The organism is Pelagerythrobacter marensis (assembly GCF_001028625.1).
Classification (GTDB): domain Bacteria; phylum Pseudomonadota; class Alphaproteobacteria; order Sphingomonadales; family Sphingomonadaceae; genus Pelagerythrobacter; species Pelagerythrobacter marensis.
Map to the genome: position 1 here is coordinate 445995 of NZ_CP011805.1, position 909017 is coordinate 1355011.

Genomic DNA, 909017 nt, shown 5'->3' on the forward strand with positions numbered 1-909017 from the left:
ATCTGCACCCGCGTATCCTCGAACGGGGTCAGCGTGGTTTCCGCGCCGCTGGCAATGTCGATGCCGTAGAGCAGGAAGTTCTCGTCCCCGCCCTTGTCCTGGATATAGAGCAGGCTGCGGCTGTCGGGCGCCCAGAAGTATGAACGGATCGGGCGCTCGGTCGCGTCCGTCATCGCGCGTGCCGCATCGGGATCGTCGACCGGGGCCATCCAGACGTTCATCACCCCGTCTTTCGGCGCCAGCCAGCTCAACCACTTGCCGTCGGGGCTGAGATTGCCCGAGCTACGGGTCGGGTTGCCGAAAAGATCCTCGCGGGGGATCAGCGGTGCGGCTTCGGCCGGATTGGTCATTCCCGAGGTAGTCTCCGTTTCCTGTGCCGTGACGGTGGCGGGCGAGGTCATGGCCAGCGCCGTGAGCGCGGTGCCTGCAGCGAGCATGTTCGAAAGCGAACGCATTGTCATAGTCTCCCCTGTTCCTGATCCGTCACGCTACTGCAAACGGGGGAGGGATTTCATCCGTAAACCGACGAACGGTTCACAGGGCCGGATTGTTGTAGCAATGCCAGGTCAGGATCGCGACTGCGCCGCGATGGGGGCGCCAGTCTTCGGCAAGCGCGCGCGTTTCTTTCTCCGAAGGGCGTTCCGGCAGATCCAGAATGCGCCCGATGCCTGCCTGAACGGCCAGATCACCCGCCGGCCAGATGTCGGGCCGCCCCTCCGCAAACAGCAGGTAGACTTCCGCCGACCACCGGCCAATTCCCTTGATCTGCGTCAGTTCGGCAATCGCTTCCTCGTCGTCGGCCGGCAGGTTGTCGAGGTCGAGCGCACCGCTGACCACCCTTTCGCAGAGCGAGCGGGCGTATCCCTGCTTCTGGCGCGAAAGGCCGCAGGCGCGCAGAGTATCGAAATCGCGGGCCAGCAAGGCATCGGGGGCAATCTCTTCGCCCAGTTCCGCTGCCAGCTTGTTCCACATCGATGTGGCGGCCGCGACCGAAACCTGTTGCCCCACGATGGTGCGCAGCAATGTGCGGTAACCCCGCTCGCGGATGCGGGTATCGGGATAGCCGACCCGTTCCAGCGCCGCGCCAAGCCGCGCTTCACGAGCCGCAACAAAATCGATCCCTTCCCGCAACTGATCGGCCGTCAGTCCCATCGCCTTGTCTTGCCTTCCCCGGTTCGATTGCCTAGCAGGCCCGCGCATCCGGCCTGCAGTGGCCGCACGCCATAAGGGAAACACGCGCAATGCCCAAGCTGATCGTCGTCAATCGCAGTGGGGAAGAATCGTCGATCGATGTCGAGGATGGCCTGACCGTGATGGAAGCGATCCGCGACAACGGCTTCGACGAATTGCTGGCGCTGTGCGGCGGGTGCTGTTCCTGCGCCACGTGCCACGTCCATGTCGATCCGGCGTTCCGCGACAAGCTGCCGGCGATCAGCGAGGACGAGGACGATCTGCTTGAATCAAGCGATCACCGCGACGAGAATTCTCGCCTTGGCTGCCAGATTCCCTTCACCGGCGACCTGGACGGGCTGAAAGTCTCCATCGCGCAGGAAGACTGACGCTTCCCGTTATTCGGATCGCCCCTGTCCGCGCGGGCATTAGGCGCGGTATCCGCACACAAACCGCAAATGCGTTGCGTGCGGCGCCAAGCGATTCTAGCGCGTTCATCATGACCTTGCCCGCAGCTTTGACCAACACCCTCGATCTCATCGGCAATACGCCGCTCGTTCTCCTGAAAGGGCCGAGCGAAGCGGCCGGCTGCGAGATCTGGGGCAAGTGCGAATTCGCCAACCCCGGCGCCAGCGTGAAGGATCGCGCTGCACTGGGCATCGTTCGCGATGCCGAGGCGCGGGGCGAGCTGAAGCCGGGCGGCTGCGTGGTCGAAGGGACCGCGGGCAATACCGGGATCGGCATCGCGCTGGTCGCCAATGCCCTGGGCTATCGCACGATCATCGTCATGCCCGATAACCAGAGCCGCGAGAAAATGGCGACCCTGCGCGCACTGGGCGCGGAACTGGTGCTGGTGCCGCCGACGAAATATTCGGACTGCAACCATTTCGTCCACACCAGCCGCCGCCTGGCGGAGGAGACGGAAGGCGCGATCTGGGCCAACCAGTTCGACAATACCGCCAACCGCAAGGCGCACCTGGAAACGACCGCGCCCGAGCTGTGGGACCAGATGGGTGGGCGGATCGACGGTTTCACGTGCGCGGCGGGCACGGGCGGCACGATTGCCGGCGTCGGCATGGGCCTGAAGGAGCGGGACGAGAACGTCACCATCGCGCTGACCGATCCGCACGGCGCGGCGCTGTACAATTTCTACGCCAATGGCGAGCTGAAGGCCGAAGGCAGCTCCGTCGCCGAAGGGATCGGGCAGGGGCGGATCACCGCCAATCTGGAAGGCGCGCCGATCGATACCCAGTTCCGCATTTCGGACGAGGAAGGGCTGGAATGGGTTGCCCGCCTCCTGCGTGAAGAGGGGCTGTGCCTGGGCCTGTCGTCGGGCATCAACGTTGCCGGCGCGGTCGCGCTGGGCCGGCATCTGGGCAAGGGATCGCGGGTGGCGACAATCCTGTGCGACACGGGCTTCCGCTATCTTTCCACGCTCTACAACCGCGAATGGCTGGAAGCGAAGGGCCTTCCGGCGTTCGACTGGCTCGAACGCGATTGACTGCCCAGCCACTTGCTCTAGCCTCGTGATCATGCGCGGCATCGGCAGCATTATCGGCGAAAGGCGTTCCAACGCGGCGCGTGAGCGGCTGGACGCCGCGACGCGGGGCCGTTCAGTCTCGCTGCATCGGCTCCAGGTCGGGGGCTCCGGGCTGATCGGCATCGTGCTGATGCTGGCGCTTGCCGATATCATCACCGATCGCGCCAATCGAACCGAAGCAGGCAGCGTGCCCGAAGCGGCAGCCACGGTTTCGCCCGGCCCGACTGCGCATAGCCAGCAGAACGATCCGCTCGCGGAAGCCGGCGTCGTGCCTGGGCCGCGGGCGAGCCCGGTACCCACACCGACCGCGCCGCTGACACTGCCGCCGCTTGCCGAACCGGACGATGCCCCGGAAACGCAGTAGGCTGGCCTGGCTGATCGGGCTCGTGGCGCTCGGTCTGGGCGTTGTGGCGTGGGCGTTTGGCGGTGCAGGGCGGCCACGGGGCGAACTGGGCCTGTTCACCACCCTGCCGATTTATTGGGCCGAAACGGCTGGCATATCCGAAATGCTTGGCAGCGAAACGCAGGCCGGATGGGTGCGAACCGCGGTCGAGCGCCGGTTCGAACTGCTGCCGCTGGATACGCTCGCGGATGAAGAAGCGGCGATTGCGGAAGATCTCGCAGCCCTCGATCACCTCCTGCTGGCCCAACCCAGGCCCCTCTCGCCATACGAGAATGTGGCGCTGGACAAATGGGTCCGCGCCGGGGGCCGGGCGCTCGTTTTCGCCGATCCGATGCTGACGGTGGAATCACGTTTCCCCGTCGGCGATCGTCGTCGGCCGCAGGATGTCGTCCTGCTGTCGCCAATCCTCGCGCGCTGGGGCCTGGAAATGCGTTACGACGCAGCGCAGGATGCCGATGAGCGCATGATCGCGACGGACATGGCGCCACTGCCCGTTCGGATGGCGGGCACCCTGCATCCGATGCGCGAGCATTCCGCGGCCCAGGACAATTGCTGGATCGCTTACGACCGGCTGTTCGCGCGGTGCTCTATCGGCAAGGGGCAGGTGACGGTGATCGCCGATGCCGCCGTGCTGGAGCCGGCAACAGGCGATCGACTGGATGCGCGCAAGGATGCGCTGTCCTGGCTGATCGAAAGCGCGCTCAGCGAAGCACGCTGATCCTATCAGGGGATTTTTGGGGATTGCGGCGGTCGTTCCGTCGCAAATGCGCGATATTGCGCGGTTTTTCCTGATGATCGGGAGAAAGAGGCTGCTATAAAAATAGCGATATAACAAGAATTTACACCTCTATCCCCTGTAATCCCCGAATTTTCCCTTCCTTCCCGCCTTTCTCCGAGGTAGGAATAGCTTCCATCGGACAGGCCATTTCGCATCGCGCCCCGATTCGCGGGGGCGAACCGCACTCGTTTGGGCGATTGCGGCAAGGCGGAAGGCATGTCCGAACGAACAACCCTGGGGTGATTGGGGGCGGGCCTGGTGCCGGAGGCGCAGAACTTTACAGGATTTAGCGGTCAGGCCTTTTCGCTGCTCGGCGAAAAGGGGCGCTATGTCCTGCCGCCTGCCTTCCGCAACCTCGTGAAGGAATCGAGCGACGGCCGCATCCTGTGCATCGACAAGCATCCCAAGCTGGATTGCCTCGTCGGTTTCGGCCTTTCGCGCCACGACGAGCTGGAGGCGCAGCTGGACCGCGAGGAAGATCTCGCGTGGAAGCGCCAGCAGGATTTCGACCGCGATACCCGCGCCGCGCAGTTGTTCGGATACCTGAGGGTGCCGTTCGACGACAGCGGACGCTTTATCATGCCGCCGCACCTCGTCCGCCTGGGGAAAGTGGAAGACCAGCTCTATTTCCACGGCCTGGGCCGCTTCTTCACAATCTGGAACCCGGTCGAGCTTGCGCGGATGAGCGACGACTGGGCCGGCGCGAAGGAGGCTTGCGCCGACTTCGTGGCCGATCATCAGGCGAAGGCGAAACGCAAATGAGCGGATCGCACGAAACCCCGCACATTCCCGTGCTAATGGACGAAGTCCTCGCCGCGCTCGCGCCCTGTCCCGGTGCGGTGATTGTCGATGCCACGTTCGGTGCCGGCGGCTATACCCGTGCGCTTCTCGATGCAGGGGCGACCGTGCACGCGTTCGACCGTGATCCCGATGCGATCGCTGCTGGCCAGGCCTGGCCCGAAACGCGCGAGACCCCGCCCAGGCTCGTCCTGCATCCGCGCCGCTTTTCCGAGATGGTTGCCGCTCTTGCAGAGGTTGGCGTGGCGCAGGTCGACGGGGTGGCGATGGATATCGGCGTGTCGTCGATGCAGCTCGACCAGGCGGAGCGGGGCTTTGCTTTCTCCGTCGACGGCCCGCTCGACATGACAATGGGGCAGAGCCGGCCGAATGCGGCCGATTTCGTCAACGAAGCTGACGAAAGCGTCATTGCCGACGTGCTCTATCAATATGGCGAAGAACGCCAGTCGCGCCGCGTCGCGCGCGCCATCGTCGCCGCCCGCCCGCTGGAAACGACCGGCGATCTGGCGCGTGTCGTGCGCAAGGCGCTCGGCTATCGTCCCGGTGCCCCCAAAGACCCCGCAACCCGCAGTTTTCAGGCGATCCGCATCCACGTGAATGCGGAGCTGGAGGAGCTTGCCGCCGGCCTCTCTGCGGCAGAAACCCTGCTGCGCGAAGGCGGGCGTCTGGCGGTGGTCAGCTTCCACAGTCTGGAAGACCGGATCGTCAAACGCTTCCTGCGCGAGGCATCGGCCAAGACCGGCGGATCGCGCCATCTGCCGCTGACCGAAAGCGCGCCCGCGCTGTTCACCCGGGTTTCCAAGGGCATCCGCCCCTCCGACACCGAAACGGCGCGCAATCCGCGCGCGCGTTCGGCCACCTTGCGCCATGCCGTGCGGACCGCCGCACCGGCGCGGGAGGCGGCATGATGATCGGGGGAAGCCGTCTGCGCCAGATCGGCTGGGCCGTGGTTCTGGGCGTTTGCCTGGCCGCTTTCGTCGTGCTGACGTTCCGCGTGAATGCGGTGAAGAGCGAAGTGCGCCTGGCCGAACGGCAGATCGTCGCGCTCGAGCGTGAAAAGCTGATGCTGGAAACGGAGTTCGAAACACGCGCCAACCAGCGGCAGCTCGCCGACTGGAACCGGGTCGAGTTCGGTTATCAGGCGCCGCGTTCGGACCAGTACCTCGACAGCGAACGCCAGCTTGCCGCTCTTGGCCTGCCACGTGCGGTCGACGCGCCCGATCCGATCCGCGTCGCGCGGGCACGCCAGAGCGAAGAGGTCGAGCTGGCGGCGATGGTGTCGCCGCTTACCGGCAAGCCCGCGCAGTCTGCCGGAAGTGGTGACGGGCGGCAGGAAATGGCGGCGCCCCGTTCGCTGGCGGAGCGTCTTTCGGATGGCACGCGCCTGGGTGCGAGCCTGGCGGAGGTCGCCGAATGAACGCGCTGAGCATCAGCACGGCGATTTCCACCGGTCGGGTCAACCTCATTACAAGCCGTCAGCGTTCGCTTACCGTCGCGCGCTGGCGTGCCCTGTGGCTGGCGCTGGTGTTCGCTGCAGTGGCGGCGGCCGCGCTGGTGCGGATCGGGGTTCTCGGGCTCAGCGACAACGCCACCACCGTCGCATCGCTGGAAGAGGCGTTGCTCCCGCCGCGCGGAGAAATCACCGATCGCAACGGGGTCCCGCTGGCACGCGCGTTCCCCGCCTATGCCCTGTGGTACAATCCCGAAGCGCTGGGCGAAGATGGCGCGCCGCTGGTCAAGAGTGCGGACGAAGTCGCTGCCGAGCTGGTGAAGATCTTCCCCGATCTCGATCAGGCCGAGGTCGCGCAGCAGCTTACGGCCGGCCGGCCCGGCTATATCCGGCGGCGCGTCCTGCCCGAAGACGCCAACCGCGTGCAGGCGATCGGCGAACTGGCGCTGGAAATGCCGCAGGAAACCGATCGCTATTATCCGCAAGGGTCGATGGGCGCGCACGTTCTCGGCTATGTCGATGCGAGCGGCGATGGCCAGGTCGGGATGGAGCGGGTGCTGGATGAACGCCTGACCGACCCGGCGCGCCGCAGCCAGCCCGTTGCGCTGTCGATCGATATGCGGGTGCAGGGCGCGCTGGAAGATGAACTGCGCCGCGGGATGCTGTCGGTCAACGCGCTGGGCGCTGCCGGGATCGTTCTGGACGTCGATACCGGCGAAGTCATGGCCCTGGCCTCGCTGCCCGAATTCAACCCAAACAAGATCGACGTTGAAGGCGAGAAGTTCATGTTCAATCGGGTGACCAACCAGGTCTACGAACTCGGTTCGACGTTCAAGCCGCTAACCGTCGCCGCCGCGATCGACGCAGGGGTGGTGCGTGATTTCGGGCGCCGTTATAACGCACAGCCGATCGCCGTGGGGCGCTTCACCATCAAGGACAGCCATCCGCTTGGCGCCACATTGAACGTGCCTGAAACGCTGATCCATTCCTCCAACACCGTGACGGCACGCATCGCCGACGAACTGGGGCCGGCGAAGATGCGCCAGACGATGATCGATCTCGGCATGAGCGAGCGCCCCTATATCGAACTGCCGGCGCGCGGCCATCCGATCTGGCCCGGCGAAGACTGGCCGCGGCTGCGCAACATGACCGTCAGCTATGGCCACGGTATCGCGGTCACGCCGCTGCACCTCGCCAGCGCCTATGCCGCGATGATCAACGGCGGCGTCTGGCGCCCGGCGACCTTGCGCAAGCTGGAACCGGGCGATGCGCCTCGCGGACGCCGGGTGTTCAAGGCATCGACCAGCGCCCGGATGCGGCAGCTTCTGCGAATGATCGCAGTCTATGGTACGGGCCGAAACGCCAATGCGCCCGGCTATCGGGTGGGGGGCAAGACCGGATCGGCGGAAAAGCCGGGCGCGGGCGGCTATCGCCGTTCCACGCTGGTTTCGACGTTTGCCGCCGCATTTCCGATGGACCGCCCGCGTTATGTCGTGATCGCCATGCTGGATGAACCGAAAGGGACCACCGCCAGCTCGTACCAGCGCACCGCCGCATGGAACGCCGCGCCGATCGTGGGCAACCTGGTCCCGCGGATCGGGCCGCTGCTGGGCGTTCGCCCGGATGACGCGCGCGACGTCGATATCAGCGATCTGCGGCCGCTGATCGGGGGCGGCAAATGAGGCTGGGCAAGCTCGCCGCCGCTGCTGGAATCTTGCTGGACGGCGATCCCGATCTGCAGGTGACGGGCTTTGCGATCGATCATCGCAAGGTCGCGCCCGGCACGGTGTTCGGTGCGTTTCGCGGTACGGCATTCAATGGTGAGGATTTCATCGCCGCGGCCATCGCTGCCGGGGCGGTTGCGGTGGTCGCGCGGCCGGAAATCGCCGTCGCAGGCGCCGTGCATATCGCCGATGCCGAACCGCGCCGCGCCTTCGCCCGGCTGGCGGCGAAATTCTTCACGCCTGTGCCTTCCACTATCGTTGCCGTGACCGGGACCAACGGCAAGACGTCGACCGTCGAAATGGCGCGGCAGCTATGGCGCATGACGGGCGAACGGGCCGCGTCCATCGGCACGCTGGGGGTCACGACCTCGGACGAGAGTATCTCCACCGGCCTGACCACGCCCGACATCGTGACATTCCTTTCGAACATGAGCGGGCTGGCGCGCGAAGGGGTAACCCACGTCGCCTACGAAGCGTCGAGCCATGGCCTTTCGCAATACCGCAACGAAGGGCTGCATGTTTCGGCGGCGGCCTTCACCAACTTCAGCCGCGATCACCTCGACTATCATGGCAGCATGGAAGAATACTTCGCGGCGAAGATGCGGCTGATCGACGAAGTGGTTGCGGATAGCGCGACCGTGGTGGTCTGGGCCGACGCTGGCGAGTGGGCCGGCCTGGCCGCCGAACACGCGCAAAGACGGCATCTGCGCGTGTTCACGGTGGGCGAGCAGGGCGATGGCATTCGCCTGCTCGCCCGTACCCCGACCCAGTTGGGCCAGGAACTGACCGTCGTGCATGACGGGGCGCAACGCACGATCCGCCTGCCGCTGATCGGCGCCTATCAGGCCGCCAACGCGCTGGTCGCCGCAGGCCTGGTCATCGCCACCGGCGGCAGTGCGGGTGCCACGCTGGATAACCTTTCCCGGCTTCAGCCGGTGCGCGGCAGGCTGGAACGGGCCGCGATTGCCCCATCGGGCGCGCCGGTTTACGTCGATTACGCGCACACTGCCGATGCGCTGGAGGCCGCGATTGCAGCCTTGCGTCCGCACTGCACGAAACGGCTGATCGTCGTCTTCGGCGCAGGCGGAGATCGCGACGTCGGCAAACGGGCCGCGATGGGCGAGGTTGCCAGCAAAGGGGCGGACGCGGTCATCGTCACCGACGACAATCCGCGGGGAGAAGACCCTGCGGCCATTCGCCATGCGGTTCTGGCCGGGGCCGAAGGCGCGCAGGAAATCGGCGACCGCCGTGCCGCGATAAGCGCGGCGATCGCAATGGCTGGCGCGGATGACATTGTGCTGGTGGCGGGCAAGGGACACGAACAGGGCCAGATCGTCGGATCGGGAGAAAACATGCGCGTATTGCCGTTCGACGATGTAGCCGTGGCGCGCGAATGCGCAGCCGATTCGCTGGGAGGTGCGGCATGAGCGCCCATAATGCATTGCGCGCCTGGCCAGTTCGCCGGCGCGACGGCCTGGGGCTTGCCCTGTGGGATGCGCCTGCCCTGGCAGAGGCGATGGGCGGAACGCAGAGCGGGCCGTTTCAGGTTTCCGGGGTGGAGATCGATTCGCGCGATGTGCGTTCCGGCGATCTGTTCTTCGCGCTCAAGGGCGAAAGCACCGACGGGCATCGCTTCATCGAAAAAGCCTTCGCCAATGGTGCCGCCGCCGCGGTCGTCGATCGTCCGATCGACTGGCCCCATATCCTCGTGGCCGATACCAATGCCGCACTGGAAGCTCTGGCGAAGGCAGCACGCAACCGCGGGGCAGCGGTGCGTATCGGGGTGACCGGATCGGTCGGCAAGACCGGCGTGAAGGAAGCGATCTTCGCCGCGCTCGATCGTGCCAGCCGCGGGCAGGCGCATCGTTCGGTGCGCAGTTATAACAATCATGTCGGTGTACCGCTCAGCCTCGCCCGGATGCCTGCGCGCAGCCGTTTCGGCGTGTTCGAGATGGGGATGAACCACGCCGGCGAAATCGCCGCGCTGACCGAACAGGTACGACCCAACGTGGCGGTCGTGACCACGATCGCCCCCGCGCACATCGAAAACCTCGGCAGTGAAGAAGCGATTGCGGACGCCAAGGCCGAAATCTTCGCCGGGCTGGAGCCTGGCGGGTTCGCCATCATCCCGGCGGATTCGCCGCATTACGAGCGCCTGCGCGACCGCGCGCTGGATGCAGGCGCAAAAGTGCTTTCTTTCGGACGGGCCGACCATGCCGATGTCCGCCTGCTCGATGCCATTCCCGCTGCCAACGGCGGGGCGCTGGTGACGGCCGACTTTGGCGACACGCGTCTCTGCTATTCGGTGGCGGAGCCGGGCGAGCACTGGATCGCCAATTCGCTCTGCGTCATGGCGGCGGTGCGTGCGGCGGGGGGCGATCTTGCTTCCGCCGGGCTGGCCCTGGCGGAAATGGGCGGGCTGAAGGGGCGCGGTGCGCGGCACCGGATCGCCGCGAGTGGCGGCCATGCCCTGATGATCGATGAAAGCTACAACGCCAACCCCGCATCCATGCGCGCGACTTTGCAGCAACTCGGCCAGACGCCCGCTTCGCGCCGTATTGCAGTGCTCGGCAGCATGAAGGAACTGGGCGATTTCGCCCCGGCATTCCACGCCCAGCTGGCCGAGCCGCTGGCGGAAGGGAAAGTCGATCATGCGGTTCTGGTCGGCGAGGAGATGCGTGCACTGGCACGGGACTTGGGGAAAGGCGCAGGCAATGCGCTTGCGGGCGGGCTGACCTTCGCCCATTGCGATGGACCTGCCGAAGCAATCGCGGCGCTGGAGGAATTCGGCATCGCGGCGGGCGATGCGATCCTGGTCAAAGGTTCCAATTCGATCGGTCTAGGCAGGCTGGTGACACATTTTGCCTCCAGGAATGCTGGGGGCAGGGAAGGCTGAATGCTTTACCTTATCGCCGAGTGGCTGGGTTTCGAAGGCGCTCTCAATCTCGTCCGCTATCAGACGTTCCGTGCCGGGGCGACGCTGATGACGGCGCTGCTGATCGGTCTGTTGATCGGCCCGCGCTTCATCAACATGCTGCGCGTGCGCCAGGGCAAGGGGCAGCCGATCCGCGAAGACGGGCCGCAGACCCACCTGGCCAAGCGCGGGACGCCGACGATGGGCGGGTTGATGATCCTCACGTCGCTGATGATCGCGATGCTGCTGTGGATGGATCTTCGCAATCCCTTCGTCTGGGCGTGCCTGGCGGTGACCGCCGGGTTCGGCGTGATCGGTTTCCTCGACGATTACGACAAGGTTTCCAAGGCCAGCCATCGCGGCGTTTCGGGCAAAGTACGGCTGCTGTTCGAATTCCTGGTCGCGGGCGTGGCATCGTGGATCGTCGTCGGGCAGATCAACACGTTCCTTTATGTCCCCTTCTTCAACAATCTCGGGTTCGAACTCGGCTGGTTCTATTACGTCTTCGCCGCGGTGGTGATCGTCGGCGCGGGCAATGCGGTCAATCTGACCGACGGGCTGGACGGGCTGGCAATCATGCCGGTCATCATCGCGGCGGGCACCTTCGCCCTGATCGCCTATCTCGTCGGCCGGGTCGACTATTCGGAGTATCTGGGGATTCCCCATGTTCCCGGTGCGGGCGAACTGGCGATCTTCTGCGCCGCCATCATGGGGGCGGGGCTGGCATTCCTGTGGTTCAACGCGCCGCCAGCGGCGGTGTTCATGGGTGACACGGGCAGCCTGGCGCTGGGCGGCGCGCTGGGCGCGATCGCGGTTGCCAGCCATCACGAAATCGTCCTCGCCATCGTCGGCGGCCTGTTCGTGGCAGAGGCGCTTTCGGTCATCATTCAGGTTTTCTGGTTCAAGCGGACGGGCAAGCGGATTTTTCGCATGGCCCCGATCCACCACCATTTCGAGCAGCTCGGCTGGAGCGAAAGCAAAGTCGTGATCCGTTTCTGGATCATCTCGATCGTGCTCGCGCTGATGGGTCTGGCGACGCTGAAGCTGCGATGATTGTTTCGCCGGCCTTCTCCGGCAAGCGCTTTGCCGTCCTCGGCCTCGCCCGTTCGGGCCTGGCCGCGGCGGAAACCCTGCTGGCGAGCGGCGCGAAAGTGGTCGCGTGGGACCGGCAGGATGTCGCGCGCGAGAAGGTGGAAGGCCGTGCACGCCTGGCCGATCCGCTGGAGATCGACCTGACCGGGTTCGACGGGATTGTCGCGTCGCCCGGCGTACCGCTGAATACCCACCCGATTGCGGAGCGCGCGCGGCGCTTCGGCGTTCCGGTGATTGGCGATGTCGAACTGTTCGCGCAGGCCCGTTCGGCCCTGCCGCCGCACAAGGTGATCGGGATCACCGGGACGAACGGGAAATCGACCACGACCGCGCTGGTTCACCACATTCTCGAATCTGCGGGGCTTCCCGCGCGTATGGGGGGCAATATCGGCCTGCCGATCCTGGCGCAGGAACCGCTTCCCCAGGGCGGGGCCTATGTGCTCGAACTGTCGAGCTACCAGATCGATCTGACGCGGACGCTGGCCTGCGATGCCGCGGCGCTGATCAACATCACGCCCGACCATCTCGACCGCTATGACGATTTTGCCGCCTATGCCGCGTCGAAGGCGCGTCTGCTTGCGATGCAGACACCCGATCAGTTCGCGGTGTTCGGCTGCGCGGATGCTCCGACCGAAGCGGTCTACGCTACGGAGCAGGCGCGCAGGGCGCCGGATCGGGTGGCCTGTGCGGATCGCGCCGGCATCGCCGCACTCCAGGTCGACTGGCCCGCGCTTCAGGGGCCGCACAACCTCGAAAATGCGGCCATTGCCGCTGCCCTTTGCGCGCAGTTGGGCGTCGGCCAGAGCGAGATCCGCGCAGCGATGGCGAGCTTCCGCGGGTTGCCGCATCGGATGGAAGTGGTGGCGGAGCATCGCGGCGTCCTGTTCGTTAACGACAGCAAGGCGACCAATCAGGCATCCACGGCCCCGGCGCTGGCGGCGTACCCGCCCGATGCCGCGACGGCGGGCAACGCGCGCCCTCGCGTGCACTGGATCGTGGGCGGCTTGCCCAAGGAAGACGGGCTGGGCGAGTGCGAGGCCCATCTGGGCAACGTCGCGGCCGCCTATACCATCGGCGAAGCCGGCCCCCGCTTCGCCGAGCTGCTTGACGGGCGTGTGCGCGTGGAGCGGGCAGAGCTGATGTGCCAGGCCCTGCGCCTCGCCTATGCCGCCGCGCGCTCCGGCGATGTCGTGCTGCTGTCGCCCGCCTGCGCCAGCTTCGACCAGTTTCGCGATTACGAGAAGCGGGGCGAGTACTTCCGCGAGATCGTCGCCATGCTGATCGGTGAACCGGCGCGCCCGCGCGAGCCGTTCTCGGGGAAATCCGCGGCATGAGCGCTTCGCAGCCCTATATCCCGCGCACCGGCGATCGCGGCCCGCGACAGGACCGGTTCCGTACCTCGCGCCGTGCCGAGCTGAAGATCTGGTGGCGCGAGATCGATCGCGTGCTTCTGCTGCTGATTATCGCGCTGATGGCGATTGGCGCTGCCGCAGTGGCCGCGGCCTCGCCCGCCAGCGCGCGTCGCCTGTCGACCGCGACGCAAACGCTACCGGATCTCTATTTCTACTGGGCTCATCTGCGCTGGCAGATACTGGGGCTGGTGACGATGTTCGCGGCGGCAATGCTTTCGCGGGAAAATGCGCGGCGCGTCGGCATCATGCTGTTCGCCGGAATGTTCGCGATGCTGATGCTCGTGCCGCTCGCCGGATACGAAGTGAACGGGGCGAAGCGCTGGATCAACGTGGGCTTTTCCTTCCAGCCGTCGGAGTTTCTGAAGCCCGGTTTCGTGATTACCCTTGCCTGGATCATCGCCTGGCGCGCGCGCGATCCCAATATTCCGGTGCTGACGATCGTGACTGGCATCATGATGGCCGTCGGCGGCCTGCTGATGCTTCAGCCCAACCTCGGCGATACGGTCCTGTTCGCAGGCGTATGGTTCGCGCTGATCGTGCTGTCGGGCGTTTCGGCCAAGCGATTGGGAGCGGTGATCGGTGCGGGGGTCGCCAGTGTCGTGCTGATCTATCTGTTTTACGAAAACGGCCGCAACCGGATCAACGATTTCCTTGGCGGCGGAACCGCCTTCGATCAGGTCGATCTGGCCCAGCGCACGCTCCTGGCCGGTGGGTGGACCGGCAGCGGGCTGTGGCTGGGCATTCGCAAGATGAGCCTGCCCGAAGCGCACACCGATTATATCTTCTCCGTAATCGGGGAGGAATTCGGTCTGCTCGTATGCGGGGTCATCGTCGCGCTCTATCTGGCGATCGTGGTGCGCGTGCTCGTCCGCCTTGCGGATGAGGAGGATCTGTTCACCCTGCTGGCCGGCGCCGGGCTCGCCGTGCTGATCGGCGGGCAGGCGTTCATCAACATCCTCGTCAACCTGCAGCTTGCCCCATCGAAGGGGATGACGCTGCCGCTCGTGTCCTACGGGGGTTCCTCCACCATTGCGATCTGTCTTACGGTGGGTCTTCTGCTGGCGATCACCCGGCGCAACCCCTTCCTCAAGCGCGGGAAGCCCGGTGTGTGGCAGCGACTTTTCGGACGGGAGGCGCAGGTATGACAGGCGGAGCGAACCGGCACTATGTCCTGGCGGCGGGCGGCACGGGCGGGCATCTGATCCCCGCCTTCGCGCTGGCGACCGAGCTGGAGCGGCGCGGCCACCACGTTGCGCTGATCACCGACAGGCGCGGGGCGGAAATCCCCGGAAAGCCATCGTTTCTGCCTGCGCATGTCCTGCCTGCGGGGCGTTTCGGCAAGAACCCGCTGCGCTGGCCCGGCGGCCTGCGCGCGGTTCTGGAAGGGCGCAAGATGGCGCTGCGCCTGTTCGACAGCTTCGAACCCAGCGCCGTGGTCGGATTCGGCGGTTATCCCGCGCTGCCCGCGCTGCTGGCAGCGACCTCCGCAGGAATCCCCAGCATCGTGCATGAACAGAACGCAGTGCTGGGGCGGGTGAACAGGCTGCTCGCCGACCGGGTTCAGGCCATTGCGACCGCTTACCCGGAGATCGCGCGGCTCAAGCCCAAACATGCGGGCAAGGTTCACCTGGTCGGCAACCCCGTGCGGGCCGAAGTGCTGTCGTTACGCGACGAGGAATTTCCGCCGCTGGCGGAAGACGGCCTGCTCAAGGTGCTGGTGACCGGCGGCAGCCAGGGCGCACGGGTGCTGAGCGAGATCGTGCCCGATGGGCTGGCGATGCTGCCCCCGGCGCTGCGGCAGCGGCTGCAGGTTACGCAGCAGTGCCGGCCCGAAGACATCGACGCTGTTCGCGAACGTTATCGCAGCCATGACATTCCAGCCGAACTGGGCACCTATTTCGAAAACATGGCGGCGCGCCTTGGCGATGCGCACCTGTTCATCGGCCGCGCCGGCGCATCGACGATTGCCGAACTGACCGCTGTGGGACGCCCGGCCATTCTGGTCCCGCTGCCGATCGCGACCGACGACCATCAGGCGGCGAACACGCGCGAAGTGGCGAAGGCCGGCGGCGCGCGGATGATCCGGCAGGAGAAATTCGCGCCCAAGGAACTGGCGAAGCAGATCCAGGTCCTGGCACAACATCCGCAGGCGCTCGCCAATGCGGCGCACGCTGCATGGAACTGCGGACGGCCGGATGCGGTGAAGGACCTTGCGGATCTGGTCGAAGGTTTCGGCGGAGCGGAAATGATGGATGTCATCCGTGTTGGCGCCAACACCGCGCGCGGCACCACACAGGGTGCCCCCGCAGCGCAGGGCGCGGCGCGCGACAAGGCGGGGAAACCGGCGGCATGAAGGGCGTCGCAACAGATATCGGGACGATTCATTTCGTCGGGATTGGCGGGATCGGCATGTCCGGCATTGCCGAAGTGATGCACAATCTCGGCTATTCGGTGCAGGGGTCCGACCTGGCCGAAAGCGCGACGGTCGAACGGCTGCGTGCGCGCGGCATCAGCGTCGCGATCGGCCAGGCGGGCGAGAACGTGGAGGGTGTGGCCGTCGTGGTCACCTCTACCGCGGTCAAGCGGACCAATCCCGAAGTTCTCGCCGCGCTTGAAAACCGGATACCCGTTGTGCGCCGGGCGGAAATGCTCGCCGAACTCATGCGGCTGAAAAACACCGTCGCGGTGGCCGGAACGCACGGCAAGACCACGACGACCAGCATGATCGCGGCGCTGCTCGATGCCGGCGGGGTCGATCCGACGGTGATCAACGGCGGGATCATCGAACAGTACGGTTCCAACGCGCGCCTCGGCGACAGCGACTGGATGGTGGTGGAAGCGGACGAAAGCGACGGCAGCTTCCTGCGCCTCGACGGTACGATCGCGGTCGTGACCAATATCGATCCCGAGCATCTGGATCATTACGGCGATTTCGACGGGGTGAAGGACGCCTTCGTCGAATTCATTCACAACGTGCCGTTCTATGGCGCGGCGATCCTGTGCATCGACCACCCGGAAGTGCAGGCAGTGACCGGCAAAGTGCGTGACCGGCGGGTCGTGACCTACGGATTCTCCCTTCAGGCCGATGTCTGCGCGGTCAATGTGCAGCCTGCGGCGGGGGGCAATCGCTTCGACGTCGTGGTTCGCCAGAGAGCCGGCGAAGATCGGCGGATCGAAGGTGTCCACTTGCCGATGCCGGGCCGCCACAATGTCCAGAACGCGCTCGCCGCAATCGCGGTGGCGATCGAGATGGGATGTTCGGACGAAACGATCTGCAACGGGTTTGGCCAGTTCGGCGGCGTTCGGCGGCGCTTCACCCGCGTGGGCGAGGTCGCCGGGGCGACGGTGATCGACGATTATGCCCACCACCCGGTGGAAATTCGCGCCGTCCTGTCGGCTGCGCGCGAAAGCGTGGCCGGCCACCCGTCGGGCCGCGTGATCGCGGTGATGCAGCCGCATCGCTATTCCCGGCTCGGCGATCTGATGGACGACTTCCAGAACTGCTTCAACGATGCCGATCAGGTCTATGTCACCCCGGTCTATGCCGCCGGGGAAGACCCTGTTCCGGGCGTCGATGCGCAGGCGCTCGTCGCCGGGCTGAAGTCGCGCGGCCATCGCGCGGCGGCGACCGTGGCCGATCAAGCCGAACTGGCCCGAGTTCTCGCGGCCGAGATCGGCGAAGGCGATCTGGTTGTCTGCCTGGGTGCCGGCGACATCACGAAATGGGCCGCGGTCCTGCCCGACGCGATATCGCCGGAACGCGGCGGATGAGACACAGCTCCCCCGACTGGCCGGCGCTTGACGATGGCATGGCCCCCGATTGCGCGGTGGAAGGGGCCGTTGCCGCGCCCGTGCCGATGGACAGCGTGCGCGGATCGCTGACGCCCAACGCGCCGCTGGCAAAGCTCGTCTGGTTCAAGGCGGGCGGAGCGGCGGACTGGCTGTTCGAACCGGCGGACCTGGACGACTTGCGCGAATTTCTCGCTCGCCTGCGGGGCGAACTGCCGGTGATGGCGCTGGGCCTCGGTTCCAACCTGATCGTGCGCGACGGGGGCGTTCCCGGGGTGGTCGTTCGCCTTGGGAAAGCCTTCGCCACGGTCGTGGACAAAGGGGAACATGTGCTGCGCTGCGGCGGCGGGGCGAGCGGCATCCTGGTGTCGTCATCCGCGCGTGACGCGGGCATTGCCGGGCTGGAATTCCTGCGCGGCATTCCCGGTACGGTGGGTGGCTTCGTGCGCATGAACGGCGGCGCCTACGGGCGCGAGGTGGCGGACGTGCTGCTCGATTGCGAGGTGATCCTGCCCGGTGGCGAACTGGTGCGCCTGCCTGCGGCGGACCTGCGCTATACCTATCGCCATTCCGTGCTGCCTGAAGGGGCCGTGGTGGTTTCCGCCCGGCTGCAGGGCACGCCCGGCGATCCGGCGGAAATCGGCGCGGAAATGGATCGGATTGCCCAGGCGCGGGAAGAATCGCAGCCTTTGCGGACCAAGACCGGCGGGTCCACCTTCAAGAATCCACCCGACGACAAGGCTTGGCGGCTGGTCGATGCCGCTGGTTGTCGCGGCCTGCGCAAGGGCGGGGCGCAAGTGAGCGAGAAGCACACCAATTTCCTCATCAACACCGGCGATGCCACCAGCGCCGATATCGAAGGGCTGGGCGAGGAAGTGCGCCGCCGCGTCTATGCCGAAACCGGGGTAATGCTCGAATGGGAAATCCAGCGGGTGGGGCGGCCATGACGGGTGCCTCCACGACTTTGCCCAAGCTTCATGTCGCCGTGCTGATGGGCGGCTGGGCCAACGAACGCCCGGTATCGCTGATGTCGGGCGAAGGGGTTGCCGAAGCTCTCGAAGCGCGGGGGCACCGCGTGACCCGGATCGACATGGATCGTCAGGTCGCGGCGCGGATCGCGCAAGCTGATCCCGATGTCGTGTTCAATGCGCTCCACGGCGTGCCGGGGGAGGACGGGACGGTTCAGGGAATGCTCGACCTGATGGGCGTGCCCTATACCCATTCGGGCCTCGCCACCTCGGTCATCGCGATCGACAAGGAACTGACCAAGCAGGCACTGGTGCCCCACGGCGTCCCGATGCCCGGCGGCCGCATCGTGGAAAGCGAAAGCCTGTTCCAGGGCGACCCGCTACCGCGCCCCTATGTGCTCAAGCCGGTGAACGAAGGCAGCTCGGTCGGGGTGGCCATCGTGACGCAGGGCGGCAATTACGGCGATCCGATTGCGCGCGATGCCAAGGGGCCGTGGCAGGAATTCAGCCGCCTTCTGGCCGAACCCTATATCCGCGGGCGCGAGCTGACCGTTGCGGTGATCGACGGGGAGGCGGGGCCGCACGGGCTGACGGTGACCGAGCTGGTCCCGCAATCGGGATTCTACGATTTCGACGCGAAATATACGGAGGGCATGACGGAGCATGTCTGCCCGGCGGACGTGCCTGAAGAAATCGCCCGCCTCTGCATGGACCTCGCGGTTCGTGCCCATCGCCTGCTTGGCTGCAGGGGATGCAGCCGGACCGATTTTCGGTGGGATGACGAGCAGGGGGAAGACGGGCTGTTCGTGCTGGAAACCAATACCCAGCCCGGCATGACCCCGCTCAGCCTGGTGCCTGAACAGGCGCGGCAGTGCGGGATGAGTTACGAAGACCTCGTCGAAGCCCTGGTGGCGGAGGCTCTGACGCGGCAGTCGGAAGGAGAGGGCGGTGGCCACGGTTAATCGCAAGGCGAAAGGCGTGCGGCGATCGACGGCGGCGAAAGGCCGCGCGCAGACCGCCCGGCGCGCGCGCGCCAAGACCGGATCGCTGGTGGATTCCGCGATTGCGGCGCTGCCTTTTACCGACGAGCAACTGCACCGGATATTCCTGGTGGCCATTCTGGGTGGCGCGGCTGCGCTTGCCTGGTTCGTCGCCAGCCTGGCCGGGGTGCCGGCGCTGGCGCAGCAGCAAATGGCATCGTTCGCCGCCGATGCCGGGTTTGAGGTCCGCAAGGTCCGCGTCACCGGGGTCGAGCGGATGAACGAACTCAAGGTTTACGAACGGGCCCTGGCGCGTCGCGACCGGCCGATGCCGCTGGTCGATCTCGAAGCGTTGAGGGCCGAACTGCTCGAGCTGTCGTGGGTGGAAGACGCGCGGGTTTCGCGCCAGCTACCCGACAGTCTGGTGATCGACATCGTGGAACGCACGCCGCACGCTGTCCTGCGCAAGCCGGACAGGCTGGTCCTGATCGACAGCACGGGGGCTGAGCTGGAGCCGATTTCACCTGACAATGCGAAAGGGATGCTGATCGTCGCCGGGCCGGGGGCGAGCAAGCAGGTCGGTCCGCTGTCGGATCTGCTTTCCGCAGCGCCGGCCATTCAGCCGCAGGTGGCCGAGGCCGAATGGGTCGGCAACCGGCGCTGGAACCTCACGTTCGACACCGGCCAGGTGCTCGCCCTGCCGCAGGGAGAGGACAAGTCCGCCGGGGCGCTGGTCGCCTTCGCCCGGCTGGACGGGGTCAACCGCCTTCTAGGCGGCAAGGTCGCGACTTTCGACATGCGCGCGCCCGATCGCATTTACATGCGCGTGCCGGGCCGGGCGGCACAGGCAATGCCGACGCAGGAGGGTCAGTAGATGGGGCTTCCGCGCATCACCAAGGTCTTCGGAGCGGTCAATGTCGGATCGTTCCGCATTTCCGCGATGATCATGGGCCTTTCCGAAACGGGGGAGATGATCGTCCTGGGGTCCGGCCACCGCGCCAGCCAGGGGATCAAGCGCGGTTACGTGACCGACATGGCGGCGGCGACGTATGCCATTCGCGATGCGGTGGAACGGGCAGAGAAGAACGCTGGCACGAGCGTGTCGAGCGTGTGGATCGGCTGTGCCGGTGCCGGCCTGGCGAGCCAGGTGGCGAAAGTGGAGATCGATATCGGCGGCCGCCGGATCGAGGAGGAGGATATCGAACTCCTGCTCGTTACCGCGCGCGATTCGATCCAGCCCGATGGCCGGATGGTGCTTCATGCCCAACCTGCCCATTATACGCTGGACGGGGCGCACGGTGTCGGCAACCCCAAGGGATTACATGCTGAGCAACTGGGCGTGGACGTTCACGTCATGCTGGCCGACGGTGCGCCGGTCCGCAATCTGATTGAGGCGGTCCAGAATGCCCACCTGGATGTCGAAGCGGTCGTCGCCGCGCCGATCGCCGCGGGCTATTCCTGCCTGACGCATGAGGAGCGGGAACTGGGCACTGCGCTGATCGAAATCGGCGGCGAAGTTACCAACGTGTCGCTCTATGCCGGGGGGATGCTGCTGGGATTGCAGGCGATCCCGTTCGGCAGCACCGATATCACCGATGCCATTGCCTCCAGCTTCGGCATTCGGCGGTTTCAGGCAGAACGGCTGAAGTGCGTTGCCGGATCGGCCATCGCCAGCCCGACCGACCATCGCGAGATGATACCCGTCAACGGACCGGACGAAGGGACCACCGGCCCGGCCGCACGCGGGGCCGACGACAAGAACCGCATTCCGCGCGCGGAACTGGTGTCGGTGGTGACCGAACAGCTCGCGAAGCTCACCGGCGAGATCGGGCGATCGCTGAAATCGATGGGCTTTTCCGGCGCCAGTGGCAGCCAGGTCGTGCTGACCGGCGGCGGCGCCGAACTCGCCGGGATTGCAGAATTTGCACAAGGGGCGCTGGGTCGGCCGGTGCGGATTGGCAAGCCGCCGGCGCTGCGCGGCTTGCCTGAAGCACATTCCGCCGCAGGATTCGCGACGCTGGCGGGCCTGTGCCTCTATGCGGCCGACGATCCGATCGACATACGTTCGGTCGGTCCGAGCTACCAGCCCACGATGCGCTATACGGGTCTTGGACTGGTCAATCGCGTAGTCCGCGCCGTGCGCGAATACTTCTGACGCGATGGTCGGACGATTAACCACTGTGGATAAGCGGTTGCTTCCTATGCACCCCGGATTCGCTTTGTGCCAGACTGTGTGGTCAGTAACCGACGCGCATACCACCCCTTGGAGCGACACCCCATGAGCATTAATATCGGCCCCGCAGCATCTGACGATCCGCGCCCCCGCATTGCGGTGATCGGCGTCGGTGGTGCCGGCGGCAATGCCATTGCCAACATGATGGCGGCGAAGATCGAAGGGGTCGAATTCATCGTCGCCAACACCGACGCGCAGGCTCTTTCCAATTCTACCGCGCCGACGCGAATCCAGCTCGGGCCGGATATTACCGGCGGCCTGGGTGCCGGTGCCCGTGCGGAAGTGGGCAAGGCTGCGGCGGAAGAAACCGCCGCGGAGATCGAGGAAGCGCTGGATGGCGCGAACATGTGCTTCATCGCCGCGGGCATGGGCGGGGGCACCGGCACGGGTGCCGCACCGGTCATCGCCGAGGCAGCACGTCGCAAGGGTGTGCTGACCGTAGGCGTGGTGACCAAGCCGTTCCTGTTCGAAGGGACGCGGCGCATGCGCTCCGCCGAATCCGGCATCATCGAGCTGCAAAAGCATGTCGATACGCTGATCGTCATCCCGAATCAGAACCTGTTTCTGATCGCGAAGGCGGAAACGACCTTCAAGGAAGCGTTCCAGCTTGCCGACGAAGTGCTTCAGCAGGGCGTTCGTTCGATCACCGACCTGATGGTGATGCCGGGCCTCATCAACCTGGATTTCGCCGATATCGAATCGGTCATGCAGGAAGCGGGCAAGGCCATGATGGGCACGGGCGAGGGCGAAGGCGAAAATCGCGCGCTGGAAGCGGCCGAACGCGCAATCGCGAACCCGCTGCTCGACGGTGTTTCGATGCAGGGCGCCAAGGGCGTCATCATCTCGATCATTGGCGGCGAAGACATGAAGCTGCTGGAAGTGGACGAGGCCGCCAACCACATCCGCGAACTGGTGGACGAAGACGCGAATATCATCTGGGGCTCGGCCTTTAACGCGGAGCTTGAGGGCAAGATTCGCGTATCGGTCGTTGCGACCGGCATCGATACCAGTGCGGAGGCCGCCGCGCCGGAAAACCGGTCGATGTCGCTTGCCGGTTCGCGCGCGCCCAAGCGCCCCGTGCTCGAACTTCCCAGCGAAGACGAATACGACGATGGCGAGAGCGGATCGGCAACGCCGCCCGCCACCGATTTCAGTCAGCCCGGCGGATCGCGGGACACATCGGTCGAACAGGGTTTCGACGACGAAGGCGAGGCCGACGAGGAGGGGGACGACATCGTCGATCCGCTCGCCGGCTTGCGCAACGAAATTGCCGAGGCGCGGCAAGGCGCCGAATCCGGGGAAGGCGCGACCGATCCTGCGGACGATTCGGATCACGCCGTGGTCGGTGAAGACGGTGGCTTCGGCCGCGATGCCGGATCTGATTCGGGGGGCGAAGCGCGTGGAAACAAGGCGCCGCTCGATCTCGGCTCCGGCCAGTCCGACCGCGAACAGGCGGCGAAGCAGGATGAGCTTCTGCTGGATGCTGACCGCCTCGCCGAAGACGATCGCCCGGTGCAGCCCCGCGTCGGCGCCGCCCGCAGGCGTGGCCTGGTTTCCGGCGAAGAAGGCGCTTCGAGCGGGGGATCGACCCTGTTCGAGCGGATGGCCAACCTCTCGCGCGGTTCGGCCGACAAGAATGGCAAGCCGCAGCCGCGCGACGAAGACGACAGCGATGGCGACGAGGGTGGCTCTCTCAATATCCCGCGCTTCCTGGGGCGGCAGAACAACCAGTAACGCCGCCCGGCGTTGCTGCGCCACGGCTCGACCGTCACCCCGACGCGGGGCCTATCAACCGGCCCCGCCAGGGGCTATGTCGCCGTTTCGGTAATGCGAAACACTTCTGTCCCTGTCCTGATCGGTGCGCTGGCTGCCCTGGGTTGCGGCGGCTCTGCCGTGGCGCAAGAGGGGGAGGCGGTTTCGCGTGCCGTCGTCCAGCCGCTGCCATCGCGCGGGGTCGGCGACCTTACCAGTGCGCTGCAAAGGCTGGCGCGCGATTCGCGCGATGTCGATGCCTTGGTCGATGCGGGGAACGCCTCGCTCGAACTCAACGATATCGATGCTGCGATCGGCTTCTTCGGTCGCGCACAGGAACTTTCGCCCGAAAATCCGCGGATAAAGCTCGGTCTCGCCGGCACTTTCGTGCGGTCGGAGCGCCCGCTGGAGGCGCTTCGCCTGTTCGAAGAGGCGGAACGCGCCGGCGTATCGACCCGCGCCTTCGCGAGCGAGCGCGGCCTGGCCTATGATCTGGTCGGCGATGCCGAGGCTGCGCAGGGCCAGTATCGCCAGGCCCTGGCCAGCGGCGACGATGACGAAACCGTGCGCCGTCTGGCGATCAGCATGGCGATTGCGGGCGATCGCGAGGGGTTCGAACGCACTCTCTATCCCTTGCTGGAGCGTAAGGATTTCGCCGCCTTTCGCGCGCGGGCCTTCGGCCTTGCGATCCTGGGCGAGGAAGACGAAGCGGTCGCCATTGCCGAGGCCGTGATGCCGCGCGATCTCTCGGCGCGAATCGCCCCCTATCTGCAATATATGGGCCGGCTGACGAAGGCGCAGCAGGCCGCGGCGGCCAATCTCGGCATGTTTCCGCGGGCGGCCCAGATCGGGCGGGACGATCCGCGCGTCGCCGCTTATTCGCCGCGGAGCGCGCCCCCGGCTACGCGCGCCGATTCGCGGCTGGAACCGCGCGGGGAGCCGCTGGGCCGGCGCACGGCGGCCGATGAGAGGCGCGGCGCTGCGGAAAATCCGCGCCAGGGCCGTCGCCGGACGCGATCGAGGGACGTGGCCGAAGTGCCCGGGCCCCGTGCGCCGAGGCACAATTCACCGCCGCCGCCGCCCGCCGCGCAGGAGCTGCCGCCCGAACCCCCGGCGCCGGCGGACGAGACACCGCCGCAAGCCGTGGAGGCACAGGCAATGCCGGCGCAAGCAATGGTCTCGCAACCCGTCGTGCAGCAGCTTGCTGCGCCCACCGAAGCCCCGCCGCCATCATCGTCGGCCCTGATCGACCGCACGTCTTCCGTGGCACCGGGTTTCGATCTGGCGGCGGTGTCGGCATCGAGCGTGACGGACAATGCGCCGAGCGTGCCGACACCTGCGACAACTACGCCCGCCGCGCCGCCGACGTCGACGCCGACCGCCCCGGCCAGCGTCGCCGATGCCTTTGCCGGGTTCACGCTGCCGCCGGGGGCATCCACGCCGCGCTCTGCCGATGCGGTCGATATCACCGCTATCGAGCCGCCGCGCGAAGTGCGCGAGGACCCGCCCGCACCACCGGCAGAGCCAGCGCCGCCGGCCCATCCGCAACGCTTCTGGGTGCAGGTGGCGACTGGCCGCGATCTCGCAGCGTTCAAGTTCGACTGGCGTCGGATCGCACGCAAGGCCCCCGAAATTCTGGGCGATTTCAAGCCGATGACCACGCCCTGGGGGGAAGCGAACCGCCTGCTCGCCGGCCCGTTCCCAAGCGCGAAGGCCGCATCGGAAGCCGTGACCCGGCTGCGTGAGGCGGGGCTCGACAGCTTCCCGTTCACGAGCGACGAAGGCCAGGAAGTCTCCGCGCTCTGAGGCCTGCCGGTGGGGCGTTGTTCCCAGCTTTTACACAAGCTTTGAACAGGCTTGTGCGGTTCTCCCCAACAGCCGTCGGTTCCGCGATTGCAACCGCGCCCCGTCTCGCTGCATCCAGCGCATTGTAAATGCTAACCAGGATTTAACGGTAATGGGAACAGTCGCGAAAAGCATGCAGGTGGACGACGATGCCGCGCCAGTGGACATGCTCGCCGCGCTGTTCGAAGCACGGGGGTGGCCGTGCCAGTCGCTGTCCGAGGAAGAGATTCTCGGGGAGATTCAGGGGAGCTGGGGGAATTATCAGCTTCGCGGCGTATGGCGGCGCGAAGACCGCGTGCTGCAATTGATCAGCCTGCCGGATATCCGCCTGCCGCGCGAAAAGCTGCGCGATGCCTACGAGCTGCTGGCGCTGGTCAACGAACAGCTCTGGCTCGGCCATTTCGATATCTGGTCGCAAGGCGACATGCTCGTCTATCGCCACGGCGTGATGCTGGGTGACGATGGCCTGCTCAGCCTCGATCAGGCGCAGGCGCTGGTCGAAACGGCGGTCGACGAATGCGACCGGTTCTATCCCGCATTCCAGTTCGTATTGTGGAGCGACAAGTCGCCCCGCGATGCGCTGGCGGCTGCCCTGATCGACGCGGCGGGCGAAGCCTGAGGGCGCGCCGGTGCGCCGGATGCAGTGATCACTTGAAATAACGGGCTGCGCAGGCGATATTACATCGGTGATCGGCGGCTATTCCGTCGCCGATAATGGAGAGCTGATTACAATGGCTGATTGGAACGAACCCCGCCGGTCTCAGACGGGATTCGGCGCCTCCCCCGCCTACCGCGGCCAGGTCGCCACCGGCGAGACCTTCGACGCGGGTCTGCGGCAGCACATGCTGTCGATCTACAACTACATGACCTCGGGCGTCCTGCTGACCGGGATCGTGGCGCTGCTCACGTTCATGAGCGGGCTGGCTTACGATCTCTTTTCCGGTCCGATGCGCTGGATCGTCGCGCTTTCGCCGCTGGCGATCGTATTCGCGATGAGCTTCGGCGCCAATCGGTTCGGCAAGACCACGCTGCAGGCGCTGTTCTGGGCCTTCGCGTTGCTGATGGGTCTTTCGCTGTCTTCGGTCTTCGTGGTCTATACCGGCCCGTCGATCGCGGTGACGTTCTTCGCCACGGCTGCGGCCTTCGCCGGGCTTAGCCTGTGGGGTTACACCACGAAGAAGGACCTCAGCGGCTGGGGCAGCTTCCTGATCATGGGCGTGGTTGGCCTAATCATCGCCAGCCTGCTCAACTGGTGGCTGCAGTCGCCTGCGCTGCATTACGCAGTCGGCGGGCTGGGCGTGCTGATTTTCGCCGGCCTGACGGCTTACGATACGCAGCGGCTCAAGACCCAGTATTTCCAGGTCCGCGGGACCGAGTGGGCCGGTAAGGCGATCATTCTCGGCGCGCTGAGCCTCTATCTCGATTTCATCAATATGTTCATGTTCCTGCTGCAATTTCTCGGAAATCGCGAATAATCGCACACAGGACTCGTTCTATCGTGCCCGGGGCGCTCCATGCGTCTCGGGCATTTTCTTTGCCTCTTTCAGCGACTAGGGTCGCGCGCTTAATGCTGGCGCAATCTGCGATGGGCGATCGTGGTGCCCGGGCGAAGGAGGAAGAATTACAATGTTCGGACTGACCAGGGGTCGGATTCAACTGATGGCGATAGCTGGCGGCGTGGCAATGCTGGCCGGGTGCGCCACTCCGCCGCCACCCCCGCCGCCCCCACCGCCACCGCCGCCGGTGAAGGTCATCCCGCCCAAGCCGACCCCACCGGGCGGCGCGACGGGCGCCATGTTCGTGCCCCCTGTCGGCCCCGACGGTATTCGGCGGACGGTGAATTACGGCATTTCGAGCGCGCAGATGCTCTGGAATGTCCGTTCGGCGTTGAACGTCGCGGCGCTCAATTGTCTGGAGGCGGAACATGCGGAGATTCTGCCGGCCTACAAGTCTCTCCTCGACCGGGGGGAGAAGACGCTGAAGAAGACCAACCGCAATCTCCTGGCCGAATATCGCGAAAGCTACGGTTCGGAAGGGCAGGCGGCCTACGACCGCTATATGACGCAGGTCTACAACTACTTCGCGCTTCCGCCGGCGCTCGACGAATTTTGCGACGCTTCGCAGCAGATCGCGCGGGAATCGCTGCTGGTAGAGCCGGAAAACTTCGATAGCTTCGCGATGCGCAGCCTGCCGGTGCTGGAGGCTGTGTTCGAGAATTTCTACCGCTCTTACGAAAACTATCGCACCTCGCTCGCGTCGTGGAATGCCGAATATGCTCCGGCGCAGCCGGGGGTGAATTCGTGGGGCGGGGCAAGCGATGGAACCGCATCGCTCGTCGCCACGCACGAGGGGGCGGAAGGCGAGACGGTTCAGGCCATTCCGACTTTCGAACCTTCGCCCAGCCTCGCCGCACAGCCGCCGGCGGAATCTGCGACCGATCAGGTTTCGGGTCAGGTTACAGGCTCGGTCCAGTCGATCGAAAGCACCGCGACGCTGACCGCCGAGCAACCGGTCCAGGCCGTATCGCAGCCGGTCGTTCAGGGCGAAGTCGTTCAGGGCGAAGCGCCTGCCCCGCAACCCGGTTTCGGCACCACGCTCAACACCGGGACCGCTCCGGCAGAGCCCGCCAGTGCGCCTTCCATCGTGCTGACCCCGACGCCCGAGGCCGAGGGGGGCAGCGACGACGACAACGGCGGCCGCTAGCGCACGGCGCAGCGGCCCGGGCCAATTTGCCCTTTGCAGCCCGCCCCGCTTTCGCTAAGGGGCGCGCTCGCCGGGCCGACAAGCGCCCGCAAGCAGACCTGGAACGGGGCCGTAGCTCAGTTGGGAGAGCGCGTCGTTCGCAATGACGAGGTCAGGGGTTCGATTCCCCTCGGCTCCACCAGGCACCCGCCGTGGCGAAAATTCGGTTCAGGATCGCGGCGCTGGCTGCGCGCTTGCTTTTGCGGCCGAACGCGCGAGGATAGCCAAAGGGGGCGCGGCCCCGCCGGCGCTTAAGGCTGAACTGATATGCATTTCCTCGACCAGGCAAAGATATTCCTCAAGTCCGGGGCGGGCGGGCCGGGTGCGGTCAGCTTCCGGCGCGAGAAATACATTGAATATGGCGGCCCCGATGGCGGCAATGGCGGTCGCGGGGGCGATATCGTGTTCGAAGCGGTCGCCGGCCTCAATACCCTGATCGATTTCCGGTATGCCCAGCATTTCAAGGCCCAGCGCGGTGCGCATGGCATGGGGAAAGATCGCACCGGCGCGGGCGCGCCGGATCTGGTGATCCCCGTGCCGGTCGGCACGCAGGTCCTGTCGGAAGACAAGGAAGACGTGCTGGCCGATTTCACCGAAGTCGGGCAGCGCCTCGTGTTCCTGGAAGGGGGCATGGGCGGCCGGGGCAACGCCAGTTACAAGACCAGCACCAACCGCGCGCCGCGCCAGCATCAGCCGGGCGAAGAGGGGCAGGAAATGTGGGTCTGGCTGCGGCTGAAGCTGCTCGCCGATGTCGGCCTGCTGGGCCTGCCCAACGCCGGGAAGAGCACGTTCATCAATCAGGTGACCAATGCCCGGGCCAAAGTGGGCGACTATGCCTTCACCACGCTGGTGCCTAAGCTCGGCGTCGTGCGCCACAAGGGGCGCGAATTCGTGCTGGCGGACATTCCCGGCCTGATCGCGGGCGCGGCAGAAGGGGCGGGGATCGGCGACCGGTTCCTGGGTCATATCGAACGCTGCCGCGTGCTGATCCATCTGATCGACATTTCGGGGCACGACCCGGCCGCCGCGATGCAGACGGTGCGGAGCGAACTCGCCGCTTATGGCGAAGGGCTGGCGGACAAGCCGCAGCTGATCGCGCTCAATAAGGTTGACCTGGCCGACGCCGAACTGGTCGACGGCTTTGCGAAAGAACTGCGCGAAGCGGGGGCAGCCGAAGTGTTCGGCGTGTCGGGCGCGACGGGTGCCGGGGTCGATGCCCTGATGGATGCCGTGCTCGGCTATCTGCCCGACAATACCACGACCGAAACCAAGGGCGCGGAGATCGAGGACATTTCCGAAGGGAACGAGGACTGGTCTCCGCTCGGTTAAGCGTTCGTGCCCACCGTTCCCGCGCTGTGCGATCACGTTGTGGATGACGGGCCGAAACGGCTGAGCTAAGCGCGCGCCATGGTCATCGCTGCCCTCCACGACCTGATCGATCCGGCTGCTGCCCGGCGGATCGTGCTCAAGATCGGCTCCTCTCTGCTGGTCGACGGGGCAGGCTGCCCGCGTGCGGAATGGCTGGAATCCATCGCCGGAGAGATCGCGGACTTTCGCGCCGCCGGGCGCGAGGTCGTTGTGGTCAGTTCGGGCGCCATCGCGCTGGGGGCGGCCCGCCTTGGGCTGGAACGGGGCGGGCGGGGCAGTCTGGCCGACGCGCAAGCCGCTGCGTCCGTTGGCCAGATCGCGCTGGCATCGCTGTGGTCGGAAAAGCTCGCCGCACGCGGGCTGACTGCGGCTCAGCTTCTGCTGACGCTGGACGATCTGGAGGATCGCCGGCGCTATCTCAACGCATCGTCGACCCTGGCGCGCCTGCTGGAAAGCGGTGCAGTGCCGGTCGTGAACGAGAACGACAGCGTCGCGACGCAGGAAATCCGCTTCGGCGACAACGACCGGCTGGCCGCGCGCGTGGCGCAGGCCGTGCGAGCGGATGCGGTCCTGCTGCTTTCCGATGTCGATGGCCTGTTCGATCGCAACCCGCGCGAGGCCGGGGCGCGACTGGTTCCGGTAGTCGACGGGATCGACGATGCGGTTCGCGCAATGGCCGATGGCGGGTCCGCTTCCGGCCTGGGATCGGGCGGAATGACATCGAAGCTGCAGGCCGCCGAAATCGCCGAGCGCGCCGGGATTGCGCTCGCCATCGTCAATGGCACGCATCGCGCGCCTATCGGCCGGGCGCTGGAAGGCGGGGTGGGGACGGTCTTCCTGCCGCGCCGCCGCGACGGCGCGCGCAAGGCGTGGCTGGGCGGGCGGCTGCGCGACCGGGGCGCGCTGGTGGTCGATGTGGGCTGCGCCGCGGCGCTGGCGCAAGGCGGCAGTCTGCTCGCCGCCGGGATCACTGCGGTGGAGGGAGCATTCGAACGCGGCGATCTGGTCGCGATCCGCGACCCTGCCGGTGCGGCAATCGCCCGCGGGCTGGCCGAATACGGCGCGGCCGAATGCCATGCGCTGAAGGGGCTGCGCAGCGCGGACCATGCGCGGGTGCTCGGCTATGCCCCGCGCGCAGCGGTGGTCCACCGCGACCATATGGTGATGCTGTGATGTTGGCGCTGACAGGCGGCACCGGCTTCGTCGGGCAGGCGACGCTGGACGCAGTGGCGCGTACCGGCCTGACGGCACGCGCACTTGCCCGCAAGGTGCCCGATGGCGCGCGGCCGGGGATCGAATGGGTCGGCGGCAGCCTGTCGGACCGCGACGCGCTCGCGCGGCTGGTCGATGGGGCGGAGGCGGTGATCCATATTGCCGGGCTGACCAGCACGCTGGTCCCGACAGAGTTCGAGGCGGCCAATGTCGCCGGAACGCTCGCCCTGATCGAAGCGGCCAAGGCCGCCGGTGTGCGGCGCTTCGTCTTCGTGTCCTCGCTCGCCGCGCGCCGGCCCGATCTGTCGGCTTACGGCGCGTCGAAAGCGCGGGCGGAAAAAGTCGTGGCGGCGAGCGGACTGGACTGGACAACGGTGCGCCCGCCGGCGGTTTACGGCCCGCGCGACCGCGACATGTTCGAACTGTTCCGCGCCGCGCGCCGCGGGGTCCTGCCGATGCCGCCGGCGGGGCGCGCCTCCATGATCCATGTGACCGACCTGGCCGAGCTGCTGCTCGCGCTCGTTTCCGGCGGGGAGAGGGTCAGCGGGGCCGTGTTCGAACCGGACGATGGCCAGCGCAATGGCTGGTCGCACCGCGACTTGGCGCTGGCTATCGGTGCCGCGGTTGGCCGGCGCCCGTGGGTGCCGCACCTGCCGCGCGGGGTGCTCGACTGGGCATCGCGGATCGATTGCGCCATCCGGCGGGGCAATGCGCGCCTGACCCCCGACCGGGTCGGCTACATGTGCCATCCCGACTGGGTTGCCGATCCCGACCGTGCGGTGCCCGCCAGCGTGTGGCAGCCGCGCCTTCCGACGCGAGAGGGGCTGGCAGCGACCGCGCAGTGGTATCGCGACAATGGCTGGCTGTAAGATCGCCTTGCCGCTTCGGTCCAGCTGAAAGATTCAGAACGCGGGATCGAATCCCGGCGGCAGTTCGCCATCGGGGGTCAGCGGCGTGTGAATGCCGCATTCGGTCTTGTCCCAGCCTTTCCACCGGCCCGAACGCGGATCTTCGCCCGGCGCGACCTTGTGCGTGCAGGGGCTGCATCCGATCGAGGGATAGCCTTCGGCCACCAGCGGATGCGGGGGCAGATCGTGCTCGGCGATATAGGCCGAGAGATCATCCGCGCTCCAGTCGATCAGCGGGTTGATCTTGAGCCGGCCCTGCGCGTCGGAGGTGTCGACTTCGAACCGGGGCAGGTTGGCGCGCGTGGCCGACTGGAACGCCTTGCGCCCGGTCAGCGTCGCATCGTAATCGGCCAGCGCGGCGGCCAGCGGCAGAACCTTGCGGATTTCGCAGCAGCCATCGGGATCGTAAGACCAGCGCAGCCCGCTCTCGTCACGCTTGGCGAGCAGCTCCGGATCGGGGCGCAGGTTGACCAGCCCGGTCAGGCCGAACCGCTCCACGATCTGGTCGCGATAGGCCAGCGTTTCGGGAAAGTGCTTGCCCGTTTCGAGGAACAGGACCGGCAGCGACGGATCGATCCGGGCGATAAGGTGAAGCAGGACCGCGCTTTCCGCGCCGAAGCTCGAAACCGTGGCAAGGTTTCCGACCAGCCCGTCACTGATTACCGCGCGCAGCATTTCGGCGGTATCGGCGCCGCGGAACATGCGGTTCAGCCGGATCGCATCGGCATCGCTGAAGCGCGGGCCGGTTTCGATCCGGTCGCGCAGGCGGATCGGATCGGCATCAGCCATTGTCGGCCCCGTGGCGCAGCTTCCAGATCGGCACGCGGGCGTCCGCAGCCGGCTGGTACACCTGCGGCCAGCGTTGAAGCGCGGCCTCGGCATCGGCGGGATCGAAGGGGCGATCGGGTGCGAAGGAATCGAACCCGCACCGGCGCATGGCCGAAAGCTGATCGACCAGCACGTCGCCCACCGCGCGCATTTCGCCGGTATAGCCGGCCTCGCGCAACAGGCGGGCGGCGGAATAGCCGCGCCCGTCGGTGAAGGCGGGGAAGTTCACTTCGACCAGGCGGATCTGATCGATATGCGGGATCAGCGCGCGGGCATCGTCGCCCGGCTCGATCCGCACGGCGGCGGCGTTCGACTGGTCGAGGAAGGCATCGACGGTCACCGCCGGATGATCGACCGTCTCGTCATCGCGAAAACGCAGCAGCTCAGCCATAGAGCGCCTCCTTGAACGGTTCCATGCCGATCCGGCGATAAGTGTCGAGGAAACGTTCCCCGTCCTGACGCTGGGCGAGATAGACGTCGGTGGCCTTTTCCACCGCGTCGACGATTCCCGCCTCGTCGAAACCCGGGCCGGTGATCTTGCCGAGCGAGGTATCGTCCGCCTCGCTGCCGCCCAGCAGCAACTGGTAGTTTTCGACGCCCTTCCGGTCGACGCCCAGAATGCCGATGTGGCCCGCGTGGTGGTGGCCGCAGGCATTGATGCAGCCGGAAATCTTGAGCTTCAGCTCGCCCAGCGTATCGCCCTTGCCGCTGGCGGCGAAGCGTTCGGAAATCTTCTGCGCCACGGGGATCGAACGGGCATTGGCGAGGCTGCAGTAATCGAGCCCGGGGCAGGCGATGATGTCGTCCACCTGATCGAGGTTGGGGGTCGACAGGCTGGCTTCGTCCAGCGCGCTCCACAGGGCGTGCAGGTCGGCCTTGCGCACATGGGGCAGGACGATGTTCTGCGTGTGCATCACGCGCAGTTCGTCGAAACTGTACTGCTCGGCCAGATCGGCGATCAGGCGCATCTGGTCGGCGCTGGCATCACCCGGAATGCCGCCCACCGGCTTCAGGCTGATGACGGCGGACACATAGCCCGGGGCCTTGTGCGCCACGCAGTTGCGATCGACCCAGAGGGCGAAATCGGGGTCCGTGCGGTCGACCGTATCAGGCAGGCCCTGTTCGAACGGCGGATCGGCGAAATAGCCCTTGATCCGTTCCAGCTCCGCCATCGGCGGTTCGATATCCTGGGCCAGAAGGTGAGCGAATTCCTCCTCCACCTGGCGGGTATATTCTTCCGCGCCGAGTTCGTGGACCAGGATCTTGATCCGTGCCTTGAACTTGTTGTCGCGGCGGCCGTAGCGGTTGTAAACCCGCAGGCACGCTTCCGAATATGTCACCAGCTGATCCAGCGGCAGAAATTCGCGGATGCACGGTGCGATCATCGGCGTGCGGCCCATGCCGCCACCGACATAGAACGCAGCGCCCAGCTCGCCCGCGTCGTTCTTCACGATGCGGATGCCGATATCGTGCAGCTTCATCGCTGCGCGGTCCGCCTCGCTCGCGATCACCGCGATCTTGAACTTGCGCGGCAGGGCAAGGAATTCGGGGTGGAAGCTCGACCATTGGCGCAGCAGCTCGGCATAAGGGCGCGGGTCGATCAGCTCGTCCGCCGTGGCGCCGGCGAAATGGTCCGAACTGATATTGCGGATGCAGTTGCCGCTGGTCTGGATGGCGTGCATTTCCACTTTGGCCAGATCGGCCAGAATGTCGCCTGCATCTTCCAGCTTGATCCAGTTGTACTGGATGTTCTGGCGCGTGGTGAAATGGCCATATCCGCGGTCGTACTTGTCCGCGATATCGGCCAGCGCGCGCATCTGTTGCCCGTTGAGCGTGCCGTAGGGCACGGCAACCCGCAGCATATAGGCGTGGAGCTGGAGGTAGAGGCCGTTCATCAGCCGCAGCGGCTTGAACTGGTCTTCGCTCAGCTTGCCTTCGACACGGCGGCGCACCTGGTCGCGGAATTCGGCGACGCGGGCATCGACCATGGCCTGGTCGTATTGATCGTATTTATACATCAGATCACCCAGTTGCCGGCAGTGGGGTCGGCGGGTTTGAGCGTAAGGTCCGGGCGAACGGTGGGGCCGAGCGCGCGGATGCGGTCCTTGATATGGGCGGGCCGGACGCCGTCGGCGGTCTTCTCGCCCACGATCACGTAAGGGGCGTTGACGCGGCGGGCGGCCTCTTCGCGCAGGGCGATGTCTTCCGCCTGCTCGCCCGCGTCGATCGCGTCTTCGACGTGGATCGACCAGTCGACCCCGGTCCACCACACGACGGCGCCGGTCTTCAGGTCGTTTCCGGTTACGATGTTCATCGCGCCGCCTCCGCCGCCAGTGCGGCCACGTGTGCATCGCCGCGCGCGGCGACTTCGCCGATCACGATCAGTGCCGGGCTTTGCACCCGTTCGCGTGCGACCAGATCGGGCAGGGCGGCCAGCGGACCGCGCAGCACGCGCATTTCGGCGCGGCAGGCGTTCTCGATCACGGCCAGCGGCATGTCGGGGGCGAGGCCATCGGCCATCAGCTTTTCCGCAATCTGCGGCGCGGTCTTGACGCCCATGTAGATCACCAGCGTCCGGCCCTTGCCTGCCAGGCCGGCCCAGTCCTGTTCCGAAAGCCCCTTGCACTGGCCTGCGACGAAGCTGACGACGCTGGCGGCGTCGCGGTGGGTCAGGGCGATCTGGCTTGCGGCGGCGGCGCCGTTGGCGGCGCTGATCCCGGGCACGACCTGCACCGGAATGCCGGCGGCGCGGCAGGCTTCCGCTTCTTCCCCACCGCGGCCGAAGATAAACGGATCGCCGCCCTTCAGCCGCACGACGTCGCGCCCCTTGCGCGCCTCGCGCACCAGCAGATCGCAGATCGCGTCTTGCGGCAAAGTGTGGCGGGCGCGGCGCTTTGCGACCGAAACCAGCCGCGCGGACTGGGGGGCGAGGGCGAGTACGGCGGGATCGACCAGCCCATCGTGGACCACGATTTCGGCGCCCTGCAACAGGCGTGCGGCGCGCAGCGTCAACAGGTCCGGGTCGCCCGGGCCCGCGCCGACAAGATATACGGTTCCGACAGTATCCATGCAGCGCAAGATGCGCCGGGCCGGCCGCCTGCGCCAACGAGAATGCATGTCAGTGCAGCTAGGATTGGTTTTGATAGCCGCGATAGCGGCACCGCAAGCCTAGCTTTCGCGCTTTTCGACCCTTTGTGAGACCGCGGCGATAAGCTGTTCCAGCTGTTCGTTTCCACGCAGGTTGAGATCGCGCTGCGGGAAGGGGATTTCCACGTTGTGCTGCTGGAACTTGCGCCAGATATTCTTGAACACGTCGGACCGGACGTTGTTCACCCCTTCTTCCGGGTCGCTGATCCAGAACCGGACCTGGAAGTTGATCGAATTGTCGCCGAATTCCATCAGCCGAACGGCGGGCTCGGGCCATTCGAGCACGCGCGGGGTGCCGATCGTCGCTTCCAGCAGCAGCTTTTCCACCAGATCGATATCGCTGCCATAGGCCACGCCCACCGGCGCCTTCACCCGCACATCGCGTGACGAGTAGGACCAGTTTTCGACCTGGTTCACCATCAGGTTCTCGTTCGGAATGAGGTATTCCTTGCGGTCGCGGGTGATGATCGAAATCGCGCGGATGCCGATCTTGCGGATCTGGCCGAAGCTTTCGTTGCCCGCCATGTCGGCCACGGCGATCACGTCGCCCGGCTTGATCGACCGGTCGGTCAGCAGGATGATCCCGGCAATCAGGTTGCCGAATGTCTTTTGCAGGCCGAACCCGATGGCGAGGCCGAAGGCACCGGAAAACACCGCCAGCGCGGTCAGATCGATGCCCAGAATGTCGATCCCGATCAGGATCGCGACGGCCCAGATGGCGAGGGACACGACCTTTTCGGTCAGCAGCCGCTGCGTCGCATCGAACCGCGATACGCGCTTGATCGCCCCGCGCGCGATCCATACGCCGACCCGTGCGAGCAGATAGACGGCGGCGATCACCATCAGGACGACCAGCCCGCTCCAGACCGAAAAACGCGTATCGCCGATGGTGAAGCCCAGCGCGTCCAGCCGTTCGACGATCTCGCCCACGGTGATGCTGTGTTCGGCCACCGTGTCTTTCAACGATTCGGCGCCGACCACCGGCTCCTCGATCCCCGGCGTCGGCGTGGGCGAGGGGGCGGGCGAAGGCGGGGGCGTGCTGTCGGCTGGCGGGGTTACGGTCGGGGTGGTCATTTCTGCTCCATCTGGGCGAGTCCGCGGGCGAGATCCTCGATCAGGTCGGCGGGATCTTCCAGACCGATCGAAAGGCGCACACCGCAGCGGTGGGCCGGGTCCCAGTGGGCCGGCGGCCAGGATGTGGCGGTGCGGATGGCGGCCGGGTCGATCGGCAGGGCCAGGCTTTCGTACCCGCCCCAGCTGAAGCCGATCCCGAACAGCGAAAGGCCATCGACGAAGCGTTCGGCCATCCGGGCGTCGTCAGCCGCGAAAATCACGCTGAACAGCCCGCAGCCGCCGGAAAAGTCGCGCCGCCACAGATCGTGGCCGGGCGAACCGGGGTGCATGGGGCAGAGCACGTGGGCGACTTCTGGCCGATCCGCCAGCCATTCGGCCAGCGCCAGGGCCGTGGCGCTCGTCCGTTCGAGCCGCAGGCCCATCGTGCGCAACCCACGCAGGGCCAGCGCGGCATCGTCGGGCGAGACGACCTGGCCCAGCGCCTGCGCGGTCTGGCGCAGGCGGCGATACCAGCGATCGCCCCCGCTTGCCGCACCCATCAACAGGTCGGAATGGCCGCCAACATGTTTGGTCAGGCTCATGATCGAAATGTCGCATCCGCGTTCGAGCGCGGGGAAACCGATGGGGGAGGCCCAGGTGTTGTCGATCAGGCTGACCGCGCCCTTCTCGCGGGCCATGGCGGCCAGCGCGGGAACGTCGCAGACTTCCATCGTCAGGCTGCCGGGGTTTTCCAGCAGGACCGCTTTCGTCCGGTCGCAGAAGCGATCCGCAAAACCATCGATGTCGAGCGGATCGAAGAAGCGCGCCTCCACCCCCAGCCGGTGGAGCAGGCCGTTGGCCATGACCCGGCTCGGTTCGTAAGCGTTGTCGGTCACCAGCAGGACATCACCCGGCTTGAGAACGGCCAGCAGCGCGCCGGCAATCGCGGCAACACCGCTGGGATAGAGCACCGTGCCGGCCGCACCGGGCTCGATCGCCGTCAGCGCATCGGCCAGGGCCCATTGGGTCGGCGCGCCGCGGCGGCCGTAGAAGAACCGCCCATCCTCGTTCGCCGCGCCGCCATCCTTCAACGCCGCGGTATCGGGATAGAGATGGGTGCTCGCCCGCCAGACGGGCGGGTTGACCACCGGGCCGGTCCACTCCGCACGCCGTCCGGCGGCGGTCAGTTGTGTATTGGTGCCTTTCGGCCCCCCGTCGGAATTCACTCGGCCGCTCCCGTTTCCTTGGGCGTATCGGGGTCGGCGCCCCATTCGCTCCAGCTGCCATCGTATAGCGCGATGTCGCCCTTGCCCAACAGGGCGAGCGCGAACAGGACAACCGCCGCCGTCACGCCGCTGCCGCAGGTCGTCGCGACCGGCCGGTCCAGATCGACGCCCGCCGCGGCGAAGGCGGCGCGCAGGTCGCTGGGGGATTTGAAAGTGCCGTCGTCGTTCAGCAGCGCGCGGAAATGCAGGTTGCGCGCGCCGGGGATATGCCCGCCGGGCAGGCCGTGGACCGCATCCATCGTTTCGCCCGCGAACCGGGCCGCATCCCGAGCGTCCACCACCTGATCGCGGCGGCTTTGCAGGTTGGCGAGCATATCGGCCCTGGTCCTGAGCATGGCCGGGTCAGGCGCGGTCGCGTCCGGCTGCGGGGCGGAGGGGCAGGGCGGGGCTTCGCCGGTTTCCAGCGGTCGCCCCTCTGCCTTCCACTGGCCCAGTCCGCCATCGAGGATCGCGACATTGCCCCATTCGAACAGGCGAAAAATGAACCAGGCGCGGGCCGCGCTGCGCAAGGCGCTGTCATCGTAAAGCACGACCGGCCTATCCGCGCCGATGCCCAGGGTGGCAAGGCGCTGGGCAAATTGGTCGGCGCGAGGCACCGCCGCGGCTATGGGAGAGGTATCATCCTGAAATGTCGCAAGATCGAGGAAGCGCGCGCCGGGAATGTGGCCTTGCGCAAACTCCGCCCCGGCATCGCGCCCGGCACCGGGCAAATGCTTGCTGGCGTCGAGCACGACCACCGAACCGAGGTTCGCCGCCAGCCAGCCGGTCGAAACGAGAATGTCCATGCGCAAACGGGTAGCGACGGCGACCCGCGCCGTCGAGGGGCAAGGCTGCTCGGTCCTCACGCAGGGGCGCTCGGGCCGCAAGCGGTGGTTGAGGGGCGGGGAAGCTGGCATCGGTGAACCACCGTCACCCTGAACGTGTTTCAGAGCCCATTCCTCCTCCCGCGCTGTGGGTGCTGGGCGGCACAATGGATGCTGAATCAAGTTCAGCATGACGGGTAGAGCATCATGCTGCCCACACTTGCTCCCCCCGCGGAGGCGGGGGCCTCAAGCCGCAGGCGCTGTGCCCGATAGCCCCGAGACCCCCGCCTGCGCGGGGGATCGGAGGGGGCAGGCAGTTTTCGCGGGTAGTGATCCCCTGCGAAAGCAGGGGTCCATGATGGCGGGCGCTGAGGCTGTGTCGGGGTTCCTGCTTTCGCAGGAACTCGCGGCGGGGCGGTCAGGGCCAGCCCACACCCGATCATCCGCTGGCGAGTGCGGACGGTTGCGCCGGGAGGGCAAGCGGACGGAATCGGCCGGTGCCGCCTGGGCATCACAGGATTGCCACCTGGGCGTCACAGGGTTGCCTTGGTAACATCGTCGCGAGTGGCGGAAGGGGTTACGCACAACCTGCCGCACAGCCCTAAGAGGGATGCAAGGCACGGAAGAGGGCCAGGGCTCGCGCTCACCCAATCCGTCTGGAACTCGGGTCCCTGTCGTTCGCGGTGTTGAGGGCCACCGCGACAAACGAACATGCCGTTCCAAAACTCCTCGCATCCCGGCACAGGGTGCTTTCTCTAGAAGGTCACTAGCTCCCCGAGGCACCGGCCGTATGGACGAAGCGGCCAGACGTGACGCGTACACGCTTCGACCCCGTCGCTTGAGCCAGTGTGGACTGGCCTTCACCACATAACCAAAACGGTTATAAATGTCAAGCCAAATGTGCCAATGTCCCCGCGGCACCGATCCCCCGCGCAGGCGGGGGTCTCAGGCTACCTACCGCAGCGCCAGCGGCCTGAGGCCCCCGCCTGCGCGGGGGCGGCGGCTTGCGGGCCTCAGGCGGGGTAATCCTAAACCGTCTCGTCCTGTCTCAACGTCAGGACTTCGACCCCGTTGGATGTCACGGCGACGGTATGTTCGAACTGGGCGGAGAGTTTTCCGTCCCGGGTAACGACCGTCCAGCCGTCTTCTCGCGTGACGGTGCTGCGCGAGCCGAGGTTGACCATCGGTTCGATGGTGAAGGTCATCCCCTCGCGCAGTCGCAGCCCCCGGCCGGGGCGCCCGAAATTGAGGACTTGCGGCTCCTCGTGCATTTCGCGCCCGATGCCGTGGCCGCAGTATTCCTTGACCACCGAGCAGCCGTGTTTTTTGGCATGTTTCTCGATCGCGAAACCGACATCGCCAAGACTCGCCCCCGGCCGGACCTTGCGGATGCCGGCCCACATCGCCCCGCGCGCAACCGCCACCACCTTCCTTGCCTGCGGAGACGCTTCGCCGACGATATAGGTCTTGCTGGAATCGGCGATAAAACCGTTCTTTTCCAGTGTGATATCGAGATTGATGATATCGCCTTCGCCAACGATGTCCGCGGTCGACGGCACGCCGTGACAGACGACTTCGTTGATCGAACTGTTCAGGACATATTCGAAGCCATATTGCCCCTGGCTGGCAGGGCGCGCGGCAAGATCGTCGCGAATGAACCGCTCGACAATGTCGTTGATCTGCATCGTCGACATGCCAGCAAGATCGAGCGTATCGAGCATCTCGAACACCGAGCCGAGCAGGCGGCCCGAAATACGCATCAGGGCGATTTCCTCTGCCGTTTTCACCATGTCAGGCGACCAGGCGGCTGTCGTCGTCGTCGCGGTCGTCGTCGCCATTCTCGCCAGCGGCGGCCAGTTGCTGCCTGACGATATCGTTGAACGAAAGGGTCGGGTTCGCCTCTGCAAGCCGGCCGATCTTCATCCAGAATTCGGCCTGAGCATTGATGGACCGGCACATTACCGCGCTGGCGGCACGTATCTGCTCGTGCAGCGCTTCATCGATTTTGACGAGTCCCATGAATGTCCTTCTTCCGGCAAATATACGGTTCAGATACGTTTCATATATAGGTCCTGTCAATTCAGACATGGCGAGGCCCGCCAAAACCGCCGCTCCGGTTCAATTACCTGCCCGCCCGGTCTCTTTATTTTGCAACCCAATTGCGCCATCATCGTTACGGACTGGAAGCGAGAGGAGAGTTCCGTGCCCCAGCCCGAAGCCGTCCGCGTTCCGCAAGGGGCGGACCTGGCCGGCGAATTTCGCCGCACACGCCGGCTGACGGCCGCGCTTGCCGATCCGCTGTCCGACGCCGATGCGACGATCCAGTCGATGGAAGACGCCTCGCCCGCCAAGTGGCATCTGGCGCACACGACCTGGTTCTGGGAAACCTTCCTCCTGCGTGACCATTGCGCCGATTATCGCCTCTATCGCGAAGACTGGCCCTTCCTGTTCAATTCCTATTACGAAGCCGAAGGCGCGCGGATCGGGCGGTTCAGCCGGGGAATGCTGTCGCGCCCGACCGTGGCCGAGATCTGCCAGTGGCGCGACCATGTCGATGCGGCGATGGCCCCGCTGCTGGACGATCCGGACTGCGCCGGGATGATCGCGCTGGGGATCGCGCACGAGCAGCAGCATCAGGAACTCCTGCTGACCGATATCAAGCACGCGCTGTTCCAGAACCCGCTCGGCCCCGCGATGTGGGATCGCGCGGCCCGTGCGGGCGAAGGGCAGGGCGAGGCCGCGGACGGCTGGCACAGTCATCCGGGCGGCATCGCGCTGATTGGCCACGACGGCGAAGGGTTCGCTTTCGACAACGAGGGGCCGCGCCACCGCGTCCTGCTCGAACCCTTTGCCCTGGCCCGGCGGCTGGTGACCAATGCCGAGTGGGATGCCTTCATCGCCGATGGCGGCTATCGCGATGCGCGGCTGTGGCTGTCCGACGGCTGGGCCTGGGTGAACGAGCACGGCATTTCCGCGCCGCTCTACTGGCACGAAGGCCGGGCCTTCACCCACTGCGGCTGGCAGGATCGCGACCCCGCCGCGCCCGTCACCCATATTTCCTATTACGAGGCCGATGCTTTCGCGACCTGGGCGGGCGCGCGCCTGCCGACCGAGTTCGAATGGGAAGCGATCGCGCGCGGGCAGCACGTTGAAACCGCACCGGCGCACGATCCGGCAGGCGGCAACCAGCTCGATCATCCCGATGATTGGGGCGGGCCGCCGCTGCCCGGGGGCAGCGATGCCCTGTTCGGCGATTGCTGGCAGTTCACCCGCTCGGCCTATCTCCCCTATCCCCGCTTCGCGCCGTGCGAGGGGGCGGTGGGCGAATACAATGGCAAGTTCATGTCCGGCCAGTTCGTGCTGAAAGGCGCGAGCTGCGCCACGGTGCGTGGCCATTCGCGCGCCAGTTACCGCAATTTCTTCTACCCGCACCAGCGCTGGCAGTTCACCGGCCTGCGGCTTGCAAAGGATATCTGATGGCTGCCGATCCGGGTTTGTCGCTGGTCGATCTCGATAGCGACGGGGTGGACCGCGCCTTTCGCGGCGACGTGCTGGAGGGGTTGCGCCAGCCGCAGAAGGCGATCCCCGCGCGCTGGCTTTACGACGATGCCGGGTCCGAGCTGTTCGAGGATATCACCCGGCTGGAGGAATATTATCCGACCCGCGCGGAGACGGAGATCCTGCGCGGCAGCGGCGCGGAGTTCGCAGCCGAGATCGGGCCGAGCCGCGCGGTGGTGGAATTCGGCAGCGGCAGTTCGGTCAAGACACCGCTGCTGCTGGAAGCGATCGCACCGGCGGCTTACGTCCCGCTCGACATTGCCGGCGATTTCCTGCGCGCGGCGGCGGCCGATCTCGCCGCCAAGTTCCCCGGCCTGCCGGTCTATCCGGTGGAGGCGGATTTCATGCGCAAGGTCGCGCTGCCCGACGCGGTGGAGGGGGACCCCAAGCTGGGGTTCTTCCCCGGATCGACGATCGGCAACATGGTCCCGCGCACAGCGGTCAACCTGCTGCGCACGATGCGCGCGACGCTGGGGCCGGATTCGAAGCTGCTGATCGGGATGGACCTGATCAAGGACCCGGCCGTGCTGAAGGCGGCATACGACGATGCAGCGGGGGTCACCGCACAGTTCAACCTCAACTTAGCTCGAAGAATAAATCGCGAGCTGGACGGGACGATCCCGGTCGACGGCTTGCGCCATGTAGCGCGCTGGAACGACGATTTCGCGCGGGTCGAAATGCACCTAGAGGCGCAGCGCGACCTGGCCTTTACCGTGGCGGGCGAAAGCTTTTCCCTCGCGCAGGGCGAAACGATCCATACCGAAAACAGCCACAAGTTCTCGCGCCGCAGCGCCAATGCCTTGCTGCTGGCGGGCGAATGGACGCCGGTGCGGCGGTGGAAGGATTCGCAGGGGCGCTTCTCGCTGATCCTGGCCGAAGCGACGATCGCACGCAGCGCGCCCTGACGCGGCGCAGCGGCGCATGGAACCGCGCCGCGATAGTCCCTATATCCCGAACGTGGACCTCAATTCGCTCCTCAATTCGGTTGCCGGCGTGATCGCGGACATCCCGCGTTCGGGCCTGCTGATGGCGACGGTCGCCGCGCTGCTGGCCGGCTGGGCTGGCTCGATCATGGCCCGGCGCAACCTTGCGCTGGGCGTGTTCATCCGGCGGCTGAGCACGCTGGCGCTGGTCGGCATCATGGTCATGCTGGTCTTGCAGCTATCGCGCTTCGACCCGCGGATAGAGCTGGCGGTGCCGCAGATGGGCCTGCCCGAACAGGTCGTGGAGGGGGCGGAAACGCGCATCCCCCTGGCGCCGGACGGGCATTTCTGGCTCCGCGCCGACGTGAATGGAGAACCGGTCGCCTTCATGGTCGATACCGGTGCGACGTTGACCGCTGTGTCCTCCACCGTGGCCGAACGGATCGGGCTGGAGCCGCGACCGGGCGGCATTCCGGTGCGGCTGAACACTGCCAACGGCACGATTTCCGCCCGCATCGCAACGATCGAGGAAATGCGCTTCGGCAATGTCGCGGCACGCGGGCTCGACGCCGTGATCGCGCCCAATCTGGGCGACACCAGCGTGGTCGGGATGAACCTGCTCTCGCGCCTGAAATCGTGGCGGGTGGAGGATAACACGTTGATTCTCGTGCCCAACAACCCGCAGCCGACGGTCGAATTCGCGCGCTAGCTGGGGGTTGGGACCGGGCCGCTGCGATCAGGCGTGGCGCGCCATTCGCCAGTTGAGCGCATGACCGATGGCGAGCGCAATAGCGCCGGGGACGGTCAGAACGGTTTCGATCAGCTCGTCCGGTGCGATGAATGCACCCAGCGCCAGCAGCGCCAGGCCAACGAGCGCGATCGCCACCGGGCGCGTGCGGCGATGGCGGCGATAGCCGCCCGCCAGCGCGAAAACGCTCGCCGGAAAGGCGAAAGCCAGCGCCCAGACATGAAAACTTTCGGGAAAGGCGAGCCAGGCGCCCAGCGTCGGCAGCAGAACCAGCAGCGCGGGAAGCAGCAGGCAGTGGACCAGGCACACGGCGGAAGCGCCGATGGCGAGCCCGTCGAGCAGGCGCTGACGTCGGGAAATTGCGGGCATCCTTTTCTCTCATGGCAATGCGTTCGTGCCGGCGGGCGGCTCACGACGCGGGGACGGCAGGCGGGAAGTGATAATGATATAATGTATCATTGTTCAGGTCGCAAGAGGGTTTCGCAAATGCGGTGGGCAAGGCGCGGAAATCCGTCCGCTTCTGGTCGCATATCCCTGCCGGACGGGAGCGAATAGCTTTCGTCTATGGCTCGCGAAAGGGTCACTCATGGGCCTCGCTTCACCCAGTCGCCTAGGGTTCACGGCCCTGAAGCGAGTAGAACCTTGATCCAACGACACAGCCCCTTTCATCGCCCGCACCACCTGTGCAGCGCCGCACTGGCAGCGCTTGCCGCCAGCGTTCTTGCGGCCTGCGCCGGATCGCCGCCGATCGCGCAGGCGCCCGCGTCCTTTGCCGACCCGAAGGCCGAGCGCGAGGCCGTGGTGGTCGCCGCGCACCCCGAGGCGACCCGCGCCGGGATCGCGGTGATCGAGCGCGGGGGCAGCGCGATCGACGCCGCCATCGCGGTCCAGGCGATGCTGGGGCTGGTCGAACCGCAAAGCTCGGGCATCGGCGGGGGCGCTTTCCTGCTCCATTACGATGCGCAGAGCGGCGCGGTCACCGCCTACAACGGGCGCGAGAAGGCCCCTGCCGGCGCGCAGGCCGACATGCTGCTGGGCGAAGACGGCAGCCCCCTGCCGCGCAGTGAGGCCATGCTGGGCGGCCGCGCGAGCGGTGTTCCCGGCGTTCTGGCAATGCTGGAAATGGCCCATGCCGACCACGGCCGCCTGCCCTGGGCCGATGCCTTCCGCGAAACGATCGCTCTTGCACGCGAAGGCTATCCGCTGACCGGACGGACCGAGCGTTATGTCCACGGCGATTACCCGCAGTCCGCCGCGCCCGACGTGCGCGCCACGTTCAGCGATGCGAGCGGGCGGCTGCTGCGCGAAGGCGATCGCTTCGCCAACCCCGCCTATGCCGAAACCCTGGCGCTGATCGCCGGGGGCGGGGCCGGGGCGTTCTATCGCAGCGAACGGACCGCCGGCGCGATTGTCGGGCGCACGGGCGAGGGCCCGCTGGCAGGCACGATGACCCGCGCCGATCTGGAAAGCTACCGCGCGGAGAAGGTCGAACCGGTTTGCCGACCCTATCGCCTCTACCGCGTCTGCGTTCCGCCGCCGCCGTCGAGCGGGGTCGCGGTGCTGCAGATCCTGGGCCTGCTGGAAGGGACGGACATTGCCGCGCGCGGGCCGGGCGATCCGCAGGCCTGGTTCCTCTTCGCCGAGGCCAGCCGCCTCGCCTATGCCGACCGCGATCGCTACGTCGGCGATCCGGCCTTCGTGCGCGTGCCGGTCGATGCCATGCTCGATCGCGAATATCTCGCCGCGCGCCGCGCGCTGATCGGGCAGAGCGCGATGCCCGCACCGGAAGCGGGCGCGCTGACGCAGCAGGCCCGCGGCCGCGATTCCACGCGCGAGCCGACGGGCACTTCCCACTTCGTGATCGCCGACACCGATGGGAACATCGTGTCGATGACGACGACGGTCGAATCCTATTTCGGGTCCGGCCGCGCGGTCGCCGGGTTCTTCCTCAACAATCAGTTGACCGACTTCTCCTTCGCACCGGTCGATGAAGAGGGGCGCCCGGCGGCCAACGCCGTCGCGGGGGGCAAGCGGCCGCGGTCGTCGATGTCGCCGACCATCGTGCTCGATCAGGACGGGCGGGTCGTCGCCGCGCTCGGCTCCCCCGGCGGCAACGCGATCATCGCCTATGTCGCCAAGACGATCGTCGGCATGGTCGACTGGGGCCTGTCCCCGGAAAAGGCGATTGCGCTGCCCAACCTCGTCGCGCGCGGCGATGCCTTCCGGGGGGAGGCGGACAAGTTCTCCCCCGCCGTGCGCGCCGCGCTGGCCGCGCGCGGGGTGACCGTTCGCCCCGGTAGCGGCGAGGAATCGGGGCTTCACGCGATCTTCGCCGATGGCGAAGGCGGCTTTGCCGGCGGGGCCGATCCGCGCCGCGACGGCACGGTCCAGCGGCTGGAAGCGACAACGCCGCGATGACCGTGCCACAATCCGCAATCGTGGTCGGCGCGGGCGTCGTCGGGGTTTCGACCGCCTATGCCCTTGCGCGCCGGGGCGTAGCCGTGACCCTGGTGGAGCGGCACGAGGAGCCGGGGATGGAAACCTCGCACGCCAATGGCGCGCAGCTCAGCTATCTCTACACCGATGCCCTGGCCAGCCCGGCACTGCTGACCCAGATGCCCAAGCTGGCGCTGGGGCTGGTGCCCGCGTTCCGGATGCGCCGCCGGCTCGATCCCGATTACCTGCGCTGGATCGGCGCCTTCCTGCGTAATTGCACGCGCGAACGGTTTCGCGACAATACGCTGGCGACATTGCAGCTCGCGCTCGAATCGCGGGTGGCGATGGAAGAACTGGCGAACGCCCATCCGCTCGATTTCGGATATCGCACGGCGGGCAAGATGCACGTCTACCGCTCGCAGCGCGCGTGGGACGCTGCCCGCACGGTGGCGGAGATGAAGGCCGGGCCGGGCGTCGTCCAGCACGCGCTGGCGCCTTCGGAAGCGTTCCTGATGGAGCCTGCGCTGGAACGCGCGGCGCCCGGGATCAGGGGCGTGCTCCATTCGCCGGAAGAAGCGGTGGGCGATCCCCATCGTTTCGCCTGCGCCATGCGCGATCTGCTGGTCGACCGGTTCGGCGCGGATACGCGCTTCGGGCGCAGCGTCGCACGCCTGCGGCTGGACGACGACCGGGCGCGGGCGATCTGCGAGGATGGGGAGGAACTGGCCGCCGACATGATCGTCGATTGTTCCGGGTCCGAAGGCGGACGGCTGCTGCGGCCTTTCGACATTCGCCTGCCGATCATGCCGATGAAGGGATATTCGTTCACCGCGCCCGCCGCCCCGGCATCGCCCAGCATCAGCATAACCGACGTGGAGGCGAAGATCGTCTTCACCCGCCTGGGCGCGCAAGTGCGGGTGGCCGGGCTGGCCGATCTGGGCAATGTCGATCGCGCGGTCGATCCGCGGCGCATGGCCGCGCTGGTCGACGGCGCGCGCCGTTCGCTGCCGCGCGGTGCCGCTTTCGACCGGGCCAGCGCCTTCTGGACCGGCCTGCGCCCGATGACGCCCGATGCGCAGCCGCGCATCGCCCGGCCGCATCCGCGGCTGGCCTACAACCTCGGCCACGGCGTGCTCGGCTGGACCCTCGCGATGGGTTCGGCCGAACGCCTGGCCCGCCTGGTCCTGCGCTGAGCGACAGGGCGGGTTTCCCCTTCCAGCCACAGGAGATAGCTTCGATGACCATCGACCAGACCGCCCCTGCCGGGCCGCCGCTGAGCAAGACCCGCCGGGCCGGACCCCTGCTGTTTGTTTCCGGCCAGCTGCCGCGCACGCCCGAAGGCGGCATGTGCCAGGGCACGATCGAGGAACAGACCGAACAGGCGATCGCCAACTTGCGCACCGTTCTGCAGGGCGAGGGGCTGGACCTGGCAGACGTGGTCAAGACCACGGTCTGGATCACTCGCGCCGAGCTTTCGGCCGGCATGAACGCGGCCTATGCCCGGCTGTTCCCGACCCCCTATCCGACCCGTTCGACCGTGGTTTCCGGCCTCGTTGCGGCTGCCGATGTCGAGATCGAGGCGGTCGCCTTCGACCCGCGCTGATTTCCCGCCTGCACATCGAAAAGGCGCCGCCCGGCTGGACCGGACGGCGCCTTTTCATGTCGGCTTTCGGCGCGGTCCTGGGCGGCTCAGGGCAGGGCGGCAGCCGTCTCGCGCGCTTCGATCCGCAGGTTACCGACGCCGACCGCACCCGATCCGGGGCGGCGCGGGTCCGCCGCGCCAAGCACTTTGCCGCCATCGAGCATGATGACCTGCGCGCTGCCGATCGTGTCGCGCAGCTCGATCTCGTGCCCCAGCGATTGCAGCACGCCCAGCGAATCGGGGTTGAAGCCGGGCTCCAGCTCCAGCGCCGACGGCTTCCAGTTCTGGTGGAGGCGCGGGGCGAAAGTCGCCTCGGCCACGTTCATGTCGTGATCGGCGACATTGAGGACAATCTGCAGCACGGTGTTGATGATCGAGCTGCCTCCGGGGGAGCCGACCACCAGGAAGGGTTTGCCGTCGCGGAAAACGATGGTCGGCGTCATGCTCGACATCATGCGCTTGCCGGGCGCGATCTTGTTCATCTCGCTGTTGGAGAACGTCGCGCCCGGCACGTTGGTGCGGAGCGAGAAGTTCTTGATCTGATTGTCCAGTAGGAACCCCGCGCCCGCCACCAGCGTGCCCGATCCGAAGGAAGAGCCGAGCGTGTAAGTGTTGGAAACGACGTTGCCCTGCCGGTCGACGATGGAAAAGTGGGTCGTGTCGGGGCTTTCATGAGCGAAAGGATCGAAGGGCGAGATCGCTTCGGGCGGGGAGCTTTGCCCGCGCGAAATCTGCTTTGATCGCTCTTCGGCATAGGCTTTGGAAATCAGCACATCGACCGGGTTGTTCACGAAGTCGGGATCGCCCATCGACATGCGCCGATCGGCATAGGCGAGCTTCATCGCTTCGGACAGGATGTGGACGGTGGAGGCGCTGTTGTGCCCCATCGCCTTCAGGTTGAACCCTTCCAGCATGTTCAGCATCTGGAGCAGCGCGACCCCGCCCGAGCTGGCGGGCGGCATGGTGACGACGTTGAGCCCGCGGTAATCGGTCGCGATCGGTTCGCGCAGCTTCGCCTCGTAGGCGGCAAGGTCGCTCATCGCGATCAGCCCGCCCTGCGCCTCCATGTCGGCGACGATCCGTTGTGCAATCTCGCCGCGATAGAAATCGTCCGCGCCGGCAGTGGCGATCCGTTCCAGCGTCCAGGCGAGTTCGGGCTGCTTCAGCGTCTCGCCGTACATGTAGGGGCTGCCGTCGGGCTTGAAGAATGTCGCGATCGCCGCGTCGGAGCTTTCCAGCCGCTTGCGGCCCCAGCGCAGCGCCTCCGACAGATCGCGGGTGACCACGATCCCGTCGCGCGCCAGCTCGACCGCCGGTTGCACGACCTCTTCCCACGGCAGCGATCCCCAGCGTTCGTGCGCCAGTTTCATGCCCGCCACCGTGCCGGGGACGGCGGCGGCCATGTGGCCATAGTCGGCGTTGTCCTCGCGCCGGCCCTTGCGGTCGAGGAACAGCTTCGCTTCCGCCGCGGCGGGGGCAGCGGTGCGATAGTCGATCGCGACCGTGCGGTCCTCCTCCGCCAGATAGACGAGCATGAAGCCGCCACCGCCCAGGTTGCCCGCGCGCGGCAGGGTCACGGCCAGCGCGAAGGCCGTGGCGACCGCGGCATCGACGGCGTTGCCGCCTTGCGCCATGATCTGCGCGCCGATCCGGCTGGACAGCGCGTTCTGGCTGACCACCATCGCCTCGTCGTCGGTCACCGGGTGGTGGATCGTGTCGTAATCGAGCAGCTGCTGCGGCTGCGCGGCAAGCGGTGCCTGCGCGATCGACAGGCAGCACAGGGCCGTGGCCGCAATCGCGGCGGTAAAGCGCTTCATCGGATATCTCCCCTCAGGTCGCGAAAAGCTGGTTCATGTCGCGAAAGGTCTTGAACTCCAGCGCGGTCCCGGCGGGATCGCGGACGAAGAACGTGCCCTGTTCGCCGGGTTTGCCGGCGAAGCGCACGTAAGGTTCGATCACGAATCGAACGTCGCGCTGGCGCAGCCGTTCGGCCAGCGATTCCCACGCGCTCCATTCCAGCACGACGCCGAAATGGAACGCGGGGACCGCGTGGCCATCCACCGGGTTGGTCGGCGCGGCTTCGCCGTGATCGACCAGATGCGCGGTGACCTGATGCCCGAAGAGGTCGAAATCGACCCATCGCGCTGCCTCGCGCCCCACCTTCGCCCCGATCGCATCGACCAGGAACGCGCGCGTCGCGGCGAGGTCGGTGGTCGGGAAGGCGAGGTGGAACGGTTGCATCGCGCAGGCTCCTACTCGGTGGGCAGTGCGTTGTAGGTGTCGCGGTCGATCTCATCCTCCCACACGGCCACTACGGTCGCCACGGCGAGGTCGCCGGTGACATTGGCCACGGTGCGCATCATGTCGAGAATACGGTCGAACGGCAGGATGAAGCCCACGACGATCGCGGTCTGTGCCGCGCTCATCCCGATCACGTTCAGCACGGCCGCCATCAGAAACAGCGAAGCGGAAGGGACCGAGGCCGTGCCGACCGAAACCAGCGTGGTCGTCAGCCCGATCAGCAGGTAATCGAACAGGTCGAGCGGTACGCCGAAAGCCTGCGCCGCGAAGATGGAGATCAGCGCGACGTAAAGCGCCGTGCCGTCCATGTTGATCGTCGCGCCCAGCGGCAGGACGGAGGACGCGACCGGCGGCTTGATCCCCAGGTTGTGCTCCGCCGCCGAAAGGCTGGCGGGCAGGGTGGCCGAGCTGGACGAGGTTGAATAGGCGACCAGCTGCGGTTCGCGCACCCCGCGGTAGAACGGCAGGACCGGCAGGCGGGCGAAGAACTTCACGATCGCCCCGTGCACGATGAGCATGTGCAGGAAACAGCCCAGATAGACTGCGATGGCCAGCAGGAAGACGTTGAGGAACGTCCCCGGCCCAACCGTGCCCATGACCCAGGCGACCAGCGCGAAGACGCCGAAGGGCGCGAATTCCATGACGATGGCGGTCACTTTCAGCATCGTTTCCGATCCCGATTCGAACACCCGTGCCAGCGGTTGTCCGCGTTCGGCGGCCATGATCAGGCCGGCCCCGACCATGATCGCGAAGAAGATCACGGCCAGCACATTGCCTTCGGCAAAGGCGGCGAAGGGATTTTCGGGCACGATGCCCAGAAGGCGGTCGGCCAGCGATCCGGCCTCTTGCAGCGTCGTCGCCTCCGCCCCCGAAAGGTCGATCCCGACACCGGGGCGGAACAGCAGCGCCAGCCCGATCCCGATCACGATCGCGAAGAACGTGGTCCCCAGATAGAGTGCGATCGCCTTGCTTCCGATGGAGCCGAGCCGCTTGGGGTCCTTCATCGCGATCACGCCCGATACCAGCGTGACGAAGACCAGCGGCACGATCAGCATACGGATCATGCGGATGAACAGGTCGCCGATCCACCGGATCTGCTCAGCCGATTCGCCGAGCGCCAGCCCGGCGAGCGCGCCGAGCACGAGCGCGACGAGAATGCGTTTCCACAGGACGATGGCGAACCATCGGCTAGCGAGCGAACGTATCATTTACAGTTTCCTCCCGGGGCGCTGCGCAACAGAACACGACCGGGCAGCGCGCCGGTCGCGCGTGCGTTATCGATTGCCAGCGTTCCGTTGACAAACAGGAAGTTCACTCCCTGTGAAAGAGCCTCCGGTTCGGTATCGGTTAAGCGCCGTGCCGACACTACGCTCAGAACCGCTTGCGGATAGAGCCGTACCAGTAGCGGCCGCGGCTGGAATGGAGCGAGCCGAGGTAGCCGAAGCTGGCATCCGCCAGCGGCGGCGCTTCGTTGGTCACGTTGCGCACACCCAGCCGCAGGCGGGTGTTGTCCAGCGGCCCTTCGTCGAAGGTGTACTGGACATAGAGGTTGGCATAGGCCCAGTCGTCAACGACGAACTGCGTGCCATCGTCCAGCGTCGCCCCGGTGTCGCGGACCGAGCTGACATAGCGGCCGAACACGCCCGCGCCGAAGTTGCCGAGGCGCCAGGTGAACGAGCTGGACAGGCGCCAGCGCGGATTGCCGTTCTGGCGCAGCAGCCCTTCGGCCCCGAACACGGTGAAGCCCTGCGAAATCTCGCCCGCTTCCTGCGCGTCGAGAATAGCCTTGGCTTCGGGCGAGGGGTCCTGGTCGAAACGCAGCAGGTGCGCGGCGTTCACGTTAAGCGAGAAGTCGCCGATGGCGGTATCGTCCAGCTCGTAATGAACGGTGAAGTCGATCCCTTCGATCCGGCGCGGCAGGAGGTTCATGTAGGTATCGAGAACGTGCGCGATTTCACCCACCGGTTCCAGCCCGGTTCCCGCGAAGTTGTCGATGTCTTCCTGCGTCGGAGCCTCGCGGACCACCGCCGGGTTGAACGAACCCTGGGTGCGCAGCAGGTAATCGTAAGCGATCTGGCTGGAATCACCGAAGATGCCGACCACGTCCTTCTGATTGATGCGCCAGTAGTCGACAGTCGCCGTGATCTGGCCGAAGCGGCCATTGGCGATGTTCGGCTGGAGCACCATGCCGAACGTGTAGGAATCGTTGGTTTCCGGCCCCAGCTTGTCGCTGCCTTCGCGCTGGCTGATGACCGACTGCGAACGGCCGCAATCGTCGAACGAGGCGATCCTTCCGGCGCGCAGGTCCGCTTCGCAGCGAACGTAATCGAGCCGGCCGTTGCTCCGTTCCAGCCCGTTTTCGTTGATCTGGACCAGGTTCGGCGCACGGAACCCTTCGGAATAGGACCCGCGGAATTTCAGCCAGGGGAAGACGGTCCAGGCCGCCGCCACCTTGGGCTTCAGGATTTCGCCAACGTCGGAATAGCTTTCGAACCGGGCCGCGGCCTGGATTTCGAACGCTTCGACCAGCGGGATGTCCATGAACGGGCTGATCACAGGGATCGCGAATTCGAGATAGGCGGATGCGACGTCGCGATCGCCGGAAGAATCGGGCGTCGCGCTCGATCCCAGCAGGTCGTTGATGTGCTCTTCGCCCGAAACCGGGTTGGTGAAAGTGATCGTGCCGTCCAGCCGATCGTCGCGGTCGTCCTTGAACGCTTCGTAACGGAACTCCGCACCGAACGCGACGCCGACATCGCCGGCCGGCAGGGCCAGCAGGTCGGGCCGCGAAACGCGCAGATCCCACAGGCCGAGCTGGCTCGTATTGGTGCGATAGGCATCGACCGTGATCGCGTCGATGATCGCCTGATCGTTGGGGGTGCCGTCGCCGTTGGAGAAATCGGCCAGGTTGCCGCCGTTGAAGACGTTATAGGCCATCGGCGTTTCAAGCGCGAGCGACTGCTGCAGCAGCGTGTTGCTGATGCGGTTCGACTTGTCTTCGGTGGTCGCTTCCGACCACAGGATCGCCGATTCCCAGTTCCACCCTTCGACTTCGCCGCGCAGGCCGGTCAGCAGGCGATAGCTGGTGTTCTTGACCTCGATCACTTCCGGCCCGGCATCGACGAAACGATAATCGTTGAGGATCATCGCCACGCCTTCATCGGGGATGTTCAGCCCCGGCAGGCGGTTGGGGTTCGCGCTCCCGTCCGAAAAGGTGGTCGGGCCGAACGGGTTCCAGTAATTGTTCGCCGGCACGATGATGTCGACCGCGTTCAGCGGCGCATCGGCTTCGCGGTAGGTCGTGTAATCGGACAGGTACAGGCCGGCTTCGGCAAAGACTTCCAGCCCGCTGTCGAATTCGTGATTGGCGAACAGGAAGCCGTTGAACCGCTGCGTGTCGCCGACGATCCAGCGATCGTGCGCAGTGTTGTAGCGGTACATGCGATCTTCGTCGTCGATCGAATTCTGGGTGGAATTGTCAGCGCATAGCCCGTTGCCCAGGTCGGCCACGCATCCGGCAATCGTATCGGGCTGAATATGCCAGTAATCGCCGGACGAGGTGATGGCGTTGCCGTTCTGGCGCACCGTCGCGGTGTAATCGTACAGCTGGAATTCGCCGAAGGGGGAATTGGTCGAACGATTGTCGAAATCGGTATCGCCTTCGAACGGCGTGCCTTCGACCAACGGGCGGGTGTCGTAATCGCGCGCATATTCGCGATCGCTGGCCGGCATCCCTTCGCGGTTGAGGTAATTGACGAAAAGCGAGATGTTGGTGCGGCCCTGGTTGAAGGTACGCCCCATCGCCAGTTCGGCATCGAATTCACGCAGCGACGTGCCTTCCGATCCGCCATATTGCACTTCGGCGGTCACACCGTCGAAATTGTCGCGCAGCACGGTGTTGACCACGCCGCCGACTGCGTCGGTGCCGTAGATAGCGGCCGCGCCGTCGCGCAGAACCTCCAGCCGGCGAATGCCGCTGACCGGAATGGCATTGGCGTTGACCGAAGTGACGGGGACGAGGTTTTCGGTCTGGTAGCCGGGATGGAGGACCATGCGCCGGCCATTGAGCAGAACCAGCGTGTTGCCAGTGCCAAGCGAGCGCAGGTTGATCGACGCGACATCGCCGCGCGCATCGTTGATCCCGCCGGTCGTGCGCTGTTCGTTGAAGCCGACGTCGCCCGACTGCGGAATGGCGCGGAACAGTTCGTCGCCGGACGATGCGCCGATCGCGTCGATGCTGTCGGCATCGAGCACGGTCACCGGGAGGGTGTCGGTGATCTTCGATCCCTTGATCTGCGTTCCGACGACGACAATTTCCGCCGTATCCTCTTCCGCTGTTTCCTGCGGTTCGGCCACGCCAATCGGTGCCGGTTGCGCGAGTGCGGACGATGCGAGCCCTGCGGTGCCGGCCATGAAGAATGCGCGCATGAGAATGCGCCGTGAGCGTGTCATCAACTTCCCTCCCCTTGGAAGATTGAGTGGCTGAGCGGCCAGATGGCCTGTGTCACTTTTGTGGCACCGGCGGCGCTGCAAACACAAGGACCCGCGCGCGACAAACACTTCGCATCGCCATAGCCTGCGGTTATGCGCGTAATTCGGGCTTCGCTGTCAGGATCGCTTCGACGGTGTCGAGAAATGCCGTCAGCAGGCCCGCCTCCGCGTTCTCGCCCAGGTAGTAGGCGGAAACCGGCGCGACGACCGGTTTGCGAAACGGATAGAATCCGATTTCGTCGCCGGGCATGCTGCGCGCCGTGAATTCATCCACCACGGTCAGGCCGACGCCGCGCTGCACCAGCGCGAGCGCGACGTAGTATGTGCGTGCCGTAACGATTTCGCGCGGCGCGATGCCCAGCCGATCGATCTCGTCGACCAGCACCGCGCCCGAAGGGCCGCTGTCGCGCAGGCCGATGAAATCGCGCCCGTCGAGATCCTCGATATCCACCAGCCCGTCGGCGGGGACGAAGTCGGTCTTGCGCGCGGCGACCAGCAGTTCGATCTCCCCCACCTGGCGCACGGCGAGGCGCGACTTGGCCGCGCTGCCATAACCGATGGCGAGGTCGAATTCGCGTTCGTGGAGCGAGGTAGCGATGTCGCGCGAATGCAGCGTGTCGAGTTCGAAGCTGACATCGGAATGCTGGTCGCGCAGTCGGGCGATCGCTTCGGGTATCACCCCGAAGCCGAGCGAAGGCAGCAGCCCCAGCTTGATGTGGCCGCCCCGGCGTGCACCGATGTTCTTCGCCGTCTGGCGCAGAGAGCGGACCTGGCGATAGACTTCGTCGACGTCGCCGAACAGCTCGTGCGCCGCATCGGTCGGCTCCAGCCGCCCCTTGTGCCGGCGGAACAGCGGATAGCCGAGCTGATCCTCCGCATGGCGCAGAACCTTGCTGACCGAAGGCTGGGAAACGTTGAGCTCCTGCGCCGCACCGGTGACCGATCCGGTCCGGTACACGGCATAGAACACTTCGATATGACGCAATCGCATCGCCCCCCTCTATCGGGCAATCCGGTGCGCAGCAATGCGGTCGGGAAGTTAGTGGATAGTGGCAAACTGGCTGGGGTGGCAGGATTCGAACCTGCGCATGCCGGTACCAAAAACCGGTGCCTTACCGCTTGGCTACACCCCAGCAGGCGCGGGCTCCTATAGCGTAGCCCGCGCCGATGTGAAGGGGGCACTGCCGGTCGTCGCGGACCGTCAGATCGCCTTGCCTGCAAAATCATCCGCCGAATGGCGTTCGCGTAGCTGTTCGTCGTCTTCGCCCCATGTTCTGTTGACGATTCGTCCGCGGCGCACCGCCGGGCGCTGGGCGATCTGGTTCACCCAGCGTTCGACATGCTCGTATTCGTGGATCGAAAGGAACTTGCGCGCCTCGCCATAAATGCCGCCCTGCACGAAGGGGGCGAACCAGGGGAAAGTGGCAATGTCGGCCACGGTATAATCTGCGCCGCCCAGGTACTCGCTTTCAGCCAGACGCTGGTTGGCGACGTCGAACAGGCGCTTGGTTTCCATCGCGTAGCGGTTGATCGGGTATTCGTACTTTTCCGGCGCATAGGCGTAGAAATGGCCGAAGCCGCCGCCGACGAAAGGCGCGCTGCCGACTTGCCAGAACAGCCAGCTCAGCACTTCGGCGCGGCCGCTGCCGGCGGGCAGGAAGGCGCCGAACTTTTCCGCCAGGTGCATCAGGATCGCGCCGCTTTCGAACACGCGCACCGGTTCCGGCCCGCTGCGGTCGAGCAGGGCGGGGATCTTGGAATTGGGATTGATGTCGACGAAACCGCTGGCGAACTGGTCACCGTCGGAAATGCCGATGTACCACGCGTCGTACTCGGCCGCGTGGCCCGCCTCCAGCAGTTCCTCGAACATGATCCCGGCCTTCACCCCGTTGGGCGTGGCGGAGGAATAGAGCTGGAAAGGATGCTCGCCGACCGGCAGGTCGCGCTGCTCGCGCGCGCCGGCGGTGGGGCGATTGATGGCGGCGAATTTGCCGCCGCTTTCGGTGTTGGTCCAGATTTCGGGCGGCGTGTAGGTCGGATCGGCCAAAGTGGGTCTCCTGATATCTCACTGCGGCATAAGGTGGTGGTGGTTCTTTTTCGGACAAGCGGAACCGCGCGTGTAATTGCGGAGTTTGGCCTTCGCATGACGAAGCTGATCTATGTCGACGATGACCTTCCGGGCATTTCGCGCAAGCGCGCAGGGCGCGGCTGGGCCTATTACGATCCGAAGGGCAAGCTGATCCGCGACGCGGACGAGCGCGCCCGGCTGAACGCGATCGCCCTGCCGCCGGCCTATCGTGAGGCATGGTTCTGCCCCGCGCCCAATGGCCATATCCTGGCCACCGGGGTCGATGCGCGCGGGTGCAAGCAATACCGTTATCACCCCGAATTTCGCGCCGCGCGCGAAAGCGAGAAGTTCGACGGGTGCCTGCCGTTTGGCGGCCTGCTGCCGCTGGTCCGCAAGCGGGTGGAAAGCGACCTTTCGGCACGCACGCTGACCCGCGAGCGAGCGATCGCCAGCGTGGTGCGCCTGCTGGATCTGGGCGCGGTGCGGATCGGGAACGAAGGATATGCGCGCGACAATCGCAGTTACGGCGCAACCACCCTGCGCCAGCGCCACGCCGAAGTGACCGGCAAGACGCTGCGCCTGCGCTACAAGGCGAAGGGGGGCAAGCTGCGCGAAGTCGCGTTGACCGACGGCAGCCTGGCGCGCGTTGTCCGCCGGATGCAGGACCTGCCGGGGCAGAACGTGTTCAAGTACGTGGACGACGCAGGCGACCTCCACACGGTCGGATCGCACGACGTCAACGAATACTTGTGCGACACGATGGGCGAGCGCTTCACCGCCAAAAATTTCCGCACCTGGCACGCCAGCGTTCTGGCCTTCCAGCTTCTCGCCGAAGCGGAGGAAACGCTGACGATCAAGGCCGTGCTGGATGTCGTCGCGGGGCGGCTGGGCAATACCCCTGCAGTGACCCGCCGGTCCTACGTCCATCCGGCGGTGATCGATCTGGTGGGCCGGCAGGGCGCGTGGCGCGAGACGCTGCGTCTGCCGCGCGGCACCCAGTGGCTGACGCGCGAGGAGCGCGGACTGATCGCCCTGCTGGAAGATGCGCCCTGCGCGCAGGAGCTGCTGGCGGCATGAGCGAGACCGAAACGCTCGACCCGATCCTGCCGCCCGACCTGGCGCGCAATGCGCGCGCCGTGCTCGATCTTGCCTGTGATCGCGAGATGCCGCTGATCACGGCGGAAAGCTGCACCGGCGGGCTGCTGTCCGCATTGCTGACCGATGTGCCGGGGCGCAGCCACATTTTCGAGCGTGGCTTCGTCGTCTATTCGGACGATGCGAAGTGCGATCTGTTGGCGGTCGATCGCGCGCAGATCGAGCGGTGCGGCGCGGTCAGTCGCGAAGTGGCCGTGGCGATGGCGCGCGGGGCGCTGCAACGCTCCGGCCACGGGATAGGCGTCGCGATCACCGGCTTCGCCGGGCCGGGCGGGGAGGGCGACGAGGAAGGGCTGGTCCACTTCGCCTGCGGCCCGTTCAATGGCGAGATTGCCCACCGCGAGGAGCACTTCGGCGCCATCGGGCGCGACGGTGTGCGCATCGCGGCGCTTGCAGTCGCGCTGGACATGATGGACAACGCGCTCCGCGCATGACCGAAAACACCGATCACCCCTTCTTCGACCGACGCACGCATGGCTTCGTGCGCGTCGCCACCGCCACCCCGCGCGTCCGCACGGCCGACGTGTCCGGGAACGTGGAAGGCATCCTTGCCGAATGGCGCAAGGGGCATGGCGCGGGGGCGGACGTTGTCCTCTATCCCGAGCTGTGCCTGTCGTCCTACGCCCTTGACGACCTGCACCTGCAATCGGCGCTGCTTGAGGCAGTGGAACGCGGGATTGCCGACTTGATCGAGGCGAGCCGCGAGCTGTCGCCGGTGGCCGTGATCGGCGCGCCGCTGCGGCGCAACGGGCGGATCTACAATTGCGCGCTCGCCATCGCCGGCGGGCGCCTGCTGGGCGTTGTGCCCAAGAGCTTCCTGCCCAATTACCGCGAGTTTTATGAAAAGCGCTGGTTCGCCCACGGCCGCAATTGCGTGGGCCTGGCGATCGACGTGAACGGCCAAAGCGTACCCTTCGGCACCGATTTGCTGTTCGAAGCGCCCGAGAGGCCGGGCTTCTGTTTCGCGATGGAAATCTGCGAAGATCTTTGGGCGCCCGATCCACCATCGACACGGGCCGCGCTGGCGGGGGCGACGATCGTTCTCAACCTGTCCGCTTCCAACATTACCATCGGCAAGTCCGACGAACGGCACATGTTGTGCCGGATGCAGTCGAGCCGCGCGGTCTGCGCCTACGCCTATTCAGCCGCGGGCCACGGGGAAAGCACGACCGACCTCGCTTGGGACGGGCAGGGCATGGTCTACGAGTTGGGCGATCTTTTGGTCGAAAGCTCCCGCTTCGATCTCGAACCCGAACTGTGTCTGGCCGATGTCGATACGCGCCGCGTGCTGGGCGACCGGATGCGGATGCAGACCTTCGGCGACGCGGCGGAGGCTGCCGGACGGCCGGAGGACATGGTGCGCCGGATCCGCTTCGACGCACCGGCCACACCCGCGCCCGACGATCGCCTGCTGCGCCCGATCCGCCGGTTCCCCTTCGTCCCCAACCGCGCGCACAAGCTGGATGAGGATTGTTTCGAAGCGTTCAACATCCAGGTCGATGCCCTGCTGCGCCGGTTCCGGGCGACCAACGGCAAGCACATGATCCTGGGCGTTTCGGGCGGGCTCGATTCGACCCATGCCCTGCTGGTCGCGGCCAAGGTCTGCGACCGGCTGGGCCTGCCGCGCACCACCATTCGCGGATATACGATGCCCGGTTTCGGCACATCCGACAGCACGAAGTCCAACGCCTGGAAACTGATGAAGGCGACGGGCATCACGGCAGAAGAAATCGACATCAGGCCCGCCGCCACCCGAATGCTGGAGGATATCGGCCACGCGTTCGCCGATGGCGAACCGGTTTACGACACCACGTTCGAGAACGTGCAGGCCGGGCTGCGCACCGATTATCTGTTCCGTCTGGCCGGACAGCATTCGGGCTTCGTGCTGGGAACGGGCGACCTGTCCGAACTGGCGCTGGGCTGGTGCACTTATGGCGTTGGCGACCAGATGAGCCACTATGCGGTCAATTCCGGCGTTCCCAAGACGCTGATCCAGTATCTGATCCGCTGGGCCACCCGGACCGACCAGTTCGACCCGGAAACCGATGCCGTGCTGGAGGCGATCGTCGATACCGAGATCAGCCCCGAACTCGTGCCGGCGGGCGAAGATGGCGAGATCCAGAGCACCGAAAGCACGATCGGTCCTTACGAGCTGAACGATTTCTTCCTCCACCACACGATCCGCTGGGGCCAGTCACCCAGCCACGTCGCCTTCCTGGCCTGGCATGCCTGGCGCGACGCGAAGCTGGGGCTGTGGCCGGCCGAGTTCCCCGAAGCGGCGAAGAACGAATACGATCTGGCGACGATCGCCCACTGGCTGGAACGGTTCCTCCAGCGGTTCTTCGCCTTCAGCCAGTTCAAGCGCAGCGCGCTGCCCAATGGCCCGAAAGTCAGCCCCGGCGGTGCGTTAAGCCCGCGCGGCGACTGGCGCGCACCCAGCGATGCCGTCGCCGGGCCGTGGCTGGAGGAACTGCGGCGTAATCTGCCGCCGGCTCTCTGAGGGATGCCCGTTCGCGCGATTGCCATACTCGTCCTGTGCAATGTGATTTGGGCGTTGAACGTCGTGGTCAGCAAGATCGCGGTCGATCAGCTCGGCGCGCCGCCGCTCGCCTATGCCTTTGCGCGCTCGGCGCTGGTGATGATCGTCCTCCTTCCCCTGCTGCGCCCCCTGCCGACCGGACTGGGGCGGATCATGCTGGTCGGGCTGGCGATCAGCGGCGGATCGTTCGCGCTCCTGTTCATGGGGCTGGAAACCGCCAGCCCTTCTTCCGCCGGTGTGGTCAGCCTGTCGGGCGCGCCGATGACGGTGCTGTTCGCGATCCTGTTTCTGGGGGAACGGGTGCGCTGGCGGCGCGGGCTGGGCATTGCGCTGGCCTTTGGCGGGGTCTTGCTATCGGTCATGTCCGACAGGGCGCTGGAGGCTGGGCCGGGCCTGATGCTGGTCTTCGCCTCCGCAGCCGTCGGCGCATTGGGCTCTGTTTTCGTCAAGCGGATCGATATTTCTTCCATCCGCCTTCAGGCATGGGCGGCGGTCGCTTCCAGCGTCGTCCTGCTGCCGTTGTCACTGACGATCGAGAGCAATCAGGTTGCGGCTTTCGCGCAGGAGCCGCTGCTGCTGGCCGGGTGCGTCGTTTTTGCCGGGCTGGTCGTGTCGGTCGGCGCGCACACGGCCTATTTCCGCATTCTGCAGGCGAACGATGCCAACGCCGTGGTCCCGATGACGCTGCTGACGCCGCTGTTCACAATTGCCCTGGGCGCCTGGCTGACGGGCGATCCGGTCGGTTACCGCCTGCTGCTGGGCGGGGCGATTGCGATTGCCGGGGTGGCGATCATCCTGGTTCGTCCGAGCGCCACCTTCACCAAGCGGTTCCTGGTGCGCAGCCGGCTGTAGCGGCGCGATTGCTCGCTTAGGATAGCTGCGTCATCCAGTCGTACGTATCGGCGACGCGACCGCGCTGAATGCCGACCAGCTTGTCGCGCAGCTTGGTGGTCAGCTGACCCGGCCCGCCGCTGCCGATGGTGAATTCGCCATCGCGCCCGGCGACCGTGCCGACCGGGGTGACGACTGCAGCGGTGCCGCAGGCCATCGTTTCGACCAGCCTGCCGCTGTTCGCATCGTCGCGCCACTGATCGATCGAATAAGGTTCTTCACGCACGGTCAACCCTTCTTCGCGCAGCAGGCGGATCAGGCTGTCGCGGGTGATGCCGGGCAGGATCGTGCCGGTCAGCGGGGGAGTAACGACGGTGCCATCGTCGAACACGAAGAACAGGTTCATCCCGCCCAGTTCCTCGATCCATTTCTTTTCGACTGCATCGAGGAACACGACCTGATCGCAGCCCTTTTCGATCGCTTCGGCCTGGGGCACCAGGCTGGCGGCATAGTTGCCCCCGGTCTTCGCCGCGCCGGTGCCGCCGGGCGCGGCGCGGGCGTAATCGCTGCTGACCCAGATCTTCACCGCAGGCGCGCCCGACTTGAAATAATTGCCCGCCGGGCTGGCGATCACGAGGTATTTGTACTGCCGCGCCGGGCGCACCCCAAGGAACGCCTCGCTCGCGAACATGAAGGGGCGCAGGTACAGCGATCCACCCTCGATCGTGGGGAACCAGTCCTGGTCCACGGCGATCAGGCGACGGATCGATTCGATGAACAATTCTTCCGGCAATTGCGGCATTGCCATGCGTTCGGCGCTGGCGTTGAAGCGGCGCGCGTTCGCCTCGGGCCGGAACAGCGCAATGCCGCCGTCTTCCTGGCGGTAGGCCTTCATACCTTCGAAGATTTCCTGCGCGTAATGCAGCACCGCCGCTGCCGGGTCGAGCGTGATCGGTTCGCGGGGGCACACTCTCGCCGAATGCCAGCCATCCCCTTCGGAACCGATCCGATCAGCATCGTAATCGATCACGATCATGTGGTCGGTGAACAGCGTGCCGAAACCCGGGTTGGCAAGCGCCTCGTCGCGCGTGGCGGACGGGACGGGGGCGGCGTGGGGGATGTGTTCGAAATCCATGCGCGCCGGTTAATGCGCGGCAGCGCGCAGGGCAAGTCCATCCTCTTGGCATGGACGCACGCGGGCGGATGGCCGGGCGAAGTCCTGCCCATAAATGAGAAGGGCAGCTCCGCCCGTCGGGGAACTGCCCTTCGCATGGTCAGCGGCCGATAGCGCCGCTCACTTAGCCTCTATCGCTGTCTGGTCAGCGATAGTGCCTCGTGCGGAAACGTACCGACCTCCCTGCTGAACCATGAGACATCGGATCACCTCCTTTCGCGCTATGAAAGCCAACCCCGCGTCTCACCGCGGAGTGAGTGCCGCGTTCGCCGCCGGCCTCGAGCGTCAATTTGAGTCACTGGACTCGCGAAAACAAGCCTTGAAAAAAACTTATCCCACGTCAGAATTGGTCGCTGTGGCTCGCGAGATTTCGCGAGCCATTTTTGTTGGGTTTCGTGGGCGGGGTTACAGGCAATCTTCGATCACGCGCGTCATTTCCGGCCATGCGGGAATGTAGAGCGTGGGGAGGCTGGGCGTTTCGACCGCGAACCGCCCTTTCGAAAACGCCATCGCCGCCAGCAGCGGATCGTTCGCCGGCAGGGTCGCGGCGATCGTCGGCAACTCGCGGCCCGCGATACTGGCGGAAAGGGTCCGCTGGCGCGTTTCGGTGCGAATGTGCATCGTCGCCTCGCCGCCCGCGGAACCCGCCCGGGTCAGGGTGATTGCACGCTGGGCCGGGTTACAGGTGAGCGCGAAAGCCGCCTCGCTGCTGGCGGGACCAAAGACGGCTTGAGATCTGCCGTCGGTCGTCCGCAGGTGCCAGTCGCCCGGTGTCGCGGGGGCATCCATCCAGTTTTCGTAAACCGGTTGCGCGACCGGGGGCGGCGTAGGGGCGGGCGAAGGTGCGGGTGATGGCGGCACCGGGGTGGGCTCCGGCGCAGGCTGGACGCAGCCCGCCAGCGTGAGGCAGGCGGCGAAGGCGATGGCACGGTTACGGGTCAAGCGAATCTCCAAGGTTTCTCAACCCGACAATGATCGCTAACCGCGTTCGGGTCCATGCCTGCCAAGCAACGCCTCGATCAACTCCTTGTCGCGCGCGGCCTCGCCGAAAGCCGCACGCGTGCGCAAGCGCTGGTGATGGCGGGGCTGGTTTTTTCCGGTGAGACGAAGATGGCCAAGCCGGGCCAGCAACTGCGCGAAGATGCCCCGCTAGACGTGCGCGGGCGCGATCATCCGTGGGTTTCGCGCGGGGGGATCAAGCTGGCGCACGCGATCGACCATTTCGCGCTCGACCCTGCTGGCGCGGTGGCGATGGATGTCGGCAGTTCTACCGGCGGCTTCACCGATGTCCTTTTGTCGAAGGGCGCGGAACATGTCTTCGCGATCGACAGCGGGACGAACCAGCTCGCATGGAAGCTGCGGCAGGACCCGCGCGTTACCGTGCTGGAACAGACGAGCGCGCGCATTCTTACTGCCGCGCAGATCGATCGACCCTGCGGCTGGATCGTTTGCGACGCGTCCTTCATTTCGCTGGCCAAGGTGCTGGAAAGACCGATGGAACTGGCCGCACCGCAATGCCGGCTGGTCGCGCTGATCAAGCCGCAGTTCGAGGTAGGGCGCGAGGAAGTGGGGAAAGGCGGCGTGGTGCGCGATCCGGCGCTGCATGCGCGCGTTTGCGACGAAGTGCGCGAGTGGCTGGCCGATGCGGGCTGGATGGTGGGAGGGATCGTCGAAAGTCCGATCACCGGCCCGGAAGGCAATGTGGAATTCCTCGTTTCGGCCACGCGCGGCTGAATCGCGGCCATCCCGGGGCGGCACAGTTCGTGCGCGCGTGCTTGCGCGGGGCCGGGGCTGCCGTCAGTATCGCCGCCGTTGATTCGACCGGGTCACGGTATTTTCGGGGGAAATAGATGACCGCTCTCGCTTCGCGCGGACAATTGCGCGCCAGCTTCATCCGCTGGGCGCTTTTCGCGGTGCCGGTCTGCCTCCTGCTCGGTGTTTTGCCCGGACGGATATGGACTGCCGACAGCGAATGGTTCCGCGCGCTTGCCAAGCCCGGGATATTCCCCGAACCGATGTGGTTCGGCATCGTCTGGACCCTTCTTTTCGTGCTGATGGGCCTCGCACTGGCTCTGATACTCAGCGCCTGGGGCGCGCGTGGACGTAGCGCGGCGATCGCCGTGTTTGCAGTGCAGTTCGTAGTCAACCTGGCCTGGACGCCGGCTTTCTTCGGTGCCCATCAGATGACTGCCGCGCTCGGCATTCTCTTGGCGCTGGACGTGCTCGTCGTCGTGACGATCGTGCTGTTCTGGCGCGTGCGCCGGCTGGCCGGGGTGCTCCTGCTGCCCTATCTCGCCTGGATTCTGTTCGCGACTGCGCTCAATTACGAATTTCTGCGGATGAACCCTGCGGCTGACGGGGCCAGTGGTGGCAGCGGTGCGGTGGAACGGATCGCCATCTGATCGCCCGCCAGGCGGCCGCTTGGGGCTGGACAATAAAACGCCGCAGGCCCATCTGGAGGCCATGCAGAGCCAGAACCCGATGATCGCCGATTTCGTCAAGCTGCTGAACGGCGCGGCAGGCACTTTCGCCGGCATGACCCGTGAAGCGCGCGAGAGTGCACGCGAACGGGTCAAGGAAGCGATGGGCGGAATGGATTTCGTCAGCCGCGAGGAATTCGATGCGGTGAAGGAAATGGCCGCCCGTGCTCGCGAGGAGAACGAGGCGCTGGCCGACCGCATCGCCGCGCTGGAAGCGCGCATCGGCGGCGGCTGACGGATACTGCGCCAACGCGGGAGTGCGCGTTGCAACTGAATGCCACTGCCATTGTCGTCGCCGCGCGTGCGCACGGGGAAACGGCGGTCATCGTGCGGGCCATGACCGAAGAGCATGGCCTTGTGGCCGGCTACGTAGCGGGCGGACGAGGGCGTACGTTGCGGCCGGTGGTCATCCCCGGCAATGTGGTGGCAATCGACCTGCGCGCGCGGTCTGAAAGCCAGTTGCCGTTTGCCCGCCTCGAACTGGTTGAAAGCCGCGGGCCCTGGTTGGGTGAGCCCTTGCCCGCCGCGGCGATAGGCTGGGTCACCGCGCTGACCGCAACCGCTCTGCCGGAGCGCAACGCCTATCCCAATCTTTACAATGCACTCTCGGCGGTTCTCGATGCGATTTGTCATGCCCCCTCGGCGCGCGGCTGGCTTCAGGGCCTGGTCGCTTACGAAGCGCTGCTGCTGCGCGAGCTGGGATATGGCGGTGCGCCGCCGCGCGCCGAAGCGGGGCTTGAGCCGCTGCTGGAAATCTTTGCCGCGCACGGGCCCCTGCTCGAACGCTACCTGCTTGCCGACCGGCGGGGCGATGTTATGTCCGCGCGGACTATGCTGCGCGAGCGATTGGGGCGAATGAGAACATGAAGATTGCGGTATTTCCCGGCGACGGGATCGGGCCCGAGGTTACGCACGAGGCGGTCCGCGTGCTTCAGGCGCTCGACTTGCCCGGCCTGACCCTGTTCGAAGGCGACGTAGGCGGCATCGCCTATCGCCGCCACGGCCACCCGCTGCCGCCCGAAACGCTGGAAATGGCGCGCGCCGCCGATGCGGTGCTGTTTGGCGCAGTCGGCGATCCGTCGTGCGACGGGCTGGAGCGGCACTTGCGGCCCGAGCAGGCGATCCTGGGCTTGCGGGCCGAACTGGGCCTGTTCGCCAATCTGCGCCCAGCCACGACCTTTCCCGGCCTCGAAGGCATGTCGGCGCTGCGGCCCGAGATCGCGGCCGCGATCGACCTGCTGATCGTGCGCGAGCTGAACGGCGATGTCTATTTCGGCGACAAGGGCACCCGCACGCTCGACGATGGGCAGCGGCAGGGCTGGGACATGATGGCCTATGCCGAAGGCGAAGTGCGCCGGATCGCCCATCTCGCCTTCCGTGCGGCGCAGGGGCGCAAGAGGCGGCTGGTCAGCGTGGACAAGGCCAATGTCCTCGAAACCAGCCAGCTGTGGCGCGACGTGGTGAACGAGCTCGCGCCCGAATATCCCGGCGTGACGCTGGAGCACATGTATGTCGACAACGCGGCGATGCAGCTGGTGCGCGAGCCGGGGCGGTTCGACGTGATCGTTACCGGCAACCTGTTCGGCGATATCCTGTCCGATCAGGCGAGCATGTGCGTGGGTTCGATCGGGCTTCTCGCCAGTGCCTCGCTCGGCGAGCGGGAGACTGCATTCGGCACCTTCGGCCTTTACGAGCCGATCCATGGCAGCGCCCCCGACATTGCCGGGCAGGGGCGGGCGAACCCGATGGCAACGATCCTTTCCGCGGCCATGATGCTGCGCCATTCCTTCGGCCGCGAAGCCGATGCCGCGCGGATCGAGAGCGCGGTGGCGCGCGCGCTGGCCGACGGGGTGCGCGGGGGCGACCTGGGCGGGGAGGCCGGGACCGCCGCAATCGGCGATGCGGTGCTGGAGCGCCTTTGACCCTGCGCCTCGCCATCGTCCTGCCGACGCTCGACGAACGCGAGAACATCGCGCCGCTGCTGGCGCGGATCGAACAGGCGCTGGGGCCGCAGGGCTGGGAAGCGATCGTGGTCGACGATGCGAGCGCTGACGGCACTGCCGACGAGGCGCGCCGCATCGCCCGCGCCGATCCGCGCGTGCGGGTGATCGAACGGATCGGCCGCCGGGGGCTGTCCTCCGCCGCGATCGAGGGAATCTGCGCGACCGCCGCGCCCTTCGTGGCGGTGATGGATGCCGACCATCAGCATGACCCCGCGATTCTGCCGGAAATGCTCGCCGCGCTCGAAACCGGCGAATGCGATGTGGCGGTGGCCAGTCGCTATGTCGCAGGGGCCAGCAACGCGGGGCTCGCCAGCGCGCGGCGTGAACGCGGCTCGCGTCTGGCGGTGCGGCTGGCCCGGCGGCTGGCTGGTGTGGACCTCAGCGATCCCATGAGCGGTTATTTCGCGATTCGCGCGGAAATTGGCCGAACGCTCGCCCCGCGCATGTCGCAGATTGGCTTCAAGGTGCTGCTCGACCTGCTGGCCAGCGCGCCGGAACCGCTGCGCGTGCGCGAATTCCCGCTGCAATTCGCACAGCGACGCAGCGGCGCCAGCAAGCTGGACCGGGCGGTCGTGTTCGACTTCCTCGTCGGTCTTTATGACAAAACCTTCGGCAGAGTGGTTCCGACCCGATTCGCACTGTTCGGCACGGTCGGTGGGCTGGGCGTCGTGGTGCACCTCGCCGTGCTTGCACTGCTGTTTCGTGCCGGGGATGTCGCATTCGTTCCGGCGCAGGCCCTGGCGACATTCGCGGCGATGACGTTCAACTTCTGGCTCAATAACTGGTTGACCTATCGTGACCGCCGGCTGCGCGGGGGGCGGGCGCTGCTGCGGGGCTGGGCAGGGTTCTGCGCCGCCTGTTCGGTGGGGGCGGTCGCCAACGTCGCGGTTGCCGGCTTGCTCAAGGGATACGGCCTGTACTGGCTGCTGGCAGCAGCAGCGGGCATTCTGGTGGGGGCAGTATGGAATTACGCCCTGTCGAGCCGCTTCGTCTGGAAGCGGCGCTGATGCACTAGCGCCAGCCGTAAAGCCAGGTCCACGCAGTGAAACTCTGTTCGCCCGCGAGCGGCGCGGCGCTGAGAATCGGGTAGAACCAGGCGAACAGCGCTCCGCTGGCGATAAGGGCGCCGACGGCCAGCTTCCGCCGCCCGCACTGCCATAGAGCGTCGAGCGCCATCGCCAGCGCAGCGAGCAGGAAACAGCTTGGCAGAAAATAGTGATAATAGAACTGGATCGGCTTGTTCACGACGATCCAGAAACCCAGGCTTACCGCGAAAAGAACGACTATCGCCATTGCCGCGCGGTCGCCGGTGATGGCCCGCCATGCGGCCCAGACCATCGCGGGCAGGCCCAGCAGCATCGTCAGCGGATTACCGATCAGGACGATACCGCGATGCGACCCCTCTATGGGACCGTAAAGGTACCATATTGCACGCAAATTGAAGATCCAGTCGGTCCAGCGGGACTGATAGGGGTGGGGCTCCACCACACTTTCCTGCAGCGCGATGATTTCGCGGTGCAGTGCGATGAACCCGTTTGCGGGCAGCGGGCTCTGGGCGAAGAAATAGGCCGGAAGGAACGTAAGCCAGTACACCGCCAGCGGCACCAGGCCCAGCCAGAGAGCCGCCTCCACCAACGAGACGCCGGGGACCGGGATACCTCTGCGACTGGTGAAAAGGCGCCTCCGCCCTGCGGCAAACCGTGCGACGAGGAAGGCCAGGCCCGGTAACATGGCGATCGGCACGGCGTTCCATTTCGCCGCCATCGACAGGCCCAGCGCCACCCCGGCGAACGCGAGGCGCAAGCGTCCCGTTTCCGGCTCGCGCACCGCGGCGGCGCATTGCCACAGGGCCAGCGCGATAAAGGCGACGAAGAACACGTCGAGCATTGCGATGCGGCTGTGCACGAACAACACGAAACCGCTGGCGAGCAGGACCGCGTAGGAAACCGCGGCGAAACGGGAAAGAGTGCTGAACCAGATCGCCCGCGTGAAAGCGAACAGCGCGAGTGCGCCCGCCAGCGCCGGCATAATCCGCCAGCCCCACGCATTGTCGCCCAGGAGTGCGATGCCGAGGCCGATCAGTTCCTTGCCCAGCAGCGGGTGTTCGCGATTAAGGTACTCGCTGCCTTCGATCAGCGCACGGGCTGCGGGGAGATAGTGGATTTCGTCGAAGTAAGGCTCAGTCGGAACGGCGAGCCGAATCAGGCACATGCCGAAGAATGCGATGGCGATCGCGGCGCTCCATCCGATGGGATCCCGCGGATGGTCGTGCGCCTGGCTCATCGGCACGATCGATAGTGGGTGTCCCACGCTGGGGCAAGTGCGCCGCCATGCGTGTTTACACTTATGCCGACCGCGGAAATAGTGTATGCAAAATTTACAATAAAAAGACATGGGCTCGCGTGATTCGCGAGCGGGCAGGAGGTCGCATTGAGCTGGGCGGGGCGTGAGGGATTCGGAGGATTGGGTAGATGGCTCGTAACTGGGCATGTGCGTTGTTCGGCCACAAAGTCTGGCGGAAGCGTGTTCGGCGCGAAGGCAGGACTTTTGTCGGCCGTTGCCGTCGTTGCGGAATCCTGATGGTGCGCGCCGATGACGGCTGGCGTCCGGGGGCGCCAGCGGACATCGATCCATCCTTCGATGCGAAGCCCGCTCCGGTCCCAATCCGGGAGTCAAGCCATGAGTCGTGCGTTTGACGCGACGAGTGGTGTTACACCTTTTAACACTGGGGTTGGCGTCGGCGGAACTTTCTGCTTAGGCTCTTCGTTGATCTAGGTGACATACACCAAGAAAACGGAAGGGTCTGTATTTATGAAGCTTCGTAATATCTTTTTTGCAACCGCAGCGGCCACGCTCGCAGCGGCTCCTATCGCTGCTCAGGCTGAAACGGCTGCGCGCGTTTCGGAACCCGTTGCCGGTGCTTCCGAACTGGGCGGCGATGGTGAAGGCATTGGTGCCGGCCTGATCGTTGCGGCGATTGCGGCCATCGGCATGATCGTTCTGATCGTCAGCGACGACGACGATGATGAAGATCCGGTCAGCGCCTAAGACCTGACCCGAATACAACGAGAAGGGCGGTGCTGCGGCGCCGCCCTTTTTCGTTGCGTCGTCGGCCCGCGCACTACTAGAGCGGCGCCGATGAAGAAGACCCATGGAATGAACCGCGCGATCACGCGCACCTGGCGCCCTGCGACGCAGGCCGTGCGCGGCGGCACCTGGCGCAGCGAACACGGCGAGACGAGTGAAGCGCTCTTCCTCACGTCAGGCTACAGCTACGACGATGCCGCGACCGTCGCCGCCCGGTTCGCCGGCGAGGCCGAAGGGATGACCTATTCCCGCCTCCAGAACCCGACAGTCGCCATGCTGGAAGAGCGGATTGCCCTGATGGAAGGCGCAGAGGCCTGCCGCGCGCAGGCCAGTGGCATGGCTGCGATGACGGCGGCGCTCTTGTGCCAGCTTTCGGTCGGCGATCACGTGGTCGCTGCGCGGGCAGCATTCGGATCGTGCCGGTGGCTGGTCGATCACCTCTGCCCCCGGTTCGGGATCGAAACGACGGTGATCGACAGCGCAGACAATGCTGCTTGGGAAGCGGCCATCCGGCCGAATACCAAAGTCTTCTTCTTCGAAACGCCGGCCAATCCGACGCTCGACGTGGTCGATCTGGAATATGTCTGCGGCCTGGCGAAAGCCCATGGCATTGCCACCGTCGTCGACAATGCCTTCGCAACGGCAGTGCTGCAGCGGCCGCTGGAGTTCGGTGCCGATATCGTCGCCTACAGCGCGACCAAGCTGATGGATGGCCAGGGCCGGGTTCTGGCCGGTGCGGTTTGCGGGGATCGCACGTTTATCGACGAGGTTCTGCTGCCGTTCCAGCGCAACACCGGGCCAAATCTTTCGCCCTTCAATGCCTGGGTGGTGCACAAGGGGCTGGAAACACTCAACCTGCGGGCACATCGGCAGAGTGAGAGCGCGCTCGAGATCGGACGTTTTGTGGAAAATCGCGGCCCCCGCGTTCTGCATCCGGGGTTGGAGAGCCACCCGGGTCACGCCCTTGCAGCAAAGCAGATGGACGCGTTCGGCCCGATCTTCGCGCTGGACGTTGGCAGTCGAGAGAAAGCCTTTGCCGTGCTCGATGCGCTGGAACTCATCGATATTTCCAACAACATCGGCGATGCGCGCAGCCTTATGTGCCACCCGGCCAGCACGACGCACGCCGGAATGAGCGAGGAAGCGCGTACCGAGATGGGGGTCGGCGAAGGTCTGCTACGGATCAATATCGGGCTGGAGGATGTCGAGGATCTTCGCGAAGACCTGGACCGCGCGCTCGCCGCAGCAGGGTTCTGAAAGCCGCCATTCGGTGCGCCGCGATGTCCTGATGGCATTGCGCTCTTTACCGCGCCTGCCGCTTTCCATTATCGTGTGCAGCGATGAAACAGCTGTTCCAACATGCCGCGATTACCGATGGGATTACCGTTCGCGTGGCGGTGAATTTCCTGCCTGAACAGTCGCAGCCCGACGCGGGGAAGTGGTTCTGGGTCTATCACATCCGGATCGAGAACGAGTCCGACGAACGGGTGCAACTGATCACCCGCCATTGGCGAATCACCGACGCGCGCGGGGCTGTGAATCTGGTCGATGGGGAAGGGGTCGTGGGCGAAATGCCCGTTCTGGCTCCGGGCGACAGCCATGACTATGTATCCGGCTGCCCGCTGGCGACGCCGCATGGATCGATGGAAGGGTTTTACACCTTCCATCGCGCCGATGGCACGCCGCTGGAGGTGCGCATTCCCTTCTTCCCGCTGGCAGCGCCGGCGATCGCGGACTGACGGCGGCCCGGCTTCGGTTCCGCGCAAGGCGGTTCGCGAAAGCCTGTCGTTTCCCAGCTATATCACATTGATAGCCTGGATCTTATCCGCGGTCTCGTGGCCGGCGCTCAGGCGGTGATCTGCAATTCCGGGTCCAGCCCAAGCCACTCGGCCAGACCGGCGAGATCGCGCGTCACGCTTTCCCCCGCCAGCGCCGCGCGGCTTTCATCGAGGCGCAGGACCAGTTTCTTCTTCTTGCGCGCCAGGGCGCTGGTCATCAGCGAAATACGCGACGTTGCGCCCAGTCTGCGCGCCAGGCGCATGGCCAGGCCCCAGCCCATCGCCTCGCGCAAGTCCTGTTCGTCGGTGAGGGCGGCAACGCGCTTGGGCCAGCTCGTTTTGTTGCAACTGCCGAGCAGCATCGCCGCGATCATCGCACGTCCGCGCGCATCGAGCCCGACCCAGCGCTTGTCCAGCGCCCATTCGAGCGCCTGCGCGGTGCGGAAATTCGGCTCCACCCGATGGAGGGCGAGCGAGAGCAGCGCGCCTGCAAGGCGCAAACGCTCGTTCTCCGCCCCGCCGCCTTCGGCGATGTCGACCACCCAGGCGCTCATCAAGGCGGCATCGGTAATTGCGCTTTTCATCGGTGCCGCGAAATCGGCAACGGCGACGATTAGCGGATCTTTCGTCTGCTCAAGCGGTTCGAGCCGCTGGTACAGCAACCCTTCGCGAAGCCCCCAGCTGGAGAAGACGAGCCCGTCCGGTTCCAGCTCAGCCAGCATGATCTGCAACATTGCCGCGGCATCGGGCAGGGCGCCGGCGCGCAGCGAACCGATCCCGTCGATATCGACCAGCTTTTCCGGATTGCTGCGCGCGACCTTGCGCGCAATCCGCATGGCGTCTTCGGCATCCAGCCGGAAACCGTGCGGATCGGTCAGCGGGTAATCGCCGCTGCGCATGGCATAGGCAGCCAGGGCGCGCCACGTGCCGCCGACCATGTAGAGCGGGCCAGTGTGCGCCGCGGCCCATCCGGCCTTCTGGAACGCTTTCTGCACCGCGCGCTTGAACGATGCCGATTTTCTGGCGCGCAGGGCAGGCAGGCGCAAGGTGCCGAGCGGCAGGCTGGCGCCGCTGTGGCAATCGCCGTTATCCACCCCGACAAGCTCCAGACTGCCGCCGCCCAGATCCGCCACGACCCCGTGGGCATCGGGGAAAGCACCGATTACGCCGAAAGCGGAGGCGACCGCTTCCTCTTCTCCGGTCAGCAGTCTGGGGTCGAGGCCCAGGGCGCGCACCCGATCGAGAAACGCTGCACCGTTTTCCGCCTCGCGCGCGGCAGCGGTGGCGACGGTCTGGACATCGTGAACCTTCAGCTCCTGCACCAGCAGGGCGAAGCGCGTCAGCGCTGCGAGCGCCTGTTCGCACGCTTCCTCCGGTATCCGACCGTTCGACGCGAGATCGCGCCCGAGGCGGGCCACGATCTTCTCGTTCCACATCGTCCGCGGGCTGCGCTGCGGGCCATCGTAGACGACCAGCCGGACAGTGTTGGAACCGATATCGATCACCGCGCGGCGATCGTCGTGCTGCGCGCGGAGGCTGCGTTGAGCGAACGGGCGATAGGCTGTCATCCGGGGTCGTCCTCCAGCCTCAGCTTGGGCACGGCACCCGCCTTAAGCGCGGCTCCACGACCCGAAAGCGAGGGATTGCTCATGAAATAATCGTGACAGTTGAAGCCTTCTCCCTCGGCCTCTGCCTCCGGCCCGACGCGCATCCGTTCGTATTGACCGTCGGGCTGCTGCTGCCAGCTTTGCTCCGTATCGAGGATATTCGCCAGCATAACCTGCTCCAGTACCTGATCGTGCACTGTCTTGTTCACGATCGGCACCAGAACTTCCACCCGACGGTCGAGATTGCGGCTCATCGCATCGGCGGAAGTGAGAAAGACGTCGGCGTGCTTGCTCGGCAGGCGATGTCCGTTGCCGAAGGCCCACACGCGGCTGTGTTCGAGGAAGCGGCCGATGATGGATTTGACCTGGATGTTTTCCGACACGCCGGGCACGCCGGCGCGCAGCGAACAGATGCCGCGAACGACAAGCTGGATTTCGACCCCGGCGGCGCTGGCTTCATACAGCTTGTCGATCACCTCGCGGTGGGTGATCGAATTCAGCTTGGCCCAGACCCCGGCAGGTTTGCCCGCATGGGCATTGGCGATTTCCCGATCGATCAGTTCGAACAGCTTGGCCTTCAGGCCGATGGGCGAAATCGCGATCCGTTCCGTCTCGCGCGGCTCGACGTAGCCGGTGACGAAGTTGAACAGCTTGGCCGCATCGCGCCCCAGCGCAGGATCGGCGGTGAAATAGCTGAGATCGGTGTAAATCCGGGCGTTGATGGGGTGATAGTTGCCGGTCCCGAAATGGCAGTAGGTGCGATACCCTTCCTCCTCCCGGCGGACCACGAGGCTGACTTTGGCGTGGGTCTTCCACTCCATGAAGCCATAGATTACCTGCACCCCGGCGCGTTCCAGCTCGGTCGCCCAGCGGATATTGCGTTCTTCATCGAAGCGAGCCTTCAGCTCGACCACCGCGGTCACCGCCTTGCCCGCCTGCGCCGCGTCGATCAGGGCCGCGATCACCGGCGACTGGTCGCCCGCGCGATAGAGCGTTTGCTTGATCGAAACGACCGCCGGATCGGTCGCCGCCTGATGCAGGAAATCGACCACCACCTCGAAACTTTCGTAGGGGTGCTGGATCACGATGTCCTTCTCGCGGATGGCGGAAAAGCAATCGCCGTCGTGTGCCAGAATACGTTCCGGATAGCGGGGGGAGAAGGGCGCGAACTTCAGGTCGGGCCGCGGTTCGCCGCAGATCGCGTCGAGATGGCGCAGGCCCAGCATCCCTTCCGACTTCACGACCATCGCCGAATCGACGTCGAACTGTTCGCGCAGCAATGCCTCCGCCGCAGGGTCGCAGTCGCGATCGAGCTCCAGCAGAACCGCACGCCCGCGCCGCCGCCGCTGGATCGCGGTGCGGAAATAGCGGACCAGATCCTCTGCTTCTTCCTCCACCTCGATATCGCTGTCGCGCAGCACGCGGAACAGGCCGTCGCCCAGGATCTTGAAACCGGGGAAAAGCTGGGCGGCATAGCGCCCGATCAGCTTTTCGATCGCGACATAGACCGCCTGCTTGCCCGGTAGGCGCACGAAGCGCGGCGCGCCGCTGGGGATCAGCACCATTTCCACCAGATCGGGCTGACGCCGCCCGCGCTTGAGGCGGAAAAGCACCCCCATCCCGAGATTGGCGACGAAGGGGAAGGGGTGCGATGGGTCGATTGCCTGCGGGGTGATCAACGGCAGGATATCCGTGGTGAAATACTCTTCCAGCCAGGCCTGCTGCGTATCATCGAGCTGGTCGATTTCCGCGATCAGAATGCCTTCTTCGGCCAGAAGATCGCGCAGGGCGCCCAGTGCGCGCTGCTGCCGCGATTCGACCGCCAGCAGGAGTTCGCGGATCGCGGCGAGTTGCTGGCGCGGATCGAGCCCGTCGATCGCAGTCGTTTCGATCCCGCGGGTCGCCTGGCCTTCGAGGCCGGCAATGCGGATCATCGTGAATTCATCGAGATTGCTGGCGGAGATTGACAGGAAGCGCAGCCGTTCGAGCAGCGGATAGCGCTCGTTTTCCGATTCCGCGAGCACGCGGCGATTGAACGACAGCCACGAAAGTTCGCGATTTACGTAGCGCTCGGCCGCCGCTGCCGCGGCGCTGCCTCCATCAACCGGCTCGGCCGGGCCCTGCGTAAATGCGTTCATCCGTCGTGCCAATCTCCGGCGCCCCCTTGCTGGCCGAGTGTTACACATGTGTTACACCTCGCAAGATTGCGGCGCCAGCGGCTTGCCGCTATCCGCATCGGCACGATGAAGCGTACGCACCTCCCCCTGAACGCCCTGCGCGTCTATGACGCGGCCGCACGGCACCTGAGCTTTACCCGCGCTGCGGATGAGCTGGCGGTGACGCCTGCTGCCGTCGGCCAGCAGATTCGCGCGCTTGAGGATCACCTCGGCACCGTATTGTTCCGGCGCACGTCCAAGGGGCTGGAACTGACCGAAGAGGGGACGGCGGGCCTCGATTCGCTGCGCGAAGGCTTTCTGAGATTCGAGGAATCGGTCCAGTCGATGCAGGCGGGGCAGGCGAGCGACCGCTATACCATTGCCGCCCCGCGCGAATTCTACGCCCAATGGCTTGCCCCGCGTCTTGCGGCGTTTCGCAAGGCCAACCCCGGCATTCGTTTCCGCTTCGTCGCCGACGAGAACGCCGACTTCACCGAAACCAACCTCGATTTCGCCGTTCGCCTGGTCGATGGGCCGGGAGAGTTGGAGGGCGTCGAACTGGCCCCCGCGCGCCGCGTGGTCGTGGCGGCCAAGGATGCGCCTGACGAAGTGCTCGATAGCTGGATCGACTGGCCCGGCGCGCCGCTGCCCGAAGGGGCGGAAGCGACGGTGGAAGTCGGCAATGCCGGACAGGCGCTGTCCAGCGCGATCGCCGGGCTGGGCAAGGCGGTTCTGCCCTTTCTGCTGGTGGAAGACGCGCTGGCCGATGGCCGCCTGATGACGCTGGAGGGCCCGGACGAGGGGCGCCGCGCGTACTGGCTGGTCGCACCGATGCCGCAATGGCGGCAGAAGAAGGTCAAGGCGCTGGTGGCTTTCCTCACCGCCGACTAGCCGCCGCCCCCTCGCAGCCAGGCCAGCGCGCCCGCTTCCATCCCCTTGAACTTGGGCCACCCGTCGCGCGCATCGGCGAGCGGCGCGACGAGAAGCGCCGCACGATCGGGGAGCTGCCACTTGATCCGGTGATACAGCTTCGACCGGGTCAGGTCGGAACGCACCAGCCACAGCCCATCGGCAAGCGGATGGCCATCGCCGTGAAGGTTCAGCGGCTCGCGCACGTCCACTGCCGGGTCGAACCACAGCAGGTAGAGCGTCTCATCGGCATCCTCCGCCACGGCGCTCAGCCCAGCAGCCGCAGCGCGATCGCCAGCGCCACGAAAGCGATCAGCCCGGCGATGAAGATCATCCGATTGCGCCGCTTGCGCAGGACCACTTCGGCACCGCGCGCATCGCGGGCGTCGATATGGATCGGTTCCTGGGGCCGGCGGGGATCGTCTGGACGATGATCGGGCTGGGGCATTCGCAATCTCCTTTCTCGCCTTAACGACCGGGAGAGGGGGCTGGGTTCCCGTATCGATCCCGTCCTCTGTCGCAGTGCGAGCCAGAACGGCCGGGCCGACCCGGTACGCCAGGCTCCTTGACCCACCCCGCGAATCCCCCTAAGGGCGCGCACATCCGAAACGGGGTGCGCTCCGCGTCGGTCAGATAGAGCTGAACATTGCCGGTCATGTCCCGGGGGCCTTGGCGCTATGCGCCGAAGGCTCTTTTCTATTGAAGCGATCCGCCTGGCGGCGCTTCGGGGCAGCCGTCAAAGTAACCCGGTGTCCATGGACCTGGGTGGAGTGAATTTGGCTCGTCCCCGAACCCCTGCGAAGGCGGGGGTCTTGTCCCGCAGGCGCTCCGCTTGTGGTCTGAGGTTCCCGCCTTCGCGGGGACTCGCGACGGACGATCCTCTTTCTCCACCCTGGCCCGCGTGGCACCTTCATACGGTGAAGAGAGAAAGTCTTAATGCCGACGATCAACCAGCTGGTCCGCAAGGGCCGCGTTCCGCAGAAGGCCAAGAGCAAGGTCCCTGCGATGGAGCAGAACCCGCAGAAGCGCGGTGTCTGCACCCGCGTCTATACGACGACCCCGAAGAAGCCGAACTCGGCGCTGCGTAAGGTTGCCAAGGTTCGCCTGACCAACCAGCGCGAGGTCATTTCCTACATCCCGGGCGAAGGCCACAACCTGCAGGAACACAGCGTCGTGCTGATCCGCGGCGGCCGTGTGCGCGACCTTCCCGGCGTTCGTTACCACGTCCTGCGCGGCGTGCTCGATACGCAGGGTGTGAAGGACCGCAAGCAGTCGCGCTCCAAGTATGGTGCCAAGCGGCCGAAGTGACGTTCACGGGGTGAACGTCATCCTCGAAAAATCGCCATATGCGATTTTATCGGGGATCTCGTGCCACCCGGTCGAACGCTGGTGTTATGCCCTGCTGCCTGAGGTCCCTGCCTTCGCAGGGACTCGTGCGGGGCGGTAAAAGAAGGAATTCGTGCAATGTCACGTCGTCGTCGTCCCGAGAAGCGGGAAATCCTGCCCGATCCCAAGTTCGGGGATCAGGTCCTGTCGAAGTTCATGAACAACCTCATGCTCGACGGTAAGAAATCCATTGCGGAGCGGATCGTTTACGGTGCGCTCGATACGGTCGAGGCCAAGGCCAAGGCCGATCCGATCGCGCTGTTCCACGATGCGCTGAACAACATCAAGCCGCAGGTCGAAGTCCGTTCGCGGCGCGTCGGCGGTGCCACCTACCAGGTGCCGGTCGAGGTTCGCCCCGAGCGTGCGCAGGCCCTGGCGATCCGCTGGCTCATCACGGCCGCGCGCGGCCGGGCCGAAACCACGATGTCGGCGCGCCTTTCGGGTGAGTTGATGGATGCGGCCAACAATCGCGGCAACGCGGTCAAGAAGCGTGAAGACACGCATCGCATGGCCGATGCCAACCGCGCTTTCTCGCACTACCGCTGGTAAGGACGCTGTAAGGCGCGGCCGGTCTTCAACCGGTCACAAAAACAACCATATGGGGGCTGGCCCTGAACGGGCGCCCCCACACGATCCGAGGAATTCCACATGGCCCGCGACTATCCGCTGGAGCGTTATCGCAACTTCGGCATCATGGCCCACATCGATGCCGGCAAGACCACCACGTCCGAACGCATCCTCTACTACACCGGCAAGTCCTACAAGATCGGCGAAGTCCACGACGGCGCCGCGACGATGGACTGGATGGAGCAGGAGCAGGAGCGCGGGATCACCATCACCTCCGCCGCGACGACCACGTTCTGGTCGGCGGAAGACGGTGAAGGGCCCAAGCACCGCCTGAACATCATCGACACCCCCGGCCACGTCGACTTCACCATCGAAGTCGAACGTTCGCTGCGCGTGCTCGACGGTGCGGTCGCGGTGTTCGACGGCGTTGCCGGCGTTGAGCCGCAGTCCGAAACCGTGTGGCGCCAGGCGGACAAGTACAAGGTTCCGCGGATGTGCTTCATCAACAAGCTCGACCGCACCGGGGCCGATTTCTATTACTGCGTGCAGTCGATCATCGATCGTCTGGGCGCGACCCCGCTGGTGCTCTATCTCCCGATCGGCGCGGAAAGCGATCTCAAGGGCGTCGTCGACCTGGTGAACAACCGCGGCATCGTCTGGGAAGACGAGAGCCTGGGCGCGAAGTTCAACTACGTCGACATCCCCGAAGATCTGGCCGACAGGGCTGCGGAATACCGCGAAAAGCTGATCGAAACGGCGGTCGAGCAGGACGACGACGTCATGGAATCGTACCTCGAAGGTAACGAGCCGGACGCCGCGACGCTCAAGCGCCTGATCCGCAAGGGCACGCTGAACCAGTCGTTCGTGCCCGTGCTGTGCGGCTCTGCGTTCAAGAACAAGGGCGTGCAGCCGCTGCTCGACGCGGTTGTCGACTACATGCCTTCGCCGCTCGACGTGCCCGCGATCAAGGGTGTGAAGCCCGACAGCGACGAGGAAGATACCCGTCCGTCGAGCGACGAGGCGCCGTTTGCCGCGCTGGCCTTCAAGATCATGAACGACCCGTTCGTCGGGACGCTCACCTTCACCCGCATCTATTCGGGTCGTCTGGCCAAGGGCCAGGTCCTGAACTCGGTGAAGGACAAGAAGGAAAAGATCGGCCGCATGCTGCTGATGCACTCCAACAACCGCGAGGACATCGACGAGGCATTCGCGGGCGACATCGTCGCGATTGCGGGCCTGAAGGAAACCACCACCGGCGACACGCTGTGCGCGCCGAACGCTCCGATCATTCTGGAGCGGATGGAATTCCCCGAGCCGGTTATCGAACTGTCGGTGGAGCCCAAGACCAAGGCCGACCAGGAAAAGATGGGCGTTGCGCTCAATCGCCTGGCTGCCGAGGATCCGAGCTTCCGCGTTTCGACCGACCACGAATCGGGCCAGACGATCATCAAGGGCATGGGCGAGCTTCACCTCGACATTCTCGTCGATCGCATGCGCCGCGAATTCAAGGTGGAAGCGAACGTCGGTGCGCCGCAGGTGGCCTATCGCGAATCGCTGGCTCGCGAAGTCGAGGTGACTTACACCCACAAGAAGCAGTCGGGTGGTTCGGGTCAGTTCGGTGAAGCCAAGGTCCGCGTGATCCCCGGCGAACGCGGGCAGGGCATCGTGTTCGACGACCAGATCAAGGGCGGCAATATTCCTCGCGAATATATCCCCTCGGTCGAGAAGGGCATGCGCGAACAGGCCGAGAGCGGTTATCTGGTCGGCTTCCCGATCATCGACTTCACCATCGAGCTGATCGACGGCAAATACCACGACGTCGACTCGAGCACGGTGGCGTTCGAGATCACCGGCCGCGGCGCAATGCGCGAAGCGGCGAACAAGGCCGGCATCAAGCTCCTCGAGCCGGTGATGAAGGTCGAGGTCGTGACGCCCGAGGATTATCTCGGCGATGTCATCGGCGACCTCAACAGCCGCCGCGGACAGATCCAGGGCACCGACACGCGCGGTAATGCCCAGGCCGTGGAAGCGTTCGTGCCGCTCGCCAACATGTTCGGCTACGTCAACGAACTGCGTTCGTTCACCCAGGGTCGTGCGCAGTACTCGATGCAGTTCTCGCACTACGACGAAGTACCGGCGAACGTCGCTCAGGAGGTCAAGGAGAAGCTTGCCTAAGGCTGGGCAAGCGTCTAGGGGCGGCGCCTGATTCACCTCGGTGCCGTCCGCGACTTGGTGAAATTCAATCTGACAGACAGAGGTTACAAGCAAATGGCCAAGGAAAAATTCGAGCGGAACAAGCCGCACTGCAACATCGGCACCATCGGTCACGTTGACCACGGTAAGACGACGCTGACAGCTGCCATCACCAAAGTGATGGGTTCGGCGGTCGATTTCGCAAACATCGACAAGGCACCGGAAGAGCGCGAGCGCGGCATCACCATTTCGACCGCACACGTCGAATACGAAACCGATGCGCGCCACTATGCGCACGTCGATTGCCCGGGCCACGCCGACTACGTGAAGAACATGATCACCGGTGCCGCCCAGATGGACGGTGCGATCCTGGTCGTGAACGCCGCCGACGGCCCGATGCCGCAGACTCGCGAGCACATCCTGCTCGCCCGTCAGGTCGGCGTGCCGGCGCTGGTCGTGTACATGAACAAGGTCGACCAGGTCGACGACGAGGAAATCCTCGAGCTGGTCGAGCTGGAAGTGCGCGAGCTGCTTTCGAGCTACGATTTCGACGGCGACAACATTCCGATCATCAAGGGTTCGGCTCTGGCCGCTCTCGAAGGTCGCGACGAAGCGATCGGCGAAAACTCCATCAAGGAACTGATGGAAGCCGTCGACCAGCACATCCCGCAGCCGGAGCGTCCGGTTGACCAGGCATTCCTGATGCCGATCGAAGACGTGTTCTCGATCTCGGGTCGTGGTACGGTTGTTACCGGCCGCGTCGAAACCGGCGTTGTGAACGTTGGCGACGAAGTCGAAATCGTCGGCATCAAGGATACCACGAAGACGGTCGTCACCGGCGTCGAAATGTTCCGCAAGCTGCTCGATCGCGGTGAAGCCGGCGACAACATCGGCGCCCTGATCCGCGGCGTTGCGCGTGAAGACGTCGAGCGTGGCCAGGTTCTGGCCAAGCCCGGTTCGGTCAACCCGCACACCGAATTCAGCGCCGAAGTTTACGTGCTGTCGAAGGATGAAGGTGGCCGTCACACGCCGTTCTTCGCCAACTATCGTCCGCAGTTCTACTTCCGCACCACCGACGTGACCGGCGAAGTGATCCTCCCCGAGGGCACCGAGATGGTCATGCCGGGCGACAACGTGACGATCGGCGTCAAGCTGATCGCGCCGATCGCGATGGACGAAGGTCTGCGCTTCGCCATCCGTGAAGGCGGCCGCACCGTCGGTTCGGGGGTTGTCAGCAAGATCACGAAGTAATATAGGCGCGCGACCGGCGGGGGGGATTCGTTCCCCGCCGGTCCGAATTTTCGAAGGGGGCCGCCCCTGACCGGTTATCCGGGAGGCGGGGCAGGCCTTTCTTTTTCTGTTGGGAGTGAGGCCGGGGATACCGGCGCAGCTCCTCGGCTCTTTCGCATCGGTACAGGTAATGGAAGCTCAGAACATCCGCATCCGCCTCAAGGCGTTCGACCACCGCGTTCTCGACCAGGCAACTGGTGAAATCGCAGACACCGCACGTCGGACGGGTGCTCTTATTCGTGGCCCCATTCCCATGCCGACGCGTATCGAGAAGTTCACCGTGAACCGCGGCCCGCACATCGACAAGAAGTCGCGCGAGCAGTTCGAGGTGCGCACCTATAAAAGGCTGCTGGACATTGTGCAGCCGAACGCCCAGACGGTCGATGCGCTGATGAAGCTCGATCTTGCTGCCGGCGTGAACGTCGAAATCAAGCTCGCATAAACCGAAGGTTTCTGCGAGCGCAGCCCTCGCGGAAGCGGGGGTCGCAGTCCTCCTGGTCGGGCTCTAAATGACCGGAACTGATATTGCGGTCGCCCAGGCGGCCTGGGGTCCTCGCCTTCGCGGGGAATCTCGACGACATAGGGATACCTCCGGCAGTTGCCGGGCAAGCGTCCCCCGTCTCGCCTTCACTTCGAAGGCATTTCAGCCCGGACGGGGCGACGCATCACAATCTAGGGCTGTCACGCACCTTCGGATGGGCCGGGGGTGCCTCTGTGTTAGGAGTCTTAACGATGCGCACCGGCGTTATCGCAAAGAAAGTCGGGATGACCCGCCTGTTCCAGGAGGACGGACGTCACGTTCCCGTGACCGTTCTCGCGCTGGAAGACTGCCAGGTTGTTTCGCACCGCACCGCCGATCGCGATGGCTATTTCGCGCTTCAGGTCGGGTCGGGCGAGGCCAAGCAGAAGAACGTGAACAAGCCGCAGCGCGAAGCTTTCGCGAAGGCGGAAGTTCCGTTGAAGATGAAGGTGGCCGAGTTCCGCGTCGAAAACGAAGAAGGCCTGATGCCGGTCGGTTCGACGATCAGTGCCGAGCACTTCGTTGCCGGCCAGAAGGTTGACATCACCGGGCACACGCAGGGCAAGGGCTTTGCCGGCGCCATGAAGCGCTGGGGCTTCGGCGGTCTGCGTGCGACGCACGGCGTTTCGCTCAGCCACCGTTCGCATGGTTCGACCGGTAACCGTCAGGATCCGGGCCGCGTCTTCAAGAACAAGAAGATGGCCGGCCACATGGGCGATCGCCAGCGGACCCAGCAGAATCTCGAGGTCGTGCGTACCGACGCCGATCGCGGTCTGTTGTTCGTCAAGGGATCGGTTCCGGGCTCGAAGAATGGCTGGCTGCTGGTGCGTGACGCCGTGAAGCTGCCGATTCCCGAAGGTGCCCCGTTCCCGGGTGCCGTGCTGGAAAAGAAATCGAGCGCTCCGCAGCATGACGAGGCCGATGCCGGTCTGGTCGAGAGCGCGGCCGAGCACGAAGTGAACCCGCAGGTCGATGCCGAGCAGCAGGAAAAGCTGGCGGCAGAACAGCAGGCGGGCGCCGAGAGCGAGGCAACCGAGAACAGCACCGACGGCCAGGCCGACGGTGAGAGCAAGGAGTCCTGATCGTGAAGGTCAAGGTCCAGAAACTCGACGGTAAGGCAGCCGGCGACGTGGAACTGAACGATGCCGTATTCGGCGTCGAGCCGCGTGCCGACATCCTGCACCGCGTTGTCACCTGGCAGCTCGAGAACCGGCGCGGCACTGCCCGCCCGACTCGCGAGCGCTCGGATGTGGCGCGGACCGGCAAGAAGTTCGGCCGTCAGAAGGGTTCGGGCGGTGCACGTCACGGCGATCGCGGCGCCCCGATCTTCATCGGCGGTGGTAAGGCGCACGGTGCGCGCAAGCGCGACTTCGATCCTTCGCTGAACAAGAAGATCCGCGCGCTCGGCCTGCGCATGGCGCTTTCGAGCAAGGCGAAGGACGGCCTCGTCGTCGTCGACAGCCTCGATCTGAAAGATGCCAAGACGAAAGCCGTTGCGGAAACGTTCGGCAAGAATGGCTGGAGCGGCAAGGTCCTGGTGATCGACGGCGATGCGGTGAACGAAGGTTTCCGCAAGGCTGCCGGCAATCTCAAGGGTGTGAATGTCCTGCCGGCGGTTGGCGCCAACGTCTATGACATCCTGAAGCACGACACGCTGGTCCTGACCAAGGACGCGGTCGAAAAGCTGGAGGCGCGCTTCAATGGCTAAGAAGCAGGAAATCGATGCGCGTCACTACGACGTGATCCTCGCTCCGCACATCACCGAGAAGTCGACCCTGCTTTCGGAGCAGAACGGTGTCGTCTTCAAGGTGGCGAACGATGCGACCAAGCCGCAGATCAAGGAAGCGGTCGAGGCGCTGTTCGATGTGAAGGTGACGGGCGTGAACACATTGGTCGTCAAAGGCAAGTCGAAGCGCTGGCGGGGCAAGCCCTACAAGCGCAATGACATGAAGAAGGCGGTCGTGACGCTTGCGGAAGGTGACTCGATCGACGTCACCGGCGGAATCTGAGGCTAGGGATATGGCACTCAAGAACTACAAACCGACGAGCCCCGCGCGCCGCGGCCTCATTCTTGTCGACAAGTCCGGCCTGTATAAAGGCAAGCCGGTCAAGTCGCTGACCGAAGGCAAGCGCAAGACGGGCGGCCGCAATAACAAGGGCCATGTCACCTCGCGCGGCATTGGCGGCGGCCACAAGCAGAAGTATCGCTACATCGACTTCAAGCGTCGCAAATGGGACGTGGCCGGCACGGTTGAGCGGATCGAGTACGATCCCAACCGCACCGCGTTCATCGCGCTGGTGAAGTACGAAGATGGCGAGATGGCCTATATCCTCGCGCCGCAGCGGCTTGCCGTGGGCGACACGGTGGTGGCCGGCGAGAAGACCGACACCAAGCCGGGCAATGCGATGCTGCTGGGCCAGATGCCGGTCGGCACGATCTGCCACAACGTCGAGATGAAGCCGGGCAAGGGCGGCCAGATCGCCCGTTCGGCCGGCGCTTACGTTCAGCTGGTCGGTCGCGATCGCGGCATGGTCATCGTGCGGCTCAATTCGGGCGAGCAGCGTTACCTGCGGTCCGATTGCATGGGGACGGTTGGCGCGGTTTCGAACCCCGACAACCAGAACCAGAACCTGGGCAAGGCCGGTCGTCGCCGCTGGATGGGCGTCAAGCCGCTTACCCGCGGCGTGGCCAAGAACCCGGTCGATCACCCGCACGGCGGCGGTGAAGGCCGCACCTCGGGCGGCCGTCACCCGGTTACCCCGTGGGGCAAGCCGACCAAGGGCGCCCGCACCCGCAAGAACAAGGCGACGGACAAGATGATTATCCGTTCGCGCCACGCGAAGAAGAAGAGGTAATCGTCACATGGCTCGTTCCGTCTGGAAAGGTCCGTTCGTCGAACTCAGCCTTCTCAAGAAGGCTGAAGACGCACAGGAAGCGGGTGGCCGTGCGCCGATCAAGACCTGGTCGCGTCGCAGCACGATCCTTCCGCAATTCGTCGGCCTGACGTTCAACGTCTACAATGGCCACAAGTTCATCCCGGTCTCGGTTTCCGAAGACATGGTCGGGCACAAGCTCGGTGAATTCGCGCCCACGCGCACGTTCCCGGGCCACGCGGCCGACAAGAAGGGCAAGCGCTAATGGGCAAGCAGAAAGCTCCCCGCCGCGTGGGCGAAAACGAGGCTCTGGCCGTCGGCACCACCATTCGTGGTTCGGCGCAGAAGCTGAACCTCGTTGCCGAACTGATCCGCGGCAAGAAGGCAGAGGATGCGCTGAACATTCTCGCGTTCTCGAAGAAGTCGATGGCGAAGGACGCATCCAAGGTGCTCGCTTCGGCGATCGCCAATGCCGAAAACAACCACGACCTTGATGTCGACGCGCTGGTGGTGGCCGAGGCTTCCGTCGGCAAGTCGATCACCATGAAGCGCTTCCACACGCGCGGACGGGGCAAGAGCACCCGCATCCTGAAGCCGTTCAGCCGGCTGCGCATCGTGGTTCGCGAGCAGGAAGAGGCGTAAGATGGGCCAGAAGAGCAATCCGATCGGTCTGCGCCTGCAGATCAACCGCACCTGGGACAGCCGCTGGTACGCCGAAGGGCGCGACTATGCCAAGCTGCTCAAGGAAGACATCGAGATCCGCAAGCACATCGTCGAGAGCCTGCCGCAGGCGGCAATCTCGAAGGTGGTGATCGAACGTCCGGCCAAGCTGTGCCGTATCTCGATCTACGCGGCCCGCCCCGGTGTGATCATCGGCAAGAAGGGTGCGGACATCGAAAAGCTGCGCACCAAGCTCGCGTCGATGACCGCGAGCGAAGTGAAGCTGAACATCGTTGAAATCCGCAAGCCGGAAGTCGATGCCAAGCTCGTCGCGCAGGGCATTGCCGACCAGCTCGTTCGCCGCGTGGCCTTCCGCCGTGCGATGAAGCGCGCGATGCAGTCGGCCATGCGTCTCGGCGCTGAAGGCATCAAGATCGTCTGCGGTGGCCGTCTCGGCGGGGCGGAAATCGCCCGTGTCGAACAGTACCGCGAAGGCCGCGTGCCGCTGCATACGCTGCGCGCCAACATCGACTATGCCGAAGCCGAGGCGCTGACCGCCTATGGCATCATCGGCATCAAGGTGTGGGTCTTCAAGGGCGAGATCCTCGGCCATGATCCGACGGCGCAGGACCGTCTGATGATGGAATCGCAGACCTCTGGCGTCCGTCCGGCGCGCTGAGCATCGAACTTGAGTAGATAACATGCTGCAACCGAAGAAAACCAAGTTCCGCAAGGCCTTCAAGGGCCGGATCAAGGGCGACGCCAAAGGCGGCACGACGCTGAATTTCGGCTCGTACGGCCTCAAGGCGCTCGAACCGGAACGTATCACGGCCCGCCAGATCGAGGCCGCCCGTCGTGCGATCACGCGCCACATCAAGCGTCAGGGACGCCTGTGGATCCGCATCTTCCCCGATGTGCCGGTGTCGAAAAAGCCTGCCGAAGTCCGTCAGGGTAAGGGCAAGGGTTCGGTCGAATACTGGGCCGCGCGGGTGAAGCCGGGCCGCATTCTGTTCGAACTCGACGGCGTGGCCGGTCCGCTTGCTGCCGAAGCGTTCGAACGCGCGGCGATGAAGCTTCCTGTCAAGACGAAGGTTGTTGCCCGTCTCGGCGACAACTCGCACCTGGAGGGCTGATCATGAGCAAGATTGAAGACCTCCGCTCGAAGACCGACGATCAGCTCGACGCCCAGCTCACCGAGCTGAAGCGCGAGCAGTTCAACCTCCGCTTCCAGGCGGCGACCAACCAGTTGGAAGCCCCGGCGCGGATTCGCCAGGTTCGCCGCCAGATCGCGCAGATCAAGACTCTGCAGACCGAGCGTGCCGCCGCGGCCGAAGCCAAGGCTTGAGGAGCTAGACAATGCCGAAGCGTATCCTGATCGGGACTGTCACCTCCGACAAGACCGACAAGACCGTCACCGTGCTGGTCGAGCGTAAGGTGAAACACCCGCTTTACGGGAAGATCATCCGCCGTTCGAAGAAGTACCACGCGCACGACGAAACGAACGAATACAAGCTGGGCGACACTGTCCGGATCGAGGAGACCAAGCCGATCTCCAAGACCAAGACGTGGCGCGTGATCGACACGGTCAAGGCCGGCGGGGTCCAGGCGGTGGAAGCCGACCTCGACGTCGAAGCTGCCAGCAACTGAGCGATTTGAAGGAACTGCCGGACATGTTCCGGCAAGCCATTGAGAAGGAACCGCATCGATGATTCAGATGCAATCGAACCTAGACGTCGCGGACAACAGCGGCGCGAAGCGCGTCCAGTGCATCAAGGTGCTGGGCGGGTCGAAGCGCCGCACCGCGAGCGTCGGCGACGTGATCGTCGTCTCCGTGAAGGAGGCGCAGCCGCGCGCCCGCGTCAAGAAGGGCGACGTTCACCGCGCGGTGATCGTTCGTACCAAGAAGGACGTGCGTCGTCCCGACGGCAGCGCAATCCGCTTCGATTCGAACGCCGCAGTGCTCGTCAACAAGAACGAGGAGCCGATCGGCACCCGTATCTTCGGCCCTGTGGTTCGCGAACTGCGCGGCCGCGGGTTCATGAAGATCATCTCGCTCGCTCCGGAGGTGTTGTAATGGCCGCCGCGAAGATCAAGAAGGGCGACAACGTCGTCGTGCTCTCGGGCAAGGACAAGGGCCGCACCGGCACCGTCCGCCAGGTCATGCCGAAAGAAGGCAAGATCGTGGTCGAGGGCGTCAACGTCGCCGCCCGTCACCGCAAGCCGAGCCAGGCCAACCCGCAGGGTGGCATCGACCGCTTCGAAGCGCCGATGTCGATCTCCAAGGTTGCCGTGGCCGATCCCAAGGACGGCAAGCCGACCCGCGTCCGCTTCGAAGAGAAGGACGGAAAGAAGGTCCGCGTTGCCGTCAAGTCCGGGGAGACTATCGATGGCTGATACCTACACCCCGCGCATGCGTGCGCGTTATGACGAACAGATCGTCAAGGCGATGACCGAGAAGTTCGGTTACAAGAACCGTCTCGAGGTGCCGCGCCTGGAAAAGATCACGCTCAACATGGGCGTGGGCGAGGCGAGCCAGGACAAGAAGAAAGTCCAGGTCGCCGCCGAGGAAATGGCCCTGATTGCCGGCCAGAAGCCGGTCATCACCAAGGCCAAGAAGTCGATCGCGCAGTTCAAGCTGCGTGAAGGAATGCCGATCGGTTGCAAGGTTACCCTGCGCCGCGAACGCATGTACGAGTTCCTCGACCGCCTGGTGACCATCGCAATGCCCCGCATCCGCGACTTTCGCGGACTGAACCCGAAGAGCTTCGACGGGCGCGGCAATTATGCGATGGGCCTGAAGGAACAGATCATCTTCCCGGAAATCTCGTACGACAGGATCGAGAAAGTCCGGGGTATGGATATCATCGTGACCACGACGGCGAAGACCGACGAGGAAGCCCGCGAACTGCTGCGTCTGTTCGGCTTCCCGTTCCCTGCTGAGCAGGCCGCCGAAGAGAAGGAGGCCGCGTGAGCGGCCCCCTGAACGCAAGGAAAGCAAAGAGAGCTTAAGTCCAATGGCGAAACTGAGTTCCATCAACAAGAACGAGCGTCGCAAGAAGCTCGTGAAGAAGTACGCGGGCAAGTACGCCCGTCTGAAGGCGATTGCCGACGACGATTCGCTCGACGAGAGCGAACGCCTGATCGCGCGCCTGAAGATGGCCGAGATTCCGCGTAACGCAAATCCGACCCGTGTGCGCAACCGTTGCACCACCACCGGCCGCCCGCGCGGCTATTACCGCAAGTTCGGCCTCAATCGCATCGAACTGCGCGACCTCGGCAACAAGGGCCTGATTCCCGGCCTGACCAAGTCGAGCTGGTGAGGACTGACAGATGGCTATGACCGATCCCCTGGGTGACATGCTCACCCGTATCCGCAACGGCCAGCAGGCGAAGAAGGATTCCGTCCTTTCGCCCGCTTCCAAGCTGCGTGCGAACGTGCTCGAAGTTCTTCAGCGTGAAGGCTACATCCGTGGCTACAGCGAAGATTCGACCGGCAAGCACCCCGCGCTGCGGATCGAACTGAAGTATTTCGAAGGCGAACCTGCGATCAAGCATGTCGCCCGCGTGTCCAAGCCTGGCCGCCGGATCTATTCGGGTTCGAAAGAACTTCCGACCGTCCGCAACGGCCTTGGCATCACCATCGTCTCGACGCCGCGTGGCGTGCTCTCCGACAACGAGGCACGGACCCACAACGTCGGCGGCGAAGTGCTGGCGGAGGTGTTCTGATGAGCCGCATCGGAAAACGTCCGGTAGCGATCCCCAGCGGGGTCACTGCCACAATCGACAACGGCACGCTGACCGTGAAGGGCCCGAAGGGCACCTTGTCGATGGGGCTGGTGGACGAAGTCGTCTACAAGCTCGAAGGCGATGAGATTTCGGTCAAACCGGCCAACGACAGCCGCCGTTCGCGCGACTTCTGGGGTATGCAGCGCACGCTCGTTGCCAACCTCGTCGACGGTGTCACCGAAGGCTACACCAAGGTGCTCGAAATTTCGGGTGTCGGTTATCGTGCGCAGGCCCAGGGCAAGAAGCTCAAGCTTCAGCTCGGCTTCAGCCACGACGTCGACCTCGACGTGCCCGAGGGTATCGAGGTGAAGACCCCCGATCAGACCACGGTCGAAATCAGCGGGATCGACAAGCAGTCCGTCGGGCAGTTCGCCGCAGAGATCCGCCGCTGGCGCAAGCCCGAACCTTACAAGGGCAAGGGCATCAAGTATCGCGGCGAGTACATCTTCCGCAAGGAAGGGAAGAAGAAGTAAGATGGCCAAGCTTTCCCTCTTTGAACGCCGTCGCCGCCGTGTTCGCACGACGTTGCGCACCCGCGCCGGCGACCGCCCGCGCCTGTCGGTGCACCGCACCGGCAAGCACATCTATGCCCAGATCATCGACGACGTGCAGGGCAAGACCCTCGCCGCCGCCTCGACCCTGGGTGCGAAGGCTTCGGGCGCCAATGTCGATGCCGCCAAGCAGGTCGGCACGGATATCGCCGCGGCCGCCAAGAAGGCGGGCGTGACCACCGTCGTGTTCGATCGCGGTGGCTTCCTGTTTCACGGCCGCGTCAAGGCGCTGGCCGACGCCGCCCGCGAAGGCGGGCTGGAGTTCTGATGATGGCTGAAGAAAACAAGACCGAAAACACCGAGACGCCGCAGGTCGAGGAAGCGAAGGTCGAAGAGACCAAAGCCGAAGAGACCAAGGCCGAAACGGTCGAGGCCAAGGCCGAAACGGTCGAGGCCAAGGCCGAAACCGAGCACGCGGTGGCCGAAGAACCGAAGATCGACAACGCGGGTTCCACCCCGACATCGACCACTGCACCGACCGAAGCGGCTGAAAACCAGTCGCCCGCCGGTGGCGAACCCTCTCAGCCGCGCGGACGCGGCCGGGGCGGGCGCGATGGCGGTGGCGGCGGTGACCGTGGCGGTCGGGGCCGTGGTCGCGGTCGCGACGATCGCCGTGGCGGTCGCCGCGAGGAAGAAGACGACGGCATCATCGAGAAGCTCGTCCACATCAACCGCGTTTCGAAGACGGTTAAAGGCGGTAAGCGCTTCGGCTTCGCCGCGCTGGTCGTGGTCGGCGACGGTTCGGGCCGGGTCGGCTTCGGCCACGGCAAGGCACGCGAAGTGCCCGAAGCGATCTCCAAGGCGACCGCTGCTGCGCGCAAGAAGATGATCCGCGTTCCGCTGAAGGAAGGCCGCACGCTGCATCACGACGGCAATGGCCGTTTCGGTGCGGGCAAGGTGACTTTGCGCACGGCGCCTCCGGGTACCGGCATCATCGCCGGTGGTCCGATGCGCGCAGTGTTCGAAAGCCTGGGCGTGGCCGACGTGGTGACCAAGTCGGTCGGTACGTCCAACCCCTACAACATGATCCGCGCCACTTTCGATGCGCTGCAGGACCAGACTTCGCCGAAGTCGGTTGCGCAGCGTCGCGGCAAGAAGGTCGCCGACCTGCTCGGCCGCGGTGGCGCCAGCGAGGCGGAGGCTGAAGCCGACGCCGCGGCTATTGCGGAGTAAGATCGATGGCTGACAAGAAGAAGACCATCAGGATCAAGCAGATCGGTTCGCCGATCCGCCGGCCGGAAAGCCAGCGCAAGATCCTCGTCGGGCTCGGCCTCGACAAGATGCACAAGGTCGTCGAGCGTCAGGACACCCCCGAGGTGCGCGGCGCGATTGCCAAGGTCCAGCACCTGGTTGCAATCGTCGACTGATCCCGTGAGCCCCCGCCAGCCGGGGGCTCATAATTTTGAAGCGCGAACAAAAGCGAAAGCGAGTGCACACCATGAAACTTAACGACATCCGCGACAACGAAGGCGCCCGCCACCGGAAGATCCGCGTGGGGCGCGGCATCGGTTCGGGCAAGGGCAAGACCGGCGGCCGCGGTCAGAAGGGCCAGAAGAGCCGTTCGGGCGTTGCCATCAAGGGCTTCGAAGGCGGCCAGATGCCGCTGCACATGCGCCTGCCGAAGCGCGGCTTCAACAATCCGTTCGGCAAGGACTATGCCGAAGTGAACCTGGGCATGGTCCAGAAGTTCATCGACGCGGGCAAGCTCGACGCCAAGAAGGTCGTCGACCACGAAGCGCTCAAGGCCGCTGGCCTGGCGCGTGGCGGCAAGGACGGCGTCCGTCTGCTGGGCAAGGGCGAACTGAAGGCGAAAGTCCAGTTCAAGGTGACCGGCGCCAGCAAGGGCGCGATCCAGGCGGTCGAAAAGGCCGGCGGTTCGGTGGAAGTTGCCGAAGCGAAGCCTTCGGAAGACGAAAAGAAGAATGCCCGGCGCGAGGCCAACAAGGCCGCAAAGGCTGGGTAAGCGATGAAAATGGGGACGGGGGGTTCGACATCGGGCCCCCCGCTCCCTATTTAGCGTTTCCGAGCCGGGAGGGTCCGGCGCCGAGTTAGGGCACAAGCATTTCTCATGGCATCACGCGCGGACAATATCGCGAGCAATCTCAGTCTCGCCAATTTCTCGAAGGCGACCGAGCTCAAGAACCGAATCTGGTTCACCATCGGTGCGCTGATCGTGTTCCGGTTCCTCAGCTTCGTTCCGCTGCCGGGTGTGAACCCGCTGGTGCTGCAGGATCTGTACGACACGGCCCGCGGCGGCATTCTCGATCTCTTTAACACCTTCTCGGGCGGTTCGCTCGAACGCATGAGCCTGATTGCGCTGGGCGTGATGCCGTACATCACCGCCTCGATCGTGGTTCAGCTTGCTGCGGCGCTGCACCCCTCGCTCGCCGCGCTGAAGAAAGAAGGCGCGACCGGGCGGCAGAAACTCAACCAGTACACCCGCTACGGCACGGTTTTCCTGTGCGCGATCCAGGGCTGGTTCCTCGCCTCCGGGCTTGAAGCCTATGCCGCGCAGAGCGGCCTGCAGGCTGTCGTCCAGCCCGGCATCATGTTCCGCGTCGGCGCCGTGGTCAGCCTGGTCGGCGGAACGATGTTCCTGCTGTGGCTGGGCGAACAGATCACCAGCCGCGGGATCGGCAACGGCGTTTCGCTGATCATCATGGCCGGCATCGTCGCGCAGTTCCCGGGCTTCGCCGCGAACATGTTCGAAGGCGGCCGCAGCGGTTCGATCTCGCCGGTCATCATTGTCGGCTTCGTCGCGATGGTCGTGATCCTGATCCTGTTCATCTGTTTCATGGAGCGCGCGCAACGGCGCCTGCTGATCCAGTATCCCAAGCGCGCGACGCAGCGCGGCGGGATGCAGGCCGATCGCAGCCACCTGCCGCTGAAGCTGAACACTGCCGGCGTCATTCCGCCGATTTTCGCCAGTTCGCTGCTTCTGCTGCCGCTGACGATCAGCCAGTTCGCCGGCAACCAGGTCGATACCGAAAGCACGTTTGGCGGCGCGATCGTCTGGCTGAACCAGTATCTGGCGCACGGGCAGCCGATCTACATGGCGCTCTATGCCATCGGGATCATCTTCTTCTGCTTCTTCTACACCGCCGTGGTTTTCAACCCGGAGGAAACGAGCGAGAACCTGAAGAAGAACGGCGGGTTCATTCCGGGTATTCGCCCCGGCAAACGGACCGCCGAATATCTCGACTACGTTCTCACCCGCATCACCGTGATCGGCGCGATTTACCTGACCCTGGTCTGCGTGATCCCCGAATACATGATCGCGCAGACCGGTATCCCGCTGTTCCTTGGCGGCACCAGCCTGCTGATCGTGGTCAATGTTACGGTCGACACGATCAGCCAGATCCAGTCGCACCTGCTGGCCCACCAGTATGGCGATCTGATCAAGAAGGCGAAGCTCAAGGGTCGCATGCGCTGATCGAAACCGCGAAGAAATAGGGGAAGCGGCTTGGATATCATCCTTCTCGGGCCTCCGGGGGCAGGCAAGGGCACGCAGGCGCAGCGACTTGAGCAGCGCCACGGAATGCAGCAACTTTCGACCGGCGACATGCTTCGTGGCGCGGTCAAGGCAGGCACACCGATCGGGCTCAAGGCCAAGGCCGTGATGGATCGCGGCGAGCTGGTTTCGGACGAAATCGTTTCCGAACTGATCGATGCGGAATTGACCGCGATGGGCGCCGATACGGGCGCCATCTTCGACGGCTATCCCCGCACGGCAGCGCAAGCGCGATCGCTTGACGAAATCCTTGCCCGTCATGGTCGTTCGCTCGATCATGTGATCGAACTCGTCGTCGACGAAGATGCCCTGGTCGAACGGATCACGGGGCGGTTCACCTGCGCCAACTGCGGCGCAGGCTATCACGACACGTTCAAGCAACCGGCGCAAAGCGGCGTTTGCGACGAATGCGGCGCGACCGAGTTCAAGCGGCGGCCCGACGACAACGAAGAAACGGTCCGCACTCGGATGGTTGAATACCGGGCCAAGACGGCGCCGATTCTGCCGATCTATGAAGAACGCGGCATCGTGAACCGGGTCGACGGCATGGCAAGCATCGACGAAGTGACCGAGGCGATCGACGCCGTCCTCGGCTGACCGCGCGTTGCTTCGCACGTTGAAGCAGGACGGGGGGACTTTGCCTGGCCCGGCGGCTGTGAGATAGCCTCAGGGTTGAGGGAGGACATGCCGATGCCCAGATTCTCGTTACCCGCCATCCGGTTGCCCCGTTCGACAGGCTGTATCCTTGCGGCCATTGGCGGCATCCTCGCCTGGTCGACACCGGCGGCGGCCGAAGTCGTCGAGCGCGGCGACGATTCCTTCGTGGTTCGGGTCACCCGGACGGTCGAGGCGAGCCCGCGTGAAGCGTGGATGGCCCTGATTTCGCCCGGCAAGTGGTGGAGCGACGACCACACCTGGTCAGGTGACGCCGCCAATATGACCCTGACGCCGCAGGCTGGGGGCTGCTTTTGCGAGCGCATACCCGAAGTCGATACCGACGATGTCGTCGGCCTGGCCGGGAGTGTCGAGCACATGCAGGTGGTCTATGCCGCCCCCGACAGCGCGCTGCGCCTGCGCGGGGCGCTGGGGCCGTTGCAAAGCGAGGCGGCGACCGGCGTTCTCACCATTGCCTTCGATACGGCGGATGCCGGCACGGCGATCACGTTCGAGTACGTTGTCGGCGGCTATATGCGGTACGACACGAAGACGATCGCCGAGGCGGTCGACGGGGTGATGGTCCAGCAGCTCGATGGGCTTGCGGACCTGCTCGGCCCCCAGGCCGATCAGGAAGCGGACGAGGCTGCGCCGGCGAAACGCGGCAGCAAGGGCGAGGGGGCGAGCGCTCCCGATCGCGAAAGCGTGGAAGACGCGTTCGGCGATCTCTCGAACGATTAGAGGTCGGGGCGACTGGTAAATGCGGCGGTAGCCTTTTGACGCGGCCGCAAACCTGATATACGCTGCGCTTGCATTACGGCCCCCACCGCCCATATCGGGCGGCGTGATCGTATGCGCGCGCACAGCGGTTGACGCGCGCGGCGAATCGCCCTAAGCGCGCTCTTCATTCGGCATTTGCGGGGTAGTTCGAGAGGCGGCAGCATTGAAAGCGCGCCATTCGGACTTTTTGCCATTTCCGGCATTCGCATTTTACCGATGAACGATAGCGTTGAGATAGGGAAGGCCGCATGCTCGCTGGGCGAGCCGGCAGGTCGGTTCCTGTGGAGCATGGAGAAGTAAGTGGCTCGTATTGCCGGGGTAAATATCCCCACTAACAAGCGCGTGATCATCGCGCTTACCTACATTCACGGTATCGGCCGCACCACGGCCGTGCAGATTGCCGACAAGCTCGGCATCGATCATTCCCGCCGCGTTCAGGACCTGAGCGATGCGGAGATCCTGCAGATCCGCGAAACGATCGACTCCGACCACCAGGTCGAAGGCGATCTTCGCCGTAACACCGCGATGAACATCAAGCGCCTGATGGACCTGCGTTCGTATCGCGGCCTGCGTCACCGCGCCGGCCTGCCTGTCCGTGGACAGCGTACGCACACCAATGCCCGCACCCGCAAGGGCAAGGCGAAGCCCATCGCGGGCAAGAAGAAGTAAGCGAACGCTTTTTCGCAAAGCTTCGCTTTCAGTCACTTCTTTTAAGAACAGGATACCGAACCAATGGCACGCGAACCCGGCCGGATCAGGCGGCGCGACAAGAAGAACATTTCGAGCGGCGTCGCGCATATCAACGCCAGCTTCAACAACACCATGATCACCATCACCGACGCGCAGGGCAATGCGATCAGCTGGTCCAGCGCCGGCATGATGGGCTTCAAGGGCAGCCGCAAGTCGACGCCCTATGCCGCCCAGGTCGCTGCCGACGATGCCGGCAAGAAGGCGGCTGAACACGGTGTGCGCACGCTGGAAGTCGAAGTGAAGGGCCCCGGATCGGGCCGCGAAAGTGCGCTGCGCGGCCTGGCCGCTGTCGGCTTCACGATCACTTCGATCCGCGACGTTACGCCGATCCCGCATAACGGGGTGAGGCCGTCCAAGCGCCGCCGCGTCTGATCCGTACCTGCCCGGCGGCCTGGCGCAAGACGCGAGGCCGCCGACCCTGACGGACCGGACGCGCCCACCAGCGCAGCCGGTCCCGCCCGTATTCGAACCCTAGGGGAAATCCATGGCCGTCAACACCAAGAACTGGCAGGAACTCAAGAAGCCCAACAGCCTCGAAATCAAGGCCGCCGGCGACAAATCGCGCAAGGTCACTTTCGTCGCGGAACCCCTGGAGCGCGGCTTCGGCCTGACGCTCGGCAACGCGCTGCGTCGCGTGCTTCTTTCCAGTCTTCAGGGCGCGGCGATCACCTCGATCAAGATCGAGAACGTGCTGCACGAGTTCTCCTCGCTCGCCGGTGTGCGCGAGGACGTGACCGACATCGTGCTGAACGTCAAGCAGATCGCGCTCAAGATGGAAGGCGAAGGTCCCAAGCGGCTTCAGCTGAACAAGACCGGCCCGGGTGCAGTTACCGCCGGGGACATTGCCGTTTCGGGCGATATCGAGGTGATGAACAAGGATCTCGTGATCTGTCATCTCGACGAAGGCGCGAACCTGAGCATGGAACTGACCGCCGATACCGGCAAGGGCTATGTCCCCGCGGTGCAGAACCGTCCGGCCGATGCGCCGATCGGCCTGATCCCGGTCGACTCGCTCTATTCGCCGGTGCGCCAGGTCAGCTACAAGGTCGAGGCGGCCCGTGTCGGCCAGGAACTCGACTTCGACAAGCTCAACCTCACGATTGAAACCGACGGCACCGTCACCCCGGAAGATGCCGTGGCCTATGCCGCGCGTATCCTGCAGGACCAGCTGACGCTGTTCGTCCACTTCGAAGAAGGCATTCCGCAGCCCAGCTCGACCATGATCGGGCAGGCGGCGCAGCCGGAAGAAAGCGACGCCAACCAGCTCAACCGTTACCTTCTCAAGAAGGTGGACGAGCTGGAACTGTCGGTGCGTTCGGCCAACTGCCTCAAGAACGACAACATCATCTACATCGGCGACCTGGTCCAGAAGACCGAGGCCGAGATGCTCCGCACGCCGAACTTCGGCCGCAAGTCGCTCAACGAGATCAAGGAAGTGCTTTCGTCGATGGGTCTGCGCCTCGGCATGGACATCCCGGGCTGGCCGCCTGAAAACATTGAAGAAATGGCCAAGAAGCTCGAACAGGAACTGCTTGGTTGATAATCGCGTGAGCCCCAGCGAAGGCTGGGGCCTCGGGCCACTGGCGCTTCGCCTGCTGGCTTGAGGTTCCCGCCTTCGCGGGAACACGCACCGGGGCACACGGCCGGCCCTCAATCCGGCCAGCACTGGGCTACCTCGTACGGGCCCCTTACGAACGAAGGAAGATATTGAAATGCGTCACAAGATTTCCGGCCGCAAGCTGCAGCGCAAGACCGGCCACCGCAAGGCCCTGTTCCGCAACATGGCCACTGCGCTGATCAAGCACGAGCAGATCCTGACCACGGCCCCCAAGGCCAAGGAACTGCGCCCCTACGTCGAAAAGCTGATCACGCTGGCGAAGCGCGGCGGCCTCAGCAATCGCCGTCTGGCGATGAGCCGGCTGGGCGACGAGACGCAGCTGAAGAAGCTGTTCGACATCCTCGCCGAACGCTACGCCGACCGCGAGGGTGGCTATACCCGCGTGATCAAGGCCGGTTATCGCGACAGCGACGCCGCGCAGATGGCAGTGATCGAACTGGTCGACCGCGACATCGAGGCGAAGGGCCAGGATTCGGGCCCGGTCACGAGCGACGAAGAAGATTTTGAAGACGCCTGAGGCAACGGGCGTGAGCCCGCCGCGAAGGCGGGGATCTCGCGCCGCAGGCGCTTGCGCGCTAGCCTGAGGTCCCGCTTTTGCGGGCACTCGCACAAAACAAGGGGCCGCGGGGGAAACTCCGCGGCCCTTTCGTTTGACTGCGCGCCACTGCGTGGCACAACGCGGTGCATGATCCGCCATCTCATCGCCGCCGCCGCGCTTCTCGCGCCCGTTCCCGCCCTTGCGCAGAGCCAGCAGGACGCGCTCGATGCCCGCTACGACCGCGCACTTGCGGCAGGTTACAAGGCGTTGTTCCTGTGCAGCGCGATCGCCAATGCCGAGCGCGCCGGGGCCACGCGCACGCCCGAAAGCGTGATCGAATGGGAACTGGCCGGCATCCAGGCCCCGCTCGATACCATCGTGCCTGATCTGCCGTTCGAAATCGCCCGCGGCGAGCACGGACAGGTCGAGGCCGTCAGGGTTGAATGGACCGATGACATGGCCCCGCGCATAGCCGATCACGATTCGCAGCGCGGCTGCCACTTGCTCCCCATCGATGGGCGCCTGCGACCGACCGGCACTGTGCGGACGGCCGAGCCAGGCCCATCCGCGCCGCTCGTTACCCCGCAGGGCACGGCTCCGGCGGCGGCGATGCGGGCGGGCTTCGCGCCGCGATATGGCGAAGGAACGCGCACTACCGCGGTGCTCGTGCGCCGCGGCGGCGAAACCGTGGGCGAGATCTATGCTGAAGGATTCGGCCCTGACGTGCCCCAGCGCACCTGGTCGGTCGCCAAGAGCATAGCGGCCACGCTGGTCGGGGCCGCCGTCCACCGCGGAGAGGCGGATACGGCGCGCCGGGCGGGGCTGGGGCATTCTCCGTCCGACGGGCGGTTTCGGATCACGATAGATCACCTGCTGCGCATGGCTTCGGGCCGCTACTCCGACACTGCCGGCAATCGCACCGATCCGCTCTATTTCGGCGGAGCGACGGTGGACGAACGCGCCGCAACATGGCCGCTGATCCATCCTCCCGGCACCGTCCATCGCTACGCCAACAACGATACGCTGATGGCGATCGAGGCGATCGAGCCGACGTTCGAACAGCATCCGCCCGAAGCGTTCTTCGCCCGGGTCGGCATGGCGGACACGGTGGCGGAGCTTGACTGGCAGGGGAATTACATTCTTTCCAGCCAGGTCTGGTCGACCGCGCGCGACCTTTCCCTGCTTGGCCAGCTCTACCTCGACGACGGCGTGCTCCCCAGCGGCGAGCGTGTGCTGCCCAAAGGCTGGAGCGATTATGTCGCCCGCCCCAGCGGCCCGCAGCCCGATGGGCCATTCGGCTATGGCGCCGGCTTCTGGCTGTTCAACCAGAGCGACGGGGTGCCAGGCGATGCTTATGCGGCGATGGGCAACCGGGGGCAGTTCGTGGTCATCGTGCCCAGCCGCGATATCGTGATCGTCCGGCGCGGGGAGGACCCGGCGGGATCGCGTTTCGATATTGCCGCGTTCACGCGCGACGTGCTCGCCGCAATGGCGGATTGAGCGTGCCTTTGGATTGCAAAGCGCCACGCGGCGGTTACATCTGCAACCACTGAACAGGCCCTTCGGGAGATGACAATGCGCCTCCGTTCCGCCGCGCTCGCGGCATCCGCTCTCACCCTGGCATTCGCTGTCCCGCTTTCCGCTCAAGAGGTAACTTTGCCCGAATACCCCGAAACCCGCACCGGCGAGGTCGTCGAAACCCTGTTCGGCGAGGAGATCGCCGATCCCTATCGCTGGCTGGAAGCCGATGTCCGCAACGACGAACAGGTCGCCGCCTGGGTCAAGGAGCAGAGCGAGTTCACCGATGCCTATCTGAAGGCCCTGCCGGCCAACGAATGGTTCAAGGAAAGGATCGGCGCGCTGCTCGATTACGAGCGCTTCGGCATCCCGCAGAAGGCGGGCGAATACTATTTCTACACCCGCAACACGGGCCTGCAGAACCAGAGCCCGCTCTACGTCCGCCACGGGCTTGAGGCGGAGCCGCGCCTGCTGATCGATCCCAATGCCTGGGCCGATGACGGCGCGACCGCGCTGGCCGGCTGGGAACCGTCCGAAAACGGCAAGCTGATGGCCTACGCCGTCCAGGATGGCGGGACCGACTGGCGTATTATCCGCGTGCTCGACGTCGAAACGGGCGAGCCGCTGGAGGACGAGATCCGCTGGGCCAAGTTCACCGGCATTTCCTGGCTGGGCAACAAGGGGTTCTTCTATTCGCGCTTCCCCGAGCCGGAGGAAGGGCAGGATTTCCAGGCGCTCAATTACAATCAGGCGGTCTGGTATCACGAGCTGGGCACGCCGCAATCGCAGGACCGGATGGTCTTCGCCACCCCCGACCATCCCGAGCGCGGGCATGGCCTTGGCGTGTCGGACGACGGGCGCTGGGGTTTCGTGATCAGCTCGCTCGGCACCGATGCGAAATATGAAGTCCACGTGATCGACTTCGCCGATGACAGCGGCGAGTGGAAAGCGCGCCCGCTGGTGACCGGGTTTGAGAACGCCTGGAACCCCGTCGACACGATCGGCACGCGCGCCTTCTTCGTCACCAACAGGGATGCGCCGCGCTATCGCATCGTCACGACCGATCTGTCCGCCGACACGCCTGAGTGGACAACGATCGTGCCCGAAAGCGAACAGCCGATCGACGGCGCCTCGATCGTCGGCGACAAGCTGATCGTCACTTACCTGAAGGACGCGACCACGCGCGCCGCGGTCTATGACCTGCAGGGCAATCCGCTGGACGATATCGAGCTGGGCGAACTGGGTACGGCGGGCGGTTTCGGCGGCAAGCCGGGCGATCCTGAAACGTTCTACACCTTCACCAGCTTCAACCGGCCCGGCACGATCTATCGCCTGAACGTCGACACCGGCGAAACCAGCACCTTCGCCGCGCCGGAGCTGACTTTCGATCCCGACCGCTTCGTGACCGAGCAGAAGTTCTACACGTCGAAAGACGGCACGCGGGTGCCGATGTTCATCGTCCGGCGCAAGGACGTGACCGGCCCGGCGCCGACGCTGCTCTATGGTTATGGCGGGTTCGATATCTCGCTCACGCCCGGCTTTTCCGCCTCGCGCATGGCCTGGCTCCAGGCCGGGGGCGCATTCGCGCTGGCGAACATTCGCGGCGGGGGCGAATATGGCAAGGCGTGGCACGATGCCGGCCGCCTCGCCAACAAGCAGAACGTGTTCGACGATTTCATCGCAGCCGGTGAATACCTGAAGGCCAATGGCTATACGAGCGAGGGCGGGCTCGCGATCCAGGGCGGATCGAACGGCGGCCTGCTGGTCGGCGCAGTGGTCAACCAGCGGCCCGACCTGTTCGATGCCGCCAATGCCGCCGTGGGCGTGATGGACATGCTGCGCTTCGACCGCTGGACTGCAGGGCGGTACTGGGTCGACGACTACGGCTATCCTTCCAAGGAAGCCGATTTCCGCGTCCTGCGCACGTATTCGCCCTATCACAACATCCGTTCCGGCGTGGACTACCCTGCCGTTCTGGTGACCACGGCCGATACCGACGATCGCGTCGTGCCGGGCCACAGCTTCAAATATGCTGCCGCGCTTCAGGCCGCCGATCTGGGGGACAAGCCGCAATTGATCCGCATCGAGACGCGGGCAGGCCACGGCAGTGGCAAGCCGACCGACAAGGCGATCGAGGAAGGGGCCGACGTGCTCGGCTTCCTCGCGCACTGGACCGGGCTGAACGTTCCGGTCGAGGAGGCAGAGGCACCGGTGGACGATTGATCCGCTTCGACAGCAGGTGTTCATAAAAATGCGAAGTAATCTGAACGCCTGCTGTCTCGCCAGTTCAGCGCCGTCTCACCGCCGACACTTTACAACAGTCCTCGTAGCCCGGAGCAATCCCGTTCCGGCCAGCGAGGAAAGAGCTATGAAGACCATTACCAAAGCCCTGGTCGGAACCGTCGCGGCAGGCGCGATGGCGATGACTTCCGCCGCCCCCGCTATGGCGCGGGATCATGACGACGGGATCGACGCCGGCGATGTCATCGCCGGGGCCGTGATCATCGGCGGCATTGCCGCCCTGGCCGGTGCATTCGACGGGGACGATCGGCGCGACCGCTATCGTGACCGCCGCGGATATCGCCAGGGCGCTCGTGGAGCGGTTCAGCGGTGTGTGGCTGCGGTCGAACGCGATGCTCGCCGTTCCGGCTATCGCAATGTCAACGTGACCGAAATTCGCGATGTCGATCGCAAGCGCGACCACTTGCGCGTACGCGGGCGTCTGGTGGTCGATGGACGCTACGACCGGCGCGGCTATGGCCGTTATGACCGCAATCGGGGCTACGATCAGGGCAAGTTCACCTGCCGTATCAATCGCGGGCGGGTTTACGACATCGATTACAGCGGCGTCCGCGGCCTTCGCTAGGATGGCGCTGGGCACCAGAGCCACTGGCCGGGCGGTTCAGCATGGGGACATGCCGGATCGCCCAGTCTGTGGTACAACGCCCGCTTGGGCTGATTTCTTGTAACAGGTTCAAACGTATGGTTCGTCACGGAAAATTGTCCACTGCCTTCGCCGGCCTCGCTTCGCTGTCGCTGGCCGCAACGCCTGTCGCAGCGGCGGAATTGCCGGCGCCGACCACGGGTGGACCTGTGCAAGCGGATCCGGCCTGGAGCGATGCGAGCGTGACAGCCGAACGGTCGCGTCGCCATCATTACCGTGATCGCTATCGGCATCGCCACCACCGCAACCGCGGGATTGATGCTGGTGACGTGATCGCCGGCGTTCTGATCCTGGGCGGTATCGCCGCGGTGGCAAGCGCGATCGACAACGACCGGAATGAACCGCGGCGCGGTTATCGCGGGCCGGTTCGCGTGGATCGCAGCAACGGGCTGGACCGGGCGGCTCAGATGTGCGTGGCGGAAATCGAACGCGATGCGCGCGTGGCCTCGGTCGATGGAGTCGACCGCACGCCCCGCGGGTGGCAAGTCAATGGCGCGCTGTACGATGGTGAAGGCTTTACCTGCCACATCGGCAACGATGGCCGGATCGACGATATCGATTATGGCCGGCGCGGGGTGACTTATCGCACGCAGGCCAGTGACGCCCAGTATGGCGACGATGTCTATTCGGCTGCCTGGAACAGCGTGGACAGCGGGCCTGCTTCGTCGGTTCGCCCGGCCTATCCCGGCGGCCCCCTTCCGGGTGAAGCGGGTTACGACGACTACTGATCGCGCAGGGCGGCGCGTGAAAGCCTAGCCTTCGTCGCCGGCCTTGCCGATCTTGCGCCGGCGTTCGCGCTCGCGATAGCCGGGCAGGGCCAGCTGCCACTGGATCGCGGCACCACGCAGGGCGAACCCGGCGATCCAGGCGCCGCCCCAGATCCATGCCAGCGCAAAACCGGCCACGCTGCCGATAACCGTCAGCCCTGCTGAAAGCGCCGCTGCAGTGACGTAGAGTTCGGGCCGCATGATGATCGAGGGCACGCCCGCGATCACGTCGCGCACGACACCGCCTGCGCACCCCGTCACGACGCCCAGCACCGCCGCAGGCACGGGATCGACCCCGAACGCAAGGGCCTTGGCCGCGCCGAGGACGGCAAAGGCGGCAAGCCCGGCCGCGTCGGCCCATTCCAGCAGGCTCCCCTCCCACCACCGGCGCGGGGTGAACCAGGCGACCAGCGCGGTGCCGAACACCACCAGCGACACCCACGGATCGCGCAGCCAGAAGGCAGGCGCGCCGATCAGCATGTCGCGCAGCGAACCACCGCCCACGCCGGTCACCAGCGCGAAAAAGGCCATGGTGACGAACGTCTGCCGCAGGCGCGCGGCGAGCAGAGCGCCGGTCAGCGCAAAGATCGCAGTGCCCGCAAGATCGAGCATCGGAGGCAGGGCCGGGGTGGCGGTGAACATGGCGCCCGTCCTTAGACATCTTTCCGCGCAGAGGAAACGCTTGAGCGGCAAGGCATAAATCTAAACTTACAGCGAAGTTGAAGTTCCAAGGCAAAAAGGCATCGAAACCGTCGGCCGGCGGGACCCGAGGGGCACCGGCGGCCGCCTGTGCCTCAGCCGTGAAGAACCTCGCCGATCGCCTTGGCTGCCGCGATGCAGCCCAGATCGTGCCAGCGCGGCCCGATCACTTGCATCCCGCAGGGCAGCCTGCCGCTTTCGCCGATAGGCAGCACGGTCGATGGCAGATTGGGAAATGTCGCGATGCCGGCCCAGGCCAGCGCTGCGCCTGCGTTTTCCTCGCGCCCGTTGATCGTCAGCGTGCCGTCGAACACGCGCCCCTCGCTATGCGGCAGGGCCAGCACCGGGGCGGGCGGGGCGAGCACGAAATCGTACGTTTCGAACAGCCGGCGCCAGGCGCTTTCGTTGCGCGCCTGATCATCGAGCAGGTCGAACCAGTCGGTCGCGTTCGCGCGCTTGCCATCGGGCCCGGGCATCCCGCGAGCGAGCGCGATGTTCAGCATCTTCATATAGCTGCCCTGCTGCGCGGCCAGATCGGGGAGGACATCGCACGACCGGTCGATACGGACGCCTGCCGCCTCCAGCGACGCGGCTGCCGCCTCGATCGGGCCGCGCACGGCATCGTCCACCGGGCTGCCGGGATAATCGGTCAGCAACAGCATCCGGCACCCGGCCAGCGGCTGGATCTGTTCGGGCAGGGCGACGGTGGCGGTAAGGCGAAGCAGCAGGGCAAGGTCGTCGGCATTGCGGGCGATCGGACCCGCGACGCCGAGCGCAACCTCTGCCCGTTCGTCCTGGCCCAGCATCGGGTGGACCTGCCCCCGCGTGGGCACGACGCCCCAACTCGTCTTGTGGCCCCAGACGCCGCAGAAATGGGCCGGTACGCGGACCGATCCGCCAATGTCTGATCCATAGTCGCACGGCACCATGCCGCTCGCCACGGCAGCCGCCGCCCCGCCCGACGATCCGCCGGGGGTGCGCGTCGTATCGTGCGGATTGCGCGTGCGCCCGTAAACCGGGTTGCGCGACTGCCAATCCGCCAGATCGGGCGGCACGTTGGTCTTGCCAACGAAGATCGCACCTGCGGCCTTGAGCCGTTCGACGACGAACGCATCGCGGCGGGCGATGTTGTCGGCGAACCGTTCGTGGCCCCAGCAGGTGGGCAGGCCGGCGATGTCGAAACTTTCCTTGATCGTCATCGGCACGCCGAACAGCGGTCGATCGTCACCCGGCACCTGCCCGTCGAGCGCTTCGGCAGCGGTGCGCGCACGTTCGAAATCGCACACGACGACCGCGTCGATCTGCATGTCGCGATCCTCGATCCGCGCGATCGCCGCTTCCACCGCCTCGCGCGGTGACAGGTCACCCGCGCGAATCTGCGCCGCCAGCGCGATTGCTCCTGGCTGGTCGGTCAGTGTCGGATATGCCAATTGCCGCTCCTTCTATGCATCGCCTTTGTAAAGGGCCGAGTGGAGCGGTCAACGCGGATCGCCGCTCCGCGAATTGAGGGAAGCGGCGTCGCGATGTGAAGAACAGCTATTGATTGCGATCGATAATTTCCTGGCCGTTCTTTCCAAATTCCTCTTTCAGGATAAGCTCCCACAGGGGCATGGCGTTGTCGGAATTCGACAGGATGACGATGCCCTCGTTCGCGTTGGGCCAGCCCAGCGCAAGCGCGCGTATACCGGGATCCGAACCCGTGTGCTGGATCGCACGGCTTCCGTCCGCCAGATCGAGCAGCACCTGCCAGCCGAGACCGAACGCGCTGGCAGCATCGACGCGGACCTGCGGGGCGAACATTTCCCCCGCCAGCCGAGAGCCCAGGCCGCCGCCGTTCATGACGAAGGCGAGGAAGCGCGCATAATCGCCCGCCGTCGTCATCAGGCTGGCCCCCGCGTTCGCTTCCTGGCTGGGGCGTGTCGCTATCGGCGCGCCGCTGGCATCGTATCGCGTGGCCACTCTCGCCCCGGCGCCGACCGGAGACATGAAGCTGCTGTCCCGCATCCCCGCCGGCTGGAACACGTGCTCTTGCGCGAGGGATTCGAAGGACCGTCCGGTCTTGCGCTCGATCGCCTGTCTCAGCCACTCGAAGCCTTCGCCGGAATAGCGATAGGCGGTGCCCGGTTCCGATACGAAGCGAAGCGTGCTATCGGCATCGGGGTCGAGATAGCGCCAGTTGGGCAATCCGCTGGTATGGCTCAGCACCATCCTGGGGGTAACCCGTGCGGCCCAAGGATGGTCGGCAATGTCGGGGTCGACATGGAATTCGGCCAGAGGTCCGTCGAGGTCCAGCAGATCCAGGCTCGCCAGCCTCAGGGCCAGCATGGCCGAGACCGGCTTCGACAGCGAGGCGACGCCGTAAATCGTGTCGGCGGCTGCCGCCCGTTCGGCCGATGCCTGGCCGAAACTGCGCACCTCGCTAACGACGCCGTCGCGCACGACGGCCACGCTCAGTGCCTGTATCCCGTGTGCCGCAAGAGCATATTCGGCTTCATCGCGCCCGTCGAAGCCGGCGGCAAGCACGTCTGCCTCGAGGCGGCCGTTCTCGCCGGGATTGAGGTGATCCCATGAAAGCGCGGTCTTGAGCTTCCATCCCTCGTCGGTGAGCAGCCAGACATGGGTGAAGCGCGCCCGGTTGGTGAGCCGCAGTGGCTTGTCGTGCTCGCGGATGTAGAACTCGTGCTGCCCGCGCTGGATCGCGCCATAGTGGTGTCCGTCGCGGTAGAGCGGGTATATTTCGATACTCTCGTCGACGCGCTTGCGCAGCGGTTTGGCAGGGCCGTCGTGGCAGATGTTCGCTTTCACGGGCGCGATAAACGCGTCCCTTCCGCGGTTGATGCCCGCCTGGTCGTGATACATCTCCACGTCCGGCAGCAATATGTCGTGCAAGGCGGCCAGATCGCACTCGTTGAACGCTCGTTCGAACAGGATGTCGTCCGCGGCGAAAATCTGGTCGCGCAGTTCTTCGCGGCTCGTGGGCGCGGCAAAGACGGCCCCTTGCGCCAAGACGGGGGAGACAGATCCACTGATCGCGCCGAGGGCCATCGCCGCGGCCACTAAAATTCGCGTCAATCCCGCCTCCCCTGAGTGCTCCACTGTATTGTAACGATGATACAGTGGAGCGGGGGCGGGTCAACCGTGTTAAATGTGGATCGGCTTGCCCTGAACCGCCATCGCCGCTTCCTTGACCGCTTCCGAATGGGTCGGATGCGCGTGGCAGGTGTAGGCGATATCCTCGCTGGTCGCGCCGAATTCCATCGCCTGCGCGGCCTGGGCTATCATCGTGCCGGCAACGCTGGCGATGCACCACACGCCCAGGACCCGGTCGGTTTCCGCATCGGCGATGACTTTGACGAAACCGTCCGGCTCGTGATTGGTCTTGGCGCGGCTGTTGGCCATCATCGGGAACTTGCCGACCTTGACCTCGCCGCGTTCCTTCGCCTGTTCCTCGGTCAGGCCGACGCCGGCGATTTCCGGCCACGTGTAGACGACGCTGGGGATCACGTCGTGGTTCACGATCCCCGTCTGCCCGGCGATGTTTTCCGCCACGGCGATGCCTTCATCTTCGGCCTTGTGCGCCAGCATCGGGCCGGGGATCACGTCGCCAATGGCCCAGACGCCATCGACCGCGGTGCGGAATTCGTGATCGGTTTCGATCTGGCCGCGCTCGTTCGTCTTCAGCCCGATGGCATCGAGGCCCAGACCATCGGTGTTGGGCCTGCGCCCGATCGACACCAGCACGCAATCCGCCTCGATCGTTTCGGCATCGCCGCCCTGCGCGGGTTCGACCGTCAGCGTCGCTTTCTTGCCCTTGACCGAACAGCCGGTGACCTTGTGCGAGAGCTTCAGCTCCATGCCCTGCTTCTTGAAGATCTTGCCCGCTTCCTTGCGCACGTCGCCGTCCATTCCGGGCAGCAGCTGGTCGAGGAACTCGACCACGGTGACTTCCGCGCCGAGCCTGCGCCAGACGGAGCCAAGCTCCAGCCCGATCACGCCGCCGCCGATGACGACCATCTTCTGCGGCACTTTGGGCAGTTCCAGCGCGCCGGTGCTGTCGACCACGACGCCCTTGGCATTGTCCACTTCGACATTGGGCAGGGGCGTGACGGACGATCCGGTGGCGATAACGACGTTCTTCGCCGTCACCGTCTCCTCGCCGATTTTCACGGTATGCGCATCCTGGAAGGTGGCATGGCCGTTCTTCCAGTCGATCTTGTTCTTCTTGAACAGGAAGGCGACGCCCTTGGTCAGCCCTTCCACCGCATCGCGGCGCTGGCCGTGCATGGTATCGAGGTTGAGCTTGGGCGACACCTCGATACCCATGTCGGCCATCGAACCGTTGCTGGCGGCGTCGAAATATTCGGAAGCGTGGAGCATCGCCTTGGACGGGATGCAGCCGACGTTGAGGCAGGTGCCGCCCAGCGTGTCGCGGCTTTCGGCGCAGGCGGTCTTGAGCCCCAGCTGCGCGGCGCGGATCGCCGCGACATAACCGCCGGGCCCGGCACCGATGACGAGGACGTCGTAGTCGTATTCAGCCATATGAGGTCTCGTTCTTCCTGAAGCTGTCTATCGCGGCGACGTTCTTCGCGCTCGCGGAGGTGAAGGTAATGACATGGGCGAAGCGCCTGCCATCTGCGCTGCCGCTGGCCGCGCCGCTCTTGCCGTGCGTGGCGACGCGATCAATGCGAATTGCTTGCGACCTGTCGGCAATGGCCGCTTCGATCGCCCGCGCACCGGTTACCCGATCGCCCGCAGGCGGGTCCCAGACTGTATTCTCGTCCAGCAGATCGCCGCACCAGGGGCCACCCTCCAGCGCAATCGCAAGGTCCTCGACGGCCTTGTTCTTGGGAGAGTTGCCACAATCGGCGGAGCGGGTCAGCTGGGTCATGACAGTTTTACAAATCGATCAGCATCCGCGTCGGATCTTCGATCGCTTCCTTCATGATCTTGAGCGCGGTGACGGCCTCGCGCCCGTCGATCAGGCGGTGATCGTAACTGAGCGCGATGTACATCATCGGGCGGATTTCGACTTTGCCGTCGATCGCGACCGGGCGATCCTCGATCCGGTGCAGGCCCAGCACCGCGCTTTGCGGCGGGTTGATGATCGGGGTCGACATCAGCGATCCGAACACGCCGCCGTTGGAAATCGTGAAAGTTCCGCCCTTCATGTCCTCCATCGTCAGCGTGCCGTCGCGCGCACGCTTGCCGAAGTCGGCGATGTCTTTTTCGATCTGCGCGAAGCCCTTGGCCTGGGCATCGCGGATCACCGGGACGACCAGCCCGTTGGGCGCGCTGACGGCGACCGAGATATCGACATAGTCGTGATAGACGATTTCCTCGCCTTCGATGTAGGCGTTGACCGAAGGCACATCCTTCAGCGCGAGGCAGGCGGCCTTGGCGAAGAAGCCCATGAAGCCGAGCTTGATGTCGTGCTTCTTGGCGAACAGTTCCTTGTACTTCTCGCGCGCTTCGATCACCGCGCTCATGTCGACATCGTTGAACGTCGTCAGCAGCGCGGCGTTTTCCTGCGCGCCCTTCAACCGCTTGGCGATCGTCTGGCGCATCCGCGTCATCTTCACGCGTTCTTCGCGCCGTTCGCCGGTCGGGGCAGGCGCGGCGGCCGCTTTGGCCTGATCCGGCGCGGTATCTTCGATCGTGCCGGTGCCCGACTTCTTCGCCTGGGCTGCGGCCAGCACGTCTTCCTTGGTCAGGCGGCCATCCTTGCCGGTGCCCTTGATCGTGCTGGGGTCGACCCCGTGTTCCAGCACAGCACGGCGCACCGCGGGCGACAGGGTCTGGGCATCGCCGGTCGGCGCATCTTTCGCCGCCGCCGGTGCCTTGTCCTGTTCCCGCGGGGCGACCTTGGTGCTTTCGCCCGCGGCCACGTCGTCTTCGACCGTCGCGATAACCGCGCCGACTTCGACCGTATCGCCGACTTCCGCCTTCAGCTCGCCGATCACGCCAGCGACCGGGGAGGGGACCTCGACTGCGACCTTGTCGGTTTCAAGGCTGGCAATCGGTTCGTCGACTTTCACCGGGTCGCCGGGCTTCTTCAGCCATTCGCCGATGGTGCCTTCGGTGACCGATTCACCCAGGGTGGGGACTTTGATTTCGCTGGCCATATTTCGCGTTCCTCAAGCCTTCTTCTTGCCGGCAGTCTTGCCGCCTCGCGCGGCCTCGCCGCCATCGTTGAGACCCAACGCCATCGAAACGAGGCAACGCTGCTGCTCCTCGTGCCGTTTGGCAAGGCCGGTTGCGGGAGAGGCGGCAACTTCGCGGCCCGCATAGCGGGGGCGCATGCCGTCATGTCCGGCGGCGGAAAGCGCTTCCTCGATCTGGCATTCGACGAAGAACCAGGCACCGTTGTTCTTGGGTTCTTCCTGGCACCAGATCACTTCTTCCAGGTTGGTCATCCGCCCCAGACGCACCGCCAGCGGCTCGCCCGGGAAGGGGTAGAGCTGTTCGATCCGCACGATCGAAACATCGTCCAGCCCGGCCTCGTCGCGCGCTTCGATCAGATCGTAAGCAACCTTGCCGCTGCACAGCACGAGGCGCCGGATCTTCTTGTCTTCGATATCCGTCGTATCGCTGACGATGCGGCGGAAATGGCTTTCGCCGCGGAATTCTTCCGCCGCGCTCTTGGCCATCGGATGGCGCAACAGCGACTTGGGGGTCATGATGACCAGCGGCTTGCGGAACGAACGCTTCATCTGCCGGCGCAGGACGTGGAAATAGTTGGCCGGCACGGTGATGTTGCACACGCAGATATTGTCGTTCGCGCACAGTTGCAGGAACCGTTCGAGCCGGGCGGAGGAGTGTTCGGGCCCCTGGCCTTCGTATCCGTGCGGCAGCAGCAGAACCAGGCCATTGGCGCGCAGCCACTTGACCTCGCCGCTGGCGATATACTGATCGATCATGATCTGCGCGCCATTGGCGAAATCGCCAAATTGCGCTTCCCACAGGACCAGTGTTTTCGGATCGGCCATCGCGAACCCGTATTCGAAGCCGAGAACGCCATATTCGCTCAGCGGGCTGTCGTAGACTTCGAACTTGCCATGCGGCAGCTGGGTCAGCGGGATGTACTTGTGCTCGTCCGTCTGGTCGATCCACACCGCGTGCCGCTGGCTGAACGTGCCGCGGCCCGAATCCTGGCCCGACAGACGCACGCCATAACCTTCGGTCACGAGACTGCCGAATGCGAGCGCTTCCGCCGTCGCCCAGTCGAACCCTTCGCCGGTGTCGAACATCTTGCGCTTGGCATCCAGCACGCGGCCCAGCGTGCGGTGGATCGTCAGATCTTCGGGCACATCGGTCAGCGTGCGACCGAGGCTGTCGAACAGCTTGTCCGAAACCGCGGTTTCGATATTGCGCCGTGCGGTTTCCGGGTCGGCCGGCTTGTTCAGCCCGGCCCAGCGCCCGCCGAACCAGTCGGCTTCGTTCGGCTTGTAGCTCTTGGCCGCTTCGAACTCGTCTTCCAGCTCGGTGACGAAATCGGCGGCGAGGCGGTCGCGCTCGTTACCGTCGATCACGCCTTCTTCCACCAGCCGGGCGGCATAGATTTCGCTGACCTTGGGATGCCCCTTGATCGCATCGTACATCAGCGGCTGGGTGAACTTGGGCTCATCACCCTCGTTATGGCCGAACCGGCGATAGCACCACATGTCGATCACGATATCGCGGCCGAAGCGCTGGCGATATTCGACTGCCAGCTTGCAGGCGAACGTCACCGCTTCGGGATCGTCGCCGTTGACATGCAGGATCGGCGCCTGAACACCCTTCGCCACATCGGACGGGTAGGGGGAAGAGCGCGCGAACTGCGGGCTGGTGGTGAAGCCGATCTGGTTGTTGATGACGAAGTGGATGCAGCCGCCGGTATTGTATCCGCGGACCCCGGAAAAGCCGAGGCATTCCCACACGATGCCCTGGCCGGCAAAGGCCGCATCGCCGTGGATCAGCACGGGCAGGACCTGCTCGTGCTTCTTCAGGTCGTCGCGGATCGCCTGCTGTGCGCGGGTCTTGCCCAGGACCACCGGGTCCACCGCTTCCAGGTGGCTGGGGTTGGGAACCAGCGACATGTGCACGTCGATCCCGTCGAATTCGCGATCGGTGCTGGTGCCGAGGTGATACTTGACGTCGCCCGATCCGCCCACATCCTCCGGATTGGCGCTGCCGCCGGAAAATTCGTGGAAGATCACCTTGTAGGGCTTGCCCATGACGTTCGCGAGCACGTTCAGCCGGCCGCGGTGGGCCATGCCGTAGATGATCTCGCGCACGCCGGACTGGCCGCCGTACTTGATCACCGCTTCCAGCGCGGGGATCATCGATTCCCCGCCGTCGAGGCCGAAACGCTTGGTGCCGACGTATTTCTTGGCGAGGAACGCCTCGTACTGTTCGCCGCGAACGACGGCGGCCAGGATCGCGCGCTTGCCTTCCGGCGTGAACTGGATGACGTCTTCGGGCCCCTCGAACTTTTCCTGCAGGAAACGCCGTTCCTCGACATCGGCGATGTGCATGTATTCGAGGCCGACCTTGCCGCAGTAATTCGCGCGCAGCAGCTCGGCCAGTTCGCCGACCTTGACCCATTCGCGGCCCAGCAGGCCGCCAACGAAGACTTCCTTGTCTTCCTGCCCGTCGAAACCGTGCCATTCGAGACGCAGATCCTCGGGCAGCTCGCGGTTGCCCAGGCCCAGCGGGTCGAGGTCGGCCGCCATGTGGCCGCGCACGCGATAGAGCCGGATCAGCAGCATGGCGCGGATCGAATCCGACGCCGCTTCCTCGATCGCCTTGGGATCGGTCGCCTTGCCCGCTTTCTCCGCCGCGGCCTTGACCGCGATCTTCATCGCGGTGGGGTCCAGCGCCTGGGTCAGGTCGCCTTCGGCATCGATCCCGGTCAACGGCCAGCGCGGGTTGCCCCAGCTCGGCCCCGGCTGCGGCCCGTCCTGGCCGGCCAGTTCGGGGAGGAAATCGTGGTTTTCGTTACCCATTTCTATCTCCGTGAGCCCCCGCGAAGGCGGGGGTCTCAGGCTGCCGGCGCATGGCTACAATTCGGCTGCAAGGTCGCGCCACTCCGGGTTCATTTCGGCGATCCGAGCCACTTTCCACGCGCGATTCCATTTCTTCATCTGCCGTTCGAACGAGCGGGCATCGTGAATGTTCTCGAATTCCGCAAACCAGACCAGCCGGTGGCAGTTATACCGTTTCGAAAAACTCGATACTGCGCCTGATCGGTGCTGTTCGACACGTCTCGGCAGATCGTCGGTGACTCCGATATACAGGACGCCCATCGGCTTGTTGGTGAGGATATAGACACAGCCTGGCTTCAAGCCTCCCGGCTTCCCACGAAGACGGAAGTCTCAGGCAGAGGGCCGCGCGCCAGCGGCACGAGGTCCCCGCCTTCGCGGGGACTCACGATGCGCATCGCGATCACGCGAGTTCCTTCAGCATCGCGTCGAGCGTGGTGCCGAGTTCGCTGGGCGAGGGGGAAACGCGGATGCCCGCCTTCTCCATCGCGGCGATCTTGTCGTCTGCGCCGCCCTGGCCGCCGGAGACGATCGCGCCGGCGTGGCCCATGCGGCGGCCCGGAGGGGCCGTGCGGCCGGCGATGAAGCCGACCATCGGTTTCTTGCGGCCCTTCTTCGCCTGGTCGGCGATGAATTCGGCCGCTTCTTCTTCGGCCGAGCCGCCGATTTCGCCGATCATGATGATCGACTTGGTTTCATCGTCGGACAGGAACAGGTCGAGCACGTCGATGAAGTTGGTGCCGTTGACCGGGTCGCCGCCGATGCCGACCGCGGTGGTCTGGCCCAGGCCGACCTGCGTGGTCTGGTGCACGGCCTCGTAAGTCAGCGTGCCGGAGCGCGACACGACGCCGACCGAACCCTTCTTGAAGATCGAACCGGGCATGATGCCGATCTTGCATTCGCCGGGGGTCAGCACGCCGGGGCAGTTGGGGCCGATCAGGCGGCTCTTGCTGCCTTCCAGCGCGCGCTTGACGCGAACCATGTCGAGCACCGGGATGCCTTCGGTGATGGCGACGATCAGTTCCATCTCCGCGTCGATCGATTCCAGGATCGAGTCCGCGGCGAACGGCGGCGGCACGTAGATGCAGCTCGCGGTCGCGCCGGTCGCGGCACGGGCCTCGGCCACGGTGTTGTAGACCGGCAGACCGATATGTTCGGTGCCGCCTTTGCCCGGCGTCACGCCCGCAACCATCTGCGTCCCGTAATCGAGGGCCTGCTGCGTGTGGAACGTGCCGGTGTCACCCGTCATGCCCTGGGTGATGACCTTGGTGTTCTTGTCGACGAGGATGCTCATATCTCTGTCCCTATTTGTGAGTCCCCGCGACGGCGGGGACCTCGTTCAGCCAAGTCGGACGCTGCCGACTGAGGTCCCCGCCTTCGCGGGGACTCACGAATTACTTCAGGCTCTCGTCGATGCCCTTGCACGCTTCGAGCAGTTCCTTGACCGCGTCCACGCTGACCTGGAAGCCCTTCTTCGCTTCGTCGTCCAGTTCGATCTCCACGATCCGTTCCACGCCGTTGGCGCCGATCACGATCGGGACGCCGACATAGAGGCCGTCGACGCCGTACTGCCCGGTCAGGTGCGCGGCGCAGGGCAGGACGCGCTTCTTGTCCTTGAGGTAGCTTTCCGCCATCTGGATCGCGCTGGTGGCGGGCGCGTAGTAGGCGCTGCCGTTGCCGAGGAGCTGGACGATCTCGCCGCCGCCGCTGCGGGTGCGCTGAACGATCGCGTCCATCTTTTCCTGGGTGGACCAGCCCATCTTGATCAGATCAGGCACGGGAATGCCGGCGACGGTCGAATATTCGAGGATCGGAACCATCGTATCGCCGTGCCCACCGAGCACGAAGGCGGTGACGTCTTCCATCGAAACGTCGAATTCCTCGGCGAGGAAGTGGCGGAAGCGCGCGCTGTCGAGCACGCCGGCCATGCCGACCACCTTGTTATGCGGCAGGCCGCTGAATTCGCGCAGGGCCCAGACCATCGCGTCCAGTGGGTTGGTGATGCAGATCACGAAAGCGTCGGGGCAGTTGTTCTTGATGCCTTCGCCGACCGCCTTCATCACCTTGAGGTTGATGCCGAGCAGGTCGTCGCGGCTCATCCCCGGCTTGCGCGGCACGCCGGCGGTCACGATCACTACGTCGGATCCGGCGATATCCTTGTAATCGCTCGTGCCCTTGAGGTTCGCGTCGAACCCTTCGACCGGGCCGGCCTGGCTGAGGTCCAGCGCCTTGCCCGCGGGCATCCCTTCGGCAATGTCGAACAGGACGACGTCGCCCATTTCCTTCATCGCTGCGAGGTGGGCGAGAGTGCCGCCGATCATGCCGGCGCCGACGAGGGCGATCTTTTTGCGGGCCATGGTTGTGCTGTGTGTCCTTCACGATGCGCGGGACAGCCGATGCCTGGCCGTTGAGCGCGCAGCCCCCTGTCCCGCGGGAAGGCCGCGCCTGGCCAACGGCAAGCGACCTAGGCCGCTGAAAAAACGATTGCAACCCGTGAAGATGCCGGAGGGACAACTATCTTTGCAACTGGTTTTCAATTGCAATAGCAGCCGGGATTCGTGGCCGTCAGCCTGGCGCAGCCGCGGCGGAAGTTTACAACCCGATTTGCCTGACAACACGGGCGAGGTGCCGATCGGTTCCCCGTGGCTCGTGAGAGAGCGCACCCCCGATCAGATCGCGATCCGTTGCGCCGGTTCCTCGTCGCGTTCCTGCGCCAGCAGCATTGCGGCGAGATAATCGGGCACGGCGCGGCTGAAGTAATAGCCCTGGCCCAGCGTACACCCTGCATCGCGCACGGCGGTCACCTGCTCGATCGTTTCCAGCCCTTCGGCGACGATTTCCATGTCGAGCTGGGCACCCATTTCCGCGACCGCGCGAATGATCGCTTCCGTCCGGTTCGAAACCTCGGGACCGGAAACGAAGCTGCGATCGACCTTGATCTTGCTGAACGGGTACTTGTTGACATAGGCGAGCGAGGAATAGCCGGTTCCGAAATCGTCGAGCGCGAAGCGCACGCCGCGCGACGACAGCTCGCTGATAAAGGCATCGGTCGCTTCGCTGTCGTCGAGGAACAGGCTTTCGGTCACTTCCAGTTCCAGGCGGGTCGGGTCGAGCCGGGCCTCGCGCAGGGCGTTCACGATCCCCAGCGCGGCGCCCGGCGCCTTGATCTGCAAGGATGACAGATTGACCGCAATGGTCACATCGTCGGGCCACTGCGCCGCCGCTTTGGCCGCCTGCGCCGTGATCCAGTTGCCCAGCGTCACGATAACCCCGGTTTCCTCCGCCACGGGAATGAATTCGTCGGGGCGCATTTCGCCCTTCTGCGGGTGGAACCAGCGGACCAGCGCCTCGAACGTGCGGATGCGGCCCGTGGCAAGATCCACGATCGGCTGGAAGAAGATCGACAGTTCGTTCTTCTGGATCGCACTGCGCAGTTCCGCCTCGATCTCGCGCCGCCGCGCCAGGTCGCGGCTCATCGAACTGTCGAAGAAGCAGGTCTGACGCCGGCCGTTGACCTTGGCGTGGTAGAGCGCAAGATCGGCCGCCTGCATCACGCTGTCGGCGTCGGGCCCGTCTTCGGGCAGCACCGCCACGCCCAGCGAGGCGCCGATTTCCAGCCGCTCGCCGTCGATCCGCACCGGACGCATGATCTCGGCATGGACCTCGCTCGCCAGCCGCATGCAGTCGGCCCGGCTCTCGATCTCGCAGAACACGATGAATTCATCGCCGCCGAAGCGGGCAACGGTCGCGCCCGCCGGGGTGATTTCCTGGAGCCGCCGGGCCACGGTCTGCAACACACGGTCGCCGACCGGGTGGCCCAGCAGATCGTTCACTTCCTTGAACCGGTCGAGGTCGATCCAGATCATGCCCATCATTTGATCGGGATCGATCTCCATCAGCTTTTCGACGATTTCGTGATTCAGGCCGGCGCGGTTGGCCAGCCCGGTCACGGTATCGGTGCGGGCGAGTTGCTGCATCTTGGTCGCCAGCCGGGCGCTGGTTTCGGCGGCGGCGATGTTGTCGCGCAGCAGATGAAACACGCTCATCGTGATCGACGCCATCGCCGGCACCATCAGCAGGATGGTGATTGCGAACACCACGAAAGGCAGCGACCCGAGATAGAGGCAGGCGAGGCTGATCGGCACGCACACCAGCACGAGCTGGCCGATGGCGATAACCGGGCGTCCGGCATTGCGGGCGCAGATTGCGATGCCGTATCCAATCGCATTGGCGGCCATCATCACTTCGGCGGCTGGATCGACTTCCATCACCAGCGTGGCGGCAGTGGCAGTGCCCAGCAGCAGCGCATAAGTGAAGGCGCCGATTTCGTAGATCTTTTCCAGCGTGCTGGTGCTCGCGTCGCTGTCCGGGGATATCAGGAATGCCAGCGTGACGCGGATGGCGGCCACGATGCAGAGCGCGGCGCCCAGCCCGAGCATGACCATCGAACTGCTCATATACGCGACGACCAGCGCGCAGACGATGCCGCTGGCCGCCCCGGCTGCCAGGCTGCTGGGCTGTGTATAAAGGGTGCGAACGAGTGTCCGGCGAACGCGTTCGGATAACGCATCGCCTTTCTGGAAATAGGACAAGGTCCTGGTGACCTTCCCCCTGGGTTCGCGGCTCGCCATGACATGGGCGATAGCCGAAAGTGGTCACTGCATAGTTAAGAAAATGGGTGCAACCCGATTTCCGGTATGGTCGGACTGGCGCAATCTATCCGTTATGACCGCGCGATCAGGGCGCCGGTATGGCCGACGGTTTCTCGCTGGCATCGGGCCGCCGAATCCCGGCGCGCGTCGTTCGATCCAGCCCGCGCGCGAGCCGGGCATCGAGCGTGCGGCAGATTTCGTGCCACCAGTCGTACATCTCGCGGTCCCCGGCAAAGAAGGCATGTTCCGCCTGCCGCCGCGCTTCCCTTGCCGCGCCCAGGCCGTGCCGCGCGAAATGACGCAGGGCCGCGTGCAGCATTCGGTCGTCCGACCGCGCCAGACAGTTGTCGTTCGCCGGCTTCATGAGGGCGGGGCGGCGAAGAATGCGCGCGAGCGGAGAATGCTCGGCGGATCGCGAAGCGGCAAAATGGACCGTCATGACTGGTTGGTGCCTTCCGGTATGGCTCTTTGTGGCTGGTGACAAAGGCTAATTGCGACTTGTGCGCAGGCCCTAGCGCCACACCCCTAAGGCGGAGTTCGCTGCTAGGGTTTCCGGCATTTTAACCAATTCCTTGGGGTGATCGCGCCTATTGCGGGTCGGCGATCCAGCGGCCGCTGTTGGCATATTCGGGCCGTACCCGGCCCGATGACGGCATGATGCCGCCTGCGGGTGCGGCATCGCCGGGCTGTTCCCCGCCTGCCGCGGAAAGTCCTGGGGCTGCTGCTGCGCGCGCCGAGGGACGGGCAGTGCCGCGCTCGACGGGATCGCTACCACCGGGGGCAAGCGCTGCCGGCTCTGCGGAGAGGGCGGGGGTTTCGGCAATCGCGCGCCGGGCGGGGGCTGCGACCGGCTCGCTGCCGCGATAGGATGCCGTGAAGGCGGCGGGGCGTCCGGCCTTGCCGCGCCAGCGATAGAACCGGTGCGCGCCGATCGTGCCCACGGTGTCGAGGCTGGGCGCCCAGTAGGGATTGATCCAGATCGTGTGGTAATGGGTGGCAAGGCCGACCGGGGCATAGACTTCGCCCGCCAGTGCCTCGCTCGCAACGCCAAGGGCGCGGTCCCATGCCGCCTTCATCGGCTTGCGCGCCAGCGATCCATCACAGGTGAAGGTGAACTGGCATCCGGTCTTGCGCTCCGAACCCTGGAAAACCACGCCGCAAACGCTGTTGGGATAAGTCGGATGCGCCACACGGTTGAGCACGACCTGGGCCACGGCCTTCTGGCCGCCGCGCGTCTCGCTCGCCGCTTCGTAATAGACCGCGCTGGCGAGGCAGTGCAGCGCGCGGGAGCGGTCGATCCCCGTGCCGCCGCCGGTGAAGCTGCGGGCGGCGGGGCCGGCGGTGCGCGCAGCAGCCAGTTCCGCCGCCGTGCCGTCGCCGGTTCCGGTGGGGTCGAACACTGCCGCCAGATCCTCTCGCGCGGTGGGTACCACGCGGGGGCTGTCTTCGAGGAAGTAGAAGGCGGAGCCGGGGAAACTGTGGCCTGCGCGCTCGAAAGGCATCGGCTTCACTTCGTTCGCCGGGGCGGCTTCGGGCACGGGTTGGCCGAAGGCGTGCCAGTCGCCCGGTGCGGCCATCGCCGGTACGCCCAGCGCGGCAGCAAGCGCGAGAATGCGCCGCCCGCGATGCCGGCCAGGCCCGCCCGTGCCGATCAGGCGCGACCACAGGCTCGCCGTCTTGCGGCGTGCACGGGTCGTTCCGGCGGGGCCGTGGATCAAGCTGTATCCCTTTCGGTTGCTGCCTGGCGATTGCTGCCTGACGGTTCGCGACCCGGCGCGTAGCAGCGCGAAAGCTGAAGCGGGAGCGTATCGTTGCCCCCGTCCCTTGGCGGCACAGGTCGCAAGCGGCGGTTAAGGGACATGCTTGTCACGAGGTTAACGGCAGGCCGCTTGCCGCGTCGGGGACGTGCGGCTAAGGGCCGCCGCACGTCATGGGTTGTCCGCCCGTTCCCACAGGAACGACGGACCGAAGAGGGAAGGGGGTAGAAGCCCCCGCTGCCCCCGCAACTGTGACCGGGGAGCGCACGTTCGACACGTCACTGGGGAACCGGGCTACCGGGGAACTGGGAAGACGAACGCGGCGCGACGATCCGGGAGCCAGGAGACCTGCCCGATGACGGTCGTTCGTGCTGCCGGGCGGGGTGCACCGGGAGCAAGCGGAAAAGGCGTGTGCCTTGTTCCGTCATGAGCGGCATTTCGTTCATGACAGGAGTATTCCATGCGTAACTATCTGATTTTCGGCACCAGTATCCTCGCGCTTTCCGCGCCGCTCGCGGCGCAGGATGGCGCCGGCGACCCCTATGGCCAGTTCCGGCCGGAAGAGACCGAGATCACCGTCACCGCCACCGGCACCCGGATCGAGGTGGAAGACACCGGCCAGCCGGTCACCGTGATCGGGCAGGATGAGATCGAGAGCATTCAGGGCGCCGACCTGACCCGCGTGCTGGAGCGGGTGCCCGGCCTTGCCTTCAGCCGCAACGGCGGCCCGGGCGCGGTGACCAACGTGCGCGTGCGCGGGGCGGAAGGGGAGCAGCTTCTCGTCATCCTCGACGGGGTGCGCGTGTCCGACACGGCCGCGCCCGGCGGCGGGTTCGATTTCGGCAATCTGACCGCCAGCAACCTCGGCAAGATCGAGGTGCTGCGCGGATCGAACAGCACGATCTGGGGTTCGGACGCGATCGGCGGCGTACTGGTCGCCAGCACGCGCAGCGAAACCGGGCTGGAAGCGAGCGCCGAATACGGATCGCGCGATACGCTGACCGGCGCGGTTTCGGGCGGCGTCGGCGGCACGGCCGGGTTCCTGGGCGGATCGGCCAGCTATTACCGCACCGACGGCTTTTCCCAGGCCGCCAGCGGAACCGAAGCCGACGGGTTCGAACAGTGGGCGGTCAACGGCCACGGGCGGCTCTACCTCACCCCCGGTTTCGAGCTGTTCGCGCGCGGCCGTTGGGCGGAAGGCGACCTTGATCTCGACGGGTTCCCGCCGCCGACATATGCGCTGGCCGACACCGCCGATACGCAGCACACGCGCCAGTATTCGGCATCGGCGGGGGCGGTCTATGACGCGGGACCGCTGTTCGTCAGCGCCGCCTATTCCTTCGCCGATACCGAGCGTGCGAACCGCAGCGAGGGTCTGGACGATCCGACTTTCGCCAGCGACGGCCATTCGGACCGCGTCGAGCTGCGCGGCGAATGGCGCCCGATCGGGCCGCTGCTGGTCAACTTCGGGGCGGAGAACGAGTGGAGCGATTATCGCACCCTGTCCGACGATGTGCGGCACAGCACGCGGATCTTCGGCGCCTATGCTCAGCTCGGGATCGAGATGGGGCCGCTTTCGGCCCATGCCGGTGCCCGGCTGGACGATCACGCCCGCTTCGGCAGTGAGACGAGCTTCGGCGGCGACATCAGCTATGCCCTGACCGATGACCTGCGCCTGCGCGCAAGCGTGGGCGAAGGGTTCAAGGCGCCGACGCTCTACCAGCTCTATTCCGATTACGGGAACCCGGAGCTTCAGCCCGAACGCAGCACCAGCTACGACATCGGCCTGGTCCACGGCGACCGTTCGCTGTCGGGCACGCGGTTCTACGGCGCGGTCACCGCGTTCCGCCGCGATGCGCGCAACCAGATCGAATTCGCGAGCTGCTGGCAGAACCCGGCCCCGATCTGCGCCGACCGCCCGTTCGGCTATTACGAGAACATCGGTCGCGTCCGGGCGGAAGGGATCGAGGTCGAGCTGGGCGCGCGCCCGTCCGATCGCTGGGTGACCCGCGCGGTCTATGCCTGGGTCGATACCGAAAACCGCACCACCGGTTCGGCGAACGAGGGCAATGTCCTCGCCCGCCGTCCGCGCCACACGCTGACGCTGTCCGCCGACTGGGAAAGTCCGTTGGCCGGGCTCACGCTGGGCGGCGACCTGCGGCTAGTGGACGATTCGTTCGACAATGCCAGCAATCTGACCCCGCTCGACGGTTATGCCCTGGCGGGCCTGCGGGCGGCGCTGCCGTTTGGCGAGCGGTTCGAACTGTTCGGCCGGGTCGAAAACCTGTTCGACACCGAATACCAGACCGCCGCCGGTTACGCGACGGCGGGCCGCAGCGCCTTTGTCGGTGCCCGCGCGCGGTTCTGATCGGCCACGAAGTCCGAAGCACAAAAAAGCGCCCGGCCTCGTACTGAGGTCGGGCGCTTTTCAATTCTGCGCTCTTTGCCGTCATGCCGAACGTGTTGCGGCATCCATCGCGCCTTCATGGGCCGAGTCCCGAGGGACGGAATGGACCCTGAAACGAGTTCAGGGTGACGGGGTGGGGGCGCTTTTCCGCCCCACCCCTAAAGGCTCTCAGTCCCTGGCTGCCTCCGCCTCGTCGCCCAGCAGGCCGCGTGCGTCGAGCATCGGGGTCACATCCGGCTGGCGGCCGGCGAAATTTTCGAACATATCGAAATAGTCCATCGTCCCGCCGCGGCTGAGCACGGTCTTGCGATAGTGTTCGCCGTTCGCGCGCGTCAGCCCGCCGTTGTCGAGGAACCACTTGCGGCTGTCGCGATCGAGCATCTCGGTCCACAGATACGAATAGTATCCCGCGCTGTAGCCGGCCGGGCTGGAGAAGATGTGGTTGAAATAGGTGGAGCGGTAACGCGGCGGCACCAGGTCCACTTCCAGCCCCAGTTCCTCCAGCGCGTTGCGTTCGAAGGCGTCGACTTCTTCCGGCGTGTCGATCGCGGCCGCTTCCGCCGGGCTCAGCGCGTGCCACTTCATGTCGAGCAGCGCGGCTTCCACCACTTCGCCGAAATCGTATCCCTGGTTGAACTTGGCCGCGGCCTCGATCTTTTCGACCAGTTCGGTCGGGATCGTCTCACCCGTCTTGTAATGCTTCGCATAGTTGCGCAGCACCTCGGGATAGGTCGCCCACAGCTCGTTCACCTGGCTCGGGTATTCGACGAAGTCGCGCGCGGTCGCCGTACCCGAAAGGCTGGCGTATTTCTGATCGGCGAAGAACCCGTGCAGCGCGTGGCCGAATTCGTGAAACAGCGTGTTGACGTTGTCGAAGCTGACCAGCTGCGGTTCGCCTTCGGCGGCCTTGGGGATGTTGAGCACGTTGTAGATTACCGGCTTGGTGCCGTAGAGGTGGCTCTGATCCACGAAGTTGCCCATCCACGCACCGCCGCGCTTGCTCGGCCGCTGGTAGGGGTCGAAATAGAAGATCCCCAGCTCGCTGCCGTCGGCATCGAACACGGTATAGGTCGTCACGTCGGGGTGATAGACCGGCAGGTCGGTGCGCTGTTCGAACGACAGGCCGTAAAGCTTGTTGGCGGCGTAGAACACGCCGTTTTCCAGCACGCTGGTGATTTCGAAATAGGGCTTAACCGCATTCTCGTCGATGTCGTACTTCGCCTTGCGGACTTTCTCGGCATAGCGATACCAGTCCCACGGGCGCACTTCGAAATCGCCGCCTTCCGCCTTGATCTGCTCGTTCAGCATCGCCGCTTCGCGCCGCTGCGTCGCGGCAAGAGCGGGGACCATCTGTTCCATGAAATCGAGCGCGGTCTTCGGCTTCTTGGCCATGCGGTCGTACATGACGTAGCTGGCCCAGTCGGGTTCACCGAACAGGGTCGCCTTCTGCGCGCGCAGGGTGGCGATTTGGGCCAGCAGGGTGCGCGTGTCGTTCTCGCCCGCGCGGTCTGACCGGTGATAGCTGTTCTTGAACAGGCGCTCGCGCGTGGCGCGGTCTTCCAGTTCGGGCAGCAGCGGTTGCTGCGTCGTGTTCTGCAGCGCGATCACGAACTTGCCGTCCAGCCCCTTTTCGGTCGCGAGCTTGGCCGCGGCGTCGATATCGGCATCCGACAATCCGGCCAGTTGCGCCCTGCTGTCCACGACCAGCGCGCCGTCAACGGTCGCCTCGCGAACTTTCTGCGAAAATTCGGTGGTCAGTTCGGACAGGCGCGAATTGATCGCCTTCACCTGATCCTTCTGCGCCGGGTCGAGCAGCGCGCCGGCATGGACCATCTGGCTGTAGGTTTCTTCCAGCAGCTTGGCATCTTCCGGCGTCATCGTCATCGCTGCGCGGTTGTCGTAAACCGCCTTCACCCGCTGAAACAGCACGGGATCGAGCGTGATCGCATCCGAATGCTGCGACAGCCTGGGGCCGATTTCGGCCTGGGTCGCGTCGAGCGTGTCGTTGGTGTTGGCGCCGGTCAGCGCGAAGAACACGGTCGCCACACGGCTGAGCATCTTGCCCGAAGTTTCCAGCGCGACGATCGTGTTGTCGAACGTCGGCGGTTCGGGATTGGTCTTGATCGCCTCGATTTCGGCGCTGTGGATCGCCATCGCCTGTTCGAAGGCGGGCTGGTAGTCGCTGTCGTCGATCTGGGTAAAATCGGGGGCGTGGAACGGCAGGCTGCTCGCTTTCGCGAAATAGCCGGTGCCTTCGGGAATGTCGGCAGCGGCGACGTTGTCGGCGGCGGATTGCACGGCACCCTCCTCGATAGTGGAACATCCGGCTAGCGCGAATGCAATGGCAGTGGTGGCCAGGATATGGGCCTTCATGGTCTCTCCAATCGTATTTCAGGCGGCGCGGTGCGCGCGCGGAAGTTCGGCGGAACAAGTCTGCTGGTGCCGCTTGAACCGGAGATCGGGGCCGAATGCAAGGACTTGCCGACGAACGTACAGGGCCGTGTCAGCCGAGGGGAAAATCCTCCAGCCGCTCGTAGTCGGAGCCATAGGGCGTCAGCCGGCTTTCATAGAGTGCGAAGCTGTCGACCGGCCACGGTCCCGCGGCCAGCAGGGCGTTATCGGCCAGCCAGCCGCCGATCGTCCCACTCGATGCATTGAGCCGGGCAAGCGTGACATGGGGCACGAACGTGCGCGTTTCGGGCGGCAGGCTGGCGGCGCGACAGGCACGTTCGACCCGCCGTTGCAGGATCGCGAGCGGTTCGGCCGGCGGCACCGCGGCCCACAGCGTATGGGGCCGGCGCTTGCGCGCGAAATGCCCCACGCCGCGGATCTCCAGCGCGAACGGCTCGGCCCGAACCAGCGCCAGCGCCGCAACCAGATCCTCCGCCGCGCGCGGATCGAGCTCGCCGGCAAAGCGCAGGGTCAGATGCAACTGCTCCTCCGACTGCCACCGCGCCGCCTCGATCCCGTCCATCGTATCGAGCAGAATATCGCGGATCGGCGCAAGCAGGGGCAGGGCAACGAACAGGCGGTGCATGGGGCGTCCCTAACAGCCCGCCCGGCCCAATGCCCACCCCCGACCCCTCCCGCAAGCGGGAGGGGGGAAATCCGCCACAATGACGCGACCCTCCATCTTCCCTCCCGCAAGCAGGAGGGGCAGGCGATATAAACAAGGGTTATGTTCTGGCAAGGAACGCGATCTTGCCTTGGCAGGCCGGGGCTGGCACCACGCGCAGCCGCCGCGATGCCAGCCCGAGAGACCGCGAATTGACTGCTTGCATCTTCACCTCTCCTACCCGATTCCGCTGTCTTGCGAAGGCCCTGGCGCTGACCTTGCCGCTCGCTGGGGCAGGGTCGAGTGTGCAGGCGAACGAGGCGGCGATGCACCGGGCTATCGCCGACCCCCGGCATTCGGCGGCCCCCGGCTGCGTTGCCGTCGGCTTCGAGAAGGGGCGTCTCGCGCAGTTCGCCGCTGCGGGGCTCGCCGACATCGACGAGGGCCGGCCGCTCGACCGGAACACGCTGTTCTACGGCGCCTCGCTGTCCAAGCAGTTCACGGCGCTGGCCGCGGCCACACTGATCGCGGACGGCAAGCTCGGCCTCGATGACGATGTGCGTCGCTACCTGCCCGAACTGCCACGCTATCGCGCGCCGGTGACGGTGGCCATGCTCATGCATCACACTTCGGGCATTCGGGATTCGCTGGGCCTCCTGCGCATGGCGGGGATGACCGACGTCGGCCGGGCTTCGAAGCAGGAGGCGCTCCGGCTGCTGTTCCGGCAAGCCGACACTGCTTTCGTGCCCGGCACGCGCTATGCCTATTCGAACGGCGGTTACCTCCTGCTTGCCGAGATCGTCGAGCGCGTCGCTGGCATGCCCTTTGCCCAATACGCGCACCAGGCGATTTTCGCGCCGCTCGGCATGCCCAACGCCTATTTCCTCGACGACGCCAGCCCCCGTCCGGGCACTTTCGCGCATGGCTATGTGCCGGCGGGCACCGATGGCGGGGCCGAGGGTAGCGGCTTTATCCAGCGCGACACTTTCCCGCGCTTCAGCGGGTCCGGCGGCTTGATGCTCTCGATGGCGGACCTTGCGCAATACGAAGCCGACATCGAGCACGGTCGCCGCGTGTTCACACCCGAAGTCACCCGAATCCTGCTGACGCCGGGGCGCTACAGCGACGGCACGCCGATCGATGACGGCAAAGGGCTGAGCTATGGCGGTGGGCTGCACATAGGGCGGAAGGGTGGCCAGCGCGTGATCAGGCATGGCGGTTCGGCGGAGGCCTTCAAGCATGCCTACCTCCGCCTGCCCGAGACGCACCGGGCTTTCGCAGTGCTGTGCAACCGGGGCGACTGGAAGGCTGGCGACAGGTTGGACCGGATCATGGCCGCCAACGGGGTCCCGGCACCGGGCCTGCCCGACGTGCAGCCGATGGGACTGTTCCATTCCCCGGAGCTGAACACCGACTATCGCATTGTGGCCGAGGGCACTGGACTGTCCGTACAGGTGACTTCGCCACTGGTGGACGAGACGCGGATTCTCCATTTCATTCCCGAGGACGACGGGGCCTATCACGCGGGAGCGACGACGATCACGCCGACCGGCGATCCCGCGCGCATAGTCGTCAGCCGCGGCAGCTCGGGCCCGATCATCTTTAGAGCGGTTTCCACCCCTTCCGGATCGCGGTGATTGCACCGGGCAAGGGCGGAAAGCGCTCTGCCCAAGTGCTGGCAGTGGCCGAAGCAGGGCGGTGATATTTCGTGCAGGCCGGTCGATCCGGCGGTCCGTGCCGCGGCCCGATGATAGCTTGAGCGGAGTGCGAAACCGTTGTCGGCACATTGCAATCCCGCTTCTCGCCCCCACATGGCGCGAGAGCTGTGGGGCCGCATTGGCGTGCCCCTTGACTGGCGCGAACATTTGCGGAACATCGCCATCCTATGTCTCTAACTCATATTTCTGTCCGCGGCGCGCGTGAGCATAACCTCAAGGGCGTCGATATCGACCTGCCGCGCGACAGCCTGATCGTGATCACCGGCCTCAGCGGCTCGGGCAAGTCGAGCCTCGCCTTCGATACGATCTATGCCGAGGGGCAGCGGCGTTATGTCGAGAGCCTTTCCGCCTATGCGCGCCAGTTCCTCGAGATGATGCAGAAGCCCGATGTCGAGCATATCGACGGGCTTTCTCCCGCGATCTCGATCGAGCAGAAGACCACCAGCCGCAACCCGCGCTCGACCGTGGCGACCGTTACCGAGATCTACGATTATATGCGCCTGCTGTGGGCGCGCGTGGGCGTGCCCTATTCGCCGGCCACCGGCCTGCCGATCGAAGCGCAGACGGTGTCGAACATGGTCGACCGCGTGATGGAACTGCCCGAAGGGACGCGGCTCTATCTGCTTGCCCCGGTGGTGCGCGGGCGCAAGGGGGAGTATCGCAAGGAACTGGCAGAATGGCAGAAGGCCGGCTTCACCCGCGTGCGGATCGACGGCGAGATGTTCGAGATCCAGGACGCGCCCGCGCTCGACAAGAAGTACAAGCACGATATCGAGGTCGTGGTGGATCGCCTCGCGGTGCGGGACGGGATCGAGACGCGGCTGGCCGATAGCTTCGAAACCGCGCTCAAGCTGGCCGAGGGGCTGGCGTACGTCGACCTGGCCGATGGCGTGGTGCCGGGGCGCGAGGATGAAGGGGGGAGCGGCGGCAACCTCAAGGGCGCGGGCCTGCCGTCCAACCGCATCGTCTTTTCCGAGAAGTTCGCCTGTCCCGTTTCCGGCTTCACGATCGAGGAAGTGGAGCCGCGGCTGTTCAGCTTCAACGCGCCGCAGGGGGCCTGCGCCACGTGCGACGGGCTGGGGGAGAAGCAGCTGTTCGACCCGCAGCTCGTCGTCCCGAACGAGGGGCTGACGCTGAAGCAGGGCGCGGTCGTGCCCTGGGCCAAGTCCAACCCGCCCAGCCCCTATTACATGCAGGTGCTGGCCAGCCTGGCGAAGGAATACGGCTTCGACCTCACCACCGCGTGGAACGATCTGTCGGAGGAGCATCGCGACGTCATCCTCCACGGGACGAAGGGGCGCGCGGTGCCGCTGACGTTCAAGGACGGGCGCAAGCAGTACACGGTGAACAAGCCGTTCGAGGGGGTGATCGGCAACCTCAACCGCCGCCTGCTGCAGACCGAAAGCGCGTGGATGCGGGAGGAGCTGTCGAAGTTCCAGACCGCGCAGCCGTGCGAGGTGTGCGGCGGCAAGCGGCTGAATGCCAAGGCGCTGGCGGTCAGGGTGCCGAGCGGGGAAGGGCCGACCGACATCGCCACCCCCACGAAGATGAGCGTCGCCGATGCGCGCACCTGGTTCCTCGCCCTCGAAGATCATCTGAGCGAGACGCAGGCGCAGATTGCCCGCGCGATCCTGAAGGAAATCAACGAACGGCTGGGCTTCCTGAACAACGTCGGGCTGGATTACCTCAACCTCGATCGAACTTCTGGCACCCTCTCGGGTGGGGAGAGCCAGCGCATCCGCCTTGCCAGCCAGATCGGCAGCGGGCTGAGCGGCGTGCTCTACGTGCTGGACGAGCCGAGCATCGGCCTGCACCAGCGCGATAACGACCGGCTGCTGGAAACGCTCAAGCGCCTGCGCGACCTGGGCAATACGGTGATCGTGGTCGAGCATGACGAGGATGCGATCCGCAGCGCCGACCATGTGGTCGATCTGGGCCCCGGCGCCGGCGTGCACGGGGGCGAGGTGGTTGCGCAGGGCACGCTGAAACAGGTGCTGAAGGCGAAGGGCTCGCTCACCGCGGATTATCTCACCGGCCGGCGCGCGATCGCGGTGCCCGCCACCCGGCGCAAGGGCAACGGCCACACGCTCACCGTCCACGGCGCGCGGGCGAACAACCTGCGCGACGTGACCGCCGCCATCCCGCTGGGCACCTTCACCTGCGTGACCGGCGTATCGGGATCGGGCAAGTCGAGCTTCACGATCGACACCCTCTATGCCGCCGCCGCCCGCTCGCTGAACGGCGCGCGCGTGATCGCCGGGCCGCACGACCGGATCACCGGCCTCGAATATTGCGACAAGGTGATAGAGATCGACCAGTCGCCGATCGGCCGCACCCCGCGATCGAACCCGGCAACCTACACCGGCGCCTTCACCAATATCCGCGACTGGTTCGCCGGCCTGCCGGAGGCGCAGGCGCGCGGGTACAAGCCGGGCCGCTTCAGCTTCAACGTCAAGGGCGGCCGGTGCGAGGCGTGCCAGGGCGACGGCCTGATCAAGATCGAAATGCACTTCCTGCCCGATGTCTATGTGACGTGCGAAGAATGCGGCGGCAAACGCTACAACCGCGAAACGCTGGAGGTGAAGTTCAAGGGGATGAGCATCGCCGACGTGCTCGACATGACGATCGAGGATGCGGAGGAATTCTTCAAGGCCGTGCCCCCCATTCGGGACAAGATGCACATGCTGAACGAAGTGGGCCTCAGCTACGTCAAGGTCGGCCAGCAGGCGACCACCCTGTCGGGGGGGGAGGCGCAGCGGGTGAAACTGGCCAAGGAACTCAGCCGCCGCAGCACCGGGCAGACGCTCTATATCCTCGACGAGCCGACCACCGGCCTGCATTTCGAAGACGTCCGCAAACTGCTCGAAGTGCTCCACCGCCTGGTGGACCAGGGCAACAGCGTGGTGGTGATCGAACACAACCTGGACGTGATCAAGACGGCAGACCACATCCTCGACCTCGGGCCGGGTGGCGGCGTGCGCGGGGGCGAGGTTGTGGCGCAGGGCGTTCCGGAACACGTCGCAGGCGTGGAGGGCAGCTACACGGGCCAGTACCTTAAGCCGCTTCTGGACCGCGCAACCCGGAACGAGCCGGCCCAGGCGTAGGCCGGGGCCGGAGGAAGTGGCGAAGGCGCCGGAACGCTATACCGGGCGCCATCTCAACCCGTTGCTGGACCGGTGAAAGCCCCCGCGCGGGTGCGATTTCGCAAAAGAAAGGCCCGCCCTCGCGCAGCGGCGGGGGCGGGCCTGTCGCATTGTGCGATACCGTGCCGCGTCAGCGCGGCGGGTCGATCTTGAGCGAGAGCATGCCCTGCTGCATCTTGTTGCCCGCGGCGGAGATGGCGACGCCGCTGTTGGTCGTCATCACCGGTTCCCATCCGGGGGTGAAGGCATTGGGCGTGGCATAGATCCAGCGCTTGATCTCGCCGCGAAGCTGCTCCTGCTCCGGCCCGGGTTCGACCGCCGCCAGCTCGAAGATCACATCGTAGAGCGGGGCGAAGGCACCGGGCGCGGAGTTGGCACCCATGGTCAGGAACAGTGTGCCGGCCGGATGCTCCCGCCCATCTTCGTTCATCATCGCGAAGCCGAAGTTCTCGGTCTGCGAGAAGCGGCCGGAACACAGCGTCAGCGTCGATCCGGCGAACTCGCCGTCGTCGGTCGATCCGCCCGCTTCCTTGTAGAACGGGCAATGCGATTCCGCGGCGTCGCGGAACCGGGCGATGATCGCCGCACGTTCTTCCACACCCGGCGCGGCGGGCGCTTCCGCCTCCGCCATTGCCGCGGCATCGGCCCCGCCATCGGCGCCCGCGTCGCCTTCCGCCGCGCTGCACGCAGCCAGTGCCGTGGCCAGTCCTGCGACCACGAACTTACGAACCGTAAATGTCACGCCATTCCCCCAAATTGAACATGCGACCCCGTGTAAAGTGGTAGGGGATAGGAGGGGGGAGTCAACCGGCCTCGCGCCCGCCCTCGCGAATGTGGGGGGGCAGGCCGGTGTCGTGTTCGGTGATGAACTGGTCAACCTTACCCCACTCCATGGCTTCGGGCAGCGTAATCATGCCGCGCGCCTTGTCACATTGTTTAGTTGGACCTCAATTGGATTAAGCTTGTCGCCAACGCGCTCGTATTTAATCGTAACGTCACCCTGAACACGGTCCTTGTTCCACAGGTCCGATGGATCGACATCCTCCATGAGTTTGAGCCTGATGCGCCTCTCTGTGACCCCACGAACGATTGCTGCCCAACCGCGACCTGCGTGATCCTTGTCCTGTGCGTGCAGTTCCAGTTCTACGTCAAAGAAATTGCGTGTAGGTTTGAAATCCTGCTCATGCTCGATGAGGTAGGGGGCTGGGATGTCTTGAACCGTTTCATGATCGATCTCCCGATCATTCACTTCAACCGGCGCGCTGTCCAACCTCTTGCTAGGCGTAAAAAAGCGAGATGCCGCGTTTGCGACCCGCTTCATCATTGTTGGTTCTCCATAGCGCTCATCGAGAACCTTTTTGATTTGCTCGGGAGTCTTTCCTGTCTCATCGGATAGCTCTTGGATAAGCCCCTTGAGCCTCGTTCGTGCTGGACCGTCGACAACCGGTCCCATCACTAGGTCGCGGATGGTTCCGACACCGTAGAACACCACAATGAGCGCGACGACAGTAACGAGTGCTTCGAGGTTAGCGGGAACTGCATAACCCGTCGTGGCTTCGATTACTTCGGTCACGCCATCCTCCAAGTCTTTTTGGAAGGCGACGACAAGAGTGAACAGAAAAAGCTCACGCAGAGGGCTTTCCTGCGCGATCTCTCGTACTTTGATCTCGATTCCATCGACTATCAGGCCATCAACGAACTTCGGAAGCAATCGCCCCGTTTCAGCGAGCACTGTTTCGATGCCCCGAAGGCTTTCGATAATATCGCGAACCGGTACGGGATCCTCGGTAAGATACCGAACCCGGAAATCTGCATCTTGCCGCAATCTTGCCCCCACAATTACTTTGGCGTGGGGCTAATCCGAATGCGATGGGTGAGTCAAAGGCAAGTCACGAGAATACATCCCGCGCCAGGACATATGGGGAACTAGGTCGATAGCCGCGCGCTAGTCCGTTCCGCGTTTGAGTCGGGGCACTACCTATGCGAATGGGTACACCGACAAATTTGGTGCCTGCCCCCAAATTGCTCAGACGTGTTCGACTCACATGTGGTGCGTCGCGTGTTTCTGAGAAGACTGGCTAATCCACCCCCCAACAAACCATTTTCCTACAGCCCCCCGCATCGCATAAGTGGTTCGGTTCGTTCATCCATGCGGAGTCCGAACCATGATTCTCTCCCTCCTTGTTCTCTCCCGAATTCTCCCCCAAACGCCGGGCGGGGCGCCTCTGCGCTGCCTGGCCCGGCTGTCGGGAGGTGTCGCATGAACGCGCCTGCGACATTTCCCACGCCCAATCTCCCCGCGCTGATCGACGCGCTGCCCTCCGATTCCACCCGTCCGGCGCAGACCGAGTTCACGCGTGCGCGGCAGGTGGAGTTTCTCTCGGCGCTGGCCACGGCCGGCTCCGCGCGGCGGGCGGCGAAGGCGGCGGGGGTCAGCCATCAGACGGTCTATCGGATGCGCCGCGCCAGCCCGGCGTTCCGGCGCGCGTGGGATGCGGCGCTGCTCGCCGCGCGCGCCTCGGCAGAAGACGTGCTGGCCTGCCGCGCGCTCGACGGGGTGGAGGAACAGGTGTTCTACCACGGCGAAGTCGTCGCCACCCGCCGGCGCTACGATTCGCGGCTCCTGCTCGCGCATCTCGCGCGGCTCGACAAGCTGACCGAGGATGCGGCCACCCGCGCCTTTGCCGAAGATTTCGAAACCGCGCTCGACCGCTTCGCCCGCGGGGAGCCTCAGCCGGAGCCGGAGCCGGAGCCGGAGATGGACATGGCAGGTGTCCCCGCGCAGGCGGGGACCTCGGGCGGTAGCGCTCCAACGTCTGAGGCCCCCGCCTCCGCGGGGGCGCGGGAGGGCGACTTTTTCGCTTCAGGACAGTGTAACATGCGGTCCATGTCTCCGGCCCAAACGGGGGCGGAGCGGGCGGCGGACGGGCGGGAAAGCGGCGATCCGCCGCCGGGCCGCTCGCTGCCGCCCGGCTACGACGCATGGGATGCGGACATGGACGATCCCGATCACTGGCAGGGGGGCACTTACCTCCCGCCCTATGACCGCCGGCTCCGCGCGATGGAGGCGGCGCGCCCGCACGATGCCCTGCTGCCGCATCAGTTCACCGGATACGGGTTCGATGCCGATGCGGTAGAGGCGGAGCAGCTCTCCGCATTCGAGGCGGGGGTGGAGCGCTGGTGGCTGGCGATCCCGCCCGGCCAGGGGGAGGACCCGGAAATCTGGCACTTCGCGGAGGACTAGCGGACGAAGGGCTGGGGGACGGCGGACTAGCGGACGGAGGACTGGGGGGCGGTGCGCGCGCGGGCCTGCCTGCTGCCATCGCACCGCAGGCACGGCCCGCCGATTGGGCCGGACCTTGCGCGGCGCGGCATCATTGGGGCGGAAGAGGCGGCGCGCGGCCTCCCGTCTTCCCCTCTCCCCTCTCCCCTCCCAGAGGTTTCGCGCGTCGTCTCCCGTCCTCTCCGGACCGGAGCGCGCCCGCCGAAACCACCGGGCGGGCGTGCGGCAGGGGCCTCGCACCACGCGGGGCCTCTGCCATCCCTGCGCGCTCGGGCTCGGGCTCGGGCGGGGGTGAAGGTGTGGGTGCGGGCGGCGGGGGAAGGCTGTGCGGCGCGGCGTTGACGCTCAGTCGAGCAGGACCAGCTCGACCGAACCGTGGCCGCGGCGGATCAGGCCAAGCTCGTCCGCCGCAGCGCGCGACAGGTCGATCGTGCGGCCCCGGTGGAACGGCCCGCGGTCGTTGATCCGCACGACGACCGACTTGCCGTTGCGCGGGTTGGTCACCTGTACCCGGCTGCCGAAGGGCAGCGTGCGGTGCGCGGCGGTCATCCGGCCGGGATCGAAGGTCTCGCCGTTCGCGGTCCGGCGCCCGGCGAAGCGGCGGCCGTAATAGGATGCGACCCCGCTGCCGAGCGGCTTGCCGGCCGGCTCGACCTCCACCGGCGGCTCGATCGCGGCGATGTCCACCGCGCCGGGGCGCGGGGCGGCGAGGGCACGCGGGGCGGGCAAGTGGGCGAAGCTGGCGTCGAACCCGTCCGCGGGGGCGCGGGCAGGGGCCAGCGTGGCGGGCGCCACCGCAGTCGCGGCGGCAGCGGCGCGGGTGGCGGCAGGGCCGGTGTCGGCCAGCGCGGGGCCGCCCGCGGGTGCGGTCAGCAGCATCGCGGTGGCGAGCCCGGCAAGCTTGCGCAGCGGCGTGCGGCGGTATGGTCTGATCCCGTCCATAGCGGGTCCCTCTATACCCGCTGCGCCCCGCCGCCGGGACCACCTGAGGGTCCGCTTACCCCGAAAGCGGTTCGACTCGTCGTGCCGGGGGGAACGAATCGGCGCGATTCGCGCGCTGCGAATCGGTTGGGGGCCGGTTCGGGGCTGCGGTCGCGGGCCGGGTTGGGGCCGGGTCGGGAAGGGGGGAGCGGCATGTGAAAATGGGGCCGGCATCGCTGCCGACCCCACTCTCACCGATGCGTGGTCATCCTTCCTGGCGGACCAGTCGGGAAGCGCTTGGCGCCCGGTGTTTTCGCATGCTGTCCGGCGAACCGGACGGCCGCGTCTGTCACCGGCGCTCGCACCGGCATCCGGTTCCGCCGGGGGCGGCTGGGGCCCAAGGGCCTTCGCCATGCCTTCCAGCGGTTCCGAGACCGGTCGATCGCTGATGGCCGGCGGTCTCGAACGGTCCCGCTCCGGCTTGCGCCCTTGCGAGTCCTCGACCTCCAGCCGGATCGTCCGGCCCGTGGCGGCGTTGCTTTCGCGTCCTTCTCGAACGGTGCCCTTGCATCCGGCCGAAACCTTCAGCAGGTGTCCCTCGAAGACCGCGCGGACAGATGCCGCCACGCCGAAATGGTGTAAGAAGTTATCGTGTTTTCAGGTCGTTGAACCGTCAAACGCGAAGCTTTCTACGCCCTTCCGATGTCTTGAGACTGCGCCCCGAAACCGAGTCGCGCAAGCTGGCAAGCCCCGGGTTATCCACTGTGCCCCGATTTCTCTGTGGACAGGGGTGGATAACTCCACCGCCCGTCGCAACCGCTCAGAGCCCGCGCTTCGCCAGCAGCTTCAGCCGCAGCGCGTTGAGCTTGATGAAGCCCTGCGCATCGGCCTGGTCGTAGGCGCCGGCATCGTCCTCGAACGTGACGTGCGCTTCGGAATAGAGCGAGTTGGGCGATTTGCGCCCGACCACGGCGGCCTGGCCCTTGTAGAGCTTCAGCCGCACAGTGCCGCTCACCTTATCCTGGCTCAGATCGATCGCGGCCTGCAGCATCTCGCGCTCCGGGCTGAACCAGAAGCCGTTGTAGATCAGCTCCGCATACTTGGGCATCAGCTCGTCCTTGAGGTGCGCCGCACCGCCGTCGAGCGTGATCTGTTCGATCCCGCGATGCGCGCGGGCATAGATTTCGCCGCCGGGGGTCTCGTACATGCCGCGGCTCTTCATGCCGACGAAGCGGTTCTCGACCAGGTCGAGGCGCCCGATGCCGTGCCGGCGGCCCAGATCGTTGAGCGCGGCCAGCAGCGTGGCCGGGCTCATCGCCTCGCCGTTGAGGGCGATGCCATCGCCCTTCTCGAAATCGATCGTGATGTACTCGGGCGTATCGGGCGCGCTTTCGGGATGATCGGTGCGCGAATAGACGTAGTCGGGCGTCTCTTCCCACGGGTCTTCCAGCACTTTGCCTTCCGAAGAGGTGTGCAGGAGGTTGGCGTCGGTGGAGAACGGGCTTTCGCCACGCTTGTCGGTCGGCACCTTGATCTGGTGCTTCTCCGCCCAGGCGATCAGGGCGGTGCGGCTGTTGAGGTCCCACTCGCGCCAGGGCGCGATTACCTTGATGTCAGGGTCGAGGGCATAGGCGGACAGTTCGAAGCGCACCTGATCGTTGCCCTTGCCGGTCGCCCCGTGGGCGATCGCATCGGCACCGGTTTCGCGGGCGATTTCCACCAGACGCTTGGAAATCAGCGGGCGAGCGATGCTGGTGCCGAGCAGGTAATCGCCTTCGTAGCGGGCATTGGCGCGCATCATCGGGAAGACGAAGTCGCGCACGAATTCCTCGCGCAGATCCTCGATGAAGATGTGCCTGTCGGGAATGCCCATCGCCTTCGCCTTCTCGCGCGCGGGCTCGATCTCCTCGCCCTGGCCGAGGTCGGCGGTGAAGGTCACGACCTCGAGGCCGCGTTCCACTTCCAGCCACTTGGCGATCACGCTGGTATCGAGACCACCCGAATAGGCGAGGACGACACGTTTCACATCGGACATTTCGCTAGCACTCCGTCAATCGGCGGGGCCGGTATCAGGGGCCGGGCGCGGGGGCAACGGGGAAGCTGTTGTCCGCCCCCAACCGCGCCTTGGCAGGGCGTGCGTCAGGAGCCGGAGCCGAGCAGCCCGACTTCGGCCTCTCCAATGTAATCGCGCGCGAGGGGAAGCGCATGACGGTCGCGGATGAACTGGATCTGGTAATTGCACATCCCGCCGCTCTCAAAAGCGGCGGTCGCCCCGGCGAGATAGAACATCCACATGCGGTAGAACCGCGCATCGAACAGTTGCTCGATCTCCGCCTGCCGGGCTTCGCAATTGGCGTACCAGGCGCGCAGCGTATGGGCGTAGTGCAAACGCAGCGTCTCGACATCGGAGGCGATCAGGCGGACTTTCTCGCTCGCCGCGACCGTTTCGCTCAACGCGGGAATATAGCCGCCCGGGAAGATGTACTTGCGCGTGAATGCGTCGGTGCTGCCGGGGCCGCCCATTCGCCCGATCGTGTGGAGCAGCATGACACCGTCGTTCGCCAGCATGGTGGCGCAGGCACGGAAGAACGTTTCGAACTGCGGCCGGCCGACATGTTCGAACATTCCGACCGAAACGATCCGGTCGTAGCGTTCGCCGCGTTCGGCAAGTTCGCGATAATCGATCAGTGCGAAATCGACGCGATCGGCCACGCCCGCCGCATCCGCGCGCTTGCGGGCGAGGGCGAGCTGTTCTTCGCTGAGTGTGATGCCGGTGATCCGCACGCCGAAGTGGCGCGCGAGATAGATCGCCATTCCGCCCCAGCCGCATCCGATATCGAGCACGGCCTGGCCATCTTCAATCGCCAGCTTCGCAGCGATATGCGCCAGCTTGGCTTCTTGCGCTTGGGCCAGGGTCATGCCCTCGCGCGGCCAATAGCCGCAGCTGTACTGCATATGCTCGGCATCGAGCATCATTTCGTAAAGCGCGTTGCCGATATCGTAGTGGTGGGCGACGTTGCGGCGGGACGATCGCGACTGGTTGAACGATTCGACCGCGAAGCCGATCGAATTGCGCAGGCGGTGCAGCGGGCTGGCACCGCGCAGGTCTGCATTCGCTTCCCAGGGGGCGTTCATCCGGATGAGCTGGACAAGCTGCATCACGTCGCCCTGTTCGATCACAAGGCGGCCATCCATGAACGTTTCGCCTGCGCCCAGACGCGGATCGAGCAGGATATCGCGCACCGCCCGCGCATCCGTGAAGCGGACCGCGACATCCGGGAAGCCGGGTGCGGGTTCGCCAAACTGCGCCCGGCGGCCATCTGCGTGAACCACAGTCAGTTGGCCGGACTTTATTGCCCGGCCGATGACTTTGTCGAAGAGCGATGCGGCATTCATCGCCTGATACGAATAATGCCCTTTGCCGCGCTCGAAAAGAGGCCTTTATTCTGCCGCCTCGCGCAGGGCAGGATCGTAACGCCAGGTGGGCACCTCCCCGCGATCGCGCAGCCGGGCGCTTTCTTCGTACATATAATCGCGGGTCATCGGGATCGCCCCGCGATCCTTCACATACTGAACCTGCCAGTTGACCATATTGCCGTGCCGGAAACTCTGCTCGGCCCCAGCGAGATAGAACAGCCACATGCGATAGAACGTCTCGTCGTACATCTCGACGATCTCTTCCTTGTGCATGACCGTGCGGGCGTACCATTCTTCCAGTGTGTGCGAATAGTGGAAGCGCATCGCCTCGACATCGGCGACTTCCCAGCCTGCCTTCTCGCTTTCGGTCACCAGTTCGCTCAACGCCGGGATATATCCGCCGGGGAAAATGTATTTGCGCGTCCAGGCGTCGGTGAACCCCGGAGGCCCCGCACGGCCGCAACAATGGCTAAACATGACGCCATCAGGCTTGAGCAGCTTGTGCGTGTGCTGGAAGAATTGCGGATAGTGGATCGTGCCGACGTGTTCGAGCAGGCCGACGCTGGTGATCCGGTCGAACTGCCCTTCGACATCGCGATAGTCCGTCAGGGCGAACTTGACCTTGTCGTCCACCCCTTCGGCCTTCGCGCGTTCCTGACAGAAGGCGATCTGGTCGGGCGCGAGGGCGATGCCGAGCACTTCCACGCCGTACATCTTGTGCAGATAGAGCGCGAGACCGCCCCATCCGCAGCCGATATCGAGCACGCGCATCCCTTCGCACTTGCCCTGTTCCAGATGGAGCTTGGCGGCGATGTGCGCCTTCTTGTCCATCTGCGCCTGTTCCAGGGTGTTCGACGGATCGCGGTAATAGGCCATGGTGTACTGACGATCTTCGTCAAGGAAGCGTTCGTACAGTTGCCGCGTCAGGTTGTAGGTGTGTTCGGCATTGGCGCGCGCTTTCCCGCGAAGATTGATCCCGTCCAGCTTAGCAATCGCCTTCTGCGCGGCCTTGCGCAGGACACCCTGCGACTGGATCGCCCGGTCGCCGATGGATTTGGAGTTTTCCGTAACGAACAGCACCAGGTCGCGGATGTCGTGCGGCGGCTCCACCACCAGCCAGCCCCACATATAGGCCTCACCCGCACCGAGCTGCGGATAGCGGGCGATATGGCCGGCGGCGCGCTTGTCCGTCAGGGTGATGTGGATCGGGCCGCGGGCGTCCGCGCTTTCAGCGGGCGATCCGTAGCTGTACTGTTTGCCGTCGTGGTCGGTCACGACCAGTTGGCCGCATTTGATTACCTTGGTCAGGAATTTGTCGAGCAACCACATTGCGGCCGTATCTCCCCTAGTTTCCGTTCTGGCTTCGCCCGCGGGACGGGGCCCTGTCAACGATGGAGGGAGATTTGCCGATCTGCGCCGGTGATAACGCGCCGGTTGGCAGGGCCGGGCTTTTGCGCCACGTCCTCAGACCCCGGCGTACCATTGATAGCCGCGATCTTCCCAATATCCGCCTTCGCCCCGGCCGATGTCCTCCAGACTGGCGACGGCTTCGATCGTGGTAAGATACTTGGCGTGCTTGTATCCCAGTTGCCGTTCTATCCGCACGCGCAGCGGCGCGCCGTTGCGTTCCGGCAGGGGTTCGCCATTCAGACGATGGGCGATGATCGTCTGCGGGTGATAGGCATCGATCAGATCGACGCTTTCGTAATAAGGCGCGCCGCGCAACCGGTCGGCACAGCGAAAGACGATGTATTTCGCCTCCGGCAAAAGCTCCGCACCTTCCAGAATGGTGCCGAGCTGCGGCCCGGTCCATTCGCCGATTGCGCTCCATCCTTCGACGCAATCGTGCCGGGTGACCTGGGTCCGCTGCGGCAGGCGGCGGATGTTGTCCATGCTCAGCGACAGCGGATGGCGGACGAGCCCGCGCACTTCGAGCCGCCAGTCGGCAAATCCTTGCGCCAGGGCCATGCGATAGGCGTCGCTGTCCACCGTAAGCGAGCCGTTCCCCCGGAAGCTCGGAGAAATCGCGGAGCGATCGTATTCGGGGGCCAGCGCGGTGCGGGCGGCGAACAGCCGTTGGGCCTTGCGATGCCAGTCCTCGGCCGCGGCAAGGGCCTTCGCGCCAGGTGTGCTATCGGCAATCCTGGAGCAGCCGGCGGTGATGGCGGCGCCCATTCCGATCAGAACGTTCCGCCGCCTCACTCCCGGCCCCCGGTGATCATGTTGCGGATCTGCCGGAAGGGGCCGGACAGAAGGACGAGGGCGACGTGGATCGCGAAGAAGGCAAACAGCGCCCAGGCGGCGAGGAAATGGATCGAGCGTACCGACTGCCTGCCGCCCATGCCTTCGATCAGCCACGACAAATGGGGTTCCCAGCCAGGGCTGATCCCCATGCCGGTCGCGATCATCAACGGCAGCAGAACGCCGAGTACGAGACCGTAGGCGAGTTTCTGCAGGAAATTGTACTTACCCCGGCCGTGATGAAAATCGAGGCGCAGATGGGCGGCGACTTCGGCCCGGATCGAGCGCCAGCGCCATTCGCTGCGAGAGGTGGCGATATCGCGCCGGAAATGCCGGTTGGCGAGCATTGCGATCCACATGAACAGCAGGCCCAGTGCGAACGGCCAGGCCATCAGGATGTGCCAGTCGCGCGCGGCCCCGAGGCTATAGTGTCCCGGTATCGTCATCCATCCGGGGAAGCGCGGCACGCTGAGCCAGGCGTCACGCGGATCGAAGCCCCAGTCGCCCCAGTAAAGGTGCGGGTGGGCATTGGAGATATTGAGGCCGGACATGAACAGCACGACCACGCAGACGAGGTTGAGCCAGTGCCATAGCCGGGTCGAGAAGGCGTGCCGTTTCACCCGGCCGTGCCTTCGCGGGCGAGGTAGATCACGTCGCGCGGTTGCGAGAGCAGATGCTGGCCGCTGTCGACGTAGAGTGTCTCACCGTTCGCCAGCCAGCCCCGCGCCAGCCACAGACAGGCCTGGGCAATCTCGTCCGCCCCTGTCTTGCGCCGCAAGAGGTTGAGGCGGTGCGACAGGTCGGTTTCGGCCTCGCTCTGGTCGTGGCTGGGCAGGATGGCGCCCGGTGCCAGGGCATAGACCCGGTCTTCCGCCCGGGCTGCCCCCATCGCCAGCATCGGCACGGTGGCCGCGGCGGCGTGTTTGCTCATGGTATAGCTGAAGAAATCGGGGTTGGGGTTGGCCAGCTTCTGGTCGGTGATCTGGATCACCCGCCGCCCCTCTGCCGCCTGTGCCTGAGAGAGAAATGCCTGGGCCATGCGCGCGGGGGCGAGGGCGTTGATCGCCATTGCGTCCGACCAGGTGGACGGATCGAGCGCACGCACGTCGTCCGGCCGAAATACCGACGCGGAATTGATCAGGACGCGCCAGTCCGGAAGCCGGCCGGCGAGATCGCCGATCAGCCGGGTTGCCGCCTCGCTGTCGGAAAGATCGCACTGCACCGTCTCGGCCGAGGGGAGGGCGGCGGCCAGCGCATCCGCTGCGGCGGTGGAGCGGTGGAAATGCACCACGACATGCCAGCCTGCCGCACCGAAATGCCGCGCGATCTCGGCCCCGATGCGCCTGGCAGCGCCGGTGATCAGGACAGCAGGCCGGTGATGATGGAGTTCGCTCATCGCCCTCACTCAAGCACAGCGAGGTCGGCGGTCAAAGCAAAAGACGCGCCGTTCGGGTAAACGGCGCGTCTTCGGAAGGTCGTATGGCGGGCCGAAGCCCGTCAACTCAGCGGCATTTGAGCGTTCCGCGGTCGATTTCGCGACCGATGACCGCACCCACGGCACCGCCCAGAATTGCGCCCAGTGTACGGTCCCCGCCGTTCCCGGCGATTTCGTGGCCGGCAAGGGCGCCCACGCCGGCCCCGATGACGAGCCCGGTCGTGCCATTGTCACGCTTGCAATAATAGCGCCCGTCGCGCCCGCGCCACATACGCGAATCGCGCGTGATCCGGCGCGGTTCGTGATAGCGACCGCGATCATCGTAGCGCGAATCCTTGTACCGCTTGCCATGCGCGGGTGCCCACGGCGGCGGATCGGCCATTGCCGGGGTTGCGGTGACCGCCATCGAAGCGGCAGCGATTGCGAACAGTGTCTTCTTCATCTTTCGACTCCCTAACTGGGCTTGCAGAGCCATTACGGCCCAGTTCGTTCATCGATCCCCAACCTCAGATGAACAAATCGGCGGCCGAGGAGGATGCCGGTCAAAACGATGCGAGCGTGCGGTGGGCCGTTACAATGGCGTCAGAGCTGCGCGATCCGCTCCCTGGCATCCGCAATCGCCTGATCGCGCACCTCCGCACCGAAGCCGGTCTTCTCCGCGCGGATGAACGTCACGTCCGGCAGGCCGATGAAGCCGAAGAAATCGCGCAGCAGCGTTTCCTGATGTTCCGCCGGGCCGCCCATCTCGTAGGCCCCGCCGCGCGCCGAAGCCACGATCACCCGCCGACCGCCGGCGAGCCCCTGCGGCGCGCCATCCTTGTACGTGAAAGTGACGCCGGGGACACCAAGCCGGTCGATCCACGCCTTCAACTGGCTGGGGATGGAGAAATTGTACATCGGCGCCCCCACGATCACGATGTCGGAGGCGAGAAATTCCTCCAGCACCGCGCGTTCCTCGGGAAAAACTGCCGCCATTGCGGCATCGTGCGTTTCGGGCGGCTGACGGATTGCGCCGGTGCGCGCCACGTCGATATGCGGCAGCGGGTCGGCGACGAGATCGCGCTCAATCACAGTCGTTTCGGGATGGGCCGCCCTGAAATGATCGACTGTGGCCTGGGTCAGAACGCGGCTGACCGAGTTTTCGCCGGTCGATGCGCTGTCGATACGAAGGATTTGCATAGCTCTTTGATTCCCTGGTTACGAATGATAACTAGGGCGCATATGGATACTATCACTACATCCGCGCAAGAAGGCACATTGCCGTTCGCAGGGCACACCGATGTGACCGTGACCGATCATGTCGCCGGTCGCTGTCAGGCGGTGAACGACATTCTGGCCCGGGTGGGGGACAAGTGGTCGATGCAGGTGGTGATGGTCCTTGCGGATGGCCCGGTGCGGTTCAATCAGTTGCGCCGCGCGATCGACGGTATTTCGCAGCGGATGCTCACCCGCACCCTGCGCGCGCTGGAGCGGGACGGCCTGGTATCGCGCGCGGTCACCCCCAGCGTGCCGCCGCGGGTGGATTATTCGCTGACCGAACTGGGGCGTTCTTTGCGCGAACCGGTTCTGGCGCTCGGCAGTTGGGCGATGGCCAATCGCGAGACGATCGACGCAGCGCGCACGGAATTCGACCGGCGCGCGATCTGATTGCGGATCAGCCCTCGCCGGCAGGCACCCGGCGTACCGTCAGGATCTTGACCGGCGGGCTGAGCATCTGGCCTTTCATCCATCCTTCGCCCTTGTCGGGGTCGGTCGGCGCGGCGTGGATTGCCTCCACCACAGCCATCCCTTCCACCACTTGTCCGAACGCGGCATAGCCGGCGCGCAGTTCGGGATCATCGGACGCCGGGTCCGCATCCATACCCGGCTGTTCCTGCAACATGATCGAGAAATCGCCAGTCGCCGTTCCGGGCGCATTGCGGGCCATCGACAGCGTGCCGCGCATATGGGTCACGCCGGTTTCGCTGGTCGGTTCGTGGGCGATTGGCGGCAGAACGCGGTCGGGATCGTGTTGGGTTCCGGCCTGGACCAACCCATTGGGCTGTTCCCCCCACTCGAGCGACATCGCGCGGTAGAAGGCAATCCCGTCGAAACGCCCTTCATCGACATAGCGGAGGAAGTTCGCAGCGGTCAGTGGTGCGCGCTCTGTTTCGATCTGCGCGGTAATGGCGCCCAATTCGGTTTCGATCACGACCAGCGCGGTCTGGTGGGTTTGGGCCGGCTCCGGCGGTGGAGCGGTCGTCGGATCCGGCTGCGCGCTTGCTGCGGTGACGAGTGCGAACGGCGCTGCGAGAAGGGCGAATCGTTTGAACATCTCGCCATCCTAGCGCCCCCGGGCTTTCCGGCACAGGTCGCGATCCGCAGTCAGCGACGCTGGCGGCTGCGTAGCATCGCCTGGTCGAGCTGATCGACGTGCGTGACACCCATCAGCCTCATCCCACGCTCGATCTCGTCGCGCAGCAGGGTCAGCGCGTGTTCGACCCCCTGCTGCCCGGCGGCGGCGAGCGCATAAAGATAGAGCCGCCCGCCCGACGCGGCGCTGGCGCCGCTGGCCAGCGCCTTGAGGACATGCGTTCCCCGGCGCACGCCCCCATCGCAGATGATTTCGATCTCGCCGCCGACCGCGTCGACGATTTCGGCAAGCTGGTCGAACGGGGCGCGGCTGCCGTCGAGCTGGCGACCGCCGTGGTTGGACACCATTATCGCATCGGCCCCGATCTCGACCGCCCTTCGCGCGTCGGCGGCGCTCATCACGCCTTTCAGGCAAAACGTGCCGCCCCAGTCCTGGCGAATGCGCGCGGCGGTGTCCCAATCCATCGCTGTGTCGAGCATTGTGTTGAAATACTCGGCGATACTTACCGCCCTGCCTGTGCCTTCGCTGACATGGGTGTCGAGGTTGGGCAGGCGGAACTTCTCGCGCAACAGATAATCGAGAGTCCAGCGCGGCCGCGTGGCGTAAGACCAGATGGCTGACGGTGTGAAGCGGGGCGGCGTGGTAAAGCCGCTTCGCTGGCAGCGTTCGCGCTTGCCCGAAACGATCGTATCCACCGTCAGCGTCAGCGCATCGAACCCCGCAGCCTTGCAGCGATCGATCATCGAGGTGTTGAGGCCGGCATCCTTGTGGACGTAGAGCTGGAACATCTTGGGCGTGGAAACGAGCGCTGCAATTTCCTCGATGCTCACAGTCGCGAGGCTCGAAATGCCGAACCACAGGCCGAACCGTTCGGCGGCACGGGCCACTGCGCGTTCCCCTTGCCAATGGAAAACCCGCTGCAGCGCGGTCGGGCTCAGGATCAGGGGCAGGGCGCTATGCCGCCCCATGATGGTGCAGCCGGTGTCGATCTGCGCGACCCCGGCGAGAACGTTCGGCACCAGGTCGACATCGTCGAAGGCGGCGGTGTTGCGCGCCTTGGTCGCCTCGTCGTCGGCAGCGCCGTCGATATAATCGAACACCGGCCAGGGCAGGCGCTGGCGCGCGAGCTGGCGCAGATCCTCGAAATTGTGGCAGCCCGACAGACGCATAATCCGGCTCTACCAGCGACATCGCGCGCCGCCAATCGGTTCATCCACGCTTAATGTTTACAAACGTAATCGTCATGCCTACAGATGTAGGCGAGGGAGGGTTCGATGGCTAAACCCGATGATGACAGGCCCGATCGCATCAGCGAGGCCGAGCATGCGGTGATGGAAGTGTTGTGGGACAAGAGCCCGCTCACTGCAGCGGAAGTCTGCGCCGCCGTTTGCGAACAGCGCGGGTGGAGCCTGCCAACGGTGAAGACGCTGCTGTCGCGGCTCGTGTCGAAGCAGGCGGTCGCCACCCGGCCCGATGGCCGCCGCTTTCTCTATTCCCCCCTGCTCGAACGATCCGATTACCTTGGCGATGAATCGCGGCGACTGGTCGAACGGCTATTTGGCGGCCGCGCAGCCCCGCTCTTTGCCCATCTGGCGCAGGAAGAGGCGCTGACCGATGACGATCTTGCCGAGATCGAAGCCCTGTTGAAGGAGCTGCGGCAATGAGCTGGCTGATCGAAACGCTCGCCTGGACGGCAGGGCTGATCGCGCTGGTCCTGGTGCTGCGGCGACCGGTCTCCCGCTACTTTGGCGCCAAGGCGGCTTATGGCCTGTGGCTGCTGCCCTTCGCGCGGCTCCTGCTGCCGCCAATCGTTCTGCCCGCCTGGCTGGCGCCGTCGCCGGCCGAACTGCCGGGCGATGTCCTGCCGGCCGGCCAGTTGGCTCATCTGGCGTTCGATCCCTCTCTCCTGCCGGACGGGAGCGGCCCGGTGCAGGCGGTATCGCCGAACATCCCCTGGGCGGCGGTCCTGCTTGCACTGTGGCTGGTCGGGGCCGCCGGGTTCCTATGGTTGCGATTTTCCGCCTATCATCGTGCGCGCCGTATCCTGCTGGCAGACGCGGTGCCGGTGGGGGAGGCTGGCCGCGTTCGCCTGATCGAAACCGGCGAGACGGGGGCACCGATCGCGTTCGGCGTGCTGGACAAAGTCGTCGCGCTTCCGCCCGGCTTCATGGCCCGGCGCGACCGCGATGCGCGTGACCTGGCACTGGCGCATGAGCTGGCGCACCATCGCGGGCAGGATCTGCTGGCGAACTTCGCTGCCCAGTTCCTGTTTGCGCTGCACTGGTTCAATCCGCTCGCCTACCTCGGCTGGCAGGCCATGCGCCGCGATCAGGAGGCGGCCTGCGATGCCCGCGTGATCGAAACACGCGACCGGTCGGCGCGGGCGGAATATGGGCGCGTGATTGCCAGCTTCGCCGCCGGGCCGCGCGTGGCACTCGCTGCCCCGATGACCTGCCCGGTACTGGGCGACAAATCCATAATTCACCGGCTGAGGAGCCTGACCATGAACGACATTACTCCGCGCCGCCGCATGGCCGGTCGCGCCATTCTTGCCGCCGGTCTGCTGGCCCTGCCGCTGACCGCGACCATTTCCTATGCCGAGAGCATGGATGTGGAAGTTCCGCTGCCGCCCGCACCGCCAGCGGCGCCCGAACCTCCTGCCCCTCCGGCAGCGCCGCTCGCACCCGACGCTCCCCCCGCGCCGCCAGCACCCGCCGCGCCGCAATCGGGCGAGGCTGAACGCCATGTCACGGTAGAACGGATCATAACGAACGATGGCGATGATCGCCGGATCCATGTGCACAGGGTCGAGCTGGATGCGGCCCGCAAGAAAGCGGACAAAGCACGCCTGAAGGCGGAGAAAGCGCGCCAGAAGGCAGAGATGCGCCGCGACATGTCGAACCTGTCGGCGGCCGATCAGGCGGAGTTTGCGGCCGATATGGCGCGGCTCGAGGCCGAACTTCGCCAGCTCGACGGTCTTGACGAACGCGTCGAGCGGGAAGTCCGTGTGGCGATGGCGAGCGCGCCGAAAGTGATCGAAGGATGTCGCGGCGAAGAGATCGTCCACGAGAGCCGCGAGGGTGGCCGCGAGGTTATCCGTATCTGCACCGCCCGCATCGGTGCGGAGGCGCGCGCCGGACTGCACCAGGCACGGGCTGAGATCGCTAGCGACCGCGCGCTTTCGGCAGAAATCCGTGCGCAGGCCCTGCGGTCGATCGACGAAGCTATTGCACGAGCGCCCTCACACGATTGACCGTGCCGGCGATCGTTGCCTGAGCGGGACACCGGCGGCTGCTAGTCGCCGGTGTCCTGAACCACTGCTTCGGATATGAAGGTAACCTCGCCGGGCGTTCCGCTGGCCACGGGCGGCGATCCCTGCGGCGCGACGAGCGAGGGGGGGCGATCCTCGTCGTCCCATGCGACGCCATCGTCCTTGTCGACGCGGACTTTGGCGAAGGCGGGCCGCGCCGGGTAGGAACAGCCCATCTGCTGACCCAGTCCTTTTAGATAGCCGCGCCGGATCGCGCCGGCCATGATCGCAGCCTGAAATTGCCGCTGATGATCGGCGGCGCCTGTAATTTCGCGCACGATGCTGCGGAACGGGATGAACGAACCGATCGCGCTTTTGGCAATGCGCCCGACCGAAATCGGACCGCCGTCATTATCCGATACGTCGAGATCCGGGCCGAGCACCGCGTCGAGTTCGGCGATGGCGCCGCCGATTTCTCCGCAATTGTCGAGCCCTTCGCTGGCGTAAGGTGCCTCCGCCGCGACGACCAGCTCCGCAGGGATCGGGTCTTTCGCGAGATTGAGGTCGGTCAGCGGTGTCTTCGCGACATCCTCCACATCGGGCTCGGCACTCATCGCCCCTTGCGCCCGTGCCGCCAGGGGAGGGGCCATCAGCGCTGCCGCCAGTGCGAAGGTGGCGCTAACGTGTCTGGAAATAGGCATCGCACACCGCGTCATTGGCGCTTTCCATGCCGCTCCGCAGCGCGTCCATACGCTGCGCGCTCGATCCGTGCGTGAAGCTTTCCGGGTTGGCGCGCTGGCCCGCCCGCTGCTGGAGCGTGTCGTCGCCGATGGCGCTCGCCGCGCGGAGGCCCTCTTCCATGTCGCCGGGCTCGATCAGATTGCGGTTCTTGCCCGCCCAGACGCCGGCATAGCAGTCGGCCTGCAGTTCCATGCGAACCTGCAACTGGTTTGCGCTGCCCGGATTCTGCGACTGGGCGCTGCGCACTTGTCCGGCCAACCCGGTCAGGTTCTGGATATGATGACCATATTCGTGCGCCATGACGTAATAACGCGTGAAATCGCCGCCGGCTCCCAACTGCCGGGCGAGCGTATCGTAGAAGCTGGTGTCGATGTAGATTCCCTGATCCGCCGGGCAATAGAACGGGCCGCTCCCGCTGGAGGCCGCACCGCAGCCCGATCGCGTGCCGCCTTGATAGAATTCCAACAGTGGGTCCTGGAACGCGATGCCGGCGCGCGCAAATTCGGGTTGCCATGTCTGGTTGAGCGAATCGAGCGCATTGCAGGCTTCGAGCGAATAGGCGTTCTGTTCGCAGATCTCTGTCGTAGAAACGCCCGTTTGCTGCTGTTGGCCACTCGGCGCCGACTGCTGCGCATTGTCGAGCGTGCCCAGCATCTGCCCCGGATCGACTCCGAACACCAGCGCGGCGATGACGACGACAACCAGCGATCCGCAACCCACTTTGCCCCCGCCGCCGCCGGGAAACCCTCTGCCCGTGCCGCCTTGCCGGACGCGGATGTTATTCGGGTTGAACCGTTTGAGCCGCATCATTTCCTCCCTGCCGGCGTCTGTGCGACGATATCCTCTGGACAGAGGGCATTGTGGTCGCGAAAGCGGTTATGCAGCGCGACGCAGTTGAAATCCACGGAGTTTTGACATGTTCCTTACCGGCAAGCGGGCCCTGGTCACCGGATCGACATCGGGCATCGGCCTCGCCATCGCGCGTGCTCTGGCGGCAGAGGGCGCGCAGATCGTCCTCAACGGGTTCGGCGATGACGACGCGATCGCCGCGCTGTGCGACGAACTGGGGGCCGAGCATGTCGGCGCGGATCTGACCACCGCCGAAGGGTGCGATGCGCTGATGGACGCGGCCGGCGCGGTCGATATTCTCGTCAACAATGCGGGGATGCAGCACGTCGCGCCTGTCGAGGATTTTCCGGTCGCCCGCTGGGATGCGATCATTGCGCTGAATCTGTCGGCGGTGTTCCACACCGTTCGCCACGCTGTGCCCCACATGAAGGCGCAGGGGTGGGGGCGGATCATAAACACCGCCAGCGCCCATTCGAAATCCGCATCCCCATTCAAGGGAGCCTACAACGCGGCCAAGCACGGGCTGGACGGGTTTACCAAGACCGTTGCCCTCGAACTGGCGCAAAGCGGGGTTACGGCCAATTGCATCAGCCCTGGCTACGTCTGGACGCCGCTGGTCGAAAACCAGATTCCCGATACGATGAAGGCGCGGGGTCTGACGCGCGATCAGGTGATCAACGACGTATTGCTCGCCAAACAGCCGACCAAGCGTTTTGTTCAGCCTGAGGAACTTGGCGCGCTGGCAGTCTTTCTATGTCGCAAGGAAGCGGGCAATGTCACGGGCGCTAACTGGAGCGTCGACGGCGGCTGGACCGCCGAATAGGAGGATCGATGTCGGCGGGGGTACAGGCGGCGCGCCGGACGTTCGCGGTTTTATGCGTGCTCGTGGCCGCAAGCTGCGCCCCCACGCGCATCGCCCCCACGTCTGCCGATGCCCTTAACGCGATAGAGAGCGAGCTGGCCGCCGATATCGCCGTGCTGGCGGGCGACGATTTCGAAGGGCGCAGGCCGGGAACGCCGGGCGAGGCGAAGACGCTGCGCTATCTGGCGCAGGCATGGCAGGCCGCGGGCCTGGAATCGGGCACCAACGATCCGGCCCATCCCTGGTTCGCGCCGGTCGCGCTGCAGCTGAATACGCCTGACCGGTCGGTCGCGCATTTCTATCGCGGGCGGCGCGAAATTGCGGTGCCGGATGGCTCGGTGCTGCTCTATACGTCCGGCCGCCGTTCACTGCTGGAGCGCAGCCCCGTCGTGTTCGTGGGCAGGGCTGGAGAAGACCTCGATCAGTCGGAACTGGTCGGCCGGATTGCAGTGATGCTGTGGGATCATCCGCGCAAGATCGAACAGCACGAGGCGCTGTTGGATAAAGGCGCGGCGGCTGTGCTGGCAGTGGTGTCCGACGAAGCCGAATTGCGCGAGCTGATCGACCGCCGTGGCAAGGGGTCCTACCGCCTGCTTCACGACGAAGGCGGGGCTCGGCTGGACGGGCTGATGTCGCCTGCTGCTGCACAGGCTCTGCTGGGGCCAGACGGTTTTACGTCGCTTTCCGCAGCGGCAGCCACGGCTGGCTTCCGGCCGCAGCCGACCGATCTGGAGGCGCGGCTGGAGGCGACTTCGCTGCAGGCGGAAGTGCGTACCCACAACCTGATCGCCCGCTTTCCGGGCACGCGCCCGGATGCCGGGGCCGTCCTGCTGATGGCCCATTGGGACCATTTCGGCCACTGCGCCGAAGGCGACCGGCCTGCCGCGATCTGCAACGGGGCAGTCGACAACGCCAGCGGCCTTGCTCTTTTGGGTGCCGTCGCGCGGCGCCTGGCGGGGCAGCAGGGGCAGCTCGACAGGGATGTCTATTTCATCGCCACGACTGCCGAGGAATGGGGGCTTCTGGGTGCGCGGGCGTTCGCTCGCGATCCTGCCTTGCCGCTGGACACCATCGTCGCCGCCTTCAACGTCGATACGGTGGCGATCGCCCCGCGCGGCGGCCCGGTCGCGATAGTCGGCCATGCGATGACCGCGCTAGACGACGATGTCGGGCGCATCATTGCTTCCACCGGACGCGAGGAAGGGGACCACGAATACGCCAACCGATACGTTCGGCGGCAGGACGGCTGGACCCTGCTTCAGCACGATGTCCCCACGCTATCCGTTTCGGCCGCTTTTGCCGATCGGCGGGCATTGGAAGCGTTCATGCGCGAACGCTACCACCGCGCGGGCGATGTGGCCGACGATCAGGTCGAGCTGGGCGGCGCGGCAGAGGATGTCCTGCTGCACCTGGCACTGGTGCGCCATTTCGCCAGTATCGAAAGCTATCCCGGCCCGGAGCAGTAAGCGCGCGCGATTAATTGATCCGTACCCCTAGCAGGTTCCCTGTCATGCGGTTACATGGGCCGCCACGATTCTCCCGGCGAAAGATTTTTACGTGGCTTCCATCGATATTCCCCTCGGTCTTACGTTCGACGACGTGCTCTTGCGGCCGGCTGAAAGCGACATCCTGCCTTCGATGGCGGATACGCGCACCCAGTTGACGCGCCAGATCGCGCTGAACATTCCGGTCCTTTCGGCCGCGATGGACACGGTGACGGAAGCCGACATGGCGATCGTCATGGCCCAGCTCGGCGGTATCGGCGTGCTTCACCGAAATCTGACCGTCGAACAGCAATGCACTGCGGTGCGGGCGGTCAAGCGGTTCGAAAGTGGCATGGTGGTCAACCCCATCACCATTTCGCCCGAGGCGACGCTGGGCGATGCACAGGCGCTGATGCAGCAGCACCGGATCAGCGGCATTCCCGTGACCGACCGGGGCGGCAAGCTGGTCGGCATTCTGACCAACCGCGACGTGCGTTTTGCCGAGAATCTGGTTCAGCCGGTGCGCGAACTGATGACCACCGACAATCTCGCCACCGTGCCGCTGGGCACCGGGCAGGAAGAGGCGCGCCGTCTGCTGCACCAGCGGCGGATCGAAAAGCTGCTGGTCGTCGATGACGATTATCGCTGCATCGGGCTGATCACGGTCAAGGATATCGAAAAGGCGGTCAATTATCCGCACGCGACCAAGGATGCCGCCGGCCGGTTGCGGGTCGCAGCCGCTTCGACCGTAGGCGAAAAGGGGCTGGAACGGACGCAGGCGCTGGTCGACGCGGAAGTGGATGTCGTCATCATCGATACCGCTCACGGTCACAACAAGGATGTGGCGCGGGCGGTCGAGAATGCGAAGAAGCTGTCCAATTCGGTTCAGATCGTCGCCGGCAACGTCGCCACTGCGGAAGCGACACGCGCGCTGATCGACGCTGGTGCCGATGCAATCAAGGTCGGGATTGGGCCGGGCTCCATCTGCACAACGCGGATCGTCGCGGGCGTCGGTGTGCCACAGCTCACCGCGATCATGGACTGCGCGGAAGAAGCCGCCAAGTCCGGCGTTCCGGTCATTGCCGATGGCGGCCTGCGGACCAGCGGCGATGCGGCCAAGGCGCTGGCCGCTGGCGCATCGGCGGTCATGGTCGGTTCCATGCTCGCCGGAACGGCGGAAAGCCCGGGCGAAACGTTCCTGTATCAGGGCCGCAGCTACAAGGCCTATCGCGGAATGGGCAGCGTCGGTGCGATGTCGCGCGGCAGTGCCGACCGCTATTTCCAGCAGGACGTTTCGGCCATGAAGCTGGTGCCCGAAGGGATCGAAGGACAGGTTCCGTTCAAGGGCCCGGCAGCCGACGTGGTCCACCAGCTTGTCGGCGGGGTGAAGGCCGCGATGGGTTATACCGGCAGCGCCACGATCGACGATTTGCGCACGCGCGCCCGCTTCGTTCGCATCACCAATGCCGGATTGAGCGAGAGCCACGTTCACGACGTGGCCATTACGCGAGAGGCGCCGAACTATCCGACACGCTGAGGGGACAGAGAATGGATGAAATCATCCCCTACATGCTGATCGTCCTGATGTGGCACCCGGACCATTCTGGAGAATTCGTCATTGATCGGCGACCGGTTCTCTATGAAACCGAAGATGCCTGCGAAGAGGCAGGCAACGACTACGTCGACAGCCGTGCCGAATATGCATTCGAATTTGGCGGTGCGCGTTTCGCTTTCGAATGCCTGCCTGTCCCGGCTCGCAGCGAATATACCGAGCTGTTCAAGGAATGGGATCGACGTCTGGAAGAACGGGCGGAGTCCCGGTGACGCCTGCCGCGCGGGTCCAGACTTCGATCGAATTGCTCGACCGGATTATCGCAGCGGCGCAATCGAACGGCGCGCCCGCCGACCGCATCCTTGCCGAATGGTTCCGCAATAGCCGTTTTGCCGGATCGAAGGACCGGCGTGCGATCCGCGAACTCGTCTATGCTGCGATTCGCGCTTGCGGCCCGATCCCGGTGTCGGGGCGCGCGGCGATGCTGCGGCTGGCGCAAACCGATGGCACGATCGGCCCGTTACTCGATGGTTCCAATTACGGCCCCGCGCCGCTCGCGGAGGATGAGGCCGTGGCGGAAGGCGGCATCGCGCCTGCGTGGCTTGTGGAGCGGCTTGAGGCGTCCGGCATTGCTGCGGAAGAGGGGCAGGCGCTGCTGGCGCGCGCGCCGCTGGATCTGCGGGTCAACACGCTCAAGGCCGAGCGGGCGACGCTGAAGCTGCCCGAACCCGCCGAACCCACACCTGCGCCGCACGCACTGCGGGTGGCAACGGGAACGCTGGTCGAACAATGGCCCGAATTTCGCGACGGCGCGATCGAGGTGCAGGATACCGGTTCGCAGATTGCATGCCTCGCGGTCGATGCAAGACCGGGTGAAACGGTTATCGACCTGTGCGCAGGCGGGGGCGGCAAGACGCTCGCGCTGGCTGCAGCGATGGATAATCAGGGCCGGTTGATCGCTTCGGACACCGACCGCGGCCGATTGTCGCGGCTCGCCCCGCGTGCCGAACGCGCGGGCGCGACACTGATCGAGAGCGTGCTGCTCGATCCCCAGCGGGAGCTGGAGGCACTGGGCGATTTCGTCGGGCAGGCCGATGCGGTGCTGATCGATGCGCCCTGTTCGGGCACTGGCACCTGGCGGCGCAATCCCGAAGCGCGCTGGCGGCTCGATCCGGCACAGCTCGACCGATTTGCGCAGGTTCAGGATCGCCTGCTCGACCTGGCCGCACAGCTCGTGCGACCGGGAGGCCGGTTGATCTACGTCACCTGTTCGCTGCTCGATCTGGAAGGGGCCGATCGCATCGCGCGTTTCCTCGCCAATCATGGCGATTGGCGCGGCGAAAACCTTTCCCTTCCGCTCGGTAAGCAGCGGGGGGGCGGAACGCGTCTGACCCCCGGCCGGGACAATACCGACGGATTTTTCGTCGCCTGCGCCAGATTGGCGTGTTAACCTGAGAGTTATGGCAGACGATCTATCTGCAATTTTCTCGTCCTTTCAGGAGTCGATCATGCGTTTTGCCCCCGCCGCCGCCGCCCTGTCGCTATTTGTCGCGATCACCGCGAGCGTAGGGCAAGGGGCTGAGCGCGAGGCCGATCCGCGTGCGGTCGCACTGATGGCCGAAGGGCGGGCCGCGCTGGAGGCGGAGGAACCGCAGCGCGCGATCGACGCCTTCGAAGCGGCCCTGGCCGTGGACCCGGGCTATACCGCCACATATCTGGAACTGGCCCGCGCGGCTCGGGCCGAAGAATTGCAGGGCAAGGCGATCCATTACTACCGCGAGGCGCTGGTTCGCGATCCGGGCAATCTCGCTGCAATCACCGGCGAGGGGGAAGCGCTGGTGGAAAAGGGCGCAGTCGAGAAAGCGAAAGCCAATCTGGCCAAGCTCAAGAGCATGTGCGGCGAAAGCTGCGCCGAAGCGCAACGGCTCGCGTCCGCGATCGAACGCGGACCGCGTACACCGGTCCTGACGGCGGAAGCGGTCATGCCCGAAGCGCAGGTGACCCAGGCCAACTGACCCCGTCGCTCCCCCTCATCGGGGAGCAAGCGGTTCACACCAGCTCGCGAAACGCCTCCAGAACAGTGCGATAGATGCGCTTCTTGAACGGCACGATCAGTTCGGGGAGCTGATCCGGGTCGACCCATTTCCAGTCGCAGAATTCGGGCGGATCGTGGGCTTCCAGGTCGATATCGGCATCGGTGCCGGAAAAGCGCGCCAGGAACCACACCTGTTCCTGCCCGCGATAACGGCCGCCCCAGAGCTTGCCCATCAGCTCCTCCGGAAGGTCGTAGCGGAGCGGTTCGTCGATCTGCTTCAGCAGCGTCACATGGTCGGGCCGAACGCCGGTCTCCTCCCCCAATTCGCGCAGGGCAGCCTCGCGCAAATCCTCCCCCTCGTCGACGCCGCCCTGGGGCATCTGCCACCAGTCGCCTTCCTTGTTGTCGATTCTCCGGCCCACGAAGGCACGGCCTTCGGCGTTGACCAGCATGACGCCCACGCAGGGGCGATAACCCAGTTCCGTCATGCGCACGCCTTGCCTCAGCTTGTTCGTCGAGTCAGCATCAGTTTGATTGCCGCGACGAAAGATTCCAGATCATCCTGACCGCTCGGGATCGCCTTTCGCAATGTGGTGAAGCCGTGAATGTTCCCGGCGAATTCGAGATAGGTGACATCGATCCCGAGCCCGATCAGGTGCGCGGCATAGTTGCGACCCGAATCGCGGAGCGGGTCCAGCCCGGCAGTGCAGAGCACCGTGGGCGGGGTGCCGGAACAATCGCCGATCATCGGCATGTTGCGCTTGTCTGCAGGGTCGGCGGCATACTGCGCCGTGAACCATGCCATCGCCGCCCCGGTCAGCAGGAAGCCATCGGAAAAGTCGAAGAAGCTGCTGTATTGCGACGGGTCGTCGGCCACCGGATAAATCGGGGCCTGCACGATGACCGGAACGTCGGCCGGATTGGCGCCGAGCTGATTGGTGGTGACGATGGTCAGATTGCCGCCTGCGCTGTCACCCGTGATGACCAGCCCGGTAAACTCGCGCCCCAGCTCCGCCGGGCTGCTCGCAATCCAGCGCGCCGCGGCCTCGCAATCGTCCGGCGCCGCGGGGAAAGGATGTTCGGGCGCCAGGCGATAATCGACCGACACCACCGGCAGATCGAGCAGGTGGCAGATTTCGGTGCAGAGCGCGTGGTACACCCCGAGATCGCCAATCACGAAGCCGCCGCCGTGGATGAACATGACGCAAGGGCCGGGTTCGCGCGATTCGCGCGTATCGTAGAAGCGCAGCGGAATGTCTCCACCCGGGCCGGGACAGGCAAGATCCCGCACGACCGGCAGATCGCGTGGCTCGGCTTCGGCCAGCATGCCCAGGGTGCGCATCCCTTCGCGCCCTTCCTCGACCGGCAATTCCTCGACCCCTGGCCGGCCCAGTTGTTCCAGCATATCCAGAAATGCGCGCACGTCGCCGCGCACGTAGTGATCGGCCCTGGCCATAATCCCCTCCCGTAAATCGGTTGCTTTTCGCAATCCTAGCGCGCGAACTGTGCTTTTCCACTCGACTTTTTGCTCCCCGGGGAGAAAAACTTCATTGCGGGAGAGTGGGTGGGTGCATAGGTGCCGGCCCCGAGATGATTGCATTGCCAGTGTGCGATGCGCGAAAAGGAATTCCGATGGCTAGTCAGGCCGCCGCCACGCCGCATGAAGCGGATTCCCCCGACGCCGTAGTCGTGCGCTTCGCCGGCGATTCCGGTGACGGCATGCAATTGACGGGCGGGCAGTTCACGCTGTCGACCGCGCTTGCGGGCAACGATCTTGCGACATTCCCCGACTTTCCCGCCGAAATCCGCGCGCCGCAGGGCACGTTGTTCGGCGTGTCGGCGTTCCAGATCAATTTCGGCAGCCGCCAGATCAACACTGCGGGCGATGCCCCCGATGTGCTGGTGGCGATGAATCCGGCTGCGCTGAAAGTGAACCTGGCGGCGCTGAAGCCCGGCGGATTGATCATCGCCGACACCGGAGAGTTCACGAAGCGCAATCTCGACAAGGCGAAATACGACACCAACCCGCTGGAAGATGGCAGCCTTGCGAAATTCGACCTTCTGGCGTTCGACATCAGCGAGTTGACGATCGAGGCGGTCAAGCCGTTCGGGTTGGGCAAGAAGGATGCTCTGCGCAGCAAGAACATGTGGACGCTGGGCCTGGCGCTGTGGATGTTCGACCGTCCGCGCGCGCCGCTGCACGACTGGCTGAAACAGAAATTCCGCAGCAAGCCCGATATCGCCAATGCGAACATCGCGGCGCTCGATGCCGGGCACGCCTATGGCGAGACGGCCGAGCTTTCCGGCCCGCTGAAGCAGGTCCATATCGATCCGGTGCCGAGCGAGCCGGGCCTCTATCGCACGATTACCGGGGCCGAGGCGGTTTCGCTGGGCCTCGTCGCGGGCGCGCAGCTGGCCGAATTGCCGATGTTCTTCGGCGGCTATCCGATCACGCCGGCCAGCGCGATCCTGCACCATCTGGCGCGGCTCAAGGAATTCGACGTCACGACTTTCCAGGCGGAAGACGAGATTGCGGCGATCTGCGCGGCGATCGGCGCCAGCTATGCCGGTAGCCTGGGCGTCACCTCGTCCAGCGGCCCGGGCATCGCGCTGAAGGGCGAGGCGATGGGCCTTGCGATCATGACCGAGCTGCCGCTGGTGATCGTCAATTCGCAGCGCGGCGGCCCCTCGACCGGCCTGCCGACCAAGACCGAGCAGAGCGACCTCTACCAGGCCGTCTATGGCCGCAATGGCGATGCACCGATGCCGGTCATCGCCGCGCGCAGCCCGGGCGACGCGTTCGACTGCGCGATCGAGGCCTGCCGCATTGCGGTGGAGCACATGACCCCGGTCATGCTGCTGACCGATGGCTATATCGCGAATGCCGCCGAACCGTGGAAAGTGCCCGACCCGGCGAGTTACGAGAAGTTCCCCGTCAGCTTCCTGACGGAAAAGAACGCGGGGGACGATCTTCTCCCCTACAAACGCGACGGGAAGGGCGCGCGGCCGTGGATCAAGCCGGGAACCCCCGGGCTGATGCACCGCATCGGCGGGATCGAGAAGGCGGTGGATACCGGCCACATCGATTATTCGCCCGACAATCACCAGCAGATGACCGATGCGCGCAAGGACAAGATCCTTGGCGTCTCGGTGCCCGATCAGGATGTCTGCCTCGGCAACGAGAGTGGGCGCCTGGCAGTGGTCGGCTGGGGATCGACTTTCGGCCCGATCCACCAGGCAGTCGGCCGTGCGCGGCGCAAGGGGCAGGACGTCAGCCACATCCATGTCCGCCATATCTGGCCGTTGCCGGCCAATCTGGGCGATCTGCTGCGCGGTTTCGATAAAGTCCTGGTGCCTGAAATGAACACGGGCCAGTTCAAGACCGTGCTGCGCGACCAGTTCCTGATCGACGCGCAGCCGCTGACCAAGACCAGCGGCCAGCCGTTCCAGATCGCCGAGCTGGAAGAGGCGATCGGTAAATACTTCGATGGCATCCCCGGCAACGAGGGCGGCGAAGTGGAACCCAATGACGAGCAGCTTCCCAACCCTGTGGGAGTCGAGAAATGAACGACATGACCCCCGTGCAGACCACGCTCAAGGACTGGGAAACTGACCAGGAGGTCCGCTGGTGCCCGGGCTGCGGCGACTACGCGATCCTCAAGGCGGTGCAGCGCACGCTGCCGCAGATCGGGGCCGATCCGGCGAACACCGTGTTCATCAGCGGCATCGGCTGTTCCAGCCGTTTCCCCTATTACATGGAAAGCTACGGCTTCCACACGATCCACGGCCGCGCGCCGGCCGTGGCGACCGGGGTGAAGCTGGCCAATCCCGATCTCGACATCTGGCTGGTGACCGGCGACGGCGATGGCCTGTCGATCGGCGGCAACCATTTGATGCACGTGCTGCGGCGCAACGTGAACATGCAGATCATGCTGTTCAATAACGAGATCTACGGTCTGACCAAAGGCCAGTACTCGCCGACCAGCCGCGAGGGGACCAAGTCGCCCTCGACCCCGCTCGGCAGCTACGACCACCCGGCGCGCCCGGCGGCCTTTGCGCTCGGTTCGGGCGCGCGCTTCGTCGCGCGCGGGTTCGACGTTTCGAAGAAGCTGCCCGAAGTGCTCAAGGCCGCCCATGCCCACCAGGGCGCGGCCTTCATCGAAATCTTCCAGAACTGCATCGTCTACAACAAGGACGTGTTCGACGATTTCGCCGCGCCCAAGGGGGCGGAGGCGCAGCAGCTCTGGCTCGAACATGGCGAGCCGATGCTGTTCGCCGGTGGCACCAGGGGCATCACGCTCGACCGCGACAGACTGCGCCTCGAAGTGGTCGATGTCGTCGATGGCGATTGGGAAGCGGCCGGGGTGATCGTGCACGATGCGGCCAATCGCTCGATCGCGCACATGCTGGTGGAAATGCCGTTCGGGCCGTTCCCGATGGCGCTGGGCGTGCTCTACGACGATCCGCGGCCGACCTTCGAAACCGCGGTTGTCGAAGAACGCGCCAAGGCCAGCGAGGGCAAGGAACCCGATCTCGCCCGACTGCTGGGCAAGGGGCAGACCTGGACCGTCAGCGGCACCGCGCAGGATCCGGCCTGAATTATCGTTTTCCTACTCGTTCTCGGGGCGATAGACTCGGGCGGATGAGTGTCTTCAGCCGCATCTGTCCCGGAGTTCGTCACACGAGTTGTGGGGCGAATTTTCTATCGCCTGGACAGTGTAACATGTGGTCCATGTCTCGGCACAAGACGGACTGATGGATAACCTCACCCACAGCCTCGTCGGGGCGCTGATCGGGCAGGCGGGGCTCAAGAAAAAGACCGGGCTGGCCATGCCGGCACTGGTGATCGGCGCGAACCTGCCCGATGTCGATGCGGCCTGCTTCTTCTGGCTCGACGGGGCCGAGCATCTCGGTTTCCGGCGCGGGATCACGCATGGGCCGATCGCCTGGGTCCTGTTGCCGCTGATCCTGGGCGGTCTGCTCTACGGCTTTGACCGATGGCAGGAACGGCGCGGCAAGCGGCCCGCGGGTCGGCTGCCGGTCAGTTTCAGGTGGCTCTATCTCCTTGGCCTGCTGGGCTGCCTGACGCACCCGGCGCTCGACTGGCTGAACGTCTATGGCATTCGCCTGCTCGAACCGTTCTCCAGCCGCTGGTTCTATGGCGACACGCTGTTCATCATCGACGTCTGGCTCTGGGCCCTTCTGGGCTTCGCCACGTGGTTTTCGCTCCGGCGCGAGAAGCGAGGCGGGGAATGGAAGCGGCCTGCGCATGTCGCACTGGTGGCGGCGCTGGTGTATGTCGGAATGAACGGGGCGATTTCGTGGCTCGACCGTGAAACGCAAATTCTGCTGGCTGAGCCATACCCGGAAATCGGCATTGCTGCGCCGGTTCCACTGGCGTTCTGGGAGCGGGAGCGGATCATTCGGACATCGGACGGACGCTGGCGATCCTCGGACTGGTCTGCTCCAGCGGACGAATACGGATACAGCACTTCGCAATCGATGCAGTGCGTTCTGCCTGAGGCGGAGCAACTATCGGGGAACCGGGAAGCCGCCGCCTTCCTGTTCTGGTCGCGCGCGCCATTTGCGGAATCCGCGCCCAATGGTTCGGTTATCCTGCGCGACGCGCGTTTCTACGATCCGCGCGCCCGCGACAGGTTCAGCGTCGCACTGCCCGATGTCAGGTGCCGGCCGCTCGGTTAGTGCGCGCTATGGTTCCGCGCTAGCTGCTGCCGCCTTCGCAGGGCGATAGAGCAGGGCCGCCGCAAGGAACGCCCAGCCCGCACCGCCCAGCCAACCGGCGAGCACATCGGTCGGGAAGTGCACGCCCAGCAAAACCCGGCTCCACGCCACCAGCGCGGCGAGGCCCATCGCCCCGGCGATAACCAGGTAGCGCACAGGATGCCGCCGGCCGAGTGCGGCGAAGGCGAGGGCCATCGCGATATAGACGACCGCGGCGTTGAAACTGTGGCCCGAGGGGAAGCTGAGCCCCGTCGTTTCCATCAGGTGCGGCACGATCTGCGGCCGTTCGCGCCCGACAAGCAGTTTCAGGCCGCTGTTGACCAGCCATCCCGCGACCACCGTGAATGCGAACAATACCGCTTCGCGGCGCAGGCGCAGAAACCACAACACGGCAAACGCTCCGGCGGCAAAAAGATTGCGCTGGAACACGCCGCCCAGCGCAGTGATATCGCGCACGATCTCGCTCACGTGGGTCGACCCGGGCAGGCCGAGCTGGTCGCCCGTGCGGGCGAGGAGAAGGCCCGCCCGGTCGAAGCCGCCCGCATGGCCGCTTGCCACAAGCCAGACAACGAGAGCGAAGCCGAGCCAGCACAACAGACCCGCTGCCAGCGCCTTGCGCCGATCAACGGCAAATCCACGCTCGGGCAGACGAACGCTCTTGGCGGGCAGAGGTCGCCGGTCGTGCGTGGAGCCGCTCATGCAGCGGGAACCGGGAGAGGGTGTGTGCCGTTCCCGAAGATATGACCTCGCCGCAGATCGTGTGGCTGCGGCGCGATTTGCGCCTGGCCGATCAGCCCGCCTTCCACGCCGCGGCGCAGGCTGGGCCGGTCATCCCAGTTTTCGTGCTCGACGAGGGAGCGCCGGGCGATCATGCGCCGGGCGGTGCCGCCCGCTGGTGGCTGCACCACTCGCTTGCCGATCTGGGCAGTACGCTCGCCCGGCATCGCTCGCGCCTGATCCTGCGCCGCGGCGATGCAGTGCAGCACCTCGCCACTATTGCCGGGGCGACGGGCGCGCAGACGATCCACGCCGTTCGCCACTACGAACCGTGGTGGCAGGATGCCGAAAGCCGGCTGGGCGCGGAAACCGATCTTGTCCTGCATGATGGCAACTACCTCGCTCCTCCGGGGTTCGTGACTACGGGCGCGGGCGATCCCTACAAGATCTACACCCCGTTCGCGAAGGCCATGCTGGCCGAAATGCCGCCGCGCGCCTGCCTGCCCGAACCGGAGCGGATCGCGCTGCCGGACGAATGGCCCGACAGCGACGATCTGGCAGACTGGAACCTCCTGCCGAATGCGCCCGATTGGGCCGGCGGCCTGCGGTCGTTCTGGCAGGTCGGGGAGCGGGCGGCGCAGGCCCGGCTCGAACGGTGGGGCGACGCCGTTGCCGGCTATCACGACAGGCGCAACCTGCCATCCGAAGACGGGTCTTCGCGATTGTCGCCGCACTTGCACTGGGGCGAGATCTCGCCCGTGCAGGTCTGGCACGCGCTGAAGAGCCGGCGCGGGGAGGGCTGGGCGACGTTCGCGAAGGAACTGCTGTGGCGCGACTATGCGCAGAACGTCATCTGCCAGTTCCCCGGCTATGGGTGCGAAAGCCATCGCGAAGGGCTGGACGAAATCTGGCGCAATCCGAACCGCGGGCATCTGATCGCGGAGGACTTGCGTGCATGGCAGCAGGGGCGGACCGGCTATCCGATCGTCGATGCCGGAATGCGGCAGTTGTGGCAGACCGGATGGATGCACAACCGCGTGCGGATGATCTGCGCCAGCTTCCTGGTGAAGCACCTGCTGATCGACTGGCGCTTCGGGGAGCGGTGGTACTGGGACTGCCTTGTCGATGCCGACTACGCCAACAACGCGGTCAACTGGCAATGGATCGCCGGCACGGGGGTGGACAGCAACATGTTCCCCCGCATCATGGCCCCGTTGAGCCAGAGCGGGAAGTTCGACGCGGCGGGCTATATCCGCGAATATGTGCCCGAACTCGCCGATTTTGACGACGAGCGGATCCACGATCCGCCAGACGAAGTGCGCGGCGCCTATCCGCCGAAGATCATCGGCCACCGCGAGGCGCGCGAGCGGGCGCTGGAGGCCTATCGCGCGGCGAAAGCCTAGGCAGCGACGATCCGGCTCGCCATCAGCCGCTTGGCGACGAGGACGGCCACCAGCGGCAGAACCGCGGCCGATGCCAGCATCCAGTCGGGGTGGGGGAACATCTGCGTCGTCCACAGGCCCGCCAGCGCGATCACGACCCCGACGATCCATGCCATCAGAATCCGTCCGGAAGCAGCAATGGCCGTGCAGGCCCCGGCCAGCGCGCCGAGAAACCAGGCCGCAACCACTGCCGCTTTCGCGCCAGTGGGGACCAGATCCATCAGGCGTTCCCGATCTTCGGCAACGGTCAGGTCCAGCCCCTCGGGCGGGGGGAAGATCGCGTGGCCGATGCCCTCCACCACGAAGACCACGGTAACCGCGACCACGATCCCCGCGATTGTGGCGACGACATTGCGCACTGCCGGACTGGCCATCTGCATTCTCCCAAGGCTGATGCCCCCGCTATAGCACGATGGCGCGAGAATCCCTGACGATAGCACGCTTGAACCTGCGTGATGCTCGGTCCATAGATTAACACATGAAGGCGGAGGGGCTAGGCAGGGGCGAAACCCTTCTGACAGGCGGCGCACGGTTCGAGCGCAGCCCGGGCCTGCTCGCCCGCCTGTTTGCGCCGGGATTTCATAAAATTCTCGATCGCGTCGATGCGGGGCTGGAACGGGGATCGATCACCGGCCACTTGCCCGACGGTTCGACCCGCCTGCTTGGCGGGCGGGCCCCCGGTTTCGAGGCGGAAGTTATCTTGCATGACTGGCGCGCGGTGATGCGGCTGGCCACCAATGGCTCCATCGGATGGTATCAGGCGTGGGAAGCGGGCGAGTGGGACAGCCCCGACCCGGTTCCGCTGTTCGCCCTGTTCATGGACAATGGCGATGCGCTGGGCGACACCGGTCGCGCGCGCGGCCCGTTCCGCTGGGCGGCGCGGGCCGCGCACTGGATGAACCGCAATACGCACGAAGGCGCGGCACGCAACATTCACGCGCATTACGACCTCGGCAACGATTTCTACGCCCCCTGGCTCGACCCCACGATGAGCTATTCCAGCGCGATATGGGCTGAGGGTGACGATCTGGAAGCGGCTCAGCGGCGTAAATGGGCACGGCTGGCCGAACGGGTCGGGACGCCCCGATCGGTGCTGGAAATCGGGTGCGGCTGGGGCAGTCTTTCGCACCATTTGGCGCAGGCGGGCGCCAATGTGGTCGGGATAAGCCTGTCCGACGAGCAACTGGCCTGGGCGCGCGAACGGCACGATCCGGCGATCGATTTTCGCCATCAGGATTACCGCGACGTCGATGAACAGTTCGACGCCATCGTCAGCGTTGAGATGGTGGAGGCTGTCGGCCGCGAGTTCTGGCCCAGCTATTTCGATTGCATTGCCCGCTGCCTGAAACCCGGCGGCCGCGCGGCGATCCAGTTCATTTCGATGAAGGACAGCCTGTTCGAAGCTTATGCCCGGAGCGCTGATTTCATCCAGGCCTATATCTTCCCCGGCGGACTGCTGATCCGCACGAAGGAATTCGAACGTCTGGCGCGCGAACGCGGGTTGCGCTGGGCCGACTGCGAATCTTTCGGACAGGATTATGCTCGCACGCTGAAGGCGTGGCGCAAACGGTTCGACGATGCGGTCGCCGAAGGGAACCTGCCCGCAGCGTTCGACGAGCGATTCCGGCGCTTGTGGCGTTACTATCTGATGTATTGCGAAGGCGGGTTCCGTGGCGGCGGGATCGATGTTCACCAGGTCACACTGGTCAAGGAGGGGTAAGGGAATGGCGATTTGGAAACTGGCGCTGGCGACGGCGTTACTGGCGGGATGCGCAAGCGCGCGGGTCGCGCAGGAGCCGGATGTCTACCAGACCCGGCAGCCGGATTCGGTCACGCTGGAAGATCAGCAGGTCCTGTTCTGGGATGACGAAACCCGTTCCGACCGGTTTCGCCGGATGGAGGATTACTTCGCCGGCACCGAAGTCGCCGCTTCGCCGAATCCGCGCGAATTTGCCGCCGGCGATCCGTTCGACGCCGATACCCTCGCCAGGGTCGATACTTATCTTGCGGAAATGAATGCCGCCGGGATCATGGTGATCCAGGACGGCAAGATCCGGCTGGAGAAATACCGCCTGGGGTTCGGGCCGCAACAGCGCTGGACCAGCTTTTCCGTGGCCAAGAGCTTCACGTCCACCCTGCTCGGCGCGGCGGTGAAGGATGGGCACATTGCCAGCCTGTCCGATCCCGTGACCGATTACCTGCCCGAACTGGCCGGCAGCGCCTATGACGGGGTGACCGTGGAACAGGTCGCGACGATGACGTCCGGCGTGGCATGGGACGAGGATTACGCCGATCCCGACAGCGATGTCGCACGGATGCTGATGATCGCGCCGCAGGAAGGGGAAACCCAGTCGGTTACCTTTGCGAAGACCCTGACGCGTGAGGCGCCGGCGGGCGAGAAGTGGCTCTACAAGACGCTGGAAACGAACCTGCTGGGCGATATCGTCGCCGCGGCAACCGGGCGTTCGCTGGCCGCCTATGCGAAGGAAAAGATCGTCGACCCAGCCGGGTTCGCCGGCAACCTGTTCTGGATGACCGACCTTACCGGCGGCAACGTGGGCGGATGCTGCCTGTCGATCCGGCTTTCGGACTATGCACGCATGGGCCAGTGGGCGATGGAAGGTGCGCAGCCTTCGGTGCCCGATGGGTGGTTCGAGAAAGCCGGCGGCGCGATGGTCGATCTGGGCGAGGGGCGCGGATACGGATATCAGTGGTGGACTTACCCCGGCGACTTCTTCGGCGGGCAGGGCATTTTCGGGCAATACATCACCGTCGTCCCCGAACGGCGCATGGTCGTGGCGATCGTTTCGAACTATCGCGTCGCGACTGGCCCGGATCTGGCCGAAACGCGCATGAAACTGTGGCGAACGCTGATTGCGGCCAGCAACACGGCGGATTGATCCGGCGTCAGCACACGCTGCGGGGCAGGGTACCGCTTTGGTAACGGGCAACGATGTTGTCGTGCACGACCGGGCTGAGCAGTTCGGCGAACGAACAGCCGACCTGGCAATTGTCCCACCAGATCACTTCCGCCTGCAGCGCGCCCAGGCCGGGCAGGGTCAGCCAGCATAGCTGCCCCGGATGCAGGCGGTTGATCGCGGCGGCGGAGAAGCCGGATACCGATAGATCGTGCACCACCGTTTGAAACGCGTGATTGCCCGAAACGCGCAATTGCGCGGGGATGGTCAGCTTCGTCCGCGGCGCGCAGCGATCTTCCTGGGCAGCGATCGAATAGAGGTCGGAAGTATCGGCCGACATGGCTCTGTTTCCCTTTCGCACGTGATCGCGCGACGCGCGCGAGCGGCGGGGGATCCTGTTCCCGGCTGGTTTCGGTCGCGTTTCCGAACGCGGTTAAGCCGGATTTACCACACGCTCGCGGTGGCGGGTGGGGAAATCCTCGCCCACAAGGGCTGCGATTCGCTCACCCACGACAGCCGGCTCCTTGACCGTGGCCGGGTCTTCACCCGGATAGGCCTTGGCCCGCATGGCGGTGCGCGTCGCGCCCGGATCGACGATGGCCACCCGGATATCGCCCAGTTTGCGGACTTCCTCCGCATAACTGTCGAGCAGGGATTCGAATGCTGCCTTGGTCGAGCCGTAACCGGCCCAGAACGCCCGCGGTTCGCTGCCGACGCTGCTGGTCAGGCCGATCACGCGCGCCTGGCCGCTGCGCTTCAACAGCGGATCGAAGGCTGCGATCAGCGCCTGGGTGGCCAGCAGGTTGGTCGTGACCGCCTGAGCGAACTGCTTGGGGTCGATCTGCGTAACCGGCGTTAGCGTGGGCAGATAAGCTGCGGAAATGACCAGGATATCGAGCTTGTCCCACCGGCCTGCAATGGCAGTGGCGAGGCGCGCGATCCCATCCTGTTCCGACAGGTCGAGCGGCGCGATCGTCGCGTTGCCGCCGGCACCGTGGATCGCATCTTCCACACCTTCCAGCGCGCGCACTTCGCGCCCGGTCAGGATCACGTGCGCACCCTGATCGGCCAGCGCGATCGCCGTTGCGGCACCGATCCCGCGGCTCGCACCGGTGACGAGGGCAACGCGCCCTTCGAGAGGCTTGTCGTCGGCCATCAGGCAACCTTGTCGAATGAAAGCTGGGCATCGCGATGCTCGCGATTGACGAGATCGGTCAGCGGCGTGGGATAGTCGCCGGTAAAGCAGGCGTCGCAGAATGAAGGGCAGGCGGGATCGCGCGGTTCATGCCCGACCGCGCGATAGAGGCCGTCGATCGAAACGAAGGCCAGGCTGTCGGCCTTGATGAATTCGCGCATCGGCTCGATCTCCATCCGCGCGGCGAGCAGCTTGGACCGTTCGGGGGTATCGACGCCATAGAAGCACGAATGCGCCGTGGGCGGGCTGGCGACGCGAAAGTGAACCTCGGTCGCGCCGGCTTCGCGCATCATCTCGACGATTTTCATGCTGGTCGTCCCGCGCACGATCGAATCGTCGATCAGCACGATCCGCTTGCCTTCCACCAGCGCGCGATTGGCGTTGTGCTTGCGCTTCACACTGGAATGGCGGGCGCCGTCGCTCGGCTGGATGAACGTGCGGCCGACATAGTGCGAACGGATGATGCCCAGTTCGAACGGCACCCCCGATTGCTGGGCATAGCCGATTGCCGCGGGCACGCCGCTGTCGGGCACTGGCACGACCAGATCAACATCGACCGGGTTTTCAATCGCGAGCTGTTCGCCAATCGCCTTGCGCGCGGCATAGACGCTGCGTCCATCGAAGATCGAATCGGGCCGGCTGAAATAGACGTGTTCGAAAATGCACGGGCGTGGGCTGTGATTGCCGAAGGGATGCAGCGAATCGACGTTGCCGTCGAAATCGACCTTGATCAGTTCGCCCGGTTCGACCTGGCGGACGAACTCAGCGCCGACGACGTCGAACGCCACCGTTTCGCTGGCGAAGACCGTGGCATCGCCCATCTTGCCCATTACCAGCGGGCGAATGCCCAGCGGATCGCGGCAGGCAATCATGCCTTCCGGCGTCATCACGATCAGCGCGTAGGCGCCTTCGATCAACCGCAGGGCATCGATCAGCCGGTCGCTCATCGTCGGATAGCGGCTGGTCGCGACGAGGTGGATGATCACCTCGGTATCGGATGTCGACTGGAAGATCGCTCCCTTGCGGACCAGTTCCTGCCGCAGGGTTCCGGCATTCGAGATATTGCCGTTGTGCGCGACCGAAAAACCGCCGCTGGCCAGATCGGCATAGAGCGGCTGAATATTGCGCAGGCCCGATCCACCGGTGGTGGAATAGCGCACGTGGCCCGCGGCCATGAAGCCGGGCAGTTCCGCGATCGCTTCGCTGGAGGAGAAGTTTTCGGCCACCTGGCCGATTCCCCGGCGCTGATAGAATTCGTTGCCGTCGAAACTGGTTATGCCGGCAGCTTCCTGCCCGCGATGTTGCAGGGCGTGCAGGCCCAGCGCGGTTGCCGCCGTGGCATCGGCTGCATTGATCGCGCCGAAGACGCCGCACTCCTCGCGGAGCTTGTCGCCGTCCTCGTCGCGGAACGGGTGGGTGAGGTTCATTGCGATGCGATCCGGTTGCGCGCGTCTCGCGGCGCTCAATGGCGATGTTACCGCCCGATTACAAGGGCAGCGTGGCGCCGGCCGCGTCCCGCAGGGATTTCATTGCACGGTCAGGAAAGCAACCCTAAAGCCGGGGCGTCCCAACAACGGAAGAACCCTTCGCCCTTGGTACTTTCCCTTTTCGAACGAACGATCGCCAGGCGTTACCTGCTGCCGGGCAAGAGCGAGGCGTTCATCGCGCTGGTCGCCGGCATCAGCGTGGGCGTGGTCATGCTCTCGGTCGCGATGCTGGTGATCGTGATGAGCGTGATGAACGGTTTCCGGGCCGAGCTGCTGGACAAGATCGTGGGGCTGAACGGCCATGCGATCGTGCAGGGTTATGGGGAGCGGATCGATAACTGGGAAAGCGTGCTGCAGGATGTCCGCAAGACGCCGGGCGTGGTCAAGGCCTCGCCGCTGATCGAGAAGGGTTTGGCGGTAAACTACAACGGGCGTTACCTCGGTGTTCTCGTGCGCGGCAACACGCAGGATGCAATCGATTCGCTGGGGCCCAATCTGGTTGCCGGCAACCTTTCCCAATTGAAGGCGGGCGGAAAGAACGTGGCACTGGGCGCGCGGCTGGCGGAAAGCCTTGGCGTGCGAGTCGGTGACACGATCACCCTGATCAACTTCGAAGGCCGCACGACGCCCTTCGGCACGATGCCGCGGCAGGTCGGCTACAAGGTGGCGGCCGTGTTCGAGGTGGGGATTTACGATTACGACCAGAAATTCGTCGTCATGCCGATGCAGGATGCGCAGCAATTGCTGCTGATGGGCGATTCGGTCGGCATGATCGAGATCAAGACGACCGATGCCGACAAGGTGGAGGAAATCCTCGAACCGATCCGCCGCCAGCTGGAAGGGCGGGCGGTGATCAACACCTGGAAGACGATCAATTCGACATTGTTCGAGGCACTGCAGGTCGAACGGGTGGCGATGTTTTTCGCCTTGAGTTTCATGGTTCTGGTCGCGGCCTTCAACATTCTTTCCAGCCTGGTGATGCTGGTCCGCGCGAAAACGCGCGACATCGCGATCATGCGCACGATGGGCGCCACCCGGCGCAGCCTGCTCAAGATCTTCGTCACGACCGGGTTCACGGTCGGCGCGCTGGGCACGGTCGCGGGGCTGGTGCTCGGCTTCCTGGTGCTCGCCTTCCGCCAGCAGATCGTGAAAGTGATCGAAGTCGTCACCGGCCAGAACCTGTGGGACCCGTCGATCCGCTTCCTTTCCACCTTGCCCGCGCGGGTCGATCCGCTGGAGATTGCCGGGATCGTCGCGCTGGCGCTGGTGCTCAGCTTCCTTGCCACGCTCTATCCCGCATTCAAGGCGTCCAGTACCGATCCCGTGCAGGTGTTGCGTTATGAGTGAGCCCGTCGTCCGCCTCGCCGGTCTTTCGCGCAGCTTCCAGCAGGGCGGTGTCAGCATCGACGTGCTCCGCGGAATCGATCTGGAAATCGCCCCCGGCGAAATCGTCGCCCTGCTCGGCCCTTCGGGTTCGGGCAAGTCGACGATGCTGCAGGCGGTCGGCCTGCTCGAAGGGGGCTTCGGCGGAACGATAGAGATCGCGGGGACGAAAGCCAGCGCCCTGCCATCCGATGGGCGCACCCGCGTCAGGCGCGAGCATCTCGGCTTCGTCTATCAGTTCCACCATCTCCTGCCCGATTTCAATGCGGAGGAGAACGTGATCCTGCCGCAGCTCGTCGCCGGCAAGGGGCGTGACGAAGCGGCGGAGCGCGCGCGCGAGCTGCTGACGGCGCTCGGCCTGGCGCAGCGGCTCGACCACCGGCCCAGCCAGCTTTCGGGCGGCGAGCAGCAGCGCGTTGCCGTGGCCCGCGCGCTGGCCAACCGGCCGACGCTGGTGCTTGCCGACGAGCCGACCGGCAATCTGGACGAACACACGGCGGACGGCGTGCTCGAACAATTCCTCGGCCTGGTTCGGGGGGAGGGGAGCGCGGCGCTGGTCGCTACGCACAACGAACGCCTCGCCGCGAAGATGGATCGGGTCCTGCGCCTGCACGAGGGGCTGCTGGAATAGCGGACCCGGGCGGCGTTTCGGGCGTTGGCCATGCGAAGGAGGAATTCGCATGACCGACCATCCCAGCACTTACAAGGCCGCAAAAACGCATAACGAAGGCGTCCAGTGGGACGACCGCGCCGCCATCCACGAGGCTGGCGATGGCCAGGGCGTGCTCGACGGGGCCAAGGGCTTGCGCAGCGGCACGCTGGCCGAAATGATCGCGCAGGTCATGGCCTATCCCCCAGAACGGCGCGGCGATTTCGTGATCCAGAAGGCGGGCGATCACCGCCTTGAACGCGAAGAGATCGAAGCGCTCGCGGCGCGGGGCGACTTTCCCGGCTGAACGCTCTGCCGTGCCTGCCCCAACTATGCTAGACGCCGGCTTTCGCTAGCGGGAGCGCGCCATGACCACGATCGCCGATTTCACCGTCGCTGCCAACAATGGCGCGCCGATCGACCTGAAGGACAAGGTCGGGAAAGTCCTGCTGATCGTGAACACCGCGAGCCAGTGCGGCTTCACCCCGCAGTATGAAGGGCTGGAGGCGCTGTATCGCACCTATGGCGATCGCGGGTTCGAAGTGCTGGGCTTCCCCTGCAACCAGTTCGGCGGGCAGGAGCCGGGCGATGCCGATGAGATCGCGCAATTCTGTCAGGTCAATTTCGGCGTCAGCTTTCCGCTGATGGCAAAGATCGAGGTGAATGGCGAAGGCGCCTCGCCGCTGTTCGACTGGCTGAAACGCGAAGCGCCCGGCCTGATGGGGTCCAAAGCGGTCAAGTGGAACTTCACCAAGTTCCTGATCGACCGCGATGGGCAGGTCGTGCGCCGCTATGGTCCGACCGACAGGCCGGAGAAGTTGGCCGCCGATATCGAGGCGCTGCTCTAGGATCGGGACACGGCAGGGGAAACGCGCGGGCCGCCCCCTTGGCGAATCCTGCCGCGACCCGCATATTCGCCCGATGTCCTTCGCCCCCTTCGTTCCCCTTCGCGTGCTTTCGTCCTATTCGATGCTCGAAGGCGCGATCGATCCGAAGGCGATCGCCAAGCTGGCGAAGGAACGCGGCTTCCCCGCAATCGCAATCTGCGACCGCAATGGCCTCTACGGCGCGGTCATGTTCGCCAAGGCCTGTTTCGACGAGGGTATCCAGCCGATCATCGGCACCCTGCTGGGCGTGGCGCGCGATGCCGAAGGCAAGCGGATCGATTACCTGCCGCTCTATGCCCAGGATGAAACCGGGTGGGACAATCTGTGCCATCTGGTCAGCCGCGCGCACCTCGACCGTTCGCTGGAACTGGAACCCCATGTCGCGATGGGCGACTTCGACGGGAGGACCGATGGCCTGATCGCGCTGACCGGCGCGAGCGAGGGGCCGCTGACGCGCCTTCTGGCGGAAGGGCAGAACGATCATGCCGAGGCGCTGCTGGAACGGCTGGAGGGGCTGTTTCCCGGAAGGCTCTATATCGAACTGGCCCGGCGCGACGATCCGGTGGAGAACGCGGCGGAAGACGCGCTGGTCGACCTCGCCTATCGCCGCGACCTGCCGCTGGTGGCGACCAACCCGGCCAATTTCGCCGAGCCGCACATGTACCATGCGCACGACGCCATGCTGTGCATCGCCGGGTCGACCCATATCGAGGCGGAAGACCGCGCGCGCTCCAACCGTGAGGCATGGGTGAAGCCGGCCGACATGATGGCCGAGATGTTCGACGACTTGCCCGAGGCGACGGCCAATACCCTCGTCGTCGCGCAGCGCTGTGCCTTCGCGCCGCCTAACCGCGCCCCGATCCTGCCCAGCCTGGCCGGCGATCTGGAAGGCGAGGCGCGGATGCTGGCGGATGACGCGCGCAAGGGGCTGGAGGCACGCCTTTCGGCCTACGAGGATCTGAGCGAGGAAGAGCGCAAGGTCTATTTCGAACGGCTCGATTTCGAAGTCGACATCATCGTCGGCATGGGCTTTCCCGGCTACTTCCTGATCGTTGCCGACTTCATCAAGTGGGCCAAGGAACAGGACATTCCCGTCGGGCCGGGGCGTGGTTCGGGCGCGGGCAGCCTGGTCGCCTGGTCGCTGACGATCACCGATCTCGACCCGATCCGGCTGGGGCTGCTGTTCGAACGCTTCCTCAACCCCGAGCGCGTTTCGATGCCGGACTTCGACATCGACTTCTGCGAAACCCGCCGCGGCGAAGTGATCCGTTATGTTCAGCGCAAATATGGCCACGATCACGTCGCGCAGATCATCACCTTCGGCAAGCTGAAGGCGCGCGCCGTGCTGCGCGATTGCGGGCGCATCCTTCAGATGAGCTACGGCCACGTCGACCGGTTGTGCAAGATGGTGCCCAACCACCCGACCGACCCCTGGACCCTGCCGCGCGCGCTGAACGGCGCGGCCGATTTCAAGCGCGAGTACGACAACGACAACGATGTGAAGCGCCTCGTCGATCTGGCGATGCAGCTGGAAGGGTTCCCGCGCAACAGCTCGACCCACGCGGCCGGCGTGGTGATCGGCGACCGGCCGCTGGCCAAACTGGTTCCGCTCTACCGCGATCCGCGCTCGGACATGCCGGTGACGCAGTTCGACATGAAGCACGTGGAAAGCTCGGGCCTGGTCAAGTTCGACTTCCTCGGGCTCAAGACCCTGTCGGTTCTGCAAAAGGCGGTGCAACTGCTCGAAAAGCGGGGGATCACGGTCGATCTGGGCCAGCTCGCGTGGGACGATCCGGCGGTTTACGAACTGCTCAAGCGCGGCGACACGGTCGGTGTGTTCCAGCTCGAATCCGAAGGGATGCGGCGCACGCTGACCGCGGTGAAGCCGACCAAGTTCGAAGACATCATCGCGCTCGTCTCGCTCTACCGTCCCGGCCCGATGGACAACATCCCGCTGTTCGGCAAGCGCAAGGGCGGCGAAGTGCCGATCGAGTATCCGCACCCCAAGCTGGAGCAGATTCTCGCCGAAACCTACGGCATTTTCGTCTACCAGGAACAGGTCATGCAGGCGGCGCAGATCCTTGCCGGCTATTCGCTCGGCGATGCCGACCTGCTGCGCCGCGCCATGGGCAAGAAAGTCCAGGCGGAAATGGACGCCCAGCGCGAACGCTTCGTCGAAGGGTGCAAGGCGGTTTCTGGGATCGAGGCGAAGCAGGCGAACGAGCTGTTCGACTTGATCGACAAGTTCGCCGGCTACGGTTTCAACAAGTCGCACGCCGCCGCCTATGCGCTGCTCGCCTACCAGACCGCATGGCTCAAGGCGCATTACCCTGAGGAGTTCTACGCCGCTTCGATGTGTTTCGACATGCACCAGTCGGAAAAGCTGGCGCTGTTCGTGGACGACGCGCGGCGCGGCGGGGTCGAGGTGCGCACGCCCGATGTCAACCGGTCGGAAGCGGAATTCACCGTCGAGCGGACCGACGAAGGCTATGCCGTGCGCTATGCCCTGGCGGGCATTCGCAACGTCGGCGAAAAGGCGATGGAGGCGCTGGTTGCCGAGCGCGAGGCGAATGGCTGGTTCGAAAGCCTGCAGGACCTGTTCGAGCGGGTGCCCAAGGGGTCGATGAACAGCCGCCAGCTCGAAGGCCTGATCTGCGCCGGCGCGCTCGACAGCCTCGATCCCGACCGGGGCAGACTGTTTGCCAATATCGACATGCTGCTGGCCATTGCCGATGCCGCCAACCGCGAGCGTGAAAGCGGGCAGGCGGGGCTGTTCGGCGGCGAGGAGGCCGCCGGCGACACCTTGCGGCTGAAAGAGGCCGAGCCGTGGAGCCGTTCCGACCGCATGGCGAACGAGCGGGAGAACTTCGGCTTCTATTTCTCTGCCCATCCGGTGGAGCAGTACCGCGCCATTGCCAGCGCCAACGGCGCGCGCAGTTACCAGAGCCTGATGGAAGGCGGCGGCCCGGCGGGCGGGCGTCAGCCGGCGGTGATGGCGGCGATGGTGGAGAAAGTGAACAAGGGCCGCACCCGCCGCGGGGGCGAATTCGTGCGCGCCGATTTCTCCGACAGCACGGGCCAGTTCAGCGCCGCCTGTTTCGAGGAATCGCTGGTCGAAAGCTTTCAGAAATGGGCGACCGAGGGCACCTGCGTCCTGCTCAACGTCGAACTCGACAGCCCCAGCCCGGACGAGCCGCCGCGCGTCACCGTGCGCGGCGCGCGCCCGCTCGATGACGTCAAGAGCGGATCGCGCATGGTCCTCTCGATGGACGTTTCAGCGACCGAAGCCCTGACCGAACTGAAGATGGCACTGGCAATCGGCACGCCGGGCCACGGTGAGGTCTACGTCCGGCTGAAGACCGGAATGGGCGAGGAACCTTTGCTGCGTCTGGGCCGCGATTATCAGATCGACGGCGAACTGGCGGAGCGGCTGGCCGAAGTACCCGGGCTAGACAACGTCTCGCTCACCACCCGTCGCGGCGCAGGAAACTTGCGGCTCGTCGCCTGACGCGGCCTCCTCGCTCGCTTCGGCGGCGGGCGGCGTCTTTTCGAACACGGTCGTATAGCGCGCGGCCAGCATCAGGATCGTGGGCACCAGCATGGTGTTCCACACATCCTTCCAGTGGCCATCGTAATCGGGGTTGCGCCCGATGCTCTTGTTTTCGTACCAGTCCCAATATTCGCCAGCCAGCGCGACTGCCAGCACCAGCAGCCAGGGGCGCCACTGGCGCACTTTCCAGCCGAAGAGTGCGCAGGCGCCCAGCAGGATCGCGAGCGCGACGTAGATGTGCAGCGCATCCTTGGCGAGATGCGTGTATTCGATGATGACCATTTTGACTTGCTGGAGCAGGCTCATCCTCTGGCCTTGGAGCCGATTGCATTGCTGCGCAAGCACCGGCATGAAAGTGGCAAAGCGAAATCGAATGGGAGAGGACGGTTATGCTTGGAGCGATGCAGAGCTGGGAACTGGTGGTAACCCACCTGATCGATCATGCCGCGCGCGAACACGGCGCGCGGGAACATGTCACTTACTGGGCCGACGGCACGGAAACGCGCGCGAACTGGGCCAGCATTCGCCACGACGCGCTGCGCATGACGCAGGCGCTGCGCGCGCTTGGTATTCGGAAGGGCGACCGGGTGGCGACCCTGGCGATGAACCATTCGCGCCACCTCGTCAGCTGGTACGGCGTGGCCGGGGCCGGGGGCGTGCTGCACACGATCAACCCGCGCCTGTTCGAAGACCAGCTGGAATATATCGCCAACCATGCCGAAGACCGGGTGCTGCTCTACGACGCGGCCTTTCAGCCGATCATCGACAAGATGCGCGACAAGTGGCCGACGATCGAACACTATGTCTGCTACGACCCGCCCGAAGAGTTCGGGGGGATGGGCTTCGAGGACTGGATTGGCGCCCATGACGGCGACACCGCCTGGGTGCCGGTCGACGAACGCGATCCGTGCATGCTCTGCTACACCAGCGGCACGACCGGCAATCCCAAGGGCGTGCTCTACGAACACCGCTCCACCATGATCCACGCCATGGCGGGCATCCAGCCCAATGCGTTCGATTTCGATGCGCGCAGCGTGATGCTGCCGGTCGTGCCGATGTTTCATGCGGCGAGTTGGGGCCTGCCCTGGGCCGGGGCGATTACCGGGGTCAAGTTCGTCTATGCGGCGGTCAACGATCCGGCGGTGCTGTGCAACCTGATGGAACGCGAAGGGGTGACCCATTCCGCTGGCGTGCCGACCGTCTGGCTGGCGATGTTCCAGCATTGCGACAGTACCGGAACACCGCTGCCCAAATTGCAGCAGGCGATCATCGGCGGTTCGGCCGCGCCGCGCTTCATGATCGAGCGGCTGATGAAGAACGGCAGCCGCGTCGCCCATGCCTGGGGCATGACCGAAACGTCCCCCATCGGCACCGTCGGCGCGCCGACGCCCGACTGGGACAGCCTCTCGTTCGAGGAGCAGGTGGACATCGTCACCCGTCAGGGCCGCCCGGTCTTCGGGGTGGAACTGCGCACGGTCGACCTCGACGACTGGACGAAGGAACTTCCGCGCGACGGCAAGAGCGCGGGCGCGCTGCAGATCCGGGGGCCGTGGATCATCGAGCGTTACTTCAGGGCGGAAGAGGACGCCGTGACCGAAGATGGCTGGTTCAACACCGGCGATGTCGGCATTCTCCACCCTGACGGGACGCTGCAGCTGACCGACCGGACCAAGGACGTGATCAAGTCCGGCGGCGAATGGATCAGTTCGGTCGAGCTGGAAAACGCCGCCTGCGGCCATCCCAAGGTGGCCGAGGCGGCGGCGATCGGAATGCCCCATCCCAAGTGGGACGAGCGCCCGGTGCTGTTCGTGGTCGCCAAGGAAGGCTGCGAATGCACGGCGGAAGAGGTGATCGGCCATCTCGAACCGCTGGTGGCCAAGTGGTGGCTGCCCGATGCGGTCGAATTCGTCGACGACATCCCACACACCGCGACCGGCAAGATCAGCAAGAAGGACTTGCGCGCCCGCTTCGCCGACTACACGCTGGAGGCCGCCGAATGACCGCCTACATCGACCCGAGCCGCGCGAATTTCGACGCGTTCAAGGCTCTGCCGCGCGACGAGCCGATCCACATGCTCAACCTCCTGCTCTATCGCGACCGGGCCGAGTACCCGGAGGGGCACGAACATGCAGGGAAGGACTGGACGGGCCGCCGCGCTTACGAGGAATACGGCAAGACCAGTGGGCCGATCTTCCGCCGGGTGGGCGGCACGATCGTCTGGCGCGGGGCGTTTCAGACCATGGTGACCGGCCCCGACGATCGCCGCTGGCACGACGGCTTCGTCGCCCAGTATCCGAACAGCGCGGCCTTCTTCGAAATGATCAAGGATGCCGAATACCAGCAGGCCGTGGTCAACCGCACCGCCGCCCTGGCCGACAGCCGCCTCGTCCGCTTCAAGCCGAGCGAGGGCGGGGAGGGGTTCTGACGGAGACATAATGCCCAGTCCTGGACCTGGGGATCTGGAACCGAAGCCCATGCCTTGCTCCCGTCATGCTGAACGCGTTTCAGCATCCAACGTGCCTCCCGACACCTCCGTTGCGAGAGGAGAGATGGGCCGTGAAGCAAAATCAGGGTGACGTGCTTTCGATGATACGACCTTCGTTCTCACCACGTTAGAACAACCGTATCTGTCCGCCCACTTCGGGCCGGCGGAACTGCGAGCAGTCGAGTTCGAAGCGCGTCTTGCCGATTCCGGCGCGCTTGCAGGCGAGGCGGAAGCGGGCGCGGAACAGGTCGGCCCAGACGCCGCGCGGTTTCATGCGGGTGAAGAAATCGGGATCGTTGTCGCGCCCCTCTCCATCTTTGGCGCGGATCGAGCGGACGATGGCCATGACCTTGTCGCCACGCTCGGGAAAATGGACCGAGAGCCATTCGCGGAACAGCGGCGCGACCTCGTGCGGCAGACGCAGCGGAATCCATCCGGCCGATCGCACGCCCAGCGCGGCGGCGCGCTGAACGATTTCCTCCATGAACGCATCGGTGATCGCGGGAATGATCGGGGCAATTGAACAGTGGGCAGGGACCCCGGCATCGACCAGTTTGCCCAGCGCCGCCAATCGCTTGGCTGGTGCGGCTGCGCGCGGTTCGAGCTTGCCCGACAGCCTGGGGTCGAGTGTGGTCACCGAAATCGCCACCGCCACCAGCCGGTGCCGCGCAAGTTGGGCCAGCAGGTCGAGATCGTCGAGCACCCGGTCGGACTTGGTCGTAATGGTCACCGGATGGCGTGCGTCGAGGCACACCTCCAGCACCTGCCGCGTGATCCGGTATTGCCGCTCTATCGGCTGGTAGGGATCGGTATTGGTGCCCATCGCGATCGGGCGCGGGCGATAGGCGGGCTTGGCCAGCGTCGTGCGCAGCAGATCGGCCGCCGCGGGCTTGGCGAACAGCTGCGTTTCGAAATCCAGCCCCGGCGACAGGTCGTGGTAAGCATGGGTCGGCCGCGCGAAGCAATAGACGCAGCCATGCTCGCATCCGCGATAGGCGTTGATCGAGCGGTCGAAGGCAATGTCGGGCGAGCGGTTGAAGCTGAGGATCGTCTTCGGGTTCTCCTCGGTCACGGTGGTCCGCAGCTTGACCGGCGGCCCGTCGAGCGATTCGACATGATCGCGCCAGTCGCCATCGGCCTCGCGCGTGGCAAGGCCGAACCGGGGCGGGGCGGCGCCGGACTGGGCACCGCGGCCGCTCACTTCTGGTTCGAGGCGTTGCTCCATGATTCGCGGAACATATAGCGAACACAGGGATTGCACCAGCCCGTTTGCCCATTAACCATATTCTCGGACATTGGCGGCTATGGGCCGGGGATGGCGAGGATGCGGGCCAGGTCGATCCGGTGGGGGATGTTGTGCGCGACGCCGCTGGCGCTGGCGGGCTGCGGCGCGGATGATCCGCCTGCGCCCGAACCCGAAATCGACCCGGCGGTGCTGGCGGCGATCAACGATCCGATCCTGGTCGATCCCGATCTCTCGCGCCAGAACGAGGGCAATGCCGCGCTCACAGTCAACATCGACAACGCCCTGCCGCTGGAAAACCGCACCCAGCGCGCAATCGAGGCTGCGCGGGAGGAAGCGGTCGAGCTGGTCGGCGGGCGCGATGCGATGAAGGCGCTGCCGCCGGCCGGGAAGAGCGGCGAGGCGGCCCCGCTCGCCGCACGGCTCTCGCTGGCCCAGCGGGCCATTCTGTCGGGCGCCGGAGACGAATGCGCGGCGCGGGCGCAGGGCGGCTTCATCTGGGCCGCGCGAATGCCGCAGGCCTTTCCCCTCTACCCCCGCTCCGCCGCGCAGGATGCGATGGGCAATGCATCGCCGGGCTGCGCGCTGCGGGCCGCGGCGTTCCGCACGCCCGTGCCGCTGGGGGAGGTTCTGGCCTTCTACCACACGCGGGCGCTGGGGGCGGGTTACAGCTCGTCCCGCGCGGCAATGGGCGAGGAACAGGTTCTGCGCGGAACGCGGGGCAGGGCGGCATTTGCCGTCTATGCACGGACAGGCCCGGACGGGGCGAGCGAAGTCGATCTGGTCACCTGGGGCCAGCCGCGCTGACCCCGGCGCGGCTGCTCAAGCGTCCTTGAAACCCACGCCCACGCTGGCGCGCGGCTGGTCCACTTCGGTGCTTGCGACCGGATAGGCGCAGTAGTCGGCAGCGTAGAAGGCCGCCGGGCGATGGTTGCCCGACAGGCCGACCCCGCCGAACGGCGCGGCGGAAGAAGCGCCGTTGGTCGGGCGGTTCCAGTTGACGATCCCGGCGCGGATATTGGCCCAGAACCGGTTGTAATCCTGCGGCGTGCCCCCGATCAGAGAGGCGGAGAGGCCGAAGCGGGTGTTGTTCGCTTCCGCGATCCCTTCGTCGAGGTCGGCCACGCGGATCACCTGCAGCAGGGGGCCGAACAGTTCCACGTCGGGGCGTTCGGCCATTGCGGTCGTGTCGATGATCGCGGGCGACAAGAACGGCAGATCGTCGTCGGGCCGGGTCATGTGGCGAATCGCCTTGCCGCCGTTGGACAGCAGGTAGAGGAAGCTTTCCATCAGCTGGTCGGCCGCCTGGTTGTCGATCACCGGGCCCATGAAGGGCGCGGGATCGGCGAAGGGTTCGCCCACCAGGATGCGCCCGGCCAGCGCCTTCACCTCGGCCACCAGATCGTCGTACATGCTGTCTTTCACGATCAGCCGGCGCGCGGCGGTGCACCGCTGGCCGGCGGATGTGAAGGCGGACTGGATCACCAGCGTCGCCGCGTCGGATATCTTGGGTGTATCCATCGCCACGATCGGATTGTTGCCGCCCATTTCCAGCGCGACGATCTTGCCCGGGTTGGTCGCCAGCTTGCGGTTGATCGCGATGCCGGCCTGGGCCGAACCGGTGAACAGCACCCCGTCCACCCCGCTGTGGGCGACGAGCGCCTTGCCTTCTTCCGGCCCGCCGACCAGCAATTGCACGACCGCCGCGGAAATCCCGGCGCGGTGGAAACATTCGACCAGGAATTCACCCACCGCCGGGGTCTTTTCGCTTGGCTTGAAGACCACGACATTACCCGCGATCAGCGCCGGCACGATGTGGCCATTGGGCAGGTGCGCGGGGAAGTTGTAGGGGCCGAGCACGGCCATGACCCCGTGCGGCTTGTGCCGTACCGCGGCTGTGCCCTGCAGTGCGCTGTCGAGCTTCTTCTGCCCGGTCCGTTCGGCATAGGCGGTGACCGAGATATCGACTTTCTTGATCACCGTTTCGACTTCGGTGTGCGCTTCCCACAGCGGCTTGCCCGTTTCGCGCGCGATCAGTTCGGCGAATTCGTCCGCCTTCTTGCGCACTTCGTTGGCGAAGCGGCGGCACAGCTCGATCCGGGTCGCCAGCGGCTGCGCGGCCCAGGCCGGCCAGGCGCGGCGGGCGCGGTCGACCGTTTCGTCCACGTCGCCTGCCGCGCTGCGCCACAATTCCTTGCCCGTCGCGGGCTCGAACGAAACGATTTCACTGCTCACTGGGGCGTAATTCCCTGAATTCTCAATCAAGAGGCCAATGCCACAAGCGCGATGTAGGAACAAACCGATTGTCTGCCAGTCCGATCCGCCACCACCGGCTTCGTCAGTGCCCGCCCGGTCGCGGGGGCAGGCCGTGGGCCGCGCCCATGCGGCGGATCGCCTCGACCTTGGCGTCGAGCGGTTTCCAGTCGTCCTCGCGGTCGATGGCCGACCAGATCGCTTCCACTTCCTCGATCAGCATGGTTTGCGGTTCGTCTTCGTCCCAATAGGGGTGGGCGCCGGGCACGGGGCGGTATCCGTCCAGCGCGGCGGCCAGATCGCCGGCCGCATCCCGCCCGCCGCGATGGCGATGGAAGAAGCGATCGGGCTGATCCCCGCTTTCGCGCATTGCCTGTTCGCAGGCGGCGACGAGCCTGCCGTCACGCTCCGCCCCCAGCGGCTCGACGCCCAGTCGCCAGCACCAGCGCCGGGCCACCGCTGCCATGTAGAGCGGGCCGAACCGGTCGAGCGCGGCGATCAGCGGCGGGGCATCAACCAGCAGGCGCAGCGCGACCGCGAGCTGGCCCAGGTTCCAGTGAACCGCCTCCGGCTGGCGGCCGAAGGCATAGAGGCCGTTCTGGTCGAAATAGGCGGCGGTAAAGCCCGGGTCCCAGTTCGGCAGCCAGCGCCAGGGGCCGTAATCGAAGCTTTCGCCGGTGATGTTGATATTGTCGGTGTTGAGCACGCCGTGGACGAACCCGGCGACCATCCACGCGGCGGCGAGATCGGCCATCCGCTCCACTGCCTGGTGCATCAGGATCACTGCGGGTTCCCCCCGCCCCGGCGCATCGGCCGGCGGGGGCGGGCCGGGAAACTGCGCCAGGCAGTAATCGACGAGCTGCGCCATATGCTCCGTCTCCTCCAGCGCGAGCAGGCGCTGGAAGGTGCCGATGCGTATATGGCCGTGGCTCAGCCGGACCATCACGGCGGAGCGGGTGGGCGAAGGCTCGTCGTGCCGAACCAGTTCCTCCCCCGTTTCGATGACCGATAGCGTCTTGGAGGTATAGACGCCCAGCGCCTCCAGCATTTCGGTCGCCAGAATCTCGCGCACCGCGCCCTTCAGCGTCAGCCGTCCATCCGCCGTGCGGCTGTGGGGCGTTCGGCCCGAACCCTTGGTGCCCAGATCGAGCAGGCGGCCCGCGCCGTCGCGCAATTGTGCGAACAGGAACCCGCGCCCGTCGCCGATATCGGGGTTGTACACCCGGAACTGGTGCCCGTGGTATCGCAGGGCGAGGGGGCGGGGCAGGTTGCCGGGCAGCGGATCGAACCGCGCGAAGTGCGCGACCCAGCGATCCGCATCGTAATCGTCCAGCCCGATTGCCCCGTCCCAGCGGCGGTTGCGGAAACGGATCTTGGCCTGCGGAAAGCGTGCGGGATCGACCGCATCGGCGATCCAGCCCGCAAGCGGGGCGATGGCAGGATCGGGGCGATAGGGCGACGCTTGCGGTTCCTGGCTCATAAGGCGATAGTGGGGTGCGCGGGCAGGGCTGGCAATGCGGCTGCCCGGCGATGCGAGGATTTGGACACAGGAAATTCCCGAAAACCGATGGGCACTGGATTTACCGACCGATTCTGGGAAAGCCCGGACGGCCTGAAACTGCATTATCGCGATTATGACGGGCGGGCGGATCGCGCGCCGGTGGTGTGCATGCATGGCCTGACCCGCAACGCACGCGATTTTGCCGCGCTGGCGGGCCATCTGGCGGGCGATCGGCGCGTGCTGGTGCCCGAAATGCGCGGGCGGGGCGAAAGCGAATATGCGCGCGATACCGCCAGCTATACCCCCGCGACATATGTCGCCGATGTGGAGGCTCTGCTGGCGCAGGAAGGGATCGAACGCTTCGTCGCGGTCGGCACGTCGCTCGGCGGCCTGATGACGATGCTGTTCGCCGCCGCCGATCCGGCGCGGATCGCGGGCGCGGTGCTGAACGACATCGGGCCGGAAGTGGAAACCGCCGGGCTCGCCCGGATCGGCGAGTATCTGGGGCAGGCGCGCAATTTCCCCACCTGGATGCACGCCGCCCGCGCGCTGGAGGAAGTCCATGCCCCGGCCCATCCCGGCTTCGACACCGAAGACTGGATCGCGATGGCCAAGCGGGGGATGGCGGTTCAGCCGAACGGGCGGATCGCGTTCGATTACGACATGGCCATTGCCGAACCATTCCAGGGCGGGGAAGGCGCTGCGGCGCCCGATCTGTGGCCCGCGTTCGATGCGCTGGCTTCGGCCCCGCTGCTGATCGTGCGCGGCGCGCTGTCGGATCTGCTGTCCGATGCCACCGCGCAGGCAATGGTTGCGCGCCACGGCGATGCGGAACTGGTCACCGTGCCCGATGTCGGCCATGCACCGCTGCTCGACGAGCCGGAGGCGCTGGCCGCAATCGACCGGCTGGTGGCCCGCGCGGCATGAGCGGGCGGAAAGGCGGCGACCGGCCGCGCATCCTGCACCTGCATTCGACCTTTTCCGCCGGGGGCAAGGAACTGCGCACCGTGCGGCTGATCAATGCCTTCGGGGCGAAGGCGGAACATACGATCGTATCGGGCGAGCCGGGGCGGATGGAGGCTGCGCAGCATATCGCGCGCCATGTCCCGGCGCGCTATCCGCGCGAATTCCCCACGCTGCAGGGCAAGCCCACGCCGGGCCGCCTCCAGCGGCTGGCGCGCGCGATGCAGGGATACGATCTGGTTCTGACCTACAACTGGGGCGCGATGAACGCGGTGCTGGCGCATACGGTGTTCAAGGACGTGTTCGGCCTGCCGCCCCTGATCCATCACGAAGATGGCTTCAACGAGGACGAACGCGAACGACTCAAACCCCTGCGAAACTGGTTCCGCAAGATCGCGCTGGGCCGATCGAACGGGCTGGTCGTTCCGTCCGAGACGCTGGAGCGGATCGCGCTGGAGGTGTGGGAACAGCCGATCGGGCGGGTGAAGCACATTTCCAACGGGATCGAGACCGTCGCCTTCGCCAAGCGGCCCAAGCCGGATGCCCTGCGCGGGGTGGTGAAGCGCAAGGGCGAATTCTGGGTCGGCACGCTTGCCGGTTTGCGCCCGGTCAAGAACCTGCCCCGGCTGGTGCGCGCCTTTCGCGGCCTGCCCGACGACTGGCACCTGGTGATTGTGGGCGAGGGGCCGGAACGCGACGCGATCCGGGCCGAGGCGGACGAATACGATATCGGCCACCGGGTCCACCTGCCTGGCTTCGCACCCGACCCGGCGCGTTATGTCGGGCTGTTCGACATCTTCGCCCTGTCTTCCGACAGCGAGCAGTTTCCGATTTCGGTGGTCGAGGCAATGGCCGCCGGCCTGCCCGTCGCCGCCCCGGCGGTGGGCGATATCGCCGATATGGTGGCCGATGCCAATGTCCCGCTGATCGCACCGCGGGGGGACGAGGCTGCGCTGTCGGGGAACCTGGCACAGCTTGCCGGCGATGCCGCGCTGCGATCTGAAGTCGGCGCGGCAAACCGGGCGAAGGCGCGCGAAAGCTTCGACGAAAAGCCGATGATCGCGGCCTATCGCCGGCTCTATTCCTCCGCCATGAACGGCAAGGCGCTGGGATGAACGGCCCTGCAGGCTTCACCTCGGGTTCACTCTGCCGGGGACAGGCAGGTTTCCAAGTTGAATTGATGCGCCCATCCGCTAAACACCCCCGCCGACCACTCACGGAAACTTGAAAGAGCCGGAACTTGGCCCTCAACCTCCCATCCAAGCAGAATCCCGAACGCCGCCGCGCCGCCGAAGAAGACGTGCTGATGCGCGAAGTCGACGATGCCGTGCGGCAGGATCAGTATTCGGATTTCGCCCGTCGTTACGGCAAGATCGTGATCGGCGTGGTCGTGCTCGGTCTCGCCGCATTCGGCGGCTACCTGTACTGGGACAGCCGGCAGGAAGCCGCGATGGAACAGCAGTCCGAAACGCTGGTCGCCGCGCTGGATCAGTTGCAGGCGGGCAATCTCGATGGTGCGACCGAAGGGCTCGCCTCGCTGGATGGCGAAGCGGGCGGAGCGGCGATTCAGGCTGCGCTGATCGAAGCGGGCGCGGCGATGGAACAGGGCCGGGCGGAAGATGCTGCCCGGATCTACGCGCAGGTTGCCGCCAACGAGGATGCGCCGCAACTGCTGCGCGACATGGCGACGGTGCGGCAGGTCGCGGCGACGTTCGACACGATCGAACCGGCAGAGGCGATCGAGCGGCTCGAACCGCTCGCCGTTCCGGGCAAGCCGTTCTTCGCCAGCGCGGGGGAATTGGTGGCGATGGCCTATCTCGAACAGGGCAAGGACCGCGAGGCGGGGACGCTGCTGGCGGCAATCGCCAAGGATGAAGACCTGCCCGAAGGCCTGCGTTCGCGGGCCCGGCAGATGGCGGGCGCGCTGGGCGTGGACGCGATCGAGGATGTCGATGCCGTGCTCGAAGAAATGCGCACGCCCGAAGGCGGCAATCAGCCGGCGCAATAGCAGTTCAGGATCTACCCGATGATGACGAATAGCATTTCCAATCTGGGCCGCGGGATTGCCGTTGCCGCGCTGGCGGCGACGCTCGGCGCCTGCGGCATTTTCGGCGGCGACGGCGATACCAAGACCACGCCGACGCTGGGCGAGCGCAAGCCGGTTCTCTCGCGGATCGAAACCGGCGCCCAGGTCGATCCTTCGCTGGCCGGCATCGAGGTGGTTCTGCCCCCGGCGCAGACCAATGCCGCATGGCCCCAGGCCGGCGGCACGGCGGACAAGTCCTACGGCCACCTTACCCTGTCCAACAGCCCGGCAAGCGCCTGGACGGCCCAGATCGAAGGCGGGAGCGAACGCCGCCGGCTGGCTTCTGCCCCGGTCGTGGGCGGCGGCATGCTCTATGCAGTGGGCACGGACGGGGTGGTCCACGCCTTCGATGCGCAGAGCGGCACGCCGCGCTGGACCTATCGGATGGAACAACCCGGCAATGTCCGCCAGTCCGCCTTCGGCGGCGGCGCGGCATTTCACGAAGGGCGGGTCTATGCCACCAACGGCGTGGGCGAAGTCGCCGCGCTCGATGCGGAAACCGGGGCGGAAATCTGGAAGGTCCAGCCCGCCGGCCCGCTGCGCGGATCGCCGACCATTGCGTTCAATTCGGTTTACGTGATGACGCAGGACAATCAGATCCACGCGCTCGACGCCGCGACCGGCGCAGCGCGGTGGAACGAATCCGGATCTCAGGCGCAGGCGGGCGTCTTCGGGGTGGCCGCCCCTGCAGCGGGGCAGGGCACGGTGATCGCCGGATACAGCTCGGGCGAACTGGTCGCCTACCGCTACGAAAACGGCCTCGTTGTCTGGTCCGACGCGCTGGCGCGGACCTCGATTTCCACCGAAGTCGGCTCGTTGACCGACATCGACGCCGATCCGATCGTCGATTCGGGCAAAGTCTATGCGCTGGGGCAGGGCGGCCGCATGGCGGCTTACGAACTGGTCACAGGCCAGCGGATCTGGGAACTCAACGTCGCAGGCATTTCCACCCCCGCGGTGGCGGGCGAATGGATCTTCGCGCTGACCGACGATGCGCGCCTTCTGGCAATCGCCCGCTCTTCGGGCAAAGTCCGCTGGATGACCCAGCTTCAGCGCTATCGCGACGAGGAAGACCGCGAAGGCGCGATTTTCTGGACCGGGCCGGTGCTGGCAGGCAACAGCCTGTGGGCCGCGAGCAGCCGGGGTCAGGTCTATCGGATCAGCACCGGCGAAGGATCAGCCAGCCTGTTCGTCGATTTGAAAGAGCCGGTTTCGCTGCCGCCCATCGTGGCCAACGGAACGCTCTATCTGCTCGACGATTCGGGCACGATCCACGCTTACCGCTAGGCACCTGCCCACCCCCGACCCCTCCCGCAAGCGGGAGGGGAGCGAGACTTGCTGAGCCGAAGGCGAAGCTAGTCGCAGCGGGCCAGCCTTACCGCGTCCTTAACCCTTTGCGGCTATCGCGCGTGCCGAGATGAGCGCGCACCAGCCCCCGGCAAAAGCCCTTCCGGCGAGCGACGTTTCGGCGGGCGTGGGCCTGGCCGGGCTGCTTGGCCTGTTCGCGTGGATCGCGTTCTGCCGCAACTGGCCGCAATTTGCCGATGCCTTCGCGCTGCCCGGCCCGCGTGCGCCGTTGTCCGGCCCCTATGCCGCGCTGGCCGCCCTGGCATTTTCCGCCGGGCCGATGGCGCTGTGGTCGCTGCTGGTCGACAAGGTTCACCGCAATCCCTCGACCGGGATCGACTGGAACCATCGCCGGCCGCTGGCCGATGTTCTGCCGGTTTCCGTGGTCAAGATCGGGGCGCTCTGGGCGACATGGGCGATCATCGGGTTCCTTTACTGCGTCGCGCGCTGGTATTGGGATGGGCAATACCTGTTCGCGATGGAAGTGATTGCGGCTGCCGCGATTCCGCTGTTCGTGCTCTCCGTCCCCTATGTCCTCTGGCTTGATCGGCGCATGGTCGAACCGCGCGATCATGCCTGGCACTTCGGCGCCATGCTGCTGGGGCGCGAGGCGTTCGACCCGGACGAAGTGAAGAAGCACTGGCGCGCCTGGATCATAAAGGGGTTCTTCGGCGCTTTCATGATCTCCATCCTGCCCGGCGGGTTCGCCGCGGTGGTGGAGGCCGACCTGGCCGGGCTCGCCGCCGACCCGGTGCGGGCGAGTGTGGTGCTGATCGAACTGCTGTTCGTGATCGACGTGCAGATCGGCACGGTCGGCTATCTCGTCACGTTCCGCCCGCTCGATGCCCATATCCGCAGCGGCAATCCGCTGCTGTCGGGCTGGGTTGCGGCGCTGATCTGTTACCCCCCGCTGGTCTATGCCTTCATGGGGGCCGATGGGATGCTGGCTTACGAGGTCAACACGCCGGGCTGGGCGCACTGGCTGGCGGGGCACGGGGCGCTGATGTGGCTCTGGGCCGCCTGGCTGGTGTTCCTCACCGGCGTCTATGCCTGGGCGACGGTGGCGTTCGGGGTGCGCTTTTCCAACCTCACCTATCGCGGCGTGCTGACCCACGGCCCCTATCGCTTCACCCGCCACCCGGCCTATCTGTCGAAGAACCTGTTCTGGTGGAGCGCGACCCTGCCGTTTCTCGTCTCCAGCGGATCGCCGGTCGATGCGATCCGCAACACCTTCTTCCTCGCCTGCGTCAGCGCGATCTACTTCTGGCGCGCGAAGACGGAGGAAGCGCACCTGCTGGGCGAAGATGCGAAATACCGCGAATACCACGCCTGGATGGACCGCCACGGGCTGATCACCCGCCCACTCACCGCCCTCCGCCGCCGCCTGCGCCCCCACGGCCCGATGCTGACGCAGGGGCAGAGGGAAACGCGGACGATCGAAACACCGTCACCCTGAACGTACTTCAGGGGCCATTTCGCTTTCCGCGCCCGCGGTGCCGGGCAGCGGGCCTTAAAAGCTTTGTTCGTAAACCCGCGTTACGTCGCCGGCCCATTCGCCGCGGTAGAGATCGAGCAGGCGTTGTGCGGGGACTTTGCCGCTGGCGACAATCTCGTCCAGCGTTTCGAGGAAGCCGGTTTCGTTGTCGCCACCGGTGTTGAGCCGGGCGCGGGCGGCGAGGCCCGCGCGCGAGATGGCGAGCACTTCGCGGCCCAGTTCGCGCAGGGTCCCGCCACCGGGCACGGGCGCGTCGAGCGCCAGTTTCGGCACCGAGTTTCGCAGGGCCTCGCGCTCTTCCATCGTCCAGTCCTTCACCAGATCCCACGCGGCATCGAGCGCGGTCTGGTCGTAGAGCAGGCCGACCCAGAACGCGGGCAGGGCGCAGATCCGGCTCCACGGTCCGCCGTCGGCGCCGCGCATTTCGAGGAAGCTTTTTAGCCGCACTTCGGGGAAGGCGGTGGAGAGGTGATCCCACCAGTCGCCCTCGCGCGGTTTTTCGCCCGGCAGGGCGGGCAGGTTCCCGTCGAGGAAATCGCGGAAGCTCTGCCCCGCAGCGTCGATATATTTCCCGTCGCGGAAGACGAAATACATCGGCACGTCGAGCATGTAGTCGACCCACCGTTCGTAGCCGAAGCCGTCTTCGAACACGAACGGCAACATCCCGGTGCGGTGCGGATCGGTGTCCGACCAGATGTGGCTGCGATAGGAGAGGAAGCCGTTGGGCTTGCCTTCGGTAAACGGCGAATTGGCGAACAGCGCGGTGGCGAGCGGCTGCAGCGCCAGGCCGACGCGGAATTTCTTCACCATGTCCGCTTCGCTGCCATAGTCGAGATTGACCTGGATCGTGCAGGTGCGCAGCATCATGTCGAGGCCGAGGCTGCCGACGCGCGGCATGTGCCGGACCATGATGTCGTAACGCCCCTTGGGCATGATCGGCAGGTCTTCGCGCGCCTTGTCGGGCCACATGCCAAGGCCGAGGAAGCCGACCCCGCAGCATTCGCCGATCGCCTTGACCTGTTCGAGGTGGCGCCCGGTTTCGTTGCAGGTTTCGTGCAGGTTTTCGAGCGGCGCACCCGACAGTTCGAGCTGGCCGGCCGGTTCCAGGCTGACGGTGCCGTCGGCCCCGCGCATGGCGATAACCTTGCCGCCTTCTTCCACCGGTTCCCAGCCGAACTGCTTCAGGTTGAGCAGCAGGTCGCGAATGCCGCAGCTTTCGTCGTAGCTGGGGGCGTGGAAATCGCTGCGGTTGTAAACGAGCTTCTCATGCTCGGTCCCGATGCGCCAGGCATCCTTGGGCTTCTCTCCACCCTGCATCGGCGCGACCAGTTGATCGCGGCTTTCGATGATCGGGTCTTCGGTGGCGGCAGCCTCGCGTGTGCTCATTCGATCGGCGTTAGGAAACCGTGCCTTTCGTGGAAAGGAAATTATTCTTCTACGATTGCGTTTCGGCTTGCCAGTCGCCGCAGGTCGCCATCCAAACCGCGGTGGCGGCAATCGCGGCGGTTTCCGCGCGCTGGATGCGCGGGCCCAGCGCAATCGGGCGGGCGGCGGGCAGGGCACGGACCGCCTCCCGCTCCGCATCGTCGAAGCCGCCTTCGGGCCCCACCAGCAGCGCGGCCGGGCCCGGATTTTCGGCAAAGGCGCGCGGGGCCGGGGTGCCGCCCAGTTCGTCGGCGAAAAACAGTGTGCGGCCCGCCGGCCAGTCGTGCAGCAGCCGGTCGAGATCGGTCGCGGGGGCCAGTTCGGGCAATGCGGTGCGCCCGCACTGTTCGGCAGCCTCGACCATCCGCTTGTGCAGCCGTTCCTGGTTGACCTTGCGCACGACGGAGCGGCGCATGGCGACCGGCACGAACCGGCGCACGCCCAGTTCGCAGGCTTTTTCCGCAACGAGGGCGAAATTGTCGCGCTGGATCGGGGAGGCGCAGAGCCACAGGTCGGGCACGTCCTCGCGCGGGGCGAGGCGCTGTTCGACGATGGCGGTCCCCTTGCGCGTGTCGGCCCGGTCGATGCGGGCGAGGTATTCGCCCGTGCGGTTGTCGAACAGACGCACCGGATCGCCTTCGCCGCGCCGCATCACGGCGACGAGATAGCGCGCCTGTGCGGGATCGAGCGCCACCGTCGCGCCCGGCGCGATCTCGCCGTCGATATAGAGGCGCGGGGTCGAACGGGGCGGCCAGGCGGGGGTGGCGGGCATGGGCCCGCTCTAGCCGAGCCGGGGCGGCGATCAAGGCGCGATCGCAGCTTTCGCCCGCCTCGCGAGGGGGCTAGAGTCGTTTTCAGCAAGGCTGAAGCGGCACCGGCCCGCACCCCCACCCGGCCACCCAACGGCAGGGTATTCTATGGGTGGCCGGGTGGGGGTGCGGGCCGGTGCCGCCTCAATGAAAACGATTCTAGGGCATCAGGCATGAGCGAGAACATCGTCCCCGACAGCGAACATCGCGGCCTCGTCGCCCGCCTGCCGCAGGTCCCGCGCGACCTGGCGCAGCTGGGCCGGTTCGACCGGCCGATCGGCTGGTGGCTGCTGTTCTGGCCCTGTGCTTACGGCCTGTTGCTGGCGGGCGGGGCCGCGCAATGGGGGCTGCTCGCCTGGTTGCTGCTGGGCAGCGTGGCGATGCGTGCGGCGGGCTGCGTCTATAACGACATCGTCGATGCCGATCTGGACCGCAAGGTCGCGCGTACCGCCGCGCGCCCGGTCGCGAGCGGGCGAATATCGAAGCGGCTCGCCTGGGGCTGGCTGCTGGCGCTGTGCGCGGTGGGCCTGATCGTCCTGCTCCAGTTGCGCTGGCAGGCGCAGATCGTGGCGCTGGCGAGCCTCGCGCTGGTCGCCGCCTATCCGTTCATGAAGCGGATCACCTGGTGGCCGCAGGCCTGGCTGGGGCTGGTGTTCAGTTGGGGCGCACCGGTCGGCTGGATCGCGCTGCGGGGCGACAATCTGGATGCTCTGGCCGCGCTCTATGCCGGGTGCGTGCTGTGGGTCATCGGCTATGACACGATCTACGCCCTGCAGGACCGGGAGGATGACGCGCTGGTCGGCATCCGCTCTTCCGCCCTGCGGCTGGGCGCGCGGGTCAGGCCGGGGGTGGCGCTGTTCTATGCCGGTGCAGTGGCGCTGTGGGCGCTCGCCTTCTGGCTGCTGCGTGCCGACTGGGTCGCCCTGCTGGCGCTGATCCCGGCGGCGGCGCACCTCGCCTGGCAAGTGGTCACGCTCGACCCCGCGCACCCGGCCAACCCGCTCGACCGTTTCCGGGCGAACCGCTGGACCGGGGCGCTGGTGGCTGTCGCCTGTTTCGTGGTCGGCAACGCCTGACGCGGATCAGCCGTAACTGACGACTTCGAATTCGATCCCGTCCCAGTCGAAGAAATAGAACCGGCGGCCCGGTTCGTAATCGGCGTGGGAGAATGGCTTCAGCCCGGCCTCGATCACCACCTTTTCCGCCGCGTCGAGATCGTCGACCAGCAGGCCGACATGGTTGAGCGGCACGCCCTTGGCGTATCCGCCGCTGGCATCGGAATTGGTGTAGAGCGCGAGATAGGTCCTCTCGTCACCGACGTGGATCGTCTCGCCCCCCAGCATGGCCGGGCCGCGCCAGCGCTCGTGCCAGTCGAGCAGTTTCTCGAACAGCGCGGCGCTGCGATCCGGGTCGGTTACGGTGAGGTTGGCGTGTTCGATCTGGCCCTTGGGCATAGTGTGCACTCCTTGCTGTGTCGGCAGCCTATGCCGCCGTGTTGCGAATCGGTGCGTGTGACAATGCAACTTCAACTGAACTTGAGGTCAAGAACGAAATGCGCTAGCGGCGAATTATGCGAGCCAGCGATCTCCTTCCCATCGGCGCCCTTGCGCGGCGCACCGGCCTTTCCCCGTCCGCGATCCGTTTCTACGAGGACAAGGGGCTGGTCACTGCTCACCGCACCGGCGGCAACCAGCGCCGTTTCCTGCGCTCCGACATTCGCCGGCTCAGTTTCATCCTGATCGCGCAGAAACTGGGCCTTTCGCTTGAAGAGATTGCCGAACAGCTTGCCCGTCTGCCCGACGGGCGGACCCCGACCAGTTTCGACTGGTGGAAAATCAGCGAGGCGATCCGCGACCGGCTCGACCGGCGGATTGCGCAGCTCGAGGCGATGCGCGACAATCTGGACGGGTGCATCGGCTGCGGGTGCCTGAGCCTCAAACACTGCAAGCTCTACAATCCCGAAGACCGCGCGGGGGAGGCTGGCCCCGGCCCGCGCGTCCTGCGCCGGCTGGAGCAGGACGGCACCTAGCTAGGTCCGGTCCGGCTTCACCCTGCCGCGGGGGCCCTGGCGGAAGGCCCAGCGTAGCGTCGTGCCCATTCCCCAGGCCGCAGCGCGCGCCGGAAGTACGCCGAGGCGCGGCCGTTCCAGCCCCAGCATCGAACGGGCGAAAGGTGGCAGCAGGCCGACTGCCTCCGCCGCCAGCGTGGCCTGAAGCGCCGCGGGCGCAGCCTCCGGGCGCTGGGTCAGCACGAATTGCGCGACTTCGCGCGCCTGGGCCGATCCGCGCAGGTCGGCGCGCAGATCGCGAAAGATCGCCTCCGCCTCGCGCTCGCTTTCGGGTACCGGATCGGCCCCCAGCGCGCGGGCGATCACCGCGAACTGGCGATAGTATTCGTCGCGCGCGGCGTGCGGCAGGCCGGGGCGGACATAGCGCAAATAGGCGGCGAGGAAGCTGGTTGCCTCCGCCACATGGACCCAGGCCAGCGTGCGCGGATCGCGCGCGGAATAGGGCGTGCCATCGGGCAGGGTTCCGCCCACCTGGCGATGGATGCGGTTGACCCGGTCGATCGCCGCCTGCGCATCGTGGCGATGGCCGAAGGTCGTAACCGCGATGAAGCGCGCGGTGCGCCGCAGCCGCCCATGCATGTCGTGGCGGAAATCCGAATGGTCGAGCACGCCCTGAAGCGCATGGGGGTGGAGCATCTGCAACAGCAGGCCGCGAATCCCGCCGACCATCATTCCCACGATGTCGGCATGGACCAGGCGGATCGGTGTATCGCGCGCGAATAGAGCATCGTCGGACGGGGGCACTGGCTGCTGCCCTTCTTCGTTGAACACCGCGCGGACCCGGCGGACCAGTTCTTCGCGCAGACGCTCGGTCGGGGGGCGGGCGGACATGGGACCGACTATAGGCTTGTGCGGCGACAATGAAATCTCCGCGAAATCTCCGCGCGTGGCGCTTGCAGCGGTGCGGCCGCGCGTATAGTCACCCGCGCGAGATGAACGACATGACCGACAAGAGCTTCGACCACGCGAGCAAGACCGTAATCGCCGCACCCGACACCGAAGTCGACGTGCGCGAGACATTCGGGATCGACATCGACTGGAAAGTGCCCGCGTTCTCGAAGCCCGACGAACGCACGCCCGACCGCGACGATGCCTACGTGTTCGAACCGCAGACCACGATGGCGATCCTGGCGGGGTTCGCCCACAATCGCCGCGTGATGGTTCAGGGCTATCACGGTACGGGCAAGTCGACGCATATCGAACAGGTTGCCGCGCGGCTCAACTGGCCCTGCATTCGCATCAACCTGGATGCGCATATCAGCCGGATCGACCTGGTCGGGCGCGACGCGATCGTTCTGCGCGATGGCCTGCAGGTCACCGAATTTCGCGAAGGGCTGCTGCCCTGGGCGCTGCAGCATCCGGTGGCGCTGGTGTTCGACGAATACGACGCCGGTCGGCCCGACGTGATGTTCGTGATCCAGCGTGTGCTGGAACAGGCGGGCAAGCTGACCCTGCTGGACCAGAACCGCGTGATCCGGCCCGATCCGAATTTCCGCCTGTTCGCCACCGCCAACACGGTCGGGCTCGGCGACACCAGCGGCCTCTACCACGGCACACAGGCGATCAATCAGGGGCAGATGGACCGGTGGAACATCGTCGTCGCGCTCAATTACCTGCCGGCGGATACCGAGCAGGAGATCGTCGCGGCCAAGAACCCGGACAGCGATCCGAAGACGATTGCTGACATGATCAAGGTTGCCGACCTGACCCGGCAGGGCTTCATCAACGGCGACATTTCGACCGTGATGAGCCCGCGCACGGTCATCACGTGGGCGGAAAATGCCGCAATCTTCAAAGATATAGGCTTCGCCTTCCGTCTCAGCTTCCTCAACAAGTGCGACGAGGCGGAACGGATGCTGGTCGCCGAGTATTACCAGCGCGTTTTCGGCGAGGAACTGCCGGAGAGCGTGGTTTCACCGGCGTGACGGGTTGAAGCGGCTCATGGCTGTGTTAAGTAGATAACACAGTGTTTCAATGACCCGCATCTTTTCCTGGCTCTCGCGCGATCGGCGCACCGGCGGCGATGACGAGCCGGACGAGCCGGGATTCTATGCCCTGCAGGATGCGCCCGGCGGCGGCTGGACCGATGCCGATGCCGATGCCGACGCCGAACCGGATCGCGCGCGCCGCGGAACGGAAACGCGCTCGTCCGGTGGCCGAAGCGGGGGCGACCCCTGGGCCGAACGGCTCGAGCAGCTTGACCGCTATATGGAGGACGAGCCGAAGCGCGAACGCAAGCGCCGGCGCTGGCGCTGGGCAGTGCGGATCGTGGCCGGGACGCTGCTTGCCTTCTTCCTGCTGATCGGCTGGCTGGCGGTGACCGCGCCGCTGTCGCGCTCTCTCGAACCGATTGCGCCGCCGCAGCTCACCCTGCTGGCATCGGATGGCACGCCGATCGCGCGCAACGGCGCGGTGGTGGACGAGCCGGTGCGGGTCGCCGACCTGCCGCCGCACGTGATCGAACCGTTCCTGGCGATCGAGGACCGGCGATTCTACAGCCACTGGGGAATCGATCCGCGCGGGATCGCGCGTGCGGCGTGGTCCAATGCGACCGGCGGCCCGACCCAGGGCGGCAGCACGATCACCCAGCAACTGGCCAAGTTCACGTTCCTCACCCCCGAACAAAGCCTGACGCGCAAGGCGCGCGAGGCGTTGATCGCCTTCTGGCTGGAAGCCTGGCTGAGCAAGGACGAGATCCTCGAACGATATCTGTCGAATGCCTATTTCGGCGACAATACTTATGGCCTGCGCGCGGCCTCGCTCCATTATTTCTACCGCCACCCGGAAAACCTGAAACCCGAACAGGCAGCGATGCTGGCCGGCCTGCTCCAGGCCCCGTCGCGGCTCGCGCCCACGCGCAATTTCGACCTTGCCGAACAGCGTATGCGGCTGGTGGTCGCGGCAATGGTCGATGCCGGGTACCTGACGGGGGAGGAGGCCGGACGCCTGCCGACCCCGCGGCTGGACGTGCGCACGCGCAACGAACTGCCGACCGGGACTTATTTCGCCGACTGGGCCCTGCCCGAAGCGCGCAAGCTGACCGGCAGCGGCTATGCCGAACAGACGATTGCGACCACGCTCGATTCGCGCCTGCAGGGCATTGCCCGCGATGTCGTCGCCCGCGCGCCGCTGGGTTCAGCGCAAGTCGCGCTGGTGGCGATGCGGCCGAATGGGGAGGTCGTGGCGATGATCGGGGGGCGCGATTACGCCAAATCGCCGTTCAACCGCGCGACCCAGGCGAAACGCCAGCCGGGGTCGACCTTCAAGCTGTTCGTCTATCTCGCCGCGCTGGAGGCGGGGATGTCGCCCGAGGACGCGATCGACAACAGCATGATCGAAACGGGCAGCTATCGCCCGCGCAACGCCAGTGGTTCCTATTCGCAGAGCCTGACGCTGGAACAGGCTTTCGCCCGGTCCAGCAACGTCGCCGCGGTGCGGGTGTTCGAACAGGTGGGGGACGAGGCGGTGATCGACATGGCTCGCCGGCTGGGTGTGACCTCTCCGCTGGCCGAGGGCGATCCCAGCCTGGCGCTGGGCACCTCGACCATGACCCTGATGGAACTGACCGCCGCCTATGCCGGGATCGCCGCGAACGAATTTCCCGTGCGCCCGCACGCTTTCGTGGAGGAGGAGCCGGGCTGGTTCGACTGGCTGTGGAACGGGAAGGAAAGCCTGTCCGGGCGCAGGCAGGAACAGATCGAGCGCCTGCTGCGCAGCGCGATCAATCGCGGCACCGGGCGCGCGGCAATGCTGCGCGGGCCGAATTTCGGCAAGACCGGGACCACGCAGGACAACCGCGATGCGCTGTTCGTCGGCTATGCCGGCGATCTGGTGGTCGGGGTGTGGGTCGGCAACGACGACAATTCGCCGCTTGCCGGGATCAGTGGCGGCGGGCTGCCGGCACGCATCTGGCGCGACTTCATGGCGCGGGCGCTGGGCGAAACGCGTGCTCCCGCCCGGTCGCGCCCGACGCCGAGCCCCGATCCGAGCGGGCCGGTGCAGCCGCAGGACGTGCCGCAGATCGGCGATATCCCATTGGGCGAGGACGGATCGCGCCTGCGCGTGCGCGAAGACGGGGTGACCCTTTCCACCGACCTCAACGGCATTCCGGTCGATGTCCGGCTGGATCGCGACGGGGTTGCGCTGGAGCCGGGCACCACGCCGCGCGACGCCCCGGCGGAGGACACTGCGCCGCGCTAGTCACCCGCAATCGAGGTGCGACACCCTACTTCCGTCATGCTGAACTCGTTTCAGCATCCATCATGCCTCCGGGCACCGTCGGCACAGGAGGAGGCGCGCGGCGGCCTCAGTCGAAGACGCGCTCGAACACCTGGTCGACCTGGCGGAAGTGGTATTCGAGGTCGAACTTCTCCTCCAGCTCGGCCTCGCTCAGCGCCGCGGTGACTTCGGCGTCCTGCTTCAGCAGGTCGAGCAGCGCCAGCTCGCCATCCGATTCCCACACTTTCATCGCGTTGCGCTGGACGATGGCATAGGCATTCTCGCGGCTGACCCCGGCCTGGGTCAGCGCCAGCAGGACGCGCTGCGAATGGACCAGTCCGCCCATGCGGTCGAGGTTCTTCTGCATCCGTTCGGGATAGACCAGCAGCTTGTCGATCACCCCGGTCAGCCGCGCCAGCGCGAAATCGAGGGTAATCGTCGCGTCGGGGCCGATGAAGCGTTCGACCGAGGAATGGCTGATGTCGCGTTCGTGCCACAGGGCGACGTTTTCGAGCGCAGGCAGGGCATAGGCGCGGATCATGCGCGCCTGGCCGGTCAGGTTCTCGGTCAGGATCGGGTTGCGCTTGTGCGGCATCGCGCTCGAACCCTTCTGGCCGGGGGAGAAGTATTCTTCCGCCTCCAGCACTTCGGTCCGCTGGAGGTGGCGGACCTCGACCGCGACCCGCTCGATCGAACCCGCGATCACCGCCAGGGTGGCGAAGAACATCGCGTGCCGGTCGCGCGGGATGACCTGGGTGGAAATCGGCTCGATCGCCAGGCCAAGCCGCTCGGCCACGTGTTCCTCCACCGCCGGATCGACATTGGCGAACGTTCCCACCGCGCCTGAAATCGCGCACGTCGCGATTTCCTCGCGCGCGGCGACCAGCCGCTTGCGGCAGCGGGCGAATTCGGCATAGGCCTGCGCCAGCTTGAGGCCGAAAGTGACCGGTTCGGCATGGATGCCGTGGCTGCGGCCGATGGTGGGCGTATATTTGTGCTCTTCCGCGCGGCGGCGGATCGCGGCCAGCAGCAGGTCGAGGTCTTCCAGCAGGATATCCGACGCGCGGGCAAGCTGCACGGCCAGGGTCGTGTCGAGCACGTCGGAACTGGTCATGCCCTGGTGCATGAAGCGGGCCTCATCACCCACCTGCTCCGCCACCCAGGTGAGGAAGGCGATCACGTCATGCTTGGTCACCGCCTCGATCGCGTCGATCGCAGGTACGTCGATCTTCGGGTCGGTCGCCCACCAGTCCCACAACGCCTTCGCCGCGCTTTTCGGCACGACGCCCAGCTCGCCCAGCTTCTCGGTCGCGTGGGCCTCGATCTCGAACCAGATGCGATAGCGCGCTTCCGGCTCCCAGATCGCGGACATCGGGGGGCGGGCGTAACGGGGGACCATGGGCAAACTCCGGGCGGGATAACGGGTGTCGCCGCGCGGCTATAGGCGGGGAGGCCGATTGGCAACCCGCCAGAAGGGCGATAGGGTGCAAAGCAGGGGAATTGCATCGCTGGGGGGCATATGCATCGTTTGACTCGTCTGATTACCGGGGGAATATCCGCAGTCGCCATCGCCGCGCCTGCCTGGGCGGGGGAAGAAATCCTCTATCAGCCGGAACCGGAATGGGTCGAAGTGGCTGACCTCCCGCCAGCCGACAGCCATCCGGGCAAGCCGATGCGTCTGGTCGAATCGCAGGTGCTGATGGACGGCGGAACGGTGTGGGAATTCACCGACATCGCATTCGCGTTCGACACGCCAGAAATGTTGAGCGAGCTGGGCACGGTGTCGCCAAGCTGGCTGCCGGACAAGGGTGACCTGATCGTCCATCGGATAGAGCTGGTGCGCGATGGCGAAACGCTGGATGTCCTGGCCGACGGCGCGCGGTTCGAAGTGCTGCGGCGCGAACGATATCTGGAACAGCGTATGCTGGACGGTGGACTTACCGCAACGCTGGCCGTTCCCGGCCTGCGCGTGGGCGACACGATGCGCGTCGCCTATTCCGTCACCCGCCGCGACCAGGCGCTGGATGGCGAGATGGAATGGAGTTCCAACATTCTGGCCGAGCCTTTGCCAGTGGCCAGCGGGCGCATCGTGGTGTCGTGGCCCGAAGGGCAAGCGGTGACGCATGGGGCCATGCGCGCGGGGGACGCGGTAAAGGTGTCGCAAGCCGGGGGGATGAACCGTCTGGCGATCGATCTGCCAATCGCCGAACCGCCCGAGATGCCCGACGATGCGCCGATGAGGTTCCGGCTGTCGCCGCTCGTGCAGGCGGGGACGTTCGATAGCTGGGAAGCCGTTTCCTCGACGATGGCCCCCTATTTCAGCACCGAAGGCACGATCGCCCCGGATGGCGAGATCGCGCAGGAGGTGGAACGGATTCGCGCCGCCACTGCCGATCCGCTCGCTCGCGCGGCGCTGGCGGCGCAGCCCGTGCAGGACGAGATCGGCTATCTCATGAACGGCCTCGACGGGGGCAATTACCTGCCGCAGACGCCGGCCGAAACCTGGCGAAACCGCTACGGCGACTGCAAGGCGAAATCGCTGCTGTTGCTCGCAATGCTGCGCGAACTGGGGATCGATGCGGAAGCGGTCCTGGTCAGCACCACGATTGGCGACGCGGTGCCGGAACTGCTGCCCGTGCCGGGTAACTTCAATCACATGATCGTGCGCGCCGATATCGGTGGGGAATCCTACTGGCTCGACGGGACAAGCACGGGCACCCGCCTGCAGACGATCGCCGCCGTGCCCCGGTTCGGCCATGCCCTGCCGCTGCGCGAGAGCGGGGCGGGGCTGCAGGCCATTCCCGCACGGGCCCTGCCGGTGCCGGGGCGCACCGTGCGCCTGACGGTGGACCAGAGCGCGGGCGTGGCCGTGCCGGCTCTGTTCGATTTCGAACTGACTGTGACCGGGCCCGAAGCCTCGGCGCTTCGGATGCTGTCGCAGATGGACGACAGCGACCAGCGCGACGAGGCCATTCGCGGCGCCGTGACGGCCGCCATCGGCGAACATCGCCAGATCGAAAAGTCGATCACCTTCGATGATGAAACGGGCAGTGCGACCATCACCGTCGACGGCCTGATGACCACGCCCTGGGAGATGCGCGACGGGCGCTATCGCCTGGAACTGCCCTATCTCCCGGCTGCCACTTTCCGTTTCAACAACGATCGCGCCCGTGCGGAGTGGCGCGATCTGCCGGTGATGGTGAACGGCCCGCTGTTCTGGCGCGGCGAAGTCGAATGGCTGCTGCCCGATGGCGGCGAAGGCTTCACTGTCCGCGGAGAGCCCACGTTCGAACGTGAGATCGGCGGAAACCTGCTCGTCTCCTCGGGCGGGATAGAGGGTGAGCGGATCGCGATCACTCAGGATGTGAAGAGCATTGCGTGGGAAATCCCGGCCAGCGAACTCGCCGGGGTCAAGCGCGAGGCGATCCGCATGAAGCGCCGCCTGCCCACATTTGTTGCGCCGGCGGACACCCGGCGGGCGTGGGACTATCGCGGCGCGGACCGGGACATGCTGGCCGAGCTTGAGGAAGCCTATGCCATCCTGATCGAGCGCGAGGATGATGACGATGCGGGCGCCTATAACAACCGCGCATCGTTCCGCGCAGGTATCGGCGACTGGGAAGGCGCGCTGGCCGATCTCGACATTGCGGTAGAGCGGGAACCGGCGGCCTGGACGTACCGCTTCCGCGCCTCGGCCCGCCGCCAGATCGGCGACCTTCACGGTGCGCTGGAGGATCTGCAGACGGCCGAAACGCTCGATCCGGCCAATCCCGACCACTACACCCAGATCGAGATCCTGGGGCAACTGGGCCGGGGGGAAGAGGCGATCGCGCTGGCGGAAGAAAGCGCGCTGGTCGCCAGCAATCCCGATTGGGGCGATATCCAGCTCGCCTATGCCGAAGGCTGGGCGGGGCAGAAGGACGAAGGGCTTTCGCGGCTCGCCGATCTGGTGGAATTTGCCGCCCCTGGTTCGGAGACGTTCAATGCGCTGTGCTGGTACGCCGGCATCTGGAACCTCGCCACGCCCGATACCGTGCCGGTCTGTCTGAAAGCGGTCGAGCAGTCGGCAGGCGGGATTTCCGCGCTGGATAGCCGCGCGATGGTCCTGTTCCGGCTGGGGGAGGCAGAGCAGGCGCTGACCGATCTGGACAAGGTTCTGGCCGCGGAGCCGGGGTCCCACGCCTCCCGCTATCTGCGCGGGATCGTGCGGTTTGCCCTGGGCGACGACACCGCGGGCCGCGACGATATCGCGCTTGCCCTGTCGGCGGAGCCGGCGCTGGATGCGATCTACCGGGTTTACGGGCTGGTGCCCCCGCAGTGATGGCAGCGCAGTGACGGCAGGGCAATTGACTCACTCATAACTGAATGGTTATGGGTGAGTCATGTCGCGCAACGCTTCGGATCCGCTGTTCAGGGCGCTGTCTGACGGCAGCCGGCGTGCGCTGTTCGAACGGCTTTGCCGCGACGGAGAACTCACGGTCGCCAGCCTGACAGCCGGTGCGGGGATCTCTCAGCCCGCGGTTTCCAAACATCTCGCGATCCTGAAGCAGGGCGGGCTGGTCGATGCCCGCCGCGCGGGCCGGGCGACATATTATCGCGCGCGCGCCGATCGCCTCGCGCCGCTCGACAACTGGACTCGCGAAATGCGCGAAATCTGGGACGCGCGCTTCGACGCTCTCGACGATCTTCTGCAAAGGATGGACAATTGACCAGCGAAGACACCGAAACCCGCACGCTGACGATGGAACGCGAGTTCGCCCATCCGCCGGAGCGGGTGTGGCGCGCCCTGACGCAAAGCGAACTGCTGGCCGAATGGATCATGCCCAACGATTTCCGTGCCGAGATCGGCGCGCGTTTTTCGATGGATGCTGACTGGGGCAAAGTGGAAGGCGAAGTGCTGGCGGTGGAGCCGCAGCGCCGCCTGCGCTACACCTGGAATGGACCGGGGCTGCAAAGCCAGGTCGAATGGAGGCTGGAACCGGCAGGGGCCGGCACTCGCCTGATGCTGGAACAGACCGGGTTCCGGCCGCAGGATCAGCAGGCCTATTACGGCGCACGCGCAGGCTGGCCGCGCTTCCTCAAAACACTCGATACGCTGCTGGAAAGGATCGACTGATGCCCGCAACGATCAGACAATGGCACCGCTGGATTTCGATGGCTTTCGTGGCGACGGTCGCCGCGATCTTCATCGTTCAGGCGCTGATGACGCCGCCGGAATGGCTTTACTACACGCCGCTGCCGTTCCTCTTCGCGCTGATCCTGTCCGGCATTTACATGTGGTTCCGCCCTGCGCGACCGGGAGCCGCGAAATGAGCGACGGCAGCGAGCCGAAGCTGCTTTCGGGCGGCAATCCCCAGATTGCCAAGGGGGAGGGGGATGCCCCGGTCCAGGCCTATATCGCGGCAATGCCGGGTTGGAAGAAACCGATCGGCGAGGCGCTGGATGCCATGATCGTGGCCGAGGTGCCCGGCGTGGAGAAAGCGATCAAGTGGAACACGCCGTTCTACGGCGTTGAACAGGGATGCTGGTTCACCTCGTTCCATTGTTTTGACCGCTATGTGAAGGTCACCTTCTTCCGCGGCGGATCGCTCGATCCCAAACCGCCGGAGAAATCGAAATATCCCGAAGTGCGGTATTTTCATCTGCACGAAGGTGAATTGCCGGACGACCGGTTTGCCGACTGGATCAGGCAGGCCGCGGCGCTGCCCGGCGAAAAGCTGTGACGAAAGGCGGGATATGACGACCGCCGATCAGCCGGCCGACTGGCGCCACGAAATCCTGGCCCGGATGCGCGAGATCATCCTCAGCGCCGATCCGGAAGTCGTCGAGGAGGTGAAGTGGCGCAAACCCTCCAACCCCGCCGGCGTGCCGACCTGGACCTGTGAAGGGATCGTCTGCACCGGGGAAACCTACAGGGACAAAGTGAAACTGACGTTTGCCCACGGGGCTGCGCTCGACGATCCGGAGGGACTGTTCAACGCCAGCCTGGAAGGCAAAACGCGCCGCGCAATCGATTTGCGCGAAGGCGACCGGCCCGACCCGCTGGCCCTGACCGCGCTGGTGCGCGCAGCGATTGCCCGCAATCGCGCGAAGGCGGCGGGCTGATCTCAATTCGCGGTTCGTTTCGGCTTCGTTTGACAGCGGCCCCGACGGCGTCCACCTAGGCCGCTCGTCACTACGGATCGAGAACAAGGGTTCATGAAGACTGGCCCGGATCGGTTTGCGATCCCGGGCGTAACGACACGTTATGATCGAGCTTCCGACTTTCGCCGACATGGGCCTGCCAGGCCTTGCCCCGGGCACCGAAGCGGTGATCGGGTTGTGCATCCTGGCGGCAATCGCCTGGCTGGGCAATTTCATTGCCAAGCACGTGATCCTGCGCGCCCTGATCGCGCGCGTCCTGCCGCAGGACGGGCCCAGCCCGCGCAAGGTCGTTGCCTATCTTGCCAATATCGTCCCGACGGTAATCGTCGCATATGGCGTTGGGGCAGTGCCGCATCTGGCACCGCAAATCGCGTCGGTGATCGCCAATGTCGCCAACGGGGTGACGATTTTGGTCATTGCGATGGCGATCAGCGCAGGGCTGAGCTTCATCAACGCGCTTTACGAACGCAAGCCCCAGGCCGCGAGCAGGCCGATCAAGGGCTATATCCAGGTCCTGAAGATTGTCGTCTATTCGGGCGCGGCGATCCTGATCGTCGCGGTTCTGATCGAACAGTCGCCGCTGCTGCTGCTTTCGGGGCTGGGCGCAATGGCGGCGGTCGTCCTGCTGGTGTTCAAGGACACGATCCTTTCGCTTGTCGCATCGGTCCAGCTTACGTCCAACGACCTGTTGCGGGTGGGCGACTGGATCGAAATGCCGCAGGCCGGTGCCGATGGCGACGTCATCGACATCGCGCTGCACACGGTGAAAGTGCAGAATTTCGACAAGACGATCGTTTCGATTCCCACGCACAGGCTGATCAGCGAAAGTTACAAGAACTGGCGCGGAATGTCCGAAGCGGGCGGCCGCCGGATCAAGCGGGCGATCTTCATCGACCAGAATTCGATCGGCTTCCTTGCGGACGAAGACGCCGCCGGTCTGAAGCGGTTCGCCCTGATCGCGGATTACCTTGAGGACAAGCAGCGCGAAATCGGCCAGTGGAACGCCGATCTGGGCGACGCGGGGCGCGAGGCGGTCAATGCCCGGCGGGTGACCAATGTCGGCACGTTCCGCGCCTATGTGATCGCATATCTGCGCGCGCACCCGCGGATTTCGCCGGCGATGACGCTGATGGTGCGCCAGCTGGAGCCGGGGCCGAAAGGGCTGCCGCTGGAAATCTACTGCTTCACCGACACGACCGCCTGGCTCGAATACGAACGGATACAGTCCGACATTTTCGATCACCTGCTGGCGATCCTGCCCGAATTCGGCCTGCGGATCTTCCAGCAACCCAGCGGCCTCGATCTTCGCGAGCTGACGACAGGCTCGTAAGGCGGGCGGCTAGCGGCCCGGCGGCTTGGGCGCGGCGTTCAGATCAGCCCTTTGGCCCGCAGGCTCGCATGTCCTTCGCGCCCGACGATCACGTGGTCGTGGACGACGATCCCCAGCAGTCGCCCCGCTTCCGCAATACGCCGGGTGATCTGGATATCGGCAGTGCTCGGTTCGGGGTTTCCGCTCGGATGGTTATGCACCATGATCAGCGCACTGGCGCCGACATCCAGCGCGCGCCGGACCACCTCTCGCGGGTGAATCGCCGCTTCGTCTATCGATCCGTCGCCGACGTGGTGATCCAGGATCAGCCGATTGCGCGTGTCGAGATAGAGCACGCGGACCCGTTCCACGGTCAGATGCGCCATGTCGATCGTGAGGTAATCGATCAGCGCCTGCCACGATCCCAGCACCGGCTTGCCCTGGACTTCGCCGCGCGCCATGCGCCGGGCGGCGAGCGCAGTGGCCTTGAGCATCGCCGTGCCCGTATCGCCCATGCCCTTCACCTGGGAAAGTGCGGCGGGATCGGCGTTGAGCACTGCGGGAAGCGTGCCGAACCGGTCCAGCAGCGCCTTGGCCAGCGGCTTGGTGTCGCCGCGTGGATTGCCGGCGAACAGGAGATATTCCAGCACCTCGTAATCGGCCAGCGCCTCGGCCCCGCCGGTCAGCAGCCGTTGGCGCAGGCGCGCGCGGTGGCCGGTGCCGGCGTGACGCGGCGCGGGCTTTGCCGGTTTGTCCCCTTCCTGCGGCAATCGCTCCCCCCTTTGGCGCGTTCGACAGCGACGCATTGCCTTTGGCGGGCGATGCGCGCAAGTGGGGGCCGATGGCGCTGGCCGAAGACGAGATGGGCGAAGGGCCGGAAACGGCGCAATCCGACCGGCGCGCGCCGCGCTGGCGGCTGCGCCTGTCGCTGTTCCTGCTCGCCCTGATCGCGGCCGCGCTGGCGGCGCTGTGGTTCTCTCGCGAACAGATTGCCGAAGACGTCATCGCCGGGATGCTGGAGGATTACGACCTCCCCGCGCAGTACGAAATCGAAAGCATCGGGCCAGAGCAGCAGATCCTGCGCAATGTGGTCGTGGGCGACCCGACACGGCCCGATCTGACCATAGAGCGGGTTATCGTGAACCTGCGCTATCGCTTCGGCACACCCGCGATCGGGCGCGTGACGCTGGAACGGCCGCGTCTGTTCGGGACGCTGCGTGAAGACCGGGTAAGTTTCGGCGCGCTCGATCGCGTGCTCTTCGCCGAAAGCGACGCGCCGCCGGGCCTGCCCGACCTCGATCTCGAACTGATCGACGGACGCGCGCTGGTCGAAAGCGATTACGGCCCGATCGGCATCAAGGCCGAAGGGGAAGGCGAACTGGACGGCGGCTTCGACGGGCGGCTCGCGGTCGTGGCACCGGCGCTGGAGGGGGCGGGATGCCGGGCGGACGGTGCATCGCTGTACGGTCGATTGACCACCAGTGCCGGAAAGCCGGCGTTCGAAGGGCCGCTGCGACTGGCAGGTCTGACGTGCGCAGGTGGCAGCGCGGCACTGGCCGATCTGGCGCTGACGCTGGAGGTGACCGGCGATGCCGATCTGGCCGGCTATGAAGGACAGGCGCGATTGGCCAGTGGCCGCGCCACACTGGGCGAAACACGCGCCAAGGGCGTGAACGCGAACGTGCGCGCGAGCTGGCGCGACCGGCGGCTCACCGCACGCTATTCGCTGGTCGGGCGCGGTGTGTCGCATCCGCAGGCGCAATTCGCGGTGCTCACGGCGAAGGGCGGGCTGCGCGCACGCGAAGGGTTCGCGCGGGTCGAGGTGGATGCCGATGTCGAAGGCAATGGCTTGCGAATGGGGCAGACCGTATCGGGGGCGCTGGACAATCTCGCGCGTGGCAATGCCGATACGCTGATTGCGCCGCTGGCCCGCCGCATGGCCGGCGCGCTGCGGCGGGAAGAGCGCGGCAGCCGGGTGGCGGGCAATCTGACCTGGCGGCTGAACGGCGATGCGGTTTCGGCAGTCGTTCCTAACGCGACCCTGCGCGGCGGCAGCGGGGCCACCCTGCTGGCGCTTTCGCGGGTTCATTATCTGGGCGGAGACGGTGGCGCGCCGCGACTGACCGGCAATTTCCGCACTGGCGGCGAAGGGCTGCCGCAGATGGTGGGCCGGATGGAACAGTTGGCGGGCCGCGATCCGGTGCTGCGGCTGCGGATGGCCGATTATGCCGCAGGCGATGCGCGCATCGCGCTGCCCGAATTCGTGGTGGCGCAGGGCACCGGGGGGCAGCTCGGCTTCTCGGGACGCGCAGTGGTTTCGGGCGCACTTCCGGGCGGCGAGGCGCGCGGGCTGATCGTGCCGCTCGATGGCCACTGGTCTCCGGCGCGAGGTCTGGCGCTGTGGCACGAATGCACCGATTTCCGGTTCGACCGGCTGGAAATGGCCAACCTCGTCCTCGAACGGCGCGGCCTGCGGCTCTGTCCGCCGCGCACAGGGCCGATGCTGGCATATGACGCGCGCGGGCTGCGGCTGGCGGCAGGGGCGCCTTCGCTCGACCTTGCGGGCGAGCTTGCCGGCACTGCGATCCGGCTCGAATCGGGGGCGGTGGGCTTCGCCTGGCCCGGCAACCTTTCGGCGCGCGACGTAAACGTGGCGCTCGGGCCGGAAAGCGAAGCCAGCACATTCAGCATCAGCGAAGTTCAGGCCACGCTCGGAAACGCGATCGAAGGGACGTTCGCGGATGCGGATGTCGGGCTGTTCGCCGTACCGCTCGACCTGCGCGGCACATCCGGGCTGTGGCGTTATGCCGATGGCGTGTTCGCGATAGAGCAGGCGGGCTTCGTGCTGGAAGATCGCAGCGAGGACGATCGCTTCCGCCCGCTCATGGCCCGTGACGCCACCCTGCAGCTGGAAAACAACGCGATTCGCGCCGAGGCACTGCTGCGCGAACCGACCAGCGACCGCGAAGTGGCGCGCGTGACGATCGCGCACGATCTCGGGCGCGGGGCAGGTCACGCCGACCTCTCCGTCGCGGGCCTCGTGTTCGACGAAGCGCTCCAGCCTGACATGTTGAGCGAGCTGGCGCTGGGCGTCATCGCGAACGCTCGCGGTACTGTTACCGGCACTGGCCGGATCGACTGGAATGCGGACGAGGTAACCAGTTCCGGGCGGTTTTCGAGCGAAGGGCTGGACTTTGCTGCCGCCTTCGGCCCCGTTCGCGGTGCGGCGGGCACGATCGTTTTTTCCGACCTCATCAACCTGACCACGGTGCCGGGGCAGCGGCTGCAGGTCGCTTCGGTCAATCCTGGGGTCGAGGCGACCGGCGGCGAGGTGGAATTTGCCCTGCGCGACGGGCAATATCTTTCCGTGGCCGGCGGCACCTGGCCGTTCATGGGCGGAACCCTCACCCTGCGCCCGGTGGACCTGAACTTCGGCGCGAGCGAGGAACGTGCCTACGTTTTCGAGATCGAAGGTCTCGACGCGGCGACATTCGTCCAGCAGCTCGACCTGGGCAATATTTCGGCCACCGGCACGTTCGATGGCGAATTGCCGATCGTGTTCGACGCGGCGGGCAATGGCCGAATAGAAAGCGGGCGCCTCATCTCGCGCGAGCCGGGCGGCAGCGTCTCCTACGTCGGGGAGCTGACCTACGAGGATCTCTCGCCGATCGCCAACTTCGCCTTCGATGCCCTGCGCGCGCTCGAGTATCGCCGGATGGCGGTGGAAATGAACGGCAGCCTGTCGGGCGAGATCATCACCGAAGTCCGGTTCGAAGGGGTGAGCCAGGGCGAGGGGACGAGCAAGAACCTGATCACACGCAAGATTGCCAGCCTGCCGCTGGAATTCCGCGTGAACATCCGTGCTGCGTTTACCCAGTTGCTGACCAATCTGCGATCGCTCTACGATCCCGCGTTCGTGCGCGATCCGCGCGAACTGGGCCTGCTGGCGGACGACGGTGAACGGTTGCAGCGCCGCCCGCAACCGAACGGCGACACGGACCAACCCGAAAACAGTACTTCCGACGAACCATCCGTTCAGACACAGGAAAGCGAGACAATGCCATGAAGCCCGCTGAATTGACTGTCCGCCGCGCGGCTGCGACAATCCCGCCAATGGAGGGGGAAGCAAGGCCATCGTCGCGGGCGATCCGTTCGCTGGTGCTGGCGATGGCCGGTTTGATGGCGCTGGGCGGCTGCATTTCGGTGGAAGCACCGGACAAGCCGATCGTGATCGAGCTGAACATCAATATCCGGCAGGAAGTGATCTATCGACTCGCGGAAGACGCGGGCAACACGATCGAAGAAAACGCGGATATCTTCTGATGGGAACCGTCATGAACACGAATATGCTTCACAAGTTTTCGCTCGCCGCCGCGGCTTTCGCGCTCGCTGCGGGCGGTCTCGCCGCACCTGCGCAGGCGCAGCGCGATCCGGCTTACGAAGCGGCCCGTTCCAGCGGCAAGGTGGGCGAGAAGATGGACGGCTATCTCGGCATCGTCGGCGCTTCCACGGCCGATCTGCAGCGGATGGTGAACGACATCAATATCAAGCGCCGCGCTGTCTATGCGGACAAGGCGCGCGCAGCGAACGCCACTGTGGAAGAATATGCGCTGACCGCAGGCTGCATCGCCATCGCGAAGACGTCGCCGGGCGAGAAATACCAGGCGCCGGACGGTTCGTGGCAGACCCGCACGACGGCCCCGCCGCAGCGCGACAGCCGCTGCCCCGCCTGACCTGACGCCGGTTGCGGCCCAGGTGGCGCAAGCCGCCGATTGACTCGCCAAAAGGGGCAGCCTAAGGGGGCGGCGCCCTCGGCGGGCAGGTGTTGCGCATGCTGCGTATTTCCCTAAGGAACACGGCATGAGCGACGAAAAGCCCGCACGAGAACCAATCGCCGAGGATGCGCGGATCGATGCGCTCGAACAGCGGCTCAAGGCCGCACGCGAGCGTGAAGATCAACGCAACCGGCCGCAAGTGCAGGGTGCCGATGCGAATTATCGCAGTGGCAACCGGGTGCTGGCGGATCTCCTTGGCGGTATTCTCGGCGGTCTCGTGCTCGGTTGGTTGGTCGATACCTTCGCCGGCACGTCGCCCTGGGGTCTGTTGGTCGGCCTGTTCCTCGGGATAGTGGTGGCCTTCAGGAACATTTTCCGGATGGCGAACACGCGCTCCGACGACTCCTCTCCCGAGGGGTAGCCGTGAGCGCGAATGTTCATGAGGTAGGGACGTAACAGCCGTGGCAGCCGAACCGGCAAAGGTCGACCCGATGTACCAGTTCACGATCGAACCGTTGTTCGGTTCGCAGAACTGGGAACTGGCGGGCTATAACATCGCCTTCACCAACAGTGCGTTGTGGATGCTGATCACCACCGTGGTCCTGGGCGCCTTCGTCTGGGGCGGGACGAAGCGTCAGCTCGTGCCCGGCCGCTGGCAGATGGCAGTCGAAACCTTCACCGGTTTCATCGATGACATGCTGGAAGCAAACATCGGCAAGGCCGGGCGCAAATACGTGCCTTATGTCTTCTCGCTGTTCATGTTCATTCTCTTCGCCAACCTCCTTGGCCTGCTGCCGCTGGGCCTGATTGGCCTTCACCCGTTCACTTTCACCAGCCATTTCACGATTACCGGCGTCCTCGCCGCGATCAGTTTCTCGATCGTCCTGATCGTCGGCTTCTGGAAGCACGGTTTCCATTTCTTCAGCCTGTTTGTGCCGCACGGCACCCCGCTGCCGATGATCCCGGCGATCTTCCTGATCGAGCTGGTCAGCTTCGCCGTGCGCCCGTTCAGCCTCGCGCTGCGACTGTTCGTGGCGATGATGGCCGGTCACGTCCTGCTGGAAGTGCTGTCCAGCTTCGTGATCGACGGGACCAATGCCGGTGTCGGTTTCGCCGCGCTGGTCGGCCTGCCCAGCTTCCTGCTGATGATCGGCATCTGCGCGCTCGAAATTCTGGTTGCGGGCATTCAGGCCTATGTCTTCGCTCTCCTGACGTCGCTCTACATCAACGACGCCGAGAACCTTCACTGAGTTTTACCAACGCGAATTAACGAATTAAATCCAAAGGAGTTTTTGAAATGGACGTAGAAGCTGCAAAGCTGGTTGGCGCCGGTCTCGCCGCTATCGGTGCGGGCATGGCCGCGATCGGTGTGGGTAACGTGTTCGGCTCGTTCCTCGAAAGCGCGCTGCGCAACCCCGGCGCCGCCGACGGCCAGCAGGGCCGCCTGTTCATCGGCTTCGCCGCTGCCGAGCTTCTCGGCCTGCTGGCGTTCGTCGTGGCGATGATCCTGATCTTCGTCGCCTGATCGACCGATACCCGTCGCCGGCCGGGCATGTCCCGGCCGGCACGCCTCTTTCCGCTGATTTCCGGGACGCGCTTAGATGCCCCAGATAGCCCAGCTCGCAGACACATATTCCAGCCAGATTTTCTGGCTGCTGGTGTTCTTCGGGATCGTCTTCTTCGTTATCGGCCGGGGCATGGTGCCCAAGGTGATGGACACCGTTTCCCAGCGCGATAGCCAGATCGCTGCCGATCTTGCCGCGGCCGAGGCCGCGCGCACGCAGGCGGACGAGGAAGAGGAAGCCTGGCGCAAGCGCGAGAACGAAAATCGTGCCGCCGCCCAGGCACTGATCGCCGAGGCGAAAGCCGATGCGGCCGCTGCCAGCGAGAAGAAGCTCGGCGCCGCGCAGAAGCGGCTCGATACCAAACTTGCCAAGGCCGAAACCGAAATCGCCCAGGCGCGCACTTCGGCGCTGGCCGAAGTGGAAGATGTCGCGGCCGAGGCGGCGCGCGATATCGTTCAGCGTCTCGCTGGCGCCAGCGTCACCGCCGCCAGCGCGAAAAAGGCCGTGAAGGAGGTCATGACCCGTGGCTAACACGCCGGAAGTCTTCGCCACCGAAGCGGCTCAGACCGAAGTGGTCGAGCAGGGATCGGTCCATCACGTAGAGCCCGAGCTGTTCGGCCTGGCCCCGTTCCAGGTCGTCGCTGTGGCGATGACCGTGCTGATCCTGATCGCGGTGTGGAAGAAAGTCCCCGGCATGATCGTCGGCGGGCTGGACAACAAGATCGCCTCGATCCGCCAACAGCTCGACGAAGCCAAAGTGCTCCGCGCGGAGGCCGAGGCGCTGCGCGACGAATATCGCCGCAAGGTGTCGGGTGCCGAGAAGGACGCGGAGGCGATGCTCGACAACGCCCGCCGCGAAGCCGACGCGATTGTCGCCAAGGCGGAAGACGATAGCAAGGCGATGGTCGAGCGCCGCAAGCGGATGGCCGAAGACAAGATCGCCGCCGCCGAACGCGAAGCGGTCGATGATGTGCGCAATCGCGCCGCCACCGCCGCTGCGGAGGCTTCGCGCAAGCTGATCGCGGACAAGCACGATGCCGATGCTGATCGCAAGCTTGCGGACGAGCTGATCGCCGGTCTCTGACCCACTACCGCCGGCAATCTGCCGGAACGATAGAAGGGCCATGTGTTTCTTCCTGTGAAGACAGGAGAATCACATGGCTCTTTCCGCAATTGCTCTTAACTGCACGCTCAAGTCGTCGGGAGACGAAGCGAGCTCGACCGATGCGATGATCGCCGTCCTCGGCAATGCCTTCGCCGATCATGACGTCAAGCTGTCGGAAACCCTGCGCATCGCAGACCACAACGTCCTGCCGGGCGTCACCTCGGACGAGGGGGAGGGGGACGACTGGCCTGCGTTGCGCGAGAAGATCCTTGCGCACGATATCCTGATATTCGGCGGTCCGATCTGGATGGGCCAGATCAGTTCCATCGCCAAGCGGGTGCTCGAACGCATGGATGCCTTCCTCGGCGAAACCGACGACAAGGGGCGGATGCCGAGCTATTCGAAAGTCGCCGTCGCCGCCATCGTCGGCAACGAAGACGGCGCGCACTGGGCTTCTTCCCAGCTGTTCCAGTCGCTGAACGACACCGGCTGGACGATCCCCTCGGTCGCTGCCTGCTATTGGGTGGGCGAGGCAATGGGATCGACCGACTTCAAGGATCTGGACGAAACACCGGACAAGGTTTCGCAAACCGCCGCGATGGTCGCCGGCAATGCGGCGCACCTTGCCGGCCTTCTGAAGGACAATCCCTATCCCGGCCAGGGCGGGGAAGGGTAGCGGGCCCCCGATCGCGCTTCAGAATTCGTCCTTCGCTGCGCGCAGGGCGGCGAAGGTTTCGTGCGGCGCGCTGCCGCCCCAGCGTTCGCGCAAGGCAACGTCGTCTGCGCGGAGGAAGGGGTTGGTTTCCAACTCGCGCGATAGCGGCATCGGCACTGTCGGCTCCCCTTTCGCACGCCGCCGGTCGATCTCTTCGGCGTAGCGGTGCAACGCGGCATTGTCGGGGTCGGCATGAAGCGCGAAGCGCGCATTGGCCTGGGTATATTCGTGCGCGCAATAGAGCGTGGTGTCGGCGGGCAGGGCCTTGATCCGTTCGAGACTTGCCCAGAACTGCTGCGGCGTTCCTTCGAACATCCGGCCGCAGCCGAGCGCGAACACGCTGTCGCCCACGAAGGCCATGCCCGTATCGGCGAGGTGGTAGGCGATATGGCCGTCGGTGTGTCCGCCGACATCGATCACGCGCGCTTCGTACGCACCCAGCGCCACCCGATCCCCATCATCGACGACGCGGTCGATCGCGGCGAGCTTCTCGACTTCCTTCGGCGCGATCACGGTGGCCCCGGTCGCTTCGACGATGGCGCCGTTCCCGCCCGCGTGGTCGGGGTGCCAGTGGGTGTTCCAGATCTGCGTGATGCGCCAGCCCTTCGCATCCGCCTGGCGCAGGTATTCCGCGCCATCGGGGGTGTCGATGCAGGCGGTTTCGCCGCTGTCGGGATCGTGCAGCAGATAACCGTAGTTGTCGCCGAGGCAGGGGAACTGATGAACTTCGAGCATGGCGGCATTCTACGCGCGCGCGCCGCCATAGGAAAGGCCCGCCTGCCGGATGGGCAGACGGGCCTTCCTGTTTGCGATCCCCCCGCGGAGACGGGGATCCCGGTACGACCAGCGCGAGGCTGCCTGAGGTCCCCGCCTTGGCGGGGGCTCATGCCTGCTTAGTCTTCTTTCTTCTTCAGCGCTTCGCCGAGGATGTCGCCGAGCGACGCGCCGCTGTCGGACGAACCGAACTGGGCCACGGCTTCCTTTTCTTCGGCGATCTGGCGGGCCTTGATCGAGAAGTTCGGCTTCTTCGAACGGTCGAAGCCGGCAACCAGGGCATCGATCTTCTGGCCGGTCTGGAAGCGGTCGGGACGCTGTTCGTCGCGATCGCGGCCGAGGTCCGAACGCTTGATGAAGCCGGTTGCGCCGTCTTCGCCGACCTGAACTTCGAGGCCGCCATCGCGGACTTCGAGGACGGTGACGGTAACGGTTTCGCCCTTGCGCAGGCTGCCCGAAGAACCGCCTTCGCTCGGCGCACCCTTTTCGAGCTGCTTCATGCCCAGGCTGATGCGTTCCTTGTCGACATCGACGTCGAGAACGACGGCTTCGACTTCTTCACCCTTGCGGTGCAGCGCCAGCGCGTCTTCGCCCGAGATGCCCCAGGCGATGTCCGACATGTGAACCATGCCGTCCACATCGCCGTCGAGGCCGACGAACAGGCCGAATTCGGTCGCGTTCTTGACTTCGCCGGCAACCTTGGAGCCGATCGGGTGCTTGTCCGCGAATTCTTCCCACGGATTGCGCTGGGCCTGCTTGAGGCCGAGCGAGATGCGGCGCTTCTCGCTGTCGACTTCCAGCACCATGACTTCGACTTCCTGCGAGGTCGAAACGATCTTGCCCGGATGGACGTTCTTCTTGGTCCAACTCATTTCCGAAACGTGGACCAGGCCTTCGATGCCCGGCTCCAGCTCCACGAACGCGCCGTATTCGGTGATGTTGGTGACGGTGCCGGTCAGCTTGGCGCCGATCGGATACTTGGCGCCAACGCCTTCCCACGGATCGCTTTCGAGCTGCTTCATACCCAGGCTGATGCGCTGGGTTTCTTCGTTGATGCGGATGATCTGCACGGTCACGGTCTGGCCGATCTCGATGATCTCGCTCGGGTGGTTGACCCGCTTGTAGCTCATGTCGGTGACGTGGAGCAGGCCGTCGATCCCGCCCAGGTCCACGAAGGCGCCGTAATCGGTGATGTTCTTGACGACACCGTCGATCACCTGGCCTTCGGACAGCTTGTCGATCAGTTCGCTGCGCTGTTCGGCGCGGGTTTCTTCCAGAACGGCGCGGCGCGAAACGACGATGTTGCCGCGGCGGCGATCCATCTTCAGGATCTGGAACGGCTGCGGCATGTCCATCAGCGGGGTGACGTCGCGCACGGGGCGGATGTCGACTTGGCTGCCGGGCAGGAAGGCTACGGCGCCGTCGAGGTCGACGGTGAAGCCGCCCTTGACCCGGCCGAAGATGCGGCCTTCGACGCGCTTGCCTTCGCCAAATTCGCTTTCCAGCTTGTCCCAGGCAGCTTCGCGGCGGGCGCGGTCGCGGCTGAGCATTGCCTCGCCATCGGCGTTCTCGACCCGATCGACGTAGACTTCGACTTCGCTGCCGACTTCGAGCCCGTGCTCGTCATCGACACGCATGAATTCCTTGAGATTGACGCGGCCTTCGCTCTTCAGGCCGACGTCGACAACGGCCATGCCGTTTTCGATCGCGGTGACGGTGCCCTTGACGACGCGGCCTTCGAAGCCTTCATCGCCGGCGCCGCCGAGCTGTTCGTTAAGCAGCGCCTCGAAATCGGCGCGTGTGGGATTGGCGGAAGTTGCCATAGAGTGGTAAATCCTGTTCACGTTTTGCTTCCGGCCACCGGTTTTACCGGGGTCTTTCACCGCTTCCGGCGCACCATTGCGCAGGCTGGCGGGGCAAGAGGGCCGCTACCGCGCGGGCCGAATGCCATCGCGCGGGTCCTTCCAATCGTATGATTGCGAGAACGGTCGCGCGCCTAGGGCAGACAGGCCGGAAAAGCAAGCGAAACCACGTGAAGCGCGTGACACTCGATGGCCCTGTTGAACGCCGTGACTTTTCGCGTTTCCCCCTCGGTGGAAAGCCGCCTCCCCGTATCGCGACTGTGACCTTTCAAACCGTGACCTTCCGCGGGTGCTTCCTCCAGGCCGGACGGAGGTGAAAACGACAAGGAAGGCGCAAGCCGAGTGCATGGCGCTTCGATGGCACAGCATGAGGCCTGTAGGAAAATGGTTTTGTTCGGCGAGGGCGATGTCCACCTGGGCCGTTACTGCGCGCGCGCGACGCTCTCCACCGCCTCTATCGCTGCGGCGATTGCGGCTTCGCGGCCCAGGGCGGACGTGTCGATCACCAGTGCATCGGGCGCGGCGAGGAGGGGGGCGTCCTTGCGCTGCATATCGCGTTCGTCGCGGCGGCGCAGGTTCGCGGCAATCTCTTCCAGCGAAACCGTGATCCCGCGGTCGCGCATTTCCTTCCAGCGACGGTCCGCCCGTGCATCGACGCTTGCAGTGACGAACAGTTTCACTTGCGCATCGGGCGCGATCACCGTGCCGATGTCGCGCCCGTCCAGCACCGCGCCGCCGGGCTGGGTGGCGAACGCGCGCTGGCGTTGAAACAACGCCTCCCGCACGACCGGATGGATCGAGACGCGGCTGGCGAGGCCGCCCGTTTCTTCAGTGCGCAAGTGCGGATCGGCAAGAAGCGCCTCGGGAAAGCCGGTTGCGGCGAGCGCATCTGCCGGATCGTCGGGATCGCCCCCGTCGAGGAACACCTGCCGCCCCGTGGCGCGATAGAGCAGCCCGGTATCGAGATGCGGCAGGCCGAAACGATCGGCCAGCGCGCGCGCTATCGTGCCCTTGCCCGATGCGGTCGGCCCGTCCACCGCGATAATCATTGCGCAGGCCCCTCCTGATCGGCGGGCCGGCGGGCACGAACGGCCCTGACCAGGCCGTAGATCGCGATGGCGGCCCAGAACCCTTCCAGAACGAGGCTGGCGAGGTTGGTGTAGACCAGCAGCGAAACTGTCAGCAGCGCGGCGCCCAGCAGGTTCGTGCCGTGCTGTACGAACGGGTTGGGGGCGTCGCGAGCGGTCTGGTAGGCATAGGCGGCAATGATGCAGGCCATGCCGGCAAAGCCGATGTAATTGGCCAGTTCCGGCCCCGGATGGCGCAGCCCCAGTTCGGCGCCCAGCGACCATGCCGACGTGGCATGGGTGCCATCGGCGATTCCACTGCTGGACAAGACCATCGCTATTGCTCCCTGAACGTCGTTCGCCGGGCTGTCGGCGGGACCGGCCCTAGAGCGCATTGTGGAGCTTGAGAACCGCAAAGGCGCGCCCTATTTCAATTCCTGCGCAGGCCACGTCCTGCGTGCCCGAAGGCGGGTGATCAAGACCGGGACGGCCCGGCAGCGAACCGATTACGGAGGCTGTCTTGGCTTGGTTGTTCCTGATTGTCGCGGGTCTGCTGGAAACGGTGTGGGCCTATTCGATGAAGCTTTCCGACGGGTTCACGCGTCCCGTCGCCTCGATCGTCACTCTCGTCGCAATGATATTCAGCTTCGGCCTGCTCGCGCTGGCGATGAAGGCTCTGCCGCTGGGCACGGCCTATATGATCTGGACCGGGATCGGCGCGGTTGGCGCGTTTGTCGTGGGGATATTCCTGCTGGGGGAGGCGGTGACGCCGCTGCGCGTCGCCGCCGCCATGCTGATCGTTGCCGGTATCGCGCTGATGAAGCTGGCCAGCCCGAACTGAACCGCCGTGCCCCTGTGTCAGCGCGCCTCACCGCGCGTCTGGCGAACCTGTCGCGCCGGCGAGCAGTTCGGCGAAAGTCGGGAAGCTGGTGGCGATCGGGCGCGTGTCGTCGACTGCCACGCCCTCGCGGCTGGCCAGCCCGGCCACGGCCATGCTCATTGCAATCCGGTGGTCGAGATGGGTGACGACCGCCGCATTCTCGCCTGTCCCTGCCAGGGGGGTGCCGCCGGTGCCGTGCACGATCAGGCCGTCTTCGGTTTCCTCCACTTGCGCACCCGTTGCGGCAAGCGCGGCCGCCATCGCAGCGATGCGGTCGCTTTCCTTGACGCGCAATTCCTCCAGCCCGCTGGTGCGGGTGGTGCCGTGGGCCAGCGCGGCGGCAACGAACAGCACGGGAAATTCGTCGATCATGCTCGGTGCGATGGCCGGGTCGGCATCGATGCCGGACAGGCGGGCATGGCGCACGCGCAAGTCGGCGACCGGCTCGCCGCCGACAGTGCGCGGATCGAGTTCCGCGATATCGGCGCCCATCTGGCGCAGCACGTCGACCAGGCCCGCGCGGGTGGGGTTCAGCCCGACGTTTTCGATCGTGAGGTCGCTGCCTTCGACGATGCTGGCGGCCACCAGGAAGAACGCGGCGGAGGACGGGTCACCGGGCACCTCTATCGTTTGCGGGCGAAGATCGGCTTCTCCATGAAGCCGGATAATACGTTCGTCCCCCAGTTGCTCGATATCCAGCTCGGCACCGAAACCGCGCAGCATGCGTTCGGAATGGTCGCGGGTCGGCACCGGCTCGATCACCGTGGTGACGCCCGGCGTGTTGAGCCCGGCGAGCAGCAGCGCGCTTTTCACTTGCGCGCTGGCGACCGGCAGGCGGTATTCGATCGGAACCGCAGGGCACAGGCCCTCCATCGTCAGCGGCAGCTTGCCGCCGGGCGATGGCGTGAAGGTCGCGCCCATTCGCGACAGCGGTTCTATCACCCGGCCCATCGGACGTTTCGACAGGCTTGCGTCCCCCGTCAGAACCGCGGTGATGGCATGGCTGGCGAACAGGCCCATCAGCAGGCGGGTGGAGGTGCCCGAATTGCCCATGTCGAGCGCGCCTTGCGGCTGGAGCAGGCCGCCCACGCCGACGCCGTGGATCGACCAGGTGTCGCCATTCTTCTCGATCGTGGCCCCGCAGGCGCGCAGCGCGGCGGCGGTCGCCAGCACGTCCTCGCCTTCCAGCAGGCCGCTGGCGCGGGTTTCGCCGACCGCCAGCGCGCCGAGCATCAGCGCCCGGTGGCTGATCGATTTATCGCCCGGAACACGGATCTTCCCGCGCAGGGGGGCGGAAGGAAGGAAGCGGCGGGGGCGGGGCTGATCGTGCAAGGGACGTCCTTGATCAGGAGGGGCGAACGGCCGCGGCTTTTGACAGCGGCATTGCCCTATGGCAAGGCGCGCGCCGCATGCGGTGCGCTCTTGATTCCCGGCGCGGCCGCACCCATCACGTTCCACTTTCGGATTTCTGCCCCGTCATGGCGGCGGGCGACGTTAAGGATTGACAATGGCCAAGCCAGAATGGGGCACCAAGCGCATGTGCCCGAAATGCGGTGAACGCTTTTACGACCTGGGCAAGGATGACCCGGTCACGTGCATCGAATGCGGCGAAGAATGGACGCCCGAACCGGTGTTGAAGACGAAGCAGCCGATTCCGTTCGAGGAAGAGGAAAAGAAGGACAAGGAGCCTGACAGCGACCTTGGCGGCGGCGATCTGGAAGATATCGACGTCGATGACGACGACGATTCGCCCGATAACGAAGTCGACCTTGGCGGTGACGACGATCTGGGCGTTGCGAAGGGCAAGGGCGACGACGAGGAAGAAGATACCTGAAATCGGGTCTTGCCAAGCGGGGCCGCCCTCAATAAAGGGCGGCCCTCCCGCACGATAGCGGGTCTGGCGCATCCTGTTACGATGCGCCGCAAATGGATGGCACGGGGCCTTAGCTCAGCTGGGAGAGCGCCTGCATGGCATGCAGGAGGTCAGCGGTTCGATCCCGCTAGGCTCCACCATCCTTCGGATATGCCGGTATCCGGCCATTGACGGGCTGCAGGCCGCAGCCTTCTCTGACCGCATCCCGACATACCCGGATAGGAATTTGGGTTCATAGGGGTTCGCCCCACGCTGGCCGACGAGGTTTCGTCCGCCGGCGTTTTTCGCGTTTGGCCTGTCGGGGCCGGTGAACGAGTTTGGAGTAGGCGATGTTCGACAATCTGTCCGATCGGCTCGGCAACGTGTTCGACCGCCTGCGCGGCCGCGGCGCCCTGTCCGAACAGGACGTGCGCGATGCCATGCGCGAAGTGCGCGTCGCGCTGCTCGAAGCCGACGTTGCGCTGCCCGTCGTGCGCCGCTTCATCGATGCCGTCACCGAAAAGGCGATCGGGGCCGAAGTTCTCAAGTCGGTCACGCCCGGTCAGCAGGTCGTCAAGATCGTCAACGACGAGCTGGTCGAGATGCTCGGCGGGGAAGAGGTCGAAGGTCTGACGCTGGAGGCGAAGCCGCCGGTCGTGATCATGATGGTCGGCCTCCAGGGCTCGGGCAAGACCACCACGACTGCCAAGCTGGCCAAGCTGCTGAAGGAACGCCACGGCAAGAAAGCGCTGATGGCCTCGCTCGACGTCAACCGCCCGGCGGCGCAGGAGCAGCTGGCGGTGCTGGGCGAACAGGTCAGCGTCGCCACCCTGCCGATCGTCGCCGGCCAGCAGCCGGTCGATATCGCCCGGCGTGCGATGGAATCGGCGAAACTGCAATCGGCCGACGTGCTGCTGCTCGACACCGCCGGCCGCTTGCACGTGGACGAAGCGCTGATGGCGGAGATGAAGGCCGTCGCCGGCGTCTCCGCACCGACCGAAGTGCTGCTGGTGGTCGATTCGCTGACCGGGCAGGACGCGGTCAACGTCGCCAGGAGCTTCACCGAGGAAGTGCCGCTGACCGGCGTCGTGCTGACGCGGATGGACGGCGATGCGCGCGGCGGTGCGGCGCTGTCGATGCGCCATGTCACCGGCCAGCCGATCAAGTTTGCGGGCACGGGCGAGAAGCTGGACGCGATCGAAGCGTTCGATCCCAAGCGTGTCGCGGGCCGTATCCTCGGCATGGGCGATGTCGTCAGCCTGGTCGAAAAGGCCGCGGCGACGATCAAGGAAGAAGATGCCGAAGCGCTCGCCAAGCGCATGGCGAAAGGGCAGTTCGACCTCAACGATCTGCGTATGCAGCTGCGCCAGATGCAGAGCATGGGCGGGCTCGGGATGCTCGCCGGAATGCTTCCGGGGATGAAGAAGGCCAAGGCGGCGCTGTCGCAATCGGGCATGGACGACAAGGTGCTGGTCCACATGGACGCGATCATCGGTTCGATGACGGCCAAGGAACGCGCCAATCCCGCGCTGATGAACGCCAAGCGCAAGAAGCGCGTGGCGGCGGGCAGCGGCCTGCAGGTGCAGGACGTGAACAAGCTGCTCAAGATGCATCAGGAAATGGGCCGCGCAATGAAACAGATCAAGAAGATGGGCGGGCTCAAGGGGCTGGGCGCGCTGCTTGGCGGTGGCGGCATGGGGGCCGCCATGCCCGGCCTCGGCGGGCCCGGCGCCGGCGGAATGCCGCCGGGCCTCCCCGGCCTGCCCGGACAGAAGAAATAAGTATTCAAATTCATATGTTTAAGTTGGAAAGGTAACATACAATGGCAATTGCACTTCGTCTCTCGCGCGGTGGCGCGAAGAAGCGCCCCTATTACCGCATCGTCGCGGCCGACAGCCGCAAGCCGCGCGACGGCAAGTATCTGGAGCAGATCGGCATCTACAACCCGCTGCTCGCCAAGGACGACGAAAAGCGCGTCGAACTGAACGAAGATCGTGCGCGCTACTGGCTGGGCGTCGGCGCACAGCCGAGCGACCGTGTTGCCCGCTTCCTCGACGCCGCGGGCATCCGCGAGCGCGCCGCGCGCAACAACCCGAACAAGGCCGAGCCGGGCGAAAAGGCCAAGGAACGCGCTGAAGAGAAAGCCGCGAAGGTCGCTGAAGCCGAAGAAGCCAAGAAGGCTGCCGAGGAAGAGGCCAAGGCCGCTGCCGAAGCTCCCGCCGAAGAAGCACCTGCAGAGGAAGCTCCGGCCGAGGAAGCACCTGCTGCGGACGCCCCGGCCGAAGACGCTCCGGCTGCCGAAGAGTCCACCGAAGAGAAGTCGGAAGGCTAAGCGCTTCCGATGAAAGACAGGCCCGTCACCCTTGCCGCCATTGCCGGCGCGCACGGCGTGACGGGCGAAGTCCGCCTCAAGCTGTTTGGCGAAGGGCTGGAAACGCTGCGCAGGCACAAGACTTTCAACGAAGGCGCCTTGACGCTTTCGAAGGTTCGCAGCGACAACAAGGGCGGCGCGATCGCGCGCTTTGCCGAAGTGGCCGACCGGGGCGCGGCGGAACGCTTGCGCGGCACCGCGCTGACTGTCCCGCGCAGCACGCTCCCCCCTCTCGGCGACGGGGAATATTACCACGCCGACCTCCTGGGCCTTCCGGCGCTGGATGACGCGGGCACTCCCCTGGGGACCATCGTCGCGATCGAGAATTTCGGCGCGACCGACCTGGTCGAAATCGAACGACCGGATGGCAAGCGCTTCATGGTCCCGATGATCGCCGAGGCGGTGCCTTCATGGAACGGCGAACGCCTGATCGTGGCCGCGCCTTTTGCGGAGCAGTGACGATGGGGCACGAGATTTTCCCAGGCGCGATCGAATGACTTTCGCTGCCACCATTCTAACGCTCTATCCCGAGATGTTTCCCGGGCCGCTCGGCGTTTCGCTGGCGGGGCGCGCGCTGGAGCGGGGGGACTGGACCTGCGATGCCGTGCAGATCCGCGATTTCGCGAACGACCGGCACCGCACGGTCGACGACACGCCGGCGGGCGGCGGTGCGGGCATGGTCCTGAAGGCGGACGTGCTGGCGGCCGCGCTGGACAGCGTGCCCGCCGGGCGGCCCGTGCTGGCGATGACGCCGCGTGGCCGGCCGATCACCCAGGCACGGATTCGTGCGCTGTCCGCCGGCCCCGGCGTGACCATCCTGTGCGGCCGGTTCGAAGGCTTCGACGAGCGTCTGTTCGATGCCCGTCCGCAGATCGAACAGATCAGCCTGGGCGACATCGTCTTGTCGGGCGGAGAACCCGCCGCGCTTGCCATTCTGGACGCTTGCATTCGCCTGCTTCCCGGCGTAATGGGCGCGGCTTCGAGCGGGGCCGAGGAATCCTTCGAAGAAGGGCTTCTCGAATATCCGCAATATACCCGACCTGCCGAATGGGAAGGGCGCACGATCCCTGAAGTGCTGCGATCGGGGGATCATGCGAAGATCGCGGCGTGGCGCAAGCAACGCAGCGAAGACGATACACGGTTACGCAGGCCGGACCTTTGGGAGCGTTACAGTGACGCTCGGGCCCGACCTGCCTCTGGCGCGCGGCGAAAAGACTAGAAAGACCAGGCAAATGAACCTGATCCAGCAGCTCGAGGCCGAAGCTATCGAGAACCTCGGGAAAGACATTCCCGATTTCCGCGCCGGGGATACCGTGCGCGTCGGCGTGAAAGTCGTCGAAGGCACGCGTGAGCGTGTGCAGAATTTCGAAGGCGTGGTGATCGCTCGTTCGAACCGCGGCATGGGTTCGAACTTCACCGTGCGCAAGATGTCGTTCGGCGAAGGCGTGGAACGCGTGTTCCCGCTCTACTCGCCGGTCGTCGACAGCATTACCGTCGTTCGCCGCGGTGTGGTGCGCCGGGCGAAGCTTTATTACCTGCGTGGCCGCACCGGTAAATCGGCCCGCATCGCCGAGCGTCGCGACAGTCGCCCGACCGAGAAGGCCTGACAGCCTCCCACCGGGAACGAGACAAGCGAAGGGGCGCTCCGGCACAGGGTCGGGGCGCCCCTTTTGCTTGGCCCGGCACAAATTCAATTGCGGTTGCGCCGGCGCGACGGAGCGCTAGGCACGCGGCCTGAACTAGCTAGGAGTTGCAGATGGGTTATCGGGTGGCAATCGTCGGTGCGACCGGGAACGTCGGGCGCGAGATGATGCAGATCCTCGCAGAGCGCGAGTTTCCCTGCGACGAAGTGGCCGCAGTGGCCAGCTCGCGTTCGGTCGGGACCGAAGTGGAATTCGGCGACACCGGCAAGATGCTCAAGTGCAAGAATATCGAGCATTTCGATTTCACCGGCTGGGACATTGCCCTGTTCGCGGCCGGCAGCGGCCCGGCGAAGGAATATGCGCCCAAGGCGGCCGCCGCCGGCTGCGTGGTGATCGACAATTCCTCGCTCTACCGGATGGAGCCGGACGTGCCGCTGATCGTGCCGGAGGTGAACCCCGACGCGATCGACGGTTACACCGCGCGCAACATCATCGCCAATCCGAACTGTTCGACCGCGCAGCTCGTCGTCGCGCTCAAGCCGCTGCACGATGCGGCGACCATCAAGCGGGTCGTCGTCAGCACCTATCAATCGGTTTCCGGCGCGGGGAAGGCCGGGATGGACGAGCTGTTCGAACAGAGCCGCGCGATCTTCGTCGGCGATCCGGTCGAACCGAAGAAGTTCACCAAGCAGATCGCCTTCAACGTCATCCCCCATATCGACGTATTCCTGGACGACGGTTCGACCAAGGAAGAATGGAAGATGGTGGTCGAAACCAAGAAGATCCTCGACCCCAAGGTCAAGCTGAACGCCACCTGCGTGCGCGTGCCGGTCTTCGTCGGCCATTCCGAGGCGGTGAATATCGAGTTCGAGAACGAGCTTTCCGCCGATGCGGCAATGGATATCCTGCGCGAAGCGCCCGGGATCATGCTGGTCGACAAGCGGGAGGACGGCGGATACGTCACCCCGGTGGAGAGCGCGGGCGACGGCGCGACCTATATCAGCCGCGTGCGTGAAGACCCGACGGTCGAAAACGGCCTGACGCTGTGGTGCGTGAGCGATAACCTGCGCAAGGGCGCGGCGCTCAACGCAGTGCAGATTGCCGAATTGCTCGGCCGCAAGCACCTGAAGAAGGGGTGACGCGCGCGAGGGCTTGCGGCACAAAGCGTCGCATGACCCTTTCCGCCGACCTCTATTTCAGCTTCCGCAGTCCCTACAGCTACCTCGCCATCGGGCGCTATCGCGCGATGGCGAGGCAGTATGCGGTCGATATCGCGCTGCGGCCCGTCTATCCGCTGGCCATCCGGCAGCCCGATTTCTTCGAGCGCAACCACCCGAACTGGCTGCGCTATACCTTCCTCGACATGGCGCGGGTGGCGCAGTTTCACGGCATACCGTTCGGCGCACCGCGGCCCGACCCGATCGTGCAGGACGTGGCGACCCGCCGGATCGCGCCCGATCAGCCCTATATCCGCCGGATCACCCGGCTGGGCCAGGCGGCGGCCCGGCGCGGTGCAGGTCTGGTCTTTGCTCACGAGGCGGGGCAACTGATCTGGGGCGGGGCGGAAAACTGGCACGAGGGCGATCATCTCGCCACCGCTGCGGCGCGCGCCGGCCTCGATCTCGCCGAGCTGGATCGGGAGGTCGCAGACGAACCGGAAACGCTCGATGCCGAGATCGCGGCGAACCTGCAGGCGCTGGAAGACGCCGGCCATTGGGGCGTGCCGACGCTGGTGTTCGATGGGGAGCCGTTCTTTGGGCAGGACCGCATCGAAATGGCCCAATGGCGCATGGAGCAGAAAGGGCTGGCCGAACGATGACGGGAACGCTCGTCGAACATCCACCGCGCCGCCTGGCGGGTCTGGCGTGGGAGGGGACATATGTCGAGGCTGCCGATGGCGCTGTCCGGCGTTTGATGGACGATCTTTTCGCCAGACTGGGCGACCGCCCCGAAACGCTCTGGGGTGTTTCCTGGGAAGATCGACCTGATGGCTTCCGGCACTTCGTCGGGATCGAGAGCGACCGCGACTTGCCCAGCCTCCAGTGGCTGGACCTGCCCGCGCTGGCCAGCCTCACTGCCGATCATTCTGGCGGCGATGCAACCGGTGTTTATGGCGAGCTGCAGGCGCTACGGGACGCACGCGACATGGTGCGGCGACCCGGCGGGCCGGACATGCTGGACGAACATCGCCGCGATGGGGGCCCGGCGATGCGGGCCCACCTCGTGGTTGCCGAAACGACCGATTGAACGAAGGAAGCAGACCGGGATGAGCGAACGGGTTGAACAGACGATATCCTCTTTCGACGGCACCGAGCTCGCCGTGCACCGCATGGGGGCGGGGCGGCCGGTGGTGCTGCTCCACGGCCTGTTTTCCAGCGCAGAGATGAACTGGGTCCGCTTCGGCCATGCGGGCAAACTGGTCGAGGCCGGGTTCGAGGCGATCATGCCCGACCTGCGCGCCCACGGGACGAGCGGGAAACCGCACGCACCGGAAAGCTATCCGCCGGGCGTTCTGGCTCGCGATGCCGCGGCGCTGGTCGCGGCGCTCGACCTCGACGATTACGATCTGGTCGGATTTTCGCTGGGCGCGCGCACGTCCGCACGCGCCGTGATAGAGGGGCTGCAGCCCCGCCGCCTGGTGCTGGCGGGCATGGGGCTGGAGGGGCTGGCCGGGTGGAACCGCCGGGCAGCCTACTTCATCGATGCCATCGACCGCTTCGACGAAGTGAAGCGCGGCGATCCGGCCTTCATGCCGGTCAGTTTCATGAAAACGATGAAGATCGACCGCGTCGCCGCGCGCCTGCTGTTGCAGGCGGTGGACGATACCGCCCCGGCGGAGCTGTCGGCGATCTCCATGCCGACGATGGTGCTGTGCGGCGACAAGGATGACGACAACGGTTCTGCGGAGCGGCTGGCCGAAACGCTGCCCGATGCCCGCCATGTGGAAATTCCCGGCACGCATATGGGATCGGTGACCGAAGGCGCGCTGGGCGATGCTCTGGTGCGGTTCCTGGGCAACAACGATTGATCGGCTGTGGGGCGGCGTTGTTCGGTGGCTTGATTCGCCGCGAACGGCGGTTCACAAACCAGTATCTGCGGAAACCGCCCAGTATTTGCGGAAACCGTATTGTCGACTGAGAGGATCGCCACCGTCATGAAATTTGCATCCGTTGCGCTTGCCGCGCTCGCCGTATCGCTTGCCACGCCTGCCGCCGCGCAGCAGAGCGCCGACGAAGGCACCGCCGCCGCCTCGCAGTATCCGATGACGCCGGAAGGCGCGGCCGAATGGGTCGCGATGGTGGAGAAGGACCTGTTCGACTACTCGGTCGAAGCGAGCCGGGTCTATTGGGTCAACGCCACCTATATTACCGAAGATACCGATGCGCTTGCCGCGCAGGCGGGCGCCGAAGGGACTGAGAAATCGGTCAAGTACGCGCTGGAAGCAGCGAAGTACGCGCAGGTCGAAGGGCTGGACGTGGATGTTGCGCGCAAACTCGACATCCTGCGCAACGGTATCGTTCTGCCCGCGCCCACGACCGAGGGCGCGGCGAACGAACTGAACCAGATCGCCACCAATCTGCAAAGCCAGTACGGCAAGGGGAAGGGGACGCTGAACGGACAGCCGATCTCCGGATCCGACATCGAGGCGGAGATGGGCAATCTCGACCACACGCCAGAAGAATATGCCGAAATGTGGGCGAGCTGGCACGACGATGTCGGCGCGCCGATGAAGGAAGATTACGCCCGCCTGGTCGAAATCGCCAACGAAGGCGCGGCTGAGCTGGGCTTCGACAATGTCGGGGCGATGTGGCGGTCGGGGTACGACATGGACCCGGACGAGTTCACCGCCGTGACCGACCGCCTGTGGGAAGAAACACGCCCGCTTTACGAGGCACTGCACACATATGTCCGCTGGAAGCTGAACGAGAAATACGGCGATGCGGTTCAGGCGAAGACGGGCCCGATCCGGGCTGACCTGCTGGGCAATATGTGGGCCCAGGAATGGGGCAATATCTATCCGCTCGTCGCGCCCGAGGGTGCGGGCGAACTCGGCTTCGATATCGGCGAACTGCTCGAAGCGCAGGGCAAGGACCCGCTCGACATGGTCAAGGCGGGCGAGGGGTTCTTCTCCTCGCTCGGTTTCGAGCCTTTGCCCGAAACGTTCTACCAACGCTCGATGTTCACCAAGCCGGCCGACCGAGAGGTCGTCTGCCACGCCAGCGCGTGGGATATCGACAACAAGGACGATATCCGGATCAAGATGTGCATCAAGGTGAACGCCGACGATTTCGTCACGATCCACCACGAGCTGGGCCATAACTATTACCAGCGCGCCTACAAGGATCAGCCCTACCTCTACCTCAACGGGGCGAACGACGGTTTCCACGAGGCGATCGGCGACATGATCGCGCTGTCGATCACGCCCGAATACCTGGTGCAGATCGGCCTGCTCGACCGTGCCCAAGTGCCGGGGGCGGACAAGGACATCGGCCTGCTGCTGCGCCAGGCGATGGACAAGGTCGCCTTCCTGCCTTTCGGCCTGCTGGTCGACAAGTGGCGCTGGGGCGTGTTCGACGGTTCGATCAGCCCGGCGGAATACAACACCGCCTGGGTCGATCTGAAGCGCGATTACCAGGGGATCGTGCCACCGGTGGAGCGGCCGGCCGATGCCTTCGATCCGGGCGCGAAGTATCACATCCCCGGCAACACACCCTACATGCGCTATTTCCTCGCGCGGATTCTGCAGTTCCAGTTCTATCAGGCCGCGTGCGAGCAGGCCGGGTGGGAAGGGCCGCTGCACCGGTGCAGCTTCTATGGCAACGAGGAAGTCGGGCGCAATCTCAACGCCATGCTCGAAATGGGAGGCAGCAAGCCCTGGCCGGACGCGCTGGAGGCGTTCACAGGCACCCGCGAGATGAGCGCACGCCCGATGCTCGAATACTTCGCCCCGCTGAAGGCGTGGCTGGACGAACAGAACAAGGGCAAGCCAACCGGATGGTAACGACGGCAAATGCCAGTCGCGGCGGTCGGGCGCATATCGCTTGAGCGCCGCGAAATCAGGGATGGCGACGGTGGGCTGGCGCGAGCTGGTCCACCTGCCCGAACTGGGGCTGCACAATGTCCCGGCCAAGATCGACACCGGTGCCCGCACGTCCTCGCTGCACGGGGTGGTGCTGGACAAGTTCGAACGCGACGGCGCGGAATATGTCCGTTTCGCGGTCGATTTCGAGCGTCAGCATGTCCGCCAGGTGTGCGAGGCGGTCCATGTCGACAGACGCGGCATCACCAGCTCCAACGGCGAGACCCAGTTCCGCTATGTCATCAAGACGCCATTGACGATCGGTAAACGGGAATTCCGCGCCGAGATCAGCCTTGCTGATCGTTCGGATATGAAATTCCCGATGCTTATCGGCCGTTCTGCGCTAAGGCGCAGGTTCGTCGTCGACTCGGGACATTCGTGGCTTCAAACCCCCGGGCTCGAGGTGGAAAAAGGCTACAAACCATGATCTTGCAGCCATGAAAATCGCCATGCTCGCGCGCAATGCGGAACTCTATTCGCACCGGCGCCTGGTCGAGGCGGCGGAGGAGCGGGGGCACACGCTCGACATTCTCAACACCCTGCGCTGCACCGTGCATATCGCCAGCCATCGCCCCACCGTCAGCTACAACGGCGAAACGGTGAGCGGTTATGACGCGGTGATCCCGCGCATCGGTGCCTCGATCACCAATTACGGGCTGGCAATCCTGCGCCAGTTCGAAATGGCCGGCGTCTGGCCGCTGAACGAAAGCGTCGCGATCGGGCGCAGCCGCGACAAGCTGCGTTCGATGCAGATCCTCGCCAAGCATGGCCTGGGCTTGCCCCTGACCGCTTTCGCCCACGACCCGAAGCAGACCGAGGAAGTCATCCGCTCGGTGAAGGGGCCGCCGGTTGTGATCAAGCTGCTCGAGGGAACACAGGGTATCGGCGTCGTCCTGGCCGAAACGGAAGCGAGCGCCAAATCGGTGATCGAGGCGTTTCGCGGTGCCAACGTCAACATCCTGGTGCAGGAATTCATCAAGGAAGCCGGCGGTACGGACATTCGCGCGCTGGTGATCGGCGGCAAGGTCGTGGCCGCGATGCAGCGCACCGGGGCCCCCGATGATTTCCGCAGCAATCTGCACCGCGGCGGCAGTGCCAAACTGATCAAGATCACTCCCGAAGAACGCTCCACCGCCGTGCGCGCGGCGCGCAAGATGGGCCTCAACGTCTGCGGCGTGGACATGCTGCGCAGCAACCACGGCCCGGTGATCATGGAAGTCAATTCCTCGCCCGGCCTCGAAGGGATCGAGGCGGCGACCGGCAAGGATATCGCCGGCATGATCATCGATTTCGTCACGGTCAACGCCAAGGCGTGGAAGACGAAGACCAAGGGGAAGGGATGACGGCTCTAGGCTATTTCGGTCAGTTAGTACCTGACGAGTTTATGGGTGTTTCCGGGAGTGTCTACTACTCGGGCGAGATAGCTTTTAGCGAAACCAAGCCAGTCTACCTTCTCGGCCTGAATCCCGGCGGGTCCCCGGTGAAACAGGCTGCAGAAACCGTGGGGCGGCAACTCGAAACCTGTTCCCAACCAGCGCGCAGACTGTGGTCTGCATACGCCGATGAAGAGTGGCTCGGCAAGGCTGCCGGAACCCATGGGATGCAGCCTCGCGTTCTACATTTGTGTGATAAACTGGGGTTGGACCCACGTAGAACCCCTGCCAGCAACCTGATTTTCGTGAGATCGGCGAGAGGAGCTGACCTTGGATCATCCCGACGTGACTTGATCGATAGGTGCTGGCCTTTTCACGACGCTGTCATTCGGACCCTGAATATCAAGATGGTTGTCTGTTTTGGCAGACTCGTAGGTCAGGAGGTTCGAAACCGCCTAGGAGCTCATTGGGAGCTAGCCACGTTTACAGAAGAGAACCGGCGACGCTGGCGCTCGACGATCCACGCCTCAGAGCGTGGCACATACGTGGCCTCCCTGACGCACCCCAGTGTCGCGGCATGGAATGTTCCGGCGACGGATCCTACGCCGATGGTTGCGAGCTATTTGAAGCAATTCACCGAAACGGCGGTTCGTTGAAAGCCCTCAGCTTGCGGGAGTGCAGGCGGCTGCCTTCCTCGCGCAGCAATCGGCAGGTTGTGACGCCGATCTGCATGTGCGCGGCGATTGCTTCTTCGTAGAACTTGTTCGCCTGCCCCGGCAGCTTGATTTCGCCGTGGAGCGGCTTGTCGGACACGCAGAGCAGCGTTCCGTAGGGGACGCGGAAGCGATAGCCCTGCGCGGCGATGGTGGCGCTTTCCATGTCGATCCCGACCGCACGGCTGAGCGAGAGGCGGCGGGCGGACTGGCTGTAGCGCAGTTCCCAGTTGCGATCGTCGGTGGTGACCACGGTGCCGGTGCGCATCCGCCGCTTCAGATTGGCGCCGTGGGTGCCGCTGACATCTTCCGCCGCCTTGGCCAGCGCCTGCTGCACTTCGGCAATCGCCGGCAGGGGAATTTCAGGTGGGAGCACCGGGTCGAGCACGTGGTCGTCGCGCAAGTAGGCATGGGCGAGCACGTAATCGCCGATTTTCTGGCTGGGGCGCAGGCCGCCGCAGTGGCCGATCATCAGCCATGCCTCGGGCCGCAGCACGGCAAGGTGGTCGCAGATCGTCTTCGCGTTGGACGGGCCGACGCCGATGTTGACCAGGGTGATCCCGCCGCGGTTCTTGCCGATCAGGTGGTAGGCCGGCATCTGGTGGCGACGCCAGGCGGTGTCCGACAGTTCGGCGCGGGCGTTCTCGCGCGGGGTGTCGAGATAGAGGCCGCCGGCTCCGGCGAGCGCGGTGCAGTCGTCGCTGCCCAGTTGCGCGCCGGCCCAGTCCACGAATTCATCGACGTAGCGGTGATAGTTGGTGAACAGGATGAAGCGCTGGAAGTGCGCCGGATCGGTGCCGGTATAGTGCGCCAGCCGGGCGAGGCTGAAATCGGTCCGCAGCCCGTCGAACAGCGACAGCGGGAACGGGTCGCCCGGCGCGCCCAGTTCGTACCCGTCGGCAATCTCGTCGCCGATATCGGCCAGCTCGGTCGCGGGGAAATGGCGTGCCAGCTCGTTCGGGCTGATGCCCGCCAGTTCGGCCCCGGCGTCCCCGTCGAGCACGTAGGGGAAGGGGATTTCCTGCCGCGACTGGGCGACTTCGCAATCCACGTCGTATTCGCTCGCGATCAGGCGGAGCTGTTCCGTCAGATAATCGGCGAACAGGCGGGGGCGGGTCACGGTCGTGGCGTAGATGCCGGGCGCGTTGAGCCTGCCGTAGGCGCGGCTGCTGTCGGCGGGGCGGGTGCCGCCCCTGAAGCGCAGCCGAATTTCCGGGTAGGCATAGCTGCCATCGCTGCGCTTTTCCGGCTTGGGCAACGTGCCTTCGCGCGCGAAAGCAACGATGTCGGTGCGCAGGCGTTCGACCGACTCGTCGTAGAGCCGGATCAGGTCTTCGATAATTTTCTCAGGTGATTCCATCGGCGGCAGATAGCGCCGCTCGCGTGACATTTCAAAGTCCCGCTATATTGCGGCCAAAGAAAAAGGGCGCGAACCCCGTGTGAGGCCGCGCCCTTTTTGTGTTTCTTTCGAACGGGATCGCAGCGATCTCGCCCGGCCGTGCAAGCCAATCAGCTTTCGCTGGTGTCTTCTTCGGCTTCGGCAGAATCGTCTTCTGCATCCGACTGATCGAGCATGTCCGCCGGGATTTCACCGGGTTCGAGCGTGGGATCGACGGCATTGGCCTGGGCCATTTCCTCGATTTCCTTCTGCTCGTCTTCGAACATCTGCGCGAGCACGTCGATGCCCTGGCTCTGCAGCTCGGCTTCGTCTTCCGAACGGGCGACGTTGGCCTTCACCGTCACGTGAACTTCGGGATGCAGCGCGATGGTGACATCGTGCATACCGATGGTCTTGATCGGGTGGCCCATGACGACCTGGCGCTTGTCGATCTCGTGACCCTTGTCAGCAAGGCCCATGACGATGTCACGCACATTGACCGAGCCGTAAAGCTGGCCGGCGTTCGACGAAGCGCGGATCAGAACGATCTCGACACCGTCGATCTTTTCGCCCTGCTTTTCGGATTCGCCGCGACGTTCCGCGTTTTCCTTTTCCAGGCGTTCGCGGTTGGCTTCGAAGACCTTGCGGTTCGCTTCGTTCGCGCGCAGCGCCTTCTTCTGCGGGAGCAGGAAGTTGCGGGCGTAGCCGTCCTTGACCGAGACGACATCGCCGATGCTGCCCAGGTTTCCGATGCGTTCGAGGAGGATAATGTCCATGTCTACTCTCCCCTCACTTCACGACGTAGGGCAGCAGGCCGATGTGACGCGCACGCTTGATCGCCTTGGCGAGTTCGCGCTGCTTCTTGGCACTGACTGCGGTGATACGGCTGGGGACGATCTTGCCCCGTTCGGACATGAAACCCTGGAGCAGGCGCACGTCCTTATAATCGATGGTCGGCGCATTCTTGCCCGCGAAGGGGCAGGACTTGCGGCGGCGGAAAAACGGACGGGCCATCAGTCGCGCTCCTCACGGTCGGCGCGACGCTTGCGGTCGCGGTCGCTCTTGCGCATCATCACGCTGGGGCCGCCTTCGTGTTCGTCGACGCGAATGGTCATGTAGCGGATGACGTCTTCGTTGATGCGGGTCTGGCGCTCCAGCTCTTCCACCACGGCACCGGGGCCTTCGATGTTGAGCAGGACGAAATGCGCCTTGCGGTTACGGTCGATCTTGTACGCGAGACTCTTCAGCCCCCAGGTTTCGGTCTTGGTGACCTTGCCTTCGTTCTGTTCGACGATTTCGGTGGCGGTTGCCGCCAGCGCGTCGACCTGGCTCTGGCTCAGGTCCTGCCGCGCGAGAAAGACATGCTCGTAGAGAGCCATGCTTCGCTTCCTTCACTCTGCAATGCCGATCGCTGGCTGATCCGCGGGATTGCGGGGCCCCTCCGGCTTTCTTCGTTTCCCCACCGGCACTACGTCCGGCGCGGGGAAGGCGGGCACATAGCGCCGTGGGCGCGGAATGCAAGGCAAAGGTTGGGCTTGTGCGCCATGCGCGCTCGCGGCAGTGCGACGCAAGCACTTGCGAAACAGGAGGTTCCATGCCCGGCGGTCTTGTTGCCCTGCTTGACGATGTATCAGTGATCGCCCGAACCGCAGCGGCTTCGATCGACGACGTGGGCGTCGCGGCCAGCCGCGCGGGAACCAAGGCAGCAGGCGTGGTGATCGACGATGCGGCGGTCACCCCATCGTATGTCACCGGGCTTTCCCCCGCGCGCGAACTGCCGATTATCTGGAAGATCACCAAGGGCAGCCTGAAGAACAAGCTGCTGATCCTGTTGCCCGGCGCCCTGCTGCTCAGCGAATTCCTGCCGGCGGCGATCATCTTCGTCCTCATGCTCGGCGGGGCTTACCTCAGCTACGAAGGCGCGGAAAAAGTGCTGGAGAAGCTGGGCGGGGCCAAGCACGGCGAAACGCTGGAAGATCCGATTGCGGACCCGGTCGCGTTCGAGAACCGGCGCGTTTCGGGCGCGATCCGAACCGACTTGATCCTCTCGGCCGAGATCATGGCCATCACCCTCAACGAAGTGGCGGTGGAAACCCTCTTCACCCGCGGGGCGGTGCTCGCCCTTGTCGGGGTTGTGATAACCGTCGTCGTCTATGGATCGGTGGCTCTGATCGTTAAAATGGACGATGTCGGCCTGCACATGGCAGGGCGGGACTCGTTGGCTTCGCGCCGTATCGGACGATTCCTGCTGGCCGCGATGCCGAAGCTGCTGACCGCACTGTCGGTGATCGGAACGATCGCCATGCTCTGGGTCGGTGGTGGAATCATTCTGCATGGCCTGGACGAGCTGGGGCTGGGCGCTCCAGCCGACTGGGCGCACGGCGTGCAGCATGCGGTCGAGCGGGCTACCGGCGCCTTGTCGGGCATTCTGGGCTGGGCGACGTATGCCGGCCTATCGGCGCTGTTCGGCCTGGCCCTCGGCGCGCTCCTCGCGACCGTGCTGCACAAGGTGTTCCGGTTCGGCGAAGGCCACTAGAGGCGGGAGAGCACGTCGCGCGCAAACAGGCTCAAGGTGTCGTCGCGCGCGCCCATGATTACCACCCGGTCGCCAGCCCGCGCGATGGAGGCGATGCGGTCGCCGCAGGCCTTGCGCGTGGGAATATATTCGGCCTGGCCGCCGGCATCCTCTATCAGGCGGACAATCCGTTCGCTGCCTTCGCTGCGATCGACCGTGCCGCCGAAATAGACGGGGTCGCACAGGATCGTGCGATCATCCGGCCCAAGTTCGTGGGCAAAGGTTTCCGCCAGTTCGCTCCCCATCTGCCGCAAGGGGCCGTAACCGTGGGGCTGGAAGAAGGCGATCACCCGGCCTTCGTGCGCCTTCAGCGTGCGCAGCGTGGCAGCGCATTTTTCCGGGTTGTGACCGAAATCGTCGATCACGGTAATGCCGCTCGCCGAAATGCCGACCATGTCGAACCGGCGCGCCAGGCCGCGGAAATCCGCGAGGGCGGCAACCGCTGCGCCCACCGGTACGCCCGCTGCAGCCGCCGCGGCGATGGCGGCCAGCGCGTTCGAGAGGTTGTGCCGCCCCGGCATATGCAGCGTCAGCGCATGTTCGGCGCCGTCGTGGCGATCGATCACCAGCGCAGCCTGGCGGATCGGCCCTTCGGCGATGGAGCCGGGCACGATGCCGATTTGCGCCTTGTCCTGCTCGATCCCGAAAGTGATGACCTCGTTCGCGCGCGGCAGCAGCGCCAGCGCCTCGGCATTGTCGGCGTTGATTACCGCGATCCGGCTGCGGGAGAGAAAATCGCCGAACAGCTGGCGCAATTCGTCCATCCCCTTGTGATCGAGGCTGACGTTCAGCAGCACGCCAATCGCCGGGCGGTACAGCGCGATCGATCCGTCGCTTTCGTCCACTTCGCTGACATAGATGCTTCGCCCTCCGACAAGCGCGCTGGCATTGGGCCGTTCGTCGGACACGAAATTCTTCATCACCGCGCCGTTCATGACCGTCGGGTCACGGCCAGCCGCGTGCATGATCCAGCCCAGCATGCCGGTGACAGTGGACTTGCCACTGGTGCCCGCCACGGCCAGCCCCGCGCCGGCGGTGTTGAACAGGATCGAATTGAGCTGCGCACGGCTCATCCGCAGGCATCCCATTTGGTTTGCGCGGACGATTTCGGGCACGGTGTCTTCCACCGCCGCGGATGCCACGAGTATCTGCCGGTCGGACACGATTCCGCTGCCGTCCTGCGGATATAGCGCGAAGCCCTGGCTTTCGAGCGCGGCGAACTTGTCCGGCGTGCGCCCCTGGTCGCGGCTGCGGTCGCTGCCGCCGACATCGGCCCCGCGCCCTTTCACGATCTGGGCAAGGGGCAACATGCCCGACCCGCCGATCCCGCAGAAAAAGAACGGGCGGGCGAAAAGCTCTTCGGTAGTGGGGATTTCATGCATCGGGCGGGTTGGTATTCAGTTGTTCGGGCCGATACAAGCATGCTGGCTTCGCCCGGACAATCGCCACCTTGCCCCGGCGCGCTACAATCCCTAGATGCCGCGCCAGAATGTGCCGCGCGCTGAACGCCGGCAAGCGGATCGAGATTGATAGATGTCCCTGTTCATTTTCCTCTTCGTGCTCCAGGCGATTGTCGCCGCGGCTCTGGTCGGCGTCGTGCTGATGCAGCGTTCCGAAGGCGGCGGCCTCGGTATCGGGGGCAGTCCTACCGGGTTGATGAGCGCGCGCGGAGCGGCCGATTTCCTGTCGCGCGCCACGAAATGGCTCGCGGTCGCGTTCGTCGTGCTGTCGATCGCGCTTGCCGCGATTGCCGCCGAATCGGGCGGGCAGGACAGCATTACGTCGACGCTCGATCGTTCGCTTCCTGCCGATCCGCTCGGTCAGGCGGCCGGTGAACCGGCCCCTGCCGCACCCGCCGCGCAGCCTGCCGAGGCAAGCGACGACCCGCTGGCAGGCGCCACCGAATAACCTTCCGATTGCGGTAAATGTGGATTGCGGGCTCCGGCCTGCCGCATTCCGCTTGCCCCGACTCCATTCGCACGCTTAAGGCCCGACTCCCATGGCGCGGTACATTTTCATCACCGGCGGCGTGGTTTCATCGCTCGGCAAAGGTCTCATGGCGGCGAGCCTTGGCGCGCTGCTGCAGGCGCGTGGCTACAAAGTCCGCATTCGCAAGTTCGATCCCTATCTCAATGTCGATCCGGGAACGATGAGCCCGTATCAGCACGGCGAAGTCTACGTCACCGATGACGGGGCTGAAACCGATCTGGATCTGGGGCACTACGAACGCTTCACCGGCGTTTCCGCGCGGCAGAGCGACAATGTCACGTCCGGGCGGGTCTATCAGCAGATCATCGCGCGCGAACGGCGCGGAGACTATCTGGGCGCGACCGTGCAGGTGATCCCGCATGTGACCGACGCGATCAAGGAATTCGCGCTGGCCGACCAGGGCGATCACGATTTTATCCTGTGCGAAATCGGCGGGACCGTGGGCGACATCGAATCGCTGCCGTTCATGGAGGCGATCCGTCAGCTCAGGAACGAGCTTGAACCGGATCAGACGCTCAGCGTCCACGTCACGCTGGTGCCCTATATCGCGGCAGCGGGCGAGCTGAAGACCAAGCCGACCCAGCATTCGGTGCGCGAACTCGCCAGCCTGGGTATCAAGCCCGACGTTCTGCTGTGCCGCTGCGAACATCCATTGCCCGATAGCGAACGGCGCAAGATCGCGCAGTTCTGCAATGTGCGACAGGAATCGGTCATCCCGGCGCTGGATGCCCCGTCGATCTATTCCGTGCCGCTGCAGTACCATGCCGAAGGGCTCGACAGCGAAGTTCTGCGCGGCTTCGGCATCACGGATGCGCGGGAGCCCGATCTTGCCGCATGGCACGATATTGTCGACCGGTACGAAAACCCGGAAGGCGAAGTTACCATCGGGGTCGTCGGCAAATACGTGGGTCTTCCCGACGCGTACAAGTCACTCAATGAGGCGCTGGTTCATGGCGGCTTGGCCAATCGCGTGAAGGTCAATATCCGCTGGATCGATGCCGAGGTCTTCGAAGGAGACGACGCGGAAATCGCAGCCCGTCTGGAGCCACTGCATGGCATTCTGGTGCCTGGCGGATTTGGGGAGCGCGGATCGGAAGGCAAGATTGCCAGCGTCCGTTTCGCCCGTGAACGAAAGGTGCCGTTTTTTGGTATCTGCCTGGGGATGCAGATGGCCTGTATCGAGGGCGCACGCAGCGCGGGCCATGCTTCCGCCTCGTCGACGGAGTTCGGCGAAACCACCGATCCGGTGGTGGGCATCATCACCGAATGGATGAGCGAGGAAGGGCTGCAGAAACGGGAAGCCGATGGCGATCTGGGCGGTACGATGCGCCTGGGCGCTTATGATGCCAGACTGGCGGGCAACAGCCGCGTCTCGCACATCTATGGCGGCGAAACCCGGATTTCCGAACGCCATCGCCACCGTTACGAGGTCAATTCGGCCTATCGCGAACCTCTGGAGCAGGGGGGGCTGATCTTTTCCGGCATGTCGCCCGACGGGCTGTTGCCTGAAATCGTGGAGCGCCCCGATCACCCGTGGTTCGTTGGTGTCCAGTTCCACCCGGAACTGAAATCGAAACCGTTCGATCCGCATCCGCTTTTCGCGGGGTTCGTCGCGGCAGCTCTGGATCAGTCGCGCCTGGTCTGATCCGACGCTGCCGATCGATCGTTTCGGCAGGACATTTATCCCTTGCGGACAAGGGGCGGCGCCGTGCTGCGCAATTTCGCGTGCCGTTCTGGAACATCGTGCGAAGCATCCTTGCGCCGCGACTTTACATTCGTTGATTTTGGGGCATGATGCCCTGCGGCATCCGCGATTTTCCGCGGTTCGAGTCGTGCACAGGAATTGTCAGACAGAACTCGGCTTGGCCCGGGAGTGATCGTCTTCTGCGACCCGGACGATCACATCTTGGGACAAGGCGGCGTACGCGCCGCGGGGGCGGACTTTCGGGTTCGCCCCCAATCGCAGGGTATTTTCCATCTGCTGCAATTGCGCCCGAAACCTTGTGGAACCCCGCCCACCCGCCTGCCAGAGCAGGCGAGGGGCGGGTGCCGGTTTGGATATGGGTGCGCTTCGCGTCTCTGTCGCGGAGACGAGAGAGTTACGCTGCGTCGGCAGCCTTGCCTGCATCGTCGCTGCTGTCGTCCGCATCGTCGTCGCGCACAACTTCCAGCGTCTTCTGGCCATTAACGGCGATTTTCTTCGGCCGCATGGCTTCGGGCACTTCGCGCACCAGATCAATCGCTAGCAACCCGTCTTCAAGGCGCGCGTTTTCGACCCGGACGAAGTCGGCGAGTTCGAAGCGTCGTTCAAACCCGCGGTTCGCGATGCCGAGGTGCAGCATCTCGCCATCGTCATCGCCATCCTCACGCTTCTTGCCCTGAACCACGAGCAGGTTCTGCTGCGCGGTGATGTCTAGATCGCCAGAACGGAAGCCCGCGACGGCGAGCGTGATGCGATAATTGTCTTCCCCGCGGCGTTCGATGTTGAACGGCGGATAATTGTCGCCCGAATTGCTGCGGGCCTGCCGTTCCAGAAGGTCGAACAGGCGGTCAAACCCGACGGTCGAACGGCGATAGGGGGTAAAATCAAAACGATTCATCGAAACAAATCCTCTTCAGAGCAATTTGACACAATGCAGGGCCCGGAAAGTGGCGCCCTGCGATATTCGGAGAACGCATCCATTGCGGCATGGTCCTCCATTCGTCAGATAGGATCTGCTGCGGGCCGTTCAAGTGGCTCCACGCAGCGGCAGAAATCGAGGTTATTCAATGGCAACGCCCCAGGTCGATATCTATACCAAGTTCGGATGCGGTTACTGTTTCCGCGCCAAGCGCCTGCTCGATGAAAAGGGTGTCGACTACACCGAATACGACATCACGATGGGCGGTCCGAAGCGCGAGGAAATGGTCGCTCGCGCGCCCGGCGCACGCACCGTGCCGCAGATTTTCATCGGCAGCACGCATGTCGGCGGATCGGACGAACTTCACGCGCTCGAACGCGAGGGCAAACTGGACGGCCTGCTCGCCGGATGACCCGGATCGCGGTTCTCCAGATGACTTCGGGCATCGCGCCGGTCGACAATGCCGCCGCGATCGTCGATGCTATCCGTGAGGCGAAGCGTGGGGGAGCGGAAATGCTCTTCACGCCCGAAATGTCGGGCCTACTCGACCGCGATCGCCGCCGGGCGCAGCAGAACATTGCGCCGGAAGGCGACGATTGCGTGCTGGCCGCCGTGCGCGAGGCGGCGGCGGAACAGGGCATCTGGGTGGCGCTGGGATCGCTGGCCATTGCGCTCGACGGGGCCGACGACGGTGCGCGTTGGGCAAACCGGAGCTTTCTGATCGGACCGGACGGGGCCATCGCCGCTCGGTACGACAAGATGCACATGTTCGATGTCGACCTCTCCAGCGGCGAAAGCTGGCGCGAATCGAACGCCTATCGGCCAGGAGATGCCGTCGTGACCGCCGAAAGCCCGGTTGGGCGATTGGGCCTGGCCATCTGCTACGATCTTCGTTTCCCGGCCCTGTTCGAGGCACTGGGGAACGCGGCGTGCGACGTTATCGCGGTTCCGGCAGCCTTCACCGTCCCCACGGGCCGGGCGCACTGGCATGTTCTCCAGCGCGCGCGCGCGATCGAAGCGAGCGCCTTCGTCGTGGCTGCGGCGCAGGTGGGCGAACACGCCGACGGTCGGCGTACATACGGCCACAGCCTGGTCGTGGACCCCTGGGGCGAAGTCCTCCTCGACATGGGCGGAGACGACGCAGGACTGGGATTTGCGCAGATCGACCGCCAGCGGATCACCGACGTGCGGCAGCAAGTGCCGAGCCTTGCCAATCGCCGCAAAATACCTGACTAGCGCCGCCGTCATGATCGTATTCGACCTCTCTTGCGCCGAAGGCCACCGTTTCGAAGGCTGGTTCGGTTCGTCCGGCGATTTTTCCGACCAGCATTCCCGCGGCCTGGTCACCTGCCCGCAATGCGGTTCGTCCGAAGTCGCGAAGGCACCGATGGCACCTGCCGTGCCAGTAAAGGGAAACCGCCGCGCGAACGAGCCGGCACCGACGCGGCAGGTTGCGGGGGGCAAGATACCCGCGGAAGTGCGCAAGGCGATGGAAGCGCTCGCCAATGCGCAGACCAAAGCGCTGGAAAACAGCAAGTGGGTGGGCGATGGCTTCGCCGAAGAATCGCGCGCCATGCACTATGGCGAGAAGGATCTGGAGGCGATCCACGGCAAGGCCACGCTGAAGGAAGCGCAGGAACTGCTGGACGAAGGAATCTCGGTCGCGCCCCTGCCATTCCCGGTGGCGGAGCCGGACGAACTCAACTGATTGCCAGCCCGCGCCACGTCCCCTAAACGGCGTGCCGCGTGCGCCCGTAGCTCAGTAGGATAGAGCATCGGATTCCTAATCCGGGGGCCACAGGTTCGAATCCTGTCGGGCGCACCATTTGCCAGGCCGATCAGCTCTCCGGGCCGAGTGCCGGGTCGAGGTCGCGGGGGCGGGTGAAGTGGACCAGACGCCCGCAATCGGGGCGCAGGTCGGCCCAATCGTCGATATCGAGTTCGAACACTGCAAAGGTGGCGGTCGGGTATTTGGTTGCCGCTTCGTCGAACAGCCGGTCTTCGGCCGATGGCGGGACCAGCGCGAACAGCGTTTCCTGCAGCCCGGGGTTGTGCCCGGCGACGAGCACGCTTTGGGCACTGCCGCCATGTTCGCGCACGACATCGAGAATGGTTTCGCCTTCCGCGAGATAGAGCCGCTTGTCGAACACCGGTTCCGCCTGGGGCAGTGCCGCTTCCAGCGTGCGGCGAACGCGCTCTGCCGGGCTGGCGAGCACCGTTTCCCAATCCGTGCCGTGATCGGCGATATGGCGGCCGATCAGGCGCGCGCCCTTGCGGCCGCGGTGGTTGAGACCGCGATCGAAATCGCGCTTGCCCACATCGTCCCATTCCGACTTGGCGTGGCGCAGCAATCCCAGGATCTTCACGACGGTTGGCAATCCTCTGTCTGACACTCTGCCCCGGTCCCTGAAGCACCGGTGGCCACACGTTGTAAAGCTTCCGCCAGCGTCAGCCTGATGACAGGCGTGCCGGCGGGGAAGGCCGAAAGGAGCCGGCTGGGAAAGGCCGACGATAGCACGACGAAATGCCCGCTGTCGTCTTTCGAACGGATCAACCGGCCGAATGCCTGCGACAGCCGGGCGCGGATAATCCGGTCGTCATAGGCCGAACCGCCATTCGCCGCGCGCCGGGCGCGGTGGAGGATGTCGGGCCGGGGCCAGGGCACCTGTTCCATGACGACGCAGCGCAGCGAACGCCCCGGAACGTCCACCCCGTCACGCAGGGCGTCGGTGCCCAGCAGGCTGGCGACCGGATCGTCACGAAATATGTCGACCAGGGTGCCGGTATCGATCGGATCGACGTGCTGGGCATATAGCGGCAAGCCGGCGCGCGCCAGCCGGTCCGCGATCCGCCCATGAACCGCGCGCAGCCGCCTGACCGCGGTGAACAGGCCCAGCACTCCGCCGCCAGCAGCCTCTATCAGCCGGGCGTAGGCGCCTGCCAGCCCGGGCAGATCGCCGCGTTTGATGTCCGTCACGATCAACACCTCTGCGCGCGAGGCGTAGTCGAACGGACTGTCGGCCTGGGCGCGCAGTGGTTCCACTTCGATATGCCGTGCGCCCGAACGGGCAATCGCGCTGTCCCAATCGTCGCCATCGCGCAGGGTGGCGCTGGTCAGCATGACCCCGTGCGCCGGTTGCAGCACGACTTGTGCGAACGGCTTCATCGGGTCGAGCCAGCGCCTGTGAATGCCGACGTCGAATTCGCGCGCGCCGTGATCGGCAGGGCTGCGATCGACCGCGAGCCAGTCCACGAATTCGGGATCACCGGGGCCGCCCAGCCGATCGAGCAGCGCTTCCCATGCCTGGATCAGATCGACCCGCCAGGCGAGCGAATGGCGGGCGCCTTCGATTCGGGCGCGGCCCTGACCGTCGAGCCAGTCGGGGCCATCCTCTACGATCGATTCCAGCCGCGCGCCGAGTTTCGCCAGAGGCTGACGGATCGCGACAAGTGCGGATCGCGCGGCCTGGGCGGCTTCGATCACGTTGCCGGGCAAGCCGGCAGCTTCGGTTTCGATGCCGTAGCCCGCTTCCTGCCCGCCGCTCTCGTCGCGGGCATAGACGCAGCTTCTCACTGCGGCGAGCAGCGCCTCGAGCGGGCCATAGGGCTCCCCATCGTGCAGCCGTTGCAGCCACCCGTCGGAGGGGAGGGCCTGTGCCGCCTCCAGCGCGGCCTCTACCGCTTCGCCGCCCGTTTCATCGTAACTGGCGACATCGGCCAGGCGCGCGGCAAGCCCCCGGCGGCGCCCGCGGTTCTTGCGTTCCGGCCCGACGATCCAGCGCCGCAGCTCAATCGCTTCCTGCCCGGTCAGTGCGGCTGCAAAAGTGTTGTCGGCAGCGTCGAAGACATGGTGCCCTTCGTCGAAAACGATCCGTGTCGGGCGCTGTGCCTGGTCGCGGCCCGGTCCGAATCCGGCGCGCGCGGCGTTGATCATCACCAGCGCATGATTGGCGATCACCAGATCGGCCTGGGCCGAAGCGCGCGCGGCACGTTCGATAAAGCACTTCCGATAGTGCGGGCACCCGGCGTAAACGCATTCACCGCGCTGATCGGTCAGTGCAGCGATCCCGCGCTTGCGGAACAGAGTGCCGAGCCAGCCGGGCAGATCCCCGCCGATCATGTCGCCATCCCGACTATAGGCGGCCCAGCGAGCCACCAGATGCGCCAGAATCGCCGCCCTTCCGCCGAAGCCGCCCTGCAAAGCATCTTCCAGATTGAGCAGGCAGAGGTAGTTTTCCCGCCCCTTGCGCACCACCACCGGTTGCGTGTCGTCGGCTCGCCGTTCGGGCCATGCGCGGCGGCTTTCGGCGCGCAGCTGGCGCTGCAGATTCTTGGTATAAGTCGAAACCCACACCGTGCCGCGCGCGGCCGCCGCCCATAGCGACGCCGGCGCGAGGTAACCCAAGGTCTTGCCGATCCCCGTTCCCGCCTGCGCCAGCAGCACGTGCGGCGCACCCCGGCCAGCGCGCGGCGCGAAGATCTTGCCTGCTTCGCGTGCATAGAGGTGCTGCCCATCGCGCCGTTCCGCGTCCGCGCCCGTGAGATGGGCGAGTTGCCCTTCGATTTCGGCCTCTTCGATCAGCACCTGGCCAGGGGCGGCGCGTTCGGGCGTTTCCTCCCATTCCGGCAAGCGTGAAAACAGCCATTTCTCCGCGCGCTCCGGGCGGGCGATATGGGCGGAGAGAACCTGTGCCCAGGGCCAGCGCAACCGGACCAGCGATTGCAGGGTCGACCAGGCGCCTTCGCGTTCTGCCCAGGCCGCATCGGAACAGGTTGCAAACAACACGCCGGCCGCCTGCTGGAGGAGCTGCGGAATTGCGTCATCCGCCTCCGGCTCGGCCAGGCCCAGCGCATGGGCCAGCCCCTTCGGCGTGGGGACGCAAAAGCGGGCCGGATGGACGAATGCGAACAGTTCCAGCAGATCCAGACCCGACAGGTCGGGATAGCCCAGCCGGTTCGCGACCAGTGGCGCGTTGAGCAGAAGCACCGGCGTATCGGCTGCAACCGTGATAGCTTCCCCCTTGGAGCAGCCTTGCGTCGGGCCCTCCGCCTGGCGCAGCCAGGTTCCGGCATGGCTCGCGTGAAGCGCGGGAAGGGTCACCGGTGGGGGCATCGGATGACGATGCGGCAGCCGGAACGGAAAGTAAACAAGGGCCTAACCGTCCGATTCCGCTCTTGCCGAACCTTTGCGGAATTGTGTCGCTGCGTATGGTACCGGAGGCACAGGTTCCGATAAATGCGGAAGGTCGAGCGATTGTTTTCACGAAACGGGGAACACGGCAATTTCCTGCTGCGTTATCGTTATGTCATGACCGCGAACGATCGCCATTTCCGCCATGCTGCATTTGCGACGATCGCGATCTTCGCGTTCGGTACAGGCGCGGTCGCCTGGGCGCAGACGGAGCCGGCAGCCGGCGGCGCTGGCGCAGACCCTGCAACGCACGGGATCGTCCTGCGATTGCCGGTCGATGTCCCGCCTTCGCCCGAAGTGCCCGATACGGACATTGTTCCCCTTCCGCTCGACGCTTCCCAGCGGGTACGCAATCCGGTGGTGATCCAGCTTCCGCCACCGGGCGTCAGACCTGAAGATGCACCGTCCCCGGATAACGCGGCGACGACCGGCCCTTCCGATGTTCCGGTCGTTGCCGACAGCCCGCGTGCCCAGCGCGGCGTGCCGGCGAATCGCCCGGCCGTGATCGCCGCCAGCACAGCGATTGCGCAGAGCGAAGGGCCCTCCATGCTTGCCCCGCCGGAACCCGCGGCCCCAACGGCTATGCCCGACACTCCGGCTGGCCCAGCGGCGGATGATGCTGCGGAAATGGGATGGCTGGGCCTGATCGCATTGGCGCTGGCCGGTCTCATACCTATCGCCCTGGCCGTGGCGGCAATGGTATGGGTGCGGCGGCGTACCGAGTCCGTATGAACTAGTTCACAACCCGTCAGGGTCGCAGGGAAGGGGCGTCTCGCGCGAGGCGCCCCTTTTCGCTGTGCCCTTCGCGCTTGCAACATGGGGCGGCTTCGGCAAGAGGCGGCATCATGACCGAGCAGACCCTTATTGAAGCCGCCCGCGTGTCCAAGGCCTGGCCGTTCCAGGAGGCGCAGAAGCTGCTCAAACGCTATCCCGATGGCAAGCCGGGCGGCGCACCGGTGCTGTTCGAAACGGGATACGGCCCGTCCGGCCTGCCGCATATCGGCACGTTTCAGGAAGTTCTCCGCACCACACTGGTGCGCCGCGCATATGAGGCGCTGATCGGCGCGCGACCCGAAGACGGGAAGACGCGGCTGGTCGCATTCAGCGACGACATGGATGGCCTGCGCAAAGTGCCCGACAACGTGCCGAACAAGGATATGCTGACCCGGCATCTCGGTATGCCGCTCAGCCGCATTCCCGATCCTTTCGGATCGAACGACAGTTTTGCGGGGACCAACAATCGCAAATTGCGCGAATTTCTCGACCGTTTCGGCTTCGACTACGAATTCGTTTCCGCGTCGGACCGCTACAATTCCGGCGCTTTCGACGATGCGCTGAAGCAGGTCCTGCGCAAGTATGACGATATTCTGGCGATCATGCTGCCGACCCTGCGCGAGGAACGGCGCAAGACCTATTCGCCCGTCCTCCCGATCAGCCCGGCCACTGGCGCGGTGTTGCAGGTTCCGGTGGAGGTCGTCGATGCCGAAGCGGGTATCGTGCGGTTCGCGGACGAGAATGGCCAGACCGTCGAGCAATCGGCGCTGGGCGGCAAGGCCAAGCTGCAGTGGAAAGTCGACTGGGCGATGCGCTGGTATGCGCTGGGCGTCGATTACGAAATGTGCGGCAAGGATCTGACCGACAGCGTCACCCAATCGGGCAAGATTGTTCAGGTTCTCGGTGGTCGCAAGCCGGAAGGGTTGATCTACGAATTGTTCCTCGATGCCAATGGGGAGAAGATCTCCAAATCGAAGGGCAATGGCCTGACGATCGAGGAATGGCTGACTTACGGCAGCGAAGAGAGCCTCGGTTTCTACATCTTCCCCAATCCGAAGAGCGCCAAGCAGCTCCATGTCGGGGTAATCCCGCGGGCGGTGGACGATTACTGGCAGTTTCGCGAACGCCTGGCGGAACAGCCGCTCGACAAGCAGCTGGGCAACCCCGCTTGGCACCTGCTGCGTGCCAATGGCGGCTTCGACGGTGCCGGCGCGCCGGGGGCGGGGGAGCGGCTGCCGGTAACCTATGGGCTGCTGCTCAATCTCGTCGGTGTGCTTGGCGCCGGGGCGACCCGCGATCAAGTCTGGTCCTACCTCGGCAACTACATCGACGACCCGGACCCCGCAAAGCTGCCTGAACTGGATCAGCTGGTCGACGCGGCGCTCGCATATAGCCGCGACTTCATCGCCCCTACGCTGGTTCGCCGAGCGCCGGCAGCAAACGAAGCGGCGGCGCTCAGAACGCTCGACATGGCGCTGGAAATGGTGACGGCCGATGCCGGGGCGGAAGAATTGCAGACGATCGTTTACGAGATCGGCAAGCAGGAGGAATTCGGCTTCGAAAACCTGCGCGACTGGTTCCGTGCGCTTTACGAAACCCTGCTCGGGTCGAGCCAGGGGCCGCGCATGGGCAGCTTCATCGCGCTTTACGGCATCGACGGCACGCGCAAGCTGATTGCGGAAGCGCTGGGCCGCGTCTGACAGGTATCGTCAGCCGCGCAGCGCAGCCGCCATCAGCCCCACTTGCGGGTGCGATACCATTTGGTGATGACGTACTTCACGCCCTGTTCCACCGGCGTACCTGCATGAATCGTGTCGTCGTTGGGCGAACCATCGGGCAAGGCGTTGTTCCAGGTCAGCAGCACGCCGGGTTTGGGCGGGATCTTGATGCCGACTTCGGTGAAATGCGTCTCTCCGCCGGCTTCCACTGCGTTGAGGAACGCCATTGCCGTCCATGACCGCTGGCCGCCCCGCTTGCGTTCCGATTTCCAGTAATCCTCGGTCGTATAGAACCAGTCGTTGTGCGGCTTGAACTGCTGGCCGGGCATATAGCGCTGGCCCTGAATCGCCTCGCCGGTTTCCGGTTTCAGGCCCAGGGCGTCGTCGATCCGTCGGGAAATGCCGGCGATGAACGGGTCGCGCGGGTCGAGGTTGCCCGAATAGGACGTGCGAAAACCGGTCGAATAATCGGCGTCGAACAGTGTACTGGGCTGGGCCACGGCGTCGATCATCAGGATCAGCCGCTGGCATTCCGCCGTGCTGAGAAACTGGCCGAAGGCGTAGATTTCGGCCTTGTCGGTCGGCACCTTGTACGCTTGCGGATCGGCTTCGAGCCGCTTGCGTACGGATGCGCCTACGCGTTTGAGCGCGTCCTTGTCGGGAATCGTTGCGGTCCTGGTCATTGCACGCTTTCCTATCAGCGCCAGATTGTGCTTCAAGAGGGGGAACGGGCTCGCCCGTTCGAAACGAGATTTTGGGAGGAGAGACGCGATGAACGATGTTCCCGCACGCCGATATCCGATTGTGGCGATGGCCCTGCACTGGCTGATCGCGATCGGGGTGATCGCGCAATGGCGCCTGGCGGTGGCGGGGGAGAACGCCGCGTCCGAGACTGCGGGGCGGGAAATCATGGGCAACCATTTCTCCCTCGGCGTAATCGTGCTGCTGCTGGTCCTGGCGCGTCTGGCCTGGCGCCTGGTGCAGCCGAACCCACCCCTTGCGAGCGATCTGGCGGCGTGGGAACGCTGGCTGGCGAAGGCGACGCATACGCTGTTCTACATCCTGCTGATCGTGATGCCGCTGGCAGGCTGGTACGCCATGTCGAAGTACGGCAACGGGGTGGACGTGTTCGGCATCTTCGCACTGCCCGCGCTGCCCGTTGCAGCAGACCCGGAAGGGGCGAGCGCGATCTTCGGCCTCCATGCCGCGGCGGGTATCGCCCTGCTGCTGCTGGCGGGGCTGCACATACTCGGCGCGCTGAAGCACACCCTGGTCGACCGCGACGGGAACCTGTTTCGCATGCTCCCCTTCGGCCGCCCGCGCGCCTGACGATACACGCAAAAAACCCCCGCCAGATTGCTGGCGGGGGTTTGCAAAGGGTCACCGGGCTGAGGAACCCCGGTGACGGGAAACGCATCACCAGAAGAAGTCATAGATCACATCGACGACCTGGCCGTTGTACGTGTTCACCAGCAGGACATCGTCGTAATAGCGGACCCAGCGATAGGGGCCGTAGGCCGGCGGCAGGCGATACTGCCATGGATCGTTGATCCAGTACCGGTTGCTGTAGAACACACTGCCAAGATGAAGGCCGATGCTCAGGCGGCTGTAGCGATAGCCGCGATAGGGCGCGTAATAGCGGCCGGGGCGATAGACGTGCCGGTTGGCCGCGCGATAGCGATGCCAGTTGTACCGGTTGTTCTTGCGCCAGGTGCGGTTCCACGCGCGATGGTTGCGATTGTCGGCCCGGCGTTCCCAGCGATCGCGACGGTTGTCGTTCCGGTCCCTGCGATTGTCGTGGCGATCCTGCCACCGATCACGGCGGTTGTCGTTGCGGTCCCGGCGGTTATCGCGGCGATCTTCCCAGCGATCGCGACGGTTTTCGTTGCGATCCTGGCGATTGTCGCGCCGGTCTTCCCAGCGATCACGCCGATTCTCGTTCCGGTCGCGCCGGTTGTCGCGCCGGTCGCGAGCCTGCTCGCGGCGACGCTCGCTCGCTCGTTCGGTGCGCTGGCGCTCACGCTGTTGCTGGGCTGCGCGTTGCCGTGACACGGTCTGGCGCGCGGCGTTGGCTTCGCGCCGTTCGCGGCTGCGCTGCGTCAGGCTGCGCAAGCCGGCGCGTTCACTGCGACGCTCCGTCCGCTGCGTGCGGGCCTCGCGCCGCTGCGAACTGCGTTCGCTGCGCACCTGGCGGCGTTGCTGCCGGGCCTGCTGGCGTTCGCCGCGGTCACGCTGCGCCCGCTGCTGTTCGGCCGCTTCGGCGGCGAATGTCGGGGCGGGAAGGGCGGTCAGCGCCATCGCGCCGGCCAGGCCGGTCAGTGCGCTCCCCTTCAGGAATTGTCCAAATGTCATATGCGGCTCTCCGTTCGATCGAGAAACGCCGCGCCCACCAACAACGGCCCCTCTGCTATAATGAGGCGTTTGTACGATGAAGCGAATGACCGCGAACTGAACCGCTCGTGCAGGCTTTTGTTCAGGTTCGCGCGCAAGGGCCTGAACGAATGCACTCGCTTCGTCGCTCGCCAGCAACACATGGACCGCATGTTACACTGTCCAGGGGAAGAAAACCGCCGGATGCGAACAATCGGACCCGAATGGCGGCGATGAACGCCGAAAGTGCTGGAAAGAGAAACGCGGCCGGTCATGGCGGGAAGCCTAGATCAGCGCGAGGGGTGTAGGAAAACGGTTTCTGCCGCGCAGCCGACCCCCGCCGCCCGAAAGGCTGCGGCGGGCACCCGGCCCGCCGCAGAACGTCACTGTGTCAGCGCGTCAGCTTCTTGTACGCCAGCCGGGTCGGGCGGTCGGCGGCGTCGCCCAGGCGGCGGCGCTTGTCTTCCTCGTAAGCTTCGAAGTTGCCTTCGAACCATTCGACATGGCTGTTGCCTTCGAACGCGAGGATGTGCGTCGCCAGGCGATCGAGGAAGAAGCGGTCGTGCGAGATAACCACGGCGCAACCGGCGAAGTTTTCGATCGCCTCTTCCAGCGCGCCCAGCGTTTCGACGTCGAGATCGTTGGTTGGTTCGTCCAGCAGCAGGACGTTGCCGCCCTGCTTCAGCATCTTGGCCATGTGCACCCGGTTGCGTTCACCGCCCGAGAGCTTGCCCACGTTCTTCTGCTGGTCCTGCCCCTTGAAGTTGAACGCGCCGACATAGGCGCGGGTGGACACGTCGTGGCCATTGACCTTCATGTAATCGAGCCCGTCGGAAATCTCTTCCCACACGTTGTTCTTGGCGGTCAGATCGTCGCGGCTTTGATCGACATAACCCAGGTGGACGGTGTCGCCGATTTCGATCGTGCCGCTGTCGGGCGTTTCCTGCCCGGTGATCATGCGGAACAGCGTCGATTTACCCGCGCCGTTGGGGCCGATCACGCCGACGATGCCGCCCGGCGGCAGCATGAAGGAAAGATCTTCGAACAGCAGCTTGTCGCCGTAAGCTTTCGAAATGCCTTTCGCCTCGATCACCTTGCCGCCGAGCCGTTCGGGCACCTGGATGACGATCTGCGCCTTGCCGGGTTTGCGCCCGTCCTGCGCATCCTGGAGCTGTTCGAACTTGCGGATACGTGCCTTGGACTTGGTCTGGCGCGCGCTGGGCGTCTGCCTGATCCATTCCAGCTCGCGGCTGAGCGCCTTCTGGCGGCCCGATTCCTCGCGGTTTTCCTGCTCCAGCCGCTTGGCCTTCTTTTCCAGGTACGTCGAATAATTGCCTTCGTAAGGATAGTAGGACCCGCGATCGAGTTCCAGAATCCAGCCGACGACGTGATCGAGGAAGTACCGGTCGTGGGTGATCATCAGCACCGCGCCGGCATATTCCTTCAGATGGTTTTCCAGCCATTCGACCGATTCCGCGTCGAGGTGGTTGGTCGGTTCGTCCAGCAGCAGGATCGAAGGCTTCTGGATCAGCAGACGGGTGAGGGCGACGCGGCGCTTTTCACCGCCCGAAAGATCGGTGACGGGCCAGTCGCGCGGCGGGCAGCGCAGCGCCTCCATCGCGATTTCGAGCTGGTTGTCGAGCGTCCACCCGTCGACCGCGTCGATCTTTTCCTGAAGGGTGCCCATCTCCTCCATCAAGGCGTCGAAATCGGTGTCGTCCTGGGGATCGCCCATTTCCGCGCTGATCGCATTGAACCGTTCGACCATGTCGGCCACTTCGCGCGCGCCGTCGCGCACGTTTTCCAGAACGGTCTTGCTCTCGTCCAGATGCGGTTCCTGCGGCAGGTAACCGACAGTGATGTTCTCGCCCGGCCATGCCTCGCCGGTAAAATCGGTGTCGATCCCGGCCATGATCTTCATCAGGGTGGATTTACCCGCACCGTTGGGGCCGACGATGCCGATCTTCGCGCCCTGATAGAATTGCAGGTTGATGTCGGACAGCACCGGCTTGGGCGCGCCGGGGAAAGTCTTGGTCATGTTCTTCATGACGAATGCGTATTGGGCGGCCATCAGTCGTCCTTCGGAAAATTCGCGGGGTTTCGGAGTTTCGCGCGCAGATAGGGCCTGCCGCGCGCGCGGGCAAGCCGCACTTCCACGCCTTGCCGCGGTCAGCCCCCGGCGGGGAAGCCGCGACGCAGCAGGAACGGCAGCATGGCAGCCTGAAAAGCGGCGCGGGCGACCAGGAACAGGGTGAAGGCGAGCCACAGGCCCCAGTTGCCGTGGGGCCAGGCGAACCACAGCGTCAGGGCATAGACGGCGCTGGCGCCCAGCATGGAAAGGAGCAGGGCCCGCGTCCAGCTCGCACCCACGAACACGCCATCGAAGACAAAGCCTGCAACCCCGGCGAAGGGGATCAGGACCAGCCAGATCGCCTGTTCCTGCGCTGCCCGTGCCACTGCGGGGGTTGCGGCGAAACTGGACAGGATCGGGTCTGCCAGCAGCGCGAAACCCAGCGCGACCAGCGCCGCCGCGCCCATTCCGCGGATCAGGATCGCGCGGATATAGGCGCCAAAGCCTGCGCGGTCGTCGGCGCCGCGCCGCTCCCCATTCAGCACTTGCGCCGCGTTTTCGAACCCGTCGAGCAGCAACGCGGTGAAGACGAACATCTGATAGAGAATGCCATTGGCTGCCAGCACGACCGGCCCGCGCTCCGCGCTCAGGCGGGTGAGCGCGGCGAGCGCGATCATCAGCACCACGGTGCGTAGGAACAGGTCGCGGTTGAGCGTCAGGAACGGGTGCAGGCTGGCCCAGCGCAGCACGGCCTTCTCGCGCGCAGCGGCGAGCAGAGCGGCCCCGTGGCTGCCGCGTGTGACGAAAGCGGCCAGAACCGCGAGCTTCGCATATTCGGCAATGAAGCTCGACCAGCCGACCCCGGCGATCCCCATGTCGAGGCCAAGCACGAACCACAGCCCGAGCGCGACGTTGAGCAGGTTGTAGAAGACCTCGATCGCCAGCACCGCGGCCATTCGCCGTTGTCCGACGAGATAGCCGACGAGCGCGAGGTTTAGCATCACGCCGGGGGCCGACCAGTATCGGATATCGGCATATGTCCGCGCCGCGCCCAGCACTTCGCCGCGCGCGCCGAGCGCGTCGAGCAGGGCCGGCATCAGCAGCGGCTTGGCCAGCAGCAGCGCGGCGGCGATGGCCAGGCCGATGGTTGCCCCGCGCAGCAGGATCGCGGCCTGTTCCGCCGTCCCGCTGCGCGTGCCCGCCTGGGCGACAAGGCCGGTCGTGCCCATCTTGAGGAAGTTCATCACCGTGAACAGCATGGCGAACAGCCGCGCCCCGACATCGACCGCACCCTGCGTCGCGGCATCGTCAAGCCGCCCGACAATCCACATGTCGCCCAGCCCGATCAGCGCGGTTGCCACATTGGTGACCATCGCGGGCAGGGCGATCGCCCAGATCACCCGCGTATCGAGCGCAGGGCGGCCGCGGGCAGCGGGGGCGGGTGGATCAGCGGAAATGGACCTTGCTCCCTTGTTGCCGCGGCCGGCCGCCGTCGTCGCGATCGCACCGGCATCATAGCCAACGGTTATAACCGGGCAGCCTTAAGCGATAAGACCTGTCCGGCGAAGGCTGCCAAGTTGTGTGCCTAGAGCCCCAGCAACGGTAATCAAGATGATACGCGCACCTTATTTTCTCTATCTCGGATCGACCGCGGACCCATTGTCCATCAAGACCTCGCGCGGGGTCGCCATGTTCCGTCCCGAAGACTGCGTCGGCGAATTCTCGCGCCCGCCCGGCAACCTCACCCTCGGCCTGCCGCGAATGGATTTTGCCGAAGCGGTCGCCGCGGGCGCGAAGACTCTGGTGCTCGGCGTGGCGAGCGCGGGCGGCGCGCTCAACGAAGAACTGGTGCGCGATGCCGAGGCAGCGCTGGATGCCGGGCTCGACATCGCTGCCGGCCTGCACGGCCGCCTGCGCGACGTGCCCCGCCTGGTCGAGGCGGCGGAGCGCAACGGGCGCGCGCTGATCGACGTGCGCGATCCGGCCTCCGATCTGAAAGTGGGCAATGGCCGCGCGCGCGCCGGCAAGCGCCTGCTGACGGTCGGCACCGATTGTTCGGTCGGCAAGATGGTCACGACGCTGTGCCTGGAAAAGGCGATGCGCGCGCGCGGCTATCGTGCCGATTTCCGCGCGACCGGGCAGACGGGCATCCTGATCGCCCGTTCGGGTGTGCCGCTCGATGCCGTGATCGCCGATTTCATCTCGGGCGCCATCGAGCAGCTTTCGCCCGAACGGCACGATGGCGGCTGGGACCTGATCGAGGGGCAGGGATCGCTGTTCCACCCCTCGTTCGCGGGGGTTTCCACCGGCCTGCTGCACGGCGCGCAGCCCGATGCGATCGTGATCTGTCACGATCCGGTGCGTGAACACATGCGCGGCCTGCCGCATTTCGCCGTGCCAGCGCTGGAAGACGCGATCGCGGCCAACCTGCAGGTGGCGCGCCTGACCAATCCGGCCGTTGTCCCGGTGGGCGTGGCGCTCAACACTTCCGCTCTTCCGGCGGACGAGGCGCGCGACTTGTGCGCGCGCACGGCGGACGCCACCGGGCTGCCCTGCACCGACCCCTACGCGCACGGCGCGGACCTCATCGTAGACAGGATCGACGAATGCTTCGCCAGCTCTCTGCCCGGCACGTCCCGTTCCGCCTGAACCGGCCGTTTCGTATCTCGCGCGGGGTCAAGACCGCGGCGGATACGGTGCGAGTGGAGATCGCGGGGGGCGGCCACGTCGGCCGCGGCGAAAGCGTGCCTTATGCCCGCTACGGCGAATCGATCGAGAGCGTGCTGCATCAGGTCGAGGCCGTGCGGGAGGAGATCGAGCGCGGGACAGGGCGCGATCGCCTGATCGAGATCATGCCGCCGGGTGCCGCCCGCAACGCGCTGGACTGCGCGCTGTGGGACCTGGAGGCGCGGATCGCCGGGCGGTCGATCACCGACGCGCTGGGCTGGGGGCCGTTGAAGCCGGTGCCGACCGCGATGACGATCAGCCTCGACACGCCCGCCGCGATGGCGCGGGCGGCGGCCGCAATCAGCCAGGTGCCGCTGCTGAAGGTCAAGGTCGATGCCGAAGACCCCGTCGATGCCGTGCGCGCGGTGCGCGAGGTAGCGCCGGGGCCGAGGATGATCGTCGACCCGAACGAAAGCTGGACGATCGCGCAGCTCGCCGGCTGGCAGGACGCCCTGGCCGATTTGCGGGTGGATCTGCTGGAACAGCCGTTGTCCGCCGATTGCGACGAGGCGCTGGAAGGCTTCGCGCGCCGGGTGCCCCTGGCGGCCGACGAATCGGGCCACGTGACCGGCGATCTCGCCCATCTCGCCCGGCGTTACGACGTCGTGAACATCAAGCTCGACAAGACCGGCGGGCTGACGACGGCCCTGGCGATGATGGAGGCGGCGCGGCAGGTCGATATCCGGCTGATGATCGGCTGCATGGTTTCCAGTTCGCTGTCGATCATGCCGGCCATGATCGTGGCGCAGCATTGCGGCTTCGTCGATCTCGACGGACCGACCTGGCTGGCGGAGGATCTGCCGGGCGGGGTGAGCGAAGCTGGCGGTGTGATGACACCGGCCGAACCCGGATTCTGGGGCGAGATATAGCCTGGGGTTATATCCTGCGCTGCGAATACGATTGCCGGGGGTGTTCCCGCGACGGGTCACTTTCGCAATAATGCTGTAACAAACGGAGGGCGGAATGAAAGATACGCAAGCGAACTTTGCAGGCAGAGTCGCCGGGCTGCTTGGCGCCGCACTGGTGCTGGCCGCGCCCGCCGCGGCGCAAGCCAGGCAGGGGCAGGACGATGGCGCGCCCGCCGATCTTCTGATTACCGGCGGCACGATCTATCCCGGCGGGGGCGATCCCTTCACGGGCGATATTGCCATAACGGGCGACCGGATCGTCTATGCCGGCCCGCAATACCCCCATACCGCGCAACGGACCATTCCCGCCGAGGGCATGATCGTCGCCCCCGGCTTTATCGATCCGCATACCCATGCCGACGATGCCCTGATGTCGGACATCCCGGCCGCGCGACTGGTGCTGCCTTTCATCACCCAGGGGGTGACCACGGCCTTCATCGGAGTAGACGGCCGGGGCGATCCGGATGTCGCGGTCACCTTCGGCGAGGATAGCGGGCGCGACTACGGCGTCAATTTCGCCACGTACGTCGGGCTTGGCGCCTTGCGCGGCGAAGTGATCGGCAGCGACGATCGCCCGCCCACGCAGGCCGAGCTGGCCGAAATGGTCGCCTTGACCGACCAGGCGATGTGCCAGGGCGCGCTCGGTCTTTCGACCGGGCTGTTCTACGCCCCGCAAAGCTATGCCGAGGAAGGCGAGGTCGTGGCCCTGGCCAGGGCCGCCGCGCGGCACGGCGGCATCTACGACAGCCATATCCGCGACGAATCGAGCTACACGATCGGGCTGGCCGGCGCGGTGGCCGAGGCGATCGACATCGGCAAGCATGCCGGCATCCCGGTCCATATCGCGCATATCAAGGCGCTGGGCGTGGACGTTCACGGGCAGGCCGGCGCGGTGATCGAGGCGGTCGAGACCGCCCGGGCCAACGGACAGGTAGTCCATGCCGACCAGTATCCCTGGCCTGCATCGGGCACCGGGCTTTCGGCCGCGCTGATGCCGCGCTGGGCACAGGACGGCGGGCGCGAGGCGATGCTGGCCCGTTTCGACGACCCGGACCAGATGGCGCGTATCCGCAGCGAAATGGCCGAGAACATGCGCCGCCGCGGCGGGCCCGCCTCGCTGCTGATCACCCGTGGCCCGGCTGACGTGCTGGGCAAGACGCTGGAAGATCTCGCCCCCGCGGCGGGCGGCGACCCGGTGCAGGCGGCGATCGACGTCCTGCGCCGTGCGGAAGCGGGCGTGGCCTCGTTCAATCAGGACGAAGCGGATATCGCCGCCTTCATGGTGCAGCCCTGGGTCATGACCAGTTCGGACGCGTCGGCGGGACACCCGCGCTATTACGCCAGCTACGCGCGCAAGTACGACACTTACGTGCGCGAACGGCAGGTCATCGACCTGAGGCAATTCATTGATCAAAGCACGGTCGTTCCGGCCAGGGCCTTTTCGATCGAAGACCGCGGCACCTTGAGCAAAGGCGCCTTCGCCGATGTCGTGGTGTTCGATCCCGAAGCCTATGCGCCGCGTGCCACCTTCCTCGAACCGACGCTGTTTTCCACCGGGGTCCGGACCGTGGTGATCAACGGCGTTCTTGCGCTCGACGAAGGCGCGCCGACCGGCAAGGCGGCAGGGCGCCCACTGCCGCGACAATCGAAGAGCACGAACTGCCCGGCACCATAGGGCAGCGGCGAAAGACGTCGCCACCAAAGGCGGCGGTCCATCAGAGGATGCTCGGAACCCGCCCGGAGAGAGGCGGACCGGAAAAGGTCGAAAAGCCTGGCGCCCGAGGCTGTGCGCGAGGCCCATATTGAAGGGAAAAAACATGACGGGAAAACTGATCACTTCGCATATCGCACTGGCGGGCAGCCTCCTGTGCGCATCGATGGCCCAGGCACAGGACACCGCCCCGACAGTGGAGGCGGCACCCGACCAGGCCGCGCAGGCCGCAAACACGGGCGAGGGACTGATCGTCGTCACCGGCTCGCGCATTCAGCGCGACGGCTATAACGCGCCGACCCCGCTGACGGTGCTCCAGGCCGAGGATATCGAGGCCACCGCGCCTGCCAATATCGCCGATTTCGTGAACCAGATTCCGTCGGTCATCGGCAGCTCCACCCCAGCCAGTTCGAACCTGTCGATGAGCGCGGGCACTTCGGGCCTCAACACGATCAACTTGCGCGGCCTCGGCACCAATCGCACGCTGGTGCTGCTCAACGGGCAGCGGTCGGTCGGATCGGCGCTGGGCGGCCAGGTCGATGTAAACACATTCCCCCAGGGCCTGATTTCCGGGGTCGAGGTGGTTACCGGCGGCGCATCGGCCGCTTACGGGTCCGACGCCGTTACCGGCGTCGTGAACTTCATCCTCGACGAGGATTACACCGGCATAAAGGCCGGGGCCGAAGCGGGCATCACCACTTATGGCGACGCGCCCAATTACCGGTTTGACCTGACCTTCGGCACCCCCTTTGCCGACGGGCGCGGGCATATCCTGCTGAACGGCGAGCTGGCGGTGAAGGATGGCCTGCACGGCGTGCCGCGCGACTGGAACGACAAGGGCTGGTACCAGATCAACAACCCCGCATACGCCCCGGGCAACGGCGAGCCGGAGCGGCTGATCACCGACCAGGCCGGGCTCAGCCTCGCGACTCCGGGCGGGCTGATCACCGATGGTCCGCTGCGCGGCCTCTACTTCGGGCAGGGCGGCGCGATCGGCCAGTTCGATTTCGGGACGGTCGTCAACCCGTGGATCATCGGCGGGGACTGGGCCATGACCCAGGTGAACGACACCCAGTCGCTGGACCCGGAAGAAAACCGCAAGAGCATCTTCGGCCGGATCAGTTATGAAGTCGCGCCCTGGCTCAGCGTCTTTGCCCAGGGCAGCTATGCCCGCTCGGTCAACCAGGGCCAACTGGGTATTCACCGCAACCAGGGCAATGTCACCATTCAGGCCGACAATGCCTTCCTGCCCGATGAAGTGCGCAGCGCCTTGCTGGCCGCCAACGAAACCTCGTTCCGCTTCGGCACGACCAACGCCGACCTCGGCGTGCGCACCAATCGCACAACGCGCGGAGTGCAGCGTTACGTCGTCGGCGCGAACGGCGAGTTCCCGCTGTTCGCCGATGTCGCCCGCTGGGACGTCTATTACCAGAAGGGCATTGCCAATACGCGGGAAGAGGCGCTGGGTATCGCCAACAACACGCGCTTCGCCCTGGCCACCGACGCGGTTTTCGCACCGGCAGGCAACGCGCTGGGCGTGGCGGAAGGCACGATCGTGTGCCGTTCCAGCCTGACCGACACGGACAATGGCTGCGTTCCGCTCAACCGGTTCGGTATCGGCGTGGCCGATCCCGCGGCGCTCGACTGGGTCCTGGGCGATCTCTACCGCGAGCAGCGGTTCGAACAGAACGTCTTTGCTGCCAATCTCTCGTTCACCGCCTTCGATCTGCCGGCCGGGCCGCTGTCTGTCGCGATTGGCGGCGAACACCGGACCGAGGAGGTTTCGGGCTATGTCGAGGACCGGTACCAATCGGGCTGGTTCACCGGCAATTACCTGCCCAGTTTCGGCGACTATTCGGTGACGGAGGGGTACCTGGAAGTCCTGGCCCCGATCTTCGACGGTTTCGATGTGAACGGCGCGATCCGCGCGACCGACTATTCCACCAGCGGTTATGTCACGACCTGGAAGCTGGGGGCGACCTTCGAACCAATGGACGGGCTGCGGTTCCGCGCCACCCGTTCGCGCGACATCCGGGCGCCCAATCTGGCGGAGCTGTTCACTGCTGGCTCGACGCGCACGAACACCGTGCTCGATCCGTTCAACAACAACCAGTCCACCCCCTTCGCCGGCACGAGCACGGGCAACCCGCGGCTCGAACCGGAAAAGGCCGACCAGTGGGGTGTGGGGGTCGTCGTCCAGCCGCGCTTCTTCCCCGGCTTTTCCGCCTCGGTCGATTACTACGACATCAAGATCAAGGATGCGATCGACTCGCTCGATGCCCAGACGATCATCGATCGCTGTCACGAGGGAGTTAGCGAGTATTGCGCGGCGATTGTGCGCGGGGCGAACGACTTCGGGACCAACCTGCAAATCTTCGAAAGCCCGTTCAACTTCGCATCGCAGCGAGCCCGCGGCCTCGATTTCGAGACGTCGTATCGCACCGATCTGGGGGCGGGCGCGCTTACCCTGCGTGGCATTGCCACGCTCTATCTTGAGAACACGGTGGACAACGGAATCGACCCGGCGGTCGATATCGTCGGGGAGAACAGCGCCTACGGCAATCCGGAGTTCGTCTATCGCATGATCGCGAGCTATGCCGACGGGCCGCTGCGCCTGAACCTGATCGGGCGGGGTATCAGTTCGGGCACTTACGACAACAGCTTCGTCGAATGCACGTCGGGCTGTCCGGAATCGTCGGCCACGGCGCGCACCATCAACACCAACCACATCGATGGCGCGTTCTATCTCGATGCTTCAGTCTATCACGACTTCAGCCTCGGCATGTCCGAACTCAGCCTGTTTTTCGCGGTGAGCAACCTGCTGGACAAGGACCCGCCGGTTGTCGGCTCCGGCCCGGCAGGCAGCGCCTATGCCACGCCGGCGACCAACCAGTCGCTGTTCGACCTTCTGGGGCGCACGTTCCGCATCGGTGCGTCGATCGAATTCTAGCCTGTCGGGAAAGTTCTACCCTGCCTGGGGGGCGGCATTGTCCGCCCCCTTTTTTTTTTTGCGCATGGTGGGTGAGAAGGCCCCTTTAGAGTCTGGTTGCGGACGGCATCCTGATTTATCCTTCTCAGACAGCAGCTTGCTGACTACCATGTCGCCGTCCATGGCTCTTGAGGAACCATTATGGCGCGCTACGATCGGTATTATTTAGAATCAACACGGTGGGAGAAATTTCGATTTTTCCTATATGACTACCGATACGCCGTCCCGAGCATGGCGCTATTTATAGTCTGCCTCCCCTTGGAAGCACTTTCTGGCGACGAGCAAGACACCGCGTGGAACCCATCATTCATGTATCTCGCTCTGGGATGGATCGTTGTTCCGTTCGATAAATACAGCATACCATGGCTTGCCAATCCACTATTGTTCTATTCGTGGAGATGCATTGGGAGAAATAGGCTCGGTACAGCGTTCATGTTGAGCATAGCCTGCTCTCTACTAGCATTTGTCTATTTTTCGGTCGGAAAAATAAGAAACCCCTTCGCTGGTGGTATAGATTCGATTCCTGGTTTCGGGATTGGCTTCTGGCTCTGGTTCGCCAGTATGATCGCTGCGGCTGGTGCTTGCGCCATCTTGCTATGGCGCAAGCCCGTTGCCGAGGAGCTCTAGCCCTCCACGCAAGAGCTTGTCTGCGGAAGGATTGCCTGCCGCCTGCGTCAAACATCAACTTCGGAATTTGGATCAACCGAAGGGTCAATTGGTCGGGGAGACAGGATTCGAACCTGCGACATCTTGCTCCCAAAGCAAGCGCGCTACCGGACTGCGCCACTCCCCGACCGATGATCGCCGCGATACCTGGTGGGCCCGGCAGGACTCGAACCCGCGACCTAGCCGTTATGAGCGGCCAGCTCTAACCAACTGAGCTACAGGCCCCCGGGTATCGTTCGGCGCCGGGCGGATAGCCCGCCCAGCCATTGCGCGCAAGCGTCAGACAGCGACCGACTGCATGATCTCCGCCACGGTGGTCGGGCGGATGCCGTGCTGGCCCAGATAGGCGAAGACCGCGCGGAACCAGTCGTACAGCGCATCGAGATCGTCGTCGGTCTCCACATAAGGCGTGTGGCCCAGCGCGAGCGAGGGGCTGTGGAACGACAGCACGATCAGCGGCAGGCCATCGTCGATCGCCATATCGAGCCCGCGAATCGCATCGTCCACCGTTGTGCCTTCCGGCGTCAGCGGGATTCGTTCGAGCATTCCCAGCCGCGCTGCGATCCCGCGCATTCTGGGCATCCGCGAGAGCGCGGGATAGAGCAGGCGCCCCTGCCGCCGCAGCATTCCCCAGTAAACCGTGGTCAGCGGCAGTTCGAGCACCGACATCTCGCCATCGAGCCAGAACGGTTCGAGCGGGTAATCGGCAAAGTCCGGCCCGTGCCCCTTGCGGTAATCGAACAGCGGGCGGAACGATGTGTCCACGCCGACCCCGGCTTCGCGCAGAAGCTGCGTGGTCGACGAGCCGAAGCCATATCGCCCGGCGCGATAAAGCTGCGGGTTGGCGCCGAAATTCTTCGCGATTGCGTCGCGCAGCTGGAGGAACTTGGCCCGTTCCAGATCGGGCGGCAGGTTCCCGGCGTAGGAATTGCGCTCGTCCACTTCCTCGTCGAACGGCGGATTGACCCAGGGATGGAGCTGGATGCCGACTTCGGCCGTGCCGCGGGCGACCGCATCGCCCAGGATATCCTTCGCGACGGCCGAATTGGCGATCGGCCAGTCGATCAGATAGCTGGGAACGATCTCCTGCGCCTCGCAGAACTCCTGAAAATTGCGAAGGCGGGGCACGTGCCGCAGACCGTGGCGATCGCGGGTGAACGGCCCCTCCCAATCGAATTCCTCCTCGGTATCGACGGTCAGCAGGACGCGGCGTCCGAAATCGGGTGAGAAACGGGCCGGGGGGCCGGGGGGAGGCAGATTGTAGACAGGCTTGGTCAAGCGCCGATACTCCAGCGGAACGCCGCTGCGTTTCAGCGCGCTTCGGGGTGTCGCTCTGGCTCGCGACTTTCTGCCGGGCTAGAATCGCGCCCCGGTGCGGTCAAGAGCGGCAGTGCGAGCTGCACGGTGTCGTCCACACGTTCGAACGCGCCGCCGACAAGGCCCGCTTCCGCCCGGACCAGCCGCAGCGCGAACCCGGCCCCGAACATGCCCGCGCTCAACCCGCCCTGGGGTGCGCGCGGATGGGTTGCGAAAACATCCTCCTCCGCCCCGAGGGTTGCGGGCAGTGTCGCGCTGAGCAGAACGACGCCGCGTTCCACGCGCATCGTCAGTTCCACCGTTTCGCCGGTGCCGAGAGAGGATGCGAGCGTCGCCAGCAGCCGCCAGGCCAGCGCCTCGCCTTCGCGCAGAGCGAGCGGGACGATCGCCGGGGCAGCCGGGATATCCAGCACGAAACCGGAAAGGCGCGGCGCGAGCACTGCCTCCAGCTGCTTTGCCAGGGCCCTGCACAGAAGCGCGAAATCGCAATCGCCCGCCAGCGGTTCGAGAGCGCCGGTTTCGATCCGCGCCAGCCGGTCCAGTTCGTCGAACCCGGCCAGCATCCGCGCGGCATCGCCGGCGATATTGGCGGCCAGCGCGCGATATTCGTGCGGCACCTCGCCGAAAAGCTGTTGCTGGATGACTTCCGCGAAACCCTGAATCGCGTTCACCGGCGTGCGCAGTTCGTGGAGGAGCTGGCGAATGCGATCCGCTTCCCCACCCGTATCGCCTGCATCCGTCGCGGCGGGGCGGGCTGCAGGGCGGCGGAACTTGCCGGCCAGGCCGTAGAACCTGCCGGTCTGCGCGGTAAATCGCGGCGCGGCATCGACGATCCATTCGCCTGCGATCTGCGGCGCGCCGCGCAAGTGCATTCGCGCATTTTCGAGCCGTTGCCAACGTTGCAGGGCCGTGCGGGCCTGCGGCGAGGAAAGCCGGGTGCCCACCACCATCGATGCAACGGCGGGTTCGGCCCAGTCGATCCGGCCGGTGGCATCGGTGGTAAAGGCGAACCCGCGCAGGGGCGGCATGTCGCCTTCACCCTGCTCCCCCAGCGGAAGGCGCGGCGCGCGATCGGTTGTCTGGCCTTCCGCCCGGGCGCGCTGAAAGGCCTCTATCCGCCGTACGAGAGCGCCGATCGCAGTTTCCTGATCGTCATCCTCGTCCCCGCTATCGTTCGCAGGCACCGTCAATTCCAGCAGCTCGGCCTCTTCCGCCTGCTGTACCGGGCGAGGAGCAGCGTCCGGCTGAACGCCGGCCCCGGGATCGGGCAGGCCGCGATCATGAATACCCAGCGTCTCAAGCAGCTCGATCACGCGCGAGGGCAGATCGCGGCGCAGGCGGAGAAAGCCGCGCGCGCGAACCGGCAGGCGCGGAATCAACGCTTCCCAATCGTCGGTTTCCAGATCGGCACGGGCCAGCGCCGCCGCCGCCACTTCGGGCTCGTCCTCGGCAAGGTGAGCGGCCAGTTCGGGATTGCGGAAGCGCCATCCCCGATCGCGAATCATCGCCGCCCGGTCGGACGCCGGCACGATCTCGCCCAGAGCGCCCAGCCGCAACCACGCGGCCGAGGTGAGCCCCCGGTCGAACCCGTCCCGCCGGGCGCCCAGCAGGTCCAGCAATTGCCGGAACTGCGCACGCGCGGCACGGTCACCACCTGCGCGGTGGCGCAACACTGTGGCGAGGCGGTCGTCGAACTGCATGGATCTCCGATTGGCATAGGCTCTTGGCGAGGCCCCGTGAACGTATCGTTCTAGCAGTATCCACGACCATGGGGCATCTTGCCGCTCGGTGCGTTGCAAAGCGGGACAATTGCTGGCAAGGCTAATAATATTAGGCGGTCGCCATTGGCGACACTGGTTTAGTTGCATTGGGGTCGTGCAGTCGCACGGCGGACGTGGGGGCACCCGCAATGGCGAATCTGGACGAAATCGATCGGCGCCTGCTGGCCGAGTTGCAGAATGAAGGGCGTGTCACGAATGTCGAGCTGGCGCACCGCGTCGGCCTGACGGCGCCGCCGTGCCTGCGCCGCGTGCGCTCGCTGGAAGAAGACGGCGTAATCCGCGGCTATCATGCGGAACTGGACGCATCGAAGCTGGGCTTCGCGATCACCGTGTTCGCGATGGTCAGCCTGAAGAGCCAGGCCGAAGACGCGCTGCGCGAATTCGAAACGCACATGCAGGAACTGGCCGAAGTGCGCGAAGTGCACATGCTCAATGGCGAGATCGACTTCATCCTCAAGATCGTCAGCCGGGACCTGCAGAGCTTTCAGGAGTTCCTGACCAGCAAGCTGACCCCGGCCCCCAACGTGGCCAGCGTGAAGACCAGCCTGACGATCCGGACCAGCAAGCACGAACCGGGCGTGCCGCTGGAGTAGGGCCTACGGGGCGGTGCCGGAAAGCGGATTAACCACTGCCGCCGTTCGGGGCATCGTGCGGTTCCGTTCGGGCTGCTTGCTTCCGTTTCTGTTGATAGCGCTTGGTTTTCTTGGCTGGCTTACCGTGGTCGCGCTGGACGAGCGTTACGAGGTTGCGGCGGGGCATACCCGATATCAGGAATTCCTGGCGGCCCTGGCAGACATGCGATGGGACGGGATAAGCCTTCCCTTGCTAGCGCTTACGGCCTTGCTCGGCTTCGAGATCCTGAAACTGGCACGAAGATGGGTCGACACTGTGGCCCTGACCTACGACCACGAGCGCGTGGTCTTCCATCCCACGCTCTACAAGAAGTCGCTGAAATGGTCGGATGTCGCCCGCTTGCAGCATCGCGCAGGCGGCGTTCGCTCCGATCTCCTGATAGAGCTGAAATCGGGCCGTCGCCTGCGGGTGCGCAATTGCGAAGAGGACGACGTCGCGCGCCTGCTCGACTGGTACGAGGAAGCGCGCCGGGGCCAAGAGGACGCCGAGAAGCCTGCGCCTCGCGCTCCCGCGCTGTGAGCTGATTGGGCAGGCGCCGCTCAACGCGTTGCGCTGCCTGATGGGGTCCGCGTACCGCGACTTCGCGAACGACTGGCGGGGATGCGATCCTCCCCATTTGCGCCTGCGGCGAAAACGGGGAGGATATTTATCGTGTCAGGCCTGGCTGTCGGCGCTGCGTTCCTTCAGCCATTCCTCCAGCCACTTGATCGAATAGTCGCCGTTCAGCACGTCGGGCTGCTTGATCAGTTCCTGATGCAGCGGGATCGAGGTCTTCACACCCTCGACCACCATTTCCTCCAGCGCGCGGCGCAGGCGCATGATGCAGCGTTCGCGGTTGCGGCCGTAGACGATCAGCTTTGCGATCATCGAATCGTAATAGGGCGGAATGCGGTAACCGGCGTAGAGCCCGCTATCGACGCGCACGTGCATACCGCCGGCCGCGTGGTAGTAATTCACCGTTCCGGGGGAGGGGGCGAAAGTCCACGGATCTTCGGCATTGAGGCGGCATTCGATCGCATGGCCGGTGAAGGTGATCTCGTCCTGGCTGCACGACAGATCCTTGCCATCGGCAATGCGGATCTGTTCGCGCACCAGGTCGATCCCGGTGATCATCTCGGTCACCGGATGTTCGACCTGTAGGCGCGTGTTCATTTCGATGAAGTAGAACTCGCCGTCTTCCCACAGGAATTCGATCGTGCCCGCGCCGCGATAGGCCATGTCGGCCATCGCCTTCGCGCAGATGCTACCCATGCGGTCGCGTTCTTCGGGCGTGATCACGGGGGAGGGCGCTTCTTCGAGAACCTTCTGGTGGCGCCTCTGCAACGAACAGTCGCGTTCGCCTAGATGGATTGCGCCGCCGCGCCCGTCGCCGAACACCTGGAATTCGATATGGCGCGGATTGCCGAGGTACTTTTCGATATAGACGGTGGCGTCGCCGAAAGCGGCCTTGGCCTCGCTGCCGGCCTGTTTCATCAGGGTTTCGAGCTGGTCGGGCCCCTCGCAGACCTTCATCCCGCGTCCGCCGCCGCCGCTGGCAGCCTTGATGATGACGGGATAGCCGATTTCGCCCGCGATCCGCCGCGCTTCGTCGTAATCGGATACGGCGCCATCGCTGCCGGGGACGAGCGGCAGGCCCAGCGCGCCGGCGGTGCGCTTCGCTTCCACCTTGTCGCCCATCGTGCGGATATGTTCGGGCTTGGGCCCGATCCACTTGATGTCGTGCGCCTCGACGATCTCGGCGAACTTGGCGTTTTCGGACAGGAAGCCGTAGCCGGGATGGATCGCGTCGGCCTGCGCGATCTCCGCCGCGGAAATGATGTTGGCGACGTTGAGGTAGCTTTCATTCGCCGGCGGCGGGCCGATGCAGACGGCGTGATCGGCCAGCCGCACGTGCATCGCGTCGGCATCGGCGGTCGAATGCACGGCGACCGTTTCGATGCCCATTTCGTGCGCCGCACGGTGGATTCGCAGCGCGATTTCGCCCCGGTTGGCGATAAGGATGCGTGAAATGCCCACGGTTCGCCTCAGCCGATGACGATCAGCGGCTGGTCGAATTCGACCGGCTGCGCGTTGTCGACCAGGATCGCCTTGATCGTGCCGGCCTTGTCGGCGACGATCGGGTTCATCACTTTCATCGCTTCCACGATCACCAGGGTATCGCCCTGCTGCACACTGTCGCCGACCTTGACGAAAGGATCGGCGCCCGGCTCGGCGGCGAGATAGACGGTTCCGACCATCGGCGATTTCAGTGCGCCGGCATGATCGTCCGCCGGCTGTGCCGGGGGCGTGTCGCCTGCCGGGGCGGCCGGGGCCGGCGCCGCAGGGGCGGGGGCCGGCGCGGCGAAAGCGGCAGGTGCCGCAGCCACGCCGCCGCGCGAAACGCGCACCTTGCGATCGCCATCCTCGACCTCGATTTCGGTAAGCCCTGTGTCCGCAAGCATTTCGGCCAGTTCACGGACCAGCGCGGTATCGACGTTCATGCCGGGCTTGCGCCCGGCGCTGCCTTTGTTTTCGGCCATTAAACAACCCTTGTTCGTTTCGAACGCCCGCCTATGCGCGGCTCTGCCCGGGCTGGCAAGGGGGCGAGGGGGACGAGATTACAATTCCGTAACGCTATCCAGCGCGACCAGATAGGACCTCGCGCCGAGGCCTTTCACCGTGCGCGCCGCCGCTTCACCAACATAGGAATGATGGCGAAACGGCTCGCGCGTTGCGGGATCGGACAGATGCACCTCGATCACCGGGGTGCGGATCGCCTTCACCGCGTCGAGCAGCGCGATCGAGGTATGGGTATAGGCGGCGGGGTTGAGCAGGACCGCCCGCGCCCCTTCCGCCTGCGCCTCGTGCAGCCAGTCGACCAGCATCCCTTCATGATTGGTCTGGCGCATGTCGATCGTCAGCCCCAGCTCGCGGGCGCGATCTTCCAGCATGTCGGCAATATCGTCGAGCGTGTCCGAACCATAAATCTCCGGCTCGCGCAGGCCCAGCAGATTGAGATTGGGTCCGTTGAGGACATAGACGGTGTTGGACATCGGTCAGTAGTGCCCTTTGCATTGAACGATTTCCAGCCTTTGATCGGGATGCTTCCCGGCGATGCGGTAGACGAGACGATCCCGGTGGTTAATCCGCCGGGACCAGAGGCCGGCAAGCTCGCCCCGAAGCGGCTCGGGCTTGCCCAGTCCCTTGAAGGGATTTCTTCGGCATTCCTCGATCAGGCCGTTCAGGCGGAGCAGTGTTTTTCGATCATTCGCGCACCAGTACCGGTAATCTTCCCAGGCGTGGGAGGAGAAGACGATCTTCACGGATGGACCAGATCGTGCTCGCCACCTTCATCCTGATCGAGTTCGGCAATGCTTTCGCGCAGCCGCCGGGCATTCTTCGGACTCGCCATTAGATGCTCGGTCTCGACAATAGAATTCCATTCGGACAGCGAGACCATCACCACAGCCTCTCCATTGCGGCGGGTGACGACCACTTCGGAACGGTGGTCCACCACCTTGTCCATCACGCTCTTCAGGTTTTTGCGCGCATCGCTGTAGGTCATCACATCCACGGCCTGTCTCCTTGCAAGCTATATGTACATTTAATTGTACAAATGCAACGAGAATGGGATCAGTTCTCGACGCCCTTTGCCTTCCCCCACTGCCGGGCGGCGGTATAGCCGAGGTAGCCGGTGCCGAAGAGCATGTAGAGTTCTTCGGGCAGGCCCCGCAGATAGGCGGTGATGCCGGCGCCGATATTGCGTGCGGCTGCGGGGTCGAAGGCGGAAAGCACGCCCATCGGCAGGGCGAACAGCAGCAGGACGTACATGACATAGAGGAAGCTGGGCCGGGCGCGGCTGGTCCAGGGATCGCGCGAGTTTGCCTCTGCCACGATGGCGGAAAGGCGGGTCTCGATCCGTTTCAGTTCCTGCGTTCCTTCGAGCTGGAGCAGTTCGAGCTTGGCCCGGGCGCGGGCTTCCTTGTCCGGGATCACCTTGTCGATGATCGCGGCCATCGGGCCGATAAGCGATTCGATGAGAGGCATGGCGAGCTCCATATTTGCGAGTCGCCGGAGTAGATAACCATATAGGTTCGTGTAGGAAAGTGCTTTGTCGCTTTAGGCGTGCAATCCGGCATCGGCGAGCAGATTGCGTGCCAGGACCAGATGTGGCCGATCGAGCATCGCGCCATCAAGGCCCACCGCGCCCGCGCCCGGGTTGGCATCGAATGCGGCGATGACTTTGCGGGCATGGGCGATTTCTGCCTCCCCCGGGGTGAAGGCCTCGTTGATAACCTCGACTTGCGCCGGATGGATGGCCAGCATGCCGCGGTATCCCTGGCTGCGAACCATCTGCGCCCGGTCGCGCAGGCCTTCCAGGTCGCGGAAGTCGGCCTGAATCGTCTCGATCGCCGCGACCCCGGCTGCCGCCGCGCCCAGCAGGCACAGGCTGCGCGCCAGCTCGAATGTCGGCATGTACTGTCCGTTGGGCCCGAACTGGACGCGCGCGCCGAGGGCGGAGGACAGGTCCTCTGCACCCCAGCTCATCGCGGCGAGCCGCGGCGCGCCCTCGTAATCGCCGGTGCGGAACATAGCCCGCGGGGTTTCGGTCACCAGGGCGGCTACGCGGGTCTGCCCGGCGGCGATTCCGTTTGCGGCCTCCAGCCGGGTAAGATGCGCGTCGAGCGCCTCGACGTCGGCCTTTCCTTCGGCCTTGGGCAGCATGATCCCGCCCGGGGCGGCGGGGATGACAGCTTCCAGATCCGCCAGCGTCTCACCCCCGGACAGTGGATTGACGCGGACCCACAGCCGCGAGCGATCGTCGCGCGCGGTGAGGAAATCGCGCACCAGCGCGCGCGCTGCCGGCTTGTTTTCGGGAGAGACGGAATCTTCGAGATCGAGCAGGACGATATCGGCGGGGCCGTCGGCGGCCTTGGCCATCTTCCGCTCGCTGTCGCCCGGCGCGAACAGCCATGATCGTATCCGCGGCAAGGGGCGGGCACTGCTGGGGCTGGAACCGGGCGTAGTCATCGGCAAATCCTCCATGCCGCGCGCTAGTGGCGAAGCGGGGAGGGCGCAAGACCGGCGAAGGGCGCGGGGTGCCGACGCGCGCAGGGCACGGCATGTCGAACCGCGCTTGCCCCGCCTTTCCGCACGGCTGATCCCCCACGTGGGATCGATCGGGAAGAGAAAGGGCGGGAATGATCCGGACGGGACGGCTGCTGGCAATGCTGGTGGCGTGCCTTGCACTGGCCGCCCCCGCGTGGCCGGACGCGCCGCCATCGGCGACACGCACTGCCATCGTTGGCGCGGCCGTGATCGACGGTACGGGCGCGCCGCCGCGCAGTGACATGGTCGTCGTAATTGAGGGCGAGCGAATTTCCGCCGTTTCGCCGCGCAAGGATTTCGTGCCGTCCGCCGGCATGAAGATCATCGACGGTGCGGGGAAGACAATCGTTCCCGGCTTCGTCGGCATGCACGATCACACCCATGTGCCGGGCAACACCTTCACCGGCAATGTCGCCGCGAGCCTGTGGATTGCAGGCGGCGTGACCACGGTCATGACCGCAGGCAGCGCCGAACCCGAACGCGAGCTGGCGCTGGCCCGCGAAATCGCGCGGGGCGAGCGCATCGGGCCCGAAATCTTCGCCAGCGCGCCCTATATCTCCGGGCCGGGGGGCAGCCCCGCAATGGTCAGCCCGGCGAATGAAGCGGAGGCGCGGGCATTCGTTCGCGGCTGGCGCAAGCGCGGTGTCCGGTGGTTCAAACTCTACCGGCATACCAGGCCCGCGATCGGGGCGGCAGTGATCGATGAAGCGCACAGGCGCGGTGGCCGCGTGACCGGACATCTGTGTTCAATCACTTTCGCAGAGGCGGCGGCAATGGGTATCGACGGGATCGAACACGGTCTGACCTCCGCCAGCGACCTGGTGCCCGACAAGCAGGTGGGAACCTGTCGTTCGGCCGTGCCCCTGCTCGACACTCTCGATCTCGACAGTCCGGACGTCGCGCGCCTGATCGAAACGCTGGTGGCACAGGGCGTGACGCTCACATCGACCCTCCCGATTCTGGAAGGTCGATTCGCCCATCGGCCGCAGGGCGATGCGCGCAGTCTGGCCTTGCTGACGCCCGCCGCGCGCGAGCGGCTGGCGATCCGCAGGCGGCAACTGGAAGCCGATGCGGCAGGCACCGTGTGGACGCCGGCGGTCTGGCAGAAGGTTCTCGCGTTCGAACGGCGCTTCGTGGCCGCGGGCGGCACGCTTCTGATGGGGCCCGATTTCGGGCGGCATGCGGTTCCCGGCTTCGGCAACCAGCGGGGGTTCGAACTGCTCGTGGAAGCGGGGTTTACGGTGCCCGAAGCGGTGCGGATCGCAACGCTGAACGGTGCCAGCGCGCTCGGCATCGGCCACCGCGTCGGCCGGATCGCGCCCGGATTCGAGGCGGACCTGATCCTGATAGCCGGCGATCCGGTGCGGCGCCCGCGCGATATCCGCAAGGTCGAGACCGTCTTCGTCAACGGACATGCAATCGCCCCGGCACCGCTGATCGAAGCGGCGCGCGGACGTTTCGGTCCACAATGATCGCCATGGAACTGGAGATGCGAATGATCAGGTTGTTGCTGTCCGCCGTCCTCGTCCCGCTTCTGGCGGCCTGCGCGCCACACCCGGCGCAGGCCGCGGATGGCCAGGCGTCAGGCGCAGAACGACGGATCGCGATCACGCTCGACGACGCGCCGCTGGGGCCGGGTGCGCGCGGCGACCATGATCGGGCCGATGCGCTGATCGCCGGCTTGCGGGCGAGCGGGGTGCAGGCCGCGTTCTTCGTCACGACCGATGGCTTTGCCGAACTCTCCGACGGCCGCGATCGCGTTGCCCGTTATGGCCAGGCCGGCCATCTGATCGCCAACCACACCCATAGCCATCTCCGCCTGAGCGCTTCCGACGCAGAGGCGTTTCTTGCCGATGTCCGATCGGCGGAATCGCTGCTCGAAGGGCTGCCGAACCGCAGGCCGTGGTTTCGCTACCCCTACCTCGACGAAGGGCGGCAGGATCGCGGCAAGCGGAACGCGGTGCGCGCCGGATTGGCCGAATTCGGGCTCGCCAATGGCTATGTCACCGTCGACACTTATGACTGGCATTTCGACCGTCGCTGGGCGCAGGCAGTGGCCGAGGGAGCGGAGGTCGACGAGACGGCGCTGCAGGCGGTCTATATCGCAATGATCGTCGACGCAGCCGAACATGCCCACGGCCTGGCTGCGGCGTGGTTGCCGCAGCAGCCGGTGCATACGTTGTTGCTGCATGAAAACGATGCGGCCGCCGCGTTCCTGCCCGCTGCGATCGCTGCCCTGCGGGACAAGGGGTGGACGATCGTTTCGCCCGATGCGGCCTACAATGATCCGCTGCCCGATTCCGATAGCGGCTTTACCGGCATGGGCCGCGTCGCAACGCTCGCGCTGGGCGCAGGCGCACGCGGTGCCGAGGCGTTCGATCACTGGTCGGCATCCGAAGAGGCAATCGACCGGCGGCTGACGGAAACGGGGGCGATAAAGCTCGCGAGCGAACCGCCCGACCGATGACGCGCTGCGCAACCGCCCGCGCGCGCCGGGCGCCTGGCGAACGGGCTCGCGGGGGAGGGCGAACGCGATGGGTTTGGTTGAAAGACCAGAGCTGCTCTGACCAGAGCCAACTCCTGAAACCACTGGTCGGGACGACTGGATTCGAACCAGCGACCCCCACACCCCCAGTGTGATGCGCTACCAGGCTGCGCTACGTCCCGTATCCAGTGGAGGGCGGCCCTATAGGGTGCCGGTCCGGCGGTGGCAAGCGCCGATCTTCGCGCTGTGGGAGATGCGCGATTCGTTGCCCTCATCTTGCAATGCTGCTAGGCGCGCCCACTTGATCGGCGGGGAGGCGAAGGGCCGGTAACGCACCGGAACCGCGCGCATCCCCGCACATGTTCTTGGCTCAAGCTCGATAGGCACATTTTCATGCTCGATTTCCTTGCCGCGGCGGCCAGCGCAGATGCGCCGCCCGCGTGGATCCAATGGCTTCCGATCGTCGGCATGATCGCGATCTTCTGGTTCCTGATCATCCGCCCGCAGATGCGCCAGCAGAAGCAGCATCGCGAGAAGATCGCCGGGATCAAGAAGGGCGATCAGGTCGTCACCGCCGGCGGGATCGTAGGCAAAGTCGTCAAGGTGGACGACAACTACGCCGATATCGAAATCGCGCAGGGTGTTCGGGTCAAGACGGTGAAGAGCACCATCGGTGACATCGTGCCGCCCGGCGGCGCGGCGGCGAACGACTGAGCGGGGCCGGCGGATGCTCGATTTCCCGCTTTGGAAGCGCGGCTGGTTCTGGGGGCTGACCCTGGCCCTGACGGCACTGGCGCTCCCATCCATCTTCTCGCTTTCTGGCGCCCGCTGGCCCGCTGCCTTGCCCGACCCGGAGGTTAACCTCGGGCTCGATCTTGCCGGCGGCAGCCATATTCTGCTGGAAGCCGACCCGACCGAAGTCGCCGTGCAGCGTTTGCGCAATATGGAGGAATCGGTCCGCTCGACCCTCCGCCGGGCAGAACCCGCCGTCAGTTTCGGCGATGTATCGACCGCCGAAGGGCGGCTGAGCTTCATGGTGCAGAGCGTCGCGGATGTGGATCGCGCACGCTCCTTGCTCGAACCGCTGTTGAACGGCGAAGGTCTGGTTCGCGAATGGAACCTGACCGTTGTCGACGAAACGCGCATTGTCCTCACCCCGACCGAGGCGGGGCTGGAAGCAGCAGTCAATGCCGCGATGGATTCGTCGCAGGACGTGATCGACCGGCGCATCAATGCGCTGGGTACGCGCGAACCGACGATCATTCGCCAGGGCGAAAACCGCATCGTGGTTCAGGTCCCCGGGCTGGAAGATCCCGATCAGGTCAAGGAACTGGTGGGGCGCACGGCCAAACTGGAATTCAAGCTGGTCAATGAAAACGCCCTGCAGACCGATCTGGCGCAAGGAATCGCCGAACCGGGCCAGCAGATATTTCCCTATGCCCCCGACAGCCCCTTCTTCGGACAGAACGTTGCGGTTTACCGCCTGGGCGGGATCGATGGCGGATCGCTGATCCGCGCGCAGGCGAGCCGCAATCAGGATAACGAAGACGTCGTCGTCATCCAGTTCGACCAGCAGGGCGGCAATCGTTTCGCCAAGCTGACGTCCGAAAATGTCGGCAAGCAGTTTGCGATCGTCCTCGACGGCGAAGTCATCTCCGCGCCGGTGATCAACGACCGGATCCTCAGCGGGGTTTCCGAAATTTCGGGCAGCTTCACGCCCGAAAGCGCGCAGCAGCTTGCGATTTCGCTTCAGTCCGGTGCCCTGCCGGTCGATCTGACCGTGGTCGAGGAACGGACCGTGGGGCCGGACCTTGGCGCTGAGTCGATCCGGCTGGGCCTGCTGGCGATGCTGGTGGGCTCCATCGCAGTCGTCACCCTGATGATCGCGTCCTACGGTCGCTTCGGCGTCTATGCGACGATCGCGTTGATCTTCAACGTGCTGATGATCCTGGGCATCATGGCGTTGATGAACACAACGCTCACGCTGCCGGGCATCGCCGGTTTCGTGCTGACGATCGGCGCGGCGGTGGATGCCAACGTGCTGATCAACGAACGCATACGCGAAGAACGCAAGCGGGGCAGGCGGGTGATCGCCGCGGTCGAAAACGGGTATCGCGAGGCAAGCCGCGCGATCTTCGACGCCAATATCACCAACTTCATTGCCGGCGTCCTGCTGTTCATGTTCGGCACCGGGCCGATTCGCGGGTTCGCGGTCGTGCTGATTATCGGCCTGTTCACCAGTGTCTTCACCGCCGTTTCGCTCACGCGCATGTGGGTGGCCGGCTGGCTGCGCAGAACGCGGCCGCAAGACCTGAACATTTAAGGGAGACGACCGATGAAATTGCTCAAACTCGTCCCCGACGATACCAACATCAAGTTCCTGCGCTGGCGCGTGCCCTTCTACGTGGTCAGCATCCTGCTGATCGCGGCGAGCTGGGGCCTCGTGCTGACGAAGGGGCTGAATTACGGCGTCGACTTTGCCGGCGGCCTGAACATCACCGCGACTTTCACCGAAAGCACGGAAGCGCCGGTCGGCGACCTGCGCGACACGGTTTCCGAACTGGGGTACGGCGAGCCGGTCGTTCAGCGCTTTGGCGATGACAACCAGGTTTCGATCCGCGTTCCCCTGCCCGATAGTGTGGAGGGTAATCCGGAAGCCGCGCAGAATATCGCCAATGCCATCGTCGCCGAGCTGGAGGCGAGCTTCGCCGATTTCCGGCTGGATGGTAACGAGAACGTTTCGGGCAAGGTATCAGACGAATTCCGCAGCGATGCGGCCTTCGCACTGATCGCCGCGATGCTGGCGGTGGCGCTCTATATCTGGATCAGGTTCGAATGGCAGTTCGGGGTCGGCGCGCTGTTTGCGCTGTTCCACGACGTGTCGCTGACGCTGGGCATGTTCTCGCTGTTCCAGCTCGAATTCAGCCTGCAGATCATCGCCGCGATCCTGGCGATCATCGGGTATTCGCTGAACGATACGATCGTGGTTTACGACCGCATCCGCGAAAACCTGAAGAAATATCGCAAGATGCCCACGCCGGAACTGCTCGATCTGTCGGTCAACGAAACGCTGGCGCGCACGGTCATGACCTCACTGACGCTGCTGATCGCGCTGGTGCCGCTGTTGGCATTCGGCCCGGCGAGCCTGTTCGGCATGGTCGCGGCGATCACGCTGGGCATTTTCGTGGGCACATACAGCTCGGTCTATATGGCGGCGCCGATCCTGATCTGGCTGGGTGTCGACTCGCACAGTTTCGTGCCGACCGAGACCGAGGCCGATAAACAGGACAAGATCGCTCGCGGCGAGGCCTGATATCGCCGCGAGCCCGGTGCGCTAGATCAGGCCGTTGTAAATATGGGCGAGCCGCGCCGCATGGGCCGGCCATCCGAACCCGTCCACCGTCGTCGCGACCCGTTCGCGCGGCGGTGGATCGGCGAAGAGCTTGCGCAGCGCAGCGGCAATCGCGTCGATGTCGCGCGCGACGACGTATCCGGCATCGGGGCTGGTCACCAGCTCGCGGGCGCCGCCGGCTTCGGAAATGACGATCGGCGTTCCGCAGGCGAGCGCTTCGACCCAGGCATTGGCCAGCCCCTCCTTCTTGGACGGCAGCACCATCGCGTCGGCAGCGGAAAGGATGACCGGCAGGGTGTCGTGATCGACCGATCCGACGAAGTGCACGCGTTCGTCCACGCCGAGGTCGCGCGCCAGCGCACGCAGGTGCTTCTCGTCCTCCCCCTTGCCAACCAGCAGCAGGCGAGTGCCCGGAATGCCGGCGATCGCGCCGATAACCAGATCCTGTCCCTTGCGGTCGATCAGCGCACCGACAGTCGCCACGATCCTGTCGTTTTCACCAAGGGGGACGTTCAGTTTTTCGCCCAGCTTCGTGCGAAGGCCGGAATGGGCCAGAGGGCGGAACCTGTTCCGGTCCAGGCCGGTGTAATGGATCGCGATCTTGCCCGGCGGCATCCCCAGCGCGACCATATCGTCGGCCAGGGCCTGTGAAACCGACAGCAGGCCGCGCGCACCGGCGGCTGCGTCCAGCATCTGTTCGCGGGCGAACCCCTTGGTGCCCCATAGTGTGATGTCCGAACCGCGTGCCTTGATCGCGTAGGGCAGGCCAAGCTGTTCCGCGATCCATGCGGCGGCCGGTCCGTCGGGATAGAAGAACTGTGCATCGACCAGATCGAACGGGCGGCGTGCGTGCAGTTCGCGCACGAGCGGCAGCACCGCGCGCGCAATCATGCTGGGATTGATGCGCCCGCCCATGCGCGGCACCAGCAGATAGCTGGGGCGGTGCACATCGACGCCGTTTTCCACCCCGTCCACCGCCGCCGCGGCGAGTGCGCGATAGCGGCCCAGCGCGAGTGGGGGGATGCCGATGGGATTGATCAGGGTCACATCCCAGTCCTCGCGCGCCGAAAGCGCTTCGAGCGAGCGGGCGACGAAAGTTCCGAACTGGGGCGTGGAGGCGTTGGGGTAGAGAGTCGAAATCGACAGTAGGCGGCGAGTCACAAGCGGCGCACCAGCATTTCGGCCACTGCCAGCCACTCCGGCGAATCGACGACCTGCTGTTTCTCGCCCGCGCCGGGCGGTAGGATACCCACCAGCGCGCCCTTGCGGTCGATCAGCCGGCCGAATGCGAACCGGCCGCCCTTGCGCGGCACCAGAACGTCGCGGTTGATCGCCTTTGCAGCTTCCGCCGGATCGATCCGGCGCATCCATATCTGGTCACCGGCGAGATAGGGTCCGGTTGCGCCTTCCACGGCCAGCACGACCAGCGGCGCATCGCCGCCGATGTCGGTTGGCGGAATGGCATCGCGCGTCCGCGCCAGGGCTTCCGTGCCGCCCGCTGCGAGCGTGGCGATGACCTGGGCATGGGCGGTTCCTTCGGCCCGGACGAGCGCCTCGGGCGAAACGCCCAGCGCCTTGCCGATCCGATCCATCCATTTGGTGGAAAGGTTGCGCATCCCGGTTTCGAGGCGGCCGATGGTCTGCGCAGTGGTGGGCGGATCGCAGGCTTCGGCAAGGTCTGCCAGCGTCAGACCTTTCTCCTTGCGAATATCGCGGATGCGATTGATCACGGCGCTCTCCCAATAACCAAATTGGTTTTCACTTTCCTACAGGTATCGCCATTTGGCAAGCCTCGATTCGCCAATCGAATTGAGGAGCAGCCAATGCCGCGCAAGCTAGTGGAACGTGAACTGACGGGGGAGGGGCCGCGCCGCACAGGCGATGTCCGGGGCAAACGGCGCACGGTCACGGTCAACCTCGCCGAATCCCCGCTGTCGTGGCTGCATGCGCGGGGGCACATCGACGACCGCCTGTTCGCTGCGGGCGAGTGCCTGCGCGCCGATTACGAGCGCGCGCAGCTGTCGCCGGGGGTGACGATGCGGTGGGACCCGGTGCGGATCAAAGTGCGCGGCGGCAGTCCGGGCCTGTCCCCGACGGAGCGGCAGATCGCGGCGAAGCAGCGGTTCGATGCGGCGCTGGCACTGGCGGGGCGGGGGCTGACGGATATACTCTGGCGCGTGGTCTGCGGATGCGAGAGCCTCGCCGATGCCGAACGCGCCCTGGCCTGGCCCGCGCGCAGCGGCAAGGTGGTGCTCAGGATCGCGCTGGACCGGGTGGCGGATTTCTACCGCATCGGCTGAGGCGTTCAGAAACGAAGCAGCTGGATCGCGGTCAGCAGAACCTTGGCCGATGCGACGAGCAGGATCACCTTCAGCAGGCGCGGGTTCTGGATCGAGGCCCGCTTGCGCAATGTCCGGGCCTTCAGGATCAGGGCGGTCCGCGCCTCCGCCCCGCGCTCGCGGCGCGCGGCGGCCATTGCGCGGTGGGCGTGGAGATGGAGCCACACGACATAGATCGCCGCGAGGCCGAGCAGGATATCCGCACCGAGGGAGAGTTGCTGCACGATGCGAGCGGCCTATTCGATCGTGATGTGCAGATCCTTGCCCAGCGCGACCGCGATCCGGGCAAGCGTGGACACGTTGCAGTCCTTGCCACTGGCAAGGCGCGAGAGGTTGCCGGGATCGAAACCGATCGCGGCGGCAATCTTGCGCAGGCTCCGCCCGTCTTCGTTCAGCGCCCGGCCGATGGCATAGGCAATGGCATCTTCGGCGTCGGCTTTCGCAATCTCCGCCAGTTGTTCGCGCGAAAGGTCGCGCGCGGCGCGGGACGGTGCCTGCTCTTCAGTGGCGAAAGATGCGACCATGATGCCCTCCGGAGGCCAGATAGTTGAGCGTTGTATTTATACACAACATCCATGTTCGTCAAGGTCGCGGGAGCGCCGGGGCTCGGGTGCGTCTAGTCGCGCAGCAGGAGCGAAAAATCGGCGAAACTGCCGGTCTCGTGGTCGATAAACGCAAAGCCGGCACCCAGATCGCTCTCCGCACCGATCCACGCGATGCTGCCGCACCGGTCGCGATGGAGATAGAGCATGATCGCGGCGATATGCCCCATGGAACGTTCCGGCGTCGGGCCGATGCCCATGGGGCAGAGGTAGTTTCCGGGCTGGCCGGGTATGCCGCGCAGCCTGTTCATCCACAGTGACTGGAGCAAGCGGCCTTCGCGGCGCGGCCAGGAATGGTCGCCTTCGCTGCCGAGTGCATGGCCGATCGTGTGCGGAAGCCCGTCGACGATCACGCGCGATCCGGCGGTTTCCTGAAAGCGATTGAAGCGCCGCGCAAACCGGCCCAGCAATGCGCGCGCGGCCAGGATCTCGCCATCGTCGCAGTCGCCCAGATAGTCTTCTTCCAGCGCCTGCGCCTGCAACAGATTGATCAGACCGTCGGAAACGCGGAAGGTCAGCATGGCTAGCCTTCTACCAACTCCGCGAGTTCGAGCCAGCGTTCCTCTGCAGCGTCTTTCTCCGCGCGCGCGTTTTCGAGGCCCTTGCTGATATTGGCGAATTTCTGCGGGTCGCGGGTAAACAGATCGGGGTCGGCCAGGATTTCCTCGCCGCGCGCGATGGCCGTGTCCAGTTCCTCGATCCGGGCCGGAAGCTGTTCGTAATCGCGCTGGTCCTTGTACGACAGTTTGGCCGACCGGGGCGGAGGGGGTGGGGGCGGGGCAGATGGTGAAGATCCCGAACCGCCGCCCGATTCCCTGCCGCCGGCCCCCTTGGCCCGCGCGGGGGCGGAGCGTTGCCTGCGCTTCGCTTCCCAATCCTCGTAACCGCCGGCGACGATGTCGACGAAGCCAGTGCCGTCGAGGCCCAGCGTCAGCGTCACGGTCCGATCCAGGAAGTCGCGATCGTGGCTGACGATCAGCACGGTGCCTTCGTAATCGGCGATCACTTCCTGCAACAGGTCCAGCGTTTCCAGATCGAGATCGTTGGTCGGCTCGTCCAGCACCAGAAGGTTGGATTTGCGGGCGAATTCGCGCGCCAGCAGCAGCCGGCTGCGTTCCCCGCCCGACATGATCCCGACCTTGGTGTCGACCACTTTCGGATCGAACAGAAATTCCTTGAGATAGCCCTGCACATGCTTGCGCACGCCGCGCACGTCGATCCAGTCGCCGCCTTCGGCCAGGACCTGGCGGACCGTCTTGTCGGCTTCCATCAGGCTGCGTTGCTGGTCGATCATCACCCCGGCCAGCTTTTTCGAAATTTCGATCGAGCCGGCGTCAGGCGAAATCTCGCCTGTCAGCAACTTGAGCAAAGTGGTCTTGCCGGCACCGTTCGCGCCCACCACGCCGATCCGGTCGCCGCGCTGGATGCGCAGGGTGAAGTCGCGGATGATCGTGCGTTCGTCATAGGATTTCGAAACCTTCTCGGCCACGATCACCGACTTCGACTTGAAATCCTCTTCGGTCGCGAGGCCCAGTTTCGCAGTGCCTTTCGGCGCGATCATTGCTGCGCGCTGGGCCCGCATCTGCCCCAGCTTTTCCAGCCGCCCCTGGTTGCGTTTGCGCCGCGCTGTAACCCCGCGTTCGAGCCAGTGCGCTTCTATCTTCAGCTTGGCGTCGAGCTTTTCCGCGGCGCGCGCTTCTTCGGCATAGACCTGTTCTTCCCAGGCTTCGTAGCCGCCGAAGCCGACTTCCTTGCGCCGCAATTGCCCGCGGTCGAGCCAGATCGTCGCGCGCGTCAGGCGTTTCAGGAAAGTCCGATCGTGGCTGATGACGACGAATGCGCCCTTGTACCGGTCCAGCCATCCTTCCAGCCAGTCGATCGCCGCGAGATCGAGGTGATTGGTCGGCTCGTCCATCAGCAGCAGGTCCGGCTCCTGTGCCAGCGCCTTGGCAATGGCCGCCCGGCGCCGTTCCCCGCCGCTGGCGCCCTTCGCCGGAGTGGCCATGTCGATGCCAAGCTGGCCGGCGATGGCTTCCACTTCGTGTTCGGCCGGCGCATGGGGGCCGATCAGGGCGAAATCCATCAGGGTTTCGCAGCTGGAGAAATCGGGTTCCTGCTCAAGCAGAACGATGCGCGTGCCGGGCTTGATCTTGCGCTGTCCCCGATCGGCTTCGATCCGGTCGTCGATCAGGCGGAACAGCGTGGTCTTGCCGGCACCGTTGCGGCCGATCAGCGCCAGCCGGTCGCGCGGGCCGATGTGCAGGTCGATGCCGCCCTGATCCGGGCCGCCGAACAGCCAGCGGCCGCCCTGCTGCAAGCCCAGGCCTTCCCAGGAAAGGATCGGTGGTTGTGCCATGAGGCGCGCGGGTTAGGCGAGGGCGGCCCGTGCCGCAAGCGGCGAAAGCCCTACTCGCGGTTCACAGCCTGCTGCGCCTTTTGCGCCGCGACCATTTCGGCCACGCTTTCGAGCAGGGCAGGGGCATCGTAAACGATCCCGTCCTTGATCGTCCAGCGCACGCCGCCCACCGTTTCCAGCCGGTTCGTTTCACGATTGAGCCGCGTGTGCCCGGTGCCGTAAAGAACCTTGAGATTGTCGAGCGGGTTTTCGGGCACGATCACCAGATCGGCCAGCTTGCCCGGCGCGATGCTTCCCATTGGCGGCTCGATCCCTTTCGGCTCGTAGATCTCGCGCGCGCCGTTGATCGTCGCGGCCTGGATCACTTCCAGCGGGTTCAGCCCCGCCTCGCGCAGCATTTCCAGTTCGCCGATATAGGCGAAGCCCCATGTCTGGTAGATATAGCCGGGATCGGACCCGGCCGTGACCCGCCCGCCCTTGTTCTTGAACTCGTTGGTCAGCCGCATCCAGGGCGCATAGAACCGCCGCCAGGCCACTTCGTCCTCGCTCGACCAGTCGTGGTAATAGCTGCCGTGATTGGTCAGGCTGGGTTCGTAGAAGTCCATCAGGGCGGGCAGGGTGTACCTGTCATGCCATTCCGCCGTCCGCATCCGCATGACGTCGCGGCTGGCGGAATAGATGTTGAAGGTGGGGTTCAGGGTAACGTCGCTGTCGACCAGAAAGTCGACGTATTCATCCCATTCCTCGCTGCCCGGTTCGACGATCTGATCGGCCAGGCGCGCGACCCAGGCGAAGCGGTCCTGTTCGTCGGCGTAGTTGTAGCCGGCCGGATACCGGGGCACGACGCCGTCGGCCAGCAGGCTTTCGAAATGACCGTAGAAGTGCGTTACGCTGTCGAGACCGAGTTCGACCGCCTTGCGCGCATTGACCTGCGCCACGCCCATCTGCGCAAGGTGGGCGACGGTGCCGAGCTGCTGCTCGTCCGCCTCATCCAGCGCCGCGGCCAGAACGGCGGGCGTCTGGCCGTTGAAGAACTTGATCCCGTGATAGCCGGCGGCCTTCGCCCAGCGAACCCACTCGCGCGCCTTGGCCGGGGTGTCGGGCGCGCCGCCGCTCCACTTGTCGCCGAACACGGCATAGGGAATCAGCCGCGGGGCGGCGATCGCATTGGCTTCGCTGCGCGCGGTATCGGACAGGTCGGGCTGATCGGGCCCGAAATAGAAGGAGACGCCGCGCACGGTGGTCACCCCATGGGCCAGCCACAGCTTGTAGCCATAGCTGGGCTGCGGCGCCTTGCCCGGATCGCCGTTGTGGCCGTGGGTGTCGATGAACCCGGGCAGGACGTACATGCCCTGCGCATCGATCACGCGTGCGGCGCGGTCCAGTACGTCCTGCGGGGCGCCGCCGGTATGTACGGCGGCAATCCGGTTCCCTTCGATCACGATGTCGGCAGGGCCGACCGGCGGTGCACCGGTGCCGTCGATCATCGTCGCCCCCTGGACGATCAGCATCGGGAACGGGCCGCTGCCTTCGCCGGGCAGACGGTCGGGCACCGGTTCCATCGCCGCCTGGGCGGCAAGCGGCGCGCTGCAGGCCAGCAGCATTGTTGCGATTGCGCGCATGATCGTGGTCAAAGCGTATTCCCTCCCTGTCGCCTGCCTCTATCGCTGCGTTGTAACGCAGGAACAACCCGGTTCATCGACGCGTAATCGGAAGGGACGCATTACGCGCGGCCAGAATGAAGGAGAACCTTTACATGATCCGTCACGCCATCCCCCTGTTCGCCGCGACTGCGCTTGCTTCGATACCGTTCGCCGCGCCCGCGCAGGCCGCCGAAGTGCAAATCCAGGCGCAGGGCCCGGTCGTCGAACTGACGGTGAACGAGATTGTCTATGGCGAACCCGACGTGGCGCAGATTGGTGCCGGGGTATCGACCCGTGCCGATACCGCGCAGGCGGCCGTGCGCCAGAACGCGGCGGCAATGGCGAAAGTCATCGCGAAGCTGCGCGATCTGGGAATCGCGGCGCGCGACATTCAGACGTCCAACTTCAACCTCAACCCGCAGTACGATTACGATCGCGAAGGGGGAGTGCGCACTTTCGTCGGTTACGACGTGAACAATCAGGTGCAGGTCAAGCTGCGCGACCTCGATCGTGCGGGCGAAGTGCTCGATGCCCTGGTTTCTGCCGGTGCGAACAACATTTACGGCCCCAATTTCATGTTGGAAGCGGACGATGCGGCCAAGCGCGAAGCGCGCGGTAAAGCCTATCGCAAGGGGCAGGAAATGGCGCGGGAATATGCCCGCATGGCCGGATATTCCGATGTCCGCCTGCTGGAAGTGTCCGAAACTTTCCAGTCATACGGCGGGCCGCAGCCGGTCGCGCTGCGCCAGAGCGCGGAAAGCGGCGATGCCGGCACGCAGATTGCGCCCGGTGAAGTCGGCACCGGCGCGACGGTGACGGTGAAGTACGAGATGACGCGATAACGGGGGACGTGTTGCTGAACGGGACGGCGCGGCAGTATTCAGAGCTTGTTCAATCGTTTTGGTCTAGGCAGGTTGACGTCATGCGAAAGCTCATCGTCTCCTGCCTTGCCGCCACCTTTGCGATAACCGGTTTCGCCGCGCCCCCCGCCTATGCCCAGTCGCTCGACGATCAGAGCGATGCGCGGCGCGAGATGCGGGCTGGCAACCAGTTGCGCCTGGCCGACATCGAACGGCGCGTGGTCCCGACGATGCGGGATTCGGAATATATCGGGCCGGCCTACGATTCGACTGCCAAGGTCTATCGCCTGAAGTTCATTCGCGATGGCCGGGTCATTTTTGTGGATGTCGATGCGCGGACCGGCCGCGTCGTGCGTCGCAGCCGCTGATGAATGCGCGGCTGTTCGGGCGGAACCTTCGGGTTCGCACCTGTGTTGACGCATTCGGCGCGAAAGCCCACTTAGCAAAGGCCTGATCCAAGGGGCGGAAGCCCGATCCAGGGGGAACGACCGGCAATGCGCATACTGATAGTCGAGGATGAACCGACACTCGGCCAGCAGCTTAAATCGACGCTCGAACAGAACGGCTATGCCGTCGATCTGTCGACCGATGGTGAAGATGGCCATTTCCTCGGTTCGACCGAGGATTACGATGCCGTCATTCTCGATCTCGGCCTGCCCGAGATTGACGGGCTGACCGTGCTCGGCATGTGGCGGCGCGAAGGGCGCACGTTCCCCGTTCTCGTCCTGACCGCGCGCGACAGCTGGTCGGACAAGGTCGCCGGGCTCGATGCCGGGGCGGACGACTATCTCGCCAAACCGTTCCAGACCGAAGAGCTGATCGCTCGCCTGCGCGCGCTGATCCGGCGCGCTTCGGGCAACACCTCGAGCGAGCTGACGGCCGGCGATGTCCGGCTCGACACGCGATCGGGCCGGGTCACGCTGAAGGGCGAACCGGTCAAGCTGACCGCGCAGGAATACAAGCTGCTGAGCTACCTCATGCACCACAAGGGCAAGGTGGTCAGCCGGACCGAGCTGATCGAACATATCTACGATCAGGATTTCGACCGCGATTCGAACACGATCGAGGTCTTCGTTACCCGCATCCGCAAGAAACTGGGTGCGGATGTGATCACCACCATCCGTGGCCTCGGCTATAGCCTCGACGATCCCGCCGACGCCCCCCGCGCCTGACGATCCGGATCGCGCGCCCGCCACTGGCGAGGCCGCGCCGGACGTGGGCGGGGGCGACGGCGTTGGCCCGGACGGGGCCGCGCCGCATACGGGCAGCCTGGCGCGGCGGATGCTGCTCATCGCGGCGGGCTGGATTCTCGTGCTGCTGCTCGGCGGCGGGATTGCGCTGGAACGGACGCTGACCGGCCAGGTCGAACGCAGTTTCGACGAGCGGCTGGGCTATCTGCTCAACACGATGATCGTGATTTCCGAAGTCGCCCCCGATGGGGAAGTCTACTTCATCCGCCCGATCGGCGAACCGCGCTTTCTCGAACCCAACAGCGGCATGTACTGGCAGATTACGGCCGAAGGGCGCGAGGGGTTCGAATCCTACTCGCTGGAACCCTCGCAGTCGCTGTGGGACCGCACGCTGACCCCGCGCGGCGGACATCTCGACAATGCGCCGCACTATTACGACAATCGGGAATTTCCCGAAGAGCCGCTGCGGGTGGTCGAACGCAGCGTGATCCTGCCCGACAGCGATACGACCTGGACGTTCATGGTCGCTGCGGCGCGCGAAGATCTCGATGCCCAGATCGTGCGCATCCGCTCCATCCTGATCTGGAGTTTTGCCGCGCTCGGCCTCGGCCTGTTCGGGATGGCGGTGCTGCAAAGTTATTACGGCCTGCGCCCATTGCGGCGTATCCGGGCCGCGATCCAGCGCATTCGCACGACAGGCAGCAATCGCGTGTCCGATCCCCTGCCGCTGGAGGTGCAGCCGCTGGTGGAAGAGCTGAACATGCTGCTCGCCCATTCGGAACGGCAGGCGGAAGAGGCGCGGACCCATGCGGGCAACCTCGCCCATGCGCTCAAGACCCCGCTGACCGTGGTCAACAATGCCGCGACCGCGCAGGCGCCGGACCTTGCCGATACCGTGATCCGCGAGGCGCGGACAATGCGCCGCCACGTCGACCATCACCTGGCCCGCGCGCGCGCGGTTGGCAGGCGCTCGGTCGGCCACGCGCGCACGCCCGCCTGCGACAGTGCAGAGGCGGTGCGCCGCGCGGTGGAGCGCCTCTATCCCGACGTGCGCTTCGATATCGACGGCAACCGCCAGGCGCGCGTCGCGATCGAGCGGCAGGATCTCGACGAGATCCTCGGCAACCTGATCGAGAACGCGGCGAAATACGGTGGCGGCAGTGTCTTCGTCACGATCGACGCGGAGCCTGATGCGGAACGCTGCGTGATCTGGATCGAGGACGACGGTGCCGGCATCCCCCCGGCGGAGCGCACGCGCATCTTCGATCGCGGCGCGCGGCTGGATACGGACAAGCCGGGCACCGGCCTCGGCCTCGCCATCGTGCGCGATGTCGCGGAGATATATGGCGGCGCGGTCGAACTGGGCGAGAGCGAGGACCTGGGCGGCCTGATGGTCAAACTGATCCTGCCCCGCGCCGGTTGACCGTCCAGTCGATCGGCGCAGGAGATCGCAACCGTCAGCGACCGCGCGCGCGCTCGTGGTGGCGAATGACTTCGTCGATGATGAAGCGCAGGAACTTCTCCGAGAACTCGGGATCGAGCTGCGCGTCTTCCGCCAGGGCGCGGAGGCGAGCGATCTGCTCGGTCTCTCGCGCCGGGTCCGCCGGGGGCAGGGCGTTGATCGCCTTGTATTCTCCAACGGCCTGAGTGATGCGGAAGCGTTCCGCCAGAATGTGGATCAGGGCGGCATCGATATTGTCGATGCTGCGGCGGAAGGCGGCGAGCTGCGCGTTGTCTGCGGCGGTGGCGTCGTTCGCTTCGTGGAGTGCGGAATCGGGCATCGAAAGCGGGCTTATCACGCGCTTGCGAACAATTCCAAGCTTGCCAAGCATGGCCCGGGGAAGCAATGCGGGCGCGACATGACAGCCGACGTCGTTCCCCTTCGCCGCACCCCCGCCGACCCGCGTCCCACGCTGGAGCCGATGCTTGCGCTCACCGCGAACGGGATGAATTCGGTCAACGCCGTGATTCTCGAACGGATGCAGAGCGAAATTCCGCTGATTCCGCGCCTTGCGGGCCATCTGATTTCGGGCGGGGGCAAGCGTCTGCGCCCGATGCTGACGCTCGCCGGGGCGGAACTGGTCGGTTATCAGGGAACGCGCCACTATCGCCTGGCCGCCGCGGTGGAGTTCATTCACACCGCGACCCTGCTGCACGACGACGTGGTCGACGGCAGCGAGCTGCGGCGTGGCAAGGCGGCGGCCAATATCATTTTCGGCAACCCGGCCACCGTGCTGGTCGGCGATTTCCTGTTCAGCCGCGCCTTCGAACTGATGACCGAGGATGGCAGCCTGAAAGTGTTGAAGATCCTTTCGGGCGCCAGCGCCGTGATTGCCGAAGGCGAAGTCTCGCAGCTGACGGCGCAGCGCCAGATCGAAACGAGCGAGGAACGCTATCTCCAGATCATCGGCGCGAAGACCGCCGCGCTGTTCGCCGCCGCCAGCCGCATCAGCGCGGTCGTGGCCGAATGCGGGGAGCGGGAGGAACAGGCGCTGGACGATTACGGCCGCAACCTGGGCGTCGCCTTCCAGCTGGTCGACGACGCGATCGATTACGATTCCGATGCCGCTGAAATGGGCAAGGACCGCGGCGACGATTTCCGGGAAGGCAAAATGACCCTGCCGGTGATCTTCGCCTATGCCCGCGGCACGGCGGAAGAACGCAAGTTCTGGCAGGCAGCGATTGCCGGCCATCGCAGTTCGGATGCCGATCTGGAACAGGCAGTCGATCTGATCGACAAGTACGACGCGGTCGAGGCGACTCGCGAGCGGGCCCGTCACTTTGCCGCGCGTGCGGTCGATGCGATTTCGATCTTCCCCGATGGGAAGGCGCGCGCCGCCATGGCCGAAGCCGCGCATTTTGCGGTCGCGCGCGGGTATTGATCCCTTCTTTCGATCTCGCCCTTGCACGAGCGGGCGAAGGATGAGGGATCGCAGGCCCTGACGCCGCATCGACGGCCTTTGGCAAACCCGGTTCAAGGGGACCATGCAAGACCTTCCCATCCACGCCGTCATGCCCGACCTGCTGGCCGCGCTGCGCGGCCCCGGCGCGGCCGTGCTGGTTGCGCCGCCGGGCGCAGGCAAGACGACTGCAGTCGCTCCGGCCCTGCTGGGCGAGGAATGGTGCACCGGGCAGGTCATTCTGCTCAGCCCCCGCCGGGTCGCCGCGCGGGCGGCGGCGGAGCGAATGGCTGCGCTTCTGGGTGAAAGGGCAGGGGAAACCGTCGGTTACCTGACTCGTCTCGACAGCCGCACGTCCGCGAAAACGCGGGTACTGGTGATGACCGAGGCGATTTTCGTGAACCGGATCGTCGATGACCCGGACCTCGCAGGTGTGTCCGCGATCCTGTTCGATGAAGCGCACGAGCGGCATCTGGACAGTGACCTCGGCCTTGCGCTGGCGCTCGAAAGCAGAGGCGTCTTGCGCGAAGACCTGCGGATCTGCGTGATGTCGGCCACGATCGACGGCGCGCGCTTTGCCGGGCTGCTGGGCAAAGACATACCCGTAGTGGAAAGTGAGGGGCGCGCGTTTCCTCTGGAAATCAGATGGTTGGGGTCGTCTCCTGACATGCGGATAGAAGATGCGACGGCCGCCGCCGTCATGACGGCGTGGCGCGACACCGCAAAGCCGGGCGAGGGCGAGGCAGGCGGCGACCTGCTGGCCTTCCTCCCCGGTGTGGGGGAAATCGCGCGCGTGCAGGAGCGGCTTGCGGCACGCCTGCCCGATGTCCCGATTCTTCCGCTGCATGGCCAGGTCGATCCGGCCGCTCAGCGCACTGCGATCCGCCGCGATCCGCAGGGGCGCCGCCGGATCGTGCTGGCGACAGCGATTGCGGAAACCTCGCTGACGCTCGACGGCGTTTCGGTGGTCGTCGACAGTGGGCTCGCGCGCCATGCGGAATTCGACAAGGCGGCCGGGACGACGCATCTTGTCACGCGCCGCGCCAGCCAGGCGTCCGCCGGCCAGCGCGCCGGGCGCGCGGCGCGGCAGGGGCCGGGCGTCGCTTACCGTTTGTGGGAAGAGGCCGCCCATGCCGGCCGCCCGCAGTTCGACGTGCCCGAGATCGCAAGCGCAGATCTTGCGCCGCTGGTGCTCTCGCTGGCGCGGTGGGGCACTGCCGATCCGGCCTCGCTCGCGTGGATCGACCCACCGCCGGCGGCCGCCATCGCCTCCGCGCGCGAGCGGCTCGTTCGGCTCGATGCACTGGACGGCGAGGGGCGGATTACCGGGCGGGGGCAGGCGCTCGCCGCGCTTTCGCTTGGCCCGGCCCATGCGGCGATGGTCCTCTTCGGTGCGGAGCATGGCGCGGCGGACGAAGCCGCGCGGATCGCCATGCTGCTGCAGGAACGCCGCCTGGGCGGTCGGGGGGAAGATCTGGCGTCACGGCTTCATCGCTGGGCGGGTGACCGCGCGCCGCGTGCGGAGGCGAGCCGCAAGCTGGCATCGCGCTGGGCCGTGCAGGCTGGCAAGCTGGTGAAGGCGCGGGTCTCAGCCGACCGTGTACCACCCGGTATTCTCCTCGCAGCCGGAATGCCGGACAATATTGCCCGAAAGCGCGATCCTTCGGGCGAGCACTGGCTTTCGGCGGGCGGGCGCGGGTTCGTGCTCGATCCTGCCAGTCCGCTGGCGCGCAGCGAATGGATCGCCATCGGCGATGCCCAGGGCCAGGCGAAAGGCGCGCGGATCACTGCCGCCCTGCCGCTGGAGGAAAGCGACATCGAGCGCTGGCTGCCCGAACGGATTGCGCGCCGCCAGGTGCTCCGCTGGAACGAGGGGGAACAGCGGGTCGAGGCGCGGCAGGAGCGGCGGCTTGACGCCATCGTCCTCGCAAGCGGCCCGGACCCTGCGCCCGATGGCGATGCGGCTGTGGATATGCTTGTGGAAAAGGCGGTGGAACGGCTGGGGACATGGCTTCCCGCCGATCTGCTCGCCCGCGCGCGCTTTGCCGGGGTGGCGGCGCTTCTGCCTGAAGCGCTGGCGGCAAACGCCGATCTCTGGCTGCGTCCGCTGCTGGCCGGGAGGCGCGATCTTGCGGTTCCTCGCGGGCAGATGGTGGAGGCGCTGCTGGGCCAGCTCGACTGGGATAGCCGCCAGGCGCTGGACCGCGCGGCACCGCGAGAATTCGTGTCGCCTGCGGGCACCCGCCACGCGGTCGATTACACCGGCGACGATGCCCCCAGCGTGGAAGTGCGGGTCCAGGCCCTGTTCGGGCTGGAACGGCATCCGATGATCGGCGACACGCCCCTGCTGCTCAAGCTGACCAGCCCCGCAGGCCGGCCGATCCAAGCGACCCGCGACCTGCCCGGCTTCTGGCGCGGATCGTGGGCCGACGTGAAGAAGGACATGAAGGGCCGCTACCCCAAGCATCGCTGGCCCGAGGAGCCCTGGGCCGAAAAGCCGAGCCTGAAGACGAGGAACGCCTTTTCACGCGGCGATTCGTGAATTAGAGGACCTTCCCATGGCAGCCCGTATCTATCAGCGACCCAAGAACGCGATGCAGTCCGGCAAGGCACGGACCGATGAATGGGTGCTCGATTTCGAGCAGACCGAAGCGCGCCGTGCGGACCCCCTGATGGGGTGGACCGGCAGCGGCGATACGCAGGCGCAGGTCCAGTTGACGTTCCCCGACAAGGCGGCGGCGCAGGCCTATGCGGCGAAGCATGGCATTCCGGCGCGGGTCCATGCCACCCCGCCGCGCCATCTCAAGCTCCAGGCCTACGCCGACAATTTCCGCTGACGCGGCCGTTACCGCCGGGCGTAATCTCGACGGTTGAAATCCGCGTCGACCACGGCCATATGCCCGCCCGGGAGTCGGGTGGACGTTTGCGTTCGCTCACCGGGTCAGGTCCGGAAGGAAGCAGCCCAGGTGAATTGCGGCGGGTCGCCCGGCTCCTTTTCTCCACACCAGCATGACAACGCCCCGGCAACCGCCTACCTAGGCGGGCATGGGTGATTCACCGACAGACGCGGGAAAAAGCGCGGACGACCTCCCCTGGGATACGGGGGAAGACGGGGCTGCGACGCCGAGTGCGGCAGAGCTTGAGGCCGAAGGTCAGGCGGCGATGTTCGGCGGTGCGCCAGCCGATCCGCCCGCCGATTCTCCCCCTGCACAGCCGCCGGAGCCTGCCGCCGCGAAAGAAACGCCGCCCGCGGCGAATCAGCCCTATCGCGTGCTGGCGCGCAAGTATCGTCCGCAGACCTTTTCCCAACTGATCGGCCAGGAGCCGATGGTGCGCACGCTCGCCAACGCGATCGAGCGCGACCGGCTGGCCCATGCCTTCCTGATGACCGGGGTGCGCGGGGTCGGCAAGACGTCGACTGCGCGGCTGGTGGCCAAGGCGCTCAACTGCATCGGTCCCGACGGGCAGGGCGGGCCGACGATCGACCCGTGCGGCGTGTGCGAGCCGTGCCGCGCGATTGCGGAGGGACGCCATATCGACGTGATCGAGATGGACGCCGCCAGCCACACCGGCGTGGACGACGTGCGCGAGATTATCGAGGCGGTCCGCTATGCCGCGGTCAGCGCGCGTTACAAGATCTATATCATCGACGAAGTTCACATGTTGTCTCGCAATGCTTTCAATGCCTTGCTGAAGACACTTGAGGAACCGCCCGCGCATGTGAAGTTCCTCTTCGCGACGACCGAGGTGGACAAGCTGCCGGTCACCGTCCTCAGCCGCACGCAGCGGTTCGACTTGCGCCGCATCCCCGCCGAACTGTTGCAGACGCATTTCGCATGGGTCTGCGAGCAGGAAGGCGTCGCCGCCGATGCGGAAGCGCTGCACATGATCGCCGCCGCGGCCGAAGGCTCGGTGCGCGACGGGCTCTCGATCCTCGATCAGGCGATCGCCCACGCGGACCTGGGCGAGGACGGCCACGTCACGGCGGAGCGGGTGCGCGACATGCTGGGCCTTGCCGACAAGAGCGCGCAGCGCCGCCTGCTGGGCACGATCCTGGAAGGCGACGCGAAGGCCCTGCTGGCCGGGGTCGCCGACCAGTATGCCCTGGGTGTCGAGCCGCTGGCGCTGATGCGCGGGCTGATGGACCTTGTCCACCGGATCACCGTCGCCCAGATCGGCCAGGCCGAACCCGACGCGCCGAGCGCGGAAGAACGGGCCGCGCTGGCCGATTGGGCAACGCGGCTTTCCGCCGGCCAGCTTCACCGGCTGTGGCAGCTTCTGCTCAAAGGGTACGACGAAGTGCGCCAGGCGCCCGATCCGCTGGTTTCGGCGCAGATGGCGCTCCTGCGCGTGCTCCACGCCGCCGATCTGCCCGACCCGGGCAAGCTGGCGAAGAAACTGGATGATATGGTCGCGAACGGCGTCGCCGCGCCGGCCGCTACGGGCGGGGAGGGGGCAGCAGGAAGCGCCCCCGCCGCGACGGCGGCGATCGAGTGGCCAGCGCTGGTCGAGCGGGTCGATGCCGCCGGCGCGCTGCGTGTGGCGCAGACGATGCGCGACTGGGTCCGTCCGATCGAACTGGTGCAGGGCCGGCTGGTCTATGCCCTCGCGCCCGGCTTCGTCGGCGATCCCGCAGCCGAATTTCGCGACATGCTGTACAAGCTCACTGGCGAGCGGTGGGACGTTGAACAGCGCGAATCCGGCGGCGATCCGAGCTTGCGCGAGCGCGAGGAAGCGGCGAAAGCGGAAGCGCAGGCGAAGATGCGCGCCCACCCGCTGGTGGAAGCCGCATTCGAAGCTTTTCCCGAGGCCGAACTGGTCGAGGATGCCGAAATCCAGCCCGCCGGCCGCCAGGCATGGGGCCGCTGAGGCACGAAGAACAACGAGGACGCAAGCGATGCAATCGATGGAAGAGATGATCCAGGCCGCGCAGAAGGCGGCCGAGCAGATTCAGAACCAGATGGGCGAAATGCAGGCCAAGCTCGACGCGATCGAGGTCGAAGGCGTGGCGGGCGGCGGTCTGGTAAAGGTCCGCGCCAGCGCCAAGGGCCGCATCCTGCGCGTCGAGATCGACGAAAGCCTGATGAAGCCCGAAGAAAAGCAGATGGTCGAAGACCTTGTCACCGCCGCCTTCAACGACGCGCGCGACAAGGCGGACCGGATTTCCGAAGAGGAAATGAAGAAGATGCAGGGCGGTATGGGTCTGCCCCCCGGCTTCAACCTGCCGGGCATGGGGTGAACCCAGCGCGGCTATGGCTCCATAGCCATAGCGCCAGCCCATCAGATCATGCTACCGGTGGCGAAAGACAACCAATCGGAGAGGCAGCATGGCAACGGTGATGAACGACAACGCGGCCGGATCGGACGCAGACGTTCGTGCGCAGGTTTCGGACGAGGAATGGGCAGTGCGGGTCGATCTCGCCGCGGCCTATCGCCTCGTCGCGCTTTATGGCTGGGACGACCTGATCTTCACCCACCTTTCCGCCCGCGTGCCGGGGCCGGAACACCATTTCCTGATCAATCCCTACGACATGATGTTCGAGGAGATCACCGCCTCCAGCCTGGTGAAGATCGATGTCGAGGGGCAGCCGGTCATCCCCACCAGCCATCCGGTCAACCCCGCCGGTTTCACGATCCATTCGGCGCTGCACATGAATTGCGAGGATGCCCATGCGGTGATGCACCTGCATACGCCCGCCGGGCAGGCGGTCAGCGCAATGGCCGATGGGCTGATGGAGCATACCCAGACCGGGATGATCGCGCGCAGCGACATCGCCTATCACGAGTACGAAGGAATCGCGACCGATCTGGAAGAGCGTGAACGCCTGGTCGAGGACATGGGTGACAGGCATGCGATGATCCTGCGCAACCACGGCACCCTGGCGATCGGCAGCACGGTGGGCGAATGCTTCCTGCGCCTCTATTTCCTGGAGCGTGCCTGCGATGCCCAGGTGAAGATGCTTTCCGCCGGGCGCGACGGGTTGCACAACCCGCCCCAGGGCACGCCGGAAAAAGTGCGCGACCAGACCCCGCCCGCCGGCATCGGCATGGTCGCCAACGCACTCGCCTGGCCGGCCCTGCTGCGCAAGCTCGACCGGATCGACCCGGGTTTTCGGGAGTAGGTACCCGCTCGACACCCCGCTTGGGCGCGGTTGGCCCGCGGTGCTGCGCAAACCATTTTCCTACACGCTGCGAATTTGCCATCGTGCGCTTCATGCAGCGTTCGCGAACCCCGGTCTGGCCGTTTCGTGTGTCCTTCCGTGCTCATGATCGGCGGGGGCGAGGATGGCTGGTGCGGAGGGGCGATTTTTCTTCCCCAGGACAGTGTAACATGTGGTCCATGTCTCGCATTTGGGCCGGGCATCCACAGGTTCGCCGGGCGCAGGCGTTGCGGCGGGCGGGGCGGGTTCCCATATCCACCGGTCAAGTGAGGCGCGCGTGTCGCAGCGCCCGACCGACGGATTGACGCAATGAACCAGCAATACCCCCTTCTTCCCCTGCGCGACATTGTCGTGTTCCCCGGCATGGTCGTTCCCCTGTTCGTGGGGCGCGACAAGTCTGTCGCCGCGCTGGAGGCGGCGATGGAAGCGAGTGGCGAAGATGGCAGCAAGGACATCTTCCTGCTCTCGCAGCTCGATCCGGGGTGCGACGATCCGGGCGAAGACGATCTTTACGACATCGGCACGGTCGCGCAGGTCCTGCAACTGCTCAAGCTGCCCGACGGCACCGTTCGCGTGCTGGTCGAAGGCACGTCGCGTGCCCGGCTTGAAGATATGAAGCCCAACGGCGATTTCATCGTTGCCGAGGTTTCGGCGCGCGAACCCGGCACGGCATCGGGCAGCGAAGTCGTCGCCACGATGCGGCAGGTGATCGAGCAGTTCGAAGAATATGCCAAGCTGAACAAGAAGTTGGGCGAGGGCGCAGGCGACGAACTGGGCGAGATCGACGATGCCGGCCAGCTTGCCGATACCGTCGCCGCCGCGATCGGCGCGAAGGTGGCTGACAAGCAGGCGCTGCTGACCGAGCTCGATCCGCTCAAGCGGCTCGAAATGGTCATGTCGTTCATGGAAGGCGAACTGTCGGTTCTGCAGGTGGAGCGCAAGATCCGCGGCCGCGTGAAGCGGCAGATGGAGAAGACCCAGCGCGAATACTACCTCAACGAACAGCTCAAGGCGATCCAGAGCGAGCTGGGCGGCGAGGGCGAGGATGGCGACGAGATCGCGGAACTGCAGGCCAAGATCGAAAGCCTGGAGCTGTCGAAAGAAGCCAAGGCCAAGGCAGAGAGCGAGCTGAAGAAGCTCAAGACCATGCAGCCGATGAGCGCCGAGGCGACCGTCATCCGCAATTACCTCGATGTCCTGCTGGGCCTGCCGTGGGGCCAGCCTTCGGAATTGAAGAAGGATATCGGCGAGGCGCAGGCGATCCTGGACGAGGATCACTATGCGCTGGAAAAGGTGAAGGACCGCATCATCGAATACCTCGCGGTTCAGGCGCGCACCGACAAGCTGAAGGGGCCGATCCTGTGCCTCGTCGGCCCGCCCGGCGTGGGCAAGACCTCGCTCGGCAAGTCGATCGCGCGCGCCACCGGCCGCGAGTTCATTCGGCAGAGCCTGGGCGGCGTGCGCGACGAGGCGGAAATCCGCGGCCACCGGCGGACCTATATCGGCTCGCTACCGGGCAAGATCGTCACCAACCTGAAGAAGGCGGGAGCCAGCAATCCGCTGTTCCTGCTCGACGAAATCGACAAGCTGGGGCAGGATTTCCGCGGCGATCCCGCTTCGGCCCTGCTCGAAGTGCTCGACCCCGAACAGAACAGCAAGTTCCAGGATCACTATCTGGAACTGGATATCGACCTGTCGGACATCATGTTCGTGACCACCGCGAACAGCCTCAACCTGCCGCAGCCGCTGCTGGACCGGATGGAGATCATCCGGCTGGAAGGCTATACCGAAGACGAGAAAGTCGAAATCGCGCAGCGACACCTGATCGCCAAGCAGATCGAGGCGCACGGGCTGAAGGAAGGCGAGTTCGAGCTGACCGAGGATGGCCTGCGCGCGCTGATCCGGCACTATACGCGCGAAGCGGGCGTGCGCACGCTGGAGCGCGAGATCGCACGGCTGGCGCGCAAATCGCTGCGCCAGATCCTTGAGAAGAAGACCGAAAGCGTGCGGATTACGCCCGAGAATCTCGGCGATTTCGCCGGGGTGCGCAAGTTCAAGCACGGCATGTCGGAAGAAGAACCGCAGGTCGGCGCCGTAACCGGCCTGGCCTGGACGGAAGTGGGCGGCGAGCTGCTGACGATCGAAAGCGTCACCACGCCGGCTGTCGGCGGAGGCCGCGGGGAGATCAAGACCACCGGCAAGCTGGGCGAGGTGATGAACGAATCCGTCGCCGCGGCGTTCAGCTTCGTGAAGGCCCGGGCACCCGCCTACGGGATCAAGCCGAGCATCTTCCAGCGCAAGAACATCCACATCCACTTGCCCGAAGGCGCGGTGCCCAAGGATGGGCCGAGCGCGGGCATCGGCATGGTCACGTCCATCGTTTCGACGCTGACGGGCATTACCGTGCGCCCCGATGTGGCAATGACCGGCGAAGTCACGCTGCGCGGCCGTGTGCTGCCGATCGGCGGGTTGAAAGAGAAGCTGCTGGCGGCGCTGCGCGGCGGGATCAAGACCGTGCTGATCCCGGAAGAAAATGTGAAGGACCTCGCTGAAATTCCGGCGAACGTGAAGGATGGGCTGGAGATCGTGCCTGTCAGTCATGTCGATCAGGTGCTTGAAAAGGCGCTGGTTTCAGAGCCGACTCCAATCGAATGGACCGAAGCTGACGATCTTGCCAGCCAGCCGGGCCATCCCGGTCAGACGCTTGGCGATCAGGCGCCTACTGCGCACTGACAAGGCGACACGGTCGGCGCGTCTGCTTCTCCGCAACGCGCCGACCTTACGGCATCGCGCGGTCTTTCCGGGCGCGCGATTCTCGCCGCATGGTTACCGGAGTACGATTTGTTACAGGATTTGCCTTTGACAGTGCGGGCAAAAAAGCGTTCAAATCTCGCCCTTTCGGAGAGGCGATTCACCGAAACCGGTCTCAAACGCGAACTTTAGGGGGTTCCCAGAATGAACAAGAACGATCTGATCAGCGCCGTCGCGGATTCCAGCGGTCTTTCGAAGAGCGATAGTGCCAACGCGGTCGAAGGCGTTTTCGACGCCATCACGAAGTCCCTGTCGAAGGGCGACGAAGTGCGACTGGTCGGGTTCGGGACGTTTTCCGTGGCGCGGCGCAAGGCCTCGACCGGCCGCAACCCCCGCACCGGCGAACCGATGACGATCAAGGCTTCCAACCAGCCGAAGTTCAAGGCGGGCAAGGGCCTGAAAGACAGCGTGAACTGAGCCTGGCTCGTCCGCGCTGCCGCCTGCTGCATTGCCCTGCGGTACTGCATTGCAGGCGGCCCATGTGAAAACGCCGCGTCTGCCCTGGGGCAACGCGGCGTTTCGCTTTTGCAGGGCGGCGCGATCTAGCCGGTCGTCAGCCGCACCAGCGCAGTCGGCGCCGTTTGCGTGCGGGCATTGACCTGCCATTCCAGCACCTTGCCCTCGGATGTTTCGACCGGCCCTTCATCGGTGTTGTTGGCCAGGATCTCGCCATCGGTGACGATGCGGAACGTGCCGTCAAGCTCGGGAACATCGGCGCCCGGTCCCTGCCTGCCATCTTCGCCCCCTGCGAAGCCTTCGGCCATTCCCGCCATCATTCCCTGAAACGGATTGCCGCTGGCGGCCGTCGTGAAGCCGGGCGCGTCGACCCTGACCGTACCATCGTCGCGGTTGGCAGCCAGCACGAAGAAGTTGGACATCGGCATCCGTTCCATCGTCGGGAACATGAAATCATGATCCAGCCGGCCAGAGATGCGGAAGACGACATCGAACAGCCCTTCGCCCTTGTACTCCACACGCTCCCACCCGGTCTGACGCTCGAGCCGTTTGGCGAATTCCTGCGCAGCCTCCGGATCGGACGGATCGATCCCGCCCATCATGGCGCGGGTCATCTCCGCGCCCTTCTGGCGATTGCGCTTTCTTTCCTCCTGGCTCTCTTCCCACTCAGCCAGCTGCGCGGCGCGTTCATCCTCGCTGCACTCGCGGTCCTCGAACGTATCCTCGTCGTAGCAGGCAGGCTCGAACGGTTCGCCGGCGCTTTCCGCCGCTTCGCCCATTTCCGCCAGCTTGCTTAGCGCAAGGATGTAGATCTCGCCTTCGTAGGAGTAGCTGAACGTACCGCCCTTGCGCAGTTCGAGCTGTGACGTGAACGCCCCCGGCGCCAGCAGGCATCCGCCCAGCACGAATGCGAGCGCCGCAGCAAAGCCCATTGCCACCACGCGCCGCGGCTTGCTCAAAACAGTCATCGAATACCCCCTGTGTTCCGCCGGCAAGACCTAGCGCGATGCGAGCGCATAGAGCGCGATCGCGGCTGCGTTCGACACGTTCAGACTTTCCATGTTCCGGCTTATGGGCAGCCGGGCCAGTGCGTCGCAATGCGCAACGATATTCTGCCGCATACCTTCGCCCTCCGCCCCGAGGACGATCGCGACTGGCCCCGCGGGCAATGCCTCCGCCAGCGTAGCTTCCGCCTCGCCGGCCAGCCCGATACGCCAGTACCCGGCCTCGGCCGCGCTTTCGAGGGCGCGGGCGAGGTTCACCACGCGGACCCAGGGGATCGTTTCCAGTGCCCCAGAAGCCGACTTGGCGACAACACCCGATTCGGGCGGAGCATGGCGATCCTGCGTGACAATGGCCCGCGCATCGAACGCAGCGGCTGAACGCAGAATGGCACCCACGTTGTGTGGATCGGTGACCTGATCGAGAAAGACCAGTGGGCCGGTGCCGTTCTGGGCGAAGACATCTTCCAGCAGAAGATCCTCCAGCGGGGCGCATTCGAGAACCAGGCCCTGGTGCGGCGCATCGCGCGCGACCAGACGCGCCAGATCCTGCACGTCCGCATATTCGACCGGGAAGCCAGGCGGCAGCTCGCCATCCAGCGAATCGATCCCTTCTCGCGTGGCCCAGAGCTTGCGATGGCTGCGGTCGGGATTCTTCAGCGCCGCTTCGACCGCGTGGCGGCCCCATAGCCGCACTTGCCCGGTGCTTGCCCGCCCGCTGCCACGTCCGCCCTGCATACGCCCTGCGCGGCCGCGCAGAGCCCGCTTGCGATCACCCTTGGCCAATCCGAAAACCCCTTTGAAATCCTGAGCCCCCGCCATGCCAGCGGCCCCATTGACAGGCAAGCGCGGCTTCGCCAAAGGGGCGCCTCTCGGCAAGGGCGCCCCCGCACGGCGGCGCCATTTACACGCAGGCCAAGGCATGTGGACAGGTGGCCGAGTGGTTAAAGGCAGCAGACTGTAAATCTGCCCGCGCAAGCGTACGCTGGTTCGAATCCAGCCCTGTCCACCACCTGCCTCTAAGGGCCGGAAAAGATTGGAAAACAGGGGTTTCGACCTTCCGACTGCTACACATAATGCTACACGGAAGGTATGGAGCCCATGTTCAAAATTACCCGGCTGCGGCTCCGCCAAATGGCAAGTCCGCAAGCGTTGGCCTGCTGACGTTGCGTCACTCCTCAAAGGCGAGTTCATAAGATCGACGGGTGAGGAGGACCGGAAGGCAGCGCAAACGCAGGATGTCTATCTGGCGATGGAGTATGAGCGGCTGGTACCGGATCTACATCCCGATGCGCCGAGGGTTTCCGAGTTCACTGACGTCTCCTGTCCAATCGGAGCTACTCCACCGTCTCCGCGTAGTCTGCGACGGCGACCTTGTTCCTTGAGTAGATTTCCAGCCAAGTCTCATTTCTCATCCCTCCTGCTGCAAGAATTTCCAAGTCTTACAGTCCCACGTCCCGCCGCGCCCGTGAGGCCCCTTCCAACCTGTCGTGAGGAGCTTTTCCATTCTCCGTCCATAGGCTCGCATTGTCCTCCGGTAGTCCTCCCAGACCCAGAACGACAAAGACGGCAGGTCGATACTTTCCGCTGCGCTGAGGGCGCAAGGGTAGCGCGCCCAACTATCTATTCCGCCGTCGAAAAACTCCAGCACATGCGTAAGGCGATTGCGGTAAGGAATGATGGTAGACTTTGCCCGTAGTTCAAGGAGGCGGTGGGAGGTCAACTGCCTTGAAAGTTTCCCATTTGAGACCCAATGCGGGTGCTCGTAGACTAGAAACGCCTTGATAGCGTTTTCCAAGGCAAAGGTCGCCAGAAGCACGGTCGCTCTCTCGGTGGCGCTCCAAACCCGCCTCGTCCCGCAGGGCCCCTGTAAGATTAATTGGCCGCTACCCCGCCTCTGCCAAAGGTCTAGGGCTTGTTCGTGCAGGCTATCGGCGGTGAGGAGCCAAGAGTGAGGGTTCGCAAGGTCGGCAAACTCTTCGTTAGTCATGTGAGGAACCTGAATGTCCGCAATGTCGGCTTGATGGCCTGAGGAGAATGTAATGCGTTGCTACCCATTGGTTATACTATTTCCAGTTCTAGGGGCTTGCTCGCCCCAACCAGATGCCGCGGCGCCAGCCGTAGCTGTAACCTTAGACGCCCCCGCCTTGGTCGGGAAGGACCGCGCTGAGGTCGACGCTGTGATGGGAGAGCCGGTCTGCAATGAAGAGAACTCGGGACTCTCATGCGAATATGACGAATATACCAGCGTCTATTTTGTGAAAGACAAGGCTGCCAACCTCACTCTGCCGCGGGTGGACGACTTGCGGGTATATGGGCTGGAATTGGGAGAGCCCTCCTTTGAACAAGGCAACACGACACGTTGGGAGACGATGATTGACGGGAAAGAAGCGCAGGTGAGCCGCTTCCCTGACTTTGTTTACGTGATGACGTTTGAGGCGTAAGTCGCGCGGGCGACCCACGGCGGGTTGGGCTCAAGTTCTAAATCCGACAGTCGGAACCGAACCCCGTCGGCTTTCATCCACCCGCAAAACTGCCACACAAATGCCAGCAGAGGATAATTTAAGTCTTTTCGGTTCAATGTTTTATGTGGCGATTCAAGCAATCCAGCCCTGCCACCACCTGCCTCGCTCTCAGCGGCCTTTGGCGGACAAGGCGGAACAGGCCCGGCTGTTCCGCCTCGCCGCTGGGAAATCGGTTCAGAGTGCTTTCTTCACACGCTGGAGGATCAGGATCATGCCGCGCGTGATCAATCCGTCGATGCCCCATCGGGTCGAGAACCTGTCGGAAAACCGCGCGGTTGCGACCATGACAAGCGCCACGCTTGCGAAAGCCAGGCTGAATTCGAGCGGCGTGTAGCCCGCTCCCCCGATCAGGATGCGCGGTGCGGTGGAGAAGAAGACGAAGAACGTCCCCATCGCCGTGCCGAAGGCGGCCGTGTAGAGCCAGAACGATGCGCTTTTGAGTATCGTCCGGGCCGACCGTGCTTTCGCGCGCCGCGCGCTCGGGTGGCCCGGCCTTTCTTTGATTTGCGGAGATGTCGTGTAAACAGGTAACAGGATGTAACATGCTGCCAGTCGGGGGTGCGATGAAGGGGGCAAGTGTGGGGCAAGGGTCTGCCTGGAACATGGCGGACTTCCTGCTGGAACTGTATCATGACGCCGCTGAATATACGCCAAGCGAGCTGAGAATTCGCGTTCTCAGGAGATTGCAGGAAGTCGTGCCGTTCGACTTTGCAGTATGGGGAGGGGGGCAGGCCGAGGGGCGGCTGGTCAACGACCTTTCCGTCCTGGATCAGAGCCATGCCATCCTGGGCGAATGGGAAGCGGTCGCGCATCAGGACGGTTTCTGCGACCTTACGCTCGACAAGCTGGGGACGACGGCGCGCTTCGACGATGTGCTCGATTATCGCGACAGCCTGGCTTACAACGAGCATTGGCGCAGGTTTGATGCTTCGCACATGATGGCCACCATCGTGGCCGAGCGGTCCGATGGCTATGTCAGTTTCGTCGGGCTCTGCGCCGACGATCGACCGCGCGTGTTCTCGGATGCAGAGCGCAGTCTCAAGCAGATGTTGATGCCGCACTTTTCCCAGGCCCTGCGCATCAGCCGCGATCTGGGGCAGGCGCGGGGCGACATGCCGAGCGAGGCCGTCGGCCTTGTCACCCCCGACGGCGCGGTCCTTTCTGTCGAAGGCCCCTTCTTCGAACTGGCGATGCAGGAATGGGGCGCACGGATTGCCCGGCTGCCATCCGACGTCATCCATGCACTGCACCGGGCGGGGCAGTGGAGCGGGGTGACAGCACAGGCGAAGATGGTGCCTTTCGGGCGAAACTATTTCGTTCACCTGATCGCGACGTCCGTGCTGGAGCGTCTTTCCCCGCGAGAGCGGGAGGTCGCCGAACTGTTCGGAGCGGGGCTGACACACAAGGCCGTCGCGCGCCGCCTGGGATCATCGCCCTCCACCGTGCGCAACCAGCTTGCGAGCGTGTACGAGAAGCTTGGCGTTTCGAACAAGGCGGAGCTCGCATCGCTGGTCGGTGGCGGAAATCTCTGATCGACGCTGACCAATATAGGGCATCTGCACTATTTCCGCAGCGGCCTGCCGCGACCTATTCCGACTGCCGATACCTTGCGGTCACCACCGGCCGCGAGGCCTTTGTCTTTTGTCGGAGTCGCAGCGTGTGCGTTGGCGTGCACCCAGGCCGACAATTTTTTACGATGTGAACGGGGGAACGCGATGACGAAAACGAATGCCGGAGACGACGGTGTGATCCCACCGGCAACGGGTGTGGCGGATGGCGGGGCCAGTGGAGCCGAGGCCTGGGCCACCGCCGAAGGCGGCGCGCGTTTGGCGGAGCGGGTCAAGAACATCCTCACCAAACCCGGCGCAGAGTGGGCGCGGATCGACGCCGAACCGGAGGGCGTCGCTGCGGTCTTCGTTCGGTATGTCATGCCGCTTGCGGCCATTCCGGCCGTTGCGGCAATGATTGGCTCCCTCCTGTTCGGCATTTCCGTGCTTGGAATGACCTATCGCCCCGGTTTCGGCGCCGCCATCGGCTCGGCCGTGCTGCAGTATGGCCTGACGCTGGCCGGCGTGTTTATCTTCGCCTGGGTGGTCAATTTTCTGGCGCCGAAGTTTGGCGGCACGGCCAATTGGGGCAAGGCCTTCAAGACCGTTGCCTATTCTGCGACTGCGGCGTGGGTGGTCGGGATCTTCAATCTGATCCCCGCGCTGGCGTTCGTGACCATCCTGGGGCTTTACAGCCTCTACCTGCTGTACAGCGGTCTGCCGGTTCTCATGAAAGTGCCGCGCGAAAAGGCGCTGGCATTCACCGCAGTGCTCGTCGCGGCAATGGTCGCGGTCGGGCTGGTGCTCGGCGCGCTCGGCAGCATCGTGCGACCCGTACATGACACTTCCATCCCCACCGATGCCGGTCTTGGCGGGCTCATCGAAATGCTGGAAGACCAGGAAGGTACGGCGGGTGCCGGCGTCGTCGCGCAAATCGAAGGCGCGGCTAACGAGGATCAGGCCGAGGCCGTCCTGCAGAACCCGGTAGCCTCGACCTCCGGAGCGATGTCCGCCGAAGGGCTGGCCGGGCTCCTGCCGAAAACCCTCGCTGGTCTGCCCCTGGCCGAAATCGAGCATGCCTCGCTGGGCGCAGGCCTCGGATCGTCGGCCGAAGCCAGTTACGGCAGCGGCGACGTCACTGCCCGGCTCGATCTGGTGGATGTGGCGCCGATGGGCGGGATCTCCGCAGTAACGGCCAGCCTCAATGTCCAGCGAAATCGGCAGACCGCCACCGGCTACGAACGCCTGGGCAAAGTCAACGGCCGGATGACCGGCGAGAAGTGGGACAGCGCGACGCAGCGCAGCGAATACAACGTGCTGGTGGCCGACCGGGTCATGGTGTCCGCCGAAGGCCGCGGCGTCCACATCGACGATCTCAAGAACGCGGTCGAAAATCTCGATCTGGACGCGATCGAAGCCGCCATTGAACGGCAATAGCCACCGGCCCTGTCCCGCCCGGGCGTGTGATCGTTCCGGGCCCGTCACAGGGACGCCATGCAGCAACTCCAGGGAGTACCAAGCCATGCGCCTATCCTTGCGTCTCATTGCGCTGATCGCGATCGCGGCAAGCGGCGCGCCCGCGCACGCGCAGTTTTTCGATCGCCTCCTCGACCGTGCTGAGCGCGCAGTCAAAGGAGAGATCGAAGGGAAAGTGGAGCGGGAAGCGCGCAAGGCCACCCGTTGCGCTCTCGGCGATGCAACGTGCATCAGCGCGGCCAGAAGCAGGGGTGAAGAACCAGAGATCGTACGCCGCGACACCGGACCAAGGGATTACCCCGGCGTCGAGGGAGGTGCCGACATCCGGTTCCCGATGGGCGAACTCTCGTTCGCGGATGCAGTGGTCACATATGAGCCGGGCAATCACCGGGAGCTTTCGCGTACATTGCAGGGGCCGGGCAACGTTCTGGGCGAGCCTGACCGCGATACGGGACAATCGTGTGATGAACGCCGCGACTGCCCTGTCGTTGCGCTGGCACCTGGCGGAAAAATCGTCGTGCGCTTTACCGACAATGCCCTGACCGGCAGCGGGGACGAGGCCAGCGATCTTTGGGTCTTCATGGGCGACGCAAGTTCCCGCCTATCGGTCGAAGTCGGCGTCGATGGAAAGGACTGGGAGGCGGTCGGCAGCGTCGATGGATCGCATGGGGGCATCGATATCGACGCCGCAGGCTTCGGCCCCTACGCCGCGTTTTCCTACGTTCGGCTGAAGAACGTTTCGGGCGGCGGCGGTCGCGAGCGTGCCGCTCATGCCACGATCGACGCCATCGGCGCAGTCAGCACGCGGAGCCTCGTGCAATGAGCGGCCGGACCTGGATGGTGCGCCTGGCATTGGCGGGCCTCATATGCGCCTCGTCCACCGCCAGCGCGGAGATCGACGGCCATGGCCCTGATGCCTGGCGCGTCACGAATGTTGCCGCAGACGATGTGCTCAACGCGCGGATGGGTCCGGGAACGCAGTATCCGGTCATCGATGCGTTCGACCACGATGCCCGCGATTTGCAGCAGGTGACCTGCGTGCCGCTGCTGATTGCGGGCGTGCAGGAGAAGCTGACCCGGGAGCAGCGTGAGGGGCTTCCCACCAGCTGGTGCCTGATGCGTTCGGCTGACCTGTCGAGGTCCGGCTGGGTTCGCCAGCATTACCTGATGCCCGATGGCGCAGGCACGGCCACCGTATCGCCTACTGGCGATGCGATGATCGCCGAGGCGGTCAGCCTCGTGCGCAGCCTTTACGCCAACGCCGATCCATACGCGGCGCCGGCGCGGCATCCCCTCGATCCCGCCAATGCGCGAAATTACTTCTCTGCCGATGTCGTGGCAGCGATGCGCTCGCAGCCGCCCCAGGCCGATCCCCTGTTCGGCGCGCAGGATTTCGACGGCAGCTACGGCGAACCGTTTGCGGATCCCGATCAACCCATGTTTCGCGGAATGATCACCGTCAACGTGGAGATCGTGAACTTCGGGCGGCGGCACACCGCGGTTGTCAGACTGCGTGCCGATCCAGCGCAACCGGGCAGCCCCATTCGAGTCGTCCGCATTGAGCATGACGGCTGGTCGTTTCCCTGATTGTCACCTTTTCTTCACCAAGGAATTTGCCATGACATTGACTGCCAAACCCTCTGTCGCCGCCCTGTGCATGATCGCACTGGGGATGATGGCCGCCTGTTCCCCATCCTCCGAACCGGAAGGCGAAGCCGGCAATGAAGCCGAAAACATCACCACTGAAAATTCGAAGATCGGCGAGCTGAACGCCACTATTGGCGGCAAAGCCTATCGTGGAGAGACTGTGGGAGCGGCTGGCGAGAGGGCTGCTTCGGCCGAATTTCGGGATCTTGGCGCGGTCAAGAGCGTGAAGATTCAGGCTCACGATCCCGCCGCGGACGGGTTCATGCAGAATGTGCTCGCGGTCGAGTTCACGCTGGCTGGAAGCGATGCGTCCGCGCCCGTGGCCGGGGCCACGATCTCGTACTGGCCGACAGGGATGGAAGGATCATTCTATCACAGCGAAGGAAACGCGCCGGCACCGCAGGTCACGCTCGACGAAGTGTCGTTCGAGCAAGGCGCTGCCTCGGCAAGCGGCCGGTACACCGCCAATCTTTGCCGGAAGGCCGATTTCTTCTCCGAACCTGACACAAGCGATTGTGTCACCGTGGAAGGAACGTTCGACACGGCGCTGCACGAAAGCGCGTGATCCCGCGTTTTCTGACGGGGCGTGAATTGGAATGACGAGGAACGACTGATGCTGGGGCTAAACAGGAACGGGTTCGCAACCTTCATGCTGGTATGCGGGGTTCTGCTTCACCTGCTCGTGTTTAGCCCAGCAGCGGATGCCCAGGCGCGCGATCCCAATGCACCGTACCGCGACAGCTACGATGTGAGTTACGGTGACCGGCTGGTCGGTTCCTGGTCGGGAACGGTGCAGGGAAGTTCGGTCTCCCAGGCAGATGGCCAGATGGAAGGGCAGGCCATCTTCGTTCGTCGCGGCTATCGCAATCGGGACTACTTCGGGATTGTTCTGCATGATCATCGGCATCGGACCGGCGATACATTTTCCGAAATCCATATCGGGACCATTCCCTGCGGCCCCGGGCGACGCCAGATCGATGCAATCCACGGGCTGGATGCCGCGAACGCCCGCGCGAGCTTCGCCACCGTATCGTTCGAAAACCGACTGGCCGCGACGGGCCGTTCCGATGCTCAGGTGTTTCCCGTATATGGAGCGGAAGCGAAGAACCCGGCTGCGATTGTCACGGAATGGAGTGAGGACAAGTTCACGCTTCGCCTCTCAGGCACGTTCATTTCGGTCGTAGCGCCCGTTGCGGGCCAGACGTTCGATTACGAGCGGCAGCGGGAAGGAAGGCTCGAAGAACTCCGGCTGGACGCGACTTTCACCCTCGAACGGACCCCCGCGACAGAGGACCTTTTCAATCTCACGCTGTGTGAGGAGAAGGAGTTTCTGCAAGTCGTCGAGACAATGCCCGAAGGCGGCCGCGAGAACGTGGTTCTCGAAGGCGCGGACTTCTTCATCGAGTTTGATGCCCCCATTGAAACGGCGACACTGGACGAGACCACCGTGTTCATGACCACTCGCAATCCCGGCGGGGGGCCGATTTTCGTCGCCGCGGACCTGTCCCTTGTCGCATCAAACCGTATCCGCGTCAGGCCCACGGAGCCGCTTCTGGGCGGAACGGTTTACGACATCGAAGTCATGTCAGGGGACGACGGGATTCGCGGCCTGGAAGAGGAGAAGCTTGCTGATGATTTCCGATTCTCGTTCTCCACCTATGTTGAACCGGAGGACCTGCGGCTCGAAATCCATCAGGTTTCCCGTGATGCGCCGCTGGTCAAGGACAAGCCGGCTGCCGGAAGAATTTTTGTAGAGTGGGAGCAACGGGACGATGTCCATTACGCCTGGCAAGTGCTGAACTATCCCGTCCTGGCCGAGATCACCGATTTCGAAGATAATCCCGTCTTTCCAGAGATTACCGAGCGCGTTCGGCGCCCGGACCTGATTTCGGATGAGGAACGCCGTCGGGGGGAGCACAGTCTGGATCTGTTCGACTGGAAGCCGACACTCGGTTCGCTGCCGTCGCGCTTTACCGCCAAGGTCACGCCGGCAAACCCATATCCCGAGACCGCCGAGCTGGAACCTGAGACAGCGGATCTCACCATGCAGTATGCGGCTGAGAGCAGCGACCTGCTGTTGTTCGACTATTACCTCGCCGAGCATGCCGAGTGGGCGCAGGAAGCCGACGATCGCGCGCGGCACTATGCCCTGCTGGCCGCGCAGCAGCAGCAGACCTACCTGAACCAGTTCCTCCCCGTTGCCCGCGTCGTCGGCCGGTACCAGGGCACCTACAACATCGCGCAGGCAGTCTGCGAGCTGCCTGATGCGTTCGACAAGTTCTTCTGCGACCAGGACGCCAAAAGCCTCTCGGCGCTCTTGCGACTGTTTAACGAACATATCGCGGCGCACTCGGTCGCGCACGTGATCGTTTCCTACCATCCGCCCAGCTTGGGCGGATCGGGGCGAACTTCCGCGCAGTTCAAACAGCCGGCCGGGCTGATCGCGTGGCCGGGCGAGAGACTCGACCCAAATCCGTCCGAATCCGACATGGCCCTGACCCTCGATCCGGCGAGTCCGAGCCGCAGCATGATCGTCATGAGCAGCGGCCCCCTGCCTAACGGGGTTATCCCGGGATTCGTCACCGCCCCGCTGATCGAGCACGAATTCGGCCATGTCTTCGCGCTTCCGCACGCGCCCTATGTCGACGGGGGTGGGCACCGGGCGGAAGTGTGCGACACCTACCGGGAGACCAAGGCCTCCGGCATCGACGGTATGCGTATCGCGCTCGACGGTACGACCGGTTGGCAGAAATCTTCCAGATACGGCAACGCACAGTCTCGCGACTCGATGCGCAATTTGATGTTCCCGTGCGCCTACGATCACCGAAACGAATATTGGATCGATGGCGACCAGTACGACTGGCTGGTGAAGCGGATGCCGGCGATCCTGCGCAAGGCAGCCGCACACACCGGCTCGCTCTCGGCGCTCGACGGGGACCTTTTTCTGTACGGCGGTGCCTCCGCCGCCGATATTTCCAACAGCGTGTTGTTCGATGACAGTGCTGATCGCGATCGCCGCTGGATCATGATCTCCGGCCTCAGCGATGGCACGAAGGCGCAGTTCCTGCCCGCCACCGGCGTTCCTGGGCCGCGGGATCCGCTGTCGGGGGCAGGGCCGTATGAACTGCGCGTGGAGGGTGCCGACGGCGCCCTGTTGGCACGGGCCCCGGTCGGCCCCCTGTCGTCTGAAGAAACCGTCTGGCCCTTCGCGGCCACGCTGGCCCTCTCGGGTGAACCGGCGCGGATTGTCCTGCTGAATGGAACGCAAATCCTGGCCGAAATGCGCGCGTCCGGTGAACTGGTCAGCCCGACTGTCACATCCCATGCGCCTGGCTCCACTTACGCAGCAGGCGATATGCTGGAATGGACGGCCGGATCGAGCCCGGCGGACGCGACGACGTATACCGTCCGATATTCTCCCGATGGAAGGGTGTGGTCGACGCTGGCGCATTTTCTTTTCGAAACGCACTACACGCCCGATCCGCGTACGCTGACGCCGGGCCCGCGCTCCGCCTTCGCTATCATTGCCCACGACGGCGTTTCCGAACGCAGGACGATACTGCCCCTGCAGCTCAGCATCCCGCTGGAACCTCTCACCAGCTGGCCGTCACGGCTCGACATGCCCGTTTCCGAAAGCCCCGCCGGCGCTGCCTTCAACGTTCAGATAGACCCCGCGACGCTGAACGCCGTGAGGCTTGAAACCAGCGGTGCGGATGTTGCGGCGAATGTCTCGCTTAGCCCCTCCGGCACGATACTCTCGATAAAGCCTCGCAGCCCCATCGCGGGCCGGACATACACCGCAGTCGTGGGGACGGAGCTGCGCGCGGTCGACGGACGTGACCTGCAGGAAGAGCTGCGACTGGAATTCGTCGTCGATGCCGTGGCCGAACGCGAGGAACCGTCCCCCTGGACGCCCGATCGTCCCGCGCTGGGGGCGGGCGGTGCGGTCACCGGTCGGCCGGACAGGCAACCGGCCCGGCAGCCTGACCCCAGTCGAGAAATCACCGTCACCGCCGAAGGGGAGATCACGCTCGAAGTCGGAGGCAGCCCCACTGTCCCGGCAACGATCACGCGGTGCGATTTCGACGGCGGCGGCGGCCTCACGGGACTGGGCGTGGTGTTCGAAACGAACCCGGGAAGCCGGCTGGAAATACGGATGCAGCGCGCCGGAGGCTCGATCGCAGCCACGCTTTCGCGCAGCGATGGCTACGACGTGAGCAACCAGGGCAGTCCGGCGGAGGGCTGGTCCATGGACCTTGCGGAAGACGGACAACTCGCGGCCCGGGGTAAAGTGGGCGCGGGCGAGGATGCCGCAGGCTTCCGGCTGGCCGGTGAATGCCCGCAGCAGCCCTGACCATCCTTGCCAACACATCAACTGGAGACGCAAATGTTTGCCCTTGCTCTGACTTTCGCGATGACGTCCACCCCCACGGCCGGCACGGCGCATCTGACCCTCGGTGACGAAACGACCGTCCATCAGATTGCGGCCTGCGCATTGACGCCTGAGGGCGCCATGCCGGCCCGACTGCTGATCGAGGATACGGATGTTACCGTGATCGTCTCCCGCGCCGATCACGTTCAGATCATCAGCGTCATTCGCGACGACAAGAACTGGACCACCACCCGGATGAACATGGGCGGTAAATGGGTCGACCGCGGACAGCCCGCCGAACCGATCGTAAAGGAATGGGGCACGCTCATTCGCGCCGAAGCGACGCTGAGCGATACCGGCAACTCCGGGGAACGGCAGGTTTCGGTGGTTGCGCGCTGTTAGGAGGTGAGCCTTTCAGCTGGTTCCGGCGCTTCGCAACGCTATTAATGCCGCTCCATCCCCTTTCCCGCATCCTTGCTCTGGAAGGCGAGCCGCTCTAATCCGTGGCGATGGAAACAGCACAACGCCCCGTCATTTCTGCGACCGGTCTTTTCACGCCGCCAGAGAGCATTTCGAACGAAGAACTGGTCGCGAGCTTCAATCGCTACGTCGAGAGATTCAACGCAGACCATGCGGGCGCGATCGCGGCGGGCGAGGTTGCTGCGCTGGAGCCAAGCTCGGTCGAGTTCATCGAGAAGGCGAGCGGGATAAAATCGCGCCACGTCATGGCAAAGGCGCCCGTCCTGGATCCTGACGTCATGGCCCCGCGCTGGGCCGAGCGCGCAGACGAGGACCTGTCGATCCTGGCGGAGATCGGAGTTGCCGCAGCGCAGGACGCGCTGGCGCGGGCGGGGCGGCAGGCGCGCGATGTCGATGCGGTGCTGTGCGCAGCATCGAACATGGAACGCCCCTATCCCGCGATGGCCATCGAAATTCAGCAGGCGCTGGGGATCGAGGGGTTCGCATTCGACATGAACGTCGCCTGTTCCTCGGCCACGTTCGGAATTCAGACGGCAGCGGATTACATCCGGGCCGGGCACGCGCGATCCGTTCTGGTGGTCAGCCCAGAGATTACCAGCGGGCATCTCAACTGGCGCGACCGCGACAGCCATTTCATTTTTGGCGACGTTGCGACCGCGGTGCTGGTTGAAGACGCCGCGATCGCGCCCGATGCACATTGGGATATTCTCGGCACGCGGCTGAAAACGGTGTTTTCCAACAATATCCGCAACAACTTCGGCTTCCTGAATCGCGCCCATCCCGAAACGGCCGATACGCCCGACAAGCTTTTCGTCCAGGAAGGGCGCAAGGTGTTCAAGGAAGTCGTCCCGATGGTCGCGCAGATGATCGTCGACGAGGCGGAGCGGCTGGGAATCGATTCCCACGGCTTGCGCCGGTTATGGCTGCATCAGGCCAATGCGGGCATGAACCGCCTGATCGCGCAGCGCGTGCTGGGGCACGAGGCGAATGCCGATGAAAGCCCCACCGTGCTCGATACTTACGGCAATACGTCCAGCGCAGGATCGATCATCGCATTTCACCTGCACAGTGAAGACTTGCGCGCAGGCGACACCGGGCTGATCTGCAGTTTCGGCGCGGGCTATTCGGCCGGGACGGTTTTCGTTCGCAAGGCGGGGTAAATCTCGCGCGCATTGTGCGCCAGGCGGTTGTCCCACCAGCCGACGACCACGCCAGACATGCGCCACAACGCCGCCACCAGGATGACCGACACCAGCCCGTCTACCGCGTAGTGATAGGCAAGGTGGACCGAACCGATCCAGGTGAGGACGAAGAAGGCCAGCATCCACCGTCCCACGAGCGGTGAGATGCGCCGTACCGCCAGCCAGAAGAGAAACGCGATGGCGACGTGCATACTGGGCATGGCAGTGATTCCGCTGCCCAGACCGTTTGCATCGGTATGATGCCAGTCGAGCAGCATCTGCTGCACGGTCAGAGGCATCACGGGGATCTGCGCATCGGCAGCATTGAGGTAGGCCATCTGCGCGCTGAAGGTCTGATCGCCGAGAAGCGGGCCAAGAAAGCACGGCCCGACCGATGCCAGCGCGGTCGCGACGCCGCCGCCGATCACCGACCATGACAGCGTATACGACAGGAAGAACTGCCGCCGCAGGCCCGGATCGATGGCGGCAAATGCCATAAAGAGGCAGCCGACATAGAGCAGGAGAAACCAGAGCTGATACAGCAGCCCGAGCAGGGCGGTCACCACCGGGTAGCCGAATACCGGCTGGAGCACCTGCCAGGCATCGTAGCCGAAGAAAATCGCCCGATCCCACGCGATGAAAGTCGCGTCCCAGGTATAATCGTTGAACAGGGGAATCGCCGCCTTCATCTTCGAGAAGAACGGCATCAGCAGGACACACAGCGCCAGCAGAGGCGCGCCGGCGATCCACCGGCGAATCGCTACCGGGCCGGCGTAGCGGCGATGGAGTGCGGCGAAGGGTTCGTTCGGGCGGTTTCGCGCCAGATGATACGCCGCATCAACGGCCATCCAGGCGATGATCGAAAACAGGTAGATACGGGCGTTGGCAAGGACCGGCCCCGTGTCCAGCGCGATCCCGCGGTTCGCGAGCAACGCCGCGCAGAGCGCGAACAGCGCCAGCGTCGCGGCGAACACCGGGATCTCGCCGCTCCAGCGCCGCAGTATTGTGCCTCGCGTATCCATCGCCGCGTGAATAGGGCGATATGGTAAGTATCGGTTTAACGAAGTGCACTTTGCCGCGATCCGCTTGTTTGCATCGCGGCAAGGCCCTAGATGGCACGGATGGCAGGCGAACTGGTCGATAACAAAGGGCGCGGTGATGTGGGGTGGCACTGGCCGCCGATCCATCCCGAAGGGCGCAAATTCGGGCTGATTGCCGTCGGCATCAGCCTGTTCGCGGCATTTATGGCGTGGGAAACGATCGCCTGGCCGATGGCATTCCTGTCGCTGGGTGTATTCGCCTTCTTCCGCGATCCCGAGCGGGTGGTGCCGCAGGACGACCGGTTCATCGTCTCGCCGGCCGACGGGCTCGTCTCGCTGATCGCGCAAGTCGAACCGCCTGCGGAACTGACGATGGACGACGGCAGCGGCACGCCTTCGCTGGCGCGCGAGCCGGTGACCCGCATCTCGATCTTCATGAGCGTGTTCGATGTCCATATAAACCGGGCACCGATCGGCGGCACAGTGCGGCGGCTGGTCTATATCCCCGGCAAGTTCATGAACGCCGATCTCGACAAGGCGAGCGAGGATAACGAGCGTCAGCACATCCTGATCGAACGGCATGACGGCCTGATGCTCGGCTTTACCCAGATTGCGGGACTGGTGGCGCGCCGGATCGTGCCCTTCGTCAAGCCCGGCGACACCCTGGCTGCGGGCGCGCGGGTTGGCCTGATCCGCTTCGGCAGCCGCGTGGACGTCTATCTTCCGGCGGGCACCGATCCGCGCGTGCTCGTGGGGCAGAAAGTCGTTGCCGGTGAAACAGTGCTGGCCGAAATCGGCGAGCGTCGGCTGATCGAAGGCATCGCACAGTGAACGACGATTATCCGCGCCTCGGTCCCAAGGCTGCGGAAGACGAGGTCCCGATGCCCGCGGGGCGGGCTCGCGGGCTCTCGCTCAGGGCAGTGCTGCCCAACGCGATCACTGCCGCCGCGCTGTGCTCCGGGCTGACCGGCATCCGTTTCGCGATTGCCGAAAACTGGAGCCTGGCGATCTTCGCCGTCATTCTCGCCGGCCTTCTCGACGGGATTGATGGCCGGATTGCCCGCCTGCTGAAGGCTCAGTCCCGTTTCGGGGCAGAGCTGGACAGTCTGGCCGATTCGCTTTCATTCGGCATGGCGCCGGCGATCATTTTCTACCTCTGGACCTTGCAGGATCTCCCCCGGCTGGGATGGTTCGCGGCGCTTGCTTTCGCCATCTGCTGTGCGCTTCGCCTGGCGCGGTTCAACGCGCAGATCGATGTCGACCATCAACCCCATAAATCGGCGGGCTTTCTTACCGGCGTACCGGCGCCGGTCGGGGCTGGCCTGGCATTTCTGCCGTTCTACCTGTGGATGGCGACGGGGCGGGAGGAGTTTCGCGAGCCGATCATCTGCGCCGTGTGGATGGTGGGCATGGCGTTCCTGATGATTTCCAACATCGCGACGTTGAGCTGGACTTCGATCCGGCCCCGCAGAAACGTGCGCCTGGAACTGATTGCAGGGGTGGGGATACTGTGCGCCGCGCTCCTGCTCGAACCGTGGTGGGCGCTGGTTGCCATTTGTGCGGTCTATCTTGCCCTCATGCCCTATTCGCTGGTGCGCTATGCGCGGGTCAAGCGGCTACGGGAAGCGGGTGCCGCGCGCGCGCCGACGCCATCGACCGAGGCGAACGGTCTGCCGCCGATCGACTGACCGGGCGAAGGCGCGACTCGCGCCCTCCATCGCTTGCCATGCGACAGGTCGCCGGCGTGGTGACCGTGACCCGGATCGATCCGGTCATCGCATCCTGTCCCAGTTCGTGGCGTAGACGGGCGAAGGCTTCCCGCCCGCGAACGAAGCTGTCGCCCAGCACCGCCAGCGAGATGGCCGCTACGGTCAGGAACAGGGCGAACAGAATGATCTCTAGCATGATCTCGATCCTTCGACTGGGCCGATCCCGGCTGTTGACAGCCTGTGGATGGATTGTGGATAACCGTGCCGCCACCCGGGTTGTTCCGGCTGACACCGCAGATGTTCACTATTTGTTCCGCCATGTCAAGCGCATTTGCGTTCGGCATCCCATTTCCTGCGGCGAATCGAGGCTGGATTTGTCCACCCGATCGGGGTAAGGGCGCGTCCGCGCAGCGAATCCGGGGGGGCGTTCCTCCGTATCGCGACTGCGCAAATCCACATGGAGAGCGCCACATACCGGTGCCAGCCGCGGGATCTCCGCGAACGGTTCCAGCTCTCCAGAGGCATAACCGGAAAGGAATTACCTATGGCGGCTTCCACCGTCACCATGCAGCAATTGATCGAGGCCGGCGCACACTTCGGCCACCAGACCCACCGCTGGAACCCGCGGATGAAGCCGTACATCTTCGGCGCCCGCAACGGTGTTCACATCATCGACCTGTCGCAGACCGTTCCGCTGTTCTCGCGCGCGCTCGATTTCATCGAGCAGACCGTGCGCTCGGGCGGCAAGGTCCTGTTCGTCGGCACCAAGCGTCAGGCGCAGGAACCGATTGCGGAAGCGGCTCGCGCTGCCGGCCAGCACTTCGTCAACCATCGCTGGCTGGGCGGGATGCTCACCAACTGGAAGACGATTTCGGGTTCGATCAAGCGCCTCAAAACCTTGGAAGAACAGCTTTCGGGCGATACGTCGGGCCTGACCAAGAAGGAAGTTCTCCAGCTTACGCGCGAACGTGACAAGCTGGAACTTTCGCTCGGCGGTATTCGCGACATGGGCGGCATTCCCGACGTGATGTTCGTGATCGACGCCAACAAGGAAGATCTCGCGATCAAGGAAGCCAATGTCCTCGGCATTCCGGTGATTGCGGTGCTCGACACCAATGTCGATCCCAGCGGGATTGCCTTCCCTGTGCCCGGCAACGATGACGCCAGCCGTGCGGTCCGCCTCTACTGCGACGCCGTGCGCGATGCGGCGGCGGCAGGGCGTGGCGGCAAAGTTGCCGAAAGCGGCAACGATGTCGGCGCTATGGAAGAGCCCCCGGTCGAAACGGCTGCCTGATTCAGGCGACTGTCACAAACATGACCTAGCGCGCCAGGCCTGACCCTCGGGCCCGGCGCCCAAGATTTACAGAGGAAACGATCATGGCTGCATTCACTGCCGCTGACGTGAAGACCCTGCGCGAGAAGACCGGCGCGGGCATGATGGATGCCAAGAAGGCGCTCGAAGCCGCAAACGGCGATATCGAGGCTGCAGTCGACGCACTGCGGGCCAAGGGCCTCGCCACCGCACAGAAGAAGTCCAGCCGCACTGCGGCGGAAGGCCTTGTCGGCGTTGCCGTTCAGGGAACCCGGGGCGTTGCGGTCGAGGTGAACTCGGAAACCGACTTCGTCGCCAAGAACGACAAGTTCCAGGATTTCGTGCGCAAGACCACCGAAACCGCACTTTCGGTCGACGGCGACGATATCGAGGCGCTCAAGACGGCGGCCTATCCCGATGGCGGCACGGTGGCCGAAAAGCTGACCGACAATGTCGCCACGATCGGCGAGAACCAGCAGGTTCGCCGGATGAAGACGGTGTCGGTCGATAACGGCGTGGTCGTTCCCTACGTCCACAACGCTGCTGCGACCAATCTCGGCAAGATCGGCGTGCTGGTCGCGCTCGAAAGCGAAGCCGATGCTGCCACGCTCGAAACGCTGGGCAAGCAACTGGCGATGCACATTGCCGCTGCTTTCCCGCAGGCGCTCGACGCCGACGGCCTCGACGCCGAAGTGATCGAGCGTGAGCGCAAGGTCGCGGCGGAAAAGGCTGCCGAAAGCGGCAAGCCGGCCGAAGTGCAGGAAAAGATGGTCGAAGGCGCGGTGAAGAAGTTCGCTAAGGAAAACGCGCTGCTGAGCCAGATCTTCGTGATGGACAACAAGACCCCGATCGCAGACGTGGTCGCTAAGGCGGGCAAGGATGCCGGCAAGCCGATCGTGCTGAAGGATTATGTCCGCTTCCAGCTCGGTGAAGGCATCGAGAAGGAAGAAAGCGACTTCGCAGCCGAGGTCGCCGCCGCCGTTGCTGGCTGATTCTCTTCTTACGCGAACAGACGGCCGCCGGACTTCACGTTCGGCGGCCGTTTTCGTTTGCTGCCCAGTGACCGGCTTTCCCTTTGCGCACGCGGGGCGAGGCGGCTAAGGACCCCGGCAACCCTCTCAACTTTTCGGAACCCGTTTCGCCCATGTCTTCCCCGAAATACAAGCGGATACTGCTCAAGCTCTCGGGCGAGGTGCTGATGGGCGATCAGCAGTTCGGGATCGATCCGGCCTTTGTTGCGGAACTCGCGCAGGAAGTGAAGGCGGCGAAGGACAACGGGCTGGAAATCTGCCTGGTGATCGGCGGCGGCAACATCTTCCGCGGGATGGCCGGCGCGGCGCAGGGGATGGATCGTGCCCAGGCCGATTACATGGGCATGCTGGCGACGGTGATGAACGCGCTGGCGATGCAGAACGCCCTCGAACAACTCGGCGTGCAGACGCGGGTTCAATCGGCCGTGCAGATGGATCAGGTGTGCGAACCTGTGATCCGGCGCCGTGCCGAACGTCACCTTGAGAAGGGGCGGGTCGTGATCTTCGCCGCCGGCGTCGGTGCGCCCTATTTCACCACCGACAGCGGCGCCGCCTTGCGCGCTGCGGAGATGCGCTGCGATGCCTTGTTCAAGGGGACGAGCGTCGATGGGGTTTATGACAGCGATCCCAAGCTGAATTCCGCTGCCAAACGTTTCGAAACCGTCAGTTACGACAAAGTGCTGGCGAACAATCTCAGGGTTATGGATGCCTCGGCCGTTGCACTGTGCCGCGACAACGGGATCCCCATCGTGGTCTTTTCGATCCGCGAGAAGGGCAATCTCGCGCGGGTACTCGCCGGCGAAGGCATCCAGACGGTAGTGAAAGAGGAAGCCTGACAATGGCCAAGTACGACAAGAGTGATATCGAACGTCGCATGCAGGGGGCGGTGGACAGCCTCAAGGGCGACCTGTCGGGCCTGCGCACCGGCCGTGCCAACACCAGCCTGCTCGATCCGGTACAGGTCGAAGTGTACGGCGCGATGATGCCGCTCAGCCAGGTGGCCACGGTCAATGCCCCCGAACCGCGGATGCTGGCGGTGCAGGTGTGGGACAAGGCGAACGTGATGGCTGTCGAGAAGGGCATTGCCCACGCCAACCTGGGTCTCAACCCGATGACCGACGGGCAGACGATCCGCCTGCCGATGCCCGATCTGACGGAAGAGCGTCGCCGTGAACTGGCCAAGCTGGCGGGCAAATATGCGGAGAACGCCAAGATCGCGATCCGCAACGTCCGCCGCGACGGGATGGAAGCGCTCAAGGAAGACGAGAAGAAGAAGGAAATCTCCGAGGACGACCGCAAGCGTAGCGAAGAAGAAGTGCAGAAGCTGACCGACAAATATGTCGCGGAAACCGATGCAGCTGCGGCGCAGAAGGAGAAGGAAATCCTGACCCAGTGAACGCGATTGGGTCACGATCCGTCTTCGTGTCCATCGGGGATACGATCGACAGTTGCGCGAAAGCCGAACGATGACGACCGCCAGACACGTCGCCATAATAATGGACGGCAACGGCCGCTGGGCCAAGCGTCGCCATCTGCCGCGCGCGATGGGGCACCGGCGCGGGGTCGAGGCGGTGCGCGAGCTGGTGCGCGGCCTGGAATCGACCGGTATCGAGTGCCTGACGCTCTACGCCTTCAGCTCGGAAAACTGGAAACGGCCGGGCGAAGAAGTCGACGATTTGATGAACCTGATGCGCAAGTTCGTGAAATCGGACCTGCCGGAATTCATTGCCAACGATGTTAAACTGAAAATTATCGGCGACTGGCAAGGGCTTGCCCCCGATATCGTCGAAATGCTGGAAGACGCCCTGGCCCAGACGAGCCAGGGATCGCGCACTCTCGCGGTGGCGTTGAATTACGGGTCGCAGCAGGAAATCGCCCGCGCAGCAGCGAAAGCGGCGGCGCAGGGCGAAATCACATCGGAAACAATCGCGGCGCAGCTCGACACCGCCGATCTGCCGCCGCTCGACCTGCTGATCCGAACGAGCGGCGAAGTGCGCTTGTCGAACTTCCTCCTGTGGCAATGCGCTTATGCGGAGATGATCTTCGTCGACACGCTGTGGCCCGATTTCACCCTGACCCATCTGGTCGAGGCGCTTGAGGAATTCACCCGGCGGGAGAGGCGATATGGCGGGCGCTAACGGCGATCTGCCGACCGAAGGGCGAAAGCCTTCGGATCTGCCCGTCCGCCTGGTGTCGGCAGCGGCAATGCTCGCGGTTGCAGGGGCCGCCCTGTGGCAGGGTGGGCAAGTGCTCGACCTGTTCATCGGTCTGGTTGCCTTCGCCTGTTTTGCCGAGTTCACTGTTCTGGTCGCGCGGGCCACGGACAACGTGCCGTACCGCCTCGCCGCGCTGATCGCAGGCGGGCTCTATATCGGGGCAGCCGCTGCCATCCTGGTCGGGGCTGGCGACTTCCTCCTCGTTCTGATCCTCGGCGTTACAGTCTTCACCGATACGGGGGCCTATTTCGCCGGGCGTGCGATTGGCGGGCCGCGAATCGCGCCACGGATCAGCCCGTCCAAGACCTGGGCGGGGCTGCTTGGCGGGATGATCGGTTCGGCGTTGTGGACGATAGCCTGGGTGTTGGTGATCGATTCAGGGATCGACTGGCTCGGGCCGCGCTTCGCCCTCGGCATCTCGTTGGATGGGGCCAACCTGCTGTCGATCGCGGCGCTTGGTGCAGGGCTGGCAGTCGTGGCGCAGGCCGGAGATTTCTTTGAAAGCTGGCTGAAACGGCGAGCCGGCGTGAAAGACAGTTCGCGGCTTATTCCGGGGCACGGCGGCGTGTTCGACCGTGTCGATGGGCTCTTGCCAGTCGCCATCGTCGTGGGCGGCATCGCTGCATCGGTGGCCAATTGACCCGCCCGATCTCAATTCTCGGTGCCACCGGCTCGGTCGGGGCGTCGACGCTGGACCTGATCCGCCGCAATCGTGATCAGTGGCGGGTCGTCGCGCTCACCGCCAACTGCAATGCCAATGAGCTGGCCGCGCTGGCGCGTGAGTTCGAGGCCGAGATTGCGGTGGTCGGCGACGAATCCTGCCTGGCGGACCTTCGGACGGCCCTGGCCGATACAGCAGTTACGGCGGCCGGCGGGCGGCAGGCGCTATGCGATGCGGCGGCCCTTCCGGCAGACATCACCGTCGCCGCCATCGTCGGCTGTGCTGGCCTGCGCCCGACGATGACGGCGATCCGCCGGGGCGGGGCAGTCGCGCTGGCGAACAAGGAAGCCCTGGTATCGGCGGGAACGGTCATGACCGCCGCAGTGGCGGAGCATGGGACAACCCTGCTGCCGGTCGATTCAGAGCACAATGCGATCTTTCAATGTCTGCAAGGCAGCAGGATCGCAGACGTGCGCTCGATCACGCTCACAGCCAGCGGCGGCCCGTTTCGGGGCTGGAGCGCCGACCAGCTGGCACGGGCAACCCCGGCGCAGGCGGTGGCCCATCCCAATTGGGATATGGGCGCCAAGATCAGCGTCGATTCGGCCACGATGATGAACAAGGGGCTGGAGTTCATCGAGGCGCATCATCTGTTTCCGGTCGGCCTCGATGCGCTGCGCATCGTCGTCCACCCGCAGAGTGTCGTGCATTCGATGGTCGAATATTGCGATGGTTCAACCCTGGCGCAACTGGGGCCTTCCGACATGCGCGTGCCGATCGCGTCGTGCCTCGCCTGGCCCGGCCGGATGGAAACGCCATGCGCGCCGCTGGATCTTGCGGCCATCGGTTCGCTGACGTTTGAAGCGCCGGACGAGCAGCGCTTTCCCGCCACACGGCTGGCGCGAGATGCCGCCCATTCCGGCGGGGGCGCCCCCGCGGTTCTCAATGCCGCGAACGAAGTGGCGGTTGCGTCCTTCCTCGCCGGTCAGATCGCATTCACCCAAATCGCGCTAGTGGTCGAAGAAACCCTTGATCGTTACGCCCCCTTGGCACCTTCGACGCTCGACGACGTTCTTGCCGTCGATACGGAGGCACGCGTCCGAGCCCGTGAAATAATGGAGACCGCCGCAATTGGCTGATACCCCTTCGTTCTGGATGTATGTCGTCGGCTTCCTGCTCGTGCTCGGGCCGCTGATTACGATCCATGAATTCGGTCACTATCTCGTGGGCCGTCTGTTCGGCGTTCATGCCGAGGCATTTTCCATCGGCTTCGGCAAGGAAATCGCCGGCTGGAGCGATAGCCGGGGCACTCGCTGGAAGCTTTCGGCCCTGCCGCTCGGCGGATACGTTCAGTTCCGCGGCGACATGAACCCTGCCAGCGTTCCCGATGAAGATGGCCTGGCCGCCATATCCGACAGCGACAGGGCAGGGGCGTTTCATTTCAAGCCCTTATGGCAGCGCGCGCTGATCGTGTTTGCCGGGCCGGCAACCAATGTGCTGGTGGCGCTGGCGATCTTTGCTGCCTTCTTCATGATCGTCGGCAAGCCGGAGCCTGTGGAGACCGACAGCCAATTGACCGTCGCCGGGTTTGCTGAGGAATCGGCGGCCCGTTCCGCCGGGATCGAGATCGGCGACCGTATCGTGTCGATCGACGACAAGCCGATGCTCGATTTTCGCGACGTTCAGGACGCGGTGATGCTGTACCCGGGGCGGACGTTCGACATTGTCGTCGATCGCGGTGGCCGCGAGCTGGACTTCGACGTGACGGCTCGATCGCACGAGGTGGAAGACAACTTCGGCAATGCGTCGACCATCGGCCTGATCGGTATCGCGCCCGCTGCGGTGGAGTTCGAATTCGCGCGGCAGGGGCCGATCAGCGCCCTGGGCCTGGGGGTCGATCACAGCATCAACATCGCGCGGATGATGGTGACCGGCGTGGGGCAGATTGTGTCCGGCGACCGTTCGGTTCGCGAGCTTGGCGGTCCGATCAAGATCGCGAAGTATTCGGGCGAGCAATTCAGTCTCGGCCCGCTCGCCTTCATCAACTTCATCGCGCTGATCTCGCTTAATTTGGCATTCATCAACCTGTTGCCAATCCCGGCGCTCGACGGCGGGCATCTGGCTTTTTACGCTGTGGAGGCCGTCCGGCGAAAGCCGGTGGGACGGCGGGGGCAGGAACTGGCGTTTCGCACCGGGATGGCCCTGGTGCTGGCATTGATGGTGTTCGTCACGATCAACGATTTGGTTTCGCTGCCAATCTTCGGCAGCTGACCGCCCCGGGGGGACGAGAGAGCGCGGGGGACTCGTTTCTTCCTTCGCTTGATCGGGGGCACGGCATCGGGCAAGGGCGGCATTTGCCGCACTGCCCGATGGATGGGCTGCGGCCCATTGGTGCAATGGATAAGGATTGGACGGGATAACCGTGGCGATGACAGAACGCGAGAAAGCCGCCGGCGCATTCGGCAAGACCGGCGCACGTTTCGCGCTTGCCCTGCTGGGGGGTACGATACTGGCCGGGGTGCCCGTGTCGGTGCTGGCGCAGGATGCAGGGGCTTCGCCTCCGACATCCGCCTCTCAACCCGCTCCGGCGCCGCAGGGCGACACGATCCGTGCGATCACGGTGGTGGGGGCGCAGCGGCTGGAAGCGGGCACGATCCTGTCGTACATTCAGATGCGCGCGGGCGACACTTACTCGCAGGCTCTCGCCGATCAGGTTCTGAAAGATCTGTACGCGACCGAACTCTTTTCAGACGCCAGCGTGCGGAACGATGGCGGCAACGTGGTCATTTCCGTCACGGAAAACCCGGTGATCAACCGGATTATCCTTGAGGGCAACAAGCGGATCAAGAACGACAAGATCCTGCCCGAGATCCGCCTTGCTCCGCGGCAGATCTTCACCCGCTCGAAAGTGCGTGCGGACACGGCGCGCATCATTGAACTCTACAAGCGCCAGGGCCGCTTTGCGGCTTCCGTGGAGCCGAAGACGGTCGAATTGAGCCAGAACCGCGTCGATATCGTTTACGAAATCAGCGAAGGGCCCAAGTCCAAGGTTCGCCAGATCAACATTCTCGGCAACGAGAAATTCGATGATGGCGATCTGAAGAGCGAAATGGTGACGAAGGAAGCGCGATTCTTCCGCTTCTTCAGCTCCAACACGAGTTACGATCCCGACCGTCTGGCGTTCGACCAGCAGAAGTTGCGTCAGTTCTACTTTATCGAAGGTTACACGGATTTCCGGGTGGTTTCCGCCGTCGCGGAGCTGACTCCCGACAAGCGCGACTTCATCATCACCTACGTGGTCGAAGAAGGTGAACGGTACAAATTCGGCGACGTTTCCGTCGATAGCCAGATACGCGATTTCGACAGCGAACGGATGACCGGAAATCTCGCGATCAAGACCGGGGACTGGTACAACGCGAAGCTGGTCGAAGACACGGTCGAGCAGATGAACGAACTGGCCGGAACGTTCGGCTATGCCTTCGCCGATGCCTCGCCGCAGTTCGTGCGCAACCCGGAAGACCTCACGATGGACGTCACGTTCGTCCTTCGCGAGGCGCCGCGCGTCTATGTCGAGCGGGTCGATGTGAACGGTAATACGCTGACGCAGGACAAGGTCGTGCGCCGCGAATTCCGCGTGGCCGAAGGCGATGCGTTCAACTCGCTGCAGGTGAAGCGTTCGACCAACCGGATCAGGTCGCTCGGCTACTTCCAGGAAAACTTCGAAATCCAGCAGAAGGAGGGCAGCGCCCCCGATCGCATCGTGCTGGAAGCGAATGTCGAGGAACAGCCGACCGGCGAATTGCAGCTTTCGGCCGGTTTCTCCTCGATCGAAAACTTCATCCTTGCCGGTTCGATCAAGCAGAACAATTTCCGCGGGCGGGGCCAGACGGTCGGCGCATCGGTGAACTATTCGCGTTATTCGCGTTCTGCCGCGTTGAGCTTCACCGAACCTTACGTGTTCGATCGCAACATTTCGACCGGGATCGACATCTACCGCAAGGATTACAACAGCTTCAATTTCACCAACAACGACCGTAACCGGACGTTCGAACAGTCGACCACTGGCTTTTCGATGAGAGTGGGCGTGCCGCTTACCGAATATATCTCGGCGATCGGCAGCTACACGCTCAATTACGACGACGTCTCGCTGGATGAGTTCACGTATTACAGCGATATCGACGGGGATGGCATCAAGGAATGCGATCCCGTCCTGGCCGGGCGTTACCTGTGCGAAGCGGTGGGCGAGCGGTTGAGCTCGATCCTGGGGCTTACGCTGTCGATGCGGACGATCGACAATCCCTATCGCCCCACGCGTGGCCATACACTGTCGCTCAGCACCGAATTCGCCGGCCTCGGGGGCGATGTGAAGTATCTGCGCCTGCGGGCCAAGGGGGCGAAGTACTGGCCGGTATTCGGCGGCTTCATCTTCTCGATTCAGGGCGAAGGCGGCGTTATCAAGGGGCTGGAGGATCGCGGCCCGGGCGTGGACGACGTGCGCCTGACCGACCGCTTCTTCCTGGGCGAGCCGCAGTTCCGCGGATTCGACATCCGCGGTGTGGGCCCGCGCGTGCTGCGCCAGCCCATTCGCGACACCGATGGCGATGGTGTGGGCGAAGTGATCACTGATCGGGATCAGGTCGGCGACGACGCGCTGGGTGGCAATGCCTACTATCTCGGCCGTGCCGAGCTGGAAATTCCGCTGGGTTCGGGTGCGCGCGAAATGGGGCTGCGCCCGTCGATTTTCGTTGATGTCGGCGCGCTGTTCAACGTGACCAAGCCGGTGTTGCAGAGCGCACCTTTCCCGGACGGCATCCAGCGGCAGTTGTTCGATAACGACGGAAATCCACTCTACGTGGACCCGAGCGACTCGACCAAGTGGACAACCGATCCGACCGATGGTTCCGGCAACGCGAACGATCCCTGGATGTATCAGGTCGCGGCTCCGTTCCAGGAACAGTTCTTGGGGGATTCCGCCAGCCCCCGTGTCGCGGTGGGTATCGGCGTCAACTGGAACTCGCCCTTCGGGCCGTTCCGCATCGACTTCGCCCATGTGCTTCGGAAAGAACCGGGCGATGACACCAAGAAATTCACTTTCAATGTGGGGACACAATTCTGATGAAGAATCTTCTTAAACCGGTCGTAGCCGCCGGTCTCATGCTCACCGCTTCGGCTCTGCCGATGATGGCCGCCCCTGCTGCCGCGCAGGACGCGCGCGGCGTCGGCGTTGTCAGCCTGCCGGCCGTGATTGCCAATTCGAATGCCTATCGCACCGCCGAACAGCAGCGGCAGACCACCTATCAGGCGCAGATCAGCCAGGCCGAAACGCGCCGCCAGCAGATCGAGGCGCAACTGACGCCGCTGATCCAGCAGTTCAACACCGCGCGTCAGGCGGCCAGCCCGGACCAGCAGGCCCTGCAGCAGCAGGCGACCCAGATCCAGCAGATCGAACAGGCCGGCCAGCGCGAACTTCAGGCCATTCTGGCGCCCGTTTCGCTTAGCCGGGCCTATGTCACCGAACAAATCGAAGACCGTCTGGACGAGGCCGTTCAGGCCGCCGCGACCAAGCGTAATGTGACCCTGATTCTCGACGCCACGTCGGGCCAGGTGATCTTCGCCGGCGCGCAGCACAATCTGACGCAGGACGTGCTGACCGAACTCAACACGCTGGTGCCCAGCGTTCAGGTCACGCCGCCTCAGGGCTGGGTTCCGCGGGAAATTCGCGAGCAGCAGGCCGCGGCGCAGGCGCAGCAGACTGCCCAGCAGCAGCAGCCGAGCGGTCGCTGATCGCTCGATAGGCCGCGACGGAAGAAAATGAGGGCAGGGCGATGAGCGACGAGACGGGCACACGGTCCGATTATGATATTCATAAGGTGCTCAGCGCCCTGCCACACCGTTATCCGCTGTTGCTGGTCGACCGCGTTCGGTCTCTGGAACTGGGGGAGCGCATTCACGCGGTGAAAGCCGTGACCTTCAACGAGGATTTCTTCCAGGGCCATTTCCCGGGCGCGCCCATCATGCCCGGTGTGTTGCAGGTGGAGGCAATGGCACAGGCAGCGGCGATCCTCGGGATCGAGACGCTCGAACTGGCCGGAAGCGGAAAGCTCGTCTATTTCATGGGGATAGACAATGCCAAGTTCCGCGCGCCGGTGACGCCGGGTTGTCTGCTCGACCTGGAAGTCGAATTCCTTCAGAAGCGCAGCCGGGTTTACAAGTTCAAGGGGCGCGCCAGTGTGGAAGGGAAAACCACGTCGGAAGCGGAATTCACCGCAATGATCGCCGATCCCCCGTCAACCTGATCCGATCATTTCGCCTTGCAGAGGCGAGCGCGATCGGGGTTGCTTTTCACCGTCAACCGGACTAGGCGCGCGCCTTTCCCGAGATTGCCGACCGGTCGGAACCGGTCAAATGCACAAGGATTTCCTGCCATGAAGGCCGACGCACACCCCGATTATCACACCATCACAGTCAAGATGACCGATGGCACCGAATTCCAGACCCGCTCCACCTGGGGCAGTGAGGGCGATACGCTGACGCTGGATATCGACCCGACCAGCCATCCGGCCTGGACCGGCGGGAAGCAGCAGATTCAGGAAGGTGGCCGCGTTGCCGCGTTCAACAAGCGGTTCGGCGGGCTTTCTCTCAAGAAGGGCTGACCTGCGCAGGTTCGCGGCGCATCCTGGCGCCGCAAGGTATTGGGTTGAGGGCGGTCCGGGTGGCCGCCCTTTTCTTTATGCAGGTGCCGGGCGCGCTGGCCGTATCGTAAGATCGCCTGTCTGAGCTAACTCACCGGATTCGTTGGTATGGCTGCGAAAGCCGGGCAGCGGAGAGGTGAGTAGAAAGCCAGGCGAAATAATCTTGCGCTTGCGGACTCGAAGCGCAGTTTTAGCTTTGCAAACGGCCATCCTTGTGCAACAGGCGCGCGCCTCGGCGGTTCGCGTCTTGACCGCGGAACGCAGGGGCGTATCAGCCCCGCTTTACACGGCAGGCCCAGGTCGGGCCGGGTATGTGGCGATCGTAGCTCAGTTGGTTAGAGCGCCGGTTTGTGGTACCGGAGGTCGCGGGTTCGAACCCCGTCGATCGCCCCATTTTCCCAGTTTTTGTGCCGTCGTTTACAGCGGGGCTTTCTCACGATCATGACGGCTTTCTGGACCGAATCGGACTTCGACGATCACGAGCTGGTACAGCTTGTGCGGGATCGCCAGTCGGGGCTTATCGCGATCATTGCCCTTCATTCGACCCATCTCGGGCCGGCGGCCGGCGGTACGCGATTCTGGCACTACGCCGAACCGGGCGAGGCCATGCGCGATGCACTGCGCCTGAGCCGGGGGATGAGCTACAAGAACGCAATGGCCGGCCTGCCGATGGGCGGGGGCAAGGCGGTGATTCTGGCACCTGCAGACAAATCCAAGACGCCGCAGATGCTCGCGGCCTTCGGCGACGCGGTGGAAGCGCTTGGCGGCCAGTATGTCACCGCGGAAGATGTCGGTATCGGTGAAGGCGACATGGTCGCCGTTTCCAGGCGTACCGAGTATGTTTCCGGCCTGCCCGTCTCGGGAGAGGGTGCGGCGGGCGGCGATCCGGGGCCGTTCACCGCGATGGGCATCTATCACGGCATCAGGGCCGCGGTTCGATACAAGCTGGGCAAGGACAGCGTCGAGGGCGTTCATATCGCGATACAGGGCACAGGCAGCGTCGGCGGCGGGGTCGCCAGGCTTCTCGCCAAGGATGGTGCCCGCCTGACATTGTCCGACATCAACGAAAGCCGCGCCGCCGCGCTGGCGGAAGAGCTTGGCGCGGCCACCGCATCTTCCGATGCGATCATGGGCGTTTCCTGCGATGTGTTCAGCCCGAATGCGCTCGGCGCAATTCTCGACGATCAGGGGATTGCGCGGCTCGACACGCCGATCGTAGCCGGCGGCGCGAACAATCAGCTTGCACGGGCCCATCACGGGAAGGTGCTGGCGGAGCGGGGCATTCTCTATGCACCCGATTACGTGATCAATGCCGGCGGTATCATCAGCGTTGCTCTGGAATATCTCGCACGCCGAAATGGCGAGCCGAGCGATATCAACGAAGTGCGCAAGCGCATCGGCCACATCCCCGAGCGGCTGGAAGAAGTGTGGCGCAAGAGCGATGCGAGCGGCGAATCGCCCGACGTGGTGGCCGACCGCATGGCGCAGGAACTGATCGGGCGCGGATAGCACCCGGCGCCTCGTTCCGCCTGCGACAGCGGCGCGCCTGCCCCGGACACATTTGAGCGCATGAAAGGGGCGCAATCGGGCGTGAATCGCTTGCCCCCCGGTGCGTGTCCTGCCATTGCGCCCGGCGAACGGACCTGATCGATGCATGGCTTTGCCAACCCCAAACGGTTCCTCTCCCTTGCTCGCTGGCTAACTCCGTTATTGCTGGCGAGCGGGCTGATTCTGTCTGCGGCGGCGCTGGCATGGGGCCTGTTCGTCGTGCCGCCGGATCGCCTCATGGGCGATACGGTGCGCATCCTGTTTCTCCATGTTCCGACCGCCTGGCTAGGCATGGGCGGCTGGGCCGCGATCGCGGTCGCGAGCGGCGCGTTCCTGGTGTGGCGTCACCCCCTGGCCGATTTGGCAGCACGTGCGGCGGCAGTGCCGGGCATGGCGTTCACCGCCGTGTGTCTCGCCACCGGTTCGATCTGGGGCCGGCCGACATGGGGCACCTGGTGGGTATGGGATGGCCGGCTGACGTCGATGCTGGTGCTGCTTTTTCTCTATCTGGGCTATATCGCGCTGGCGCAGGCTGTCGCCCGGGAAGGCGGATCGAGCCGGATCCCGGCGATCTTCGGTCTCGTCGGCGCGATCAACATTCCGATCATCAACCGGTCCGTCGTCTGGTGGAACTCGCTGCATCAGCCGCCCAGCATCACGGCCGGCAATAGCGCCATCGATGCAGAGTTCCTGGCCCCCCTTCTGATCGCAGTCGCCGGATTTTCACTGATCTTCGGCGGCGTGGTGCTTGCCAGAATGCGCGCCCTGCTGGGCGATATTCAGGCCGATGCCCGCCTGCGGCGCAGGGCGAGCGAGACGGCCTGATGCGCGAGGGTCTGGACCAATGGGATTTCGTGATCGCGGCCTATGTCGTCGGGATCGGGGTGACGCTCGCGCTGGTGGCCTGGGCCTGGTGGGACATGCGCCGGGCCGAACGGCGACGTGACGAGGCCCGCCGCAAATGACTACTCCCCCTAACCGGATGAAGGCCAAGCATCAGCGGCTCGTGCTTGTGGCGATCGCGCTCGTAGCGCTGGTCTGCGCCGGGCTGCTCGCTGCCTGGGCCCTGCGCAATCAAGCGAGCTATTTCTATGTCCCGGAACAGATCGCGGCCGACCCGCCCGAAGCGGGGCGTGCCGTGCGGCTGGGGGGCATGGTCGAAGAAGGGTCGATCCGAACTCTGCCCGACGGCGTAACCACAGCATTCGTCGTCGGCGATGGAAAGGCGCGGGTCTCCGTCCGGTTTGCGGGGATACTGCCCGATCTGTTTGTCGAAGGGTCAGGCGTTGTCGCGGAAGGGCGGCTGGATGCCGACGGCACGTTCGTTGCCGATAACCTCCTGGCCAAGCATGACGAGAATTACGTGCCGCGCGAACTGCAGGAAATGACCGAGCATCAGAAGCGCGAAGTCGTGGCCGAGACGGAGCAGGGCGCTTGATCGCGGAGCTCGGCCTGGCCGCCCTGTGGCTGGCGGCGGCGCTGGCGGCGCTCCAGCTCTATGCAGGTGCAATGGCGCAGCGTGACGCAGGGGGCGGCCTGGCCGCGCTCGTGCGACCGGCGGCGATCGTCCAGGGGCTGTCATGCGCCTTCGCATTTGCCATGTTGTTATGGCTGTTCGCCATCACCGACCTGTCTGTAAAACTGGTCGCCACGAATTCGCATTCGGCCAAGCCGCTGCTCTACAAGCTGACAGGCGCGTGGGGGAACCACGAAGGCTCCATGCTGCTATGGGTTGCCGTAATGGCGCTCTCCGGCGCTCTCATCGCGCTGGTGGAGCGCCGTTTGTCCGAACGGACGATGCTGGCCACGCTTGCCGCTCAGGCATTTGTCGGGCTGGGCTTCTATGCCTTTCTGATTTTCAGCTCCAATCCGTTTGAGCGACTTGCGCAACCCGCTGCCGAAGGGATGGGGCTCAACCCCCTGCTGCAGGATATCGGCCTCGCGCTTCATCCGCCCACGCTGTATTTCGGCTATGTCGGATTGTCGGTGGCCTTCAGCTTCGCCGTCGGCGCCCTGCTGACGCGTCAGGTGACGCCCGAGTTCGCGCGGGTAATGCGGCCGTGGGTGCTGGGCGCCTGGGTCTTCCTGACGCTGGGAATTACGGCGGGGTCCTATTGGGCGTATTACGAGCTTGGATGGGGTGGCTGGTGGTTCTGGGACCCGGTTGAAAATGCCTCGCTCATGCCTTGGCTGGCGGCGACTGCGCTGCTTCATTCGGCCAGCGTGCTTGCCGCTCGCGACGCCCTGCGCGCATGGACGATCATGCTCGGTGTGGTTGCATTTTCGATGTCGATGCTCGGTACGTTCCTCGTTCGCTCTGGCATCCTGACCAGCGTTCATGCTTTCGCGGTCGATCCTCAGCGCGGGACCTTCATTCTGGTCTTGCTCGCTCTCTATATCGGTGGCGCGCTGGCGCTGTTCGCGCTGCGCGCAGGGGCGATTGCGGAAGGGGAACGCTTTTCCGCGACCAGCCGCGAAGGCGCGCTGGTGTTCAACAACGTCATGCTCAGTGCAATTCTGGGCATCGTCCTGCTGGGTACGCTCTATCCCCTGCTGACCGAGGCGTTCGATGTCCGCGTTTCCGTCGGGCCGCCTTATTTCAACCCAGCCGGCGCCTTCTTCGCGGTTCCGATGCTGCTGGTCATGGCAGTGGGGCCGCTGCTGCGGTGGCGGCGCGACAGTCTGGCGCGCATACAGCGCCCGATCGTGCTGGCCGGCGTGGTGGTGCTGGCTGCCGCTTTGGCAGCGTTGGCGATCGGGGGAATGAGCGTTCTTGCGCTACTGGGCCTCGCGCTTTCCGCCGGACTGGCCGTGGCCAGCCTGCTGCCGCTGCGTGGCAGGAAGCTGCACCGGATTCCGCTGGCGGTGTGGGGTATGGTCGTTGCGCATTTCGGGCTGGCCGTTGCCCTATTCGGCATGGCGAGCGAGACCGCCTTCTCGCAGGAACGGCTTGCGGCGGTAACAGTGGGCGAAACGGTTCAGGTCGGGCCGTGGCAGGTGACGCTGAGCGAAGTTCTGCCGAACGCGGGGCCCAACTGGACGGCGATCGAAGGCCATCTTTCCGCCAGTTATTCCGGCGGGGACCCGGTCGAGCTGGACCCGCAATCGCGCAGTTTCTGGGCACCCGTTCAGCAAACCAACGAAAGCGCACTCGCCACCCGCTGGAATGGCCAGCTCTACGCCGTCGTAGGCAGTGAGGCCCAGGCCGAGGGGCAGGAATCGCGGTGGCAGCTGCGCCTGTGGTGGAAGCCGTTCGTGACTTTCATCTGGTACGGTGGCGCCTTGGTGGCGCTGGGCGGGGCACTCGCACTGGTCGGTCGCGTCCGCGCCGATCTCAAGCGCAGGATCGTGCGCAAGAGGGCGGATGAACGTCGCGCCGAAGGGGCCATGTGATGCGTTGGTGGTGGATACCTTTCCTGCTGTTCGCCCTGTTTCTGGGGGTCGCGGGATACCAGTTGACCCAGCCCAAGGACGAATTCGTGCCCAGCGCGATGATCGGCGAACCTTTGCCGACGTTCGATTTGCGTCCGGCAGTCGACGGTATGCCCGGCGTGGCGAGCAGCGATCTGCGCGATGGAACGCCGCACCTGTTGAATATCTGGGCGAGCTGGTGCGTTCCCTGCATTGCCGAAGCCCCGCAGCTTGAACGACTGCGCGAGGCAGGGGCTGACATCGTCGGCGTTGCGATCCGTGACCGGCCGGAAGATGTTGCCGCGTTTCTTTCGCGTTACGGCAATCCCTACACGCGCATTGGGGCCGACGATCTGTCGGAAGTGCAACTGGCGATCGGATCTTCGGGCGTGCCGGAAACGTTCGTGATCAATGGGAAAGGGCGGATAACCTACCAGCATATCGGCGATATCCGGGCCGAACACGTGCCCAGAATCCTGGCCGAGCTGGAGAAGGCCGGAGGATGAGGTATCCTTTCGCCCTGATTGCCCTGATCGGGATCGGATCGACGGTGTCACCGGCCGCGGCCCAGCAGGATGTGCCCCCGGCGCCCTACGCCTATCGACAGCTCGACGATGCTGCGCAGGAAGCACGTGCGCAGGCCCTGATGGAAACGCTGCGCTGTCTGAAGTGTCAGAGCCAGTCGATCGCCGACAGCGATGCGCCGATGGCAGGCGATATGCGGCATCAGGTGCGCACCCGCATCGCTGCGGGCGAGGAGCCGGAGGCGATCCGTGCCTGGCTGGTCGCGCGATATGGCGATTATGTCAGCTATGCCCCGGTGATCAGCGAGACCACCTGGCCGCTGTTCGCCGTCCCGCTGATTCTGATCCTGGTCGCTGCGGCTATCCTGTGGCGGCGCTTGCGAGGTGCGCGGTGAGCTGGTTGCCCCCCATCGCGCTGGCAGCGGCGCTGTTCCTGATCGCGGCGTTCGCGCTCCGGTTGCCGCGCGGCGCGTGGATGGCTTTTGCCTCGGCTCTCGTATTTGGGCTGGCTGGGTATGCCTCTCAGGGGCGGCCGGATTTGCCTTCGGCCCCCCGACATGCGGCACCGCAGGCGGACGAAACGAACGCCGCCATGATCGAGGCAAGGCGGACCCTGTTCGACCCTTTGCAGCCGCCGAGCAATTTTGTGATCGTCGCCGACGGGTTTGCCCGGCGTGGCCAGTACGCCGATGCGGCGCAGATCCTTCGCGGCGAAGTGCGTGAGAACGGCACGAATGCAGAAGCCTGGGTCGCGCTGGGCAACGCGCTGGTGGAACACGCGGAAGGCAATCTCACACCTGCGGCCACATATGCCTACGACCGTGCAGCAAAGGCAGCTCCGGGCCATCCGGCGGCGCCGTATTTTCACGGCCTGGCGCTGCTGCGGACCGGGCAACCCGGGGAAACGCGCGCGCTTTGGGCCGAAACGATCGCGGATGCCCCGGAAGAGGCAGAATGGGTGCCCGCGATGCAGCAGCGTCTGGATCGCCTCGACGCGCTCATCGCAGCCATGAGTAGGGACTGACCCGCCGCCACCGTCTATGTTGCAGGCGCGAAAGGACGGTGCTAAGCGCCGCCGCCTTTGCAACGGCGCATCGAAGGCAGCTCCGGGTAGATTCGGGAACGCCGATTATATGAGCGAGACTTCCGTTTCACAGAATCCTGTGCCTTCGGGCGGCAGGCAGCCGGGCGCCCACGGCGCCACCTCTTCGAAGGCTGCCCTTGCCGTGGGCGCCATCGGCGTGGTCTTCGGCGATATCGGCACCAGTCCGATCTACGCCTTCCGCGAGACTTTTGCCGGACCGCACCCTCTCGCACTCGACACGCTGCATCTGCTCGGGGTGCTGAGCCTCATTTTCTGGTCGATGACGATTATCGTCTCGCTCCAGTACGTGACGATCATGATGCGGGCCGATAACAAGGGGCAGGGCGGTACGCTTGCCCTGGTGGCCCTGATCTCAGGCCGGGTGGGGCGAACGGGGTATGGCTGGGTTGCGGTCATGCTGGGCGTCTTCGCCACTGCGCTGTTTTACGGCGACAGCATGATTACGCCGGCGATTTCGGTCCTTTCGGCGGTGGAGGGGCTGACGACGGTGGAAGACCGGTTCGAGCCGTTCGTCATCCCGATCGCGCTTGTGCTGTTGATCGCCCTGTTCCTGTTGCAGCGACGGGGAACGGCCAAGGTGGGCCGCCTGTTTGCGCCGGTTATGCTGGTCTATTTCAGCGTTCTTGCCGTGCTGGGCCTGATCCAGATCGTGCAGAACCCTGGCGTTCTGGCGGCGCTCAATCCCTGGTATGCCGTCCAGTTCTTCATGACCGACAAGCTCCTGGCCTTTCTCGCGCTGGGTTCGGTCGTGCTCGCCGTCACCGGGGCGGAAGCGCTGTATGCCGACATGGGGCATTTCGGGCGCGGCGCGTTGCGGATCGGTTGGTTTGGCTTCGTCATGCCCTGCCTGCTGCTCAACTATTTCGGCCAGGCAGCGATGATCATGGGGCTAGAAGCTGCCGCCGCCGCCGATGCGATCCAGAACCCGTTCTTCCTTATGGCGCCCGAGGCCTATCGCCTTCCGCTGGTGCTTCTGGCGACGTGCGCCACGTTCATCGCCAGCCAGGCCGTTATTACGGGCGCGTTCTCGGTCACGCATCAGGCGATCCAGCTCGGTTACGTGCCGCGCCTCTCGATCCTGCATACGAGCGAGACCGAGCATGGTCAGATCTACATCCCGTTCGTCAACTGGGTGCTGATGATCGCGGTTATCCTGCTGGTTCTCACTTTCCGCAACTCGTCCAACCTTGCCAGCGCTTACGGCATCGCGGTGACCGGGGCGATGCTGATCGATACCTGCCTCATGGCAGTGCTGTTCATTGCGGTCTGGCGCTGGAAGATGTGGGTGGTCATTCCGGCTGCCGCGATCTTCTTCGTGGTCGATGGGGCATTCTTCAGCGCCAACCTGACCAAAGTGCCCGATGGCGGCTGGTTCCCCCTTCTGGTCGGCGCGATCGCCTTCACTTTCCTCACCACATGGTCGCGCGGTCGCAAGCTGATGCGCGAGCGGATGAGCGAAGTTGCTCTGCCGATCGAGATATTCGCCAAATCGGCCAAGAACAGCGCCATTCGCGTGCCGGGCACGGCGATCTTCATGGCATCGAGTACGGCGGGTGTTCCTTCGGCCCTGTTGCACAATATCAAGCACAACAAGGTGCTGCACGAACGTGTCGTGATCCTGACCGTTGAGATCGCGGAAGAACCCTACGTCGATCCCGAATGCCGCAGCGAGTTTCACGATCTGGGTGACGGTTTCTACCGCATGGTGCTGCACTATGGCTTCATGGAAGAAACCGACGTACCCGCCGCGCTCAAACAGGTGAACAGTTGTGGCGGGGCGTTCGATATGATGAGCACCAGCTTCTTTCTCAGCCGTCAGACGCTGCTGCCATCGAAGAACCCGAGCATGATGATCTGGCGCGAGAAGATCTTCTCGTGGATGCTGCGCAATGCGGCGACCGCGATGGAATTCTTCCGCCTGCCGACCAATCGGGTGGTCGAACTGGGTAGCCAGGTCGAAATCTGACGCTGCGCCAGCCGTCAGGCGGTTGGCGGCGGGGTCTGTTCTTCCTCCTTCACCCCTTCCGCTGCAAGCCCGTGCCGCAAAAGCATCGGGATCTGGGTGAAGGTGAAGAGGAAACTGAGCGGCAGGAACACCCAGAATTTGGCCCAGAGCCAAGATTCGAACGACAGCGTGGCACGCATCACTTCGTTGAGCGCTGCGAGCGCGAAGAAGAAGAACGCCCAATTGCGCGAGAGCTTGAGCCAGCCTTGCGCATCGAGCCCTTCGAACGCGGCGCCGAGCAGGATTTCCAGCAGCGCCTTGCCGCGCAGCCATCCGACGATCAGTGCGCTGCCGAAGAGGACGTAGACTACCGTCGGCTTGATCTGGATGAAGCTTTCATCGCGCAGCCAGATGGTCAGCGCGCCAAACCCGACGATTAGCGCGGTTGAGAGCCATAACATCGGCGATACGCGGCCGAACTTCCATTTCGAAAACCCCAGCGCGACAACTGCTGCGACCATGAAGGCGATGGTGCCGCGAATGACAGCCGCGATCTCACCCAAGGGGCTCGTTTCGTCAGGCGCGTAGAACTTGTAGGTGCCGAGGAAGACGAGCAAGGGCCCGTAATCCACCAGAATATTGAGCCAGCCTGACTTCTGCTTCGCTTCGGCCATCAAGCCACTCCTGCAATAACGCGCGCTACCAGATCGGGGTCGAACGGTCGCAAATCGGAAATCTTTTCGCCCACGCCAATCGCGTGGATCGGCAAGCCGTACTGTTCCGCTGCGGCGACGAGGACGCCGCCGCGCGCGGTTCCGTCGAGCTTGGTCATGATGAGGCCGGTGACGCCCGCGACTTCCTTGAACACGTCGATCTGGCTCAGTGCGTTCTGTCCGTTCGTGGCGTCGAGCACCAGCACGACGTCATGGGGAGCCTCGAGGTTGAGGCGGCCGAGGACGCGGCGGATCTTGGCCAGTTCATCCATCAGCTCGCGCTTGTTCTGAAGGCGACCGGCAGTGTCGACGATCAGGGCGTCGGTTCCGCGTTCGGTTGCCGCCTTGACCCCGTCAAAGACCACGGAGGCCGGGTCCCCGCCCTCGGGGCCGCGAATGATCGGCACGTCGATTCTTTCGGCCCAGGTGGCGAGCTGACCGATCGCGGCGGCGCGGAACGTGTCGCCCGCCGCCAGCATGACGTCGTAGTCGTCTTCCTGAAACCAGTGCGCCAGTTTGGCGATCGTGGTGGTCTTGCCGCTGCCATTGACCCCGATCACGAGAATGACCTGCGGCCGGGGAAAGGCGACCACTTCGAGAGGCTTGGCAACAGGGCGCAGGATAGCCGCGATTTCTTCGGCCACTGCCTCTTTCAACTCGCGTTCCGAAATTTCCAGACCGAAGCGCTTTTCCGACAAGCGCCCGCGAATCCGCGCCGCCGCGGAGGGGCCGAGGTCCGACAGAATCAGCGCGTCTTCGACATCGTCGAGCGTTGCATCGTCCAGCGTCGCCGTGCCCACCGCGCCGGTGAGGTTGGTGGAAAGGCGGTCCGACGTCTTGCGGAATCCCGCAAGCAGCCGGTCGCTCCAACTCGTCTCGCTCATAGGAGCAGGCCTTTCTCATGTCGTTGGGCGGTGAGGGTCAGGATCTCTCCGCGCCCCACGCCTTCCGGAAGGGCGTAGCGGGCGAAGTTTTCCGCATATCCGGTGCCGTCGTTTTCGGCGAGCACGGTGTGGCTCTGCCCGACCAGTGTGTCCAGCCATGCGTCGCGGACTTGCGCGACTTCCGCCCGCAGCTCTGCCGCGCGCGCCTTCACGGCCGGTCGGTCGACTTGCGGCATACGCGCGGCAGGCGTGCCCGGGCGGGGCGAATAGGGGAAGACATGGCCATGAACTATCTGGAGCTCCCGCACGATCGACAGGTTATCTTCGTGCGCGGCATCGCATTCGGTCGGGAAGCCGGCAATCAGATCCGCCCCGATCGCGATTTCCGGTCTGGCCTGCTTCAACCGCTGCACCAATGCCACCGCATCGCGGCGCAGATGGCGGCGCTTCATGCGTTTGAGGATCAGGTCGTTGCCGTGCTGCAACGACAGGTGCAGGTGGGGCATCAGCCGCGGTTCACCGGCGAATAGATCGAACAGCTGGGGATCGACTTCGACTCCATCGAGCGACGACATGCGCAACCGCGGCAATTCGGGGAAAGTGTCCAGGATCGCGGAAACCAGCCTGCCCAGAGGCGGCTCGCCGGGCAGGTCGTGTCCCCACGAAGTGACATCAACCCCGGTCAGAACCACTTCCGGCGCGCCCTGATCGAGATGGCGCTCCACCTCATGCAGAACTTGCGCGACGGACAGCGACCGGCTCGGCCCTCGTCCCTGAGGGATGATGCAGAACGTGCAGGCATGATCGCAGCCGTTCTGCACGGCGACGAACGCTCGTGTGCGCTGTGGCGGTGCGGGTGCAGCCTGTTCGGGCGCGTTCCAGGCACGCGGATCGAGCTTGCGCTCGTTTGCGACGAATCCGTCGACTTCCGGCATGGCGGAAAGCTGTTCACGCTCAATCTCGGCGGCGCAGCCAGTAACCAGCAATCGGGCGCCTGGCTTGTCGCGCCGGGCACGGCGAATGGCCTGCCGGGTCGTGCGCACCGCTTCGGCCGTTACGGCGCAGCTGTTCACCACGATCACATCGCGTTCGCTCGATAACATCGCGCGGATACGCTCGCTCTCGGCAATGTTGAGCCGGCAGCCGAGCGATATCACCTCCGCCCCGCTCGTCATGCGAAATGGTCCCATTCGAACGTGCCGCGATAGGATTCGGTTGCAGGGCCAGTCATCGCGATGCGTTCGTCCTGCCCCCAGTCGATCTGCAGGACACCGCCGGGCAACTTCACTTCGACCGAGCGGTCAACCAGTCCCCGTCGCATCGCGGCCACTGCCGTAGCGCAAGCGCCAGTGCCGCATGCGCGTGTGAGACCCGCGCCGCGTTCCCACACGCGCAGCCGGATGCGCGTGCGGTTCTCGACCGTGGCGACATTCACGTTGATGCGATTGGGGAAAAGCGGATCGTGTTCGATCGTCGGGCCCAGGCTCTCCAGAGGGACGGCATCGCAATCCGCGACGAAGAAAACCACGTGCGGGTTGCCGACATTGACTGCGGCCGGATTTTCCAGCCCATCCCAGCCGACCGGCATGGCAAGGGTATCCATCGCATAGGCGAGAGGGATATCCTGCCATTCGAAGCGCGGTATGCCCATGTCCACCGTTGCACCGTCGTTGCCAGGCTCCGCCCTCAGCAATCCGGCAGCGGTTTCAATCGTCGCGGAGGCGCCATGAAGCATGGATACCGCCCGCGTCGCATTGCCGCAGGCTTCGACCTCTCCGCCGTCGGCGTTGAGGATGCGCATTCGAAAATCCGCAGCATCGGCAGGTTCCAGGATCACTAGCTGATCGCAACCGATCCCGGTGCGCCGGTCGGCGATGCGCGCGGCGATCATGCTGGTCACAGCGGGGATCGCCTCTCGCCGCGCGTCAAGCACGACGAAGTCGTTTCCCAGACCATGCATCTTGATGAACGGTACCCGCATTGACCGGCGCATTTATGCGTCGCGCGGGGGCGCGTCCAGTGTCATGGGGAAGTCAGGCTTTCTTGCGCACCGGCGTGGTCGGCAGGTTCTCCGGTTCGCTGTCGTCGCCCGGCGCGGCTGGCTGCGCCAGGCGGCCCAGGCCTTTCAGGCGTTCGCGCACTTCCTCGACCGTTTCGGGGCGACCGTAGATATAGCCCTGGCCCTTGATCCTGCCGAGCGCGCGAAGGTTGGAAAGGATCGCATCGTCCTCGATACCTTCCGCGGTGATCGGCATGCCTAGCCCGTGACCCAAGGCGACAATCGCGTTGACGATCTGCGATGCGCTGCCTTCGCGCCCGATCTCGCCCACGAAACTGCGATCGATCTTGATCCGGTCGAACGGGAGCGAGCGCAATTGCGCGAAGCTGGAATAGCCGGTGCCGAAATCGTCGAGATTGACCTTGATGCCCTGATTTCTAAGGCTGACGATCATCGACCGCACGAGCGGGACGTTGTCGTGCAGACAGCTTTCGGTAATTTCGATCTCGAACCGCTGCGGCGGGAAGTTCGCCTTCAGCAGCAGTTTGAGCAATCGCTGCGGAAACCACGGATCGTTGAACTGCAAGGGCGAGATGTTGACCGATAGCGTCAGGCCGGGATCCCAATCCCGCGCATCGTCCAGTGCACGTTCGATCAGCTGCTCGGACAATTCGGCAATCACGCCGATGCTTTCCGCAACCGGTATGAATACCTCTGGCGAGACAACGCCCAGGCGAGGCGAATGCCAGCGTGCCAGCATTTCGAACCCGGTCAGTTCGCCGCTTTCGAGATCGATCTGCTGCTCGTAATACGGCACGAACTCGCCCGCAGCCAAGCCTTCGCGAATACCTGATTCGAGCGAGTTACGAAATTGCAGCTCGTCTTCCATCTGCGTCTCGAACCAGCAGAACCCGTTCTTTCCGCACGACTTGGCATGGTACATCGCGATGTCGGCGCGATGCATCAGTTCCTGCGCATCGGGCGATCTGCGGTTCTCGACATCTGTGGGCAGCGTGGTCGCCATGCCGACCGACACGGTCGTTTCGACCTCGCGATCTGCGACAGAAACTGGCTCCGCGATCGTCTCGATCATTCGTTGAACCAGCCGATCCAGTCGTTCGGGCTGGGCGGCATCGTAAGGCAGAACACAGGCAAATTCATCCCCGCCCAGTCTGGCGACCAGCGTTTCGCGCGGCATCAATGCGACGATGCGTCGTGCCGTCTCGCGCAGAACCTCGTCGCCGGCGACGTGGCCGTTGATGTCATTGATGCGCTTGAAATTGTCGAGATCCACCATCGCGAAAGCGACGCCGTTGCCGGTCACGGACTGAAGCGCAATCAGATCATCCGTGGCCGGCGGCAAGCTTCTGCGATTGAGACAGCCTGTCAGCGGATCGGTTTCTGCCAGCAGGCGCGCCTTTTCCTCCGCAGCCTTGCGATGGCCGATTTCTTCTACCAGTTCGCTGTATCGCCGCCATCCGAAGATGATGAGTGCGATATTGAGCAGTAGCGCGTTGACCAGAACGACGTCGGGTGCCTCGGCCACGCCGGTCCACGAACCGATGATCTTCGGAATGACGGCGCCTCCGGTCCCCACGAACATCAGGATGGCAGCAACGGCAATCCCGATCGCGATCAGATCGCGATCGGCCCTGTGGCTCGCCTGCCGATTTCTGCTTTCCGCTGCCATATCTCCGGCGGCCTGTCGCCGCACAGCCCCTCGCATGTTGTTCGCAGCGCTTATGCTCCAACGGGCTAAAAGATAGGTTAACCACGCTGGGGGCGGGTACTGGCCTGGGGTGGAGAGGTTCGCTATCGCACGACGATTGAACCGAAGAACGCAACTGCAGGAGCGCACGTGTGCCGCGATACTGGCTGATGAAATCCGAACCCGACGTTTATGGCTGGGACGATCTTGTCGCTGAGGAAGAAGGGACCTGGGATGGCGTCCGCAATCATCGCGCCAAGAACAATCTTGCGGCGATGCAGGTTGGCGATCAGGCTTTTTTCTATCACTCCAATATCGGGCTTGAGATCGTCGGTATCGCGGAAATCAGCGAAGCCGGCATTACCGATCCAACCGATCCAGAGGGTAAATGGGCAGCGGTAAAGGTCGTGCCGCGGAAGAAGCTTCCGCGCGCGGTGACGCTGAAGGAAATCAAAGCAGAACCAAGGCTTGGGGAGATGGAACTGGTCCGCCAATCGCGACTGTCCGTGTCGGAAGTGCGCCCGGATGAATGGAAGAAAATTCTTTCTATGGCAGAGGCTTAGGGCTGGAACTGCCATCCATTTCGGCTGTTGATTCGATAACACGGCGCGCAATTCCGCCGCCGGAGAATCAGGAGAGCCGACATGGGTGAACTCAAGGACAAGGCCAAGGGCGCGGGCAACGAGATTGCCGGAAACGCCAAGCAGGCCGCTGCGGAAATCAGCGGCAATCCGCGTCTGGATGCCGAAGGCAAGGCTCAGGAACGCAAGGGCGAGGCGCAGAACCTTTCCGGAAAGGTGAAGGGCGCGCTGGGCGACAAGGTCTGACGTTCCCAGCCCTCGATGTATAGAGAAGGGGTCGCCCGATGGGCGGCCCTTTTTCGTTTGGTAGAGCCTTCGCGATTTCCCCGCTGCCGAAACTGTCTCGCAATGTAACGCCTTGCAAACCGCGGGAGCATAATGGTTAGCAAAGCGTTAACGCTGCCATGATGCGCCGCTATCTTGTTCTTACCGATGAATCCGCTCGACACCCGTTCAGGGCGAGCCTGCCGCCACATGTCTTTCGCCTGGAAGGCCATTCGGAAACGGAGACCGCACGCTGGCGCATGTCGCTGGCGGATGTGCGCGGCTTTGCCTCCGCCTATGTGGCGTGCGTCGTCGCGGCCATAGCCTTCATCGTATGACGACGTATGGCACCGTGATCGGCTACGTCGCGAGAGCAGCCTTTTCCGCGTCGTAAAGCTTCTTTCCCAGCCAGCTGGATATCAGACACATCGCTGCGCTTAGCAGCAATTGATCGACTATGGCGACGTCCACCGCGCTCAGCCCCATGGCCAACAGCGCACCACCAACCATCGCGCCAGAATTGACGATGTTGTTTGCCGCGATTGTGCGGGCTGTCTGGGTCTTCGGCACGAATGTCGTGAGAAAGGCGTAGAGCGGGACGACGAACATGCCGCCGGCGATTGCAATGCCGAGAAGGCATAGCAGCAGGGTGATAGCCAGCGGCTGCCCCATAAACTGCCCGACATCCATCAGCATATCGCCCGGAGCAGGGGTCCAGGCGCGGCAGACGAGGTAAAAGGCCAAAACGAACAGCGCCATCACGATCACCGATGCCGGTGAGTAGCGGGCCGACACCGTGCCCTTGAGCAGTGCGTTGACCGATACCGATCCGATCGCCACGCCGACCGAGAATATGACAAGGAACAGGCTGGCCACTTCCTTGCTGGCGGTGAGTACGTTCTTGGCCAGGGGCGGGAACTGGATGAACAGCACGGCGCCAATGGTCCAGAAGAAGCTGATTGCCATGATCGCCAGAAAGACGCGGCGATCGTCGGCTGTCGACCGGACCAGCTTGAACATCGAGACAAACTGATCGGCGATCAGGACGGGAAGGAAGGCGAGGGCGGTGAAGGCCGGCCCGCGCCCAGAGCGCCTGAGCGGATCAAGCAGCGGGAAATCGAGCTCGTTGACGTCACCCTGCGGCGGTGCCGGTGGGACGAACTGCGAAGTGATGAAACCCAGTATGGCGATGGCGATGACCAAGCCTGCGGCGATCTCAACCGGGATCCAGCCAGCCAGAATGGTGCCGAACAGGATCGCCAGATATGTCCCCGCTTCGACCAGGCCGGTGCCGGCCAGGACCTCATCAGAATGAAGGTGCTGCGGCAGGATCGCGTATTTGATCGGCCCGATGAAGGTGGAGTGCACCCCCATCGCAAAAAGGGCCAGGAGAAGCAGGGGGATCGCCATTTCCGCGATCGATACGGGCGGGCGGAACAGACAGGCCCCTGCCGAACCGGTCGCGCATTGGGCATCCTGCCACGCGATCAGCAGGCCGGCCGCGCCCACGATCATGATACCGATTTCGCAAGCCTTCACGATCCGGATGATCCGGGCCTTGTCGCGCATGTCCGCCAGTTGCCCGGCCAATGCGGAAAGCACGAAGAACGGCAGAATGAACACGCCCGAAGCGATGGCGCTGAACAGCGCCTCCTCCGCTTCGGAATTGTAGACGCTGTAGACCACGAACAGCACCATCGCGGTCTTGTAGAGATTATCGTTGAAAGCGTTGAACAGCTGCGTAACGAACAGCGGAAGGAATCGGCGGCGCCGCAGTATGTGCGTCGATGTTGTCATGCGGTTCCGTACGCCTTTGCCAAGTCCCGGCACGCTGTAGAGCACGCGAGGATGCGGACAAGGGCAAATGCGCGGCTTTTGCCCGGAGCAGGGACGCGCTAGGAAGGAACTGCCGTGCTGAACCTGCCCAATATCCTCACGCTTTCGCGAATTGTGACCATCCCGCTGCTGGTGTTCCTGCTGTGGTGGCCCGGTTGGGCATTCGGTTATCTTATGGCTTTCGCGCTTTACTGCCTGATGGGCATTACCGACTATTTCGATGGCTATCTGGCGCGTGCCAGCGGCACGGTATCGAAGCTGGGCGTGTTTCTCGATCCCATAGCGGACAAGATTATGGTCGCTGCCGTCATTCTGGTGCTGACTGCACAAGGCTGGCTGCGCGGGCCGGTGGCGGGCGATTTTCACGTTATCGCGGGACTGGTCATTCTCATGCGAGAGATCGCCGTGTCCGGGCTGCGCGAATTTCTCGGCCCCTTGCAGGTCTCGGTTCCAGTCAGCAAGCTGGCAAAATGGAAGACGGCGGCCCAGATGGTTTCGCTCGGCGCGCTGATCCTGGCAGGCGCCTTGCCCGGATGGAACATGCAGATGGGGGCAGCGATCTTCAACGTCCCGCACCTGGTCGGAATTGTGACGTTGTGGACGGCGGCGATCCTGACGCTGGTTACCGGATGGGATTACCTGCGGGTCGGGGTCAAATACATGGATTGACCGTGCCGTGCGCAGCCGCCGCCAGCGCCTCGCGATAGGCGCTGCGCGCGCGCCGCGATGCGCGGACGGTCGGTGCCGATGTGGGAGCGGCAGGTGCGCGGGTGGCTGGCGATCCTGCGGGGAAGAGTTCCGCGGTGAGCCTTTCAATCTCCGCCAGGGTGGCTTTGCTCGCCCGGACCATGTCGGGAAGCAGTCGCAGATCGAGGTGGGTCAGCCCGAACTGGAACAATTCGCGGAAGGCGACCCGTTCCGAAAGGCCGTGCCCGATCCGAAAATTCTGCTGTTTCGCCAAACCGGACAGGGCCGCATCGACGCGATCGATCTGTCGCCGCTCCGACATGCGCACCCGGTTCTTGGCGACGAGCCAGTCGATCGGCGCCAGGCCGAGATCTCGCCGCGCGTTGCGCAAGGCCGCAACCGTTCGTCCGAAGCAGGCCGCAGCGCCGGGGCGGCCCGACACCGGATCAGTCCGGCCAAGGACCTGAAGATCGGCGAACGAAGCATTGATTGGGGTCACCAGCGTTTCAGCGGCGGCCACGGCGCGCCGGAATATCGGGCTGTCGGCCCCCGGCGCATCGAGCACGACGAAATCGGGCGTTGCATCAAGGCGATTGATTTCCTGCTGCAACTGGGCGGCGGCGGGGCGGTGCAGAATGGCATGGCGGGGCATCGGCAGGTCGACCCCCAGAACGCGCGCGGTGCCTTCGCGGAAGCACAGACTTTGATCGAGTGTCGCCTGCCTGGCATCGAGATCAATCGCGACGACCCGAAACCCGGAATGCGCCAGGGAAACTGCGCAGTGCAAGGCCAGGGTCGATTTGCCGACTCCGCCCTTTTCGTTCGCGAATGTGATTACTTTGCCGGCGGGAACATGCGCAGCCACATCGGCAACCACGACCTCCGGATGTTCTCCGTCGGTCCAGCGCGTGCCAGATGACTCGTGGCAATCCCTTGGATATTCAATATCTTTCCACACCGCGCAGTTCCCCAGCCAGCGCCTAGCGAATCAGTTATCCACAGGTTCTACCACAATTTTACAAACACCACCCTGCGCCTGTCTTCGGGGCGAGGGTGCAGGTTTGCCAACCGGGTGCCGATCAGCCGGCGCGCAGCTCTTCCGCGAGAAGCTCGAAATCCGCCTTGCGTGGAGAGTTCTTTCGCCAGATCAGCGCGATCTCGCGACTGGCGGCCTGCGATTTCAGCGGCCGTGCGACGATCTGGGTGTCGTGCAGGATGCCCGCCTCAATCGCCATTTCCGGCAACATCGTCAGGCCAAGATCGTTGTTCACCATCTGCACGAGAGTGTGCAGCGAGGTTCCGATCATTGTGGCGGACGCGCGCAGTTCCGGTCGGTTGCAGGCAGCCAGAGCGTGTTCCTTGAGGCAGTGCCCGTCTTCGAGCAGCAACAGCCGTCCTTCGTCGATCATGGACGGAGGAACGACAGCGGGCGGATCGCGCGGGTCGTCCTGCGGGAATGCGACATAGAGGCGATCGTTGGCAATGTGCGCCTGCTCCACCTCCCCAGTGGCGAAGGGCAGCGCCAGGAGAACGCAATCGACCCGGCCGTGGTGCAGGCTTTCCACTGCGTCGTGGCTGGTTTCTTCGCGCAGAAACAGCTTGAGGTCGGGCCGTTCCGCACGCAACCGGGGCAGGATACGGGGCAGCATGAAAGGCGCGATCGTCGGGATCACGCTCATCCGCAATGTACCCGATAGCGGCTTGCCGCTTGCGCGGACGAGATCGGACAACTCCTCCGCCTCGCGCAGCAGGCGATGAGCTTTCTCGACGACCTGTTCGCCCAGTGTCGTGAACCGTACGACCCGCCGGCTGCGCTCTACCAGCGTCACACCCAGCAGCGATTCAAGTTCGCGAATCCCCGCGGACAGCGTCGATTGCGATACGAAGCTCGCCTCCGCCGCGCGTCCGAAATGACCGTGTTCGTGCAGCGCAACCAGGTACTGCAACTGTTTGATCGTAGGCAGGTAAGTGCTCACTCGGCGGCTCGCGCCTCTGCCATGTCGCCTGGCATATCATCGATATGGGTCATATTCAGCTTGCCGCCCTTCACGGCGAAGGCCAGCTTGCCTTCGACCAGTTCCAGAGCATCGCGACCGAACACTTCGAAACGCCATCCTTCGAGGATCGGCAGCTTGCGTACCCCGGCGGCGAGCGCTTCCATCTCGTCCGAACGGGTCAGCAGGCGCGCGGCCACGTCGATTTCGCGCGTGCGGATCTTGAGCAGGAGCTTGAGCAGATCGGCCACCAGTGCGCCCTCCTTGCCCAGGGGCGCGCCCCGCTTCGGCTTGTCCGGCATTTCGTCGGCCGGAAGCGGTTCGGCCTTTTCCAGGACCTTCAGCAGCCGCTTCCCGATGTCATTGTCTTTCCACGCATTCGACAGGCCGCGGACTTTGACCAGATCGCTTTGCTTCTTCGGCGGATGGCTGGCGATATCCGCCAGCGTTTCATCGCGCATGATGCGCCCGCGCGGAATGTTCTTGTGCTGCGCTTCGCCCTCGCGCCACGCGGCGAGAGCCTTGAGACGGCCAAGGACCGCCGGATTACGCCCGGCCTGGCGAATGCGGCGCCATGCATCGCCGGCATCGTTGCGATAGTTCGCCGGGTCGGCCAGCTTCTCCATCTCGGCATCGAGCCATTCGCCGCGACCGGTCTTGATCAGCTTGCGCAGGATCTTGGGGAAGATCTTCGACAAATGCGTCACGTCGCCAATCGCATATTCGATCTGGCGCGCGGTCAGCGGGCGGCGGCTCCAGTCGGTGAAACGGGCACCCTTGTCGACGGTAATGCCCAGCCACGCCTCGACCAGATTGGCATAGCCGATCTGCTCCGACTGACTGATTGCCATCATTGCGATCTGCGTATCGAAGATCGGATGCGGCGTCTTGCCGGTGAGGTTGTAGATGATCTCCACATCCTGCCCGCCGGCGTGGAAAACCTTCAGCACGTCTTCGTTGTCGCACATCAGATCGAGAAGGGGGGCCAGATCGATCCCGTCGGCGAGCGGGTCGACTGCTGCTGCCTCTTCCTCGTTCGCGATCTGCACCAGGCACAATTCCGGCCAGTAGGTATTTTCGCGCATGAACTCGGTATCGACGGAAACGAAGTCGGATTTCGCCAGGCGCTCGCACAGTTCGGCGAGCTCGTCGGTGGTGGTAATCAGGTCATGTATCTTCATAGGTCTTTTCTGTCGTCGGGCGGAGTACCGCCGCTCGGCCTGCCCGGTGCCTTGACAAAGCTCCGTCCTTGCCCTGTTAGCGCGCGCGATATGCGCAGTGCGCCGTTCGCTGGCGCGCCCTTAGCGCCATAGCTCCGAAAATGGAAAGATTTTAGATGCACGCCTATCGAACCCACAACTGCGCACAGCTGACCAAGGCGAACGTTGGCGACACGGTTCGCCTGTCGGGCTGGATCCATCGCAAACGCGATCACGGCGGCGTTCTGTTCGTCGATCTTCGCGATCATTACGGAATGACGCAGATCGTCGCTGATGAAGATAGCGAGGCGCTGCCCGTTCTCGAAGCGCTCAAGCTGGAATCGGTCGTAACGATCGACGGTACCGTGAAGGCGCGGGGCGAAGGCACGGTGAATGCCAACCTGCCGACTGGCGAGATCGAAGTGTTCGCCCGCGGCGTCAGCGTTCAGAGCCGGGCGGAAGAGCTGCCCCTGCCGGTGGCGGGCGAACAGGATTATCCCGAGGACATTCGCCTGAAATACCGCTTCGTCGATCTGCGGCGCGAGACGATGCATCGCAACATCATGCTGCGCAGCCAGGTGATCACCTCGATCAGGCGCCGCATGACCGACCAGGGTTTTACCGAGTTCCAGACGCCGATCCTGGGCGCTTCCAGTCCCGAAGGCGCGCGCGACTACCTCGTACCCAGCCGGCTGCACCCCGGACGCTTCTACGCGCTTCCCCAGGCGCCGCAGATGTTCAAGCAGCTGCTGATGGTTGCCGGCTTCGATCGCTATTTCCAGATCGCGCCCTGTTTCCGCGACGAGGACCTTCGTGCCGATCGCAGCCCGGAGTTCTACCAGCTCGATTTCGAAATGAGCTTCGTTACGCAGGAAGATGTCTTCCAGGCGATCGAGCCGGTGCTCGCCGGGGTGTTCGAAGAGTTCGCGAATGGAAAAACGGTGACGCCGGCGGGCGAGTTCCCCCGCATTCCTTACGCCGAAGCCATCCTGAAGTACGGAACCGACAAGCCGGATCTGCGCAACCCGCTGATCATCAGCGATGTGACCGATCACTTCGCGGCGTCCGGCTTCGGCCTGTTCGAGAAGATCGTCGGCAGCGGCGGGCGCGTGCGCGTGGTCCCCGCGCCGAACACGCATGAAAAGAGCCGGAAGTTCTTCGACGAGATGAACGACTGGGCGCGCCGCGAAGGCTTCGCCGGGCTCGGCTACGTGACCCGCAAGGGCGGCGAGTTCGGCGGTCCGATCGCCAAAAACCACGGGACCGAGGGCATGGAAAAACTCTATGCCGAACTCGGTCTCGGTGAAAACGACGGACTGTTCTTCGCCGCGGGCAAGGAAAAGGACGCGGCCAAGCTGGCCGGTGCCGCCCGCACCCGCGTGGGTGAAGAACTGGGCCTGATCGAACAGGGATGCTTCAAGTTCTGCTGGATCGTCGATTTCCCGATGTTCGAGTACGACGAGGATCAGAAGAAGGTCGATTTCAGCCACAACCCGTTCTCGATGCCGCAAGGCGAGATGGAGGCGCTGGAAACGATGGACCCGCTGGAGATCAAAGCCTGGCAGTACGACATCGTCTGCAACGGATACGAACTGTCGAGCGGCGCGATCCGGAACCATCGTCCCGATATCATGTACAAGGCGTTCGAAATCGCCGGGTACACGCGCGAGGATGTCGACGCGAACTTCTCCGGCATGATCGAGGCGTTCAAGCTCGGTGCACCGCCGCACGGCGGCTCGGCACCGGGGATCGATCGGATCGTGATGCTGCTGGCAGATGAGCCCAATATCCGCGAGGTGATCGCCTTCCCGCTGAACCAGCGTGCGCAGGATCTGATGATGGGCGCCCCATCGCTCGTCAGCCCGCGCCAGCTGCGCGACGTGCATATCCGCACGCTGGAAGCACCCAAGCCCGAAGGGGCGGATACGACGCGCGTGGATCGGGCAGGGGATTCCTGATCGTGATTTCGGGGGGGCGGAACTTTCCAACCTGCCTGATGGGGCGGGCCCTGACGGGCGATCACCGGCGATAGCGTCGGGGCATTCTGCATGAAGGGGGGATTGCTCGCAATTATCATGGGGTCGCAAGCACTCGTCAGGGTGCGGCGGCCTGTCGTTGGCATTGCCCTCGCCATAATCGTCGCCGCGGTGTTTGCAGGCGGCGTGGCGCCCGAAGCGGCCGCCGCACCGCGGACTGAGGTGGGCCTTCCGCTCGCCAACGAAGCGAATCCCTACGAACAGCCGGTGGCAAGAATGGTGACGCTTCTGGCAAGCTTCACCCATTGGCCGGATCGACCCGAAACGCTACGTTTGTGTCTGGTGCAGCCGACCGATCATGCCGGGGGGCTGACCTCCGTGGAGTTTGCGCGCGAAACGGGTATTCTCGCGACATCGGTCACCCCGCGGAACGTCGGTGCGATGAATTGTCAGATCGTCTATGTCGGACGTATGTCGATTGTGGAGCAGCGCGCCGTGACCGACGCCTTTCGCGACCGTCCCGCACTGACTGTGGCAGAGAATGACCCCGCCTGTCGTAGCCACGCGATGATCTGCCTGCTGTTCGAGGCGGATTCGCTGTCCTTCCGGTTGAACATCGATGCCGTCTCGCGATCCCGCGTCAGGATCGATCCGCGGGTTCTGCGCATGGGCATGGGGGCATCGCAATGAGCGCCGCCGATCGCGCCCCGACCGAGGGCCTGCCCTTGCGCAAGATGCTGGCGAGGGGGCATTTCCGCCTGGTCATCCTGGCGGTCTTGCTTGCCGCAGTGACCTTGACCGTCAGCGGCGTCATGCTGATTCGCAGCCACTCCGCTGCCAACGCGGTCCTTACGGCGCGCACCGTCAGCTACGCGGTCGAACCGGCCGTTCTGTTCGACGACGCAGGCGCGATAAGCGATGCGATCGAGACGATCGGTAATATCGGCGGCGCGGACCGCATCGTCGTCACCGACGCGCGCGGCAATCCGCTGGCGGACTGGGAAACCGATCATGACGGTCTCACCGGCTCGGTGGAAGCGCTTGTTTCCGGGGCACTCCGCGGGCCGGCCGTGGTCGTTCCGGTCGCAAGCGGGGGGCGGGAGATCGGATCGGTGACCGTGCACGGCAGCCTCGCCGATATGCTGCATTATGCAACGACCGGTTTCATCATCGCGCTGTGCTGCCTCGGCCTGACGATCATTGCCACACGCGTACTTGCCCGGCGGCTGGAGGAAGCGGTCGTCGCTCCGCTGGAACATGTTGGCGAGATCGCCCATGCCGTTCGCGCCGATCGTACGTTCGGGCGTCGCGTTACTGTGTCGGGAATTGCGGAGATCGACCGTTTCGCCCGAGATTTCAATGCATTGCTGGCTGAACTGCAAAGCTGGCACGAGGCGTTGTTGTCTGAAAATGTCGAACTCGCGCGACGGGCGGAGCACGACGCGCTGACCGGGCTGGCCGGGCGGCGGCGGTTCGAACGCGATAGCCGGCATATTATCGAACGGGCCCGATCGGAGGGGACCTCGTTTGCGGTCCTCTATCTCGATTGCAACGATTTCAAGGCCATCAACGACGATTTCGGCCACGACGTCGGCGACATGGTTCTGTGCGCGATTGCCGATCGTTTGCAGAACAGCGTTGGCGATTGCGGGCACATATATCGGTTCGGCGGCGACGAGTTCGCGGTGGTTCTGCCCCAGACCGGCGAGGAGACTTTCGTCAGCGACATTTGCGACAGCATCCGCGACGCGATGGCCGAACCTTTCACCCTGGCCTTGCGCAAGGAACGGCAGCTCAGCGTGAGCCTGGGGCGTGCGGTCTATCCGCGAGATGGCGACAACTGGCGCGAACTGCTGCGCGTGGCCGACAAACGCATGTATCAGGAGAAGAAGAATGTTCCGAGCGAACCGGTTGATGCGAGCTAGTTTCCTTCGACTGCGCGTCTTGATCGTCGCTGTCGGCCTGGGCCTGGTCGCGGCCTGCCAAACCGTGCCCGCCCAGCCTGATTTCACACCCGAACAGGTGGCCGCGCTGGAAAAGGCCGGGTTCTCTCGCGAAGACGGCAACTATCTGCTGGGTATTCCTGATCGACTGCTGTTCGAATTCGACAGCTCCGAATTGTTGGCGGAACGGCGGGCGGCGTTGAGGGAGATGGCGACGGCGCTGTCGGATGTCGGCATTCTCGGAGCCCGGATCGAAGGACATACCGATTCTGTCGGAGCCGAAGACTACAATCAGGAACTGTCCTATCGACGGGCCGAAACTGTCATGCGGGCGCTCGCATCCGGTGGGATGGATGCTGGCGCCATGCAGGTTCTCGGGATGGGGGAAACCGATCCCATCGATACCAACGAAACGGAAGCGGGCCGCAGCCAGAACCGCAGGGTTGTTATCATAGTCACCCCCACTGCCGTGCTTCCTGTGTGAAAGAATGCAAAAGCGGCCTGCCCACGCGTTTGCATGTCAGGCACTTGCCAGCGGGGCCGGCGTTCATTAGGGCGAAAGCCAATTCCTAACCCCAATCCAAGAGGGCATAACATGAGCGATACCGCCGACCGCGTGCAGAAGATCGTTGTCGAGCATCTGGGCGTCGAAGCCGACAAGGTCACGCAGGATGCGAGCTTCATCGATGACCTGGGCGCTGACAGCCTCGACATCGTCGAGCTGGTAATGGCATTCGAAGAAGAATTCGGGGTCGAGATCCCGGACGATGCGGCCGAAAAGATCACCACTGTCGGCGACGCGACGAAGTACATCGAAGAACACAAAGGCTAAGCCGGCGGAAGGCCGCTTCCGTTCGCCTGATTCCTGCCCCGCAGCCGCGCAGGCAGGGAACGAGCGAAGGGAAGGGGCAGTTTCCGCATAGCCGGGAACGAGCAGGCTCAGCCCGGACGGGTTGGGCCTGTTGTTCTATCTGGCGGATTTATCGGATATTCGGAGATACAGATGCGCCGTGTGGTCGTTACTGGATTGGGTCTTGTCACCCCGCTTGGCGGTGATGTCGAAACCACCTGGGCCAACCTGATCGAGGGCAAGAGCGGGGCGGGAACCATCACCCGTTTCGATGCGAGCAACCAGAAGTGCACCATCGCCTGCGAGGTGAAGCCCAAGGATCACGCATGGGGTTTCGACCCCGACAAGCGTGTCGATCACAAGGTGCAGCGCCAGGTCGATCCCTTCATCGTCTATGGTATCGATGCCGCTGGTCAGGCGCTGGAAGATGCCGGTCTTGTCGAGATGGACGACGATCTGAAGCTGCGCACGGGCGTTTCGATTGGTTCGGGGATCGGCGGATTGCCGGGAATCGAAAGCGAATCGATCGTCCTGCACGAACGCGGACCTGGCCGGGTCTCCCCTCATTTTGTCCACGGTCGGCTGATCAACCTCATCAGTGGCCAGGTGTCGATCAAGTACGGGCTGATGGGCCCCAACCACGCCGTAGTTACTGCCTGCTCCACCGGCGCTCATTCGATCGGCGATGCCGCGCGGATGATCCGCGATGGCGATGCCGACGTGATGTTGGCGGGCGGTGCGGAATCGACCATCAACCCCCTCGGCGTTGCCGGCTTCGCGCAGGCGCGTGCTCTCAATATGAGCATGAACGACAACCCGGAGAAGGCGAGCCGCCCTTACGACCGTGATCGCGATGGTTTCGTTATGGGCGAGGGGGCCGGCGTGGTCGTGCTCGAAGAATACGAACATGCCAAGGCACGCGGCGCGAAAATTTATGCCGAAGTGGTCGGATACGGTCTTTCGGGTGACGCCTACCACGTGACCGCGCCCCATCCCGAAGGGAAGGGCGCCGAACTGGCCATGCGCATGGCGATCAAGAAGGCGGGGCTGGGCGAAGGCGACATCGATTATGTCAATGCCCACGGAACGTCCACGATGGCCGATACGATTGAACTCGGCGCGGTGAAGCGCGTTCTGGGGGATGATCTTGGCGGTGCCTCGATGTCGAGCACGAAATCGGCCATTGGTCACCTTCTGGGCGGCGCCGGTGCGGTGGAGAGCATTTTCTGTATCCTTGCGATCCGCGATCAGATCGTCCCGCCGACGCTCAATCTAGACAACCCGGACGAGGGCACCGAAGGCGTCGACCTGGTCCCCCACAACGCAAAGAAGCGTGAAGTTTCTGCCGTGCTGAACAACAGTTTCGGTTTCGGCGGTACCAACGCCAGCCTGGTGATGAAGAAGGTCGACTGACATGCGGCGCAAGGGCTGCCTGGCCATCGCGGTGCTTGGCGCCCTTGCGCTGTTGGCTGCCGTGTTCGGGGCCAGGTTCGCCTTCGGCAATGCTCAGGTGGAGGAGGAAACGGCGTTTATCGTTCCCTCCGGCTCGACGCTGACCGCTGTCGCGCACAAGCTGGAAAACGAGGGCCTGATCACTTCGGCGGACGGGTTTCTCCTCCGAGCGAAGCTGTTTGGCGGGTCCGATCCAATCCAGGCGGGGGAATTCCTGCTGCCGGCCGGTATCGGAATGGGCGGCATTCTCGATACTTTCCAGCAAGGCGACGTAATCCGGCGCTTCATCACCATTCCCGAGGGCACCCCCTCGATATTGATCCATGAAAGGCTGATAGCGGAACCGCTTCTGACCGGAGAGATCCCGGTACCGGAAGAAGGGTCGGTGCTGCCCGACACCTACGATTTCGAGCGGGGGGAAGCACGCACCGCGGTGCTGGCGCGAATGCAGGCCGCCATGCGTAACTATCTGGCCGAGGCCTGGCCCCGCAGAGGCCCTGATATTGCGGTCGACACCGTGGAAGAGGCGGTGACGCTGGCTTCGATCGTGGAGAAGGAAACCGCGCTCCCCAGCGAACGCAGGATGGTCGCGGGCCTTTATTCGAACCGGTTGAAGCAGGGCATGTACCTTCAGGCGGACCCGACGATCATATATCCGATAACCCGTGGGAGGCCGCTGGGCCGCAGAATCCGCCAGTCGGAGATCGCGGCGGTCAACGACTACAACACCTATGCCATGGCCGGGCTGCCGAAAGGCCCGATCACCAATCCCGGCCGCGAAAGCATTGCAGCCGTACTCGATCCGGCGACGACCGACGCGCTTTATATGGTGGCGGATGGCACCGGCGGGCACGAGTTCAACGCCGACTACGCCGCGCATCAGGATGCGGTGGACAAGTGGTTCGATCTTCGCCGGAAACGCGGGGAAATGTGACCGGGGCGCTGATCGTGACGGCCGAGCTGCCGCCCGATCTTCACCGTTGGGCGACCCGGCTGCGCAGCACACATTATCCGCCGGATCGCAACGTGCTGGAAGCACACGTCACGCTGTTCCATGCGCTGCCCCCGGGCGCCGAAGCCGAGATGAGCGGACGCCTCGCCAGCATGACGGCGGAATACGCACCGGTTCCGGCACTTCTGGACGGTATTATGTCTTTGGGCGGGGGGACAGCGCTACGCCTGGTCAGCCCCGGTATGCTCATGCTGCGCCGCCAGCTTGCGGAGGAACTGCACGGTCTGCTGTCTGCTCAGGATCAGGCGGAGCCGAGGTTGCACATCACGGTCCAGAACAAGGTTTCGAACCGCGTGGCAAAGGAATTGCAGATGGCGCTGATGGCCCAGATCGAACCGCGCGAATTCCGCTTTACCGGCCTTGCCATGCACCGATATCGCGGTGGTCCGTGGGATCTGGTGCGGCGATGGCCGTTCCGGGGAAAAAGCGAGGTTGACCGGGCCTCAAGCCGGCCCTAAATGCGCCGCCTGTCCTTGCTTCGGCAAGGGCACGCCGAGCTCGCTTCGCGATCGGCAATGCCCATGGGGCGGAGTAGCTCAGGTGGTTAGAGCAGCGGAATCATAATCCGCGTGTCGGGGGTTCAAGTCCCTCCTCCGCTACCATAACGCATTGATAGCCACTGCGCACCGCGTTCAGACGAAGGTCCACGGCGTGAAGGCCGTGATGACGACGAAATGGGCCACGATGGCCCCGAGCAGGATGGCGGCCCAGCGGCGCGATTTGACGAAGGGCATGGCCAGCAGGATCAACGTGCCGAATATATCGGTCAGGTCGACAAGCTGGATCATCCACGCGGGCGCGTCGATCTCACGCTCTTGCGAGAAAACCTTGTATCCAATTTCGACCAGGACCCCGATCGCGATTATGCCGACCCAGATGAAGCGGCGATGTGCCATGTAGTACTCGTCAAAATCGGGCCATGTCTCGGGCTCGTCAGGCCAGAGCGCAGCGCTGATCAGGTAATACCAGCCAATAACGGCGAGCACGCAGACGAGGCTCAACAGGTGGAGTGGGACATTGCCCTGCACCTCGTACATGAACAGCCAGAAGGTGGCTTGGTGGAACAGTACGACCGCTGCGGACAGCGGCACCAGCCAGCCGATCCTCACCTGCTGCATTGAGCTGTTCGTATCTGAATAGCTCGAGGTAGATCGACTATGACGGATGCGGCTACGCAGTTTGAAGGCGCGGACGTAGCCCGCCAGAACCTCGGTCATGGTGAGACCCAAGAGTAACGTAAACAGTTCAAATGTAATATCGAATTCGGTCATACACCCCCGTCGAAGCTGGAGGTTAGGCCTTGCGCGGGCCCAAAGTCCAGCTTCTCGGCAGGAGCGGCCGATTACAATTCGCGTGTCAGGGGCGAACCCCTCCCTCCGCTAACACTGCCAGTATGGCTCGCAGGTTACTTGGGCTTGCCTGCAGGGGCGGGCTTGGGGCCCTTGCCCCGCTTACCGCCCTTGTCGGGGTGCGGGCGGTCCTTGCCCTTGTTTCGTTCGAACTTCTTTCCGCCGGGTCGAGCTTTCGCGCGAGGGCCTCCGCCCTTGTCGTGAGAGTGATGGCGCTTGCGGTTACCTTTCGCGGCATCGCGAGGTCCGGATTCGGACAGCTCAATCGTCACCGGTTCATCATCGTCGTCGCTCAACACCGTTCTTGCAGCGGCGTCGGCGAATTTCTCCGCAATATTGCGCGGAATCTGAAAATAGGTTTCGTCCGGCCCGATACGAATGGCGCCGATTTCGTTTCGCGTGATATGGCCGCGGCGGCAAAGCAGGGGCAGAATCCAGCGGGGATCGGCATTCCGACGACGCCCGATGTCCATGCGAAACCACACCACGTCCTCGAAACCGGGACGGTGGCGTTCCTTCTGCGCCTCTCGCCGGGCTTCGGGGGTGTTGGCGATCAGATCTTCCGGCTCAGGCATCTTCGAGCGATGAGAATGGACGAGCATCGCCGCAATTTCTGCCGGAGACCGCTCGGCCAACAGGCGATCGGCTAGCTCGCGATCGCCGTCGTCGATGTCGACCGGTTCCATCAGTTTTTCCAGCAGCCGATCGCGATCCCGCGATCTGATCGCATCCCTGTCAGGCGCATCAATCCATTCCGCGGCGATCCGGGCGTGGCGCAGCATGGTTTCGACGCGTCTGCGCCGGGAAAATGGGACGATGAGGACCGCCGTCCCCTTTCTTCCGGCGCGTCCGGTGCGTCCGGAGCGGTGTTGCAGGGTCTCTGCGTCGCGGGGTATCTCGACATGGACCACCAGGCTTAGCGACGGCAGGTCAATACCGCGCGCCGCCACGTCAGTCGCAACGCAAACTCGCGCCCGGCGATCGCGCAGTGCCTGAAGCGCCTGGTTTCGTTCCGACTGGGAATGCTCACCCGACAGCGCAACCACGGCAAACCCCCGTTCCCGAAGGGTGGCGTGCAGATGCCGGACCTTTTCGCGGGTAGCGCAAAACAGGATCGCGGTGTCGGCTTCGTGATAGCGCAGGAGATTGACGACAGCGTTTTCGATTTCAGGCGGTGAGACGGTAACCGCCTGATAGGAAATGTCGCCGTGCCCCCGGCTGTCCCCCACCGTCGCGATGCGCAGGGCATCGCGCTGGTAGCGGCGGGCGAGAGCTTCGATCGGGCGCGGCATGGTCGCCGAAAACAGCAATGTCCGCCGCGTTTGCGGCGTGGCATCGAGGATTTCTTCCAGTTCCTCGCGAAAGCCCATGTCCAGCATCTCGTCGGCTTCGTCGAGGACCACGGCGGCTAGTTGGGACAGGTCGAGCGCACCGCGTTCCAGATGATCGCGCAGGCGGCCCGGCGTGCCGACCACGATGGTCGCCCCGGCACGCAATGCGCTGCGTTCCTGCGACGGGTTCATCCCGCCCACGCAGGTCGCGATCCGGGCGCCAGTCTTTCCGTACAGCCACGCGAGCTCGCGACTGACCTGCAATGCCAGTTCCCTGGTTGGTGCGATCACCAGAGCAAGCGGGGCGCTGGCGGGAGGGACGAGATCGTTCGTGCCGAGCAGTTCGGCCGCCATCGCGAGTCCGAAAGCGATGGTCTTGCCCGAACCAGTCTGGGCCGAGACGACGAGGTCCCGTCCGTGGGCTTCCGGTTGGAGAACTTCGGCCTGTACCGGAGTGGCGGTTTCATATCCGCGTTCTTGAAGAGCGGATTCGAGGCTTGGGGGGAGATCAGGAAATGTCATGGCACCGGCTTGTATGAAGAGGGGGCACGCAGAAGCGCTGCAATGGCAGGATTGCGCCTGAAATTGGGGAGAAACGCAAATCGCCTGCGTGTTTCACTGCGCCCCATAGGCCCACACACGGCGTTTGGCTTCCCAAAAATGCGATAAGGTCTGCGGACGGTGGGATTCTCCTCCGAGCCGGGGGTGGTTCGGGGGCGAGATCGGGCCAGATTTCAGCCGCATCGACTGCCGGACTTATGGGCACAAGCAATCGTATTCGGGTTTGACGCGCGAGTTCGCTCGATTAAGACCCGAGGCGGATGGACGGTGCACTCGAACTTTCCCCTCCGCCTCCGCTCGCGCGGTTGATGGAAGAGCGCGTTCTTGCGCTGTTTCTCGATTTCGATGGCACTCTGGTCGACATCGCGCCTGCGCCTGATGAAATCGTCGTACCAGCCCGGCTGGCTGAGCGTTTGCGCACGTTGTCGCGCCGACTGGATGGCCGACTGGCCTTGATCACGGGCAGATCGCTTGAAGACCTTGCCGGGCATTGCCCGATCGAGGGCATCGCCTGCGCCGGCTCGCACGGAGCGGCCCGGCGCGACGCGATGGGGCAGGCGCTGGGGGATGCTGCGCGGCCGCTGCCCGATGGCGTGTTCGACACTTTGCACGATGGCGCTCGCGATCTCGGCGTCGCTCTCGAAGCGAAAACCCATGGCGCGGCGCTACATTTCCGGGCCGATCCGGGGAAGGCGGAACAGGCACGAGCCTTTGCCGCTGAGGTCGCCAGCCAACACGCGCTGGCGGTCAAGCGGGGCAAGGGCGTGGTCGAGATTACCCAGGCAGGGGCCGACAAGGGCGGCGCCGTGCGCGAATTCATGCGACATGCGCCCTTTGTCGACACAATCCCCGTCTTTATCGGCGATGACGTTACCGATGAAGACGGGATGGCCGCCTGTAATGATGCCGGTGGTTTCGGCATTCTTGTTGGCGATCGTTCGCCCACCGTCGCGCAGTTCCGACTGTCCGATGTTCCTTCCGTTTATGAATGGTTGAGCCTTTGACACCTCCCGATCAATCCTCGCTCGAACTCTGGCCCGTCGGCAATTGCCAGGTAAGCGGATTGATCGACCGGCGCGGGGCGCTGGTGTGGGGCTGTGTGCCCCGGGTGGACGGCGACCCGATATTCAACTCGCTGATGAACGGTGATCGCCATGATCTGGGCGAGTGGCGTTTCGAGCTGGAGGGGCAGGTCGCTGCAACCCAGCAGTACGAGCGCAACACGCCGATACTGGTCACCCGACTGGAGGCCGAAGACGGCAGCGCGGTTGAAATCCGCGATTTCTGCCCTCGCTTCGAACGATCGGGTCGCATGTATCGCCCGGTGGCCTGGGTGCGGATCGTCCGGCCGGTTGCCGGCGCGCCGCGGATGAAAGTCGTCCTGCGGCCGACGCGCGGCTATGGTCAGCACGTTGCGGAAACGACCAATGGAACCAACCACATCCGCTATCTGGTCGGCGCGCAGGCAATCCGGCTCAGCACCGATGCCCCGATCGGGCACGTGCTGTCCGCCCGGGTATTCCGCGTCGAAAGCGACCAGCATTTCTTTCTCGGCCCCGACGAGCCGTTTTCAGGCAACCTGCGTGCCGAAGTGCGCCAGATGGTCGAACAGACGCGCAAGTACTGGAAGCTGTGGGTGCGCGGCCTGCACATCCCGCTGGAATGGCAGGACGACGTCATCCGCTGCGCCATCGCGCTGAAGCTGTGCCAGCATGAAGAAACAGGGGCTATCGTCGCCGCGCTGACCACGTCGATACCGGAAGCGCCGCATAGCGAGCGGAATTGGGATTACCGATTCTGCTGGATTCGCGATTCGTATTTCACAGTGCAGGCGCTGAACCGGATCGGTGCGCTCGACGTGCTGGAGAAATACCTCGCCTATCTGCGCAACATCATCGATTCCGCGCAGGGCGGGCAGATTCAGCCGCTCTATTCGGTGATGGGCGACAGCGAACTGGATGAAACGACTGCCGCGCACCTCGCCGGGTATCGCGGCATGGGGCCCGTGCGGGTCGGCAACGCCGCATACTATCAGGTTCAGCACGACTGCTACGGCCAGATCGTCATGCCCACCGTGCAGGCGTTTTTCGACAGACGATTGCTGCGGATGGCCGACGATCGGGATTTCGCGAGCCTCGAAAAGGTCGGAGAAATGGCCTGGAAGATGCACGACCAGCCCGATGCGGGATTGTGGGAATTCCGCACGCGGCAAGAAGTGCACACATATTCCGCCGTGATGTGCTGGGCGGCCTGCGATCGCCTGGCGAACGTGGCGGCGCATCTGGGCAAGGAAGATCGCCTCAAACTCTGGCGCGAGCGGGCCGAGGCAATCCGCGAGAAGATCGAGCGGGAAGCCTGGGTGGAAGACGGCGATGCGGGCCATTTCGGTGCCAGCTTCGAGAGCGACTATCTCGACGCCAGCCTGCTGCAGATGGTCGAACTGCGGTTCCTGCAGCCCGACGATCCGCGTTTCCAGAGCACTTTTGCCGCCGTGGAAAAGGCGCTGCGCCGCGGCGAGCATATGCTGCGGTATGACAGCGAAGACGATTTCGGATTGCCCGAAACGGCGTTCAACGTTTGCACGTTCTGGCTGATCGAGGCGCTGCACATGGCCGGTCGGGACGAAGAGGCGCGGGCGCTGTTCGACACGATGCTGGCCCACCGAACGGCATCGGGGATGCTGTCGGAGGATATCGATTTCGATAGCGGCGAATTGTGGGGGAACTTCCCCCAGACCTACTCGCTTGTAGGGATAATCAATTGCGCCGGTCTGTTGTCCAAACCATGGAGCGAAGTCCGATAAGCCGTCTAGTCGTCATCTCGAACCGCGTTGCAGTCCCCAAGGCGCGTGGAGCGGCCGGTGCCCAGGGCGGGCTTGCCGGCGCACTCAACGCCGCGCTGAAGAAGCACGGAGGCATCTGGTTCGGCTGGTCGGGGCAGGAATGCGATGCCTTCACCGGCAACATCAATCTCCAGCGGCATGATGGCGTGACCACTGCCACGATTGACCTCGGCCACCAGGATATCGAGGAATATTACAACGGATATGCCAATTCGACCCTTTGGCCCCTGTTCCACTTCCGGCTCGACCTGACCGAGTACGAGCGGGAGACGGGCAAGGGGTACGAACGGGTCAACGAACGTTTTGCCGACAGCGTTGCCCCGCTGGTCAACGGCGACGACTTGGTCTGGGTTCACGATTACCATCTTCTGCCGCTGGGATCGCGCTTGCGCGAGCGTGGGCTGTCGAACCGGATGGGGTTCTTCCTCCACACACCGTGGCCGCCCACTCGCCTGTTCGTTTCGCTCCCTTATCACGAGCGTCTGGTTCGAACGATGCTGGAATACGATCTGATCGGCTTCCAGACCGACGAATGGCTTGAAAGCTTCTGCCACTATTGCCGGAAAGAACTGGGCGCGGATATCGACGAGGAAAGCGGGCGCATCGCTTATGATGGGCGGGTAACGTATGCGCGCGCCTACCCCATCGGCATAGATTACGAACATCTGATGGATCAGGCCGAAACCGGTGAAGCGCGGCAAGCCGGGCAGCGCCTGCTGTCCAGTACGCGTCGGCGCAAGGCGATGATCGGGGTCGACCGGCTCGATTACTCCAAGGGATTGCCCGAACGTCTCGACGGAATCGCGCGCTATTTCGACAATCACCCTGAACGGGTTCGCGATGTCGTGTTTATTCAGATCGCGCCGCCCAGCCGCGAAGATGTGCAATCCTATCAGCGCATTCGCGCGACGCTGGAACAGAAGGCCGGACAGATAAACGGGGCGCGTTCGGAAGTTGACGTGGTGCCGATCCGTTATGTCAACAAGGGCCATTCCCTGGCCGAACTGTGCGGCTTCTATCGCGCCGCCAAGATCGGGCTGGTCACGCCGTTGCGCGACGGGATGAACCTGGTGGCCAAGGAATACGTTGCCGCGCAGGACCCGGAAGATCCCGGCGTTCTCATCCTCTCCCGCTTTGCAGGTGCTGCGCGCCAGCTTACCGATGCGGTTCTGGTCAATCCGCACAGCCCCGACGATCTGGCACAAGCGATCGACGAGGCGCTGTGTATGCCGCTGGAAGAGCGCAAGCGGCGCTGGGAAGCGATGATCCAGACCGTGCGTGACGACAATGTACAGCGCTGGACGGAGAGCTTCACCAGCGATCTGGCGTCGGTGAAACAGAACGATTGACCGCGTTCCGGGCTGGCGCTTGTGCCCGGCGCAGCCGCATGGCAGGGCGCGGCCATGGATCGAGATCGCGTCATCCCCCTGGAAGGGATTCACAACTTCCGCGACTATGGCGGATACCCGGTCGCCGGCGGCGGGCGGATGAAGCGCAGCCTGGTATTCCGATCCGGCCAACATGCAGAAGCAAGCGATGCCGATCTGGCAGTTATCGACAAGCTCGCCCTGCGCCACGTGATCGATTTTCGCGGGGTCAGCGAGCGGACAAACTACCCATGTCGCCGCGGCGAAGGCTTTTGCGCGCAGGTCGTCGCTTTCGAGGGCGAAACGGCCAATCTCGCCCCGCACATGGAGGCGGCCGACGGTGTTCTGACGTTCGACGGCGCCCATCGCGCGATGGAGCGCATTTATCGCAATCTGCCGACGCGGGAGCCTGTCCTGTGGGTTATGCGGCAGTACTTCGCGACCCTCGCACAAGGGGAGGGGGCAAGTCTCGTTCACTGTCTGGCCGGCAAGGATCGCACCGGGATGGCAGTGGCTCTCCTGCACCATGCGCTGGGGGTTCATCCCGACGATGCGATGGAGGATTTTCTCCTCACCAACACCGCGGGCAATATCGAGGCGCGCGTTGCCGCGGGTGGGAACGCCATTCGCGCCAAGTACGGCGCGGTGGATGACGATACGATCCGCGTTCTGATGGGCGTCGACCCGCGCTATCTTCATGCCATGCGCGAAGCTGTGGAGGAAACGCACGGTTCGCTCGACGTATTCCTTGCCGACGTGCTGGGGGTCGACGACGCGCGGCGCGAGGCGCTGCGCTTGCATTTGACGGAAGCGTGACCCACTTCTCTGTCCGTCTCAACCACACGGAAGGTCCCGATGGCTACCCACCGCACCAAGATGCTTATCATAGGTTCCGGCCCGGCAGGGCTCTCCGCGGCGATATATGGCGCGCGCGCAATGATGGAGCCGATCGTGGTGCAGGGCCTTCAGCCCGGCGGGCAGTTGACCATCACGACCGATGTGGAGAACTATCCGGGGTTCAAGGATGTGGTGCAGGGCCCCTGGCTGATGCAGGAGATGCAGGCTCAGGCCGAACATGTCGGCACCCGGATGATGTGGGATACGATCGTATCGGTCGATGTCGAAAACGGTTCGCCCTTCCGCGCGGTCGGTGACAGCGGCGACGAGTATATCGGTGAGACGCTGGTGATCGCCACCGGCGCCTCGGCGAAGTGGCTTGGGGCGCCTGGAGAGCAGGAGCTTGGCGGCAAGGGCGTGTCCGCCTGCGCCACGTGCGACGGATTCTTCTATCGCGGCAAGAAGGTCGCCGTGATCGGCGGGGGCAATACCGCGGTCGAGGAAGCGCTCTACCTCACCAACCATTCGGACGACGTGACGCTGATCCACCGCCGCGACGAATTGCGTGCCGAGAAGATCCTGCAGGAACGCCTGTTCAAGTCGGACAAGATTTCCACCTTGTGGAACAAGACGGTCGAAAGCTTCGAAGGCGACCCTGCTGCCGGTGGGCTGACGCATCTGGTCCTGCGCGACACGGTAACGGGGGAAACGTCTCGGCTGGACGTCGACGGTGCCTTCGTCGCCATCGGCCATGCGCCGGCGACCGATTTGTTCAAGGGCAAGCTGGAAATGGACGAGAGCGGATATCTGATCGTCGAGCCGGGCTCCCCGAAAACGGCCGTGCCGGGGGTGTTTGCCTGCGGTGACGTGATGGATCACGTCTACCGCCAGGCAGTCACCGCGGCGGGCACCGGGTGTATGGCTGCGCTCGACGCAGAGCGATTCCTGGCAACGCTCGAATTTGCGAAGAGCGAAGCCGAAGCCGAAGCGGCAGAATAAGGGCTAGCCCGGCCGCCGCGCGGCCGGGTCCCTCAGGCCATCTCAAAAACCGCCATGCCCGCGTGGATGATGAGGGCGATCAGCACCAGGCTCGACAGTGCGAACAGCACGAACCGCACCATAACCTTGTTGGCGGTTACCTGAACCAGCGAGTGGATCACGCGCAGTCCGACATAGATCCACGCGATCAGCGCGTTCATCCCGTCGCCTTGCCCGATCAGCGCCAGCACCAGACCGACTGCGTAGAACAGGGTCGGCGCCTCGTGCAGGTGATTGTAGTTGTGGGCTTTCCACTGCACCTTGTCGGGCACGACACCGTCCAGATCCTTGCCCGTTCCGCCAGTCAGGTTCGCGGTGTCGATCTTCGCCCGGCTCATCGCCGGGATTCGCGTGACATACATCCACAGCCACATGACCATGGTCCACGCCATCAGCGCCACCAGGGGCTGGAGTATCGTCATTCCAATCATCAGGTCACTCCGAAATCAATAATTCAATGCCAGCGCCACGGCGCGCACGGTCAGAACCATGAGGCAGACCGTCGACAGAAGAAAGAGCAGGAAGCGCACGGAAACCCGGTTCACCGTCGCCTGCCAGATGGAATGGATCACCCGGATCGCGACGTAGGCCCAGGCGAAGGCGACGTCGTGCGCCTGCGGGCCCAGGATCGCGAGAATCACGACGATGGCATAAAACAGCGTCGGCTGTTCGTGCAGATGGGTGTAATTGTGCGATTTCCAGTTGATCCGGTCTTCGATCACCCCTTCCAGATCCTGTCCGCGGCCGCCGGGTCTGGCGTTTCCCATTCCGCCGAGATTCTTCAGCGCGGGCAGCCGGGTCATGGCCATCCAGACCAGCATGACGAGGGTCCACGCCACCAGCACGGCGGCGGGCGCTAGTATTTGTGCCTGCATTGAAGAACCCCTCCCTGTATTCCCGCGCGGAGATTGCGCTGGCGCCCACTCGTTGTCAAACCTCCCGCGCGCCTAGCGTGAGATGCTGGCAGTAACCGAAACGACCGCGGCGGTGGCGGCATGACAATCCGCGATTTGCCGCGATCCGGCCCCCCATGTCAGCCAGGCGGGTTCTCGGTTCGACATGAAACCGGGCCAGCCAGGCCCGCAGGCCACGCGCAAGCGGCGAGGGCAGACCTTCCAGATCGCCGAAATCGACCACGTGCAGCCGCCCCTCCGGTGCAAGCAGGTCCGCTGCGTGGTCCAGTGCCCCCTCCCAGTCGGGGATCATCGACAGCGAGTACGACAGGAACACGCGATCGAACTGCACTCTCCCCAATGTCTCCTGGGGGTCGAACCCGCAGGCATCGCCGTCTGCGAGAATGGCCTGTTCGCCCAGTGCCGCCTTGGCGGAGCGGAGCATTTCTTGCGAGATGTCGATCCCGTACAGCCGGATGCCGGGCCATCGTCGCTTTGCCTGGGCGAGGTTTCTCCCCGTGCCGCAGGCGATTTCCAGCACGGTGTCGCCAGGCTGGCAATCGAGATCGGCGATGAGCCGGTCGCGCCCCAGCAGATAGTACTTGCGCGTCAGGTCGTAGATGTGCCGCTGCCCACGATAGACCCGGTCCATCAACTCTGCGTGATTGCCCGGCTCTGGCCGGGACAGATGCCGTTCCATCAGGCCAGCTCGTAGAGGTGGACACCGCCGTAGATCGATGACCTGTCGCGCGCGGTGAGATCGGCCGACTGTTCCTCGCGGTAAGTCCAGCGGTCAAGCAGATCGGGCGCGAGGCGGCCGGGCAGCAGGCTCGGTTCGGCGGCTGTGCGGAAGAGGACGCGGGCGCCCGGCCGCGCCGTGCGGGTGATCTGCGCCCAGAGCGTGTTGAGCTGCGCGTCGTCCATCCAGTCCTGCGCGTCGAGCAGAACATAGCGATCGTGGCTGGTGGCGTCGGCATCGCCGAGATAGTGGACCATGTTCGCGTTGCGCACGTCGAGCCGGTCGATGCGTTCGCGCATCCGTTCCCAGTTGGCGCGTTGGAGATAGGGGGGCAGGGCCGCTTCCGGCCGGCGGTCGTAGCGACGACCGAATGCCTGCCAGGCGAAGTAGTTGTCCGCCACCGCGAAGCCGCAGGCCAGCTTTTCCAGCCGCCGCCGCAGGACCACGGCCATTCTTTCATCCCCGGCGAGCGCGGCGTACTGGGCCGGCGGAATGCCCAGTCCGAACAGCGAGGCCGGATGATCGGTGAGCCAGCGGACGAAGCGCCGGTCGAACACCGGGGCCAGTTCGCGCTCGAACACCTCGCGCTGTTCCTCCAGCGTGGTCGCCGCGAGAACGCGTGACAGGTCGATGCGGTAAAGGCGGGCGAACAGGTGGGCCATGCCGATGAAGCCGCCCAGCAACCCCTGGCGATAGATGCCCCGCGTGAAGTGGGTGATCCGCCGTCGACCCGTAACATCCCGGCTTTCCCAGTACTTGCGGCTCTCCGCATCGAGGTGCGGGGCAATGAGGGTATCGTAGATCTCGCGGTTTTCCTTGTGATCCGCCTCCGCGAAGAAGCGGCGGAACCGGTCGTAAGTCGGCAGGTGGCGGATCGCCGCGATCTTGAGCTGGCCCAGCGCCACATGCGCGCGGTTGAGATCCACCGCGACCACTTGCGCGGGGTCGGCGGTGAGATAGGACAGCGCATTGCAACTGCCGCTTGCGATGCACAGCACCCGGCTGTCGCGTTCGATCGCCAGCCCTTCCATGTCGACCAGCGGGTCTTCCCAGATCTGGGCATAGACCAGCCCCTTGAAGGCGAAGGCGAAGGCCCGGTCGAGCAGCTTTTCACCCGGCTTCGCCGTCTTGCGCACCACTGCATCGTCGATGATGCGCTTTGCCTGTACCGTCATGTGTTCGCTTCCCGCTGGTGATATCGGGTCGCGACTACGCCGCTTGCATGTCCGCCGTGTGACTGTTTCCCCGGTCAGCCGCTACCCGGCGGCGAGCGTTTCAGCGAACCGCTGCGGATCGCAATTGCCGCCCGTCAGCACCACCACGGTGCCATCGTCGACCGGCACTTTGCCGGCCAGAACCGCTGCCAGCGCCGCCGCGCCGCCCGGTTCGACCACCAGGCGCAGGCGCGCGAAGGCAAAGCGTTGAGCGGCGCGCACTTCCTCGTCGCTCACTGCCACGCCCGGCTCGCTGCGTCCGTTCAACACCGAAAGGTTGATCGGCGCCGTCGCCGTAGGCTGCAGGGCATCGCAGATCGTTTTCGGGGCATCCTCCCCGGCGCGCACGATCCTACCCGCAACAAGGCTGCGCCCGACCATGTCCCACCCTTCGGGCTCGACCGGGTGAATCCGCGACTGCGGGCAGGCGAGCGCCAGCCCCGCGCTCAGGCCGCCGCCGCCGCAGGGCGCGACAATGCGTGACGGTGCGCGCCCGAGCTGTTCTGCAATCTCGATCCCCGCGCTGCCTTGCCCTTCGATCACCCACGGATCGGCAAAGGCATGGACCAGAACCGCGCCGCGCCGCTCCACCTCGCGCGCGGCAACGGCGTCGCGATCTTCACCCGGCCTTTCGTAGAGTACGATCTCCGCGCCCAGCGCGCGGGTGGCGTCCAGCTTCACCTGCGGCGCGTCGCGCGGCATCACGATCGTTGCGGCGATACCCAGCCGCCGCGCGGCCCAGGCCACGCCCTGGGCGTGGTTGCCGCTCGACACCGCGACGACACCGCGGGCCCGGTCGCTTTCATCCAGCGCGCTGAGGCGATGCCATGCGCCCCGGATCTTGAAGGCGCCGACCGGCTGCAGCATCTCCGCCTTGGCCCAGATGCGCGTGCCCGAAACCTCGACCGGCAGCAGAGGGGTCGGGGGAAGGATCGCGGCAACAGCCTCCGCCGCGCGCAGAACCCCTTCGCGAGTTGGCGCATGATCCGGGCTGCGATTCGGGTCGGAGGCAGGGGGCTGGGCGTTCACTGGACAGGTATCCTCGCACGAGACATGGACCGCATGTTACACAGTCCTGGAGAAGAAAAATCGGCCGCCGTGCAGGCCCGAAAATTCGCACCGAATTGAAGAGGGCTGCGATGGCGGGCATGGCGGCGGGGGCAGGGCATGGCCCCTGCAATGCCGAACGATGCGCGTGTAGGAAACCGTTTTTCGGATCGTATTGCGATGGCGGTGCATTTCCCTATGTGAGCGGGCATTATCCATGAGCCGGCGTGAAGGTTCATCAGAAACAAGGGTTGGAGCAGCTATGTCGAAAGTGCTGGTAATCGGGGCAGGCGGGGTCAGTTCGGTCTGCGTTCACAAGATGGCGATGAATCCCGACATCTTCAGCCAGATCCATCTCGCCAGCCGCACGAAGTCCAAGTGCGATGCGATCGCCGAATCGGTCCGGCAACGCACGGGCCAGGAAGTCGCGACTTACGAAATCGACGCGGAAGAGGTGCCCGCGATGGTCAACCTGATCCGCAAGCTCGGGCCGAGCCTGGTCGTCAATCTTGCCCTGCCGTATCAGGATCTGCCGATCATGGATGCCTGCCTGGAAGCGGGTGTCGATTATCTCGACACCGCGAATTACGAACCGAAGGACGAGGCGAAGTTCGAATACAAGTGGCAGTGGGCCTATCACGACCGGTTCAGGGAAGCCGGCATCCTGGCCCTGCTGGGGAGCGGTTTCGATCCCGGCGTGACCAGCGTGTTCACGATGTGGCTGAAGAAACACAAGCTGAAGACGATCCGCCAGCTCGACATTCTCGACTGCAACGGCGGCGATCACGGCCAGCATTTCGCCACCAACTTCAATCCCGAAATCAACATCCGCGAAGTGACCGCCCCGGCCCGCCACTGGGAAAACGGCAAGTGGGTCGAAAGCCCGGCAATGGGCGAGAAGGTGGAATTCCAGTTCGAGGGCGTCGGCTCCAAGAACATGTACATGATGTATCACGAGGAGCTGGAGAGCCTGGCGAAGTTCAATCCCGAGCTTGAACGCGCGCGGTTCTGGATGACCTTCGGCGACGAATATATCAAACACCTGACCGTGCTGCAGAACGTGGGCATGACGCGGATCGACCCGGTCAAGTATCAGGGGCGCGATATCATCCCGCTGCAGTTTCTCGCCGCCGTGCTGCCCCAGCCCGAAACCCTGGGCGAAACGACCAAGGGCAAGACCAACATCGGCGTGATCGCGACTGGCGAAGCGCTCGATGGTTCGGGCGAAAAGACGTTCTACATCAACAATATCTGCGACCACGAGGACGCTTACGAAGAAACCGGCAACCAGGCCGTCAGCTATACCACCGGCGTCCCCGCAATGGTCGGTTCCGCAATGGTGCTGCAGCGCAAGTGGGCCGGCGACGGCGTGTTCAACATGGAAGAATTCGACCCCGATCCCTTCCTGGAAATGCTGGGCGAACAGGGCCTGCCGTGGAACGTGAAGGAACTCGACGGACCGGTGGACTTCTGAACGCATTCGTTTCGCCTGGAGAGTTGACGGGGCGGCACCTACGCTTGGCAAACGCCACGTCTCAACGGTGGACGAAGCGTCCACTCTACGCACCAGCGCGAACCTGATAAGGCTTGAACATGGAAACCAGAGCCGGCGACCCGGGGGCATTTGCCCATTTTGATCTCAATCGTGTCGACAGCCCGGCGTTCGTGGTCGATACGGCCCGCCTGCGTGCGAACCTGCAGGTTCTGGCCGACATTCGCGACGCTGCGGACATCAAGGTGCTCGCGGCGCTCAAGGCGTTTTCGATGTGGTCGGTTGCCCCCATCGTGGGCGAGTATCTCGACGGGGTCTGTACGTCGGGCCTGTGGGAAGCGCGCCTCGCCAGCGAATTCTATGACGGCGAAATCGCGACCTATTCGGCCGCTTACAAGCCGGACGAACTGGAAGAGATCTGCCGGCTTTCCGATCATGTGATCTTCAACACGCCAGGCCAGATGGAACGGGCGGCATTGATCCTCGACCATGCGAGGGCCGGGGGGCAGGGATTCGATGTCGGTCTGCGCATCAATCCGCAGGTCCCGACCGGGGAAGTGCCGCGTTATGACCCGTCCTCTCCCGGCTCGCGGCTCGGTTTTCCGATCGACCAGTTGACGCCGGAGATCATGGACCGGGTCGATGGCATTCATTTCCACAACTTGTGCGAACAGGATTTCGAGCCCTTGCGCCAGACGTGGGACAAAGTGTTCGATGCCATCGAACCGTGGTTCGGCCAGCTCAAGTGGATCAACATGGGCGGCGGGCACCACATCACCCGCGCCGATTACCAGCGCGACGAACTCATCGAATTCCTGCGCGATGCGCGCGAGGATACGGGGGCGGAAATCTTTCTGGAACCGGGTGAGGCGGTGGCGCTCGACGCCGGCATCCTGGTCGGAACGATCCTCGATTCGCACTGGAACGGAATGCCGCTGGCGACACTCGACGTTTCGGCGACGTGCCACATGCCCGACGTCATCGAGGCCCCCTATCGCCCCGCGCTGATGGGCGAGAATGCGGGGAGTGGAGGGGAGGCCATCCGCCTCGGCGGGCCGTCCTGTCTCGCCGGTGACGTTATCGGCGACTACCATTTGCCCGTACCGTGCGAGCCGGGCCAGCGAATCGCCTTTCTCGACCAGGCGCATTATTCGATGGTGAAGACGAACACTTTCAACGGGGTGCAGTTGCCGTCGATCTGGCTTTGGGACAGCGAGAGCGATGCGCTCGAACAGGTGAAGAGCTTCGGTTACGAGGATTTTCGCGATCGGCTCAGCTAGAGAACGGCGACCTGTCGCGATGGGATGATTGTTTGGGGAAACGGGGGGAATTCAATGCGTAATCTGTTCAAGCTGGCCACTGCCGCCGCGTTCGCCGCTGGCGGCCTGTCCCTTGCAGCGCCGGCATCGGCGCAAACATATTCGGCCGGGCGGGTGATCGAGGCGGTGACCACCAGCGATCTCAAGGCGATCGTCACCTCGCTCGATCATGAGGTGGTGGCAGAAGGTGATTACGGAAACGTCAGCATATCGGCGCGGTCCGACACCGGCACCAACTATCTCGTGATCGGCACGGCCTGCAATGTCGGTGATGTGGCCGGGTGCCAGGGCGTCATGCTGCAGGTCCGCTTCGACGCCGATCCCGATATCACCACGGATGCGCTGATTCAGGCCAATCTGACGCAGGCGGCCGTCAACACCTGGCGCGACCCGAGCGGAACGATCGGCGTCACGCGCTACGTCGTGCTCGACCACGGGGTCACGATGGCGAACTTGCGCGAAAACGTGCTGGTTCTCCTCAGCCTGACGCCCAGCGTCGTGCAAACCCTGCTGGGCGAATAGAGAACGTCGGTCGCGCGGGGCGGGGCGCTCCAACCGTCCCGTCGCGCGCCCGCTTCGTCCGACCGGGACTTGCGCCTGAAAGGGCGAGTTTTCACTTGCGGTTCACGCTGCGAGGCTTATAGGCGCACCCCGCTGCCCCAAGGGGACTTCCTGACCGTAAGGCAGCCTCGTTAGAACTTAACCGTTTGGGGGTCCCTTGAGTTGCACATTCATCCTGACGCCCGGTCTGTAGTTCGCGCAATTGCGCCGGACGAACCGGTTATCCTCAATCGCCCGCACGCAGCGGAGCGCGCCGCGCGTTTCTTCGTCGAGAAGTTTCCGGGCAAATCGCTCTATGCGGTGAAGGCCAATCCGTCGCCCGACCTGCTCCAGGTCCTGTGGGCAGGCGGGGTGACGCATTACGACGTCGCCTCGATCGCCGAGGTGCGTCTGGTGCGTTCGGCGCTGCCGCAGGCGACCTTGTGCTTCATGCACCCGGTCAAGACGCCCCGCGCCATTCGGGAAGCCTATTTCGAACACGGCGTGAAGACGTTCAGCCTCGACACGATGGAGGAGCTGGAGAAGATCGTCGCCGCCTGCACGAACGACGCGGGCGAGCCGGCGAAGGATCTGCGCCTTCTGGTGCGGCTGCGCGTCAGCTCGGATTATTCGGAACTCAGCCTGGCGTCGAAGTTCGGCGTCGATCTGGCCGATGCCGCGCCGCTGCTCCAGGCGACCCGTCAGCATAGCGACTGGCTGGGCCTGTGCTTCCATGTCGGGAGCCAGGCGATGACGCCGTTTGCCTATGTCCAGGCGCTGGAGCGGGTTCGCGTGGCCGTGGCCGAGGCAAGCGTGGTGATCGACGTGGTCGACGTGGGCGGCGGGTTCCCGTCGCTCTATCCCGACATGGAGCCGCCGCCGCTGGAGGACTATTTCGAAGTCATCCACCGTCATTTCGAAAACCTACCGATCGCCTATAACGCCGATCTGTGGTGCGAGCCCGGCCGTGCGCTGTGCGCCGAGTATTCCTCGGTCCTCGTGCGGGTGGAGAAGCGCCGCGGGGATGAGCTTTACATCAACGATGGCGCCTATGGCGCGCTGTTCGATGCGGCGCATGTCGACTGGCGGTTTCCCGTCGCCGCGTTGGCGGAGGATCTGCGCGATCCGGTGCAGGATTTCGCGTTCTACGGGCCGACCTGCGACGATGCCGATTACATGAAGGGGCCGTTCGTGCTTCCCGGCGACATCCAGGCGGGCGACTATATCGAAATCGGCATGATCGGCGCCTATGGCGCGGCGATGAAGACCGGTTTCAACGGCTTCGGCAATGCCGAGCAGATCGTCGTGTCGGACGAGCCGATGGCCAGCCTCTATCGCGGCGACCGGGTTATTCCGACCACGGACAATGTGGTCAGCCTGCGCTGATGCAACCGCGCGGCGGGGGCGTGCGTCGTCCCCGCCTCTCAAGCCCTCTCAGACCGCTTCGAAGGCGTATCCGGCCGAACGGACGGTGCGGATGGGGTCGGGCGCGTTCGGCAGCTCCAGCGCCTTGCGCAGCCGCCTGATGTGCACATCGACCGTGCGTAGCTCGATATCGCTGCCGGTGCCCCACACGCCGTCGAGCAACTGGTTGCGGCTGAAGACCCGCCCCGGGCTTTCCATGAAGAATTTCAGCAGCCGGTACTCGGTCGGGCCCATTTGCAGGTTCTGACCGCGCCGGAGGACCTTGTGTGCCACCGGGTCGAGCTTGATATCGCCGACTTCGATCGTCTCGCCGGCAAGGGCAGGGCGGATACGGCGCAGGACGGCGGCGACGCGGGCCAGCAGTTCGCGCGGCGAAAACGGCTTGGTCACATAGTCGTCCGCCCCGGTTTCCAGCCCGCGGATGCGATCGTCCTCCGCCTCGCGCGCGGTCAGCATGATGATCGGGACGTGGGCAGTGGCCTTGTCGCGGCGCAGGCGGCGACAGACCTCGATCCCGCTGGTGCCTTCGATCATCCAGTCCAGGATGACGAGATCGGGCACTTCCTCCGCGGCGAGCACCAGTGCCTCGTCCCCGTCGGCGGTCGCGCGCACGCGATAGCCTTCGTTGGAGAAGCGATACTCGAGCAGTTCCGAGAGCGCGGGGTCGTCTTCGACGAGGAGCAGGGTTGCGGTGGTCATGACGAATTCAAGACACCGCCATTATTTCACTTTGACGACAAGGATGTCATAAATCGTCGTCCACCGGATAGGTTCCGGTGGCGGCGAAGTGCACCATTTCGGCCACGTTGGTCGCATGGTCGCCGATCCGTTCGATATTGCGGGCCACGAACAGCAGCTGCGCCGCGGTGGAAATGGTCGAGGGGTTTTCGACCATGTGGCTGACAAGATTGCGGAAAATCGAATTGTAGAAGTTATCGACCTTGCGATCCGCCGCGATCACTTCGCGGGCGAGCGCGGCGTCGCGCGCGCCATATGCGGTCAGCACGTCGTGAACCATTTCTGCGGCAAGTTCGCCCATCGCTGGCAAGAGCGTCAGCGGTTCGAACCGCTTGCGGTCGGCAATCTCGCGGCTCGCCTTGGCAATGGCCTTGGAATAGTCACCGATTCGCTCGACCACGCCGGCAATCTTGAGTGCGGCAATCACTTCGCGCAGGTCGTCCGCCATCGGGGCGCGCAGGGCGATCACCCGAACGGCAAGCTTGTCGACTTCCGATTCGAGCGCGTCGATCTTCTTGTCACCTTCGATGATCTTCTTCGCCAGGGCATCGTCACCCTTCACGAGGGCATCCATGGCGTTCTGCACCGCGACTTCGGCCAGCCCGCCCATTTCGGCGATCAGCCCGCGCAGGCGGGTGATGTCCTCGTCGAACGCCTTGACTGTATGCTCGGTCATCAACCGTACCTGCCCGTAATATAGTCTTTCGTCCGCTCTTCGAGCGGATTGGTGAATATGTCAGATGTACGGCCGTATTCCACCATGTTTCCGAGGTGGAAGAAGGCCGTGCGCTGCGACACGCGGGCCGCCTGTTGCATCGAGTGCGTGACGATGACGATGGCGTAGCGGCCATTCAGTTCGTCGATCAGTTCCTCGATCTTGGCGGTCGCGATCGGATCGAGCGCGGAGCAGGGTTCGTCCATCAGGATGACTTCGGGATCGACCGCAATCGCGCGGGCAATGCACAGCCGCTGCTGCTGCCCGCCGGAAAGCGCCGTTCCGCTGTCTTCCAGCCTGTCCTTCACCTCGTTCCACAACCCGGCCCGTTGAAGAGAAGTCTCGACGATGGCATCGAGTTCCTGCTTTCCTTCGGCCAGGCCGTGAATACGCGGGCCATAGGCGATGTTTTCGTAAATCGACTTGGGGAACGGGTTGGGTTTCTGGAACACCATCCCAACCCGCGCGCGCAGTTGCACGACATCCATCTTCGAACGGTAGATGTCATCGCCGTCGAGCAGGATCTCCCCTTCGACCCGGGCCGAGGGGATCGTATCGTTCATGCGGTTAAGCGTGCGCAGGAATGTGGATTTGCCGCAGCCCGATGGGCCGATGAAGGCCGTAACGTACTTGGTCGGAATATCGATCGAGACGTTGTCGATCGCCTGCTTGTCGCCATAGAACACGGAAACGTCCCGCGCGCTCATCTTGGCTTCGGTGTCTTCCAGATTGGGATGGACTACGGTCACCACTTTTTCTCAAATTTGTTGCGCAGGTAAATGGCCAGCCCGTTCATTACGAGCAGGAAGAGCAGGAGTACGATAATCGCCGCAGATGTCCGTTCCACGAAACCCCGGTCGATTTCGTCCGACCATAGGAAAATCTGAACGGGAAGGACAGTCGCAGGCGAAGTAAACCCATCGGGCGCACTGGCGACGAAGGCGCGCATCCCGATCATCAGCAGCGGCGCGGTTTCGCCGAGGGCGCGGGCCATGCCGATAATCGTGCCGGTCAGGATGCCGGGCAGGGCGAGCGGCAGGACATGATGGAACACGACCTGCACCGGGGATGCGCCGATGGCCAGCGCGCCGTCGCGGATCGACGGCGGCACGGCCTTGATCGCATTGCGGCCGGAAATGACGATCACCGGCATCGTCATCAGCGCCAGCGTCATGCCGCCGATCAGCGGGGCCGAACGCATCGAGGGGAATATCCACAGAAACACGGCCAGGCCGAGAAGCCCGAAGATGATTGAGGGGACGGCAGCCAGATTGTTGATCGACACTTCGATCAGGTCGGTCCACCGATTCTTGGGCGCGTATTCTTCGAGGTAGAGCGCCGCGAGAACGCCGATGGGGAAGGCGAGGACGAGGGTGACGATCATGGTCAGGATCGAGCCCTTGAGCGCGCCCCAGATGCCGACCTGCTGCGGATCTGTGGCATCCGCGCGGGTCAGGAAGCCGACATCGAACCCGGTGCCGAGCTGCCCTTCCGCCTGGAGCTGCTGCGCGAGCGTTTCCATCTCCGGCGATCCGTCGCCGTTCAGCGCGGCCGCCAGATTGGCGCTGGCAGGAAGATCGAAGACCACGCTGCGATCCAGCAGGGCAGGATCGGCGACGATCGCTGCCCCCACTTCGCGCCAGGCGCCATTGCCCAGTTCCGCCGCGCCTTCGGTGCCCAGTTCCCGCTCTGCGAAGAACTGCACGACCGATGGCAGGCCTGTTTCGAGATTCTGCAAGCCGCCCGGCTGCGACAGGACGGCGGGGTCCCCGGCAATTCCGGCTTCGGTGAAATCGATGGGTACGGTCAGCTCGGCCCGCTGGAAGCCGCCGATCCCATTGATGGTCATCGTGCCGAGCAGAAACGCGAGCACGATGATGGAAAACGCAATCGCGCCGATACCCGCCAGGCGGAAGCGTCGTTCCGCGGCGTAGCGCTTCTTCAGCCGCGCTTCGAAAGCTTCGGTCCGAGTGGGAAGACGCTCACTCATAAGCTTCACGGAACCTCTTGACCACGCGAAGGGCGATGAAATTCAGGCCGAGGGTGACCAGGAACAGCACGAACCCGAGCGCAAAGGCGCTAAGCGTTGCGGGATGGTCGAAGCTTCCTTCCCCGGTCAGCATGGCGACGATCTGCACGGTAACCGTGGTCATCGCCTCCAGCGGATTGGCGCTGAGGTTGGCGGCGGTGGAAGCGGCCATGACCACGATCATCGTTTCGCCGATGGCCCGGCTGATCGCCAGCATCACCCCGGCAACGATGCCGGGAAGGGCGGCCGGCACCAGAACCCGGCGGATCGTTTCCGAAGTGGTCGCCCCCATCGCGAGGCTGCCGTCGCGCATGGCCTGCGGAACGGCGGCAATCGAATCGTCGGCCATCGAAGAGACGAACGGAATGATCATCACACCCATGACGAGACCCGCGGCGAGCGCGCTTTCGCTGGATGGATTGGACATGCCGGCCGCGACCGCCAGATCGCGGATGAAGGGGGCAACGGTAAGCGCAGCGAAATAGCCGTAAACGACGGTGGGGACACCGGCGAGGATTTCCAGCGCCGGTTTGACCCATGCCCGCATTCGCGGATTGGCGTACTGCGTAAGGTAGATCGCGCTCATCAGACCCAGCGGTATGGCCACGATCATGGCGATAATCGCGCCGATGAAGATCGTGCCCCAGAACAGCGGGATCGCGCCGTACCGGCTCGGGTCGGGATTGTCCGGATTGGCCATCGGGTCCGGGCCCCAGTGCAGGCCGAACAGGAAATCGAGCGGATTGACCATGCCGAAAAAGCGGATGGTTTCGAACACCAGGCTGACGAAAATGCCCAGCGTGGTCAGGATCGCGACCAGCGACGCCAGCAGCAGGATGACCATTACCGTGCGTTCGACCCGGGTGCGGGCGGTGAAATCCGGCTTGATCCGCAGGAAGGACCAGACACCGCCAATGAAGCCGAGCGTCAGGGCAACGACGATGCCGATCGTCTGATATCGGCCAATCGCCTCGCGGTAAGGTTCCACCAGCGCGGCCGCATCGGCGTTGAAGACGGCGCGGGCGGCCCCGGTGGCGACCGCACGTGCTTCGGCCAGCATCGATTCGCGCTTGAACCCGAATTCGGGCAGGCCGGCGGCGGCGGGGGAGGCCAGAACGTGCTGGCTGATCAGCTGGGGTGCGATCACGCTCCACGCAGCGATGAAAACGATCATCGGTACGACGATCCACAGCGCGACGTACCATGCGTGATAGCTGGGCAGGGCGGCCAGGCTGCTGGCGCCCATGCTGCGGCGGAAGCTCCATGCGCGAGCGCGTCCGGCAAGCCAGCCTGCCAGTCCGAGCCCGAGCGCGAGCAGTAAGAGGATTGTGAGAGACACGCGGACCGGGACCTAGATCGCCTGAATTACGACGGCCTGTAGATCGTGCGCCGTCCGAGCCGCGGGCGACATGCCCGCTGAAGACGCCCTGTCGAAGTTTTGTGACAAATTCATGACTGCCCCTCCGATGCCGCCTTTCCGTCGTTTTCAACCGCCGGAATGCGCACTGTAACTGTCGTGCCTTGGCCAAGCTTGCTCGTAATGTCGAGCCGCCCACGGTGACGTTCCACGATATGCTTCACGATCGCCAGCCCCAGCCCGGTGCCGCCGGATGCGCGGCTGCGGCCGGGATCGGTGCGATAGAATCGCCGGGTCAGGTGGGGCAAATGCTCGGGCGCAATGCCTTCGCCGCGATCGGCAATCGTCAGCTCCGCCTCACCTTCGGGAAGACGGCGCAGGTTCACGCGAACCTCTTCCCCGGCAGCGCCATATTTGAGAGCATTGTCCACCAGATTGCGGACAAGCTGTTCGATCTGGCGGGGATCGCCCTGGATCGCAATCCCGGTTTCGCAGTCCAGGACGACGCGATCCTGCCGGTCGGGTCCGGCGGCATCGCGGGCCGCGGTTTCCACCAGCTTTCGCAGCGAAAGCTGCTCGTCAGGCAAATCGTGCTTTTCCGCTTCCACATGCGACAGCGACATCAGGTCGTTGACCAGGTTCTGCAATCGCCTGGCTTCGTTGAGCACGGTATCGAGAAACTTCCGGCGCATTTCGGGCGGGGCCTGCCCGCCTTCTTCGCGCAATGTTTCGACGTAGCCGATGATCGACGACAGCGGCGTTCGCAGCTCGTGACTGGCGTTGGCGACGAAATCGGTATGCGCGCGACTGATGTCGGCTTCGGCTGTCTGGTTGAGCAGTTCGATCACGCCCAGGCCATCGGCAAGGCGCTGGAAATTGAGGATCCAGATATCGCGTCGGCGGATCAGGCCCTGAACAACCGCCTGGCCGCTCGCGCCGCGTTCCAGCAGGGAAACCGCCTCGGGATGGCGAAAGGCGACGCGAATATCCTGGCCCAGCACGTGGGCACCCAGAAGATTGCGCGCGGACTTGTTGGCGATGGAGATTCGGCTGTTCTCTGCCACCAGAAGCGGGGTGCCCGCGTGCTCGATGAACTCACCCATATCGTCGCGATTGAAGGTGCCGTTGGTCGTCGGTTCGATCGCTTTGGGAGGGGCGGCGACGGCAAGCCAGAGCGAACCGGCCCAGACGAGAAACACTGCAAAGCCCAGCCACAGGGGCGCACCGGCAAGCCCCATTGCAGCAGAGGCGACGGCCGCGAGCGTCAGGGAGGCGACGGGGAAGGCGCGATCCTGCTCCATTGCGGCGCGGCTTAGCTTCCGAATGTGACATCGGCCAGACGCTATTGGGGCATCCGCCGGATTTTTTTGAACAATCGCACCGGGATGGTGACCCCTACGGGAATCGAACCCGTGTTTCAGCCGTGAGAGGGCCGCGTCCTGACCGCTAGACGAAGGGGCCAGGGCTGTGAGAAGCCATGGCGCACCACTGCGATCTTTGTCGGTGGTGACCCCTACGGGAATCGAACCCGTGTTTCAGCCGTGAAAGGGCCGCGTCCTAACCGCTAGACGAAGGGGCCAAACCGTCAGGTGCCGGTGGCGTGGCGGCGCACTTAGGGGCGCTGTCACGTCCGGTCAACCCTGTCTTGCGATCTGGCCTGTCTTGCGTTCTGAAATCTTCCCCTGGGCATCAATCGGCCCAGGCGGCGTCCTCCAGATGAAGTTCAGCCGCAGGGCGTGCGCCCCAATCGTCGATCTTCGCGCGCCCTGCCAGCCAGAGCCGCCGGCCCCTTGCACCGTGAAGCAGCGACTGGCCGAGATCGCTTTCCGCCATGCGAAACCCGATCGCCTTGAACGATCGCCCGTCGTCGCCCCCGGCGATCAGGCGGACGTGATTGGTGCCGACCACATCAGCCTTGATCAGTCGAACCGGGCCGACCGCGAGCTTGGGCCCAGGCCAGCCGACCCCGAACGGCCCCGCATGCTCCAGCGTTTCGACCAGTTCCGGTGTCAGCCCCCCAGGCGCCAGCGACAGATCGAGCGAGAGCGTCTGCTGGGCGCTGGCCCGTTCAACCGCCCCGGCGAGCCGCGCGTTCAGCCAGTCGGCAAATGCATCGAACTGGTCCGATTCGATCGTCAGCCCGGCCGCCATTGCATGACCGCCCCCGGCCACCAGCAACCCGGCCTCCCGCGCGGCGATAATGGCCGCACCAAGATCGACGCCAGAGATCGACCGGCCCGATCCCTTGCCCTGGCCCTGCGCTTCATCGAGCGCGATCACGATTGCCGGCTTGCCCGTCTTTTCCTTTATCCGCCCGGCCACGATACCGATGACCCCCGGATGCCATCCGGTCCCCGCCAGTACGCAGACAGCGCGATTGTGCTGGCCGGCAAGCTGCGCCTCGGCTGCTTCCTGGACCGCCGCCTCTATCGCGCGACGTTCTTCGTTGAGCGCCGAAAGCTGGGCGGCGATTGCCTGCGCTTCGTGTACGTCTTCGGTCGTCAGCAGGCGGACGCCCAGCGTCGATTCGCCCACGCGGCCGCCGGCGTTGATGCGTGGTCCCAGTGCGAAACCCAGATCGCTGCAGATCGGCGCGCGGGTCAACCGGCTTGCGTCGATCAACGCGGACATGCCGACGTTTTGCCGCTTCGCCATCACCTTCAGCCCTTGCGCCACGAAAGCGCGGTTCAACCCGTGGAGAGCCGCGACATCGGCGACGGTGCCGAGCGCAACGAGATCGAGCAGACCGCGCAGGTCCGGTTCGGGCCGGGCCTCGAAATAGGCGCGTGCGCGCAAGGTACGCACCACTGCCACTGCGAGCAGGAATGCCACGCCGACGGCGGCAAGATGGCCATGCTGCGCCGCAAGGTCGCATTCGTCGAGGCGATTCGGATTCACCAGCGCCGCGGCCTTGGGCAGTTCGGATGAGCACTTGTGGTGATCGACCACGATCACGTCGACGCCGGCATCGTGTGCCATCGCCAGTGCCTCGTGCGCCATCGCCCCGCAATCCACGGTCACGATCAGGCTCGATCCCTGTTCCGCCAGCCGGACAAGCGCTTCGCCGCTCGGGCCGTAACCTTCCAGCAGGCGATCGGGGATGTAATGCCCGGCGTCGTGACCCAGCATCCGCAGGAGGCGAATCAGCAGCGCCGAACTCGTCGCCCCGTCGACATCGTAGTCGCCGTAGATCGTGATTGTTTCCCCGCCGAGCACCGCCTGCGCGATGCGTTCGGCCGCCACCTCCATGTCGCGAAACACCGAAGGGTCGGGCAGGAACGCGCGCAAGGTCGGCGCGCGATGGCGATCCAGATCTTCGCGAACCACGCCGCGCGACAGCAGCAATTGTGCGACGATATCGTCTTCGAGCGCGGCACCATCGCTGCCGAGCGCCATGTTTCCGCCGCGCCAGCGCCATGCCTTGCCCGAAAGCGACCGTTCGATCCCGAAGACGTTGGAAAGCGAGTGCGACGCCATCGCTGTCGTCTAGCCCACCTGGATGCCCGGCGCAAAGCAGGCTGTTTGACAATCGACAGCCGGGTGCGATGTTCGTTCGCGATGAACGATGAACCGCGCAGATTGCTGATTGCCTGGCACAGCCGCACCGGCGCGAGCGAGGCGATGGCGCAGGCCGCCGCCGAAGGTGCGGGGCAGGTTGCGCGGCTGATTCGGGCCGATGAGGTCGTGCCTGGCGATTTGCTGGCAGCTAGCGCCTATCTGTTCGTGTGCCCCGAAAATCTGGCGACCATGAGCGGCGCGATGAAGGAAATGTTCGATCGCTGTTACTACCCCGTCCTCGGCCAGATCGAGGGCCGGCCTTACGCGACGATTATTGCCGCAGGCTCCGATGGGGAGGGGGCGCAGCGGCAGATCGACCGGATCGCCAGGGGGTGGCGTCTGCGCCGGGTGCTTGACCCGGTGATCGAATGTTTCGACGCGCAGACGCCTGAAGCCATTCTGGCGCCGAAGACGGTTTCCTCGCATCGCCGGAAGCGTTGTTTCGAACTGGGCGCCGCGCTGGCCGAAGGGGTTACGCTCGGGGTATTCTGATCTCTGGCCAATCGCCTCCGAATCGGAGGCAAGACCGTGCGGGAACACTCGACGACGCAAACGATTCCATACAAGAGCCGCGCGACGCAGCCGAAGGGACGCCTCATCAACGACCGCTCCGACATTGCCGGAGATAGAACACGCTCCGGCTTGCTGCTGCTGTTTCGGGCCGGCGAGCGTCCCGGCGTTGCCGCGCTTCGCCGTGCGCTCTCTGCTTCGGGACGGGTTGCGATCAGCCATGAATCGGCTCCGCCGCGACCCGCCGCCGGGGACGGCACCGTCTGGGCGGAGCTGCTCGTCGATGGAATGACGTTCGACCTGGACGGGCTGGCCCCGGGTCCCGGCTTCCCGGCAGGAGAACTGCGTCACACGTTCGAAGTGACGGAGGCGCTGATCGCCAACCCGGGTGAGGCGTTGTCGCTTTCCGCCGGCCCCCACATTGCCGGAGCGCGCGCGACGATGCCGGTCGTGCGTGTGCAGATGGCGCTGGGGGCGGAGCTGGTTCGCGCATTCCCGGGTGTCACGGCGGTGGTCTGGTCGCCGGCGCGCAGCGTGATGGGGCGCGCATTCTTCATGTCGCTGGCGGACAAATGGCTGAAGGGCGGGCCGTTCCCGGCGCTCGGCATCACGGCCTTCCGCCGGGCTCTGGATGGGGCAGTGCAATCCGACGGACTTGCCTTCTTCACCGGGCAGGAACTGCATTTCGACGCGACTGCGTTCCCCGATCCGGTGGAAGCGACCCGCATCGGGCTGCGGTTGATCAATGTGCTGATCGATTCTCATGCGCTGGAGCGGCCGATCGAACTGGCCGCGCCCGACGGGGCGATCCTTACGCTGCGGCCATCGCGCAACGGGCGCTTCGTTCGTGTGGGCCGGGGCTGATCCTCTTGCGCGGGGCTGCCGGGCATCGCCGCGCAATATCCTTCGCATCGGTCAATCGCCCGCAGTCGCCCGGCCATGATCCAGCACTGCAGCGCCACCATCTTCTGCCGTGCCAGTTGCGCAGGCTGGCCTGCTTCGAACGCCTGTTTGGCGAATTGGGCGCACGGCGGATCGGGCTGGAGGATTTCCGCCGCAACGGCATGTTGTTGCCGGCACGTGAGCAGGCTGCCCTGCGCCTCGCCTTGCCGCTCCATCGCGGGCCGCATCGAGCCTACAACGAACTGGTTGCCGAGCGAATTGGACAGATCGAGCGGCACTGGTCCAGCGTTCGTGCAGCCTGCCCGGTGCGGGCAGGGGCCGAGGCGCTGATGCGGCTGGACCTGCTCCAGCGCGCGCTGCGGCGGCGCCTGCTGGAGGGGCGACGCCGTCGCCTCGTGCTCAACCGGTACGACCCGGTCGGTGCCGGCCATGATTTCACCGCGATGGACGCGCTGGCCGAAACGCTCTGGCGCGCGACCGATCCTCAGACCGCTTTGGCGGAGAGCGCTTCCTTCGCTGCGTGATACTCGCGCTCCAGCCGGTCGACCCTGTCGGCTACCGTATCGACCGCATCGACCATGCCCACGCCCTGGCCCGATCCCCAGATGTCCTTCCACGCCTTGACCTTCGTGTTCCCGCCGGAACCGAAGTTCATCTTGCTCGGGTCGCTCGTCGGCAGGTCATCGGGATCGAGCCCCGCCGCCTCGATAGATCCGCGCAGGTAATTGCCGTGAACCCCGGTGAAGAGGTTGGTGTAGACGATATCCGCCGCCCGGCTTTCGACGATGCCCTGCTTGTAGCTTTCGTCCGCATTCGCTTCCTTCGTCGCGATCCAGGGCGATCCGATATAGGCGAAATCCGCCCCCATCGCCTGCGCCGCGAGGACCGAACGGCCGTGCGCGATCGAGCCGGACAGGGCGACGAGCCCGTCGAACCACTGGCGGATTTCCTGCATCAGGGCGAAGGGCGACTGCACGCCGGCATGGCCGCCCGCACCGGCAGCGACGGGGATCAGGCCATCGGCCCCTTTCTCGATCGCCTTGCGCGCGAAGCGGTCGTTGATCACGTCGTGCATCGTGATTCCGCCCCAGCCGCGCACCGCGCTGAAGATCTCCTCCCGCGCGCCGAGCGAGGTGATGACCATCGGCACCTGCCACTTGGCGCAGACCTGCATGTCCTCTTCCAGCCGGTCGTTCGACTTGTGAACGATCTGGTTGACCGCGAAGGGGGCGGCCGGGCGGTCGGGATTGTCCCGGTTGTGCGCGGCCAGTTCTTCGGTGATCCGGTGCAGCCATTCGTCGAGCACCCCGGAAGGTCGCGCGTTGAGTGCCGGGAACGAACCGATAATGCCCGCCTTGCACTGGGCGATCACCAGGTCCGGCCCGGAAACGATGAACAGCGGGGAGCCGATCACCGGCAGGCGCAGGCGGTCGAAGGGGGCGGGCAGGGGCATCCATATCTCCGTTGTCGATTGCAACTTGTCACACGCGCTATCGGGCGCGGGGCCGGTTGTCGAGATTGCCGTTACGTAAACGTCAGGCCAGCAGCGCCTCCAGCCCATAGACGCGGGCCGCGGTCCCGGCGAACAGCGCGCGCTTCTCCCCCTCGCTCGCGCCCGATGCCAGCCGCTTGAAGGCGTTCCACAACACCGGATAGCTCGCGCCCCAGCGATCGACCGGATAGTTGCTTTCGAACATCGCCCGCTCCGCCCCGAAGGCTTCGATGCAGGTTTCGACATAGGGCCGCCAGAGGTCGGCCAGGGTCTGTGAATCGCACCCCGCGGCGGGCCCATCGTCCGGCATTGCGCAGAAGGCCATCGCCAGCCCGCCGAGCTTGACGGTGACATTCTCGCATTCGGCCAGGGCGCGGATGTTCGCGCGCCAGCGGTCGAACCGGTCGGGCAGGGTGCCGCGATAGCTGGCGATGCCGAGCGGCGTGCCGCAATGGTCGAGCACGATCGGCTGGTCGGGGAAGGCGCGGGCGAGCGCGATCACGTCGCCGAGCTGGGGTTCGAGCACCCAGGCATCGAACGTCAGCCCGCGGGGGCCGAGTTCGGCAAAGCCTTCGCGGAAGGCGCTGTCGCCATAGAGCCCCTCGGGCGCATGGAATGGCGGGCCGAGCACTTCGGGATCGGCATCCCAAGCCCCGGCGTGGCGAATCCCGGCGAAGCGGGGGGAGGCGGCCTGCAGCGCGTCGAGCACCTCGCCCGCCGCCGCGCCGCGGGTGAGGTCGGCATGGCCGACGATCGCGGCGCAGGGGCGGTATGCGCCATAGGCCCCGCTGGCCCCTTGCGCGGCGACGCCATTGGCGAACTCGACTTCGCCCACCGGCCTGAACGGCTCGCTCCGCCCTGCATCGTAGAACGCGCCGCATTCCATGAACACGGTGGCGATCACCCTGTGGCCGCTCGCGGCATCGGCGTGGAGCTGGTCGAAGGTGTAATAGGCCGCGCCCGCAATCGCCTCCAGGAACGGATGGCGCGGTTCGGGGAAGGCGGGGAGCAGGGGCCGCAAGTCCCACAGGTGGTGGTGCGGATCGATGATCGGCAGGTCGGGTTCGAGAATCGCTTCGCTCATCGCAGCACTCCGTTCGTCGCAGCCAGGGAAGACATGGACCGCATGTTACACTGTCCTGGAGAGAAAAAGTCCGGCCACCGGGAGCGGCCTGAAAGCGGGGCGGGGAGGGGGTGCGGGCGGTCCATCACCGGGATGCTAGCGTCCCCGGGGGCCTGTAGGAAAGAAGCGATTGGCGCAGGGCGGCACGGCTGCCCTGGCCACACCCGTCATGCTGAATTTGTTTCAGCATCCATTGCGCCGCCTCGTGCGGGCGATAGCGGCGGCGCAATGGACCCTGACGCAGGTTCAGGGTGACGGTGAAGCGGGGAAGGGCACGTCGACGCGCCTTCCCCCCTAGCCCGGCTCAGCTCTCGGCTCGTTCGACCGCGCCGTTCGCCGCGCTCAGCACGGCGCGGACGCTGGCGGTGGCGACGTCTTCGTCAATCCCGCAGCCCCAGACACGCGCGCCCGAGGGGAGCGCGCATTCGAGGTATGCGGCGGCGCGCGCGTGGGAGCCGGTGGAAAGCGCGTGTTCGGTATAGTCGCAAACCTCCAGTTCAAGCCCGAAGCTTTCCTTCAGCGTCGCGACGACGGAGGAGATCAGCCCGTTGCCGCGCCCCGACACGCTCTGCACCCGCCCTTCGACCTCGATTGTCCCGGCAAAGACTCGCGTGCCATCGGCGGCGCGGCTTTCCTCGTAATCGACGAGCTGGAAATGCTTGGGCCGCACCTGGACGTGATAAGTGCGCCTGAACACGTCCCAGATATCCGCCGCGTTCAGTTCGCGGCCCATTTCGTCGGCCATGCGCTGCACCTGGCGGGAGAAATCGGCCTGCATCTTCTTGGGCAGTTTCAGACCCTGATCCTGCTCCAGCACCCAGGCGAAGCCGCCCTTGCCGCTTTGCGAATTGACCCGGATGACCGCTTCGTAATTGCGGCCCAGATCGGCCGGGTCGATCGGCAGGTAGGGGACGCGCCAGCGTTCGTCGTTCTGGCGTTCGTGCGCCTCGAACCCTTTCTTGATCGCATCCTGGTGGCTGCCGGAAAAGGCGGTGAAGACCAGCTCGCCGCCATAGGGGTGGCGCTGGTGGACCGGGATCTGGTTGCAGTATTCGACCGTCTCGATCACCCGGTCGATGTCGGAGAAATCGAGCCCCGGATCGACCCCCTGGGTATAAAGGTTGAGCGCGACGGTGACGAGGCAGCAGTTGCCCGTCCGCTCGCCATTGCCGAACAGGCAGCCTTCGACCCGGTCGGCCCCGGCCATCAGGCCCAGTTCCGCCGCCGCGACCCCGGTGCCGCGGTCGTTGTGCGTGTGCAGGCTGATCACCGCGCTTTCGCGGTTGGGCAGGTTGCGGCAGAAATATTCGATCTGGTCGGCGTAGATATTGGCGGTCGCCGCCTCCACCGTCGCCGGCAGGTTCAGGATGATCGGCCGTTCGGGCGTGGGGGCGAGCACTTCCATCACCGCCTCGCAAACCTCGATCGAGAAATCGAGTTCGGCGGTGGAGAAGGTTTCGGGCGAATACTGGAAATGCCAGTCGGTCGCGGGCCGGCTGCCGGCCTCGTCACGCATGATTTTCGCACCCGCAACGGCGATGTCGCGCACTTCGTCGCGGCTCATGCGAAACACGATGTCGCGCCAGGCGGGGCTGACCGCGTTATAGAGGTGGACGATCGCCGCCCGCGCACCATCGAGACTGGCGAAGCTGGTGCGGATCAGATCCTCCCGGCTTTGGGTGAGGACCTGCACGGTCACATCGTCTGGAATACGGCCGGAATGTACCAGCGACTGGATGAAATCGAATTCCGTCGCGCCCGCGCTGGGGAAGCCGACCTCGATCTCCTTCACCCCGATTTCGACCAGCAGGTCGAAGAAACGGTTCTTCTTCACTGCATCCATCGGATCGACGATGGCCTGGTTGCCGTCGCGCAAATCGGTCGAAAGCCAGCGCGGCGGCGCGGTGATCGTGCGGCTGGGCCAGCGCCGTTCGGTCAGCGGGACCTGGGGAAAGGCGGTGTATTTGCGCGAAGGTTCGCGGAGCATGGACATGGGGGTAATTCTCGCAACGGATCGGTCTGCTTCGGATGGGCGGTCGGTCCCTTGGGCGCAACGCGCGCCCGGCGGGCACACGTCAGTTCACGCCCAAGGGCGAATAAGTCGAAGCAGGGGTAGTCCGTTGCGCGTCATACCTGCGGCAATGGGCGAAAATTGCCCGGAAGGCAAGGCGCACCCTCGCTTCGCTGCGCGCATCACTGGTCGCCGCGTTTCTCGAACGCGATGCTGAATTCCAGTTCCACATCGTCGCCGACCATAGGAACGCCGAAGCCGAGGCCGAAATCGGATCGGCTGATCGTGGTGCGGCCTTCGAAGCCCACGGTCTCGTATTCGGTGCGCGGGGCCGCGCCGGCACCGGTGAAGCGGGTTTCCAGCGTGACGGGCATCATCACCCCGTTCAGCGTAAGGTCGCCCGTAACCTGCGCCGTCATTCCGCCGGGGCTGACATTTACCCCGGTCGAAACGAAGCGTGCTGGTGCCGGAGCGGGGCCGAAGAAATCGGGTTCGCCGCCGTCCTTGCCCGGCCGCAGCAGATGGTCGCGCAGGCCGGCGCTGGGCACGGTCACGCTGGCGACGGGGATCGTCACATCCACCGATGCCTGTTCCGGATGGGCGGGATCGAGCGTCAGCGTGCCTTCGACATCGCCGAAGATGCCGAAGTAATCGTTGAAGCCCAGATGATCGACGCGCCACTGGACCATGCTGTGCGCGGCATCGGCCTGATAGGTGCCGCCCGTGATGCGCGTGGGATCGACCCGTCCCGGCGCCTCTGCAGGCATACCCTGCGCGATCAGCGTGCCGGTCGCCGCCAGCCCGAGGGTGGCGGCGCCCATGGCGGCAATTACGGATGATCTGCGCATTTTCCGGTCCCCTTGATTTCCGTGGTATCTCTGGCGGGGGATTCTGCCGTCAGTTCTTCGCCTTGTCGACCAGCTTGTTCTTGCCGATCCACGGCATCATCGCGCGCAGTTTCGATCCGGTCTGTTCGATCGGGTGGGCTTCGGCGGCCTTGCGGGCGGCCTTCAGCTCGGGCTGGCCGGCGCGGTTGTCCAGCACGAAATCCTTGACGAAGCGGCCCGACTGGATGTCGGCCAGAACGCGCTTCATTTCCGCCTTCGTCTCGTCAGTGATGATCCGCGGGCCGGTGGTGATGTCGCCGTATTCGGCGGTGTTGCTGATCGAATAGCGCATGTTGGCGATCCCGCCTTCATAGAGCAGGTCGACGATCAGCTTGGTTTCGTGGAGGCACTCGAAATAGGCCATTTCGGGGGCGTAGCCGGCTTCCACCAGCGTTTCGAACCCGGCCTGGATCAGGTGGGTGATGCCGCCGCACAGCACGGCCTGTTCCCCGAACAGGTCGGTTTCGCACTCTTCCTTGAAATTGGTTTCGATAATGCCGCTGCGTCCGCCACCGACGCCGCTGGCATAGGCGAGCGCGACATCGTGGGCATTGCCGGTCGCGTCCTGGTGCACCGCGATCAGGCAGGGCACGCCGCCGCCGCGCTGGTATTCGCTGCGCACGGTATGGCCGGGGCCCTTGGGCGCGATCATGATCACGTCGATATCGGCGGGCGGTTCGATCAGGCCGAAATGGATGTTGAGCCCGTGGGCGAAGGCGAGCGCGCTGCCCGGCTTCATGTTGCCGGCCAGATCGTTTTCCCAGATCGCGGCCTGGTGTTCATCGGGCGCGAGGACCATCAGGATATCGGCCCATTTGGCCGCTTCGCTGTTGGTCATCACGGTAAAGCCGGCGTCCTGCGCCTTCTTCGCGGTGGCGGAGCCTTCGCGCAGGGCGATTGCCACTTCGCCGACCCCGCTGTCGCGCAGGTTCTGGGCGTGGGCATGCCCCTGGCTGCCATAACCGAGCACGGCGACTTTCTTGCCGTTGATCAGGTTCAGGTCGGCATCGGCGTCGTAATAGACTTTCATCTCTCGTCCTTCACTGTGCAATCGTCATGCTGAACCCGTTTCAGCATCCCTTCCGCCACGCAGATTGCGCTAACGGATAGTCGGGCGCCCAAACAAGTTCAGCGCGACGTGGAATTTCTTGTGTCCGGCCTAGGCTCCCTCGGCCCCGCGCATCATCCCCACGATCCCGGTGCGGCCGACTTCGACCAGACCCAGCTCGCGCATCAGGCCCACGAAGCTGTCGACTTTTTCCGGCGGGCCGGTGATTTCGAAGATGAAGCTGCCGGTCGTGGTGTCCACCGGACGGGCGCGGAAGATGTCGGCCAGGCGCAGCGCCTCGACCCGCTTATCGCCCGTGCCGACGACCTTGACCAGGGCCAGTTCGCGTTCGACGTGCGGGCCTTCCTCCGTCAGGTCCACGACCTTGTGAACCGGCACCAGCCGGCCCAGCTGGGCATGGATCTGGTCGATCACCGCGGGCGGGCCGTTGGTGACGATGGTGATCCGGCTGACGGCGTGGTTCTCGGTAATGTCGGCCACGGTCAGGCTGTCGATGTTGTAACCGCGCGCGGTGAACAATCCGGCAATCTTGGCGAGGATTCCCGCTTCGTTGTCGACCATTATCGCGAGCACGTGGCGCTGCGATTCTTCCTGCTTGATATGCATCTTTGCGGCGCCCCTAGACCAGTGCCTTGGCTTCATCGTTCATCGTCCCGCTGACCATGTCGCCATAGAGCAGCATTTCGGTATGCGCTGCGCCGCTGGGGATCATCGGGAAGCAGTTTGCTTCCTTCGACACCAGGCAATCGACCATGACCGGCCCGTCATGCGCGATCATCGCTTCGATCCCGGCATCCAGCCCGGCCTCATCCTCAATCCGAATGCCCTTCCAGCCGTAAGCTTCGGCCAGCTTGACGAAATCGGGCAGGCTGTCGCTGTACGAATTGGAATAGCGGCTTTCGTACGTCAGTTCCTGCCACTGGCGGACCATGCCCATATATTCGTTGTTGAGGATGAACACCTTGACCGGCAGGCGATACTGGCTGGCGGTCGCCAGTTCCTGAATGTTCATCTGGATCGAGGCTTCGCCCGCGATATCGATCACCAGCGCTTCCGGGTTGCCCAGCTGCGCGCCGATCGCGGCGGGCAGGCCGTACCCCATCGTGCCGAGGCCGCCGCTGGTGAGCCAGCGGTTGGGCGCAGAAAAGCCGAAGTACTGTGCCGCCCACATCTGATGCTGGCCGACTTCGGTGGAAACGATCGGGTTGCGTTCGCGGGTCAGGGCAAACAGCCGCTCTACCGCCTTCTGCGGCATGATCGCGGCGCTGCTGGGCGGATAGGCCAGGCATTCGCAGGCGCGCCAGCCGGCGACCCGCGCCTTCCATTCCCCCAGATCCCGCGCAGTGCGATTGCCCCAAGCGGCGATCATCTGATCGAGCACGTTCGCGCAGTCGCCCAGGATCGCGAGATCGACCGGCACCGTCTTGTTGAACGAACTGCGATCGATATCGATGTGGATCTTCTTCGAATCGGGCGAAAAGGCATCGAGGCGGCCGGTCACGCGATCATCGAAGCGCGCGCCGATGCAGATCATCAGATCGCAGCGGTTCATCGCCATGTTCGCTTCGTATGTGCCGTGCATTCCCAGCATGCCCAGCCAGTCCGGGTGGTCGCAGGGAAAGGCGCCCAGACCCATCAGCGTGCTGGTAACCGGCGCGCCGGTCAGATCCTGCAAGGTGCGCAGCAGCTCGCTCGCCCGTGGGCCGGCGTTGATGACGCCGCCGCCGGTGTAGAAGATCGGGCTTTCCGCCTGGGCAAGCATTTCCACCGCCTGCGCGATCGCCGCGTCGTCGCCATCCATCCGGGGGGCGTAGCGGGTGGAGGGGAGGGCGACTTCGTCCTGTCCCGACCAACTGGCCAGCGCGATCTGCACATCCTTGGGAATGTCCACCACGACCGGCCCTGGCCGACCGGTGGTGGCGATGCGAAACGCCTCCTCGATCGTGGCGCGCAACTGGGTCGGGTCCTTCACCAGATAGTTATGCTTGGTGCAGTGGCGCGTGATGCCGACGGTGTCGGCTTCTTGGAAAGCGTCGGTGCCGATCAGCGCAGTCGGCACCTGTCCGGTGATGACGACCATCGGGATCGAATCCATGAAAGCATCCGCAATGCCGGTGATGGCATTGGTCGCGCCCGGGCCCGAGGTGACGAGAACCACGCCCGGCTTGCCTGTCGAGCGGGCATAGCCTTCCGCGGCATGGGCCGCGCCGGCCTCGTGCCGGACCAGCACGTGGCGAATACGCTCCTCAGCGAAAAGCTCGTCATAGATCGGCAGCACCGCGCCGCCGGGATAGCCGAAAACGAATTCGACCCCCTGGCTCGCCAGACATTCGATCAGGATGGATGCGCCGCTGCGCTCCTCCGCCATTGTTCGACCCTTTCGTTCTCACTCATCGACCGCCGGAAAAAGATCGACCCGGCGCGAAGGGGGCGCGCCGGGTCAGACTTCTTCCGATTTCCCATCGCCTATGCGACAGAATATGATATGTCAAGGTCTATTCAGGTAACAATGATGCAAACATTCTGGGTAAATCATCCGAATATGATTCGGTGCGATGCCAATCTTGCGGGGGCTGGCGGCGGAACCAGGTATATTGCCGCTTGGCATATTGCCGCGTTGCCAGCTGGCCGGCGGACATGGCCTCTTCGCGCGTCATCTCGCCCGCAAGCCACGCTGCGATCTCGCGCACCCCGATTGCACGCATGACCGGCAGCTCGGGATTGAGCCTGCGCCCCAGCAGCGCCTCCACTTCCGCCACCGCGCCGCTTCCCAGCATGGCGGCGAAACGCCGGTCGCACCTTTCGTAAAGCCATTGCCGGTCCGGCAGCAGGATCAGGGGATGGAGCGAAACGCGATCGGCGATCCCGCCTTCGCGGTTCGCCTGCCAGTGGGCCAGCGGCTTGCCCGTGGAGAGCGCGACTTCCAGCGCGCGGGCAACGCGTGTCGTGTCGTTCGGGGAAAGCTGCGCCGCGCGTTCGGGGTCGAGGTTCTCCAGCGCCTCGTACGTTTCGCCGACCGCTTTTGCGCGAACTGCCGCGCGAACATCCGGGTCGATCGGCGGCACAGGAGCGATCCCGTCGATCAGGGTGCGCAGATACAGCCCCGTTCCGCCGACCAGCACCGGAACCCCGCCGCGCGCGTGCACCATGGCGATTTCCGCTTTCGCGGCGGCGGCCCAATCGGCGGCGGAGCAGGCCTGCGCCCCGTCCCAGGTGCCGAACAGACGGTGCGGCACGCCCCCGGTTTCTTCTGCGGAAGGGCGGGCGCTGAGCACGTGCAGGTCGCGATAGACTTGCGCGCTATCGGCGTTGATCACGCACGCTTCCTGCCCGCGCGCGATCAGGGATTGCGCCAGCCGCACGGCGAGATCGCTCTTGCCGCTGGCGGTAGGCCCTGCAATGAGCGCGACCGGCGGCGGCCCGTCGCCGTCAAGCGGAGGAATTTGGGTGCTCATTGCCCGGCTGATAGCAGACCCGGCCAAGCTGGAAACACGCCTCGATCGTGCGACTGTCGCGCTGGAAGGGGAGGGGATGCGCGTCGCGCTCGCCCAGATGCTCGATTTTTGCGGCGATGTCCTCCAGATCGGCTTGCCCGAAGGGGACGCCGCCACGCTGCGCGCGGTGCTGGACGAACATTTTTCCCCCGCCGACCTGCTGGTTTCTCAATGCGAAATCGCCGCGCCCGACCTGTTCGTATCCGATATGGATTCGACCATGATCGGGCAGGAATGCATTGACGAACTGGCCGATTTCGCCGGCTTCAAGGATCGAGTCGCACGGATCACCGAACGGGCGATGCAGGGCGAACTCGATTTTGCCGATGCACTGGCCGAACGGGTCGGCCTGCTCGCCGGTTTGAGCGAGGAAGCGATCGAAACCTGCCTTGCCGAACGGATCCGGCCGATGGAGGGCGCCAGGGCACTGGTCGCCACGCTGAAGGCGCGCGGCTGCCGCACCGTCCTGGTTACCGGCGGGTTCCACCATTTCGCCGACCCCGTGGCGGAACAGCTCGGTTTCGATCGCGTCGTGGGCAACCGCCTCGCCGTTGCCGATGGCAAACTGACCGGCGCATTGGCCGGGGCCATCACCGACAGTGGGGTGAAGGAACGGGTCCTGCGGGAGGAGGCGGATCGCCTTGGCCCCGATGCGACCAGCCTGGCCACGGGCGACGGGGCGAACGACATCCCCATGCTGCAGGCGGCGACCTGGGGCCTTGCCTTTCGCGCCAAGCCGAAAGCGCGCGCAGCCGCCGCTGGATGGATCGACCGGGGCGATCTTACCGCCGTGCTCGACCTGTTCGGCATTCCGCGTGACGAATGGGTGAGTGGATAGCCCGCTTGGGCTGGATTTTGCAGGGAATCGCGGTAAGGGCGCAATCTCCCTTTCAATTTGCAACCTACCTGATATATTGACATTCATGTCAGTACAGGATGCGATGCAATGAACCGACCGCAGCCCCATCTCGAACCCGACGCAAGCGGTGCCTGCGCCGCCGACGGAACGCCGTTCCGCAATCCCGCCAGGCCGCGGCCGAAACGCGACGTGCGCAAGGCGCTCCATCACTTCCGCGAGCTGATCAAGGACAAGGAAGACACCGAACAGGTGTTCCACATCTACGATGCGCTTCCGGCAAAGACATTTCTGCCGCGCGCCCGTGCCCTGACCCTGAGTGCGGAAGGCGAGGCGCTGCGCGCCAACGAACCGTTCCTTCCCCCGATCCTCGACGACCACGAGGCTCTGTTGAAGCTTCCGAAGGGTAGCGTTGCCCATGCCTACGTCGATTTCATGCGCAGCGAAGGGCTGAGCGCAGCGGGCCTGGTGGCCGAATCGGAAAAGATGGGGCGGCCAAAGTTTGGCGATCTGATCGAATGGTTCGGCTTTCGTCAGCGCGACACCCACGATCTGATGCATGTTCTGACCGGATACGGGCGCGATGCGCTGGGCGAACAGTGCGTGCTGCTGTTTACCCATGGGCAAAGCCCGAGCCACGGGCACTTGCTGCTCGGCTATGCCGGTGCGCTCAACATCAGGAAGCAGGTGAAGAGCCGGGCCCCGATCTTCCGCGCCGTGCGGGAAGCGCATCGTATCGGCAAGGCATGTCCGCCGATCGTCGCCATGCCGATCCGCGACCTTCTGGCGATGGACCTGGCCGAGGCACGGCGAAAGCTGCGGATTACCGAACCGGCATGGTATCGCCGCTGCCACGCCGTCTGGCGCAGCGAGGGGATTGATCCTTACGACTTGCTCGCCAGCGAACGGACTACCGGGTCGGAGCCTGCCGCCGCCTGACCGGCCTGCTTCAGATCCAGCTGGCGATCGTTTCCAGCGATTTCTTGCGCAGCGCGTGTTCGGGCACGGTCGCATCGGGTGCCGGATGCCCGGCGACCACGATCATCAGCGGCTTTTCATGCGATGGCCTGCCGCATATCTCGCGCAGGAACCCCATTGGCGAAGGGGTGTGCGTCAGCGTGGCCAGACCCGCCTCGTGCAGGGTCGCCAGCAGCATTCCGCAGGCCAGGCCCACGCTTTCGGTGACGTAGTAGTTCGAAGCCTCGCCGTCTTCCTCGATCCCGCCCTTGCGCTGTGCGAAGCAGACGATCAGCCAGGGGGCGATTTCGAGGAACGGCTTGTCGTGGTCGGTCCCCAGCGGGGCGAGGGCGGCGAGCCATTCCTCGCTCGCCCGTTCGGCGTAGAAGGCGCGCTCTTCCTCCTCCGCGGCGAGGCGGATGGCGCGCTTGGCCTCGGGCGAGGAGACAGCGGCGAAATGCCACGGCTGGTGGTTCGCGCCCGATGGTGCGGTGCCGGCGGCGGCGATCGCATGTTCGATCACTTCGCGCGGCACTGGCCTGTCGACGAAGGCGCGGCAGGTGCGGCGGCTGGCAAGCCGTTCGCAGGCCGCGCGGGCCCGGGCGATCCGCTCGTCGTCGCTCATCGCGGGCGGCGCGGGGTAGGGGCGTTCGGTCACCGGTGCGCCCTCGCGGGACGAGCGGCCCACGCGGGGCAGCCGAGTGCCGGGCCGACGATCAGCCTTCCATCCATTCGCGGAAGAAGCTTTCGTGCGCGGCGCGCAGTTCGCTCAGCGGCACCCCGGCAACGCTGTCGCCCCCGACGGTGCCGATCCGGTGCATCGGAATGCCGGCCGCCTGAATGCGGTCGGCCTGGCTGGTCGTGACGAGGTAGCGGCCCTGATCTTCGCCGAAAGCGGTGAAGTGGTCGCCCACCTGTTCCAGCGAGCAGCCGATATTGCCGGCCAGCGCCATTTCGGCCAGCGCGACCAGCAGGCCGCCGTCCGACACGTCGTGAACCGCGCTGACCAGCCCTTCGCCGATCAACCGGCGGACGAATTCGCCGCGCTCGCGTTCCTGCGCCAGGTTCACCGGCGGAGCATCGCCCGCCTCGCGCCCGTGCAGCGTGCGCAGCCAGAGCGACTGGCCGAGGTGGCCGTTATTGTCGCCGATAACGAAGATCGCATCGCCTTCCGCCGCGAAGGCGATCCGCGCCATCCTGGCATAGTCATCCAGCACGCCGACGCCGCCGATCGCCGGGGTCGGCAGGATCGCGCTGCCGCCGCCGGTCGCCTTGCTTTCGTTATAAAGGCTGACGTTGCCGCTCACGATCGGGAAGTCGAGCGCGCGGCAGGCATCGCCCATGCCATCCAGGCAGCCGGTGAACTGGGCCATGATCTCGGGCCGCTGGGGATTGGCGAAGTTGAGGCAATTGGTCACCGCCAGGGGCCGCGCGCCGACTGCGCAGAGATTGCGATAGGCCTCCGCAATCGCCTGCTTCCCGCCTTCGTAGGGATCGGCATAGCAATAGCGCGGCGTGCAGTCGGTCGTCATCGCCAGCGCCTTGCGCATCCCGTGGACCCGGACCACGCCTGCATCGCCGTCGGTCTGGAGCGTGTCGGCGCCGACCTGGCTGTCATACTGCTCCGCAATCCAGCGGCGCGAGGCGAGATCGGGGCTCGCCATCAGCCTGAGCAGGTCCGCGCCCAGATCGGGGCTGTCGGGCACGGTGTCGAGCGGCTCGACTTTGGCCCAGGCCTTGTAATCCTCGCGGCTCATGGCCGGCCGGTCATAGAGCGGCGCATCGGCGGCCAGCGGGCCGAGCGGGATGTCGCACACGACCTTGCCGTCGAATTCCAGCACCATGTGCCGGGTATCGGTAACTTCGCCGATGACCGCGAAATCCAGTTCCCACTTGCGGAAGATTTCCTCCGCCATGGCTTCCTTGCCGGGCTTCAGGACCATGAGCATCCGCTCCTGGCTCTCGCTCAGCATCATTTCGTAGGGGGTCATCCCCTCTTCGCGGCAGGGGACCTTGTTCATGTCCAGCCGGATGCCGGCCTTGCCGTTGGTCGCCATTTCCACGCTGGACGAAGTGAGCCCGGCGGCGCCCATGTCCTGGATCGCGACGATCGCATCGGTCGCCATGAGTTCGAGGCAGGCCTCGATCAGCAGCTTTTCGGTAAAGGGGTCGCCGACCTGGACGGTGGGGCGCTTTTCCTCCGCATCCTCGCCGAAATCGGCGCTCGCCATCGTTGCACCGTGAATGCCGTCGCGCCCGGTCTTGGAACCGACATAGACGATCGGATTGCCCACGCCCGTGGCGGCGGAATAGAAGATCTTGTCGGCATCGGCGACGCCCACGGTCATCGCGTTGACCAGGATATTGCCGTCGTAAGCCGGATGGAAATTGGTTTCCCCGGCCACTGTCGGTACGCCCACGCAGTTACCGTAACCGCCGATTCCCGCGACCACGCCCTGGACGAGGTGCTTCATCTTGGGATGATCGGGCCGGCCGAAACGCAGCGCGTTGAGATTCGCGACCGGGCGCGCACCCATCGTGAACACGTCGCGCAGGATGCCGCCGACGCCGGTGGCCGCGCCCTGGTAAGGCTCGATATAGCTCGGGTGGTTGTGGCTCTCCATCTTGAAGATGGCGGCCTGCCCGTCGCCGATGTCGATAACGCCGGCATTCTCGCCCGGCCCGCAAATGACCCACGGCGCCTCGGTCGGCAGCTTCTTCAGGTGCAGGCGCGAGGATTTGTAGGAGCAATGCTCCGACCACATGACCGAGAATATGCCGAGCTCGACGAGGTTCGGCTCGCGGCCCAGCGCGTGCAGCACGCGCTCGTATTCTTCGGTGTTGAGGCCGTGCTGCTCGACGACTTCGGGGGTGATCGCGGACTCGGGTGTAGCCATGCGCGCGCCCTTACGTTTCAATCCCGGCGAGGGCAACGATCCTTGCGCGATCCGATCATCGGCGCCACGTCGACACGCCCAGCCCGACCTCGCGCAGATGCCACCGCGTTTCGCCCACCCACCACGCGGCCCAGGTCGCCACGGCAAAGGCGGCGAGGGCGAGCAGGTGAAAACCCGCCCCGGCGGATTCGGGCGGGGGACCGAACCAGTTGACGGCCTGCATCGCCAGCAGCAACGCCAGCAATATCATCGGCGGCCCGATCGGCCCGCGGGTCCGGCGCAGATAGAGCGCGAAGGCGCCAACGGTCAGCGCCAGTTCCAGCGGGATGGCGATCTGCGGGTGATCCCACAGGCCCAGCCCCAGTTTCGGTTCCCCTCCCGCAAGCGTCAGATCGGGGCGGTGCACGATCAGGTCGAGCAGCCAGTGCGACAGTACGACGGCGCCCCCGATCAATGCCGTCACTGCATCGCGCCGCCATACCAGCAGGACGAACGCGAACACGACCGCCCACAGCGCAGTGCCCGCCAGGCTGTGAGTATAGGGCATGTAATAGAGATCGAGCGGGTTCATCGCGGTCGCGCCGGGTACGATCCGCAGCTTTTCGATCCCCACGATTGCGAAGACGAAAAATCCCCAGTCGACCAGCTGGGCGGCGACGAACAGGGTCCCCAGCCGCGGGGCCCGCCTGCTGGCGGCACCGGCGATAAAGGCGGCGGCCCAGTGCCCGATGAACATTCAGCAGCGCCCTGCCAGGCGGGCGACGGTGCGCTGTCTCGCACGGGGATACCCCAGGCATGTGACCGCTCTGCCGGTCCGGATCCCCGTCATTCCCGTTCCCCCTTGTCGCTGTCAGCTTGACCAAGCTCCGGGCGGGCGTCAATGCTCTATCGCATGACCAAAGACGCCCCCGATATTGCCAGCATGACCTTCGAAGACGCGCTGAAGGCGCTGGAGGAGATCGTTCGCAAACTGGAAGGTGGCGAGGCGGCACTGGACGAATCGATTGCGCTTTACGAACGCGGCGAACGGCTGCGGCAGCATTGCCAGGCCCGGTTGGATGCGGCGCAGGCCCGGATCGAAAAGATCGTTCAGGGGGCAGATGGTCAGGCCCGCGGCACTGCCCCTTTCGACGCGGCCAGCTGAAATGCAGCTCGTCGACGATCGGACCAATCTTCTGGCCGATGGCCTCGCCCGCATACAGCGCGAAGTCGACGATGCGTTCGACGAGCTGCTGCCGATCCCCGACGATACGCGTGCGCGCCTGGTGGAGGCGATGCGTTATGCCGCGATCGGCGGCGGCAAGCGGGTCCGCCCCCTGCTGCTCGCGGCGACTGCGGGCATGTACGGGGTCGCTCGCGAGACGGCCGTACGGTGCGGCTGTGCGATCGAGGCGATCCATGCCTATTCCCTGATCCACGACGACCTGCCGTGCATGGACGACGACGATCTTCGCCACGGCAAGCCGACGCTGCACCGCCAATTCGATGAAGCGACTGCGGTGCTGGCCGGTGACGCGCTTCATGCCTTTGCCTTCGAAGTGCTTTCGATGCCGGAGACCGTCGGCGAACCCTTCGTGCGTGCCGAGCTGGTCGCAACCCTCGCCACGGCGAGCGGGATGGGCGGCATGGCCGGCGGGCAGATGATGGATATGGCCGCGGCAAGCCAGGATTACGATCTGCACGCCATCACTCGCCTGCAACAGCTCAAGACCGGTGCCCTGCTGTCGGCGGCGGTGGAAATGGGCGCCGTTCTGGGCCGCCTGCCGGGCGATTCGCGCGCGCCCCTGCGCAATTATGCGCGCGACATTGGCCTCGCCTTTCAGATTGCCGACGATCTGCTCGATCACGAAGGGGACGAGCGCAAGGCCGGCAAGGCGCTGCGCAAGGATGTGGAGCAGGGCAAGCAGACTTTCGTGACACTGATGGGCGTGGAAAAGGCACGCCATCAGGCCCATGCGCTGATCGAGCAGGCGATCGGCCACCTCGCCCCCTATGGCACCGAAGCGGACCTGCTGCGCGCGCTGGCGCGATTTATCGTGGAGAGAGACAGGTGAACGCCAAAAGCAACGGTGAGCGCATTGGCGTTTATCCCGGTACGTTCGATCCGATCACGCTGGGCCATGCTGACATTATCCGGCGCGGCAGCAAGCTGGTGGACCGGCTGATTATCGGCGTAACCACCAATCCTTCGAAAAATCCCATGTTCACGCCCGAAGAACGGATGGCGATGGTCCGGCGCGAAGTGGCCGCACTCGGCGTCGAAAACGTGGATGTCGTGGGCTTCAACGCGCTACTGATGAAATTCGCGCGCAAGCAGGGCGCCAATGTTATCGTGCGCGGCCTGCGCGCCGTCGCCGATTTCGAATACGAATACCAGATGGCCGGGATGAACCAGCAGCTCGATGACAGGATCGAAACGGTCTTCCTGATGGCGGACGTGTCGTTGCAGCCGATCGCTTCGAAGCTGGTGAAGGAAATTGCGGTATTCGGCGGCGACATTTCACCTTTCGTCAGCCCCGCTGTGCGCGATGAAGTTGTCGCGCGCGTCGACGAAGTGGGCCGCAGGGGAGACTATTGATCCCGCGCAGCGCCTGTCGCATCATTCATTGAACCGACAGACCCCCGCCGCTAGACGCTGGCGGCTGATTTTCTATTTCGACGTCTTTACCATTTCGACCACGGGAATTTCATGTCCAAACGCCTGATTGCCGCCGCAGCCCTGCTGTCGCTGGTCACTGCCCCAACGTTTGCGTCCGCGCAGGAAAGCCCCGCGACGGATGCCGTCGATGTCGAGGGGGAGGCGACAGCAGCCGCTCAGCCCGCGCAGGTCTATCAGCCGATCAATTACGACATTCAGGAAGACCGCGAGAATATTCTCCTGCTCGACCTTTCGACTGGGGAGCGGGTTGCGATCCGCCTGATGCCGAGCTGGGCACCGAACCATGTCGAACGGATCAAGACGCTTGCCCGCCAGGGTTTCTACGACGGTGTGATTTTCCACCGCGTGATCGACGGGTTCATGGCGCAGACCGGCGACCCGACCGGGACGGGGCAGGGCGGGTCGAACCTTCCCGATCTGGATGAAGAGTTCAATCCCATGCCCCACGTTCGCGGCACGGTCGCGATGGCGCGTGCGCAGGACGAAAACAGCGCGAACAGCCAGTTCTTCATCGTCTTCTATCCGCGTTTCGCGCTGGACAAGCGCTATACCAACTTTGGTCGCGTGATCGGGAACATGGGCGCGGTCGACGCCATCGTGCGCGGTGAGCCGCCTGCAAACCCGACCCGGATCCTGCAGGCTTCTATCGCTGCCGACAACAAGGGCCGGCCCGCCGCGCCCGCGCCCTCGGCTCCGCAGGAAGCGATCACCGCCGATATGCTCAGCGCGCCGGTGGAACAGACCGAAGGGCAGTAACGCCGCCATCGGGCAGGGCGTTCGTAGCGTGGCGGCTGGCCCGGCCATGACTAGCCCGCGACGGGATTGATTGCCCTATGCGCATCGACCTTTTCGATTTCGAGCTGCCGCAAGATCTGATCGCGCTGCGCCCCGTCGCGCCGCGCGACACGGCGCGTATGCTGGTGGTGGATGACGAGAAGGACTTCGCCGATCGTATCGTGCGCGATCTGCCCGATATTCTCGCACCTGGCGACGTACTGGTTTTCAACGACACGCGGGTCATTCCCGCTCAGCTGGAGGGGCAGCGCGGCGATGCACGGATCGGTGCGACGCTGCACAAGCGGATCGACTTGCGCCGCTGGCAGGCCTTCGTGCGCAATGCCAAGCGCTGCCGCCCTGGCGACCGGGTGGAATTCGGGGGCGGCGTCACCGCACTTGTCGAAGGGCGCGGCGAGGATGGCAGCATTACCTTCGCTTTCGAAGGGGAGGAACCGGTCGAGGTCTTGCTGGAGCGTGCAGGGCGGATGCCGCTGCCGCCCTATATTGCAGGCAAGCGGCCGGCGGACGAGCGTGACGAGCGGGATTATCAGACCATGTTTGCCGCGCGGGATGGCGCAGTTGCCGCGCCGACGGCCGCGCTTCACTTTACGCCCGAACTGATCGCGGCGCTGGATGCGCGCGGTGTCGCCCGCGAAACGCTGACGCTGCACGTGGGCGCGGGGACGTTCCTGCCGGTCAAGGTCGACGATACCGACGATCACCGGATGCACAGCGAATGGGGCCGGATCGATGCCGCCACCGCCGATCGGCTGAACGCCGCCCGCCAGCGGGGCGGACGCGTGATCGCAGTGGGCACCACCAGCCTGCGGCTGCTGGAAAGCGCGGCGGGGGCGGATGGGGTGATCCGCCCGTTCGAAGGCGACACCGCGATTTTCATCACGCCCGGATATACCTTCCGCGCGATCGATGGGCTGATGACCAATTTTCACCTTCCGAAATCGACGCTGTTCATGCTGGTCAGCGCGCTGATGGGGCGCGAACGGATGCGGGCCGTCTATACCCAGGCGATAGAGCGGAAATACCGTTTCTACAGCTATGGTGATAGCAGTCTCCTCTTGCCCTGAGGGAGCGGGGCGCGGCAAGCCCGCCAAGGGGGGGAACGATCCATGCAGTCGCTGCGATTATCGGTATTTCTGGCGCTTGGCGCGTCCCTGTGCGCGGGACCTGTGGCCGCTTCGGATACTGCCCCTGCGGTGGAGGCGGAAGCTGTTGTCGCCGCCCACGGTGTGGTCGTTTCGGCTGACGACGGCGCGCCGCTGGCCGGGGTGACGGTAACTGTTGGTGGGCAGAGCGCGCGCACCGACAGCAGGGGCCGATACCGGATCGAAGTGCCTGCAAGCCCTCTCTACACGGTGCGAGTTTCAGGGGCGGGCCATTATCCGGCAGACCATGCCTTCGCGCGCCACGAACTGGCGGTGGAGGCAGGCACGTTGCGCATTCCCCCCGTGCAGCTGGTGGAGCGGCGGGCCGACCGGCAGCTGTTCGTGTTCGGCGGCGATGTCATGGGCGGGCGCCGCTATGAAACGCCGCTGGAGGGGGAGCGCCGGCTGGTTCACGATGCCAATCGGCGAGAGGACATGCGGGCCCTGCTGGATGTCATGGCCCCCACCTTGCGCGCGGCCGATCTGGCCAGCGTCAATCTGGAAATTACGCTTTCCGCACGCGAACTGACGACGGCGGCACCCAAATCCTACGTGTTCTACGCCCATCCCGAGCTGGCCGAGACGCTGGCCTGGGCCGGCGTCGATTATGCTGCGCAAGGCAACAACCACGTTTACGACTATCTCGATCAGGGCTTGGCGGACACGCTGGCGGCTGTGGCGGCGGCGGGTCTAGGGTACTCGGGGGCAGGCTTCGACCGTGCGGCGGCGATTGCCCCCTGGCGCACGCAAGTCGGCGGCACCGACTGGTCGTTCCTGAGCTTCGTCGGCTGGGAAGGGCGCGCCCAGCCGAACCAGGTGGCCGAAGATGCCAAGGGCGGCGCGGCGCTGGGCGACGATGCAACGATCGTCGAAACGGTTCAGGCCGAAAGCTCCGCTAACCGGTCGGTGGTTGTCCAGTATCACGGCAGCCGGGAATATTCGCCCGAACCGACGGAAGAGAGCCGGCGGCGAATGTTCGCGGCAATCGACGCCGGGGCCGATCTGGTCATCGGACACCATCCCCACGTCCTCCAGGGGTTCGAATTTCATCGTGGCCAGCTGATCGCCTATTCGCTCGGCAACTTCCTGTTCGACCAGTACATCCATGAAACGCAGGCGAGCATGTTGCTCAAGGTGTGGATGGATGGCAGCCGCTTCGCGCGGGCGGAGATCGTGCCGATCGACGTGCGCGACTACCGCCCGGTCCCCGCCGTCGCCGGGATGCGCGACGCGGTGCTGCGGCGCCTGCGCGCGCTTTCCGGGCCGCGCGGTGTTCGGATCGAGGATATGGCCGGCCACGGCATCATCGCCGCCGCCGCTGCGCCGAACGCTGCAACGCCGCCGGCCATGACGCTGATGGCTGCGCCCGATGCCGCGAGTGTCGTGGTTCCCGCATCCGCTCTGGCCGCGGGTTTTCCGGCGGAGGCGCGTGACGATGCCGGGCGGCAGCTATCTTTCGGCCGGGACCTGCTGTGGCGCGGAGATTTCGAAAGCCACGAAGGGTTCGCCGCGTATGACCGCAGCTGGACTTTCGATGGCGGTGAGGGCGCTCTGGACCGCGACGCGCACGCCGGCGATCACGCCTTGCGCATCGTCCCGGCAGCCAACAGCGTGACCATGGCGCAGCGGATTGCCCTGCGCGATCTCGACAAGGCGCCTGTAACGGTCGGCGGCATCCTGTCGGGCGAGGGGACGCGGCTGACGCTGCAATACCGCCTGAGGCTCGACGGAGAAAAGGCCTTCTCCGAATGGCAGAATGGCGGCACGATCACCGCCGCGGGGCCAGGCTGGCAACGGTTCGCTTTCGATATTCCGCAGCCATCTGCCGACCCGACGCGGTTCAATATCCGTTTCGTCGCGGACTGGCCCGGCAACGCCCGCCGACCGTTCCTGCTCGACGATCTGAAGGTCATCAGTTGGGAAAATGGCGAAGGCGCGAGCGGTGTGATCCCGGGTTTGCGCAAGTACGTTCGCTTGCCAGCAACCGGACCCGATCCGCAATCGATAACGGTCCACTTTCAGCCCTGGCAGCGGGCAGACAGCGCCGATTAGCGAAGTCACCGATCAGCGCGGATTGGCGCTGGGAAAAAAGGTTTCCGGGGCGATCACGGTGTCGATTAAAGCTTCGTCGGCCGGCAATCGTCCGTCGAGCATCAGCATCGCGAGCCCGTGGACGATTGACCAGGCCTGCAACGCCAGGCGATCGGCCGCTGCGCCTTCACCCCCCGCCAGCGTGATCGTGCTGCGTTTCAGCAAGTCCCACGCAGGATCGGACTTGCCCGCATGTGCTGCGCCGGCCTTGCCGTGCGCGAAGACCAAGCGAAACAGCGCTGGATTGGCAAGCGCGAAGCGGACATAGGCTCTGCCGGTTGCGGCAAACCCGGCCCGGTCGCCGCCCGCCGCAGCATAAGCCTCAGCCTGCGCGGCGCCGAGCCTCGTCAGCCCTGCGTCCCCCAACGCGGCGAGCAGGGCATCCTTGTTCGGAAAATGGCGATAGACCGCGGTTGGAGAGACGCCCACTTCGCGCGCCAGTTCACGCAGCGAGATCGCGCTGCCTTCCGCCGCTTCCAGTGCGCGCAACCCGGCTTCGACCAGCGCCTCGCGCAGGGCGCCGTGGTGGTATGACGATTCCGATGTTGACACTGATTACATAACCGATATGTTGACGCTGCTCACATTTGCTAGCGATCGGAGTATGGCATGACAAGCGTTCTGGAGAAAACCATTCGCGGCGCGGTGACGGCGGGGATTGGAAAGATCGCCGATATCCGCAGGACCGGCCTGGATGCCGAAAATCCGTTCACCACCGGGCTTCATGCACCGATGGATGCCGAGCTGACTCTGGACGATCTGCCCGTTACCGGCTCGATCCCGCCCGAACTGGATGGCCGCTATGTTCGCATCGGCCCGAACCCCAAGTTTGCCGACCCGCGCGGCCACCACTGGTTTGTGGGCGATGGGATGGTGCACGGCGTGCGCCTGTCGGGCGGCAGGGCCGAGTGGTACCGCAATCGCTACGTTCGGTCGCGCGCGCTGGAAGATGCCTCGGGCCTGGCTGCCGCGCCGGGACCGCGCAGGGGCATGGGCGACAACGTCAACACCAACGTAATCGCTTTCGGATCGCGCATTCTGGCGCTGGTGGAAGCGGGGTCTTACCCGGCGGAGCTTTCCGGCGATCTGGAAACGGTGGCCTACAGCGATTTCGGGGGCGGGCTGGCGGGATCGTTCACGGCCCATCCGCACCGCGATCCGGCCACGGGCGAGTATCACGCGATCTGTTACGACGCAGGCAATCCGGGGCAGATAACCCATGTCGTGCTCGACCCCACAGGCAAAGTGGTGCGGGAACTGCCCATCCCTGTCGAGCATGGTCCCTCGATCCACGATTGTGCGCTGACCCCATCGTATGTGGTCATTTTCGATCTGCCCGTAACCTTTTCCATGAAAGCGCTGATCGCCGGCCACCGTTTCCCCTATCGCTGGAATCCGTCGCACCGTGCCCGGGTGGGGCTGTTGCCGCGAAACGGCGAGGCCGATGCAATCACCTGGCACGAAGTGGACCCGGCCTATCTTTTCCATGTTGCGAACAGTTTCGAGGATGAACGCGGCCGCGTCGTGGTCGACTGTTGCGTGTACGAAACGATGTTCGACGGGCCGATGGCGGGGCCTTTCGGGCGAAACCTGGGGCTGGAGCGGTGGACCATCGACCCGGCCGGCGGGCGTGTCGGGCGCCGGGTGCTAAGCGCCGAGCCGCAGGAATTCCCCCGGCCTGACGAACGTTTCTTCACCCGGCCTCATCGCTATGTCTGGACGGTCGGCCTTCCCGACGACGCGAGCGCGGAATTCTTTGCGGCCGCTCCGCTCTATCGCCACGATCTTGCGGATGGGGCCGCGGTATCCCGGTCGTTTGGCGAAAATGCGGTACCCGGCGAATTCGTATTCGTGCCGGGCGGATCGGATGCGGAGGAAGGCGATGGCTGGGTGATGGGCTTCGTCATCGACCGCGACAAGCGCATGACGGACTTGGCCATTCTGGATGCGACCACGCTGCAAGATGTCGCCAGAGTCCACATTCCGCACGTCGTTCCGCCAGGTTTTCACGGGAACTGGATGCCGACCGTTTAGCACTTGGCAATTGGCGGGAAGGCGGCGATTGTCCGCCACCTATGGAAACGATTCACGAACCCATCCTCGACATCAGCGGACTGACCAAGGTCTATTCCGGCGGCCTGAAGGCTCTCGACAATGTCGATCTGACCATTCGGCGGGGGGAGATCTTCGCGCTGCTCGGCCCCAACGGGGCCGGCAAGACCACGCTCATCGGCGCGGTTTGCGGGATGGTGCGGATCAGTTCCGGCACCATCCGCGCTTTCGGAGAGGATCTGGCAGGCAACTGGCGGACTGCACGGCAGAGGATCGGGCTGGTCCCGCAAGAACTCGGCCTGGACATGTTCGATACGGTGGAGCGCCAGATCGGCTATTCGCGCGGGCTGTTCGGCCGAGGACCCGATCCGGCACGGATCGAGGAGGTTCTGCGTTCGCTCAGCCTGTGGGACAAGCGGAACGAGGAAATCCGCAAGCTTTCGGGCGGAATGAAGCGCCGCGTGCTGATTGCCAAGGCGCTGGCCCACGATCCGGAACTGCTGTTCCTGGACGAGCCGACCGCCGGGGTCGATGTGGAACTGCGGCGCGACATGTGGCGACAGATTGACAGCCTGCGCGAACAGGGCGTCACGGTGATCCTGACCACCCATTATATCGAGGAAGCGGAAGAAATGGCCGATCGCGTGGGCGTGATCGACAAGGGTCGCCTGCTGCTGGTCGACGAAAAGGAAGCGATGATGAAAAGGCTCGGCCGGACGGAGGCGCATTTCATTCTCGCCAGCCCGATCGATCGGATACCCGATGCCCTGGGGGCTTTCCCGGTCACCCTGGCCGACGACGGTGCAACGCTGTGTTATCGCGGCGGTGACGGCACCGGGAAAGGCAAGGCCGAAGTGGCGGAGATTGCAACCGCGCTGGTCCACAGCGGGGTGGCGTTCACCGCCCTGGAACAGAAGGAATCGAGCCTGGAAGACATTTTCGTCGATCTGGTCGAACGGCAGGGGCTTGCAGCATGATCAATTGGCGTTCCACGCTCGCGATCTACCGCAACGAGCTTGCCCGTTTCCGGCGCACCATATTCGGTTCGATCGTCTCGCCGGTCCTGACCACCAGCCTCTATTTCATCGTGTTCGGTGCCGCCATCGGCGGGCGCATTTCCGAAGTCGGCGGGGTCGATTACGGGGCCTTCATCGTTCCCGGACTGCTGATGCTGACGCTGCTGTCCGAAAGCACGAGCAATGCGAGCTTCGGCATCTATATGCCCAAGTTCACAGGGGCGATCTATGAACTGCTGTCTGCCCCGGTCGGGGTGGCGGAAACGCTGTTGGGGTTCGTCGGGGCTGCTGCAACCAAGAGCCTGATCCTTGCCGCGATCATCCTGGCGACCGCCACACTGTTCGTCGACTATTCGATTGCCCATCCGGTCTTCGCGCTGTTCTATATCATGCTGGTCGCGGCCAGTTTCTCTCTGCTCGGCTTCATCCTTGGTGTCTGGGCCGAAGGATTCGAGAAACTGCAGATGGTGCCCCTGCTGATCCTGACTCCGCTCACTTTCCTGGGCGGTACGTTCTATTCGATCGATATGCTGCCTTCGCCCTGGGACAAGGTCGCCCTTGCCAATCCGATCGTCTATCTCGTCAACGGGCTGCGCTGGACGTTCTACGGCGATTCCGATGTGTCGATCGGGATCTCTTTCGGCCTCACGCTGGGCTTCCTCGCAATTTGCGTGGCAGTCATCGCAGTAATCTTCCGCACGGGCTGGCGCCTCAGGACATGACGCGCTACCTCGCTGGCGTCATGCCGAAGACACCGTTTCCGCTGATCGCAGCCGGCGCTGCATTCCTGACGCTTGCGATGCCGTCCCCCGCCCAGGCCGAATTGCCGGAAGGGGTGCGCGCGATGATCGAGGCAGCGATGGAAACCGGCGATGCCGGCAAGATCAGGACCGTCCTCGCGCTGGCCCGTCAGACCAACCCTGATGGCGCGGAGGAGATCGACGCGATCGAGAACGGGTGGAAAACCCAGCGGGCCGAAGCTGCCCGGCTCGCGCGCGAGGAAAAGGCGCGAAAGATCAGAGAAGCGGGCCTGTTCGATCTCTGGAGCGGGGAAGGGCAGCTCGGCGGATTTGAATCGAGCGGCAACAGCAACAATATCGGCCTGTCGGCGGGCCTCAAGCTCAAGCGTCAGGGCGAGGACTGGAGCCATTCGCTGCGGGCTACTGCGGACTACCAGCGCTCCAACGGTGTCACCAGCCGCGAACAGTTTCTGCTGGCCTACGAACCTCGTTACGAGATCAACGACGAGTTGTTTTTCTATGGCCTCGCCCAGTACGAGCGTAACGCGCTCCAGGGCTATACCGGTCGTTATGCGGTTTCTGGCGGCGTCGGCTATCAGGTCGCGAACAACGACGATCTAAAATTGTCGGTCAAGGCCGGCCCGGCATTGCGGCTGACCGATTTCGAAGAAGGGGACGACGAAACGCGCCTTGCGGCCCTGTTCGGCTTCGATTTCGATTGGCAGATCGCCGAACGGCTGGCGTTCACGCAGGATGCCAACATGGTCGCCGAAACCGGCGGCGCGGCGACGGTGATCGTCGATTCCACGCGAACCACGTTCAACCTCGTCACCGGACTGGACGCCAAAGTCAGCGACCGGCTTCGTTCGCGCGTAACCTATGCCGTCGATTACGACAGCAAGCCGCCGGCGGGTAAGGTCTCGACCGATACGATCACCCGGCTGACTCTCGTTTACGACTTCTGATGGCTGCGCCCCGATTTGCATTCCGGGTCGACGCCGTCGACGACAAGGCGCGCACGGGTGCGATCGCCATGCGTCGGGGAGAGATCCGCACGCCGGCCTTCATGCCGGTCGGAACGGCGGCCACCGTGAAGGCGATGAAGCCGGAAACGGTACGGACGACCGGGGCGGATATCCTGCTCGGCAATACATACCATCTCATGCTGCGACCTGGGGCGGAGCGCGTGGCGCGCCTTGGCGGCCTGCACGCCTTCATGAACTGGGACCGCCCGATTCTCACCGACAGCGGCGGCTATCAGGTGATGAGCCTGGCCGCTCTGCGCAAGCTGGACGAGGATGGGGTGCAGTTCCGCAGTCATATCGACGGCGCACGCCACATGCTTTCGCCCGAACGGTCGATGGAAATCCAGCGCTTGCTGGGTTCGGATATCGTCATGGCGTTCGACGAATGCCCCCGCGCCGATCGCCCGAGGGACGAGATTGCGGCGTCGATGGAACTTTCTATGCGCTGGGCACGGCGCAGCCGGGATGCGTTCGACAGCGGCGGGGAACACGCCGAAGGGGCCGCGCTGTTCGGCATTCAGCAGGGTGCCCTGGACGAGGACCTGCGCCGAGTTTCGGCCGAAAAGCTGATCGACATCGGCTTCGACGGCTACGCGGTGGGCGGCCTGGCCGTCGGCGAAGGGCAGGAGGCGATGTTCGCAACGCTCGACTTCGCGCCCGACATGCTGCCGCAGGATCGCCCGCGCTATCTGATGGGTGTCGGCAAACCCGATGATCTCGTCGGGGCGGTGGAGCGCGGGATCGACATGTTCGACTGCGTCCTGCCCACACGCTCCGGCCGTAACGGGCAGGCGTTTACGTGGAACGGCCCGCTGAACCTGCGAAACGCGCGCCATGCCGAAGACACCGCACCGCTCGACGAACGATGCAAATGCTCAGTTTGCGCAAGCTATTCGCGGGCCTACCTCCACCACCTGCACAAGGCGGGTGAAATCCTCGGCGCGATGCTGACCACGGAACACAACCTGGCCTTCTATCAACAATTGATGGAAGCCATGCGCCAGGCGATCGCAACGCACAGCTTCACCCAGTTCGCCATCGATTTCCGCCGGGACTATTTGCGCTAACTTGAGATAGTGGCGGCCGAGGCAAGGGGCGGTCTTTCCGACAATCTGCAGACCCGAACGAAAAAGGGCGGCCCCGCTGGACCGCCCTTTTTCTTGTAACGCCGATTTGCGGATCAGCGCGAGTAGAATTCGACCACCAGGTTCGGTTCCATCGTTACCGGGTAAGGCACTTCGTCGAGCGTGGGGACGCGCGTGAAGGTTACCTTGTCGGTGCCGTCGGGGGCCACGTAATCGGGAATGTCACGCTCGGGCAAGCTCTGAGCTTCGATAACCAGCGCCATTTCCTTGGCCTTGTCGCCCAGGCTGATGATGTCGCCGACGTTGATGCGGCGGCTCGCGATGTTGCACTTCACGCCGTTCACGCGAATGTGACCGTGGCTGACGATCTGTCGTGCGGCGAAGATCGTCGGGGCGAACTTGGCGCGATAGACGACCATGTCCAGACGCTGTTCGAGCAGGCCGATCAGGTTCTGGCTGGTGTCGCCCTTCATCCGCGAGGCCTGCTGATAAGTGGCCTTGAACTGCTTTTCCGTCACGTCGCCGTAGTAGCCCTTCAGCTTCTGCTTGGCGCGAAGCTGAAGACCGAAGTCGCTCATCTTGCCCTTGCGGCGCTGACCGTGCTGGCCGGGGCCATAGGAACGCTTGTTGACCGGAGAGTTCGGACGACCCCAGATGTTTTCGCCCATCCGGCGGTCGAGTTTGTACTTGGCGCTTTTGCGCTTCGACATATGTCGTGTCCTTCGATTTGCTGGATCGCCCCCCGCACCGACCATCGGGGCGGGGCCGACCATTGAACCCGGCATCGCACCGCCTGAGCAAATTATCTCAGGCGCGGCCGCCGCTTCACCGGGATGCGGAGCCAATTCGCGAAGGCGCGCCATTAGCAGGATGGGGAGTGCGGTCAAGAGGGAGATCGGGCGTCCACCGCCCATGCGCCTGCCGTTTGCCATAGACGCTCGACAACGGGAAGAGCGCAGGGCAGGGCGCTGCCTATGACTGATACGTTCAAACACCCCGATGCCTGCACCGACATGGGCGAGGTGCGCGAGGGCGTCGATGCCACCGACCGCGAACTGATGATCCTGCTTTCGAGGCGTTTCGGCTATATGCGGGCCGCCGCGCGGATCAAGGAAGCGCGCGACGCCGTTCGTGATGAGGCGCGCAAGCAGGCGGTCGTTTCCGCTGCCGCCGAGGACGCGGCATCGCGCGGGCTCCCGGCTGAAGCGATTGCGGAAATCTGGGACCGGCTCGTCGAAAGTTCGATCGCCTACGAGCTCGACGAATGGGATCGGCTGCGCAGCTAGCTAGTCGCGCGGCGGCCTGGCGAGGCTCGACAGGACACCCCGCATCGTGCGCACTTCCAGGTGGTTCCAGCCGGGTTTGGTCAACATGGAACGCAGGGTCCGCCGCGTGGCCGCGGCCCGGCTTTCGGGAAGAAAATAGCCGCGCGGCGCCAGCATGTTTTCCAGCTGGCCGATCATGCCCTCCAACTCCTCCTGCGGGGCAGGAGGGAGGCTTTCTTCATCCGTAGGCTGCACCAGGGTTCCGCGCTCGCCCTGGGTTTTCGACCATTCGTAGGCGCAGAGAATCACCGCCTGGGCAAGGTTGAGCGAGCCGAATTCAGGATTGATCGGAACGGTCAGAATTGCGCGGGCCAGTGCCACGTCATCGGTTTCGAGGCCGGATCGTTCAGGGCCGAACACGATGGCAGAACGGCCACGGGCCGCAGCGATCTCCCCCGCAGCTTCTGCAGGCGTTACCACGGGTTTGGTCACGCCGCGCTTGCGCACCGTCGTCGCATAAACGTGCGCGCAATCGGCGACGGCGTCGGCCAGAGATTCATGGACGCTTGCTTGTTCCAGCACGATATCGGCGCCGGCTGCTGCCGGTCCGGCCGCCGGATTGGGCCAGCCGTCGCGAGGCGTCACCAGTCGCATTTCGGTCAGGCCGAAATTAAGCATCGCCCGCGCGGCCTTACCGATATTTTCGCCCAGTTGCGGGCGGACCAGCACGATGACGGGGCGCTCGTGCCCCTCGCCGGAATCGTTCGGGTGGGAGGGTGCCACTCAGTCGCCGCCCGCGTCTTGCGCGCCGGCATCGTGGATCGAGCTGGCGAATTCCTCGAAATCGCGTGCTTCGCTGAAATCGCGATAGACGCTGGCAAAGCGTATGTAGGCCACACTGTCTATCTGGCGCAGCCCCTCCATCACCAGTTCGCCGATCCTGGTGGAGGGCACTTCGCTTTCCCCCGCGGTTTCGACCTGGCGCTGAATGCCGGAAACGAGCTGATCGATCCGCTCCTGCTCGATCCCGCGCTTGCGGCAGGCAAGGGCGACCGAGTGTTCGAGCTTCGACCGGTCGAAGGTTTCGCGCCGCTCCCCGCTCTTGACGATCGTAACTTCGCGCAGCTGCACGCGCTCGAACGTGGTGAAACGCGCGCCGCAGCTGGTGCACTGGCGCCGCCGGCGGATGGCCGAGCCGTCCTCTGCCGGGCGGCTGTCCTTTACCTGGCTGTCGTCATGCGCGCAGAAGGGGCATCGCATCGCGCATCACATCCCCGGATAGACGGGGAAGGCTTCGCACAGCTCGTTCACCTTGCCGCGAACGCGCTCCTCGATCTGGGCGTCGCCTTCCGGGCCGTTCTTGGCCAGGCCGTCCACGACTTCGGCAATCAGTTCGCCGACCTTGCGGAATTCCGCCGGGCCGAAGCCCCGCGTCGTGCCAGCGGGCGAGCCGAGGCGCACGCCGCTGGTGACGAAGGGACTGCGGGTATCGAACGGGATGCCGTTCTTGTTACAGGTCAGCCAAGCGCGATCGAGGCCCTTTTCCGCGGCCTTGCCGGTCACGTCCTTGGCCGTGAGATCGACCAGCATCAGGTGATTGTCCGTCCCGCCCGAAACGATCCGCAGGCCGTTTTCCTCCAGGCTGGCGGCAAGCGCGCGGGCGTTTTCGACCACGCTGCTGGCATAGGCCTTGAACTCGGGGCGCAGGGCCTCGCGGAAGGCGACGGCCTTGGCCGCGACGACGTGCATCAGGGGGCCGCCCTGCATGCCCGGAAAGACCGCGCTGTTGACCTTCTTCGCAATGCCTTCGTCGTTGGTTAGCACCACGCCCGAACGCGGGCCGCGCAGGCTCTTGTGCGTGGTCGTGGTCACGACATGGGCGTGGGGGAAGGGGGAAGGGTGCGCGCCGCCGGCGACGAGGCCGGAGAAATGCGACATGTCCACCAGCAGCCAGGCGCCGACCGCATCGGCGATTTCGCGGAACTTCGCGAAGTCCCACTGGCGCGAATAGGCCGTGCCGCCGGCGATGATGAGCTTCGGCTTGTGTTCGTGCGCGAGCCGTTCGACCTGCTCCATGTCGAGCAACTCGTCGTCCTTGCGCACGCCGTAGGGCACGACATTGAACCACTTGCCGCTCATGTTGACCGGCGATCCGTGGGTGAGGTGGCCGCCGGAATTGAGATCCAGCCCCATGAAGGTATCGCCCGGCTCCAGCAGGGCCAGGAACACCGCCTGGTTCATCTGGCTGCCGCTGTTCGGCTGAACATTGGCAAAGTCGCAGCCGAACAGCTCTTTCGCGCGTTCGATCGCCAGGCCTTCGACGACATCGGCATATTCGCAGCCGCCGTAATAGCGCTTGCCCGGATAGCCTTCGGCATACTTGTTGGTGAACACGCTGCCGGTCGCTTCCAGCACGGCGCGGCTGGCGATGTTCTCGCTCGCGATCAGCTCGATCTTGGTGCGCTGACGCCCCAGTTCGTCTTCGATCGCCTGGGCGATCTCGGGATCGGCTTCGGCAAGGCTGTCGTGCCAGAAGTTGCGCATGATATCGGCATCGGAAGCGGTCGCAGTGGTCATCGGCGTTCTCAGCAGCTTGGATTGGAAAGTTTGTCGACGCGGCGCTGGTGGCGCCCGCCGCCGAAATCGGTGCCGATGAAGGCCGCTACGCAGGCCTTTGCCTGCTCGATCCCGATCAGCCGGGCACCCAGCGCGATCACGTTGGCATCGTTGTGCTCGCGGGCAAGCTGGGCGGACAGCGGTTCCGATACCAGAGCGCAGCGGGCGCCCGGATTGCGGTTGGCGGCGATCGAGATGCCTATCCCGGACCCGCACAACGCGATCCCGCGCTCCGCAGTGCCTTCGGCAACGACCGCGGCCAGCTTGTAGCCGAAATCGGGGTAATCGACGCTGTCGTGGCTGTCGGGTCCGAGGTCGGCGACCTCGTGGCCTTCCTCTATCAACCATTCACGCAAGGCGGCCTTCATGTCGATGGCCGCGTGGTCAGAAGCTATCGCGATACGCATGGCCGGCCCCATAAGACTTTCGGCCGCACTGCGCCACCCGCAAAGCGATAGTTGTCCCGAGTTCAGTCGGCCATGCTGGCCGCGATGTCGCTACTGGTCGAGGAACGACCGCATCTTGCGGCTGCGGCTCGGGTGCTTGAGCTTGCGGAGCGCCTTGGCCTCGATCTGGCGGATACGTTCGCGCGTCACGGAGAACTGCTGGCCGACTTCCTCCAGCGTGTGATCGGTGTTCATCCCGATGCCGAAGCGCATGCGCAGCACGCGCTCTTCACGCGGGGTGAGGCTGGCGAGTACGCGGGTGACGGTTTCCTTCAGATTCGCCTGAATCGCGGCATCGACCGGAATAATCGCGTTCTTGTCCTCGATGAAATCGCCCAGGTGCGAATCTTCCTCGTCGCCGATCGGGGTTTCGAGGCTGATCGGCTCCTTGGCGATTTTCATCACCTTGCGGACTTTTTCCAGCGGCATGGAGAGGCGTTCCGCCATCTCTTCCGGGGTCGGCTCGCGGCCCTGTTCATGCAGGAACTGGCGGCTGGTCCGCACCAGTTTGTTGATCGTTTCGATCATGTGGACCGGGATGCGGATGGTACGTGCCTGATCGGCGATCGAGCGGGTAATTGCCTGCCTGATCCACCAGGTGGCGTAAGTGCTGAACTTGTAGCCGCGGCGGTATTCGAACTTGTCGACCGCCTTCATCAGACCGATGTTCCCTTCCTGAATGAGGTCGAGGAACTGCAGCCCGCGGTTGGTGTATTTCTTGGCGATCGAGATCACGAGGCGAAGGTTCGCCTCGACCATTTCCTTCTTGGCGATACGCGCTTCGCGCTCGCCCTTCTGCACCATATTCACGATGCGGCGGAATTCATCCAGGCTCATGCCCGTCTGGCTGGCGATGTCCGAAATCTCTGCCCGAATACGTTCGACGGCTTCGCCTTCGCGTTCGGCGAAAGCGGCCCATTTCTTGTCCTTCTTCGTGCGTTCTTTCAGCCAGGAATCGTCAAGTTCGTTGCCGATATAGGCCTTCAGGAAATCGATACGCTTGATCTTGTGCCGTTCCGCCAGGCGCAGCATCTGGCCGCCCAGCGCGGTCAGCCGGCGGTTGAAGGCATAAAGGTTGTCGACCAGGAACTCGATCTTGGTCGCGTGGAACTGCACGCTTTCAACCTCGGCAGTGAGGTCTTCGCGCAGCTTTTCGTATTTCTTTTCTTTCGAAGCCGGGAAATCCTCGCCCCGGCCGAGTGTATCGACCCGATCCGCCTGGATCCGTTCGAACTTCTTGAACAGATCGGTGATCCGGGCGAACCGTTCGATCGCGTCGGGCTTCAGCGCAGCTTCCATCTGCGCGAGCGACATCGTGTTGTCTTCTTCATCGTCGTCGTCATCGTCGCGCTGACGCGAATTTTCGCCGTCCTCGTCGCTCTCGTCGCCGTCTTCGTCGCTGTCGTCATCGTCGCGGATCGAGGGGCCGGCAGTCTCTTCCGAGATTTCGCCGTCGTCGTCCTCAGCGCCTTCCTCCATCTTGTCGGCGGGCGGTTCCTTGGACAGCATGGCATCGAGATCGAGGATCTCGCGCAATTGCATTTCTTCGCTGTTGAGCGCTTCGGACCACTGAATGATGGCGTGGAAGGTGATCGGGCTTTCGCACAGGCCGATGATCATCGTGTCGCGACCCGCCTCGATCCGCTTGGCAATCGCGATTTCGCCTTCGCGGCTCAGCAGTTCGACCGCGCCCATTTCGCGCAGGTACATCCGCACGGGGTCGTCGGTGCGGTCGGTGGTCGTGGTCTTCTTGGCTGCCGCAGTGGCGGTCTTCTTGGCCGGCTTGGCGCTGTCGGCATCGCCGGCGATTTCCTCGACCTCGCTTTCCGCGTCGGCTTCCGCTTCGGCCTCTTCGTCGTTTTCGACGATATTGACGCCCATTTCGGAGATCGCGGACATCACATCCTCGATCTGGTCGGTCGTCATCTGATCCTGCGGCAGCGCTTCGTTGAGTTCGTCAACGGTTACGTACCCACGCTTCTTCGCGCGGGTAATGAGCTTCTTGATCGACGCTTCGTTGAGGTCGATCAGCGGAGCATCATCGGTTTCGGAATTCTTGGACTTGGTTGCCATGAAGGTGCGTTCAATCCGTGTCTGCGCCATTGGCGGGCCCTGTTTCCCCCCGACGCGTTGAATCAGCTTGGGCCGCCGAAGCAGCCCGTCGGCTCGACATCTGCCCTAGTCGCCGCTCGAATTCCAGCTTTCGTTTGAGCAATCTCTGTTGCTCGACGAAAGCTCCTTCCGGATCGGTTTCGAACCGCGCTGTAGCTGCGGCGAGCGCAGCCTCCAGCGCAGGTCGTTCGACCAGCAGCGCCACGGCTTCGGCCAACTGTTCGCGCGCGACTTGCGGATCGGTGCCTTGTCCGAGAAAGGCGAAACGGGTGTTATCCGGCGGCGCGATGGGGCCATCGAGAGATGATATGGGCAAATTTTCGCCTGGTTCAAGCATTTCGACCGCTTCCAGCACCGCATCGACCGCCGGGCCGGCCTTTGGATCGAGCTGAACGAACCGGCCGAGCTGTTCGGCATGCCGCAGCGCCTCGTCCGGAAAACGCATCAGACCGGCAATGACAGCGGCGACCAGTTGATCGCGAGATCCGGCCTGCGCGCCGCGCAGACGCTGTGCCGCTTCCGGCGAAAGGCGCGGGATCGCCGGCTTGCGCCAGTCGCCGCCCTGGCGCCCCCGTGGCGAGGGCGCAGTGCGTTCGCGGCGCGGGAAGGCGAAGGCGGAAAACCGTTCGAGCAACTCGCGCTTGTACAGCGCGCGGATGTCGGGATGATCGATCCGTTCCACGTGGTCGAGCAGCCGCTGCTTCAGCCCCGCCTTGTCTTCCGGGGTTTCCAGGGGCTGCGCGGCGCGTTCGAAATCCCATAGTGTGTCGAGCAGGGTCGCGGGTGTGTCGAGCAGCTTTTCCATCGCGCGCGGCCCCTGCTGACGCAACAGGTCGTCAGGATCCAGACCCGCAGGCAGGCGCACGATGGCAAGCGAATGGGCCGGGCGGAGCAGGGGGAGGGCACGCACGATCGCGCGCATGGCGGCCCGCTGTCCGGCAGCATCGCCGTCAAAACACAGGACGGGGGTTTCGACCATCCGCCAGAGCAGTTCGATCTGCTGTTCCGTCAGCGCAGTTCCCAGCGGAGCCACGGCATCTTCGAAACCGTGCGCGGCCAGCGCGATCGCGTCCATATATCCTTCGACCACGATCAGCCGCCCCGTCTGGCGCGAAGCGGGGCCGGCGCGGTGGAGGTTGTAGAGCGTGCGCCCCTTGTCGAACAGCGCAGTGTCGGGGGAATTGAGATACTTTGGCGCGTTGGTATCGCTGTCCAGAATGCGCCCGCCAAACGCGATCACTCGCCCCCGGGCATCGTGGATGGGCAGCATCAGTCGAGAGCGGAACCGGTCGTAGGGATCGCGATCGTCGACTTCGATCCGCAGGCCGGCTTCGACCAGCAGGCTTTCATCGAACTGCGAAAGCGCGCCTTTCAATGCCTGGCGTTCGGCTGGTGCATATCCGAAACCGAACCGTTCCACCGTGCGGGCGTTGAAGCCGCGGGATTGCAGATACTCGCGGGCCTTGGTGCCCCCGGCTCCGGCCAGATTGGCGGCGAACCAGTCCTGCGCGGCCTGCATTACGTCGTGCAGTCCGGCCCGTTCCTGCGCCCGCTGGGCGGCGCGGGGATCGGGTGCAGGCACCTCCATCCCCGCTTCGGCGGCGAGTTCCTTCACCGCATCCATGAACGACAGCCCGCGCTGGTCCGTCATCCAGCGAATGGCATCGCCATGCGCGCCGCAGCCGAAGCAGTGATAGAAGCCCTTCTCGTCGCTGACGGTGAAGCTGGGCGACTTCTCGTCATGGAACGGGCAGCAGGCTTTCCATTCGCGCCCCGCGCGCTGGAGCTTGGTCGTGCGCATGATCACGCTCGAAAGCGTTATGCGCGTTCGCAGCTCGTCCAGCCATTGGGGTGATAACACTGCTCTATCCGATATTGTCTCGCGTCGTGATTACACGGAACCTGCGCGGGAAGGGAGTCGGCGCCCGCCGCTCCCCCACAACGGCGAGGTGTGGGTTAGGCCAGGGCCCCTTTCACCCAGCCGCTCGCCTTCGCCATGTCCAGCGTCGCGCCGTGGCGAGATTTGAGTTCCGCCATGACGCGGCCCATATCCTTGATGGACGTGGCCCCGAGGTCGGCCTTGACGGATTCGATCGCGGCCATCGTCTGCGCCTCGTCCATCGTCTGGGGCAGGAATTCCTCGATCACCACCAGTTCGTCACGTTCCTGCTGGGCCAGTTCGTCGCGGCCGCCATCTTCATACATCTGGATCGATTCGCGCCGCTGCTTGGCCATCTTCTGAAGGACTTCGATCACCAGATCGTCGTCACCGACATCCTTGCCGCTGGTGCGCTGTTCGATGTCGCGGTCCTTGATCTTGGCGGCAATCAGGCGGAGCGCGGCGGTGCGCTGCTTCTCGCCGGCCTTCATCGCCTGAACGGTGGCCTGTTTGATGTCATCGCGGATCATGGGGAGCATCTTTCTGTCGTAAAGTTGGATTGATGCGCGCTTTACCCCGATATTTCGTACTTGGACAGGTTGACGGGCACCGCAGCTGAGCCTAGCGGCTGGGACTTAGCGACATTGCCGGAAATCAACCAACTCGGAGCGCCCAATGGCAGACCCCGTTAACACGCCTGCGCAACCTAAAGGAGCGACCGGCGTACTGGTTTTAGCCGACGGGACGATCGTCTGGGGCAGGGGCTTCGGGGCCAGCGGCAGCGCAGTGGGCGAAGTCTGCTTCAACACCGCGATGACCGGTTATCAGGAAGTGATGACCGACCCCTCCTATGCAGGGCAGATCGTCACTTTCACGTTCCCGCATATCGGCAATGTCGGCGCGAACGCGGAAGACATCGAATCGAAGGTTGAAGGGGCCGTGGGCTGCATCGTTCGCGAGGAAGTGACCCCGCATTCGAACTTCCGCGCCCGCGAACAGTTCGGCGAATGGCTGGCGGCGCAGGGCAAGATCGGCCTGTCGGGCGTCGATACCCGCGCGCTCACCCGCCGTATCCGCCTGAACGGTGCGCCCAATGCAGTGATCGCGCACGATCCCGATGGCCGGTTCGACCTGCCTGCCCTGCTGAAGCGCGCGCAGGAATGGCCCGGGCTGAACGGCATGGACCTCGCCCAGCGGGTCAGCCGCGAGAAGCAGGAAAGCTGGGAAGGCGGATACTGGCGGCTCGGCACCGGCTATGGCCGCTCGCCGCGCGACGAGGCACGCCCTCACGTGGTAGCGATCGATTACGGCAGCAAGGACAATATCTTCCGCAACCTGGTGAAGGCCGGCGCGCGGGTGACGGTGGTGCCGGCGAAGACTTCGCTCGACGACGTGCTCGCGCTTTCGCCGCAGGGCGTGTTCCTTTCAAACGGCCCGGGCGACCCGGCGGCGACCGGCGAATACGCGGTGCCGGTAATCAAGGGCCTGCTGGAACGCGACGTGCCGATCTTCGGCATCTGTCTCGGCCATCAGATGCTGGCGCTGGCCGCCGGTGGGAAAACGGCCAAGATGCACCAGGGCCACCGGGGCGCGAACCACCCGGTCAAGCGGCTGGACGATGGCGTGGTCGAGATCACCAGCATGAACCACGGCTTCGCGGTCGACAACACCGCGCTGCCCGAAGGGGTCGAGGAAACCCACGTCAGCCTGTTCGACGGCAGCAACTGCGGCATCGCGATTAAGGGCAAGAAAGCCTTCGGCGTGCAATACCACCCCGAGGCAAGCCCGGGCCCGCAGGACAGCTTCTACCTGTTCGAGAAATTCGTGGGGATGTTGGGGTGATCGATGAGGTGGTCTGGGCCGGGCTAGAGAAGGCCAAAGCACACAAGGACTTTGAATCCGGCAGTTGGCTCACATTTTATCTTGCCGGACAGCCGGAAAACCTGCGTAAATCGTTCCCGGAGTTGAAACTGATGAATGCCGAGAACCTTGATGGCGAGGAGGGCGGTTTTCTTTATCCCAAGATTCCTGTCGAGCTGGAGCGATCTGATATTGAAGAGAAAATCATGAAAGTTTGCTCGATCGCTGATCGACTTGGACTCAATAATTCAATTATCGATCTGGATGCCTGTCCGGAAGTTGAGCAATCAAAATTCTTCACCCTTTGGACGGCAGCCAACTAATGCCCAAACGCACTGACATCTCCTCGATCCTCGTGATCGGCGCCGGGCCGATCATCATCGGTCAGGCCTGCGAGTTCGATTATTCGGGCACGCAGGCGATCAAGGCGTTGAAGGAGGAGGGCTACCGCGTCATCCTCGTCAACTCCAACCCGGCGACGATCATGACCGATCCCGAGTTCGCCGACGCGACGTATGTCGAGCCGATCACGCCCGAGATCGTCGAGAAGATCATCGCGAAGGAAAAGCCCGACGCGCTGCTGCCGACGATGGGCGGGCAGACCGCGCTCAACTGCGCGCTGGCGCTGTTCAATGACGGCACGCTGGAGAAATACGGCGTCCAGATGATCGGTGCCGATGCTGATGCGATCGACAAGGCGGAGAACCGCCAGCGCTTCCGCGAGGCGATGGACAAGATCGGGCTCGAAAGCGCGCGCAGCGGCGTCGCCAATACGCTGGAGGAGGCTTTCGCGGTGCTGGAACGCACCGGCCTGCCTTCTATCATCCGGCCCAGTTTTACGCTGGGCGGAACCGGCGGCGGCATTGCCTACAACAAGGCGGAATTCGAGCGGATCGTGCGCGAAGGGCTCGACGCATCGCCGACCACAGAGGTTCTGATCGAAGAATCGCTGCTGGGGTGGAAGGAATACGAGATGGAAGTCGTGCGCGACCGCGCCGACAATGCCATCATCATCTGTTCGATCGAAAACGTCGATCCGATGGGCGTCCATACCGGGGACAGCATTACCGTCGCCCCCGCGCTGACCCTGACGGACAAGGAATATCAGATCATGCGCAGCGCCAGCATCGCTGTGTTGCGCGAAATCGGCGTAGAAACCGGCGGGTCGAACGTACAGTTCGCGGTCAACCCGGAAGACGGGCGCCTGATCGTGATCGAGATGAACCCGCGCGTCTCCCGCTCCTCCGCACTCGCGTCGAAGGCCACCGGCTTCCCCATCGCGCGCGTCGCGGCGAAGCTGGCGGTCGGGTACACGCTGGACGAGATCACCAACGAGATCACGGGCGCGACGCCGGCCAGCTTCGAGCCGACGATCGACTATGTCGTAACCAAGATCCCCCGCTTCGCATTCGAGAAGTTCAAGGGCGCGAAGACCGAGCTTTCGACCGCAATGAAATCGGTCGGCGAAGTGATGGCGATCGGTCGCAACTTCCAGGAATCGATGCAGAAGGCACTGCGCGGGCTCGAAACCGGGCTGGACGGGTTCGACGGTGTGTCCGAACTGGAAGGCGCCGACCGCGAGGCGATCACGACCGTGCTCAGCCGCCGCACGCATGATCGCCTGCTGAAAGTCGCCCAGGCGATGCGCGAAGGCTTCTCGGTCGAGGATATTCAGGCGATCACCGGATACGATCCGTGGTTCCTGCGCCAGATTGCCGAGATCGTCGCGGCCGAAAAGGACGTGAGCGAAAACGGGCTGCCGCTGGAGGCGGAAGCGCTGCACCGTCTGAAGGCGATGGGCTTTTCCGATCGCCGCCTGGCCACGCTTGCCGTGCGATCGGTCGGTGTTGCCGGCGGGCTGGCGGAGACGCAGGCCACGCGTTCGGGCCTGCTGCACGATACCGTGCGCGCGATGGCCGGCGCCACCAGCGAGGAAGAAGTCCGCAAGCTGCGCCGCAAGCTGGGCGTCCTGCCGGTGTTCAAGCGGATCGATTCCTGCGCAGCCGAGTTCGAGGCGGTGACGCCGTACATGTATTCGACTTACGAAAAGCCGAGCTTTGGCGAGGCTGAGGACGAAGCATGGCCGAGCGACCGGCGCAAGATCGTGATCCTGGGCGGCGGGCCGAACCGGATCGGGCAGGGGATCGAATTCGATTACTGCTGCGTTCACGCCTGTTTCGCGCTGAACGAAGCCGGTTACGAAACGATCATGGTCAACTGCAACCCGGAGACGGTGAGCACGGATTACGACACTTCCGACCGCCTCTATTTCGAACCGCTCACGGCGGAAGACGTGCTGGAAATCCTGCGGGTCGAACAACAGAACGGCGAACTGGTCGGCGTTATCGTCCAGTTCGGCGGTCAGACCCCGCTGAAGCTGGCACAGGCGCTGGAGGATGAAGGCATCCCCATCCTGGGCACCAGCCCCGACGCGATCGATCTGGCCGAAGACCGCGAACGCTTTGCCAAGCTGGTCAACCAGCTGAAGCTGAAGCAGCCGCTTAACGGCATTGCCAAGAGCCGTGACGAGGCCGCTGCGGTGGCCGCCCGCATCGGCTATCCCGTGCTGCTGCGCCCCAGCTACGTCCTCGGTGGCCGCGCGATGGAGATCGTCGACAGCGAGGCGCAGCTGGACGACTATATCGCCACTGCCGTCCATGTGTCGGGCGACAGCCCGGTTCTGGTCGATCAGTATCTGCGCGATGCGATCGAGTGCGATGTCGATGCCCTGTGCGATGGTGAGGAAGTGCGCATCGCCGGGGTCATGCAGCATATCGAGGAGGCAGGCGTCCACTCGGGCGACAGCGCCTGCACGTTGCCCCCTTATTCGCTGCCGCCTGAAATCGTCGAAGAAATGGAGCGTCAGGCCGAAGCGCTTGCCAGGGCGTTGCAGGTCGTGGGCCTGATGAACGTCCAGTTCGCGGTGAAGGATGGCGAGGTCTATCTGATCGAGGTCAATCCGCGGGCCAGCCGGACCGTGCCGTTCGTTGCCAAAGCGATTGGCCAGCCGGTTGCGAAGATCGCATCGCGCGTAATGGCCGGGGAACCGCTGTCGTCGTTCCCGCCCTTCCGCCGCAGCTTCGACTATATGGCGGTGAAGGAGGCGGTGTTCCCCTTCACCCGCTTCCCCGGGTCGGACCCGATTCTGACGCCGGAAATGCGCTCTACCGGCGAAGTCATGGGGATCGATCGCGATTTCCCCGCCGCGTTCTTCAAATCGCAGCTGGGTGCTGGTGCGCGGCTGCCCGAAGGCGGCACGGTGTTCGTTTCGGTCAAGGATAGCGACAAGGCGATCATCCTGCCCGCGGTTCAATCGCTGATCGACCAGGGTTTCAGCGTGATCGCGACGGCCGGCACGCAAGCCTATCTGGCGGAGCAGGGGCTGCCTGTCGAACGGGTCAACAAGGTTGCGCAGGGCCAGCCCCACATCGTGGACCGCATGATCGACGGGAACGTGTCGCTGGTGTTCAATACCACGGAGGGATGGCAGAGCCTGATCGATTCAAAATCGATCCGTGCCACGGCGCTGGAAATGAAGATCCCCTACTACACGACCGCGGCTGCATCGCTGGCAACGGCGAAGGCGATTAGCACCGTGCGGGCGAGCCAGCTTGAAGTACGGCCGTTGCAAGACTATTATAGCTGAAACAACCCGCGTTCTTTCCCGAACATTCCGCCCGCTTAGCCGCCGCCTCCCGACGGAGGGGCAGAGGGCGGAATTGTCGCGGCAAGGGACGCATGGAGGAAAGACGCGATGGCTACCATGGAAAAGGTCCCGATGCTGGCAGAGGGTTACGAGCGGCTGACCGCCGACCTCAAGCAGCTGCGCGCGGAACGCCCGAAGATCGTCGATGCGATCGAGGAAGCGCGCGCGCATGGCGATCTCTCGGAAAATGCCGAGTATCACGCTGCGAAGGAGCGTCAGGGACAGGTCGAGGCACAAATTGCCGAGATCGAGGACCGCGTCAGCCGTGCGCAGATCATCGACCCGACGACGCTGTCGGGCGACAAGATCGTTTTCGGAACGACCGTGACCCTGCTGGACGATGAAGACAAGCCGGTGAAATACCAGATCGTCGGCCAGACCGAGGCTGACGCCAACAAGGGGCGCATCAGCTATAACTCGCCGCTGGGGCGCGCGCTGATCGGCAAGTCGGTTGGCGACGAGATCGAGGTGACCGTGCCTTCGGGCGACAAGTTCTACCTCGTCGACAAGATCGAATTCATCTGAATCCGAAAGGCCCCTGCAGGAAACCGCAGGGGCCTGGACTTTCTGCCGATTACACTTCCGGTGTAAGCAGCCGGTGCAGGTGGACGACGACGTACTTCATTTCCGCATCGTCGACCGTGCGCTGCGCATTGGCGCGCCATGCCTCGACCGCAGTTTCGTAATCGCTGAAAACACCCACGACGTGAACGCTTTCGGGGTCCTGGAATTCCAGGGTTCGCGGATCTTTGACGCGCCCGCCCATTACGAGGTGGAGGCGCTGCTTCGCTTCTGTTTCTTCCATGTCGCTTTTCCCGGGGATGTGAGGAGGGGTGGGGAGAACGGCGGGGCCAATAAAGCAAACGGCGCGACAGGCAACCCTGCCGCGCCGCCGCGAATCCATCTGTTACCCGATCAATGGGAGATGCGTGTTCTCAGATCGCGCATCCGCCGGCCGGTCTTTTCCCCGACATCCCGCGTCAGGCGGCGGGCCGATTCCCGCACGGTTTCGGTTTGCAGGGCCGCTTCGCGGCGCAGATCGCGCGCGCCATCACCGATGGCATCGCCCAGGTCTTCCAGGCGGTCGCCGCCGGCGCGGGCTGCGCTGCCCAGATTGTCGAGCAGCGAAGCGCCGTAGGCTGCGCCAAGTTCCGCCAGCATGACGGCAAGCGCCGATCCGCGCTGGGTCGCTTTCTTGCGCATCCTGCGTCCGGGGCCGGGGACGATGGCGGCAATCAGGACACCGAAGGCCACACCGCCGGCAACCGTTGCAATCGGGTGCTCCTTCACGAACGCCGTGGCGCTGTCGCGCGCTTCGCGTGCGTAGTCGGCCACCGTGCGGTCGGCATGACGCTGCTGACCAGCTTCGATGCGATTCTTCAATTCTTCGCGTTTCTCGGTATCGGCCATAGCCTAATGTCTCCGTTGAATCCTGTGCTTCGAAGAACGAACGGGTTCACTCGCCTTCGGGTTCCGTGTCATCGCTGTCTTGATCGGGCGAGAACAGGGCGATGAGCGGATTGCGCAAGAACCACAGAGCGACGGCGGCCAGCAGAGCCATCAGGACGCCGCGATTGTCCCCCGCCAGGTCGGTTGCATCTTCGAACACGTCGCTAGCGCTTTCGCTGACGCGATCGAGCAGGCGGGCGCCGATCCCCCTGGCGTTCAGATCGGCCTGGAGATGCGCCACATCGGCCTTGACCAGGGTGAGCGCGGCATCGCGCAATGTGCGATCCTCGATCATCTGGCGTTCGACGTTGTTCACTTCTCATCGTCTCCGAAACTTTTGCCCGCGGCACGGAACTGATTGATGGCACTGCGCGCGAGGATGACTCCCCCCAACAGCAGCGCACCGGTAACCACGGCCGTTGCACCCCAGATGGTGAGCAGGGGGCTGAGCGCCATCACGACGCCCACGACCAGTCCGATCAGGGCAAGATGGATCATTCCGAAAGCGGCCAGCCCCCGAATGATCCCATGCTTGCCCTTGTTCGCGACAAATCCCGCGCGACTTTTCTGAAACGCCTTTTCAGCTTCCAGATAAGTCTTGCCGTCTTCGATCAGCGCAAGAATATCCTCGGTGAGGGAGACACCCGCCTGCATTTCAGCATCGGCCGGTGTCTCGTCACCATCCTGCCCATCGGGCAGAGGTTCGTCATGCGGTGTTGTCACGCCCGGGGGTGCGCGCGGGATCAGTCGCGGCTGCCGCGGAACATCCGCGCCAGCATGAAGCCTGCGACGGCGGCCAGACCCACGGCGAGGCCAGGGCTCTTGCGCACGGCTTCGCGTGCGTCCTCGCCCAGTTCGTCCACGCTCTTCGAATCCAGCTTCACCGAAGCATCCTGCAGGCTGCGCGATGCCTTGCGTGCATATTCGCCATACTGCGATCCGAACTTTTCATCGATCGCGTTTGCGTTCTCGGACACCATCCGGCTCAGCGACGACAGCGCTTCGCTGGCCTTGGTTTTCCCTTCGGTGGCGAGTTCCTTGCTCTTGCCCTTGGCCTGTTCGCCATAGGTCTTCGCCTCGGCGACCCAGTCGTCCGAGCGGTCGCGAGCCTGTTCGCGGTAAGCGGATGCGCGATCGGCGGCTTCGGCCTTCAGCGCGGCTGCGCCCGCCTTGGCTTCTTCCAGCGCGGAATTGAAGCGCGATTTGGCTTCCGTGCGGTGATCGCCGGCAGGCGCTTCCGACGCGGTCTTCGCGGCGGAAGCGGAGCGCGCGGCGGGCTTCCTGGTCGTCTTCTTCTTGGGGGTGGTGGGTGTCGCGTCAGCCATGTTCTTGTTCCTTAATCCCTCGATAGTTTTGCAGCGCGCAGCCGTCATCGGCGCAATAGCCGTTCAGATTATCAACGCAACTTGCGCCGCATAGTTCCGGCGCATAGAGGGACGCCAGACATCCGAATATGGGGGTGTCATAGCCTATTACAACACCTGTCAATTTCGGAGCGTCCCATGACCGCAATCATCGATCTTCACGGCCGCGAAATCCTGGATAGCCGCGGCAATCCGACGGTTGAGGTGGACGTTCTTCTGGAAGACGGCAGTTTTGGCCGTGCCGCCGTTCCCTCTGGCGCGTCGACCGGGGCACACGAGGCGGTCGAACTGCGCGACGGCGACAAGTCGCGCTATCTCGGCAAGGGCGTGACGAAGGCTGTGGATGCAGTGAACGGCGAAATTGCCGACGCTCTGCTGGGGCTGGATGCCGAGGATCAGCGCGACATCGACCTGGCCATGATCGCGCTGGACGGCAGCGGGAACAAGGGGCGGCTCGGCGCCAACGCCATTCTCGGGGTCAGCCTGGCTGCGGCCAAGGCGGCCGCGAATGCTCGCGGTCTGCCGCTCTACAGCTATCTTGGCGGTGTTTCGGCGCACGTTCTGCCGGTGCCGATGATGAATATCATCAACGGCGGCGAACATGCCGACAATCCGATCGACATCCAGGAATTCATGATCATGCCGATCGGCGCCGAAACCATGGCGGAAGGTGTGCGGTGGGGTGCGGAAGTGTTCCACACGCTCAAGAAGGGGCTGGCGCAGAAGGGCCTGTCCACCGCAGTCGGCGACGAAGGCGGCTTCGCGCCCGATCTGGCGAGCACGCGGGCGGCGCTCGACTTCATCATGCGCTCGATCGAAGAAGCCGGCTTCCGGCCGGGGGACGACGTTGCGCTGGCCCTGGACTGCGCATCGACCGAGTTTTTCACCGACTGGCGGTACGATCTGGCGGGTGAGGAGATTTCTCTCAACCCGACCGAAATGGCCGAATATCTGGCGAAGCTCTGCGCCGATTACCCGATCCGCTCGATCGAAGACGGCATGAGCGAGGACGATTTCGAAGGATGGAAGGCCCTGACCGATCTGGTGGGCGATAAAGTTCAGCTGGTCGGCGATGATCTCTTCGTCACCAATCCGGAACGGCTGCGGATGGGTATCGACAAGGGGCTGGCAAATTCGCTGCTGGTCAAGGTCAACCAGATCGGCACGCTGACCGAAACGCTGGAAGCGGTCGATATCGCGACCCGCGCTGGATATACCTCGGTCATGAGCCACCGTTCCGGTGAAACGGAAGACGCGACGATCGCGGATCTGGCGGTGGCCACGAACTGCGGCCAGATCAAGACAGGCTCGCTAGCCCGTTCGGACCGGCTGGCGAAATACAACCAGCTGATCCGGATCGAGGAGGAACTGGGCGACAGTGCACGCTATGCCGGCGGCGCCTGTTTCGGTCGTCTGTCGAACTGACGCGGCGCCCATTCGGGCCACTGCAGGTGAACCGGGGTCGCGGGCTGTCAGCCCCCGACCTCGTGTTCGGCCTTCTCCTCAAGCTCTTCCAGCTTTTCAAGTTTGCGCCGGTTGCGCGGGCTCAAGAGATATTGCCACACACCCCATGCATTGATCGCCAGCAGGATGGTGTTCATCGCGGCGATCGGCATCGCATTGCTGGTCACCCCCGATACGATCCAGGTGATCGCCACGGCGCAAAACAGCACGAAGCCCCAGCCTGTCGCCTTGCGTCCCAGATCGGCCGCTATCAGACCGGCAGCGATCATCGTGCCGATTGCAGCGATCCATTCCAGTGGGCCGTTCACGTCCGCGTTTCCGCGCGCTCCCGGCTGAAGTTCACGCGAACCTGTCCTGCAGATCGAGCATCGCAATTGCGGCCCGGGCTGCTTCGCCGCCCTTGTTCTTCTGCGTCTTGTCCGCGCGAACCAGCGCCTGCTGCTCGTCTTCGACGGTCAGGATGCCATTGCCGATCGCAAGCCCGTCCATCGTCAGCGCCATGATGCCGCGCGCGCTTTCGCCAGCGACGATTTCGAAATGATATGTCTCTCCGCGGATGACAACGCCGAGCGCGACAAAGCCATCGTACTGGCCGGTCTCAGCAGCCAGCGCCACGGCTCCGGGTATTTCCAGCGCGCCGGGAACGGTGACCACCTCCACCTCGTGCCCCGCACCCACAAGCGCGCTGCGCGCGCCGTCGAGCAACATGTCGTTGAGATGATCGTAAAACCGGGCCTCAACCACCAGGAAGCGCGCCATGCAAATCTCCGCGTCAGAACTCCCCGCGCGGTAGCACACGCGTGGAACGGTGGAAGGGGTAACCGGTGAAAAATGGTGGACGCACTAGGGCTCGAACCTAGGACCCGCTGATTAAGAGTCAGCTGCTCTACCAACTGAGCTATGCGTCCCCATGCCGTTCAGGCTGGCCGGGCGGGGCAGGGCGCCCCGACTCGGGAGGCGCTGCATATAGCGATCCTCTCGCACATGAAAAGAGGCCAATTTGCAGAGCTAGCCAAAACGCCCGCGCGGGGCCTGGCGATTCCAGCGATTGACCATCATCAGCGAGCCGATGCAGATCATGTTGGTCATCATCGAAGACCCCCCATGGCTCATGAATGGGAGCGGGATGCCCACGACAGGGGCGAGGCCCATGACCATCATCAGATTGATGGCGACATAGAAGAAGATCGTGGCGACCATTCCTGCCGCCAGCAGCTTCGCGAACCGATCGTGCGACTTGCGTGCCACCTGCAGCCCCCAGCGCATGATCAGCCCGAAAATCAGGATCACCGCGATCCCGCCGATCAGACCCCATTCCTCCGCCATCGTGGCGAAGACGAAGTCCGTGTGGGGTTCGGGCAGATAGTTCAGGTGGCTCTGCGATCCTTCGTTGAAACCCTTGCCAGTCAGTCCGCCGGAGCCGATTGCGATCTTCGACTGCGTGATGTGATAGCCGGCCCCCAGCGGATCGCTCTCCGGATCGAGGAAAGTGGTAACCCGGCGTTGCTGGTAATCGTGCAGGGCGAAGAAATAGGCGATCGGTATGGCGACCAGTGCGGCCAGTCCGCCGGCGGCGAACCAGCGCATCGGCAACCCGGCCAGGAACATCAGGACAGCACCGCCGAACGCAATGGCCAGCGCGGTGCCCAGATCGGGCTGCAACAGCACCAGAGCCATCGGCAGGGCGATCAGGGCAGCGGCGGGAACAAGCGCCCGCCACGATGTCGTCATCGCCGGGGGCAGCCCGCTGTAGAACCGGGCGAGAACCAGGACCACGGCGGGCTTCATCAGTTCGGATGGCTGGAGCTGGATAACCCCGAGATCGAGCCAGCGCTGGCTTCCCCCACCGACGAAACCCATCGCCTCGACCGCGACCAGCATCAGCAGCACCGCGGCGTAACCCGGGTAGGCCAGCAGCCGCACGAGATCGCGGCTGAACAGCGTCATCACGCAGGCCATCGCCAGAAAGATGCCGAAGCGCACGAGGTGCGATACCGCGAATGGCTGCCAGTTCCCGCCGGCAGCGGAGAACAGGACAAGCGCGCCAAAGCCAACGAGCGCGAACAGGGGCAGCAACATGCCCCAGGGCTGGCGCGCAACGGGTGCGGGTATGACCGAACTCATTCGTCCACCTGCGAGCGGTTGATCGCGGCATCGGTCGCTTCGTTGACGGGGACCATTGCGGCGGCGCGCGCTTCCGCGTCGACACGGTCGAAAATCTCTTCCTCCCGCCGCGGGACGGGGGTTACGGCTTCGCCAGCCTGGGCTGCGTAGGCAGCGTACTTCGCGCTCAGCCGCTGCTGCGCTGTTCCGCCCCATTGCCGTTCCAGAGCGTGAAGCGCATCCATGCCCTTGGCCGGATCGAACAGGAAAGTCGTCACATCGCGCGCGATCGGATAGGCGGCGCCCGATCCGCCGCCATGTTCGATCACCACTGCCCCGGCGTAACGGGGGTTGTCATAAGGCGCGAAGAAAATGAACAGGCCGTGGTCGCGATACTTCCAGGGGCCGGAGCGACCATCGGACTTGGCGAGCGAGACGACCTGCGCAGTGCCGGTCTTCCCGGCCATGAGCACGTCGGGCAGGGGCAAGCGGGCGCGGCCCGCCGTGCCGGGGCCGTTGACCACATCGCTCATCGCCTGACGCACGAGGGCAACGTGTTCTGGCGAGAAATCGGCCGAGGCGAACGGCGGCTCACTTCCGCCCAGCACGAGCCTGGGCTGCACGTGGTATCCCGTCGCAATGCGCGATGCCATGACCGCCAGCTGGAGCGGATTGGCGAGCATGTAACCCTGGCCAATGGTCGCGTTGACGGTGTCGAAGGCCTGCCATTCGCGCCCGTGCTTGCGCAGTTTCCAGGCGGGGTCGGGAACCGTCCCGTAGAATTGGCTGAGTACCGGAAGGTCGAATTCCTGCCCCATGCCGCAACGCCGCGCCATTGCCGCGATCGGGTCCATGCCGAGCCGCTGGGCGAAGTGATAGTAATAGACGTCGCAGCTCTGGTAGATGCCCTTCGCCATGTTCACATGCCCGTGGCCGCCGCGCTTCCAGCACCGGAACACGCGGTTGCCGACGCGAAGCCCGCCGCCGCAATAGACGCTTTCTTCCGGGTCCAGCCCTTCGCGCAGGAACGCCATCGACACCATTGGCTTGATAGTCGAACCTGGGGGATAGAGCCCTTTCAGCACTTTGTTGCGCAAGGGCACCCGTTCGTCTTCGCGCAGCATGGCATATTCGATGCTGCCGATGCCGTCGGAAAAGCTGTTGGGATCGAAACTGGGCATCGATGCCATGCACAGCAGGTCGCCCGTCCGGCAATCCATGACCACCACCGATCCGGATTCCAGCCCGATCCGGCGCGCGGCATAGTCCTGTAGAGGGCCGTCGATCGTCAGCTTGACCGGCTGACCCTGAACATCCTCACGCGTTTCCAGATCGCGCACGATCCGGCCCGCTGCAGTGACTTCGACCCGGCGAGCACCGGGGACGCCGCGCAGCCGCTGTTCGAACTGCTTTTCCAGCCCATCCTTGCCGATCTTGTAGCCGGGGGTGATGAGCAGCGGGCTGCGGTCGGCTTCGTACTCTTCGGCCGATGCGGGGCCGACATAACCGATCAGGTGCCCGACCGAGGGGCCGGTGGGATAGAAGCGGGAAAAGCCGCGTTGCGGAACGACGCCGGGAAGCTCGGGCAGGCGCACGCTGAGCGCCGCGAACTGTTCGTAGCTGAGCCCGGTTCCGACCTCGACCGGGCGAAATCCCCGTGTCTGCTCGATCCGTTCGCGCAAGTCGCGCAGCTGCGCACGGTCGAGCGCCAGCACGTCACCCAGAACCGCAATCTCGCGGTCGGCTTCGGTCATCCGTTCCGGTATCACGTCGACCCGGAAATCGGCGCGATTGGATGCCAGCGGGGCGCCATTGCGGTCGAGAATCCAGCCGCGGCGCGGTGGAATCAGCGACAGGTTGACGCGATTGCTTTCCGCCTCCGTGCGATATTTCTCGTTCTCGGCAATCGCGATGTAGCCCATGCGGACCGCCAGGAGCGTGCCGATTCCCGCGCCGAATGCCGCGATTGCGAAGCTGCGCCGGTCGTAGACATTTTCCAGCGTCGCTGATGTGATCTGTGACGAGGCCGACTTGCGATAGCGCGACTTTCTGCGGAACATCAGGCGAGTATCCGAATGCGCAGGAGCCTGAACCGATCGAGAGTGGAAACCATGCGGGCGATAATGGGATAGACGAGCAAAGACAGCAAGATCTGCGGCACCAGAGCCCCCAGCAGCGGAATGCCGGGGATCGCGCCAGACAGCAGCGCGGCGGCGAGGATATAGACCGTGGTGATCAAGCCGGCGATCAGCCAGTCCTGAACGAAGCTGCGCCATGGGAACCGGATTTCGACGGCTTCGATCGCGATCATGGCCAGCGACCATAACAGAATGCCGCTGCCAAATGGCTGCCCGCTGAACAGATCGTCAATCGCGCCGAATACGAAGCCGGCCCACACGGGCAGCAGTCCCGGACGAACGAGACGCCACGACACCAGCACCATCAGGCCGATCGGCGGCACCACCGGTGCGGCGGAGGCGATCGGAAGCATGGGTAGCAGGCTGGCGAGGATGATCGTGATCCAGGGCACCGCATAGGCCAGCGCCGGCGAGTGCGCCCGGTTGATCCGTGAGCCATAGGTATCACGTCGCGACCGGGGATCTGCGCGCTCCATCAGTCGGCCACCGATTGTTCAACCGGCGTCGCCGCCGCCTGAATGGCGTCTTCCTGCCAGATTTCCTCTACCGCGACGTAGTCGGTGGCGGCGGGATCGCTGATGATTCGTGCCAGGGCGCCGTCTTCGGTTTTCTCGGCGACGATGGCGACTGCGGTGCCGGGCCGGTAATATCCCCCTGCGCCGCTGGTGACGAACACGTCGCCGGGTTCCAGTGGATTGATGCCGAGGTTTATCAGCCGAATACGTAGCATGCTGTCGCCGCGCCCCTCGGCGAAGGCGACGACGTTTCCGTCGGCCAGACGGACCGGCAGCACGCTCTGGCTATCGGTCAGCAGCAGAACCCGCGAGCTGTTGCGGCCGACCTCGAGCACGCGGCCGACGACCCCGCGCGGGCTGCGCACCGGCATCCCCGAGGTCACGCCATCGGCACTACCCGCACCCAGATAGGCGAAACGCCGCGCGCTGGCCGCGGTCGAACCGATCAGCCGCGCGACTGCGACCGGACGGTTCTCCCCTTCCTGCAGCCCCAGAAGCCCCTTCAGGCGATCGTTTTCCAGCGCAATCGCCTCGGCTTCCGCCAGGCGAATGCGCGCCAGCTCAACTTCCTTCTTGAGCTGGGCGTTCTGGCTTCCCGCGCGCAGATAGCCGCGGATGGATTCGATGAGATTCTGGCTTTCGGCCCGAACTTCGGCGCTGGCCGTAGTCGCCGGTACAACCGCATCCGCCGCAACCGATCGCGGGCCGTTGAAACTGGCTGGACGCCAGAGCGAGAGGGCGAGCAGGACCGCGCCGATAAGCGCACCTATTCCGGCGATAACGTAGCCGGTGAAAACCCCGTATTGCGCCCTGCGCGAATAGCTCGAGCGCCGGGACGAAGTCGGCGCCATACGTTCCCCCTCAAGCGGTCATCAACACGCCGCGATAGATCGGATCTTCCATCGCCCGGCCAGTGCCGATGGCGACGCATGACAGCGGATCTTCGGCAATGCTGACGGGCAAACCGGTTTCCTCGCGCAGATGCTCGTCCAGTTCCTGTATCAGTGCGCCGCCGCCGGTCAGCACGATACCCTGGTCGACGATGTCCGCGGCCAGTTCGGGCGCGGTGTTTTCCAGCGCGATGCGCACACCTTCGACGATCGCGCCGATCGGTTCTGCCAGCGCTTCGGCAACATGTGCCTGATTGATCGTGATTTCCTTGGGCACGCCGTTCACCAGGTCGCGGCCCTTGAGGGTGATCGTTTCGCCCACGCCGTCTTCCGGCGTGATGGCGATGCCGTAATCCTTCTTGATCCGTTCTGCCGTCGATTCGCCGATCAGCAGGTTGTGATGCCGGCGGACGTAGGAAACGATGGCTTCATCCATCTTGTCGCCGCCGGTACGGACCGACGTGGTATAGGCGAGGCCGCGCAGCGAAAGGACCGCCACCTCGGTCGTACCGCCGCCGATATCGACGACCATCGAACCGACCGGTTCGGTCACAGGCATATCGGCGCCGATCGCCGCGGCCATCGGTTCCAGGATCAGATAGACCGCGCTTGCCCCCGCGTTGCTTGCCGCATCGCGGATCGCGCGCCGTTCAACCGACGTCGAGCCGGAAGGAACGCAGATCGTAATCTCGGGGTAACGGAACAGGCTTTTCTTCCCGTGCACCTTGCGGATGAAGTGCTTGATCATTTCCTCCGCAATTTCGATGTCGGCGATCACGCCGTCACGCAGCGGGCGGATCGCTTCGATGCTGTCGGGCGTCTTACCCATCATCATCTTCGCGTCGTCACCGACGGCCTTGACCCGCTTGATGCCGTTGATCGTTTCGATCGCGACCACCGAAGGTTCGTTGAGGATAATGCCCTGGTCCTGCACATAGACCAGAGTGTTCGCGGTACCGAGGTCGATTGCCAGGTTCTGCGAGCCGAATTTGAACATATTGGACAGGAAGCTCATTGCCGTTGCGCGTTTCCGTAAATGTCTCGGGTCCTTGCCGCAGTTGCCTGCGACTGCCGTAACCCGCATCTGACAGGGATGGCGGGTCCTTACCCAAAGCTGGCGGAAAAGGCCAAAAGAATTGTCATGAAAAACTGGGCATAGCCATCCGCCGACCTCGAAATACCCGCAGTTCGCCGCTAGATACCGGGCGATGCCCGAAATTCGCCGCCTGCCCGAAAACCTGGTGAACCGTATCGCCGCGGGCGAAGTGGTGGAACGCCCGGCCTCCGCGCTGAAGGAACTGGTCGAAAATGCCATCGATTCCGGCGCTTCGCGGATTGCCGTCAAAATCGCGGATGGCGGCCTGGCAAGGATCGAGGTGACCGACGACGGTTGCGGGATGTCTCCGCAGGAAATGGCGCTGGCTCTGGAGCGTCATGCGACCTCCAAGCTGCCGGAAAGCCTGATTGGGGAAGAGGGCGCGATCGAGCGGGTCGTCAGCCTCGGATTTCGGGGGGAGGCGCTGCCTTCCATCGCCAGCGTCGCGCGGCTCACACTCGAAAGCCGGCCGCAGGGCGAAGCGGAAGGCTGGAAGTGCGTCGTGGATCACGGCGAAATACGCGAGGAAGGGCCTGCCGCGCTGCCGCCCGGAACGCGGGTGAGGGTGGAAAACCTGTTCGGCAATGTCCCGGCCCGCCGCAAGTTCCTGCGCACCGCACGCAGCGAATATGCCGCCTGCCACGACGTGGTCCGCCGGCTCGCGATGGCGCGCCCCGATATCGCATTCTCCTTTGAACATGGCGAACGCCGCATCCTCGCGCTGCAGAACGGGCAGCCGTTGGCAAGCCGGGTGTCGGAAATCGTCGCCCGGGAACTCGCTGCGAACGGGGTGGAGATCGACCTGGAACGCGGCACCATGCGGCTGACGGGTATCGCGGGGCTGCCGACCTACAACCGCGGGGTTGCCGATCACCAGTATCTGTTCGTCAACGGCAGGCCGGTGAAGGATCGCCTGCTCAGCGGGGCCGTGCGCGGCGCCTACGCAGACATGCTCGCGCGGGATCGCCACGCGGTGCTCGCGCTGTTCATCGAGCTGCCGGCGGAGGAAGTCGACGTCAACGTCCACCCGGCGAAGACCGAGGTGCGCTTTCGCGATGCGGCGGCGGTGCGCGGCTTCATCGTGTCGGGCCTGCGTCAGGCGCTCGCAACTGGCGACAAGCGCAGCGCACAGGCGCCCGATGCTGCGGCGATGGGACGGTGGCAGACCGAGCCTGCCGGCGATCCGAACGCCGGCGCGCAGGCCGCCTCACCCGATGCGCTGCAATCGATCTTCTCCGGGCGGGACTGGTCGCGCGCGCAGGGCGGGGTGCGCGAAGCGTCGCAGGCCTGGCGCGGTTACGAACGCGATGTCATGGCCGCGCCTCAGGGCCGGGCGGAAGAAGCGGCTCCCTTGCCTGAGGATGCGGCGGAGTACCCGCTGGGCATCGCCCGCGGGCAGGTTGCCAATACGTACATCGTTGCCGAAGCGGCAGATGGGCTGGTGCTGGTCGATCAGCATGCGGCGCACGAGCGTCTGGTCCTGGAACGCCTGCGCGCGGCGGGGGCAGGCGATTCGGTCGCGCGTGCGCAGGCCCTGCTGATCCCCGAAGTCGTCGAACTGGAAGAAACGGCCTGTGACCGGCTGGAACAGGCGACGGAGAAACTGGGCGAACTGGGGCTTGCCATCGAACGGTTCGGCCCCGCCGCGATGCTGGTGCGCAGCGTGCCCCATTCGCTGCGCAAATCCGATCCGCGCAAGCTGCTACAGGATATCGCCGACGACTTCGCCCAGCATGGCGAAGCCCTGTTGCTGGGTGAAAAGCTCGACCTGGTACTCGCGACGATGGCCTGCCACGGCTCGGTGCGCGCCGGACGGGTGCTGTCGGTGACCGAAATGAACGCGCTTCTGCGGGAAATGGAGCGCACGCCGCGATCCGGCCAGTGCAACCACGGACGGCCGACCTGGGTAAAGCTGAAGATGGAAGATGTCGAAAAACTGTTCGGGAGGCACTGACGTGAAGTGGCTGGCCATCCTCGTGTCTCTGCCGCTGGCGTTGTCGGCATGCAGCGATCCCGAACCGACGCCGGAACAAACGCGCGCGGCAGAAGACCGTGCGATCGCCGCGGTGGAAGCAGCGCAGGACGTTCCGCCCAATCCCGTGGCGCTGGAACCGATCACGTTCCGCGATATCGACGAACACGGCCTTTCAGGCGCCGGCTGTGCCTTTCGCGCGGAGACACAGGGCAATGGCTGGATCGCACTGGCGCTGGAAAGGGGCGCGCTGGTCAAGATCGAGGGCATCATACATCGCCTTGCCCCCGATGCGGGCAGCAGATCTTTGCCGGTTATGGCCCGGTCGCGGTACGACGGCCGCGAATACGGCCTCACCTTCGACCTTGCGGAGGGGGAAGGCCAGCGAACGGGCACCGAAACGACCGATTATCCCGGCCGGTTGGAACTGCGCAACGGCCGGGACCAGGTCGTGTTCGGCGCAAGTGGCGTGATGCAATGCGGGACCTAGCGCACTGCGACGCCTAGGCAGCGGCTGAATCGTCTTCGATCGGGGCCGATGGATCGCGGACCTCTATCAGCCCGTTCGACACCATTTCCAGCACGACCACATCGTCCTGATTGAAGACCTGAATCCGGGATTTGAACATTCCCATTTCGGGCCGCTTGCGGCTCCGCCGCTTGGCAATGATTTCCGCCTCGCAGCGCAAGGTGTCGCCGGGATAGACGGGGCGCTTCCACCGCAATTCATCGATGCCGGGCGATCCCAGACCGGCCTGCTCAACGTTGAGCATATTGTCGACCAGCATCCGCATTGTCATTGCGCAGGTATGCCATCCGCTGGCGGACAGCCGGCCAAAATGGGTGGCCGCGGCGGCATCTTCATCGAGATGGAACGGCTGCGGGTCGTACTTCTGCGCGAAGTCCATCACCTCTTCCCGCGTGACCGCGTAACCGCCGAAGCTCCTCTTCGAGCCGACTTCGATGTCTTCGAAATAGTTCACATTAGTCCCCCAGGCTGAATCGCGCGAACAGCGTGTAGCCTATCGGACTGTCTCCGTAATAGGGGTTGAGCGCATCGGGCTTGGCGAAGGCGGCCACCGTACCGCCGAGCGCGACGTTCACCGGCCCGATCGGCAGGCGGTAGGCATAGCCGGCCTGAAACTTGGTCACCCGGAACGGCATGTCGTGCAACGGATCGTGATGGTCGGGAAACAGCTCGTCGTTCTTCACGTTCTCGATCCGCCCGAACACCGTATGATGGTCGGTCAGGTCCCAGTTCACTTCGCCCAGCCAGGCCGTCAGCGTGTCGCCGGGCTGGCGGTCTTTGGCCGAGAACGCTGCCATCGCCGAAAGCCCGCGACCGTCGTTGTAGTGAACCGATGCCGTCGTCCGGTGCTCGTCGGCACCCCCGTGCAGTTCTTCCGGTTCGTCGATCTGGCCGTAACTTGCCTGGACCAGCCATGCGGGGGAGGGGGCGAAGCTGGCCCTTACGCTCCACGAATCGAGCTTCGGCGTTTCGATGTTCCAGCGGAATTCGTCGGGCTCGCGGCCACGAAAGGCGCTGGCTTCGAGCTGCCATTGCGTGCCGCCGACACCGGCAGTGATCACGCCATAGGTGATATGGGTCGAATCGAACCAGTGGTGGGTGATGGGCGCTTCGGGATTATAGCGCGCGCTGGCACGATGCATGAACGCGCTGGGCCCCAGGGCGGGTTCCCCCACCGGCCCGCCGTAAAGGAATGCGGACGTATCTTCGGCAAGGTCGATTTCCACCTTCCCGGCCAGTTCCATGAACAGATCGTGGGGATGCTGGCGGTCCACCAGCGGCTCCCCATAGGCGACTTCGCCCGTGGCGAAGAGGTTGGGGTAACCGTCGTGCCGCATTTCCGGCTCCAGGCTCATCATCGTGCGCAGGGTCAGCTTCCCGCCTTCGAAAGGCTTTTCCAGCGTCGCCATGCCCATCGACTGAACGTAGAACTTGTCTCCGCCGCGCGGCCCGCCCTGATCGGTATATACGGGCCAGACGAAGCCATGCAGCATCAACGTCGCATCGCCGCCGAGGTTGATCGCCGCGCCGTGGTTCATCTTCTCGTTCGCGGGGAGGCGGGACGTGCCGGATCCTTCGCCGCCGTGGACCATGCCTGCATGGTCCATCCCGGTGTGATCCATCGCAGTGTGATCCATCTCGGCATGGTCCATCGCTGGATGGTTCATTGCCGTTTGATCCTCCGGCGAGTGATCCATCGTCGCATGATCCTGCGCGAGTGCGGGCATGGGGACGAGCAGGGCCGGTGCGACCGCGGCCGCCAGAAACTGGAAACGCATTGTTCAAAGTCCTTCAGGGTTTGGCGATCATCCAGATCGCCATGCCGATCATGAAAAGGTTTTCGGTGAGCGAAACGAAGCCGAGCGGAACGTTGCTCGACCCGCCGACGCAGGCGCACTTGATCTCGCGCTTCTGGATGTAAACGGCGTAGAACACGCTGACGGCGCCGATGGTCCCGATGACCAGCGCCACCGGGATGGACAGCCAGTTCAGCGCATGTGCCGCCATCAGCACCCCGGCGCCCGCTTCCAGAAAAGGATAGGCATAGGAATAGGGCACCCATCGACGCGCCAGCAGATCGTATCCCACGAACATGCTGGAAAACCGCTCCACATCCTGCAGCTTCAGCATTGCCAGAATTGCCATCGTGAATGCGACGAACCATTCGGCGGCCCGCACGGTGATTGCCGAACCGAAGGCGAAATGGCTGACCGCCATCGCCAGGGTTGCCGCAATGGCAAATACCGCGATCACCGGGCGGTAGCTGGTCGCCCCCTCCTGCGGCAGGGGCTTGCCAAGATAAGCGCGCAACTCGCTGTATCCGCCGATTCTCTCGCCCGCGATGAAGATCTGGGGCGTGGTTTCGACATTGTGCTTCTGCTTGAACGCGTCGGTGTCCTTGCGCGTTGTTAGCCAGTGGTCTTCAACAGCATAGCCATGGCGTTGAAGCAGCCACTTTGCCTTAACGCCGTAAGGGCAAACGTGCTTGTCCATCACCATGCGATGGATGCGGGCGGTCTTGTCGTTGCTCATGAATCACTCCATAGCTTCCGTACCGCGGTACGGAGTCAAGCATGAATGCTATGCGCATTTCCGATCTCGCTCGCGCAGGCGGGGTCGGGGTCGAAACGGTTCGGTTTTACCAACGCAAGGGACTGCTGCCGAAACCGGGCGGATCGGTGCAGGGCGGGCGTCATTACGGCCCGGACGATGCGCGCCGGCTGCGTTTCGTCCGACATGCCCAGGCCGCAGGGTTTTCGCTGGCGGAGATCGGGGAACTGATCGATCTGGACCGGACCGACGACCGCCCACGGGCCCGGGACATGGCGCGTGAACGGATCGCCGAACTGGATGCCCGCATTGCGCAGCTCACCGCTGCCCGCCAATCGCTTGCGAAACTCGCCGCCGACTGCGCGAAAGGCGACGCCGGCCCCTGTCCCATTCTGGCCGCGTTCGACTAGCTCCGGAATGCGGGGCGAAGCCCTTCGGCATCCAGTTCCGGGATGATCCGATAGCGCGCGAGGACGAGGCTGAAGAGGCCGAACATCAGAAGGCCGATCGCGACCAGAGTGAACACGACCCCGTCGTCGGCAAGGCTCGCAACCGCATCGCCCAGGGTCAGGATCTGTTCGGCACCGCTGGACAGAAAGCCGGCCTGGACGAGAGACCAGCCGATCAGCAGGAAAACCACGGCTCGCGCGATATAGCCGATACCGCCCAGCCACCGGGTCTGCGATGGTGCGCCCGGCGCAATGCGATGCATGAACTCGCCCGTCCATCCCTTCTTCGCCTGAAACGCCGCCGCGACAATGAAGGCGATGCCCAGAACCCCCAGGACCGTGCCGCCGAATTGTACCGACAAGATGCCCGAAGCGGCCTGTTGCGCGCCGCCGCCATTGTCTGCCCCGGTAGAGGCGAACTTGAACGCCGAATAGGCCAGGGCCAGATGGCCGATGGCGCTTCCCGCATGGCCGATCCGGCGTGCCCATCCGGTGGTGTCGCTGCCCTGATTTTCGATATCGAACAGCGGCGATGCGAGGCGAAACAGGGCATAGGCCAGCAATCCCACCACCATCAGCCACAGAATCGCAGTGCCGAGCGGGAATTCCCTGATGGCCTCGAAAATGCCGTTGGTACCCTGGCCGATCCGTCCGGCGCTGGTGACCGCTATCAGGCCAAGGACCGAATAGAGGATTGCCCGGCTGAAATACCCGACGCGCACCAGATTGCTGAAACTTTCGGACTTGCTCGCCATTGTCGGGCGCTCCCCTGTTGAATGACAGGGAAACGCCGCAAGCGGGAAATCCGTTCCTCTACAGATCAGCGCGGCTTGCGATCGGCCAGCGCGCCGCGGACCGGGGAGAGCGTCGTGTCGTCCTGCGGCAGGCCCATGAGCTGCCTCAGCAGCGGCGCGATCGCCGTGTTGGTGAACCCCGGAATAGTCGCGCCTTGCCGGAAGGCTGGGCCATTGGCGATGAACAGTGCCGTCATCTCCGGAGCAGCCGGATCGTATCCGTGGTTACCGCCGGTCCATTCGCTCTCGTTCCGGCTCGGCGCAATCGTCCATCCTGTCTGGGGCAGGCAGAAGTACGGCGGAATCCGCACATTGGTGCCATAGGCGAAGCGGGCCGGCATCTCGCCCTTGCGCCAGCATTCCATATGCGGATGCTCTTTCAGCAGAGCGGCCTCGAAAGCATCGACGTTGCCTTCGGTCGGCCGGAACGTCGCATAGGCCCCGCCTTCGACGAGGCGATAGAGCGAGGGATCGAGCACTTCGTCGAGCGCGATCACGCGCGCAGAGCTGGTGGCGGCCATGCCGTGATCGGATACGATCACGAGGTTGGCGGGCTGCTGCAGCCTTTCCAGCCCCGCGACCAGCATTGCGATATCGCCGTCGATTTTGATCAGCGCCTGATTCAGCTCGGCACTGTCCGGCCCGCCACCGTGGCCGGCGGTGTCGATGGTATCGAAATAGAGCGTCACGAAGGCCGGACGAATCTCGGCCGGCCGGCGCAGCCAGTCGAGCACGGAATTTACCCGCTGAACGTTGGTCACCGCCATGCTGAACTGCTGCCAGTCCTGCGGATAGCGACCACCCTCGGGCGCGCCCCATCCGCTTTCTGGCATCGTGCCACCCCAGGCCACGGCCGAGCCGGGCCAGAACATGGATGCCGTGCGGATGCCCGCCTCTTCCGCTTCGACCCAGATCGGTTTGGCCGCTTTCCACCACCATGGATCGACGGTGGCCATCGTGAACACCTCGTCCGGCCGGGCGGGGTCTTCGATCCGGTTGGCGGTGATGCCGTGCACATCGGGCACCTCGCCGGTCACCAGCGTCCAGTGGTTGGGGAAGGTCTTGGACGGGAACGAAGGCCGCATGGGCGCGCGCACGCCGGCTTCGGCGAGCGACGACAACGTCGGGGTCAGCCCGCGATCGAGATAATCCGGGTGAAACCCGTCTATCGACACCAGCACCGTCACCGGCTGGCGCTGTTCGACCCTGACGCCGTCTACCGCGGCAGCGGAGCGTACCGCGGTATTATGCGCCGGTGCACAGGCGGGAAGCAGCGCCGCCGCCGCCAGGGTGAGGGCACTTGCAAACCTGCGCATGGTCGCTCCGATCGATCAGACGTTGAATTTGAACAGCATGACGTCGCCGTCCTGGACGATATATTCCTTGCCTTCCTGCCGCAGCTTTCCGGCCTCGCGCGCGCCGGATTCGCCGCCAAGCGCGACGTAGTCATCGTAGGCAATTGTTTCAGCACGAATAAACCCGCGCTCGAAATCGGTATGAATTTCGCCCGCGGCCTGGGGCGCTCTCGCCCCGTCGGGGAAGGTCCAGGCCCGCGATTCCTTGGGCCCTGCGGTGAAGAAGGTCTTGAGACCAAGCAGCTTGTAGCCTGCGCGGATAACGCGGCTGAGGCCGCTTTCGTCGAGGCCCAGTTCGGTCAGGTATTCGGCGCGCTCCTCGCCATCCATCGCGACAAGCTCGCTCTCGATCGCCGCCGAAACGACAACCGCCTCGGCGCCTTCCGCCGCCGCCTTTTCGAACACCCTGGCGCTGAAGGCATTGCCATCCGCCGCATCTTCTTCCGCGACGTTGCAGACATAGAGCACGGGCTTGGCCGTCAGCAGTTGTGCCTGTGCGAAAACGCGGGCTTCCTCGTCATCCTTCGGCTCGGTCAGCCGCGCCGGCTTGCCATCACGCAGCAGATCGAGCGCCTGGCCGAGAACGCTGGCCATGATCTTCGCTTCCTTATCGCCGCCGGTGGCCTTCTTGGCCGCAGCGGGCACGCGCTTTTCCAGGCTTTCGAGATCGGAAAGCATCAGTTCGGTTTCGACCACCTCGGCATCGGCGATCGGGTCGACCTTGTTGCTGACATGCTGAATGTCGTCATCTTCGAAGCAGCGCAGGACATGGACGACGGCATCGACTTCGCGAATGTTGCCGAGGAACTGGTTGCCCAGACCTTCGCCCTTGCTGGCACCTTTCACCAGGCCGGCGATGTCGACGAAGGCAAGCTGCGTCGGGATCACCTTGGCCGAACCGGCGATCGCCGCGATCTTGTCCAGCCGCTCGTCAGGCACTGCGACCTGGCCGACGTTCGGCTCGATCGTGCAGAACGGATAGTTCGCCGCCTGCGCCGCCTGCGTCTCGGTCAGCGCGTTGAAAAGGGTGGACTTGCCAACATTGGGCAGCCCGACGATTCCGCAGCGGAAACCCATTTTCTTCGATTACCTTCCATCAATTCTCGCCGCGAAGATCACGCGGCCTTACGGAGCGGGCGCTATAAAGAAATGCCGCGCCGCGACAAGCGTGCCGCTATCCCTGCATCCGCAGCGCAATGTCGCTCATGAAACGGGCCGCATCGTTCTTCGCCAGCCACTCGGCCTCGGCCCCGATCGCGGCGAGCATGTCGGTAAGTTCGTCCATTTCCGCCCTGGCATAATTGCCGAGAACATGGCCGGTCACCCGGTCCTTGTGCCCAGGATGGCCGATCCCGATCCGAACCCGGCGGAAATCCGGCCCCAGATGCTGGTTGATCGAGCGCAGTCCGTTGTGCCCGGCCAGCCCGCCGCCGGTGCGAACCTTGATCTTGAACGGAGCAAGATCGAGTTCGTCGTGGAAGACGGTGAGATCTTCGATCCCGAGCTTGTAGAAGCGCAGCGCCTCGCCGACGCTGCGGCCGCTCTGGTTCATGAATGTCGCCGGCTTGAGCAGCAGGACCCTGTCCCCGCCGATCCTGCCTTCCTGTACCCAGCCGGAAAACTTCTTCTGCACCGGGCCGAAGCCGTGCATCTCCGCAATCACGTCGCAGGCCATGAAGCCCACGTTGTGACGGTGGAGCGCGTACTGCGGTCCTGGATTGCCGAGGCCAGCCCAAATCTGCATGGGCGCGCTCTAGTGTGCCGGCGGGTGCGGGGCAATGCCCGCAAACCCACTGCTCCCTTCAGCGATTGAGCCGCCCCTCGATCAGCCCGTCGACCAGCGACGGATCGGCAAGCGTGGAGGTATCGCCAAGCGCGCCATAGTCGTTTTCCGCGATCTTGCGCAGGATGCGGCGCATGATCTTGCCCGAACGCGTCTTGGGCAGGGCAGGGGTGAAATGCAGGTGATCGGGCGTGGCGATCGGCCCGATTTCCTTGCGGACATGCTGGCGCAGCTCCGCCGCCAGATCCTCGCCCGGCTCCTCCCCCGCATTGAGCGTGACGTAACAGTATATGCCCTGGCCCTTGATGTCGTGCGGGAAGCCGACCACTGCCGCTTCCGCGACTTTGGGATGAAGGACCAGAGCGCTTTCCACTTCTGCCGTGCCCATGCGGTGGCCCGACACATTGATCACATCGTCGACGCGCCCGGTGATCCAGTAATAGCCATCGGCATCGCGGCGGCAGCCGTCGCCGGTGAAATATTTGCCGCGATACGTGCTGAAATACGTCTGCACGAACCGGTCGTGATCGCCGTAAACGGTGCGCGCCTGGCCGGGCCAGGATCGCGCAATGCAAAGGTTGCCCGAGTTTTCCCCATCCAGCACTTTGCCGTCGCCGTCGACCAGTTCCGGGCATACGCCGAAGAAGGGGCGACCGGCGCTGCCGGGTTTCATCGGATGGGCGCCGGGCAGGGTGGTGATCATGATCCCGCCGGTTTCGGTCTGCCACCAGGTGTCGACCACCGGGGTTTCGCCGCCGCCCACGTTGTCGTGATACCAGCGCCAGGCTTCGGGATTGATGGGCTCGCCCACTGTTCCCAGCAGTCGCAGGGAAGACAGATCGTGCTTCTGCACGTGGGCCGTCCCCTCGCGCATCAGCGCGCGAATTGCGGTTGGGGCGGTGTAGAAGATGTTGACGTCATGCTTGGCGCAAACCGCCCAGAAGCGATCGTGATCGGGCCAGTTGGGCACCCCTTCGAACATCAGCGCGGTCGCACCGTTCTGCAGCGGGCCATAGACGATGTAGCTGTGCCCGGTGACCCAGCCGATGTCGGCCGTGCACCAGTACACTTCCCCGGGCCGATAATCGAAGACATAGCGGAACGTCGTTTCGGTCCAGACGGCATAGCCGCCGACGGTGTGCAGCACGCCCTTGGGCTTGCCCGTCGATCCCGAGGTATAGAGGATGAACAGCGGATCTTCTGCGTTCATTTCCTCGCACGGGCATTCATCCGGGACGCCTTGCGAAAGCTCGTGATACCAGTGGTCGCGCCCTTCGGTCATCGCGACCTCGCCGCCGGTGTGGCGCACGACCAGAACTGCCTTTGCCGGAACTTTTGCCAGCGCCGCGTCGACATTCGCCTTGAGCGGCACTTTCTTCGATCCGCGAAGCCCCTCGTCGGCAGTGATCACCCACTCGCTTGCGCAATCCTCGATCCGGCCGGCGATGGCGTCGGGGGAAAAGCCGCCGAAAATAACCGAATGAACCGCGCCGATGCGGGCGCAGGCCAGCATTGCGATTGCGCCTTCGGGGATCATCGGCATGTAGATCGTGACCCGGTCGCCCCGCGCCACGCCCATGCCTTTCAGCGTGTTCGCCATGCGGATCGTTTCGCGCTGAAGATCGGCATATGTCAGGCGGCGCACCGCGCCTTCGGGGTCATCGGGTTCGAAGATCAGCGCGATCGTGTCGCCGTTGCCGGCTGCGACATGTCTGTCGACGGCATTGTGGCAGATGTTCAGCGTGCCATCTTCGAACCAGCGAATGTCGGCCGGATCGAAGTCCCAGTTGGCGATCTTGTGCGGAGTGCGAAACCAGTCGAGCCGCTGAGCCTGGTCGGCCCAGAAACCGTCGGGATCGTCGATGCTGCGGCGATACATCGCCTCGTAATCGGCGAGCGAACACACGGCATGTTCGCGCGCGGCGGCGGGAACGGGGACGGTTTCGTGGTCGATTTCGCTCAAGCTGCTCTCTCCCGGCTTACGATTGCGATTCGTATAACCGCTCCCGGTTAGGCAAGCGACTGCCCAAACGCAAAACGCCGGCCCATCGCTGGGCCGGCGTTGCGTTTTGTTCGATTGGGGGAAAGTGGCTGAGGATCAGTCCTCGCCGCCCTCTTCCTTCTCGCCGCGGTCGTCTTCGGCGTTCTGTTCCGTCGCCGGCACATCGTCGGCCGCGGCTTCATCGCCTTCTTCCGCTTCGGCACGCTTGAGCGCCGACGGGGCCACGATGGTTGCAATCGTGAAGTCGCGATCGGTGATCGCGCTTTCCGAACCTTCGGGCAGCTTGACGTGGCTGATGTGGATCGAATCGCCGACTTCGAGGCCGGTGACGTCGATTTCGATCTCGCTCGGGATCTTGTTGGCGTCGCACACGAGTTCGAGTTCGTGACGCACGACGTTGAGCACGCCGCCCTTCTTCAGGCCGGGGCTCGCTTCTTCGTTCACGAACAGGACCGGAACCGACACGTCAACCTTGGCGCCCTTGGCAAGGCGGAGGAAGTCGACATGGTTCGGGCGATCGCTGACGGGATGGAATGCGACATCCTTCGGCAGGGTGCGAACGGTCTTGCCGCCCAGTTCGATCTCGACGATCGAGTTCATGAAGTGTCCGGTGCCGAGCTGCTTGATCAGCAGGCGTTCCTCGACGTGGATCGGGGTGGGGGCTTCCTTGCCGCCGTAGATAACGGCGGGAACACGGCCTTCGCGACGCAGTGCACGGGAGGCTCCCTTGCCAGCCCGATCGCGCGTCTCGGCCGGCAGGGTCAGAGCGTCGCTCATGTCGCTTACCTTTCGAAATGCATTTGAGTACAAGTTTCCGCCACGCCTCCAGGGATGACCATGGTCGGAAGCGCGCGCCTATAACGGGCCCGGGGGGAATTGCAAGCGCGCTACTGAATGCGGCGCACGGTATATCCGCGCTGGGTCAGGAGGGCGGGCAGCCCGTCGTCCCCCGCCAGATGCGCCGCGCCCACGGCGATGAATGGACGGGGCGCATCGGCAAACAGCGCCTCCAGCCGCTGGGCCCAGGCGCGGTTGCGCCCCGTGTACAGCGCCGCGCGCAGCTCGGGATCGGCCAGGATCGCACTGGTGGCCGGGTCGGCAAGATAGGCGATCCTGCCCGCATACCAGTTTGCGGCAAGATCGACCGGCTCGGCCCGCTGGTCCGCCATATCGGCAAGGATTGCACCGAGAAGATCGCGCTGTTCTGCTTCGGGCAGGGTATCGAATATGGCGAGTTGGGCGGCGGCCCCTTCCAGCTCCACCACCGGGGCGGATGCCATTTCGCGCAGGAGCGCGCGATCGACACCATTGGCCGGGTCACCACGCTTGGCATATTGCGCCAGGGTCAGCGCCGCGGCCCAGGTTTCCATGTTCGAAAAGGCGTTGGCGGGCACGGAATGCGCCGCCATCTGATCGCGCAGGGCCCTGCGAATGCCCGCAGGCATACGATCGGCCAGGGGCGGCAGCCCTTCGGTATAGGCGCGAGCATCGAACGCCTCGCGCAGAGCAGCCGCATTCTCCAGATCGCGCACTTCCACGACCAGCAGGTCTGCCTGCTTCACGGCGTTGGTAAACCGATCGGTCTTCCAGTCGACGCCATCGGGCAGCGCGTGGATTGTGCCGAAGAGCCAGCCTTCGACAGTGCCATCGGCCGCCGAAACTTCGAACAGCGCGGGCGAGGGCGGTCCGGCGAATTCCGGCGGCGGATCGGATCGACCGCAAGCCGCGAGCACCAGCGATGCCAGGACTGCGAATGCGCGCCTTGCCGTCACTGGACGCGCGCGGTTTCGATCCCAAGTTCGGCCAGCTTGTCCTGCACGCTCTGGTCACCGGCGAGGTGGCCGGCACCGACCGCGACGAAGACCGTGCCCGGTGCGTCCAGCCGTTCCTCGATCCAGCGGGCCCAGTTGGCGTTGCGGGCGTAGAGCAGCCGTTCGGCCAGCAGGGGATCGGTCATGCTCTCGTTGATCAGCCGCGCCAGTTCATCGGCATCGCCTTCGGCCCATTCGGCCACCATCAGATCGAGCATGGCCTTGATATCGTCGACACCTTCGGCCGTTTCCATCAGGAACCGGATCTGGGTTTCGACGGGGAGACTGTCGAAAATTGCGAGCTGTTCTTCGATCGTCTCCAGCGCGCCGCGCGCGATCGTTTCGCTGCGCGCCTCGTGCAGGACGGTTTCGACGCCCGCATCGGGGCTGTAACCCTGCTGCAGCAGCGGCAGCATCGCCAGCATCATTGCGCCGTACCACGGTTCGAACCGGTCGAAGACGGCAGGCGGCAGGTTAAGCTTGGCCAGCGCCGCTTCGTAGCTGGTTCGCTGATCGTCGTTCAGCAGCCCGCGCAACGACTGGCCTTCAGGAAGCGTCCCGATCGAATTCACGAGCGTCTGCATCGACGCGGCGGTTTCGGGAGTCATTTCGATTTCGGTGACCAGCATCTCCGACCCATCGAAGGCTTCTGCCACCGGGCCATGATACCATTCGATGCCGTCCGGCAGGGCATGAACCGTGCCGAACAGCCAGATGGTCGTATCCTCGTCCGCCACCTTCCACAGCGCCGGCACCGCCTGGGCAGGGGCGGCTGTTTCTGCCGCTTCGACCGCCGGGGCCGCGGCTTGATCCTCGGCATAAGCCGGAGCGGCGAAGGCAAGGGCAATGGCCGAGCCCGCGGCCGAAAGACGGGTAAGAATGCTTGTCATCTGAACGCTCCTGGCATCCGATCCCTTGCCGGACAGTGAACCGATTGGCGCAGCCTGCGGCCCTGTCAAGCGCGCGAGCGGCCGGTCCCTTCTACCCCGCTGCCCCATTGACCGAATTTTCGCCTTCCGCCATGGCGCGGCGCGATGGAACGGAACCCCGAGAATAGCTTCCAGGACATGATCCTCGCCCTCCATGATTTCTGGAGCGCGCAGGGATGTCTGATCCTGCAACCTTACGACATGCGCATGGGTGCGGGCACGTTCCACACCGCCACCACGCTCCGCGCGCTGGGGCCGGAGCCGTGGAATGCCGCCTTCGTCCAGCCCAGCCGCCGCCCGACCGACGGGCGTTACGGCGAAAATCCCAACCGGCTGCAGCATTATTACCAGTATCAGGTGATCCTGAAGCCGAGCCCGCCCGACATCCAGGATCTCTATCTCAAGAGCCTGGAAGTCATCGGCGTTGACCCGCTCAAGCACGATATCCGCTTCGTCGAGGATGATTGGGAAAGCCCCACGCTCGGCGCCTGGGGCCTGGGCTGGGAAGTCTGGTGCGACGGGATGGAGGTGACGCAGTTCACCTATTTCCAGCAGATGGGCGGTTTCGATTGCAAGCCGGTGGCGGGCGAGCTGACTTACGGCCTCGAACGCCTCGCCATGTATATCCAGGGCGTCGACAACGTCTACGATCTCGATTTCAACGGGCAGGGCGTGACTTACGGCCAGGTCTTCCTCGAAAACGAGAGGCAGATGTCGAAGTGGAACTTCGAGGTCGCCGATACCGATGCCCTGTTCGATCTGTTCAACAAGGCAGAGGCGGAATGCCGCAATGCCCTCGCCAACGACGTGCCGATTGCGGCCTACGAACAGGCGGTGGAAGCCAGCCACCTGTTCAACCTGCTGCAGGCGCGCGGCGTGATCAGCGTGCAGGAACGCGCCAGCTACATGGGCCGCGTGCGCGATCTGGCGCGGGGAAGCTGCGAGAAATACGCCGAGCTGATGGCGCCGGAATGGGCGAAGAAGTATCCGGAGTGGTCGCTGTGATGGGTGCGTATCCGCATAGTTCGTGCGCTCCCGCGAAAGCAGGAGCCCAGGGCAATCGAGGGGCCGGCTCGGCTGGGTTCCTGCTTGCGCAGGAACTCGTGAAGAGGGAGGCGGCCCATGGCTGATTTCCTGCTCGAATTGCGCTGCGAGGAAATTCCCGCGCGGATGCAGGCCGGCGCGCGGGCCGAGCTGGAAAAGCTGTTCCGGCGCGAGATGGACGGCGCCGGGGTTGCGGTGGGCGCGGTCACCGTCTGGTCCACGCCGCGCCGCCTGGCCCTGATCGCGCGCAACCTTCCGCAAGCGACCGAAGCGGTCAGCGAAGAGGCGAAGGGCCCGCCCGAGGGCGCACCCGATCAGGCGGTCGAGGGGTTCTGCCGCAAGAACGGCGTCACGCGCGACCAGTTGGAAGTGCGCGAGGTGAAGGGCCGGGCGACCTACTTCGCGGTCAAGAACGTACCCGGGCGCGCGACAGCGGACCTGCTCGCCGAAGCGATCCCCGCGATCGCGCGCGATTTCGCGTGGCCCAAGTCGATGCGCTGGGGTTCAGCCTCGATCAGCACCGAGAGCCTGCGCTGGGTGCGCCCGCTGTCGGGTATCGTCGCCATTCTTGGTGAAGATCTGGTCGATTGCGCGGTCGACGGCATTGCCTCGGGCTACGCGACCAAGGGTCACCGCTTCCATTGCCCGGGCGATATTACCATCGGCAGCGCCGACGACTACGCGGAAAAGCTGCGCGCCTGCCACGTCATCGTGAACCACGAGGAACGGCAGGACATGATCCGTACCGGCGCGGCCAGCGCCGCCGCCGATGCCGGGCTCACGCTGGTCGAGGACGAAGGGCTGGTGATCGAGAACGCGGGCCTGACCGAGTGGCCGGTGCCGCTGCTCGGCCGGTTCGAAGAGGATTTCCTCGCCGTCCCGCCCGAGGTCATCCAGCTCACCGCGCGCGTGAACCAAAAGTATTTCGTGTGCGAGGATGCTGACGGCAGGCTCGCCAACGCCTTCATCTGCACCGCCAATATCGAGGCGCAGGACGGCGGCGCGCGCGTGGTCGATGGCAACCGCAAGGTCCTCGCCGCGCGCCTTGCCGATGCGCGCTTCTTCTGGGATGTGGACCGCAAGAAGACGCTGGCCGAACACGCCAAGGGGCTGGAGCGGATTACCTTCCACGAGAAGCTGGGTACGGTCGCCGACAAGGTCGAGCGTGTGGCCAGGCTCGCCCGCTGGCTGGTCGCGGAAGGGATCGTCCTCCCCGAAACGGGGAGGGGGACCAGCGAAGCTGGTGGAGGGGCACCCGCCTCGGCTCGCGCCGCGACAGGATCGGAGCAGGGGGGTGTGCCCCTCCACCATCCTGCGGATGGTCCCCCTCCCCCGACGGGGGAGGATCTTGCAGCGCTCGCCGAACAGGCCGCGCGGCTTTGCAAGGCCGATCTCGTCACCGAAATGGTTGGGGAATTCCCTGAACTTCAGGGGCTTATGGGTGGATACTACGCCCGCGCCGAAGGGTTGCCGGATGCCGTCGCCGACGCGATCCGCGATCACTACAAGCCGGTCGGCCAGGGCGATGACGTGCCTACCGCGCCGGTGACGGTGGCGGTCTCGTTGGCGGACAAGCTGGATACGCTGCTAGGTTTCTTCGTCATCGACGAGAGACCTACCGGTTCGAAAGACCCCTTTGCGCTTCGACGGGCGGCGCTCGGAGTCTTGGCGCTCCTTCAGGTCAATGGGCTGCGCATTGGTCTTGGAACCCTTTGGACCGCCGGCCTGGCTGAGAACAATCTTGGTCGCTATCGGTACAATAGGACCGAGAATCCAGATGCCGGGCATCGGGTAATCAAATCAGAACTGCTTGATTTCTTCGCCGACCGCCTCAAGGTCCAGCAGCGCGAGGCCGGCGTTCGTCACGACCTGATCGACGCGGTCTTCGCGCTTGGGAACGAAGACGACCTCGTGCGACTTCTTGCCCGTGTGAACGCGCTGCAGACCTTCATCGAAACCGAAGACGGCGCCAACCTGCTCGCCGGTTACAAGCGCGCGGCCAATATCCTCAAGAAGGAAGACTGGCGCGGGATCGAGGGCGAGATCGCCCGCACTGGCGAGGAAGACCCGCTTGCGCTGGTCGACGATCCCGACATGAAGGCGGTGATCGATGCCAAGATGTCCGAGCGCCATGCGAAAGAACTTTCCTACACGCCCGAACCTGCGGAAAAGGCGCTGATGGATGCGCTGGAAAATTCGGAACGCGACGCGGCCCGGGCCATTGAGGCGGAGGACTTCGGTGCCGCCATGGCCGCGCTCGCCAGCCTGCGCGCGCCAATCGACCGGTTCTTCGACGAAGTGACGGTAAACGCGGATGAAGAAAACAAACGGGCCCACCGGCTCGACCTGCTTGCACGGTTCCGTGCTGCAGTGCACAACGTGGCCGATTTCAGCCGTATAGAGGGCTGATCGCGTGCACACCGCTGTCCGTCACCTTGTCAAAGGTGCCGGAAATCAGCGACTTGTAAGACATTTGTTGGGTGACGGGGTGTAAACTTCGTCACCCTGGGAAGGGACACGATGAACGATACGGTCTTCACCTTCGGCGGCGATGCTTCGCATTCGAATGCGCGGCAGAAGGACAAGACCGTTACCGGCGGCAAGGGCGCCAATCTGGCGGAAATGGCCGCCATCGGCTTGCCCGTGCCCCCCGGCTTCACAATCGCGACCGACGAATGCGTCCGCTACCTGAAGGAAGGCGGCGATTTTTCGGATGAGCTGCAAGCAGCAGTCGCCAAGGCCTTGCAACACATAGAGAAAACGGCCGAGAAGCAGTTTGGCGATGCAGCCGATCCGCTGCTGGTATCGGTCCGTTCCGGCGCGCGCGTTTCCATGCCGGGGATGATGGACACCGTCCTCAACCTGGGCCTGAACGACGAAACGGTGGAAGGGCTTGCCGCCACCTCGGGCGATCCGCGGTTCGCCTGGGACAGCTATCGCCGGTTCATCCAGATGTATTCCGACGTGGTCCTCGGCCTCGATCATGGCCTGTTCGAGGAAGCCCTGGAAATCGCCAAGGAAGACAAGGGCTTCTACAACGATACCGAGATGGAATGCGAAGACTGGCAGGCGCTGGTCGCGCAGTACAAGGCCATCGTTCGCGAGGAGCTTGGCGAAAGCTTCCCGCAGGACGTGCATCGGCAGCTTTGGGGTGCGATCCGGGCCGTGTTCGACAGCTGGGATTCGGAACGGGCCAAAGTCTATCGCCGGCTCAACGATATCCCCGGCGACTGGGGCACCGCGGTCAACGTGCAGGCGATGGTTTTCGGGAACATGGGCGAAACATCCGCCACCGGCGTCGCCTTCACCCGCGACCCGGCGACCGGAGAGCGGGCATATTACGGCGAATATCTGATCAATGCGCAGGGCGAAGATGTCGTCGCCGGCATTCGGACCCCGCAGTATCTCACCCGCGCCGCGCGCGAGGCGGCAGGGGCGAAGCCGCTGTCGATGGAAGAGGCCATGCCCGACGCCTACGCCGAACTGGTGCAGGTGTTTGAGCTGCTGGAACGCCATTATCGCGACATGCAGGACATCGAATTCACGGTGGAACGCGGCAAGCTGTGGATGCTTCAGACCCGCAGCGGGAAGCGCACGGCCAAGGCCGCGTTGAAGCTGGCCGTCGATATGGTCGGGGAAGGGCTGATCGACGAGAAGACCGCGATCCTGCGCGTCGATCCGATGGCGCTCGACCAATTGCTGCATCCCACGCTTGACCCCGAGGCACCGCGCGACGTGCTGACGACCGGGCTCCCCGCATCGCCGGGCGCCGCATCGGGCAGGATCGTGCTGGACGCCGACACGGCCGAACAATGGTCGCAGCGAGGGGAAAAGGTGATCCTAGTCCGGGTCGAAACGAGCCCGGAAGACATTCATGGCATGCACGCGGCGCAGGGCATCCTTACCGCGCGCGGCGGCATGACGTCGCATGCCGCGGTCGTGGCACGGGGAATGGGGCGGCCCTGCGTGTCGGGCGCACCGGGTGTTTCGATCGACCTCAAGACCCGGACGCTCCGCATCGGGGAGCGCGACCTTGCGGAAGGCGACACGCTCACGCTCGACGGGGCCAACGGACAGGTCATGGCCGGGCAGGTCGCCACGATTGAGCCGGAACTGGCCGGTGACTTCGGCGTCCTGATGGAATGGGCGGACAGGCACCGCCGGATGAAAGTTCGGACGAATGCGGAGACGCCGGCCGATTGCCGCATGGCGCGCCAGTTCGGCGCGGAGGGCATCGGGCTTTGCCGTACCGAACACATGTTCTTCGATGCCAGCCGCATCAGGGCCGTGCGGGAAATGATCCTGGCGGATGATGAAAGCGGGCGCAGGGCCGCGCTGGACAAGCTGCTGCCCGAACAGCGTGCCGATTTCCGCGAGATCTTCGAGGTCATGGCCGGGCTGCCCTGCACGATCCGTCTGCTCGATCCTCCGTTGCATGAATTTCTCCCGCACGGCGATGCGGAGTTCGAGGAGCTGGCCAATGCGACCGGCCTGGGTGTGGACCACCTCAAGCGCCGCGCCGGCGAGCTGCACGAATTCAACCCGATGCTGGGGCATCGCGGCTGCCGTCTGGGGATCACTTATCCCGAAATCTACGAGATGCAGGCGAGGGCCATATTCGAGGCGGTTTGCGACGTTGCGCAGGATAGCGGCGCTGCGCCACTGCCCGAAGTGATGATCCCGCTCGTCGCCACGAAGCGCGAGCTGGAATTGCTGCGCGGCCTGGTCGATCGGATCGCGGCCGAAGTCTTCGCCGAGAAGGGATGCGAGGTCGACTATCTCGTCGGCACGATGATCGAACTGCCCCGCGCGGCCCTGATGGCCGGAGAGATTGCGGAAGAGGCGCGATTTTTCTCGTTTGGAACCAACGATTTGACGCAGACGACTCTTGGCGTTTCGAGAGACGATTCGGCGCGCTTTCTCGCCCAGTATGTCGACCGCGGGATCTTCGCGCGCGATCCGTTCGTCAGCCTCGACATCGACGGCGTCGGTCAGCTGGTCGAAATCGCGGCGGAGCGGGGGCGTGCCACGCGCGGGGACATCAAGCTCGGCATTTGCGGAGAGCACGGGGGTGACCCGGCGAGCATCGCATTCTGCGAACAGGTGGGGCTCGATTATGTCAGCGCGTCCCCCTACCGCGTGCCAATTGCCAGGCTCGCAGCCGCCCAGGCCGCGCTGCGCTAGTCTCGCCAGCCGGTAAGGACGACGATTTCGAAGGTTTCGGTAACGCGGCCCGAGGCATCGGCGCCCTCGAGAAAGGATTTGCGAGCCTTCCGCAGCGCATCCCGGCCGAGAGGGGGGGGCGTCGTATCGAGCACATTGGTCAGCGCCTGGCTGCGCAGATCGTCGATCAGCCGGTCCATGTCGCGATAGGCAACCTTGAGCGAATAGCCGTCCGCCACCTGCCGCGCGAACCCGGCCCGCTGCATCAGGGCGGCACCGGATTGTATGTCGATCATCGGATGCATCCGCGCCGCCGGCCTATCCGGCTCGGCATCCAGCAACGCCCGGCGCAAGTTGGCGAGGCTGCCGGCGCCGACGAAGGCGATCATCGCTATCCCGCCGGGCGCCAGCGCACTGCGCATATGGATGAGCGCGCCCGGGACATCGTTCACCGTATCGATGTCCGCCAGGCTGACGATGAGGTCAAAGCGCCCACCGATCGCTCCCTCCTCTTCCCGGTCGAGGGGGGTGGCATGGGTCAGCGCGGCACCATGCCGCTCGAACATTGCCTGCGACAGTCCGGTAGGGTCACCGCTGAGCATCACCGAACGTGGGCGAATGTTCATAAACCCCAGTCGATCGTCGACCTCGTCCGCCAGCGAACGGAACAGGAAATCCGCCGCATCGCTCGCGTTCTGCCGCTGGACAGCACGGTTCCAACGGGCCCGTCGGCGCGGATAGGAGAATATTTTCGGAACATGGGGGGGGGGCATGCGAGGCGCTCTGCCGGGCTTGCATTCGCCATGCAAGCGCGACAGCCTCAATCCATGTCGGCTGCGAACATCCTGCGCGATTCCATCGCACCACTGGTCGATCTGATTTACCCGCCACGCTGCCCGGCATGTGGGGAAGGCATTGCCAATCAGGCCGGCCTTTGCCTGACATGCTGGACCGGCCTGGAAATTCCGGGAGAGCCGGCCTGTGCCCTTTGCCAATGCCCGCTGCCGGAAACCTTGGCCCAGGGGCAGGCACTGTGCGTCAGCTGCCTGGTCCAGCCACCTGAGCACGATGGGATCGCTGCGGGGACGGTTTACAATGAAACCTCGCGCAAGCTTGTTCTGGCGTACAAGCATGGGCGACGTATCGGACTGGCACCGATGCTGGCCCGGTTGATCGTGGCACGCCTGCCCGTTCTGGAAGGCGAGTGGCTGATCGTGCCGGTTCCGCTTCATCGTTGGCGTCTTTGGCGCAGGGGGTTCAACCAGGCGGCGCTGCTGGCGGCGGAAATTGCCCGGGCAAGCGATGCGCGGCTGCTGGTCGACGGTTTGCGCAGGGAACGGCGGACACCTGCACTGGGAGGTCTGGGAAGGTCGGCCCGCAAGCGCGCGCTACGCGGCGCCATCGGCATATCGCCGCGCCACCGCCGGCGAATCGATGGCGCACGGATTGTCCTGGTCGATGACGTGCTGACGAGCGGAGCAACAAGCGAAGCCTGTGTTGCGGCTCTGAAGCGAGCCGGTGCCGCGTGTGTCGTCGTGGCCTGTTTCGCCCGCGTGTTCGATACCGGGGGAAGCGGAGCGACGAAGCAAGGTTCTGCCGCATCGCCTATCGCCCATAACGAAACGCCCGAAGCCGAAGCTCCGGGCGCCACGTGACGAAAATCATAGGATCCGCCCGAAGGCCTGGCGACCATACCCCCCAGTAAGCCGCGCGGGATCCGATCCCTCAACGTTTTTCGGGGGCGCCATCGCCAATTGGCGGGCTGCGTCCCCATTCCCCTGAACCCGGCGCTCTTACGGCTCCGAATAGTCGGTGGGCATTCCTTACGGACTGCACATGTCTATTCCCATCTCAGCTTCGTTCATCAAAGCGTCATGTGCATTTCATACCGATTTTGCTTAGCGGTTGTGGTTATCGTGCAACAAACCGGCTAACGGCGTTCCAAACGCTGCTTGTCAGGAGGCACGATGCCCGACGAATTCGAACCGAAATTCGACGCCAATGGGCTGCTCACCGCTGTCGTCGTGGATGCACGCGACAACACGGTTCGGATGGTCGGCCATATGAATCGCGAGGCGCTCGATCGTACGCGCGAGACGGGACTTGCCCATTTCCATTCGCGCTCGCGCAACACCTTGTGGCTGAAAGGCGAGACATCGGGAAACACCTTGGAAGTGTCTGAAATTCTGGTCGATTGCGACCAGGATGCCCTGGTCCTCCGTTGTGTTCCGCAGGGCCCGACGTGCCACACCGGCGCCGATAGCTGTTTCTTCCGCCGGCTTGGGGGGGAAGGGCTGATTGCGTTCGGAGATTGACGTTTACGTAAAGGGTATTATTCTGGCCCTATGTCAGAACCCGCCCGCAATCTCCCCACGCGGCACTCCGGTGCTCACCTCGAACGTCCGGACAAGCATTCGCGAGAGCAATATTCGATCTCCGATCTGACCGCGGAGTTCGACTGCACGGCGCGCGCGCTTCGTTTCTATGAGGACGAAGGCCTCATCGCTCCCAAGCGAATCGGCCTGTCCCGCGTCTATTCCAAACGCGACCGGGCGCGGCTCGCCTGGATCATGCGCGCCAAGAACGTCGGTTTTTCGCTCTCTGAAATCCGCGAGATGATCGATCTCTACGATCTCGGCGACGGCCGGGTCGAGCAGCGCCGCGTAACGATAGAGAAGTGCCGCACCCATGTGGCCAAGCTCAAACGCCAGAAGGCAGACATCGATTCGTCGATCAAGGAGCTTTCCGCCTTCATCAAACTGGTCGAATCAATCGATTCCGACTGACACGAACTTCTGCAGGACAAATTCCCATGCCGATCTATTCCGCCCCCGCCCGCGACACACGCTTCGTGGTCAACGAAGTGCTGGATCTGGCGAGCTACGCCGGCTTGCCAGGCTTCGAAAGCGCGACGCCCGACATGATCGATACGGTCATCAACGAAGCGGGCAAGTTCTGTTCCGAGGTGCTTGCGCCGCTCAACCAGCCTGGGGACGAACATGGTTGCACCCGGCATGAGGATGGTTCCGTCACCACTCCGCCGGGATTCAAGGAAGCATTCGAACAGTTCCGCGAAGCAGGATGGGGCACGATCTCCGCTCCCGAGGAATTCGGCGGGCAGGGGATGCCCCACGTCCTTGGCTTCGTGATCGAGGAGTTCATTTCTTCGGCCAACCAGGCGTTCGGCATGTATCCCGGCCTCACCAACGGGGCGGTTTCGGCTCTGCTGGCGAAGGGATCGCCGGAGCAGCAGGCGAAGTACGTTCCCAAGATGATTGCGAACGAATGGCTCGGCACGATGAACCTGACCGAACCGCAATGCGGCACCGATCTGGGGCTGATCCGCACCAAGGCCGAGCCGCAGGCCGATGGCAGCTATGCCATCACCGGCACCAAGATCTTCATATCTGCCGGCGAGCACGACCTTACCGATCAGATCGTGCATCTGGTTCTCGCGAAGACCCCGGGCGCCCCCGATTCGACCAAGGGCATTTCGTTGTTCGTGGTGCCCAAGCTGCTCGTGAACGATGATGGATCGCTGGGTGATCGGAACGGCGTCAGTTGCGGTTCCATCGAACACAAGATGGGTATTCACGCCAACTCGACCTGTGTGCTGAACTACGACGGGGCCAAGGGGTGGCTCGTTGGTGAAGAAAACAAGGGCCTCGCCGCGATGTTCATCATGATGAACGCCGCGCGGCTCGGTGTTGGCATTCAAGGGTTCAGCCAGGCCGAAGCAGCCTATCAGAACGCAGTCGCCTACGCGCTCGATCGGCGTCAGGGCAGGGCGCTGACCGGGCCGAGCGAGCCGGAGGAAAAGGCCGATCCGATTATCGTTCATCCCGACGTGCGTCGTATGCTGATGGATGGAAAGGCCTTTACCGAAGGCTTCCGCGCTCTGGCACTGTGGGGCGCGCTGCTGGTCGATCTGTCGCACAAGGCCGAGACCGAAGAGGAGCGGGCGGAAGCCGATCTGCTTCTCGGCCTGATGACGCCGGTCATCAAAGGCTACGGGACGGACAAGGGATTCGAAACCGCCGTTAACATGCAGCAGGTTTTCGGCGGCCACGGCTACATCAAGGAATGGGGTATGGAGCAGTTCGTTCGCGACGCTCGCATTACCCAGATCTACGAAGGGACGAACGGGATCCAGGCGATGGACCTCTGCGGCAGGAAGCTCGCCCAGAACGGCGGCGCTGCCGTGCAGGCGTTCTTCAAGCTGGTGGGCGAAGAAGCCTCGGCAGCCAAGGGCGACGAGACGCTCGGCCCTATTGCTGAGCGGCTTGAAAAAGCCCTCAACGAACAGCAGGCCGCCACGATGTGGTTCATGCAGAACGCGATGCAGAACCCGAACAATCTCGGGGCGGGCGCGCACCACTACATGCACATCATGGGCATCGTCACGCTTGGCCTGATGTGGCTCCGCATGGCGCGAGTTGCGCAGGAGAAGCTGGCCGAAGGTGTCGAGGACAAGGCTTTCTACGAAGCCAAGCTGGTCACCGCGCGCTATTATGCAGAACGGTTCATGCCCGATGCCGGTGCGCTGCGCCGCAAGCTGGAAGCCGGCAGCGAAGCCGTGATGGCTCTGGGTGAGGAAGCTTTCTCAACCGCTGCCTGAGCGGGAGTAATTTGCCCGGTATCGGCGGTCGGCCGGTTTGGCCGCCACACGATACCGGGCAATCGGTTCAGCTCTTTTCCGCATCTCCGGCGAGGTCTTCAAGGCCTTCGCCAGGCATCAGGAAGAAGCGCCAGATCAGTGCGCCCAGCGCGGCGCCGACCAGCGGTGCAACCCAGAACAGCCAGAGCTGCCCCATCGCCGCCGTATCGGCGAACAGCGCGACGCCGGTCGAGCGTGCGGGATTGACCGAGGTATTGGTCACCGGGATCGAAATCAGGTGGATCAGCGTCAGCGCCAGGCCGATCGCCAGCGGGGCGAAGCCGGCAGGCGCGACCTTCGATGTCGCACCCAGGATCACGATCAGGAACCCTGCGGTCAGAATGACTTCGATCAGCAGCGCCGCCTGCATCGAATAGCCACCGGGCGAAAGATCGCCGAACCCGTTGCTGGCAAATCCGCCTGCCGCAAAATCGGGCTGACCGGATGCAATTGCAAACAGGGCGCCGCCGGCCACGATGGCCGCGACAACCTGTGCGATCCAGTAGGGAATCATTTCGCCCCAGGACGCCCGGTTCGCCAGAACCAGGCCGAGCGTTACCGCCGGATTGAAATGGCCACCGGAAATGCCGCCGACGGCGTAAGCCATCGTCAGAACAGTAAGCCCGAACGCCAGCGAAACGCCTGCGAAACCGATGCCCAGCTCAGGAAATCCCGCCGCAAGCACGGCCGAGCCGCACCCACCGAAAACCAGCCAGAACGTGCCGAAAAATTCGGCCCCCAACCTACGGAACATATTACGTCCTCCTCGTCTGTGTCTTATTATCCGCAGAAAGCAGTACGATATAAATCGGAGTTGGAAAATAGCCTTCGGCCTGAGGGCAGCTCTTGCGCGGGTTAGGGCCGGGACAAGCGCGCGAATTTGCAGGGATGTTCATGCATTTCGCATGTCGCAGCCCCAGAAAATCCAGGCTATAAAATTTTGTAATACGTCAGGTGGTTAGATCGGTTCGATCATCTGTCTTCCAGGGATTCCTCCAGCAAGCCCAGCATCGCCGCCCAACTTTGCCGATCGGCGCTTCTGTCCCACGCCACGACATCGTTGCCCGGCGGAGGAGAGGGGTTGGTGAAGCCGTGTTTGACACCGCCGTATGCGTGGAAGTGCCAGTCTGCGCCGGCGCGATCCATTTCCTGCCAGAATTCCAGCACATGATCGCGCGGGACAAGTGGATCGGCATCTCCGTGGCAGACCAGAATACGCGCCTTGATCGCATCGCGCTCGGCCGGTGTCTGGGTGTCGAGCAAGCCGTGGAAGCTGGCCACAATCGCAAGATCCGCTCCGTCGCGCGCGAGTTCGAGCACGGCCTGCCCGCCCATGCAAAAACCGATCGCAGCCTTTGGAGAATCCGGAGCCAGGCCGTCCAACGTGTCCAGGGTCGCACGGAGCCGTGCACGCCAGATCCCGACATCGGCCCGCAGCGCGTCAGCCCATTCGAACGCTATGGGGCCTTCGGGGGTGCGGCCATAGAAGTCCGCGATAAAGGCAAGATAGCCTGCTTCGGCCAGGGCCCGGGCCTTGGCCTCGACAGCGGGGGTGACGTTCATGATCGTTGGAAATACCGCGATTGCGCCGCGCGGCTCGCCCGTCGGGCGGATGAGATGACCCGTCAACGCCAGATCGCCATCGCTGTAGGGAACGGTTTCGAATTCGCTCATTGTCTGGCCACGCTCTCGTTCAACCGTTTCGGGAGGATGTTGGCGGTGCATACGCTCTCCGCAGGATTGCGAGAGCTTGCTCCGTTTCGGCGGGCTCGGGGATCTCGCTGGTGTCGCCGTAACCGAAATCTTCGTTCGGACCGTAATACTGTATGACGACCCCGTCCCGGCGCGAGACCGCGTTCACGCCGCCGTGATAGAGCGAATAACGCGCATCCGGTTGAGGCACCAGCCAGCCGATCTGTCCGCGAACCGGGACCATCGTTCCATCGCCCCAGATCGCCTTCGCACCATATCCCATGCAGTTGACGATAACCCGCTCGGGAAGGGCAAGAGCCGCGCTGCGATCGGGAAATGCGCGCCGGATCATACGGCCGCCGCGAAGCATGAACAACCGGGCAAGCCGGTCGGCATAGCTCGCGACGTTGAACACCATGCCCTGGCCTGTCGCGGTAGAGCGCGGTGCGAACGGATTCTCCTGATCGGCGAGCCTGCGCCAGGGTGGATTCAAATCGCGGACCCGGCGATTGATATGGAGAAAGTCGTGGGTCGCAGGTGGGAAAGGCATTTCACCGTCATCATCGCTGGCGACCTCGTATTGCGGCAGGAACTCTACTGGGTCGCCGAGCAGCCCGACCATTCTAAGGTGCGCCGCATGAGATGCCCGCGCCCAGCTTTCCCATCGTTCGGCAAAACCTTGCGGAGCGTTATGCGCGAGGGCGATTCGGCTGCTGGGCGACCATACGCCGGTGGCCCGCGCCGAGCGTGTTTCTGCCGGGAACTCCTCGGCATAGATGGTCACTTTCGCACCGCTTTCGATCAAGCGTAGAGCGCTGGTGAGGCCGATTACCCCGGCACCGATCACGGCAAACTCGTCTGCTTCGCCTGAACGGGCCAATGCGGCTGCTTCTTCGGCGCAGCCCCAACCGAGCGACCATCCGGCCCCACCGTGACCGTAATTGTGGACCACGGTCTTGTCGCCGAAGCGTTCGACCTCCAGCCGCGGCCCGGCGGGGCGGAAGGGGCGCAGGCACACTGTGATCTTCATCAGGTGCGCCATGTCGAGCGCGAGCGGAGGAAGCCTGTGCGCGGGTGGGGCGGCGGTAAGCGGCATGCCCGCACGGGTGCATCCTGCCAGCAAGGCCGCCGATGAGCCGGCGAGAAAAGCTCTGCGCTGAACCGTCTGCGGCACTAACCCTCTCCCTCTGCGCGATGTCCGGCGCCGTCAGCTAGGCGCTTGGCACAGACCGAGGCAAGGCATTCGCCTTCAGCCTGCTCGGCACGCAGCGTAAAGTTGCCACGCTTACTCTTCCGGCAGGAAGTCCGGCACGGAAAGGTAGCGTTCGCCGGTATCGTAATTGAAGCCCAGAACGCGCGAACCCGGATCGAGGTCGTCCAGCTTGTTGGCGATGGCGGCCAGCGTCGCTCCGCTGGAAATTCCGACCAGCAGCCCTTCGGTGCGGGCGCAGCGGCGGGCCATGTCCTTCGCTTCCTCTGCGGTCACCTGGATCGCGCCGTCGATCGCCTGCGTGTGCAGGTTGCCAGGAATGAAACCTGCGCCGATGCCCTGGATCGGATGCGGGCCGGGTTGCCCGCCGGAAATCACCGGCGAAAGATCGGGCTCCACCGCAAACGCCTTCATCCCGGCCCACTCACGCTTCAACTCTTCGGCGCAACCGGTGAGATGGCCGCCGGTCCCGACGCCGGTGATCAGAACGTCGACCGGTGTGTCGCGAAAATCTTCAAGGATTTCTCTGGCGGTGGTTTCGACATGGACTTTCCAGTTCGCTTCGTTGTCGAACTGGCTCGGGACCCAGGCCCCTTCGGTCTTGGCGGCAAGCTCGCTTGCACGCTCTATCGCGCCCTTCATGCCCTTTTCCTTCGGCGTCAGGTCGAAGGTCGCGCCATAGGCCAGCATGAGGCGGCGGCGCTCCACACTCATGCTTTCGGGCATGACGAGCACGAGCTTGTAACCCTTTACCGCGGCAACCATCGCGAGGCCGATGCCGGTGTTGCCGCTGGTCGGTTCGATGATCGTGCCGCCGGGCTTGAGCGCACCGGCCTTCTCCGCATCTTCCACCATTGCCAGGGCGATGCGATCCTTGATCGATCCACCGGGATTGGCGCGCTCGCTCTTCACCCAGACTTCATGATCCGGGAAAAGGCGCGACAACCGGATGTGCGGGGTCTTGCCGATCGTTTCGAGAACATTGGCGGCTTTCATGGCATCTGCTCCTGCAGCTTGTCTTCAGGGGTATGATCGTCCAATTCGCGAGGCGGGTCAAAGGTCCGCGTCGTGCGAAGAACGGGAAACACGCGGGTCCACAGCGCGACGGTAACGATGGCGCCGACCCCGCCGCTGACCACGGCAAGCACCGGGCCGATCAGCCAGGCGAGCGTTCCGGAAAAGAAATCGCCGAATTCGTTGGAAGCGGAAATCGTCAGCAGCGAGACGGACGAAACGCGCCCCCGCTTGTCATCCGGGGTGTGAAGCTGGATCAGCGACTGGCGGATATAGACCGAGAACATGTCGGCCGCGCCGACGATAAACAGCATCGCGAGGCTCAGCGGCATCCAGGTCGACAGCCCGAACACGACGGTTGCCAGCCCGAAAATCGCCACGGCCCACAGCATTTTGGGCCCGACGTTGGTTTTGAGCGGGCGAAAGGAGAACCACAGCGCAGTCAGTGCAGCGCCGGCCGCCGGCGCCATCGCGAGCTGGGCCAGACCCGTCTCGCCGACTTGCAGAATATCGCGGGCATAGACGGGAAACAGCGCGGTGGCGCCGGCCAGGAACACCGCGAAGAGGTCCAGAGTGATGGCCCCCAGAACCATGCGATTGCGCACGACATACTGCAGCCCATCGATCATCTGGCCTATTGGCCGCGCGGCGCCCGGTATCGGTGGCTGCGGGACCTTCCCGACAAATGACAGGGCCGTGATCGAAATTGCGAAGAGCGCGGCTGCTACGGCATAGGGAAGGGCGGGCACGATGGCGTAGAGATATCCGCCAATAGCGGGCCCCACGATCATCCCGGCTTGCCATGCGATCGAACTGAGCGCGATCGCATTGGGCAGAATCGCCTTGGGGACGAGATTGGGGGCCAGCGCCGACAAGGCAGGCCCGTTGAACGCGCGCACCACGCCCAGCACCACCGCAATGGCGTAGAGCCAATGCAATCGCATCGCATCCTGCCAGGTGAGCAGGGCCAGCGCGACGGCGGACGCGAGCTGGAGCAGGATCGTCAGCCGCGCGAGGTTGCGCCGGTCGAACCGGTCGGCTGCCAATCCGGAAAACGGCGTCAGAAGGAACAGCGGAACGAACTGAAGCAATCCGATCAGCGCAAGCTGCCCCGATGCGCCCCCGACGCTCATGCCCCCGTCGCGCGCTATGTTGTAGGTCTGCCACGCGATGATGAGCATCATGGCGTATTGCGCCAGCGTCATCGTCAGGCGCGACAGCCAGTATGCGCGGAAGTTGGCTACGAGGAAGGGGGAGGACGTGGATGCTTCGGTCACGAACCGGCAATGGCACCGGGCACGCCGCAAGCCAAGCAATCAGAACGACCCGGTCGGAAAGCGGCGCTTGGGTCCTGCAGCGATCAGAGCAGCAGCTAGGGGCGGCGCAGGCGAGGGTTCGTGTGCAGATTATCAATCAACTGCGCAAAATCGTCGACGCGGATAATCCGTTCGAACTGAAGGCCGGCGCGTGTGTCGCGGGTCCAGATCACATAGGCTTCGATCAGGCCGATTATCGGCAGTCGAATCATCAATCGATCGCCGCGGGTGAGATCCGGCGCATCGTCGACCATGAAACCGTGAGCGGAAATGTTGCTGATGTGCATAGGCACGTCGCCGCGAACATGGTGTTCGGCGATGACATGGTGGTCGACCGGATGCCGCGCGGCGCGGCGCTGGTCGGTTACGCTCAGGTTGGCTCCGGCTGGCAAGGATGGCTGCCCTTCTTTGTTTGTTTGAAGGCAGCATTTTGCCGGTCAAAGGCTGACAATTGGTAAAACCGGCAATGTGCGAATTTGCGGGAGCGCGCGAACCTCGGTGCCTAGCGGGTGAGGATGCCGTGCTTCTTCTTCCCCAGGCTGAGCCTCAGTTCGTCACCTGCTGCAGGGAGAACCAGGTATCCCGGGTCGCTTACCAGTTGACCGTCGATCTTCACGGCGCCTTCCGCGATCTTGCGCTTCGCCTCGCCATTGGAGGCGGTGAAGCCGATTTCGGTCAGGGCCGCGACGATCCGCAGACCCTCCGCCCCTACGGCCAGCGTGGGCAGATCCTCGCCCGCGCCACCGGCGAAGGTTTCGGCTGCGGTCGCTTCGGCCGCCTGTGCCGCTTCTTCACCGCGGACGAGAGTGGTGACCGCGTTGGCAAGCACCGTTTTTGCGGCGTTGATCTCGCTGCCTTCGAGCGCCTCGAGCCGGGCAATTTCGTCCAGCGGCAGATCGGTGAACAGCCGGAGGAAGCGGCCGACATCGCGGTCGTCGACATTGCGCCAGTACTGCCAGAAATCATACGATGGCAGCTGCGCCTCGTTCAGCCAGACGGCGCCGCTCGCGGTCTTGCCCATCTTCGCGCCATCTGCCGTGGTGAGCAGCGGCGTGGTCAGGCCGAACAACTCGGTCCCATCCATCCGCCGGCCCAGTTCAACCCCGTTGACGATGTTGCCCCACTGGTCGCTGCCGCCCATCTGCAGGCGCGCGCCCATGTCCTGCGCAAGGTGCCGAAAGTCGTAGCCTTGCAGGATCATGTAGTTGAATTCGAGAAACGTCATCGGCTGTTCGCGATCGAGCCGCAACCGGACCGAATCGAACGTTAGCATCCGGTTGACGGTGAAATGCGTGCCGACCTTTTGCAGCATTTCGATATAGCCGATTTCGCCCAGCCAATCCTGGTTGTCGACCATTACCGCGTCGGTTGGACCATCGCCGAATACCAGCAGTCTTTCGAAAACCGTGCGAATGCCGGCAATATTGGCCGCGATCGTTTCGTCGGTCAGCATCCTGCGGCTTTCGTCCCGACCGGTCGGGTCGCCGATGCGCGTGGTCCCGCCGCCCATCAGCACGATTGGCTTGTGGCCGGTCTGCTGAAGCCGGCGCAACATCATGATCTGAACGAGGCTGCCGATATGAAGCGACGGGGCCGTAGCATCGAAGCCGATATAGCCGGGCACGATCTGCCGCGCGGCAAGGGCGTCCAGCCCTGTCGCGTCGGTCGTCTGGTGGACATAGCCGCGTTCGTCGAGCACGCGCAGCAGATCGGATTCGTATTTCGTTGTCATCAAAGCCCTCGGATGCGGGGCGGCGCCTAGCACGAGGATACCTGCTTGCAAACGCATGAACTAACCGCCCATCCCGACCATCCGCCGCTCGAGGTGAGCCGGGTCGAAGCCCGGGTGCTGAATTCCGACAGCGACTGGCTGCGGCTGCGCTGGCGGATCGAAGGCATTGGCAAGCTCGTCGTCCCACCCTTCGCCGGTCGCGGGCGTGCGGACGAGCTGTGGCGGACAACCTGTTTCGAACTGTTTCTGAGGCCGGACGGCGGCCAGGCCTATTGCGAAATCAACCTGTCACCTTCGGAACGGTGGGCAGCGTACGATTTTACTGGTTATCGCGATGGGATGACCGAACGGCCGTTCCCGCGCGAACCCGAATGCACGCTCCGGTTGGGCACGGCCATGGCCATCTTCGATGCCACCGTACCGCGTGGCGGACTGCCGGAAGCGGACTGCGCGGCAGCGCTCTGCGCCGTGATAGAGGAGGCGGGCGGAACGAAGAGTTATTGGGCCATCTCCCATCCGGAGTCCGGCCCGGATTTTCACCACGATGCTTGCTTCGCGGCGCGGCTTGCGGCACCAGCAACCGCATGAAATTCGGGCTAGACCGGCTGCTCGCCGACCGCGAACTGAGGAAACCGCTCGAGGGCAAACGGGTCGCTCTCGTCGCTCATCCGGCATCGGTTGCCGAAGATCTGACGCACAGTCTCGATGCGCTGATCGCTGCGGGGGTCAACCTCACCAGCGCTTTCGGTCCGCAGCACGGGCTGAAGGGCGACAAGCAGGATAACATGGTCGAAACGGCCAACGACGTCGATCCGCGTCTGGGTATTCCGGTCTTCAGCCTCTATGGCGAAGTTCGCCGTCCGACCCCTGAAATGATGGCCAGTGCCGATGTTTTCCTGTTCGACCTGCAGGACCTGGGCTGCCGTATATACACTTTCGTGACGACGCTGCTCTATCTGCTGGAAGAGGCAGCGCGGCATGGCAAGACCGTTTGGGTGCTCGATCGCCCCAATCCGGCGGGTCGGCCTGTCGAAGGGTTGTCCCTGCTGCCGGGGCAGGAAAGCTTCGTTGGCGCCGCCTCCATGCCGATGCGACACGGCATGACAATGGGCGAGATGGGCCACTGGTTCGTCGAGCATTTCGATCTGGATGTCGACTATCGCGTGATTGCCATGGACGGATGGCAGCCGGATGGCGCGGGTCACGGGTGGCCAGTCGACCGGATCTGGATCAATCCCAGCCCCAACGCAGCCAATGTCAATATGGCCCGCGGCTATGCCGGCACTGTCATGCTGGAGGGCACTACACTGAGCGAAGGGCGTGGTACGACCCGACCACTCGAAGTCCTTTTTGGCGCGCCGGATGTCGACGCCGCGGCGGTTCGGACAGAGATGGAACGGCTCGCCCCTGCATGGCTGGCCGGTTGCGCTCTGCGCGAATGCTGGTTCGAGCCGACCTTCCACAAACATGCCGGAAAGCTGTGCAACGCCCTGATGATTCACGCGGAGGGGGCGTTCTACGCTCACGACCGTTTCCGCCCGTGGCGTCTCCAGGCGCTCGCATTCAAGGCGATCCGTCGGCTGTATCCCGATTATCCGTTGTGGCGTGACTTTGCGTACGAGTACGAACTCGACCGTCTCGCGATCGACGTCATCAATGGTGGCCCGACCCTGCGCACCTGGGTCGACGATAGCGAAGCCGCGCCAGGCGACCTCGATCAACTGGCGGGCAACGACGAACGCCAGTGGCGTGAGAAGATCGCACCCTATCTTCTATACTAGCGATCAGCCCTTGACGCGCGCCTGCTAGTAAGGGACCTATGCGTCCGGCGACGGGCATACCCGCGCTTCAGGAGAGGGTCGATTACTATGGCGACGACGGCGGCAGAAGGCACGGCGCAACGATCGGTGCGTGCGACACTTTGGATTCTGCTGATCGTCTATATTTTCAATTTCATCGATCGGCAGATCGTCAACATTCTGGCCGAGCCGATCGCGCTCGACCTTGGGCTCAGCGATACGCAGATCGGATTGATGACGGGGCTGGCCTTTGCCCTGTTCTATACCGCCCTCGGCCTGCCGATCGCGCGTTATGCCGACAGGCCCACCACCAACCGGCCGCGGCTGATCGCTATCGCACTGGCGACGTGGTCGGCGATGACGGCCCTTTGCGGTGTGGCGCAGAACTTTGCGCAGCTTCTGCTTGCCCGAATTGGCGTCGGGGTGGGCGAGGCGGGATGCACGCCGCCGGCGCACTCTTTGATCAGCGATATCGTGCCGCCCGAACGGCGCAGTTCCGCCCTTGCATTCTACGCTCTTGGCATTCCGGTCGGGACGCTTCTTGGCATGATGATCGGCGGGCTGCTGGCGGACTGGGTGGGCTGGAGAACGGCCTTTCTCATCGTCGGGCTCCCGGGAGTTGTCCTGGCGCTTGTCGTCTATTTCGTGCTGCGCGACCCGCGTAAACAGCTTGCCGGTACGGCAGGCGCAAGCAGTTCGCCGCCACCCGACATCTCGTTATGGCAGGCGGTTCGCTCCGTAATGGGATCGCGCGCATTCGTGCTGTTGCTGGCTGCTGGGTCGACCGCTTCGTTCCTGGCCTATGGCAAAGTGACCTGGACGACGATCTTCTTCCAGCGCACGCACGAGCTGACGCCGGGCGAGGTCGGCTTCTGGTTTGGCGTGGTCAACGGAGCGGCAGGAATCTTCGGCACCTGGCTGGGCGGTTGGGTCGCCGATCGCTTCGGCGCGACCCGGCGCAGGCACGTGTTGTCGGCGCCTGCCATCGGCATGGCAATCGCGGCCCCTGTGGCTTTCCTCGCCTATCAGACGGCGAGCTGGCAGATTGCGCTGACGCTTCTGATCATCCCCACGATCTGCAATTCGCTCTATTACGGGCCGACATATTCGGCGGCACAGGGGCTTGTCCCGATCCGGGCTCGCGCGATTGCAGCGGCTCTGGTGCTGTTCTTCCAGAACCTGATTGGTCTTGGGCTGGGCCCGCTGTTCTTCGGGATGCTGTCGGATCTTTTGCAGCCGGCCTATGGCGAAGAAAGCGTGCGCTACGTTCTGTTCGGCGCTGCTTTCCTCGGCCTCGTCCCCGCATTCTTCTTCTGGCGTTGCAGTCTTCGGCTTGACGAAGAGCTGGACCGCAAGGGCTAGCGACTATCCAGCGGACGGATCGGTTGGACCAGCCCGACCAGTATGAAGCTGATCAGCATCAGCAGATACCAGCTCCCCAGTTTGGCGAGCCCGACCATCTCCCACCCCGCTTCCTGGCCGGGATAAGTCCAGGCGCGGGCGAACGTGCCGATGTTTTCCGCAAACCAGATGAACAGCGCGACCAGCCCGAAGCCGAGTAGCAGCGGCATCCAGCGATGCTCGCGCCAATTGCGAAAGTGAACACGCGTGCGCCAGAACAGCGCCGCCGTTGCGGCGAACAGGATCCAGCGAATATCGACCGTCCAATGGTGCGCGAAGAAATTGATGTAGATTGCACCTGCGAGCAGCCAGGTCGCCCAGCGGGGCGGATAGTGGCTGTATCGAAAATCGAATATCCGCCAAACCCGCGCGATATAGCTGCCGACCGCGGCGTACATGAAGCCGGAAAACAGCGGGACATCGCCGATCCTCAGCAGACTGGGTTCGGGATATATCCACGATCCCGCCGCGGTCTTGAACAGTTCCATCACCGTGCCGACGAGATGAAAGATCAGGATCACCTTTGCCTCGCCCCAGGTTTCCAGCCTTAGCGTCAGCATTCCTAGCTGGATCGCGATCGCTGCCAGGGTAAGGAAGTCGTAGCGGGCGAGCGGAGCGCTCTCGGGATAGAGGAAGTGCGTGGCCAGCAACAGCGCCAGCATCAAGGCTCCGAACAGGCAGGCCCATGCCTGCTTGAAGCCGAACAGAACGAACTCGTACAACGCGAGCCGCCAGCCCTCACCTGGATCGAAGGCCTCGAGCCGGCGCCGCACCCTCTCGAAACGGGTATGGGCATTGCGTTCGTTCGTCATGCCGGAATTCACCGGCCCGAATGCCGGCCGCCTGATCGGGCGAGCTTGATCACCCCTGTTTGCGGCTCAATTCCCGCATGGCATCGTCAAGACCATCCAGGGTGAGGGGATACATGCGGTCATTGACCAATTGCCTGATGATCTTCGTGGATTGCGAATAGCCCCACTGCTTTTCCGGCACCGGGTTGAGCCAGACAGTTGCCGGATAGGTGTTGGTCACCCGCTGCATCCATGTGGTGCCGGCTTCTTCGTTCATGTGTTCCACACTGCCGCCGGGATGCGTGACTTCATAGGGGCTCATCGCGGCGTCGCCGACGAAGATCACCTTGTAATCGTGGCCGTATTTATGGAGGACATCCCAGGTCTTCGTACGCTCCTGCCAGCGTCGCCGGTTGTCCTTCCAAACGCCTTCGTACAGGCAGTTATGGAAATAGAAGAATTCCAGATTCTTGAACTCGGTCGTGGCCGCGCTGAACAGTTCCTCGCACAGCTTGATGAACGGGTCCATCGAACCGCCGACGTCGAGAAACAGCAGCAGTTTCACCGCATTGTGCCGTTCGGGGCGCATATGGATGTCGAGCCAGCCCTGTTTCGCCGTCCCCTCGATCGTTGCGTCCAGATCCAGCTCGTCCGCAGCACCATCGCGCGCGAAGCGGCGCAGACGGCGCAGGGCCATCTTGATGTTACGGGTTCCGAGTTCTTTCGTGTTGTCGAGATTGCGGAATTCCCGCTTGTCCCACACCTTGATCGCGCGTTTGTGCCGGCTCTCCCCGCCGATCCGTACGCCTTCGGGGTTGTAACCCGAATTGCCGAAGGGCGAGGTGCCCCCGGTGCCGATCCATTTGTTGCCGCCCTGGTGGCGCTTTTCCTGTTCTTCCAGCCGCTTCTTCAGCGTTTTCATAATCTCGTCCCAGTCGCCGAGGGACTTGATCTTTTCCATCTCTTCCGGGGTCAGGAATTTTTCCGCGACGGCCTTCAGCCAGTCTTCGGGAACGTCGGCAGGATTGGTGCCGTAGTCGGCGAGAATGCCCTTGAAGACTTTCTGAAAGACCTGGTCGAAACGATCCAGCAGGCCTTCGTCTTTTACGAAAGTCGCGCGTGTGAGATAGTAGAAAGCTTCGGGCGTCTGATCGATGACGTCCCGGTCGAGCGCTTCGAGAAGCGTCAGATGCTCTTTGAAACTGGCTGGAATTCCAGCGGTTCGCAGCTCGTCGACAAAATTGAAGAACATGGCGCAAGTCCTAACCGCTCCCGCGCACGACCGCCAGCGTGACGTTACGGCAAGTTTCCAGAAAGGCTTAAGCCTTCGCTAACCACAACCGCCTATCGATCTGCGCCGGGCGATCCACATGGGGGCAGGCGAGTTGATGGAACACGTGAGGTTCGACGCGGACGACAGGGACCCCATCGAACGCATCCCGGAAAGCTGCGGCGAAGTTACCGTAGGCTGCACCGACGTGGCCGGCATTGTCGCGGCCGTGATCAAATCGTCCGAGGCCCTGCGCGCCGAACACACCGCGCTGCGCGGCACGGTTGAGGAGCTGGAAGCCGATCAGCGCAAGGTTTCGCAGGCAAGCGACGAAGCGCGAATGCTGTCCGAACGCGCGATCGACCGGCTGGGGCAGGGCACCGACCTGATCCAGTCGTCGCTTGGCCAGATCACCGACCTTCTGGAACTGGTCGCGACGCTGACCCAGCACGTCACCGGCTTCGCCGCCGCGATGGACCAGGTGCGCCGCTGTTCGCAGGATATCGAACAGATCGCGGAAACAACCAATATTCTGGCGCTCAACGCCACGATCGAGGCCATGCGCGCGGGCGACGCCGGGCGCACGTTCGCGGTCGTTGCCAACGAGGTGAAGAGCCTCGCCGGCGATACTCGGCGCGCGACGGAAGAGATCGTTCGCACTGTCGACACTCTGGGCGAGGAGGCCAGTTCGGTGATCGCGCAGATCGAAAACGGCGCCGAAGCGAGCAAGGAAGCCAAAACCTCCGTCTTTCAGATCGAGCAGACGATCCAGGGCGTTGCCGAGCTGGTGGAAGAAGTGGATCGGCACAACGACGAGATCGCCCGGGCCACCGGCACGATCAGCGGCCATGTCGGGCGGGTCCAGCACGTGCTCGACAACTTCGACGCGGCAGCGATCGAGAACGAGAGCAAGCTGCAACGCGTTCACGGGCAGATGGGCGAGCTGGAAATGACATCGAGCGACATGTTCGATTCCATCGTCAAGGCCGGCCTATCCCCGCAAGATAGCGCCATGGTCGAGCAGGCGAAACTCTGCGCCCGCGAAGTGGAACGCATCGCCGAAGAAGCGATCGAACGCAGCGAGCTGGAGGCCGGGCAGGTGTTCGATCAGAACTACGTCAGGATCGAAGGCAGCAATCCGCCACGCTTTCGCACCGCATTGATGGACTGGGCGAACACGAACTGGCGCCAGCTTCTCGACCGGGTCGAAAGCGAACATCCGGCGGTGATGGGCGTAGCCTGCACCGACGTGAACGGATATCTGCCCACGCACCTGACCAAGCATTCGCAGGAACCCACCGGCGATCTGACGCACGATACCCATTCCTGCCGAAACGGGCGGATCATCCTCCATCCGATCGACCGGAAGGCCAAGCGCAGCAGCGCCCCCTACATGATGGCAGTCTATCGCCAGGAAGGGGACGGCAAGACTTACCGCGTGGTCCGCAACGTCTACGTTCCGGTCTATATCGCCGGGCGGCGCTGGGGCGATTTCGAGCTGGCGTACAGCTTCGACTGAACCAATTGACGCGACTAACTATTAGCCACTGCGTAGCGTCCGCTAACGCCCCATTGCGGACGCTTTGGACGTGTCTCGGTGAGCTGCGAAGCTGTCGTCAAAATGACTACTGCTCACGCCCAGAAGCCAAGCCCAACGCCGCTTCAAGATGTCAGAAGTTCTCATTGTTCTTGTTTCGGGCGCGTCCGGCAGCGATAAGCTCATCATGCCGTCGCCGCCTCTGAAGTCTTCGCCCCCGCTAAATGCGCTGGAGCGCCAAGTGCTCGCGCTGTTGGCGGAGGGCCATACCGCAAAGTCAATTGCAACGGCACTGGATATGTCAGTGCATGCAGTTAATGAACGGCTGCGCGAGGCGCGGCGTAAGACTGGCGCCGCCAGCAGCCGAGAGCTTGCCCGCCGCCTCGCCGCCCAAAAAAATTGGGACAAGCAAGTCGGGGTTCCGGGCGATGACCCTCCTGATGCAGACCTGGTGTCGCCCGGCGCGGCCATGGTGGCCCGCCGGCGATCAAGGAGTCTCGTCATAATGCTCGTCACCGTCGCAGCCTTCGCCCTTGCCGTAGTGGGTGTGCAGAACGCCTCTGCGCCCACGGCCACGCCCACACGGGCAACATCCGCCCCGGCGGTGCCAGGCGACGGCGTTTCGCGCGGCGCGGCCCCGCTCAATCCCTATCTCTCCCGTTTCGCCGCAGAGGCGCGCAATAGCGATTGGGCGGCACCGGCCGAGCTGCGCGCCCTAGCGCTTTTCACTCTGGTTGATGGCGTCCGCTCGGTCGAGGTCAATTGCGCCGCCACGCTGTGCCGCGTCGAAGGCGCAGTGCAGCTTGGTGCAATGAAGCGTGCCATGGCCGGAGTTCAGGGCGATATGTTGCGCAGTCGCCTCGCGGGGGCCGGGCTGGAGGTCGCAGCTGCGGATTTTCGCGTCGTCCCGGATGCGGCGGAGGCGGGCGGGTTCACTGCCTTCCTGCGCCGCACTGACTGAGTCGAGAACGATTCTACCAGGCTGCTTGGCCCTCGCAGACTGTCCAGATGCCGACCAACGGCATCGGGACAGTCTGCCAAAAGCGGCGCAACTTGAAGAAGGCAACGCGCAAAACTGGCGTGCCACCACAAATCCATTGCCGGCGTTTCTGCGCGACACATTGGAACCTCTCCATCTCGATGTTAGCTTTGTCGGAGATGATCGCGCTATACGCCGCGCTCGTTAAGGAGGCGTGCCGTGGTGATAGGGTCCGGTTCCAGCCCGCCTGATCCAGAAGCGATTAGTCCGCTCCCCACCCAATTGCGGACATTTGAACCGAGGGGGCGGCCATTTGGCCTCTCAGATCAGCTCTGCCGCCGCGCCATGAAGGCCAGGCGTTCGAATAGCATCACGTCCTGTTCGTTCTTCAGCAGCGCCCCGTGAAGCGGCGGGATCGCGCTGTTGGGATTGGCGTCCTGCAGAACCTCCAGCGGCATATCTTCGTTCAGCAGCAGCTTGAGCCAGTCGAGCAGCTCGCTGGTGGAAGGTTTCTTCTTCAGGCCCGGAACGTCGCGAATTTCGTAGAAGACTTCCATCGCCTTGGTCACGAGCGTCTTCTGGATATTCGGGAAGTGGACTTCGATGATTTCCCGCATCGTGTCGCGATCGGGAAACTTGATATAGTGGAAGAAACAGCGGCGCAGGAATGCGTCGGGCAGTTCCTTCTCGTTATTCGAGGTGATGACCACGATCGGGCGTTCTTTCGCCGCGATCCGTTCCTGCGTTTCGTAAACGTCGAAGCTCATCCGGTCGAGTTCCTGAAGCAAGTCGTTGGGAAACTCGATATCCGCCTTGTCGATTTCGTCGATCAGCAGAACGGGCAGTTCCGGGCTGGTGAACGCTTCCCACAACTTGCCGCGTTTGATGTAGTTGCGAATGTCGTGAACCCGCTCATCGCCGAGCTGCCCGTCGCGCAGCCGCGCGACCGCATCGTATTCGTAAAGGCCCTGATGCGCCTTGGTCGTGGACTTCACGTTCCATTCGATCAGCGGCGCATTGATCGCCTTGGCAATTTCATGCGCGAGCACGGTCTTGCCCGTACCCGGCTCCCCCTTGACCAGCAATGGCCGGCGCAGGGTGACCGCGGCGTCGACCGCGACCTTGAGATCATCCGTGGCGATATATGAGCTGGTGCCTTCGAAGCGCTGGGTCATTCGGTTTCCTCGTGCAACTTTACGTGCGCGTTAAGGCGTGCGGCGCGCGAGTGCAAGACCAGCATCGTCCAGAGCGAGTATGCGCTGGGCGATCAGTTCCAGCGCGCTGGCGTCAACCGGTGCGTCGGGGTTGTTCCAGCTCAGGGTGAGGATGCGCCAGTGTTCCGCCTTGTCCTGCAACAGCCAGGTCAGGTTGAGCACGCCCGGTTCCGAACCGCCCTTGTACCCGATGTACTGCCAATCCGCCCGCTGCCCTTCCGGCAGGGCGGGATTGATCGCCATTATCCGCCGCGCGGTGGGATCTTCCAGCGCGACGATCCGCTGCATGAGCGAGGCAAGATCGCGCCCGCTGGCAAACCATTCGAGGCTGTCGATTGCGGTCGGCCGGGTGAACGTGGGTTTGATGATTCGATCCGGGTCGCCGGCAATCTCTGTCGAAAATGCGTCGAGCATTCGGGCCTGTTCCTCTTCCCCCGCCGCGGCGTAGGCCAGCCCGTGCTGGAGATCGCCCTTGAGCCCGAACAGTTCGAGCGTGTTGAGCAGGGGGAGGGTGCCGTCGGGCGCCGAATGGCCGCTTGCGCGCAGTTCCTCGGCAATCGCATCGCGGCCCACGATTGCGATAAGCTGGTCTGTCGCGGTGTTGTCGCTGATGGAAATCATCAGTGTGGCAAGCGTGTGCAGCGTCACGGGCGCGCCCTGCGGCCAGTCCTGCGATATTCCGCTGGGAAGCGAACGAATATCGAGCCGGACGACTTCGTCCCATGACCGTTCGCCGGAAGCGACCTGATGTGCCAGGGCTGACAGGACATAGAGCTTGAACGTCGATCCGATGGCGAATTGCCTATCGGCATCGGCGGTCAGGATCGGATCGTCGCCGTCGCCGCCGTCTCCATCCAGAGACGCGTAATAGACGCCGGTTCTGCCCGGAAACGCGGCGAGATCGGCCAGGATCTTGTCCGCCCCGTCGTCGATGGGATCGAACTGGTTGAGCCGCATTCCTGCGACTTGCCCTTCGGCATCGAGCTGCACGGGCCCGCGGGCAATGGCTTTTTCGAAGCGCAGCGCGATCACGCCGCCCCCGTCGCCGGTTCCGGTGGCGGCTTCCAACCCGTGGAGCGCGCCGAACTGGCTGGTGAGCTGCTGCATCATGGCCTGGAGCTGTGCTTCCGGCACCACCGCCAGGAACGATGGAGCAAAAACCTCCTCCGCCGGTCGCTCGCCGCGCAGCACGGCCACGATACCGTTGCCGGCTGCCTCCATAGCGGTGGATATGCTGGTTTCCCCGGCGCTTTCTCCGCCGCTTTCTTCGGGCGGTGGTATCTGCGCGGCAAGCGGAGCGAAAGGAGCGGCAAGGCACAGGGCGAACGAAGCGGCAAGCGGTCGGATCATTGCATATTCCCCTTGTTGCGAGGCGATCGTGGTTGCGTCAGGCGAGCGTGTCGAGAGCTTCTATCTCCCGCTCCAGCATCCGTGCGGTACGGCGGTTCAGCCAGGCGACTGCACCGAACAGGCCCACGACGATGGCGGTCGGGGCGGCGCCGGCGGCCAGCGCGGCCAACCATCCGGCTTCTCGCGCGACCGGCAGGACCGATCCGGCGATTATCAGCACCACGCCGGGGATCAGCGGCGCGAGATACCAGCGCGGAACGCTGGCCAATGCCTGCCGCTGATGTTCGAACTGCGCCCGCAGGTGGCTGCGGCAATCGGCTTCGGGCCGGTGGGGCAGGTTGCCCGCGCGGTGATAGAGATTGGTCATGACCACCGCGATCCCGACAATGCCGCAAAGCCAGCCCAGCGTGATCACGATTTCGCCAGCCTGCGCGGTGAGCCAGGCGGTCCATGCGAACACGGCAATCACCAGGCTGCCCGCGATATATTCGATCACATTGCGGCGGCGAACGCGCCGGTGGAAATCGGTCTGCTTGCCTGCCAGCTCCCGATCCGGGGTAAAGCGGGCTTCGGCACTTTCTGCCGCCCATTGGCGGAGGATATGTTCGGTCATGGTTTGTGTCCTTCGTTCGCCGGCTCTGCGAAAGCGTTTGCGATCAAGGTCTTGATGCGATGGATTCGGACCTGGGCGGCGCTGACGTTCAGGCCGGTGATTTCTGCGATGTCGTTTCCGCTCTGGCCTTCCAGCCACAGCACGATGACTTGCGCATCGAGCGGGGCGAGCCTGCGGATCAGTTCGCGCACCCGGGCGATGGCGAGATTTTCAGCCGCCTGGCGTTCGGTATCGTCGCAGTGCGGCAGCGCATCGATGGTGTCGAGCGACACCTGCTGCGGTCTTCGTGCCGCAGCGGAAACATGGTCGGCCGCGACGTTGTGGGCGACGCGATATGTCCAGGTCTTCAGCGAACAGCGCCCGTCGAAGCGCGTGAAGCTGCGCCACAGTTCGGCATGAATGTCCTGCTCCAGATCGCGCGCTTTTTCGGGATCGCGCTCGAATGCGCGTGCCAGACGCGCTATCGCCGGGGCGAACCGTTCACCCGCCTGGCTGTAAAGGGCTTGCTGATCGCTGGTCATGACCCTTTAGTCCCGTTCGGCCAGATTTTCTTACAGCCGGCGGCCGAAATTTCACAGCTTTGCCTGAGGACCATCGATGCCCACTGAAAATATCAGCATTGCGACCGACGCCGGGCATGAACTGGCCGGCTCTCTCGAACTGCCGACCGGGCTCGTGCGCGGTGCTGCGCTGTTCGCGCACTGTTTTACCTGCACGCGGCAGAGCAAGGCCGCGGTTGCCACCGCTCGCGCGCTGGCGAGCGGCGGGATAGCCTGTTTGCGGTTCGATTTTACCGGTCTTGGCGGCAGCGAGGGGGAGTTCGGGCGCGCGGGCTTCGCAACCGACGTTGCCGATCTGGTGGCGGCGGCCCGTTACCTCACCGATCGCTTCGGCGACAGAATCCTGCTGGTCGGGCACAGCCTCGGCGGTGCGGCCGTGCTTGCCGCGGCGGATGATCTGGGTTTCGACAAGGTTGCGGCGATCGCGACCATCGGCGCGCCTTCGAACGTGCCCCACGTGCTCGAACGCATCGAAGGCGATCTGGCGGCCGTGCGGCAACGCGGTTCCGGCCCGGTGTCCATCGGCGGGCGGCCGTTCGAACTGAGCCGCGAGTTTCTGGAGCGGGTGGAGAACACCGACCTTGTCGCCGAAGTCGCGCGACTGCGCGTCCCGCTGCTGCTGCTCCATTCACCGACGGACGACCTGGTCGGGATCGAGAACGCGACCGTCCTTTTCAAGGCGGCCAAGCATCCCAAGAGCTTCGTCAGCCTCGATGGTGCAGATCACCTGCTGCTCGACGAACGCGACGCCGAATTCGCCGCGACGGTTATCGCCGGGTGGAGCAGCCGCTATCTGCCGCTGCGCGACGACTGGCCGATGCCCGACGATGGCATCGTGGTGAAATCCGGCCATGGGAAGTTCGGCACCGAAGTGCACACGGCCAGCCATCGCTTCGTTGCGGACGAGCCTGTCAGCTACGGCGGCGACGACAGCGGGCCGACGCCTTACGATCTTCTCCTGGCCGCGCTCGGCACCTGCACGGCGATGACCATGCGCATGTATGCCCAGCGGCGCAAATGGCCGCTGGAAGGCACGACGATCTACCTGACGCACGAGCGCAATCACGAGGAAGACTGCGAGCACGCGATCGAGGGGGAGGAGGGCAGTATCCAGGCGCTCCACCGCAGGATCGCACTCGAAGGCGACCTGACGGACGAACAGCGCGACAAGATTATGGAAATCGCCGACAAATGCCCCGTCCACCGCACGCTGGAAGGGCATCTGCACATTCACACCCGGCGCGCCGACTAGGCGGCGGGGGCAGGGGGCAGGGGGCAGGGGCCGCCGGCGTCGATCAGGCGTCGATCATGTCGCGATCGAATTCGCCGGCGCGGTTCTGGATGAAGTTGAACCGGTGTTCCGGGTTGCGGCCCATCAACTGGTCGACCAGTTCCTTCACCGCGTGGCGCTGCTCATGCTCGGCGGGCAGGGTGATGCGAATCAGGCTGCGCGTTTCGGGGTTCATCGTCGTTTCGCGCAGCTGCTGCGGATTCATTTCGCCCAGGCCCTTGAACCGCCCGACTTCCACCTTCTTGCCCTTGAACTGCGTGGCTTCCAGTTCGGCCCGGTGTTCATCGTCGCGGGCGTAGGCGCTCTCTTTCCCGGCGGTCAGGCGATAAAGCGGCGGCTGGGCGAGGAACAGGTGCCCGCGGCGCACGATTTCCGCCATTTCCTGGAAGAAGAACGTCATCAGCAGGGTCGCGATATGCGCGCCGTCGACATCGGCGTCGGTCATGATCACGATCCGGTCGTATCGCAGGTTCTCGGGGTCGCAATCCTTGCGCGTGCCGCAGCCCAGGGCGAGCGTGAGGTCGGCAATCTCGCTGTTCGCGCGGATCTTGTCCGCGCTGGCCGATGCGACGTTCAGGATCTTGCCGCGGATCGGCAGAATCGCCTGGGTCTTGCGGTTGCGCGCCTGTTTGGCGCTGCCGCCGGCGCTGTCGCCTTCCACGATGAAGATTTCGGTTTCCGCGTCGGTTTCCCCGCTGCAGTCGGTCAGCTTGCCGGGCAGGCGCAGTTTCTTGGCGTTGGTCGCGGTCTTGCGTTTGACCTCGCGTTCCTGCTTGCGGCGGAGCCGTTCGTCCATCCGCTCCATCACCGCGCCGAGCAGCGCCTTGCCCCGCTCCATATTGTCAGACAGGAAATGGTCGAAATGGTCGCGCACCGCGTTTTCGACCAGGCGCGCAGCTTCGGGCGAGGTCAGCCGATCCTTGGTCTGGCTCTGAAACTGGGGATCGCGGATGAAGACGCTGAGCATGATTTCCGCGCCGGTCATCACATCGTCGGCGGAGATGTCCTTCGCCTTCTTCTGCCCGACCAGTTCGCCAAATGCGCGCAGGCCCTTGGTCAAGGCAGCGCGCAGACCCTGTTCGTGGGTGCCCCCGTCGGGCGTGGGCACGGTGTTGCAGTACCAGCTGGTCGAACCGTCGGACCACAGGGGCCAGGCGATCGCCCATTCGACGCGCCCCTGATCCTCGGGGAAATCCTGCGTTCCGGCAAAAGGCTGGCTGGTCACGCATTCGCGCTCGCCGACCTGTTCATTCAGGTGATCGGCAAGGCCGCCGGGAAACTTGAAGACCGCCTCTGCCGGCACATCGTCGCTGGTCAGCGACGCCGCGCACTTCCAGCGGATTTCCACCCCGGCGAACAGATAGGCCTTCGACCGCGCCAGTTTGAACAGCCGCTTGGGGCTGAACTGCCGCTCGCCGAAAATCTCGCTGTCGGGCGTGAACGCCACGGTCGTGCCGCGCCGGTTCGGTGTCGGGCCGAGTTCCTGCAAGCCGCCCTGCGTGGCACCACGCGCAAATTCCTGCGCATAGAGCTGCCGATCGCGCGCAACTTCCACCCGCGTATGGCTGGAAAGGGCGTTCACCACCGACACGCCCACGCCGTGAAGGCCGCCGCTGGTGGCATAGGCCTTGCCCGAAAACTTGCCGCCCGAATGGAGCGTGGACAGGATCACTTCGAGAGTGGATTTGCCCGGAAACTTGGGATGTTCGGCGACGGGAATGCCGCGTCCGTTGTCGGCGATCGCCAGGCGATTGCCTTCCTCCAGCGAAACCTCGATCCGCGACGCGTGGCCTGCGACCGCTTCGTCCATCGCGTTGTCGAGAACTTCGGCAGCAAGGTGATGCAGCGCGCGATCGTCGGTTCCGCCGATATACATCCCCGGGCGGCGGCGCACAGGCTCCAGCCCTTCGAGAACTTCGATCGAGGAAGCATCGTAATCGCCGCTGGAAGCAGGCGTGTTGGCAAACAGATCTTCGGACATAGTATGCCTATTGGGGCCAGGCCGGGCTGCGCTCAAGTGGCGACACGCGGTTATCCGACCCTCTCTGGCCGCAGCCCAAACCCGTCAGTAGCGATCCCCGGTTCAGAATCCGCTCGGCGCGGGTGAGACGATCACGACCTGCCCGTCGCGCACTTCGCGCACTTCCATCGCCCGTTCGATCACCCCGTTGCGCTGAAACCGGAAGGGGCCGTCAAGACCCAGGAATCCGCTGCTTTCCCGCAATTGAGAGACCGGGAAGGACCGGCCGACCCGCCAATCCTGCGCCACGCGCAGGGCCAGCAGAACGCTGTCGTATCCGAGGGTGGAGATGCGATAGGGCTGCGACCCAAAACGGTCGCTGTAACTGTCAGAAAACCGCTTGAACCGGGCATCGGACACGGCGGAGAACAATGCGCCGCGCAGGGCCGAAGCACGGGTCACGGCGCTTTCACCGCTCCACAATTCGGTGCCGATGATCTGCGTTGCCCCGGCACCGCGCGGCCGCAGTTCGCCGGCAGCCTGGGTGGCGAGGCGGGCGCCATCGGCGATCAGCACGGTATCGTAACCGCCCGCCTGCTTCAGCCGCTGGGCCGCGCTGACGATTGAGGTGTTGCCGCGCGTATAGCGTTCGGTCGCCACGAGCTGCCCGCCGACACCGCGCACCGCACCGGAAAACGCCAGTTCCGCGCGCCGGCCATATTCACCGTCGGGCACGATCGCCGCAAAGCGCGAGGCACCGCGTTCGCGCGCGAAGCCGACGCTGCGGGTGATCGACTGATCGGGGATATGCCCCATGATGAACACGTCGGCCCCGGCGACCGACGTATCGTTGGAGAAGGAAATCAGCGGCACGTCCGCCGGCCGCGCTTCGGCAACGATCTGCGCGACATTTTCGCCCAGCAGCGGGCCCAGGATCAGCCGGTTCCCATCCGCTATCGCCCGCCGCGCCGCGCCGCGCGCATCCGAAGAGGTATCGTATGTGGTGATCCGCAGATTGTCGGCATTGGTATCGAGCAGGGCCATCGTGGTCGCGTTGGCAATCGATTGCCCGACCCCGCCATTGTCCCCCGACATCGGCACAAGCAGCGCGACGCGGTGGCGCGTATCGTCGCTGGGCAGGCCGGATGGGCCGGGGTCCGGGGTCGGCGCCGGCGCGGGTGGCGGCGGCGCGGTCGGACCCTTGGGAATGATCTGACACCCCGCGAGGACGACGCTCGCCCCCGCGACAATCAGCATCCGCCGATCCAGTTTCCAACGCTTCATGCTTGCGGCTCCCCGTCGTCGTGTTCAATGGTGCGGGAGTGGCCCATGAACCCCTCCGACCCGGTCTCTATATAGTCGCGACCCCGATTGGCAATCTCGGCGACATAACCTTGCGGGCAGCGGAGACGCTGGCGCGTTGCGGTGCGGTTGCGTGCGAGGATACCCGCGTGACGGGCAAGCTGATGAAGCATCTGGGCCTGTCGAAGCCCCTTTGGCGATACGACGATCATGCAAGCGAAGCCGACCGGATGCGGATCGTGGCGGCAATGCACGACAGGGCCGTCGTTCTGGTGAGCGATGCGGGCACGCCGCTGGTGTCCGATCCGGGATATCGCCTGGTGCGCGATGCCCGCGCGGCCGGTGTCTCAATCGCCGCCTTGCCCGGCGCCTGCGCGGCGATTGCCGGGCTGACGGTTTCGGGCCTGCCCAACGACCGGTTCCTGTTCGCCGGTTTCCTGCCGAACAAGGACAAGGCACGGCGCGAAGCGCTGGAGCGTGCAGCGGGCGTGGGGGCAACCGCAATCTTCTACGAAACCGCGCCGCGTCTGGTGAGATCGCTGGAAACCATTGCGCAGACGCTGCCCGACCGGGAGGTTTCCGTCGCCCGCGAACTCACCAAGCTGCACGAGGAATGCCGAACCGGCAGCGCGGCGGACCTTGCGGCGCATTATTCCGCGCATCCGGCGAAGGGCGAGATCGTGCTGCTGATCGGGCCGGGGGGCGACGCCCCGACAGACGACGAAGACATCGACGCCCTTCTGACCGATGCGCTGCAGTCCGCCAAACCGTCGCAGGCCGCCGCGCAAGTGGCGAAGGCGACGGGTCGCGACCGCCGGGCGCTCTACGCCCGCGCGCTGGAATTGCGCGGCGGATGAAGCGCCAGTTCGCCGAACGCCAGGGCCGCGTGGGGGAAGCGCGCGCCGCGCTGTGGCTGCAAATGCAGGGCTGGCGGATTCTCGATCGCAGGCGAAAAACACCGGTGGGGGAGATCGATCTGATCTGCAGGCGGCGAAACGTGGTCGCGTTCGTCGAAGTGAAATGGCGCAAGGCCGCGGCGGAGCTGGACCATGCGATCGACGAATACCGTCTGGGGCGCGTTGCTGCTGCGGTCGAATCGGTTGCGCACGAATATGCGGATGGCGGCGAGGACATCCGCATCGATGTGCTGCTTCTTGCGCCGGGCAGTTTCCCTCGCCACATCGTCAACGCCTGGCAGCCCTGAAGACGCGGAAATCCGTCCTTCGGCATGGCGCGGGCGCACGGAAGGAAAGACATGACTCTACGCATCGCCGTTCAGATGGACCCGATCGAAAGCGTGAGGATCGCAGGCGATTCCTCGTTCGCGCTGATGCTATCGGCACAGGCACGCGGCCATCGGCTGTGGCATTACGACGTGTCGACCCTGGCATGGGAAGACGACCGGGTTACCGCCTGGGCGCGCGAGGTTTCGGTTCAGCGGGTGGAAGGCGATCATTTTCGCTGGGAAGGCGAGCTGCGCAAGATCGACCTTGGCAGCGAGATCGACGTCGTTCTGATGCGGCAGGACCCGCCGTTTCATCTTGGCTATATCAGCGCCGCCCTTCTGCTCGACCGGCTGAAGGGCGAAACGCTGGTCGTCAACGACCCGCGCGAAGTCGTGAACGCACCGGAAAAGATGTTGGTGCTCGACTATGCGCGCTTCATGCCCCCGACGCTGATCGCGCGGAGTCTGGAGGACATTCGCGCTTTCCATCGCAAGCATGGGGCAGTCGTGGTCAAGCCTCTCCACGGCAATGGCGGCAAGGCGATTTTCCGCATCGACGCGGATGGCACCAACCTTTCCGCTCTGGCGGAAGTGTTCAACCAGACCTGGCCCGAACCGCATATGGTTCAGCCGTTTCTGCCCGAAGTGGCCGAGGGCGATAAGCGGATCGTCCTGATCGACGGCGAATTTGCCGGGGCGATCAACCGGTTTCCGGGGGAAGGGGAGTTTCGTTCCAACCTCGCGCAGGGCGGGCGGGCCGAAGCAGCCGACCTGACCGCTCGGGAAGAGGAAATCTGCGCGGCGATGGGGCCGGAACTGAAACGCAGGGGCTTCGTATTCGTCGGCATCGACGTGATCGGCGGCAAGTGGTTGACCGAAATCAACGTGACCAGCCCCACCGGCATCGTCGCAATCGACGCGTTCAACGGCACCGACAGCGGCGCGCGCATCTGGGACGCGATAGAAGCGCGCCACGCGGCGCTGTAAGCCGCCCCGGCCGATAGGCGAATTCGTGCAGGACCTGATCATAGAGGCGATCGCGCGCGGCGGTTATCTGGGCATTGCCGTGCTGATGGCGATTGAAAACATATTCCCGCCGATCCCATCCGAAGTGATCATGGGCATCGGCGGTGTGCTGGTCGCGCGCGGAGACATGGCGTTCTGGCCCCTGATGCTGGCCGGTACGGTCGGCTCCACCGCGGGCAACTATGCCTGGTTCTGGCTCGGCAACCGATGGGGTTATCGCCGTATGCGCCCGTTCATCGATCGCTGGGGGCGCTGGCTGACGCTGGACTGGGACCATGTAGAGGGGGCGTCCCGGTTCTTCCGCCGCCACGGGCAATGGGTGGTTCTGGTTCTGCGCTGCACGCCGGTGTTCCGCACAATGATCTCGCTGCCCGCCGGGCTCGCCCACATGAACGTCTGGCGCTTCCTCGCGTTCACGTTCGTGGGTGCCGGCATCTGGAACGCGCTGCTCGTGCTGGGCGGTGCGGCGCTGGCACGCTATCTGGAGGAATACGAACACGCCTTCGGTTGGGTCGTGGCCGGGTTCGTCGTCCTGACGGTGCTGGGCTATTTATGGCGGGTGTGGCGCTGGACGCCGCGATCGCAGGGGGAGGGCGACTGAACGCCTCCGTTCAATCCGGCGCGGGATCGCCGCGTTCGCGCGGATGGGCCGCGCGATAGGTGTCGAGCAGGGTCACCGCGTCGACCTTGGTGTAGATCTGGGTCGAGCCCAGGCTGACATGGCCGAGCAGTTCCTGCAGCGAACGCAAGTCGGCCCCCGCACCCAGCAGGTGCGTGGCGAACGAATGGCGCAGGGCGTGGGGCGTGGCCGTGGCGGGCAGCCCGAGCTCGCGGCGCGCGCGGGCCACTGCCTTCTGCACCATGCCCTGATTCAGGGGGCCGCCCTTCGCCCCGCGGAAGATCGGGTCCGCCTTGGCCAGGGGCCAGGGGCACTGCCGCGCATAGTCCGCAACCGCCTCGCGAACGACGGGCAGGATCGGCACCACGCGCTGCTTGCCCCCCTTGCCGGTCACCGTGAGCGTTTCGCCCAGGGGCAAGTCCGCGCCGGTCAGCGAGAGCGCTTCGGCAATGCGCAGGCCGGCGCCGTAGAGCAGCAGGAGCACGGCATGGTCACGCGCCCCGATCCACGGTTCTGCGGCGTCGGCCGCGACCAGTTCGGCAAGGTTACCCACCTCGTCAGGCGTGATCGGGCGGGGCAGGCCCTTGCGAAGGCGCGGCCCGCGTACGCGCGGCGGCGCCGTGTCCGCATGACCGGCACGCCCGCGCGCATACGTGACGAAGGCCTTCAGCGCCGACAGCTCGCGGGCGGCGGAAGCGTTCCCGATCCCCTCCGCCCGGCGGTGCGCGAGCTGGGCACGCAGATCCTGCGCCTCGATGGCGGCGACGGATGGCCAGTCGGCGCGATCCGTCGCGGCGATCAGCCGCTGGGCTGCGGCGAGATAGGCGCGCACCGTATGCGGCGATCGGCGGCGGTCGCGGGCGAGGTGATCGCGCCAGTCGGCCAGCAGATCCGCCGCGCTCATGCCGCGACCAGTTCCGGGTGAACCAGCTCGCCCAGTATCGCGTCGAGCACCGGCATCCCGCGCGGGGTGACGGCAAGGCGTTCGCCCTCGTCCCGGATGAAGCCGAGCTGCGCCAGCATCTCCCGCCGCTGCGGATCGATCAGGCGGGCAGGCTCAATCCCGAAGCGCGTGGCGATTTCGGCCAGCGGCACTCCTTCGGCCAGCCTAAGCCCCATCAGCAGCGCTTCCGATGCGGCGGTCGATGGGGAAAGCGACGTTTCCTCGCGCAGCCCGTGGCCGTGTTCGACAACGGCGGATAGCCAGTTTTCCGGCTTCCGGTGCCGCATCGTGGCCGCGCCGCCACGCCTGCCATGCGCGCCCGGCCCGATCCCGCAACAATCCTGATAGCGCCAGTATGCGAGATTGTGCCGGCTCTGCTCGTTCGGGCGGGCGTGATTGCTGATCTCGTAAGCTGGCAGCCCCGCGTTCGCGGTGAGGGCGCGGGTCACCTCGAACAGTTCCGCCGCCGGATCGTCATCGAGCGGGTCGAAACGGCCCTGCCGGACATCGGTGGCGAAGCGCGTATTGGGCTCTATCGTCAGTTGATAGAGCGAAAGATGCCCGGTCCCGAAGCCGAGCGCGCGTTCAAGCTCCCGCTCCCATGCCGCCACGCTCTGGTTGGGACGGGCATAGATGAGGTCGAAGCTGACCCGTGCGAAATGGCGCTGTGCAACGGCCAGGGCATCCAGCCCCTCGGCAACGTCGTGCAGACGGCCGAGGAAGCGCAACGCGGCATCGTCGAGCGCCTGAAGCCCGAGCGAGACGCGGTTGACGCCCGCACGTGCCAGATCGCCGAACGCGGCCGCTTCGACCGACGATGGATTGGCTTCCAGCGTGATTTCCACATCGTCCGCGAAGCCCCACAGCCGCTCAGCCTCGGCCAGCAAACCGTCGACCAGAGCGGGGGGCATGAGAGACGGCGTGCCGCCACCGAAGAAGATCGACGCCAGCGGCTCGCCCCCTGCGAGAGCGGCTTCGTGCCGCATGTCCGCAATCAGCGCGCGCTGCCAGGCCGCATGATCGACTTCGTCGCGCACATGGCTGTTGAAGTCACAATAGGGGCACTTCTTCAGGCAGAAGGGCCAGTGGATGTAGAGTGCGCGTGCCACGTTGAACCTTTAGCATGTCGCAACTCTGCTGCGAAGGCAGGGGGGATTATCCGAACTGATCGGCAACCAGTTTGGCGAAGGCATCGGCGCGGTGGCTGATCCGATGTTTTTCCGCCGGGTCGATTTCCGCGAAAGTCTGCTCGCGCCCCTCGGGGATGAAGACCGGATCGTATCCGAAACCCAGCGTGCCGCGCGGCGGCCAGGTCAGGCGGCCGCCGATGCTGCCTTCGTAGATCGCGTGATCCCCATCGGGCCATGCGATCGCCAGGACGCAGTGGAACGCGGCATCGCGCGGCGCATCCGGCCCTTGCGCGGCCAGCATCCCTTCGACTTTGCCCATCGCCAGATGCCAGTCGCGGCCCGGATCGCCTTCGAACCACTGCCGTTCGGCCCAGTCGGCGGTATAGACCCCCGGCCTGCCGCCAAGCGCCGCGACCGACAGCCCGCTGTCGTCGGCGAGAGCGGCAATGCCCGATGCTTCGGCCGCCGCACGCGCCTTGATCAGCGCATTTTCGGCGAAGGTGTGGCCGGTTTCCGCCGGCTCCGGCAAGCCCAGCGATCCGGCGCTGATGCACTTCAGGCCGTAGGGCACCAGCAGCGCGCCGATTTCTTTCAGCTTGCCCGCATTGTGCGTCGCGATCACGAGCGAACCGGAGCCGAGCCGACGTGTCATGCCTTCGCTGCATCCAGCTGCGCGGCGAAGATCCCATCGCAACCCATCCGGGCGAGACGCAGCAGGCGCAGCAGGCCTTCCTCGTCGTAAGTCGCCGCTTCCGCGGTGGCCTGCACTTCGGCGATCTTTCCGCCGGAAATCAGCACGAAGTTCGCATCGGCATCGGCGTTGCTGTCTTCGTCGTAATCCAGATCGAGCACCGGCGTGCCGCGGTAAATTCCGCAGCTGACGGCCGCAACTTGCGCCACGATCGGATCATCGACCAGTTCGCCGCTTTTGATCAGGCCGTCTATCGCAATCCGCAGGGCCACCCAGGCCCCGGAAATTGCGGCGGTCCGGGTGCCGCCGTCGGCCTGGATCACATCGCAATCGAGAGTGATCTGCCGTTCGCCCAGCTTCTTCAGATCGACGACTGCACGCAGGCTGCGGCCGATCAGACGCTGGATTTCCTGTGTCCTGCCGCTCTGCTTGCCTCGCGCCGCTTCGCGCTGGCCGCGGGTGTGCGTGGCGCGCGGCAGCATCGAGTATTCGCCGGTTACCCAGCCTTCACCCTTGCCGCGCAGCCATGGCGGGATCCGTTCTTCCACGCTGGCGGTGCACAGAACCCGGGTATCGCCGAAGCCGATAAGGCACGAACCTTCCGCATGACGGGTAAAGCCGGTTTCGATGGTGATGGCGCGCATTTCGTCTGGCGCACGGCCGGAAGGTCGCATGAAGTTCTCCAATAAATGGCGGCAGAGCCGATTGGCTTGCGCGCTAGTGCCCCAGCGAAGGTTCGACAAGGCCGACTGCACGTGCAGGCACAATGGATCGAAGGAAAATTGAAACTTTCGCGATTGTGGCTAAGTCGAAACAAATGGCCCCACCTGTTACCGAACTGACCGACCGCGCCCGGGCGATCTTTCGCCTGGTGGTGGAGGGGTATCTCGATAGCGGGCAGCCCGTGGGGTCGAAGACCCTGGCCGGGGAACGGGGGCTGGATCTCTCGCCCGCGTCGATCCGCTCGGTTCTGGCCGATCTCGAATCACTTGGTCTGCTGGCAGCGCCGCACACCAGTGCCGGCCGAATGCCTACCGAAACCGGCCTGCGCCTGTTCGTCGACGGCATGATGCAGATCGCCGAACCGACCCGCGCGGAACGCAAGGAAATCGAACGGCGACTGGCCGAACCCGGCCCGATAGAACACGCGCTGGAGCAGACGAGCGCCATTCTGTCGGACATTTCCGGCGCGGCCGGCATGGTCATGGTCCCGCGTCTGGAACCGCGCCTTGCCCAGTTGAGCCTGGTCAACCTGGGCCAGGGGCGCGTGCTGGCCGTGCTGGTGGGCGAAGATGGCGCGATCGAAAATCGGGTGATCGAACTGGGCGAGGGGGCATCGCCGCAAATGCTGGAGCAGGCGAGCAACTACATCACCGCGCGCCTTGCCGGGCGGACATTGCCCGAAGCCGTCGCCGCGATGCGGGCCGAGATCGCATCCGGCCATTCGCAGCTCGACGAAGCCAGCAGCGGCCTGGTCGAACGCGGTCTGGCGGTATGGAGCGAAGACGCCGCCCAGCGCCCCGTGCTGATCGTGCGGGGGCAGGCGAACCTGCTGGACGATGCCGCGCTGTCCGATCTCGAACGGGTACGCTCGCTGCTGGACGATCTGGAAAACAAGCAGTCGGTCGCCGAACTTCTGGAAAGCGCGCGCGAGGCGGAAGCAACGCGGATCTTCATCGGTAGCGAGAACCGCCTGTTCGCCCTGAGCGGATCGTCGGTCGTCGCATCGCCGTATCGCGACCGCGAAGGGCGGGTGGTCGGCGTGCTGGGGGTGATCGGCCCCACTCGGTTGAATTACGCCCGAGTCGTCCCCATGGTGGATTTCACCGCCCGATCTCTGGGCAAACTCATCGGATAGATACGAGAAATCATGAGCGATAACGATACTCGCAAGGATAGCGAGCAACCCCACGACGAAGCCGTTGAGAAGGAACTGGAAGGCGTTCCCGAGGAATTTCTGGACGACGCCAGCGGCGCAGATGACGATGGCGAAGCCGATGACGCGGGTGATCTGAACGAAGCGCTCGCCGCGCTGCGGGCCGATCTGGATGCGGCGAAGCAGGATGTCCTCTACGCCCGGGCCGATACGCAAAACGTTCGCCGCCGCCTTGAAAAGGACGTGCAGGATGCGCGCAGCTACGCCGCGACCGGGTTCGCGCGCGATATTCTCTCGGTCGCTGACAACCTGACCCGTGCGCTCGACCACGTTCCCGCCGCCCTGCGCGAGGACGAGCAGGCCAAGCGGTTCGTGGAAGGGATCGAGGCGACCATGCGCGAGATCGAGAAGGTTTTCGCCCAGCATGGGATCACCCGCATCGCCGCCAAGGGGATGCCGCTCGATCCCAATGTCCATCAGGCCATGATGGAAGTCCCGGCCGAGGACGGGCAGGAACCGGGCACGATCGTGCAGGAACTGCAATCGGGCTACATGATCAAGGATCGTCTGTTGCGCCCTGCCATGGTCAGCGTCGCGAAATAGGCATCGGTCTTTCGGGGAGGATGGAATGAGAGCGATATTTCAGGCGGCGGCGGTCGTCGCCTGTGTCGTGGCCGCACCTGCGGCGGCGCAGGACAGCGCCGACGATCGCCTCGCCGCCCTGACCGACGCGTATCACGATTATCGACTGGCGGAATATCACCAGATCGAACAGGGCAACGGCAGCACCGCACCGGGCGACCGCCTGTGGTCGGTCACGCCCGAAGCACACCTTGCGCGGGCTGCGCGGGCGCGGGAATTCCTTTCCCGGCTCGACGATCTGAATCGGGACGCGCTCGGGACGCAGGCACAGATCGACGCAGCGGTTTTCCGCACCCTGCTGCAGCACGAGATCGGCGATGCCCGGTTCCGCGAATGGGAAATGCCGTTCGACAGCGACTCCAGTTTCTGGAGCTATCTCGCGCCGCGCAGCGGCTTCACCACCGTTGAGGACTACGAACGCTACATCGCCCGGATGCGCGACATCCCGCGGTATTTCAGCGAACATATCGCCAATGCCCGCGCTGGCCTGGAACGTGGCTTCAGCGTTCCGCGCGTAACGCTGGAAGGGCGCGATGCGTCGATTGCATCGAGCGTGGTCGACGATCCCGAACAAAGCCCGTTCTGGCAGGCATTCGCCGAAATGCCTGCGCGCATTCCCGCCGAGGAAGCCGAACGCCTGAAATCGGCAGGGCGCGCAGCGATCGCCGAAGCCGTCACCCCCGCCTATGCCGGGTTGCTGGCATTCTTCCGTGACGAATACCTGCCGGGCACCCGCACGACACTGGCGGCAGAAGATATGCCGGATGGCGCGGCCTATTATCAGCAACAGATCGCGCAATATACGACGCTGGATCTGACGGCTGAGCAGATTCACGAAATCGGCCTGGCGGAAGTGGCCCGGATCACTGCCGAAATGGAAGGCGTGCGGGAAGATACCGGGTTCGAAGGCTCGCTGGAGGAATTTATCGCCTTCCTGCGGACCGATCCGCAGTTCGTTGCGCGCACGCCTGACGAACTGATGGGCGTGTCGGCCTATGTCGCCAAAAGGGTCGACGGGGTAATCGCCGACTACTTCGGTTTCCTGACGCGCCACCGGTTCACCATCCGTCCGGTGCCCGACGCAATCGCGCCGTTCTACACCGCCGGCCGCGGTGGGTTGGAAGCGTGCATGATGAACACGTACGACCTGGCTTCGCGCCCGCTCTACAACATTCCCGCCCTGACGCTGCACGAGTGCATTCCCGGCCACAGTTTCCAGGCCGGCGTGGCGCTGGAGCAGAAAGATGCGCCGCGCTTCCGGCGGCAGACCTACTTTTCCGGGTTCGGCGAGGGATGGGGCCTCTATGTCGAGTATCTCGGCGAAGAAATGGGCATCTACCGCACGCCATATGAGCGCTTCGGCAAGCTGAGCTACGAAATGTGGCGCGCCGCGAGGCTGGTGATCGACACGGGTATTCACCACTATGGCTGGAGCCGCGAACGGGCGGTCGATTATCTCGCCAGCCATACCGCGCTTTCGCAGCACGAGGTGGAAACGGAAGTCGATCGTTATATCAGCTGGCCGGGCCAGGCGCTGGCCTACAAGCTGGGCGAAATGACCATGCGTCGCGTCCGCGCCAGGGCGGAAAGTGCGCTGGGCGACCGGTTCGATATCCGGAAGTTCCACGATGTCGTGCTCTCGCTCGGTTCGGTCCCGCTGCCAGTGCTCGAAGACCGGATCGATGCGTTCATCGCCGATGGCGGCCAGGGCCTGCCCGGGGTCGACTATAACTGAACGGCTTTTGTGCCGCCCGCTTCGTCGCATCGTTCGCCTGTCGCCGGAACTCTGGCGCCTCGCATCCGTAGCAATCCGATAGAGATGCAACGGAGACACCGATGAACACCAGAATTCTTCTCGCGCCGGCACTGCTCGCTTCGTCGCTTAGCCTTGCCGGCTGTGCCGAGAACTACGCGGTCGAAGGTGCCGGGCTAGGCGCCGCCGCCGGTGCCGCCGCCGCCGCGATCACCGGGGAAGATCTTGAAACCTACGCCATTGCCGGCGCTGCGATCGGCGGCGTGGCAGGCTATTTCAAGGACAAGAACAATCGGTGCGATGGCTGGTACGAACGCAATGGCCGCTATCTGGACGACGATTGCCGCGACAACGACCGGTATCGCGACTATTTCCGCTGATCGCCGGCGGTCCTGCCGAACGGACATCGGCATGAACGAACAAGGGGCCCCCGGTTAGGGCGGCCCCTTGCGTCTGCTCAGGATACGAAATCCGAGCCTAGACCGTCTGGGCCCGGTTCTCGTCCCGGTGCTTCTTCAGATAGCGCATGAACGGGGTCCCCCCGGTTCCGACATCGGGATCGTTGCCCGCAATCGAACCGGCCTGCTTGTTGATGTAGCTGGCGGCATACTCGAGATGCCGCGTGCGGAAGCGCGCCGATTGTTCGAGGCAGGCGTTGAACGCATCTTTCAGCGCCTGATCGTCCGATCCACCCACGAAATCGCGCAGGGTCGATTGCGCCGCCAGGTCTTCGATGAAACGGCGATGCGGGACGGGGCGGTAATGGTGCAGTTCGTCGAGGAAGCTCTTCAGCGGATCGTCGGAGTGCCCGACCTGAAACAGCGCATCCATCGAAGGGACGATGCTGGATTGCGAGCCGGTTTGCCCTCGGAATGCCTGCGGGGTGTCGCCGAACCTGTCGATCCCGCGATAGACCAATCCGCCGTCCAGCGCCGGATTGTTGGCCCATCCGTGGATGTAGGGGCGCACCCGGTGGAAATAGACATAGGGGTCGCAGCGCTCCGGCATGCGCCCGAAATGGCCGTAGATCCGTTCCCACGCCGCATCCATTTCGATCAGCAGCCGGGTCGCTTCCGCTTCGTCGCGCTGCTTCGACACGGTGACGAGCTTCGCCGCGTTGTCGAGCAGCACGCCAGCCTCCGCCTCGATTGCGACATGGACCAGAACGAACCAGTTCTCGTCCGCGCCGCCGTAGAAGTTCTGATACATGGCGATATTGTCGAGATCGACCGGCCCGGCCTTGTCGATCCGGTACCAGTTGTCGAGGACGTAGGAGGAATAGGGCAGCAGCGGCGCCTGGCCCAGGCGGTCGGCGATCGCCACCATCGGCCGCGACAGGTTCGCCGGCAGGAACGCGGGCGGTTCGGGTTCGCCCCAGACATAAGCCTGCACCAGAAACGAATAATGCACCATCGCGGTGCGCACTTCTTCTTCAGGCGCATTCTTCGCCCAATCCTCCAGCCCGGGATCGGGAAGCGCGTCGAGCCAGTGACGAATGCGGCCTGTGGTCAGCAGGCCGGACAATTTGCCGGCGGCATCGACCACGGGATCGAACTGGCTGGGAAGGGCGATCGAATCGATCTCGTAATGCGAAAGAAAGCCGCGCTCGCGCGACATTCCATAGTCCTTTAGCTCCATGATTGAACCTGCATGCCGGGCGCGGGTTGGGCCGCCCGGTCATGGGACAAGTGGTATCGGTTGAAACCGTTTCTCTCAAGAGGCGCCGGGAAAGCGGACCAGCAAGTCATAGGCACCGGCGTCCGCCACCCCGGCAAGGCTGACGCCGTTGCGCAGCCAGAAGGCATGCTTCACGATCTCGGCCTGCTGTTCGATGCCGTATCGTTGGAGCGGCCAACCCGGTTTCAGGGAATAATCGTATCGTGCCCAGGGCATACGGCGGAACACCAACCACCAGCTCCCGTGGGTCTGCGCCTGCCAGACGTGCACCATTTCATGAATGAACAGGCCCTGCCGGATCACGGAGACTTGCGAAAAATCGTCGCAATAGGCGTCGCCCCTCGGGTGGAAGTGCAGGTGCCCGCGCGGGGCCATCGTGATCTTGCGCGGTTGGAAGGGGAAGAACTTGCGGCGGCGGATCGTCACCCTGCCATAATCGATCGCAGTGCCGAATACACTGCGGGCGAGGGCGATCTCGCCCTGCGTCAGGGGCCGTTCGCCGCCTGCCGGACAGGCCGGCGCAGCGGCGGAAACGGCCTTCGCCTCGTTCAGCGCTCTTCCCCGGGGCCGCGGATGTCCGCTTCGAACGTGGTCTTGTCCCCGCCCGATACGATCAGGGTCACCTCGGTCTTGCCGCCGGGCTTGAGATCGGGCGAGACTTCGCTCGCCATGATGTGCTTGCCGCCCGGCTCGAACGCCACTTCCGTCCCTTGCGTCAGGACAAGCGGAAGCATTTCCTGCATCTGAACCTGACGGTTCCATTCGCCGTATTCATGCAGCGAGGCGCTGCCTGCGCCTTCGACGTGGGCGCGGTTGAGCGCCAGGTTGCGTTCCCCATCATAAGCCAGATCGAAATAAACCGCGGCCGGATTGCCTTCCACCGGTGCCAGAACCATGCGTGCATTGGTGATGGTCAGGCCGGGTACGCCCTCGGGCGCTTCGGCAGGCTGTTCCGTCGCGCTGTCGCCGCACGCGCTGAGGCCCAGCGTGGCGGCGGAAAGAAGCGCAACGGCAAGAACGGATGATTTCACGGCAGTTTCTCCCCTCGGAACATATCGGGAAGCTAGCCGGGCCGTTCCCTTGTGCCAACCAAAACCGCACCTATATCGCCCTCGTAATCGAGCCGCCGAGTTGCTTTGCCGGTTTTCGGGAAGCGCATTGCGCGGCGTCCAACGTGTAGAAAGTGGAATAGGGAAACCATGGCGAAAGTAATCGGTATCGACCTCGGCACGACCAACAGCTGCGTTGCCGTGATGGACGGGGACAAGCCCAAGGTCATCGAAAATTCCGAAGGCGCGCGCACGACGCCTTCGATCGTTGCCTTTACCAAGGATAGCGAACGGTTGATCGGCCAGCCCGCCAAGCGGCAGGCCGTAACCAATCCCGACAATACGCTGTTCGCGATCAAGCGTCTGATTGGCCGCCGCTTCGACGATCCGATGACCAAGAAGGACATGGAACTCGTCCCCTACGACATCGTCAAGGGCAAGAACGGCGACGCCTGGGTCGAAGCCGGCGGCGAGGATTATTCCCCCAGCCAGGTTTCCGCCTTCATCCTGCAGAAGATGAAGGAAACCGCCGAGAGCTATCTTGGCGAAACCGTGTCGCAGGCGGTCATCACCGTCCCGGCCTATTTCAACGACGCGCAGCGCCAGGCGACCAAGGACGCCGGCCAGATCGCGGGCCTCGAAGTTCTGCGCATCATCAACGAACCGACCGCGGCCGCGCTCGCCTATGGTCTCGACAAGGATGACGGCAAGACGATCGCCGTTTACGACCTTGGCGGCGGCACGTTCGACGTCTCGATCCTCGAGATCGGCGACGGCGTGTTCGAAGTGAAATCGACCAACGGCGACACGTTCCTGGGCGGTGAAGACTTCGACAGCGCAATCGTCGAATACCTCGCGGACCAGTTCGAGAAGAAAGAGAACATGGACCTGCGCAAGGACAAGCTTGCGCTCCAGCGGCTGAAAGAAGCCGCGGAAAAGGCCAAGATCGAGCTGTCCTCCAGCCAGCAGACCGAAGTGAACCTGCCGTTCATCACCGCCCGCATGGAAGGCGGGTCCAGCACGCCGCTGCACCTCGTCGAAACGATCACCCGCAGCAAGCTGGAACAGCTCGTGGGTGACCTGATCAAGCGGACGCTTGAACCGTGCAAGAAGGCATTGACCGATGCCGGCGTGGAAAAGGGCGGCGTTGACGAAGTGATCCTGGTCGGCGGCATGACGCGGATGCCCAAGGTGCGCGAAGTGGTCGAGGAATTCTTCGGCAAGAAGCCGCACACGGGCGTCAACCCGGACGAAGTCGTCGCCATGGGCGCGGCGATCCAGGCCGGCGTGCTTCAGGGCGACGTCAAGGATGTCCTGCTGCTCGACGTGACCCCGCTTTCGCTCGGTATCGAAACGCTGGGCGGCGTGTTCACCCGCATGATCGACCGCAACACGACGATCCCGACCAAGAAGACGCAGACTTATTCGACCGCGGAAGACAACCAGAACGCGGTGACGATCCGGGTCTTCCAGGGCGAGCGCGAAATGGCCGCCGACAACAAGATGCTGGGCCAGTTCGATCTGGTGGGCATTCCGCCGGCACCGCGCGGCGTCCCGCAGATCGAAGTCACATTCGACATCGACGCCAACGGCATCGTCAACGTTTCTGCCAAGGACAAGGGCACGGGCAAGGAGCAGCAGATCCGCATCCAGGCCTCCGGCGGTCTCAGCGATAGCGACATCGACCAGATGGTGCAGGATGCCGAGAAGTTTGCCGAGGAAGACAAGAAGCGCCGCGAAGGTGCCGAAGCGCGCAACCAGGCCGACAGTCTGGTCCACGCGACGCAGAAGCAGCTCGATGAACATGGCGAGAAGATCAGCGCCGATCTCAAGGGGCAGGTCGAAGCCGCATTAGCGGAAACCAGGACGGCCCTGGAAGGCGACGATACCGACGCGATCAGTTCGAAGGCGCAGGCCCTGACCGATCTGGCGATGAAGATGGGTCAGGAGATCTACAGCCAGCAGCAGGCTGCGGGTGAGACACCGGATGGCGATGCCGGTGCTGACGGCACCGACAGTTCTGATGAAGACGTGGTCGACGCCGAATTCTCCGAAGTCGACGAAGACAACAAGGGCTGAGACGTCCGATGAACAAACAGACCGCCGCCGGAGCGCACCGCCCCGGCGGCGGCTGGTTTTTCACGGGACGGGGATACCATGTCGGCAACTGAAATCGATTTCTATGACCTGCTTGGCGTAAGCCGCGATGCGGATGGCGCCACGATCAAGTCCGCCTATCGCAAGATGGCGATGAAGTATCACCCGGATCGCAATGCCGGGTGCAAGGAGAACGAGGCCAAGTTCAAGGCGATCAGCGCCGCTTACGACTGCCTCAAGGACCCGCAGAAGCGGGCGGCCTACGATCGGTATGGTCATGCCGCTTTCCAGCAGGGCATGAGCGGCGGCGGAGGCGGGCATCCGGGTGCGGATTTCGCCGATCTGGGCGACATTTTCGAAACCATCTTCGGCAGCGCATTCGGCGGTGCCGCCGGGCGCCAGCAGGCGCGCCGCGGTGCCGATCTGCGCTACGATATGGAAATCGGTCTGGAAGATGCCTTTCACGGCAAGACCAGCCAGATAGAAATCGAAGTATCGCAGAATTGCGACACCTGCCACGGCTCCGGTGCCACACCGGGGACCAGCACGCGCGGCTGCAACTTGTGCAACGGTTACGGCAAAGTGCGGGCGAAGCAGGGGTTCTTCGTGGTCGAGCGCCCGTGCCCCAATTGCCACGGTCGGGGCGAAGTCCTCGTCAGCCCCTGTCGCGATTGCGGCGGGGAAGGGCGGATCGACCGTCCGCAGACGATCGATGTGGAAATTCCCCCCGGCGTCGATACCGGCACGCGTATTCGGCTGTCGGGCAAGGGCGAGGCGGGGCCACGCGGCGCACCGCCGGGCGACCTCTATATTTTCGTCCACGTGCGCCCTCACGTCGTCTTCCAGCGCGAAGGCACCACCCTGCTCAGCCGGGTGCCGATCAGCTTCACGACCGCTGCCCTTGGCGGCAAGGTCGAGATTCCCGACCTCGCGGGCGAAACGAATGTCGTCGACATTCCTTCGGGCATTCAGTCCGGACGGCAATTGCGCGTGCGCGGTGCCGGGATGCCCGTGCTGCAGGGCCGGGGGCGCGGTGATCTGGTGGTCGAGATCGCGGTCGAAACGCCGACCAGGCTCAGCAAGGAACAGAAAGCGATCCTGGAACAGTTCCGCGAAACCGAAACCGGCGACGAATGCCCCGAATGCCGGGGTTTCTTCGAGAAGCTGAAAAGCGCGTTCGGGGCCTAACGGCTCAGCACTTCGTTTCGAATCCGTTCCAGCAGGCCAGGATCGGCGCGCAGCCGGGGGCGCTCTTCCTCCAGAATAGCCAGAAACACCTTGCGCTTGAACGCGGCGGGGTCGAGTTTCAGATCGCCTTCCACCGTCGAGCATACGAGGTCGATCATGCGCTCCGCCCCGTGGAGGCGGCCCCAGAGGTAATCGTTTTCGCGGTAGGCGCGGCTGAAGAACGCACCGAAATTGTAGAATTCGATCCCGCGCAAGGTTGCGCGCGTGCCGCCTTCGCGAATGGTGCGGGCATCGTCGGGGCTGATCCGGTCGACCTTGATCGGATCGAATTCGGTCAGCGCATTCTCGCGCACCAGCGGCAGGGTTGCCGTGTCGTAGAAGGGGAACCCCAGATACGTCAGCAGCATCAGTCTGCGGAGGTTCTTTGGCATTCGTTCCAATGCCTCTGCCAGCATCCGTTCTGCCTTCTCGTCCACTTCCGGCAGCAGCCTTCGTTCCGCCAATGCATCGATAACCGCGACCGGGTCCTTCATCACCCCGGCTGAGGTGGTCGCGAAATCGTCCCCCAGATTCCCCACATTCTCCCGGTCGAAATACAGCGCGAGAATGGCGTAGATCGCTTCGCGCGCTTCCTCCACCGCAGCATCGGGAATATCGGGGTCGGCATCCCATTCGCGAGAGAGGCGCCGGGTAAGCAGGCGCAGGCGGCGGACGCGAAAGCCGACATCGTGTGCCCGGAAGAAAGCAATCGCGGCCGGGCTCGCGCCGCCCGACGGTGCGGAAAGGCGATCCAGCCCCTGCCTGGCAAGGGCCGTGCGCAGATGCTGCGCAATCGGCCTCGCGTCGGGAAGGTCGAGATCGCGCGCGGCATCGAAAACGATCTGCGCCAGATCCTCCACGATCGCGGTGAATTTCGCCTGCGCATAGGATTGGAAGGCATATCCGGCGCGTTCGGCCGCGGCCTGTTGCGCCTTGGCCCGCCAGGCATGGAGCCTTTTCGGGGTCGGACGGTCGAGGAAAAGCGTCAGCCCGAACAGCTTTTCCACCGCCGCCTCGACATCGGGGCGCAGGGCGGCGATCATCGCCTGATGCCGCTCCGCCTCGTGCGATTGCCGTTCAAGAACTTCCAGATTGTCGCGGATCGGCTGTTCGCGCGGGATCGTCGATAGTGATCCCAGGATGACGCCGAAAAATCCGACCGGCTCGTCGACGCGTTCGCGCAGGGTCTGCGTTCGGTCAGGGCGCGGGTCGATATAGACGAAGCGGCGGTCCACTTCGCGCTGGGCCGGCCTGCCGCGCAGCGCCTCGATCGCGCCTTCGAATGGCTTGTTGACCAGAACCGATCCGTCGATCAGCGAAATGCCTTCGACCGAACCCTGCCTGGTATTGACCGGCATGACCCGCTCCAGAAAACGTTGCCGCCCCGTCCATTCGACATCGCGTTCGCCGGCCAACCGGTCGATTTCCTGCAACCGCAGCGGCGGGAAGGCGCCGGGGAAACTCGCCGTGGCGCGCGCGGCGAATGTGAGTTCCAGCGGATCGGCAAGATCGTGGCCGCCGCTGCCGGGTGCGCGGGCGGAGAATGCGACCGGCAGGCGGTGTTCGCTTTCTTCCACCACTGGCGGGCTGTTGAGCCGCAGAAGCTCCAGATGGCCGCGAAAATCGGTCGCGGTGACCATCAGATCGATCGGATGATTGGCGGGCAGCAGCGGCTTGCCGCATGGCCCATCGGCCATCGCGGAGAACGCATCGAACAGCAATCGCGAGAATCCGATCCCCGAAAAAGGCGGCTCGAACCACCTGCCGCGGATGAACTGCGACACCTTGCGCCGCACTTCGGCCTGCGTTTCGGGCGCGACGCTTTCCGAAACGGCATTCCCCGGACGTTTAAGCAGCCACCAGGCGATCGGCTGCGCCCAGTACTTCGCGAAACGCCACACCGGCTCCGCATCGGGATCGACCAGCCGCTCGACATCGGCGGTTGAAAGCCACAGGTCGGTCAACGGTTCGAGCGACTGGCCGGAATGGATCGCCTGGGCGAGGAAGACCGCATTTATTCCGCCTGCACTGGCCCCGGCCAGAATATCGGGCAGGACGCGCAGCTTCAGCGCGTGATCCCGGCCGATCGTTTCCAGCAGTTCGCGGTAGACACCCTGAACGCCCTCCGCCGGTTCATCGTTCGAATGAAAGGCGCGGCTGGCGCTGGCGAGCTTCCACAGCTCTTTCGTCACACCGTGCATGTAGACGGCCAGACTCACCCCGCCGTAGCAGACGAGCGCGATCCTCAGTTCCTTCTGCCGCATGGCGGGCCTTGTGCCGAGCATTTGACAGCTTGGCAATTGCGTTCCTTAAATGTTCCGTTTATCGCCTGTGTATGGCAAAGTCCAAGAAGCGTTACGTCTGTCAGGCCTGCGGGTCGGTTTCGCACCGCTGGCAGGGGCAATGCCCCGACTGCGCGGAATGGAACACGCTCGTGGAAGATGCACCGGCGACGGTGTTTTCGCAGAAACACGATTTGTCCCGCGGGGGCCGGGCGGTGGTGTTCGAACCGCTCGACACGCCGGGCGAGGTGTTGTCGAGACGCTCGACCGGTCTGGCGGAATTCGACCGAGCGCTGGGCGGCGGGCTGGTGCCCGGGTCGGCAATCCTGATGGGCGGCGATCCCGGTATCGGGAAGTCGACACTGCTGCTTCAGGCGGCCGCGAAAATCGCCGGCGGGGGCGGGGATACGGTTTACGTAAGCGGGGAGGAGGCGGCTGGCCAGGTGCGTCTGCGCGCCGCACGCCTGGGCCTGGCCGACGCCCCGATCCGCCTTGCTGCGGCGACTTCGGTGCGGGACATTCTGACTACGCTCAACGGCATGGACCCGCCGGCCCTGCTGGTGATCGATTCGATTCAGACGATGTTTTCCGACACGATCGAGGGGGCGCCCGGCACCGTCAGCCAAGTTCGCGGCTGCGCATTCGAACTGATCCGCTATGCCAAGGAGAATGGCGTCGCGCTGGTCCTGGTCGGCCATGTGACCAAAGACGGCAATATCGCCGGACCGCGCGTGCTGGAACACATGGTCGACGTGGTGATGAGCTTCGAAGGCGAACGCAGCCATCAGTACCGCATTCTGCGCAGCCTCAAGAACCGCTTCGGCCCGGTCGACGAGATCGGGGTTTTCGCGATGGCGGGACAGGGCCTGGAAGAAGTCGCCAACCCTTCGATGCTGTTTCTGTCCGGTCGGGACGAGCCGCTGGCAGGTAGCGCGGTGTTTCCCGCGCTGGAAGGCACGCGGCCGGTTCTGATCGAGGTGCAGGCCCTGATCGTGCGATTGCAGAGCGGTGCGACCCCGCGGCGCGCGGTGGTCGGCTGGGACAATGGCCGGCTTGCCATGCTGCTCGCCGTGCTGGAAGCGCGTTGCGGGCTGAATTTCAGTTCGGCGGAAGTCTATCTCAATGTTGCGGGGGGATATCGCCTGACCGATCCCGCAGCCGATCTGGCGGTCGCCGCCGCGCTCGTTTCGGCGCTGGCGGACCGGCCGCTGCCGGGCAAGAGCGTGTGGTTTGGCGAAGTGTCGCTTGCCGGCGAAATCCGCCCGGTGGCGCATTGTTCGCTGCGGCTGCGCGAAGCGGCCAAGCTGGGGTTCGATCGCGGATTCGGGCCCGCCGACGATACGGCAAAGGCTGGCAAGACGGCGGCGCTGGACTATCGCGAGATCGGCCAGCTTGCCAATCTCGTTGACCGGATCGTGGGAAGCACCTAATTTTAGGGGTTCTATGACCGTCTTCGACATCATCGTTCTGATTATCGTCGGCGTTGCCGCGGTGGGCGGGTTCCTGCGCGGGTTCGTGCAGGAGATCCTGTCGCTCGCCGCATGGATCCTAGCGCTGTTCGCGATCCGCGCGCTGCATACGCCGCTCTATCAGGCGATCGAACCTTACGTGGGTAGCGAAACGGGCGCTGCGGTGCTGGCGTTCACGCTGCTGCTGTTGATCCCCTACGCCGCGATGAAGCTGATTGCGGGCCGTGCCGGGCGAATTTCGCGCAATTCCCTGCTCGGCCCGATCGATCGCGTGCTCGGGTTCGGATTCGGCGCGATCAAGGGGGCGATCATCGTGGTTCTGGCGTTTTCGCTTCTAGTGCTGGGTTACGATACGATCTGGGGCATCGGGGGACGGCCCGACTGGATCAGCACCGCCCGGACCTATCCCCTGGTCAATGCCGGCAGCGATGCCCTGGTCGAAATCGTGCACGAGCGGCGAGAGATGCTGCGTGACGACGCCGCTGCCCCGCAATGAACGGGAATGGCGCCGGTCGGCTGTATACGCCCGAACTGCTGTCCCTAGCCGTCAATCTGGCGGATTATCCGCTGGAGGATTCCCTGCCTCATCGCGGGGAGGCGGTGTCCCGCACCTGCGGCAGCAAACTGGCACTGGGGCTGGCGAGTGATGCGGACGGCGTGATCGAAGGCGTCGGAATGCAGGTATCCGCATGCGCCGTGGGGCAGGCAGCCGCTGCGGTCTTCGCTGCCGGCGCGATGGGTATGGATCGCCGGAAGGTCGCAGCAGCAGGGCAAGCCATCGAGGGTTGGCTTGCCGGTGGGCCGGAAGCGGACTGGCCAGGGATCGGCGCGATCGCCGCAGCCCGCGAGCATCCGGGCCGGCATGGCGCGATCCTGCTGCCGTGGAGAGCTGCGCATGCCGCACTTTCCAACGCGGCTGCGGCGGAATAAGGCAGGGAAGCCTTTGGGGGAGAAGGAAATCAGATGAACGAAAGCGCAGCACCGGCGCTGAGAGAGCCGACCGAGAAGGAAATCCGCCTCGTCATTGCCGCATCGTCGGCGGGCACAGTGTTCGAATGGTACGATTTCTTTATCTACGGGACGCTCGCCGGGCTCATCGGTGCGGCGTTTTTCCCCAGCGGAAATGAAACCTTGCAACTGCTGCTGGTTTGGGCCGGTTTTGCGGTCGGCTTCGGTTTCCGACCGCTCGGCGCGATCCTGTTCGGGTTTCTCGGCGATCGCTGGGGGCGCAAGTACACTTTTCTGATAACCGTGACCCTGATGGGCATTGCCACCGCAGGGGTCGGCATGATCCCCAGTGCGGCAAGCATCGGCATCGCCGCGCCGATCATCGTGATCGGCTTCCGCATTCTGCAGGGGCTCGCGCTTGGTGGTGAATACGGCGGTGCGGCAATCTATGTCGCGGAACATGCGCCGCCCGAACGGCGCGGGTTCTATACCAGTTTCATCCAGGCCAGCGTCGTCGGCGGTTTCGTGCTGTCGATCGCGGTGGTCCTGGCCTGCCGCTTCGTCATTCCGGAAGACGATTTCGCCGAATGGGGCTGGCGCGTGCCATTCCTGCTGTCGATCGTGCTGCTCGGCATCTCGCTGTGGATGCGGCTGAAACTGAACGAAAGCCCGGTTTTCCAGTTGATGAAGGCGCAGGGCAAGACCGCGGCGAACCCCTTTACCGAAAGTTTCAGCTATCCCGGCAACAAGAAGCGGATATTCGTCGCCCTGTTCGGGATAACGGGGGTTCTGACCACGATCTGGTACACCGCGTTTTTCTCCGGCCTGTCGTTCCTGCGCGGGCCGATGCGGATGGAAGAACAACTGGTCGAACTGATCCTGTTCGCCGCCGGCCTGATCGCAATGTCGTTCTACATCGTGGTCGGCCGCTGGTCTGATCGGGTGGGCCGCAAGAAGCCGATCGTGGTTGGCGCGCTGCTGACCCTGCTGCTGCTGTTCCCGATCTTCTGGGGCCTGGGGCAGTTTGCGAACCCCGGCCTGGCCGCGGCTGCGCGCGAAAACCCGGTGGTCGTGGCCGGCTCGCAATGTACGACCGACCCCTTCGCCGAATTGTTCGACCGGGAGCAGACTGCGTGCGGCAAAGTGCTGGAGACTTTGACCGCCAGCGGTGTCCGCTACTCGGTCGAACCGGCGAGCGCGCTGTCGGTCACGGTCGCGGGCGACCCGATCGCGATCGCGGACGAATGGCTCGACGACAGCGGGGCGCGGCGCGACGGGATGATCGCTGCGCTGGAACGGCACGGTTTCGCTTTCGCCCGGCAATCGCCGCCGTTGGTGAACATTATCGGCATTCTCGCGTTGCTGCTCGTCCTCGGCGGGCTGTCGGCCTTGACGTACGGCTCCGTCGCCGCGTTGTTGACGGAGATGTTTCCGCCCCAGATCCGCTATTCTTCGATGTCGATCCCCTATCACATCGGTGCCGGCTATCTCGGCGGTTTCCTGCCGCTGATCGCCGGGATCATTGTTGCGCGAACGGGCGATGTCTATGCGGGGCTTTGGTACACCTGGGCTGTGGTCGCCTTCGGTGTCGTTGTTGCCTGGTGGGGTCTCCCCGGCGGCCCACCGAAAGATTTCGAAGACAATGCCTGACCTTCCGCCGCCCAGCCTGCGGCTTGAACTCGATACCCAGGCGCTTGCCGCGAACTGGCGTGCTCTCGACGGGCTGTCGGGCACGGCGAGGGCCGGGGCGGCGGTCAAGGCCGACGGTTACGGCCTGGGCGCCGGAGCCGTCGCGAAGACTTTGAAAGATGCGGGTGCGCACGACTTTTTCGTCGCCCACTGGTCCGAAGTTGCGGATGTGGTGCACCATGTCGATCCGGCGCAGATCGCCGTGCTGCATGGACCGGTTCGGCCCCAGGATGTGCATTATGCAAGGGCGATCGGCGTCAAGCCGGTGATCAACAGCGTCGAACAGGCCCAGCGCTGGCGCGAGGGCGGCGGCGGGCCCTGCGATCTCATGGTGGATACGGGGATCAACCGTCTCGGTGTGTCGCTCCGCGATCTTGGCGACGGCGCAATCGCTGCGCTGGATGTCGACATCCTGATGTCGCACCTCGCTTCGGCAGACGAAAACAGCGCCTTGAACCCGTTGCAGCTCGAACGCTTTCAGGCAGCTTGTGCCGCCCTGCCGGCGCGGCGGAGAAGCCTTGCCAACAGCGCGGGTATCGGACTTGGCCGGGACTATGCGTTCGACCTCACTCGCCCCGGTCTCTCGCTCTACGGCGGGGTGCCCCGCGGGGAACTGGCGGACCACGTGCTGCAGGTGGCTTTCCCGCAGGCCGCGGTAATACAGGTGCGCACGCTCTCACCCGGCGACAGTGTCGGTTACAACGCGACATTCACTGCACGAGCGGAGATGCGGACGGGCATCGTCTCGCTGGGCTACGCCGACGGATTTTTGCGTTGCCGCGGTCCGGCGGGCGCTCTCCGGTTCGAAGGGGCGGAGCTGCCGCTGCTGGGCAAGGTTTCGATGGATATGGTGGTCGTCGATCTCACCGCCGCGCCGCAGGTGAAGGAAGGCGACTGGCTGGACGTACCGTTCGCCTTGCCGGAGACTGCGCGGGCCCGCGGGCTGTCGCAGTACGAACTGCTTACCACCCTGGGGCGCCGTTTCCGCCGCTAGTGGCGCGATCATGTTGCGCTGCACATGCTGCACCTGCTAATGCAACATTAGCGCAGCATTTTCAGGAACTTTTCCATGGCCAGAACCCAGGGTAATCCCGACGATCCGATCACTATCAAGAAGTACGCGAACCGGCGTCTCTACAACACGGGAACGTCCAGCTACATCACGCTGGACGATCTCGCGCGGATGACGCGGGAGGATGTGCAGTTCAAGGTCGTCGATGCGAAGACGGGCGACGATATCACGCACTCGATCCTGACGCAGATCATCATGGAAGAGGAATCGAGCGGCGGGGAACAGATGTTGCCGGTCAGCTTCCTGCGCGATCTGATTTCGATGTACGGCAATTCGATGCAGGCGATGATGCCCGGCTACCTCGAAGCGAGCATGGCGAATTTCCGCAAGAACCAGACCAAGCTGCAGGAGGCGTTTCGCGACGGAATGGGCAGCAGCCCCTTCGCCAAGATCGCGGAAACGAACATGGCCATGATGCGCGCGGCGACCGAAGCCTTCATGCCCGGCGCGGCGGAGGCGGAGGAAACCCCGGCACCGCCCAGGCAGGAATCGGAAATCGCCGCCCTTCGCGAACAGATGGCGGCAATGCAGAAAAAGCTGGACGAGTTGGGCAAGTAGCGCGAACGGGCGCACCGCACCGCCTCCAGGCAAGACAATAACGGGAAACGATGTGTCCAAGATCCGCCATGCGCTGAACACCCGGCGCGCAGACGATTTCGCCCAGTGGTATCAGGAAGTGATCTCCGCCGCCGACATGGCCGAGGAATCGGGCGTGCGTGGGTGCATGGTGATCAAGCCGTGGGGCTACGGCATCTGGGAACGGATTCAGCGGCTGCTGGATGCGAGGATCAAGGCCACCGGCCACGACAATTGCTATTTCCCGATTTTCATCCCGCTTTCGAACTTCGAGCGTGAGGCCGAGCATGTCGAAGGTTTCGCCAAGGAAATGGCGGTGGTCACCCATCACCGCCTGATCGCGGATGGCGAAGGTGGCCTGATCCCCGACCCCGAGGCGAAGCTGGAAGAGCCGCTGGTCGTCCGCCCCACGTCGGAAACGATCATTGGCGACGCGATGGCCCGCTGGGTGCAATCGTGGCGCGATCTCCCGCTCAAGCTGAACCAGTGGGCCAATGTCGTGCGCTGGGAAATGCGGACGCGGATGTTCCTGCGCACCAGCGAATTCCTCTGGCAGGAAGGGCACACGGCGCACGAGAACGCCGATGATGCGAAGGCGCACACGCTGCGGATGCTCGAAGTCTATCGCGCCCATGCCGAAGAAGATCTGGCGATGCCCGTGGTTGCTGGCGAAAAGCCGGAGCACGAGCGTTTCCCCGGGGCGGTGGAGACATGGTCGATCGAGGCGATGATGCAGGATGGCAAGGCGCTGCAGGCCGGCACCAGCCATTACCTCGGCACCAATTTCGCGCAGGCCGCCGGTATCCGCTACCAGAGCCGCGAAGGCGCGCAGGAGCTATGCCACACGACCAGCTGGGGCGTATCGACGCGGCTCGTCGGCGGCATGATCATGACGCATGGCGACGACGATGGGCTGCGGGTTCCCCCCAGGCTGGCGCCTTGGCAGGTCGTGATCCTGCCAATGCTGCGCGAGGATGATGGCGACGCTGCGCTGCTGGAATATTGCGAGCGGCTGCGTTCTTCGCTGGGCGCGCAATGGGCATGCGGCGAGCCGCTGCGCATTCTGCTCGACGACAAGCCGGGCAAAGCCGCCGCCAAGCGGTGGGACTGGGTGCGCAAGGGTGCTCCGGTCATCGTCGAAGTCGGTGGGCGCGATATGGACGGGGGCGTCGTCAGCCTGCTGCGTCGCGACAATCTGTGGGGCGAAAACGGCAAGCCGGCCTTCCAGACCCCGACGATCGAGGACGCAGGCCAGGCGATCCCTGCGATGCTGGAGGAAATTCAGCAGGCGCTGTTTGCCGAAGCGGCCCAGCGGCGTGATGCGAACGTGAAGCGCGGGGTCTCGACGATGGCCGAGATCGAAGATTTCTTCGCGACGAACGATCGCTACCCCGGGTGGGTCGAAGTGCAATGGTCGCGGCCGACGGGCGCTGCGCTGGACAAGGTCGTCGAGGATCTGAAGGCTCTCAAGCTGACGGTTCGCAATGTCCCGATCGGCGCGGAAGAGGTTGACGGCGCTTGCGCGTTCACTGGCGACCCGGCGGTTGAGCGGGTGTTGATCGGCAAAGCTTACTGATCGCCCATTGGGGGAAGGGCGCTTCCCCTTGCAATAGATCGGATTGCCCGCATAACTGCGCGCCATGCGCAAACTCGTCCCGTTCGTCGCCCTCCTGCTCGCCGCCCCGCTGAGCGCGCAGGACCATCCCGCCGACAGCGTTTCGGAAGAGCGCCTGCGCAGCGATGTGGAAAAGCTGGTGAGCTTCGGCACGCGGCATACGATGTCGGCGCAGGACGATCCCGAACGCGGCATCGGTGCTGCGGTCGATTGGGGGCTCGCGGAATTCGAACGGATTTCGGCCCGCTGCGGCGGCTGCCTGACGGTGGTCGCGCCCGAACGCATGGTGGAAGGCAATCGCATCCCGCGCCCGACCCGCCTGCGCAACGCCGTGGCGATACAGCGCGGGACGGAGCGGCCGGACGAGGTGGTAATCGTTCAGGGCCATATCGACAGCCGGGTCAGCGACGTGATGGATTTCACCAGCGACGCCCCCGGTGCGAACGACGATGCTTCGGGCACTGCCCTGGTCATCGAAGCGGCAAGGGTGCTCTCGCAACGCCAGTATCCGACGACCATCGTTTACGCCCTGCTCTCGGGTGAGGAGCAGGGCCTCTACGGCGGCCGCCTGCTTGCAGACTATGCGAAAGAGCAGGGCTGGACGGTCAAGGCCGTGCTCAACAACGACATCGTCGGCGGAACCTGCGGGTCGGACGGCTATTGCGACGATGGCCATGTCCGTGTCTTTTCCGAAGGCCCGCGGGCCGATCTGACCGCTTCGATCCGGGCCGATCAGCGGCGCAATGGCGGGGAAAACGACAGCCCGGCGCGCAACCTTTCACGCTGGCTGGATACATTGGCGGAACAAACGCCCGAAGGGCTCGATGTTCGCCAGATCTGGCGGACCGACCGGATGGGGCGCGGCGGGGATCAGATCCCCTTTCTGGAGCAGGGATATCCCGCCATCCGTTTTTCCGTCGCGGTCGAGGATTACGATCACCAGCACCAGGATCTGCGGACCGAAGACGGCGTTGTTTATGGCGACACCGTGGACGAGATGAATTTCCCCTACCTCGCCAAAGTCACGCGGCTGAACGTTCGCGCGCTCGACAAACTGGCCCATGCGCCGCTGCCGCCGGCACCGAGTGCGGAAGCGGCAGTGCAGACGTTCACCGCGCTATCCTGGGACGAGGTGCCGGGCGCCACCGGCTACACCATCTGGCATCGCCGCACCGATGAACCCTATTGGCGCGACGAGCCCCTGATCGCGAACGTCGTCGCCACCAGTGCCAGGCTGGAGGGTGTGCGGGGCGACGACTGGATATTCGGGGTCAGCGCACGGGCCGCGGACGGTTCGATGAGCCCGGTGGCCAGCGCCGTTCCCGCCGGCGCCTTCGCCCCCATTCCTGCGGCAGAGGATGACAGCGACTGATCGCGCCCCCATATGGCAGACATGCAACGAAACACACATGGTCTGCCCACGCGAGAGCAGATCCTCGAATTCATTCAGACGTCCGACAAAGTTGTCGGCAAGCGCGAAATCGCCAAAGCCTTCGGCCTCAAGGGGCAGGAGAAGATCGCGCTCAAGAAGCGCCTGAAGGACATGGCCGAAGAAGGCCTGATCGACGGCAAGAAGACAGCCTATCACCGCATGGGCGGCGTGCCCAAGGTAACGGTGCTCCGCGTGATGGAGATCGAAGATGGCGAACCGTTCGCCATCCCCGATAGCTGGCAGCCCGACGATGCAACCCCGCCGCCCCGGCTGCGGGTGATCGAAGGCAAGAAGGGCAAGGGCCGCCATCCCGCCCTGAAAGTCGGCGATCGCATTCTTGCCCGCACCGAAGAGGCAGGGCGTGGGTGGAAGGCCCACGTCATGAAGAAGCTGCCCGCCCGCACCGAAGGGTTGATGGGCGTTGTCGAAATCGACCGCAGCGGGAAGGGCTGGCTGGCGCCGGTCGACAAGCGGGTGCGCAATTCCTCCCCCATTTCCGACCTTGGCGGGGCGGAGGAAGGCCAGCTCGTGCTGGCCGAACCGAACGGGCGCAGCCCCCGTGCCGGCGTGAAAGTGGTCGAAGTGCTGGGCGATCCGCTCGCGCCGAAGAGCTTTTCTCTCATCGCCATTGCGAAACACGGCATACCGCACGTTTTCCCGGATTCGGCGATCGAGGAAGCGAAGCGTGCGGCGAAGCTTCCGCTCAGCGAAGACAAGCGCGAGGATCTGCGCCACCTGCCGATCGTCGCGATCGACCCCGCCGACGCTCGCGATCACGATGACGCGATCTGGGCCGAACCCGACGGGGAGGGCGGCTATCGCGCGCTGGTGGCGATTGCCGATGTCAGTTTCTACGTCCGTCCGGGCGGGGAACTGGACCGGGAGGCGCGCAAGCGCGGCAACTCGGTCTATTTCCCCGATCGCGTGGTGCCGATGCTGCCCGAAGTGCTGAGCGCCGACGTATGTTCTTTACGGCAGGACGAAGATCGGGCGGCGATGGCCTGTCACTTGCGCATATCGCCGGAAGGCAAGGTGACGAAGTGGCGCTTTACCCGCGCGACCGTGCGCATCGCCCACAATATCGCTTACGAAGATGCGCAGGCTGCGATTGATGGCGGGGATGCGCCCGAACACCTGCAGCACCTCTGGAACGCCTGGAAGCAGCTGTTCGATGCGCGCAACCAGCGCGATCCGCTGGAACTGGAATTGCCGGAGCGGCAGGTCCGGCTCGACGACGAAGGAAAGATTGCCGAAATCGCGGTCCGCGAACGGCTCGACGCGCATCGCGTGGTCGAAGATTTCATGATCGCCGCCAACGTCGCGGCGGCGAAGGCGCTGGAGAGCAAAACGGCCCCGGTCGTCTATCGCGTCCATGAACCGCCGAGCCGCGAGAAGCTGGTCGCGCTGAAGGAATATCTCGCCACATTCGGTCGTTCGATGGCGTTGGGGCAGGTCATCACGCCGGGGCTGTTCAACCGAATGCTCAAGGACGTGACCGACGAAAGCGAGAAAGCGCAGGTCATGGAAGCTGTGCTGCGCACGCAGACGCAAGCCTATTACGGCCCGCAGAATGCGGGGCATTTCGGGCTGGCGCTCGGTTCTTATGCTCACTTTACTTCGCCGATCCGGCGCTATGCCGACTTGCTGGTGCACCGCGCGCTGGTGGATGCATTCGGGCTCGAACAGCCCCGGCCTGCCGGCGACCTTCCGCCGGGCAGCGGCCTTTCCGACCGCGACCGGGAAGATCTGGCGAAAGTGTCCGATGCCATCAGCCAGGCCGAACGCCGCGCGATGGAAGCGGAGCGGGACACAATCGACCGCTATGTCGCCGCCTGGCTTTCGGGCCGTGTCGGCGAAACGTTCGACACGCGCATCACCGGCGTCCAACCGTTCGGATTCTTCGCCACGATCGAGGGGATGGGCGGTGACGGTCTGGTCCCTGTCTCCACGCTTGGGTCCGAGTATTTCGGGTACGACGAGGCCGCGCAAACGCTGGTCGGATCGGACAGCGGCACGCGCTATGCGCCCGGTGACCGGCTGAAGTTGCGTCTGGGCGAGGCCAATGCGCTGACGGGCGCGCTGAAGTTCGAAATTCCCGATGGGGATAGCCGGATCGAACCTCGCGGCGAACGACAGGCACCGCGCAGTCGGCAAGGCGGCCCAAAAGGGCAGGGCAAGCGCGGCAGGCCCGGCAATATCCGGCACCAGGGACGCGGCAAGAAGAAGCGCTGAGGCTTACTGCGCGCGCATGGCGTTGAGGATGGCGCGCGACTGGCTGTCCGCTGGAAAGAACGCCTCTATCGCCAGTTCCGACAGGGTGAGATCGACCGGGCTGCCAAACACGGTAGTGGTCGATATCAGCGACAGGCGTCCCTGCGGCAGATCCAGCACCAGCGGAACGGCAATCGCCTGCCCGCTGGCCCGTGGCGGCGGGCCGGGCGTGCGCGGATAGGGCAAGGCGCGCAATTCGGCTTCCAGCGCGATCAGAACGGGATCGCCGCTGGCATCGATCTGTGCGCCCAGCCGGGCCAGCAGGTGCGCGCGCCATTCGGGGAAGTTTGTGATCCTGGGGGCGATGCCCCGGGGATCGAGCGCCAGCCGCAGGACATTTACCGGCGGTTCCAGCAAATCCGCCGCCGTGTCCGCCAACAGGGGCGCCATCGCCGCATTGGCGTCGACCAGGTTCCATGCCCGGTCGACGGCGATCGCCGGATAAGGTTCGTGTCCCGCGAGCAGACGCTGCACGATCTCCCGCGCTTCACCCAGTTGCGGATCGTCCAGTGGCCTTTCCTGATGGGCCGGGGCGTAACCGGCGGCGATGCGCATGGCGTTGTGGGCGCGCATGGGCATCGCCAGTTCCTGCGCCAGGCGATCGACCACGGTCGTGCTGGGGGCGCTGCGCCCGGTTTCGATGAAACTGAGGTGGCGCTGCGATATCTCGCTCGCCAGCGCGAGATCGAGCTGGCTGATTTTTCGCCGCGTTCGCCATTCGCGCAGCATTGCGCCGAGGGGGGCCTGTTCCATGTCGCAAGACCTATCCCCACTGCCGTGCGAAAGCCATTACCTGTGGGGTAATCGACTTGCCGCACGCCGACTGCGACGAAGGCGCCGCCAACCAACGGAGTCAGGCTGATGCGAAATATCTCACTTAGAAATGCGCTCGTTCTCGATGCGGCGAGCTGTGCGTTGTTCTTCGCGCTTTGCGCCGGGGCCACTGCGGCCGTCGCCGGGATACTGGGGCTTCCCGCCATGATCGTCGCCGCTGCAGGCTGGATATGCCTTCCCGTCGCGATCTTGCTGGCCTTCCTGGCGATTCGACCGGTCCGGCCGCTGCTGTTGCTGGCCGCGATTGGGAACGCGGGCTGGGTGCTGGCCAGCCTTGCCGTATGGCTGACGCATTTCGGCGATCTGACGGTTGCCGGACACGTCGTGATCCTGGCTCAGGCGATTGCGGTGGAGCTGTTCGTGATACTCGAATGGCGAGGCTGGAAGCAGCTCGGCGGGCAATCCGCGACAGCTAGCTGAGTTCGTCGATCGCTTCGATACTCAGGCCGCCGGGTATCACGAAAAGAGGGCAGGGCAGCGACCCGGAATGCGCAGAGAAATGCGTGACCAGCGGGCCGGGCCCGCCCTCTGGCGCGGAGCCGAGCACCAAGGCGGCCACTTCCTCGTGATCGGCCAGATAGTCCTTGATCACGGCCTGGCCTTCGCCGACCCGGACGGCGATCGTGGGCATTCTGCCGCTTTCGGAATAGAGGTTGCCCGCCGCGCTGCTGGCCATCACCTCCGCCCGGTCGCGCGCTTCCTGTTCGATCGTCGCCTGGACGCCGCCGAATGCGTTGAAGCTCTGCGGCTGAACCAGCGCCAGAATATGCACTGCGCCGCCAGTCGCCTGCGCACGCCGCGCGGCGTACCGCAGCGCTTTGCGTGCTTCTTCGGTCTCGTCCATGATCACGAGATAGACCCGCATGTGCTCTCCTCCGACCCTTGCGGGTATCCGATGAAATCGTATTCCACGCAAGGACCTTGCCCGCGCGCGCCAAATTGGCCAGAGCGGGCGCGTAATCTCGCGAGGACCCGACGTAAACCATGCCCACACCGATCAAGATGCCCGCCCTTTCGCCGACGATGGAAGAAGGCACGCTCGCCAAGTGGCTCGTGAAGGAAGGGGACGAAGTCAGCGCCGGTGACATCATGGCCGAAATCGAAACCGACAAGGCCACGATGGAATTCGAAGCGGTCGACGAAGGAACGATCGTCGCCATCGAAGTTCCCGAAGGAACCGAAGGCGTGAAGGTCGGCACCGTTATCGCGACACTGGCCGGCGAAGACGAGGACCCGGAAGAAGCCAAGGCTGCCGCTGCTTCGGAAACGAGCGCGAAACCGGCCGAAAGCGAAAAGCAGGAACCGGCCCCGGCGAAGACTGCGGATAGCGGCGACAAGGGTCCCGAGAAGCAGACCAGGACCCCCACTGCCCCGAAGCCGGACGGAGACCGGGTGATCGCTTCACCGCTGGCGCGCCGCATTGCCGAACAGAAGGGCGTCGATCTCGCCGCGATAAGCGGCAGCGGCCCGAACGGCCGCATCGTCAAGGCGGATGTCGAACAGGCCGACGCCCCTGCAAAAACCGGAAGCGCAGCGCCTGCCGCCGAGAAGAAGGCCCCTTCCGCCACGCAGCAGAGCGACTCCGGTGCGCCGTTCGAAGAACTCAAGCTCAACAACGTGCGCAAGGTCATCGCTCGCCGCCTGACGGAAGCGAAGCAATCCATCCCGCATATCTACCTGACGGTGGACGTGCGGCTCGATGCGCTGCTGAAACTGCGCGGCGAACTCAACGCCAGCCTCGAAGCCGATGAGATCAAGCTGTCGGTCAACGATCTGCTGATCAAGGCGCTGGCGCGCGCGCTGGCGCGGGTGCCGCAGTGCAATGTCAGCTTCCAGGGCGACACGCTGCATCAGTACCAGCGGCAGGATATCTCCGTCGCGGTCGCTGCGCCGAGCGGGCTTATCACCCCGATCGTCACCGACGCCGGGCGCAAGGGGCTGGCGCAGATTTCCACGGAGATGAAGGAACTGGCCGGCAAGGCGCGCGACGGCAAGTTGCAGCCGCATGAATACCAGGGCGGCACGGCCAGCCTGTCGAACCTCGGCATGTTCGGAACCAAGCAGTTCGATGCCGTGATCAACCCGCCGCAGGCGATGATCCTGGCCGTCGGGGCGGGGGAGAAGCGCCCGCATGTGATCGACGGTGCGCTGGGCGTCGCCACGATGATGACCGCCACCGGCAGCTTCGATCACCGCGCAATCGACGGCGTCGACGGCGCGAAACTGATGGACGCTTTCCGTCAACTGGTGGAAAACCCGATGGGATTGCTGGTCTGACGTGGGCCTGCTGCCTGCCATAGCCCTCGCGCTTCAGACGGTCGGCCCTCCCGCGCCGGACGCCGCCCCGGTCAGTGACGTGCGCGTGCCGATGATCGGGCTGGAAGGTCCCGCGCTCGACGCCTGTGGCGGAATTGCCCGCATCGCCACCTACGATGGCGAGGAACCGGTGCGCGAGAGGCCCGAGGCCGGCGCCCTGGAAAGCGATACCCTGCCGCACCGCGCGCTCGTGTGGCTATGCGATGCGGAAGGGGAGTGGCAGGGGATCGTCTATCCTTCCGGCGAATTTCAGGACCTCGGCGATTGCCGGGTGAGCAGCCCGATTGCGGAAAGCCGCCCCTACGACGGACCCTGCCGCCACGGATGGGTCATGGCGGCGAACCTCCAGCTGGTGGCGGGATAGACGATGGCCAGCGAACGCGAACCGATGATCCGCGTCACGGCCATGCCCGCCGATACCAACCCCTATGGCGGGGTGTTCGGCGGCTGGCTGATGAGCCAGATGGCTCTGGCCGCAGGGTCGCTGGCCAGCCGTGAGGGGCAGGGCAAGGCCGTGGTCGTATCCGCCACCGACTTCGCCTTCCCCGGCGCAATGGCAGTGGGCGACGAACTGTCGGTCTATTGCGAGATTGCAGCGAGGGGCAACACCTCGCTGACCATCATGGCCGAGGCGATTGCGCGCGAACGCAACGGCGAATCGGTCAGGCGAGTAGCGCAGGGCACTTTCAAGTTCGTCCTGCTCGATGAAAACGACCGTCCGCGTGCCGCCGCGCAATCCGAAAAAGTTTCCACCTGAGGTAGTCCTACAGCGCCCGATTTTTCACTTTCCTACACCGCCATGCTTGTGAAAGTGACCGGACGCGCCAAGAAATTCGTGAGGCAATTCGACCAATGGCTGACAAGAATTACGACGTTATCGTGCTCGGTTCCGGCCCCGGCGGCTATGTCGCGGCGATTCGCGCGGCGCAGCTTGGCCTCAAGACCGCGATCGTGGAGCGCGAGCTGCTGGGCGGGATCTGTCTCAACTGGGGCTGCATCCCGACCAAGGCCCTGCTGCGGTCGGCGGAAATCTTCCACTACATGCAGAATGCCGGCGACTACGGGCTGAAGGCGAAGGAGATCGAAGCCGACCTGGAAGCCGTGGTGAAGCGCAGCCGGGGCGTTGCGAAGCAGCTCAATCAGGGCGTCACGCACCTGATGAAGAAGAACAAGATCGCCGTGCACATGGGGGAAGGCACGCTGACCGGTCCCACCAGCCTGACCGTAAAGGGCGAAAAGGGCGAGGAGAAGCTGAGCGCGAAGCACGTCATCGTGGCGACTGGTGCACGGGCGCGCGACCTGCCTTTTGCCGAGGCCGATGGCAAGCGCATCTGGACTTATCGCCACGCGATGACGCCGCCCGAAATGCCGAAGAAGCTGCTGGTTATCGGTAGCGGCGCGATCGGTATCGAGTTCGCAAGCTTTTACAATGATATGGGCGCCGATGTTACGGTCGTCGAAATGCTCGACCGCGTCGTTCCGGTCGAGGACAAGGACGTTTCCGCCTTCCTCGAAAAGTCGCTGACCAAGCAGGGCATGACGATCATGACCGGCGCGGGCGTGGAAGACATCAAGGTGTCCGGCAGCGGCGTGAAGGCCAAGATCAAGGCGAAAGACGGCAAGGTCACCGAAACCGACTTCACCCATTGCATCGTCGCCGTCGGCATCGTGCCCAATACCGAGAATATCGGGGTCGAGAAGCATGCCGAACTGGATCGCGGTTTCATTCAGATCGATCCTTATGGCCGCACGAAGACCAAGGGGCTGTGGGCGATCGGCGATTGCACCCCAGGCCCGTGGCTGGCGCACAAGGCCAGTCACGAAGGCGTCGCCGCCGCCGAAGCGATCGCGCAGGAACTGGGCAACAAGGATATCCATCCGCATCCGCTGGATCGCAACAACATCCCCGGCTGCACGTATTGCCATCCGCAGATTGCCAGCGTCGGCATGACCGAGGCGAAGGCCAAAGAGGCCGGGCACAAGGTCAAGGTCGGCACATTCCCATTCATCGGCAACGGAAAGGCGATTGCGCTGGGCGAGGCCGATGGCTTCATCAAGACCGTGTTCGACGCCGGAACCGGGGAACTGCTGGGCGCACACATGATCGGCGCAGAAGTGACCGAGCTGATCCAGGGCTACACCGTCGGCAAGACGCTGGAGACGACCGAGGCCGAACTGATGCAGACGGTCTTCCCCCATCCGACCCTGTCGGAAATGATGCACGAAAGCGTTCTGGGCGCTTATGGTCGGGCGCTGCATATCTAGGTCTTCACAGGCCCCTATCCCGAGTCCCGGCGATGGCTGAGACTAGGGTGAAGGCGAAAGACCTCGTAAATGCGGTTTGAGATCCCGGCCTCGCTGGGACTCGCGGCGGCGGCAGCAACGGGCGAGAGTGAGACGATATGACCGGTTTTCTGATCCTCGCTTTCGTCATCATGGCCGCAGGCGTTATTGCAGTGCCCCTGGCCACCCGGTTCGGGCTGGGTTCGGTGCTGGGTTATCTCCTTGCCGGCATGGCGCTCGCGCCGGTGCTGTCGACGCTGCGCGTCGATGTCGAAGCCTTGCAGGTCTTCGCCGAATTCGGCGTCGTCATGATGCTGTTCATCGTCGGCCTCGAACTCGAACCCAGGAAGCTGTGGGAAATGCGCCGGCGGCTGCTCGGGCTGGGCGGGGGGCAGGTGATCGTCACCTCGCTGGTGCTGGCGGGCGCCATGTATCTCGTCGGCGAACAATGGCGCACGGCGCTTGCCATCGGCATGATCCTGGCGCTTTCGTCCACCGCGATCATCATTCAGACCCTGACTGAAAAGGGACTGTTGAAGAGCGAAGGGGGCGAAGCGAGCTTTTCCGTCCTGCTGTTCCAGGACGTGGCGGTTATCCCGATTCTTGCGATCCTGCCGTTCCTCGCGCTGCCCGAGCTGGCAACGGCTGCCAGCGCCGCCGTGTCGGAGGCAGGGCACGGGCATGGCGGAATCGATCTGACCGAAGGAATGCCCGTCTGGCTGTCGGGTCTGGTCACGCTGGCGGCGGTCGGCGCGGTCGTGTTTATCGGCACCTATCTGACACGGCCGGTCTTCCGGTTCATCGCCGCAGCGCAATTGCGCGAGTTGTTCACTGCCGCCGCGCTGGTGTTCGTGATCGGGATCGCCCTGCTGATGACCCTGGTGGGGCTGTCGCCGGCGCTGGGCACGTTCCTCGCCGGGGTGGTTCTGGCTAACAGCGAGTACCGGCACGAGCTGGAAAGCGACATCGAACCGTTCAAGGGCCTCTTGCTGGGCCTGTTCTTCATAACGGTCGGGGCCGGAATTGATTTTGCGCTGGCGATTGCGAACTGGGGCACGGTCCTGGTCGGCGCGGCGGTGGTGATCGCGGTCAAGATTGCCGTTCTCGCGATTATTGCGCGCATCGCGGGCATTCGGCGGCAGGCCGCCTGGCTGTTCTCGCTCAGCCTGGCACAGGCGGGCGAGTTCGCGTTCGTCCTGATCGCCTTTGCCGTGGCCAACTTCGTGCTCGACCGCGAAACGGCCGACATGCTGCTGTTGATCGTGGCGCTCACGATGCTGGTGACGCCTTTGCTGTTTATCGCATACGACAAGCTGATCGCGGCGGCCTATTGCCGGGGCGAGGGGCGCGATGCGGATACGATCGACGAGGACAACCAGATCATCATCGCCGGCCGCGGCCGGGTCGGCGGCATCGTCGACCGTATGCTCGATGCCGCCGGCTATCGCGCCACTGTGATCGATTACGATTCCACCCATCTCGAACATCTCAAGAAGTTCGGGGTGAAAAGCTATTTCGGCGATGCCACGCGGCCCGATCTGCTCGCGTCCGCCGGGATAGCGCGGGCGAGCCTGCTGATCGTCGCCCTCGACGAGCGGGAGCAGATCGACAAGCTGGTGCGCTATACCATCAAGAACTTCCCGCATGTCCATGTCGTCGCACGCGCGATCGACCGCGATCACGTCTATCAACTCTGGGCGATCGGATGCCGCGATGTCGTTCGCGAGACATACGACGCTGCCCTGCGCATCGGCCGCTCCGCTTACGAGGCGCTGGGCGCCGACAGGCAGGCAGCCAATGCCATGCGCGACGCGTTCGAGGATATGGATCGCACGTCCATGCGCGAGGTTGCAGAGCTGTACCGCGAAGACGTGCCGGCCTGGGACAACGAACCGTTGCTGGCAAAAGTCAGGGAACTGCGCGCCGAATGGGACCCCAAGCTGCGCGAGATGATGGATGACATTATCGCTATGGGCCATTGATCCCCGCAGACTGGACGCCCGCCCACACCTGCGCCTCACCGGAAATTACGGGCAATCGGGCGCATCGGACAGACCGTTTCAACGCGGCGGACGTTTCTCTCCCGAAAAGGAGAGGCGCGATGGAGTACGAAATCGGCGACGACCCCCAGGGCGAACGCGACCACAGCGACGCCGATCGCACCGGCGGGCTGCGGGAAGACTGTCTGTTGCAGCATCGTAAGGCCACGAGAAGGCGCTATTCAGGAGCCCGGCGCCCGGTGGACAGGCAGGCTTTCTGAGAGTCAGCCGGGCGAGTGCACGAGGTGAAACGGCCGGCCGAACCTTGCCTTGCAATCGCCTTTGCCGTTATCAGCGCCATGCAATTTGTCGATTGCGGTCGGATGTGACGTTCTCAGGCCTTCCGAATTGTCGACATAGGCCACGGGAGTAGGGCCGAAGATGGGGGACTGGCCTTGAATTCCGGATCGGGCGCGAAAGGCGAGCTACCGCAAGACGACGATGAGTTGTTTCGCAGTTATCGCCTTCCCTTGCGCGCCTTCTTCGCGCGCCGACTTCGATCGCTAGAAGAAGTCGATGACCATGTGCAGGAGGTTTTCTGTCGGCTATACGCGCTCGATAATTCGAAGCGACCCGAAAATCCTCAGGCGTATGTTTTTCAGGTCGCCGCCAACCTGTTGCGCGATCGCGCGCGGCGGAGTGCAACGCGCGATGCCTTCACCCGCCAACACGCGTTAGAAAATGCCAATAAGTTTGAGGAACTTTCGCCTGAACGCGTCTTACAGGGGAAGCAGGCGGTCAAAGCATTGCGCGCCGCGCTGGGGGAATTGCCACCGCGCACGCGCGCAATTTTCCTCCTGCATCGATTTGAAGGGTACAAGTATCGCGAGATTGCCAGGCGTCTCGGCATTTCGACCAGTTCGGTGGAAAAGCATATGATGTCTGCAATCAAGCACGTGTTCGCGCGTATGGGAAAGTCCGATGACCAGAACTGACCCAACAGCCGCCGCGGGAACAGCTGCGGCAGAAGATCGCGCAGCCGAGTGGCTGGCGCGGCTGCAGGCGGAAGACTGCTCAAGCGAGGATTGGCGGCGGTTCTGCGACTGGCGCGACGCCGATAGCGGCAATGAAGCCGTCTTCGCGCGCTATGCCCAGGAATGGTCAGCGTTGAGCGAACTCGGCGAGGATTCAGAGATCGTGAAGATGCGTCTCGAAGCCCTGGCGCTGGAGCGTGATACGGCGAGCCGGCCGTGGCTGATGTCGGCAGCCGCCGGCATCGTCCTGTTCCTCGCAGTAGGATTGGCGGCACTGTCATTCTGGCCTGAATGGAATGCTGAGCCCGGCGAACCCCAGATTGCCGTCGCCGACCAGACCGGCGTCGATATCGCTAACGGACAATCGGTTCAGCGCGAGTTGGGGCCCGATAGATTTGTTCAAAGCTATCGCAGCGCAATCGGACAACGTTCGAAAATTGACCTGCCCGATGGTTCTACAATCGAACTGAATACCGATACCGTCGTGGAAGTTGCATATACGCCGCAGCGACGCGAATTTCGGCTGCTTCGCGGCGAGGCGCTGTTCGATGTCGAGCGCGATCCGAGCCGGCCGTTCGTCGTCAACGCCGACGATGATCGCGTGATCGCTTTGGGGACAGTGTTTTCGGTACTCAAACGCTCAGGCGAAGTGGTGGTTTCGCTGATCGAAGGTGAGATCCAGGTCGATCGCATGGCGGATGCAGACAGAAACGCAGGCCGACCCGTCCGTTCCGCGAGGCTCGAAGCCGGCCAGCAACTCGTATCCACCAACGATCGGGAAGGTTTCCAGGTTTCCGCGCTCGACAGGGACAGGGCGCTTGGTTGGCGGACGGGGCGGCTGGTGTTCGATGGTGATCGTCTGGGCGACGTAGTAGAAGATCTCAATCGATACACCGTGCGCAAGCTTTCCATAGGCGACCCGGCGCTGGCGGATATGCGCGTCAGCGGAACCTTTCGCACGGGTTCGGCCGAAGTCTTTGCCAAGGCTTTGGTCGTCGTTCTTCCCGTCACGACCTCGGTCGATCCCGCGAACGGTTCTATTGTTCTGCAGGCTGCACCGGGAAACCCGTGAGGATGATGGGGGCGGGACTACGGATCGCGCAATTTTCTACGTGTAGCATTGCTTTGTGACATTTTTTTGAGGTAAGTTTGGTGCCGCGCGTCTTAACCTTTCGCCGGCTTCAGCGGCCGGCAATCTGGTGAAGATTGCGGGGGTTTGATAGAATAATGCAACAGGGGATCATTCAGGGCATTCTGCTCGGCAGTGCGGCAGGTCTTGCGATAGCGATCGCGTCACCGGCGGCGGCGCAGCAGACATCACAGCCCGCGGAAGCTTCAGCCAGGGCATTGGTAAATGTCGATGTTGAGGCGCAGGAGCTGGATACGGCACTGAAGCTGTTCGCGCGACAGTCCGGTGCAGATATTCTTTATGCCCCAGATCTCGTTCGGGGGCGGAAAACGGATGGGGTCAGCGGCAGCTATCGGGTCGCGCACGCTTTGACGCGACTGCTGCGGGGCACTGGCCTGGTGTATCGCGAAGTTTCGCACAATGTCTTTGCATTGCGCGTACCTGCCGCAGCCAACGCTGAGCAGTCAGTAGATGGTGCAGCGGCGGCTCTCAGCGGCCGTGTCGTCAATGCATCGTCGGGAGCGGGGCTGCCCGGCGCACGGCTGAAAGTGGCGGGAACCCCGCTGGAGACGATAACCGACCAGGACGGGCGATTTCATTTCCCTTCCGTCCCTGCGGGCGAGCCTGAAATCTGGGTAGAATACCTCGGTCAGCCTCCGCAAACGGTGGTTGCACCCAGCGATTCTCAGGAACGCCGGGATTTTGCGATCACGGTGGGGCAGACGGCCGACCAGATCGTGGTGCGCGGTTTTCGGGGTAGTCTGGCGCGGGCACTGAACCAGCAGCTGAATGCCGCCAACAACACCACGGTCGTGTCTTCCGACCTTCTTGGCAGCTTCCCGGCGGAAACCGTATCGGAGGCATTGCGCAGAGTGCCGGGTGTCGCGTTCGGTCGCGGCGACGATACCGGGGAGGGCTCGCGCATCACGGTTCGTGGGTTCAGTTCGGAAGCGATCAATATTCAGCTTAACGGCCTGGAGCTTCAGGGAACCGGATTCGAACGGACAATCGACCTCAGCGGATTCCTCGCCGACAATATTTCGCAGATCACGATTCACAAATCGCTGCTCCCGAGTCACGAGGCCAACGGCTCTGGCGGGCTGGTCGAGATCGAAACCAAGTCGGGTCTCGATTACGGCGATTTCCAGTTCTCGCTTGGCCTGGAGGGTGAACTCGGGTTCGATCGCGATTTTGGCGAAGAATACCAGGTCAATGCCGTGCTCGCCAAAAAGCTGACGCCCAGCTTCGGCGTTGCAGCAACAGTGCAGTATCGCAAGACCGATCGGCTCAACTACGATGCCGGCATAAGCGATTATCTGCCCCCGGTCTTGCCGGACGGTTACAATTACATCTTCTACGTACCTGCGAGTATGCAGTTCCCCTTCGACGATGCGATGTCGGGACGGCTGATCAATGGTGCCAACTATTCCCGGCGGACCCGTGAAGAAGAGAACTTCACCGCGTCTTTCAATGCGGCCTGGGAAATCAGCGACACCACGACGCTGAGGTTCGATGCGCAGCGGATACAGGTTGACCAGCTTACGAACACGGCGCGGACGACGGCGTCGTTCCTGACATCCGCGATCGATATGCCCATTCCCGAACTGGATGGCGAAGTGCGCAGGCGCCAGGTTCTCGCGTCGCTGCGACCCAATCTGGCGCTGAACGTCAAGGATATTCGCACCACGCAGAATACCCTGAGCTTGCGGGGCACGACCCAGCTTGATCGTTGGGATTTCAAGTACAAGGCCGGATACAGCTTCGCACGATCGAAGTCGAACAACGCCAATCTCAGTGCGCTGGGCAACACCCAGACCTCTCTCGGAGCTATAATCGACCCCGATACGGGCGTAGTTCATCCGGATGGGGACGGCGCGTCGCGGTTTGTCGACGGGGCGTTCGTGTTGGCACCGAATGGACTGCCCATTCCGTCGTTGACCGCGTTCGGGTTCGATCTGCTCAACGCGACGAGCGAGTATAATCTGACATCCGCAAACCGGACGATCACCAACAGCCCCACCGAATCTTATATTCTGGAAGGCAGTGCCCGCTACCTGTCGCAGTCGGGCTTGCTCGATTATGTCGAGTTCGGCGCGAAGTACGACAGAAGCTCGCGCAAGAGCGCGGATGATCTGTTTGCAAGTACGTCTGTTGGCAGCCTTGCATCTATCGAGAGCTATTTGCGGGTTTTCGGAAAAGAGACCGGATTGGATTATTTCGGCGAGGGCCTGGCGAGCAGCCTCGCATTGGGTGATATCGGTGCCGGGGGACTGACCCTGCCGTTCCTGCTGGAGAGTTCGGTTGATCGGATATTCGAAATTCTCCCCAGCCTCACTCAAGATGACCCCTCGACCCCGTTCGACGAACAGCGCTTCAACTACACTGATACGCGCGGGCTAGATCCTATCAACGATCCGGGGGCGCTTACTCCCGCCCGGACGAAGGAGGAGCGCCTCGCCGCTTATATAGAAGGGAAAGTTGAGTTCGGACGGTTCGACCTTGTCGGTGGCGTGCGCATGGAACGCACCACACGCTCTGGGACGACGCTGAGTACCCCGTCGGTACGCACGGCTGACAACGTAGTAGAGCCGAGAGAGACGTTCGTAGGCGCTGGGCTGGTGGAATTCAGCGAACTCGCCGGAACGCAGACCACGTGGACGCCGAGCGCGCTGCTTAATTACCGACCGGTTGACAATGTGGTTGCCAGGCTCAGCTACAACAGAACGACCGTGAACCCCAGCCTGCGACTGATAAGGCGGCCACGCGCGATTCATATCGATCTGCGGCCCACGCAGAATCGCGTAATTCTGCGCGAAGCTAATCCGGACCTGAAGCCGACCACTACCGACAATTACGAGTTCGATGTCGCCTATTATTTCCGCGACACGCCGGGCCTCGTCAGAGCCGGGGTTTTCTACAAAACCACATCCAACAACTTCACGAACGTCTTCTTCAACGATGCAGACGATGGCAGCGTGCGGCAGGAAGTGCTGGATTATTTCGGCGATCTGGCCACGGCGCGGCCGGAACTGGTGGCGTTCGACGATGGCACGCAGTTCCTCCGCAACCGGCCGGAGAACGGCGAGGGTGGAAAGATCTACGGGTTTGAACTGGAACTGATAAGGCAGCTCGACTTCCTGCCGGGCTTCCTCGGAGATTTTGGCGTCCTGGGCAATCTGACTTACACCAAAGGCGATTTTCCGACCCTGGTTCTGGGCCGGAATGATGCCGGCGATCCGGAAACATTCTCTATCGACCGCGCGCTCGCCGATCAGGCGGCCTGGGTTTACAACGCCTCGCTCAATTATCAGCGCGGGGGGTTCGAAGGACGCCTGATCTACACGTATCAGGACGCTTCGGTGAAGACGTTTGAAGTGCATGGTCTCGACACGATCGAGCCTGATTATGCGACGCTCGATCTCAGGCTCAGCTACGATCTTCCGATCTCATTCGGTGATCTTACGGTCTATCTGCAAGGCGATGATTTGCTGCGGGATTCCGATGAACCCAGCCTGCGCTCTGCAGTAAGCTCGCAGTTCAATGACGGCCCTGCCGACTTTTTCTATCCCGGAAACTTCCAGTTCACCGGCGGCAGAACCGTCACGGCAGGCATACGGGCGCGCTTCTAAGCGTCTGGCGCGCTGCTCAATCCTGACCGCGGCCTCTGCCCAGGCTCTGCCGCGGTCAGGCAGGCTGCGCGGGTGTGCAACACTATTGAGGAAAACGATCCGTGAATAGCCAGCTCAAGAAGCATGTTTCGACACTCGCGATTGCCGCCGCGGCGTTCGCAACCTTTAGTACCCCGGCGGTCGCTCGGCCGCAGACCTCCGGGGCGGAGGTTTCGGCGACTGCCTTCCCGCAGGATGCAAGCGATCTCGAGGCCGATCCGCGTGTCACGTACGGGGTCCTGGATAATGGGCTGCGTTATGCCATCATGCGCAACCAGACGCCCAAAGGCGTGGCCGCGCTACGGATGCGGATAGACACGGGTTCGTGGAACGAGACCGATGCGCAGCGCGGTATCGCACACTTCCTGGAGCACATGGCTTTCAACGGTTCGATCAACGTACCCGAAGGGGAAATGGTCAAGCGGCTAGAGCGCCACGGGCTGGCATTCGGTGCCGACACGAACGCCAGCACGGGTTTCGATCAAACCGTATACAAGCTTAACCTGCCTACTGTCAGCGAAGAGGTGATCGACGAAGCGTTCTTCCTGATGCGGGAAACTGCCAGCAATCTGCTGCTTGATGCTGAGGCTATAGACCGCGAACGTGGTGTGATCGCATCGGAAAAGAGTGCCCGGGATTCGGTTGCGTTTCGTTCCGCCGTCGACAATTTGGCGTTCTTCACGCAAGGCAGCGGCCGGATCGATCGTCTCCCGATCGGGGTCGATGAGACGATTGCGTCGATGCCGCGAGACGAATTCGTACGCTTCTACCAGGATTATTACCGGCCGGAGAACACGTTCATCGTGTTCGTTGGCGATGTCGATCCCAAGAAAGCTCTGGATAAGATCGAAAGCTATTTTGGAGACTGGCAGCCCGCTTCCCCGGCCGGCATCAAGCGACCGCTGGTTCCTGCTGCAATCGAGCCAGGGACGATCGGGTACTATCAAGATCCGGAAGTGCTGACCTATGTCACGCTCGCTGCTCTCTACCCTTACGAACAAGGCCCCGATACGCTGGCTCGGCGCAAGGCAAAGTTCCTGCGCAATCTTGGGAACAGCATCGTCACGCGCCGGCTCAGCCGCATGGTTGATGAGGGCAGGGCGCCCTTCCTTTCAGGGAGTCTCGCCAACTATTCGCAGCGGGACATCGTGGACGGTGCGGCGGTACGTGTGAGGAGCGAGGAGGGCAAGTGGCAGGAAAGCCTGGCGGCTGCCGATGTCGAAGTGCGTCGCGCGTTGCAGTTCGGCTTCACCCAGGCGGAGCTGGACGAAGAAATCGCCCGCACGCGACGCACTCTGGAAACGGCAGTCGAACGGGCGAATACTCGCAAGACGTATGCGTCGCGCGAATACAATTATGCCAAGGCACTGGTCGATGCATTCGACAGCGAGCGTGTGTTTACGTCGCCCCAGGCGAACCTTGCCGCGTTTGAGCAGCACATTGATGGTCTGACCATCGACGATGTGGAAGCAGCATTCCAGAAGGCATGGCGCGGGTACGAAAAGCCGGCAATCTACCTGTCGACCGCCTTGGAGCTGGAAGATGTGGAAACGCAGGTAGCCGAAGCCTTGGCAGAGGCACGCACGCTTCCGGTCACCGCCCCGATCGAACGCGCTGTTCAGGATTTCGCCTTCACCGATTTCGGGGAGCCGGGCGCGATCGTTCAGGATACCTATGTCGAGGATGCGGACGCACATCTCGTGAAGTTCGCGAACAATGTGCGCCTGAACTTCAAGCAGACCGACTTCGACGCAGGAACGATTTATGTTCAGGCCAAGATCGGGGATGGTTTCTTCTCGATGCCTCCTGGCAACGACGAAGGGCTTCGCAGGCTCGCCGCCAACCTGCTGAGCCGCAGTGGCGTGGGCCCGCATACCAGCGACGATCTGCGTTCCATCTTTGCCGGTCGTCGTGTTGCTGCGCGACCGATGTTGCGAATTGGCGAGGACGCGATCCAGATCCTGGGGGCAACCGATGCCAAGGATCTGGGCGACCAGATGAACCTTATGGCTGCCTATGCCTCCGCGCCGTCTTACCGTGAAACGATCGCGAGCCAATATCGCGATCAGATCAGAGCCTGGTATCCGACGCACGATGCCACGCCGATCTCGGTCGTAAACAAGGAGGTTCCACGACTGATCCGCTCCGGCGACGAACGGTACGGCTTTGGCGACCTAGAATCGTTCATGACGCCAACCCTCGACGAAGTTCGTCAGTGGCTGGATCCGCAGCTCAAGAGCGGCCTCATCGAAATTACTGTTGTGGGAGATGTGGACAAGCAAACAGTGGTCGATCAGGTCGCCCGCACGTTTGGCGCACTTCCTCTGCGGGCCGACCGTCCCGGTTTGTATCCCGGTTCGCGCGATCTCGTTTTTCCACAACGCCCGGCAGAGCCGGTGGTGCTCCACCATGCGGGCGTTGCCGACCAGGCGCTTGCTCGCATCTATTGGCCTGCACCCGATGGCTCAGACCCCGTGACAGTCTATCGCCTTCAGGCCCTGCGTAGCATCCTGCGCAATCGCCTGACCGATGTTCTGCGAGAGGAACTGGGCAGCACATACTCGCCTGGCGTGGGCTTGGAGGCAAGTGACGAGTCCGAAGACTTCGGCTATGTCTTCGCTCACGTTACGACCGCGCCGGACGCAGCGTTTGACGTGGTTGAGGAAACCGAGAAGGTGGGCGCGAAGCTCGCTGCAGAAGGCGTCGAGCAGGACGAGTTTCAGCGCGCTATTCAGCCGTTGATCGAAGACGTCGCCAGTTCTCTGCAAAACAACGGTTACTGGGTAAATGCGCTTGCAGATGCTCAATCGGATCAGATGGGCTTGGCCCGGTTCCGGGCGCGGGGCAAAGCTTACAGAACAATGACACCAGAAGATCTTGGTGCGCTTGCGGCGCGGATCTTTAGAGTCGAAGCGGCCTATCCCATCGTGGTCCTGCCCGAACAATAGCGCGCCGAACGCAATTTCGTCGCGCATCGGCCACCCTTTTTAGCGCTCGCATCTATCCCCGCGGACGTGGAAAGGGGTGGCCGTTGTTCCGATGTATTCAATAGTTTAGGGAATTTTTTCTAACCAACTGATCCTCCACCGCTCATTCGCTCGATTCGATACTTGGGAGATGGCAGCGAGGACATATCTTTAGATTTGATTCTTTCATACGAAATGGATAGTGCTTCCCGAGGGGGCTCTATGCAGCGCTGTGACTTCTCGTCGAGGAACTTTCCGGAAAGAGACGCTGCAGAGGTGGCGCGCGAGTTTTATGCGTCGCTGGGGCACATAGAGATCGATCCGCTGGACGAGCACTATGTCGCCGATGTTTCGGTTCTGCTCCTGCCCGATTTGGCGCTGGCCCAGGTTGCCGCCTCCGCGAATACCGTGCGGCGCACGCCCACGCTTCTCGCCAACAGCAACGACGACCTGCACGTTCAGATGTTGACGGGCGGGTGTGCGACCATCAGCCAGGTGGGCCAGGAGGACCAGCACCTGCGAGCCGGTGACGTCTGGCTATCAAGCAACGACAGCATATTCCAGTGCGCTTTTGAGCGGGGCACCTATGCACGAAGCATCGCCATCCCCCGCGCCGGCTTGACGCCGCATCTGGCGGAAAGCGATTTCGGGCGGACACGGAAGCTGCGATCGACGCCGGAGCTACAATTGCTGATGCACTATGCAGCAGGCGTTATGGGGCCGCCTGGCTCTACCCCCCTTGGTCCTGATCTGGCGCGTCAGGCCGCCATTCACCTGCATGATCTCACCGCGCTGGCGCTGGGGGCCAAGCGCGATGCCGCGCATCGTGCGCAAGGGCGCGGCCTGCGCGCGGCGCGGTACAAGGCGGTGGTCGCCGACCTTCTGACCAATCTGACCAGCCCCGAGTTGTCGCTCGACTGGCTCGCAGCGCGCCATTCGATATCGCCGCGCTATCTGCGGGACTTGTTTTACGGCGAGCAGACCAGCTTTTCCGACTTCGTGCGCAACAAGCGCCTGGACAAGGCACGGGACATGCTCGCTGATTCACGGTTCAGCCACTACAACATCGCAACGATTGCCTACGATGTCGGCTTTGGCGACCTTTCCGGGTTCAACCGAATGTTTCAGCGTCGTTTCCGGCAGACGCCGTCCGATCTGCGCGCCACCGCGCGAGAGGTTGCCGCGCAACGCTGAACACTTTGGCGCCGGGCCACTGTCCCAGAATCCTGTCTCTCTCTCCAAGATATCTGCCGGGCGGACGATAGATTGTCCCTGACGTCGCCGGTTCGTGGCCCTTCTGCGCGCGCGGTGAAAACCATCAGGAGATTGAGTATCGTGACTGCAGAACCCAGGCATTGTGGCAGGTTGTACATCGCGCTTGTCGCGACCACCGCGCTGGCGGGCGTGCTGACATCCAGCCCGGCATCGGCGCAAACTGTGGGGGCGAAAGGCGATGTCGATCCGGCCGGTGCCGCGGACCCCTGGATCGTTGCCGGACCCATTTCCGTTGGCGACACTGGCGAAGGCGAACTGTTGATCGCGAACAGCGGCCTGGTCGATAGCGACGGCGGAAGCATCGGTGTCACTGCCACCGGCTCTGGCGCGGTGACTGTGCGCGGCGAGGGATCGTTCTGGGCAAATAATGCCGGCGATCTCACCATCGGGGATGCCGGAAGCGGAACGCTTCGGATCGAAGATCAGGGCGCAGTAACCAATATCGATGGGTATATCGGGCGTCTCGCCGGTTCTGCCGGCACTGTGACCGTCGACGGCCCGGCGTCGATCTGGGTCAACGAACTCGAACTATTCGTTGGTGCTTTTGGAGATGGCACGCTGCTGATCGAGAATGGTGGCAAGGTCAGCGACCTTTCAGCCTATGTCGGCGTTGTCGCTGGCGCCACTGGTGAAGTAACCGTCCGTGGCGCAGGTTCTGTCTGGACGAATGATGCGGTTCTGGTCGTCGGAGAAGCTGGAAGTGGCGTCGTGCGGATCGAGGATGGCGGCGCGGTCAGCAGTCATGCAGCCTATGTCGGCGTTGTCGCTGGTGCCACCGGTGAAGTAACCGTCCGTGGCGCAGGTTCTGTCTGGACGAATGACGAGGTTCTGGTTGTCGGAGCAACTGGAAGTGGCGCCTTGCGGATCGAGGATGGCGGCACGGTCAGCAACCTGGGCGACGGAGAGGTCGGTGTCCACGCCGGCTCGGCCAGCGTGGTGAACGTGCAAGGCGTGGGGTCAAGCTGGACGAATGGCGGAAATTTGCTCATCGGCGACGCGGGCGAAGCCACAATGACTATCGCGAATGGCGGGGCGGTGAGTAACAACAATGCCGCCATCGGCAGCGATGGAGACTCATCAGGCACGGTGATCGTGACCGGAGCAGGCTCAAACTGGACGAATGATGGCATTCTTACCGTTGGCACCTTCGGCAACGGCGCGCTGAGCATTGCCGAGAAAGGTGTCGTCACCGTGGATTCCGGCTTCGGCGCCGTAATCATTGCCGCGCAAGCCACTTCCACCGGCACCCTCAACATCGGCACTGGCGGGGCAGCGGGCATCCTCAGTGCTGAATCGGTGATCTTCGGCACAGGTGCTGGGACCCTCAATTTCGACCATACCGAGGAAAGTTATGATTTCGACCCGATCATCACCGGCGTGGGCACCATCAACCAGCTCGCCGGTGTCACCAGGCTGACCGCCGATTCCGCTTTCTTTACCGGCACCACCAACATCCTCGGCGGTTCACTCTATGTGAATAACGCACTCGGCGGGACGGTGAATGTGACAGGGGGCGTGCTCGGCGGAACCGGTCAGGTCGGCACGACAACCCTTAACTCCGGCGGCACGATCGCCCCCGGCAATTCCATCGGTACACTGAATGTGGCGGGCGATCTGACGATCGAACCCGGCTCCGTCTATGAGGTCGAGGTCAACGCCCTCGGCGAAAGCGATCTTATCGTCGTTGCCGGAACGGTGACCATCAATGGTGGGGAAGTCCGAATCATTCCCTTCCCGGATTTTGCCGTCGACACACCGTACAGCATCATCACTGCGAATGGAGGATCGGGCGCTTTCGACAGCGTCAGCTTCGGCACGGCTTCCCTGTTCATTACCCCAACTCTTGCCTACGGGCTCAATGCGGTGACGGTGACCCTCGCGCTGACCGATTTTAACAGCGTTGCGCTGACGGCGAACCAGACCGCCGCGGCTGACGGTGCGCAGTCCCTCGGTGCAGGCCCCCTGTTCAACGCCATTGTCCTTCTCGACGATGAAGCTGAGGCTCAAGGCGCATTCGATGCCATTTCCGGTGAGGTCCATGGTTCGGCAAAGACCGCCCTGCTCGAAGACAGCCGCTTTGCCCGCGAAGCTGTACTGGAGCGCCTCCGCGGGGCGACGCGCGGAGGCGCCGACGAAACTGGCCAGACCACTAACCTTTGGGCGCAGGGCTTTGGTTCCTGGAGCCGGTGGAGTGGCGACGGCAATGCCGCGAGGATGGAGCGCGACATTGGCGGGCTGTTTATCGGCGGAGACCATCAGATTGCGGACAATGTCCGCGTCGGTCTGATGGGCGGCTATAACAGCTCGGGTGTTGAACTCGATGACCGCAAATCCACGGCCTCCATCGACAGCTATACGCTCGGCGCCTACGCGGGTGGCGCCTGGGATGCTGTTTCGTTGAGGGGCGGGCTCGCCTATAGCTGGCACAGTATCGATACGTCGAGATCCGTAGGGTTCACCGGATTTTCCGACAGTCTCAACGCGTCCTACGATGCCCACACATTCCAGATTTATACCGAGGCGGCTTATGGCATCGAATACGGGAACGCCCGCTTCGAGCCTTTTGCCAACCTCGCTTACGTGGACCTTGGCACAGACGGATTCACCGAAGACGGCGGGCCGGCATCACTGATCGCGGCCAATCAGTCGTCGGATGCCACCTTCACCACGCTCGGCGTGCGCGGCGAGGCGCAGATCGATCGCGGCGACATGGGTACCACGCTGTCGGGTCTCCTCAGCTGGCGTCACGGCTTCGGTGACGGACCGACGTCAACGCACCGCTTCGATGTCGGCGGCGATGCCTTCACCGTCGCAGGCGTGCCGTTCGCTCGCGATGCTCTGGTGATCGGTGCCGGGGTCGAAATGAACCTGACGAAGAACGCCTCTTTCGGCCTGTCCTACTCCGGCCAACTGGGCTCCGGCCTTTCCGACCATGGGCTAAAGGCCAACGTGGGAGTCCGGTTCTGAACCTGCGCGACGACGCGGCCCGGCACCAATTCCGGTTACGGGAAGGCTGCGGCCGCGTCGTTGCCATGACATACGCCAAAAGGACGTCGTGCCGCCGGCCGAGTTTCCTTTTGGCACATAGCGGCGGCGATCCATCACGCTTCAGTCGTCTCGCGCTTTTTCGAAACACGGTGCGCAAGAGGATCCAAGCCAGCGGCTTGCCGCAGTTCCTGCTCCGCCTTGTGTGCATCTTTCATCATCTGGCGGACCTTGATCACGGCCCGGTCGGTGCGTGCCAAATGGTCCTTGTCCCAGCGAGCGATACGCCCTTGTGACATCTGCATGGGTGCATCTCCGCCGATAAAGCAGGCCATTCCGGGAAGAGCATCGGACTGAAGCGCGCGCTTCAGAGTAGCGGCCATGAACTTGGCTTTTGTCTTGCCCACCTTGTCTTCGTTGATAGAGCCGATCAGCCAGGCGGTGAACGATCCGGCATTGTCGGGCACGAACCAGAAATAGATCCCGTGCACCCCGCCATCCATGAACTCCTCTCCATGGTGGACGAGGTTGGGCATGAACCAGCGAATATCGTCGATCGCCTTGGTGCCGCCGTGGCCGCCGGTTTCCCGCAAGCTGGCGTAGACGCCGTTTCCGGGCAGCAATTCATACTGCACCCCGCCGCCCATCTTCTGATCGCCGAACAGATAACATGTTCTGTGCAGGCAGCCGACGTGGGTCATGTCGACCGTATTGTCGAGCTGATTGAGATAGCTGTAGGGCACCTGCATGCGGCTGCGGATCAGCCGGCCATCGCTCATCACCTCGCGCGCATGCGGCATACTGTCGAGGAATGGTTTGGGTTCCTCGATCCCCATGTAGACGAAAATGATGCCGTTCACTTCTTCTGCCGGATAGGACTTTGCCTTTACCTTCCCGCAGGCCGGGCTGTCCGGCCCATCGGCCAGAAATGCAACGCACTCGCCGTGCTTGTCGAACGTCATCCCGTGATAACGGCAGGTGATCGTCCCGACGTCTACTGCGTTCACCTGACCCAGCGAGAGCAGGGGCCCCCGGTGGGGGCAGCGGTTTTCGAGCGCACATGGGCTGCCGTCTTTATCGCGGAAAAGGACGATATTATCGCCCAGCATCTCCACGGCCTGGTGCTCATTGTGCTTCAGTTCGTGGCTGAAGAGGGCGGGATACCAGTACTCGCGGAGCCCAAAGAACGGAATTTCTTCCTGATATTCCTCGACGTAATCCCACGGGACTTCGGCAAGCGATGCAGGTTTGTCGGCTGAACCATAGTCCCGGAAATAGAATTCCGCCATCTGGGCAGCTTCGGAGGAAAAGAACTGCAGGGCCGGTTCGCCTATCGCTTCCCGATCGGTCAAGCCGGCCCGATCGGCGACTTTCCGGCGCCAGCGCCTGAACGCGACACCCGCGCCCTCGCGAAGTCTGTCCCAGTATGAATTGGTAGGGGCGACCGCGTCGAATACCGAATGCGAGTTGCGTTTGTCGGCTGGGGTGCTTGCCATGTCCAATATCCTTGTTTCAGTTGTGCGGGCGAGTGTGCCCGGAGCGCGGCTTCCTGTCCGGCGCAAGAATCCAAAGTTTGCGAAAATCGTCCGGCCGCGTCGGCGGCTATCCGACGGCTGTTCCCAGAGTGTGGGTTGAATGGGTGCGATCTCGACGCAGCGAGCGCAGCCTGTCCTCGTCGACTTCAACCGCGAGGCCGACGCCGTCTTCCAGCTTCAGTTCGAAATCCTCATATCGGGCCGGCCTGATGGCGATGTCTTCTGCCACCAGGTGCGCACCCGACAGTTCCCCGCCGTAGGGAAGATGGTCGAACGTGGCGCAGAGTTGCATGCTCGCGGCGGTGCCGATCGAGCATTCGAGGAATGTGCCCATGTAGAGCGACATCCCCATTGCGAGTGAGAGATCGGCAATCTGGCGGGCTCTACCCAACCCGCCGTGTTTCATCACTTTGATCGAAACGACGTCTGCCGCGTGGATGCGGCCCAGATCGAGAGCGTCCCTGGGGGTCGAAATGCTTTCGTCGGCCATGATGGGGGCCCTGCATGAGCTGGAAAGGCGGGCCGATCCCTCAAGATTCCATCGCGGCAAGGGTTGCTCAATCAGCTGAATCCCTGCGTCGACCATGCGGGGCAGAGCCCACTTACAGGTTGCCTCGTCCCAGCTCTCGTTGGGGTCTGCACGCACACTGCCGCGCCCCTCCAGGCCACGCGCTACGGCACACGCTCGGGCAACGTCTTCCTCTGGCGAAAGGAACCCCATCTTGAGCTTGAAGATATTAAACGTCCCCGCAGAAATGCAGCGCTCCGCTTCGTCTATTTCGGCTTCTGCCGAACCGGTGGCGAGCGGCCAGGAACACGGCAGCGCGTTTCGTTGGCGTCCGCCCAGAAGGTCGCACACGGCCACACCGGCGATCTTTCCCTGAATATCGAGCAGGGCCATTTCGACCCCGGCCTTGGCAAATGCGTTGCCAAATAGCTTGCGGTCGACAATCCGATAGAAGCCGCGAATGTCGAAGACGTCATGCCCGATCGCATGAGGCGCGATATGATCGTCGATCATCAACTTGATCGATTCGACACTTTCGCCAGCCCACCAGGGGCCTGAGGGTGTGCAGCATTCGCCGATACCCTCGACCCCGTCACTGGTTCTTACGCGGACGAGGACAACCGCGGTCGAGTCGGCCCCGATTGCCGCGAAACGCTGCGTCCGTTTCAGCGGTAGGTCCACGATAATCGCTTCGATAGATTCGATGGTGATCCGGCTCATCCTGTGTCCATTGCTGCTGCGGGAACGGACCGTGGATAAGGGGGCGACCGCATCATGGTAAAATACCGTCGGCTTGGAAATGGCATACGGTTTAGGTATCGCATGCGGAATTGAGGATACGCTACCTATATCGAAGACGGGGAGGTCTCGATGGAACTACGCCAGCTTCGCTATTTCATTGCCGTGGCGGAAGAAAAGAACTTCGGCCTCGCTGCACGGCGGCTCAACGTATCGCAGCCGCCGATCACACGGCAGATCCAGAAGCTGGAGGAAGAACTGGGCGTTCTGCTCCTGCGCCGAACGAGCAAGGGAACCGATCTTACCGAGGCCGGCCATGCCTTTCTGGAGGACGCCAGGGCCGTTCTCGCACATATGGAGCGGGGGGCCGAGCGCAGTCGGGCGGCCCAACGCGGGGAGCTGGGCAAAATTGAAATCGGATACTTCGGTTCCGTTTCCTATCGAGTGGTGCCGCACGTTCTGGAGATCTTCAAGCGCGCCAATCCCGAAGTTGAGTTGTCGTTGCGCCGGCTTAGCAAGACCGATCAGATTTCCGCTCTCAAGCAGGGGCAACTCCACGTGGGGTTCGGACGCTACTATCCGGTCGAGCCTGACCTGGCGGTGGAGGAGGTTATTCGGGAAGGGGTCGCCCTTTGCATGCCGCACCGGCTCGGCACCGACATCGACGAAAGCAACTGGCGCTCGGTTTTCGCCAACTTGCCGCTGATACTCTTTCCTGCAGCCGGCCGGCCCAATTTTGCCGACGAAACGCTCGCGCTGCTCAAGCGCGAGCGAGCCAATACGCCCGAAACGATCGTCGCAGAAGACGGCCGCGCGGCCTTGATGCAAGTGGCAATTGGGGCGGGTGCCTGCGTCGTGCCCAACTCCATGGTCGAACTGAACTGGTACGGCGTGCGATTTTTTCGTCCGCAAGCGCTGGAGGCCGAATGTCCGGTCAGCATCATCTACCGCAAGTCGGACACCAGTCCGCTTCTGCGCCGGTTCGTGCGCGCAATGCGCGAATTCAAACTTCATCCAGACATCGTCGGGCGAGAACCGTAATTCCAATAAGGTATCGATGACGCCGGAATAAAGTATTGGAGGGTATGGCAGCGGCAGCGCTAGCCCCAAGGAAACGCCGAGAAGCGTTCGTTCTTTGGGAGACGACCTATGAAACCGACCCGCTGGCCCCGCCGCCGCTTGCTGCTGACAACTGCCGCTATCTCTTGCCTTTCTTCTGCCGCCTATGGGCAATCGGATCCTGACAAAGATACGTTGCTCTCTGCGGCCCCGGACGAAGAGGCCGGGAATTCGGCTGCTCCTGTGATCGTTGTTCAGGCGCAAAAGCGAGCGCAAGGCTTGGCCGAAGTCCCAATTTCGATCGCGTCTCTTGGGGAGGAAACGCTGGAGGCGGCAGGGGCAAACGACGTCGCGTCGGTTTCCAATCTGGTGCCCAACTTCAATATCTACGAAGGCTTCGACCGGTCCGAAGTCGCCATCAACGTTCGCGGGCTGACGTCGGGCACAAGCAATCCGGGCATCGACCCCAGCGTCGGCTTTTTCATAGACGGCGTATATATTGCGCGGCCGGCGGCACTTACCGGCAAACTGATTGGGGTGGAGCGCTTCGAGGTGCTGCGTGGCCCCCAGGGCACGCTCTACGGCCGCAACACCTCAGCGGGGGCAGTCAACGTCTATACTAAGGATCCGGACGATGAATTCGTCAGCGAGTTTCTCGCAGGATACGGCAGCTACGATCTGGTCGATTTGCGAGGACGGCTCTCGGGTCCATTGGGCGAATTCGGCGGAGTATCGTTTTCCGGCTACTATGGCCGGCAGGATAGCTATCTCGACGATGCTCTGACCGGTCGACCGCTCGGGCAGAACGAAGATTATGGGTTCCGGGGAAAGCTCGTACTGGAGCCTACGCCGGAGTTTTCTATCAGCCTGATCGGAGACTATTCCCAGAGCACTTCTACCGCATCGCGCGTGGTCGGTGCCTTTTACAAGGATCAGCATGACGTCGCTGCCGTCCTCGATGCGGCGCAGAATGTCGATCCGACGGTGGCGAGCCTCTTGCGCTTTGTCGAAAACGTTCCACTGCCTTTCAGCAGGGATACTCTGCGCAGCGTTCCCGAAGCCGACGATCTCGAGCAGTATGGCGTTTCTGCGCAAATCGACTGGGATACCGGCCCGGTCACCATCACATCGATCACCGCCTATCGCGAATCGGAGGATTATGCGGCGGTCGATCCGGACTTCACTCAGCTTGACCTGTTCCTCACTTCCGTCCGCAATGAGGATGAACAGTTTTCGCAAGAGCTGCGCATCGCCAGCAACCCGGTGTTCGGTCGGTTCGATTTCCTGCTCGGCCTGTTCTACTACGATGCCAGCTTCTCGGCCAACACGCAGACCCAGTTCGGGGTCCCGCTCTTCGCGAGATACAACGCGACGATGCCGGCCGATCCGATCACCCGGCCGCAGAGCGCAAATTCGATCGCAACCCAGGATACGGAGGCATTCGCGGTTTTTGGCCAACTGTCGTACGAGATCGTGGACGACCTCACGCTGACCTACGGTTTTCGGTACAATGACGAAAGCAAGGCCGGGGTGACAAACCAGAACCCTGACCGGGGTATCAATTCGTCCAGCGGCATTCCCTTTCCCCTCCAGTTTCCGGTTTTTCTGGATCTTGGCGCGTCGGTAGAAGGGGATGACTGGATCAACATGGCCAGCCTCAACTATGAGATTGACGCCAACAGCAATGTTTATGCGACCTACGCCGAGGGAGTGAAATCCGGCGGTATCAACGCCAGCATTCTTCTGAACACCAACGGGCTGACGTTTGAAAAGGAAAGTTCGACCAGCTACGAGATCGGTTACCGAAACGTTTTCGGAAACGGGCTGCGTTTGAACTTGGCCGCCTTTTATACCACGTTTCGGAATCTGCAGGTCCAGACCTTCGATCCGACGAACCCGGCCAACATCATCGTCGAGAATGCCGGCGAGGCCGAAATCTACGGCGTCGAAGGCGACCTGTTCTGGCCGATTGCTGAAGGCCTCGAGTTCAATCTCGCCGCAGCGTACAATCACTCGGAATATGTCGATACAGTCTTCCCGGGAAGCGCACCGGTTCAGAATCCGGCCGTGCCCGGCGTGGACTTCTATCTACCTGCTCTGCGCGACGCAGATGGCCTGACTTTGAGCCGGGCCCCGGAGTTCACGTTGTCGAGCGGGCTTCAGTATACCTTCGCATTGTCGAGCGCACTCGATGCCACGCTTCGCGCCGATTACAGCTACAGCGGGTCACAGTATCTCGATGCAATCCTAAGTCCCGAAAGTGAGATCGACGGATTTTCGCTGGTGAACCTGCGTGCGTCGATCCGGACTGCCGATGGCCGCTGGCAGCTGTCGGCTTATGCAAAGAACGTTCTGGACCAGAACTACTACACCCAGATTATCGCAAGCCCCGCTGCCGCCGGTCTTGGCGTGGACCCGGCAATTCCGACGTTCTTCGGGGCCCCCGGTGCCCCGCGGGTGATCGGCATAGAAATCCGAAAATCTTATTGATCGTAACCAGGACATCGGGCCGCAGCCGGAGCCGCTGCGGCCCTCCAGAAAGGGTCGACGTGTCGCAATTGATTAAAACGCAGGTTGTCAGCAAGGATGAGGTTGCGGACAACATCTTCGCTTTCGTGCTGCAAGCTCCTTCCGAGGAAGCGGGCTTCGCCAAAATTGCCGGGGCGCATGTCGATGTGCACCTGCCCAGCGGGTTGGTTCGTCAATACTCCCTTACCGGGCTCAAGCGGGATGTTCGCGGACAGATATCGATCGCTGTCCTGCGAGAGCCCAACGGGCGTGGCGGCTCGGCCGAACTTTGTGATTCAGTGGTCGTGGGCGACGATCTCATGATCTCGAAGCCGCGCAATACGTTCGATCTCGACCGAACTCGCGACGCTTACCGGCTCCTTGCCGGCGGTATTGGGCTCACTCCGATTCTTCACATGGCCATTGAACTCGCGGAGGTCGGTCGTGACTTCCAGCTCGATATCTGCGCTCGCAATCGCGACGCGGTGCCGTTTCGCGCGTACCTCGCCGATGCTCCGTTCGCGGACCGGGTGAACTATCACTTCAGTGACGAGGGGCGGCGGCTCGATCTCGCGACTTATATCGAGGATATTCCTGCGCGAACGCAACTTTATGTTTGCGGGCCCGGTCGGATGATCCGGGAAGTGGAGAAACTCACCCAGGGGTGGGGTATGGAGCGTGTTCGTACCGAGCGGTTCGAGAACGCTGTGGAGCAACTTTCAGCCGAGGACAAAGGTGCATTCACGGTCGAGTTGGCCCGTAGCGGAAAGAGTTTCCTCGTTCCCGAGGACAAGACCATCCTGGAACTTCTGAACGAAATGGGCGTCTCCAGGGATTCGTCCTGCCTGGAGGGGGTTTGCGGGACCTGCATCACCGATGTCATTTCCGGTGACCTCATTCACCGTGACGCTTGCCTTTATGATGAGGAAAAGGCTGCCAACAGCATGATGGCAGTATGCGTATCCCGCGCGAAACCCGGCACTGTCGTGGTGTTGGACCTCTAGGGTTGTCACCCGCAAGAATGATGGGGTCTCTCAGCGAATGTCCTGCTCGCGCGGTGTCATCCGGCGATAGGTCGATGGGCTGATGCCAAATCTCTTGCGGAACGCCTTGGCAAACGCGGAATCCGTTTCGTAGCCAACTTCAAATGCCACGCGCGAGACGGTTTCGTCGCTTTCCGACAAAAGGCGAGCGGCCCGATCGAGTCGCTGGTTGCCGACGTAGGCGGCGGGTGTGATGCCGACGGTTTCACGGAAACGTTCTGCAAAGCTCGACCGCGAGAGCCCGGCGATCTGCGCCATTTCGTCGACCGACCATGACTTGCCGGGTTCCGCATGGACTGCGTTGATGACCCTGCGAATGCCTGGATCGCTTGATGCCCTGCCGAGATCGACGCCGCGTGCGTCGATATCCGCCAGGATGGTCTCCAGAAAGATTGCTGCAGCCATTTCGGCAAGGCGGCGCAGCATGAATTGACGCTGTCTTTCGCGGTTGCTGGCGTAGTGCCGAATCAACGCAAAGATGAGGTCGAGACGACCACTACCTTTCTGCCGGTCGGGGCCGAACACCATCAGATCCGGTACGACGTCGGGCAGTGGATTGGCACTCGTCGGCACACGGCAACACAATGTCCGCCCCGCCGCGTCGACCCTGTCGGTGTCGACGTTGAAGGGGGGCTGGAGATCTCCCCGCCTGGAAGGCTGCGCCCCGGCCAGACAGATCGAATGAGCGGTGCCGCGCGGTATGGCGATTATGTCGCCCGGGTTTGCCGTCGCCTGTCGGTTCTGCATGCTGACGATCGTGTCGTGTGTCTCGCAGCAGTAGACCGCCGAATAGGCCTGCGCAGGAACGTCATACCGCGTTCCCGGCTGCAAGTCGGACAGGCCGGCGACGATCTCGGGAATGCGGATCGTAGGTAAAGACGTTCGGGCCGACAGTTCCACTTGATACCCTGCGCGTATCCCTGAGCTGGTCAAAAGGTATTAGACGGTATCACGAGCTCTCCGTAGGCTGTCCAGCGTAAAGTTTCGAAGTGGAATCGGGATAGGGTACTATGGCTCATAATCGCCTCGATCAGATCGTCGGCACGATCGTGGAATCGGTCCGCGACGCAGTAAAGTCTCAGGATATCACGTTCGAGGAATACCGTGCCGCAATTGGGTATATGATGAAGATTTCGGAAAGCGGCGAATTGCCCCTTCTCATCGATGTCTTCCTGAATGCTGCGATCGTGGACGTAATCAACAAGAACGCGCACCCTTCTGCATCACCGTCGGATATGGAAGGGCCCTATTTTCTCGATAATGCGCCGGTCGTTTCCGATGGCCGCATCAAGACGCTCGATCAGTACCAGGGCGATCAGCCGATGATCGTGCGCGGGACTGTACGCGATATAGACGGCGCGCCGCTTGGCGGCGTGCTGGTCGATATGTGGAGTTCCACGCCGGACGGCAAATACGGTGGAATACACGACGGTGTGCCAGTCGACTTCTATCGCGGCAAACTAAAAACCGATGCAGACGGCAGGTTTGAATTTCGCAGCACCGTGCCGGTCGCGTACCGTATCCCCGACAGTGGCCCTACCGGCGCATTGCTGGAGATGATGGGGCGCCATAGCTGGCGGCCGGCCCATGTGCACCTCAAAGTGCGAAGCGAAGGATATCGGGAGCTGACGACCCAGCTATATTTCGAAGAATGTCCTTACGTCCGTTCGGACTGTTGCGAAGGCATCATCCCCAGCGAGTTCGTCTACCCCGAGATTGTCGAGAACGGCGCCCGTATTCTCGAGGCCGACCTTGTGATCGAGCCCGACAGATCGGCGCGAGCTGCCGCCTGATCCGGCGCATCGTCGCTGCCGGATGCGCGGTGGCGACCAGTCCAGAATTCCAGCTGACGGAGAGTATCCATGTGCCATGGCGCCGCCATTGACGCCTTCCCTGCGCCTGCCGGCGGAGAGAGCTTTGCCAGTCAAGTCCAAGGGTTTCGCTTCGCCACCCCCAGAGGGAAGCGGGTCGCCATCCTGCCGGATATCTACGGGTGCAACGATTTCTATCGCGGACTGGCTGTCTTGCTCCAACAGAACGGCGCGGACGTGTGGCTGGTGGACACATTCGCAGGGCTGGGCGAACTGCCCGAAAATACGCGCGAGGCGGCCTTCGCTCGCCGCGACCGAGTGCGCGACAAGACCTTTCTCGATCGTTTCGAGGCCTTCGCAGGCGCGGAGAAGATCGGAGCGGTAATCGGCTTCTGCCTTGGTGGACTATATGTCTTCGAACTCGCCCGTCGGGGCCTGGATGCCGACCTCCTCGGCCTGTACGGGTTTCCCCAGGGGCTGCCCAATGAAGATCCCCTACCGGCCCCGCTCGACTACCTTCCGCAAGTCGAAAAGCCATTCACCATGTTGATGGGGCGCAGCGATGAATCGGTCGGTGCTGACAATATCGCGCGGCTCGAAGCGATTGCGCCGGATGCGCCGGCGATGGATCTGACGATCTACGACGGCGTCGGCCACAATTTCCTCCCGTTCCTCGACAGCGACGACCCGGGCAAGCACGCGGTAGCCGTCGATGCGCGCGATCGGATCCTGCGGGTTGCGGCGTCGTGACTGCACCCTTCACCTATACTGCCAACCCGTCGCGGGTGATCTTCGGTTCGGGCACGCTGGCCCGGGTGGGCGAGGAGATCGAGCGGCTGGGCCTTGACCGCGTGATGATCCTGACGACGCCGTATCAGGCCGAAGAGGGGCAACGCCTCGCGGCGCAGTTGGGAGATCGCGCCGCCGGGGTCTTCGGCGAGGCGGCAATGCATACGCCGGTCGACGTGACAGAGCGGGCGCTCGCCGAATTCGAGCGATCCGGCGCCGCCGGGATCGTTTCCCTGGGAGGGGGATCGACCATCGGGCTGGGGAAGGCGATCGCGCTTCGCAACGATGCGCCGCAGCTGGCAGTGCCGACTACCTATGCTGGCTCGGAAATGACGCCGATCGTCGGCCAGACGGAAAATGAGCGCAAGACCACCCAGAGAACGCCGAAGGTGCTGCCGGAGACGGTCGTCTACGATGTCGACCTCACGCTCCATCTTCCCCGCGAAATGACGGTAACCAGCGGGATAAACGCGATCGCCCACGCAGTGGAGGCGATCTACGCCGAAGGCGCGAACCCGGTTCTCGGCTTGATGGCCGAAGAAGGCATCGGGGCGCTGATGTCTGCCATCGGAAGGCTGGGAGAGGAGGGCATGGGCGCCGACCCCGAGGCGCGCAGCGATGCGCTTTACGGCGCCTGGCTATGCGCCGTGTGTCTCGGGCAGGGCGGTGTGGCCCTGCATCACAAGCTCTGCCACGTGCTGGGGGGCACATTCGATCTTCCGCACGCGCAGACGCACACGGTGATCCTTCCCCACGCTCTTGCCTACAATGCGCCTGCCGTGCCGGACGCGATGGAACAGCTGAAAAGAGCAACCGGTTCCGCTTCGCCCGCTGCAGCGTTCTATGACCTTGCAGCGGATGCGGGTGTGCCGACGTCGCTGCGCGAGCTGGGGATGCCCGAAGACGGCATCGATCAGGCGGTCGAGATCGCTCTCGAAAACCCCTACTACAACCCGCGCCCGCTCGAACCGGAACCGATGCGGGATCTGCTGGCCGCCGCCTGGGCCGGGGAACGGCCCGCATGATGCAGGGTTCGCCGGCATTCCTTTGCGAGAACAGGCGATCGGCCATCGGGCGCTATGGCGGGGTGCTGTCCGGCGTTCGCCCGGACGACCTGGCGGCGCAGGTCATGGCCGCCACGCTTGCCGCGGCGCCGCAAGTCGACCCTGCGGCAATCGACGAGGTTATCCTGGGGTGCGCCAACCAGGCCGGCGAGGACAATCGCAACGTCGCCCGCATGGCGTCCCTCTTGGCCGGCATGCCCGAAAGCGTTCCCGGGATTACCGTAAACCGCCTGTGCGCCTCCGGCCTCAGCGCGGTCGCGCTGGCCGCAAGGGCCATCGCCTGCGGCGAGGCGGACCTGGTGCTGGCGGGCGGCGTCGAATCGATGTCTCGGGCCCCTTACGTCATGGCCAAACCGGCCGCCGCCTGGTCGCGCACGCCGCAAGTCCATGACACGACGATAGGCTGGCGTTTCGTCAATGCGGAGCTGGAGCGGCAGTACGGCGTCGATTCCATGCCGGAGACGGCAGAGAACGTTGCCGCTGCCTACGGGATCTCGCGCGAGGATCAGGATGCTTTCGCGGTCCGATCGCAGGAACGCACTGCGCGCGCGTGCGCTGCCGGCCGTCTCGCCGAAGAGATAGCGCCCGTCCAGCTGCCCGGGCAAAGGGGCGATCCGGCGATCATCGACCGGGACGAGCACCCGCGCCCTGCAACCACGCGGGAGCAGCTGGCGCAGTTGCCCGCACCGTTCCGGCAGGGCGGCACTGTGACCGCAGGCAACGCATCCGGCGTCAACGATGGCGCCGCGGCCATGTTCATCGCCAGCGAACGAGCGGTGGCGCAACATGGATTGACGCCACTGGCCCGGATTACCGCGACAGCGAGCGCCGGCGTTGCGCCCCGTCTCATGGGCATGGGGCCGGTCGAAGCGGTGAACAGACTTTGCACGCGCCTCTCCCTAGCGCCCGGCGATTTTGACGTCGTCGAGCTAAACGAGGCTTTCGCCGCGCAGGCGCTTGCCGTGCTGCGCCAGCTCGGGATCGATGACGATGCGGAACACGTCAATCCCAACGGCGGTGCTATCGCTCTTGGCCACCCGCTGGGAATGAGCGGTGCGCGCCTGGCGATGACGGCCGCACGCGAGCTGCATCGTCGCGGCGGCCGACGCGCGCTCGCGACGCTGTGCGTCGGTGTTGGGCAAGGGGTTGCGGTCTCATTCGAGGCGGCAGCGTGATGTCGCCCCGGAGGATGAGCCTGATCGATGCCCTCCTTTTGCGGGCAACGATCCATCGCGCTGCAAAAGTCGGCGTGATCGTCGGCACTCTTCTCATCCTGCTGAACCATGGGGACGCGATCCTGCAGGGGCAGTTTCCGGCGTGGTGGAAGGTCGTGCTGACCTATCTCGTCCCCTATTCGGTCAGTTCCTATTCCACCGCCGTGCTGATGCACGATCTCTCCGTTGCAGGGCTTCCGCCGGAGCGTGCGATATGAACAAGGTCTACGACACCGCTGCAGCGGCACTGCAGGACGTTGCAACTGACGGCATGTTGGTGGCCTGCGGCGGGTTCGGCCTGTGCGGATTGCCTGAAACCCTGATCGATGCGCTGTTCGATACCGGGGTGAAGGATCTCACGGCCGTTTCCAACAACGCAGGTATCGACGGCGTGGGGCTTGCGCGCCTGATCGAGGAAGGACGGATCGCCAAGATGATCTCGTCATACGTCGGTAACAACAGGACGTTCGAGCGCGCCTATCTGGCGGGCGAGGTAGAGCTGGAATTCAGCCCGCAGGGCACGATGTCCGAACGCCTGCGCGCAGGCGGGGCAGGAATACCTGCATTCTATACCCGCACGGGCGTCGGCACGCAGATCGCCGAGGGCAAGCCGCATGCCGAATTCGATGGCCTGACATACGTTCAGGAGCGCGCCATCCGCGCCGATCTGGCACTCGTGAAGGCTGAAGTCGCCGATACCCGGGGCAATCTGATCTATCGCAAGACTGCGCGAAACTTCAATCCAATTATGGCAGCCGCGGGAAAGATCACCGTCGCGGAAGTGGAGCGCATCGTGCCCGCTGGCGAACTGGACCCGGACTGCATTCATACACCAGGCATCTACGTCGACCGGATCGTTCGCGCGACAAGGCCGAAGCGCATGGAATTCGTGACCAACAGCAAGGTGTCGGCGCAATGAGCTGGACCCGGGACGACATGGCCAGGCGGGCGGCGGCCGAACTGGAGAGCGGTTTCTACGTGAACCTGGGAATCGGCATTCCCACCCTCGTCGCGAACCACATCCCCAGGGGGGTCGACGTGATCCTGCAATCCGAAAACGGAATGCTGGCGATGGGCCCGTATCCGGATGCAGGCGAGGAGGACCCCGATCTCATCAACGCGGGAAAACAGACCGTGACCGAACTGCCGGACACGAGTTACTTTTCGTCCGCGGAAAGTTTCGCAATGATCCGCGGCGGACATATCGACCTGGCCATCCTCGGCACGATGGAGGTGTCCCATAACGGCGACATCGCCAACTGGATGGTTCCGGGCAGCATGGTGAAGGGCATGGGCGGGGCGATGGATCTCGTCGCAGGGGTCAGGCGTGTCCTCGTGATAACCGACCACCTGACGCGAACGGGCAAGCCCAAGCTGCTCCGGCAATGCCACTTGCCCTTGACCGGCACCGCCTGCGTGGACCGGGTGATAACCGACCTCGGCGTGTTCGACGTGACCGGAACCGCCTTCCGCACCGTGGAGCTGGCGCCCGGCGTTACCCTCGACGAGGTGCGCGAGAAGACCGACGGTACGATCGAGGACGCGCGGTAGTGAACGGCCATCGAACTCTGCTGCCCGGCACCAGGGCGCCTCAACTGTCATTCGCGCTTGCCGACGGTGGTCATTGGTCGCTGGAGGACGCCGAGGCGAAGCATTTCGTCCTTATCGATTTCTATCGCGGGCTGCATTGCCCACGGTGCCAGCTCCATCTCGTCGACGTGAAGAATAAACTGGCGCGGTTCACGCAGCGCGGCGTCGCCGTCGTTGCCGTTTCCATGGACGGGCGCGACCGGGCGGAGGCTGCTCGCGACAGGTGGGGGCTGGGCGGCCTGACACTCGGCTATGGTCTTTCGGAAGATCAAGCGAGAGCCTGGGGTCTGTACCTGACGGAGGCGATGAGCGAGGCCGAACCTGCGCGTTTCAGCGAGCCGGCGCTGATCATGGTTCAGGCGGGTTCGGGCCGGGTTTATTCGGCTGTGTACGGCACCAATCCGCTCAACAGGATACACGCCAGCGATATTCTGGAAGGCATCGATGCCGTGCTGGCCCGGGACTATCCGCCACGGGGCACGCTGGCATGATAGCCCCCGATCGACCTGCAGCACACAAGTCGTGGTTCAGGCGCGCCTCGTCCATAGGCCTCGTGCTGATCGCTGCGGCGCTCGCCTTCCTGGCATTTCTGATCTGGAACGGAAGTCGGTTGCTCGACGCCCCGCTTGCGGCCCTTGCGGGAGATCGCATGGTGCCGGCTCACGACGAGCTTTTTGCAGCCGATGCATTGCGGGTATTCGTTTGTGGTTCCTCGTCCCCGCTTGCCACGCCCGATCGGGCCAAGACCTGCATTGGTGTCATCGCCAATGGCCGTATCCTCCTGTTCGACACCGGCGCCGGCTCCATGCGCAATATTGAGAACTGGAGGCTGAAGCCGGAACGGATCAGCCATGTGTTTCTCACGCATTTCCACTCGGATCATTTCGCGGATCTCGATGAAGTAGCGGTCCAGTCGTGGATTATGGGCCGTAGTGAGCCGATCACCGTCTTCGGCGGGGAAGGGGTCGAACGGGTGGTAGAGGGCTACAATCAGGCGCTGGCGCTGGATGCCGGATATCGCAATGCCTACGGCACGGAACGCTTTTTCCCAATTGCTGCGGCGACGCTGCGTCCTCACCCCATCTCGCCGCTCCCCGGTCGGGCGGTTCCCGTCTTTCGCGAAGGCAAACTGGTCGTTTCCGCCTTCGCGGTCGATCACGGCATCGTGAAGCCGGCCCTGGGCTACGAGGTTCGATATGGCGACCGGCGGATCGTGATCTCGGGCGATACGCGACGAAACCCCGGGCTCGAGACTATTGCCGAGCAGACGGACGTCTTGTTCCACGAAGCCTATTCGGGGCGGCTGACCGAGATTATCGGCAAGGGCGCCCGACAGAGCGGAAACGCGCGGATGCAGTACATACTGGGGAAGGCGGGCGATTATCATACCCCGTCGGAAGATTTTTCCGAACTTGCCGGCAGCACCCGTGCCCGGCGGGTGGTGATGTACCACCTTGCCCCCCCACCGGACAATTTCGTCATGAAGCGGATATTCCTTTCCGGCATGCCGGATAACGTCACCCTTGCCGAAGATGGGCAGCTGTTCACCCTCCGCCCCGGCGAAACCGGCATCGACGAAAGCTGGATTGCAGCACCCTGAGCGCGGCCGCAATTTAAGCTGCCACCACTATTGGGGGCTGGCTGGCCCAGAAAAAGGGAGAGCGGGGAGTGGCGGACAGGGTGGGATTCGAACCCACGGTGGGCGTGAACCCACGGCGGTTTTCAAGACCGCTGCCTTAAACCACTCGGCCACCTGTCCGCTTGCTGCGCCAGCTAGCGGTTGCGAGGCGGATTGTCATCACTGCAACGTCGATTCCATCCGTTACTGTATTTAACCTTTGAAAATCATTTGCGGTTCACGCGCGCTCTGCCAGATTGCGCAAATGATCAAACGCTTCCTGTCTCTCGTTCTCGCTGCCGCTGCGGCGGTTGTCGTCCCCGTCTCGCCGCTTGCGGCTCAGGACATGTCGTTCGATGCCTACCTCCAGTTGCTCATTGCACGGGCACGGGCCGAAGGGGTCAGTGAATCGACCATTCTGCGGATGACTCAGGGTCTGGAACCCAGTCAGCGCGTAATCGAACTGGATCGGGCCCAGCCAGGGACCCCGACCCGCAGCGGATACCCTCCGCTCGCCCCTTATATCGCGACCCACGTGGACGCAGCGCGGATCAATGGCGGCAAGGCCGCGCATGCTTCTGCAATCGGTGCGATTCGCGCGATTGAACGCGAATACGGGGTGCCAGGCGAAATTCTGGTCGCGATCTGGGGGCACGAAACGGCCTATGGCCGGGTGACTGGTGGGTTCGATCTTGCACAGGCGCTGGCGACGCTGGCGTGGGAAGGCCGCCGCCGGGATCTTTTCTCGGGCGAATTCGTGGATCTCCTGAAGGTCGCCGACAAGGGCTATTCCCGGTCGCAACTCAAGGGGAGCTGGGCCGGGGCGTTCGGCAATCCCCAGTTCCTGCCCAGTGTCTATCTGCGCCTGGCCACCGATGGCGATGGGGACGGGCGGGCCGATATATTCGGGAACCGGGCCGACACGCTCGCCAGCATTGCGAATTATTTCCGTGATGCAGGCTGGCGACAGGGGCAGCCCTGGGGCGTGCGAGCGTCGGTTCCCGGTGGGTTCGACTGGAGCGCGGTTTCAAGCAAAGTCGTCGCGCCAGTCTGTTCGCGCGTGCACGAGCGGCACAGCCAATGGAAGACCGTTGGCGAATGGCGCGCGATGGGCGTGCAACCGCAACGGCCGTTGGCCGACGATGTGCTTGCATCGCTGTTCCAGCCCGACGGCCCCGGTGCGCCTGCCTGGCTCTTAACCACAAATTATAGGGTGATCCTCGAATACAACTGCTCGAACTACTACGCGATGAGTGTGGGATTGCTTGCAGATGAGATTACCCGATGATCGCCCTGGCGCCTTACTGGCGTTAACCGTTAGCCTCACGCTCGCAGGCTGCGGCCTGGCGGGCGGCGGAGAGCGACCGGCTGCCCAGGGGCAGGGCGCGGCTGCAATCGCGCCGACCGGCCCGGCAGCGGATTACCCCGTCGTTCTGGGCGAACCCTATTCGATCGATGGCGTGGAATACGCGCCGACCGACGCCATGAATCATGACGAGGTCGGCTACGCCACGCTGAACCGCGATGCAGGCGCGGGGGTGACTGTGGCTCACAAGACCCTGCCGCTGCCGAGCTATGTCGAGATCACCGCGCTGGACAGCGGCCGAACGATTCTGGCCAGAGTGGAACGGCGCGGCCCAATGACGAACGCCCGCGTAGTGGCCTTGTCCGCGGATGCTGCCGCCCAACTGGGCGCAGGCGAGGGCGCTCCCGTGCGCGTGAGGCGGGTCAATCCGCCGGAAGTGCAGCGAGCAGACCTGAGGGCAGGGCGGACGGCTCCCCTGCGGATGGAAACGCCGGAAACTCTGCTTCACGTGCTGCGCCGCAAATTGCCGCAAATGGGCTCCGTCAATCTTGCGGGAACGCGTCAGCCCCCCGTCCCCTCGGGCGTGCAGGCTGGGGATCGTGCCAGCGAGCCGGAGGCGAATACTCCGAAGCCGAGCGGAACAGGACCATCGACCTATCCGCTTGCACCCATTGGCGGGCAGGCTGTCACTGGTGAAAATGGAGCGGCGCCTTCGGTTGCCCCCACCCGACCATCGGCGAACGCAGATGGATTCGTGGTTCAGGCCGCCGCCTTTTCCAGCAAGGCGAATGCCGACCGAGCGGCAAGGGCACTGGGCGGCTTCGTTTCACAGGCCGGTCGCTTCTACCGTGTCCGGACTGGTCCGTACGAGAGCCGTGGACAGGCCGAAGCCGCGCTCGCCAAGGTTCGCGCCGCCGGTTATAGCGACGCAAGAGTTTTCACAGCACGTTGAACCGCCGGCTTCCGCCCGGCGGCGGGAGCGCACTTGACCGGTTATCTTCGATATGTGGCAATCTTGCCTGCGCTGGCGTTGGCAACCGCTTCGACTGGGGCAGGGTCTGACCTTCAGCGGGAGGCGGAGCCTTTTGCTGCGGCACCGATAGCGCTGCTCATCGATACCTCCTCGGGCCAGATCCTTTTCGCACGCGATGCGGATCGTCGGTTCATGCCTGCGTCGATCACCAAGGTGATGACGATGTTTCTGGCCTTCGAACTGATCGAAGAAGGGAAGCTGTCGCCGGGGCAATCCTTTGCCATGAGCGAGCAGGCCTATCGCGACTGGTACGGCAAGGGATCGCGCATGTTCCTGGAACTGGGCGAGGTCGTCACCGTCGAAACGCTGTTGCTCGGCATCGCGAATGTTTCCGCCAACGACGGTGCTGCCGTGCTGGCGGAAGGGGTCGCCGGTTCGGTCGATGACTGGGTCGTGCTGATGAACGCCAAGGCGCGTGAAATCGGCATGAACGATAGCCATTTCGGCACGCCGAACGGATGGATGGACGAAGGGCGCACATTCTCCACTGCGCATGATCTGGCCCTGCTCGCACGCGAAATGATCGCGCGGCATCCGCGGCTTTATCGCTTCTATTTCGGTCGTGAGGGTCTCGACTACCGCGGTGTGGCGCAGGCGAACCACGACCCGATCAGAGGGCGCGTGGCCGGCGCGGACGGGATCAAGACCGGCTTTACCAATCAGGCAGGCTACGGCTTTCTCGGCAGTGCGGAGCGGGATGGCCGCAGGCTGGTGATGGTCGCCGCCGCCGCAGCCTCGTCGCGGGAGCGCAGGGATGTTTCGATCGCAATGATGGAGTGGGGCTTCGATGCATTCGATAGCCGCGGCCTGTATCAGCGCGGCGCCTATGTGGGCGAGGCGCAGGTTCAGGAGGGGGCGGAACAGACCGTTCCGCTTGTCGCAGCCGCACCGATCAACGCCACCTTTGCGCGTGGAGCATCTTCGCAGCCAAAGCTGACGATCCGATACGAAGGGCCGCTGCGCGCGCCGCTGGAGGCGGGCGAGCACGTTGCGGAACTGGAGATCGAAATGGAAGGTGCGCCGCCTTCTCGCGTTCCCCTGGTTACCGGGCAGGCCGTGGCGTCGGCTACGGGCTGGCAGCGCCTTAGAAACGGGCTCTGGGGAGTGATCGGGTGAGGCGCGGCCGTTTCATTGCCTTTGAAGGCGGGGAAGGGACAGGCAAATCCACCCAGGCGCATATGCTGGCAGACGCGCTCGGTCGCCGCGGTATCGACGCGGTGTTGACGCGCGAGCCCGGCGGAACGCCCGGCGCCGAGGCTATTCGCTCGCTGTTACTCGAACCGCCGGGGGAAGGGTGGGGCGCCCCGGCCGAGGCATTGCTGTTCGCAGCAGCCCGCGCCGACCATGTCACCCGCATGATCGGGCCCGCGCTGGAGCAGGGCCAGTGGGTCGTCTGCGACCGGTTCGTCGATTCGAGCCGTGCCTATCAAGGCGGGGCGGGCGGCGTCGGGGACGAGGCCGTGCGTACGCTGCACGCAATTGGCAGCGGTGGCCTGCGGCCTGATCTTACTCTGCTGATCGAGGTCCCTCCCGAGGTGGCGGCGGAGCGATTGTCCCGCCGCGATGCCGGCAGGACGGATGCGATCGGCGGCCGTGATGCGGATTATCATGCGAAGGTGGCGCAGTCGTTTCGCACTTTCGCGGACGATGATTCTGCCGCCTTTTGGACTGTCGACGGGAATGCACCGGCAGAGCAGGTTCACGCGCGTGTCCTCGATGCACTGGCGCCGTTCCTGGACGAAGTCTCGCCGTGAGCCTGCTCGGTCACGAAGGGCCATGGCGCGAATGGCGCAAGGCACTCGGCGGAGAGCGCATGCATCACGCCTGGCTGCTGGCAGGCAAGCGCGGGCTCGGGAAAATGCACTTCGCGCAAGCGGCTGCACGCGCGCTCTGCGGGGCGGAGGACGCCGATGGCAGTGCCCAGCACCCGGACATTCACGTTCTTACCCATTTGCCGAAGGACGATAAGGAAGAACGGAAGAGAGGCGATGGCAAACCCTACGAGGTTCGCCGCAACATTACCGTGGGGCAGATACGTGCGTTGCAGCAGCGCCTGACAACACGCCCCACGCTTGGGTCGCGCAGAGCCGTGATCATCGATCCGGCGGACGATCTGGAAAAGAGCGCGTCCAACGCGTTGCTCAAAAGCCTGGAGGAGCCGCCGGCGGGAACATACTTTCTGCTGGTGGCCCATCGCCCGGCCAAATTGTTGCCGACGATCCGTTCGCGCTGCCGTGTTCTGCGCTTCTCAGCGCTCGACGACGACGCGCTCGGCAATTGGCTGACGTCACAGGTTCCCGAATGCGATGCGGACACTCGTGCTGCTGCTGTCCGCGCTTCGGGTGGATCGCCCGGGCTTGCCCTCGATTTCGTAAATCGCGGGCTTGGCCCCCTCGACACGCTGATGTCGCGCATCGTGCGCGATGGGGATCGAAATTTCGAATTGCGGGGCCAACTCGCGGATGTGGTCGGCGCGCGGCCGGATCGCGAGCGGATAGCTGCAATCCTCGACCTGGCCCGCTCGGTTCTCGCCAGCGAAATGAACCGCGCGGACCGCCACGCCTGGAGCCCGCTGGTCGATGCGCACGCCGAACTCGTCCGGCTTGCAGGCCAGGCGCCAACCTATAACTTCGATCCCGGATTGCTCGTGATGGAAATCGGCACCTTGCTCGCCTCGGCGGCGCCCGCTAGCGAGCGCGCCGATGTCTGAACCTTTTTATATCACCACCGCGATCAACTATCCGAACGGTCGCCCCCACATCGGCCATGCCTACGAGGCCGTGGCCGCCGACGTCATCGCGCGCTTTCACCGGGCGATGGGACGCGAGGTGCGTTTCCAGACCGGCACCGACGAGCACGGGCTGAAGATGGCTCGGAAGGCCGCCGAACAGAACCGCAGCGCGAGCGACCTCGCCGAAGAGATGTCCGGTTATTTCAAAGAGATGGCTGGCGCTCTCAACATCTCTTACGATCGCTTCATCCGTACCTCGGAAAGCGATCATCATCGCGCCAGCCAGACGATCTGGCGCGCGATGGAGGCCAGGGGCGATCTCTATCTCGATCGGTACGAGGGTTGGTATTCCGTTCGGGATGAAGCCTATTACGACGAGAAGGAACTGGTCGCCGGCGAGGCAGGCGAAAAGCTCTCGCCCCAGGGAACTCCCGTCGAATGGACTGTGGAAGAAAGCTGGTTCTTCCGCCTTTCCCGATATCAGGACCAGATTCTGGACCTGCTCCGCAGCCCCGGTTTCTGCGAGCCGGAAAGCCGCCGCAACGAAATGATCGCGTTCGTTTCGGGCGGTTTGAAGGATCTGTCGGTCAGCAGGACCAGCTTCGACTGGGGCGTCCCGGTTCCCGGCAGCGACGGCCATGTCATGTACGTCTGGGTCGATGCCCTGACGAACTACATCACCGGCCTCGGCTATCCCGACGACACCGATCTGTGGAGCAAGTTCTGGCCGGCGGACCTTCACCTGATCGGCAAGGACATCGTTCGTTTCCACACGGTCTATTGGCCAGCGTTCTTGATGAGCGCAGACCTGCCGCTCCCGAAAAAGGTGTTCGGTCACGGATTTCTGCTCAACCGGGGGCAGAAGGAGTCCAAGTCTCTCGGTAATGTGACCGATCCGCTTGAACTGGCGAGCCGTTTCGGTGTCGACCCGCTGCGCTATTTCTTCCTGCGGGAAATCGCCTTCGGGCAGGACGGTAGCTATTCTGCCGAAGCGATCGTCACCCGCGCCAATGCCGAACTGGCAAACAGCTTCGGCAATCTGGCGCAGCGAACTTTGTCCATGATTTTCAAAAACATGGAAGGTAAAATTGCAAGTCATGACGTCGCACAGAACGATGCTGACCTGATCGCTGCCGTTCGCAAGGCTTGCGAGGAGGATCTGCCGCGCGAGTTCGAGCGCCTGAATTTCTCCAACGGGCTCGAAGCATGGATGCGCGCAGTTTTCGCGTGCAATCAGTATGTCGACGAGCAGGCCCCTTGGGCCCTGCGCAAGACCGATCCTGAGCGGATGGAAGTCGTCCTCATGACCCTTCTGCGCTGTGTCCATGATCTTGCCATCGCCGTACGGCCGGTCGTGCCCGCCGCAGCGGACGCGCTTCTCGATCAGATGGGGGTTCGCGCCGATGAACGTGATTTTGCGTCGATCGGGAGCGAGGAGTGGTTCGACCGGCTGGTCGAAAGCGGCTTTACGATCGAGCGACCGACCGGCGTTTTCCCGCGCCTGGAATTGCCCGACAACGAGGCGGTCTGATGCTGATCGATAGCCACTGCCATCTCGAATACGAAGGTCTCGCCGAAAATCAGGGCGAGGCGCTGGATCGCGCGCGTGCAGCGGGGGTAGGGGGCTTTCTCAACATCTCGACCCGGCGCAGCGAGTGGGAGAGGGTGGTCGGCACCGCCAACCGCGAGCACGACGTCTGGGCCAGCGTCGGCATTCATCCGCATGAAGCCGATGCGCACGAAGATCTCGGCGTGGCCGAATTGCGGGATGCGACCAGCGATCCGCGCGTGATCGGCATCGGCGAGACCGGTCTCGATTATTTCTATGACAAGTCTGAGCGTGCTGTGCAGCAGGCGCTGTTCCGTATGCACATCGGCGTCGCGCGGGAAACCGGGGTGCCGCTCATTATTCATACTCGCGATGCGGATACCGATACGGCCGCAATCCTTGCCGAAGAAATGGAAAAGGGCGCTTTTCCCGCGCTGATCCACTGCTTCACAGCGTCACGCGCTTTCGCCGCTACCGTGCTCGATCTGGGCCTGTCGATCTCACTTTCGGGCATCGTGACGTTCAAGAATGCCAAAGAACTGCAGGAAATCGCAAAGGATTTGCCTGCGGATCGTTTGCTGGTAGAAACCGACAGCCCGTTCCTCGCGCCGGTTCCGCATCGCGGAAAACCCTGCGAGCCGGCATTCGTCCGCAATACGGCGGAATTTCTGGCCTCTTTGCGCGATGAACCGTTCGAGCAGCTGGCCGAGACCACGACCACCAATTTCTTCCGCCTGTTCTCCAGGGCGGCTGCATGAAGTGCATCGTTCTGGGGTCTGGCACATCGACGGGCGTTCCCAGGATTGGGGGCGACTGGGGCGATTGCGATCCGTCTGAACCCAGGAACCGCCGTACCCGTGTGTCTATCCTGCTGGAAAGTGACGAAGGCCGGCGTTTGCTGATCGATACGTCGACCGACTTGCGTCAGCAGTTTCTGACCAACGACATCGACGCCATCGATGCCGTGTTCTGGACGCACGATCACGCCGATCACTGTCACGGGATCGACGATCTCCGCGTGCTTCGCTACGGTCGGGGCGGCCCGATACCCGGTTATGCCTCGACTTTCACTGTCGAACGGCTGCGGCGCAGGTTCGATTATGTCTTCGCCGGTCAGCACGGCTATCCGACGATCGTTTCGCTCGATACGCTTGATCGGTTGCGTCTTTGCGCAGGATTCTCGGTCGAATGGTGCCAGATGCCGCACGGGCCGGCGCAATCGACCGGATATCGCTTCGAATGTGACGGAAAATCCGTAGCTTACGCCACCGATTTCAGCGAGATTCGGGAGGAAATGGTTGATACATTTGCCGATGTCGACCTGCTTGTCGTCGACTGTCTTCGCCGAGAACCGCATCCCACGCATGCGCATCTGGCGATGGCTCTCGAGCTTGCAGATCGCTGCCGTGCCCGGCAGACGGTGCTGACGCATCTGGACAAGAGCATGGACTATCGAACGCTATCCGGCGAAGTTCCTGCTGGCGTGATGGTCGGCTACGACGGGCTGGAGGTGACGGCATGAGCGAATACGACACGGTACGGCTGGTCGCGCTCGCAGGATGGCTGATCCTGGCGCTCAGCGTGTTCGCGTCGTTCCGGCTGGACTGGAAGAAGAGTGTTCGCATGGCGCTGATCTGGGTACTGCTGTTCGGCGGAGCGGCGATCCTGTTCGGTCTCATCCTCGGATAGCTCATGCACCTGCGATTTGATTTAACATAATATATATTATCGCTTCGATCTATGTCCGGACAGCTCGACCGCCTTCTCCGCATAATGGCCACTCTGCGCGACCCTGTGAACGGTTGCGAGTGGGATCGTGCGCAACGCTTCGAGACGATTGTTCCGCACACGATCGAAGAAGCTTACGAGGTCGCAGATGCGGTGGCCCGCGGCGACCTGGAGGATCTCCGCGACGAACTCGGCGACTTGCTGTTTCAGGTCGTCTTCCAGGGTCGGATTGCCGAAGAAGCCGGCCATTTCGATTTCAACGACATTGCGGCAGCCATTGCCGACAAGCTGGAAGCGCGCCACCCGCACATCTTCGGCGACGCCCAATGGGCGACCGGGATGCGTGAAGAACGCTGGGAGGCAATCAAGGCGCAGGAACGAGCGGCCAAGGGCGCCGAAAGTGCGCTCGATGGTGTGGCGATGGCACTCCCGGCGCTGTCGCGTGCGGAAAAGCTCCAGAAGCGTGCCGCGCGGGTCGGCTTCGACTGGCCCGATACTGCCGGTCCGCGCGCCAAGGTGGTCGAGGAAATGGACGAGTTGGAACAAGCAAAGGACCACGCCGAGCGTCTGGATGAAGCCGGCGACCTTCTCTTCTCTGCCGTCAACCTCGTTCGCGCTCACGGTATCTCGGCCGAAGAGGCATTACGCGCGGCAAACGCCAAGTTCGAGCGCCGCTTCCGCGCGATGGAAGATCACGCAGAGGAACCGCTGGCCAATCTGACGGTGGAAGATCAGGAGGATCTTTGGCGCAGGGTCAAGCGCGACGAACGGGGTTCCTAGTCGACCAGGCTTTCGAACCGCCCCAGTTCCTTCGGCGTCAAACGCACGAGAACGCGACGTCTCGGTTCTTCGCCCCCCTCGTCCACAACATCGTCTTCGATCACTTCGCCGTGAGCATGAAGCCAGGCAATCTTCTGTCCGCTTGCGGCGGGTAGCACAATCTCATGAACTTTCGCCCCTGCCGTCAGCAGCGCGTCGAGCCGCGTGAGTAGCGCCTCAACTCCCTCCCCCGTCACGGCGGAAATCGGCACGGAATTCTCGTCCAGCTGAGCGCTCTCTATGAGCCTGTCGTGTTCCGGCGAAGTCAGCAAATCGGTCTTGTTCCACGCCTCAACGACAGGGATCGCGTCGCCCTGCCCCTCTTCCCCGTTCGCAACGCCGAGATCGCCCAGCACGGCCAGAACTTGTGCCTTCTGGGCCGCAGAGGCGGGATTGGCCATATCGCGCACGTGGACGATGACGTCTGCGCCCGTAACTTCCTCCAAAGTCGCCCGAAATGCCGCGACGAGCTGGGTCGGAAGGTCGGAAATGAAGCCGACGGTATCCGACAGAATGACTTTTTCCACCCCCGGCAGGCGGACAGAGCGCATCGTGGGATCCAGCGTGGCGAACAGAAGATCTTCCGCCATAACAGCTTCACCGGTCAATTTATTGAAAAGTGTTGACTTTCCTGCATTGGTATAGCCGACGAGAGCGATGACAGGCCAAGGCGCCCGGCTCCGTCTTTCGCGGTGGAGAGCGCGGGTTTTGCGTACCTGTTCCAGTTCCTTGCGCAGGCGGCCCATGCGCTGACGGATCATGCGCCGGTCAGCCTCGATCTGGGTTTCGCCCGGTCCACCGAGAAATCCGAAGCCGCCGCGCTGCCGTTCGAGGTGAGTCCACGAGCGGACAAGGCGACTTTGCTGATAATCCAGGTGCGCAAGTTCCACCTGAAGCCGCCCCTCCGCCGTGGCCGCGCGTTCGCCGAAGATCTCGAGGATCAGGCCCGTCCGGTCGATCACCTTACGGCGAAGCGACTCTTCCAGATTGCGCTGCTGGATGGCCGACAAAGCGCCGTCGATCACGACCAGTTCGGCTTCGTGCTGTTCACACGCGGTGGCGATATTCTCGACCTGGCCCGAGCCGAACAAAGTGCCCGGCTTCACCTGCCGTACGGGGATGACGCTCGCGTCGGCAACCACGATACCGATCGCCAGGGCAAGCCCGCAGGCTTCGGCCAGGCGCGAATCGGCGTCCAGATCGTGCTGCTGCCCGCGGATGTCGGGACACACGACGACCGCACGCGCACCGCGCGAAACTTCGCTCAGGAGGTTGTCGTCGAAGCTCAGTCTTCGTCGCCTTCCCACTCGTCCGACAGATCTACCGGAGTCGCAGGCTGGATTGTCGATACGGCATGTTTGTAGGCGAGTTGGACGTAGCCTTCTCGCTCAAGCAGCATGCAAAACAGATCGTACGCTGCGATCGCGCCCTGAAGCATCACGCCATTGACGAGAAACATCGTCACCTGCGCTTCGGCGTCGCGCACGCGCGAAAGGAAGACATCCTGCAGCAGGCGCAGTTTCTTGTTCGAATCCTGGCTGGCGAACTGCTTCGCATCCATCGGCTGCCCGGGCATGATGGTCGATATCGCATGCTTGTAGACAAGTTGCGATTGCCCGTCCCGTCGAAGCAGGATGGAAAAATTGTCGAACCAGGTGACAATGCCCTGGAGCTTGACGCCTTTCACAAGGAACATCGTAACCGGGGTCTTGTTCTTGCGCAGGATGTTGAGAAACGCGTCCTGCAGATTGGGCTGGCGTCCCTGCTTGGGCTCTTCGGCCGGCTTCGCCTTGGGGCGCGCGGAGAGAGTCTGTCCGCTAGGCATCTTTGTGCTTCCTTCTTCTTGGCGGCCGCCCTTGCGGTCCGCATTCTGGCTGGCGGGGATAAATCGCCAGCCGGGTAGTCAACCGATTATGCCTCGCTTGGTGCCCGCGAGCAACGCAATTTCGTCGCTGGAACTCAGTCCTTGCGCTCGGACGGACCGCGTTCGCCCATGCCGAGGAGCTTCAGCTTGCGATGCAGGGCCGAACGTTCCATCCCGATGAAGCTCGCCGTTTTCGAGATATTGCCGGAGAAGCGGCGTATCTGAATGCTCAGATACTCCCGCTCGAAGCTTTCCCGCGCCTCCCGCAGCGGCACGCCCATCAGGGTAGAAAGGCCGTTCGTTGCGCCGAGCTTGCCCCCCATCACCTCGCTGGGCAGCATTTCCGCTTCGACCATCTGCAGATCGTCGCGCGGGGACAGAATAACGGTTCGCTCCACAACATTTCGCAGCTGGCGCACGTTGCCGGGCCAGTCATAGGCCTGAAGCGCAGCCATCGCCTCTTCCGAAATGTCGGGTGCCGGGATGCCCTGCTCCGCAGCGTATCGCGTAAAGAAGTGCTGCGTAAGCGCAGGAATATCATCGCGACGCTCGGACAACGAAGGGATCGCGACCGGCACCACGTTCAGCCGGTAGAACAGGTCTTCCCGAAACCGCTTGTCTTCAATCTCCTGCGCCAGATCGCGCGAGGTGGACGAGACGACCCGTACATCGACACCGATCTGACGGTTACCGCCCACTCGAACGAAGCTTTGCTCTGTCAGAACGCGAAGTATTCGCGCCTGAGTGGAAAGCGGCATGTCGGCCACTTCATCGAGATATAGCGTGCCGCCGTCCGCCATTTCGAGCAGGCCAGGCCTGACCAGCTTGCCATCCGCTTCTTCCCCGAACAGCTCGTGTTCGAAGCGTTCCGGCGTGATGCGGGCGGAATTGACGATCACGAATCCGCCTTCGGACCGGCCGCTCCAAGCATGCAGGAGCCGGGCGGCCACTTCCTTGCCCGCCCCTGCCGGGCCGCTGATAAGCACGCGGCTCCCGGTGCCGGCCACACGCTTCAGCGTGGCGCGCACCTGGTTGATCACCGACGAGTTACCGGTGAATTCCTCGCCAACGCTGAATCCCTGCCGCAGCCTGGTGTTTTCCCGGCGCAACCGCTCGGTTTCGGTCGCGCGTGCGACAAGATGGAGCAGTTTTTCCGCTTCGAACGGCTTCTCGATGAAATCCACCGCCCCCCGGCTGACGGCGGAAACGGCGGTATCGATATTGCCGTGGCCAGAGAATATGATCACCGGCAGTTCGGGTTCGCGCTTCTTGATCTCGTCGAGCACTTCGAGCCCATCCATCGGGCTGCCGTGAAGCCAGACGTCGAGCAACACCAGACTGGGCCGACGCTCGTCGATTGCTGTCAGCGCAGCGGCGCTGTCGCCCGCCGTGCGACATTCGTATCCCTCGTCGCTGAGCACGCCGGACACGAGTTCGCGAATGTCGCGCTCGTCATCCACAACGAGAATTTCGAGGGTCATCGACAGTACTCCTTACAAAGTCTCATTCGGCGCCTTCGCTACCCTGCGGCGCCGGGTTGCGCGCAAAGCGCAGGGTGACCCGTGTCCCCCCACCCGCTGCGGTTGCGAAAGCCATTTCCCCCCCGTGTTCCTCGACAATCTTGTTGACGATGGCGAGGCCGAGCCCCGTCCCCTTCTCGCGCGTCGTCACATAGGGTTCCACGATCCGGTCCCGGTCCTGCGGCAGACCCACCCCGTTATCGTCTACCGCTACGGTGATATCCTCTTCACCCGGAACGATGGTCACGCCGATCCGCCCTCGATAATCAGGTTCCGCAGTGCGTCGGCGGGCTTCGACTGCCTCGACTGCGTTCTTGAGCACATTGGTCATCGCCTGCCCGACCTGATGGCGATCGCAGGCCACCGTCACGGGGCCCGTGCCTTCGAATTCGAAACGGAAATCGATCTCCGGATGGGCCACTTCCTGGAGGAAGAGAGCCTGACGGACGAGGTCGAGGGCGTCTTCCTGCCGGAAAACCGGTTTCGGCAAACGCGCGAACGACGAGAATTCATCGACCATCTTCCGCAGATCCCCGACCTGCCGCACGATCGTGCTGGTCAGTTCGTCGAACAGATCCCCGTCGCTTTCGATCTGCGAGCGGTACCGGCGCTTGAGCCGTTCCGTTGCCAACTGGATCGGCGTCAAAGGGTTCTTGATTTCATGCGCGATACGGCGTGCGACATCCGACCAGGCCGCCTGCCTCTGGTCCAGCAACTGGCGCGTAATGTCTTCGAAGGTGATCACTTTCCCTTCGGAGAAATCGGCAATTTTCACCGCCAGCGTCAGCAATTCGCCGGCGACCGTCTGATTGACGATGCCACGATCGATCCCGCCGTTGAGCAACGCTGCAATCGGGGGTGTTAGCTCATCCAGCGTGAGCCCGACCGGGGGCGGCGAGCCTTCATCGAGAAGAAGAGCCTGCGCCGACCCATTCATCAACAGGACCTGACGATCCTGATCGACCGAGATGACACCCGCTGTGACCGATTCCAGAACCGTCGCCATGAAGGCGCGGCGGTTTTCGAGCTGCCGATTGGCGTTGACCAGCGCGTCAGTCTGCTTTTCGATCTGGGCGGTCATTCGGTTGAACGCACGGTTCAGCAAGCCGATCTCGTCCGGCCCGGTGCGGCCTTCCACACGCAGGGCGAAGTTGCCCGCCCCGACTTGCCGCGCCGCGCCGACTAAATCGGTGAGGGGCTCAACCTGTCGATCTGCAAACCGGAGAGCAAACCACACGGCGAGCGCGAGCAATCCCAGCGATACGAAGAACAGCGCAAGGTTGAACCGCAATTGCAGCGCCCTGCCCCGCTGGGTCAGCGCCTCATAATTTGTGGAGATCGAATTGGCGCGATCCCACAGGTCGAATGCGAAAGCCTTGGAATTCCGGGCGTTGTAGAGAAATATCCCGCTGTCCCGATCGATGGCAGCGATCGCCTCGATCCGTTCGGCTTCGCCCTGGACCACGACGGGTTCGTCGGTTCCGACCCGGTCGAAGACCGAAGGATCGAACCGGGTTGGATCGTTATCCGCCAACAGGCCGAACATTGCAGCGGTTCGCAGGCTGCCATCCGCCACGCGTTGCAGGATGGCGGATTCGTTGATGTTCCGACCTTCGGCCTGATAACGGTAATAGTCTTCGAAACCGCCGTCTGTCAGCGTGCCCCGCTCGAAATAGTAACGCAGGTCGCCGGCCATCGCGATCGTATGGTTGGCCACCTCCAGCTGGTTTTCTTCGTAGTAACCACGTGCAAACTCGTTCGCATTGCGCATCAATCCGCGCGAATCGTCGGAAAACCAGAAATCCACGCCGGACTGAAAAAGCACTGCCGCAAAAGCCGCGACGAGCAGCGTGGGAACGGCGGCAACCAGCGAAAAGAAGAAAACCAGGCGCACATGCAGCCGCGCGGTGCTGCCCGCCGCCCGGCGAAGCGCCAGACGGCGACCGAACAGCACCACCAGCGCCATGGCGGGCAGGAGCGTCCCGATCAGCAGGCTTGCGACCTGTCCCGCCGGCACCAGTTGCCCATCTGCCGGCGCGCTGTCGAACGTGAGCCAGGTCGTCAGGATCATTGTCGCCAGCGCCAGCGCCGAAACGATCTCCAGCAACAGGAAGAAGTTCGCGCGCCGCGATGCAACGACGAAACGACGCCACCAGCGCGGATTGCGCCTTGTCAGAGGGAGTGTCGATTCCGCCACAGTTGCAGGCTTACAACTGCACTGTTGCGGATATGCAAGGCCAAATCCGTTCAAAAGAGGAATTCACCAGACGGACTGCTAATCGCCGCTCGAGAAATTGTCGACGTTGAGCTGCAATTCGCTGAGCTTCTTGCGCAAAGTATTGCGGTTGATGCCAAGGAGCCTGGCAGCCCGCAACTGGTTCCCGCCGGTCTGCCTCAGCGCATGTTCGAACAGGGGACGTTCGAACGCGGCGATGGCGCGATGGTACACTGTGCCTTGAGCCGGCGCGTGCTCGGCCAGCCACGCGGCCAGCGCCGATCGCAAACCATCGCCCTGCCCCACGCCATCGGGATGCGAGGTATCGCCCAATATCGTTTCGACGGCCAGCGCATCGATTACGTCGTCACGCGCCATGAGAGCGAGACGATACACCGCATTCTGCAATTCGCGCACGTTGCCGCGCCATGCCTGCTGTTCCAGGAGCGTCAAAGCCGCTCGATCGATCCGGCGTTCCGGCAGCCCTTCGCGTGCGGCCAGCCCCAGAAAATGCTTGGTCAGCGCCTCGATATCCTCGACCCGGTCACGCAGCGGCGGCAGCAGGATCGGCACGACATTGAGGCGGTAGAACAAGTCTTCCCGAAAGTGGCCCGCCGCAATCATCGGCTTAAGATCGCGATTGGTGGCCGCGATGATCCTTACGTCGACGGCAATTTCCTGTCGGCCGCCAACCCGCCGGATGCGGCCTGACTGCAGGGCCCGCAGAAGCCGGGTTTGGGCTTCGATCGGCATGTCGCCGATTTCATCCAGAAACAAGGTCCCGCCATTCGCCTGCTCGAACTTGCCGATCGCTTGCGCGATTGCGCCGGTAAACGCGCCCTTCTCGTGGCCGAACAGTTCGCTCTCGATCAGGTCCGCTGGAATGGCAGCGGCATTGACTGCGACGAACGGACCCGACTTGCGATGGCCGAGCTGGTGAATTGCCTCTGCCACCAGTTCCTTGCCGGTGCCGGATTCGCCGAGGACGAGTACGGTCAGATCGTTGCGCAGGACGCGGGTGATCATGCGATAGACGGCCTGCATCGCCTGACTGCGACCGACCAGGGGCAAGCCGTCCCCTGCCTGCCCCTCCTCCCCACGCTTGTCGCCCGACCCGACGGCCTGGCTGACGGCGCGCACCAGATCGTCGAGATCGAACGGCTTGGGGAAGTACTCGAACGCACCGGTGTCGCTCGCACGAACAGCCGTGTCGAGGGTGTTTTGCGCCGACAAAACGATCAGCGGCATGTCCGGGCACGCCGTCCGCACGCTGTCGATTGTGGCGATCCCGTCGCCGTCGGTCAGCATGACGTCGGTCAGCATCACATCGTACTTGCCTGCGGCAAGCAGCCTGTCGCGGGCTTCTATGCTGTCGCAACGATCGACGGTGAAGCCGTCATCCTCCAGTGCCGATCGAATAACCGTGGCGATCGACGCGTCGTCTTCAACCAGCAGCACGGTGCCGCTCATGCCTGTTCTCCTTCGTCACGCGCCAGAGGCAGGTGAATGCGAAAGTGGGTCAGCCCCTCTCGTTCGTCGCGCTGATGGCCGATACGTCCGTTCATGTCGCGAATGAGCTTGCGGACGAGCGCCAGGCCGAGGCCCTGCCCGCTTGATTTGGAGGTTACGAAGGGTTCGAACACGTGATCGCGCAGGGACGGTTCGATCCCGGGACCATTGTCGCTGACTGAAACTTCCACCGGCAACCGAATCGCCCGGCCGAGTTTCAGGTTCGAAACGAGCCCGCTAACGAAGCGCGTTCGAATGACGATCTTCGGCGCCTCTCCACTGGCACAGGCATCGCGAGCATTCGAAATCAGATTGATCAGCACCTGCTCCAGCGCATCGCGACTGGCCAGGACGGGGGGGAGCGAGGGGTCGAACTCCTCGACCATTTCGACCTTCTGCGTTCCAGCGGCGCGCACCGTTGCGATGGCACTACGGACCGCCTCGTGCAGGTTGGTCGGCGCGACCGGATCGGCACGTTCGCTGCCGAGGCGCTGCATCCGGTCGACCAGACGAGCGATACGATCGACTTCGACCGATATCATCGTCGCCAGTGGCCGGTCACGTTCATCGAGCTTGCGCGCGACAAGCTGTCCCGCACCCCGGATCGCGGCAAGCGGGTTCTTGATTTCATGGGCAAGGATGGCGGGTGCGCGCAGGGTCGTTTCCGTTCGTCCTTCGTCCCCCATCTCGCCTTGCCCGACTTCCGAAAGTGTCATCACACGCCAGCCAGGATGGGACGCCAGCGGCGACACTGTCATGTTCACCTGGGCAACCCGTTCGCCGCATCGCATCGCCATGCCGCGCACCGTCAGCCGCGCATCGGGATCGGCCAGACGCAGTGCAACCCGTTCATCCTCAAGGGCAATCACGTCGAGAAGCGATTCGCCTACCAGTCGACGAGCGCTGCGATGCAGCAGGTCTTCGGCGGCAGGATTTGCCTCGCGCACGATGAGTTCGGGATCAAGCAGCAGGATCGCGAAGATCAGGCCGGAGATCTGGGCCGCGGCGTCGGGCCGCCCGCTCGTGCCGTTCATGCTGCGCGGCGGTGAAGGAACGGTTCGTAAAACCGCTCAATCTCTCCCAGAACCTGATCGGGATCGTCGATGAAGTTCGCCCGGTTCCTGAACTCGGCCGAACCGTGCATCCCCTTGGTGTACCAGCCCAGGTGCTTGCGCGCGATCTTGGTGCCCACATCCCTGCCATAATGATCCAGCATCGCCCGATAATGCTCGACCAGCACCGCGTACTGTTCGTCGAAGCTCGGGCTCGCCAGCATCTCGCCGGTGCGCCACCAGTGCATGACCTGGCCCAGCAGCCAGGGCTTGCCGTACGCGCCGCGCCCGATCATCACACCGTCAGCGCCGGATTGTTCCAATGCGCAGGCGGCGTCCTCGATCCCGCAGATATCGCCATTGACGATGACCGGGATGGACACGGCTTCCTTCACCTTGCGGATGAAAGACCAGTCGGCCGCGCCCTTGTACATCTGATTGCGGGTGCGACCGTGAACGGTGATCATCTTGACGCCCAGATCCTCAGCGATCCGGGCAAGCTCGGGCGCGTTCAGGCTCGCATGATCCCAGCCCATCCGCATTTTCACCGTAACAGGGACGGACACGGCCTTGACCGTCGATTCCATCAGCCGCGTTGCCAGCGGAACCTCTCGCATAAGGGCAGACCCGGCCATGCCATTGGTCACCTTGCGCACAGGGCAGCCGAAGTTGATATCGATGATTTCGGCACCGCGATCCTGGTTCAGCTTCGCCGCCTCGCCCATCGATTCCGGGTCACAGCCGACCAGTTGCATCGACACCGGTTCTTCCGCCGGGTCCCAGGCGGCTTTCTGAATGGACTGCCGGGTTTCGCGAATAGCGGCCTGGCTGGCGATCATTTCGGTTACGTTGAGACCTGAGCCATAACGCCGCACCAGCGTGCGGAACGGCATATCGGTCACCCCCGTCATCGGCGCGAGAACGACCGGGCAATCGATCGTCACCGAACCGACCTGAATCGGCCGCAGCGCCGGGGGATGGGGAAGTGTAGTCATTGCAGAAGTGCCTAAAATTTGGGCAGCGCATAGTGGATTGCCCGTCGTGGTGCAAGGCGCTAGCGCGCCGGGTTCCATGGCGTTCAATACTCCCCTGCCCCCCTTCGCCGCAATCGTGGTCGCCGCTGGCAAAGGGCAGCGTTCCGGCCAGTCCGTGCCGAAGCAATTCGCAATCTGGCGTGGCAAGCCAGTGATCCGTCACTCGGTCGAAACCCTGATGCAGGCAGGCGCAGCACCTATGGCAGTGGTGATCGCGCGGGATGCGGAGGAGCAGGCTCGCGACGCGCTGACGGGTCTCGCCGGATACGAACTGGTTGTCGGAGGTGAGACACGCCAGCAATCGGTCGCCAACGCACTCGAACATCTCGACGCGGCGGCGCCATCGTCTGTTCTGATCCACGATGCTGCGCGGCCGATGCTTCCTTTGGCGGTGATCGACCGGCTGCTGGCTGCATTGCAGACCCAGCCCGGGGCGATACCCGTGCTACCCGTCATAGACAGCCTTGCCATCGCCAGTGACGGGTTCATGACCGGCACTGCAGATCGCGGGGCCTTGCGCCGCGTCCAGACGCCCCAGGCGTTCCGATTTGGTCCGATACTCGCCGCTCATCGTAACTGGTCGGGTGAGCCCAACGCGGGGGACGACGCCCAGGTCCTGCGGGCCGACGGCGGCGATGTGGCGCTGGTCGACGGCGATGAAGCGCTGAAGAAGCTCACCGTGGCGGAGGATTTCATGAACGAACGGCCCTACATCCGGACAGGCCAGGGCTTCGATGTCCACCGTCTGGTCCAGGATGAAGAGTTGTGGCTGGGCGGACTCCGCATCCCGCACGATCGGGGCCTGTCGGGGCACAGCGATGCCGATGTCGTCCTGCATGCGCTGGTCGATGCACTGCTGGGTGCAATCGGTGCGGGCGATATCGGCACGCACTTCCCGCCTTCCGACAGCAAGTGGAAAGGCGCGCCCTCCTCTCGCTTCGTGGAACATGCCGTGGCGCTGGTTTCGGCGGCCGGCTACACGATTGGCAATGTCGATCTGACTGTAATCTGCGAAGCGCCGAAGATCGGCCCGCATCGTGAAGCCATGCGCGCGCGTATCGCCGGCCTCTTGGCGGTGGAGCCCGACCGGGTTAGCGTGAAGGCAACGACCACCGAAGGCCTTGGCCCGACTGGTCGTGGAGAAGGTATTGCTGCACAGGCAGTTGCGACGTTGATTGGAAAGGATCGGCTGTGAATTTCAGGAAATCCATGATCGCTACTGTCGGACTGCCACTCGCGCTGTACCCCCAGATCATTCACGCCGAAACGTCATCCCCGCCCGCGCCCGCCCAGTATGAAAGCGCTGTTCGTTTTGGACTGCCCGCCCTCTTCACAGGCTATCGGACGACTTGCGCCAGCCAGCTCGATGCAAACGGCTACACGGCCGTGAACGCTGATCGATTGACGGAAAAATTCAGCGACGGGGCCGACGCTCACTGGCCCGCAGCGAAATCGGTTCTGTTCACGCTAGGCGGTGAGCATGGCGTCGAGCACGAAATGCTGAGCGAAATGCCGGACGATGCGCTCAAGCCCTTCGTTTATGCCCTGCTGGAACAGATAGCGGCAACCGAGATCAAACCCGACAATTGCGCGGACGTTGAGCGGGGTCTGGAACTTCTCGATCCCTTGCCCGCAGATAACATCGCCGGTCTGATCGGCTTCATCATGGAACTGACCGGGAAAGACGACGCCGGTGCCGCACAGACGCTGGGCGGTAACTAGCGATGTCGGGCGCTCTGATGAGCGACGATATCGAGGCGCTGGCACGCCGCGTCGTGGAGGCGAACGCGCGCGGCGATCGCCAGGTCGCGCTGGCGGAAAGCTGCACTGGCGGCCTTGTCTCCGCCGCACTGACCGAAATTCCCGGCTCTTCGCGCGTACTCGATCGCGGGTTCGTGACGTATTCGAACGAAGCCAAGATGGAGCTGCTCGGGGTTTCCAGCGAGATCATCGAGACATTCGGCGCCGTTTCCATCGCCTGCGTCTGGGCCATGGCCCAAGGAGCGCTTGAGCGCAGCCAGGCAGACGTCGCCGTGGCGATCAGCGGCGTTGCCGGACCCGATGGAGGCACGGAGCTGAAGCCGGTCGGAACGGTCGTTTTCGCCCGGGTCACTCGCGGGCAAGCCGGTGATCCGGAAGGTGAGCTGCGCAATTTCGGCAGCGTTGGCCGCGCGGAAATCCGCCGTCAGGCGACGCTTTGCGCGCTGGAGCTGCTGCTGCCGTAAAGATCGCGGGCGCGTTCTTCAAAGGCATTCACCATCTTGCGAAACGCCCGGTCGAAGTATTGGCCGGCGAGCGCTTCGAAAACGCGATTTTTGAAGGCGAACTGCACCGAAAAATCAATCCGGCTGCCACCTTCGGGCAGGTCGGTGAAATGCCATTCGTTGTCCAGATCACGTAGCGGCCCGTCGACATAGACCACGTCGATCATGTCGGGGCGCCGCTTGGTTACTCGCGAGGTGAAGCTTTCGCGGAAGCTCTTGAAGCCGACCACCATGTCGGCAACCATCTCTTCTTCATTGTTCGACCGCACGCGGGTCGCGATGACCCACGGCAGAAACTCCTTGTAACGCGCGACGTCGGCCACGAGGTCGAACATCTGTTCCGCGCTATAGGGGACGGTACGGCTTTCGCGAATCCCGGGCATCAGGCCTTCTGCTTGGCCAACCTTGCTTCGCGCGCGGCCTTCATCTGGGCAAAGTCGTCCCCGGCATGATAGCTGGAACGGGTCAGCGGGCTGGCGGCGACCTGAAGGAAGCCCTTGGCACGGGCAATCGAACCGAATGCGGCAAAGGCCTTCGGCGTTACGAAATCTTCAACCTTGGCATGTTTCGGCGTCGGCTGAAGATACTGACCCATCGTGATGAAATCGACATCCGCGCTGCGCATGTCGTCCATCACCTGATGAACTTCCAACCGCTGTTCACCCAGCCCCAGCATGATGCCCGACTTGGTGAAAATCAGCGGGTCGTGCGCCTTCACTTCCTCCAGCAAACGCAACGACGCGTAATAGCGCGCACCGGGGCGAATGGTGGGATAGAGGCGCGGCACGGTTTCGAGGTTGTGATTGAACACGTCCGGGCCCGCTTCGCAGATCGCCTCGATCGCCGGGCGCATCTTGTTGCGGAAATCGGGGGTGAGAATTTCGATCGTGGTATCGGGCGTCTCGCGGCGCAGTGCATTGATAACCTTCACGAACTGCCCTGCCCCGCCATCGGGCAGATCGTCGCGATCGACGCTGGTGATGACGATATGATTCAGCCCCATCTTCCCTGCAGCGATGGCCACGTTCTCGGGTTCCATCGGGTCCACCAGACGGGGCATGCCGGTCTTCACATTGCAGAACGCGCACGCGCGGGTGCACACGTCGCCCAGGATCATCACGGTCGCGTGCTTCTTCGTCCAGCATTCCCCGATATTCGGGCAGGCCGCTTCCTCGCACACCGTGTTGAGATTGAGGTCACGCATCAACTGGCGCGTTTCGTGATAGCCCTTGCTCACCGGGGCCTTGACCCGAATCCAGTCCGGCTTGCGCTGGCGTTCGGGGCGAGGGGATTCTGGCGCGGGGGCAGCGGAAAGGTCGTTCATGCGCCTTCATCTAGTCGTCGATATGCCGTCTTGCCAGCCCTTTCCCTTCGCGGCATTGGGGACGCATGAAGAGCTTTGACGATCTGATCGAAGGGTATCGCGGTTTCCGCAAGGGAGCGTGGCTGACGCAGCGCGAACGTTGGAGCGAACTGGCCACGGGCCAATCGCCGCAGGTCATGATCATTGCCTGTTCGGACAGCCGGGTCGATCCGACCCAGATTTTCGATGCCGATCCGGGCGAGATATTCGTCGTGCGCAATGTTGCCGCGATGGTTCCCCCGTTCGAAACGACGCCGGGCCATCATGGCGTTTCCGCCGCTCTCGAATTTGCGGTGCAGTTTTTGAAAGTGCGGGAAGTGGTCGTCATGGGCCACGGCCTTTGCGGAGGGTGCAAGGCCGCACTGACGCAGGACCTTCATGGCAACGAGCCAGGCCAGGGGGGATTCGTGGCTAACTGGATCTCGATGCTGGACGAAGTGCGAGCGCCGATCGCAGCAAACCTGGGCACGGAAAGCCGCGAAGCCGAACGCGCGATGGAGCAGGCAGCGGTAAAGGTCAGCCTGGACAACCTGCGTACGTTTCCGTGCGTCCAGGAGAAGGAGGCTAGCGGAGAGCTGGCGCTGCACGGCGCGTTCTTCGCGATTTCCGACGGCGTTCTCCATGTGCTCGACCAGAAGGACGGAGAGTTTTGCCCGGTCGCGTAAAGCGCTTGCGCGATGCCACGTCGCCAGCCATCTAGGCGCCCATGTCCGACGAGCTACAGCACCGCAACATCGCCCTTCTGATCGATTCGGATAACGCCAGTCCGGCAGGGATCGATCCTGTACTGACGGTTCTGGCGGAACTGGGCCAGGTCAATATCCGCAGGGCTTACGGCAACTGGCGCAAGCCCGCGCTCAAGAGCTGGGCGGATCTGGTCCACCGGTACGGTATCGAACCCCAGCAGCAGTTCGACCTGACTCGCGGCAAGAACGCCACCGATATGAAGATGACCATCGATGCGATGGACCTGATGTATCGCGGGCGCGTTCACGGCTTCGGGGTGATGTCCAGCGATAGCGATTTCATGCCGCTGGCCATGCGTATTCGGCAGGACGGTTATCCGGTTTACGGTTTCGGAAGCGCCAAAACGCCCGAAGGGTTTCGCCAGGCATGCACGCGCTTCATCGATGTCGAAGCGTTGATCCGGGCGGAGAAGGAAGAACGCGCGAACGGCGCGAAAGGTAGCAAGCTCGACGACGAGATGCTCCATCTCCTGTTCGAAGCTTACAATGCCAGCAAGCGGGATGAAAAAGGCTTCGCAAAACTGTCCGAAGTCGGTCAACGCGCGGGTAACCGGTCGAGTTTCGACACCCGCAATTACGGCTATGCCAGATTGATCGACCTGGTCGAGGCGATCCCGAACTTCTCGATGGAGCGGCGCGAAGGCGACCAGGTCTGGATCAAACGGCTGCGCTAGCGCCGGTCCAGGCGGCAGACAGGACGAACAGAAAAGGCGCGGACCGAAGCCCGCGCCTTCTTGTATCCAGCCCGCTCTAAAGCGTGCTTATTGCGCCGATGCGCTACCGGAAAGCTGCGCTTCCGCATAAAGCGCCCATAAGTCGGCAATCGCCGCGCGGGGCCCTTCAACCCGATCGAAGTTCGCCTTTGCGTCGGCGAACTGGCCCTGATCCACTTGGGCAATGCCGAGGCGGGTCAGAACCCTGCCCCGATCCACGCCGGAGCGCGACAAGGCAAGTTCGTACATTTCGATGGCCTTGGCCGTATCATCGAAATTCAGATACATGTCGCCCGCAGCGGATGCATCGAGAGCGGTCGCGCCGGAACCGCGTGCATCCTTTTCAAGCTGAGCCACGTCTGCCCGCGCCGGCCCAGTCTGAGCCGCTGCAGTCGCCTTCGCTTCCGTCACCAGCACGTCGCCCGGGTTCAGCATGTTGGCGGCCAGGCCGGCAGCGACGATCCGCCCGACTTCGGCCGGCAGGCGCCGTGCATCGGCCGCTGAAATATAATCGACATAGTCCCGTTCGGACCGCAGGCTGTCGGTGCGATCAGCCAAACGCATCAGGTCGAGCAGCGACTGATCGTCATACTCGTAGAAACTGCGTTGCACCGCGATCGCGTCGCCCCATACGTTGGCCGACGGATAGTGCGCGATGTAGAGCTTGCTGAAATCCGTAGCCTGTTCGGCGAGCTGATTGTTATAAGCGATGGCGAAGCCGCGCTTGATCCAGTTTTCCTCGACCGGCTGACCGGCATTCTCGCGCGCTGCAATCGCTTGCTGCAGGCTGGCGAGACCGGCCGCGAAGTTATCTTCCGCGAAATAGGATTCGGCCATCAGTCCTTGCAGGTTTGCGTCATCGTAGCCGGCAGCCGCGGCCTGTTCGAACCGTTCGCGGGCCTGGGCGTAATCCTCGGCCTGGTAGGCAAGTTGCCCCGAAGCGAACAGGCTGAGAGCATAGTTTTCAGGGGCAACCTTGCCGCTTTCCAGCATCATATCCAGGCCGCGGCGTTGCAGGGGGCCATCTTCGGCGCGCACGCCGATCGTATACATCGCCTGCCCGGCCACGAACTTGTCGTCCTCGGATTCGACCGCGGCGGTGAGCGCCGGGATTTCTGCCTTCAGCGTCGCAGGGTCTTCCTGCGCTTCGAGCCGCTTGGCGAGCGGCTGATAGGCCGCGATGAAGCCTTTGGTATAATTCGGCTTCGCCTGCTCGTCCTTCTTCTGGGCGGCCGCCGGGGCTTCCAGCGCGGGAATGCCGAGTACACCGCCCGCGACGAGCGCGAGCGCCAGGGCAAAGTGCGTACCGGTACGCGGACGGCGGGCCTTGGGGTTGAGGACGGAAAACTGCATCTGGGTATCTCCCACTTCGATAATTCTGCCAATCAGGCTAAGGAAACGCGTGACATGCGCGCTAGTGCCGCCTCAAAGCGGCCATTGCAATTCCTTCTAGGGGGAACGTTCTGAACCCGCTTTGAATGGGATACTTCCCGGCGGTTCGGGATGCAGCGCGCAAATGTGGAAAAACACCGCCAAAACACCCATCTGAGCGCTATTCAGGTGGTGCAGCGGGGCCGACTGGCCTAGGCTGCGCAGTCCAAGTTCCCAACCGTAGAACGAAACGAAAAGAAGTCCGTTGAGCGACGATACCGATACCCTTGCACCGCTGGCACCTGCCGGAGACTTCGACCGCGTCGACATCGTCGACGAGATGAAGACGAGCTACCTCGATTACGCGATGAGCGTGATCGTCAGCCGCGCACTCCCCGATGTGCGCGACGGGCTCAAGCCGGTTCACCGGCGCATCCTGTTCGCCAGCCAGGAAGGCGGCTTCGTCGCCGGTCGCGCCTATCGCAAGAGCGCGAAGATTGTCGGTGACGTGATGGGTAACTATCACCCGCACGGCGACAGTGCGATCTACGACGCTCTCGCCCGGATGACGCAGAGCTGGTCGATGCGCGTGCCGCTGATCGATGGCCAGGGCAACTTCGGTTCGATGGACCCCGACCCGCCCGCCTCGATGCGATATACCGAGGCGCGGCTGGCCAAGGTTGCGAACAGCCTGCTCGACGATCTCGACAAGGATACGGTCGATTTTGCCGAAAACTATGATGGGTCACGCAGCGAACCGACCGTCCTGCCGGCGCGTTTCCCCAATCTGCTGGTCAATGGGGCCGGCGGCATCGCGGTCGGGATGGCGACCAATATTCCGCCGCACAATCTCGGCGAAGTTATCGACGGCTGCCTCGCCTATATCGACGATCCCCGTATCACGACCGAAGAGCTGATCGAGATCATTCCGGGCCCCGACTTTCCGACTGCGCCCCTGATCCTAGGGCAGTCGGGCGCGAAGGCAGCCTATACCACGGGGCGTGGGTCGATCCTGATGCGCTGCCGCCACGAGATCGAGACGACACGAGGCGACCGCCAGTCGATCGTGCTCACCTCGATCCCCTATCAGGTTGGCAAGTCGGGCCTGGTCGAAAAGATTGCGGACGCTGCCAAGGAAAAGCGGATCGAAGGCATTGCCGACATCCGCGACGAATCGAGCCGTGAGGGCGTGCGCGTCGTCGTCGACCTTAAACGCGACGCCACTGCCGAAGTCGTGCTGAACCAGATCTGGCGGCACACCCCTGCCCAGGCGAGCTTCCCGGCAAACATGCTCGCGATCCGTGGCGGGCGCCCCGAAGTTCTGAACCTGCGCGACATCATTCAGGCCTTCGTCGTCTTCCGCGAACAGGTCATCACGCGCAGAACCAAGTTCGAGCTGAACAAGGCTCGCGAACGGGCCCACATCCTGCTTGGCTTGGTGGTCGCGGTGTCGAATCTCGACGAAGTCGTGGCGATCATTCGTGGGTCCTCCAATCCCGCTCAGGCGCGCGAGAAGCTGCTCGTTCGCGAGTGGCCCATTGGCGACATTGCCCAGTATATTCGCCTGGTTGAAGCGATCGAACCCGATGCCGAACAACAGGGCGGGACCTATCGCCTCTCGGAGCGGCAGGTGAAGGCCATTCTGGACCTGCGGCTGCATCGCCTGACCGCTCTAGGCCGCGACGAGATCGGCGCCGAGTTGAAGGAACTGTCGATCGCGATCGAGGAGTATCTTTCGATCCTTGCCGACCGGCGGAAGCTCTACGGCGTCATGCGCGACGAACTGCAGGAAATCCGCGACCTCTATGCCACGCCTCGACTATCCGAGATCGCGCCCGCATGGGACGGCATCGAAGACGAAGACCTGATCGAGCGCGACGACATGGTCGTGACGGTTACCCTGGACGGATACATCAAGCGCACCCCGCTATCGACGTTCCGCGCCCAGGCCCGCGGCGGCAAGGGTCGCGCGGGAATGGCCACGAAAGAGCAGGATGCGGTGATGGACATGTTCGTCACCTCTACCCACAATCCGGTGCTCTTCTTCTCGACCGCTGGCAAAGTCTATCGCCTCAAGGTCTGGAAACTGCCGGAAGGCGGACCGGCCACGCGCGGTCGCCCGATCGTCAATCTTCTGCCGTCGCTCGACGATGGCGAAACGATCCAGACCGTGCTGCCTCTGCCCGAAGATGAAGACAGTTGGGGTGCGTTGTCGGTCGTGTTCGCGACCGCGAAGGGCAGCGTCCGCCGCAATTCGATGGACGCCTTCACCAATATCCCCTCGAACGGCAAGTTCGCGATGAAGTTCGAGGAAGGGAGCGACGATCACCTGATTGGCGTGGCACTGCTCGATTCGACCGACGATGTCCTGCTCGCCAGCCGCAACGGCAAGGCAATCCGTTTCGCCGGCGAAGACGTGCGTGAATTCACCAGCCGCACCTCCACCGGCGTTCGCGGTATGAACCTGAAGGGCGATGACGAAGTCGTATCGCTTTCCATCCTGCATCAGGTCGGAACCGATGCCGAAGAACGCGAACGGTACTTGCGCTTTGCCCCTTGGAAGGGCGAACGCGAAGGCGAGTGCGAGCTTCCTGCGGAACGCTTCGACGAACTGAGCGAGAAGGAACAGTTTATCCTGACCGTCTGCGCCAACGGTTATGGCAAGCTTTCGTCCGCCTACGAATATCGCCGGATCGGACGTGGCGGCCAGGGCATCCTCAACATCGACAATGTGGAGCGCAACGGCCCGGTTGTCGCCAGTTTCAATGCGACCCAGCGCGATCAACTCATGCTGGTGACCAATCGGGCCAAGTTGATCCGAATCGGGCTCGACAGCTTGCGCGTGATCGGCCGCGGGTCGGCCGGCGTACGCCTGTTCAAGGTCGCCGAAGGCGAACATATCGTCAGCGCAGTCCGCCTCGACGAAGAAGAAGCGCCTGAGAATGAGGCGGAGGAGATGGTGGTCGAGGAGATGGCGGCACGCGGCAGCGCCGAAACAGCACCGAAAACGACGATCCATTCCGACGACAACCTGGGCGATGACACCGACAGTGCGGAATGACTTGCCCGCTCGTAGCAGTTCTGCGCTGATTTAGCCTTTGGTGCGCAAAGTCTGGATTACCCCAGTCGCGATCAGGATCTGGCCGGCGAAGTAGGTCGGCCAGATCAGGATCTGCGGCAGGTCACTTTCCGCAAGGGGGCCGAAACGGGCGAATATCAACCAGTCTGACACGATGAACAGCACCGCCCCCACTCCCACGCGATAGCGCGGAAATCGGCTCATCCAAGCGCAGGCCGCCATTCCGCCCAGCGTGATGGCGTACAAGGCGATGCTTGAATTGCCCGACACCAGCCAGGAAACGAGCGGGGTGATGAACAGCAGCGCCACGGCCAGGGCTTTCTGGCTGGGTTTCGCTTGCGGGCGAGGGTTCCGTAGATAGAGCGACATGGCGGCGAGGTGCGATGCGAAGAAGGCTGCCCCGCCCCAGGTGAAATCCAGCTCGATCAGCATATCGCCAAGTGCGGCCGTGGCCATGACGAGCGCCAGGAGCCGCGCATCCAGGCCGTCGTGGCGCGCGAGGGCATAACCGGCCAGGAATATGCAGCCGGCGCCTTTGAGCAGGATCAGCCACAACTCGCCGATCTGCCAGTCCCGAACGAAATAGTAGATCGTCGCCGCTGCGATCGCGGCGAACAGCCAGGGCCTGTGCTCGACCAGCGCGCGCCTCGACATCGTTCCCCTCCCCCGAAAAGCGCGTTCTTGGACTTGAACCCGAGGTGGCGCAACCACTAGGTCACTGCCGGTTATGACCCATGACGTACACATCATCGGCGGCGGCCTGGCGGGAAGCGAGGCAGCCTGGCAACTCGCCCGGCGCGGCTATCGCGTGCGCCTGTCCGAAATGCGCGGAACCGGTGCCACGACTCCGGCACACCAGACCGACGGTCTGGCAGAGCTGGTCTGTTCGAACAGCTTCCGTTCCGACGACGACGAACGCAACGCCGTCGGCCTCCTCCATCACGAGATGCGCCGCCTCGATTCCCTTGTCATGCGTGCCGGAGAGAAAGCACGAGTACCCGCGGGTTCGGCGATGGCGGTCGACCGCGACGTATTTTCCGAGGAAGTCGAGCGCGCGCTCCAGGAACATCCTAATGTCACCATCGTGCGCGAACGGGTCGACAGTCTTCCCGCCAGCGGCGCGACGATCGTTGCCACTGGGCCACTGACGGCCGAAGCGCTTGCGGCCAGCATCGTGCAGGCGACGGGGCAGGATCGGCTCGCGTTCTTCGACGCGATTGCACCGATCGTCCATCGCGACAGCATCGATATGGATATCGCCTGGTTTCAGAGCCGCTGGAACAAGGGCGACGGGAAAGATTACATCAATTGCCCGATGGACAAGGATCAGTACCTTGCCTTCCATCAGGGGCTTCTCGACGGCGAAAAGACAACGTTCAAGGAATGGGAGGCCAATACCCCCTATTTCGAAGGCTGCATGCCGATCGAGGTCATGGCCAGCCGGGGTGTCGACACCTTGCGCTTCGGCCCCATGAAGCCCGTGGGGCTGGACGATCCGCGCACCGCCTGTCCCGAATTCCCGCAAGGACGCTGGCCCCATGCCGTCGTTCAATTGCGACAGGATAACAAGCTTGGCACGCTGTGGAACATGGTCGGCTTCCAGACCAAGTTGAAGCATGGTGCGCAGGTTGCCCTGTTTCGAACGATCCCGGGGCTGGAGAACGCGGAATTCGCGCGACTGGGCGGCTTGCACCGCAACACCTTCCTCAATTCGCCGCTCGTTCTGGACCGCCAGTTGCGGTTGAAAGGCGGCGAACATGTTCGCTTTGCGGGCCAGATCACCGGCTGTGAAGGGTATGTAGAAAGCTCGGCCGTGGGTCTGATGGCAGGCATGATGGCCGCCGCCGAACTGGGCGGTGGAAATTGGTCCCCGCCGCCGCGCAGTTCCGCGATGGGCGCCCTCCTCTCGCACATTACCGGGGATGCGGAGGCGGAAACGTTCCAACCGATGAATGTCAATTTCGGCCTCTTCCCGCCTCTGCGCGACGTGAAGAAGAAGTCGCGGAAAGAAGCCTACACCACACGCGCCAAAACCGAATTCGGCGCCTGGATGGCCGAACTGGATGGCATCCCGGCATAATCCGTGGTCGGGGGATACGTCAGCAGCGGCAGGCCGGTTTTCGCCGCCTTTTCGGAGCTGTCGTCGCGAACTCTGCCGGGGTGAGCTCGCCGTCGCCATTGGCATCTGCACCTTCGAAACGGTCCGCCGTCGTCACGGCCCATTCCTCGAACGTCAGCAGGTTGTTGCCATCGACGTCCAGCTTGCGAAAACCGTCTGTGCGAGAGGCGAGCATTTCGGTGCGCGTGATGCGGCGATCGCGGTTGCGGTCGTATCGAAAGAAGCGGCGTTGTTCGCGTGTCAGTTCGGTCGCTTCGGGCGGCTCCGGGCCGACCATCTCACCCGGATCACTTTCGGGCAGGCTATCCTGATCGTCTTCCGGTGCTTCTTCGACCAGTGGAGGCGGTGCCCCCTTCTCCACTTCCGCCCGGCCCTGCCACCAGAACAGCCCCAAGCCGACAAGAGCCAGCGTGGCAATTGCCGAAAGAATGACCCGTTTCATGGCACTCCCCCTCCCCCATAGAATGTTGCCCTAGCGGCCCAGCATACCAAGCCGCACGGCGGCAAGCACGTCCCGCCGACCCGATACGAGTGCGCCATCGCCCCGAAGGATCGCGCGCAGGCCGAGCCCCCGCAACACGGCCACCGCTCGCAATTCACGCGGCAGTTTCGCCCTTGCGCGATCCGTCAGCGGAGCGCTCAGGCGCATGGCAGTCGCGCGTTCTTCCGCATCGGTTGAATGGGCCAGGAAATCTGCAATCGCCCAAATTTTCCCCGCGGTGCGCGCCGTTGGCGCGGCGTGACCCTGCCCCATCAGCCGGGCAAGCGCAGCGAAGGCAGCGGCGCGACTGTCGAAAAACTGCTCCAGCTCATCGCCGGACAGCGGCGGCTCGCCGATCAGCTGTTCCCATCCGTCGACCAGAGCGGTCAGCGCCGCCGCCTCACCCGCCCATGTCTTTCCGATCGCGTCGAGCACCGGATCACCGCGTGCCCGGTCGGCTTCTGGCTTCCCCAACTCGTCGCGCCACCATGCAAGCCGCAATTGTGCGAGAAGTGGCTCGCTCGCCTTCGCCACCAGTTCCGACAGGCGCACGTCGAACGCCAGCAGCGCCAGCGTGGCGCCGCGCGCGGCTCCTCGAGCATAATGCGATGCCAGGCGTTGCGGCAGCGGAAGCAATTCGTCGATCATTACCGGCAAGCCGATAGCAGGGCGGTCAACGCTGCGCCAAGGATGGTAAAGGCGCCATTTGGAGTTTTTTAATGCAGCGCCGGTACTGCGCTGAGTCAGAAGCTGTGGATTCTGGCTAAAGTTATGAGCAATGGTAAATCGCTTACCGCGCTGGGGCGTGATCGGGGGGGGAACACCCTTGCGATATTCGCTGCCTCGCTCATCCCCCTGATCGCCATTGTTGGCGGCGGGGTCGATGCCAGCCGCGGCTATCTGACCAAGACGCAGCTGCAAAACGCCTGCGATGCCGGCGTCCTCGCCGGGCGCCGGGCAATGGCCAAAACCGGCGAGTATGGGGACGGTGAGCGCGCCAAAGCCGCAAGCCTGTTCAACGCAAATTTCGATTCCGAAATCGTCGATGCCGATCAAGTTCTGTTCACTACCGATGATGGCGACGATGGGGATGTCACGGGAACTGCGACTGCGCGCATTCCAACCGTGCTGATGAAGATCTTCGGCAAGACCGAGCTATCTTTTTCAGTTAATTGCATGGCCGAACTGCAGATCACCAATTCGGATATCATGTTCGTGCTCGACACGACCGGGTCGATGAGCGGGTCGAAGATAGAAGGTTTGCGCGACGCGGTGGAGGATTTCCACAAGACCATCGCCTCGTCCGTTACGGACGATGAGGTTCGGGTCCGCTACGGCTTCGTCCCTTACAGCATGACGGTAAACGCCAAGCGGCTGTTGGTTAACGGCGATATGCCGCTGGACTACATTGCCGACAGCGCGCCGTACCAATCGCGTCGCGCCTATTTCGACGACCCGAAGTACATTCCGGATGAAACCAGTACGCATGAGGAGACGGAGACATACGGGAATCTCTCGAACCGAAACTGCCGGGATTATCAGGATAACGATTACCCCTATTCGGGACGAAATCCCGAACAATATGGCGCACCGCCGGGGCGCACGGTTACTGTCACGTATTCCGCCTACGGTAGTGGGCGCAAGCCCTGCAGACGATTGAAGACAACGGTCACGGTGGAATCCTACCGCACAGTTTATGAAAGCGCGAACCTGTGGCGGTATATCCAGACCGATCTCGACGTCTCTGCACTGAAAACATTCGGACCGGTCCAACTCGTCACCCGGGTTTCCTCGGATGCCTACGTCCCAACTCGCGGCTTCCACGACGTGCGTTCTCTCGCCGTCATGGAAGGCACCAGTGGCCTGAGCAAGACATCCTATACCTGGGAAGGGTGTATCGAGGAGCGCGCGACCGTTGTCGATGAAGATATGGACCCTGTCCCGTCCGATGCTTACGACCTGGACATCAATTCGGCGCCCGACAGCGACGACACACGCTGGAAACCCTACTTCGCACCCGCCGTCTTCTACAGAGACAATTATTACGATTGGGTCGACTGGCGCGACACTGAATCGCACCTGTCCAGTCGATGCCCGGCTTCGATGCGCCTGTTTCAGGAAGTCGATCTGACGCCGAACGAGGTGCCTGAATGGCTCGAGGATTACCTCGACAGCCTGAACGCCGACGGGAACACCTATCACGATATCGGGATGATCTGGGGCGGCCGGCTTGCAAGCCCGAACGGCATCTTTGCGACCACGGTTAACGACGAGCCCGATCGTTCCGTAAGCCGCCACATCATCTTCATGACCGACGGGAAGATGGAGCCCAACAGGACCGCCTATTCCGCCTATGGACTGGAGAAATACGACAACCGGGTTGCCCCCCGTTATACCGGCGGTGACGACCTCGCCGACTATCACGATGCGCGCTTTGTCGCCGCGTGCAACGCGATCAAGGATGAAGGCTACACCGTCTGGGTGATCGGCTTCGGATCGTCGCTGACCGACGAGATGAAAGCCTGCGCCACAGGGCACCGCGCCTATTTTTCCGATGACGTTACCGAACTCCGCGCCACGTTCCGCTATATCGCGTCCCAGGTCGCGGATCTGAGGCTGGGCCAGTGACCGCACCCGTCCTGACCCGGCTGAGGGACGCTCGCGAGGGCGTGACCATCATCGAATTCGCCATCGTCGCGCCGGTCCTGCTGATATTCATCTTCGGCATCCTCGACCTGGGACACGGCTTGTACATGCAATCCGTTCTACAGGGCGCGGTGCAGGAAGCAGGGCGAGATTCCGGCCTCGAGACCGGGCGCGTCGGCCAGGACGCGATCGATACCGACGTGCGCGAACGGGTCGAGGCGGTCATGCCGTTTCTCGACGATGACGACCTGGCCATCCGGCGGACCAACTATGAGACATTCAGCGACGTGGGGACGCCTGAAGATTTCGACGATACCAACGGCAGCGGTGCCTATGACGACAACGAATGTTTCTCCGACCGAAACAACAACGGGGTCTGGGATCCCGATGTAGGTGCGGAAGGGCTTGGCGGGGCCGACGACGTCGTGATGTACGAAGTCACCGTGACTTACGATCGGCTGTTGCCGTTCTGGCGGATGGTGGGGCTGCCGCACAGGGGGCAGGCCCAGGCAACCACCGTCATGCGCAACCAGCCCTTCGGCCAGCAGGCAACCCGTCGATCGGTGCGCATATGCCCGTGATCGCCCGCCTGGCTGCGACTTGTCGGCGCCTGCGCACGCTCGCACGTGCGCGTGAGGGTGTCGCGTTGATCGAGTTCGCCTATTCCCTGCCGATCATGATCACTCTCGGCTTTGGCGGGCTGGAGCTGGTCAACTACACCACCACTCATCTGCGCGTGAACCAGATCGCGATATCGCTCGCCGATAATGCCTCGCGCGCCAAGCAGGAGATCGTGGGCGGCAATCCCCGCTTTCGCGAGCTCGATGCCAACGAAGCGATCAGGGCCGCATACCTCCAGGGGGGCAATCTCGACCTGCAGGAAAATGGGCGCGTTGTCCTGTCGAGCTTGGAGGTCAATTCCGATGGCGGGCAGTGGATCCACTGGCAGCGCTGCGGCGGCGACAAGACCTATCCATCGAAATACGGGCCACAGGGGACCGGCGCCACAGGCGACGATTTCGACGGGATGGGCCGCGGAACGCGGCAGGTTCAGGCCGAAGAAAATTTCGCGATCATGTATGCCGAAGTCTACTACGACTATCAGCCGGTGGTCTTCGGCGATCTGATCCCCGATCAGACGGTCTACAAAACCGCTGCGATGTATGTTCGCGACGATCGCGACCTGTCGGGCATCTTCAACCCCTCGCCGACTGCGCCGGTCAGCGGCTGCTGATCGTTACAGAACGTTACCGAATTAACCACGCAAGTTCACGATGCGCTTACGCCAGAAAGGTACGGATGACCGGTGCTAAACCGTTCCATCTCGAGCGCCGGTGAAGGCGCGCACTGGCTAACCCGCCTGGCCCGGGATGCGTCGGGCAATGCGCTGGCGATCATCGCTGCTGCGATTGCGCCGACGCTGGCAATGGTCGGCGGCGGGATCGATATGGGTCGATCCTACCTTGCGCAGAGCCGGTTGCAGCAGGCTTGCGATGCCGGCGTGCTCGCAGCGCGCAAACGGCTGGGGTCGCAAGTCGCCTTCACGGGCGAATTTTCCGATGACGTGGCGGAAATGGGCCAGCGCTTCTTCAACATCAATTTCCGGTCGGGATCCTACGGCACCGAAGACCGAAGTTTCGTGATGACGCTGGAAGAGGATTTCGCGGTATCGGGCGTCGCCACCGTCGATGTGCCGACCACGATCATGCAGGTGTTCGGCTTCACAAAAGTGCCGGTGCACGTTGAGTGCGAAGCGCAGCTGAACTTCTCCAACACCGATGTCATGATGGTACTCGACGTCACCGGGTCGATGGCGCAGATTAATCCGGGGGATTCGCTTTCTCGTATCGATACGATGAAGCAGACGATCTCTGCATTTCATGGACAACTGGAGGCGGCTGCGCAGGCCGGCTCCCGCATCCGATACGGTTTCGTCCCCTACTCCACCAATGTGAACGTCGGCCATCTGCTGCTTGACGACTGGGTGGTTGATACCTGGCCCTACCAATCGCGCGAAGAAGTTGCCGATCTGAGCAGCCCGATCACGCGAACCTATACCACCTCGGTGACGCACAAGTCGGGTTCGATCACCGTCAGGGAAGTGGATTCCTATGCGGCAAGCTTCAGCGAAGGCGACGGCTACCACTGTCCGAGCCAACCGGGCAGCAAGGTCAAAACCGAGCTCGACGAAACCGACTATCAGGAAAAAGTGGTCCTTCTGCCCGTGCCCGGAGTGCGGAAGGAATGGACTTATGTCCGCACCCGCACGGGGACAGGATACTCGACCGCGCTCAACGACACGACCTGCATTGTGCGAGAGCATACCTACAACGACTACGTCGACACCTACAAGAAGATCGAGGAACCTGCCCTTCTGAGCGAGAAGCAGTGGCGGTACGATCAGATCGAATACGATGTTTCCGACTGGCGAAACATCGGCAACGGCTGCATCGAAGAACGCGAAACGTACGAGATTCTCGATTACGATTCTGTCGATCTTTCCAGAGCGCTCGATCTCGATCTCGATCGTGTACCTTCGCCGTCCAATCCGGCCACGCAATGGCGCCCCATGATCCCGCACTATGTCTTCGGCCGGGCGCTGGAATGGAACGGCAAGGGGAAATTCGATACCGATCAGAAAATCACGTCCAAGGAATTCGTGTCACCTGTCGGCCTCGACACCGCTGCCTGCCCTGCCCCGGCACGCAAGCTGTCGGAAATGACGCCGGATAGCCTGGAGACATATCTCGGCTCGCTCCATGCCAATGGCAGCACTTACCACGATATCGGAATGATCTGGGGCGGACGGCTGATTTCGCCGACCGGGTTGTTTGCAGCCGATAACGCCGACACGGCCAATTCGACGGTCAGCCGGCATCTCATCTTCCTGACCGACGGCGAGACCGCGCCGCTCGACCTCAGCTATTCCAGCTATGGTTTCGAGCCGCTCGATCAGCGCCGATGGTCCGAGAAGTCCTCACTTTCCCTTGCCGAAACCGTCGAGAAGCGGTTTGCCTTTGCATGCGATGAAGTGCGCAAGAAGAACGTGAAGGTGTGGATCATCGGGTTCGGCACGACGCTGACCGACGTGATGCGCGAATGTGCGGGAGAAGGGCACTATTTCGAAGCGGCCGACGCTGCCGAACTGAATGCCTCCTTCGCCGCGATCGCGGAAAGCCTCAGCGATCTCCGGGTCAGCCGCTGATGCGCGCGCGATCCATCATTCGCGACAGCAGCGGTGCCGCGCTGGTCGAATTTGCGCTGGTGTCGCCCGTTCTGCTGCTGCTCATCCTCGGCATCTTCGACATGGGATATAACTACTATATCCAATCGCAGCTCCAGGGCGCCGTACAAAAGGCGGCGCGGGATTCTACTATCGAAGGTGCCGCCGGGCGTTCGACGACGATCGATGCGCGAGTGGAGCGGGCCGTTCGTCAGATCGTGCCTTCGGCCGACGTCGATTTCTCCCGCAAGTCCTATTCCAGTTTTACCGATGTGGGGCGTGCAGAGGAGTTCAGCGATATCGACGGCAACGGCACGTGCAACGATGGGGAGCCGTTCGAAGACGCCAATGACAACGGCGTCTGGGACAGGGATCGCGGCGCCGACGGATTCGGTGGAGCGCGCGATGCGGTCCTCTATGTGGTTACGGTCAGCTACCAGCGCGCTTTCGGGGTCACCTCTCTCATCGGAGTGCCTGCCACCTTTACGACGAACGCCACCACGGTGCTTCGCAATCAGCCGTATTCGGAACAGAGCACGGTCGCGACAGTGGGCCAATGCCTGTGATGCGCCCGCGGGCCTTTCTGTCGCGTCTGTCGCGCTCGCGCGTGGGCGCTGCGGTAACCGAATTCGCACTGGCCGCGCCGTTGCTGATGATGGCCGGGCTGTGGGGCGTCGAATCCGCCCACCGGGCGGTCATGCAGATGCGGTTGAGCCAGGTGGCAGTGCTGATCGCCGACAACGCCTCGCGCGTCGGTGAGAACTCGCTGCTGGGCGAATCCAAACTTTACGAACGCGATATCAACGATGTTCTTTATGGCGCTCACGTCCAGGCCGGACGGAACTTCGACCTCTACACTCACGGGCGAGTGATCCTTTCCAGCCTGGAGGTCGTTCCCGACACGGAGGATCAGCAGTATATCCACTGGCAACGCTGCCAGGGCGAACTGGTCCATGCCTCCAGCTACGGCAACGCCGGTGACGGGATGGCCAGCGGAATCGACGGTATGGGGCCGCCCGGGGAAGAAATCCTGGCGTTCAAGGGCGAGGCGGTAATGTTCGTGGAAGTGGTCTACGAATATCAGCCGCTGATATCCACGGCCTTCACCCATGCAGACAAACTGCACGCCACGGCCGCCTTCAACGTGCGCGACAACCGCGACCTGTCGCAGATCTACCAGCGCGATCCCGCCAACCCCGATACGGCTGCAGATTGCAACGTATACAACGGGGTGTGATTGCCGTCTGGACGGGGCAGACGCTGCCCCGTCCGGTCAGACGTAACAGACCTTCCTTGCCGCTTCGACGATCCTTGCAGCGTCGATCAGTGCCATCTTTTCGAGGTTGGCCGCATAAGGCAGCGGAACATCCTCGTTGCAAACGCGAAGCACCGGTGCATCGAGGTGATCGAAACCGTCCTCCATGCAAATTGCAATCACTTCAGACGCGATCGAGCAGGTGGGCCAACCTTCTTCCGCGATGACGAGACGGTTGGTCTTTGCAAGACTTTCGAGAATGGTCTGCCGGTCGAGCGGGCGCAAAGTGCGCAGATCGATGACTTCGGCGTCAATGCCGTCTTCCGCCAGCGTTTCGGCCGCCTCAAGTGCGAAGCCGACGCCGATCGAATAGCTGACGATCGTGACGTCAGAACCTTCGCGCATTATCCGCGCCTTGCCGATCGGCAGGACATGTTCGTCAAGCTCGGGCAGTTCGAAGGTCTTGCCGTAAACCAGCTCGTTTTCGAGGAAGACGACAGGATCTTCACTGCGAATCGCGGCCTTCAACAGGCCCTTCGCGTCGGAACTGTCGTAAGGTGCGATCACGATCAGTCCGGGTACACTGGCGTACCACGGCCCGTAGTTCTGGCTGTGCTGCGCGCCCACCCGGCTCGCCGCGCCGTTGGGCCCGCGAAACACGACCGGGCAACGCATCTGGCCGCCCGACATGTAATTCGTCTTCGCGGCGGAATTCACGATATGATCGATCGCCTGCATCGCGAAGTTGAACGTCATGAATTCGACGATCGGACGCAGGCCGCCCATCGCAGCGCCCGTTCCGATCCCTGCGAAGCCGTATTCGGTAATCGGTGTGTCGATCACGCGCCTGGGCCCGAACTCTTCCAGCAGGCCCTGGGTCACCTTGTAGGCGCCCTGATATTCGGCGACTTCTTCGCCCATGACGAACACCCGTTCGTCACGGCGCATCTCTTCCGCCATCGCGTCGCGCAGCGCCTCGCGCACGGTCACGCTGGCCATGTTGGTGCCATCCGGGATTTCCGGGTCGGCGCGCGGTTCCGTCTTCGGCTTCGCCGGTGCCGGGCTTTCCTCGCCGCTATCGCTCTTCTCTTCTGCCTGCGCCGTTTCGTCCGAAGATTCGGGACTGGATGGAGCTTCGATATCGTCGGCGTCCTCGTCCTCCCCGGCCAGAATGGCGATGACAGTGCCGACCTTCACGTTCTCGGTGCCTTCGGGGACCACGATCTTCCCGACCGTGCCTTCGTCCACGGCCTCGAATTCCATCGTCGCCTTGTCGGTTTCGATCTCGGCGAGAATATCGCCAGAGCTGACCTCGTCACCTTCCTTCACCAGCCATTTGGCCAGCGTGCCTTCTTCCATCGTCGGCGAAAGCGCGGGCATCTTCAGTTCGATTGCCATGGCTCAGTACCCCTCCACCAGAACATCGGTGTAGAGTTCGTTCGCCTCTGGCTCGGGTGAATTTTCCGCAAAGTCTGCCGCTTCGGCCACGATCTTGCGAATGCCCTTGTCGATCGCCTTCAAATCGTCCTCGCTCTTGCCCTGATCCATCAGCACCTTTTTCAGGCCCTCGATCGGGTCCTTGTGTTCGCGAATATCCTGCACTTCCTCGCGCGTGCGGTACTTGGCAGGATCGGACATCGAATGCCCGCGATAGCGGTAGGTGTTGAGTTCCATCAGCACGGGCCCCTTGCCTTCGCGGACATGAGCGAAGGCAACTTCTGCCGCGGCGCGGACTTCCAGAACATCCATGCCGTTCACATCCATTCCCGGAATTCGGAACGCCGTACCCCTGCGGTGAAATTCCGTTTCCGCGCTGGAGCGCGCGGTGCTGGTCCCCATTGCGTACTGGTTGTTTTCGATCACGAAAACGATCGGCAGCTTCCACAGGCTGGCCATGTTGAACGTTTCGTAGACCTGGCCCTGGTTGGCCGCACCGTCGCCGAAATAGGCGAGGCAAAGGCCGCCATCCTTGTTGTACTGATGCGCCAGCGCCAGTCCGCCACCGAGCGCCACCTGCGCACCGACGATGCCGTGCCCGCCGTAGAACTTATGCTCGGTGCTGAACATGTGCATCGAGCCGCCCTTGCCCTTGGATATCCCGGCCTGGCGACCGGTAAGCTCGGCCATGATGATCTTCGGATCGATACCATAGGCAAGCATGTGGCCGTGATCGCGGTATCCGGTGATGACGCTGTCGCGATCGTTGTCGAGCGCGCTCTGCAAGCCGATGGCGACGGCTTCCTGCCCGATATAGAGATGGCAAAAGCCGCCGATCAGGCCGAGACCGTAGAGTTGACCCGCCTTCTCTTCAAAGCGCCGGATCAGCAGCATCTGGCGATAGAATTCCAGCAGTTCCTCTTCGGAAGCGCCATAGCTCTTCGCGCTTTCGAACGATTCCTGAAGGCTGTGCAGCGCAAAATCGGTGTCGTCCGCCGGGCCTTTGCCCTTGTTGGTGGTGGACGTCTTGCGGGTCTTGGCGGTTCTGGCCAAATCTCTCATCCTCGGTTGTCGCGATCACCTGGGGAGGTGCGCCGCGCCACGCGGCATGGCTCGCCTATAGGCGCAAGCCCCTCGACCGCGCAACGGCCCCCGATCGCAGTGAATACGAATTACGGGCTCGCCCACACAAAGGGCTGACCGCCCCGTGCCGTAACGGCGAGACTATTTTTCCTGCTCGTCTAGGATCAGGACGACTTCGTCCGGATGAACGACGTTGAAGTTCTGCCGCAACTGCTCGCCCACCAGATCGGGATCGGCATGGGCAGGGTCGAGCAAGTCCACGCGGTTTCGCAACGCATCACGCTCTTCCATCAATGCCGTGATGCGGGCCTGTCGCTGCTGCAACAGGTGCGCATTTTCGCCCCAGGCCAGCAGCCCGCTCGGCCCTGCGATCGCGAGGGCCATGAGCAGAAGCAGGACAGCCAGGGCCAGGCCCTGCGTCACCTTCTCCTTGGGGAGAGTGATTTTGTGTCCTTCACGCGTCATGCGAGGACAGAATCATAGTTCCCCAGCCGATTCAAGGCGTTTGTCCGCAAACAATTGAAAAATGCGTCTGGCATCGCGCCTCGGTAGCTGGCCGCCCCGCCCCCTCCTGATGCGCTTCGCTTGCATCCTTCGGTTGAACTGGTTACATATGAAACCAATAAGCAAGGAGATTCTAGATGCCAGACCTGTTCGAAAACCCCGCCGGCCTCGACGGCTTCGAGTTCGTGGAATTCTGCGCGCCCGAAAAGGGGCAACTCGAACCGGTATTTCAGGCGATGGGATTCACGCACGTTGCCAGCCATCGCAGCAAGGACGTCCATCTCTGGCGTCAGGGTGGGATCAATCTGGTGACCAACTATGAACCCCGCAGCGCAGCATGGTATTTTGCGCGCGAGCACGGCCCTTCCGCGTGCGGCATGGCCTTTCGCGTCCGCGACGCCGCGAAGGCATGGGATCACCTGATGGACCAGGGTGCAGAACCCGTTCACGTCGAAACCGGCCCGATGGAACTTTGCATCCCCGCAATCCGCGGAATTGGCGGCGCAATTCTCTATCTGGTCGACCGTTACGAGGGCGAGGATGGCGAAGGCCTGTCGATCTACGACATCGATTTCGAATATCTGCCGGGGGTCGAAAAGCACCCTGCAGGCGCAGGCTTCAAGCTGATCGATCACCTGACCCACAACGTTTATGGCGGCCGGATGAAGTACTGGGCGGATTACTACGAATCGCTCTTCAACTTTCAGGAAATCCGCTATTTCGACATCAAGGGCGAATATACCGGCCTGACGTCGAAAGCGCTGACGGCGCCGGACGGCAAGATCCGCATTCCTCTCAACGAAGAGGGTGACAGCGGCAAAGGGCAGATCGAGGAGTATCTGCGCGAATTCAACGGCGAAGGCATTCAGCACATTGCACTGATCTGCGACGATCTGATCGGCTGTTGGGACAATCTCAAAAAGCTGGGCGTGCCGTTCATGACTGCGCCGCCGGCGACATATTACGAGATGCTGGACGAGCGCCTGCCCGGTCACGGCGAAGATGCAGGCGAGCTGCGCGCACGTGGTATCCTTCTCGACGGTACGACCGAAGGCGGTCAGCCGCGCCTGCTGCTGCAGATCTTTGCCGAGGCGCAGGTTGGTCCGGTGTTCTTCGAATTCATCCAGCGCAAGGGTGACGAAGGGTTCGGCGAAGGCAACTTCAAAGCGCTGTTCGAAAGCATGGAACGCGACCAGATCAAGCGCGGCGCCTTGAAGGTCGACGATGCTGCCGCGGAAACGGAGCCGGCGGAATGAGCGAGCACCCCGTCAGGCTGGGCGGCGTTCATCACGCCGCCTATCGCTGCAAAGACGCGAAAGAGACCGTCGAGTGGTACGAACGCGTGCTGGGCATGGAATATGTCAGCGCGTTCTCGGAAGACCACGTGCCCTCCACAGGCGATTACGATCCCTACATGCATATCTTCCTCGATGCAGGAAACGGCAACGTGCTCGCGTTCTTCGAACTGCCGACGCAGAAGGACATGGGGCGGGACGAGAACACCCCGGCCTGGGTTCAGCATCTTGCGTTCAAAGTCGGGAGCGAGGACGAATTGCTCGCCGCCAAGACCCATATCGAGAGCCTGGGTATCGACGTCTTGGGTCCGACCCATCACGGCATTTTCAAATCGATCTATTTCTTCGATCCGAACGGTCACCGCGTCGAACTGGCGGCAGATATCGGGACGGACGATCAATATGCCGAACTGAAGCGCGTGGCCGTGCCGATGCTGGAAGAATGGAGCCGGACGAAGAAAGCGCCGCGTCACGCAGATTGGCTGCATGAAATCGCCCGTCAGGAACACGCTTCGAAGAACTAGGAACATTCCTGCACGCCGTGCCGTTCCCCCTACGTGTAACAGAGGGAACACCATTGGATTACGTACAGGTTCTAGAGCACGAATTGCAGGAATTGGCCGCAGGAGCGGTGGCATTGCTGCCCAATCTGGCAATCGCGGTTATCGTTCTGGCGATAACCGCAATCGTCGCACGCGGAGTGGCAGGAGCCGCCACGCGGATCGCCCGGCGAACGCACGTGCGCAATGATCTGCAGGAACTGTTCCGAACGCTCGCGAAGCTGGGCATCTGGATCATCGGGACGCTACTGACCCTGACAATCCTGATCCCCGGCTTCACGTTCGGCGGCATGGTTGCCGGACTGGGGATCGGCGCTGTCGCGATCGGCTTTGCCTTTCAGGATATCTTCGAGAATTTCCTCGCCGGCGTCCTCATCATGCTTCGCGACAAGATGCATATCGGCGATTCGGTCGAGGCCGAAGGGGTCGATGGTACCGTCGAAAAGATCACGCTGCGCGAAACGCACATCCGTCAGTTCTCGGGCGAGCTGACCATTCTGCCCAATTCCATGATTTTCAAGAATGCGGTCAAAGTCGTCAGCGATCAGCCACATCGACGGTTCGATCTGATGGTGGGCGTATCCTACGACAGCGATCTTGCCACCGCCCGCCGCGCGATCGAACAGGGAGCTTCCTCAGCCCCAGGGATTGTCGCGGACAGGGGCGTGGAGGTTTACGCGCGAGAATTCGGCGCAAGCTCGATAGACTTCCTCGTGCGCTGGTGGGTGGACACCCGAAGCGACAGCCTGTTCCAGGTCCACAACCAGATGGTCTTCGCGATCAAGAAGGCGCTCGACGATGCCGGTGTCGAAATTCCCTATCCCCACGTCACGCACACGTTCGGGGAGCCCGTACCGATCGAGGCCAGGGACCAGGCCGCTTAGCAGCGCCAGCAAGGCGAAAATATTGAAGTAGGGAAATGGCGCGCCCGGAAGGATTCGAACCTCCGGCCCCCAGATTCGTAGTCTGGTGCTCTATCCAGCTGAGCTACGGGCGCGCTTGGAGGGCGCCACATAGGGGGGGCATTCGACCTTTGCAATCCCCTATCGCGGCGGATCTTCAAATCGTTGTGAAAACAGCGATTCGCAGAGCGTAACGTCCAGAGGCGGCTTGTTGAGAGCGCCAATCTCGTCCGGCGTCCACCATCCAACTTCGCCCCCTTCCAATGACTGCGGGGTCCCTTCCCAGCGGCTGGCAGTGTAAAGCAGAATGACAATCCCGGGCCGGCCGTCTGCAGGCGCAGTTTGGGCGAAATGGGACGGATCGAGATGAGCCCGATCAATCGCGATGCCGATCTCCTCCCGAATTTCCCTTTCTAAAGCAAAATCAGGCATTTCCCCTGCTTCCACTTTCCCACCAGGAAACTCCCACAGGTCGCCGTGATGCTTGTTGAGCGGACGCCGGTGCATCAGCCACCGGCCATCGTTACGCCGCAGGGCAAGTGCTGCGACGGCAATCCATGTCGGCAATTTTTTCCATTTCGAACGTTCTTGAAAACCAATTCTTAAGGGGTTGGGCGCAGAAACCGTGCTCAGGGACCGTATCGGGGGCATCCAGTGCAGTCGAAGAAATTTCTGAGGCGCATTGGACGCGACACTCGCGGTGCAACCGCAGTCGAATACGGCCTGATCGTGACGTTAATCGTTATCGCGTGCATCGGCGCGTTTACGGAAGTTGCCGATAAAAGCATTGCCATGTGGAGCGCCGTATCGACGGAGGTCACGAAGGAAAGAGGCTGAGGAAAATCGGGGGCCTCGTGCTCTTTAGTATTTGTCAATTCTCCGCAGCTATTTCCGACAATGCTCGTTCCGGGTTGCTGGAAAGAGTTCGGGTATCGAAGACTGAACCAGGAGACTAAAAATGAAGTTCATCAACAAGCTGCTCCGTGACGAGCAGGGCGCCACTGCCATCGAATACGGCCTCATCGCCGCCCTGATCGCCGTTGCTGCCATCACCGCCATGTCGACCCTGGGCACTGAGCTGTCCGGTACGTTCTCGGACGTAAGCGGTAAGCTCGAAAATCGCGCTGCCGTCGATTAATAGCATCGATGCCGGCTGAAAGAAGCCGGACGCTGAGGGCGGCGGGAGAAATCCCGTCGCCCTTTTCGTTTCCGAAACGCTGTTCAGCCGCCCCGCACCACGAGCTTGACCTTTTGCCCAGCGCGCAATGCGTCGCGGGAACCAAGTCCGTTCAGAACGCGGAACCGCTGTTCCTTCGCGGTATCGTAGGCCATACGGTTTGCCAGCGACGAAACCGTATCGCCGCTGCGTACCGTCACCACATCAATCCGCCGCGGAACAACGCGACTGGCCTCCGCCTGGCTGATTCGCCGCATGGAATTGAACATCGGGGTAAAGGCCCCCGAACGGCCGGCCTGGCTGAGCGTGGCGAAGTGGTACGCCTGCCCATTCGAGAACTCGTAAGCAAACACGACCACGTCGACCTGGCCGCTGCCGCTGTTGACGCGGGCCGTACCGTAGGCGGCCGGAAGTCCGTTGACCGTCGTCTGCTGCAGCGCCGCGGGCGCGAGGGTCTGCTGATTTCCGCCAAGCGAGCGGAAGACATTGCGCACGTAATTGCCGAGATTGCCGTCATAGGGGGCCGTCGTTAGTTGCGCCTGCCCGCTCTGGCCATTGATCGAAACCGCGCGCGTACCGTTGACCATATAAAAGCCCTGCGGCGCGGTGAACGATAGGCGCAACTGCGGATGGATGAACTGACGCCCTTCGATAACGCCCTGCTCCGGATCGTCTCCGTAAACCATTCCGTCGATGCGGGTCAGAAACGTATCGCGATTGGTAACGCCGGTCGTCCCCGCGGCGCGCTGTAGCGCGCCCTGCACCCGGCTTGCGGGGTCGGGGTGGGTAGAAGCCCATTCGGGCACGGTCGCGTTCCCCCGCCCTTGCAGCGAAGCATCCAGTGCGTTCTGCGCAGCGAGGCTTTGCAGCACGGTGGCCATGGCGTGGGGGTCGTAACCGGCGCGGGTGAGATACTGGATGCCCAGTTCATCGGCCTGCAGTTCCTGACTGCGCGAGAATCGCAGTGTCAGCAATTGCGAGCCTTGCAGAAATCCGCGCGAAATCTGCTGCCCGATGCCGCTATCGCCCAGGATGATTCCCGAGATAATGGCACCCGCGGCGCCCAGCAGCGAATTTTGCTGCGCCTTTGCCTGGCGGCGCTGTGAATGGCGCGCTGCGACATGGCCTACCTCGTGCCCCAGCACACCCGCCAGTTCCGCCTCGTTGTTCATCAGCGTGACGAGCTGGCGTGTCGTGTAGACATACCCACCCGGGATGGCGAAGGCATTGTTGACCGAGCTGTTGAGCAAGGTGACCGTAAAGTCCGACTGGGCATTGCCGAGCCCCGATTGCACCGCGATATTCTTGCCGATCTGCTGCACATACTGTGCGTGAGGGCCGCTCATCGCGCCGCCGAATTCGGCAAGGAATTGCGGATGCGCTTCGGCGCCGGTCTGCGCCTCGCTTTGTGTAATGGGTGTCGATGCACTGGGAATGTTGGCCCCGGCGCCCATGCACGATGTGAGTGCCAACGACAGCGCTGCCGTGGAACCAAGAGCGATCCTGTTCATGCGGGGCATGGTGCCAAGTCTCCTCCGAGTGCGCGGCGTTATCCCTGCCGCTACGATTAATCCTTGAAAACCAATCTTTAACCGAGGGCTTTGGTTCCCGAAAGAGTCAGATCGTTCCCAACTGAAGAAACCGTTCTTCCCTGACCCGGCGCAATTCGTCAGGTCCGAGACGGTCGAGTGCCTCCAGTTCATCGTCGATTGCATCCGCGAGTGCCTGCGCGGCGGCCTGCGGATTGCGGTGCGCCCCGCCCACCGGCTCGGGGACGATGCGATCGATTACCCCCAGTCCCTCCAGATGCTGCGCGGTCACTTTCATTGCCTCTGCAGCATCGGGGGCTTTGTCCGCCGTGCGCCACAGGATCGAGGCGCAGCCTTCAGGCGATATCACCGAATAGATGGCGTGTTCCAACATCAGGACCCGCTCGGCGCTCGCCAGCGCGACCGCTCCGCCGGAACCGCCCTCGCCCACAATCGTCGCGACCATCGGCACGGGAAGCGCAAGACAGGCTTCGGTCGAACGGGCAATCGCTTCGGCCTGGCCCCGTTCTTCCGCCTCCACGCCAGGAAACGCGCCGGAGGTGTCAACCAGCGTCACGACCGGCAATCCGAAACGGCCTGCCATCTCCATCAGTCGAATGGCCTTGCGATAGCCTTCTGGCTTACCCATGCCGAAATTGTGTCGCAGCCGGCTTTCCGTGTCGTGCCCCTTCTCGTGGCCGATCAGCATAACCCGGCGCCCCCGCAGCCTCGCAAAGCCGCCAAGGATCGCCTCATCCTCGCCGTAGTAGCGATCACCGCCGAGGGGTATGAATTCGTCGAACGCATGGCGGACCAGATCGCGGAAGTGCGGCCGCGCCGGATGCCTTGCAACCTGCGTCTTCTGCCACGGCGTCAGCGATGCATAAGTGCTTGCCAGAAGGTCCGCGCTCTTGCGTTCGAGCCGCGCGAGCTCCGTCGAAATATCGACATCGTCCCCTTCGGCAGCGCTACGAAGTTCGGCGACGCGCGCGTCGAGCTGCGCCACGGGCTTTTCGAATTCGAGGTAAGAAATCATCGCTCAGCGCCTAGTCCGGGCCGTCGCGAACGGCAAGGGGATGGCGTTCGTTTACCAGAGCCACAAGCCGGGCGCTGTCGACGTGCGTATATATCTGCGTCGTGGCGATATCGGCATGGCCGAGCAACGATTGCAGCACGCGCAGATCGGCACCGCCTTCCAGCAAATGGGTGCCGAAAGCGTGGCGAAGAACGTGCGGGCTGACCTTTGCGGGGTCGAGGCCGGCCCTCGTGGCCAGCGCTTTCAACAGTTGGAACAGCCGGACCCGAGTCAGATGTTTGTCGCCGCGGGACGGGAATATGTATCGCCCCCCGTCCGGCCGCAGCACGAGCCAGCGGGAAAGCGCCGATCGTGCACGGCCGCTGATCGGCACCATGCGCGCCTGCCCGCCTTTCCCCGTTACCGTCAGGAACGGCGCGTCGCGCGGCACTGCGGCAAGCGGCAACGAAACCAGTTCGGTCGCGCGCAGACCCGAACCGTAGAGCAATTCGAGCAGGGCCAGCATACGAACGGCCGCCGGCACGTCGCTGCAGGCATCCTCCTCCGCCCTGGCGAACAGGGCGGCAATCTCGTCGTGCGTCAGGATCCTGGGCAACGGGCGCCGGGTGACCGGTTGCGGCAGGCCCGGCGAAGGATCGTCGTCGCGCAAGCCTTCGTCCACCAGAAAGCCGTAAAACTGCCGCAGGGCCGACGACTTGCGGGCGACGGTCGAGGGTGCAAGCGTGTCCCAAGCCCGCCCCAACCGGGCGAGATCCGTCCGCGCGGCGCGTTCGAGCGGTCCGACGATCTCGTTCGCGCCTTCCAGATCCCTGCGATAGGCCGTCAGCGTGTTCTTTGCCGCCCCGCGTTCGGCAGCGAGCATGGTGAGGAAATCCTCCACCGGATCCGCCATCACGCGCGTGCCACCGCCTCCGCCGCGATCATCCGTGCTTCAGCCGACAGGCCGACGCGATTCAAGGCGGAAACGATGTGATAGAGATGGCGGGCCGTCATCTTGTCCCAGGCGTCGCCCTGCATACCCAGCCCTGCAAGCAGCGAAACCAGAACGGCGTTATCGACGGCAGCCGCGCGTTCGATCGTGCGCGTCCACTTGCTGTCTCGCGACAACTCCATATCGAGCTGCTGGCTATAGGATTGCGCAGTGGAATCGTCGATCCGGCCGAGCCCCGCCAGCGCGGCGACGAGGAACTGCGACTTGCGCTGGCCGTCGCTCTCGTCTCCATCCATGAACGTATCGATCTGTCCGCCTGCGACAGCCTCAGCATCGTCCGGTCGCGCCAGCGAGAGCAAGGCCCAGCCGAGGTCGCCGGGTTCCACGACTTGCGACCATTCCATCGCATCGCGATCGAGTCCCGCCGACAGCATGGAAGCGATCAGGCGCGGCGCATCGTCGCGAAACTGATCGCTCGGCGGCATTCGCGCTGCCGCATAGGCAGTCAGCACGAGCCGGCTGTAATCCATCGCGCCGGCGCCCCAGATGTCCCGCATGGCAGCAAGACGGTCGGCCGGCGTGCTGCCGGTATAGGCAGTACGAAGGCGAGTGGCCGTATCGCTGCCCTCGCCTTCGGCCCCGCTGTTCAGCACTTCGCCGTAAATGCCGACAATGGCGGAGGCGGACAGGATCCCCTCGCCTGCCGCCCGGTGGGCGCCCGGCAACCGGTCGATCGGGGACAACATCGGGGAGATGGCGGCCGCTCGCTGATAATAGGGCGCAGGATCGGCGAGCAATCCTTCAGGTATCTCGGCGCCAACCGCGTTTGCCAGGGCATACCGCCACGGGGTGATCTCGTCGACCTCGTCCCATTCCAGGTTGACGGCATGTCGGCCTGCGCCTGCCGCACCGGCGAAGCGCTGGGCCAGAAGAACGTCGATCGGCGGGGCTACCTCGCGCGAGAGGGCGCGGCGCAATTCGGACGTCGCGCGAACTCCCTGCCCGGCATAGGCGGCGCAGATCGATTGCCAAAGCCGCCACTGCCCATCTTCGCGGTCGCTTCCCTGAAGCTGGACCGCCGGGCAGGCGCCGACGATGTCACCTGTCGCCACAAAGGCTTCCAGCGCGGCATCGGTCAGCGATTTATGCCAGTTGTTGGTATCGACATCCTGCACGATACCGCGCGCCGCGGTGTATTCGCCCATCGCGTTGAGCGATGCGGCGCGCCATGCCGCAAAATCAACCGGGTCCATTTCAACCGGTGCCGTCAGCCTGCTCGCCAGTGTGCGGCGCACCAGGATATGGCCCCAGCGCGAAACCAACGGCCCGCGCATCCCGGCGAGAATCGCCTGAACGAGAGAAGCGGGCTGGCTTTCCAGCGAAGTCGTGGGAAAGCCCCCTTCGCCGGGGCCGATAATTCCCACTTCGGAAAGCGACCGCCTGGCCGCAGGCGGAATGTCGAAACGTGGTTTGAGCCCCAGCAACTGGTCAAGCTCGTCGGTGTTCATTGCCTCCAGCGCTTCGAGCGATGGCAGATCGTCAGGCAGATCGATCGTCGGCTGCGGCTGCGAATTGCTTTCCGGCAAAGGCTGGACGACCGGCCTGCTCGTGCCTTCGGCAGGCGACGTGGAGCCTTCCGCCGGCCGGGCTGGCGTGGTCGCTTGGGGTGTGGGTGTGGGTGTCGGCTGAGCCGGGGGCGGATCGTCGAATCCGGGCGGCAGCAGCGATTCGGGCGCCCCCTGCGCCAGCACGAGGGTGGAAGTGAGCGCCAGCGCGGCAACCCCGGTAACAAGCAGCGTCTTCATCGAACAGTCTCGGGCAGCGGAACCGGCTCGGCAATGGGGCGCAAAGGCTCCTCCCCACCATCGATCCAGGCATAGACCAACAATGCGGCGACCAGCACCACCAACGCCCCCACGGCACGCCTACCCGTCATTGCCAACCCAGAAGACCTTTCTCGCAACATTCTGCACGGTTGCGCGGCATCTAGCCCATCTATAGGCGAAGCGGCAATGACCCACGCGGCCGAAAAACTCAGCGATGCGGAGATCGCCCGGATTGCAAGCCGGATCGATCGCCCGATTGCGCTGGTCGGTCTGATGGGTGTCGGCAAGTCGACCGTCGGACGAAAGCTTGCGGCCTTGCTGGGCAAGGATTTCGTCGATGCCGACACTGCGATCGAGACCGCCGCCCAGATGAGCGTTTCGGACATTTTCGAACAGTTCGGCGAAAGCTATTTCCGCGACGGGGAGCGGCGCGTGATCGCACGGCTGATCGAAGAAAGGCACGGCGTGATCGCAACCGGCGGTGGTGCCTTCATCCAGGACGAGACGCGGACGCTCCTGCTCGATCAGGCCGTTTCCGTCTGGATCGACTGCGATGTCGATACCCTTGTCGAACGGACCGCACGGCGCGATGTGCGCCCTCTGCTGCGCGACGGCGATCCGCACGAAATCCTATCCCGCCTGCGCCGAGAACGCGAACCGTTCTATGCCCAGGCCCCCATCCGCATCACCGGCGAGGACGGCCCTCATATCGACACGGCGATGGCAATTATCGGAGCAATCGACCGATGGCTGTAGTGCCTGTTGAACTGGGTGGACGATCCTATCAGGTTCGCATTTCGGCAAACCTGCTGGCCGAGGCCGCGCAGCATTGCATCCCCCTTTTGCGCAAGAACAGCGTATCCATCGTCACCGACGCGAACGTCGCGGAAAACTGGCGCGAGACGGTGGAGGCGTCTTTCGATCGGGCGGCGATCGCGACGCGCTGGCTGATCCTCGACCCCGGTGAATCGACCAAGGACTGGTCCGGCCTTGAGAAGGTTACCGACTGGCTTCTGGCCGGTCAGGTCGAACGCGGCGATCACGTTATCGCCCTGGGCGGGGGCGTGATCGGCGATCTGGTGGGATTTGCCGCCGCAGTCCTGAAACGCGGCTGCAATTTCATCCAGCTGCCGACATCATTGCTGGCCCAGGTGGACAGCTCGGTCGGCGGCAAGACAGCGATCAATACGCGCACAGGGAAGAACCTGATCGGTGCCTTTCACCAGCCTTCCCTGGTGCTGGCTGACCTTTCGGCGCTAGGCACCCTGCCCGATCGGCAAATGCGCGCCGGTTATGCCGAAATCCTCAAATACGGCGTTCTCGGCGATCGGGCTTTCTTCGACTGGCTTGCGGCCAACGGCACTGCGGTTCTCGCGCGCGAAAGCGATGCTCTCGAACGGGCGGTCGCGACCAGCGTCGAAGCCAAGGCGCGCATCGTTGCGGAGGACGAACGCGAAACGGCGGACCGGCGCGCGCTGCTGAACCTGGGGCACACGTTCGGCCATGCTCTGGAAGCCGAAACCGGCTTCTCCGATCGTCTGCTGCACGGCGAGGCGGTTGCTCTCGGTATGGTTCTCGCCGCGCGCTACTCCGCCCGTATCGGTCTGATGCCCGATGCGGAGGCGGCGCAGGTGGCTCGATCCGTCGAAACAGCCGGACTGCCTGGCGAGATCGCAGCTCTGGCGCTCGATTGCGACGGACAGCGCCTTGCCGATCACATGCTGCACGACAAGAAGATGGACGCGGGCACTTTGCCGTTCATCCTGCTGCGGGGTATCGGGACAGCGTTCGTCGCCCGGGATGTGGACCTGGCCGACGTGGCCGCCTTCCTCGACGAACAGCTACGGGCGCACTAGTTCGGGCTCAAGATCGATCTGTTCGAAATCGTCGAACAGCGCGGTTACCAACAGGTTGCGATGGCATTCCGCCGCTCGCCGCTCGTAACACAGCAGCGCCGCCTTGCTGGTTTCGGCCAGCGCGCGCAACTCGGCCATCTGGGCGAGAGCTTCAGGCAGTTCGAGTTGCCCGGAATAGATCCGTTCCAGCGTAGCGAGATCGCCCCGGCGTGCAGCAGCCCGTCCTTCGCTCGGGGTGCCGAGGTGGCGGAAATGACAGTATCCGATCCCCGCTTCCTCCACCGCTGCGCGCAGGCTGTTCTTCGAGAATCCCGGCCGACGCGAGAGCGGCAGATAGCGGACGTCCGCAAGGATCTCCACCGATGCCTGCCCAAGACATTCGACCAGCGCGGCCTGGGTGACCTGCTCGTAGCCGATCGTCCAGACGCTGCCGGCCATCAGAACAGGCGCGAACCGTTTGGCACCGGCTTGTCCGGCTTGAACAGCACGACCTCGCCGTTCTCGTCGGCAAATCCCAGTGTCAGCACTTCGGACATCATCGGCCCGATCTGCCGGGGCGGGAAGTTGACCACGGCCGCGACCTGGCGGCCCTGCAGATCCTCGGGCGCGTAGTTCGCGACAATCTGGGCGGAGCTTTTCTTCTCTCCAATCGCCGGCCCCAAATCGATCCGCAGCCGGTAACTCGGTTTGCGAGCCTCGGGAAAGGGTTCGACCGATACGATCGTGCCGACGCGAATATCGGCCTTCAGGAAGGTGGCGAAATCGGTCTGCTCCGCTGCCGGAGCATCGGGCGCATGGCTTAGATGCATCGTCCTATTCCAGTTCCAGGATAACCTCGTCCACCGCGAGGCTGTCGCCTTCACCGGCGTTGATCTTGCCGACGGTGGCCTGCTTCTCGGCGCGCAGGATGTTTTCCATCTTCATTGCCTCGACCGTCGCCAGGGGCTGTCCGGGCTGAACCTCGTCGCCCTCGGCCACGTGCAGCTTCACCAGCAGGCCGGGCATCGGGCAGATCAGCATTTTCGAAAGGTCAGGCGGTTCCTTTTCGATCATGTGCGAAGCGAGATCGGCAATGCGGGTCTGCAAGATCCGCAGGTGATGCGTCGCGCCGCGCGTCGTGATGGCATAGCCGGTGCGTGTCGGCCGCAGCTGCAGGGTCAGCGCATCCCCCTCCCCGCCATCGGCGTCGCCATATTCGACGGCGACCATCGTCTCTCCGGGAGTATACTCCATCTCCAGCGCGACGGGATCGCCATCGACGGTGATCGCATCTTCCACCAGACGCACATCGTAGGTTGCCGAATTCTCTTCGCGCTCGCCAATGCGAACAGTCCAGTCGCCCGGTGCGTAGAATTGATTGTCGAGCTGCTGATCGATCCGCCGGGCGCGGTCGGCATCGGCGGTCGCGACAATGCCCCCCACTGCCGCCAGCACGCGATTGAGATCCTCCGAAGCCGGGGCCCCGACGAAACCTTCGGGATATTCCTCGGCGATGAAGCCGGTGGTCAGTTCGCCCGAACGGAAGCGTTCGTGCTGCATGATCGCGCTGAGGAAATCGACATTGTGGCCGAGCCCTTCGATCCGGAACGCATCGAGCGCGGCGATCTGCAGATCGGCCGCTTCGTCGCGCGTTTCGCCCCAGGTGACGAGCTTGGCGATCATCGGGTCGTAGAACATCGAAACTTCGCCGCCTTCGAACACGCCGTCGTCGACGCGAACGCCGTCAACGCCGCGGCGGCCGTTCGCTTCCCCGTCGTCGGCCCAGGGTTCGACCGGCGGCTGATAGCGCACCAGGCGCCCGGTGGAGGGCAGGAAGCCGCGATAGGGATCTTCGGCATAGACGCGGTTCTCGATCGCCCAGCCGTCGATCTTCACATCGTCCTGCGTCATCGCCAGCTTCTCGCCCGCCGCGACGCGGATCATCTGCTCGACCAGGTCGACGCCGGTGATCGCTTCGGTAACCGGGTGCTCCACCTGCAGCCGCGTGTTCATTTCGAGGAAGTAGAAGCTCTCGCCCGTCTTGTCCGCGCCGCTGACGATCAGTTCGACCGTGCCCGCACTGTGATAGCCGACCGCTTTCGACAGCGCGACGCACTGTTCGCCCATCGCCTTGCGCATCTTGGGCGTCACGAAGGGCGACGGCGCTTCCTCGACCACCTTCTGGTGGCGGCGCTGGATCGAGCATTCGCGCTCGTTCAGGTAGATCACGTTGCCATGCGTGTCGCCGAGGATCTGGATCTCGATATGGCGCGGGTCCTCGATGAACTTCTCGATGAAGACGCGGTCATCGCCGAAGGAATTGAGGCCTTCACGCTTCGTCGCCTCGAACCCTTCCTCGACATCCTTGTCGTTCCACGCGAGCCGCATGCCCTTGCCGCCGCCACCCGCGCTGGCTTTCATCATCACCGGATAGCCGATGTCGTTGGAGACCTTCAGCGCTTCTTCCGTGGTGTCGATCGCATCCTCGGAACCGGGGACGGTGTTGACCCCCGCTTCCCTGGCGATCTTCTTGGATTCGATCTTGTCGCCCATCGCCGCGATCGCCTTGGCGGGCGGGCCGATGAAGGCGATGTTTTCCTTGGCCAGCGCCTCGACGAAGCTCGCACGCTCCGACAGGAAGCCATAGCCCGGGTGCACAGCCTCTGCCCCCGTCTGCTTGCAGGCGGCGATGATCTTGTCGGCCACGAGATAGCTCTCTGATGCCTGCGCCGGGCCGATATGCACCGCTTCGTCAGCCATCTTCACGAACGGCGCCCGCGCGTCGGCATCGGAATAGACCGCCACGGTGGCGATACCCATGCGCCGGGCGGTCTTGATGACCCGGCAGGCGATTTCGCCGCGATTGGCAATGAGGATTTTCTTGAACATCTCTCGTCCCGTAATGTGTTCTTTACTGGGTTATCAAGTCGCGCAGGGCACGGGTGCGCTCTTCGGTCAGGTCAGTCTTGCAGGTGGAAACCAGCAGCGGTTCCAGACTGCCCCCGCGGGCATAGTACCCCACGGTGGTGCAATGCGCGTCCCGATAGGCGATCCATGCGCGCTGGGCGGCCAGCAGGGCGTCGAAATAGCCGGGACGGCCGTCGTCGACGGCGTGGGTATCGCGGCGCTTCATTTCGGCGGCGGTGACCTTCCACTGAGCGTTCAGTGCAGTGTCGCTCGCTTCATACTCCAGCGCGGCGCAGCGGTTCATCCCCGTCTGCGTGTACGGGTCTTCGCAATCGGATGCTGCGCCCTGCATCAGCATCAATGCCGCGACGAGCATCATGCGATCCCTGCCAGTGCCTGTTCGAGATCGGCGATGATGTCATCGACATGCTCGATACCGACCGAAAGGCGCACGACATCCGGCCCCGCCCCGGCGGCGGCGAGCTCGTCTTCGCCAAGCTGGCTGTGCGTGGTCGACGCGGGATGGATAATGAGGCTGCGCGTATCGCCAATATTGGCGAGGTGGCTGAACATCTCGACGCCAGAGACGAGCGCCTTGCCCGCTTTGAACCCGCCCTTGAGCCCGAATGTGAAAACTGCGCCGCCGTGCCCCCCCAGATAGCGGTCGGCCAGGGGCTTGTAACGGTCACCCTCAAGCCCGGCGTAGGACACCCAATCGACCTTCGGATGATCCTGCAGCCAGCGCGCGACCGCCAGCGCATTGCTGCAATGCCGTTCCATGCGCAGCGCCAGCGTCTCCATACCTGTCAGCGCGAGGAATGCGTTCATCGGCGCCATGGCGGGGCCGAGATCGCGCAGACCGAGGACACGGCATGCAGTGATGAAAGCGATCGGCCCGATGGGTTCGAGGGCATCGGCGAGCACCACGCCGTGATAGGAGCCATTGGGTTGGGTCAGGCTGGGGAACTTGTCGCTCGCCTTCCAGTCGAACTTGCCCGAATCCACGATCAGCCCGCCGACGGCATTGCCGTGGCCATTCAGGAACTTGGTGCAGGAATGGACGACAATGTCGGCACCGTGATCGAAGGGACGGCACAGCGCCGGCGTCGCCAACGTGTTGTCGACCATCAGCGGGACGCCGGCAGCATGTGCAGCTTCGGCAATCGCTGCAATATCGCTCACCACGCCGCCGGGATTTGCGAGGCTTTCAATGAACACGCAGCGCGTCTTGTCATCGATAGCCGCAGCGACATTGGCGGGATCGTCGGCATCGACGAAACGGGTTTCCCAACCGAACTTGCGGAAACTTTCACCAAGCTGGTTGAGCGAGCCGCCGTACAGCTTGTTCGCAGCCACGATATTGCAGCCCGGCTCCATCAGTGTGTGGAACGCGATCAATTGCGCGGCGTGGCCCGAAGCGACGCCGAGCGCCCCGACCCCGCCTTCGAGCGCTGCGATCTTCTTCTCCAGCGCATCATTGGTCGGGTTCATGATGCGCGAATAGATATTGCCGAATTCCTGCAGGCCGAACAGCCGCGCGGCATGGTCGGGATCGTCGAAGACGTAGCTCGCCGTCTGGTAGATCGGCGTGATCCGCGCCTTGGTGGTCGGATCGGGCTCCTGCCCTGCGTGTATCGTCAGCGTTTCCAGCTTCTGTTCGGTCATCGACGTTCCCCTCGTTCCTATTCGGCCGGTTCGCAGGCGTTCTGGCAGGATGCCGCGCGCATCGGCTCTTCCTGCTGCAGCGCCGTCAGGCCCAGCTTGGCGAACAATGCAGCGTCGGTGTCGTCGCCCGCATTGGGCGCGGTCAGCAGCTTGTCGCCAGTGAAGATCGAATTCGCCCCGGCGAGGAAGCACAGCGCCTGCGTCGCCTCGCTCATGCTCTCGCGTCCGGCGGACAGGCGCACCATGCTCATCGGCATGGTGATGCGCGCGACCGCAACGGTGCGGACGAATTCGATATCGTCGATCTTGGCGAGCGGCGTGTCGGCCAGCATGTCGCCCAGCACCGTGCCCTTGACCGGCACCAGCGCATTGACCGGCACGCTTTCGGGATGGCGTTCGAGCGTTGCGAGCGTGTGGACGAAGCCCACCCGATCGCTGCGCGTTTCGCCCATGCCCACGATCCCGCCGCTGCACACGTTGATGCCCGCGTCGCGCACGTTCTGCAGCGTGTCGAGCCGATCCTCATACTTGCGGCTGGAGATCACCCGCTCGTAGTACTCCGGCCCCGTGTCGACATTGTGATTGTAGTAATCGAGGCCCGCCTCCTTGAGCATGTCCGCCTGTTTCGGCGTCAGCATGCCCAGCGTCATGCAGGTTTCCAGCCCCATGGCGCGCACGCCTTTCACAATCTCGACGATCGCGGGCATGTCGCGGTCCTTGGGATTGCGCCAGGCAGCGCCCATGCAGAACCGCTGGCTGCCCGCATCCTTCGCCTGCGCCGCCGTCTGCAGCACGGCACGCACATCCATCAGCTTGGTCGCTTCGACCCCGCTGTCGGCCTTCACCGACTGCGAACAATAGCCGCAATCTTCCGGGCAGCCGCCGGTCTTGATCGACAGCAGCGTGCAAAGCTGGACCTGCTCCGGCGGATGGTTCTGGCGGTGGACGCTCGCCGCGCGAAAGAGCAGTTCGGTGAACGGAAGGTCGAACAGGTCCGCGATTTCCTCGCGGGTCCAGTCGGTGCGGATTTCAGTCATGCGGGTTTCCTGGCAAGGTAAAGACCGAATGCCATGACCACCAGCCCGAGCGCGCGCTTGGGAGTAATCGCGCTCTGGATGGAGCCAAGCAGGCCGAAATGGTCGATAATCGCCGCAGCGACGATCTGGCCCAGCAGCACGAAGAAGATCGCATTGCCCAGCCCGATACGCGGCGCGGAATAGGCCACCGAAGTGGCGTAGAACAGCATCACCACGGCGCCGATCCACAACCAGGGCCGTTCGAAAGTGAAGGTGCTGGCGGCGGGAAATCCGGTGAAGGCCAACATCGCGCTGGCGATGACAAAGCCGATGGCGAACGTGACGGCGGTCGCTGCAATCGGCCCGCCCAGTTGCTGCCCCAGCGCCGCGTTGAGTGCGGCGAAAACAGGAATGCCCAGCCCGGCGGCGAACATCATCGCCGCAATCGGAATGAACGCGCTCGACGAAGGTGCGCTCACTCCGCCGCCTCGTCCAGATCCTCGCCGGCAGGCGGCATGTTGTGGCCCAGCAGTCGCAGCACGTCCGCCGCGCATTCCACGACGTTGCTGCCCGGGCCGAAAATGCCCTGTACCCCGGCATCGCGCAGGAAGTCGTAGTCCTTGGCGGGAATAACGCCTCCGGCGACGACCTTGATGTCGGCGCGGCCGGCGTCCTTCAGGTGTTCGATGAGTTCGGGGATCAGGGTCTTGTGCCCGGCGGCCAGACTGCTCGCCCCCACGGCATCGACATCGTTTTCCAGCGCCATCCGGGCGGTTTCGCTCGGGGTCTGAAACAGCGGGCCGGAGAGCACTTCGAAACCCATGTCGGCAAAGGCGCTGGCGATCACGTTGGCCCCGCGATCGTGGCCATCCTGCCCCATCTTGGCGACCATGACCTTCGGCTTGCGCCCCAGCCTGCGGGCAACCGCGTCCACCCCGCGCACGACCTGTTCGTAGCGCTCATCACCGGCATAAGCGCGCGAATAGACGCCCTTCACCGGGGTGGGCATGGTGTCGTATCGACCGAAAGCCTGCTCCATCGCCGAGGAGATTTCGCCCAGCGTGGCATCGTGGCGCGCGGCCTCAACCGCCAGCGCGAGCAGGTTCGCGCCGGTCTCGGCGCCCTGGCTCAGCGCTTCCAGCGCGCGATCGCAGGCGTCGCTGTCGCGTTCGGCGCGAACGCGCTCGATCCGCGCAATCTGGCTCTGCCGCACTTTGTGGTTGTCGATATCGAGCGTTTCGATCTCCGCCTCTTCCGCAAGGCGGTATTTGTTAACCCCCACGATCACGGTTTCGCCCCGGTCGACCATCGCCTGCTTGCTCGCAGCGGCTTCCTCAATCTGAGCCTTGGGCTTGCCGCTGGCGACGTAGGCGGTCATCCCGCCTGCCGCATCGATCTCGTCGATCAGCGCGCCGGCCTGCTCGACCAGCGCCGCGGTGAGGCTTTCGATGTAATAGCTGCCGCCCAGCGGATCGGCGACATTCGTAATGCCCGATTCTTCCTGGAGAACGAGCTGCGTGTTGCGCGCAATGCGGGCGGAAAAGTCGGTCGGCAGCGCAATCGCCTCGTCCAGCGCATTGGTGTGCAGCGACTGCGTGCCGCCCAGTACCGCAGCCATCGCTTCCACCGTGGTGCGGATGACGTTGTTGTAAGGGTCCTGCTCCTGCAGAGAGACACCCGACGTCTGGCAATGCGTGCGCAGCATCTTGGACTTCGGGTTCTGTGCCCCCAGCCCTTCCATCACATCATGCCACAGGGCGCGCCCGGCGCGCATCTTGGCGATTTCCATGAAGAAATTCATGCCGATGCCCCAGAAGAAGGACAGGCGCGGCGCGAAGGCGTCGATATCGAGGCCCGCTTCCATTGCGCGCTTGGCGTACTCCTTGCCGTCGGCGATGGTGAAGGCCAGTTCCTGCACCGCGGTCGCCCCGGCTTCGTGCATGTGATAGCCCGAAATCGAAATGCTGTTGAATTTCGGCATGTTGGCCGAAGTATATGCGATGATGTCCGAAACGATCCGCATGCTCGGTTCGGGCGGATAGATATAGGTGTTGCGGACCATGAACTCCTTGAGGATGTCGTTCTGGATGGTCCCCGAAAGCTTGTCCTGGGCAACGCCCTGCCGTTCCGCCGCGACAATGTAGAACGCCAGCACGGGGATCACCGCGCCGTTCATCGTCATGCTGACGCTCATCGTGTCGAGCGGGATCTGGTCGAACAGGATTTCCATGTCGCGCACGGTGTCGATCGCGACACCCGCCTTGCCGACATCGCCGACGACGCGTGGGTGATCGCTGTCATAGCCGCGGTGCGTGGCGAGATCGAAGGCGACGGACAGACCCTTCTGCCCCGCCGCCAGATTGCGGCGATAGAAGGCGTTCGATTCCTCGGCGGTCGAAAAACCGGCATACTGGCGGATGGTCCAGGGGCGCCCGGTGTACATCGAGGCATAGGGCCCGCGCGTGAATGGCGCGATGCCCGGCACACCGGGGTCGAGATCCGCAGTGTCCTCGCGGGTGTAGAGCGGCTTGACGGCAATCCCCTCGGGCGTGTGCCACGTCAGGTCCCGGCCCTTCACTTCCTTGTCGGCGAGGGGTTTCCAGTCGTCATAAGTCGGCTTGTCGGTCATGCGCTCCCCCTAAACACAATCGTATGCACAGGGGAAGGGAGAGCGCGCTTTACTCGCCCTTGAACACCGGCTTGCGCTTCTGGAGGAAGGCCATGCCGCCTTCCATCGCGTCGCTGCTGGCGGCCGCCTGTCGCTGGCCTTCCGCCTCGGCCAGAAGGACCTGATGAATCTCTCCGTCGAGCGCGGTGGCGATGTTGCGCTTCATCGTGGCGTAGGCAACGGTCGGGCCATTCGCGAGCCTTTCTGCCAGTGCCCGCGCCTCGTCCATCAGCGCATCGTCATCGACTGCCTTGAAGATCAGGCCCCAGTCTTCCGCCTGCTGTGCGCCGATTTTCTCGCCCAGCATCATCATGCGTGTGGCGCGGGCACGGCCAATCGCGCGCGACAACATCCAGGTGGAGCCGCCATCGGGCACCAGGCCGATATTGACGAAAGCCTGAAGGAAATAGGCGCCCTTGCCTGCCAGCACGAAATCGCCTGCCAGCGCCAGCGAACAGCCAATGCCCGCCGCCGGGCCGTTGACCGCGCAGACCACGGGCACCGGCGCGCGCAACACCTGGTTGATCGCGGGATTATAGTGGTTCTGCAGCGCGCGATGACTGCCACCCTTGTTCTGCAACGCGCTGCCCTCTCCCCGCGCAGACAGATCTGCGCCCGAACAGAAGCCCTTCCCCGCGCCGGTAATCAGGACCGCACGGGCATCGTCGAGGTCGTAGAAAGCCGAACCGATCTCGTCCGCCATCTGCGGCGGCATCGCGTTCAACCGATCGGGCCGGTTGAGCGTGATCGTAAGCAGCGGCCCTTCTCTCTCGACGATAATGGTTTCGTAGCTCACACGTCTCTCCCAAGCGTTTCGTTTCGCAACCGAGAGTGGCCGCGATAGGGGCCTTGCGCAAGTCCGTTACGGCGCGCGCCGGAAATCAGTGGCCGGGGCCCTTGGGCGTTTCCATGATTTCCGTGAGCTGGCCCATCATGTCCTTGGGATGAAGAAAGAAGATCGGCGTTCCATGCGCGCCGATCCGCGTGGGGCCGAGGATGCGCTTGCCCAGCCCTTCGAACCAGGCGCGGGCCTGTTCGATGTCTTCCACCTCATAGCAGACATGGTGCTGCCCGCCGGCGGGGTTCTTGGCGAGAAAGCCGGTCAGCGTCGATTGCTCGCCCAGCGGCTCGATCAGCTCGATCTGCGTGCCATTGGTGCCGCTTTCGCCCGGCGTATCGACGAAGCAGACCTTCACGCCCTGCTCCTCAAGGTCGAACGGCTCATGGGTGATACTCGCTCCCATGACATCGCGATAATAGCGCAGCGATTCCGCGATCGAAGGCGTCGCGACGCCGATATGGTTGAGACGGCCGAGTTTCATTTTACACTCTCTACTAACGTTTCATTGGAAGGTATTTGGCCGATTTCATAAGCCGCGAACCCAATCCCAACCATAAAAGCCGCAATTGAGAGACCGAGTAAGGCAGCGCCAGTGACGAAAACACCGTTGGGTTCTGGATCGTAAGCCTCATTTTCGACAGTATCCAAACCCTCACCCCTCCAAAGGGTATTGGTTAATTTGCCAGCATAATCAGCTGCACCAATTGAAAGCAAAATGCCGCTTCCCAGCGTAAGTCCGATACCGGCGAAGAAGGCCCACGCTGGACCATCAAACATGATGGGAGCGAATTCCTTGGAATTGAAACCTGCTATCAACGCCGCCGAATGGAAAACAGCACTGCTTGTTAGAACCCATTTCAACAGTGCGATCGAACTGTCGAAAAACCGCGAGATCGCATCGCGAGCGATGCCCTTCCGCTCTTCAAGAACCCAATCTGGAAGGTCCTCGCTCACATAACCTCACAACGGAATATTATCGTGCTTTTTCCACGGGTTCTCAAGCACTTTGCCGCGCAGTTTGCGTAGGCCGAGCGCCACCCGACGGCGGGTCGAGTGCGGGTGGATCACTTCGTCGATATAGCCGCGGCTTGCTGCGACGAAGGGGTTGGCGAAGCGGTCTTCGTATTCCTTGGTCTTCTCGGCAATCTTGTCGGGATCGTCGCGGTCCTGGCGGAAGATGATTTCGACCGCGCCCTTCGCGCCCATCACCGCAATTTCCGCCGTGGGCCAGGCGTAGTTCAAATCGCCGCGCAAGTGCTTTGAAGCCATCACGTCGTAGGCGCCGCCATAGGCCTTGCGGGTGATGACGGTGATCTTCGGCACGGTCGCCTCGGCATAGGCGAACAGCAGTTTCGCGCCGTGTTTGATGATCCCGCCCAGTTCCTGGCTCGTGCCGGGCAGGAAGCCGGGTACGTCGACGAATGTGAGGATCGGAATATCGAAGGCATCGCAGAAGCGGACGAAGCGCGCGGCTTTCTTGCTTGAATTGATGTCCAGCACCCCGGCGAGCACCATCGGCTGGTTGGCAACAACACCCACCGTGCGCCCTTCCACCCGGCCGAAACCGCACAGGATATTGCCGGCATGGGCCGGCTGAATTTCGAAGAAATCGCCTTCGTCCAGAACCTTACGGATGACTTCGTGCATGTCGTAAGGCTGATTGGCATTGTCGGGGATCAGCGTATCGAGCGAAGGCTCCTCCCGGTCCCACGGATCGGCCGTCGGACGTTCGGGCACGTCCTCGCGGTTCGAAAGCGGCAGATAATCGAAGAAATTGCGCGTCTGCAGCAGGGTCTCGATGTCGTTCTCGAACGCGAGATCGGCCACGCTGGTCTTGGTCGTATGCGTTACCGCGCCGCCCAGTTCCTCCTGCGTTACGACCTCGTTGGTCACCGTCTTCACCACGTCCGGCCCGGTGACGAACATGTAGCTGGAATCCTTCACCATGAAGATGAAGTCGGTCATCGCGGGGGAATAGACCGCCCCGCCCGCGCACGGCCCCATGATCAGGCTGATCTGGGGGATGACGCCGCTCGCCAGCACATTGCGCTGGAACACCTCGGCATAGCCGCCCAATGAGGCGACGCCTTCCTGAATACGCGCGCCGCCGCTGTCGTTGAGGCCGATGACCGGCGCGCCAACCTTCATCGCGGTGTCCATCACCTTGCAGATCTTCTCCGCATGGCGTTTCGACAGGCTTCCGCCGAAGACGGTAAAATCCTGGCTGAAGACATAGACCAGGCGGCCGTTGATCGTGCCGCTGCCGGTGACCACACCATCGCCGGGAATGCGCTGGTCCTCCATCCCGAAATCGACGCAGTCATGCTCGACATACGTGTCGAGTTCTTCGAAGCTGCCTTCGTCGAGCAGAATATCGAGCCGTTCGCGAGCGGTGAGTTTCCCCTTGGCGTGTTGCGCATCGATGCGCTTTTGCCCGCCGCCCATGCGGGCGGCTTCGCGGCGGCGTTCCATTTCGGCGATATTGGCTGACATCGGCACCCCTGCTGTTATCTTGAGGCGGGGCCTAGCGGGCGGTGCGCGCGAGCGTCAATCTTTCATGCAATCTTGCGGCTGATCGCCCGTGCGCCCCGCACCCGGCCCGGATCAGCGCAGCAGAACCAGTTCCTCCGCCATCGTCGGATGAATCGCGACCGTTGCGTCAAAATCCGCCTTGGTCAGCCCTGCCTTCACCGCCACCGCTGCCGCCTGCATGATTTCCGCCGCTTCCGGCCCGATCATGTGAATGCCGAGGATGCGGCCCGAATCCTCGTCGCACACCATCTTGTAGAGGCTGCGCTCGTTACGGCCGGCGAGGACGTTCTTCATCGGGCGGAAGTCCGACTGAAACACCCGGACGGAACCGAACTTGTTACGCGCTTCGCCCTCGGTCAAGCCCACTGCCGCCAGCGGAGGATGGCTGAACACGGCGCTGGGTATGCAATCGTGATCGACCGCAACCGGATCGCCGCCCCCGAAAACGGTATCGGCAAAGGCTTGCCCTTCGCGGATTGCAACCGGGGTCAACTGCACGCGATCGGTCACATCGCCGACGGCATAGATGTGTTCGACGCTGGTCTTGCTGAAGCGATCGACCCGGATTTCGCCCTTGTCGCCGGTTTCAACGCCCGCCTTCTCAAGCCCCAGCCCCTCGGTATTGGGGACACGCCCGGTCGCGAACAGCACGCAATCGACCACCATATCGTCGTGATTGGTCATCGATACCGTGAGGGTGCCATCGCCGTTCTTCGCAATGCCGCGAAACTCGGCATGGAAGCGGAAGTCGATGCCCTTCATCATGCTGATTTGCAGCAGGCGGTCGCGCAGCGCCTCGTCATAACCGCGCAGCAACTGGTCGCTGCGGTTAATGATCGTGACCTGGCTGCCGAATTCGTTGAAGATGCCAGCAAATTCATTGGCGATATAGCCGCCCCCGGCGATCAGGATGCGGCGCGGCATTGTTTCGAGGTGAAATGCCTCGTTGCTGGTGATGCCCAGTTCATGTCCCTCGCAATCGGGGACGTGGGGCCGCGCACCGCTGGCGATCAGGATATGCTTTGCCGTCACCGTGCGCCCGCCGGAAAGCGCGATCTCGTGCGGTCCCACCAGTTCGGCGCGCTCGTTGATCACCTCAACCCCGTGGTTATCGAGCGTTTCGGTATAAAGGCCGTTCAGGCGATCGACGTCGCGAAGCACGTTGTCGCGCAATGTCGCCCAGTCGAATTTCGGATTATCGATCGTCCACCCGAAAGCCTTTGCATCTTCCAGATCCTCGGCAAAATGGGCGCCGTAAACGAGCATCTTCTTGGGCACGCAGCCGCGAATGACGCATGTTCCGCCGACACGGTGTTCTTCCGCCACGGCCACCCTTGCGCCGTGCGAGGCCGCAACGCGGCTGGCCCGGACGCCGCCCGATCCGGCACCGATGGTGAATAGGTCGTAGTCGTACTGATCCGCCATGCGCGCGCGCTCCTTGGTTGGATGCGCGATATGGCGGGCATGACGCCGCTTGCCAACCATGCCGCTTGCGAACGGGTCAGTCGCGGCGGCGGTGGGCCGGTGGTTCCTCTTTCGCCAGGCGGCGCGCGGTGGAGGCTGTTTGCGCCGCGAACAGCGCGATCAGCAGCAGCCCGACGCCGCCGACAAACAGGTCAAAGATATTGAGCTGCCAGACGATCGGGCGCTCCGGCCCGGCAATGAACATCGCCAGCGTCAGGGCGATCAGGATCAGGCGCAGCTCCGTCGGCCCTGCATTGAGGTAGGACAGCCTCAGTTCGCCAAGCACGCGCACCGACAGGAACGCATGGATCGACATCAGCAGATATCCGACCAGCGCGATCAGGGCGACTTCCATCTCGACATAAGAACTGAGGCCGATGCCCACGACGACCAGCATAGTCGCGAAACCGTCGCAGCTGTGATCGAGGAAGTAGCCATAGCGCGGCCGTTCGATCTTGCGGAAACGGGCCAGGCTTCCGTCCAGCGAATCGCCGAACCAGTGGACCACGTATCCACCGATCGACAGCCACAGCCAGCCTGCGTCCAGATTGCTCGCCAGATAGCCGGCGAACACCAGCAGGGCACCGAACATGCCCGTGAACGTCAGCATGTCGGGGGTAACCCAGCCGGGCATGGCGGCGCACAAACGGTTGAGCGCCCGCCGCTCGACGCGGGCGATCAGGTTATCCTGAATGCGCTCGATCGGTGCGGCTGTGCCCCGGGGGAACTGTTCCATCGCCAATCTCTCCTTCAGGCTGGAGGGCGCCCGTGGGCGCGAGTTGCCGGCTCGCGCTTGGTCGAGAGCCGGCAGCAGAGGTGCATCGTGTCAGGCCCGACCGCTACGACCGGGACGCCTGCGGCGGCGCTGTTGCTGGGGCCGACCGCCTTCGCCTTCCCCACTGCGCCCTTCGGCAGCGCGGGGCTTGCCCGCGCGACCGGGATGCTTGGAGCTCGACTTGCGCTGCTCTCCCGAACGCCCGTCACCGCGCGGCTTGACCGCGACCCTCTGGCGGGGCTGGCGCGGTTCCGGCTTGGTCGGCCCGACGCCTTCCACCACCGCACGGAAATTGTCCGGCAGTGGCAGGCGTTCGAATTCCGCATCCGTCGTCTTGCGAATATCCTTCAGATAAGCTCGCTCGTCCTCAGCACAGAAAGCGATTGCGATCCCGTCCGCCCCCGCACGCGCGGTGCGGCCAATGCGGTGGACGTACTGTTCGGGCACGTTGGGCAGCTCGTAATTGACCACGTGGCTGACGCCCGGAATGTCGATCCCGCGCGCCGCAACGTCGGTGGCGACGAGAACCGGCGTCTTCGCCGAACGGAACTCGCTCAGCGCACGCTCGCGCTGCGGCTGGCTCTTGTTGCCGTGAATGGCGTTGGCGGGGACGCCGGCCTGGGCCAGTTTCTTCACCACGCGATCCGCGCCGTGCTTGGTACGGGTGAACACCAGAACACGCTCGATCTTGCCCGGCACCGGATGGCGCCCGCGCAGGATCATTTCGAGCAGGGTCTGCTTCTCGTCCTGCTGGACCATGAACAGGTACTGCGCGATCCGCTCTGCAGTCGTGCTTTCGGGCGTGACCGAGACATGGACCGGCTGGCGGCAATATTTGCCGACCAGTTCCTTGATCTGCTTGGGCATCGTGGCACTGAAGAACAGCGTCTGGCGGTCTTCGGGCACGAGCTGGCTGATCTTGCGCAGGGCATGGATGAAGCCGAGGTCGAGCATCTGGTCCGCCTCGTCCAGGACGAGGATCTCGACCGAACCCAGGCCAAAGGCCTTCTGATCGATCAGGTCGAGCAGGCGGCCCGGCGTGGCGACCAGAATGTCGGTGCCGCGGTGCAGCTTGTTGCGATCCTTGTTGACCGAAGTGCCGCCGACGATCGACTGCACTTTAAGGCCGGCGAGCGCGCCGTAATCCTTCGCCGACTGGGCGATCTGCCCGGCCAGTTCGCGCGTGGGGGCGAGCACGAGCATACGGCACGATTTGAACGGCGTCTGCCGCCCCGCCTCGCGCAGCCGGTCGATGCTGGGCAGCATGAAAGCCGCCGTCTTGCCCGTTCCCGTCTGCGCGATACCCAAGAGGTCGCGGCCTTCGAGCACGGGGGGAATGGCCTGCGCCTGGATCGGCGTGGGCGTGTTGTAACCTTTCAGGTCGAGCGCCTGAAGAACGGGCTGCGACAGCCCGAGTTGATCGAATGTCATATGAATAAAACTCGCAATACATGCGACGCGCAGCCGGAAATGGCGCGCGGCGCGGGGGTTGAAACCGCCCGCGTGAAAAGGGAAGTCTTTGAGAAAACCGAAACGCGGCCGGGGTGTCCCATGTCTCGGGATCACCACTTCACGCTGGCACGCGCGTTTCGCTGGGCAGGCAAATGGGCGTAAACTTGCCAAAAGTCAATCGCCCGTTTGCAATGCCTCCTTGCTGGCGGCCGTCGCCAGAACGTCGGCCGGGGCCAGAACGCGCCACACGACGCCATCGGGCGCGTAGTCCAGCGTCACCTGGGCGCGCATCGCCATTGCCGGATTGCGCTTGATAATCGTGGTCCCGAACCCAGAGCGCGTTGGCGAAACGACCGGCGGGCCGTCGCGTTCGCGCCACTCCAGATCGAGCATGGCGGCACCGTCGCGTTCCTCCACGCGCCAGCGCAGCGCGACCCGGCCTTTCGCATTGGACAGCGCGCCGTACTTGGCCGCGTTGGTGGCCAGTTCGTGGATCGCCAGACCCAGTGCCTCGGCCGCAGCCGGCTTCAGCTTCACATCGTCGGGCCCGTCGAACTCCACCCGCCCTTCCGAAATGTCACTGACATGCAGGATCTGCGACTGCGCGATGTCCGCCACCGTGACGCCGATCCAGTTGCCGCTGGTCAGCAGGTCCTGATTGGCGGAGAGGGCGGAGATTCGCCGGGTCAGCGCGTCGACCAGGTCGGGATCGCTGTCGCCCACAGTGCGCTGGATGATCGCCTGGATCGTGGCCATGATATTGCGTGAACGATGATTGACCTCGTTCATCAGCAGTCGGATGCGCTCGTTCGTCTCGCGTTCTTCGGTGATATCGGTGTTGGTCCCGCACCAAAGGATCACTTCGCCATTGTCGTCGCGCAGCGGCTGCGCCTGCGTGAGGAACCAGCGGTAATCGCCATCCTTGCCGCGCAGGGGGAACGTGTCGGTCCACGGTTCACCCGTATCCCACGACCGCTGGACATGCTCCACCACCCGGTCGACATGATCGGGGTGATGCACGGCGCGCCAGCCCCATCCCTGCATTTCGTCCAGAGTGGTCCCGGTGTAATCGTACCACCGCTGATTATACCAGAACAGCCACCCCTCGCGGTCGGCCATCCAGGCGAGCTGCGGGATGTTGTTGGCGAGCGCTTCGAACCGTTGGCGGCTTTGCAGCAGCTCGGCGCGCAGGGTGGCCTGTTCGCGCAAGTCGTTGGCGATCTTCGATGCGCCGATAATCGTCCCTTCCGCATCGCGGATCGGCGACACGGTGATGGCAACGGGGATGAGCGTGCCGTCCGCCCTCAGCCGCATGGTCTCGAACTTGGGCACCAGTTCGCCGCCGCGAACGCGCGCGAGAATGGCGTCTTCTTCCCCCTGTCGGTCGGCCGGGATGATCCGCCGGATCGAATTGCCGATCATGTCCGCCGCGGGTATGTCGAAAAGCCGCTCCGCCGCGGCATTCCAGCTCATCACGATACCGTTCAGATCCTTCGAGACGATCGCGTCCGAAGAATGGTTTACGATCGCGGCCAGATGCGCGTCGCGAAAGGTGTCCGGCTGCCCCTGCACCAGCGACCACTAGCATATAGCCGGTTGGAAACAACGGATTTCGATATGACAAAAAGCAGGTTTCAGACCGCCTTTTGCCGGCGCTGAAACGGCCGGTCAGATCATGCCCAGCTGTTCCGCAGCCAATTGCTGTAGTGCGGCGGCGACCGGGGTCGAGATACCCAGATCGCGCGCCGCGCGCTCGTCCGGCCCCAGCGTGCGCGGATCGATGCCGGTGACGTAACCGAACACGATCAGCGCTTCGAGATAGGAGCCGTGCGCACTCGCGTGATATTGGTCGTGGCTCCACAGATCGATCTTGCCGAATGCGCGCCCGTTATAGGGATTGGAATCGGCGAGACCGCGCGCAAACGCCCGGTTCCAGCCTTCGCCCACCGGGATGACCCCGTCGATATCCTGCGAAGCGGCATGAACCGTGTCCATCGCCGCGCGCAAGTCCAGCGCCATCGCAGCGAGCGGCCTGCCATGCCAGTGCCCTTCTTCGCGATAGACCTGATCCGCACGCGACCAGGTGGCCATGAGATAGACTTTCACCGCGGGATTGGCGCGGGTGAACATCGCAGCGAGCGCCGGCGCGTCCTGTGCCGTTGCCGTTGCATCGCCCGGCCTTTCAGGGTCGAGCACCGAATACTGCTGCATGACCACCACGTCCCAGGCGGCGTCGATCGCCTCGCGCCGTTCGCGCAAATGGAACCCGAGCGTCGAGCCCCCGCGAAGTTCGTGCGAAACGTTCCATTCGGCCCCCGCCTGTTCCGCAAACGTGGCGAACAGCGCGGGCACGCCGCCTACCCCTTCATCATTGAGGTCATCGACCGTGTCGGGGCGATAGCGAAGCACCGGCGATCCGGCACCCTGGGTGAAACTGTTGCCGATGAACAGGATCGTGCGCGGTTCCTCGTGTGCGGCAGCCGGCGAAACGCCGATCAGCAGCGCAACCGCAAACATGATGAAGGATCGCAGCATTTTCCCTTCCTTCCGGCTATCGGCAATGGCGGCTACCGACGGCGGGCTGTAAGGTCTATCCCAGACCCGCGGCATCCAGCAACGCCTGCGTACCGGGATCGAAATCCCCCCCGCCCGCATCGATTTCCTTCGCCATCCGCTTGCCCAGTTCAACACCGAATTGATCGAACGGGTTGATCCCCATCAGCACCGCATTGGCAAACGTGCGGTGTTCGTGAAACGCCACCAGCGCGCCGAAGGTCGCCGGATCGATATCGTCGCACAGGATCGTGGCGCTGGGCCGATCGCCGGGGAAATGGCGCGCCGGGTCCTCGCCCTTGTCGCCCGCCATCAACGCCGCGCCCTGGGCGAAGCAGTTGGTCAGCAGAATTCTGTGATGCGCAGGATCGAGCGCATCGCCCGGCGCGATGCTGGCAATGAAATCGACCGGCACGAGATGGGTGCCCTGATGCAGCAGTTGGAACACAGCGTGCTGCGCGTCGGTCCCCACCCCGCCCCAGGTTATCGGTGCAGTCGGGCCGGAAACGGGTTCCTGCCCGGCGGTCACCCGCTTGCCATTCGATTCCATTTCCAGCTGCTGCAGATAGTCGGGCAGCAGGGTCAGCCGTTCGTCGTAGGCAAAAACCGCGCGTGTCTGGCAATCGCGGATGCGCGCATAATACAGGTCGGAAAATGCGGCACGCAGCGGCAGGTTGTCGCGCCCGTCCGCGGTTTCGAAATGGGCATCCATCGCCCGCGCGCCCGCCAGCAGCTCGCGAAATTCGTCCATCCCGATGGCAAGGGCGACCGGAAAACCGATGCTGGACCACAGCGAATAGCGCCCGCCGACCGTTTCGGGAAAGGGCAGGACGCGCGTTTCGTCGACGCCCCATTCCACCGCCTTTTCGGGGCTGGCGGTCAGCGCCACGACCCGGCCGGACGGGTCGGCAACGCCATTGTCGGCCAGCCAGGCAAGCGCGGTGGCGGCATTGGTCATCGTTTCGATGGTCGTGAAAGTCTTGCTGGCGACCGCTATCAGCGTCTTCGCCGGGTCGCAGGCGGCGAAGGCACGTTCCAGCGCGAGCCCGTCGATATTCGAAACGACGTGAACATCCACCCGCGCCCCGTCGCGTGTCAGCGCGTCGATTGCCAATGCGGGGCCCAGCGCACTGCCGCCGATACCGATGTGGATCAGGTGCCTCACATCTCCCAGCGCGCCGTCGTGGATCGCCTCAACCAGCATATCCATGCGGCGCAGCAGCGCCTCTGCCTCTTCCACCTTGGCCGGATCGCCCGATCCGCGCATTGCCGGGTGCGTGGCCGCGCGTCCTTCGGTCGGATTGACGATTTCGGCATCGAACAGCTTGCGGCGCATCGCCGCGAAGCCGGCAGCGTCCGCCAGCGCTTCGAAACGCGTGCAGAGCGCATCGTCCAGATGCGTCTTGGACCAGTCGAAACGGATGTTCCCACCCTCGTCCCCCGGCAGCGCCAAAGTGCCCGAAAAGCGCGCGGCGCGCCCTTCGTCGGCGTGAAACAGTTCGTCCAGTGTTCGCCGCGGCACCGCCGCGATCGCATCCCATGCCGCCGAAACCGCTTCGCTCATGCGAAATTCCCTTTCCTACATCGCCCCCACCCGACTAGGGCTTGTGGCCATGTTTTCAAGCACGACGATCGCTTCCGATGGCACTCTGCCGAAAAGTCACAGCCATCTGCCCCTGTGCGGCGCGGAGCGCGGGTTTCGCGGTTTTCAAGTCGTGGCACGAGCGTAACAGGCCCGCATGACCCAGACCGCCCCCGCCGCGCCCGAATCCGAAGCCCCTGCCGAAGAGCAGGGCGAAACCCTGGGCAGCTTCACCTGGTTCCTGATCAAGCTCGCGCTGGCGGTGCTGATCTTCCGCAGCTTCATCTTCTCGCCCTTTTCGATACCCAGCGAATCCATGCTCCCCCGGCTGATGAACGGGGACTATCTGATCGCGGCAAAGTGGCCTTACGGTTTCAGCAGCCACTCGCTGCCATTCTCTTTGCCGCTGATCCCGGGCCGGATCTTCGCTGGCGAGCCGGAACCGGGCGATGTCGTGATCTTCAAGCATCCCGTCGACGGGGCGGATTACATCAAGCGCGCCATCGCCCTGCCCGGCGAAACGGTGGAAATGCGCAACGGCCAGCTGTCGATCGACGGGGAGCTGGTGGAAAAGGACCGGATCGAAGATTTCGTGGTTCCCGTCTCGCCCAACACCGGCTGCGCTTGGGGCGGTGTGCACGAACGGACATCCGACGGCGAGCAATGCCGTTATCCGCGGTTCCTCGAAACGCTGCCTTCGGGCCGCAGTTACGAAGTGCTCGATTTCGGGCGCACGCCGCAGGACGATTTCGGCCCTCTGATCGTGCCCGACGGGCAGCTGTTCGTTCTGGGCGACAACCGCGACAATTCGCAGGATAGCCGCTTCCCGCCGACACCCGGCGGCGGCGTTGGCCTGGTGCCGCAGGAAAACCTGGTTGGCCGGGCAAGCATGCTCGTCTGGTCGACCGATGGCAGCGCGGAATGGCTGTTGCCCTGGACCTGGTTCACCGCCGCGCGCTGGGATCGGATCGGAGACGGGCTGTGAGCCGGCTGGACCGCAAAACGCGCGGCTGGCTGGAAGCGACCGGCTTTACCGTCACCGACGAGGGGTTGTGGCAGGAGGCGCTTACGCACGGCAGCACCGGGGAATCGCAGCATTACCAGCGGCTGGAATTCCTCGGCGATCGTGTCCTTGGCCTCGCCATCGCCGGCTGGCTGTATGAGCGGACGGGTGACGACGAAGGGAAGCTGGCGCAGCGGCTGAACGCGCTGGTGAGCAAGCGAGCCTGTGCCGCAGTCGCGCGCGATCTCGACGTTTCGGCACATATCCGGCTGGGCAAGCAGGCCCGCGACGATGGCGCAGCGGACAGCGAAAACGTGCTGGGCGATGTGATGGAGGCCTTGCTCGGCGCCAGCTACCTCGCCGGTGGGTTCGATGCGACGCGCGATATCGTCCGGCGGCTCTGGCGCAATCAGGTGGAAGGGCACGCCGGGCGTTCCAAACATCCGAAGAGCGCGTTGCAGGAATGGGCCGCGGGCAATCAGCGCCGGCCACCGGAATACGAGCTGCTCGATCGTTCGGGGCCGGACCACGCCGCACGCTTCACCGTTCGGGTGGTCGTGCACAATGTCGGCGAAGCGCAGGCGACCGCCGGCAGCAAGCAGGAGGCGGAAACCGCCGCCGCGCAAAAGTTTATGGAGACCTTCGGGTGAATTCAACGGCAACGACACGGTGCGGCCTGGTGGCGGTGATCGGCGCGCCCAACGCGGGCAAGTCGACCCTGGTCAATCAGCTCGTGGGGCAGAAGGTCGCGATCACCAGTGCCAAGGCGCAAACGACGCGCGCACGCATGATGGGCATTGCGCTGGGTGAGAGCGCGGATGGCGCTGCGACGCAGATGATCCTGGTCGATACGCCGGGGATATTCGCGCCCCGTCGCCGGCTGGATCGCGCAATGGTCAGCGCCGCGTGGGAAGGCGCGGAGGCCGCCGATGCAATCCTGCTGCTTGTCGATCCGGTCAAGCAGCGGCGGCACGAGCTGGAGCCGCTGCTGGAGGCCCTGGCCCAGCGGCCCGAACGCAAGATCCTCGTCCTCAACAAAGTCGATGTGGCGAAGAAGGAACCGCTGCTGGCATTGGCGCAGGAATTGACTGGCAAGGGCGATTTTGCCGAGGTCTTCTTCGTTTCCGCACTGACCGGCGACGGCGTGCCGGAACTGAAGGTCGCTCTGGCGGGATCGATGCCCCGCGCCGACTGGATGTATCCCGAAGATCAGGTGAGCGATGCCAGCGAGCGGCTGCTGGCCGCGGAGATCACGCGAGAGCAGCTCTATCGTCAGCTTCACGAAGAACTGCCTTACGACAGCGCGGTGCGCCCGGAACTTTACCGTTCGCGGCCTGACGGCAGCCTGGAAATCCACCAGCAGATCGTGGTGACCCGCGACAACCAGCGCGCAATCGTCCTCGGCAAGGGGGGCAGCCGGATCAAGGCCATCGGGGAGGCAGCGCGCAAGGAACTGTGCGAACTGCTCGGGATCCGCGTCCACCTGTTTCTCCATGTCAAAGTGGAAGAAAACTGGAGCGAAAATCGCGAAGTGTTCGAAGAAATGGGGCTGGATTGGGTTCGGTAGTACCGATAGCCTGTCGATCCAGCAGGTAACGACCGGAGAGACCGATATGCGTATTGCCAGCCTCGCCCTGATTGGTGCCGCTTTGGCGACGGGCTGTGCGCCCGTGGACACGGCGCCGGCCCCGCCCGCATCCGATTGTCCGGTGTCGGACAGTCGCAACTGGCACGCCTGGATCGACAGGATGCCCGGCCCGGGTGCGAAACCCACGCTCAACATCAGCGGCGAAGTCGACCTGCCGACGCCCGGCTACAGCGTATCGCTCAAGGCAGGCCCGGCCGACCGCGCCATGCCGCCGGGGCAGCGCTTCGCACTGGAAGCGACTGCACCGGACGGGATGGTGGCTCAGGTCATCACGCCGACCGAAGTCCGCTATCGCGCACCAGCAGCCTATCCCCGCTATCGCGAAATCATCATCGGCTGCGGCGGTTCGGCGCTCGTCACGATCCCGGATGTCATGATCGCGGAATAGCGGGAGCGCGCTTGCCCGCCGGCAAGGCAGTCGATTGCACCGACGAAGCGGCGCTCTATTTCGCCGGTGTTTTCTTCGCTGCCTTCTTGGCCGGGGCTTTCTTGGCCCCCGCTTTCTTTGCCGGGGCCTTCTTTGCGGGAGCCTTCTTGCGTCCCTTCTTCTTGGCCGGTCCCTTCGCCGCACGTGCGTCGATCAGTTCGATCGCCTGGGCCTCGGTCACGTCTTCCGGTTTCACGTCCTTCGGAATCGTCGCGTTGGTCGTGCCGTCGGTGACGTAGGGCCCGTATCGCCCAGGCATGACCTTGATCTCGCCGCCCGACGTCGGATGGGCGCCGAGCGTCTTGATCGGCTCGGCCTTGGCCCGGCCTCGCCCACCCTTCTGGGCAGCCTCGGCCAGAAGGGTCACCGCTGCGTTCATTCCCGTGTCGAAGACATCGCGGGTCGAAGACAGTTTGGCATATTTGCCATCATGCCGCAGGTAAGGACCGTAACGCCCGATGTTGGCTTCGATCTCATTCCCGGTTTCGGGGTGCTTTCCGACGATGCGCGGAAGGCCGAGCAGCTTGACCGCCCAGTCGAGATCGAAATCGGGCAGGTCCTTGGGGATGCTGGCCCGCTTCGCTTCCTTGCCCTCGCCCATCTGGACGTAAGGCCCGAAACGGCCTGTCTTGCGATGGATATCCTCATCGGTCTCAGGGTGCTTGCCCATCACCCCGTCTTCTGCCGAGACCTCTCCATCCGCCCCAGGTTGGGCGAAACGGCGGGTATATTTGCAATCGGGATAGTTGGCGCAGGCAACGAAGGCACCATAGCGCCCCCCGCGCAGCGCCAGCCGGCCGCCCTCGCGCCCCTCCTGCTCGCACAGCGGGCACGTGCGCGGGTCCTTCCCGTCCTCGCGGGGCGGGAAGAGGAAGTCGGACAGAAATTCATCGAGCGCTTCGGTGACTTCCGACGGCTTGCGCTCCATCACCTCTTCAGTCTTGGGCTGGAAATCTTTCCAGAACTGGCTGAGCAGGACCTTCCATTGCTCCCGGCCACCGGAAACCTCGTCCAGCTCGTCCTCCATCCCGGCGGTGAATTCGTAGGCCACGTACCGTTCGAAAAACCGTTCGAGAAACGCGGTCAGGAGACGGCCCGATTCCTCTGCGAAGAAACGGTTCTTCTCCATCCTGACATAGTCGCGATCGCGCAGGGTCTGAATGGTGGACGCGTAAGTCGACGGGCGCCCGATTCCCAGCTCCTCAAGCCGCTTGACGAGCGAAGCTTCGGAAAAGCGCGGCGGAGGCTGGGTGAAGTGCTGATTGGCATCGACGCCTTTCTTCACCGGGCTGTCGCCCTTGTTCATCACGGGGAGAAGGCCGTCGTCGTCGTCGCTGTCACGATCGTCGAACCCCTCCTGATAAACGGCGAAAAATCCCGGGAATTTCACCACCTGACCGGTCGCACGCAGTTCGTTCCGGCCGGTGCCGTCACGCAGGGTGACTGTGGTCCGTTCAAGTCGCGCAGGTGCCATCTGGCTGGCCATCGCGCGTTTGAAGATCAGCCCATACAGTTTCCCTTCGTCCCCCGACCCCGCCGTGTCGCGGCTGAAATCGGTCGGGCGAATCGCCTCGTGCGCTTCCTGAGCATTCTTCGCTTTGGTGCTGTAATGGCGCGGCTTTTCCGGGAGATAGTGGCCGTCGTAACGGTCGGCGATCGCCTTGCGGCACGCGCTGATCGCGCTGCCATCCATCTGGACGCCGTCGGTCCGCATGTAGGTGATCGCACCAGCTTCGTAGAGCGACTGCGCCAGACGCATCGTATGGCTGGCCGAAAAGCCGAGCTTGCGCGCAGCTTCTTGCTGCAACGTCGAGGTGGTGAACGGCGGCGCCGGATTACGGCTGAGCGGCCGCGTTTCGATCTCCTCGACGGTGAACTGGCCCTGCTCCACGGCTGCCCTGGCCGCCATGGCGCTCTGTTCGTCGCCCAGCGTCAGCTTGTCGAGCTTGGCACCGTCATGCTTGACCAGTCGAGCGTCGAACTCGGTCCCATCCTGCTCCAGCCTGGCGACGACGGACCAATATTCCTGCGCACGGAAAGCCTCGATCTCGCGCTCGCGGTCAACGATCAGGCGCAGTGCGACCGACTGCACGCGGCCGGCACTCTTGGCGCCAGGCAGGCGACGCCAGAGGACCGGCGAAAGCGTGAAACCGTAAAGATAATCAAGCGCGCGCCGGGCCAGATAGGCATCGATCAGATCGTTATCCAGCTCGCGCGGGCGGCCCATCGCCTCGGTCACGGCCGGCTTAGTGATGGCGTTGAACGTCACCCGGTCGACCTTGGCGGGCAAGGCCTTGCGCTTGGCGAGCAGTTCACGGACGTGCCAGGAAATCGCCTCCCCTTCCCGATCAGGGTCGGTCGCGAGCACGAGCCGGTCGGCCTTCTTCGCCGCATCGGCGATTTCCTTGAAGCGGCTCTGCTTGTCGCGATAGAGTTCCCAGTCCATCGCAAAGTCTTCATCCGGGCGGACGCTGCCATCCTTGGGCGGCAGATCGCGGACGTGGCCGTAGGAAGCGAGGACCTTGAAATCCTTGCCGAGATATTTCTCGATGGTTTTCGCCTTTGCGGGCGATTCGACGATGACAAGTTGCATGGAGGTGGCGGCAGTCCCTTACGTGTGTACGTGCGCGAGGGTGGCGAGATGCGGCGGCATTCGTCAATCCATCAAATTGCCAATATTGCGCTGGAGCGCGAAATTCAGGCGAAAACCCCCTCGACCCGCTCCGCACTGTCGTCAACGTGGAGAAACACCGCGACCCCGAACGCAAGGAAGAGAGCCGAGCTGATCGCGTCAATCAGACCAGCCAGACCCGATGAGAGCCAGCGATTGCTGGTCAACAGTTCAACCGTTGTCGTCCCCACCACGGCCAGCACTGCTACCGCACAACCAAGAACCAGTCCTGCGAAAAAGATTGCCCACCCCGCTCCCTGCGTGGAATCCCAGCTCCTTTGCATAGCCTCGACCACACCGGCATCCCGCCCGATCAGATAGCCCGGGGCCGCGCTCCAGCGAACCGCGACGATCAGACCGGGGACGATCAGCAGAAAAAAGCCGATGACCATTCCAAGCATCGTCAAGATCGTGAGGCCGACATAGGCCCATATCCGAAATCCCGTCGCAGAACGGCTGTCCCGGAGTTCCAGCAGCCGTTCGAGTACGAGATAGCCGGCAACATATTGCACCACAGATGCGATGAATCCTATAACGAAGAGGCCAGCGGAAGCACCACTGCCACCACCCATGCCTGCGCCACGGATCCAGTCGAAACCGCTCACGCCGCCAGCCTGGCTGAACGCGGTGGGCACTGCCACGACAGCTACAAAGACCGCCAGGAATATCCCGCCGTCTCTGACTAGCGAAAGTGTTTCCGCGAGCAATGCGCCGATGCTTGTCTTCTCGTTCACGACGTTCCCCTTCGTCCGCTATCCCGCCAGGCTTACACGTCCGGCCGCGTGTCGGTGCAACCGCCCGGCGATCTCCAGTTCCAGCAAGGCCAGATGCACCGCAGCGGGCGGTTCACCAGACTGGCGGATCAGTTCATCGACGGCAACCGGCGCCGTGGATAACAGGCTGCCGACGTCCGCCGGCCGGGCGCTTTCCATTCCCGGAGGGTCGAATGCGAACGCTGGTGCGCCCTCCGCTACCGCTGCGCGCGTGGTTCCGTCGAAGCCCTGAAGCAGCTCGATCACGTCGTCAGGCGACTGGATCAGGACAGCGCCGTCCCGGATCAACTGGTTGCATCCCCGCGACCGGGCATCGATTGGGCTACCGGGCACGGCCATTACCTCCCGCCCAGCCTCCCCCGCCAGACGCGCAGTGATCAGCGAACCCGACTTCGGCGCTGCCTCGACCACCAATGTGCCAAGCGCCAGACCGGCAATGATGCGGTTGCGGCTGGGAAAATGGCTGCCCCTCGGCTCCGTCCCCGGCGGCTGTTCGGCGAGCAGTAGGCCCTGTGTCGCAATCGCCTCCTGCAATTCGGCATGTTGCGATGGGTATGCGATGTCGATGCCGCTGGCGATCACCCCGACCGTGGCGGGAAGCGCGCCCCGATGTGCAGCACCGTCAATTCCGCGCGCAAGCCCCGAAACAACCGTAAAGCCTCCATCGGCAAGCGCTGCGGAGAAGTCGCGCGCCAGCTTGACCGAAGCGGCCGATGCGTTGCGCGCACCGACGATCGCGATACAGGGCCGCTCGGCCATCGCCGGATCGCCGCGGAAGGTCAGGATCGGCGGCGCACCGTCGATACGCGCCAGCAGCGATGGATACCCTGGCTGATCGTGGAAGAGATACCGCGCACCTGCGCTGCGAACCGCCTCGATCTCGCGAGCGATCGCATTCTCGGGTGCAGCGCGATAGGGCCGGCCGCGCTGGCTGCCGATGTCTGGCAGGGCCGCAAGCGCCGTCGCTGCATCGCCGAAGCGCGCCAGCAACTGCGCGTAGGAAACCGGGCCGATGTTGGGCGAGCGGAGCAGTCTTATCCGGGCGAAAGCCTCCGCCTGCGAAATCCCGCTCACTTTCCTGAGCCGACTTTCGGTTCCGACCCGGCCATCAGCCGCCCGATGTTATCGCGATGGAGCCAGAGCACGAGTGCGGCGATCAGCACCAGAGCAGGTACGAAAGCCACGTAGCCGAGCACCGCCGCAACGATGGCCGCCGCACAGACCGCGGACATCCCTGCCAGGGAGCTGAACCGCGTCACGGCCAGGATCGCGAGCCAGACAACCGCATAGGCGAGCCCCAGCGGCCAGGCGAGGCCGAAGCTGACCCCGGCGTTCGTGGCCACCCCTTTCCCGCCGCGAAAGCCGAGCCAGATGGGGAAACAATGCCCGAGGACGGCGAAAATCGCCGCGACGGGGGCCGGCCCCAGCGCAGCCTCGGGCATTTCGGCAGGCGCGACGAAAAAACTGGCTGCGAGCGCGACGGGCACGAAGCCCTTGACGAGATCCAGCACCAACGTCGCCGCAGCCAATCCCTTGTTGCCCGCCCTCAAAACGTTGGTCGCCCCGATATTGCCGCTGCCGATCTTGCGAACATCGCCGAGGCCCGCCATCCGCGTGAGGAGCAGGCCGAAGGGGATCGACCCGCAGGCGTAGCCGAGCAGCGCGGCAAGCACGATATCCAGTGTGGAACCCATATTCACGCCAATCCCCCAATCGCTGCGCCGCGTGCTTGTCGATGCTCCATACTTCCAATAGGCGCTAGGCTAAAGCAATAGCGTCGGAACTATGTCGCCCAAGACATAGCGACGACCCGGGCCGGCTCGGCACGAACGGAGCGATTTTGGACCTTTCTGCACACTCTCCCATCCTGCTGTTCGATTCCGGTGTGGGCGGCCTCAGCGTTCTGCGCGAACTGCGCCGCGTTCTGCCGGGCGCGCCGGTAATCTATGCCGCCGATCTTGCCGGCCTGCCCTATGGCACCAAAAGCGAGGCAGAGGTCGCCGCGCGCGTCTGCGGACTGCTCGGGCGGATGGCGGAACGCTGGCAGCCGCGCCTGATCTGCATCGCGTGCAATACGGCCAGCACTATCGCCCTGGGCATGGTGCGCGAAGTGCTGGAAATACCGGTCGTGGGCACTGTCCCTGCGATCAAGCCGGCGGCCGCGCTGACGCGTACCGGCGTCATCGGGTTGCTCGGCACCGAAGCGACGATCCGTCAGGCTTACGTCGACAATCTGGAACGGGAATTCGCAGGCGGGAAAATCCTGCTGCGCCACGCAGCGCCGGAACTGGTCGATGCGGCGGAAACCAAGCTGCGCGGCGCCCGGATCGATGATGCCGCGATCTCTTCGGCGACTAACGGATTGCGCGAGCAGGCTAGGGGAGCAGAGATCGACACCGTCGTTCTAGCCTGCACCCATTTCCCCCTGCTGCGCGATGAACTGCAGGCTGCGTTTGGGCCGGATACCGTCCTGATCGACGGCGCAGAGGGCATTGCCCGGCGGATCGCCCATCTCGTGGAGGATCAGCCGCTGGTGCGCGAGCAGCCCGATCGTGCCGTAACTACCGGATCGCTCGAATCGCTGAAGCAACTGGCGCCGGCGTTTCGCGATCTCGGCATCGAACGACTGGAGCGTCTCTAGCTGCGAATCACTCGCAAAGATCACGGTGGAAATGCCCGCTATTGCGGCCTAAACGCCCCCGGAACTGGCCGCTGTCGCAGCGATGATGACCGAGCGAACAATGAACTACGACCAGATCTTCGACCAGGCGATCGACCGCCTGCATTCCGAAGGCCGCTACCGCGTCTTCATCGACATTCTGCGCAACAAGGGCGCGTACCCCAACGCGCGCTGTTTCGCCGGGCACAATGGCCCGAAACCGATCACGGTGTGGTGTTCGAACGATTATCTCGCAATGGGACAGCATCCCAAGGTGATCGAAGCGATGGAAACGGCGCTGCACGATGTCGGCGCAGGCAGTGGCGGCACCCGCAACATCGGCGGCAATACGCACTTTCATATCCAGCTGGAACGCGAGCTGGCCGACCTTCATGGCAAGGAAGGCGCGCTGCTGTTCACCAGCGGCTATGTCTCCAACGACGCGACGCTTTCCACGCTTGCGAAGCTGCTGCCGGGCTGCGTGATTTTCTCCGACGAGTTGAACCATGCCAGCATGATTGCCGGGATCCGCAATTCCGGCTGCGAGAAGCGGGTATTTCGCCACAACGATCTCGATCACCTCGAAGAATTGCTGGCGGCAGAAGATTCCGAAACGCCGAAGGTTATCGCGTTCGAAAGCGTCTATTCGATGGACGGCGACGTCGCCCCGATCCATGCGATTTGCGACCTTGCCGAAAAGTACAACGCCCTGACCTACATCGACGAAGTTCACGCTGTCGGCATGTATGGCAAACGCGGCGGCGGTATTTCGGAACGTGACGAAGCCGCGCACCGGATCGACATCATCGAAGGCACGCTGGGCAAGGCATTCGGCGTGATGGGCGGCTATATTGCGGCCGATACCAAAGTCATCGACTGCATCCGGTCTTATGCCCCCGGTTTCATCTTCACGACATCGCTCAGCCCGGTTCTGGTTGCCGGCGTGCTCGCCGCCGTCCGCCACCTGAAGGGATCGAGCGAGGAACGCGCGGCGCAGCAGGCCAATGCCGCCATGCTGAAAGCGAAGTTCTCCGCCGCCGGGCTTCCCGTGATGCCTAGCGAGACGCACATCGTCCCCCTGATGGTGGGTGACCCGGTTCGGGCGAAGAAGATCAGCGATATTCTCCTGGCGGAATACGGCGCCTACGTGCAGCCGATCAATTTCCCGACCGTGCCGCGCGGGACGGAACGTCTGCGCTTCACCCCAGGCCCCGCCCATACCGAAGCGATGATGGACGAACTGACCGGCGCTCTGGTCGAGATTTGGGATCGTCTGGAGCTGGAGCTGGCTCGGGCCGCGTAAGGCCCTGCGTCTCCCGCCAGCGGTGCCTCGCACCACTGCCGGCCGGATACCACTCTACCGACACACTCCGGTGTAGCGGCCGGCCTGATCGAAGTGGAAATGGTCCGCATGGGCGGCGTTGTATTCCGGTGAAAGCACTGTCGCGAACAGAGGGCACGCCCCGTCGCGAACCTCGCGCAAGAAGCTCCGCTCACTCGCGCCTCCCTCCCAGTCTCCCAGCACCGTGATCCGCCGACCGTCGGCCAGAACGAACGCGCCGACATCGATGGCATTGCCGGTCGCATGCTCGCTCCAGCGTCCTTCAGCGCGGCCATAGAGCCTCCGGCAACTGAAGGCCCCAAGATGGTCGACGCGGCGCACGGCTTCGCCGAAATGCCGGCGCGCGGCCGGTTGCACGACATCGCGCAACCAGATCGTCAGCCCCACACCAATCGGGCAAGTGGTGGGCGGAACGCTGGGGCCAAGCGCGAGATTGTCGATCACGGTGCGATCCGGCCGCCGGCAAGCCCCTTCTCCGCGCGCATCCAGGGCGCGAAAACTCACGCCACTCCGCTCCAGGACGGCCCTGCATTCGGCGCGGTCGTCTTTCAGCGACACCAGCTTGGTCTGTGTAGCCCAGCCAGGGGGATCGTCCAGGTCCAGTGGGGCCCAGGGGTTATGCTGGGGGTGGTCGGCCAACCAGCCTCTTGCGGCCAGCAGGGTGCCCACAACCAACATCAGCCCCAGAAGGCGCAAATCGCCTCGGAAATGCACGCCAGCGCGCCGTGTCTTTGCCGAGCGCCGGTCAGCCAAGGCTTCGTCCGTGGCATTCAGCAATCGGCCTGACAATCATTGCAAATCCGCACTTGCCCCGAGGTCCACCCTGGCAACCGAGCAGATCGGCACGGGGTTCCCGCAGACGTGGGAAGCAACCGCCTGACGTCAGCCGAGAAGCTGCGGGAAAAGACCGAACAGCAGGATCAGGGCGACCGCTATGGGGCACAACCACGCGACGAGAAACCGCCACAGGACAAACAGGCCACCGCTAAGCCCGGTTTGCACCTCGACCAGCCGCCGATCCGCCTTCCAGCCGACGAAGATCGACATCAGAAGGCCTGCGAGCGGCAACATCAACTTGCCCGTAAAGCCGTCAATCGTGTCGAGGATGTCAGCATCCGCGAAGATGTCCCAGAAGCCCAACGGCCGCACGTCCGCCCAGACATTGTAGCCAAGCGCGCAGGCAATGCCGATCACAAACGCCCCAAGGCCCAGCATGACGGCAGCGGCAGGCCGGCGCAGCCCGAAGCGATCGATCGCCCACGCCGTCGGCCCTTCCAGGAGCGAAATCGAACTGGTCAAAGCGGCAAAGAAGATCAGGACGAAGAACAGCAGCCCGATCAGCGATCCGCCCGGCATCGTCTGGAAAGCAACCGGCAGCGACTGGAAGATAAGCGCCGGACCGACCGAGGGGTCGAGACCGACCGCGAAAACGATCGGAAAAATCATCAGTCCGGCGATCAATGCCACGGCAGTATCCGCAAGACTGATGGTGGCAGCGGTAGGAGCCAGGTTCACATCGCGCGCGACGTAGGCGCCGTATGTAATGAGAGCGCCCGATGCCAGGCTGAGCGAGAAGAACGCCTGCCCCAGCGCCTCGTTCATCACCGGTGCCGTCAGCTTGGAAAAGTCCGGCGTGAACATGAATGTCACCGCCCGGCCGAAATCCCCGGTGAAGGCGCCGTAAATGGTAATGCCCAGAAGCAGGAAGAAGAACGCCGGCATCAACCAGGTGGCAGCCTTCTCGATCCCGTCGTGCACGCCGCTGGCGACGATCGCGATCGTTGCGGTCATAAACAGTGCGTGGACCAGGATCAGCCGGCCCGGGCTGGCGAACAGATCGCCCATCATACCGCTCACCGCGTCCTGCCCCAGGTCGGAGAAGGCGCCACGCAACGCTTCACCGGCAAACAGATTGCCGAAGAAGTCTCCGCCCGACAGCCAGATGTAATAGAGGACCCAACCGGCAACGACCGAGTAGAACGAGAGAATCAGGAAGCCGGCGAGAATTTCGATACCGCCGAAGATGCTCCATCGACGCGAAACCCGCGACTCGTCAGCCACCCGTTGGACGGAACCGATCGCATCCGACTGCCCCGCACGGCCCACCACAAATTCGGAAAGCATCAGCGGCAAGCCGATCAGCAGAACGCAAACCAGGTAGACCAGCACAAAGGCGCCGCCACCATTTTCGCCCGCAAGTGTCGGAAATCTCCAGATATTGCCGAGCCCGACAGCGGCCCCGACCGCTGCCAGAATGAACGCTGTGCGCGAGGACCAGCCCTGCTCACCTGCTTGCGCACTTGCGGTTGCAACCATCCGAAAATTCCCCTTCCCTTTGGACGACTTAGCCCATGTTGCAAGTTTTGCGGCAAAGGCCAAGGGGATGGTTGGCGCTTGCCCCCGAGATCGCTAGAACCCGCACCATGTCCACCACCTTTCAGCTCGACACCGCTACCAGCCGCGCGACCCCGACACCGCAGCCCATGCGACGGCTCACGGTCCCCAAGATCCGCCAACGCAAGAAGGACGGGGTGACCGAACAGCCGCTGGTCATGCTGACCGCCTATACCGCGCGGCAGGCACAGTTGCTGGACGAGCATTGCGACCTGCTGCTGGTCGGCGACTCGCTCGGGCAGGTGATCTACGGCCTTCCCTCCACCATTCCCGTCACGCTGGATATGATGGCCAATCATGGTGCTGCGGTGGTGCGGGGCAGTTACCATTCGGTCGTGATCGTGGACATGCCGTTCGGCAGCTACGAAAGCTCTCCTCAGCAGGCTTTCGAAAGCGCATCGCAGCTGCTGAAGATCAGTGGGGCCGCCGGCGTGAAGCTGGAAGGCGGCGCGGCCATGGCCGAAACCGTCGCCTTTCTGACCCAGCGCGGGATACCGGTGATGGGCCACGTCGGCCTGACCCCGCAAGCTGTCAACGTCCTCGGCGGCTATGCGGCCCGCGGCCGCAGCGACGCGGAAGCCGACAAGATCGTCAGCGATGCCAGGTCGCTGGACGAGGCCGGCGCCTTCGCCATTGTGGTGGAAGGGGTTGTCGAGCCAATAGCGATCGACGTCACCCAGGCGGTCGGATGTCCGACGATCGGTATCGGCGCCTCCGCCCAGTGCGATGGCCAGGTGCTCGTGTGCGAAGATATGCTCGGCATGTTCGAGCGCGTTCCCCGTTTCGTGAAGCGATACGAGGAAATGGCCGACGTGATCTCGCGCGCCGCGGCGACTTATGCCGCCGAAGTCCGCGAGCGTTCCTTTCCCGGAGAGGCCCAGACTTACCAGCCGAAGTAGCGCTGGCGGGAACTTGCGCGTCGACGCGGGATTTCCTAGCCGGCCCGCTCATCAACCGGGTCGTTCGTTTGGATCGAGCCGTCCAGTTTACGGGATCGCCGCATGGCCACGCTGCTTCGTTTCTACAAGTTCTCGTTCGTTTTCACGCTGATCTGCCTCGGCCTGGGGGTCTGGTATGGCTGGGCCAGCACCGGCGATGTCGGTGCAACGGCCTCGCTGCTGTGGATCATCGTCGTTCTGTCGGTGCTCGAGGTTTCGCTCAGCTTCGATAATGCAGTGGTCAACGCTTCGGTGCTGAAGGAAATGGACGAGGTCTGGCAGCGGCGCTTCCTGACCTGGGGCATCGCATTCGCGGTCTTCGGAATGCGGGTTGTTTTCCCGCTCGCCATCGTGGCGATTGCGGCCGGCCTCGGCCCGATCGAGACGCTCAATCTCTCGCTCAACGATCCTGCCCGGTACGAGGAAATCGTCAGCTCCGCCCATGTCGGCATCGCCGGGTTCGGCGGCGCGTTTCTCGCGATGGTCGGGCTCAAATTCTTCTTCGACCTCGACAAGGATGTGCACTGGATTCGCGTCGTCGAGCTGCAACTTGCACGTTTCGCCGCCCTCCCGGCGGCGGAAATAGCCCTTCTGCTGCTGGTCATGTGGGGCATTTCAACGATGCTGTCCCCAGCCGATGCGCTGACTTTCCTGGTCGCTGGCATATTGGGCCTGGTTACCTTCATCGCTGTCGAAGGGGTCAACACGATCCTTGAGATGCGGGCGGAGGCTGCCCGGCTTCAGGGGGCCGTGGTCCGAAGCGGGCTCGGCGGGTTCCTCTATCTCAACGTGCTCGACGCATCGTTCAGTTTCGACGGGGTGATCGGTGCCTTCGCCCTGTCCAACAACATGATCGTCATTGCCCTGGGGCTTTCCATCGGGGCAATGTTCGTCCGTTCGATGACCATCCACCTGGTGAAACAGGGCACGCTGGCACAGTATCGCTTCCTCGAACACGGTGCCTTCTGGGCCATTATCGTTCTCGGCATGATCATGCTGTTTTCAGCTGTCGTGCATATCCCGGAAACGATTACCGGCCTGATCGGGGCCGTCCTCATTGGGCTTTCGCTGTGGTGGTCGGTTCGCCACAACCGGCACCATGCGGCTAGAGAGACGGATAGCTCGAACGCGCCAGCCGAGTAGCGAGCGGCGCGGAGACGATCAGTTGTAGCAGGTGATAGGCGAGCAGGGGGACGAGGATCAGGCCTGCACGTTCGGCCCCGAAAAGGATCAGCGCTATCGGCGCGCCGCTGACCACGCTTTTGTGAGCGCCCGCGAACATGAATGAAATCCGCATCTGCCGGTTGAGCTGCAGAGCTTTGGCCAAATGCCATGCTCCAGCAAAAGCAAAGATCAGCAGCGCGGCCAGGATCACCGATACGAGCGCCCACTGATCGAACGAGAGCGCTTGCCAGATGCCCTGCTCCACCGCGGCGGAAAACGCCACGTAGACGGCAATGGCGATCGCCAGGCGATCCATCCACGTAACGACCTGCGCATGTTTGACAACGAAGGGCCTGCCAACCCCCTGAAGCGCCTGCCCCAGCACGAAGGGCAGCACCAGCAATGCGAGAATTTTGCCTAGAGCGCCGAGCCCGACGTCGGCCCCCGCGAACCCGCCGAGGAGCGCGAACAAAGGCGCGGTGACAAACACGCCAAGGATGTTCAGCAGTGCCGCGGCGACGACCGACACCGCGACATTGCCCCCTGCCAGCGAAGAATAAGCCGTGGCCGATTGCACGGTCGACGCCAGGGTGCCCAGGAACAGGAAGCCGATCGCAATCTCTTCCGGCAGCCAGCCGTCTGCGAAGTGCGAGGCGACCATCCCCGCCACGGCCATAGCCCCGAAACACCATGCGGCAAGCGGCAAGAGGAAACGACCGTGGCCCAGGCCGCGCAGAACGTCTGCCCGCGAAAGCCGCAATCCGTTGAGGAAGAACAGCAGAAAGATCGCAAGACTGGAAATCGCCTGCGCGATGTCCCTGCCCGCCCCCATTGCGGGCAGCACCGTCGCCAGCGCGATCGTCACCGCCAGAAGCCGTACCATCGGGTCTATGCGCGAAAGGATCGTTCCGGTCATGCGGCGCGCCATGCCGCCTCACCCCTCGCTTGTCGAGCAGGTGGCCAGCGCGCCGGGGTACGAGTGTTTCGTGGCGGTGAGTGACCGCGCGCGGAGTGTCAGGAACCCGCCTGCACTGCGTCTGCCGCTGCGCCATTTCCGGTGGCGCGCAGTGCCTGGGCGAGCGCTCGCCCTGCAGCGGCGTTTCTGCGCTGCAGGCGATACGCCTTCATGGCAAAGCGCATCGCCTCGTCTTGCTCCCCCGAACGCAGGGCGCGGTCGGCTGCGAGCGAGAGAAGAACCGGATCGCGCGATCCCCCTAGCTCGATCGCACGGCGCAACAGTGCCTGGCCCCGCTCGATCCACCCGCTGTCGAACGCCATCCATGCGGCCATGGCAAGAGCTTCCCGATTGGCGGGTTCGCTGGCGAGTTGGCTGTCGACCAACCATGCTGCTTCGGCTCTGCTATCCACAGCATTCAGCGCCGCCACCATGCGCCGCACCAGCGGCCACGGTCGGCGAATCTCTGCAGCGGCGCGATACCGGTCCAGGGCTGCTTTCGGCTGACCGGCTGCCAGATAGGCATCGCCAGCCAGACCTGCTGCGTCGGCCGATCCCGCTACCCGGCTGCGGAAGGCCTCCGCCGCGGCAACTGCTGCCTTGGAACGACCATCGCCGATTAGCGCACGGACCAGGTTTCGCGTTTCGGCACCAGTGCCGCCGCCCCTTGCCGCGGCGACGTCAGGCGGGATCGTTGATCGCAGTACCACCAATCCATTTGCGCTATCCTGCGTCGCCCGTTCCAGAAATGGCGCTGCACTCTTTCGCTCTCCCAGCGCTTCATACGCACGGCCCACCATTTGCACGAGATAGCGATCGGCGCTTTCGGAGCGGGCATCGTCGGCGAACCGATAGACCAGCTCGCGATCGTTCCCAGCCAGATGCAGCGCACGGACCAGCAAGTGGCGGAGACGTCGGTTATCGGGCTGCGCGCGTAGCAGCCTGTCGAATGTTTGAGCTGCGCTTGCAGGATTGCCCGCTTCCAGATCAGCGACTGCTGCCATCAGCGCCCCGGCGGCACTCATGCGCCTTGGATCGGCGCCCCGCCCCAGGATGTCGTGCGCCAGCCCGAATTCTCCCGCACGCGCCGCTAGGACCGCCTGAAACAGCGGCACCCTCGAATCGCCCGGCGTCGCTGCGGCCAGGTCGCGGGTAGTCGACAGCATTTCGCGGGTTCGGCCCAGTTCCCCCAGTGTCGCTGCATACTCGGCCAGCACATCCGCGTCGCTCGGTTCAATTTCCAGCGCAGCTTCGAACCAGGGCAACGCGGCTTCCATGCCATAGGCATCGCGCACCAGTTGCCCCCTGAATGTCAGCGCCACCACATTCTGCGGGCCAAGGTCGACCGCCTTCTTGCTGGCATCGACAGCCTGGGACTGTTCGCCCCCGCGATAACGGAGACGCCCGATATCGACCCACAGTTCAGGATCGTCCGGCATGCTTTGCAAAGCGCGGTCGAATGCCGAACCGGCAGCGGCAAGGTTTCCTTCCGCCATCTCCAGCCGGCCCAGCATGCGGAAACCGTGTCCACGAGTATCGGCCGAGAACGCGCCCTCTTCCAGCCATCTGCGAGCCGCACCGGTATTGCCCTGCAATAACTCGGCTTGCCCCAGATAGGCGGCCAGTTCCTCGTCGGGCGTACCGCCATCCAGCAGACGGCGAAGCGCAATCTCGCCACCCAGCCCATCCCCCCGCTCCAGCAGCGCACGCGCCTCCATCAGCGGAGGTTGCCGCGGTTCAGATTCCTGGCAGCCAGCAACCATCAGCGCGAGCAGCAGGAAGATGCCCTTGCCCCTCATGGCCTCAGCCTTGCAGATCGTACTGCTTCAGAAGGTCGTACAGCGTCGGCCGGCTGATCCCGAGCAGCTTAGCCGCTTGCGAGATATTCCCCTCGCTCCGCGCCAATGCGTGCCGGATGACCCGCCGATCGGACCGCTCCCGTGCGCTCTTGATATTGAGCGGCAGATCGCCTTCATCGAGGGCTTCCTCCAGATCGAGATCGGCCGCGCTGATCAGCTTGCCATCGGCCATGATCACGGCCCGTTTGACCCGGTTTTCAAGCTCGCGGACATTTCCAGGCCAGCCCCAGCTGTCGATCGCAGCTAGTGCGTCGGGGGCGAATCCCCTGATCGCCGGGTTCATTTCCGTCGCGAAACGCTTGACGAAGGCGGTCGCCAGCAAAGTCGCGTCTCCCGCGCGTTCGGCGAGAGCAGGGATCTTCACGACGATTTCGGCCAGGCGATAGAACAGATCTTCCCTAAAGCGCCCCTCGCCTATCATCGCCTCGAGATTCTGGTGTGTGGCACAGACGATCCGGGTATCGACATCAATCGCCTTGCGCCCGCCGATTCTTTCGATCTGGCGCTCCTGCAGAAAGCGCAGCAGCTTGACCTGCAAGGCCAGCGGGATGTCGCCGACTTCATCCAGAAACAGCGTGCCGCCGTGCGCCTGTTCGATCTTCCCTTCAGTGGCCTTGATCGCGCCGGTAAAGGCCCCCTTCTCGTGACCGAACAGCTCGGCTTCCAGCAGGGTTTCCGGGATCGCAGCGCAGTTTATCGCGACAAAGCGGCCTTCGGCCCGATCACTCGCCGCGTGCAGACCGCGCGCCAGCAGCTCCTTGCCGGTTCCGCTCGCCCCCAGCAGCATGACGGAAACCCCGGTGTTCGCCACGCGCTCGATCATTCGGGCGACTTTCAGCATTTCCGGCGCCGCGGTAATCAATCCGCCGAGCACCGTCTTGTCCTCGCCAACACGCAGCGAAAGGCGAGCGTTCTCGCGCTCGATCTGCCACAGCTGGTAGGCACGGCGCACGATCAGGCCGAGGTCGTCGATATCGACCGGCTTGCCGTAAAAGTCATAAGCGCCGTGTGCGATCGCATCGAGTGCGCTCTGCCGGGCGCCGTGACCCGAAGCCACGATCACCTTGGTATCGGGCTTCAGTTCCATGATCGCATCGAGCAGTGCGAACCCTTCGGTCACACCGTCCGGGTCCGGCGGAAGGCCAAGATCGAGTGTCACGACTGCAGGCTCTTCCGATCGAAGCGCGGCAAGTGCCGCTTCGCGGTCGCCGGCGCAGACCACCTCGAAATCGTCGTAAGCCCATTTCAACTGAGCTTGCAGGCCCTGATCGTCCTCCACGACCAGCAGCCGGGGTTTGTCTTTCGCCATCATGTCCCTTTCGCGCCCGCCGCGACGCTGTCGTTTGCCAGGCGAGCGAGTTCGGCAGCGGCGAACACGGGCAGGCTGATCGAAAATCGGGTTCCAACGCCAAACCGGGAATCGACGTCGATCCGGCCGCCCATTGCCCGCACCAGTTCGCGCGCTTCGTAGGCGCCGATGCCGAAGCCAGCCGACTTGGACGAAACGAACGGCTTGAACAGCCGATCGCGTACGAATTGCGACGACATACCTTCGCCCGAATCGACCACGTCGATCCGGGCGCGCACACCATCGGTCGAGAAATCGAGATAGACCGGCGTCCCCGCTTCGCTCGCCTCGATCGCGTTCTGTACGAGGTGCGCGATTGCCTGTTCCAGTGCTTCGGAGTTGCCGAGAACCGCGATCCCCGGCGTACCGAGCGTGGTCACCCGGCCGCCCCGCCCCGTCCCGCCAACGACACGCCGCGCCACTTCATCCAGTTCGACGCGATCCAGCCCAATCCGGTCACCGGTTCGATAGCGCCCGAGCCGCGCGATCAACGCATTGAGCTTGTCCGCACTGTTTCGCAGCGTCACCAGCATATCCGCGCGAAAGGCCGGATTGTCCCCGTGAAGTTCCGCGTTTCGAGCCAGAAGGGACAGCTGACTGGCGAGGTTTTTCACATCGTGCATCACAAAGGCGATGCGGCGGCTGAACTCGTCGAACTGGCGCGCTTCCAGCAACGCTTCGTGCTTGGCGCGTTCGGCCAGATAGCTTGCCAGCTGCCGGCCGATAATCCGCAGCAGATCGAAGTCTTCCCAGTCGAGCCGACGCGGCAATGCTGGGCGCGAAAGCACGATGACGGCCTGGAGCCGTTCAAAGTGCAGCAGCGGTACAACGGCCCAGACATCCGCCCTATCGGCGAGCCAGCAGGGTAGGACAAAGTCGTCCGATTCCTCACGGTTCCGATCAAGATCGACGATCCGGTCGGAGCGAGCGATCGCCTCTGCAAGCTGAGGCGGAATCGGTTGCGGGGGCACTGCGATATCAGGCCAGTTCCAGCGCCCGGCGAGCACGAACGCGCCATCTTCATCCGGCGCGAACAACAGGCCCGAAGGGCTCTCCACGACATTGGCCATTGCGCGAACGGCACGGTGGGAGAGGTCTTCGGCCTCCCCCTCGTTCCCCGGGATCCGGCCGATCGTGCGAGTGAACCGAAGCCATTCTGCACGATAATCATAGCGGTGTTCGAACAGATGCTTGATCACGGTCACCCGCCACCAGCCCCGCAATTTGCGCGACGGCAGCCAGTGAAGAGCCAGCGCCATCGCGGCGAACACCAGGGCAACTTGCGTCAGGCGTTGCAGGCCGTCGCCCAACAGACTCAACGATCCGGCGACGATCGCCATGACAAGCAGATAAGCACCGATTATCACCAGGGAGAGCGTGCGGAACGCAACTGTGCGCGAGGGGCTGAGGCGGCGGCCCTCCACCTGTGCGCTTCCCCCAAAAACCAGGAGCGCCCCGACCAGTCCTGCAATCAGCCCCTCGAACGCGAGCAACCCGTCGACCGCTCCGCCCAGATAGGCGATGGTGAACAGATTGAGCTGGTAAGCCCAGAACCCGGTCAGCGCACCGGCAGGCCAGCGCAGCAAAGGGCGCAGCGCGGGCGATGCCCCGACATAGAGATTGTGGGCAAGAACCAGCGCGCCCACCGCGACCAGAATATGCAGCAGGGCCACGATTCCGAACAAGGGCGAGCTGTGATCGGGCAGTGCGTCCGGTCCAATGAATGCCGCCGCCGCAGCGACCGCCGCTTGCAACAGAATCACCAGCGTCAGCGCGGCGACGACCGGGCGAACCGGTTGCGTCAGCTGGTGCCGTCCGTCGGCGGCGAAGAGACGATAGAGCACGAATACCCAGGCAATATCGCGCGCTGCGGAGGCTGTGACAGCAAGCAGGTGCCCCGCCCCCAGCGCAGCAACGACGAGCGACCAGATCGCCGTGAGCGAAAGCGCGCAGAGCGTCCACCAGCGATGCGGTATCGTGACCTGCGGATGGCGCAGCAACCAGTAGCCGGCGATTGTGCAGGCAAGCGCACATGCCAGATGGAAGAAGAAGCCGACGAACTGCCAGCCGGAGGACCCGAGCGGTATCACCTCGCGCCTTCGTGCCAGAGCACGACCCGCAATGTCTGCAACAGGATCAGGAGGTCGAGAAACGGGGTGTAGTTCTTCGCGTAGTAGAGATCGTATTCCAGCTTGTGCCGCGAATCCTCGATCGAGGCACCATAGGGGTAATTGATCTGTGCCCAGCCGGTGATCCCCGGCTTCACCATATGCCGCTCCGCATAGTAGGGAAGCTGATCTTCCAGATCGGCGACGAACTTCGGCACTTCGGGTCGAGGCCCGACGAAGCTCATCCGCCCGGTCAGGACCGTCCAGACCTGCGGCAGCTCGTCGATCCGGGTCTTGCGGATGAAGCGGCCCACGCGGGTGATCCGGCTGTCGTTACGCTCCGCCCATTTGGCCCCGTCCTTTTCGGCATCGGTGCGCATGGAGCGCAGTTTGACGAGATCGAAATGCTGCCCGTAAAGTCCGACGCGGGTCTGGCGAAAAAATGCCGGCCCCCTGCTATCGATTTTGACCAGCGCCGCGAACAGAAGAATGACCGGGAACGTCAGCAGGAGCAGCAGGCTGCTGGCGGCAATATCGAACACCCGCTTGAACGCGCTCGATATCATTCGACCCGACGAGAATCCGTCGGAAAAAATCAGCCAGCTGGGATTCAGCGTATCGAGATCGACCCGACCGGTCTCCCGCTCCATGAAACTGGAAAAATCATTGACGTACACGCCCATCGTTTTGATCCGCAGAAGATCTTTCAGCGGCAGGGCGTTCCGACGCTCCTCCAGCGCCAGAACCACTTCGCTCGCGCCGAGATTTTCCACGAAGCGGCCCAGATCGTGGATCGCCGTGCGCGAAATCGCCTCTTCGACTTCGCGCTCCCCTTCGGCCATCGCGATATAGGAAACGATCGCGAAGCCGCTTTCGGGCCGCTCCCCCAGTTTACGCAACCGCTGCGCGCGCGCGCCGGCGCCAAGGACCAGAATCCGGCGCCGGAATGCCGAAGCGCCCAGAAACGAGCCCAGCAACAGCCGGTTGAGCATCAGGAACAGCGCAGACAGCACCATCGCGAACAGCAGCGTCGACCGCCAGAACGTCAGCCCGGGAAGGAGGAAATCGAGCAGGGAGAGCCCGATGATCGAAAGACTGATCGCAACCAGCAGGCGCGCACAGGCATAGCGCATGGAACGCAGCGCCTCGTTGCCATAGACGCCGACAGAGATCATCGCGACCCAGACGGTGATGGCAAAGCCGGCCAACGGCACCACCCGTTCACGCACCGGCCCGGTGTCGATCCCCGCCTGCGATGCACGCAGGATCCATCCCAGTTCGCCTGCCGCAACCAGCAGCAACAGATCGACCAGACCCAGCAGCAAGACCGCGTGGGGGATATAATGCTTGAACAGGCGGATCATCTCTATCCGGTCCGAGAGTTGCTTCGACAGCGGCCGGGTTAGGGAACAGATGTGAAATGTCGGTAAACTTGACAGGTGACGGGAAACCGCCGTGCGCGCGCGATCAAAGCGTTAACGCGCCGATAAACCGGCAGTGCTCTCAACTCAGTCCGTGTCGTGGAATCGATAGGCGGTAACGCCGCGCTGGTGGGTGTCGAAGGAAAGCTGCGCGTTCTGCGGTGGCAAGGAGCGCTGGCGGCATTCCGGGACATGACAGATGCGGCAACCTGGCCCGACAACCTGAGCATGGTCGCGCCGCAGCGCATGCCCACGTGCCGCGGCCAGTTCGGCGGCAAAGCGTGCCTCGATGCCGACCACCACCGCGAACTGCGCTTCCCCTTCTGCACCGACGCCATCGGACAGGCGCGAGATCGTCAGCCAGTGATCGTGACCCTCAGCGGCGTGGAGCGCGATATCCTGGACGCACCATTCGCCGGCGCGTTCGAACGCCCGGTGCACGTGCCAGAGGGGGCAGGTCGCCTCGCCTTCAAGAAAGGTCGCTCCGCTGGCCCCTGCGAAACGCTTGGAAAACTGCCCGGCGCGGTCGATCCGCGCCATGAAGAAGGGCAAGCCGCGCTGCCCCACCCGCTGCAGCGTAGTCAGGCGATGGGCGAGCTGTTCGAAACTGACCCCGAAACGGCGCATGAGCACCGGGAAGTCATATCCGGTCGCATCGCAGGCACGCATGAACCGGCCATAAGGCATGATCAGGGCCGCCGCGAAATAGGCGTAGAGGTGGTGTTCGAATAGCTTGCGTGCCTGCTCATTCACCAGATCCGGTCCCGCAGCCAGTGTTCTTACCGCCTCGCGCTGTTCCAGATGCGCAAGCTGTGTCGCAATCTGGAAATTGCGCGAGGCCGGGTCGAGCATCTCCGAAAGCTGCAACTGGCGTGCATGGAGATCGAGCCGGCGGACCAGGTCGGGCATGACGTCGCGCGGAAGGATACGCAGGGCAATCTGGTGCCGTTCTCGCAGCCGCTCCGTCAACGCCGCGCCGATGTCGGCGCGTGAGAGGCGGAGTTCATCCGCCATTTCTTCTGCCGCGACATCGAGATCGGCGAAGTGATTGCGCCAGCGTTCGATCTCCCGACGCGCCACGGCAAGCGGATCGTCAGCCCCATCAGCGCCTCCGCCACGCCCGGCGGCATCATAGATCTGGGCAAACGCGGTGGCGAAATGCGGGGCGACCGCCAGTATCTCCGCCATCTCGTCGCGATCAATCGCCAGAGCGGAAAACCGCTGATCGGCAAGGCGCCGGGCCAGACCGTCCACGCCGCCCACGCTTTCCGCCTCGCGCAGGCTTCGCGGATCGAAATCGAAGCGCTCGACGACCTGGACCATCACGCGCGCCGTCAGCGGTCGCTGATTGCGTTCGATCAGGTTCAGATAGCTGGGTGAAATTCCCAGTTGCGTTGCCATGGCCGCCTGCGTCAGCCCTTCCCGCCTTCGCAAACGGCGCAGCGCCGGCCCGGCAAACACTGCGTCATCGGCCATCTTGTAAATTCCTTTACATCTTTACAGATCAACCGCGCCTGTATGACGCAAAAGGACAACAAAGTCTGTAACTTTCTCTGGAGTAGTCGGCCGCCGGATGCGAGCAGGGGTTCCAAGGCGACATCGCCGCAGAACTCAGGAGACGAACCGTGACGTATCAGGCCAAGATCGAAGAATTTCGCCGGACCATAGACGGCCGGGGCGCACCCTGGAACGCGATCGATCCCGAATCGGCAGCGCGGATGCAGACCCAGAACCGCTTCCCCACCGGCCTCGATATCGCGCGGCACACCGCGAAGATCATGCGCGAGGACATGGCTGCCTACGATGCCGACCCTGCGGCCTACACCCAGTCGCTCGGCTGCTGGCATGGCTTCATCGGGCAGCAGAAGATGATTTCCATCAAGAAGCATTTTGGCACCACCAAGGGCCGTTATCTCTATCTGTCGGGCTGGATGATCGCCGCGCTGCGGAGCGAGTTTGGGCCGCTGCCCGATCAATCGATGCATGAGAAGACCAGCGTCCCCGCGCTGATCGAAGAACTGTACACGTTCCTGCGCCAGGCTGACGCCCGCGAGCTGGGCATGCTGTTCCGCGATCTCGACAAGGCGCGCGAGCGCGGCGACGCAGTCGAAACCAAGCGGCTCGAACATGCCATCGAGAACCACGAAACCCATGTCGTGCCGATCATCGCCGACATCGATGCCGGCTTCGGCAATGCAGAGGCCACATACCTTCTCGCTCGCAAGATGATCGAGGCGGGGGCATGTGCACTGCAGATCGAAAACCAGGTCAGCGACGAAAAGCAGTGCGGGCATCAGGACGGCAAAGTCACCGTTCCGCATGAGGATTTCCTGCAGAAAATCCGCGCGATCCGTTACGCCTTCCTCGAACTGGGGGTGGAAGACGGCATCATCGTCGCCCGCACCGACAGCCTCGGCGCCGGCCTCACCAAGCAGATCGCCTTCAGCGACGAGCCGGGGGATCTGGGCGATCAGTACAACGCCTTCCTCGACTGTGACGAGGTCGATCCCGCACAGATCGGCAACGGCGACGTCCTGATCACCCGCGATGGCAAGCTGATGCGCCCCAAGCGGCTGCCCAGCAACCTCTATCAGTTCCGTCCGGGGACCGGAGAGGACCGCTGCGTTCTCGATTGCGTGACGGCCCTGGAGAACGGCGCCGATCTGCTCTGGATCGAAACGGAGAAGCCGCACATCGGACAGATCGGCGGGATGGTGAGCCGCATTCGCGAAGTCATTCCCGATGCCAAGCTGGTGTATAACAATTCGCCCAGCTTCAACTGGACGCTCAACTTCCGTCAGCAGGTGTACGATGCCTGGGCAGAGGAAGGTCGCGACGTGTCCGCTTACGACCGGAACAAGCTGATGAGCGTGGATTACGACGGCACTGAACTCGCCAGCGAGGCGGACGAGCTTATCCGCACTTTCCAGCGGGACGCCGCCCGCGAGGCGGGGATTTTCCACCACCTCATCACACTGCCGACTTATCATACGGCAGCGCTGAGCACCGACAATCTGGCCAAGCGCTATTTCGGTGAGGAAGGCATGTTGGGTTACGTGAAGCAGGTCCAGCGCGAGGAAATTCGCCAGGGCATCGCCTGCGTCAAGCACCAGAACATGGCCGGCAGCGACATGGGCGACGATCACAAGGAATACTTCGCCGGAGAAGCTGCGTTGAAAGCCGGTGGAGAGCAGAACACGATGAACCAGTTCGCGGCCGCCTGACGCGCGACCGTCGACCCTGTTCGCGGCGGCTTGTCCCCGCCGCCGCGACACCGCCCGAAGGAGAGGCACAATGACCACCGATTCCCTGCCCCGCGAACCCGGCCGCGCCCGCGCGCTGTTTTCCACCGCGGATTTCAAGCTTCTGCGGGCCGCGCTGGCCAGCCACGCGCGCACGGTCGAAGACCGCGACGAACTGGCCCGTATCAACGCCTTGCATCACCGGCTCGGCACTTACAGCTGACCCGGCTTACAGTCTCCTGGGGAGGAGAGCACGGCCGTCGGGGTCCTTCGGGGTCTCGGCGGCCGTCTTACGTCTGCGCTGGACCCAAAGACCGGGTTCGATCGTCATTGCCGCGATCTTAACGATTTGGCGCTAGCCCGCGCTCATGGCACGTCGCGCACGCCAGACCGGATTGAATTCCAAGGTATACAGACACTTCGCGGTCATCACCGTGTGTCTGACGGCGACGCTTGCGATTTTTGCCGATGGCGAGAACCGCAGCGCGATGGCCGAAGAGCTGGACGCACGGGACGAGCATACCGCGCTCAAGCAGGAAGAAGCCGAAAAGTACGGCAAGCCCCGCCTGATCGCCACATCGCATGATCGCCCGCGCAACACAGGCGGCGGGTTCGACGCCGATGGCGGTGGCGAGTTCGGCGCACCGATGGATGATCTGGGCAGCGACCAGGGATCGGGATACGTTCCGCCCTCCCGCGCAACCACCCAAGTCGGACTGGGCATCGACTACGCCGCGCTCGGGCTGACCCAGGCCCAGTTCGAGGCACTGAGCCAGGCCGAACGCGACGCGCTGTTGCAGCAGCTACGCGCGCAGCGCACGCGCCAGGCACGCAGCCTGCTCGAACGCTCCGCAGCGCGCGGCGGCGTCGAGCTGTAGATCAGCCGCCGCTGGCAGCAGGCATCAGGTCCAGCGCCGCCGCGGTCAGCGCCTCGGCCGCGGTGCCGATCACCTTTTCCGCATCGGGCGCCCAGAACGGGCTGTGCAGCGAGGGCAGCGACCCTTCCCCCCTCTGCGCAGCATCGAACTGCTCCTGCGGAACCCCGCCCACCCAGAAGATCAGCGACTTCACGCCGTCGGGATCGGCACGCAGGAACTGCCCGAAGTCTTCACCGCCCATGACGGAGGGAACCTTGACCACGCGATCTTCGCCAAAGCGGGCGCGAAAGCCGGCCATGACTTCTTCCGTAAAGTCGGGCGTGTTGAAGGTGGCGGGGGTATAGGGTTCCTGCACCGTGACGCTCGGCATCTTGTCGTCCGGCATCCCCGCCGCGATCGCTTCACCCCGCGCAATCCGGGCGATCCCGTCGAGCAGCAGCTTGCGCGATTCGTCGGTATAGGAACGCACCGTTAGCTGCAGGCGCGCTTCGTCCGAGATGATGTTGTGCTTCGCCCCCGCATGGAACGAACCGACCGTCACCACTGCCGGATCGAGCGGGCTGCTTTCGCGGCTCACCAGAGTTTGCAGCTTCATCACGATGGCGCTGGCAAGCACCACGGGGTCGCGCGTGGTATGGGGATAGGCCCCGTGCCCGCCGACACCCGGGATGACGACATCGACGCTGTCCACATTGGCCAGCGCAAAGCCGGGTGAATAGCCGATCATGCCGGCCGGGAACTGCGCCGCATCGTGGAACGCCACGACATAGTCGGGCTTGGGAAAGCGCGTGTAGAGCCCATCCTCCAGCATCGCCAGCGCACCTTCGCCGAGCTCTTCCGCGGGCTGGAGGATCATCACCAGCGTGCCCGACCAATCGCCCCGACGTTCGACCAGTTGCTGCGCCGCGCCGATCCAGGCGGTCATATGCGTGTCGTGCCCGCAGGCGTGCATCACGCCGGTTTCCACGCCGGAGGCCGGCACCGCCACCTCTTTCGAGGCGAAGGGAAGCCCGGTCTGCTCCACCACCGGCAGGCCATCCATATCGGCGCGGAGCATGACCGTAGGCCCTTCCCCGTTTTCCAGCACCGCGACCACACCCGTCCGGCCGACCTGCTCGGTCACGGTAAAGCCGAGATCGCGCATCCGTGCCGAGAGCTTGGCCGCCGTTTCCACTTCCTGGAAGCTGAGTTCCGGATGGGCGTGCAGGTCGCGATAGAGCGTCATCAATTCGGGCATGTCGGCCGCGACTGCATCGCGCAGTTCATCCGCCTGCGCCGGAACGGCCAGCAGCATAGTGCCCGCCATGATCGAGAAGCGTGACGCATAGCGCGCCATACGTTTGCGAGAAACCATTGCGACCATTGAAGAATTCCCCCGTTTGCGTGACCTTTGCCCGGACCCGGTCCTGCCTTGTGACTTTCCCGCCAAATGCAGACCCAACCCGGCCCGGACGGACTGGTTACGCCAATCATTGCAGATTGCGCGCGTGTAGGAAAGTCGCGGCCGTTACATCCCGTAGGTCGTCACCAGCAGGATCGACAGCGTGGCCACCATCAGCAGGACGAGCGGCACGCCAGTGCGGATATAATCCTTAAACTCGTAATTGCCTTCGGCCATGATCAGCATGTTCGTCTGGTAAGCGATCGGCGTCGCGTAACACAGGTTGCAGCCGAACAGCACGGCCAGGATCAGCGGTTCTGGCGGCAGGCTCAATTGCTGCGCGATGCTGAACGCGATCGGCGTGCCCACGGTGGCGGCGGTGGCGTTGGAAGCGAAGTTGGTCAGGAACGTCACGAACAGCATGATCGTGGCCAGAACGAGCGCAGGCGGCAGGAACTGCAGGCCGGATGCCAGCGCCTCGCCCAGCCAGCCCGCCGCACCGCTTTCCAGCACGATCCGGCCCACCGCGATACTGGCCGCGACCAGCACGATGACTTTGGCCGAAAGCGCGCGCCCCACCCGGTCGAATTTCACGCAGCCGGTCACGAACATCAGGATCGCGCCGGCAAGGGCCGACACAGCGATAGGCAGCAGCCCGATCGACGCGAGGCCGACCGAACCCAGCATGATCCCGCCCGCCAGCACGGCTTTCGACCGGCGCGGCAGCTCGCGCATCCCTTCCAGCGTCAGCAGACTGTCGGCGCGGGCGAAATCGTTGAGATCCTCGCCAATTCCCATCACCAGCAATACGTCGCCTTCCGCGATGCGCAGATCGCCGCCCTCGCTGTAGCGATCCTTTTCCCCCACGATCCGGTCGGGACGATGGATGCCCAGCACGGCAACCCCGTACAGATCGGCAATTCCCGATGTCGGCAGAGTGCGGTTGAGCAGCCGCGAATCCGCCGTCACCGTCATTTCGACGACCGCAATGTCGGCCCCGCTTTCCGAAGATCGCCTGCGGATGCGGTCGATCACCCATGCCGGGGCGACTTCGCCCTTCAGCGTGCGCATGGCATCTTCCAGCGCCTCGTGCGTGCCGGAAATGGTCAATTGCTGCTGCGACTGGATCGGGCCCTGCGGCGCATCATGGAACGCAATGTCGGCCGGCAGACGCGGCAGAATCGCGGCCAGCACCTGGCCATTGAGCGCGCTGTCGTCCCCCACCCGCAGACGGGTCTGGAAGCGCCGCGGGGCATAGGCCTCGGCAACCGTATTGTCGCGCAGCAACCGCGGCATGACCAGCCAGAGGTATGGCAGCGCAATCAGCGATGCTGTCAGGACAATGGGGGTATAATGGAACACCCCCATCGGCGGCATGCCCAGGTCACGCGCAATCGAAACGACGAGGATATTGGTCGATGTGCCGATGGTGGTCGCCATTCCCCCGATCAGCACGGCGGCATTGAGCGGGATCAACGTCTTCGATGCCGGCATGGCCCCGCGTGCGGCGAGGCTGACGAAAATGGGCAGGAGCAGCACCAGGACCGGGGTATCGTTCACCCCCATCGAAAGCCCGAACGCAAGCAGCAGCGAAACCAGCAGCCCCAGCTGAAGATTGAGCTTGAACACCCGTTCCAGAAACCGGGCCGCCGGTTCCAGCGCGCCGGTGACGACGAGCCCGCGCCCCATGATCATCAGCGCGCAAATCGTGATCAGCGCGTAATGGCCGAAGCCGGAGAAGGCGAGCTGCAGCCCGTCGGTCGGCCCCGTCCCTTCCAGCGGGAAGAAATAGAGGCCGACGGCGATCACCGCGATCGTCAGCAGCGATATGATTTCCACCGACATGCGCCCGCGGGCGAAGGCCACGAACATGACGACCGTAATCGCCATTGCTGCAATGGCATGGAAAGATGGGACCCCCGGAAACATGCCCATCCGAATTCCCAGAGGAGCGCCGCAAGATCAAGCGAATATCGCCGATGCGGTCTGTCGTGGAGTGGGGAGACGCCGGGCAACCGGGCTACGGTGTCCGGTGAAAGAGGTGGCGGGCCGCGCGTTATTCCGATGGTGCTCTTGGTCAGAGTGCGGGAATTCTATGGAATCAGCGCTTTGCTGATGTCCAACCTACCTGGCAGCCCGCGGTAAGCCGCCGCATTCAGCAAGGCGATGTCCAACTGTCTGCGTGTGCGACTTGGCGCCCTCCCAGCCAGAAACTGAAACGTCAGCTTCCCGCAGACAGCGATTCTGGCCTTTGACCGAAATTGGGTGGCTTGCGGACGGGACTAAATTCCGTGGGTGACAATGACGAGGAATAAGGGAGATCCAAGGCCTGTTTGGGCACCAAAGCTAGGGCAGTCCTAACTCGATTGCATCCCTGGCCGAGTGGATGGACCACCTCCCTTCTCCACTTTTCATGATATCTTCTACACAACCGGACTCTATATCGTTCATTTCGTCCCAGAAAACAGCAACAAACGGACTTGAATCAAGGCCTCGAGAAGGGACGAAGTGCAATTCGATTACACCGCAATCTCTCAGTTTTTCGCCTATAGATGCTACACTTAACTCATAAGCGGGAGCTGAATGGTAATATTCTTCCGATTTCTCACCATCGAAAAATAAGACGACTGTCCTTTCTTCATGGCTTTTTTCTTGAGACAGAAATCCTCCGACAATGAAGGAAAGAGTGCTCGCTGCCGCACCCAGTGCAATTCCAACCAGAAGTCGCCTCATTCCAAAGCCCCCACGGAATCTTGGACACGTTGTCTCTGCCCATAGCTTGAAATTAACGCCTTCTGATTTGTCCGCAACGTCGTCGCTAGCGGAAATCAGGCTTTTAGCCCAAGCTGGAGCGATTCTGCCAACACGCGGCCAGATCAAGGTCCGACCTGCCTGCGCCTCAGTTCGATTGCCCAACCTTTAGAAAACGGGCGAAAGATAGGGCAGCTAGGCCAAACTCTGGTGCCCCTGGCCGGACTCGAACCGGCACTTCCGTGGAAATTCGATTTTGAGTCGAACGCGTCTACCAATTCCGCCACAGGGGCACTGTGCGGGAGCGCGGCGGATAGCGGAGCGGGTTCGACCCCGCAAGAATGCTCTTGCGGTCTTTTCAGGCTTTCAGCGCACCCGCCAGCAGCTTGTGCAATTTGGAATGCAGGCTGTCGTTTGCGGCCAGCACCTGCTTGGCATGAATCGGCTGCGAACGGCCGCGATAATCGCTGACGAAGCCGCCGGCTTCGCGCACCAGCAGGCAGCCGGCGGCCGTGTCCCAATCCGAAAGGTCGCTTTCCCAGAACCCGTCGAAGCGCCCTGCGGCGAGCCATGCGAGATCGAGCGATGCCGCGCCGTAGCGGCGGATGCCCGCGACCTGCGGACCGATCGCGGCGAAAATCCGGCCCCATTCGCCGAAGTCGCCGTGCCCGCCATAGGGGATGCCAGTGGCGATCAGCGCCTCGGGCAGGCGCGAGCGCGAGGAAACCCGCAGCCGCCCGTCCTGCAGCCAGGCGCCGCGCGTCTTTTCCGCCCAGAATGTTTCGTCGGTGATCGGCTGATAGACGACCCCCGCCGTCACCTCGCCCCAGCCCGAACCGTCCAGCTTCGGTTCCTGCACTGCGATGGAGATTGCGAAGTGCGGAATGCCGTGGAGAAAGTTGCTCGTCCCATCCAGCGGATCGACGACCCAGCGCGGCTTGGTCGGGTCCCCCTCGATCGTGCCGGCTTCTTCCAGCACGAAGCCCCAATCGGGGCGGGCATGGATAAGCTCGTCATAGATCGTGCGTTCGGCCACCTGGTCGGCCTTCGACACGAAATCCGAAGGCCCCTTGCGGCTGACCTGGAGGTGTTCGATCTCGCCAAAATCGCGGCGCAGGCGGCCGCCTGCCTTGCGAGCGGCGCGTTCCATCACGCGGATCAGTCCGGGAAGGGCCATCGTAGTGTCAATCCTGTCAGTCGAGCGCAATCTGGATCGATTGCGCGGTCAGTTCGATTTCGCCCCATCCGCTCGCGATATTGGCGTAATCGCCGTCAATCGTGGCCGAATAGATGTCGCTATAGTCAAGTTTGCGGCCATCCTCGGGCTTCGCCTTGCGCAGGCGCAGATCGTCGAGGTCGGCGAAGCGGATGAAGCCCTTGCGATAGCAGCCATCCGCCCCCTCGCCCGGCGCTTCGTAGCGGGGGTGAGTTTCGAGAAGGTGGAAATCCATCTCCAGCGTCAGCGACTCGTCGTCGTAGATGACGCCGAGGATATAGCTGGTGACCAGGTCGATCCCGGCCAGTTTCGGATCGCCGCCTTCGCCCATCTCAGCCCGCCTTGCCCACGTAAGTCCGTTCGTAGACGTCGACCACGATCCGCGTGCCGCTTTCGATATGCGGCGGCACCATCACGCGCACGCCGTTGTCGAGCACAGCGGGCTTGTAGCTGGAGGACGCGGTCTGCCCCTTCACCACGGCATCGGCTTCCACGATCGTCGCTTCGACCTGTTCGGGCAGCGCGACGGAGATCGGCTTTTCTTCCCACAGCTCCAGCGTCACCTGCATACCGTCCTGAAGGAAAGCTTTGGCATCGCCGAGAAGATCGGAAGGCAGGTTGATCTGTTCGTACGTTTCCTGATCCATGAAAACGAGCATTTCGCCGTCTTCGTAGAGAAACTGGAATTCCTTGGTGTCGAGCCGCACACGCTCGATCGTGTCGGCGCTGCGGAAGCGGACGTTGGTCTTGCGGCCATCCTGCAGGTTCTTCATCTCGACCTGCATGTAGGCCCCGCCCTTGCCGGGCTGGGTGTGCTGAATCTTGGCGACTTTCCAGATGCCGCCTTCGTATTCGAGGATATTGCCGGGACGGATGTCCACGCCGCTGATTTTCATGGTTCAAGGAGCCTTCGTCTGATGGGCGGACCAACCCGCCTGCAATCGCGCGCCGCGCCTTAGCTTAGCGGCCCAGTTCGGGCAAGGTCGCTGGCATAGGACGCGGGGCGATGCTACAGCCGCCGGGTCATGTCGATCCCCGCCCTTTCACACGCATCGCGCTCGCTCGCGGCCGTCTCGCTGGCTCTGACGGCCACGTCTGCCGTGGCTGCGCCAGGAGGCAAACTGGGCACGCTTCCCCACGGGATCTATCGCTGTGCGACACCCGGCGATGCCGCAGGCGCGCCCTGGACGCCGGTGCAGGGGGACGTTTTCGCCATCAACACCGCCTCCACCTACCGCGTGGAAGGCGATACCGGCACGTATCTGCTGACCGGCGATCACGTCGTTTTCACCCGTGGGCCGCTGAAAGGCCGGCGCTTTGTGCGCACCGGCACAGGAACCTTGCGCGAGCTTGGGGCCGACGGATCGCCGGGTCGCATACGGTGCGTGCGCGGCGGGCCGGCCGCCCCCTAAGCTACACCGCCCCTCAGAAGGGCGACGAATTGTCCTGTCGGGGCGCTAGCGCGGGCCGGCGGTCAGCAGCGGATAGGGGTTGATGGCATTGGCCGGCTCCCACCATTCGGCATCTGCGGTGGTGCGCAGCATGGCGAAATGGAGGTGCGGCGTGTCGCCCGATGCGCTGCCCGTCTTGCCCACCGCCCCGAGACGCTGCCCGCGGCGGATGCGCTGCCCTTCGGTCAGGCCGGGCGCGTATTTCTGCAGATGGGCGTAGTAATAAATCGTCCGGCCATCGGTCGAACGCACGTAGATCGCATTTCCACCGGCGTCGGAGCGATAGAGTTTCTCGATCGTCCCGGGCGCCGCGGCGATGATGCTGGTCCCTTCGGGCGCCATGATGTCGATCGCCTCGTGCATTCCCGCCCCGCCCGCACGCGTATCGGCGAACGTGTCGCTGAGATCGCTGGCGCGGACGTTGAGAACGGGGATAATAAGTTCCCGCGCTGAGGCATCGGTCGTGCCGGTCGGCGACGGAGCCAGAGGCGCCGCGCGAAGAGCGCTTCCGGCCAGCGGCGCGGCGGTTGTCGAATTCGCCGATGGTTCCGCATCCGCGGCTGGCGAAACGGCAGTGGGGCTCGGGCTGGGGGCCGCTTCCGCCGGACGGGTCGTTTCGCGCTGGCCGTCGCTGTCGGCAAATTCGATCAGGCTTCCGCCGGCAACGATCCACACAGCGGAAGTGAGCGTGGCGGTCACAACCACAGTCAGGGTCCGGTCGATGAAATTCATGGCCATAGCCGCTTGGAATAGCACCAATTCACGCAAGCAGCCATACGCGCCGGCTAGCTGCCCACGACGGTCATGGCTGCGGAGCGGAGGCCGCGCCGATTGCCCGATGAAACGCCTCGACCGCCACGCCGGGATCGTCCGCGCCCCACACGGCATGGCTCACTGCAAGAAAGTCGGCCCCGGCAGCAACCAGAGGGGCACAGTTGTCCGGCGTAATCCCGCCAATCGCCACGCACGGGATTTCGAACACCGAGCTCCACCAGGCAAGCAGATCGGTATCCGGCCGATGTTCGCTGGCCTTGGTTTCGCTGGGGAAGAAACTGCCGAATGCGACGTAGTCGGTCCCGGCCTCGCCCGCTTCCATCGCCAGATGCCTCGATGCGTGACAGGTCACGCCGATCTGCGCGTCGCGGCCCAACGCCTCGCGCGCTTCCCCCGGCGATCCATCGGATTGTCCCAGATGGACGCCATCCGCCCCCAAACGCTTTGCCAGCGCGATCGAATCGTTGACGATGAACGCGCAATCATGCGCAGCGCAGATTTCCTGCAAAGGCGCGGCAAGGCGTGCCGCTTCGTGCTGATCGAGCCCCTTCACGCGAAACTGAAACGCGGCGACCGGGCCGACGGCCAGCGCACGTTCCAGTCGCGCCGGAAATTCACCGTCAACCTGGGGCGGAGAGATCAGATAGAGCTGCGTCGGTGGGTTCGGATCGGTCATGCCGCCGCTAGGTAATGCTCCCGAATGGATTCGTCACGCATTCAGGCACCCGAAAGCTCGCATGGGCGTTATGACCTATATGATCAGAGCCAGCTTCTTCACTGCATTTGCGCTTGCCGCCCTCCCCCTTACCGGATGCGCGGTCGTTCCTGACGCGCCCATCGTACAGGGCACGCCAAAGCCGGAAGGGTACGCCGTCCCCATCGACCAGCCCGTGCGCGTCGGCGAACTGGTCCTCACCCCCAAATCCGTGGTGGAAGACAGCCGCTGTCCCGAAAACGCTCGCTGCGTCTGGGCCGGGCGGCTGATCGTCAGGACGCGGATCGACGGCGCCGGGTGGCGCGACACCGCCGATCTGACGCTGGGCGAAAGCTACGGCACGCACGATCGTGTCGTCGCACTGGTTTCCGGCATTCCCGAAAGGCAGACCGACAGCGAGATCGCCCCGCGCGAATATCGCTTCGTTTACGAAACGCGATAGGCCGCGCGGGGGATCGAACCTCAGGCCATGCTGGCGGCGTGAATGCGCTCAATCGCCGCGCCCAGCGTGGCGTCGAATTCCTCGTCCGTCTGGCTCGCCCGCAGATCCTGCAACAGGCCGCGGCTGAAGCTGGCGATCATTCCAGGGTTCGCGGAGAGCTTCTCACACGCTTCGTCTGTCGAATAACCACCCGACAGCGCAACCATGCGCAGCACGCGCGGATGATCGACCAGGCCGGAATAGAGGCCGGCTTCGGCCGGGATCGACAGCTTCAGCATGACCTGCTGTCCTGCGGGGAGCGCGTCCAGACCTTCCTCGATCGCTTCGAGCAGGATCTTTTCCCCTTCGGCCCGGTCGGCCGCAGTGATGTCGTATTCCGGCTCGATAATTGGGACCAGCCCGGCGGTGAGGATACGTGCGCCCTCGGCAAACTGCTGGCGCACGATCGCCTTGATGCCGGCCGGGTCGTTACGCTTGATGACCGAACGCATCTTCGTGCCGAAGACGCCCTTGGCCTTCGCGCGTGCGAGCAGGCTTTCCAGATCGGGCATCGGCTTCATCATCTGGACGCCGTTCGCCTCGTCCTCCAGCCCCTTGTCGACCTTGAGGAAAGGCACGATGCCGCGTTCCTTCAACCGGTCGGGCACCGGCTTGCCGCCGCTGTCGCCATCCATCGTCTTCTCGAACAGGATCGCGCCCAGCACTTTGCCGCAGCCGAAGCACGGGCTTTCGACGATCCGGCTGCGCATGGCATGGATCTGCGCGAACATTTCGTCATCGCCAGACCAGGAATCGTCGGAAACACCATAGCCGCGCAGCGCCTTCGGCGTGGAACCGCCCGATTGGTCCAGCGCGGCGATAAAGCCCTGTCCCCTGGCAATGCGGTCGGTCATTTCCTGTTGGTTCATCGACAGTTCCCTCGTGTCCAGTGCATACGAATGCGTCGGGCAGCCTTTAGCCAGCCCGCCAGCCTGCCGCAACACCATGCCGCGCGCATCGGCCGGCGTTCAGTCGCGGCGTCCCGAAATCTTGCGAATAATCCCGTCGAGCCGCAGAACCGGCTGGCCATCGGCCGTTACCAGGCCCTGCACGAAGACGGTCTTTCCCCCGGCCCTGACGACTTCGCCGCGCGCTTCGATCAGCTGGCCGACGCGCGCGGGATCGAGGAAATCGGCCCCGAGGTGCAGCGTCACGCCGTGGCTGCCCCCCATTGCCTCGCGGGCGATGGTGAAGATCGCCGAATCGGCGAAAGTCATCAGGCAGCCACCGTGCATGAAGCCCGCACCGTTCATGTGCCGCGGCTCGCCGCGGAAGGCGGTGACCATCGTGCCGTCGTCCAGTTCCTTTTCATAGAACGGCCCCGCCCGTTCTTCGAAAGGATCGCCCTGCCAGCGCCACCACCCGGCCCACTCGCCTTCGGTCACCTCGACCAGGCCGTTATCGTCACTGACGACCGGTGCTTCGCTCATGATACGTTTCCTCAGTCCTTCCGGCGCGGCGCAACGAACTGGTCGAGGAAGCGGCGCGCAATCGGGCTTTCCGCTACTTCGGCCTTGACCAGTGAGTTGCCCCACCAAACCGCTTCCGTATTGGCAAGAACGACCAGAGTGAGCCGTTGGCGGGGAACCTTGAGATAGAGCGACGAATAACGCCCTTCGTCCCAGCCCGAATGCCACATCAGCCGTTCGCCGGCCCAATCCTCCAGCCACCAACCGTGCCGGTAATCGCCCAGCGGGCCGATTTCCACGTCGTCGATCAACCGCTTTCGCAGAGCCGGGGGAACCAGCAGGCCCGCGTCGTAGGCGATATCGAACGCGGCGAGCGCACGCGGTGCGGCGATAATGCCGCCAGCGGCGCGAAAATCGTCATCGGAAAGCGCCTGTTTGGCCATGATGTCACCGACCGGATGGAACGGCGGCGCCAGGAAGCGAAGCGCATCGCCTTGTTCGGGATCGTGCCAGCCCAGGGCGACATTGCGCATTCCCGCTGGTTCCATCACCCGGTCACGCACGATTGCCCTCAGCGCGCGCCCTCCGGCCCCCGAAATCGCGCGGTCGATCCGCGCAAAGGCGATCGGGTTGTAGACGAAAGTATCCCCGTTCGCCCGCATATCGAGCATTTCGGCCAAAGTCGTGGGGCGATCGCAATCCATCGGTGCAATCGGGTTGCCGTGACGATCCGCCCCGCCCCCACCGAACGGGATCGCGGAAGTCGACAGCCACTCGCAGGTTCCGTCCCAGTCCGCGTCCGTCGACATCGGCGTGCCAAGCTCCAGATCGCCGGCCAGACTTTCGGCGAGGATGGCGGTCGCCGCGATTGGCTTCGTGACGGACGCGATCGAATATGTCGTATCCGCCGTGGTCGGTATTTCGCCTTCGTCGTCGTAAGTGCCGAAGTACCCCTCCCACACGATCGCACCGTCGCGGACGATCACCGCGCTGAGCGAAGGGGTGGAATGGTCGCGGCGAAATTCTTCGAGAAATGCCTCGAACTCGGCGAACTCATCCTGCGCCGCGGCCGCGGCCGGTGCGGCAAGCAGGATGAACGCGAGCAGCGCTCTCAGCATGATAGAGCGGCGACACCGGGCAGTTCCTTGCCCTCCATCCATTCGAGGAAGGCGCCGCCGGCGGTGGAAACGTAGCTGAAGCCGTCGGCCACGCCCGCATGGTTCAGCGCCGCGACCGTATCGCCGCCGCCGGCGACAGAGATGAGCGACCCGTCCTGCGTCAGGGCCGCAGCGGTCTTCGCCAGGGCGACGGTGGCAGTATCGAACGGCTCGGTCTCGAATGCGCCCAGCGGGCCGTTCCACACCAGTGTGCGGCAGGTCTTGAGCACGTCGGCCAGGGCCTCGGTCGCCTGCGCGCCGATGTCGAGGATCATTTCGTCCGCCTCCACCTCGTGCACGTTGCAGGTGCGCAGCGAGGGCGGGTTGGCGGCGAATTCCTTCGCCACGACCACATCGTACGGCAGGTGGATCGTGCAGCCGGAATGATCGGCCTTGTCCATGATCGCGTTGGCGGTGGCGGTCAGGTCATGCTCGCACAGCGACTTGCCGACATCGACGCCCCGCGCGGCAAGGAAGGTGTTGGCCATCCCCCCGCCGATGATCAGGTGCTGGACCCGGCCGACGAGGTTTTCCAGCACGTCGAGCTTGGTCGAAACTTTCGCCCCGCCGACGACCGCGGCAACCGGGGTTTCCGGGTTGCCCAGCGCCCTGTCGAGCGCGGTGAGTTCCTTTTCCATCGCCCGCCCGGCATAGGCCGGCAGCAGGTGCGCCAGCCCTTCGGTCGAGGCATGGGCCCGATGGGCGGCGGAAAAGGCGTCGTTGACGTAGAAATCGCCGAGCGCGGCGATGGCCTTCGCAAAATCGGGGTCGTTCGCTTCCTCGCCCTTCCAGAAGCGGACATTGTCGAGCAGGCCGATGTCACCGTTGCGCAGGATCGAGAGCGACTGTTCGACCACCGTGCCCGCGACTTCGGAAATGAACATGATCTCGCGGCCCAGCACGCGTTCCACGTCGCCCTGGATGAAACTGTTGCTCAGCATCGAATGGCGTTCGCCCCCCGGGCGGCCGAAGTGGGCCAGCAGCAGGACTTTCGCGCCTGCATCGGCCAGTTCGAGGATGGTCGGCATGCTGGCTTCCACCCGCGTCACGTCGGTCGCGGAGCCATCTTTCATCGGCAGGTTGAGATCGACCCGCACCAGCGCGACCTTGCCGGTCACGTCCCCCAGATCGTCGAGCGTCTTGAACTTGGACATTTCCGAACTCCGATCCTCCCCGACAGGCGGGGAGCCGCACCCGCGGCGCGGGGTGGAGGGGCATTCGCGGATATTCCGAACAGCGGCGGGTGCCCCACGCCCCACCGCCATCCGTCGGTTCAGGTCTGCTTCCGCCGGGGGAAGCGCCGGAGTTACAGCAGGCCGGCCATCACGCCGGCAGTGTCGATCATCCGGTTGGAGAAGCCCCATTCGTTGTCGTACCAGCTGACCACGCGGGCCAGCTTGCCTTCCATGACCGAGGTTTCGAGGCTGTCGACGGTCGAGCTGGCCGGATAGTGATTGAAGTCGCTCGAAACCAGCGGCTGGTCGGTATAGTCGAGCACGCCCTTCATCGCGCCTTCGGACGCGACCTTGAGTGCGGCGTTCAGCTCTTCCACGCTGGTGTCGCGGCCCGGCGTGAACACCAGATCGACGAGGCTGACGTTCGGCGTCGGCACGCGGACGGAAGACCCGTCGAGCTTGCCCTTCAGTTCGGGCAGGACCAGGCCGACCGCGCGCGCGGCGCCGGTCGTGGTCGGGATCATGTTCTGCGCGCCGGCGCGGGCACGGCGCAGATCCTTGTGGATCTGGTCCAGCATCCGCTGATCGTTGGTGTAGCTGTGGATCGTGGTCATGAAACCACGCTCGATCCCCACCGTATCGTTCAGCACCTTGGCCACCGGGGCCAGGCAGTTGGTGGTGCAGCTGGCGTTGGAAACGATCTCGTCGTCGGCGGTCAGCGTGTCCTGGTTGACACCGAACACGATCGTCTTCGACACGCCGCTGGCCGGGGCGGAGATCAGTACGCGCTTGGCACCTGCGGACAGATGCGGGCGGCTGGCTTCGTCCGACTGGAAGAAACCGGTGCATTCGAGGACGATGTCCACCCCGTTCGCGCCGTGCGGGAGCTTGCCGGGATCACGCTCCGCAGTGACATGGATCCGCTTGCCGTTGACGACCAGGTCGTTGCCGTCGGTTTCCACCGTGCCGGGGAAACGGCCATGCGTGCTGTCGAAACCGAACAGCAGCGCGTTCGATGCAGTGTCGGCCAGATCGTTGATCGAAACGAGTTCGAGATCGTGATCGTCACGCTCCAGGATGGCCCGCGCGACGAGCCGCCCGATACGTCCGAATCCGTTGATCGCAACCTTGGTCGCCATATGACAAGCTCCTGCTAGCGGCCCAGACGGGCCTTGATTTGTGGGACAATGGCTTCAGCGGTGAAGCCGAACTTTGCAAACAGATCGCCCGCGGGGGCGGAGGCACCGAACCGGTCGAGCCCGATCTGCAGCCCGTCGGTGCCGGTGTACCGTTCCCAGCCCAGCGTCGATCCGGCCTCTATCGAAACCTTCAGCGCATCGGCGGGCAGCAGATCGTTGCGATAGCTTTCGTCCTGCTCGGCGAACAGCTCCATGCACGGCATCGACACGACATCCGTCCCGATGCCATCCGCTTCCAGCGCCTCCGCCGTAGCGCAGGCCACCTCGACTTCGGAGCCGGTCGCGATCAGCACGACCTTGCGCTCCCCGCTCGCCGCCCGCAGGCGATAGGCGCCCTTTGCGCTCAGCATGTCACCGTCGTGGCGCAGCTGGGGCAGGTTCTGGCGGCTGAGCGCCAGAACCGACGGCGTGCCCTTCTGCGCGAGCGCGAGCTGCCAGCATTCGGCGGTTTCGATCACGTCGGCGGGGCGGAAAACATTGAGGTTGGGGATCAACCGCAGGCTCATCACCTGTTCGACCGGCTGGTGCGTCGGCCCGTCCTCACCCAAACCGATCGAATCGTGGGTGAAGACATAGATCGCGCGCACTTGCTGCAAGGCCGAAAGGCGCACGGCATTGCGGCAATAATCGCTGAAGATCAGGAACGTGCCGCCATAAGGGATCACGCCGCCGTGCAGCGCCATCCCGTTCATCGCCGCCGCCATGCCGAATTCGCGAATCCCGTAGTAGAGGTAGCGCCCGCTGTAATCGTCGGCGGTCAGCGCCTGCATCGCCTTGGTCTTGGTATTGTTCGATCCGGTCAGGTCGGCAGAGCCGCCGACCATTTCGGGAAGCAGCGGCACCAGAACTTCCAGCGCCATTTCCGATGCCTTGCGGGTGGCGACAGTGTGGTCCTGACCCAGCCATTCGGCAAAAGCCTGCTGCGCCTTGTCCCCCGCCGGCAGATCGCCCGCCATCCGGCGAACAAATTCCGCCTTGCGTTCAGACGCTTCGAGCCGGGTTCCCCATTCGGCATGAACCGCTCGCCCGCGTTCACCGGTGGCGCGCCAGTCGGACAGAACATCCTCCGGCACTTCGAACGCAGGCGCGTTCCAGCCCAGTTCCTCACGCGCGGCGGCGACTTCTTCCGGCCCCAGTGGCGCACCGTGCACGGCGCTGCTGCCTTCCTTGTTCGGCGCGCCCTTGCCGATGACCGTGCGACAGGCGACCAGCGAAGGCCGCTCGTCGGCCAGAGCTTCGTCGATCGCGCGCTGAATATCTTCGGGATCGTGCCCGTCGCACGTCACCGTATGCCACCCGGTGGCATCATAACGGGCGCGGATATCTTCGCTGGTGGAAAGATCGGTCGACCCGTCGATCGTGATCGCATTGTCATCCCACAGCACGATCATCCGGCCCAGCTTCAGGTGGCCGGCAATCCCGATCGCCTCGTGGTTGATGCCTTCCATCAGGCAACCGTCGCCGGCGACCACCCAGGTGCGGTGATCGACCAGATCGTCGCCGAATTCAGCATTGAGATGCCGCTCTGCAATCGCCATCCCGACCGCCATCGCCAGCCCCTGACCCAGCGGGCCGGTGGTGGATTCCACGCCATCGAGCAGGAAGTTCTCCGGGTGGCCGGCACACGGGCTGCCCAGCTGGCGGAAATTGGCGATGTCATCCATCGTCGGCCGGTCGTAGCCCGACAGATGCAGCAGTGAATACAGCAGCATGGACCCGTGCCCTGCGCTCAGCACGAAGCGGTCGCGGTCGGCCCAATCCGGCGCGGTGGGGTCGAATTTCAGATATTTCGACCACAGCACTGCCGCCACATCGGCCATGCCCATCGGCATTCCGGGATGCCCCGACTTGGCTGCCTGCACCGCGTCCATGGAGAGCGCGCGTATGGCATTGGCCATCGGCGCCAGTCGGGTCGGGTCGAGGCTCATGCGGGGCGGGCTCCTGCGAGTAAGGGATTTATGCACGTTGCCCGCGACGATTCGGGCGCGGAACCCTTTGCGGACCCGTGGGCGCAGGTCAACAGCGGGGACCGCCCCCTTCCCCGCCATCGCACGCGCCGAGTTATCAACAGGCGGCAACAAGGCTTTGCGCCGTCACGTATTTGCGATATTTTGGTCTTATGGTTGACCAGCGTCTTGAACGCGCCGTCCAGCGCATAGAGTCCGCGCTCACGCGGATTGCCGCTGTGGCCGATGCCGAGCGTACGCCGCCGCCCGCTGCCCTTGCCGATCTGGTGGAAAAGCACGAGCGGCTGAGCGAAGCCGCCGCCGGCGCGCTGAAGGAGATCGACGATCTGATCGAAAGGCTCGACCGATGAGCGAGGTCACCCTCACGGTCGGCGGCCGAGAATACGCCATTGCCTGCGCCGATGGCGAAGAAGCGCACGTAAAGCAGTTGGGCGAGGCAATAGACGCCAAATTTCAGCAGCTTGGCGGCAATGTCTCGAACAAGGAAGCGCAGAACATGCTGTTCGCCGCGCTGTTGCTGGCGGACGAAGCGCACGAACAGCGCGGAACGCGCGACACCCTCAACCGGAAGCTCGCAACGGTGGAGGCGGAACGGGATGCGCTGGCCGACGAAGTGGCCCGGCTTCGTTCCGAGCCACCGCGCTCTTCGACAAGCCTGTTCGACGATCCCGAACTCGCCCCTGCCCTCGAACGTTTTGCCGATCTGCTCGAAACTTGTGCCGATAAGCTTGAGAGCAAGGCGACGAACACCTAAATGAAACGTGGCGGGACTGCCCGGAACGATCCGATCGAACATCCCTGAGGCTATAAGCAATCCAAAGGGAGCTGTCCCTGCTCCGATTCACTGGTTCGTCCGGGGGGTCGGGGCATACGGCGCCCACCTGACGTTGAGGCGTCAGAGGATTTCCCGGAAAACGACCCATGGTGGTTCCGCCGCCCCATTTCCCGGATATATGCGAAGAATGACCAAGGCCGATCTGAGAAAGGCGCTGCGCGCCGCGCGGCGCGAACACGTTGCCGCCCTGCCCGACCAGGTTCGTGCGCTGGTGTTCCACCGCCCCCCGGCACCTTTGCTGGACCGCATAGCCGAAGGGGTGACGATCGGCCTCTATGTTGCGCATGGCGATGAGGCGCCGGCGGCATCCTACACCCGGTTTTTCGCCGAGCGCGGCCATCGCGTTGCGCTTCCCCGATTTGCCACGCGCGAGGCGGAAATGCAGTTCGCGCTCCACAGCGATCCTTTCGGCGAAGGCGATCTGGAAGATGGCCCGTTCGGAATGCACCAGCCCGTAGCCGATGCCGAGACCGTCGAGCCGGACGTCCTGTTCGTTCCCCTGATCGGCTTCACCACGCGCGGCGACCGGCTGGGGCAAGGCGGCGGGCATTACGATCGCTGGCTCGCCGGCCGGCCGGAAACGCTTCGCATCGGGCTGGCCTGGGATGCGCAACTGGTGGAGGATATTCCGGTGGAGCCGCACGATGTCCCGCTCGACGCCGTGGTTACGCCCACGCGCCTCTACGGTCCGTTCTGATGCGCGATCAACCCAGCTGGCGCCTTCCCGTCGGCATTCTCGCGCTGCTCGCCGGGCTGATTGCCTACGGCCTGCTGATTGCACGCTATGTCCCCGAACTGATCGGCGATTGGCCGGCCTGGGGCCAGGCCCCGATCTATCTGGCGCTGGGCATCGTCTGGCTTCTGCCGTTGCGACGCTTCCTGATCTGGATGGAAACCGGTCGCTGGGGCTGAGGCCCAGGCGCACAATCCCGGTTCGATACGGCCTTCGCCGCAGGCAGCCTGCGACGCGCTCTGACGTCGGCCCGGTTCTGCCGCGAATGTCGAAGAAAATCCCAAGTGGCGCGAGTGACGGGACTCGAACCCGCGACCTCCGGCGTGACAGGCCGGCGCTCTAACCAACTGAGCTACACCCGCGCATTCTCGGGCGGTGCGCCGCTTGGGAGCAGCGCCACTAGGGCAGGCTGCGAGGGCTGTCAATGCACTTGCTTGCGCCTTTTTCACAAGCTTTGCAGACACCTCGGCGACAGGCCGCGTTAACCATATTTTCGTTCCCCTCGGACATCGTCATGCGGACGACACGAGGGGCTATTCATGCGTATCGGAATCGCGATCGGGGGCTGCGCCTGCCTGCTTGCCGGCACTCTGGCGGCCCATTCCGCAACGGGCATTTCGCGCGCCGTCTACGTCGAACGCATTGCGGTTGCGCCGGACGGAACACGGGCGCGCACCGTCGAACCTGCCGACGAACTGCGCAGCGGCGACAAAGTCATCCTGCTGGTGGAAACGCGCGATTCGCGCACCGGCCGGCCACTCACTCTGTCGAGTCAGGTTCCGGCGCCGCTCGCGTTCCAGCAGTCGAGTTCGGAGGAGGTCGAGGTGTCGGTCGACGGTGGGCGAAACTGGGGCCGCCTGGAAAGGCTGCGCGTGCCGGACGGGGACAGTATGCGGCGCGCCTCGCCCGAAGACGTGACACACCTTCGCTGGCGCTTCAGAGGCGGGCGCCCGGTTCGCCTGACATATAGCGCGATCGTGCGGTGACCGCGCCGTACCGGTCGAACGCGGGCCCTAGTCGGCCAGCATCAGGGCTGGCGTTTCGATCAACCGCTTGAGCGCCTGAACGAAGCTCGCGGCATCCCAGCCATCGACTACGCGGTGATCGCAGCTGATGGAAATGTTCATCAGCTTGCGCTTCTCGATCCGTTCGCCGCCGATTCCATCGGGGACAAACATCGGACGTTCGACAATGCGATTGGGCCCGATGATCGCCACTTCGGGCCGGTTGATGACCGGCGTGGTCGCAACACCGCCCAGCGGGCCGAGGGAAGTCACGGTCAGGGTGGAGCCCGAAAGTTCGTCCGACTTGGCCGATCCGTCCCGCGCGGCATTCGCCAGACGCACGATCTCGCGCGCCAGTTGCCACAGATTTTTCGTCTGGGCATCGCGAATGACGGGGACCATCAGCCCTTTGTCGGTCTGTGTCGCCATGCCCAGATGAACGGCGCCGTGCCGGGTTACAACGCCTGCTTCATCGTCATAACGCGCGTTGATCATCGGATAATCCGGCAAAATCTTGCAGATCGCCGTGATGATCAGCGGCAGCATGGTCAGTTTCGGCTTATCGCCCCGCCCTGCGTTCAAATCGGCCCGAAGGCGCTCAAGATCGGTGACGTCGCATTCCTCGACGTAGGAGAAGTGCGGAATATTCCGCTTCGCCTCGGCCATGTTCTGGGCAATGCGCTTGCGAAGGCCGATGACCTTTATTTCCTCGTCCGCCCGCGTGCGCGCTGCGGATGCGAAACCGCCCGCGCCGTTGTAGGACAGGAACGCATCCAGATCGGCGTGACGCACCCGCCCATCGGCCGCTGGCTTCACTTCGCCCAGATCGATGCCGAGATCCTTCGCCCGCTTGCGCACCGCCGGGCTGGCGAGAACCTTCGCGTGCTTCGATTTATCGGCACCGGGTTGGGGAGCGGGCGCTTCCGCCTCGGCAGTTGCCGGCTTCGGGGCCGAAGCCGGCGCAGCGGCGGCGGCATCGTCCGCATCGCTTGCGTCGGGGTTTTCGACCTCTATCCGCTGTTCGATCTCGTCTGCCTTGGGAGCGGGCGCTGGCGCGGCCTCGTCGCCCTCCCCCTCTTCGCTCGCGTGGTCTTCGGCATCGTCCGGCACTTCGCCTTCGACTTCGATAACCACGAGCATGGAACCGATCGCGATCGTATCGCCGACTTCGCCCGCGACCTCGATCACTTTGCCCGCGACCGGGCTTTCCATCTCGACCGTCGCCTTGTCGGTCATCATGTCGGCCAGGCGATCGTCTTCATCGACGGTGTCGCCGATCTTGACATGCCAGTCGACGATTTCGGCTTCGGCGATGCCTTCGCCAATGTCGGGCAGGTTGAAGGTGAATTTCGCCATGGGATTACTCGCTCAAGAGCTGGTCGATCGCTTCGCCGATGCGAATGGGGCCTGGGAAATAGGCCCATTCGAGGCTGTGCGGATACGGGGTGTCGAAGCCGGTCACACGCTCAACCGGCGCTTCGAGATGATAGAAACAGCGCTCGGTAACCAGCGCGGACAGTTCAGCACCGAAGCCGGACGTGCGCGTCGCTTCGTGCACGATCAGGCAGCGCCCGGTCTTCTTCACCGATGCTTCGATGGCTTCGATGTCGAGCGGGGCGAGCGTGCGGAGATCCAGGATCTCGGCATCGACACCCTTTTCGCGGCACACCGATTCGGCCACATGAACCATCGTGCCATAGGCAAGAACGGTCAGTGCCTCGCCCTCGGTCACCGTGCGCGCTTTGCCTAGCGGGATTCGGTAATATCCCTCGGGTACCTCGCTCTGCGGATGGCGCTTCCACGGTTCGGCGGGCTTGTCGTAGTATCCGCTGAACGGACCGTTATAGATCCGCTTCGGTTCGAAGAAGATCACCGGATCGTTGTCCTCGATGCACGAAATCAGCAGACCCTTGGCATCGTAAGGTGTCGAGGGGATCACCGTCTTCAGGCCGGAAACGTGGGTGAACAGCGCCTCCGGGCTCTGACTATGCGTCTGCCCGCCGAAAATTCCGCCGCCGAACGGGGTACGCACGGTCATCGGTGCGATATATTCGGTGGCAGAACGATAACGAAGCCGCGCCGCTTCGGACACGAGCTGATCGAGACCGGGGTAAATATAGTCGGCAAACTGGATTTCAGGCACCGGCCGCAAGCCGTAGGCGCCCATGCCCACCGCCACGCCGATAATTCCGCATTCGGAAATCGGCGTATCGAAAACGCGCGTCTTTCCGTGCTTTTCCTGCAGACCGGCGGTGCAGCGGAACACGCCGCCGAAATAGCCGACATCCTCGCCCAGAACGATCACGTCCGGATCGCGCTCCAGCATGATATCGAGCGCGTCGTTGATCGCCTCGATCATATTGAGGCGTCGCACGGTGTCGTTGTTGGCCCCCTTGGGTTCTGTCACCCCGGTGCTCATTTCGGCGGTGCTCATTTCGGGCGGCCTCCGTTGAATTTTATCAACCGTTCGCGCGTTGCCTGCTCGGCCTGCTCCTTCAGGTTCCAGGGCAGTTCCTCGAACACATCTTCGAACATCGTTCGGAACGGCTGATGCATCCCGTGACCGAGAATGCCGTTCTTTTCGGCCTCCTTCGTTGCGGCCTTCACCCGCTCGGCGGCTTCGCGGTCCATTTCGGTCTGGCGGTCCTCATCCCATTCGCCCAGCGCGATGAGGTGGTTCTTCAACCGCATGACGGGGTCGCCCAGCGGCCATTCCTCACGCTCCTGCGCGCTGCGGTAACCGGTCGGATCGTCGGAGGTTGAGTGCCCCTCCGCGCGATAGGTGAAATACTCGATCAGCGTGGGGCCGGCGTTGGCGCGCGCCCGATTGGCGGCCCAGCGCTGCGCGGCATAGACCGCCAGTGCATCGTTCCCATCGACCCGCAGACCGGCGAGACCATAGCCGAGAGCGCGCGCGGCAAAGGTCGTCCGTTCCGAACCGGCGAAGCCCGAGAAACTCGAAATCGCCCACTGGTTGTTGATAACGTTGAGGATAACCGGTGCATTATAGACGGTGGCGAATGTGCAGGCGCTGTGGAAATCGCCTTCTGCCGTGCTGCCTTCGCCGACCCAGGTCGCGGCAATGCGGCTGTCACCCTTGATCGCGCTGGCCATGGCCCAGCCCACGGCCTGCGGCGTCTGCGTCGCCAGATTGCCGCTGATCGAGAAGAAGCTGTGTTCCCGGCTCGAATACATGATCGGGAGCTGACGTCCCTTCAGCTTGTCGCCCTTATTGGAATAGATCTGGTTGATCATCTCGACCAGGTCGTATCCGCGCGCGATCAGCACGCCCTGCTGGCGATAACTGGGGAAGACCATGTCGTCGCTGGCGAGCGCCATGGCGGCCGAGACCGAAGTGGCCTCTTCCCCCGTGCACTTCATGTAGAAACTGGTCTTGCCCTGCCGCTGCCCGCGGAACATCCGTTCGTCGAATGCGCGCACGAGGGCGAAATGGCCCAGCATCGTGCGCAGGGTATCAGGATCAAGCTTCGGATCCCATGGCCCGTGGGCCCGATCGTCATCGCCCAGCACGCGAATCAGGTCGTGACACAGCCCCTCGGTCTCGCGCGCGTCGCACGCCTCGTCCGGTCGCGGCTGCTTGCCCGGCTGGCTGACCGGCACGTGGCTGAAATCGACCGTGTCACCGGGCCGGGACTTGGGTTCGGGAACGTGGAGCCGAAGCGCAGGCTTGTTTGCCCCTGCTTCACGGTCCGCGTCGGGCCTGTCGGCCATAGGGTTCTCTCCCAGAGCGTGAGACGCATTCTTTTACGTGTGCGTTATTTTATTTCACGGCGTCGAAAGGGTCAAGCTCTCCCGGCTCAGACCGCCACGGGTGCCCTGATCGCCGCCAGCGGGGTGTAATCGCGCACTTCGAAATCATCGATCCGGTATTCGAATATGGTCTGCGGGCGCCGCACTATATCAAGCCGGGGAACGCCCTGCGGTTCCCTGGAGAGCTGTTCCGCAATCAGATGCTCGTGATTGAGATAGAGGTGCACGTCGCCCCCCATCCACACGAACTCGCCCGGCTCCAGATCCACTTGCTGCGCCAGCATCCGCTGCAGCAGCGCACCCGACCACAGGTTGAACGGCAGCCCCAATGCGACGTCGCAGCTGCGTTGATAGAGCGCGCAATTCAGCCGGCCGTCCGCGACGTGGAACTGGTAGGTCTTGTGGCAGGGCGGCAGAGCCATGCGATCCAGCTCCGCCACGTTCCAGCCTTCGATAATATGGCGGCGGCTTCCCGGGTTGTGCCGCAGCGATTCAACCACCTGGGCCACCTGGTTGATACCCGGCCCCGGTTCGTAAAGCCCATCCTTGCGATAGCGCCAGGTCGGCCAGTCCACCCATTGCTTGCCATAGACCGGGCCGAGATCGCCCCAACGCGCGGCAAATGCCTCGTCGTCAGCAATTCGCGCGACGAAATCGTCCAGCGCGATCGCATCGCCTGTCTCGCGGACGTAGCGCGCGTGCGGCCACTCGTTCCAGATCTTTACGCCCTGCAGCACCAATGGACGAATGTTGGTCTCGCCGGTCAGGAACCACAGCATCTCGCGCGTCGCGGTCTTCCAGTACACCCGCTTCGTCGTCAGCAGCGGCATGGCCCCGCCCGCCAGGTCGAATCGCAGCGTCGCGCCAAAGATCGAACGGGTGCCGATGCCGGTGCGATCCACACGTTCGCTCCCTTCGTCCCAGATGCGTCGCATCAGGTCGAGGTACTGCCACTCCGGATGATCGCGGGCGGGAGAATCGGTTGGGATCGCGGCACTGGCCATGTCTTTTCCCTAGACCCGCAAATGCCGGCTTGCCACCCCGGGCCACGCTCCCTATAGGGCGCGCCTTGCCTCGACCCGCACGGGGCTTTGCCCGCGCGGGACCGACACGGTCGGGGAGTAGCTCAGCCTGGTAGAGCACTGTCTTCGGGAGGCAGGGGCCGGAGGTTCGAATCCTCTCTCCCCGACCAATTCGGCGCTTGCCGATTAATATCGCGTCCGCCGGGAGGATATGATCGCCGGGCCTTCCGTTCTTTTCGTCTGCCTCGGCAATATCTGCCGTTCCCCACTGGCCGAAGCGGCCTTTCGCGATGCCGCGGCGCGCGCGGGGCTGGATGCGGAAATCGATAGCGCCGGCACCGCCGACTATCATGTCGGCCAGCCGCCCGATCCGCGCAGTATCGCGATTGCAGCCAGGCACGGGATCGGCATCGATCACTATCGCGGACGACAACTGACCGCCGAAGATTTCCACCGCTTCGACTGGATCGTCGGCATGGACCGATCGAACATGCGCAATATCGAACACCTGAGACCGACGGCCGCCAAGGCGAACGTGGCAATGCTGATGGACCTCGTTCCCGGCCGCGAAGGCGCGGAAGTCGCCGATCCCTGGCACGGCGGAGAGGACAACTTCATCGAAACGTGGGACGACGTCCGCCTCGGCGCCGATGCGCTGGTGGAGCGGTTGCGCTAGCCCCCGCGCAGCAATTGCACGCCCCAATCGCGTTCGAACAGATACAGCAACACTCGCGCCGCCGTACCGCGAGCGCCCTCCAGCCCGCCGTCGCGATCCATCAGCAGGCGCGCATCGTCATGCGCCAGGGGCAGGAGGCGCTGGATCTGATCCAGCGTGGCGACGCGGAACGGGGTATCGCCCGACTGGCGCGTCCCCAGCAGTTCCCCCCCGCCGCGCAAGCGCAAATCCTCCTCCGCCAACCGAAATCCGTCCTGGGTTTCGCGCATCAGCGCCAGCCGGGCGCGGCCGGTTTCCGATAGCGTATCGCCGCGCAGCAGCAGACAAGTCGACTTCTCGCTCCCGCGGCCAACGCGCCCCCGCAACTGATGCAACTGCGCGAGGCCGAAACGTTCGGCCTGCTCGATCACCATCAGTGTGGCGGCGGGCACATCCACCCCCACCTCGATCACCGTCGTCGCGACGAGCAACTTCGCCTCGCCCGAGGCGAAAAGCGCCATCGCGGCGTCCTTCTGGTCCGGACCCAACTGCCCATGCACGAGCACGACCGCATCGCCGAAGCGCTCTTTCAAAGCAGCGAAGCGAGCTTCCGCCGCAGCGATATCCTCGCTTTCGTGTTCGCGCACCATGGGGCAGACCCAGTAAGCCTGCTGGCCGCTGGCGACATGCCGCCCAACCGCCTCAACCACATCCGCCAGCCGTTCCTGCGCCACCACACGCGTATCGATCGGTTGGCGCCCCGGCGGCATTTCATCGAGCCGGCTCACGTCCATCTCGCCATACTGGGCCAGGGTCAGGGTGCGCGGAATCGGGGTCGCCGTCATGGCCAGCGTGTGCGGTGTGCGGCGCCCCTTCGCTGCCAGTTGCAGCCGTTGAGCGACGCCGAAGCGATGCTGTTCGTCGATGACCGCCAGGGCCAGATCGCGATAGGCCACGCTGTCCTGGAACAGGGCATGCGTGCCCACGATCACGTCGATCGAACCGTCCATCAGGCCCATCAGGATCGATTCGCGCGCCCTGCCCTTGTCGCGTCCGGTAAGCAGCGCGATTTCGACGCCCGTCGGGCGCAGCATCGTGCGCAGGGTTTCGAAATGCTGACGCGCGAGGATCTCGGTCGGTGCCAGCAATGCGGCCTGCTTGCCCGCTTCCACCGCGACCAGCATGGCGTGAAGGGCCACTACCGTTTTGCCGGCGCCGACATCGCCCTGCAGCAGGCGCAGCATTGGCGCTTCCTGCACAAGGTCGCCCTCAATTTCCGCAATCGAGCGAGTCTGCGCCCCGGTCAGCGGGAACGGCAGTTCAAGCTTTGCCCGCAAACCGCCATCGCCGGCCAGTGGCTGCCCCCTGCGGCGCCGATTGTCCGCGCGCACCAGCATCAGGGCGAGACTGTTGGCAAGAAGTTCGTCGTAAGCCAGCCGGTCGCGCGCCGCTGTATCTTCCCCCCGATGGGCCTGAGGCAGGGCGTCTTTCCACGCCGGCCAACTGCAGGCCGCGAGTTGCCCGGGTTCGATCCATTCCGGCAATTCGGGCAGCCGGGCCATCGCCTGCGCGGCCAATCCCGCGACCTTGGTCTGGGTCAAGCCCTCGGAAAGCGCGTAAACCGGTTCGCACAACTGGCCCAGCGTGTCGTCGTCCGCCTCGCTGACATGGTCGGGATGGACGATCTGCAGCATATCGCCGTACCGATCGAGCCGGCCCGCGACCCACCGCCTTTCGCCGACAGGAAGTTGCTTCCTTGCGGTGTATGATGCGCGGCCAAAATAGGTGAGCGCGCAGATGTTGCCCGCATCGTCCTGCGCAAGGACGCGATAGGGGCCGCGCCCCGAGCGGGCAGCGCGATGCTCGGTCGGCGTCAGGGCGATGACGATCTGTTCGCCCTCCCCCGCATGGTCGAGATTGTCGACCGGGCGCCGGGTCACGAACCGTTCGGGCAAGTGATAGGCGACGTCGCGCACACGGGCGAGCCCGAGCTTGCCCAGCGGCTTCTGCAATTTCGGCCCGACCCCGTCGAGTGTCGCGGTTTCGGCGAACAGCGGGTTGAGAATGTCGGGACGCATGACGTGCCCTTACCCTAGCCCCAGTCGCCGCGAAAGACACGTGCGGGGATGACGCGCGCAGGCAAAGCCGATAGGGCGCGCCCGATGATCGACCCAGTTCGCCTTTCCCGTGCCCGTTTCCGCGCATGGCACCGCGGCACTCGCGAAGCCGATTACATGATCGGCGGGTTCTTCGATCGCTATCACGGCGATTGGGACGAGGCCGATCTGGCCTGGTTCGAAAGCCTGCTGGAAGAGGATGACGTGGACGTGATGGCCTGGGCTCTGCGCACGCAGGCCGTGCCCGATCGCTTCGCTGGCCCGCAGATGGCCGCCATGCAGCAGCTCGATTACGTAGAGATCTAGTTGCCGCGGGGTGGCGCCTGACGGCAGGCCGCGCTAACGCACCAACGGATCGCCGCCCCCCTCCGCCATGGAGAAGGGGGCTATTCGTCTGTGCATGAAACCCCGTGCAACTTGGATTTTTGACCAGTCAATGCCCGACCTCCAACGCATCCTGAAAGCGGAACGGCCGCTCACCCTCACGTCGGTCGCGCGCGGCGCGCAACCGCTGATCATGGCCGATCTGGCCCGCGCATCGGGCGGACGCGCGGTGTTCGTGGCCCCGGACGACGCTGCGATGCGCGCGGTGGCGGAGGCCGCACAATATTTCGCGCCGGAGCTTGAGGTGCTTGAATTCCCGGCCTGGGACTGCCTGCCGTACGATCGGGCCAGCCCGGCGCTGTCGGTCAGCGCGCGGCGGCTGGCGGCGTTGCATCGCCTCCAGGCTGGCAAGGCCGGCGCGCAACTGCTGGTCACCACGGCCAACGCCTTGTTGCAGCGCGTGCTCACGCCGTTCCGCATTCGCGAAGGCGTGCGCGAGTTCCGCCCAGGAACAGAGATCGGGCGCGACAGCCTGGCCGCCCTGCTCCAACGTCAGGGCTACGGGCGCACGGACACGGTCGTCGACAACGGCGAATATGCGGTTCGCGGGTCAATCGTCGACATCTTCCCTTCCGGTATGGAGGAAGGGCTGCGCCTGGACTTCTTCGGCGACGAGCTGGAGAGCCTGCGCAGTTTCGACCCGTCCACGCAGATGAGCACCGGCGTTCTGGAATCGCATCTGCTCCTGCCCGCGAGCGAGGCCCTGCTGGACGAGGATAGCATCAAGCGGTTCCGCACCCGATACCGCGAGCTGTTCGGCGCCAATGCCACACAGGACCCGCTGTACGAGGCCGTCAGCGAAGGACGGCGGCTGGCCGGGATGGAACACTGGCTGCCGCTGTTCGAAGACCGGATGGCAACCCTGTTCGATCATCTCGATGCGCGCGATCTGGTCGTGATCGATTCCGCCGCACTTCAGGCCTCGGAAGAGCGACTGGGCGACATTGGCGACTACCACGATCAGCGCAAGAGCACGGGCGGCCAGACCAAGGGCAGTTATCGCCCGCTGGCACCCGATGCCCTCTATCTTGCGGAAAGCGAATTCGGTGGCGCGCTTGAAAAGCATCCGGTGCATCGCACGACGATCTTTGCCGAACCGGAGAGCGAGACCGTCGTCGATTTCGGCTTTTCATCAGCACGCGATTTTGCGCCTGAGCGTGCGCGCGGCGACAACGTGTATGAAGCTGCCGCCAGCCATCTGGCCGCGACCGGGAAGACCGGGAAGAAAGTTCTGTTTGCCGCTTACTCTACCGGCAGCCGCGCCCGCATCGCCTCTATCCTGACCGAAGCAGGCGCAGCGACGCAGCTGGCCGGGACCTGGCAGGAAGCATTGGGGATGGCGGCAAGGGGGAAACCCGCAGCACTGGTCCTTCCGCTCGAAACCGGCTTCGCCAACGACGAGATGGAGCTGCTGACCGAGCAGGACGTGCTCGGCGACCGGTTGGTCCGGCGGAAGAAGCGGCGCAAGGATTCCGACGCCTTCCTGGCAGAGCTGTCCGCGCTCAATCGCGGCGATCTGGTGGTTCATGTCGAACACGGGATCGGCAAGTATCTCGGCCTCGAACCGATCGCCGTGGGCAAGAGCCAGCACGATTGCGTGATGCTGGAGTACAAGGGCGGCGACAAGCTCTACATCCCGGTCGAGAATATTGACGTGCTCAGCCGCTACGGCAGCAGCGAAGATGCCGTGATGCTCGACCGCCTCGGCGGCGAGGCATGGCAGAAACGCCGCGCGCGGTTGAAGGAACGCATCCGCGAAATCGCCGGCGAGCTGATGCAGGTCGCGGCGCAGCGCGCGTTGAAGAAGGCACCCGCGCTCGAACCCGAAGAAGCGAGCTACAACCAGTTTGTCGACCGGTTCCCCTGGCAGGAAACCGACGATCAGGATCGCGCGATCGAAGATGTTCTGGGCGATCTGGCCCAGGGGCGGCCGATGGACCGTCTCGTCTGCGGCGATGTCGGCTTCGGCAAGACCGAGGTGGCGCTGCGGGCCGCCTTCGTCGCCGCAATGGCAGGCCAGCAGGTGGCGGTCGTCGCCCCCACCACCCTGCTCGCGCGCCAGCACTATACCAATTTCATGGAACGTTTCGCAGGTTTCCCGCTGCGCATCGGGCGCCTTTCGCGCCTCGTGCCCGCGAGGGAAATGGCCGAAACACGCGAAGGGCTTGCCGCCGGGCAAGTCGATATCGTGGTCGGCACGCACGCGATCCTGTCGAAGACCACGAAGTTTCGCGACCTCGGGCTGGTGATCGTGGATGAGGAACAGCGTTTCGGCGTCACCCACAAGGAGAAGCTGAAACAGCTTCGCGCCGACGTCCACGTTCTGACGCTCACCGCCACGCCGATCCCGCGCACGCTGCAAATGGCGATGAGCGGGCTGCGCGAGCTTTCCACCATCCAGACCCCGCCGGTCGACCGCCTGGCGGTGCGCACTTACGTGATGGAATGGGACGACATGGTGATGCGCGAGGCGCTGCTGCGCGAGCATCATCGTGGCGGGCAGAGCTTCATCGTCGTGCCCCGCATTTCGGACATGGAACAGGTTTCGGACTGGCTGCATGAGCATGTGCCCGAAGTGAAGTTCGTCGCCGCGCACGGCCAGATGAGCGCGACCGAGATCGAGGAACGGATGAGCGCGTTCTACGAAGGCAAGTACGACGTTCTGCTATCCACCACGATCGTTGAAAGCGGGCTCGACCTGCCCAGCGCGAACACGATCATCATCCACCGGGCGGACATTTTCGGCCTGGCCCAGCTCTATCAGCTTCGCGGGCGTGTCGGTCGTGCGAAACTGCGCGCTTATGCCTACCTGACATACGAGAAGGACGTTGCGCTTTCCGAAGTCGCGGAAAAGCGGCTGAAGGTTCTGGGCGACCTCGACAGTCTGGGTGCGGGCTTTCAGCTCGCCAGCCACGACCTCGACATTCGCGGGGCCGGCAACCTGCTGGGCGACGAGCAGTCGGGCCATATTCGCGAAGTCGGTTTCGAACTCTACCAGTCGATGCTGGAGGACGCGATCCTCGCCGCCAAGGCTGGCGACGCCGGGCTGGAACGCGGCGACGGACCGCTGAGCCCGCAGATCACCGTCGATGCCCCGATCATGATCCCGGAAGACTATGTCCCCGATCTTGCCGTGCGCATGGCGCTCTACCGCCGCCTGAACGATGCGAAGGACAAGGCGGAGATCGAGGCCATGGCGGCCGAGATGATCGACCGTTTCGGCCCCCTGCCCGATGCCACGGCCAACCTCGTGAAGCTGATCGAAATCAAGCATCAGGCGATCGAGGCCAATATTTCCAAGATCGACGTCGGCGCGCGCGGCACCCTGGTGACATTCCACAACGACGATTTCCCCGATCCGGCCGGACTGCTCGCCTATGTCGAACGGTTGAAGGACACCGCCAAGCTGCGGCCCGACATGAAGCTGGTGATCAACCGCGCATGGGGCGATCCGCGTTCGCGGCTCAACGGGCTATTCCAGCTCACCCGGGGTTTGAGCGGGGTTGCCCGCAAGGCCGCGCGTTAACGGCGTCGAGACCGCAGCGGCCTAACCGATGGCGGCGGTTCCCGTTTCCTGATCGCGCGCGAAGGCGGCGAAAGTCTGTGCATCCATTGGGCGGGCCCGCAAGAACCCCTGGTAGAACGCACATCCCTCGGCGCGCACGGCGGCCAACTGCGCGGTCCGTTCGATCCCCTCGGCAATCACCGCGATGTCGAGCGCACCGGCCATCGCCACGATCGCGCGCAAGATCGCCAGATCGCGCGGGCCGCTGACGATCCCCTCGACCATCGACCGGTCGAGCTTGAGATAATGCAACGGCAGAACCTTGAGATAACCGAAGTTGCAGAACCCCGCGCCGAAATCGTCCAGCGCCAACCGCATCCCTTCGGCAGCGAGGCGGTTCAGCTGGCAGACGCTGCCTTCGATGTCGCGCACCAGCGCGTGCTCGGTCAGTTCCAGCGTCAGCCGGCCGGGTGAAAACGATAGCTTGTCGACAATAGTCGTCAGTGCCTCCGCAAAATCCGGTGCGGCGATATCCGCAGCGGTGACGTTGAGCGAAAGGGTCAGGTGCGGGGCCCAGTCTGCTGCATCGCCCAGCGCGCAGGTGGCCACGTGCCGGGTCAGCCTTTCCGACATTCCCGCCCTTCCGGCGAGGGCAAACATCGCCTCCGCCCCGATTTGTCCGCGCAGGGGATGGTTCCATCGGGCCAGAGCCTCGGCGCCGACAAGCCTGTCGTCGTCGCAGGAAAACTGCGGCTGGTACAGCACCTCGATCTGGCCCCGGGCGAAAGCTGTTGCGAGTTCGGCGGCGACCGTCTCGTCATTCTTGCGGCGGTCTATGGATGTCCGGCGTTCCCGAATCGGCAGCATTGCTTTCATACCTCGCGCGATGACGGAAGCTCGCTTTCCCGTCTGCCCGTCCGCCGCGCGCGTTGCAAATCGAGACGCCCGCACATAGGTTGCACATCGGGCAGGGACGGAGCCTCCTTCAATGAGCGTTTCCAACGGGTTTGAGCGGCTGGCAATGGTCGCGTCCGATAACGAGCGGGCGCAGGCCGCTGCGCATGAATTGCGCCAAACGACAGAATTCTGTCCGATCGACGAGGCGGAAGCCGTGGCCGTGATCGGCGGTGACGGCTTCATGCTGCAGACGCTGCACCAGATGCTGGACCAGGGCGATATCAAGCCGGTCTATGGCATCAACCTGGGCACTGTCGGCTTCCTCATGAACCGGCATCGCAAAACCGGCGCGCTGCTCGACAAGATCAACCGCGCGCGCGCCTTCACCATCGCTCCGCTGAGGATGGAGGCCGTTACGCAGGATGGCGCGACCACCACTGTCTGCGCCATCAACGAAGTCTCCCTGCTGCGTGAAACCCGCCAGACCGCGAAGATCGAGGTTTCGGTCAACGGGCGAGTCCGCATTGCCGAACTGGTGTGCGACGGTGTGCTGGTGGCGACGCCTGCCGGATCGACGGCCTACAACCTTTCCGCGCATGGGCCGATCCTGCCGCTCGATTCGCAGCTGCTGGCGCTGACACCGATCAGTCCGTTTCGTCCGCGCCGCTGGAACGGCGCGCTGCTGCCCGACCGCAGCCGAATCGAACTGCGCGTGCGTGAACCGGGCAAGCGCCCGGTATCCGCGGTCGCCGATCAGAAGGAAGTGCGCGACGTGGCCCAGGTCACACTAGAAATCGCGCGGGAATCGGAATTGACGCTGCTGTTCGATCCCGGCCATGCGCTGGACGAGCGGATCGTGGCCGAACAGTTCATCGCCTGAAATTCGCCCTTCGGGCGCGGTCACACAACGCCCCTTGCCAAAGCCGAAACGCGCCCATATAGGCGCACCCCTGTCCGCACCGAGGCTGTTCCCCGATAGCTCAGCGGTAGAGTAGGTGACTGTTAATCACTTGGTCGTTGGTTCGAATCCAACTCGGGGAGCCACGGTGCGGACGCAAGCTTCCGCATCGTGGCACTGAAGCCTCCCTCCCCCTACCCTTTCATCAGTGTCGAACGTGCTGCGGCGCGCCGAATCGTGATCGGATAATCAGGCGGCTCCCGCCGTTGCGCTTCCGGCGCCGTTTCTGGGCATGAGCCGTGTCGCGGTGATCAGCAGCAGGCCGCCAATCCAGAACGCCACGCACAGGGCCACTACGTTGAACGCGAGCATCCCGGCGCCCAGCGCGTCAAGATCGATGAAGGGATAGGGATAGAAACCCGTCATGGCCCCCCGAACCAGAGCGTAGGCGAGATAGAGTATCGGCCAACCCAGTGCCATCGCCGCATGGCGCCATGACAGGGTCGTCTTGGCAGAGAAAAGCCCCCACCACAGCGCGACCGCAATTGGCGTGGCGCTATGCAGCCCCTGATCGGCCCACCACGCGGCCCCTTCGGGTCGCCAGAGATGGGCAAGCAGCGCGTGGTAGACGATCCCGACGATGAGTATCCACAGCGTCAGCGCGAACATCCAGAATGCGCCTGGCGCTTTGCCTCGAACCGCGATCAGGGCAAACGTGCCCAGCACGAGAATGTTGGTTAGGACGGTGAACATTCCCAGCATGCGCCAGATCGCCGCCCCCGGCGATCCGAGCAGTCCGGTCGAAACGAAAACCTGCAACCCCAGCGCCAGCGCCGCGATCAACGCGATCACGGCCGCGCCGACACGAGCCGAACCCCCAATCGCGCCCGTGCTGAACCCCTCGTCGGACTGTAACAACATGCTCGTCCCCCCGGCATCACCTGCATTGTGCAGCACTGGTTTTGTTCTTTGTGCAGCGCCGGTCAACCGGATATCACCGCGACCGCGAGAGGCACAGGCTGGATCGAACAGTGGCCTGTTTGCCCGGGCATGACTCCCCTCCGCGTAGAACACGGTGAGACTCCCGAACGCGGTCGCTGCTGCTAGCGCCGGCGACTTCCGTTCCGCCGGAATGAAACGCTCATCCCGGCGGAGAAAGGTTTATCCGGCGGCGCCGTGGCAATGCTTGTACTTGCTCCCCGATCCGCAGGGGCAAGGTGCGTTGCGGCTGATCTCCATGTCGGCATAGGGATTTTCACTTACCGAACCGCCCGGTCCCGCCGCCGCGCGCGGGCTGCCTGCCAGTGCCCCGAACAGTGCCTCTCGCGTGGCCGAACCGTCGCCGTCTGCCGAATTGTCCAGCCCGGTCAGGGGGTCGATGTGTCCGGTCAGGAAATCGGGCAGGTCGGGCAACGTCTGCTGCTGTTGCTGCGGGGCGATGCGCAGTTCGCTCTTGAGAAGAATGCCGGTGACATCCTCGCGCAGCTTGTGCAGCATCGATTCAAACAGGCCGAATGCTTCCTGCTTGTATTCGTTGATCGGCTGCTTCTGCGCATAGGCGCGCAGGAATACCACCTGTCGCAGGGCATCCAGCGTCGCAAGATGTTCCTTCCAGTGGAAGTCCAGCCGTTCGAGCAGGATCGATTTTTCCACCTGACGCCAGATAGAAGGATCGTTCTCCGCGATCTTGCGGTCCATGATCGCATCGGCTTCGGTCCGCAGCCGTTCTTCGATCAGCTCGGGTTCCAGCGTGTCTTCCTGCATCCAGGCATCGATGGGTGGTTCGATCCCGAGAACTTCCGCCACCCGTTCCTTCAGGCCTTCGACATTCCACTGTTCGGGATAGGAGCCGGGCGGGCAGGCTTCGCCCACGATCGTGGCGACGGTATCGTGCCGCATGTCGACCACGACATCGTCGACCGTTTCGCTGTCCATGATCTCCGCACGCTGTTCGTAGATCACCTTGCGCTGATCGTTCATCACGTCGTCGTATTCGACGACCTGCTTGCGGATGTCGTAGTTTCGCGCCTCGACCTTTTTCTGGGCGGTTTCGATCGCCTTGGAAAGCCAGCGCGAACCGATTGCTTCGCCATCTTCCAGATTGGAATTCATCATCCGCGCGAACAAAGTGTCTGGTCCGAAAATGCGCAGCAGGTCGTCTTCGAGGCAGAGGTAGAAGCGCGAAAGCCCCGGATCGCCCTGGCGCCCCGAACGGCCGCGTAGCTGGTTGTCGATCCGGCGCGATTCGTGTCGCTCGGTGCCGAGCACGAACAGGCCGCCGGCTTCGAGCACTTTGTCCCGCTCGGCAGCGATTTCCTGCTTGATTGTCTCGATCGCGGCTTCGCGCTCCGGACCTTCGGGCATATCGCCCAGCTCGTCCTCGATCCGGAAATCGACATTGCCGCCAAGCTGAATGTCCGTGCCGCGCCCGGCCATGTTGGTGGCAATGGTCACTGCCCCCAGGCGGCCGGCCTGAGCAACAATCCGCGCCTCCATCTCGTGGAAGCGCGCGTTCAGCACGGCATGTTCGACTTCCTCTTCGTCCAGGAACTTCGAGAGCATCTCGGACTTCTCGATTGAAACCGTACCGACCAGAACCGGCTGGCCGATCTCGCTCTTTTCACGGATGGCCTTCGCGATTGCTTTGAACTTGTCGACCGTGTTCTTGTAGAACTCGTCTTCCTCGTCGATCCGCTGCACCGGCACGTTGGTCGGGATTTCGACCACGTTCATCTTGTAGATGTCCCAGAACTCGCTCGCTTCAGTTGCGGCGGTGCCGGTCATGCCCGACAGCTTGGGATACATGCGGAAATAGTTCTGGAAGGTGATCGAGGCCATCGTCTGGTTCTCGGGCTCGATCTTGACCCCTTCCTTCGCCTCAACCGCCTGGTGCAGGCCATTCGACCAGCGGCGGCCATCCATCATGCGCCCCGTGAACTCGTCGATGATGACGACCTTGTCGTCCTTGACGATGTAATCGGTATCGCGCTTGAACATGATGTTCGCCTTGAGCGCCTGGTCGAGGTGGTGGACGACCTGCGTGTTTTCCACGTCGTAAAGGTTCTCGGTCTCCAGCAGCTCGGCCTCGGCCAGCATCGCCTCGACCTTCTCGATCCCGTCTTCGGTCCAGGTGATGTTCTTGGTCTTTTCGTCCGCGTCGTAGAAGCTGTCGTCGATCTGCTTCACGATGGCGTCGATCGTGGTGTAAAGTTCGCTCTTGTCCTCGGTCGGGCCGGAGATGATCAACGGCGTACGCGCTTCGTCGATCAGGATCGAATCCACCTCGTCGACGATGGCGTAGTTGAAGGGGCGCTGGACCATCTGGCCACGCTCGTGCTTCATATTGTCGCGCAGATAGTCGAAACCGAATTCGTTGTTGGTACCGTAAGTGATGTCGGCACCATAGGCTTCGCGCCGCTGTTGCTCGCCCAGATTGGGCACGATCACCCCGACCGTGAGGCCGAGCCAGCGGTAAAGCTGCCCCATCCAGTCGGCATCGCGCCGGGCGAGGTAGTCGTTCACGGTCACGACGTGAACGCCCTTCCCCTCGATCGCGTTGAGGTAAGTGGCGAGGGTGGCGACCAGCGTCTTGCCCTCACCCGTCCGCATTTCCGCGATTTCGCCGCGATGGAGCACCACGCCGCCGATCATCTGCACGTCGAAATGGCGCATGCCGAGCACGCGGATCGACGCTTCACGCACCGTGGCGAAGGCTTCGGGCATGATATCGTCGAGCGTCTTGCCTTCTTCCAGCTGGGCGCGGAACTTGGCGGTTTGCGCCTGCAGCTCCTCGTCCGAGAAAGCCTGGATCTGTTCTTCAAGCGCGTTGATCTGGTTGACGAGCTTGCCGATCGATTTGACGTAGCGTTCGTTGGAGGAACCGAAAATTGATTTGGCGATGGTCTGGAACATGTAAGGGGCCCTGTCAGGACTGGAAATGAATGGAGACCGCCCGCGCGCTTCACGCGCGAAGGGGCGGCGGATCGTACCGTGGAATTTTTGAAACGGCGCCTATTCGAAGGCGCGATCGGGTCCGAACTGAACGGTCGGGATATAGATCTGGATCGATGGGCAGTCACGACAGCCCGACACCGGATCGGACCGGGACGGCGTGCGATCCTTGCGCACGGACGCCTCGCAACGTGGCGCACGACCGGGATTTGCGGCGACCGTGCCGTGGCTGATTTCAGCGCTCGCCGCCTGTGCGAAGGCTGCGTTCGCCGGGGTGCCGGCGGCGGCAAGGCCGGTAATCAGCGCGAGGCAGGCAAGAAGGCGGGTCAGCATTTGGCCGCAAGATAGGCGCTGTTCACCGGATCGTCCACCGCGAATGCCGGATTTACCGGCGCGCATCCCAAGGGTAGGAGCCGGCAGATGGACCTCGACCGCTCCCCCCTCGCCATGCCCTTCCCCGATCTGCCGGCAATCGCCGGTGTCACCCTGCGCGTCGCCCGTGCGGGTTACAAGGAATGGGGCCGATGCGACCTGACATATGCGGAACTGGCGGAAGGCACATCCGTCGCCGGGGTGTTCACCCGCAACGTCTGCTGTTCGAGCGAGGTGGAACTGGGCCGCGAACAAGCGCGCGCGGGCCGCGCACGGGCGCTTGTGGTGAACGCCGGCAATTCCAACGCCTTTACCGGCTATCGCGGGCGCGAGGCGGTGGAACAGATCATGGCGCAAGTGGCCGAGCGGCTCGCGTGCGATCAGCGCGAAGTGTTCGTCTCCTCTACCGGCGTGATCGGCGTGCCGCTGCCGAAGGACAAGGCGCGCGCCGGGGTTTCCGCCGCTCTCGACGCGGCCGAATGTTCGTGGGAAGATGCCGCCGCAACTATCGGAACAACCGACACTTTCCCCAAAGGCGCTGTTGCGCGGGCGGTGATCGGCGACAGGACGGTTACGCTCGCCGCGATCATTAAGGGAAGCGGCATGATCGCCCCCGACATGGCGACGATGCTGGGCTATATCTTCACCGATGCGGCGGTGGAGCCGGCATTCCTGCAACGGCTGTTGTCGGAAGCGAACGAGCGCACATTCTCTTGCATCACCGTCGATAGCGACACGTCGACCAGCGACACGGTGCTCGCCTTTGCCACTGGCAAGGCGGGCAATGCACCGCTCGCCTCGTTCGACGATCCCGGCGCGGATGCTTTTGCCGCCGCGCTGAACGACATCTGCCGTCAGCTCGCCCAACTCGTCGTTCGCGACGGCGAAGGTGCGCGCAAGTTTATCGAAGTCGCCGTGACCGGGGCCGTTTCGGAAGAAAGCGCGCGCAAGGTCGGACTGGCGATCGCCAACTCTCCCCTGGTGAAAACGGCAATCGCGGGAGAGGACGCGAACTGGGGCCGCGTGGTCATGGCCGTCGGCAAGGCCGGCGAACCGGCGGACCGGGACAAGCTGTCCATCGGATTCGGCGGGCATTGGGCCGCGCGCGACGGATTGCCTCTCGCCGATTACGACGAAACGCCGGTCGCCAGGCACTTGCAGGGGAGCGAGGTGCGGATCGACGTCGATCTGGGCATCGGTGACGGGCAGGCCACGGTTTGGACGTGCGATCTCACCCACAGCTACATCGCCATCAATGCGGACTATCGTTCGTGAGCGTTCTCGACCGCGAGATCATGGCACTGCTGCGGCACGTCAGCGAAGAAGCGATATTGCCGCTCTATCGCGCGCTCGACGATGGCCAGATCGAGGCCAAGGCCCCTGGCGACGTGGTCACGGTGGCGGACCATGCGGCGGAAGCGATGCTGACCGAAGCGCTCGCGGCGTTTGAACCGGCCCTGCCCGTCGTAGGGGAAGAGGCAGCCCATGCAGACGCCGCGGTCATGGACGCGCTCACCGGGGACTGCTGGATCGTCGATCCCCTCGACGGAACGCGCAATTTCGCGCGGGGCGAAGCGCCGTTCGGCATTCTCGTCGCGCGGGCCGAAGGGGGCGTCGCGCAAAGCGGATGGATCTACGACTGCCTCAGCGGCCGGTTCTGCGCCGCACACGCCGGTGCCGGCGCTTTCGTCGATGGCGAACGAATTGCCGCGCGCAGCACCGGGCAAACCCCGCCGCTAGCCGCGATTTCCCTGCTGTTCATGGAGGAGGAGCGGCGCGAGGCGGTCAAACAACAGGTTGCGCCCCATTATCGCCTGACCGACATTCCGTTCTGTGCCGCCGAACAGTACCCCCGGCTTGCGCTGGGGGTGAACGATGTTTCGATATTCGAACGCACGCTGGCCTGGGACCATGCGGCCGGCGCGCTCTGGCTGAACGAGGCGGGCGGCAAGGCGGCCCGCCCCGATGGGTCCGCTTATCGCGTAGACGAATGGGACCGTCCCGGACTGCTGGGCGCGGCCAGCCCGGCCCTGTGGGACGAGCTGGCCGAACACATGGCCGGGCTTTAAGCGGTGGCGAGCGCTTAAAGCTCGCCTTCGAGCCATCCCTTGAGCTGGCTCTTGGGGGCGGCACCCAGCTTTTGCGCCACAGCCTTGCCATCCTTGAACAGGATCATCAGCGGGATCGACTGAACGCCGATCTCGCCCGGGATGCCCGTGTTCTCCATGATGTCCATCTTGGCGATCGTCACTTTGTCGCCCAGCTCCTCGCTGATTTCCTCCAGCGCGGGCGCAATCATCTTGCAGGGGCCGCACCAATCAGCCCAGAAATCGACCAGCACAGGCTTGTCGCTTTCAAGGACGTCGGACTGGAAGCTGGCATCGGTGACATTGACGGTCGCCATGGAAAATCTCCTGTTTATTCGCTCCCCTATTTAGGGGCGGGTTCGATTGGCTCAACGGTGGACGGGTCAAAGCTTTCCTGCGCGACCGACAAGGCCGCTTTCTGCGCAGCCAGCACTGGGCGCGGGATCGCGATCAGTCGCGGCGTCTGGGTATAGAGCACCGCCGCATCGATCGTACGCCCCGGATAAATCCGTTCCAGCGCAGCGGCGTAAGCGCCCATCTGGCGCAGGGTAGAGCGTGGCACCTGCTCCAGCGATTGCGGCGGACGGCGAGCAGTCTTGAAATCGACCACCGTCACCCGCTCCGGTTCGACCAGCAGGCGATCAACCGTACCCGCAACGACTTGCCCGTCGACGATTGCCGCCAGAGGTACTTCGGCCAGCGCGCTCGGCCCGAACACATGCGAAAATGCGGGGTCGGCCATCACCCGGAGCGCCGCCGTCAGTATCTCGCCCCTGCTCTGTTTGGGCAGCCCCTGCCCGTGCCGTTCAAGCCAGTCGCGCCCCAGCGCCTCGCGTTTATCTTCCGCGACATCCGGCAACCGTTCCAGCAACTTGTGCGTCAGTGTCCCGCGCAACGCGGCTTCGCGCAGACGGTCGGGCGGCAATGGCGGTTCGGCACCGCTATCTTCGCCCGCAGCGGACGGTGCGAGAGGGCGCGGCGGGCGCGGTTCGGGTCCCACCGGAAGCGCCGCCCAGTCGGGAATTTCGCGTTTACTGGCAGGCACCTGCCCCGCATTTGCCGGGATCTTCGCGCCGGGTGAGCCGATTTCCCACCGCGCGCCCCACAGATCGTCCGCCAGACCATCGCCTTCGAACAGCGGCGCGAGGCGGGCATACCAACTGTCGGGATGTGGCTCGCCCTTCTCGCGCGGGCCGAGCGAGCCACCGATAAACAATGCCTCTTCCGCTCGTGTCATCGCGACGTAGAGCAGGCGCCAGTGCTCGCGCATTTCCTCGGCCAGAGCGGCTTCGTGCGCGGCCGCGACAGGCCCCAGCCGCTGATCTTTCGACAGCGCCGGCATCGGTACGGTTCGCGAGGCGGCTTCGCCCGGCACGGGTTCGTCCAGCGTCAAGGCGCCGCCGCCGGGCGGGGTGCCAGTGGCATCGGCCAGGATGACGATGGGCGCCTGCAGTCCTTTCGATCCGTGCGCCGTCATAACGCGGACGAGGTCCCCGCCCTCACCCGCTTCACGCTTCAGCTCGCCATCGCCAGCGTCGAACCAGCGAATGAACCCCTGAAGGCTGGCCGGATGCGCTGCAGCGTAGGCATGCGCAGCGTTGAGAAGTTCGTCGATCGGATCGTTCGCCTCCCGCCCCAGCCGCGCGACAAGCTTGCGCCGGCCCTGCCATGGCCCCACAAGTATCCAGCGCAGGAGCGATTGCGGCAATTCGTAGTCCGCACGGGCCAACAGGGCGCCCAGCGCTTCCCGCGTTCGCACGACCAGCGGATCGCCGGAAGATCGCAGATGCGCCCACAACCGCATGCCGCGCGGACGATGGGCGTGGGCCAGAAGATCCTCCTGGCTCCACCCACCGAGCGGCGAAACGAGCAGATTGGCGAGGTTGAGATCGTCGAGCGGCTGGGCGGCGAAGCGCAAGGCCGCCATCAGGTCCTTGACGCCCAGTGGCGCTCCCAGGCGGAGGCGATCCACCCCCGCCACCGGCACGCCGGCCGCATGAAGCCGCGCCACGATCAGCCCCGCCAGCTCCTTCCGCTTGCGGACAAGGACCATGATGTCGCCCGGCCCGGCATTGCGCGGGGGATCGCTTTTGGCGAGGGTGAAGCCATTGTCCAGCCATGCCCTGACCTGACGCGCGATACGGTCCGCCATCTGGCGGTCATGACGCGCAAGCCAGCCTTCCTCGCCCTCTTCGTCCTCACGCTCCATTACGCCCGATACCGGCTGCCAGAGCGTCACCAGCCCGGCGTCGAAGCGGCTCACGTGCGGATCGGCCGGAGTCGTCAGGCCAAGTTCGGGATGGCCGATCGCGTCGATCGCGCGATCGACGAAGTCGAGCACGGGCTTGCCGGTGCGGAACGATTCATCCAGCCCGTATTCCCGCAACTCGCGGATCGGCATATCAGCGCGCGATTCGCTTGCGCCCTGTGCCGCCGCGTCCATCGCCGCCTTCACCCGAGCACGAGCGGCCTCGAAATTCTCGGGGCTGGTGCCCTGAAACCGGAAAATCGCCTGCTTGTAGTCGCCGACCGTGAAGATCGTGCGCAGCTTGTCATCGTGCGCCCCCTCGCCCGCGAAGAAATCGTCGATCAGCGCAAAGACAATCGCCCATTGTGCGGCATTGGTATCCTGCGCCTCGTCGATCAGGACGTGATCGAACCGCCGGTCCAGCTTGTAGCGGATCCAGGCCGCCATGTCGGAACGCCCAAGCAGATTGGCGGCGCGGCGAATCTGATCGTCGAAATCGACCAGCCCCTCGCGCGCCTTCGCCTCTTCCCACAAGAGAGCGAACTTGCGCCCCAGCTCCAGTTGCGGCGCAATCGCTTCGGCCAGATCGACGAGACCGATAAACTCACGAACCCGGGCAATGGATTCGCCCGCCCGCGCGCTTGCCTCGGCGAATGCAGCATCGGTCGATTTCGGCAGGCGCGGATTGCCGTTCTTGAAGAACAGCGCATCTGCCAGCCGATCGATTTCGGCGGCACGATCCGCGGCCGGCGCGGCCAGCCACTCGCCGATCGCCTCGACCGCAGCTGCGCCCTGTTTTCCCTTCCATTCGCGGTAATGCGCCAGGCAATCGCGGAGCGCAGCGACATCGAAAGCGTCGTCGGCGCACAGCACCGTCGCATCGGCTGGCGACGCATCGGCAGCGAGCCCGAGCAAGCGGTTCACCCGCGGCCGCATAGGAGGCTGCCACGCACCGGGGCCGGTCCAAAGATCGTTCGCCCCCGCGCAGCGCATCAACCAGCCGCGCACCCCGTCCACGCCCTTGTCGCAACTGAGCCGGGCGATCGCGTCGAGCGTAGCGGCATCGGCGTCGCGCTCCGCCGCGACCAGCATATCGGCCAGCACCTCGCGCGATAGCAGCTCGCGTTTGCGATCTTCCATCGGGCGTGATCCGGGCGCGATCTCCGCTTCTTCGGGGAAGGTTGCCAGCAACCACTGGGCGAAGGCGTGAATCGTGTCGATCCGCAGTCCGCCGCCGGGCGTGTCGAGCACGCTGGCGAACAGCGTGCGGGCCCGCGCCTGGGTGTCGGGATCGAACGGTGCACCGATGTCCTTAAGTTCACCGGCCAGCGAAGCGGCATCCATCCGTACCCAACGCGCGAGAACATCGTTCACCCGCACCGCCATTTCGGCCGCCCCGGCCTTGGTGAACGTAAGGCACAGGATCTGCGACGGGTCGGTATCGGGTTGCAGCAGCAGACGCAGCACGCGGGCGGACAGCACCTGCGTCTTGCCCGTTCCCGCCGATGCGGAAAGCCAGACACATTCGCGAGGATCGACCGCGTCGCGCTGGCTACCATGGAGGGGGTAGACCTTGCCGCTCATACCCCGTCACCTGCCGGATCGTCGTCGACCCGCGCCTGCCATTCGTCCAGCCGCATCAACTGGTCGTAATCGGCATAGCCGGGATAGTCGGGATTCTTGCGCGCCGTGAATGGGGCGTCGCCGCGGATGTAGTCGCCTATCGCCTCACGCAGTTTCGCTCCTGTCAGGGGCAGGAACCGCTCCGGCTCGATCCCCTTCGTCTTGCGGCCGACCAGCAACGGGGTTTCCACATACCCGAACTCGCCATCGCGATTCTTGGCCAGAGACCAGTATTCGAATGCAGATGGCTCGCCTTCGAGCTCCGCAATACCACCCGCGCGCGCCATCATGCCGATCAGGCCGAGCTGGAGCGCAAAGCCCTGTTCCACCATCTTCCAGCCGGGGGGCTTGCCGGTCTTGTAGTCGACGATCGCCAGCGTCCCATCGGAAAGCCGGTCGATCCGATCGGCGCGGCCGTGAATGCGCACACCGTCAACCGTCATCTCGCCCTTCCGCTCGATGGCGACCACGGTCCGCTCCGTTCCTTCGCCGACTTCGCGCTCGACCCATTCGAGCGCGGCCATCAGGCGCGGTCGCCAGAGCCCCCGCATCAGCGGGTGCATGTTCATCTCTTCCAGCACGTCTTCGGCCACTGGCGCGAGCGGGGCGGCAGGATCGCTTGATCGCGCCTGGTGCCACCGTTCGAGGATCGCGTGCGCGGCGGTGCCCTGCCATGCTGCGGAGGGTTCCGCATCCAGCTGGTCGAGGCTGCGCAGACCGAGAATTTCGCGGGCGTAGAACTGGTAGGGATCACCCAGCAGGCGATCGAGCGCAGTCACCGCAATGTCGACCCCGCGCTGCGCAGCGTCGGGCCGCGGCGCGGGGCGCGGATAAACCGGAGGATCATCCGGCGCATCGTCGAGCGTGCGGGCAAGCTGCACGGCATCCGTTTCCCGGTGACTTTCCAGCAGCCGGTCGCCCAGCAGCGCCTTGACCCGCAAGAGGAAGCGCGAGGGGATTGCAGGCCCGCCTTCGTCGCGAGCGGCCCGGCTAAGCACGACCTCGGGCGCGCCCAGCGCGCCGGCAAGGTCGTGCGCCGAAAGCCCGATGCGAAAATCGGCCCCCGGAACGCCGAGCGCGCGCATCACGGGGGGCGCAAGCAGGGGATCGGGTGCCGAGCGCGGCGGCCAGGCGCCTTCATTGAGACCGCCGCAGATCACCAGATCGGCCCGTGCCATGCGCGATTCGAGCAGCCCGTAGATCGAAACGCGCGGGTGCCCGCCGTAAGGTGGGCGTACCGCGATCAGATCCATCGCCTCGCGCAGTACGGTCGGCAAGTCACCAGCCACGAGGGCCAGGCCGGCATCATCCCCGTGCAGCCGCAGATCATCGACGAACGCGGACAGAGCGCGGCCATCTTCGCGAGCCCATATCTGCTGGCCGCACAGGGCCTCCGCCGCCTGGGCGAGAGCATCGACATGTGCGCCCAGGCTGCATTCCCCCTCCCTGAATTCCAGCAGCGGGCCTAGGATCGCCTCGACCGACTGCCACCATTCGGCGATGCCGCTTGCACGACGAGCGAGGCCGCCGGCACGCTGGCGGATCGGGGCCAGACCAGAGGCCGGCCGCGGCCCGCGCAACTCCAGCTCCAGAATGCGGGCATATTCCAGCCACTCGGCCCGCCCGAACGGTTCGCCCGCCAAAGGATGTTCCAGCAAGGCGAACAGCGCAACGGGCGAAGCATCGTCGGCCAGCGTTTCCGCCAGAAGCAGCAGAAGCCGCCCGGCGGCAGTCTGCGAAAGCGGGCGCCCGGCAGAATCGTCAGCCTCGATATTCCAGCGGCGCAAGTGCGAAGCCACGCGGGCGGCCAGCCCCCTGTCGGGCGTCACCACCGCAACACGCTTTCCGGCTTCCGCCAGCGTCCGGCGCACGAGTAGGGAAATTGCCTGCGCTTCCTCCTCCGGATTGGCGCTTTCCATGATCCGCACCCCGGCAAGACGGCGTTTCTCCGGCGGCAGATCGACCCAGCCCGTGCTGGCCTGTGGCGGCAGGAACAGGCTCGAAATCGCGTGGCTCCGCTCAGGTTCTGCCGCGCCAATGCCGCGCCGATGCCAGGGCCGGACTTCATCGCGGGCCACGCCCATGCGGTTCAGCAACAGCTTGAGATGATACTGCGGATGGGTGACCGCATCGTCGCGGGCAAAGGCGCCGGCTGAAGGATCGGGCGCATTCCCCGCACGGCCCAGTTCATCCCACACGGCGTCGTGCAGCGTCAGGTCCAGATCCGGCAGGATCACTGCGCCGCCCGGCAGCTCCGATATGACCCGCAGCATTCGCGCCAGTTCGGGCGCGGCGCTGGTCACCCCGGCAGCAACGATCGGGGTCGGCGGCGGCGCATGACGCCACTGGCGCGCGGCGCGGGCGAACAGCATGTTTCGCCGCGTTGCAGCGTCGACCATGCCCAGCGCCTTCAGTTCCGCCAGCCACATGGTCTGCACTGTATAGAACAGCTTGGTGTTCTCGCTCCAGTGCGAGGCGACCTCGGCCAGGGCCTGCATCACAGGCTCTGTCCACAAGTCGTCTGGGGCGACACCTTCCACCAGCAGGCGGTCCATCGTCTGGCCGATCTCGCGCGCCAGCCTCAGCCGGCCGTCCGCAGATGGGCGCGGTGCGCGACCGAGCGCCGCCATCGCCCGACCGACCAGTTCTGCGAGGGTCAGCCAGCGCTGCGTCGGCTCCACCGCTGGGGGAATATCGACTGCGCCCAGCGGGTCCAGCAAGGCGCCCAAAGCCTCGTCAAGATCGAGGTCGCCCACCGCGGCCATGCGCGGCATCAGCATGCCGCCCTGCTCCGCCGCGCCGAAATGCCGCACGAACGCCTCCGTTACAGTGCGAACCGCCCGCGCGCTGGGAAGCAACAGGGTCAACCGGGCGAGGCCAAGATCGTCCTGAGCATATCGCGGCACCAGCCCCGCGACCAGCGCGTCGGCAAAACCGCGGTGCGCGGCGATGGAATAGACGTTGGGTCCGTTCCGCTCAGCCACCCTGCAACGCTTCTTCGGTCGGTCCGATCGCCTGCGGGGTGCCCACTTCGTACCAGCAGCCAGTGAAGCTGGCACCGAACAGCCGCCCTTCCGCCATCGCGCGTTCCCACAATTCCATCGTGCCGAACCGCCCTTCCGGCGAATCGCGCAGCAGGCGGTGAGAAACCAGCTGAATGCCAGTGTAGATGAACGGGGCAACGCGCCCCGCAAGCCGCCGCTTCAGCAGCCCATGCGGGCTCATGTGGAAATCGCCCAGTCCGCGAAAGTTGCTCGCCCGCGCATGGGGGACGACCAGCAGGAGCGCGTCCATCTCGTCCGGGTTCCATCGTTCCGACAGATCGGTAAAAGCGTCTCGCGGCCCGTCGAGCCAGATATTGTCCGAATTCAGGCAGAAAAACGGATCGGGCAGATGGGGCAGAGCCTTCTTCATCCCGCCCCCGGTTTCGAGCAGTTCCTGCCGCTCGTCAGAAATCGTCACGGCTGGCCGGGCGCGTTCCTTGAGGTGCGCTTCCAGCGTGTCGGCGTAGTAGTGGACATTGACTACGGCCCGCTCGACCCCGGCATCTGCCAGCCGGTCCAAAGCGTGATCGATCAGCGCCTTGCCGGCCACCCGCACCATCGGCTTGGGCTGACTGGCAGTGAGCGGCCGCATACGCTTGCCCAGCCCGGCCGCCATGACCATCGCGGTATCGGACGCCAGCCGGCTCACATCAGTTCTCCACCGAAAGTATCGCGGATATTGCGGGGCACATTGGTATCGAACCACCGCGCGACAGGGGCCAGTGCCGGATCGGCGAGATCGCGCTCCATCGCTTCCCACACGCGCGGAATCATCGCCAGATACCGGGCCTTGCCGTCGCGCTTCCACAGGCGCGTGAATATCCCCACGATCTTCGCGTTGCGCTGCGCCCCCAACCGGGAATAGTCGGCGGCGAACTCCGCACCGGGTCGGGTTGCATCCACGTACCGTTCCAGCATGATCCGTTCCAGATCGGGCGACACGTCGCGTCGCGCGTCCTGCAGCAGCGAGACCAGATCGTAAGCCGGATGGCCGACCAGTGCGTCCTGAAAATCGATCAGGCCCTGCGCACCACTGCCATCGGGCGCCGGGCCCAGCAGCATGATGTTTTCTGCATGGTAATCGCGCAGCACCGTCACCCCCGGCTGCTGCCTCTCAAGCAACGGAGCGAGCGCCTCTTCCCACGCGGCCAGATAGCCTTTGCTATCGACGGTCAGTCCCATTGCCGGGCAATACCATTCGGTGAACAGTGCGGTTTCCCGCAGATACGTCGCCATGTCGTAAGGCGCGAACGGCCCCGATGGCGCGCGGTGCAATTCCACCAGAGCATCGATCGCGGCGGCATAGGCATTCGTTTCGCCATCCGGATGGGCATCCAGCCAGTCGCGCATCCGGTCCGCCCCGAAATCTTCGAGCAGCACCCAGCCAGTGTCGACATCCTCTGCCAGAATCTCAGGCGCGCGCTGCCCGTGGGCGGCGAGCCACCGGGCCACATCGAGAAATGGGCGCGGGTCCTCGTGCGGCGGCGGGGCGTGCATCAACATGGCCTGCCTTGTTCCATCGGATATGCGAAAATACCGGCGGAACGAGGCATCGCCTTCGAGCGGCTTGATCGCCGCGCCATGCCAACCGGCAGTGTCGAGAAATGGAATCAGGCCATCGGGCAGGTCGTTCATGTCATGCGCCCTAGCCAATCGGCACCCGCCGCGACAATCGCCTTGCGGCCACTATCCGCGATTTCGAGCGTGATCGACAGGCACCCCGGCTCGTGCGCGAAACCGCCGGCGTTTTCCGGCCATTCGGCGATCAGTGCCGCCCCGCTGCGATAGTCGTCCAGCCCGATTTCCTCCGCCTCCCCGGGATGTTCGAGTCGGTAGAAATCGGCATGGACCAGCGGGGGATCGGTGTTGTCGTACGTTTCGACGATAGTGAAAGTCGGCGATGGCACTTCGCCATCGTGGCCCAGCGCCGAAATGATCGCGCGTGCGAGCGTCGTCTTGCCCGCGCCCAGCCCGCCCGAAAGCGCCACGACATCGCCAGGCCGCAAGGCAAGTGCGATCCGGCGACCCAACGCCTCCATCGCCATGAGGTCGGGCAGTTCAAGCGTCTTCATCGAACCGACGGCAGCCTGATCGTCGCGGTCGTGCCCGTCCCCTTGCGCGAAACGATTTCGAGCGTTCCGCCCTGCCCTTCGACAAGTTCGCGCGCCAACGGGATACCCAGGCCCTGCCGCCGTTCCAGACCGTTGCCGTCCTGCGTCTTGCGCAGGCCGTCGAGGGCGTGGACCAACTCGCTGGCGCTCATCCCGCGGCCATTGTCGGAGATGACTACTCTCGCGCCTTCGGGCTCGCGCGTCAGGTTGACGAGGATCCGCCCGCCCTTCCCCGTTGCCGCAATCGCGTTGTCGAGCAGGTGGCCGATCGCCCGGCCCAACTGGCGAGGGTCGGCATCGATCTTGCCGACAGTGCTGCCTTCGAGGTCGAGGCTCAGCCCGGCGGACAATATTGCCTGTTCCCGCTCACGCACGACGGTGGTGACGAGCGGCATCAGCGCAATCCGTTCCTTCGCCACCGGCAACAGGCCCGCCTCGCTCTGCGATAGATCGAGCACGTCCTCAACCTGATCGGTCAGGCGCGCGACGGAATCGAGAATCGCCTGAACGTAGTCCTTCGCCTGTTCCGACAGCTCGCCCGCCGCTCCGCTGTCCAGCAGCTCGGCAAATCCGCCGATGGTCGTCAACGGCGTGCGGAATTCGTAGCTCATGTTGGCTAGGAAGCGCGTCTTGACCTGGTCGGCTTCTTCCAGCGCCATATTCCGTTCGCGCAGAGCCTCCTCCGCCTTCACAGAATCGGTGATATCCAGCACAGTCAAAAGGCCGTTCCCATCGGGCAATGGGACCCCGGCAAATTCCAGCGTCCGCCCATCACCCAGTTGAATGCGGCCCGCCTTCTCCTTCCGGTCCAGGGTCGCGGCGCGGATCACTTCGCCGACCATCTTCGCTTGCGTCGCGTTGGCGAGATTGGGCGCCAGAGCCTCCGTCAGCGTGTCGGCCGCGGGATGCTGATCCATCAGCTCGGGATCGAGGCCCCAGGTCCCCGCGAAGCTGCGGTTCCACAATTGCAAATGCCCGTCCGGCGCGAAGACCGCGAGCGCTTCGAACAGGCTGTCGAACGTTGCGGTACGCGTGCGCAGCAAAGTATCGCGCGTGGCCGACAGCGCGAGTTGTTCGGTCCGGTCTTCCGCGACCATGACCAGCCCGCCATCGGGCATTGGGTTGGCGACCACCCGCAGATGGGTCTTGTCGGCAAGCGGCCAGGCTTCTTCGCGCGCGGTGCTGGCGCTGAACCATTCGGCGTGCTCCAGCCGCCAGGCCGGGAAATCGCGCACGACCGGCGTTTTCCCGGCGTCGCGCGCGTCGCTGAGAAAGCGCTCGAAATCGAGCCCCGCCGCGACCGAGCCCGGGGAAATGCCGAATATCCGGCGGAACGGCTGATTGGCGAAAGTCAGGCGGCGATGATCGTCGAACTGGGCGACGCCCACCGAAAGCTGATCGAGGATCGAACGCTGCGCCTCGCGAAACGCGCGGAATTCGCGGGCGAGCTCCTCCATGTCTTCGATATCGATGGCGTATCCGGCGATCCCTTCGCGCCCAAGCGGCAAGTCGCTGACGCGCAGCGAACGCCGTTCCCCCGCAACGGTCGCGGTTACGATCCGTTCGATCGGCGCATCCTGCTCCGCCGACTGGCGAGCGACCTGCGCGGCAGAAAGCCCGTCGACCGTCTCGATCAGTTCCAGCTGCCGCTCGACCGCATCCGGGGCGCTCGACGCCCCGACCGCTTCGACATAGGCGGCATTGACGAGCCGCAGCCGGGCGTCGGCACCGCGGAACCACATCGGCATCGGCGCCGCATCGATCAGGCCGACCAGTGCGGCGAAATCACCCTGCGCACGCGCCGCTTCCTCACGCAGTCGCGCCAGCTCGCTTTCGCTCTCGCTGAAATCGAAGACCCAGATCAGGGCGGCGCCGCCGGGCGAAACCTGCGGGTCGGCCAATGCCCCCCGCAAGGCGAGGCTGCGCCGCGAACCGGGCGGCGTCAGAGCCATGCGGAACGGGGCCGCGGTCTTCTGCGCACGGCGTACATGTTCGGTAAGTTCGACCAGTTGCGACCGCGATAGCCCGCCGCCATCGCTGCCCGACAGCTCGCTCAGATAGGCCGGGAGGCGGTCAAGGCCGAGCCATCCGGCCAGCCGTTCCGACGCCTCGATACGCATATCGGCACGGACCAGCAGCGGGATTGCCGGTGCCTCGTCGATCATGCGGGCCATGCGCCGCGCAGCCTTGCGACTGGCTTCCGCGCCCCTGGCCTTCCCCGCCGCGGCGATCATCAGCCAGGCGGCACCGGCAGTCCAGGCTGCCAGTAGCAGTCCGATCAGCGCCAGTGCGGTGGGGGGAATCTCCATGCCGGTCAGCTATGCGGCAAGTGCGCGTGATGCAACGGCAATCCTGTCACCCGCGCAGTGAAGCCCCCTGTCGGACAACACCTGACGGGTCGGCGTGGCTCCGGGCCTCGCCCCCGCACATCGGGAGCAAGGCCCGGAAACCGGCGCTTAGTAGCGGTAGTGATCGGGCTTGAACGGGCCCTGCTGCGGCACACCGATATAATCGGCCTGCTTCTGGCTCAGCTGCGTCAAAGTGACGCCGAGCTTTTCGAGATGAAGAGCCGCGACTTTCTCGTCCAGATGCTTGGGCAGGACGTAAACGTCGTTCTTATAATCGTCCGCCTTGGTGAACAGCTCGATCTGAGCCAGCGTCTGGTTGGTGAAGCTGGAACTCATCACGAAGCTGGGGTGGCCCGTGGCGCAGCCCAGGTTGACGAGCCGGCCCTTGGCGAGGACCAGGATCGACTTGTCATCCGGGAAAGTCACCAGGTCGGTGCCCGGCTTGATCTCTTTCCACGTGTAATTGTCGAGCGCGGAAATCTGGATCTCGCTGTCGAAGTGGCCGATGTTGCACACGATCGCCATGTGCTTCATCGCCTTCATGTGTTCGGCCGTGATCACGTCCTCGTTGCCGGTCGCGGTCACGAAGATGTCGCAGCGCTTGACCGCTTCTTCCATCGTTACGACCTCGAAACCGTCCATCGCGGCCTGGAGAGCGCAGATCGGATCGATTTCGGTCACCATCACCCGCGCGCCGCCGTCGCGCAGCGACGCGGCCGAGCCCTTGCCCACGTCACCATAGCCCGCGACGCAGGCGACCTTGCCCGCCAGCATGACATCGGTCGCGCGGCGGATCGCGTCGACCAGCGATTCCTTGCAGCCATAGAGGTTGTCGAACTTGGACTTGGTCACGCTGTCGTTCACGTTGATCGCAGGGAACGGCAGCTTGCCCTGCTTTGCGATCTGGTACAGCCGCATGACGCCGGTGGTCGTTTCTTCCGAAACGCCCTTGATCGCCTTGACCGATTTCGTGAGATAGCCCGGCTTGGCCTTGACGAAGGCCTTGAGCGCGCGCTGCATCTCGATTTCTTCCGCGTTCTGCGGCGCGGGCATTTCCTCGCCCGCTTCGATCCGTGCGCCCCAAAGTGCAAACATCGTCGCGTCGCCGCCATCGTCGAGGATCATGTTTGCGGTGCGATCCGCATCGTCATCGCTCGACCAGTCGAAAATCTTGCCGACATAGTCCCAGTAATCGGCCAGGCTTTCGCCCTTCACCGCAAACACCGGCACGCCGTTGGCCGCCATCGCGGCAGCGGCATGGTCCTGCGTCGAATAGATATTGCAGGTCGCCCAGCGCACGTCAGCGCCCAGGGCGGTGAGGGTTTCGATCAGAACCGCGGTCTGGATCGTCATGTGCAGCGAGCCGGTGATGCGCGCGCCCTTCAGCGGCTGTGCCTCGCCATATTCCTCGCGCAGGGCCATCAGGCCCGGCATTTCGGTTTCGGCGATCGCGATTTCGTCGCGTCCGTACTCGGCGAGGCTGATGTCCTTGACGATGTAATCCTGCTTGGCGTCGGCCACGAAATTCTCCTGAAATCTGCTGACAATCTGCACGCGCTGCGCGCTCGTTTTCCTGGTGGGGGATGTAGCGACGGGTATGCTGCGAAGCAAATATAAAGCGATCTTTATATCCTTTGCCGTTGCCGCGCGCATCGCAAGCTCTATATCGACACGCGAACGGATGGGACTACGAAAGGATATTGCGAGATGACGATTTCGGTAGGCGACACGATTCCCGATGTGAAACTGGTGAAGGCGACCGACAACGGTCCCGAGCAGGTTCAGGCGAGCGAATATTTCAAGGGCAGGAAAGTCGCGCTGTTCTCAGTCCCCGGTGCCTTCACTCCGACGTGTTCGGCGCGCCACCTCCCCGGCTATGTCGAGAAGGCGGCTGACCTGAAGGCCAAGGGCGTGGACGAGATCGCCTGCACGGCGGTCAACGACGCATTCGTGATGGGCGCGTGGAACAAGGACGCGGGCTCGGACGAGATCACCATGCTGGCTGACGGAAACGGCGAATTCGCCCAGGCAACCGGGCTGACGATGGACGGCAGCGGCTTCGGCCTGGGCCAGCGTGGCCAGCGCTATTCGATGATCGTCGAAGATGGCGTGGTGAAGGAACTCAATGTCGAGCAGCCGGGCGATTTCTCGGTCTCCAGCGCGGAGCATATGCTCGGCCAGCTCTAAAGGTCTCTCGGCGGCCCGTGCGTTCGACGCCGGGCCGCCTTGATCGCGCCCCGGCGGCGCAATTTTGATACTGTGTCGAGGTTCTTCGGTGGGCTGTCCTGCCGGAGCTAAGACGGGAAGCCGGTGCGCCCTTGCGGGCAAATCCGGCGCTGCCCCCGCAACTGTGAGCGGAGAGCGGCGGTCCATCGCGATGTGAAGTTCATCGCAGTCACTGGGGTGCCCCGGGAAGACGGACCGATCGCAACGACCCGCGAGCCAGGAGACCTGCCTCCCGACACCATATCGTCCACCGGCGGGGTGCCCGGTCTGGTCGCAAGCAAGGCGCGCAGTCAACACTGCGCCGCCGGTGCGCGAGCCCGATCGATCATCTCGTCCACAGCGGGATAGATGACCATGACGCTTCGCACGCCCAAACCCGGCTCCACGCCGCCGGTATCCGACGATACCGGTCCGACCGGCCACAGGTACCGCCCCGTTCAACTGATCGACATGGTGTTTCCGGGGGATACCAACCATCATGGCACCCTGTTCGGGGGAGTGGCGCTGGCGCATATGGACAAGGTGGCGTTTCTCGCCGCCTCTCGCCACGGCCGTGCGCCGTTCGTAACCGCATCGTCGGAGAAGATCGACTTCGCTGCCCCCGCCCGTGAAGGCGACATGGTCGAAGTGACGGGGCGCATCGTTCGGGTCGGCTCCAGCTCGCTCGATGTCGAGGTCGAGCTGGTCGCCGAAACGCCGGTAACGGGCGAGCGGCGCATGTGTACCCGTGGTCGCTTCGCCATGGTGGCGCGCAAGGGGCCCGACACGCGGCTGCCCCTGCCGCCAATGCCGTCTGGCACCGATGGGCAGGACGATCACTGCGACCGGGCGCTGAGACTGGCCGAAATGGTCTTTCCCGGCCAGACCAACCATTACGGCACGCTCTATGGCGGCGACGCCCTGCGAATGATGGGCAAGGCCGCATTCATCGCTGCGACCCGGCATGTGCGCGAAGTGCTGGTGATGGCGTCTTCCGACCGGATCGATTTCGTCGCCCCGATCGGCGAAGGGGATATGATCGAACTGGTGGCAGAGGTGAAGATGACGGGGCGCAGCTCCGTCCGGGTCGCGGTCGAACTATGGTCGGAAGCCTTGCTGACGGGCGAACGGCGGCACGCAGCGACCGCCCTCTTCACGCTCGTCAGCGTGGGCCCGGATGGTCGGCCCCTGCCTCTCAATACCCCATCAGCTTGAGCACTTCCTCACGGCTCCGCGGATCGTCGAGGAACGTGCCCATCATGCGGCTGGTGGTCATGGTTACGCCGGGGGTGCGAACCCCGCGCGCCGTCATGCAGCTGTGGCTGGCCTCTATCACCACTGCCACGCCCTGCGGCTGGAGGTGTTCCCAGATGCAGTCGGCCACCTCCGCAGTCAGCCGTTCCTGTACCTGCAAACGACGAGCGAAGCCGTGGAGGACGCGAGCCAGCTTGGAGATACCGACAACGCGGTCGGTCGGCAGATAGGCAATCGCTGCCTTGCCGATGATCGGCGCCATGTGATGTTCGCAGTGGCTCTGGAACGGAATATCCTTGAGCAGGACGATTTCGTTGTACCCGCCGACTTCCTCGAACACGCGGCTCAAATGGATCGCCGGATCTTCGCCATAACCGAGGCAGTATTCCTTCCACGCGCGGGCGACACGGCTGGGGGTGTCGAGCAGCCCCTCCCGCGCCGGATCGTCGCCGGCCCAGCGGATCAGAGTGCGGATCGCTTCCTGCACATCGTCGGGTACGGGGAGCTTGCCCCGGGATACGTCTTCGTCGGGCCCGACCAGGCTGCTCATACTCCGATCCTCTTTCGCGTCTTTTTCACACCACGGGCGGCGCTTTCCAGAAGGCTTCCCTTGCGGAAAAGTCCGCCATTGGCAAACGGCTCGAGAATCTCCTCCGGGTTTTCAGGGTCGAGCACACCGGAATCGGCCAGCGCCTCCTCCACCCCGCTCAGGTCGGGGATGTCGTACGGCCTGAGCGAGCGGCCCTCGCCCTGCCCGTGGCGCGCAATCAGCCGATGCATGGAGGCATCGTCTTCCAGCAGCCGGCCCACCTCGTCCTGCGCAAGGCCGCAATGTTCGGCCAGCAGCGAATGGCGGATTGCCGCCATCCCGGCGCTGGCATGGCCGTTGCCCGGTCGGTCGCAATCGAGAAACACGTCGCATTCCGAATCGAGGCCCATCGAACGGTTGTTGAAGTTGGCCGAGCCGATGCGCAGAATGCGGTCGTCTATGATCGTCAGCTTGGCATGAACGTAGATCGGCGTTTCCCCGGTGTGGGGAACGTAGATTCGGAACCGGTCCTTGTGGTCCAGTTCCCCGAGGCACTCGATCAGGCGAACGCGGGCATAATCCATCGCCTGCTGTTCCAGCCAGCCTTCGGCCGTGCACGGCTGAACCATCACGATTTCGGGCGGATCGTCCTCTTTCAGCCGCTCCCCGATCGCCTCTGCAATCCTGCGGGACGTGAAATACTGGTTTTCGCTATAGATAAACCGTTTCGCCTGCGCGATCTGCGCCAGCAGAAGATCCTCGATCTCGCAGATCTTCGGCAAGCCGTCGTAGGGCGCGCGGGTGCGGGCGATACCGATTTCGACGTTCTCGAACTGCACGGCCAGATCGTCCGGCCACAGGCTTTCTTCCGGGATCGGCACCTGGTGCAGATCTTCCCCTCCGGCGCGTTCCCACCGCTCGCGGCTGAGAATGCCCAGAACCCGCGCAGCTTCCCCTTCGAACATCATCGTCGCATCGTGCCAGGGGCCGTATCGCCTGCCATGCGGGCGGCGGCGGCGGCGGTCGTGTTCGTGATGGTCGCGGGTGTCCCAGCGATCCTGTGTCATGTCGATCCCACCGCAAACCGCCAGCTTGTCGTCAAGCACGGCGATCTTCTGGTGATGCGAACATCCGACCGGATGATGGGTATCGAACTTGAAAGTGATCCCCTCGTGCGATGCCATCCGCGCCAGATCGACCAGCATGTATCCGCGCATGATGAACTGAAACAGGCCCAGGCTCCATTTGAGCACGCGTATTTCCAGGCCCTGACGATGGCGCGCCAGCCACATCAGGAAACTGCCCAGACGGCGAGGATACTTCCGTCGCAGGATGCGGTGAAACCATCTGCGTCCCAGCGCCAGATGGATGCGGGTGTCGAAATCCCAACCGACCAGGAATATGCGGTGCCGCGCCTTCAGCATCGCCTGCTGCATCAGCGCGAAATAGTCGGCCGCATCGACGATCACGCTCGCCCGTTCGACACGGGCATAGCGCCAGACGCCCGGTTCCTCGGGCTCGTCGTCGAACTCGGGCTCCGACGCCCCGGCGTCGCCTGCGTTCACGCCGCGTCCGCGCCGCTATTTCTTGGCGTCTTCCATTTTCTCCGGAGTGACTTCGGCATCCGCCTTCTCCTCACGCTTGCGACGTTCGAACACCGATTCCATGTGTTCTTCGTCTTCGCTGGTAAGGTGATCTTCGAAGTCGGGGAAGTGGTCTTCCTCTTCCTCGTCGATATGATGGCGATAGCGGTGATCGAGGGTCTTGAACTTGGTCAGCCAGGCGCCCGATGCCATATCGGTCGCCGCCAGATCGTTCAGCATCTCGTCGATTTCGTGATGTTCGACTACCGAGTGCCGGGTTTCGTCGGTCGTGTCCGGTTTGCGCAGCATGGTCGAATAGAGCGCCTGCTCCTCGGCCGCGGCGTGGCTTTTCAACTCTCGGGTCAATTCGGTAAACAGCCGTTCGCGCTCGTCGCTCTCCCCTTCTGTTTCCAGCAGGCGGTCGAGCAGTTCGCGATGTTTGTCGTGATCCTGCTTGAGTCGCGCGAAAATCGCTTCGGCGGCCATTGGTTGGTTCCCTCGTGCTGTCTCGATGTCCAGGTTGAATGGCCGAGACCACGCATTGTTCCGCGGCAATGCGGGATGACTATCGCCGCAAGGGGCCCCATATTCACCCGATGAACAGCATAGCCCCTCCGCCCGATGCCGCAGAGATGGAACGCATGGCACATGCCGTTGTCGCCGGGCTTCCCGAGGCGTTTCGCGAGCCTTTGCGTGCGGTTGTCGTGCGGGTGGAGGAATTCGCCACGCGCGAGCAGCTCGATTCGGTCGATATTCGCAGCAAATGGGATCTGACCGGCCTTTACGAAGGGCGCCCGCTCGATGAACAGTCGATCTGGGACCCGGGCGATCTGCCACCGGTCATCAGCCTGTTCCGCCAGCCGCTGGTTCGCGAATGGCGGGAAACCGGGGTCGATTTCGGCGATCTGGTGCGCCACGTCGTGATCCACGAAGCGGGCCATCACTTCGGATTTTCCGATGAAGAGATGCATGTGCTGGAAGACAGCGTCGGGGATACGGCGGCCATGGAAGAGAGCGAGGAACGCCCGCTGCTTTAGCTGCCCTGAGCCAGCTGATTGCGTATGTGGTCGAGCACGGGGCCATAGATCGGATTTTCGAATTCCACCCCCACCGTTTGCGCTTCGGACCAGCGGACCGTCGCCAGAATGGGGCCGATGGAGCCGATTCTGATGGTGATCTGCGCCCCTTTCGCCAGTGTTCCGAACTTATCGAAGAACCGGCACCCGTGTTCGGAAATGTCGATCACGCGGACATCCTTGGGCACGCCGGTTCCTGCACGATAGCGCCCCGGAACCGTGACACCGTGGCGTTCTTCGCGCCGAATTTCCCCATCCTTGTCGGACATTCCCGATATTTGCGCCGCGTTCGCGCCGGAAGCAACAGAATTTGCGTGGAAATCTGTCTAATCAAGATATGTAGAACTCTTTATATCATACTTGACAGCGCGCCCGTTCCCAGCTTTGTAGCGCGGGTCGAGGTTCCTCGTGCGCGGCGGTGCGAATTGCTGCGTCACGGGGCTAAGACGGGAAGCCGGTGACATTCCGTGCGAATGAAGTCCGGCGCTGCCCCCGCAACTGTGAGCGGCGAGCGGCATCCCGACAACGCCACTGGCTTGCATCTTGCCAAGCTGGGAAGGCCGGGCTGCCGTCACGACCCGCGAGCCAGGAGACCTGCCTGCGACGCGATAACGTTCCTCGGACGGGGGTTCCTCCGGCGGACGCGCGATACGGGCACGTCCATCGTGGGCGCGCCTTTCCTGTTCGCGCGTACCCGGCCAGCCTCCGCCCAGTTCAAGGGTGCCCGGCCAATGCCTGACGCGATCATCCCAACCATCATGTGCCAACGCGGCCGAATGCGCACGCGCGCCGGGTCTTCCTGACGCGGCGCGCCGCCCCAACCGCAAAATTCGATTCACTCAAAAGCACCAGCAACGGCCGGGCGAAGGCGCGCGGCTGAAGGAGATCACTCATGTCTGTAACCACCGCCAATCTCGGCTTTCCCCGCATCGGCCCACGCCGCGAACTGAAAAAAGCGCTGGAAGCGTTCTGGGCCGGGCAGATCGAAGAAGACGCTCTGCGCGAAACCGCGCGGTCCCTGCGCGCGGCCAATTGGGAACGGCAAAGCGCGGCCGGCATCGCCGTAATCCCGAGCAACGATTTCTCGCTCTACGATCAGGTGCTCGACACCAGCGTGATGCTCGGCGCCATACCGGAAGTTTACCGCGCCCTGGGCGCTCCAAATTCGCTGGACGTCTATTTCGCGATGGCGCGCGGAACGCGTTCGGAAAACGGCAGCGCGGATACCGACGGCTGCTGCCATGCGAACGACGGAGCCGATGCTCCGGCGCAGGAAATGACCAAGTGGTTCGACACCAATTACCATTACATGGTGCCCGAAGTCGGGCCGGGTCAGACATTCTCGCTTTGCGCGGACAAGCCGCTGGGGGAATTCGAAGAAGCGCTTGCCCTGGGCCATCGGACACGACCGGTCGTGCTGGGGCCGATTACCTGGCTTCTGCTGGCAAAATCGCACACACCGGGTTTCGCGCCGCTCTCGCTCCTGCCCGCCATACTGCCGGTCTATCGCGAACTGCTCGGCAAGCTGCGCGCTGCCGGTGCGGGGTGGGTACAGATCGACGAGCCCGCACTGGTGCTGGACCTGGACGATACCACGCGCGAGGCGTTTCGGGTTGTTTACGGCGATCTCGCCGGTGCCGCAGGCCCGCAGATCATGCTCGCCACGTATTTTGGCGGGCTTGAGGACAACTTCGACCTGGCCCTGTCGCTTCCTGTCGCTGGCCTGCACCTCGATCTGGTGCGTGCGCCCGATCAGCTGGAACGCGCCCTTGTTCAGGCGCGGGACGACCTGGTGCTTTCGCTGGGCATCGTTGACGGGCGCAATGTGTGGAAGGCCGATCTTGGCACTTTGCTCGACCGACTGGCTCCAGCGGTGAAGGCGCGGCGCGAAATCCAGATCGCACCATCGTGTTCGCTGCTTCATTCGCCAATCGATCTCGCGCTTGAAACGGACCTCGATCCGCAGCTCGTGGACTGGCTCGCCTTCGGGGTGCAGAAGCTGGAGGAACTGGCGCTGCTTGGCCTGGGGCTGGAACGGGGCCGCTACGTCATTGCGGACGAACTGTCGGCCAATGCCGATGCCATCACATCCCGGCGCGGATCGCCGCTGACTAACGACCGCGCGGTGCGGGCTCGGGCCGCCGGGATCACGGCGGAATCGGCACGCCGCGATGGGCATTTCGCGCAGAGGAGCGAGCGTCAGCGCGAGCGGCTGGGCCTGCCGCCCTTCCCGACGACGACCATCGGGTCGTTTCCGCAGACCGATGCCGTGCGCAAGGCGCGCGCCGATCATCGCAAGGGAACGCTCGATGATGCTGGCTATGACGCCTTTCTGCGCGAAGAAACGGAACGGGCGATCCGCTGGCAGGAGGAAATCGGCCTCGACGTCCTCGTCCATGGGGAGTTCGAGCGGAACGACATGGTCCAGTATTTCGGCGAGCGCCTGTCCGGCTTCGCATTCACCCGCGCGGCCTGGGTGCAAAGCTACGGATCGCGCTGCGTACGTCCGCCGATCCTCTATGGCGACGTTTCGCGCCCTCGCCCGATGACGGTCGACTGGTGGCGCCATGCCCAGGGCCTGACCGAGCGCCCGGTGAAAGGGATGCTGACCGGTCCGGTGACGATCCTGCAGTGGTCGTTCGTCCGCGACGATCAGCCGCGGGCCGACACCTGCCGCCAGATCGCGCTGGCGATCCGCGATGAAGTCAACGACCTCGAAGCCGCCGGCGCGCGGATCATCCAGATTGACGAGGCCGCCTTGCGCGAAGGGTTGCCGCTGCGCCGTGCAGGCTGGGGCGAATATCTGGACTGGGCGGTCGAGAGCTTCCGCCTGACAGCGTCCGGCGTCGCGCCCGAAACGCAGATCCACACGCACATGTGCTATTCGGAATTCAACGACATTATCGCTGCGATCGGGGCGATGGATGCCGATGTCATTTCCATCGAAACCGCACGATCGAAAATGGAACTGCTCGATGCGTTCGCCACGTACCGGTATCCGGCGGAAATCGGGCCGGGCGTCTACGACATCCATTCCCCCCGCATCCCCCCGGAAGAGGAAATGGCCGATCTGCTGCGCAAAGCCTCCGCCGCGATCGATCCGGGGCAGTTGTGGGTCAATCCCGATTGCGGCCTGAAAACCCGTAAGTGGGACGATGTGCGCCCGGCGCTGGTCAACATGGTCGCAGCCGCGCGTGCCATTCGCGCGGAACCGTTCTGATCGGGCAGGAGAACGCGGTCGGGGTGGGTGGCCAGGCGCCCCGCCCCGGCTGCCTTCGCCCCGGTTCGCCCGGCAAGGCAGGCGAGCTATCTGACGCCCGTCACCAGGTGCCGCATCATGCGCCTGGCCGCCAGCCACATGGCGTTGCGCCCCCCTTCCCCGATCATGTCGTGGACGAAGTCGTCGAACTGGGCGCGTTCTCCACGCGCGGCGGCGGTGGCAAGGTCCACCAGAAGCATTTCGTCGTAACTGAAGGCGGGCTGGCACGGCGGGTTCAGGACGATCTTCTCCGGCCATGCCCGTCCCGCTTCGTCCATGAACACATGGAAGCTCTGAACCGCGCACAGCGTGCCGAGATGTCGGGCCAGCCCCCGATGCGAGTAGTCGTTCACTTTGCGCGCGAGATGCGTGTAGCGCATTGCACAGACCAGCCGCGCCTGCACCGGCGGCACAGTGCGCAGATCGGGCGTGCTGGTCAGGCGGGCAAGATCAAACGCCACGAAGCGCCTCCTTCTGCGAGTCACGGCGATCGAACGGGCATCCGGCTGCTGCCTTGGGAAAGCCGTCCGGCAGGGCAGCGCCTTCCTCTATCGCGAAGGCACGGCGCACGACCATCGCAGCCCAGCAAATCGCGCCGGGCAGCCCGTGCGGCACATCGAGGGTGGATGTCGCGGGCTGGAGCGCGGGAGCGATCGAAACCACCCCCAGCAGGGCCCGTTCATCGGCTGAGAGGCGCTGGCTGCAACAGCATTCCGCGTCCAGGGCGCGCTCAAGATGTGCCTCGACCAGTTCGAACAGGCTGGCACAGGCCGGCACTGTTTCGTCCGGTAGTTTCAGCGGCGCCACGATCTCGTGCATCCGGCTGAAGTCGGCCGCACCGGCACTGCGGCAAGCGGACCAGGCGCGGAACAGCCGCACCAGTATCCCTTGCGCGAACATCTCTCTTCCCGTTGCCATGTTTCCTCTCCCGGCAAATGCTAAGATTGCGAACGCGCGGCGCTATCCAACGAAAGCGCGCTCGATAACGAATTGCCCCGGCCGCGAATTGCTTCCTTCGACGAAGCCGCGTGCTTCCAGATCGGCGGCATGATCCCTGATCATCGCCATGCTGCCACACAGCATCACCCGGTCGCCCTCGGGATCGAAACGCCGGGGGCCGCTTACCCGTTCGAACAGGATCCCGCTTTCGACAAGTCGTGCAATCCGGCCCTGCGTTCTGAAGGGCTCCCGCGTGACGGTGGGCAGATAATGGAACTGCAGCAGCGCCTCGTCCTGCACCAGCGGGTCGCCGGCGAGCTGGCCTTCCAATACATCGCGCCAGGCCAGGTCGGCCACTTCGCGCACGGAGTGGACCAGCACGATTTCGGCGAAGTGCGCGTAAACATCGGGGTCCCTGACCAGGCTCATGAACGGCGCAATTCCAGTGCCCGTCGACAGCAGGAACAGGCGGCGCCCGGGCAAGAGGGCATCGGTCACAAGCGTACCGGTAGGTTTGCGGCCCAGATACACCGGATCGCCAGAACGAATGTGCTGCAGGCGCGATGTCAGGGGCCCGTCTTCGAGCTTGATCGAGAGGAACTCCAGTTCATCGGCATAAGCGGGGCTGGCGATCGAATAGGCGCGCAGCAATGGCTTCCCCTCGCCCGGCAGGCCGACCATCACGAACTCACCCGACCGGAAGCGGAAGCTGGGCGGGCGCGAAATGGCGAAGCTGAACAACCGGTCGGTCAGGTGGCGAACACGAGTTACGGTTTGGACCGCCAGCGCGGTGGAAGGATTGAAGGCTTCGCGATCGATGGCCTGATGAGTCAAAACGAAGATCCTGTCGGCGAGTCATTAATTGCGAGTGATTGTCATTAGCGACTCTCGCGATTGGACGTCAACAGGGTAACGGACACGCAGTCCGCAATTCTCCACAGACTGATTTTTGTGCGGGTCAGCCCGCCGCCTCCCCGCGGCTCGATCGAGCGCCGGAGATACGTTGCGAACGGCTCAATACGGTCGGGCTAGGCGAGCTTCGGCGGCAGCGCGAACAGATCGGCATACCGCAGCGCAAGCGCACGATCGCCTTCGATGATAAGGCCCGCGTTGCGTTCCAGCTCCGCCCAGGGGATGCCGGCGTACAGCCCCCCGGCCAGGATCGAGGCATTCGGGGCCCGGAACAGAGTATCGGCACCGCTTGGGTCGGCACGCGCAATCGGCAGAGTGCCATCGGCCGGCTGCGCGACGAAGCCTTCTTCCCCGATGGCGAAGCCAATGGTGCCGCGAACCGTTCCCACCTGCGCCTTGTTCACCATCGTGCGCATCGAAATCATCAGGGAGACGGCCGACAGCGGCAACGAGGGATCGTGCGCGCTCGATTGCGCCGCCCAACGCCCGGCCTCCTGAATCAACGGCTCGGCGGCATAGCCCCATTCCGTCAATTCATAGACCTGCATCTTGCCTGGTGGGGGAAGCTGCCGCTTCTCCAGCACGCGGGCCTCTTCTAGCGATGCCAGCCGTTCGGTCAGCACCTTGGCGCTGATCCCGGGCAGGCTGGCCCGGATATCGGAAAACCTCAGCGCGCCGAGCATAAGCTCGCGGACTATCAGAAGCGACCAGCGCTCACCCACCAGTTCCATTGCAAACGCTGTTCCGCAGGCGTCCTGATACCATTTGCCGTGCGGAGATGCCTCCTTTTTGGTTTCAACTTGTAACTTCATAGTTGCCTTTTGTAACTCAATGCGTCAGGTGTTGCAAGGTCGATTCGCCGCCAACGAAGGAGCGTGCCCCGATGTCACGAATGATCTTTGTGAACCTTCCCGTTGCCGATCTGGACCGGTCGAAGGCATTCTACGAAGCGGTCGGTTTCACCAACAACCCCCAGTTTTCCGACGAGAATGCCGCCTGCATGGTCTGGTCCGATGCGATTTATGCCATGCTGCTGAAACACGATTTCTGGAAAACCTTCACCAGCAAAACGATCCCGGATGCCAAGACGACGGCGCAGGTCCTGCTTGCGCTCACTCAGGACAGCGCCGCCGAAGTCGATGCCATCGTGGAACGCGCCGCGAAAGCGGGGGGATCGACCGATCCGACACCGAAACAGGATTTCGACTTCATGTACGGGCGCAGCTTCGAAGATCCCGACGGACACATCTGGGAGAATACCTTCATGGACATGGCGGCCGTGCCCGGTTGCGAAGCGCCTGCCGATCAACCTGGCCATCTGGCATCCCAGCAGGCCTAGCTTCGGCCCTCGGGCCGACGAAATGGCCGGAACTTAGGTCGGGCGATTGATCTGGTTCGGATGCATCCGTGGCGGACCGTTGATGAGTTCACCGCTACTTCCGGCCGACTTCGGGCCAAGGCTCCCGGCGCTCCGCTCCGTCTGTAACAAACATAGGGAAGGGGATTGATCATGCCTCTCGATAAACAGGCTTCGATCGTCATCACGGCCTACGATTGGGTGCCCGATTTCGCCCGCGGGCTGGTTCGCGACCTTCGGGTGCGCTGGGCGCTGGAAGAGGCGGGGCTCGACTACCGCGTCGATTATCTGCCGCAGGGCACGCAGAAGATGCCGCCGCACCGCCAGCGCCAACCGTTCGGCCAGGTTCCCACATACGAGGAAGGGGATCTGAAGCTGTTCGAATCAGGTGCGATCCTGCTTCACATCGCCGATCACGCGCCTGGCTTGCTACCCCCAGGCTCCAACGGCAGGGCCAAGGCCGCGCAATGGGTGATTGCCGCGCTCAATTCGGTCGAACCGCCGCTTTCAGAATGGGCAATTGCGACAATATTCGAAGCTGACAAGGCCTGGTCGCTTCCGCGAAAACCGTCGATCCGCGAACGGATCGAGGAGCGTCTGGCCGAGCTGTCGGCACGGCTCGGCAGCGACGAGTGGCTGGAAGGCGAATTCTGCGTCGGGGACGTGATGATGATTGCGGTGCTCCAGATGGTGAGCGGCGAACTCACCGACATGTTCGACCGCTATCCCAATCTCGCCGAATATCGCGCGCGTGGCGAAGCGCGGCCTGCGTACCGCCGCGCACTCAAGGATCACATGGAAGGGTTTACGGGCAATCCACCGCCCGGTTGGAACCAGGATCAGGAAAAGGACACGAAATCATGACGTATATCGAAGGATTTGTCGCGGCGGTGCCGACTGCCAACGAAGCCGCTTACACCGACCATGCCCGCGAGGCGTCCGGCCTGTTCAAGGAATTCGGTGCCACCCGGATGACGGAAAACTGGGGCGATGATGTCTCGCCCGGCGAAGTGACCGATTTCTACAAGGCGGTTCAGGCGAAGGATGGCGAGACGGTCGTGTTCTCGTGGTTCGAATATCCCGACAAGCGCACTCGCGATGCGGCGAACGAAAAGATCATGACCGACGACCGGATGAAGGCGTTCGGCGAATCCATGCCTTTCGACGGCAAGCGCATGATCTTCGGCGGGTTCGAAACCATCGTGGACCAGCGCGGCGAAGGCACGCCGGGATATGTCGACGGGGTCATCCTGCCGGTCCATCCCGACAAGAAAGCCCCCTACGTCGAAATGGCGCAGATGATGGCCGGCAAGTTCGTGAGCCTCGGCGCCGTGCGGGTGGTCGAAGGCTGGGGCGACGACGTGCCGGACGGCGAAACGACCGACTTCCGCCGCGCGGTCAAGGTGCAGGATGGGGAGAACGTCGTTTTCTCTTTCATCGAGTGGCCCGACAAGCAGACTCGCGACAAGGCCTGGGAAGCGATAATGTCCGACCCGGAAATGCAGATGGAGGGGAACATGCCTTTCGATGGGCAGCGCATGTTCTGGGGCGGCTTCCGTCCAATCGTCGACCTCTAAAAGGGTCGATTGCTGCCGGCACTGGTTGAGGAGAGAACCATGTACGTGAACGGATTTATTCTGGCTGTACCTGCCGACAAGAAGGATGCTTACAAGGGCGTCGCCGAGAAGTTCTGGGAAATCGTCAAGGATTACGGGGCGAAATCGCAGATCGAATGTTGGGAGGTCGACGTGCCCGACGGCACGACCACCGATTTCCGCCGCGCGGTCAAATGCGAAGACGGCGAGAAGGTCGTCTTCTCCTGGGTCACCTGGGACGACAAGGAAACCGCCGACGCCAGCCATGACAAAATGATGGCTGACGAGCGGATGACCACCTTTTTCGGCGATGGCAAAGACATGCCCTTCGACGGCAAGCGCATGGTTTACGGCGGGTTCGAGCCGCTGGTGTGGAAGGAAGCCTGAAGATGACGAACGATCGTGGAGCCTTCATCTGGTACGAGTTGATGACCACCGACCGTACCGCAGCGGCTGAGTTTTACGGCTCGGTGGTCGGATGGACCTTCGGCGATACCAGCGCCTCGACTCCCGGCGGGCCGGACTATCGCATGATCCAGCGCAGTGATGGCGGCCTTACCGGCGGGGTGCTGACCCTGACCGATGCCATGTGCGAAGGCGGGGCCAGGCCCGGATGGCTCGGTTACATCCACCACCCTCAGGTCGACGATGCCGTCGCCCGGATCGTGGAGGCCGGCGGCACCGCGCACATCGCGCCGCACGACATGGAAGGCGTGGGCCGGATCGCCCTGGTCGCGGACCCGCAGGGCGCGCCGATCTACGTCATGAACCCCGCCCCTCCCCCCGGCGACCCGGACGCGAAGAGCGACGCCTTCGATTACGAAAAGCCGCAGCATGTCCGCTGGAACGAACTTCAGACGACCGACAGCGATGCTGCGGTGGCGCTCTATGGCGAAGTGTTCGGGTGGGATCAGAAGGACAGCATGCCGATGGGCGAGTTGGGCGAATATCGCTTCATCCATCACGGCGAGACGATGATCGGCGCGATCATGCCCAAGATGCCGGCAGTGCCGCAATCCGTCTGGTCCTTTTACGTCGGCGTGGACGACATCGACCGCGCGGCACAGGCTGTGATCGACGGCGGCGGCCAGCATCTTGACGAGATCATGGAAATCCCCGGCGGCGAATTCTCCGTCCAGTGCACAGACCCCCAGGGCGCGACGATCGGCCTGGTCGGGCCACGCAGGAATTGAGGTTTATGACTATGCATAAGAACACAATCTGTCTCTGGTTCGATCGCGATGCGGAAGATGCCGCGCGGTTCTATGCCCAAACATTTCCAGACAGCGAAGTCACCGCCGTTCGCAAGGCGCCCGCCGATTTTCCGAGCGGAAAGAAAGGCGACGCGCTGACGGTGGAATTCACGGTCTGCGGCATCCCCTGCCTGGCGATCAATGGTGGCCCCGCCTTTCCGCAAAGCGAATCCTTCTCGTTCCAGATCGCGACCGAGGATCAGGAGGAAACCGACCGGTACTGGAACGCCATCGTCGGCAACGGCGGCGAGGAATCCGCCTGCGGCTGGTGCCGCGACAAGTGGGGTCTCAACTGGCAGATCACCCCGCGCGCCATGAGCGAGGCGATGGCCGCCGGCGGCGAAGAGGCTGAGCGAGCCTTCGAAGCAATGATGACAATGCGCAAGATCGACGTGGCCGCGATCGAAGCCGCCCGGCGCGGAGACTGAGCGATGGGTCGTAGAATAATCGGCGGTGCCTTCATCTCGCTGGACGGAATCATTCAGGCACCGGGCGGACCGGAAGAAGATACGACCGGCGGCTTCGCCCACGGTGGCTGGCTGGCGAACCTTTTCGAAGAGGCGATCGCCAATCAGATCGACACCCTGTTGTCGATGCCGTTCGATCTGCTGCTGGGCCGGCGTACTTACGACATTTTTGCCGGGCATTGGCCGCACCAGCCGCAGGACGATCCGATCGCGGACATGTTCGCCCGCGCGCACAAGTACGTGCTGACGGGGTCGGACCAGACGCTCGACTGGGAAGGAAGCCATCGTCTGGCCGATCTGGACTCACTCGCTGCGCTGAAGCGGCAGGACGGGCCCGATCTGGTCATCCAAGGCAGTTCCACGCTCTATCCGCAACTGCTCGAACACAATCTGCTGGATCGGCTGGTGCTGATGACCGCCCCGCTTACGCTGGGCACCGGCAAGCGGCTGTTCGGGGATGGCACGCCCGTGCGCAAATTCCGCCTGGTCGAACAGAGGCTCGGCACAAACGGCAGCGTCATGTCGACTTACGAACCGAACGGCGCACTCGAAACCGGCTCGTTCGCCAGTCAGCAGCCGAGCGAGGCCGAAATCGAACGGCGGCGCAAGATGGCGGAAGGGACCTGGTGATGCTTGCCCTCTACGGCCATCCTTTCTCGTCCTACACCTGGAAGGCGCTGATCCCGCTATACGCCAATGAAACGCCGTTCGAATTTCGCGAAGTCGGGTCCGATCATCCGGCACGCGCCCAGTTCGTTCAGGCGGCACATCCTGCCGGGAAATTTCCCGTTCTGGCCGACGGAAACACTGCCGTGATCGAAGCGACTTCGATCGTCGAACATCTGGCGCTGCACCACCCCGGCCGGGCACCGCTGATCCCGGCCGATCCGGCGCAGGCAGCGGTGGCGCGCATGCTAGATAGGGTATTCGACAACTACGTGATGGGTAGCGCGCAACTGGTCGTGAATGCCTATCTGGCCGACCGCGCCAATCCCGATCCGGAAGAGATCCGCCGGGGCAAGGCCGGGCTGCTGCGGGTCTATGCCTGGCTGGACAATTGGCTCGGCGCGAATGATATGCCCCCCCATGTCTCTCTGGTGACCTGTGCGGCAGCTCCGTCGCTGTTCTATGCCGACTGGGTGGAGCCGATTCCGGCAGAGTCCCCGCGTCTGGCAGCCTTGCGAGCGGAACTGCTGGCCCTGCCCCCAGTGGCCAGATGCGTGGACGATGCACGCCCCTATCGTGCATGGTTTCCGCCGGGTGCGCCCGACCGGGATTGAGTTGACCGACCCTTCTTGTTCCCATAATGTTCCACAAAGCAAGCGGGGGTGATTCACGATGGCCGAGTACACATTCTTCTTCAATCCGATGAGCCGTGCCCAGATCGCACGATGGGCACTGCACGAGGCGGCCGTCGATTACGAGCCGGTCTTCGCTTCGTTCGAGGACAGACCGGCCGCTCTGCTGGAGGCCAACCCGCTCGGCAAGCTTCCGACCATTGTTCACCACCGCGATGGGCGCGACCATGTGGTGACCGAGGCGGCGGCGATCTGCCACTATCTGGCCGAGATGTCGGCGCCGGAGCTGTTGCCGCAACCGCATGAGAAGGCCGACTATTTTCGCTGGCTGTTCTACGCCGCCGGGCCGCTGGAACAGGCGGTGACAGCGCGCATGTTCGGCTGGGAATTGCCACCGGAACGGGAAATGAGCGCCGGTTTCGGCAACTACGAACGCGCGCTCGATGCGATCGAAGGATGGCTCGCCAGCCACGACTATGTGTGCGGTGATCGCTTTACGATGGCCGACGTCTATGTCGGCAGTGCGATCGATTGGGGATTGCAGTTCGGCTCAATCCCCCAGCGCGAAGTGTTCGAAGCCTATGCCGCCCGGTGCCGGACACGGCCCGCCTATCAGGAAGGCAAGGCGATCGACGGCCGGCTGATGGCCGAAATGCAGGGAGGAGATGCCTGATGAGTTACCGGAGCACATGCCATTGCGGCACGATCAGTGCGACGGTTTCAGGCGATCTTCCGGCGGAGGCGATGACCTGCAATTGCTCGATCTGCCGACGCAAGGGAACCGTCCTACACTTCGTTTCTTCGGATGAGGCCGCGCTGGATGCACCGACAGACAAGCTGGGCGATTATACGTTCAACAAGGACGCGATCCATCACCATTTCTGCATGGTGTGCGGCTGCACACCGTTCGCCACCGGCACCGATCCGCAAGGAAACGAAATGGTCGCGGTCAATCTCCGCTGCGTGCCGGAATGCGATCTCGACCAGCTGAAGCTGACCACCGTCGATGGAGCGTCGTTCTAGGCCATAAAGCTATGTGAAGACGGCGCTCTTGCGCAGAAGCTGGTAAGCCTCGACCACGCGGCCCAGGCGCCCTTCATGCTGGCGATCACCACCGTTGCGGTCGGGGTGATACCGGCGCACCAGTTCCGAATAGCGACGGCGCAGGCGACGCAGGTCGGTATCGAGGCCGAGCCCCATCGTCTCCAGCGCCCTGGCCTCTTCCGCGCTGAAGCGGCTGTCCATCGCCATGCGCGCCTCGCGTTCGGCGCGGCTCCTGATCCCGCTCGCGCGCGCCGAAATTGCATCGAGCGGATCGTCGAAGTCGGACCAGCGCGGCATCCCGTCCACACCGCCTGGCGGACGAAACCCATGCGTTTCGGTTCGCCAGCCTGCGCCGGGCGCCTGGGCGGCGAGGATTTCTTCCGCGCTCATCCCTTCGAACCAGTCGTATCCCGCGTTGAATTCGCGCACATGATCAAGGCAGAACCAGCGCCATTCGCCCGGCCCATCGAACGAGTTGCCGCGCGTGCCGGGCGCGCGAAATTCGCCCTGCTCGTCGCACCCCGGCCTTTCGCACCTGCGCCTGCTGCCTTCGTATCGTCCATGGAACTTCGTCTGCTTCACCCCATTAGGATGGGCATGGACAAGCGCGTTGGGAACCCCCAAACCGGTCCAATGACGACTCCGTTGCAAACCGAGATCGAAGCCCTTCTGGCAGAGGCGTTTTCGCCCACCAGACTGGAAGTTATCAATGACAGCGCCAGCCACCGCGGCCATGCGGGCGACGATGGTAGCGGCGAATCGCATTTCACCCTGGTGATCGAAAGCGAAGCCTTTACCGGCAAGAGCCGGCTGGAACGTCAGCGCATGATCAACCGGGCACTGGGCGATATTCCGGGCGAGAGAGTCCACGCCCTGGCCATTCGCGCTTTCGCGCCCGGCGACGGGTGATGGCTGACGTCCTCTGGTCCTGGACAGGGCGGAGACGGAGGCGGTCGCCGCGACAGACGGCATCGTCCGCTGTCGAACATGGCACCGCTGCATCCCCCGCAATGACGATGGCATCGGCCGCCGCTATCCGGAGTTAGAGCATCCATGATCGAGCAGACCATCACCCCCGTGACGCACGACCTCGGCCAGTTCGAAGTTCGCCGCGCGATCCCTTCGCGCGAACGGTCGATGGTCGGCCCGTTCATCTTCGTCGACCAGTTCGGCCCGGCGCAGCTCGATATCGGTGCCGGCATGGACGTGCGGCCGCATCCGCATATCAACCTTGCGACCGTGACCTGGCTGTTCGAAGGCGCGATCGACCATCGCGACAGCCTGGGCACATTCGCCACGATCCGCCCGGGTCAGGTCAATCTGATGACGGCAGGCAGCGGCATCGTCCATTCGGAACGCAGCCCGCAGGAAGAGCGGGACAAGGGCGCGCGCCTTTACGGGATGCAGACCTGGCTCGCCCTGCCCGATGGTCAGGAGGAGATTGCCCCTGCATTCGAAGCGCAGTCGGATCTGCCGGTGGTCGAAGACCAGTGCGCGCGTGCGATCGTCGTTATGGGTGAGCTATGGGGCCGGCGTGCGGCCACCACGACCCATGCCGGCACGATCTATGCCGAAATCGCGCTTGCCCCCGGCGGCGCCATTCCGGTGGAGGCTGAGGCGGACGAGCGGGCCGTGATGCTGGTGGAAGGCGCCGCCACAATCGGCGGTCAGGCGCTCAACCTGTTCGAACTGACGGTGCTAGCGCCGGGCAAGGCGATGACGCTGGCGAGCGACAACGGCGGCCGGGTCATGCTGCTGGGCGGCGAAGCCTTCGCCCGCAAGCGCCATGTCTGGTGGAACTTCGTCAGTTCCGACCGCGAACGGATCAACCAGGCGAAACGGGATTGGCAGGAAGGGCGCTTCCCGATCGTTCCCGGCGACGAGAACGAGTTCATCCCCCTTCCCGAAAAGGCAACGACGGTGAGTTATCCATGAGCTTCGACAAACAGGTCGCCTGGATCACGGGCGCATCATCGGGCATCGGCGCCGCCCTGGCGCGCGAGTTCGCGGCACGCGGGGCGCGGATCGTCCTTTCCGGCCGGGATGAGGCGCGCCTGTCGGCAGTCGCGACGGCGCTGGACACCGAAACGCTGTGCCTGCCCTTCGACGTGCGCGACGATGCGGCGATGGCTGCCGCGACTGGCGAGGCGATCGCCTGGCAGGGCGGCGTCGACATCGCGGTCGCCAATGCCGGCGTTTCGCAACGGGGAACGGCACGCAAGACGGACATGCAGGTCTATCGAGAGATCATCGCGATAGACCTGACGCAGCAGATCGCTTTCATCCAGGGGCTCGTGCCGCACATGGCCGACCGGGGCAGCGGGCGGATGGTGTTCATATCGTCGGTCGCGGGCAAAGTCGGCGTTCCTATGCGCACCGCCTATTGCGCGGCCAAGTTCGGCCTGATCGGCTATGCCGATGCCCTGCGTGCGGAACTGTCGCAATCGGGGGTGGAAGTCCATGTGATCGCACCCGGTTCGGTCGCCACCGATGTCAGCCGCAACGCGCTGACCGCCGACGGATCAAAACGCGGCAAGAGCGACCCGGCCATCGACGGCGGCATCCCTGCGGATGAGGCCGCGCGCGAGATGGTGGATGCGATCGCCCTCAACCAGCGCGAGATCATCGTCGCACGCGGGATGGAAGAGGCGCTGGGCAAGCTGCGCCAGACGCCCGATCAGGTGTTCGATCAGGTCGCGGCGATCGTCGCCAACGGATATATCGAGAAGATGGAAGCGGAGGGATAAGGCATGGAATTAACGCGCGTCACACTGGCCAACGGGATCGAACTGGACACGGTCGATATCGGGCCGAAGGATGCCCCCGCGCTGATATTCCTGCACGGCTTTCCCGAAAGCCACCGGACCTGGCGCCATCAGCTCGCCCATCTTTCGGACAGGTTTCGCTGCATCGCACCCGACCAGCGCGGCTATCGCGGATCGTCGAAGCCGCAAGACGTGGATGCCTATACGCCCGACAAGCTGATCGGCGATATCTTCCTGCTGGCCGATGCCCTGGGGGTCGAGACATTCACGATCGTCGGGCACGACTGGGGCGGCGCAATCGCCTGGGGCACCGCGCTGGCGGGCCAGGCGAATGGCCGCGTCACGCGCGCCGTAGTCGCCAACGCGCCCCATCCGGCGATTTTCCAGAAGCTGCTCTACACCAACGAGAACCAGCGCCAGTCCAGCCAGTACATGCGCGGATTCCGCGATCCGGCAAACGACGCGCTGGTCCGCGAGCACGGCCTCGCCGCGATTCTCATGCAGGAAGTCAAATGGGACCGGCCAAGCGAAATGGAGGCTAAGGAGCGCGAGGCGCTGCTGCGCGACTGGCAGGATCGCGACGCGGCCTTCGGAATGCTCAACTGGTATCGTGCAAGTCCCATCGACGTGCCGCCGATGGATGCCCCTTTCGAGCTACCCGAAGGCTGGACGCCACCTCCGCTGCCCAGGCTGACCATCCCGACACTGGTGATCTGGGCAATGGACGACCGCGCCCTGCCGCCCGAAAATCTCGAAGGGATGGACGAGTTGATCGAGAACCTGACCCTGGTCGAAGTGCCCGACTGCGGCCACTTCGTACCCTGGGAAGCGCCGGATCAGGTCAATACCGCGCTGGACGCGTTTCTGACGAAGACGGAATAGGCGCCGGTTTCCAGCCCCCTCTCTCGATCGAGAGAGGGGGCTGCTTCGCACCGGGATCAGAACTTGACCCGAACACCGCCGAAGAACTCGCGTCCTTCAAGGTCGTTCAGAGATGACGTCAGGTTCTGGCTACTGCCATAATTGAGGCCATCCGGCATAAACGGTCCGAGCTTGTCGAACACATTGTTCACGCCGGCATAGATCGAAAGGCGCGGGTTCTCGCGGAAGGAATACCGCATGTAGAAGTTGTGATAGTCCTGCGCATCCGCCCTGAAGAAGGCGTTTTCGTCAGGCAGCACATCGTTGTCGTCAACGCCTCCGCTTCGATAGACCGTGGTCCAGGTCGCGCGGAATCCGTCGAGCGAATAGCCGACTTTGGCCCGGAACTCGTCCTTCGGATATCCGATTTCTCCCAGATTGATACCGGTCTGCGGACCGCCCACCGACAGGAACGTGTACTCATCCTCGAAATAGTGCGCATATCGCACATCGAAATCGATGGAGCCGGGCAGGAAGCCGGGTTCCGCGCGATAGTTCGCAGACACATCTAGCCCGGAAACCTTACGGCTGTTGAGGTTCTCTTCCTGATTGATGACCTGGATGACCCGGCCACTGCTCGCATCGCGCGTGATGACGTTGCAGAAGCGATTGTCCGGGAAATTCACATCGCCATAGCAGAGATCGGCGGTCAACTGGGTCGAGATCGTGCCGATCGCCCCCTTCACCTTGATGTTGTAGTAATCGACGATCAGCGAGAAATTCGGCAGGAATGACGGCGCGATGACCGCCCCGATCGTGAAGGTATCGGCCGTCTCTTCCTTCAGGTTCTGATTGCCTGCATTCGGTCCGCTGACCGAACCATCGAACTCGAACGCTTCGCCCGCGTTTTCCGGATCGTTGAAAAACGCCTGGATACCGGGTTCGGCAAGGCAGTTTGCGGAGATGGTTGCGGCCGATGCCGTACTACCCGGCGCGGGCGTAATCCCGGTGCCATCGGGCATCAGGCCATCGCAGGGATCGCGGAGATCGTCGGCATCGCCACGCGGCGCGGAAAAGAATTCCGTGATCGTCGGCGCACGCTGCGACCGCGAATACTGCCCCCGAATGCGCAGCCCGTCGACCGGCGTGAAGCTGCCGCCCGCATTGTAGCTGAAGATCGTGCCGATCGTCGAATAATTCGCAACGCGGCCGGCAAGTTGCAGCGACAGCATATCCTCGATGATCGGAATATCCGCTTCCGCGAACCCTTCGATCACATCGAATTGCGCCTTGATGTTGGGGATCACGGATGCAGAGGTCAGTTCGAACTCGTTATCGGGATCGCCGATCGTGTTCTGCTTTTCCTTGCGGTATTCGAAACCGGCGGCGAACTTCACGGGGCCTGCCGGAATTTCGAACAGATCGCCATTGATCGAACCGCCCGCAGTATACTGCTGCCGGATCTGCTTCAGGTTAGCGGTGTAGCGAATATAATCGGCCGCTGCGGGCGAGATCGAATTGGTGCCGAACATGTCCAGCGGAACACATCCATCGGCACGCGCAGCGGCATCGACGCATTGGTACCCGCCGGAACCATCCGCCTCGATATCGAGCGCGTTGCGGATGTTGAGATAGTTGACTTCGTTCAGCGTGGTCTGCCGCTGTTCGAAGCGACCATAAGTCCCATAAACCTCCCAGCCAATCGGCCCGAAGAAACCTTCGGCCCCGGTAATCAGGCGGAACGTATCGCGCTTGTTGATCTTCTCGCGCATTCCCAGTTCGTTGAACCTGCGCGACCAGCTGACGGTGCCGGAACGGGTTTCTTCCACTTCGGGCGGAATGAACGGATGGGACGCCGGCATCTGGCCGATATCGCCCAGCTCGTTCAGCACCCCGATATCGGTCGTGCTGGCCGCGGTGCGCGGAGACGTACGCGTCCTGGTATCGACCGCGGAATAGAATGCATTCGCGAACAGCGAAACATCCGGCGTGATTTCAAACGTGCCGCGAAAGGCGCCGTTGATCGATTCGAACAGCGGCGACAACGTGCGTCCGGGCCGGATATTGTAGCCGTCGACCTCGGTCACGAAATCTTCGCCAACCGGTCGCCCATCCTGAGGCTGGAGCGATTTGTCGTTGAACCAGACACCATCGACGTTCCAGGCGTCGCCGGATTCAAATCGGCCACCGGGCAAGCTGGAACTCAGCCCCGGCGCAAAGCAATACCGACCGCTATCATCGCATCCGGGCAGGTCCGTCTCATCCGGCCATCCGCCCACGTTCGGCGCGCGCCATTCCAGACCTCGTAGCGAATCCGGCCGAGTTTCATCCGCGAAGATCGCCGTTTCCCGATCATAGGTAACACCCAGCAGGACATACCCGCGACCATCGGCGAACTTCTTGCCGAGAGTGAGGTCGACCGTTGTTTCCTGCTCACCCGAGCGATCGGCCTTGCCATATCTGACATTGCCCCTGAAGCCGTCCAGACTGTCTTCCAGCAGGATGTTGGCGACCCCGGCGATGGCATCCGAACCATAAATGGCAGATGCGCCGCCGGTCGTGACTTCGATCGATTTCACAAAGCCAGCCGGGATCGTGTTGAGACTGACCCGCTCTCCATTGCCGGAATTGGACACCACACGGCGACCGTCGATCAACACCAGCGTGCGATCACTTCCGAGACGGCGCAGGTTGATCGTGCTCAAACCGGCGTTCTGAGTGCTCAGCGCGGAATTGTCGGGAGTGATGTCCGCGTCCACGCCGGGAAGTTGCAGGATGATTTCGGCCGTATCGACTGTGCCAACTTCGTCCAGATCGGCACGATTCAGCATCTGCACCGGTACCGCAGCCGTTTCATTGGACCTGCGGATGCGTGAGCCTGTGACGACGATAGTATTCTCGGCCGGAGCGGCCGCAGCAGGGACCTGATCCTGCGCCATGGCAGGCGTCGCCGCGACACCCATCGGAAGACCGGTGAGAACCGATGTAACGAGCAATCTCTTACGAAACTTCAGCAATTGTTGTGCCCCCCAGGCAGTTGCAAATGCAGAGCGTGCACTCTGATGCTTCTTGCATTGACCAATTGGCAGCGGACTGGAAGACCTTACAAAACGCTCTCTTTATCTATTGATAATACTGATATTTTTTTGATCCCACTCATAGCCAAAGCGATACACTGTTGCACAATGGAAACAGTGCGCTTCATGCGAGACGCGGCCGATCCGCGCGCTTATCCGGCACCGCCCGGTTCCCATTCGATCCATGCGCCATGTGGGTGCGCGACTGCGAGGCGGGTCCAGGTTTCGCCACCGGGCCAATAGCGCACCGACAATTCGTGGCGATGCGTGTCGCGGTTCGCCTCCAGCGCCACCCAGGCGAGCGGGCTTTCGGCGCTGGCCCGTGCGCCGGCGGCGGCCATGGCTGCTTCTATCCGCTCGCGCTCCTCCTCCGGCAGGTATTGCCAGACGACCGAATGCATTATCACGCGGGTCACGCCCGCTTCCGGCTCAGTTGCCAGCGTCCGTTCCACGAAGTCGGCAGCCGGGCAGCGTTCGATTTCGGGGGGGAAGGTTCTGGCGGCGACAATTGCGGCGTCGAGGCGCGCGAAGCGTTCCGTATATTCGGGCCAGATATAGGCACGAAGCCGCGAGGCCTGGCGCTCGTCGGTCAGATCCACCGGAGCGATATCGCACCCTTGCGCGCCGACGATGTCGAACGCGCCCGACGGTGGCGGATCGCCGCGCCATTCGGGGGCGATCCGCATTCGGGCCCCGGCCGGCCCCACGTGGACACCGCCCAGATCATACCGGTATCGGCGCATCATCAGGTTGATCCCGGCACTCGCCCCGATCTCGTTCAGCGCGAAATTGCCGGGCAGTCCGCGGTCCACGAGCCACAGGAACGCCGCAGCGAATCCCGCGGATCGCCCGGCCTCATTGGTCTGCGGCGGGCCGTCGAGCCAGGGCATCAGGAACGGCTCGTGCCGTTCGATAACATCGGCGAGAAGATCGGCCATCCGGCTGGCTCTCTGCCCGGCATAGACCGGCTCCAGATCCGGTTCGGCCCCATCGAGGTGGAGCGCGTGCAATCCGCCGGCGATCCGCAAGGGCAGCGCATCGGCCAGCGGCGCGCCCTGCCACTTGCGGATTCGCCGCATGGCCGCCCCGCCCCGCCCGCTATCGAGCAGATCGTGCAGCCCTTCGCACACGCTGGCAGTCACCTCTGCACCGTTGGAACGGCAATAGGCGACCTGGTTGGCGAAGGCCCGCCGCACCGCCTCCGGCCCGCGCGCGGCGGGGTCGCCCGGTTCGTATTTCATATCGTCTCTATCGGCCATCTCCATTGCCCTTTCCGCGCCCCTTGCCTAAGTGCCGCCGCGCAATGGCAACACCGCTGACCTTCGCCATCCCCAAGGGGCGTATTCTCGAAGAGGCTTTGCCCGTGATGGAACGTGCCGGCGTCGTGCCGGAAGAGGCGTTCCACGACAAGGGCAACCGCAGCCTCACATTCGCAACTACGCGGGAAGACCTGCGCCTGATCCGGGTGCGGGCGTTCGACGTCGCCACATTCGTCGCCCACGGGGCGGCGCAAGTGGGCATCGTGGGGTCCGACGTGATCGAGGAATTCGATTACTCCGACCTTTACGCGCCGGTCGATCTCGCCATCGGGCATTGCCGCCTGTCGCTGGCAGCCCCGGCCGATGTGCCCGAAGCCGGGGCAGGCGCCAGCCACATGCGCGTCGCCACCAAGTATCCCAATGTGACCCGTCGCTGGTTCGAACGTCAGGGCATTCAGGCCGAGTGCGTGAAGCTCAACGGCGCGATGGAAATTGCGCCGGCGCTCGGCCTTGCCCGCCGGATCGTCGATCTCGTTTCCAGCGGCCGCACGCTGGCCGAAAACGGGCTGGAGGAACGCGACGTGATCATGCAGGTTTCTGCGCGCCTGATCGTCAATCGTGCCGCGCTGAAAACCGATCCGCGCGTCGGCGAACTGGTCGAACGCTTCCGCACCGTTGCCGCTGCGCCGGACGCTTCGTGATGCAACGCCTTTCGATCACCGATCCGGGTTTCGAAACCGCCTTTACGCGGCTGGTCGATGGGCGGCGCGAGAGCGACATTACCGTCTCGCAGGATGTCGCCACGATCGTCGAACGCGTTCGCCGCAGGGGCGATACCGCGCTGGCCGAATATACCCGCCGGTTCGACAAGCACGACCTCGTCGACGACGCAGACTGGTGCATTGCCCCCGAAGCCTGCCGCGCGGCTTACGAAGGGCTGGACGCGCCGCTGCGCGATGCGCTGGATCTCGCGGCGCAGCGGATCGAGGCCTATCACCGCGATCAGTTGCCTGCCGACAGGGACTTTACCGATGGCGCCGGCGTGCGCCTGGGTGCCCGCTGGCAGCCGGTCGATGCCGCTGGGCTGTATGTCCCCGGCGGACGCGCGGCCTATCCTTCATCCCTGCTGATGAACGCGATCCCGGCGCGCGTGGCCGGGGTGGAACGGCTGGTCGTCGTCACGCCGACCCGTGGGGGGGAGAGCAATCCGCTGGTGCTCGCCGCCGCGCACCTCGCCGGGGTGGACGAAATTTGGTGCATTGGCGGGGCGCAGGCGATTGCCGCCCTTGCCTATGGCACCGAGCGGATCGCGCGGGTCGATGTCGTCACCGGCCCCGGCAACGCCTGGGTGGCGGAGGCCAAGCGCCAGCTTTACGGCGTGGTCGGGATCGACATGGTCGCCGGGCCGAGCGAGATCCTGGTCATCGCCGATGGCGACAACGATCCCGACTGGATCGCCGCCGACCTGTTGAGCCAGGCGGAACACGATCCGACCTCGCAATCGATCCTGATCACCGACGATGCCGCCTTCGCCAACCAGGTGGAGGACCGGGTCGATACCCAGTCCGCCCAGCTCGCCACGCGCACGACGGCGCAGGCAAGCTGGCGCGACAATGGGGTGATGATCGTGGTCGAAACGCTCGATCAGGCGATCCCGCTCGCCAATCGGCTGGCGGCGGAGCACGTGGAACTGGCGGTCGCCGATCCTTCCTCGCTCTTCGCCGGCCTGCGCCACGCCGGCAGTGTCTTTCTGGGCCGTCATACGCCCGAAGCGGTCGGCGATTACGTCGCCGGACCCAACCACGTCCTGCCGACCGGGCGCCGCGCGCGCTTCGCCAGCGGCCTTTCGGTGCTCGATTTCATGAAGCGCACCAGCTTCATCGAACTCGATCCCGGCGCGCTGGCCGCAATCGGCCCCGCTGCGGTTGCGCTGGCCGAGGCCGAAGGTCTACCGGCACATGCCAATTCGGTTTCCATGAGGCTCAAATGACATCCGCCCCTTCGTCCAGGCGCTCGCTCGCTCGCTCGGCCGCGCGCCTTGCGGCCGTCCAGGCGCTCTACCAGCGCGAGATGGAGAGCACTGCGCTCGCCCGACTGCTCGATGAATTTCACCAGCACCGCCTCGGCGCGGTGATCGAAGATGAACAGTATGCCGATGCCGAAGTCGCCTTCTTCGACGATATCGTATCGGGCGTCGATGCGCGCTGCGACGAGATCGACCTGCTGCTGAGCGACAGGCTGGCGCAGGGCTGGAACCTGGCCCGGCTGGACAAGACGATGCTACAGATCCTGCGCGCCGGCACATACGAGTTGCTCGCGCGGGCAGACGTGCCCGTTGGTGCAGCGATCAGCGAATATGTCGACGTTGCCAAGGCTTTCTTCGACGACCGCGAGGCGAAATTCGTCAACGGTATCCTCGACGCGGTGGCCAGGCAGGTGCGGTGAGCGGCGAGCTCGACCTGATCGAGCGCCTGCGCGCCCTTCCGCTGCACGAAGGGGCGCGAAACCTGGATGACGATGCCGCCGTGCTCGATATCGGCGGCGAGACACTGGTTCTGACCCACGATATGCTGGTTGAAGGGGTGCACACCGCACCGGGCCAGGATGCGGCCGACGTGGCCTGGAAACTGGTCGCGACCAACCTTTCGGACCTTGCCGCCAAGGGCGCGCGGCCCATCGGTGTCCTCGTCGGCTTCACTCGGGGCGATGACGACGCGCGCTTCGTTGCCGGGCTGGAAGAGGCGCTGACGCATTACAACGTGCCCCTGCTCGGCGGCGATACGGTGTCGTCCGGCAAATCGCCGCGCAGCCACGGCCTGACCGCAATCGGGCGGGCGAGCCATGTCCCCGTCCCGTCCCGCGGCGGTGCGCGGTCGGGCGATGCGATCTGGGTGACCGGAACACTGGGTGCGGCGCTGGCCGGGTTCGAGGCATTCACGGCTGGCGATCGTGCGCAGGCCGGCGCCTATCTGCGCCCGCGAGCGCTGATCGACGACGGCCTGGCCCTCGCCCCGGCGGTGACGGCGATGATGGACGTTTCCGATGGTTTGCTGCTCGATGCCTGGCGCATGGCACAGTCCAGCGAGGTGAGCCTCGTGCTCGAGAGCGCCGCAGCCCCCATCGCCCTGCCCGAGGCGCGGCGCGACGAGGCGCTGCGCTGGGGCGACGACTATCAGTTGCTGTTCACCCTGCCCCCCGGCACCGCCCCACCCGTTCGCGCAACCCGCATCGGCACGGTCGAACCATGCGACGGCGACGGCGCACTGGTGGTCGATGGCGTATCGATCACCTCACCGGACGGGCTCGGCTACAGCCACTAGCCCCATGAGCCCCGGCAGAGCGTTTCGCGGCGCGGCCGCGTTTCGTTCAGATTTCGGGGCAACGGACGCCGCGCTTTTCCAGGATCGGACGCAGCGCGTAATAGGCTTCCTTGGTGCGATGGTTCGGGATCGCGGGGTAGAGGTGGTGGATCAGGTGGGTTTCCATCCCGATCGACCCGATCTGCCCCAGCCGGCTCTTGAACAGGCGCGTACTGGTATAGCGGCCCTGTTCCCCACGGGGATGATGCGGTGCCCATGACAGATAGAAACGGATGTAGCTGAGGCCGATATGGCGCGGCAGCCACCAGAGCAGCGCAGCCTCTATCGCATAGCCGCTCCACGCCATGGCGAACAGCACCGCCATGAAGATGAGCTGCAGCCGGATCGTGTCCTTCAGGGAATCGCTCGCTTCCTTCGTCCCCATCTCGTTCAGGATGCGCTTGTAGATATGGATCGACCCGTCGACACCCGGCTGGCGGTTGAGCCAGGTCTTGTAGATCGCGTGCCACGGGCCGTTCGCCCGGTCGGGATAGTCGGGGTCCTTCTCGGGATGATTGGTGTGATAGTGATGCTCAAGATGCATCAGCCGCGCCATCGAGAAGGGGAAGACGATGATGATTGTCGAAACCTTGCCGGTCCATTCGTTCAGCCAGCGCCGCTTGCTGCCCGGGCGGGCGATATTCGAATGCATCGCTTCGTGACTGGTGACATAGCCGCCCACCGCGAACACGGTCGACAGTACGAAAGCCAGCGGAAGGTTCAGCCAGCCCATGATCGCCAGCGGGAAGAAGCTGAGCCAGATGGCGTAGCAGGTGAAGGCGGCGGCGGGGTAGATCCACATCTTGCCGCCTTCGAACTGCTTCGCAATCGCCCGTTCTTCTTTCAGCAGCGCAACGCGCGTGTGCCGGTCGAGAGACGAATCGCCCGAAAGCGGGATCGCAGGAGCATCCGCCGGATTCCGCCGATCGACTTGGGTATCGCTGCCAGAGCGATCGCGCAGATCGCCACCGTGCGTCGCGCCAATAGCTTCGGTCACAGCCAGCGCCCCTTAATCGTTGCATAGAGGCCCCAGGGCCCACCGATCAGCAGGCCGAAGCCAATCGCCGACAGGCCGAAGGGCGGCGCCCATCCCCAATACGCCATCGTCTGCGCGATCAGCGGCGCGATAAATCCGATGCCGAACAGAAACGGCATGATCTTGAACAGGGACTGCACTGCCTTCTGCATGGCCGTTTACTTAATCTTAAGTATGATCTCCCGCAACCTTGCAGTCGTTTCGGTCGAACGAACGTCGCATTTTGGTGCACCGATGCAGAAAGCGCGCAATGGACAGCAGGCCCTTGCGCGATGCGTGCCACCGCTTATACCTCGCAAATGCAAACGGCCCTGCGAAAGCGGGGCCGTGCGCCAAGAGAACAAGTATTTTGGGAAAATAGAGGGGACACGCGCGTGAATCTAATCACGATCGCAATAGGCTTGGGACTTCTGGCCATACTGTATGGCTTCGTCACCAGTCGCCAGGTGCTCGGCGCAGATGCCGGTAACGCAAAAATGCAGGAAATCGCCGGCGCCATTCAGGAAGGCGCGCGGGCTTACCTAAACCGCCAGTATACGACGATAGGCGTGGTCGGGATCGCCGTGGCGATTATCGTCGGGATCTTCCTCGGCCCGATTTCCGCCATCGGTTTCGTCATCGGCGCGATCCTGTCGGGCGTTGCTGGCTTCATCGGCATGAACATTTCGGTGCGCGCCAATGTCCGCACGGCCGCCGCCGCGCAGACCGGATTGCAGCAGGGTCTCACCCTCGCCTTCCGCGCGGGTGCGATCACCGGAATGCTGGTGGCCGGCCTGGCCCTGCTCGCGATCGCAGTGTTCTTCTACATCCTGATCGGCCCGATGGGGCTGGAACCCAATGGCCGCGAAGTGATCGACGCGCTGGTCGCACTCGCCTTCGGCGCTTCGCTGATTTCGATCTTCGCGCGTCTGGGCGGCGGCATCTTCACCAAGGCTGCTGACGTCGGTGCCGATCTGGTCGGCAAGGTCGAGGCGGGCATCCCCGAAGACGACCCGCGCAACCCTGCGGTGATCGCGGACAATGTCGGCGACAATGTGGGCGACTGTGCCGGCATGGCCGCCGATCTGTTCGAAACTTATGTCGTGACCGTGGGCGCAACGATGGTGCTGACCGCGCTTCTGCTCACCACCGTGGGCGAACTGCTTCTGCCGTTGATGGCCCTGCCCCTGCTGATCGGCGGTGCCTGCATCGTCACTTCAATCATCGGCACCTATTTCGTCCGCCTGGGTGGCGGGACGAATGTGATGGGCGCGATGTACAAGGGCTTCCTCGTCACCGCAGTGCTTTCGATCCCGGCGATCTGGTTCGTCACCAGCTATGCACTGGGCGGCGATATGGCCAGCGTGATCAACCCCGGCACCGACATGGTGCCCTTCAGCGGAACGGACCTGTTCTGGTGCTCGATGGTCGGCCTGGCCATTACCGGGCTGATCATCTGGATCACGGAGTATTACACCGGCACCAACTATCGCCCGGTCCGCTCCATCGCCAAGTCGTCCGAAACCGGGCACGGTACCAACGTGATCCAGGGTCTGGCGATTTCGCTTGAAGCGACCGCCCTGCCCACGCTGGTGATCGTGGCGGGCATTGTCATCGCCTATCAGATCGCCGGGCTCATGGGCATTGCCTATGGCGCCACCGCGATGCTGGCGCTGGCGGGCATGGTCGTGGCGCTCGATGCCTATGGCCCTGTCACCGACAATGCCGGCGGCATTGCCGAAATGGCCGGTCTGGACGACAGCGTTCGGGAAAAGACCGATGCGCTGGACGCCGTGGGCAACACGACCAAGGCGGTGACCAAGGGGTACGCGATCGGATCGGCGGGTCTTGCCGCACTGGTGCTGTTCGCGGCCTACACCACCGACTTGCGGGAGTTCTTCCCCAACGTCACGGTCGATTTCAGCCTTGAAAATCCATACGTGATCGTCGGCCTCCTGCTCGGCGCGCTGCTGCCCTACCTGTTCGGGGCGATGGGCATGACCGCAGTGGGCCGCGCAGCGGGCGACGTGGTGAAGGACGTGCGCGAACAGTTCGCGGCCGATCCGGGCATCATGGCGGGCACGAGCCGTCCCGACTACGCCCGCACAGTCGATCTGGTGACGAAAGCCGCGATCAAGGAAATGATCGTGCCTTCGTTGCTGCCGGTGCTGGCGCCGATCGCCGTCTATTTCGTGATCACGCTGATCGCGGGCCAGGACAACGGCTTTGCCGCGCTGGGCGCACTGCTGCTGGGCGTGATCGTTGGCGGGCTGTTCGTCGCGATTTCCATGACCGCCGGTGGCGGCGCATGGGATAATGCGAAGAAGTACATCGAAGACGGCAATCACGGCGGCAAGGGTTCCGAAGCCCACAAGGCCGCGGTTACCGGCGATACGGTCGGCGATCCTTACAAGGACACCGCCGGTCCGGCGGTCAACCCGATGATCAAGATCACCAACATCGTCGCGCTCCTCCTGCTGGCTGCCCTCGCGGCGGGTTGATCCGCGCCGTCTCGACGGCATCAAACGAAGGGGCACGGAACCGAACGGGTTTCGTGCCCCTTTGCCGTTAAGCCTTCCTAAGCACCCCGATGCTAACCCGCGCGTGCGGCGATCTGCGCCGCGGCTTGTGAAGGTTAACGTGTGGTCAGCGCCTCGCTCGAACGCCAGCATCCCCCGGTCGGGCGCGCAGGTACGCGCGCGCCGGATATGCCCAGCACCGCCTTGTCGGCGATCGACCCTGGCGATCTGAACGCGGCGAGCGCCACCGAATGGGAAGATCTGGCGGGGGACACGGACGAGCCGAACCCGTTCTACGAGCACTGGAGCCTTCTGCCCGCGCTGGAAGCCTTCGGCGGGCATTCGGCCGGGACGATCATGGCCATGCGCTGCGACGGGCGCTTGTGCGGGCTGATTCCGCTTGCGCGGACAGCCGGATATTACGGTTATCCTCTCCCTCATCTGGCCAACTGGAGCCACGACAATCTGTTCGTCGGCAACCCTCTCGTCCGGCGTGGGTACGAGGAGCGCTTCTGGCGCGAGCTGCTCGATCACGCCGATGCCGCGCCGGGTGGCGCGCTGTTTCTGCATCTGGACCGCATGGCGGAAGATGGGCCGCTGTTCGCCGCCCTCGCCCGTGTGGCGGACGATCAGGGCCGCGAATGGGCGGTCGTTCAGCGCGAAGAACGCGCACTGCTGCAATCGGATCTGTCGCCCCAGGCCTATTTCGAAAGCTCGCTCAACGGCAAGAAACGCAAGGAATTGCGGCGGCAGCAAAAGCGCCTGGCCGACGAAGGCGCAATCGGGTTCCAGCGGAGCGACGATGAAACCGGGCTGGACCAATGGATCGAGGAGTTTCTCGCGCTGGAAAAAGCCGGCTGGAAGGGACGCAATGGCTCCGCCCTCGCCGACAATCCGCGCACGCGGGACTGGTTTGCGCAGACCATGCGCGGGGTAGCGGCGCACGGCCGACTGGAGCGGCTGGGTCTGACGCTTGAGGGAAAGCCGATCGCCATGCTGGCCAACTTCATCGCCCCGCCCGGCGCCTTCAGCTTCAAGACCGCTTACGACGAACGCTACGCGCGTTATTCCCCCGGTGTTCTGCTTCAGCGCGAGAATCTCGATCTGCTGACACGCGACGATGTCGCCTGGTGCGACAGCTGCGCCGCGGCGGACCATCCGATGATCGAGCGCATCTGGCGTGAAAAGCGCGCCATGCTGCGGGTGAATGTCGCGATCGGGGGCAAGCTGCGCCGCACGATCTTCCGCCAGGTTCTGCGGGCCGAAGTCGCCCGCCAGTCCAGGAGTATCTAGACGATGGGTATCCAGTCCCCGATCGGCCTTCGCGCCGCCGACGAAAGCCCGCGCCGCGTGTTCGGCGACGCTGCACGCGGCGAATTCGCCGCCTCTTACCCCGAAACGCCGCATGTCCTGCCGCATGGGCTGGAGCAGCACGACCTGCTGACGCTGGATGCCCTGGCGGCTCTTGCCGGGCGGCTTCCGACAAGCTCGATCGAATACAACCGCGGCGATCTTCCGGTCGGGGTCGACGGCAAGCCCGAAGGCACCGGCCTCTCCATAGAGGAGACGATCCACCACATCGCGCGCACCAATAGCTGGGCGGTGCTCAAGAACGTCGAACAAGTGCCGGAATATCAGGCGCTGCTGCTGTCCCTGCTGGACGAGATCCGGCCGCAGATCGAACGCAAGACTGGCGCCATGCTGCGGCCGCAGGGGTTCGTGTTCATCTCCAGCCCCAACGCCGTCACCCCCTATCACTTCGACCCGGAGCACAATATTCTGCTCCAGCTCGTGGGCAGCAAGACGATGACCCAGTTCCCGGCCGGGGATCACCGTTTTGCCCCCGATACGATCCACGAATCCTATCACGCCGGCGGCGCGCGCGAGCTGACCTGGGACGACGCCTTGATCGACGGTGGCCGAGCGTTCGCAATCGGCCCCGGCGAAGCGGTATATGTGCCGGTCATGGCGCCGCACTTCGTCCGCAATGGGCCCGAAAGTTCCATTTCCCTGTCGATCACCTGGCGCAGCGACTGGAGCTTTGCCGAAGCGGACGCCCGGGGGTTCAACCGCATTCTGCGCGGACTGGGCCTGCAGCCCGCTGCGCCGGCACGCTGGCCCGCCACCAACAAGGGCAAGGCCTTCGCCTATCGCGCACTCCGCAAGCTGGGGATGGCCGGTTGACCGCGCCCTGCGCGCATCGCAAAGCGCACGGCATGACCGACCAAACCAGCCCGGAAGCGCTCGTCGCCGATCTTGTCGAACTGCTCACCGTCTCCCCCGCCGGCGCGAACCTGTTCGAAGGCGACGCGCAGAAAGGGGGCGTGGGCCGGGTCTTCGGTGGGCAGATCGTGGCTCAGGCGCTCCAGGCCGCGCAGATCAGCGCGCCCGATGGCATGGTCGCCCACTCGCTCCACGCCTATTTCCTGCGCGGCGGGCGCGAAGGTACGCCAACCGGATACCGGGTAGAGGCCGATTTCGACGGGCGCAGCTTCGCCAATCGCCGCGTGGTGGCGAGCCAGGCCGACCCCGAACGCGGCGACACGCCGATCCTGAACCTCACCGCGAGCTTCCAGCGGCCCGAGGAAGGCCTGTCGCACGACGATTACGCGGTGCCCGAGGTCGCACCGCCCGAAGACCTTCCGACCGACATGGAACAGCGCCGCCGCTTCGTCGAACAGATGGGCGAACTCAGCGAAACGCAGCGCGCCTTCATGCTGCGCCCCCGGGCGATCGAAATGCGCACGGCCGACAGCCTGCACTGGATGAACAGCGACCCGCGGCCGCCGCACGCGCATTCATGGTTCCGCACCGCCGCGCCCCTGCCCGACAGCCCGGAACTGCATCGCGCCGTAATCGCCTATGCCAGCGATTATACCTTGCTGGGCACCAGCGCCCTGCCCCACGGCATAAGCTGGGCGCGGGGCGAGATGGTCGGGGCGAGCCTGGACCATGCCATCTGGTTCCATCGACCGGCCCGCGCCGATGAATGGCTGCTCTACGCCACCGACAGTCCGTGGAGCGGCAATGGCCGCGGCTTCAACCGCGGTCGGATCTTTGACCGTGCGGGGAATCTGGTGGCGAGCGTGGCGCAAGAAGGCATGATCCGGAAGCGCAAGGTCTAAGCCTACCCCCCAGACTCCATAGCAACGTTGTTCTGTGATCCTGCTGAATTCGGTTCGGCATCCGTTGCGCCGTGTCGCGAATACTCGCGCGGGATTGTCGATTGGCCGCAACCCATCCCGGGCGGACGCCAGACAAAGAAAAGGCCCCGCGAAGGGGCCTTTTCAAAAACAGTAACTTAGGATCTCAATTGAAGATCCAGTCCCAGATCGACAGATACATAATTCATCTCCTGCTGCAAGACGCGCAGAAGGAGTACGTTAACCATCTATGTTTGTAAACTGTTAACTATGTTTGATGGCGAAGCATCGGATGATCCCGTTGTAAATCAAGAATTTCCTGTAGTCCGGAAAGGACCATGGGCCTGGCAATGTGATAGCCCTGGCCAATATCGCATCCCAGATTGCGCAGAAGTTCGAAGGTTTCTTTGTCTTCGATTCCCTCCGCCACGGAAACCAGCTTCGCCTCTCTCGCCAGCCGGATGACGTTGCTCACGATCGCGCGAGCGGTCTGGGATCGGTGCATGTTCTGGACGAACATCTGGTCGATCTTCAGCTCGTCGAACGGCAGCTCGTACAGGGCTTCCAGATTGGCGCTGGCGACACCGAAATCGTCGATCGACAGCCTGACCCCCAGCCGGCCAATCTGCTCGAACACGTCGCGCGCCGCCGAAAAATCCTCGATCCTGGCAGTCTCCGTAACTTCGATGGTCAATTGCCGGGCATCCGCCGAATGGGTGGCGAGGCTTTTCTCGATCAGTTCGGCGATACGGCTGTCCACAAACTGGATCGCCGAAACATTGACCGACATTCGCGGGTTCTGGCCCGCGCGAGCCATATCCGCCATCGCGTCCAGGCTTTTGCCAAGAATCCGCTTCGTCAGTTCGTCGAGCCGACCCACGCGTTCGCATTGAAGAATGAAGCGGGACGGGGGAATTTCGCCGCGCTCCACATCGACCCAGCGCGCCAGTGCCTCGACGCCCACGATCGTACCGTCGTTCATCGCGACTTGCGGCTGGAGCTTGATGGAAATGCGATCTTCCGAAAGCGCGCTTTCGAGCCTCGCCTGCAGCGAATAATCCCATTCCTCGCTATCCGCGGCGAAATCCGAAATGATGAACACCGGGCGATAGGCTTCGCGCGCCTGATCCGCTGCGGCAATCGCCGCGCTCAGGCGGCTGGAGATCGATTTTCCGGGGGATTCATCGACGCCGATGGTCATGGAGACATCGAGCACCCGGCCGGAAACCGTGATCGACTGCGACGCCACGGCACGCAGCCCTTCCAGGTGTTCGGCAAGATCCTGATAGTCCGCGCTGCTGACGACGAAGGCGAAGTATTTCCCGCCATCGTAGTAGATCGTCGACCGTGCATCGCCCAAGGCGAGCCGCGATGCCAGCTGGCGCAGGTATTTCCCCTGATCGGCGGGGGACAAGGTCGCAAATACGGCATCGAGACGAGCGATCTTGGCAACAACCACCGAAGATTTTTCCGCAGGTCGGTCTCCGAAGTCGCGTTGCAGAGCCACGAAGTTGGGCAATTTGCTGCGCGGCTCGATGTAAAGGTGGCGGCGTTTGAAGTTAACCGTGGCGCGCTGCGCAGCATATACCGCCGCGAATGCCAGAACACTGGCAAACGCCGTCCTGATTCCCAACTGCGCCGTGGCAAGGAAGAATGCCACCAGCGTTGCGCCCCACAGCAGATAGATCAGTCGCCTGGTTCGCGGACGGGATGAGGCGGCAATACCGACCATCAGAGTCAGACCGAACGCCCCGACCACCCAATACCAGTTCAGGTTTCTGCCAGAGCCGCGAAGGACAGTTTCCGCTGCCATCACATGAATAAGGCTGGAAGGGCCAAACCCTTGCCCCGGAATCTTGACGATCCTCGCCTCGCTACCTGCCGGCCCCAACACCACCGATTTGCCAGATAGATTTGCGCTCGAACCGAGTTCGTCGCCAATCTTGTCCAGATCGTATTGTGGCACCTCCTCCAGATCGATGGTGTAATCGGGGAAAAGAGCATCATCGTGGCGGTGAGCCGCCGACAGCACTCGCCACAGGGCGGGCAATGTCTCGGAACCTTCTGAATACTCGGGTTCTAATCCCCAAACAAAACCTAGGAAGTCCGTTTTGTAGTCGCTGCTGACGACCAGCATTCCGCGTTCGAAGAACGGATCATTGCCACGAACCAATCGTCCCTCGTCAAAATCTCGGCGGACTGATTTGGTCAGAAAGGCATCGTCCCCCATAGCCGTCAGTTCGTTGCGTAGCGACGCATCCAGAGCCTCCACGCTGCTGCGGTAGATCGGCATGTCGATGAAGACTCGTTCGACCCCGGCATCATTCAGAAGACGCAGGGAACGCAGCAACCGTCGATTTTTTGCGGCTTCGCCCGTTGCATCCGGCCCATGCTCCACCTCGACGAACACGATTTCGCCGCTGGGCTGGTGGTCGAACAGCTTCGCCTGGAGCGACCAGACGGTGATATCCAGAGGTCGCAGGATCGTCGTTATGGCGACAAGCACCGCGATCCCTACGGCGATGGCCGCATGGCGCAACCTTTCGGATGCGATCAGGTTTCGTGCCACTGGCAACAATGCAGCATCCCTTGTTCGCAGCTGCCTTAGGGGAACATCGTAAACATCATGTTTCCGGCAATGGCCCGATTGCGGCAAAACGCCGCCAAACGGCTGCCTTCGATTGGTAAATGCCGTGCGGGCCTTACCCGGCAGCGATCACGCCCGCCGGCTGCGATGCAACATGTCGGCCACTATACACGAAAACCGTGCAAGGGCACGAATTGCATTCAAGCCGGCGGATGCGACATGGCGAAGGGCGCTACCGGGGCACGGCGACCCGGGCGCACCGATGGGGTGCTTCGCGCGTTATCCCGCTCCAGGTCGCGGTGTCGCCGGACACCTGCAGACGATAGCCAGCCCGGTTCTCGAAAACGGACGCGCCGACCGACTGCTTCCCGCGGACATAGACCGGGGCGGCGTTCCCCTTGACCACGGTGGCCCCCCCATGCGCGAAGGTTACCTTCAGCATCGAACCGTCCTGGCAACTGAAATAGCTGCTTTTCCCCGGTCCGCCGGTCGCGCATGCCGCAAGTCCCAGACCAAGCGCCGCGATGATGGCAATCCTGTGCATATATCGTCTCCTTGCATCGACGATCCGTGCGGTGCGTCGGCATGCCCCCGGCGCGTATCGACAGACCTCCTGAACGGCCTCCAGCCGCGATCCGAATGTCGGCCGCAATGGTTTAGTGCAGGTTAATGCCGGAGTGTCTTGCGCGATCGGCTTGCGGGGAACGCCCGGTGCGTTTCGCTACCCTGCCGGATGATAGAAATCGTAAATCTTCTGCGCGACTGCCGCGCTGATGCCCGGGGTCCGCTTGAGATCCTCCAGCGCGGCCGCGCGCACTTTGCCTGCAGTGCCGAACCGCAGCAGCAGCGCGCGCTTGCGACTGGGGCCGATCCCCGGAATCTCGTCGAGCGGAGAGGCGCTGATCGCCCGGCTGCGCTTTGCCCGGTGGGCGCCGATGGCGAAGCGGTGCACTTCATCGCGCAGCGTCTGGAGGTGGAACAGCAGGGGGGAATTGGTCGGCAGGGTCTTCTCGCGCCCGTCGGGGAAATGGAACACTTCGCGCCCTTCGCGCCCGTGATGCGGGCCCTTGGCGATCGCGATCAGGGGCACGTCCTCGATCCCCAGTTCCTCCAGCGCGTCGCGCACCGCCGACATCTGGCCCTTGCCCCCGTCGATCAGCACCAGGTCGGGCCAGGTGTCGCCGTCGCGGTCCGGGTCTTCCTCCAGCGCGCGGGCGAAGCGGCGGGTCATGACTTCGCGCATCATCCCGAAATCGTCGTTGCTTTGCGCCGTGCGGATGTTGAACTTGCGGTACTGGTTCTTGATGAACCCTTCCGGCCCGGCGACGATCATCGCACCCACGGCCTTCGCACCCTGGATATGGCTGTTGTCGTAAACCTCGATCCGGCGGGGCGGCTCGGCCAGTTCGAAGAATTCGGCCAGCTCGCGGTTGATCCTGGCCCGGGTCCCGCTTTCCGCCAGGCGCCGCTCCAGCGCCTCGACCGCGTTGCGGCTTGCCTGCTCCATCAGCCGGCGGCGCTCGCCACGCTGGGGAACGCTGATCTCCACCCGATGGCCCGCGCTTTCGCCCAGCGCCTCGGCCAGGAGCGCCTGTTCGGGCAGCGCGCGGTCGACCAGCACCGTGCGCGGGGGCGGCACTTCCTCGTAAAACTGGGCCAGCACGTCGGCGAGGACGTCCGCATCCTCCACGTCCTGCGTGTGGGTGGGGAAGAACGCGCGGTGCCCCCAGTTCTGCCCGCCGCGAACGAAGAACGCCTGGATGCCGACCTGCCCGCCCTTCGAAGCGAGCGCGAAAACATCGGCATCGCCGACGCCGGCGGCATTGACCGCCTGGCTCGCCTGGATCGCGGTCGCGGCGCGCAGCCGGTCGCGCAACATGGCCGCGCGTTCGAAATCGAGGTCTTCGGCGGCCTGGGCCATCTGCGCCTCGATCTTGTTCTGCACCGCGCCCGACCGGCCGGAGAGGAAATCCTTCGCCTCCTGCACCAGTTCGCCATAGGCCTCCGGCTCGATCCGGCCGACGCAGGGGGCGGAGCAACGCTTGATCTGGTAGAGCAGACATGGCCGGTCACGGCGGGAGAAAAAGCTGTCTGTGCAGGATCTTAGCAGGAACAGTTTCTGCAGGGCATTGATTGTGGTGTTGACCGATCCGGCGCTGGCGAAGGGGCCATAATAATTGCCTTTCGCCCGCCGCGCGCCGCGGTGCTTCATGATCCGGGGAAATTCATGATCGGCGCGCAAGAGGATGAAAGGAAACGATTTATCGTCGCGCAGCAGGACATTGTACGGCGGGCGGAAGCGCTTGATCAGCTGCGCTTCGAGCAGAAGGGCCTCGGCCTCGGAATTGGTGGTGACGATTTCCATCCGCCGGGTCTGGCTGACCATGCGCCGCAGCCGGTTCGAAAGGTTCGCGACCTGGGTATAGTTCGCCACCCGGTTGCGCAGCGCCCGCGCCTTGCCGACATAGAGCACGTCGCCGCGGGCATCGAGCATCCGGTAGACGCCCGGCTTCGGGCGCAGGGTCTTCACCGTGTCGCGGATCGCCGCCACCCCAGCCTCGATATCCGGCTGGGTGCTGCCCTTGACGGTATATGTGGCACGGTCTTCGTTGAAGCGCTCGGCGCCTCTGGGGTCGTGCGGGGTTCCGGCGGGGGTTCGCGACATGGGCCTGACATAATCGTTGCGCCGCAAATGGGAACCGGCGACGCACAAGCGCGCGTTAAGGTCCGCATCCCTATCGCGGGTGCGAGCGCCAGCGCCTATGCTGGCCTGCACGAGAATCAGGAGTTCGACAGATGATGAAGAAAATGATCGCCATCGTGGCCTTGGGCGCCTCGGTCGTGACGCTGGCCGCCTGCAATACGGTCAAGGGCCTGGGCCGCGACATCGAGTCGGTCGGCGAAGCGGGCGACCGCGCGATCTGACCGCGCTTGCCATTCCGGCGGGCTTCTCTACCGCGCCCGGGATGCAGGATTACGACATCATCGTGCTGGGTGGCGGGGCCGCCGGGCTGATGTGCGCCGCGGTCGCCGGGCAGCGGGGCCGCCGCGTGCTGGTGCTGGAGCGCGCGGCCGAAGTCGGGCGCAAGATCCTGATTTCCGGCGGCGGGCGGTGCAATTTCACCAATATCCACACGGCCCCCGACCGCTACCTGTCCGCCAACCCGCATTTCGCCAAGTCGGCGCTGAGCCGGTACACCCCGCACGATTTCCTCGCGCTGGTCGAACGCCACGCAATCGCCTGGCACGAGAAGACGCTGGGCCAGTTGTTCTGTGACGGGTCGGCGCGCCAGATCGTCGCCATGCTGCTGGACGAATGCGCAGCGGCGCAGGCCGCCGGCGGCCAGGTGGATGTTCGCTGCGGGGAAGAGATCGGCGATGTCGCGCGCGTCGACGGCCGGTTTGACGTCACGACGCCAGGCGGCACCCAATCCGCCCCCGCGCTCGTGATCGCCACCGGCGGGCCTTCCATTCCCAAGATGGGCGCGAGCGATTTCGCCTACCGCCTCGCGCGGCGTTTCGGCCTGCGGATCGTCGAGCCGCGCCCCGCGCTGGTGCCGCTGACGCTGGGCGGCGAAGATGTCCTGTTCCGCGAGCTTTCGGGCGTTTCCGCGCCGGTCGAGGCGCGCTGCGGCCGCGCCGCCTTTCGCAAGGCGGCGCTGTTCACCCATCGCGGGCTGTCGGGCCCGGCGATCCTGCAAGTCTCTTCCTACTGGCGCCCGGGCGACGAAGTGGCGATCGACTTCCTGCCCGGCACCGCGCCCGAGTGGCTGGTCGAGGCGAAGCGGCAGACCCCCCGCGCGCATCTGCGCACCGTGCTGGGCGAACGCCTGCCCGACCGGCTGGCGACGACGCTGGCCGAGAGGATCGGCCTGTCCGGCGATCTCGGCAACCTGCCCGACAAGCGCCTGCGCGCCGCCGGGCAGGCGCTGTCCGACTGGCGTTTCCACCCGAACGGGAGCGAGGGCTTCGCCAAGGCCGAGGTGACCCTGGGCGGCATCGCCACGAGCGAGCTGTCGTCGCGGACGATGGAAGCCGGGTCCGTCCCCGGCCTCTACACGATTGGCGAGGCGGTGGACGTGACCGGCTGGCTGGGCGGTTACAACTTCCAGTGGGCCTGGGCGAGCGCAGTCGCCGCCGGCAACGCGCTCGCCGAACCGCGGGGCTGACGGCCCGCTTCGGCCCTGCCGAAGACGAGCCTAGAACAGCTTGCGGAATTCGATTTCGAACGTGCGGCCCAGCGGATCGGTCAGCAGTGGCTGATAGCTGAGCGGCACCGCGCCGGTGCTATCGGTCACCCGCTGGCGTGCGTCGAACAGGTTGTCCACCCGCAGCGACAGGCGCGCACCCTTCCAGAAGCCCGGCGTATCGCCCGCCAGCCATTTCTGCTGGTCGAGCGCAACGAAGGCGCGCAGATCGAACTTCGCGATATCGTCGAAGAACAGGTCCTGCGATCCCGGCAGCCCGCTGCCGTCGATGCGGGTGGCCGACTGGTAATTGCCCGAAAGCCGCAGGCCGACGCCCTTGTAGAACACCCCGCCTTCCAGCTCGATCTTGTGGCGCGGGATGCCGCTGCCGATCGCCTCGCCGCTCAATTGGTCGAGCACCGGGCCGCCGGGCGCCACGAGCACTTCGTTCTCGAACTCGATCGAATGGTAGAGGCCCAGGTTCCAGCGGCCCTGCCCGTCGCCGCCACGGCCGAAGCCGCCACGGCCACCACCGCCCCGTCCGCCGCCGCCGGCACGCGGGCGCCCGTCACCGCCCGCGCCTGCTTCACCACCGCCCGGCGGAGGGCCGCCTTCGGCCCCCGGTTCGGGCATGGCGCAGACCCGCTCGCGGAACGCGGCGAGCCGCGCCGGGTCGATCTGGCCGTTTTCACCGGTGATCCGCGCCCGGACCTGTTCGGGCAGGGCATCGACATCGACCGGTGCCGCCGGATCGGCGCAGAGCGTCTGACGCAAGGCGGTGAACCGTTCCGAGTCCATGCGGCGGAACTGTCCACCGGCGGCGGCGCCTTCCTCGCTGCAGAAGCGTTCGCGCAGCATCGCGATCCGTGCGGGATCGATCTGCCCGTCGTCGCCCTTCAACCGCGCAAGCATCCGTTCGGGCAAGCCGGAAAGATCGGGCATTTCGCCTTCGGGCGTGGCGCAGAACCGCTGGCGCATTTCGGCCATGCGCGCCGGATCGAACCGGCCACGCCGTTCGCCGTCGGCCTGCGGGGTAGAGGCAGAAGCACGCGCCGGTGCCGGCGGCCCTTCGCCGCCGTTGGCTGGCGGCTGGGGAGCAGCAGCCGCGGCGGCGGTGCGCATGCCCCGCCCTCCGCGTTCGCCACCGCCGCTTGCGCTGCCCGCACTCTCCACCTCTTCCTTGCCCACCCGGCCGAAGAGGTTGATGCCGTAGCGCAGCCGCGAACTTTTGGTGCCCGCGAAAGTCACCGGGCGACGGTCGATCGAAATCAGGTTGCCGCCCCCGTCGCGCACCACACGGTCGGGGAAAGCGGCCTCTATCGCAGGCGTCAGCAGCGGGAACGACTGCGTGACGTCATCCGATCGGTTGCGGAAGTATTCGACCACGATGTTGGCGCGATCGAACAGGTCCAGCTCGTAATTGGCGGCCAGCTTGATGTCGCGCTGCGTTTCGGCGGCCAGACCGGGATTGCCGCCCGTCACGATAGTGGCCAGCACGCTTTCACCGCGGCTGAAATCGTACACCGGCACGTTGAAATCGGTGATCACCGGATCGCCCAGTTGCGAAAGGCTGGGGGCCGCTTCGCGCCAGATATAACTGGCCTGGAGCGAAAGGCGCTCGGTCGGGCGCCAGGCCAGGCCGGCAGTGGCATTGGCCAGCGTGCCGAAATCGGAGAGGTGATCGACCCCGGCGGCCAGGTTGAGGTTCACTTCGCCCAGCGCGCCCAGGAACCCTTCACGCTCGCTGGCAATCGGCAGGCCGACATTGACCCCGGCGTTCAGGTTGCCGCGCGTCTGCGCCAGTTCGCCCGCGTCCGAACGGGTATCGGTGCTTTCGATCCGGTTCCACGAATAGCCGCTGTCGAAGGTTACCCGCGCCTCGCCCGCCGGCAGCATGAAGGGCGCGCCGCGCAGCGTCGTCTTGAAATCGGCCGAATAGGTCGTGCTGTCGGCGCGGTCCACGCTGCCCGGCGCGATCGCGGGCAGCACACCGTCGATTTCCAGTTCCCCGGCATCGACCAGATCCTGCAGCACGCCGGTATCGCGCCGCGCGTCGATCAGCGATGTGCTGTCGGCCCGGCTGGCATCGAGCGTGGCATCGAGCATCCAGTCGCCGACCGGCTTGTTCAGCGAGCCGCCGAACGAATAGGTGGTCGACCGATTGCGCCGTTCCAGCGGATCGTCGTCGATCGTGCGCACCGCGCTTGCGCCGCCATCGGTCAGCGTCACGACGTCGAGGCCGGAAAGCGAGCGGCTGAAGCTGCGCTCTATCCCCGCGTTAAGCGAATATGTGCCCGAACCGGGGGCCTCGCCCAGACTGTCGTTGATCGTGGCGTCGAGTTCCCAGCTTTCCGCATCGGAGCGCAGGCTGCGGAACGGTGCAGGGTCGGGGTCGCCCGCCACCGTGGGTGTGCTGCCGGGGGTCTGCACGATATCGCGCTCGTCCTCTGTCAGCATCGAATTGGTGTTGAACTCGAAACCGATATTGGTCCGGCGCGATCCATTGATGGTCAGCTGCGACAGTTCGATCTCGCCGTTCGCCGTGCCGCCGCGATCGGGACCGCCATATTCCAGCTCGACTTCGCGAGAGGCAAAGTTGTCCTTCAGGATGAAGTTGATCACCCGCTGGTCCGCCGGATAGCCGAATTGCAGCGCCACCTCTTCGGGCAGGACTTCGACTTTCTCGATCGCCTCGGGCGGATAGCGGCGGAACTCACGGAAACCGCCGACGCGCTGGCCGTTGACGAGGAACACCGGCCGGCCCGATCCGCGCCCGCGGCCCGATCCGGTCTGGGGGGCGAGCAGCTCGATCAGTTCCTCGATCGACCCCGCGCCGTAGGATGCGATTTCCTCGGCATCCAGCTCGAACACCGGGGGTACATCGGTATCCACCTGGCCGCGAATACGCTCCGCCGTGACCACGATTTCGGCGTCGTCTTCGCCGCTGCCCGTATCGCCGCCCTGGGCAATATCGGGCGCGGCAGACGGATCGACCTGGGCGAAAGCCGGGGCGATGGCGAATGCGGCAATGGCGAGGAAAGATGCGGTGCTGGACAGTCTCGGCAAGGTTTCATTCCCTTTTGTCGTTACCCTCACCCCTGGCCCGCAAGTGCCAAGGCGGGGGCTGGCGTGCAATCCCCGGGCGCGTAACGATTTGTCGCACGAACCTTTCCGCAGGATTGACGAGGCAACACCGGATTGACGGACAAGGCTTCCCTTTTGGCTCACGCGCCGCTAAAGGGCGCGCCCGATCAAACACATTCGCATGGAACGATTACTGGATGGCCAAAGAAGAACTCCTCGAAATGCGCGGCAAGGTGGTGGAGCTGCTACCCAACGCGATGTTCCGGGTCGAGCTCGAAAACGGTCACGAGGTTCTCGGTCATACCGCGGGCAAGATGCGCAAGAATCGCATCCGCGTGCTCGTGGGGGACGAGGTGCTGTGCGAGCTGACGCCTTACGACCTGACCAAGGCGCGGATCACTTACCGCTTTATGCCCGGACGCGGCGGCCCGGGGCCGCAATAAGCGGTGCCGCCCCCTGCCCCGGCCCAGCGGACTGCTCCGGCAGTCTCACGGATCGCGGGCCTAGCGTGGTGGGCACGAAGCTCACTCCCCTGCAACGCCGCGATCTCCTCCAGGCTCGGCTGGGATATCGAACTTCGGCTTACGGCGTGAATCCATGACCGACCGCACCACTCCGCCGCCTGCGCGCGCGGATGCAGCCCCTGCCCTGGTTCTCGCATCCGCCAGCCCGCGCCGGCGCGAGCTGCTGGCGCGCCTGGGGGTGGAGCCGGCTGCCATCGCGCCTGCCGACATCGACGAGACACCGCATCCGGCGGAACTGCCGCGGGTCTATGCCGCACGCATGGCGCGGGAGAAGGCCCAGGCCGCGGCCGATCCGGCGCGCTACGTGCTCGCCGGCGATACGGTCGTCGCGGCCGGGCGGCGTATTCTGCCCAAGGCCGAAGACGAGGCGACCGCGCGCACCTGCCTGCAATTGCTGTCGGGCCGGCGGCACCGCGTGTTCTCCTCGGTCGCGCTGCTCTATCCCGACGGGACCCTGCGCGAACGGCTGAGCGAGACGAGCGTGCGCTTCAAGCGTCTCTCCCGCGAAGAGCTCGACGCCTATATCGCCGGCGGCGAATGGCACGGCAAAGCCGGGGGCTACGCGATCCAGGGCGCGGCGGAAGGGCTGGTGGCGTGGATTCAGGGCAGCCATTCGGGCGTGGTCGGCCTGCCGCTGTTCGAAACGCGCGCGCTGCTGCTGGCAGCGGGCTTCCGCCTTGGCTGATTGGCTGATCGAGGAAGGGATTGGCGAACACCGCGCGGTGCGGATCGCCGATGGCCGGATCGTGGAATCGCAAGTGGAATGGCCGGGCCGGGCGGCGCCGGGGCACGTGCTCGACGCGCGGCTGGTGGCGCGCACCGCCGGTTCCGCTCGCGGCACGGTGGCATTGCCCGGCGGGGAGGAGGCGCTCGTCAGCCGCCTCCCGCGCGAGGCCGCCGAAGGGGCCGCACTGCGGGTCGAGATCGTGCGCGCCGCAATCGGGGAACGGGGCCGCAGCAAGCTGGCGCAGGCGCGGCCCAGCGCCGCGCCGCCCGCTACGCCCACGCTGGCCGAACGCCTCTCCGCCGCCGGGCACGCGGCGCGCGTGGTCCACGCCTTCCCGCCCTGCGACTGGGACGATCTGATCGGCGAGGCTTTCGACGCGCGGATCGATTTTGCGGGCGGCGCGCTGCTCTTCGCCCCGACGCCGGGGATGACGGTGATCGACATTGACGGGCCCCGGCCGCCGCGCGAACTGGCGCTTGCCGCCTGCGCGCCCATCGCCGCCGCGCTGCGCCGTTTCGGGCTGGGCGGGACGGTCGCGATCGATTTCCCCACCCTCCCCGCGCGGGAGGACCGCCGCACGGTCGATCGTGCGCTGGGGGCGGCGCTGGAAGGCTGGCCGCACGAACGCACGGCGATGAACGGCTTCGGCCTCGTCCAGCTCGTCGCGCGGCTGGAGCGGCCCTCGCTCCTCCACCTTGCGCATGTCGCCCCCGCTGCGCTCGCCGCGCGGCGTCTGCTTCGCCGGGCGGAGCGGGTGGCGGAGCCGGGGGCGCTGCTGCTTTCCTGCCACCCGGCCGTCGCCGCGCAAGTTGCCCCTCCCTGGCTGGAGGAGCTGACCCGCCGCACCGGCCGGACGGTGCGGGTCGAATCCGACGCCGCCCTTGCCCCGGAGGCCGGTTTCGCGCAGGCGGTGTCGGCATGACCAAGCCCCGCCCCTGCCCGATCTGCAAGAAGCCACGCAGCGAGGAATTCACCCCCTTCTGCTCCGCCCGCTGCCGCGACCGCGACCTCGCGCAGTGGTTCACCGATGGCTATGCCGTGCCCGGCCGCCCCGCCTCCCCCGACGAGATCGCGACGGAGGACTGATTCCCCCCTTGCCAAGCCCGGCAGCCTTCGCCATAGGGCCGCTTCCAACCGCTCGCAGGCCTTTCCAGGGCCGTTCGCAGAGTGCGCCCAGGTAGCTCAGTTGGTAGAGCATGCGACTGAAAATCGCAGTGTCGGCGGTTCGATTCCGTCCCTGGGCACCATAGCCCACCTCCCAGCGCTCTCCCCCCTGCCCCCCGCAGGCGAAATTTTCATTTTCCTACACGGCGATTTTTTGCTCCATCCTGCAAAATGACCCGCCAAACAGACAATCGCGAGACCCGCCAGCCCGTTCAGGAGATCCTCCGCAGCGGGGGCGAGCTGCCCGCCTTCACCCCCGTCCCGCGCAAGTGCCGCCGCCACGACGGCTGGACCGAGACGCGCCAGCGCCGCTTTATCGAGGCCCTGGCCGACACCGGCAGCGTCGATGCCGCCTGCCGCGCGGTGAACATGAGCACGGTCGGCGCATACCACCTGCGCCGCCAGCCCGGCGCCGGCAGCTTCCGAGCGGCGTGGGAAGCCGCACTCGCCCTCGGCGTGCAGAGGATCGAGGATGTCGCGATGGAACGCGCGCTGCACGGGGTGGAGGTGCCGGTCTATTCCTACGGCAAGCTGGTCGGCACCCGGCGCAGTTACAACGACCGGCTGCTGATGTTCATGCTGCGAAACCGCGCCCCCGAACGCTTCGCCGAAGGCAGGGCGAAAGGCATGAACGCGATCGGCAAGATGGAGCTGGAGCGGCTGAAGAAAGAGTGGCGCGCCGAGTGGGAGAAGGAGGAGGACGAGGCGCTCGCCGGCATCGACGACAGGCTGGAAAAGATGCGCGAACGTCACCTCCTCTACATGAGCCCCCGCACCCGCGCCCTCCACGACGCCTACGAAACCGCCCGGCAGGAGGATGAGGCCAACGGCTACGATCCGTTCAAGGACCCGGAACACCCGGTCTACATCGAGCGAAACGCGCAAAGCCCCACCCCGCTCCCCGAACTCCCCGCCCCGGCGGAGGATGGGGGCGACGAGAACACCGAAGCCGAACCCGCCCCCGAAACCGGCCCCCGCATCAGGAGCCTGAAGGATGACGGCTGGTAACCTCCTCCCCTCCCGCTTGCGGGAGGGGCCGGGGGTGGGCATGGGCCGGCGACGGCCCACCCCGCTGCAACTAACCTCACCTACGGTTCGGCAAGTTTCGCTACCCCTCCCGCAAGCGGGAGGGCGCCACCTCAGTAATTAATGACTGAAGGGACTGCCGTTGCACCATTAACTAAATGATTTCCGAATTTAAATTAAACAGCCACACCGCGTCTCCACTCGATTTCCTGACATTTACGGTAAGGAAATAGTTGCGCCGTGGCACTAACTCGGTAATTTGCCGTGTAAAGGTGGCTGGGGGGTAGTATGGAATTGGAAGCGAAGCTCGCTGAGCTGACAAAGGTTGTTCGCGAGCACCGTGAGGTCCTCCTTACCGAGGAGGCGGCAAAGAATGCTCTGGTCATGCCGTTCCTGCAAGCTCTCGGCTATAACGTGTTCAACCCCGCCGAGGTAGTCCCGGAGTTCACCTGTGACGTAGGGACCAAAAAAGGCGAGAAAGTTGATTATGCTATCTGCCACGATGGCAAGATTTCTATTCTCGTTGAATGCAAGCCCGCCAGCTCTGAGCTCAACCTCAACCATGCGTCTCAATTGTTTCGTTATTTTTCGGTTACTGAGGCTCGCGTAGCAATTCTCACCAATGGCGTGATGTTTAAATTCTTTTCGGACATCGACAGCCCTAACAAAATGGATGAAAGGCCGTTCTTCACGTTTCAATTAGATGCCGTGAAGAAAACTGATATTCACACGCTTTCAGGCTTCACGAAAAGTGATTTTAATATTGAAACGATTGTCGCCGAAGCGGGCAATCTTAAGATGCAGAGCTTGGTAGCAAAAGAACTTGAGAAAGAATTTGCCGATCCGTCTGAAGAATTCATTCGCCTTGTGGCAAGCCGTGTTCATGATGGCCGCATAACGGCAGCGATCAAAGAAAATTTCAAAAGTCTAATTACCGCCTCGATTAATTCATTGATACGGGACAAGGTGAATGATCGTCTAACCTCCGCGCTGCAGGCGTCCAATCCATCTGATTCAAAGGAAAGCGAGCAGTCTGCAACGCTGGAAGAAGATGGTGTGGCTACGACCCAAGATGAAATCGACGGCTTTAACATTATCCGTGCGATCGGTTCGCGGGTAGTACCTCCTACTCGCATTATTATGCGTGATGCGAAATCCTACTGTGCAGTATTGCTCGATGACAACAATCGCAAGACGATCGCGCGCTTACATTTCAACAGTTCCACAGCTCGCTATCTTGGAACCTTTATAGGAAAGATGGAGACGCGACATTCCATCTCCGACCCAGTCGACTTATACAAATTCGAAGAACAAGTCGTCGCACGCATTTCCGAACTTGAAGAGTAGTTCTCGTTTTATCCTCGCGGCATCGGCACTCATGGATCTGAACAAGATCGAGTAACCTCTTCGCTCAAGCCCATGTAACCGCTAGCCAGTGCTCCGCCGCCTTGGGCAGCCCGATTTGAGATGTCTTCATGATCTGCTTGAGATCAGCGACATCCACAATGCGCGCCCGACGATCGTCCTTGCCGCCTCCACCCACTGCGCATACAATATGCGCATGAACGCCCCATCCAACGCCGCTCGCAAGGCCACCAACGTCTCGCTCGACGCCAGCTTCGTTGCCGAGGCCAAGGCGCTTGGGATCAATATCTCGCAGGCATGCGAGCGCGGGTTGATCGAGACGGTGAAGGAAGCGCGATCGGCGCTGTGGCAGGAAGAAAACCGCGAGGCGATCGAATCCTCGAACGTGTGGGTCGAAAAAAAACGGGTTGCCGCTCGCCAAACATCGGCTCTTCTAGCGTGGCACAGTTCGATGTGTATGCGAACCGGTCGGGACGCGGCTTCCTGCTCGATTGCCAGGCAGACCTGCTGAGCCATCTGAACGTCCGCTTCGTGGTGCCGCTGCTCTTGCCCGGGGACGGGCCCGTGCCGGCGCGCCATCTCAACCCCGCCTTCGAAATCGACGGCGAGTTGCACCTTATGGTGACTCAATATGCGGGTGCGGTCGAACTGCGCGAACTGGGTCGCCGGGTGACTTCCCTTGCGAAGCACAACCGCGAGATCATGAACGCGCTCGATTTTCTGCTTACCGGGGTGTGATCCCCCACCCCACCTACTTCTTCCGCTTCTTCCTCGCCGCATATTTCGCGTCGCGGGCGGCTTTCAGTTCGGCTTCGGTCTTTTCGGGTTTGGCAGCCTCTTTCGCGGCCGCTTCTGCGGCGGCCTGTTTGTCGGCCTTGGCCTGAGCGATCGCGGCCTTGCGGGCGGCGCTTTTTTCGGCGGCGGCGGCTTCGCGGGCGAGGCGGGCCTGTTTGCGCTGCGCCTCCACCTCCGGGTCCACCGGGGGTCGTTCGGCGTGTTTCTTCAGCGCCTTTTCACGGGCCTTCTGGGCGCGCGCGGTGCGTTCTTCGAAGCTGGGTTCTTTAAATCCGGGCATGATGGGCGGGCTCGTTTCTGGTTGGCCGGCGCGCGCGCCGGCGATTGATTCGGGGTGGAATGGCGCGGTGGAGGGCGCGGGTGCCCCCTACCATAGGGCGGAGGGTCCCCGCCCGGTCAGAAGAGGACTTTACTCCTCCCCCATCCTCAGCGCCGCGATAAACGCTTCCTGCGGAATGGACACGTTACCATATTCGCGCATCCGTGCCTTACCCTTCTTCTGCTTTTCCAGCAGCTTCTTCTTGCGCGTGATGTCGCCGCCATAGCATTTGGCGGTCACGTCCTTGCGCAGGGCGGCAATGGTTTCGCGGGCGATCACCTTGCCGCCAATCGCGGCCTGGATGGGGATTTTGAACAGGTGGCGCGGGATCAGGTCCTTCAGCCGCTCGCACATGCCGCGGCCGCGCTCTTCGGCGACCGAGCGGTGGACGATCAGCGACAGCGCATCGACCGGCTCGTTGTTCACCAGGATGTTCATCTTGACCAGATCGCCTTCGCGCAGGCCGATCTGTTCATAATCGAAACTGGCATAGCCGCGGCTGATCGATTTCAGCCGGTCGTAGAAATCGAACACGACTTCGTTCAGCGGCAGCTCGTACGTCACCTGCGCGCGGCCGCCGACATAAGTCAGATCGGTCTGAATACCGCGCCGGTCCTGGCACAGCTTGAGGATGGAGCCGAGGTATTCATCGGGCGTGTAGATCACCGCCTTGATCCACGGCTCCTCGATCCATTCGATCCGGTTGGGATCGGGATAGTCGGCCGGATTGTGCAGCTCGATCGTCTTGGCCTCCTCGGTCTTCGAGTGGCCGAGGCGGATGCGGTAGACCACGCTGGGCGCGGTGGTGATCAGGTCGAGGTCGTATTCGCGGGTCAGCCGTTCCTGGATGATTTCCAGGTGCAGCAGGCCGAGGAAACCGCAGCGAAAGCCGAAGCCCAGCGCGGCGCTGCTCTCCGTCTCGAAACTGAAGCTGGCATCGTTGAGCCGCAGGCGGCCGATGCTCTCGCGCAGCTTGTCGAAATCCGCCGCATCGACCGGAAACAGGCCGCAGAACACCACCGGCTGCGGCTCGCGGTAGCCGGGCAGCGCCTTGTCCGCCCCGCCCTTCACCGTGGTGATCGTGTCGCCGACGCGGGCCTGTTCGACTTCCTTGATCTGCGCGGTGATGAAGCCGATTTCGCCGGGGCCGATTTCGGGCAGGTCGACGCGCTTGGGGGTGAAGGCGCCGACCCGGTCGACAAGGTGCTGCGTGCCGCCCTGCATGAAGCGGACCTGCAAGCCCTTCTTCAGCACCCCGTCCATCACGCGCACGAGGATGACAACGCCGAGGTAGGGATCGTACCAGCTATCGACCAGCATGGCCTTGAGGGCTGCATCGCGGTCGCCGGTGGGGGGCGGGATGCGGGCGACGATGGCTTCCAGCGTCTCCTCGATCCCGATGCCCGACTTGGCGCTGGTGAGCACCGCGTCGCTGGCGTCGAGGCCGATGATGTCCTCGATCTCGGCCTTGACCTTGTCCGGCTCGGCCGCGGGCAGGTCGATCTTGTTGATGACGGGGACGATCTCGTGATCGTGCTCGATCGACTGGTAGACATTGGCGAGCGTCTGCGCCTCGACCCCCTGCGCGGCATCGACCACCAGCAGCGCGCCCTCGCACGCGGCGAGGCTGCGGCTGACTTCGTAGGCGAAGTCGACGTGGCCGGGGGTGTCCATCAGGTTGAGTTCGTAAGTTTTGCCGTCCTTCGCAGTATAGTCGAGGCGGACGGTCTGGGCCTTGATCGTGATCCCACGCTCACGCTCAATGTCCATATTATCAAGGATTTGCGCGCTCATCTCGCGCTCGGTCAGCCCGCCGCAGTGCTGGATCAGCCGGTCGGCGAGCGTCGACTTGCCATGGTCGATATGCGCGATGATCGAAAAATTGCGGATAAGCCCAAGATCAGTCATCGCGGCCCCTTATAACCCCGGCTCGCAACCTGCAACGACCGTGACGCCGCAGACGCGCAATCCACTCGTGTCGGGGGTCGATTTCAGCCGCGGCCGGCGGCGGCCTGACGGTCGTTCGCGCCGGATGGGCTTTCGATGTCGAGCGAGATAGGCCGATCGAACTGAACGCCCATGCGATTGTCGATGCACCACCGCGTCGTCGCATCGACGGAGATCGTTTCGGACAGCGCGATGCGGAAGCGGGTTCCTTCGGGCACGTTCCACAGCCCTTCCACCATCGCGCCATCGGGCGAGGCGTTGCGGATCGTCCCCGCGTAGTGCTGGCCATCGTGATCGAGCACGACCTTGCGAAGCATCATCTTGCGCGGAGCCCGCGCCGAACGCGGCCCGACAGCGTTCATCGACAGCCCATCGGCCAGGCACTTCTCGGCGGCCTGATCGCTCAGCGCCTTGGAATAGATGTAGCCTTGGACATGGGTGCAGCCATGGAGGCGAACCAGATCCAGCTCGTCGTGGGTCTCCACGCCTTCGGCCGTCACGTCCATGCCCAGCGCCTGAGCCAGGCTGGTGATCGATGCGATGATCGCACCGTTCCGGCTCCCCGGCCGCGTTGCGCCGCTGACGAAGCTCTGATCGATCTTGATCTTGTCGAACGGCGCCTTCTTCAGATAGCCGAGCGACGAGTATCCGGTCCCGAAATCGTCCAGCGCCAGGCGCACCCCGATGCGCTTGAGTGCGGCGAACATCGCGTCCGTCCCCTCGTCGTCGTTGAGGAAGACACTCTCGGTGATTTCCAGCTCCAGCCGCGATGGATCGATCCCTGCCTGCGCAATGGCATTGGTGATGATCACGGGGAGCTGCGGGCTGGCGAACTGCAATGGCGAGACATTCACGGCACAGCGCACCTCCTCCGGCCACTTGGCGAGGGCGTCGCAAGCGGTCCGGATCGCCCATTCGCCGATTGCGGTGATGAGGCCAGTGTCTTCCGCGATGGGGACGAACTTGCCGGGCGACAGCCACCCACGATGCGGGTGGTTCCAGCGCAGCAACGCCTCGAACCCGGCAATCCGCTCGGTGCTGGCGTCGACGACAGGCTGATAGAACAGCTCGAGCCCGCCATGCGCGATGGCATCGCGCAGATCCTGCTCCAGCGCATTGCGTTCCTCCGCCGCGCTGTGGAGATCGTTGGAATAGAAGTGGAAACGCCCCCGCCCGCCATCTTTCGCCGCGTAAAGCGCCAGGTCGGCGTTGCGGATCAGGGATTCGCTCGTCACGCCATTGTCGGGGGAAAGCGCTATCCCGATGGAGGCGCCGATTACCACCCGCTGGCCGTCGATCGAATAGGGTTGCGACAGGGCGTGAATGATCTCCTGCGCCAGATGCCCGAGCTTGTCGCGGTCGCTGCGACCAGGCACGATCACTTCGAATTCATCGCCGCCAAGCCGACCGACGCGGCCGAGTTTGCCCGTTGTCCGCTCCAGCCGCTGCGCCACCTGCTTCAGCAGGGCATCGCCCGCCGGGTGCCCCATGGTATCGTTGACATGCTTGAACCGATCGAGATCGAGCAGCAGGATGGCGCATTCCCGCTCCCGCTCTTGCGGACTGCAAACGATCTTTTCCAGCGTCTGCGACATCTGGAAGCGATTGGCCAGACCGGTCAGGGAATCGTATCTGGCGAGGCGCTTCGCGTTCTCTTCGCTGAGCTTTTTCTCCGTCAGATCGGTACCCGATCCGCGAAAGCCGCAGAAGTTGCGGAAGCCATCGTAAACCGGACGGCCATTGATCGACCACCAGCGTTCTGCGTCCACCGCAGCGGCCTTGACGGCGAGCCCTTCGAAGGAGGAGCGGGACGACAGGTGGAAGGTCAAGGTCCGTTCGCCTTCGCGGTTCTCGTCCCCGAGATCGAAAAGGCGTGAAAAGGATCGCCCGATCAGCTCTTCCTCGGTACGCCCAAGCGAGCGCGCAACCGACGCCGACAGATACGTCAGGCGGCCGCGTCGATCGGTTTCCCAGAACCAGCCCTGCCCCGTTTCTTCGTAGTCGTTGAGGATGCTTTGCGCCCGGTCGCGGACGCGCGTCAGCGCCTCCTCCTCCTCCATCCGGGCACGCTCGAAGCGGGCCTGATAACTGGCGACAAGCGCACTGGCGATCGCCGCCATGATCAGTCCCGAATAAGCATAGAAGGATCCGTCCACCAACGCGACGGGCGCCCAGCACCCTATCTTGCTGACGAAAACCAGGACGATCCTATCGCTCAACAGCGCAGCAAACAGGACGTTCACGGTCACCAGCGCGGCGACGCCGATCCGCCAGTCGAGCGACCCGGCATACATCCAGTCCGCCAGGCCCAGCCCTGCGCCGGCAGACGCAACGGCAACCAGCGCGATCCCCAGCGCCCGCCGGGCGGCAAGCGCGAGCGCGACCCGCTCGCCCCAGGCATTCACGGGACGTCCGAGAGCAGAGAAGGAGACACTGGCGATTGCCGCAGCCACTGAAAGAAGCGGTGGGCCTGAAAGAGCCACAACGCCGGACAGCACAAACGCGATAGCGACGGCTACGCTCATCCAGAAGAACGATGCCGGCAAAATGGGCGGCGGCTTCGTGACAGCGGAAACTTTGGCCCGCTTGATCTCGCGCCGATCGCGGGTGCCCCGGCGTTCCTCCCCATTCGGCAGAACAGGCTTGATCGACGCGGCGCCTGTTTCCGCGCCGTTTCCTGTGTGCGCAGCCGCACTCGCGTCGCCGCCCACGGTCGGCCGGGGCGAAAACGTCGAAACGGGTTCTGTCGTCTCCTCCCGAACTCTGGCTGACGCAACGACCATGATGCGCGAATGCGCCAGCGCCATTGAAAAACGGTTAACGCGCCGCCAAGAATTGGCGCACACTCCGCGGCGTTCGCACCCATCTTGCAATGGCAAAACGGGGGGTGCATGACGGTGACACGGAGACGGCGCTGCGGAGAAGACGATGGCAGAATGGGCAGCTCACACGCCGGAGGCGATTATCCCTGACCGGGAGACAGGCAAGCCCGCGGCCTCCACACCTGGCCAGCCCAAGATCGCCTGATGCGCCACATTGCCATAATCGGATCCGGTCCTGCCGGCTATTACACCGCAGAAGCTGCGCAGAAGCGTTGGGGCGAAGAGATCCGGGTCGACATCTTCGACATGCTTCCCGTGCCATATGGGCTGATCCGCACCGGGGTGGCCCCCGATCATCAGTCCATCAAAGGGGTCAGCCGGCGGTATGAGGCCACGGCCCTGACCGAGAACGTTCGCTTCGTCGGGAACGTGACCGTGGGACAGGACATAACCGTCGCCGAACTGCAATCGCTCTACGATGCTGTGGTCTTCGCCACTGGCGCGCCGAACGATCGCGCGCTGGGTCTGGACGGAGAAAACCTCGACAACGTGTTCGGCAGTGCCGCGTTCGTCGGGTGGTACAACGGCCACCCGCAGTTCGCCGGCCTCGCCCCCGATCTTTCGGGCAAGAACGCAGTGGTGATCGGAATGGGCAATGTCGCACTCGACGTGGCGCGCATTCTGGCCAAGACGGAAGCAGAGTTCGCCGGATCGGACATCGTGGCACATGCTCTCGATGCGCTGATCGCGTCAAACCTGCGCACGATCACGATCATCGGACGGCGCGGCCCGCACCAGATCATGATGACGCCCAAGGAACTGGGCGAACTGATGCATCTCGATCGGGCCAGCCCGCGCGTCGCGCCGGACGATCTGCCGCCGGAAGCGGACGACGCCCTGCTGGAACCGGGATTGCGCAAATCGGTCGCGCATCTGCGCAGCTTCGCCGCGATTCCCGAAAGCGAGCGCGCCGACAAGGCGATCGAGATCGATTTCGACATGTTCGCCAGCCCCACGCGCCTGCTCGGCGATGGAAAGGTCGAGGCAATCGCGCTTGAACGCACTCGGGTGGAGGCTGGCAAGGCAATCGGGACCGGCGAAACCTATACTGTGCCGGCCGACCTGGTGATCAGCTGCATCGGCTATCGCAGCTCGCCCATACCCGGTGTGCCATTCGACGAGCGTGCAGGCCGCTTCGCCAATGACGAGGGGCGCATCCTGCCGGGTCTCTATTGCGTGGGTTGGGCGCGACGCGGCCCCACCGGCACGATCGGCACCAACCGGCCCGACGGTTTCGGAGTGGTCGAAAAGATTGCGGATGACATGGCCGCGGGCCGCCTGGGCCGCAGCGACAGGCTGGGCCGTGCCGGTTTCGACAAGCTCGCCGAACAGCGCGGGCTGGACGTGGTCACGTTTCGCGACTGGAAGAGGATCGAGGAAGCCGAAGCACAGGCCGCGCGCGACGGCGCCCCGCGCGAAAAATTCGTCGATGTCGACGCGATGATCAACGCCCGCAAGTAGCGCTCCGACTGGACAGACCGGTTGCGATATGGAACCTTCCTCTCTGAGAGAGAGGAGACTGCACCATGGCCGCATTCGATCTGGTTATCCGCAACGGAACGATCGTGGATGGAACCGGCGCCGATCGCTTCATCGGGAATGTGGCGATCCTTGACGGAATCATCGCGCAAGTTGGCGAAGTCGCCGGCGATGGGCGCGAGGAGATCGATGCCTCGGGCAAGATCGTCACTCCCGGTTTCGTCGACATTCACACCCATTACGATGGCCAGGCGACCTGGGACCAGGAGATGGCGCCTTCCAGCTGGCACGGGGTCACGACCGTCATCATGGGCAATTGCGGCGTCGGTTTCGCACCCGCTGCGCCCGACCGACACGAATGGCTGATCGGCCTGATGGAAGGGGTGGAGGACATTCCCGGAACCGCGCTGGCTGAAGGCATTACCTGGGAATGGGAGACGTTCCCCGAATATCTCGATGCGCTGGAGAAGCTGCCGAGGACAGTGGATGTTGGCACCCACGTCCCCCACGGCGCGGTGCGCGCCTATGTCCTGGGCGACCGGGAAAAACCCGGCGCGGAACCGACCGAGGCCGATGTGGCCGAAATGGGCCGGATCGTGGAGGAAGGCGTTCGCGCCGGCGCGCTGGGCTTTTCCACCAGTCGCACGGTGATTCACAAATCCGTCGATGGCGAACTGGTCCCCGGCACCACCGCGACGGCGGAGGAACTGATAGAAATCGGCCGGGCCATGGGCCGCGCGGGGCACGGCGTGTTCGAAATGGCCAGCGATCTCAACCGTGATTGGAACGAATTCGACTGGATGGGCCGCCTCAGCCGCGAAACCGGTTTGCCCGTAACCTTCGCCGCGCTGCAATCGATCGCAAAGGAACTGCCGCTGGACGAGCAGATCGCCACGATGCGCGCGGAAAACGACAATGGCGCGAATATCGTCGCCCAGATCGCGCTGCGCGGAAACGGGGTCATCATGGCCTGGCGCGGTACGGTCCACCCGTTTCGCTTCCGGCCCGGCTGGCAGGAGATCGCCGACCTGCCGTGGGAAGCGCAGAAGGAAAAGCTGTTCGATCCGGCGTTCAAGGCCCGGCTGCTCAGCGAAGCGAACGATTTCAGCAGCGCGCCGCCAGACATGCTCGGCCTGCTGATGATCGTCGTTGCCGGCTGGACGATGCAGTTCGAGATGGACGAGGATTTCGATTACGAACCCGGACCGGAAGCAAGCGTGCAGTCACGAGCGGCAGCGGCCGGGATCAGCTGCGAAGAATACGCTTACGACATGCTTTGTCGCAACGACGGCACTGGCTTCATCTACCTGCCGATCCTCAATTACGCCGATGGCAACCTCGATTTCCTCGAAGAACTGCAGCGCGCAGACGACACCGTCAATTCGCTGTCGGACGGCGGCGCGCATTGCGGGACGATCTGCGATGCGGCGAGCCCGACTTTCATGCTCCAGCACTGGGTTCGCGACCGTTCACGCGGTGATCGCATCGGCCTCGAACACGCGATCAAGCGCCAATGCGCCGATACTGCACGTCTCTATGGCCTGGAAGATCGCGGCGTAATCGCACCCGGCTATCTCGCCGATCTCAACATCATCGATATGGAGCGGTTGCGGCTTGGCAGCCCCTGGCTCGCGTTCGATCTGCCTGCCGGTGGCAAGCGGCTGTTGCAGAAGGCGGAAGGCTACGTCGCCACGATCAAGAGCGGCGTGGTGACCTTCCGCGATGGTCGATGGACCGGGGAAACGCCGGGCGGTCTGATCCGCGGCCCGCAACGCACGGAACTGCGCGAAGCAGCTTCCGCTAGCTTGCCTGTCTATACCACGGTCTCCACGGAGCGGAGTGCAAGTTGTTCTTGTGAGGATTACTGGGATGATATACAATGTAGTAACCACAGCACGGGAAAGGTGCATTATGACTAGAGTTTTTGCATTTGTTGCATTTACGGCGCTCGTATTAACACCTTTTTACAGCGCCAAAGCCTATCGCTGCGACTCACCTTCGTCTGCATTCATTTGGTGGGATCAAAATTACGATGGCTCTTTTTCGTTAGAGGAATGGCAATTTGCTGACCTGGGCGATTTTTCTGTCGCTGACGCGAACAATAATGGGTTGGTCTCCGCTCCGGAGTACGCATATTATTACGATGTAACATGCGGATAAAAAAATAGCGGATAGTCTTTATGCTTTCTTATTAAATGAGGAGGGATTTTACGCCTATTTTTACCAGTCTCTAAATACACCAGATTAAGAAAAACTGCGTTTAAATAACTTTTGAAAAACGATCAAGTTTTAGTTTTTTAAATACTGCATCAGACCCGCATCGGCATCAGGACGTAGAGCGCCGGACTGTTCGCATCCTGGCGGATCAGAGTCGGGGCGCCCGCATCGGCCAGGTGCAGTTCGACCGTGTCGCTGTCGATCTGGCTGAGGATATCTTTCAGATAATTGGCGTTGAAGCCGATCTCGAACCCGTCGGCCGAATAATCCGCCGGGACTTCTTCCGCAGCAGTTCCATTGTCCGGGCTGGTGACCGACAGCGTGACCTTGTCCTGATCCAGCCCCATCTTGACTGCGCGCGTCTTTTCCGTGGCGATTGTCGCAACACGGTCGACGCCTTCGTAAAGGCTGCGCGGGTCGAGCTTCAGCAGCTTGTCGTTTCCGGTCGGAATCACGCGGCTGTAGTCGGGAAACGTTCCGTCGATCAGTTTGCTGGTCAGAACGACCCCCCCCTCGCCCCCGAGGGTGAAGCGGATCTTGCTGGCCGAAAGATCGACCTGGACATTCCCGTCCAGCGATTCTTCCAGCAGCTTGCGCAGTTCTGCCACCGCTTTGCGCGGAACGATCACGTCGGGCATCCCCTGCGCGCCGTCGGGCTGGTCGATCGTGAATCGGGCAAGCCGGTGGCCATCGGTCGCCGCTGCCTTCAGCACCGGCTTGTCTTCTTCCGAAACGTGCAGGAATATCCCGTTGAGGTAGTACCGCGTCTCCTCGGTCGAAATCGCAAAACGGGTGCGGTCGACCAGTTCGGCCAACGTCTTCGCAGGAATCTCGAAACTGGTCGGCAGATCGCCTTCGACGATGACCGGAAAGTCGTCACGCGGCAGGGTGGGCAACTGGAACCGGCTGCGCCCGGCCTTGACCGTCATGCGATTTTCGCTCGTCTCCAGGCTGACCTGGCTGCCCTCGGGCAACTTGCGGGCGATATCGAACAGAAGGTGCGCCGAAACCGTGATCGCACCCGGCGCATCGACCGAAGCGGCGGCCATGTTCTCCACCACCTGCAAATCGAGGTCGGTCGCCATGACCTTGAGCGATCCGCCATCGCCCGCTTCGATCAGGACGTTGGACAGAATTGGGATCGTATTGCGCCGCTCGACCACCGATTGCACGTGGCTGAGACACCTGAGGAGCGTTGCGCGTTCGATAGTGGCCTTCATCGCGTATCAATTCCCCCTTTGCGCTCACCGAAGTCGCGCTTGCAGACGGTCTGGCGCCCGAGTGCGGAGTTCCTGTTGAGACAATGCCCCGATGACAGGGCCCAAAAGACAGGTCCGCTGCCGGAATCGCCCGCGAGCGCCGGAATGTTCGTATTATCCTTAGTCCCGGGGCGCATAGGGGCAAGAAAGAATGCCCCGCCGCCCCGATTCCTTGGGGATAAATCGGTCAGGAAAGCATCGCCATGCCGCCATTTACGTGGAGCGTCTGCCCCGTGACGTAAGCGGCTTCGTCGCTTGCGAGATAGGCCACGGCCGCGCCGATATCGCCCCCCTCGCCCATCCGGCCCATCGGAATACGCGCGTTCAATGCGTCTTTCTGGGCATCGGGCAACTGGTCGGTCATCGCCGTGCGAATGAAGCCCGGTGCGACGCAATTGACCGTGATGCCCCGGCTTGCAAGCTCCTGCGCCAGGCTTTTCGACATGCCGACCAGCCCCGCCTTGGCTGCGGAATAGTTCATCTGCCCCGGATTGCCCGTGGTGCCCACGACGCTGGTGATGCTGACGATGCGCCCCTGCCGGGCCTTCATCATCGGCCGGGCCGCAGCCCGCATCAGGCGGAACGCAGCTTCCAGATTGATCCGCATTACCGCGTCCCATTCCTCGTCCTTCATCCGCATGGCGAGGTTGTCGCGCGTCACGCCGGCGTTGTTCACCAGGATATCGATCTGGCCCAGCGTATCGATCGTGGCGGGAACCAGTTCTTCCACCTGTGTCGTGTTCGACAGGTCGCAGGTAATCTCTACATGATCGCCCCCGACTTCATCGTTGATCTGCTCGCGGAAGGCGCGCAGTTTTCCGCTGTTCGAACCGCTGAGCGCAAGGCGCGCGCCCTGCCGAGCCAGGGCATAGGCGATCGCCGATCCAATCCCCCCGCTCGCACCGGTGACAAGGGCCGTCTTTCCTTCGAGCGAAAACATTATCCGATCTCCTTCGCGAGCGCTTCGATATCTGCCATCGCAATCACGCTGACGGCCTGGGCTTCCTTGTCGATACGGCCGATCATTGGGCCGAGAACCTTTCCGCCCAGTTCGATGAAGCTTTCCGCGCCGGCGGCGCGCATGGCCTGAACGCTTTCGCGCCAGCGCACGCGCCCGGTGACCTGTTCGACCAGCAGCCGCCGTTCCTGCGCGGGGTCGCTCACCTCGCTGGCTGTGACATTGGCGTATACCGGCAGGGTGAAAGCACCCGGGGCAGTCCTTTCCAGCGCTTCGGCCATCGCATCGGCTGCCGGACGCATGAGATCGCAATGGAAAGGGGCGGAGACCGGCAGAAGCACGCCCCGCTTGATGCCGTGATCTTTCACCATCGCCACGGCGCGTTCTATCGCGGCCTTGTGCCCCGAAAGCACGACCTGGCCGGGATCGTTATCGTTGGCCACCTGGCACACCTCACCCTCAGCGGCGGCGTCTGCCAGGGCCTGTGCCTTCTCCAGGTCGGCGCCGAGCAGCGCACACATTGCGCCCTCTCCCACCGGAACGGCTGCCTGCATGGCCTGCCCGCGCAGCTTGAGCAGACGCGCGGTGTCGGCAAGCGAGAAGGCGCCGACCGCGCACAATGCGGAATACTCGCCCAGCGAATGCCCCGCTACGCAATCGCCCTTGTCGGCCAGCTTCACGCCGAACTCCCGCTCCAGCACGCGAAGCGTGGCAATCGAATTCGCCATGATCGCCGGTTGCGCGTTTTCAGTCAGGGTAAGCTGATCTTCCGGCCCATCCCGCATGATCTTCGACAAGTTCTGCGACAGCGCTTCGTCGACTTCTTCGAATACCTCACGCGCGGCGGGGCTGGCATCGGCAAGGTCGGCACCCATGCCGACTTTCTGGCTGCCCTGGCCGGGAAAAACGAATGCTCGCATAACGATCTCCTTAGTCGCGGCGGGCAACTATGCGCGGCCGGGCGCGCGGGCAAGCCCGAAGGGCACGATCTTGTTGGCACCGTCGTGCCCGATATCGGCAAAGCCAAGGTAAGGGATACCCGCCCGGTCGCACCAGTATCGTGCAATATCCTCTTCGCTCGTGCCGAAGGGCCGGTCGTTCTCGGGAACATCGGTGATCCTGCCGAGCCTCAGGCCGGCAATGCCCGACAGATGCTGCGTGACATGAAAGAACAGGCGGTCGATCGCATAAAGATGCTCCGACACCTCTTCCACCATGACCACGTGCCCAGCCAGGTCGGGCATAAGGTCGGTGCCGCAGAGCATGGCCAGAGTCATGAGATTGAAGGCCGCTGTCGGGCGTTCGTCCAGCGTCGCTTCGAGGCCGCCTTCCTCGCCGCAGAGCCAGTCGAGGGCACGGCCCACGGCAGCATCGCCGCCGTCGCGGCGGATGTCGGCCACCATCGGTCCATGCACTGGCCGCCCGATACCCGCCCGGTAGAGCGCGGCGAGCAGATAGCCGGTATCGGAATAGCCCAGGAACGCCTTGCCCCGTGCGGACGGCCCCATGCGCGTCACAGCTTCTGCCGCTATGCGATTGGAGCCATATCCACCGTGAGCGAACCATACCGCGTCGATATCGGGATCGTCGGCACATTCCAGCAGGGCCGCAAGCCGCGTTGCATCGTCCCCGGCGAAGTGGCCATGGCGCGCAAAGCATTGCCGGTGAAACACCAGATCGAGACCGGCGCGACCCGCGGCCAGATCGATCACGGCATCGGCGTATTCCCGTTCCAGCCGCTTGCCCGGCGCACAAATCGCAATGCGTGTCATGTTTGCGATCTACGGCGAGCGGCCGGCGGCATCAAGGTTTCACCCGCGAGCCATCCCGGCTCCATCGGGCCGACACACCCTAGCTCTCGTAAACTTCCGCAGCGGCGATCACGATGCCCATGAAGCTTTCCGCCGTCAGGCTGGCCCCGCCGACCAGCGCGCCGCCCACTTCGTCAGCGGCGAGCAGTTCGCGCGCATTTTCCGCCTTCACCGACCCGCCGTAAAGGATACGAACGGCAGCGCCGTCTTCCTCGCCGAGAAGGTTCACCAGAAGGTTGCGGATTTCGCGGTGCATCGTGCCGATATCCTCCACAGTGGGAGTCCGCCCGGTGCCGATCGCCCACACGGGTTCGTACGCGACGGTCAGCATTTCGGCAGGCCGATCGAGCGTTTCGGGCAGCGACGCCTTCAACTGGGCAATGACGTGTTCGACCGCATTTCCGGCGTCGCGCACATCCTCCGTTTCGCCGCAGCACATGATCACTCGCAAGCTCGCGGCGAGCGCGGCCTGCGCCTTCGCCCGAACGAGAGCGTCGGTCTCACCATGATTCTGGCGCCGTTCGCTGTGCCCCAGGATGACGAACTTCGCCCCCGCATCCGCGGCCATCGTGGCGGAAATGTCCCCGGTATGGGCCCCATCGTCCGCCGGATGGCAGTCCTGGGCGCCGACGCCGATCTGCTCCACTTCGCGGTGGGTGGCGTGAATCAGCGTGAAAGGCGGTGCCAGCGCAACTTCGACTTTCATCAGGTTTTGCGCCGCACGGTCGATGGCACGCGCCTGAGCCAGCATGGCCCGCGTGCCGTTCATCTTCCAGTTTCCAACGATGTAGGGCCGTTCGGCCATGGCGAATCCTGCTTCCTTGATCCCGATTTCAACGATTCCGATCGCCATCTAATATGGGGCGACGGGCCCGGCTTGCCAGATGCTTCATCTTGCAACGCCAAAAGCGTTGCCGACCTGTTGCCGGGAGGTCGCAGGGCGGATAAAGCGCTCGCCGCACAGCGCAACCCCTAATCGCATCTGGCCTACGGAACATTCCCTAACATGATTCAGTTCTTTCGCAGATTCTTCCAGTCGAAGCTCGGCATTCCGCTGACGCTGGCTTTCCTTGCGCTGATCGCCTTTGCGTTCGCGAGCAGCGATGTCGCCAATACCGGCACGTTTGGCGGCGTGGCCGGCGGCGACCGGGTCGCGGTCGTCGGCGGGCAGAAGATCGATTCGGCCGACCTCGTGGAAAGCGCCCGCAGCGCGCTTGATCGCGTGCGGGAAGAAAATCCCAATATTTCGATGGAAGCGTTCATCGCGCAGGGCGGGCTCGACGACGTACTGGATCAGATGATCGACCGCGCCGCGATCGCCGAATATGCGCGGCGTCACGGTCTCCGCGCCGGGGATAACCTGGTGAACAGCGAGATTATCTCCATCCCGGCATTCCGCGGCGCCAGCGGCGAATTCGACACGGCCACGTTCCGTCAGGCATTGTCGGCGCGCAGGATCTCGGAATCGGCCTTCCGGTCCGATCTTTCGCAGGGCTTGCTGGCTCAGCAACTGCTGGTCCCGGCGGTTTTCGGCGCAAAGGCGCCCGACAAGCTGGCGACGCGCTACGCCGCGCTGCTGAAGGAGCGTCGTCGCGGCAGCATCGCGATGCTGCCGTCCCAGGCATTTGCCCCGAAGGGCGCGCCCGAGAAGGCCGCTCTGGAAGCATTCTACACCGAAAATCGTGACGATTTCATTCGACCCGAGCGGCGCGTCATTCGCTATGCGGCATTCGGCCCGGAAGATCTCGATACGCGGATCGAGCCGACCGCGGCTGAAATCGCCGCCAGGTATGAAGAAGACAGCGCGACTTACGCCGCCAGCGAAACGCGCCGCCTCAGCCAGTTGATCGTGCCGACGCAGGAAGCGGCGAACACCATTCGCACACGGGTCGGTTCCGGCGGATCGCTGGAAACGGCAGCGCGCGAAGCCGGCTTCGACGTTGCCGAACTCGGGCCGATCTCGCAGGCCGAACTGGCAGCGCAAAGCTCTGCCGACGTTGCGCGCGCTGCTTTCGCGGCTGAACGCGGTGCGATGGCCGCCCCGGCACGTAGCGGGCTTGGCTGGCACGTCGTGCGGGTCGATGCCGTCGAGCGGACTGCCGCGCGCAGCCTTGAACAGGTTCGCGGCGAAATCGCCGACACCATGCGGGCCGAAAAGCGCCAGCGCGCCCTGGCCGACCTTGCCGCCAGCATTGAAGAGCAGCTGACCGACGGCGTGTCGCTGGGCGACATTGCGCAGCAGCTCGACGTCGAGATTCAGACCACGCGGCCATTGCTTGCCACCGGGAGCGTGTACGGCGCCCCGAACGAAACTGCCCCCGAAGTGCTCGGCCCCGCACTCGACACCGCATTTCAGATGATCGAAGGCGAACCGCAACTGGCGGAAGTTGCGCGCGGTGAAACCTATCTGATCTTCGAAGCGAGCCAGATCATCGAATCGGCAGCGGCTCCGCTGGCCGAAATTCGCGACGACGTGATCGCCGCCTGGCGGCAGGATCGCGGGGCCGCCGCGGCCAAGGCTGCAGCGGACCGGGTGCTCGCGCGGGTCAAGGACGGCGCTTCGCTGTCAGCTGCGATTTCGGAAGAGGAAACGTCTCTTCCCTCGCCCGAACCGGTCAACCTGACCCGCCAGCAGCTGGCCGCTTTCCAGGGCCAGTTCCCGGCTCCGCTGGCTCTGCTGTTCAGCATGGCGCAGGGTACGACCAAGAAGCTGGAAGCGCCCGCCGACAATGGCTGGTACGTCGTCGATCTGGACCAGATCGAAACCGGCACAGTCGCCGCCGACGATCCGCTGCTCGCGCAGACCAGGCAGGAGCTGGGCCCCGCCATCGGCAGCGAATACGCAGATCAGCTTCGGGTGGCTTTGCGCAAGGAACTGGGCGTGGAGCGCAATGCAACCGCGATCGAGGCCGTGCGCAAACAACTTCTCGGGCAGAACTGAGCCGGTGGCGCACGTCGCCTCCGGTCTCTGCAACGCCGAATCCGCCGCCGCCGCGCTGGCGGCGGACCGGCCTGCGCTCGTCTGGCGGAAAGTGGTTGCCGATACGCAAACCCCCGTCGGCGCGGCGCTGAAACTGTTCGAACAGGAGCGTGGCGACTTCCTGCTCGAATCGGTCGAAGGGGGCGAAGTCCGCGGGCGCTACAGTCTGCTCGGTCTCGATCCCGATCTCGTCTTCCGCGCACAAGGGAACGTGGCGGCGATCAATTCGGCCTGGCGCCATGACCGCGATGCTTTCACCGATTGCCCCGGGGGGGCGCTGGAAGAACTGCGAGCACTGGTCGAACGCTGCCGGATCGACGTTCCCGCCGAACTGCCGCCGGCGCTTGCCTGTCTGGTCGGGTATTTCGGATACGAAACCATCGGCCTGGTCGAAAAACTGCCACGCGCGCCGGCCAGTCCGCTTGCGCTGCCCGACATGCTGTTCGTCCGCCCGACGGTCCTGCTGGTGTTCGACAATCTGGGCGACGAGCTGTTCTGCATTGCGCCGCTCTGGGCCGGAGATGCCGCCCCCACTGCCGCAATCGCCGATGCGGAAGAACGGATCGACGAAGTCCTGCGCAAGCTCGCCGGCCCCGCTCCCGCAGAACCGCGCGCGAGCGCATTGCCGGATATGGCACTTTCTCCGGTGACTGCGGCAGACGATTATGCCGCCAATGTCGCCAGGGCGAAGGAATACATCGCGGCCGGCGACATATTCCAGGTCGTCCTCGCGCAGCGGTTCACCTGCCCCTTCCCCCTCCCGCCGATATCGCTCTATCGCGCGCTGCGGCGGGTCAATCCCTCGCCCTTCCTCTATTTCCTCGACTTGCCCGGTTTCGCCGTAGTCGGCTCCAGTCCGGAGATTCTTGTCCGCGTCCGCGGCGCCCCGGGTTCGCCCAAGGAAGTGACCATTCGTCCGATAGCAGGCACGCGTCCGCGCGGCGCCACGCCGGAAGCCGATCGCGCTGCCGAAGCCAGCCTGCTTGCCGATCCCAAGGAACGGGCGGAGCACCTGATGCTGCTCGATCTGGGGCGCAACGATGTCGGGCGTGTGGCCAAACAGGCAACGGTGGAAGTAACCGACAGCTTCACGGTCGAACGCTACAGCCATGTGATGCACATCGTCAGCAATGTCGTCGGGCAACTCGATCCGACTCATGATACGCTCGATGCCATGTTCGCCGGCTTTCCCGCCGGAACCGTGAGCGGAGCTCCCAAGATCCGCGCTTGCGAGATCATCGCCGGGCTGGAACCCGAAACGCGCGGGGCCTATGCCGGCGGGGTCGGATACTTCGCCCCCGACGGGTCGGTCGACAGCTGCATCGTCCTGCGCACCGGGGTGCTCAAGGATGGCATGCTGCATGTCCAGGCCGGCGCCGGGATCGTCGCGGATAGCGAGGCCGAATACGAGCAGCGCGAATGCGAAGCGAAGGCCAGCGCGCTTCTCGCCGCCGCGCGTGAGGCTGCGCGGATTGCGCAGGAACCGGGGTTCGGACAGTGAGGCCGAACCGCCTTCTCGTTCTGGCCGCCTGTGTGGCCACTGCCCTGACCGGTTGCGGACAGCAGCCGGAAGGCGAGCCCGTGATCCGAACCGAAATCGGCAGCGGTGTCGCCGAAAACGACAGCGAGCCTGCCCCTGCGGCCGAGCCAAGCCCGACCCCTGCGCCGGCGATTGCCTCCGCTTGCGAAAGCACGACCTTCGAAGGGGCCGCGCTTACCCATTGCGTCGCCGATCCCGCGCGGCACCGGATCGTGACCGCGCTGGGCCCCGCCGACGGCGCGCCCTATCGTGGCTTTGCCGCGTTCGCGGCCAGGCGCGCGGCCGATGCCGCGCCGGTCGCCTTCGCCATGAATGGCGGGATGTACGACGGCGAAGGCAAGCCGATCGGATACTATGTCGAGAACGGCAACCGGCTGAAGGAACTGAACCGGGCCGACGGGCCGGGCAACTTCCACCTTAAGCCCAACGGCGTGTTCTACGGCACCGGCGGCAAGTGGCAGATCCGCACGGCGGACGATTTTTACGCCAATGTCGCCGACCGCCCCCAGTTCGGCACTCAGAGCGGCCCGATGCTGGTGATCGATGGCAAGCTGCACCCGAAGATCGCCGAGGATGGACCGAGCAAGGCCGTGCGCAACGGGGTCGGCATCGACGCGGCCGGGCGCGCGCATTTCGTCATTTCCGAAGAGCCGATCTCGTTCGGGGTGCTCGCGCGCTATTTTCGCGATCAGCTCAAGACGCCCGACGCCCTGTTCCTCGACGGCAACGTCAGCGCCCTGTGGGACCCGGCGCGCAAACGCATGGACAGCGGCAGCCGGTTCGGGCCCATGCTGGTGGTCGAAGAGAAGGACTGAAGGCCGATGGACTACGAACGCACGCTCTATCCAGAGATTGAGCCATACGACAGCGGCATGCTGGACGTCGGCGAAGGCCATACCCTTTACTGGGAGCGGGTCGGCACGCCGGGGGCCAAGCCGGCGGTGTTCCTGCACGGCGGACCGGGCGGCGGGATGAGCGCCAACCATCGCCGCCAGTGGGACCCGGAGCTGTACGACGTCCTCCTGTTCGACCAGCGCGGCTGCGGCAAGTCGCTGCCCTTCGCGGAGATCGAGCACAACGATACCTGGCGCATCGTCGAGGATATCGAGCGGCTGCGCACGATGTGCGGGCACGAGAAATGGCAGGTGTTCGGCGGAAGCTGGGGCGCGACCCTGGCGCTCGCCTATGCCCAGGCCTACCCCGACCGGACCAGCGAACTCGTGCTGCGCGGGGTGTTCCTCGGCCGCCGGAAGGAGAAAGCCTGGCTCTACTCCTACGGCGCGAGCGAGATTATGGCCGAGCAGTGGGACGCCTTCTCCGGCCTGATTCCCGCCGATGAGCGCGACGATCTGGTCGCGGCCTATCACCGGCGGCTGACGAGCGACGACGAACAGATCCGCCTCGCCGCGGCGCGCGAATGGTCGTTATGGGAAGGCAGCGTCGCCACGCTCCTGCCCGACGAGAGCCTGCTCGATACCTTTGCCGACCCGTCCAAGGCCCTGCCCTTCGCGCGCATCTGCGCCCGTTTCTTCCTGCAGGATTTCTTCCTGGAAGAAGGGCAATTGCTGGCCAATGCGGACCGGCTGAAGGGCATTCCGGGCATCATCGTCCAGGGCCGGCACGATATCTGCACCCCGCCCACCTCCGCCTGGGCACTGAAGAAGGCCTGGCCGGAAGCGGACCTGTGGATCGTCCACGACGGCGGCCATTCCGCCAGCGAACCGGGCATCGTCGACGGGCTGGTCCGGGCGACCGACCGGTTCGCCGGCAAGGCGGCCTGAAACCTAAACTTGCTTGATCGGGCCGGGCGATCGGCCGAAGGCGGCGCGCGATGATACTGGTGATCGACAACTACGACAGCTTCACCTTCAACCTGGTCCATTACCTGATGGAACTGGGTGCCGAAGTGCGGGTGGAACGCAACGACGCGCTTTCCGCGGCCGAGGCGATGGCCAGCGGCGCGCAAGGCGTGCTGATCTCCCCCGGCCCCTGCACCCCGAACGAGGCCGGGATCAGCCTCGACCTCGTTGCCGCCTGCGCCGATGCGGCCCGGCCGCTGCTGGGCGTGTGCCTCGGCCATCAGGCGATCGGCCAGCATTTCGGCGGGCGCGTGGTGCGCGGCGGGCTGATGCACGGCAAGACGTCGCCGGTCGAACACGACGGGAGCGGCATCTTTACCGGCCTGCCCAACCCCTTCACCGCGACCCGCTATCACTCGCTGGTGGTGGAGGACGTACCCGCCGCGCTGGCGATCAACGCGCGTAGCGAGACGCCGGGCCTCGACGGCACCTGTGTGATGGGCTTCCGCCACCGCGACCTGCCGATCCACGGGGTCCAGTTCCATCCGGAGAGCATTGCCACCGATCACGGCCATGCCCTGCTCGCCAATTTCCTGCGCCTGTGCGGGATCGAGCCGCGCCTGCCGGCAAGGGCCGCGGCATGAAGGCGCTCCCCCAGGCGGAACCGCACCTGAGCGAGGCCGAGGCGGAGGAAGTCTTCGGCTGGATCCTCGACGGGGAGACGAGCGAGGAAGAGATCGCCCGTTTCCTGATCGCGATCACCGAACGCAGCGAGACGGCGGAAGAGATCGCCGGCGCCGCCCGCGCCCTGCGCGCCCGCCTGATCCCGGTCGCCGCGCCGGATGGTGCGGTCGACTGTTGCGGCACGGGGGGTGACGGGCACCACACCCTGAACGTTTCCACCGCCGTCAGCCTTGTCGTCGCGGCGGCAGGCGTGCCGGTGGCCAAGCACGGCAACCGCGCGGCGAGCAGCAAGTCCGGCGCGGCCGACACGCTGGAGGTTCTGGGCCTCGACATGGAGGCGGCGGGCCGCACGGCGGAGAAGACGCTGGCCGAAATCGGCATCTGTTTCCTCTTCGCCAAGAACCACCATCCCGCGATGGGCCGCATCCAGCCGATCCGCCAGCGGCTGGGCCGGCGCACGATCTTCAACCTGATGGGCCCCCTGTCCAACCCCGCCGGGGTGCGGCGGCAGCTGATCGGGATCGCCCGCCCCGCCTATGTCCCGATCTATGCCGCGGCCAAGGCCCGGCTGGGGACCGATCGCACGTTCATTGCCTCCGGCGACGAGGGGCTCGACGAACTGAGTCTGGCCGGCGGCAACGAGCTGGCCGACGTGGCCGGTAACGACTTCGAGATGCGCCGGGTCGAAGCGGCCGAGGCCGGCCTGCCCAGCGCCCCGGTGGAGGCGATCCGCGGGGGCGACGCGGCGCACAACGCGCGCGCGCTGAAGGCCCTGCTGGACGGCACCGCCGGCCCCTATCGCGACGCCGTGCTGTTCAACGCCGCCGCCACCCTGATCGTCGCCGGCAAGGCAAGCGGCTGGGCAGAGGGCGCGGCCATCGCCGCCGAATCGCTCGACAGCGGCAAGGCCGGCGCGCTGCTCGACCGCTGGATCGCCCTGGCGCAATAGCGGCGCGCTACCCCGCACCTTCCGGCAATTGCGAGAAGTCGGTCAGCGCGGCATCGCGCAGGCCGCGCCAGACGTTGCGCGCCTGAACCGTGGCGGCAACGTCGTGCACGCGCAGCAGCTGCACCCCCGCGTCCATCCCCGCGATCGCCAGCGCCAGGCTGCCGCCGAGCCGCTCGTGCGCGGGGGCCTCGTTGCTGAGCGCGCCGATCATCCGCTTGCGGCTGGCGCCCAGCATCAGCGGCTGGCCCAGCGCGTGGAACAGCGGCAGGGCGTTGATCAGCGCGAGGTTTTCCGCCAGCGACTTGCCGAAGCCGATCCCAGTATCAAGCACGATCCGCTCGCGCGCGACGCCTGCCGCCAGCGCGGCATCGCGGCGTTCGCGCAGCCAGTCGAACACGTCGAACACGACCGCGTCGTAATCGCCGCCGGCATGAAGGTCCTCACCTTCGCCCGGCGCGTGCATCAGGATCACCGGGCAATCGCGCGCGGTCACGAGTTCGAGGCTGCGCGGATCGTGGCGCAGGGCCGACACGTCGTTGATCATGTGCGCGCCTGCATGGAGCGCGGCGTCCATCACTGCCGGCCGCCGGGTATCGACGCTGATCGCCGCGCCCATTGCGGCGCAGTATTCGACCGCGGGGACCACCCGCTCGATCTCTTCCCCTTCCCATACCGCGGCCGCGCCCGGGCGCGTGCTTTCCCCGCCGATGTCGACGATGGCGGCCCCGGCCTCCAGCATGGCGGCAGCATGGTCGCGCCCGTGTTCGGGCCGGTCGAGGAACGCGCCCCCGTCGGAGAAGCTGTCGGGCGTGACGTTGAGTATGCCCGCCACCTGCGGCTGGTCGAGCCGCACGGTCCGCGCGCCCAGTTCGAGCGGCGGATGAGACGTGCGCAAGTTCGCCCATTGCGCCTCCGCCTCCGCGCCCAGCGCTTCGGGCAGGCGGGCCAACGTCTCCGCCGCAGTCTCCGGCGTGAATCGCCAGCGTTCCACCACGGTGCCTTCGCGCCGCACGATCGCGGCGAAGCGATGGGCATAGACCATCCCCCCGCCCAGCCGGATGCAGTCGCCTTCCTCCCCCTGCGGGCTCGCCGCAAGGCCGATGGGCTGGAGATAGACCCGTTCGCTCATTGCCCTGCCGACCCGATGATATGTTGAGACATGGACCACATGTTACACAGTCCTGGACCAAAAAAATCACGCTGCACCAAGCAGGTGGAAAACGGGCGCGATGCAGGGCGAATCACGGTCATGCGTCAGGCCTAGCGAGTGAGAGCCGTGTAGGACAGCCTGCGTTGAAGCGGCCCGCTGAAAGCTATCATCGCCCTGGTCGAGCCGCGGGCGCTCTACCCCTCGTTCGGGCCGGTGTTCGCTGTCGCCACCCGCTCCGCAATGGGCTGCGTTCGCAGGGACGACAATGCGCTCCGCAACATGCCCGTTATGTCACCGATCTCGTTTTCGAGTTGAGCGTAAGCGGCATCGATACGATGTTGCAGTTGTTGCCACACGCGCATCTGATCCTTCCCCGTCTCAGTAAGCCGATAGAGCTTCTGACGGGAATCCGCGGGATCGATTTCCCATTCAAGCAGGCCAAGATCGACCAGTTTGGGCAATTTCTGTGACACGAGCTGGTGAGACCGTTCAAGCGCATCCGCCAGTTTCCGGGCGGATGCCGGTTGATGCGCCTGCACCGCCAGCATCAGCGAGCAGGACTTGACCGGAATGACCAGGCCACCTTCGGCAAAGACCGGCACGCACTGGTCGGTAATCAGATCGCTCAGCTCTTCGCTCAAGCGCGCGAGATACAGTCGCCCCCTTATTGGGTACGGTGCCCGCTCGCTAGGTTCCGATACGTCGGTAGACAACTGCGTCCCCCTTCCTGAATTCCCGCTGCAGCGCTGTAACTGCGCCATTCTCGCGAACCAAACGCAAACGATATTCGTCCGTGCCCTCGACCGCGAACATGTCCCCGCCGAGCGGAACGAGGCCGAGCGAGAACCGCCCGCCCCATGAATACGTCAGCGCTCCATCGACCAGGGCGATCTCACGCCCTTCGTATTTGCCGACCGCGTCGCGCCCATCTTCCGCCGATGTCGCAGGCGTGCCCAGCACTGCCGGAACAAGCGGAACATACCACCCGGCATCGGCCGCGGCGTCGCTCTCTTCAAGCTGTGTCAGCGCCATCGTGTACGCCACTTCCAGCGCCTTGCCGGAGGCAACATCGACATCGGGGCTAACTCCCTCGCCTTCGAAGTCGCCACCGCTCAGCGGCCCGTGGATCTGACCGATAGGGACCTGCATCACGAACCGATCGTTGACCCGGACCATCCCGACAGGGTGCGCCGCCCCCGCCGTCTGCCGGCCCACGATTGTCGCGCGATCGAGTTCGGCGAGCGAATATGCAAACCATTCCGCAGCGGAAAAGGTCGTGGTCGAGGTGAGGATATAGACGGGGACATCGACCATGCGGCGTCCGGGTACGCCGTGGAGCACCCACATGCCGCGTTCGACGTAGCGCCCCTCCTCGGTATAGGAGTAGTCGAACAACTGCTGATCCCTGTCGCCCGGGAAAAGGTGGCTCATGATCAATTGCGCCGTGCCCATATGGCCGCCGCGATTGTACCGCATGTCAATAATTAGCGCATCCGCGCCTTCCAGGTGCTTCATCGCAGCGACCACATGCGCGTGGGCATCGTCAGGGTCGGAAAAATAGTCGAACCGCAGATACCCGACATTGCCGGGAAGCAATTCCAGTGCCTTGAAGTTGAGCATCGTGCTTACGCCAAGTGCGTCCGGATTGACGATTTCCTCGGAATCCGTTTTCGCAGCGGGGTCGTGGCCGACGTAGAAATGGCGATCGCCGGTGGCATCGACGAGATCGCCGGACAAAAGGCCCGCCAGTTCATCCGCGCTGGTGGCTCCGGCGTAGTCGCCGGCGGCAGCCTTCGCCTTCAGTTCGGCGATTACGGCGGAGGTCCTGTCCTTGAACACGTAGTTTTCGCGCAGGGCGGAATCGATGTCTTCGATCAGTTGCGCCGGATCGCCGGCGGCATCCGCAACGTCCTTTGCGGCTGTGGCTTGAGGAACTGCCAGAGCCAGGGCCGCCAGCGCCGCGATGCAAGAAAATCTCATTGGGTCATTCGCCTCCACCGAGTTACACAACATATTGCGCAATATATTGTATAGCTCGGTAGATCAATGGAGATTTGATGGGCGGGGCCGAACCCCTGCTTAATCCTCCGTTGCGAGGAGGTAGAGCTGGCGGGCGGCGTCGATGGGTTTGATCTCGCCTTCGACTTCGTAGTGCCAGAAGGTCCAGCCGTTGCAGCTTGGCGCGCCTTGCAGATCCTTGCCGAGGCCGTGGATGCTGCCGGTCTGCTTCCCGTAAGCGATCGAGCCATCGGCGCGCACGGTGGCGGTCCAGCGGCGTTTCTTGTCGAACACTTGCGTGCCGGGCGCGATCAGGCCGTTTTCGACCAGCGCGCCGAAGGCAACCTTGGGCGCAGTCTTGCGGCTCTGCATCGTGGTCAGCGCGCTTTCGTCCAGCGGCAGTTCTTTCGAAATGCGCTTGAGCGCGGCATCGCGATAGGTGCCCTCGCGCTCGCAGCCGATCCATTCGCGGCCCAGGCGCCGGGCCACCGCGCCGGTCGTGCCGGTGCCGAAGAACGGATCGAGCACGACGTCCCCCCGCTCGGTCGTGGACAGAAGGACGCGGTACAGCAGCGCCTCCGGCTTCTGCGTCGGGTGGATCTTGTGCCCGCCTTCCTTCAGCCGTTCCTGGCCCGCGCAGATCGGCAGGACCCAGTCGCTGCGCATCTGCAGTTCGTCGTTGAGCGTCTTCATCGCGCGGTAGTTGAAGTGATACTTCGCCTTTTCGCCCTGGCTCGCCCAGATCAGCGTTTCGTGCGCGTTGGTGAAGCGGGTGCCGCGAAAATTGGGCATCGGGTTGGCCTTGCGCCAGACCACGTCGTTCAGGATCCAGAACCCCAGATCCTGCAGGATCGCGCCGACGCGGAAGATGTTGTGATAGCTGCCGATCACCCACAGCGCGCCGTCGGGCTTCAGCACCCGCTTCGCCTCGGTCAGCCAGGCACGGGTGAAATCGTCATAAGTCTTGAAACTGTCGAACCGGTCCCATTCGTCGGTCACCGCGTCGACATGGCTACCGTCGGGGCGGTTGAGATCGCCGCCGAGCTGCAGGTTGTAAGGCGGATCGGCGAAGACGAGGTCGATGCTGGCATCGGGCAGGCGACGCATCGCCTCCACACAATCGCCGTCCAGAATCTGCCCCAGCGGCAGCGCGGGCGCGAATTCGCGCGGTGCGGCAACCGGCTTCGCGCGGCGCAGCGCCCGTGTCTTCGTCGTCTCCACGACCCCCATGTCATTCCCCCGTTGGCAGATTTATCCACAGGGTGAGTCCAAGCGGACTCCGCGTCAAGCACCGATTTTTACAAGCCCTTCAGGTCGCGGAGGAGAACGAAAGGAGTCCCCCACAAGATATTGAGTCTGCCCGATTCGCGCGGACTCGATATGCTGCGGGTGTTGCCCGAAGGACTCTATTCCGCCGGAACCCCGGATTTTTTACATTGGGCCGGGTTTGGGCCACGGAACCGGCGTTCCGACAGAAAACGTCACACCGAAATGTCGAACAGTTCCATCTGCGCGACCGGCGCGAAACTGCGGCGGTGCAGCGGGGTCGGGCCGTGGCGGCGCAGCGCCTCGACATGGTCGCGCGTGCCGTAACCCTTGTTCCGGTCCCACCCGTAATGCGGATGTTCGCGCGCGGCGGCGATCATCATCCGGTCGCGCCATTCCTTGGCCACGATGGAGGCGGCGGAGATGGCCGGTTCCTTCGCATCGCCGCCGACGATCGCTCGCGCGGGCCAGCGCCATTCGGCGCGGCGCCCGTGCGGGGTCAGGTTGCCGTCCACCAGCACTTCGTCCGGCTCGCGCGCAAGGGCTTCGGCCAGGCGGGCGACCGCCAGGGTCATCGCCAGCATCGTTGCGCCGAAAATGTTGAGGCGGTCGATGTCCTCGACTTCCACCACGCCCACGCCCCAGGCGCAGCGCCGCCGGATCGCTTCATCGATCCGGGCGCGCGAGGGGGCGCGGAGGCGTTTGGAATCGTCCAGCCCCGCCGGTCGCGGCTTGCACAGCGCGACGGCTGCGGCCACAACCGGGCCCGCCAGCGGGCCACGACCGGCCTCGTCCACGCCGACAACCAGCGGCGCGGAGCCAAATGACCGATGGGGAGTTGCACTGAACATGACCAAGACCGCGATCCTTGCCACCCTCCTAACACCATGCATGCTGCTTTCCGCAAGCTGTAGTGCCGAACCGTCGGGGGAAACCGGATCGACCGCGGCCCCCGCCGGCGACGCGGGCGAGCCGGTGTCAGTGCTGGACAGCGCCGATTTCGCAACGCGATCCTTCGGCACGTTCGACGAGCCCTGGGCCGCCGCTTTCGCCCCGGGCACCGCGATGCTGTTCGTAACCGAGAAGAGCGGGACGATGAAATTCGTCGATACCGCGACCGGGCGGACCGGCACGGTCGCCGGAATGCCCGATGTCGACTATGGCGGCCAGGGCGGCCTGGGCGACGTGGCGTTCCTGCCTTCGGAAAGCGCGGATACGCTGGGCAGCCGCACGATCTATCTGACCTGGGCCGAAGCCGGTGAAGGCGACACGCGCGGCGCGGCGCTGGGCAAAGGGACGCTGGCCTGCGATGGGGCCGATGCCTGCGCTGTCGAAGGGCTGGAGGTGATCTGGCGCCAGCAGCCCAAGGTCACCGGCCGCGGGCATTATTCGCATCGGATCGCGATCGCGCCCGATGGACAGCACCTGTTCCTGTCCTCGGGCGATCGGCAGAAGATGGAGCCGGCGCAGGACCTTTCGAACACGCTTGGTTCTGTCCTGCGGCTGACGCTGGATGGCGCGGCGGCACCGGGCAATCCCTTCGCCGACCGCGGCAGCCCGTCCGACCAGATTTGGTCCTATGGCCATCGCAACGTGCTCGGCCTCAGGTTCGACGCCCAGGGGCGGCTGTGGGATCTGGAGCACGGGCCGGCGGGCGGCGACGAGCTGAATCTAGTGGAGCGCGGGGTCAACTACGGCTGGCCGGTCGTATCCGATGGCGAGCATTATAACGGCGACCCCATCCCCGCCCACGCGACCCGCCCCGAATTCCGCGCCCCGGCAATCGGCTGGACCCCGGTGATCGCACCGGGCGATTTCCTGTTCTATTCGGGCAAGCTGTGGCCCGAATGGGAAGGCCAGGCGATCATCGCGGCGATGAAGCCGGCGGGCATCGTGCGCGTCGCGATTGACGGCGAAAGCGCGCGCGAAGCGGCGCGAGTGGCCTCCGAAAACCGGATTCGCGAGATCGTGGAAGGGCCCGATGGCGCGCTGTGGATCCTCGAAGACGGCAGCGGCCGCCTGATCCGCGTGACGCCGGGCTGATCCGGATTGCTCTGCCCGACAAAGGCGGGCAGCGGCAGGCCCAAGGCGAAATTGGTCGACTCCGCCGCGCGCCGCGCTTAACCGCGCGCGCCAATGGCAACGATAGTACCCCTTGGCTCCATCGACCCCGCACTGGTCGAGGAACTGCTCGACCGGGCTTTCGGCCCGGACCGGCACGCGCGCACGGCCTATCGCATTCGCGAGGGGACGGCTTGGCTGCCCGCGCTCAGCTTCGCCGCGGCGGATGACGAGGGGTATCTGGTCGGCACGATCCAGCTATGGCCGGTCGCGCTGACCGATCCCGAGGGGCGCGCGCACCCGATGATCATGGTCGGCCCGGTCGCGGTCGTGCCCGAACGGCAGCAGGAAGGGTTCGGCAAGGCGCTGATGCTGGCCGCTCTCGGCGCGCTCGATGCTGGCGCCCTGCCGCAGGTGATGATCGGCGATGCGGATTACTATGGCCGCTTCTTCGGCTTCAGCGCCGCGCCGACGGCCGGATGGCATTGCCCGGGCCCCTTCGACCCCGCCCGCCTGCTGGTGCGGTGCGATAACCCCGCGATTCTGCCGGCAGAAGGGATGCTGGGCCCGTGGCGCGAAACGGCAAGCGAACGCGCCGAGGATTGAGTCGTCCCCGGCAATCTGCCAACGCCGGGACACAATGCCTTACGATCCGCCTCCCGAACTCGCGGGCCTGACGCTCGATCAGATTGCCGAACAGGTCGCGCAGCGCAAGCTGCCGCCTGTCGAACAGTGGAACCCCGAAAAGACCGGCGACAGCGCGATGCGCATTGCCGCCGATGGCGGCTGGTTGCACGAAGGCAGCCCGATCGCGCGCCAGGCGATGGTGCGCGCCTTCGCCGGGCTGCTGACGCGCGATGCGGCGGGTCGGCACTGGCTCGTCACCCCGTTCGAGAAGCTGACGATAGAGGTCGAGGACGCGGCCTTCATCGCCACCGATGTCGTGCGCCGCGATGGCGGGCTGGCCTTCCGCCTCAATACCGATGACCTCGTGATCGCCGGCCCCGACCACCGCCTGCGCGCCGCCGGCACGGCGGACAATCCGGCGATCTACCTCGGCGTGCGGCGCGGGTGCGAGGCGCGGCTGAACCGGAGCACCTGGCTCCAACTCGCCGAAATCGCGCTGACCGAAGGCGACGGCACGCAAGTGACGAGCGGCGGCGAGGCGTTCTCGCTGATGCCGGAATGAGCGCGCTGTTCGACCGGCTCCAGACCCTGTTCGAACAGGGGCACCGGGCCGAAATTCCCGATCTCCTGTCGGACGAACGCTTCGCCGATGCGGACCGGACGGCCGATGCTGCGGTGCTGATCGCGGTCACCGATCGCCCGGCCCCCGGCGTGATCCTGACCCAGCGCCCCGCCGGAATGCGCAATCACCCTGGCCAGGTCGCCTTTCCCGGCGGCAAGATCGACCCGGGCGAAAACGCCATCCAGGCCGCCCTGCGCGAGGCGGAGGAGGAGCTGGCGATGCAGCGGGCGCAGGTCCGCATCGTCGGCGCGACCGATCGTTACCAGACCGGCACCGGTTTCGACATCACGCCGGTTCTGGGCGTCGTCCCGCCCGATCTGCCGCTGGTGCCCAATCCGGGCGAGGTCGAGGCGTGGTTCGAGGCGCCGCTCGACATCATGCTCGACCGCGATAACTGGACCGAGCACGAGGTGTTCTGGAACGGGGCGACCCGGCGATATCTGGAATACCATCACGAAGGTTTCCGCATCTGGGGCGTGACGGCGGCGATCATCGCCAACCTGTCGCGCCGGATCGAATACCGGGCCCTGTTCGATGCCTGACGCCCTGCCCCGGACTTTGCCCCAGACGCGCTGGACCCAGCGGGCCGATCTCGCCGCGCTGGTCGAGGCGATCGGGCCAGCGAACCTGCGCTGGGTCGGCGGCGCGGTGCGCGATACCCTGCTGGGCGATGCCGTGAACGATGTCGATGCGGCGACCCCGCTCACGCCCGATGCGGTAATCGACCGGCTGCGCGCGGCGGGCATTCGTGTGGTTCCCACCGGCATAGAGCACGGCACCGTCACCGCGGTTCTGCCCGAAGGGAATGTCGAGGTCACGACCCTGCGGCGCGACGTGTCCACCGACGGGCGCCGCGCCACCGTCGCCTTCGCAAGCGATTGGCGCGATGACGCCGCGCGCCGCGATTTCACGATCAACGCGCTCTACGCCGCGCCCGACACGCGCGAGATCTTCGACTGGTTCGGTGGGCTGGAGGATCTGGCAGCCCGCCGCGTGCGCTTTATCGGCGAGGCGCGGCAGCGCATTCGCGAAGATCACTTGCGCATCCTGCGCTATTTCCGTTTCCAGGCCCGCTTCGGTGCGACGCTCGATCCCGAGGCGGAAGAGGCCTGCGGCGAACTGGCACCGATGCTGAAAGGGCTGTCGCGAGAACGGGTCGCGGCGGAGCTGCTTAACCTCCTCGCGCTGCCCGATCCGGCGGACACCGTGGCGCGGATGTTTGCACTCGGCATTCTGCCCGTGATCCTGCCCGAAGCGGGGCAGCATGGGATCGAGGCGCTGCGACGGCTCATTTCCGCCGAACACTCGGCGGGTGTGCGGCGCGATCCCGTGCGCCGGCTGTCGGCGCTGCTGCCTGCCCTCCCTCCGGTCGCCGAAACGGTCGCCTCGCGCCTGCGGCTGTCGAGAGCACAGCGCGAGCGGATCGCCTGCGCCGCCGCACGAACCGCCGCCGACCACGACGATCCGCGTGGCCTTGCCTATCGCGAAGGGCGCGAATGCGCGGTCGACCGGCTGCTGATCAACGGGGGCGACATTGCGCCGCTGATGGATTGGGAGGTTCCCGCGCTGCCGCTGAAAGGCGGGGAGATCGTCGCCCGCGGAATCGCCGCCGGCCCCGATGTCGCCCGCATCCTGCGCGCAGTGGAACAGAAGTGGATCGCCGAAGGCTTTCCGGCGCGTGATCGGGTGAACCGTATCGTAGAAGAGATACTCCGCACTTTCTGAATCTTGCTTCATCGTGGTTTAATGTCGACCTCTCTATACGGAGACTGTTGCCATCGCTCGCCTCGCTTGCGATGGAGCCGTTCGCCCTTTTCAGGGTGTATCGGGTTCCTGCTGTTCCAGCGGGGCACGGCGCGGAAGGCGTTTCGACACTTCCAGCGCACCCGTATTCCATGACGGTCTATTTCCCGCGGGCCCAGCGCGCGTGAGCGAATATATTGAGTTTTCACTATTACGGAGTTTGAATTTATGAAGTTCTCGAAAATGGCCATCACCGCCATCGCCGCCGCCGGTCTCGCCACCGCCGCCCATGCACAGGGCGTGTCGGTCGGTGCCACGGTTTATGGCCCGGAAGGCAACTCGGTCGGCACGATCGAGAACGTTGCTGAAGGCGTGGTGACCGTGAACACCGGCAAGCACCGCGCGCCGCTGCCCGCCAACGCCTTCGGCGAAGGCGAACAGGGCCCGACGATTACGGTGACCAAGGCTCAGCTCGATCAGATGCTCGACGAACAGCTCGCTGCCGCCAATGCCCAGCGTGATGCCGCACTGGTCGCCACCGCGGCGGTCATCACGGCCGACAATCAGCAGCTCGGCGTGGTCAAGAGCGTCGAAGGCGACAACGTGATCGTGACCGGTGCCGATACCGACCTGAACCTGCTGCGCGAACACTTCGCCGTGAACCAGAGCGGCCAGTTGATCGTTCTGTTCACCCAGGCACAGATCCAGCAGGCTCTCGCCGCGCAGACCGCTGCCGCGCAGGGCGGCCAGGGTGCTGCCGAGGGCAGCCGCTAAGACACAGGCTTCATGCCGAACCGGGGCCGGTCGCGCACAGGCGCGGCCGGCCCTTTTTCTGTTTGGCGATACGCGTAGCGGTCACAAAGTCGAAGAGAGCTGCGCCCCTACCAACCTTTGCCCCCTCGCCGATCCCCAGCGACGGCTGGGGTCTCAGGCCATCGGGCGGAGCGCCTGCGGCCCGAGATCCCTGCCTTCGCAGGGACTCAGGCAAGGTTGGCCGCCTGAGCGACCGCGACAATGGCCGCGCTAGAACCGGTTGTCCTTCGGGAAGCCCTGCGGCGGCAGGCGGCCGGCGGCGCCGCGCGCGACCTTCCATTGCCAGATCTCGTTCTCCGTCCGGGTGCGCCCGGTTTCGCCGCCCATCGTCCAGCTCAGGCCATCGGCCAGGGTGAACGTCGTCGCGTCGCTCAGCCCCCCGTCGCGATAACGTTGCAGCATGACCCCCTGGCCCCGCGCGAGCATCGGCAGTTCTTCGAGATTGAAGACCACCAGCTTGCGATTGTCGCCGACGACCGCGACGTGATCGTGTGCATCGGCAATCTCGCGCACCACGCGCAGCTTGGCCCCGCCCTTGAGGTTGACGACCTGCCGCCCCTTGCGCGTTTCGGCCAGGATCTCCTCGGTCGCGGCGGCAAAGCCCTTGCCCGTCGTCGCGGCGAGCAGGAGCTGCCCCTTGGGCCGATGGACGACGAGGCCCACGATCTGCGCCTCCGGGTCCATGTCGATCATATTGCGGATCGGTTCGCCGAACCCGCGCGCGCCCGGCAGCTTGTCCGCACCGAGGGTGAAGATCCGCCCGTCGTCCGCCGCCACCAGCAGTTTATCGGTCGTCTGCGCATGGAGCGCATAGGCCGGCCCGTCGCCTTCCTTGAACTTCCAGTCGCTGTCGAGATCGGCGTGCCCCCTGGCCCCGCGGATCCAGCCCTTCTGCGACAGGATCACCGTGACCGGTTCCTTCTCTATCATCGCGTCCATGCTGAACTCGACCGCGGGGGCGGCCTCGGCGATCGTCGTGCGACGGCGGCCGAGCGGGGTATCTTCGGCATATTCCTTGCGCAGCGCGGCCAGATCGCGCTTCAGCCGGGTGCGCTGGCGGGCCGGGCTGCCGAGCAGCTTTTCCAGCTCCTCCTGTTCCTTCAGCAGGTCGGCCTTTTCCTGCCGCAGCTGCATTTCCTCCAGCTTGCGCAGGGACCGCAGGCGCATGTTGAGGATCGCTTCGGCCTGCCGCTCGGTCAGCTCGAATTCGGCCATCATCACCGGCTTCGGCTCGTCCTCCCCCCGAATGATCTCGATCACCCGGTCGAGATTGAGGAAGGCGGCGATATAGCCTTCGACCAGTTCCAGCCGGCGGGCGATCTGGTCGAGCCGATGGCGGCTGCGGCGCTGGAGCACGTCGATCTGGCTCTGCACCCAGCGGGTCAGCAGTTCTTTCAGCCCCATGACCATCGGCGTTCGGCCCATGCCGTCCGACACGTCGAGCACGTTGAGATTGAGGCCGAAGCGCGTTTCCAGGTCGCTCAGCTTGTAGAGCGATTCCTTGAGCAGTTCGGGATCGACATTGCGGCTGCGCGGCACGAAGACGAGCCGGATGTTCTCGTCGCTCTCGTCGCGGATGTCCTCCAGGATCGGCAGCTTCTTGTCGGCGATCAGCTGGGCGACCTGTTCGATCAGCTTGCCCTTGGGCACCTGATAGGGGATTTCGCTGACGACGAGCTGCCATTGCCCGCCGCCCAGCCGCTCTATCCCCGCGTCGCGATCTTCGGCCTTCTCCGCCTCCGCCGCGTGAAACCGGGCGCGAATACGGAACGATCCGCGGCCCGTTTCATAAGCGTGGGCAATGGCTTCCGGGCTGTCGACCACCAGCCCGCCGGTGGCGAAATCCGGCCCCTGGAACAGCTCCATCAGCCGGGCATGTTCGACATGCGGATTGTCGATCAGTTCCAGCGTCGCGTCGATCACTTCGGCCACGTTGTGGCTGGGGATGTTGGTCGCCATGCCCACCGCGATCCCGCTGGCCCCATTGGCAAGCAGGTTGGGGAACAGGCCGGGAAAGACCTCCGGCTCGCTTTCCTCGCCATTATAGGTCGGGATGAAATCGACCGTCCCTTCGTCCAGCCCCTCCATCAGGCGCAGGGCGGTCTTCGTCAGGCGCGCTTCGGTATAGCGGTAGGCGGCGGCGTTATCGCCGTCGATATTGCCGAAGTTCCCCTGCCCTTCCACCAGCGGATAGCGCAGGGCGAAATCCTGCGCGAGGCGGACCATCGCATCGTAAACGCTGGCATCGCCGTGCGGGTGATACTTGCCGATCACGTCGCCGACCACCCGGGCGGATTTCTTGAACGCATCGGTCGGGTTCAGCTTGAGCTGACGCATGGCCCACAGCAGCCGGCGATGGACCGGCTTCAGCCCGTCGCGCAGATCGGGCAGCGAACGCGCGGTGATGGTCGACAGGGCATAGACCAGATAGCGTTCTTCCAGCGCGGAATCGAACGGCGCATCGACGATCGCGTCGAAGGGGTCTTTTTCGTCTTCAATGGTGGCCATGCCACTGGTCCTAGCAGCGCCACGGGCTAGCTAGAAGAGCGGAACCGCGCGCTTTCCCCACGCGTTGACGGGGCAAATGGAAACGACAGGAGAATTTCCCATGGCACGCGCACTCATTCTCGCCACCGACGGCTTCGAACAGTCCGAACTTCTCGGCCCCCGCGACAATCTGGAGGAAGCCGGAATCGACACGACCATCGCCAGTCTGGAAGATGGCGAAATTCGCGGCTGGGATCAGAAGGACTGGGGCAAGAGCGTCAAGGTCGATCTTACCGTGGGCGAAGTCGAAGTCGGCGATTACGACGCGCTCGTCCTGCCCGGCGGCCAGATCAACCCGGACGTGCTGCGGATGAACGATGACGCCGTGGCGCTGGTCCGCCGCTTTGCCGACGCGGGCAAGACGGTCGCGGCGATCTGTCACGCCCCCTGGCTGCTGGCCGAAGCCGGTCTGATCGACGGCAAGACGGTGACGAGCTGGCCTTCGATCCGCACCGACCTGAAGAACGCCGGTGCCAATGTGGTCGATCAGGAAGTCGCCGAAGACGGCATTTTCATCACCAGCCGCAAACCGGACGATATTCCCGCCTTTTCGAAAGCGATCATCGCCCGGTTGCGAGACGGGCAGGAACGCCAGGCCGCCTGACCGGGCCGCTCCGCAACTATCTGAACGGGCCCGTCGCAGTGCGCGGCGGGCCCTTTCTCACGCGGCCGGTTTGCCCGCCTCGATCGCGGTCGGGTCGCGTCGGGGAATGGCCAGGGTGAAGCGCGTTTCGTTCTCGTCGGAGACGACGTCCAGCGCGCCGCCATGCAGCCGCGCGATTTCGCTGGCGATGAACAGGCCGAGGCCCAGCCCTTTCTGCCCTTCGCGGAAATCGGCGCGATAGAACGGCTCGAACAGCCGATCGCGCGCATCCGCCGGGATCGGATCGCCGCCGTTGGCGATCGACAGACGAAACTCGTCGTTCGTAGTGTGCGCTTCCAGAACTATCGGCAGGTCCGGGGCACCGTGCGAAATGGCATTGCCGAGCAGGTTGGACGCGAGCTGACCGATCCGCGCCGGGTCGCAGTCGACTGCCCGATCAAGCGCCATCGAAACCTGAAACTCGCGGCGCGGAGCGATGGCGCGGCTTTCGGCCAGGACCTGCTCCAGCGTTTCCTGCAGCGGCGCATCGGCGATCTTCTGCACCGCCAGCCCGCCGCCGAGCCTGCCGCGGGCGAAATCCATCACGTCGTCGATCAGGCGGTTGGCGCGCACGATGCTGCCGTCCATCTCGCGCAGGATCAGATGCTCGCGGTCGCCCAGCCCCTCGCATCGCCGGATCAGGCGCGTGCCGGCCTCCAGCGCGGCCAGCGGATTGCGCAAGTCGTGGCCCAACACGGCGATGAACTGATCGCGCAGTTCGATCGCCTCGTGCTCGCTCTTCGCCTGCGTTTCGGCCTTGATGCGTGCTTCTATCAGGCTGCGTTCGAACGTTCGCCGATCGACCGCCTTGAACACGGTGAGGCGGGTGAACAGGTGCCGATCCCCCTCCCCCCGCCGTTCCGCCGCATTGGCGATCACCGGTATCTTGTTGCCTCCAGCATCGACCAGATCGAGCGCGATTTCGTGCACGAACCCCTGAAGCCGCAGCAGCGGGGCGAGGTGCGTTTCGAAGGCGATCTTCCCGCCGAAGCTCAGGATCTCGTGCACCGTGTGGCCGAGCAGCGCATCATCGTTACGCCCGATCCAGTCGCACAGGGTCCTGTTCATCTTGACGATCCGGCCATCGGGCGAAAGCGACAGGTAACCGCATGGCGCGTTGTCGTAGAGGTCCTTCAGGTCCTCCGCCGGGGGGTCGTCGTGGGCTGCTGCGGGGTCAGACAAAGGCGCGGATCGCTCCAATAACCTGGTCTGGCGCGCTCAGGTTCGGGCAGTGGCCCGTGGCATCGAGCATGACGAAGGTGCTGTTCGGCAGGTTCTGGTGCACATATTCGCCGACGCACTGCGGCGCGATCACATCCTCCCGGCATTGCAGCACCAGGGTGCGCGCGGTGACCCGCGCCAGATCGTCGCGGTTGTCGGAAAAGAACGTGACCCCGGCAAATTCGCGCGCGATATCGGGATCGGTGTTGCAGAAACTGTTGGTCAGCCGCTCGCCCAGTTCGGGCCGGTCGGCATTGCCCATGATCGTCGGCCCCATCGCGGTCGACCAGCCCAGGTGATTCTCTGCCAGAAACTCCAGCAGTTCCTCGATCTGGTCGTGCGAGAAACCGCCGGCGTAATCGCCATCGTCGATATAGCGCGGCGAAGGGCCGACCATCACGAGGTCGGAGAACATCCCGGGCGCTGCGATTCCCGCCAGCGCGCCGATCATTGCGCTGACCGAATGGCCGACGAAAATCGCATCCTCCAGCGCAAGCGCGCGGCCGATTTCCACCACGTCGGCGGCATAGCCGTCGAGCGAGCCGTATCGCGCGGAATCGTACTGGCTCAGATCGGACTGCCCTGCCCCGACATAGTCGAACAGGACAATGCGGAAATCGTCCGCGAACGCGCTCGCTACATCTTTCCACATCGTCTGGTCGCAGCCGAACCCGTGGGCGAAGACCATCGTCCGCGCCCCCGTGCCGGAGATCTGGACATTGTTGCGGCGGAATACTTCGGTTGGGCCCATCGCCCGCTATGTAACGACTTGTTCAGGAAAGCGATAGCCAGTCCCGCTCGCGGGGATAGAGCGGCGTCACAATACGCTCATATCCCGGCTTTCGGACGGGATCTGGACTTCCAGCCCGTCAAGCTCGGCGCTCAGCAGGATCTGGCAGGAAAGCCGGCTGGTCCGCTGGACCCCGGCGGCGAGGTCGAGCATGTCCTCTTCCTCCTCGCTCGCTTCGGGCAGGCGGGCGAACCATTCGGCGGCGACGATCACGTGGCAGGTGGAACAGGCCATCTGCCCTTCGCATGTCCCCTCCAGCGGCATCCCTGCGGCCTGCGCCAGTTCGAGCAGGGGCGTGCCTTCGGCGCCCTCGGCTTCGGTCACCGCGCCGCGCGCCGAAACGAACCGCACCCGCACGCTCACACCCCCTGCGCCTCCGCCGCGGCGATGATCTGCTCCGCCCCGCTTTCAAGCTGTTCGATCGTGGTATAGCGGCCGAAGCCGATACGAATGGCAGTCTTCGCCTCCGCATCCGAGAGGCCGATGGCTTTCAGCACGTGGCTCGTCTTGCCCGAACCGCTGGCGCAGGCCGATCCGGCGGAGAACATGACTTCGCGGCATTCGCTCATCAGCCGGGCGACATCGAGCCCCTCGCGGCGGATGGAAAGGTTGCCGTGCCAGCGGGCATCGGCGCTGCCGTTGAGCGTCCAGCCGGAAAACAGCTCGCGCGCGCGGTTCCACAGCGTTTCGATATGGGCCGCGTCGTCTTCCCGCCGATCCTTCGCCACTTGCGCCGCCGCGCCGAAAGCGGCGCAGAGCGCGGGGCTGAGCGTTCCCGACCGCAGGCCTTCCTGCAATCCGCCGGTGACTTGCGGGTCGAGGTCCAGCCCGTCGCGCACCCATAGCGCGCCGATCCCCTTCGGCCCGTGCATCTTGTGCGCGCTGATCGCGATCATATCGGCGGCGGGCACGTCCATCTTGCCGCAGGCCTGGACCGCATCGCACAGGAACAGCGCGCCCTGTTCGCGGGCCCTTTGCGCCCACCTGGCCGCCGGCTGGATCGTCCCGATCTCGTTATTGACCGCCATGACCGCGATCAGGCCGATATCGGCGGGCAGGTCGGCAGCAGGATCGGTCAGCCCCTCGCCATCAACCGGGATCTCGCTCGCCTGGCCCAAGGCCAGCGCGGTATCGCGAACCGCCGCATGTTCGATGGCGGACAGGGCGATCCCCGCCTTTCGATGCGCCGCCGATCCGCGCATGGCGAGGTTCACCGCCTCGCAGGCATTGCCGGTGAAGATCACCCGCCCGCCCGGCGGCAGAAGCGCAGCGACGCGATCGCGTGCCACCTCCACCGCGGCAGCCGCCTGCCGCCCCATTCGATGCGGGCTGTGGGGATTGGCGAAGGCCGTGCCTTCGGGGCCGTCGAGCCAGCGCAGCATTTCCTCGCGCGCTTCGGGCGCGAGCGGGGTGGTCGCCTGATAATCGAGATAGATCATCGGCCTGCCATAGTCATCGGCAGAGCGATGTCCATGCCGCCGCGAAGCGTTCCAGTTCATCCTGCGTCGTGCTCCAGCCCAGACTGACGCGGATCGTGCGCGCCGCGACATCGTCCGCCACCGCGAAAGCATCGAGAACGCGGCTTTTCTTCAATGTGCCGGAGGAACAGGCGCTGCCCGCCGAAACCGCGAAACCCATCGCGTCAAGCCGGATCAGCAGCGCCTGCGCGCTCATCGACGGATGGGCGAGCGCGAGGATATGGGCCGCCTGCTCCCCGCCCGGCGCAACGCGGACCCCGGCCAGCTCCGCGGCGAAGGCGTCCCGCTCGGCAGCGTCGGTCCGCCAGTCGCCGGCAAAGTCGAGCGCCGCGGCAAAGCCCATGATCGCGGGCAGGTTCTCGGTACCGGGGCGATAGCCGCGCTCGTGCCCGCCGACCGGCTCCAGCAGCGCGAAGTCGCGCACCAGCAGCGCCCCGATGCCCACCGGGCCGCCCAGCTTGTGCGCGGACACGACCGCCATGTCGCAATCGGGCAAGGCGATCTTGCCCGCCGACTGCGCGCAATCGGCAAGCAGCAGCCCGCCCGCGCTGCGCACGCGCTCCCCCGCAGCAGCCTGTTGCAAAACGATCGTCCCCGTTTCGGGATTGAGATGCTGGATGGCGACAAGCGATCTGCCCTCCCCCGCCAGCACCGTATCGAGCGCGGCAGTCTCCACCGCGCCTTCGTGCATTGGCAGCACCGCGGCATCGGGCGCGGCACGAAACACCGCGTCGTGCTCTGCGGCGCTGACCGCGCGCCGCTCGGCCTTGGCCCGACCCAGCGCGATCGCCAGCGCCTCGCTCGCGCCCGAAGTGAAGATCACTTCCCCCTCCCACGCCAGCGCGCGCTTCACCCGTTCGCGCGCATCCTCCAGCGCGGCCTTGGCCTTGCGCCCTTCGGCATGGGGGCTGGATGGGTTGGCCCAAAGCCGCATACCATCCTCCATCGCGGCCCGCGCTTCGGGCCGGAGGGGGCTGGTGGCGGCATGATCGAGATAGATGCGGTCGGAAATCGGATGTCTCTCGCTAGGCGGGAAAGTGCCGCGGTGATTGCGATTTTGCTCGGGCGCACTATATAGCCCGGCACCTCGCGCGCGCCAGCCGTGCGATTATCAGCTCTAGCAGGTGCCACCCGCCCATGCCCTCAGTGATCTTTCCCGGCCCCGAAGGCCGCCTCGAAGGCCGTTTCTCTCCGCCCCCGCGCCCGCGTGCGCCGGTCGCAATGATCCTCCACCCGCACCCCCAGGGGGGCGGCACGATGAACGAACGGATCACGCAGCGGCTCTACAAGACGTTCGTCGATCGCGGCTTCGCAACGCTGCGGTTCAATTTTCGCGGCGTCGGCCGCAGCCAGGGCAGCTTCGACAACGGCGTGGGCGAATTGTCCGATGCCGCCGCCGCGCTCGACTGGGTCCAGTCGATCCATCAGGAAGCGCAGGTCACCTGGGTCGCCGGGGTCAGCTTCGGCGCCCTGATCGGCATGCAGTTGCTGATGCGCCGGCCCGAAATTCGCGGCTTCATCTCGATCGCGCCACCCGCCAATATGTACGATTTCAGCTTCCTGGCCCCCTGCCCGGCGAGCGGCATCTTCGTCCAGGGCGCAGCCGACAGCGTGGTGCAGCCGGCAGCCGTGACCAAGCTGGTGGAAAAACTGCGCACGCAGAAGCACATCACCATCCATCACGAGGAAATCCCGCGCGCCAATCACTTCTTCGAAAACGAGATCGACGAACTGATGGGCTCGGTGGACAACTACCTCGATTTCCGGCTCGACCCGTCCTGCCCGATCAAGTGACCGCACGCCCCCTTTCGGCCGCCTGAGCGCCGAAGGGGGGCTGCGCACCCCTGGGGACTGCCCGGGATTCTCCATCACGTTGCGACCTGCAACTCGAAACGGTTAGGCGCTAACAGCGTAACGTTGTATCATTCCTGTCGCGGGAGGACTTGCCCCGGCTTGCCGAGGGCAAACCGGAGAGAGGAGTGTCCCGATGGCCTACACAGATTCCCGATCGCGGAACGACCGCATCAAATCGGTTGCCGGCGTGGTCGCCGTTCATGGTGCGCTCGGCTATGCCCTGCTGGTCGGCCTTCAGGCGACCGGCGTTATCGAGCAGACGCCGCGCCTGACCGGCGAGACGGTGACCAGTGTCCCGATCCCGCCCGAGCCGGAACCCGTCCCGCCCAGCCCGGAACCGGCGGCGGCCAGCACCCCGACAACGGCCCCGCCCCCGCCAATTGCGCTGTCGGATGCCCGGCCTGATATCGAGGTAGTCGACATCGAACTGCCGCCCATTGCGAGCGACACGCGTCTCGCGCCGCTGCCCGTCCCGTCTCCAGCACCCTCCGCCAGTCTGGGCACTGGGGTGGAGCCGGTCGTGGCCAGCCCGCGCAACGACCCGTCACGCTGGGTGACTCAGGCCGACTATCGTTCGTCATGGATCAATCGCGAGCTGACCGGCGTGGCGCGTTTCCGGCTGGACGTGGGGGCCGACGGACGAGTGCGCAATTGCACGATCACCGGCTCCAGCGGCCATGCGGAATTGGACCGGGCAACCTGCGACCTCGTGACCCGTCGCGCCCGGTTCGACGCGGCGCGCAACGCGCAGGGCACCGCCGCCGCGGGCAGCTATGCCAACGCGGTCGCATGGCAAATCCCGGACTGACGGCGAGGCCGCGTGCCGTTATTCGGCGGCGTCCTGCTCGATCCTGTCGAGCGGGGCGTCTCCGTCCGAAGTCGGCACCGTCCAGATCGCGATATTGGCAAAGCAGACCAGCGCGAGCACGACCATCAGCACGGCCTGTTTAACAGAGCCGCCCTTGCGCCACAGGACGAAGGCGCCGACCAGCAGTGCGAAGCCGGCGAGCATGACGATGGAAAGCACGGCACCCATTGTCTTCAGCCGCGCAGTTTGCCGGCCATGCCGATAATGTCATCCAGCGGATTGCCGTCGCCGTCGAAATCCAGCATCGCGCCGATCCCGCCCAGGCCCCCTGCCGCGGCACCGCCGCCGGCCGATCCGGCGCGATTGCCGCCCAGCATGCCGCCAAGGATATTGCCGAGTATCCCGCCCCCGCCGCTCGCAGCGGGCGAACCTTGCGCATCGCCGCCACCGGCACGCGAGGAAAGGTAACCGCCGACCAGCATCGCCAGAATCGGCAGCATCTTCTTCAACAGTGCCGGGTCCAGCCCGCTTTGCTGCGAAGCATGGCCCGCGACCTGCCGGCTGACATCTTTCGAACCGAAAATCTGGCCGAGCACCTCGTTGCCGCGGGAAACCTCCGTCGGCTGCGGGCCGAGCACGTTTTCCATCAGCGCGCCGCCGCCGAGCGTGCCGAGCATCCCGACGAGATCGCCGATTCCGCCGCCACCCGCGCTGCCGCCCTGACCCCGCTTGCTAAAGCCGCCCAGGATCGCGGGCAACAACGATTCCGCCCCGCTGGCCGCCTGACCTTCGCTGATCCCAAGCTGGCTTGCCATCGCGTCCAGGCCGCCGCTTTGTCTAAGTACATCAAGTATATCCATAAACCGGCTTCCTGTAGTAGCGTGTCATCACGGCGACATGCCGCAGCATGAGACTAGGGCGTTCGGCAAGGCAGCGGAAGTAAAAGAGTCTGTCCTTTCCGGATATCCGGTTTCCCAGCGCAGGCCGAGCGGGCCCGCGCCAAAAAGGAGTAACGAGATGGGTATCTTCAGTTCGATCAAGAATGCGATCTTCGGCAGCGACAAAAAGGACGAAAAGCCCGCCGCAGCGCCGGCCGCCACCCCTGCAGCGGCCCCCGCCGCATCGCAGCCGCGCGCGATCGACGAGGTGGACGTTGCTGCGCGTCTGGATGCGATGCCCGGCGCGGACAAGCTCAACTGGCGCACGTCGATCGTGGACCTGATGAAGCTGATCAATGTCGATTCGAGCTATCAGAATCGCAAGGAGCTGGCGCAGGAACTGGGCAATGCCGATTATTCCGGATCGGCCGAAGACAACATCCTGCTCCATCGCCAGACGATGCGCGAACTGGCGAAGAATGGCGGGAAAGTGCCGGCTGAATTTACCGACTGACCGCCGACCGGGTCATTCCCATCGCGCCGTTTGACACCTGCGGGCGACGGGGCCAGACATCTGGCATGACCCACATCACGACTTCGATCACCCGACGCCAGGCCCTCGCCGGGCTTGGCGCGGGTGCCTCGCTGGTTGCGCTCGGCGGTTGCCAGCGCGCCCTTGCCGAAAACGCCGTCCCCGCCGGAACCGCCGGCCCCGGCGCTACCGGGGGAGCAGGCGCCGCCCTGCTGGAAAACGTCGCTTACAATCTCCTCGCGCATGAGCCGGAACGGGCGACCGGGCTGGGGGTCGACACCGGCGCTCATGCCGTGCTGCGCTCGCGGCTGGAAGACCAGTCGGCAGCCGGACAGCGGGCCTATGCCGAAACCCTGCGCGCCGATCTGGCGCGGGTGCGCGCGTTCGACACCGCGACGCTCGATGCCGATACGCGGACCAGCTTCGAAGTGGTCGAGAGCGCCTATTCCACCGCGCTCGACGGGTTTGCCCTGCCCTATGGCGATGTCGCGGTCGGCAGCTGGCGCAATTCGCCTTACGTCGTGATCCAGAACGTCGGCACCTATATCGACATACCGCGTTTCATGGACACGACCCATCCGGTGCGCGATGCCGCCGATGCGCAGGCCTACCTCGCGCGGCTGGAGGCTTTGCCCGCGGTGCTCGATGGAGAGCTGGCGCGTATCCGGCAGGCGCGGGAAATGGGCGTGGTTCCGCCCGATTTCCTGCTCGACAAGGCCATCGCGCAGATGGAACAGACGATTGCCGAAACCGCCGGCGGCGGCGCGCTGGCCGAATCGCTCGCCACGCGAACGCGCGAGGCGGGGATCGAAGGCGACTGGGGCCGGCAGGCGACCGCACTGGTCGGCGGCCCGATTACCGAAGCCCTGCGCCGCCAGCTCGCCGAATTGCGGGCAGAGCGTGCGGTGGCGAAATCCGACGCGGGCATGTGGGCGCAGCCGCAGGGCGACGAATGGTATGCCTGGGGGCTGCGCGCGGCGACCACGACCACGCTTTCGCCCAACGAGATCCACCAGATCGGTCTCGACGAACTGGCCGCGCTGCACGGGCAGATGGACCCGATCCTGAAGGACATCGGCTATACCACCGGCAGCGTGGGCGAACGGATGCGCGCCCTGGCCGAAGACCCGCGCTATAAATTTGCCGAAGGCGATCCGGGGCGGAAGGAAATCATGGATTTCATCCACGACCGGATTGCGTGGATCAAGTCGCAGATGCCGCGCGCGTTCAACACGCTGGTCGATCCCAATCTGGAAGTGCGCCGCCTGCCGCTCGCCGAAGAACCCGGCGCGCCAGGCGCCTATGGCGGCGCGGGCAGCAAGGACGGTTCGATCCCCGGCCGCATGTGGATCAACCTGCGCACGACCGACCTGCACCGCAAGTACGACTTGGCCGACCTGACGTATCACGAGACGATCCCCGGTCATGTGTGGGAAGGCGAATATTCGAACCGCCTCCCGCTGATCCGCTCGATCCTGTCGTTCAGCGCCTTTTCCGAAGGCTGGGCGCTCTATGCCGAACAGATCGCCGACGAGCTGGGCGCTTACGACGATTTCAAGGTCGGGCGCCTCGGCTATCTGCAAAGCCTGGCCTTCCGCGCCTGCCGCCTGGTGGTCGACACCGGGTTGCACCACAAGCGCTGGACGCGCGAACAGGGGCGGCAATTCTTCGTCGAGCGCAACGGATCGAAGCCTGACGAGGTGGCGAGCGAAGTCGATCGTTACTGCTCGTGGCCGGGCCAGGCCTGCGGTTACAAGATCGGCCACAGCGAAATCGGCCGGCAGCGCGCACGGGCGCAGGCCGCGCTGGGCGATGCCTACAGCTTCAGGGCGTTCAACGATGCCGTGGTGCTGGGCGGCAATGCCCCGCTGGACGTGATGGCGAAGAACGTCGGCCGCTATATCGAGCGTGCAGCGGGCTGAGCGCTATTGGTCGGCGAGGGAGAGGGCGATCTCCTCCCCTTCCCGCAGCACCGTCAGGCGCTCCACCGTTTCCGGGCGGGCTTCGGCGGCCAGCCAGCGCATCGTCTCGCACCGGTTGGCCGGGCCGATTTCGGGCAAGCGCGCGCCGTCTATCGCCACGATCCTGTCCCCGCTGCGCAAGCCCGCTCGCGCGGCGGGCGAGCCTTCGAACACCTGGGTGACCTGAACCAAGCCCCCCGCAATGGCGAGCGAATAGCCCGCCTCGTCACGGGCTGGTGCGGGGTCGGTGCGCGGCTCCAGAACCAGCTTCTGTCCCGGATAGTCGAGCGTGACGATATAGCTGTCCAGCAGGCCCGTGCCGATCAGGCTGGGCGGCACGACGCGGGTCGTGGCGCGAACCGGGCCAATCGCCCGGCCGCCAAGGGCAAAGTCGTCGAGGGTGAACCGCTCCAGCGGCGCGGGCGCGCCCATGCCGCCGGCCGATACGCCGTGCGATCCGTGCCCACGAACGTGGCTGCCCGGCACGATCGCGCCGCGCACGGCCGGGTCCGCGGCCGCTTTGTCGTAAAGCACCACGGCTTCGCCCGATCCCGTATCGAACAGCAGCCGGTCGGAAAACGCGCCGATGCGATAATCGGAAATCGGCGGATGGGGATATCCTGCAGGATGAAGCGGCGCGACCACTGCGGCGCCATCGGCGGGCGGCATGGCGCCGGGCGCGCCGATCGTCATTTCCCCCGCCTGCGCGTCGATCCGCCAGGCGCTGCCGGGCAGGATCTCCGACCCGATCACCCCGCCATCGAAGACGCAGGGGCCCAGTTCGATATCGGCAAAGTCGAAAATCAGCACGGGCACCTGGCGGAACACGACACCGCCGATTTCCAGCCGGTCGAGTAGCGCGAAATCCATCGTGACCTGCGCCCCGTTGGCATCGCGCCCGGTGTTGGAGCCGACCGGGCGCAGGCCCAGCTCGTCCGCCAGTTCGCGCGCGATCATGCTGGGCGATCCGGTGTCGAACACGAATTCGCGCGCGACACCATTGGCCTGCGCCTCGATCACCAGCATGTGACGATGGCGTTCGAACGGGATGACGGTGGTGGGTGCGGGATGCTCCACTGCGACAGGTCGGGCGAGGACGGCCGCCAGTTCGGGGCCTTCCGCCAGCGCCGGGCTTTCCGCCGAGGCGACATCGCTCGCCAACGCCGCGCCCGTCAGCGCCGAGGCACCCAGCGCCGAGCTCAGGGCCGCCAGCCCGATCGTTATTCCGCCAGCACGGATGGCCCGTCTCCCTGCGATGAATCCGCAGCAGGAGAATGCGGAAACACCGCGCGATTGCAAGCAAGACATGCAGGCGCGCGCGAGGCATTTTCAGCACGCAGCGTGCATACGCAAACATCCGGCGGCGAGCCCGGACAGTAACGCCTTGAAAAAGCGCCGGAACCATATCCAGCAAAGGAACCGCGCGGCCGGCGCATCGCCAGGGCGTGCGCACAGATTGGGGCAGGCGGGCGGGGATTTTTCCTGTCTGCGAACGGCCGGTGTACGCTCGTCCCGCGGCGCGTCCGGCTCGGCTCTCTTTCACGGCAATCGGCAGGCGGAGGGCAAGAGCTCGCGCACAGTCCCATCCGGCCTCGCGGCTGATCCGCCGCGCCACCGACGCCCGCTCCGCCTGCGGGGAGAGCCTGCCCGGACAAGGGGGGACAGGGTGCCTGCAAGGCGCGTGGGCGCGCATCCGATTGCGGCTTCCGGCTACGGTTCGGGTCGAGCTCGACGGTCTGACCATGACCGCCCGCCCGCGCGCACCTGCGCCGGCCGCGTCGCTGCCTGGCCCATAGAGGCCGAACGGCGAAGGAGGGAGGCAAGCCGGTCTCGCCCGCTCCCGGTCCTTGAGCCCCTGTGAGGGGCAAGGGCGGCGGAATGAATAACCTAATTGGTTAGATTTGTCAAGTTGAAACACCGGTTGTGCGCTTCCGGCGCGATGACATGCCCGATCCCCCGCGAAGGCGGGGGTCTCAGGAGGCCGTAGCCGTTCCGCCTGACAGCCCGAGCCCCCGCCTTCGCGGGGGATCGGAAGGGGCCAATCTTAAGAGGAGACCAGCCCACGCAAGGCTGCGAAGCGCGGTGGCGTGGTGGCGCGGCGCGCCTTAGCTTGAGATGGCGCTGACGCCGAGGAAGTCGGGCTGCGGCCCGTTCCATTCGCCGGGAGGAACCGGTGCGTCCTGTTCGTCGCGGCGATTGCGGCGGCCACCGGCGGCCCGCTCGCTGCGCGGAGCGGACTTTTCGCGGCGCGGCTTTGCCGGGGCACGATCTTTCCGGCGGCTGGTATCTTCCGTCTCTGCCGGTGCCTGTTCGCGCGATTCCTGCTGTTCCGTTTCCTGCGCATCATCGCGCTGGCGGCGGGTGCGGCGCGGCTTCTTCTCGCCGGCTTCGCCTTTGGCTTCTTCACGCGGAGCGGGGTCGGGCTTCAGTTCGACCCGAACGTCGGCCTTGCCGAAAACCGGGATTTCCGATCCGGTCAGCTTCTCGACATTCTCGATCGCTTCGGCATCTTCTTCCGCGACCAGGGTGAAGGCGCGGCCCTTGGCCCCTGCCCGCCCCGTCCGGCCGATCCGGTGAACGTAATCGTCGGGGTGCCAGGGCGTGTCGAAATTGAACACGTGGCTGACGCCCTTGATGTCCAGCCCGCGCGCGGCGACATCGCTGGCGACGAGGATGTTCACCTCGCCGCCCTTGAACCGGTTGAGTTCGGCAATGCGGCTGGTCTGATCCATGTCGCCGTGGATCTCTCCGCTGGCGAAACCGTGACTTTGCAGGCTCTTGTTCAATTCGCGAACGGTAGTCTTGCGATTGGCGAAGATGATCGCGGTTTCGACCATGTCGTTCGCCAGCAGCCAGCGCAGCGTTTCCCGCTTTTGGCGTGCCTTCACCGGCACCTTGAATGCGGTGATATCCTTGTTCGTGCTGGCCGCGCGGCTGACTTCGATCCGTTTGGGATTGTCGAGGAACTTCTTGGCCAGTTTCTCGATCGGCGGCGGCATCGTCGCCGAAAACAGCATCGTCTGGCGGGTTTCGGGCAGCTTGGAACAGATGAACTCGATATCGGGGATGAAGCCCATGTCGAGCATCCGGTCCGCCTCGTCGATCACCAGCAGATCGCATCCGTTGAGCAGGATCTTGCCCCGTTCGAACAGGTCCATCAGCCGGCCCGGCGTCGCGATCAGGACATCGACCCCGTCGTTCAGCGCCTTGACCTGATCGCCCATCTGCACGCCGCCGATCAGCAGCGCCATCTTGAGATCGTGGTTGGTGCCGTATTTCTCGAAGTTTTCCGCAACCTGGGCGGCCAGTTCGCGGGTCGGCTCCAGGATCAGGCTGCGCGGCATCAGCGCGCGGCGCCGACCGCTGGAAAGAATGTCGATCATCGGCAGCACGAAACTGGCCGTCTTGCCGGTGCCGGTCTGCGCGATACCGATGATGTCCTTCATCATCAGCACGGGCGGAATGGCCTGCGCCTGGATCGGCGTCGGCTCGCTATATCCGGCGGTTTCGACCGCCTTGAGCAGTTCGGGGGATAGGCCGAGATCGGCGAAAGTCATGCGGTAGGTGCTGTCCGGGTCATTGGCGAAAGCCAGGCAGGCGCGCTTCGCACCTGCACAATCGCCGCGCCCTTTGCGCGGCGCGAGGCGAAAAGTCAAGAAAAGCCCGCATCGCGGCGAACCGCGCGATCAGTCGCGTTCGGCCACAAGCCGGCGCAGCGCCTGCACTTCGCATTTGACCCCGTTTCGCGATTGCAGCTTGTCGCGATCGACGCACAGCTTCCCGTCGGAATTCCGCTCCAGATAGAAGCCCGAATAGAAATCGCGCGCAAAGCACGACCTTTCGAGGCGCGCGGCATAGACCCGCCGGTCGCGCGTGAAGAGCATCAGGCGATTATCGCGCGAAGGCTGCACCGCGCGGATCGAGGCGACCGGCAGGCACTTGCCCGCTTTCCGCTCCACCACCCGCGTCGCGCTGGCCTGCGGCGCGACGAATGCCGACATGCCCTGCCGGCCTGCGTCGCTGCTGGGGGCAATGCGGATGATGACCCGCTGTTCTATCCGCACCTGCCGCTGGACCGGGGTTTCGTACACCGCCTCCAGCGCCAGCCAGCCCGGTGCGCGTTCGCCCGGAACCGCGCTTTCCGCAGCGTCCGGCAACAGCCGGCCCTCGGCCACGCCTGCGGGCTGCGGCGGCGCGAACAGCAGCAGCAAGGGGGAAAGGATGGCAGCGGGGCTGGTCATCGGGGCGGGTCGCTGTCTCCGTAAGAGCGGCTGGGGAAGGCGCGCATGACGCCATATCGCCCTTACTGCCTAGCGCAAACGCTTGAATGCAGGCTTAATCCGCTCGCCGGCTGCGGCAAGCGTGTGGCAACGGGGCGAAAGACTGTGCCATAGGGGCCCGATGCGCGACCCCGATTCCTTCCTCGCCGCAGCGGCGGACCTGCTCGGCCAGCGCGGTTTCACCCGCGATCCGGAGCTGATGGATGCCTGGCTGACCGACTGGCGCGGGCGCTATACCGGCCGGGCGCTGGCCCTGGCCTCCCCCGCATCGACCGCCGAAGTTTCCGCCCTGATGCGTCTGTGCGCCCGGCACCGGGTGCCGATCGTGCCCCAGGGCGGCAACAGCGGCATGTCGGGCGGCGCCACCCCCGACGATAGCGGGCAGGCGCTGGTTCTCTCACTGCGCCGGATGGACGCGATCCGCACGATCGACCGCGATGCGCGGCAGGCGGTGTGCGAGGCGGGGGTCGTGCTCCAGACACTGCACGAAGCGGCTGCGGCCGAGCGGCTGCGGTTCCCGCTGACGCTGGGGGGCAAGGGGTCCGCGACTGTCGGCGGGCTGATCGCGACCAATGCCGGGGGCACCCAGGTCCTGCGCCACGGCACGATGCGCGCGCAGGTTCTGGGGCTGGAGGGAGTGCTGGCCGACGGCAGCGTGTTCGATACGCTCACTCCGCTGAAGAAGGACAATCGCGGGTTCGATCTCAAGCAGCTCCTGATCGGGTCGGAAGGGACGCTGGGCGTGATTACCGCCGCGACATTGCGCCTCCTGCCCGAAATCGGGGGCCGTGTCGTGTTGTGGGCCGGGCTCAATTCGATCTCCGACGCGCGCCGCCTGCTGCTCCATTGCGAAGCGCGGGCGGGCGGCGAGATGGAAGGGTTCGAGGTGATCCCGGCGCATTCGCTTGCCGCCGTGCTCGACCATCTGCCCGATGCCCGCAGCCCGCTGGCCGGGGATCATCGCTGGCACGCATTGATAGAGCTGGTGGGCGGCCCGGGCGAGGCGGACCGCCTTCCCGCCCTCGCCGAAAGCCTTCTGGGCCAGGCGTTCGAGGCCGGGCTGGTCGAAGACGCGACGATCGCCGCCAATGAAGCGCAGGCGGAGCAGTTCTGGCTGCTGCGCGATTCGATCTCCCCGGCGGAACGGGCGATCGGCCCGGCGATGCAGCACGATATCTCCGTTCCGGTGGACCGCATGGCCGCCTTCGTCGAACACGCGGTGCCGGAGGTGGAGGCCCGCTTTTCCGGCACCCGCGCGGTCGCCTTCGGCCACCTGGGCGACGGCAACGTCCATTTCCACGTGCTTGCCCCGCAAGGCGCCCCGCGCGGCGAATGGGAAGATGGCGAAGGCAAGGCAATCAGCTCCTTCGTGCACGATCTGGTGACCGACTGGGGCGGTTCGATCAGTGCCGAACACGGCATCGGCCAGATGAAGCGCGACGAACTGGAACGCCTGGGCGATCCGGTGGCGATGGCCATGATGCGCAGCGTCAAGCAAGCGCTTGACCCGCAAGGGCTGCTCAACCCCGGCAAACTCGTTGCGCTTGCGCCGGGAGCTTCCAGCAACTAAGCGCGCCCGATGCGCGGGGCCCGGTCCCTGCCCAACCGATATTTCTAGCGACCCGGAGAGATTTCAATGGCCAGCGCGCCCCAGCCTAACCTGCCCCTGTTTTATAACGACCTGATGCCGCTCAACAGCCGCGATCATGCGAAGTGGAATACGCGCACGATCGAATCTGCCAAGTGGCTTTCCGGTCAGCACGCGATCCCGCTGACGGTGGACGAATTCGTCCAGGCGCAGCGCGATTTCCCCATCGTTTTCTCGTCCGGCGACAACCCGCTGCCGCTGGCCCTGATGGGCCTCAACGAAGGCGTGAACACTTTCGTCGACGAAGAAGGCAAAGTGAACGATCCGGTTTACCTGCCGGCCTATATCCGTCGCTACCCCTTCATGCTCGCGCGGCTCAATCAGGATTCGGACGAGCTTTCGCTCTGCTTCGACCCGACGACCGAAGCGGTCGGCGAGTTCAAGGAAGGCGAATCGCTGTTCGACGACGAGAGCAAGCCGACCGCCGCAACCCAGCGCATTCTCGAATTCTGCCAGCACTTCGAAGAAGCCGGCCAGCGGACGAAGAACTTCGTCGACGAGCTGAAGAAGCACGAACTGCTGATGGATGGAGAAATCGCCATCACGCAGCAGGACAACCCCGATAATCCTTACGTCTATCGCGGTTTCCAGATGGTCAATCAGGAAAAGCTGCGCGAAGTGCGTGGCGACGTTCTGCGGACCTGGAACCAGAACGGCCTGCTCGCGCTGATCAACGCGCACCTGTTCTCGCTCGATCTGATGCGCTCCATCTTCGCGCGTCAGCAGCAGCAGGGCAAGGGTCCGCAGATCGCCGGCGAAGCCAAGGGCGGCGATGCCGGCACGAATGCCAAGGCGAAGGACGCCAAGGCCAAGGACGCGAAAGCCAAAGGCTGACGCCGCGATGAAGCGATAATTCCGGGCGTCGGGCGGGGTTGAAACGACCCCCGCCCGCCCCTAGATTGTCCTCGTCGGGATGGCACTCCCCCCTCATGGCCTCCCGACTGGTGCACTTCGGTGCACCTCCTCCCTGAACCTTGGCCACCTCGTGCATTTTGCACGAGGTGGTTTTTTCTTGTCCGGTTGTGGCTACTCGGCGGCCAGCGGCTGGGCGCTACCGCGCCCCAATGTCGCAACCGCATCGCCCAGCTCGCGCACCAGGCCGGTCAGCAATCGGACGATTGCGGGCGCCCGCGCCGAAGGTTCTGCGAAAGCCGCATCGAGATAAGTCGTCCGGCACAGCTCCAGCTGGATCGCATGAAGCCCGCGCTGGGGCGCGGCATGGCGGTCGAGAATATAGCCGCCGGCATAGGGGCGATTGTGCGCTGCACGACGCTCATTCCGCGCCAGATAGGCCAGGGCCTGCGCCGACAGGGCGTGATCGCTGGCCGCGCCAAACCGGTCGCCGACGACGAATTCCGCCGGGCGATCGCCGGGAACGCGCGGCTTCAGCGGCGGCATCGAATGCAGATCGAGCAGCAGGGCCGCGCCCCAGCGATCGCGCAAGGCATCCAGCGCCTCCGCCAAGGCCCGGTGGTATGGCCGATGGATCTGTTCGATCCGCGCATCCAGATCGACCCGCGCAATCGGCCCCTTCCAGATTTCACCCAGCCCGCCTAGCCGCCGCGGAACCAGCCCCAGCCCGCTGCGCGACCGCCGGTTATGCAGCGAATGGCGGACCGGGCCGGGCGGCGGCCCCTGCACCATCGACCAGTCGACATCCTCGCAGGAACGGTTGAGATCGATCATCGCGCGCGGCGCATGGGCCACCAGCAGCCCGGCACCCGTGGCGGCGGCAATGTCGCGCGCCAGCAGGTCGACGTGGCGATCCTCCAGCCGCAGCGCGCTATATCCCGGATCGCGCATCGCCTCGCGCAGAGCGGGCGGATAGACTTTTCCGGCATGGGGCGCAGCGATCAGCACCGGAATCGGCGTGTCGGCAGGCAGATGCAACGCAAAGGCCGGCTCCCCCGCGCCAGCGCCGCTGCCGGGAATGGCTCCGCCGAACACGGTGCCCGCCGGATCGGGCGCGGATCGCTGGTCGTGCATGGCGCCCCTTGTCCGCAATTGATCGGCCTGTGTCAAAGCAGGTCTGTACCAAAGCAGGGCAGTCCCGATGCGACCAAAGATTTCTTAAGCGCGCTGGGATAGGACCGCCGGCATGACGATGACCAGCCGCCTTCGAATCCTCCTTGCAGAAGACGAGGAAGCCATGCGGGACTATCTCGCAGGCGCCCTGCAGAACGCCGGCTACGAAGTGGTCGCCGTGGATCGCGGGACCGAGGCGGTGCCGCTGCTCGAATCGCAGCACTTCGATCTGCTCCTGTCCGATATCGTGATGCCGGAAATGGACGGGATCGAACTGGCCCAGCGATGCAACGACATCAGCCCGCGGACCAAGATCATGTTCATCACCGGCTTTGCCGCGGTAACGCTGAAGGCCAACCGCGATCTGCCCAAGGCGAAAGTGCTGTCGAAACCGTTCCACCTGCGCGATCTGGTGCTGGAAGTGGAGCGCATGTTCGAAGACCGGCACGCCCCGGCCTGACCCGCATTATTCAGGGCTTGCGCGGGGGCGGGCCAGTCGCTAGATGGCGCGCCTGCCGCACGTCGCGGCCCACCGATGGATCGGGCGTATAGCTCAGTGGTAGAGCACTGTGTTGACATCGCAGGGGTCGGAAGTTCAACTCTTCCTACGCCCACCATCGAACCGGGACCGGACCGGAAACGCAAGAAGGCGCCGTGAAAACGGCGCCTTCTTCGTATGCGGGGCGGACAAGTGCCCTACCCTAGCCGCCGCCCCGGTTGTTGCCCCGGCCCGGGACGGTCCAGCCCTTCCCTTGCGCGCTCCCCCTCCTCTGCTAAAGCCCGCCCAAATCCATCCGACACCTTCCCAGGAAAACAGACAGGGCAGACATGCAGAAAATTCAGGTCAAGAACCCCATCGTCGAACTCGACGGCGACGAAATGACGCGCATCATTTGGGAATGGATCCGCGAACGGCTGATCCTTCCCTATCTCGACGTCGACCTGAAATACTACGACCTGTCGATCCAGAAGCGCGACGAAACCGACGACCAGATCACGGTCGATGCCGCCAATGCGATCAAGCAGCATGGCGTCGGCGTGAAATGCGCCACGATCACCCCGGACGAAGCGCGGGTTGAGGAATTCAGCCTCAAGAAAATGTGGGTCAGCCCCAATGGCACGATCCGCAATATCCTCGGCGGCGTCGTCTTCCGCGAACCGATCGTGATCGACAACGTGCCGCGGCTGGTCCCCGGCTGGACCGATCCGATCGTGGTCGGCCGCCATGCCTTCGGCGACCAGTATCGCGCCAAGGACACGCTGATCCCCGGCAAGGGCAAGCTGCGGCTGGTGTTCGAGGGCGAGGACGGCGAGAACATCGATATCGACGTGTTCGAATTCCCCAGCTCGGGCGTCGCGATGGCGATGTACAACCTCGACGATTCGATCCGCGATTTCGCCCGCGCCAGCATGAACTATGGCCTCGATCGCGGCTGGCCGGTTTACCTGTCGACCAAGAACACCATCCTCAAGAAGTACGATGGCCGCTTCAAGGATCTGTTCCAGGAAGTTTTCGACAACGAATTCAAGGATAAGTTCGCGAAAGCGGAAATCACCTACGAACATCGTCTGATCGACGACATGGTTGCATCGGCGCTGAAGTGGAATGGCAAGTTCGTCTGGGCCTGCAAGAACTACGACGGCGACGTGCAGTCCGATACGGTGGCCCAGGGCTTCGGCTCGCTCGGCCTGATGACCAGCGTGCTGATGACGCCCGACGGCAAGACCGTCGAGGCGGAGGCCGCGCACGGCACCGTCACCCGCCACTATCGCCAGCACCAGGAAGGCAAGGCGACCAGCACCAATCCGATCGCCAGCATCTTCGCCTGGACCCGCGGCCTGATGTATCGCGGCAAGTTCGACGGCACGCCCGACGTGGTGCGGTTCGCCGAAACCCTGGAGAAAGTCTGCATCAACACGGTCGAACGCGGCCAGATGACCAAGGATCTGGCGCTGCTGATCGGCCCCGGCCAGAACTGGCTGACGACCGAGCAGTTCTTCGAAGCGATCGTGAACAATCTCGAAACCGAGATGGCCGACTGGAAGTGAAACGATTTCCCCCTTCCGCCGTTGTTCGAACAGTGACGGAAGGGGGACTATTCACCAGTGGCTAGAGCACCGAGGAAGAAGCCTGCGGCCCGCCGCAAGGCGCCCGAACGGTTCGGCAAGCGCCGGCTGGAAGTCCGCAATGCGCGGGCGAAGGACATTCGCGGCATCGCCGCGCTCGTCCGCCGGGTGTATGAGGATATGCCCGCCTATACCCACGGCGAGATTCGCGGGCAGATCAACAATTTTCCGGAAGGCTGCTTCGTCGCCCTGCTCGACGAGGAAGTCGTCGGCTATTGCGCGACCATGCAGATCGCCGAAGCGCTGGCGTTTCAGGAACATACCTGGGACGAAATCACCGGCAACGGATTCGGCAGCCGGCACGATCCGACCGGCGACTGGCTCTATGGCTACGAAATGTGCGTCGATCCCAAGGTGCGCGGCGTGCGTATCGGCCGGCGCCTTTACGAAGAACGCCGCGCGCTGGCCGAGGAACGCGACCTTGCCGGAATAGTCTTCGCCGGCCGCATGCCCAACTATCGCCGCAACAAGCGCAAGGTGGACGGGCCGGAAGATTACCTCGAACAAGTGGTTGCCGGGCGGCTTCACGATCCGGTCCTGCGCTTCCAGCTCGCCAACGGGTTCGAACCGGAACGGATCATCGCCGGCTATCTGCCCGAAGACAAGAAATCCGAAGCCAACGCCGTGATGATGGTCTGGCGCAACCCTTATGTGGAGCGCGACCAGCCAGCGAAGAAGCGCCTGCCGCGCGGGGTGGAGGCAGTGCGCGTGGCGACCTGCCAGCTCCAGGCACGGGCCGTCGCCGACTATGCCGAATTCATGCGCGCGATCGAATATTTCGTCGATGTGGCAAGCGATTACGAATCGGACTTCATCGTCTTTCCTGAAATGTTCACGCTCCAGCTCCTCAGTTTCGAGGAGAAGGTTCTGTCGCCGGTGGAGGCGATTGCGCGCCTTTCGGAATATACCCCGCGGATCAAGACCGACCTGTCCGACATGGCGATGCGCTACAACATCAATATCGTCGCCGGATCGCACCCGACGCGGATGGACGACGACGATATTCACAACGTCGCCTATGTCTGCCTGCGCGATGGATCGGTGCACGAGCAGGAGAAGATCCACCCTACCCCCAACGAACGGTACTGGTGGAACATTCGCGGCGGCGATTCAATTGATGTGATCCCGACCGACTGCGGGCCGATCGGGGTGCTGATCTGTTACGACAGCGAATTTCCCGAACTTGCCCGCCGCCTGGCCGACGAAGGCGCGCGAATCATCTTCGTCCCGTTCTGCACCGACAGCCGCCAGGGCTATCTGCGTGTCCGCTATTGCGGGCAGGCACGCGCGATTGAAAACCAGTGCTTCGTCGTCCTGTCGGGCAATGTCGGCAACCTGCCCAACGTCGCCAACATGGATATCCAGTACGCGCAGAGCTGTATCCTCACGCCCTGCGATTTCCCCTTCGCGCGCGACGGTATCGCGGCGGAAGCGAGCGAGAACGTCGAAACGCTGACGATCAGCGACATCAACCTGGCCGACCTGTCCTGGGCCCGCGCCGAAGGCACCGTGCGCAACCTGGCCGACCGGCGGTTCGACCTCTACCGCATCGAATGGGACGAAGGCGGGAAACACCCCGGCAAACCGCGCCCCCGCCGCGAACCGCTCGGCCCCTCGACCGTCGGCGGAGGTTAGCGTTGCTGCGGCGCCTGGGGTGAACGAACCCGCTCGCGCCGGACGCCAAGCCCGATCACCCGGCCGGGAATACGCCGCAACAGCGGAAAACGGTCCAGCAGCCGCACGATCCACGGTGCACGCTCTATCGGCCGGCCCGAAAGAACCCGGCCGATCACATTGTCCTGAAGCGTCTTCTGCCCGGTCTGGATCACCCGCGTCGGGAACAGACGCCGCTTCTGCACGCGGTTCAGCAGCGGATCGGGGTCCGCCCCACTCACCATCGGGCCGGCGAGCAGGTTGGCCGCGGCCACGGCATCCTGAATTGCAAGATTGATCCCGATACCGCCGATCGGGCTCATGGCATGGGCCGCGTCACCGATCGCCAGCAGGCCTGGCCGATGCCAGCGCGTCAGCCGGTCGAGCGAAACCACGAGCAGCTTCAGATCGTCGATGCTGTCGGGCTCTCCATCCGTCGGAAAACGGATATCGGGAAACGCGGCGGCGACCTGCGCGCGCACCCACGCCACGCCGCGCGCCCTGACCGCATCGGCCCCGCCCTTGGGCACCAGAAACGCCGTCTGCCAATATGTTCCGCGGTCGATCAGAATCACCATACGCCCGGTCTCCACCGATCCGCGCAGTGCATCGCCGGGATTATCGGCCTTGCCGAGATGGAACCAGAGCACGTCCATCGGCGCGCCCAGACTTTCCAGCGGAAGCAGATCTTGCGAGCGCACCAGCGAATCGCGCCCATCTGCCATGATGGTCAGCCGCGCGCGCAGCTCTTCACCGCCGGCAAGGCGCACGCCTGCGACCCGCCCATCTTCCTCTACCAGCGCATCGGCGCGCGATTCCATTCGCAGGCGAAAGCCGGGAAAGGCGGCCGCTTCGCTCCGCAGAAAATCGAGAAACTCCCACTGCGGCATCATCGCGATGAATGGCGCGGCCACCGACAGATGCGACAGGTCGCCCACGGTATAATCCCGGCCGGCGAAACGAACTTCCGCGTGGTCGAGCCGGTCGTGCGGCCGCGCGAGGAAGCGGTCCAGCATGCCGAGTTCGTGAAGCAGTTCCATCGTCGACGGGTGCACCGTGTCGCCGCGGAAATCGCGGAAGAAGTCGGCGTGCTTCTCCAGCACCGTGACTTGCAGGCCCGCGCGTGCAAACAGAAGCCCGGCCATCATCCCCGCCGGTCCGCCACCGACAATGACGATGTCGCGCAATTTGGTTTCGCCCATGCCGTGACAATGCCCGTCCCGCCGGTTAGGTGCAATCCATGGCCGGCGAGATTGCACCTACCCCTGCGCTATCGGATGCATTGGTGATTCTCGGCGCGGCAGGGATCGTCATTCCGGTCTTCACGCGTTTTCGCATCACCCCCGTGATCGGGTTCATCCTGATCGGCCTGGCAGTCGGGCCGTTCGGTCTGGGCAAGCTGGTTTACGAATACCCCTGGCTGGGGCACGTGACGATCAGCGATCCGGAGGGGCTGGAGCCCTTTGCCGAATTCGGGATCATCCTGCTGCTGTTCTCAATCGGCCTGGAATTATCCTTCAACCGATTGTGGCAATTGCGAAAACTCGTTTTCGGCCTCGGCGCGCTGGAACTGCTGATCATCGGTAGCTGTCTGGCGATCGCGCTATCGATGATGGGGCAGTACTGGACCGGCGCGATCGGCCTGGGGCTGGCGCTGGCGTTATCATCCACTGCCATTGTGCTGCCGATAGCGGGGACGCATTCGCCCGTCGGGCGCGCGGCGCTGGCCATGCTCCTGTTCGAAGATATCGCCATCGTGCCGATCATCTTCATGCTGGGCGCGATGGCCCCCAACGCCCAGGCCGAAGGGTGGGAGGGGCTGGTCGATACGCTGTGGCAGGGCGGGCTGGTCGTCGTCGCGCTGCTTGTCATCGGCCGGATCGCCCTGCCCCGGCTGTTCGCCCAGGCTGCGCGAACCAAAAGCCCCGAACTGTTTCTGGCCGCCAGCCTGCTGGTGGTGATCGGCGCCAGCCTGGCCACCGCGGTGGTCGGCCTGTCGCCCATCGTGGGCGCGCTGATCGCAGGCCTTCTGATCGCCGAAACCGAGTATCACGGCGAGATCGAAACGATCATGGAACCGTTCAAGGGCCTGGCCCTTGGCGTGTTCCTGATCACCGTGGGCATGAGCATCGACCTGACGACGATCTGGGACAATCTGGGCCCCATCGCGCTGGCGGTGGTTCTGGTGCTGTCGTTCAAGGCGCTCGTCACCGGCGTGCTGCTGCGCCTGATGGGTGCGCGGCGCGGCACTGCGGCGGAAACGGGTGTGCTGATGGCCAGCCCGTCGGAAACGACCCTGATCGTGCTGACCGCCGCCAGCTCGGCGCTGCTGATTCAGCCGGGTACGGCACAGTTCTGGCAGATCGTGACCGCCATCGGGCTGACCATTACCCCGATACTCGCCAAGCTGGGGCGCGCAATCGCCCGCCGGGTGGACGGGGTGCCCGACGTTTCGCCCGAACCCGATGGGGAGGCGCGCGTGATCATCGTCGGCGCCGGACGAGTCGGCCGGCTGGTTGCCGAAATGCTCAAAGTGCACGGGAAGCGGTACATCGCGCTCGATTCCGATTCCGATCTGATCGCCCGGGCAAAACGCGAAGGGTATTACGCCATTTTCGCCGACGCGGCGCGGCGCGACACGCTCCAGCGGCTGGACCTTGGAAACGCGCTGGCGCTGGTGCTGACGATGGACGAACCCGTTCTGGCACAACGGCTGGTGGCGAAAGTGCGCAAGCAATATCCTGACTTGCTGATCGTCGCGCGCGCGCGCGATTCGATCCACGCTGCCGAACTGTATCGCGCCGGCGCCAGCCATGCCGTGCCGGAAACGCTGGAAAGCTCGCTGCAATTGTCCGAAGCGGTGCTGGCCGACATCGGCGTGGCGATGGGGCCGGTGATCGCATCCATCCACGAAAAGCGCGACGAACTGCGCGAGCAGATCCAGAAAGACGGCGCATTGGAACGCAAGCCGAAGCTGCGCACCGGATCAGTCGAGGCGACCTAGCACTGCGATGCACGCGCGGACCTTCTGCCCCTGCCGATCGTTGGTAGGGCAAAAGGAGATTTCGCATGAGCGACCAGGACCCGACCAAACCGATCCCGAATGACGAGAAGTTCAAGCCGCAGAACGTCAGCGGCAGTGACAAGTCCGGCCAGGGACGCGACGCCGACCGCCCGGCAGATACCGGCGGCCGCGATCTGCCGCGCGGGAGCGAACCCGAAACGCGCAATTCCAGCAACTTGCGCCGGTAAAGGCCGCTCGCCCGACGCCGTGACCAGCCCCGGCACCAAAGCCGGGCCAGGGCGCTGGATCAGGCCGAAACGGTATCCTCGATGGCGGCGCGGACTGCGGCAATCGCCGTGCCCGCTGCCGCTCCGTCGGGGCCGCCGCCCTGGGCCATGTCGGGACGGCCACCGCCGCCCTTCCCGCCCAGCGCCTCGACCCCGCGGCGCACGAGTGCGATCGCGTCGTAACGATCCGTCAGATCGTCGGTTACCGCGACGGCGATTGCCGCGCGCCCGCCGTTGACCGCAACCGCCGCGGCAATGCCCGATCCCAAGCGCTTCTTCGCTTCATCGAGAAGGCCGCGCAATTCCTTGGCGTCGAGCCCGTCGAGCACCTGCCCCGAAAACTTGACGCCGGCGACCTCTTCTTCGGCCGCACCCTGCGCGGGCGCACCCGCACCGCCGCCGCCGCCGAGCGCGATCTGTTTGCGCGCTTCGGCCAGTTCGCGTTCGAGCCGCTTGCGTTCGTCGACCAGTGCGGCAACCCGCGCCTCGACTTCATCGGGCGCGGACTTGAGCGTTCCGGCAACCGATTTCAGCGCCTCCTCGCGGCCCACCAGCCACTGGCGTGCCGCCTCACCGGTCAGCGCCTCTATCCGGCGCACACCGGATGACACCGCGCTTTCGGAAACGATGCGGAACAGGCCGATGTCGCCGGTAGCGCGAACATGGGTGCCGCCACACAGTTCCACCGAGTAAGTCCGGTCCTGCCCGTCGTCGCCCCGGGCCTGGCGGCCCATCGACAGGACGCGCACTTCATCACCATACTTCTCGCCGAACAGCGCGAGAGCGCCCGCTTCGACCGCTTCATCCGGGCTCATAAGCCGGGTCTGAACCGTTTCGTTGGCGCGGATTTCCGCGTTCACTTCAGCCTCGATCGCCGCGATGTCTTCAGCGCTGAGCGGACGCGGGTGGGAGAAATCGAACCGGAAGCGCTCGGCGGCGACCAGCGAACCCTTCTGCGTGACGTGGCTGCCCAGGCGGTTGCGCAGGGCGGCGTGGACGAGGTGAGTCGCCGAATGGTTGGCGCGGATGCGATCGCGCCGTTCGGCATCGACCGTCATGTGCACACTGTCGCCCACGGCGACCGCGCCGCTTTCGACCCGCCCGTGGTGGGCGTGGAGCCGGCCAAGCGGCTTCGAGGTGTCGGACACCGCGATCTTCAGCCCTTCGGGCGTGAAGATGGTGCCAGCATCGCCCGACTGGCCGCCGCTTTCGCCATAGAACGGGGTCTGGTTGGTGAGGACGATCACATCCTCACCCGCTTTCGCGCTGATGACTTCGGCGCCGTCGCGCACGATCGCGACCACCTGGCCTTCGCCCTCGGTCGCCGAATAGCCGGTGAATTCGGTGCTGCCCTCCCGCTCGGCAATGTCGAACCACAGCTCGCCATCGGCGGCTTCGCCCGATCCCTTCCAGGCGGCGCGGGCAGCGGCCTTCTGCCGCTCCATCGCGGCTTCGAAACCTGCGCGATCCACGCCGATGCCGCGCGCGCGCAGCGCATCTTCGGTCAGATCGTAGGGGAAACCATACGTATCGTAGAGCTTGAACGCGGTTTCGCCTTCCAGCTCCCCACCCTCGCCCATCGCGGCGGTTTCTTCGTCGAGCAAGCGCAGACCCTTTTCCAGCGTGCGGCGGAACTGGGTTTCTTCACGCTCCAGCACTTCCTCGATCAGGGCCTGGCCGCGCTGCAGCTCGGGGTAGGCCTGGCCCATTTCGGTCACCAGTGCGGGGACGAGGCGGTGCATCAGCGGCTGATCGGCACCCAGCAGATGCGCGTGGCGCATGGCGCGGCGCATGATCCGGCGCAGGACATAGCCGCGCCCTTCGTTCGACGGCAGGACGCCGTCGGCCATCAGAAAACCGCTCGACCGCAGGTGGTCGGCAATCACCCGATGGCTCGCACGACTGTCGCCCTGGGCGGCAACGCCGGTCAGGCTTTCGCTGGCGGCGATCAGTTCGCGGAAAGTGTCGGTATCGTAATTGTCGTGGACGCCCTGCATGACCGCGGCGATCCGTTCCAGCCCCATGCCGGTGTCGATGCTGGGTTTGGGCAGATCGGCACGGGTTCCGTCGGCCGACTGCTCGAACTGCATGAAGACGAGGTTCCAGATCTCGATGAACCGGTCCCCGTCCTCGTCCGGCGATCCGGGCGGGCCGCCGGGGATGTGGTCGCCGTGGTCGTAGAACACTTCGCTGCACGGGCCACAGGGGCCGGTTTCGCCCATCGACCAGAAATTGTCGCTGGTGGCGATGCGGATGATCCGTTCTTCCGGCAGGCCGGAAATCTTGCGCCAGAGATCGAACGCCTCGTCATCGGTATGGAAAACCGTGGCCGTCAGCCGATCGGCGGACAGACCCCATTCCTTCGTCAGCAGGGTCCAGGCGTTTTCGATCGCCTGTTCCTTGAAATAATCGCCGAACGAGAAATTGCCCAGCATCTCGAAGAACGTGTGATGGCGCGCGGTATAGCCGACGTTGTCGAGATCGTTGTGCTTGCCCCCAGCCCGAACGCACTTCTGGCTGCTCACCGCGGTTGGCCCCGGCGGCGCTTCCAGCCCGGTAAAGACGTTCTTGAACGGCACCATCCCCGCGTTGACGAACATCAGCGTCGGGTCGTTGTAAGGCACCAGCGGCGCGCTGGGCACCGGGGTGTGGCCGTGGCCGGCGAAATAGTCGATGAAGGACCGGCGTATATCGTTGGTCGAAGTCATGCCAGCGCAGTTAGTTGCTGGCGCACCGCGGGACAAGCGGATTAAGCCCGGCGGTCCCCGGCCGAGTGCCCGAATGCGGCACTCAGGCAGGGACGCAGCGGCTATGCAGGTGCTTGCGCGCGGACCAGCCAGGCCGCGCCGCCGAACGCGATGCGGCCGTCTTCGACCCGTTCTGCCAGAAAGGCGCGCAGCCGTGCGATGTAATCCTCACGCGTCGGCGGGTCCATCTGCGCCGCGGCCCGCGCGGCCGGGCCGATGACCAGGAAGTAGGACAGCGCATCTTCCACCGGATCGCTCCCCTCCCCCGCAATATAAGGAAAATCGACCGGCTCGAACGTCGGATCGCGCCAGCTCGCGCGGGTGAGGATATCGCGCACATAGTCGGGATCGGCAAAGGCGAACGGGCCGGGCTGGCCGGGCGGCGGCGGTGCACCCGCTCCGCCAGGGGAGAGCGACGCGAGACCGCTTGCCCAGGTATTTTCAGCCGCAGAACGGAAGCAGCTGAACACGAGATTCGCGTTCGGCGCCGCTATTTCGGCGAGATGGGTGAAGGCGGCCACCGGGTCGGCGAAGAACATCACCCCGTGGCGCGATACCAGAAGATCGGGCGCGAACCCCGCGCGCGACCACTGCGCCGCATCGCCCGTTTCGAACGCGACGTTCGCCGCGTTTTCGCTGCGGCTTCTCGCCACTGCCAGCAATTCCGCACTGACATCGACGCCGACGACTTGCGTGTCCGGCCGGCGGGATGCGAGTGCCAGCGATATCTCGCCCGCACCGCAACCGATGTCGAGCACGCGGCTGTGAGGGCGGGCGGCGGCGGCATCGAGCAACTGCCGGGTAAGTGCGGAAAAGCTGCGATCGGTACGCCGCCATTCGTCTGCCCAACTGCGCCCGGCGCGCCCTTCCCATTCGAATTTTTCGGTCATGTCTCTGCACCTGCTCCTGCATGAGGGAGGAGCGGCGCGATCTGGCCCGCAGCGCCCGCCATCCCGGTCAATCGAACAGCCGGATCGCTAACGCGCCGGGCGCATCGGCGCAAAAGAAAAGCCGGCGCGGGTCAAACTGTGACACACACGCCGGCTTTCCGTTTTCCCGGGTGCAATGCGCACCCGCTTGAGGCGATGGATCAATCGTCCGCGTCCGGACCCGTCATCATCTCCTCGGCGACTTCGTCGGTCCGGCCGCGGATCGCGGCTTCCAACCTGTCGCAAACTTCTGGATTGTCCTTGAGATACTGCTTGGCGTTTTCGCGGCCCTGCCCGATGCGGATCGAATCGTAACTGAACCAGCTACCCGATTTCTCCACGATCCCGGCCTTGACCCCGAGATCGAGGATCTCGCCAATCTTCGAAATGCCCTGGCCATACATGATATCGAATTCGACCTGCTTGAACGGCGGAGCGACCTTGTTCTTGACCACTTTCACCCGAGTCGAATTGCCGACGATCTCGTCGCGATCCTTGATCTGACCGGTGCGGCGAATGTCGAGCCGCACGCTAGCGTAGAACTTCAGCGCATTGCCGCCGGTGGTGGTTTCAGGATTGCCGTACATCACGCCGATCTTCATCCGCAGCTGGTTGATGAAGATCACCATTGTCTTCGATCGGCTGATCGAACCGGTCAGCTTGCGCAGCGATTGCGACATCAGCCGGGCCTGCAGGCCGACATGGCTATCGCCCATCTCGCCTTCGATTTCCGCCCGGGGAACCAGCGCAGCAACCGAATCGACCACCAGCACGTCAATCGCATTTGAGCGCACCAGCGTATCGGTGATTTCCAGCGCCTGTTCGCCCGTATCGGGCTGCGAGACGATCAGTTCTTCGATGTCGACGCCCAGCTTCTTGGCATAGACCGGATCGAGCGCGTGTTCGGCATCGACGAAAGCGGCGGTGCCGCCGTTCTTCTGCGCTTCGGCGATGACATGCAGCGCCAGCGTGGTCTTGCCCGAGCTTTCCGGCCCATAGACTTCGATCACGCGGCCTTTCGGCAGGCCGCCAACGCCCAGCGCGATATCGAGGCCAAGCGATCCGGTGGAAATCGCTTCCACCTGCATCGCTTCCTTCTGGCCCAGTTTCATCGCCGAGCCTTTGCCGAACGCACGATCGATCTGCGCGAGCGCGGCATCGAGTGCCTTTTGACGGTCCACGTTGCTTTCCTTCTCAACCAGCTTCAGTTCCGCCGCCATCGCATGGCCTCCTTCGCTTGCCTAGGGCTTCGATCCCGTTATCGACCGGAGCCCATTGTATTCGATTTGTTCCACCAGAACAAGTGCGGAACAAATCTTTTTTTCGGCAGAGAGGAAATTAACGCAAATTCAGCTATTTACGTGGATTCACTGGTCGGAAGAACGCACACGCCAGCGGATTTTCCGATCCGAATTGGCGGGAATTGTGGTTTCGATCTCGCGCATACCGTCGCGGACGCTGCCGGTGCCCCTGCCGCGCACGTCCCAGTACGCGCTCCACCCCAGCGCGATCCGCACGGTGACCGGCGTCGGCAGGGCGTTGGTGATTTCGGCTTCCATCCTGTTCCACTTGCGCGGCTTTTCATCCGGGTCATGCTTGCTCGTGCGGCGACAGGCGGCCTGGACCTGCGGGCTGGTGCCGAGCGCGATTTCCACGTCCTGCCCTTCCGCATGATCGCGCAGGTTTTCCTCCCCGACCAGCAAGGGCCCGTACGAAGACGGTTCGAAGATCGCCACTCCGCCCGAAGGCAGGGCAACGCCCAGGCCATGTTCTTCATCGTTCACCGTTTCCAGCATTCGCGCGGCGGGCCGGAAGCCTTCGGCCGACTGACCGGGAGGGCAGCCGATCTCGTAAACGAGACGACCGTCGATCCGCTCCTTGCGCAGGAACGCCACCTGTTTCAGCCCCTTGGCTGCAACGGTGATCGGTTCGGGGACGCGGTAGAGCTTGAGATCGCCCAGTTCCTCTTCCCCTGCCATAACCGGCGCGACTTCCGCGCGCTTCGCCGCGGTTACTTCGATTGCCGCATCGTCCATCCGCGCCATCATCGGTGCGGGTGGCGGTGGAGGTGGGGGCCCGGGCGCATATGCCTGCCTGGCGCGATACCGTATCGGCGACCCGCTGGCCGTGCTGCCCAGCGGATAGCAGGTCAGGCGCAACCGCTCCGCCTGAGGCGGGGCGGCCAGCGCCTCGAAATCGCTTTCGACGTTGAGCGTGCCCGCCACTGCCATCAGCTCGGCATCGGGGAAGCTCTGCCCGTTATCGTTGAGCAGTGTGAGCCACGAGGTGAGCGCGAGATCCACGCCGCCCTGCCCGTCACCCTGCCCCAGAGTGGCGACGTAATTCGCCTGCCAGTCGAACCCCCAGGCGAGATAAGTCAGCACCACGCGATAGGTTCCGCCGCTGGCATCGCGCGTGTCGATCGAGAACACCGGCTGGGCGGAAAGCCCGGTCGGCACGCGGTCGAACGTCAGCGTTTCGGGCAAGCCGGCGCAACGCACCGCCTCGAACCCCTCGCCCGTTTGCAGGACCAGGCCGCCGTCGGCACGGGTCCGCACGATGGCCTGTTCGCTCCGCGCCCGTCCGGTTGCGGGATTGGTGCGGGTGATCGTAACCCGGTTTCCCAGCATTCCGTTGACCAGCGCACCGGGCGAAAGCAGTTCCGCGTTGCGGTTTTTCTCGATCGTTCCGCCGGGCAGACCGGTGACGATCGCGCTGACCGCGACCATCCCTTCGGCCACCCCTTCGAACCGCACCGTGCTTTCCCCCGGCGGCAGCGTGACCGTGCGCGTTTCGCTGACCATCGCAAAGCCTTTCGGCCAGTCGCGATCCATTTCCTCGTCCGCATCGCGGCCGGGATCGCGATAGACGGTCACCGCCAGGGCTTCGGGGTCCGAAGCCTCGACCGTCTGGCGCGCGCCGGCCACATCCGGCACGATCGCCAGCGCGAACAGGATCGCGGCCCGCCGCATCGCCGCCGGCCCGCTCAGAACCGCGTTTCGTAAGTTACGCGGAACTCGCGCTTGCCTTCGGCCGGAACGGGTATCGTCCACTTGCGCCGATCCACATTGAGCTGATCGCCCGGCAAATCTTCGCTGACGATGCGGTAATCGTTGCCCCACCAGCCCCGGTCCATCCCGGCCTGGACCAGATCGACCTCTACCGGGGTGCCCTTGGCGTTGGAGAGGGTGTAGCGCATCGTCGTGCGATAGAAGCGCTTGGGCCGTTCGACATCGACCTGTTCGACCACTTCACCGTCACGGATCACCCGATAGCGCGCGCTGCGTTCCCACTCCGACGCGGTGATCGTTTCGCGGCTTTCGACTTCGGCCTGGAGCATGACGTCGAACGCATCGCCGGTCTTCAGGCTCAGCTCGCTGCCCATCGGCGTATGGCCGATCGCATTTTCACCGATGAACTGCGCGTTGCCCTGACTGTCCCGCTGGTAAAAGCGCACGGTGCCGGCCGGCAGAGCATCGCCCAGCCCGCCGTCGCGCGAAGAGGAAAAGGCGATCTCGCTCGATACGTTGACCGGCCTGGAATCGCTCGCCATCCAGCCAACCGTGCGGGCATAGACCTTGCGCGCCGGAACGCCCTGCACGTCGAGGAAGCTGACCTGCTTGGTCTGATTGTTCGCGATCGTGGTGCGCGCGCCGATCGGATAGAGGTAGAAGTCGCCGACCTGTTCGCGCCCTGAATTTTCCGTGCCCGGCCGTACCATGCCACTCCGCGAATTGCGCGCGCTTCCGCGGCCCGGACTGCCGGCGATCAGCAGGGTATCGGCGGAATGGAAAGTCGTCCCGCTGTCGTTGGTCAGCGTGACCCAGCCCTGCATGTCGATCGTGCCGTTCGCCTCGTCATAGAGCGAGACGTAATCCGCCGACCAGCCCAGCCCGCCGGTGAGATAGCGGATCGAGGCAGGGCGCGTACCCGCCCGCATACTGTCCACCGTTACCGAAAGCGTGGGCCGCGCGCGCAAGTTGGGCGGCACCCGGTCGAACACGGCGCGCACCGGCAGGCCATCGTCACGCAGCACTTCGATCCTATTGCCGATCCGAACCACCACGCCCCCGGCGGTGGACAGCACCGTTGCCCGCTCGCGCGTTTCGGCCCCCGTCGCGGGATTGGTGCGAACGAGCGTGACGGTCTGGCCTATGGCCTTTTCCATCAGCTTGGTCGGCGTCAGCAGATCGAAATCGAAATTCTGTTCGACGATTGCCGCGCCATCGGCATTGAAGCTGAGCGTTTCGGGGCGAATTTCGGCGGAAACATCGGGAAATTCGATCCGGCTGCGCCCCTGCGCGATCGGCAATTGCCGAACATCCTGCACCAGCGCCTGCCCATTGTTGTAGATGGTGACCGAAACGTCGCCCTGCGCGGTTTCGTCCGTCGCGCCCTGCCCCACTGCCGCGGGGGCGAGGGCAATGAGCGACAGCGCGCTGCAGGCGGCAAAAGTACGAAGCATCGATGCAGTCTCCCTTTGCCAGCTCCGGCATCATCCGGCCGAAGGGCTCCCGCATGCAGGCTAGCCGTCTTCGCCCAACCTGTCAGGCTGAATCTGCGGGCTTTTTCACGCGGCTTTCCGCCAGGACGCGGGCGACTTCGTCGCTGATCTGCTGCACGCTGAATGGCTTGGCAATAAAATGCATATGGGCCACGTCGATCTCGCTGCGCAGATGTTCTTCGGCATAGCCGGACATGAACAGCACCGGCAGATCGGGGCGCACCTTGCGGGCGGCGCGGATCATCGCCGGCCCATCCATGCCGGGCATCACGACATCGGACACGATCAGATCGAACGCACCATCGTTGGCGACTGCGGCCAGCCCTTCCTCGCCGTCGGAAGCGACGGTGACCGTGTAACCGGCGCGCGAGAGTGCACGCTCCGCCACGGCGCGGACCATGTCCTCATCCTCCACCAGCAATATGCGCCCGCCGGCGGACCAGCCGCTGGCGGATGCCGCTTCTTCCCGGACTTCGCGCCGTTCGGGGCCGCGATGGACCGGCAGATAGATGGTGAAGCGGGCACCTTCGGCCATGCCGTCCGGCCCGGTGGTATTATCGGCGAAGATAAAGCCGCCCGATTGCTTGACGATGCCATAGACCGTCGAAAGGCCCAGCCCCGTGCCCTTGCCCTGTTCCTTGGTGGTGAAGAACGGTTCGAAAATCTTGCCGAGCAGATTCTGGGGAATGCCGCCCCCGTCATCCTGCACCACCAGCACCGTGTAATCGGCAACAGGGATAATGTCGGACCCCATCTTGCGCACGTCGGTGGCGGATACGCGGCGGGTGGCCAACGTCAGCCGGCCCGTTCCGTCGCCGCGCGAATGGATCGCGTCGCGCGCGTTGACGGCCAGATTGACGATCACCTGCTCCAGCTGCTGCGGATCGGCGCGCACCGGCCCCAGATCGCGATCGTGATGGACGCGGAACGCGATCTTCTCCCCCACCAGCCGCTTGAGCAACTGGCTCACCTCACTCACGACATCCGGCACCTGGAGCACTTCGGGCCGCAGCGTTTGCTGGCGGCTGAAGGCCAGCAACTGGCGCGTCAGGCTCGCCGCCCGATTCGAATTGGCGCGGATCTGCTGGATGTCGTCGTAATCGCTGTCGCCAGGTGTGTGGCGCAGCAGCATGAGATCGCAGTATCCGATGATCGCGGTCAGCACGTTGTTGAAATCGTGCGCGACACCGCCGGCGAGCTGGCCCACCGCCTGCATCTTGGTCGCCTGCGCCACCTGATGTTTCAGGCGGGTTTCCTCGGTCGTGTCGACCAGGCTCAGCAGCACTGCTGCCTCCCCCAGTCCGCGGACGCCGGCCAGGCCCAGCGAAATCGGCTCGTCGGGCTGGTCGAGCAGCCGCACCGCCATGTCGCCGCTGGTCGCCGGCCCGCGCGCAAACCGCCGTACCGCATCGATCAGCGCGCTCTTGTCCTCGCGAACCACCAGATCCGAAGGGAACGGCGGCAGGCCGCGGTCTTCGAGCGCGACTGCCCGCAGGAAGGCATCGTTGGCGAACAGCAGGCGCCCGTCGCGATCGGTCATCGCAAGCCCCAGCGGCAGGGCACCCAGCAGCGCCTCCAGCTGCGGAGTAGCCGCGGCGTTGCCGCCGCCTTCCCAGCCACCGCCGATCCCGACGCCGCTGTCCACGAGGAGCATCAGCGAAGGAACTTCGTCGGCGCGGGATGGCCGGGCATCGTCGGGATCGCCCAGCGCAACCTGAACCAGCATCTGAGGCGTGCCCCGCCGCCCCTCGCGAGCGAAATAGATCCGCTCGCGATCGTCGGATCGCAACTGGGCGACGAAATCCTGGCCGGCCAGCGTTGCCAGGGGATCGCCGGTCGCGCGTTCGGCAAACCCTGTGCTGACGGCGCGAATTGCGCCATCGGTGCCGACCACGGCGGCCTCTATGCCCGAATTGGACAGGAACGCGCCCAGCGGGCCCGAAATCCACTCGCCAACCCGTGCCACCGGGTCTTCCAGCTTCAGCGCGGTGAAGCGCCAGATCAGATAGTCCGCGCCGCGACCGACGCGTTCGGCCTCGCCCCGCCACGCGTCACCTTCGCCTTCCTGCGCCAGCGGTTCGGCCAGGCCGCGCCCGTCGCGCCATGCCTCGCGCGCGGCGCGCACCATCCGTTCCAGCGATTCGCGATCGAGCGACAGGTTGGGCGGCGCCCGCGATATGCCGAACCATTCGGCATAGAGCGAATTGGCGCAAACCAGCCGATTGGCGCGATCGGTAACCGCGATGGCGGTGTCGGGCTGTTCGATGGCGGCCACGGTCACCGACCAGTCCGGCTGCGCGAACGATTCTTCCCCCGGCGTCTGGCGCATCCGCGAAATCGCGACGCCCGCGGCCATCAACGCCGCGAGCCCGATCCCGTAGCCCGCCGCCAGCGTGCCACTGCCTGCGATCAGCCAGACGAGCCCGCTGCTCACCAGCAGGGCGACGGCAATGGCCACGATCGGCGGCAATCGCGTGAAGCCGGCAGCGTCTTCCAGCGCCTTCATCCTTCGCGCGTCCCGAGACGTTGATCGAGCCTGATTTCCATCTGCCGCAGCCGGCGGGCGCGCTTGCGTGCCACGATCATCCGCCAAACCACGCTGGACAGGACATATCCGAAAGCCGCCGAAACGACCGAAAGGACGACGAAGCCGAATGCCGTGACCCCGGCAACCTGGAAGGCATCGATCGCGAAAGCCCAGCGCCCGCTGGCCAGTTCGTCATTGGCAAAGCCCACGGTCACCGCATCAACCTTCAGCACGAAGCGCCCAACCTTGTTCGCCACCAGCAGCCAGAACGGCAAGGTGAAGGGATTGGTCACGAATGTCACCAGCGCCGCCACCGGAACATTGGCGCGTGCGGGCAAGGCGAGGAAGGCCGCCAGGAAGATCTGGCCGACCGGCACGATGAACGCCGCGAACAGACCCAGGGCAACGCCGCGCGGGACCGAACGGCGGGTGAACCGCCACAGTTCGGGCGTCAGAAAACGGTGTGCGATCGGCGCCAGGTACTTGTTGCGCGCCATCCCCTCGCGCGTGGGCATGTATTTGCGCAGCCAGTCAGCGAGAAAGGTCTTGGAAGGCTTGCCGGTCATCGTCCTGCAATCGCAATGGGCGCGGTGCCCTGCGAGGGCAAGGGCTGGGAGGTTAAATCTGGCGAACCGGTCATGGCACGCGATATGGGTAGCGGGATGCGAATGGCCAGCGCGTGAACGCCCGAAAATGCGATCAGCGGTTTTCGCGAAGGAGCCGCGCCTTGTCGCGTTTCCAGTCACGCTCCTTGATCGTCTGGCGTTTGTCGTGGGCCTGCTTGCCCTTGGCCAGCGCCAGTTCCACTTTGGCCCGCCCTGTGGCGTTGAAATAGACCGACAGCGGGACCAGCGTCATCCCCTTGCGCTCCACCGCACCGAACAGCCGCTCGATCTCGCGCCCATGCAGCAGCAGTTTGCGCGGCCGGCGCGGTTCGTGATTGAAGCGGTTGCCGTGGCTGAATTCGGGAATGTTGGCGTTGATCAGCCAGACCTGGCCATCGCGAACCTCGGCATAGCTTTCCGCGATCGAGGCTTCGCCCGCCCGCAGCGCCTTTACCTCTGTCCCCTGGAGCGCGAGGCCGGCTTCGAACTTGTCCTCGATATGATAATCGAACCGCGCACGCCGGTTTTCGGCGACGGTCTTCTGCTTGTCGAAGGTGGCGGGTTTGGGACGGGCCATAAGGCCGCGCCATGTAGGCGTTCGAAGCGCTATCGAAAAGCCCTGCCCGACGATTCAGGCCAAGGGGTCAGTTCGCTTCGGCCGCCATGGCGATCAGGTCGGCGGGCAGAACGGGTTCGCTCAGCAGCCGTTCCATTCGCTCCCAGCGCAGATTTTCGTCCGCCGCACCTGCCTCGATCGCGTCCCGCACCATGTCGCGGCCGAGGCCGTAATTGATGATATAGCTGCGATAGGTGTCGATAAACGCCAGCGACTGTTTCGCACGTTCGGGCGATACCAGCTGATAGCGCTGGAGAAGCGCCACCGCCTCTTCCGCGTCCACCTCTCCGGCGAGATAGCGCGATGCAATCGTGTAACGCGCAGCAGTGAGGTCCGCCATCGCATCGCGCAAGGCGATATAGCGGGCGACGTCGAGCCCTTCGAGCCCGGCGATCGGCGCCAGCACGTCGCGCGTGAACGCCACATCTTCCCCGCCCGGAAAGGCGAGATCGATCCCGTAATTGGCGGAACCTTCGGCGATCAGCGATTGCGGCGAATAGAGCGGATAGACCGAAAATTCCTGCCACCCGCGCCCGTTCACCAGCTCGCGTTCGAGCAGCGAATTGAACGCATGGTGCCCCGGATATCCTTCGTGGCAGCCCAGATCGATCGCACGGTCGAGCCGCACGGGCAGGTCGATATTGACCTCGATCTTCGAATGATAATCGCCCTGGTAGTAGTTATAACCGCTCCACGGCTTGTCGGTCACCAGCGCCAGCGTGAAGCTCTCGCCCTCGGGCAGGGCAATGTGATTCAGCGTGCGGCGCTTGCACTCCGCAATCGCTGCATCCATCGCCGGACGCACCCGATCGGCCGGCATGTCGAAACGCTTCTGGAAAGTATCGATCCGCTGCCACAGCGGCCCCTCGCCCGGCACCAGCCGTTCGATCCGCGCCAGCACGGGATCGAAACCGCTCAGCGGCGGCAGCTCGGGCCGCACGCCGAACAGCCCCTCCGCCTCATCCGCGAACGACAGGTTTTCGCCCCGCATCATCCGCAGCCGCGTGCGGGCCGCGGTGAGTTGCGCAACCAGGAAGCGCGCGCGGCGCTCCTCCATCGTCACGCCCTCAACGCCATCATCGGCGAATTCGCCGGCGCGCGCCTTCAATGCCGCAACGCGCGCCTCCAGCAGCGGCAGCGACTGGCCGGGCGCCTCCGCCACGGCCTGCGCCCGCACCGCCTCCGGCCCATAATAGGCATCGATATAGCCGTCTTCCTTCTCACCAATGGTGAGCTGGAGCAGGAGATAATCCGCCGCCACCGTGTCGAGCGTATCGGGCGGCCGGTGCGATACCGTCGCGCAGCCGGCCAGCGCGATTGCAGCGCCGAGGCCCAGCAGCGCCGCGCGCATCAGACGAGGCCCGCGTGCTTCAGCGCTTCGTCCACGGCCTTCTTCGCATGGTCCGAACACTCCACCAGCGGCAGGCGAACCCCGGGCAGAACCCAGTCGTGCACGCGGCTGAGCGCATACTTCACCGGTGCTGGGCTCGCATCTTCGAACATCGCGTAGTGCAGCGGGCACAGCAGATCGTTCAGTTCACGCGCGCGAACCAGATCGTTGTCGGCGCAGGCCTGCTGGAATTCGGCACAGAGCGCCGGCGCGACATTGGCCGTTACCGAAATGCACCCCGCCGATCCCGCGGCGTTGGCTGGCAGGGCGAGTTCATCGTCGCCCGAAAGCTGGCAGAAATCCTTCCCGATTCCCATGCGGTGGTCGGTGACCCGCGACAGATCGCCGCTCGCATCCTTGATGCCCACGATCCGGTCGGGATAGCGCTTGGCCAGCGCGCAGACCGTTTCGGGCTCGATGTCGGTCACCGTGCGGCCGGGCACATTGTAGAGCACGATGGGCAGGTCGGAATTTTCAGCAAGGAAACTGAAATGCGCGATCAGCCCGGCCTGGCCTGGGCGATTGTAATAAGGCGCAACGCACAGCGCGGCGGCGGCCCCGGCCTTGCGCGAGAAATTCATGTGCAACAGCGCGTTACGGGTATCGTTGCTGCCGCATCCAGCGATAATCGGAACCCGCCCCGCGGCCTGTTCGACACAGATTTCGATGACGCGGTGATGTTCGGCATTGGACAGGGTCGATGCTTCGCCCGTCGTTCCGCAGGGGACCAGCGCCTTGCTGCCATTGTCGATCTGCCAGTCGACCAGGCGGCGAAAAGCCGGTTCATCCAACGATCCATCGCGAAAAGGAGTCACCAGAGCCGGAATCGAACCCGAAAACATTGTCTGCATCCTTGCCATTGCCCTAAGCGCCAGGCGAACTTTGCGCTGGGATTTCATTTATTCAGCGCCTGATAAGGAGACGGGGGGCAACATGTCCAGCATGACACGTATTTCATTGTATGGGCTGACCTTTCTTGCGAGCACCGTGCTGTCCGCTTCCGGGCCGCTGGTTGCACAACCGGACGGAGTCGCAGCCGCACGGCAGCAAATGGTCGCGACCGTCCCCTCGCAGATCGGGCAGACGGTCGAGCGGTGGAAGTTTCTGACATCGAACGACCGGATGGATTTCGATTCCTACGCCGGCTTCGCACTCGCCTATCCCGAATTTCCGCGCATGGACGTGATCCGCGCCCGGGCCGAGCAGGCTCTGGAAAGCGGGGCACCGAGTTCGGAGGCGCTGGTCGCCTATTTCGATCGCAATCCGCCCCGCACCAATCCGGCGCGCGCCCGCTATGCCATAGCGCTGGCCGGCCTGCAGCGGCCCGAAGCCTTCGATGTCGCCCGCGCAGCCTGGCGCGGCGGGGACATGAGCACGCCGGCAGAAGCCTACATGCTCGGCCTGTTCGGATCGCGTCTCACGCCCGAAGATCACGATGCACGCATGGCCGCGCTGCTGTGGCAGGGCAAGGCCGATGCCGCGGCGCGGCACATGGTCAACGTGTCCCCCGCCTATCGCGACCTGGCGATGGCAAGGCTGTCGATCCTGCAGGGGACCGACCCGTCTTCGGCAGGCCTGCGGGTCCCGGCCGAGGCGCGGAACGATCCCGGCTACGTTTACAACCTCGCCCGGCATTATCGTACCAGCGGCCGCTTGCCACAGGCGATCGACCTGCTCGCCAGTCGCCCGGCGTTTGCCGGGCTTCCCTTCGATGCAGAGGATTACGTGACCGAGGCGCTGCGCATCGCGCGCGGTGCAGGTGCAAGGCCGGCAGCACAGATCGCCGCCAAGGTCGACGACCTGTTCGCCCCCGGTGCCGATATTTCGGGCATGAGCTACCGCCTGCGCGACGATTATACTTCGCTTATGTGGCTCGGCGGGACCAAGGCGCTGTGGACGCTGGGCGACGGCAACAGCGCTGCACCGCTGTTCTACCGCTATGGCGCGGCCGCGCGCACACCGCAGACCCGGTCCAAGGGTTTTTACTGGGCGGGCCTTGCGTCAAGCAGAGCCGGCGACCGGGCGGAGGCGCAACGGTATTGGGAAATGGCGGCGCAGTATCCGGAGTATTTCTACGGCCTGCTCGCGCTGGAACGTCTGGGCCGGCCAACGCCTGCCTTCGGCACGGCCACCCCTGCGCAGCCTACCCCGGAACAGCGTGCCGCGTTCCGCTCCAACCCGCTCGCGCTCGCCGTCCGCGAACTGGCGAAGGGCGGCAGCGACTGGCGTACCGAACGGTATTTCTTCACCGAACTCGCCGGTTGGGCCGACGATGCGGGTGAACTGCAACTGGTCGCCGAACTGGCGCAGGAATTGCGCCTGCCGGAACTCGCGGTCGTGATCGGCCGCGCTGCGCCCGAGAAGGAAATCGCCGGTTTCGAGCGGGTCGGTTTCCCCGTCGTATCGCAGCCGGGCGGCACCGATTTCACCATTGTTCATGCCATCGCCCGGCAGGAAAGCGAATTCGATCAGGATCGCATCAGCCATGCCGGCGCGCGCGGCCTGATGCAGCTCATGCCCGGCACTGCGCGCGAACAGGCCGGGATGCTGTCGATGAGCTACAACTACGGCAACCTGACCGGCGATCCGCAATATAACATCCGCCTGGGCGACGCCTATTTTGCACGGATGATGGATTATTACGGCGGCAGCTATCCGCTTGCCGTTGCGGCCTACAACGCCGGGCCGGGCAATGTGAACAAGTGGCTGCGCGCCAATGGCGATCCGCGCAACGGATCGGTCGAATGGCTTCGCTGGATCGAAGAAATCCCGATTTTCGAAACCAAGAACTACGTCCAGCGGGTGATCGAAAACGCGGTGGTGTACGAACGCATGTATCCCGACCGTGTACGGTATGGGCAGCCCAAGGGCATCAGCCAGTTTCTCGGCAAATCGTCCCCGGGCTGAGGCGCTTCGTTCCGCCGCTTTCACCGCAATGCCCGTTCGGCTAGTGACCGCTGATGTCCGCGACCGCCAAGACGAACCCGATCACGCCAGCCGGCTACAACGCGCTCAAGGCGCGTTACGACCGGCTGCTCGGCGTTGAACGGCCCGAGATTGTGGAGATCGTCTCGTGGGCGGCGGGCAATGGCGACCGGAGCGAGAACGGGGATTACCTGTACGGGCGCAAGCGGATGCGCGAAATCGATCGCGAACTGGCGCATCTGGCCCGCCGGATGAAGGCCGCACGAGTAATCGACCCCGCCGAACAGACGGACCGTTCGCGGGCCTTTTTCGGCGCGCGGATCGAACTCGCGGACGAGGACGATCACCGCCAGGCCGTAACCCTGGTGGGCGATGACGAGCAGGATGCCGGTGCCGGCAGGATCGGCTGGTCCAGCCCACTTGCGCGGGCGCTTCGCGGCGCATCGGTGGGCGATTTGCGCACGGTGCGCCTGCCCGGCGGGGAGAAGGAATGGGAAGTGATTGCGATCGCTTATGATTAGGGCCGCATTCCTGCCCCTGGCGCTGCTGGCGCTTTCAGCCCCGGTCCAGGCCCGCGACGATCTGGGTGTGTTTTCCAGTTGGGCCGCGTTTCGCGACCCCGGCGTCCCGCGCTGTTACGCCATCGCGCGTCCGGCGGCGAGCGGGCGTTCGGCCGACTATCGCCCCTTCGCCAGCATCGGAACCTGGCCGAAGCGCCAGATCCGCGGGCAGATCCATTTCCGCCTGTCGCGCAAGCTCGCCTCCAGCCCCCGGATCACGCTCGCGGTGGGGGACAGGCGCTTTTCGCTCGTCGGCGGCGGCGGCGACGCCTGGGCGCGCGACAGGCGAATGGACGCGGCCATCGTCGCGGCAATGCGCTCTGCCGGGCGAATGACGATATCGGCCACCGACAGCCGGAACCGTCGCTTTACCGACCGCTACGACCTCACCGGCGCGGCGACCGCGATGGATGCCGCGACGGTCGGCTGCGCAAGGCGTTGACCCCATGCGAAAAGGGCGGAGCCGCAGCCCCGCCCTTCCCTTGCGATTATGATCCCACGGATCAGAAGCGCCAGCCGACCGCCGCCATGACCTGGTGACGGTCAAGATCGACGTCGAACCGTTCGCTGTCGGCCAGCGTGCCGTCCATGTCGATTTCGGCTTCCGAGTAGTTCGAGTAACGATACTCGCCCTTGATATACATGCCCGAATTCATTGCGTACTCGACACCGGCGCCCACGCGGTAGCCGTCGGTATCGATGTCGTTGGCGAATTCGGTCGTGCCGTCGTTCGACAGGATATCGAACTTGGCGTTGGTATAGCCGCCCTTGGCATAGACCAGCGTATTCGGCGTCGCCTTCACACCGGCGCGAAGGCCGATGTAGAGATCGCGGTTGGTATCGACGCTGCCGAGGCCGAAGCCTTCGAAATCGCCGTTTTCGAAATCGGTATCCGCGGTCGAGCCCATGAACTCGCCTTCGATACCGACCACGGCGCCGCCGGTGTCGAGGTCGTAACCCGCCTCGATGCCGTAGCCGAAGCCTTCGATCGACTGATCGTTGTTGTTGTCATCGGTATCGTCGTCGATGTCGCTGCCGGCGCGGGTCTGGTCGTATCCTCCGATCACACCGATGCGCGGTCCGTGAAACGGCGAATCCTGGGTCGATTGCGCCATCGCCGGGGTGGCGAGCGCGACAAGCGATCCGGTGGCGATGAGTGCGATTGCGTGTTTCATAAGTACTCCGTTGTTGTCCGACGATTGGCTCTCTGGCCGCCCGCCTGGACCACCCAAACGGCGCGCGGATCACAACGGTTTCATGAACCTCATACAACAAAGTTTGTGTGGTTTTTCAGCCACATATCTGTCGACGAACCGCCCGATTTTCTCGACGAACGATCGGGAACCAAACGCACCATAGGGCCACGCGCCGATTGCCTGCGACAAACAGCTGGATTTTCGGCGATCGGCGGCATCCCTTTGCCATGCGGGCTTGCGCGCCCTATATGCTGCTCCGCCATGGCCGATACCGCATTGATGAGCATTCCGGGGCAAGTAGACCCCGTTCCTGTCGCGCGCGACATTACGCCGCGTGCCGACGGCCGCGTTGATCTGATAGGATTGCCGCGCCCCCGCATTGCCGAACTGTTCGCCGAAGCGGGGCTGGACCCGCGCCAGGCCAAGTTGCGCGCGAAGCAGGTCTATCACTGGCTCTATCACCGCGGCGCGACCGCGTTCGAGACGATGACGGACATCGCCAAGACGATGCGCCCCTGGCTCGCCGAACGCTTCGTGATCGGCCGCCCCGACGTGGTGGAAGCGCAGCATTCCAGCGACGGCACCCGCAAGTGGCTGCTGCGGACCGCCGATGGCCACGAGTTCGAAATGGTTTTCATCCCGGATGAAGATCGCGGAACACTGTGCGTTTCCAGCCAGGTCGGCTGCACGCTCAATTGCCGGTTCTGCCATACCGGGACGATGCGCCTGGTGCGCAACCTGACCCCGGGCGAAATCGTCGGCCAGGTCATGCTTGCGCGCGACGCCCTGGGCGAATGGCCCAAAGGGCGAATGGACGTCGCCGAAGTTGAGGACGAGGCCGAATATACAGCCGATGGCCGCCTGCTGACCAATATCGTGATGATGGGCATGGGCGAGCCGCTCTACAATTTCGACAATGTCCGCGATGCGCTGCGGCTGGTGATGGACGGGGACGGGCTGGCCCTGTCCAAACGGCGCATCACGCTGTCGACCAGCGGCGTAGTGCCGATGATGGGCCGCTGCGGGGATGAAATCGGGGTCAACCTCGCCGTTTCGCTCCACGCTGTGACCAAGGACGTGCGCGACGAGATCGTGCCGATCAACCGCAAGTACGGGATCGAGGAACTGCTGGCGGCCTGCGCGGCCTACCCCGGTGCCTCCAACGCGCGCCGGATCACGTTCGAATACGTCATGCTGAAAGACAAGAACGACAGCGACGACGATGCGCGTGAACTGGTCCGTCTGCTGAAGGAATATCGTCTTCCGGCGAAGGTCAATCTGATCCCGTTCAACCCCTGGGCCGGCGCGCCCTACGAATGTTCCACGCCGGAACGCATTCGCCGGTTCTCCGACATCGTGTTCGAAGCCGGCATTTCGGCTCCGGTGCGGACGCCCCGCGGGCGGGATATCGACGCGGCCTGCGGCCAGTTGAAGACGACCGCGCAGAAGGTCAGCCGCGCACAGCGTGACCGCGAAGCCGCCGAGCGCACAGCCACCGCGGTGGCCGCGTCCTGATTGCGGCGCGACCTTAGGCGGCCTGTCCACCGACCGCGCGACAACCCGCAAGTGCGCGGACTTCCCTTGCAATCGCATCGGGACTAGGGTTGCAGGGCCTGCAACGGGGAGCGAAACCGACCATGCAAATCGTACGAACCGTCATCTGGGTGCTGCTGCTGGCGGCACTGCTGGTCTTCTCGGCCTTCAACTGGACGCCCGTGGAAGTGAAGATCTGGCAAGGGCTGGTGCTCGAAACCAAGATCCCCGCCCTGGTGATCGTCGCGTTTCTTCTCGGCCTTTTGCCGATGTGGCTGCTTCATCAGGGATCGAAATGGCGATTGAACCGGCGCATCAGCTCGCTGGAAACCGCCCACCGCACCGCAGTCGCCAATGCCGCTGCCGTACCGCCGCCGGCCGATCCTGCGCATGATCCCGCAGCCGAAACCTTCACTACCGAACCGGCGGAGCGGCCCAAAGACACCTTATGAGCAACCCGGTCTATCTCGCCCTGGATCTTCCCCAGCTCGACGCTGCCAAGGCGCTCGCGGAACAGGTCCGTGCGCATATCGGCGGTATCAAGCTGGGGCTGGAATTCTTCTGCGCGCACGGACATCACGGGGTGCACGAGATCGCGCATCTTGGCCTGCCGATCTTCCTCGACCTGAAGCTGCACGATATTCCCAACACGGTCGCCGGCGCGATGCAGGCGATCCACGTGCTCGAACCCGCGATCGTCACCGTTCATGCGAGCGGCGGGAGGGCCATGATGGAAGATGCGAAGGCCGCCGCGGCAAACGGCACGCGGGTTGTGGCAGTCACCATGCTGACCAGCATGGACGATCGCGACCTTATGCAGACCGGAGTGGCTGGCAAGGCGCACGATCAGGTTCTGCGGCTGGCCGAACTGGCGCAGACTGCGGGGCTGGACGGGATCGTCTGTTCCGGACACGAGGTCGGATCGGTTCATCGCCAGTGGAAAGACGGTTTCTTCGTCGTCCCCGGGCTGCGCATGGGGAACAACGGGACCGGCGATCAGAAGCGTGTCGTCACCCCGCGACAGGCGCGCGATGACGGGGCCAGCGTGCTCGTGGTCGGCCGCCCGATCAGCCGGGCGGACGACCCCGCCGCCGCCGCGCGCGCGATAGAGGCCACGCTCTAGGCCGCAATGCCTTCCGTCCAGATCAAGATCTGCGGGCTGACGACCCGCGAGGCGCTGGATGCCGCGATCGCGGCCCGCGCCGACTATTGCGGCTTCGTGTTCTACCCCCCTTCCCCGCGCACTCTTACACCCGTCGCGGCGCGCGATCTGGCCGATCGAGCTGGGGCGCGGATCGGCAAGGTCGGACTGTTCGTCGACCCCGACGATGCGCTTCTGGCCCAGGGCGTCGAAGCCGGATCGCTCGATGCGATACAACTGCATGGGCGCGAAACGCCCGCTCGCGCAGCCGAAGTGCGCGCCCGCTTCGGCCTGCCGGTATGGAAAGCGATCCCCGTTACTGCAGCGGCCGATATCGAACGGGCCGCCGAATACCGCGAGGCGGCCGACCTGATCCTGTTCGACGCACGCACGCCCAAAGGCGCGCTTCCCGGGGGCATGGGGCTCAAGTTCGACTGGTCGCTTCTCGCCGGGTATGACAGCCCCATTCCTTGGGGGCTGGCTGGCGGGCTGACGCCCCACAATGTCTGCGAAGCGATCCGGGCAACGCGCGCGCCGCTGGTCGATACCTCCAGCGGGGTCGAAAGCGCGCCGGGCGAGAAGGATATCGGCAAGATCGCCGCCTTCTGCGCCGCGGTGCGCAGCGCCTGACCGGCGCATGGCAAAAGGGCGACCCCCGCCAGGAGATCGCCCTTCCGCACTCGCTGTGCAAAAGCGTCAGAAGCTGTAGCCGAGACCGACCACGGCAGTGTTCACGTCGACAAAATCGCTGAAGAAGTGGCGATATTCGGTCTTGAGATAGAGATTGGTGCCGACGCGGTGCTGATAGCCGGCGCCAAGGTGCGGCACGTCTTCGCCTTCACCGAACGAATAACCGCCGGCGGCGTAGAGCTTCCCATTGGCGCCCACCCTGGCACCGATGCGGGCGCTGGCACCCCAAACCACGTCGGCTCCGTCGGCGAGGACCTTGTCCGCCGAACCCTCGATGCCGAGGAAGGCGGTTTCGCCGAGGTCGAAGTCGTAACCGGCGGCAACGCCGGCAACGGCTTCCTCGACGCCTTCGGCCCAGGCGATGCCACCGCGGGCTTCGACCCGGGCCTCGTTGGCCTGAGCCGGGACGGCCAGCGCGGCAACGGCCGCACCGAGAACGATTGCGAACTTGCGCATTTCTTGTTTTCCCTCACAATCGCCGCCGGGCCATTCCCGGCGGGATGCGGGCGAAATGGGGTCGCGATTCTGTATCGCTGATTTACCGTCGACGAACGCCATTCGCGGATCGAGCAACGTCGCCGAAACCACCGATTTCGGTCGACAGGCGACTTCGGGTGGACAGCATCGCCCCCCTGTGACAAGCGATCGGGCACGATGAACCAGGGCAAACCCGATCCCACAACGCCGCCAGCGAACTCCTATCGCCAGATGCCCGATTCGCGCGGTCACTTCGGCGACTATGGCGGCCGCTATGTCGCCGAAACGCTGATGCCGCTCGTGCTCGATCTGGAGCGCGAGTATCGCGCTGCGCAGGCCGATCCGGCATTCAAGGCAGAGTTCGACGATCTGCTGGAACACTATGTCGGCCGTCCCAGCCCGCTCTATTTCGCGGAGCGGCTGACCGAAGCGGTCGGCGGCGCGCAGATATGGTTCAAGCGTGACGAGTTGAATCATACCGGCGCGCACAAGATCAACAATTGCATCGGGCAGATCCTGCTCGCGATCCGCATGGGCAAGACGCGCATCATCGCGGAAACCGGCGCGGGCCAGCACGGCGTCGCCACCGCCACCGTCTGCGCGCGCTTCGGCCTGCCCTGCGTGATCTACATGGGCGCCACCGATGTCGCACGGCAGCAGCCCAACGTATTCCGGATGAAGCTGCTGGGTGCGGAAGTGGTGCCGGTCACCAGCGGACGCGCGACGTTGAAAGATGCGATGAACGAGGGGCTGCGCGACTGGGTCGCCAATGTCCACGACACCTTCTACATCATCGGCACCGCCGCAGGGCCGCATCCCTACCCCGAGCTTGTTCGCGATTTTCAGAGCGTGATCGGCAAGGAAGCGCGCCAGCAGATGCAGGATCGCATCGGCCGGCTGCCCGACCTGCTGGTCGCCGCGATCGGCGGCGGATCGAACGCGCTGGGGCTGTTCCACCCTTTCCTCGACGATGCCGATGTGAAGATGCTGGGTGTCGAGGCGGCGGGCCATGGCCTCGACGGAGACGAACATGCCGCCAGCCTGCTCGGCGGTTTCCCCGGCGTGCTCCACGGCAACAAGACGTATCTGCTGCAGGACGAGGACGGCCAGATCACCGAAGGCCACTCGATCAGCGCCGGCCTCGACTATCCCGGCATCGGCCCCGAGCACGCCTGGCTGAAAGACACGGGCCGCGTCGAATATACCGCGGTGACCGACGAAGAAGCGCTTGAGGCGTTCCAGCTCCTGTGCCGCACCGAAGGGATCATTCCCGCGCTCGAACCGAGCCACGCCATCGCCGCCGTCGCCAAACGCGCGAAGGAAATGCCGTGCGACAGCGTCATCCTCGCGAATCTATGCGGTCGCGGCGACAAGGACATCTTCACCGTGGCCGAGCGGCTGGGAGTGGAGATATGACCGTTGCTTCCGTGAAGAGAAGCGCATCGGCCTTTTTCATCTCGGTCGGTACGCTCGGGCTTCTGCACTTCCTCTTCGGATGGCCAGCGCAGCAAGACGATATCTGGGTGCCCGCTCTATGTGTCGGAGCGGGAGCGCTGGCCGTCCAATTCTGGCGGCAGCGCGGAGAATCACAGAATGACTGAACGGCTCTCCAACGCCTTCACCAAGCCCCACCCTGCCCTCGTCACGTTCATCACAGCGGGCGACGGCGACACCGCGGCCAATCTCGATGCGCTGGTCGCGGGCGGTGCCGACGTGATCGAACTGGGGATGCCTTTCACCGATCCGATGGCGGACGGGCCTGCGATTCAGGCGGCAAACATCCGCTCGCTCGGCGGTGGAACGACCACTGCCGAAGTGCTGCGCATCGCCTCCGAATTTCGCCAGCGACACCCTGACGTGCCGCTGGTGCTGATGGGCTATGCCAATCCGATGATCCGGCGCGGGCCCGAATGGTTTGCCGATGCTGCGAGGCAAGCGGGCGTCGACGGCGTGATCTGCGTCGACATCCCGCCCGAGGAAGACGATGCGCTCGGCCCTGCACTGCGCGATGCAGGTATTGCGCCCATCCGCCTCGCCACACCGACCACCGATGCCAGGCGTCTGCCGCAAGTGCTCGAAGGATCGGGCGGGTTTCTCTACTATGTCTCGGTCGCAGGGATTACCGGCAAGCAACAGGCTGCGCAGGCGAGCATCCAGGAAGCGGTCGAGCGCCTCAAGGCGGCGACCGATCTGCCCGTGGCCGTCGGCTTCGGGGTTCGCACGCCGGAACAGGCCGCAGCGATCGCGAAGGTCGCCGATGGGGTCGTGGTCGGATCGGCGCTGGTCGAACTTGTCGGCAAACACGGGACGAATGCACCGCCTATGCTTCGCGAGTTGACCGCTGCCCTCGCGGGCGCGATCCGGGCGGCGCGACAGCCGCACGCTGGCGCATCGCCGGCGGGATAGGCGCTTCGCGACACTCGCCTTGATGAAAATCGTGATGTAAGGGCCCGGTCATGAACTGGTTTACTCGCGTACGCAATTCGCTGCCCTTCGTGGCCAAGCGCTCCACCGAAGAGACGCTGTGGGTCAAGTGCCCCGGCTGTTCGGAAATGCTGTTCACGAAGGAATACGAGGATAATCTGAAGGTCTGCCCGCGCTGCGGCCACCATGGGCGGATCGGGGCCGACGAGCGGCTGCGCCAACTGCTCGATGAAGGGTACGAGGTTCTCGAACAGCCGGAAGTCGCCGAAGACCCGCTGAAGTTCCGCGATTCGAAGAAATACACCGACCGGCTGAAGCAGGCCCGCGCGAAGAATCCGCATCGCGATGCCTTCACCGTCGGATCGGGTGCGATCGAGGGGCAGACGGCGGTCGTCGGCGTGCAGGATTTCGGCTTCATGGGTGGCAGCATGGGCATGGCCGTCGGAACGGCCTTCTGCCAGGGCGCCGAACGGGCGCTGACGCGAAAGTGCGCCTATATCGTCGTCACGGCGGCGGGCGGCGCGCGGATGCAGGAAGGCATCCTCAGCCTTATGCAGATGCCCAAGGCGACAGTGATGACACGGCGCCTCAAGGAAGCCGGCCTGCCATACATCGTTCTGCTGACCGACCCCACGACCGGAGGCGTCACGGCCAGTTATGCCATGCTGGGCGACGTACAGATTGCCGAGCCTGGCGCGCTGATCGGGTTCGCCGGCCAGCGGGTGATCCAGGACACCATCCGCGAAAAGCTGCCCGAAGGGTTCCAGCGCGCCGAATATCTGCACAAGCACGGCATGGTCGACATGGTCGTCAAGCGGCACGATCTGAAAGGGACGCTATCGTCCCTGCTCGATTACCTCCAGCCGAAGGCCGCCGCCTGATCCGGTAACACCGGGGCGGAGCGATGAAGGACTTCGGCACTTCCTCCGACCCGGCGGTGCAGGCTCAGCTCGACCGGCTGGCGGCGCTCAGCGTTCCGCAGGGCCGGCTGGGGCTCGACACCATTCGCGCGCTGCTCGCGCGGCTCGGCAATCCGCACGAGGCCCTGCCCCCGGTGTTCCACGTTGCCGGGACCAACGGCAAGGGATCGACCTGCGCGTTCCTGCGCGCGATGCTGGAGGCGCAAGGGCTGCGCGTGCACGCGACCACCAGCCCGCATCTCGTGCGTTATAACGAGCGTATTCGGGTGGCTGGCGAGTTGATTGAGGATGCCCGTCTGGCCGCTTTGCTGGCAGACGTGCTCGATGCAGGCGAAGATCTGGCGCCCAGCTTCTTCGAAGTCACCATTGCCGCCGCTTTCGCCGAGTTTGCGCGCGTCCCGGCGGACGCCTGCGTCGTCGAGGTCGGATTGGGCGGACGCTTCGATGCCACCAACGTCATCGCGCGCCCCGCAGCTTGCGGCATCGCAGCGCTGGGGATTGATCACGAGCGATTCCTGCTCGCGCCGGAGGAAGGGACTCCGACCCAGCCGCTTGCCCGCATTGCGTTCGAGAAAGCGGGCATTGCGAAGCCGGGGGTCCCCCTCGTGACGCAGGCCTATCCGCAGGAAGCGTCCAACGAAGTTGCGCAGGCCGCGCAGCGCACCGGGGCGCATCTGTCGATGCGCGGGCGCGACTGGCAGGCCGGATTGGCGGACGACGGGCTGCTCTATTCGGACAGCCGGGAAACGCTTGCCCTGCCGCTGCCAGCCCTGCCCGGGCCGCACCAGCCGGAAAACGCGGCATTGGCCGTCGCGATGCTGCGCCATCAGGATGTCGTGCGGATCGAAACCAAGGCGATCGCGCGCGGTGTTCGAGCCGCGAACTGGCCTGCGCGGCTCCAGCAGCTCAAGCCCGGCCCACTCGCGGGCGAGCGCGAAGTCTGGCTGGACGGGGGGCACAATCCCAGCGCCGGGACAATCCTCGCCCGGCATTTCGCCAAACAGCCCCTGCACCTGATTCTCGGCATGATCGAGGGGAAGGACCCGGCGGCATTGACCGAACCGCTGGCAAGGAACCTCACCAGCCTGACCGTGGTGCCCGTGCCGGGCCACAAGTATTATCCAGCCGAAGCCTTCGGCGACAGAGCATGCGCGGCGTCCGATGTGCGCGCGGCTCTTGGCGCCCTGCCCGCGGATGGCCTGCCGGTGCTGATCGCCGGTTCGCTCTACCTCGCAGGCGAAGTCCTGCGGCTGAACGGGGAGTGGCCCGACTAGCTCCGCAGCCGCAGCGTCACTCGGCAGGGGCCGCTGTCTGGCCCGCCTCGGGCGCGATGACCCCGGCCGCATCCTTCATGCGTCGCTGGCGCCACCATTCGAAGCACACCAGTACGGCGGCACCCATGCCGATCCAGGTGGTGAGGATGAAGACATCGAAATAGCCCTGATCTTCGATCATTTCACCCAGCGCCCCGCGCCCCAGTGTCCCCACCAGCAGCGTCAACGAGGACAGAAGCGCATATTGCACCGCGCTGAATTTCTTCGACACGATCGATGACAGCCAGGCGATATAGGCCGCCCCGGCGATCCCGATCGCGAGATTTTCAAATGCGATCGTGATCGTAAGCTTGGCCAGCCCGGCGTCGCCAATGCCTGGCACCTGCTCGATCAGGTAGGTGAAGCCGATCGCATCGCTGAACGCCTGCATATTGTGCCCGCCAATCGCCATGTCGGCATAGAGCAGGTTGGTCAGCGCGGCCAGAATGCCGCCAATCAGAAGCGTCGCCATGCGCCCGATCGCGGTGAGCATCAATCCGCCCAGAGCCAGCCCGGCGATGATCGCGCCCACCCCGAAGAATTTGGAGGCAAAGGCGACATCGTCGTTCGTGTAGGCCAGCTCGCCGAGATAGAACGGATAGGCGAAAGTGCCCCAGATCGCGTCGCAGATCCGGTAAGTCAGCACGACGGCGAAGATCAGAACCAGCGACCATCCCATCCGCCCGACAAGTTCGACCAGGGGCAGGACAAGCGCACGATAGAGGTGATCGAGGACGTAGGCGCCGCCCGTCGCGGGTTGTTCATCGGCGGCCAGCAGATGTTCGCCGCGGTGTTTCTTCGATGCGAGCCAGCCTGCGATCAGGGCGGGCAGGATGATCGTGGCGACGATGATCCACGGCCCGACATTCAGCGTGAAATCGGTCGGATTGGGCCGGTCCTCCGGCGCATATGTCATCGACATCACCATGAAGGTGAGCACGACCCCGATCGCACCGGCCCATAGCAGGCTTACCAGTGCCAGCGCGCGGTTGCGGACCGCAGGTGCCAGTTCGCCTGCATGTCGCAGCGCGCGGACCTGTTTCTCGCTCTCTGTTGCGACATCGGCAGCGTCTTCACCTGCGTTGGGCGCCCACAGGCCGATGAATCCCACGCCGAGCAGGATCGCCCCCATCATGGCGTAGGTTTCGGGCCACCCGATACGCGCGGCGATGATCAGGCCCAGCGCGCCGCCTACGAGCGAGGAAAGGCGGTAGCCCATCTGATAGACGGTCGAGAGAATATCGATCGTCGCGCGCTCGTCCGCCACGTCGATGCGCCAGGCGTTGATCGCGATGTCCTGCGTCGCGCTGGCAAAGGCGCCGATCCCGGCGAGCAGGCTGAACCAGCCGAGTTGCGTGCGCGGTTCGAGCAGGCTCATCGTGATCAGGATCGCGCCGAGCGCGAGCTGCATCGGGACGATCCACTGCTTGCGCCGCCCCAGCTTGCGCAAAAGCGGAATGTTGACCTTGTCGATCAGCGGCGACCACAGAAACTGAAACGCATAGGCCAGCCCGATCAGGGAGAAGATGCCCATCGTTTCCAGATCGACCTCAGCCTCGGTCAACCAGGCGAACAGCGTGCCCAGGAACAGCGCGAAAGGAAGCCCGCTGGCGAAACCGAACAGCAGCATGAAGGCGGTTTTGCGATCGCCCAGTGCCATGCCGAGCGCGCGCCAGGCGGAGATCTTCTTCTTTTCCTCTGCGACCCCGGCCATTCCCTAACGTCCTTCCGTTCAACCCGAATTTTTGCGACACTAGCGCCGGGAAAGGGCCAGGAACAGGCACCATGAAAACAATCGACACCAAACATCCCGCCCGGCGGCCGACCAATGGTATGCTGACGCTGGCGGAGGCAATCGCGCGCGGGGAAAGCTGGTCCGAAACCGGTGTGACGCAAGTTCCCGCCAGCGTTTATACGGACCCGGATTATTACCTGAGGGAAAAGGGCGCGATCTACGATCGACTGCCGCAGATCCTCGCCCCGTCGGCGTTATTGCCCGATCCCAGCATGGCGGTGCCGCACGACGCCACTGGCCGCCCCCTGCTGATAACGCGCGACGCACAGGGCGATGCGCACGTCTTCCTGAACGTCTGCCGCCATCGCGGTACACGGCTGGTCGAAGGGACGGAGCCATTGTGCCAGAAACGGCTTGTCTGCCCCTATCACGCGTGGACTTACGCTGTGGACGGGCGCCTGCTGGCCCTGCCCCGGCCCGACACTTTCCCGGGGCTCGACAAGGGCGAAATGGGCCTGATCGAACTGCCCAGCCGCGAAGCCGGCGGGCTGATCTGGTTCTGCCCGCAGGAGCAGACGGCCGATTTCACCGACGCGGAAAAGCTGGGGGAGGATTTCGACGCACTGGGTATCGGCGACCACGTCCTGTTTCGCCGCAAGACCCACGAAGTGGCGGCGAACTGGAAGCTGATCATGGATGCCTTCCTCGAAAGCTATCACGTCACCCGGCTCCACGCGCAGACGATCGGTCCGTTCTTCAAGGATGGCGTGACGTCGGGCGACATGGTCGGGCCGCATGCCCGCTCCGCCGTCGGGCGGCTGGAGGAAATGGAAACGGTCGACCTGACCGATATGGCCGCGCTCCGCAGGGTCGTCACCTTCGCCTATCAGCTGATTCCAGGTGCCCTGATCATTCCCAGCCCGGACTACGTCAACGTGATGACGATGATGCCGCAGGCGCACGATCGCACGCTGGTGGAAGACTTCATGCTCATCCCGGAACATCCTGCGACCGACAAGGCGCGCGACCATTGGGAACGCAGTTGGGCCCTGCTCGACGGCGGCGTCTTCGCCGGCGAGGATTTCCGCGCCGCCGAACTGGGGCAGCAAGGCCTTTCGACCGGCGCGGTCCCCGATCTGACGCTGGGGACGCTGGAAGGTGGCATTCGCCGGTTCCACGAAACGGTCGAGGAAGCGTTGCGCGCAGCGAACTGAGAGCGTAGGCGCGGCCGATGGCACAGGACCAAAAGCCCGAAGGCGAACGCATCGCCAAATTGCTCGCGCGCGCAGGGGTCGCCAGCCGGCGAGAAGTCGAACGGATGATCGCCGACGGGCGCGTTTCGCTGCATGGCAAAGTGCTGGAAACGCCCGCAACGATCATACCGACGCTTCGCGGTGTGGCGGTGGATGGCAAACCGGTGGGCAAGGCCGACCGCACTCGCCTGTTCGCGTTCCACAAACCAACCGGCCTGATCACCGCCGAACACGATCCAAGGGGGCGCCCGACGATCTATACCGCGCTTCGCAATGCCTTGCCGAAGGATGCCGGACGGGTGATGCCGGTGGGCAGGCTGGATCTCAACACCGAAGGGCTGCTGCTGCTGACCAACGACGGCGAATTCAAGCGTGCGATGGAACTGCCCGCCAGCGGCATTCCGCGCACTTATCGCGCGCGAACTTTTGGCGAGGTGACGCAGGCGCAGCTCGAAAGCCTGATCGACGGTATCACGATCGAGGGCATCCGCTACGGCCGGATCGATGCGAACATGGAACGCAGCACCGGGCGCAACCAGTGGATCGAACTGACGATCACCGAAGGCAAGAACCGCGAGATCCGCCGCGTGCTCGAACATCTCGGCCTGCAGGTCAGCCGCCTGATCCGTACCGGCTACGGCCCCTTCGCCATCGGCGAGCTGGCGCGGGGCCAGGCGACCGAAATCCCCAAGCAGCAGGTCGAACGCTTCCGCAGCGGGCTGAAGCGCCGATGAGGATCATCGCTGGCGAATGGCGCGGACGCAGGCTTGCCGCCCCGAAAGGCGACGTCACCCGCCCAACGGCGGATCGTACGCGTGAAACGCTGTTCTCGATGCTCGCCAGCAGACTTGGCGACTTTACCGGGCTTCAGGTTGCCGATCTGTTTGCCGGATCGGGCGCGCTCGGGCTGGAGGCTCTGTCGCGCGGGGCAGCGCGCTGCCTGTTCGTCGAGCACGAGCAGGATGCGCTCAAGACCATCCGCGAGAACGTTACCGCCCTCGATGCGCGGGGGCGAAGCGATGTTCGGGCGTCTTCGGTAATGGCGCTCGGCCCCGTCGATACGGCCAGGGACCTGCTGCTGCTCGACCCACCATACGGCACGGGCGCGGGCGCGGTTGCGCTCGATCGGCTGCTTCGGCTGGGCTGGATCGGGGATGCCACCTGGATCGCGGTCGAAACCGGCGCTGACGAAGGGGTGGCGGTAAAGGGCCTGGATGTCGAAAGCGAAAGGCGAGTCGGCAAGGCGAAGCTGACTTTGCTGCGCCTTGCCGACAATTCCTGAAACGGCGCAGGCCGGGCAGCGGCAAGTAGCACCGCTGCCCGACCCCGACGATTACATCGGGCCGTCGGAAACCGCGTCGTCCTCGACATCCGGTTCGCCTGCCGGGGCCGCCGGCGTGGCGGCTGCCTGCGATTCGATCTGGGCCCAGACCTGATCCTGCTGCTCCAGCGGCAAGCCAGCCAGCGCGACCTTGTCGCTATCCGCCAGACGCCAGAAAAGCTCCTGACGATCACCGGTTAGCGACCAGAAGTACGTCTGCGTGTCGGCCGGCCAGGCGTCGTACTGCGCCTGCTGGGCAGGCGGCCAGGTGTCGTACTGCGACTGCTGTTCCGCCGTCAGCGAAGCGCTGGCGGTGGCATCGGCCGCAGGGGCCGGCGGGGCCGGATTTTCGGCAGGCACGTCCTGGGCGAAAGCTGGACCGGTCACGATGGCAACTGCGGCAACGGCGGGAAGTAGGTTACGGATACGCATTGGGATTTCTCCTTCGATTACCCAAGTGACGAACGCGAACTGGCCCTGACACTTTCAGTCCCCTGATCAGGATTGAACCAATCGTGGGGGCCGCGGAGCAGAGGCGCAAGACGGTGCCCGATGTGCCATCGCTGACTTCGCACGGCCTGGCGGAGAATGTGTCGAAAACGGGGCGAGCCGTCTTCGCATCACTTCGCAGGTTGAGGACTTAAATTATTGGGAATAAAAATGAATGGGCGAACCCGCGGTACACGGATTCGCCCATTGGGATGCCCGCTCAAATCGCCGGGCCGTCGCATTTCGGAAGGCGTCAGCCTTTAGGTTCTTCAGCCGGCAGTGGCCCCTCGATTTCGCTCGCGGGCCGGCCTGGCCAATAATCCAGCGGCACGTTGCCGTAGTTCTTGCCCGCTTCGCGCGGGTTGATGCAGCTATCCTGGATCTCCCGCGAACAAATCGGATAGTCGGCCTTGGGCGCAGGTGCGTTCTGCACCATCTCGCTCGACACGAACTGCATGTTGCCAGTGGTGGCCGGGCTCGTCGATGCGCGACCGGTTGAGGTGGGCGTGGCACTCCCAGCCCCCGACAACTGAGCCGCGATCTGCGACCAGGCGACATTGCGCTGATCGGGGGTCATCGCATGGATCTGCACACGCTGTTCGTCGGTCAATGCCCACCATCCGCGCTGCTGCTGGGGCGACAGGCTCCAGAAGTAGCCCTGAATATCCGCAGGCCAGCCATCGTATGCCGCCTGCCGATCCGCCGGCCAGGCATCATACGACGTTTGCTGCGTAGCGTTCATCGCATGGCTTGCTTCCGCGTGAGCTTCGGCGGTGGTTTGCTGCGCGGCGACCGGCACGGCCAGCGCGAGCGCGGCGACACCCGTCAAGATCGTCATTCGCATCGGGCATTCTCCTGCTGTGCTTACCGCTCCCCTACGTCGCAGATCGTTTTGGGTTCCGGGCCCTCCCCCTTGCGTGAACAGGCTTCGTTCTCTAGTTGTTCACACGATCATGCCCCCTCTCGAACCTGCTTCAAACGTCGCCGCGGATGGCGAAATTCCCCTTTATGCAGCGCGACTTAACGCGCCGCAGCGCGAAGCCGTTCTGACCACCGAAGGCCCTGTCCTGATGCTGGCTGGTGCGGGTACCGGCAAGACCGCCGCGCTTACCGCACGCCTTGCACACCTCGTCGCGACACGGCGCGCCTGGCCTAGCGAAATCCTGTGCGTCACCTTCACCAACAAGGCTGCGCGCGAGATGCGTGAACGGGTGACGCACCATCTGGGCGAAACGGTCGAAGGAATGCCGTGGCTGGGCACGTTCCATTCGATCGGTGCCAAGATGCTGCGCCGGCATGCCGAACTGGTCGGCCTGCAATCGAACTACACGATTATCGACACCGACGACCAGTTGCGCCTGCTCAAGCAACTGATCGCGGACAACGATGTGGACGAGAAGCGCTGGCCCGCGCGCCAGCTCGCCGGGCTGATCGACAGGTGGAAGAATCGGGGGCTCAATCCCGAAGATCTCGATGCCGTCGAAAACGAAGCCTACGCCAACGGGCGCGGGCAGCAGTTCTACCGGCTTTACCAGGATCGGCTGAAGGCCCTTAACGCCTGCGATTTCGGGGACCTGTTGCTTCACATGCTCAACGTGTTCCGCCGCGAGCGGGACGTGCTGGCGCACTATCAGCAGCGGTTCAAATACATCTTGGTGGACGAATATCAGGATACCAACCAGGTCCAGTACCTCTGGCTCCGCCTGCTGGCGCAGGAACGCAAGAACATCTGCGTCGTGGGGGACGACGATCAGTCGATCTATTCATGGCGCGGGGCCGAAGTGGCCAATATCCTGCGGTTCGAGAAGGATTTTCCCGGCGCGCATGTCGTCCGTCTGGAACAGAATTACCGTTCTACTCCGCACATCCTTGCCGCCGCATCCGGCCTGATCGACGCCAACAGCCAACGGCTGGGCAAGAGCCTGTGGACCGAAGCGGACGGCGGCGACAAAGTGCGCGTGATCGGCGTGTGGGACGCGCCGGAAGAGGCGCGCCGGGTGGGCGAGGATATCGAGCGGCTGGAGCGCGAAGGCGCGCCGCTCGATCGGATCGCCATCCTGGTGCGGGCCCAGTACCAGACACGCGAGTTTGAAGACCGCTTCATCCAGATCGGTCTCAATTACCGCATCGTTGGCGGCTTTCGGTTCTACGAACGGGCCGAAATTCGCGATGCGCTCGCCTATCTGCGCGTGATCGCGCAGCCGCAGGACGATCTCGCCTTCGAACGGATATACAACCAGCCCAAACGCGGCCTAGGTGCCAAGACGCTGGAAAAAATGCATCAGCACGCGCGCCGTACGGGTCTGCCCCTGGCAGCAGCCACCCTGCAACTGGCGGATAGCGACGAATTGCCCGCGCGCGCAGCCAACGCCATCGGCAGTCTGATGCGCCAGTTCCTGAGCTGGCGCGAACAGGCCGAGAAAGTGACCCCGGCAGAACTGCTGCGGACCGTGCTGGAGGAAACCGGCTACAACACGATGCTCCAGGCGGAAAAGACGGGGGAAGCGTCGGGCCGGCTTGAAAACCTGTCCGAACTCGCCCGCGCGATGGAAGAATACGAAACGCTTGGCGACTTCCTCGAACACGTCAGCCTGGTGATGGACAACGAGGCTGGCGACGACAGCGAGAAGGTCACCATCATGACCATCCATGCCGCCAAGGGGCTGGAGTTCGACAACGTCTTCCTGCCTGGCTGGGAAGAAGGCGTTTTCCCCTCGCAACGTGCGCTGGACGAAGGCGGGCTGGCGAGTCTGGAGGAGGAACGGCGCCTGGCCTATGTCGCGATCACGCGCGCCCGGCGGCGCTGCACGATCCTGCATGCGGCCAATCGGCGGATCTATGGCCAGTGGACCAGCAGCATCCCCAGTCGTTTCGTGGGCGAGCTTCCCGCCGACCATATCGACGAAGAAACCACCCTGACCGGCGGTGCATCCTTATGGCGCGCGGGTATGAGCGAGCATGAAGACCCATTTGCCCATCTCGCCACGAACCGGCCCGAACGGGCGGGTACGCGCGGCCCCGGCTGGCAACGGGCCCTGTCGACCGGCTACGACGCCAGCCCCAAACGATTGCGCGAGACAACGCGCAGCGCAGCCAGTTTCGCCGCGAAACCCCGCACCGACGTGGCTGTCGGCCAGCGGGTGTTTCACGACAAGTTCGGCTACGGCATCGTGACCGATCAGGAAGGCAACCGGCTGGAAATCGAATTCGAGCAGGCCGGCCCCAAGCGGGTGATCGACAGCTTCGTTACCCTCGCATAGCCAGCGCGGGCGTTCGCCTGCCGATCGCGCCGCCTACTTCTTCCCGAACAGGCTGCTGGCGAATCCGGCGATATCGTCGAACGGATTTCCGTCGCCATCCTGATCGAGGATCTGGGTAAAGCGCGCCAGCGAGCCTTCGCCGCCGATCTGTTCGACCACCTGTTGCAGTATGCCCGAATCGAGCCCGGTTTTCTGCGCGGCAAGGCCGACGGTATCGCCGTCTTCGTGATGCGCTTCGCCCAGGGCGGCAATGGCACGTTCCGCCTGGCTCGCATCGATGCCGAGCTTGTCGGCCATGTTCTTGACCGTGGGATGGTTCTGCGCCGCGCCGAGAAGCTGATCGAAAAGTGCCATCGTCGTTCTCCTACAGGTGATTCCGTTCGGGAACGGATTGTAGTCTGTCCGTCCCGAAACGAAAGGCCCCCGCTCCGGTTTCCCGGGCGGGGGCTCTCCTCTCCAACTGTGAAAGCGTTGAAAGTGCGCTCAGGCAGCGACCGGCGTGGCCGGGGCCGCATCGCGCACGCCCTGGTCGACGTGGTCGGCAAAGGGGGCGAAGTTGTCGATGAACAACTGCACCAGCTTGCCCGCCGTACGATCGTATTCGTCCTTGTCCGCCCATGTCGAGCGGGGATTGAGTATTCCGTCATCGACCCCCGGCACGCTGACAGGAACGTCGAAACCGAAGTTGGGATCGCGGCGGAATTCCGCGTTGGCAAGCGTCCCGTCGAGCGCGGCATTGAGCAGCGCGCGAGTCGCCTTGATCGGCATACGCTGACCGACACCGTATTTGCCGCCGGTCCAGCCGGTATTGACCAGCCAGCACTGAACGCCGCCCTCGGCAATCCGCTTCTTCAGAAGATTGCCGTAAACGCTGGGGTGACGCGGCATGAAAGGCGCGCCGAAGCAGGTACTGAACGTCGCTTCCGGCTCCGTCACGCCGATCTCCGTCCCGGCGACTTTCGCGGTGTAGCCCGACAGGAAGTGGTACATCGCCTGTTCCGGCGTCAACCGCGCGATCGGAGGCAGAACGCCGAAGGCGTCGGCCGTCAGCATGATGACGTTCGAGGGTGGCGGCCCGAGGTTTTCGTCCGACGTGTTGGGGATCGAGCTGAGCGGGTAGGCTCCGCGCGTATTCTCCGCCAGGGTATTGTCGTCGAGATCGATCTCGCCGTTCTCGTCCATCACCACGTTTTCGAGGACCGTACCCTCCATCTTCGTGGTCGCGTAGATTTCCGGCTCGGCTTCCGGGTTGAGGCGGATCATCTTGGCATAACACCCGCCTTCGAAGTTGAACACTGCGGTATCCGACCAGCCATGCTCGTCATCGCCGATCAGCGTACGGCTGGCATCGGCGGAAAGCGTGGTCTTGCCGGTGCCCGAAAGGCCGAAGAACACCGCGCTCTTGCCATCGGGGCCGATATTGGCGCTGCAATGCATCGGCATCACGCCCTTGGCCGGCAGCAGATAGTTGAGGATGCCGAAAACGCTCTTCTTCATTTCACCGGCATATTTGGTGCCGCCGATCAGGATCAGCTTCTCGCTCAGGTTGACGGCGATGACGGTTTCGCTGCGACAGCCGTGGCGTTCGGGGTCGGCGCGGAAACTCGGCAGATCGATGATCGTGTATTCGGGTACGAAACCCTCCAGCTCCGCCGCCGTCGGCCGGACCAGCAGGGTGCGGATGAACTGGTTGTGCCAGGCCAGCTCGTTGATGACGCGCACATTCGCCCGATATTCCGGCTGCGAGCCGCCAAACAGGTCCGCAACGTAGAGCGTGTCCCGCTCCCCCACGGCCGCGAGAAAATCTTCCTTGAGCGCGGCAAAATGCTCGCTGGTCATGGAGGCGTTGTTGTCCCACCAGACCGTATTTTCGGTCTCGGCATCGCGGACGATGAACTTGTCCTTCGCGCTGCGCCCGGTGTGCTTGCCGGTTTCGACCACCAGCGGGCCATGCTTGGCCCGGCGTCCCTCGCCGTTTTTCAGCGCATGTTCGGTCAGTTCGGCCGAGGACAGATTGGCGTGTACGGTCGCCTTTGTATCGATGTTCTGGGCGGAAAGCGGGTAGGACAGCGGGATGCTCACTTCAATCTCCTGATCGCGCCTGGCTGCCGCCCGAAACGGGGCAGCGCCGGCGAGTCGTTCGCATACGAATGCACGGAATGTCTGCAAGCGCATAATCGCGCGCCGCGCCCGCGTCAAACACCTCCCGTCGCGGTCTGCGTTGTCTCGACCGCAGGAAGCGTCTAACCGTCGCCTCGTTGCCAGTTTACACCCTGATCACGGAGGCGAGATGGCTGAGGCAGAGCGTTCGCAGGCGGACGGGGAACCGGTCATCGCGCTGGTCGACGACGATCGCAACATCCTGACGACCGTATCCATCGCCCTGCAGGCGGAAGGCTACGCCACCCGCCTCTATTCCGACGGGGAAACGGCGCTGAAGGCTCTCCTCGAAAGCCCGCCCGATCTCGCAGTGTTCGACATCAAGATGCCTCGAATGGACGGCATGGAACTGCTCAACCGCCTGCGCCGCCATTCGAGCCTGCCGGTGATCTTCCTGACCAGCAAGGATGACGAGCAGGACGAAGAGGCAGGGCTGGAACTGGGCGCAGACGATTACATCGCCAAACCGTTCAGCCTGCGCCTGCTGCTTGCCCGTATCCGGGCGCTTCTGCGGCGCACCGAATTGCGGCAGGAGAAGGACGATCGCCCGGCTCAGGATCAGGAGAACGCCAGCGAACCGTTGATACGGGGCCGGCTGACGATGGACCCGGCCCGTCACAACGTGACCTGGGGCGACAGGCCGGTGTCGCTGACGGTGACCGAATTCCTGCTGCTGGAAGCGCTGGCTGCCCGCCCGGGGGTCATCAAATCCCGCAACGCGCTGATGGATGCGGCCTATCCCGACGACGTGTTTGTCGACGACCGGACGGTGGATAGCCATATCAAGCGCATGCGCCGCAAATTCCGCGCCATCGACCCGAGCTTCGCCGCGATCGAAACGCTCTATGGCGCAGGTTACAGCTTCAGCGATGGCTGACGCTGGCCTTCGCGACCGGATCGACGAGCGCCTGGACCGGTTGAGCTGGTCGCGGCGCCTTTCGCTCACCACGCGCATCCTTGCGGTCAACCTCCTGCCGCTGGCGCTGCTCGGCGGCGGAATCTTCTATCTCGACACGTATCGCAAGCAGCTCCTTTCCGAACGGTACAAGCTGGCGCGGATCGAAGCGCAGATCACGGCAGAGGCGCTGGCCGGTGCATCGCGCCAGCGGCAGGAAGCGCTGCTGATCCAGATCGGCAAGGAACAGAAGATGCGCCTGCGCATGTTCGATGCCGAGGGGCTGCTTTGGGCCGACAGCTTTGCACTCGATGGCCCTGCGTTCGAGTTCGACGATCTCGGCAACGATCCGATGTCGGTGGAATTCGCTCGCTGGCTCGATCGTGCGGTCGACACGATCGTGGGCGCGGACCCGATCCCGGACTATATCGAACCGGAAGAGCCGGTGGCCGATTCCTGGCCCGAGCTTGCCCGGGCGCGGGAAGAAGGCGTCTCGCAGATTCAGTTGCGCGATGCGCCCGATGGCTCACCCGTGATCAACGCCGCAGTGCCCGTCGGCCTCAACGGCGCAACCCTGCTGACGACCCGCAACGCGCTCGATATTACCGAGAAAGTCCGCCAGGCACGCTCGACGCTGGGCATGGCGGTGATGATCGCGTTGCTCGGTTCGATTTTCCTGTCGCTCTATCTCGCCCGCACCATCGTGCGCCCGCTTCAGTCGCTGGCGCGGGCCGCCATGCGCGTTCGACTCGGCCGCGAACGCGCAATCGAAGTTCCGCGAATGCCGCAGCGGCGCGACGAAATCGGGGCGCTGGCCCGGGCGGTATCCGATATGACCAGCGCGCTGCGGCACCGGATCGACGCAGTCGAGCACTTCGCTGCCGATGTCGCGCACGAAATCAAGAACCCGCTGGCGTCGCTACGCAGCGCAGTCGAATCGATCGCCAAAGTCGAAGACCCGGAATTGCGATCGCAGCTCACCGCCATCGCCGAACACGACATCCGGCGGATAGATCGTCTGGTAACGGAAATTTCGGACGCCAGCAGGGTCGATGCCGAAATCTCGCGCGCGACCTTCGAACCGCTGGACCTGGGCGATCTGGCAGCGGCCATTATCGACGCGCGAGAGAACCGTGCGGAAAACGATGGCCGGCAGATTCGGCTTCTCCGCCATGATGGTGGAGCCCCGGTGATGGGCGTACCCCTGCGTCTTGAGCGCGTGATCGAGAACCTGCTCGACAATGCCGTATCCTTTTCGCCGCCGGGCGGCATGATCGACGTTGCCGTCACGCGCGACGACGAAGGCCGGATCATCCTGACCATCTGCGACGAAGGGCCTGGCATACCCGAAGATACGCGGGAAAAGGTGTTCCAGCGGTTCCATTCGGTCCGGCCCGATGCCGAGGCATTCGGCAATCACAGCGGGCTCGGCCTGGCGATAGCGCGCACGGTGGCGGAAGCGCATGACGGGACACTCCAGGCGCAAGACCGGCCCGATGGCCGCGAAGGTGCGTGCCTGGTCCTCAGCCTGCCAGCCGCGAGGGTATCTTGAACGCGCCGCTGACGCGCCAGTCCACATGCGTGGCAGTCGCCGGACGCGGGCTGATGATCGAAGGGCCGCCCGGGGCGGGAAAGAGCAGTCTCGCACTCGCGCTGATCGATCGCGGAGCCGTGCTGGTCGGGGATGACGGCATTCTTCTAGAGGAACGATCGGGTTCGCTCTGGGCCATGCCACCGATACAAACCCGGGGCCTGCTGGAAGCGCGCAACCTGGGGCTCGTCGATTTTCCCGTGATGGATGCACCGGTGGCCTTGCGCCTGGTACTGGACCCGCAGGCACCGCGTTACATCGAACGGGCACAGATCGCCGATATCGCAGGCGCCGAGATCCCGTCGCTGGCCTTCGATCCCGCGATGCAGCCGACCGCATTCCGCGCGGAAATCGCGCTTCGCACTTATGGGCTGCCCCTTCCTGAAACGAAGGCTGGCTGACCCTTCCCATTCGGAACGATAGCGAGCACACCCTGCATCCATGGCCGACGATTCGCCCCCTGATCGCCAGCGCATTCTGCTTGTCACCGGGCTTTCGGGCGCGGGCAAGACCACTGCGCTGAGAGTTCTCGAAGACCTGGGATGGGAGGCGATAGACAACTTCCCCATCCGCCTGCTCGGTCGCCTGATCGGCCCACCCAATCCCGATGCGCCCCACCCCCCGCTCGCCATCGGGTTCGATTCGCGCACGCGGGGGTTCGTGCCGCACGACATTATCGGCAAAGTGAAGGACATCGCCAAGCGCCCCGATCTTACCGTCACCACGCTGTTCCTGGACTGCAACAGCAGCGAGCTGGAACGGCGTTACAACGAAACGCGCCGGCGGCACCCAATGGCCGTCGATCGCCCGGTGCGCATCGGAATCCAGGCAGAACGCGAACTGCTGGAACCCTTGCGCCGGTGGGCCGATGCAGTGGTCGACACGTCCAGCTTTTCCAGCAACGATCTGCAACAGGCAGTGCGTGCCCAGTTCGTCGATACCGCTCCGCAGGAAATGGCGGTGATCGTGTCCAGCTTCGGATTTGCGCGCGGGACCCCGCCGCTGGCCGATCTGGTGTTCGACATGCGTTTTCTGGACAACCCCCACTGGATCCCCGCCTTGCGCGAACAGACCGGGCTGGACGCCGCAGTGGGCGAACATATCGAACGCGATGACAGTTTTGCCCCGGTATTCGGGCAAATTCGCGATCTCGTACTGACCCTGCTCCCCCGTTACGAGGCGCAGGGGAAGAGCTATGTCAACGTCGCGTTCGGGTGCACCGGCGGGCGACATCGTTCGGTCTATGCAGCCCAGCGATTCGCTCAGGCCTTGCGCCAGGCGGGTTTTTCGCCCACGGTCATCCATCGCAATCTTGGATCACGCGCGGCCGACGAAATCGAAGGTCCGCAATGAGTCTCTGCCTGTTGGCCATGGTTCGCATATTTCCCACCCCCCATTCCGGACGAAGCCTTCGCATATGATCGGCGTGATTCTGGTTACCCACGGCCGTCTGGCCGATGAGTTCGTTCATGCGATGGAGCATGTTGTCGGCCCGCAGGATGCGATCGCCACCGTCTGCATCGGCCCCAACGACGACATGGAACAGCGCCGCAAGGATATTGCGGGCGAGATCAAGCGAGTCGATTGCGGCAAGGGAGTCGTGATTCTCACCGATCTGTTCGGCGGGACCCCGTCGAACCTGGCAATTTCCCTATTGGAAGCCGGCCGGGTGGAAGTGATTGCGGGTATCAACCTTCCGATGCTGATTCGCCTCGCCGGCGTGCGCAAGAAAGCCAGCGCGGCCGAAGCGGTCCGCGCTGCGCGGGAAGCAGGACAGACATATATCACCGTAGCCTCCGAGCTGCTGGGTCGGCACAGCGGCGTTTCGTGATGGAACGGCGCGAGGTGAAAATCGTCAACACCCGGGGGCTCCATGCCCGCGCGAGCGCAAAATTCGTCAACGTCGTCAGCCAATTGCCCCCCGGAACCAACGTCAGCGTGGCCAAGGGCGGGCACGAGGCGGCAGGCGGATCCATCCTGGGCCTGATGATGCTCGGCGCGGCCAAGGGCGACACGATCGAAGTGATCGTGTCCGGCGACAACGCGCCGCAAGTTCTCGATGAACTTTGCGAGGTGGTCCGCAACGGTTTCGGCGAGGATTGATGCCTGCCCCGCCCCGCCGGCTGATCACCGGCTTTTCCAACCCCACGGTCAAATTCCTCCGCTCGCTGCGCGACAAGAAGCATCGCCGCCGCGAAGGGCGTTTCCTGGCCGAAGGGCTGCGCCTGCTGACCGACGCCCGCGAATCGGGCCGCGTGCCGGAGATGCTGGTCATGTCCGAGCGGCGCGATCCGCATCCTCTGACCGACCTGCTCGAACGCGCGGTGGAGGATGCGGGGGGAACGATCGTCGAAACCACGCCCGATATCCTCGCCAAGATTACGGGCAAGGATAACCCGCAGGCCATTGCCGGAGTCTTCGCTGAATTCGACACTTCGCTTGCGGCGCTCGATCGCGGCAGTGCGCCGATCTGGCTGGTGGCGCAGGCGCTGCGCGATCCGGGCAATCTGGGCACGATGCTGCGCACCGGCGATGCGGTGGGTGCCGGCGGCCTGATATTGATCGACGATTGCGCCGATCCCTTCGGCGTCGAAGCCGTCCGCGCGAGCATGGGGGCGGTATTCACCCAGAAGATCGCGCAGGCAACATGGGATGAATTTCTGCCTTGGCTCCGCAGCGGATCGGGCCAATTGGTCGCGGCGAGCCTGCGCGATGCCGTGCGCTATCGCGATGCCCCTTACACCGCCCCCTGCTTCATCCTTGTCGGCAACGAATCGCGCGGCCTGCCCGAAGAGTACGAAGCGGCCTGCGATCTGCGTGTGACGATGCCGATGCGCGGGCGGGCGGACAGCCTGAACGCCGCAGTGGCCGGGGCCGTTCTCGCATACGAAGTTCTGGCCACCTTCGACAAATAGCCCCTGCTGCTTCCCGCTCTGCCGATCATTCAGCGAGCACTCAGCATCACCCGGCCAAAGCCGCCAGCATGAGAATCGCCTCCGCTCTGCTGCTCGCCCTGATTGGTACTGCCTGCGTTCCCCGTGCCGAGATTCCGGAGCGGCTGGCGCAGGGCGAATGGCGCTTCGTTTCCATCGATGGGGATACGCCTGCGGTTCCCGACAGGGCCACGCTGGTCTTCGACGGCGACCGGGTGGCCGCGAACGTCGGATGCAACGCCATTGCGGGCGAATGGCGGGTCGAGGAAGAACGTCTGATCGCAGGCCCTCTCGTCGGTACAGAAATGTTCTGCGAAGGGACCGTGTGGGAACAGGAGCAGGCGATATCGGCGCTGCTCGTCGCCGCGCCGACGATTGAGTGGCGGGATCGGACGCTGGTCCTGCAATCGAGCGGGCACGAGGCTCAGCTGGAACCGGTCGAACCGCAGCCCTGACGGCGGCGGCGCGATCCTCTCCGTTCCGGTTAGTCGCCCGCCACCAGGCTGGTAATGCTCCATTTCCCGTCGCGGCTCGAGGCGATGAGGCGATAATCGATCAGGCTGCGCAGGCGATCCGTCGCGATATAGCCGCGTGTTCCATCGACCGTCGCGACATGCTGAAACGGCGCATTGGGGACATATCCGCCAACGAGTTCCACCACGTTCCAGGAAACCTCGTGCACCGGTTCGGCGTCCGCGGCGGCCGTTACCCGAACGGGTACATTCCTGCCGGTCACCATCATCCCCGTCATGGGATCGACTTCGTCAATCGGCTGCGCGAAATACCACGGGATGGTCATGCTCGCCTGACCTTCGGCTGCACAGCCCAGAGGCAGCAGAGCGGCCAGTTCCTGCCACAACGCAGCGTCCGGCGTATCCAGCCTGCGCCGCAATTCTTCGGCGCCGAAGCCACCGCCGAAATCGAGCTTCACATCCGGCGCGGCAAGTTTCAGCAAGGCATCGGCATCGCGCGCTTCGACCGCCCCGCTCAGTTCACGGCGGAAGGCCGCCGCGCCGGGAAGGCCCGCACACTCGTCGCGCGGGGCGTAGGGGCCGGCGGCACCTTCCAGCATCGTTTCTCCCGCCGCCTCCTCCACAAGCCGTTCGGTTGCGTCGCGCAGTTGTTCCGAAGGCGCGCGGCCTTCGCTGCACCCGGCCAGGGCAAAGACGAATAACAGGGCGGAACAGATCGGGGCAGCGCGCATCGCCGGCTTTTCTGCGTCAGTCGCCATCCTTGTCAAGCGCGCGTGAGGCCGGGCCCTGCCCCTCCACATCGTCGCCGGTATAGCGCGGGGCGCTTTCCACCAGAGGAACTTCGTCGATCTCGCGCTTGCCGATCTCAATTCCCTTGTCCTTGAGACGGCGACCGGCGGACAGGACGTTGCGTTCGAAGCTGCCGACGAACTTGTTGTAGTTGTTGACTGCGGTTTCCAATCCACCGCCGACCCGCTTCATGTGCTCGGCCGCAATGGCGAGCCGGTCATACAGCTCCGCCCCTGCCTTGCCGATTTCCACCGCTTCGCGCGCGATCGTATCCTGCCGCCAGACTTGAGCGACGGTACGCGCAATGGCCACCAGATTGGTCGGCGTCGCCAGCAAGACCTTGTTACGAAACGCAAAGTCCCACAATTCGGGATCATGCTCCAGCGCCGCAGCGACGAAGTGTTCGCCCGGCACGAACATGACCACATAATCGGGCGCTTCGTCGAACTGGCTCTGATAGCCCTTGGCGCCGAGCGTCTGCACGTGCCCCCGCATCGATTTGGCATGGAGATCGAGATGCCGCCGGCGCTCGTCATCGTCGTCCGCCTCGAACGCGGCCTGATAGGCATTGAGCGAGACCTTGGCATCGATCACCAGCTTCTTCTGCCCCGGCACGTTCACGATCGCATCGGGCCGCAACCGCCCTTCCTCGGTGTCGAGCGAATGTTCGAGATTGAAATCCGTGTGCTCGCTAAGGCCGCATTGTTCGAGCACGTTCTGCAAGGCCCGCTCGCCCCATCGGCCACGAGCCTTGGGCGCATTGGTCAGCGAATTGCCCAGCCGCTGCGCCTCGCGCCGAACTTCGTCCTGCCCGCGCTGCATTTCGGCGATCTGCTGGTGGAGACGGGAAAAGGCATCGGTGCGCTTTTCCTCCAGCGCGGCGACCTGTTCCTCGTACTTCTTCAACCGCTCGCCCACTGGCTGGAGCAGGCTGGCGATCGCTTGCTTGTTCGCTTTCTCCGAATGGCCGAAGCGCTCGGTCGCGCTGGCGAGAAAACGCTCCTGCGCCGCGCCCAGCACCTTGGCGCCGGTATTCTCGAATTCCTTGAGCAGTCTGTCGCGCGATTCTTCGAGCAGCCGCTTCTGTTCCTCGAACCCGGCTCGCTCGGCCCGGAACGCCGCGTTCTCTTCCCTCGCCCTGTCCAAATGTTCTGCCAGAGCGTCGGCGCGGGCGGCGCGCTCGCTCATCGTGGCGAGTTCGGGCGTCATCGCCGCGATCCTGTCCGCCAGCCGCTTCGCCTCGGCATCGCGCTCCCCATGCCGGGCCTGCCACTCGGCAATCGGACGCGACCCTGCAAACCACCCGGCCAGGGCGCCCAGAGCAAGCCCTGCAACAAGTACGACGAGAATGAAAAGCGCGGAATCCATGCCGTCACGCTAGGCGGAACGGAAGCGGAACGCCAGATGGCTTTGCAAGTTTTCCGCCATCGGCGGCAAGGTCACGCCGCGTGGCGCAGCTTCTGCAGCTTCTTGAGAGCCATCTGCCGCTTCAACCGGCTGAGATGGTCGATAAACAGGATGCCTTCGAGGTGGTCCATCTCGTGCTGGATGCAGGTGGCCATCAGCCCTTCCATCGCTTCCTCGTGGACATTGCCTTCCAGGTCCTGCCAGCGCACGCGGCAGGCCGCCGGGCGATCGACATCGGCGTAGATTTCGGGAACCGAGAGGCACCCTTCCTGATACGTCGCCAGGTCTTCCGCCGGATCGAGAATTTCGGGATTGATGAAGACGCGCGGCTCCCGAATCGTCGGCTGATGCGTGTGCTGGTGCCCGCCATGATCGCAGACTTCCGGCTCCGCATCGGGATCTTCCGGCTGCAGATCGATCACCAGCACGCGCTTGGGCACGCCCACCTGGATCGCCGCGAGCCCGATACCCGGCGCGTCGTACATCGTTTCGAACATGTCATCGACAAGCGTTTTCAACTCGTCGTCGAACTCGGTCACCGGTTCGGACACGACCTTGAGCCGGGGATCCGGCACTTCCAGGATTTCACGAATAGCCATGGCGGGGAAATAGTGCGCCTCGGCGCAAACGACAAGTAGAGTCCCCGCGGAGGCGGGGACCTCAGGCATTTGCGGAGCGCCGGCGGCCCGAGCCCCCCGCCTCCGCGGGGGCTCAGGCTATCCCACCGGGCGGCGCGCGCGAAGGGCCTGCGCCAGCGTGCCTTCGTCGAGATAGTCCAGTTCCCCACCCACGGGCAGGCCATGGGCCAGCTGGGTCACCCGTACGGGCAGGTCCTCCAGCCGCTCGGCAATGTAATGGGCCGTCGTCTGCCCTTCGAGCGTGGCGTTCATCGCCAGGACGATTTCGTCCACCCCGCCTTCGCGCACACGCTCCAACAGGGTGCCGATCGTCAGATCCTCCGGCCGCACGCCGTCGAGCGCCGACAGCCGCCCGCCGAGCACGTGGTATTTGCCCGTGAACAGCTTCGCCCGGTCGAGCGCCCAGAGATCGGACACGTCCTCCACCACGCAGATGGAGCGCGCGTCGCGCCGGTGATCGGCGCAGATGCCGCAGGGTGCGCGGGTATCGATATTGCCGCACACCGGGCATTCGACGAGCTTGTCCTTCACCTCGCCGATGGCGACGAGCAATTGCTCCAGCGCGGTTTCGCGCCGCTTGACCAGCCACAGCACCGCACGCCGCGCCGACCGCGGGCCGAGCCCGGGCAGCCGCGCGAGCGCCGATGCCAGGTTCTCGATCTCTTGCGATGCCATGAGCCGGGAGATAGGGGCTGCGCGTCCGCAACGAAAGGTGGCAGACCCGCTTATGCGCATCGTCTTTATGGGAACGCCCGATTTCGCAGTGCCGGCGCTGAAGGCGCTGCACGCGGCCGGGCACACGCTTGTCGGCGTCTATAGCCAGCCGCCGCGCCCGGCCGGACGGGGCAAGAAGCTCCAGCCCTCGCCGGTTCAGCGCGAGGCGGAGATACTCGACATTCCGGTGCGTTCCCCGGTCTCGCTGCGATCGGACGAGGTGCAGGCGGAATTCGCGCAGCTTAAGCCGGACCTAGCGGTGGTTGCCGCATATGGATTGATCCTGCCCCAGGCCGTGCTCGACATCCCGACTTATGGCTGCCTGAACATCCACGCCAGCCTGCTGCCGAAATGGCGCGGCGCCGCGCCGATCCAGCGCGCGATCCTGGCGGGCGATTCGGTCACCGGGGTCACCATCATGCAGATGGAGGCCGGGCTCGACACCGGCCCCATGCTCGCCACCGCCCGCACTCCTGTGGAAGACAAGACCGCTGGCGAACTGACCGAAGAACTGGCGGAAATCGGCGCGCAACTGATGGTCGGCACACTGATCGACCTGCCTGCCCTGCAGCCCGTTCCGCAGGACGATGCAATGGCGTCCCACGCGCCGAAGATCGACAAGGCGGAGGCGCGGATCGACTGGTCGCACGATGCCGAAGCGATCGAGCGCCAGGTGCGCGCCTTCGCCCCGTTTCCCGGGTCATGGTTCACCCTGGGTGGGGAGCGGATCAAGATCCTCGCCGCCGACGTCGTCGCGCAAGAGGGGACGCCGGGGGTGGTGCTGGATGACGATCTCGCCATCGCCTGCGGCTATGCCGCGCTGCGTCCGACACGCATCCAGCGCGCGGGCAAGCCGGCGATGGAAGTGGCGGCTTTCCTGCGCGGCCGGGCAGTGCCGACAGGAATGATGGTGGAATGACCTGCACTCTGCACGACCGCGGGAGCTACCGATGACGAGGACGCCGATCGCCCATTTCATTCTGTTCGCCGCGCTTGCGCTCGACCTCGCCCCAACGGGCGCAGCCGCTGCTGCCGAACCTGACCCGGCCGAGCCGGGCCCGGCGGTCGAACGCTACGGCGTGGACCTCGAACACTTCGTCTACCCCTGGCCGGTCGAGACCATGCCGGTCGAAGTGGGCGAAAGCAGCGGACAGATGGCCTTCATGGACCTCACCCCCGAAAGGCCCAACGGGCGCAGCGTGGTCCTGCTGCACGGCAAGAACTTCTGCGGCGCGACCTGGCACGACACGGCCCAGGCGCTGCGGGAGGCCGGCTATCGCGTGCTGATCCCCGACCAGGTAGGCTTCTGCAAGTCGTCCAAGCCGCGCGAGGCGCAATATACCTTCGCCATGCTGGCATCGTTCACGCGCAAGCTGATGGAGCGGCAGGGGATCGCGCAGGCCGCGATCGTCGGCCATTCGACCGGCGGGATGCTGGCGATGCATTTCGCCCACGCCTATCCGGAAGCGACGCGACAGCTCGTGCTGATCAACCCCCTCGGCCTGACCGACCGCATGGCCGAAGGCGTGCCCTACGTGCCCCTGTCGCAATTGATCGAGCAGGAGCGGGCGAAAGATTACGAGGCGATCCGCCGCTATCAGCTCGACACTTACTATCACGGCAACTGGCAGCCGCGTTACGACCGGTGGGTGCGAATGCTGGCCGGGCAATATGCCAGCGGCGACGCCGTGGCCCATGCCCAGGCCAAGACCAGCGAGATGATCCTGACCCAGCCGATCTCGCAGCACATCGAACGCATCGCCATGCCGGTAACCTTGATGATCGGGATGCGCGACACCACCACCTTCGGCAAGGGGCAGGCCCCGCAGGCGGTGCAGCAGCGGCTGGAGGCGATCCCGGCCCTCGCCATGTCCGCCGCGCCGCGTTTTCCCGCAGCGACGCTGGTGACGTTCGACGATCTGGGCCATTCGCCGCAAGTCGAGGCACCCGACGTGTTCGAGCCGCGCCTGCTCCAGGCGCTGGCCCGGGGCGAGAACCGCGCCGCCACCGGGATATGACCCGCTTCGCCCTCACCCTCGAATTCGACGGCACGCCGTTCATGGGCCTGCAGCGCCAACCGCACGGGCCCAGCGTGCAGGAATCGGTCGAGCGCGCGATCCGGGCGGTGACGGGCGAAGAGGTAACGCTTCATTCGGCGGGGCGGACCGATACCGGCGTCCACGCACTGGCCATGCGCAGCCACGTCGATATCGAAAAGCCGTTCGAACCGTTCCGGCTGATGGAGGCGCTGAACGCCCTGCTTCGCCCCGATCCGATCGCGGTAACTGGCTGCCAGATTGTGCCGGACGAATGGCACGCGCGCTTTTCGTGCACCGGGCGGGCTTACGAATACAGGATCGTCAACCGGCGGGCGCCGCTGACGCTGGAGCGGAACCGCGCCTGGCAGGTGCCACAGCCGCTCGATGCCGAGGCCATGCATCGGGCGGCGCAGGCGCTGGTCGGGCGGCACGACTTCACGACCTTCCGCTCCGCCCACTGCCAGGCCGCCAGCCCGGTCAAGACACTCGACCGCCTGGCCGTGCGCCGCGCGGGCGACGAGGTTCTGATCGCAGCGGAGGCGCGAAGCTTCCTCCACCATCAGGTCCGCTCGATGGTCGGCTGCCTTGCGCTGGTGGGCATGGGCCGCTGGCCGGTCGGGCAGGTCGCCAGCGCGCTGGCAGCCCGCGACCGGCAGGAACTGGGCTTCAACGCGCCGCCCCACGGCCTGTACTTCGTGAAGGCGACTTATCCCGGCGAGAGTTGACCTAACGTCACCCTAGCCAAGCGCGACGGGCCGGCCTAGCGATAGGCGCAATCGATCCGGAATCGAACTGGGAGAATGCAGATGACCACCACCGGCAAGCAGCTTTTCACCACTCTTGAAAGCGACGGTACGCTGACCGTCGAAATCGCGCAGAGCGAGTTTCCCGATCCCACCGGCAACCAGGTGCTGGTCAGGATGGAAGCCGCGCCGATCAACCCCTCTGACCTCGCGATCCTGACGGGCGCGGCCGATTTCGAGAATGCCGACTATTCGCCCGGCAAGGTCGTCGCCAAGATGCCCGAGCCGTTCAACTCGGGGCAGAAAGCCCGCCATGGCCAGCGCCTGCCCGCAGGCAATGAGGGTGCCGGCACCGTCGTCGCCACCGGCGACAGCGACATGGCCAAGGCGCTGATGGGCCAGCGGGTCGCTTGCGTGCCCGGCACCGCCTACAGCGAGTACGCGATCGCCGATGCTGCGATGTGCCTGCCGCTGGGCGATCACAGCGCCGAGGCCGGCGCGTCGAGCTTCGTCAATCCGATGACCGCGCTCGGCTTTGTCGAAAACGCCAGGATGGATGGCCAGAAGGCGATCCTGCACACCGTCGGTGCGTCGAACCTCGGCCAGATGCTCAACCGTATCTGCCTCGAAGACGGCATGGGCCTCGTCAACATCGTCCGCAAGGACGAGCAGGCGAAACTGCTCAAAGACCAGGGCGCGACGCATGTCGTGAACTCGTCGGACGACGACTTCCTGAGCCAGCTCAAGGCGGCGATCGACGATACCGACGCCTTCTACGGCTTCGATCCGATCGGCGGCGGCAAGATGGTCGATACCTGCTTCAAGGCGATGGAACAGGTCGCGGTCGGCAAGATGACCGAATATTCGCGCTACGGTTCGAACCAGCAGAAGCGCATGTTCATCTACGGGCGTCTCGACTTCGGGCCGACCACGCTGACGCCCAGCTACGGGTTCGGCTGGACCCTGTCGGGCTGGCTGCTGACGCCGTTCCTGCAGAATGCAGGGATGGAAACCGTAATGCGGATGCGCAAGCGGGTGCTCGACAACCTCAGCACCACTTTCGCCAGTAAATACAAGACCAAGGTCGATCTGGAAGGGATGCTGACCAGGGACGCGATCCTCGACTATCGCCAGATGAAGACCGGCGAGAAATATCTCGTCACGCCGCAGGGCTAAAACACGGCAGCCTTTCCCCGCCCCGGCATGTCGGGGCGGGGGGACGGCGACTATCCCCCGTCGAAAGCGCGCTGAATGACGGCGGGATCGCTTGCGCCGCTCGCCAGCAGCAATTGCAGCAGAATGCGCGCCTTTTGTGGATTGAGCGCCCGCCCTGCGACAAATCCGTGCACATCGTCGTCAGGTTCGCGGTCGACGAAACCCTCGTCGGCCCGGCTGGCCCGGACCACGCAGATGCCGCGCGCGGCCAGAACGGCCAGTTCCTCGCGAACCAGGTCGGGCATATTCCCCTCCCCCACCCCCGCGATCACAATGCCGCGCGTAGTCTCGGCGACCTGTCGCCGCAGATCGCCCGCATCGAACCCTGCGTGGATATAGGCAATCGGCACCTCCGGGAACGCCGACGGCCAACCGAACGCGGCCTCGTTTCCCCTGCGCCAGGGGGCACCGAACCATTCGAGCGAGGCCGGCGTCACCAGCCCGACCGATTCGCGGGGGAAGCCGCGAAAAGCCTCCGTCCCGCGGGTGCGCACCTTGTAAACGTCGCGCGCGGCGAACACGCGGTCGCCCATCACCACCAGCACGCCGCGCCCCGCCGCATCAGGATCGTTCGCAACCCGCACCGCATTGGCGAAATTGCGCAACCCGTCATACCCGACGGCATCCGCCGGACGCATGGCCCCGACCACGACCACCGGCTTGTGCGCGGGCAACGTCTGGTCGAGCAGGAAGGCGGTTTCTTCCAGCGTATCGGTTCCGTGCGTCACGATAACGCCGCAGCAATCCGTTTCCGCCAATGCCGCCTGCGCGGCGTCATGCAGCGTGTTCCAGACAGCCGGACCGATATTGGCCGAATCGATATTCGCGATCTGCGTGCCGGACAGTTCCCCGCCGAGGCCCAGACCGCCGACTTTCTCCAGATATTCGTCGATCCCGATTTCGCCCGCGCGATAGTCGTGCCTGATCGCGGATCCGGCGATCCCTGCGATCGTGCCTCCGGTGGCGAGGATGCGAATGTGCGGCTGGCTCATACCTCTGCGCCCTAGCGCCGCGAGATCATCAGGCCAACGGCAATTGATTATCCGGCAGCGCACGCTATGTGCTGGCGCTCCCGTGGGGCGGTTAGCTCAGTTGGTAGAGCATCTCGTTTACACCGAGAGGGTCGGCGGTTCGAACCCGTCACCGCCCACCAGGGACCGGGGGGAATGATCATGCGACTTTTCGCCAGCCTGGGTTTCGCCGGCGCTCTCGCAGCCGCCCTGTCGGTTCACGCGGCAGAGCCTGCGGCGAACGAACTGACCATAGAAATCAACCACTTGCGGAACGGCAAGGGCATGATCCATGCCTGTCTGACGCGCGACCACGATCATTTTCCCGATTGCGCCGCCGACACCGATGCCCTTCGCCTGAGCGTGCGGACACGCGATGCCGGCGCGTTGCGTTTCCGGGGCGTTCCCGGCGGAACATATGCCCTGTCGATCATTCACGACGAAAACGGCAACGGCAAGCTCGATACCTTCGCGAAGATCCCGCGCGAGGGTTACGGCTTTTCCGGTAATCCCCCGGTACGGTTCGGCCCGCCGAAGTTCGAAGAGGCCCGGTTCGAACTGACCCCTGGCCCCAATCGCCAGCAGGTGCGCGTACGCTACCTGCTCTAGCGGATCAGGACGAACCGGCGGCGTCGAGATACTGGCTGGGTGCAGTGCCGAAAGTGCGGCGAAACATCGAAGCGAACCCGCTTGTGCTTTCGTAACCGACTTCGAACGCCACCTGAGTGATTGAAGCCCCGGCCGCCAGCAGCGACAGCGCCTCCATCAGCCGCACCTGCTGACGCCAGACCGCCAGCCCCATGCCGGTTTCCTGCTTGAAACTGCGGGTAAGCGTGCGTCGGCCCATTCCTGCGATCTTGGCCCAATCGTCCAGCCCCCGCGGATCAGATGGGTTGGCGAGGATCGCATTGCAGACCCGCAGCAAACGGCGATCGGTGGGCATGACCACCTGATAGGGGGCGTTGGGCATCCGCGCGACTTCCCCCAGAAGCAGCGAGATAATCGCCCCCTCGCGCCCTTCCAGTTCGTACAGGGCCGGGAACTCCACCACTTCCAGGATCAGGGCGCGCAGCAGGTCCGAGACTTCGAAGACCCTGCAACCAGTATTCACATGCTCGGGCGACAGTTTGAGATAGAGCGTGCGAAGCGAGACCGGGCCGCGGCAGGCCACCTCGTGCTCCACACCCGCCGGCAACCAGACGGCACGCTGCGGCGGCACCACGAAGCTGACGTCGCGGGTGCGAACCGCCATTACGCCGGAGGATGCGTAGAGTAGCTGAACGAAATCATGGCTGTGCATGGCGTCGACGAAGCCCGCGGGGTACTCGTCGCGCAAGGCAATGACCGGCCGATCCAGCGAAAGGACGTCTTCGCTTTTCTTCATGGCCCATTCCCCCCAGATTGCGCCCGATCTTCTCGTACAGGCCAACGTGCCGCATGTGCAACAATTCCGGCCCAATGGCCTGTCTCTGCGGAAAACTGGCCCGAAATCATCGCCTTTTTGGCGCGGGCAGAAGGTATCACCGGTTCAATAACCGGTGGATGAGGATGAAAACCGTGAGCAGCACCCCAATGTCGCGCATTGGCGACGACCCGATCGATCCTGATATTCGCCGTTTCGTCGATGCCGTGAATGCGGCTTATGCCGAATTCGCCGGGCAGACCGGTCAGGACCATGCCGCGCGCCGCGCAGTGGCCGAGCGGGTTCGGGAAAAATGGCGCAGCGGCGGCCCGGAAATGGCTGAAACCCGGGAGATGGAAGTAAACGGCCTGCGGGTCAGGGCTCACCGGCCCAGTTCGCAAGCGACCGGGCCGGCCATGCTCTACATCCACGGTGGGGGCTGGACTTTGTTCAGCATCGATACGCACGATCGGCTCATGCGCGAATACGCTGCACGCGCCGGGATCGTGGTCATCGGCGTGGATTACAGTCTGTCACCGGAAAGCAAGTTTCCCATCGCGCTGGAGGAAATCGTCGCCACGATCGACTGGATGGAGGCTGAAGCGGAGTCGCTCGGGATCGACCCAGGCCGCATATTGGTCGGCGGCGATTCCGCGGGTGCCAACCTGGCGGTGGCCGCCTGCATCGTGCGCCGCGACCGGGGGCGCAGCCGATTGGCCGGCATGGTGCTCAACTACGGCGCCTTTGCCGCCGAACCGACCGACAGCTATGATCGCTTCGATGGCGATCTGTTTTCTCTGGAAAGGGCGGAGATGGATGCGTTCTGGGATAATTACGTAACCCGTCCAGAAGACCTCGCGAACCCGCTCGTCGCCCCCCTCCACGGCGATTTGCACGATCTGCCCCCGGCATTTCTGGCAATCGCTGAATGCGACATTCTGGCCGATTGCAATCTGGAAATGGCGCGAAAGCTCGCTGCGGCCGGGGTCGAGACGGAAGCCAAAGTCTATGTCGGCGCAACGCACAGCTTTCTGGAAGCGATGTCGATCGCCCCGCTGGCGTCGCGCGCGCTGGACGATCAGGCAGCCTGGATCGCCCAAACCCTGGCCAGGGACGATGGACGCCCGTGAAGGTCTTCTTCGACACTCGCCAGAACGACCATGCCCCGGCGCGTGAAATGCATAATGGCGCCTGGATGCCCTATTCGGAGCAACCTTCGCGCGCAGCGGCCATTCTGAACCAACTGGCGGACTTCTGCCCGGCCCGCGACCACGGCATCGATCCCATTCTGGCGGTCCACGACCGGGCCTATGTCGACTTCCTGAAGGTCGCCCACGCCGACTGGCTGGCCGCCGGGCGGGAGGGCGATGCGATCGGATATACCTTCCCGGTCGTGGCCCGTCGTCCGTTGCGGCTGGATCGGATCGACGCCCGGCTCGGTGCCTATAGCTACGACGCGGGAACGCCCATCGCAGCCGGGACGTGGGACGCGGCCTACTGGTCTGCGCAAACCGCGCTGTCGGCGCTGGATGCGCTGGCCGCGGGGGAACGCCATGCTTTCGCGCTATGCCGCCCGCCGGGCCACCATGCAGGGCGTGATTACATGGGCGGCTACTGCTACCTCAACAACGCCGCAATCGCGGCAGAGGCGGCGAGATCGCAGGGCTTTTCCCGGGTCGCGATTCTCGACGTCGATTACCATCACGGTAATGGCACGCAGGATATTTTTGCAGAGGATGCGGACACGTTCTTCTGTTCCATCCATGCCGATCCATCGACCGACTATCCGTTTTACTGGGGACATGCCGACGAGGATGGCATTGGTGCCGGCAGGGGAGCCACGCTGAACCTGCCGCTACCTCGCGGAACGGGCGGAGAAAACTACCTGGCCGTTCTCGACAGCGCGATGGCTGCAATTGCCGCGCGCACACCCGACCTTCTCGTTCTTTCGTTCGGTGCCGACACGCACGCGAGCGATCCGATCTGCGCGTTCGATCTCGACCGAGACGATTTTCGGGCCATGGCACGCCGCATTGCCGCGCCGGGCATTCCGGTCCTGATCGTGATGGAAGGCGGATACGCGGTGGACGATCTGGGCCACAATGTATCTGCCTTCCTGTCCGGATTTACAGCCTGAAATCAGTCGAAGTTGAACCGCAGGCTGGCCCCGATGGTCCGCGGGCGTGTGACCGATCCGGCGAAGCCGAACGGCGCGTTCAGAACACCATATGTGTCAGTCAGGTTCTTGACGAACACGCCAAGCTCCAGCCCCTGCGCCACCTCGGCGGAAGCGTTGAGATCGATGATATGATAGTCACCCTTCTCCAGCGTATTGCCGAACGCGACGGGCGCTTCCGACAGGTAGCGATGGGCGAATGCAATCCGGGGCCGCATCGGCGCATCGGAAAAATCGAACTCGATCTGGTTGGCAACGGTCAGCTCCGCCGCGCCGGGCAGACGCGTCCCCGCAGCATAGCCCCCTCCGGGCGCGAAACTGTCGGGTAGCATCTGCGAAAGCCGGGCGTCGTTGTAGCTGACGCTGGTGCTGAGGTTGATGAAGTCCACCGGACGCACATTGATCGCGGCCTCGATCCCGTCGATGTCCGCGCCGCCGCCATTGGTGGTATAGGCGTCGAAATCGACCGGCGTGAACAGGCGCACCTGAATGTTCTTCCAGTCCATGTGATAGGCGGTGAGGTCGATCGTCACCCGTTCCTGAGCGCCGGTGATCCGCAGGCCGATTTCGTAGTTCGCCGTGCTGTCGCTGTCGAAATTGAGCGGGGCGCCGGAAGCGGCGGCATAGACATTGGTCCCGCCGATCCTGAAGCCTTCCGAATAGAGCGCATAAACCATCAGCGTATCGTTCGGCGTGTAGGTGAGCGACACCTTCGGAATGAAGCCCGATTCCTTCTTCTCACCCGGCTGATAATCGAATGGCGGGATCAGGTCGGCGTTGGGCAGATATTGCAGCCGCGGACTGGACCGATATTCGAAAACGCGCCCGCCGGCCGTCAGCTTCAGGACATCGGCAAAAGTGTACGACGCTTCGCCGAACAAGGCGATTTCCTGCACCTCGTTGCTGTCGACCGTGCGCTGGATGAAATCGTCCGGCGCGATTTCGCTGGAAGGCTGCCCACCGAATTCACCGGGATTTGCGTCGATATAATCGCCGATCCCCTCGATATAGGCGAAACCGGTCCCTTCGGCGTCCAGCTTGGTATAGTTGGCGCCGACCAGCCATTCGAACGCACCGCCGTCGATGGAAGTCAGGCGCAATTCCCCGTACTTCGTTTCGGACTTGCCGGTAGAACCGGAAAGCTGCGGGGTGCCGGTTCGCGGGTCGATGCCGACGAAGATGGAATCGTCGAACGCAAGGTCGCTTTCCTTGCGAACGTAGCTGCCAAGCGCGCTGAGCGTGGCGAACCCCAGATCCTGCTCCAGACGCAGGCTGTGCAACTGGAAATCGGTCTTCTGATATTCGGGCACGTTGGTGTTGCGCTCGAAGGTTTCGGGATCGTCGTTGAACACGACATAGGTCTGATCGTCGAGGTCGTATTCCTGATACATGCTGAGAATGGAAACGGTGGTCGTGTCGGTCGGCGTCCAGGCCAGCGAACCTCGCAGACCGCGCACCCGCAGATCGTTGCTGCCATCCACACCGGTGCCGACGTTGTCGAGATAGCCGGCATCATACCGCTCCAGGGCGACGAGCCGGACCGCGAGCCGATCGCGCACGATCGGAACGTTGACCATGCCCTTGATGCCATAACTCGCCTCGCCAGCGCGCCGCGTGCTCGACAGGATGCCTTCAAATCCGGCCTCGAGCCGGGTCGTGTCGGCCTGCCGCGCGACGTAGTTGATCGCCCCGCCCAGCGAAGACGATCCGAACAGCGTGCCTTGGGGACCGCGCAGAACCTCGACCCGTTCCAGGTCGAACGTATCGACGTCGGGAATTACCAGCGGAAATCCGGGTTCGATCAGAGGGACTTCGTTGAGGTAGTAGCCCGTCGTCGCCTGGTTCGCCTCGTGATAGGTGGTGGACGCGACCCCGCGGATCACGACTTCGGACACGCCCGGCTGGTAATTATTGAACACGACCCCCGGCACGCGGGTGATGTAGTCGGACAGGTCCTGCGCGTTGAGCTCCTGAAACTCCTCCGCCGTCACCGCCGAAACCGATCCTGCAATTTCGCGCAGGGATTCGTTGCGCTTCGTCGCCGTCACGATGATTTCGGGCCGCGACGCGTTTGCCGCCGACTCTGCCGCATCTTCCTGACCGGATTGCGCGTGAACTGTCGTTGCGGCTGTGAGAGCCATTAGCGAAACACCACATGCGGTGGCGGCTCCGACCGGTGAGAAGGCCATGATAGATGCTCCCTGAATGCTTTTTGGCGTCAGGACCGGAGGCTATCACCTCCCAAAAGCGTGGCGGCAGAGGTCGGGCCAGTTTTGCGCGGGATCGGGCCACTCGGGTCATTCCATCGTCACAAGCGGAGGCTAACCTTATCGGTTTGGCCCGTTCGATGCCCTCGGTGACCCGTTCCGCTCGGTAGGACGGCTCGGCTAGCATATGCTCGCCCAGCAACCGGACCGGGCAAAGGACGAATTCGATGAACCACTCTCTGCGATCGAGCCGCCGCGCGTTCCTGGCCGGCTCTGCGCTCGGCACTCTCGCGCTGAACGCGCCTGCCGTCGCGAGGCAGGGGATGTCGCAGCCATCGGCCTGGCCGCAATTGTCGCCGCCGCGCCCTCCCCGCATTCCCAACCTGATCGAGCAACTGGGGCGCGAACGCGACGATCCTTACGCCTGGATGAAATATGTCCCGCAGACCGGTGCCCGCTCGCCGGAAACGCTCCCCGAACCGGTGGGCCGGATGCTGGCATCGGAAAACGCTTATGCGAAGGCCATGCTCGCACCCGTCGAGGATGAGCGGGACGCATTGCTTGCGGCAATGATGGCGCGCGCCGCCGGGGGCGTGAATCCCCCTCCGTTGCGCCGCGGCGGTTGGGAATATTCCGCCGCTATCCCGCCGGGCGCGCTCCATCCGGTGCACATCCGGCGCCGCGATGGCGGCCCTGCCGAAACGGTGCTGGACGAAACCGAGCGCGCCAGCGGGCAATCCTATTATCGCAGCACCGACCATCAGCCGAGCCCCGACCACCGGTATTTCGCCTGGGCCGAGGACGTTATCGGCAACGATCGCCATCGCATCGTGGTGCTCGACACGAAAAGCGGCACGACACGGACATTGGTGGAGCGCGATGCCTATGGCTATGGCGCGCTGACGTTCTCCCCCTCCTCCCGCTGGTTGTTCTGGATCTGGCGCGACCGGCACAATCGTCCGACCCGCCTGTACCGAACCGCGGTGGATGGGAGCGCGACCGAACTCGTTTATGAAGAAAGCGATCCGGCGATTTTCATGAGCCTGCGGCGAACAGCGGCCGACGGTTTCGTTGCGCTGACCCTGTCCGGCCCGGAAGTGGCCGAGGTCAGGCTGATCGCAGCAGGCGCCGAAACCGCACCCCCGCGCGTCGTGCTGCCGCGAAGCGCGGGCGTGGTTTACGAAATCGACGAGTGGGATGGCAGCCTTGTTGCCGTGACCGACCGTGACGGGGCCTTCGACCGCAAGATCGAACGTCTCGATCCGGAAACGTTCGAACCCCTGGAGACGCTGGTACCCCATCGTGCCGGACGGCCGATCGTCTCGGTCCTGCCGTTCCGAAAGGCTCTCGTCCGGCTCGAACGTGTCGACGGCCTGCACCGGATCTTGCTGGTGAAGCCGGACGGAACCGAGCTCCCGCTCGCGTTTGACGATCCGGCCTATGCGGTCACGCTGCCGGCGGGCCAGGATTACAACGCCGGACAGGTGATGATCGTTCACCAGTCGCCCCGTTCCCCCCGGCGCTGGATGCTGGTCGATCTCGACCGCGGAACACGTCAGGAGGTGCGGCGAGAAACGGCTGCCAACTTCGATCCGGAAGACTACGAGGTAGAGCGGCTTTTCGCACCGGCACCGGATGGCGAACGCGTGCCGATCACCGTCCTTTCACGCAAGGGCACGCCCAGGGACGGCAGCGCGCCCCTGCTGCTCTACGGCTACGGAGCCTACGGCGTTTCGAGCGACCCGGAGTTTTCCATCCCCGCAAGCGTGCTGGTCGACAAGGGCTGGCGCTACGCCATCGCGCATGTTCGTGGCGGCGGCGAACTGGGGCAGCGCTGGTTCCTTGGCGGACGACGGTTTCACAAACGCAACAGCTTCACTGACTTTATCGCCTGTGCGACGCATCTCGCACGCGAGGGCTATAGTGCACCGGGCCGGATCGTCGCCTATGGCCTTTCCGCCGGTGGCTTGCTGGTGGGTGCCAGCATGAACATGGCCCCGGGCCTGTGGGGCGGTGTAATCGCAAAAGTTCCTTTCGTGGACATGCTCAACACCATGAGCGACGCCGATCACCCGCTCGTGCCCCTCTTCCGGCCCGATTGGGGCGACCCGCTGGCCGATCCTGCGGCATACGACTACATCGCCTCGATCTCGCCTTACGAGAACGTTCGCCGAGCCGCCTATCCGCCCCTGCTGTGCACGGCTGGCCTGAAGGACGATCGCGTTGCCTATTGGGAACCGGCAAAACTCGTCGCGCAGGTTCGGCACTTGTCCACGTCCGGCAATCCAGCAATGTTGCTGACCGATATGCATGCCGGCCATCAGGGCAGCGCCGATATGCGCAGCGAGTTTTCGGAAATGACGCTTTTCTGGGCCTTCGCGGAGCGCTGCGTTGCAGATGGAGAGGCAGGATGACCACATCGGCGCGCGATCCCCACGAACACTATGACGCGGCCGACGTACGGGCGCTGATCGAAGAAAATCCGCTGGCCTGGGTCGTGGCGGGGGGCGGCTCGGAAGCGACAACGTTGCCGCTGATCGGAGAGTTCGGCGAAGAGGGCCAGCTTACTGCGCTCGTCGGCCATTTCGCGCGCGGAAATCCGATCGAAGATGCGCTCTTGACCGATCCGCGTGCGACGATCCTGTTTACCGGGCCACAAGGTCATATTCCCACCCGGCTGGCGCTTCGCGACAACTGGGCACCAACATGGAACTATGCGCGAGTAAGGGTCGATGCCGAAATCACGCTCACGCCCGAACGCACCGGGCAGGCGGTGGATCTCCTGCTGCAAGCGATGGAAGGTTCTGGCGAAGACGCCTGGTCTGTCGATGCCCTCGGCGATCGCTATGCGGGAATGATCGCGCGTATCGTGGGTTTTCGGGCAGTGGTCACGCGAGTGCGCGGACGGTTCAAGCTGGGCCAGGGCGAAGATCTTGCGACGTTGCAATCGATCATCGCGGGGTTGCCAGATCGCGAACTCGCCCGCTGGATGGAACGTTTCAACGCCGACCGCCTGCAGCAGTAAGCCCGCCGCGGCCCGGTCGTCTATTCGATGACTTCTGCAATCGCCTCGCGAACATCGGGGCCGGACCAGTCGTGCTCGCCCACCACGCGCCAGACTTCGCGGCCGCTCGCGTCGTAAAGCACGGTGGTCGGCAGACTCTGGCTTTCAAGCGCGAAGCCCAGTTCCAGATCCGGTTCCATCCACGGTTCGAGGTGGTCGAAGGCCATGCTGGCGAAGAAAGGCGCGACCTTGTCGGCACCGCCCATGTCTTGGCTGACCGTCACCACGCGCAGGCTGTCGCCATATTCGGCGGCGAGGTCGTCGAGCTGGGGCATTTCCTTGACGCAGGGCGCGCACCAGGTCGCCCAGAGGTTCAGCAGGATTGGCCGGCCCTGCGCCGCCGCCAGGTTGAGGGTGTTTCCCTGCGGATCGGTCACCGCAATCGCCGGCATCAGGTCGCCGGCACTGCTGCGATCGAACGTCGCGCCCAAGCCTGCCTTGTCCTCCGCCAATTCGTCGCCGTCTTGCGCCCCCTCCGGCGCTTGCCTATCGCAACCGGCCAGAACCAGAGCCAGGGCGACACACGTGAGCGAAGACCGGAACGACGAGCAGAACGACACGGGCGGATCCAATGCGATGTGGGGTGGACGCTTCGCCGAAGGCCCTAGCGCGATCATGCGCGAAATCAACGCCTCCATCCCCTTCGACAAGGCGCTGTGGCGGCAGGATATCGCCGCCAGCAAGGCCCACGTCGCAATGCTGGCCGCGCAAGGTATCGTCACCGAAGATGACGCCGGCACGATCTCGCGCGGGCTCGACACCGTCGCTGCCGAGTACGAGGCGCAAGGGGTGCCGGAAGACTGGGACCTCGAAGACATTCACATGACCACCGAAAGCCGGCTTGCCGAATTGATCGGCCCGGCCGCGGGGCGGTTGCACACAGCCCGCAGCCGCAACGATCAGGTCGCGACCGATTTCCGCCTCTGGGTGCGCGAGACGATCGACCAGGTGGATGCGGGGCTGGTGGCCCTGCAGCGCGCGCTGGTGACGCGGGCTGGCGAACATGCCGGCAGCGTCATGCCCGGCTTCACCCACTTGCAGACCGCGCAGCCGGTGACGCTGGGCCATCACCTGATGGCCTATTACGAAATGATCCGGCGCGACCGAAGCCGGTTTGCCGATGCCCGCGCGCGGCTGAACGAATGCCCGCTGGGTTCGGCCGCGCTGGCAGGCACCGGCTTTCCCATCGACCGCCAGGCGACTTGCGACGCCCTGGGCTTCGACCGGCCGACCGCGAACAGCCTCGATGCCGTGTCCGACCGTGATTTCGCGCTCGATTATCTGCAAGCCGCCGCGCAATGCGCGCTGCACCTGTCGCGTCTGGCCGAAGAAATGATCCTCTGGGCCAGCCAGCCTTTCGGCTTCATCCGCATGCCCGACACGCTCAGCACCGGCAGCTCGATCATGCCGCAGAAGAAAAATCCCGATGCGGCGGAGCTGGTTCGCGGCCATGCCGGGCGCATCGTCGGTTGCCTGACCGCGCTGATGGTAACCATGAAGGGCCTTCCGCTCGCCTATTCGAAGGATATGCAGGACGACAAGCCGCCGGTGTTCGAAGCGGCCGGACTGCTGGCTCTGTCGATCGCCGCCACGACGGGAATGGTCGCGGACAGCACATTCGACACCGCACGAATGCGCGCCGCTGCCGAAATGGGCTTTGCCACCGCAACCGATCTCGCCGACTGGCTGGTGCGGGAAGCCGACATTCCGTTTCGCGAGGCGCATCACATCACCGGGGCCGCGGTCAAGCTGGCGGAAGAACGCGGCGTTGCGCTGGACAAGCTGGCGCTGGAAGAACTGCAGGCAATCGACCAGCGCATTGGCGAAGGGGTCTTCGCCGCCCTGTCGGTGGACGCATCGGTCGCGGCGCGCGCATCCTATGGCGGCACCGCACCCGATCAGGTAAGTGACCGGGTGGCCGAGGCGCGCAAGGCGCTGGGTATGGAGTGATGATGCACCGAATCCTTCCTCTGCTGGCGTTGTCCGTCCTGCTCGCGGGATGCGGCCAGCGTGCCGACCTGGAGCCGCTGGCGAACAGTTCGCTGCCGCCGGCCCCCTATGGTGCGGAAGTTCGGCCGGAACCGGAAGATCTGCTGGCTCTCGACCCCCAGGCCGCACCCGAACGCAGCGTGGAATTGCGCAAGCGGTCGGAAGAACGGGAAGACGATCCCTTCGATCTGCCGCCGGAGTAATGCGCCACGGCAACCGGATGCCAGCATATCCGGGTGGCAAGCAAGGCTTGCTCGACTGCCGCGCCCTCACTCGCTAAGCGCCCGCCCATGGATCATTTCGAACTCAGGGACGGCATTCTCCACGCCGAGGACGTGCCGCTGCCGGCCATCGCCGAAGCGGTCGGGACGCCGGTCTATGTCTATTCGCGCGCCACGCTGGTGCGCCATGCGCGGGTGTTCCGCGAGGCCCTGTCCGCGCTCGACAAGCCCCATGTCGCTTTCGCGGTCAAGGCCAACCCCAATCTCGCCGTGCTGAGCGTGCTGCGCCAGGAAGGGTACGGTGCGGACGTGGTTTCCGGCGGCGAGCTTACACGCGCCCTGGCCGCCGGAATGGCGCCTGCGGACGTGGTCTTTTCCGGTGTCGGCAAGACGCATGACGAGCTGGTCCAGGCACTGGAAGCCGGGATCGGCCAGTTCAACATCGAATCGGAAGAAGAAGGCTACGAGCTTGCGGCAATCGCCCGCCGCATGGGCCGGCAGGCCGCCTGCGCGCTGCGGGTCAATCCCGATGTCGACGCGCGCACGCACGAGAAAATCTCCACCGGCAAGCGCGAGAACAAGTTCGGCGTCCCGCTCGACCGCACCGGCGCAGTCTATGCCGCGCTGGATCGTGAAGAGGGATTGCAGATGCGCGGGGTGGCCGTCCACATCGGCAGCCAGCTCGGCGATCTGGAGCCGCTTGAAAGCGCATTTTCGAAGCTGGGCGCGCTGATCGCCGAACTGCGGGGACAGGGACACACGATCACCCATGCCGACCTCGGCGGCGGCCTCGGCGTACCGTACAAAGCGGGCGAAAGCATGCCCTCCCCCGCGCAATATGGCGCCATGGTCGCTCGGGTAACGCGCGACTGGGGCGTTCAACTGACGTTCGAGCCGGGCCGGATCATCGCGGGCAATGCCGGCATCCTTCTGACCCGCGTGATCCGTACGAAGCGCAGCGGCAACGGGCCGCCGTTCGTGATCGTCGACGCGGCGATGAACGATCTCGCCCGGCCCGCAATGTATGGCGCGTGGCACGATATCGAAGCGGTCGCTCCCAGTGGGGAGAAGACCATGGCGCACGTCGTCGGCCCGATCTGCGAAACCGGCGATACTTTCGCAATGGACCGCAAAACCGACACGCTTTCGGCGGGCGACCTCGCGGTATTTCGCACGGCGGGCGCCTATGGCGCGACGATGGCGTCCAGCTACAACAGCCGCGGTTTCGTGCCCGAAGTGCTGGTGGATGGCGACCGGTTCGCAGTGGTCGCCGATCGCATCCCTGCCGATACGATCATGAACGTGGAGCGGGTACCCGACTGGCTATGAATAGCCTGCCGCTCTTCCACCGCATTGCCGGCACTCGTGTGGTAGTGGTCGGCGAAGGCGACGCAGCGGAAGCGAAACGGCGGTTGATCGAACGTGCTGGCGGGACCTGCTGCGGCGAAGCAGAGGCGCATCATGCGCGCCTCGCCTTCGTCGCGTGCGATGATGCGAGCGAAGCCGAAGCGGCGGTCCGGCGGCTGAAAGCTCGCGGCCTGCTGGTAAACGCCACCGACCGCCCGGATCTGTGCGATTTCACCGTGCCGAGCGTGCTCGATCGCGATCCCGTGTTGGTGGCGGTTGGAACCGGCGGCGCATCGGCCGGCCTGGCCAAGCATCTGCGATTGCGGCTCGAAACCCTGTTGCCCCCTGCCCTCGGACAGCTTGCCGACGCGCTCTATGCCGCGCGGGACAAGCTCCGTAGCAGGTTTCCCGGCCCCGCCGAACGCAGGCGCGCGCTCGATGCCGCTCTTGCGGAAGGCGGCGCGCTCGATCCCTTGAGCGGGGTTGCAGCCGACCGGGTCGCTTCATGGCTGCAGGACCCGGTCGCAAACAATATGGCGACTTCGGTCGAGATCGATCTGAAAGGCGACGATCCCGACGATCTGACGCTTCGCCAGGCACGCCTTCTGGGGCAGGCCGACCTCGTGCTTCACGATCCTCGCGTTGCGCAGGCAATTCTCGATCGTGCGCGGGCCGATGCCATTCGCAGGCCGCTGGATACGGAAGAGCAGGCAAGCGCCGACCTTCCGGCGCAGGGCCTGACGATAATTCTTCGCCTCACGAATGCTGACTGACGCCCCGCGCCTTGATGCGGGCACCTCAGACCAGCTTGTCCGCACCCTTTCCCAACTCTTCGAAGTAGCGCGCCATTGCATCTGCGGTGCGATCCGTCAGTGCGATAAAGGCACGGCGCCGGTCGGTTTCGTCCTCGACCCGTTCCAGCAACCCTGATTCGACCATCTGGCCGATCCAGCGCAGCGCCGTGGTCGGCGGCACGCCGCTGGCAATACACAGGCTGGTGACCGAAACGCGCGCATGTTCCGCACGGGCGGCGGTGAGGTCCAGCAGAATATCCCACGCCGGATCGGCAAACAGCGTCGGATCGAAATAACGGTCGCGCATACGGCGCTGGCGGATGATCTGGCGAACCAGGCGGGGTTCCGGCAGCGGAGGACGCGGCTGGCGAAGCAGCTTGGATTCGGCCGTGTCGGCTTCGCCGCGAAAATCGTTCGTGGGAGATTCGAAGCGGAAGGCACCCTTACCGGGCAATCCAGCCGAAAGCCGTTCTACCCGGGCCGCAATTTCGCTCACCTGTTCGGTCAGGCGCAGCAGTGTCAGCCGGTCTTCCTCCGACAGGTCGCGCACGCGCGAGCCGGGCAACAGTGCCAGCGCGCGACCCAGCGCCACCAGACGATCCCCCCGCGAAGGATCGACCAGCACCTGCGCATGCGATTGGTCCAGACATCCGAACACGGCATCGAGCGCATCCATCGCGGTGGAGACGACGAGTTGCGCGCCGGACCGGGCCGCACGAATATCCAGCCGGGCCAAGGCAGCCAGGGCCGCCGCTTCCGCAACCGGACAATCGATGATCACCACATCGGCCAGCGGCCGAACCGCCCCTTCCGAAAGCGAAGCGATCACACCGCCCGGCGCCAGGCGCAGGCCCGCTGCGACTACATCCTCGTCAATCTCGTTCCGCACGTCGGGGCTATCGGCAAATACCGCAGCCGCCGGCCGTGCGCTCGCATCTCCCGCCATGTCGTACGCGAAGTCCACCTGCCCCATGTCTTGCTCCCTGTATCCTATCGCAGAACACAGCTAGAACAAAACAGGATTAAGTCAAGAATGGAGCAATCGCGTCAGTCGACGAAGGGGTCGCGCACCAGGATCGTATCTTCGCGTTCCGGGCTGGTCGAAACCAGCGCCACAGGCGTTTCGATCAGTTCCTGCACCCGCTGGATATACTTGATCGCCTGTGCCGGCAGCTCGGCCCAGCTGCGCGCGCCCGCGGTGGTTTCGCGCCACCCTTCCATCTCTTCGTAGATCGGCTCCACCGCCGCCTGATCCGCGGCGTGCGAGGGGAAGTAGTCGAGGATCTTCCCGCGAAGGCGATAACCGGTGCAGATGCGCACGGTGTCGAACCCGTCGAGCACGTCGAGCTTCGTCAGGGCGATGCCGGTCACCCCGCTGATCGCGCAGGACTGACGCACCAGAACGGCATCGAACCAGCCGCAGCGCCGCTGGCGCCCGGTCACAGTGCCGAATTCATGCCCGCGCTCACCCAGCCGTTGGCCGGTTTCATCGTCAAGCTCGGTCGGGAACGGGCCGCTGCCGACGCGCGTGGTATATGCCTTCACGATGCCCAGAACGAAACCGGTGCTGGACGGGCCCAGCCCCGACCCTGCCGCAGCCGTGCCGCTGACGGTGTTGGAACTGGTGACGAACGGGTAAGTGCCGTGATCGACATCCAGCAGAACGCCCTGCGCCCCTTCGAACAGGATCTTGGCCCCGGCCTTGCGAACCTTGTTGAGCCGTTTCCACACCGGCTGCGCGAACTGGAGGACGAACGGCGCGATCTCGCGCAAGTCGGCCAGCAACGCGTCACGATCGACTGCCGGCTGATCGAACCCGGCACGCAGCGCATCGTGATGGGCGCAGAGCCGGTCGAGTTGCGGTTCAAGGTGATCGAGATGCGCCAGATCGCACACACGGATCGCGCGGCGGCCCACCTTGTCTTCGTAAGCCGGGCCGATGCCGCGCCCGGTCGTGCCGATCTTGCCCGCACCCGCCGCGGTTTCGCGCAGCCCATCGAGATCGCGGTGCAGCGGCAGGATCAGGGGGCAATTGTCGGCGATCGCGAAATTATCCGCATTGATCGTCACGCCCTGCCCTTCGAGCTTCTCGATCTCCGCCTTCAGCGCCCAGGGATCGAGCACGACGCCATTGCCGATGATCGACAGCGTCCCGGTGACGATCCCGCTGGGAAGCAGGCTGAGTTTATAGACCTTCTCGCCCACGACCAGGGTATGCCCGGCATTGTGCCCACCCTGGAAGCGAACGACGGCATCGGCGCGGCTGGCGAGCCAGTCGACAATCTTGCCCTTGCCCTCGTCACCCCATTGAGCGCCGATTACGGTTACATTGGCCATGCTTGCACCTCTTCCCCTGCCGGGGGAATCCTCATGGTCCTTCGACAGGACTCGACCAGGGGACGGGGATGGAGGGGCCAGCCCGGCCCCGAATGCGTCGCGCGCGTTAAAGCGGCTGGCGCAGGCAAGTCAAGCAAGGGATGCTGCCCCTGCATCGATATCATGCTTCGACTGCCACCGCCTCGGCCCCGTCCAGGCGATGGGTGCAGCCGAGCGCGCGGGCGTCCTCGCCTTCGGCCAGGGCGGCGATCGTGCGCCAGCCGATTGCGCGCAGGCGGGCGGCAACTTCGCGATCGTGGCCGAGAGGCAGGAACAGCGTCTGGCGCGGCGCATCACCGTTCGCGGCCGGCGGCAGCGCGTCGAGGTAGAGCGAAAATCCGGTCGCGCGCTCCTCGCTGCCACGGATGCAGTAGGTCCCGCCCCGCCCGACGGCACCACGCGACCCGGCGGCGTAAATGGTGAAGCCTAGCCATGACTGGTATTCGAAACCGTGCCGCTCCGCCGGATCGAGCGTGCATCGCACATCGGCGGGCACGCGCTGGGCCGCCTGCCGCAGACCGGCAATCCGGCTTGCCAGCGCGCCGCCGTCGTCCAGCTCCGTCATGCGCGCAATCGCCTCGTCGAAATCGCCCGCTGCATAGATCAGCGGAACATAAGCCTCCCCCCCGGCTTCGCGCAGCGCGGCGGCATCTTTCATATCGAGTTCTCGCCGGACGTTCTCGATCCGGTCGGATGCAATCGGCAGCGCATTCGCAGCGAGCGTATCGACCAGATCGGGCATCGTGAAATCGACCGAGATGCCCTGCGCACCAGCCGCCGCAAGCGCCTCCACCGCGAGAGCGACCACTTCGCCCGCCGCCTCCGCACTGTCGCTGCCGACGAGTTCCGCGCCCAGTTGCAGCCGCTGACGTGCGGGATCGAGCTGATCGGCGCGGATCGTGACCACCTCGCCCGAATAGCTGAGCCGCAACGGACGCGGGGCGTTTGCCAGGCTCGTTGCCGCGATACGGCCAATCTGGGGAGTCATGTCGCTGCGCAGCGCCAGGGTGCGCAGGCTTGCCGGATCGACGAACCGGAACATGCGCCGCGGGGTTACCCCGGCCATTCGTCCGGCCAGCGAGTGTTCGAATTCCACCAGCGGCGGACGCACGCGATCGTACCCATGCGAATCGAGCACGTCGAGCGCGCCGCGCATGGCCGCCGTAAGCCGGGCGGCTTCGGTCGGAAGGCGATCTTCCAGACCTTCGGGCAGAAGATCGTCGGGGTCGGTCATGTCATCTCTTCCCTTGCCGCGTGGCCGATGCACAGGCGGCGCTTTCGCGGGACCGCCTGTGCCCGGAACGCCCCCGGGTCAACCCCGGGAACGTTCCTGCCCGCGTCAGAACGCCAGCGGCATCACGACCTTGACGCCTTCCAGCGCGCACGCTTCCTTCACCACGCCTTCCGGGATCGGCTGATCGACCGACAGCAGCAGAACCGCCTCGCCCCCGGCATCGGCACCGTTGGGCCTGCGGCCGAGATGGAACGTGCCGATATTGATCCCGTTTTCGCCGAGCAGGGTGCCGATCCGCCCGATGAAACCCGGGGCATCTTCGTTCACGATATAGAGCATGTTCCCGGTCAGGTCGGCCTCAATTCCGATCCCGAAGATTCCGACCAGGCGCGGATTGTCGTTGCCGAACAGCGTGCCTGCAACCGAACGGTCGCCCTGGCTCGTACCCACGGTGACGCGCACGAGCGTGTTGTACGCGCCATCGCGTTCATGCCGGACGGACCGCACGTCGAGCCCGCGCTCTTTCGCAAGATAGGGTGCGTTGACCATGTTCACGCTGTCGGAATACTGCTTCATCAAACCGGCGAGGACGGCCGCCTCGATCGGCTTGCCTGCCAGTTCGGCAGCGGCGCCTTCGCGTTCGATGCTGATCGTGGTGAGATTGCCGTGCGCAAGCTGCCCCACGAGGCTGCCGAGCCTTTCGGCCAGTGCCATGTAAGGGCGCAGCTTCGGCGCCTCCTCCGCGCTGAGGCTGGGCATGTTGAGCGCATTGGTGACCCCGCCGTTGACGAGGTAATCGGCCATCTGCTCGGCCACCTGCAGCGCGACGTTGACCTGCGCCTCGGTCGTGCTTGCGCCCAGGTGCGGCGTGCAGATGAAGCCGGGGGTGCCGAACAGCGGCGATTCCTTCGCCGGCTCGGTCTGGAACACGTCGAGCGCGGCCCCGGCGACCTGCCCGCTGTCGAGCGCTTCCTTCAGCGCCGCCTCGTCGATCAGGCCGCCGCGCGCGCAGTTGACGATCCGCACGCCCTTCTTCGTCTTCGCGATGTTTTCGGCGCTGAGGATATTGCGCGTCTGATCGGTCAGCGGGGTGTGCAGCGTGATGAAGTCCGCCCGCGCAAGCAGAGTGTCGAGATCGACTTTCTCGATCCCCAGTTCCACCGCCCGCTCCGCAGTCAGGAACGGATCGAAGGCCACGACCTTCATCCGCAGGCCGAGCGCGCGGCTGGCGACGATCGAGCCGATATTGCCGGCACCGATCAGGCCCAGCGTCTTGCCGGTCACCTCGACCCCCATGAAATCGTTCTTCGGCCATTCGCCGTTCTGGGTCCGCGCGTTGGCCGCCGGGATCTGGCGGGCAAGCGCCATGATCATCGCGATCGCGTGTTCGGCAGTGGTGATCGAGTTGCCGAACGGGGTGTTCATCACGACCACCCCCTTGCCGCTGGCATAGGGGATATCGACGTTGTCCACCCCGATCCCCGCGCGGCCGATGACCTTGAGGTTGGGCGCGGCATCGAGGATTTCAGGCGTCACTTTGGTCGCGCTGCGAATGGCGAGCCCGTCGTAGTCGCCGATAACGGCCTTCAACTCGTCGGGCGTCATGCCCGGCTTCACGTCGACCGCGCAGCCGCGCTCTTCGAAAATGCGCGCGGCATTGGGGTCCATCTTGTCGGAAATGAGAACTTTGGGTTTGGTCATGATCGGTTCCTTGGCCGGGCCTGCGGGAACGCCTTGCGGCCCGTGCAGAAATTTCGTGCGGAAATGCGAAGGGGGCTCAGGCCCGGAGCGTCGCCCAGGCCCAGTCGAACCACGGGCCGAGCGCTTCGATATCGGCGGTGTCGACCGTGGCGCCGCACCAGACGCGCAGGCCCGGCGGCGCATCGCGATAACCGGCGATGTCGTAAGCGGCGTCATGCTGCTCCAACAGCGCGGCGAATTTCTTGACGAAATCGGTATCCGCGCCCTCGACCGTCAGGCAGACGCTGGTGTTCGAACGCGTCGCCGGGTCGGTCGCCAGGTGGCCCAGCCAGTCGCGTTCGCGCACGATCGCATCCAGCGCGGCGGCATTGGCATTGGCGCGCGCCTTCATCGCGGACAGGCCGCCGATCGACTTGCCCCATTCGAGCGCGAAGATCGCATCCTCCACCGCCAGCATCGATGGGGTATTGATCGTCTCGCCGCGGAAGATCCCCTCGATCAGCTTGCCGCCCTTGGTCAGGCGGAAAACCTTGGGCAGCGGCCATGCGGGCGTGTGATTTTCCAGCCGTTCAACCGCGCGCGGGCCCAGGATCAGCACGCCATGCGCGCCTTCGCCGCCGAGCACTTTCTGCCACGAGAATGTCAGGACATCGACTTTGTCCCACGCAATATCCTGCGCGAAGACCGCGCTGGTCGCGTCGGCAATGGCCAGGCCCTCGCGGTCCGCCGCGATCCAGTCGCCATCGGGCACGCGCACGCCGGATGTCGTGCCGTTCCAGGTGAAGATGACGTCATGGCCCCAGTCGACCTGGCCGAGATCCGGCAATTCGCCGTAGTCGGCGCGAATCACGGTCGGATCGATCCGCAATTGCTTGACCGCGTCGGTGACCCAGCCTTCGCCGAAGCTTTCCCATGCGATTGTCGTGACCGGGCGGGCGCCCAGCATGGTCCACATCGCCATCTCGACCGCGCCCGTGTCCGAACCGGGGACGATCCCGATCCGGTGCGTTTCGGGCACGTCGAGCACGTCGCGAATCAGGTCGATGCAATGGGCGAGGCGCGCCTTGCCCACTTTCGAGCGGTGCGAACGGCCGAGCGATTCGGCGGACAGTTTTTCGAGGGACCAGCCCGGCGGCTTCGCGCAGGGACCGGAAGAAAACAGCGGCCGCGCAGGTTTGCGCGCCGGAGGCGTAAGGTCAGTCATGTATTCTCTCCTTGCAGAGAGCACGCGCGGCGTTGGGACCGCGTGGCCCAGGCGCGGCAATAATGTTGCGCTGCAACAAGTCAAGGACAGTGATGCATTTCATCGACAGGCCGCACGACAATTGCTGCGTGAAGCTCTCGCCAATCAGGTCCGGGGCCCTTATGGCCGTGCCGATCATGGATACCGCAGACCTTCGCATCGCCCTGTTCAGCGGCAACTACAATTACGTTCGCGATGGCGCCAATCAGGCGCTGAACCGGCTGGTGGACTATCTGTTGCGGCAGGGTGCCGCAGTTCGGGTCTATGCCCCGACAGTGGAAGAACCCGCATTCCGCCCGACCGGCGATCTGGTCAGCGTACCCAGCGTGGCAATACCCGGCCGGCCGGAATACCGGTTCCCCCTGGGTCTTTCCAAAAGCAATCTTGAGGATCTGGAACGCTTCGCACCCAATATCGTGCATACCTCCTCGCCCGATCTGACCGGCCATGCCGCCGTGCGCTGGGCACGATCGCGCGAAGTACCGGTGCTGGCATCGGTCCACACCCGCTTCGAAACCTATCCCCGATACTATGGCCTCGGCTTTACCGAGCCCGCGCTGGAGGCGATTCTGCGCCGATATTACCGGCGTTGCGATGCGCTGGTCGCGCCATCGCAGAGCATGATCGAGACGCTGCGCGAGCAGGGGATGAACGAGGATATCTCGCTCTGGACCCGCGGCGTCGATCGCACGGTTTTCGCTTCCTCGCGCCGCGATCCAGCCTGGCGGAAGGAGCTTGGCATTGCCGAGGACGAAGTCGCCATCGTCTTCCTCGGCCGACTGGTGATGGAAAAGGGCCTCGACATCTTTGCCGAGGCGATCGTCGAATTGCGGCGCCGGCAGATTGCGCATCGGGTGCTTGTGATCGGCGACGGCCCTGCGCGCTGCTGGTTCGAACGGGCGCTGCCCGGCGGGATTTTCGCCGGGTTTCAGACCGGGCCCGATCTGGGCCGCGCGCTTGCCAGCGGCGATGTGTTCTTCAATCCCTCGATCACCGAAACGTTCGGCAACGTCACGCTGGAGGCGATGGCCTGCGGCTTGCCCGTGGTAGCCGCCGGCGCGACGGGCAGCGCCAGCCTGGTGCAGGACGGAACGACAGGGCATCTGGTGCCCCCGGGATGCCCCCTCGCCTTTGCCGACGCGCTCGCCCCTTATTGCACCGATGCACCTTTGCGCGCGCGCCACGGTGCCGCGGGGGAAGCGCGCAGCAAGGAATTCGCGTGGGACGCGATCAACCAGGCAGTGGCCGATAGCTACCTGCGCCTGGTTGCCGCGAAATCGGGCTGATCTACCGCAGAACGCCGCCCCTGCGCATCCTCTGGGCATACCAGAACAGAAGCAGGGCGATCACGCTGATCACTGCAAACATGGCCGGACTGTTCAGCTCAGCCAGTTCGGGCGGAAGCGTGGCCTGCCACTGGAAGATCCACGATCCTGCGACGCCCAGGATCGAGGCCCCGAACGCGGCAATGGCCCAGCGGCTGCGCACCAGCAGCAGGATCGAGCCGGCAAGCCCGCCCCAGACGCCGAGCGCCCAGGCAGCATCGGCCCACGCCGGCATCTCGCCAAAGTAGCGCAGAGCCATGTCGATCGTCGACGGTTCGAACCCCATCATCGCGAAATAGTCGCGATTGCCCATCTGGGTCTGCGTATAATCGTTGGCGCCAAAGGCATTCCATAGTGTCGCCAGAATGCCCACGATCCACAGGTGCCACGGCGCTTTGGTTGTGTTTTCTTCCATGTTCTCAACCCCCTCTCCATTGTCTCCACGGAAAGAATACCACTTCCGCCGTTGTCGCACCAGCCAGGGTCATCCCCGCGCCGAGCGACAACGGCCCCTGGCTCTTACGGGCTGGCCGGTTCGCACCGCGAAAGGTCAGAGACGTTCGATCTTCTTGGCCATGTCGTCGATCATATCGACGATGGAATCGATCGTCGGCTGATCGAGCTTGCCGGCGCGGGCACGGTGCCGCAGCACATTGGCCAGATTGCCCATCGCGCGCCAGAGGTGGGGGGAACGCTCGCCGCTTTCGCGCTTGCCGTGCGCGGCCAGTCGCTCGAAAAGCGCCTCGACCTCGTCGGACCTGTCCGACAGTTCTGCCCGCCCGGCATCTGTCGCGAGGAAGGCCTTGCGTGGACTGGCATCGTCCTGCTCTTCGATCAGGCCCTCGTCGGCAAGAAGCTGCAACGTAGGATAGACCGCGCCCGGGCTGGGTGCATAGTCACCCCCGGTCAGTTCTTCGATGGCCTTGATCAACTCGTAGCCGTGGCGCGCCTCTTCAGCGAGGAGCTTGAGCAGCGCGAGGCGCAGTTCGCCATGGCCGAACATGCGGCCTCGGCGATGGCCGCGTCCGCCGCCAAACGGGCCGCCGGGGCCAAAGGGGCCATCCGGGCCGAAAGGTCCCTTGGGTCCGAAGGGGCCTTCGGGACCGAAGCTCGCCTTCCAGTTCCAGCGATGTCCGCCCGCGGGATCGCGGCGGTGATGATGATGGTGGTGCATATGCATGACGCATTTCCTTTTCTAAGCTGTCTCACGATATATCTTAGACCTATCGAATTTCAAGAGGCCTCGCGTCGAAAGGTTCGCGCCCCTATCTAGCTTCGCGATGGCCGATCTCTTCCCCGACACGCTTCCCGAAGATGCCCCACCCGATGCGCCGCGTCCCGATGCGCCGCTCGCCGATCGTCTGCGCCCCCGCGCGCTGGACGAGATTGTGGGGCAGGAACATCTGACCGGCGCGGACGGAGCGATCGGGCGCATGGTCGCCGCCGGCAAACTGTCGAGCATGATCCTGTGGGGGCCGCCGGGCACGGGCAAGACCAGCATCGCGCGCCTGCTGGCGGATGCGGTGGCGATGCGCTTTGTCGCCATCAGTGCCGTCTTTTCGGGCGTGGCCGACCTCAAGAAAGCCTTTGCAGAAGCGGACAAGGCGGCGGAGGCTGGCCAACGCACCCTGCTGTTCGTGGACGAAATCCACCGCTTCAACCGCGCGCAGCAGGATGGATTTCTGCCGTTCGTCGAACGCGGCACGGTCACCCTGGTCGGCGCGACGACGGAAAATCCCAGCTTCGAACTCAACGCCGCGCTGCTCAGCCGCGCGCAAGTGTTGATTCTCCATCGGCTCGATGCGGAGGCGCTGGGCCGCCTGCTCGACAAGGCCGAAGCGCTCGAAGGCGCCCTGCCCCTGACCGCGGATGCGCGCGCGGCGCTGATCGCGAGCGCCGATGGCGATGGCCGGTTCCTGCTGAATCAGGCCGAAACGCTCTATTCGGCCGGGATCGACACCCCTCTTGGCCCCGGCGAACTCGGCAGCTTTCTCCAGCGCCGCGTCGCGGTGTACGACAAGGATCGCGAAGGCCACTACAACCTGATTTCGGCCTGGCATAAAAGCCTGCGCGGCTCCGACCCGCAGGCCGCGCTCTACTACATGGCCAGGATGCTAGTCGCAGGGGAAGATCCGCTGTTCGTCCTGCGCCGCCTGGTCCGCGCTGCGGTGGAGGATATCGGCCTCGCCGATCCGCAGGCGCTGGCCCAATGCCTCGCGGCCAAGGACGCTTACGAATTTCTCGGCAGTCCGGAAGGTGAGCTGGCGATCGTTCAGGCCTGCCTCTATTGCGCCGCCGCGCCCAAATCGAACGCCGTCTACAAGGCGCAGAAAGCCGCCTGGCGCAGCGCGAAGGAAACCGGCAGCCTGATGCCGCCCGCATCGATCCTCAACGCACCGACAAAGCTGATGAAGGCCATCGGCTATGGCAAGGATTACGCTTACGATCACGATGCCGAAGGCGGCTTTTCCGGGGCGGATTACTGGCCGGAGGAACTGGCGCCGCAGGCCTATTACCAACCGGTCGAACGCGGGTTCGAGCGTGAGGTGCGCAAGCGGCTCAATTACTGGGACAAGCGCCGGCGCGAACTGCGCGGTGAGCAATAGGGACAGAGTGTTCGCCGCATGACCCGTTTCCGCCACTTCCTCGCCATCGACTGGTCGGGTGCGGCGGGCGAGCGGCATCGCGGAATTGCGCTTGCCCTAGCCGATGCCGAAGGCGGCCCGCCGGTGCTGGTCGATAGCGGTCGCGGCTGGTCGCGCACCGAAGTGCTTGCGCTGCTGCGAGACGACCTGCCGCCCGATACGCTGGTCGGGCTGGACCTTGGCATTTCGTTGCCCTTCGCCGATTGCGGCGCATTCTTCCCGGGGCTCGGCGAAAGCCCGCCGGACGCTCTCGCCCTATGGGCCCTGATCGACCGACTGTACGAAGCCGATCCGCATCTAAGCGCCGGCGGATTCGTCGATCATCCGGCCTTCGCCCCGTATTTCCGCCGCCACGGCGGCCGCGAAGGCGCACGATTCCGGTGCGATGGGGCGGACCACGGTCGCGGCCGTTTCCGCGTGACCGAAACGGCGCAGGCCGCAATGGGCTGTCAGCCCTATTCGAACTTCAACCTCGTGGGCGCGGCGCAAGTCGGCAAGTCCAGCCTGACAGGCATGCGCATGCTCCACCGGCTTCGTGGCAGCTTGCCCGTCTGGCCGGTCGATCCGCTGCCCCGGGCCGGCTCGGTCGTGGTGGAAATCTACACTTCGCTGGCGGCGCTGGAGGCGGGGCGCGCGCCGGGGCGGAGCAAGATGCGCGATCGGTCGGAGCTGGGCGAAGCCCTCGCCACACTCGGTTCACCCGCCCCTGCCGGGGCCGGCCCGATCGACGATCATGCCAGCGACGCCCTGCTCGCCGCTGCCTGGCTGCGCAAAGTCGCGGGAGATGCCGAACGCTGGACCCCGCCCGGCCTCACGCCGGAAATTGCTCGCACGGAGGGCTGGACCTTCGGCGCACTTTGACGCAAAGGGCCGGTTCGCCCGCGCCGCGGCCTTGCCGCTGTCCGGGCGCGCCAGGGCCGGCTTAGCTCAGTTGGTAGAGCACCTGATTTGTAATCAGGGGGCCGCGGGTTCGAATCCTGCAGCCGGCACCATTTTTGCGCAGCAAAAATGGTTTCCTTTGTTGCGCTACCGCGCTTCGCGCTGCTTGAGCGCGGAGGTCTGCGCTACCGCGCTTCGCGCTGCTTGAGCGCGGGCTTGAGCGCGCTCAGACCATGTCTTCGGGGCGGACGAGGCGGTCGAAGTCCTCGCCCGACACCTCGCCGCTGCGCACGGCGGCCTCGCGCAGGGTCAGGCCTTCCTTGTGCGCTGTCTTGGCGATCGCAGCGGCCTTGTCGTAGCCGATCGCCGGCGCCAGCGCGGTCACCAGCATCAGCGAGCTTTCCACCCCGCGCGCGATATTGTCGCGCCGCGGCTCCAGCCCTTCGAGCAGGTTCGCGGTGAAGCTCTCGGCCGCATCGGCCAGCAGGCGAACGGAACGCAGCGCGTTCCACGCCATCATCGGGCGATAAGTGTTCAGTTCGAACTGGCCCTGGCTGCCGGCGAATGTCAGCGCGGCGTGATTGCCGAACACTTCGATGCAGACCTGCGTCATCGCCTCGCACTGGGTCGGGTTCACCTTGCCCGGCATGATCGAGCTGCCCGGTTCGTTTTCGGGCAAGGCAAGTTCGCCCAGCCCCGCGCGCGGACCGGAACCGAGGAAACGAATGTCGTTCGCGATCTTGTACAGGCTCGCCGCCAGCGCATTGAACGCGCCATGCGCGAAAACCAGTTCATCCTGCGCGGCGAGCGCGGCGAACTTGTTGGGCGCGGTCTGGAATGGCAGTCCGGTGATTGCGGCCACCCGCTCGGCCACTTTCTGCGCAAAACCATCCGGCGCGTTGAGCCCGGTGCCGACCGCGGTGCCGCCCTGCGCCAGACGGTAAAGGCCCGGCAGGGCCAGCTCGATCCGCTCGATCCCCGCGCCGACTTGCGCGGCGTAACCGGAAAATTCCTGCCCCAGGGTCAGCGGGGTCGCATCCTGCGTATGGGTGCGCCCGATCTTGACGATATCCGCCCACTCGCGCGCCTTGCCCTCCAGCACGCCATGCATCCGTCGCAGCGCGGGCACCAGCGAGCCGGCCACCTGCCCGGCAACCGCGACGTTGATCGCGCTGGGGAAGGTGTCGTTCGACGACTGGCTGCGATTGACGTGGTCGTTGGGATGGACCGGGCTTTTCGATCCCGGCTCGCCCCCCAGCATCTGGATCGCGCGGTTAGCGATCACTTCATTGGCGTTCATGTTCGACTGGGTGCCCGACCCGGTCTGCCACACCACCAGCGGGAAATGATCGTCCAGCTTGCCGTCGATCACTTCCTGGGCGGCGGCAACGATGGCCCCCGCGATCTGATCGTCGAGCACGCCGAGATCGCGATTCGCCTCCGCCGCGGCGCGCTTGATCACGCCCAGCGCGCGGATCAGCGGCAGCGGCAGGCGTTCGCCGCCGATGCGAAAGTTCGCCAGGCTGCGCTGGGTCTGCGCGCCCCACAGGGCATCGGCCGGGACCTCGACCGCACCCATCGTGTCGGTTTCGATCCGCGTCGCGCTCATCCCCGCCCCCGATAGGATGCCACGCCCTGGTCGGGCACCCACAATGCCTCGGGCGGGGGGCCGCTCTGCCAGAAGACGTCGATCGGGATGCCGCCGCGCGGATACCAATATCCGCCGATCCGCAGCCATTTCGGCTTCATTTCCGCGGCCAGCCGCTGGCCGATGCCGACCGTCACATCCTCGTGAAAGCCGCAGTGGTTGCGAAAGCTTCCGAGGTAGAGCTTGAGGCTCTTCGATTCGACGATCGTCTTGCCCGGGGCATAGTCGATCACAAGGTGCGCGAAATCGGGCTGCCCGGTGACCGGGCAGAGCGAGGTAAACTCCGGCGCGGCGAAGCGCACCAGATAGAGCGCCTCATCGCGCGGGTTGGGGACGTAATCCAACCGCGCCTCTTCGGGAGACGGCGGCAGGGTGCTCGCCTGCCCCAGGTGCAGGGTGCCGGGTGTGTCGCTCATGCCCCGCATGTGCCTTCATCGTCGCCCGTACACAACCCACGGGATTGCGCTTCGCAGTTCAGAGCCTATTCAGCGCTTCGACGCCTTTCGCCGACAACGCCCTTCTCAACGCATTCCTTGATTGCATCGGGATCTATGCACGTTCGCCATTCGCTTTCGGTATTTCTGCTGGCCTTCGCCGCGCCTGCCCTGGCGCAATCGGGATCGGTACGCGATTTCCGCCTTCCACCCGATCCCGAAGCGACCCCGACGCCGCAGGTTCAGGGCCCGGTCGATCCCGAAGCCCCTATTCCCACCACGCCGCGGGTTATCCCCACCGACAGCCCGACGCCCCGGGCCACCGCGTCGCCCGCGCCCGTTCCCGTCCCAACGCAAGAGGCACCGCAGCGGGTCCCTCCGCAGGCGCAGCCGACAGCGCGGCCCACGACCGCGCCGACCCGCGGCAGTGCTCCATCGACGCCGCCGCCCCGACCGGCTCCGACAACGCAGGCGGCTGGCGAAGAAGCAACGAGCGCTGCGATGGACGGGGAGCCGACGGCAGAGAGTGCTTCATCCACCCCCACCGCCGAGAGCACACCCCCGCCGCCCTCACAGCCGGAAATCGCCCCCGCTGCGCCAACCTCCGCGTCTGAGGATGGTCCCGGCTGGGCGCTGTGGTTGGCGGCGCTGGTTGCCGCTCTCGCGGTCGCAGGCGGTCTGTTCGCATTCCTGCGCCGCCGCGCGAACGCGCCCGCCCCCGCGATCGAGCGCCCCCTGACGCGCCCGGTGGAGCCAACCCCGGCACCCACGCCGGAAGCAGCCCCCGCCCCGGCCCCGGCCCCGCCCCTCAGCTTGGGCGAAACTCCGATTTCCCCAGCTCCGATCTCCCCAGCCCGGCTCTCGTCTCCCACCCCCTCACCAGGCGCGCCGCTTTCGCTGTCGGCACAGCCGGTGCGGTTCAGTCGCACGATGATGAACGCCACGTTCGCCTGCCGGATCGTGCTGGAAAACCGCGGCGGCTCGGCGTGGGAGGATATCGTGGTGGAGGCCGATCTGGTCACCGCGCATGGCGCCGTGCCCATCGGCGACCAGTTGGCCGACCCCGCCACACCGCTTGCATCGGTCCACGACGTCGCCGCGCTGCCCGCGGGCGAATCGATGGAACTGGCCACGGACGTGCGCCTGCCGTTGCAACAGGTGCGGCCCATCCGGCAGGGCAGTGCCGCAGTCTATGTCCCGCTGCTGCGCCTGCGCGTGGTGACGCCCGGAATGGCGCCGGTCGCGCAAACTTATCTGATCGGCCAATTGCCCGATCGCCCGGGCGGCAGGCTTCGTCCGTTCCGATTGGATGAGATACCGCAGGTCTATCAGGCCATTGGCATAAGGGCGCTCGGCGACCAGGCCTGAACGATCCTTACCCTGCCAGAAGGCCCTTGATCGCCAGCAGGATCAGCCCGCCGCCGGTAATCGCCGCGGTCAGGAAAATCGCCCGCCACGGCACCCAGCCGACGCGATCGATCCGCGCGCGCTTCTGCCGCCGAACTTCGGCCAGCGTCGCGATCAGCGCCAGCACGATCATCGCCAGACCCCACAGGCCGACGATTTCCGCCTCGCTGGCAAAGGTGAGGAACTTGTGCAGCTTCATCATCGCGCGCGCATATGGGCGTGACAGGCCTGTGGCGCAATTGCCCCGGCGCCAGAGGAACGGATGCCGCGCGCTATCGTTTCCCCCAACAATCGAACATCCGAAAAGGACCTGATTATGGCTCGGAAAATTCTGCTCGTCTTCGGCATCGCGACAATGTCGCTCACCGCTGCCGCCTGCAACACCGTCAAAGGTGTGGGCCAGGACATCGAATCGGTCGGCGAGGCCGGCGACGACGCGATCTGACGATTGGCGGCCGGCACCCGATTTGGTGCCGGTCGCGCATATCGCCCGCCTTCACCGGCCCCACCCCCTTGGCAAGGGAGAGACCGGTGCCGGCGAGATCAGGCGGCGAAAGTCACATGCCCCTTCTCGTCGATGGGCCAGTGCGGATTCCACGCAATTTCCCACGCATGGTCGTCGGGATCGGCGACATAGCCCCGAAAGCCCCCGTGCGGCGGTGCATCCGCCGGCCTGACAAGACGCCCGCCTGCCTTGAGCAGCTGCGCCATCACGTCCTCTACCTCCGATTGGCCCGGTACGTTGTGCGCCAGCGAAAATGCGCCGGGGGAGGACAGCCCGCCCCGGTTCATATCCTTTTCGAGCGCCGACTTCTCGAAGGTGCCGAGTACGAAACCGTTCATCTGATAGAAGATGATCTCGTCATTCTCGAACACCGGAGTCCAGCCGAATCCTTCGACATAGAACCGGCGCGAACGCGGCAGGTCGCTGGTGCCAAGCGTGATTACCGAAATCTGTTGTTGCATATCCGAAGCCTTTCCTTCGCTGTCGCGCCATTGCGACACCGTTCAAGGTCTTGGGACTCGACGCTGCAGCGAAGGTCAGGGCCCGCTCGCGCAGGGATCGGGCTAACCGCACCGATCTCCCCTTTTCCGACAGGCCGCTGGTAATGGCACCGAACCCGTTCGGCAAGCTGCCAGCCGTTCGCTAAAAGTCAGGCTCGGCAGTAAATCAGCATGAGGTTGTTGGCGGGCATTTCGTGCCGGCCGGTCCGTTCAAAGCCCCAGTCGGCCGCCACGCCGTCGATCTGCGAAACATTGCGCAGGCCCCATGCAGGGTTCCGCTCCTTCAGCGAGCGGTCGAAAGCCAGGTTGGACGGTGCGGTTTCGATGTCATCTTCCAGATAGGGGCCGTACAGGATCAATGGTGCACCCCGGGCCAGAACGCTGGAACCGCCCCGGAACAGCCCGACCGACGCCTCCCACGCGCTGATGTGGATCATGTTGATGCAGAGCAGAGCATCGGCGCGCTTCACGGACCAGTCCGGAGCGCTGGCATCGAGCTGGAGCGGCGGGCGCAGGTTGGCGGGGCCTTGCTCGTCCCGCCAGGCGGCGATGGAGGCGAGCGCATCGGGATCGGGGTCGCTCGGCTGCCATGTCAGGTCGGGGAACCTGTCGGAAAAGAACAGCGCGTGTTCGCCCGAGCCGCTCGCGATCTCCAGCACCGTGCCGCTTGCCGGGAGTTCGTTGTGCAGGACCGCTGCGATCGGGGCGCTGTTGCGCGCCGTGGCCGGGGCGCGCCGTTTCACTTCCACCGCCCCAGCGCGCGCGCGCGCCGCTCACGGATCGCCAGCCAGGCGAACAGGCCCAGCGGGCCGACCAGGAATGTCGCCAGCAGAACCGGTGCCTGCGCCAGACGCGAAAAGCGCTTCGCATCGGCATCGCGCGCGATCCACAGCCCCACGAACAGATCGAACGCGAGGTAATGCATCCAGCCAAGGACCATTGCCGCGTCGGATGCGAACACCGATCGAATGGCCTTGAGCGAAAACTCGTCCAGCCCGGCAGGATCGACCCCGCCTGCTACCACGCCGGTCACCAGCAGGATCAGCAGAATGGCATAGCCGAGCGAGAGCAGCCCCACGCCGAGATAGAGCACCGCGGCCATGGCCGCAGGGCGGCGCGGCAGGAAGATCAGGATCGTCCATGCGGCCAGCGCGAGCAGGTTGGTCGCGGCGAATAGGGCAGTCCACATCGGCCGCTCTCCTCCTCAGTCTTCTACAGGTTGCGGCAGTTCGCGCGCGGCGCGGCGAATGGCATCGTTATCGTGATGAAAGCGCCCGCCCGCGCGGCGCATCGCAAGGCTCAGCGCAGCCTCCGCCACCGTGCGCGCAGGGATCGAACGGAATTGGCGCCAGCCGCCGTGCAGCAACAGATCGGTCACCGGGCTGACGGCAATGCCGAGACGCTCCGCCGGTCGGCGGTCGCCCCCGCGCGCACCGCGAAGCAGACCCGGACGAAGCACGTCCAGCCGCTTGAAACCCACTTTGGCAAGATCGCGCTCCATTTCGCCCTTCACGCGCAAGTAGAACGCCTTGGCCGCCAGCGAAGCGCCGGCGGAGCTGATCGCGACCATCCGTTCCACCCCGTGCGCCTTCGCCGCGTGGGCGGTTTCCAGAACCAGATCGCGATCCACCGCGCGAAAGGCGGCTTCGTCTTCGCCTGCCTTGCGCCATGTCGTTCCGAGTGCGCAGACGAGAGCGGTCGGGCGGATCGCTTCCAGCACCTCGCCCCACCGCGGCGGATCGGCCACGAAGACTTCCATTCTTGCTTCCGGCGGAAGGGGCACCTCGCGCCGGGCGAGCGCGGTCAGGCGCATGTCTTCCCGCCCGACAGACAGCGCGATCACCGTCTGGCCGACAAGCCCGGAGGCGCCGACGATGGCGATCCTCAGCGGGTCAGACATTGCTCAATCCCTCAGGCCGCGTGCCGTGGATGCGGGCATATTGATCGATCGCGAAACGATCGGTCATTCCGGCGATGAAATCGAGGATATGCCGTGCCCGCCCCGGCTCCTCCCCCGGCAGCGTGTCCCGCCATCCAGGCGGGAGAAGCGCGTCGTCACCCGCGTAGGCTTCGTAAAGCCGGGCCACGACGTCACGGGCACGCTCCGCCGTGGCGAGTTGTTCGCGGTGATAATAGAGCCGGTCGTACATGAACCGCTTCAATTGCCGTTCGCGCGCCGCCATTTCGGGGGAGAACGTCGCGAGCGCGCGGCCGGCACGCCGCACCTCGTCCCCGGAGGCGATGCCCGCCGTGGCATTTTGCGTCTGCGCGATGACATCGTTCACCATCAACCCGATCTGCACCCTCACCAGTTCACGCAACTGGCGTTCGCGGGGGGCATTGGGGAAGCGGTTTTCGACCTCGCGCCACTGGTCTGCGACGAAATCCAGCGTCAGCAGGTCGTCCAGCGACAGGAACCCGGCCCGCAGCCCGTCGTCGATGTCGTGATTGTCATAGGCAATGTCGTCGGCCACAGCAGCCACTTGCGCTTCGAGCGAGGAATGATCGCCCAAAGCGAGCGGGAACTGCGCATCCAGTTCCGCCAGTGCCCAGCCGGGCGCGGCGATCGGCCCGTTGTGCTTGGCCAGCCCTTCCAGCAATTCCCAGGTCAGGTTGAGCCCGGGATGATCGCAGTAAGGGCTTTCCAGCCGCATCAGGACGCGCAGGCCCTGGGCATTGTGATCGAACCCGCCGACGTCCGCCGTCGCCTGCTGCAGCGCATCCTCCCCCGCGTGGCCGAAGGGGGGATGGCCGATGTCGTGCGCGAGGCACAGCGCCTCGGTCAGATCCTCGTCCAGCCCCAGCGCGCGGGCAATCACCCGGCCGATCTGCGCCACTTCCAGGCTGTGCGTCAGCCGAGTGCGGTAATGGTCGCCGTCGGGCGCAATGAACACCTGCGTCTTGGAACGGAGCCGGCGAAAGGCGATCGAATGGATGATCCGGTCGCGATCGCGCTGAAATTCGCTGCGCGGCCCGCGCACGCCGCCGCGATCTTCGGAAAATTCGCGACCGCGCGAACAGGCGGGGTCTGCGGCGAAGGGCGCACGGGTCATGGGCCGGCGACTAGGTCAGCGCCGCACTCACGGCAACCGGAACAATCGGGCAACCTTTCCGCTTTATGCGCGGTTCACCCTTCTTCGAGCAGCCAGTCCACCGCCGCCTCGCAATGAATGCGTGCGGAATCGAAAATCGGCAGAACGTTGGCGTCGACGTCCACGACCATCTCCAGCTCGGTACAGGCCAGCACGATCGCCTGCGTGCCGTCCTGTTCCTTGCGCGTGATCATTGTCTTGAGCGCGCGCTGCGCATCGCGGGTCGCCTTGCCCAGCATCAGTTCCTGATAGATGATCCGGTCGAGCTTCTCGACATTGACCATGTCGGGCGGCAGCAGGTCCACCCCATGCGCGACCAGACGCTGGCGATAGAAATTTTCGGTCATCACATTGCGCGTGCCGATCAGTGCGGCATTGGTCACGCCATCGGCTTTCATGCGCTGCCCGATGCATTCGGCAATGTGCAGGATCGGCACATCGACCTGAGCGGCGACTTCATCGTACACCTTGTGCATCGAATTGGCCGCGATCACGATCGCCCCGGCGCCCGCGCTTTCCAGCTGGCGGGCGGATTCGCCCAGAACCTGCGCCGCCCGCGCCCAATCCGCCGGCTCGTGCAGGCCATGCAGACGGCGAAAGTCCAGGCTTTCGATCAGCAGGGGGGCGCTCGCAAGCGGTTCGGTGCGTCGCTGCACCAGTCGGTTGATCCATTCGTAATAGGTGCGGGTCGAAACCCAGCTCATCCCGCCGATCAGCCCCAGCTTGCGCAATATCCGTCCTTCCCGAATCCTTGAGAGCAGCAGACTTAGCGAAGCGGTCGCACCTGCGTCCAGACGGCGGCGGACGCCATCCCCATCCGCCCGGCAATAAGCCCTGGGTTCACATCCCCGCGATCCAGCGTTCGACCGCGCGCACGCCATCGGGATCGACGGTCGCCTTCCCCAGTTCGGGCATGGCCACGCCGGGTTCGGCGCTGGCCATCCGGTGCAGCAGGATTGATTCTTCCGGCTTGCCCGGCACCACGGCAAACAGCAGCCCGGCCGATCCGCGGCCCGCCGCGACCGGGCGCTTCATCACGCCCAGCGCCCTGGGATCACGTTGTTCCCAGCGCAAATCGAGGCCGGAATTGGACGCCATTGCGCCGGGCCGATGGCAGTGCGCACAATTGACGTCGAGATAGGCGCGCGCAGTGTCCGCCAGATCGGCGCGGTCGCGATCTTCCCACTGCGGCAGGGCATCGGCACCCGCCGGCATGTGATCGAGCCTGTCCTGCCCCTCCATGCCCGCGAGCCAGTCGTGCGCCAGATTGCGCGCCTTGGGGCCGATCGGGATCACTTCGCCGTCCAGCCCGTGGCATTCCTTGCACTGGTTCTTGTTCGGCACGCGATAGCTGATCGCCTCGCCCTGCGGCGTCGTCAGATCGACCCGCGCCCCGGCCAGCGCCAGCCGCGCCTTCGTCTGGTCCGCGTTCCACAGGTACGGCAGGGCCAGCCAGCCATCGGCGCGATGGAGCAGAACGCGCGTTTCGATCAGGCGCCGCCCTTCCCCTTCGCCGAACGCGAACGTCTTGATCAGCGCCGCACCCACGGGAAATTCCGGCAGCCCCTCCCCCGCCGCAGCCAGTTGCGTGCCTTCGGGCAGATAGAGAAAACGCAGCTTTTCCGCGCCGTCCGAATAGAGCGGGGTGTTGAGGCGGTACGACATCACGCGCACCGCAGGCACTTGCCCCGGACCATCGGCGAAGAAGCCGAAATCGGCCAGCGTGCGCGGGATGCCTTCGCGCACTGCGGCATCGTTGACGCGCTGCACCGCGGCTGTTGCGGGCGCGGCGACGGCTGGCCCCGCGCCCGATTGGCTCGCCATCGCGCCGGCGAGCGCAAGCATCCCCGCCGCCAGGACGTGCGCGCCCCGGATCACTTGATCCGCGCTTCCAGCTCGGGCCCCGCGCCCCACCCGTCCGCGGAAATCGGCTGACCGGGAACCGGCACGTCAAGCGGGCCGGGCTTCGCCCCGGTCAATCCCGCCCCTTGCGTCTCCAGGTTCAGCGACCAGCCGGGCATTTCGGGATGGACCCACAGCGTCGCCCGGTCTTCACCGCTTTCCAGCCCGTCCCACATCACCGGGGGCAGCGCGCCGCCGAACGCGGCCAGAAGCTGTTCCGCGCCCTCAAGCTGAGGATCGGTACCGCCTTCATCGACCATGTTCCAGTCGATCGTGACGTCGCGCGGATAGGGATTGTAGTCGGGATCTTCGAACGGCATCGGATAGGCGATGACCATGACCGGCGCGGTCGGATTGTCATACAGCAGGTTCTGCCCGACCCAGACATTCTCGTTCGCCATTATCATGATGCCCGTGCCGCGCGGAACGCTGGCGACGATATTCCCCTCCGGCGCGAAATTGGCAGTGGTGTTGGATGCCACCAGATTGTTGCGCACCAGCACGTTGCCCCCGCCCATCACCGGCAGATCGGGCAGATCGAACACCAGAATCCCGCCGGTATTGCGGCTTACGAAATTGCGTTCGACGATTGCGTCGCGGCTGTTTTCGATCTCGATCCCCGCCACGTTGTCGGTCGCGACCGAATTGCGCACGGTGATCCGGCTCGATTGCCCGACGTAGATGCCCGCGTCCGACGCGCCGGAAACTTCGCTGCCGTCGACCAGGATATTAGTGCTTTCGACCGGATAGATGCCGTAGGCGCCGTTGCTGGCTTTGGGTCCGCCGGTCCAGGTCACCCGGATCGCGTGATAGACGATGTCGTCCGCGCCCTTGGACTTGATCCCGTCCCCCTTGGGATTTTCGACCGCGAAGTCGCGCAGCGTCACCCCGTCCGACGTGACCAGCAGCCCTTCGCCCGATCCCTGCTGTCCGGTGAAATCGAGCACGCTCGCTTCCATCCCGGCACCGCGCACGACGACATTATCGACATCGAGCGAGAGGCCATCGGTCAGCGCGAAGCGGCCGGCGGCAAGCACGATCTCGTCCCCCGGCTGGGCCAGGATAAGCGCTTCCTGCAGGCGTTCCTGCGCCCCTTCGCCCGGCGCGATGGTGACGGTTTCGGCCCATGCGGGCGCGGCGACGGACACCAGCGCAGCGGTGGCGGCGATCGAAAGTCGGATCATATGAGTCTCTCCCCTGCAACCCATTCTGCCGCAGAGGGAAAGGAATGCAAGGATCGACTGACGTGCCTCAGTCGAGCGACTTGACGATTTCCTCGACCATCTTCTTCGCATCGGACAGCAGCATCATCGTCTGGTCCATATAGAACACATCGTTGTCGACCCCGGCATAACCGACGCCGCCCATGCTGCGCTTGATGAAGAAAACCTGCTTGGCCTTGTCCACATCGAACACCGGCATGCCGTATATGGGCGAGGACTTGTCGGTCTTGGCCGCCGGGTTCACCACGTCATTCGCACCGATGATGAAGGCGACATCGGCCTGCGCGAACTCGCTGTTGATATCCTCCAGCTCGAACACTTCGTCGTAGGGAACCTGCGCCTCCGCCAGCAGCACGTTCATGTGCCCGGGCATCCGCCCGGCGACGGGGTGGATGGCATATTTCACCTCCACACCCTTTTCCTTCAGCATGTCGGCCATTTCACGCAGCGCGTGCTGCGCCTGCGCCACCGCCATGCCGTAACCGGGGATGATGATGACCTTTTCCGCCTGTTCGAGCATGAAGGCCGCGTCGGCTGCGCTGCCCTGCTTGTAGGGGCGCTGTTCGCGCGCCTCGCCGCCGCCCGCACCGCTGTCGTCCGCGCCGAAGCCGCCGGCAATCACCGAAATGAAGCTGCGGTTCATCGCGCGGCACATGATGTAGCTGAGGATCGCGCCCGAGCTGCCGACCAGCGCGCCGGTGACGATCATCGCGGTATTGCCGAGCGTGAAGCCCATCGCGGCCGCGGCCCAGCCCGAATAGGAATTCAGCATCGAGACGACGACCGGCATGTCCGCCCCGCCGATCGGGATGATCAGCAGGAAGCCGATGACGAAGGCGAGCACGGTCAGCGCGACGATCAGGGGCAGCGTTTCCGCCTGGCCGGTGGTCACGGCGAACAGCGCGGTCAGCACGATGATCGCCGCCAGCGTGCCGAGGTTGATGACATGGCGCGCGGGCAGCAGAATCGGCGATCCGCTCATCCGCCCCGAGAGCTTGAGGAACGCGATGACCGAGCCGGAGAAGGTAATCGCACCGATGGCGATGCCCAGCCCCATCTCGACCTTCGAAACCGCGCCGATCCCGCCGTCCGCCGTCAGCAGACCGAACGCGCCGGGATTGAGATAGGCCGCCCAGCCCACCAGCACCGCGGCAAGGCCGACGAGGCTGTGAAACGCCGCGACCAGTTCGGGCATCGCGGTCATGGCAATGCGGCGGGCGATCAGGAAGCCGATCAATCCGCCTATGGCGATGGCAATCGCGATCTCGATGATATTGGCGACGTCGTGCGTCACCAGCGTCGTCACCACGGCGATCAGCATACCCGCCATGCCGAAACGGTTGCCCGTCCGGCTCGTCGACGGGCTGGAAAGCCCGCGCAAGGCGAGGATGAAGAGCACGCCCGCGACGAGGTAGGCGAGCGCGACCCAGGGGTTCACCGCTTCACCGGTCGCGGCGTGAGCGGGGGCGGCCCACATCGTCATCCCGGCGAAAGCCGGGATCGTTGTCCACCTGGACCGGAGCGTGCCGAGAGAGACCCCAGCTTTCGCCGGGATGACGGAGAAGTGCGAGCCCATCACTTCTTCTCCTTCTTCTTGTACATCGCGAGCATTCGCTCCGTAACCGCGAAGCCGCCGAAGATGTTGACGCTAGCCAGCACCACGCCCGCCAGCCCGAGCCACTTGGCCGCCGGGCTACCGGCTTCCGCCGCAGCGATCAGCGCGCCGACGATTATCACCGAGGAGATCGCATTGGTCACCGCCATCAGCGGCGTGTGCAGCGCAGGCGTGACCGACCAGACCACGTAATAGCCGACGAAACACGCCAGCACGAAAATCGACAGGATCGAAATGAAGTCCATTAAGCGGGCGCTCCGGAAAGTCCTCCCCCCCTGGGGGAGGTGGCAGCCGCGCCAGCGGCTGACGGTGGGGGTCTGTCGGTACAGTAGGCAATGATGGCTTCCGCCGTTCCAATCGCGTCGTCCAGGACTTCGCTCGCAGGAATACGCAGAACGCCTATGCCTTGCTCGTTCAACCATCGATCGCGGCTGATGTCGCGCGCTGGACGATCGCCCATATCATGCGCGATGCCATCGATCTCGATGGCGATCCGCCGGGTCGCGCAATAGAAGTCGAGCACGAAATCGCCGACAGGATGCTGCTTGCGGAATTTCACGCCATCAGGTTTTCCACGAAGCTGCTGCCACAAGAGCACTTCGGGTAGCGACATCTCGCGGCGCAAGCGGCGCGCGCGTTTCAAACCTTCTGGTGTGTGATCTTCCACTTCAGCCCCCTCCGTCAGCGCTACGCGCTGCCACCTCCCCCAGAGGGGGAGGATCTCAGCCCGAAGAAGGTCGCTAACCTCAGCCTCAACCCTGCAACCTCTCGTTCACGACCTTGCCGCCCTGCGTCAGCCGCACGGCGTCACCGATCTCCTCGTCGAGCACGGGCTTGCCCGCGTCCTTGTCCCAGAAGGCGGAGAGGAAGTTGTAGTGGTTGCGGGCGAACAGGGCGCTGGCATCGGCGGCCAGGTGCGCGGCGGTGTTCGAATAGCCGACGATCTTCACGCCGTGCCTTTCGACCACCTCATCGGGCTTCGATCCCGCGACGTTGCCGCCGGTCCCATCTCCCTGAGCGACCGCAAGGTCGAAGATCACGCTGCCCGGCTTCATGCTGGCGATCTGTTCGTCCGAGATCAGCCGGGGCGCGGCGCGGCCGGGGATGAGCGCGGTGGTGATGACGATATCCTGCTTCGCAATGTGCGAAGAAACGAGCTGTGCCTGCGCGGCCTTGTATTCATCGCTCATCTCGGTCGCATAGCCGCCCGAACCCTCGCCCTCGATCCCCGCGACATTCTCGACGAAAATGGGCTTGGCGCCCAGCGACTGGATCTGTTCCTTCGTCGCCGAACGCACATCGGTTGCCGAAACCTGCGCGCCCAGGCGCCGCGCGGTCGCGATCGCCTGCAGGCCCGCAACGCCCACGCCCATCACGAAGACCCTGGCCGCCTGCACCGTGCCGGCGGCGGTCATCATCATGGGAAAGGCACGGCCATATGCGTTCGCCGCGGTCAGCACCGCCTTGTATCCGGCAAGGTTGGACTGGCTGGAAAGCACGTCCATGCTCTGCGCGCGGGTGATGCGCGGCATGAATTCCATCGCCAGTGCCTCGAACCCGGCATCGGCGTAGGCCTGAACCCGATCGGACTGGGTGAAGGGATCGAACAGCGCGGCAACCAGCGCGCCCGGTTTCGCACCGGCGAGCGCCAGGACGTCGGGCGCCTGCACGCCCAGCACGATCCCTGCCCCTTCGACCGCTTGCGGCCCGGGCACGACATCCGCCCCCGCATCGCGATAGGCCTGGTCGGGAACGGACGCGGTTTCGCCCGCGCCTTCCTCCACCGCGACGCCGGCGCCCAGCGCCAGGAACTTCTTGACCGTTTCGGGCGTGGCGGCGACCCGGGTTTCCCCCGGAGCCCGCTCTTTCAGGATCGCGATCCGCAAGGCGCTGGCGGCGGTCAGCTTGCGATCAGCAGAACAATGATCAGAACGCCGATCGCAAGGATCGGAACCGACCATTTGAGAAGGGCGATGAAGCCGCCGTACGTCTCGTTGGCCGCTTTCATGTCGTTACCCGAAGCCATAGAAGTCGTGTCCCCTGAAAAGATGTATCGCCAGCGGTCTATCGCGCGCCGCGGCGGGCATCAAGTCCGGCGCATTCGTTCGCACGAAGTGTAACAGCCTTAATCTCGCCTTTACCCCCTGCCCCTAAATCGAGCCCCTGTACCGCAACGGGACGGTTTGGGGAAAATGGCCGAAAGCGAATCGCGCCTTCTGATGCTGATCGACGACGAGCCGGCCCAGAGCCGGCTGATCACGGCACTCGCCGCACGCGAAGGGTGGCGCACGCTGGTGGTGAACGATTCGGAAACCGCAATCGCCACGCTGGGCACGCGCCAGGGGATGCAGCTGGCCGCGATCATCCTCGATCAATGGGTGCCGGGCGACGATGCCTGCAGCCTGATCGAAGAGCTCAAGACCCGCCGCCCCGCGCTCCCCGTCCTGATGCTGACCACCAGTTCCAGCCCCCTGCTCGCGGTCGATGCGATGCGCGCGGGTGCAACCGATTACCTGATCAAGCCCGTCGCGCCCGACCGGCTGATGCAGGCACTGCGCAGCGCGACCAAGCACGAAGCGCCCAAAGACGAACTTCAGCCGCTGACCGAAAAAATGCCCGCATCGCTCGATTTCGATGCGATGATCGGCACCGCGCCATCGTTCCGCACCGCGCTGGCGCGTGCGGCAAAGGCAGCGCGCGGCCACGGCGCCGTGCTGATCGAAGGCGAAAGCGGCACCGGCAAGGAAATGCTGGTGCGGGCAATGCATGCCGCCAGCCCCCGTTCGAAATCGGCGATGCGCTCGATCAATATCGGCGGCGTTTCGGCGGGGTCGATCGAATCGATCCTGTTCGGCCATGAACAGAACGCATTTCCCGGCGCGTTCGAACGGCAGATCGGCGCATTGCAGCACTGCGACGGCGGGACCCTGGTCCTCGACGAGATCGACCGGCTCGAACCCGATATGCAGTTGAAGCTGGCCGAATGCCTCGAACAGGGGATCGTTCGCCCGATCGGGGCTCGTCACGGATTTCGGGTGGACGTCCGCCTGATCAGCGCCAGCAACCTTCCGCTGGCCGATCTGGTGGCCACCGGCCATTTCGAAGAACGGCTCTATACCGCCATTTCCGGGACCACGATCGTCCTGCCGCCGCTGCGCGACCGGCCGGGCGATATTACCGCGCTCACCCGCTATTTCCTCGCCCGGATCGGGGAGCAGCCGGGCCTTCGCCACCACGCCATTTCGGAAGGGGCGCTGCAGCTCCTGTCCGGGTTCGACTGGCCCGGCAATGTCCGCCAGTTGCAATCGGTGCTGTTCCGCGCCGCGGTCTACTGCGATGGCGAGACGCTTACCGCCGAAAACTTCCCCCAGCTTCTCGAAATGGTGGGCGACCAGGGCGAAACGATCAGCCCGGTTCACGAAGGCGCCGGCGTCATGCTCTATACCGAAGATGGCAACCTGCGTGCGCTGGAGGATATCGAGGCGGACGTGATCCGCCTGGCGATCGGGCACTATCGCGGGCGCATGACCGAAGTCGCCCGGCGGCTCGGCATCGGCCGTTCCACCCTCTATCGCAAGCTCAGCGATCTCGGCATCGACGACGCGGCCTGAGGCTGTTTGCCAAGGCCGGACACGCGGACTATCGCCGCGGGAATGAGCGTATCGTTCGACTTTTCAGGCAAGAGCGCCCTCGTCACGGGGGCCGCGTCGGGCATTGGCGCGGCGACCTGCCGCTGGCTGGACGCGCAGGGGATCGCGCGCCTCGTGCTGGTCGATTGCGACAGCGAAGCGCTCGACCGGCTGGCGCTGTCCTGCGACTGCCGCCGCGTGGCCGGCGACGTTGCCGATCCGGCGCTGTGGGACGGGCTGGAAGGGCTCGGCCCGCTCGATCACGCCGTCATCAACGCCGGGATCGCATCGGGCGCGCCGATTGCCGAGTGCGAGTTTGCCGAATGGCGGCGGGTCATGGCGGTCAACCTCGACGGCGCGTTCCTCTCGCTGCGCGCGGCCATGCGGGCAATCCCCGGCGCGGGCAGCGTGGTCGTGACCGCCTCCATCAGCGGGGTGAAGGCCGAACCGGGCACGGCCGCCTACGGCGCATCGAAAGCGACACTGATCCAGTTGGCCAAAGTCGCGGCGAAAGAAGGCGCGCCGCAGGGGCTGCGCGTCAATGCCGTGGCACCGGGCGGAGTCGATACGCCGATCTGGGACCAGGCCCCCTTCTTCCAGGATCTCGTGCGCGAGCACGGCGGCGACCGCGCGGCGGCGCTGAAGGCCATGGCCGAAATGGCGACCCCGCTGGGCCGCTATGCCGCGGCGGAGGAAATCGCCGGCCAGATCGGCTTTCTGCTGTCCGACGCGGCGGCCTCCACCACCGGCGCGGTGCTGGTGAGCGACGGCGGCTATTCGCTCTAGCGTGATTCTTTTTGGAGCGGCACCGGCCGGTGCCGCTTCAGCTCCTCTGAACACGAACTGCCCGTCGACAGGCGCGCGCGGGCAGGCCATAGGCACGCGCGATGAACAAGCTCGACGAAATCTGTGCCGTAAAGCGCGAGGAAGTGGCCGCGCGCCGCACCCGCGCGACGATCGACGATCTCGACCGCGCCGCCGCCACCGCCGCCACGCCCCCGCGCGGTTTCGCCCGCGCCCTGGCCGAAAAGGCGCATCGCGGCTTTGGCCTGATTGCGGAAATCAAGAAAGCATCGCCCTCCAAAGGGTTGATACGGCCCGATTTTCGCCCCGCCGAACATGCCCTAGCCTATCAGGCTGGCGGTGCGGCCTGCCTTTCGGTGCTGACCGACGCCCCCCATTTCCAGGGGCACGAGGATTACCTGATGGACGCGCGCGCCGCCTGCGACCTGCCCGTGCTGCGCAAGGATTTCATGGTCGATCCCTGGCAAGTTGCCGAATCCCGCGCGATCGGGGCCGACGCGATCCTGATCATCGTCGCCGCGCTGGACGATGGCGTCATGGCGGAGATCGAGGCTGCCGCGCTCGAACGCGGGATGGACGTGCTGGTCGAAGTGCATGACGAGGCGGAGATGGAACGCGCCGCGCGGCTGCGCTCGCGCCTGATCGGGGTCAACAACCGCGATCTGAAGACATTCCGTACCGATCTCGCCACGACCGAGCGGCTCGCCCCGCTCGCGCCCGAAGGCGCGCTGCTGGTGGGCGAAAGCGGGATCGCGACGCAGGCCGATTGCCAGCGGCTGGCCGCAGCCGGGGTCCGCGCTTTCCTGGTGGGCGAGAGCCTGATGCGCCAGGACGACGTGGAACGCGCGACGCGCAGCCTGCTCGAAGGCTGAACTTTCCTACACGCGGCGCATCTGCCAAGACGGCGCGCATGACGTTCGCCCGCCGCCAGCCCGCCCGCTGCACCGCCCTGCGCGCGGCCGCCGAAACAGGGGCGGATTTTTTGCTCCAGGACTGTGTAACATGCGGTCCAAGTCCAACAGGCCCAAGTCCAACAGGAAGGCGGGCCGGCGGATGAGCGGGCTGAGCCATCTCGACGAATCGGGCGCGGCGCGCATGGTCGATGTCGGGGCCAAGCCGGAAACCGCCCGCTCGGCCACGGCAAGCGGGCGCATCACGATGCGGCCTGACACCATCGCCGCGATCCGCGATGGCGACTTGCCCAAGGGGGACGTGCTCGCCGCCGCGCGCATCGCGGGGATCATGGCGGCCAAGAAGACCGGCGAGCTGATCCCGCTGTGCCACCCCCTCGCGCTCGACGCGGTGACGGTCGATTTCGCGTTCGAGGATGACGCTTTGCGGGTTACCGCGCAAGTCTCCCTGACGGGGCGCACAGGGGTGGAAATGGAAGCGTTGACAGCCACTTCGGTCGCACTCCTGACACTCTATGACATGGCCAAGGCGGTGCAGAAGGACATGACGATCGGGCAGGTGCGCCTGATCGCAAAGACCGGCGGCAAGTCGGGCGACTGGCACGCGGACGGCCCGGATCTGGAATGACCGGCGCGGCCCCACTGCCGCAGCCCCTTCCGCTGGAAGAGGCATGGGCCCGGCTGCTTGACGGCATCCGCCCCTTGCCGGGCGAAGCGCTGGCGATCGAGGACGCGGCTGGCCGCCATCTCGCCGCGCCGTTATCGGCGCACGTCACCCGCCCGGCGGCGGACCTGTCGGCGATGGACGGCTATGCCGTGGCCGGGGAAGGCCCCTGGACCGTGACCGGCGAAAGCCGTTGCGGCGCACCGTTCGCCGGCACGCTGGCCAGCGGTCAGGCCGCGCGCATCTCCACCGGCGCAGTCATGCCTGCAGGGGCCGACCGGGTGCTGATCCAGGAAGATGCGCTGCGCGACGGCGACCGCCTCGCCCTCGCCGCCGATCTGCCCGGCCCCGGCGCGAACGTCCGCAGGCGGGGGATCGACTTCGAACAGGGCGACGCGCTGCTGCCCGCAGGCAGCCGGCTCGGTGCACGGCAAATCGCGCTCGCGCTCTCCGCCGGGGTCGATACCGTGCCGGTCCATCGCGCGCCGCAAGTGGCGATCCTCGATTGCGGGGATGAACTGGTCGATGGTTCGATCCCCGCGACCAATGGCGCGATGCTGGCGGCAATGGTCGCCGGCCTGCCCTGCGCGGTGCGCCGCATCGGCCCGGTGGCCGACGATCCGGGCGCACTGGGCGCGGCGCTCGCCCGGTGCGAAGGCTGCGACCTCGTGCTGACCAGCGGCGGTGCCTCGGTCGGCGATCACGACCTCGTGCGCCCGGCGCTGGAGGCATGGGGGGCGCAGATCGCCTTCTGGCGTGTGGCGATCCGGCCAGGCAAGCCGCTGCTCGTCGCCCGCCGCGAAGGCACGCTGGTTCTCGGCCTGCCGGGCAACCCGGTATCGGCCTTCGTCACCGGGTTCCTCTTCGCCCTGCCCGCGCTGCGCGCCATGCTCGGCGCGCCCGATCCCCTGCCCCGGGCCAGCCACCTTCCCGTCGCGGCCGATCTGCCGGCGGGCGGACCGCGGGGCGAGTTCATGCGGGCCGTGCTGCGCGGCGGACAGGCGGACCCGATCCGCGAACGCGACAGCAGCCTGCTCGCCCAACTGGCGCGCGCCGACGCGCTGATCTGGCGCCCGCCGCACTGCGCCGGGACGAAAGCGGGAACGGATGTTCCCGTCTATCACCTCGAAAACGGCGCAATTGCTTGACTTGTCAGGACAGGTTGCCTAATTGTTCCGCATTCGTTCGCAATCGCGCACGATCGTGTCAGGCGACCAGGGAGATTTCGCCATGCTGACGGCAAAGCAGCACGAGCTGATCCGCTTCATCCAGCAGCGGCTGGAAGAAACCGGCATCTCGCCTTCGTTCGAAGAAATGAAGGAAGCGCTCGATCTCAAGAGCAAGTCCGGCGTTCACCGCCTGATTTCCGCACTGGAAGAACGCGGCTTCATCCGTCGCCTGCCCAACCGCGCCCGCGCGCTGGAGGTTCTGCGCCAGCCCGAAGATTCGACCCCCGCCGTGCGCGGTGCGAAGGCGGACAATGTCGTCGATCTGCAAAGCGCGGCCGCCGCGCGGGCAGAACGGATGGCACCGCAACCTGCGAACGACGTGATCGAGATACCGCTCCACGGCCGGATTGCCGCGGGCGCACCGATCGAAGCGCTCGAAGGGCAGAACAGCCTGCCCGTTCCTGCCGCCCTGCTCGGCCCCGGCGAACACTATGCGCTGGAGGTTTCGGGCGATTCGATGATCGAGGCGGGAATTTTCGATGGCGATTTCGCACTCGTGCGCCGCACCGACGTCGCGCGCGACGGGGAAATCGTGGTCGCCCTCGTGCGGAACGAGGAAGCGACGCTGAAGTACCTGCGGCACGAAAACGGCATGGTCCGGCTCGATCCGGCCAATGGTGCCTACGATCCCCAGGTCTATCGGCCTGACGAAGTCCAGGTCCAGGGCAAGCTCTCGGGCCTCCTGCGCCGATATCATTGATCCGGTTCGGGCATTAGTTTTCGTGGCGCGCTAGCCGGCGGGGGCCGCCCGGTCAGTCGTCGCCGCCCCGCCACCAGCCGTGCTGGCCCTGGCTCTCGGCAACGCTGACCATGCGCGGCCGGTCGAGGTGGAGCGCCAGCCCGCCGGTCCGTTCCAGCAGGCGCCGATCTGCCTTGAGCCATCGCGGGCGGCAGCTTTGGGGCAGGAAACGATTGGCGACGACGATGTCGGCCCTGTCGCATGCGGCGGCCAGCGCGCGCTCTTCCACCAGCGCCCGGCTGCGGGCCATCAGCAGGGTCCAGCGGCGCCCGTCACGCCGGATGGTGAGAACGCAGAAATCGCGGCTGCATCGGGCGCCGGGCCATTGCGCAATCGGGACCGGCTCCCCCTCCAGCCCGGCGAGTTCGAGCAGGTTGTCCCGCGTATAGGCACTGCGCGTGTCGCGCAGGATCAGCAGTCGATCACCCTCCCCCGCAATCCCGACATGGCGCCCGTCGGAAGAAATCAGGACATCGGGCGCAGGCGTCGCCGCAATCAGAAGGAAGGCCGCTATCGTCGCCGGAACCAGCCCCAGAAGCCGCGCTCTCCCGCGCCAGAGCGCCAGCCACAGGCCGCCGGCGATGAACAGCGCCATCGTGCCCAGCCCCATCTGCGGGGCGAGCTTGACCGCACCGGGCTGGCCGGCGGTGAAGTGGGCAATCGCCAGCAGCAGATCGAGCGACTTGCCCGCCAGCCACCACGCCGGCGCCCCGGCCCCGACCGTGTCGAGCGCCAGCGCCAGCGCGATCAGGGGCATGGAAGCGAACGTGACCAGCGGGATCGCCACCATGTTGGCCAGCGCCCCGTAAACCCCGGCCCGATGGAAATGGAACAGCACGATAGGCATCAGCGCGATCTCGATCACCAGCCCCGTCACCAGCAGCATCGCGGTCCGGCGGGCGAACCAGGCGATCCACCCTTCCTCGCGCGGGGCAAGGAACGCCTTCACCGGCGCGCTGGTGTGCAGGACAACGATCGCCAGGACCGCGGCGAAGCTCATCTGGAAGCTCGGGCCCACCAGCGCCTCCGGCCACAACAGGAGGACGCAGATCGCCGCCACCGCCACCATTCGCAGCGAAAGCGGCTCGCGCCCCAGCGCCAGCGCGATCAGCACCAGCAATGCACCGATGCAGCTGCGCACCGTCGGCACTTGCGCCCCGGTCAGCAGGGTATAGGCCACGCCCGCAGCCGCCCCGATCGCGGCAGCGAGCAGCGGCAATCGTACCCGCAGGGCAAACCAGGGCCACAGCGCCAGCAGCTTGATCGCCAGGACGTAGGCCGCAGCGATCACGGCGCTGACATGAAGCCCGCTGATCGCCAGCAGGTGCGTCAGCCCGGCATCGCGCATCGCATCCTCGTCCGCCTGCGCGATCGCGCCGCGGTCGCCGCTGGCAAATGCTGCCGCGATCGTGCCGGGCGATCCGCCCAGGCTGGACCGCACGTGCGCGGCGAGCCGGCGCTGTACGCCGGCCAGTGTACCGCCCGCCGGGGCCGGTTCCACAATCTCGATCGATCCGATCAGCGACCCGGTTGCCGAAAGCCCCTGAAACCATGCCGCGCGGGCGAAGTCGTATCCGCCCGGCAACATCGGCGGCGACGGCGGCATCAGGCGCGCGCGCAAGCGAACCATCGCCCCTTCGCCCAGGCCGGGCACGTCGTCCGCCAGCGGCACGTTGACCCGCACCTTGCGCGCCATTGCCGCCTCGGCATCGCGATAGGCGAGGACGATGCGAACGCGGCCTTCTGCCGGCTGCTCGATGCGGTCCAGCACGCGGGCTTCGATCCGTTCGACGCGGGGCCGGTCGAGCGGCTGCGCGCCGACCATTTCCGAACGCAGCCAGACCACGCAAATGCCGGCCACGAACATGATCGCCAGCGAAACGGCTGCGAGTCGCAGCCCGGCCCAGTCTTTCCGCTCGCGCCAGATCGACGCCGCCGCCAGCGCCAGGAAGGCGCCCGCCGCCATCGCGCCGATCCATTGCCAGGGCGCGCTCAGCAGGAACCAGGCCGCTACGCCCGCAGCGAAAGCCACCGCCAGCCAGGGCCCCCGATCGAAACCCGCTGCCCCGAGGAACGCTTCCGCCCGATCGGCAAGCCTCTCTGCGACACTGGACAAACGGGCTGCGCTGCGCCAATTGCGCTGCACCGCAGCATCGGGCCGCTCCGGCCCACCCCCCAGCGGGACTTCGGGCACCCCCGTTGCCATGCGTTACATAGGAAAGGAACACGTCGGATATGGCAAGCGATAGCGGACAGGTCGTGACGCGCTTTGCCCCTTCGCCGACCGGGTTTCTCCACATCGGCGGTGCGCGCACGGCGCTGTTCAACTGGCTCTACGCCCGTCACCACGGCGGCAAGGCCCTGCTGCGGATCGAAGATACCGATCGCAAGCGCTCCACACCCGAAGCGATTGACGCGATTCTGGACGGACTGGCCTGGCTCGGGCTCGACTGGGACGAAGACGTCGTATTCCAGTCCGAACGCGGTGCCCGCCATGTCGAAGTGGCGGAACAGCTTCTGGCCGCCGGCCACGCCTACAAATGCTACGCCACGACGGAAGAGCTGGAGAAAATGCGCGCCGCGCAGCGCGCCGCAAAGCAGCCGCTGCGCTATGACGGGCGCTGGCGCGACCGCGATCCCGCCGATGCGCCTGCCGGGGCGCCCTACGTCATTCGCCTGAAAACGCCCGAGGACGGGGAAACCGCGATCGACGATCAGGTCCAGGGCCGCGTCACCGTCCGCAATGCGGAGCTGGACGATTACATCCTCCTGCGCGCCGACGGCACGCCCACCTATATGCTGGCGGTCGTGGTCGACGATCACGACATGGGCGTAACCCACGTCATCCGCGGCGACGATCACCTCAATAACGCTTTCCGCCAGTTGCCGATCTATCACGCGATGGGCTGGGCGGAGCCGACATATGCGCACATCCCGCTGATTCACGGCAGCGACGGCGCGAAGCTGTCCAAGCGCCACGGCGCGCTGGGGGCAGAAACGTATCGCGACGAATTCGGCGTCCTGCCGGAAGCGCTGTTCAACTATCTCCTGCGCCTGGGCTGGGGCCACGGCGATCGGGAAGAAATCGACCGGGACGAGGCGATCGCACTGTTCGACCTGGATGGTGTGGGCAAGAGCCCTTCGCGCTTCGATCTGAAGAAGCTGCAGAACCTCAACGGCCACTATATCCGCACAGCCGACGATGCGCGGCTCGCTCGGCTGGTGGCGGAACGGATCGATCTGCCGACCGACGAGGGATTGCTGACCGATGCCATGCCGGTGCTCAAAACGCGCGCGCGCGATCTGGACGAGCTGGCCGAAGGCGCGGCGTTCCTGTTCAAGACCCGCCCGCTGGCGCTGACCGAAAAGGCCGCATCGCTTCTCGAAGGCGATGCGCGCGCAATTTTGCACCAGATCAGCGCGCGGCTGCGAGCCGAAAATAACTGGACAATCGAGGCTCTCGAAGCCACTACAAAATCACTCGCCGAAGAACTCGAATTGGGTCTCGGCAAGCTCGCGCAGCCGATGCGCGCGGCGTTGACGGGGACGACGACGTCACCCGGAATTTTCGATGTGCTGGTCCTGCTCGGACGGGAAGAGGCGCTGGCGCGACTGGACGCGCAGGCCGCTCCGGCAAGCGAACGATGAGATAGCGAGAAGGAGAACGAATTTGGCGGACAAGCAGGCGAAACTCGATTTCGGGAGCAACAGTTACGACTTCCCGGTTCTCGAGGGCAGCGTCGGGCCGGATGTGATTGACATCCGCAAGCTCTATGGCAGCACCGGTGCGTTCACCTTCGATCCTGGCTACAAATCGACCGCCAGCTGCGAAAGCGCGCTGACCTATATCGATGGCGAGGAAGGCGTCCTGCTCCATCGCGGTTACCCCATCGGGCAACTGGCCGAACAGTCGAGCTTCATGGAAGTCGCCTATCTGCTGCTCAACGGCGAATTGCCGAAGCAGCAGGAACTCGACGATTTCGACTATACGATCACGCGCCACACGATGCTGCACGAACAGCTGATGACGTTCTATCGCGGGTTTCGCCGCGATGCGCACCCGATGGCGATCATGTGCGGCGTGGTGGGCGCACTGTCCGCGTTCTATCATGACAGCACCGACATCTCCGACCCCGAGCACCGGAAGATTTCGAGCCACCGCCTGATTGCCAAGATGCCGACGATCGCGGCGATGGCCTACAAGTATTCGATCGGGCAGCCGTTCCTCTATCCCGACAACTCGCTCAGCTACACCGGCAATTTCCTGCGCATGACCTTCGGCGTGCCGGCAGAGGAATATGAGATCCACCCTGCGATCGAGCGGGCGATGGATCGCATCTTCATCCTCCATGCCGACCACGAACAGAATGCGTCGACATCGACCGTGCGCCTTGCCGGTTCGTCGGGCGCCAACCCCTTCGCCTGCGTCGCGGCGGGCATCGCCTGTCTGTGGGGGCCGGCGCATGGCGGCGCGAACGAAGCCGCGCTCAACATGCTGCAGGAAATCGGCACGCCCGATCGCATCCCGCATTATATCGAGCGCGCGAAGGACAAGAACGACCCGTTCCGCCTGATGGGTTTCGGTCACCGCGTTTACAAGAACTACGATCCGCGCGCGACCGTGATGCAGCAGACGCTGCGCGAAGTGTTCGAAGCGCTGAACGTCAACGATCCAGTGTTCGAGACCGCGCTGAAGCTCGAAGAGATCGCGCTCAACGACGATTACTTCAAGGAAAAGAAGCTTTTCCCGAACGTCGATTTCTACTCGGGCATCATCCTCAACGCGATCGGCTTCCCGACCACGATGTTCACTGCCCTCTTCGCCCTCGCCCGTACGGTCGGCTGGGTGGCGCAGTGGAACGAGATGATCTCCGACCCCGGCCAGGTCATCGGTCGTCCGCGCCAGCTCTACACCGGCCCGACCGAGCGCGACTATCTGCCCATGGGCAATCGTTGAGATGAAGTTCGTCCTGCAGGTTGCCGGCGTGGCGCTGATGCTCGCCGGCGGCCTCTGGACGCTCCAGGGGCTCGGCCTGGTGATGTGGCCGGCGGAAAGCTTCATGCTGGCCGAACGGCAATGGGCGATCAACGGCGCGCTCGTCTTCGGTGCCGGTGCCGCCCTATTCTGGTTCGCCAGCCGGCGCCGCTAACCCGCCGCCGTGTCGTCCGCTGGCTGGTGGAGGGGCAAGTCCAGGCGGAAGCTCGCGCCCTGCCCCGGCTTGCTCTTGATCGACAGATCGCCGCCCATCGCGCGGGCCAGACGGCGCGAGATATACAGCCCCAGGCCCGAACCACCATCGCCGCTGCGGCCCAGCCGTTCGAATTTCTCGAAGACCCGTTCCTGCTGCTCCGCAGACAGGCCGTCTCCCTGATCGATCACGCTTATGCGCGCGCGCGCTTTCTTGGCAGAAAGCTTCAGCCGCACTGTCGACCCTTCCGGCGCATATCGGATGGCGTTGCCGACCAGATTGAGCAGGATCTGCAGCACCCGGCGAAACTCGGCAATGGCCGGGACCGATTGCCCCTCTTCCGGCGCGACCAGTTCTATTCCGCGCTCCTTCGCCCGGACCGCGAGGATTCCCGCCGCACGGCGGGCCACATCGCCCAGATCGATCTCGTCCGGGGCAGTGGCGAAATCCTCCGATTCCACGACTTCAAGGTCCGACAGATCGTCGATCAGGGCCAGCAGATGCTGTCCCGCAGCGGCGATATCTGCCGCATAGTCGCTATATTCCTCGGCCAGCGGACCGGCCAGGCGCGTGCGGATCGTTTCGGCATTGGCAATGATGCGGGCAATCGGCTGGCGCAGAACGGGCGACAGTTCCTGCCCGATCCTGCGGGTGACAGGCGCGGTGGCAGGCTGCGCCCGGTCGTCGGGCCGATCATGAACCGGTGCGGTATCCGCCACGAGGAACAGGTCGAAGCCACCATCGCCGCGGTCCTGCGAACCGAGCGGCGTCAGCACGGCTTTCCATTCACGCTGGGAATCGGACACGCGAACCCGGGCATCGTCCAGCAGGCGCCAGTGCAGCGGCTGCTGATGCACCGTGCCCGGCAGTTCGACGAAATCGGTCCAGGGGTGCCCGAGGCTGTCACTCATCCGGCGACCCAGCGGCTCGAGATCCGACGCGCGCGTCTCTACCGCCAGCACGCACTGCGCGGAATCGAGGCGCGCCCACAGTTCCGCAACATTGCGCTCGATATCCAGCCGGCGTGTGGCCGCGCTCGCGTCGCTTTCCCCCGGGATGGGCGAGACCTGCCAGTCGGTAATTCCGATGGAGCATTCGCCGCTGCCGCCCGTGTGCGGAAAGATGTCCAGCCGCGCCGTGACGATCTCGTTGTCGCCCTGCGCCTCGAACCCGGTGCCGTAGCGTTTGCCCGCCAGGCGAGCCTTGTCGATCTCTTCCAGCAAGGCAGGGATCGCCAGGGGGCCGGGGATGTGCCCGCCGCACTGATGCTGAAGGCCGGCGATCGGTTCATCGGCGTCGATCAGGCGGTCGTCCGCATCGATCCGTCCGCGGGCAAGAAAGCCGGAAGATTGCGCGTTCATGGCCTCAGCCCAGCTCCTTGCGCCCGGACTGCGCCAGAATGGCCCCCGCGCGATCTGCCCGCAAGGTATCGAAAGCAGCGGGCAAAGTGATGTCCGGGTGAATTAGCACGAACTGTTCGGCAATTTGATCCGGTTTTGCACCTGCCGCGCGCAAGGCCAGCGTCAGGCGGCCGACCTGGCTTTCGTCGGTCGCCAGCGCCAGCAGATCGCGACCCTGGTCGAGCGCTCTGGCCAATGTCGAAAGAAAGATCGCCACCCCCACGTTTCCGATCGAGAGCGATTGCTTGTCCGGTTTGCCCGACCTGGCCGCCACCTGATCCAGCAGCGACAGCCGGTGTGCTTGCGCCTTGCGGCTGTCATGCAGGCGCTGCGCCGCCTGCTCTATGGCATTTTCATCGGTCCCGTCGGCCGACGCGCGCCATGTGGATATGGCGTGTTCGAACAGGGGGTCGGGCAGTTCCTCCAGCGGAAGCTCCATCCGTCGCTGTTGCTGGAAAAACCGGGCCTGCGCCGAAAGCAGTTGCATGGCCAGGCGTGCCGTTTCCCCATCGGAGGATGCGATCAACGCTTGCAGGGCAGGCGAAAGAACGGGGTCTATCCCGCTGCGCCCCTCGAGCCTGACGGCCAGGCGATGTTCCAGCGCAAGCGCATGACAATGGCCGAGAAATGCCAGATCCTGCATCACGCTGTCGGCCAGATCGTCGCATCGCGGCCCGGCGAAGCCCAGGGCATCGTCGATGCCGGCCGCGTTTGCCTGAGCGAACAGCAATTGGCGGGCCACATGGGCGCCCATCCCGCGGACCTGAGCGACGACTTCATCGCTGAAGAGCGCATTGCCGTAATTGGCCAGCAACATGCCCAGCATAGGGCCTGCAGTCCCGAGCACGATGTCGCCCCGCGCCAGTTCCGCGGTCAGGACATCTTCGATCGGCGCCTGCGACCTTTGGTTCATCCCGGATTCGGTCATCCTCCGGCACTAGCCGGACATAGTTAAATCAGCGTTATCCGTCGTTACATTGCGATTGATGGCTGGAATGAGCAGAAAAATCAGCGCAAATATCTGAATAGCCAGCAGAAGTTGATCGAACGCCGCACATGGGACCAGCACGAGGGCAAAAGCTGCCCGGTCGCTGGCAATGTTCGCCAACACCCCCGCCCGCGCCTGTTCGGCCACACGCAAAGCCAGCAGGCACACGACGCCGGCGAACATCCATCCGACCAGCGCCGCCGGCGGTGCGACAAGCGCCATCACCCCGAGTATCGCCGCATCGACTGCCAGGCCCGGCAGCGCGTGGAACAGGCGGCCCTGCCGCTTCTCGGCCGGCTCTTCGCGCAGCAGACTGCCCAAAGTGAGGCTCATGCGCAGCAGGAAGGCACCGATGGCAAGCAGTCCGAAAGCCGTCGCAGCCATCTGCCAGTGCGCCGCGACCAGCGCCCCGCCGAGGCCAAGCGCCCCACCACAGAGAGGAAGAAGGGCACGGCCCCGGCGCGCCAGGAATTGCGGAGCGAATGTCAGGGATATCCGGTCCGCCAGCGCATATGCGGGCGCCATGAACGATGCCGGCACGATCCGCTGATTGAGCCACGTCGTCTCGAAAGATCGCGCGTCCTGTTCGTCGCGGAGCAGGGTCCAGCGGCGTTCCGTCAGCGAGAGGCGCGGCAGCGGCACAATTCGGGTTCCGGACTGCAGCCCGACACGCAGCAGCGCAGGAACGGCATCGACGTCGATCGGCATTTCGGCCAGTCGTTCGACCGCAGAGCCGGGCAGGCGCGCCAGCCCGGCCCAGGCATGGTCGCGATCGATCCGTTCGAATCCGGCTTCCAGCCCCGGTTCCGCCGGCAGGGCAACGATTCCCGGCCGCTCGGCAAGCAGTTCCCCCGCAACCAGGGGATCGGGCACGACCCCTTCGGCAAATACGAACAGATCGTCCTGCGCCTTGACCAGTCCCGAAAGCGCCCGCGCGCTGCCCAGGGCATGGAAACTTGCGCCGGCCTGCTCCGCCTGATGAAGAAGGGGCAAAACACCTTCATCCAGCCCCTCGGCGAAACAAACGATACGCTCGCAGCCGAGCCTCAGGGCGAGATCGATCTGAAACGCAGCTGCACTGCGCCCGGCAACGGTCAGGAGACCCCGCACCGGGCCCACCCCATCGTCTCCGGTCGGATGAATTGCCGAAAGAATCGCGACCCGCAATTGGCGTCTCCAGCGTGAAAACACGCGATTCTACGCGTACCTCACCGGACTGCCAAGCGGTCAGCGCGATCCGGCTGAAAAGGAACGGGTGAAATCTTCAAGTTTGCGAAGGATCACCGGGTCTCCGGGGGCAGCCGCGATCGCATCCTCCGCCAGTTGCAGCAAGGATGCGGCGTGGAAGCTTGCGGCGAGCCCCTTCAGGCGCAGCGCCGCGACCTCCCAATTGCCATCGCACCTGGCGCGGCCCAGCAGGTCTATCTGGCGTTCGAGGCTTTCGACAAAGGCCGCGCGCAGTTCCGCCAGCAGCGCGGGATCGTCCCCGGCCGCGGCCGCCAATGTCGCATCGAGGCTGCCGTTTTCATGGACCATCAAGGGCACCCTATCGTAAATTAGGTTAAAGCAGGGTTTCAGAAAGGCGGTTTCGTGATAGCTTCCGTACTATGAACGGGGGATCCAATATCAGGACCATAGGGTCGGACGCGCCGGCGGATGTGCCGGCGATCAGTGAAACCGCCTTGACCGACACCGTGGAAACAGAGCCTGCTGCCGCACAGGGCGAGGAGGATGACACCTACGGTTCCAACGGACCAGAAGATGATGTCGCGCTGACGCGCAACTGGCTGATGCCGGCAGCGGCTGCGACTGCGTGCCTCGGATGGACAGCCTTTTTCGCGTGGACATATCGGGAAACCATGCAGAGCGGTGCCGCTGCGAGCCAGTGGATCGAATGGATCAGCCAGTGGGCCACGCCGATGGTGCTGGTTGCGGCCCTGTGGCTGCTCGCCACGCGCAACAGCCGCCGCGAGGCACGTCGCTTCGGCGCGGTTGCCGACCTGCTGTCGCACGAATCGCAAATGCTGGAAGCCCGCCTGGCGACCGTTAACCGCGAGCTTAGCCTGGCGCGCGAGTTTCTTGCCTCGCAATCGCGCGAGCTGGAATCGCTGGGGCGTGTCGCCACCGAACGACTTTCGACCCATGCCGACCGGCTGCAAGGGCTGGTGCAGGACAACGGCCAGCAGGTCGATGCGCTCGCCAGCGTCAGCACGACCGCGCTCGATAACATGAACAAACTGCGCGATGATCTTCCGGTCATCGCAAATTCCGCCCGCGATGTGTCGAGCCAGATCGGTAACGCCGGGCGCATTGCGCAGGACCATGTCAGCGAACTGATCGCCGGGTTCGAACGCCTGAACGATTTCGGCCAGACCAGCGAGCACCGGGTCGACAGTCTCCTGGGCCGGATCGACGAAGCTCTTCGACTGTTCGAGGAGCACGG

Annotated in this window: 871 protein-coding genes, 23 tRNA genes, 2 other RNA genes, 1 pseudogene and 3 riboswitches (2 of these 900 cut by a window edge); of the genes and pseudogenes, 500 read left to right on the plus strand and 397 right to left on the minus strand. The window is 64.5% G+C overall.

All coding sequences use genetic code 11. The features are described 5' to 3' along the window. A protein-coding gene (locus tag AM2010_RS02110; RefSeq protein ID WP_338047414.1) for an alpha/beta hydrolase family protein crosses the window boundary here: on the minus strand, positions 1–455 show its 5' portion. 1612 nt of this gene lie to the left of the window's left edge; only the first 455 of its 2067 coding nucleotides appear in the window; the start codon lies at positions 453–455; its stop codon lies beyond the left edge, outside the window. A gap of 79 nt (positions 456–534) precedes the next feature. Beyond that, positions 535–1152: a DNA-3-methyladenine glycosylase family protein gene (locus AM2010_RS02115; protein WP_047805669.1), complete on the minus strand. Its 618-nt coding sequence runs from the start codon at positions 1150–1152 to the stop codon at positions 535–537. Between the two features lie 89 nt (positions 1153–1241). Between AM2010_RS02115 and AM2010_RS02120 the strand changes: the two genes are divergently transcribed. From AM2010_RS02120 to AM2010_RS02255, 28 genes are all read left to right on the plus strand, one after another. Next, positions 1242–1559 (plus strand): 2Fe-2S iron-sulfur cluster-binding protein, encoded by a 318-nt coding sequence (locus tag AM2010_RS02120; RefSeq protein WP_047805670.1) that lies wholly within the window; start codon positions 1242–1244, stop codon positions 1557–1559. Between the two features lie 110 nt (positions 1560–1669). Further along, positions 1670–2671 carry a cysteine synthase A gene (locus AM2010_RS02125; RefSeq protein ID WP_047805671.1) on the plus strand — a complete coding sequence of 334 codons (1002 nt, stop codon included), beginning with the start codon at positions 1670–1672 and terminating at the stop codon, positions 2669–2671. A 31-nt stretch (positions 2672–2702) separates the two neighbouring features. Continuing rightward, on the plus strand, positions 2703–3074 hold the full coding sequence (locus AM2010_RS02130) for a hypothetical protein (protein ID WP_053043864.1): 372 nt from the start codon (positions 2703–2705) through the stop codon (positions 3072–3074). Then, the gene (locus tag AM2010_RS02135; protein WP_047805672.1) at positions 3055–3831 is read left to right on the plus strand and encodes a Gldg family protein; all 777 of its coding nucleotides are present in this window, start codon (positions 3055–3057) and stop codon (positions 3829–3831) included. The genes AM2010_RS02130 and AM2010_RS02135 overlap by 20 nt, the downstream gene beginning before the upstream one ends. A 318-nt stretch (positions 3832–4149) precedes the next feature. After that, positions 4150–4653 carry a division/cell wall cluster transcriptional repressor MraZ gene (locus AM2010_RS02140; protein WP_053043866.1) on the plus strand — a complete coding sequence of 168 codons (504 nt, stop codon included), beginning with the start codon at positions 4150–4152 and terminating at the stop codon, positions 4651–4653. Continuing rightward, on the plus strand, positions 4650–5597 hold the full coding sequence (gene rsmH / locus AM2010_RS02145; protein WP_047805673.1) for a 16S rRNA (cytosine(1402)-N(4))-methyltransferase RsmH: 948 nt from the start codon (positions 4650–4652) through the stop codon (positions 5595–5597). Before AM2010_RS02140 ends, rsmH begins: the two co-directional genes overlap by 4 nt. Further along, entirely contained in the window at positions 5594–6106 is a 513-nt protein-coding gene (locus tag AM2010_RS02150; protein ID WP_047805674.1) for a hypothetical protein, read from the plus strand. Before rsmH ends, AM2010_RS02150 begins: the two co-directional genes overlap by 4 nt. Further along, positions 6103–7821, plus strand: a complete 1719-nt coding sequence (locus tag AM2010_RS02155; protein WP_047805675.1) for a peptidoglycan D,D-transpeptidase FtsI family protein — start codon at positions 6103–6105, stop codon at positions 7819–7821. The genes AM2010_RS02150 and AM2010_RS02155 overlap by 4 nt, the downstream gene beginning before the upstream one ends. Beyond that, positions 7818–9290, plus strand: a complete 1473-nt coding sequence (locus AM2010_RS02160) for a UDP-N-acetylmuramoyl-L-alanyl-D-glutamate--2,6-diaminopimelate ligase (RefSeq protein WP_047805676.1) — start codon at positions 7818–7820, stop codon at positions 9288–9290. The genes AM2010_RS02155 and AM2010_RS02160 overlap by 4 nt, the downstream gene beginning before the upstream one ends. Continuing rightward, positions 9287–10759: a UDP-N-acetylmuramoyl-tripeptide--D-alanyl-D-alanine ligase gene (locus tag AM2010_RS02165; RefSeq protein WP_047805677.1), complete on the plus strand. Its 1473-nt coding sequence runs from the start codon at positions 9287–9289 to the stop codon at positions 10757–10759. The genes AM2010_RS02160 and AM2010_RS02165 overlap by 4 nt, the downstream gene beginning before the upstream one ends. Then, complete coding sequence (gene mraY / locus AM2010_RS02170; RefSeq protein WP_047805678.1) at positions 10760–11830, plus strand: phospho-N-acetylmuramoyl-pentapeptide-transferase; 1071 nt, start codon at positions 10760–10762, stop codon at positions 11828–11830. Further along, positions 11827–13203 (plus strand): UDP-N-acetylmuramoyl-L-alanine--D-glutamate ligase, encoded by a 1377-nt coding sequence (gene murD / locus AM2010_RS02175; RefSeq protein ID WP_047805679.1) that lies wholly within the window; start codon positions 11827–11829, stop codon positions 13201–13203. The genes mraY and murD overlap by 4 nt, the downstream gene beginning before the upstream one ends. After that, positions 13200–14426, plus strand: coding sequence for an FtsW/RodA/SpoVE family cell cycle protein (locus AM2010_RS02180; RefSeq protein WP_047805680.1), 1227 nt, complete (start codon positions 13200–13202; stop codon positions 14424–14426). The genes murD and AM2010_RS02180 overlap by 4 nt, the downstream gene beginning before the upstream one ends. After that, the gene (murG, locus tag AM2010_RS02185) at positions 14423–15634 is read left to right on the plus strand and encodes an undecaprenyldiphospho-muramoylpentapeptide beta-N-acetylglucosaminyltransferase (protein ID WP_047805681.1); all 1212 of its coding nucleotides are present in this window, start codon (positions 14423–14425) and stop codon (positions 15632–15634) included. Before AM2010_RS02180 ends, murG begins: the two co-directional genes overlap by 4 nt. Further along, positions 15631–17052 (plus strand): UDP-N-acetylmuramate--L-alanine ligase, encoded by a 1422-nt coding sequence (gene murC / locus AM2010_RS02190; RefSeq protein WP_047805682.1) that lies wholly within the window; start codon positions 15631–15633, stop codon positions 17050–17052. The genes murG and murC overlap by 4 nt, the downstream gene beginning before the upstream one ends. Positions 17053–17090: 38 nt before the next feature. Next, positions 17091–18017, plus strand: coding sequence for a UDP-N-acetylmuramate dehydrogenase (murB, locus tag AM2010_RS02195; protein ID WP_150115257.1), 927 nt, complete (start codon positions 17091–17093; stop codon positions 18015–18017). Further along, positions 18014–19000 carry a D-alanine--D-alanine ligase gene (locus AM2010_RS02200; protein WP_047805683.1) on the plus strand — a complete coding sequence of 329 codons (987 nt, stop codon included), beginning with the start codon at positions 18014–18016 and terminating at the stop codon, positions 18998–19000. Before murB ends, AM2010_RS02200 begins: the two co-directional genes overlap by 4 nt. After that, complete coding sequence (locus tag AM2010_RS02205; protein WP_047805684.1) at positions 18987–19892, plus strand: cell division protein FtsQ/DivIB; 906 nt, start codon at positions 18987–18989, stop codon at positions 19890–19892. The genes AM2010_RS02200 and AM2010_RS02205 overlap by 14 nt, the downstream gene beginning before the upstream one ends. After that, positions 19893–21173 carry a cell division protein FtsA gene (ftsA, locus tag AM2010_RS02210; RefSeq protein ID WP_047805685.1) on the plus strand — a complete coding sequence of 427 codons (1281 nt, stop codon included), beginning with the start codon at positions 19893–19895 and terminating at the stop codon, positions 21171–21173. It begins immediately after the preceding gene. Positions 21174–21296: 123 nt separating this feature from the next. After that, positions 21297–22985, plus strand: coding sequence for a cell division protein FtsZ (gene ftsZ / locus AM2010_RS02215; RefSeq protein ID WP_047805686.1), 1689 nt, complete (start codon positions 21297–21299; stop codon positions 22983–22985). Between the two features lie 93 nt (positions 22986–23078). Next, positions 23079–24809, plus strand: coding sequence for a tetratricopeptide repeat protein (locus AM2010_RS02220; RefSeq protein WP_047805687.1), 1731 nt, complete (start codon positions 23079–23081; stop codon positions 24807–24809). A gap of 151 nt (positions 24810–24960) precedes the next feature. Further along, positions 24961–25467, plus strand: a complete 507-nt coding sequence (locus tag AM2010_RS02225; protein WP_047805688.1) for a type III secretion system chaperone family protein — start codon at positions 24961–24963, stop codon at positions 25465–25467. A gap of 112 nt (positions 25468–25579) precedes the next feature. Next, positions 25580–26323 (plus strand): Bax inhibitor-1/YccA family protein, encoded by a 744-nt coding sequence (locus AM2010_RS02230; protein WP_047807623.1) that lies wholly within the window; start codon positions 25580–25582, stop codon positions 26321–26323. A gap of 184 nt (positions 26324–26507) precedes the next feature. Further along, positions 26508–27551 carry a hypothetical protein gene (locus AM2010_RS13650; protein WP_150115214.1) on the plus strand — a complete coding sequence of 348 codons (1044 nt, stop codon included), beginning with the start codon at positions 26508–26510 and terminating at the stop codon, positions 27549–27551. Between the two features lie 105 nt (positions 27552–27656). Then, positions 27657–27732, plus strand: a tRNA-Ala gene (locus AM2010_RS02240). A 125-nt stretch (positions 27733–27857) separates the two neighbouring features. Then, positions 27858–28919 carry an Obg family GTPase CgtA gene (gene cgtA, locus AM2010_RS02245; RefSeq protein WP_047805689.1) on the plus strand — a complete coding sequence of 354 codons (1062 nt, stop codon included), beginning with the start codon at positions 27858–27860 and terminating at the stop codon, positions 28917–28919. Positions 28920–28997: 78 nt separating this feature from the next. Further along, a complete protein-coding gene (gene proB / locus AM2010_RS02250) occupies positions 28998–30131 on the plus strand; it encodes a glutamate 5-kinase (protein ID WP_047805690.1) in 1134 nt (377 codons plus the stop codon). Continuing rightward, on the plus strand, positions 30131–31039 hold the full coding sequence (locus AM2010_RS02255; RefSeq protein ID WP_047805691.1) for an NAD-dependent epimerase/dehydratase family protein: 909 nt from the start codon (positions 30131–30133) through the stop codon (positions 31037–31039). The genes proB and AM2010_RS02255 overlap by 1 nt, the downstream gene beginning before the upstream one ends. A 33-nt stretch (positions 31040–31072) precedes the next feature. On the opposite strand, the gene AM2010_RS02260 is transcribed toward AM2010_RS02255, so the two are convergent. The 10 genes from AM2010_RS02260 to AM2010_RS02305 form a co-directional block, all read right to left on the minus strand. After that, positions 31073–31867: a phosphoadenylyl-sulfate reductase gene (locus AM2010_RS02260; protein WP_047805692.1), complete on the minus strand. Its 795-nt coding sequence runs from the start codon at positions 31865–31867 to the stop codon at positions 31073–31075. Then, positions 31860–32297, minus strand: coding sequence for a DUF934 domain-containing protein (locus AM2010_RS02265; protein ID WP_047805693.1), 438 nt, complete (start codon positions 32295–32297; stop codon positions 31860–31862). Before AM2010_RS02265 ends, AM2010_RS02260 begins: the two co-directional genes overlap by 8 nt. Continuing rightward, entirely contained in the window at positions 32290–33924 is a 1635-nt protein-coding gene (locus tag AM2010_RS02270) for a nitrite/sulfite reductase (protein ID WP_047805694.1), read from the minus strand. The genes AM2010_RS02265 and AM2010_RS02270 overlap by 8 nt, the downstream gene beginning before the upstream one ends. Then, positions 33924–34220, minus strand: coding sequence for a DUF2849 domain-containing protein (locus AM2010_RS02275; protein WP_047805695.1), 297 nt, complete (start codon positions 34218–34220; stop codon positions 33924–33926). Before AM2010_RS02275 ends, AM2010_RS02270 begins: the two co-directional genes overlap by 1 nt. Continuing rightward, the gene (gene cobA / locus AM2010_RS02280; RefSeq protein ID WP_047805696.1) at positions 34217–34975 is read right to left on the minus strand and encodes a uroporphyrinogen-III C-methyltransferase; all 759 of its coding nucleotides are present in this window, start codon (positions 34973–34975) and stop codon (positions 34217–34219) included. Before cobA ends, AM2010_RS02275 begins: the two co-directional genes overlap by 4 nt. A 99-nt stretch (positions 34976–35074) precedes the next feature. Further along, on the minus strand, positions 35075–36127 hold the full coding sequence (locus AM2010_RS02285; protein ID WP_047805697.1) for a mechanosensitive ion channel family protein: 1053 nt from the start codon (positions 36125–36127) through the stop codon (positions 35075–35077). Next, a complete protein-coding gene (gene metC, locus AM2010_RS02290; protein ID WP_047805698.1) occupies positions 36124–37332 on the minus strand; it encodes a cystathionine beta-lyase in 1209 nt (402 codons plus the stop codon). Before metC ends, AM2010_RS02285 begins: the two co-directional genes overlap by 4 nt. Then, on the minus strand, positions 37329–38177 hold the full coding sequence (locus AM2010_RS02295) for a sulfurtransferase (protein ID WP_047805699.1): 849 nt from the start codon (positions 38175–38177) through the stop codon (positions 37329–37331). The genes metC and AM2010_RS02295 overlap by 4 nt, the downstream gene beginning before the upstream one ends. Before the next feature lie 1046 nt (positions 38178–39223). After that, complete coding sequence (gene map / locus AM2010_RS02300; RefSeq protein WP_047807625.1) at positions 39224–39985, minus strand: type I methionyl aminopeptidase; 762 nt, start codon at positions 39983–39985, stop codon at positions 39224–39226. Position 39986: 1 nt separating this feature from the next. Further along, on the minus strand, positions 39987–40214 hold the full coding sequence (locus AM2010_RS02305) for a ParD-like family protein (protein ID WP_047805700.1): 228 nt from the start codon (positions 40212–40214) through the stop codon (positions 39987–39989). A 183-nt stretch (positions 40215–40397) separates the two neighbouring features. On the opposite strand from AM2010_RS02305, the gene egtB reads away from it, so the two are divergent. From egtB to AM2010_RS02320, 3 genes are read left to right on the plus strand one after another with little or no spacing between them, the layout of a single operon-like run. Continuing rightward, the gene (gene egtB / locus AM2010_RS02310) at positions 40398–41672 is read left to right on the plus strand and encodes an ergothioneine biosynthesis protein EgtB (protein ID WP_047805701.1); all 1275 of its coding nucleotides are present in this window, start codon (positions 40398–40400) and stop codon (positions 41670–41672) included. Further along, complete coding sequence (egtD, locus tag AM2010_RS02315; RefSeq protein ID WP_047805702.1) at positions 41672–42658, plus strand: L-histidine N(alpha)-methyltransferase; 987 nt, start codon at positions 41672–41674, stop codon at positions 42656–42658. Before egtB ends, egtD begins: the two co-directional genes overlap by 1 nt. 52 nt (positions 42659–42710) lie before the next feature. After that, a complete protein-coding gene (locus AM2010_RS02320) occupies positions 42711–43385 on the plus strand; it encodes a retropepsin-like aspartic protease family protein (protein WP_047807626.1) in 675 nt (224 codons plus the stop codon). Between the two features lie 27 nt (positions 43386–43412). Here AM2010_RS02320 and AM2010_RS02325 read toward each other — a convergent pair whose 3' ends face one another. Beyond that, positions 43413–43793 carry a MerC domain-containing protein gene (locus AM2010_RS02325; protein ID WP_047805703.1) on the minus strand — a complete coding sequence of 127 codons (381 nt, stop codon included), beginning with the start codon at positions 43791–43793 and terminating at the stop codon, positions 43413–43415. Between the two features lie 273 nt (positions 43794–44066). Here AM2010_RS02325 and ggt (AM2010_RS02330) point away from each other — a divergent pair, with 273 nt between their 5' ends. The 3 genes from ggt (AM2010_RS02330) to AM2010_RS02340 are packed head-to-tail and all read left to right on the plus strand — an operon-like array spanning position 44067 to position 47463. After that, on the plus strand, positions 44067–45842 hold the full coding sequence (gene ggt / locus AM2010_RS02330) for a gamma-glutamyltransferase (protein WP_236699388.1): 1776 nt from the start codon (positions 44067–44069) through the stop codon (positions 45840–45842). Further along, the gene (locus tag AM2010_RS02335; protein WP_047805704.1) at positions 45839–47053 is read left to right on the plus strand and encodes an FAD-dependent oxidoreductase; all 1215 of its coding nucleotides are present in this window, start codon (positions 45839–45841) and stop codon (positions 47051–47053) included. The genes ggt (AM2010_RS02330) and AM2010_RS02335 overlap by 4 nt, the downstream gene beginning before the upstream one ends. A gap of 44 nt (positions 47054–47097) precedes the next feature. Beyond that, the gene (locus AM2010_RS02340; protein ID WP_047805705.1) at positions 47098–47463 is read left to right on the plus strand and encodes a RidA family protein; all 366 of its coding nucleotides are present in this window, start codon (positions 47098–47100) and stop codon (positions 47461–47463) included. 86 nt (positions 47464–47549) lie between these two features. Here the strand turns inward: AM2010_RS02340 and ggt (AM2010_RS02345) are convergent, their stop codons facing one another. From ggt (AM2010_RS02345) to yghU, 7 genes are all read right to left on the minus strand, one after another. Further along, a complete protein-coding gene (gene ggt / locus AM2010_RS02345) occupies positions 47550–49319 on the minus strand; it encodes a gamma-glutamyltransferase (RefSeq protein WP_047805706.1) in 1770 nt (589 codons plus the stop codon). 13 nt (positions 49320–49332) lie between these two features. Continuing rightward, positions 49333–49743, minus strand: a complete 411-nt coding sequence (locus tag AM2010_RS02350; RefSeq protein ID WP_047805707.1) for a VOC family protein — start codon at positions 49741–49743, stop codon at positions 49333–49335. Between the two features lie 11 nt (positions 49744–49754). Beyond that, on the minus strand, positions 49755–51011 hold the full coding sequence (locus AM2010_RS02355) for a dicarboxylate/amino acid:cation symporter (protein ID WP_047805708.1): 1257 nt from the start codon (positions 51009–51011) through the stop codon (positions 49755–49757). Between the two features lie 163 nt (positions 51012–51174). Beyond that, complete coding sequence (locus AM2010_RS02360; RefSeq protein WP_082132778.1) at positions 51175–54255, minus strand: TonB-dependent receptor domain-containing protein; 3081 nt, start codon at positions 54253–54255, stop codon at positions 51175–51177. A gap of 130 nt (positions 54256–54385) precedes the next feature. Further along, entirely contained in the window at positions 54386–55285 is a 900-nt protein-coding gene (locus AM2010_RS02365) for a LysR family transcriptional regulator (RefSeq protein ID WP_047805709.1), read from the minus strand. A gap of 67 nt (positions 55286–55352) precedes the next feature. Beyond that, positions 55353–55427, minus strand: a tRNA-Gln gene (locus AM2010_RS02370). A gap of 68 nt (positions 55428–55495) precedes the next feature. Further along, a complete protein-coding gene (yghU, locus tag AM2010_RS02375; RefSeq protein ID WP_047805710.1) occupies positions 55496–56341 on the minus strand; it encodes a glutathione-dependent disulfide-bond oxidoreductase in 846 nt (281 codons plus the stop codon). 96 nt (positions 56342–56437) lie between these two features. On the opposite strand from yghU, the gene AM2010_RS02380 reads away from it, so the two are divergent. Genes AM2010_RS02380 through AM2010_RS02395 form a run of 4 tightly spaced genes read left to right on the plus strand, consistent with a single transcriptional unit; the run spans position 56438 to position 60908 of the window. Next, positions 56438–57439 carry a DNA topoisomerase IB gene (locus AM2010_RS02380; RefSeq protein WP_047805711.1) on the plus strand — a complete coding sequence of 334 codons (1002 nt, stop codon included), beginning with the start codon at positions 56438–56440 and terminating at the stop codon, positions 57437–57439. After that, complete coding sequence (locus AM2010_RS02385; RefSeq protein WP_047805712.1) at positions 57436–57951, plus strand: CinA family protein; 516 nt, start codon at positions 57436–57438, stop codon at positions 57949–57951. The genes AM2010_RS02380 and AM2010_RS02385 overlap by 4 nt, the downstream gene beginning before the upstream one ends. After that, positions 57948–60017, plus strand: coding sequence for an NAD(+) synthase (locus AM2010_RS02390; protein ID WP_047805713.1), 2070 nt, complete (start codon positions 57948–57950; stop codon positions 60015–60017). The genes AM2010_RS02385 and AM2010_RS02390 overlap by 4 nt, the downstream gene beginning before the upstream one ends. A 3-nt stretch (positions 60018–60020) precedes the next feature. Continuing rightward, positions 60021–60908 (plus strand): DMT family transporter, encoded by an 888-nt coding sequence (locus AM2010_RS02395; RefSeq protein WP_047805714.1) that lies wholly within the window; start codon positions 60021–60023, stop codon positions 60906–60908. A gap of 16 nt (positions 60909–60924) precedes the next feature. On the opposite strand, the gene AM2010_RS02400 is transcribed toward AM2010_RS02395, so the two are convergent. Together AM2010_RS02400 and AM2010_RS02405 are read right to left on the minus strand one after the other, a co-directional pair. Then, a complete protein-coding gene (locus AM2010_RS02400; protein ID WP_047805715.1) occupies positions 60925–62022 on the minus strand; it encodes a branched-chain amino acid aminotransferase in 1098 nt (365 codons plus the stop codon). A 444-nt stretch (positions 62023–62466) separates the two neighbouring features. Beyond that, positions 62467–63003, minus strand: a complete 537-nt coding sequence (locus tag AM2010_RS02405) for a hypothetical protein (protein ID WP_150115216.1) — start codon at positions 63001–63003, stop codon at positions 62467–62469. A gap of 54 nt (positions 63004–63057) precedes the next feature. Between AM2010_RS02405 and AM2010_RS02410 the strand changes: the two genes are divergently transcribed. The 6 genes from AM2010_RS02410 to AM2010_RS02435 all read left to right on the plus strand — a co-directional run bounded on the left by AM2010_RS02410 (position 63058) and on the right by AM2010_RS02435 (position 67551). Further along, entirely contained in the window at positions 63058–63795 is a 738-nt protein-coding gene (locus tag AM2010_RS02410) for a TlyA family RNA methyltransferase (RefSeq protein WP_047805716.1), read from the plus strand. 116 nt (positions 63796–63911) lie between these two features. Continuing rightward, entirely contained in the window at positions 63912–64463 is a 552-nt protein-coding gene (locus AM2010_RS02415; RefSeq protein WP_047805717.1) for a TspO/MBR family protein, read from the plus strand. Between the two features lie 61 nt (positions 64464–64524). Then, positions 64525–64776 (plus strand): accessory factor UbiK family protein, encoded by a 252-nt coding sequence (locus AM2010_RS02420; RefSeq protein WP_047807630.1) that lies wholly within the window; start codon positions 64525–64527, stop codon positions 64774–64776. Positions 64777–64805: 29 nt separating this feature from the next. Beyond that, entirely contained in the window at positions 64806–65408 is a 603-nt protein-coding gene (gene recO, locus AM2010_RS02425) for a DNA repair protein RecO (protein ID WP_047805718.1), read from the plus strand. Next, the gene (leuB, locus tag AM2010_RS02430; protein WP_047805719.1) at positions 65405–66463 is read left to right on the plus strand and encodes a 3-isopropylmalate dehydrogenase; all 1059 of its coding nucleotides are present in this window, start codon (positions 65405–65407) and stop codon (positions 66461–66463) included. The genes recO and leuB overlap by 4 nt, the downstream gene beginning before the upstream one ends. Beyond that, positions 66460–67551 carry a glycosyltransferase family 2 protein gene (locus AM2010_RS02435; RefSeq protein WP_047805720.1) on the plus strand — a complete coding sequence of 364 codons (1092 nt, stop codon included), beginning with the start codon at positions 66460–66462 and terminating at the stop codon, positions 67549–67551. The genes leuB and AM2010_RS02435 overlap by 4 nt, the downstream gene beginning before the upstream one ends. A 4-nt stretch (positions 67552–67555) precedes the next feature. Here AM2010_RS02435 and AM2010_RS02440 read toward each other — a convergent pair whose 3' ends face one another. After that, positions 67556–68854 carry a phospholipid carrier-dependent glycosyltransferase gene (locus AM2010_RS02440; protein ID WP_236699389.1) on the minus strand — a complete coding sequence of 433 codons (1299 nt, stop codon included), beginning with the start codon at positions 68852–68854 and terminating at the stop codon, positions 67556–67558. 501 nt (positions 68855–69355) lie between these two features. Between AM2010_RS02440 and AM2010_RS02445 the strand changes: the two genes are divergently transcribed. The 3 genes from AM2010_RS02445 to apaG all read left to right on the plus strand — a co-directional run bounded on the left by AM2010_RS02445 (position 69356) and on the right by apaG (position 71370). Next, positions 69356–69592 carry a hypothetical protein gene (locus AM2010_RS02445; RefSeq protein ID WP_047805722.1) on the plus strand — a complete coding sequence of 79 codons (237 nt, stop codon included), beginning with the start codon at positions 69356–69358 and terminating at the stop codon, positions 69590–69592. Between the two features lie 90 nt (positions 69593–69682). Further along, positions 69683–70888: a trans-sulfuration enzyme family protein gene (locus tag AM2010_RS02450; protein ID WP_047805723.1), complete on the plus strand. Its 1206-nt coding sequence runs from the start codon at positions 69683–69685 to the stop codon at positions 70886–70888. Between the two features lie 83 nt (positions 70889–70971). Next, on the plus strand, positions 70972–71370 hold the full coding sequence (apaG, locus tag AM2010_RS02455) for a Co2+/Mg2+ efflux protein ApaG (RefSeq protein ID WP_047805724.1): 399 nt from the start codon (positions 70972–70974) through the stop codon (positions 71368–71370). Positions 71371–71477: 107 nt separating this feature from the next. Here the strand turns inward: apaG and AM2010_RS02460 are convergent, their stop codons facing one another. Then, positions 71478–72977: a Ppx/GppA family phosphatase gene (locus tag AM2010_RS02460; protein ID WP_047805725.1), complete on the minus strand. Its 1500-nt coding sequence runs from the start codon at positions 72975–72977 to the stop codon at positions 71478–71480. Continuing rightward, positions 72974–75154, minus strand: coding sequence for an RNA degradosome polyphosphate kinase (locus AM2010_RS02465; protein ID WP_047805726.1), 2181 nt, complete (start codon positions 75152–75154; stop codon positions 72974–72976). The genes AM2010_RS02460 and AM2010_RS02465 overlap by 4 nt, the downstream gene beginning before the upstream one ends. Positions 75155–75259: 105 nt before the next feature. On the opposite strand from AM2010_RS02465, the gene AM2010_RS02470 reads away from it, so the two are divergent. Continuing rightward, positions 75260–76063 carry a LysR substrate-binding domain-containing protein gene (locus tag AM2010_RS02470; protein WP_047805727.1) on the plus strand — a complete coding sequence of 268 codons (804 nt, stop codon included), beginning with the start codon at positions 75260–75262 and terminating at the stop codon, positions 76061–76063. Here AM2010_RS02470 and AM2010_RS02475 read toward each other — a convergent pair. Further along, positions 76060–76344 carry a hypothetical protein gene (locus AM2010_RS02475; protein WP_047805728.1) on the minus strand — a complete coding sequence of 95 codons (285 nt, stop codon included), beginning with the start codon at positions 76342–76344 and terminating at the stop codon, positions 76060–76062. The two genes, AM2010_RS02470 and AM2010_RS02475, sit on opposite strands and share 4 nt — an antisense overlap. Before the next feature lie 5 nt (positions 76345–76349). Further along, positions 76350–76529: a hypothetical protein gene (locus AM2010_RS02480; protein ID WP_047805729.1), complete on the minus strand. Its 180-nt coding sequence runs from the start codon at positions 76527–76529 to the stop codon at positions 76350–76352. 488 nt (positions 76530–77017) lie between these two features. Here AM2010_RS02480 and rpsL point away from each other — a divergent pair, with 488 nt between their 5' ends. The 36 genes from rpsL (at position 77018) to AM2010_RS02660 (ending at position 102949) form a co-directional block, all read left to right on the plus strand. After that, positions 77018–77389, plus strand: coding sequence for a 30S ribosomal protein S12 (gene rpsL, locus AM2010_RS02485; RefSeq protein WP_006831873.1), 372 nt, complete (start codon positions 77018–77020; stop codon positions 77387–77389). A 156-nt stretch (positions 77390–77545) separates the two neighbouring features. Further along, positions 77546–78016 carry a 30S ribosomal protein S7 gene (gene rpsG, locus AM2010_RS02490; RefSeq protein WP_047805730.1) on the plus strand — a complete coding sequence of 157 codons (471 nt, stop codon included), beginning with the start codon at positions 77546–77548 and terminating at the stop codon, positions 78014–78016. Positions 78017–78115: 99 nt separating this feature from the next. Further along, entirely contained in the window at positions 78116–80209 is a 2094-nt protein-coding gene (gene fusA, locus AM2010_RS02495; protein WP_047805731.1) for an elongation factor G, read from the plus strand. 93 nt (positions 80210–80302) lie between these two features. Further along, the gene (gene tuf, locus AM2010_RS02500; RefSeq protein WP_047805732.1) at positions 80303–81478 is read left to right on the plus strand and encodes an elongation factor Tu; all 1176 of its coding nucleotides are present in this window, start codon (positions 80303–80305) and stop codon (positions 81476–81478) included. A 169-nt stretch (positions 81479–81647) separates the two neighbouring features. Further along, positions 81648–81959, plus strand: a complete 312-nt coding sequence (gene rpsJ / locus AM2010_RS02505) for a 30S ribosomal protein S10 (RefSeq protein WP_006831877.1) — start codon at positions 81648–81650, stop codon at positions 81957–81959. Between the two features lie 290 nt (positions 81960–82249). Next, positions 82250–83119 (plus strand): 50S ribosomal protein L3, encoded by an 870-nt coding sequence (rplC, locus tag AM2010_RS02510; RefSeq protein WP_047805733.1) that lies wholly within the window; start codon positions 82250–82252, stop codon positions 83117–83119. A gap of 2 nt (positions 83120–83121) precedes the next feature. Further along, entirely contained in the window at positions 83122–83745 is a 624-nt protein-coding gene (gene rplD / locus AM2010_RS02515) for a 50S ribosomal protein L4 (RefSeq protein ID WP_047805734.1), read from the plus strand. Further along, positions 83738–84046 (plus strand): 50S ribosomal protein L23, encoded by a 309-nt coding sequence (locus tag AM2010_RS02520; protein WP_047805735.1) that lies wholly within the window; start codon positions 83738–83740, stop codon positions 84044–84046. Before rplD ends, AM2010_RS02520 begins: the two co-directional genes overlap by 8 nt. Before the next feature lie 10 nt (positions 84047–84056). After that, positions 84057–84893, plus strand: a complete 837-nt coding sequence (rplB, locus tag AM2010_RS02525) for a 50S ribosomal protein L2 (protein WP_047805736.1) — start codon at positions 84057–84059, stop codon at positions 84891–84893. A 7-nt stretch (positions 84894–84900) separates the two neighbouring features. After that, positions 84901–85176: a 30S ribosomal protein S19 gene (gene rpsS / locus AM2010_RS02530; RefSeq protein ID WP_047805737.1), complete on the plus strand. Its 276-nt coding sequence runs from the start codon at positions 84901–84903 to the stop codon at positions 85174–85176. Continuing rightward, on the plus strand, positions 85176–85553 hold the full coding sequence (gene rplV, locus AM2010_RS02535; protein WP_047805738.1) for a 50S ribosomal protein L22: 378 nt from the start codon (positions 85176–85178) through the stop codon (positions 85551–85553). Before rpsS ends, rplV begins: the two co-directional genes overlap by 1 nt. A 1-nt stretch (position 85554) precedes the next feature. Continuing rightward, positions 85555–86250, plus strand: a complete 696-nt coding sequence (gene rpsC, locus AM2010_RS02540) for a 30S ribosomal protein S3 (RefSeq protein ID WP_047805739.1) — start codon at positions 85555–85557, stop codon at positions 86248–86250. Between the two features lie 22 nt (positions 86251–86272). Further along, complete coding sequence (gene rplP / locus AM2010_RS02545; RefSeq protein WP_047805740.1) at positions 86273–86704, plus strand: 50S ribosomal protein L16; 432 nt, start codon at positions 86273–86275, stop codon at positions 86702–86704. 2 nt (positions 86705–86706) lie between these two features. Then, entirely contained in the window at positions 86707–86916 is a 210-nt protein-coding gene (gene rpmC / locus AM2010_RS02550; RefSeq protein ID WP_047805741.1) for a 50S ribosomal protein L29, read from the plus strand. Between the two features lie 11 nt (positions 86917–86927). After that, positions 86928–87218 carry a 30S ribosomal protein S17 gene (gene rpsQ / locus AM2010_RS02555; RefSeq protein WP_047805742.1) on the plus strand — a complete coding sequence of 97 codons (291 nt, stop codon included), beginning with the start codon at positions 86928–86930 and terminating at the stop codon, positions 87216–87218. 58 nt (positions 87219–87276) lie between these two features. Further along, positions 87277–87645, plus strand: coding sequence for a 50S ribosomal protein L14 (gene rplN / locus AM2010_RS02560; protein ID WP_047805743.1), 369 nt, complete (start codon positions 87277–87279; stop codon positions 87643–87645). Continuing rightward, positions 87645–87965, plus strand: coding sequence for a 50S ribosomal protein L24 (gene rplX / locus AM2010_RS02565; RefSeq protein ID WP_047805744.1), 321 nt, complete (start codon positions 87645–87647; stop codon positions 87963–87965). Before rplN ends, rplX begins: the two co-directional genes overlap by 1 nt. Beyond that, entirely contained in the window at positions 87958–88542 is a 585-nt protein-coding gene (gene rplE / locus AM2010_RS02570; RefSeq protein ID WP_047805745.1) for a 50S ribosomal protein L5, read from the plus strand. Before rplX ends, rplE begins: the two co-directional genes overlap by 8 nt. 43 nt (positions 88543–88585) lie before the next feature. After that, positions 88586–88891 carry a 30S ribosomal protein S14 gene (gene rpsN / locus AM2010_RS02575; protein ID WP_047805746.1) on the plus strand — a complete coding sequence of 102 codons (306 nt, stop codon included), beginning with the start codon at positions 88586–88588 and terminating at the stop codon, positions 88889–88891. A 10-nt stretch (positions 88892–88901) separates the two neighbouring features. Beyond that, the gene (gene rpsH / locus AM2010_RS02580; RefSeq protein WP_047805747.1) at positions 88902–89297 is read left to right on the plus strand and encodes a 30S ribosomal protein S8; all 396 of its coding nucleotides are present in this window, start codon (positions 88902–88904) and stop codon (positions 89295–89297) included. Then, positions 89297–89830, plus strand: a complete 534-nt coding sequence (gene rplF, locus AM2010_RS02585; RefSeq protein WP_047805748.1) for a 50S ribosomal protein L6 — start codon at positions 89297–89299, stop codon at positions 89828–89830. Before rpsH ends, rplF begins: the two co-directional genes overlap by 1 nt. Position 89831: 1 nt before the next feature. Then, positions 89832–90176, plus strand: a complete 345-nt coding sequence (rplR, locus tag AM2010_RS02590; RefSeq protein ID WP_047805749.1) for a 50S ribosomal protein L18 — start codon at positions 89832–89834, stop codon at positions 90174–90176. Then, positions 90176–91081, plus strand: a complete 906-nt coding sequence (gene rpsE / locus AM2010_RS14370) for a 30S ribosomal protein S5 (protein ID WP_236699390.1) — start codon at positions 90176–90178, stop codon at positions 91079–91081. The genes rplR and rpsE overlap by 1 nt, the downstream gene beginning before the upstream one ends. A 5-nt stretch (positions 91082–91086) precedes the next feature. Next, positions 91087–91275 carry a 50S ribosomal protein L30 gene (gene rpmD, locus AM2010_RS02600; protein WP_047805750.1) on the plus strand — a complete coding sequence of 63 codons (189 nt, stop codon included), beginning with the start codon at positions 91087–91089 and terminating at the stop codon, positions 91273–91275. 71 nt (positions 91276–91346) lie between these two features. After that, on the plus strand, positions 91347–91871 hold the full coding sequence (gene rplO / locus AM2010_RS02605; protein ID WP_047805751.1) for a 50S ribosomal protein L15: 525 nt from the start codon (positions 91347–91349) through the stop codon (positions 91869–91871). Positions 91872–91976: 105 nt separating this feature from the next. Further along, on the plus strand, positions 91977–93341 hold the full coding sequence (secY, locus tag AM2010_RS02610; protein ID WP_047805752.1) for a preprotein translocase subunit SecY: 1365 nt from the start codon (positions 91977–91979) through the stop codon (positions 93339–93341). A 30-nt stretch (positions 93342–93371) separates the two neighbouring features. Further along, on the plus strand, positions 93372–94016 hold the full coding sequence (locus AM2010_RS02615; RefSeq protein WP_047805753.1) for an adenylate kinase: 645 nt from the start codon (positions 93372–93374) through the stop codon (positions 94014–94016). Positions 94017–94109: 93 nt separating this feature from the next. Beyond that, on the plus strand, positions 94110–94814 hold the full coding sequence (locus tag AM2010_RS02620; RefSeq protein WP_150115217.1) for an SRPBCC family protein: 705 nt from the start codon (positions 94110–94112) through the stop codon (positions 94812–94814). Positions 94815–95153: 339 nt separating this feature from the next. Beyond that, the gene (gene rpsM, locus AM2010_RS02625; RefSeq protein ID WP_047805754.1) at positions 95154–95522 is read left to right on the plus strand and encodes a 30S ribosomal protein S13; all 369 of its coding nucleotides are present in this window, start codon (positions 95154–95156) and stop codon (positions 95520–95522) included. 63 nt (positions 95523–95585) lie between these two features. Then, complete coding sequence (gene rpsK, locus AM2010_RS02630) at positions 95586–95975, plus strand: 30S ribosomal protein S11 (RefSeq protein WP_047805755.1); 390 nt, start codon at positions 95586–95588, stop codon at positions 95973–95975. Between the two features lie 112 nt (positions 95976–96087). Next, positions 96088–97143, plus strand: a complete 1056-nt coding sequence (locus tag AM2010_RS02635) for a DNA-directed RNA polymerase subunit alpha (protein WP_047805756.1) — start codon at positions 96088–96090, stop codon at positions 97141–97143. A 172-nt stretch (positions 97144–97315) separates the two neighbouring features. Continuing rightward, positions 97316–97738, plus strand: a complete 423-nt coding sequence (rplQ, locus tag AM2010_RS02640) for a 50S ribosomal protein L17 (protein WP_047805757.1) — start codon at positions 97316–97318, stop codon at positions 97736–97738. Between the two features lie 168 nt (positions 97739–97906). After that, positions 97907–99259 (plus strand): serine hydrolase domain-containing protein, encoded by a 1353-nt coding sequence (locus AM2010_RS02645; RefSeq protein ID WP_047805758.1) that lies wholly within the window; start codon positions 97907–97909, stop codon positions 99257–99259. Positions 99260–99328: 69 nt separating this feature from the next. Beyond that, a complete protein-coding gene (locus tag AM2010_RS02650; protein ID WP_082132779.1) occupies positions 99329–101500 on the plus strand; it encodes a prolyl oligopeptidase family serine peptidase in 2172 nt (723 codons plus the stop codon). Between the two features lie 145 nt (positions 101501–101645). Continuing rightward, positions 101646–102143, plus strand: a complete 498-nt coding sequence (locus tag AM2010_RS02655) for a hypothetical protein (RefSeq protein ID WP_047805760.1) — start codon at positions 101646–101648, stop codon at positions 102141–102143. 134 nt (positions 102144–102277) lie between these two features. Beyond that, the gene (locus AM2010_RS02660; RefSeq protein ID WP_150115218.1) at positions 102278–102949 is read left to right on the plus strand and encodes a hypothetical protein; all 672 of its coding nucleotides are present in this window, start codon (positions 102278–102280) and stop codon (positions 102947–102949) included. Between the two features lie 24 nt (positions 102950–102973). On the opposite strand, the gene AM2010_RS02665 is transcribed toward AM2010_RS02660, so the two are convergent. From AM2010_RS02665 to AM2010_RS02725, 13 genes are all read right to left on the minus strand, one after another. Further along, positions 102974–103630 carry a trimeric intracellular cation channel family protein gene (locus AM2010_RS02665; protein ID WP_047805761.1) on the minus strand — a complete coding sequence of 219 codons (657 nt, stop codon included), beginning with the start codon at positions 103628–103630 and terminating at the stop codon, positions 102974–102976. 152 nt (positions 103631–103782) lie between these two features. Beyond that, positions 103783–105117: an amidase family protein gene (locus AM2010_RS02670; RefSeq protein ID WP_047805762.1), complete on the minus strand. Its 1335-nt coding sequence runs from the start codon at positions 105115–105117 to the stop codon at positions 103783–103785. A 106-nt stretch (positions 105118–105223) separates the two neighbouring features. Further along, positions 105224–106759, minus strand: coding sequence for a serine hydrolase domain-containing protein (locus tag AM2010_RS02675; protein WP_150115219.1), 1536 nt, complete (start codon positions 106757–106759; stop codon positions 105224–105226). Positions 106760–106828: 69 nt separating this feature from the next. Continuing rightward, on the minus strand, positions 106829–108226 hold the full coding sequence (gene lpdA / locus AM2010_RS02680; RefSeq protein ID WP_047805764.1) for a dihydrolipoyl dehydrogenase: 1398 nt from the start codon (positions 108224–108226) through the stop codon (positions 106829–106831). Continuing rightward, the gene (locus AM2010_RS02685; protein WP_047805765.1) at positions 108219–108575 is read right to left on the minus strand and encodes a hypothetical protein; all 357 of its coding nucleotides are present in this window, start codon (positions 108573–108575) and stop codon (positions 108219–108221) included. The genes lpdA (AM2010_RS02680) and AM2010_RS02685 overlap by 8 nt, the downstream gene beginning before the upstream one ends. A 7-nt stretch (positions 108576–108582) precedes the next feature. Then, positions 108583–109809, minus strand: coding sequence for a 2-oxoglutarate dehydrogenase complex dihydrolipoyllysine-residue succinyltransferase (odhB, locus tag AM2010_RS02690; RefSeq protein WP_047805766.1), 1227 nt, complete (start codon positions 109807–109809; stop codon positions 108583–108585). 12 nt (positions 109810–109821) lie between these two features. After that, positions 109822–112671 (minus strand): 2-oxoglutarate dehydrogenase E1 component, encoded by a 2850-nt coding sequence (locus tag AM2010_RS02695; RefSeq protein ID WP_047805767.1) that lies wholly within the window; start codon positions 112669–112671, stop codon positions 109822–109824. Between the two features lie 54 nt (positions 112672–112725). Further along, positions 112726–113010 (minus strand): GIY-YIG nuclease family protein, encoded by a 285-nt coding sequence (locus tag AM2010_RS02700; protein WP_082132780.1) that lies wholly within the window; start codon positions 113008–113010, stop codon positions 112726–112728. A gap of 100 nt (positions 113011–113110) precedes the next feature. Then, positions 113111–114001 (minus strand): succinate--CoA ligase subunit alpha, encoded by an 891-nt coding sequence (gene sucD / locus AM2010_RS02705; RefSeq protein WP_047805769.1) that lies wholly within the window; start codon positions 113999–114001, stop codon positions 113111–113113. 100 nt (positions 114002–114101) lie between these two features. Further along, positions 114102–115064, minus strand: a complete 963-nt coding sequence (gene mdh, locus AM2010_RS02710; RefSeq protein WP_047805770.1) for a malate dehydrogenase — start codon at positions 115062–115064, stop codon at positions 114102–114104. Between the two features lie 312 nt (positions 115065–115376). After that, entirely contained in the window at positions 115377–117338 is a 1962-nt protein-coding gene (locus AM2010_RS02715) for a putative bifunctional diguanylate cyclase/phosphodiesterase (protein WP_053043877.1), read from the minus strand. A gap of 106 nt (positions 117339–117444) precedes the next feature. Further along, positions 117445–117723: a hypothetical protein gene (locus AM2010_RS02720; RefSeq protein ID WP_201784027.1), complete on the minus strand. Its 279-nt coding sequence runs from the start codon at positions 117721–117723 to the stop codon at positions 117445–117447. Between the two features lie 223 nt (positions 117724–117946). Continuing rightward, entirely contained in the window at positions 117947–119077 is a 1131-nt protein-coding gene (locus AM2010_RS02725) for a cell wall hydrolase (RefSeq protein WP_236699391.1), read from the minus strand. Positions 119078–119277: 200 nt separating this feature from the next. Further along, positions 119278–119484, plus strand: a riboswitch (cobalamin riboswitch). A gap of 92 nt (positions 119485–119576) precedes the next feature. Between AM2010_RS02725 and AM2010_RS02730 the strand changes: the two genes are divergently transcribed. Next, a complete protein-coding gene (locus tag AM2010_RS02730) occupies positions 119577–121484 on the plus strand; it encodes a TonB-dependent receptor plug domain-containing protein (RefSeq protein ID WP_047805771.1) in 1908 nt (635 codons plus the stop codon). A 207-nt stretch (positions 121485–121691) separates the two neighbouring features. Here AM2010_RS02730 and AM2010_RS02735 read toward each other — a convergent pair whose 3' ends face one another. Both AM2010_RS02735 and thpR read right to left on the minus strand, forming a co-directional pair. Next, positions 121692–123896: a M3 family metallopeptidase gene (locus tag AM2010_RS02735; RefSeq protein WP_047805772.1), complete on the minus strand. Its 2205-nt coding sequence runs from the start codon at positions 123894–123896 to the stop codon at positions 121692–121694. Positions 123897–124026: 130 nt separating this feature from the next. Further along, positions 124027–124560: an RNA 2',3'-cyclic phosphodiesterase gene (gene thpR / locus AM2010_RS02740; protein WP_047805773.1), complete on the minus strand. Its 534-nt coding sequence runs from the start codon at positions 124558–124560 to the stop codon at positions 124027–124029. A gap of 344 nt (positions 124561–124904) precedes the next feature. Here thpR and AM2010_RS13655 point away from each other — a divergent pair, with 344 nt between their 5' ends. Together AM2010_RS13655 and uvrA are read left to right on the plus strand one after the other, a co-directional pair. Continuing rightward, positions 124905–126215: a serine hydrolase domain-containing protein gene (locus AM2010_RS13655; RefSeq protein WP_058350885.1), complete on the plus strand. Its 1311-nt coding sequence runs from the start codon at positions 124905–124907 to the stop codon at positions 126213–126215. Positions 126216–126463: 248 nt separating this feature from the next. After that, on the plus strand, positions 126464–129400 hold the full coding sequence (gene uvrA / locus AM2010_RS02750; protein WP_047805774.1) for an excinuclease ABC subunit UvrA: 2937 nt from the start codon (positions 126464–126466) through the stop codon (positions 129398–129400). A gap of 169 nt (positions 129401–129569) precedes the next feature. Here the strand turns inward: uvrA and AM2010_RS02755 are convergent, their stop codons facing one another. Together AM2010_RS02755 and AM2010_RS02760 are read right to left on the minus strand one after the other, a co-directional pair. Beyond that, a complete protein-coding gene (locus AM2010_RS02755; RefSeq protein ID WP_150115220.1) occupies positions 129570–130181 on the minus strand; it encodes a hypothetical protein in 612 nt (203 codons plus the stop codon). 168 nt (positions 130182–130349) lie between these two features. Next, complete coding sequence (locus tag AM2010_RS02760) at positions 130350–131264, minus strand: hypothetical protein (protein WP_047805776.1); 915 nt, start codon at positions 131262–131264, stop codon at positions 130350–130352. Positions 131265–131699: 435 nt separating this feature from the next. Between AM2010_RS02760 and AM2010_RS13660 the strand changes: the two genes are divergently transcribed. After that, the gene (locus AM2010_RS13660; RefSeq protein WP_053043881.1) at positions 131700–132683 is read left to right on the plus strand and encodes a hypothetical protein; all 984 of its coding nucleotides are present in this window, start codon (positions 131700–131702) and stop codon (positions 132681–132683) included. A 384-nt stretch (positions 132684–133067) separates the two neighbouring features. Here AM2010_RS13660 and AM2010_RS02770 read toward each other — a convergent pair whose 3' ends face one another. The 9 genes from AM2010_RS02770 to AM2010_RS02810 form a co-directional block, all read right to left on the minus strand. Next, a complete protein-coding gene (locus AM2010_RS02770; protein WP_047805777.1) occupies positions 133068–133664 on the minus strand; it encodes a septal ring lytic transglycosylase RlpA family protein in 597 nt (198 codons plus the stop codon). A 799-nt stretch (positions 133665–134463) separates the two neighbouring features. Continuing rightward, positions 134464–135678 carry an argininosuccinate synthase gene (locus tag AM2010_RS02775; RefSeq protein ID WP_047805778.1) on the minus strand — a complete coding sequence of 405 codons (1215 nt, stop codon included), beginning with the start codon at positions 135676–135678 and terminating at the stop codon, positions 134464–134466. Positions 135679–135782: 104 nt separating this feature from the next. Beyond that, entirely contained in the window at positions 135783–137039 is a 1257-nt protein-coding gene (locus AM2010_RS02780) for an SAM-dependent methyltransferase (RefSeq protein WP_047805779.1), read from the minus strand. A 45-nt stretch (positions 137040–137084) separates the two neighbouring features. Next, on the minus strand, positions 137085–138389 hold the full coding sequence (locus AM2010_RS02785; RefSeq protein ID WP_047805780.1) for an SAM-dependent methyltransferase: 1305 nt from the start codon (positions 138387–138389) through the stop codon (positions 137085–137087). A gap of 135 nt (positions 138390–138524) precedes the next feature. Beyond that, positions 138525–139235, minus strand: a complete 711-nt coding sequence (locus tag AM2010_RS02790; protein ID WP_047807639.1) for a molybdopterin-dependent oxidoreductase — start codon at positions 139233–139235, stop codon at positions 138525–138527. Positions 139236–139258: 23 nt separating this feature from the next. After that, positions 139259–139921, minus strand: a complete 663-nt coding sequence (locus tag AM2010_RS02795) for a cytochrome b/b6 domain-containing protein (RefSeq protein WP_047805781.1) — start codon at positions 139919–139921, stop codon at positions 139259–139261. Next, entirely contained in the window at positions 139918–140697 is a 780-nt protein-coding gene (locus AM2010_RS02800) for an SDR family oxidoreductase (protein ID WP_047805782.1), read from the minus strand. The genes AM2010_RS02795 and AM2010_RS02800 overlap by 4 nt, the downstream gene beginning before the upstream one ends. Positions 140698–140803: 106 nt before the next feature. Next, a complete protein-coding gene (locus tag AM2010_RS02805) occupies positions 140804–141178 on the minus strand; it encodes a glycine zipper 2TM domain-containing protein (RefSeq protein ID WP_047805783.1) in 375 nt (124 codons plus the stop codon). Between the two features lie 140 nt (positions 141179–141318). Further along, on the minus strand, positions 141319–141915 hold the full coding sequence (locus tag AM2010_RS02810; protein ID WP_047805784.1) for an FMN-dependent NADH-azoreductase: 597 nt from the start codon (positions 141913–141915) through the stop codon (positions 141319–141321). Between the two features lie 42 nt (positions 141916–141957). On the opposite strand from AM2010_RS02810, the gene AM2010_RS02815 reads away from it, so the two are divergent. After that, on the plus strand, positions 141958–142383 hold the full coding sequence (locus tag AM2010_RS02815) for a winged helix-turn-helix transcriptional regulator (RefSeq protein ID WP_082132781.1): 426 nt from the start codon (positions 141958–141960) through the stop codon (positions 142381–142383). A gap of 7 nt (positions 142384–142390) precedes the next feature. Here AM2010_RS02815 and AM2010_RS02820 read toward each other — a convergent pair whose 3' ends face one another. After that, positions 142391–143050, minus strand: coding sequence for a peptidylprolyl isomerase (locus AM2010_RS02820; protein ID WP_047805785.1), 660 nt, complete (start codon positions 143048–143050; stop codon positions 142391–142393). A 50-nt stretch (positions 143051–143100) separates the two neighbouring features. Further along, positions 143101–144258 carry an alpha-hydroxy acid oxidase gene (locus tag AM2010_RS02825; RefSeq protein ID WP_047805786.1) on the minus strand — a complete coding sequence of 386 codons (1158 nt, stop codon included), beginning with the start codon at positions 144256–144258 and terminating at the stop codon, positions 143101–143103. Positions 144259–144363: 105 nt separating this feature from the next. On the opposite strand from AM2010_RS02825, the gene AM2010_RS02830 reads away from it, so the two are divergent. Together AM2010_RS02830 and AM2010_RS02835 are read left to right on the plus strand one after the other, a co-directional pair. After that, positions 144364–144753 carry a BlaI/MecI/CopY family transcriptional regulator gene (locus tag AM2010_RS02830; protein WP_047805787.1) on the plus strand — a complete coding sequence of 130 codons (390 nt, stop codon included), beginning with the start codon at positions 144364–144366 and terminating at the stop codon, positions 144751–144753. Continuing rightward, positions 144750–146342 (plus strand): M56 family metallopeptidase, encoded by a 1593-nt coding sequence (locus tag AM2010_RS02835; RefSeq protein ID WP_047805788.1) that lies wholly within the window; start codon positions 144750–144752, stop codon positions 146340–146342. Before AM2010_RS02830 ends, AM2010_RS02835 begins: the two co-directional genes overlap by 4 nt. Before the next feature lie 41 nt (positions 146343–146383). Here the strand turns inward: AM2010_RS02835 and AM2010_RS02840 are convergent, their stop codons facing one another. Together AM2010_RS02840 and ypfJ are read right to left on the minus strand one after the other, a co-directional pair. Continuing rightward, the gene (locus tag AM2010_RS02840) at positions 146384–147040 is read right to left on the minus strand and encodes a hypothetical protein (protein ID WP_201784028.1); all 657 of its coding nucleotides are present in this window, start codon (positions 147038–147040) and stop codon (positions 146384–146386) included. Then, complete coding sequence (gene ypfJ, locus AM2010_RS02845) at positions 147018–147887, minus strand: KPN_02809 family neutral zinc metallopeptidase (protein WP_047807642.1); 870 nt, start codon at positions 147885–147887, stop codon at positions 147018–147020. The genes AM2010_RS02840 and ypfJ overlap by 23 nt, the downstream gene beginning before the upstream one ends. Before the next feature lie 109 nt (positions 147888–147996). On the opposite strand from ypfJ, the gene AM2010_RS02850 reads away from it, so the two are divergent. From AM2010_RS02850 to AM2010_RS02875, 6 genes are all read left to right on the plus strand, one after another. After that, positions 147997–148752, plus strand: a complete 756-nt coding sequence (locus AM2010_RS02850; RefSeq protein ID WP_047805789.1) for a 3-hydroxybutyrate dehydrogenase — start codon at positions 147997–147999, stop codon at positions 148750–148752. A gap of 8 nt (positions 148753–148760) precedes the next feature. Further along, positions 148761–150257, plus strand: coding sequence for a M28 family metallopeptidase (locus tag AM2010_RS02855; RefSeq protein WP_053043883.1), 1497 nt, complete (start codon positions 148761–148763; stop codon positions 150255–150257). Between the two features lie 100 nt (positions 150258–150357). Further along, complete coding sequence (guaB, locus tag AM2010_RS02860; RefSeq protein ID WP_047807644.1) at positions 150358–151812, plus strand: IMP dehydrogenase; 1455 nt, start codon at positions 150358–150360, stop codon at positions 151810–151812. Positions 151813–151823: 11 nt separating this feature from the next. Beyond that, positions 151824–152099 carry a hypothetical protein gene (locus AM2010_RS02865; RefSeq protein WP_047805790.1) on the plus strand — a complete coding sequence of 92 codons (276 nt, stop codon included), beginning with the start codon at positions 151824–151826 and terminating at the stop codon, positions 152097–152099. After that, complete coding sequence (locus AM2010_RS02870; protein ID WP_047805791.1) at positions 152096–153277, plus strand: RsmB/NOP family class I SAM-dependent RNA methyltransferase; 1182 nt, start codon at positions 152096–152098, stop codon at positions 153275–153277. The genes AM2010_RS02865 and AM2010_RS02870 overlap by 4 nt, the downstream gene beginning before the upstream one ends. A gap of 58 nt (positions 153278–153335) precedes the next feature. After that, positions 153336–153842 carry a hypothetical protein gene (locus AM2010_RS02875; RefSeq protein ID WP_236699392.1) on the plus strand — a complete coding sequence of 169 codons (507 nt, stop codon included), beginning with the start codon at positions 153336–153338 and terminating at the stop codon, positions 153840–153842. A 34-nt stretch (positions 153843–153876) separates the two neighbouring features. Here the strand turns inward: AM2010_RS02875 and AM2010_RS02880 are convergent, their stop codons facing one another. Then, positions 153877–154350 carry an RNA pyrophosphohydrolase gene (locus AM2010_RS02880; protein ID WP_047805793.1) on the minus strand — a complete coding sequence of 158 codons (474 nt, stop codon included), beginning with the start codon at positions 154348–154350 and terminating at the stop codon, positions 153877–153879. Between the two features lie 14 nt (positions 154351–154364). Beyond that, the gene (locus tag AM2010_RS02885; protein WP_047805794.1) at positions 154365–155318 is read right to left on the minus strand and encodes an alpha/beta hydrolase; all 954 of its coding nucleotides are present in this window, start codon (positions 155316–155318) and stop codon (positions 154365–154367) included. A gap of 176 nt (positions 155319–155494) precedes the next feature. Here AM2010_RS02885 and AM2010_RS02890 point away from each other — a divergent pair, with 176 nt between their 5' ends. The 3 genes from AM2010_RS02890 (at position 155495) to AM2010_RS02900 (ending at position 159565) form a co-directional block, all read left to right on the plus strand. After that, positions 155495–157429 carry a 2-oxoacid:acceptor oxidoreductase subunit alpha gene (locus AM2010_RS02890; RefSeq protein ID WP_047805795.1) on the plus strand — a complete coding sequence of 645 codons (1935 nt, stop codon included), beginning with the start codon at positions 155495–155497 and terminating at the stop codon, positions 157427–157429. Beyond that, positions 157426–158460, plus strand: coding sequence for a 2-oxoacid:ferredoxin oxidoreductase subunit beta (locus AM2010_RS02895; RefSeq protein ID WP_047805796.1), 1035 nt, complete (start codon positions 157426–157428; stop codon positions 158458–158460). The genes AM2010_RS02890 and AM2010_RS02895 overlap by 4 nt, the downstream gene beginning before the upstream one ends. Positions 158461–158617: 157 nt before the next feature. Next, entirely contained in the window at positions 158618–159565 is a 948-nt protein-coding gene (locus tag AM2010_RS02900; RefSeq protein WP_047805797.1) for a metal-dependent hydrolase, read from the plus strand. Positions 159566–159571: 6 nt separating this feature from the next. Here AM2010_RS02900 and AM2010_RS02905 read toward each other — a convergent pair whose 3' ends face one another. Beyond that, positions 159572–160303 (minus strand): phosphatase PAP2 family protein, encoded by a 732-nt coding sequence (locus tag AM2010_RS02905; protein ID WP_082132782.1) that lies wholly within the window; start codon positions 160301–160303, stop codon positions 159572–159574. A gap of 41 nt (positions 160304–160344) precedes the next feature. Here AM2010_RS02905 and AM2010_RS02910 point away from each other — a divergent pair, with 41 nt between their 5' ends. Beyond that, positions 160345–161724, plus strand: coding sequence for a cryptochrome/photolyase family protein (locus tag AM2010_RS02910; protein ID WP_047807646.1), 1380 nt, complete (start codon positions 160345–160347; stop codon positions 161722–161724). On the opposite strand, the gene AM2010_RS02915 is transcribed toward AM2010_RS02910, so the two are convergent. Beyond that, positions 161721–162137 carry a hypothetical protein gene (locus tag AM2010_RS02915; protein WP_150115221.1) on the minus strand — a complete coding sequence of 139 codons (417 nt, stop codon included), beginning with the start codon at positions 162135–162137 and terminating at the stop codon, positions 161721–161723. The two genes, AM2010_RS02910 and AM2010_RS02915, sit on opposite strands and share 4 nt — an antisense overlap. A 104-nt stretch (positions 162138–162241) precedes the next feature. Here AM2010_RS02915 and AM2010_RS02920 point away from each other — a divergent pair, with 104 nt between their 5' ends. Together AM2010_RS02920 and AM2010_RS02925 are read left to right on the plus strand one after the other, a co-directional pair. Beyond that, the gene (locus tag AM2010_RS02920; RefSeq protein WP_047805798.1) at positions 162242–163483 is read left to right on the plus strand and encodes an SAM-dependent methyltransferase; all 1242 of its coding nucleotides are present in this window, start codon (positions 162242–162244) and stop codon (positions 163481–163483) included. 4 nt (positions 163484–163487) lie between these two features. Further along, a complete protein-coding gene (locus AM2010_RS02925; protein ID WP_047805799.1) occupies positions 163488–164663 on the plus strand; it encodes a serine hydrolase domain-containing protein in 1176 nt (391 codons plus the stop codon). A gap of 7 nt (positions 164664–164670) precedes the next feature. Here the strand turns inward: AM2010_RS02925 and AM2010_RS02930 are convergent, their stop codons facing one another. The 3 genes from AM2010_RS02930 to purF all read right to left on the minus strand — a co-directional run bounded on the left by AM2010_RS02930 (position 164671) and on the right by purF (position 167303). After that, entirely contained in the window at positions 164671–165021 is a 351-nt protein-coding gene (locus AM2010_RS02930; RefSeq protein ID WP_047805800.1) for a PilZ domain-containing protein, read from the minus strand. 93 nt (positions 165022–165114) lie between these two features. Further along, complete coding sequence (locus AM2010_RS02935; protein ID WP_047805801.1) at positions 165115–165837, minus strand: SDR family NAD(P)-dependent oxidoreductase; 723 nt, start codon at positions 165835–165837, stop codon at positions 165115–165117. Then, positions 165837–167303 (minus strand): amidophosphoribosyltransferase, encoded by a 1467-nt coding sequence (purF, locus tag AM2010_RS02940; protein ID WP_047805802.1) that lies wholly within the window; start codon positions 167301–167303, stop codon positions 165837–165839. Before purF ends, AM2010_RS02935 begins: the two co-directional genes overlap by 1 nt. Positions 167304–167468: 165 nt before the next feature. Here purF and AM2010_RS02945 point away from each other — a divergent pair, with 165 nt between their 5' ends. From AM2010_RS02945 to dnaE, 5 genes are all read left to right on the plus strand, one after another. Beyond that, complete coding sequence (locus AM2010_RS02945) at positions 167469–168710, plus strand: lipoprotein-releasing ABC transporter permease subunit (protein ID WP_047805803.1); 1242 nt, start codon at positions 167469–167471, stop codon at positions 168708–168710. Then, positions 168703–169377 carry an ABC transporter ATP-binding protein gene (locus tag AM2010_RS02950; protein WP_047805804.1) on the plus strand — a complete coding sequence of 225 codons (675 nt, stop codon included), beginning with the start codon at positions 168703–168705 and terminating at the stop codon, positions 169375–169377. The genes AM2010_RS02945 and AM2010_RS02950 overlap by 8 nt, the downstream gene beginning before the upstream one ends. A 49-nt stretch (positions 169378–169426) precedes the next feature. Further along, complete coding sequence (locus tag AM2010_RS02955) at positions 169427–169702, plus strand: hypothetical protein (RefSeq protein WP_047805805.1); 276 nt, start codon at positions 169427–169429, stop codon at positions 169700–169702. Between the two features lie 61 nt (positions 169703–169763). Then, a complete protein-coding gene (locus tag AM2010_RS02960; protein WP_047805806.1) occupies positions 169764–170243 on the plus strand; it encodes a glutathione peroxidase in 480 nt (159 codons plus the stop codon). A gap of 73 nt (positions 170244–170316) precedes the next feature. Continuing rightward, positions 170317–173790 (plus strand): DNA polymerase III subunit alpha, encoded by a 3474-nt coding sequence (dnaE, locus tag AM2010_RS02965; protein ID WP_047805807.1) that lies wholly within the window; start codon positions 170317–170319, stop codon positions 173788–173790. Here dnaE and AM2010_RS02970 read toward each other — a convergent pair. Next, positions 173731–174138: a hypothetical protein gene (locus AM2010_RS02970; RefSeq protein WP_058350887.1), complete on the minus strand. Its 408-nt coding sequence runs from the start codon at positions 174136–174138 to the stop codon at positions 173731–173733. The genes dnaE and AM2010_RS02970 overlap by 60 nt on opposite strands. Positions 174139–174233: 95 nt before the next feature. On the opposite strand from AM2010_RS02970, the gene AM2010_RS02975 reads away from it, so the two are divergent. Beyond that, the gene (locus AM2010_RS02975; RefSeq protein WP_420834965.1) at positions 174234–175832 is read left to right on the plus strand and encodes a long-chain fatty acid--CoA ligase; all 1599 of its coding nucleotides are present in this window, start codon (positions 174234–174236) and stop codon (positions 175830–175832) included. Next, complete coding sequence (locus tag AM2010_RS02980) at positions 175829–176257, plus strand: DUF1330 domain-containing protein (RefSeq protein WP_047805810.1); 429 nt, start codon at positions 175829–175831, stop codon at positions 176255–176257. The genes AM2010_RS02975 and AM2010_RS02980 overlap by 4 nt, the downstream gene beginning before the upstream one ends. Before the next feature lie 187 nt (positions 176258–176444). Here the strand turns inward: AM2010_RS02980 and AM2010_RS02985 are convergent, their stop codons facing one another. Next, complete coding sequence (locus tag AM2010_RS02985; protein WP_047805811.1) at positions 176445–177542, minus strand: PA0069 family radical SAM protein; 1098 nt, start codon at positions 177540–177542, stop codon at positions 176445–176447. Positions 177543–177632: 90 nt separating this feature from the next. Here AM2010_RS02985 and AM2010_RS02990 point away from each other — a divergent pair, with 90 nt between their 5' ends. Continuing rightward, the gene (locus AM2010_RS02990; protein ID WP_211255417.1) at positions 177633–178367 is read left to right on the plus strand and encodes a hypothetical protein; all 735 of its coding nucleotides are present in this window, start codon (positions 177633–177635) and stop codon (positions 178365–178367) included. Positions 178368–178382: 15 nt separating this feature from the next. Here the strand turns inward: AM2010_RS02990 and astD are convergent, their stop codons facing one another. Then, positions 178383–179795 carry a succinylglutamate-semialdehyde dehydrogenase gene (gene astD / locus AM2010_RS02995; protein ID WP_047805812.1) on the minus strand — a complete coding sequence of 471 codons (1413 nt, stop codon included), beginning with the start codon at positions 179793–179795 and terminating at the stop codon, positions 178383–178385. Positions 179796–179898: 103 nt separating this feature from the next. Continuing rightward, positions 179899–181293 carry a protein adenylyltransferase SelO family protein gene (locus AM2010_RS03000; RefSeq protein WP_047805813.1) on the minus strand — a complete coding sequence of 465 codons (1395 nt, stop codon included), beginning with the start codon at positions 181291–181293 and terminating at the stop codon, positions 179899–179901. Positions 181294–181380: 87 nt separating this feature from the next. Here AM2010_RS03000 and AM2010_RS03005 point away from each other — a divergent pair, with 87 nt between their 5' ends. From AM2010_RS03005 to AM2010_RS03025, 5 genes are all read left to right on the plus strand, one after another. Then, the gene (locus AM2010_RS03005) at positions 181381–182241 is read left to right on the plus strand and encodes an alpha/beta fold hydrolase (RefSeq protein WP_047805814.1); all 861 of its coding nucleotides are present in this window, start codon (positions 181381–181383) and stop codon (positions 182239–182241) included. Then, positions 182238–183392 carry a glycosyltransferase gene (locus AM2010_RS03010; protein ID WP_047805815.1) on the plus strand — a complete coding sequence of 385 codons (1155 nt, stop codon included), beginning with the start codon at positions 182238–182240 and terminating at the stop codon, positions 183390–183392. Before AM2010_RS03005 ends, AM2010_RS03010 begins: the two co-directional genes overlap by 4 nt. 125 nt (positions 183393–183517) lie before the next feature. Continuing rightward, positions 183518–184285 (plus strand): tetratricopeptide repeat protein, encoded by a 768-nt coding sequence (locus AM2010_RS03015; RefSeq protein ID WP_047805816.1) that lies wholly within the window; start codon positions 183518–183520, stop codon positions 184283–184285. 18 nt (positions 184286–184303) lie between these two features. Continuing rightward, positions 184304–185650 carry an outer membrane protein assembly factor BamB family protein gene (locus AM2010_RS03020; RefSeq protein WP_150115222.1) on the plus strand — a complete coding sequence of 449 codons (1347 nt, stop codon included), beginning with the start codon at positions 184304–184306 and terminating at the stop codon, positions 185648–185650. A 130-nt stretch (positions 185651–185780) separates the two neighbouring features. Beyond that, positions 185781–187166 carry a methyltransferase family protein gene (locus tag AM2010_RS03025; protein WP_047805817.1) on the plus strand — a complete coding sequence of 462 codons (1386 nt, stop codon included), beginning with the start codon at positions 185781–185783 and terminating at the stop codon, positions 187164–187166. A 54-nt stretch (positions 187167–187220) separates the two neighbouring features. Here the strand turns inward: AM2010_RS03025 and AM2010_RS03030 are convergent, their stop codons facing one another. Further along, positions 187221–188591 (minus strand): glutamate--cysteine ligase, encoded by a 1371-nt coding sequence (locus AM2010_RS03030; RefSeq protein WP_047805818.1) that lies wholly within the window; start codon positions 188589–188591, stop codon positions 187221–187223. A 49-nt stretch (positions 188592–188640) separates the two neighbouring features. Then, positions 188641–189402 carry a 16S rRNA (uracil(1498)-N(3))-methyltransferase gene (locus AM2010_RS03035; RefSeq protein WP_047805819.1) on the minus strand — a complete coding sequence of 254 codons (762 nt, stop codon included), beginning with the start codon at positions 189400–189402 and terminating at the stop codon, positions 188641–188643. 210 nt (positions 189403–189612) lie between these two features. Between AM2010_RS03035 and ubiA the strand changes: the two genes are divergently transcribed. Beyond that, positions 189613–190515, plus strand: a complete 903-nt coding sequence (ubiA, locus tag AM2010_RS03040; RefSeq protein WP_047805820.1) for a 4-hydroxybenzoate octaprenyltransferase — start codon at positions 189613–189615, stop codon at positions 190513–190515. Between the two features lie 6 nt (positions 190516–190521). Here ubiA and AM2010_RS03045 read toward each other — a convergent pair whose 3' ends face one another. Beyond that, complete coding sequence (locus AM2010_RS03045; RefSeq protein WP_047805821.1) at positions 190522–190893, minus strand: VOC family protein; 372 nt, start codon at positions 190891–190893, stop codon at positions 190522–190524. 116 nt (positions 190894–191009) lie between these two features. Here AM2010_RS03045 and soxR point away from each other — a divergent pair, with 116 nt between their 5' ends. Then, positions 191010–191468, plus strand: a complete 459-nt coding sequence (gene soxR / locus AM2010_RS03050; protein ID WP_047805822.1) for a redox-sensitive transcriptional activator SoxR — start codon at positions 191010–191012, stop codon at positions 191466–191468. On the opposite strand, the gene AM2010_RS03055 is transcribed toward soxR, so the two are convergent. Next, positions 191469–192338 (minus strand): oxygenase MpaB family protein, encoded by an 870-nt coding sequence (locus tag AM2010_RS03055; RefSeq protein WP_047805823.1) that lies wholly within the window; start codon positions 192336–192338, stop codon positions 191469–191471. A 101-nt stretch (positions 192339–192439) separates the two neighbouring features. Between AM2010_RS03055 and cobS the strand changes: the two genes are divergently transcribed. After that, entirely contained in the window at positions 192440–193432 is a 993-nt protein-coding gene (gene cobS, locus AM2010_RS03060; RefSeq protein ID WP_047805824.1) for a cobaltochelatase subunit CobS, read from the plus strand. 49 nt (positions 193433–193481) lie between these two features. Next, positions 193482–195707, plus strand: coding sequence for a transglycosylase domain-containing protein (locus tag AM2010_RS03065; protein ID WP_420834966.1), 2226 nt, complete (start codon positions 193482–193484; stop codon positions 195705–195707). Between the two features lie 106 nt (positions 195708–195813). On the opposite strand, the gene purB is transcribed toward AM2010_RS03065, so the two are convergent. Further along, entirely contained in the window at positions 195814–197124 is a 1311-nt protein-coding gene (purB, locus tag AM2010_RS03070) for an adenylosuccinate lyase (RefSeq protein ID WP_047805825.1), read from the minus strand. Positions 197125–197244: 120 nt separating this feature from the next. On the opposite strand from purB, the gene AM2010_RS03075 reads away from it, so the two are divergent. The 7 genes from AM2010_RS03075 (at position 197245) to AM2010_RS03105 (ending at position 203199) form a co-directional block, all read left to right on the plus strand. Beyond that, positions 197245–200046, plus strand: coding sequence for a DUF3857 domain-containing protein (locus AM2010_RS03075; RefSeq protein WP_047805826.1), 2802 nt, complete (start codon positions 197245–197247; stop codon positions 200044–200046). A 61-nt stretch (positions 200047–200107) separates the two neighbouring features. Next, complete coding sequence (locus AM2010_RS03080) at positions 200108–200434, plus strand: ArsR/SmtB family transcription factor (RefSeq protein ID WP_047805827.1); 327 nt, start codon at positions 200108–200110, stop codon at positions 200432–200434. Continuing rightward, the gene (locus tag AM2010_RS03085) at positions 200431–200841 is read left to right on the plus strand and encodes an SRPBCC family protein (protein WP_047805828.1); all 411 of its coding nucleotides are present in this window, start codon (positions 200431–200433) and stop codon (positions 200839–200841) included. The genes AM2010_RS03080 and AM2010_RS03085 overlap by 4 nt, the downstream gene beginning before the upstream one ends. Continuing rightward, complete coding sequence (locus AM2010_RS03090) at positions 200841–201038, plus strand: hypothetical protein (RefSeq protein ID WP_047805829.1); 198 nt, start codon at positions 200841–200843, stop codon at positions 201036–201038. The genes AM2010_RS03085 and AM2010_RS03090 overlap by 1 nt, the downstream gene beginning before the upstream one ends. Further along, the gene (locus tag AM2010_RS03095; RefSeq protein ID WP_047805830.1) at positions 201035–201448 is read left to right on the plus strand and encodes a DUF1801 domain-containing protein; all 414 of its coding nucleotides are present in this window, start codon (positions 201035–201037) and stop codon (positions 201446–201448) included. Before AM2010_RS03090 ends, AM2010_RS03095 begins: the two co-directional genes overlap by 4 nt. 13 nt (positions 201449–201461) lie before the next feature. Beyond that, positions 201462–201830 (plus strand): DUF1801 domain-containing protein, encoded by a 369-nt coding sequence (locus tag AM2010_RS03100; RefSeq protein ID WP_047805831.1) that lies wholly within the window; start codon positions 201462–201464, stop codon positions 201828–201830. Positions 201831–201972: 142 nt separating this feature from the next. Next, positions 201973–203199 carry a mechanosensitive ion channel family protein gene (locus AM2010_RS03105; RefSeq protein ID WP_047805832.1) on the plus strand — a complete coding sequence of 409 codons (1227 nt, stop codon included), beginning with the start codon at positions 201973–201975 and terminating at the stop codon, positions 203197–203199. Positions 203200–203237: 38 nt separating this feature from the next. On the opposite strand, the gene radC is transcribed toward AM2010_RS03105, so the two are convergent. Then, positions 203238–203948 (minus strand): RadC family protein, encoded by a 711-nt coding sequence (gene radC, locus AM2010_RS03110; RefSeq protein ID WP_047805833.1) that lies wholly within the window; start codon positions 203946–203948, stop codon positions 203238–203240. A gap of 71 nt (positions 203949–204019) precedes the next feature. On the opposite strand from radC, the gene AM2010_RS03115 reads away from it, so the two are divergent. From AM2010_RS03115 to AM2010_RS03155, 9 genes are all read left to right on the plus strand, one after another. Continuing rightward, the gene (locus tag AM2010_RS03115; RefSeq protein ID WP_047807651.1) at positions 204020–207244 is read left to right on the plus strand and encodes an intermembrane phospholipid transport protein YdbH family protein; all 3225 of its coding nucleotides are present in this window, start codon (positions 204020–204022) and stop codon (positions 207242–207244) included. Then, a complete protein-coding gene (locus AM2010_RS14375) occupies positions 207241–207501 on the plus strand; it encodes a YnbE family lipoprotein (protein WP_236699393.1) in 261 nt (86 codons plus the stop codon). Before AM2010_RS03115 ends, AM2010_RS14375 begins: the two co-directional genes overlap by 4 nt. Positions 207502–207512: 11 nt before the next feature. After that, positions 207513–207911: a YdbL family probable chaperone protein gene (locus AM2010_RS03125; RefSeq protein WP_420834967.1), complete on the plus strand. Its 399-nt coding sequence runs from the start codon at positions 207513–207515 to the stop codon at positions 207909–207911. A 127-nt stretch (positions 207912–208038) separates the two neighbouring features. Then, positions 208039–208374 (plus strand): AtpZ/AtpI family protein, encoded by a 336-nt coding sequence (locus tag AM2010_RS03130; RefSeq protein ID WP_047805835.1) that lies wholly within the window; start codon positions 208039–208041, stop codon positions 208372–208374. A gap of 70 nt (positions 208375–208444) precedes the next feature. Then, on the plus strand, positions 208445–209203 hold the full coding sequence (locus AM2010_RS03135) for a F0F1 ATP synthase subunit A (protein WP_047807653.1): 759 nt from the start codon (positions 208445–208447) through the stop codon (positions 209201–209203). A gap of 47 nt (positions 209204–209250) precedes the next feature. Further along, entirely contained in the window at positions 209251–209478 is a 228-nt protein-coding gene (locus tag AM2010_RS03140; RefSeq protein WP_047805836.1) for a F0F1 ATP synthase subunit C, read from the plus strand. 76 nt (positions 209479–209554) lie between these two features. Beyond that, positions 209555–210049, plus strand: coding sequence for a F0F1 ATP synthase subunit B family protein (locus AM2010_RS03145; RefSeq protein WP_047805837.1), 495 nt, complete (start codon positions 209555–209557; stop codon positions 210047–210049). Next, entirely contained in the window at positions 210042–210602 is a 561-nt protein-coding gene (locus tag AM2010_RS03150; protein WP_047805838.1) for a F0F1 ATP synthase subunit B family protein, read from the plus strand. Before AM2010_RS03145 ends, AM2010_RS03150 begins: the two co-directional genes overlap by 8 nt. Before the next feature lie 73 nt (positions 210603–210675). After that, positions 210676–211299, plus strand: coding sequence for a flavodoxin family protein (locus tag AM2010_RS03155; protein WP_047805839.1), 624 nt, complete (start codon positions 210676–210678; stop codon positions 211297–211299). Positions 211300–211317: 18 nt separating this feature from the next. Here the strand turns inward: AM2010_RS03155 and gloB are convergent, their stop codons facing one another. From gloB to AM2010_RS03175, 4 genes are all read right to left on the minus strand, one after another. Then, entirely contained in the window at positions 211318–212073 is a 756-nt protein-coding gene (gloB, locus tag AM2010_RS03160; RefSeq protein ID WP_047805840.1) for a hydroxyacylglutathione hydrolase, read from the minus strand. A gap of 158 nt (positions 212074–212231) precedes the next feature. Then, positions 212232–213935, minus strand: a complete 1704-nt coding sequence (gene rpsA, locus AM2010_RS03165; protein ID WP_047805841.1) for a 30S ribosomal protein S1 — start codon at positions 213933–213935, stop codon at positions 212232–212234. 461 nt (positions 213936–214396) lie between these two features. Continuing rightward, entirely contained in the window at positions 214397–215023 is a 627-nt protein-coding gene (locus tag AM2010_RS03170; protein ID WP_047805842.1) for a (d)CMP kinase, read from the minus strand. Next, on the minus strand, positions 215020–215301 hold the full coding sequence (locus tag AM2010_RS03175; protein ID WP_420834976.1) for a CBU_0592 family membrane protein: 282 nt from the start codon (positions 215299–215301) through the stop codon (positions 215020–215022). Before AM2010_RS03175 ends, AM2010_RS03170 begins: the two co-directional genes overlap by 4 nt. Before the next feature lie 260 nt (positions 215302–215561). Here AM2010_RS03175 and AM2010_RS03180 point away from each other — a divergent pair, with 260 nt between their 5' ends. After that, the gene (locus tag AM2010_RS03180; RefSeq protein ID WP_047805843.1) at positions 215562–215882 is read left to right on the plus strand and encodes a DMT family transporter; all 321 of its coding nucleotides are present in this window, start codon (positions 215562–215564) and stop codon (positions 215880–215882) included. 27 nt (positions 215883–215909) lie between these two features. On the opposite strand, the gene aroA is transcribed toward AM2010_RS03180, so the two are convergent. Continuing rightward, entirely contained in the window at positions 215910–217253 is a 1344-nt protein-coding gene (gene aroA, locus AM2010_RS03185) for a 3-phosphoshikimate 1-carboxyvinyltransferase (protein WP_047805844.1), read from the minus strand. 175 nt (positions 217254–217428) lie between these two features. On the opposite strand from aroA, the gene AM2010_RS03190 reads away from it, so the two are divergent. The 14 genes from AM2010_RS03190 to rimK all read left to right on the plus strand — a co-directional run bounded on the left by AM2010_RS03190 (position 217429) and on the right by rimK (position 228210). Continuing rightward, positions 217429–217755 (plus strand): TIGR02300 family protein, encoded by a 327-nt coding sequence (locus tag AM2010_RS03190; protein WP_047805845.1) that lies wholly within the window; start codon positions 217429–217431, stop codon positions 217753–217755. Between the two features lie 103 nt (positions 217756–217858). Next, positions 217859–217934, plus strand: a tRNA-Ala gene (locus AM2010_RS03195). Between the two features lie 189 nt (positions 217935–218123). Then, positions 218124–219554 (plus strand): signal recognition particle protein, encoded by a 1431-nt coding sequence (gene ffh, locus AM2010_RS03200; RefSeq protein ID WP_047805846.1) that lies wholly within the window; start codon positions 218124–218126, stop codon positions 219552–219554. Positions 219555–219595: 41 nt separating this feature from the next. Next, complete coding sequence (gene rpsP / locus AM2010_RS03205) at positions 219596–220105, plus strand: 30S ribosomal protein S16 (RefSeq protein ID WP_047805847.1); 510 nt, start codon at positions 219596–219598, stop codon at positions 220103–220105. 9 nt (positions 220106–220114) lie between these two features. Then, complete coding sequence (rimM, locus tag AM2010_RS03210) at positions 220115–220603, plus strand: ribosome maturation factor RimM (RefSeq protein ID WP_047805848.1); 489 nt, start codon at positions 220115–220117, stop codon at positions 220601–220603. Between the two features lie 34 nt (positions 220604–220637). Beyond that, complete coding sequence (gene trmD, locus AM2010_RS03215; RefSeq protein WP_047805849.1) at positions 220638–221363, plus strand: tRNA (guanosine(37)-N1)-methyltransferase TrmD; 726 nt, start codon at positions 220638–220640, stop codon at positions 221361–221363. A 13-nt stretch (positions 221364–221376) separates the two neighbouring features. Further along, a complete protein-coding gene (rplS, locus tag AM2010_RS03220; RefSeq protein WP_047805850.1) occupies positions 221377–221751 on the plus strand; it encodes a 50S ribosomal protein L19 in 375 nt (124 codons plus the stop codon). A gap of 149 nt (positions 221752–221900) precedes the next feature. After that, positions 221901–222926 carry an aspartate-semialdehyde dehydrogenase gene (locus AM2010_RS03225; RefSeq protein ID WP_047805851.1) on the plus strand — a complete coding sequence of 342 codons (1026 nt, stop codon included), beginning with the start codon at positions 221901–221903 and terminating at the stop codon, positions 222924–222926. 32 nt (positions 222927–222958) lie between these two features. Beyond that, positions 222959–223606 (plus strand): 2-hydroxychromene-2-carboxylate isomerase, encoded by a 648-nt coding sequence (locus AM2010_RS03230; RefSeq protein WP_047805852.1) that lies wholly within the window; start codon positions 222959–222961, stop codon positions 223604–223606. After that, positions 223603–224034 carry a hypothetical protein gene (locus AM2010_RS13665; RefSeq protein ID WP_053043889.1) on the plus strand — a complete coding sequence of 144 codons (432 nt, stop codon included), beginning with the start codon at positions 223603–223605 and terminating at the stop codon, positions 224032–224034. Before AM2010_RS03230 ends, AM2010_RS13665 begins: the two co-directional genes overlap by 4 nt. Before the next feature lie 19 nt (positions 224035–224053). Further along, a complete protein-coding gene (locus AM2010_RS03240; protein WP_047805853.1) occupies positions 224054–224815 on the plus strand; it encodes an alpha/beta fold hydrolase in 762 nt (253 codons plus the stop codon). 126 nt (positions 224816–224941) lie between these two features. Next, entirely contained in the window at positions 224942–226789 is a 1848-nt protein-coding gene (locus tag AM2010_RS03245) for a M2 family metallopeptidase (RefSeq protein ID WP_047805854.1), read from the plus strand. Between the two features lie 61 nt (positions 226790–226850). After that, positions 226851–227294 (plus strand): ATP-dependent zinc protease family protein, encoded by a 444-nt coding sequence (locus tag AM2010_RS03250; RefSeq protein WP_047805855.1) that lies wholly within the window; start codon positions 226851–226853, stop codon positions 227292–227294. A gap of 10 nt (positions 227295–227304) precedes the next feature. Further along, on the plus strand, positions 227305–228210 hold the full coding sequence (gene rimK, locus AM2010_RS03255; protein ID WP_047805856.1) for a 30S ribosomal protein S6--L-glutamate ligase: 906 nt from the start codon (positions 227305–227307) through the stop codon (positions 228208–228210). Positions 228211–228873: 663 nt separating this feature from the next. On the opposite strand, the gene AM2010_RS03260 is transcribed toward rimK, so the two are convergent. From AM2010_RS03260 to rpsF, 4 genes are all read right to left on the minus strand, one after another. Beyond that, the gene (locus AM2010_RS03260) at positions 228874–230313 is read right to left on the minus strand and encodes an AMP nucleosidase (RefSeq protein ID WP_047807656.1); all 1440 of its coding nucleotides are present in this window, start codon (positions 230311–230313) and stop codon (positions 228874–228876) included. Positions 230314–230462: 149 nt separating this feature from the next. Then, the gene (gene rplI / locus AM2010_RS03265) at positions 230463–231107 is read right to left on the minus strand and encodes a 50S ribosomal protein L9 (RefSeq protein ID WP_047805857.1); all 645 of its coding nucleotides are present in this window, start codon (positions 231105–231107) and stop codon (positions 230463–230465) included. 13 nt (positions 231108–231120) lie between these two features. Next, positions 231121–231345: a 30S ribosomal protein S18 gene (gene rpsR / locus AM2010_RS03270; protein WP_047805858.1), complete on the minus strand. Its 225-nt coding sequence runs from the start codon at positions 231343–231345 to the stop codon at positions 231121–231123. Continuing rightward, positions 231345–231710, minus strand: a complete 366-nt coding sequence (gene rpsF / locus AM2010_RS03275) for a 30S ribosomal protein S6 (protein WP_047805859.1) — start codon at positions 231708–231710, stop codon at positions 231345–231347. Before rpsF ends, rpsR begins: the two co-directional genes overlap by 1 nt. A 215-nt stretch (positions 231711–231925) precedes the next feature. On the opposite strand from rpsF, the gene AM2010_RS03280 reads away from it, so the two are divergent. Further along, entirely contained in the window at positions 231926–232867 is a 942-nt protein-coding gene (locus tag AM2010_RS03280; protein WP_047805860.1) for a DUF808 domain-containing protein, read from the plus strand. On the opposite strand, the gene AM2010_RS03285 is transcribed toward AM2010_RS03280, so the two are convergent. Beyond that, positions 232864–234288 carry a glutamate ligase domain-containing protein gene (locus AM2010_RS03285; protein ID WP_047805861.1) on the minus strand — a complete coding sequence of 475 codons (1425 nt, stop codon included), beginning with the start codon at positions 234286–234288 and terminating at the stop codon, positions 232864–232866. The two genes, AM2010_RS03280 and AM2010_RS03285, sit on opposite strands and share 4 nt — an antisense overlap. Before the next feature lie 151 nt (positions 234289–234439). Between AM2010_RS03285 and secG the strand changes: the two genes are divergently transcribed. Together secG and AM2010_RS03295 are read left to right on the plus strand one after the other, a co-directional pair. After that, positions 234440–234814 carry a preprotein translocase subunit SecG gene (gene secG, locus AM2010_RS03290; protein ID WP_047805862.1) on the plus strand — a complete coding sequence of 125 codons (375 nt, stop codon included), beginning with the start codon at positions 234440–234442 and terminating at the stop codon, positions 234812–234814. Between the two features lie 91 nt (positions 234815–234905). Continuing rightward, complete coding sequence (locus AM2010_RS03295) at positions 234906–236540, plus strand: CTP synthase (RefSeq protein WP_047805863.1); 1635 nt, start codon at positions 234906–234908, stop codon at positions 236538–236540. A 454-nt stretch (positions 236541–236994) separates the two neighbouring features. Here the strand turns inward: AM2010_RS03295 and AM2010_RS03300 are convergent, their stop codons facing one another. Next, entirely contained in the window at positions 236995–237495 is a 501-nt protein-coding gene (locus AM2010_RS03300) for an Hsp20 family protein (protein ID WP_047805864.1), read from the minus strand. A gap of 169 nt (positions 237496–237664) precedes the next feature. Between AM2010_RS03300 and grxC the strand changes: the two genes are divergently transcribed. From grxC to AM2010_RS03320, 4 genes are all read left to right on the plus strand, one after another. After that, positions 237665–237928, plus strand: a complete 264-nt coding sequence (gene grxC, locus AM2010_RS03305; protein ID WP_047805865.1) for a glutaredoxin 3 — start codon at positions 237665–237667, stop codon at positions 237926–237928. Next, positions 237925–238752, plus strand: coding sequence for a carbon-nitrogen hydrolase family protein (locus tag AM2010_RS03310; RefSeq protein ID WP_047805866.1), 828 nt, complete (start codon positions 237925–237927; stop codon positions 238750–238752). Before grxC ends, AM2010_RS03310 begins: the two co-directional genes overlap by 4 nt. 10 nt (positions 238753–238762) lie before the next feature. Continuing rightward, entirely contained in the window at positions 238763–239224 is a 462-nt protein-coding gene (locus AM2010_RS03315; RefSeq protein WP_047805867.1) for a DUF1178 family protein, read from the plus strand. A gap of 40 nt (positions 239225–239264) precedes the next feature. Further along, a tRNA-Arg gene (locus AM2010_RS03320) sits at positions 239265–239341 on the plus strand. Between the two features lie 13 nt (positions 239342–239354). Here the strand turns inward: AM2010_RS03320 and AM2010_RS03325 are convergent. Continuing rightward, complete coding sequence (locus AM2010_RS03325; protein ID WP_047805868.1) at positions 239355–239882, minus strand: SixA phosphatase family protein; 528 nt, start codon at positions 239880–239882, stop codon at positions 239355–239357. After that, the gene (locus AM2010_RS03330) at positions 239879–242629 is read right to left on the minus strand and encodes an ATP-dependent DNA helicase (RefSeq protein WP_047805869.1); all 2751 of its coding nucleotides are present in this window, start codon (positions 242627–242629) and stop codon (positions 239879–239881) included. Before AM2010_RS03330 ends, AM2010_RS03325 begins: the two co-directional genes overlap by 4 nt. A 141-nt stretch (positions 242630–242770) precedes the next feature. Here AM2010_RS03330 and AM2010_RS03335 point away from each other — a divergent pair, with 141 nt between their 5' ends. Further along, positions 242771–243439, plus strand: a complete 669-nt coding sequence (locus tag AM2010_RS03335) for a hypothetical protein (RefSeq protein ID WP_047805870.1) — start codon at positions 242771–242773, stop codon at positions 243437–243439. Between the two features lie 113 nt (positions 243440–243552). Next, entirely contained in the window at positions 243553–245181 is a 1629-nt protein-coding gene (locus AM2010_RS03340; protein WP_047805871.1) for a lysine--tRNA ligase, read from the plus strand. Positions 245182–245213: 32 nt separating this feature from the next. Here AM2010_RS03340 and AM2010_RS03345 read toward each other — a convergent pair whose 3' ends face one another. Further along, on the minus strand, positions 245214–245882 hold the full coding sequence (locus tag AM2010_RS03345; protein WP_047807657.1) for a prolyl hydroxylase family protein: 669 nt from the start codon (positions 245880–245882) through the stop codon (positions 245214–245216). Between the two features lie 88 nt (positions 245883–245970). Here AM2010_RS03345 and AM2010_RS03350 point away from each other — a divergent pair, with 88 nt between their 5' ends. Further along, positions 245971–246528: a cytochrome b gene (locus tag AM2010_RS03350; RefSeq protein ID WP_047805872.1), complete on the plus strand. Its 558-nt coding sequence runs from the start codon at positions 245971–245973 to the stop codon at positions 246526–246528. 87 nt (positions 246529–246615) lie between these two features. Here the strand turns inward: AM2010_RS03350 and AM2010_RS03355 are convergent, their stop codons facing one another. From AM2010_RS03355 to AM2010_RS03365, 3 genes are all read right to left on the minus strand, one after another. Next, the gene (locus AM2010_RS03355; RefSeq protein ID WP_047805873.1) at positions 246616–247551 is read right to left on the minus strand and encodes an RcnB family protein; all 936 of its coding nucleotides are present in this window, start codon (positions 247549–247551) and stop codon (positions 246616–246618) included. 409 nt (positions 247552–247960) lie between these two features. Beyond that, a complete protein-coding gene (gene ettA / locus AM2010_RS03360; RefSeq protein WP_047805874.1) occupies positions 247961–249640 on the minus strand; it encodes an energy-dependent translational throttle protein EttA in 1680 nt (559 codons plus the stop codon). A 98-nt stretch (positions 249641–249738) separates the two neighbouring features. Beyond that, positions 249739–251040 (minus strand): MATE family efflux transporter, encoded by a 1302-nt coding sequence (locus AM2010_RS03365; protein WP_053043891.1) that lies wholly within the window; start codon positions 251038–251040, stop codon positions 249739–249741. 211 nt (positions 251041–251251) lie between these two features. Here AM2010_RS03365 and dgcN (AM2010_RS03370) point away from each other — a divergent pair, with 211 nt between their 5' ends. The 5 genes from dgcN (AM2010_RS03370) (at position 251252) to AM2010_RS14140 (ending at position 258602) form a co-directional block, all read left to right on the plus strand. Next, positions 251252–252289 carry an N-acetyltransferase DgcN gene (dgcN, locus tag AM2010_RS03370; RefSeq protein ID WP_047805875.1) on the plus strand — a complete coding sequence of 346 codons (1038 nt, stop codon included), beginning with the start codon at positions 251252–251254 and terminating at the stop codon, positions 252287–252289. After that, positions 252247–253236: an N-acetyl-D-Glu racemase DgcA gene (gene dgcA / locus AM2010_RS03375; RefSeq protein ID WP_047805876.1), complete on the plus strand. Its 990-nt coding sequence runs from the start codon at positions 252247–252249 to the stop codon at positions 253234–253236. Before dgcN (AM2010_RS03370) ends, dgcA begins: the two co-directional genes overlap by 43 nt. A gap of 94 nt (positions 253237–253330) precedes the next feature. After that, a complete protein-coding gene (locus tag AM2010_RS03380) occupies positions 253331–254950 on the plus strand; it encodes an N-acyl-D-amino-acid deacylase family protein (protein ID WP_047805877.1) in 1620 nt (539 codons plus the stop codon). A gap of 142 nt (positions 254951–255092) precedes the next feature. Further along, positions 255093–257936, plus strand: coding sequence for a TonB-dependent receptor domain-containing protein (locus AM2010_RS03385; protein WP_047805878.1), 2844 nt, complete (start codon positions 255093–255095; stop codon positions 257934–257936). A 270-nt stretch (positions 257937–258206) separates the two neighbouring features. Beyond that, complete coding sequence (locus AM2010_RS14140) at positions 258207–258602, plus strand: hypothetical protein (RefSeq protein ID WP_160325567.1); 396 nt, start codon at positions 258207–258209, stop codon at positions 258600–258602. 89 nt (positions 258603–258691) lie between these two features. On the opposite strand, the gene AM2010_RS03390 is transcribed toward AM2010_RS14140, so the two are convergent. The 4 genes from AM2010_RS03390 to AM2010_RS03405 form a co-directional block, all read right to left on the minus strand. After that, positions 258692–258768: transfer RNA gene (locus AM2010_RS03390), tRNA-Pro, on the minus strand. A gap of 21 nt (positions 258769–258789) precedes the next feature. After that, positions 258790–258866 (minus strand) — tRNA-Ile (locus tag AM2010_RS03395). Positions 258867–258920: 54 nt separating this feature from the next. After that, a complete protein-coding gene (locus AM2010_RS03400) occupies positions 258921–259919 on the minus strand; it encodes a polysaccharide deacetylase family protein (protein WP_047805879.1) in 999 nt (332 codons plus the stop codon). Positions 259920–259951: 32 nt separating this feature from the next. Further along, on the minus strand, positions 259952–261658 hold the full coding sequence (locus tag AM2010_RS03405; protein WP_047805880.1) for a histidine kinase dimerization/phospho-acceptor domain-containing protein: 1707 nt from the start codon (positions 261656–261658) through the stop codon (positions 259952–259954). Between the two features lie 209 nt (positions 261659–261867). On the opposite strand from AM2010_RS03405, the gene AM2010_RS03410 reads away from it, so the two are divergent. Together AM2010_RS03410 and AM2010_RS03415 are read left to right on the plus strand one after the other, a co-directional pair. Further along, on the plus strand, positions 261868–262332 hold the full coding sequence (locus tag AM2010_RS03410) for an Lrp/AsnC family transcriptional regulator (protein ID WP_047805881.1): 465 nt from the start codon (positions 261868–261870) through the stop codon (positions 262330–262332). A 91-nt stretch (positions 262333–262423) separates the two neighbouring features. After that, positions 262424–262891 (plus strand): hypothetical protein, encoded by a 468-nt coding sequence (locus AM2010_RS03415; protein WP_150115225.1) that lies wholly within the window; start codon positions 262424–262426, stop codon positions 262889–262891. Between the two features lie 135 nt (positions 262892–263026). On the opposite strand, the gene accC is transcribed toward AM2010_RS03415, so the two are convergent. The 7 genes from accC to AM2010_RS03450 form a co-directional block, all read right to left on the minus strand. After that, positions 263027–264388 carry an acetyl-CoA carboxylase biotin carboxylase subunit gene (accC, locus tag AM2010_RS03420; protein ID WP_047805883.1) on the minus strand — a complete coding sequence of 454 codons (1362 nt, stop codon included), beginning with the start codon at positions 264386–264388 and terminating at the stop codon, positions 263027–263029. An 8-nt stretch (positions 264389–264396) separates the two neighbouring features. Continuing rightward, complete coding sequence (gene accB / locus AM2010_RS03425; protein WP_047805884.1) at positions 264397–264891, minus strand: acetyl-CoA carboxylase biotin carboxyl carrier protein; 495 nt, start codon at positions 264889–264891, stop codon at positions 264397–264399. A 78-nt stretch (positions 264892–264969) separates the two neighbouring features. Next, on the minus strand, positions 264970–265404 hold the full coding sequence (locus AM2010_RS03430; RefSeq protein ID WP_047805885.1) for a type II 3-dehydroquinate dehydratase: 435 nt from the start codon (positions 265402–265404) through the stop codon (positions 264970–264972). Between the two features lie 3 nt (positions 265405–265407). Further along, a complete protein-coding gene (locus AM2010_RS03435; RefSeq protein ID WP_047805886.1) occupies positions 265408–265674 on the minus strand; it encodes a Txe/YoeB family addiction module toxin in 267 nt (88 codons plus the stop codon). Beyond that, positions 265671–265916, minus strand: a complete 246-nt coding sequence (locus AM2010_RS03440) for a type II toxin-antitoxin system Phd/YefM family antitoxin (RefSeq protein ID WP_236699442.1) — start codon at positions 265914–265916, stop codon at positions 265671–265673. Before AM2010_RS03440 ends, AM2010_RS03435 begins: the two co-directional genes overlap by 4 nt. Positions 265917–265984: 68 nt before the next feature. Continuing rightward, positions 265985–266398, minus strand: a complete 414-nt coding sequence (locus tag AM2010_RS03445; RefSeq protein WP_047807659.1) for a holin family protein — start codon at positions 266396–266398, stop codon at positions 265985–265987. A gap of 72 nt (positions 266399–266470) precedes the next feature. Continuing rightward, entirely contained in the window at positions 266471–267382 is a 912-nt protein-coding gene (locus AM2010_RS03450; RefSeq protein ID WP_047807660.1) for an HpcH/HpaI aldolase/citrate lyase family protein, read from the minus strand. A 170-nt stretch (positions 267383–267552) separates the two neighbouring features. Here AM2010_RS03450 and AM2010_RS03455 point away from each other — a divergent pair, with 170 nt between their 5' ends. Further along, positions 267553–268932 (plus strand): amidohydrolase family protein, encoded by a 1380-nt coding sequence (locus AM2010_RS03455; protein ID WP_047805888.1) that lies wholly within the window; start codon positions 267553–267555, stop codon positions 268930–268932. A 23-nt stretch (positions 268933–268955) separates the two neighbouring features. Further along, on the plus strand, positions 268956–269927 hold the full coding sequence (locus AM2010_RS03460; RefSeq protein WP_160325568.1) for a polysaccharide deacetylase family protein: 972 nt from the start codon (positions 268956–268958) through the stop codon (positions 269925–269927). A 123-nt stretch (positions 269928–270050) separates the two neighbouring features. Here the strand turns inward: AM2010_RS03460 and AM2010_RS03465 are convergent. Further along, positions 270051–270127: transfer RNA gene (locus tag AM2010_RS03465), tRNA-Pro, on the minus strand. A gap of 211 nt (positions 270128–270338) precedes the next feature. Between AM2010_RS03465 and yajC the strand changes: the two genes are divergently transcribed. Genes yajC through secF form a run of 3 tightly spaced genes read left to right on the plus strand, consistent with a single transcriptional unit; the run spans position 270339 to position 273258 of the window. Then, positions 270339–270659, plus strand: coding sequence for a preprotein translocase subunit YajC (gene yajC / locus AM2010_RS03470; protein ID WP_047805889.1), 321 nt, complete (start codon positions 270339–270341; stop codon positions 270657–270659). Between the two features lie 13 nt (positions 270660–270672). Continuing rightward, positions 270673–272268 carry a protein translocase subunit SecD gene (secD, locus tag AM2010_RS03475; protein ID WP_047805890.1) on the plus strand — a complete coding sequence of 532 codons (1596 nt, stop codon included), beginning with the start codon at positions 270673–270675 and terminating at the stop codon, positions 272266–272268. Positions 272269–272280: 12 nt separating this feature from the next. Further along, a complete protein-coding gene (gene secF / locus AM2010_RS03480) occupies positions 272281–273258 on the plus strand; it encodes a protein translocase subunit SecF (protein ID WP_047805891.1) in 978 nt (325 codons plus the stop codon). A 21-nt stretch (positions 273259–273279) separates the two neighbouring features. Here the strand turns inward: secF and AM2010_RS03485 are convergent, their stop codons facing one another. Further along, positions 273280–274458, minus strand: a complete 1179-nt coding sequence (locus AM2010_RS03485; RefSeq protein ID WP_047805892.1) for a glycosyltransferase — start codon at positions 274456–274458, stop codon at positions 273280–273282. Beyond that, positions 274455–275027, minus strand: a complete 573-nt coding sequence (locus tag AM2010_RS03490) for a helix-turn-helix domain-containing protein (protein WP_047805893.1) — start codon at positions 275025–275027, stop codon at positions 274455–274457. Before AM2010_RS03490 ends, AM2010_RS03485 begins: the two co-directional genes overlap by 4 nt. Positions 275028–275120: 93 nt before the next feature. On the opposite strand from AM2010_RS03490, the gene AM2010_RS03495 reads away from it, so the two are divergent. Beyond that, positions 275121–275597, plus strand: coding sequence for a DUF6456 domain-containing protein (locus AM2010_RS03495; RefSeq protein ID WP_047805894.1), 477 nt, complete (start codon positions 275121–275123; stop codon positions 275595–275597). Positions 275598–275602: 5 nt separating this feature from the next. On the opposite strand, the gene AM2010_RS03500 is transcribed toward AM2010_RS03495, so the two are convergent. The 5 genes from AM2010_RS03500 to AM2010_RS03520 form a co-directional block, all read right to left on the minus strand. After that, positions 275603–275860 carry a hypothetical protein gene (locus AM2010_RS03500; protein ID WP_047805895.1) on the minus strand — a complete coding sequence of 86 codons (258 nt, stop codon included), beginning with the start codon at positions 275858–275860 and terminating at the stop codon, positions 275603–275605. A 12-nt stretch (positions 275861–275872) separates the two neighbouring features. Then, positions 275873–276160, minus strand: a complete 288-nt coding sequence (locus AM2010_RS03505) for a helix-turn-helix domain-containing protein (protein ID WP_047805896.1) — start codon at positions 276158–276160, stop codon at positions 275873–275875. A 92-nt stretch (positions 276161–276252) separates the two neighbouring features. After that, positions 276253–276759: a hypothetical protein gene (locus AM2010_RS03510; RefSeq protein ID WP_047805897.1), complete on the minus strand. Its 507-nt coding sequence runs from the start codon at positions 276757–276759 to the stop codon at positions 276253–276255. A gap of 2 nt (positions 276760–276761) precedes the next feature. Then, entirely contained in the window at positions 276762–278594 is a 1833-nt protein-coding gene (locus tag AM2010_RS03515; RefSeq protein WP_047805898.1) for an ABC-F family ATP-binding cassette domain-containing protein, read from the minus strand. Positions 278595–278644: 50 nt separating this feature from the next. Beyond that, positions 278645–280216 (minus strand): amidohydrolase family protein, encoded by a 1572-nt coding sequence (locus tag AM2010_RS03520; RefSeq protein WP_047805899.1) that lies wholly within the window; start codon positions 280214–280216, stop codon positions 278645–278647. A 116-nt stretch (positions 280217–280332) separates the two neighbouring features. Here AM2010_RS03520 and AM2010_RS03525 point away from each other — a divergent pair, with 116 nt between their 5' ends. The 4 genes from AM2010_RS03525 to AM2010_RS03540 all read left to right on the plus strand — a co-directional run bounded on the left by AM2010_RS03525 (position 280333) and on the right by AM2010_RS03540 (position 283710). Then, positions 280333–281079 (plus strand): SIMPL domain-containing protein, encoded by a 747-nt coding sequence (locus tag AM2010_RS03525; protein ID WP_236699395.1) that lies wholly within the window; start codon positions 280333–280335, stop codon positions 281077–281079. An 80-nt stretch (positions 281080–281159) separates the two neighbouring features. Then, on the plus strand, positions 281160–281465 hold the full coding sequence (locus AM2010_RS03530; RefSeq protein WP_047805900.1) for a PepSY domain-containing protein: 306 nt from the start codon (positions 281160–281162) through the stop codon (positions 281463–281465). Between the two features lie 126 nt (positions 281466–281591). After that, positions 281592–282269 carry a response regulator transcription factor gene (locus AM2010_RS03535; protein WP_047805901.1) on the plus strand — a complete coding sequence of 226 codons (678 nt, stop codon included), beginning with the start codon at positions 281592–281594 and terminating at the stop codon, positions 282267–282269. Next, the gene (locus AM2010_RS03540; protein ID WP_420834968.1) at positions 282220–283710 is read left to right on the plus strand and encodes a sensor histidine kinase; all 1491 of its coding nucleotides are present in this window, start codon (positions 282220–282222) and stop codon (positions 283708–283710) included. The genes AM2010_RS03535 and AM2010_RS03540 overlap by 50 nt, the downstream gene beginning before the upstream one ends. A 34-nt stretch (positions 283711–283744) precedes the next feature. Here the strand turns inward: AM2010_RS03540 and AM2010_RS03545 are convergent, their stop codons facing one another. Further along, a complete protein-coding gene (locus tag AM2010_RS03545; RefSeq protein WP_047807663.1) occupies positions 283745–284068 on the minus strand; it encodes a chorismate mutase in 324 nt (107 codons plus the stop codon). 78 nt (positions 284069–284146) lie between these two features. On the opposite strand from AM2010_RS03545, the gene AM2010_RS03550 reads away from it, so the two are divergent. From AM2010_RS03550 to AM2010_RS03585, 9 genes are all read left to right on the plus strand, one after another. Then, a complete protein-coding gene (locus AM2010_RS03550) occupies positions 284147–285169 on the plus strand; it encodes a polyprenyl synthetase family protein (RefSeq protein WP_047805903.1) in 1023 nt (340 codons plus the stop codon). Between the two features lie 103 nt (positions 285170–285272). Next, positions 285273–287729, plus strand: coding sequence for an ATP-dependent helicase HrpB (hrpB, locus tag AM2010_RS03555; protein WP_047805904.1), 2457 nt, complete (start codon positions 285273–285275; stop codon positions 287727–287729). Positions 287730–287745: 16 nt separating this feature from the next. Then, positions 287746–288024, plus strand: coding sequence for an ETC complex I subunit (locus AM2010_RS03560; protein ID WP_047805905.1), 279 nt, complete (start codon positions 287746–287748; stop codon positions 288022–288024). Positions 288025–288091: 67 nt separating this feature from the next. Beyond that, positions 288092–288186: signal recognition particle sRNA small type (gene ffs, locus AM2010_RS13940), an RNA gene on the plus strand. Positions 288187–288232: 46 nt separating this feature from the next. Then, the gene (locus AM2010_RS03565) at positions 288233–290056 is read left to right on the plus strand and encodes a DNA polymerase III subunit gamma/tau (RefSeq protein WP_047805906.1); all 1824 of its coding nucleotides are present in this window, start codon (positions 288233–288235) and stop codon (positions 290054–290056) included. A 28-nt stretch (positions 290057–290084) separates the two neighbouring features. Then, the gene (locus tag AM2010_RS03570; protein ID WP_047805907.1) at positions 290085–290426 is read left to right on the plus strand and encodes a YbaB/EbfC family nucleoid-associated protein; all 342 of its coding nucleotides are present in this window, start codon (positions 290085–290087) and stop codon (positions 290424–290426) included. Positions 290427–290526: 100 nt separating this feature from the next. Beyond that, positions 290527–291309: a class II aldolase/adducin family protein gene (locus AM2010_RS03575; protein ID WP_150115226.1), complete on the plus strand. Its 783-nt coding sequence runs from the start codon at positions 290527–290529 to the stop codon at positions 291307–291309. A 348-nt stretch (positions 291310–291657) separates the two neighbouring features. Next, the gene (lon, locus tag AM2010_RS03580) at positions 291658–294081 is read left to right on the plus strand and encodes an endopeptidase La (RefSeq protein ID WP_047805909.1); all 2424 of its coding nucleotides are present in this window, start codon (positions 291658–291660) and stop codon (positions 294079–294081) included. 222 nt (positions 294082–294303) lie between these two features. Further along, positions 294304–294576 (plus strand): HU family DNA-binding protein, encoded by a 273-nt coding sequence (locus AM2010_RS03585; protein WP_047805910.1) that lies wholly within the window; start codon positions 294304–294306, stop codon positions 294574–294576. Positions 294577–294701: 125 nt separating this feature from the next. Here AM2010_RS03585 and AM2010_RS03590 read toward each other — a convergent pair whose 3' ends face one another. Together AM2010_RS03590 and rlmB are read right to left on the minus strand one after the other, a co-directional pair. After that, positions 294702–295583 carry a hypothetical protein gene (locus AM2010_RS03590; RefSeq protein ID WP_236699396.1) on the minus strand — a complete coding sequence of 294 codons (882 nt, stop codon included), beginning with the start codon at positions 295581–295583 and terminating at the stop codon, positions 294702–294704. Between the two features lie 30 nt (positions 295584–295613). After that, complete coding sequence (gene rlmB, locus AM2010_RS03595) at positions 295614–296354, minus strand: 23S rRNA (guanosine(2251)-2'-O)-methyltransferase RlmB (RefSeq protein WP_150115261.1); 741 nt, start codon at positions 296352–296354, stop codon at positions 295614–295616. A gap of 188 nt (positions 296355–296542) precedes the next feature. Here rlmB and AM2010_RS03600 point away from each other — a divergent pair. Together AM2010_RS03600 and AM2010_RS03610 are read left to right on the plus strand one after the other, a co-directional pair. Further along, a tRNA-Tyr gene (locus AM2010_RS03600) sits at positions 296543–296628 on the plus strand. 1171 nt (positions 296629–297799) lie between these two features. Further along, on the plus strand, positions 297800–298060 hold the full coding sequence (locus AM2010_RS03610) for a hypothetical protein (protein WP_150115227.1): 261 nt from the start codon (positions 297800–297802) through the stop codon (positions 298058–298060). Positions 298061–298315: 255 nt separating this feature from the next. Here the strand turns inward: AM2010_RS03610 and AM2010_RS03615 are convergent, their stop codons facing one another. Further along, the gene (locus AM2010_RS03615) at positions 298316–298534 is read right to left on the minus strand and encodes a hypothetical protein (RefSeq protein WP_047805914.1); all 219 of its coding nucleotides are present in this window, start codon (positions 298532–298534) and stop codon (positions 298316–298318) included. Positions 298535–298683: 149 nt separating this feature from the next. Between AM2010_RS03615 and AM2010_RS03620 the strand changes: the two genes are divergently transcribed. The 8 genes from AM2010_RS03620 to AM2010_RS03655 all read left to right on the plus strand — a co-directional run bounded on the left by AM2010_RS03620 (position 298684) and on the right by AM2010_RS03655 (position 308823). Next, entirely contained in the window at positions 298684–299673 is a 990-nt protein-coding gene (locus AM2010_RS03620; RefSeq protein ID WP_201784029.1) for a helix-turn-helix transcriptional regulator, read from the plus strand. 183 nt (positions 299674–299856) lie between these two features. Continuing rightward, positions 299857–301125: a Yip1 family protein gene (locus AM2010_RS13945; protein ID WP_082132784.1), complete on the plus strand. Its 1269-nt coding sequence runs from the start codon at positions 299857–299859 to the stop codon at positions 301123–301125. 85 nt (positions 301126–301210) lie between these two features. Next, positions 301211–301987: a hypothetical protein gene (locus AM2010_RS03630; protein WP_053043895.1), complete on the plus strand. Its 777-nt coding sequence runs from the start codon at positions 301211–301213 to the stop codon at positions 301985–301987. Continuing rightward, positions 301984–302751 (plus strand): SH3 domain-containing protein, encoded by a 768-nt coding sequence (locus AM2010_RS03635; RefSeq protein WP_047805915.1) that lies wholly within the window; start codon positions 301984–301986, stop codon positions 302749–302751. Before AM2010_RS03630 ends, AM2010_RS03635 begins: the two co-directional genes overlap by 4 nt. 31 nt (positions 302752–302782) lie before the next feature. Next, entirely contained in the window at positions 302783–303376 is a 594-nt protein-coding gene (locus tag AM2010_RS03640; protein ID WP_058350890.1) for a hypothetical protein, read from the plus strand. Between the two features lie 48 nt (positions 303377–303424). Next, entirely contained in the window at positions 303425–307165 is a 3741-nt protein-coding gene (locus AM2010_RS03645) for an Ig-like domain-containing protein (protein WP_047805917.1), read from the plus strand. A gap of 33 nt (positions 307166–307198) precedes the next feature. Next, positions 307199–307585, plus strand: coding sequence for a hypothetical protein (locus AM2010_RS03650; protein ID WP_047805918.1), 387 nt, complete (start codon positions 307199–307201; stop codon positions 307583–307585). A gap of 107 nt (positions 307586–307692) precedes the next feature. Further along, the gene (locus AM2010_RS03655; RefSeq protein WP_047805919.1) at positions 307693–308823 is read left to right on the plus strand and encodes a beta-ketoacyl-ACP synthase III; all 1131 of its coding nucleotides are present in this window, start codon (positions 307693–307695) and stop codon (positions 308821–308823) included. Here AM2010_RS03655 and AM2010_RS13950 read toward each other — a convergent pair. Then, a complete protein-coding gene (locus tag AM2010_RS13950) occupies positions 308784–309866 on the minus strand; it encodes a phosphatase PAP2 family protein (protein WP_053043896.1) in 1083 nt (360 codons plus the stop codon). The two genes, AM2010_RS03655 and AM2010_RS13950, sit on opposite strands and share 40 nt — an antisense overlap. A 99-nt stretch (positions 309867–309965) precedes the next feature. On the opposite strand from AM2010_RS13950, the gene AM2010_RS03665 reads away from it, so the two are divergent. Then, entirely contained in the window at positions 309966–310715 is a 750-nt protein-coding gene (locus AM2010_RS03665; protein ID WP_047805920.1) for a phosphatidylserine decarboxylase, read from the plus strand. Positions 310716–310765: 50 nt separating this feature from the next. Continuing rightward, on the plus strand, positions 310766–311572 hold the full coding sequence (locus AM2010_RS03670) for a CDP-alcohol phosphatidyltransferase family protein (protein ID WP_047807669.1): 807 nt from the start codon (positions 310766–310768) through the stop codon (positions 311570–311572). Here the strand turns inward: AM2010_RS03670 and AM2010_RS14145 are convergent. Further along, the gene (locus AM2010_RS14145) at positions 311493–311789 is read right to left on the minus strand and encodes a hypothetical protein (protein ID WP_150115229.1); all 297 of its coding nucleotides are present in this window, start codon (positions 311787–311789) and stop codon (positions 311493–311495) included. The two genes, AM2010_RS03670 and AM2010_RS14145, sit on opposite strands and share 80 nt — an antisense overlap. A 348-nt stretch (positions 311790–312137) precedes the next feature. On the opposite strand from AM2010_RS14145, the gene rpsB reads away from it, so the two are divergent. The 22 genes from rpsB (at position 312138) to AM2010_RS03775 (ending at position 332059) form a co-directional block, all read left to right on the plus strand. Next, on the plus strand, positions 312138–312887 hold the full coding sequence (gene rpsB, locus AM2010_RS03675; RefSeq protein ID WP_047805921.1) for a 30S ribosomal protein S2: 750 nt from the start codon (positions 312138–312140) through the stop codon (positions 312885–312887). An 83-nt stretch (positions 312888–312970) separates the two neighbouring features. After that, positions 312971–313897, plus strand: a complete 927-nt coding sequence (tsf, locus tag AM2010_RS03680; RefSeq protein WP_047805922.1) for a translation elongation factor Ts — start codon at positions 312971–312973, stop codon at positions 313895–313897. A gap of 152 nt (positions 313898–314049) precedes the next feature. Continuing rightward, complete coding sequence (pyrH, locus tag AM2010_RS03685; protein ID WP_047805923.1) at positions 314050–314772, plus strand: UMP kinase; 723 nt, start codon at positions 314050–314052, stop codon at positions 314770–314772. A gap of 2 nt (positions 314773–314774) precedes the next feature. Next, complete coding sequence (gene frr, locus AM2010_RS03690) at positions 314775–315332, plus strand: ribosome recycling factor (RefSeq protein ID WP_047805924.1); 558 nt, start codon at positions 314775–314777, stop codon at positions 315330–315332. A gap of 70 nt (positions 315333–315402) precedes the next feature. Next, positions 315403–316074, plus strand: coding sequence for a polyprenyl diphosphate synthase (gene uppS, locus AM2010_RS03695; protein WP_047805925.1), 672 nt, complete (start codon positions 315403–315405; stop codon positions 316072–316074). Next, positions 316061–316792, plus strand: coding sequence for a phosphatidate cytidylyltransferase (locus AM2010_RS03700; protein ID WP_047805926.1), 732 nt, complete (start codon positions 316061–316063; stop codon positions 316790–316792). The genes uppS and AM2010_RS03700 overlap by 14 nt, the downstream gene beginning before the upstream one ends. Continuing rightward, positions 316789–317952: a 1-deoxy-D-xylulose-5-phosphate reductoisomerase gene (locus AM2010_RS03705; RefSeq protein WP_047805927.1), complete on the plus strand. Its 1164-nt coding sequence runs from the start codon at positions 316789–316791 to the stop codon at positions 317950–317952. The genes AM2010_RS03700 and AM2010_RS03705 overlap by 4 nt, the downstream gene beginning before the upstream one ends. After that, positions 317945–319084: an RIP metalloprotease RseP gene (rseP, locus tag AM2010_RS03710; protein ID WP_236699397.1), complete on the plus strand. Its 1140-nt coding sequence runs from the start codon at positions 317945–317947 to the stop codon at positions 319082–319084. The genes AM2010_RS03705 and rseP overlap by 8 nt, the downstream gene beginning before the upstream one ends. Before the next feature lie 157 nt (positions 319085–319241). After that, positions 319242–321929, plus strand: a complete 2688-nt coding sequence (bamA, locus tag AM2010_RS03715; RefSeq protein ID WP_047805929.1) for an outer membrane protein assembly factor BamA — start codon at positions 319242–319244, stop codon at positions 321927–321929. Next, a complete protein-coding gene (locus tag AM2010_RS03720; protein ID WP_047805930.1) occupies positions 321929–322597 on the plus strand; it encodes an OmpH family outer membrane protein in 669 nt (222 codons plus the stop codon). Before bamA ends, AM2010_RS03720 begins: the two co-directional genes overlap by 1 nt. A 41-nt stretch (positions 322598–322638) precedes the next feature. Continuing rightward, a complete protein-coding gene (gene fabZ / locus AM2010_RS03725; RefSeq protein WP_047805931.1) occupies positions 322639–323109 on the plus strand; it encodes a 3-hydroxyacyl-ACP dehydratase FabZ in 471 nt (156 codons plus the stop codon). 129 nt (positions 323110–323238) lie between these two features. Then, complete coding sequence (gene rpmE, locus AM2010_RS03730) at positions 323239–323466, plus strand: 50S ribosomal protein L31 (protein WP_047805932.1); 228 nt, start codon at positions 323239–323241, stop codon at positions 323464–323466. A 355-nt stretch (positions 323467–323821) separates the two neighbouring features. Continuing rightward, positions 323822–323898: transfer RNA gene (locus AM2010_RS03735), tRNA-His, on the plus strand. A 48-nt stretch (positions 323899–323946) separates the two neighbouring features. Next, positions 323947–325014 (plus strand): Leu/Phe/Val dehydrogenase, encoded by a 1068-nt coding sequence (locus AM2010_RS03740; protein WP_047805933.1) that lies wholly within the window; start codon positions 323947–323949, stop codon positions 325012–325014. Positions 325015–325155: 141 nt separating this feature from the next. Further along, on the plus strand, positions 325156–325878 hold the full coding sequence (ccmC, locus tag AM2010_RS03745; protein WP_047805934.1) for a heme ABC transporter permease CcmC: 723 nt from the start codon (positions 325156–325158) through the stop codon (positions 325876–325878). After that, a complete protein-coding gene (locus AM2010_RS14255) occupies positions 325878–326018 on the plus strand; it encodes a hypothetical protein (RefSeq protein WP_169747777.1) in 141 nt (46 codons plus the stop codon). Before ccmC ends, AM2010_RS14255 begins: the two co-directional genes overlap by 1 nt. Continuing rightward, a complete protein-coding gene (gene ccmE / locus AM2010_RS03750; protein WP_047805935.1) occupies positions 326015–326491 on the plus strand; it encodes a cytochrome c maturation protein CcmE in 477 nt (158 codons plus the stop codon). Before AM2010_RS14255 ends, ccmE begins: the two co-directional genes overlap by 4 nt. Next, entirely contained in the window at positions 326488–328446 is a 1959-nt protein-coding gene (locus tag AM2010_RS03755) for a heme lyase CcmF/NrfE family subunit (protein WP_047805936.1), read from the plus strand. Before ccmE ends, AM2010_RS03755 begins: the two co-directional genes overlap by 4 nt. Then, positions 328446–328970: a redoxin family protein gene (locus AM2010_RS03760; protein WP_047805937.1), complete on the plus strand. Its 525-nt coding sequence runs from the start codon at positions 328446–328448 to the stop codon at positions 328968–328970. The genes AM2010_RS03755 and AM2010_RS03760 overlap by 1 nt, the downstream gene beginning before the upstream one ends. Continuing rightward, positions 328967–329383, plus strand: coding sequence for a cytochrome c-type biogenesis protein (locus tag AM2010_RS03765; RefSeq protein ID WP_047805938.1), 417 nt, complete (start codon positions 328967–328969; stop codon positions 329381–329383). Before AM2010_RS03760 ends, AM2010_RS03765 begins: the two co-directional genes overlap by 4 nt. Then, positions 329380–330012 carry a tetratricopeptide repeat protein gene (locus AM2010_RS03770; RefSeq protein WP_047805939.1) on the plus strand — a complete coding sequence of 211 codons (633 nt, stop codon included), beginning with the start codon at positions 329380–329382 and terminating at the stop codon, positions 330010–330012. The genes AM2010_RS03765 and AM2010_RS03770 overlap by 4 nt, the downstream gene beginning before the upstream one ends. Before the next feature lie 109 nt (positions 330013–330121). Further along, positions 330122–332059, plus strand: coding sequence for a potassium transporter Kup (locus AM2010_RS03775; protein WP_047805940.1), 1938 nt, complete (start codon positions 330122–330124; stop codon positions 332057–332059). A gap of 14 nt (positions 332060–332073) precedes the next feature. Here AM2010_RS03775 and AM2010_RS03780 read toward each other — a convergent pair whose 3' ends face one another. The 5 genes from AM2010_RS03780 to AM2010_RS03800 are packed head-to-tail and all read right to left on the minus strand — an operon-like array spanning position 332074 to position 337324. After that, positions 332074–332712, minus strand: a complete 639-nt coding sequence (locus AM2010_RS03780) for an inner membrane-spanning protein YciB (RefSeq protein ID WP_047805941.1) — start codon at positions 332710–332712, stop codon at positions 332074–332076. Further along, positions 332712–333635, minus strand: coding sequence for a signal recognition particle-docking protein FtsY (gene ftsY / locus AM2010_RS03785; protein WP_047805942.1), 924 nt, complete (start codon positions 333633–333635; stop codon positions 332712–332714). The genes AM2010_RS03780 and ftsY overlap by 1 nt, the downstream gene beginning before the upstream one ends. Further along, the gene (locus AM2010_RS03790; protein WP_047805943.1) at positions 333632–334810 is read right to left on the minus strand and encodes a MiaB/RimO family radical SAM methylthiotransferase; all 1179 of its coding nucleotides are present in this window, start codon (positions 334808–334810) and stop codon (positions 333632–333634) included. The genes ftsY and AM2010_RS03790 overlap by 4 nt, the downstream gene beginning before the upstream one ends. Then, positions 334807–335616 carry a diaminopimelate epimerase gene (dapF, locus tag AM2010_RS03795; RefSeq protein ID WP_047805944.1) on the minus strand — a complete coding sequence of 270 codons (810 nt, stop codon included), beginning with the start codon at positions 335614–335616 and terminating at the stop codon, positions 334807–334809. Before dapF ends, AM2010_RS03790 begins: the two co-directional genes overlap by 4 nt. A 52-nt stretch (positions 335617–335668) precedes the next feature. Then, the gene (locus AM2010_RS03800) at positions 335669–337324 is read right to left on the minus strand and encodes a putative bifunctional diguanylate cyclase/phosphodiesterase (protein WP_047805945.1); all 1656 of its coding nucleotides are present in this window, start codon (positions 337322–337324) and stop codon (positions 335669–335671) included. A gap of 188 nt (positions 337325–337512) precedes the next feature. On the opposite strand from AM2010_RS03800, the gene AM2010_RS03805 reads away from it, so the two are divergent. The 3 genes from AM2010_RS03805 to AM2010_RS03815 all read left to right on the plus strand — a co-directional run bounded on the left by AM2010_RS03805 (position 337513) and on the right by AM2010_RS03815 (position 338525). After that, entirely contained in the window at positions 337513–337905 is a 393-nt protein-coding gene (locus tag AM2010_RS03805) for an EVE domain-containing protein (protein ID WP_047807670.1), read from the plus strand. Positions 337906–337986: 81 nt separating this feature from the next. After that, complete coding sequence (locus AM2010_RS03810) at positions 337987–338169, plus strand: CsbD family protein (RefSeq protein WP_047805946.1); 183 nt, start codon at positions 337987–337989, stop codon at positions 338167–338169. A gap of 158 nt (positions 338170–338327) precedes the next feature. Then, entirely contained in the window at positions 338328–338525 is a 198-nt protein-coding gene (locus AM2010_RS03815; protein ID WP_047805947.1) for a hypothetical protein, read from the plus strand. A 22-nt stretch (positions 338526–338547) separates the two neighbouring features. Here AM2010_RS03815 and AM2010_RS03820 read toward each other — a convergent pair whose 3' ends face one another. Further along, positions 338548–339984: an MFS transporter gene (locus AM2010_RS03820; RefSeq protein WP_047805948.1), complete on the minus strand. Its 1437-nt coding sequence runs from the start codon at positions 339982–339984 to the stop codon at positions 338548–338550. Positions 339985–340098: 114 nt separating this feature from the next. Here AM2010_RS03820 and pgsA point away from each other — a divergent pair, with 114 nt between their 5' ends. Further along, entirely contained in the window at positions 340099–340692 is a 594-nt protein-coding gene (gene pgsA / locus AM2010_RS03825) for a CDP-diacylglycerol--glycerol-3-phosphate 3-phosphatidyltransferase (protein ID WP_047805949.1), read from the plus strand. Here pgsA and AM2010_RS03830 read toward each other — a convergent pair. From AM2010_RS03830 to rnd, 3 genes are all read right to left on the minus strand, one after another. Further along, entirely contained in the window at positions 340676–341587 is a 912-nt protein-coding gene (locus AM2010_RS03830) for a division plane positioning ATPase MipZ (RefSeq protein ID WP_236699398.1), read from the minus strand. The genes pgsA and AM2010_RS03830 overlap by 17 nt on opposite strands. Before the next feature lie 202 nt (positions 341588–341789). Then, a complete protein-coding gene (locus tag AM2010_RS03835; protein WP_047805950.1) occupies positions 341790–342686 on the minus strand; it encodes a hydrogen peroxide-inducible genes activator in 897 nt (298 codons plus the stop codon). Beyond that, positions 342683–343885, minus strand: a complete 1203-nt coding sequence (gene rnd / locus AM2010_RS03840) for a ribonuclease D (protein ID WP_047805951.1) — start codon at positions 343883–343885, stop codon at positions 342683–342685. The genes AM2010_RS03835 and rnd overlap by 4 nt, the downstream gene beginning before the upstream one ends. Positions 343886–344040: 155 nt before the next feature. On the opposite strand from rnd, the gene aspS reads away from it, so the two are divergent. The 9 genes from aspS to AM2010_RS03885 all read left to right on the plus strand — a co-directional run bounded on the left by aspS (position 344041) and on the right by AM2010_RS03885 (position 351738). Next, on the plus strand, positions 344041–345861 hold the full coding sequence (gene aspS / locus AM2010_RS03845) for an aspartate--tRNA ligase (RefSeq protein ID WP_047805952.1): 1821 nt from the start codon (positions 344041–344043) through the stop codon (positions 345859–345861). A 117-nt stretch (positions 345862–345978) separates the two neighbouring features. Then, entirely contained in the window at positions 345979–346569 is a 591-nt protein-coding gene (gene yfiR, locus AM2010_RS03850) for a regulatory sequestration protein YfiR (RefSeq protein ID WP_047807672.1), read from the plus strand. After that, entirely contained in the window at positions 346566–347804 is a 1239-nt protein-coding gene (gene dgcN / locus AM2010_RS03855) for a diguanylate cyclase DgcN/YfiN (protein WP_047805953.1), read from the plus strand. Before yfiR ends, dgcN (AM2010_RS03855) begins: the two co-directional genes overlap by 4 nt. Next, positions 347773–348306: an outer membrane lipoprotein YfiB gene (yfiB, locus tag AM2010_RS03860; RefSeq protein ID WP_169747778.1), complete on the plus strand. Its 534-nt coding sequence runs from the start codon at positions 347773–347775 to the stop codon at positions 348304–348306. Before dgcN (AM2010_RS03855) ends, yfiB begins: the two co-directional genes overlap by 32 nt. A gap of 111 nt (positions 348307–348417) precedes the next feature. Then, the gene (locus tag AM2010_RS03865; RefSeq protein ID WP_047805955.1) at positions 348418–348654 is read left to right on the plus strand and encodes an acyl carrier protein; all 237 of its coding nucleotides are present in this window, start codon (positions 348418–348420) and stop codon (positions 348652–348654) included. 171 nt (positions 348655–348825) lie between these two features. Continuing rightward, positions 348826–350085 carry a beta-ketoacyl-ACP synthase II gene (gene fabF / locus AM2010_RS03870; protein WP_047805956.1) on the plus strand — a complete coding sequence of 420 codons (1260 nt, stop codon included), beginning with the start codon at positions 348826–348828 and terminating at the stop codon, positions 350083–350085. 1 nt (position 350086) lies between these two features. After that, positions 350087–351058 carry an endolytic transglycosylase MltG gene (mltG, locus tag AM2010_RS03875; RefSeq protein ID WP_047805957.1) on the plus strand — a complete coding sequence of 324 codons (972 nt, stop codon included), beginning with the start codon at positions 350087–350089 and terminating at the stop codon, positions 351056–351058. Next, the gene (locus AM2010_RS03880; protein ID WP_047805958.1) at positions 351055–351594 is read left to right on the plus strand and encodes a 2'-5' RNA ligase family protein; all 540 of its coding nucleotides are present in this window, start codon (positions 351055–351057) and stop codon (positions 351592–351594) included. The genes mltG and AM2010_RS03880 overlap by 4 nt, the downstream gene beginning before the upstream one ends. 67 nt (positions 351595–351661) lie before the next feature. Beyond that, a tRNA-Met gene (locus tag AM2010_RS03885) sits at positions 351662–351738 on the plus strand. Between the two features lie 30 nt (positions 351739–351768). Here the strand turns inward: AM2010_RS03885 and AM2010_RS03890 are convergent. Beyond that, positions 351769–352254 carry a hypothetical protein gene (locus tag AM2010_RS03890; protein ID WP_150115230.1) on the minus strand — a complete coding sequence of 162 codons (486 nt, stop codon included), beginning with the start codon at positions 352252–352254 and terminating at the stop codon, positions 351769–351771. Between the two features lie 287 nt (positions 352255–352541). Continuing rightward, on the minus strand, positions 352542–354338 hold the full coding sequence (locus AM2010_RS03895) for a DEAD/DEAH box helicase (protein WP_047805960.1): 1797 nt from the start codon (positions 354336–354338) through the stop codon (positions 352542–352544). 299 nt (positions 354339–354637) lie between these two features. Here AM2010_RS03895 and otsB point away from each other — a divergent pair, with 299 nt between their 5' ends. Genes otsB through trxB form a run of 5 tightly spaced genes read left to right on the plus strand, consistent with a single transcriptional unit; the run spans position 354638 to position 360422 of the window. Next, positions 354638–355381, plus strand: a complete 744-nt coding sequence (otsB, locus tag AM2010_RS13955) for a trehalose-phosphatase (protein ID WP_047807673.1) — start codon at positions 354638–354640, stop codon at positions 355379–355381. Next, on the plus strand, positions 355366–357180 hold the full coding sequence (locus AM2010_RS03905; RefSeq protein ID WP_047805961.1) for a glycoside hydrolase family 15 protein: 1815 nt from the start codon (positions 355366–355368) through the stop codon (positions 357178–357180). The genes otsB and AM2010_RS03905 overlap by 16 nt, the downstream gene beginning before the upstream one ends. Continuing rightward, positions 357162–358568, plus strand: a complete 1407-nt coding sequence (locus AM2010_RS03910) for an alpha,alpha-trehalose-phosphate synthase (UDP-forming) (RefSeq protein WP_420834969.1) — start codon at positions 357162–357164, stop codon at positions 358566–358568. The genes AM2010_RS03905 and AM2010_RS03910 overlap by 19 nt, the downstream gene beginning before the upstream one ends. A 54-nt stretch (positions 358569–358622) precedes the next feature. Beyond that, positions 358623–359402, plus strand: coding sequence for a tyrosine-protein phosphatase (locus tag AM2010_RS03915; protein ID WP_047807675.1), 780 nt, complete (start codon positions 358623–358625; stop codon positions 359400–359402). Between the two features lie 39 nt (positions 359403–359441). Beyond that, positions 359442–360422, plus strand: a complete 981-nt coding sequence (trxB, locus tag AM2010_RS03920) for a thioredoxin-disulfide reductase (protein ID WP_047805962.1) — start codon at positions 359442–359444, stop codon at positions 360420–360422. Positions 360423–360454: 32 nt separating this feature from the next. Here the strand turns inward: trxB and AM2010_RS03925 are convergent, their stop codons facing one another. The 5 genes from AM2010_RS03925 to AM2010_RS03945 form a co-directional block, all read right to left on the minus strand. Then, entirely contained in the window at positions 360455–360892 is a 438-nt protein-coding gene (locus tag AM2010_RS03925) for an MAPEG family protein (RefSeq protein WP_047805963.1), read from the minus strand. A gap of 15 nt (positions 360893–360907) precedes the next feature. After that, entirely contained in the window at positions 360908–361336 is a 429-nt protein-coding gene (locus tag AM2010_RS03930) for an MAPEG family protein (protein ID WP_047805964.1), read from the minus strand. Between the two features lie 55 nt (positions 361337–361391). Continuing rightward, the gene (locus tag AM2010_RS03935; RefSeq protein ID WP_047805965.1) at positions 361392–362054 is read right to left on the minus strand and encodes a class I SAM-dependent methyltransferase; all 663 of its coding nucleotides are present in this window, start codon (positions 362052–362054) and stop codon (positions 361392–361394) included. Then, on the minus strand, positions 362054–363268 hold the full coding sequence (locus AM2010_RS03940) for a BtaA family protein (protein WP_047805966.1): 1215 nt from the start codon (positions 363266–363268) through the stop codon (positions 362054–362056). Before AM2010_RS03940 ends, AM2010_RS03935 begins: the two co-directional genes overlap by 1 nt. A gap of 81 nt (positions 363269–363349) precedes the next feature. After that, positions 363350–364336, minus strand: coding sequence for a threonine ammonia-lyase (locus tag AM2010_RS03945; protein ID WP_047805967.1), 987 nt, complete (start codon positions 364334–364336; stop codon positions 363350–363352). Between the two features lie 280 nt (positions 364337–364616). On the opposite strand from AM2010_RS03945, the gene AM2010_RS03950 reads away from it, so the two are divergent. From AM2010_RS03950 to AM2010_RS03965, 4 genes are all read left to right on the plus strand, one after another. Further along, positions 364617–365828 (plus strand): saccharopine dehydrogenase family protein, encoded by a 1212-nt coding sequence (locus tag AM2010_RS03950; protein WP_047805968.1) that lies wholly within the window; start codon positions 364617–364619, stop codon positions 365826–365828. 119 nt (positions 365829–365947) lie between these two features. Further along, positions 365948–367126, plus strand: a complete 1179-nt coding sequence (locus AM2010_RS03955; protein WP_047805969.1) for a carboxynorspermidine decarboxylase — start codon at positions 365948–365950, stop codon at positions 367124–367126. 54 nt (positions 367127–367180) lie between these two features. Beyond that, on the plus strand, positions 367181–367687 hold the full coding sequence (locus AM2010_RS03960) for a type III secretion system chaperone family protein (RefSeq protein WP_047805970.1): 507 nt from the start codon (positions 367181–367183) through the stop codon (positions 367685–367687). A gap of 201 nt (positions 367688–367888) precedes the next feature. Continuing rightward, positions 367889–369091: a type III PLP-dependent enzyme domain-containing protein gene (locus tag AM2010_RS03965; protein WP_047805971.1), complete on the plus strand. Its 1203-nt coding sequence runs from the start codon at positions 367889–367891 to the stop codon at positions 369089–369091. 48 nt (positions 369092–369139) lie between these two features. Here the strand turns inward: AM2010_RS03965 and phoB are convergent, their stop codons facing one another. From phoB to recJ, 9 genes are all read right to left on the minus strand, one after another. After that, positions 369140–369829, minus strand: coding sequence for a phosphate regulon transcriptional regulator PhoB (phoB, locus tag AM2010_RS03970; protein ID WP_047805972.1), 690 nt, complete (start codon positions 369827–369829; stop codon positions 369140–369142). 46 nt (positions 369830–369875) lie between these two features. After that, positions 369876–370544, minus strand: a complete 669-nt coding sequence (gene phoU / locus AM2010_RS03975) for a phosphate signaling complex protein PhoU (protein WP_201784030.1) — start codon at positions 370542–370544, stop codon at positions 369876–369878. Next, on the minus strand, positions 370544–371290 hold the full coding sequence (gene pstB, locus AM2010_RS03980) for a phosphate ABC transporter ATP-binding protein PstB (protein ID WP_236699444.1): 747 nt from the start codon (positions 371288–371290) through the stop codon (positions 370544–370546). Before pstB ends, phoU begins: the two co-directional genes overlap by 1 nt. 38 nt (positions 371291–371328) lie before the next feature. Continuing rightward, complete coding sequence (gene pstA, locus AM2010_RS03985) at positions 371329–372573, minus strand: phosphate ABC transporter permease PstA (protein ID WP_047805974.1); 1245 nt, start codon at positions 372571–372573, stop codon at positions 371329–371331. After that, the gene (gene pstC, locus AM2010_RS03990; protein WP_047805975.1) at positions 372566–373951 is read right to left on the minus strand and encodes a phosphate ABC transporter permease subunit PstC; all 1386 of its coding nucleotides are present in this window, start codon (positions 373949–373951) and stop codon (positions 372566–372568) included. The genes pstA and pstC overlap by 8 nt, the downstream gene beginning before the upstream one ends. 110 nt (positions 373952–374061) lie before the next feature. Beyond that, positions 374062–375270: an ATP-binding protein gene (locus AM2010_RS03995; RefSeq protein ID WP_053043902.1), complete on the minus strand. Its 1209-nt coding sequence runs from the start codon at positions 375268–375270 to the stop codon at positions 374062–374064. 85 nt (positions 375271–375355) lie between these two features. After that, positions 375356–375430, minus strand: a tRNA-Glu gene (locus AM2010_RS04000). Between the two features lie 43 nt (positions 375431–375473). Then, positions 375474–375548: transfer RNA gene (locus AM2010_RS04005), tRNA-Glu, on the minus strand. 110 nt (positions 375549–375658) lie between these two features. Then, positions 375659–377446: a single-stranded-DNA-specific exonuclease RecJ gene (gene recJ, locus AM2010_RS04010; RefSeq protein ID WP_047805976.1), complete on the minus strand. Its 1788-nt coding sequence runs from the start codon at positions 377444–377446 to the stop codon at positions 375659–375661. Positions 377447–377527: 81 nt separating this feature from the next. Here recJ and AM2010_RS04015 point away from each other — a divergent pair, with 81 nt between their 5' ends. The 3 genes from AM2010_RS04015 (at position 377528) to AM2010_RS13965 (ending at position 379464) form a co-directional block, all read left to right on the plus strand. Further along, a complete protein-coding gene (locus AM2010_RS04015) occupies positions 377528–378019 on the plus strand; it encodes a flavodoxin family protein (RefSeq protein WP_047807678.1) in 492 nt (163 codons plus the stop codon). A 150-nt stretch (positions 378020–378169) separates the two neighbouring features. Beyond that, positions 378170–378901 carry a hypothetical protein gene (locus AM2010_RS14380; RefSeq protein ID WP_053043904.1) on the plus strand — a complete coding sequence of 244 codons (732 nt, stop codon included), beginning with the start codon at positions 378170–378172 and terminating at the stop codon, positions 378899–378901. Between the two features lie 5 nt (positions 378902–378906). Further along, positions 378907–379464 carry an AHH domain-containing protein gene (locus AM2010_RS13965; RefSeq protein WP_236699399.1) on the plus strand — a complete coding sequence of 186 codons (558 nt, stop codon included), beginning with the start codon at positions 378907–378909 and terminating at the stop codon, positions 379462–379464. Here the strand turns inward: AM2010_RS13965 and AM2010_RS04030 are convergent. The 8 genes from AM2010_RS04030 to miaA all read right to left on the minus strand — a co-directional run bounded on the left by AM2010_RS04030 (position 379425) and on the right by miaA (position 388977). Beyond that, the gene (locus tag AM2010_RS04030; RefSeq protein WP_047805977.1) at positions 379425–380393 is read right to left on the minus strand and encodes an NAD(P)H-dependent flavin oxidoreductase; all 969 of its coding nucleotides are present in this window, start codon (positions 380391–380393) and stop codon (positions 379425–379427) included. The genes AM2010_RS13965 and AM2010_RS04030 overlap by 40 nt on opposite strands. An 82-nt stretch (positions 380394–380475) precedes the next feature. Further along, positions 380476–381516, minus strand: coding sequence for an amidohydrolase family protein (locus AM2010_RS04035; protein ID WP_047805978.1), 1041 nt, complete (start codon positions 381514–381516; stop codon positions 380476–380478). Between the two features lie 343 nt (positions 381517–381859). Then, the gene (leuA, locus tag AM2010_RS04040) at positions 381860–383548 is read right to left on the minus strand and encodes a 2-isopropylmalate synthase (RefSeq protein ID WP_047805979.1); all 1689 of its coding nucleotides are present in this window, start codon (positions 383546–383548) and stop codon (positions 381860–381862) included. 200 nt (positions 383549–383748) lie between these two features. Next, complete coding sequence (locus AM2010_RS04045) at positions 383749–384414, minus strand: YceI family protein (RefSeq protein WP_047805980.1); 666 nt, start codon at positions 384412–384414, stop codon at positions 383749–383751. Positions 384415–384463: 49 nt separating this feature from the next. After that, positions 384464–385483, minus strand: a complete 1020-nt coding sequence (gene ilvC / locus AM2010_RS04050; protein ID WP_047805981.1) for a ketol-acid reductoisomerase — start codon at positions 385481–385483, stop codon at positions 384464–384466. Positions 385484–385612: 129 nt separating this feature from the next. After that, positions 385613–386128 carry an acetolactate synthase small subunit gene (gene ilvN / locus AM2010_RS04055; RefSeq protein ID WP_047805982.1) on the minus strand — a complete coding sequence of 172 codons (516 nt, stop codon included), beginning with the start codon at positions 386126–386128 and terminating at the stop codon, positions 385613–385615. 13 nt (positions 386129–386141) lie between these two features. Beyond that, positions 386142–387890 carry a biosynthetic-type acetolactate synthase large subunit gene (ilvB, locus tag AM2010_RS04060; RefSeq protein WP_047805983.1) on the minus strand — a complete coding sequence of 583 codons (1749 nt, stop codon included), beginning with the start codon at positions 387888–387890 and terminating at the stop codon, positions 386142–386144. Positions 387891–388017: 127 nt separating this feature from the next. Further along, positions 388018–388977 (minus strand): tRNA (adenosine(37)-N6)-dimethylallyltransferase MiaA, encoded by a 960-nt coding sequence (gene miaA / locus AM2010_RS04065; RefSeq protein ID WP_047805984.1) that lies wholly within the window; start codon positions 388975–388977, stop codon positions 388018–388020. Between miaA and serB the strand changes: the two genes are divergently transcribed. Both serB and AM2010_RS04075 read left to right on the plus strand, forming a co-directional pair. Next, positions 388970–389854: a phosphoserine phosphatase SerB gene (serB, locus tag AM2010_RS04070; protein ID WP_047805985.1), complete on the plus strand. Its 885-nt coding sequence runs from the start codon at positions 388970–388972 to the stop codon at positions 389852–389854. The two genes, miaA and serB, sit on opposite strands and share 8 nt — an antisense overlap. 108 nt (positions 389855–389962) lie before the next feature. Continuing rightward, the gene (locus AM2010_RS04075) at positions 389963–390811 is read left to right on the plus strand and encodes a Coq4 family protein (RefSeq protein WP_047805986.1); all 849 of its coding nucleotides are present in this window, start codon (positions 389963–389965) and stop codon (positions 390809–390811) included. 10 nt (positions 390812–390821) lie between these two features. Here AM2010_RS04075 and AM2010_RS04080 read toward each other — a convergent pair whose 3' ends face one another. Genes AM2010_RS04080 through AM2010_RS04090 form a run of 3 tightly spaced genes read right to left on the minus strand, consistent with a single transcriptional unit; the run spans position 390822 to position 394462 of the window. Next, positions 390822–391487 carry a nitroreductase family protein gene (locus AM2010_RS04080; RefSeq protein ID WP_236699400.1) on the minus strand — a complete coding sequence of 222 codons (666 nt, stop codon included), beginning with the start codon at positions 391485–391487 and terminating at the stop codon, positions 390822–390824. A 58-nt stretch (positions 391488–391545) separates the two neighbouring features. Beyond that, entirely contained in the window at positions 391546–393726 is a 2181-nt protein-coding gene (purL, locus tag AM2010_RS04085; RefSeq protein WP_047805988.1) for a phosphoribosylformylglycinamidine synthase subunit PurL, read from the minus strand. A gap of 55 nt (positions 393727–393781) precedes the next feature. Continuing rightward, on the minus strand, positions 393782–394462 hold the full coding sequence (locus AM2010_RS04090; RefSeq protein WP_047805989.1) for a hypothetical protein: 681 nt from the start codon (positions 394460–394462) through the stop codon (positions 393782–393784). A gap of 156 nt (positions 394463–394618) precedes the next feature. On the opposite strand from AM2010_RS04090, the gene AM2010_RS04095 reads away from it, so the two are divergent. The 6 genes from AM2010_RS04095 (at position 394619) to AM2010_RS04120 (ending at position 400377) form a co-directional block, all read left to right on the plus strand. Further along, complete coding sequence (locus tag AM2010_RS04095; protein ID WP_047807681.1) at positions 394619–394870, plus strand: exodeoxyribonuclease VII small subunit; 252 nt, start codon at positions 394619–394621, stop codon at positions 394868–394870. Position 394871: 1 nt separating this feature from the next. Further along, positions 394872–395780, plus strand: coding sequence for a polyprenyl synthetase family protein (locus tag AM2010_RS04100; RefSeq protein ID WP_047805990.1), 909 nt, complete (start codon positions 394872–394874; stop codon positions 395778–395780). Beyond that, a complete protein-coding gene (coaD, locus tag AM2010_RS04105; protein ID WP_047805991.1) occupies positions 395777–396304 on the plus strand; it encodes a pantetheine-phosphate adenylyltransferase in 528 nt (175 codons plus the stop codon). Before AM2010_RS04100 ends, coaD begins: the two co-directional genes overlap by 4 nt. Positions 396305–396415: 111 nt before the next feature. After that, positions 396416–397141, plus strand: coding sequence for a peptidylprolyl isomerase (locus tag AM2010_RS04110; protein ID WP_047805992.1), 726 nt, complete (start codon positions 396416–396418; stop codon positions 397139–397141). Positions 397142–397218: 77 nt separating this feature from the next. Beyond that, the gene (queA, locus tag AM2010_RS04115; RefSeq protein WP_047805993.1) at positions 397219–398247 is read left to right on the plus strand and encodes a tRNA preQ1(34) S-adenosylmethionine ribosyltransferase-isomerase QueA; all 1029 of its coding nucleotides are present in this window, start codon (positions 397219–397221) and stop codon (positions 398245–398247) included. Positions 398248–398349: 102 nt separating this feature from the next. Continuing rightward, the gene (locus AM2010_RS04120; protein ID WP_047805994.1) at positions 398350–400377 is read left to right on the plus strand and encodes a CapA family protein; all 2028 of its coding nucleotides are present in this window, start codon (positions 398350–398352) and stop codon (positions 400375–400377) included. 12 nt (positions 400378–400389) lie between these two features. On the opposite strand, the gene AM2010_RS04125 is transcribed toward AM2010_RS04120, so the two are convergent. Further along, a complete protein-coding gene (locus AM2010_RS04125) occupies positions 400390–400968 on the minus strand; it encodes a TetR/AcrR family transcriptional regulator (protein WP_047805995.1) in 579 nt (192 codons plus the stop codon). A gap of 57 nt (positions 400969–401025) precedes the next feature. On the opposite strand from AM2010_RS04125, the gene AM2010_RS04130 reads away from it, so the two are divergent. From AM2010_RS04130 to tgt, 5 genes are read left to right on the plus strand one after another with little or no spacing between them, the layout of a single operon-like run. After that, the gene (locus AM2010_RS04130) at positions 401026–402450 is read left to right on the plus strand and encodes an 8'-apo-carotenoid 13,14-cleaving dioxygenase (protein WP_047805996.1); all 1425 of its coding nucleotides are present in this window, start codon (positions 401026–401028) and stop codon (positions 402448–402450) included. Positions 402451–402491: 41 nt separating this feature from the next. Beyond that, positions 402492–403445, plus strand: coding sequence for an ABC transporter ATP-binding protein (locus AM2010_RS04135; protein ID WP_236699401.1), 954 nt, complete (start codon positions 402492–402494; stop codon positions 403443–403445). Further along, positions 403442–404206 carry an ABC transporter permease gene (locus AM2010_RS04140; protein ID WP_047805997.1) on the plus strand — a complete coding sequence of 255 codons (765 nt, stop codon included), beginning with the start codon at positions 403442–403444 and terminating at the stop codon, positions 404204–404206. The genes AM2010_RS04135 and AM2010_RS04140 overlap by 4 nt, the downstream gene beginning before the upstream one ends. Next, positions 404203–405189: a DUF481 domain-containing protein gene (locus AM2010_RS04145; protein WP_150115231.1), complete on the plus strand. Its 987-nt coding sequence runs from the start codon at positions 404203–404205 to the stop codon at positions 405187–405189. The genes AM2010_RS04140 and AM2010_RS04145 overlap by 4 nt, the downstream gene beginning before the upstream one ends. Then, a complete protein-coding gene (tgt, locus tag AM2010_RS04150) occupies positions 405189–406316 on the plus strand; it encodes a tRNA guanosine(34) transglycosylase Tgt (RefSeq protein WP_047805998.1) in 1128 nt (375 codons plus the stop codon). The genes AM2010_RS04145 and tgt overlap by 1 nt, the downstream gene beginning before the upstream one ends. 113 nt (positions 406317–406429) lie before the next feature. On the opposite strand, the gene rpsD is transcribed toward tgt, so the two are convergent. Next, positions 406430–407044 carry a 30S ribosomal protein S4 gene (gene rpsD / locus AM2010_RS04155; RefSeq protein WP_047805999.1) on the minus strand — a complete coding sequence of 205 codons (615 nt, stop codon included), beginning with the start codon at positions 407042–407044 and terminating at the stop codon, positions 406430–406432. Positions 407045–407308: 264 nt separating this feature from the next. Here rpsD and AM2010_RS04160 point away from each other — a divergent pair, with 264 nt between their 5' ends. Continuing rightward, entirely contained in the window at positions 407309–407620 is a 312-nt protein-coding gene (locus tag AM2010_RS04160; RefSeq protein WP_047806000.1) for a chorismate mutase, read from the plus strand. Here the strand turns inward: AM2010_RS04160 and AM2010_RS04165 are convergent, their stop codons facing one another. From AM2010_RS04165 to AM2010_RS04195, 7 genes are all read right to left on the minus strand, one after another. After that, positions 407621–408382 carry an RNA methyltransferase gene (locus AM2010_RS04165; RefSeq protein WP_047806001.1) on the minus strand — a complete coding sequence of 254 codons (762 nt, stop codon included), beginning with the start codon at positions 408380–408382 and terminating at the stop codon, positions 407621–407623. Then, positions 408383–408859, minus strand: a complete 477-nt coding sequence (nrdR, locus tag AM2010_RS04170) for a transcriptional regulator NrdR (RefSeq protein ID WP_047806002.1) — start codon at positions 408857–408859, stop codon at positions 408383–408385. Between the two features lie 6 nt (positions 408860–408865). After that, entirely contained in the window at positions 408866–410176 is a 1311-nt protein-coding gene (glyA, locus tag AM2010_RS04175) for a serine hydroxymethyltransferase (protein ID WP_047806003.1), read from the minus strand. 8 nt (positions 410177–410184) lie between these two features. Continuing rightward, positions 410185–410622, minus strand: coding sequence for a ribose 5-phosphate isomerase B (gene rpiB, locus AM2010_RS04180; RefSeq protein WP_047807684.1), 438 nt, complete (start codon positions 410620–410622; stop codon positions 410185–410187). Positions 410623–410712: 90 nt separating this feature from the next. Continuing rightward, entirely contained in the window at positions 410713–412734 is a 2022-nt protein-coding gene (rpoD, locus tag AM2010_RS04185) for an RNA polymerase sigma factor RpoD (protein WP_047807685.1), read from the minus strand. Positions 412735–412744: 10 nt separating this feature from the next. Next, the gene (gene dnaG / locus AM2010_RS04190; RefSeq protein ID WP_047806004.1) at positions 412745–414634 is read right to left on the minus strand and encodes a DNA primase; all 1890 of its coding nucleotides are present in this window, start codon (positions 414632–414634) and stop codon (positions 412745–412747) included. 95 nt (positions 414635–414729) lie between these two features. Beyond that, positions 414730–415182 (minus strand): GatB/YqeY domain-containing protein, encoded by a 453-nt coding sequence (locus AM2010_RS04195; RefSeq protein ID WP_047806005.1) that lies wholly within the window; start codon positions 415180–415182, stop codon positions 414730–414732. Between the two features lie 145 nt (positions 415183–415327). On the opposite strand from AM2010_RS04195, the gene carA reads away from it, so the two are divergent. The 4 genes from carA to greA all read left to right on the plus strand — a co-directional run bounded on the left by carA (position 415328) and on the right by greA (position 420743). Next, entirely contained in the window at positions 415328–416494 is a 1167-nt protein-coding gene (gene carA / locus AM2010_RS04200; protein WP_047806006.1) for a glutamine-hydrolyzing carbamoyl-phosphate synthase small subunit, read from the plus strand. Continuing rightward, positions 416491–416835: a hypothetical protein gene (locus tag AM2010_RS13685; protein ID WP_053043906.1), complete on the plus strand. Its 345-nt coding sequence runs from the start codon at positions 416491–416493 to the stop codon at positions 416833–416835. The genes carA and AM2010_RS13685 overlap by 4 nt, the downstream gene beginning before the upstream one ends. Beyond that, complete coding sequence (carB, locus tag AM2010_RS04210; protein WP_047806007.1) at positions 416835–420158, plus strand: carbamoyl-phosphate synthase large subunit; 3324 nt, start codon at positions 416835–416837, stop codon at positions 420156–420158. The genes AM2010_RS13685 and carB overlap by 1 nt, the downstream gene beginning before the upstream one ends. A 108-nt stretch (positions 420159–420266) precedes the next feature. After that, entirely contained in the window at positions 420267–420743 is a 477-nt protein-coding gene (gene greA, locus AM2010_RS04215) for a transcription elongation factor GreA (RefSeq protein WP_047806008.1), read from the plus strand. 49 nt (positions 420744–420792) lie between these two features. Here greA and AM2010_RS04220 read toward each other — a convergent pair whose 3' ends face one another. From AM2010_RS04220 to AM2010_RS04240, 5 genes are all read right to left on the minus strand, one after another. Further along, positions 420793–421023 carry a DUF4170 domain-containing protein gene (locus AM2010_RS04220; RefSeq protein WP_047806009.1) on the minus strand — a complete coding sequence of 77 codons (231 nt, stop codon included), beginning with the start codon at positions 421021–421023 and terminating at the stop codon, positions 420793–420795. Positions 421024–421133: 110 nt separating this feature from the next. Continuing rightward, a complete protein-coding gene (locus tag AM2010_RS04225; protein WP_047806010.1) occupies positions 421134–421628 on the minus strand; it encodes a hypothetical protein in 495 nt (164 codons plus the stop codon). A gap of 46 nt (positions 421629–421674) precedes the next feature. Continuing rightward, a complete protein-coding gene (locus AM2010_RS04230) occupies positions 421675–421983 on the minus strand; it encodes a hypothetical protein (RefSeq protein WP_047806011.1) in 309 nt (102 codons plus the stop codon). Further along, positions 421980–422390: a phage holin family protein gene (locus AM2010_RS04235; RefSeq protein WP_150115232.1), complete on the minus strand. Its 411-nt coding sequence runs from the start codon at positions 422388–422390 to the stop codon at positions 421980–421982. Before AM2010_RS04235 ends, AM2010_RS04230 begins: the two co-directional genes overlap by 4 nt. Before the next feature lie 20 nt (positions 422391–422410). Then, entirely contained in the window at positions 422411–422992 is a 582-nt protein-coding gene (locus tag AM2010_RS04240; protein WP_047806012.1) for a hypothetical protein, read from the minus strand. A gap of 177 nt (positions 422993–423169) precedes the next feature. Here AM2010_RS04240 and eno point away from each other — a divergent pair, with 177 nt between their 5' ends. Continuing rightward, positions 423170–424456, plus strand: coding sequence for a phosphopyruvate hydratase (gene eno, locus AM2010_RS04245; protein WP_047806013.1), 1287 nt, complete (start codon positions 423170–423172; stop codon positions 424454–424456). A gap of 47 nt (positions 424457–424503) precedes the next feature. On the opposite strand, the gene AM2010_RS04250 is transcribed toward eno, so the two are convergent. The 8 genes from AM2010_RS04250 to AM2010_RS04285 form a co-directional block, all read right to left on the minus strand. Next, complete coding sequence (locus AM2010_RS04250) at positions 424504–424803, minus strand: hypothetical protein (protein ID WP_053043909.1); 300 nt, start codon at positions 424801–424803, stop codon at positions 424504–424506. 31 nt (positions 424804–424834) lie between these two features. Further along, on the minus strand, positions 424835–425254 hold the full coding sequence (gene ribH, locus AM2010_RS04255) for a 6,7-dimethyl-8-ribityllumazine synthase (protein WP_047806014.1): 420 nt from the start codon (positions 425252–425254) through the stop codon (positions 424835–424837). Between the two features lie 73 nt (positions 425255–425327). After that, positions 425328–425403 (minus strand) — tRNA-Lys (locus AM2010_RS04260). Between the two features lie 100 nt (positions 425404–425503). Further along, entirely contained in the window at positions 425504–426619 is a 1116-nt protein-coding gene (gene rodA / locus AM2010_RS04265; RefSeq protein WP_047806015.1) for a rod shape-determining protein RodA, read from the minus strand. Then, the gene (gene mrdA / locus AM2010_RS04270; RefSeq protein ID WP_047806016.1) at positions 426616–428658 is read right to left on the minus strand and encodes a penicillin-binding protein 2; all 2043 of its coding nucleotides are present in this window, start codon (positions 428656–428658) and stop codon (positions 426616–426618) included. Before mrdA ends, rodA begins: the two co-directional genes overlap by 4 nt. Further along, entirely contained in the window at positions 428658–429212 is a 555-nt protein-coding gene (mreD, locus tag AM2010_RS04275) for a rod shape-determining protein MreD (RefSeq protein ID WP_047806017.1), read from the minus strand. Before mreD ends, mrdA begins: the two co-directional genes overlap by 1 nt. Then, entirely contained in the window at positions 429212–430102 is an 891-nt protein-coding gene (locus AM2010_RS04280; RefSeq protein ID WP_047806018.1) for a rod shape-determining protein MreC, read from the minus strand. The genes mreD and AM2010_RS04280 overlap by 1 nt, the downstream gene beginning before the upstream one ends. A gap of 10 nt (positions 430103–430112) precedes the next feature. Next, the gene (locus AM2010_RS04285) at positions 430113–431156 is read right to left on the minus strand and encodes a rod shape-determining protein (protein WP_047806019.1); all 1044 of its coding nucleotides are present in this window, start codon (positions 431154–431156) and stop codon (positions 430113–430115) included. A gap of 193 nt (positions 431157–431349) precedes the next feature. Here AM2010_RS04285 and mutL point away from each other — a divergent pair, with 193 nt between their 5' ends. Beyond that, positions 431350–433191 carry a DNA mismatch repair endonuclease MutL gene (gene mutL, locus AM2010_RS04290; protein WP_047806020.1) on the plus strand — a complete coding sequence of 614 codons (1842 nt, stop codon included), beginning with the start codon at positions 431350–431352 and terminating at the stop codon, positions 433189–433191. A 1-nt stretch (position 433192) separates the two neighbouring features. Continuing rightward, positions 433193–433699, plus strand: coding sequence for a class I SAM-dependent methyltransferase (locus AM2010_RS04295; RefSeq protein ID WP_047806021.1), 507 nt, complete (start codon positions 433193–433195; stop codon positions 433697–433699). Between the two features lie 13 nt (positions 433700–433712). Here the strand turns inward: AM2010_RS04295 and AM2010_RS04300 are convergent, their stop codons facing one another. From AM2010_RS04300 to AM2010_RS04310, 3 genes are read right to left on the minus strand one after another with little or no spacing between them, the layout of a single operon-like run. Further along, positions 433713–434192 carry a MaoC family dehydratase gene (locus tag AM2010_RS04300; RefSeq protein WP_047806022.1) on the minus strand — a complete coding sequence of 160 codons (480 nt, stop codon included), beginning with the start codon at positions 434190–434192 and terminating at the stop codon, positions 433713–433715. A gap of 1 nt (position 434193) precedes the next feature. Then, positions 434194–435516 (minus strand): hypothetical protein, encoded by a 1323-nt coding sequence (locus tag AM2010_RS04305; RefSeq protein ID WP_236699402.1) that lies wholly within the window; start codon positions 435514–435516, stop codon positions 434194–434196. A 13-nt stretch (positions 435517–435529) separates the two neighbouring features. Continuing rightward, positions 435530–436270 carry a glutaredoxin family protein gene (locus AM2010_RS04310; protein ID WP_047806023.1) on the minus strand — a complete coding sequence of 247 codons (741 nt, stop codon included), beginning with the start codon at positions 436268–436270 and terminating at the stop codon, positions 435530–435532. Positions 436271–436311: 41 nt separating this feature from the next. Between AM2010_RS04310 and AM2010_RS04315 the strand changes: the two genes are divergently transcribed. Continuing rightward, the gene (locus AM2010_RS04315; RefSeq protein ID WP_047806024.1) at positions 436312–436698 is read left to right on the plus strand and encodes a MerR family DNA-binding protein; all 387 of its coding nucleotides are present in this window, start codon (positions 436312–436314) and stop codon (positions 436696–436698) included. Here the strand turns inward: AM2010_RS04315 and AM2010_RS04320 are convergent. The 8 genes from AM2010_RS04320 to AM2010_RS04355 all read right to left on the minus strand — a co-directional run bounded on the left by AM2010_RS04320 (position 436695) and on the right by AM2010_RS04355 (position 445372). Then, complete coding sequence (locus tag AM2010_RS04320; RefSeq protein WP_047806025.1) at positions 436695–437492, minus strand: DUF1206 domain-containing protein; 798 nt, start codon at positions 437490–437492, stop codon at positions 436695–436697. The two genes, AM2010_RS04315 and AM2010_RS04320, sit on opposite strands and share 4 nt — an antisense overlap. Before the next feature lie 65 nt (positions 437493–437557). Continuing rightward, on the minus strand, positions 437558–438847 hold the full coding sequence (locus AM2010_RS04325) for an alkaline phosphatase family protein (protein ID WP_047806026.1): 1290 nt from the start codon (positions 438845–438847) through the stop codon (positions 437558–437560). A gap of 15 nt (positions 438848–438862) precedes the next feature. Further along, positions 438863–439963, minus strand: coding sequence for a redox-regulated ATPase YchF (ychF, locus tag AM2010_RS04330; RefSeq protein ID WP_047806027.1), 1101 nt, complete (start codon positions 439961–439963; stop codon positions 438863–438865). Positions 439964–440060: 97 nt separating this feature from the next. Next, positions 440061–440630 carry an aminoacyl-tRNA hydrolase gene (pth, locus tag AM2010_RS04335; RefSeq protein WP_047806028.1) on the minus strand — a complete coding sequence of 190 codons (570 nt, stop codon included), beginning with the start codon at positions 440628–440630 and terminating at the stop codon, positions 440061–440063. Positions 440631–440688: 58 nt separating this feature from the next. Continuing rightward, on the minus strand, positions 440689–442632 hold the full coding sequence (gene acs / locus AM2010_RS04340) for an acetate--CoA ligase (protein WP_047806029.1): 1944 nt from the start codon (positions 442630–442632) through the stop codon (positions 440689–440691). A 135-nt stretch (positions 442633–442767) separates the two neighbouring features. Beyond that, positions 442768–443448, minus strand: a complete 681-nt coding sequence (locus tag AM2010_RS04345) for a 50S ribosomal protein L25/general stress protein Ctc (protein WP_047806030.1) — start codon at positions 443446–443448, stop codon at positions 442768–442770. A gap of 110 nt (positions 443449–443558) precedes the next feature. Next, positions 443559–444443 (minus strand): TraB/GumN family protein, encoded by an 885-nt coding sequence (locus AM2010_RS04350; RefSeq protein WP_047806031.1) that lies wholly within the window; start codon positions 444441–444443, stop codon positions 443559–443561. Further along, positions 444440–445372: a TraB/GumN family protein gene (locus AM2010_RS04355; protein WP_047806032.1), complete on the minus strand. Its 933-nt coding sequence runs from the start codon at positions 445370–445372 to the stop codon at positions 444440–444442. The genes AM2010_RS04350 and AM2010_RS04355 overlap by 4 nt, the downstream gene beginning before the upstream one ends. 144 nt (positions 445373–445516) lie before the next feature. Between AM2010_RS04355 and AM2010_RS04360 the strand changes: the two genes are divergently transcribed. The 3 genes from AM2010_RS04360 (at position 445517) to ppdK (ending at position 451639) form a co-directional block, all read left to right on the plus strand. Then, positions 445517–446416, plus strand: coding sequence for a glycine--tRNA ligase subunit alpha (locus AM2010_RS04360; RefSeq protein ID WP_047806033.1), 900 nt, complete (start codon positions 445517–445519; stop codon positions 446414–446416). A gap of 117 nt (positions 446417–446533) precedes the next feature. Further along, positions 446534–448864, plus strand: a complete 2331-nt coding sequence (gene glyS, locus AM2010_RS04365) for a glycine--tRNA ligase subunit beta (protein WP_047806034.1) — start codon at positions 446534–446536, stop codon at positions 448862–448864. A 111-nt stretch (positions 448865–448975) separates the two neighbouring features. Next, positions 448976–451639, plus strand: a complete 2664-nt coding sequence (gene ppdK, locus AM2010_RS04370) for a pyruvate, phosphate dikinase (RefSeq protein WP_047806035.1) — start codon at positions 448976–448978, stop codon at positions 451637–451639. Here the strand turns inward: ppdK and AM2010_RS04375 are convergent. Next, positions 451636–452391 (minus strand): methyltransferase domain-containing protein, encoded by a 756-nt coding sequence (locus AM2010_RS04375; protein WP_047806036.1) that lies wholly within the window; start codon positions 452389–452391, stop codon positions 451636–451638. The two genes, ppdK and AM2010_RS04375, sit on opposite strands and share 4 nt — an antisense overlap. 54 nt (positions 452392–452445) lie before the next feature. Between AM2010_RS04375 and AM2010_RS04380 the strand changes: the two genes are divergently transcribed. From AM2010_RS04380 to AM2010_RS04395, 4 genes are all read left to right on the plus strand, one after another. Next, positions 452446–453273 (plus strand): ComF family protein, encoded by an 828-nt coding sequence (locus AM2010_RS04380; protein ID WP_047806037.1) that lies wholly within the window; start codon positions 452446–452448, stop codon positions 453271–453273. Positions 453274–453585: 312 nt separating this feature from the next. Next, positions 453586–453933 carry a phosphoribosyl-AMP cyclohydrolase gene (hisI, locus tag AM2010_RS04385; protein ID WP_047806038.1) on the plus strand — a complete coding sequence of 116 codons (348 nt, stop codon included), beginning with the start codon at positions 453586–453588 and terminating at the stop codon, positions 453931–453933. A gap of 30 nt (positions 453934–453963) precedes the next feature. Further along, on the plus strand, positions 453964–454404 hold the full coding sequence (locus AM2010_RS04390) for a MerR family transcriptional regulator (RefSeq protein WP_047806039.1): 441 nt from the start codon (positions 453964–453966) through the stop codon (positions 454402–454404). Positions 454405–454430: 26 nt separating this feature from the next. Beyond that, entirely contained in the window at positions 454431–456236 is a 1806-nt protein-coding gene (locus tag AM2010_RS04395; RefSeq protein ID WP_047806040.1) for an acyl-CoA dehydrogenase C-terminal domain-containing protein, read from the plus strand. A gap of 67 nt (positions 456237–456303) precedes the next feature. Here AM2010_RS04395 and aqpZ read toward each other — a convergent pair whose 3' ends face one another. The 7 genes from aqpZ to tyrS form a co-directional block, all read right to left on the minus strand. Next, positions 456304–457029 carry an aquaporin Z gene (gene aqpZ / locus AM2010_RS04400; RefSeq protein WP_047806041.1) on the minus strand — a complete coding sequence of 242 codons (726 nt, stop codon included), beginning with the start codon at positions 457027–457029 and terminating at the stop codon, positions 456304–456306. Positions 457030–457247: 218 nt separating this feature from the next. After that, the gene (locus AM2010_RS04405; protein ID WP_047806042.1) at positions 457248–457949 is read right to left on the minus strand and encodes a dienelactone hydrolase family protein; all 702 of its coding nucleotides are present in this window, start codon (positions 457947–457949) and stop codon (positions 457248–457250) included. A 19-nt stretch (positions 457950–457968) separates the two neighbouring features. Further along, positions 457969–459063, minus strand: a complete 1095-nt coding sequence (locus AM2010_RS04410; RefSeq protein ID WP_053043911.1) for an FAD-dependent oxidoreductase — start codon at positions 459061–459063, stop codon at positions 457969–457971. Positions 459064–459252: 189 nt separating this feature from the next. Then, positions 459253–460173, minus strand: a complete 921-nt coding sequence (cysK, locus tag AM2010_RS04415; protein WP_047806044.1) for a cysteine synthase A — start codon at positions 460171–460173, stop codon at positions 459253–459255. Next, positions 460170–461468: an MFS transporter gene (locus AM2010_RS04420; RefSeq protein ID WP_047806045.1), complete on the minus strand. Its 1299-nt coding sequence runs from the start codon at positions 461466–461468 to the stop codon at positions 460170–460172. Before AM2010_RS04420 ends, cysK begins: the two co-directional genes overlap by 4 nt. Positions 461469–461563: 95 nt before the next feature. Beyond that, positions 461564–461899, minus strand: a complete 336-nt coding sequence (locus AM2010_RS04425; protein WP_047806046.1) for a PilZ domain-containing protein — start codon at positions 461897–461899, stop codon at positions 461564–461566. 110 nt (positions 461900–462009) lie between these two features. Then, positions 462010–463239, minus strand: a complete 1230-nt coding sequence (gene tyrS / locus AM2010_RS04430) for a tyrosine--tRNA ligase (RefSeq protein ID WP_047806047.1) — start codon at positions 463237–463239, stop codon at positions 462010–462012. Between the two features lie 45 nt (positions 463240–463284). Here tyrS and AM2010_RS04435 point away from each other — a divergent pair, with 45 nt between their 5' ends. From AM2010_RS04435 to AM2010_RS04445, 3 genes are all read left to right on the plus strand, one after another. Then, positions 463285–463827 carry a DOMON-like domain-containing protein gene (locus AM2010_RS04435; RefSeq protein WP_047806048.1) on the plus strand — a complete coding sequence of 181 codons (543 nt, stop codon included), beginning with the start codon at positions 463285–463287 and terminating at the stop codon, positions 463825–463827. Then, the gene (locus AM2010_RS04440) at positions 463824–465020 is read left to right on the plus strand and encodes an exo-beta-N-acetylmuramidase NamZ family protein (RefSeq protein WP_047806049.1); all 1197 of its coding nucleotides are present in this window, start codon (positions 463824–463826) and stop codon (positions 465018–465020) included. The genes AM2010_RS04435 and AM2010_RS04440 overlap by 4 nt, the downstream gene beginning before the upstream one ends. Positions 465021–465107: 87 nt before the next feature. Continuing rightward, entirely contained in the window at positions 465108–466400 is a 1293-nt protein-coding gene (locus AM2010_RS04445; RefSeq protein WP_047806050.1) for a spinster family MFS transporter, read from the plus strand. Here AM2010_RS04445 and AM2010_RS04450 read toward each other — a convergent pair. Next, positions 466397–467251 carry a DUF817 domain-containing protein gene (locus tag AM2010_RS04450; protein ID WP_082132791.1) on the minus strand — a complete coding sequence of 285 codons (855 nt, stop codon included), beginning with the start codon at positions 467249–467251 and terminating at the stop codon, positions 466397–466399. The genes AM2010_RS04445 and AM2010_RS04450 overlap by 4 nt on opposite strands. Before the next feature lie 49 nt (positions 467252–467300). Then, positions 467301–468482: a vWA domain-containing protein gene (locus AM2010_RS04455; protein WP_047806052.1), complete on the minus strand. Its 1182-nt coding sequence runs from the start codon at positions 468480–468482 to the stop codon at positions 467301–467303. A gap of 136 nt (positions 468483–468618) precedes the next feature. Here AM2010_RS04455 and AM2010_RS04460 point away from each other — a divergent pair, with 136 nt between their 5' ends. Together AM2010_RS04460 and AM2010_RS13970 are read left to right on the plus strand one after the other, a co-directional pair. Beyond that, positions 468619–470019, plus strand: a complete 1401-nt coding sequence (locus tag AM2010_RS04460) for a methyl-accepting chemotaxis protein (protein ID WP_047807690.1) — start codon at positions 468619–468621, stop codon at positions 470017–470019. A gap of 148 nt (positions 470020–470167) precedes the next feature. Beyond that, entirely contained in the window at positions 470168–470998 is an 831-nt protein-coding gene (locus tag AM2010_RS13970; RefSeq protein WP_236699404.1) for a helix-turn-helix domain-containing protein, read from the plus strand. Positions 470999–471342: 344 nt separating this feature from the next. Here the strand turns inward: AM2010_RS13970 and AM2010_RS04470 are convergent, their stop codons facing one another. Genes AM2010_RS04470 through AM2010_RS04485 form a run of 4 tightly spaced genes read right to left on the minus strand, consistent with a single transcriptional unit; the run spans position 471343 to position 474714 of the window. Beyond that, positions 471343–472191 (minus strand): AAA family ATPase, encoded by an 849-nt coding sequence (locus tag AM2010_RS04470; RefSeq protein ID WP_047806053.1) that lies wholly within the window; start codon positions 472189–472191, stop codon positions 471343–471345. Between the two features lie 30 nt (positions 472192–472221). After that, on the minus strand, positions 472222–473580 hold the full coding sequence (locus AM2010_RS04475) for a serine hydrolase (RefSeq protein ID WP_047806054.1): 1359 nt from the start codon (positions 473578–473580) through the stop codon (positions 472222–472224). Between the two features lie 37 nt (positions 473581–473617). After that, complete coding sequence (locus AM2010_RS04480) at positions 473618–474193, minus strand: hypothetical protein (protein ID WP_047806055.1); 576 nt, start codon at positions 474191–474193, stop codon at positions 473618–473620. Further along, a complete protein-coding gene (locus AM2010_RS04485; protein WP_047806056.1) occupies positions 474190–474714 on the minus strand; it encodes an RNA polymerase sigma factor in 525 nt (174 codons plus the stop codon). The genes AM2010_RS04480 and AM2010_RS04485 overlap by 4 nt, the downstream gene beginning before the upstream one ends. A gap of 76 nt (positions 474715–474790) precedes the next feature. Here AM2010_RS04485 and AM2010_RS04490 point away from each other — a divergent pair, with 76 nt between their 5' ends. Next, positions 474791–476005 (plus strand): bifunctional alpha/beta hydrolase/OsmC family protein, encoded by a 1215-nt coding sequence (locus AM2010_RS04490; RefSeq protein ID WP_047806057.1) that lies wholly within the window; start codon positions 474791–474793, stop codon positions 476003–476005. A gap of 43 nt (positions 476006–476048) precedes the next feature. Here the strand turns inward: AM2010_RS04490 and parE are convergent, their stop codons facing one another. Both parE and AM2010_RS04500 read right to left on the minus strand, forming a co-directional pair. Then, entirely contained in the window at positions 476049–478025 is a 1977-nt protein-coding gene (gene parE, locus AM2010_RS04495; protein ID WP_047806058.1) for a DNA topoisomerase IV subunit B, read from the minus strand. 102 nt (positions 478026–478127) lie between these two features. After that, positions 478128–479288, minus strand: coding sequence for a penicillin-binding protein activator (locus AM2010_RS04500; RefSeq protein ID WP_047806059.1), 1161 nt, complete (start codon positions 479286–479288; stop codon positions 478128–478130). A gap of 38 nt (positions 479289–479326) precedes the next feature. Here AM2010_RS04500 and rsmI point away from each other — a divergent pair, with 38 nt between their 5' ends. From rsmI to AM2010_RS04520, 4 genes are read left to right on the plus strand one after another with little or no spacing between them, the layout of a single operon-like run. Then, positions 479327–480163 (plus strand): 16S rRNA (cytidine(1402)-2'-O)-methyltransferase, encoded by an 837-nt coding sequence (rsmI, locus tag AM2010_RS04505; protein WP_047807692.1) that lies wholly within the window; start codon positions 479327–479329, stop codon positions 480161–480163. Then, positions 480160–480510 (plus strand): YraN family protein, encoded by a 351-nt coding sequence (locus tag AM2010_RS04510; protein ID WP_047806060.1) that lies wholly within the window; start codon positions 480160–480162, stop codon positions 480508–480510. Before rsmI ends, AM2010_RS04510 begins: the two co-directional genes overlap by 4 nt. 51 nt (positions 480511–480561) lie before the next feature. Next, positions 480562–481518, plus strand: a complete 957-nt coding sequence (gene gshB, locus AM2010_RS04515) for a glutathione synthase (RefSeq protein ID WP_047807693.1) — start codon at positions 480562–480564, stop codon at positions 481516–481518. A gap of 25 nt (positions 481519–481543) precedes the next feature. Then, positions 481544–482158 carry a DedA family protein gene (locus AM2010_RS04520; RefSeq protein WP_047806061.1) on the plus strand — a complete coding sequence of 205 codons (615 nt, stop codon included), beginning with the start codon at positions 481544–481546 and terminating at the stop codon, positions 482156–482158. A gap of 10 nt (positions 482159–482168) precedes the next feature. On the opposite strand, the gene AM2010_RS04525 is transcribed toward AM2010_RS04520, so the two are convergent. The 4 genes from AM2010_RS04525 to rph are packed head-to-tail and all read right to left on the minus strand — an operon-like array spanning position 482169 to position 485614. Beyond that, entirely contained in the window at positions 482169–483080 is a 912-nt protein-coding gene (locus AM2010_RS04525) for a tyrosine recombinase XerC (protein ID WP_047806062.1), read from the minus strand. Further along, a complete protein-coding gene (gene hemW, locus AM2010_RS04530) occupies positions 483077–484228 on the minus strand; it encodes a radical SAM family heme chaperone HemW (protein WP_047806063.1) in 1152 nt (383 codons plus the stop codon). Before hemW ends, AM2010_RS04525 begins: the two co-directional genes overlap by 4 nt. Before the next feature lie 46 nt (positions 484229–484274). Further along, positions 484275–484901: an RdgB/HAM1 family non-canonical purine NTP pyrophosphatase gene (rdgB, locus tag AM2010_RS04535; RefSeq protein ID WP_047806064.1), complete on the minus strand. Its 627-nt coding sequence runs from the start codon at positions 484899–484901 to the stop codon at positions 484275–484277. Continuing rightward, positions 484898–485614: a ribonuclease PH gene (gene rph / locus AM2010_RS04540; RefSeq protein WP_047806065.1), complete on the minus strand. Its 717-nt coding sequence runs from the start codon at positions 485612–485614 to the stop codon at positions 484898–484900. The genes rdgB and rph overlap by 4 nt, the downstream gene beginning before the upstream one ends. Before the next feature lie 143 nt (positions 485615–485757). Here rph and hrcA point away from each other — a divergent pair, with 143 nt between their 5' ends. From hrcA to AM2010_RS04560, 4 genes are all read left to right on the plus strand, one after another. Beyond that, positions 485758–486798, plus strand: coding sequence for a heat-inducible transcriptional repressor HrcA (gene hrcA, locus AM2010_RS04545; RefSeq protein ID WP_047806066.1), 1041 nt, complete (start codon positions 485758–485760; stop codon positions 486796–486798). A 12-nt stretch (positions 486799–486810) separates the two neighbouring features. Beyond that, positions 486811–487419, plus strand: a complete 609-nt coding sequence (grpE, locus tag AM2010_RS04550) for a nucleotide exchange factor GrpE (RefSeq protein WP_047806067.1) — start codon at positions 486811–486813, stop codon at positions 487417–487419. A gap of 25 nt (positions 487420–487444) precedes the next feature. Further along, a complete protein-coding gene (locus AM2010_RS04555) occupies positions 487445–489193 on the plus strand; it encodes a DUF885 domain-containing protein (protein WP_047806068.1) in 1749 nt (582 codons plus the stop codon). A gap of 101 nt (positions 489194–489294) precedes the next feature. Further along, a complete protein-coding gene (locus tag AM2010_RS04560) occupies positions 489295–489591 on the plus strand; it encodes a glycine zipper domain-containing protein (RefSeq protein ID WP_047806069.1) in 297 nt (98 codons plus the stop codon). 97 nt (positions 489592–489688) lie between these two features. On the opposite strand, the gene AM2010_RS04565 is transcribed toward AM2010_RS04560, so the two are convergent. The 3 genes from AM2010_RS04565 to AM2010_RS04575 all read right to left on the minus strand — a co-directional run bounded on the left by AM2010_RS04565 (position 489689) and on the right by AM2010_RS04575 (position 491919). Beyond that, positions 489689–490849, minus strand: coding sequence for a PrnB family protein (locus AM2010_RS04565; RefSeq protein ID WP_047806070.1), 1161 nt, complete (start codon positions 490847–490849; stop codon positions 489689–489691). Positions 490850–490924: 75 nt separating this feature from the next. Beyond that, complete coding sequence (locus tag AM2010_RS04570; protein WP_047807694.1) at positions 490925–491440, minus strand: hypothetical protein; 516 nt, start codon at positions 491438–491440, stop codon at positions 490925–490927. Then, the gene (locus tag AM2010_RS04575; protein ID WP_047806071.1) at positions 491437–491919 is read right to left on the minus strand and encodes a copper chaperone PCu(A)C; all 483 of its coding nucleotides are present in this window, start codon (positions 491917–491919) and stop codon (positions 491437–491439) included. The genes AM2010_RS04570 and AM2010_RS04575 overlap by 4 nt, the downstream gene beginning before the upstream one ends. Positions 491920–492087: 168 nt before the next feature. Here AM2010_RS04575 and dnaK point away from each other — a divergent pair, with 168 nt between their 5' ends. Together dnaK and dnaJ are read left to right on the plus strand one after the other, a co-directional pair. Beyond that, a complete protein-coding gene (gene dnaK / locus AM2010_RS04580) occupies positions 492088–494016 on the plus strand; it encodes a molecular chaperone DnaK (protein ID WP_047806072.1) in 1929 nt (642 codons plus the stop codon). 78 nt (positions 494017–494094) lie between these two features. Continuing rightward, positions 494095–495222 carry a molecular chaperone DnaJ gene (gene dnaJ, locus AM2010_RS04585; RefSeq protein ID WP_047806073.1) on the plus strand — a complete coding sequence of 376 codons (1128 nt, stop codon included), beginning with the start codon at positions 494095–494097 and terminating at the stop codon, positions 495220–495222. Here the strand turns inward: dnaJ and AM2010_RS04590 are convergent. Further along, positions 495219–497525 carry a patatin-like protein gene (locus tag AM2010_RS04590; protein ID WP_047806074.1) on the minus strand — a complete coding sequence of 769 codons (2307 nt, stop codon included), beginning with the start codon at positions 497523–497525 and terminating at the stop codon, positions 495219–495221. The two genes, dnaJ and AM2010_RS04590, sit on opposite strands and share 4 nt — an antisense overlap. A gap of 71 nt (positions 497526–497596) precedes the next feature. On the opposite strand from AM2010_RS04590, the gene radA reads away from it, so the two are divergent. The 9 genes from radA (at position 497597) to rnr (ending at position 508576) form a co-directional block, all read left to right on the plus strand. Beyond that, the gene (gene radA / locus AM2010_RS04595; protein ID WP_047806075.1) at positions 497597–498973 is read left to right on the plus strand and encodes a DNA repair protein RadA; all 1377 of its coding nucleotides are present in this window, start codon (positions 497597–497599) and stop codon (positions 498971–498973) included. Positions 498974–498986: 13 nt separating this feature from the next. After that, on the plus strand, positions 498987–499508 hold the full coding sequence (locus AM2010_RS04600; protein WP_047806076.1) for a CvpA family protein: 522 nt from the start codon (positions 498987–498989) through the stop codon (positions 499506–499508). After that, a complete protein-coding gene (locus AM2010_RS04605) occupies positions 499505–499942 on the plus strand; it encodes a hypothetical protein (protein WP_047806077.1) in 438 nt (145 codons plus the stop codon). Before AM2010_RS04600 ends, AM2010_RS04605 begins: the two co-directional genes overlap by 4 nt. A 33-nt stretch (positions 499943–499975) precedes the next feature. Continuing rightward, positions 499976–501610, plus strand: a complete 1635-nt coding sequence (locus AM2010_RS04610; RefSeq protein WP_047806078.1) for an MFS transporter — start codon at positions 499976–499978, stop codon at positions 501608–501610. After that, positions 501603–502643, plus strand: coding sequence for an alanine racemase (alr, locus tag AM2010_RS04615; protein ID WP_047806079.1), 1041 nt, complete (start codon positions 501603–501605; stop codon positions 502641–502643). Before AM2010_RS04610 ends, alr begins: the two co-directional genes overlap by 8 nt. Positions 502644–502718: 75 nt before the next feature. Then, a complete protein-coding gene (gene phaR, locus AM2010_RS04620; protein ID WP_047806080.1) occupies positions 502719–503279 on the plus strand; it encodes a polyhydroxyalkanoate synthesis repressor PhaR in 561 nt (186 codons plus the stop codon). Positions 503280–503331: 52 nt separating this feature from the next. Beyond that, positions 503332–504873, plus strand: coding sequence for an aminoacyl--tRNA ligase-related protein (locus tag AM2010_RS04625; protein ID WP_047806081.1), 1542 nt, complete (start codon positions 503332–503334; stop codon positions 504871–504873). Positions 504874–504937: 64 nt separating this feature from the next. After that, positions 504938–506284: a M20/M25/M40 family metallo-hydrolase gene (locus AM2010_RS04630; protein WP_047806082.1), complete on the plus strand. Its 1347-nt coding sequence runs from the start codon at positions 504938–504940 to the stop codon at positions 506282–506284. A gap of 21 nt (positions 506285–506305) precedes the next feature. Then, positions 506306–508576 (plus strand): ribonuclease R, encoded by a 2271-nt coding sequence (gene rnr, locus AM2010_RS04635; protein WP_236699406.1) that lies wholly within the window; start codon positions 506306–506308, stop codon positions 508574–508576. A 3-nt stretch (positions 508577–508579) separates the two neighbouring features. On the opposite strand, the gene AM2010_RS04640 is transcribed toward rnr, so the two are convergent. Further along, positions 508580–509368 (minus strand): helix-turn-helix domain-containing protein, encoded by a 789-nt coding sequence (locus tag AM2010_RS04640; protein ID WP_047806084.1) that lies wholly within the window; start codon positions 509366–509368, stop codon positions 508580–508582. A 108-nt stretch (positions 509369–509476) separates the two neighbouring features. On the opposite strand from AM2010_RS04640, the gene AM2010_RS04645 reads away from it, so the two are divergent. Continuing rightward, entirely contained in the window at positions 509477–509869 is a 393-nt protein-coding gene (locus tag AM2010_RS04645; RefSeq protein WP_150115233.1) for a hypothetical protein, read from the plus strand. Here the strand turns inward: AM2010_RS04645 and AM2010_RS04650 are convergent. Then, positions 509862–510314, minus strand: a complete 453-nt coding sequence (locus AM2010_RS04650) for a universal stress protein (RefSeq protein WP_047806086.1) — start codon at positions 510312–510314, stop codon at positions 509862–509864. The two genes, AM2010_RS04645 and AM2010_RS04650, sit on opposite strands and share 8 nt — an antisense overlap. Positions 510315–510433: 119 nt before the next feature. Here AM2010_RS04650 and AM2010_RS04655 point away from each other — a divergent pair, with 119 nt between their 5' ends. The 13 genes and pseudogenes from AM2010_RS04655 (at position 510434) to AM2010_RS04705 (ending at position 529066) form a co-directional block, all read left to right on the plus strand. Continuing rightward, positions 510434–511726: a pyruvate dehydrogenase complex dihydrolipoamide acetyltransferase gene (locus AM2010_RS04655; protein ID WP_047806087.1), complete on the plus strand. Its 1293-nt coding sequence runs from the start codon at positions 510434–510436 to the stop codon at positions 511724–511726. Between the two features lies 1 nt (position 511727). After that, a complete protein-coding gene (locus AM2010_RS04660) occupies positions 511728–512129 on the plus strand; it encodes a hypothetical protein (RefSeq protein WP_047806088.1) in 402 nt (133 codons plus the stop codon). Positions 512130–512132: 3 nt separating this feature from the next. Further along, positions 512133–512522: an acyl-CoA thioesterase gene (locus AM2010_RS04665; protein WP_047806089.1), complete on the plus strand. Its 390-nt coding sequence runs from the start codon at positions 512133–512135 to the stop codon at positions 512520–512522. 95 nt (positions 512523–512617) lie between these two features. Beyond that, a complete protein-coding gene (lpdA, locus tag AM2010_RS04670; protein ID WP_047806090.1) occupies positions 512618–514030 on the plus strand; it encodes a dihydrolipoyl dehydrogenase in 1413 nt (470 codons plus the stop codon). Between the two features lie 137 nt (positions 514031–514167). After that, complete coding sequence (locus AM2010_RS04675) at positions 514168–516030, plus strand: monovalent cation:proton antiporter-2 (CPA2) family protein (protein WP_047806091.1); 1863 nt, start codon at positions 514168–514170, stop codon at positions 516028–516030. A gap of 119 nt (positions 516031–516149) precedes the next feature. Further along, positions 516150–516308 carry a hypothetical protein gene (locus tag AM2010_RS14150; RefSeq protein WP_156178707.1) on the plus strand — a complete coding sequence of 53 codons (159 nt, stop codon included), beginning with the start codon at positions 516150–516152 and terminating at the stop codon, positions 516306–516308. A 174-nt stretch (positions 516309–516482) separates the two neighbouring features. Beyond that, positions 516483–517022, plus strand: a complete 540-nt coding sequence (locus AM2010_RS04680; protein WP_053043915.1) for an RNA polymerase sigma factor — start codon at positions 516483–516485, stop codon at positions 517020–517022. Next, positions 517009–517167, plus strand: a pseudogene (locus tag AM2010_RS14510) (FecR/PupR family sigma factor regulator); the annotation flags it as partial. The gene AM2010_RS04680 and the pseudogene AM2010_RS14510, both read left to right, overlap by 14 nt. A gap of 27 nt (positions 517168–517194) precedes the next feature. Continuing rightward, positions 517195–518133, plus strand: coding sequence for a FecR family protein (locus AM2010_RS13695; protein WP_244881992.1), 939 nt, complete (start codon positions 517195–517197; stop codon positions 518131–518133). Between the two features lie 155 nt (positions 518134–518288). Then, on the plus strand, positions 518289–521819 hold the full coding sequence (locus AM2010_RS04690) for a TonB-dependent receptor (RefSeq protein WP_047806092.1): 3531 nt from the start codon (positions 518289–518291) through the stop codon (positions 521817–521819). 101 nt (positions 521820–521920) lie between these two features. Further along, a complete protein-coding gene (locus tag AM2010_RS04695; RefSeq protein ID WP_047806093.1) occupies positions 521921–524806 on the plus strand; it encodes a M16 family metallopeptidase in 2886 nt (961 codons plus the stop codon). 162 nt (positions 524807–524968) lie between these two features. Next, positions 524969–526018, plus strand: a complete 1050-nt coding sequence (locus AM2010_RS13700) for a helix-turn-helix domain-containing protein (protein WP_150115234.1) — start codon at positions 524969–524971, stop codon at positions 526016–526018. Positions 526019–526159: 141 nt separating this feature from the next. Then, positions 526160–529066, plus strand: a complete 2907-nt coding sequence (locus tag AM2010_RS04705) for an autotransporter outer membrane beta-barrel domain-containing protein (protein ID WP_211255418.1) — start codon at positions 526160–526162, stop codon at positions 529064–529066. A 134-nt stretch (positions 529067–529200) separates the two neighbouring features. On the opposite strand, the gene AM2010_RS04710 is transcribed toward AM2010_RS04705, so the two are convergent. Further along, the gene (locus AM2010_RS04710; protein WP_047806094.1) at positions 529201–530580 is read right to left on the minus strand and encodes an aromatic ring-hydroxylating oxygenase subunit alpha; all 1380 of its coding nucleotides are present in this window, start codon (positions 530578–530580) and stop codon (positions 529201–529203) included. A 106-nt stretch (positions 530581–530686) separates the two neighbouring features. After that, positions 530687–531847 carry a muconate cycloisomerase family protein gene (locus tag AM2010_RS04715; RefSeq protein ID WP_047806095.1) on the minus strand — a complete coding sequence of 387 codons (1161 nt, stop codon included), beginning with the start codon at positions 531845–531847 and terminating at the stop codon, positions 530687–530689. A gap of 150 nt (positions 531848–531997) precedes the next feature. On the opposite strand from AM2010_RS04715, the gene AM2010_RS04720 reads away from it, so the two are divergent. The 3 genes from AM2010_RS04720 (at position 531998) to AM2010_RS04730 (ending at position 536436) form a co-directional block, all read left to right on the plus strand. Further along, positions 531998–532906, plus strand: a complete 909-nt coding sequence (locus AM2010_RS04720) for a LysR substrate-binding domain-containing protein (RefSeq protein WP_047806096.1) — start codon at positions 531998–532000, stop codon at positions 532904–532906. Between the two features lie 108 nt (positions 532907–533014). Further along, a complete protein-coding gene (locus AM2010_RS04725) occupies positions 533015–535414 on the plus strand; it encodes a TonB-dependent receptor (protein WP_082132794.1) in 2400 nt (799 codons plus the stop codon). Positions 535415–535473: 59 nt separating this feature from the next. Next, positions 535474–536436, plus strand: coding sequence for a PDR/VanB family oxidoreductase (locus tag AM2010_RS04730; RefSeq protein ID WP_053043923.1), 963 nt, complete (start codon positions 535474–535476; stop codon positions 536434–536436). 30 nt (positions 536437–536466) lie between these two features. Here the strand turns inward: AM2010_RS04730 and AM2010_RS13705 are convergent, their stop codons facing one another. After that, positions 536467–537375, minus strand: a complete 909-nt coding sequence (locus AM2010_RS13705) for a helix-turn-helix domain-containing protein (protein WP_053043925.1) — start codon at positions 537373–537375, stop codon at positions 536467–536469. A gap of 110 nt (positions 537376–537485) precedes the next feature. On the opposite strand from AM2010_RS13705, the gene AM2010_RS04740 reads away from it, so the two are divergent. From AM2010_RS04740 to AM2010_RS04780, 9 genes are all read left to right on the plus strand, one after another. Continuing rightward, on the plus strand, positions 537486–538268 hold the full coding sequence (locus AM2010_RS04740; RefSeq protein ID WP_047806098.1) for a dioxygenase family protein: 783 nt from the start codon (positions 537486–537488) through the stop codon (positions 538266–538268). 69 nt (positions 538269–538337) lie between these two features. Beyond that, positions 538338–539036: a dienelactone hydrolase family protein gene (locus AM2010_RS04745; RefSeq protein WP_053043927.1), complete on the plus strand. Its 699-nt coding sequence runs from the start codon at positions 538338–538340 to the stop codon at positions 539034–539036. Further along, positions 539033–540100, plus strand: coding sequence for a maleylacetate reductase (locus AM2010_RS04750; protein WP_047806099.1), 1068 nt, complete (start codon positions 539033–539035; stop codon positions 540098–540100). Before AM2010_RS04745 ends, AM2010_RS04750 begins: the two co-directional genes overlap by 4 nt. Beyond that, positions 540097–541314, plus strand: coding sequence for a 3-oxoadipyl-CoA thiolase (gene pcaF / locus AM2010_RS04755; RefSeq protein ID WP_420834970.1), 1218 nt, complete (start codon positions 540097–540099; stop codon positions 541312–541314). The genes AM2010_RS04750 and pcaF overlap by 4 nt, the downstream gene beginning before the upstream one ends. A 14-nt stretch (positions 541315–541328) precedes the next feature. Continuing rightward, complete coding sequence (nrtS, locus tag AM2010_RS04760; protein ID WP_047806100.1) at positions 541329–541571, plus strand: nitrate/nitrite transporter NrtS; 243 nt, start codon at positions 541329–541331, stop codon at positions 541569–541571. Further along, a complete protein-coding gene (locus tag AM2010_RS04765; protein WP_047806101.1) occupies positions 541568–542272 on the plus strand; it encodes a CoA transferase subunit A in 705 nt (234 codons plus the stop codon). Before nrtS ends, AM2010_RS04765 begins: the two co-directional genes overlap by 4 nt. Then, on the plus strand, positions 542269–542904 hold the full coding sequence (locus AM2010_RS04770) for a 3-oxoacid CoA-transferase subunit B (protein WP_047806102.1): 636 nt from the start codon (positions 542269–542271) through the stop codon (positions 542902–542904). Before AM2010_RS04765 ends, AM2010_RS04770 begins: the two co-directional genes overlap by 4 nt. Next, a complete protein-coding gene (locus tag AM2010_RS04775; protein WP_053043929.1) occupies positions 542904–543434 on the plus strand; it encodes a redoxin domain-containing protein in 531 nt (176 codons plus the stop codon). The genes AM2010_RS04770 and AM2010_RS04775 overlap by 1 nt, the downstream gene beginning before the upstream one ends. Further along, positions 543431–544543 carry an MBL fold metallo-hydrolase gene (locus tag AM2010_RS04780; protein WP_082132796.1) on the plus strand — a complete coding sequence of 371 codons (1113 nt, stop codon included), beginning with the start codon at positions 543431–543433 and terminating at the stop codon, positions 544541–544543. Before AM2010_RS04775 ends, AM2010_RS04780 begins: the two co-directional genes overlap by 4 nt. A 69-nt stretch (positions 544544–544612) precedes the next feature. On the opposite strand, the gene AM2010_RS04785 is transcribed toward AM2010_RS04780, so the two are convergent. After that, positions 544613–544702 (minus strand) — tRNA-Ser (locus AM2010_RS04785). 124 nt (positions 544703–544826) lie between these two features. On the opposite strand from AM2010_RS04785, the gene AM2010_RS04790 reads away from it, so the two are divergent. From AM2010_RS04790 to mazG, 10 genes are read left to right on the plus strand one after another with little or no spacing between them, the layout of a single operon-like run. Next, the gene (locus AM2010_RS04790) at positions 544827–545849 is read left to right on the plus strand and encodes a lytic murein transglycosylase (RefSeq protein ID WP_047806104.1); all 1023 of its coding nucleotides are present in this window, start codon (positions 544827–544829) and stop codon (positions 545847–545849) included. Further along, a complete protein-coding gene (locus AM2010_RS04795) occupies positions 545833–546819 on the plus strand; it encodes an SPOR domain-containing protein (protein WP_053043931.1) in 987 nt (328 codons plus the stop codon). Before AM2010_RS04790 ends, AM2010_RS04795 begins: the two co-directional genes overlap by 17 nt. Before the next feature lie 54 nt (positions 546820–546873). Further along, positions 546874–548016 (plus strand): D-alanyl-D-alanine carboxypeptidase family protein, encoded by a 1143-nt coding sequence (locus tag AM2010_RS04800; RefSeq protein WP_082132962.1) that lies wholly within the window; start codon positions 546874–546876, stop codon positions 548014–548016. Further along, complete coding sequence (tmk, locus tag AM2010_RS04805; RefSeq protein ID WP_047806106.1) at positions 548013–548654, plus strand: dTMP kinase; 642 nt, start codon at positions 548013–548015, stop codon at positions 548652–548654. The genes AM2010_RS04800 and tmk overlap by 4 nt, the downstream gene beginning before the upstream one ends. Further along, entirely contained in the window at positions 548651–549610 is a 960-nt protein-coding gene (locus tag AM2010_RS04810) for a DNA polymerase III subunit delta' (RefSeq protein WP_047806107.1), read from the plus strand. Before tmk ends, AM2010_RS04810 begins: the two co-directional genes overlap by 4 nt. Further along, positions 549603–551162 (plus strand): methionine--tRNA ligase, encoded by a 1560-nt coding sequence (gene metG / locus AM2010_RS04815; protein ID WP_047806108.1) that lies wholly within the window; start codon positions 549603–549605, stop codon positions 551160–551162. The genes AM2010_RS04810 and metG overlap by 8 nt, the downstream gene beginning before the upstream one ends. Further along, positions 551162–551938, plus strand: a complete 777-nt coding sequence (locus AM2010_RS04820) for a TatD family hydrolase (protein WP_047806109.1) — start codon at positions 551162–551164, stop codon at positions 551936–551938. Before metG ends, AM2010_RS04820 begins: the two co-directional genes overlap by 1 nt. Beyond that, positions 551935–552702 carry an MBL fold metallo-hydrolase gene (locus AM2010_RS04825; RefSeq protein ID WP_047806110.1) on the plus strand — a complete coding sequence of 256 codons (768 nt, stop codon included), beginning with the start codon at positions 551935–551937 and terminating at the stop codon, positions 552700–552702. Before AM2010_RS04820 ends, AM2010_RS04825 begins: the two co-directional genes overlap by 4 nt. Next, positions 552699–552869, plus strand: a complete 171-nt coding sequence (locus AM2010_RS14260) for a hypothetical protein (protein WP_169747779.1) — start codon at positions 552699–552701, stop codon at positions 552867–552869. The genes AM2010_RS04825 and AM2010_RS14260 overlap by 4 nt, the downstream gene beginning before the upstream one ends. Positions 552870–552920: 51 nt before the next feature. Further along, complete coding sequence (gene mazG / locus AM2010_RS04830; RefSeq protein ID WP_047806111.1) at positions 552921–553688, plus strand: nucleoside triphosphate pyrophosphohydrolase; 768 nt, start codon at positions 552921–552923, stop codon at positions 553686–553688. On the opposite strand, the gene hflX is transcribed toward mazG, so the two are convergent. The 7 genes from hflX to dusB all read right to left on the minus strand — a co-directional run bounded on the left by hflX (position 553685) and on the right by dusB (position 562882). Further along, the gene (hflX, locus tag AM2010_RS04835; RefSeq protein ID WP_047806112.1) at positions 553685–555034 is read right to left on the minus strand and encodes a GTPase HflX; all 1350 of its coding nucleotides are present in this window, start codon (positions 555032–555034) and stop codon (positions 553685–553687) included. The two genes, mazG and hflX, sit on opposite strands and share 4 nt — an antisense overlap. Continuing rightward, positions 555013–555552, minus strand: coding sequence for an RNA chaperone Hfq (gene hfq / locus AM2010_RS04840; RefSeq protein WP_047806113.1), 540 nt, complete (start codon positions 555550–555552; stop codon positions 555013–555015). Before hfq ends, hflX begins: the two co-directional genes overlap by 22 nt. 134 nt (positions 555553–555686) lie before the next feature. After that, positions 555687–557072 (minus strand): nitrogen assimilation response regulator NtrX, encoded by a 1386-nt coding sequence (ntrX, locus tag AM2010_RS04845; protein ID WP_047806114.1) that lies wholly within the window; start codon positions 557070–557072, stop codon positions 555687–555689. Positions 557073–557094: 22 nt separating this feature from the next. After that, complete coding sequence (locus AM2010_RS04850) at positions 557095–559308, minus strand: sensor histidine kinase (RefSeq protein ID WP_047806115.1); 2214 nt, start codon at positions 559306–559308, stop codon at positions 557095–557097. 78 nt (positions 559309–559386) lie between these two features. Next, positions 559387–560796: a sigma-54-dependent Fis family transcriptional regulator gene (locus tag AM2010_RS04855; protein WP_047806116.1), complete on the minus strand. Its 1410-nt coding sequence runs from the start codon at positions 560794–560796 to the stop codon at positions 559387–559389. After that, on the minus strand, positions 560793–561869 hold the full coding sequence (locus AM2010_RS04860) for a two-component system sensor histidine kinase NtrB (RefSeq protein WP_047806117.1): 1077 nt from the start codon (positions 561867–561869) through the stop codon (positions 560793–560795). The genes AM2010_RS04855 and AM2010_RS04860 overlap by 4 nt, the downstream gene beginning before the upstream one ends. Continuing rightward, positions 561866–562882 (minus strand): tRNA dihydrouridine synthase DusB, encoded by a 1017-nt coding sequence (dusB, locus tag AM2010_RS04865; RefSeq protein WP_047806118.1) that lies wholly within the window; start codon positions 562880–562882, stop codon positions 561866–561868. The genes AM2010_RS04860 and dusB overlap by 4 nt, the downstream gene beginning before the upstream one ends. 76 nt (positions 562883–562958) lie before the next feature. On the opposite strand from dusB, the gene AM2010_RS04870 reads away from it, so the two are divergent. The 3 genes from AM2010_RS04870 to AM2010_RS04880 are packed head-to-tail and all read left to right on the plus strand — an operon-like array spanning position 562959 to position 565146. Beyond that, positions 562959–564116 carry a bifunctional 2-C-methyl-D-erythritol 4-phosphate cytidylyltransferase/2-C-methyl-D-erythritol 2,4-cyclodiphosphate synthase gene (locus AM2010_RS04870; RefSeq protein ID WP_047806119.1) on the plus strand — a complete coding sequence of 386 codons (1158 nt, stop codon included), beginning with the start codon at positions 562959–562961 and terminating at the stop codon, positions 564114–564116. Positions 564117–564130: 14 nt separating this feature from the next. Next, entirely contained in the window at positions 564131–564643 is a 513-nt protein-coding gene (locus AM2010_RS04875) for a hypothetical protein (protein WP_047806120.1), read from the plus strand. Between the two features lie 17 nt (positions 564644–564660). Next, positions 564661–565146, plus strand: coding sequence for a CinA family protein (locus AM2010_RS04880; protein WP_420834971.1), 486 nt, complete (start codon positions 564661–564663; stop codon positions 565144–565146). On the opposite strand, the gene AM2010_RS04885 is transcribed toward AM2010_RS04880, so the two are convergent. Continuing rightward, the gene (locus tag AM2010_RS04885) at positions 565107–565568 is read right to left on the minus strand and encodes a type II toxin-antitoxin system RatA family toxin (protein ID WP_047806122.1); all 462 of its coding nucleotides are present in this window, start codon (positions 565566–565568) and stop codon (positions 565107–565109) included. The two genes, AM2010_RS04880 and AM2010_RS04885, sit on opposite strands and share 40 nt — an antisense overlap. Continuing rightward, positions 565568–566509, minus strand: a complete 942-nt coding sequence (lipA, locus tag AM2010_RS04890) for a lipoyl synthase (RefSeq protein ID WP_047806123.1) — start codon at positions 566507–566509, stop codon at positions 565568–565570. The genes AM2010_RS04885 and lipA overlap by 1 nt, the downstream gene beginning before the upstream one ends. A gap of 65 nt (positions 566510–566574) precedes the next feature. On the opposite strand from lipA, the gene AM2010_RS04895 reads away from it, so the two are divergent. Then, positions 566575–567213 carry a carbonic anhydrase gene (locus AM2010_RS04895; RefSeq protein ID WP_047806124.1) on the plus strand — a complete coding sequence of 213 codons (639 nt, stop codon included), beginning with the start codon at positions 566575–566577 and terminating at the stop codon, positions 567211–567213. A gap of 41 nt (positions 567214–567254) precedes the next feature. Beyond that, positions 567255–567968, plus strand: a complete 714-nt coding sequence (locus tag AM2010_RS04900) for an NYN domain-containing protein (RefSeq protein WP_047806125.1) — start codon at positions 567255–567257, stop codon at positions 567966–567968. An 87-nt stretch (positions 567969–568055) separates the two neighbouring features. On the opposite strand, the gene AM2010_RS04905 is transcribed toward AM2010_RS04900, so the two are convergent. Beyond that, positions 568056–569360: a hypothetical protein gene (locus AM2010_RS04905; protein ID WP_047806126.1), complete on the minus strand. Its 1305-nt coding sequence runs from the start codon at positions 569358–569360 to the stop codon at positions 568056–568058. 283 nt (positions 569361–569643) lie between these two features. On the opposite strand from AM2010_RS04905, the gene gyrA reads away from it, so the two are divergent. Further along, positions 569644–572439, plus strand: a complete 2796-nt coding sequence (gene gyrA / locus AM2010_RS04910; protein WP_047806127.1) for a DNA gyrase subunit A — start codon at positions 569644–569646, stop codon at positions 572437–572439. 30 nt (positions 572440–572469) lie between these two features. Here gyrA and AM2010_RS04915 read toward each other — a convergent pair whose 3' ends face one another. Beyond that, entirely contained in the window at positions 572470–573111 is a 642-nt protein-coding gene (locus tag AM2010_RS04915; RefSeq protein WP_047806128.1) for a lysoplasmalogenase family protein, read from the minus strand. A 73-nt stretch (positions 573112–573184) separates the two neighbouring features. Here AM2010_RS04915 and trmFO point away from each other — a divergent pair, with 73 nt between their 5' ends. After that, positions 573185–574537 (plus strand): methylenetetrahydrofolate--tRNA-(uracil(54)-C(5))-methyltransferase (FADH(2)-oxidizing) TrmFO, encoded by a 1353-nt coding sequence (gene trmFO, locus AM2010_RS04920; RefSeq protein WP_047806129.1) that lies wholly within the window; start codon positions 573185–573187, stop codon positions 574535–574537. A 19-nt stretch (positions 574538–574556) separates the two neighbouring features. On the opposite strand, the gene AM2010_RS04925 is transcribed toward trmFO, so the two are convergent. Together AM2010_RS04925 and AM2010_RS04930 are read right to left on the minus strand one after the other, a co-directional pair. After that, entirely contained in the window at positions 574557–575018 is a 462-nt protein-coding gene (locus AM2010_RS04925) for an EF-hand domain-containing protein (RefSeq protein WP_047806130.1), read from the minus strand. 30 nt (positions 575019–575048) lie between these two features. Continuing rightward, on the minus strand, positions 575049–575705 hold the full coding sequence (locus tag AM2010_RS04930) for a squalene/phytoene synthase family protein (protein ID WP_047806131.1): 657 nt from the start codon (positions 575703–575705) through the stop codon (positions 575049–575051). 123 nt (positions 575706–575828) lie between these two features. Between AM2010_RS04930 and AM2010_RS04935 the strand changes: the two genes are divergently transcribed. The 6 genes from AM2010_RS04935 to AM2010_RS04960 all read left to right on the plus strand — a co-directional run bounded on the left by AM2010_RS04935 (position 575829) and on the right by AM2010_RS04960 (position 582163). Next, positions 575829–577685, plus strand: a complete 1857-nt coding sequence (locus AM2010_RS04935; protein WP_047806132.1) for a TadE/TadG family type IV pilus assembly protein — start codon at positions 575829–575831, stop codon at positions 577683–577685. Then, positions 577682–578284 carry a TadE/TadG family type IV pilus assembly protein gene (locus tag AM2010_RS04940; protein ID WP_047806133.1) on the plus strand — a complete coding sequence of 201 codons (603 nt, stop codon included), beginning with the start codon at positions 577682–577684 and terminating at the stop codon, positions 578282–578284. The genes AM2010_RS04935 and AM2010_RS04940 overlap by 4 nt, the downstream gene beginning before the upstream one ends. Then, positions 578275–578937 (plus strand): TadE/TadG family type IV pilus assembly protein, encoded by a 663-nt coding sequence (locus AM2010_RS04945; RefSeq protein ID WP_053043933.1) that lies wholly within the window; start codon positions 578275–578277, stop codon positions 578935–578937. The genes AM2010_RS04940 and AM2010_RS04945 overlap by 10 nt, the downstream gene beginning before the upstream one ends. A gap of 72 nt (positions 578938–579009) precedes the next feature. Next, a complete protein-coding gene (locus AM2010_RS04950) occupies positions 579010–580908 on the plus strand; it encodes a VWA domain-containing protein (protein WP_047806134.1) in 1899 nt (632 codons plus the stop codon). Next, positions 580908–581492, plus strand: coding sequence for a TadE/TadG family type IV pilus assembly protein (locus AM2010_RS04955; RefSeq protein ID WP_047806135.1), 585 nt, complete (start codon positions 580908–580910; stop codon positions 581490–581492). Before AM2010_RS04950 ends, AM2010_RS04955 begins: the two co-directional genes overlap by 1 nt. Further along, positions 581483–582163, plus strand: a complete 681-nt coding sequence (locus tag AM2010_RS04960; protein WP_150115235.1) for a TadE/TadG family type IV pilus assembly protein — start codon at positions 581483–581485, stop codon at positions 582161–582163. Before AM2010_RS04955 ends, AM2010_RS04960 begins: the two co-directional genes overlap by 10 nt. Positions 582164–582199: 36 nt before the next feature. Here AM2010_RS04960 and AM2010_RS04965 read toward each other — a convergent pair whose 3' ends face one another. The 3 genes from AM2010_RS04965 to AM2010_RS04975 all read right to left on the minus strand — a co-directional run bounded on the left by AM2010_RS04965 (position 582200) and on the right by AM2010_RS04975 (position 585166). Next, positions 582200–583579 (minus strand): pyruvate dehydrogenase complex E1 component subunit beta, encoded by a 1380-nt coding sequence (locus AM2010_RS04965; RefSeq protein ID WP_047806137.1) that lies wholly within the window; start codon positions 583577–583579, stop codon positions 582200–582202. Positions 583580–583582: 3 nt separating this feature from the next. Continuing rightward, the gene (pdhA, locus tag AM2010_RS04970) at positions 583583–584671 is read right to left on the minus strand and encodes a pyruvate dehydrogenase (acetyl-transferring) E1 component subunit alpha (RefSeq protein ID WP_047806138.1); all 1089 of its coding nucleotides are present in this window, start codon (positions 584669–584671) and stop codon (positions 583583–583585) included. Between the two features lie 171 nt (positions 584672–584842). Beyond that, positions 584843–585166: an FtsB family cell division protein gene (locus AM2010_RS04975; protein ID WP_047806139.1), complete on the minus strand. Its 324-nt coding sequence runs from the start codon at positions 585164–585166 to the stop codon at positions 584843–584845. A gap of 176 nt (positions 585167–585342) precedes the next feature. Here AM2010_RS04975 and hppD point away from each other — a divergent pair, with 176 nt between their 5' ends. The 3 genes from hppD to AM2010_RS04990 are packed head-to-tail and all read left to right on the plus strand — an operon-like array spanning position 585343 to position 587944. Continuing rightward, on the plus strand, positions 585343–586461 hold the full coding sequence (gene hppD, locus AM2010_RS04980; protein WP_047806140.1) for a 4-hydroxyphenylpyruvate dioxygenase: 1119 nt from the start codon (positions 585343–585345) through the stop codon (positions 586459–586461). Then, entirely contained in the window at positions 586458–587024 is a 567-nt protein-coding gene (locus tag AM2010_RS04985) for a VOC family protein (RefSeq protein ID WP_047806141.1), read from the plus strand. The genes hppD and AM2010_RS04985 overlap by 4 nt, the downstream gene beginning before the upstream one ends. Positions 587025–587077: 53 nt before the next feature. Further along, positions 587078–587944 carry a mechanosensitive ion channel family protein gene (locus AM2010_RS04990; RefSeq protein ID WP_047806142.1) on the plus strand — a complete coding sequence of 289 codons (867 nt, stop codon included), beginning with the start codon at positions 587078–587080 and terminating at the stop codon, positions 587942–587944. 36 nt (positions 587945–587980) lie between these two features. Here AM2010_RS04990 and AM2010_RS04995 read toward each other — a convergent pair. Together AM2010_RS04995 and AM2010_RS05000 are read right to left on the minus strand one after the other, a co-directional pair. After that, positions 587981–588057: transfer RNA gene (locus AM2010_RS04995), tRNA-Arg, on the minus strand. Between the two features lie 46 nt (positions 588058–588103). Beyond that, the gene (locus AM2010_RS05000) at positions 588104–588529 is read right to left on the minus strand and encodes a (deoxy)nucleoside triphosphate pyrophosphohydrolase (protein WP_047806143.1); all 426 of its coding nucleotides are present in this window, start codon (positions 588527–588529) and stop codon (positions 588104–588106) included. 87 nt (positions 588530–588616) lie between these two features. On the opposite strand from AM2010_RS05000, the gene AM2010_RS05005 reads away from it, so the two are divergent. Together AM2010_RS05005 and AM2010_RS05010 are read left to right on the plus strand one after the other, a co-directional pair. Continuing rightward, positions 588617–588799 (plus strand): Flp family type IVb pilin, encoded by a 183-nt coding sequence (locus AM2010_RS05005; RefSeq protein WP_047806144.1) that lies wholly within the window; start codon positions 588617–588619, stop codon positions 588797–588799. Positions 588800–588920: 121 nt separating this feature from the next. After that, on the plus strand, positions 588921–589100 hold the full coding sequence (locus tag AM2010_RS05010; RefSeq protein ID WP_047806145.1) for a Flp family type IVb pilin: 180 nt from the start codon (positions 588921–588923) through the stop codon (positions 589098–589100). A gap of 83 nt (positions 589101–589183) precedes the next feature. On the opposite strand, the gene AM2010_RS05015 is transcribed toward AM2010_RS05010, so the two are convergent. The 5 genes from AM2010_RS05015 to AM2010_RS14455 form a co-directional block, all read right to left on the minus strand. After that, complete coding sequence (locus tag AM2010_RS05015; protein WP_047806146.1) at positions 589184–590659, minus strand: M48 family metalloprotease; 1476 nt, start codon at positions 590657–590659, stop codon at positions 589184–589186. Positions 590660–590756: 97 nt separating this feature from the next. Then, the gene (locus AM2010_RS05020; protein ID WP_047806147.1) at positions 590757–591704 is read right to left on the minus strand and encodes an acetyl-CoA carboxylase carboxyltransferase subunit alpha; all 948 of its coding nucleotides are present in this window, start codon (positions 591702–591704) and stop codon (positions 590757–590759) included. A gap of 10 nt (positions 591705–591714) precedes the next feature. Continuing rightward, positions 591715–592596 carry a tyrosine recombinase gene (locus AM2010_RS05025; protein ID WP_047806148.1) on the minus strand — a complete coding sequence of 294 codons (882 nt, stop codon included), beginning with the start codon at positions 592594–592596 and terminating at the stop codon, positions 591715–591717. Then, the gene (locus AM2010_RS05030; RefSeq protein ID WP_047806149.1) at positions 592596–594440 is read right to left on the minus strand and encodes a hypothetical protein; all 1845 of its coding nucleotides are present in this window, start codon (positions 594438–594440) and stop codon (positions 592596–592598) included. The genes AM2010_RS05025 and AM2010_RS05030 overlap by 1 nt, the downstream gene beginning before the upstream one ends. After that, on the minus strand, positions 594437–594571 hold the full coding sequence (locus AM2010_RS14455; protein WP_269084044.1) for a hypothetical protein: 135 nt from the start codon (positions 594569–594571) through the stop codon (positions 594437–594439). The genes AM2010_RS05030 and AM2010_RS14455 overlap by 4 nt, the downstream gene beginning before the upstream one ends. A gap of 76 nt (positions 594572–594647) precedes the next feature. Here AM2010_RS14455 and AM2010_RS05035 point away from each other — a divergent pair, with 76 nt between their 5' ends. Beyond that, a complete protein-coding gene (locus AM2010_RS05035) occupies positions 594648–595217 on the plus strand; it encodes a shikimate kinase (RefSeq protein ID WP_047806150.1) in 570 nt (189 codons plus the stop codon). Beyond that, on the plus strand, positions 595208–596317 hold the full coding sequence (aroB, locus tag AM2010_RS05040) for a 3-dehydroquinate synthase (protein WP_047806151.1): 1110 nt from the start codon (positions 595208–595210) through the stop codon (positions 596315–596317). Before AM2010_RS05035 ends, aroB begins: the two co-directional genes overlap by 10 nt. On the opposite strand, the gene AM2010_RS05045 is transcribed toward aroB, so the two are convergent. The 18 genes from AM2010_RS05045 to pgi form a co-directional block, all read right to left on the minus strand. Continuing rightward, positions 596303–596755 carry a DUF488 domain-containing protein gene (locus AM2010_RS05045; RefSeq protein WP_047806152.1) on the minus strand — a complete coding sequence of 151 codons (453 nt, stop codon included), beginning with the start codon at positions 596753–596755 and terminating at the stop codon, positions 596303–596305. The genes aroB and AM2010_RS05045 overlap by 15 nt on opposite strands. Then, positions 596755–597126 carry a tRNA-binding protein gene (locus AM2010_RS05050; protein WP_047806153.1) on the minus strand — a complete coding sequence of 124 codons (372 nt, stop codon included), beginning with the start codon at positions 597124–597126 and terminating at the stop codon, positions 596755–596757. The genes AM2010_RS05045 and AM2010_RS05050 overlap by 1 nt, the downstream gene beginning before the upstream one ends. 4 nt (positions 597127–597130) lie before the next feature. Further along, positions 597131–599185 carry an acetyl-CoA carboxylase biotin carboxylase subunit gene (locus AM2010_RS05055; protein WP_047806154.1) on the minus strand — a complete coding sequence of 685 codons (2055 nt, stop codon included), beginning with the start codon at positions 599183–599185 and terminating at the stop codon, positions 597131–597133. 22 nt (positions 599186–599207) lie between these two features. After that, positions 599208–599579 carry a lysozyme inhibitor LprI family protein gene (locus tag AM2010_RS05060; RefSeq protein WP_244881993.1) on the minus strand — a complete coding sequence of 124 codons (372 nt, stop codon included), beginning with the start codon at positions 599577–599579 and terminating at the stop codon, positions 599208–599210. Continuing rightward, positions 599579–600868 (minus strand): O-acetylhomoserine aminocarboxypropyltransferase, encoded by a 1290-nt coding sequence (locus AM2010_RS05065; RefSeq protein ID WP_047806156.1) that lies wholly within the window; start codon positions 600866–600868, stop codon positions 599579–599581. The genes AM2010_RS05060 and AM2010_RS05065 overlap by 1 nt, the downstream gene beginning before the upstream one ends. 17 nt (positions 600869–600885) lie before the next feature. Next, positions 600886–601905, minus strand: coding sequence for a biotin synthase BioB (bioB, locus tag AM2010_RS05070; RefSeq protein ID WP_201784033.1), 1020 nt, complete (start codon positions 601903–601905; stop codon positions 600886–600888). Then, positions 601902–602363 (minus strand): DMT family transporter, encoded by a 462-nt coding sequence (locus AM2010_RS05075; RefSeq protein WP_236699408.1) that lies wholly within the window; start codon positions 602361–602363, stop codon positions 601902–601904. The genes bioB and AM2010_RS05075 overlap by 4 nt, the downstream gene beginning before the upstream one ends. After that, positions 602360–604513 (minus strand): methylmalonyl-CoA mutase, encoded by a 2154-nt coding sequence (scpA, locus tag AM2010_RS05080; protein ID WP_047806157.1) that lies wholly within the window; start codon positions 604511–604513, stop codon positions 602360–602362. The genes AM2010_RS05075 and scpA overlap by 4 nt, the downstream gene beginning before the upstream one ends. Positions 604514–604562: 49 nt before the next feature. Further along, positions 604563–605348 carry an enoyl-CoA hydratase-related protein gene (locus AM2010_RS05085; RefSeq protein WP_047806158.1) on the minus strand — a complete coding sequence of 262 codons (786 nt, stop codon included), beginning with the start codon at positions 605346–605348 and terminating at the stop codon, positions 604563–604565. Between the two features lie 85 nt (positions 605349–605433). After that, on the minus strand, positions 605434–605874 hold the full coding sequence (gene mce / locus AM2010_RS05090) for a methylmalonyl-CoA epimerase (protein WP_047806159.1): 441 nt from the start codon (positions 605872–605874) through the stop codon (positions 605434–605436). After that, on the minus strand, positions 605871–606347 hold the full coding sequence (locus tag AM2010_RS14155) for a hypothetical protein (protein ID WP_058350895.1): 477 nt from the start codon (positions 606345–606347) through the stop codon (positions 605871–605873). The genes mce and AM2010_RS14155 overlap by 4 nt, the downstream gene beginning before the upstream one ends. 6 nt (positions 606348–606353) lie before the next feature. Continuing rightward, positions 606354–607886: an acyl-CoA carboxylase subunit beta gene (locus AM2010_RS05095; RefSeq protein ID WP_047806160.1), complete on the minus strand. Its 1533-nt coding sequence runs from the start codon at positions 607884–607886 to the stop codon at positions 606354–606356. A gap of 111 nt (positions 607887–607997) precedes the next feature. Beyond that, complete coding sequence (gene gor / locus AM2010_RS05100) at positions 607998–609350, minus strand: glutathione-disulfide reductase (RefSeq protein WP_047807708.1); 1353 nt, start codon at positions 609348–609350, stop codon at positions 607998–608000. A 76-nt stretch (positions 609351–609426) separates the two neighbouring features. Further along, the gene (locus AM2010_RS05105) at positions 609427–610125 is read right to left on the minus strand and encodes a CDP-alcohol phosphatidyltransferase family protein (RefSeq protein WP_047806161.1); all 699 of its coding nucleotides are present in this window, start codon (positions 610123–610125) and stop codon (positions 609427–609429) included. A 90-nt stretch (positions 610126–610215) separates the two neighbouring features. Further along, on the minus strand, positions 610216–611595 hold the full coding sequence (locus AM2010_RS05110; protein WP_047806162.1) for a DEAD/DEAH box helicase: 1380 nt from the start codon (positions 611593–611595) through the stop codon (positions 610216–610218). Positions 611596–611790: 195 nt separating this feature from the next. After that, complete coding sequence (locus AM2010_RS05115; RefSeq protein ID WP_053043935.1) at positions 611791–613188, minus strand: PAS domain S-box protein; 1398 nt, start codon at positions 613186–613188, stop codon at positions 611791–611793. Positions 613189–613284: 96 nt separating this feature from the next. Then, on the minus strand, positions 613285–614151 hold the full coding sequence (locus AM2010_RS05120; RefSeq protein ID WP_053043936.1) for a glycosyl transferase family 1: 867 nt from the start codon (positions 614149–614151) through the stop codon (positions 613285–613287). A gap of 55 nt (positions 614152–614206) precedes the next feature. Further along, positions 614207–615733: a glucose-6-phosphate isomerase gene (pgi, locus tag AM2010_RS05125; RefSeq protein WP_047806163.1), complete on the minus strand. Its 1527-nt coding sequence runs from the start codon at positions 615731–615733 to the stop codon at positions 614207–614209. A 175-nt stretch (positions 615734–615908) separates the two neighbouring features. Here pgi and lepB point away from each other — a divergent pair, with 175 nt between their 5' ends. From lepB to AM2010_RS05145, 4 genes are read left to right on the plus strand one after another with little or no spacing between them, the layout of a single operon-like run. Then, positions 615909–616736: a signal peptidase I gene (gene lepB, locus AM2010_RS05130; protein ID WP_047806164.1), complete on the plus strand. Its 828-nt coding sequence runs from the start codon at positions 615909–615911 to the stop codon at positions 616734–616736. Further along, entirely contained in the window at positions 616733–617404 is a 672-nt protein-coding gene (gene rnc, locus AM2010_RS05135) for a ribonuclease III (protein ID WP_047806165.1), read from the plus strand. Before lepB ends, rnc begins: the two co-directional genes overlap by 4 nt. Beyond that, positions 617401–618321 (plus strand): GTPase Era, encoded by a 921-nt coding sequence (gene era, locus AM2010_RS05140; protein WP_047806166.1) that lies wholly within the window; start codon positions 617401–617403, stop codon positions 618319–618321. Before rnc ends, era begins: the two co-directional genes overlap by 4 nt. A 46-nt stretch (positions 618322–618367) precedes the next feature. Then, on the plus strand, positions 618368–618790 hold the full coding sequence (locus AM2010_RS05145) for a hypothetical protein (RefSeq protein ID WP_047806167.1): 423 nt from the start codon (positions 618368–618370) through the stop codon (positions 618788–618790). Between the two features lie 55 nt (positions 618791–618845). On the opposite strand, the gene topA is transcribed toward AM2010_RS05145, so the two are convergent. From topA to plsY, 4 genes are all read right to left on the minus strand, one after another. Further along, on the minus strand, positions 618846–621422 hold the full coding sequence (gene topA, locus AM2010_RS05150) for a type I DNA topoisomerase (protein WP_047806168.1): 2577 nt from the start codon (positions 621420–621422) through the stop codon (positions 618846–618848). A 104-nt stretch (positions 621423–621526) separates the two neighbouring features. Next, positions 621527–622234: a hypothetical protein gene (locus AM2010_RS05155; protein ID WP_047806169.1), complete on the minus strand. Its 708-nt coding sequence runs from the start codon at positions 622232–622234 to the stop codon at positions 621527–621529. 18 nt (positions 622235–622252) lie between these two features. After that, a complete protein-coding gene (dprA, locus tag AM2010_RS05160; RefSeq protein ID WP_047806170.1) occupies positions 622253–623347 on the minus strand; it encodes a DNA-processing protein DprA in 1095 nt (364 codons plus the stop codon). Next, positions 623344–623967 (minus strand): glycerol-3-phosphate 1-O-acyltransferase PlsY, encoded by a 624-nt coding sequence (gene plsY, locus AM2010_RS05165; protein ID WP_047806171.1) that lies wholly within the window; start codon positions 623965–623967, stop codon positions 623344–623346. The genes dprA and plsY overlap by 4 nt, the downstream gene beginning before the upstream one ends. 146 nt (positions 623968–624113) lie before the next feature. Here plsY and murI point away from each other — a divergent pair, with 146 nt between their 5' ends. Then, positions 624114–624914: a glutamate racemase gene (gene murI, locus AM2010_RS05170; protein ID WP_236699409.1), complete on the plus strand. Its 801-nt coding sequence runs from the start codon at positions 624114–624116 to the stop codon at positions 624912–624914. Between the two features lie 100 nt (positions 624915–625014). Then, positions 625015–626235, plus strand: coding sequence for a 5-aminolevulinate synthase (hemA, locus tag AM2010_RS05175; protein ID WP_047807711.1), 1221 nt, complete (start codon positions 625015–625017; stop codon positions 626233–626235). A 54-nt stretch (positions 626236–626289) separates the two neighbouring features. On the opposite strand, the gene AM2010_RS05180 is transcribed toward hemA, so the two are convergent. Further along, positions 626290–627051, minus strand: a complete 762-nt coding sequence (locus AM2010_RS05180) for an extensin-like domain-containing protein (protein WP_236699410.1) — start codon at positions 627049–627051, stop codon at positions 626290–626292. 105 nt (positions 627052–627156) lie between these two features. After that, entirely contained in the window at positions 627157–628590 is a 1434-nt protein-coding gene (locus tag AM2010_RS05185; RefSeq protein ID WP_047806173.1) for a sodium-dependent transporter, read from the minus strand. Positions 628591–628697: 107 nt separating this feature from the next. Here AM2010_RS05185 and panB point away from each other — a divergent pair, with 107 nt between their 5' ends. Both panB and AM2010_RS05195 read left to right on the plus strand, forming a co-directional pair. Next, the gene (gene panB / locus AM2010_RS05190; RefSeq protein WP_047806174.1) at positions 628698–629567 is read left to right on the plus strand and encodes a 3-methyl-2-oxobutanoate hydroxymethyltransferase; all 870 of its coding nucleotides are present in this window, start codon (positions 628698–628700) and stop codon (positions 629565–629567) included. 102 nt (positions 629568–629669) lie between these two features. Beyond that, entirely contained in the window at positions 629670–630749 is a 1080-nt protein-coding gene (locus AM2010_RS05195) for a DUF475 domain-containing protein (protein ID WP_201784034.1), read from the plus strand. On the opposite strand, the gene AM2010_RS05200 is transcribed toward AM2010_RS05195, so the two are convergent. From AM2010_RS05200 to AM2010_RS05225, 6 genes are all read right to left on the minus strand, one after another. After that, positions 630712–631686 carry a bile acid:sodium symporter family protein gene (locus AM2010_RS05200; protein WP_236699411.1) on the minus strand — a complete coding sequence of 325 codons (975 nt, stop codon included), beginning with the start codon at positions 631684–631686 and terminating at the stop codon, positions 630712–630714. The two genes, AM2010_RS05195 and AM2010_RS05200, sit on opposite strands and share 38 nt — an antisense overlap. 98 nt (positions 631687–631784) lie before the next feature. After that, the gene (locus tag AM2010_RS05205; protein WP_053043938.1) at positions 631785–633524 is read right to left on the minus strand and encodes a tetratricopeptide repeat protein; all 1740 of its coding nucleotides are present in this window, start codon (positions 633522–633524) and stop codon (positions 631785–631787) included. A 4-nt stretch (positions 633525–633528) separates the two neighbouring features. Further along, positions 633529–634893 carry a PEP-CTERM-box response regulator transcription factor gene (gene prsR, locus AM2010_RS05210; protein WP_047807715.1) on the minus strand — a complete coding sequence of 455 codons (1365 nt, stop codon included), beginning with the start codon at positions 634891–634893 and terminating at the stop codon, positions 633529–633531. Next, positions 634893–637022 (minus strand): XrtA/PEP-CTERM system histidine kinase PrsK, encoded by a 2130-nt coding sequence (gene prsK / locus AM2010_RS05215; RefSeq protein ID WP_236699412.1) that lies wholly within the window; start codon positions 637020–637022, stop codon positions 634893–634895. Before prsK ends, prsR begins: the two co-directional genes overlap by 1 nt. Continuing rightward, on the minus strand, positions 637019–638404 hold the full coding sequence (locus tag AM2010_RS05220) for a TIGR03013 family XrtA/PEP-CTERM system glycosyltransferase (RefSeq protein WP_047806176.1): 1386 nt from the start codon (positions 638402–638404) through the stop codon (positions 637019–637021). Before AM2010_RS05220 ends, prsK begins: the two co-directional genes overlap by 4 nt. A gap of 144 nt (positions 638405–638548) precedes the next feature. Next, entirely contained in the window at positions 638549–639937 is a 1389-nt protein-coding gene (locus AM2010_RS05225) for a helix-turn-helix domain-containing protein (protein WP_047806177.1), read from the minus strand. 149 nt (positions 639938–640086) lie between these two features. Between AM2010_RS05225 and AM2010_RS05230 the strand changes: the two genes are divergently transcribed. The 3 genes from AM2010_RS05230 to AM2010_RS05235 all read left to right on the plus strand — a co-directional run bounded on the left by AM2010_RS05230 (position 640087) and on the right by AM2010_RS05235 (position 642581). Then, positions 640087–641685, plus strand: coding sequence for an isocitrate lyase (locus AM2010_RS05230; RefSeq protein ID WP_047806178.1), 1599 nt, complete (start codon positions 640087–640089; stop codon positions 641683–641685). Positions 641686–641755: 70 nt separating this feature from the next. Continuing rightward, positions 641756–641926, plus strand: a complete 171-nt coding sequence (locus AM2010_RS14265; RefSeq protein ID WP_169747780.1) for a hypothetical protein — start codon at positions 641756–641758, stop codon at positions 641924–641926. 145 nt (positions 641927–642071) lie between these two features. Further along, complete coding sequence (locus AM2010_RS05235; protein ID WP_047806179.1) at positions 642072–642581, plus strand: hypothetical protein; 510 nt, start codon at positions 642072–642074, stop codon at positions 642579–642581. A gap of 1 nt (position 642582) precedes the next feature. On the opposite strand, the gene AM2010_RS05240 is transcribed toward AM2010_RS05235, so the two are convergent. The 7 genes from AM2010_RS05240 to efp form a co-directional block, all read right to left on the minus strand. Continuing rightward, a complete protein-coding gene (locus tag AM2010_RS05240; protein ID WP_236699413.1) occupies positions 642583–643887 on the minus strand; it encodes an amidohydrolase in 1305 nt (434 codons plus the stop codon). A 201-nt stretch (positions 643888–644088) separates the two neighbouring features. Next, a complete protein-coding gene (locus AM2010_RS05245; protein ID WP_082132801.1) occupies positions 644089–645852 on the minus strand; it encodes an SLC13 family permease in 1764 nt (587 codons plus the stop codon). A gap of 456 nt (positions 645853–646308) precedes the next feature. Further along, positions 646309–646695, minus strand: a complete 387-nt coding sequence (locus tag AM2010_RS14160) for a hypothetical protein (RefSeq protein ID WP_150115237.1) — start codon at positions 646693–646695, stop codon at positions 646309–646311. Positions 646696–646921: 226 nt separating this feature from the next. Continuing rightward, positions 646922–647006: transfer RNA gene (locus AM2010_RS05250), tRNA-Leu, on the minus strand. Between the two features lie 65 nt (positions 647007–647071). Further along, the gene (locus AM2010_RS05255; RefSeq protein WP_047806181.1) at positions 647072–647890 is read right to left on the minus strand and encodes an inositol monophosphatase family protein; all 819 of its coding nucleotides are present in this window, start codon (positions 647888–647890) and stop codon (positions 647072–647074) included. A gap of 16 nt (positions 647891–647906) precedes the next feature. Then, entirely contained in the window at positions 647907–648260 is a 354-nt protein-coding gene (locus AM2010_RS13710) for a hypothetical protein (protein ID WP_053043940.1), read from the minus strand. Between the two features lies 1 nt (position 648261). Next, a complete protein-coding gene (gene efp / locus AM2010_RS05265; RefSeq protein ID WP_047806182.1) occupies positions 648262–648825 on the minus strand; it encodes an elongation factor P in 564 nt (187 codons plus the stop codon). Positions 648826–648954: 129 nt separating this feature from the next. Between efp and AM2010_RS05270 the strand changes: the two genes are divergently transcribed. Continuing rightward, the gene (locus AM2010_RS05270) at positions 648955–649341 is read left to right on the plus strand and encodes a hypothetical protein (protein WP_047806183.1); all 387 of its coding nucleotides are present in this window, start codon (positions 648955–648957) and stop codon (positions 649339–649341) included. A gap of 45 nt (positions 649342–649386) precedes the next feature. Here the strand turns inward: AM2010_RS05270 and AM2010_RS05275 are convergent, their stop codons facing one another. Further along, the gene (locus AM2010_RS05275; protein WP_053044110.1) at positions 649387–650112 is read right to left on the minus strand and encodes a M23 family metallopeptidase; all 726 of its coding nucleotides are present in this window, start codon (positions 650110–650112) and stop codon (positions 649387–649389) included. Between the two features lie 70 nt (positions 650113–650182). Beyond that, positions 650183–650830 (minus strand): thiamine phosphate synthase, encoded by a 648-nt coding sequence (thiE, locus tag AM2010_RS05280; protein ID WP_047806184.1) that lies wholly within the window; start codon positions 650828–650830, stop codon positions 650183–650185. A 70-nt stretch (positions 650831–650900) separates the two neighbouring features. Here thiE and AM2010_RS05285 point away from each other — a divergent pair, with 70 nt between their 5' ends. Beyond that, positions 650901–651311, plus strand: coding sequence for a hypothetical protein (locus AM2010_RS05285; RefSeq protein WP_156178709.1), 411 nt, complete (start codon positions 650901–650903; stop codon positions 651309–651311). A gap of 20 nt (positions 651312–651331) precedes the next feature. Here AM2010_RS05285 and AM2010_RS05290 read toward each other — a convergent pair whose 3' ends face one another. From AM2010_RS05290 to tkt, 6 genes are all read right to left on the minus strand, one after another. Beyond that, positions 651332–652219: a fructose bisphosphate aldolase gene (locus tag AM2010_RS05290; RefSeq protein ID WP_047806185.1), complete on the minus strand. Its 888-nt coding sequence runs from the start codon at positions 652217–652219 to the stop codon at positions 651332–651334. A 99-nt stretch (positions 652220–652318) separates the two neighbouring features. After that, complete coding sequence (locus AM2010_RS05295; protein ID WP_047806186.1) at positions 652319–652780, minus strand: PaaI family thioesterase; 462 nt, start codon at positions 652778–652780, stop codon at positions 652319–652321. An 11-nt stretch (positions 652781–652791) separates the two neighbouring features. After that, the gene (locus AM2010_RS05300) at positions 652792–653877 is read right to left on the minus strand and encodes a serine hydrolase domain-containing protein (protein WP_047806187.1); all 1086 of its coding nucleotides are present in this window, start codon (positions 653875–653877) and stop codon (positions 652792–652794) included. Next, a complete protein-coding gene (locus AM2010_RS05305) occupies positions 653871–655070 on the minus strand; it encodes a phosphoglycerate kinase (RefSeq protein ID WP_047806188.1) in 1200 nt (399 codons plus the stop codon). Before AM2010_RS05305 ends, AM2010_RS05300 begins: the two co-directional genes overlap by 7 nt. Positions 655071–655222: 152 nt before the next feature. After that, positions 655223–656230: a type I glyceraldehyde-3-phosphate dehydrogenase gene (gene gap, locus AM2010_RS05310; RefSeq protein WP_047806189.1), complete on the minus strand. Its 1008-nt coding sequence runs from the start codon at positions 656228–656230 to the stop codon at positions 655223–655225. 14 nt (positions 656231–656244) lie between these two features. Continuing rightward, on the minus strand, positions 656245–658218 hold the full coding sequence (gene tkt, locus AM2010_RS05315) for a transketolase (RefSeq protein WP_047806190.1): 1974 nt from the start codon (positions 658216–658218) through the stop codon (positions 656245–656247). Between the two features lie 191 nt (positions 658219–658409). Between tkt and AM2010_RS05320 the strand changes: the two genes are divergently transcribed. The 5 genes from AM2010_RS05320 (at position 658410) to AM2010_RS05335 (ending at position 660004) form a co-directional block, all read left to right on the plus strand. Further along, complete coding sequence (locus AM2010_RS05320) at positions 658410–658607, plus strand: hypothetical protein (RefSeq protein WP_047806191.1); 198 nt, start codon at positions 658410–658412, stop codon at positions 658605–658607. Next, entirely contained in the window at positions 658604–659011 is a 408-nt protein-coding gene (locus tag AM2010_RS13715; RefSeq protein ID WP_053043944.1) for a cell division protein ZapA, read from the plus strand. The genes AM2010_RS05320 and AM2010_RS13715 overlap by 4 nt, the downstream gene beginning before the upstream one ends. A 10-nt stretch (positions 659012–659021) precedes the next feature. Next, positions 659022–659192, plus strand: a non-coding RNA gene (ssrS, locus tag AM2010_RS14530) — 6S RNA. Positions 659193–659219: 27 nt separating this feature from the next. Continuing rightward, positions 659220–659789, plus strand: coding sequence for a 5-formyltetrahydrofolate cyclo-ligase (locus AM2010_RS05330; protein ID WP_420834972.1), 570 nt, complete (start codon positions 659220–659222; stop codon positions 659787–659789). Continuing rightward, positions 659789–660004, plus strand: coding sequence for a DUF2842 domain-containing protein (locus tag AM2010_RS05335; RefSeq protein WP_047806193.1), 216 nt, complete (start codon positions 659789–659791; stop codon positions 660002–660004). Before AM2010_RS05330 ends, AM2010_RS05335 begins: the two co-directional genes overlap by 1 nt. A gap of 106 nt (positions 660005–660110) precedes the next feature. Here AM2010_RS05335 and AM2010_RS05340 read toward each other — a convergent pair. Beyond that, positions 660111–660187 (minus strand) — tRNA-Asp (locus AM2010_RS05340). Between the two features lie 177 nt (positions 660188–660364). Between AM2010_RS05340 and AM2010_RS05345 the strand changes: the two genes are divergently transcribed. Continuing rightward, on the plus strand, positions 660365–660811 hold the full coding sequence (locus AM2010_RS05345) for a hypothetical protein (protein ID WP_053043945.1): 447 nt from the start codon (positions 660365–660367) through the stop codon (positions 660809–660811). 27 nt (positions 660812–660838) lie between these two features. Here AM2010_RS05345 and AM2010_RS05350 read toward each other — a convergent pair whose 3' ends face one another. The 4 genes from AM2010_RS05350 to AM2010_RS05365 form a co-directional block, all read right to left on the minus strand. Continuing rightward, positions 660839–662185 carry a dihydrolipoamide acetyltransferase family protein gene (locus tag AM2010_RS05350; protein ID WP_047806194.1) on the minus strand — a complete coding sequence of 449 codons (1347 nt, stop codon included), beginning with the start codon at positions 662183–662185 and terminating at the stop codon, positions 660839–660841. A gap of 4 nt (positions 662186–662189) precedes the next feature. Next, complete coding sequence (locus tag AM2010_RS05355) at positions 662190–663248, minus strand: alpha-ketoacid dehydrogenase subunit beta (RefSeq protein WP_047807723.1); 1059 nt, start codon at positions 663246–663248, stop codon at positions 662190–662192. Positions 663249–663259: 11 nt separating this feature from the next. Then, a complete protein-coding gene (locus AM2010_RS05360) occupies positions 663260–664561 on the minus strand; it encodes a 3-methyl-2-oxobutanoate dehydrogenase (2-methylpropanoyl-transferring) subunit alpha (RefSeq protein ID WP_047806195.1) in 1302 nt (433 codons plus the stop codon). Between the two features lie 86 nt (positions 664562–664647). Beyond that, complete coding sequence (locus AM2010_RS05365; protein WP_047806196.1) at positions 664648–665604, minus strand: thymidylate synthase; 957 nt, start codon at positions 665602–665604, stop codon at positions 664648–664650. 111 nt (positions 665605–665715) lie between these two features. Here AM2010_RS05365 and AM2010_RS05370 point away from each other — a divergent pair. Beyond that, positions 665716–665792 (plus strand) — tRNA-Pro (locus tag AM2010_RS05370). A 41-nt stretch (positions 665793–665833) separates the two neighbouring features. Then, positions 665834–666298 (plus strand): low molecular weight protein-tyrosine-phosphatase, encoded by a 465-nt coding sequence (locus AM2010_RS05375; protein ID WP_047806197.1) that lies wholly within the window; start codon positions 665834–665836, stop codon positions 666296–666298. Here AM2010_RS05375 and recG read toward each other — a convergent pair. Next, a complete protein-coding gene (gene recG, locus AM2010_RS05380) occupies positions 666295–668355 on the minus strand; it encodes an ATP-dependent DNA helicase RecG (protein ID WP_047806198.1) in 2061 nt (686 codons plus the stop codon). The genes AM2010_RS05375 and recG overlap by 4 nt on opposite strands. A gap of 84 nt (positions 668356–668439) precedes the next feature. On the opposite strand from recG, the gene AM2010_RS05385 reads away from it, so the two are divergent. Beyond that, on the plus strand, positions 668440–668700 hold the full coding sequence (locus AM2010_RS05385; protein ID WP_047807724.1) for an FAD assembly factor SdhE: 261 nt from the start codon (positions 668440–668442) through the stop codon (positions 668698–668700). A 130-nt stretch (positions 668701–668830) separates the two neighbouring features. Next, positions 668831–672304 carry a transcription-repair coupling factor gene (gene mfd / locus AM2010_RS05390; RefSeq protein WP_047806199.1) on the plus strand — a complete coding sequence of 1158 codons (3474 nt, stop codon included), beginning with the start codon at positions 668831–668833 and terminating at the stop codon, positions 672302–672304. A gap of 21 nt (positions 672305–672325) precedes the next feature. Here mfd and AM2010_RS05395 read toward each other — a convergent pair whose 3' ends face one another. After that, a complete protein-coding gene (locus tag AM2010_RS05395; protein WP_053043947.1) occupies positions 672326–673150 on the minus strand; it encodes an EAL domain-containing protein in 825 nt (274 codons plus the stop codon). A 121-nt stretch (positions 673151–673271) separates the two neighbouring features. On the opposite strand from AM2010_RS05395, the gene AM2010_RS05400 reads away from it, so the two are divergent. Both AM2010_RS05400 and AM2010_RS05405 read left to right on the plus strand, forming a co-directional pair. Beyond that, positions 673272–674060 carry an NAD kinase gene (locus AM2010_RS05400; RefSeq protein WP_047806200.1) on the plus strand — a complete coding sequence of 263 codons (789 nt, stop codon included), beginning with the start codon at positions 673272–673274 and terminating at the stop codon, positions 674058–674060. An 89-nt stretch (positions 674061–674149) separates the two neighbouring features. After that, positions 674150–674224: transfer RNA gene (locus AM2010_RS05405), tRNA-Asn, on the plus strand. 103 nt (positions 674225–674327) lie between these two features. On the opposite strand, the gene AM2010_RS05410 is transcribed toward AM2010_RS05405, so the two are convergent. The 3 genes from AM2010_RS05410 to AM2010_RS05420 form a co-directional block, all read right to left on the minus strand. After that, on the minus strand, positions 674328–674999 hold the full coding sequence (locus tag AM2010_RS05410) for a Pr6Pr family membrane protein (protein ID WP_082132966.1): 672 nt from the start codon (positions 674997–674999) through the stop codon (positions 674328–674330). Between the two features lie 240 nt (positions 675000–675239). Beyond that, on the minus strand, positions 675240–677990 hold the full coding sequence (gene secA, locus AM2010_RS05415) for a preprotein translocase subunit SecA (RefSeq protein WP_047806201.1): 2751 nt from the start codon (positions 677988–677990) through the stop codon (positions 675240–675242). 99 nt (positions 677991–678089) lie between these two features. After that, complete coding sequence (locus AM2010_RS05420) at positions 678090–678362, minus strand: hypothetical protein (RefSeq protein ID WP_047806202.1); 273 nt, start codon at positions 678360–678362, stop codon at positions 678090–678092. An 87-nt stretch (positions 678363–678449) separates the two neighbouring features. Here AM2010_RS05420 and argJ point away from each other — a divergent pair, with 87 nt between their 5' ends. Then, the gene (argJ, locus tag AM2010_RS05425; RefSeq protein WP_047806203.1) at positions 678450–679676 is read left to right on the plus strand and encodes a bifunctional glutamate N-acetyltransferase/amino-acid acetyltransferase ArgJ; all 1227 of its coding nucleotides are present in this window, start codon (positions 678450–678452) and stop codon (positions 679674–679676) included. A gap of 20 nt (positions 679677–679696) precedes the next feature. Continuing rightward, positions 679697–680470 carry an inositol monophosphatase family protein gene (locus AM2010_RS05430; RefSeq protein WP_047807727.1) on the plus strand — a complete coding sequence of 258 codons (774 nt, stop codon included), beginning with the start codon at positions 679697–679699 and terminating at the stop codon, positions 680468–680470. Positions 680471–680484: 14 nt separating this feature from the next. Here the strand turns inward: AM2010_RS05430 and trxA are convergent, their stop codons facing one another. From trxA to ahcY, 8 genes are all read right to left on the minus strand, one after another. Further along, positions 680485–680805: a thioredoxin gene (gene trxA, locus AM2010_RS05435; RefSeq protein WP_047806204.1), complete on the minus strand. Its 321-nt coding sequence runs from the start codon at positions 680803–680805 to the stop codon at positions 680485–680487. Between the two features lie 26 nt (positions 680806–680831). Then, positions 680832–684320, minus strand: a complete 3489-nt coding sequence (gene addA / locus AM2010_RS05440; RefSeq protein WP_047806205.1) for a double-strand break repair helicase AddA — start codon at positions 684318–684320, stop codon at positions 680832–680834. Beyond that, complete coding sequence (gene addB, locus AM2010_RS05445) at positions 684317–687343, minus strand: double-strand break repair protein AddB (RefSeq protein ID WP_047806206.1); 3027 nt, start codon at positions 687341–687343, stop codon at positions 684317–684319. The genes addA and addB overlap by 4 nt, the downstream gene beginning before the upstream one ends. After that, complete coding sequence (locus AM2010_RS05450; RefSeq protein WP_236699414.1) at positions 687336–688052, minus strand: nucleotidyltransferase family protein; 717 nt, start codon at positions 688050–688052, stop codon at positions 687336–687338. The genes addB and AM2010_RS05450 overlap by 8 nt, the downstream gene beginning before the upstream one ends. Next, the gene (locus tag AM2010_RS05455) at positions 688049–689038 is read right to left on the minus strand and encodes an aminoglycoside phosphotransferase family protein (RefSeq protein ID WP_047806207.1); all 990 of its coding nucleotides are present in this window, start codon (positions 689036–689038) and stop codon (positions 688049–688051) included. Before AM2010_RS05455 ends, AM2010_RS05450 begins: the two co-directional genes overlap by 4 nt. Further along, on the minus strand, positions 689035–689475 hold the full coding sequence (gene tsaE / locus AM2010_RS05460) for a tRNA (adenosine(37)-N6)-threonylcarbamoyltransferase complex ATPase subunit type 1 TsaE (protein WP_047806208.1): 441 nt from the start codon (positions 689473–689475) through the stop codon (positions 689035–689037). Before tsaE ends, AM2010_RS05455 begins: the two co-directional genes overlap by 4 nt. After that, positions 689472–691823 (minus strand): PAS domain-containing sensor histidine kinase, encoded by a 2352-nt coding sequence (locus AM2010_RS05465; protein ID WP_047806209.1) that lies wholly within the window; start codon positions 691821–691823, stop codon positions 689472–689474. The genes tsaE and AM2010_RS05465 overlap by 4 nt, the downstream gene beginning before the upstream one ends. A 147-nt stretch (positions 691824–691970) precedes the next feature. Beyond that, entirely contained in the window at positions 691971–693383 is a 1413-nt protein-coding gene (ahcY, locus tag AM2010_RS05470) for an adenosylhomocysteinase (protein WP_236699415.1), read from the minus strand. Between the two features lie 186 nt (positions 693384–693569). Here ahcY and AM2010_RS05475 point away from each other — a divergent pair, with 186 nt between their 5' ends. Both AM2010_RS05475 and AM2010_RS05480 read left to right on the plus strand, forming a co-directional pair. Further along, on the plus strand, positions 693570–694049 hold the full coding sequence (locus AM2010_RS05475; protein WP_047806210.1) for a peroxiredoxin: 480 nt from the start codon (positions 693570–693572) through the stop codon (positions 694047–694049). A 63-nt stretch (positions 694050–694112) separates the two neighbouring features. Further along, positions 694113–694335, plus strand: a riboswitch (cobalamin riboswitch). Positions 694336–694436: 101 nt separating this feature from the next. Beyond that, positions 694437–695282, plus strand: coding sequence for an acyl-CoA thioesterase (locus AM2010_RS05480; protein ID WP_236699416.1), 846 nt, complete (start codon positions 694437–694439; stop codon positions 695280–695282). On the opposite strand, the gene folE is transcribed toward AM2010_RS05480, so the two are convergent. From folE to AM2010_RS05495, 3 genes are read right to left on the minus strand one after another with little or no spacing between them, the layout of a single operon-like run. Next, positions 695263–695871 carry a GTP cyclohydrolase I FolE gene (gene folE / locus AM2010_RS05485; protein ID WP_047806211.1) on the minus strand — a complete coding sequence of 203 codons (609 nt, stop codon included), beginning with the start codon at positions 695869–695871 and terminating at the stop codon, positions 695263–695265. The genes AM2010_RS05480 and folE overlap by 20 nt on opposite strands. After that, a complete protein-coding gene (locus tag AM2010_RS05490) occupies positions 695868–697415 on the minus strand; it encodes a phospholipase D-like domain-containing protein (RefSeq protein WP_047806212.1) in 1548 nt (515 codons plus the stop codon). The genes folE and AM2010_RS05490 overlap by 4 nt, the downstream gene beginning before the upstream one ends. 15 nt (positions 697416–697430) lie before the next feature. Further along, positions 697431–697919, minus strand: a complete 489-nt coding sequence (locus tag AM2010_RS05495; protein WP_047806213.1) for a hemerythrin domain-containing protein — start codon at positions 697917–697919, stop codon at positions 697431–697433. Between the two features lie 110 nt (positions 697920–698029). On the opposite strand from AM2010_RS05495, the gene AM2010_RS05500 reads away from it, so the two are divergent. After that, entirely contained in the window at positions 698030–698470 is a 441-nt protein-coding gene (locus AM2010_RS05500) for a metallopeptidase family protein (protein WP_047807731.1), read from the plus strand. On the opposite strand, the gene AM2010_RS05505 is transcribed toward AM2010_RS05500, so the two are convergent. Next, positions 698467–698778: a PilZ domain-containing protein gene (locus AM2010_RS05505; RefSeq protein WP_047806214.1), complete on the minus strand. Its 312-nt coding sequence runs from the start codon at positions 698776–698778 to the stop codon at positions 698467–698469. The two genes, AM2010_RS05500 and AM2010_RS05505, sit on opposite strands and share 4 nt — an antisense overlap. A 113-nt stretch (positions 698779–698891) precedes the next feature. Further along, a riboswitch (cobalamin riboswitch) is annotated at positions 698892–699126 on the plus strand. A gap of 275 nt (positions 699127–699401) precedes the next feature. Here AM2010_RS05505 and metE point away from each other — a divergent pair. Continuing rightward, positions 699402–701729 (plus strand): 5-methyltetrahydropteroyltriglutamate--homocysteine S-methyltransferase, encoded by a 2328-nt coding sequence (gene metE, locus AM2010_RS05510; RefSeq protein WP_047806215.1) that lies wholly within the window; start codon positions 699402–699404, stop codon positions 701727–701729. Positions 701730–701815: 86 nt separating this feature from the next. On the opposite strand, the gene AM2010_RS05515 is transcribed toward metE, so the two are convergent. The 4 genes from AM2010_RS05515 to AM2010_RS05530 form a co-directional block, all read right to left on the minus strand. Beyond that, positions 701816–702229 (minus strand): hypothetical protein, encoded by a 414-nt coding sequence (locus AM2010_RS05515; RefSeq protein WP_047806216.1) that lies wholly within the window; start codon positions 702227–702229, stop codon positions 701816–701818. Beyond that, positions 702219–702686: a hypothetical protein gene (locus tag AM2010_RS05520; protein ID WP_150115238.1), complete on the minus strand. Its 468-nt coding sequence runs from the start codon at positions 702684–702686 to the stop codon at positions 702219–702221. The genes AM2010_RS05515 and AM2010_RS05520 overlap by 11 nt, the downstream gene beginning before the upstream one ends. Positions 702687–702728: 42 nt before the next feature. Next, entirely contained in the window at positions 702729–703541 is an 813-nt protein-coding gene (locus AM2010_RS05525) for a ferredoxin--NADP reductase (RefSeq protein ID WP_047806218.1), read from the minus strand. Positions 703542–703735: 194 nt separating this feature from the next. Next, positions 703736–704431: a winged helix-turn-helix transcriptional regulator gene (locus AM2010_RS05530; protein ID WP_047806219.1), complete on the minus strand. Its 696-nt coding sequence runs from the start codon at positions 704429–704431 to the stop codon at positions 703736–703738. A 71-nt stretch (positions 704432–704502) separates the two neighbouring features. Between AM2010_RS05530 and AM2010_RS05535 the strand changes: the two genes are divergently transcribed. From AM2010_RS05535 to AM2010_RS05580, 10 genes are all read left to right on the plus strand, one after another. Continuing rightward, positions 704503–704958 (plus strand): VOC family protein, encoded by a 456-nt coding sequence (locus AM2010_RS05535; RefSeq protein WP_047806220.1) that lies wholly within the window; start codon positions 704503–704505, stop codon positions 704956–704958. A gap of 171 nt (positions 704959–705129) precedes the next feature. Beyond that, a complete protein-coding gene (locus AM2010_RS05540; RefSeq protein ID WP_047806221.1) occupies positions 705130–705840 on the plus strand; it encodes a glutathione S-transferase family protein in 711 nt (236 codons plus the stop codon). After that, the gene (locus AM2010_RS14515) at positions 705837–706553 is read left to right on the plus strand and encodes a DUF1428 domain-containing protein (RefSeq protein ID WP_047806222.1); all 717 of its coding nucleotides are present in this window, start codon (positions 705837–705839) and stop codon (positions 706551–706553) included. Before AM2010_RS05540 ends, AM2010_RS14515 begins: the two co-directional genes overlap by 4 nt. Before the next feature lie 39 nt (positions 706554–706592). Then, complete coding sequence (locus AM2010_RS05550) at positions 706593–706958, plus strand: DUF1428 domain-containing protein (protein WP_047806223.1); 366 nt, start codon at positions 706593–706595, stop codon at positions 706956–706958. 2 nt (positions 706959–706960) lie between these two features. After that, entirely contained in the window at positions 706961–707764 is an 804-nt protein-coding gene (locus AM2010_RS05555; RefSeq protein ID WP_047807732.1) for a VOC family protein, read from the plus strand. 5 nt (positions 707765–707769) lie between these two features. Continuing rightward, on the plus strand, positions 707770–708252 hold the full coding sequence (locus tag AM2010_RS05560; RefSeq protein ID WP_047806224.1) for a VOC family protein: 483 nt from the start codon (positions 707770–707772) through the stop codon (positions 708250–708252). A gap of 3 nt (positions 708253–708255) precedes the next feature. Next, positions 708256–708921: a dihydrofolate reductase family protein gene (locus AM2010_RS05565; RefSeq protein ID WP_047806225.1), complete on the plus strand. Its 666-nt coding sequence runs from the start codon at positions 708256–708258 to the stop codon at positions 708919–708921. Then, a complete protein-coding gene (locus AM2010_RS05570; RefSeq protein ID WP_338047424.1) occupies positions 708921–709571 on the plus strand; it encodes a glutathione S-transferase family protein in 651 nt (216 codons plus the stop codon). Before AM2010_RS05565 ends, AM2010_RS05570 begins: the two co-directional genes overlap by 1 nt. A 58-nt stretch (positions 709572–709629) precedes the next feature. Further along, positions 709630–710262 carry a glutathione S-transferase family protein gene (locus AM2010_RS05575; protein WP_047806227.1) on the plus strand — a complete coding sequence of 211 codons (633 nt, stop codon included), beginning with the start codon at positions 709630–709632 and terminating at the stop codon, positions 710260–710262. Beyond that, positions 710262–710612 (plus strand): GFA family protein, encoded by a 351-nt coding sequence (locus AM2010_RS05580; protein ID WP_047806228.1) that lies wholly within the window; start codon positions 710262–710264, stop codon positions 710610–710612. The genes AM2010_RS05575 and AM2010_RS05580 overlap by 1 nt, the downstream gene beginning before the upstream one ends. 9 nt (positions 710613–710621) lie before the next feature. On the opposite strand, the gene AM2010_RS05585 is transcribed toward AM2010_RS05580, so the two are convergent. Beyond that, positions 710622–711215: a DnaJ domain-containing protein gene (locus tag AM2010_RS05585; RefSeq protein ID WP_047806229.1), complete on the minus strand. Its 594-nt coding sequence runs from the start codon at positions 711213–711215 to the stop codon at positions 710622–710624. Between the two features lie 51 nt (positions 711216–711266). Here AM2010_RS05585 and AM2010_RS05590 point away from each other — a divergent pair, with 51 nt between their 5' ends. From AM2010_RS05590 to AM2010_RS05605, 4 genes are all read left to right on the plus strand, one after another. Beyond that, positions 711267–711542: a BolA family protein gene (locus tag AM2010_RS05590; protein ID WP_047806230.1), complete on the plus strand. Its 276-nt coding sequence runs from the start codon at positions 711267–711269 to the stop codon at positions 711540–711542. Between the two features lie 144 nt (positions 711543–711686). After that, positions 711687–712568 (plus strand): pirin family protein, encoded by an 882-nt coding sequence (locus AM2010_RS05595; protein ID WP_047806231.1) that lies wholly within the window; start codon positions 711687–711689, stop codon positions 712566–712568. Then, a complete protein-coding gene (locus AM2010_RS05600; RefSeq protein WP_047806232.1) occupies positions 712565–713380 on the plus strand; it encodes an SDR family NAD(P)-dependent oxidoreductase in 816 nt (271 codons plus the stop codon). The genes AM2010_RS05595 and AM2010_RS05600 overlap by 4 nt, the downstream gene beginning before the upstream one ends. Before the next feature lie 3 nt (positions 713381–713383). Next, complete coding sequence (locus AM2010_RS05605) at positions 713384–714280, plus strand: alpha/beta fold hydrolase (protein WP_047806233.1); 897 nt, start codon at positions 713384–713386, stop codon at positions 714278–714280. Between the two features lie 56 nt (positions 714281–714336). Here AM2010_RS05605 and AM2010_RS05610 read toward each other — a convergent pair whose 3' ends face one another. Both AM2010_RS05610 and AM2010_RS05615 read right to left on the minus strand, forming a co-directional pair. Then, a complete protein-coding gene (locus AM2010_RS05610) occupies positions 714337–717276 on the minus strand; it encodes a TonB-dependent receptor plug domain-containing protein (protein WP_150115239.1) in 2940 nt (979 codons plus the stop codon). Between the two features lie 212 nt (positions 717277–717488). Further along, the gene (locus AM2010_RS05615) at positions 717489–718595 is read right to left on the minus strand and encodes a DUF2332 domain-containing protein (protein WP_047807733.1); all 1107 of its coding nucleotides are present in this window, start codon (positions 718593–718595) and stop codon (positions 717489–717491) included. A gap of 44 nt (positions 718596–718639) precedes the next feature. Between AM2010_RS05615 and hisG the strand changes: the two genes are divergently transcribed. The 4 genes from hisG to thiL are packed head-to-tail and all read left to right on the plus strand — an operon-like array spanning position 718640 to position 721915. Continuing rightward, positions 718640–719296, plus strand: a complete 657-nt coding sequence (hisG, locus tag AM2010_RS05620; RefSeq protein ID WP_047806235.1) for an ATP phosphoribosyltransferase — start codon at positions 718640–718642, stop codon at positions 719294–719296. After that, positions 719293–720585 carry a histidinol dehydrogenase gene (hisD, locus tag AM2010_RS05625; protein WP_162492228.1) on the plus strand — a complete coding sequence of 431 codons (1293 nt, stop codon included), beginning with the start codon at positions 719293–719295 and terminating at the stop codon, positions 720583–720585. The genes hisG and hisD overlap by 4 nt, the downstream gene beginning before the upstream one ends. Next, positions 720582–721040, plus strand: a complete 459-nt coding sequence (gene nusB, locus AM2010_RS05630) for a transcription antitermination factor NusB (protein ID WP_047806237.1) — start codon at positions 720582–720584, stop codon at positions 721038–721040. The genes hisD and nusB overlap by 4 nt, the downstream gene beginning before the upstream one ends. Next, the gene (gene thiL / locus AM2010_RS05635; RefSeq protein ID WP_047806238.1) at positions 721037–721915 is read left to right on the plus strand and encodes a thiamine-phosphate kinase; all 879 of its coding nucleotides are present in this window, start codon (positions 721037–721039) and stop codon (positions 721913–721915) included. The genes nusB and thiL overlap by 4 nt, the downstream gene beginning before the upstream one ends. A gap of 46 nt (positions 721916–721961) precedes the next feature. Here thiL and AM2010_RS05640 read toward each other — a convergent pair whose 3' ends face one another. Together AM2010_RS05640 and AM2010_RS05645 are read right to left on the minus strand one after the other, a co-directional pair. Further along, entirely contained in the window at positions 721962–722951 is a 990-nt protein-coding gene (locus AM2010_RS05640) for a fatty acid desaturase (RefSeq protein WP_236699417.1), read from the minus strand. After that, positions 722948–723142: a hypothetical protein gene (locus AM2010_RS05645; protein ID WP_047806239.1), complete on the minus strand. Its 195-nt coding sequence runs from the start codon at positions 723140–723142 to the stop codon at positions 722948–722950. The genes AM2010_RS05640 and AM2010_RS05645 overlap by 4 nt, the downstream gene beginning before the upstream one ends. A 222-nt stretch (positions 723143–723364) precedes the next feature. On the opposite strand from AM2010_RS05645, the gene AM2010_RS05650 reads away from it, so the two are divergent. From AM2010_RS05650 to AM2010_RS05665, 4 genes are all read left to right on the plus strand, one after another. Further along, entirely contained in the window at positions 723365–725470 is a 2106-nt protein-coding gene (locus tag AM2010_RS05650; protein ID WP_047806240.1) for a sodium-translocating pyrophosphatase, read from the plus strand. 141 nt (positions 725471–725611) lie between these two features. Further along, positions 725612–726781 (plus strand): GNAT family N-acetyltransferase, encoded by a 1170-nt coding sequence (locus AM2010_RS05655; RefSeq protein WP_236699418.1) that lies wholly within the window; start codon positions 725612–725614, stop codon positions 726779–726781. 3 nt (positions 726782–726784) lie between these two features. Continuing rightward, positions 726785–727672, plus strand: coding sequence for a cupin domain-containing protein (locus AM2010_RS05660; protein WP_047806241.1), 888 nt, complete (start codon positions 726785–726787; stop codon positions 727670–727672). 32 nt (positions 727673–727704) lie between these two features. Further along, positions 727705–728613, plus strand: a complete 909-nt coding sequence (locus AM2010_RS05665; RefSeq protein ID WP_047806242.1) for an acyl-CoA thioesterase — start codon at positions 727705–727707, stop codon at positions 728611–728613. A 286-nt stretch (positions 728614–728899) separates the two neighbouring features. On the opposite strand, the gene AM2010_RS05670 is transcribed toward AM2010_RS05665, so the two are convergent. The 3 genes from AM2010_RS05670 to uvrC all read right to left on the minus strand — a co-directional run bounded on the left by AM2010_RS05670 (position 728900) and on the right by uvrC (position 733883). Next, positions 728900–731200, minus strand: coding sequence for an EAL domain-containing protein (locus tag AM2010_RS05670; protein WP_047806243.1), 2301 nt, complete (start codon positions 731198–731200; stop codon positions 728900–728902). Positions 731201–731450: 250 nt separating this feature from the next. Further along, positions 731451–731762: a hypothetical protein gene (locus AM2010_RS05675; protein WP_047806244.1), complete on the minus strand. Its 312-nt coding sequence runs from the start codon at positions 731760–731762 to the stop codon at positions 731451–731453. Between the two features lie 177 nt (positions 731763–731939). Then, positions 731940–733883 (minus strand): excinuclease ABC subunit UvrC, encoded by a 1944-nt coding sequence (gene uvrC / locus AM2010_RS05680; protein ID WP_047806245.1) that lies wholly within the window; start codon positions 733881–733883, stop codon positions 731940–731942. A gap of 131 nt (positions 733884–734014) precedes the next feature. Here uvrC and AM2010_RS13975 point away from each other — a divergent pair, with 131 nt between their 5' ends. Next, a complete protein-coding gene (locus AM2010_RS13975) occupies positions 734015–734143 on the plus strand; it encodes an entericidin A/B family lipoprotein (RefSeq protein WP_201784035.1) in 129 nt (42 codons plus the stop codon). A gap of 41 nt (positions 734144–734184) precedes the next feature. After that, positions 734185–735387, plus strand: a complete 1203-nt coding sequence (locus AM2010_RS05685) for a BaiN/RdsA family NAD(P)/FAD-dependent oxidoreductase (RefSeq protein ID WP_047806246.1) — start codon at positions 734185–734187, stop codon at positions 735385–735387. A gap of 30 nt (positions 735388–735417) precedes the next feature. Here the strand turns inward: AM2010_RS05685 and AM2010_RS05690 are convergent, their stop codons facing one another. Then, a complete protein-coding gene (locus AM2010_RS05690) occupies positions 735418–738471 on the minus strand; it encodes a TonB-dependent receptor domain-containing protein (protein ID WP_053043952.1) in 3054 nt (1017 codons plus the stop codon). Between the two features lie 215 nt (positions 738472–738686). Between AM2010_RS05690 and infA the strand changes: the two genes are divergently transcribed. The 9 genes from infA (at position 738687) to AM2010_RS05735 (ending at position 744033) form a co-directional block, all read left to right on the plus strand. Beyond that, the gene (gene infA / locus AM2010_RS05695; protein ID WP_047806247.1) at positions 738687–738932 is read left to right on the plus strand and encodes a translation initiation factor IF-1; all 246 of its coding nucleotides are present in this window, start codon (positions 738687–738689) and stop codon (positions 738930–738932) included. A gap of 154 nt (positions 738933–739086) precedes the next feature. Then, positions 739087–739698, plus strand: a complete 612-nt coding sequence (locus tag AM2010_RS05700) for a Maf family protein (RefSeq protein ID WP_047806248.1) — start codon at positions 739087–739089, stop codon at positions 739696–739698. Continuing rightward, the gene (locus tag AM2010_RS05705) at positions 739691–740662 is read left to right on the plus strand and encodes an Rne/Rng family ribonuclease (RefSeq protein WP_047806249.1); all 972 of its coding nucleotides are present in this window, start codon (positions 739691–739693) and stop codon (positions 740660–740662) included. The genes AM2010_RS05700 and AM2010_RS05705 overlap by 8 nt, the downstream gene beginning before the upstream one ends. Further along, positions 740659–740826 (plus strand): DNA gyrase inhibitor YacG, encoded by a 168-nt coding sequence (locus AM2010_RS05710; protein WP_047806250.1) that lies wholly within the window; start codon positions 740659–740661, stop codon positions 740824–740826. The genes AM2010_RS05705 and AM2010_RS05710 overlap by 4 nt, the downstream gene beginning before the upstream one ends. 85 nt (positions 740827–740911) lie before the next feature. Continuing rightward, positions 740912–740987, plus strand: a tRNA-Phe gene (locus tag AM2010_RS05715). Positions 740988–741075: 88 nt separating this feature from the next. Then, positions 741076–741912, plus strand: coding sequence for a hypothetical protein (locus AM2010_RS05720; protein ID WP_047806251.1), 837 nt, complete (start codon positions 741076–741078; stop codon positions 741910–741912). A gap of 306 nt (positions 741913–742218) precedes the next feature. Continuing rightward, positions 742219–743277 (plus strand): type I restriction endonuclease, encoded by a 1059-nt coding sequence (locus AM2010_RS05725; RefSeq protein WP_047806252.1) that lies wholly within the window; start codon positions 742219–742221, stop codon positions 743275–743277. 214 nt (positions 743278–743491) lie between these two features. After that, complete coding sequence (locus AM2010_RS05730; RefSeq protein WP_338047417.1) at positions 743492–743806, plus strand: type II toxin-antitoxin system CcdA family antitoxin; 315 nt, start codon at positions 743492–743494, stop codon at positions 743804–743806. Then, positions 743734–744033: a CcdB family protein gene (locus AM2010_RS05735; RefSeq protein ID WP_047806253.1), complete on the plus strand. Its 300-nt coding sequence runs from the start codon at positions 743734–743736 to the stop codon at positions 744031–744033. The genes AM2010_RS05730 and AM2010_RS05735 overlap by 73 nt, the downstream gene beginning before the upstream one ends. A gap of 13 nt (positions 744034–744046) precedes the next feature. Here the strand turns inward: AM2010_RS05735 and AM2010_RS05740 are convergent, their stop codons facing one another. The 3 genes from AM2010_RS05740 to AM2010_RS05750 form a co-directional block, all read right to left on the minus strand. After that, the gene (locus AM2010_RS05740) at positions 744047–744370 is read right to left on the minus strand and encodes a DUF6481 family protein (protein WP_047806254.1); all 324 of its coding nucleotides are present in this window, start codon (positions 744368–744370) and stop codon (positions 744047–744049) included. Positions 744371–744499: 129 nt separating this feature from the next. After that, positions 744500–746317 carry a translation elongation factor 4 gene (lepA, locus tag AM2010_RS05745; protein ID WP_047806255.1) on the minus strand — a complete coding sequence of 606 codons (1818 nt, stop codon included), beginning with the start codon at positions 746315–746317 and terminating at the stop codon, positions 744500–744502. A gap of 83 nt (positions 746318–746400) precedes the next feature. After that, on the minus strand, positions 746401–748881 hold the full coding sequence (locus AM2010_RS05750; RefSeq protein ID WP_082132969.1) for an EAL domain-containing protein: 2481 nt from the start codon (positions 748879–748881) through the stop codon (positions 746401–746403). A gap of 501 nt (positions 748882–749382) precedes the next feature. On the opposite strand from AM2010_RS05750, the gene AM2010_RS05755 reads away from it, so the two are divergent. Both AM2010_RS05755 and AM2010_RS05760 read left to right on the plus strand, forming a co-directional pair. Next, entirely contained in the window at positions 749383–750699 is a 1317-nt protein-coding gene (locus tag AM2010_RS05755) for an FAD-dependent oxidoreductase (RefSeq protein ID WP_047806256.1), read from the plus strand. Between the two features lie 65 nt (positions 750700–750764). Beyond that, the gene (locus AM2010_RS05760) at positions 750765–752636 is read left to right on the plus strand and encodes an N-acyl-D-amino-acid deacylase family protein (RefSeq protein ID WP_082132805.1); all 1872 of its coding nucleotides are present in this window, start codon (positions 750765–750767) and stop codon (positions 752634–752636) included. Between the two features lie 390 nt (positions 752637–753026). On the opposite strand, the gene dnaN is transcribed toward AM2010_RS05760, so the two are convergent. The 5 genes from dnaN to tpiA all read right to left on the minus strand — a co-directional run bounded on the left by dnaN (position 753027) and on the right by tpiA (position 757767). Continuing rightward, a complete protein-coding gene (dnaN, locus tag AM2010_RS05765; RefSeq protein ID WP_047806257.1) occupies positions 753027–754154 on the minus strand; it encodes a DNA polymerase III subunit beta in 1128 nt (375 codons plus the stop codon). Positions 754155–754380: 226 nt separating this feature from the next. After that, a complete protein-coding gene (fabG, locus tag AM2010_RS05770) occupies positions 754381–755133 on the minus strand; it encodes a 3-oxoacyl-[acyl-carrier-protein] reductase (protein ID WP_047806258.1) in 753 nt (250 codons plus the stop codon). Continuing rightward, positions 755133–756071: an ACP S-malonyltransferase gene (gene fabD / locus AM2010_RS05775; RefSeq protein WP_047806259.1), complete on the minus strand. Its 939-nt coding sequence runs from the start codon at positions 756069–756071 to the stop codon at positions 755133–755135. Before fabD ends, fabG begins: the two co-directional genes overlap by 1 nt. Before the next feature lie 27 nt (positions 756072–756098). After that, positions 756099–756923, minus strand: coding sequence for an LD-carboxypeptidase (locus AM2010_RS05780; protein ID WP_047806260.1), 825 nt, complete (start codon positions 756921–756923; stop codon positions 756099–756101). A 79-nt stretch (positions 756924–757002) separates the two neighbouring features. Next, positions 757003–757767: a triose-phosphate isomerase gene (gene tpiA / locus AM2010_RS05785; protein ID WP_047807739.1), complete on the minus strand. Its 765-nt coding sequence runs from the start codon at positions 757765–757767 to the stop codon at positions 757003–757005. Positions 757768–757968: 201 nt separating this feature from the next. On the opposite strand from tpiA, the gene AM2010_RS05790 reads away from it, so the two are divergent. Genes AM2010_RS05790 through trpD form a run of 6 tightly spaced genes read left to right on the plus strand, consistent with a single transcriptional unit; the run spans position 757969 to position 764914 of the window. Then, entirely contained in the window at positions 757969–759903 is a 1935-nt protein-coding gene (locus AM2010_RS05790) for a peptidylprolyl isomerase (protein ID WP_047806261.1), read from the plus strand. A 4-nt stretch (positions 759904–759907) separates the two neighbouring features. After that, the gene (locus AM2010_RS05795; RefSeq protein ID WP_420834973.1) at positions 759908–761443 is read left to right on the plus strand and encodes an anthranilate synthase component I family protein; all 1536 of its coding nucleotides are present in this window, start codon (positions 759908–759910) and stop codon (positions 761441–761443) included. Continuing rightward, positions 761440–762297, plus strand: coding sequence for a phosphodiester glycosidase family protein (locus AM2010_RS05800; RefSeq protein WP_236699421.1), 858 nt, complete (start codon positions 761440–761442; stop codon positions 762295–762297). Before AM2010_RS05795 ends, AM2010_RS05800 begins: the two co-directional genes overlap by 4 nt. Positions 762298–762303: 6 nt before the next feature. Next, positions 762304–763263 carry a prolyl aminopeptidase gene (gene pip, locus AM2010_RS05805; RefSeq protein WP_047806262.1) on the plus strand — a complete coding sequence of 320 codons (960 nt, stop codon included), beginning with the start codon at positions 762304–762306 and terminating at the stop codon, positions 763261–763263. Between the two features lie 50 nt (positions 763264–763313). Then, positions 763314–763925 carry an anthranilate synthase component II gene (locus tag AM2010_RS05810; RefSeq protein ID WP_047806263.1) on the plus strand — a complete coding sequence of 204 codons (612 nt, stop codon included), beginning with the start codon at positions 763314–763316 and terminating at the stop codon, positions 763923–763925. Continuing rightward, the gene (gene trpD / locus AM2010_RS05815; protein ID WP_047807742.1) at positions 763922–764914 is read left to right on the plus strand and encodes an anthranilate phosphoribosyltransferase; all 993 of its coding nucleotides are present in this window, start codon (positions 763922–763924) and stop codon (positions 764912–764914) included. Before AM2010_RS05810 ends, trpD begins: the two co-directional genes overlap by 4 nt. A gap of 7 nt (positions 764915–764921) precedes the next feature. Here the strand turns inward: trpD and folP are convergent, their stop codons facing one another. The 5 genes from folP to AM2010_RS05840 all read right to left on the minus strand — a co-directional run bounded on the left by folP (position 764922) and on the right by AM2010_RS05840 (position 770179). Further along, the gene (gene folP, locus AM2010_RS05820) at positions 764922–766043 is read right to left on the minus strand and encodes a dihydropteroate synthase (RefSeq protein ID WP_047806264.1); all 1122 of its coding nucleotides are present in this window, start codon (positions 766041–766043) and stop codon (positions 764922–764924) included. A gap of 215 nt (positions 766044–766258) precedes the next feature. Continuing rightward, complete coding sequence (locus AM2010_RS05825) at positions 766259–766705, minus strand: MarR family winged helix-turn-helix transcriptional regulator (protein ID WP_053043956.1); 447 nt, start codon at positions 766703–766705, stop codon at positions 766259–766261. Between the two features lie 46 nt (positions 766706–766751). Further along, positions 766752–768044: a S41 family peptidase gene (locus AM2010_RS05830; protein WP_053043957.1), complete on the minus strand. Its 1293-nt coding sequence runs from the start codon at positions 768042–768044 to the stop codon at positions 766752–766754. Positions 768045–768143: 99 nt separating this feature from the next. Next, entirely contained in the window at positions 768144–769292 is a 1149-nt protein-coding gene (locus tag AM2010_RS05835; RefSeq protein ID WP_047806265.1) for a site-specific DNA-methyltransferase, read from the minus strand. 251 nt (positions 769293–769543) lie between these two features. Then, entirely contained in the window at positions 769544–770179 is a 636-nt protein-coding gene (locus tag AM2010_RS05840; RefSeq protein WP_047806266.1) for a ribonuclease HII, read from the minus strand. A gap of 40 nt (positions 770180–770219) precedes the next feature. On the opposite strand from AM2010_RS05840, the gene AM2010_RS05845 reads away from it, so the two are divergent. From AM2010_RS05845 to AM2010_RS05870, 6 genes are all read left to right on the plus strand, one after another. Beyond that, positions 770220–771371, plus strand: a complete 1152-nt coding sequence (locus tag AM2010_RS05845; RefSeq protein WP_236699422.1) for a PQQ-dependent sugar dehydrogenase — start codon at positions 770220–770222, stop codon at positions 771369–771371. A 93-nt stretch (positions 771372–771464) separates the two neighbouring features. Beyond that, complete coding sequence (locus tag AM2010_RS05850) at positions 771465–771995, plus strand: GNAT family N-acetyltransferase (RefSeq protein WP_047806268.1); 531 nt, start codon at positions 771465–771467, stop codon at positions 771993–771995. Between the two features lie 34 nt (positions 771996–772029). After that, positions 772030–772578 carry a DUF1285 domain-containing protein gene (locus AM2010_RS05855; RefSeq protein ID WP_047806269.1) on the plus strand — a complete coding sequence of 183 codons (549 nt, stop codon included), beginning with the start codon at positions 772030–772032 and terminating at the stop codon, positions 772576–772578. Beyond that, positions 772575–773180, plus strand: coding sequence for a CoA pyrophosphatase (locus AM2010_RS05860; RefSeq protein WP_047806270.1), 606 nt, complete (start codon positions 772575–772577; stop codon positions 773178–773180). Before AM2010_RS05855 ends, AM2010_RS05860 begins: the two co-directional genes overlap by 4 nt. Further along, positions 773173–774363: a CCA tRNA nucleotidyltransferase gene (locus AM2010_RS05865; RefSeq protein ID WP_047806271.1), complete on the plus strand. Its 1191-nt coding sequence runs from the start codon at positions 773173–773175 to the stop codon at positions 774361–774363. The genes AM2010_RS05860 and AM2010_RS05865 overlap by 8 nt, the downstream gene beginning before the upstream one ends. Positions 774364–774609: 246 nt before the next feature. Then, positions 774610–775155 (plus strand): hypothetical protein, encoded by a 546-nt coding sequence (locus AM2010_RS05870; RefSeq protein ID WP_047806272.1) that lies wholly within the window; start codon positions 774610–774612, stop codon positions 775153–775155. A 249-nt stretch (positions 775156–775404) separates the two neighbouring features. On the opposite strand, the gene parC is transcribed toward AM2010_RS05870, so the two are convergent. Continuing rightward, on the minus strand, positions 775405–777702 hold the full coding sequence (gene parC, locus AM2010_RS05875) for a DNA topoisomerase IV subunit A (protein WP_047806273.1): 2298 nt from the start codon (positions 777700–777702) through the stop codon (positions 775405–775407). 100 nt (positions 777703–777802) lie between these two features. On the opposite strand from parC, the gene AM2010_RS05880 reads away from it, so the two are divergent. Continuing rightward, positions 777803–778345, plus strand: coding sequence for a type 1 glutamine amidotransferase domain-containing protein (locus AM2010_RS05880; RefSeq protein ID WP_047806274.1), 543 nt, complete (start codon positions 777803–777805; stop codon positions 778343–778345). 57 nt (positions 778346–778402) lie between these two features. On the opposite strand, the gene AM2010_RS05885 is transcribed toward AM2010_RS05880, so the two are convergent. The 5 genes from AM2010_RS05885 to AM2010_RS05905 form a co-directional block, all read right to left on the minus strand. Further along, entirely contained in the window at positions 778403–779566 is a 1164-nt protein-coding gene (locus tag AM2010_RS05885) for a PAS domain-containing sensor histidine kinase (protein ID WP_047806275.1), read from the minus strand. Continuing rightward, positions 779559–780356, minus strand: a complete 798-nt coding sequence (locus tag AM2010_RS05890) for an alpha/beta fold hydrolase (protein ID WP_047806276.1) — start codon at positions 780354–780356, stop codon at positions 779559–779561. Before AM2010_RS05890 ends, AM2010_RS05885 begins: the two co-directional genes overlap by 8 nt. Positions 780357–780422: 66 nt before the next feature. Continuing rightward, positions 780423–780752 (minus strand): 2Fe-2S iron-sulfur cluster-binding protein, encoded by a 330-nt coding sequence (locus AM2010_RS05895; protein ID WP_047807745.1) that lies wholly within the window; start codon positions 780750–780752, stop codon positions 780423–780425. A gap of 2 nt (positions 780753–780754) precedes the next feature. Beyond that, positions 780755–781834 carry a cysteine desulfurase family protein gene (locus tag AM2010_RS05900; protein ID WP_047806277.1) on the minus strand — a complete coding sequence of 360 codons (1080 nt, stop codon included), beginning with the start codon at positions 781832–781834 and terminating at the stop codon, positions 780755–780757. Positions 781835–781847: 13 nt separating this feature from the next. Continuing rightward, positions 781848–782819 (minus strand): cysteine desulfurase family protein, encoded by a 972-nt coding sequence (locus AM2010_RS05905; protein WP_047806278.1) that lies wholly within the window; start codon positions 782817–782819, stop codon positions 781848–781850. Positions 782820–783010: 191 nt separating this feature from the next. Between AM2010_RS05905 and AM2010_RS05910 the strand changes: the two genes are divergently transcribed. Together AM2010_RS05910 and AM2010_RS05915 are read left to right on the plus strand one after the other, a co-directional pair. Continuing rightward, positions 783011–783667, plus strand: a complete 657-nt coding sequence (locus AM2010_RS05910) for an alpha/beta hydrolase (RefSeq protein WP_047806279.1) — start codon at positions 783011–783013, stop codon at positions 783665–783667. 193 nt (positions 783668–783860) lie between these two features. Beyond that, a complete protein-coding gene (locus AM2010_RS05915) occupies positions 783861–784535 on the plus strand; it encodes an energy transducer TonB (RefSeq protein WP_047806280.1) in 675 nt (224 codons plus the stop codon). Between the two features lie 18 nt (positions 784536–784553). Here AM2010_RS05915 and AM2010_RS05920 read toward each other — a convergent pair whose 3' ends face one another. After that, positions 784554–784763 (minus strand): hypothetical protein, encoded by a 210-nt coding sequence (locus AM2010_RS05920; RefSeq protein WP_047806281.1) that lies wholly within the window; start codon positions 784761–784763, stop codon positions 784554–784556. A 5-nt stretch (positions 784764–784768) separates the two neighbouring features. Further along, positions 784769–785395, minus strand: coding sequence for a DUF937 domain-containing protein (locus AM2010_RS05925; RefSeq protein WP_047806282.1), 627 nt, complete (start codon positions 785393–785395; stop codon positions 784769–784771). A 157-nt stretch (positions 785396–785552) separates the two neighbouring features. Between AM2010_RS05925 and AM2010_RS05930 the strand changes: the two genes are divergently transcribed. Further along, complete coding sequence (locus AM2010_RS05930; protein ID WP_047806283.1) at positions 785553–785927, plus strand: DUF3597 domain-containing protein; 375 nt, start codon at positions 785553–785555, stop codon at positions 785925–785927. A gap of 65 nt (positions 785928–785992) precedes the next feature. Next, positions 785993–787867 (plus strand): DUF885 domain-containing protein, encoded by a 1875-nt coding sequence (locus tag AM2010_RS05935; protein WP_047806284.1) that lies wholly within the window; start codon positions 785993–785995, stop codon positions 787865–787867. 3 nt (positions 787868–787870) lie between these two features. Here AM2010_RS05935 and AM2010_RS05940 read toward each other — a convergent pair whose 3' ends face one another. From AM2010_RS05940 to AM2010_RS05950, 3 genes are all read right to left on the minus strand, one after another. Then, positions 787871–789067 (minus strand): aspartyl protease family protein, encoded by a 1197-nt coding sequence (locus tag AM2010_RS05940; protein WP_169747781.1) that lies wholly within the window; start codon positions 789065–789067, stop codon positions 787871–787873. Positions 789068–790011: 944 nt separating this feature from the next. Further along, positions 790012–791463: a DEAD/DEAH box helicase gene (locus AM2010_RS05945; protein WP_047807746.1), complete on the minus strand. Its 1452-nt coding sequence runs from the start codon at positions 791461–791463 to the stop codon at positions 790012–790014. A 129-nt stretch (positions 791464–791592) separates the two neighbouring features. Next, a complete protein-coding gene (locus AM2010_RS05950) occupies positions 791593–792147 on the minus strand; it encodes a hypothetical protein (protein WP_058350897.1) in 555 nt (184 codons plus the stop codon). A 160-nt stretch (positions 792148–792307) separates the two neighbouring features. Here AM2010_RS05950 and AM2010_RS05955 point away from each other — a divergent pair, with 160 nt between their 5' ends. After that, positions 792308–793756 (plus strand): FAD-binding oxidoreductase, encoded by a 1449-nt coding sequence (locus tag AM2010_RS05955; protein WP_047806286.1) that lies wholly within the window; start codon positions 792308–792310, stop codon positions 793754–793756. A gap of 66 nt (positions 793757–793822) precedes the next feature. Next, positions 793823–794668 (plus strand): SapC family protein, encoded by an 846-nt coding sequence (locus AM2010_RS05960; protein WP_082132811.1) that lies wholly within the window; start codon positions 793823–793825, stop codon positions 794666–794668. Between the two features lie 192 nt (positions 794669–794860). Here the strand turns inward: AM2010_RS05960 and AM2010_RS05965 are convergent, their stop codons facing one another. Next, the gene (locus tag AM2010_RS05965) at positions 794861–795820 is read right to left on the minus strand and encodes an N-formylglutamate amidohydrolase (RefSeq protein WP_047806287.1); all 960 of its coding nucleotides are present in this window, start codon (positions 795818–795820) and stop codon (positions 794861–794863) included. A 112-nt stretch (positions 795821–795932) separates the two neighbouring features. On the opposite strand from AM2010_RS05965, the gene cpdR reads away from it, so the two are divergent. The 4 genes from cpdR to AM2010_RS05985 all read left to right on the plus strand — a co-directional run bounded on the left by cpdR (position 795933) and on the right by AM2010_RS05985 (position 799621). After that, a complete protein-coding gene (cpdR, locus tag AM2010_RS05970; RefSeq protein ID WP_047806288.1) occupies positions 795933–796319 on the plus strand; it encodes a cell cycle two-component system response regulator CpdR in 387 nt (128 codons plus the stop codon). 82 nt (positions 796320–796401) lie between these two features. Then, a tRNA-Val gene (locus tag AM2010_RS05975) sits at positions 796402–796476 on the plus strand. 211 nt (positions 796477–796687) lie between these two features. Beyond that, complete coding sequence (locus AM2010_RS05980; RefSeq protein WP_047806289.1) at positions 796688–797908, plus strand: NADP-dependent isocitrate dehydrogenase; 1221 nt, start codon at positions 796688–796690, stop codon at positions 797906–797908. Between the two features lie 57 nt (positions 797909–797965). Continuing rightward, a complete protein-coding gene (locus AM2010_RS05985) occupies positions 797966–799621 on the plus strand; it encodes a carbon-nitrogen hydrolase family protein (protein WP_047806290.1) in 1656 nt (551 codons plus the stop codon). Here the strand turns inward: AM2010_RS05985 and AM2010_RS05990 are convergent. After that, on the minus strand, positions 799618–800841 hold the full coding sequence (locus AM2010_RS05990; protein WP_047806291.1) for an FAD-dependent oxidoreductase: 1224 nt from the start codon (positions 800839–800841) through the stop codon (positions 799618–799620). The two genes, AM2010_RS05985 and AM2010_RS05990, sit on opposite strands and share 4 nt — an antisense overlap. Before the next feature lie 38 nt (positions 800842–800879). On the opposite strand from AM2010_RS05990, the gene AM2010_RS05995 reads away from it, so the two are divergent. After that, positions 800880–802643, plus strand: a complete 1764-nt coding sequence (locus tag AM2010_RS05995) for a cation:proton antiporter domain-containing protein (RefSeq protein WP_047806292.1) — start codon at positions 800880–800882, stop codon at positions 802641–802643. Positions 802644–802708: 65 nt separating this feature from the next. Continuing rightward, entirely contained in the window at positions 802709–802891 is a 183-nt protein-coding gene (locus AM2010_RS06000; RefSeq protein ID WP_047806293.1) for a hypothetical protein, read from the plus strand. 59 nt (positions 802892–802950) lie between these two features. Here the strand turns inward: AM2010_RS06000 and alaS are convergent, their stop codons facing one another. The 10 genes from alaS to dapA form a co-directional block, all read right to left on the minus strand. Then, on the minus strand, positions 802951–805638 hold the full coding sequence (alaS, locus tag AM2010_RS06005) for an alanine--tRNA ligase (RefSeq protein WP_047806294.1): 2688 nt from the start codon (positions 805636–805638) through the stop codon (positions 802951–802953). A gap of 101 nt (positions 805639–805739) precedes the next feature. Next, a complete protein-coding gene (locus AM2010_RS06010; protein WP_047806295.1) occupies positions 805740–806567 on the minus strand; it encodes a class I SAM-dependent methyltransferase in 828 nt (275 codons plus the stop codon). Between the two features lie 200 nt (positions 806568–806767). After that, on the minus strand, positions 806768–807826 hold the full coding sequence (recA, locus tag AM2010_RS06015; RefSeq protein WP_047806296.1) for a recombinase RecA: 1059 nt from the start codon (positions 807824–807826) through the stop codon (positions 806768–806770). Positions 807827–807973: 147 nt separating this feature from the next. After that, positions 807974–809578, minus strand: a complete 1605-nt coding sequence (locus tag AM2010_RS06020) for a DUF4139 domain-containing protein (protein ID WP_053043961.1) — start codon at positions 809576–809578, stop codon at positions 807974–807976. A gap of 14 nt (positions 809579–809592) precedes the next feature. Further along, positions 809593–811071: a DUF4139 domain-containing protein gene (locus tag AM2010_RS06025; RefSeq protein ID WP_047806297.1), complete on the minus strand. Its 1479-nt coding sequence runs from the start codon at positions 811069–811071 to the stop codon at positions 809593–809595. 82 nt (positions 811072–811153) lie between these two features. Further along, entirely contained in the window at positions 811154–813616 is a 2463-nt protein-coding gene (locus tag AM2010_RS06030; protein WP_047806298.1) for a hybrid sensor histidine kinase/response regulator, read from the minus strand. Next, positions 813613–814203 (minus strand): DUF2062 domain-containing protein, encoded by a 591-nt coding sequence (locus AM2010_RS06035; protein WP_047806299.1) that lies wholly within the window; start codon positions 814201–814203, stop codon positions 813613–813615. The genes AM2010_RS06030 and AM2010_RS06035 overlap by 4 nt, the downstream gene beginning before the upstream one ends. Before the next feature lie 133 nt (positions 814204–814336). Continuing rightward, positions 814337–814819 (minus strand): SsrA-binding protein SmpB, encoded by a 483-nt coding sequence (gene smpB / locus AM2010_RS06040; RefSeq protein ID WP_047806300.1) that lies wholly within the window; start codon positions 814817–814819, stop codon positions 814337–814339. A gap of 67 nt (positions 814820–814886) precedes the next feature. Next, a complete protein-coding gene (locus AM2010_RS06045) occupies positions 814887–816209 on the minus strand; it encodes a hypothetical protein (protein WP_047806301.1) in 1323 nt (440 codons plus the stop codon). Then, on the minus strand, positions 816209–817090 hold the full coding sequence (dapA, locus tag AM2010_RS06050; protein WP_047807750.1) for a 4-hydroxy-tetrahydrodipicolinate synthase: 882 nt from the start codon (positions 817088–817090) through the stop codon (positions 816209–816211). The genes AM2010_RS06045 and dapA overlap by 1 nt, the downstream gene beginning before the upstream one ends. Before the next feature lie 91 nt (positions 817091–817181). On the opposite strand from dapA, the gene AM2010_RS06055 reads away from it, so the two are divergent. From AM2010_RS06055 to AM2010_RS06065, 3 genes are read left to right on the plus strand one after another with little or no spacing between them, the layout of a single operon-like run. Continuing rightward, a complete protein-coding gene (locus tag AM2010_RS06055; protein WP_047806302.1) occupies positions 817182–819155 on the plus strand; it encodes a transglycosylase SLT domain-containing protein in 1974 nt (657 codons plus the stop codon). A 53-nt stretch (positions 819156–819208) separates the two neighbouring features. After that, positions 819209–819694 (plus strand): transcription elongation factor GreB, encoded by a 486-nt coding sequence (gene greB, locus AM2010_RS06060; RefSeq protein WP_047806303.1) that lies wholly within the window; start codon positions 819209–819211, stop codon positions 819692–819694. Further along, positions 819687–820175, plus strand: coding sequence for an invasion associated locus B family protein (locus AM2010_RS06065; protein ID WP_047806304.1), 489 nt, complete (start codon positions 819687–819689; stop codon positions 820173–820175). Before greB ends, AM2010_RS06065 begins: the two co-directional genes overlap by 8 nt. Positions 820176–820236: 61 nt before the next feature. On the opposite strand, the gene AM2010_RS06070 is transcribed toward AM2010_RS06065, so the two are convergent. Further along, positions 820237–820908, minus strand: a complete 672-nt coding sequence (locus AM2010_RS06070; RefSeq protein WP_047806305.1) for an outer membrane protein — start codon at positions 820906–820908, stop codon at positions 820237–820239. A 282-nt stretch (positions 820909–821190) separates the two neighbouring features. On the opposite strand from AM2010_RS06070, the gene rlmN reads away from it, so the two are divergent. From rlmN to AM2010_RS06090, 4 genes are all read left to right on the plus strand, one after another. After that, the gene (gene rlmN / locus AM2010_RS06075; RefSeq protein WP_047806306.1) at positions 821191–822444 is read left to right on the plus strand and encodes a dual-specificity RNA methyltransferase RlmN; all 1254 of its coding nucleotides are present in this window, start codon (positions 821191–821193) and stop codon (positions 822442–822444) included. Between the two features lie 122 nt (positions 822445–822566). After that, positions 822567–822914 carry a lipopolysaccharide assembly protein LapA domain-containing protein gene (locus tag AM2010_RS06080; protein ID WP_047806307.1) on the plus strand — a complete coding sequence of 116 codons (348 nt, stop codon included), beginning with the start codon at positions 822567–822569 and terminating at the stop codon, positions 822912–822914. Then, complete coding sequence (pyrF, locus tag AM2010_RS06085) at positions 822911–823585, plus strand: orotidine-5'-phosphate decarboxylase (RefSeq protein ID WP_047806308.1); 675 nt, start codon at positions 822911–822913, stop codon at positions 823583–823585. Before AM2010_RS06080 ends, pyrF begins: the two co-directional genes overlap by 4 nt. Positions 823586–823591: 6 nt before the next feature. Next, positions 823592–824233 (plus strand): phosphoribosylanthranilate isomerase, encoded by a 642-nt coding sequence (locus AM2010_RS06090; protein ID WP_047806309.1) that lies wholly within the window; start codon positions 823592–823594, stop codon positions 824231–824233. 66 nt (positions 824234–824299) lie between these two features. On the opposite strand, the gene AM2010_RS06095 is transcribed toward AM2010_RS06090, so the two are convergent. Further along, on the minus strand, positions 824300–824749 hold the full coding sequence (locus AM2010_RS06095; RefSeq protein ID WP_047807751.1) for an outer membrane protein: 450 nt from the start codon (positions 824747–824749) through the stop codon (positions 824300–824302). A gap of 198 nt (positions 824750–824947) precedes the next feature. Here AM2010_RS06095 and trpB point away from each other — a divergent pair, with 198 nt between their 5' ends. From trpB to AM2010_RS06115, 4 genes are all read left to right on the plus strand, one after another. Then, complete coding sequence (gene trpB / locus AM2010_RS06100; protein WP_047806310.1) at positions 824948–826186, plus strand: tryptophan synthase subunit beta; 1239 nt, start codon at positions 824948–824950, stop codon at positions 826184–826186. Positions 826187–826363: 177 nt separating this feature from the next. Beyond that, positions 826364–827176, plus strand: a complete 813-nt coding sequence (gene trpA, locus AM2010_RS06105; RefSeq protein ID WP_047806311.1) for a tryptophan synthase subunit alpha — start codon at positions 826364–826366, stop codon at positions 827174–827176. Between the two features lie 50 nt (positions 827177–827226). Then, positions 827227–828075 carry an acetyl-CoA carboxylase, carboxyltransferase subunit beta gene (gene accD, locus AM2010_RS06110; protein WP_047806312.1) on the plus strand — a complete coding sequence of 283 codons (849 nt, stop codon included), beginning with the start codon at positions 827227–827229 and terminating at the stop codon, positions 828073–828075. A gap of 23 nt (positions 828076–828098) precedes the next feature. After that, the gene (locus AM2010_RS06115) at positions 828099–829388 is read left to right on the plus strand and encodes a bifunctional folylpolyglutamate synthase/dihydrofolate synthase (protein ID WP_047806313.1); all 1290 of its coding nucleotides are present in this window, start codon (positions 828099–828101) and stop codon (positions 829386–829388) included. Between the two features lie 16 nt (positions 829389–829404). On the opposite strand, the gene AM2010_RS06120 is transcribed toward AM2010_RS06115, so the two are convergent. Next, on the minus strand, positions 829405–831141 hold the full coding sequence (locus AM2010_RS06120; protein ID WP_047806314.1) for a muropeptide MFS transporter: 1737 nt from the start codon (positions 831139–831141) through the stop codon (positions 829405–829407). A gap of 71 nt (positions 831142–831212) precedes the next feature. Here AM2010_RS06120 and AM2010_RS06125 point away from each other — a divergent pair, with 71 nt between their 5' ends. The 3 genes from AM2010_RS06125 to rsmD are packed head-to-tail and all read left to right on the plus strand — an operon-like array spanning position 831213 to position 833697. Then, positions 831213–832376 (plus strand): aromatic ring-hydroxylating oxygenase subunit alpha, encoded by a 1164-nt coding sequence (locus AM2010_RS06125; protein ID WP_053043964.1) that lies wholly within the window; start codon positions 831213–831215, stop codon positions 832374–832376. Positions 832377–832393: 17 nt separating this feature from the next. Next, positions 832394–833149 carry a pseudouridine synthase gene (locus tag AM2010_RS06130; RefSeq protein WP_047806315.1) on the plus strand — a complete coding sequence of 252 codons (756 nt, stop codon included), beginning with the start codon at positions 832394–832396 and terminating at the stop codon, positions 833147–833149. After that, on the plus strand, positions 833146–833697 hold the full coding sequence (gene rsmD / locus AM2010_RS06135; protein ID WP_047806316.1) for a 16S rRNA (guanine(966)-N(2))-methyltransferase RsmD: 552 nt from the start codon (positions 833146–833148) through the stop codon (positions 833695–833697). The genes AM2010_RS06130 and rsmD overlap by 4 nt, the downstream gene beginning before the upstream one ends. Positions 833698–833748: 51 nt before the next feature. Here the strand turns inward: rsmD and AM2010_RS13720 are convergent, their stop codons facing one another. Together AM2010_RS13720 and AM2010_RS14165 are read right to left on the minus strand one after the other, a co-directional pair. Next, entirely contained in the window at positions 833749–834168 is a 420-nt protein-coding gene (locus AM2010_RS13720; protein WP_053043965.1) for a hypothetical protein, read from the minus strand. 310 nt (positions 834169–834478) lie between these two features. Continuing rightward, on the minus strand, positions 834479–835069 hold the full coding sequence (locus tag AM2010_RS14165) for a hypothetical protein (protein ID WP_047806317.1): 591 nt from the start codon (positions 835067–835069) through the stop codon (positions 834479–834481). 109 nt (positions 835070–835178) lie between these two features. Between AM2010_RS14165 and AM2010_RS06150 the strand changes: the two genes are divergently transcribed. Further along, positions 835179–837485: an ATP-dependent helicase gene (locus AM2010_RS06150; protein ID WP_047806318.1), complete on the plus strand. Its 2307-nt coding sequence runs from the start codon at positions 835179–835181 to the stop codon at positions 837483–837485. 33 nt (positions 837486–837518) lie between these two features. Here the strand turns inward: AM2010_RS06150 and AM2010_RS06155 are convergent, their stop codons facing one another. Together AM2010_RS06155 and AM2010_RS06160 are read right to left on the minus strand one after the other, a co-directional pair. After that, complete coding sequence (locus tag AM2010_RS06155) at positions 837519–837839, minus strand: hypothetical protein (RefSeq protein WP_047806319.1); 321 nt, start codon at positions 837837–837839, stop codon at positions 837519–837521. A gap of 129 nt (positions 837840–837968) precedes the next feature. Beyond that, the gene (locus AM2010_RS06160) at positions 837969–839567 is read right to left on the minus strand and encodes a phosphoenolpyruvate carboxykinase (RefSeq protein WP_047807754.1); all 1599 of its coding nucleotides are present in this window, start codon (positions 839565–839567) and stop codon (positions 837969–837971) included. Positions 839568–839775: 208 nt separating this feature from the next. On the opposite strand from AM2010_RS06160, the gene AM2010_RS06165 reads away from it, so the two are divergent. The 8 genes from AM2010_RS06165 (at position 839776) to AM2010_RS06200 (ending at position 845519) form a co-directional block, all read left to right on the plus strand. Next, positions 839776–840522 (plus strand): response regulator transcription factor, encoded by a 747-nt coding sequence (locus AM2010_RS06165; protein WP_047806320.1) that lies wholly within the window; start codon positions 839776–839778, stop codon positions 840520–840522. After that, the gene (locus tag AM2010_RS06170; protein ID WP_047806321.1) at positions 840515–842092 is read left to right on the plus strand and encodes a sensor histidine kinase; all 1578 of its coding nucleotides are present in this window, start codon (positions 840515–840517) and stop codon (positions 842090–842092) included. The genes AM2010_RS06165 and AM2010_RS06170 overlap by 8 nt, the downstream gene beginning before the upstream one ends. Next, on the plus strand, positions 842089–842532 hold the full coding sequence (locus tag AM2010_RS06175; protein ID WP_082132813.1) for an HPr kinase/phosphorylase: 444 nt from the start codon (positions 842089–842091) through the stop codon (positions 842530–842532). The genes AM2010_RS06170 and AM2010_RS06175 overlap by 4 nt, the downstream gene beginning before the upstream one ends. A 40-nt stretch (positions 842533–842572) precedes the next feature. Then, positions 842573–843484: an RNase adapter RapZ gene (gene rapZ / locus AM2010_RS06180; RefSeq protein ID WP_047806323.1), complete on the plus strand. Its 912-nt coding sequence runs from the start codon at positions 842573–842575 to the stop codon at positions 843482–843484. A gap of 64 nt (positions 843485–843548) precedes the next feature. Then, a complete protein-coding gene (locus AM2010_RS06185) occupies positions 843549–843962 on the plus strand; it encodes a PTS sugar transporter subunit IIA (RefSeq protein WP_047806324.1) in 414 nt (137 codons plus the stop codon). Beyond that, positions 843962–844234 (plus strand): HPr family phosphocarrier protein, encoded by a 273-nt coding sequence (locus tag AM2010_RS06190; protein WP_047806325.1) that lies wholly within the window; start codon positions 843962–843964, stop codon positions 844232–844234. Before AM2010_RS06185 ends, AM2010_RS06190 begins: the two co-directional genes overlap by 1 nt. Beyond that, positions 844234–845046, plus strand: a complete 813-nt coding sequence (locus AM2010_RS06195) for a TrmH family RNA methyltransferase (protein ID WP_047806326.1) — start codon at positions 844234–844236, stop codon at positions 845044–845046. Before AM2010_RS06190 ends, AM2010_RS06195 begins: the two co-directional genes overlap by 1 nt. A gap of 68 nt (positions 845047–845114) precedes the next feature. Next, positions 845115–845519: an META domain-containing protein gene (locus AM2010_RS06200; RefSeq protein ID WP_053043969.1), complete on the plus strand. Its 405-nt coding sequence runs from the start codon at positions 845115–845117 to the stop codon at positions 845517–845519. Positions 845520–845548: 29 nt separating this feature from the next. On the opposite strand, the gene AM2010_RS13725 is transcribed toward AM2010_RS06200, so the two are convergent. The 4 genes from AM2010_RS13725 to recR form a co-directional block, all read right to left on the minus strand. Continuing rightward, entirely contained in the window at positions 845549–846295 is a 747-nt protein-coding gene (locus AM2010_RS13725; protein ID WP_053043971.1) for a hypothetical protein, read from the minus strand. Next, entirely contained in the window at positions 846285–847694 is a 1410-nt protein-coding gene (locus AM2010_RS06210; protein WP_047806327.1) for a DNA recombination protein RmuC, read from the minus strand. Before AM2010_RS06210 ends, AM2010_RS13725 begins: the two co-directional genes overlap by 11 nt. A gap of 71 nt (positions 847695–847765) precedes the next feature. After that, positions 847766–848332, minus strand: coding sequence for a peptide deformylase (locus AM2010_RS06215; RefSeq protein WP_047806328.1), 567 nt, complete (start codon positions 848330–848332; stop codon positions 847766–847768). 117 nt (positions 848333–848449) lie between these two features. Continuing rightward, positions 848450–849046, minus strand: coding sequence for a recombination mediator RecR (recR, locus tag AM2010_RS06220; protein ID WP_047806329.1), 597 nt, complete (start codon positions 849044–849046; stop codon positions 848450–848452). Positions 849047–849098: 52 nt separating this feature from the next. Between recR and fmt the strand changes: the two genes are divergently transcribed. The 4 genes from fmt to AM2010_RS06240 all read left to right on the plus strand — a co-directional run bounded on the left by fmt (position 849099) and on the right by AM2010_RS06240 (position 853043). Then, positions 849099–850004: a methionyl-tRNA formyltransferase gene (gene fmt / locus AM2010_RS06225; RefSeq protein WP_047806330.1), complete on the plus strand. Its 906-nt coding sequence runs from the start codon at positions 849099–849101 to the stop codon at positions 850002–850004. A 31-nt stretch (positions 850005–850035) separates the two neighbouring features. Next, on the plus strand, positions 850036–851103 hold the full coding sequence (locus tag AM2010_RS06230) for an alpha/beta fold hydrolase (protein WP_082132814.1): 1068 nt from the start codon (positions 850036–850038) through the stop codon (positions 851101–851103). After that, the gene (gene truA / locus AM2010_RS06235) at positions 851100–851849 is read left to right on the plus strand and encodes a tRNA pseudouridine(38-40) synthase TruA (RefSeq protein WP_047806331.1); all 750 of its coding nucleotides are present in this window, start codon (positions 851100–851102) and stop codon (positions 851847–851849) included. Before AM2010_RS06230 ends, truA begins: the two co-directional genes overlap by 4 nt. Positions 851850–851930: 81 nt before the next feature. After that, positions 851931–853043, plus strand: a complete 1113-nt coding sequence (locus AM2010_RS06240; RefSeq protein ID WP_047806332.1) for a zinc-binding dehydrogenase — start codon at positions 851931–851933, stop codon at positions 853041–853043. Positions 853044–853093: 50 nt separating this feature from the next. On the opposite strand, the gene AM2010_RS06245 is transcribed toward AM2010_RS06240, so the two are convergent. After that, positions 853094–854074 carry an asparaginase gene (locus tag AM2010_RS06245; RefSeq protein WP_047806333.1) on the minus strand — a complete coding sequence of 327 codons (981 nt, stop codon included), beginning with the start codon at positions 854072–854074 and terminating at the stop codon, positions 853094–853096. Positions 854075–854159: 85 nt separating this feature from the next. On the opposite strand from AM2010_RS06245, the gene AM2010_RS06250 reads away from it, so the two are divergent. Together AM2010_RS06250 and AM2010_RS06255 are read left to right on the plus strand one after the other, a co-directional pair. After that, positions 854160–854235 (plus strand) — tRNA-Val (locus tag AM2010_RS06250). 13 nt (positions 854236–854248) lie between these two features. Further along, on the plus strand, positions 854249–854701 hold the full coding sequence (locus AM2010_RS06255; protein ID WP_082132815.1) for a DUF2141 domain-containing protein: 453 nt from the start codon (positions 854249–854251) through the stop codon (positions 854699–854701). Between the two features lie 4 nt (positions 854702–854705). Here the strand turns inward: AM2010_RS06255 and AM2010_RS06260 are convergent, their stop codons facing one another. Continuing rightward, the gene (locus tag AM2010_RS06260) at positions 854706–855476 is read right to left on the minus strand and encodes an AraC family transcriptional regulator (RefSeq protein WP_047806334.1); all 771 of its coding nucleotides are present in this window, start codon (positions 855474–855476) and stop codon (positions 854706–854708) included. Between the two features lie 173 nt (positions 855477–855649). Between AM2010_RS06260 and AM2010_RS06265 the strand changes: the two genes are divergently transcribed. Together AM2010_RS06265 and AM2010_RS06270 are read left to right on the plus strand one after the other, a co-directional pair. After that, on the plus strand, positions 855650–856624 hold the full coding sequence (locus AM2010_RS06265) for an alpha/beta hydrolase (protein WP_236699423.1): 975 nt from the start codon (positions 855650–855652) through the stop codon (positions 856622–856624). Next, positions 856621–857631: a histone deacetylase family protein gene (locus AM2010_RS06270; RefSeq protein WP_047806336.1), complete on the plus strand. Its 1011-nt coding sequence runs from the start codon at positions 856621–856623 to the stop codon at positions 857629–857631. Before AM2010_RS06265 ends, AM2010_RS06270 begins: the two co-directional genes overlap by 4 nt. 2 nt (positions 857632–857633) lie before the next feature. Here the strand turns inward: AM2010_RS06270 and AM2010_RS06275 are convergent, their stop codons facing one another. Next, complete coding sequence (locus AM2010_RS06275) at positions 857634–859811, minus strand: TonB-dependent receptor (protein ID WP_053043973.1); 2178 nt, start codon at positions 859809–859811, stop codon at positions 857634–857636. Positions 859812–860104: 293 nt separating this feature from the next. Between AM2010_RS06275 and AM2010_RS06280 the strand changes: the two genes are divergently transcribed. Next, positions 860105–862291, plus strand: a complete 2187-nt coding sequence (locus tag AM2010_RS06280; protein WP_053043975.1) for a S9 family peptidase — start codon at positions 860105–860107, stop codon at positions 862289–862291. Continuing rightward, positions 862288–862902 (plus strand): FMN-binding negative transcriptional regulator, encoded by a 615-nt coding sequence (locus AM2010_RS06285; RefSeq protein ID WP_047806338.1) that lies wholly within the window; start codon positions 862288–862290, stop codon positions 862900–862902. The genes AM2010_RS06280 and AM2010_RS06285 overlap by 4 nt, the downstream gene beginning before the upstream one ends. Before the next feature lie 20 nt (positions 862903–862922). Here AM2010_RS06285 and AM2010_RS06290 read toward each other — a convergent pair whose 3' ends face one another. Next, positions 862923–863393 (minus strand): TlpA family protein disulfide reductase, encoded by a 471-nt coding sequence (locus AM2010_RS06290; RefSeq protein ID WP_338047418.1) that lies wholly within the window; start codon positions 863391–863393, stop codon positions 862923–862925. Positions 863394–863517: 124 nt separating this feature from the next. Here AM2010_RS06290 and argH point away from each other — a divergent pair, with 124 nt between their 5' ends. The 4 genes from argH (at position 863518) to AM2010_RS06310 (ending at position 867271) form a co-directional block, all read left to right on the plus strand. After that, on the plus strand, positions 863518–864891 hold the full coding sequence (argH, locus tag AM2010_RS06295; protein ID WP_047806340.1) for an argininosuccinate lyase: 1374 nt from the start codon (positions 863518–863520) through the stop codon (positions 864889–864891). Continuing rightward, on the plus strand, positions 864891–865133 hold the full coding sequence (gene lptM / locus AM2010_RS06300; RefSeq protein WP_047806341.1) for an LPS translocon maturation chaperone LptM: 243 nt from the start codon (positions 864891–864893) through the stop codon (positions 865131–865133). The genes argH and lptM overlap by 1 nt, the downstream gene beginning before the upstream one ends. Positions 865134–865220: 87 nt before the next feature. Then, on the plus strand, positions 865221–866480 hold the full coding sequence (lysA, locus tag AM2010_RS06305; protein ID WP_047806342.1) for a diaminopimelate decarboxylase: 1260 nt from the start codon (positions 865221–865223) through the stop codon (positions 866478–866480). Beyond that, entirely contained in the window at positions 866477–867271 is a 795-nt protein-coding gene (locus AM2010_RS06310; RefSeq protein WP_047806343.1) for a precorrin-2 dehydrogenase/sirohydrochlorin ferrochelatase family protein, read from the plus strand. Before lysA ends, AM2010_RS06310 begins: the two co-directional genes overlap by 4 nt. Positions 867272–867296: 25 nt before the next feature. On the opposite strand, the gene AM2010_RS06315 is transcribed toward AM2010_RS06310, so the two are convergent. From AM2010_RS06315 to AM2010_RS06335, 5 genes are all read right to left on the minus strand, one after another. After that, positions 867297–868265: a winged helix DNA-binding protein gene (locus tag AM2010_RS06315; protein WP_047806344.1), complete on the minus strand. Its 969-nt coding sequence runs from the start codon at positions 868263–868265 to the stop codon at positions 867297–867299. 74 nt (positions 868266–868339) lie between these two features. Beyond that, positions 868340–869629, minus strand: coding sequence for an adenylosuccinate synthase (locus AM2010_RS06320; RefSeq protein WP_047806345.1), 1290 nt, complete (start codon positions 869627–869629; stop codon positions 868340–868342). A 160-nt stretch (positions 869630–869789) separates the two neighbouring features. Continuing rightward, the gene (locus AM2010_RS06325) at positions 869790–870902 is read right to left on the minus strand and encodes an ATP phosphoribosyltransferase regulatory subunit (RefSeq protein WP_047806346.1); all 1113 of its coding nucleotides are present in this window, start codon (positions 870900–870902) and stop codon (positions 869790–869792) included. 105 nt (positions 870903–871007) lie between these two features. Beyond that, entirely contained in the window at positions 871008–872603 is a 1596-nt protein-coding gene (gene serA / locus AM2010_RS06330) for a phosphoglycerate dehydrogenase (protein ID WP_047806347.1), read from the minus strand. A gap of 76 nt (positions 872604–872679) precedes the next feature. Beyond that, a complete protein-coding gene (locus AM2010_RS06335) occupies positions 872680–873807 on the minus strand; it encodes a phosphoserine transaminase (RefSeq protein ID WP_047806348.1) in 1128 nt (375 codons plus the stop codon). Between the two features lie 176 nt (positions 873808–873983). Between AM2010_RS06335 and AM2010_RS06340 the strand changes: the two genes are divergently transcribed. Further along, the gene (locus AM2010_RS06340) at positions 873984–875132 is read left to right on the plus strand and encodes a glycosyltransferase family 4 protein (RefSeq protein ID WP_053043978.1); all 1149 of its coding nucleotides are present in this window, start codon (positions 873984–873986) and stop codon (positions 875130–875132) included. 1 nt (position 875133) lies between these two features. Here AM2010_RS06340 and AM2010_RS06345 read toward each other — a convergent pair whose 3' ends face one another. Further along, positions 875134–875586 carry a hypothetical protein gene (locus tag AM2010_RS06345; protein ID WP_047806350.1) on the minus strand — a complete coding sequence of 151 codons (453 nt, stop codon included), beginning with the start codon at positions 875584–875586 and terminating at the stop codon, positions 875134–875136. 135 nt (positions 875587–875721) lie between these two features. Next, positions 875722–876351, minus strand: a complete 630-nt coding sequence (locus AM2010_RS06350; RefSeq protein WP_047806351.1) for a PadR family transcriptional regulator — start codon at positions 876349–876351, stop codon at positions 875722–875724. 100 nt (positions 876352–876451) lie between these two features. Here AM2010_RS06350 and AM2010_RS06355 point away from each other — a divergent pair, with 100 nt between their 5' ends. The 3 genes from AM2010_RS06355 (at position 876452) to AM2010_RS06365 (ending at position 878808) form a co-directional block, all read left to right on the plus strand. Further along, positions 876452–877777, plus strand: coding sequence for a replication-associated recombination protein A (locus AM2010_RS06355; RefSeq protein WP_047806352.1), 1326 nt, complete (start codon positions 876452–876454; stop codon positions 877775–877777). Positions 877778–877795: 18 nt separating this feature from the next. Next, positions 877796–878677: a hypothetical protein gene (locus AM2010_RS06360; RefSeq protein WP_047806353.1), complete on the plus strand. Its 882-nt coding sequence runs from the start codon at positions 877796–877798 to the stop codon at positions 878675–878677. Positions 878678–878732: 55 nt separating this feature from the next. Further along, positions 878733–878808 (plus strand) — tRNA-Thr (locus AM2010_RS06365). 113 nt (positions 878809–878921) lie between these two features. Here AM2010_RS06365 and fumC read toward each other — a convergent pair. Continuing rightward, entirely contained in the window at positions 878922–880304 is a 1383-nt protein-coding gene (gene fumC, locus AM2010_RS06370) for a class II fumarate hydratase (protein WP_047806354.1), read from the minus strand. Further along, a complete protein-coding gene (gene queF, locus AM2010_RS06375; RefSeq protein WP_047806355.1) occupies positions 880301–880759 on the minus strand; it encodes a preQ(1) synthase in 459 nt (152 codons plus the stop codon). The genes fumC and queF overlap by 4 nt, the downstream gene beginning before the upstream one ends. A 135-nt stretch (positions 880760–880894) precedes the next feature. On the opposite strand from queF, the gene AM2010_RS14170 reads away from it, so the two are divergent. Beyond that, positions 880895–882145 carry a hypothetical protein gene (locus tag AM2010_RS14170; RefSeq protein WP_150115242.1) on the plus strand — a complete coding sequence of 417 codons (1251 nt, stop codon included), beginning with the start codon at positions 880895–880897 and terminating at the stop codon, positions 882143–882145. Positions 882146–882152: 7 nt separating this feature from the next. Here the strand turns inward: AM2010_RS14170 and AM2010_RS06385 are convergent, their stop codons facing one another. After that, positions 882153–882386 (minus strand): hypothetical protein, encoded by a 234-nt coding sequence (locus AM2010_RS06385; protein WP_236699425.1) that lies wholly within the window; start codon positions 882384–882386, stop codon positions 882153–882155. 114 nt (positions 882387–882500) lie between these two features. Between AM2010_RS06385 and AM2010_RS06390 the strand changes: the two genes are divergently transcribed. Further along, complete coding sequence (locus AM2010_RS06390) at positions 882501–882629, plus strand: entericidin A/B family lipoprotein (protein WP_047807761.1); 129 nt, start codon at positions 882501–882503, stop codon at positions 882627–882629. Between the two features lie 98 nt (positions 882630–882727). Here the strand turns inward: AM2010_RS06390 and AM2010_RS06395 are convergent, their stop codons facing one another. The 13 genes from AM2010_RS06395 to AM2010_RS13990 form a co-directional block, all read right to left on the minus strand. Further along, entirely contained in the window at positions 882728–883150 is a 423-nt protein-coding gene (locus AM2010_RS06395) for a VOC family protein (RefSeq protein WP_047807762.1), read from the minus strand. Between the two features lie 188 nt (positions 883151–883338). Next, the gene (locus AM2010_RS06400; RefSeq protein WP_082132975.1) at positions 883339–883932 is read right to left on the minus strand and encodes a DUF938 domain-containing protein; all 594 of its coding nucleotides are present in this window, start codon (positions 883930–883932) and stop codon (positions 883339–883341) included. After that, the gene (locus AM2010_RS06405; protein WP_047806358.1) at positions 883929–884378 is read right to left on the minus strand and encodes an abscisic acid-deficient protein Aba4 family protein; all 450 of its coding nucleotides are present in this window, start codon (positions 884376–884378) and stop codon (positions 883929–883931) included. The genes AM2010_RS06400 and AM2010_RS06405 overlap by 4 nt, the downstream gene beginning before the upstream one ends. A gap of 15 nt (positions 884379–884393) precedes the next feature. Continuing rightward, on the minus strand, positions 884394–885089 hold the full coding sequence (locus AM2010_RS06410) for an NAD(P)H-binding protein (RefSeq protein ID WP_047806359.1): 696 nt from the start codon (positions 885087–885089) through the stop codon (positions 884394–884396). Next, a complete protein-coding gene (locus AM2010_RS06415) occupies positions 885082–886242 on the minus strand; it encodes a deoxyguanosinetriphosphate triphosphohydrolase (protein ID WP_047806360.1) in 1161 nt (386 codons plus the stop codon). The genes AM2010_RS06410 and AM2010_RS06415 overlap by 8 nt, the downstream gene beginning before the upstream one ends. Before the next feature lie 74 nt (positions 886243–886316). Next, positions 886317–887012 carry an aspartate/glutamate racemase family protein gene (locus tag AM2010_RS06420; RefSeq protein WP_047806361.1) on the minus strand — a complete coding sequence of 232 codons (696 nt, stop codon included), beginning with the start codon at positions 887010–887012 and terminating at the stop codon, positions 886317–886319. 109 nt (positions 887013–887121) lie between these two features. Next, entirely contained in the window at positions 887122–888159 is a 1038-nt protein-coding gene (locus AM2010_RS06425) for an SO2930 family diheme c-type cytochrome (protein ID WP_338047419.1), read from the minus strand. After that, positions 888156–889367: a parallel beta-helix domain-containing protein gene (locus AM2010_RS06430; RefSeq protein WP_047806362.1), complete on the minus strand. Its 1212-nt coding sequence runs from the start codon at positions 889365–889367 to the stop codon at positions 888156–888158. The genes AM2010_RS06425 and AM2010_RS06430 overlap by 4 nt, the downstream gene beginning before the upstream one ends. A 67-nt stretch (positions 889368–889434) precedes the next feature. After that, positions 889435–890889 (minus strand): NAD(P)(+) transhydrogenase (Re/Si-specific) subunit beta, encoded by a 1455-nt coding sequence (locus AM2010_RS06435; RefSeq protein WP_047806363.1) that lies wholly within the window; start codon positions 890887–890889, stop codon positions 889435–889437. 92 nt (positions 890890–890981) lie between these two features. Continuing rightward, a complete protein-coding gene (locus AM2010_RS06440) occupies positions 890982–891266 on the minus strand; it encodes an NAD(P) transhydrogenase subunit alpha part 2 (protein ID WP_047806364.1) in 285 nt (94 codons plus the stop codon). Further along, positions 891266–891688, minus strand: a complete 423-nt coding sequence (locus tag AM2010_RS13985; RefSeq protein WP_338047420.1) for an endonuclease domain-containing protein — start codon at positions 891686–891688, stop codon at positions 891266–891268. Before AM2010_RS13985 ends, AM2010_RS06440 begins: the two co-directional genes overlap by 1 nt. Positions 891689–891773: 85 nt before the next feature. Beyond that, complete coding sequence (locus AM2010_RS06450; protein WP_047806366.1) at positions 891774–892907, minus strand: NAD(P) transhydrogenase subunit alpha; 1134 nt, start codon at positions 892905–892907, stop codon at positions 891774–891776. Between the two features lie 14 nt (positions 892908–892921). Further along, entirely contained in the window at positions 892922–893047 is a 126-nt protein-coding gene (locus tag AM2010_RS13990) for an aa3-type cytochrome c oxidase subunit IV (protein ID WP_082132818.1), read from the minus strand. A gap of 166 nt (positions 893048–893213) precedes the next feature. Between AM2010_RS13990 and AM2010_RS06455 the strand changes: the two genes are divergently transcribed. The 6 genes from AM2010_RS06455 (at position 893214) to lexA (ending at position 898958) form a co-directional block, all read left to right on the plus strand. Continuing rightward, the gene (locus tag AM2010_RS06455; protein ID WP_047806367.1) at positions 893214–894632 is read left to right on the plus strand and encodes a sigma-54-dependent transcriptional regulator; all 1419 of its coding nucleotides are present in this window, start codon (positions 893214–893216) and stop codon (positions 894630–894632) included. A 42-nt stretch (positions 894633–894674) separates the two neighbouring features. Next, positions 894675–895436, plus strand: coding sequence for an SDR family NAD(P)-dependent oxidoreductase (locus AM2010_RS06460; RefSeq protein ID WP_047806368.1), 762 nt, complete (start codon positions 894675–894677; stop codon positions 895434–895436). Positions 895437–895537: 101 nt separating this feature from the next. Then, positions 895538–896326: an indole-3-glycerol phosphate synthase TrpC gene (trpC, locus tag AM2010_RS06465; protein ID WP_047806369.1), complete on the plus strand. Its 789-nt coding sequence runs from the start codon at positions 895538–895540 to the stop codon at positions 896324–896326. Between the two features lie 181 nt (positions 896327–896507). Then, positions 896508–896993 carry a cyclic pyranopterin monophosphate synthase MoaC gene (gene moaC / locus AM2010_RS06470; RefSeq protein ID WP_047806370.1) on the plus strand — a complete coding sequence of 162 codons (486 nt, stop codon included), beginning with the start codon at positions 896508–896510 and terminating at the stop codon, positions 896991–896993. Further along, the gene (locus tag AM2010_RS06475; protein WP_047806371.1) at positions 896990–898177 is read left to right on the plus strand and encodes a molybdopterin molybdotransferase MoeA; all 1188 of its coding nucleotides are present in this window, start codon (positions 896990–896992) and stop codon (positions 898175–898177) included. Before moaC ends, AM2010_RS06475 begins: the two co-directional genes overlap by 4 nt. An 82-nt stretch (positions 898178–898259) precedes the next feature. Continuing rightward, positions 898260–898958, plus strand: coding sequence for a transcriptional repressor LexA (gene lexA, locus AM2010_RS06480; protein ID WP_047807764.1), 699 nt, complete (start codon positions 898260–898262; stop codon positions 898956–898958). Positions 898959–899010: 52 nt separating this feature from the next. On the opposite strand, the gene AM2010_RS06485 is transcribed toward lexA, so the two are convergent. Next, positions 899011–901203: a ComEC/Rec2 family competence protein gene (locus AM2010_RS06485; RefSeq protein WP_053043980.1), complete on the minus strand. Its 2193-nt coding sequence runs from the start codon at positions 901201–901203 to the stop codon at positions 899011–899013. A gap of 29 nt (positions 901204–901232) precedes the next feature. On the opposite strand from AM2010_RS06485, the gene gltX reads away from it, so the two are divergent. From gltX to AM2010_RS06500, 3 genes are read left to right on the plus strand one after another with little or no spacing between them, the layout of a single operon-like run. Beyond that, on the plus strand, positions 901233–902645 hold the full coding sequence (gene gltX / locus AM2010_RS06490) for a glutamate--tRNA ligase (RefSeq protein ID WP_047806372.1): 1413 nt from the start codon (positions 901233–901235) through the stop codon (positions 902643–902645). 22 nt (positions 902646–902667) lie between these two features. Continuing rightward, on the plus strand, positions 902668–903954 hold the full coding sequence (locus tag AM2010_RS06495) for a citrate synthase (protein WP_047806373.1): 1287 nt from the start codon (positions 902668–902670) through the stop codon (positions 903952–903954). Position 903955: 1 nt separating this feature from the next. Continuing rightward, complete coding sequence (locus AM2010_RS06500; RefSeq protein WP_047806374.1) at positions 903956–904147, plus strand: hypothetical protein; 192 nt, start codon at positions 903956–903958, stop codon at positions 904145–904147. Here the strand turns inward: AM2010_RS06500 and AM2010_RS06505 are convergent. The 4 genes from AM2010_RS06505 to AM2010_RS06520 form a co-directional block, all read right to left on the minus strand. Further along, on the minus strand, positions 904144–905547 hold the full coding sequence (locus AM2010_RS06505; RefSeq protein WP_047806375.1) for a sensor histidine kinase: 1404 nt from the start codon (positions 905545–905547) through the stop codon (positions 904144–904146). The genes AM2010_RS06500 and AM2010_RS06505 overlap by 4 nt on opposite strands. Before the next feature lie 4 nt (positions 905548–905551). Then, positions 905552–906514, minus strand: coding sequence for a hypothetical protein (locus AM2010_RS06510; RefSeq protein ID WP_047806376.1), 963 nt, complete (start codon positions 906512–906514; stop codon positions 905552–905554). Between the two features lie 9 nt (positions 906515–906523). Next, the gene (locus AM2010_RS13735; protein WP_150115244.1) at positions 906524–907684 is read right to left on the minus strand and encodes a hypothetical protein; all 1161 of its coding nucleotides are present in this window, start codon (positions 907682–907684) and stop codon (positions 906524–906526) included. 117 nt (positions 907685–907801) lie between these two features. Then, positions 907802–908110, minus strand: a complete 309-nt coding sequence (locus AM2010_RS06520) for a hypothetical protein (RefSeq protein ID WP_047806377.1) — start codon at positions 908108–908110, stop codon at positions 907802–907804. Between the two features lie 71 nt (positions 908111–908181). On the opposite strand from AM2010_RS06520, the gene AM2010_RS06525 reads away from it, so the two are divergent. Next, on the plus strand, positions 908182–909017 hold the 5' end (the start) of the coding sequence (locus tag AM2010_RS06525; protein ID WP_047806378.1) for a coiled-coil domain-containing protein. It continues 1804 nt past the right edge of the window; the window shows 836 of its 2640 coding nt (coding positions 1–836); the start codon lies at positions 908182–908184; its stop codon lies off the right edge, out of view.

Bases quoted from the DNA above. Each gene is read 5' to 3' on its own strand.
- AM2010_RS02115 (WP_047805669.1), bottom strand. From the start codon at position 1,152: ATGGGACTGACGGCCGATCAGTTGCGGGAAGGGATCGATTTTGTTGCG.
- AM2010_RS02120 (WP_047805670.1), top strand. From the start codon at position 1,242: ATGCCCAAGCTGATCGTCGTCAATCGCAGTGGGGAAGAATCGTCGATC.
- AM2010_RS02125 (WP_047805671.1), top strand. From the start codon at position 1,670: ATGACCTTGCCCGCAGCTTTGACCAACACCCTCGATCTCATCGGCAAT.
- AM2010_RS02130 (WP_053043864.1), top strand. From the start codon at position 2,703: ATGCGCGGCATCGGCAGCATTATCGGCGAAAGGCGTTCCAACGCGGCG.
- AM2010_RS02135 (WP_047805672.1), top strand. From the start codon at position 3,055: ATGCCCCGGAAACGCAGTAGGCTGGCCTGGCTGATCGGGCTCGTGGCG.
- rsmH (WP_047805673.1), top strand. From the start codon at position 4,650: ATGAGCGGATCGCACGAAACCCCGCACATTCCCGTGCTAATGGACGAA.
- AM2010_RS02150 (WP_047805674.1), top strand. From the start codon at position 5,594: ATGATGATCGGGGGAAGCCGTCTGCGCCAGATCGGCTGGGCCGTGGTT.
- AM2010_RS02155 (WP_047805675.1), top strand. From the start codon at position 6,103: ATGAACGCGCTGAGCATCAGCACGGCGATTTCCACCGGTCGGGTCAAC.
- AM2010_RS02160 (WP_047805676.1), top strand. From the start codon at position 7,818: ATGAGGCTGGGCAAGCTCGCCGCCGCTGCTGGAATCTTGCTGGACGGC.
- AM2010_RS02165 (WP_047805677.1), top strand. From the start codon at position 9,287: ATGAGCGCCCATAATGCATTGCGCGCCTGGCCAGTTCGCCGGCGCGAC.
- mraY (WP_047805678.1), top strand. From the start codon at position 10,760: ATGCTTTACCTTATCGCCGAGTGGCTGGGTTTCGAAGGCGCTCTCAAT.
- murD (WP_047805679.1), top strand. From the start codon at position 11,827: ATGATTGTTTCGCCGGCCTTCTCCGGCAAGCGCTTTGCCGTCCTCGGC.
- AM2010_RS02180 (WP_047805680.1), top strand. From the start codon at position 13,200: ATGAGCGCTTCGCAGCCCTATATCCCGCGCACCGGCGATCGCGGCCCG.
- murG (WP_047805681.1), top strand. From the start codon at position 14,423: ATGACAGGCGGAGCGAACCGGCACTATGTCCTGGCGGCGGGCGGCACG.
- murC (WP_047805682.1), top strand. From the start codon at position 15,631: ATGAAGGGCGTCGCAACAGATATCGGGACGATTCATTTCGTCGGGATT.
- murB (WP_150115257.1), top strand. From the start codon at position 17,091: ATGGCCCCCGATTGCGCGGTGGAAGGGGCCGTTGCCGCGCCCGTGCCG.
- AM2010_RS02200 (WP_047805683.1), top strand. From the start codon at position 18,014: ATGACGGGTGCCTCCACGACTTTGCCCAAGCTTCATGTCGCCGTGCTG.
- ftsA (WP_047805685.1), top strand. From the start codon at position 19,893: ATGGGGCTTCCGCGCATCACCAAGGTCTTCGGAGCGGTCAATGTCGGA.
- ftsZ (WP_047805686.1), top strand. From the start codon at position 21,297: ATGAGCATTAATATCGGCCCCGCAGCATCTGACGATCCGCGCCCCCGC.
- AM2010_RS02220 (WP_047805687.1), top strand. From the start codon at position 23,079: ATGCGAAACACTTCTGTCCCTGTCCTGATCGGTGCGCTGGCTGCCCTG.
- AM2010_RS02225 (WP_047805688.1), top strand. From the start codon at position 24,961: ATGGGAACAGTCGCGAAAAGCATGCAGGTGGACGACGATGCCGCGCCA.
- AM2010_RS02230 (WP_047807623.1), top strand. From the start codon at position 25,580: ATGGCTGATTGGAACGAACCCCGCCGGTCTCAGACGGGATTCGGCGCC.
- AM2010_RS13650 (WP_150115214.1), top strand. From the start codon at position 26,508: ATGGCGATAGCTGGCGGCGTGGCAATGCTGGCCGGGTGCGCCACTCCG.
- cgtA (WP_047805689.1), top strand. From the start codon at position 27,858: ATGCATTTCCTCGACCAGGCAAAGATATTCCTCAAGTCCGGGGCGGGC.
- proB (WP_047805690.1), top strand. From the start codon at position 28,998: ATGGTCATCGCTGCCCTCCACGACCTGATCGATCCGGCTGCTGCCCGG.
- AM2010_RS02255 (WP_047805691.1), top strand. From the start codon at position 30,131: ATGTTGGCGCTGACAGGCGGCACCGGCTTCGTCGGGCAGGCGACGCTG.
- AM2010_RS02260 (WP_047805692.1), bottom strand. From the start codon at position 31,867: ATGGCTGATGCCGATCCGATCCGCCTGCGCGACCGGATCGAAACCGGC.
- AM2010_RS02265 (WP_047805693.1), bottom strand. From the start codon at position 32,297: ATGGCTGAGCTGCTGCGTTTTCGCGATGACGAGACGGTCGATCATCCG.
- AM2010_RS02270 (WP_047805694.1), bottom strand. From the start codon at position 33,924: ATGTATAAATACGATCAATACGACCAGGCCATGGTCGATGCCCGCGTC.
- AM2010_RS02275 (WP_047805695.1), bottom strand. From the start codon at position 34,220: ATGAACATCGTAACCGGAAACGACCTGAAGACCGGCGCCGTCGTGTGG.
- cobA (WP_047805696.1), bottom strand. From the start codon at position 34,975: ATGGATACTGTCGGAACCGTATATCTTGTCGGCGCGGGCCCGGGCGAC.
- AM2010_RS02285 (WP_047805697.1), bottom strand. From the start codon at position 36,127: ATGACCACCCCGACCGTAACCCCGCCAGCCGACAGCACGCCCCCGCCT.
- AM2010_RS02295 (WP_047805699.1), bottom strand. From the start codon at position 38,177: ATGGACATTCTCGTTTCGACCGGCTGGCTGGCGGCGAACCTCGGTTCG.
- map (WP_047807625.1), bottom strand. From the start codon at position 39,985: ATGGTGAAAACGGCAGAGGAAATCGCCCTGATGCGTATTTCGGGCCGC.
- AM2010_RS02305 (WP_047805700.1), bottom strand. From the start codon at position 40,214: ATGGGACTCGTCAAAATCGATGAAGCGCTGCACGAGCAGATACGTGCC.
- egtD (WP_047805702.1), top strand. From the start codon at position 41,672: ATGGCTGCCGATCCGGGTTTGTCGCTGGTCGATCTCGATAGCGACGGG.
- AM2010_RS02325 (WP_047805703.1), bottom strand. From the start codon at position 43,793: ATGCCCGCAATTTCCCGACGTCAGCGCCTGCTCGACGGGCTCGCCATC.
- AM2010_RS02335 (WP_047805704.1), top strand. From the start codon at position 45,839: ATGACCGTGCCACAATCCGCAATCGTGGTCGGCGCGGGCGTCGTCGGG.
- AM2010_RS02340 (WP_047805705.1), top strand. From the start codon at position 47,098: ATGACCATCGACCAGACCGCCCCTGCCGGGCCGCCGCTGAGCAAGACC.
- ggt (WP_047805706.1), bottom strand. From the start codon at position 49,319: ATGAAGCGCTTTACCGCCGCGATTGCGGCCACGGCCCTGTGCTGCCTG.
- AM2010_RS02350 (WP_047805707.1), bottom strand. From the start codon at position 49,743: ATGCAACCGTTCCACCTCGCCTTCCCGACCACCGACCTCGCCGCGACG.
- AM2010_RS02355 (WP_047805708.1), bottom strand. From the start codon at position 51,011: ATGATACGTTCGCTCGCTAGCCGATGGTTCGCCATCGTCCTGTGGAAA.
- AM2010_RS02360 (WP_082132778.1), bottom strand. From the start codon at position 54,255: ATGACACGCTCACGGCGCATTCTCATGCGCGCATTCTTCATGGCCGGC.
- AM2010_RS02365 (WP_047805709.1), bottom strand. From the start codon at position 55,285: ATGCGATTGCGTCATATCGAAGTGTTCTATGCCGTGTACCGGACCGGA.
- AM2010_RS02380 (WP_047805711.1), top strand. From the start codon at position 56,438: ATGACGAAGCTGATCTATGTCGACGATGACCTTCCGGGCATTTCGCGC.
- AM2010_RS02385 (WP_047805712.1), top strand. From the start codon at position 57,436: ATGAGCGAGACCGAAACGCTCGACCCGATCCTGCCGCCCGACCTGGCG.
- AM2010_RS02390 (WP_047805713.1), top strand. From the start codon at position 57,948: ATGACCGAAAACACCGATCACCCCTTCTTCGACCGACGCACGCATGGC.
- AM2010_RS02395 (WP_047805714.1), top strand. From the start codon at position 60,021: ATGCCCGTTCGCGCGATTGCCATACTCGTCCTGTGCAATGTGATTTGG.
- AM2010_RS02400 (WP_047805715.1), bottom strand. From the start codon at position 62,022: ATGGATTTCGAACACATCCCCCACGCCGCCCCCGTCCCGTCCGCCACG.
- AM2010_RS02410 (WP_047805716.1), top strand. From the start codon at position 63,058: ATGCCTGCCAAGCAACGCCTCGATCAACTCCTTGTCGCGCGCGGCCTC.
- AM2010_RS02415 (WP_047805717.1), top strand. From the start codon at position 63,912: ATGACCGCTCTCGCTTCGCGCGGACAATTGCGCGCCAGCTTCATCCGC.
- AM2010_RS02420 (WP_047807630.1), top strand. From the start codon at position 64,525: ATGCAGAGCCAGAACCCGATGATCGCCGATTTCGTCAAGCTGCTGAAC.
- leuB (WP_047805719.1), top strand. From the start codon at position 65,405: ATGAAGATTGCGGTATTTCCCGGCGACGGGATCGGGCCCGAGGTTACG.
- AM2010_RS02445 (WP_047805722.1), top strand. From the start codon at position 69,356: ATGAAGCTTCGTAATATCTTTTTTGCAACCGCAGCGGCCACGCTCGCA.
- AM2010_RS02450 (WP_047805723.1), top strand. From the start codon at position 69,683: ATGAAGAAGACCCATGGAATGAACCGCGCGATCACGCGCACCTGGCGC.
- apaG (WP_047805724.1), top strand. From the start codon at position 70,972: ATGAAACAGCTGTTCCAACATGCCGCGATTACCGATGGGATTACCGTT.
- AM2010_RS02460 (WP_047805725.1), bottom strand. From the start codon at position 72,977: ATGACAGCCTATCGCCCGTTCGCTCAACGCAGCCTCCGCGCGCAGCAC.
- AM2010_RS02465 (WP_047805726.1), bottom strand. From the start codon at position 75,154: ATGAACGCATTTACGCAGGGCCCGGCCGAGCCGGTTGATGGAGGCAGC.
- AM2010_RS02470 (WP_047805727.1), top strand. From the start codon at position 75,260: ATGAAGCGTACGCACCTCCCCCTGAACGCCCTGCGCGTCTATGACGCG.
- AM2010_RS02480 (WP_047805729.1), bottom strand. From the start codon at position 76,529: ATGCCCCAGCCCGATCATCGTCCAGACGATCCCCGCCGGCCCCAGGAA.
- rpsL (WP_006831873.1), top strand. From the start codon at position 77,018: ATGCCGACGATCAACCAGCTGGTCCGCAAGGGCCGCGTTCCGCAGAAG.
- rpsG (WP_047805730.1), top strand. From the start codon at position 77,546: ATGTCACGTCGTCGTCGTCCCGAGAAGCGGGAAATCCTGCCCGATCCC.
- fusA (WP_047805731.1), top strand. From the start codon at position 78,116: ATGGCCCGCGACTATCCGCTGGAGCGTTATCGCAACTTCGGCATCATG.
- tuf (WP_047805732.1), top strand. From the start codon at position 80,303: ATGGCCAAGGAAAAATTCGAGCGGAACAAGCCGCACTGCAACATCGGC.
- rpsJ (WP_006831877.1), top strand. From the start codon at position 81,648: ATGGAAGCTCAGAACATCCGCATCCGCCTCAAGGCGTTCGACCACCGC.
- rplC (WP_047805733.1), top strand. From the start codon at position 82,250: ATGCGCACCGGCGTTATCGCAAAGAAAGTCGGGATGACCCGCCTGTTC.
- AM2010_RS02520 (WP_047805735.1), top strand. From the start codon at position 83,738: ATGGCTAAGAAGCAGGAAATCGATGCGCGTCACTACGACGTGATCCTC.
- rplB (WP_047805736.1), top strand. From the start codon at position 84,057: ATGGCACTCAAGAACTACAAACCGACGAGCCCCGCGCGCCGCGGCCTC.
- rpsS (WP_047805737.1), top strand. From the start codon at position 84,901: ATGGCTCGTTCCGTCTGGAAAGGTCCGTTCGTCGAACTCAGCCTTCTC.
- rplV (WP_047805738.1), top strand. From the start codon at position 85,176: ATGGGCAAGCAGAAAGCTCCCCGCCGCGTGGGCGAAAACGAGGCTCTG.
- rpsC (WP_047805739.1), top strand. From the start codon at position 85,555: ATGGGCCAGAAGAGCAATCCGATCGGTCTGCGCCTGCAGATCAACCGC.
- rplP (WP_047805740.1), top strand. From the start codon at position 86,273: ATGCTGCAACCGAAGAAAACCAAGTTCCGCAAGGCCTTCAAGGGCCGG.
- rpmC (WP_047805741.1), top strand. From the start codon at position 86,707: ATGAGCAAGATTGAAGACCTCCGCTCGAAGACCGACGATCAGCTCGAC.
- rpsQ (WP_047805742.1), top strand. From the start codon at position 86,928: ATGCCGAAGCGTATCCTGATCGGGACTGTCACCTCCGACAAGACCGAC.
- rplN (WP_047805743.1), top strand. From the start codon at position 87,277: ATGATTCAGATGCAATCGAACCTAGACGTCGCGGACAACAGCGGCGCG.
- rplX (WP_047805744.1), top strand. From the start codon at position 87,645: ATGGCCGCCGCGAAGATCAAGAAGGGCGACAACGTCGTCGTGCTCTCG.
- rplE (WP_047805745.1), top strand. From the start codon at position 87,958: ATGGCTGATACCTACACCCCGCGCATGCGTGCGCGTTATGACGAACAG.
- rpsN (WP_047805746.1), top strand. From the start codon at position 88,586: ATGGCGAAACTGAGTTCCATCAACAAGAACGAGCGTCGCAAGAAGCTC.
- rpsH (WP_047805747.1), top strand. From the start codon at position 88,902: ATGGCTATGACCGATCCCCTGGGTGACATGCTCACCCGTATCCGCAAC.
- rplF (WP_047805748.1), top strand. From the start codon at position 89,297: ATGAGCCGCATCGGAAAACGTCCGGTAGCGATCCCCAGCGGGGTCACT.
- rplR (WP_047805749.1), top strand. From the start codon at position 89,832: ATGGCCAAGCTTTCCCTCTTTGAACGCCGTCGCCGCCGTGTTCGCACG.
- rpsE (WP_236699390.1), top strand. From the start codon at position 90,176: ATGATGGCTGAAGAAAACAAGACCGAAAACACCGAGACGCCGCAGGTC.
- rpmD (WP_047805750.1), top strand. From the start codon at position 91,087: ATGGCTGACAAGAAGAAGACCATCAGGATCAAGCAGATCGGTTCGCCG.
- rplO (WP_047805751.1), top strand. From the start codon at position 91,347: ATGAAACTTAACGACATCCGCGACAACGAAGGCGCCCGCCACCGGAAG.
- secY (WP_047805752.1), top strand. From the start codon at position 91,977: ATGGCATCACGCGCGGACAATATCGCGAGCAATCTCAGTCTCGCCAAT.
- AM2010_RS02620 (WP_150115217.1), top strand. From the start codon at position 94,110: ATGCCCAGATTCTCGTTACCCGCCATCCGGTTGCCCCGTTCGACAGGC.
- rpsK (WP_047805755.1), top strand. From the start codon at position 95,586: ATGGCACGCGAACCCGGCCGGATCAGGCGGCGCGACAAGAAGAACATT.
- AM2010_RS02635 (WP_047805756.1), top strand. From the start codon at position 96,088: ATGGCCGTCAACACCAAGAACTGGCAGGAACTCAAGAAGCCCAACAGC.
- rplQ (WP_047805757.1), top strand. From the start codon at position 97,316: ATGCGTCACAAGATTTCCGGCCGCAAGCTGCAGCGCAAGACCGGCCAC.
- AM2010_RS02645 (WP_047805758.1), top strand. From the start codon at position 97,907: ATGATCCGCCATCTCATCGCCGCCGCCGCGCTTCTCGCGCCCGTTCCC.
- AM2010_RS02650 (WP_082132779.1), top strand. From the start codon at position 99,329: ATGACAATGCGCCTCCGTTCCGCCGCGCTCGCGGCATCCGCTCTCACC.
- AM2010_RS02655 (WP_047805760.1), top strand. From the start codon at position 101,646: ATGAAGACCATTACCAAAGCCCTGGTCGGAACCGTCGCGGCAGGCGCG.
- AM2010_RS02665 (WP_047805761.1), bottom strand. From the start codon at position 103,630: ATGTTCACCGCCACCCCGGCCCTGCCTCCGATGCTCGATCTTGCGGGC.
- lpdA (WP_047805764.1), bottom strand. From the start codon at position 108,226: ATGGCTGAATACGACTACGACGTCCTCGTCATCGGTGCCGGGCCCGGC.
- AM2010_RS02685 (WP_047805765.1), bottom strand. From the start codon at position 108,575: ATGACCCAGCTGACCCGCTCCGCCGATTGTGGCAACTCTCCCAAGAAC.
- odhB (WP_047805766.1), bottom strand. From the start codon at position 109,809: ATGGCCAGCGAAATCAAAGTCCCCACCCTGGGTGAATCGGTCACCGAA.
- AM2010_RS02695 (WP_047805767.1), bottom strand. From the start codon at position 112,671: ATGGGTAACGAAAACCACGATTTCCTCCCCGAACTGGCCGGCCAGGAC.
- sucD (WP_047805769.1), bottom strand. From the start codon at position 114,001: ATGAGCATCCTCGTCGACAAGAACACCAAGGTCATCACCCAGGGCATG.
- mdh (WP_047805770.1), bottom strand. From the start codon at position 115,064: ATGGCCCGCAAAAAGATCGCCCTCGTCGGCGCCGGCATGATCGGCGGC.
- AM2010_RS02715 (WP_053043877.1), bottom strand. From the start codon at position 117,338: ATGGCGAGCCGCGAACCCAGGGGGAAGGTCACCAGGACCTTGTCCTAT.
- AM2010_RS02720 (WP_201784027.1), bottom strand. From the start codon at position 117,723: ATGAAGCCGGCGAACGACAACTGTCTGGCGCGGTCGGACGACCGAATG.
- AM2010_RS02730 (WP_047805771.1), top strand. From the start codon at position 119,577: ATGCGTAACTATCTGATTTTCGGCACCAGTATCCTCGCGCTTTCCGCG.
- AM2010_RS02735 (WP_047805772.1), bottom strand. From the start codon at position 123,896: ATGAAGGCCCATATCCTGGCCACCACTGCCATTGCATTCGCGCTAGCC.
- thpR (WP_047805773.1), bottom strand. From the start codon at position 124,560: ATGCACCGCCTGTTCGTTGCCCTGCCCCTGCTTGCGCCGATCCGCGAT.
- AM2010_RS13655 (WP_058350885.1), top strand. From the start codon at position 124,905: ATGCACCGGGCTATCGCCGACCCCCGGCATTCGGCGGCCCCCGGCTGC.
- uvrA (WP_047805774.1), top strand. From the start codon at position 126,464: ATGTCTCTAACTCATATTTCTGTCCGCGGCGCGCGTGAGCATAACCTC.
- AM2010_RS13660 (WP_053043881.1), top strand. From the start codon at position 131,700: ATGAACGCGCCTGCGACATTTCCCACGCCCAATCTCCCCGCGCTGATC.
- AM2010_RS02770 (WP_047805777.1), bottom strand. From the start codon at position 133,664: ATGGACGGGATCAGACCATACCGCCGCACGCCGCTGCGCAAGCTTGCC.
- AM2010_RS02775 (WP_047805778.1), bottom strand. From the start codon at position 135,678: ATGTCCGATGTGAAACGTGTCGTCCTCGCCTATTCGGGTGGTCTCGAT.
- AM2010_RS02780 (WP_047805779.1), bottom strand. From the start codon at position 137,039: ATGAATGCCGCATCGCTCTTCGACAAAGTCATCGGCCGGGCAATAAAG.
- AM2010_RS02785 (WP_047805780.1), bottom strand. From the start codon at position 138,389: ATGTGGTTGCTCGACAAATTCCTGACCAAGGTAATCAAATGCGGCCAA.
- AM2010_RS02790 (WP_047807639.1), bottom strand. From the start codon at position 139,235: ATGGGCGCCGCCATCACCGCCGGCTGCTCCAGGATTGCCGATAGCACA.
- AM2010_RS02800 (WP_047805782.1), bottom strand. From the start codon at position 140,697: ATGAGCGAACTCCATCATCACCGGCCTGCTGTCCTGATCACCGGCGCT.
- AM2010_RS02805 (WP_047805783.1), bottom strand. From the start codon at position 141,178: ATGAAGAAGACACTGTTCGCAATCGCTGCCGCTTCGATGGCGGTCACC.
- AM2010_RS02810 (WP_047805784.1), bottom strand. From the start codon at position 141,915: ATGCAAATCCTTCGTATCGACAGCGCATCGACCGGCGAAAACTCGGTC.
- AM2010_RS02815 (WP_082132781.1), top strand. From the start codon at position 141,958: ATGGATACTATCACTACATCCGCGCAAGAAGGCACATTGCCGTTCGCA.
- AM2010_RS02820 (WP_047805785.1), bottom strand. From the start codon at position 143,050: ATGTTCAAACGATTCGCCCTTCTCGCAGCGCCGTTCGCACTCGTCACC.
- AM2010_RS02825 (WP_047805786.1), bottom strand. From the start codon at position 144,258: ATGCGTCTGTCGGGCTGCCACAATTTCGAGGATCTGCGCCAGCTCGCG.
- AM2010_RS02830 (WP_047805787.1), top strand. From the start codon at position 144,364: ATGGCTAAACCCGATGATGACAGGCCCGATCGCATCAGCGAGGCCGAG.
- AM2010_RS02835 (WP_047805788.1), top strand. From the start codon at position 144,750: ATGAGCTGGCTGATCGAAACGCTCGCCTGGACGGCAGGGCTGATCGCG.
- AM2010_RS02840 (WP_201784028.1), bottom strand. From the start codon at position 147,040: ATGCCTATTTCCAGACACGTTAGCGCCACCTTCGCACTGGCGGCAGCG.
- ypfJ (WP_047807642.1), bottom strand. From the start codon at position 147,887: ATGCGGCTCAAACGGTTCAACCCGAATAACATCCGCGTCCGGCAAGGC.
- AM2010_RS02850 (WP_047805789.1), top strand. From the start codon at position 147,997: ATGTTCCTTACCGGCAAGCGGGCCCTGGTCACCGGATCGACATCGGGC.
- AM2010_RS02855 (WP_053043883.1), top strand. From the start codon at position 148,761: ATGTCGGCGGGGGTACAGGCGGCGCGCCGGACGTTCGCGGTTTTATGC.
- AM2010_RS02865 (WP_047805790.1), top strand. From the start codon at position 151,824: ATGGATGAAATCATCCCCTACATGCTGATCGTCCTGATGTGGCACCCG.
- AM2010_RS02875 (WP_236699392.1), top strand. From the start codon at position 153,336: ATGCGTTTTGCCCCCGCCGCCGCCGCCCTGTCGCTATTTGTCGCGATC.
- AM2010_RS02880 (WP_047805793.1), bottom strand. From the start codon at position 154,350: ATGACGGAACTGGGTTATCGCCCCTGCGTGGGCGTCATGCTGGTCAAC.
- AM2010_RS02885 (WP_047805794.1), bottom strand. From the start codon at position 155,318: ATGGCCAGGGCCGATCACTACGTGCGCGGCGACGTGCGCGCATTTCTG.
- AM2010_RS02890 (WP_047805795.1), top strand. From the start codon at position 155,495: ATGGCTAGTCAGGCCGCCGCCACGCCGCATGAAGCGGATTCCCCCGAC.
- AM2010_RS02895 (WP_047805796.1), top strand. From the start codon at position 157,426: ATGAACGACATGACCCCCGTGCAGACCACGCTCAAGGACTGGGAAACT.
- AM2010_RS02900 (WP_047805797.1), top strand. From the start codon at position 158,618: ATGGATAACCTCACCCACAGCCTCGTCGGGGCGCTGATCGGGCAGGCG.
- AM2010_RS02905 (WP_082132782.1), bottom strand. From the start codon at position 160,303: ATGAGCGGCTCCACGCACGACCGGCGACCTCTGCCCGCCAAGAGCGTT.
- AM2010_RS02910 (WP_047807646.1), top strand. From the start codon at position 160,345: ATGACCTCGCCGCAGATCGTGTGGCTGCGGCGCGATTTGCGCCTGGCC.
- AM2010_RS02915 (WP_150115221.1), bottom strand. From the start codon at position 162,137: ATGGCCAGTCCGGCAGTGCGCAATGTCGTCGCCACAATCGCGGGGATC.
- AM2010_RS02920 (WP_047805798.1), top strand. From the start codon at position 162,242: ATGAAGGCGGAGGGGCTAGGCAGGGGCGAAACCCTTCTGACAGGCGGC.
- AM2010_RS02925 (WP_047805799.1), top strand. From the start codon at position 163,488: ATGGCGATTTGGAAACTGGCGCTGGCGACGGCGTTACTGGCGGGATGC.
- AM2010_RS02930 (WP_047805800.1), bottom strand. From the start codon at position 165,021: ATGTCGGCCGATACTTCCGACCTCTATTCGATCGCTGCCCAGGAAGAT.
- AM2010_RS02935 (WP_047805801.1), bottom strand. From the start codon at position 165,837: ATGGCCGACGACAAGCCTCTCGAAGGGCGCGTTGCCCTCGTCACCGGT.
- purF (WP_047805802.1), bottom strand. From the start codon at position 167,303: ATGAACCTCACCCACCCGTTCCGCGACGAGGACGGCGACAAGCTCCGC.
- AM2010_RS02950 (WP_047805804.1), top strand. From the start codon at position 168,703: ATGAGTGAGCCCGTCGTCCGCCTCGCCGGTCTTTCGCGCAGCTTCCAG.
- AM2010_RS02955 (WP_047805805.1), top strand. From the start codon at position 169,427: ATGACCGACCATCCCAGCACTTACAAGGCCGCAAAAACGCATAACGAA.
- AM2010_RS02960 (WP_047805806.1), top strand. From the start codon at position 169,764: ATGACCACGATCGCCGATTTCACCGTCGCTGCCAACAATGGCGCGCCG.
- dnaE (WP_047805807.1), top strand. From the start codon at position 170,317: ATGTCCTTCGCCCCCTTCGTTCCCCTTCGCGTGCTTTCGTCCTATTCG.
- AM2010_RS02970 (WP_058350887.1), bottom strand. From the start codon at position 174,138: ATGAGCCTGCTCCAGCAAGTCAAAATGGTCATCATCGAATACACGCAT.
- AM2010_RS02975 (WP_420834965.1), top strand. From the start codon at position 174,234: ATGCAGAGCTGGGAACTGGTGGTAACCCACCTGATCGATCATGCCGCG.
- AM2010_RS02980 (WP_047805810.1), top strand. From the start codon at position 175,829: ATGACCGCCTACATCGACCCGAGCCGCGCGAATTTCGACGCGTTCAAG.
- AM2010_RS02985 (WP_047805811.1), bottom strand. From the start codon at position 177,542: ATGGAGCAACGCCTCGAACCAGAAGTGAGCGGCCGCGGTGCCCAGTCC.
- AM2010_RS02990 (WP_211255417.1), top strand. From the start codon at position 177,633: ATGGCGAGGATGCGGGCCAGGTCGATCCGGTGGGGGATGTTGTGCGCG.
- AM2010_RS03000 (WP_047805813.1), bottom strand. From the start codon at position 181,293: ATGAGCCAGGAACCGCAAGCGTCGCCCTATCGCCCCGATCCTGCCATC.
- AM2010_RS03005 (WP_047805814.1), top strand. From the start codon at position 181,381: ATGGGCACTGGATTTACCGACCGATTCTGGGAAAGCCCGGACGGCCTG.
- AM2010_RS03010 (WP_047805815.1), top strand. From the start codon at position 182,238: ATGAGCGGGCGGAAAGGCGGCGACCGGCCGCGCATCCTGCACCTGCAT.
- AM2010_RS03020 (WP_150115222.1), top strand. From the start codon at position 184,304: ATGATGACGAATAGCATTTCCAATCTGGGCCGCGGGATTGCCGTTGCC.
- AM2010_RS03025 (WP_047805817.1), top strand. From the start codon at position 185,781: ATGAGCGCGCACCAGCCCCCGGCAAAAGCCCTTCCGGCGAGCGACGTT.
- AM2010_RS03030 (WP_047805818.1), bottom strand. From the start codon at position 188,591: ATGAGCACACGCGAGGCTGCCGCCACCGAAGACCCGATCATCGAAAGC.
- AM2010_RS03035 (WP_047805819.1), bottom strand. From the start codon at position 189,402: ATGCCCGCCACCCCCGCCTGGCCGCCCCGTTCGACCCCGCGCCTCTAT.
- ubiA (WP_047805820.1), top strand. From the start codon at position 189,613: ATGAGCGAGAACATCGTCCCCGACAGCGAACATCGCGGCCTCGTCGCC.
- AM2010_RS03045 (WP_047805821.1), bottom strand. From the start codon at position 190,893: ATGCCCAAGGGCCAGATCGAACACGCCAACCTCACCGTAACCGACCCG.
- soxR (WP_047805822.1), top strand. From the start codon at position 191,010: ATGCGAGCCAGCGATCTCCTTCCCATCGGCGCCCTTGCGCGGCGCACC.
- AM2010_RS03055 (WP_047805823.1), bottom strand. From the start codon at position 192,338: ATGTCCGCCCGCCCCCCGACCGAGCGTCTGCGCGAAGAACTGGTCCGC.
- cobS (WP_047805824.1), top strand. From the start codon at position 192,440: ATGAACGACATGACCGACAAGAGCTTCGACCACGCGAGCAAGACCGTA.
- AM2010_RS03065 (WP_420834966.1), top strand. From the start codon at position 193,482: ATGACCCGCATCTTTTCCTGGCTCTCGCGCGATCGGCGCACCGGCGGC.
- purB (WP_047805825.1), bottom strand. From the start codon at position 197,124: ATGGTCCCCCGTTACGCCCGCCCCCCGATGTCCGCGATCTGGGAGCCG.
- AM2010_RS03075 (WP_047805826.1), top strand. From the start codon at position 197,245: ATGCATCGTTTGACTCGTCTGATTACCGGGGGAATATCCGCAGTCGCC.
- AM2010_RS03080 (WP_047805827.1), top strand. From the start codon at position 200,108: ATGTCGCGCAACGCTTCGGATCCGCTGTTCAGGGCGCTGTCTGACGGC.
- AM2010_RS03090 (WP_047805829.1), top strand. From the start codon at position 200,841: ATGCCCGCAACGATCAGACAATGGCACCGCTGGATTTCGATGGCTTTC.
- AM2010_RS03095 (WP_047805830.1), top strand. From the start codon at position 201,035: ATGAGCGACGGCAGCGAGCCGAAGCTGCTTTCGGGCGGCAATCCCCAG.
- AM2010_RS03100 (WP_047805831.1), top strand. From the start codon at position 201,462: ATGACGACCGCCGATCAGCCGGCCGACTGGCGCCACGAAATCCTGGCC.
- AM2010_RS03105 (WP_047805832.1), top strand. From the start codon at position 201,973: ATGATCGAGCTTCCGACTTTCGCCGACATGGGCCTGCCAGGCCTTGCC.
- AM2010_RS03115 (WP_047807651.1), top strand. From the start codon at position 204,020: ATGGCGCTGGCCGAAGACGAGATGGGCGAAGGGCCGGAAACGGCGCAA.
- AM2010_RS14375 (WP_236699393.1), top strand. From the start codon at position 207,241: ATGAAGCCCGCTGAATTGACTGTCCGCCGCGCGGCTGCGACAATCCCG.
- AM2010_RS03125 (WP_420834967.1), top strand. From the start codon at position 207,513: ATGAACACGAATATGCTTCACAAGTTTTCGCTCGCCGCCGCGGCTTTC.
- AM2010_RS03130 (WP_047805835.1), top strand. From the start codon at position 208,039: ATGAGCGACGAAAAGCCCGCACGAGAACCAATCGCCGAGGATGCGCGG.
- AM2010_RS03135 (WP_047807653.1), top strand. From the start codon at position 208,445: ATGTACCAGTTCACGATCGAACCGTTGTTCGGTTCGCAGAACTGGGAA.
- AM2010_RS03140 (WP_047805836.1), top strand. From the start codon at position 209,251: ATGGACGTAGAAGCTGCAAAGCTGGTTGGCGCCGGTCTCGCCGCTATC.
- AM2010_RS03145 (WP_047805837.1), top strand. From the start codon at position 209,555: ATGCCCCAGATAGCCCAGCTCGCAGACACATATTCCAGCCAGATTTTC.
- AM2010_RS03155 (WP_047805839.1), top strand. From the start codon at position 210,676: ATGGCTCTTTCCGCAATTGCTCTTAACTGCACGCTCAAGTCGTCGGGA.
- gloB (WP_047805840.1), bottom strand. From the start codon at position 212,073: ATGCTCGAAGTTCATCAGTTCCCCTGCCTCGGCGACAACTACGGTTAT.
- rpsA (WP_047805841.1), bottom strand. From the start codon at position 213,935: ATGGCAACTTCCGCCAATCCCACACGCGCCGATTTCGAGGCGCTGCTT.
- AM2010_RS03170 (WP_047805842.1), bottom strand. From the start codon at position 215,023: ATGATTATCGCGGTGGACGGGCCGACCGCATCGGGCAAGGGCACGATA.
- AM2010_RS03190 (WP_047805845.1), top strand. From the start codon at position 217,429: ATGGCCAAGCCAGAATGGGGCACCAAGCGCATGTGCCCGAAATGCGGT.
- ffh (WP_047805846.1), top strand. From the start codon at position 218,124: ATGTTCGACAATCTGTCCGATCGGCTCGGCAACGTGTTCGACCGCCTG.
- rpsP (WP_047805847.1), top strand. From the start codon at position 219,596: ATGGCAATTGCACTTCGTCTCTCGCGCGGTGGCGCGAAGAAGCGCCCC.
- rimM (WP_047805848.1), top strand. From the start codon at position 220,115: ATGAAAGACAGGCCCGTCACCCTTGCCGCCATTGCCGGCGCGCACGGC.
- trmD (WP_047805849.1), top strand. From the start codon at position 220,638: ATGACTTTCGCTGCCACCATTCTAACGCTCTATCCCGAGATGTTTCCC.
- rplS (WP_047805850.1), top strand. From the start codon at position 221,377: ATGAACCTGATCCAGCAGCTCGAGGCCGAAGCTATCGAGAACCTCGGG.
- AM2010_RS03225 (WP_047805851.1), top strand. From the start codon at position 221,901: ATGGGTTATCGGGTGGCAATCGTCGGTGCGACCGGGAACGTCGGGCGC.
- AM2010_RS03230 (WP_047805852.1), top strand. From the start codon at position 222,959: ATGACCCTTTCCGCCGACCTCTATTTCAGCTTCCGCAGTCCCTACAGC.
- AM2010_RS13665 (WP_053043889.1), top strand. From the start codon at position 223,603: ATGACGGGAACGCTCGTCGAACATCCACCGCGCCGCCTGGCGGGTCTG.
- AM2010_RS03240 (WP_047805853.1), top strand. From the start codon at position 224,054: ATGAGCGAACGGGTTGAACAGACGATATCCTCTTTCGACGGCACCGAG.
- AM2010_RS03245 (WP_047805854.1), top strand. From the start codon at position 224,942: ATGAAATTTGCATCCGTTGCGCTTGCCGCGCTCGCCGTATCGCTTGCC.
- AM2010_RS03250 (WP_047805855.1), top strand. From the start codon at position 226,851: ATGGCGACGGTGGGCTGGCGCGAGCTGGTCCACCTGCCCGAACTGGGG.
- rimK (WP_047805856.1), top strand. From the start codon at position 227,305: ATGAAAATCGCCATGCTCGCGCGCAATGCGGAACTCTATTCGCACCGG.
- AM2010_RS03260 (WP_047807656.1), bottom strand. From the start codon at position 230,313: ATGGAATCACCTGAGAAAATTATCGAAGACCTGATCCGGCTCTACGAC.
- rplI (WP_047805857.1), bottom strand. From the start codon at position 231,107: ATGGACATTATCCTCCTCGAACGCATCGGAAACCTGGGCAGCATCGGC.
- rpsR (WP_047805858.1), bottom strand. From the start codon at position 231,345: ATGGCCCGTCCGTTTTTCCGCCGCCGCAAGTCCTGCCCCTTCGCGGGC.
- rpsF (WP_047805859.1), bottom strand. From the start codon at position 231,710: ATGGCTCTCTACGAGCATGTCTTTCTCGCGCGGCAGGACCTGAGCCAG.
- AM2010_RS03280 (WP_047805860.1), top strand. From the start codon at position 231,926: ATGCCCGGCGGTCTTGTTGCCCTGCTTGACGATGTATCAGTGATCGCC.
- AM2010_RS03285 (WP_047805861.1), bottom strand. From the start codon at position 234,288: ATGCATGAAATCCCCACTACCGAAGAGCTTTTCGCCCGCCCGTTCTTT.
- secG (WP_047805862.1), top strand. From the start codon at position 234,440: ATGTCCCTGTTCATTTTCCTCTTCGTGCTCCAGGCGATTGTCGCCGCG.
- AM2010_RS03295 (WP_047805863.1), top strand. From the start codon at position 234,906: ATGGCGCGGTACATTTTCATCACCGGCGGCGTGGTTTCATCGCTCGGC.
- AM2010_RS03300 (WP_047805864.1), bottom strand. From the start codon at position 237,495: ATGAATCGTTTTGATTTTACCCCCTATCGCCGTTCGACCGTCGGGTTT.
- grxC (WP_047805865.1), top strand. From the start codon at position 237,665: ATGGCAACGCCCCAGGTCGATATCTATACCAAGTTCGGATGCGGTTAC.
- AM2010_RS03310 (WP_047805866.1), top strand. From the start codon at position 237,925: ATGACCCGGATCGCGGTTCTCCAGATGACTTCGGGCATCGCGCCGGTC.
- AM2010_RS03315 (WP_047805867.1), top strand. From the start codon at position 238,763: ATGATCGTATTCGACCTCTCTTGCGCCGAAGGCCACCGTTTCGAAGGC.
- AM2010_RS03330 (WP_047805869.1), bottom strand. From the start codon at position 242,629: ATGCCCCCACCGGTGACCCTTCCCGCGCTTCACGCGAGCCATGCCGGA.
- AM2010_RS03340 (WP_047805871.1), top strand. From the start codon at position 243,553: ATGACCGAGCAGACCCTTATTGAAGCCGCCCGCGTGTCCAAGGCCTGG.
- AM2010_RS03345 (WP_047807657.1), bottom strand. From the start codon at position 245,882: ATGACCAGGACCGCAACGATTCCCGACAAGGACGCGCTCAAACGCGTA.
- AM2010_RS03350 (WP_047805872.1), top strand. From the start codon at position 245,971: ATGAACGATGTTCCCGCACGCCGATATCCGATTGTGGCGATGGCCCTG.
- AM2010_RS03355 (WP_047805873.1), bottom strand. From the start codon at position 247,551: ATGACATTTGGACAATTCCTGAAGGGGAGCGCACTGACCGGCCTGGCC.
- ettA (WP_047805874.1), bottom strand. From the start codon at position 249,640: ATGGCCGCCCAATACGCATTCGTCATGAAGAACATGACCAAGACTTTC.
- dgcN (WP_047805875.1), top strand. From the start codon at position 251,252: ATGATACGCGCACCTTATTTTCTCTATCTCGGATCGACCGCGGACCCA.
- dgcA (WP_047805876.1), top strand. From the start codon at position 252,247: ATGCTTCGCCAGCTCTCTGCCCGGCACGTCCCGTTCCGCCTGAACCGG.
- AM2010_RS03380 (WP_047805877.1), top strand. From the start codon at position 253,331: ATGAAAGATACGCAAGCGAACTTTGCAGGCAGAGTCGCCGGGCTGCTT.
- AM2010_RS03385 (WP_047805878.1), top strand. From the start codon at position 255,093: ATGACGGGAAAACTGATCACTTCGCATATCGCACTGGCGGGCAGCCTC.
- AM2010_RS14140 (WP_160325567.1), top strand. From the start codon at position 258,207: ATGGCGCTATTTATAGTCTGCCTCCCCTTGGAAGCACTTTCTGGCGAC.
- AM2010_RS03405 (WP_047805880.1), bottom strand. From the start codon at position 261,658: ATGCAGTTCGACGACCGCCTCGCCACAGTGTTGCGCCACCGCGCAGGT.
- AM2010_RS03410 (WP_047805881.1), top strand. From the start codon at position 261,868: ATGGCGAATCTGGACGAAATCGATCGGCGCCTGCTGGCCGAGTTGCAG.
- accB (WP_047805884.1), bottom strand. From the start codon at position 264,891: ATGGCCGAAAACAAAGGCAGCGCCGGGCGCAAGCCCGGCATGAACGTC.
- AM2010_RS03430 (WP_047805885.1), bottom strand. From the start codon at position 265,404: ATGTCCAACACCGTCTATGTCCTCAACGGACCCAATCTCAATCTGCTG.
- AM2010_RS03440 (WP_236699442.1), bottom strand. From the start codon at position 265,916: ATGACCTACAGCGATGCGCGCAAAAACCTGAAGAGCGTGATGGACAAG.
- AM2010_RS03445 (WP_047807659.1), bottom strand. From the start codon at position 266,398: ATGCCTCTCATCGAATCGCTTATCGGCCCGATGGCCGCGATCATCGAC.
- AM2010_RS03450 (WP_047807660.1), bottom strand. From the start codon at position 267,382: ATGACTACGCCCGGTTCCAGCCCCAGCAGTGCCCGCCCCTTGCCGCGG.
- AM2010_RS03455 (WP_047805888.1), top strand. From the start codon at position 267,553: ATGATCCGGACGGGACGGCTGCTGGCAATGCTGGTGGCGTGCCTTGCA.
- AM2010_RS03460 (WP_160325568.1), top strand. From the start codon at position 268,956: ATGATCAGGTTGTTGCTGTCCGCCGTCCTCGTCCCGCTTCTGGCGGCC.
- yajC (WP_047805889.1), top strand. From the start codon at position 270,339: ATGCTCGATTTCCTTGCCGCGGCGGCCAGCGCAGATGCGCCGCCCGCG.
- secD (WP_047805890.1), top strand. From the start codon at position 270,673: ATGCTCGATTTCCCGCTTTGGAAGCGCGGCTGGTTCTGGGGGCTGACC.
- secF (WP_047805891.1), top strand. From the start codon at position 272,281: ATGAAATTGCTCAAACTCGTCCCCGACGATACCAACATCAAGTTCCTG.
- AM2010_RS03495 (WP_047805894.1), top strand. From the start codon at position 275,121: ATGCCGCGCAAGCTAGTGGAACGTGAACTGACGGGGGAGGGGCCGCGC.
- AM2010_RS03505 (WP_047805896.1), bottom strand. From the start codon at position 276,160: ATGGTCGCATCTTTCGCCACTGAAGAGCAGGCACCGTCCCGCGCCGCG.
- AM2010_RS03510 (WP_047805897.1), bottom strand. From the start codon at position 276,759: ATGCTGACCTTCCGCGTTTCCGACGGTCTGATCAATCTGTTGCAGGCG.
- AM2010_RS03515 (WP_047805898.1), bottom strand. From the start codon at position 278,594: ATGGCACAACCACCGATCCTTTCCTGGGAAGGCCTGGGCTTGCAGCAG.
- AM2010_RS03520 (WP_047805899.1), bottom strand. From the start codon at position 280,216: ATGCGCGCAATCGCAACAATGCTGCTGGCCTGCAGCGCGCCGCTTGCC.
- AM2010_RS03525 (WP_236699395.1), top strand. From the start codon at position 280,333: ATGAAGGAGAACCTTTACATGATCCGTCACGCCATCCCCCTGTTCGCC.
- AM2010_RS03530 (WP_047805900.1), top strand. From the start codon at position 281,160: ATGCGAAAGCTCATCGTCTCCTGCCTTGCCGCCACCTTTGCGATAACC.
- AM2010_RS03535 (WP_047805901.1), top strand. From the start codon at position 281,592: ATGCGCATACTGATAGTCGAGGATGAACCGACACTCGGCCAGCAGCTT.
- AM2010_RS03545 (WP_047807663.1), bottom strand. From the start codon at position 284,068: ATGCCCGATTCCGCACTCCACGAAGCGAACGACGCCACCGCCGCAGAC.
- AM2010_RS03550 (WP_047805903.1), top strand. From the start codon at position 284,147: ATGACAGCCGACGTCGTTCCCCTTCGCCGCACCCCCGCCGACCCGCGT.
- hrpB (WP_047805904.1), top strand. From the start codon at position 285,273: ATGCAAGACCTTCCCATCCACGCCGTCATGCCCGACCTGCTGGCCGCG.
- AM2010_RS03560 (WP_047805905.1), top strand. From the start codon at position 287,746: ATGGCAGCCCGTATCTATCAGCGACCCAAGAACGCGATGCAGTCCGGC.
- AM2010_RS03565 (WP_047805906.1), top strand. From the start codon at position 288,233: ATGGGTGATTCACCGACAGACGCGGGAAAAAGCGCGGACGACCTCCCC.
- AM2010_RS03570 (WP_047805907.1), top strand. From the start codon at position 290,085: ATGCAATCGATGGAAGAGATGATCCAGGCCGCGCAGAAGGCGGCCGAG.
- AM2010_RS03575 (WP_150115226.1), top strand. From the start codon at position 290,527: ATGAACGACAACGCGGCCGGATCGGACGCAGACGTTCGTGCGCAGGTT.
- lon (WP_047805909.1), top strand. From the start codon at position 291,658: ATGAACCAGCAATACCCCCTTCTTCCCCTGCGCGACATTGTCGTGTTC.
- AM2010_RS03585 (WP_047805910.1), top strand. From the start codon at position 294,304: ATGAACAAGAACGATCTGATCAGCGCCGTCGCGGATTCCAGCGGTCTT.
- AM2010_RS03590 (WP_236699396.1), bottom strand. From the start codon at position 295,583: ATGACTGTTTTGAGCAAGCCGCGGCGCGTGGTGGCAATGGGCTTTGCT.
- rlmB (WP_150115261.1), bottom strand. From the start codon at position 296,354: ATGCAGGGCGGACGTGGCAGCGGGCGGGCAAGCACCGGGCAAGTGCGG.
- AM2010_RS03610 (WP_150115227.1), top strand. From the start codon at position 297,800: ATGGGAGAGCCGGTCTGCAATGAAGAGAACTCGGGACTCTCATGCGAA.
- AM2010_RS03615 (WP_047805914.1), bottom strand. From the start codon at position 298,534: ATGGGGACGTTCTTCGTCTTCTTCTCCACCGCACCGCGCATCCTGATC.
- AM2010_RS03620 (WP_201784029.1), top strand. From the start codon at position 298,684: ATGCTGCCAGTCGGGGGTGCGATGAAGGGGGCAAGTGTGGGGCAAGGG.
- AM2010_RS13945 (WP_082132784.1), top strand. From the start codon at position 299,857: ATGACGAAAACGAATGCCGGAGACGACGGTGTGATCCCACCGGCAACG.
- AM2010_RS03630 (WP_053043895.1), top strand. From the start codon at position 301,211: ATGCGCCTATCCTTGCGTCTCATTGCGCTGATCGCGATCGCGGCAAGC.
- AM2010_RS03635 (WP_047805915.1), top strand. From the start codon at position 301,984: ATGAGCGGCCGGACCTGGATGGTGCGCCTGGCATTGGCGGGCCTCATA.
- AM2010_RS03640 (WP_058350890.1), top strand. From the start codon at position 302,783: ATGACATTGACTGCCAAACCCTCTGTCGCCGCCCTGTGCATGATCGCA.
- AM2010_RS03645 (WP_047805917.1), top strand. From the start codon at position 303,425: ATGCTGGGGCTAAACAGGAACGGGTTCGCAACCTTCATGCTGGTATGC.
- AM2010_RS03650 (WP_047805918.1), top strand. From the start codon at position 307,199: ATGTTTGCCCTTGCTCTGACTTTCGCGATGACGTCCACCCCCACGGCC.
- AM2010_RS03655 (WP_047805919.1), top strand. From the start codon at position 307,693: ATGGAAACAGCACAACGCCCCGTCATTTCTGCGACCGGTCTTTTCACG.
- AM2010_RS13950 (WP_053043896.1), bottom strand. From the start codon at position 309,866: ATGGATACGCGAGGCACAATACTGCGGCGCTGGAGCGGCGAGATCCCG.
- AM2010_RS03665 (WP_047805920.1), top strand. From the start codon at position 309,966: ATGGCAGGCGAACTGGTCGATAACAAAGGGCGCGGTGATGTGGGGTGG.
- AM2010_RS03670 (WP_047807669.1), top strand. From the start codon at position 310,766: ATGCCCGCGGGGCGGGCTCGCGGGCTCTCGCTCAGGGCAGTGCTGCCC.
- AM2010_RS14145 (WP_150115229.1), bottom strand. From the start codon at position 311,789: ATGCTAGAGATCATTCTGTTCGCCCTGTTCCTGACCGTAGCGGCCATC.
- rpsB (WP_047805921.1), top strand. From the start codon at position 312,138: ATGGCGGCTTCCACCGTCACCATGCAGCAATTGATCGAGGCCGGCGCA.
- tsf (WP_047805922.1), top strand. From the start codon at position 312,971: ATGGCTGCATTCACTGCCGCTGACGTGAAGACCCTGCGCGAGAAGACC.
- pyrH (WP_047805923.1), top strand. From the start codon at position 314,050: ATGTCTTCCCCGAAATACAAGCGGATACTGCTCAAGCTCTCGGGCGAG.
- frr (WP_047805924.1), top strand. From the start codon at position 314,775: ATGGCCAAGTACGACAAGAGTGATATCGAACGTCGCATGCAGGGGGCG.
- uppS (WP_047805925.1), top strand. From the start codon at position 315,403: ATGACGACCGCCAGACACGTCGCCATAATAATGGACGGCAACGGCCGC.
- AM2010_RS03700 (WP_047805926.1), top strand. From the start codon at position 316,061: ATGGCGGGCGCTAACGGCGATCTGCCGACCGAAGGGCGAAAGCCTTCG.
- bamA (WP_047805929.1), top strand. From the start codon at position 319,242: ATGACAGAACGCGAGAAAGCCGCCGGCGCATTCGGCAAGACCGGCGCA.
- AM2010_RS03720 (WP_047805930.1), top strand. From the start codon at position 321,929: ATGAAGAATCTTCTTAAACCGGTCGTAGCCGCCGGTCTCATGCTCACC.
- fabZ (WP_047805931.1), top strand. From the start codon at position 322,639: ATGAGCGACGAGACGGGCACACGGTCCGATTATGATATTCATAAGGTG.
- rpmE (WP_047805932.1), top strand. From the start codon at position 323,239: ATGAAGGCCGACGCACACCCCGATTATCACACCATCACAGTCAAGATG.
- AM2010_RS03740 (WP_047805933.1), top strand. From the start codon at position 323,947: ATGACGGCTTTCTGGACCGAATCGGACTTCGACGATCACGAGCTGGTA.
- ccmC (WP_047805934.1), top strand. From the start codon at position 325,156: ATGCATGGCTTTGCCAACCCCAAACGGTTCCTCTCCCTTGCTCGCTGG.
- AM2010_RS14255 (WP_169747777.1), top strand. From the start codon at position 325,878: ATGCGCGAGGGTCTGGACCAATGGGATTTCGTGATCGCGGCCTATGTC.
- ccmE (WP_047805935.1), top strand. From the start codon at position 326,015: ATGACTACTCCCCCTAACCGGATGAAGGCCAAGCATCAGCGGCTCGTG.
- AM2010_RS03760 (WP_047805937.1), top strand. From the start codon at position 328,446: ATGCGTTGGTGGTGGATACCTTTCCTGCTGTTCGCCCTGTTTCTGGGG.
- AM2010_RS03765 (WP_047805938.1), top strand. From the start codon at position 328,967: ATGAGGTATCCTTTCGCCCTGATTGCCCTGATCGGGATCGGATCGACG.
- AM2010_RS03775 (WP_047805940.1), top strand. From the start codon at position 330,122: ATGAGCGAGACTTCCGTTTCACAGAATCCTGTGCCTTCGGGCGGCAGG.
- AM2010_RS03780 (WP_047805941.1), bottom strand. From the start codon at position 332,712: ATGGCCGAAGCGAAGCAGAAGTCAGGCTGGCTCAATATTCTGGTGGAT.
- ftsY (WP_047805942.1), bottom strand. From the start codon at position 333,635: ATGAGCGAGACGAGTTGGAGCGACCGGCTGCTTGCGGGATTCCGCAAG.
- AM2010_RS03790 (WP_047805943.1), bottom strand. From the start codon at position 334,810: ATGACGAGCGGGGCGGAGGTGATATCGCTCGGCTGCCGGCTCAACATT.
- dapF (WP_047805944.1), bottom strand. From the start codon at position 335,616: ATGCGGGTACCGTTCATCAAGATGCATGGTCTGGGAAACGACTTCGTC.
- AM2010_RS03800 (WP_047805945.1), bottom strand. From the start codon at position 337,324: ATGGCAGCGGAAAGCAGAAATCGGCAGGCGAGCCACAGGGCCGATCGC.
- AM2010_RS03805 (WP_047807670.1), top strand. From the start codon at position 337,513: ATGAAATCCGAACCCGACGTTTATGGCTGGGACGATCTTGTCGCTGAG.
- AM2010_RS03810 (WP_047805946.1), top strand. From the start codon at position 337,987: ATGGGTGAACTCAAGGACAAGGCCAAGGGCGCGGGCAACGAGATTGCC.
- AM2010_RS03815 (WP_047805947.1), top strand. From the start codon at position 338,328: ATGATGCGCCGCTATCTTGTTCTTACCGATGAATCCGCTCGACACCCG.
- AM2010_RS03820 (WP_047805948.1), bottom strand. From the start codon at position 339,984: ATGACAACATCGACGCACATACTGCGGCGCCGCCGATTCCTTCCGCTG.
- rnd (WP_047805951.1), bottom strand. From the start codon at position 343,885: ATGAAGATACATGACCTGATTACCACCACCGACGAGCTCGCCGAACTG.
- aspS (WP_047805952.1), top strand. From the start codon at position 344,041: ATGCACGCCTATCGAACCCACAACTGCGCACAGCTGACCAAGGCGAAC.
- yfiR (WP_047807672.1), top strand. From the start codon at position 345,979: ATGGGGTCGCAAGCACTCGTCAGGGTGCGGCGGCCTGTCGTTGGCATT.
- dgcN (WP_047805953.1), top strand. From the start codon at position 346,566: ATGAGCGCCGCCGATCGCGCCCCGACCGAGGGCCTGCCCTTGCGCAAG.
- yfiB (WP_169747778.1), top strand. From the start codon at position 347,773: ATGTTCCGAGCGAACCGGTTGATGCGAGCTAGTTTCCTTCGACTGCGC.
- AM2010_RS03865 (WP_047805955.1), top strand. From the start codon at position 348,418: ATGAGCGATACCGCCGACCGCGTGCAGAAGATCGTTGTCGAGCATCTG.
- fabF (WP_047805956.1), top strand. From the start codon at position 348,826: ATGCGCCGTGTGGTCGTTACTGGATTGGGTCTTGTCACCCCGCTTGGC.
- mltG (WP_047805957.1), top strand. From the start codon at position 350,087: ATGCGGCGCAAGGGCTGCCTGGCCATCGCGGTGCTTGGCGCCCTTGCG.
- AM2010_RS03890 (WP_150115230.1), bottom strand. From the start codon at position 352,254: ATGCAGCAGGTGAGGATCGGCTGGCTGGTGCCGCTGTCCGCAGCGGTC.
- AM2010_RS03895 (WP_047805960.1), bottom strand. From the start codon at position 354,338: ATGACATTTCCTGATCTCCCCCCAAGCCTCGAATCCGCTCTTCAAGAA.
- otsB (WP_047807673.1), top strand. From the start codon at position 354,638: ATGGACGGTGCACTCGAACTTTCCCCTCCGCCTCCGCTCGCGCGGTTG.
- AM2010_RS03905 (WP_047805961.1), top strand. From the start codon at position 355,366: ATGGTTGAGCCTTTGACACCTCCCGATCAATCCTCGCTCGAACTCTGG.
- AM2010_RS03910 (WP_420834969.1), top strand. From the start codon at position 357,162: ATGGAGCGAAGTCCGATAAGCCGTCTAGTCGTCATCTCGAACCGCGTT.
- AM2010_RS03915 (WP_047807675.1), top strand. From the start codon at position 358,623: ATGGATCGAGATCGCGTCATCCCCCTGGAAGGGATTCACAACTTCCGC.
- trxB (WP_047805962.1), top strand. From the start codon at position 359,442: ATGGCTACCCACCGCACCAAGATGCTTATCATAGGTTCCGGCCCGGCA.
- AM2010_RS03925 (WP_047805963.1), bottom strand. From the start codon at position 360,892: ATGATTGGAATGACGATACTCCAGCCCCTGGTGGCGCTGATGGCGTGG.
- AM2010_RS03930 (WP_047805964.1), bottom strand. From the start codon at position 361,336: ATGCAGGCACAAATACTAGCGCCCGCCGCCGTGCTGGTGGCGTGGACC.
- AM2010_RS03935 (WP_047805965.1), bottom strand. From the start codon at position 362,054: ATGGAACGGCATCTGTCCCGGCCAGAGCCGGGCAATCACGCAGAGTTG.
- AM2010_RS03940 (WP_047805966.1), bottom strand. From the start codon at position 363,268: ATGACGGTACAGGCAAAGCGCATCATCGACGATGCAGTGGTGCGCAAG.
- AM2010_RS03950 (WP_047805968.1), top strand. From the start codon at position 364,617: ATGTCGAAAGTGCTGGTAATCGGGGCAGGCGGGGTCAGTTCGGTCTGC.
- AM2010_RS03955 (WP_047805969.1), top strand. From the start codon at position 365,948: ATGGAAACCAGAGCCGGCGACCCGGGGGCATTTGCCCATTTTGATCTC.
- AM2010_RS03960 (WP_047805970.1), top strand. From the start codon at position 367,181: ATGCGTAATCTGTTCAAGCTGGCCACTGCCGCCGCGTTCGCCGCTGGC.
- phoB (WP_047805972.1), bottom strand. From the start codon at position 369,829: ATGACCACCGCAACCCTGCTCCTCGTCGAAGACGACCCCGCGCTCTCG.
- phoU (WP_201784030.1), bottom strand. From the start codon at position 370,544: ATGACCGAGCATACAGTCAAGGCGTTCGACGAGGACATCACCCGCCTG.
- pstB (WP_236699444.1), bottom strand. From the start codon at position 371,290: ATGAGCGCGCGGGACGTTTCCGTGTTCTATGGCGACAAGCAGGCGATC.
- pstA (WP_047805974.1), bottom strand. From the start codon at position 372,573: ATGAGTGAGCGTCTTCCCACTCGGACCGAAGCTTTCGAAGCGCGGCTG.
- AM2010_RS03995 (WP_053043902.1), bottom strand. From the start codon at position 375,270: ATGGAGCAGGATCGCGCCTTCCCCGTCGCCTCCCTGACGCTCGCGGCC.
- recJ (WP_047805976.1), bottom strand. From the start codon at position 377,446: ATGGCGTCGCACTCGCTTTCCAACGTCTTCGGGATCGAACGGTCGCTT.
- AM2010_RS04015 (WP_047807678.1), top strand. From the start codon at position 377,528: ATGAACGATGAACCGCGCAGATTGCTGATTGCCTGGCACAGCCGCACC.
- AM2010_RS04030 (WP_047805977.1), bottom strand. From the start codon at position 380,393: ATGCCCCTGCCCGCCCCCTTCGACCGCCTGCGCCTGCCGGTGATCGGC.
- AM2010_RS04035 (WP_047805978.1), bottom strand. From the start codon at position 381,516: ATGAGCGAAGCGATTCTCGAACCCGACCTGCCGATCATCGATCCGCAC.
- leuA (WP_047805979.1), bottom strand. From the start codon at position 383,548: ATGTCCATGCTCCGCGAACCTTCGCGCAAATACACCGCCTTTCCCCAG.
- AM2010_RS04045 (WP_047805980.1), bottom strand. From the start codon at position 384,414: ATGCGCAGATCATCCGTAATTGCCGCCATGGGCGCCGCCACCCTCGGG.
- ilvC (WP_047805981.1), bottom strand. From the start codon at position 385,483: ATGAAAGTCTATTACGACGCCGATGCCGACCTGAACCTGATCAACGGC.
- ilvN (WP_047805982.1), bottom strand. From the start codon at position 386,128: ATGCATATCAAGCAGGAAGAATCGCAGCGCCACGTGCTCGCGATAATG.
- ilvB (WP_047805983.1), bottom strand. From the start codon at position 387,890: ATGGCGGAGGAGCGCAGCGGCGCATCCATCCTGATCGAATGTCTGGCG.
- miaA (WP_047805984.1), bottom strand. From the start codon at position 388,977: ATGAGCACCCAAATTCCTCCGCTTGACGGCGACGGGCCGCCGCCGGTC.
- AM2010_RS04075 (WP_047805986.1), top strand. From the start codon at position 389,963: ATGAACCGACCGCAGCCCCATCTCGAACCCGACGCAAGCGGTGCCTGC.
- purL (WP_047805988.1), bottom strand. From the start codon at position 393,726: ATGGCTACACCCGAGTCCGCGATCACCCCCGAAGTCGTCGAGCAGCAC.
- AM2010_RS04090 (WP_047805989.1), bottom strand. From the start codon at position 394,462: ATGTTCATCGGGCACTGGGCCGCCGCCTTTATCGCCGGTGCCGCCAGC.
- AM2010_RS04095 (WP_047807681.1), top strand. From the start codon at position 394,619: ATGACCAAAGACGCCCCCGATATTGCCAGCATGACCTTCGAAGACGCG.
- AM2010_RS04100 (WP_047805990.1), top strand. From the start codon at position 394,872: ATGCAGCTCGTCGACGATCGGACCAATCTTCTGGCCGATGGCCTCGCC.
- AM2010_RS04110 (WP_047805992.1), top strand. From the start codon at position 396,416: ATGTCCAAACGCCTGATTGCCGCCGCAGCCCTGCTGTCGCTGGTCACT.
- queA (WP_047805993.1), top strand. From the start codon at position 397,219: ATGCGCATCGACCTTTTCGATTTCGAGCTGCCGCAAGATCTGATCGCG.
- AM2010_RS04130 (WP_047805996.1), top strand. From the start codon at position 401,026: ATGACAAGCGTTCTGGAGAAAACCATTCGCGGCGCGGTGACGGCGGGG.
- AM2010_RS04135 (WP_236699401.1), top strand. From the start codon at position 402,492: ATGGAAACGATTCACGAACCCATCCTCGACATCAGCGGACTGACCAAG.
- AM2010_RS04140 (WP_047805997.1), top strand. From the start codon at position 403,442: ATGATCAATTGGCGTTCCACGCTCGCGATCTACCGCAACGAGCTTGCC.
- AM2010_RS04145 (WP_150115231.1), top strand. From the start codon at position 404,203: ATGACGCGCTACCTCGCTGGCGTCATGCCGAAGACACCGTTTCCGCTG.
- tgt (WP_047805998.1), top strand. From the start codon at position 405,189: ATGGCTGCGCCCCGATTTGCATTCCGGGTCGACGCCGTCGACGACAAG.
- rpsD (WP_047805999.1), bottom strand. From the start codon at position 407,044: ATGTCGAAGCGCAAAAGCGCCAAGTACAAACTCGACCGCCGGATGGGC.
- AM2010_RS04160 (WP_047806000.1), top strand. From the start codon at position 407,309: ATGACTGATACGTTCAAACACCCCGATGCCTGCACCGACATGGGCGAG.
- nrdR (WP_047806002.1), bottom strand. From the start codon at position 408,859: ATGCGATGCCCCTTCTGCGCGCATGACGACAGCCAGGTAAAGGACAGC.
- glyA (WP_047806003.1), bottom strand. From the start codon at position 410,176: ATGACCACTGCGACCGCTTCCGATGCCGATATCATGCGCAACTTCTGG.
- rpiB (WP_047807684.1), bottom strand. From the start codon at position 410,622: ATGCGTATCGCGATAGCTTCTGACCACGCGGCCATCGACATGAAGGCC.
- rpoD (WP_047807685.1), bottom strand. From the start codon at position 412,734: ATGGCAACCAAGTCCAAGAATTCCGAAACCGATGATGCTCCGCTGATC.
- AM2010_RS04195 (WP_047806005.1), bottom strand. From the start codon at position 415,182: ATGATCCGCGATGACATCAAACAGGCCACCGTTCAGGCGATGAAGGCC.
- carA (WP_047806006.1), top strand. From the start codon at position 415,328: ATGGCAGACCCCGTTAACACGCCTGCGCAACCTAAAGGAGCGACCGGC.
- carB (WP_047806007.1), top strand. From the start codon at position 416,835: ATGCCCAAACGCACTGACATCTCCTCGATCCTCGTGATCGGCGCCGGG.
- greA (WP_047806008.1), top strand. From the start codon at position 420,267: ATGGCTACCATGGAAAAGGTCCCGATGCTGGCAGAGGGTTACGAGCGG.
- AM2010_RS04220 (WP_047806009.1), bottom strand. From the start codon at position 421,023: ATGGAAGAAACAGAAGCGAAGCAGCGCCTCCACCTCGTAATGGGCGGG.
- AM2010_RS04225 (WP_047806010.1), bottom strand. From the start codon at position 421,628: ATGGCCGATACCGAGAAACGCGAAGAATTGAAGAATCGCATCGAAGCT.
- AM2010_RS04240 (WP_047806012.1), bottom strand. From the start codon at position 422,992: ATGGCTGACGCGACACCCACCACCCCCAAGAAGAAGACGACCAGGAAG.
- eno (WP_047806013.1), top strand. From the start codon at position 423,170: ATGACCGCAATCATCGATCTTCACGGCCGCGAAATCCTGGATAGCCGC.
- ribH (WP_047806014.1), bottom strand. From the start codon at position 425,254: ATGGCGCGCTTCCTGGTGGTTGAGGCCCGGTTTTACGATCATCTCAAC.
- rodA (WP_047806015.1), bottom strand. From the start codon at position 426,619: ATGAGTTCGGTCATACCCGCACCCGTTGCGCGCCAGCCCTGGGGCATG.
- mrdA (WP_047806016.1), bottom strand. From the start codon at position 428,658: ATGTTCCGCAGAAAGTCGCGCTATCGCAAGTCGGCCTCGTCACAGATC.
- mreD (WP_047806017.1), bottom strand. From the start codon at position 429,212: ATGGAGCGCGCAGATCCCCGGTCGCGACGTGATACCTATGGCTCACGG.
- AM2010_RS04280 (WP_047806018.1), bottom strand. From the start codon at position 430,102: ATGGCGCCGACTTCGTCCCGGCGCTCGAGCTATTCGCGCAGGGCGCAA.
- AM2010_RS04285 (WP_047806019.1), bottom strand. From the start codon at position 431,156: ATGAGCTTCCTGTCCAATATGTTCAAATTCGGCTCGCAGAACCTGGCA.
- mutL (WP_047806020.1), top strand. From the start codon at position 431,350: ATGCCCGAAATTCGCCGCCTGCCCGAAAACCTGGTGAACCGTATCGCC.
- AM2010_RS04305 (WP_236699402.1), bottom strand. From the start codon at position 435,516: ATGCGTTTCCAGTTTCTGGCGGCCGCGGTCGCACCGGCCCTGCTCGTC.
- AM2010_RS04310 (WP_047806023.1), bottom strand. From the start codon at position 436,270: ATGAGCAACGACAAGACCGCCCGCATCCATCGCATGGTGATGGACAAG.
- AM2010_RS04315 (WP_047806024.1), top strand. From the start codon at position 436,312: ATGAATGCTATGCGCATTTCCGATCTCGCTCGCGCAGGCGGGGTCGGG.
- AM2010_RS04320 (WP_047806025.1), bottom strand. From the start codon at position 437,492: ATGGCGAGCAAGTCCGAAAGTTTCAGCAATCTGGTGCGCGTCGGGTAT.
- AM2010_RS04325 (WP_047806026.1), bottom strand. From the start codon at position 438,847: ATGCGCAGGTTTGCAAGTGCCCTCACCCTGGCGGCGGCGGCGCTGCTT.
- ychF (WP_047806027.1), bottom strand. From the start codon at position 439,963: ATGGGTTTCCGCTGCGGAATCGTCGGGCTGCCCAATGTTGGCAAGTCC.
- pth (WP_047806028.1), bottom strand. From the start codon at position 440,630: ATGCAGATTTGGGCTGGCCTCGGCAATCCAGGACCGCAGTACGCGCTC.
- AM2010_RS04345 (WP_047806030.1), bottom strand. From the start codon at position 443,448: ATGAGCGACGCTCTGACCCTGCCGGCCGAGACGCGCGATCGGGCTGGC.
- AM2010_RS04355 (WP_047806032.1), bottom strand. From the start codon at position 445,372: ATGACAAGCATTCTTACCCGTCTTTCGGCCGCGGGCTCGGCCATTGCC.
- AM2010_RS04360 (WP_047806033.1), top strand. From the start codon at position 445,517: ATGGAACGGAACCCCGAGAATAGCTTCCAGGACATGATCCTCGCCCTC.
- glyS (WP_047806034.1), top strand. From the start codon at position 446,534: ATGGCTGATTTCCTGCTCGAATTGCGCTGCGAGGAAATTCCCGCGCGG.
- ppdK (WP_047806035.1), top strand. From the start codon at position 448,976: ATGAACGATACGGTCTTCACCTTCGGCGGCGATGCTTCGCATTCGAAT.
- AM2010_RS04375 (WP_047806036.1), bottom strand. From the start codon at position 452,391: ATGCCCCCCCCCCATGTTCCGAAAATATTCTCCTATCCGCGCCGACGG.
- AM2010_RS04380 (WP_047806037.1), top strand. From the start codon at position 452,446: ATGTCGGCTGCGAACATCCTGCGCGATTCCATCGCACCACTGGTCGAT.
- hisI (WP_047806038.1), top strand. From the start codon at position 453,586: ATGCCCGACGAATTCGAACCGAAATTCGACGCCAATGGGCTGCTCACC.
- AM2010_RS04390 (WP_047806039.1), top strand. From the start codon at position 453,964: ATGTCAGAACCCGCCCGCAATCTCCCCACGCGGCACTCCGGTGCTCAC.
- AM2010_RS04395 (WP_047806040.1), top strand. From the start codon at position 454,431: ATGCCGATCTATTCCGCCCCCGCCCGCGACACACGCTTCGTGGTCAAC.
- aqpZ (WP_047806041.1), bottom strand. From the start codon at position 457,029: ATGTTCCGTAGGTTGGGGGCCGAATTTTTCGGCACGTTCTGGCTGGTT.
- AM2010_RS04405 (WP_047806042.1), bottom strand. From the start codon at position 457,949: ATGAGCGAATTCGAAACCGTTCCCTACAGCGATGGCGATCTGGCGTTG.
- AM2010_RS04410 (WP_053043911.1), bottom strand. From the start codon at position 459,063: ATGCCGCTTACCGCCGCCCCACCCGCGCACAGGCTTCCTCCGCTCGCG.
- cysK (WP_047806044.1), bottom strand. From the start codon at position 460,173: ATGAAAGCCGCCAATGTTCTCGAAACGATCGGCAAGACCCCGCACATC.
- tyrS (WP_047806047.1), bottom strand. From the start codon at position 463,239: ATGACAACGAAATACGAATCCGATCTGCTGCGCGTGCTCGACGAACGC.
- AM2010_RS04440 (WP_047806049.1), top strand. From the start codon at position 463,824: ATGAAATTCGGGCTAGACCGGCTGCTCGCCGACCGCGAACTGAGGAAA.
- AM2010_RS04445 (WP_047806050.1), top strand. From the start codon at position 465,108: ATGGCGACGACGGCGGCAGAAGGCACGGCGCAACGATCGGTGCGTGCG.
- AM2010_RS04450 (WP_082132791.1), bottom strand. From the start codon at position 467,251: ATGACGAACGAACGCAATGCCCATACCCGTTTCGAGAGGGTGCGGCGC.
- AM2010_RS04455 (WP_047806052.1), bottom strand. From the start codon at position 468,482: ATGTTCTTCAATTTTGTCGACGAGCTGCGAACCGCTGGAATTCCAGCC.
- AM2010_RS04460 (WP_047807690.1), top strand. From the start codon at position 468,619: ATGGAACACGTGAGGTTCGACGCGGACGACAGGGACCCCATCGAACGC.
- AM2010_RS13970 (WP_236699404.1), top strand. From the start codon at position 470,168: ATGTCAGAAGTTCTCATTGTTCTTGTTTCGGGCGCGTCCGGCAGCGAT.
- AM2010_RS04470 (WP_047806053.1), bottom strand. From the start codon at position 472,191: ATGACCCAGCGCTTCGAAGGCACCAGCTCATATATCGCCACGGATGAT.
- AM2010_RS04475 (WP_047806054.1), bottom strand. From the start codon at position 473,580: ATGATCCGACCGCTTGCCGCTTCGTTCGCCCTGTGCCTTGCCGCTCCT.
- AM2010_RS04480 (WP_047806055.1), bottom strand. From the start codon at position 474,193: ATGACCGAACATATCCTCCGCCAATGGGCGGCAGAAAGTGCCGAAGCC.
- AM2010_RS04485 (WP_047806056.1), bottom strand. From the start codon at position 474,714: ATGACCAGCGATCAGCAAGCCCTTTACAGCCAGGCGGGTGAACGGTTC.
- AM2010_RS04490 (WP_047806057.1), top strand. From the start codon at position 474,791: ATGCCCACTGAAAATATCAGCATTGCGACCGACGCCGGGCATGAACTG.
- parE (WP_047806058.1), bottom strand. From the start codon at position 478,025: ATGTCCGAAGATCTGTTTGCCAACACGCCTGCTTCCAGCGGCGATTAC.
- AM2010_RS04500 (WP_047806059.1), bottom strand. From the start codon at position 479,288: ATGAAGCGTTGGAAACTGGATCGGCGGATGCTGATTGTCGCGGGGGCG.
- AM2010_RS04510 (WP_047806060.1), top strand. From the start codon at position 480,160: ATGAAGCGCCAGTTCGCCGAACGCCAGGGCCGCGTGGGGGAAGCGCGC.
- gshB (WP_047807693.1), top strand. From the start codon at position 480,562: ATGACTCTACGCATCGCCGTTCAGATGGACCCGATCGAAAGCGTGAGG.
- AM2010_RS04525 (WP_047806062.1), bottom strand. From the start codon at position 483,080: ATGAGCGCGGCGGATCTGCTGGCCGACTGGCGCGATCACCTCGCCCGC.
- rdgB (WP_047806064.1), bottom strand. From the start codon at position 484,901: ATGACACGTCGGCTCGGCTCCGGTTCGCTCGTGATCGCGACGCACAAT.
- rph (WP_047806065.1), bottom strand. From the start codon at position 485,614: ATGCGACCTTCCGGCCGTGCGCCAGACGAAATGCGCGCCATCACCATC.
- hrcA (WP_047806066.1), top strand. From the start codon at position 485,758: ATGGCCCCACCTGTTACCGAACTGACCGACCGCGCCCGGGCGATCTTT.
- grpE (WP_047806067.1), top strand. From the start codon at position 486,811: ATGAGCGATAACGATACTCGCAAGGATAGCGAGCAACCCCACGACGAA.
- AM2010_RS04555 (WP_047806068.1), top strand. From the start codon at position 487,445: ATGAGAGCGATATTTCAGGCGGCGGCGGTCGTCGCCTGTGTCGTGGCC.
- AM2010_RS04560 (WP_047806069.1), top strand. From the start codon at position 489,295: ATGAACACCAGAATTCTTCTCGCGCCGGCACTGCTCGCTTCGTCGCTT.
- AM2010_RS04565 (WP_047806070.1), bottom strand. From the start codon at position 490,849: ATGGAGCTAAAGGACTATGGAATGTCGCGCGAGCGCGGCTTTCTTTCG.
- dnaK (WP_047806072.1), top strand. From the start codon at position 492,088: ATGGCGAAAGTAATCGGTATCGACCTCGGCACGACCAACAGCTGCGTT.
- dnaJ (WP_047806073.1), top strand. From the start codon at position 494,095: ATGTCGGCAACTGAAATCGATTTCTATGACCTGCTTGGCGTAAGCCGC.
- AM2010_RS04590 (WP_047806074.1), bottom strand. From the start codon at position 497,525: ATGCGGCAGAAGGAACTGAGGATCGCGCTCGTCTGCTACGGCGGGGTG.
- radA (WP_047806075.1), top strand. From the start codon at position 497,597: ATGGCAAAGTCCAAGAAGCGTTACGTCTGTCAGGCCTGCGGGTCGGTT.
- AM2010_RS04600 (WP_047806076.1), top strand. From the start codon at position 498,987: ATGACCGTCTTCGACATCATCGTTCTGATTATCGTCGGCGTTGCCGCG.
- AM2010_RS04605 (WP_047806077.1), top strand. From the start codon at position 499,505: ATGAACGGGAATGGCGCCGGTCGGCTGTATACGCCCGAACTGCTGTCC.
- AM2010_RS04610 (WP_047806078.1), top strand. From the start codon at position 499,976: ATGAACGAAAGCGCAGCACCGGCGCTGAGAGAGCCGACCGAGAAGGAA.
- alr (WP_047806079.1), top strand. From the start codon at position 501,603: ATGCCTGACCTTCCGCCGCCCAGCCTGCGGCTTGAACTCGATACCCAG.
- phaR (WP_047806080.1), top strand. From the start codon at position 502,719: ATGGCCAGAACCCAGGGTAATCCCGACGATCCGATCACTATCAAGAAG.
- AM2010_RS04630 (WP_047806082.1), top strand. From the start codon at position 504,938: ATGCGCAAACTCGTCCCGTTCGTCGCCCTCCTGCTCGCCGCCCCGCTG.
- rnr (WP_236699406.1), top strand. From the start codon at position 506,306: ATGCAACGAAACACACATGGTCTGCCCACGCGAGAGCAGATCCTCGAA.
- AM2010_RS04640 (WP_047806084.1), bottom strand. From the start codon at position 509,368: ATGGAACAGGCCCCCCTCGGCGCAATGCTGCGCGAATGGCGAACGCGG.
- AM2010_RS04645 (WP_150115233.1), top strand. From the start codon at position 509,477: ATGCGAAATATCTCACTTAGAAATGCGCTCGTTCTCGATGCGGCGAGC.
- AM2010_RS04650 (WP_047806086.1), bottom strand. From the start codon at position 510,314: ATGCGGGTCTATCTCGTGATCATGGACGAGACCGAAGAAGCACGCAAA.
- AM2010_RS04655 (WP_047806087.1), top strand. From the start codon at position 510,434: ATGCCCACACCGATCAAGATGCCCGCCCTTTCGCCGACGATGGAAGAA.
- AM2010_RS04665 (WP_047806089.1), top strand. From the start codon at position 512,133: ATGGCCAGCGAACGCGAACCGATGATCCGCGTCACGGCCATGCCCGCC.
- lpdA (WP_047806090.1), top strand. From the start codon at position 512,618: ATGGCTGACAAGAATTACGACGTTATCGTGCTCGGTTCCGGCCCCGGC.
- AM2010_RS04675 (WP_047806091.1), top strand. From the start codon at position 514,168: ATGACCGGTTTTCTGATCCTCGCTTTCGTCATCATGGCCGCAGGCGTT.
- AM2010_RS14150 (WP_156178707.1), top strand. From the start codon at position 516,150: ATGGAGTACGAAATCGGCGACGACCCCCAGGGCGAACGCGACCACAGC.
- AM2010_RS04690 (WP_047806092.1), top strand. From the start codon at position 518,289: ATGCAACAGGGGATCATTCAGGGCATTCTGCTCGGCAGTGCGGCAGGT.
- AM2010_RS04710 (WP_047806094.1), bottom strand. From the start codon at position 530,580: ATGGCAAGCACCCCAGCCGACAAACGCAACTCGCATTCGGTATTCGAC.
- AM2010_RS04715 (WP_047806095.1), bottom strand. From the start codon at position 531,847: ATGAGCCGGATCACCATCGAATCTATCGAAGCGATTATCGTGGACCTA.
- AM2010_RS04720 (WP_047806096.1), top strand. From the start codon at position 531,998: ATGGAACTACGCCAGCTTCGCTATTTCATTGCCGTGGCGGAAGAAAAG.
- AM2010_RS04725 (WP_082132794.1), top strand. From the start codon at position 533,015: ATGAAACCGACCCGCTGGCCCCGCCGCCGCTTGCTGCTGACAACTGCC.
- AM2010_RS04740 (WP_047806098.1), top strand. From the start codon at position 537,486: ATGGCTCATAATCGCCTCGATCAGATCGTCGGCACGATCGTGGAATCG.
- AM2010_RS04745 (WP_053043927.1), top strand. From the start codon at position 538,338: ATGTGCCATGGCGCCGCCATTGACGCCTTCCCTGCGCCTGCCGGCGGA.
- pcaF (WP_420834970.1), top strand. From the start codon at position 540,097: ATGATGCAGGGTTCGCCGGCATTCCTTTGCGAGAACAGGCGATCGGCC.
- nrtS (WP_047806100.1), top strand. From the start codon at position 541,329: ATGAGCCTGATCGATGCCCTCCTTTTGCGGGCAACGATCCATCGCGCT.
- AM2010_RS04765 (WP_047806101.1), top strand. From the start codon at position 541,568: ATGAACAAGGTCTACGACACCGCTGCAGCGGCACTGCAGGACGTTGCA.
- AM2010_RS04770 (WP_047806102.1), top strand. From the start codon at position 542,269: ATGAGCTGGACCCGGGACGACATGGCCAGGCGGGCGGCGGCCGAACTG.
- AM2010_RS04780 (WP_082132796.1), top strand. From the start codon at position 543,431: ATGATAGCCCCCGATCGACCTGCAGCACACAAGTCGTGGTTCAGGCGC.
- AM2010_RS04790 (WP_047806104.1), top strand. From the start codon at position 544,827: ATGATCAAACGCTTCCTGTCTCTCGTTCTCGCTGCCGCTGCGGCGGTT.
- AM2010_RS04795 (WP_053043931.1), top strand. From the start codon at position 545,833: ATGAGATTACCCGATGATCGCCCTGGCGCCTTACTGGCGTTAACCGTT.
- metG (WP_047806108.1), top strand. From the start codon at position 549,603: ATGTCTGAACCTTTTTATATCACCACCGCGATCAACTATCCGAACGGT.
- AM2010_RS04820 (WP_047806109.1), top strand. From the start codon at position 551,162: ATGCTGATCGATAGCCACTGCCATCTCGAATACGAAGGTCTCGCCGAA.
- AM2010_RS04825 (WP_047806110.1), top strand. From the start codon at position 551,935: ATGAAGTGCATCGTTCTGGGGTCTGGCACATCGACGGGCGTTCCCAGG.
- AM2010_RS14260 (WP_169747779.1), top strand. From the start codon at position 552,699: ATGAGCGAATACGACACGGTACGGCTGGTCGCGCTCGCAGGATGGCTG.
- mazG (WP_047806111.1), top strand. From the start codon at position 552,921: ATGTCCGGACAGCTCGACCGCCTTCTCCGCATAATGGCCACTCTGCGC.
- hfq (WP_047806113.1), bottom strand. From the start codon at position 555,552: ATGCCTAGCGGACAGACTCTCTCCGCGCGCCCCAAGGCGAAGCCGGCC.
- ntrX (WP_047806114.1), bottom strand. From the start codon at position 557,072: ATGACCCTCGAAATTCTCGTTGTGGATGACGAGCGCGACATTCGCGAA.
- AM2010_RS04855 (WP_047806116.1), bottom strand. From the start codon at position 560,796: ATGAGCGGCACCGTGCTGCTGGTTGAAGACGACGCGTCGATCGCCACG.
- AM2010_RS04860 (WP_047806117.1), bottom strand. From the start codon at position 561,869: ATGAACGGCACGAGCGGGCGGCCCGACGCCGCGGCCCAGATCTCCGGC.
- dusB (WP_047806118.1), bottom strand. From the start codon at position 562,882: ATGACTACACTTCCCCATCCCCCGGCGCTGCGGCCGATTCAGGTCGGT.
- AM2010_RS04870 (WP_047806119.1), top strand. From the start codon at position 562,959: ATGGCGTTCAATACTCCCCTGCCCCCCTTCGCCGCAATCGTGGTCGCC.
- AM2010_RS04875 (WP_047806120.1), top strand. From the start codon at position 564,131: ATGATCGCTACTGTCGGACTGCCACTCGCGCTGTACCCCCAGATCATT.
- AM2010_RS04880 (WP_420834971.1), top strand. From the start codon at position 564,661: ATGAGCGACGATATCGAGGCGCTGGCACGCCGCGTCGTGGAGGCGAAC.
- AM2010_RS04885 (WP_047806122.1), bottom strand. From the start codon at position 565,568: ATGCCCGGGATTCGCGAAAGCCGTACCGTCCCCTATAGCGCGGAACAG.
- lipA (WP_047806123.1), bottom strand. From the start codon at position 566,509: ATGAACGACCTTTCCGCTGCCCCCGCGCCAGAATCCCCTCGCCCCGAA.
- AM2010_RS04895 (WP_047806124.1), top strand. From the start codon at position 566,575: ATGAAGAGCTTTGACGATCTGATCGAAGGGTATCGCGGTTTCCGCAAG.
- AM2010_RS04900 (WP_047806125.1), top strand. From the start codon at position 567,255: ATGTCCGACGAGCTACAGCACCGCAACATCGCCCTTCTGATCGATTCG.
- AM2010_RS04905 (WP_047806126.1), bottom strand. From the start codon at position 569,360: ATGCAGTTTTCCGTCCTCAACCCCAAGGCCCGCCGTCCGCGTACCGGT.
- AM2010_RS04915 (WP_047806128.1), bottom strand. From the start codon at position 573,111: ATGTCGAGGCGCGCGCTGGTCGAGCACAGGCCCTGGCTGTTCGCCGCG.
- trmFO (WP_047806129.1), top strand. From the start codon at position 573,185: ATGACCCATGACGTACACATCATCGGCGGCGGCCTGGCGGGAAGCGAG.
- AM2010_RS04925 (WP_047806130.1), bottom strand. From the start codon at position 575,018: ATGAAACGGGTCATTCTTTCGGCAATTGCCACGCTGGCTCTTGTCGGC.
- AM2010_RS04930 (WP_047806131.1), bottom strand. From the start codon at position 575,705: ATGATCGACGAATTGCTTCCGCTGCCGCAACGCCTGGCATCGCATTAT.
- AM2010_RS04935 (WP_047806132.1), top strand. From the start codon at position 575,829: ATGAGCAATGGTAAATCGCTTACCGCGCTGGGGCGTGATCGGGGGGGG.
- AM2010_RS04945 (WP_053043933.1), top strand. From the start codon at position 578,275: ATGCCCGTGATCGCCCGCCTGGCTGCGACTTGTCGGCGCCTGCGCACG.
- AM2010_RS04955 (WP_047806135.1), top strand. From the start codon at position 580,908: ATGCGCGCGCGATCCATCATTCGCGACAGCAGCGGTGCCGCGCTGGTC.
- AM2010_RS04960 (WP_150115235.1), top strand. From the start codon at position 581,483: ATGCCTGTGATGCGCCCGCGGGCCTTTCTGTCGCGTCTGTCGCGCTCG.
- AM2010_RS04965 (WP_047806137.1), bottom strand. From the start codon at position 583,579: ATGGCAATCGAACTGAAGATGCCCGCGCTTTCGCCGACGATGGAAGAA.
- AM2010_RS04975 (WP_047806139.1), bottom strand. From the start codon at position 585,166: ATGACGCGTGAAGGACACAAAATCACTCTCCCCAAGGAGAAGGTGACG.
- hppD (WP_047806140.1), top strand. From the start codon at position 585,343: ATGCCAGACCTGTTCGAAAACCCCGCCGGCCTCGACGGCTTCGAGTTC.
- AM2010_RS04985 (WP_047806141.1), top strand. From the start codon at position 586,458: ATGAGCGAGCACCCCGTCAGGCTGGGCGGCGTTCATCACGCCGCCTAT.
- AM2010_RS05010 (WP_047806145.1), top strand. From the start codon at position 588,921: ATGAAGTTCATCAACAAGCTGCTCCGTGACGAGCAGGGCGCCACTGCC.
- AM2010_RS05015 (WP_047806146.1), bottom strand. From the start codon at position 590,659: ATGCCCCGCATGAACAGGATCGCTCTTGGTTCCACGGCAGCGCTGTCG.
- AM2010_RS05020 (WP_047806147.1), bottom strand. From the start codon at position 591,704: ATGATTTCTTACCTCGAATTCGAAAAGCCCGTGGCGCAGCTCGACGCG.
- AM2010_RS05025 (WP_047806148.1), bottom strand. From the start codon at position 592,596: ATGGCGGATCCGGTGGAGGATTTCCTCACCATGCTCGCTGCCGAACGC.
- AM2010_RS05030 (WP_047806149.1), bottom strand. From the start codon at position 594,440: ATGAAGACGCTGCTTGTTACCGGGGTTGCCGCGCTGGCGCTCACTTCC.
- AM2010_RS14455 (WP_269084044.1), bottom strand. From the start codon at position 594,571: ATGACGGGTAGGCGTGCCGTGGGGGCGTTGGTGGTGCTGGTCGCCGCA.
- AM2010_RS05035 (WP_047806150.1), top strand. From the start codon at position 594,648: ATGACCCACGCGGCCGAAAAACTCAGCGATGCGGAGATCGCCCGGATT.
- aroB (WP_047806151.1), top strand. From the start codon at position 595,208: ATGGCTGTAGTGCCTGTTGAACTGGGTGGACGATCCTATCAGGTTCGC.
- AM2010_RS05045 (WP_047806152.1), bottom strand. From the start codon at position 596,755: ATGGCCGGCAGCGTCTGGACGATCGGCTACGAGCAGGTCACCCAGGCC.
- AM2010_RS05050 (WP_047806153.1), bottom strand. From the start codon at position 597,126: ATGCATCTAAGCCATGCGCCCGATGCTCCGGCAGCGGAGCAGACCGAT.
- AM2010_RS05055 (WP_047806154.1), bottom strand. From the start codon at position 599,185: ATGTTCAAGAAAATCCTCATTGCCAATCGCGGCGAAATCGCCTGCCGG.
- AM2010_RS05060 (WP_244881993.1), bottom strand. From the start codon at position 599,579: ATGCTCGTCGCGGCATTGATGCTGATGCAGGGCGCAGCATCCGATTGC.
- AM2010_RS05065 (WP_047806156.1), bottom strand. From the start codon at position 600,868: ATGACCGAACAGAAGCTGGAAACGCTGACGATACACGCAGGGCAGGAG.
- bioB (WP_201784033.1), bottom strand. From the start codon at position 601,905: ATGACTGAAATCCGCACCGACTGGACCCGCGAGGAAATCGCGGACCTG.
- scpA (WP_047806157.1), bottom strand. From the start codon at position 604,513: ATGACCGACAAGCCGACTTATGACGACTGGAAACCCCTCGCCGACAAG.
- mce (WP_047806159.1), bottom strand. From the start codon at position 605,874: ATGAAACTCGGCCGTCTCAACCATATCGGCGTCGCGACGCCTTCGATC.
- AM2010_RS05095 (WP_047806160.1), bottom strand. From the start codon at position 607,886: ATGTCAGCCAATATCGCCGAAATGGAACGCCGCCGCGAAGCCGCCCGC.
- gor (WP_047807708.1), bottom strand. From the start codon at position 609,350: ATGGCGGATCAGTACGACTACGACCTATTCACCATCGGTGCCGGATCG.
- AM2010_RS05105 (WP_047806161.1), bottom strand. From the start codon at position 610,125: ATGGAACAGTTCCCCCGGGGCACAGCCGCACCGATCGAGCGCATTCAG.
- AM2010_RS05110 (WP_047806162.1), bottom strand. From the start codon at position 611,595: ATGACATTCGATCAACTCGGGCTGTCGCAGCCCGTTCTTCAGGCGCTC.
- AM2010_RS05120 (WP_053043936.1), bottom strand. From the start codon at position 614,151: ATGCTGCGATCCTTCATCATGTTTGCGGTTGCGCTGCTGATCGGCGTT.
- pgi (WP_047806163.1), bottom strand. From the start codon at position 615,733: ATGAGCGAAGCGGTTTCGGCGGCATGGGATGCGATCGCGGCGGTGCCG.
- lepB (WP_047806164.1), top strand. From the start codon at position 615,909: ATGACCCAGACCGCCCCCGCCGCGCCCGAATCCGAAGCCCCTGCCGAA.
- AM2010_RS05145 (WP_047806167.1), top strand. From the start codon at position 618,368: ATGCGTATTGCCAGCCTCGCCCTGATTGGTGCCGCTTTGGCGACGGGC.
- topA (WP_047806168.1), bottom strand. From the start codon at position 621,422: ATGCAACTTGTCATCGTCGAATCGCCCGCAAAGGCGAAAACCATCGAG.
- plsY (WP_047806171.1), bottom strand. From the start codon at position 623,967: ATGGGTTCCACACTGGATATCGTGCTTGCCGCGCTGCTCGGCTACGCC.
- hemA (WP_047807711.1), top strand. From the start codon at position 625,015: ATGAACTACGACCAGATCTTCGACCAGGCGATCGACCGCCTGCATTCC.
- AM2010_RS05185 (WP_047806173.1), bottom strand. From the start codon at position 628,590: ATGGTTGCAACCGCAAGTGCGCAAGCAGGTGAGCAGGGCTGGTCCTCG.
- panB (WP_047806174.1), top strand. From the start codon at position 628,698: ATGTCCACCACCTTTCAGCTCGACACCGCTACCAGCCGCGCGACCCCG.
- AM2010_RS05195 (WP_201784034.1), top strand. From the start codon at position 629,670: ATGGCCACGCTGCTTCGTTTCTACAAGTTCTCGTTCGTTTTCACGCTG.
- AM2010_RS05200 (WP_236699411.1), bottom strand. From the start codon at position 631,686: ATGACCGGAACGATCCTTTCGCGCATAGACCCGATGGTACGGCTTCTG.
- AM2010_RS05205 (WP_053043938.1), bottom strand. From the start codon at position 633,524: ATGAGGGGCAAGGGCATCTTCCTGCTGCTCGCGCTGATGGTTGCTGGC.
- prsR (WP_047807715.1), bottom strand. From the start codon at position 634,893: ATGGCGAAAGACAAACCCCGGCTGCTGGTCGTGGAGGACGATCAGGGC.
- AM2010_RS05220 (WP_047806176.1), bottom strand. From the start codon at position 638,404: ATGATCCGCCTGTTCAAGCATTATATCCCCCACGCGGTCTTGCTGCTG.
- AM2010_RS05225 (WP_047806177.1), bottom strand. From the start codon at position 639,937: ATGGCCGATGACGCAGTGTTTGCCGGGCCGGCGCTGCGCCGTTTGCGA.
- AM2010_RS14265 (WP_169747780.1), top strand. From the start codon at position 641,756: ATGACCACCGATTCCCTGCCCCGCGAACCCGGCCGCGCCCGCGCGCTG.
- AM2010_RS05235 (WP_047806179.1), top strand. From the start codon at position 642,072: ATGGCACGTCGCGCACGCCAGACCGGATTGAATTCCAAGGTATACAGA.
- AM2010_RS05240 (WP_236699413.1), bottom strand. From the start codon at position 643,887: ATGGCGGGCACTATGCTGCTGGCCGTTCCGGCGCAGGCGGATGAACTG.
- AM2010_RS05245 (WP_082132801.1), bottom strand. From the start codon at position 645,852: ATGGCGATTACGGTCGTCATGTTCGTGGCCTTCGCCCGCGGGCGCATG.
- AM2010_RS14160 (WP_150115237.1), bottom strand. From the start codon at position 646,695: ATGAGGCGACTTCTGGTTGGAATTGCACTGGGTGCGGCAGCGAGCACT.
- AM2010_RS05255 (WP_047806181.1), bottom strand. From the start codon at position 647,890: ATGGCCCTTCCCGGACTGATCCGCGTGATGGAACGCGCCGCTCGCAAG.
- AM2010_RS13710 (WP_053043940.1), bottom strand. From the start codon at position 648,260: ATGGGCGAAGGCGGCGATCCGAAACTGGCCGGGATCGACCTGGTCACC.
- efp (WP_047806182.1), bottom strand. From the start codon at position 648,825: ATGAAAATCAGCGGCGTGGACATCCGTCCCGGCAATATCCTCGAATAC.
- AM2010_RS05270 (WP_047806183.1), top strand. From the start codon at position 648,955: ATGTCGATCCCCGCCCTTTCACACGCATCGCGCTCGCTCGCGGCCGTC.
- AM2010_RS05275 (WP_053044110.1), bottom strand. From the start codon at position 650,112: ATGAATTTCATCGACCGGACCCTGACTGTGGTTGTGACCGCCACGCTC.
- thiE (WP_047806184.1), bottom strand. From the start codon at position 650,830: ATGACCGATCCGAACCCACCGACGCAGCTCTATCTGATCTCTCCGCCC.
- AM2010_RS05285 (WP_156178709.1), top strand. From the start codon at position 650,901: ATGACCTATATGATCAGAGCCAGCTTCTTCACTGCATTTGCGCTTGCC.
- AM2010_RS05290 (WP_047806185.1), bottom strand. From the start codon at position 652,219: ATGAACCAACAGGAAATGACCGACCGCATTGCCAGGGGACAGGGCTTT.
- AM2010_RS05295 (WP_047806186.1), bottom strand. From the start codon at position 652,780: ATGAGCGAAGCACCGGTCGTCAGTGACGATAACGGCCTGGTCGAGGTG.
- AM2010_RS05300 (WP_047806187.1), bottom strand. From the start codon at position 653,877: ATGCTGAGAGCGCTGCTCGCGTTCATCCTGCTTGCCGCACCGGCCGCG.
- AM2010_RS05305 (WP_047806188.1), bottom strand. From the start codon at position 655,070: ATGTCCAAGTTCAAGACGCTCGACGATCTGGGGGACGTGACCGGCAAG.
- gap (WP_047806189.1), bottom strand. From the start codon at position 656,230: ATGGCGACCAAGGTTGCGATCAACGGATTCGGACGTATCGGGCGGCTC.
- tkt (WP_047806190.1), bottom strand. From the start codon at position 658,218: ATGAGCCTCGACCCGACCCGACTGGCGCCGATGGCCAATGCCATACGC.
- AM2010_RS05320 (WP_047806191.1), top strand. From the start codon at position 658,410: ATGGTTGACCAGCGTCTTGAACGCGCCGTCCAGCGCATAGAGTCCGCG.
- AM2010_RS13715 (WP_053043944.1), top strand. From the start codon at position 658,604: ATGAGCGAGGTCACCCTCACGGTCGGCGGCCGAGAATACGCCATTGCC.
- AM2010_RS05330 (WP_420834972.1), top strand. From the start codon at position 659,220: ATGACCAAGGCCGATCTGAGAAAGGCGCTGCGCGCCGCGCGGCGCGAA.
- AM2010_RS05335 (WP_047806193.1), top strand. From the start codon at position 659,789: ATGCGCGATCAACCCAGCTGGCGCCTTCCCGTCGGCATTCTCGCGCTG.
- AM2010_RS05345 (WP_053043945.1), top strand. From the start codon at position 660,365: ATGCGTATCGGAATCGCGATCGGGGGCTGCGCCTGCCTGCTTGCCGGC.
- AM2010_RS05350 (WP_047806194.1), bottom strand. From the start codon at position 662,185: ATGGCGAAATTCACCTTCAACCTGCCCGACATTGGCGAAGGCATCGCC.
- AM2010_RS05355 (WP_047807723.1), bottom strand. From the start codon at position 663,248: ATGAGCACCGGGGTGACAGAACCCAAGGGGGCCAACAACGACACCGTG.
- AM2010_RS05360 (WP_047806195.1), bottom strand. From the start codon at position 664,561: ATGGCCGACAGGCCCGACGCGGACCGTGAAGCAGGGGCAAACAAGCCT.
- AM2010_RS05365 (WP_047806196.1), bottom strand. From the start codon at position 665,604: ATGGCCAGTGCCGCGATCCCAACCGATTCTCCCGCCCGCGATCATCCG.
- AM2010_RS05375 (WP_047806197.1), top strand. From the start codon at position 665,834: ATGATCGCCGGGCCTTCCGTTCTTTTCGTCTGCCTCGGCAATATCTGC.
- recG (WP_047806198.1), bottom strand. From the start codon at position 668,355: ATGCGTCCCGACATTCTCAACCCGCTGTTCGCCGAAACCGCGACACTC.
- AM2010_RS05385 (WP_047807724.1), top strand. From the start codon at position 668,440: ATGATCGACCCAGTTCGCCTTTCCCGTGCCCGTTTCCGCGCATGGCAC.
- mfd (WP_047806199.1), top strand. From the start codon at position 668,831: ATGCCCGACCTCCAACGCATCCTGAAAGCGGAACGGCCGCTCACCCTC.
- AM2010_RS05395 (WP_053043947.1), bottom strand. From the start codon at position 673,150: ATGCTGCCGATTCGGGAACGCCGGACATCCATAGACCGCCGCAAGAAT.
- AM2010_RS05400 (WP_047806200.1), top strand. From the start codon at position 673,272: ATGAGCGTTTCCAACGGGTTTGAGCGGCTGGCAATGGTCGCGTCCGAT.
- AM2010_RS05410 (WP_082132966.1), bottom strand. From the start codon at position 674,999: ATGTTGTTACAGTCCGACGAGGGGTTCAGCACGGGCGCGATTGGGGGT.
- secA (WP_047806201.1), bottom strand. From the start codon at position 677,990: ATGTTCCAGACCATCGCCAAATCAATTTTCGGTTCCTCCAACGAACGC.
- AM2010_RS05420 (WP_047806202.1), bottom strand. From the start codon at position 678,362: ATGCTGACCCGCCTTCTTGCCTGCCTCGCGCTGATTACCGGCCTTGCC.
- argJ (WP_047806203.1), top strand. From the start codon at position 678,450: ATGGACCTCGACCGCTCCCCCCTCGCCATGCCCTTCCCCGATCTGCCG.
- AM2010_RS05430 (WP_047807727.1), top strand. From the start codon at position 679,697: ATGGCACTGCTGCGGCACGTCAGCGAAGAAGCGATATTGCCGCTCTAT.
- trxA (WP_047806204.1), bottom strand. From the start codon at position 680,805: ATGGCGACCGTCAATGTCACCGATGCCAGCTTCCAGTCCGACGTCCTT.
- addA (WP_047806205.1), bottom strand. From the start codon at position 684,320: ATGAGCGGCAAGGTCTACCCCCTCCATGGTAGCCAGCGCGACGCGGTC.
- AM2010_RS05455 (WP_047806207.1), bottom strand. From the start codon at position 689,038: ATGAACGACCTGCCCGATGGCCTGATTCCATTTCTCGACACTGCCGGT.
- tsaE (WP_047806208.1), bottom strand. From the start codon at position 689,475: ATGAAGACGCTTGAACTGCCCGACCTCATGGCGATGGAGGCGTTGGGT.
- AM2010_RS05465 (WP_047806209.1), bottom strand. From the start codon at position 691,823: ATGGAGATTCCCCCCACCGCACTGGCGCTGATCGGACTGCTACTGGCA.
- AM2010_RS05475 (WP_047806210.1), top strand. From the start codon at position 693,570: ATGACGATTTCGGTAGGCGACACGATTCCCGATGTGAAACTGGTGAAG.
- AM2010_RS05480 (WP_236699416.1), top strand. From the start codon at position 694,437: ATGACCATGACGCTTCGCACGCCCAAACCCGGCTCCACGCCGCCGGTA.
- folE (WP_047806211.1), bottom strand. From the start codon at position 695,871: ATGAGCAGCCTGGTCGGGCCCGACGAAGACGTATCCCGGGGCAAGCTC.
- AM2010_RS05495 (WP_047806213.1), bottom strand. From the start codon at position 697,919: ATGGCCGCCGAAGCGATTTTCGCGCGACTCAAGCAGGATCACGACAAA.
- AM2010_RS05500 (WP_047807731.1), top strand. From the start codon at position 698,030: ATGAACAGCATAGCCCCTCCGCCCGATGCCGCAGAGATGGAACGCATG.
- AM2010_RS05505 (WP_047806214.1), bottom strand. From the start codon at position 698,778: ATGTCCGACAAGGATGGGGAAATTCGGCGCGAAGAACGCCACGGTGTC.
- metE (WP_047806215.1), top strand. From the start codon at position 699,402: ATGTCTGTAACCACCGCCAATCTCGGCTTTCCCCGCATCGGCCCACGC.
- AM2010_RS05520 (WP_150115238.1), bottom strand. From the start codon at position 702,686: ATGGCAACGGGAAGAGAGATGTTCGCGCAAGGGATACTGGTGCGGCTG.
- AM2010_RS05530 (WP_047806219.1), bottom strand. From the start codon at position 704,431: ATGAAGTTACAAGTTGAAACCAAAAAGGAGGCATCTCCGCACGGCAAA.
- AM2010_RS05535 (WP_047806220.1), top strand. From the start codon at position 704,503: ATGTCACGAATGATCTTTGTGAACCTTCCCGTTGCCGATCTGGACCGG.
- AM2010_RS05540 (WP_047806221.1), top strand. From the start codon at position 705,130: ATGCCTCTCGATAAACAGGCTTCGATCGTCATCACGGCCTACGATTGG.
- AM2010_RS14515 (WP_047806222.1), top strand. From the start codon at position 705,837: ATGACGTATATCGAAGGATTTGTCGCGGCGGTGCCGACTGCCAACGAA.
- AM2010_RS05550 (WP_047806223.1), top strand. From the start codon at position 706,593: ATGTACGTGAACGGATTTATTCTGGCTGTACCTGCCGACAAGAAGGAT.
- AM2010_RS05555 (WP_047807732.1), top strand. From the start codon at position 706,961: ATGACGAACGATCGTGGAGCCTTCATCTGGTACGAGTTGATGACCACC.
- AM2010_RS05560 (WP_047806224.1), top strand. From the start codon at position 707,770: ATGACTATGCATAAGAACACAATCTGTCTCTGGTTCGATCGCGATGCG.
- AM2010_RS05565 (WP_047806225.1), top strand. From the start codon at position 708,256: ATGGGTCGTAGAATAATCGGCGGTGCCTTCATCTCGCTGGACGGAATC.
- AM2010_RS05570 (WP_338047424.1), top strand. From the start codon at position 708,921: ATGCTTGCCCTCTACGGCCATCCTTTCTCGTCCTACACCTGGAAGGCG.
- AM2010_RS05575 (WP_047806227.1), top strand. From the start codon at position 709,630: ATGGCCGAGTACACATTCTTCTTCAATCCGATGAGCCGTGCCCAGATC.
- AM2010_RS05580 (WP_047806228.1), top strand. From the start codon at position 710,262: ATGAGTTACCGGAGCACATGCCATTGCGGCACGATCAGTGCGACGGTT.
- AM2010_RS05590 (WP_047806230.1), top strand. From the start codon at position 711,267: ATGACGACTCCGTTGCAAACCGAGATCGAAGCCCTTCTGGCAGAGGCG.
- AM2010_RS05595 (WP_047806231.1), top strand. From the start codon at position 711,687: ATGATCGAGCAGACCATCACCCCCGTGACGCACGACCTCGGCCAGTTC.
- AM2010_RS05600 (WP_047806232.1), top strand. From the start codon at position 712,565: ATGAGCTTCGACAAACAGGTCGCCTGGATCACGGGCGCATCATCGGGC.
- AM2010_RS05605 (WP_047806233.1), top strand. From the start codon at position 713,384: ATGGAATTAACGCGCGTCACACTGGCCAACGGGATCGAACTGGACACG.
- AM2010_RS05615 (WP_047807733.1), bottom strand. From the start codon at position 718,595: ATGGCCGATAGAGACGATATGAAATACGAACCGGGCGACCCCGCCGCG.
- hisG (WP_047806235.1), top strand. From the start codon at position 718,640: ATGGCAACACCGCTGACCTTCGCCATCCCCAAGGGGCGTATTCTCGAA.
- nusB (WP_047806237.1), top strand. From the start codon at position 720,582: ATGACATCCGCCCCTTCGTCCAGGCGCTCGCTCGCTCGCTCGGCCGCG.
- AM2010_RS05645 (WP_047806239.1), bottom strand. From the start codon at position 723,142: ATGCAGAAGGCAGTGCAGTCCCTGTTCAAGATCATGCCGTTTCTGTTC.
- AM2010_RS05660 (WP_047806241.1), top strand. From the start codon at position 726,785: ATGGGTATCCAGTCCCCGATCGGCCTTCGCGCCGCCGACGAAAGCCCG.
- AM2010_RS05665 (WP_047806242.1), top strand. From the start codon at position 727,705: ATGACCGACCAAACCAGCCCGGAAGCGCTCGTCGCCGATCTTGTCGAA.
- AM2010_RS05675 (WP_047806244.1), bottom strand. From the start codon at position 731,762: ATGCACAGGATTGCCATCATCGCGGCGCTTGGTCTGGGACTTGCGGCA.
- uvrC (WP_047806245.1), bottom strand. From the start codon at position 733,883: ATGTCGCGAACCCCCGCCGGAACCCCGCACGACCCCAGAGGCGCCGAG.
- AM2010_RS13975 (WP_201784035.1), top strand. From the start codon at position 734,015: ATGATGAAGAAAATGATCGCCATCGTGGCCTTGGGCGCCTCGGTCGTG.
- AM2010_RS05685 (WP_047806246.1), top strand. From the start codon at position 734,185: ATGCAGGATTACGACATCATCGTGCTGGGTGGCGGGGCCGCCGGGCTG.
- infA (WP_047806247.1), top strand. From the start codon at position 738,687: ATGGCCAAAGAAGAACTCCTCGAAATGCGCGGCAAGGTGGTGGAGCTG.
- AM2010_RS05700 (WP_047806248.1), top strand. From the start codon at position 739,087: ATGACCGACCGCACCACTCCGCCGCCTGCGCGCGCGGATGCAGCCCCT.
- AM2010_RS05710 (WP_047806250.1), top strand. From the start codon at position 740,659: ATGACCAAGCCCCGCCCCTGCCCGATCTGCAAGAAGCCACGCAGCGAG.
- AM2010_RS05720 (WP_047806251.1), top strand. From the start codon at position 741,076: ATGACCCGCCAAACAGACAATCGCGAGACCCGCCAGCCCGTTCAGGAG.
- AM2010_RS05725 (WP_047806252.1), top strand. From the start codon at position 742,219: ATGGAATTGGAAGCGAAGCTCGCTGAGCTGACAAAGGTTGTTCGCGAG.
- AM2010_RS05730 (WP_338047417.1), top strand. From the start codon at position 743,492: ATGAACGCCCCATCCAACGCCGCTCGCAAGGCCACCAACGTCTCGCTC.
- AM2010_RS05740 (WP_047806254.1), bottom strand. From the start codon at position 744,370: ATGCCCGGATTTAAAGAACCCAGCTTCGAAGAACGCACCGCGCGCGCC.
- lepA (WP_047806255.1), bottom strand. From the start codon at position 746,317: ATGACTGATCTTGGGCTTATCCGCAATTTTTCGATCATCGCGCATATC.
- AM2010_RS05750 (WP_082132969.1), bottom strand. From the start codon at position 748,881: ATGAGCGTAGCCGTCGCTATCGCGTTTGTGCTGTCCGGCGTTGTGGCT.
- AM2010_RS05755 (WP_047806256.1), top strand. From the start codon at position 749,383: ATGCGCCACATTGCCATAATCGGATCCGGTCCTGCCGGCTATTACACC.
- AM2010_RS05760 (WP_082132805.1), top strand. From the start codon at position 750,765: ATGGCCGCATTCGATCTGGTTATCCGCAACGGAACGATCGTGGATGGA.
- dnaN (WP_047806257.1), bottom strand. From the start codon at position 754,154: ATGAAGGCCACTATCGAACGCGCAACGCTCCTCAGGTGTCTCAGCCAC.
- fabG (WP_047806258.1), bottom strand. From the start codon at position 755,133: ATGTTTTCGCTCGAAGGAAAGACGGCCCTTGTCACCGGTGCGAGCGGG.
- fabD (WP_047806259.1), bottom strand. From the start codon at position 756,071: ATGCGAGCATTCGTTTTTCCCGGCCAGGGCAGCCAGAAAGTCGGCATG.
- AM2010_RS05780 (WP_047806260.1), bottom strand. From the start codon at position 756,923: ATGACACGCATTGCGATTTGTGCGCCGGGCAAGCGGCTGGAACGGGAA.
- tpiA (WP_047807739.1), bottom strand. From the start codon at position 757,767: ATGGCCGAACGGCCCTACATCGTTGGAAACTGGAAGATGAACGGCACG.
- AM2010_RS05790 (WP_047806261.1), top strand. From the start codon at position 757,969: ATGATTCAGTTCTTTCGCAGATTCTTCCAGTCGAAGCTCGGCATTCCG.
- pip (WP_047806262.1), top strand. From the start codon at position 762,304: ATGGACTACGAACGCACGCTCTATCCAGAGATTGAGCCATACGACAGC.
- AM2010_RS05810 (WP_047806263.1), top strand. From the start codon at position 763,314: ATGATACTGGTGATCGACAACTACGACAGCTTCACCTTCAACCTGGTC.
- trpD (WP_047807742.1), top strand. From the start codon at position 763,922: ATGAAGGCGCTCCCCCAGGCGGAACCGCACCTGAGCGAGGCCGAGGCG.
- folP (WP_047806264.1), bottom strand. From the start codon at position 766,043: ATGAGCGAACGGGTCTATCTCCAGCCCATCGGCCTTGCGGCGAGCCCG.
- AM2010_RS05830 (WP_053043957.1), bottom strand. From the start codon at position 768,044: ATGAGATTTTCTTGCATCGCGGCGCTGGCGGCCCTGGCTCTGGCAGTT.
- AM2010_RS05835 (WP_047806265.1), bottom strand. From the start codon at position 769,292: ATGGGGGTCGTGGAGACGACGAAGACACGGGCGCTGCGCCGCGCGAAG.
- AM2010_RS05840 (WP_047806266.1), bottom strand. From the start codon at position 770,179: ATGTTCAGTGCAACTCCCCATCGGTCATTTGGCTCCGCGCCGCTGGTT.
- AM2010_RS05845 (WP_236699422.1), top strand. From the start codon at position 770,220: ATGCTGCTTTCCGCAAGCTGTAGTGCCGAACCGTCGGGGGAAACCGGA.
- AM2010_RS05850 (WP_047806268.1), top strand. From the start codon at position 771,465: ATGGCAACGATAGTACCCCTTGGCTCCATCGACCCCGCACTGGTCGAG.
- AM2010_RS05855 (WP_047806269.1), top strand. From the start codon at position 772,030: ATGCCTTACGATCCGCCTCCCGAACTCGCGGGCCTGACGCTCGATCAG.
- AM2010_RS05860 (WP_047806270.1), top strand. From the start codon at position 772,575: ATGAGCGCGCTGTTCGACCGGCTCCAGACCCTGTTCGAACAGGGGCAC.
- AM2010_RS05865 (WP_047806271.1), top strand. From the start codon at position 773,173: ATGCCTGACGCCCTGCCCCGGACTTTGCCCCAGACGCGCTGGACCCAG.
- AM2010_RS05870 (WP_047806272.1), top strand. From the start codon at position 774,610: ATGAAGTTCTCGAAAATGGCCATCACCGCCATCGCCGCCGCCGGTCTC.
- parC (WP_047806273.1), bottom strand. From the start codon at position 777,702: ATGGCCACCATTGAAGACGAAAAAGACCCCTTCGACGCGATCGTCGAT.
- AM2010_RS05880 (WP_047806274.1), top strand. From the start codon at position 777,803: ATGGCACGCGCACTCATTCTCGCCACCGACGGCTTCGAACAGTCCGAA.
- AM2010_RS05890 (WP_047806276.1), bottom strand. From the start codon at position 780,356: ATGGGCCCAACCGAAGTATTCCGCCGCAACAATGTCCAGATCTCCGGC.
- AM2010_RS05900 (WP_047806277.1), bottom strand. From the start codon at position 781,834: ATGATCTATCTCGATTATCAGGCGACCACCCCGCTCGCGCCCGAAGCG.
- AM2010_RS05905 (WP_047806278.1), bottom strand. From the start codon at position 782,819: ATGGAGGATGGTATGCGGCTTTGGGCCAACCCATCCAGCCCCCATGCC.
- AM2010_RS05910 (WP_047806279.1), top strand. From the start codon at position 783,011: ATGCCCTCAGTGATCTTTCCCGGCCCCGAAGGCCGCCTCGAAGGCCGT.
- AM2010_RS05915 (WP_047806280.1), top strand. From the start codon at position 783,861: ATGGCCTACACAGATTCCCGATCGCGGAACGACCGCATCAAATCGGTT.
- AM2010_RS05920 (WP_047806281.1), bottom strand. From the start codon at position 784,763: ATGGGTGCCGTGCTTTCCATCGTCATGCTCGCCGGCTTCGCACTGCTG.
- AM2010_RS05925 (WP_047806282.1), bottom strand. From the start codon at position 785,395: ATGGATATACTTGATGTACTTAGACAAAGCGGCGGCCTGGACGCGATG.
- AM2010_RS05930 (WP_047806283.1), top strand. From the start codon at position 785,553: ATGGGTATCTTCAGTTCGATCAAGAATGCGATCTTCGGCAGCGACAAA.
- AM2010_RS05935 (WP_047806284.1), top strand. From the start codon at position 785,993: ATGACCCACATCACGACTTCGATCACCCGACGCCAGGCCCTCGCCGGG.
- AM2010_RS05945 (WP_047807746.1), bottom strand. From the start codon at position 791,463: ATGACTTTCGCCGATCTCGGCCTATCCCCCGAACTGCTCAAGGCGGTC.
- AM2010_RS05950 (WP_058350897.1), bottom strand. From the start codon at position 792,147: ATGACCAGCCCCGCTGCCATCCTTTCCCCCTTGCTGCTGCTGTTCGCG.
- AM2010_RS05955 (WP_047806286.1), top strand. From the start codon at position 792,308: ATGCGCGACCCCGATTCCTTCCTCGCCGCAGCGGCGGACCTGCTCGGC.
- AM2010_RS05960 (WP_082132811.1), top strand. From the start codon at position 793,823: ATGGCCAGCGCGCCCCAGCCTAACCTGCCCCTGTTTTATAACGACCTG.
- AM2010_RS05965 (WP_047806287.1), bottom strand. From the start codon at position 795,820: ATGCACGACCAGCGATCCGCGCCCGATCCGGCGGGCACCGTGTTCGGC.
- cpdR (WP_047806288.1), top strand. From the start codon at position 795,933: ATGACGATGACCAGCCGCCTTCGAATCCTCCTTGCAGAAGACGAGGAA.
- AM2010_RS05980 (WP_047806289.1), top strand. From the start codon at position 796,688: ATGCAGAAAATTCAGGTCAAGAACCCCATCGTCGAACTCGACGGCGAC.
- AM2010_RS05990 (WP_047806291.1), bottom strand. From the start codon at position 800,841: ATGGGCGAAACCAAATTGCGCGACATCGTCATTGTCGGTGGCGGACCG.
- AM2010_RS05995 (WP_047806292.1), top strand. From the start codon at position 800,880: ATGGCCGGCGAGATTGCACCTACCCCTGCGCTATCGGATGCATTGGTG.
- AM2010_RS06000 (WP_047806293.1), top strand. From the start codon at position 802,709: ATGAGCGACCAGGACCCGACCAAACCGATCCCGAATGACGAGAAGTTC.
- alaS (WP_047806294.1), bottom strand. From the start codon at position 805,638: ATGACTTCGACCAACGATATACGCCGGTCCTTCATCGACTATTTCGCC.
- AM2010_RS06010 (WP_047806295.1), bottom strand. From the start codon at position 806,567: ATGACCGAAAAATTCGAATGGGAAGGGCGCGCCGGGCGCAGTTGGGCA.
- recA (WP_047806296.1), bottom strand. From the start codon at position 807,826: ATGGCGGCGGAACTGAAGCTGGTTGAGAAGGAAAGCAACGTGGACCGT.
- AM2010_RS06020 (WP_053043961.1), bottom strand. From the start codon at position 809,578: ATGCGGCGGGCCGCGATCCTGTTCGCGCTGGCGATCGTGCCGGATGTG.
- AM2010_RS06025 (WP_047806297.1), bottom strand. From the start codon at position 811,071: ATGCTTCGTACTTTTGCCGCCTGCAGCGCGCTGTCGCTCATTGCCCTC.
- AM2010_RS06030 (WP_047806298.1), bottom strand. From the start codon at position 813,616: ATGAAGGCGCTGGAAGACGCTGCCGGCTTCACGCGATTGCCGCCGATC.
- AM2010_RS06035 (WP_047806299.1), bottom strand. From the start codon at position 814,203: ATGACCGGCAAGCCTTCCAAGACCTTTCTCGCTGACTGGCTGCGCAAA.
- smpB (WP_047806300.1), bottom strand. From the start codon at position 814,819: ATGGCCCGTCCCAAACCCGCCACCTTCGACAAGCAGAAGACCGTCGCC.
- AM2010_RS06045 (WP_047806301.1), bottom strand. From the start codon at position 816,209: ATGCGCGCGGCGCTGCTGGGCCTCGGCGCTGCAATCGCGCTGGCCGGC.
- dapA (WP_047807750.1), bottom strand. From the start codon at position 817,090: ATGTTTTCGGGTTCGATTCCGGCTCTGGTGACTCCTTTTCGCGATGGA.
- AM2010_RS06055 (WP_047806302.1), top strand. From the start codon at position 817,182: ATGTCCAGCATGACACGTATTTCATTGTATGGGCTGACCTTTCTTGCG.
- greB (WP_047806303.1), top strand. From the start codon at position 819,209: ATGTCCGCGACCGCCAAGACGAACCCGATCACGCCAGCCGGCTACAAC.
- AM2010_RS06065 (WP_047806304.1), top strand. From the start codon at position 819,687: ATGATTAGGGCCGCATTCCTGCCCCTGGCGCTGCTGGCGCTTTCAGCC.
- AM2010_RS06070 (WP_047806305.1), bottom strand. From the start codon at position 820,908: ATGAAACACGCAATCGCACTCATCGCCACCGGATCGCTTGTCGCGCTC.
- rlmN (WP_047806306.1), top strand. From the start codon at position 821,191: ATGGCCGATACCGCATTGATGAGCATTCCGGGGCAAGTAGACCCCGTT.
- AM2010_RS06080 (WP_047806307.1), top strand. From the start codon at position 822,567: ATGCAAATCGTACGAACCGTCATCTGGGTGCTGCTGCTGGCGGCACTG.
- pyrF (WP_047806308.1), top strand. From the start codon at position 822,911: ATGAGCAACCCGGTCTATCTCGCCCTGGATCTTCCCCAGCTCGACGCT.
- AM2010_RS06090 (WP_047806309.1), top strand. From the start codon at position 823,592: ATGCCTTCCGTCCAGATCAAGATCTGCGGGCTGACGACCCGCGAGGCG.
- AM2010_RS06095 (WP_047807751.1), bottom strand. From the start codon at position 824,749: ATGCGCAAGTTCGCAATCGTTCTCGGTGCGGCCGTTGCCGCGCTGGCC.
- trpB (WP_047806310.1), top strand. From the start codon at position 824,948: ATGAACCAGGGCAAACCCGATCCCACAACGCCGCCAGCGAACTCCTAT.
- trpA (WP_047806311.1), top strand. From the start codon at position 826,364: ATGACTGAACGGCTCTCCAACGCCTTCACCAAGCCCCACCCTGCCCTC.
- accD (WP_047806312.1), top strand. From the start codon at position 827,227: ATGAACTGGTTTACTCGCGTACGCAATTCGCTGCCCTTCGTGGCCAAG.
- AM2010_RS06115 (WP_047806313.1), top strand. From the start codon at position 828,099: ATGAAGGACTTCGGCACTTCCTCCGACCCGGCGGTGCAGGCTCAGCTC.
- AM2010_RS06120 (WP_047806314.1), bottom strand. From the start codon at position 831,141: ATGGCCGGGGTCGCAGAGGAAAAGAAGAAGATCTCCGCCTGGCGCGCG.
- AM2010_RS06125 (WP_053043964.1), top strand. From the start codon at position 831,213: ATGAAAACAATCGACACCAAACATCCCGCCCGGCGGCCGACCAATGGT.
- AM2010_RS06130 (WP_047806315.1), top strand. From the start codon at position 832,394: ATGGCACAGGACCAAAAGCCCGAAGGCGAACGCATCGCCAAATTGCTC.
- rsmD (WP_047806316.1), top strand. From the start codon at position 833,146: ATGAGGATCATCGCTGGCGAATGGCGCGGACGCAGGCTTGCCGCCCCG.
- AM2010_RS13720 (WP_053043965.1), bottom strand. From the start codon at position 834,168: ATGCGTATCCGTAACCTACTTCCCGCCGTTGCCGCAGTTGCCATCGTG.
- AM2010_RS14165 (WP_047806317.1), bottom strand. From the start codon at position 835,069: ATGCGAATGACGATCTTGACGGGTGTCGCCGCGCTCGCGCTGGCCGTG.
- AM2010_RS06150 (WP_047806318.1), top strand. From the start codon at position 835,179: ATGCCCCCTCTCGAACCTGCTTCAAACGTCGCCGCGGATGGCGAAATT.
- AM2010_RS06155 (WP_047806319.1), bottom strand. From the start codon at position 837,839: ATGGCACTTTTCGATCAGCTTCTCGGCGCGGCGCAGAACCATCCCACG.
- AM2010_RS06165 (WP_047806320.1), top strand. From the start codon at position 839,776: ATGGCTGAGGCAGAGCGTTCGCAGGCGGACGGGGAACCGGTCATCGCG.
- AM2010_RS06170 (WP_047806321.1), top strand. From the start codon at position 840,515: ATGGCTGACGCTGGCCTTCGCGACCGGATCGACGAGCGCCTGGACCGG.
- rapZ (WP_047806323.1), top strand. From the start codon at position 842,573: ATGGCCGACGATTCGCCCCCTGATCGCCAGCGCATTCTGCTTGTCACC.
- AM2010_RS06185 (WP_047806324.1), top strand. From the start codon at position 843,549: ATGATCGGCGTGATTCTGGTTACCCACGGCCGTCTGGCCGATGAGTTC.
- AM2010_RS06190 (WP_047806325.1), top strand. From the start codon at position 843,962: ATGGAACGGCGCGAGGTGAAAATCGTCAACACCCGGGGGCTCCATGCC.
- AM2010_RS06195 (WP_047806326.1), top strand. From the start codon at position 844,234: ATGCCTGCCCCGCCCCGCCGGCTGATCACCGGCTTTTCCAACCCCACG.
- AM2010_RS06200 (WP_053043969.1), top strand. From the start codon at position 845,115: ATGAGAATCGCCTCCGCTCTGCTGCTCGCCCTGATTGGTACTGCCTGC.
- AM2010_RS13725 (WP_053043971.1), bottom strand. From the start codon at position 846,295: ATGGCGACTGACGCAGAAAAGCCGGCGATGCGCGCTGCCCCGATCTGT.
- AM2010_RS06210 (WP_047806327.1), bottom strand. From the start codon at position 847,694: ATGGATTCCGCGCTTTTCATTCTCGTCGTACTTGTTGCAGGGCTTGCT.
- AM2010_RS06215 (WP_047806328.1), bottom strand. From the start codon at position 848,332: ATGGCTATTCGTGAAATCCTGGAAGTGCCGGATCCCCGGCTCAAGGTC.
- recR (WP_047806329.1), bottom strand. From the start codon at position 849,046: ATGGCATCGCAAGAGATCGAGAACCTGGCATCGGCGCTCGCGCGGCTG.
- fmt (WP_047806330.1), top strand. From the start codon at position 849,099: ATGCGCATCGTCTTTATGGGAACGCCCGATTTCGCAGTGCCGGCGCTG.
- AM2010_RS06230 (WP_082132814.1), top strand. From the start codon at position 850,036: ATGACGAGGACGCCGATCGCCCATTTCATTCTGTTCGCCGCGCTTGCG.
- truA (WP_047806331.1), top strand. From the start codon at position 851,100: ATGACCCGCTTCGCCCTCACCCTCGAATTCGACGGCACGCCGTTCATG.
- AM2010_RS06240 (WP_047806332.1), top strand. From the start codon at position 851,931: ATGACCACCACCGGCAAGCAGCTTTTCACCACTCTTGAAAGCGACGGT.
- AM2010_RS06245 (WP_047806333.1), bottom strand. From the start codon at position 854,074: ATGAGCCAGCCGCACATTCGCATCCTCGCCACCGGAGGCACGATCGCA.
- AM2010_RS06255 (WP_082132815.1), top strand. From the start codon at position 854,249: ATGATCATGCGACTTTTCGCCAGCCTGGGTTTCGCCGGCGCTCTCGCA.
- AM2010_RS06260 (WP_047806334.1), bottom strand. From the start codon at position 855,476: ATGAAGAAAAGCGAAGACGTCCTTTCGCTGGATCGGCCGGTCATTGCC.
- AM2010_RS06275 (WP_053043973.1), bottom strand. From the start codon at position 859,811: ATGGCTCTCACAGCCGCAACGACAGTTCACGCGCAATCCGGTCAGGAA.
- AM2010_RS06280 (WP_053043975.1), top strand. From the start codon at position 860,105: ATGAACCACTCTCTGCGATCGAGCCGCCGCGCGTTCCTGGCCGGCTCT.
- AM2010_RS06285 (WP_047806338.1), top strand. From the start codon at position 862,288: ATGACCACATCGGCGCGCGATCCCCACGAACACTATGACGCGGCCGAC.
- argH (WP_047806340.1), top strand. From the start codon at position 863,518: ATGTGGGGTGGACGCTTCGCCGAAGGCCCTAGCGCGATCATGCGCGAA.
- lptM (WP_047806341.1), top strand. From the start codon at position 864,891: ATGATGCACCGAATCCTTCCTCTGCTGGCGTTGTCCGTCCTGCTCGCG.
- lysA (WP_047806342.1), top strand. From the start codon at position 865,221: ATGGATCATTTCGAACTCAGGGACGGCATTCTCCACGCCGAGGACGTG.
- AM2010_RS06310 (WP_047806343.1), top strand. From the start codon at position 866,477: ATGAATAGCCTGCCGCTCTTCCACCGCATTGCCGGCACTCGTGTGGTA.
- AM2010_RS06315 (WP_047806344.1), bottom strand. From the start codon at position 868,265: ATGGGGCAGGTGGACTTCGCGTACGACATGGCGGGAGATGCGAGCGCA.
- AM2010_RS06320 (WP_047806345.1), bottom strand. From the start codon at position 869,629: ATGGCCAATGTAACCGTAATCGGCGCTCAATGGGGTGACGAGGGCAAG.
- AM2010_RS06325 (WP_047806346.1), bottom strand. From the start codon at position 870,902: ATGACCGACCCCGACGATCTTCTGCCCGAAGGTCTGGAAGATCGCCTT.
- serA (WP_047806347.1), bottom strand. From the start codon at position 872,603: ATGACCAAACCCAAAGTTCTCATTTCCGACAAGATGGACCCCAATGCC.
- AM2010_RS06335 (WP_047806348.1), bottom strand. From the start codon at position 873,807: ATGACTGACCTTACGCCTCCGGCGCGCAAACCTGCGCGGCCGCTGTTT.
- AM2010_RS06340 (WP_053043978.1), top strand. From the start codon at position 873,984: ATGGATACCGCAGACCTTCGCATCGCCCTGTTCAGCGGCAACTACAAT.
- AM2010_RS06345 (WP_047806350.1), bottom strand. From the start codon at position 875,586: ATGGAAGAAAACACAACCAAAGCGCCGTGGCACCTGTGGATCGTGGGC.
- AM2010_RS06350 (WP_047806351.1), bottom strand. From the start codon at position 876,351: ATGCATATGCACCACCATCATCATCACCGCCGCGATCCCGCGGGCGGA.
- AM2010_RS06355 (WP_047806352.1), top strand. From the start codon at position 876,452: ATGGCCGATCTCTTCCCCGACACGCTTCCCGAAGATGCCCCACCCGAT.
- AM2010_RS06360 (WP_047806353.1), top strand. From the start codon at position 877,796: ATGACCCGTTTCCGCCACTTCCTCGCCATCGACTGGTCGGGTGCGGCG.
- fumC (WP_047806354.1), bottom strand. From the start codon at position 880,304: ATGAGCGCGACGCGGATCGAAACCGACACGATGGGTGCGGTCGAGGTC.
- queF (WP_047806355.1), bottom strand. From the start codon at position 880,759: ATGAGCGACACACCCGGCACCCTGCACCTGGGGCAGGCGAGCACCCTG.
- AM2010_RS14170 (WP_150115242.1), top strand. From the start codon at position 880,895: ATGCACGTTCGCCATTCGCTTTCGGTATTTCTGCTGGCCTTCGCCGCG.
- AM2010_RS06385 (WP_236699425.1), bottom strand. From the start codon at position 882,386: ATGATGAAGCTGCACAAGTTCCTCACCTTTGCCAGCGAGGCGGAAATC.
- AM2010_RS06390 (WP_047807761.1), top strand. From the start codon at position 882,501: ATGGCTCGGAAAATTCTGCTCGTCTTCGGCATCGCGACAATGTCGCTC.
- AM2010_RS06395 (WP_047807762.1), bottom strand. From the start codon at position 883,150: ATGCAACAACAGATTTCGGTAATCACGCTTGGCACCAGCGACCTGCCG.
- AM2010_RS06405 (WP_047806358.1), bottom strand. From the start codon at position 884,378: ATGTGGACTGCCCTATTCGCCGCGACCAACCTGCTCGCGCTGGCCGCA.
- AM2010_RS06410 (WP_047806359.1), bottom strand. From the start codon at position 885,089: ATGTCTGACCCGCTGAGGATCGCCATCGTCGGCGCCTCCGGGCTTGTC.
- AM2010_RS06415 (WP_047806360.1), bottom strand. From the start codon at position 886,242: ATGACCCGTGCGCCCTTCGCCGCAGACCCCGCCTGTTCGCGCGGTCGC.
- AM2010_RS06430 (WP_047806362.1), bottom strand. From the start codon at position 889,367: ATGATCCGACTTTCGATCGCCGCCACCGCTGCGCTGGTGTCCGTCGCC.
- AM2010_RS06435 (WP_047806363.1), bottom strand. From the start codon at position 890,889: ATGACGATGTGGGCCGCCCCCGCTCACGCCGCGACCGGTGAAGCGGTG.
- AM2010_RS06440 (WP_047806364.1), bottom strand. From the start codon at position 891,266: ATGGACTTCATTTCGATCCTGTCGATTTTCGTGCTGGCGTGTTTCGTC.
- AM2010_RS13990 (WP_082132818.1), bottom strand. From the start codon at position 893,047: ATGGCTTCGGGTAACGACATGAAAGCGGCCAACGAGACGTACGGCGGC.
- AM2010_RS06455 (WP_047806367.1), top strand. From the start codon at position 893,214: ATGGCCGAAAGCGAATCGCGCCTTCTGATGCTGATCGACGACGAGCCG.
- AM2010_RS06460 (WP_047806368.1), top strand. From the start codon at position 894,675: ATGAGCGTATCGTTCGACTTTTCAGGCAAGAGCGCCCTCGTCACGGGG.
- trpC (WP_047806369.1), top strand. From the start codon at position 895,538: ATGAACAAGCTCGACGAAATCTGTGCCGTAAAGCGCGAGGAAGTGGCC.
- moaC (WP_047806370.1), top strand. From the start codon at position 896,508: ATGAGCGGGCTGAGCCATCTCGACGAATCGGGCGCGGCGCGCATGGTC.
- AM2010_RS06475 (WP_047806371.1), top strand. From the start codon at position 896,990: ATGACCGGCGCGGCCCCACTGCCGCAGCCCCTTCCGCTGGAAGAGGCA.
- lexA (WP_047807764.1), top strand. From the start codon at position 898,260: ATGCTGACGGCAAAGCAGCACGAGCTGATCCGCTTCATCCAGCAGCGG.
- AM2010_RS06485 (WP_053043980.1), bottom strand. From the start codon at position 901,203: ATGGCAACGGGGGTGCCCGAAGTCCCGCTGGGGGGTGGGCCGGAGCGG.
- gltX (WP_047806372.1), top strand. From the start codon at position 901,233: ATGGCAAGCGATAGCGGACAGGTCGTGACGCGCTTTGCCCCTTCGCCG.
- AM2010_RS06500 (WP_047806374.1), top strand. From the start codon at position 903,956: ATGAAGTTCGTCCTGCAGGTTGCCGGCGTGGCGCTGATGCTCGCCGGC.
- AM2010_RS06505 (WP_047806375.1), bottom strand. From the start codon at position 905,547: ATGAACGCGCAATCTTCCGGCTTTCTTGCCCGCGGACGGATCGATGCG.
- AM2010_RS06510 (WP_047806376.1), bottom strand. From the start codon at position 906,514: ATGACCGAATCCGGGATGAACCAAAGGTCGCAGGCGCCGATCGAAGAT.
- AM2010_RS06520 (WP_047806377.1), bottom strand. From the start codon at position 908,110: ATGGTCCATGAAAACGGCAGCCTCGATGCGACATTGGCGGCCGCGGCC.